Annotated in this window: 902 protein-coding genes, 7 tRNA genes, 2 pseudogenes and 2 riboswitches (1 of these 913 only partly in view); of the genes and pseudogenes, 455 read left to right on the top strand and 456 right to left on the bottom strand. The window is 61.0% G+C overall.

Translation table 11 applies throughout. The features are described 5' to 3' along the window. The 8 genes in view from trbE to V8J82_RS13925 are tightly spaced (at most 14 nt apart) and all read left to right on the top strand, a layout consistent with a single transcriptional unit that may run on beyond the window. Positions 1–2,166, top strand: the 3' portion of a protein-coding gene (trbE, locus tag V8J82_RS13960; RefSeq protein ID WP_339975975.1) for a conjugal transfer protein TrbE. The gene continues 315 nt to the left of window position 1, outside the view; the window shows 2,166 of its 2,481 coding nt (coding positions 316–2,481); the start codon falls outside the window, past its left edge; the stop codon is at positions 2,164–2,166. After that, the gene (gene trbJ, locus V8J82_RS13955) at positions 2,150–2,932 is read left to right on the top strand and encodes a P-type conjugative transfer protein TrbJ (RefSeq protein WP_339975974.1); all 783 of its coding nucleotides are present in this window, start codon (positions 2,150–2,152) and stop codon (positions 2,930–2,932) included. Before trbE ends, trbJ begins: the two co-directional genes overlap by 17 nt. Positions 2,933–2,937: 5 nt before the next feature. Further along, the gene (trbK-alt, locus tag V8J82_RS13950; protein WP_339975973.1) at positions 2,938–3,207 is read left to right on the top strand and encodes a putative entry exclusion protein TrbK-alt; all 270 of its coding nucleotides are present in this window, start codon (positions 2,938–2,940) and stop codon (positions 3,205–3,207) included. Positions 3,208–3,211: 4 nt separating this feature from the next. Further along, positions 3,212–4,498: a P-type conjugative transfer protein TrbL gene (trbL, locus tag V8J82_RS13945; RefSeq protein WP_339975972.1), complete on the top strand. Its 1,287-nt coding sequence runs from the start codon at positions 3,212–3,214 to the stop codon at positions 4,496–4,498. Further along, on the top strand, positions 4,498–5,181 hold the full coding sequence (gene trbF, locus V8J82_RS13940) for a conjugal transfer protein TrbF (protein WP_339975971.1): 684 nt from the start codon (positions 4,498–4,500) through the stop codon (positions 5,179–5,181). Before trbL ends, trbF begins: the two co-directional genes overlap by 1 nt. A gap of 14 nt (positions 5,182–5,195) precedes the next feature. Beyond that, the gene (gene trbG / locus V8J82_RS13935) at positions 5,196–6,158 is read left to right on the top strand and encodes a P-type conjugative transfer protein TrbG (protein WP_339975970.1); all 963 of its coding nucleotides are present in this window, start codon (positions 5,196–5,198) and stop codon (positions 6,156–6,158) included. Further along, entirely contained in the window at positions 6,155–7,354 is a 1,200-nt protein-coding gene (locus tag V8J82_RS13930; protein ID WP_339975969.1) for a TraB/TrbI/VirB10 family type IV secretion system protein, read from the top strand. Before trbG ends, V8J82_RS13930 begins: the two co-directional genes overlap by 4 nt. Beyond that, positions 7,351–7,626: a DUF2274 domain-containing protein gene (locus tag V8J82_RS13925; RefSeq protein ID WP_339975968.1), complete on the top strand. Its 276-nt coding sequence runs from the start codon at positions 7,351–7,353 to the stop codon at positions 7,624–7,626. Before V8J82_RS13930 ends, V8J82_RS13925 begins: the two co-directional genes overlap by 4 nt. Positions 7,627–7,970: 344 nt before the next feature. Here V8J82_RS13925 and V8J82_RS13920 read toward each other — a convergent pair whose 3' ends face one another. The 4 genes and pseudogenes from V8J82_RS13920 to thiD all read right to left on the bottom strand — a co-directional run bounded on the left by V8J82_RS13920 (position 7,971) and on the right by thiD (position 15,016). Next, a complete protein-coding gene (locus V8J82_RS13920) occupies positions 7,971–8,984 on the bottom strand; it encodes a YeiH family protein (protein ID WP_339975967.1) in 1,014 nt (337 codons plus the stop codon). A 135-nt stretch (positions 8,985–9,119) separates the two neighbouring features. Continuing rightward, a pseudogene (locus V8J82_RS13915) lies at positions 9,120–12,258 on the bottom strand (2Fe-2S iron-sulfur cluster-binding protein). A gap of 25 nt (positions 12,259–12,283) precedes the next feature. Next, positions 12,284–14,122, bottom strand: a complete 1,839-nt coding sequence (locus tag V8J82_RS13910) for an FAD-dependent monooxygenase (RefSeq protein WP_339975966.1) — start codon at positions 14,120–14,122, stop codon at positions 12,284–12,286. A gap of 81 nt (positions 14,123–14,203) precedes the next feature. Beyond that, complete coding sequence (gene thiD / locus V8J82_RS13905) at positions 14,204–15,016, bottom strand: bifunctional hydroxymethylpyrimidine kinase/phosphomethylpyrimidine kinase (protein WP_339975965.1); 813 nt, start codon at positions 15,014–15,016, stop codon at positions 14,204–14,206. 143 nt (positions 15,017–15,159) lie between these two features. Further along, positions 15,160–15,248: riboswitch (TPP riboswitch) on the bottom strand. Positions 15,249–15,375: 127 nt separating this feature from the next. Here thiD and pobA point away from each other — a divergent pair. Both pobA and pcaC read left to right on the top strand, forming a co-directional pair. After that, positions 15,376–16,545 carry a 4-hydroxybenzoate 3-monooxygenase gene (gene pobA, locus V8J82_RS13900; protein ID WP_339975964.1) on the top strand — a complete coding sequence of 390 codons (1,170 nt, stop codon included), beginning with the start codon at positions 15,376–15,378 and terminating at the stop codon, positions 16,543–16,545. 12 nt (positions 16,546–16,557) lie between these two features. After that, positions 16,558–16,941 carry a 4-carboxymuconolactone decarboxylase gene (gene pcaC / locus V8J82_RS13895; protein ID WP_339975963.1) on the top strand — a complete coding sequence of 128 codons (384 nt, stop codon included), beginning with the start codon at positions 16,558–16,560 and terminating at the stop codon, positions 16,939–16,941. Here pcaC and V8J82_RS13890 read toward each other — a convergent pair. The 6 genes from V8J82_RS13890 to V8J82_RS13865 form a co-directional block, all read right to left on the bottom strand. Beyond that, entirely contained in the window at positions 16,938–18,275 is a 1,338-nt protein-coding gene (locus V8J82_RS13890; RefSeq protein ID WP_339975962.1) for an ABC1 kinase family protein, read from the bottom strand. The genes pcaC and V8J82_RS13890 overlap by 4 nt on opposite strands. 230 nt (positions 18,276–18,505) lie before the next feature. Beyond that, positions 18,506–19,561 carry a diguanylate cyclase domain-containing protein gene (locus V8J82_RS13885; RefSeq protein ID WP_339975961.1) on the bottom strand — a complete coding sequence of 352 codons (1,056 nt, stop codon included), beginning with the start codon at positions 19,559–19,561 and terminating at the stop codon, positions 18,506–18,508. Next, positions 19,558–20,157 (bottom strand): heme NO-binding domain-containing protein, encoded by a 600-nt coding sequence (locus V8J82_RS13880; protein ID WP_339975960.1) that lies wholly within the window; start codon positions 20,155–20,157, stop codon positions 19,558–19,560. The genes V8J82_RS13885 and V8J82_RS13880 overlap by 4 nt, the downstream gene beginning before the upstream one ends. 101 nt (positions 20,158–20,258) lie before the next feature. Continuing rightward, complete coding sequence (locus V8J82_RS13875; protein WP_339975959.1) at positions 20,259–21,821, bottom strand: trimethylamine methyltransferase family protein; 1,563 nt, start codon at positions 21,819–21,821, stop codon at positions 20,259–20,261. A gap of 104 nt (positions 21,822–21,925) precedes the next feature. Next, positions 21,926–22,621: an HAD family hydrolase gene (locus V8J82_RS13870; protein ID WP_339975958.1), complete on the bottom strand. Its 696-nt coding sequence runs from the start codon at positions 22,619–22,621 to the stop codon at positions 21,926–21,928. 3 nt (positions 22,622–22,624) lie between these two features. Further along, positions 22,625–22,912: a DUF3572 domain-containing protein gene (locus V8J82_RS13865; protein ID WP_339975957.1), complete on the bottom strand. Its 288-nt coding sequence runs from the start codon at positions 22,910–22,912 to the stop codon at positions 22,625–22,627. 99 nt (positions 22,913–23,011) lie between these two features. Here V8J82_RS13865 and V8J82_RS13860 point away from each other — a divergent pair, with 99 nt between their 5' ends. Next, positions 23,012–24,403: a diguanylate cyclase gene (locus V8J82_RS13860; protein ID WP_339975956.1), complete on the top strand. Its 1,392-nt coding sequence runs from the start codon at positions 23,012–23,014 to the stop codon at positions 24,401–24,403. Here V8J82_RS13860 and V8J82_RS13855 read toward each other — a convergent pair. From V8J82_RS13855 to V8J82_RS13840, 4 genes are all read right to left on the bottom strand, one after another. Next, positions 24,400–24,903: a periplasmic heavy metal sensor gene (locus tag V8J82_RS13855; protein ID WP_339975955.1), complete on the bottom strand. Its 504-nt coding sequence runs from the start codon at positions 24,901–24,903 to the stop codon at positions 24,400–24,402. The genes V8J82_RS13860 and V8J82_RS13855 overlap by 4 nt on opposite strands. Next, positions 24,896–25,267, bottom strand: coding sequence for a hypothetical protein (locus V8J82_RS13850; protein ID WP_339975954.1), 372 nt, complete (start codon positions 25,265–25,267; stop codon positions 24,896–24,898). Before V8J82_RS13850 ends, V8J82_RS13855 begins: the two co-directional genes overlap by 8 nt. Beyond that, complete coding sequence (locus V8J82_RS13845; protein WP_339975953.1) at positions 25,254–25,841, bottom strand: RNA polymerase sigma factor; 588 nt, start codon at positions 25,839–25,841, stop codon at positions 25,254–25,256. Before V8J82_RS13845 ends, V8J82_RS13850 begins: the two co-directional genes overlap by 14 nt. A 64-nt stretch (positions 25,842–25,905) precedes the next feature. Then, a complete protein-coding gene (locus V8J82_RS13840) occupies positions 25,906–26,388 on the bottom strand; it encodes an EF-hand domain-containing protein (protein WP_339975952.1) in 483 nt (160 codons plus the stop codon). A gap of 144 nt (positions 26,389–26,532) precedes the next feature. On the opposite strand from V8J82_RS13840, the gene V8J82_RS13835 reads away from it, so the two are divergent. After that, entirely contained in the window at positions 26,533–26,937 is a 405-nt protein-coding gene (locus V8J82_RS13835; protein ID WP_339975951.1) for a DUF983 domain-containing protein, read from the top strand. Continuing rightward, entirely contained in the window at positions 26,934–27,602 is a 669-nt protein-coding gene (locus tag V8J82_RS13830) for an NUDIX hydrolase (protein ID WP_339975950.1), read from the top strand. The genes V8J82_RS13835 and V8J82_RS13830 overlap by 4 nt, the downstream gene beginning before the upstream one ends. Positions 27,603–27,741: 139 nt before the next feature. Here V8J82_RS13830 and V8J82_RS13825 read toward each other — a convergent pair whose 3' ends face one another. Together V8J82_RS13825 and V8J82_RS13820 are read right to left on the bottom strand one after the other, a co-directional pair. After that, on the bottom strand, positions 27,742–28,650 hold the full coding sequence (locus V8J82_RS13825) for an EamA family transporter (protein WP_339975949.1): 909 nt from the start codon (positions 28,648–28,650) through the stop codon (positions 27,742–27,744). Positions 28,651–28,686: 36 nt separating this feature from the next. Next, a complete protein-coding gene (locus V8J82_RS13820; protein WP_339975948.1) occupies positions 28,687–29,559 on the bottom strand; it encodes a fatty acid desaturase in 873 nt (290 codons plus the stop codon). A 128-nt stretch (positions 29,560–29,687) separates the two neighbouring features. On the opposite strand from V8J82_RS13820, the gene V8J82_RS13815 reads away from it, so the two are divergent. Further along, a complete protein-coding gene (locus V8J82_RS13815; RefSeq protein ID WP_339975947.1) occupies positions 29,688–30,551 on the top strand; it encodes a helix-turn-helix transcriptional regulator in 864 nt (287 codons plus the stop codon). Between the two features lie 24 nt (positions 30,552–30,575). Here the strand turns inward: V8J82_RS13815 and V8J82_RS13810 are convergent, their stop codons facing one another. The 6 genes from V8J82_RS13810 to V8J82_RS13785 all read right to left on the bottom strand — a co-directional run bounded on the left by V8J82_RS13810 (position 30,576) and on the right by V8J82_RS13785 (position 36,078). After that, positions 30,576–31,712 carry an aminodeoxychorismate synthase component I gene (locus V8J82_RS13810; protein WP_339975946.1) on the bottom strand — a complete coding sequence of 379 codons (1,137 nt, stop codon included), beginning with the start codon at positions 31,710–31,712 and terminating at the stop codon, positions 30,576–30,578. Beyond that, on the bottom strand, positions 31,713–32,018 hold the full coding sequence (locus V8J82_RS13805; RefSeq protein ID WP_339976050.1) for a Dabb family protein: 306 nt from the start codon (positions 32,016–32,018) through the stop codon (positions 31,713–31,715). Between the two features lie 220 nt (positions 32,019–32,238). Next, positions 32,239–33,681 (bottom strand): carnitine 3-dehydrogenase, encoded by a 1,443-nt coding sequence (locus V8J82_RS13800; RefSeq protein ID WP_339975945.1) that lies wholly within the window; start codon positions 33,679–33,681, stop codon positions 32,239–32,241. Beyond that, positions 33,678–34,301 (bottom strand): SGNH/GDSL hydrolase family protein, encoded by a 624-nt coding sequence (locus tag V8J82_RS13795; RefSeq protein ID WP_339975944.1) that lies wholly within the window; start codon positions 34,299–34,301, stop codon positions 33,678–33,680. Before V8J82_RS13795 ends, V8J82_RS13800 begins: the two co-directional genes overlap by 4 nt. Before the next feature lie 47 nt (positions 34,302–34,348). After that, entirely contained in the window at positions 34,349–35,002 is a 654-nt protein-coding gene (locus V8J82_RS13790) for an SGNH/GDSL hydrolase family protein (RefSeq protein WP_339975943.1), read from the bottom strand. A gap of 32 nt (positions 35,003–35,034) precedes the next feature. After that, complete coding sequence (locus V8J82_RS13785; protein ID WP_339975942.1) at positions 35,035–36,078, bottom strand: aldo/keto reductase; 1,044 nt, start codon at positions 36,076–36,078, stop codon at positions 35,035–35,037. A 457-nt stretch (positions 36,079–36,535) separates the two neighbouring features. On the opposite strand from V8J82_RS13785, the gene V8J82_RS13780 reads away from it, so the two are divergent. The 3 genes from V8J82_RS13780 to metG all read left to right on the top strand — a co-directional run bounded on the left by V8J82_RS13780 (position 36,536) and on the right by metG (position 40,664). Then, positions 36,536–37,756, top strand: coding sequence for an MFS transporter (locus tag V8J82_RS13780; protein ID WP_339975941.1), 1,221 nt, complete (start codon positions 36,536–36,538; stop codon positions 37,754–37,756). A gap of 47 nt (positions 37,757–37,803) precedes the next feature. Then, positions 37,804–38,892 (top strand): serine hydrolase domain-containing protein, encoded by a 1,089-nt coding sequence (locus V8J82_RS13775; RefSeq protein ID WP_339975940.1) that lies wholly within the window; start codon positions 37,804–37,806, stop codon positions 38,890–38,892. Positions 38,893–38,960: 68 nt separating this feature from the next. Further along, on the top strand, positions 38,961–40,664 hold the full coding sequence (metG, locus tag V8J82_RS13770; RefSeq protein WP_339975939.1) for a methionine--tRNA ligase: 1,704 nt from the start codon (positions 38,961–38,963) through the stop codon (positions 40,662–40,664). Positions 40,665–40,769: 105 nt separating this feature from the next. On the opposite strand, the gene V8J82_RS13765 is transcribed toward metG, so the two are convergent. The 10 genes from V8J82_RS13765 to coxB form a co-directional block, all read right to left on the bottom strand. Then, positions 40,770–42,158: an FAD-binding oxidoreductase gene (locus V8J82_RS13765; protein ID WP_339975938.1), complete on the bottom strand. Its 1,389-nt coding sequence runs from the start codon at positions 42,156–42,158 to the stop codon at positions 40,770–40,772. A 30-nt stretch (positions 42,159–42,188) separates the two neighbouring features. Then, entirely contained in the window at positions 42,189–42,773 is a 585-nt protein-coding gene (locus V8J82_RS13760; RefSeq protein WP_339975937.1) for a GNAT family N-acetyltransferase, read from the bottom strand. Further along, the gene (locus V8J82_RS13755) at positions 42,773–44,035 is read right to left on the bottom strand and encodes a M16 family metallopeptidase (RefSeq protein ID WP_339975936.1); all 1,263 of its coding nucleotides are present in this window, start codon (positions 44,033–44,035) and stop codon (positions 42,773–42,775) included. The genes V8J82_RS13760 and V8J82_RS13755 overlap by 1 nt, the downstream gene beginning before the upstream one ends. Next, the gene (gene thrC / locus V8J82_RS13750; RefSeq protein WP_339975935.1) at positions 44,032–45,420 is read right to left on the bottom strand and encodes a threonine synthase; all 1,389 of its coding nucleotides are present in this window, start codon (positions 45,418–45,420) and stop codon (positions 44,032–44,034) included. Before thrC ends, V8J82_RS13755 begins: the two co-directional genes overlap by 4 nt. A 10-nt stretch (positions 45,421–45,430) precedes the next feature. Further along, positions 45,431–46,102 (bottom strand): SURF1 family protein, encoded by a 672-nt coding sequence (locus V8J82_RS13745; protein ID WP_339975934.1) that lies wholly within the window; start codon positions 46,100–46,102, stop codon positions 45,431–45,433. A 135-nt stretch (positions 46,103–46,237) separates the two neighbouring features. Continuing rightward, on the bottom strand, positions 46,238–47,053 hold the full coding sequence (locus V8J82_RS13740; protein ID WP_339975933.1) for a cytochrome c oxidase subunit 3: 816 nt from the start codon (positions 47,051–47,053) through the stop codon (positions 46,238–46,240). 19 nt (positions 47,054–47,072) lie between these two features. Further along, entirely contained in the window at positions 47,073–47,657 is a 585-nt protein-coding gene (locus V8J82_RS13735; RefSeq protein ID WP_439650063.1) for a cytochrome c oxidase assembly protein, read from the bottom strand. Next, the gene (locus V8J82_RS13730; RefSeq protein WP_339975932.1) at positions 47,654–47,869 is read right to left on the bottom strand and encodes a cytochrome c oxidase system small membrane protein; all 216 of its coding nucleotides are present in this window, start codon (positions 47,867–47,869) and stop codon (positions 47,654–47,656) included. The genes V8J82_RS13735 and V8J82_RS13730 overlap by 4 nt, the downstream gene beginning before the upstream one ends. 1 nt (position 47,870) lies before the next feature. Further along, positions 47,871–48,836 carry a heme o synthase gene (gene cyoE / locus V8J82_RS13725; RefSeq protein WP_339975931.1) on the bottom strand — a complete coding sequence of 322 codons (966 nt, stop codon included), beginning with the start codon at positions 48,834–48,836 and terminating at the stop codon, positions 47,871–47,873. Positions 48,837–48,845: 9 nt separating this feature from the next. Further along, entirely contained in the window at positions 48,846–49,736 is an 891-nt protein-coding gene (gene coxB, locus V8J82_RS13720; protein WP_339975930.1) for a cytochrome c oxidase subunit II, read from the bottom strand. Positions 49,737–49,982: 246 nt separating this feature from the next. Between coxB and tldD the strand changes: the two genes are divergently transcribed. The 7 genes from tldD to V8J82_RS13685 all read left to right on the top strand — a co-directional run bounded on the left by tldD (position 49,983) and on the right by V8J82_RS13685 (position 58,080). After that, complete coding sequence (gene tldD, locus V8J82_RS13715) at positions 49,983–51,407, top strand: metalloprotease TldD (RefSeq protein WP_339975929.1); 1,425 nt, start codon at positions 49,983–49,985, stop codon at positions 51,405–51,407. A 49-nt stretch (positions 51,408–51,456) separates the two neighbouring features. Continuing rightward, positions 51,457–51,915: a hypothetical protein gene (locus V8J82_RS13710; protein WP_339975928.1), complete on the top strand. Its 459-nt coding sequence runs from the start codon at positions 51,457–51,459 to the stop codon at positions 51,913–51,915. A gap of 75 nt (positions 51,916–51,990) precedes the next feature. Beyond that, complete coding sequence (locus V8J82_RS13705; protein ID WP_339975927.1) at positions 51,991–52,518, top strand: GNAT family N-acetyltransferase; 528 nt, start codon at positions 51,991–51,993, stop codon at positions 52,516–52,518. 55 nt (positions 52,519–52,573) lie between these two features. Then, positions 52,574–53,761, top strand: a complete 1,188-nt coding sequence (dprA, locus tag V8J82_RS13700) for a DNA-processing protein DprA (RefSeq protein ID WP_439650070.1) — start codon at positions 52,574–52,576, stop codon at positions 53,759–53,761. A gap of 102 nt (positions 53,762–53,863) precedes the next feature. Next, positions 53,864–56,515, top strand: coding sequence for a type I DNA topoisomerase (gene topA / locus V8J82_RS13695; RefSeq protein ID WP_339975925.1), 2,652 nt, complete (start codon positions 53,864–53,866; stop codon positions 56,513–56,515). A gap of 255 nt (positions 56,516–56,770) precedes the next feature. Continuing rightward, positions 56,771–57,373, top strand: coding sequence for a nitroreductase family protein (locus V8J82_RS13690; protein ID WP_339975924.1), 603 nt, complete (start codon positions 56,771–56,773; stop codon positions 57,371–57,373). After that, on the top strand, positions 57,370–58,080 hold the full coding sequence (locus V8J82_RS13685; protein ID WP_339975923.1) for an EI24 domain-containing protein: 711 nt from the start codon (positions 57,370–57,372) through the stop codon (positions 58,078–58,080). The genes V8J82_RS13690 and V8J82_RS13685 overlap by 4 nt, the downstream gene beginning before the upstream one ends. Here the strand turns inward: V8J82_RS13685 and V8J82_RS13680 are convergent. Together V8J82_RS13680 and mce are read right to left on the bottom strand one after the other, a co-directional pair. Continuing rightward, complete coding sequence (locus tag V8J82_RS13680; RefSeq protein ID WP_339975922.1) at positions 58,046–58,333, bottom strand: DUF1467 family protein; 288 nt, start codon at positions 58,331–58,333, stop codon at positions 58,046–58,048. The two genes, V8J82_RS13685 and V8J82_RS13680, sit on opposite strands and share 35 nt — an antisense overlap. Further along, positions 58,333–58,737 (bottom strand): methylmalonyl-CoA epimerase, encoded by a 405-nt coding sequence (mce, locus tag V8J82_RS13675; RefSeq protein WP_339975921.1) that lies wholly within the window; start codon positions 58,735–58,737, stop codon positions 58,333–58,335. Before mce ends, V8J82_RS13680 begins: the two co-directional genes overlap by 1 nt. A gap of 165 nt (positions 58,738–58,902) precedes the next feature. On the opposite strand from mce, the gene V8J82_RS13670 reads away from it, so the two are divergent. Beyond that, positions 58,903–59,610 (top strand): response regulator, encoded by a 708-nt coding sequence (locus V8J82_RS13670; protein ID WP_339975920.1) that lies wholly within the window; start codon positions 58,903–58,905, stop codon positions 59,608–59,610. A gap of 3 nt (positions 59,611–59,613) precedes the next feature. On the opposite strand, the gene aspS is transcribed toward V8J82_RS13670, so the two are convergent. From aspS to V8J82_RS13655, 3 genes are all read right to left on the bottom strand, one after another. Then, positions 59,614–61,392, bottom strand: coding sequence for an aspartate--tRNA ligase (gene aspS / locus V8J82_RS13665; protein WP_339975919.1), 1,779 nt, complete (start codon positions 61,390–61,392; stop codon positions 59,614–59,616). Between the two features lie 116 nt (positions 61,393–61,508). Beyond that, positions 61,509–62,288 (bottom strand): FG-GAP repeat domain-containing protein, encoded by a 780-nt coding sequence (locus tag V8J82_RS13660; protein WP_339975918.1) that lies wholly within the window; start codon positions 62,286–62,288, stop codon positions 61,509–61,511. A gap of 56 nt (positions 62,289–62,344) precedes the next feature. Continuing rightward, positions 62,345–62,668, bottom strand: coding sequence for a 2Fe-2S iron-sulfur cluster-binding protein (locus V8J82_RS13655; protein WP_339975917.1), 324 nt, complete (start codon positions 62,666–62,668; stop codon positions 62,345–62,347). Between the two features lie 245 nt (positions 62,669–62,913). Here V8J82_RS13655 and V8J82_RS13650 point away from each other — a divergent pair, with 245 nt between their 5' ends. Then, complete coding sequence (locus V8J82_RS13650; protein ID WP_339975916.1) at positions 62,914–63,420, top strand: peptidoglycan-binding domain-containing protein; 507 nt, start codon at positions 62,914–62,916, stop codon at positions 63,418–63,420. A 268-nt stretch (positions 63,421–63,688) separates the two neighbouring features. Then, positions 63,689–63,820, top strand: a complete 132-nt coding sequence (locus V8J82_RS13645; protein WP_339975915.1) for a GNAT family N-acetyltransferase — start codon at positions 63,689–63,691, stop codon at positions 63,818–63,820. Positions 63,821–63,950: 130 nt separating this feature from the next. Here the strand turns inward: V8J82_RS13645 and V8J82_RS13640 are convergent, their stop codons facing one another. From V8J82_RS13640 to V8J82_RS13610, 7 genes are all read right to left on the bottom strand, one after another. Next, complete coding sequence (locus V8J82_RS13640) at positions 63,951–65,375, bottom strand: Do family serine endopeptidase (RefSeq protein WP_339976048.1); 1,425 nt, start codon at positions 65,373–65,375, stop codon at positions 63,951–63,953. Between the two features lie 343 nt (positions 65,376–65,718). After that, a complete protein-coding gene (locus V8J82_RS13635) occupies positions 65,719–65,913 on the bottom strand; it encodes a DUF2065 domain-containing protein (RefSeq protein WP_339975914.1) in 195 nt (64 codons plus the stop codon). 6 nt (positions 65,914–65,919) lie between these two features. Then, a complete protein-coding gene (gene hflC / locus V8J82_RS13630) occupies positions 65,920–66,822 on the bottom strand; it encodes a protease modulator HflC (protein WP_339975913.1) in 903 nt (300 codons plus the stop codon). 1 nt (position 66,823) lies between these two features. Further along, positions 66,824–67,996 (bottom strand): FtsH protease activity modulator HflK, encoded by a 1,173-nt coding sequence (gene hflK, locus V8J82_RS13625; protein WP_339975912.1) that lies wholly within the window; start codon positions 67,994–67,996, stop codon positions 66,824–66,826. 103 nt (positions 67,997–68,099) lie between these two features. Further along, positions 68,100–69,554, bottom strand: coding sequence for an FAD-dependent oxidoreductase (locus V8J82_RS13620; protein ID WP_339975911.1), 1,455 nt, complete (start codon positions 69,552–69,554; stop codon positions 68,100–68,102). Between the two features lie 416 nt (positions 69,555–69,970). Then, positions 69,971–70,759, bottom strand: a complete 789-nt coding sequence (rpiA, locus tag V8J82_RS13615) for a ribose-5-phosphate isomerase RpiA (protein ID WP_339975910.1) — start codon at positions 70,757–70,759, stop codon at positions 69,971–69,973. A 14-nt stretch (positions 70,760–70,773) separates the two neighbouring features. Continuing rightward, a complete protein-coding gene (locus tag V8J82_RS13610) occupies positions 70,774–71,463 on the bottom strand; it encodes a thiamine diphosphokinase (protein ID WP_339975909.1) in 690 nt (229 codons plus the stop codon). A 186-nt stretch (positions 71,464–71,649) separates the two neighbouring features. On the opposite strand from V8J82_RS13610, the gene V8J82_RS13605 reads away from it, so the two are divergent. Next, a complete protein-coding gene (locus V8J82_RS13605) occupies positions 71,650–74,433 on the top strand; it encodes a hypothetical protein (protein ID WP_339975908.1) in 2,784 nt (927 codons plus the stop codon). 46 nt (positions 74,434–74,479) lie between these two features. Here the strand turns inward: V8J82_RS13605 and V8J82_RS13600 are convergent, their stop codons facing one another. Together V8J82_RS13600 and V8J82_RS13595 are read right to left on the bottom strand one after the other, a co-directional pair. After that, entirely contained in the window at positions 74,480–74,707 is a 228-nt protein-coding gene (locus V8J82_RS13600; protein WP_339975907.1) for a DUF2842 domain-containing protein, read from the bottom strand. 18 nt (positions 74,708–74,725) lie between these two features. Beyond that, positions 74,726–76,018: an adenylosuccinate synthase gene (locus V8J82_RS13595; protein ID WP_339975906.1), complete on the bottom strand. Its 1,293-nt coding sequence runs from the start codon at positions 76,016–76,018 to the stop codon at positions 74,726–74,728. 269 nt (positions 76,019–76,287) lie between these two features. Between V8J82_RS13595 and secG the strand changes: the two genes are divergently transcribed. The 3 genes from secG to V8J82_RS13580 all read left to right on the top strand — a co-directional run bounded on the left by secG (position 76,288) and on the right by V8J82_RS13580 (position 79,158). Beyond that, positions 76,288–76,659 carry a preprotein translocase subunit SecG gene (gene secG / locus V8J82_RS13590; RefSeq protein WP_339975905.1) on the top strand — a complete coding sequence of 124 codons (372 nt, stop codon included), beginning with the start codon at positions 76,288–76,290 and terminating at the stop codon, positions 76,657–76,659. Between the two features lie 124 nt (positions 76,660–76,783). Then, positions 76,784–78,427 carry a CTP synthase gene (gene pyrG, locus V8J82_RS13585; RefSeq protein WP_339975904.1) on the top strand — a complete coding sequence of 548 codons (1,644 nt, stop codon included), beginning with the start codon at positions 76,784–76,786 and terminating at the stop codon, positions 78,425–78,427. A gap of 146 nt (positions 78,428–78,573) precedes the next feature. Beyond that, entirely contained in the window at positions 78,574–79,158 is a 585-nt protein-coding gene (locus tag V8J82_RS13580) for an outer membrane protein (RefSeq protein ID WP_339975903.1), read from the top strand. On the opposite strand, the gene V8J82_RS13575 is transcribed toward V8J82_RS13580, so the two are convergent. Both V8J82_RS13575 and V8J82_RS13570 read right to left on the bottom strand, forming a co-directional pair. Further along, positions 79,155–80,348: a DegT/DnrJ/EryC1/StrS family aminotransferase gene (locus V8J82_RS13575; protein WP_339975902.1), complete on the bottom strand. Its 1,194-nt coding sequence runs from the start codon at positions 80,346–80,348 to the stop codon at positions 79,155–79,157. The two genes, V8J82_RS13580 and V8J82_RS13575, sit on opposite strands and share 4 nt — an antisense overlap. 53 nt (positions 80,349–80,401) lie before the next feature. Then, on the bottom strand, positions 80,402–81,067 hold the full coding sequence (locus V8J82_RS13570; protein ID WP_339975901.1) for an HAD hydrolase-like protein: 666 nt from the start codon (positions 81,065–81,067) through the stop codon (positions 80,402–80,404). A gap of 126 nt (positions 81,068–81,193) precedes the next feature. Between V8J82_RS13570 and glmU the strand changes: the two genes are divergently transcribed. The 6 genes from glmU to V8J82_RS13540 all read left to right on the top strand — a co-directional run bounded on the left by glmU (position 81,194) and on the right by V8J82_RS13540 (position 86,930). Beyond that, positions 81,194–82,558: a bifunctional UDP-N-acetylglucosamine diphosphorylase/glucosamine-1-phosphate N-acetyltransferase GlmU gene (gene glmU / locus V8J82_RS13565; protein ID WP_339975900.1), complete on the top strand. Its 1,365-nt coding sequence runs from the start codon at positions 81,194–81,196 to the stop codon at positions 82,556–82,558. Between the two features lie 5 nt (positions 82,559–82,563). Next, positions 82,564–84,357: a glutamine--fructose-6-phosphate transaminase (isomerizing) gene (glmS, locus tag V8J82_RS13560; RefSeq protein WP_339975898.1), complete on the top strand. Its 1,794-nt coding sequence runs from the start codon at positions 82,564–82,566 to the stop codon at positions 84,355–84,357. 68 nt (positions 84,358–84,425) lie between these two features. Then, positions 84,426–85,043 carry a LysE family translocator gene (locus V8J82_RS13555; protein ID WP_339975897.1) on the top strand — a complete coding sequence of 206 codons (618 nt, stop codon included), beginning with the start codon at positions 84,426–84,428 and terminating at the stop codon, positions 85,041–85,043. A 71-nt stretch (positions 85,044–85,114) separates the two neighbouring features. Next, on the top strand, positions 85,115–85,657 hold the full coding sequence (locus tag V8J82_RS13550) for a pyridoxamine 5'-phosphate oxidase family protein (protein WP_339975896.1): 543 nt from the start codon (positions 85,115–85,117) through the stop codon (positions 85,655–85,657). After that, positions 85,654–86,250 carry a GNAT family N-acetyltransferase gene (locus V8J82_RS13545; RefSeq protein ID WP_339975895.1) on the top strand — a complete coding sequence of 199 codons (597 nt, stop codon included), beginning with the start codon at positions 85,654–85,656 and terminating at the stop codon, positions 86,248–86,250. Before V8J82_RS13550 ends, V8J82_RS13545 begins: the two co-directional genes overlap by 4 nt. Beyond that, complete coding sequence (locus tag V8J82_RS13540; RefSeq protein WP_339975894.1) at positions 86,247–86,930, top strand: DNA alkylation repair protein; 684 nt, start codon at positions 86,247–86,249, stop codon at positions 86,928–86,930. The genes V8J82_RS13545 and V8J82_RS13540 overlap by 4 nt, the downstream gene beginning before the upstream one ends. Before the next feature lie 123 nt (positions 86,931–87,053). Here V8J82_RS13540 and V8J82_RS13535 read toward each other — a convergent pair whose 3' ends face one another. Further along, a complete protein-coding gene (locus V8J82_RS13535) occupies positions 87,054–88,025 on the bottom strand; it encodes a threonine dehydratase (RefSeq protein ID WP_339975893.1) in 972 nt (323 codons plus the stop codon). Between the two features lie 13 nt (positions 88,026–88,038). Further along, a complete protein-coding gene (locus V8J82_RS13530; protein ID WP_339975892.1) occupies positions 88,039–89,049 on the bottom strand; it encodes a glycoside hydrolase 5 family protein in 1,011 nt (336 codons plus the stop codon). A gap of 235 nt (positions 89,050–89,284) precedes the next feature. Here V8J82_RS13530 and V8J82_RS13525 point away from each other — a divergent pair, with 235 nt between their 5' ends. The 7 genes from V8J82_RS13525 to V8J82_RS13495 all read left to right on the top strand — a co-directional run bounded on the left by V8J82_RS13525 (position 89,285) and on the right by V8J82_RS13495 (position 94,525). Beyond that, entirely contained in the window at positions 89,285–90,523 is a 1,239-nt protein-coding gene (locus tag V8J82_RS13525; protein WP_339975891.1) for an aspartate kinase, read from the top strand. A gap of 28 nt (positions 90,524–90,551) precedes the next feature. After that, positions 90,552–91,484: an endonuclease/exonuclease/phosphatase family protein gene (locus tag V8J82_RS13520; RefSeq protein WP_339975890.1), complete on the top strand. Its 933-nt coding sequence runs from the start codon at positions 90,552–90,554 to the stop codon at positions 91,482–91,484. Between the two features lie 86 nt (positions 91,485–91,570). Continuing rightward, positions 91,571–92,014, top strand: a complete 444-nt coding sequence (locus tag V8J82_RS13515) for a hypothetical protein (RefSeq protein ID WP_339975889.1) — start codon at positions 91,571–91,573, stop codon at positions 92,012–92,014. 4 nt (positions 92,015–92,018) lie between these two features. Continuing rightward, positions 92,019–92,585, top strand: coding sequence for a hypothetical protein (locus V8J82_RS13510; RefSeq protein ID WP_339975888.1), 567 nt, complete (start codon positions 92,019–92,021; stop codon positions 92,583–92,585). Further along, positions 92,582–93,130 (top strand): SCO family protein, encoded by a 549-nt coding sequence (locus V8J82_RS13505; RefSeq protein ID WP_339975887.1) that lies wholly within the window; start codon positions 92,582–92,584, stop codon positions 93,128–93,130. Before V8J82_RS13510 ends, V8J82_RS13505 begins: the two co-directional genes overlap by 4 nt. 3 nt (positions 93,131–93,133) lie before the next feature. Then, positions 93,134–93,592, top strand: coding sequence for a rhodanese-like domain-containing protein (locus V8J82_RS13500; protein WP_339975886.1), 459 nt, complete (start codon positions 93,134–93,136; stop codon positions 93,590–93,592). Positions 93,593–93,694: 102 nt separating this feature from the next. Further along, on the top strand, positions 93,695–94,525 hold the full coding sequence (locus V8J82_RS13495; protein ID WP_339975885.1) for a CE1 family esterase: 831 nt from the start codon (positions 93,695–93,697) through the stop codon (positions 94,523–94,525). A gap of 4 nt (positions 94,526–94,529) precedes the next feature. On the opposite strand, the gene mdoH is transcribed toward V8J82_RS13495, so the two are convergent. The 6 genes from mdoH to V8J82_RS13465 all read right to left on the bottom strand — a co-directional run bounded on the left by mdoH (position 94,530) and on the right by V8J82_RS13465 (position 103,596). Next, positions 94,530–96,407, bottom strand: coding sequence for a glucans biosynthesis glucosyltransferase MdoH (mdoH, locus tag V8J82_RS13490; protein ID WP_339975884.1), 1,878 nt, complete (start codon positions 96,405–96,407; stop codon positions 94,530–94,532). Then, the gene (locus tag V8J82_RS13485; protein ID WP_439650069.1) at positions 96,404–97,918 is read right to left on the bottom strand and encodes an OpgD/OpgG family glucan biosynthesis protein; all 1,515 of its coding nucleotides are present in this window, start codon (positions 97,916–97,918) and stop codon (positions 96,404–96,406) included. The genes mdoH and V8J82_RS13485 overlap by 4 nt, the downstream gene beginning before the upstream one ends. Next, a complete protein-coding gene (locus V8J82_RS13480) occupies positions 97,915–99,213 on the bottom strand; it encodes an OpgC family protein (RefSeq protein WP_439650068.1) in 1,299 nt (432 codons plus the stop codon). The genes V8J82_RS13485 and V8J82_RS13480 overlap by 4 nt, the downstream gene beginning before the upstream one ends. A 19-nt stretch (positions 99,214–99,232) precedes the next feature. After that, complete coding sequence (locus V8J82_RS13475; RefSeq protein WP_339975881.1) at positions 99,233–100,597, bottom strand: tetratricopeptide repeat protein; 1,365 nt, start codon at positions 100,595–100,597, stop codon at positions 99,233–99,235. A 187-nt stretch (positions 100,598–100,784) separates the two neighbouring features. Next, a complete protein-coding gene (locus V8J82_RS13470) occupies positions 100,785–101,996 on the bottom strand; it encodes a CaiB/BaiF CoA transferase family protein (protein ID WP_339975880.1) in 1,212 nt (403 codons plus the stop codon). Further along, the gene (locus V8J82_RS13465) at positions 101,983–103,596 is read right to left on the bottom strand and encodes a thiamine pyrophosphate-binding protein (RefSeq protein WP_339975879.1); all 1,614 of its coding nucleotides are present in this window, start codon (positions 103,594–103,596) and stop codon (positions 101,983–101,985) included. The genes V8J82_RS13470 and V8J82_RS13465 overlap by 14 nt, the downstream gene beginning before the upstream one ends. 290 nt (positions 103,597–103,886) lie before the next feature. On the opposite strand from V8J82_RS13465, the gene ptsP reads away from it, so the two are divergent. Beyond that, positions 103,887–106,130: a phosphoenolpyruvate--protein phosphotransferase gene (gene ptsP / locus V8J82_RS13460; protein ID WP_339975878.1), complete on the top strand. Its 2,244-nt coding sequence runs from the start codon at positions 103,887–103,889 to the stop codon at positions 106,128–106,130. Between the two features lie 207 nt (positions 106,131–106,337). On the opposite strand, the gene V8J82_RS13455 is transcribed toward ptsP, so the two are convergent. Together V8J82_RS13455 and V8J82_RS13450 are read right to left on the bottom strand one after the other, a co-directional pair. Then, positions 106,338–106,964: a LysE family translocator gene (locus V8J82_RS13455; protein WP_339975877.1), complete on the bottom strand. Its 627-nt coding sequence runs from the start codon at positions 106,962–106,964 to the stop codon at positions 106,338–106,340. 66 nt (positions 106,965–107,030) lie between these two features. Next, complete coding sequence (locus tag V8J82_RS13450; RefSeq protein WP_339975876.1) at positions 107,031–107,606, bottom strand: TetR/AcrR family transcriptional regulator; 576 nt, start codon at positions 107,604–107,606, stop codon at positions 107,031–107,033. A gap of 111 nt (positions 107,607–107,717) precedes the next feature. Here V8J82_RS13450 and V8J82_RS13445 point away from each other — a divergent pair, with 111 nt between their 5' ends. After that, entirely contained in the window at positions 107,718–108,311 is a 594-nt protein-coding gene (locus V8J82_RS13445) for an NAD(P)H-dependent oxidoreductase (protein ID WP_339975875.1), read from the top strand. 24 nt (positions 108,312–108,335) lie between these two features. Here V8J82_RS13445 and V8J82_RS13440 read toward each other — a convergent pair whose 3' ends face one another. Next, positions 108,336–109,208 (bottom strand): S-methyl-5'-thioadenosine phosphorylase, encoded by an 873-nt coding sequence (locus V8J82_RS13440; protein WP_339975874.1) that lies wholly within the window; start codon positions 109,206–109,208, stop codon positions 108,336–108,338. A gap of 197 nt (positions 109,209–109,405) precedes the next feature. Between V8J82_RS13440 and V8J82_RS13435 the strand changes: the two genes are divergently transcribed. The 3 genes from V8J82_RS13435 (at position 109,406) to V8J82_RS13425 (ending at position 112,341) form a co-directional block, all read left to right on the top strand. Continuing rightward, positions 109,406–111,028 (top strand): SulP family inorganic anion transporter, encoded by a 1,623-nt coding sequence (locus V8J82_RS13435; protein WP_339975873.1) that lies wholly within the window; start codon positions 109,406–109,408, stop codon positions 111,026–111,028. A gap of 93 nt (positions 111,029–111,121) precedes the next feature. Then, entirely contained in the window at positions 111,122–111,610 is a 489-nt protein-coding gene (locus tag V8J82_RS13430; RefSeq protein ID WP_339975872.1) for a GNAT family N-acetyltransferase, read from the top strand. A gap of 230 nt (positions 111,611–111,840) precedes the next feature. After that, the gene (locus V8J82_RS13425; protein WP_339975871.1) at positions 111,841–112,341 is read left to right on the top strand and encodes a flavodoxin family protein; all 501 of its coding nucleotides are present in this window, start codon (positions 111,841–111,843) and stop codon (positions 112,339–112,341) included. Here the strand turns inward: V8J82_RS13425 and V8J82_RS13420 are convergent. Further along, positions 112,322–112,927, bottom strand: a complete 606-nt coding sequence (locus tag V8J82_RS13420) for a flavin reductase family protein (protein ID WP_339975870.1) — start codon at positions 112,925–112,927, stop codon at positions 112,322–112,324. The genes V8J82_RS13425 and V8J82_RS13420 overlap by 20 nt on opposite strands. A gap of 91 nt (positions 112,928–113,018) precedes the next feature. Between V8J82_RS13420 and V8J82_RS13415 the strand changes: the two genes are divergently transcribed. After that, on the top strand, positions 113,019–113,501 hold the full coding sequence (locus V8J82_RS13415) for a GNAT family N-acetyltransferase (protein WP_339975869.1): 483 nt from the start codon (positions 113,019–113,021) through the stop codon (positions 113,499–113,501). 182 nt (positions 113,502–113,683) lie between these two features. Here the strand turns inward: V8J82_RS13415 and V8J82_RS13410 are convergent, their stop codons facing one another. After that, complete coding sequence (locus V8J82_RS13410) at positions 113,684–114,673, bottom strand: alpha/beta hydrolase family protein (RefSeq protein WP_339975868.1); 990 nt, start codon at positions 114,671–114,673, stop codon at positions 113,684–113,686. A gap of 366 nt (positions 114,674–115,039) precedes the next feature. Between V8J82_RS13410 and V8J82_RS13405 the strand changes: the two genes are divergently transcribed. The 7 genes from V8J82_RS13405 to V8J82_RS13375 all read left to right on the top strand — a co-directional run bounded on the left by V8J82_RS13405 (position 115,040) and on the right by V8J82_RS13375 (position 122,825). Continuing rightward, a complete protein-coding gene (locus tag V8J82_RS13405; protein WP_339975867.1) occupies positions 115,040–115,750 on the top strand; it encodes a DUF2927 domain-containing protein in 711 nt (236 codons plus the stop codon). 25 nt (positions 115,751–115,775) lie between these two features. Continuing rightward, positions 115,776–116,321 (top strand): adenine phosphoribosyltransferase, encoded by a 546-nt coding sequence (locus tag V8J82_RS13400; RefSeq protein WP_339975866.1) that lies wholly within the window; start codon positions 115,776–115,778, stop codon positions 116,319–116,321. Positions 116,322–116,602: 281 nt separating this feature from the next. Then, positions 116,603–116,688 (top strand) — tRNA-Leu (locus tag V8J82_RS13395). A gap of 648 nt (positions 116,689–117,336) precedes the next feature. Beyond that, the gene (locus V8J82_RS13390) at positions 117,337–118,134 is read left to right on the top strand and encodes a UDP-2,3-diacylglucosamine diphosphatase (protein ID WP_339975865.1); all 798 of its coding nucleotides are present in this window, start codon (positions 117,337–117,339) and stop codon (positions 118,132–118,134) included. 15 nt (positions 118,135–118,149) lie between these two features. Continuing rightward, entirely contained in the window at positions 118,150–119,376 is a 1,227-nt protein-coding gene (locus V8J82_RS13385; RefSeq protein ID WP_339975864.1) for a BtaA family protein, read from the top strand. Between the two features lie 4 nt (positions 119,377–119,380). Further along, positions 119,381–120,004: a class I SAM-dependent methyltransferase gene (locus V8J82_RS13380; RefSeq protein ID WP_339975863.1), complete on the top strand. Its 624-nt coding sequence runs from the start codon at positions 119,381–119,383 to the stop codon at positions 120,002–120,004. 679 nt (positions 120,005–120,683) lie between these two features. After that, positions 120,684–122,825: an esterase-like activity of phytase family protein gene (locus V8J82_RS13375; protein WP_339975862.1), complete on the top strand. Its 2,142-nt coding sequence runs from the start codon at positions 120,684–120,686 to the stop codon at positions 122,823–122,825. Positions 122,826–123,513: 688 nt separating this feature from the next. Here the strand turns inward: V8J82_RS13375 and V8J82_RS13370 are convergent. The 4 genes from V8J82_RS13370 to V8J82_RS13355 form a co-directional block, all read right to left on the bottom strand. Next, on the bottom strand, positions 123,514–123,717 hold the full coding sequence (locus tag V8J82_RS13370) for a hypothetical protein (RefSeq protein WP_339975861.1): 204 nt from the start codon (positions 123,715–123,717) through the stop codon (positions 123,514–123,516). Positions 123,718–124,268: 551 nt separating this feature from the next. Next, entirely contained in the window at positions 124,269–125,201 is a 933-nt protein-coding gene (locus V8J82_RS13365; RefSeq protein ID WP_339975860.1) for a sulfotransferase family protein, read from the bottom strand. A 322-nt stretch (positions 125,202–125,523) separates the two neighbouring features. Then, positions 125,524–125,793, bottom strand: coding sequence for an I78 family peptidase inhibitor (locus tag V8J82_RS13360; protein WP_339975859.1), 270 nt, complete (start codon positions 125,791–125,793; stop codon positions 125,524–125,526). Between the two features lie 61 nt (positions 125,794–125,854). Then, positions 125,855–127,042, bottom strand: a complete 1,188-nt coding sequence (locus V8J82_RS13355) for a helix-turn-helix transcriptional regulator (protein ID WP_339975858.1) — start codon at positions 127,040–127,042, stop codon at positions 125,855–125,857. A gap of 411 nt (positions 127,043–127,453) precedes the next feature. Between V8J82_RS13355 and V8J82_RS13350 the strand changes: the two genes are divergently transcribed. Together V8J82_RS13350 and V8J82_RS13345 are read left to right on the top strand one after the other, a co-directional pair. Next, positions 127,454–128,230: an alpha/beta fold hydrolase gene (locus tag V8J82_RS13350; protein WP_339975857.1), complete on the top strand. Its 777-nt coding sequence runs from the start codon at positions 127,454–127,456 to the stop codon at positions 128,228–128,230. Between the two features lie 28 nt (positions 128,231–128,258). Beyond that, positions 128,259–128,723: a hypothetical protein gene (locus V8J82_RS13345; RefSeq protein WP_339975856.1), complete on the top strand. Its 465-nt coding sequence runs from the start codon at positions 128,259–128,261 to the stop codon at positions 128,721–128,723. Here V8J82_RS13345 and V8J82_RS13340 read toward each other — a convergent pair. The 5 genes from V8J82_RS13340 to V8J82_RS13320 form a co-directional block, all read right to left on the bottom strand. Then, positions 128,720–129,778, bottom strand: coding sequence for a serine hydrolase domain-containing protein (locus tag V8J82_RS13340; protein WP_339975855.1), 1,059 nt, complete (start codon positions 129,776–129,778; stop codon positions 128,720–128,722). The genes V8J82_RS13345 and V8J82_RS13340 overlap by 4 nt on opposite strands. A 113-nt stretch (positions 129,779–129,891) precedes the next feature. Further along, the gene (locus V8J82_RS13335; protein ID WP_339975854.1) at positions 129,892–131,214 is read right to left on the bottom strand and encodes a S41 family peptidase; all 1,323 of its coding nucleotides are present in this window, start codon (positions 131,212–131,214) and stop codon (positions 129,892–129,894) included. A 29-nt stretch (positions 131,215–131,243) separates the two neighbouring features. Further along, on the bottom strand, positions 131,244–131,987 hold the full coding sequence (locus V8J82_RS13330) for a MipA/OmpV family protein (protein ID WP_339975853.1): 744 nt from the start codon (positions 131,985–131,987) through the stop codon (positions 131,244–131,246). A 115-nt stretch (positions 131,988–132,102) separates the two neighbouring features. Beyond that, on the bottom strand, positions 132,103–135,237 hold the full coding sequence (locus V8J82_RS13325) for an efflux RND transporter permease subunit (protein WP_339975852.1): 3,135 nt from the start codon (positions 135,235–135,237) through the stop codon (positions 132,103–132,105). 4 nt (positions 135,238–135,241) lie between these two features. Continuing rightward, on the bottom strand, positions 135,242–136,405 hold the full coding sequence (locus tag V8J82_RS13320) for an efflux RND transporter periplasmic adaptor subunit (protein WP_339975851.1): 1,164 nt from the start codon (positions 136,403–136,405) through the stop codon (positions 135,242–135,244). A 63-nt stretch (positions 136,406–136,468) separates the two neighbouring features. On the opposite strand from V8J82_RS13320, the gene V8J82_RS13315 reads away from it, so the two are divergent. The 3 genes from V8J82_RS13315 (at position 136,469) to V8J82_RS13305 (ending at position 138,433) form a co-directional block, all read left to right on the top strand. Continuing rightward, positions 136,469–137,083, top strand: a complete 615-nt coding sequence (locus V8J82_RS13315) for a TetR/AcrR family transcriptional regulator (RefSeq protein ID WP_339975850.1) — start codon at positions 136,469–136,471, stop codon at positions 137,081–137,083. A gap of 379 nt (positions 137,084–137,462) precedes the next feature. Beyond that, a complete protein-coding gene (locus V8J82_RS13310; protein ID WP_339975849.1) occupies positions 137,463–137,789 on the top strand; it encodes a hypothetical protein in 327 nt (108 codons plus the stop codon). 245 nt (positions 137,790–138,034) lie between these two features. Next, complete coding sequence (locus V8J82_RS13305; protein WP_339975848.1) at positions 138,035–138,433, top strand: hypothetical protein; 399 nt, start codon at positions 138,035–138,037, stop codon at positions 138,431–138,433. Between the two features lie 94 nt (positions 138,434–138,527). Here the strand turns inward: V8J82_RS13305 and V8J82_RS13300 are convergent, their stop codons facing one another. Continuing rightward, the gene (locus tag V8J82_RS13300; RefSeq protein ID WP_339976047.1) at positions 138,528–139,670 is read right to left on the bottom strand and encodes an alpha-D-ribose 1-methylphosphonate 5-triphosphate diphosphatase; all 1,143 of its coding nucleotides are present in this window, start codon (positions 139,668–139,670) and stop codon (positions 138,528–138,530) included. Positions 139,671–139,719: 49 nt separating this feature from the next. Between V8J82_RS13300 and V8J82_RS13295 the strand changes: the two genes are divergently transcribed. Then, on the top strand, positions 139,720–140,397 hold the full coding sequence (locus tag V8J82_RS13295) for a DUF1045 domain-containing protein (protein ID WP_339975847.1): 678 nt from the start codon (positions 139,720–139,722) through the stop codon (positions 140,395–140,397). On the opposite strand, the gene phnN is transcribed toward V8J82_RS13295, so the two are convergent. The 4 genes and pseudogenes from phnN to V8J82_RS13275 all read right to left on the bottom strand — a co-directional run bounded on the left by phnN (position 140,379) and on the right by V8J82_RS13275 (position 142,650). Then, a complete protein-coding gene (gene phnN / locus V8J82_RS13290; protein ID WP_339975846.1) occupies positions 140,379–140,927 on the bottom strand; it encodes a phosphonate metabolism protein/1,5-bisphosphokinase (PRPP-forming) PhnN in 549 nt (182 codons plus the stop codon). The genes V8J82_RS13295 and phnN overlap by 19 nt on opposite strands. Continuing rightward, positions 140,924–141,607, bottom strand: coding sequence for a phosphonate C-P lyase system protein PhnL (phnL, locus tag V8J82_RS13285; protein WP_339975845.1), 684 nt, complete (start codon positions 141,605–141,607; stop codon positions 140,924–140,926). Before phnL ends, phnN begins: the two co-directional genes overlap by 4 nt. 9 nt (positions 141,608–141,616) lie before the next feature. After that, positions 141,617–142,069, bottom strand: coding sequence for an ATP-binding cassette domain-containing protein (locus tag V8J82_RS13280; RefSeq protein ID WP_339975844.1), 453 nt, complete (start codon positions 142,067–142,069; stop codon positions 141,617–141,619). Continuing rightward, a pseudogene (locus V8J82_RS13275) lies at positions 142,066–142,650 on the bottom strand (alpha-D-ribose 1-methylphosphonate 5-phosphate C-P-lyase PhnJ). Before V8J82_RS13275 ends, V8J82_RS13280 begins: the two are co-directional and overlap by 4 nt. A gap of 55 nt (positions 142,651–142,705) precedes the next feature. Between V8J82_RS13275 and V8J82_RS13270 the strand changes: the two are divergent. Next, positions 142,706–142,930 (top strand): hypothetical protein, encoded by a 225-nt coding sequence (locus tag V8J82_RS13270; protein WP_339975843.1) that lies wholly within the window; start codon positions 142,706–142,708, stop codon positions 142,928–142,930. A 2-nt stretch (positions 142,931–142,932) separates the two neighbouring features. On the opposite strand, the gene V8J82_RS13265 is transcribed toward V8J82_RS13270, so the two are convergent. Genes V8J82_RS13265 through phnG form a run of 3 tightly spaced genes read right to left on the bottom strand, consistent with a single transcriptional unit; the run spans position 142,933 to position 144,856 of the window. Further along, entirely contained in the window at positions 142,933–143,892 is a 960-nt protein-coding gene (locus tag V8J82_RS13265; RefSeq protein WP_339975842.1) for a carbon-phosphorus lyase complex subunit, read from the bottom strand. 2 nt (positions 143,893–143,894) lie between these two features. Next, positions 143,895–144,380 (bottom strand): phosphonate C-P lyase system protein PhnH, encoded by a 486-nt coding sequence (locus tag V8J82_RS13260; protein WP_339975841.1) that lies wholly within the window; start codon positions 144,378–144,380, stop codon positions 143,895–143,897. Beyond that, positions 144,380–144,856, bottom strand: a complete 477-nt coding sequence (phnG, locus tag V8J82_RS13255) for a phosphonate C-P lyase system protein PhnG (RefSeq protein ID WP_339975840.1) — start codon at positions 144,854–144,856, stop codon at positions 144,380–144,382. The genes V8J82_RS13260 and phnG overlap by 1 nt, the downstream gene beginning before the upstream one ends. Positions 144,857–144,950: 94 nt before the next feature. Between phnG and phnF the strand changes: the two genes are divergently transcribed. After that, positions 144,951–145,664: a phosphonate metabolism transcriptional regulator PhnF gene (gene phnF, locus V8J82_RS13250; RefSeq protein WP_339975839.1), complete on the top strand. Its 714-nt coding sequence runs from the start codon at positions 144,951–144,953 to the stop codon at positions 145,662–145,664. 68 nt (positions 145,665–145,732) lie between these two features. On the opposite strand, the gene V8J82_RS13245 is transcribed toward phnF, so the two are convergent. The 5 genes from V8J82_RS13245 to V8J82_RS13225 form a co-directional block, all read right to left on the bottom strand. Beyond that, positions 145,733–147,349 (bottom strand): ABC transporter transmembrane domain-containing protein, encoded by a 1,617-nt coding sequence (locus V8J82_RS13245; RefSeq protein WP_339975838.1) that lies wholly within the window; start codon positions 147,347–147,349, stop codon positions 145,733–145,735. Then, complete coding sequence (locus V8J82_RS13240; RefSeq protein WP_339975837.1) at positions 147,346–148,407, bottom strand: P-loop NTPase family protein; 1,062 nt, start codon at positions 148,405–148,407, stop codon at positions 147,346–147,348. The genes V8J82_RS13245 and V8J82_RS13240 overlap by 4 nt, the downstream gene beginning before the upstream one ends. Beyond that, complete coding sequence (locus V8J82_RS13235) at positions 148,407–149,243, bottom strand: alpha/beta fold hydrolase (protein WP_339975836.1); 837 nt, start codon at positions 149,241–149,243, stop codon at positions 148,407–148,409. The genes V8J82_RS13240 and V8J82_RS13235 overlap by 1 nt, the downstream gene beginning before the upstream one ends. A gap of 2 nt (positions 149,244–149,245) precedes the next feature. Then, positions 149,246–149,848, bottom strand: a complete 603-nt coding sequence (locus V8J82_RS13230; RefSeq protein ID WP_339975835.1) for an aspartyl/asparaginyl beta-hydroxylase domain-containing protein — start codon at positions 149,846–149,848, stop codon at positions 149,246–149,248. A gap of 181 nt (positions 149,849–150,029) precedes the next feature. Next, positions 150,030–150,722: a winged helix-turn-helix domain-containing protein gene (locus tag V8J82_RS13225; protein WP_339975834.1), complete on the bottom strand. Its 693-nt coding sequence runs from the start codon at positions 150,720–150,722 to the stop codon at positions 150,030–150,032. A gap of 461 nt (positions 150,723–151,183) precedes the next feature. Here V8J82_RS13225 and V8J82_RS13220 point away from each other — a divergent pair, with 461 nt between their 5' ends. Further along, entirely contained in the window at positions 151,184–151,963 is a 780-nt protein-coding gene (locus V8J82_RS13220) for an endonuclease/exonuclease/phosphatase family protein (protein WP_339975833.1), read from the top strand. Here the strand turns inward: V8J82_RS13220 and V8J82_RS13215 are convergent. Both V8J82_RS13215 and V8J82_RS13210 read right to left on the bottom strand, forming a co-directional pair. Next, positions 151,960–153,489: an OpgD/OpgG family glucan biosynthesis protein gene (locus V8J82_RS13215; protein ID WP_339975832.1), complete on the bottom strand. Its 1,530-nt coding sequence runs from the start codon at positions 153,487–153,489 to the stop codon at positions 151,960–151,962. The genes V8J82_RS13220 and V8J82_RS13215 overlap by 4 nt on opposite strands. Positions 153,490–153,501: 12 nt before the next feature. Then, positions 153,502–154,074: a cytochrome b gene (locus V8J82_RS13210; RefSeq protein WP_339975831.1), complete on the bottom strand. Its 573-nt coding sequence runs from the start codon at positions 154,072–154,074 to the stop codon at positions 153,502–153,504. A 177-nt stretch (positions 154,075–154,251) separates the two neighbouring features. Between V8J82_RS13210 and V8J82_RS13205 the strand changes: the two genes are divergently transcribed. Genes V8J82_RS13205 through V8J82_RS13170 form a run of 8 tightly spaced genes read left to right on the top strand, consistent with a single transcriptional unit; the run spans position 154,252 to position 162,785 of the window. Then, a complete protein-coding gene (locus tag V8J82_RS13205; RefSeq protein ID WP_339975830.1) occupies positions 154,252–154,932 on the top strand; it encodes a CDP-alcohol phosphatidyltransferase family protein in 681 nt (226 codons plus the stop codon). After that, positions 154,929–156,575, top strand: coding sequence for an alkaline phosphatase family protein (locus tag V8J82_RS13200; RefSeq protein WP_339975829.1), 1,647 nt, complete (start codon positions 154,929–154,931; stop codon positions 156,573–156,575). The genes V8J82_RS13205 and V8J82_RS13200 overlap by 4 nt, the downstream gene beginning before the upstream one ends. A 2-nt stretch (positions 156,576–156,577) precedes the next feature. Continuing rightward, complete coding sequence (locus V8J82_RS13195) at positions 156,578–157,561, top strand: lysylphosphatidylglycerol synthase transmembrane domain-containing protein (protein WP_339975828.1); 984 nt, start codon at positions 156,578–156,580, stop codon at positions 157,559–157,561. Positions 157,562–157,618: 57 nt separating this feature from the next. Then, a complete protein-coding gene (locus tag V8J82_RS13190) occupies positions 157,619–158,620 on the top strand; it encodes an ABC transporter substrate-binding protein (protein ID WP_339975827.1) in 1,002 nt (333 codons plus the stop codon). Positions 158,621–158,629: 9 nt separating this feature from the next. Next, on the top strand, positions 158,630–159,409 hold the full coding sequence (locus tag V8J82_RS13185; protein ID WP_339975826.1) for an ABC transporter ATP-binding protein: 780 nt from the start codon (positions 158,630–158,632) through the stop codon (positions 159,407–159,409). Then, positions 159,406–160,971, top strand: a complete 1,566-nt coding sequence (locus V8J82_RS13180) for an ABC transporter permease (RefSeq protein WP_339975825.1) — start codon at positions 159,406–159,408, stop codon at positions 160,969–160,971. Before V8J82_RS13185 ends, V8J82_RS13180 begins: the two co-directional genes overlap by 4 nt. Beyond that, a complete protein-coding gene (locus tag V8J82_RS13175; protein WP_339975824.1) occupies positions 160,968–162,017 on the top strand; it encodes a glycosyltransferase family 4 protein in 1,050 nt (349 codons plus the stop codon). Before V8J82_RS13180 ends, V8J82_RS13175 begins: the two co-directional genes overlap by 4 nt. A 9-nt stretch (positions 162,018–162,026) precedes the next feature. After that, on the top strand, positions 162,027–162,785 hold the full coding sequence (locus tag V8J82_RS13170; RefSeq protein WP_339975823.1) for an FkbM family methyltransferase: 759 nt from the start codon (positions 162,027–162,029) through the stop codon (positions 162,783–162,785). Positions 162,786–162,790: 5 nt separating this feature from the next. Here the strand turns inward: V8J82_RS13170 and V8J82_RS13165 are convergent, their stop codons facing one another. The 5 genes from V8J82_RS13165 to V8J82_RS13145 all read right to left on the bottom strand — a co-directional run bounded on the left by V8J82_RS13165 (position 162,791) and on the right by V8J82_RS13145 (position 168,136). Then, positions 162,791–164,287: a UxaA family hydrolase gene (locus tag V8J82_RS13165; RefSeq protein ID WP_339975822.1), complete on the bottom strand. Its 1,497-nt coding sequence runs from the start codon at positions 164,285–164,287 to the stop codon at positions 162,791–162,793. Positions 164,288–164,291: 4 nt separating this feature from the next. Beyond that, complete coding sequence (locus V8J82_RS13160) at positions 164,292–165,308, bottom strand: zinc-binding alcohol dehydrogenase family protein (RefSeq protein ID WP_339975821.1); 1,017 nt, start codon at positions 165,306–165,308, stop codon at positions 164,292–164,294. Further along, positions 165,305–166,090 carry an ATP-binding cassette domain-containing protein gene (locus V8J82_RS13155; RefSeq protein ID WP_339975820.1) on the bottom strand — a complete coding sequence of 262 codons (786 nt, stop codon included), beginning with the start codon at positions 166,088–166,090 and terminating at the stop codon, positions 165,305–165,307. The genes V8J82_RS13160 and V8J82_RS13155 overlap by 4 nt, the downstream gene beginning before the upstream one ends. A 62-nt stretch (positions 166,091–166,152) precedes the next feature. After that, entirely contained in the window at positions 166,153–167,091 is a 939-nt protein-coding gene (locus tag V8J82_RS13150; RefSeq protein WP_339975819.1) for an ABC transporter substrate-binding protein, read from the bottom strand. Positions 167,092–167,122: 31 nt separating this feature from the next. Continuing rightward, the gene (locus V8J82_RS13145; protein ID WP_339975818.1) at positions 167,123–168,136 is read right to left on the bottom strand and encodes an ABC transporter permease; all 1,014 of its coding nucleotides are present in this window, start codon (positions 168,134–168,136) and stop codon (positions 167,123–167,125) included. A gap of 145 nt (positions 168,137–168,281) precedes the next feature. On the opposite strand from V8J82_RS13145, the gene V8J82_RS13140 reads away from it, so the two are divergent. Further along, a complete protein-coding gene (locus tag V8J82_RS13140) occupies positions 168,282–169,187 on the top strand; it encodes a GntR family transcriptional regulator (protein ID WP_339975817.1) in 906 nt (301 codons plus the stop codon). On the opposite strand, the gene V8J82_RS13135 is transcribed toward V8J82_RS13140, so the two are convergent. Further along, complete coding sequence (locus V8J82_RS13135) at positions 169,184–170,164, bottom strand: aldo/keto reductase (protein WP_339975816.1); 981 nt, start codon at positions 170,162–170,164, stop codon at positions 169,184–169,186. The two genes, V8J82_RS13140 and V8J82_RS13135, sit on opposite strands and share 4 nt — an antisense overlap. After that, positions 170,161–171,273, bottom strand: coding sequence for a mannitol dehydrogenase family protein (locus V8J82_RS13130; RefSeq protein ID WP_339975815.1), 1,113 nt, complete (start codon positions 171,271–171,273; stop codon positions 170,161–170,163). Before V8J82_RS13130 ends, V8J82_RS13135 begins: the two co-directional genes overlap by 4 nt. 96 nt (positions 171,274–171,369) lie before the next feature. Between V8J82_RS13130 and V8J82_RS13125 the strand changes: the two genes are divergently transcribed. Beyond that, positions 171,370–172,227 carry an amidohydrolase family protein gene (locus tag V8J82_RS13125; protein WP_339975814.1) on the top strand — a complete coding sequence of 286 codons (858 nt, stop codon included), beginning with the start codon at positions 171,370–171,372 and terminating at the stop codon, positions 172,225–172,227. Positions 172,228–172,252: 25 nt separating this feature from the next. On the opposite strand, the gene V8J82_RS13120 is transcribed toward V8J82_RS13125, so the two are convergent. After that, positions 172,253–173,458 (bottom strand): glycosyltransferase family 2 protein, encoded by a 1,206-nt coding sequence (locus tag V8J82_RS13120; protein WP_339975813.1) that lies wholly within the window; start codon positions 173,456–173,458, stop codon positions 172,253–172,255. A gap of 236 nt (positions 173,459–173,694) precedes the next feature. On the opposite strand from V8J82_RS13120, the gene V8J82_RS13115 reads away from it, so the two are divergent. Further along, positions 173,695–175,521 (top strand): hypothetical protein, encoded by a 1,827-nt coding sequence (locus V8J82_RS13115; protein ID WP_339975812.1) that lies wholly within the window; start codon positions 173,695–173,697, stop codon positions 175,519–175,521. A 363-nt stretch (positions 175,522–175,884) separates the two neighbouring features. Here V8J82_RS13115 and V8J82_RS13105 read toward each other — a convergent pair whose 3' ends face one another. After that, the gene (locus V8J82_RS13105; protein ID WP_339975810.1) at positions 175,885–176,496 is read right to left on the bottom strand and encodes a class I SAM-dependent methyltransferase; all 612 of its coding nucleotides are present in this window, start codon (positions 176,494–176,496) and stop codon (positions 175,885–175,887) included. 184 nt (positions 176,497–176,680) lie between these two features. Continuing rightward, positions 176,681–176,992, bottom strand: coding sequence for a DUF6280 family protein (locus tag V8J82_RS13100; protein ID WP_339975809.1), 312 nt, complete (start codon positions 176,990–176,992; stop codon positions 176,681–176,683). A 213-nt stretch (positions 176,993–177,205) separates the two neighbouring features. Here V8J82_RS13100 and efp point away from each other — a divergent pair, with 213 nt between their 5' ends. Then, positions 177,206–177,769: an elongation factor P gene (gene efp / locus V8J82_RS13095; RefSeq protein ID WP_339975808.1), complete on the top strand. Its 564-nt coding sequence runs from the start codon at positions 177,206–177,208 to the stop codon at positions 177,767–177,769. Positions 177,770–177,772: 3 nt separating this feature from the next. Here efp and V8J82_RS13090 read toward each other — a convergent pair whose 3' ends face one another. From V8J82_RS13090 to V8J82_RS13075, 4 genes are all read right to left on the bottom strand, one after another. Continuing rightward, a complete protein-coding gene (locus V8J82_RS13090; protein WP_339975807.1) occupies positions 177,773–178,627 on the bottom strand; it encodes a rhomboid family intramembrane serine protease in 855 nt (284 codons plus the stop codon). An 88-nt stretch (positions 178,628–178,715) separates the two neighbouring features. Next, positions 178,716–179,960, bottom strand: a complete 1,245-nt coding sequence (locus V8J82_RS13085; RefSeq protein WP_339975806.1) for a prolipoprotein diacylglyceryl transferase — start codon at positions 179,958–179,960, stop codon at positions 178,716–178,718. A 180-nt stretch (positions 179,961–180,140) separates the two neighbouring features. Then, the gene (locus tag V8J82_RS13080) at positions 180,141–181,490 is read right to left on the bottom strand and encodes a TolC family outer membrane protein (RefSeq protein ID WP_339975805.1); all 1,350 of its coding nucleotides are present in this window, start codon (positions 181,488–181,490) and stop codon (positions 180,141–180,143) included. A gap of 115 nt (positions 181,491–181,605) precedes the next feature. Beyond that, on the bottom strand, positions 181,606–182,259 hold the full coding sequence (locus V8J82_RS13075) for a protein-L-isoaspartate O-methyltransferase family protein (protein ID WP_339975804.1): 654 nt from the start codon (positions 182,257–182,259) through the stop codon (positions 181,606–181,608). Positions 182,260–182,550: 291 nt separating this feature from the next. Between V8J82_RS13075 and V8J82_RS13070 the strand changes: the two genes are divergently transcribed. Together V8J82_RS13070 and V8J82_RS13065 are read left to right on the top strand one after the other, a co-directional pair. Then, positions 182,551–183,909, top strand: coding sequence for a mechanosensitive ion channel family protein (locus V8J82_RS13070; RefSeq protein WP_439650062.1), 1,359 nt, complete (start codon positions 182,551–182,553; stop codon positions 183,907–183,909). Positions 183,910–183,976: 67 nt separating this feature from the next. Then, a tRNA-Cys gene (locus V8J82_RS13065) sits at positions 183,977–184,050 on the top strand. Between the two features lie 285 nt (positions 184,051–184,335). On the opposite strand, the gene V8J82_RS23685 is transcribed toward V8J82_RS13065, so the two are convergent. Together V8J82_RS23685 and V8J82_RS13060 are read right to left on the bottom strand one after the other, a co-directional pair. Further along, a complete protein-coding gene (locus V8J82_RS23685) occupies positions 184,336–184,878 on the bottom strand; it encodes an adenylyltransferase/cytidyltransferase family protein (protein WP_439650061.1) in 543 nt (180 codons plus the stop codon). Next, complete coding sequence (locus V8J82_RS13060; RefSeq protein WP_339975803.1) at positions 184,878–185,588, bottom strand: hypothetical protein; 711 nt, start codon at positions 185,586–185,588, stop codon at positions 184,878–184,880. Before V8J82_RS13060 ends, V8J82_RS23685 begins: the two co-directional genes overlap by 1 nt. Here V8J82_RS13060 and V8J82_RS13055 point away from each other — a divergent pair. Further along, the gene (locus V8J82_RS13055) at positions 185,553–187,760 is read left to right on the top strand and encodes a hypothetical protein (protein ID WP_339975802.1); all 2,208 of its coding nucleotides are present in this window, start codon (positions 185,553–185,555) and stop codon (positions 187,758–187,760) included. The two genes, V8J82_RS13060 and V8J82_RS13055, sit on opposite strands and share 36 nt — an antisense overlap. Positions 187,761–187,799: 39 nt before the next feature. Here V8J82_RS13055 and V8J82_RS13050 read toward each other — a convergent pair whose 3' ends face one another. The 3 genes from V8J82_RS13050 to V8J82_RS13040 all read right to left on the bottom strand — a co-directional run bounded on the left by V8J82_RS13050 (position 187,800) and on the right by V8J82_RS13040 (position 191,401). Beyond that, entirely contained in the window at positions 187,800–188,216 is a 417-nt protein-coding gene (locus tag V8J82_RS13050) for a VOC family protein (RefSeq protein WP_339975801.1), read from the bottom strand. A 280-nt stretch (positions 188,217–188,496) separates the two neighbouring features. Then, a complete protein-coding gene (locus V8J82_RS13045; RefSeq protein ID WP_339975800.1) occupies positions 188,497–189,999 on the bottom strand; it encodes a recombinase family protein in 1,503 nt (500 codons plus the stop codon). Between the two features lie 187 nt (positions 190,000–190,186). Then, complete coding sequence (locus V8J82_RS13040; RefSeq protein ID WP_339975798.1) at positions 190,187–191,401, bottom strand: type IV secretory system conjugative DNA transfer family protein; 1,215 nt, start codon at positions 191,399–191,401, stop codon at positions 190,187–190,189. Positions 191,402–191,535: 134 nt separating this feature from the next. On the opposite strand from V8J82_RS13040, the gene V8J82_RS13035 reads away from it, so the two are divergent. Beyond that, complete coding sequence (locus V8J82_RS13035) at positions 191,536–192,066, top strand: DUF3768 domain-containing protein (RefSeq protein ID WP_339975797.1); 531 nt, start codon at positions 191,536–191,538, stop codon at positions 192,064–192,066. Positions 192,067–192,108: 42 nt separating this feature from the next. Here the strand turns inward: V8J82_RS13035 and V8J82_RS13030 are convergent, their stop codons facing one another. Further along, a complete protein-coding gene (locus tag V8J82_RS13030) occupies positions 192,109–192,984 on the bottom strand; it encodes an exonuclease domain-containing protein (RefSeq protein ID WP_339975796.1) in 876 nt (291 codons plus the stop codon). A gap of 451 nt (positions 192,985–193,435) precedes the next feature. Here V8J82_RS13030 and V8J82_RS13025 point away from each other — a divergent pair, with 451 nt between their 5' ends. Continuing rightward, complete coding sequence (locus V8J82_RS13025) at positions 193,436–193,783, top strand: helix-turn-helix transcriptional regulator (RefSeq protein WP_339975795.1); 348 nt, start codon at positions 193,436–193,438, stop codon at positions 193,781–193,783. Beyond that, positions 193,770–194,255, top strand: coding sequence for a hypothetical protein (locus V8J82_RS13020; RefSeq protein ID WP_339975793.1), 486 nt, complete (start codon positions 193,770–193,772; stop codon positions 194,253–194,255). Before V8J82_RS13025 ends, V8J82_RS13020 begins: the two co-directional genes overlap by 14 nt. On the opposite strand, the gene V8J82_RS13015 is transcribed toward V8J82_RS13020, so the two are convergent. The 3 genes from V8J82_RS13015 to V8J82_RS13005 are packed head-to-tail and all read right to left on the bottom strand — an operon-like array spanning position 194,252 to position 197,857. Continuing rightward, entirely contained in the window at positions 194,252–195,205 is a 954-nt protein-coding gene (locus V8J82_RS13015) for a hypothetical protein (RefSeq protein WP_339975792.1), read from the bottom strand. The genes V8J82_RS13020 and V8J82_RS13015 overlap by 4 nt on opposite strands. After that, positions 195,202–197,322, bottom strand: a complete 2,121-nt coding sequence (locus V8J82_RS13010; protein ID WP_339975790.1) for a type IV secretory system conjugative DNA transfer family protein — start codon at positions 197,320–197,322, stop codon at positions 195,202–195,204. Before V8J82_RS13010 ends, V8J82_RS13015 begins: the two co-directional genes overlap by 4 nt. A gap of 25 nt (positions 197,323–197,347) precedes the next feature. Further along, entirely contained in the window at positions 197,348–197,857 is a 510-nt protein-coding gene (locus tag V8J82_RS13005; protein ID WP_339975789.1) for a hypothetical protein, read from the bottom strand. 337 nt (positions 197,858–198,194) lie between these two features. On the opposite strand from V8J82_RS13005, the gene V8J82_RS13000 reads away from it, so the two are divergent. Further along, positions 198,195–200,336, top strand: coding sequence for an AAA family ATPase (locus tag V8J82_RS13000; protein WP_339975787.1), 2,142 nt, complete (start codon positions 198,195–198,197; stop codon positions 200,334–200,336). Beyond that, positions 200,333–202,270: a UvrD-helicase domain-containing protein gene (locus V8J82_RS12995; RefSeq protein ID WP_339975786.1), complete on the top strand. Its 1,938-nt coding sequence runs from the start codon at positions 200,333–200,335 to the stop codon at positions 202,268–202,270. Before V8J82_RS13000 ends, V8J82_RS12995 begins: the two co-directional genes overlap by 4 nt. 48 nt (positions 202,271–202,318) lie before the next feature. Here the strand turns inward: V8J82_RS12995 and V8J82_RS12990 are convergent, their stop codons facing one another. Both V8J82_RS12990 and V8J82_RS12985 read right to left on the bottom strand, forming a co-directional pair. Then, positions 202,319–202,531 carry a helix-turn-helix transcriptional regulator gene (locus V8J82_RS12990; RefSeq protein ID WP_339975784.1) on the bottom strand — a complete coding sequence of 71 codons (213 nt, stop codon included), beginning with the start codon at positions 202,529–202,531 and terminating at the stop codon, positions 202,319–202,321. A 105-nt stretch (positions 202,532–202,636) separates the two neighbouring features. Then, complete coding sequence (locus tag V8J82_RS12985; protein ID WP_339975781.1) at positions 202,637–203,764, bottom strand: tyrosine-type recombinase/integrase; 1,128 nt, start codon at positions 203,762–203,764, stop codon at positions 202,637–202,639. A gap of 108 nt (positions 203,765–203,872) precedes the next feature. Here V8J82_RS12985 and V8J82_RS12980 point away from each other — a divergent pair. Further along, a tRNA-Cys gene (locus V8J82_RS12980) sits at positions 203,873–203,950 on the top strand. A 276-nt stretch (positions 203,951–204,226) separates the two neighbouring features. Here V8J82_RS12980 and V8J82_RS12975 read toward each other — a convergent pair. The 3 genes from V8J82_RS12975 to V8J82_RS12965 form a co-directional block, all read right to left on the bottom strand. Continuing rightward, complete coding sequence (locus tag V8J82_RS12975; protein WP_339975780.1) at positions 204,227–204,607, bottom strand: hypothetical protein; 381 nt, start codon at positions 204,605–204,607, stop codon at positions 204,227–204,229. A 37-nt stretch (positions 204,608–204,644) separates the two neighbouring features. Then, positions 204,645–205,151 (bottom strand): hypothetical protein, encoded by a 507-nt coding sequence (locus V8J82_RS12970; RefSeq protein WP_339975778.1) that lies wholly within the window; start codon positions 205,149–205,151, stop codon positions 204,645–204,647. 131 nt (positions 205,152–205,282) lie between these two features. After that, positions 205,283–207,328, bottom strand: coding sequence for a vanadium-dependent haloperoxidase (locus V8J82_RS12965; protein ID WP_339975776.1), 2,046 nt, complete (start codon positions 207,326–207,328; stop codon positions 205,283–205,285). A gap of 259 nt (positions 207,329–207,587) precedes the next feature. On the opposite strand from V8J82_RS12965, the gene V8J82_RS12960 reads away from it, so the two are divergent. From V8J82_RS12960 to V8J82_RS12950, 3 genes are read left to right on the top strand one after another with little or no spacing between them, the layout of a single operon-like run. After that, the gene (locus V8J82_RS12960; RefSeq protein WP_339975774.1) at positions 207,588–209,225 is read left to right on the top strand and encodes a hypothetical protein; all 1,638 of its coding nucleotides are present in this window, start codon (positions 207,588–207,590) and stop codon (positions 209,223–209,225) included. Between the two features lie 24 nt (positions 209,226–209,249). Beyond that, positions 209,250–210,449, top strand: a complete 1,200-nt coding sequence (locus V8J82_RS12955) for a phosphatase PAP2 family protein (RefSeq protein ID WP_339975773.1) — start codon at positions 209,250–209,252, stop codon at positions 210,447–210,449. 13 nt (positions 210,450–210,462) lie between these two features. Then, positions 210,463–212,445 carry a S8/S53 family peptidase gene (locus tag V8J82_RS12950; RefSeq protein WP_339975771.1) on the top strand — a complete coding sequence of 661 codons (1,983 nt, stop codon included), beginning with the start codon at positions 210,463–210,465 and terminating at the stop codon, positions 212,443–212,445. Between the two features lie 10 nt (positions 212,446–212,455). Here V8J82_RS12950 and V8J82_RS12945 read toward each other — a convergent pair whose 3' ends face one another. The 3 genes from V8J82_RS12945 to pcaH are packed head-to-tail and all read right to left on the bottom strand — an operon-like array spanning position 212,456 to position 214,649. After that, positions 212,456–213,301 (bottom strand): 3-oxoadipate:acetyl-CoA acetyltransferase, encoded by an 846-nt coding sequence (locus tag V8J82_RS12945; RefSeq protein WP_339975769.1) that lies wholly within the window; start codon positions 213,299–213,301, stop codon positions 212,456–212,458. Continuing rightward, positions 213,294–213,908 (bottom strand): protocatechuate 3,4-dioxygenase subunit alpha, encoded by a 615-nt coding sequence (pcaG, locus tag V8J82_RS12940; RefSeq protein WP_339975768.1) that lies wholly within the window; start codon positions 213,906–213,908, stop codon positions 213,294–213,296. The genes V8J82_RS12945 and pcaG overlap by 8 nt, the downstream gene beginning before the upstream one ends. Positions 213,909–213,911: 3 nt before the next feature. Next, on the bottom strand, positions 213,912–214,649 hold the full coding sequence (gene pcaH / locus V8J82_RS12935) for a protocatechuate 3,4-dioxygenase subunit beta (RefSeq protein ID WP_339975767.1): 738 nt from the start codon (positions 214,647–214,649) through the stop codon (positions 213,912–213,914). A 205-nt stretch (positions 214,650–214,854) separates the two neighbouring features. Here pcaH and V8J82_RS12930 point away from each other — a divergent pair, with 205 nt between their 5' ends. Further along, the gene (locus V8J82_RS12930) at positions 214,855–215,253 is read left to right on the top strand and encodes a response regulator (RefSeq protein WP_339975765.1); all 399 of its coding nucleotides are present in this window, start codon (positions 214,855–214,857) and stop codon (positions 215,251–215,253) included. Here the strand turns inward: V8J82_RS12930 and V8J82_RS12925 are convergent. Then, positions 215,250–217,826: a CheR family methyltransferase gene (locus V8J82_RS12925; protein ID WP_339975764.1), complete on the bottom strand. Its 2,577-nt coding sequence runs from the start codon at positions 217,824–217,826 to the stop codon at positions 215,250–215,252. The two genes, V8J82_RS12930 and V8J82_RS12925, sit on opposite strands and share 4 nt — an antisense overlap. A 74-nt stretch (positions 217,827–217,900) precedes the next feature. Between V8J82_RS12925 and V8J82_RS12920 the strand changes: the two genes are divergently transcribed. Further along, positions 217,901–218,263: a response regulator gene (locus V8J82_RS12920; protein WP_339975762.1), complete on the top strand. Its 363-nt coding sequence runs from the start codon at positions 217,901–217,903 to the stop codon at positions 218,261–218,263. Positions 218,264–218,314: 51 nt separating this feature from the next. Further along, a complete protein-coding gene (locus tag V8J82_RS12915) occupies positions 218,315–219,790 on the top strand; it encodes an ATP-binding protein (RefSeq protein WP_339975761.1) in 1,476 nt (491 codons plus the stop codon). Here V8J82_RS12915 and V8J82_RS12910 read toward each other — a convergent pair. The 4 genes from V8J82_RS12910 to bhcR form a co-directional block, all read right to left on the bottom strand. Continuing rightward, a complete protein-coding gene (locus V8J82_RS12910) occupies positions 219,787–221,610 on the bottom strand; it encodes a putative bifunctional diguanylate cyclase/phosphodiesterase (protein WP_339975760.1) in 1,824 nt (607 codons plus the stop codon). The genes V8J82_RS12915 and V8J82_RS12910 overlap by 4 nt on opposite strands. A 172-nt stretch (positions 221,611–221,782) precedes the next feature. Continuing rightward, positions 221,783–224,605 carry an ATP-binding protein gene (locus V8J82_RS12905; protein WP_339975758.1) on the bottom strand — a complete coding sequence of 941 codons (2,823 nt, stop codon included), beginning with the start codon at positions 224,603–224,605 and terminating at the stop codon, positions 221,783–221,785. A 128-nt stretch (positions 224,606–224,733) separates the two neighbouring features. Next, positions 224,734–225,864 carry a 4-hydroxyphenylpyruvate dioxygenase gene (gene hppD / locus V8J82_RS12900; RefSeq protein ID WP_339975756.1) on the bottom strand — a complete coding sequence of 377 codons (1,131 nt, stop codon included), beginning with the start codon at positions 225,862–225,864 and terminating at the stop codon, positions 224,734–224,736. Positions 225,865–226,001: 137 nt separating this feature from the next. Beyond that, positions 226,002–226,838, bottom strand: coding sequence for an HTH-type transcriptional regulator BhcR (bhcR, locus tag V8J82_RS12895; RefSeq protein ID WP_339975755.1), 837 nt, complete (start codon positions 226,836–226,838; stop codon positions 226,002–226,004). A gap of 168 nt (positions 226,839–227,006) precedes the next feature. Between bhcR and bhcA the strand changes: the two genes are divergently transcribed. Genes bhcA through bhcD form a run of 4 tightly spaced genes read left to right on the top strand, consistent with a single transcriptional unit; the run spans position 227,007 to position 231,355 of the window. Next, positions 227,007–228,197, top strand: coding sequence for an L-aspartate--glyoxylate aminotransferase BhcA (gene bhcA / locus V8J82_RS12890; protein WP_339975754.1), 1,191 nt, complete (start codon positions 227,007–227,009; stop codon positions 228,195–228,197). 10 nt (positions 228,198–228,207) lie between these two features. Further along, positions 228,208–229,179 (top strand): beta-hydroxyaspartate dehydratase BhcB, encoded by a 972-nt coding sequence (gene bhcB / locus V8J82_RS12885; RefSeq protein WP_339975753.1) that lies wholly within the window; start codon positions 228,208–228,210, stop codon positions 229,177–229,179. Positions 229,180–229,202: 23 nt separating this feature from the next. Beyond that, positions 229,203–230,366: a 3-hydroxy-D-aspartate aldolase BhcC gene (gene bhcC, locus V8J82_RS12880; RefSeq protein WP_439650060.1), complete on the top strand. Its 1,164-nt coding sequence runs from the start codon at positions 229,203–229,205 to the stop codon at positions 230,364–230,366. Positions 230,367–230,395: 29 nt separating this feature from the next. Then, entirely contained in the window at positions 230,396–231,355 is a 960-nt protein-coding gene (gene bhcD / locus V8J82_RS12875) for an iminosuccinate reductase BhcD (RefSeq protein ID WP_339976044.1), read from the top strand. 34 nt (positions 231,356–231,389) lie between these two features. Here bhcD and V8J82_RS12870 read toward each other — a convergent pair whose 3' ends face one another. Both V8J82_RS12870 and puuE read right to left on the bottom strand, forming a co-directional pair. Next, positions 231,390–231,890 carry an ureidoglycolate lyase gene (locus V8J82_RS12870; RefSeq protein ID WP_339975752.1) on the bottom strand — a complete coding sequence of 167 codons (501 nt, stop codon included), beginning with the start codon at positions 231,888–231,890 and terminating at the stop codon, positions 231,390–231,392. Beyond that, positions 231,887–233,290 carry an allantoinase PuuE gene (gene puuE, locus V8J82_RS12865; RefSeq protein WP_339975751.1) on the bottom strand — a complete coding sequence of 468 codons (1,404 nt, stop codon included), beginning with the start codon at positions 233,288–233,290 and terminating at the stop codon, positions 231,887–231,889. The genes V8J82_RS12870 and puuE overlap by 4 nt, the downstream gene beginning before the upstream one ends. A gap of 99 nt (positions 233,291–233,389) precedes the next feature. Between puuE and uraH the strand changes: the two genes are divergently transcribed. The 4 genes from uraH (at position 233,390) to V8J82_RS12845 (ending at position 238,199) form a co-directional block, all read left to right on the top strand. Next, entirely contained in the window at positions 233,390–233,743 is a 354-nt protein-coding gene (gene uraH / locus V8J82_RS12860) for a hydroxyisourate hydrolase (RefSeq protein WP_339975750.1), read from the top strand. 188 nt (positions 233,744–233,931) lie between these two features. Further along, the gene (locus V8J82_RS12855) at positions 233,932–235,743 is read left to right on the top strand and encodes a glycosyltransferase family 2 protein (RefSeq protein WP_339975749.1); all 1,812 of its coding nucleotides are present in this window, start codon (positions 233,932–233,934) and stop codon (positions 235,741–235,743) included. A gap of 333 nt (positions 235,744–236,076) precedes the next feature. Next, positions 236,077–236,886, top strand: a complete 810-nt coding sequence (locus V8J82_RS12850; protein ID WP_339975748.1) for a hypothetical protein — start codon at positions 236,077–236,079, stop codon at positions 236,884–236,886. 104 nt (positions 236,887–236,990) lie between these two features. Next, a complete protein-coding gene (locus V8J82_RS12845) occupies positions 236,991–238,199 on the top strand; it encodes a glycosyltransferase family 2 protein (protein WP_339975747.1) in 1,209 nt (402 codons plus the stop codon). Here V8J82_RS12845 and V8J82_RS12840 read toward each other — a convergent pair. After that, positions 238,196–238,627, bottom strand: coding sequence for a DUF1178 family protein (locus V8J82_RS12840; protein ID WP_339975746.1), 432 nt, complete (start codon positions 238,625–238,627; stop codon positions 238,196–238,198). The two genes, V8J82_RS12845 and V8J82_RS12840, sit on opposite strands and share 4 nt — an antisense overlap. Before the next feature lie 45 nt (positions 238,628–238,672). After that, the gene (locus V8J82_RS12835) at positions 238,673–239,161 is read right to left on the bottom strand and encodes an NUDIX hydrolase (RefSeq protein WP_339975745.1); all 489 of its coding nucleotides are present in this window, start codon (positions 239,159–239,161) and stop codon (positions 238,673–238,675) included. A gap of 98 nt (positions 239,162–239,259) precedes the next feature. Between V8J82_RS12835 and V8J82_RS12830 the strand changes: the two genes are divergently transcribed. From V8J82_RS12830 to V8J82_RS12815, 4 genes are all read left to right on the top strand, one after another. After that, positions 239,260–239,787, top strand: coding sequence for a glutathione peroxidase (locus V8J82_RS12830; RefSeq protein ID WP_339975744.1), 528 nt, complete (start codon positions 239,260–239,262; stop codon positions 239,785–239,787). After that, on the top strand, positions 239,784–240,920 hold the full coding sequence (locus tag V8J82_RS12825) for an acetoin utilization protein AcuC (RefSeq protein ID WP_339975743.1): 1,137 nt from the start codon (positions 239,784–239,786) through the stop codon (positions 240,918–240,920). The genes V8J82_RS12830 and V8J82_RS12825 overlap by 4 nt, the downstream gene beginning before the upstream one ends. Positions 240,921–240,988: 68 nt before the next feature. Beyond that, complete coding sequence (gene hemP / locus V8J82_RS12820; RefSeq protein WP_339975742.1) at positions 240,989–241,171, top strand: hemin uptake protein HemP; 183 nt, start codon at positions 240,989–240,991, stop codon at positions 241,169–241,171. Between the two features lie 30 nt (positions 241,172–241,201). Then, positions 241,202–241,477 (top strand): DUF1289 domain-containing protein, encoded by a 276-nt coding sequence (locus V8J82_RS12815; RefSeq protein ID WP_339975741.1) that lies wholly within the window; start codon positions 241,202–241,204, stop codon positions 241,475–241,477. Here the strand turns inward: V8J82_RS12815 and V8J82_RS12810 are convergent, their stop codons facing one another. The 6 genes from V8J82_RS12810 to V8J82_RS12785 all read right to left on the bottom strand — a co-directional run bounded on the left by V8J82_RS12810 (position 241,478) and on the right by V8J82_RS12785 (position 246,720). Beyond that, positions 241,478–241,945, bottom strand: a complete 468-nt coding sequence (locus V8J82_RS12810; protein WP_339975740.1) for a Dps family protein — start codon at positions 241,943–241,945, stop codon at positions 241,478–241,480. 127 nt (positions 241,946–242,072) lie between these two features. Then, positions 242,073–242,486 (bottom strand): hypothetical protein, encoded by a 414-nt coding sequence (locus V8J82_RS12805; protein WP_339975739.1) that lies wholly within the window; start codon positions 242,484–242,486, stop codon positions 242,073–242,075. 79 nt (positions 242,487–242,565) lie between these two features. After that, positions 242,566–243,135: a cobalamin biosynthesis protein CobQ gene (locus V8J82_RS12800; protein ID WP_339975738.1), complete on the bottom strand. Its 570-nt coding sequence runs from the start codon at positions 243,133–243,135 to the stop codon at positions 242,566–242,568. 24 nt (positions 243,136–243,159) lie between these two features. Next, the gene (locus tag V8J82_RS12795) at positions 243,160–243,504 is read right to left on the bottom strand and encodes a hypothetical protein (RefSeq protein ID WP_339975737.1); all 345 of its coding nucleotides are present in this window, start codon (positions 243,502–243,504) and stop codon (positions 243,160–243,162) included. A 117-nt stretch (positions 243,505–243,621) separates the two neighbouring features. Beyond that, a complete protein-coding gene (locus tag V8J82_RS12790; protein ID WP_339975736.1) occupies positions 243,622–245,130 on the bottom strand; it encodes an NAD(P)(+) transhydrogenase (Re/Si-specific) subunit beta in 1,509 nt (502 codons plus the stop codon). Positions 245,131–245,145: 15 nt separating this feature from the next. Next, positions 245,146–246,720: a Re/Si-specific NAD(P)(+) transhydrogenase subunit alpha gene (locus V8J82_RS12785; RefSeq protein WP_339975735.1), complete on the bottom strand. Its 1,575-nt coding sequence runs from the start codon at positions 246,718–246,720 to the stop codon at positions 245,146–245,148. A gap of 164 nt (positions 246,721–246,884) precedes the next feature. Between V8J82_RS12785 and V8J82_RS12780 the strand changes: the two genes are divergently transcribed. Together V8J82_RS12780 and V8J82_RS12775 are read left to right on the top strand one after the other, a co-directional pair. Continuing rightward, complete coding sequence (locus tag V8J82_RS12780; RefSeq protein ID WP_339975734.1) at positions 246,885–247,646, top strand: SDR family NAD(P)-dependent oxidoreductase; 762 nt, start codon at positions 246,885–246,887, stop codon at positions 247,644–247,646. A gap of 155 nt (positions 247,647–247,801) precedes the next feature. Then, positions 247,802–249,085, top strand: coding sequence for a DUF3422 family protein (locus tag V8J82_RS12775; RefSeq protein ID WP_339975732.1), 1,284 nt, complete (start codon positions 247,802–247,804; stop codon positions 249,083–249,085). Between the two features lie 54 nt (positions 249,086–249,139). On the opposite strand, the gene V8J82_RS12770 is transcribed toward V8J82_RS12775, so the two are convergent. Together V8J82_RS12770 and V8J82_RS12765 are read right to left on the bottom strand one after the other, a co-directional pair. Next, on the bottom strand, positions 249,140–250,750 hold the full coding sequence (locus tag V8J82_RS12770; protein ID WP_339975731.1) for an AMP-binding protein: 1,611 nt from the start codon (positions 250,748–250,750) through the stop codon (positions 249,140–249,142). Next, complete coding sequence (locus tag V8J82_RS12765; RefSeq protein ID WP_339975730.1) at positions 250,740–251,234, bottom strand: hypothetical protein; 495 nt, start codon at positions 251,232–251,234, stop codon at positions 250,740–250,742. Before V8J82_RS12765 ends, V8J82_RS12770 begins: the two co-directional genes overlap by 11 nt. A 102-nt stretch (positions 251,235–251,336) precedes the next feature. Here V8J82_RS12765 and moaA point away from each other — a divergent pair, with 102 nt between their 5' ends. After that, positions 251,337–252,347: a GTP 3',8-cyclase MoaA gene (gene moaA / locus V8J82_RS12760; protein ID WP_339975728.1), complete on the top strand. Its 1,011-nt coding sequence runs from the start codon at positions 251,337–251,339 to the stop codon at positions 252,345–252,347. 57 nt (positions 252,348–252,404) lie between these two features. Here moaA and V8J82_RS12755 read toward each other — a convergent pair whose 3' ends face one another. The 5 genes from V8J82_RS12755 to V8J82_RS12735 form a co-directional block, all read right to left on the bottom strand. After that, on the bottom strand, positions 252,405–252,836 hold the full coding sequence (locus V8J82_RS12755; RefSeq protein ID WP_339975727.1) for a hypothetical protein: 432 nt from the start codon (positions 252,834–252,836) through the stop codon (positions 252,405–252,407). A 273-nt stretch (positions 252,837–253,109) separates the two neighbouring features. Continuing rightward, positions 253,110–254,273, bottom strand: a complete 1,164-nt coding sequence (locus tag V8J82_RS12750) for a M20 aminoacylase family protein (protein WP_339975726.1) — start codon at positions 254,271–254,273, stop codon at positions 253,110–253,112. A 117-nt stretch (positions 254,274–254,390) separates the two neighbouring features. Next, entirely contained in the window at positions 254,391–255,731 is a 1,341-nt protein-coding gene (locus V8J82_RS12745; protein ID WP_339975725.1) for an NAD(P)/FAD-dependent oxidoreductase, read from the bottom strand. Beyond that, on the bottom strand, positions 255,728–256,888 hold the full coding sequence (argE, locus tag V8J82_RS12740) for an acetylornithine deacetylase (protein ID WP_339975724.1): 1,161 nt from the start codon (positions 256,886–256,888) through the stop codon (positions 255,728–255,730). Before argE ends, V8J82_RS12745 begins: the two co-directional genes overlap by 4 nt. Continuing rightward, positions 256,881–258,794, bottom strand: coding sequence for an ABC transporter ATP-binding protein (locus V8J82_RS12735; RefSeq protein ID WP_339975723.1), 1,914 nt, complete (start codon positions 258,792–258,794; stop codon positions 256,881–256,883). Before V8J82_RS12735 ends, argE begins: the two co-directional genes overlap by 8 nt. Positions 258,795–259,062: 268 nt before the next feature. Here V8J82_RS12735 and V8J82_RS12730 point away from each other — a divergent pair, with 268 nt between their 5' ends. From V8J82_RS12730 to V8J82_RS12715, 4 genes are all read left to right on the top strand, one after another. Then, positions 259,063–260,784, top strand: a complete 1,722-nt coding sequence (locus V8J82_RS12730; protein WP_339975722.1) for a peptide ABC transporter substrate-binding protein — start codon at positions 259,063–259,065, stop codon at positions 260,782–260,784. Positions 260,785–260,851: 67 nt separating this feature from the next. Further along, positions 260,852–261,472, top strand: coding sequence for a LysE family translocator (locus V8J82_RS12725; RefSeq protein WP_339975721.1), 621 nt, complete (start codon positions 260,852–260,854; stop codon positions 261,470–261,472). 13 nt (positions 261,473–261,485) lie between these two features. Further along, the gene (locus V8J82_RS12720) at positions 261,486–262,493 is read left to right on the top strand and encodes an ABC transporter permease (RefSeq protein WP_339975719.1); all 1,008 of its coding nucleotides are present in this window, start codon (positions 261,486–261,488) and stop codon (positions 262,491–262,493) included. Then, positions 262,486–263,559, top strand: coding sequence for an ABC transporter permease (locus V8J82_RS12715; protein WP_339975717.1), 1,074 nt, complete (start codon positions 262,486–262,488; stop codon positions 263,557–263,559). Before V8J82_RS12720 ends, V8J82_RS12715 begins: the two co-directional genes overlap by 8 nt. Here the strand turns inward: V8J82_RS12715 and V8J82_RS12710 are convergent. Genes V8J82_RS12710 through V8J82_RS12700 form a run of 3 tightly spaced genes read right to left on the bottom strand, consistent with a single transcriptional unit; the run spans position 263,556 to position 266,528 of the window. Further along, complete coding sequence (locus V8J82_RS12710) at positions 263,556–264,179, bottom strand: TetR/AcrR family transcriptional regulator (RefSeq protein WP_339975716.1); 624 nt, start codon at positions 264,177–264,179, stop codon at positions 263,556–263,558. The two genes, V8J82_RS12715 and V8J82_RS12710, sit on opposite strands and share 4 nt — an antisense overlap. A 43-nt stretch (positions 264,180–264,222) precedes the next feature. Next, positions 264,223–265,791: an exodeoxyribonuclease VII large subunit gene (gene xseA / locus V8J82_RS12705; RefSeq protein ID WP_339975715.1), complete on the bottom strand. Its 1,569-nt coding sequence runs from the start codon at positions 265,789–265,791 to the stop codon at positions 264,223–264,225. Continuing rightward, positions 265,791–266,528 carry a glycine-rich domain-containing protein gene (locus V8J82_RS12700; protein ID WP_339975714.1) on the bottom strand — a complete coding sequence of 246 codons (738 nt, stop codon included), beginning with the start codon at positions 266,526–266,528 and terminating at the stop codon, positions 265,791–265,793. The genes xseA and V8J82_RS12700 overlap by 1 nt, the downstream gene beginning before the upstream one ends. A gap of 60 nt (positions 266,529–266,588) precedes the next feature. On the opposite strand from V8J82_RS12700, the gene purD reads away from it, so the two are divergent. Beyond that, positions 266,589–267,854: a phosphoribosylamine--glycine ligase gene (gene purD, locus V8J82_RS12695; RefSeq protein ID WP_339975713.1), complete on the top strand. Its 1,266-nt coding sequence runs from the start codon at positions 266,589–266,591 to the stop codon at positions 267,852–267,854. Positions 267,855–267,973: 119 nt separating this feature from the next. On the opposite strand, the gene V8J82_RS12690 is transcribed toward purD, so the two are convergent. Next, positions 267,974–268,660: a D-lyxose/D-mannose family sugar isomerase gene (locus V8J82_RS12690; RefSeq protein ID WP_339975712.1), complete on the bottom strand. Its 687-nt coding sequence runs from the start codon at positions 268,658–268,660 to the stop codon at positions 267,974–267,976. Positions 268,661–268,896: 236 nt separating this feature from the next. Between V8J82_RS12690 and V8J82_RS12685 the strand changes: the two genes are divergently transcribed. Then, entirely contained in the window at positions 268,897–270,864 is a 1,968-nt protein-coding gene (locus tag V8J82_RS12685) for a monovalent cation:proton antiporter-2 (CPA2) family protein (RefSeq protein ID WP_339975711.1), read from the top strand. Here V8J82_RS12685 and cobT read toward each other — a convergent pair. Continuing rightward, positions 270,861–271,877 carry a nicotinate-nucleotide--dimethylbenzimidazole phosphoribosyltransferase gene (cobT, locus tag V8J82_RS12680; RefSeq protein ID WP_339975710.1) on the bottom strand — a complete coding sequence of 339 codons (1,017 nt, stop codon included), beginning with the start codon at positions 271,875–271,877 and terminating at the stop codon, positions 270,861–270,863. The genes V8J82_RS12685 and cobT overlap by 4 nt on opposite strands. Before the next feature lie 81 nt (positions 271,878–271,958). Here cobT and V8J82_RS12675 point away from each other — a divergent pair, with 81 nt between their 5' ends. After that, the gene (locus tag V8J82_RS12675) at positions 271,959–272,714 is read left to right on the top strand and encodes an adenosylcobinamide-GDP ribazoletransferase (protein ID WP_339975709.1); all 756 of its coding nucleotides are present in this window, start codon (positions 271,959–271,961) and stop codon (positions 272,712–272,714) included. A 4-nt stretch (positions 272,715–272,718) separates the two neighbouring features. Here V8J82_RS12675 and V8J82_RS12670 read toward each other — a convergent pair whose 3' ends face one another. From V8J82_RS12670 to V8J82_RS12645, 6 genes are all read right to left on the bottom strand, one after another. Beyond that, positions 272,719–273,006: a glycine zipper 2TM domain-containing protein gene (locus V8J82_RS12670; protein WP_339975708.1), complete on the bottom strand. Its 288-nt coding sequence runs from the start codon at positions 273,004–273,006 to the stop codon at positions 272,719–272,721. A gap of 193 nt (positions 273,007–273,199) precedes the next feature. Then, positions 273,200–273,712, bottom strand: coding sequence for a CarD family transcriptional regulator (locus V8J82_RS12665; protein WP_339975707.1), 513 nt, complete (start codon positions 273,710–273,712; stop codon positions 273,200–273,202). Between the two features lie 293 nt (positions 273,713–274,005). Then, positions 274,006–274,341 carry a ferredoxin FdxA gene (gene fdxA, locus V8J82_RS12660; protein ID WP_339975706.1) on the bottom strand — a complete coding sequence of 112 codons (336 nt, stop codon included), beginning with the start codon at positions 274,339–274,341 and terminating at the stop codon, positions 274,006–274,008. Positions 274,342–274,434: 93 nt separating this feature from the next. Then, positions 274,435–274,800 (bottom strand): RNA-binding S4 domain-containing protein, encoded by a 366-nt coding sequence (locus tag V8J82_RS12655; protein WP_339976043.1) that lies wholly within the window; start codon positions 274,798–274,800, stop codon positions 274,435–274,437. After that, positions 274,797–277,688 carry a helicase-related protein gene (locus tag V8J82_RS12650; RefSeq protein ID WP_339975705.1) on the bottom strand — a complete coding sequence of 964 codons (2,892 nt, stop codon included), beginning with the start codon at positions 277,686–277,688 and terminating at the stop codon, positions 274,797–274,799. The genes V8J82_RS12655 and V8J82_RS12650 overlap by 4 nt, the downstream gene beginning before the upstream one ends. A gap of 120 nt (positions 277,689–277,808) precedes the next feature. Further along, positions 277,809–278,360 (bottom strand): tetratricopeptide repeat protein, encoded by a 552-nt coding sequence (locus V8J82_RS12645; protein WP_339975704.1) that lies wholly within the window; start codon positions 278,358–278,360, stop codon positions 277,809–277,811. A gap of 90 nt (positions 278,361–278,450) precedes the next feature. Here V8J82_RS12645 and V8J82_RS12640 point away from each other — a divergent pair, with 90 nt between their 5' ends. Together V8J82_RS12640 and V8J82_RS12635 are read left to right on the top strand one after the other, a co-directional pair. Further along, positions 278,451–278,750, top strand: coding sequence for an SCP2 sterol-binding domain-containing protein (locus V8J82_RS12640; RefSeq protein WP_339975703.1), 300 nt, complete (start codon positions 278,451–278,453; stop codon positions 278,748–278,750). After that, positions 278,750–279,715, top strand: coding sequence for an alpha/beta fold hydrolase (locus V8J82_RS12635; RefSeq protein ID WP_339975702.1), 966 nt, complete (start codon positions 278,750–278,752; stop codon positions 279,713–279,715). The genes V8J82_RS12640 and V8J82_RS12635 overlap by 1 nt, the downstream gene beginning before the upstream one ends. A 302-nt stretch (positions 279,716–280,017) precedes the next feature. On the opposite strand, the gene V8J82_RS12630 is transcribed toward V8J82_RS12635, so the two are convergent. Together V8J82_RS12630 and V8J82_RS12625 are read right to left on the bottom strand one after the other, a co-directional pair. Continuing rightward, positions 280,018–280,698, bottom strand: coding sequence for an ABC transporter ATP-binding protein (locus tag V8J82_RS12630; protein WP_339975701.1), 681 nt, complete (start codon positions 280,696–280,698; stop codon positions 280,018–280,020). Beyond that, complete coding sequence (locus tag V8J82_RS12625) at positions 280,691–282,049, bottom strand: ABC transporter permease (protein ID WP_339975700.1); 1,359 nt, start codon at positions 282,047–282,049, stop codon at positions 280,691–280,693. The genes V8J82_RS12630 and V8J82_RS12625 overlap by 8 nt, the downstream gene beginning before the upstream one ends. A 270-nt stretch (positions 282,050–282,319) precedes the next feature. Here V8J82_RS12625 and V8J82_RS12620 point away from each other — a divergent pair, with 270 nt between their 5' ends. The 4 genes from V8J82_RS12620 (at position 282,320) to V8J82_RS12605 (ending at position 286,140) form a co-directional block, all read left to right on the top strand. After that, positions 282,320–283,876: an ABC transporter substrate-binding protein gene (locus V8J82_RS12620; protein WP_339976042.1), complete on the top strand. Its 1,557-nt coding sequence runs from the start codon at positions 282,320–282,322 to the stop codon at positions 283,874–283,876. 80 nt (positions 283,877–283,956) lie between these two features. Then, positions 283,957–284,493 (top strand): hypothetical protein, encoded by a 537-nt coding sequence (locus V8J82_RS12615; protein WP_339975699.1) that lies wholly within the window; start codon positions 283,957–283,959, stop codon positions 284,491–284,493. A gap of 74 nt (positions 284,494–284,567) precedes the next feature. Beyond that, positions 284,568–284,960 (top strand): VOC family protein, encoded by a 393-nt coding sequence (locus tag V8J82_RS12610; RefSeq protein WP_339975698.1) that lies wholly within the window; start codon positions 284,568–284,570, stop codon positions 284,958–284,960. 55 nt (positions 284,961–285,015) lie between these two features. Then, positions 285,016–286,140, top strand: coding sequence for a beta-ketoacyl-ACP synthase III (locus V8J82_RS12605; RefSeq protein WP_339975697.1), 1,125 nt, complete (start codon positions 285,016–285,018; stop codon positions 286,138–286,140). Between the two features lie 144 nt (positions 286,141–286,284). Here the strand turns inward: V8J82_RS12605 and glyA are convergent, their stop codons facing one another. From glyA to V8J82_RS12580, 5 genes are read right to left on the bottom strand one after another with little or no spacing between them, the layout of a single operon-like run. Then, positions 286,285–287,571, bottom strand: coding sequence for a serine hydroxymethyltransferase (gene glyA, locus V8J82_RS12600; RefSeq protein WP_339975696.1), 1,287 nt, complete (start codon positions 287,569–287,571; stop codon positions 286,285–286,287). 12 nt (positions 287,572–287,583) lie between these two features. Beyond that, the gene (locus V8J82_RS12595; protein WP_339975695.1) at positions 287,584–288,555 is read right to left on the bottom strand and encodes a 2-hydroxyacid dehydrogenase; all 972 of its coding nucleotides are present in this window, start codon (positions 288,553–288,555) and stop codon (positions 287,584–287,586) included. Beyond that, the gene (gene sucD / locus V8J82_RS12590; protein WP_339975694.1) at positions 288,555–289,442 is read right to left on the bottom strand and encodes a succinate--CoA ligase subunit alpha; all 888 of its coding nucleotides are present in this window, start codon (positions 289,440–289,442) and stop codon (positions 288,555–288,557) included. Before sucD (V8J82_RS12590) ends, V8J82_RS12595 begins: the two co-directional genes overlap by 1 nt. After that, a complete protein-coding gene (locus tag V8J82_RS12585; RefSeq protein ID WP_339975693.1) occupies positions 289,439–290,638 on the bottom strand; it encodes a malate--CoA ligase subunit beta in 1,200 nt (399 codons plus the stop codon). Before V8J82_RS12585 ends, sucD (V8J82_RS12590) begins: the two co-directional genes overlap by 4 nt. 35 nt (positions 290,639–290,673) lie before the next feature. Then, positions 290,674–291,921, bottom strand: coding sequence for a pyridoxal-phosphate-dependent aminotransferase family protein (locus V8J82_RS12580; RefSeq protein ID WP_339975692.1), 1,248 nt, complete (start codon positions 291,919–291,921; stop codon positions 290,674–290,676). Positions 291,922–292,142: 221 nt separating this feature from the next. Here V8J82_RS12580 and V8J82_RS12575 point away from each other — a divergent pair, with 221 nt between their 5' ends. The 4 genes from V8J82_RS12575 to V8J82_RS12560 all read left to right on the top strand — a co-directional run bounded on the left by V8J82_RS12575 (position 292,143) and on the right by V8J82_RS12560 (position 296,361). Further along, positions 292,143–292,796, top strand: coding sequence for a response regulator transcription factor (locus V8J82_RS12575; protein WP_439650059.1), 654 nt, complete (start codon positions 292,143–292,145; stop codon positions 292,794–292,796). 78 nt (positions 292,797–292,874) lie between these two features. Further along, the gene (locus V8J82_RS12570) at positions 292,875–293,852 is read left to right on the top strand and encodes an HpcH/HpaI aldolase/citrate lyase family protein (protein WP_339975691.1); all 978 of its coding nucleotides are present in this window, start codon (positions 292,875–292,877) and stop codon (positions 293,850–293,852) included. 343 nt (positions 293,853–294,195) lie between these two features. Beyond that, positions 294,196–295,593, top strand: coding sequence for a selenium-binding protein SBP56-related protein (locus V8J82_RS12565; RefSeq protein ID WP_339975690.1), 1,398 nt, complete (start codon positions 294,196–294,198; stop codon positions 295,591–295,593). Between the two features lie 6 nt (positions 295,594–295,599). Continuing rightward, positions 295,600–296,361 (top strand): hypothetical protein, encoded by a 762-nt coding sequence (locus V8J82_RS12560; RefSeq protein ID WP_339975689.1) that lies wholly within the window; start codon positions 295,600–295,602, stop codon positions 296,359–296,361. A 123-nt stretch (positions 296,362–296,484) separates the two neighbouring features. On the opposite strand, the gene V8J82_RS12555 is transcribed toward V8J82_RS12560, so the two are convergent. Continuing rightward, positions 296,485–296,967, bottom strand: coding sequence for a hypothetical protein (locus V8J82_RS12555; protein WP_339975688.1), 483 nt, complete (start codon positions 296,965–296,967; stop codon positions 296,485–296,487). A gap of 109 nt (positions 296,968–297,076) precedes the next feature. On the opposite strand from V8J82_RS12555, the gene V8J82_RS12550 reads away from it, so the two are divergent. From V8J82_RS12550 to V8J82_RS12540, 3 genes are all read left to right on the top strand, one after another. Further along, positions 297,077–297,694 carry a thymidine kinase gene (locus V8J82_RS12550; RefSeq protein WP_339975687.1) on the top strand — a complete coding sequence of 206 codons (618 nt, stop codon included), beginning with the start codon at positions 297,077–297,079 and terminating at the stop codon, positions 297,692–297,694. Continuing rightward, the gene (locus tag V8J82_RS12545; RefSeq protein WP_339975686.1) at positions 297,678–298,061 is read left to right on the top strand and encodes a hypothetical protein; all 384 of its coding nucleotides are present in this window, start codon (positions 297,678–297,680) and stop codon (positions 298,059–298,061) included. The genes V8J82_RS12550 and V8J82_RS12545 overlap by 17 nt, the downstream gene beginning before the upstream one ends. A 75-nt stretch (positions 298,062–298,136) precedes the next feature. Beyond that, positions 298,137–298,733, top strand: coding sequence for a GNAT family N-acetyltransferase (locus tag V8J82_RS12540; RefSeq protein ID WP_339975684.1), 597 nt, complete (start codon positions 298,137–298,139; stop codon positions 298,731–298,733). Here the strand turns inward: V8J82_RS12540 and V8J82_RS12535 are convergent. The 5 genes from V8J82_RS12535 to V8J82_RS12515 all read right to left on the bottom strand — a co-directional run bounded on the left by V8J82_RS12535 (position 298,730) and on the right by V8J82_RS12515 (position 302,086). Continuing rightward, positions 298,730–299,677, bottom strand: coding sequence for a 2-hydroxyacid dehydrogenase (locus V8J82_RS12535; RefSeq protein WP_339976040.1), 948 nt, complete (start codon positions 299,675–299,677; stop codon positions 298,730–298,732). The two genes, V8J82_RS12540 and V8J82_RS12535, sit on opposite strands and share 4 nt — an antisense overlap. Continuing rightward, positions 299,674–300,015, bottom strand: a complete 342-nt coding sequence (locus tag V8J82_RS12530) for a tRNA-binding protein (protein WP_339975683.1) — start codon at positions 300,013–300,015, stop codon at positions 299,674–299,676. The genes V8J82_RS12535 and V8J82_RS12530 overlap by 4 nt, the downstream gene beginning before the upstream one ends. After that, on the bottom strand, positions 300,012–300,821 hold the full coding sequence (gene proC / locus V8J82_RS12525) for a pyrroline-5-carboxylate reductase (protein WP_339975682.1): 810 nt from the start codon (positions 300,819–300,821) through the stop codon (positions 300,012–300,014). Before proC ends, V8J82_RS12530 begins: the two co-directional genes overlap by 4 nt. A 119-nt stretch (positions 300,822–300,940) precedes the next feature. Further along, positions 300,941–301,444 (bottom strand): type III secretion system chaperone family protein, encoded by a 504-nt coding sequence (locus tag V8J82_RS12520; RefSeq protein ID WP_339975681.1) that lies wholly within the window; start codon positions 301,442–301,444, stop codon positions 300,941–300,943. Between the two features lie 396 nt (positions 301,445–301,840). Next, on the bottom strand, positions 301,841–302,086 hold the full coding sequence (locus V8J82_RS12515; RefSeq protein WP_339975680.1) for an accessory factor UbiK family protein: 246 nt from the start codon (positions 302,084–302,086) through the stop codon (positions 301,841–301,843). A gap of 118 nt (positions 302,087–302,204) precedes the next feature. Here V8J82_RS12515 and lgt point away from each other — a divergent pair, with 118 nt between their 5' ends. The 4 genes from lgt to V8J82_RS12495 all read left to right on the top strand — a co-directional run bounded on the left by lgt (position 302,205) and on the right by V8J82_RS12495 (position 305,277). Next, a complete protein-coding gene (lgt, locus tag V8J82_RS12510; protein WP_339975679.1) occupies positions 302,205–303,113 on the top strand; it encodes a prolipoprotein diacylglyceryl transferase in 909 nt (302 codons plus the stop codon). Then, positions 303,110–304,165, top strand: a complete 1,056-nt coding sequence (locus tag V8J82_RS12505) for a class I SAM-dependent methyltransferase (protein WP_339975678.1) — start codon at positions 303,110–303,112, stop codon at positions 304,163–304,165. The genes lgt and V8J82_RS12505 overlap by 4 nt, the downstream gene beginning before the upstream one ends. After that, positions 304,162–304,932: a peptidoglycan editing factor PgeF gene (gene pgeF / locus V8J82_RS12500; protein WP_339975677.1), complete on the top strand. Its 771-nt coding sequence runs from the start codon at positions 304,162–304,164 to the stop codon at positions 304,930–304,932. Before V8J82_RS12505 ends, pgeF begins: the two co-directional genes overlap by 4 nt. 213 nt (positions 304,933–305,145) lie before the next feature. Then, positions 305,146–305,277, top strand: a complete 132-nt coding sequence (locus V8J82_RS12495) for a hypothetical protein (RefSeq protein WP_339975676.1) — start codon at positions 305,146–305,148, stop codon at positions 305,275–305,277. A gap of 81 nt (positions 305,278–305,358) precedes the next feature. Here the strand turns inward: V8J82_RS12495 and V8J82_RS12490 are convergent, their stop codons facing one another. Continuing rightward, positions 305,359–307,377: a tetratricopeptide repeat-containing sulfotransferase family protein gene (locus V8J82_RS12490; protein WP_339975675.1), complete on the bottom strand. Its 2,019-nt coding sequence runs from the start codon at positions 307,375–307,377 to the stop codon at positions 305,359–305,361. Between the two features lie 6 nt (positions 307,378–307,383). After that, entirely contained in the window at positions 307,384–307,884 is a 501-nt protein-coding gene (locus V8J82_RS12485; protein ID WP_339975674.1) for an Lrp/AsnC family transcriptional regulator, read from the bottom strand. 228 nt (positions 307,885–308,112) lie between these two features. Between V8J82_RS12485 and trxB the strand changes: the two genes are divergently transcribed. Beyond that, a complete protein-coding gene (trxB, locus tag V8J82_RS12480; RefSeq protein ID WP_339975673.1) occupies positions 308,113–309,102 on the top strand; it encodes a thioredoxin-disulfide reductase in 990 nt (329 codons plus the stop codon). Between the two features lie 6 nt (positions 309,103–309,108). Here the strand turns inward: trxB and V8J82_RS12475 are convergent, their stop codons facing one another. Further along, on the bottom strand, positions 309,109–309,789 hold the full coding sequence (locus V8J82_RS12475; protein WP_339975672.1) for a phosphatase PAP2 family protein: 681 nt from the start codon (positions 309,787–309,789) through the stop codon (positions 309,109–309,111). Positions 309,790–309,986: 197 nt separating this feature from the next. On the opposite strand from V8J82_RS12475, the gene V8J82_RS12470 reads away from it, so the two are divergent. Together V8J82_RS12470 and V8J82_RS12465 are read left to right on the top strand one after the other, a co-directional pair. Then, positions 309,987–312,050 carry a bifunctional sulfate adenylyltransferase/adenylylsulfate kinase gene (locus tag V8J82_RS12470; RefSeq protein ID WP_339975671.1) on the top strand — a complete coding sequence of 688 codons (2,064 nt, stop codon included), beginning with the start codon at positions 309,987–309,989 and terminating at the stop codon, positions 312,048–312,050. A 233-nt stretch (positions 312,051–312,283) separates the two neighbouring features. Then, positions 312,284–312,904, top strand: a complete 621-nt coding sequence (locus V8J82_RS12465; protein WP_339975670.1) for a YdeI/OmpD-associated family protein — start codon at positions 312,284–312,286, stop codon at positions 312,902–312,904. 72 nt (positions 312,905–312,976) lie between these two features. Here the strand turns inward: V8J82_RS12465 and V8J82_RS12460 are convergent, their stop codons facing one another. Beyond that, positions 312,977–313,777 carry an SDR family NAD(P)-dependent oxidoreductase gene (locus V8J82_RS12460; RefSeq protein ID WP_339975669.1) on the bottom strand — a complete coding sequence of 267 codons (801 nt, stop codon included), beginning with the start codon at positions 313,775–313,777 and terminating at the stop codon, positions 312,977–312,979. A 201-nt stretch (positions 313,778–313,978) separates the two neighbouring features. Here V8J82_RS12460 and V8J82_RS12455 point away from each other — a divergent pair, with 201 nt between their 5' ends. Genes V8J82_RS12455 through V8J82_RS12435 form a run of 5 tightly spaced genes read left to right on the top strand, consistent with a single transcriptional unit; the run spans position 313,979 to position 317,065 of the window. Beyond that, positions 313,979–314,479 carry a MarR family winged helix-turn-helix transcriptional regulator gene (locus tag V8J82_RS12455; RefSeq protein ID WP_339975668.1) on the top strand — a complete coding sequence of 167 codons (501 nt, stop codon included), beginning with the start codon at positions 313,979–313,981 and terminating at the stop codon, positions 314,477–314,479. Next, on the top strand, positions 314,476–315,135 hold the full coding sequence (locus tag V8J82_RS12450) for a glutathione S-transferase family protein (protein ID WP_339975667.1): 660 nt from the start codon (positions 314,476–314,478) through the stop codon (positions 315,133–315,135). Before V8J82_RS12455 ends, V8J82_RS12450 begins: the two co-directional genes overlap by 4 nt. 38 nt (positions 315,136–315,173) lie before the next feature. Further along, on the top strand, positions 315,174–315,914 hold the full coding sequence (locus tag V8J82_RS12445) for a DUF899 domain-containing protein (RefSeq protein WP_339975666.1): 741 nt from the start codon (positions 315,174–315,176) through the stop codon (positions 315,912–315,914). 50 nt (positions 315,915–315,964) lie between these two features. Next, complete coding sequence (locus V8J82_RS12440; protein WP_339975665.1) at positions 315,965–316,543, top strand: dihydrofolate reductase family protein; 579 nt, start codon at positions 315,965–315,967, stop codon at positions 316,541–316,543. Positions 316,544–316,588: 45 nt separating this feature from the next. Continuing rightward, on the top strand, positions 316,589–317,065 hold the full coding sequence (locus tag V8J82_RS12435; protein ID WP_339975664.1) for an SRPBCC domain-containing protein: 477 nt from the start codon (positions 316,589–316,591) through the stop codon (positions 317,063–317,065). A gap of 47 nt (positions 317,066–317,112) precedes the next feature. On the opposite strand, the gene V8J82_RS12430 is transcribed toward V8J82_RS12435, so the two are convergent. Then, entirely contained in the window at positions 317,113–317,799 is a 687-nt protein-coding gene (locus tag V8J82_RS12430) for an EamA family transporter (RefSeq protein ID WP_339975663.1), read from the bottom strand. Between the two features lie 212 nt (positions 317,800–318,011). Between V8J82_RS12430 and V8J82_RS12425 the strand changes: the two genes are divergently transcribed. Beyond that, entirely contained in the window at positions 318,012–318,401 is a 390-nt protein-coding gene (locus tag V8J82_RS12425; protein ID WP_339975662.1) for an Lrp/AsnC family transcriptional regulator, read from the top strand. A gap of 42 nt (positions 318,402–318,443) precedes the next feature. After that, positions 318,444–318,569: an Lrp/AsnC ligand binding domain-containing protein gene (locus V8J82_RS12420; protein ID WP_339975661.1), complete on the top strand. Its 126-nt coding sequence runs from the start codon at positions 318,444–318,446 to the stop codon at positions 318,567–318,569. Here the strand turns inward: V8J82_RS12420 and V8J82_RS12415 are convergent. Further along, positions 318,563–320,059, bottom strand: coding sequence for an MORN repeat-containing protein (locus V8J82_RS12415; RefSeq protein WP_439650067.1), 1,497 nt, complete (start codon positions 320,057–320,059; stop codon positions 318,563–318,565). The genes V8J82_RS12420 and V8J82_RS12415 overlap by 7 nt on opposite strands. Before the next feature lie 173 nt (positions 320,060–320,232). On the opposite strand from V8J82_RS12415, the gene V8J82_RS12410 reads away from it, so the two are divergent. Then, positions 320,233–321,891: an NAD+ synthase gene (locus V8J82_RS12410; RefSeq protein WP_339975659.1), complete on the top strand. Its 1,659-nt coding sequence runs from the start codon at positions 320,233–320,235 to the stop codon at positions 321,889–321,891. 29 nt (positions 321,892–321,920) lie between these two features. Here the strand turns inward: V8J82_RS12410 and V8J82_RS12405 are convergent, their stop codons facing one another. Both V8J82_RS12405 and V8J82_RS12400 read right to left on the bottom strand, forming a co-directional pair. After that, positions 321,921–322,136, bottom strand: a complete 216-nt coding sequence (locus tag V8J82_RS12405; protein ID WP_339975658.1) for a DUF1150 family protein — start codon at positions 322,134–322,136, stop codon at positions 321,921–321,923. Next, the gene (locus V8J82_RS12400) at positions 322,133–322,558 is read right to left on the bottom strand and encodes an Hsp20 family protein (protein ID WP_339975657.1); all 426 of its coding nucleotides are present in this window, start codon (positions 322,556–322,558) and stop codon (positions 322,133–322,135) included. Before V8J82_RS12400 ends, V8J82_RS12405 begins: the two co-directional genes overlap by 4 nt. Before the next feature lie 178 nt (positions 322,559–322,736). Between V8J82_RS12400 and V8J82_RS12395 the strand changes: the two genes are divergently transcribed. Genes V8J82_RS12395 through V8J82_RS12385 form a run of 3 tightly spaced genes read left to right on the top strand, consistent with a single transcriptional unit; the run spans position 322,737 to position 324,561 of the window. Beyond that, a complete protein-coding gene (locus tag V8J82_RS12395) occupies positions 322,737–322,955 on the top strand; it encodes a YdcH family protein (protein WP_339975656.1) in 219 nt (72 codons plus the stop codon). 60 nt (positions 322,956–323,015) lie between these two features. Then, positions 323,016–323,504 carry a 5-(carboxyamino)imidazole ribonucleotide mutase gene (gene purE, locus V8J82_RS12390; RefSeq protein ID WP_339975655.1) on the top strand — a complete coding sequence of 163 codons (489 nt, stop codon included), beginning with the start codon at positions 323,016–323,018 and terminating at the stop codon, positions 323,502–323,504. Then, positions 323,497–324,561: a 5-(carboxyamino)imidazole ribonucleotide synthase gene (locus V8J82_RS12385; protein ID WP_339975654.1), complete on the top strand. Its 1,065-nt coding sequence runs from the start codon at positions 323,497–323,499 to the stop codon at positions 324,559–324,561. Before purE ends, V8J82_RS12385 begins: the two co-directional genes overlap by 8 nt. A gap of 3 nt (positions 324,562–324,564) precedes the next feature. On the opposite strand, the gene V8J82_RS12380 is transcribed toward V8J82_RS12385, so the two are convergent. Continuing rightward, the gene (locus tag V8J82_RS12380; protein ID WP_339976039.1) at positions 324,565–325,296 is read right to left on the bottom strand and encodes an esterase/lipase family protein; all 732 of its coding nucleotides are present in this window, start codon (positions 325,294–325,296) and stop codon (positions 324,565–324,567) included. A 75-nt stretch (positions 325,297–325,371) separates the two neighbouring features. On the opposite strand from V8J82_RS12380, the gene V8J82_RS12375 reads away from it, so the two are divergent. Then, positions 325,372–325,833, top strand: a complete 462-nt coding sequence (locus V8J82_RS12375; RefSeq protein WP_339975653.1) for an NUDIX domain-containing protein — start codon at positions 325,372–325,374, stop codon at positions 325,831–325,833. On the opposite strand, the gene V8J82_RS12370 is transcribed toward V8J82_RS12375, so the two are convergent. From V8J82_RS12370 to V8J82_RS12360, 3 genes are read right to left on the bottom strand one after another with little or no spacing between them, the layout of a single operon-like run. Then, positions 325,803–326,672 (bottom strand): DMT family transporter, encoded by an 870-nt coding sequence (locus V8J82_RS12370; RefSeq protein ID WP_339975652.1) that lies wholly within the window; start codon positions 326,670–326,672, stop codon positions 325,803–325,805. The genes V8J82_RS12375 and V8J82_RS12370 overlap by 31 nt on opposite strands. Further along, entirely contained in the window at positions 326,663–327,817 is a 1,155-nt protein-coding gene (locus tag V8J82_RS12365; protein WP_339975651.1) for an alpha-D-ribose 1-methylphosphonate 5-triphosphate diphosphatase, read from the bottom strand. The genes V8J82_RS12370 and V8J82_RS12365 overlap by 10 nt, the downstream gene beginning before the upstream one ends. Next, positions 327,810–328,733, bottom strand: coding sequence for an NAD(P)-dependent oxidoreductase (locus tag V8J82_RS12360; RefSeq protein WP_339976038.1), 924 nt, complete (start codon positions 328,731–328,733; stop codon positions 327,810–327,812). The genes V8J82_RS12365 and V8J82_RS12360 overlap by 8 nt, the downstream gene beginning before the upstream one ends. Before the next feature lie 148 nt (positions 328,734–328,881). Between V8J82_RS12360 and V8J82_RS12355 the strand changes: the two genes are divergently transcribed. Continuing rightward, a complete protein-coding gene (locus tag V8J82_RS12355) occupies positions 328,882–329,547 on the top strand; it encodes a VPLPA-CTERM sorting domain-containing protein (RefSeq protein ID WP_339975650.1) in 666 nt (221 codons plus the stop codon). Positions 329,548–329,740: 193 nt separating this feature from the next. Here V8J82_RS12355 and groL read toward each other — a convergent pair whose 3' ends face one another. Both groL and V8J82_RS12345 read right to left on the bottom strand, forming a co-directional pair. Further along, a complete protein-coding gene (gene groL / locus V8J82_RS12350; protein ID WP_339975649.1) occupies positions 329,741–331,384 on the bottom strand; it encodes a chaperonin GroEL in 1,644 nt (547 codons plus the stop codon). A 47-nt stretch (positions 331,385–331,431) separates the two neighbouring features. Beyond that, positions 331,432–331,719, bottom strand: coding sequence for a co-chaperone GroES (locus V8J82_RS12345; RefSeq protein WP_339975648.1), 288 nt, complete (start codon positions 331,717–331,719; stop codon positions 331,432–331,434). Positions 331,720–331,923: 204 nt separating this feature from the next. On the opposite strand from V8J82_RS12345, the gene V8J82_RS12340 reads away from it, so the two are divergent. From V8J82_RS12340 to V8J82_RS12310, 7 genes are all read left to right on the top strand, one after another. Continuing rightward, the gene (locus V8J82_RS12340; RefSeq protein WP_339975647.1) at positions 331,924–333,840 is read left to right on the top strand and encodes a methyl-accepting chemotaxis protein; all 1,917 of its coding nucleotides are present in this window, start codon (positions 331,924–331,926) and stop codon (positions 333,838–333,840) included. 147 nt (positions 333,841–333,987) lie between these two features. Further along, positions 333,988–334,911 carry a manganese-dependent inorganic pyrophosphatase gene (locus V8J82_RS12335; RefSeq protein WP_339975646.1) on the top strand — a complete coding sequence of 308 codons (924 nt, stop codon included), beginning with the start codon at positions 333,988–333,990 and terminating at the stop codon, positions 334,909–334,911. Positions 334,912–334,990: 79 nt separating this feature from the next. Continuing rightward, a complete protein-coding gene (locus tag V8J82_RS12330) occupies positions 334,991–335,512 on the top strand; it encodes a hypothetical protein (protein ID WP_339975645.1) in 522 nt (173 codons plus the stop codon). 57 nt (positions 335,513–335,569) lie between these two features. Then, positions 335,570–336,442 (top strand): TIGR01459 family HAD-type hydrolase, encoded by an 873-nt coding sequence (locus tag V8J82_RS12325; RefSeq protein ID WP_339975644.1) that lies wholly within the window; start codon positions 335,570–335,572, stop codon positions 336,440–336,442. A gap of 109 nt (positions 336,443–336,551) precedes the next feature. After that, on the top strand, positions 336,552–336,995 hold the full coding sequence (locus V8J82_RS12320; protein WP_339975643.1) for a MaoC family dehydratase: 444 nt from the start codon (positions 336,552–336,554) through the stop codon (positions 336,993–336,995). A 48-nt stretch (positions 336,996–337,043) separates the two neighbouring features. Then, the gene (locus V8J82_RS12315) at positions 337,044–337,967 is read left to right on the top strand and encodes a bifunctional riboflavin kinase/FAD synthetase (RefSeq protein WP_339975642.1); all 924 of its coding nucleotides are present in this window, start codon (positions 337,044–337,046) and stop codon (positions 337,965–337,967) included. After that, a complete protein-coding gene (locus V8J82_RS12310; protein WP_339975641.1) occupies positions 337,964–338,410 on the top strand; it encodes a YcgN family cysteine cluster protein in 447 nt (148 codons plus the stop codon). The genes V8J82_RS12315 and V8J82_RS12310 overlap by 4 nt, the downstream gene beginning before the upstream one ends. On the opposite strand, the gene V8J82_RS12305 is transcribed toward V8J82_RS12310, so the two are convergent. Genes V8J82_RS12305 through V8J82_RS12295 form a run of 3 tightly spaced genes read right to left on the bottom strand, consistent with a single transcriptional unit; the run spans position 338,407 to position 341,831 of the window. Beyond that, positions 338,407–338,781, bottom strand: a complete 375-nt coding sequence (locus V8J82_RS12305) for a nuclear transport factor 2 family protein (protein WP_339975640.1) — start codon at positions 338,779–338,781, stop codon at positions 338,407–338,409. The two genes, V8J82_RS12310 and V8J82_RS12305, sit on opposite strands and share 4 nt — an antisense overlap. A gap of 4 nt (positions 338,782–338,785) precedes the next feature. Continuing rightward, on the bottom strand, positions 338,786–340,915 hold the full coding sequence (gene scpA, locus V8J82_RS12300) for a methylmalonyl-CoA mutase (RefSeq protein ID WP_339975639.1): 2,130 nt from the start codon (positions 340,913–340,915) through the stop codon (positions 338,786–338,788). Further along, complete coding sequence (locus V8J82_RS12295; protein WP_339975638.1) at positions 340,887–341,831, bottom strand: hypothetical protein; 945 nt, start codon at positions 341,829–341,831, stop codon at positions 340,887–340,889. Before V8J82_RS12295 ends, scpA begins: the two co-directional genes overlap by 29 nt. A gap of 145 nt (positions 341,832–341,976) precedes the next feature. Between V8J82_RS12295 and V8J82_RS12290 the strand changes: the two genes are divergently transcribed. Further along, positions 341,977–342,462: a DUF4174 domain-containing protein gene (locus V8J82_RS12290; RefSeq protein WP_339975637.1), complete on the top strand. Its 486-nt coding sequence runs from the start codon at positions 341,977–341,979 to the stop codon at positions 342,460–342,462. Positions 342,463–342,502: 40 nt separating this feature from the next. Here V8J82_RS12290 and V8J82_RS12285 read toward each other — a convergent pair whose 3' ends face one another. From V8J82_RS12285 to V8J82_RS12260, 6 genes are all read right to left on the bottom strand, one after another. Beyond that, entirely contained in the window at positions 342,503–344,545 is a 2,043-nt protein-coding gene (locus V8J82_RS12285) for an acetyl-CoA carboxylase biotin carboxylase subunit (RefSeq protein WP_339975636.1), read from the bottom strand. A 126-nt stretch (positions 344,546–344,671) separates the two neighbouring features. Beyond that, positions 344,672–344,872 carry a YMGG-like glycine zipper-containing protein gene (locus tag V8J82_RS12280; protein ID WP_339975635.1) on the bottom strand — a complete coding sequence of 67 codons (201 nt, stop codon included), beginning with the start codon at positions 344,870–344,872 and terminating at the stop codon, positions 344,672–344,674. 313 nt (positions 344,873–345,185) lie between these two features. Then, positions 345,186–345,560 (bottom strand): hypothetical protein, encoded by a 375-nt coding sequence (locus tag V8J82_RS12275; protein ID WP_339975634.1) that lies wholly within the window; start codon positions 345,558–345,560, stop codon positions 345,186–345,188. Positions 345,561–345,930: 370 nt separating this feature from the next. After that, entirely contained in the window at positions 345,931–346,356 is a 426-nt protein-coding gene (locus V8J82_RS12270) for a DUF6497 family protein (RefSeq protein WP_339975633.1), read from the bottom strand. Continuing rightward, positions 346,353–346,700 carry a hypothetical protein gene (locus V8J82_RS12265; RefSeq protein ID WP_339975632.1) on the bottom strand — a complete coding sequence of 116 codons (348 nt, stop codon included), beginning with the start codon at positions 346,698–346,700 and terminating at the stop codon, positions 346,353–346,355. The genes V8J82_RS12270 and V8J82_RS12265 overlap by 4 nt, the downstream gene beginning before the upstream one ends. Next, positions 346,697–348,229 (bottom strand): acyl-CoA carboxylase subunit beta, encoded by a 1,533-nt coding sequence (locus V8J82_RS12260; protein WP_339975631.1) that lies wholly within the window; start codon positions 348,227–348,229, stop codon positions 346,697–346,699. Before V8J82_RS12260 ends, V8J82_RS12265 begins: the two co-directional genes overlap by 4 nt. Before the next feature lie 195 nt (positions 348,230–348,424). On the opposite strand from V8J82_RS12260, the gene V8J82_RS12255 reads away from it, so the two are divergent. The 3 genes from V8J82_RS12255 to V8J82_RS12245 all read left to right on the top strand — a co-directional run bounded on the left by V8J82_RS12255 (position 348,425) and on the right by V8J82_RS12245 (position 351,660). Further along, entirely contained in the window at positions 348,425–349,642 is a 1,218-nt protein-coding gene (locus V8J82_RS12255) for a multidrug effflux MFS transporter (RefSeq protein ID WP_339975630.1), read from the top strand. A 113-nt stretch (positions 349,643–349,755) separates the two neighbouring features. Further along, positions 349,756–351,150, top strand: a complete 1,395-nt coding sequence (locus V8J82_RS12250) for a helix-turn-helix domain-containing protein (protein ID WP_339975629.1) — start codon at positions 349,756–349,758, stop codon at positions 351,148–351,150. Between the two features lie 48 nt (positions 351,151–351,198). Next, positions 351,199–351,660 (top strand): SRPBCC family protein, encoded by a 462-nt coding sequence (locus V8J82_RS12245; protein ID WP_339975628.1) that lies wholly within the window; start codon positions 351,199–351,201, stop codon positions 351,658–351,660. A gap of 277 nt (positions 351,661–351,937) precedes the next feature. Here V8J82_RS12245 and V8J82_RS12240 read toward each other — a convergent pair whose 3' ends face one another. The 3 genes from V8J82_RS12240 to V8J82_RS12230 form a co-directional block, all read right to left on the bottom strand. Continuing rightward, positions 351,938–352,642 carry an HAD family hydrolase gene (locus V8J82_RS12240; protein WP_339975627.1) on the bottom strand — a complete coding sequence of 235 codons (705 nt, stop codon included), beginning with the start codon at positions 352,640–352,642 and terminating at the stop codon, positions 351,938–351,940. A 186-nt stretch (positions 352,643–352,828) separates the two neighbouring features. Then, positions 352,829–353,737: a DMT family transporter gene (locus tag V8J82_RS12235; protein ID WP_339975626.1), complete on the bottom strand. Its 909-nt coding sequence runs from the start codon at positions 353,735–353,737 to the stop codon at positions 352,829–352,831. Positions 353,738–353,781: 44 nt separating this feature from the next. Further along, positions 353,782–354,387, bottom strand: a complete 606-nt coding sequence (locus tag V8J82_RS12230; protein ID WP_339975625.1) for a LysE/ArgO family amino acid transporter — start codon at positions 354,385–354,387, stop codon at positions 353,782–353,784. A gap of 95 nt (positions 354,388–354,482) precedes the next feature. On the opposite strand from V8J82_RS12230, the gene V8J82_RS12225 reads away from it, so the two are divergent. From V8J82_RS12225 to V8J82_RS12215, 3 genes are all read left to right on the top strand, one after another. Continuing rightward, positions 354,483–355,367: an ArgP/LysG family DNA-binding transcriptional regulator gene (locus V8J82_RS12225; RefSeq protein WP_339975624.1), complete on the top strand. Its 885-nt coding sequence runs from the start codon at positions 354,483–354,485 to the stop codon at positions 355,365–355,367. Positions 355,368–355,542: 175 nt separating this feature from the next. Then, positions 355,543–356,565, top strand: a complete 1,023-nt coding sequence (locus tag V8J82_RS12220; protein WP_339975623.1) for a sterol desaturase family protein — start codon at positions 355,543–355,545, stop codon at positions 356,563–356,565. Next, positions 356,562–357,677: an acyltransferase family protein gene (locus V8J82_RS12215; protein ID WP_339975622.1), complete on the top strand. Its 1,116-nt coding sequence runs from the start codon at positions 356,562–356,564 to the stop codon at positions 357,675–357,677. The genes V8J82_RS12220 and V8J82_RS12215 overlap by 4 nt, the downstream gene beginning before the upstream one ends. Positions 357,678–357,681: 4 nt before the next feature. Here V8J82_RS12215 and V8J82_RS12210 read toward each other — a convergent pair whose 3' ends face one another. Together V8J82_RS12210 and V8J82_RS12205 are read right to left on the bottom strand one after the other, a co-directional pair. Further along, complete coding sequence (locus tag V8J82_RS12210; protein WP_339975621.1) at positions 357,682–358,431, bottom strand: YebC/PmpR family DNA-binding transcriptional regulator; 750 nt, start codon at positions 358,429–358,431, stop codon at positions 357,682–357,684. Between the two features lie 293 nt (positions 358,432–358,724). Then, on the bottom strand, positions 358,725–358,847 hold the full coding sequence (locus tag V8J82_RS12205) for a hypothetical protein (RefSeq protein ID WP_339975620.1): 123 nt from the start codon (positions 358,845–358,847) through the stop codon (positions 358,725–358,727). A 336-nt stretch (positions 358,848–359,183) separates the two neighbouring features. On the opposite strand from V8J82_RS12205, the gene V8J82_RS12200 reads away from it, so the two are divergent. Beyond that, entirely contained in the window at positions 359,184–360,956 is a 1,773-nt protein-coding gene (locus V8J82_RS12200; protein WP_339975619.1) for an SLC13 family permease, read from the top strand. A 525-nt stretch (positions 360,957–361,481) separates the two neighbouring features. Here V8J82_RS12200 and V8J82_RS12195 read toward each other — a convergent pair. The 4 genes from V8J82_RS12195 to V8J82_RS12180 all read right to left on the bottom strand — a co-directional run bounded on the left by V8J82_RS12195 (position 361,482) and on the right by V8J82_RS12180 (position 365,765). Beyond that, on the bottom strand, positions 361,482–363,263 hold the full coding sequence (locus V8J82_RS12195; RefSeq protein ID WP_339975618.1) for an SLC13 family permease: 1,782 nt from the start codon (positions 363,261–363,263) through the stop codon (positions 361,482–361,484). A 203-nt stretch (positions 363,264–363,466) separates the two neighbouring features. Beyond that, on the bottom strand, positions 363,467–364,363 hold the full coding sequence (locus V8J82_RS12190) for a DMT family transporter (RefSeq protein ID WP_339975617.1): 897 nt from the start codon (positions 364,361–364,363) through the stop codon (positions 363,467–363,469). Continuing rightward, complete coding sequence (locus V8J82_RS12185) at positions 364,360–365,163, bottom strand: TIGR00282 family metallophosphoesterase (RefSeq protein WP_339975616.1); 804 nt, start codon at positions 365,161–365,163, stop codon at positions 364,360–364,362. The genes V8J82_RS12190 and V8J82_RS12185 overlap by 4 nt, the downstream gene beginning before the upstream one ends. Positions 365,164–365,201: 38 nt before the next feature. Then, positions 365,202–365,765: a 5-formyltetrahydrofolate cyclo-ligase gene (locus tag V8J82_RS12180; protein ID WP_339975615.1), complete on the bottom strand. Its 564-nt coding sequence runs from the start codon at positions 365,763–365,765 to the stop codon at positions 365,202–365,204. A 101-nt stretch (positions 365,766–365,866) separates the two neighbouring features. Here V8J82_RS12180 and V8J82_RS12175 point away from each other — a divergent pair, with 101 nt between their 5' ends. From V8J82_RS12175 to V8J82_RS12125, 11 genes are all read left to right on the top strand, one after another. Continuing rightward, positions 365,867–366,481 (top strand): VOC family protein, encoded by a 615-nt coding sequence (locus tag V8J82_RS12175; protein ID WP_339975614.1) that lies wholly within the window; start codon positions 365,867–365,869, stop codon positions 366,479–366,481. After that, on the top strand, positions 366,478–366,954 hold the full coding sequence (locus tag V8J82_RS12170; RefSeq protein WP_339975613.1) for a GNAT family N-acetyltransferase: 477 nt from the start codon (positions 366,478–366,480) through the stop codon (positions 366,952–366,954). Before V8J82_RS12175 ends, V8J82_RS12170 begins: the two co-directional genes overlap by 4 nt. A 45-nt stretch (positions 366,955–366,999) precedes the next feature. Beyond that, complete coding sequence (locus tag V8J82_RS12165) at positions 367,000–367,701, top strand: TerB family tellurite resistance protein (RefSeq protein ID WP_339975612.1); 702 nt, start codon at positions 367,000–367,002, stop codon at positions 367,699–367,701. Between the two features lie 40 nt (positions 367,702–367,741). After that, positions 367,742–368,764, top strand: coding sequence for an endonuclease/exonuclease/phosphatase family protein (locus V8J82_RS12160; protein WP_339975611.1), 1,023 nt, complete (start codon positions 367,742–367,744; stop codon positions 368,762–368,764). Between the two features lie 31 nt (positions 368,765–368,795). Beyond that, positions 368,796–369,152 carry an AAA+ family ATPase gene (locus V8J82_RS12155; RefSeq protein WP_339975610.1) on the top strand — a complete coding sequence of 119 codons (357 nt, stop codon included), beginning with the start codon at positions 368,796–368,798 and terminating at the stop codon, positions 369,150–369,152. Between the two features lie 294 nt (positions 369,153–369,446). Further along, positions 369,447–371,270 carry a M3 family oligoendopeptidase gene (locus V8J82_RS12150; protein ID WP_339975609.1) on the top strand — a complete coding sequence of 608 codons (1,824 nt, stop codon included), beginning with the start codon at positions 369,447–369,449 and terminating at the stop codon, positions 371,268–371,270. Further along, positions 371,267–371,740: a GNAT family N-acetyltransferase gene (locus V8J82_RS12145; protein ID WP_339975608.1), complete on the top strand. Its 474-nt coding sequence runs from the start codon at positions 371,267–371,269 to the stop codon at positions 371,738–371,740. Before V8J82_RS12150 ends, V8J82_RS12145 begins: the two co-directional genes overlap by 4 nt. Positions 371,741–371,774: 34 nt before the next feature. Continuing rightward, positions 371,775–372,365: an NUDIX domain-containing protein gene (locus V8J82_RS12140; protein ID WP_339975607.1), complete on the top strand. Its 591-nt coding sequence runs from the start codon at positions 371,775–371,777 to the stop codon at positions 372,363–372,365. 455 nt (positions 372,366–372,820) lie between these two features. Next, a complete protein-coding gene (locus V8J82_RS12135) occupies positions 372,821–373,441 on the top strand; it encodes a hypothetical protein (protein ID WP_339975606.1) in 621 nt (206 codons plus the stop codon). Positions 373,442–373,483: 42 nt separating this feature from the next. Further along, positions 373,484–373,990, top strand: a complete 507-nt coding sequence (locus tag V8J82_RS12130; RefSeq protein ID WP_339975605.1) for a GNAT family N-acetyltransferase — start codon at positions 373,484–373,486, stop codon at positions 373,988–373,990. Between the two features lie 83 nt (positions 373,991–374,073). Next, complete coding sequence (locus V8J82_RS12125) at positions 374,074–375,261, top strand: dipeptidase (protein WP_339975604.1); 1,188 nt, start codon at positions 374,074–374,076, stop codon at positions 375,259–375,261. Between the two features lie 74 nt (positions 375,262–375,335). Here V8J82_RS12125 and V8J82_RS12120 read toward each other — a convergent pair whose 3' ends face one another. From V8J82_RS12120 to V8J82_RS12095, 6 genes are all read right to left on the bottom strand, one after another. Beyond that, positions 375,336–375,593: a CDGSH iron-sulfur domain-containing protein gene (locus V8J82_RS12120; protein ID WP_339975603.1), complete on the bottom strand. Its 258-nt coding sequence runs from the start codon at positions 375,591–375,593 to the stop codon at positions 375,336–375,338. A 36-nt stretch (positions 375,594–375,629) separates the two neighbouring features. Beyond that, positions 375,630–375,935 (bottom strand): DUF4389 domain-containing protein, encoded by a 306-nt coding sequence (locus tag V8J82_RS12115; RefSeq protein WP_339975602.1) that lies wholly within the window; start codon positions 375,933–375,935, stop codon positions 375,630–375,632. A gap of 71 nt (positions 375,936–376,006) precedes the next feature. Continuing rightward, positions 376,007–376,978 carry a Gfo/Idh/MocA family protein gene (locus tag V8J82_RS12110; RefSeq protein WP_339975601.1) on the bottom strand — a complete coding sequence of 324 codons (972 nt, stop codon included), beginning with the start codon at positions 376,976–376,978 and terminating at the stop codon, positions 376,007–376,009. A gap of 24 nt (positions 376,979–377,002) precedes the next feature. Beyond that, positions 377,003–377,431 carry a globin domain-containing protein gene (locus V8J82_RS12105; RefSeq protein ID WP_339975600.1) on the bottom strand — a complete coding sequence of 143 codons (429 nt, stop codon included), beginning with the start codon at positions 377,429–377,431 and terminating at the stop codon, positions 377,003–377,005. Positions 377,432–377,964: 533 nt separating this feature from the next. Continuing rightward, complete coding sequence (gene rpoH / locus V8J82_RS12100; protein WP_339975599.1) at positions 377,965–378,861, bottom strand: RNA polymerase sigma factor RpoH; 897 nt, start codon at positions 378,859–378,861, stop codon at positions 377,965–377,967. 177 nt (positions 378,862–379,038) lie between these two features. After that, a complete protein-coding gene (locus tag V8J82_RS12095; RefSeq protein WP_339975598.1) occupies positions 379,039–380,052 on the bottom strand; it encodes an RluA family pseudouridine synthase in 1,014 nt (337 codons plus the stop codon). Here V8J82_RS12095 and V8J82_RS12090 point away from each other — a divergent pair. Continuing rightward, positions 380,051–380,383 (top strand): DUF6476 family protein, encoded by a 333-nt coding sequence (locus tag V8J82_RS12090; RefSeq protein WP_339975597.1) that lies wholly within the window; start codon positions 380,051–380,053, stop codon positions 380,381–380,383. The genes V8J82_RS12095 and V8J82_RS12090 overlap by 2 nt on opposite strands. A 12-nt stretch (positions 380,384–380,395) precedes the next feature. Here the strand turns inward: V8J82_RS12090 and V8J82_RS12085 are convergent. The 3 genes from V8J82_RS12085 to V8J82_RS12075 form a co-directional block, all read right to left on the bottom strand. After that, positions 380,396–380,472 (bottom strand) — tRNA-His (locus V8J82_RS12085). A gap of 26 nt (positions 380,473–380,498) precedes the next feature. Further along, entirely contained in the window at positions 380,499–380,924 is a 426-nt protein-coding gene (locus V8J82_RS12080; protein ID WP_339975596.1) for a VOC family protein, read from the bottom strand. After that, entirely contained in the window at positions 380,924–381,442 is a 519-nt protein-coding gene (locus V8J82_RS12075; protein ID WP_339975595.1) for a GNAT family N-acetyltransferase, read from the bottom strand. The genes V8J82_RS12080 and V8J82_RS12075 overlap by 1 nt, the downstream gene beginning before the upstream one ends. Before the next feature lie 50 nt (positions 381,443–381,492). On the opposite strand from V8J82_RS12075, the gene V8J82_RS12070 reads away from it, so the two are divergent. Further along, positions 381,493–381,684 carry a DUF6324 family protein gene (locus tag V8J82_RS12070; protein WP_339976037.1) on the top strand — a complete coding sequence of 64 codons (192 nt, stop codon included), beginning with the start codon at positions 381,493–381,495 and terminating at the stop codon, positions 381,682–381,684. 12 nt (positions 381,685–381,696) lie between these two features. On the opposite strand, the gene V8J82_RS12065 is transcribed toward V8J82_RS12070, so the two are convergent. Beyond that, positions 381,697–382,149 (bottom strand): MmcB family DNA repair protein, encoded by a 453-nt coding sequence (locus V8J82_RS12065; RefSeq protein WP_339975594.1) that lies wholly within the window; start codon positions 382,147–382,149, stop codon positions 381,697–381,699. Between the two features lie 34 nt (positions 382,150–382,183). Here V8J82_RS12065 and V8J82_RS12060 point away from each other — a divergent pair, with 34 nt between their 5' ends. Beyond that, positions 382,184–383,059, top strand: coding sequence for an aminoglycoside phosphotransferase family protein (locus V8J82_RS12060; RefSeq protein WP_339975593.1), 876 nt, complete (start codon positions 382,184–382,186; stop codon positions 383,057–383,059). A gap of 169 nt (positions 383,060–383,228) precedes the next feature. Here the strand turns inward: V8J82_RS12060 and V8J82_RS12055 are convergent, their stop codons facing one another. After that, complete coding sequence (locus V8J82_RS12055) at positions 383,229–383,537, bottom strand: hypothetical protein (protein WP_339975592.1); 309 nt, start codon at positions 383,535–383,537, stop codon at positions 383,229–383,231. A gap of 148 nt (positions 383,538–383,685) precedes the next feature. On the opposite strand from V8J82_RS12055, the gene V8J82_RS12050 reads away from it, so the two are divergent. Both V8J82_RS12050 and V8J82_RS12045 read left to right on the top strand, forming a co-directional pair. Beyond that, positions 383,686–384,987: an AAA family ATPase gene (locus V8J82_RS12050; protein ID WP_339975591.1), complete on the top strand. Its 1,302-nt coding sequence runs from the start codon at positions 383,686–383,688 to the stop codon at positions 384,985–384,987. Beyond that, on the top strand, positions 384,980–385,762 hold the full coding sequence (locus V8J82_RS12045; RefSeq protein ID WP_339975590.1) for a COG3904 family protein: 783 nt from the start codon (positions 384,980–384,982) through the stop codon (positions 385,760–385,762). The genes V8J82_RS12050 and V8J82_RS12045 overlap by 8 nt, the downstream gene beginning before the upstream one ends. A 40-nt stretch (positions 385,763–385,802) precedes the next feature. Here the strand turns inward: V8J82_RS12045 and V8J82_RS12040 are convergent, their stop codons facing one another. The 7 genes from V8J82_RS12040 to V8J82_RS12010 form a co-directional block, all read right to left on the bottom strand. Continuing rightward, positions 385,803–387,923, bottom strand: a complete 2,121-nt coding sequence (locus tag V8J82_RS12040; protein WP_339975589.1) for a methyl-accepting chemotaxis protein — start codon at positions 387,921–387,923, stop codon at positions 385,803–385,805. 69 nt (positions 387,924–387,992) lie between these two features. Beyond that, positions 387,993–388,481, bottom strand: a complete 489-nt coding sequence (gene nusB / locus V8J82_RS12035) for a transcription antitermination factor NusB (protein ID WP_339975588.1) — start codon at positions 388,479–388,481, stop codon at positions 387,993–387,995. Beyond that, on the bottom strand, positions 388,478–389,017 hold the full coding sequence (locus V8J82_RS12030; RefSeq protein WP_339975587.1) for a 6,7-dimethyl-8-ribityllumazine synthase: 540 nt from the start codon (positions 389,015–389,017) through the stop codon (positions 388,478–388,480). Before V8J82_RS12030 ends, nusB begins: the two co-directional genes overlap by 4 nt. Further along, a complete protein-coding gene (gene ribB, locus V8J82_RS12025) occupies positions 389,018–390,148 on the bottom strand; it encodes a 3,4-dihydroxy-2-butanone-4-phosphate synthase (protein ID WP_339975586.1) in 1,131 nt (376 codons plus the stop codon). It lies immediately after the preceding gene. Positions 390,149–390,232: 84 nt separating this feature from the next. Continuing rightward, complete coding sequence (locus V8J82_RS12020) at positions 390,233–390,790, bottom strand: hypothetical protein (protein WP_339975585.1); 558 nt, start codon at positions 390,788–390,790, stop codon at positions 390,233–390,235. 6 nt (positions 390,791–390,796) lie between these two features. Beyond that, the gene (locus V8J82_RS12015; RefSeq protein ID WP_339975584.1) at positions 390,797–391,012 is read right to left on the bottom strand and encodes a hypothetical protein; all 216 of its coding nucleotides are present in this window, start codon (positions 391,010–391,012) and stop codon (positions 390,797–390,799) included. A gap of 104 nt (positions 391,013–391,116) precedes the next feature. Then, positions 391,117–391,728, bottom strand: a complete 612-nt coding sequence (locus V8J82_RS12010; protein ID WP_339975583.1) for a riboflavin synthase — start codon at positions 391,726–391,728, stop codon at positions 391,117–391,119. A gap of 129 nt (positions 391,729–391,857) precedes the next feature. Here V8J82_RS12010 and V8J82_RS12005 point away from each other — a divergent pair, with 129 nt between their 5' ends. The 3 genes from V8J82_RS12005 to V8J82_RS11995 all read left to right on the top strand — a co-directional run bounded on the left by V8J82_RS12005 (position 391,858) and on the right by V8J82_RS11995 (position 396,459). Next, positions 391,858–393,147, top strand: a complete 1,290-nt coding sequence (locus V8J82_RS12005) for a capsule polysaccharide biogenesis protein (RefSeq protein WP_339975582.1) — start codon at positions 391,858–391,860, stop codon at positions 393,145–393,147. A gap of 90 nt (positions 393,148–393,237) precedes the next feature. After that, complete coding sequence (locus tag V8J82_RS12000; RefSeq protein WP_439650058.1) at positions 393,238–394,392, top strand: polysaccharide biosynthesis/export family protein; 1,155 nt, start codon at positions 393,238–393,240, stop codon at positions 394,390–394,392. 3 nt (positions 394,393–394,395) lie between these two features. Beyond that, the gene (locus V8J82_RS11995) at positions 394,396–396,459 is read left to right on the top strand and encodes a capsule polysaccharide biogenesis protein (protein WP_339975581.1); all 2,064 of its coding nucleotides are present in this window, start codon (positions 394,396–394,398) and stop codon (positions 396,457–396,459) included. 59 nt (positions 396,460–396,518) lie between these two features. Here V8J82_RS11995 and ribD read toward each other — a convergent pair whose 3' ends face one another. From ribD to V8J82_RS11975, 4 genes are all read right to left on the bottom strand, one after another. After that, a complete protein-coding gene (gene ribD / locus V8J82_RS11990) occupies positions 396,519–397,628 on the bottom strand; it encodes a bifunctional diaminohydroxyphosphoribosylaminopyrimidine deaminase/5-amino-6-(5-phosphoribosylamino)uracil reductase RibD (RefSeq protein WP_339975580.1) in 1,110 nt (369 codons plus the stop codon). 1 nt (position 397,629) lies between these two features. After that, positions 397,630–398,100 (bottom strand): transcriptional regulator NrdR, encoded by a 471-nt coding sequence (nrdR, locus tag V8J82_RS11985; protein ID WP_339975579.1) that lies wholly within the window; start codon positions 398,098–398,100, stop codon positions 397,630–397,632. Between the two features lie 169 nt (positions 398,101–398,269). Then, entirely contained in the window at positions 398,270–398,674 is a 405-nt protein-coding gene (locus V8J82_RS11980; RefSeq protein WP_339975578.1) for a secondary thiamine-phosphate synthase enzyme YjbQ, read from the bottom strand. A gap of 108 nt (positions 398,675–398,782) precedes the next feature. Continuing rightward, entirely contained in the window at positions 398,783–399,427 is a 645-nt protein-coding gene (locus V8J82_RS11975; protein ID WP_339975577.1) for a DUF2161 family putative PD-(D/E)XK-type phosphodiesterase, read from the bottom strand. 192 nt (positions 399,428–399,619) lie between these two features. On the opposite strand from V8J82_RS11975, the gene rpmB reads away from it, so the two are divergent. From rpmB to V8J82_RS11955, 4 genes are all read left to right on the top strand, one after another. Further along, a complete protein-coding gene (rpmB, locus tag V8J82_RS11970; protein ID WP_339975576.1) occupies positions 399,620–399,910 on the top strand; it encodes a 50S ribosomal protein L28 in 291 nt (96 codons plus the stop codon). Positions 399,911–400,051: 141 nt separating this feature from the next. After that, positions 400,052–400,477 carry a carboxymuconolactone decarboxylase family protein gene (locus V8J82_RS11965; RefSeq protein WP_339975575.1) on the top strand — a complete coding sequence of 142 codons (426 nt, stop codon included), beginning with the start codon at positions 400,052–400,054 and terminating at the stop codon, positions 400,475–400,477. Positions 400,478–400,541: 64 nt separating this feature from the next. Next, complete coding sequence (locus V8J82_RS11960) at positions 400,542–400,904, top strand: hypothetical protein (RefSeq protein WP_339975574.1); 363 nt, start codon at positions 400,542–400,544, stop codon at positions 400,902–400,904. 37 nt (positions 400,905–400,941) lie between these two features. After that, positions 400,942–401,457, top strand: a complete 516-nt coding sequence (locus V8J82_RS11955; protein ID WP_339975573.1) for a copper chaperone PCu(A)C — start codon at positions 400,942–400,944, stop codon at positions 401,455–401,457. A 51-nt stretch (positions 401,458–401,508) separates the two neighbouring features. On the opposite strand, the gene V8J82_RS11950 is transcribed toward V8J82_RS11955, so the two are convergent. The 5 genes from V8J82_RS11950 to V8J82_RS11930 form a co-directional block, all read right to left on the bottom strand. Beyond that, complete coding sequence (locus tag V8J82_RS11950; RefSeq protein ID WP_339975572.1) at positions 401,509–402,486, bottom strand: oxidoreductase; 978 nt, start codon at positions 402,484–402,486, stop codon at positions 401,509–401,511. Positions 402,487–402,556: 70 nt separating this feature from the next. Then, the gene (locus V8J82_RS11945) at positions 402,557–403,126 is read right to left on the bottom strand and encodes a hypothetical protein (protein WP_339975571.1); all 570 of its coding nucleotides are present in this window, start codon (positions 403,124–403,126) and stop codon (positions 402,557–402,559) included. Between the two features lie 3 nt (positions 403,127–403,129). After that, positions 403,130–403,831 carry an NAD-dependent deacylase gene (locus V8J82_RS11940; RefSeq protein WP_339975569.1) on the bottom strand — a complete coding sequence of 234 codons (702 nt, stop codon included), beginning with the start codon at positions 403,829–403,831 and terminating at the stop codon, positions 403,130–403,132. After that, entirely contained in the window at positions 403,831–404,133 is a 303-nt protein-coding gene (locus V8J82_RS11935; protein ID WP_339975567.1) for a hypothetical protein, read from the bottom strand. Before V8J82_RS11935 ends, V8J82_RS11940 begins: the two co-directional genes overlap by 1 nt. Before the next feature lie 104 nt (positions 404,134–404,237). Further along, entirely contained in the window at positions 404,238–404,651 is a 414-nt protein-coding gene (locus tag V8J82_RS11930; protein ID WP_339975565.1) for a RidA family protein, read from the bottom strand. 86 nt (positions 404,652–404,737) lie between these two features. On the opposite strand from V8J82_RS11930, the gene V8J82_RS11925 reads away from it, so the two are divergent. Together V8J82_RS11925 and map are read left to right on the top strand one after the other, a co-directional pair. Then, positions 404,738–404,944, top strand: a complete 207-nt coding sequence (locus V8J82_RS11925) for a ParD-like family protein (protein WP_339975563.1) — start codon at positions 404,738–404,740, stop codon at positions 404,942–404,944. Next, positions 404,945–405,724 carry a type I methionyl aminopeptidase gene (gene map / locus V8J82_RS11920; protein WP_339975561.1) on the top strand — a complete coding sequence of 260 codons (780 nt, stop codon included), beginning with the start codon at positions 404,945–404,947 and terminating at the stop codon, positions 405,722–405,724. It begins immediately after the preceding gene. Between the two features lie 270 nt (positions 405,725–405,994). Here the strand turns inward: map and V8J82_RS11915 are convergent, their stop codons facing one another. Beyond that, entirely contained in the window at positions 405,995–406,894 is a 900-nt protein-coding gene (locus V8J82_RS11915; RefSeq protein WP_339975559.1) for a hypothetical protein, read from the bottom strand. Between the two features lie 716 nt (positions 406,895–407,610). Between V8J82_RS11915 and lepA the strand changes: the two genes are divergently transcribed. Together lepA and V8J82_RS11905 are read left to right on the top strand one after the other, a co-directional pair. Beyond that, positions 407,611–409,410: a translation elongation factor 4 gene (lepA, locus tag V8J82_RS11910; protein ID WP_339975557.1), complete on the top strand. Its 1,800-nt coding sequence runs from the start codon at positions 407,611–407,613 to the stop codon at positions 409,408–409,410. A 503-nt stretch (positions 409,411–409,913) separates the two neighbouring features. Beyond that, on the top strand, positions 409,914–410,678 hold the full coding sequence (locus V8J82_RS11905; RefSeq protein ID WP_339975555.1) for a hypothetical protein: 765 nt from the start codon (positions 409,914–409,916) through the stop codon (positions 410,676–410,678). Between the two features lie 94 nt (positions 410,679–410,772). Here the strand turns inward: V8J82_RS11905 and V8J82_RS11900 are convergent, their stop codons facing one another. Beyond that, positions 410,773–411,081, bottom strand: coding sequence for a hypothetical protein (locus tag V8J82_RS11900; RefSeq protein ID WP_339975553.1), 309 nt, complete (start codon positions 411,079–411,081; stop codon positions 410,773–410,775). A 142-nt stretch (positions 411,082–411,223) separates the two neighbouring features. Here V8J82_RS11900 and V8J82_RS11895 point away from each other — a divergent pair, with 142 nt between their 5' ends. Beyond that, positions 411,224–411,805, top strand: coding sequence for a VPLPA-CTERM sorting domain-containing protein (locus V8J82_RS11895; protein ID WP_339975551.1), 582 nt, complete (start codon positions 411,224–411,226; stop codon positions 411,803–411,805). A 21-nt stretch (positions 411,806–411,826) separates the two neighbouring features. Here the strand turns inward: V8J82_RS11895 and V8J82_RS11890 are convergent, their stop codons facing one another. Both V8J82_RS11890 and V8J82_RS11885 read right to left on the bottom strand, forming a co-directional pair. Continuing rightward, positions 411,827–411,973 carry an entericidin A/B family lipoprotein gene (locus V8J82_RS11890; RefSeq protein WP_339975549.1) on the bottom strand — a complete coding sequence of 49 codons (147 nt, stop codon included), beginning with the start codon at positions 411,971–411,973 and terminating at the stop codon, positions 411,827–411,829. A gap of 147 nt (positions 411,974–412,120) precedes the next feature. Next, positions 412,121–412,549, bottom strand: a complete 429-nt coding sequence (locus tag V8J82_RS11885; protein WP_339975547.1) for a BrnA antitoxin family protein — start codon at positions 412,547–412,549, stop codon at positions 412,121–412,123. A 275-nt stretch (positions 412,550–412,824) separates the two neighbouring features. On the opposite strand from V8J82_RS11885, the gene V8J82_RS11880 reads away from it, so the two are divergent. Beyond that, positions 412,825–413,007, top strand: a complete 183-nt coding sequence (locus V8J82_RS11880; RefSeq protein WP_339975545.1) for a hypothetical protein — start codon at positions 412,825–412,827, stop codon at positions 413,005–413,007. A 139-nt stretch (positions 413,008–413,146) separates the two neighbouring features. Here the strand turns inward: V8J82_RS11880 and V8J82_RS11875 are convergent, their stop codons facing one another. Together V8J82_RS11875 and V8J82_RS11870 are read right to left on the bottom strand one after the other, a co-directional pair. Then, complete coding sequence (locus V8J82_RS11875; RefSeq protein WP_339975543.1) at positions 413,147–413,476, bottom strand: hypothetical protein; 330 nt, start codon at positions 413,474–413,476, stop codon at positions 413,147–413,149. A gap of 314 nt (positions 413,477–413,790) precedes the next feature. Beyond that, on the bottom strand, positions 413,791–414,546 hold the full coding sequence (locus tag V8J82_RS11870; RefSeq protein ID WP_339975541.1) for an alpha/beta fold hydrolase: 756 nt from the start codon (positions 414,544–414,546) through the stop codon (positions 413,791–413,793). Positions 414,547–414,632: 86 nt separating this feature from the next. Between V8J82_RS11870 and V8J82_RS11865 the strand changes: the two genes are divergently transcribed. After that, the gene (locus V8J82_RS11865) at positions 414,633–415,004 is read left to right on the top strand and encodes a hypothetical protein (protein ID WP_339975539.1); all 372 of its coding nucleotides are present in this window, start codon (positions 414,633–414,635) and stop codon (positions 415,002–415,004) included. On the opposite strand, the gene V8J82_RS11860 is transcribed toward V8J82_RS11865, so the two are convergent. Then, on the bottom strand, positions 415,001–415,912 hold the full coding sequence (locus V8J82_RS11860) for a pirin family protein (RefSeq protein WP_339975537.1): 912 nt from the start codon (positions 415,910–415,912) through the stop codon (positions 415,001–415,003). The genes V8J82_RS11865 and V8J82_RS11860 overlap by 4 nt on opposite strands. 89 nt (positions 415,913–416,001) lie before the next feature. On the opposite strand from V8J82_RS11860, the gene V8J82_RS11855 reads away from it, so the two are divergent. Continuing rightward, positions 416,002–416,511 (top strand): hypothetical protein, encoded by a 510-nt coding sequence (locus V8J82_RS11855; protein WP_339975535.1) that lies wholly within the window; start codon positions 416,002–416,004, stop codon positions 416,509–416,511. Between the two features lie 97 nt (positions 416,512–416,608). Here the strand turns inward: V8J82_RS11855 and V8J82_RS11850 are convergent, their stop codons facing one another. Beyond that, positions 416,609–418,036: a Glu/Leu/Phe/Val family dehydrogenase gene (locus V8J82_RS11850; protein WP_339975533.1), complete on the bottom strand. Its 1,428-nt coding sequence runs from the start codon at positions 418,034–418,036 to the stop codon at positions 416,609–416,611. 283 nt (positions 418,037–418,319) lie between these two features. Between V8J82_RS11850 and V8J82_RS11845 the strand changes: the two genes are divergently transcribed. From V8J82_RS11845 to V8J82_RS11775, 15 genes are all read left to right on the top strand, one after another. Continuing rightward, complete coding sequence (locus V8J82_RS11845) at positions 418,320–420,134, top strand: pilus assembly protein TadG-related protein (protein ID WP_339975531.1); 1,815 nt, start codon at positions 418,320–418,322, stop codon at positions 420,132–420,134. 8 nt (positions 420,135–420,142) lie between these two features. Further along, positions 420,143–420,700 (top strand): TadE/TadG family type IV pilus assembly protein, encoded by a 558-nt coding sequence (locus V8J82_RS11840; RefSeq protein ID WP_339975529.1) that lies wholly within the window; start codon positions 420,143–420,145, stop codon positions 420,698–420,700. Then, the gene (locus V8J82_RS11835) at positions 420,697–421,287 is read left to right on the top strand and encodes a TadE/TadG family type IV pilus assembly protein (protein ID WP_339975527.1); all 591 of its coding nucleotides are present in this window, start codon (positions 420,697–420,699) and stop codon (positions 421,285–421,287) included. Before V8J82_RS11840 ends, V8J82_RS11835 begins: the two co-directional genes overlap by 4 nt. A gap of 110 nt (positions 421,288–421,397) precedes the next feature. After that, entirely contained in the window at positions 421,398–422,651 is a 1,254-nt protein-coding gene (locus tag V8J82_RS11830; RefSeq protein ID WP_339975525.1) for a sarcosine oxidase subunit beta family protein, read from the top strand. After that, positions 422,614–423,123 (top strand): hypothetical protein, encoded by a 510-nt coding sequence (locus V8J82_RS11825; protein ID WP_339975523.1) that lies wholly within the window; start codon positions 422,614–422,616, stop codon positions 423,121–423,123. The genes V8J82_RS11830 and V8J82_RS11825 overlap by 38 nt, the downstream gene beginning before the upstream one ends. Continuing rightward, positions 423,120–423,389, top strand: coding sequence for a sarcosine oxidase subunit delta (locus V8J82_RS11820; RefSeq protein ID WP_339975521.1), 270 nt, complete (start codon positions 423,120–423,122; stop codon positions 423,387–423,389). The genes V8J82_RS11825 and V8J82_RS11820 overlap by 4 nt, the downstream gene beginning before the upstream one ends. After that, positions 423,379–426,303, top strand: a complete 2,925-nt coding sequence (locus V8J82_RS11815; RefSeq protein ID WP_339975519.1) for a sarcosine oxidase subunit alpha family protein — start codon at positions 423,379–423,381, stop codon at positions 426,301–426,303. The genes V8J82_RS11820 and V8J82_RS11815 overlap by 11 nt, the downstream gene beginning before the upstream one ends. Continuing rightward, positions 426,296–426,838 (top strand): sarcosine oxidase subunit gamma, encoded by a 543-nt coding sequence (locus tag V8J82_RS11810; RefSeq protein ID WP_339975517.1) that lies wholly within the window; start codon positions 426,296–426,298, stop codon positions 426,836–426,838. The genes V8J82_RS11815 and V8J82_RS11810 overlap by 8 nt, the downstream gene beginning before the upstream one ends. Before the next feature lie 101 nt (positions 426,839–426,939). Then, on the top strand, positions 426,940–428,871 hold the full coding sequence (dnaG, locus tag V8J82_RS11805; RefSeq protein ID WP_339975515.1) for a DNA primase: 1,932 nt from the start codon (positions 426,940–426,942) through the stop codon (positions 428,869–428,871). 93 nt (positions 428,872–428,964) lie between these two features. Then, positions 428,965–430,962: an RNA polymerase sigma factor RpoD gene (gene rpoD, locus V8J82_RS11800; protein WP_339975513.1), complete on the top strand. Its 1,998-nt coding sequence runs from the start codon at positions 428,965–428,967 to the stop codon at positions 430,960–430,962. Positions 430,963–430,971: 9 nt separating this feature from the next. Then, positions 430,972–431,544 carry a hypothetical protein gene (locus tag V8J82_RS11795; protein ID WP_339975511.1) on the top strand — a complete coding sequence of 191 codons (573 nt, stop codon included), beginning with the start codon at positions 430,972–430,974 and terminating at the stop codon, positions 431,542–431,544. Between the two features lie 387 nt (positions 431,545–431,931). Next, positions 431,932–432,291, top strand: coding sequence for a YigZ family protein (locus V8J82_RS11790; protein WP_439650066.1), 360 nt, complete (start codon positions 431,932–431,934; stop codon positions 432,289–432,291). A gap of 4 nt (positions 432,292–432,295) precedes the next feature. Then, positions 432,296–432,565: an HlyU family transcriptional regulator gene (locus V8J82_RS11785; protein ID WP_339975509.1), complete on the top strand. Its 270-nt coding sequence runs from the start codon at positions 432,296–432,298 to the stop codon at positions 432,563–432,565. Positions 432,566–432,627: 62 nt separating this feature from the next. Continuing rightward, positions 432,628–433,089: a thiol-disulfide oxidoreductase DCC family protein gene (locus V8J82_RS11780; protein WP_339975506.1), complete on the top strand. Its 462-nt coding sequence runs from the start codon at positions 432,628–432,630 to the stop codon at positions 433,087–433,089. Continuing rightward, on the top strand, positions 433,089–433,610 hold the full coding sequence (locus V8J82_RS11775; RefSeq protein ID WP_339975504.1) for a DUF4166 domain-containing protein: 522 nt from the start codon (positions 433,089–433,091) through the stop codon (positions 433,608–433,610). Before V8J82_RS11780 ends, V8J82_RS11775 begins: the two co-directional genes overlap by 1 nt. On the opposite strand, the gene meaB is transcribed toward V8J82_RS11775, so the two are convergent. Further along, positions 433,607–434,575, bottom strand: a complete 969-nt coding sequence (meaB, locus tag V8J82_RS11770; protein WP_339975502.1) for a methylmalonyl Co-A mutase-associated GTPase MeaB — start codon at positions 434,573–434,575, stop codon at positions 433,607–433,609. The genes V8J82_RS11775 and meaB overlap by 4 nt on opposite strands. Before the next feature lie 96 nt (positions 434,576–434,671). Between meaB and hrpB the strand changes: the two genes are divergently transcribed. Then, complete coding sequence (hrpB, locus tag V8J82_RS11765; RefSeq protein ID WP_339975500.1) at positions 434,672–437,065, top strand: ATP-dependent helicase HrpB; 2,394 nt, start codon at positions 434,672–434,674, stop codon at positions 437,063–437,065. 105 nt (positions 437,066–437,170) lie between these two features. Here hrpB and V8J82_RS11760 read toward each other — a convergent pair whose 3' ends face one another. The 4 genes from V8J82_RS11760 to truA form a co-directional block, all read right to left on the bottom strand. Next, positions 437,171–438,274, bottom strand: coding sequence for a T6SS phospholipase effector Tle1-like catalytic domain-containing protein (locus V8J82_RS11760; RefSeq protein WP_339975498.1), 1,104 nt, complete (start codon positions 438,272–438,274; stop codon positions 437,171–437,173). Next, entirely contained in the window at positions 438,261–440,558 is a 2,298-nt protein-coding gene (locus V8J82_RS11755; RefSeq protein WP_339975496.1) for a xanthine dehydrogenase family protein molybdopterin-binding subunit, read from the bottom strand. Before V8J82_RS11755 ends, V8J82_RS11760 begins: the two co-directional genes overlap by 14 nt. Positions 440,559–440,627: 69 nt before the next feature. Next, entirely contained in the window at positions 440,628–442,781 is a 2,154-nt protein-coding gene (selD, locus tag V8J82_RS11750) for a selenide, water dikinase SelD (RefSeq protein ID WP_339975494.1), read from the bottom strand. A gap of 3 nt (positions 442,782–442,784) precedes the next feature. Beyond that, a complete protein-coding gene (gene truA / locus V8J82_RS11745; protein ID WP_339975492.1) occupies positions 442,785–443,579 on the bottom strand; it encodes a tRNA pseudouridine(38-40) synthase TruA in 795 nt (264 codons plus the stop codon). A 103-nt stretch (positions 443,580–443,682) separates the two neighbouring features. On the opposite strand from truA, the gene V8J82_RS11740 reads away from it, so the two are divergent. The 3 genes from V8J82_RS11740 (at position 443,683) to V8J82_RS11730 (ending at position 447,348) form a co-directional block, all read left to right on the top strand. Beyond that, positions 443,683–445,095, top strand: a complete 1,413-nt coding sequence (locus V8J82_RS11740) for a YcjX family GTP-binding protein (protein WP_339976034.1) — start codon at positions 443,683–443,685, stop codon at positions 445,093–445,095. Between the two features lie 202 nt (positions 445,096–445,297). Continuing rightward, positions 445,298–446,314, top strand: coding sequence for a YcjF family protein (locus V8J82_RS11735; protein WP_339975490.1), 1,017 nt, complete (start codon positions 445,298–445,300; stop codon positions 446,312–446,314). Between the two features lie 107 nt (positions 446,315–446,421). Next, positions 446,422–447,348 carry a DMT family transporter gene (locus V8J82_RS11730; RefSeq protein WP_339975488.1) on the top strand — a complete coding sequence of 309 codons (927 nt, stop codon included), beginning with the start codon at positions 446,422–446,424 and terminating at the stop codon, positions 447,346–447,348. Here V8J82_RS11730 and V8J82_RS11725 read toward each other — a convergent pair. Further along, a complete protein-coding gene (locus tag V8J82_RS11725; protein ID WP_339975486.1) occupies positions 447,323–448,522 on the bottom strand; it encodes an FAD-dependent oxidoreductase in 1,200 nt (399 codons plus the stop codon). The genes V8J82_RS11730 and V8J82_RS11725 overlap by 26 nt on opposite strands. Before the next feature lie 248 nt (positions 448,523–448,770). Between V8J82_RS11725 and ileS the strand changes: the two genes are divergently transcribed. The 4 genes from ileS to V8J82_RS11705 all read left to right on the top strand — a co-directional run bounded on the left by ileS (position 448,771) and on the right by V8J82_RS11705 (position 453,464). Next, positions 448,771–451,734, top strand: a complete 2,964-nt coding sequence (gene ileS / locus V8J82_RS11720) for an isoleucine--tRNA ligase (RefSeq protein ID WP_339975484.1) — start codon at positions 448,771–448,773, stop codon at positions 451,732–451,734. A gap of 144 nt (positions 451,735–451,878) precedes the next feature. Continuing rightward, on the top strand, positions 451,879–452,742 hold the full coding sequence (gene yghU / locus V8J82_RS11715; protein ID WP_339975482.1) for a glutathione-dependent disulfide-bond oxidoreductase: 864 nt from the start codon (positions 451,879–451,881) through the stop codon (positions 452,740–452,742). Further along, positions 452,735–453,001 carry a DUF3253 domain-containing protein gene (locus V8J82_RS11710; protein WP_439650057.1) on the top strand — a complete coding sequence of 89 codons (267 nt, stop codon included), beginning with the start codon at positions 452,735–452,737 and terminating at the stop codon, positions 452,999–453,001. The genes yghU and V8J82_RS11710 overlap by 8 nt, the downstream gene beginning before the upstream one ends. A gap of 4 nt (positions 453,002–453,005) precedes the next feature. Further along, a complete protein-coding gene (locus V8J82_RS11705; RefSeq protein WP_339975480.1) occupies positions 453,006–453,464 on the top strand; it encodes a methylated-DNA--[protein]-cysteine S-methyltransferase in 459 nt (152 codons plus the stop codon). A 47-nt stretch (positions 453,465–453,511) separates the two neighbouring features. Here the strand turns inward: V8J82_RS11705 and ygfZ are convergent, their stop codons facing one another. Beyond that, positions 453,512–454,258 carry a CAF17-like 4Fe-4S cluster assembly/insertion protein YgfZ gene (gene ygfZ, locus V8J82_RS11700; protein ID WP_339975478.1) on the bottom strand — a complete coding sequence of 249 codons (747 nt, stop codon included), beginning with the start codon at positions 454,256–454,258 and terminating at the stop codon, positions 453,512–453,514. 121 nt (positions 454,259–454,379) lie between these two features. Here ygfZ and V8J82_RS11695 point away from each other — a divergent pair, with 121 nt between their 5' ends. Next, positions 454,380–455,582: a pyridoxal-phosphate-dependent aminotransferase family protein gene (locus tag V8J82_RS11695; protein ID WP_339975476.1), complete on the top strand. Its 1,203-nt coding sequence runs from the start codon at positions 454,380–454,382 to the stop codon at positions 455,580–455,582. Here V8J82_RS11695 and V8J82_RS11690 read toward each other — a convergent pair. The 12 genes from V8J82_RS11690 to V8J82_RS11635 all read right to left on the bottom strand — a co-directional run bounded on the left by V8J82_RS11690 (position 455,579) and on the right by V8J82_RS11635 (position 469,073). Then, positions 455,579–456,682, bottom strand: a complete 1,104-nt coding sequence (locus tag V8J82_RS11690) for a pyridoxal phosphate-dependent aminotransferase (RefSeq protein ID WP_339975473.1) — start codon at positions 456,680–456,682, stop codon at positions 455,579–455,581. The genes V8J82_RS11695 and V8J82_RS11690 overlap by 4 nt on opposite strands. 98 nt (positions 456,683–456,780) lie before the next feature. Beyond that, positions 456,781–457,131 carry an SH3 domain-containing protein gene (locus tag V8J82_RS11685; RefSeq protein ID WP_339975471.1) on the bottom strand — a complete coding sequence of 117 codons (351 nt, stop codon included), beginning with the start codon at positions 457,129–457,131 and terminating at the stop codon, positions 456,781–456,783. Between the two features lie 75 nt (positions 457,132–457,206). Then, positions 457,207–457,449, bottom strand: a complete 243-nt coding sequence (locus V8J82_RS11680) for a hypothetical protein (protein WP_339975469.1) — start codon at positions 457,447–457,449, stop codon at positions 457,207–457,209. Beyond that, complete coding sequence (locus V8J82_RS11675) at positions 457,446–460,568, bottom strand: valine--tRNA ligase (RefSeq protein ID WP_339975467.1); 3,123 nt, start codon at positions 460,566–460,568, stop codon at positions 457,446–457,448. Before V8J82_RS11675 ends, V8J82_RS11680 begins: the two co-directional genes overlap by 4 nt. A gap of 124 nt (positions 460,569–460,692) precedes the next feature. Next, positions 460,693–461,781, bottom strand: coding sequence for a tRNA 2-selenouridine(34) synthase MnmH (gene mnmH, locus V8J82_RS11670; RefSeq protein ID WP_339975465.1), 1,089 nt, complete (start codon positions 461,779–461,781; stop codon positions 460,693–460,695). Beyond that, positions 461,782–462,666 carry an NAD(P)-dependent oxidoreductase gene (locus V8J82_RS11665; protein WP_339975463.1) on the bottom strand — a complete coding sequence of 295 codons (885 nt, stop codon included), beginning with the start codon at positions 462,664–462,666 and terminating at the stop codon, positions 461,782–461,784. It lies immediately after the preceding gene. A gap of 79 nt (positions 462,667–462,745) precedes the next feature. After that, on the bottom strand, positions 462,746–463,777 hold the full coding sequence (locus V8J82_RS11660; protein WP_339975461.1) for an AbrB family transcriptional regulator: 1,032 nt from the start codon (positions 463,775–463,777) through the stop codon (positions 462,746–462,748). Beyond that, the gene (locus tag V8J82_RS11655) at positions 463,764–464,534 is read right to left on the bottom strand and encodes a citryl-CoA lyase (protein ID WP_339975459.1); all 771 of its coding nucleotides are present in this window, start codon (positions 464,532–464,534) and stop codon (positions 463,764–463,766) included. The genes V8J82_RS11660 and V8J82_RS11655 overlap by 14 nt, the downstream gene beginning before the upstream one ends. Then, positions 464,531–465,721 carry a CaiB/BaiF CoA transferase family protein gene (locus V8J82_RS11650; RefSeq protein ID WP_339975457.1) on the bottom strand — a complete coding sequence of 397 codons (1,191 nt, stop codon included), beginning with the start codon at positions 465,719–465,721 and terminating at the stop codon, positions 464,531–464,533. The genes V8J82_RS11655 and V8J82_RS11650 overlap by 4 nt, the downstream gene beginning before the upstream one ends. A gap of 218 nt (positions 465,722–465,939) precedes the next feature. Next, on the bottom strand, positions 465,940–467,466 hold the full coding sequence (locus V8J82_RS11645; protein WP_339975455.1) for a tripartite tricarboxylate transporter permease: 1,527 nt from the start codon (positions 467,464–467,466) through the stop codon (positions 465,940–465,942). 12 nt (positions 467,467–467,478) lie between these two features. Continuing rightward, positions 467,479–467,976 carry a tripartite tricarboxylate transporter TctB family protein gene (locus V8J82_RS11640; protein WP_339975453.1) on the bottom strand — a complete coding sequence of 166 codons (498 nt, stop codon included), beginning with the start codon at positions 467,974–467,976 and terminating at the stop codon, positions 467,479–467,481. A gap of 122 nt (positions 467,977–468,098) precedes the next feature. Beyond that, a complete protein-coding gene (locus V8J82_RS11635; RefSeq protein WP_339975451.1) occupies positions 468,099–469,073 on the bottom strand; it encodes a tripartite tricarboxylate transporter substrate binding protein in 975 nt (324 codons plus the stop codon). A 345-nt stretch (positions 469,074–469,418) separates the two neighbouring features. Here V8J82_RS11635 and V8J82_RS11630 point away from each other — a divergent pair, with 345 nt between their 5' ends. From V8J82_RS11630 to V8J82_RS11580, 11 genes are all read left to right on the top strand, one after another. Continuing rightward, positions 469,419–470,387 carry a Bug family tripartite tricarboxylate transporter substrate binding protein gene (locus V8J82_RS11630; protein ID WP_339975449.1) on the top strand — a complete coding sequence of 323 codons (969 nt, stop codon included), beginning with the start codon at positions 469,419–469,421 and terminating at the stop codon, positions 470,385–470,387. A gap of 87 nt (positions 470,388–470,474) precedes the next feature. Further along, positions 470,475–470,954 carry a tripartite tricarboxylate transporter TctB family protein gene (locus V8J82_RS11625; protein WP_339975447.1) on the top strand — a complete coding sequence of 160 codons (480 nt, stop codon included), beginning with the start codon at positions 470,475–470,477 and terminating at the stop codon, positions 470,952–470,954. A gap of 5 nt (positions 470,955–470,959) precedes the next feature. Further along, positions 470,960–472,459: a tripartite tricarboxylate transporter permease gene (locus V8J82_RS11620; protein ID WP_339975445.1), complete on the top strand. Its 1,500-nt coding sequence runs from the start codon at positions 470,960–470,962 to the stop codon at positions 472,457–472,459. A 4-nt stretch (positions 472,460–472,463) separates the two neighbouring features. After that, positions 472,464–473,636, top strand: a complete 1,173-nt coding sequence (locus V8J82_RS11615; RefSeq protein WP_339975443.1) for an L-rhamnonate dehydratase — start codon at positions 472,464–472,466, stop codon at positions 473,634–473,636. Between the two features lie 3 nt (positions 473,637–473,639). Next, positions 473,640–474,551 (top strand): dihydrodipicolinate synthase family protein, encoded by a 912-nt coding sequence (locus V8J82_RS11610; protein WP_339975442.1) that lies wholly within the window; start codon positions 473,640–473,642, stop codon positions 474,549–474,551. Positions 474,552–474,561: 10 nt separating this feature from the next. Further along, entirely contained in the window at positions 474,562–475,263 is a 702-nt protein-coding gene (locus V8J82_RS11605) for a GntR family transcriptional regulator (RefSeq protein WP_339975440.1), read from the top strand. A gap of 4 nt (positions 475,264–475,267) precedes the next feature. Further along, positions 475,268–476,284, top strand: a complete 1,017-nt coding sequence (locus tag V8J82_RS11600) for a 4-hydroxythreonine-4-phosphate dehydrogenase PdxA (RefSeq protein WP_339975438.1) — start codon at positions 475,268–475,270, stop codon at positions 476,282–476,284. A gap of 9 nt (positions 476,285–476,293) precedes the next feature. Further along, positions 476,294–477,796 (top strand): aldehyde dehydrogenase (NADP(+)), encoded by a 1,503-nt coding sequence (locus V8J82_RS11595; RefSeq protein ID WP_339975437.1) that lies wholly within the window; start codon positions 476,294–476,296, stop codon positions 477,794–477,796. 84 nt (positions 477,797–477,880) lie between these two features. Beyond that, positions 477,881–478,540 (top strand): response regulator transcription factor, encoded by a 660-nt coding sequence (locus V8J82_RS11590; protein WP_339975436.1) that lies wholly within the window; start codon positions 477,881–477,883, stop codon positions 478,538–478,540. Next, the gene (locus V8J82_RS11585; protein WP_339975434.1) at positions 478,537–479,907 is read left to right on the top strand and encodes a sensor histidine kinase N-terminal domain-containing protein; all 1,371 of its coding nucleotides are present in this window, start codon (positions 478,537–478,539) and stop codon (positions 479,905–479,907) included. The genes V8J82_RS11590 and V8J82_RS11585 overlap by 4 nt, the downstream gene beginning before the upstream one ends. Next, the gene (locus tag V8J82_RS11580) at positions 479,877–480,905 is read left to right on the top strand and encodes an ABC transporter substrate-binding protein (RefSeq protein ID WP_339975433.1); all 1,029 of its coding nucleotides are present in this window, start codon (positions 479,877–479,879) and stop codon (positions 480,903–480,905) included. Before V8J82_RS11585 ends, V8J82_RS11580 begins: the two co-directional genes overlap by 31 nt. Before the next feature lie 7 nt (positions 480,906–480,912). On the opposite strand, the gene putA is transcribed toward V8J82_RS11580, so the two are convergent. Next, positions 480,913–484,230 (bottom strand): bifunctional proline dehydrogenase/L-glutamate gamma-semialdehyde dehydrogenase PutA, encoded by a 3,318-nt coding sequence (gene putA, locus V8J82_RS11575; RefSeq protein ID WP_339975431.1) that lies wholly within the window; start codon positions 484,228–484,230, stop codon positions 480,913–480,915. A 126-nt stretch (positions 484,231–484,356) separates the two neighbouring features. Between putA and V8J82_RS11570 the strand changes: the two genes are divergently transcribed. The 4 genes from V8J82_RS11570 to V8J82_RS11555 all read left to right on the top strand — a co-directional run bounded on the left by V8J82_RS11570 (position 484,357) and on the right by V8J82_RS11555 (position 490,565). Then, complete coding sequence (locus V8J82_RS11570) at positions 484,357–484,830, top strand: Lrp/AsnC family transcriptional regulator (RefSeq protein WP_339975429.1); 474 nt, start codon at positions 484,357–484,359, stop codon at positions 484,828–484,830. A gap of 77 nt (positions 484,831–484,907) precedes the next feature. After that, entirely contained in the window at positions 484,908–486,125 is a 1,218-nt protein-coding gene (locus tag V8J82_RS11565; protein WP_339975427.1) for an NAD(P)/FAD-dependent oxidoreductase, read from the top strand. A 21-nt stretch (positions 486,126–486,146) separates the two neighbouring features. Further along, a complete protein-coding gene (locus tag V8J82_RS11560) occupies positions 486,147–486,974 on the top strand; it encodes an NAD-dependent epimerase/dehydratase family protein (RefSeq protein ID WP_339975425.1) in 828 nt (275 codons plus the stop codon). A gap of 12 nt (positions 486,975–486,986) precedes the next feature. Then, the gene (locus V8J82_RS11555; RefSeq protein ID WP_339975423.1) at positions 486,987–490,565 is read left to right on the top strand and encodes a hydantoinase B/oxoprolinase family protein; all 3,579 of its coding nucleotides are present in this window, start codon (positions 486,987–486,989) and stop codon (positions 490,563–490,565) included. A gap of 83 nt (positions 490,566–490,648) precedes the next feature. Here V8J82_RS11555 and V8J82_RS11550 read toward each other — a convergent pair whose 3' ends face one another. From V8J82_RS11550 to V8J82_RS11540, 3 genes are all read right to left on the bottom strand, one after another. Further along, positions 490,649–490,888: a kynureninase/PvdN C-terminal domain-containing protein gene (locus V8J82_RS11550; RefSeq protein WP_339975421.1), complete on the bottom strand. Its 240-nt coding sequence runs from the start codon at positions 490,886–490,888 to the stop codon at positions 490,649–490,651. 123 nt (positions 490,889–491,011) lie between these two features. Further along, positions 491,012–491,218, bottom strand: coding sequence for a hypothetical protein (locus V8J82_RS11545; RefSeq protein ID WP_339975419.1), 207 nt, complete (start codon positions 491,216–491,218; stop codon positions 491,012–491,014). 230 nt (positions 491,219–491,448) lie between these two features. After that, positions 491,449–492,249, bottom strand: coding sequence for a hormone-sensitive lipase (locus V8J82_RS11540; RefSeq protein WP_339975417.1), 801 nt, complete (start codon positions 492,247–492,249; stop codon positions 491,449–491,451). A gap of 165 nt (positions 492,250–492,414) precedes the next feature. On the opposite strand from V8J82_RS11540, the gene betC reads away from it, so the two are divergent. After that, positions 492,415–493,947, top strand: a complete 1,533-nt coding sequence (gene betC / locus V8J82_RS11535) for a choline-sulfatase (protein ID WP_339975415.1) — start codon at positions 492,415–492,417, stop codon at positions 493,945–493,947. A 97-nt stretch (positions 493,948–494,044) separates the two neighbouring features. Here the strand turns inward: betC and V8J82_RS11530 are convergent, their stop codons facing one another. Next, on the bottom strand, positions 494,045–495,880 hold the full coding sequence (locus V8J82_RS11530; protein WP_339975413.1) for a putative bifunctional diguanylate cyclase/phosphodiesterase: 1,836 nt from the start codon (positions 495,878–495,880) through the stop codon (positions 494,045–494,047). A 663-nt stretch (positions 495,881–496,543) separates the two neighbouring features. Between V8J82_RS11530 and V8J82_RS11525 the strand changes: the two genes are divergently transcribed. From V8J82_RS11525 to V8J82_RS11515, 3 genes are read left to right on the top strand one after another with little or no spacing between them, the layout of a single operon-like run. After that, positions 496,544–499,096, top strand: a complete 2,553-nt coding sequence (locus V8J82_RS11525; protein WP_339975411.1) for an HWE histidine kinase domain-containing protein — start codon at positions 496,544–496,546, stop codon at positions 499,094–499,096. Next, positions 499,093–499,647 carry a biliverdin-producing heme oxygenase gene (locus tag V8J82_RS11520; RefSeq protein ID WP_339975409.1) on the top strand — a complete coding sequence of 185 codons (555 nt, stop codon included), beginning with the start codon at positions 499,093–499,095 and terminating at the stop codon, positions 499,645–499,647. The genes V8J82_RS11525 and V8J82_RS11520 overlap by 4 nt, the downstream gene beginning before the upstream one ends. Then, on the top strand, positions 499,647–500,096 hold the full coding sequence (locus V8J82_RS11515) for a response regulator (RefSeq protein WP_339975407.1): 450 nt from the start codon (positions 499,647–499,649) through the stop codon (positions 500,094–500,096). Before V8J82_RS11520 ends, V8J82_RS11515 begins: the two co-directional genes overlap by 1 nt. Before the next feature lie 557 nt (positions 500,097–500,653). On the opposite strand, the gene V8J82_RS11510 is transcribed toward V8J82_RS11515, so the two are convergent. The 6 genes from V8J82_RS11510 to V8J82_RS11485 form a co-directional block, all read right to left on the bottom strand. Then, complete coding sequence (locus V8J82_RS11510) at positions 500,654–501,733, bottom strand: DUF1513 domain-containing protein (RefSeq protein WP_339975405.1); 1,080 nt, start codon at positions 501,731–501,733, stop codon at positions 500,654–500,656. 1 nt (position 501,734) lies between these two features. Further along, complete coding sequence (locus tag V8J82_RS11505; protein WP_339975403.1) at positions 501,735–502,748, bottom strand: imelysin family protein; 1,014 nt, start codon at positions 502,746–502,748, stop codon at positions 501,735–501,737. 1 nt (position 502,749) lies between these two features. Then, the gene (locus tag V8J82_RS11500) at positions 502,750–504,294 is read right to left on the bottom strand and encodes a di-heme oxidoreductase family protein (RefSeq protein ID WP_339975401.1); all 1,545 of its coding nucleotides are present in this window, start codon (positions 504,292–504,294) and stop codon (positions 502,750–502,752) included. 57 nt (positions 504,295–504,351) lie between these two features. Beyond that, a complete protein-coding gene (locus V8J82_RS11495) occupies positions 504,352–505,611 on the bottom strand; it encodes an imelysin family protein (protein ID WP_339975399.1) in 1,260 nt (419 codons plus the stop codon). 170 nt (positions 505,612–505,781) lie between these two features. Further along, on the bottom strand, positions 505,782–506,903 hold the full coding sequence (locus V8J82_RS11490) for a hypothetical protein (protein WP_339975397.1): 1,122 nt from the start codon (positions 506,901–506,903) through the stop codon (positions 505,782–505,784). Positions 506,904–507,010: 107 nt separating this feature from the next. Next, positions 507,011–507,964 (bottom strand): AraC-like ligand-binding domain-containing protein, encoded by a 954-nt coding sequence (locus tag V8J82_RS11485; protein ID WP_339975395.1) that lies wholly within the window; start codon positions 507,962–507,964, stop codon positions 507,011–507,013. A gap of 126 nt (positions 507,965–508,090) precedes the next feature. On the opposite strand from V8J82_RS11485, the gene V8J82_RS11480 reads away from it, so the two are divergent. Next, positions 508,091–509,107 (top strand): carbon-nitrogen hydrolase family protein, encoded by a 1,017-nt coding sequence (locus V8J82_RS11480; RefSeq protein ID WP_339975393.1) that lies wholly within the window; start codon positions 508,091–508,093, stop codon positions 509,105–509,107. A 55-nt stretch (positions 509,108–509,162) separates the two neighbouring features. Beyond that, positions 509,163–509,828 (top strand): pyridoxamine 5'-phosphate oxidase family protein, encoded by a 666-nt coding sequence (locus V8J82_RS11475; RefSeq protein WP_339975391.1) that lies wholly within the window; start codon positions 509,163–509,165, stop codon positions 509,826–509,828. Positions 509,829–509,868: 40 nt separating this feature from the next. Here V8J82_RS11475 and V8J82_RS11470 read toward each other — a convergent pair whose 3' ends face one another. Continuing rightward, entirely contained in the window at positions 509,869–510,294 is a 426-nt protein-coding gene (locus V8J82_RS11470; RefSeq protein WP_339975389.1) for a MarR family winged helix-turn-helix transcriptional regulator, read from the bottom strand. Between the two features lie 68 nt (positions 510,295–510,362). Here V8J82_RS11470 and hmgA point away from each other — a divergent pair, with 68 nt between their 5' ends. Genes hmgA through maiA form a run of 7 tightly spaced genes read left to right on the top strand, consistent with a single transcriptional unit; the run spans position 510,363 to position 516,918 of the window. Beyond that, complete coding sequence (gene hmgA, locus V8J82_RS11465) at positions 510,363–511,718, top strand: homogentisate 1,2-dioxygenase (RefSeq protein ID WP_339975387.1); 1,356 nt, start codon at positions 510,363–510,365, stop codon at positions 511,716–511,718. Between the two features lie 12 nt (positions 511,719–511,730). Beyond that, a complete protein-coding gene (fahA, locus tag V8J82_RS11460) occupies positions 511,731–512,972 on the top strand; it encodes a fumarylacetoacetase (RefSeq protein ID WP_339975385.1) in 1,242 nt (413 codons plus the stop codon). A gap of 4 nt (positions 512,973–512,976) precedes the next feature. Then, positions 512,977–513,927: an MBL fold metallo-hydrolase gene (locus V8J82_RS11455; protein ID WP_339975383.1), complete on the top strand. Its 951-nt coding sequence runs from the start codon at positions 512,977–512,979 to the stop codon at positions 513,925–513,927. Further along, positions 513,924–514,448: a hypothetical protein gene (locus V8J82_RS11450; protein ID WP_339975381.1), complete on the top strand. Its 525-nt coding sequence runs from the start codon at positions 513,924–513,926 to the stop codon at positions 514,446–514,448. The genes V8J82_RS11455 and V8J82_RS11450 overlap by 4 nt, the downstream gene beginning before the upstream one ends. A 52-nt stretch (positions 514,449–514,500) precedes the next feature. Then, positions 514,501–516,129 (top strand): FAD-dependent oxidoreductase, encoded by a 1,629-nt coding sequence (locus tag V8J82_RS11445; RefSeq protein WP_339975379.1) that lies wholly within the window; start codon positions 514,501–514,503, stop codon positions 516,127–516,129. Continuing rightward, positions 516,122–516,301 (top strand): DUF2783 domain-containing protein, encoded by a 180-nt coding sequence (locus V8J82_RS11440; protein ID WP_339975377.1) that lies wholly within the window; start codon positions 516,122–516,124, stop codon positions 516,299–516,301. The genes V8J82_RS11445 and V8J82_RS11440 overlap by 8 nt, the downstream gene beginning before the upstream one ends. Beyond that, positions 516,298–516,918: a maleylacetoacetate isomerase gene (gene maiA, locus V8J82_RS11435; protein WP_339975375.1), complete on the top strand. Its 621-nt coding sequence runs from the start codon at positions 516,298–516,300 to the stop codon at positions 516,916–516,918. Before V8J82_RS11440 ends, maiA begins: the two co-directional genes overlap by 4 nt. 15 nt (positions 516,919–516,933) lie before the next feature. Here maiA and V8J82_RS11430 read toward each other — a convergent pair whose 3' ends face one another. Continuing rightward, positions 516,934–518,133: a hydantoinase/carbamoylase family amidase gene (locus V8J82_RS11430; protein WP_339976032.1), complete on the bottom strand. Its 1,200-nt coding sequence runs from the start codon at positions 518,131–518,133 to the stop codon at positions 516,934–516,936. 269 nt (positions 518,134–518,402) lie between these two features. On the opposite strand from V8J82_RS11430, the gene V8J82_RS11425 reads away from it, so the two are divergent. From V8J82_RS11425 to V8J82_RS11415, 3 genes are all read left to right on the top strand, one after another. Next, entirely contained in the window at positions 518,403–519,764 is a 1,362-nt protein-coding gene (locus V8J82_RS11425; protein WP_339975373.1) for a sigma-54-dependent transcriptional regulator, read from the top strand. Between the two features lie 3 nt (positions 519,765–519,767). Beyond that, on the top strand, positions 519,768–521,735 hold the full coding sequence (locus tag V8J82_RS11420) for a sensor histidine kinase (RefSeq protein ID WP_339975371.1): 1,968 nt from the start codon (positions 519,768–519,770) through the stop codon (positions 521,733–521,735). Between the two features lie 245 nt (positions 521,736–521,980). Then, the gene (locus V8J82_RS11415) at positions 521,981–523,687 is read left to right on the top strand and encodes an OFA family MFS transporter (protein WP_339975369.1); all 1,707 of its coding nucleotides are present in this window, start codon (positions 521,981–521,983) and stop codon (positions 523,685–523,687) included. Between the two features lie 60 nt (positions 523,688–523,747). Here V8J82_RS11415 and V8J82_RS11410 read toward each other — a convergent pair whose 3' ends face one another. After that, positions 523,748–524,647: a hydrogen peroxide-inducible genes activator gene (locus V8J82_RS11410; protein ID WP_339975367.1), complete on the bottom strand. Its 900-nt coding sequence runs from the start codon at positions 524,645–524,647 to the stop codon at positions 523,748–523,750. 116 nt (positions 524,648–524,763) lie between these two features. On the opposite strand from V8J82_RS11410, the gene katG reads away from it, so the two are divergent. Continuing rightward, positions 524,764–526,944 carry a catalase/peroxidase HPI gene (gene katG / locus V8J82_RS11405; RefSeq protein WP_339975365.1) on the top strand — a complete coding sequence of 727 codons (2,181 nt, stop codon included), beginning with the start codon at positions 524,764–524,766 and terminating at the stop codon, positions 526,942–526,944. A gap of 72 nt (positions 526,945–527,016) precedes the next feature. Here katG and V8J82_RS11400 read toward each other — a convergent pair whose 3' ends face one another. After that, the gene (locus V8J82_RS11400) at positions 527,017–527,961 is read right to left on the bottom strand and encodes a LysR family transcriptional regulator (protein ID WP_339975363.1); all 945 of its coding nucleotides are present in this window, start codon (positions 527,959–527,961) and stop codon (positions 527,017–527,019) included. Between the two features lie 127 nt (positions 527,962–528,088). Here V8J82_RS11400 and V8J82_RS11395 point away from each other — a divergent pair, with 127 nt between their 5' ends. The 3 genes from V8J82_RS11395 (at position 528,089) to V8J82_RS11385 (ending at position 532,636) form a co-directional block, all read left to right on the top strand. Beyond that, positions 528,089–529,093 carry a TAXI family TRAP transporter solute-binding subunit gene (locus V8J82_RS11395; protein WP_339975361.1) on the top strand — a complete coding sequence of 335 codons (1,005 nt, stop codon included), beginning with the start codon at positions 528,089–528,091 and terminating at the stop codon, positions 529,091–529,093. A 97-nt stretch (positions 529,094–529,190) separates the two neighbouring features. Beyond that, entirely contained in the window at positions 529,191–531,395 is a 2,205-nt protein-coding gene (locus tag V8J82_RS11390) for a TRAP transporter permease (RefSeq protein ID WP_339975359.1), read from the top strand. Positions 531,396–531,397: 2 nt separating this feature from the next. Then, on the top strand, positions 531,398–532,636 hold the full coding sequence (locus V8J82_RS11385; protein ID WP_339975357.1) for an NAD(P)/FAD-dependent oxidoreductase: 1,239 nt from the start codon (positions 531,398–531,400) through the stop codon (positions 532,634–532,636). Positions 532,637–532,657: 21 nt separating this feature from the next. Here the strand turns inward: V8J82_RS11385 and V8J82_RS11380 are convergent, their stop codons facing one another. Then, a complete protein-coding gene (locus V8J82_RS11380; protein WP_339975355.1) occupies positions 532,658–533,377 on the bottom strand; it encodes a TetR/AcrR family transcriptional regulator in 720 nt (239 codons plus the stop codon). Between the two features lie 527 nt (positions 533,378–533,904). Between V8J82_RS11380 and V8J82_RS11375 the strand changes: the two genes are divergently transcribed. Next, on the top strand, positions 533,905–535,167 hold the full coding sequence (locus V8J82_RS11375; RefSeq protein ID WP_339975353.1) for a patatin-like phospholipase family protein: 1,263 nt from the start codon (positions 533,905–533,907) through the stop codon (positions 535,165–535,167). Positions 535,168–535,280: 113 nt separating this feature from the next. On the opposite strand, the gene V8J82_RS11370 is transcribed toward V8J82_RS11375, so the two are convergent. The 4 genes from V8J82_RS11370 to V8J82_RS11355 all read right to left on the bottom strand — a co-directional run bounded on the left by V8J82_RS11370 (position 535,281) and on the right by V8J82_RS11355 (position 542,008). After that, on the bottom strand, positions 535,281–536,036 hold the full coding sequence (locus V8J82_RS11370) for an HAD family hydrolase (protein ID WP_339975351.1): 756 nt from the start codon (positions 536,034–536,036) through the stop codon (positions 535,281–535,283). Positions 536,037–536,198: 162 nt separating this feature from the next. Beyond that, positions 536,199–539,303 (bottom strand): efflux RND transporter permease subunit, encoded by a 3,105-nt coding sequence (locus V8J82_RS11365; RefSeq protein ID WP_339975349.1) that lies wholly within the window; start codon positions 539,301–539,303, stop codon positions 536,199–536,201. A 3-nt stretch (positions 539,304–539,306) separates the two neighbouring features. Continuing rightward, on the bottom strand, positions 539,307–540,569 hold the full coding sequence (locus tag V8J82_RS11360) for an efflux RND transporter periplasmic adaptor subunit (protein WP_339975347.1): 1,263 nt from the start codon (positions 540,567–540,569) through the stop codon (positions 539,307–539,309). 704 nt (positions 540,570–541,273) lie between these two features. Then, a complete protein-coding gene (locus tag V8J82_RS11355; RefSeq protein WP_339975345.1) occupies positions 541,274–542,008 on the bottom strand; it encodes an SDR family NAD(P)-dependent oxidoreductase in 735 nt (244 codons plus the stop codon). Between the two features lie 449 nt (positions 542,009–542,457). Between V8J82_RS11355 and V8J82_RS11350 the strand changes: the two genes are divergently transcribed. Beyond that, a complete protein-coding gene (locus V8J82_RS11350; protein ID WP_339975343.1) occupies positions 542,458–543,915 on the top strand; it encodes a sensor domain-containing diguanylate cyclase in 1,458 nt (485 codons plus the stop codon). Here V8J82_RS11350 and V8J82_RS11345 read toward each other — a convergent pair. Then, positions 543,912–544,328 (bottom strand): VOC family protein, encoded by a 417-nt coding sequence (locus V8J82_RS11345; RefSeq protein ID WP_339975341.1) that lies wholly within the window; start codon positions 544,326–544,328, stop codon positions 543,912–543,914. The genes V8J82_RS11350 and V8J82_RS11345 overlap by 4 nt on opposite strands. A 147-nt stretch (positions 544,329–544,475) precedes the next feature. On the opposite strand from V8J82_RS11345, the gene rarD reads away from it, so the two are divergent. From rarD to V8J82_RS11300, 9 genes are all read left to right on the top strand, one after another. Then, the gene (gene rarD, locus V8J82_RS11340; protein ID WP_339975339.1) at positions 544,476–545,366 is read left to right on the top strand and encodes an EamA family transporter RarD; all 891 of its coding nucleotides are present in this window, start codon (positions 544,476–544,478) and stop codon (positions 545,364–545,366) included. A gap of 47 nt (positions 545,367–545,413) precedes the next feature. Then, positions 545,414–545,503, top strand: a tRNA-Ser gene (locus V8J82_RS11335). A gap of 146 nt (positions 545,504–545,649) precedes the next feature. Beyond that, positions 545,650–546,822 carry a tyrosine-type recombinase/integrase gene (locus V8J82_RS11330; RefSeq protein WP_339975337.1) on the top strand — a complete coding sequence of 391 codons (1,173 nt, stop codon included), beginning with the start codon at positions 545,650–545,652 and terminating at the stop codon, positions 546,820–546,822. A 1-nt stretch (position 546,823) separates the two neighbouring features. Continuing rightward, positions 546,824–547,780: a hypothetical protein gene (locus V8J82_RS11325; protein WP_339975335.1), complete on the top strand. Its 957-nt coding sequence runs from the start codon at positions 546,824–546,826 to the stop codon at positions 547,778–547,780. A gap of 60 nt (positions 547,781–547,840) precedes the next feature. Continuing rightward, the gene (locus V8J82_RS11320) at positions 547,841–548,596 is read left to right on the top strand and encodes a helix-turn-helix domain-containing protein (protein WP_339975333.1); all 756 of its coding nucleotides are present in this window, start codon (positions 547,841–547,843) and stop codon (positions 548,594–548,596) included. Continuing rightward, on the top strand, positions 548,586–549,053 hold the full coding sequence (locus V8J82_RS11315; RefSeq protein WP_339975331.1) for a plasmid mobilization protein: 468 nt from the start codon (positions 548,586–548,588) through the stop codon (positions 549,051–549,053). Before V8J82_RS11320 ends, V8J82_RS11315 begins: the two co-directional genes overlap by 11 nt. Next, positions 549,047–550,606: a relaxase family protein gene (locus tag V8J82_RS11310; protein WP_339975329.1), complete on the top strand. Its 1,560-nt coding sequence runs from the start codon at positions 549,047–549,049 to the stop codon at positions 550,604–550,606. The genes V8J82_RS11315 and V8J82_RS11310 overlap by 7 nt, the downstream gene beginning before the upstream one ends. Further along, positions 550,590–550,907 carry a hypothetical protein gene (locus tag V8J82_RS11305; protein ID WP_339975327.1) on the top strand — a complete coding sequence of 106 codons (318 nt, stop codon included), beginning with the start codon at positions 550,590–550,592 and terminating at the stop codon, positions 550,905–550,907. The genes V8J82_RS11310 and V8J82_RS11305 overlap by 17 nt, the downstream gene beginning before the upstream one ends. A gap of 375 nt (positions 550,908–551,282) precedes the next feature. Next, a complete protein-coding gene (locus tag V8J82_RS11300; RefSeq protein WP_339975325.1) occupies positions 551,283–552,293 on the top strand; it encodes a TrbL/VirB6 family protein in 1,011 nt (336 codons plus the stop codon). Between the two features lie 102 nt (positions 552,294–552,395). Here V8J82_RS11300 and V8J82_RS11295 read toward each other — a convergent pair whose 3' ends face one another. After that, on the bottom strand, positions 552,396–552,533 hold the full coding sequence (locus V8J82_RS11295) for a hypothetical protein (RefSeq protein ID WP_339975323.1): 138 nt from the start codon (positions 552,531–552,533) through the stop codon (positions 552,396–552,398). A gap of 485 nt (positions 552,534–553,018) precedes the next feature. On the opposite strand from V8J82_RS11295, the gene V8J82_RS11290 reads away from it, so the two are divergent. The 5 genes from V8J82_RS11290 to V8J82_RS11270 all read left to right on the top strand — a co-directional run bounded on the left by V8J82_RS11290 (position 553,019) and on the right by V8J82_RS11270 (position 559,040). Then, a complete protein-coding gene (locus V8J82_RS11290; protein ID WP_339975321.1) occupies positions 553,019–553,300 on the top strand; it encodes a hypothetical protein in 282 nt (93 codons plus the stop codon). Positions 553,301–553,562: 262 nt separating this feature from the next. Further along, complete coding sequence (locus V8J82_RS11285; protein ID WP_339975319.1) at positions 553,563–554,225, top strand: HAD family hydrolase; 663 nt, start codon at positions 553,563–553,565, stop codon at positions 554,223–554,225. Between the two features lie 248 nt (positions 554,226–554,473). Continuing rightward, on the top strand, positions 554,474–555,295 hold the full coding sequence (locus V8J82_RS11280) for a hypothetical protein (RefSeq protein WP_339975317.1): 822 nt from the start codon (positions 554,474–554,476) through the stop codon (positions 555,293–555,295). Between the two features lie 246 nt (positions 555,296–555,541). After that, positions 555,542–556,588 carry an AAA family ATPase gene (locus tag V8J82_RS11275; RefSeq protein ID WP_339975315.1) on the top strand — a complete coding sequence of 349 codons (1,047 nt, stop codon included), beginning with the start codon at positions 555,542–555,544 and terminating at the stop codon, positions 556,586–556,588. A gap of 88 nt (positions 556,589–556,676) precedes the next feature. Then, complete coding sequence (locus V8J82_RS11270) at positions 556,677–559,040, top strand: S8 family serine peptidase (RefSeq protein WP_339975313.1); 2,364 nt, start codon at positions 556,677–556,679, stop codon at positions 559,038–559,040. A 160-nt stretch (positions 559,041–559,200) separates the two neighbouring features. Here the strand turns inward: V8J82_RS11270 and V8J82_RS11265 are convergent, their stop codons facing one another. The 3 genes from V8J82_RS11265 to V8J82_RS11255 all read right to left on the bottom strand — a co-directional run bounded on the left by V8J82_RS11265 (position 559,201) and on the right by V8J82_RS11255 (position 561,435). Next, positions 559,201–559,719, bottom strand: a complete 519-nt coding sequence (locus V8J82_RS11265) for a DUF1579 family protein (protein WP_339975311.1) — start codon at positions 559,717–559,719, stop codon at positions 559,201–559,203. A 30-nt stretch (positions 559,720–559,749) separates the two neighbouring features. Then, positions 559,750–560,688, bottom strand: coding sequence for an MBL fold metallo-hydrolase (locus tag V8J82_RS11260; protein WP_339975309.1), 939 nt, complete (start codon positions 560,686–560,688; stop codon positions 559,750–559,752). Between the two features lie 69 nt (positions 560,689–560,757). Then, complete coding sequence (locus V8J82_RS11255) at positions 560,758–561,435, bottom strand: NADPH-dependent F420 reductase (RefSeq protein ID WP_339975307.1); 678 nt, start codon at positions 561,433–561,435, stop codon at positions 560,758–560,760. Between the two features lie 62 nt (positions 561,436–561,497). On the opposite strand from V8J82_RS11255, the gene V8J82_RS11250 reads away from it, so the two are divergent. Further along, positions 561,498–562,433, top strand: coding sequence for a LysR family transcriptional regulator (locus V8J82_RS11250; RefSeq protein WP_339975305.1), 936 nt, complete (start codon positions 561,498–561,500; stop codon positions 562,431–562,433). An 885-nt stretch (positions 562,434–563,318) separates the two neighbouring features. Here the strand turns inward: V8J82_RS11250 and V8J82_RS11245 are convergent. Beyond that, a complete protein-coding gene (locus V8J82_RS11245; protein ID WP_339975303.1) occupies positions 563,319–563,996 on the bottom strand; it encodes a hypothetical protein in 678 nt (225 codons plus the stop codon). Beyond that, positions 563,989–564,216 carry a helix-turn-helix domain-containing protein gene (locus V8J82_RS11240; protein WP_339975301.1) on the bottom strand — a complete coding sequence of 76 codons (228 nt, stop codon included), beginning with the start codon at positions 564,214–564,216 and terminating at the stop codon, positions 563,989–563,991. The genes V8J82_RS11245 and V8J82_RS11240 overlap by 8 nt, the downstream gene beginning before the upstream one ends. A 233-nt stretch (positions 564,217–564,449) precedes the next feature. On the opposite strand from V8J82_RS11240, the gene V8J82_RS11235 reads away from it, so the two are divergent. Continuing rightward, a complete protein-coding gene (locus V8J82_RS11235) occupies positions 564,450–564,716 on the top strand; it encodes a hypothetical protein (RefSeq protein WP_339975299.1) in 267 nt (88 codons plus the stop codon). A gap of 703 nt (positions 564,717–565,419) precedes the next feature. Here the strand turns inward: V8J82_RS11235 and V8J82_RS11230 are convergent. After that, the gene (locus V8J82_RS11230; protein ID WP_339975297.1) at positions 565,420–566,253 is read right to left on the bottom strand and encodes a helix-turn-helix domain-containing protein; all 834 of its coding nucleotides are present in this window, start codon (positions 566,251–566,253) and stop codon (positions 565,420–565,422) included. A 732-nt stretch (positions 566,254–566,985) separates the two neighbouring features. Here V8J82_RS11230 and V8J82_RS11225 point away from each other — a divergent pair. Then, positions 566,986–567,669 (top strand): isochorismatase family protein, encoded by a 684-nt coding sequence (locus tag V8J82_RS11225; RefSeq protein WP_339975295.1) that lies wholly within the window; start codon positions 566,986–566,988, stop codon positions 567,667–567,669. 401 nt (positions 567,670–568,070) lie between these two features. Here V8J82_RS11225 and ychF read toward each other — a convergent pair whose 3' ends face one another. Beyond that, a complete protein-coding gene (ychF, locus tag V8J82_RS11220) occupies positions 568,071–569,168 on the bottom strand; it encodes a redox-regulated ATPase YchF (protein ID WP_339975292.1) in 1,098 nt (365 codons plus the stop codon). A gap of 239 nt (positions 569,169–569,407) precedes the next feature. On the opposite strand from ychF, the gene V8J82_RS11215 reads away from it, so the two are divergent. Further along, entirely contained in the window at positions 569,408–570,742 is a 1,335-nt protein-coding gene (locus V8J82_RS11215) for an MATE family efflux transporter (protein WP_339975290.1), read from the top strand. Here V8J82_RS11215 and V8J82_RS11210 read toward each other — a convergent pair. Then, positions 570,739–570,993: a hypothetical protein gene (locus V8J82_RS11210; RefSeq protein ID WP_439650056.1), complete on the bottom strand. Its 255-nt coding sequence runs from the start codon at positions 570,991–570,993 to the stop codon at positions 570,739–570,741. The genes V8J82_RS11215 and V8J82_RS11210 overlap by 4 nt on opposite strands. Before the next feature lie 95 nt (positions 570,994–571,088). Between V8J82_RS11210 and trpA the strand changes: the two genes are divergently transcribed. The 3 genes from trpA to V8J82_RS11195 all read left to right on the top strand — a co-directional run bounded on the left by trpA (position 571,089) and on the right by V8J82_RS11195 (position 573,908). Then, positions 571,089–571,880, top strand: coding sequence for a tryptophan synthase subunit alpha (gene trpA, locus V8J82_RS11205; RefSeq protein WP_339975288.1), 792 nt, complete (start codon positions 571,089–571,091; stop codon positions 571,878–571,880). Positions 571,881–572,231: 351 nt separating this feature from the next. Next, on the top strand, positions 572,232–572,573 hold the full coding sequence (locus V8J82_RS11200; RefSeq protein ID WP_339975286.1) for a hypothetical protein: 342 nt from the start codon (positions 572,232–572,234) through the stop codon (positions 572,571–572,573). A 36-nt stretch (positions 572,574–572,609) separates the two neighbouring features. Next, entirely contained in the window at positions 572,610–573,908 is a 1,299-nt protein-coding gene (locus tag V8J82_RS11195) for a PepSY-associated TM helix domain-containing protein (RefSeq protein WP_339975284.1), read from the top strand. Positions 573,909–573,998: 90 nt separating this feature from the next. Here the strand turns inward: V8J82_RS11195 and V8J82_RS11190 are convergent, their stop codons facing one another. The 4 genes from V8J82_RS11190 to V8J82_RS11175 form a co-directional block, all read right to left on the bottom strand. Continuing rightward, on the bottom strand, positions 573,999–574,523 hold the full coding sequence (locus V8J82_RS11190; protein ID WP_339975282.1) for a cytochrome b: 525 nt from the start codon (positions 574,521–574,523) through the stop codon (positions 573,999–574,001). A 36-nt stretch (positions 574,524–574,559) separates the two neighbouring features. Further along, complete coding sequence (locus tag V8J82_RS11185; RefSeq protein WP_339976030.1) at positions 574,560–574,922, bottom strand: YybH family protein; 363 nt, start codon at positions 574,920–574,922, stop codon at positions 574,560–574,562. A 145-nt stretch (positions 574,923–575,067) separates the two neighbouring features. Further along, on the bottom strand, positions 575,068–575,463 hold the full coding sequence (locus V8J82_RS11180; protein WP_339975280.1) for a nuclear transport factor 2 family protein: 396 nt from the start codon (positions 575,461–575,463) through the stop codon (positions 575,068–575,070). Between the two features lie 12 nt (positions 575,464–575,475). Further along, on the bottom strand, positions 575,476–576,012 hold the full coding sequence (locus V8J82_RS11175; protein WP_339975278.1) for a peroxiredoxin-like family protein: 537 nt from the start codon (positions 576,010–576,012) through the stop codon (positions 575,476–575,478). A gap of 70 nt (positions 576,013–576,082) precedes the next feature. Here V8J82_RS11175 and V8J82_RS11170 point away from each other — a divergent pair, with 70 nt between their 5' ends. Together V8J82_RS11170 and V8J82_RS11165 are read left to right on the top strand one after the other, a co-directional pair. Beyond that, complete coding sequence (locus tag V8J82_RS11170; protein ID WP_339975276.1) at positions 576,083–576,700, top strand: TetR/AcrR family transcriptional regulator; 618 nt, start codon at positions 576,083–576,085, stop codon at positions 576,698–576,700. Between the two features lie 352 nt (positions 576,701–577,052). After that, a complete protein-coding gene (locus V8J82_RS11165) occupies positions 577,053–578,216 on the top strand; it encodes an alpha-hydroxy acid oxidase (protein WP_339975274.1) in 1,164 nt (387 codons plus the stop codon). A gap of 4 nt (positions 578,217–578,220) precedes the next feature. On the opposite strand, the gene V8J82_RS11160 is transcribed toward V8J82_RS11165, so the two are convergent. Then, complete coding sequence (locus tag V8J82_RS11160) at positions 578,221–579,351, bottom strand: MFS transporter (RefSeq protein ID WP_339975272.1); 1,131 nt, start codon at positions 579,349–579,351, stop codon at positions 578,221–578,223. Positions 579,352–579,511: 160 nt separating this feature from the next. Here V8J82_RS11160 and V8J82_RS11155 point away from each other — a divergent pair, with 160 nt between their 5' ends. After that, a complete protein-coding gene (locus tag V8J82_RS11155; RefSeq protein WP_339975270.1) occupies positions 579,512–580,156 on the top strand; it encodes a 50S ribosomal protein L25/general stress protein Ctc in 645 nt (214 codons plus the stop codon). Positions 580,157–580,290: 134 nt separating this feature from the next. Then, positions 580,291–580,761 carry a DUF1203 domain-containing protein gene (locus tag V8J82_RS11150; protein WP_339975268.1) on the top strand — a complete coding sequence of 157 codons (471 nt, stop codon included), beginning with the start codon at positions 580,291–580,293 and terminating at the stop codon, positions 580,759–580,761. On the opposite strand, the gene V8J82_RS11145 is transcribed toward V8J82_RS11150, so the two are convergent. Next, positions 580,758–581,780 (bottom strand): alcohol dehydrogenase catalytic domain-containing protein, encoded by a 1,023-nt coding sequence (locus V8J82_RS11145; protein WP_339975266.1) that lies wholly within the window; start codon positions 581,778–581,780, stop codon positions 580,758–580,760. The genes V8J82_RS11150 and V8J82_RS11145 overlap by 4 nt on opposite strands. A gap of 114 nt (positions 581,781–581,894) precedes the next feature. On the opposite strand from V8J82_RS11145, the gene pth reads away from it, so the two are divergent. From pth to V8J82_RS11130, 3 genes are read left to right on the top strand one after another with little or no spacing between them, the layout of a single operon-like run. Further along, a complete protein-coding gene (gene pth, locus V8J82_RS11140; protein WP_339975264.1) occupies positions 581,895–582,578 on the top strand; it encodes an aminoacyl-tRNA hydrolase in 684 nt (227 codons plus the stop codon). Next, positions 582,575–583,651, top strand: a complete 1,077-nt coding sequence (locus V8J82_RS11135) for a DUF2332 domain-containing protein (RefSeq protein WP_339975262.1) — start codon at positions 582,575–582,577, stop codon at positions 583,649–583,651. Before pth ends, V8J82_RS11135 begins: the two co-directional genes overlap by 4 nt. 39 nt (positions 583,652–583,690) lie before the next feature. Further along, on the top strand, positions 583,691–584,077 hold the full coding sequence (locus tag V8J82_RS11130; RefSeq protein WP_339975261.1) for a DUF2237 family protein: 387 nt from the start codon (positions 583,691–583,693) through the stop codon (positions 584,075–584,077). Positions 584,078–584,162: 85 nt separating this feature from the next. On the opposite strand, the gene V8J82_RS11125 is transcribed toward V8J82_RS11130, so the two are convergent. From V8J82_RS11125 to V8J82_RS11080, 10 genes are all read right to left on the bottom strand, one after another. Then, entirely contained in the window at positions 584,163–584,660 is a 498-nt protein-coding gene (locus V8J82_RS11125) for a helix-turn-helix transcriptional regulator (protein ID WP_339975259.1), read from the bottom strand. A 24-nt stretch (positions 584,661–584,684) separates the two neighbouring features. Then, on the bottom strand, positions 584,685–585,092 hold the full coding sequence (locus V8J82_RS11120; protein WP_339975257.1) for a hypothetical protein: 408 nt from the start codon (positions 585,090–585,092) through the stop codon (positions 584,685–584,687). 87 nt (positions 585,093–585,179) lie between these two features. Next, positions 585,180–585,611, bottom strand: a complete 432-nt coding sequence (locus tag V8J82_RS11115; RefSeq protein ID WP_339975255.1) for a hypothetical protein — start codon at positions 585,609–585,611, stop codon at positions 585,180–585,182. A gap of 174 nt (positions 585,612–585,785) precedes the next feature. After that, positions 585,786–587,015: a tryptophan synthase subunit beta gene (trpB, locus tag V8J82_RS11110; RefSeq protein ID WP_339975253.1), complete on the bottom strand. Its 1,230-nt coding sequence runs from the start codon at positions 587,013–587,015 to the stop codon at positions 585,786–585,788. A gap of 88 nt (positions 587,016–587,103) precedes the next feature. Continuing rightward, positions 587,104–587,754, bottom strand: a complete 651-nt coding sequence (locus V8J82_RS11105; protein ID WP_339975251.1) for a phosphoribosylanthranilate isomerase — start codon at positions 587,752–587,754, stop codon at positions 587,104–587,106. Between the two features lie 16 nt (positions 587,755–587,770). Next, positions 587,771–588,139: a lipopolysaccharide assembly protein LapA domain-containing protein gene (locus V8J82_RS11100; protein ID WP_339975249.1), complete on the bottom strand. Its 369-nt coding sequence runs from the start codon at positions 588,137–588,139 to the stop codon at positions 587,771–587,773. A 42-nt stretch (positions 588,140–588,181) separates the two neighbouring features. Continuing rightward, positions 588,182–588,469, bottom strand: a complete 288-nt coding sequence (ihfB, locus tag V8J82_RS11095) for an integration host factor subunit beta (protein WP_339975247.1) — start codon at positions 588,467–588,469, stop codon at positions 588,182–588,184. Between the two features lie 225 nt (positions 588,470–588,694). Next, positions 588,695–588,771: transfer RNA gene (locus V8J82_RS11090), tRNA-Arg, on the bottom strand. A 129-nt stretch (positions 588,772–588,900) separates the two neighbouring features. Next, a complete protein-coding gene (locus V8J82_RS11085; protein WP_339975245.1) occupies positions 588,901–589,377 on the bottom strand; it encodes a GNAT family N-acetyltransferase in 477 nt (158 codons plus the stop codon). After that, positions 589,365–589,676, bottom strand: a complete 312-nt coding sequence (locus tag V8J82_RS11080) for an ETC complex I subunit (RefSeq protein WP_339975243.1) — start codon at positions 589,674–589,676, stop codon at positions 589,365–589,367. The genes V8J82_RS11085 and V8J82_RS11080 overlap by 13 nt, the downstream gene beginning before the upstream one ends. A 188-nt stretch (positions 589,677–589,864) precedes the next feature. Here V8J82_RS11080 and V8J82_RS11075 point away from each other — a divergent pair, with 188 nt between their 5' ends. The 3 genes from V8J82_RS11075 (at position 589,865) to V8J82_RS11065 (ending at position 594,486) form a co-directional block, all read left to right on the top strand. Next, the gene (locus V8J82_RS11075) at positions 589,865–591,130 is read left to right on the top strand and encodes a hypothetical protein (RefSeq protein WP_339975241.1); all 1,266 of its coding nucleotides are present in this window, start codon (positions 589,865–589,867) and stop codon (positions 591,128–591,130) included. A gap of 364 nt (positions 591,131–591,494) precedes the next feature. Next, positions 591,495–593,690, top strand: a complete 2,196-nt coding sequence (uvrB, locus tag V8J82_RS11070) for an excinuclease ABC subunit UvrB (protein ID WP_339975239.1) — start codon at positions 591,495–591,497, stop codon at positions 593,688–593,690. 163 nt (positions 593,691–593,853) lie between these two features. After that, positions 593,854–594,486 carry a VPLPA-CTERM sorting domain-containing protein gene (locus tag V8J82_RS11065; RefSeq protein ID WP_339975237.1) on the top strand — a complete coding sequence of 211 codons (633 nt, stop codon included), beginning with the start codon at positions 593,854–593,856 and terminating at the stop codon, positions 594,484–594,486. Positions 594,487–594,645: 159 nt separating this feature from the next. Here the strand turns inward: V8J82_RS11065 and V8J82_RS11060 are convergent, their stop codons facing one another. Further along, complete coding sequence (locus V8J82_RS11060; RefSeq protein ID WP_339975235.1) at positions 594,646–595,260, bottom strand: NYN domain-containing protein; 615 nt, start codon at positions 595,258–595,260, stop codon at positions 594,646–594,648. Between the two features lie 84 nt (positions 595,261–595,344). Beyond that, on the bottom strand, positions 595,345–595,698 hold the full coding sequence (locus V8J82_RS11055; RefSeq protein WP_339975233.1) for an MmcQ/YjbR family DNA-binding protein: 354 nt from the start codon (positions 595,696–595,698) through the stop codon (positions 595,345–595,347). Between the two features lie 79 nt (positions 595,699–595,777). Here V8J82_RS11055 and V8J82_RS11050 point away from each other — a divergent pair, with 79 nt between their 5' ends. From V8J82_RS11050 to V8J82_RS11040, 3 genes are all read left to right on the top strand, one after another. Continuing rightward, entirely contained in the window at positions 595,778–596,221 is a 444-nt protein-coding gene (locus tag V8J82_RS11050) for a hypothetical protein (RefSeq protein WP_339975231.1), read from the top strand. A 60-nt stretch (positions 596,222–596,281) separates the two neighbouring features. Next, on the top strand, positions 596,282–596,851 hold the full coding sequence (locus V8J82_RS11045; RefSeq protein WP_339975229.1) for a hypothetical protein: 570 nt from the start codon (positions 596,282–596,284) through the stop codon (positions 596,849–596,851). Positions 596,852–596,931: 80 nt separating this feature from the next. After that, entirely contained in the window at positions 596,932–597,666 is a 735-nt protein-coding gene (locus V8J82_RS11040; protein WP_339975227.1) for a metallophosphoesterase family protein, read from the top strand. A gap of 15 nt (positions 597,667–597,681) precedes the next feature. Here V8J82_RS11040 and V8J82_RS11035 read toward each other — a convergent pair whose 3' ends face one another. From V8J82_RS11035 to V8J82_RS11020, 4 genes are all read right to left on the bottom strand, one after another. Next, positions 597,682–597,933, bottom strand: coding sequence for a TFIIB-type zinc ribbon-containing protein (locus V8J82_RS11035; RefSeq protein WP_339976029.1), 252 nt, complete (start codon positions 597,931–597,933; stop codon positions 597,682–597,684). Between the two features lie 69 nt (positions 597,934–598,002). After that, complete coding sequence (locus V8J82_RS11030) at positions 598,003–598,320, bottom strand: DUF5665 domain-containing protein (RefSeq protein ID WP_339975226.1); 318 nt, start codon at positions 598,318–598,320, stop codon at positions 598,003–598,005. Positions 598,321–598,342: 22 nt separating this feature from the next. Further along, entirely contained in the window at positions 598,343–598,831 is a 489-nt protein-coding gene (locus V8J82_RS11025) for a tRNA (cytidine(34)-2'-O)-methyltransferase (RefSeq protein ID WP_339975224.1), read from the bottom strand. Next, positions 598,824–599,666, bottom strand: a complete 843-nt coding sequence (locus V8J82_RS11020) for a DUF6206 family protein (RefSeq protein ID WP_339975222.1) — start codon at positions 599,664–599,666, stop codon at positions 598,824–598,826. The genes V8J82_RS11025 and V8J82_RS11020 overlap by 8 nt, the downstream gene beginning before the upstream one ends. Before the next feature lie 328 nt (positions 599,667–599,994). On the opposite strand from V8J82_RS11020, the gene V8J82_RS11015 reads away from it, so the two are divergent. Genes V8J82_RS11015 through V8J82_RS11005 form a run of 3 tightly spaced genes read left to right on the top strand, consistent with a single transcriptional unit; the run spans position 599,995 to position 601,784 of the window. Then, a complete protein-coding gene (locus V8J82_RS11015; protein ID WP_339975220.1) occupies positions 599,995–600,669 on the top strand; it encodes a hypothetical protein in 675 nt (224 codons plus the stop codon). 46 nt (positions 600,670–600,715) lie between these two features. Next, positions 600,716–601,201 (top strand): HugZ family pyridoxamine 5'-phosphate oxidase, encoded by a 486-nt coding sequence (locus V8J82_RS11010; protein ID WP_339975218.1) that lies wholly within the window; start codon positions 600,716–600,718, stop codon positions 601,199–601,201. Then, positions 601,185–601,784 carry a hypothetical protein gene (locus V8J82_RS11005; protein WP_339975216.1) on the top strand — a complete coding sequence of 200 codons (600 nt, stop codon included), beginning with the start codon at positions 601,185–601,187 and terminating at the stop codon, positions 601,782–601,784. Before V8J82_RS11010 ends, V8J82_RS11005 begins: the two co-directional genes overlap by 17 nt. Before the next feature lie 4 nt (positions 601,785–601,788). Here V8J82_RS11005 and V8J82_RS11000 read toward each other — a convergent pair whose 3' ends face one another. Both V8J82_RS11000 and V8J82_RS10995 read right to left on the bottom strand, forming a co-directional pair. Next, complete coding sequence (locus V8J82_RS11000; RefSeq protein ID WP_339975214.1) at positions 601,789–602,259, bottom strand: DUF427 domain-containing protein; 471 nt, start codon at positions 602,257–602,259, stop codon at positions 601,789–601,791. 62 nt (positions 602,260–602,321) lie between these two features. Continuing rightward, positions 602,322–603,005 carry a rhomboid family intramembrane serine protease gene (locus V8J82_RS10995; protein ID WP_339975212.1) on the bottom strand — a complete coding sequence of 228 codons (684 nt, stop codon included), beginning with the start codon at positions 603,003–603,005 and terminating at the stop codon, positions 602,322–602,324. Positions 603,006–603,097: 92 nt separating this feature from the next. Between V8J82_RS10995 and trpS the strand changes: the two genes are divergently transcribed. The 4 genes from trpS (at position 603,098) to V8J82_RS10975 (ending at position 606,571) form a co-directional block, all read left to right on the top strand. Beyond that, on the top strand, positions 603,098–604,123 hold the full coding sequence (gene trpS / locus V8J82_RS10990) for a tryptophan--tRNA ligase (protein ID WP_339975210.1): 1,026 nt from the start codon (positions 603,098–603,100) through the stop codon (positions 604,121–604,123). Positions 604,124–604,209: 86 nt separating this feature from the next. After that, positions 604,210–604,719, top strand: a complete 510-nt coding sequence (locus V8J82_RS10985) for a VOC family protein (RefSeq protein WP_339975208.1) — start codon at positions 604,210–604,212, stop codon at positions 604,717–604,719. 393 nt (positions 604,720–605,112) lie between these two features. Beyond that, the gene (locus V8J82_RS10980) at positions 605,113–605,976 is read left to right on the top strand and encodes a branched-chain amino acid aminotransferase (protein WP_339975206.1); all 864 of its coding nucleotides are present in this window, start codon (positions 605,113–605,115) and stop codon (positions 605,974–605,976) included. Between the two features lie 139 nt (positions 605,977–606,115). Beyond that, the gene (locus V8J82_RS10975; protein WP_339975204.1) at positions 606,116–606,571 is read left to right on the top strand and encodes a universal stress protein; all 456 of its coding nucleotides are present in this window, start codon (positions 606,116–606,118) and stop codon (positions 606,569–606,571) included. Between the two features lie 11 nt (positions 606,572–606,582). On the opposite strand, the gene V8J82_RS10970 is transcribed toward V8J82_RS10975, so the two are convergent. After that, complete coding sequence (locus V8J82_RS10970; RefSeq protein WP_339975202.1) at positions 606,583–606,732, bottom strand: hypothetical protein; 150 nt, start codon at positions 606,730–606,732, stop codon at positions 606,583–606,585. 289 nt (positions 606,733–607,021) lie between these two features. Beyond that, positions 607,022–607,225: a ParD-like family protein gene (locus tag V8J82_RS10965; protein ID WP_339975199.1), complete on the bottom strand. Its 204-nt coding sequence runs from the start codon at positions 607,223–607,225 to the stop codon at positions 607,022–607,024. 162 nt (positions 607,226–607,387) lie between these two features. Between V8J82_RS10965 and V8J82_RS10960 the strand changes: the two genes are divergently transcribed. The 13 genes from V8J82_RS10960 (at position 607,388) to V8J82_RS10900 (ending at position 619,495) form a co-directional block, all read left to right on the top strand. Then, positions 607,388–609,025: an FAD-dependent oxidoreductase gene (locus tag V8J82_RS10960; RefSeq protein ID WP_339975197.1), complete on the top strand. Its 1,638-nt coding sequence runs from the start codon at positions 607,388–607,390 to the stop codon at positions 609,023–609,025. Between the two features lie 82 nt (positions 609,026–609,107). Then, on the top strand, positions 609,108–609,671 hold the full coding sequence (locus V8J82_RS10955) for a NifU family protein (protein ID WP_339975195.1): 564 nt from the start codon (positions 609,108–609,110) through the stop codon (positions 609,669–609,671). Further along, positions 609,628–610,083 carry a GFA family protein gene (locus V8J82_RS10950; protein WP_339976028.1) on the top strand — a complete coding sequence of 152 codons (456 nt, stop codon included), beginning with the start codon at positions 609,628–609,630 and terminating at the stop codon, positions 610,081–610,083. The genes V8J82_RS10955 and V8J82_RS10950 overlap by 44 nt, the downstream gene beginning before the upstream one ends. Positions 610,084–610,206: 123 nt before the next feature. After that, positions 610,207–610,851: a tRNA (adenosine(37)-N6)-threonylcarbamoyltransferase complex dimerization subunit type 1 TsaB gene (gene tsaB / locus V8J82_RS10945; protein ID WP_339975193.1), complete on the top strand. Its 645-nt coding sequence runs from the start codon at positions 610,207–610,209 to the stop codon at positions 610,849–610,851. Next, complete coding sequence (locus V8J82_RS10940) at positions 610,851–611,276, top strand: GNAT family N-acetyltransferase (protein WP_339975191.1); 426 nt, start codon at positions 610,851–610,853, stop codon at positions 611,274–611,276. The genes tsaB and V8J82_RS10940 overlap by 1 nt, the downstream gene beginning before the upstream one ends. A 182-nt stretch (positions 611,277–611,458) precedes the next feature. Beyond that, positions 611,459–612,454 carry a BMP family lipoprotein gene (locus V8J82_RS10935; RefSeq protein ID WP_339975189.1) on the top strand — a complete coding sequence of 332 codons (996 nt, stop codon included), beginning with the start codon at positions 611,459–611,461 and terminating at the stop codon, positions 612,452–612,454. Positions 612,455–612,708: 254 nt separating this feature from the next. Continuing rightward, entirely contained in the window at positions 612,709–614,250 is a 1,542-nt protein-coding gene (locus V8J82_RS10930) for an ABC transporter ATP-binding protein (RefSeq protein ID WP_339975187.1), read from the top strand. Further along, positions 614,251–615,399 (top strand): ABC transporter permease, encoded by a 1,149-nt coding sequence (locus V8J82_RS10925; protein WP_339975185.1) that lies wholly within the window; start codon positions 614,251–614,253, stop codon positions 615,397–615,399. It abuts the gene before it with no gap. Positions 615,400–615,406: 7 nt separating this feature from the next. Beyond that, positions 615,407–616,045: a LysE family translocator gene (locus V8J82_RS10920; protein WP_339975182.1), complete on the top strand. Its 639-nt coding sequence runs from the start codon at positions 615,407–615,409 to the stop codon at positions 616,043–616,045. Between the two features lies 1 nt (position 616,046). Further along, a complete protein-coding gene (locus tag V8J82_RS10915; RefSeq protein ID WP_339975180.1) occupies positions 616,047–616,673 on the top strand; it encodes a LysE family translocator in 627 nt (208 codons plus the stop codon). 4 nt (positions 616,674–616,677) lie between these two features. Further along, positions 616,678–617,655, top strand: coding sequence for an ABC transporter permease (locus tag V8J82_RS10910; protein WP_339975178.1), 978 nt, complete (start codon positions 616,678–616,680; stop codon positions 617,653–617,655). Positions 617,656–617,915: 260 nt separating this feature from the next. Next, positions 617,916–618,836 carry a ring-cleaving dioxygenase gene (locus tag V8J82_RS10905; RefSeq protein WP_339975176.1) on the top strand — a complete coding sequence of 307 codons (921 nt, stop codon included), beginning with the start codon at positions 617,916–617,918 and terminating at the stop codon, positions 618,834–618,836. Beyond that, complete coding sequence (locus V8J82_RS10900) at positions 618,833–619,495, top strand: alpha/beta hydrolase (RefSeq protein WP_339975174.1); 663 nt, start codon at positions 618,833–618,835, stop codon at positions 619,493–619,495. Before V8J82_RS10905 ends, V8J82_RS10900 begins: the two co-directional genes overlap by 4 nt. Positions 619,496–619,723: 228 nt before the next feature. Here V8J82_RS10900 and V8J82_RS10895 read toward each other — a convergent pair whose 3' ends face one another. Genes V8J82_RS10895 through V8J82_RS10875 form a run of 5 tightly spaced genes read right to left on the bottom strand, consistent with a single transcriptional unit; the run spans position 619,724 to position 623,672 of the window. Next, on the bottom strand, positions 619,724–621,295 hold the full coding sequence (locus tag V8J82_RS10895; RefSeq protein WP_339975172.1) for a polyamine aminopropyltransferase: 1,572 nt from the start codon (positions 621,293–621,295) through the stop codon (positions 619,724–619,726). Positions 621,296–621,320: 25 nt separating this feature from the next. Then, positions 621,321–621,539: a DUF350 domain-containing protein gene (locus V8J82_RS10890; RefSeq protein ID WP_339975170.1), complete on the bottom strand. Its 219-nt coding sequence runs from the start codon at positions 621,537–621,539 to the stop codon at positions 621,321–621,323. Between the two features lie 36 nt (positions 621,540–621,575). After that, entirely contained in the window at positions 621,576–621,761 is a 186-nt protein-coding gene (locus tag V8J82_RS10885) for a hypothetical protein (RefSeq protein WP_339975168.1), read from the bottom strand. A gap of 1 nt (position 621,762) precedes the next feature. Beyond that, positions 621,763–623,040: a DUF4178 domain-containing protein gene (locus V8J82_RS10880; RefSeq protein ID WP_339975166.1), complete on the bottom strand. Its 1,278-nt coding sequence runs from the start codon at positions 623,038–623,040 to the stop codon at positions 621,763–621,765. Continuing rightward, positions 623,037–623,672, bottom strand: coding sequence for a DUF4178 domain-containing protein (locus V8J82_RS10875; protein WP_339975164.1), 636 nt, complete (start codon positions 623,670–623,672; stop codon positions 623,037–623,039). Before V8J82_RS10875 ends, V8J82_RS10880 begins: the two co-directional genes overlap by 4 nt. A gap of 290 nt (positions 623,673–623,962) precedes the next feature. On the opposite strand from V8J82_RS10875, the gene V8J82_RS10870 reads away from it, so the two are divergent. The 4 genes from V8J82_RS10870 to V8J82_RS10855 all read left to right on the top strand — a co-directional run bounded on the left by V8J82_RS10870 (position 623,963) and on the right by V8J82_RS10855 (position 627,401). Then, positions 623,963–624,271, top strand: a complete 309-nt coding sequence (locus tag V8J82_RS10870; RefSeq protein WP_339975162.1) for a hypothetical protein — start codon at positions 623,963–623,965, stop codon at positions 624,269–624,271. A gap of 102 nt (positions 624,272–624,373) precedes the next feature. Continuing rightward, positions 624,374–625,903 (top strand): ATP-dependent DNA helicase, encoded by a 1,530-nt coding sequence (locus tag V8J82_RS10865; protein WP_339975160.1) that lies wholly within the window; start codon positions 624,374–624,376, stop codon positions 625,901–625,903. 67 nt (positions 625,904–625,970) lie between these two features. Then, positions 625,971–626,606 carry a hypothetical protein gene (locus V8J82_RS10860; protein ID WP_339975158.1) on the top strand — a complete coding sequence of 212 codons (636 nt, stop codon included), beginning with the start codon at positions 625,971–625,973 and terminating at the stop codon, positions 626,604–626,606. 66 nt (positions 626,607–626,672) lie between these two features. After that, on the top strand, positions 626,673–627,401 hold the full coding sequence (locus tag V8J82_RS10855; protein ID WP_339975156.1) for an SDR family oxidoreductase: 729 nt from the start codon (positions 626,673–626,675) through the stop codon (positions 627,399–627,401). 123 nt (positions 627,402–627,524) lie between these two features. Here V8J82_RS10855 and V8J82_RS10850 read toward each other — a convergent pair whose 3' ends face one another. From V8J82_RS10850 to V8J82_RS10840, 3 genes are read right to left on the bottom strand one after another with little or no spacing between them, the layout of a single operon-like run. Continuing rightward, positions 627,525–627,911, bottom strand: coding sequence for a nuclear transport factor 2 family protein (locus V8J82_RS10850; protein WP_339975154.1), 387 nt, complete (start codon positions 627,909–627,911; stop codon positions 627,525–627,527). A gap of 6 nt (positions 627,912–627,917) precedes the next feature. Continuing rightward, positions 627,918–628,673 carry a TIGR02186 family protein gene (locus V8J82_RS10845; protein ID WP_339975152.1) on the bottom strand — a complete coding sequence of 252 codons (756 nt, stop codon included), beginning with the start codon at positions 628,671–628,673 and terminating at the stop codon, positions 627,918–627,920. Beyond that, positions 628,670–629,596, bottom strand: a complete 927-nt coding sequence (locus tag V8J82_RS10840; RefSeq protein WP_339975150.1) for a sulfite exporter TauE/SafE family protein — start codon at positions 629,594–629,596, stop codon at positions 628,670–628,672. Before V8J82_RS10840 ends, V8J82_RS10845 begins: the two co-directional genes overlap by 4 nt. A 237-nt stretch (positions 629,597–629,833) precedes the next feature. On the opposite strand from V8J82_RS10840, the gene V8J82_RS10835 reads away from it, so the two are divergent. Continuing rightward, a complete protein-coding gene (locus V8J82_RS10835) occupies positions 629,834–630,379 on the top strand; it encodes an RNA polymerase sigma factor (protein WP_339975148.1) in 546 nt (181 codons plus the stop codon). Continuing rightward, complete coding sequence (locus V8J82_RS10830) at positions 630,376–632,511, top strand: vWA domain-containing protein (RefSeq protein WP_339975146.1); 2,136 nt, start codon at positions 630,376–630,378, stop codon at positions 632,509–632,511. Before V8J82_RS10835 ends, V8J82_RS10830 begins: the two co-directional genes overlap by 4 nt. Before the next feature lie 650 nt (positions 632,512–633,161). On the opposite strand, the gene V8J82_RS10825 is transcribed toward V8J82_RS10830, so the two are convergent. Beyond that, a tRNA-Ala gene (locus V8J82_RS10825) sits at positions 633,162–633,237 on the bottom strand. Positions 633,238–633,400: 163 nt separating this feature from the next. Then, positions 633,401–633,739: a TIGR02300 family protein gene (locus V8J82_RS10820; protein ID WP_339975144.1), complete on the bottom strand. Its 339-nt coding sequence runs from the start codon at positions 633,737–633,739 to the stop codon at positions 633,401–633,403. A gap of 30 nt (positions 633,740–633,769) precedes the next feature. Here V8J82_RS10820 and V8J82_RS10815 point away from each other — a divergent pair, with 30 nt between their 5' ends. Next, positions 633,770–634,537 carry a M48 family metallopeptidase gene (locus V8J82_RS10815; protein WP_339975142.1) on the top strand — a complete coding sequence of 256 codons (768 nt, stop codon included), beginning with the start codon at positions 633,770–633,772 and terminating at the stop codon, positions 634,535–634,537. 4 nt (positions 634,538–634,541) lie between these two features. Beyond that, positions 634,542–635,195: a GntR family transcriptional regulator gene (locus tag V8J82_RS10810; RefSeq protein ID WP_339975140.1), complete on the top strand. Its 654-nt coding sequence runs from the start codon at positions 634,542–634,544 to the stop codon at positions 635,193–635,195. 465 nt (positions 635,196–635,660) lie between these two features. On the opposite strand, the gene lpdA is transcribed toward V8J82_RS10810, so the two are convergent. From lpdA to sucC, 11 genes are all read right to left on the bottom strand, one after another. Continuing rightward, positions 635,661–637,049, bottom strand: coding sequence for a dihydrolipoyl dehydrogenase (lpdA, locus tag V8J82_RS10805; RefSeq protein WP_339975138.1), 1,389 nt, complete (start codon positions 637,047–637,049; stop codon positions 635,661–635,663). 54 nt (positions 637,050–637,103) lie between these two features. Continuing rightward, positions 637,104–637,499 carry an MAPEG family protein gene (locus tag V8J82_RS10800; protein WP_339975136.1) on the bottom strand — a complete coding sequence of 132 codons (396 nt, stop codon included), beginning with the start codon at positions 637,497–637,499 and terminating at the stop codon, positions 637,104–637,106. Next, a complete protein-coding gene (locus V8J82_RS10795) occupies positions 637,496–637,921 on the bottom strand; it encodes a hypothetical protein (RefSeq protein WP_339975134.1) in 426 nt (141 codons plus the stop codon). The genes V8J82_RS10800 and V8J82_RS10795 overlap by 4 nt, the downstream gene beginning before the upstream one ends. A gap of 93 nt (positions 637,922–638,014) precedes the next feature. Beyond that, positions 638,015–639,547 (bottom strand): 2-oxoglutarate dehydrogenase complex dihydrolipoyllysine-residue succinyltransferase, encoded by a 1,533-nt coding sequence (odhB, locus tag V8J82_RS10790; RefSeq protein WP_339975132.1) that lies wholly within the window; start codon positions 639,545–639,547, stop codon positions 638,015–638,017. A gap of 6 nt (positions 639,548–639,553) precedes the next feature. Beyond that, positions 639,554–642,511, bottom strand: a complete 2,958-nt coding sequence (locus V8J82_RS10785) for a 2-oxoglutarate dehydrogenase E1 component (RefSeq protein WP_339975130.1) — start codon at positions 642,509–642,511, stop codon at positions 639,554–639,556. Next, entirely contained in the window at positions 642,508–643,158 is a 651-nt protein-coding gene (locus tag V8J82_RS10780; protein WP_339975128.1) for a hypothetical protein, read from the bottom strand. The genes V8J82_RS10785 and V8J82_RS10780 overlap by 4 nt, the downstream gene beginning before the upstream one ends. 5 nt (positions 643,159–643,163) lie before the next feature. Further along, positions 643,164–644,045 (bottom strand): succinate--CoA ligase subunit alpha, encoded by an 882-nt coding sequence (sucD, locus tag V8J82_RS10775; RefSeq protein ID WP_339975126.1) that lies wholly within the window; start codon positions 644,043–644,045, stop codon positions 643,164–643,166. 19 nt (positions 644,046–644,064) lie between these two features. After that, positions 644,065–644,556 carry a hypothetical protein gene (locus tag V8J82_RS10770; RefSeq protein WP_339975124.1) on the bottom strand — a complete coding sequence of 164 codons (492 nt, stop codon included), beginning with the start codon at positions 644,554–644,556 and terminating at the stop codon, positions 644,065–644,067. Then, a complete protein-coding gene (locus V8J82_RS10765) occupies positions 644,553–645,095 on the bottom strand; it encodes a succinyl-CoA synthetase subunit beta (protein ID WP_339975122.1) in 543 nt (180 codons plus the stop codon). Before V8J82_RS10765 ends, V8J82_RS10770 begins: the two co-directional genes overlap by 4 nt. Continuing rightward, positions 645,095–645,529, bottom strand: coding sequence for a hypothetical protein (locus V8J82_RS10760; protein ID WP_339975120.1), 435 nt, complete (start codon positions 645,527–645,529; stop codon positions 645,095–645,097). The genes V8J82_RS10765 and V8J82_RS10760 overlap by 1 nt, the downstream gene beginning before the upstream one ends. 4 nt (positions 645,530–645,533) lie before the next feature. Continuing rightward, entirely contained in the window at positions 645,534–646,727 is a 1,194-nt protein-coding gene (gene sucC, locus V8J82_RS10755; RefSeq protein WP_339975118.1) for an ADP-forming succinate--CoA ligase subunit beta, read from the bottom strand. Between the two features lie 283 nt (positions 646,728–647,010). Between sucC and V8J82_RS10750 the strand changes: the two genes are divergently transcribed. Next, positions 647,011–647,808, top strand: coding sequence for an FkbM family methyltransferase (locus V8J82_RS10750; RefSeq protein ID WP_339975116.1), 798 nt, complete (start codon positions 647,011–647,013; stop codon positions 647,806–647,808). Positions 647,809–647,864: 56 nt separating this feature from the next. Here V8J82_RS10750 and mdh read toward each other — a convergent pair whose 3' ends face one another. Both mdh and V8J82_RS10740 read right to left on the bottom strand, forming a co-directional pair. Continuing rightward, complete coding sequence (gene mdh / locus V8J82_RS10745; protein ID WP_339975114.1) at positions 647,865–648,827, bottom strand: malate dehydrogenase; 963 nt, start codon at positions 648,825–648,827, stop codon at positions 647,865–647,867. A 110-nt stretch (positions 648,828–648,937) separates the two neighbouring features. Further along, positions 648,938–649,252 carry a hypothetical protein gene (locus V8J82_RS10740; RefSeq protein ID WP_339975112.1) on the bottom strand — a complete coding sequence of 105 codons (315 nt, stop codon included), beginning with the start codon at positions 649,250–649,252 and terminating at the stop codon, positions 648,938–648,940. Positions 649,253–649,520: 268 nt separating this feature from the next. Here V8J82_RS10740 and V8J82_RS10735 point away from each other — a divergent pair, with 268 nt between their 5' ends. From V8J82_RS10735 to V8J82_RS10650, 18 genes are all read left to right on the top strand, one after another. After that, complete coding sequence (locus V8J82_RS10735) at positions 649,521–650,387, top strand: HpcH/HpaI aldolase/citrate lyase family protein (RefSeq protein WP_339975109.1); 867 nt, start codon at positions 649,521–649,523, stop codon at positions 650,385–650,387. Continuing rightward, positions 650,387–650,938 (top strand): NnrU family protein, encoded by a 552-nt coding sequence (locus V8J82_RS10730; protein ID WP_339975107.1) that lies wholly within the window; start codon positions 650,387–650,389, stop codon positions 650,936–650,938. Before V8J82_RS10735 ends, V8J82_RS10730 begins: the two co-directional genes overlap by 1 nt. 3 nt (positions 650,939–650,941) lie before the next feature. Beyond that, the gene (locus V8J82_RS10725) at positions 650,942–651,145 is read left to right on the top strand and encodes a DUF1737 domain-containing protein (RefSeq protein WP_339975105.1); all 204 of its coding nucleotides are present in this window, start codon (positions 650,942–650,944) and stop codon (positions 651,143–651,145) included. Beyond that, entirely contained in the window at positions 651,145–652,173 is a 1,029-nt protein-coding gene (locus V8J82_RS10720) for a MaoC family dehydratase (protein WP_339975103.1), read from the top strand. The genes V8J82_RS10725 and V8J82_RS10720 overlap by 1 nt, the downstream gene beginning before the upstream one ends. A gap of 57 nt (positions 652,174–652,230) precedes the next feature. Beyond that, a complete protein-coding gene (locus V8J82_RS10715; protein ID WP_339975101.1) occupies positions 652,231–652,758 on the top strand; it encodes a hypothetical protein in 528 nt (175 codons plus the stop codon). A gap of 11 nt (positions 652,759–652,769) precedes the next feature. Beyond that, complete coding sequence (locus V8J82_RS10710) at positions 652,770–652,916, top strand: hypothetical protein (RefSeq protein WP_339975099.1); 147 nt, start codon at positions 652,770–652,772, stop codon at positions 652,914–652,916. Between the two features lie 27 nt (positions 652,917–652,943). After that, positions 652,944–653,327 (top strand): succinate dehydrogenase, cytochrome b556 subunit, encoded by a 384-nt coding sequence (sdhC, locus tag V8J82_RS10705; RefSeq protein ID WP_339975097.1) that lies wholly within the window; start codon positions 652,944–652,946, stop codon positions 653,325–653,327. Positions 653,328–653,337: 10 nt separating this feature from the next. Next, a complete protein-coding gene (locus V8J82_RS10700) occupies positions 653,338–653,709 on the top strand; it encodes a succinate dehydrogenase, hydrophobic membrane anchor protein (protein WP_339975095.1) in 372 nt (123 codons plus the stop codon). Positions 653,710–653,718: 9 nt separating this feature from the next. Beyond that, positions 653,719–655,539, top strand: coding sequence for a succinate dehydrogenase flavoprotein subunit (gene sdhA / locus V8J82_RS10695; RefSeq protein WP_439650055.1), 1,821 nt, complete (start codon positions 653,719–653,721; stop codon positions 655,537–655,539). Continuing rightward, on the top strand, positions 655,539–655,820 hold the full coding sequence (locus V8J82_RS10690; RefSeq protein WP_339975093.1) for a hypothetical protein: 282 nt from the start codon (positions 655,539–655,541) through the stop codon (positions 655,818–655,820). Before sdhA ends, V8J82_RS10690 begins: the two co-directional genes overlap by 1 nt. Next, entirely contained in the window at positions 655,817–656,095 is a 279-nt protein-coding gene (locus tag V8J82_RS10685) for a hypothetical protein (RefSeq protein WP_339975091.1), read from the top strand. Before V8J82_RS10690 ends, V8J82_RS10685 begins: the two co-directional genes overlap by 4 nt. Then, positions 656,092–656,430: a succinate dehydrogenase gene (locus tag V8J82_RS10680; RefSeq protein ID WP_339975089.1), complete on the top strand. Its 339-nt coding sequence runs from the start codon at positions 656,092–656,094 to the stop codon at positions 656,428–656,430. Before V8J82_RS10685 ends, V8J82_RS10680 begins: the two co-directional genes overlap by 4 nt. After that, positions 656,427–656,753 carry a hypothetical protein gene (locus tag V8J82_RS10675; RefSeq protein WP_339975087.1) on the top strand — a complete coding sequence of 109 codons (327 nt, stop codon included), beginning with the start codon at positions 656,427–656,429 and terminating at the stop codon, positions 656,751–656,753. Before V8J82_RS10680 ends, V8J82_RS10675 begins: the two co-directional genes overlap by 4 nt. Positions 656,754–656,819: 66 nt before the next feature. Next, positions 656,820–657,599 (top strand): succinate dehydrogenase iron-sulfur subunit, encoded by a 780-nt coding sequence (locus V8J82_RS10670; RefSeq protein WP_339975085.1) that lies wholly within the window; start codon positions 656,820–656,822, stop codon positions 657,597–657,599. Between the two features lie 160 nt (positions 657,600–657,759). Then, a complete protein-coding gene (locus tag V8J82_RS10665; protein WP_339975083.1) occupies positions 657,760–659,514 on the top strand; it encodes an FkbM family methyltransferase in 1,755 nt (584 codons plus the stop codon). 39 nt (positions 659,515–659,553) lie between these two features. Further along, positions 659,554–661,185, top strand: coding sequence for an FAD-binding dehydrogenase (locus tag V8J82_RS10660; protein ID WP_339975081.1), 1,632 nt, complete (start codon positions 659,554–659,556; stop codon positions 661,183–661,185). Positions 661,186–661,269: 84 nt separating this feature from the next. Beyond that, positions 661,270–662,694, top strand: coding sequence for a cell envelope integrity protein CreD (gene creD, locus V8J82_RS10655; protein ID WP_339975079.1), 1,425 nt, complete (start codon positions 661,270–661,272; stop codon positions 662,692–662,694). Further along, positions 662,654–663,511: an urea carboxylase-associated family protein gene (locus V8J82_RS10650; protein WP_339975077.1), complete on the top strand. Its 858-nt coding sequence runs from the start codon at positions 662,654–662,656 to the stop codon at positions 663,509–663,511. The genes creD and V8J82_RS10650 overlap by 41 nt, the downstream gene beginning before the upstream one ends. A gap of 236 nt (positions 663,512–663,747) precedes the next feature. Here V8J82_RS10650 and V8J82_RS10645 read toward each other — a convergent pair whose 3' ends face one another. The 5 genes from V8J82_RS10645 to V8J82_RS10625 form a co-directional block, all read right to left on the bottom strand. Then, positions 663,748–664,725: an aldo/keto reductase gene (locus V8J82_RS10645; RefSeq protein ID WP_339975075.1), complete on the bottom strand. Its 978-nt coding sequence runs from the start codon at positions 664,723–664,725 to the stop codon at positions 663,748–663,750. Continuing rightward, positions 664,722–665,426, bottom strand: coding sequence for a purine-nucleoside phosphorylase (gene deoD / locus V8J82_RS10640; protein ID WP_339976026.1), 705 nt, complete (start codon positions 665,424–665,426; stop codon positions 664,722–664,724). The genes V8J82_RS10645 and deoD overlap by 4 nt, the downstream gene beginning before the upstream one ends. A 144-nt stretch (positions 665,427–665,570) precedes the next feature. After that, positions 665,571–665,891: an H-NS histone family protein gene (locus V8J82_RS10635; protein ID WP_339975073.1), complete on the bottom strand. Its 321-nt coding sequence runs from the start codon at positions 665,889–665,891 to the stop codon at positions 665,571–665,573. Positions 665,892–665,996: 105 nt separating this feature from the next. Next, on the bottom strand, positions 665,997–667,976 hold the full coding sequence (locus tag V8J82_RS10630) for a methylmalonyl-CoA mutase family protein (RefSeq protein ID WP_339975070.1): 1,980 nt from the start codon (positions 667,974–667,976) through the stop codon (positions 665,997–665,999). Between the two features lie 57 nt (positions 667,977–668,033). Beyond that, positions 668,034–668,483 (bottom strand): hypothetical protein, encoded by a 450-nt coding sequence (locus V8J82_RS10625; protein WP_339975068.1) that lies wholly within the window; start codon positions 668,481–668,483, stop codon positions 668,034–668,036. 92 nt (positions 668,484–668,575) lie between these two features. Here V8J82_RS10625 and V8J82_RS10620 point away from each other — a divergent pair, with 92 nt between their 5' ends. The 6 genes from V8J82_RS10620 (at position 668,576) to V8J82_RS10595 (ending at position 674,724) form a co-directional block, all read left to right on the top strand. After that, positions 668,576–669,724: an endonuclease/exonuclease/phosphatase family protein gene (locus V8J82_RS10620; protein ID WP_339975066.1), complete on the top strand. Its 1,149-nt coding sequence runs from the start codon at positions 668,576–668,578 to the stop codon at positions 669,722–669,724. A 202-nt stretch (positions 669,725–669,926) separates the two neighbouring features. After that, positions 669,927–671,321 carry a 1-acyl-sn-glycerol-3-phosphate acyltransferase gene (locus V8J82_RS10615; protein WP_339975064.1) on the top strand — a complete coding sequence of 465 codons (1,395 nt, stop codon included), beginning with the start codon at positions 669,927–669,929 and terminating at the stop codon, positions 671,319–671,321. 198 nt (positions 671,322–671,519) lie between these two features. Next, positions 671,520–672,038: a hypothetical protein gene (locus tag V8J82_RS10610; RefSeq protein WP_339975061.1), complete on the top strand. Its 519-nt coding sequence runs from the start codon at positions 671,520–671,522 to the stop codon at positions 672,036–672,038. 141 nt (positions 672,039–672,179) lie between these two features. Then, on the top strand, positions 672,180–673,475 hold the full coding sequence (gene ccrA / locus V8J82_RS10605) for a crotonyl-CoA carboxylase/reductase (protein ID WP_339976025.1): 1,296 nt from the start codon (positions 672,180–672,182) through the stop codon (positions 673,473–673,475). 123 nt (positions 673,476–673,598) lie between these two features. Next, complete coding sequence (locus tag V8J82_RS10600; RefSeq protein ID WP_339975059.1) at positions 673,599–674,267, top strand: alpha/beta family hydrolase; 669 nt, start codon at positions 673,599–673,601, stop codon at positions 674,265–674,267. 85 nt (positions 674,268–674,352) lie between these two features. Then, on the top strand, positions 674,353–674,724 hold the full coding sequence (locus V8J82_RS10595) for a hypothetical protein (RefSeq protein WP_339975057.1): 372 nt from the start codon (positions 674,353–674,355) through the stop codon (positions 674,722–674,724). 92 nt (positions 674,725–674,816) lie between these two features. Here the strand turns inward: V8J82_RS10595 and V8J82_RS10590 are convergent, their stop codons facing one another. The 4 genes from V8J82_RS10590 to rpe form a co-directional block, all read right to left on the bottom strand. After that, positions 674,817–675,185, bottom strand: a complete 369-nt coding sequence (locus V8J82_RS10590; protein ID WP_339975055.1) for a hypothetical protein — start codon at positions 675,183–675,185, stop codon at positions 674,817–674,819. 5 nt (positions 675,186–675,190) lie between these two features. Continuing rightward, positions 675,191–675,544: a hypothetical protein gene (locus tag V8J82_RS10585; protein WP_339975053.1), complete on the bottom strand. Its 354-nt coding sequence runs from the start codon at positions 675,542–675,544 to the stop codon at positions 675,191–675,193. Positions 675,545–676,058: 514 nt separating this feature from the next. Beyond that, on the bottom strand, positions 676,059–676,328 hold the full coding sequence (locus V8J82_RS10580; protein WP_339975051.1) for a glutaredoxin family protein: 270 nt from the start codon (positions 676,326–676,328) through the stop codon (positions 676,059–676,061). Between the two features lie 96 nt (positions 676,329–676,424). Further along, positions 676,425–677,102 carry a ribulose-phosphate 3-epimerase gene (gene rpe, locus V8J82_RS10575; RefSeq protein ID WP_339975049.1) on the bottom strand — a complete coding sequence of 226 codons (678 nt, stop codon included), beginning with the start codon at positions 677,100–677,102 and terminating at the stop codon, positions 676,425–676,427. Between the two features lie 103 nt (positions 677,103–677,205). On the opposite strand from rpe, the gene V8J82_RS10570 reads away from it, so the two are divergent. The 3 genes from V8J82_RS10570 to V8J82_RS10560 all read left to right on the top strand — a co-directional run bounded on the left by V8J82_RS10570 (position 677,206) and on the right by V8J82_RS10560 (position 681,673). Then, positions 677,206–677,652 carry a DMT family transporter gene (locus V8J82_RS10570; protein ID WP_339975047.1) on the top strand — a complete coding sequence of 149 codons (447 nt, stop codon included), beginning with the start codon at positions 677,206–677,208 and terminating at the stop codon, positions 677,650–677,652. 182 nt (positions 677,653–677,834) lie between these two features. Beyond that, entirely contained in the window at positions 677,835–678,836 is a 1,002-nt protein-coding gene (gene deoC / locus V8J82_RS10565; protein WP_339975045.1) for a deoxyribose-phosphate aldolase, read from the top strand. Between the two features lie 494 nt (positions 678,837–679,330). Continuing rightward, positions 679,331–681,673: an aldehyde dehydrogenase family protein gene (locus V8J82_RS10560; protein ID WP_339975043.1), complete on the top strand. Its 2,343-nt coding sequence runs from the start codon at positions 679,331–679,333 to the stop codon at positions 681,671–681,673. A 141-nt stretch (positions 681,674–681,814) separates the two neighbouring features. Here the strand turns inward: V8J82_RS10560 and V8J82_RS10555 are convergent, their stop codons facing one another. Together V8J82_RS10555 and V8J82_RS10550 are read right to left on the bottom strand one after the other, a co-directional pair. Continuing rightward, positions 681,815–682,435 carry a DUF1523 family protein gene (locus tag V8J82_RS10555; protein WP_339975041.1) on the bottom strand — a complete coding sequence of 207 codons (621 nt, stop codon included), beginning with the start codon at positions 682,433–682,435 and terminating at the stop codon, positions 681,815–681,817. Between the two features lie 12 nt (positions 682,436–682,447). Further along, positions 682,448–682,705 carry a hypothetical protein gene (locus V8J82_RS10550; protein WP_339975039.1) on the bottom strand — a complete coding sequence of 86 codons (258 nt, stop codon included), beginning with the start codon at positions 682,703–682,705 and terminating at the stop codon, positions 682,448–682,450. 110 nt (positions 682,706–682,815) lie between these two features. On the opposite strand from V8J82_RS10550, the gene V8J82_RS10545 reads away from it, so the two are divergent. Then, a complete protein-coding gene (locus V8J82_RS10545) occupies positions 682,816–684,087 on the top strand; it encodes an acetylornithine deacetylase/succinyl-diaminopimelate desuccinylase family protein (protein WP_339975037.1) in 1,272 nt (423 codons plus the stop codon). Between the two features lie 8 nt (positions 684,088–684,095). On the opposite strand, the gene V8J82_RS10540 is transcribed toward V8J82_RS10545, so the two are convergent. After that, the gene (locus tag V8J82_RS10540; protein ID WP_339975035.1) at positions 684,096–684,290 is read right to left on the bottom strand and encodes a hypothetical protein; all 195 of its coding nucleotides are present in this window, start codon (positions 684,288–684,290) and stop codon (positions 684,096–684,098) included. Positions 684,291–684,587: 297 nt separating this feature from the next. Here V8J82_RS10540 and V8J82_RS10535 point away from each other — a divergent pair, with 297 nt between their 5' ends. From V8J82_RS10535 to V8J82_RS10525, 3 genes are all read left to right on the top strand, one after another. Continuing rightward, positions 684,588–686,060, top strand: a complete 1,473-nt coding sequence (locus tag V8J82_RS10535) for an ABC transporter substrate-binding protein (protein ID WP_339975033.1) — start codon at positions 684,588–684,590, stop codon at positions 686,058–686,060. Beyond that, positions 686,057–687,019, top strand: coding sequence for a hypothetical protein (locus tag V8J82_RS10530; RefSeq protein ID WP_339975031.1), 963 nt, complete (start codon positions 686,057–686,059; stop codon positions 687,017–687,019). The genes V8J82_RS10535 and V8J82_RS10530 overlap by 4 nt, the downstream gene beginning before the upstream one ends. Before the next feature lie 115 nt (positions 687,020–687,134). Beyond that, complete coding sequence (locus tag V8J82_RS10525; RefSeq protein WP_339975029.1) at positions 687,135–688,553, top strand: hypothetical protein; 1,419 nt, start codon at positions 687,135–687,137, stop codon at positions 688,551–688,553. A gap of 375 nt (positions 688,554–688,928) precedes the next feature. Here V8J82_RS10525 and V8J82_RS10520 read toward each other — a convergent pair whose 3' ends face one another. After that, entirely contained in the window at positions 688,929–690,686 is a 1,758-nt protein-coding gene (locus V8J82_RS10520) for a helix-turn-helix domain-containing protein (RefSeq protein WP_339975027.1), read from the bottom strand. 277 nt (positions 690,687–690,963) lie between these two features. Here V8J82_RS10520 and V8J82_RS10515 point away from each other — a divergent pair, with 277 nt between their 5' ends. From V8J82_RS10515 to V8J82_RS10460, 12 genes are all read left to right on the top strand, one after another. Continuing rightward, positions 690,964–691,596 (top strand): VPLPA-CTERM sorting domain-containing protein, encoded by a 633-nt coding sequence (locus tag V8J82_RS10515; RefSeq protein WP_339975025.1) that lies wholly within the window; start codon positions 690,964–690,966, stop codon positions 691,594–691,596. A 48-nt stretch (positions 691,597–691,644) separates the two neighbouring features. After that, complete coding sequence (locus tag V8J82_RS10510) at positions 691,645–693,930, top strand: SulP family inorganic anion transporter (protein WP_339975023.1); 2,286 nt, start codon at positions 691,645–691,647, stop codon at positions 693,928–693,930. Positions 693,931–694,148: 218 nt separating this feature from the next. Continuing rightward, positions 694,149–694,547, top strand: a complete 399-nt coding sequence (locus V8J82_RS10505) for a cytidine deaminase (RefSeq protein WP_339975021.1) — start codon at positions 694,149–694,151, stop codon at positions 694,545–694,547. A 91-nt stretch (positions 694,548–694,638) separates the two neighbouring features. Next, entirely contained in the window at positions 694,639–695,580 is a 942-nt protein-coding gene (locus V8J82_RS10500) for an ABC transporter permease (RefSeq protein WP_339975019.1), read from the top strand. After that, the gene (locus V8J82_RS10495; protein ID WP_339975017.1) at positions 695,577–696,407 is read left to right on the top strand and encodes an ABC transporter permease; all 831 of its coding nucleotides are present in this window, start codon (positions 695,577–695,579) and stop codon (positions 696,405–696,407) included. The genes V8J82_RS10500 and V8J82_RS10495 overlap by 4 nt, the downstream gene beginning before the upstream one ends. Beyond that, positions 696,400–697,956, top strand: a complete 1,557-nt coding sequence (locus V8J82_RS10490) for an ABC transporter ATP-binding protein (protein ID WP_339975015.1) — start codon at positions 696,400–696,402, stop codon at positions 697,954–697,956. Before V8J82_RS10495 ends, V8J82_RS10490 begins: the two co-directional genes overlap by 8 nt. Then, positions 697,953–698,408, top strand: coding sequence for a hypothetical protein (locus V8J82_RS10485; RefSeq protein WP_339975013.1), 456 nt, complete (start codon positions 697,953–697,955; stop codon positions 698,406–698,408). Before V8J82_RS10490 ends, V8J82_RS10485 begins: the two co-directional genes overlap by 4 nt. A gap of 71 nt (positions 698,409–698,479) precedes the next feature. Beyond that, entirely contained in the window at positions 698,480–699,034 is a 555-nt protein-coding gene (locus V8J82_RS10480; RefSeq protein WP_339975011.1) for a hypothetical protein, read from the top strand. Next, a complete protein-coding gene (locus V8J82_RS10475) occupies positions 699,024–699,764 on the top strand; it encodes a glucose 1-dehydrogenase (protein ID WP_339975009.1) in 741 nt (246 codons plus the stop codon). The genes V8J82_RS10480 and V8J82_RS10475 overlap by 11 nt, the downstream gene beginning before the upstream one ends. Continuing rightward, positions 699,761–700,111, top strand: coding sequence for a cupin domain-containing protein (locus tag V8J82_RS10470; RefSeq protein ID WP_339975007.1), 351 nt, complete (start codon positions 699,761–699,763; stop codon positions 700,109–700,111). The genes V8J82_RS10475 and V8J82_RS10470 overlap by 4 nt, the downstream gene beginning before the upstream one ends. Next, complete coding sequence (locus V8J82_RS10465; RefSeq protein WP_339975004.1) at positions 700,108–700,437, top strand: hypothetical protein; 330 nt, start codon at positions 700,108–700,110, stop codon at positions 700,435–700,437. Before V8J82_RS10470 ends, V8J82_RS10465 begins: the two co-directional genes overlap by 4 nt. Next, positions 700,434–701,420, top strand: a complete 987-nt coding sequence (locus V8J82_RS10460) for a P1 family peptidase (protein ID WP_339975002.1) — start codon at positions 700,434–700,436, stop codon at positions 701,418–701,420. Before V8J82_RS10465 ends, V8J82_RS10460 begins: the two co-directional genes overlap by 4 nt. A gap of 198 nt (positions 701,421–701,618) precedes the next feature. On the opposite strand, the gene V8J82_RS10455 is transcribed toward V8J82_RS10460, so the two are convergent. The 5 genes from V8J82_RS10455 to V8J82_RS10435 all read right to left on the bottom strand — a co-directional run bounded on the left by V8J82_RS10455 (position 701,619) and on the right by V8J82_RS10435 (position 704,511). Next, positions 701,619–702,191: a F0F1 ATP synthase subunit B gene (locus V8J82_RS10455; protein WP_339975000.1), complete on the bottom strand. Its 573-nt coding sequence runs from the start codon at positions 702,189–702,191 to the stop codon at positions 701,619–701,621. A gap of 4 nt (positions 702,192–702,195) precedes the next feature. Further along, the gene (locus V8J82_RS10450) at positions 702,196–702,768 is read right to left on the bottom strand and encodes a F0F1 ATP synthase subunit B' (protein WP_339974997.1); all 573 of its coding nucleotides are present in this window, start codon (positions 702,766–702,768) and stop codon (positions 702,196–702,198) included. Between the two features lie 100 nt (positions 702,769–702,868). After that, positions 702,869–703,105, bottom strand: coding sequence for a F0F1 ATP synthase subunit C (locus V8J82_RS10445; protein WP_011453893.1), 237 nt, complete (start codon positions 703,103–703,105; stop codon positions 702,869–702,871). 85 nt (positions 703,106–703,190) lie between these two features. Then, a complete protein-coding gene (locus V8J82_RS10440) occupies positions 703,191–704,057 on the bottom strand; it encodes a F0F1 ATP synthase subunit A (protein ID WP_439650065.1) in 867 nt (288 codons plus the stop codon). 121 nt (positions 704,058–704,178) lie between these two features. Continuing rightward, the gene (locus tag V8J82_RS10435) at positions 704,179–704,511 is read right to left on the bottom strand and encodes an AtpZ/AtpI family protein (protein ID WP_339974994.1); all 333 of its coding nucleotides are present in this window, start codon (positions 704,509–704,511) and stop codon (positions 704,179–704,181) included. 196 nt (positions 704,512–704,707) lie between these two features. Between V8J82_RS10435 and V8J82_RS10430 the strand changes: the two genes are divergently transcribed. Beyond that, positions 704,708–705,088: an ArsR/SmtB family transcription factor gene (locus V8J82_RS10430; protein WP_339974992.1), complete on the top strand. Its 381-nt coding sequence runs from the start codon at positions 704,708–704,710 to the stop codon at positions 705,086–705,088. A gap of 198 nt (positions 705,089–705,286) precedes the next feature. Here V8J82_RS10430 and V8J82_RS10425 read toward each other — a convergent pair whose 3' ends face one another. Both V8J82_RS10425 and V8J82_RS10420 read right to left on the bottom strand, forming a co-directional pair. Continuing rightward, positions 705,287–705,781: a ClbS/DfsB family four-helix bundle protein gene (locus V8J82_RS10425; RefSeq protein WP_339974990.1), complete on the bottom strand. Its 495-nt coding sequence runs from the start codon at positions 705,779–705,781 to the stop codon at positions 705,287–705,289. Positions 705,782–705,989: 208 nt separating this feature from the next. Next, positions 705,990–706,868 carry a LysR family transcriptional regulator gene (locus tag V8J82_RS10420; RefSeq protein WP_339974988.1) on the bottom strand — a complete coding sequence of 293 codons (879 nt, stop codon included), beginning with the start codon at positions 706,866–706,868 and terminating at the stop codon, positions 705,990–705,992. Between the two features lie 196 nt (positions 706,869–707,064). Between V8J82_RS10420 and V8J82_RS10415 the strand changes: the two genes are divergently transcribed. The 13 genes from V8J82_RS10415 to rimM all read left to right on the top strand — a co-directional run bounded on the left by V8J82_RS10415 (position 707,065) and on the right by rimM (position 714,987). Beyond that, a complete protein-coding gene (locus V8J82_RS10415; RefSeq protein ID WP_339974986.1) occupies positions 707,065–707,646 on the top strand; it encodes an FMN-dependent NADH-azoreductase in 582 nt (193 codons plus the stop codon). A 46-nt stretch (positions 707,647–707,692) separates the two neighbouring features. Then, positions 707,693–708,211: a hypothetical protein gene (locus V8J82_RS10410; RefSeq protein WP_339974984.1), complete on the top strand. Its 519-nt coding sequence runs from the start codon at positions 707,693–707,695 to the stop codon at positions 708,209–708,211. Positions 708,212–708,424: 213 nt separating this feature from the next. After that, positions 708,425–709,921 carry a signal recognition particle protein gene (ffh, locus tag V8J82_RS10405; RefSeq protein WP_339974982.1) on the top strand — a complete coding sequence of 499 codons (1,497 nt, stop codon included), beginning with the start codon at positions 708,425–708,427 and terminating at the stop codon, positions 709,919–709,921. Next, the gene (locus V8J82_RS10400; RefSeq protein ID WP_339974980.1) at positions 709,918–710,454 is read left to right on the top strand and encodes a GNAT family N-acetyltransferase; all 537 of its coding nucleotides are present in this window, start codon (positions 709,918–709,920) and stop codon (positions 710,452–710,454) included. The genes ffh and V8J82_RS10400 overlap by 4 nt, the downstream gene beginning before the upstream one ends. Then, positions 710,451–711,014: a GNAT family N-acetyltransferase gene (locus tag V8J82_RS10395; RefSeq protein WP_339974978.1), complete on the top strand. Its 564-nt coding sequence runs from the start codon at positions 710,451–710,453 to the stop codon at positions 711,012–711,014. Before V8J82_RS10400 ends, V8J82_RS10395 begins: the two co-directional genes overlap by 4 nt. A 94-nt stretch (positions 711,015–711,108) precedes the next feature. Further along, positions 711,109–711,645 carry a GNAT family N-acetyltransferase gene (locus V8J82_RS10390; RefSeq protein ID WP_339974976.1) on the top strand — a complete coding sequence of 179 codons (537 nt, stop codon included), beginning with the start codon at positions 711,109–711,111 and terminating at the stop codon, positions 711,643–711,645. Then, positions 711,642–712,136: a GNAT family N-acetyltransferase gene (locus V8J82_RS10385; RefSeq protein WP_339974975.1), complete on the top strand. Its 495-nt coding sequence runs from the start codon at positions 711,642–711,644 to the stop codon at positions 712,134–712,136. Before V8J82_RS10390 ends, V8J82_RS10385 begins: the two co-directional genes overlap by 4 nt. Beyond that, positions 712,133–712,639 (top strand): GNAT family N-acetyltransferase, encoded by a 507-nt coding sequence (locus tag V8J82_RS10380; RefSeq protein ID WP_339974972.1) that lies wholly within the window; start codon positions 712,133–712,135, stop codon positions 712,637–712,639. The genes V8J82_RS10385 and V8J82_RS10380 overlap by 4 nt, the downstream gene beginning before the upstream one ends. Continuing rightward, positions 712,636–713,154, top strand: a complete 519-nt coding sequence (locus V8J82_RS10375) for a GNAT family N-acetyltransferase (protein WP_339974970.1) — start codon at positions 712,636–712,638, stop codon at positions 713,152–713,154. The genes V8J82_RS10380 and V8J82_RS10375 overlap by 4 nt, the downstream gene beginning before the upstream one ends. Continuing rightward, positions 713,151–713,669, top strand: a complete 519-nt coding sequence (locus V8J82_RS10370; RefSeq protein WP_339974968.1) for a GNAT family N-acetyltransferase — start codon at positions 713,151–713,153, stop codon at positions 713,667–713,669. The genes V8J82_RS10375 and V8J82_RS10370 overlap by 4 nt, the downstream gene beginning before the upstream one ends. Then, on the top strand, positions 713,662–713,958 hold the full coding sequence (locus tag V8J82_RS10365) for a chorismate mutase (RefSeq protein WP_339974966.1): 297 nt from the start codon (positions 713,662–713,664) through the stop codon (positions 713,956–713,958). Before V8J82_RS10370 ends, V8J82_RS10365 begins: the two co-directional genes overlap by 8 nt. A gap of 42 nt (positions 713,959–714,000) precedes the next feature. Further along, complete coding sequence (rpsP, locus tag V8J82_RS10360; protein ID WP_339974964.1) at positions 714,001–714,411, top strand: 30S ribosomal protein S16; 411 nt, start codon at positions 714,001–714,003, stop codon at positions 714,409–714,411. Positions 714,412–714,438: 27 nt separating this feature from the next. Beyond that, positions 714,439–714,987: a ribosome maturation factor RimM gene (gene rimM / locus V8J82_RS10355; protein ID WP_339974962.1), complete on the top strand. Its 549-nt coding sequence runs from the start codon at positions 714,439–714,441 to the stop codon at positions 714,985–714,987. Between the two features lie 260 nt (positions 714,988–715,247). Here rimM and V8J82_RS10350 read toward each other — a convergent pair whose 3' ends face one another. Together V8J82_RS10350 and V8J82_RS10345 are read right to left on the bottom strand one after the other, a co-directional pair. Beyond that, complete coding sequence (locus tag V8J82_RS10350; protein WP_339974960.1) at positions 715,248–716,009, bottom strand: ABC transporter permease; 762 nt, start codon at positions 716,007–716,009, stop codon at positions 715,248–715,250. Continuing rightward, a complete protein-coding gene (locus tag V8J82_RS10345; RefSeq protein WP_339974958.1) occupies positions 716,006–716,941 on the bottom strand; it encodes an ABC transporter ATP-binding protein in 936 nt (311 codons plus the stop codon). The genes V8J82_RS10350 and V8J82_RS10345 overlap by 4 nt, the downstream gene beginning before the upstream one ends. 133 nt (positions 716,942–717,074) lie before the next feature. Between V8J82_RS10345 and trmD the strand changes: the two genes are divergently transcribed. The 5 genes from trmD to V8J82_RS10320 all read left to right on the top strand — a co-directional run bounded on the left by trmD (position 717,075) and on the right by V8J82_RS10320 (position 720,754). Continuing rightward, positions 717,075–717,899 carry a tRNA (guanosine(37)-N1)-methyltransferase TrmD gene (gene trmD / locus V8J82_RS10340; protein WP_339974956.1) on the top strand — a complete coding sequence of 275 codons (825 nt, stop codon included), beginning with the start codon at positions 717,075–717,077 and terminating at the stop codon, positions 717,897–717,899. Continuing rightward, complete coding sequence (locus V8J82_RS10335; RefSeq protein WP_339974954.1) at positions 717,889–718,356, top strand: hypothetical protein; 468 nt, start codon at positions 717,889–717,891, stop codon at positions 718,354–718,356. Before trmD ends, V8J82_RS10335 begins: the two co-directional genes overlap by 11 nt. Before the next feature lie 243 nt (positions 718,357–718,599). Then, complete coding sequence (gene rplS / locus V8J82_RS10330; RefSeq protein ID WP_339974952.1) at positions 718,600–718,983, top strand: 50S ribosomal protein L19; 384 nt, start codon at positions 718,600–718,602, stop codon at positions 718,981–718,983. Between the two features lie 12 nt (positions 718,984–718,995). Then, complete coding sequence (gene rpmE / locus V8J82_RS10325; protein WP_339974949.1) at positions 718,996–719,217, top strand: 50S ribosomal protein L31; 222 nt, start codon at positions 718,996–718,998, stop codon at positions 719,215–719,217. A 727-nt stretch (positions 719,218–719,944) separates the two neighbouring features. Next, a complete protein-coding gene (locus V8J82_RS10320; RefSeq protein ID WP_339974947.1) occupies positions 719,945–720,754 on the top strand; it encodes a division plane positioning ATPase MipZ in 810 nt (269 codons plus the stop codon). A 99-nt stretch (positions 720,755–720,853) separates the two neighbouring features. Here the strand turns inward: V8J82_RS10320 and V8J82_RS10315 are convergent, their stop codons facing one another. The 7 genes from V8J82_RS10315 to V8J82_RS10285 form a co-directional block, all read right to left on the bottom strand. Beyond that, the gene (locus tag V8J82_RS10315; protein WP_339974945.1) at positions 720,854–721,867 is read right to left on the bottom strand and encodes a cytochrome d ubiquinol oxidase subunit II; all 1,014 of its coding nucleotides are present in this window, start codon (positions 721,865–721,867) and stop codon (positions 720,854–720,856) included. Between the two features lie 6 nt (positions 721,868–721,873). Then, positions 721,874–723,310, bottom strand: a complete 1,437-nt coding sequence (locus V8J82_RS10310) for a cytochrome ubiquinol oxidase subunit I (RefSeq protein ID WP_339974943.1) — start codon at positions 723,308–723,310, stop codon at positions 721,874–721,876. A gap of 12 nt (positions 723,311–723,322) precedes the next feature. Next, entirely contained in the window at positions 723,323–723,871 is a 549-nt protein-coding gene (locus V8J82_RS10305; protein ID WP_339974941.1) for a GbsR/MarR family transcriptional regulator, read from the bottom strand. A gap of 170 nt (positions 723,872–724,041) precedes the next feature. Then, the gene (locus V8J82_RS10300; RefSeq protein WP_339974939.1) at positions 724,042–724,767 is read right to left on the bottom strand and encodes an HAD-IA family hydrolase; all 726 of its coding nucleotides are present in this window, start codon (positions 724,765–724,767) and stop codon (positions 724,042–724,044) included. Between the two features lie 234 nt (positions 724,768–725,001). After that, complete coding sequence (locus V8J82_RS10295) at positions 725,002–727,017, bottom strand: PhoX family protein (RefSeq protein WP_339974937.1); 2,016 nt, start codon at positions 727,015–727,017, stop codon at positions 725,002–725,004. Positions 727,018–727,241: 224 nt separating this feature from the next. Further along, entirely contained in the window at positions 727,242–728,093 is an 852-nt protein-coding gene (locus V8J82_RS10290) for an MBL fold metallo-hydrolase (protein WP_339974935.1), read from the bottom strand. Positions 728,094–728,150: 57 nt separating this feature from the next. Next, a complete protein-coding gene (locus tag V8J82_RS10285; RefSeq protein ID WP_339974933.1) occupies positions 728,151–729,533 on the bottom strand; it encodes a calcium-binding protein in 1,383 nt (460 codons plus the stop codon). Between V8J82_RS10285 and V8J82_RS10280 the strand changes: the two genes are divergently transcribed. Beyond that, positions 729,525–729,656: a hypothetical protein gene (locus V8J82_RS10280; protein WP_339974931.1), complete on the top strand. Its 132-nt coding sequence runs from the start codon at positions 729,525–729,527 to the stop codon at positions 729,654–729,656. The two genes, V8J82_RS10285 and V8J82_RS10280, sit on opposite strands and share 9 nt — an antisense overlap. A 197-nt stretch (positions 729,657–729,853) precedes the next feature. On the opposite strand, the gene rpsA is transcribed toward V8J82_RS10280, so the two are convergent. After that, the gene (rpsA, locus tag V8J82_RS10275) at positions 729,854–731,536 is read right to left on the bottom strand and encodes a 30S ribosomal protein S1 (RefSeq protein WP_339974929.1); all 1,683 of its coding nucleotides are present in this window, start codon (positions 731,534–731,536) and stop codon (positions 729,854–729,856) included. Between the two features lie 415 nt (positions 731,537–731,951). Further along, positions 731,952–732,476, bottom strand: a complete 525-nt coding sequence (locus tag V8J82_RS10270; protein WP_339974927.1) for a GNAT family N-acetyltransferase — start codon at positions 732,474–732,476, stop codon at positions 731,952–731,954. A 135-nt stretch (positions 732,477–732,611) separates the two neighbouring features. Between V8J82_RS10270 and bluB the strand changes: the two genes are divergently transcribed. Next, on the top strand, positions 732,612–733,235 hold the full coding sequence (bluB, locus tag V8J82_RS10265) for a 5,6-dimethylbenzimidazole synthase (protein WP_339974925.1): 624 nt from the start codon (positions 732,612–732,614) through the stop codon (positions 733,233–733,235). A gap of 131 nt (positions 733,236–733,366) precedes the next feature. Beyond that, positions 733,367–734,461, top strand: coding sequence for a glycosyltransferase family 4 protein (locus V8J82_RS10260; RefSeq protein WP_339974923.1), 1,095 nt, complete (start codon positions 733,367–733,369; stop codon positions 734,459–734,461). Between the two features lie 18 nt (positions 734,462–734,479). Here the strand turns inward: V8J82_RS10260 and V8J82_RS10255 are convergent, their stop codons facing one another. From V8J82_RS10255 to V8J82_RS10230, 6 genes are all read right to left on the bottom strand, one after another. Next, positions 734,480–735,043: a hypothetical protein gene (locus V8J82_RS10255; protein WP_339974921.1), complete on the bottom strand. Its 564-nt coding sequence runs from the start codon at positions 735,041–735,043 to the stop codon at positions 734,480–734,482. A gap of 184 nt (positions 735,044–735,227) precedes the next feature. Then, a complete protein-coding gene (locus V8J82_RS10250) occupies positions 735,228–735,569 on the bottom strand; it encodes a hypothetical protein (protein ID WP_339974919.1) in 342 nt (113 codons plus the stop codon). After that, positions 735,559–736,173: a (d)CMP kinase gene (gene cmk / locus V8J82_RS10245; protein ID WP_339974917.1), complete on the bottom strand. Its 615-nt coding sequence runs from the start codon at positions 736,171–736,173 to the stop codon at positions 735,559–735,561. Before cmk ends, V8J82_RS10250 begins: the two co-directional genes overlap by 11 nt. Continuing rightward, positions 736,170–736,661, bottom strand: coding sequence for a hypothetical protein (locus V8J82_RS10240; protein ID WP_339974915.1), 492 nt, complete (start codon positions 736,659–736,661; stop codon positions 736,170–736,172). Before V8J82_RS10240 ends, cmk begins: the two co-directional genes overlap by 4 nt. Further along, entirely contained in the window at positions 736,658–737,068 is a 411-nt protein-coding gene (locus V8J82_RS10235) for a GFA family protein (RefSeq protein WP_339974913.1), read from the bottom strand. Before V8J82_RS10235 ends, V8J82_RS10240 begins: the two co-directional genes overlap by 4 nt. A gap of 55 nt (positions 737,069–737,123) precedes the next feature. Beyond that, positions 737,124–737,468, bottom strand: coding sequence for a metalloregulator ArsR/SmtB family transcription factor (locus tag V8J82_RS10230; RefSeq protein ID WP_339974911.1), 345 nt, complete (start codon positions 737,466–737,468; stop codon positions 737,124–737,126). Positions 737,469–737,543: 75 nt separating this feature from the next. Here V8J82_RS10230 and V8J82_RS10225 point away from each other — a divergent pair, with 75 nt between their 5' ends. The 4 genes from V8J82_RS10225 to V8J82_RS10210 are packed head-to-tail and all read left to right on the top strand — an operon-like array spanning position 737,544 to position 740,656. Next, on the top strand, positions 737,544–738,455 hold the full coding sequence (locus V8J82_RS10225) for an acyl-CoA desaturase (RefSeq protein WP_339974909.1): 912 nt from the start codon (positions 737,544–737,546) through the stop codon (positions 738,453–738,455). Then, the gene (locus V8J82_RS10220; protein ID WP_339974907.1) at positions 738,452–739,399 is read left to right on the top strand and encodes an acyl-CoA desaturase; all 948 of its coding nucleotides are present in this window, start codon (positions 738,452–738,454) and stop codon (positions 739,397–739,399) included. The genes V8J82_RS10225 and V8J82_RS10220 overlap by 4 nt, the downstream gene beginning before the upstream one ends. Beyond that, a complete protein-coding gene (locus V8J82_RS10215) occupies positions 739,386–739,808 on the top strand; it encodes a hypothetical protein (protein ID WP_339974905.1) in 423 nt (140 codons plus the stop codon). The genes V8J82_RS10220 and V8J82_RS10215 overlap by 14 nt, the downstream gene beginning before the upstream one ends. After that, the gene (locus V8J82_RS10210; protein WP_339974903.1) at positions 739,805–740,656 is read left to right on the top strand and encodes a hypothetical protein; all 852 of its coding nucleotides are present in this window, start codon (positions 739,805–739,807) and stop codon (positions 740,654–740,656) included. Before V8J82_RS10215 ends, V8J82_RS10210 begins: the two co-directional genes overlap by 4 nt. Here V8J82_RS10210 and V8J82_RS10205 read toward each other — a convergent pair. The 9 genes from V8J82_RS10205 to ybeY form a co-directional block, all read right to left on the bottom strand. Continuing rightward, on the bottom strand, positions 740,653–741,345 hold the full coding sequence (locus tag V8J82_RS10205) for a glyoxalase superfamily protein (protein ID WP_339974901.1): 693 nt from the start codon (positions 741,343–741,345) through the stop codon (positions 740,653–740,655). The two genes, V8J82_RS10210 and V8J82_RS10205, sit on opposite strands and share 4 nt — an antisense overlap. Positions 741,346–741,867: 522 nt before the next feature. After that, complete coding sequence (gene aroA, locus V8J82_RS10200; protein ID WP_339974899.1) at positions 741,868–743,220, bottom strand: 3-phosphoshikimate 1-carboxyvinyltransferase; 1,353 nt, start codon at positions 743,218–743,220, stop codon at positions 741,868–741,870. A 541-nt stretch (positions 743,221–743,761) separates the two neighbouring features. Then, positions 743,762–744,463 carry a tRNA (guanine(46)-N(7))-methyltransferase TrmB gene (gene trmB, locus V8J82_RS10195; protein WP_339974897.1) on the bottom strand — a complete coding sequence of 234 codons (702 nt, stop codon included), beginning with the start codon at positions 744,461–744,463 and terminating at the stop codon, positions 743,762–743,764. A 45-nt stretch (positions 744,464–744,508) separates the two neighbouring features. Beyond that, complete coding sequence (locus V8J82_RS10190; RefSeq protein ID WP_339974895.1) at positions 744,509–745,363, bottom strand: bile acid:sodium symporter family protein; 855 nt, start codon at positions 745,361–745,363, stop codon at positions 744,509–744,511. A 60-nt stretch (positions 745,364–745,423) separates the two neighbouring features. Further along, positions 745,424–745,906 (bottom strand): ABZJ_00895 family protein, encoded by a 483-nt coding sequence (locus V8J82_RS10185; RefSeq protein ID WP_339974893.1) that lies wholly within the window; start codon positions 745,904–745,906, stop codon positions 745,424–745,426. A gap of 3 nt (positions 745,907–745,909) precedes the next feature. After that, positions 745,910–747,091: a methionine adenosyltransferase gene (gene metK, locus V8J82_RS10180; protein ID WP_339974891.1), complete on the bottom strand. Its 1,182-nt coding sequence runs from the start codon at positions 747,089–747,091 to the stop codon at positions 745,910–745,912. 5 nt (positions 747,092–747,096) lie between these two features. After that, positions 747,097–747,144: riboswitch (SAM-SAH riboswitch) on the bottom strand. A 6-nt stretch (positions 747,145–747,150) separates the two neighbouring features. Then, entirely contained in the window at positions 747,151–748,674 is a 1,524-nt protein-coding gene (gene lnt / locus V8J82_RS10175; protein ID WP_339974889.1) for an apolipoprotein N-acyltransferase, read from the bottom strand. Next, positions 748,671–749,567 carry a transporter associated domain-containing protein gene (locus V8J82_RS10170; protein ID WP_339974887.1) on the bottom strand — a complete coding sequence of 299 codons (897 nt, stop codon included), beginning with the start codon at positions 749,565–749,567 and terminating at the stop codon, positions 748,671–748,673. The genes lnt and V8J82_RS10170 overlap by 4 nt, the downstream gene beginning before the upstream one ends. Before the next feature lie 43 nt (positions 749,568–749,610). Then, entirely contained in the window at positions 749,611–750,108 is a 498-nt protein-coding gene (ybeY, locus tag V8J82_RS10165; protein ID WP_339974885.1) for an rRNA maturation RNase YbeY, read from the bottom strand. A 134-nt stretch (positions 750,109–750,242) separates the two neighbouring features. Between ybeY and V8J82_RS10160 the strand changes: the two genes are divergently transcribed. Both V8J82_RS10160 and V8J82_RS10155 read left to right on the top strand, forming a co-directional pair. Further along, positions 750,243–750,617 (top strand): hypothetical protein, encoded by a 375-nt coding sequence (locus V8J82_RS10160; protein ID WP_339974883.1) that lies wholly within the window; start codon positions 750,243–750,245, stop codon positions 750,615–750,617. A gap of 101 nt (positions 750,618–750,718) precedes the next feature. Beyond that, a complete protein-coding gene (locus V8J82_RS10155; RefSeq protein ID WP_339974881.1) occupies positions 750,719–751,207 on the top strand; it encodes a hypothetical protein in 489 nt (162 codons plus the stop codon). Positions 751,208–751,383: 176 nt separating this feature from the next. On the opposite strand, the gene V8J82_RS10150 is transcribed toward V8J82_RS10155, so the two are convergent. Next, the gene (locus V8J82_RS10150) at positions 751,384–752,412 is read right to left on the bottom strand and encodes a PhoH family protein (protein WP_339974879.1); all 1,029 of its coding nucleotides are present in this window, start codon (positions 752,410–752,412) and stop codon (positions 751,384–751,386) included. A 298-nt stretch (positions 752,413–752,710) separates the two neighbouring features. Between V8J82_RS10150 and V8J82_RS10145 the strand changes: the two genes are divergently transcribed. Next, positions 752,711–753,082, top strand: coding sequence for a hypothetical protein (locus V8J82_RS10145; protein ID WP_339974877.1), 372 nt, complete (start codon positions 752,711–752,713; stop codon positions 753,080–753,082). Here V8J82_RS10145 and miaB read toward each other — a convergent pair. Then, positions 753,079–754,395: a tRNA (N6-isopentenyl adenosine(37)-C2)-methylthiotransferase MiaB gene (miaB, locus tag V8J82_RS10140; RefSeq protein WP_339976023.1), complete on the bottom strand. Its 1,317-nt coding sequence runs from the start codon at positions 754,393–754,395 to the stop codon at positions 753,079–753,081. The two genes, V8J82_RS10145 and miaB, sit on opposite strands and share 4 nt — an antisense overlap. Before the next feature lie 140 nt (positions 754,396–754,535). On the opposite strand from miaB, the gene V8J82_RS10135 reads away from it, so the two are divergent. Beyond that, positions 754,536–755,429, top strand: coding sequence for a hypothetical protein (locus V8J82_RS10135; protein WP_339974875.1), 894 nt, complete (start codon positions 754,536–754,538; stop codon positions 755,427–755,429). A gap of 154 nt (positions 755,430–755,583) precedes the next feature. On the opposite strand, the gene V8J82_RS10130 is transcribed toward V8J82_RS10135, so the two are convergent. From V8J82_RS10130 to V8J82_RS10110, 5 genes are all read right to left on the bottom strand, one after another. Further along, the gene (locus V8J82_RS10130) at positions 755,584–756,048 is read right to left on the bottom strand and encodes an Hsp20 family protein (protein WP_339974873.1); all 465 of its coding nucleotides are present in this window, start codon (positions 756,046–756,048) and stop codon (positions 755,584–755,586) included. 142 nt (positions 756,049–756,190) lie between these two features. After that, on the bottom strand, positions 756,191–757,084 hold the full coding sequence (locus V8J82_RS10125; protein ID WP_339974871.1) for a trypsin-like serine peptidase: 894 nt from the start codon (positions 757,082–757,084) through the stop codon (positions 756,191–756,193). A 39-nt stretch (positions 757,085–757,123) separates the two neighbouring features. Continuing rightward, entirely contained in the window at positions 757,124–758,503 is a 1,380-nt protein-coding gene (gene glcF / locus V8J82_RS10120; protein ID WP_339974869.1) for a glycolate oxidase subunit GlcF, read from the bottom strand. 3 nt (positions 758,504–758,506) lie between these two features. Continuing rightward, positions 758,507–759,652 (bottom strand): FAD-binding protein, encoded by a 1,146-nt coding sequence (locus V8J82_RS10115; RefSeq protein ID WP_339976022.1) that lies wholly within the window; start codon positions 759,650–759,652, stop codon positions 758,507–758,509. A 106-nt stretch (positions 759,653–759,758) separates the two neighbouring features. Beyond that, the gene (locus V8J82_RS10110; protein WP_339974867.1) at positions 759,759–761,204 is read right to left on the bottom strand and encodes an FAD-linked oxidase C-terminal domain-containing protein; all 1,446 of its coding nucleotides are present in this window, start codon (positions 761,202–761,204) and stop codon (positions 759,759–759,761) included. A 137-nt stretch (positions 761,205–761,341) separates the two neighbouring features. Here V8J82_RS10110 and V8J82_RS10105 point away from each other — a divergent pair, with 137 nt between their 5' ends. The 5 genes from V8J82_RS10105 (at position 761,342) to V8J82_RS10085 (ending at position 763,937) form a co-directional block, all read left to right on the top strand. Further along, positions 761,342–761,752: a CopD family protein gene (locus tag V8J82_RS10105; RefSeq protein ID WP_339974865.1), complete on the top strand. Its 411-nt coding sequence runs from the start codon at positions 761,342–761,344 to the stop codon at positions 761,750–761,752. A gap of 66 nt (positions 761,753–761,818) precedes the next feature. After that, on the top strand, positions 761,819–762,196 hold the full coding sequence (locus tag V8J82_RS10100) for a hypothetical protein (RefSeq protein ID WP_339974863.1): 378 nt from the start codon (positions 761,819–761,821) through the stop codon (positions 762,194–762,196). Positions 762,197–762,784: 588 nt separating this feature from the next. Further along, positions 762,785–763,210: a cupin domain-containing protein gene (locus V8J82_RS10095; protein ID WP_339974860.1), complete on the top strand. Its 426-nt coding sequence runs from the start codon at positions 762,785–762,787 to the stop codon at positions 763,208–763,210. Beyond that, a complete protein-coding gene (locus V8J82_RS10090) occupies positions 763,207–763,527 on the top strand; it encodes an ArsR/SmtB family transcription factor (protein ID WP_339974857.1) in 321 nt (106 codons plus the stop codon). The genes V8J82_RS10095 and V8J82_RS10090 overlap by 4 nt, the downstream gene beginning before the upstream one ends. Continuing rightward, the gene (locus V8J82_RS10085; protein ID WP_339974855.1) at positions 763,524–763,937 is read left to right on the top strand and encodes an SRPBCC family protein; all 414 of its coding nucleotides are present in this window, start codon (positions 763,524–763,526) and stop codon (positions 763,935–763,937) included. Before V8J82_RS10090 ends, V8J82_RS10085 begins: the two co-directional genes overlap by 4 nt. A 185-nt stretch (positions 763,938–764,122) precedes the next feature. Here the strand turns inward: V8J82_RS10085 and V8J82_RS10080 are convergent, their stop codons facing one another. The 4 genes from V8J82_RS10080 to V8J82_RS10065 are packed head-to-tail and all read right to left on the bottom strand — an operon-like array spanning position 764,123 to position 770,848. Further along, positions 764,123–766,189, bottom strand: coding sequence for a hypothetical protein (locus V8J82_RS10080; protein WP_339974853.1), 2,067 nt, complete (start codon positions 766,187–766,189; stop codon positions 764,123–764,125). Between the two features lie 2 nt (positions 766,190–766,191). After that, positions 766,192–768,957, bottom strand: coding sequence for a DUF4159 domain-containing protein (locus V8J82_RS10075; RefSeq protein ID WP_339974851.1), 2,766 nt, complete (start codon positions 768,955–768,957; stop codon positions 766,192–766,194). Further along, positions 768,954–769,844 (bottom strand): DUF58 domain-containing protein, encoded by an 891-nt coding sequence (locus tag V8J82_RS10070; RefSeq protein ID WP_339974850.1) that lies wholly within the window; start codon positions 769,842–769,844, stop codon positions 768,954–768,956. The genes V8J82_RS10075 and V8J82_RS10070 overlap by 4 nt, the downstream gene beginning before the upstream one ends. Next, the gene (locus V8J82_RS10065; RefSeq protein WP_339974849.1) at positions 769,841–770,848 is read right to left on the bottom strand and encodes an AAA family ATPase; all 1,008 of its coding nucleotides are present in this window, start codon (positions 770,846–770,848) and stop codon (positions 769,841–769,843) included. The genes V8J82_RS10070 and V8J82_RS10065 overlap by 4 nt, the downstream gene beginning before the upstream one ends. Before the next feature lie 124 nt (positions 770,849–770,972). Between V8J82_RS10065 and V8J82_RS10060 the strand changes: the two genes are divergently transcribed. Continuing rightward, a complete protein-coding gene (locus V8J82_RS10060; RefSeq protein ID WP_339974848.1) occupies positions 770,973–771,545 on the top strand; it encodes a DUF1285 domain-containing protein in 573 nt (190 codons plus the stop codon). 24 nt (positions 771,546–771,569) lie between these two features. Here V8J82_RS10060 and V8J82_RS10055 read toward each other — a convergent pair whose 3' ends face one another. Continuing rightward, a complete protein-coding gene (locus V8J82_RS10055; RefSeq protein ID WP_339974847.1) occupies positions 771,570–772,223 on the bottom strand; it encodes a DUF6058 family natural product biosynthesis protein in 654 nt (217 codons plus the stop codon). Positions 772,224–772,420: 197 nt separating this feature from the next. Between V8J82_RS10055 and V8J82_RS10050 the strand changes: the two genes are divergently transcribed. Further along, positions 772,421–772,798, top strand: coding sequence for a VOC family protein (locus tag V8J82_RS10050; protein WP_339974846.1), 378 nt, complete (start codon positions 772,421–772,423; stop codon positions 772,796–772,798). A 169-nt stretch (positions 772,799–772,967) separates the two neighbouring features. Then, positions 772,968–773,687, top strand: a complete 720-nt coding sequence (locus tag V8J82_RS10045) for a helix-turn-helix transcriptional regulator (RefSeq protein ID WP_339974845.1) — start codon at positions 772,968–772,970, stop codon at positions 773,685–773,687. On the opposite strand, the gene V8J82_RS10040 is transcribed toward V8J82_RS10045, so the two are convergent. Next, entirely contained in the window at positions 773,675–774,436 is a 762-nt protein-coding gene (locus V8J82_RS10040; RefSeq protein ID WP_339974844.1) for a cobalamin B12-binding domain-containing protein, read from the bottom strand. The genes V8J82_RS10045 and V8J82_RS10040 overlap by 13 nt on opposite strands. A 273-nt stretch (positions 774,437–774,709) precedes the next feature. Here V8J82_RS10040 and V8J82_RS10035 point away from each other — a divergent pair, with 273 nt between their 5' ends. Beyond that, positions 774,710–775,909 (top strand): cytochrome P450, encoded by a 1,200-nt coding sequence (locus V8J82_RS10035; protein WP_339974842.1) that lies wholly within the window; start codon positions 774,710–774,712, stop codon positions 775,907–775,909. Here V8J82_RS10035 and V8J82_RS10030 read toward each other — a convergent pair. The 15 genes from V8J82_RS10030 to V8J82_RS09960 form a co-directional block, all read right to left on the bottom strand. Further along, on the bottom strand, positions 775,906–777,969 hold the full coding sequence (locus tag V8J82_RS10030) for an FAD-dependent oxidoreductase (RefSeq protein WP_339974840.1): 2,064 nt from the start codon (positions 777,967–777,969) through the stop codon (positions 775,906–775,908). The genes V8J82_RS10035 and V8J82_RS10030 overlap by 4 nt on opposite strands. A gap of 15 nt (positions 777,970–777,984) precedes the next feature. Then, positions 777,985–778,878, bottom strand: coding sequence for a helix-turn-helix transcriptional regulator (locus V8J82_RS10025; RefSeq protein ID WP_339974838.1), 894 nt, complete (start codon positions 778,876–778,878; stop codon positions 777,985–777,987). Then, positions 778,875–779,309, bottom strand: coding sequence for an acyl-CoA thioesterase (locus tag V8J82_RS10020; RefSeq protein WP_339974836.1), 435 nt, complete (start codon positions 779,307–779,309; stop codon positions 778,875–778,877). The genes V8J82_RS10025 and V8J82_RS10020 overlap by 4 nt, the downstream gene beginning before the upstream one ends. Beyond that, positions 779,309–779,767 (bottom strand): flavodoxin domain-containing protein, encoded by a 459-nt coding sequence (locus tag V8J82_RS10015; RefSeq protein WP_339974834.1) that lies wholly within the window; start codon positions 779,765–779,767, stop codon positions 779,309–779,311. The genes V8J82_RS10020 and V8J82_RS10015 overlap by 1 nt, the downstream gene beginning before the upstream one ends. Positions 779,768–779,824: 57 nt before the next feature. Next, positions 779,825–781,273 (bottom strand): benzoyl-CoA 2,3-epoxidase subunit BoxB, encoded by a 1,449-nt coding sequence (gene boxB / locus V8J82_RS10010; protein WP_339974832.1) that lies wholly within the window; start codon positions 781,271–781,273, stop codon positions 779,825–779,827. 159 nt (positions 781,274–781,432) lie between these two features. Continuing rightward, positions 781,433–783,088 (bottom strand): 2,3-epoxybenzoyl-CoA dihydrolase, encoded by a 1,656-nt coding sequence (gene boxC / locus V8J82_RS10005; RefSeq protein WP_339974830.1) that lies wholly within the window; start codon positions 783,086–783,088, stop codon positions 781,433–781,435. 108 nt (positions 783,089–783,196) lie between these two features. Continuing rightward, a complete protein-coding gene (locus V8J82_RS10000; RefSeq protein ID WP_339974828.1) occupies positions 783,197–783,931 on the bottom strand; it encodes an alpha/beta fold hydrolase in 735 nt (244 codons plus the stop codon). Between the two features lie 26 nt (positions 783,932–783,957). Beyond that, the gene (locus V8J82_RS09995; protein ID WP_339974826.1) at positions 783,958–785,472 is read right to left on the bottom strand and encodes a benzoate-CoA ligase family protein; all 1,515 of its coding nucleotides are present in this window, start codon (positions 785,470–785,472) and stop codon (positions 783,958–783,960) included. 51 nt (positions 785,473–785,523) lie between these two features. After that, positions 785,524–786,705 carry a thiolase family protein gene (locus V8J82_RS09990; RefSeq protein WP_339974824.1) on the bottom strand — a complete coding sequence of 394 codons (1,182 nt, stop codon included), beginning with the start codon at positions 786,703–786,705 and terminating at the stop codon, positions 785,524–785,526. Next, positions 786,705–788,495 carry an AMP-binding protein gene (locus V8J82_RS09985; RefSeq protein WP_339974822.1) on the bottom strand — a complete coding sequence of 597 codons (1,791 nt, stop codon included), beginning with the start codon at positions 788,493–788,495 and terminating at the stop codon, positions 786,705–786,707. Before V8J82_RS09985 ends, V8J82_RS09990 begins: the two co-directional genes overlap by 1 nt. 43 nt (positions 788,496–788,538) lie before the next feature. After that, on the bottom strand, positions 788,539–789,294 hold the full coding sequence (locus V8J82_RS09980; protein WP_339974820.1) for a crotonase/enoyl-CoA hydratase family protein: 756 nt from the start codon (positions 789,292–789,294) through the stop codon (positions 788,539–788,541). Further along, positions 789,291–790,055 (bottom strand): SDR family NAD(P)-dependent oxidoreductase, encoded by a 765-nt coding sequence (locus V8J82_RS09975; protein ID WP_339974818.1) that lies wholly within the window; start codon positions 790,053–790,055, stop codon positions 789,291–789,293. Before V8J82_RS09975 ends, V8J82_RS09980 begins: the two co-directional genes overlap by 4 nt. Before the next feature lie 12 nt (positions 790,056–790,067). Further along, a complete protein-coding gene (locus V8J82_RS09970; RefSeq protein ID WP_439650054.1) occupies positions 790,068–791,621 on the bottom strand; it encodes a TRAP transporter large permease in 1,554 nt (517 codons plus the stop codon). A gap of 44 nt (positions 791,622–791,665) precedes the next feature. Continuing rightward, positions 791,666–792,250, bottom strand: a complete 585-nt coding sequence (locus tag V8J82_RS09965) for a TRAP transporter small permease (RefSeq protein WP_339974814.1) — start codon at positions 792,248–792,250, stop codon at positions 791,666–791,668. 63 nt (positions 792,251–792,313) lie between these two features. Then, the gene (locus tag V8J82_RS09960; protein WP_439650053.1) at positions 792,314–793,354 is read right to left on the bottom strand and encodes a TRAP transporter substrate-binding protein; all 1,041 of its coding nucleotides are present in this window, start codon (positions 793,352–793,354) and stop codon (positions 792,314–792,316) included. Positions 793,355–793,577: 223 nt separating this feature from the next. Here V8J82_RS09960 and V8J82_RS09955 point away from each other — a divergent pair, with 223 nt between their 5' ends. Further along, positions 793,578–794,063, top strand: a complete 486-nt coding sequence (locus V8J82_RS09955; protein WP_339974812.1) for a MarR family winged helix-turn-helix transcriptional regulator — start codon at positions 793,578–793,580, stop codon at positions 794,061–794,063. Here V8J82_RS09955 and V8J82_RS09950 read toward each other — a convergent pair. After that, positions 794,045–794,830: a hypothetical protein gene (locus tag V8J82_RS09950; RefSeq protein ID WP_339974810.1), complete on the bottom strand. Its 786-nt coding sequence runs from the start codon at positions 794,828–794,830 to the stop codon at positions 794,045–794,047. The genes V8J82_RS09955 and V8J82_RS09950 overlap by 19 nt on opposite strands. Further along, a complete protein-coding gene (gene paaZ, locus V8J82_RS09945) occupies positions 794,827–796,848 on the bottom strand; it encodes a phenylacetic acid degradation bifunctional protein PaaZ (RefSeq protein ID WP_339974809.1) in 2,022 nt (673 codons plus the stop codon). The genes V8J82_RS09950 and paaZ overlap by 4 nt, the downstream gene beginning before the upstream one ends. Before the next feature lie 113 nt (positions 796,849–796,961). Between paaZ and paaI the strand changes: the two genes are divergently transcribed. The 15 genes from paaI (at position 796,962) to V8J82_RS09870 (ending at position 810,070) form a co-directional block, all read left to right on the top strand. Next, a complete protein-coding gene (paaI, locus tag V8J82_RS09940; protein WP_339974807.1) occupies positions 796,962–797,393 on the top strand; it encodes a hydroxyphenylacetyl-CoA thioesterase PaaI in 432 nt (143 codons plus the stop codon). Continuing rightward, complete coding sequence (paaK, locus tag V8J82_RS09935; RefSeq protein ID WP_339974805.1) at positions 797,390–798,700, top strand: phenylacetate--CoA ligase PaaK; 1,311 nt, start codon at positions 797,390–797,392, stop codon at positions 798,698–798,700. The genes paaI and paaK overlap by 4 nt, the downstream gene beginning before the upstream one ends. A 145-nt stretch (positions 798,701–798,845) precedes the next feature. Further along, positions 798,846–799,823 (top strand): 1,2-phenylacetyl-CoA epoxidase subunit PaaA, encoded by a 978-nt coding sequence (gene paaA / locus V8J82_RS09930; protein WP_339974803.1) that lies wholly within the window; start codon positions 798,846–798,848, stop codon positions 799,821–799,823. A gap of 9 nt (positions 799,824–799,832) precedes the next feature. Continuing rightward, the gene (paaB, locus tag V8J82_RS09925) at positions 799,833–800,123 is read left to right on the top strand and encodes a 1,2-phenylacetyl-CoA epoxidase subunit PaaB (RefSeq protein ID WP_339974801.1); all 291 of its coding nucleotides are present in this window, start codon (positions 799,833–799,835) and stop codon (positions 800,121–800,123) included. After that, entirely contained in the window at positions 800,123–800,911 is a 789-nt protein-coding gene (gene paaC / locus V8J82_RS09920; protein ID WP_339974799.1) for a 1,2-phenylacetyl-CoA epoxidase subunit PaaC, read from the top strand. The genes paaB and paaC overlap by 1 nt, the downstream gene beginning before the upstream one ends. Next, on the top strand, positions 800,905–801,372 hold the full coding sequence (paaD, locus tag V8J82_RS09915; protein ID WP_339974797.1) for a 1,2-phenylacetyl-CoA epoxidase subunit PaaD: 468 nt from the start codon (positions 800,905–800,907) through the stop codon (positions 801,370–801,372). Before paaC ends, paaD begins: the two co-directional genes overlap by 7 nt. 11 nt (positions 801,373–801,383) lie before the next feature. Next, a complete protein-coding gene (locus V8J82_RS09910) occupies positions 801,384–801,740 on the top strand; it encodes a nuclear transport factor 2 family protein (RefSeq protein ID WP_339974795.1) in 357 nt (118 codons plus the stop codon). Between the two features lie 3 nt (positions 801,741–801,743). Then, the gene (locus V8J82_RS09905) at positions 801,744–802,805 is read left to right on the top strand and encodes a 2Fe-2S iron-sulfur cluster-binding protein (RefSeq protein WP_339974793.1); all 1,062 of its coding nucleotides are present in this window, start codon (positions 801,744–801,746) and stop codon (positions 802,803–802,805) included. A gap of 271 nt (positions 802,806–803,076) precedes the next feature. Then, positions 803,077–803,733, top strand: coding sequence for a DUF4129 domain-containing protein (locus V8J82_RS09900; RefSeq protein WP_339974791.1), 657 nt, complete (start codon positions 803,077–803,079; stop codon positions 803,731–803,733). Further along, positions 803,730–805,037, top strand: coding sequence for a hypothetical protein (locus tag V8J82_RS09895; protein ID WP_339974789.1), 1,308 nt, complete (start codon positions 803,730–803,732; stop codon positions 805,035–805,037). Before V8J82_RS09900 ends, V8J82_RS09895 begins: the two co-directional genes overlap by 4 nt. Next, the gene (locus V8J82_RS09890) at positions 805,027–805,983 is read left to right on the top strand and encodes an AAA family ATPase (protein WP_339974787.1); all 957 of its coding nucleotides are present in this window, start codon (positions 805,027–805,029) and stop codon (positions 805,981–805,983) included. The genes V8J82_RS09895 and V8J82_RS09890 overlap by 11 nt, the downstream gene beginning before the upstream one ends. A 59-nt stretch (positions 805,984–806,042) precedes the next feature. After that, the gene (locus V8J82_RS09885) at positions 806,043–807,263 is read left to right on the top strand and encodes a DUF58 domain-containing protein (RefSeq protein WP_339974785.1); all 1,221 of its coding nucleotides are present in this window, start codon (positions 806,043–806,045) and stop codon (positions 807,261–807,263) included. Next, the gene (locus V8J82_RS09880) at positions 807,263–808,261 is read left to right on the top strand and encodes a stage II sporulation protein M (protein ID WP_339974782.1); all 999 of its coding nucleotides are present in this window, start codon (positions 807,263–807,265) and stop codon (positions 808,259–808,261) included. Before V8J82_RS09885 ends, V8J82_RS09880 begins: the two co-directional genes overlap by 1 nt. Next, a complete protein-coding gene (locus V8J82_RS09875; protein WP_339974780.1) occupies positions 808,219–809,166 on the top strand; it encodes an RDD family protein in 948 nt (315 codons plus the stop codon). Before V8J82_RS09880 ends, V8J82_RS09875 begins: the two co-directional genes overlap by 43 nt. 127 nt (positions 809,167–809,293) lie before the next feature. Beyond that, positions 809,294–810,070 (top strand): hypothetical protein, encoded by a 777-nt coding sequence (locus V8J82_RS09870; RefSeq protein ID WP_339974778.1) that lies wholly within the window; start codon positions 809,294–809,296, stop codon positions 810,068–810,070. A gap of 66 nt (positions 810,071–810,136) precedes the next feature. Here V8J82_RS09870 and V8J82_RS09865 read toward each other — a convergent pair whose 3' ends face one another. From V8J82_RS09865 to pcaF, 3 genes are all read right to left on the bottom strand, one after another. Continuing rightward, positions 810,137–813,172: an efflux RND transporter permease subunit gene (locus V8J82_RS09865; protein ID WP_339976020.1), complete on the bottom strand. Its 3,036-nt coding sequence runs from the start codon at positions 813,170–813,172 to the stop codon at positions 810,137–810,139. An 11-nt stretch (positions 813,173–813,183) separates the two neighbouring features. Continuing rightward, complete coding sequence (locus V8J82_RS09860; protein WP_339974776.1) at positions 813,184–814,230, bottom strand: efflux RND transporter periplasmic adaptor subunit; 1,047 nt, start codon at positions 814,228–814,230, stop codon at positions 813,184–813,186. Positions 814,231–814,331: 101 nt separating this feature from the next. Next, on the bottom strand, positions 814,332–815,537 hold the full coding sequence (gene pcaF, locus V8J82_RS09855) for a 3-oxoadipyl-CoA thiolase (RefSeq protein ID WP_339974773.1): 1,206 nt from the start codon (positions 815,535–815,537) through the stop codon (positions 814,332–814,334). Between the two features lie 144 nt (positions 815,538–815,681). Between pcaF and uxaC the strand changes: the two genes are divergently transcribed. Beyond that, a complete protein-coding gene (gene uxaC, locus V8J82_RS09850) occupies positions 815,682–817,088 on the top strand; it encodes a glucuronate isomerase (protein ID WP_339974771.1) in 1,407 nt (468 codons plus the stop codon). Further along, on the top strand, positions 817,085–818,491 hold the full coding sequence (locus V8J82_RS09845; RefSeq protein ID WP_339974769.1) for a mannitol dehydrogenase family protein: 1,407 nt from the start codon (positions 817,085–817,087) through the stop codon (positions 818,489–818,491). Before uxaC ends, V8J82_RS09845 begins: the two co-directional genes overlap by 4 nt. Here V8J82_RS09845 and V8J82_RS09840 read toward each other — a convergent pair. Continuing rightward, a complete protein-coding gene (locus V8J82_RS09840; RefSeq protein ID WP_339974767.1) occupies positions 818,488–819,330 on the bottom strand; it encodes an inositol monophosphatase family protein in 843 nt (280 codons plus the stop codon). The genes V8J82_RS09845 and V8J82_RS09840 overlap by 4 nt on opposite strands. Then, positions 819,327–820,073, bottom strand: a complete 747-nt coding sequence (locus tag V8J82_RS09835; protein ID WP_339974765.1) for a DUF1868 domain-containing protein — start codon at positions 820,071–820,073, stop codon at positions 819,327–819,329. Before V8J82_RS09835 ends, V8J82_RS09840 begins: the two co-directional genes overlap by 4 nt. Before the next feature lie 208 nt (positions 820,074–820,281). Here V8J82_RS09835 and V8J82_RS09830 point away from each other — a divergent pair, with 208 nt between their 5' ends. The 5 genes from V8J82_RS09830 (at position 820,282) to V8J82_RS09810 (ending at position 824,281) form a co-directional block, all read left to right on the top strand. Further along, a complete protein-coding gene (locus tag V8J82_RS09830) occupies positions 820,282–820,575 on the top strand; it encodes a ribbon-helix-helix domain-containing protein (RefSeq protein ID WP_339974764.1) in 294 nt (97 codons plus the stop codon). A gap of 105 nt (positions 820,576–820,680) precedes the next feature. Continuing rightward, positions 820,681–821,076 carry a VOC family protein gene (locus V8J82_RS09825; RefSeq protein WP_339974763.1) on the top strand — a complete coding sequence of 132 codons (396 nt, stop codon included), beginning with the start codon at positions 820,681–820,683 and terminating at the stop codon, positions 821,074–821,076. A 49-nt stretch (positions 821,077–821,125) separates the two neighbouring features. Then, entirely contained in the window at positions 821,126–821,647 is a 522-nt protein-coding gene (locus V8J82_RS09820) for a Twin-arginine translocation pathway signal (protein ID WP_339974762.1), read from the top strand. A 19-nt stretch (positions 821,648–821,666) separates the two neighbouring features. Then, positions 821,667–823,238 (top strand): GMC family oxidoreductase, encoded by a 1,572-nt coding sequence (locus V8J82_RS09815; RefSeq protein ID WP_339974761.1) that lies wholly within the window; start codon positions 821,667–821,669, stop codon positions 823,236–823,238. Between the two features lie 113 nt (positions 823,239–823,351). Further along, positions 823,352–824,281, top strand: coding sequence for a glutathione S-transferase C-terminal domain-containing protein (locus V8J82_RS09810; RefSeq protein ID WP_339974759.1), 930 nt, complete (start codon positions 823,352–823,354; stop codon positions 824,279–824,281). A gap of 19 nt (positions 824,282–824,300) precedes the next feature. Here the strand turns inward: V8J82_RS09810 and V8J82_RS09805 are convergent, their stop codons facing one another. The 8 genes from V8J82_RS09805 to V8J82_RS09770 form a co-directional block, all read right to left on the bottom strand. Further along, positions 824,301–825,431 (bottom strand): Gfo/Idh/MocA family protein, encoded by a 1,131-nt coding sequence (locus V8J82_RS09805; protein WP_339974757.1) that lies wholly within the window; start codon positions 825,429–825,431, stop codon positions 824,301–824,303. Continuing rightward, entirely contained in the window at positions 825,428–826,492 is a 1,065-nt protein-coding gene (locus tag V8J82_RS09800; RefSeq protein ID WP_339974755.1) for a sugar phosphate isomerase/epimerase family protein, read from the bottom strand. The genes V8J82_RS09805 and V8J82_RS09800 overlap by 4 nt, the downstream gene beginning before the upstream one ends. A gap of 13 nt (positions 826,493–826,505) precedes the next feature. Then, positions 826,506–827,633 carry a Gfo/Idh/MocA family protein gene (locus tag V8J82_RS09795; protein WP_339974752.1) on the bottom strand — a complete coding sequence of 376 codons (1,128 nt, stop codon included), beginning with the start codon at positions 827,631–827,633 and terminating at the stop codon, positions 826,506–826,508. 12 nt (positions 827,634–827,645) lie between these two features. After that, on the bottom strand, positions 827,646–828,392 hold the full coding sequence (locus V8J82_RS09790) for a sugar phosphate isomerase/epimerase family protein (protein WP_339974750.1): 747 nt from the start codon (positions 828,390–828,392) through the stop codon (positions 827,646–827,648). Positions 828,393–828,413: 21 nt separating this feature from the next. Beyond that, positions 828,414–829,493: an ABC transporter ATP-binding protein gene (locus V8J82_RS09785; protein ID WP_339976019.1), complete on the bottom strand. Its 1,080-nt coding sequence runs from the start codon at positions 829,491–829,493 to the stop codon at positions 828,414–828,416. A gap of 92 nt (positions 829,494–829,585) precedes the next feature. Next, complete coding sequence (locus V8J82_RS09780; RefSeq protein WP_339974748.1) at positions 829,586–830,512, bottom strand: carbohydrate ABC transporter permease; 927 nt, start codon at positions 830,510–830,512, stop codon at positions 829,586–829,588. Beyond that, positions 830,505–831,398: a carbohydrate ABC transporter permease gene (locus V8J82_RS09775; RefSeq protein WP_339974746.1), complete on the bottom strand. Its 894-nt coding sequence runs from the start codon at positions 831,396–831,398 to the stop codon at positions 830,505–830,507. Before V8J82_RS09775 ends, V8J82_RS09780 begins: the two co-directional genes overlap by 8 nt. A 76-nt stretch (positions 831,399–831,474) precedes the next feature. Beyond that, a complete protein-coding gene (locus V8J82_RS09770; RefSeq protein ID WP_339974744.1) occupies positions 831,475–832,707 on the bottom strand; it encodes an ABC transporter substrate-binding protein in 1,233 nt (410 codons plus the stop codon). Between the two features lie 149 nt (positions 832,708–832,856). Between V8J82_RS09770 and V8J82_RS09765 the strand changes: the two genes are divergently transcribed. From V8J82_RS09765 to V8J82_RS09735, 7 genes are all read left to right on the top strand, one after another. Beyond that, positions 832,857–833,876, top strand: coding sequence for a LacI family DNA-binding transcriptional regulator (locus V8J82_RS09765; protein ID WP_339974741.1), 1,020 nt, complete (start codon positions 832,857–832,859; stop codon positions 833,874–833,876). 53 nt (positions 833,877–833,929) lie between these two features. Further along, positions 833,930–834,484 (top strand): ImuA family protein, encoded by a 555-nt coding sequence (locus tag V8J82_RS09760; protein WP_339974739.1) that lies wholly within the window; start codon positions 833,930–833,932, stop codon positions 834,482–834,484. Beyond that, positions 834,426–835,907, top strand: a complete 1,482-nt coding sequence (locus V8J82_RS09755) for a Y-family DNA polymerase (protein WP_339976018.1) — start codon at positions 834,426–834,428, stop codon at positions 835,905–835,907. The genes V8J82_RS09760 and V8J82_RS09755 overlap by 59 nt, the downstream gene beginning before the upstream one ends. Continuing rightward, positions 835,904–839,287, top strand: coding sequence for an error-prone DNA polymerase (locus V8J82_RS09750; RefSeq protein ID WP_339974737.1), 3,384 nt, complete (start codon positions 835,904–835,906; stop codon positions 839,285–839,287). Before V8J82_RS09755 ends, V8J82_RS09750 begins: the two co-directional genes overlap by 4 nt. Positions 839,288–839,628: 341 nt before the next feature. Further along, positions 839,629–840,639 carry a glycosyltransferase family 2 protein gene (locus V8J82_RS09745; protein WP_339974735.1) on the top strand — a complete coding sequence of 337 codons (1,011 nt, stop codon included), beginning with the start codon at positions 839,629–839,631 and terminating at the stop codon, positions 840,637–840,639. Continuing rightward, positions 840,636–841,559, top strand: a complete 924-nt coding sequence (locus tag V8J82_RS09740; RefSeq protein WP_339974732.1) for a glycosyltransferase family 2 protein — start codon at positions 840,636–840,638, stop codon at positions 841,557–841,559. The genes V8J82_RS09745 and V8J82_RS09740 overlap by 4 nt, the downstream gene beginning before the upstream one ends. Beyond that, positions 841,556–843,526, top strand: coding sequence for a hypothetical protein (locus V8J82_RS09735; RefSeq protein WP_339974730.1), 1,971 nt, complete (start codon positions 841,556–841,558; stop codon positions 843,524–843,526). Before V8J82_RS09740 ends, V8J82_RS09735 begins: the two co-directional genes overlap by 4 nt. A gap of 337 nt (positions 843,527–843,863) precedes the next feature. Here V8J82_RS09735 and V8J82_RS09730 read toward each other — a convergent pair whose 3' ends face one another. After that, the gene (locus tag V8J82_RS09730; RefSeq protein ID WP_339974728.1) at positions 843,864–845,198 is read right to left on the bottom strand and encodes a glycosyltransferase family 2 protein; all 1,335 of its coding nucleotides are present in this window, start codon (positions 845,196–845,198) and stop codon (positions 843,864–843,866) included. 203 nt (positions 845,199–845,401) lie between these two features. Between V8J82_RS09730 and V8J82_RS09725 the strand changes: the two genes are divergently transcribed. Together V8J82_RS09725 and V8J82_RS09720 are read left to right on the top strand one after the other, a co-directional pair. Further along, positions 845,402–846,199, top strand: coding sequence for a family 16 glycosylhydrolase (locus V8J82_RS09725; protein ID WP_339974726.1), 798 nt, complete (start codon positions 845,402–845,404; stop codon positions 846,197–846,199). Positions 846,200–846,518: 319 nt separating this feature from the next. Next, a complete protein-coding gene (locus tag V8J82_RS09720; RefSeq protein WP_339974723.1) occupies positions 846,519–847,475 on the top strand; it encodes an O-antigen ligase family protein in 957 nt (318 codons plus the stop codon). Here V8J82_RS09720 and V8J82_RS09715 read toward each other — a convergent pair. After that, positions 847,423–848,439 carry a glycosyltransferase family 2 protein gene (locus tag V8J82_RS09715; RefSeq protein ID WP_339974721.1) on the bottom strand — a complete coding sequence of 339 codons (1,017 nt, stop codon included), beginning with the start codon at positions 848,437–848,439 and terminating at the stop codon, positions 847,423–847,425. The two genes, V8J82_RS09720 and V8J82_RS09715, sit on opposite strands and share 53 nt — an antisense overlap. A gap of 303 nt (positions 848,440–848,742) precedes the next feature. Between V8J82_RS09715 and V8J82_RS09710 the strand changes: the two genes are divergently transcribed. Beyond that, complete coding sequence (locus V8J82_RS09710) at positions 848,743–849,897, top strand: glycosyltransferase (RefSeq protein ID WP_339974719.1); 1,155 nt, start codon at positions 848,743–848,745, stop codon at positions 849,895–849,897. 198 nt (positions 849,898–850,095) lie between these two features. Here the strand turns inward: V8J82_RS09710 and V8J82_RS09705 are convergent, their stop codons facing one another. The 9 genes from V8J82_RS09705 to V8J82_RS09665 all read right to left on the bottom strand — a co-directional run bounded on the left by V8J82_RS09705 (position 850,096) and on the right by V8J82_RS09665 (position 858,276). Continuing rightward, entirely contained in the window at positions 850,096–850,806 is a 711-nt protein-coding gene (locus V8J82_RS09705; RefSeq protein ID WP_339974717.1) for a sugar transferase, read from the bottom strand. Positions 850,807–851,168: 362 nt separating this feature from the next. After that, the gene (locus tag V8J82_RS09700) at positions 851,169–852,218 is read right to left on the bottom strand and encodes a glycosyltransferase family protein (protein WP_439650052.1); all 1,050 of its coding nucleotides are present in this window, start codon (positions 852,216–852,218) and stop codon (positions 851,169–851,171) included. Positions 852,219–852,537: 319 nt separating this feature from the next. Then, entirely contained in the window at positions 852,538–853,797 is a 1,260-nt protein-coding gene (locus tag V8J82_RS09695) for an MSMEG_0569 family flavin-dependent oxidoreductase (protein WP_339974713.1), read from the bottom strand. Next, a complete protein-coding gene (locus V8J82_RS09690) occupies positions 853,794–854,108 on the bottom strand; it encodes an MSMEG_0570 family nitrogen starvation response protein (protein WP_339974711.1) in 315 nt (104 codons plus the stop codon). Before V8J82_RS09690 ends, V8J82_RS09695 begins: the two co-directional genes overlap by 4 nt. Then, a complete protein-coding gene (locus V8J82_RS09685; protein ID WP_339974709.1) occupies positions 854,101–855,105 on the bottom strand; it encodes a sll0787 family AIR synthase-like protein in 1,005 nt (334 codons plus the stop codon). The genes V8J82_RS09690 and V8J82_RS09685 overlap by 8 nt, the downstream gene beginning before the upstream one ends. Next, entirely contained in the window at positions 855,102–855,626 is a 525-nt protein-coding gene (locus V8J82_RS09680; RefSeq protein WP_339974706.1) for an MSMEG_0567/Sll0786 family nitrogen starvation N-acetyltransferase, read from the bottom strand. Before V8J82_RS09680 ends, V8J82_RS09685 begins: the two co-directional genes overlap by 4 nt. Next, positions 855,623–856,735 (bottom strand): MSMEG_0568 family radical SAM protein, encoded by a 1,113-nt coding sequence (locus V8J82_RS09675; RefSeq protein WP_339974704.1) that lies wholly within the window; start codon positions 856,733–856,735, stop codon positions 855,623–855,625. Before V8J82_RS09675 ends, V8J82_RS09680 begins: the two co-directional genes overlap by 4 nt. Then, positions 856,725–857,723 (bottom strand): Nit6803 family nitrilase, encoded by a 999-nt coding sequence (locus V8J82_RS09670; protein ID WP_339974701.1) that lies wholly within the window; start codon positions 857,721–857,723, stop codon positions 856,725–856,727. Before V8J82_RS09670 ends, V8J82_RS09675 begins: the two co-directional genes overlap by 11 nt. Positions 857,724–857,793: 70 nt before the next feature. Continuing rightward, positions 857,794–858,276: an MSMEG_0572/Sll0783 family nitrogen starvation response protein gene (locus V8J82_RS09665; RefSeq protein ID WP_339974699.1), complete on the bottom strand. Its 483-nt coding sequence runs from the start codon at positions 858,274–858,276 to the stop codon at positions 857,794–857,796. Positions 858,277–858,542: 266 nt separating this feature from the next. Between V8J82_RS09665 and V8J82_RS09660 the strand changes: the two genes are divergently transcribed. Both V8J82_RS09660 and V8J82_RS09655 read left to right on the top strand, forming a co-directional pair. Continuing rightward, on the top strand, positions 858,543–859,913 hold the full coding sequence (locus V8J82_RS09660; protein ID WP_339974697.1) for an aminotransferase-like domain-containing protein: 1,371 nt from the start codon (positions 858,543–858,545) through the stop codon (positions 859,911–859,913). Positions 859,914–860,076: 163 nt separating this feature from the next. Then, positions 860,077–860,955, top strand: coding sequence for a LysR family transcriptional regulator (locus V8J82_RS09655; RefSeq protein ID WP_339974695.1), 879 nt, complete (start codon positions 860,077–860,079; stop codon positions 860,953–860,955). A gap of 153 nt (positions 860,956–861,108) precedes the next feature. Here V8J82_RS09655 and V8J82_RS09650 read toward each other — a convergent pair whose 3' ends face one another. From V8J82_RS09650 to V8J82_RS09615, 8 genes are all read right to left on the bottom strand, one after another. After that, complete coding sequence (locus V8J82_RS09650) at positions 861,109–862,617, bottom strand: tripartite tricarboxylate transporter permease (RefSeq protein ID WP_339974693.1); 1,509 nt, start codon at positions 862,615–862,617, stop codon at positions 861,109–861,111. 6 nt (positions 862,618–862,623) lie between these two features. Further along, the gene (locus V8J82_RS09645; protein WP_339974691.1) at positions 862,624–863,058 is read right to left on the bottom strand and encodes a tripartite tricarboxylate transporter TctB family protein; all 435 of its coding nucleotides are present in this window, start codon (positions 863,056–863,058) and stop codon (positions 862,624–862,626) included. Next, on the bottom strand, positions 863,055–864,038 hold the full coding sequence (locus V8J82_RS09640) for a Bug family tripartite tricarboxylate transporter substrate binding protein (RefSeq protein WP_339974688.1): 984 nt from the start codon (positions 864,036–864,038) through the stop codon (positions 863,055–863,057). The genes V8J82_RS09645 and V8J82_RS09640 overlap by 4 nt, the downstream gene beginning before the upstream one ends. Positions 864,039–864,347: 309 nt before the next feature. After that, complete coding sequence (locus tag V8J82_RS09635; protein ID WP_339974686.1) at positions 864,348–865,169, bottom strand: sugar phosphate isomerase/epimerase family protein; 822 nt, start codon at positions 865,167–865,169, stop codon at positions 864,348–864,350. A gap of 36 nt (positions 865,170–865,205) precedes the next feature. Continuing rightward, complete coding sequence (locus V8J82_RS09630) at positions 865,206–866,198, bottom strand: ABC transporter permease (protein WP_339974684.1); 993 nt, start codon at positions 866,196–866,198, stop codon at positions 865,206–865,208. Continuing rightward, a complete protein-coding gene (locus V8J82_RS09625) occupies positions 866,195–867,199 on the bottom strand; it encodes an ABC transporter permease (protein ID WP_339974682.1) in 1,005 nt (334 codons plus the stop codon). Before V8J82_RS09625 ends, V8J82_RS09630 begins: the two co-directional genes overlap by 4 nt. Continuing rightward, positions 867,192–868,700: a sugar ABC transporter ATP-binding protein gene (locus V8J82_RS09620; protein ID WP_339974680.1), complete on the bottom strand. Its 1,509-nt coding sequence runs from the start codon at positions 868,698–868,700 to the stop codon at positions 867,192–867,194. Before V8J82_RS09620 ends, V8J82_RS09625 begins: the two co-directional genes overlap by 8 nt. 110 nt (positions 868,701–868,810) lie before the next feature. Continuing rightward, the gene (locus tag V8J82_RS09615; protein ID WP_339974678.1) at positions 868,811–869,800 is read right to left on the bottom strand and encodes a substrate-binding domain-containing protein; all 990 of its coding nucleotides are present in this window, start codon (positions 869,798–869,800) and stop codon (positions 868,811–868,813) included. Between the two features lie 191 nt (positions 869,801–869,991). Here V8J82_RS09615 and V8J82_RS09610 point away from each other — a divergent pair, with 191 nt between their 5' ends. After that, complete coding sequence (locus V8J82_RS09610; RefSeq protein ID WP_339974676.1) at positions 869,992–871,002, top strand: LacI family DNA-binding transcriptional regulator; 1,011 nt, start codon at positions 869,992–869,994, stop codon at positions 871,000–871,002. Positions 871,003–871,032: 30 nt separating this feature from the next. Here V8J82_RS09610 and V8J82_RS09605 read toward each other — a convergent pair whose 3' ends face one another. From V8J82_RS09605 to V8J82_RS09565, 9 genes are all read right to left on the bottom strand, one after another. Then, positions 871,033–872,649: an FGGY-family carbohydrate kinase gene (locus V8J82_RS09605; RefSeq protein ID WP_339974675.1), complete on the bottom strand. Its 1,617-nt coding sequence runs from the start codon at positions 872,647–872,649 to the stop codon at positions 871,033–871,035. 3 nt (positions 872,650–872,652) lie between these two features. Then, complete coding sequence (locus tag V8J82_RS09600; protein ID WP_339974673.1) at positions 872,653–873,378, bottom strand: SDR family oxidoreductase; 726 nt, start codon at positions 873,376–873,378, stop codon at positions 872,653–872,655. A 61-nt stretch (positions 873,379–873,439) separates the two neighbouring features. Then, positions 873,440–874,207, bottom strand: coding sequence for an SDR family NAD(P)-dependent oxidoreductase (locus V8J82_RS09595; protein ID WP_339974671.1), 768 nt, complete (start codon positions 874,205–874,207; stop codon positions 873,440–873,442). A 4-nt stretch (positions 874,208–874,211) separates the two neighbouring features. Next, positions 874,212–874,769, bottom strand: coding sequence for an SIS domain-containing protein (locus V8J82_RS09590; RefSeq protein ID WP_339974669.1), 558 nt, complete (start codon positions 874,767–874,769; stop codon positions 874,212–874,214). Further along, on the bottom strand, positions 874,766–875,800 hold the full coding sequence (locus V8J82_RS09585; RefSeq protein ID WP_339974667.1) for an NAD(P)-dependent alcohol dehydrogenase: 1,035 nt from the start codon (positions 875,798–875,800) through the stop codon (positions 874,766–874,768). The genes V8J82_RS09590 and V8J82_RS09585 overlap by 4 nt, the downstream gene beginning before the upstream one ends. Before the next feature lie 39 nt (positions 875,801–875,839). Beyond that, positions 875,840–876,811 (bottom strand): sugar-binding transcriptional regulator, encoded by a 972-nt coding sequence (locus V8J82_RS09580; RefSeq protein ID WP_339974665.1) that lies wholly within the window; start codon positions 876,809–876,811, stop codon positions 875,840–875,842. Between the two features lie 64 nt (positions 876,812–876,875). Further along, on the bottom strand, positions 876,876–877,694 hold the full coding sequence (locus V8J82_RS09575; protein ID WP_339974663.1) for a carbohydrate ABC transporter permease: 819 nt from the start codon (positions 877,692–877,694) through the stop codon (positions 876,876–876,878). A 4-nt stretch (positions 877,695–877,698) separates the two neighbouring features. Then, complete coding sequence (locus tag V8J82_RS09570; protein WP_339974662.1) at positions 877,699–878,565, bottom strand: carbohydrate ABC transporter permease; 867 nt, start codon at positions 878,563–878,565, stop codon at positions 877,699–877,701. A gap of 56 nt (positions 878,566–878,621) precedes the next feature. Further along, the gene (locus tag V8J82_RS09565) at positions 878,622–879,968 is read right to left on the bottom strand and encodes an ABC transporter substrate-binding protein (RefSeq protein ID WP_339974660.1); all 1,347 of its coding nucleotides are present in this window, start codon (positions 879,966–879,968) and stop codon (positions 878,622–878,624) included. Positions 879,969–880,119: 151 nt separating this feature from the next. On the opposite strand from V8J82_RS09565, the gene V8J82_RS09560 reads away from it, so the two are divergent. The 5 genes from V8J82_RS09560 to V8J82_RS09540 all read left to right on the top strand — a co-directional run bounded on the left by V8J82_RS09560 (position 880,120) and on the right by V8J82_RS09540 (position 884,569). Continuing rightward, positions 880,120–881,136 carry an ABC transporter ATP-binding protein gene (locus V8J82_RS09560; RefSeq protein WP_339974659.1) on the top strand — a complete coding sequence of 339 codons (1,017 nt, stop codon included), beginning with the start codon at positions 880,120–880,122 and terminating at the stop codon, positions 881,134–881,136. Positions 881,137–881,146: 10 nt separating this feature from the next. Next, positions 881,147–881,905, top strand: a complete 759-nt coding sequence (locus V8J82_RS09555; protein WP_339974658.1) for an HAD family hydrolase — start codon at positions 881,147–881,149, stop codon at positions 881,903–881,905. Positions 881,906–882,031: 126 nt separating this feature from the next. Then, complete coding sequence (locus V8J82_RS09550) at positions 882,032–883,468, top strand: MFS transporter (RefSeq protein ID WP_339974657.1); 1,437 nt, start codon at positions 882,032–882,034, stop codon at positions 883,466–883,468. Between the two features lie 30 nt (positions 883,469–883,498). Continuing rightward, the gene (locus V8J82_RS09545) at positions 883,499–883,744 is read left to right on the top strand and encodes a UBP-type zinc finger domain-containing protein (RefSeq protein WP_339974655.1); all 246 of its coding nucleotides are present in this window, start codon (positions 883,499–883,501) and stop codon (positions 883,742–883,744) included. Between the two features lie 396 nt (positions 883,745–884,140). Then, entirely contained in the window at positions 884,141–884,569 is a 429-nt protein-coding gene (locus V8J82_RS09540; RefSeq protein ID WP_339974653.1) for a nuclear transport factor 2 family protein, read from the top strand. A gap of 370 nt (positions 884,570–884,939) precedes the next feature. Here the strand turns inward: V8J82_RS09540 and V8J82_RS09535 are convergent, their stop codons facing one another. From V8J82_RS09535 to V8J82_RS09500, 8 genes are all read right to left on the bottom strand, one after another. Continuing rightward, positions 884,940–885,431, bottom strand: coding sequence for a RidA family protein (locus tag V8J82_RS09535; protein ID WP_339974650.1), 492 nt, complete (start codon positions 885,429–885,431; stop codon positions 884,940–884,942). A gap of 24 nt (positions 885,432–885,455) precedes the next feature. After that, entirely contained in the window at positions 885,456–887,024 is a 1,569-nt protein-coding gene (locus V8J82_RS09530; protein ID WP_339974648.1) for a flavin monoamine oxidase family protein, read from the bottom strand. Between the two features lie 221 nt (positions 887,025–887,245). Further along, the gene (locus tag V8J82_RS09525; RefSeq protein WP_339976017.1) at positions 887,246–887,575 is read right to left on the bottom strand and encodes a type II toxin-antitoxin system VapC family toxin; all 330 of its coding nucleotides are present in this window, start codon (positions 887,573–887,575) and stop codon (positions 887,246–887,248) included. Between the two features lie 648 nt (positions 887,576–888,223). Further along, positions 888,224–888,916, bottom strand: coding sequence for a glutathione S-transferase family protein (locus V8J82_RS09520; protein WP_339974646.1), 693 nt, complete (start codon positions 888,914–888,916; stop codon positions 888,224–888,226). Positions 888,917–888,955: 39 nt separating this feature from the next. Continuing rightward, positions 888,956–890,119 (bottom strand): MFS transporter, encoded by a 1,164-nt coding sequence (locus V8J82_RS09515; protein ID WP_339974644.1) that lies wholly within the window; start codon positions 890,117–890,119, stop codon positions 888,956–888,958. Between the two features lie 93 nt (positions 890,120–890,212). Further along, the gene (locus V8J82_RS09510; protein ID WP_339974642.1) at positions 890,213–891,106 is read right to left on the bottom strand and encodes an AvrD family protein; all 894 of its coding nucleotides are present in this window, start codon (positions 891,104–891,106) and stop codon (positions 890,213–890,215) included. 22 nt (positions 891,107–891,128) lie between these two features. Next, positions 891,129–891,806, bottom strand: coding sequence for an AAA family ATPase (locus V8J82_RS09505; protein ID WP_339974640.1), 678 nt, complete (start codon positions 891,804–891,806; stop codon positions 891,129–891,131). A 66-nt stretch (positions 891,807–891,872) separates the two neighbouring features. Continuing rightward, the gene (locus V8J82_RS09500; RefSeq protein WP_339974638.1) at positions 891,873–892,505 is read right to left on the bottom strand and encodes an FMN-dependent NADH-azoreductase; all 633 of its coding nucleotides are present in this window, start codon (positions 892,503–892,505) and stop codon (positions 891,873–891,875) included. Between V8J82_RS09500 and V8J82_RS09495 the strand changes: the two genes are divergently transcribed. The 4 genes from V8J82_RS09495 to V8J82_RS09480 all read left to right on the top strand — a co-directional run bounded on the left by V8J82_RS09495 (position 892,495) and on the right by V8J82_RS09480 (position 895,697). Beyond that, complete coding sequence (locus tag V8J82_RS09495; protein WP_339974636.1) at positions 892,495–893,523, top strand: LysR family transcriptional regulator; 1,029 nt, start codon at positions 892,495–892,497, stop codon at positions 893,521–893,523. The genes V8J82_RS09500 and V8J82_RS09495 overlap by 11 nt on opposite strands. A gap of 639 nt (positions 893,524–894,162) precedes the next feature. After that, positions 894,163–894,552, top strand: a complete 390-nt coding sequence (locus tag V8J82_RS09490) for a MarR family winged helix-turn-helix transcriptional regulator (RefSeq protein ID WP_439650051.1) — start codon at positions 894,163–894,165, stop codon at positions 894,550–894,552. Between the two features lie 2 nt (positions 894,553–894,554). Next, positions 894,555–895,208 (top strand): glutathione S-transferase family protein, encoded by a 654-nt coding sequence (locus tag V8J82_RS09485; protein WP_339974632.1) that lies wholly within the window; start codon positions 894,555–894,557, stop codon positions 895,206–895,208. Positions 895,209–895,373: 165 nt separating this feature from the next. Further along, positions 895,374–895,697, top strand: coding sequence for a YciI family protein (locus tag V8J82_RS09480; protein ID WP_339974630.1), 324 nt, complete (start codon positions 895,374–895,376; stop codon positions 895,695–895,697). Positions 895,698–896,401: 704 nt separating this feature from the next. On the opposite strand, the gene V8J82_RS09475 is transcribed toward V8J82_RS09480, so the two are convergent. Both V8J82_RS09475 and V8J82_RS09470 read right to left on the bottom strand, forming a co-directional pair. Continuing rightward, positions 896,402–896,734, bottom strand: coding sequence for an ArsR/SmtB family transcription factor (locus V8J82_RS09475; protein ID WP_339974628.1), 333 nt, complete (start codon positions 896,732–896,734; stop codon positions 896,402–896,404). A gap of 283 nt (positions 896,735–897,017) precedes the next feature. Next, positions 897,018–897,701 (bottom strand): TetR/AcrR family transcriptional regulator, encoded by a 684-nt coding sequence (locus V8J82_RS09470; protein ID WP_339974626.1) that lies wholly within the window; start codon positions 897,699–897,701, stop codon positions 897,018–897,020. A 41-nt stretch (positions 897,702–897,742) separates the two neighbouring features. Here V8J82_RS09470 and V8J82_RS09465 point away from each other — a divergent pair, with 41 nt between their 5' ends. From V8J82_RS09465 to V8J82_RS09420, 10 genes are all read left to right on the top strand, one after another. Next, complete coding sequence (locus V8J82_RS09465) at positions 897,743–898,330, top strand: GFA family protein (RefSeq protein WP_339974623.1); 588 nt, start codon at positions 897,743–897,745, stop codon at positions 898,328–898,330. Further along, entirely contained in the window at positions 898,317–898,625 is a 309-nt protein-coding gene (locus V8J82_RS09460; RefSeq protein ID WP_339974621.1) for a DUF6958 family protein, read from the top strand. The genes V8J82_RS09465 and V8J82_RS09460 overlap by 14 nt, the downstream gene beginning before the upstream one ends. Positions 898,626–898,691: 66 nt before the next feature. After that, entirely contained in the window at positions 898,692–899,054 is a 363-nt protein-coding gene (locus tag V8J82_RS09455) for a VOC family protein (RefSeq protein WP_339974619.1), read from the top strand. A 987-nt stretch (positions 899,055–900,041) separates the two neighbouring features. Next, positions 900,042–900,806, top strand: a complete 765-nt coding sequence (locus tag V8J82_RS09450) for a FadR/GntR family transcriptional regulator (protein WP_339974617.1) — start codon at positions 900,042–900,044, stop codon at positions 900,804–900,806. Continuing rightward, entirely contained in the window at positions 900,799–901,950 is a 1,152-nt protein-coding gene (locus V8J82_RS09445) for an aminotransferase class I/II-fold pyridoxal phosphate-dependent enzyme (RefSeq protein ID WP_339974615.1), read from the top strand. The genes V8J82_RS09450 and V8J82_RS09445 overlap by 8 nt, the downstream gene beginning before the upstream one ends. Positions 901,951–901,998: 48 nt before the next feature. Continuing rightward, positions 901,999–903,258 (top strand): ABC transporter substrate-binding protein, encoded by a 1,260-nt coding sequence (locus V8J82_RS09440; RefSeq protein ID WP_339974613.1) that lies wholly within the window; start codon positions 901,999–902,001, stop codon positions 903,256–903,258. A 68-nt stretch (positions 903,259–903,326) separates the two neighbouring features. Next, positions 903,327–904,190, top strand: a complete 864-nt coding sequence (locus V8J82_RS09435; RefSeq protein WP_339974610.1) for a carbohydrate ABC transporter permease — start codon at positions 903,327–903,329, stop codon at positions 904,188–904,190. 6 nt (positions 904,191–904,196) lie between these two features. Next, the gene (locus V8J82_RS09430) at positions 904,197–905,036 is read left to right on the top strand and encodes a carbohydrate ABC transporter permease (RefSeq protein WP_339974608.1); all 840 of its coding nucleotides are present in this window, start codon (positions 904,197–904,199) and stop codon (positions 905,034–905,036) included. An 11-nt stretch (positions 905,037–905,047) separates the two neighbouring features. Beyond that, positions 905,048–906,127: an ABC transporter ATP-binding protein gene (locus tag V8J82_RS09425; RefSeq protein WP_339974606.1), complete on the top strand. Its 1,080-nt coding sequence runs from the start codon at positions 905,048–905,050 to the stop codon at positions 906,125–906,127. 1 nt (position 906,128) lies between these two features. Further along, on the top strand, positions 906,129–908,519 hold the full coding sequence (locus tag V8J82_RS09420; RefSeq protein ID WP_339974604.1) for a thiamine pyrophosphate-binding protein: 2,391 nt from the start codon (positions 906,129–906,131) through the stop codon (positions 908,517–908,519). 225 nt (positions 908,520–908,744) lie between these two features. Here the strand turns inward: V8J82_RS09420 and V8J82_RS09415 are convergent, their stop codons facing one another. After that, the gene (locus V8J82_RS09415; protein ID WP_339974602.1) at positions 908,745–908,906 is read right to left on the bottom strand and encodes a hypothetical protein; all 162 of its coding nucleotides are present in this window, start codon (positions 908,904–908,906) and stop codon (positions 908,745–908,747) included. 476 nt (positions 908,907–909,382) lie between these two features. Then, positions 909,383–910,420, bottom strand: coding sequence for a glycoside hydrolase family 183 protein (locus V8J82_RS09410; protein ID WP_339974600.1), 1,038 nt, complete (start codon positions 910,418–910,420; stop codon positions 909,383–909,385). Positions 910,421–911,433 lie beyond the last annotated feature (1,013 nt).

Here is a 911,433-nt window from a genome sequence, read left to right as displayed (position 1 = left end):
GCGCAGTTCGAGGAAGCGGGGGCACATTTCGAGAGTGCGTATTTCCTGACGCTGGTCTGGCTGCCGCCCGCCGACGACGCGAGCCGCGCCGAAGGCTGGCTGCTGGAGAATGCCCCCGATCGCAGCACCAAACCTCAGGATTTTGTCTCCGGCTTTGTCAGCCGCGCCGGCCGGCTGATCGATCTGCTCGACGGGTTCATGCCGGAAATCGCCTGGCTCTCGGACGCCGAGAGCCTGACCTACCTGCACTCGACAGTTTCAACGCGGCGACAGCGCGTCCGCGTGCCGGAGGTGCCAATGCATCTCGACGCGGTTCTGGCCGATGACCCGTTGGTGGGTGGGCTGACACCCAGACTTGGGGCCGCACATCTCAAGATCCTGACCATCATCGGGCTGCCAAGCGCCACATGGCCCGGACTGCTCGACGAGTTGAACGCGCAGGGTTTCGAGTATCGCTGGTGCACCCGCGCGATCTGCCTCGACAAGACAGATGCCGCCCGGGTGTTCACTCGCATTCGCCGGCAATGGTTCGCCAAGCGCAAGTCGGTCGCCGCGATCCTCAAGGAGGTGATGACCAACGAGGCCTCGACCCTGCTCGACAGCGATGCGGCCAACAAGGCGGCAGATGCGGACGAGGCGCTGCAGGAGCTTGGTGCCGATGTGGCGGGTGCGGCCTATGTCACCGCCACGATCACCGTCTGGGACGAAGACCCGCGGGCGGCCGAAGCGAAGCTCAAGGCCGTAGAGAAGATCGTACAGGGGCGCGATTTTACCTGCATCCCGGAAACCCTGAACGCCCTCGAGGCCTGGCTCGGCTCCCTGCCCGGGCATCTCTATGCCAACGTCCGCCAGCCTCCGATCTCGACGCTGAACCTTGCTCACATGATCCCGATCTCGGCGGTCTGGGCGGGTCCGGACCGGAACGAACACCTCGATGGTCCACCGTTGTTCCACGGCGAGACGGAAGGCACGACCCCGTTCCGATTCTCCACACATGTGGGCGATGTCGGGCATACCCTGATCGTCGGGCCGACCGGCGCAGGCAAATCGGTTCTCATGGCCCTCATGGCGCTGCAGTTCCGCCGCTATGCCGGTGCCCAGATCTTCGCCTTCGACTTCGGTGGCTCGATCCGCTGCGCCGCGCTCGCCATGGGCGGCGATTGGGAGAACCTCGGCGAGGCGCTGGCCGATGAGGAACCAGCGGTTCAGTTGCAGCCACTGGCGCGGATCAACGAAGCGGCGGAACGCGCCTGGGCCCAGGACTGGCTCGCGGGCATCCTCGGCCGCGAAGGCGCGGTGATCGACCCGGCAGCGCGGGACCACCTCTGGTCAGCGCTGACCTCTCTCGCCTCGGCCCCGCGCGAGGAGCGCACGCTGACCGGTCTCTCGGTCCTGCTGCAATCGACCGAACTCAAACGCGCACTGAAGCCCTTCTGTCTCGGCGGCCCCTTCGGCCGGCTTCTGGATGCCGAGACGGAGGAACTGGGGTCGGCGGATATGTTGGCCTTCGAGACCGAGGGACTGATCGGCTCACCCGAGGCCCCCGCCGTGCTGGCCTATCTCTTCCACCGGATCGAGGCACGGCTCGACGGGTGCCCCACCATGATCCTGATCGACGAGGGGTGGCTGGCGCTGGACGACGCCAGTTTCGGCGGGCAGCTGCGCGAATGGCTGAAGACGCTCAGGAAGAAGAACGCATCGGTGATCTTTGCCACCCAATCGCTGGCCGATATCGACGGATCTCTCATCGCGCCTGCAATCATCGAGAGCTGCCCTACGCGGATCTTCCTGCCTAATGAACGCGCCTTCGAACCGCAGATCGCGCGTATCTACCAGAATTTCGGGCTCAACGAGCGCCAGATCGACATTGTCGCCCGCGCGACGCCAAAGCGGGACTACTACTGCCAGTCACGCCACGGAAACCGGCTCTTCTCGCTCGGGCTCGGTGCGGTGGCGCTGGCCTTCACTGCCGCCTCCTCAAAGGCCGACCAGACCGCCATTACCGAGTTGCTCGCCGACCATGGCCGGGACGGCTTCGCCGCCGCCTGGCTGCGCCATCGCGGACTCGACTGGGCGGTCGAGCTGCTTGGCAGCATCACGGCGCAACCCGCTCCAGATCCCAAATCTACCGACCAGAAGGAGATCGAGAATGACCCGCAACCCTGACCAACCTGCCCACCCCCTAAAACTCGCAGCCGCGCTGATGGTCGGCACCCTCGCGCTCACACCCACTCTACCAACACCGGCCCAGGCCTTCTTCTTCGGCGGCGGTGGGCGGATCGTCTACGACCCGCAAAACCATGCCGAAAACATCCTCTCGTCCGCGCTCGCGCTGGAGCAGATCAACAACCAGATCGCGCAAATCCAGAACCAGGCGCAAATGCTGATGAACGATGCGCTGAACCTTGCGAACCTGCCGCATTCGTCGCTGGCGCAACTCCAGGAAGCCATCGGCGAAACGCAGCGTCTGTTGGCCGATGCCCAGAGCCTCGCCTTCGACGTGGCCAACATCGAACAGGCCTTCACGCAGGACTACGGCACTGCCGCAGCGCACGACGATTTCGACGAGATGATCGCAGGCGCACGCGAGCGGTGGGAGACCTCTATCGCGGGCTTCGAGGACGCCTTGCGCGTGCAGGCCGGGGTCGTGGGCAATATCGAAGGTGCACGCACCCAGATGGACGCGCTCATCCGCGAGAGCCAGGGGGCCGTTGGTGCTCTGCAAGTGGCCCAGGCCGGGAACCAGCTCCTGGCCCTCCAATCAACGCAGATCGCCGACCTGACCGCCGCCATCGCCGCGCAGAACCGGGCCGAGGCGCTGGAAGCCGCCCGGGTCGCGTCCGCCGAGGCGCAGGGCCGTGCGAACCTCGCCCGCTTCCTCGACTATGGCGGCGGCTACTCTCCCGGCACCGTGCGCTTCTTCGGGGATTGAGCGCCATGGCTCTCGATACCCCGCGAACCCTGCGCATCGTCGCCTTCGGTGTGGGCGGGTTCGCTGCCCTCGCCACCGCTGTGGAACTCACACGGACGATCCTGCCGGAGGAAACAGGGCATGTGGTCACGGATAACGCGCTGCGCGGCACGCTCGCGCACTGCCGCGACCTGACGCCCGAAGACTACGCCACCGACACCGAATGCCGCGCCGCCTGGGAGGCGGCCCGGCAGCGCTTCTTCGATCTGGCTCCAGAGCCGGCCGGGATGGAGTAAAGCGATGGACAGCGTCAGTGTTATCGACCGGTTTCTCGAGGTCTTCGCCTCGTACATCGATTCCGGTTTCGGACTTCTCGGCGGCGACGTCGCCTTTCTCGCCACCACGCTGATCGTGATCGACATCACCCTGGCCGCGCTCTTCTGGGCCTGGGGCGCGGATGACGACATCATCGCGCGGCTTGTGAAGAAGACCATCTTTGTCGGTGTCTTCGCCTACATCATCGGCAATTGGAACTCGCTGGCCAGGATCGTCTTCGACAGCTTCGCGGGCCTTGGCCTGGTGGCGACCGGCGGCACCCTCTCCGCCGCCGAACTCCTCCAGCCCGGGCGCATCGCGCAGGTTGGGCTCGAGGCGGGTCAACCGATCCTTGCCTCCATCGCAGAGCTAACGGGCTTCGTCGCCGTCTTTGAGAACCTGATCCAGATCCTCATCCTGTTCTTCGCCTGGCTCGTGGTCCTGCTGTCCTTCTTCATCCTCGCGATCCAGCTCTTCGTCACCCTGATCGAATTCAAGCTGGCCACGCTGGCGGGCTTCATCCTCGTGCCCTTCGGCCTTTTCAACAAAACCGCCTTCATGGCCGAACGTGTATTAGGCCTGGTCATTTCCTCCGGCGTCAAGGTTTTGGTGCTGGCCGTCATCGTCGGTATCGGCTCCACCATCTTCAGCGAGTTCACCGCCGGGTTCGCGGGCGAGCCCACGATCAACGACGCCATGTCCGTGGTCCTAGGCGCGTTGGCGCTCCTCGCCCTCGGCATCTTCGGCCCCGGCATCGCAAATGGCATCGTCTCGGGCGGACCGCAGCTCGGCGCAGGCGCCGCCGTCGGTACCGGTGTCGCCGTGGGCGGGGCCGCAGTCGTCGGTGCGGCCGGGACCCGGATGGCCCTTGGCACCGTTGGCGCCGGATTGCGTGGTGCCAGTGCAGTCGGCAGCGGAACCGCCACCGCCTATCAACTTGGCACTACATCGCGCAGCAAGGCACTGGGCAAGTCCGTCGGCGGGGTGGCGGCGGTCGGCAGAACCGGTGCCGTAGCCGCGTTCAGCCCGCTCCGGCGCGCGATCTCGGACGGCGCTGGGTCCGGTGCCCGCACCGCCTATGCCGCAACCGGTGGTCAATTTGCGGGGAGCACCCTGCCCTCCCCGGCCAATGACGGCCCGCCCGACTGGGCGCGCCGGATGAAGCGCCAACAATCCCTCCAGCATGGCCTCTCGACGGCCGCCCATGCCCTCCGCTCCGGCGATCATGGCGGCGGCGGCACGGTCGTCAGCCTTTCCGAAAGGTCCTCCTGATGTTCCGCCGACCCAGCGTCCGCTATGGCACCACGCCCGAACCTGTCACGCCCTATCAGAAAGCCGCCCAGGTCTGGGACGATCGCATCGGTTCCGCCCGGGTCCAGGCCCGCAACTGGCGCCTCATGGCGCTCGGCTGCCTCGCCCTGTCGGCCGGGCTCAGCGCGGTCCTCGCCTGGCAATCGACGCGCAGCAGCATAGTCCCCTACGTGGTCGAGGTCGACAACCTTGGTGCGGCCCAAGCCGTCGCCCCGGCGCTGGCCGAGTATCGCCCGACCGATCCGCAGATCGCCTGGCACCTCGCCCGTTTCGTCGAGAATGTCCGGCAGATCCCGGCGGACCCTATCGTGCTGCGCCAGAGCTGGCTGCGCGCCTATGACTTCGCTACGGATCGCGGAGCGATTGCGCTGAACGACTATGCCCGCGTGAACGATCCCTTCGCCCTCGTCGGCGACACGCAGGTGTCCATCGAGGTCTCGAGCGTCATCCGCGCCTCGGAGACGAGCTTCCGCGTTGCCTGGATCGAGCGACGCTATGAAAACGGTCAACTCGCCGCCACCGAACGCTGGACCGCCATCCTGAGCGTCGTGATCCAGCCGCCTCGCGATGCGGAGCGTCTGCGAGCCAACCCGCTCGGCGTCTATGTCCACGCCATCAACTGGTCGAGGGAGAGCGCCCAATGAGCCGATTGCCCCCCATGCCCGTCCTTCTCCTCGCGGCCACTGCGCTCACCGCCTGCACGGGCCAACGCCCGCCCGAGATCGCCTATGATGACCAGGTCCCGGCCCTTACGCCACCGCCGGCACCACCCCCGGCCGAGGGGCCGCCCCGCCCGGTTCACACGCCCCCGGCCTGGACGCCCTCCCGCGGCGGCGATCCGGAAGCGGACACACCGGAAGCGCGCATCATCGCCGCGAATGCCGCCGCCCGGGTCGAGCCCCGACAGCAAGGCTATTACAATGCGATGCAGGTGTTTCCGTGGAGCGTGGGCGCGCTCTACCAGGTCTATGCCGCACCCGGGCAGATCACGAATATTGCACTCGAGCCCGGCGAACGCCTGACCGGTCCCGGCCCGATCGCAGCAGGCGACACCACGCGCTGGATCATCGGTGACACCACCAGCGGGTCGGGCCGCACCGAGCGCGTCCATATCCTCGTCAAGCCCACGCGCCCAGACATCGCCACCAACCTCGTCGTCAACACCGACCGGCGCACCTATCACATCGAATTGCACGCGAATGAAGAGACCTGGATGCCCAGCGTTGCATGGGCCTACCCGGAGGGGCGATCCACGCCCCGCGCCCCGATCCTCCGGCGTCCGGCGATCCCGCACGAGGCAGAACGGCACTACCGCTATGGCCTGCAGGGCGACACGCCGCCTTGGCGGCCGGTCTCGGTTTTCGACGATGGGCGGCGTGTCTATGTCGTCTTCCCGCCAGGCATCGCCCAGGGCGAAATGCCCCCGCTCTTCGTGATCGGCGCGGATGGGCGTGGCCAGATCGCCAACACCCGCGTGCTCGGCAACGTGCTGATGGTCGACCGTCTGTTCGGAGCGGCGGAGCTGCGCCTCGGCGAAAGGCAGCAACAGGTCGTCCGGATCATAAGGACCGATGGCGTCCGACGCCAGCCGAACGCCCCCCTGTCGGAGGCGGAGCGATGACACATCCGACGGAGGTGCCCGAGCGCCCGAGAAGCGAAGAGGACATCGCCCGCGAACTTCGCCTGAGGCCCGACCCACCCCGGGTGATGCGTCTGTCCCGCCGGGCCATCGCGATTGCAACGGCAGTCGGCGGGCTCGGGCTCGGCGCAATCCTGATCGTGGCGCTGCAAAGCAATCGCACGGACGGAACTCAGACCGAGCTCTACTCCACGGAACGGATCCAGGCCGCCGAAGGGCTCTCGACGCTGCCACGCGACTATGCCGACATCCCGCGTCTCGGACCGCCTCTGCCCGGTGAACTTGGCCGCGCCATTCTCGGCGCACAGGATCGGGGTCAACCCGTCCCAGCTCCGCCGCTCGCGGGCCCAGTCCCAACGACCGTCGACCCGGACGAACAACGCCGTCTTCAGGAGATCGAAACCGCCCGCCTGAGCACCCTCTTTGCCGAGGCCCAGACCGTGCCTGGTGGCGGCGCGTCGTCAGCCCCGTCCCTGCCTGCGACGGGAGCGCTGTTTCCCGCAAGCCCGAATACCGGGGCGGCGAACGACCGCGTCTCGAGCCGGGAGACCTTCCTCACGCCAACCGGAGATACGGAAGCAGTGAGCGCTGAACGCATTACGACGCCGCCCAGTCCCTACATCCTGCAGGCCGGCACCGTTATCCCGGCTGCCCTGATCACCGGCCTCCGCTCCGACCTTCCCGGCCAGATCTCGGCGCAGGTGACCTCGAACGTCTATGACAGCCCTTCGGGTCGCTACCTGCTGATCCCGCAAGGGGCACGGCTTCTGGGAGAATACGACAGCCATGTCGCGGCCGGGCAAAACCGCCTGCTCCTCGTCTGGACCCGCCTCATCCTTCCAGATGGCCGCTCCATTGTTCTGGAACGCGCGCCGGGCACGGACGGAACCGGCGCGTCCGGCCTGCAGGACCGGGTGAACAACAATTGGGGTCGTGTCCTCCTGGCCGCAGGTCTCGCCACGATCCTGAACCTCGGCCTGGAGAGCAGGGCCGACAGCGAGGATGACGTCGCCCGTGCCATCCGCGAAGCCGCACAGGACACGATCGGGCGGACCGGGGACGAGATCGTGCGACAGCAGCTCGCCGTCCCACCGACACTGACCATCCGCCCGGGCTTCCCGGTCCGCGTCATGGTCACCCGCGACCTGATCCTCGAGCCTTTGGGAGAAGTGAGATGACGAAGCTGAAGCTCGGCCCGATCCATGACGACAAGCCGGTCAAGCTGACCGTGGAGCTGCCCGCCGACGTGCACCGCGACCTCTGCGACTACGCGGCGGTCTTGGGCCACCAGACCGGCCAGGATCTGGAACCTTCGCGCCTCGTTGCCCCCATGCTTGCCCGCTTTATGTCAACCGACCGTGGCTTCGCCACAGCACGCAAGGCGGGGTCGCGGGCCAGCCGCAAGAAGCCGCCGGATGCGCAAGCGCAACCTGATGGCGAGCAGGGTTAAGCACGTTTGGTGGTAGATCCTGATGCGGATCGATTTGCACACGGATCGCACATCGGCACGCCCTACCCGCATCAAGTCCCTAAGGAGCCGGTCAAGTCCTCCAGTGGGACACTTTGCTCGGAAAACTATGGGTTTGGATGGAAGTTTCGACTGTCCCACCACGCGCTAGTCATTTGTTTCGTCGTTGTTTTTCCAGCCCCCTACGGGCTACCATTTCCCTTGCCGACCTGGATGAGGTCTCGCTGAGTGGCATACTTGGTGGTACATCGGTGCGCGCGCGACTGAGCCTGTCCGCCCAGAATAGCGGCGCAGGATCGGGGCCGTGTGTTTGGTCAGGCGCGCGCCTAGCCGACCAGCCAAAACAGCGCACCGATGGTCAGCAGCGCTATGAACGCGGTCTCCACGACCAGCAAGGCGATCGCCGGCAAGCCCACATCGACCACTTCCTTGAGCGAGGTTTTCAGGCCAACCGCGGCAATCGCAGTCAGCAGCGCCCAGCGGGACGCCTCGGTGGCAATCGCCGTGACTGCGGCGGGGAACACGCCGAAGGAATTCAGCGCCACAAGGATCACGAACGAGATCACAAAGCCCGGCAGAATCGCGGGGCGCGGGCCATCGCCATTATCCGCCCCGATGCGACGGATGATCAGGATCGCCACCAGGATCACCGGCGCCAGCATGGCCACACGGATCAGTTTGACAACGGTCGCGACCTCGCCGGTTTCTTGCGACACAGAGAAACCCGCACCGACCACCTGTGCGACATCGTGGATCGTAGCGCCCAGGAACACGCCCGCCACCTGGGCGTCAAACCCGATCGTCGTGGCCAGGATCGGATAAGCGATCATCGCAATGGTCGACAGCAGCGTTACCCCGACAACGGTAAAAACCAGCCGCTCTTCGGTGCGCTCATCGGGCGGCAGGATCGCCGAAATCGCCATGGCGGCAGAGGCGCCGCAAATCGCCACCGACCCCGCCGACAAGAATGCAAATCGTGGGCCATGGCCAAATAGGCGCGCAATGGCGAGGCCAAACAGGATGGTCGCCACAACCCCGCCGATCACGAGCAAGACAATCGACCAGCCCAATGCGGCGGCCATCTCAAAGCTGATCCGCATTCCCAGTAGCGCCACGCCGAACCGCAGCACACTGCGCGCGGAAAAGCCGATCCCCTCACGGCAATTGTCGACCTCGGATAAGAAATTCAACGCAATCCCAAAAAGCAGCGCCATCAACATCGCCGGGGCGCCATAATGGTCAGAGATGAACTGGGCGGCCAATGCGATCAGACCTGAGATCAGAAATCCAGGAAACAGCGCCCGAATATAGGCAATCCTGTCTTCAAGGTTTAGGGCCATCGAATGATCTCACCTTCATGGATTCCGCGGCAATACCTGCCTTGTGAGGGAGCTTCCGGGGCGGTGCAATACCCGATTGATTCACTCGGACAAAGTGCGCGTATCAGCGGCGTAGCCTCGGCGGATCGAATGTGCCTAGAGATCAAGTTCCAATGTTCCGCCACGCGCTTTGGCACGGGATTGGCAGGTGATGATGCTTGTTGCGCGCTGCGCCTTTGACAGGACAAAATCCCGATGCTCTACATCGCCGGCGAGCAGACCGCATTTGCAGACACCGCAGATCCCATCTGAGCATTTCAGATCTATCGGGATGCCGTTTTCGATCAGAATATCGGCAGCGGATTTGTCCTTCGGCACCTCCAATACGCGACCAGAACTTGCCAGCTTGATCTTAAACGGATGCGTTTCATATTCCGGCAAATCGGGGACGACGAAGTATTCCAGATGCCGATGGCCTTCGGGAAATCCCGCTGTCTCAGCAATCTCCATCACAGCGCGCATATAGGGTTCAGCGCCGCAGGTGTAGACATGAGCGCCATCGGAGCAGCGCAGGATCGACGGGAGATCGGCCCGTGTCCCCTCTGAGGAGACATGGAGCGTGACGCGATCCGCCCAAGGCATTGCGGCGATATCCTCAAGATATCCCATATCATCGCGAGACCGCCCCGAATAATGCAGCTCAAACGGGTTGCCCATAGCGTGCAGCCGATGCGCCATGGCAATCATCGGAGTGATACCGATCCCGCCGCCCATCAGGAAGCTCATCGGCGCGTCTTCGACCAGTGGAAAGTGATTGATCGGTCGCGAAACAAAGATTTTGCGGCCTTCATTGAAGATCCGGTGCAGCAGAGCCGAGCCACCGCGCCCATCCGCTTCACGCAGCACGCCGATCTGGTATTTGGACCGATCCGCAGGGTCACCCGACATCGAGTATTGCCGCAAAAACTCCGGCGCCACCACGATATCCAGATGGGCTCCGGCCTCCCATTCCGGCAGAGGCGACCTGTCGAGATTCTGGAGTTCGTAGATCGTGACGCCCCGGGCACTTCGTTCAGCCCGCGTGATCTCAACGCGTAAGACCGGGCTTTCGTCGAAATCGCGGGGCTTGTGCGCTGGATCTTCGCCGCGCGCCAGACGGGCCTTGTACTCCTCGGCAGTGATCATCGCCTGATAGGCCTCAATGCCCGCTTCTCGGTCCATGTGGTAGGGATAAGGATAGGGATGAGGGACCAGCGGGGCGGGATAAACAGCCAGGGTCTGATCCTCGTATTTCAGGTCCAGATCCTTTTGCAGCCCACGCGCATTCACCGGCTTTTTCGTGGGCCGGTAACCGCCATCGTCATCAATCTCCAGATCCCACCACCACTTTTTCATTGGGTTCAGATCCCCGCGATTCAGCAGATCATCGAGCTTGGCCAAAGCGGGCGCCGAGCCCGGCACCTTCATCGCCGTCCAGCGAAACAGCGCGTCGCCCAGCACGCCTTCCAGGTTCCAAGGGCAGGTCTTCATACATCGCCCGCACATCGCCCCGCCGGGCGTGGTGATGCGGTAAGTCGCGCATTTCTGGCTGTCGGATTTCCAGATCTCATAGCCATTGAACATCAGCTTGGGACCTGCGGTAATCGCGCCGGACGGGCATTCGCGGGCGCATTTCTTGCAGGCCTCGCAAAAGCTTTGCAGGCCGAAATCGATGGGCTTGTCATGGGTCATCGGCAGGTCGGTGGTCACCGCGCCTGACTTTAGACGCGGGCCGAGATAGGGGTTCAGGATCACCTCGCCAATGCGGCTGACCTCTCCCAATCCAGACAATAACAGAAGCGGAGGTTGCAGCACCTCGCCATCCATCACCGAATGCGCCTTGGCCTTGTAGCCCAGATTGCGCAATTGCCGCGCAACCACCCCGCCCAACAGCGAAAACCGCAGATAGGCGCGCATCGATTGCGCCACGCTGATCCAATCGTCGCCAGAGGCGCCTTCCATCGTATCAAAACCCTGGTCGATAATCATGCTGATCGCGTGATCATGGGGCGGGTCGATGGGCTCGCCGGCCGCATCATGGGAATACCAGGCCCAATCGGGGCATCGCGACAGGCCAACCGCATCGACGCCCAGGAAATAGCTGGTCGCCTTGACCAGGTCGGCGGCCTTTTGCGGCGCGATCGCCACTTTCTCAGGGGCGGGCTCACCATCTTGCAGCAGAACGAAGGCCCCCAAGGCACGGCGTTGTGCCGATGACGGGGCCGATTTCCGCACGTAATGCCCCCCCCTTTGCGCCGTCTTGCAGCGCCTTGCCCATATCCCCGAACTGAGCGCGCGCGAACATGTCGGTCCGCTTCGGCACGCGGGGCACGCGCGCCTCATCGATATAGGTCGTGGGGCTGTCCACGCGCCTGAGCGTCTCGAACGGATGCGCGCCATCGACAAACCGCCTTTTCGCATAGGGCCTGAGACGTTGCGGCAGCGGTGCCTCAGGCTCCAGCGGTTGGTCGGGTGCAAGTGCAAATGACGTCGTGACCGCCGCGAGGCCATAATCGGCCCCCACAAAGGGAGCGGCCCCATCGGTCCGCGTCAGGCCAGATGCCACGGCCAGCCGGTTCAAATCCACATCCGATGAACTGGCGGTATGGGCCCGCGCGTCATGACCCAAAAGACGCAAATACTGTGCGATGACAACCGCAGTTTCTGACGCCAGCATGCAGGATCGATGCGGCAGCGCATCGATGATCCACTCGGTCCCGGGTTCGGTCTCGGACGGCGCGCGCGGATGTTCATAGAGGAACACGATCGCATGGCGATGACCTTCGATCGTGGTGGGCGGCGCCTCCATCGCCTCTTTCAGATCGGCCATGATCGTATCAATCCCCGAGGCGAGCGTCTTGGTCTGACCGGTCCGCAAACTCTGAGCAAGCCGCGCGATATCGGGGTTCAGGTAAGGCCTGTTCAAAACCGCTTCATCCGGCAGGTCACAGATACCCACCATCGATGTATCGGCAAAATAGCCAAAAGATTTCAGGTGGTTGGAGCGTTCATTCAGATCGTCCGGCGTCTCGGCTTTGACCTTATTGATCAGCCCGTCCCGGATCGCATCCAACATCGCTTGATGATCCCGCATCGCATTGACGATAGATTGCGGGCGGTTGTAATGGGCAAAGGACAGCGGATGAAACGGCGCTACAGGCGACAGATCCACATGCTGCACACGCGCCAGGCGCTCAAGCCGATATGGGCCCAGGTGCATGGGCCGGTTTTTGTCCGAGAACACCCGTAAACCCATGTCTCACATCTCCGTTTGCACTGCGCTACACCGCAACCATAAACCCAGCGAAAAATGCCGAAAGCTGATCGTGGGCCGCAAACGGCAAGACATTGGCCACAAACTGATCCGGGCGCACTACAATCAGCGCCCCTTCGCTGCGATTGACCTGTCGGGCATCGTAAATGTCATTGCGCGGGTCCAAGCAAAACACTTTTTCATAATCCTGCAACCCGTAGCGGCCCTTCCTGGGCACCAAAAGTGACGGCAAGTCAGTGGGCGAAAGCCCTTGATGCCCCACTGGTAGTACGGCGCGCAGATCGATCACAGCATCGATATCTTCCCCTGGTGGGGTTGCGGCAAGGATCGGGCTTTTCGGGTCGTCGGCAAGGAACGTGCAGAGCCTCTGCAAAGCCGCCCTGTGATCTTGGGGCGCGAAGGCCACGATCCGCCACCGCCCATCGGCCCTGAGCATATGGCCCAGATGCATCGGCTTAGCATCGGCCAACCGGATCACCGGCGCCGAATGGAACCGCTTGCCCACCGGGAAGCCCAACGCCAAAGCCTGATGATCCGAATCTCCGGTGATCAGAGAGGGTTCATAGCGGGTCTCGACCCCTGCGGTGTAACGCCCATGTCGTTTGAAATAGCGCTGAAACGCTTTGGCTTCATCGGCGTGCTCCGGACGCGCGCTGAACAATCGCGCCATGTCGCGGTCAAAGTCGATCAGCTCCTGGGCTTGAGCCTGACGCTCAGCCGAATAGCTGCGCAGCAGATCTGGGCCGGATTGCCCCCGCACCACTGCGGCCAGCTTCCAGCCGAGGTTAAATGCATCGGCCATCGACACGTTCATGCCCTGTCCCGCCTTCGGGCTATGGGTGTGACAGGCATCGCCGGTGATGAAGATATGCGGGTCCTGTTCCGGGCGCGCGTCGTCGAATTGATCGCAGAGCCGTTGCCCGATCTCATAGGCCGACCACCACGCCACCTCCTTCACGTCAAAAGCATAAGGCGACAGGATCGCTTGCGCCTTTGCGATCAATATGTCCGGTGTCAGATTTCGGTCGGCGACCCGCTCGTCGCCATGCAGCGCATCCAACTCGATATAGAGCCGCACCAGATAACCGCCTTCGCGCGGGATGATCAGGATGCTGCCCGCACCCGCCGATTGGATCACGGATTTCAGCCGGATATCGGGGAAATCCGTGATCGCCAGCACATCCATCACACCCCACAATTGACGCGCGGCCTCACCCCGCAAGGCATAGCCCAGTTCGGCTCGGACGGTACTATGCGCCCCATCGCACCCGACCACATAGCGGGCGCGAATTGTCTCTGTGACGCCGTCGGGGCTCTGAAACATGGCCTCAATCGGATGAGAGCCCGTATCACGCGTCAATGACATCAAATCCATCCCGTAATCCGGCACCAAACGCCGCGGCGCATTGGCCATAACCTCCAGGTAGAAGTCGTGGACACGCGCCTGGTTCAGGATCGTATGCGGCATTTCAGACAGGCCGTCTTCGACATCCTGGATCCGGTCGGCTCGGTGCAGATCACCAGCGCTACCCGGGCGCCAAAAGGCGACCTCATTAACCCAATAGGCCTCTTTCATTACGCGATCTGCGAAACCGAACGCCTCAAACATCTCCATCGAGCGGCAGGCGATTCCATCTGCCTGGCCGAGTGATAAGGGGCCGTCCTTTCGATCCACAATCCGGGTGACGATGTCAGGAAATGCGGCCAGTTGAGCGGCCAAGGTCAGGCCAGCGGGACCGCACCCGACAATCAGCACATCGACAATCTTGGGCTGGACAACCACCCGATCGGCTGCGGGCGATATCGATGGATCGCCCGGGCGATAGCCGTTTAGATGGTATTGCATTGCGCCCCCAACCCGCAAATCGAACCGCATTCTACTCAACAGGTTCGAATGTGCGCAATATGGCTGACGGCTTGGCCCGAATTATGCCGACAAGCCGCGCCAAAGCTCCGAAAAATGATGAACCGGCCCATGGCCTTGGCCAACCGACAGCGCATCGGCGTCTGTAATGGCCATTGCCACATAGGCTTTGGCGCGGGCGACTGCCTTGGCCATGGGCACGCCGTGGGCAAGATGCGCGGCTAAGGCCGAAGACAGCGTACATCCTGTGCCATGGGTGTTCTTAGTGGCAATCCGCGGCGCTTCGACCCAGTGCAGATCGGCGCCGTCGAACAAAACGTCCGGGCTATCGGCTTCCTCAAGATGCCCGCCTTTGACCAGAGCCGCATCGGGGCCAAGCGCTGTCAACGCCCGGGCTTGCGCCGCCATGTCGTCGCGGGTTCGAGCAACCGGTACGCCCAACAGGTGAGCCGCTTCGGGTAAGTTCGGCGTCACGATCCGGGCAAGCGGCAAAAGCCGACTGCGCAACGTTTCAATCGCATCCTCAGCCAGCAGCGGCGCACCGCCCTTGGCGATCATCACGGGGTCTAGCACCACAGGCACCGCCTTATGCGCCTCAAGAACATCCGCAACCGACGACGCGATATCGGCCGTCGCGATCATACCGATCTTGACGGCATCCACGCGGACATCTGCAAATACGGACGTGATCTGGGCCGCCACAAAGTCGGGTGTCACCAGTTCAATCCCGTCCACACCTTGCGTGTTTTGTGCCGTCAACGCCGTCAGCGCCGCCATACCGTAGGCACCATTTGCCGAAATCGACTTCAAATCCGCCTGAATACCCGCCCCACCCGATGGATCAGAGCCTGCAATGGACAGCACATTCCTGATCATGGGCCTTTCCTTCCCGCCTGGAAAACCCCACGCGCCGGAGCTTTGGGATCGAGCCACCTGCACATCGCGATGGGCAACAAAACGTTTTGGGGTGACATGTCATCGTCCTTTCCGGTCAGAAAGGCGCGATCCAAAGGCAGGAAGCCCGTCAAATCTCGCCTCCCTACGCCAGCATGATCTGGTTCAGGTTCGAAGGGTACGTCTCAGCCTTGCGGCGCCCCTGGCGCAACCGGGATAGGACCCGTGTTTTCGAAAGTCAAATGCTGCACCATCCAGCATTTCTGCACTCGAACCGAAGACAGGAATTTACTTGAGCCCGCCTTCTGGGCAATCTTCGCGACGGGGGGAGAGGATCACCAATGAAGACCCAAGTTGCGATCATAGGCGGGGGGCCGTCCGGTCTGCTCCTGGCGCAATTGCTGCACACAAAGGGGATCGACAGTATCGTTTTAGAACGCAAGACCCGGGACTATGTTCTGGGCCGCATCCGCGCGGGCGTTCTCGAACAGGGGCTTGTGGGCCTGATGGAACAGGCCGGATGCGCCGAGCGGATGCACCGCGAGGGCTTCCTGCATAGCGGCACGCTTATTTCCTACGACGATCAGATGTTTCGCCTAGATTTCACCGAGCATACCGGTCGCGCCGTCATGGTCTATGGTCAGACCGAGGTGACGCGCGATCTCTATGCCGCCCGCGACAAGATCGGCGGGCAGGTCGAGTTTAATGTGGCTGACGTGGTCATAAACTCGGCGGAACAGGGGCCTGTCGAAATCTGCTATAAGATCGAAGGAAAACCCCAAAAGCTAGAGGCCGATTTCGTCGCGGGCTGCGATGGCTTCCACGGTGTCAGCCGGAAAACGATCCCCGAGGATGTGCGCCGCGAATACGAAAAAGTCTATCCATTCGGGTGGCTCGGCGTGTTGTCGGAAACACCACCCGTCAATGACGAATTGATTTACGCGAATTCACCGCACGGCTTTGCACTATGCTCGATGCGCAATGACCAGCTCAGCCGCTACTACATTCAATGCTCGATGCAAGATCAGCCCTCAGATTGGAGTGATGAGGCGTTTTGGACCGAACTCAAACGCCGGATCCCAGCCTCAGAGGCCGCTAATTTGGTCACCGGCCCCTCTATCGAGAAGTCCATCGCACCGCTTCGATCCTTCGTGACGGAGCCGATGCGCTGGGGCCGTCTGTTCCTGTGCGGTGATGCCGCCCATATCGTACCGCCCACCGGTGCCAAAGGGCTCAACACCGCCGCCTCAGACGTGCATTACCTATTTCAGGCGCTGACCCAGTTTTACACGGAAGATTGCAGCGATGGGATCGACGGCTACTCGGAGAAGGCGTTGCGCCGTGTCTGGAAAACCGAACGCTTTAGCTGGTGGTTCTCGTCACTCATGCATCGCTATCCTGACCAGAGCGAATTCGACCGCAAGATGCAGATCGCAGAATTGGACTTTCTACGCAGCAATGAAGCGGCACAAAAAGCGATGGCCGAATGCTATGTCGGCTTGCCGTATTGAGGGGCACCTGCGATGAGTGATCGGTTCGACAGAGGCATGAAAACACGCCGCGCTGTGCTGGGCGACGAACATGTGGACCGGGCCGAAGCTGCAACGACAGCGTTCGATGCCCCCTTCCAGCAGATGATCACCGAAAACGCCTGGGGCACGCTTTGGTCGGATGAGACGATTTCGCATCGGGAACGGTCGATGTTGACCCTGGCGCTTTTGGCCGCGACCGGGAATTTTGCCGAAATCCCCATGCATATTCGTGCCACCGCCCGCACAGGCGCCAGCGAGCAAGATGTAATCCAGGCCTTCATGCATGTTGCAGTGTACGCGGGCGTGCCCAAGGCCAACCACGCGATCAAATTGGCGAAAGAGACCTTTGCACAAATGGCCGAAGACGCACGTTAGGCATTCGCAAACCGGCGTGCCAGCGCTGGCAAATCCACTCGGGCGCCAATCCGGGTCGCCAATAGATACAACCCTCCGATCTTGCGCTGCAAAAACAGCGTATCCGCTGGCGGGATGTGCCATAACTCACGGTCTTGGCCAATCACTTGACCGCGCGTGCGCAATTCGTCGGCCAGCGTGGTGGTCGCAAAATCAAACCGGTCAGGGCCGCGCAGAGCGGAGAACCCCATCTCAGCCATATCCAACAACGCCGTCTGATGAGCCTTGGAGAGGCCGGGTTTGATGAACCCGATCTCCTCCAGCGCGGCATAGATGTCAGAGCGCGCGCCATCCAAACCCGCCCGCAACAATCGACGGTGGCCTTCAGCCAGATCATCTGGGATGTCGCGTGCCGCGCCGAAATCCAGCAAAACAAGCTGCTCGGTTTCAGGCCGCCATCGGTAATTCGCGAAATTGGGATCCGTTTGCATCACGCCAAACTCGAACAGCTCGGCCAGGCATAATTCGATCAATGCCTCCAAAGCCGCATCGCGTGTCGCAGGCGCCGCCTCTTGCAGCGTTTCAATCGGGCTTGCGGGTTCGAACCCCATGGCCAGTGCGTCCGGTGTCGACAAATCTGCGCGGTAGGTGGGCACAATAAACCGCGCATCTTGCTGCAAAAGCGCACCAAACCGGGCCAGATAACGGCCTTCGCGGGCATAATCCGCCTCTTCGTGGAGCTGTCGGCGCGCCTCCTCCATCAGCGGACCCAAATCCAATTCCTTGGGCCACAAGCCCGACCATCGGATCAACGCCGCCGCATTGTTCAAATCGCTGTCGATCGAGGCACGTATCCCGGGATATTGCAGCTTGATGGCCAGGCGCATCCCGTCTTTCGCTGTCGCCCGGTGCACCTGCCCGATGGAGGCTGCTGCCAGAGGGCGCGTATCGAAGCTTTTGAACTGGGCCCGGAAGGACGGACCATAGGCACCGGTCAACACCGACTTCAGCTGTGCGGGTGGCATGATATCGGCCTCTGACCGCAAGCGCGCCAGGATATGCTCCAATTCAGGCGGCAGCAGATCACCGGTCTCCATCGACAGCAATTGCCCAAGCTTCATGACCGCGCCGCGCATTTCCGACAGACGCTCCGCAATACGCGAGAGGTTGCTCGGCGTTAGCATGACCGAGGCCATATCCGCAGGCTCCCCCCGCAAGGCGGCCCGCGCCCGGCCCATCGCCGCGCGACCGGCAAGTCCGGTGGCCAAACCGCCCAGCCGCGTAAAGCGCGCCATCCGACCGGTCGGCACCGGATTGTGGCGAATATCGAACGGATTGGCGGGGCTATCTGTCATCGCGTCATTCTGGCTGTTCTGCTTTCGCGAAGACACCTAGCGCCGAATGGCCGCAATCCCAGTGGATCGGACCGCGTTCTCATACGGTGGCGCTTGGATCATGCTTCGCGGGTGTTGGTGGTGGTGAGCAATTCGCTTACCAGCAACTCAAGTTCCGGCCGCCAAAGGCGCAAATGCACGCTAAACCTTGGCTGGCGTTCCCGTTGACATCGACAGATCGAACAGGCGCGTTAACGCGTCCGGCGGTCGATGGCAGACCGCCTATCTTGGATGGGATATGTCAGGCTAGCGTGCAGCGCATAGCGCCCGCGCCCGTCATTCTTGGCACGATACAAGGCCGCATCCACATCCTCCATCATCTGTTTCAACGACGGTCGAGTTGAGTATTGGGCGCTTGTCACGATGCCGACACTCGCTGAAATCTGGCAAACGATGTTTCCGAATGTCACGGGCTGTTCGATCCGCTGAATAATACGACTGGCGATCCGGCCCGCCACCGCAGGCTCCACCACGTCACGCAGCACCACCAGGAACTCGTCACCGCCGATACGGGAGGGGATGTCATTGCGGCGCAGCTCTTCTTCGAATATCCGCCCGACGGCGCGCAAGACGGCGTCGCCTGCCGGATGGCCATACGTATCGTTGACCTCTTTGAAGAGGTCGAGATCGACTTGCAAAAGCGTGAATTGCTCATCGACGCTTTTCAGAATACGCTCCAGATCCAAATCGATGGCGCGGCGGTTGGGCAGTCCCGTCAGCACATCGGTCCGTGCCTGGTGCTCGGCAGACGCATGGGCGGCCTTCAACCGCTCGGTCAGATGGCGCGAGAGGCGCGCAGTCGAGGCATTGGCCTCGTGCAGATACAGTAAATCCACCGTCTGATCATTGGGCGCGAAATCCCGCAATGTCAGAGAAAACTCTGCAACCGCCCGCACGAATGAAAGCCCAAGAGAAATATCTACAATCGCCCCATCCTCGCCAGGCAAGCGCGCCAGATGCGCGCGCAAAGGCAGGTCTGGCTTGCGGCGCAGGATCAGGCCAATCCGTTGATTGGCTGCGGCAAACAACGTTTCCGTATCCATGACATCAACAGGGTGATGGACACCGAACAGGGAAAAGAACGGCGCCTGGCCGACAAGATCATCCCCTAGCATCTTCCGGATGGTGGGACCCGCATGTTCGATGATGCCGTCCATGGATAAACGCAGATGCATCGGCATCAACTGATCGAACACGCCATCTGACGAAATCGGAACTCCGTCCTTTGGGAAATCCATCGCCGTCATGCCAACACCTCTCCCAATTGGAAGCTGCGGCCTTCGGCATGCTGTACATCCAAAAGCTCGACTTTGAGGAATTCGGTACCAATCCCATCGGCTTCTTCGCGCCCGTCGAGCGATAGGATGGCCAGCGTTCCATAATCATCGGCCATGGCCCGCAAGCCGCCCAAGAGGATTGCGGAGATCCCGGGCAACTGCCACTGGGCCGACAGGCGAAAAGTCCGCTTGTCCAACTGCGCAACGGCGATTTTGGGAATATCGAGATCCGGCATCACCAACCGCCCCCGATCGCGCAATTCCTCAAGCGACCAGATGAATTCGGGAAAGGTACTGCCCCCAAACCGTAGCAGTCGGCGCAGCGGATCCAACGGTGGATGTGTCACCAGGAACGTCCCCATATCTTCCAATAGAGAGGCAGAGGGCCGGTGCAAAAGCTGTGTCGTGGTATTGAAGACGGCGACGGTCAGCGCGTCGTCATAGTAGGTCATGGATTCAAAATCATCGATGGGCAGGTCCGCCTGGTCGCGCACCTCATCCCAAAGATCCTCCCCAAAAGTGGAGGTTACAAAGCCCTGGAAGGCTCGATTGATAAGCCCATGCATCGTCGCGCCATATCCTAGTATCGTCCCAGAACGGGACCCGTCAGGGCGGCACGCTAGGCATCAGAGGTAAACATTCCCTTGCCAATCCAAGAAAGACAGCATCAAAAATCGGTCGGCGCACCGCCTTCGGCTTTGCGGCGGGCCACGAACTCGCGCAATTCCTCTCGCACCGCCGGATCCATCTGCGGGGGTTCGAACTCGGCCAAGATCGCATTGTATGTCTTGTGCGCGCGCTCGGCCGTCCAAGCCCCGCCATCCAAACGCCACGCCTCAAAATTTCGCCAATCGGACAGGAACGGGCCATAAAACGCAGTTTGATACCGATCCTGGGTATGCTGGCAGCCAAAGAAATGCCCGCCTGCCCCCACCTCAGCAATCGCGTCCAGCGCCAGATCCCCATCGGAAACGCCCAGCATCTCGGGTTCGAAATAGCGCTGGATCTGCTGCAACACCTCGCAATCCATGACGAATTTCTCAGGGCTCGCGATTAGCCCGCCCTCCAGCCAGCCTGCTGCGTGATAGACCATGTTGGTGCCCGATTGCACCGCCGACCAGAGCGAGTTCGAGGTCTCCCACATCGCTTGGCCATCCGGCACATTGGCTGCGCAAACGCCACTGGCACGCATCGGCAGGCGATAGAACCGCGCCATTTGACCAGTGATCTGTGTCGCGCGCATGTATTCCGGCGTCCCAAAAGCTGGCGCGCCCGATTTCATGTCTACATTCGATGTGAACGTCCCAATCGCCACCGGACAGCCCGGTGCGATCCATTGCAACAGCGCAATCGCAGCCAACCCTTCGGCGATGCTTAACGCAACCGCCCCCGCAACCGTGACCGGCGCCATGGCACCCGCCAGGGTAAACGGAGTCACCACCACGGGCTGCCCGCGCCGCGCAAGTCGCATCGCCCCATCCAACATGGGAAAATCGTGCTTCAGAGGGCTCACCGAGTTGATGTTGGTGTACATCCGAGGCTGGGCGTCAAATTCCGCATGCGATAAGCCCGCCGCGATCCGCACCATCTCCATCACATCTTCAACACGCTCCGCGCCCAGGGAATAGGCGTGGGACACCTTGTCGGTCAGCGTCAGCTTCTCATAAAGGCAGTCCAGATGCCGGATCGACGGATGCACATCGATGGGCTCCACCGGATACCCGCCCGCAAAATGAATACAGTTAAAATACTGTGTGAGCTTCATGAAATCGCGATAGGTCTCGAAATCGCCGGGGCGTTTGCCGCGTTCCAGGTCCCAGGCGTTGGGCGGGCTCGACACGTTGCCGAAAACCATGTGTTTGCCGCCGATGGTCAACGCCTTGTCGGGATTGCGGGGCACAATCGTAAATGTCGCGGGCGCACGCGGAATCATCTCTTCGACGAAGGCCGGGTCGAAAAACACCGTTTGGCCTTCGATCTTGCAACCGGCCTGCCGCAGATAGCCGATGGCCTCGTCATTCAAAAACTCGATGCCAATATCCGACAGGATCCGCAGCGCCGCATTGTGGATCGCCTGGACACCGCCTTCATCCAGCGGCTCGGTTGGCCGGTCGGTATTGATCGGCACGCGCCAAGGCATCTGCTCGATCGCATGGGCCGAGGCTCGGGCGACGCCAGCGGCGCGTCCACCGCTACGGCGGCGTTGAGGGAGTGATGCGGCGTCTTCCATGGGCGCGATCCAGCTTGATGACGATCCCCCATGCTTGCCCAGGACGGCGCAAGCCGATTTGCCCTTTCCGACGCCAGGCGTCGCATTTGGGCCGCGCTAACCCGTTAGCCACGTTGGTCCAGCCAGTCCGGCAGCTCCGCAATCGATGGCAGCACGGCGTCCGCCCAGGGGGCAAGCACAGCGGCAGTCGCCACGCCGGTGAGAACACCCAGCGTACGAAACCCTGCCGCCCGCCCCGCATGCAAGTCATGGGTGCTGTCCCCCACCATCACGCATTCATCGGGCGTCAGCCTGGTCTCCGCCGCGAAGGCCAGACACATACCGGGTGCCGGTTTGGCGCCATGTCCGCTGTCCGAGCCCGCAATGAAGGCAAACCGGTCAAACACACCCTGCCCCGCAATCTGCTGCCGCGCTGCCATTTCGCTGTCATTGGTCGCCACACCCAGGGGCAGCCCGCGATCGATTAGGGCATCAAAGACATCGGCCAGCGGGGCCGCTGGGACCATCTCCGTCGCGGCGCCTGCATCGTCGAGAAAGGTTTGGATCTCGGCCCGATTGCGATGCGTCAACACATCGGCAATAGCATCGGCCACCTCTGCCGCCGTACCGGCTATGGCAAAAGAACTGGGATGAAATCGCCGCGCCTCCAGGTCGTAGTCCAGGCAATCGGCCAGACGCTCGGCAAGATCAGCGCGGCCACCAGCCAGCGCTTGGATCGTGTGCCATGTTCCCACACCCCAACTGGCCTGAAAGTCGAACAAAACGCCGTCCTTGTCGAACAGCACCCCTTTGATCGCCATGGGTCAGGTCCAGTTCGGCAGGTCGCCGCCCGGCAGGTATGCACGGACAGAGGCAATCTGGTCAGGTCGTAGCTCGACCGCTTCCGCGGCCTGGATCACCCAATTGTCATCCATTTGAACAAAATCCAAAACGGATGCGAGGAAGACCGGATTGGCAGCATTTTTCTTTAAATCTTGGGCACTTGCCCCAGTCGCGCCCATAAAAAGCGGCATCAGGTCATCATTTGCCGCCAACCACGCCAAAATACGCAGCGCAGATGTCTCAGCGGATTCTTGCCCGACTGTTTTCATTGCGTTCCCCCTTAAAGGGTTTGTTAACTTTTCGATTCCAATTTGCTCGCCATAGGGGTCGCGTAGCAAAAACAGAGTAGTCGTAGGAGTTCGTTGGACATGACAGGCCGTATCTTAGTTGTCGACGACGTCGCCACCAATCGCATTGTTATGAAGGTCAAGCTAGCGGCCGCATGCTACACCGTCGAGCAGGCTGAAAATGGCGCTGCTGCCCTTCGGATTGCCCAGGAAAAGAAGCCCGATCTGATCCTCTTGGACGTTATGATGCCCGATATGAGCGGATTGGAAGTGTGTCGCAAACTGAAGGCCGACCCTGTCACCGCCGATATCCCCATCCTTCTGATCACCGCGCTGTCGGACCGCGACGCGAAGATGGAAGGGCTGGAGGCAGGTGCAGATGATTTCTTAACGAAGCCGGTCGAAGAGGTGACACTGCTGGCGCGCGTCCGCTCGTTGCTGCGCGCCCGCGACTCAGTGCGGGAACTTCTGGTCAGCGATGGTTCTGCCGGAAGCTTCGGGTTTGCCGAAGCACCCACTCAATTCGGTGTGAAGACGCGCCCTGGTCGGATCGCCCTGGTGGCGCCCGGCCCCCGCGGAGCGATCCTTTGGAAAGCCGCAATCGATGATCGGATCGGTGGCGATGTGCGCATCATCCAGCGCGAGGCGGCGCTCACCGAAGCGGCCGCCGATCCGGATAGCGCTCCGGATATCTTCGTGATTTCCGTCGATCTGGCGCAACGGAACGAAGGTCTGCGCTTACTGTCGGATCTGCGATCGCGCCCGGGCACACGGCACGCGGCCTCGATCATGATCTTGCCCGAAGGCGATTCCGAACGCGCCGCCATCGCGCTCGATTTGGGTGCCAATGATGTGCTGCACGATCCGTTCGACGCCAAGGAGCTTGCCATTCGCATTTCCGCGCAGTTGGACCGCAAGCGAGAAGCGGACCGGATGCGCGCGGGGGTGCGCAGAGGGCTGGAGGCGGCGGTAACCGATCCACTGACTGGTTTGCACAATCGTCGATTTGCGTTGCACAGGATGGAACAGATGTTGGCCAATCCAGGCTCAGGCGTTGCGGTCATGATGATTGATCTGGATTACTTTAAGAAGATCAATGACCGCTACGGCCATCCCGCGGGTGACGAAGTGCTGTGCCAGGTGGGCCACCGCCTACGCGCTCAGTTGCGCGGCAACGATCTGCTGGCCCGGGTCGGTGGCGAAGAATTCCTGGTTGCCATGTCGAATACCGACCGCAACGGTGCGTTGGAATGCGCCGAGCGCCTGCGAGAGGCCGTCGGTCGCACGGATTTCGATGTTTCCGATGACATCAAGCCCATTCATGTCACCGCCAGTGTGGGCCTGACCCTGCCCGAGGATGTCCATAAGGGCGCGCGGGCGGATGCGTTGATCCAACAGGCCGATGATGCGCTGTATAGTGCCAAAGCCATGGGCCGAGATCAGGTCAGCCGCATGCCACGGCCAGCAGCTTAACGGCGCGCGCCGCCAAATCGCCGCAGCATCCGGCGCAAGTTTTCGGCAAGCTCGGCCCGTTCGGCCGGGCTCATCTCCTCGACATAATCCAGCAAAGCGCCATGCCCGCTGGCTTGCATGGCCTCAGCCGCGCGTCGACTGCGCGCCAAGGCGGCTTCGACCGCGTCACGCTCAAACGGGTTAGCCAATAGCGCTTGTTCGACATCCCGCAGTGCGTGGCCAATCTCTCTCCGCTCAGCATGCAATATCTCGCCCCCATCGGATGCAACGCGGTCGCGCAATGCCTCTCGGTCTTCCCGCGACAATGCCAGTGCAAAGGGTCCCAGACCCATCGCCGCAAGCCGCGGCGGCCCACCTTCCTTCGGCCCGCCATAGTTCAAGGCAAAGCCCGCCGCCAAACCGACGATCGCCAAGTTCAAAGCCAGCGACACCGCCAGTGCGATTTTCAAACCGCGCCTGCGCGGCGGTGGCGAGGTATCTTGCGGCTGCAAATCAGACATCCCCAACCTCCACCCAAAGGGCGCTCAAATCCGGTGTCACTCCGTAATCCGAGCTCAGCGATGCAGGCAAGGCCCCGCTTCCAAGCCAAAGCTCCAGCGTATCCGGCACTGCAAAACCGATCATCAGACCAAGCGCACCCGCAGCGGTAATCCCCGAGGCTGCGCCCCATCCCCCGACAGCGCTCACCAGGCCGATGATCCAACCACGCCGCGGCGGTGCGGCCGGGGTCATCGCGGCAAGCTCGGCCTGCACCCGGTCGGCATCGGCCAGAACCCGTGCACGCAAGGCGGCATCAGGGCCAGCAGCACGCGCCTGGGCAAACATCGCCTCCAACGCGTCGTCGTCTTGCCTATCCGTGTCCATAGCCCAAGGCCTCCTTCTGTCCGGCAAGCGCGGCTTTCAACGCCCGCTTGCCCCGCGCGGTCAAGCTTTCCACGGCTTCCACCCCCACGTCCAATATCTCGGCGATCTCTGGGTTGGATAAACCCTCGATGTGGCGCAGGATCACCGCCTGCCGCTGCCGTTCCGGTAGCGAGGCCAGCGCCGCGTCCAACGCGTCGCGGCGGCCTGCCTCTTGCAAACGCGCCTCGGCGCCCGGGCTCGGATCCGCAAAATCATCCTCACCCAATTCGACGGACCGGCCCGAACGGCGCAACCGGTCGATCGCCAGATTGGCGACAACCTTGTGCAACCAGGTTGACGGCTTGGCTGCCCCATCTGCTTGCCACGTGCGCGCCGCGCGCCAAAGGCGCAAAAGGGCCTCTTGGGCAACATCCTCGGCCTCAGCCGCATTGCCCAGCACCCGCGCCGCATGGCGATAGGCGCGCGGCAACAGCCGATCGGTCAAGACCCGCGCCGCATCGGGATCACCGTTTGCAAACAGAACCATCAAGGTTCCATCCGCCAGACGGCCAAGTTCGGTATCCGACCGCTCCATCCTGCTGCAATACCTCGCCGTCCGGTGTTTGGAAATGGGCCAGCAACAGCTGGCCCAATCCCGCTTAGCGGCGATCGCTGCCATGGCGACGGCCCATCCGGTCGAGCAGGCGCGACACAGCTTCGTCAAACTCGGCCTCGGTGACCGACCCATCGCCATCGGCATCCATACGCTCGAACATCCGTTCAGGATCCGGGCCGCGGCGACGGCCCTCGCGTGCTTCATCCAGCTCGGCCTGTGTCAATGCGCCATCGCCATTGGTATCCGCGCGTTCGATCATCCGATCCACACGCTCGGCGTTGCGTTCGGCGGCCCGGGCCAGCAATTCATCGCGGCTCAATTGGCCATCGCCATTTGTGTCCGTATTGACGAACCGCGCATCTCCTGCCGCGGCGAGTTCCTCAAGCGTCACCGCGCCGTTGCCATCTGCATCGAGTTCTTCGAAGATCATGCGCGGACCGTCCGGCCCCCGCTCCTGCGCGGCCAACGGGGCCGCAAGCGCCACGGGGATCAAGATGCTCAGCAAGGCTGCTTTTGTCATCGACATGGGGCAATCTCCTTTGTTTCTGCCTGTCTGATCGGTCTCACGGCGCATCGCCTGCATTCCGTCGCGCTTTTTTTTCGCCGCCGCGCCGCCCTGTCGCGGGGGCGTGGGCTTTACCAACGCTCAAAGGAGGCGCATTTATGGTCCATGGAACTTAACGACACGCACGCAGCACCCGCCCCATTCGCCCCGGCCCAGCCCGAGCGCCCGACCTGGCCTGCCATGGTGAACGGCCTTCGCCATCGTTGCCCCAGTTGCGGCGAGGGGCACTTGTTTGACGGCTATCTCAAACTGCGCGCACGCTGCCCGTCCTGTGATGAGGATCTGAGCCATGCGCGGGCCGATGACGGGCCCGCCTATCTATCGATCCTGGTGACGGCAAAGGTGATGGGGACGGCGCAATTGGCGGCTTATCAGGCGTTTGAGCTGGAACCCTGGGTGTCGGCCGTGACCTTCTGCATCGGGGTGACTGTGATGGCCTTGGCCCTGTTGCCACGGTTCAAGGGGATGATCGTCGGCATTCAATGGTCCAAGCGGATGCACGGTTTTTGAGCGACCAAACCCCGATCCGCGATGCGGCCACGGTGATTGTGCTGCGTGATGCTCAGACTGTTCCGCGGGTTCTGATGGGACAGCGTGGCAAGACCGCCGCCTTCATGCCGTCGAAATTCGTGTTTCCAGGCGGCGCCGTCGACCGCGCCGATGCCGATATCCCCCTTGCCCGCCCGGCGGCGCCAGAAGATGCGGCGCGGCTGGCCGATGGAACCGCGCACCCGTCAGCCCTGATCACAAGTGCCGTGCGCGAGCTTTGGGAAGAAACCGGCCTGCTTTTGGGTCGCGCGGATGCGCGGGCGGCCACCCTGACACCCCCGATGGGGTGGGCGCGCTATCTGGCCACCGGGCATCTGCCCGACGGCGCGGCGTTGAATTACGTGTTTCGCGCCATCACCCCGCCGGGTCGGCCGCGCCGCTTCGATGCGCGGTTTTTTCTGGTCGATGCGGCAGGGCTATCGTCGGACCCTGATGATTTCTCCGGCGCCGAGGATGAGTTGAGCCATCTGCAATGGGTGCCCCTGGCCGAAGCGCGCAGCTTTGACATGCCGTTTATCACCGAGGTGGTCCTCGCCGAACTCTCCGCACGGATCCGCGGCGAAGCTGCACCGGGCGTGCCGTTTTTCGATAATTCCGGCCCGGTCAGCCAGTTTCGCCGGTTGTGAACGACCGGCCAAAGGGATTGCGCTTTGCGTTGCAAATCGCCCGGTGCTTGGGGGACTAGTCCCCCAAACCCCCTAACGAGAGGGATCCTCGGACCCCTCTCGTGCTCTCCCCGAGGGTATTTCGGGCCAATGGAAGCGGTCAGAGGCTGCTCCAGAGGATCAGGGCGAGCGAGAAAATGATCAATGCGATGCCGATGATCTCGGAGCGGGAGGTTTGTTCCCGCAGCCAGAAAGCGGAGAAGAAGAAGGTGAACAGCAGCTCAATCTGGCCAAGCGCTTTGACATAGGCCGCGGTTTGCAGCGCGAAGGCAATGAACCAGCCCAGCGATCCCAGCATTGACGTCAGACCTGTCAGAGCCGAGATCCGCCAGCAGGCAATGACGCGCCAGATCTCTCCACGTTCGCGGACCGCCAGCCAGGTACCTAGCGTCAGCGTTTGGATGATCGTCGCCGTCAACAGCGCCATTCCAGCACGCATGGGAACGTCACCATCTTCCAAGGCAAGGGTCGCCCCGCGATAGCACACAGCCGACACGCCGAACAAAACGCCGGAGGCGAGCCCGTAGCCCGAGGCGGCATTAAACACCCGCTTGGTCCAAGGCAAACCGCTATCCTGCGGTGGGTCGGACAACACCAAGACCCCCGCAAAACCCACTGCAATTGCGGCGATAACGGGTGCGGACACGCCCTCTCCCAACAGAACAAACCCGATCAACGCGGTCAGGATGACCTCGGATTTCTTCAGGATGATGCCGACATAGAAGTTCCGCCGCGCGAACAGAGCCACCACGCAGGCCGTTGCCAGCATCTGAGCCATCGCGCCGCTTGCAGCATAGGCCCAGTAGAGGCCCTCGGGGCGCGGGAGGCTTTGTCCGGTGCTGAGCCCATAGGCGCCGACGACCACGGCCACAAACGGCACCGCAAACGCGAACCGCGCCCAGGTGGCACCGCCCGTGGATAGGCGCGTAACTTTCAGGTGCCGCTGCAGCAGAAACCGCAAATTCTGCATGAAGGCGGCAAAGAGCGTGGCGGCAATCCAAACGGGCATGTGCCCCACATGCGCCCCTGCCGGACCGGTGACAAGCTACTTTTGGGGATAGAGCGGATGGGCGACTGGATCTTTGGCGCGGATCAGATGGCGGCGAAAGATCTCGCCATAGCTGCGGTAGACATAGCCGTCATTGCGCGCCAGATATCGGGTGCGATTGGCGAAATAGATCCCGGGCAGGCGATACCAGGGCAATCTGGGATGCATGTGATGGACGACGTGCAGGTTGTTGTTCAGGAACAGAAATGCCAGCACTCCGCGATCTTCGATGATCACCGTACGCCCCCGCACGCGATCATGGGCCTGATGTTCCAGAAAGGTGCGGATCTTCAGTATCGACAACCCGCCATAGCAGGCCAGCAGATAGGCCCAGATCGGCAGCGGCGACCAGGCGACCAGCGCCAAGATAGCGATACATGCCACGCCATGGGCCAACCACGCGCTCGCGATCCCGTAGGCGCCTGCACGGATCGCGCGCAGATCCTCCGCCATGAACACCATCTGCGCCAATGCCGGACCGATCAGCATACGCCCCAGCAGCGTGTTATTGACCCGCAGCACAAGCTGCGCGGCGCGCGGCAAACGCTGCCATTGCGCGGGGTCGAGATAGTTGGATTCAGGGTCGTCGTAGGGATCGGTCAGATTGGCATCCATGTGATGGGCCAGATGCGTGTCGCGAAACCGAATATACGGAATGGCGAGGTTTAGACTAGCAAACACCAACGGCTCTCCCAGGCGCCGATCACCAAAGGGATGGCCGTGCAGCACCTCGTGCTGAAGCGAGGCCTGCAGCGCGATCACCGGCATCAACACCAAAACCGCGGCCCAAACCGGCAAGAACCAAAGGGCCAATCCAAACGCCCCGTAACACAGCACAATCAATCCCAGTGTCGGCCACTCGATCCGCATAGACCCTCCAAATTGTTCAAGACCCGGCGTAGTCCACACGCCGATTGACGGAGCGTATCGCCCCTTGATTGTCAGGAGCAGTCAGTGTTTTCTCTACATATCTTCAACATTGATGGATTTTCTCAACAATGCTGGACATTATCGACAAGCGCGCCCGTGCTGATCTGTTTCGCGATCGTCTGATTGCCGCGCTGACCACGTCAGAGATCAGTCGCGCCGCGCTGGCCCGGTCGGTGGGCATTGACCGCTCGACTGTCACGCAGATGCTTGCCCCCGATGATCCAAGGATACCTGGCGGTCATGTGGTCGCGGCCTGCGCGCAGGCACTGCAGGTCTCCTCCGATTGGTTGCTGGGGCTCAGCGACCGGCCTGAACAGGCTGGCGCTTTGCTGGCGAGTTCGCTGTCCATCTCCGAGACCGGGCGCGCCACGACGCTGGATGACCAGATCTTCGAATGGCAGCGCGAGGCCGAGGGTTACAAGATCCGGCACGTGCCAGCCACGCTGCCCGACATGCTGAAAACCGATGCGATGCTGCGCTGGGAATATGCGCCGCTGACCCATCGCCGCCCGGCGGAAGCCATTGATGCCGCCGCGGAGCGTCTGGATTGGCTGAGCCTGACCCATAGCGACTACGAAATGGCCTGTGCGGTGCATGAGCTGGAAAGCTTCGCGCGCGGCGAGGGCTACTATACCACCGTGCCCAAAGCCGTGCGCGCCGAGCAATTGGATTGGATGATCGAGGTCTATGACCGCCATTATCCCGGCCTGCGCATGGTTCTTTATGACGCGCGTGTGGTGTTCTCGTCCCCAATCACCGTCTTTGGCCCCCAAATGGCGGTGATCTATATGGGCCGACACTACATTGCCTTCCGCGATCGCGAACGCGTTCAGGCCATCACACGGCACTTCGATTGGCTGGTGCGCGAGGCGCAGGTGGGCTCCCGCGAGATCCCCGCTTTCCTCGATGGGTTGCGCGCGAAGACCGACTGACCGCACCGCATCGAGAGATCCCGTTTAGGTCAGATCTTCCACGAAACGGGCTTTCAACAAGGCCTCGCGGTATTCATCGTCCGCCGTGCTGTCAAAAACGATGCCGCCCCCGACATTCAATGTAACCTCTCCCGACGCGGTGCAGATCAACGTGCGGATCGCCACGTTAAATGCCATCGCCCCATCTGGCGCGACCCATCCGATGGCGCCGCAATAGGGCCCCCGTGGCCCCTGTTCCAAATCCGACAGGATTTCCATCGCACGGATCTTCGGGGCACCGGTGATCGACCCGCAGGGAAAAAGCGCCTTGAAGATATCGGCCAGCCCATGCTCCGCCTTGATCTGTGCGACGACCTCCGAGGTCATCTGATGCACCGTCGCATAGCTTTCGATGTGAAAGAGCTTGGGCACCTGAACGCTTCCAATTTCAGAGATACGGCCCAGATCATTCCGCATCAGATCGGTGATCATCAGATTCTCTGCCTGATCTTTCTCCGATGCCGCCAGCCGAGCTTTCAGCGATGCATCCTCTTCAGGCCCAGCACCGCGGCGCATCGTCCCCTTCATCGGGCGCACGCGCAACTGCCCCGATTTGGAGATCGAAAAGAACAATTCCGGCGACCGGGACAACAGAACCGGCTCTCCAAGGTCGACCAAAGCCCCATGCGGGACGGGTTGTCGGCGAGCGAGGGCTTGGTAGAGATCATGGACAGATCCCTTGAAACGCGCCGTCATCGGAAAGGTCAGATTGGCCTGGTAGATGTCGCCGCTTTGAAGAAAGCCATGCACGGTGCGAAAGGCCCGCTCATAGTCCGCAAACTGCCAAACCGGCGTAAATGGCCCGAGCCTTGGGGCTGAATGCGTGTCGTTTCGATCCGGCACTTCGGGGCCCTTGAAGACACCAAATCGCAACAGCGGCTCTTGGCGCGTCGGCGGCAGTTTCGCGGCGATCTTGGGGATCAAAACATAGCCCAATTCGTATGACGCGCTGCCCGCAAGCCAATGGCCCCGGCTTTGCGCCGTCTCCATGGCCTGCAACGCATCTGCGACGTCCGCGGGCTGCCAGGCTTCGATCAGAGCGTCCGGGTCTCGAAAGAGCGTCCCCGTTCCAAGCGGTCCGCTGTCAAACAGGACCGACATGTGCCGTGCCTGCCTGGCCATCTAGAAATCCGCGGCGGTGCGCATCTCTCGAAGGGGGCGGACGATATCGACGCAATCCTGATAGATCGGATGCGCGCGATAGGCGGCCAGGGCGGCCTCGTCGGCAAATTCAGCATAGACCACCACGTCCACCTCGTTGGAATACCGGTCTTCATTGCGGTTCAGGCACACTTCGAAATGGCTGACCGAGGGGATATCCGCCAGCATCGACAGCCCGGCGACGATCCGATCCACATAGCCCGGATCCTTGCTGCTGAAGAACACGACATGGCGAATAAGCTCTCGGTCTGGCTTGCCGTTTAACATCGCAAAATTCCCGTTCTGAATCCGCGTCTTGGGGGCGGTCACGCGACCCTAGCCATGGGTTGCCTCGATCTCGGCAAACGCTTTCTGGAGCAAATGCTGCCCCGCAGCAAGTGGCGGGATACGCATCGATCCGCCATGGGCCAGCGACTGCCGAACCGGGTGCGATCAACGTGTTGGGCGGTCAATGAGAGGGACAGGCCGATCTGCCAGAGGCCCGGCGCTAGCGCTCACCAATCGTGGCACCCAATCCCTCGGGCAACGGCCCACCGGCCTGTGCCATCTGAGCACGGGCCAACCAATCCGCCACATCAGGCGCGGGAAGCGCCGTTTTGCGCGTCGTCAGATCCACATGCAGCAACATCTGTTCGCCCGTCGCGCAAAGCCTCTCATCCACAAACAATTCCTGCCAGATATGCAAACGCTTGCCGCCGCCCTCGATCACCCGCGTGGTGACCTGGATCCTTTCGCCGATCTGTACCTCATCAAGATGACGGATATGGGTCTCGACCGTGAAGATCGACAAGCCGCTTTCCGGATCCATACCCGCCCAGTTCAGCAGTTGATCACAAGCGTTGGAAAAGGCCGTCAGATAATGCGCCTCGTTCATATGACCGTTGTAATCGACCCAACTGACCGGCACCTGCCGGTCCAGCGTCACGGGTGCGGCGGGGGCGTCGGGAGACGGCGCGGCCAAGGCAAAGCGCGTGCCATGGGCGGCCAGATGTGCCCCTGCCCCCTCCCCCCGATCCTTGAGCGCGCGCAACAGCGCCACCAGGTTGCCATCCCGCGCGGCCTCTAATTCGGCAATGGAGCGGTGGCCCGATTGCGCATCGGATTGCTCGGCGATCCGCGAAATCAGCGCCTTGTCAAGATCCGGCACCTCCATCAGCTTCGTCCAAGGCCATTTCAGTGCCGGGCCGAATTGCCCCAGGAAATGCGCCATGCCGCCTGGCCCGCCAGCGATCCGGTAGGTCTCGAACAGACCCATCTGCGCCCAACGCAGGCCAAACCCCATCCGGATGATCTCATCGATCTGACCGGTGGTGGCCACCTCATCTTTGACCAGCCAAAGCGCCTCGCGCCAGACCGCCTCCAACAGACGATCCGCCACATGGGCGGGGATCTCACCCGCGACCCGGGTGGGGGCCATGCCGATCTCGGCCAAGATCGTCTCGGCCCGTGCCAACATGTCCGGCGCTGTCGCGTCTGAGCCGACAATCTCCACAGCGGGCAGCAGATAGACCGGGTTAAACGGATGCGCGACAATGATCTGTGCCGGGTCGAGCGCGCCTGTCTGCAAGTCCGACGGGGTGAAACCCGACGTGGACGAGGCGAGGATCGCGGCCGGATCGGCCACAGCCTGCACATCTCGGTAAAGCGCGTGTTTCAGGTCAAGCCGTTCCGGCAGACTTTCCTGAATCCAGTCCGCGCCCCCGACGGCCTCTGCCAGTGTCTCACAGAGCGTCACTGCGCCTTCGGCTGGCAGCGGGCCGTCATAAAGCGCCGGCAGGCTGGCCCGCGCACGATCCAGCGCGGCGTGCAAGGTCTCTGCCGCAGCCGGTGCGGGGTCGAACACGCGAACCGGCCACCCCATCAGCGCGAAGCGCGCCGCCCAGCCCGCCCCGATCACACCGGCGCCGAGGATTGCCACAATCCCGCTCATACCAGCGCCCGCACGTGATCCGCCATCGTCGCGCCGAAGGCGCGGTGAGTCTCGGGCGCCCAATGGACGCCATCGACCGGAGAGACTTGCGCGTGATCTCCTGCGGCGAGAAATGCCGCCCCCGCCCGATCCGCGGCGGCGTGCATCTGGGCCTCAAGCCCGATCTGCCGCGCCTCCGCCCCGGCGAAGACATCGACCAGGCACCCGGCCTCCTGAACCGGCACCGGCGCCAGGACCAGAACCCGGACGCCCGGCACCAAAGCGCGTGTTTCGACCGCCAAACGCTCGACGCTGCGCGCGATCTCGTAGGCGCTGACCGAAAAGCGCTGTTTCAAATCGTTCGTGCCAAGCATCAGCACAACCAGATCCAGCGGCACATGGCTGAGCAAGATGGCAGGCAACACCGTCATCCCGTTGCGGTTGCCCCCCTCCACAGGATCATCGTGGACCGTGGTGCGGCCCGGCAACCCCTCGGCGATGACGTCAAACCCATCCCCCAAAGCGGCGGCCATCGCATCGGGCCAGCGGTCGCCCGGCGGATGCCGCAGCGAGGTGCCCAGCCGCTCCAATGGCCCGGTGCCATGGGTGTTGCTATCGCCATAGATCAGAATGCTCGCCATGCCCGCCTCCGGTTTCCAGCGAAGGTCGCAGGGGCACTGGCCGATGGTCAAGCCGTCTCACGCAAAAGCGCTGCGGCGCGTGCGGCCCAGGCTGCGTAGATGTCAGGGCCTGGATGCAGCCCGTCTTCGGCCATCTGCGAGATATCCTCGGTGAAATCCATCGGCAAATGCTGCCCGCCCCGCGCCGCGGCCAAGGCACGGATCACAGTATCAAAGCGTGCGGCCCGGGCGCCCAACACATCGCGCAAAGGCCGTGGCAGGATCGGCAACAGGCCCATCGGCGGCACGCCCGACAGCACGACATGCCGAACCCCGAACCGCGTGGAAAGTTGATCGAGCGTGGCGGCATACGCCGCCTCAAACCTCGGCAAAGGAACGAAATTCTTCGTGTCATTCACCCCCAACGCCACCAGCGCATGGCTGAAGGTCCCTGCCGGAGTGGATTGCAAAAGCGCCTGCGCACTGCGGGCCGTCGCGCCGGATTTCGCCACCAGGCGCCAACTCACCCGATGGCTCCGCGCCAGATCCGCCACGACCTGGCCCGCCAAAGCGGCTTCCTGCCGGGCCACGCCGACCCCAGCAGCAGAGCTGTCGCCCAGGATCAGAAGCCGCAGGTCCGGCCCCGCGCCTGCCACGCCCGCGCGCGGTCCCTCCGCCTCGGGCAGGCGTGTAGCGCGGGCCGCAACCCACACACCCTGCACCAGCAGGATCGGCGCAAGCGGCCAGACGCGCGTCAATAGGGCATCGGATGGGCCTGGTGGGTCTCGTTGATCGCCGCCATGACCTCATCGGACAAAGTCGTATCCAGCCCGTCCAGAACATGCTGGAGCTGCGCGCTGGTTGTCGCGCCAAAGATCGTCGAGACCGCAAAGGGCCGCTGGACCGTGAAGGCCAGGGCCATATGGATCGGGTCGATCCCATGCGCCTGCGCCAGATCCACATAAGCCTCGGCGGCCTGCATCGCGCGGTCGGTCTTGCGCCCGCCCAGTTCCGGCGACAGCGACATTCGGCTGCCGTCAGGCACCGCGCCGTTGCGGTACTTTCCGGTCAGCATTCCGGCGGCCATCGGCGAGAACGCCAGAAGGGTCACCTGCTCATGCACGGCCAGTTCCGACAGATCCGTGTCGAACATCCGGCACATCAGCGAATACTCGTTCTGGATCGTCTGTACCCGCGGCAGGTCCTGCTCGTCCGCCAGGCGCAACCACTGCGCCGTCCCCCAGGCGGATTCATTCGACAGGGCAAAATGACCGATCTTGCCCGCGTCCTGGGCGGCTTTGGCCGCCCCGAGCACATCGCGCATATTGTCGAGGATCTCGGTGCGATCCCCTTGCGGCTCATAGGTCCAATTCTGCCGGAACATGTAGGATCCCCGGTTGGGCCAGTGCAGTTGGTAGATATCGATATGGTCGGTCTTGAGCCGGGCGAGAGAGCCATCCAGCGCCTCGGCAAACGTGGCCGCGCTGATCGGCTGACCCGGCCGCACGAAACGCTCATTATAGCCGGAGCACTTGGTGGCCAGCTTGTACTCGGCCCGCCGCCCAGGATGGGCTGCGTTCCAATTGCCGATGATTGCCTCGGTGTTGCCGACCGTTTCAGGGCTGACCGGGTTGACCGGATACATCTCGGCGGTATCAACCACGTCGATCCCGGCATCGAGCGCCATATCCATCTGCCGGTGGGCATCGGCCTCAGGCGTCTGGGTGCCCCACGTCATGGTGCCTAGGCAATAATCGGTGATGGTTTGGCCGCTGGAGCCAAGGGGGATCGCGCGCATATTCGGGGGCCTTTCACGGAATGTCGCAGCGCAAATTAGCGAGGTTTTCCGGGGGTGCAAGGCGTCGGCCCGACCGGCGCGCGAGCCACGCCCACAACACGACACTTCTCTCAGTGCAACGGCGAAGGAGAGTTTCAGGGCGCACTTCAACAAAGCGATCAAACCGCCCACCCCAGCGCTGAACTCACCGCAGATCGCATCATCGCCCACTGCGCGCCACACGGATTTTTCCCAAAAAAATCCGCCATCGGCAGCCCAGACTTTCGAGGAAATTCTGCCAGCAAGGCCCCGAGACATTTTTTAAGAAAAATGTGTGCAGCGCCCCATGCAAGCGACAAACCGGCGACTTCCCAACCCTCCAGCCAATTGGCCGAACCCATAGCACCAGGGCCGATGCGGCTTGCATAGCGCCATTCCGGCCCCTACCAGCAATCTCACATAGCAAAGGCCCCTCACCATGCGCCTGATGATTTCCTTTGCCGCGCTGTTTTTGTCGGTGATCCTGCTGCAGGTCTCCTCCAGCGGGGTGGGTCCGCTTGATGTGCTGTCGGGGGCTGAGCTCGGCTTCACCAACGGACAGATCGGGCTCTTGGGCTCGGCGCATTTCTTTGGCTTCTTCGTGGGCTGCTGGTGGGCACCGCGCTTGATGGGAACGGTTGGCCATTCCCGCGCATTTGCGGTGTTCACGGCCATGGGCGCCATCGGCCTGATGGCCCATATGCTGGTCATTCACCCTTATGCCTGGGCAGCGATGCGGGTTGCGACGGGCCTTTGCATTGCAGGCTGTCTGACGGTGATCGAGGCTTGGCTGCAAGCCAAGGCCACCAACCAGAACCGTGGCCGCACCCTGGGCATTTACCGGATGGTGGATACGGGCGGCCAGCTTGTAGCGCAGCTTTTGATCGGGGCGCTCGCCCCGGCCTCTTACATCTCCTACAACCTCCTGGCGATTATCTGTTGCGCGGCGCTTTTGCCGCTGACGCTGACCCGCTTGAAACAGCCTGAGACGACGGGTGCCCCCCGCTTGGCTCCTGCACTGGCCTGGCGCCTGTCTCCCCTCGCCGTGGCGGGCGCCATCGTGGCGGGTCTGTCGGGCGCGGCGTTTCGCATGACCGGCCCGCTTTATGGCGCCCAGGTGGGGCTGGCGGCCAATTCCATCGGGCTGTTCCTGGGCGCCTTCGTTTTGGGCGGTGCGCTTGCGCAATGGCCCGCGGGCTGGTTGGCCGATCGCTATGATCGGCGCTGGATCCTGGTCTGGTTCTCAGTCGCCTCGATCGGCGCCTGCGCGGTCACAGTTGCGGTGCCCGGCCTGGGTCCGATCGGCATCTTTGGCGCAGCCCTCCTGTTTGGCGCCACAACGTTCCCGATCTACTCGGTCTCCGCCGCGCATGCCCACGATTGGGCCGATGACAGTCAGCGGATCGAGCTGTCGGCGGCGCTCATGTTTTTCTTCGCGGCCGGCGCGATCGTGGCGCCCCTGACGACCTCCGCCCTGATCTCCGCCTATGGTCCCGCCGCGCTGTTCGGCTTCATCTCCGTGGCCCATGCCATTCTGATCGTCTTCGGCCTGTTGCGGATGCGCCGCCGCGCCCCGTCCGACACGCGCCGACCCTATGTCTGGATCCCGCGCACCTCGTTCCAGGTCGGCAAGCTTTTCCGCCGCGGGCCATGGCAATAACCGACCCTTGCCCGACTTCTGACGCGATCTGCCTCTAAATCCGCGCCATGATCCTGATCCGCCACGCCCTGACCCTGATCCTTGGCCTTGCCTTCGTCCTGGCCGCTGCTGCCGCCGCATTGCCGCTACTCGACTCGCCCGAGGCAAGCCGCGCATCCGCCCCGTTGCCATTGGCCAGCGCCCCGAATGCCACGCCCACCCCGGTTCTGCGCGCCGCACCCTCGGGCCCGCCCATCGACAGCGCCGCGCTGGACGCGGCCTGGCAGAGCTGGATGGCGGAGCGGAACGTGACCGAAGGCGCCCTTGTTCTTCTGTCCCCAGACGGACAGCTTCACCGCTCCGCCCTAGGCCGCGCCACGTCAGACATCGTGCCCGTCGCCAGCCTGTCCAAGACGATCACCGGGCTCTGCCTGGATGACATCCTGCAGGAACAGGACCTTAGCTGGTACACCCGGCTTGGCGATATTCGCGATCAGATGTCGGCAATCCGCGTCACGCCGCAATCCTGGAACGAGCACATCACGCTAGCCGCGCTCGCCACCCACACGTCGGGCCTGTCACCAGATCTGACCCAGGGCCTCATGGGATCGGAACTGCACGGCGCGCTTGGCCTGCACCGGCGCACGGCGACCGAAGCCCTGCGCGAAGACAATATCCAAGGCCGCTCTGGCACATACTTCTACAGCAACACGAATTACGCCGTCCTCGGCGTCGTGATCGAGGCACTGACCGGCGAAAGCTATGCCCAGACCTGCGCAGCCCGTGTCCTTGCGCCTGCGGGCATCACCGACGCGGTGATCGAGGGGCGCATGGGCTCCATGTCATCCTTCGCCGGGTGGGAGTTGTCCGCCGAAAGCTATGCGCGGCTGGCGCAGCATTGGTTCACCGCGGGTCGCGACGCCATCGACCGCCCCTTCGAGCGTCCGATGCACGACAATTACACCATCGGCTACCGCATCATCGGCGACGGGCCATCCGCCATTGTCACCCAGGCTGGACGCTACTGCCATTCCCGCCCAGAGAGATCAAACGGCGCGTTTTTCGTCGCCCGGGGCGACGGCACCGTTGCCATGGCGACCTGGGCGGGTTGCGTGCCGCGCGGCGAGGTCCCCCCTTTCGAGGCACTGATGCGCTGACCTACTGGCGCTAACCGCGGCACGGCGCTAAAGGTCTGCGCGACCGTTTCGCGAAAGACCAAAACGCCATGACCCGCACGCTCATCACCAGCGCCATTCCCTATATCAACGGGATCAAACACCTTGGGAACCTGATCGGCAGCCAATTGCCCGCCGACCTCTATGCCCGCTATCTGCGCGCGCGCGGGCAAGAGGTGCTGTTTCTCTGCGCCACCGACGAGCACGGCACACCGGCGGAGCTTGCCGCCGCCAAGGCTGGCAAACCCGTCGCCGAATATTGCGCCGAGATGTGGGCCGTCCAGGCCGAGCTTGCCAAGGGCTTTCGCCTGTCCTTCGATCATTTCGGGCGCTCCTCCAGCCCGCAAAACCATGCCCTGACCCAGCATTTCGCCGAACGCCTGGCCGATCAGGGGCTGATTTCCGAAGTCACCGAACAGCAGGTCTATTCCAATGCGGATGGCCGCTTTCTGCCCGACCGTTATATCGAAGGCACCTGCCCCAATTGCGGTTATGACAAGGCCCGCGGCGATCAATGCGAGAATTGCACCAAGCAGCTTGACCCGACCGACCTGATCAACCCGCGCAGTGCCGTCTCGGGCTCCACCGATCTGGAGGTACGCGAGACCAAACACCTCTACCTGCGCCAGTCGAAGATGCGTGAGCGGTTAAGCGATTGGATCGACAGCAAGACAGATTGGCCGATCCTCACCACCTCCATTGCAAAGAAATGGCTCAATGATGGGGACGGCCTTCAGGACCGTGGCATCACCCGCGATCTCGACTGGGGTGTGCCCGTCATGCGCGGCGATCAGACCTGGCCCGGGATGCAGGGCAAGGTTTTTTATGTCTGGTTCGACGCACCGATCGAATACATCGCCTGCGCGGTGGAAGCTGTGGAGGAAGGTAAGATTTCTGATTGGGAACGTTGGTGGCGGACAGACAAGGGCGCTGATGACGTTCGGTATGTTCAATTCATGGGCAAGGACAACGTGCCCTTCCACACGCTCAGTTTCCCCGCCACGATTCTCGGAAGTGGCGAGCCCTGGAAGCTGGTCGATTACATCAAGTCGTTCAATTACCTGAATTACGATGGCGGCCAGTTCAGCACCTCACAAGGCCGGGGCGTCTTCATGGATCAGGCTTTGGAGATCCTACCGAGCGATTATTGGCGTTGGTGGCTGCTCAGCCATGCGCCCGAAACCTCCGACAGCGAATTCACCTGGGAAACGTTCCAACAGGACGTGAACAAGGACCTGGCCGATGTGTTGGGGAATTTCGTCAGCCGGATCACCAAATTCTGCCGCTCCAAATTTGGTGAGGCTGTGCCCGAAGGCGGCGCCTATGGCGACCAGGAAACGGCACTGATCGCAGATCTGGAAAAGCGCCTGACCACCTATCAGGCCCATATGGATGCCATCGAGATCCGCAAGGCCGCCGCCGAACTGCGCGCGATCTGGGTTGCCGGCAACGAATATCTGCAATCCGCGGCACCTTGGACGGCCTTCAAAACCGATCCCGACCGCGCCGCGGCCATCACCCGCTTTGCGCTGAACCTGATCCCATTCTATGCGGGCCTCTCCGCGCCCTTCATCCCCGACGCGGCCCGCGCCATGGCGTACGCGATGGGCTCCGATCTGGCCTGGCCCAAAAGCCCTGCGATGAACACCCTGCCCGGCGGCCACGCCTTCACCGTGCCCGATGTGCTCTTCGCCAAGATCGCCGATGAAGATCGAGAGGCCTGGGCGGCGAAATTCTCCGGCACGCGTAGCTGAACAGGCCTCTGCCACCAATCCGCGGCAGCACGGCTCTGCGAGGGGCCCGATAGGGTCCACGAGCCGGGCCGTCGCCCGGTGCAAATGCTTCCATTCGCACGACGTTCAGCCGCGTAAAACCGCGCCTGGATTCAGGATGTTTTTAGGGTCTAAAGCGGCTTTGATCGCGCGCATCGCCGCCAGCTTGCCAGGATCACCGTAGCGCTCCAGATCCTCGACCTTCAGCCGGCCGATCCCATGCTCCGCCGAAATCGAGCCGCCCAGTTCGTGGGTCAGATCATGCACGCAGGCCTTGATCGCCGCCCGTTCGCTTTCATGATCCGAGCGGCTGTGCCCCGGGATGGGAAACACATTATAGTGCAGGTTCCCATCGCCCATATGCCCGAAACAATTGATCCGAAACGTGTTGATCTGCGCCAGACGGCCCGGCGCCTCGGCGATGAAGTGCGGGATGGCCCCGACCGGCACCGAGATATCGTGGGAGGAGATCGACCCGATCCGGCGGTTGGCTTCGGGGATGTTCTCGCGGATCGCCCAAAGATCTCGCCGATCAGCATCGGATTGCGCGATCACGCCGTCACTCGCCAGACCGGCCCCGTGGGCCTTTGCGAACAACGCCTCCAGGGCCGTCGCCGGATCGCCGTGGCTCAGCCCCAGATCGATCAAACAGCACCATTCGGGCGCGGGATCGAAGGGCACCCGCACGTCCGGCCCAACCTCCGCCAGAAAGTCGAAGCCCATTTTGCCGATCAACTCGAAGGCCGAGACACCCTCACCGATCTCTGCCTGGGCCAGCCGCAGAAGATCCAGCGCTGCTTCGGGCGACGGAACAACCAGCAGTGCCGCACCGGTCTGAGCGGGCATCGGATGCAGGCGCAAAGAGGCCGCGGTGATCACACCCAACGTCCCTTCCGACCCGATCAGCAAATGCCGCAGATCGTAGCCCATGTTGTTTTTTCTGAGTGGTGACAGGGTGTTAACGATGGTGCCATCGGCCAGAACGGCCTCGATCCCCAGAACCAAATCCCGCGTATTGCCGTAGCGGATCACATTCACACCGCCCGCATTCGTGGCCAACAGCCCCCCGATCCGCGCCGAACCTTGCGAAGCCAGCGTCAGCGGGAACACCCACCCTTCGGCCTCCGCCGCGGCATGGATATCGGCTAGGATCGCGCCGGCCTCCACCACCATCGTGCCCGCCTGGGCATCCATCGCACGGATCGCGCGCATCCGTTCCAGCGACAACAGGATCGGCGCAGGCCCGTCGGGCAGAAGCTGTCCCCCGACCAGGCCCGTCCCACCGCCATAGGGCACAATTGGTGTCGCCGTATCGGAGGCAAGGCGCAGGACGGCCGCGACTTCATCCACGGTTTCAGGAGCCACAACCGCCGCGGCTTGCCCCTGCCAACGGCCCCGCGGCTCCTGCAGATATCCCGAAGTGTCGCGAAACGCGTTCGCGGGCAACGCTGCCTGTAAAGCGTTCAGAATGTTCATGAAAGACAGGTAGCATTGTGGCGTGCAATGTCAGCCCACATCGGTCTTTCCCCGCCGATCATAGCGCAGATTTGCGTAAAGCACGTGGTTCCGCCAGCGCCCATTGATCTGCAGATAGCTCTGCGCCACGCCTTCATATTTGAACCCGCTTTGTTCAAGCACCCCGCGCGAGGCCGCGTTTTCAGGCAGGCAGGCGGCCTCAAGCCGCGACAGATCCAGCGACCGGAACGCGTAGTGGCACACGGCCCCAATCGCCTCGCGCATGTAACCTTGCCGCACAAAGGGCTGGCCGATCCAATAACCAAGCGTCCCCGATTGGGCAGGCCCCCGGCGCACATTGTCCAGGGTGATGGCGCCCAGCAGCGCATCATCGGCCCGCCGCGTGATGAACAGCGGCACCGCAGATCCCTGCCCGACCGCCCGCGCCGCCCAATAGACCCGCGCGGTGAAGGATTTCCGCGTCAGATGATCCTCGGCCCAGGTCGGCTCCCAGGGGGTCAGGAAATCGTGGGATTGGTGCCGCAACGCCGCCCATGGCCGGAAATCCGCATGCCGGGGCAGTCTCAGGGTCAGTCGTTCCGTCTCTAACCGCAGGTTTCGCTTGCGCGCAATCATCAGGCCGCCAGACGCTCCGTCACACGTGCCAATTCAGGGGCGCCATCGACCGGTCCATAAAGCGCCATCGCCGCCCGGCCCGACCCCGCCAACGCGGCCCCATGGGCCTTCAGCCCAGCCAATGTCACGCCGTCGATCCGCGCCACGGTTTCCTCCAGTGCAGGCACCCGGTTCCAGATCGCCACCAGCCGCGCCAGACGTTCGGCGCGCGCCGAGGGCGATTCCAGACCCATCAGCAGCCCCGCCTTCATCTGCGCCCGCGCGCGCGCCAATTCCGCCTCGGTCATCGTCTCAGCCGAGCGGCGCAACTCATCCACGGTCAGGCCCACAAGCTCCGGCAGATCGTCACCCGAGGTGCCCGCATAGATCGTCAGCAGGCCGGTATCGTCGTAGCTGCCGACCTGGGAATAGATCGTGTAGCAGAGCCCACGCTTTTCGCGGATCTCCTGGAACAGACGCGACGACATCCCGCCCCCCAACGCTGTTGCAAAGATTTGCGCCGTATAAATGTCGTCGGACCGATAGCCCGGCGCCTCAAGCGCCAGTGTGAAATGGGCCTGTTCCAAGCCTTTCGTAACGCGCCGTTCTCCGCCCGCAAATTGCCCCGGCTCGGGCCGGGTCGTGGGCGTCGGCGCCATATGGCCAAAGATGCCTTCGGCCAGCCGCACGATCTCGTCATGATCGACCGCACCCGCCGCCGACAGGATCAATTGGCCGGGCCCGTAATGCTCGCCCACGAAGCGGTCGAAATCGGCGCGCCCAAAGGACCGCACGCGTTCGGACGGGCCAAGAATGGTCCGGCCAAGGGGCTGTTCGGGATAAGCCACCTCTTGCAGCCAATCGAAGATGATATCATCGGGCGTATCGGCGGCTTGGCCGATTTCCTGCAGGATCACACCGCGTTCCACCTCGATCTCGCGCGGATCGAAGACGGGATTCAGCACGATATCCGCGATCAGATCCAGCGCCAGGCCCACATCCTGCCGCAAAACCCGCGCGTAATAGGCCGTCACCTCTCGCGAGGTATAAGCGTTGATATAACCGCCCACATCCTCGATCTCTTCGGCGATCTGCAACGCGCTGCGACGCGCCGTGCCTTTGAACGCCATATGTTCCAGGAAATGCGCGATACCGTTCTGGTCGATCCGTTCGTGGCGCCCACCGGCATTGACCCATAGGCCCAGGGCCGCCGATTCCAAGCCCGGCATATGTTCCGTCACGATCCGCAATCCGTTGGGTAGGGTATGAATCTCAACCGTCACGCAAAAACACCTTCTTCGATGACAGCCTCAATCGCCGTCAGATCATTTTCCACACGCTGTACGCGCTCGGGCCGGTCGAACAGATCGGCCATCCGCGCAGGCAAAGGCGGGCGTGTGCCCGCGGCGGCCTCGACCGCATCAGGGAACTTCGCGGGATGCGCGGTGGCCAGGGTGACCAGCGGCACGGCGCTCTGGAAATCTTGCGCCACATGGACGCCCACCGCGGAATGCGGGCACAGCAGTTCGCCCATCTCGGGCACGGCGCGTTTGATCATCGCGCTGGTCTCAGCCTCCGATGCGCGGCCGCTGGCGAAGCTTTCGCGCAAGGCTTGCATCGCGCCCTGGCTGATCTTGAACCCACCGCCCGATTTCAACTCGTCCATCAGCTGCGCCACGGCGTTGCCATCGCGCCCATAGGCGTCAAACAGCGCGCGTTCGAAATTTGAGCTGACCTGGATGTCCATTGACGGGCTGATCGAGGGCGTTACGCCTTCGGTCGTATAGGCCGACGAGACCATCGCGCGGTGCAGAATGTCGTTCTGGTTCGTCGCGATGATCAATTGCGCAATCGGCAAGCCCATCTTCTTCGCGATATACCCCGCGAAGATGTCGCCGAAATTGCCCGTGGGCACACAGAAGGAAACTGGCCGCAACGGCGCACCCAAGCTGACCGCCGCGCTGAAATAATACACCACCTGCGCCAGGACCCGCGCCCAGTTGATCGAGTTCACACCTGCCAGCTTCACCCGGTCGCGGAACTCGAAATGATTGAACATGTCCTTCAACCGCGCCTGGCAATCGTCGAAATCGCCGGTCAGGGCGAGCGCATGGGTGTTGGCCTCGGTCACCGTGGTCATCTGGCGGCGCTGCACCTCGGACACGCGGCCATGGGGGAACAGGATGAACACATCCACATTGTCGAGGCCGCGAAACGCCTCCATCGCGGCAGAGCCCGTATCGCCCGAGGTCGCGCCCACAATCGTCACCCGATCCCCGCGTCGCGACAGAGCGGCCTGGAACAGCTGCCCGATCAGCTGCATCGCGAAGTCTTTGAAGGCCAGCGTCGGGCCGTGGAACAGCTCCAACAGGTAATGGTTCGGCTGCAATTGTTTCAGCGGCGCGCGGGCTGCATGACCGAACCCCGCATAGGCTTTGTCGATCAGATCCGCGAATTCCGCATCGGTGAACGTGTCGCCGATAAAGGGGCGCATCACGCGAAACGCGATCTCCTCATAGCTGAGGCCCGCCATCGCCGCGATATCGCCTTGGCCTAGCGTCGGGATCTCGGCGGGCACATACAATCCGCCATCCCGCGCAAGGCCTGTTAGCATCGCGTCTTCAAAGCTCAAATCCGGCGCAGCGCCGCGCGTGGAAACGTACCGCATGGAGAGTCCCTTAGGCTGTTCGTCGGGTGATACGCCAGCCAAGGAACGCTGTCATCCCCAACCAGACAAGCGCCAGCCCAAACCATTGCACGGCGTATCCCAAATGGTTGTTCGGAATGCCGTCCGAGCTGACCGGCAAGGGGGTGACCGGGCTGTCATCGACCGACAATGACCGGGCGATGATCAGGATCGGATCGGCCCCCAGATGGGCGGCCAAGGCATCGACGTCGCGGGCGTACCAGATGTTGCGGCCCAGATCGGCGTCGGGCGTGAACCCGTCCACCTCATCGGGCCAATGCAGGTTCCCTATCACAAGCGCGGGGCCCGCCAGATCTGGCGCCTCAGCGCGTTCGGCCAAAAACCCGCGATCCACCATCACGCGACGTTCGCCCAGATCGAAGGCTTGGATCAGGCGGTATCCGGGCCCCGATCCTTGCAGGCTGACCAAAACGCGCACCGGATCACCGACAAACGCGCCCTCGGCACTCACGGGCAGATAGCGATCCGCCTCGGGGTCGGGATCGCCGGGGATGGCGACCGGCGCCGCGGTGATGCGCGTATCGATCTCGGCCAAAACCCCCTCTTTCCAGGATAAGCGTTGCAATTGCCAAAACCCCAGCCCGGCCAGGATCCCGGCGCCGATCAGGCCAAACAGAACAACTATGATCAAACGGCGGGTCATCGCGGTCCTAGAATTGCCAAGGCCCACCCCAAACGGTGGGCCTTTCAGATCAAGATCACCGCAGCCGATCCGGGTGGGGGCGGCGGCGGCGGGGTGGGTGGGTGGGCGACGGTGCCGCACCCACCCTGGGCTAACTTAGCCCTGACCCCAGATGTAGACGGCCACGAACAGGAACAGCCACACGACATCAACGAAGTGCCAGTACCAGGCGGCCGCCTCGAACCCGATATGCTTCTCGGCGGTGAAATGCCCCTGACGTACCCGCAGATAACAGATGAACAGGAAAATCGTGCCGATGATCACATGCAGACCATGGAAGCCTGTGGCCAGGAAGAAGGTCGAATAGAACTTGTCGCCATCCGGGCCGCCGAATTGCCAGCCGTAATGGGCGATCAACTCGTAATATTCAAACGCCTGCAGGCCGGTGAAGGCGACGCCCAGCACAACCGCACCGATCAAGCCGTATTCCACGTCCTTGCGCGAGCCATTATGGACCAGCGCGTGGTGCGCCCAGGTTACAAGGCAGCCCGACAGCAGCAGGACCAGCGTGTTGATCAGCGGCAGGTGAAACGGGTCCACCGCGTAGATCTCCGGCGGGATATAGCTGGAGGCCTCGTAAGTGTTCATCGGGAAGATGGCGTGTTTGAAGAACGCCCAGAACCACGCCGCGAAGAACATAACCTCGGACATGATGAACATGATGAAGCCATAGCGCAGGCCCAACCGCACGACCGGCGTATGGTCGCCCTCGCCGCTTTCGCGGACCACATCGGCCCACCACGCATACATCACGTAAAGCACCGCCGCGAAGCCGATCAGGAACAGCCAGGGGGAGCCGGCATGCATCCAATTCACCGCACCGAACAGCATCGCAAACGCGCCCACCGCGGACATGAGCGGCCAAATCGATGGCGGCAGGATATGGTAATCGTGGCGTTTTACGTGGGCCATTTGGCGGGTCTCCGGTCGGTTATTCGATGGCCGCGTCAAGCGCGGCATATTCTTCAGGCATGTCCGTCACGTGGAACGTGTATGACAGGGTAATGGCGGGGATATCGCGGGTCTCAGGATCATCCAGCATCTCGGGATCCACGAAGAAGGTCACAGGCATTTCCACGCGTTCGCCGGGCTGCAGCACCTGCATCTCAAAACAGAAACACGCGATTTTCACGAAATATCCGCCGGTGACGAAGGGCGCGACATTGAAGCTGGCCGTGCCTGCAATGGGCCGATCGGTGGGATTGTAAGCCTCATAGAAGGCCAAGCCCGTCTCGCCCACGCGGATGTCGACATAGGGGGATAGCGGCCGGAACTCCCAGGGCATGTCCCGCGCGGTCGACGCATCAAAGCGCACCCGCACCACGTGATCCAGGACCGTGTCGCTCTCGCTATCGGAGGTCACGGTCGCGCCGCCAAATCCGGTCACCCGGCAAAACCAATCGTAAAACGGCACTGCGGCGGCGGTCAGCCCGCCCATCAGCACCAAAACCCCGCACAATTTGATCACGACACGGGCGTTGGCAGTCATGCCTTTCGCCTGGCTCTCGTCGCTCATTGATCTGTTCCTTCCGTCACGGGCAGCACGGAGGCCCGTGGTTGATGATCATGGGCCTCCATCAGCCCGCCGTCTTGGATTTTCGCGACCGTCAGGCCGAACACCACCGCACAGAACCCCACCAGGCACAACGCCGTGCCCGCGTTCCGGCCAAACCGGCGCGTGTGGATTTCATGGGGCTTGCTCAGCGATTTGCGGTCGATATCGGTCATGTCAGATCAATCCCAAAACCGGGCCACCCCAGATCGGCGCCATCAGCGCATCGACCAACAGGGCCCCGAAATGCAAGAACAGGTAGATGAGCGAGAATTTGAAGACCCGCTTTTCTACCGCATAACCGTCGGCCTCCGCCGCGAGCTCGTCCCGGCGCCAGATATCCCACGCGCCCTTTAGGAAGATCGCGTTCAACACCAGGGCCGTCGCCATATAGGCGGGGCCCGCCACCGAGGTCACCGCCAAGGCCAGGGCAACCGGCGCCAGCAGAACGGTGTAGATCAGGATTTGCCGCCGAGTTTCCGCGCGGCCATGGGTCACGGTCAGCATCGGGATCTTCGCTTCGTGATAGTCGGACTTCATGAACAGCGCCAAGGCCCAGAAATGGGGCGGCGTCCACATGAAGATCAGCCCGAACATCAGCACGCTGGCGATCGAGACATCCCCTGTCACGGCGGCCCAACCGATCACCGGGGGGAATGCCCCCGCGGCGCCGCCAATCACGATGTTCTGTGGCGTCGCCCGCTTCAGCCACATCGTGTAAACGACCGCATAGAAGAAGATCGTGAAGGCCAGCAGACCCGCCGCGACCCAATTGGTCGCCAGGCCCAGCATCACCACCGATAAGGCGCTCAGCCACAGGCCCAGCGTCAAAGCCTCACGCGGCTCCACCTTGCCCGCTGGCACGGGGCGGCGCGCGGTGCGCTTCATCACCGCATCCACATCGGCGTCGTACCACATGTTCAGCGCGCCCGAGGCACCCGCCCCCAATGCGATGAACAGGATCGCGGTGAAACCAACCATCGGAGACGTGCCGCCGGGTGCGACCAGCAGCCCGACCAGGGCGGTGAACACGACCAACGACATGACTCGTGGCTTCAACAGCGCCACGTAGTCGCCGAAGCCTGCCTCTGGCGCGCCGGGAAACGCCTGCGCTGCGCTGGATTGGGCTGTAAAATCGCTCATCTCAGGGGATCACTCAGCTGCGGCCAGTTCGATCACTTGAGGCGCGCGCGCTCCATCGAGTGAGGCGAATTCCGCCGCTTCACCGGCCAGCCAAGCCTCGTATTCCTCGGGCGTGACGGCAAACACAGTGATCGGCATGTAGGCGTGAGCCGCGCCGCACAATTCGGAGCATTGGCCGAAATAGACACCCTCTTGGCCGGGCTCGACCGAGAACCACAGCTCAGCCAAGCGACCGGGCACACCGTCCTGCTTCACGCCGAAGGACGGGATGGTCCAAGAATGGATCACGTCTGCCGCGGTGACCTGCACCACGATATCCTGACCTGTCGGGATCACCATCGCCGTGTCGGTGGCCAGCAGATACTCATCCTGGCTGTAGCCGTACTCCGCCAGCTCATCGGGGTTCAGCATGAAGCTGTCATAGGCGATGCCGTGCTCGGGGTATTCGTAGTTCCAATACCATTGCAGGCCCGTCGCCTTCACGACCACATCGCCCTCAGGAATGGTCTGCTGCTTGAACAGAACCGGCAGCGAAAAGGCCCCGATGAAGACCAGGATGACCAGCGGCACCACCGTCCAGGTGACTTCGATCTTGGTGTTATGCGTAAATGTCGCGGGCTCGGGATTGGCCTTCGCGTTGTGCTTGATCAGCGTATAGGCCAGCAGCCCAAGCACGAAGAACGTGATCGCCCCCATGATCCAGATCAACAGCGTATCCAAACCCCGGATGTCCGCGGCCAGCTCCGTCACGGCCGGCTGAAAGCCGACACCACCGGGCTCAGGTGCACCGATGATCGGCAATTCGCCCCGGATTTCAGTGGTTTGCGCCCAAACGGCGCCTGCCGTGAAGGTTGCGCCAAGTGCGGCCATGAGGCCGCTGAACTTCGAGCAAAATGCCATGTGGTCTGTCCTGTTATCCTCTGGACCCGCCGACATTCCAATTGAACAGGCGGTATACCAGTGTGTTCGCGTTGCGCAGACCATATAGCGGCTCTGTGCGCAAGACAGTGCTCAAAATTGTCTCACCCCAGCGTCCGTTTTGTCGCGCGCGTCGCGTGTCGCAGAAAACGAACGGACGCGCCGGGACGGGGTGTCGCAGCTGCGCCAAAACGCCTTATGTAAGAGGGATAGCAAAAGAGGATGCCAATGGCCGATACGTCCCCCTTCCGCCCGTTTGAGACCCATATCGATGAGGAAGCCGCCCTGCGCGTTCTGCGCGCGGCCACGGATGGGGCCGAAGATGGCGAACTGTTTCTGGAACGGCGTCGCTCCGAAGTGCTGGCTTTCGATGATGGCCGGATTCGCAACGCCTCCTATGATGCGGCGCAGGGGTTTGGCCTGCGGGCGGTGAAGGGTGAGGTCGCAGGCTACGCCCATTCCACCGAAATCTCCGAACAGGCGCTTTTGCGCGCGTCCGAGACCGCGCGATTGGCCGTGGGGGATGGCGGGGGCACCCTGGCCGAGGCCCCGCGCGGCACGAATGAAAAGCTCTACACCGATGCCGACCCGATGGCGGGCGCTGAATTTGGGGTGAAAATCGACACCCTGGCCGAGATCGACGCCTTCGCCCGCGATCTCGACCCACGCGTCGTCCAGGTCAGCGCCACCCTCGGCGCCTCCCTGCAAGAGGTCGAGATCCTGCGCCCCGACGGCGCCCGCGTCAGCGATGTGCGCCCAATGGTCCAGCTTTCCGTGTCGGTCATCGTCGAGGAAAACGGCCGCCGCGAAAGCGGCTCGGCCAGCGGCGGGGGGCGGGTCGGCGTCACCGGCCTGATCGACCGCGCCAATTGGGAGGCCAAGGCCCGCGAGGCCCTGCGTGTCGCGGTGGTGAACCTGTCGGCCGAACCCGCCCCAGCCGGTGTCATGGATGTGGCGCTTGGCCCCGGATGGCCAGGCATTCTTCTACACGAGGCCGTGGGCCACGGGTTGGAGGGCGATTTCAACCGCAAGAAACAGAGTGCCTTTGCCGGTCTGATGGGCGAACGTGTGGCGGCGCCCGGCGTGACGGTGTTGGATGACGGCACAATCCCCGACCGCCGCGGCTCGATCTCTGTCGATGATGAGGGCACGCCGTCGCACAAGACCACCCTGATCGAGGACGGCATCCTGGTCGGCTACATGCAAGACCGCCAATCCGCGCGGCTGATGGGGGTAGAGGCCACGGGCAATGGCCGCCGCCAAAGCTATGCCCACGCGCCGATGACGCGGATGACCAACACCTACATGTTGGGCGGCACCGCAGATCCCGGTAATATCGTCGCCGATGTGAAAGACGGCATCTACGCCGTTGGCTTCGGCGGCGGCCAGGTCGATATCACCAACGGCAAATTCGTGTTCTCCTGCACCGAGGCCTATCGCGTGAAAAACGGCGTGGTCGGCGCACCCGTGAAAGGCGCCACTCTGATCGGCGATGGCGCCACCGCGCTGAAACAGATCCGCGCCATCGGCAACGACATGGCGCTTGATCCCGGCATGGGCAATTGCGGCAAGAACGGCCAATGGGTCCCCGTGGGTGTCGGCCAACCGACCCTTCTGATCGGCGGGCTGACGGTCGGCGGTTCAGCCGCCTGAGGGCCGCGATGTCTGCCCTAAGACACGAAGTACTCGGGCGGGCTGTCTGATGGTGCGATTTTGGCAGCCCGTGTTCCGATCCCGTCCGCAGGGCCAGGTCCAGTTAACGATACGCAACTTGGTCAAGATCGGCCTGATCACCTGGCTCGGCCCTGCCCTTTTGGGCGGGGTGCTGCTTGCCATATCATCGCTCTTTGCCGATTTGACGGACTTTGAAACCGGCCAGGCATTTTCCCTATTTGCGGGGTTGCTGGCTGCGGCGGTCTTCTATGGGATCCTGGCAGTTTCGCTGGCGATATGTCTTTTTTCTCTTCTTATGGGGATTGGCTGGGCTGGCTGGATCACGCCCCTGCTGCTCTCGATTGCAATATCAGTCGCTATCGGCACAATCCTCAACATGCTGACGCCGGGTATCGGCACCCTCGTGTTCATGGTGGTGACCCGATTGTGGCAATCCATGTCTGTATCCTATGGACGGCGACACGCTGGATCTGCCCAGAGGTTCTGATGCGCTAGCCGCAAACGCTCCTGAGCTGCCTGGATGCCATCCAGCAACCCGAAACCGGACAGATGGAGAACACCAATGACACAAATTCGCTGGCGGGTACGCGATGCAGAGGCAGGCGAATTGGACGCTCTCGCCGCACTTTGGCACGACGCCTGGCATGACGGCCATGCCGTCATCGTGCCCAAAGACCTGGTCGCACTGCGCACGCTTGACGATTTCCGCGCCCGTTTGCCTGCGATGCTGGATGCGCTGCGCACCATCGGCCCGGTCGGCGCGCCACTTGGCTTGTGCGTGATCCGCGAGGATGAGATGCAGCAGCTTTTCGTCGCGGCCGAGGCGCGCGGCACCGGCGTGGCGGCGCAGCTTCTGGCCGATGCGGAACGGCGCTTGGCGCAGGCAGGCGTGTCGGAGGCCTGGCTTGACGCGGCGATCGGCAATGATCGCGCCATCCGCTTTTACGAACGCGCCGGATGGGCAAAATCCAGGATCGCCGATGAGCCGCTCGACACTGCCGAAGGAAAAGGCCGCTATATCCTGCGCGTACAGATCATGGTGAAACGTGTGGCAGATGCCGCGCCGAAACATGATCCTGCGGCCCGGTAAGAAACTGTTAACCAATTCGCGCCAGCTTCGCCCTATGTGGACCGCGCCCGATTCTATGCTCAGCTACGAGCCCACCGACGCCTTTTTCGAGGCGCCCATCGCCTATACCCCGCCGCCCAGTGCCAATGAGAATGATCGCCTCTTGCGATTGCGGCTGATCCGTTCACGCCGGGTCGGGCCCGCCACCTATCTGCGCCTGCTCAGTGAACATGGCTCTGCTGCGGCCGCCCTGGATGCGCTGCCCGAAGTCGCCGCGGCGGCTGGCGTCAAGGATTATCAGGCCTGCCCCGAAGGCGTTGTGCAGGCCGAGTTGCGTGCCGGAAAGCGCGCAGGCGCCCGGATGATCTGTCTGGGCGATCCCGATTATCCCGATGCCCTCGCGCAGGTCAGCGACGCGCCGCCCGTGCTTTGGGTCAAAGGCCATGTCGGATTGATGACGCGCCCCTGCGTGGCGCTTGTCGGCACGCGCAACGCCTCTAGCTTGGGGGCGCGTATGGCGCGCCGCCTGGCCGCTGATTTGGGTGCGGCGGGCTACGTTGTCGTCTCGGGCCTGGCGCGCGGGATCGATACGCTGGCGCACAAAGCCGCCCTGCCCACCGGCACCATCGCGGTCTATGCGGGCGGGATCGATGTGACCTACCCCACCGAAAACACCGACCTCGCCGCCGAGGTCGCGGCACAGGGCCTGACCGTGTCGGAACAACCGCCGGGCTTGCAACCACAGGCACGCCATTTCCCACGGCGCAACCGCATCGTCTCGGGCCTGTCGCAAGGCGTGATCGTGGTCGAAGCCGCTGCCCGCTCGGGCTCGCTGATCACCGCGCGCATGGCCGCTGATCAGGGCCGCGACGTCATGGCGGTGCCCGGCCATCCGATGGACAGCCGCGCCTCGGGGGGCAATATCCTGCTGCGTGACGGCGCCACCCTGATCCGCAGCGCCGAAGACGTGATCGAATTGCTGGGCCAGCCCCCCAGCCTGCCCGATATGCTGCGCCCCGACCTGCCGCCCGCCGCGACCCCACGCGCGCCGCGCGCCGCCCCGGCCGCGACCCAGGCCCAAGCCCAGGCCGATGGCGGGTTGGAGGGGCAAATCATCGCACAGCTTGGCGCCACGCCGGTGGCCGAAGATCAACTGATCCGCGATCTCGGCACATCGCCCCGCGCCTTGGCCCAGGCCCTTGCGGTCCTGGAAATGTCGGGGCGCGTCACGCGCTCTGCGGGCGGGATGGTCCACGCGACCTGACAGGCCTTCGGCACCAGCCATGTTCGTGCTGCATTGACAAGCGCGCCCAAGGCCCCACATGTTCCGCCGCCAGATCAAAGCACTTAAAAAGGTGAGTCCTCCATGCCCGTCGTTGTTGTCGAATCACCGGCTAAGGCCAAGACAATCAACAAATATCTGGGCAAGGACTATACCGTTCTTGCCTCCTATGGCCATGTGCGCGACCTACCCTCCAAAGACGGTTCCGTGGATCCCGAGGAAGGCTTTGCCATGACGTGGGAGGTCGCCTCCGACAGCAAAAAACACGTCAAAGCCATCGCCGACGCGCTGAAAGACGACCCGTCCCTGATCCTCGCCACCGACCCCGACCGCGAGGGCGAAGCGATCTCGTGGCACCTGCAGGAAGCGCTCAGCAAACGCAAAGCCATCAAGAAGGACACGCCCGTCCAGCGCGTGACCTTCAACGCGATCACCAAAGACGCCGTGACCAAAGCCATGGCCGAGCCGCGCCAGGTCGATATGGAACTGGTCGAGGCCTATCTCGCCCGCCGCGCGCTCGATTATCTCGTTGGCTTCAACCTGTCGCCCGTGCTTTGGCGCAAGCTGCCCGGCGCAAAATCCGCCGGTCGCGTGCAATCGGTCTGCCTGCGCCTGGTCGTCGAACGCGAGATGGAGATCGAGGCCTTCCGCCCCCGCGAATATTGGTCGGTCCGCGCCATGCTGGAAACGCCCCGCGGCCAGCAAATCGAGGCGCGCCTGACCGTTCTGGGCGGCAAAAAGCTCGACCGCTATGATCTGCCCAATGCCGCCGAGGCTGGCTTGGCTGTTCAGGCCGTGTCGTCCCGCGCGCTGAGCGTCACGAATGTCGAGGCCAAGCCGACCTCCCGCAATCCTGCCGCGCCCTTCATGACCTCGACCCTGCAGCAGGAGGCAAGCCGCAAATTCGGCATGGGCGCGCGGCAATGCATGTCGACCGCGCAGCGCCTCTACGAGGCCGGTCACATCACCTATATGCGCACCGACGGGATCGACATGGCGCCCGAAGCCGTCAGCGGCGCCCGAGATGCGATCAAAGATCGCTACGGCGCCGATTACGTGCCCGACAAGCCGCGGATTTATAAGAACAAAGCCAAGAACGCCCAAGAGGCGCATGAATGTATCCGCCCCACCGATATGTCCAAGGCCGCCGCCGATCTGAAATTGTCCGAAGACGACCAGCGCAAGCTCTACGATCTGATCTGGAAGCGCACCATCGCCAGCCAGATGGAAGCGGCCCGGATGGAACGCACAACCGTGACGATTGGCTCCGCCGACGGCCAGGTCGAACTGCGCGCCACTGGTCAGGTGGTGCTGTTTGATGGCTTCCTGAAAGTCTATGAGGAAGGGCGCGACGACGTTGCCGATGACGAAGATGGCAAGCGCCTGCCGCAACTCAGCACTGGCGATGCGCTGACATCCAGCGCAGAGGCGCTGACAGGCGATTACGGCAAGCTGGCGGGCGATGATGTCATCGAAGAGGACGGCGATCTGCGCCGATCCGCCGCCGCCATCCTGTCGAAAGACGGCGCCACGCTTGGCCAACAGCACCACACCCAACCGCCGCCCCGCTATACCGAGGCGACCCTGGTCAAGCGCATGGAAGAGCTCGGTATTGGCCGCCCCTCCACCTATGCCTCGATCATGGATACGATCCAGAACCGCGGCTATGTCATCAAGGATAAAGGCCGTCTGATTCCCGAGGATAAAGGCCGCCTGGTCACGGTCTTCCTGTCGAATTACTTCAACCGCTACGTGGAATACGATTTCACCGCGGCGCTGGAAAACCAGCTTGATGAGGTCAGCGCAGGCGACAAGCATTACAAAGACGTGCTCGACGGGTTCTGGCGCGATTTCCACGCTGCCATCGAAGAAACCGCCGAGCTGCGCATCACCGATGTGCTGGAAAAGATCAACGAGGTGCTGGAGCCGCATCTCTTCCCCGCCAAGGAAGACGGGACCGATCCGCGGCTCTGCCCCAATTGCGGCGTTGGGCGCCTATCGATGCGCACCGCGCGGGCGGGCGGCGCCTTTATCGGCTGCTCGAACTACCCCGAATGCCGCTATACGCGCGCTTTCGGCCCGCCGAACGAAAACGCCGATCAAACAGGCGATATCCTAGGCCCCGATGGCAAGATGCTGGGCGTCGATCCCGACACGTCGGAAAAGGTCAGCCTGCGCACCGGGCGCTTCGGGCCTTACGTGCAACTCGGCGATGTCACCGAAGAGGTCAAGAAACCCCCGCGCGCCTCCCTGCCCAAAGGGTGGGAGGTTGACGATATCGATCTGGACAAGGCGCTGATGCTGCTGAGCCTGCCACGCAAGGTCGGCGACCATCCCGAAGATGGCGAACCGGTCGAGGCCGGGATCGGTCGCTACGGCCCCTTCGTCAAGCATGGGCGTGTCTATGCGAACCTTCCCGAGGTGGACGAGGTCTTTACCATCGGCATGAACCGCGCCGTCGAACTCATCGCCGAAAAGGCCGCCGGGCGCGGCGGGCGCGGTCAGGCGGCAGCCCCGCTGAAGGAATTGGGCGAACACCCGTCCGAAGGCGGCCCCGTTCAGGTCATGAAAGGCCGCTACGGGCCTTACGTGAAATGGGCCAAGATCAACGCGACCCTGCCCAAGGATCTCGATCCCGAAACGGTCACCATGGACAAAGCCGTTGAACTGATTGCCGAAAAACAAGCCAAAGGCGGCAAAGGCACCGGCAAACGGCGCGCCAAGAAGAAGGCCTGATTGCTCGCGATCCCCTGACCCAAACCGCAACCAAACCGACCGGCCCCACCACACCCGGGCCGCGCGCACAATCCCAATCGGCCCAGGGATCAAAACACACGCAAACCGCCGGTCGCCCCCCCTCCTTCCAATGGCCTAAAATACCCCGGGGAGGTCCAAAGGACCGGGGCGGAGCCCCAAAAAGGGGTGGGAGGGCGGGCCCTCCCGCTCCCAAACACCTCAACGCCCCTTGACCCGCGCCGCGAGGAGACCGACATGGCCGATATGGTTGACACACCGCCCCTCGCGCCGACCCCCGCCGCCCTTGGCTTCCTTCTATCACGCCGGTCGCGCCCACCGCGGATGCTGGGCATGAAGGTGCCCGACCGTGCCACCATCGAGGTGCTGTTGACCGCTGCCGCGCGCGTGCCCGATCACGGCAAGCTGGAGCCTTGGCGCTTCATCGTTCTGCAGCACGCCGCCTGCCAACGCCTCGGCGCCCTGGCGCAAGACCGCGGGGCCACCCTGGCGATGGACCACGACAAGGTGGACAAGACGGCGAGCGGGTTCCGCGACGCCCATCTGATCATTGCGGTCGTCTCCGCGCCAAAACCGTCGGACCGCATCCCGGTCGAGGAGCAAACCGCCTCGGCCTCCGCCGCCTGCCTCTCACTCGTCAATGCCGCCTTGGCCGCCGGTTGGGGCGCCTGCTGGCTGACCGGCTGGGCCTCGTCGGACCGCGACTTTCTGCAGACCGGGCTGGGTCTGAGCGCGAGCGAAGCCCTCGCAGGTTTCATCCATATCGGCGAAGAACAGCGCCCACCCCCGGAGCGCCCGCGCCCCGACATTTCCGCACTGACCACGTGGCAAGACACATGATTTTCACAAGCTTTCTCAAGGCCGTCGGCCAGCTCAGCGATAGCCGGTTCGTCAGCGTTCTGCTGCGCGGGATCGGTCTAACAATCCTGCTCCTGATCGGGTTTTACGTCCTGTTCGTTCTGGCAATCGGCTGGCTTCTGCCAGACAGTTTCACGCTACCGTGGATCGGCGAAATCAGCTGGGTCGACAACGTTCTGACCTTTGCCGGCATCCCGCTGATGCTGTTCTTGTCGGTGTTTCTGATGGTGCCCGTCAGTGCGGCCTTTATGGGCATCTTCCTCGACCGGGTCTCGGACGCAGTCGAAGATCGCCACTATCCCGGTCTGCCCCCCGCCCGCGCTCTTGGCCTGGGTGAGGCGATGGCCGATGTCGCGAAGTTCCTGGGCGTGCTGACGGCAGTGAACCTGGTGGCGCTGATCTTCTACCTGCTCTTCGCCCCGCTCGCGCCGATCCTGTTCTGGGTCGTCAACGGCATCTTACTGGGCCGCGAATATGGCCAGATGGTTGCCCTGCGCCGCCATGATGCCCGCGGCGCCGCCGAGTTCCGCAAGCAAAACCGCGCGACGCTGTTCGCGGCGGGTGTGGTGATGGTCGTTCCGATGACCATTCCGGTGGTGAATATCCTGGTGCCGATCCTGGGTGCGGCGACCTTCACGCACCTCTACCACGCGCTTAACGGGCGTTCGAGCCAAGCCCAAACCGCGTGAACAGATCGATATCGTCCAAGGTGATGACGCCCGACAGGATGATGAAGGCAACCACCGCCCAGATCCCGGCCGCGATGATGCTGGTCCAGATGACCCGGGTGCGCATCTGGGGATCCGCGGGCGCTGATCCGTGGGTGCCCGCCACGCGCCCCTCACCCGCGTCATCCTGGGTGGTGACTCGCACCTGAAGCGAGATCAGAAGCGTCATGAACCAGATGATCGCATACAGAACGATGCCCGAGACAATGCCCATCAGACCTGTTCCAATTCGACCAGGGTGCCGGTGAAGTCTTTCGGGTGCAGGAACAGCACCGGTTTGCCATGGGCGCCGATTTTCGGCTCTCCACTGCCCAGAACGCGCGCACCTGAGGCTTGCAGCTTATCGCGCGCGGCTAGGATATCCTCAACCTCATAGCAGACATGGTGGATCCCACCCGAGGGGTTCTTTTCCAAAAACGAACCAATGGGAGAATCCTCTCCCAACGGATAGAGCAGCTCGATCTTGGTATTGGGCAGCTCGATGAACACCACCGTCACGCCATGATCCGGCTCGTCCTGCGGGGCGCCGACTTTGGCGCCAAGCGTGTCGCGGTACTGCGCCGCGGCGGCCTCCAGGTCGGGAACGGCGATGGCAACGTGATTCAAACGACCGATCATGGGATCCTCCAAATAGCTTGTCCCCATATGACGCCCGCCGCGCGCACGGGCAAGGGCAGGCAGGGGCGCTGCGACAGTGCGGCGCCATTTACGCCTCATAAACCATATGCGTGCGACAACCGTTTTAGGGCGGGAATCAGCGCCAGCCCAGTTGGGGGATTTGAGATGGATGATCAACTTTCGGAATTTGACCTGCGCCCGCAACCGACCGTCGAGCGGCCGCTTTTGGGCCTGACGATCTTGGTGGTGGAAGACAGTCGATACGCCTCCGAAGCGATCCGATTGATGAGCCTTCGGTCAGGCGCCCGATTGCGCCGTGCCGATTGCTTCGCCTCCGCCGAACGGCATCTGAATATCTACTGCCCGACCATCGCGATTATCGATCACGGCCTGCCCGACGGGTCTGGCATCGATCTGATCCGACGCATCGCCACCTCTCGCAACCGCCTGCCGATTATCCTGGGCACCTCCGGCGCGGAACGCGAGGCGGCTGAGCGTGAGGCGATGCAGGCAGGCGCCGACGGGTTCATTCCCAAACCGATCCAGACCGTGGCCGCGTTCCAGGCGGCGATCCTGTCGCATCTGCCCGATACCGTCCGTCCGGTCGGCCCGCGGGATGCGCCCATCATCGTGGTCGACCCCGACCCGATCGCACTGCGCGAAGATCTGAGCCATGCGATGGACCTGCTCGCGTCGGACAGGCCGCCGGTGGAGTATCTGCGCAAGTTCCTGATCGGGATCGCCCGGGCCGTCGACGACATCGGCATGGAGCGGCGCGCCCAGAAGATGACGGCGCATCCGGCCCCGTCCGATTACGCCGCCCTGCGTGAGTTTCTATCGACCCGCATCCAGGCGGTGCCGAGCGTCGTGTGACGCCTAGTCCTGCGGGATCACGCGCAGACCAAGCTCCATCAACTGATCCGAGGTCGGGTCCGACGGCGCATCCATCATCAGATCCTCCGCGCGCTGGTTCATCGGGAACAGGATGACCTCGCGGATATTGGCGGTGTCGGCCAGAAGCATCACGATCCGGTCGATCCCCGCCGCGCAGCCGCCATGGGGCGGCGCGCCGTATTGGAACGCATTCACCATCCCGCCGAAGCGCTTGCGCACCTCGTCTTCGCCATAGCCCGCCAATTCAAACGCCTTGAACATGATCTCTGGCTTGTGGTTCCGGATCGCGCCCGACACCAATTCGTAGCCGTTGCAAGCCAGGTCATATTGATACCCCAGCACGCCCAGCGGATCGCCATCCAGCGCGTCCAACCCGCCCTGCGGCATCGAAAACGGGTTGTGAGAGAAATCGACACGACCGGTTTCCTCATCCGCCTCGTACATCGGGAAATCGACGATCCAGGCAAAGGCAAAGCGGTTCTGCTCGGTCAGGCCCAGCTCATCGCCGATCACCACCCGCGCCCGGCCCGCAACGGCCTCAAACTGTGCCGGTTTGCCCGCCAGGAAAAACGCCGCGTCGCCGACGCCCAGGCCCAGCTGCTGCCGGATCGCCTCGGTCCGCTCGGGCCCGATATTCTTGGCCAGCGGTCCAGCCGCGTCCATCACTCCCTGATCGACCTCGCGCCAGAAAATATACCCCATCCCAGGCAGGCCCTGTTCCTGGGCAAATTTGTTCATCCGGTCGCAGAATTTCCGCGAGCCGCCGCTGGGTGCCGGGATCGCACGCACCTCGGTGCCCTCCTGCTCCAGCAGATTGGCGAAGATCGCAAAGCCAGAGCCGCGGAAATGGTCGCTGACGACCTGCATCTTGATCGGGTTGCGCAGGTCCGGCTTGTCGGTCCCATACCACAAAGCCGCATCGGCATAGCTGATCTGCGGCCAATCCTGATCCACCGTCGCGCCGCCGCCGAACTCCTCGAACACGCCGCGGATCACCGGCTGGATCGTGTCGAACACGTCCTGCTGCTCGACAAAGGACATCTCCATATCGAGCTGGTAGAAATCGGTGGGCGAGCGGTCGGCGCGCGGGTCTTCGTCGCGGAAACAGGGCGCGATCTGGAAATATTTGTCGAAGCCCGACACCATCAGCAGCTGTTTGAATTGCTGCGGCGCCTGGGGCAGCGCGTAGAATTTGCCCGGATGGAGCCGCGAGGGCACCAGGAAATCGCGCGCACCTTCGGGGCTGGAGGCGGTGATGATCGGCGTCTGATATTCGCGGAAATCGATGTCCCACATGCGTTTGCGGATCGAGGCGACCACGTCGGAGCGCAGCACCATGTTGCGCTGCATCACCTCGCGCCGCAGATCCAGGTAGCGATAGCGCAGCCGCGTTTCCTCGGGATATTCCTGATCGCCGAAGACCTGCAGCGGCAATTCCCCGGCGCCGCCCAGCACCTCCATATCGCGGATATAGACCTCAATCTCGCCAGTAGGCAGCTTGGGGTTGATCAGATCCTCGGCGCGGGCCTTCACCGTCCCGTCGATGCGCACACAGAACTCCGCGCGCAGCTTCTCGACCTCGGCAAAAACCGGGCTGTCGGGGTCGCACAGCACCTGCGTGATGCCGTAATGGTCGCGCAGGTCGATGAAGATCACCCCGCCATGGTCCCGCCGACGATGCACCCAGCCTGAAAGACGAACGGTTTCGCCGACATGGGCGGCGTTCAGGTCGGCGCAGGTGTGGCTGCGAAAGGCATGCATGGGCGGGCTCCGATGGGCGAGAAATCAAGTTGCGCCGATACACCTTGCAGGGGGCGCGAAGTCAACCCTCGCCCGCCCAAGCGATCCAGCAAATTAGCGATCGCGCGTGGCTGCAATCAGCGGCAGGCCAGCGCGTCCTGCACCGCGGCTGCCGAAAACGGTCCCAACGCCCGGGTTGTCAGCGCGCCGCTCTCCATCCGGCTCGCCATCACCCGGCTCCAGGCGGCATCGGCGGTGATCATCTCGGGGCCGTCGCCGCAATCGCGCACACCGCCGGTGATGAAATCCTCGCCAATGCGGTGATTGCTGAGGCCCTCCAGTGTGGCGATCTGGGTCAGGGTCCCGTCCGCATAGCGCCAGACGCGCAAGATCCGGGCCAGATGCGGGCGGTCGACATAGGCGATGTCCATGGCGCCGTCACCATCGAAATCCGCGGTGCCTACGGGCGCGAGCCACCGGTTGGCCTGTCCGATATGCGGCGTGGCTGCGCGCATCTCCAACCCCGCGGCGCCCAACCCGTAGACGACCAGCCGTGCGCCCAACCGGGCGTGGCTTTGCACCACGATAATCTCCGGCCGGCCATCGCCGTCCAGATCGGCCAGGCGCGGCGCGAGATCCTCGAACACCTCCTCCTCCAGCAGGCTGACCCCGCTGACGGCGCAATTTGGGACATCATCCACCATGGCGACCAAAGCGCCCGCTTCCACCGCATCGCCCAGCACCCCATGGGCGTAGCGCGTTGTGGGCTCTTCGTACCAGGCTGCGACCGGGCCCGGTCGGGGCACCTCACCCGGCGCTTCCACCAGCGAGCCATCCATCGCCCGCCCGACCCACGGCGCGACTTCGCATGCGACGGCGCCCCAGGACCCCGCCAGCCACAGGCCCAGACCTATCACCGCGCCGCGGGCAAGACACCGCCACGGGCGCCCCGGGCGACGCGGCGCCCCGGCCATCAGATCTGCTTTTCAGGCATCTGAACGACCAGGCCGTCCAGATCATCGGTCACCTTCAACTGGCAGGTCAGGCGCGACCGAGCCGGATCGGGCTCATAGGCGAATTCCAGCATGTCCTCTTCCATCGGATCGACGGCCGGCAGCTTGTCCACCCATTCCTCGGCCACATAGACATGGCAGGTCGAACAGGCACAGGCGCCGCCGCAATCGGCCTCGATCCCCGGAATGGAATTGTCCCGCGCGCCCTCCATGACGGTCAGGCCATTGGCGACATCCACCTCGTGTTTGGTGCCGTTATGTTCGATATAGGTGATCTTCGCCATCTGGGCGCGCTCCCCGAAAACTGTCCATGTTGCCGCATATTTAGTGGCCCCGGCGCAGCCCGACCAGCCCCAATCGCCTGTACCGCCGCCGCGCGGCGCGCAGAGGGGGCAACAGCGCCGCGATCGGCCAAGCTCTGCCGGGGATCTGCTTGTTTTTCGGATCACTTTTCCCGTGCCGGAAACTCGGCTAATCTCGTGCGAGATCACGGGCACAGCCCACCAAGTTCAAGGGTTTGAGCAGTCCGATGCGCCTAATCTGTCTTTTGGTAGCCGCCTCAGCCCTGTCCGCCTGTCTGCCATCGCACCGAAGCCCCGAGGCCTTCACCGCCACCATCGACCCCGTCACCACCACCGGCGTTTCCGGGATCGAGGTCAGCCGCGGCATCGGCCCGCCCGATGCCGATCCCGATCGCTGTTACGGGCGCGAGATCACCCCAGCGGTGATCGAGACGGTGGTCGAAAACCGCCAGCTGCAGCGCCGGATCGTCGAAGATCGCACCGAAACCTGGTTCGAGACCCCCTGCGAGTTGGATGACGACGCCGAATTTACCGCCACCCTGCAACGGGCGCTGGCCGCCCGCGGGCTCTATGGCGGTGAGATCACCGGCACGCTCGATCCCGCCACCGCCGCCGCGATCCGCGCCTACCAGGCCCCCCAGGGGCTCGACAGCAGCGTGCTGTCCCTGGCTGCCGCGCGTCAATTGGGGCTCGTGATCTGGGATCCGGAACTGGCCGCCGATCCGGCCACGTGACCCCATCGACCATTGCACCCATGGCGGTTGCGGATCCGCACCGAATGACGCGGGTGATGCGCGCCGCCAGCCTGACCTCTTAACAACCCCTCGGCCACTCAGCCATGATCGCGACGACTGCGCCTCCTGGGCCCCGCGTGGATCGCGACCTGCCGCATCCCGACCTATCGGCGGGAGAGGTCTTTCTCAGCGTCCGTGGCGCGGGTCGGATCACCGGCTTGACGGCTTTCACAGGCGCCACTCTCGTCGGCCTCCATGTCGATCCTGCATGGACGGACCAGGGGGCGTCGGTCCGGCGCTGCTCGACGCGGCAGAGCGTCGGATGCGCGATGGCGGCTGTCAGATTGCCTGCCTGACCGCCGCCCAAGACGCCGTGCCCTTCTACCGTGCCCCGGATTGACGGCACGCAACTGGACCACCCGTGGCGGCCGGCTCCTTCAGGTGTCCGACCTGGCGAACCCACGGCAGCCACAAAAAAGCCCCCGGCGCCGCGAGGGGCAGCGGGGGCGGTGTCTAGGGTCTCGCGCTGTCTATTCCGACACGCTCGGCGCCAGTTCGTCTTCGATCCCCAGCGCCATAAAGCGTGGCGTGCCATCGCGGCGGATGAGCAGCAGGATCGATTTCTGCCCCGCCTCTTCCGCGGCATTGATCTGCGCACGGAAGGCCTCGGCCGAGCCGACGGGGGTCTGCGTCACCTCGGTGATGATATCGCCGATCTGCAAACCCATCTCCGCCGCATCCGAGGCCGGATCAATCGCCTCGATCACCAGGCCTGTCGTCACGTTTGTAGCGTTCAACCGCTCGCGCAGCTCATCGGTCAGGGGGGCCAGGCTCATACCCAGGATATCTTCCGTGGCGCCCTCTTCGACGGATTCCTCCACCACGCTGCCCGCGGCGCCTTCGGCGGTTTCCCGGCGGCCCAGTGTCACGCGCAGGGTTTCGGTCTCACCGTCGCGGAACACCAGCACACGCACCGTTTCCCCCACCGTAGAATCGCCCACCATGCGCACCAGACCGCGGGTATCCTGGATCTCAGTGCCGTCGAAGGACAAGATCACATCACCCACTTCGATGCCGCCATCCAGCGCCGGGCCGGTTGGCACATCGGTCACCATGGCGCCGCGCGCCTCATCCAGACCGATGGCCTCGGCCATATCCGCCGTGACGTCCTGAATGCGCACGCCCAGCCAGCCACGGCGGGTTTCGCCGAATTCCTGAAGCTGTTCGACGACATTCACCACAACATCTGACGACATCGCAAAGCCGATCCCGATCGAGCCGCCGGTGGGCGAGAGGATCGCGGTGTTCACGCCGATCACCTCGCCTTCCAGATTGAACAGCGGACCACCGGAATTGCCCTGGTTGATCGCCGCATCGGTCTGAATGAAATCGTCATAGGCTCCACTCAGCGACCGGCCGAAGGCCGAGATCACGCCGACCGAGACCGAAAAGCCCTGGCCCAGCGGGTTGCCCATCACCATCACCCAATCGCCCACGCGGTGCTCCTGGGCCACGCCGAACGGCACATAGGCCAGCGGCGTGTCGCTTTCCACACGCAGCAGCGCGATGTCTGTATTGGGGTCGGTGCCGATCAGTTCGGCCACCAATTCGCGGCCATTGCGGAACTCGATATTGATCTCGTCGGCGCCCTCGATGACGTGATTGTTGGTCACGATGTAGCCGTCTTCGGAAATCACAAAGCCAGATCCCAACGCCTGGCTGCGCCGCGGTGCGTTATCGGGGCCTTGGCGATCCAGGAAATCGTTGAAGAAATCCTCCAGCGGCGAGCCCTCGGGCACCTGTGGCTGCGGACCACCGGCGCGGCCGGCCACCACCGAGGATGTGGTGATGTTCACAACCGCATCTCCGACTTGGTCGACCAGATCCGCAAATCCCGGCAGGGCGGAGTTTTGGGCGCGGGCCGGGATCGCGGAGGCCAGCATCGCCAGGGTCATCAGGGCCGCCAACAGCGCGGCAAGGGCCGCGCGCGGGTCGATGCCGCTGCGCCGGGGCTGGGCCACCACCCTTGCCACGGCACCGTTGCGCTGTCGTGGGTCTTGGGGGGAACGTGTATGCAGTGTCACTTGCAGTAACCTCCTCAGAATACCGTCAAACAGGCGAGCCTGTCCTATGCAATGATATTTGCGCTGAAATCGCGGTAATCAAGTTTGGGTTTCCCCCCTGCCCGCGTTCGTCACGTCACATGAGCGTGAAAATGTCGCCTGGTCTTGGCCGAAACTGGCACGTCCCGAGAGCTGAAACAAATCTTTCCCCGAACCACGTGCGGGAAAACCGCCCCTAGCCCAGGCTGATCGCCCAAGACGTGAGGACAGCCCCCGCCACCAGGGCCGCCAGGCCGATCATGCGCCGGGTTTCGGGCGGAATGGCCGCCATCAGGCGGATCAACTCTTCCAAACGCGAAGGGGCCAGTGCGAACACCAGCCCCTCGATCACAAGGACCATACCGAGGCCCATGAGAATGGCTTGCCACATAGGGCGTTACTCGGCGGCGGGTGCCGCAAGTGCGTTGCCGCCGCCCAGGGCCGAGCCGTCGAAATATTCGAAGAACTCGCTATCGGGGGAAATCACGAAGGTCGAGTTCTGCCGCAGCGCCCGTTCATAGGCGGTCAGCGACCGGGTGAAATCGAAGAACTCCGTGTCCTGGCCGAAGGCTTCGGCAAAGATCCGCGTCCGTTCGGCATCGGCCTCACCGCGGGTGATCTCCGCCTCGCGATTGGCTTCCGAGACCAGCTCGACCACCGTCCGGTCGGCCTGGGCGCGGATCCGCTGTGCGGCCTCTTCCCCGCGGGCGATCTCGTCGGCGGCTTCGCGTTCCCGCTCGGCGCGCATCCGGGCAAAGGTTGCATCCAGGTTCTGGGCCGGCAGGTTGGTCTGCTTCAGACGCACATCCAGAACGTCGATCCCCAGCGAGGCCGCCCGGGCGCGGGCCTGGGCGGTGATCTGCACCATCAGGCGCGCCCGCTCTTCGGACAGGATCGTGTTCGACGTGACCCCATCGGCACCCAGAACGGCGCGGATCCGGTCATTCAAGACATCTTCCAGCAGGGTTTCAGCCTGACGGATCCCGCCGGGCACCGCCTGCACGAAACGTTCCACATCGTTGATGCGATAGCGCGCGAAGGCATCGACCACCAGGCGCCGGTCATCGGAGGGCGTCACCTCGGTGGCCGCCGTGTCCAGCGACAGGATCCGGTCTTCGAAATAGGCCACATTCTGGAAGAACGGGATTTTGAAGTTCAGCCCCGGCTCATTGATGACCTGGCGGATCTGACCAAATTGCAGGACCAGGGCGCGCTGGCGTTCATCGACCACGAAGATCGATTGCGAGGCGATGATGACGGCCAGAATGCCGAGCGGCAGAAGGAAAATCGAGCGGCGCATATCAGTTCGAGCTCCCGGTTGTCGTGGCCGTGCCCGCAGGACGGCGCAATTCGTTCAAGGGCAGATAGGGCACAACCCCCTGCCCGCCACCGCCGGCCTCGCCGTCGATGATGACCAGATCCGTCTCACCCAGCACACGCTCCAGCGTTTCCAGATACAGACGGCGACGCGTCACGTCGGGCGCCACATTGTATTCTTCGAGGATCGCCAAGAAGCGGCTCGCCTCACCCAGGGCTTCGTTCACCACGCGGGCCCGGTAGCCTTCGGCGACTTCCAGGATCTGGGCGGCTTCACCGCGGGCCCCGGCGGTCACCCGGTTGGAATAGGCATCCGCGGTGCGTTCCAGACGGTCACGCTCCTGTTCGGCGGCCTGAACCTCGCGGAACGCATCGATCACGTCCTCGGGCGGGTCGGCCCGGTCAAGGTTCACACGAATGATGTTCACACCCGATTGGTAGCTGTCCATCGTGGTCTGGATCAGCGCGTCGACCTGCTCACCGATCAATTGACGGTCGCGGTTCAGGATCGGCGCCAATTCGGATTGTGCGATCACTTCGCGCATCGCCGATTCCGCCACCGCGCGGATCGTCGCTTCGGGATCGCGCAGGTTGAACAGATAGGCTTCGGGATCGGTGATGTTCCACACCACCTGGAAATCGATGTCGACGATGTTTTCGTCGGTGGTCAGCATCAGACCCGCATCGGAGACGCCGGGACGATTGGTGCCGATGGCCTCGGTGCGTTCCTGCGCGGTGTCGATCACCTCGGCGGTGAAGAGCGGCCAGGGCGCGAAGTTCAGGCCGGGCGCGGTCACGTTGCTGCGTTCGCCCAGGAACAGGACAACGCCCTGCGATCCCGGCTGGACCGTGTAGACCGATGCGTAAAGCCATGCGGCCAGGGCAATCAGCGCGCCCCCGATCCACATCGTGCGCGGCGAAATCGGGTCGCCGCCGCCCTGGTTGTTGCCGCCGGTGCCGCCACCGCGGCCGCCCATCAGAACGCGCAGCTGTTCCTGTCCTTTGCGGACGATATCGTCGATCTCAGGGATGTTCTGGCCTTCGCCGCGTCCCGGTCCACCCGGACGTCGCGGCCCGTTTCCATCACCGTTGTTGCCGGAATTTCCGCGGTTGCCACCGCCACCGCCCCCCCAGGGTCCGCCACCGTTACCAGCCATTTCGTGTCTCACCTCTACGATCAAACGTGTGTTGCATCCCTATATGGGGCACGAAACGAGGTTTACACCCAAAACCGTGCGTTTTCGCGATCCTTACACGGATTTATGCGGTGCGCATCGGCTCTTTCATCGTCACGATCTCTTCGGACATCGTCGGGTGGACCGCAACGGTGCGGTCGAAATCCTCTTTTGTGGCCCCCATTTTCACCGCCACACCAGCCAGCTGGATCATCTCACCGGCATTCGGCGCGACGATATGGCAGCCTAGGATCTTGCGGTTGGATTTGGCCACGATCAGCTTCATCAGCACCCGCCAGGGCTTGCCCGCAAAGGCCGTCTGCATCGGCCGGAACGAGGTGCAATAGACCTCGATCTCTTCCTGATCGCGGGCCTCTTCCTCGGTCATGCCGACCGTGCCGTATTCGGGCTGCGTGAACACCGCCGAGGGGATCAGATCGTGATCGACCGGCGTTGGGTTGCCCTTGAACACCGTCTCCACGAAGGCCATGCCCTCGCGGATCGCCACGGGGGTCAGATTGACGCGGTTGGTGACATCGCCAATCGCGTAGATCGAGGGCACGCCGGTCTGGCTGTATTCATCCACCTCGACCTCGCCGCGACGGCCCACTTTCACGCCGATCTCCTCCAGCCCCAGCCCATCGGTATTGGGCGTCCGACCCGTCGCAAAGAGCACGCGGTCAAACACGCCCTCCTGCCCATTCGTCGCCTTCACCCAGATCGGACCCGTGGTGCTGGCATCGTGGCGCAACGCCTCCAGATCCTGCACCGCCGCGCCCATCGCCGCATCGCTGTCGGTTCCGGTCCAGGACAGCGTGTGATCCTCGGATGCCGGCGCCATCTCGACGATATTGGTGCCCAGACGCAGATCGATCCCCTGCTCACGCATCATCTCGGCGATCAGGCCGCGCGCCTCGTCATCGAAGCCGCGCAGGATCTGCGCGCCCCGATAGAACTGCGTCACCTCCACCCCGAGCCCGGCCATGATGCAGGCAAATTCGCAGGCAATATAGCCGCCGCCGATGATCAGCAGCCGCTTGGGCAGCGCGTCGAGGTGAAAGATATCGTCCGAGACGATGCCCAGATCCGCATTCGGCATATCGGGCCGGGTCGGGCGCCCGCCGGTGGCCAGCAGGACGTGTTTCGCGGTCTTGGCCTCGCCGTTGACCTGGATCGTATGGGCGTCGCTCAGCACCGCGCGGCCATCGAAGATCTCCACCCCCGACCCGTCCAGCAGCGTGCGATAGACGCCCTCCAGCCGGTCCAATTCGCTGTTCAACCGGTCACGGAAGGTGGGCCACTGGAAATCGCCATCCTGCACATCCCAGCCATAGGCGCGCGCCTCGGAAAAGCCCTCGCGGTAACCCGAGGCAAAGACCATCAGCTTTTTCGGCACGCAGCCACGGATGACGCAGGTGCCGCCCATCCGGCTTTCCTCGGCCAGCGCCACCTTGGCACCCTGGGCCGCCGCGACACGCGCGGCGCGCACGCCGCCGGATCCACCGCCAATGACAAACAGGTCATAGTCGAAATCGGACATGGGCGGGGCTCCTTCAGGCGCAATATTGGTCAGCAGGTGATGGGCGACATATCCCATACCGCCCCCGCCCTGACCAGAGGCCCGCGCGCCGATCCGCCCTGCACCACCGCGCGCTACTCTGCGCAGATGCGCAACAGCGGCCCGATCCGCGCTACATGTAATCCTCGGTGATCACCAGATAGCACTTGGTCACGCCCGGCCACCCACAGACCACCCCCAAAGGGTGCAGGCCAACCGGGCTTCGGATCATGCGCATGTCCGACCTGCCATTGACACCGGCAGGCCCACGACCGCCTTCGGGCGGCGCCGCCCCATTGCTGGCAGATCCGGCCCCAAAGCCGCCCTGCCCCGATCTGAGCGCCTGAACAGGCCCCGCTGTCCCAGCGCGGGCCCGTCCGGCGTGGTTGGTTGATGGCTCAGTCGTTGACGTCGACGAACAGGTTTTCGCCATCGGTCACGTCGATCCGCTCATGCTCAACGGTGCCGTTGTTGATGTCGCGCACCTCGACCGTGCCGTCGGCATTGCCGATCACCAGCACATCGCAAATGTCCAGGAACAGCCCGTTTTCGACGACGCCCGGGATCTGGTTCAGCACCAGACTCAATTGTCCGGGATTCGCGATCCGGCGCAGATGCAGATCCAGGATGTAGTTGCCCTCATCGGTGCGGAACGGGGCATTGCCCGATTGCCGCAGGCTGGCAGATTGGCCCAGCACGTCGACATTCGACAGCATCTCTTCAATCAGCGCCTTGGTGGTCTGCCAGCCGAACGGGATCACCTCCACCGGCAACGGGAATGCTCCCAGCGTATCCACCTGCTTCGAGATATCGGCGATCACCACCATCTGATCGCTGGCCGTCGCCACGATCTTTTCCTGCAGCAGCGCCCCGCCGCCGCCTTTCACCAGGTTCAGGTTCGGATCGTATTCGTCGGCCCCGTCAATCGTCAGATCCAGCCAACGCACCTCGTCCAGCGTCTTGACCTGCAGACCGACCTCGCGGGCCAGATCCGCCGTGCGGGTCGAGGTGGCGACACCGGTGATCATCATCCCCTCTTCGCGGACCATTTCGCCCAGGCACCGCACCATCCAGGCCGCGGTCGAGCCTGTGCCCAGACCCACGCGCATCCCGTCTTCCACAAATTCCACCGCGCGCCGGGCGGCGACGTATTTGGCCTTGTCGATTGGGCTTAGATCCGCCGTCATGGATCCCTCACTGATTACAACAGATTTGTAACACCTTTAGCGGCTGGCTCGGGTCGGGGCGAGTGAAAATCCGCCGCATCCAGCGCCCCTATCGCCGCATCCAAAGACGTCGCGGGAAGGATTGTCAAAAGCCCCGGTCTGTCGGTTGCAAGGGCGACCTGACCTTTTGTGACCTCATTCGAGGTGCCGATCTTCGTCATTGGATCCATCACGATATCCAGCCCCGCTTTGGGCCATTTCACGCCCGTTCCCCGCACGCGCACAGGGCCCAGAGGAAACAATGACAGACGGCTATCGGGCGGCAAGATCAGATCGATATGGCGCGGCGTGTGAAAGATTAAGTCCTCACCACCCAACAAAATAACGGCGCGGTCGCAGAACCGGATCAGCGCATGCAGCGCGGCCAGCCCGTGGTCCAACCGCCCGCCGGTAAACCCCACGGCCAGCACCAAGGGCGCCTCGGTCACGCGTAGGACTTTCTCGAAATCGGTGCTATCCTGCTCGGCGATCGGGTGAAGTCGATCCGGGGGAATCACCTCCCGCGCCTGGGCCGTTAGCGAATCCATATCGCCCACGACCAGGTCGGGAATCTGCCCTTGGGCCAAGATCGTGTCGCCACCGCCATCGGCGCCAACAAGTGCAGAACACCGCGCATTTGCTGAAAAATAGCTGCTTTCCGCGACCGGCGCGCCACCAACTGCCATAATTGGACCGTTGTTTTTAAAGGGAATTTTCAATGATCCACCGTTTTTTGCACGTTCTTGCCATCTTCTTGCCCGACCAACACGGAATGGTCCAATTCACGACGCTTTTTACTGGAAACAGTTTGTTACACCTTTCGGTGCAATGATAAATTCCGGTCAGCGCCGGACGAGCAGAGTGGCAGAGATATGAGTGACGCGAATAAAATCCTAACGGTGTCCTACGGGACGTTCTCGTGCACCCTGGAGGGATTCGATCGTCCTTTCGAGGCGATGAAGGCAATCGCCGAGTATTTCCGCGATTTGGCGGCGGAAGATCGGTATTTCGGGGCCGAACCGCCCACCCCGGACGCCGCCGCGCTGCAACGGATCACCGAGGCTGCGATCCAGCGCCGTGTCGAAAGCCGCATCTCGGACCATGGGGTGGTCATGCGCCCGGAAGGGGATGCGACCCCGCTGGCCGCGCCCGCCGTTGCCCGCGAGGCAATTGAAGACGCGGTTGAAAGCGTTGCGGCTGAGGCCTCTGAGCCGTCCGACTTGGCCCCGGCAGACGAACCTGTCGAAGAGGAACGCGCCGCCGAGGATTTGTCCGGCGACGATACGCTGGATCATGATGCCGCCACCGAGACCCCCGCAGATGCGGAACCCGAGCGCGCCGATACGCTGATCGCCGTCGCCGCGGCCCTGGCGGCGGGCGAAACCGACCTGGTCGAAGAGGATGCGCAAGAGGACGATACCGAGGCCTTTACCTTCGATGGCGGCTACAAGGCGATCACCGATGGCGAGGTTGACGCGGTCTTCGCCGACGAGCCGCGCGATATCAGCAGTTTCGATGGGGCCTCTGTCGCCGCCCGCCTCGCGCAGCTGCGCCGCGCCGAAGCCGCGGAACTGGCGGAAGATGCCGAAACCATCGATATGCCTGCCGCTGATATCGCCAGCGATGCCGAAACGGAGGATATGGCCAGCAGCCTGAGAGCCGCCTTCGCAGAAGAGGCTGAGGCTGAGGCTGAGGCTGAGGCTGAGGCTGAGGCTGAGGCTGAGGCTGAGGCTGAGGCTGAGGCTGAGGCTGAGGCTGAGGCTGAGGAAAACCTCACCGCTGTCGAAACCGCAAGCGATGACGCCGTCGTAGCCGCCGATGAGACGCCCGTCGACATGGCGCCCACCGACGATGCCCTGGATGCAGACGCTTCCTTGTCGGAAGCTGTCGCAGAAGCCGATGCAGATCTCGAAGACGAGGCTGCGACCCAGGATATCGAAATCACAGAGCCGTCGGATACGGACATTGCGCCCGAAACCGATCGTGCAGAGGACGCGCTCGAAGCCGTCGCAGATGCCGCCTTGGAAGATCGTGACGATCCGTCCGAGACCGCGGCCATCGACCCGGCCGAAGACATCGAAGACATCGACGATGTGCCGCCATCGGACGAGACAGCCGCAGATGACATCATCGCCGCTCTGTCCGATGACGCTGCCGCCGACGATCTCAGCGAGACCGACACCGAGACCCGCCCCATCGCGGATGAGGCCGACAATGCGGTTCGGGAAAACGTGCTCGACGTGGAGGCCCTCAGCAAGGAAGCCGCGCTTGACGCCACTCTCGCCGCCGCCATTGCCGCGACAACCGGTCTTGGCGCCACCGCCCCCGTCGCCGCACCGGCAAAGGACACAGCCGAAGACGCCACTGCGATGTCGGACCCCGAGACCAGCGCCGATAGCGATCAAGATGCGGACGAGGCCGATGACGGCATCGCCGATGCGATCGCGGGCCTGACCGCAGAGAATACAGAGGCGGAGGCGCCTTCGGATCAGGCCGAGCCCGAAATCCAGGCCGAGGCCGATACGACTGACAACACCGCCGAGCCCAAGGACCAGGCCGAAACCGCCAAACGCAGCTTCCCTGAAACCGGCGACGATGACAGCATGGACCGGCTGTTCGAGGCCACCGAAGGCCGGATGTCGACCGGGGAAACCACACGGCGCCGCGCCAATATCGAACATCTCAAAGCCGCCGTCGCCGCCCGCGCCGCGGAAACGGAATTCGCCGCCGATGGCGTCGCCGTCGCCGATATGAGCGGCGCCGGTGACACGGCCGCGGAATATCGCGAAGATCTGGCCCGCGTCATGCGTCCACGCCGCGTCCGCGTCGATGTCTCACGCCGCCGCCGCGACAACGAAGAACGCCCCTCGCCCCTTGTTCTGGTCTCCGAACAGCGGGTCGACCAAAGCGCCGAGGCGGTTGCGGTCTCCGCAGCGCCCGTGGCCCCGCGCCGGGTCAGCGCCGAGGCGGCAGAGCGCGCGCCCATCGCCCGGCCCGACCTGCAAACCATCGCGCCACAGGCGCCGCTGCAACTCGACGCAAGTCTCGCCATCAGCCCGGCGCCTGCGCCCGCCATCGATGATCCCGATGCCCGTCCAGCACCGCGCAAAATGGCCAATTCCCTCGCGGCCCTGGCCCAACGCGCTGGCCTGATCGCCCGCGGCCTGGGACGCGGCGCCAAAGCAGACGACGCGCCCGCCTCGACCGAGACCGAGGACTTGGCACAGGTTGAACAGCCCCGCACCACCGCACCGGCACAGACATCTGAGGCGCCGGTCGAAACAGCACCCGAGACAAGTGGCGAGACCGATCCAATCGCCGCGATCGAGGCGCAATTGGCCCGCGAAGTGCAGGCCGAGGCGACGCCTGGCGAAGATGACGGTGATACGGTTGAGGGTTTTGAAGCCTTCGCCGTGCGGCTTGAAGCCTCCACCGCCACGGAAATCGACGAAGTGCTGGAATTGGGCGCTCACTTCCTGACCACCGAAGCGCAGACGCCTGAATTCAAGCGCCGTCAATTGCTGCGCCTGGTGCGGATGGCGACGGACGACTCGATCTCACGCGACGAAGCGCGGCACGCATTCGACACGCTGATCGGGCGCGGCGTGCTGGAGGCGACCGCAAATGGCCGCTACCGGATCGCGCCGTCGCACTGACTCAGACACATTCAAAAATCCAGAGCGGCGCCCATCGGGCGTCGCTTTACGGTTCGTCAGACGCGTCCGGATCGGCTTTGCCCACACCTTTGAACACCGACTTGAACGGCAGAGCCCAAAGAATGCCGAGCACGATATAGACCCCCAATTCCAAAAGCACCGAAGGCCTGTCGAACAGGCTCAGCACGAACCAGGCCGCGGCGATATAGGCGGGCAGACCGACCAGCAGGACGATCAAAGACCACCGCTTTCGTGCCTTGTAGCTGAGGGCCATGGCTCCGCTCCCTGTCGGTCAGTCGTCAAACGGGTCCGTGACCAAAATCGTATCGTCCCGCTCCGGTGAAGTGGACAATAGGGCCACGGGGCATTGGATCAATTCCTCGATCCGACGCACATATTTGATCGCCTCACCGGGCAGATCGGCCCAAGACCGTGCCCCGGCGGTGGATTGCGACCAGCCGGGCATCGTCTCATAGATCGGAACCACGCGCGCCTGCTGATCGGAGGCGAAGGGCAGATGGTCGATCCGCGCGCCATCCAGCTCGTATCCGGTGCAGATCTTCAGCTCCTCAAACCCGTCCAAAACGTCGAGCTTGGTCAGCGCGATGCCGTTGACGCCCGACGTCGCGCAGGTCTGGCGCACCAGAACCGCGTCAAACCAGCCACAGCGGCGCTTGCGCCCGGTCGTCGTGCCAAATTCATGGCCACGCTCGCCCAGGCGCTGACCGTTGTCATCGTCCAGCTCGGTCGGGAACGGCCCTTCGCCGACGCGCGTGGTATAGGCCTTGACGATGCCCAGCACAAAGTCGATGGCCCCCGGTCCCAATCCAACGCCCGTGGCCGCCTGCCCCGCAATCACATTGGACGAGGTCACAAAGGGATAGGTGCCGAAATCGATATCCAGCAAAGCGCCCTGCGCCCCTTCGAACAGGATCCGGCGACCCGCGCGGCGGGCCTCGTTCATCACTTTCCAAACCGGCGCCGCGAAGGGCAGGATCTGCGGCGCCACTGCCGTGAGCTTGGCCATCAGCGCGGGCTTGTCGACCGGCTGCAGACCCAGGCCCCGGCGCAGCGCATCGTGATGCACCAAAGCGCGATCCACCCGCGTCTCCAACGTCACGGGATCGGCCAGATCGGCAACGCGCACCACGCGGCGCCCCACTTTGTCTTCGTAAGCGGGCCCGATCCCGCGCCCGGTTGTGCCGATCTTGGCGACGGAATTCTGGCTTTCGCGGGCGCGGTCAAGTTCGCCATGGATCGGCAGGATTAGCGGTGTATTCTCGGCCACCATCAGCGTTTTCGGCGTGATCTCGACCCCTTGGGCACGCACGGTCGCAATTTCCTCGACCAGGTGCCACGGATCCAACACCACCCCGTTGCCGATCACGGAAAGCTTGCCGCCGCGCACCACGCCAGAGGGCAGCGCATGCAGCTTATAGGTCTCTCCTTCGATCACCAGCGTGTGACCCGCATTATGGCCGCCCTGGAACCGCGCGATCACATCCGCACGTTCGCTGAGCCAATCCACAATCTTGCCCTTGCCCTCGTCGCCCCATTGAGCGCCGACCACGACCACATTGGCCATCAGATCCTCCGGAAATTACGCAAAACCTTGGGCGCTATAGCGGTCCGCCGCCTGAGGGGGAACCGGTTTTTCGTGAAACGGCCTCAGGATTAACGGTCTTTTAAGCTGTATACCGTCACATCGACGAGATTGCGTGAATTACCTGTATGTGAAATGATTATTGCTCGGGACGGGATTCGGGTGCTGCCGTCGCAGACGGTCTTGCGGCGCCCTGTCGCATCCCATAAGTAAGCGCAAAATTGGCTGCTGACCGCTAAAAAGGTTCGTTGATGGAAAACGTCATCCTTGTCATTCACCTGATCCTCGCCCTTTGTTTGATTGGCGTGGTGCTGCTGCAGCGCTCCGAAGGGGGCGGTCTGGGCATCGGGGGTGGCGGTGGCGGCGTGATGACCGGACGCCAGGCCGCGACGGCGCTGGGAAAACTGACCTGGGCCTTTGCGATTGCGTTTCTGTGCACCTCGATCACGCTGACGATCCTTGCAGCGCAGAACTCGGCGGGCTCGTCCCTGTTGGATAATTTGGGCGGTTTGCCGCCGGCATCCGGTGAGACCGATACGGGCGGCACGGCTCTGCCACCGGTCGATCAATTGCTGCCGCCGATCCAGGGCGATGCCCCGGCGCTGCCGCCGCGCTCTGAATAAACGACCGATACATCCGATCATCAGGGCATCTTGCCCGGTCCAGGCGAATCCCGTAAGGCTGGATTCCCGTAGACAATGCAGTGTCGCAGCCTAATGCGGCCACAAAATACGGGGGTCTGCGGGCATGGCCAGGTTCATTTTCATCACAGGTGGTGTGGTGTCCTCCCTTGGGAAAGGGTTGGCATCGGCCGCGCTGGGTGCGCTGCTGCAAGCGCGCGGCTATTCGGTGCGCCTGCGCAAACTGGACCCCTATTTGAACGTCGATCCGGGAACCATGTCGCCCTTTGAACATGGCGAGGTCTTCGTCACCGATGACGGCGCCGAGACGGATCTGGATCTGGGCCATTACGAACGCTTCACCGGCGTACCCGCGCGCAAGACCGATTCCGTCAGTTCGGGCCGGATCTATACCAGCGTGTTGGAGAAAGAGCGCCGCGGCGATTACCTGGGCAAAACGATCCAGGTGATCCCCCATGTCACCAATGAAATCAAAGACTTCATCGCCATCGGCGAAGATGAGGTCGATTTCATGCTGTGTGAGATCGGCGGCACGGTCGGAGATATCGAAGGCTTACCTTTCTTCGAGGCGATCCGTCAGTTTAGCCAGGACAAGGCCCGCGGCCAATGCCTGTTCATGCATCTGACGCTGCTGCCCTATATCAAGGCCAGCGGTGAGTTGAAAACCAAGCCGACGCAGCATTCGGTCAAGGAATTGCGCTCCATCGGGTTGGCGCCCGACATCCTGGTCTGCCGCTCCGAGGGGCCGATCCCGTTGAAAGAGCGTGAGAAACTGGCGCTGTTTTGCAATGTGCGCCCCGACAGCGTGATCGCCGCGCAGGATCTGAGCTCGATCTACCAGGCGCCGCTCGCCTATCACCGCGAAGGGCTGGACCAGGCGGTGCTGGACGCGTTTCAGATCAGCCCGGCCCCGAAACCCGATCTGAGCGTGTGGGAGGATGTGGCCGACCGCATCGCCAATCCCGAAGGCGAGGTGAAGGTCGCCATCGTCGGCAAATACACCCAATTGGAAGACGCCTATAAAAGCATCGCCGAGGCGCTGACCCATGGCGGCATGGCAAACCGCGTGAAGGTGAAGGTCGAATGGGTCGATGCCGAGGTCTTCGACCGCGAAGATCCCGCGCCGCATCTGCAGGGCTTCCACGCGATCCTGGTGCCCGGCGGCTTTGGCGAGCGCGGGACCGAGGGCAAGATCAAGGCCGCCGAATTCGCGCGGACCCACAAGGTGCCCTATCTGGGCATCTGTCTGGGCATGCAGATGGCGGTGATCGAGGCGGCGCGCCATCTGGCGGATCTGGGCGATGCCGGGTCCGAGGAATTCGACCACGAAGCCGGAAAGAAACGTTTTACGCCAGTGGTTTACCATCTGAAAGAATGGGTGCAGGGCAACCATAAGGTGGAGCGCAAAGTGACCGATGACAAAGGCGGCACGATGCGGTTGGGCGCCTATGACGCGGTGCTGGCCGAAGGGTCAAAAGTGGCGGAGGCCTATGGTTCGACAATGATCGAGGAACGCCATCGCCACCGCTATGAGGTCGACATTCAATACCGCGAGGCGTTGGAGGAACAGGGCCTGATCTTTTCCGGCATGTCCCCCGATGGCCGCCTGCCCGAGATCGTCGAGGTGAAGGATCATCCCTGGTTCATCGGCGTTCAGTTCCACCCCGAGCTGAAATCTAAGCCTTTCGCGCCGCATCCGCTGTTCCGCGATTTTGTGCGTGCGGCGAAGGAAAACTCGCGTTTGGTATGATCTTGGGTGTGGCAATCCGGTCAAAATGTAAGGGTTTCTTAAACACGTTCGCGTAATCTGATCGCAACTCTTTTGAGAAACGTGCAAAGGCGCTATAGAATATACCTATGGCGGATCGAGCACCGCCGTCCGCCAAGGAATAAAAAATGAACCGTACACTTGCCGCCGTCGCGATCCTCGCTGCAAGCGCAGCGACCGCCCACGCCCAGGATGCTGAGCGTTGGGAGGGGTTCTATGCCGGTTTCGCGACCAATATCATTGCCCCGGAATTCGACAATTCCAACCTGATGGTGCCCTTGCAGGAGGGGACGGGGTTCGGCGCCTATGGCGGCTATAACTTTGCACTGAACGACAATTTCGTCGTCGGGGCGGAGTTGGGCATCAGCGGGCCAGCCAGCTTTCAGGTCAATCTGAACACCGATTTCGAATATGACCGTGTCGCCAATGCACGGCTGCGGGGTGGCTATGCCATCGGCAACGCGCTGATTTACGGCACGCTCGGCTATCAGAATGTCGAATTCGGCGCCACGCCGGGCATCTCGACCGAAGGGTCGGCCGACGGGCTGGTCTATGGTTTGGGCATCGAGGTTCTGCTGGTCGACAACGTGTCGGTGCGGATGGACTACACCTCGACCCATATGTCCCCGGATGAAGGTTCGATCATCGGCGCGCCGTCAGATGTGCAGATCGACGCCAACGCCATCGGCCTGGGCGTCGCACTCCACTTCTAGGATACCTGCTTGCGCACCTCGTCGCGGATGATCTCGGCGATCAGCCGGGCGTCGTCGGTTGTAAAGGTCAGCGGCAGGCGCATATCCAACAGACCGGCGAGGATTGCATCGGTTCGCGGCAGGTTTTGCGCAGGCGCGTAACGCCAGGAATCGTAGCGTGAGGTGAAGGCAACGGGTTCGGGCGCGCCAAACCATTTCAGCTCGACCCCGCGGGCAACACAGCCCGCGACCACGGCCTCGATGGCGGCTGGCGCGATCCCGGGCAACAGCACCTGGATCGAGGATCCGACGATGCTTTCCTCGGGTGGGCGTTCGATCACCTTCAGGCCCGGCGTGTTCCGCAACCCGTCCTCCACCTCATGATAAAGCGCGTTCCAGCGCGCGATCTGTGCGGGCAGGTCCGCAAGCTGCGCGCGAAGCACCGCAGCCCGCAAATTATCCATACGGCCCGACACGTTCGGCGTCACATACTTTACATTTTCGAACGTATCCACAGGGGGTGAGGCGCGATGGCGCCCAAAAAGCATGTAAGATCCCGACAACATCACGGCTCTTGCCATCAATTCGGGATCGTCGGAGACCAGAAAGCCTCCCTCACCGGAATTAATGTGTTTATAGGTTTGCGTGGAATAGCATCCGAACACGCCATGACGCCCAGACGGCACATCGCGCCAGGCCCCGCCCATCGTGTGGGCGCAATCTTCGACCACCGCGATCCCGGCGCCATCGCAAATCTGCATCAACCGGTCCATGTCGCAAATATGGCCGCGCATATGGCTGAGCAGCAGGACCTTCGCACCGCATCCGGCCTTCGCCGCCAGATCATCGAGGTCGATGGTCAGATCCTCGGTCGTTTCCACAAAGACGGGCTCGGCATTCACGCTGGCAATCGCGCCCGGTACCGGCGCGAGCGTAAAGCCGTTGGACAGGACCTTGTCGCCCGGGCCGACGCCCAATGCGCGCAAGGCGGCGCCCATCGCATAGCCACCCGAGGCAACGGCCAGGCAGTATCTCGCGCCGACATAGGCGGCGAATTCTTCCTCAAGATGGGCCACCTCGCCATCCTCGCCGGGGGCGGTGTTGTAACGGTGCAACCGGCCCGAGCGCATGACCGCGACGGCGGCCTCAATCGCGGTTTCGGGGATCGGCTCTTGCTGGGTGAAATTCCCGGTAAAAACTGGCTGTGTCATGGGGCGAAGATCATGCGATGCGCGGCGCGCGTCAATGGACTTCACGCCCGGCGTCACGGGAAAAGGTCGGCCAGCACCTGGTCGAGCTCGTCGTAATGGTCCAGCAGCGCCTCGGGCGATAGGTCCGCCACGGCGCGCCCGGTGGGCCCGAACGTGACCAAAACGCTGGGGATCCCGGCGGCGGCGGAGGTCTTTCTGTCGGTGATCGTATCGCCGATCAGCACCGCACGGGACGGATCACCACCCAAACGCGTGACCACCTCAAAGAGCGGCGTGGGATCGGGTTTGCGGACCGGCAGCGTGTCGGCCCCGATCAGCACCGGGAAACGCTCCGTCAGACCAAGGCGCGCAATCAGCTCAACGGCCAGCCCCTCGGGTTTGTTGGTGCAAATCCCCACCAGATGCCCTGCCGCGCGCAGCCGGTCCACCGCCGCGACGGCGCCGGGATAGAGCGTTGTGTGGGTGTCGATGGCGCGTCCATAGGCGTCGAGCAGCAGGGGATAGCCGGCCTCGACCATCGGTTCTGGCTCGGCCAGCGCCATACGTTCGCCCGCCAGGCGCAGCATCGCACGCCCCCCGGCAAAGGCTGTCGCATCATCGGGCCCATGGACCAATTGCGGCGCGTGGCCAAGCGCCCCAAGCGCGGCATTGGCCGCGGCAATCAGGTCGCCCGCCGTGTCGGCCAGGGTGCCGTCCAAATCAAAAACAACACTCAGCATGCAAACCCCTTTGGCAGAATTCCGCCCAAAGCTGTTACAGTCTTGATGGGCAATTTGACCGGCCCGGGGCTATGCCGCCGCGCTCAGCTTCGTTAATAGGCCCCAAACGCGAAGGAAAGACGTTAGATGCAGGCCCCCACTCGCCCTTTGGCGCTGATCGTCCTGGCCGCTGGTGCCGGGACGCGGATGAATTCGGATTTGCCCAAGCCGTTGCACCCGTTGGGCCAAGCACCGCTGTTGGCCCATGCGCTGGCCGCCGCCGCGCCGCTGGACCCCGCACGCGTGGTTGTGGTGACAGGCCATAGCGCCGCCGCGGTCGAAGCCGTGCTGGCCGAGATCGCGCCCGAGGCGGTGGCGATACGCCAGACCGAGCAATTGGGCACCGGCCACGCGGTTCTGCAGGCGGCAGAAGCTCTGGAAGGCTTCGATGGGGATGCGGTTGTTCTCTATGCCGATACGCCGTTTATCGCCCCGGAAACGATGGCGGCGATGCGACAGGCGCGCCAGGGTCATGATGTTGTATTTTTAGGATTCGACGCCGCCGATCCGGGCCGCTATGGGCGGCTGATCATGGACGGTGACACGCTGGTCAAAATCGTTGAATTCAAAGAGGCGAACGCGGCAGAACGTGCCGTGACCTTCTGCAATTCCGGCCTGGTCTGCGGTGACGCTGCAACGATGATGAGCCTGCTCGGAAAGTTGGAAAATGACAATTCCGCGGGTGAATACTATCTGACCGATCTGGCGGAATTGGCCCGTGCGGCGGGCCATAGCGTGACGGCGGTGCGCTGTGATGAGGCGGAAACGCTCGGCATCAATTCGCGGGCGGAGCTGGCCGCGGCGGAGGTGCAGTTTCAGGCGCTGCGCCGGGCCGCGCTGATCGAGGATGGCGTGACGATGCAAGCGCCCGACAGCGTTCATCTGGCCCTGGATACGGTGATCGGGCGCGACGCCGTCATCGAGCCTTATGTGGTCTTCGGCCCCGGCGTCACGGTCGAGACCGGCGCCACGATCCGCGCCTTTTCGCATCTGGAAGGCTGCCATGTGAGCGCCGGTGCAGTTGTCGGGCCCTATGCGCGCCTGCGCCCAGGCGCGGAGATCGGCAATGACGCCAAGATCGGCAATTTTGTCGAGGTGAAACAGGCGGATATCGGGGATGGCGCGAAGGTCAATCACCTCAGCTATGTGGGCGATGCCTCGGTCGGGGAGCGCGCCAATCTGGGCGCGGGCACGGTCACCTGCAATTACGATGGCGTCATGAAACACCGGACCGAGATCGGGGCGGAGGCTTTTATCGGGTCGGACACGATGCTGGTCGCCCCGGTCAAGGTGGGCGATCGCGCGATGACGGGCAGCGGGTCGGTGATTACGCAGGACGTGCCCGACGGCGCGCTCGCGCTAGGGCGGGCGAAGCAGATCAATAAAGCGGGGCTGGCCATCAAACTGATGGACCGACTTCGCGCGATAAAGGCAGGCAAGTCAAAAGGATAACGGGCATGTGTGGGATTGTTGGGGTGCTGGGCAACCATGAGGTTGCGCCAATCCTGGTGGAGGCGCTGAAGCGTCTGGAATATCGCGGATATGACAGTGCCGGGATCGCCACGGTGCAGGACGGGCGGCTGGATCGGCGCCGCGCGGTGGGTAAGCTGGCCAACCTGTCGGACGCGTTGGTGCATGATCCGCTGGCGGGCAAATCCGGCATCGGCCATACGCGGTGGGCAACCCATGGCGGGCCGACCGTGACGAATGCGCATCCCCATCAGGCGGGCCGTGTCGCTGTGGTGCATAACGGGATCATCGAGAATTACCGCGACCTGCGCGCGCGCCTGGCCCATCGCGATTTTCACACCGAAACCGATAGCGAGACCGTCGCGCAGCTTTGCGAAGAACATATGGATCAGGGCCTGCCCCCGCGCGAGGCGGCGGTTGCCACGTTGAAAGACCTCGACGGCGCCTATGCGCTGGCCTTTCTGTTCCAGGGCGAGGCGGATCTGATTGTGGCGGCGCGCAAGGGCTCACCCCTGGCGATCGGCCATGGCGACGGAGAGATGTTCGTGGGCTCGGACGCCATCGCGCTGGGGCCAATGACCAACAGCGTCACCTATCTGGAGGAAGGCGATTATGCCTTCGTGACGCGCAGCGGCGTTGAGATCCACGATGCCGAGGGGCGCCTGGCCAATCGCGAGATGCGCACCATCCCGGCCCAATCCACCCAATTGGATAAGGGCGGCCATAAGCACTTCATGGCGAAGGAGATTTTCGAGCAGCCCGTGGTTCTGTCCGATTGCCTGTCGCACTATACCGGCGCGGAGATTGAGTTGGACTTCACCCAGACCGACCGCGTGGTTTTGGTGGCCTGCGGCACCGCCCATTATGCCTGTGCGGTGGCGAAATACTGGTTCGAGCAGATGGCGGATCTGCCCTGCGACGTCGATATCGCCTCGGAATACCGCTATCGCGAGGGGCCGGTTTCGCCCAATGCGACGGCGATTTTCGTCAGCCAATCGGGTGAGACAGCCGATACACTGGCCGCCCTGCGCTATGTGAAGGAAAAGGCGGCGCGGGTCGTGTCGGTGGTGAATGTGCCGGAAAGCTCGATCTCGCGCGAGGCGGATCTGAGCCTGCCGATCCTGGCGGGGGTTGAGGTGGGCGTGGCCTCGACCAAGGCCTTCATGAACCAATTGGGCGTTTTGGCAAATCTGGCGATCCTGGCGGCGCGGCAGAGGGGCACGATCACACCCGGTCGCGCCGAGGAACTGCGCGAGACGTTGCGCGCCCTGCCCGGCCTGATCAACCAGGCGCTGGCCTGTGAGGATCAGATCGCAAGCCACACCGCGGAACTGTCCGAGGCGCGGTCGGTCCTGTTCCTGGGCCGGGGTCCGATGTTTCCCATGGCCATGGAGGGCGCGTTAAAGCTGAAGGAAATCAGCTACATCCATGCCGAGGGCTATGCGAGCGGCGAGTTGAAGCATGGGCCGATTGCCCTGATCGACAATGCGGTGCCGGTGATTGTGTTCGCGCCGCGCGACGCGCTGTTCGACAAGACCGTGTCGAATATGCAGGAGGTCATGGCCCGCGACGGCAAGGTCTGGCTGATCACCGATGCCGATGGCGCGCGCGAGGCCGGGGACGGCACCTGGGCGACCTTGGTCATGCCGCAGGTGGACCCGATCCTGGCGCCTTTGCTTTACGCGGTCCCGGCGCAGCTGATCGCCTATCACACGGCGCTGCATAAGGGCACCGATGTGGACCAGCCGCGCAATCTGGCGAAATCGGTGACGGTCGAATAAGCCCCGGGGTTGCACCGCGAGGCTGCTGCCGCAATGGTCGGTCCGATCAGACGGCGAGGTGGCAGGCGATGATTGAGTGGTGGATCTTTCTTCCGGCGTGTTTCGCGCTGAACCTGGCCTTCGGTCCCAACAACCTGCTGGCCATGACCCACGGCGCGCGGTCGGGCGTTGGGTTTGCCCAGAAAGCCGCCTTTGGACGGTTGCTGATCTTCGTGCCGATGATCGCGCTGAGCGCGTTGGGGTTGGGGATGATCTTGACCGGTTCGGCCTTTGTGTTCGGTGTGGTGAAGGTTTTGGGCGCGGCCTATCTGATTTGGCTGGGCGTCTCGCTGTGGTTGAGCGCCTCGTCGGTTGAGACGGGGCAGATCACTGGCGCCAGCGCCTCTTTGGGTGGGGCGTTCCGGGCGGAGGCATTGGCCGCGATCAGCAACCCGAAAGCCATCCTGATCTTCGCCGCCTTCTTTCCACAATTCGTGGATCTGGACGCCTATTGGCAAAGCTATGCGCTGTTGGGGGCGTCGTTTCTGGTGATGGAGGCCGTTGCGATTTGTGCCTATGCGAGCGTCGGGGCCTTCGCCTCTCGGGTGGCATCTGCGCGACTGCCGCTGATGCAGCGTGTCTCGGGCGCGACGATGTGCCTCTTCGGCGCTTTGCTACTGATCAGCCCACAGCCCAGCCGCGGATAGGGCGGCTTGTTCGCCCCTGGGTTGCATGATTGGATGCAGCGGAGCGGGCGCGCACGAAAGGGGTGACACGGATGGCCAAGCAGTTTTCAGAGCTAAACGACGACCACATCGCCTTTATCGGCAACCAACATCTGTTTTTCGTCGGCTCGGCGGCGGAAATCGGGCGCGTGAATGTATCGCCCAAGGGGATGGATTCGCTGCGCGTGATAGGGCCGAACCGGATCCTGTGGGTCAATCTCAGCGGATCGGGGAATGAGACAGCGGGGCATTTGCAGCGGGTCAATCGCATGACCTTGATGTGGTGTTCGTTTTCCAAACAGCCGCTGATCCTGCGCTGTTTCGGAACTGCGGAGACGGTGCATCGCGACGATGCGGGCTGGGACGCACTGGCCGAGGGCTTTCCCGAGCATCGCAGCGCCCGGCAGATTTTCGATCTGCGCCTTGATCTGGTGCAAACCTCTTGCGGGTGGGCGGTGCCCTTCATGGATTATGCCGGAGAGCGCCCGAATATGCAGAATTGGGTCGACAACAAAAGCGATGCACAGATCCGCGCGACCTGGGCGCGGGACAATCGCGAAACGATTGACGGGTTGCCGACCGGAATCCCCGTATGAGCCGCCTTGGCCCTGACACGCTGAGTTTGCGCGGTGAACATGTGGCGCTGGAACCCCTGTCGCAGGACCATTGCGCGGCCTTGGCCGAGGCCAGCGATGCCGGGCAGATGCACCGCCTGTGGTACACGACAATTCCATCCGCCGAGGGCATGGCGACCGAGATCGACCGGCGGTTGGGCCTGCGGGATAAGGGTCAGATGATCCCGTTCACGGTTCTGGATGCGAGTGGCCGTCCGGTGGGCATGACCACCTATATGAACATCGACCACGCCCTGCCGCGGGTGGAAATCGGCTCCACCTGGATCGGGCCCAATGCGCAGCGCGGCCCGCTGAATACCGAAGCGAAGCGGCTTTTGCTGGGCCAAGCTTTCGAGGTCTGGTCCTGCGTCGCGGTGGAGTTCCGCACCCATCGGCTGAACTTGCAATCGCGCCGCGCCATCGAGCGGTTGGGCGCGCAGTTGGACGGGGTTCTGCGGGCCCATATGCGGATGGCGGACGGCACATTGCGCGATACCGCCTGTTATTCGATCACGGCCCCGGAATGGCCCACGGTGCGCAGCCATCTGGATTGGCAATTGGTCAAGCCGCGATGAAGGCCGAGACGGCGCTCGCGGCCTTGCGGGCGGAGGCGGACCCGGAGCGGGCCGCTCAGATGGCCGCTTATCATAAGGTGGATCGTGTCTATCTGGGCCTGTCCAATGCGGTGACGGGGGCGCTGGCGACCGAATGGCGCAAGGCAGCGGCGGACCAGGCCGCGCTGGTCGCTCTGGCCGAGGGGCTGTGGGAGAGTGACGTGTTTGAGGCGCGTGTGGCGGCGGGCAAGCTGTTCGTGCAGGCGCGGATGCGGCCCGACGATCACCTAGCCTGGGGCTGGATCATCGGCGTGGTGCCGCAATTCGAGTCCTGGGCCATCGCCGATGCGGTGGCGCAAGGGGGGCAAAAGCGCCTGGTGCAGGATCCGGCCCGGCTGGATCTTCTAGAAGAGTGGACGCGGTCGGGGCATCTCTGGACCCGGCGCGCGGCCTTTGTCTTTGCCCTGCCCTTTTGCAAATCGCGCCATCCATCCGCGGTCGAAGCCACGGCGCGGCGCCGCGTCTTGGGCTGGTGCACGGATTTGGCGGATGACAGGGAATGGTTCATCCAAAAGGCGATTGCCTGGTGGTTGCGGGATCTGTCGAAACGCGACCCGGATGCGGTGCAAGAGTGGCTGGCGGCTGAAGGCGACCGGCTGAAACCCTTTGCCCGCAAAGAGGCCGCGCGGCACCTGGCCTGAAGGTCGCACCGGATGTCCACGAGAACCGGGGGAGTGCGACGCGTTCCAGGGCGCACAGGTGTCTATGACGCGGGCGACCCGACATGAAACGCCACGCGGATTTCGCGATGATTTTCGCCCTGCTCACACTTGCGGAATACCGCCGCCCATGACCTCCACAAACCATTCCGTGTCGATGTTTCCGCCACACAGGATGACACCCACCTTTTTGCCCGCCATCTTCTCCTTCTCTTGCATGAGCGCTGCCAGCGGCGCCGCGCCGGCGCCCTCGGCGAGATTGTGGGTATCTCTGAAATAGACCCGCATCGCTTCGGCCACCTCCGTGTCGCTGACCGTCACGAACCGCTCCGCCTTCGGGCCATAGATCGCCAGCGCCTCGGGTACTGGCACGCGAACCGCCATCCCGTCGGCAAAGGTCTGGGCGCTGTCGGTTTCCACCGGATGCCCCGCCTCGGCTGACAGTTTTGCGGTCTGTGCCGCCTCTGACACCACCGCCACGATCTTGGTGTCCAAGCCCAACGCATCCCGCGCCAGGAGCGTACCGCAGATGCCCGAGCCGCAGCCGATGGGTACATAGATCGTATCCAGATCCGGCACCGCGCTGAGCAATTCGTAGGCATAGGTCGCCACGCCGCGCACCAATTCAGGGTGGAAGGGCGGCACGATGAACAACCCTTCTTCCTCGGCCACGCGATAGGCCTCTTCCCGGGCGGTGTCGAAATCCTCGCCGAATTCGATCAGCTCGGCCCCAAAGGCCCGCATGGCCGCGTTCTTTTCGACCGAATTGCCCTTGGGTACATAGACCTTGGCGGTCAGCCCTGCCGCCACTGCCGCCTTGGCCTGACCCTGCCCGTGATTGCCCCGCGTCGCGGTGCAGATCCCGCGCACCTCTGGATGGGTGCGGGTCAGCCAATCCATGAAGGTGATCGCGCCGCGGATCTTGAAGGCACCGGTCGGCGTGTGGTTTTCGTGCTTGACCCACACCTCGCAGCCCAGGCGCTCGGCCAGTTGCGGCCAGGCATGTTGGGCCGTGGGCGTCATCTGGGTGTGGACAAGTTCGGCGGCGGCTTTCAGATCGGCAAGGGTCATGTCCATCGGGTCTGTCCTTTCAATGGGCCTCAAGCCAGGCCTCGAACACGGCAAGCGCCGGTTTCGGCTGGCCGTCGATATCGTAGAGGCCGGAATGGGCGTGGTAAGAATTCGGGTCGTCGGTCAGTTTGAAGTAATAGGCCCGCGCGATCGGCAGCGTGGCGATCACATCCAGATAGGCCCGGATGCGTGTCGCTTGGTAATCCGGATCTTGCGGTTCGTAGTCTTGTGAGGGACCGCCAAACTCCGTCACCCAGATCGGCGCGGCACTGTGGGAGCGGAGCCAGCCCACCGCCTCGGGCCAAAGGCCGGGCGCATCGTAAAGGTGCAGATCCACCACATCGTAATCGGCCAGGGCGAGAACGGCGGCCACCGCGGCCTGGGTCGCCTCGTTGCGAGGCGCGCCGCGCAGGCAGAAGCGGTGCCGCATCTGCGCCCAGTCGATGCCGGGGATCTCGGGATGGGCGCCCACGAAACAAAGCGCATGGGACAGGCCCGCGCGCCCCGATATGCCCCCCAGAACCAGCGTCAGATCCGGGCGCTCGGCGCGGATCACCGATGCGGCACGATCATGGATCGCCATGAAATCCCGCGTGGTGCCGGGAAAGCGCGTGTCCCATTCATTGCCGATCTGGATCGCATCGATATGGGGCCCGGCCACCCGCAGCAAGATGGTCAGATAAGCCTCAAAAGGCGCGTCGTCACGGATCACGCAAGCATGTTCGTTGCTGAGACCGCAGGCCGCCTCCGGCGCGCGCAATTCCACGCTCAGTAATGTGTCGATCCCGGCAGCCTCCAGCGCTTGCAGGCGGCGCAGAAGCGGTTCGAAATCGGCCTCGCTCGGCGTCAGACCCCGGCGCTCCCACGCCTCCGCAATGCGCACATGACCGATATCCAGGGCGCCGAGAGCCTCCAAACTGAAGGCCATCTGATCGGCATCCCGCACCGGCGGAAAGGCAATGCCAATCACCGGCTCGGCCCGCAACGGGGCGGCAAGGGCGATCACGAAAAGGAACAGGCGCAGGATCATGCGCCCACCCTACTCAGCTTGCGGGCGGGGACAACTCCGACCATCGCAGATCCGCAGCCTGCCCTGGATCTCCGGGCGCCGGTCGCCGTGCCGTGGATGCGGCGCAAGACGCAGCCGCCCACGGCGCCCGGCCCAAATCCCGCAGGCCACAGGGCCGAGGGCGATGCGGGAGCGCCCCCTTGCCTCCCCTGACCCCGGCGCTTATGACGCGCCGACGCTCAAGGGAACTTGCACCATGCCCCTTCTGGTAATGAAATTCGGCGGCACCTCCGTCGCCACGCTGGACCGCATCCGCCGCGCCGCCAAGCGCGTGGGGCGCGAAGTGGCCAATGGCTATGATGTCATCGTCATCGTCAGCGCCATGTCGGGCGAAACCAACAAGCTGGTCGGCTTCGTGGAAGAAACCGGCCCGTTCTACGACGCCCGCGAATATGACGCCGTGGTCAGTTCCGGCGAAAACGTCACCGCCGGCCTGATGGCCCTGACCTTGCAGGAAATGGATGTGCCCGCGCGGTCCTGGCAGGGCTGGCAGGTGCCGCTTCTGACCACCGACAGCCATGCCTCCGCGCGGATCGAAGAGATCCCGACCGACAATCTGAACGCCAAATTCGGCGAAGGCATGAAGGTCGCCGTGGTGGCAGGCTTCCAGGGGATCAGCCCCGAGGGCCGGATCACCACTTTGGGGCGCGGCGGGTCGGACACCACCGCCGTCGCCTTCGCCGCCGCCTTCGGGGCCGAGCGCTGCGATATCTATACCGATGTGGATGGCGTCTACACCACTGATCCGCGGATCACGTCGAAGGCGCGCAAGCTGGAGAAGATCTCGTTCGAGGAAATGCTGGAGCTGGCCTCACTTGGCGCCAAGGTGCTGCAGACCCGCTCGGTCGAGCTGGCGATGCGCTATAAGGTGCGTCTGCGGGTGCTGTCATCATTCGAGGAAATGTCGGACAATGCAGGCACTTTGGTCTGCGCCGAGGAGGAAATCATGGAATCCAACGTTGTCGCCGGGGTCGCCTATTCCCGCGAAGAGGCCAAGATGACCCTGCAATCGGTCGAGGACCGCCCCGGCATCGCCGCCGCGATCTTCGGCCCGCTCGCCGAGGCCGGGGTGAATGTCGACATGATCGTCCAGAACATCTCGGATGGCGGCATCACCGATATGACCTTTTCCTGCCCGGTCGGTGAAGTGGCGCGCGCGGAGAAGGCCATGACCGACGCAAAGGCGGCGGGCGATATCGCCTTTGCAGGCATCATCGCGGATACGGATGTGGCCAAGGTTTCCATCGTTGGGATCGGTATGCGCTCCCATGCCGGGGTTGCGGCGAAAATGTTCAAGACGCTGCGGGATGAGGGCGTGAACATCAAGGTGATCACGACCTCCGAGATCAAGGTCTCCGTCCTGATCGACCGCAAATACATGGAGTTGGCCGTGCAAGCGCTCCACGATGCGTTCGAGCTTGAAAAAGCCGCCTGAACCATCCGCGCCCAGGGGCTGGCCCGGGTTGGCAGGCGCCGCTGCCGCCCTGTCTGCAGTGGCTTTGGGCAGCGCCGCGCTGGCGACATTGACGCCCACCCGGATGGTTTGGGGCGCCTTGGCCCGCATGCTGGACGCGATCACGCCGCTGATCCTGGCGTTGGCCCTGGTCTTTGCCCTGCTGACCCTGGCCCTTGGCGCCCGCAAGCTGGGCGGCCTGTTGGTGGCGGCAAGCCTGATCGCCAGCGCGGCGCTTTACGCCAGCTACCGCGCGGTCACGCTACCCTTGGTGCCGGATGAAGAACCCGCGCTCAGCGTGCTGTTTTTCAACGTCGAAGGCCGCAATCGCGACTCCGCCCCGGCGATCCTGTCGGCCGCGATGCAAAGCGGTGCCGATGTGCTTGTCTTTGCCGAGGCCAGCGCGCTTCTGGCCGATGTCGATCGCCTGCGGGACGCCTATGACTTCGTGTCGCCCTGTGTGATCGGGTCCTGCGAATTGCTCATCGCCACCAACCGGCCCGTCACGCGGCATTGGCAATTGCGGCTGAACCCGGTTTGGTCGGAGCGCTATGCCGTGACCGAGATCGAAACCATCACCGGCGCGCCGCTATTCCTGGTTGCCAACCATTTGGCGAAACCCTGGCTTTCGGGCATCGCGGAGCCGGAGCTGAACCTGGTGCGGGCGCAGTATGATTGGTTCGACGCGCCCGTGGTGGCCCTGGGCGATTACAACATGGTGCCCTGGACCCGCCCTATGCGGGAATTGCTGCAAGAGACCGAGTTTCGGGCCGTGCGCGGACAATTTGCGACCTGGCCCACCGCCACGCTGCCAATCGGGCTACCCATCGATCAGGTGGTTGTCCATGGCGGTCCGCGGATTGTGTCGATGGGTCCCTTCGGCACGGATCTGAACTCCAACCATATCGGCTTTGTCGCCGAGATCGCCCTGCCCGCCCCTTAGGCGCCGCGACCCCGCCTGCGAAATCGTGATCCCACGCTCTCTGACTTTCCTGCTACGCTCATCCCAGGGACATCGGAGGTATTCATATGCGATTCTGGCTGACGGCGGCGTTGTGCGTGGCGGGGGTTCCGGCCTTTGCCCAGGGCGAAGAGGTCACGCTTCGCGGCGAACTCATCGATACATGGTGTTATTTCTCGGGCGTGATGGGTGGACCCGACGCGGTGCAGGGCACGGCGCACCACACCTGCGCGATCTGGTGCAGCGCGGGCGGCATCCCCGTGGGTCTTCTAGCCGAGGACGGCACCGTCTACATGATCCTGTCGATCAATGGCGACGATCAGAATGCCGGCGGGCAGAGCCAGCTCGACCTGGCCGCCCATGAGGTCACCGCTGCGGGCCGGGTCTTTGCCCGCGATGGGCTGAACTATCTGGTGATCGACGAGATCGTCGAGGATCACGGCATCACCAACATCACCCATAGCGATTTCGGGGTCGTCCCCGGCTTCGCCATTCCAAACCCAGAGGGCTGAGCCGATGTGGAAATACCTGATCCCGCTGGCCCTTCTGGCCAGCCCCGCCAGCGCCCAGGAGGGCCCGTTTTCCGAAGGGTCCGAGGCGCGATCGTGGAACCTGGCCTGGGAAGAACCGGCACGCTTCGAGGCGACGGTTGTCGATATGCTCTGCGAAGTGGTGGGCGATTGCGCCAATGAATGCGGCGCGGGCCGTCAACTTGGCCTGTTGCGCGCCGCCGACGGCGTGCTGACCTATCCCAATAAGAACAACCAGGGCATTTTCACCGGTGCCGCCGTGGACGTCGCCCCGTTTTGCGGGATGGAGGTCGAGGTCGACGGGCTGATGATCGAGGATGAGTTCGTCGGCGCGACCAATGTCTATCTGGTGCAGATGATCCGCGAGGTCGGCGCCGAGGAATGGGTCGCGGCCAATGGCTGGACCGATGCCTGGGCCGAGGAATTTCCAGAGGCGGCCGCCCAAGACGGACGCTGGTACCGCAACGATCCGCGCGTCCTGGGCCTGATCGAGAGCCGCGGCTATCTGGGCACCGGCGAGACCTGGCAAGAGGCGTGGGAGATCACACGGTGAGATGGGGTGTTGCGCTGGTGCTGATGGCCTCCGCCGCCTCGGCCCAGCAATTGACCGAGGGTCTGGGCGGCGCGTTTGAACTGATCGACCAGACCGGCGCCGTGCGGACCGAGGCTCATCCCGACGGCAGCCATCAATTGGTGTTCTTCGGCTATGCCAATTGCCAGGAGATCTGCTCGGCCGCGCTGCCCCTGATGGCCAGCACGGTCGATCTGGTCACCGCGGCGGGCGGTGATCTGACGCCGATCATGATCACCGTCGACCCCGAGCGTGACACGCCGGAGGCCATGGCCGAGGCATTGGCGGTGTTTCACCCCGATTTCGTCGGGCTAACCGGGTCAGAGGCGGCGTTGCAGGCCAGCTATGACGCCTATCAGGTGGAGTTCGAGGAACTGTTCGTCGATCCGTTCTATGGCACGGTCTTTTCCCATGGCTCGTTCATCTATCTGCTCGACGGCGAGGGTGAGGTGCTGACGCTACTGCCGCCGGTTTTGGGACCGGAGATGATGGCCGACATCGTCGGCGGATATCTGAGCGCGGGCTGAACCATGGATCGCAGACGGCTTTTGATCGGCGCCGGGGCGCTGGCCCTGGTGGGTGCGGGTTTTGCCGCGACCGGCGGGCGCAATCTGTTCTACACCGCGCTTTCCGAAACCGTGGACGAGCAGATTGACGTGGCCACCGCCCATAGGCTCGCCGCGGCGGGCGACATCCTGTTGATCGATATCCGCCGCCCCGATGAATGGGCCGCCACGGGCAGCCCGGTGCCGGGCCATAGGCTGGATATGCGGCGCGCGGATTTCACCGAGGCGCTACTGGCCCTGACCAGCGGCGCGCAGGATGCGCGCGTGGCGCTGATCTGTGCGCGCGGCGTGCGGTCGTCGCGGCTGACCAATCAGCTGATCGAGGCCGGGTTCACCAATATCATCGACGTGCCCGAAGGCATGTTGGGCTCGGGCGCGGGCCCCGGCTGGATCCGCGAGGGGCTGCCCGTTGACCGCAGCTGAAACCTCTCCGCACCGCGCCTGCAGGGCAGAGGCGGCGCGGGTGGGTGGGTGGGGCGACGGCTCTGCCCTGCCTCTTCACCCCAAATCACAAGGCCACACGATATGAACAGCTTGGCACGTCTGACCGCTCTGACACTCTGCATCGGCGCTGGCCCCGCCTGGGCCGATTGCGCCGTTATCCCGGGGCCTTGCACGGTGCCAATGGGCGATTATCACATCGCCCTGCCCGACGGCGATGGCCCGCATCCGGCGATCCTGATGCTGCATGGCGCGGGCGGGCGCGGCGAAGGGATGGTCAATATGCTATCCGACCGGGCCACGGCGCGCGGCTATGCGGTGATCGGACCGCAGGGCCTGCAACGGCCGGGTTCTCGCTTCGGCTCCACCTGGTCGTTCCATCCGGACTTTGAGACTGTCCGAGACGAGGCCGCCTTCTTTGAAGAGGTGCTCAGCCACGCCGCCGAGACCCAGAATATCGATCGCGACGCGATCCTGGTCGCCGGGTTTTCCATCGGCGGATCGATGACCAGCTATCTTGCCTGCGACGATCCCGACATCGCGCGTGCCTATGCACCAGTGGCCGGCGCATTCTGGCGCCCGCATCCGGCCCTGGATGCCTGCGCCGCGCCGGTCGACGTCTTCCACACCCATGGCTGGCGCGACGGCACGGTGCCGATTGAGGGGCGCGTGTTCCGCGACGGGGCGGTGCGGCAGGGCGATGTCTTTGCATCGATGGAAATCTGGCGCGAAACCAATGGCTGCGCGCGCTCCGCCCCCGATGAGATCACCGCGGAGGGCGACTTCTGGCACCGGATCTGGACAAGCTGCGATGCCGGTGGATCACTGCAATTCGCGCTCTTCCCCGGCGGACATGCGGTGCCCGCCGGATGGGTCGATCTGGCGCTGGATTGGTTCGAAACCCTGGACGGCTAGGCCGTTACTCGGCCGCGTCGGGCAATTCGGCCAGCGTCGCGCGCAACTCGGCCCGATGGGCGCGGGCGGCACGGATGATCGGCGGCGCGGCGTAGAGTTCGGGCGTGCCAAGCGCACGCGCCGTCGCCTTGAACCGGGTCAGCCGCAGCCCGGACAGGGCCGACAGCGGCACCGCTAAGGTCAGCGATATCGCGATGGGCAACAGCCAAAGCGACACGATGCCTGCGAGCATCCCGGCGGTCAGGGCAACCCCCGCCACCGTTTCCAACACATGGAACCGCAGCAATTCCCAGAGGCTGAAGACCCCGCCCGCGCGGCTTTGGGGTTTCCAATCGATCCGCAAACCCAAGGCGCTGCGCACCACGGCGATGGTTTGCTGCACCATCAGGATCGGCGCATAGAGGATCGACAGGATCAACTCGGCCACGAAGGATCCGGCAAAGCGGAACGGTCCGCCCAATTCCGAAACCCGCAACCCGATGGAGCCGATTGCCGCCGCCCCCAGCGCCTTGGGCGCCAGCAACATGCCATACATGAAGATCAGCAGGGCCGAGGAATGCACCGCCGTCATCTCGGGCCATTGCACCTGCGGATTGAGGCCCGAGAAATAGCGGATCACGTTCTGATCGGCGCCGGTCCCGATCAGGGCCCAGACGGTCAGCAGAGCGAACCAGGCCGGGCTGAGCAGATAGCTGACCGCGCCATGGAACAGATGGAACCGGCTGACGGCGTGGAACCCGTTGGAGGCCAGCAGCTTCAGGTGCTGCAGATTGCCCTGACACCAGCGTTGATCGCGGATGATGTAATCGACCAGCGTCGCGGGCACTTCCTCATAACTGCCCTGGATGCGCGGCAGGAAGCGCACGCCCCAGCCCGCGCGGCGCAAAAGCCCCGCCTCGACAAAGTCATGGCTGAGGATCAGCGCGCCCTTGCCGCTAATGGTGCGGATTTTGGGGATGCCCGCACAGGAGGCAAAGGCCGCGGTACGGATGATCGCGTTATGGCCCCAATAATTGCCCTCGCGGTCGGACCAGGTCGCCAGACCCTCGGCCAGAACGGCGCCATAGATGGTGGAGGCGAATTGCTGGACGCGGGCAAACAGCGTCTCGGCCCCGATCAATTTCGGGCAGCTTTGGATCAGACCCGCCGACGGATCAGCGGACAATTCATCGGCCAGAGACACGATGGCCTCGCCCGACATCAGGCTGTCGGCATCCAGCACCAGCATCGCCTCGTAGGCGCCGCCCCACCGCTCCATCCAATCGGCCAGATTGCCGACCTTGCGGTCGATATTCTCGGCCCGGCGGCGGTAATGCAGGCGGATATGATCCGGCAGCCGCGTGCGCAGCGTCGCAAAGGCGCGCATTTCCTGCTCGGCCGTGGCCGGATCGCGGGTGTCGGACAGGATGAACAGGCTAAAGCGATGGTCGGTCGGGTTGGCATCGAGCGCTTCCAACATCGCGCAGGCATTGCCGAACACATCCGACGGCACCTCATTATAGCACGGCACCAAAAGCGCCACATCCATGGCCGCGCCCGGCGCAGGGCGCGCGCGGGGGCGGCTGAGAAACAGTCGGACGATGCCGAGCGTCACGGTCGATACCGACAGAGAGATCCAGAAGAATGTCACCGCGATCAGGCCGATCAGGGCGGTCTCAAACCCCGTCAGGCCATTCATCGCGAACCAATCGGTGAACGCGGCGACCAGACCGATGGTTGTGGCAAAGGCGGGGATGAACGTGGCTAAGCGCCACGCCCAGGCACGTGTGCGGTCCAGGCCCGGCGCGGTATCGTCACGGTAGGGTGCGCGCAAATCCTGGATCGGACGGGCCAGCGGCACTTCGGGCGGCATATAGGGTTCTGCGGGATGCGCCTTGATCATGCGGACCACCGATAGAGCCAAACCTCAGACATCGCCTCGCCCTCCTGTAGAAGTTGTGCGCGCAGTTCCATGGACGGATGCTCGCCCGGATCTAGAGCAAACGTCAGTCGCAACCCGCCGGTTCCCGGGTTGCGTTCCAAGACACCTTCCGACACCTCGCCCCGGTTGGTGCGGATCAGCCGCGCATAGTCTTCCGGGTTTCCGGCCAGGCTTTGATGCGGTTCAAAGTCGATCGCGACCAAGGTGTTGGACCGGTTCCAATTGCCGCCGATGGCCGTGTTCAGCACCCTGGCGACGTTTTTGGGCCGCGTGGGCTCCAGGCACCATTCCATTGTGTAACTGAAGCGATGCTCAACATGGGCGGTCAGCCCGCCGCGGGGGCGCCAGAAGGCGACAATATTGTCGTAGATTTCAAGCTCTGAGGGGATTTCCACAAGCTGGACCGAGCCTTCTCCCCAACCTTCCCCCGGGGTTATCCACACGGCTGGACGGTCTTGGTAATGGGCCTCGAAATCCTCGAAATCGGCAATATCGCGGGCACGCTGCACCAGGCCAAAGCCCTGGGGGTCGCGGTCGACAAAGCTGGACACTTCAAGCTCGGGTGGGTTTTTCAGCGGGCGGAGCAGCAATTCGCCGCCGCCATTAAGGATCATCAACCCGTCTGAATCGTGCACAGCGGGGCGGAAATCGTTATGGCCCGCGCGGTTGGTCTGATCATAGAGGAACATCGATGTCAGCGGGGCGAGGCCCACATGGGGCAGGTCCACACGGGGGTAGAGCGCCACCTCGACCTCCATCAGAGTGACGTCGCCGGGGGTGATGCGGAACGTGTAGGCCCCGGTGCAGCTTTCGCCATCGAGCAGCGCGTGGAGCACTTGGGTGGTGTCGCCGGGGCGCGGCGCCTCCAGCCAGAAACGGGTGAATTCGGGAAATTCCTCGCCCTCGGGCCCGGCAGTGTTGATCGCCAGGCCGCGGGCCGAGAGGCCGTAATTCATGCCCGTGCCGATGCCACGGAAATAGCTTGCGCCCTGAAACACAGCGAATTCGGTGAAGATGTCGGGCCGTTCCAGCGGTCCGCGCAGGCGCAGACCGGAATAGCCCATCGTTTCATCAATCGGCAGGTCGGGGAATTGATCCGTCGTCTCGAAGAGCGAGACATCGAAGGCGAGCGTCTGCGCCTCGCCATCCTCGACCACATTCACCTCGACCGGACGCGGAAAATAGAGCCCGGGATGGAAGAAATCGACCTTGAAGGGGCGATCTTCATCCATCCAAAGCCCGCGCTGGGGGTTGAACCACATCCAGCGATATTCGTCATAGGTCAGGTCCTGCCAACCCTGCGGTACTTCGGGCAGCGGTGCGTAAGGCGCTTGGCTCAGGCGCTGCGCTTCGGCCTCTAGCCAGGCGCGGTCGAAGGGATGCGCGCTGCCCTCGCGAAACATCGGCAGGCCCAGTGCAGGGGTTCCGGCCAGCGCGGCCAGCATCGCAAGAATGTGGCGCCGGGTCATCATGGGCGTTTCACCCGCCATGGTTGCGATTTCACCCAAGCCACGAAATAGGCCACAAGCAGCAGCAATGCGACGCCGACCAGATTCACCAGGATCGTGTGCCACGTCACGTCCCGGCCCCATTGATCAAGCCAGAAACCGTTGAGCCGCGCCAGCATCATGGAAAAGACGAAGACGGCGAGGCTTTGCTGCCCGATCTTCATCAGCTGCGCCACGATCCAATCCCAGGCGCGTGCCAACGGGCCGTCACCCTCGGCGATCAGGTATTTGCCACCCTCGCCCACCGCGACCCAGGCCAGATAGGCCAGCGACAGGAATTGCAGGTATCGGAACAGGCCGAAATCCGATTTGGTAATCCAAATGCGGTTTTCGATACGCCAGTCGACCACAGGGTTGCCGTCAAAGACCAGGCCGAACCATTCGCGGTTCACCGCGCGAACACCGATATTGCTGAACGGGATATTGGCCAGAACGATCAGCAGCGCCAGGCCGATAAGCCACGCCTTCACCGGTGGCTTCGGCAGCCAGCCGAGCATCAGCGCAAAGCCGGTGAAGAAGACAAGCTGCCATCCGAACGGGTTGAAGAACCATTGCCGATCCGACCATGGCTCGGCCGGGAAATTGATATGCAGATCGCCGATGCCCAATGCCTCAAGCACACGGCCCTGGGCCAGCAGCCAGACACAGATCGATGCAAACCCGGCCAGCCACAGATTGACGCGGGCTAGCGCCACGAAGATCGGCATCATCGCCAGGATCACCAGATACATCGGCAGAATGTCGAAGTAGTTCGGCACGTAGGTCAGGGTCAGAAGGCCAATCATCTGATCGGTGGTGGTCGACACCAACACCCCATCGCGGGTGATGCCATCGAAGAACGGGATCAGGTTCAACTGGGCCACATAATCCCGCTCGAACGGGCCCAGCGCGTTCAGGAGCGCCAGGGTGGCGGCAATGGCGAAGAACATGCCGATATGGGCCCAATAGACCTGCCAGCAGCGATAGGCGACGCGGCCCGCGCCAAGCGCCCAGCCTGCGCGCTCAAACGTGCGGCCAAAGGCGATGGCCGAGGCCATGCCCGAGCAGAACACGAACATCTCGGTCGCGTCCGAAAAGCCCCAGCGCGCCGGGATCCACGAGGTGAAGAAATTCCCCGGCGTGTGGGCGAAGAGGATGATGATCATCGCTATGCCGCGGAAGAAATCCAGACGCGGGTCGCGCACCGTCGCGGGCGCAATCGCAAGAGATGCGGTGCGCGGGGGTGTCAAAGCGGTGGGTGATGGAGACGTACTGACCATGGCCATGGGCCGCGTATCCCTATTCTGCGGGGACGCGCAAGGGGGCAGTCAGTGTACCCATCATCTCACGGCGAGTTTTCGCGAATTGGTCGTCGCGACCGGCCCGGCGGGCGGTGCGGTCTTCCAAAATGGCCAGCGCCTCTTTGGTGCGGCCGGCGCGGATGCCCGCATCGATGGTCAGCCGTTCGAACACGTCGCGCTGCGCGTGGGAGCCGCCCGCCAATTGCATATGCCGTCGGGCTTTCGACAGGCCGCTAAAGGCGGCGCCGTAATCGCCTTCGCCAAAGGCTTCGAGCCCCATGGCCGCGGCGGTGCCGGGATTGGCCATGCGCATCTCCGCCTCATTGCCCGAGCGTTGGCCATCGGCGGCGATGCGTTTGACCAAGGTTGCGGTAGCATCCGCGCGACGTCCGCCAACCAGGGCCAGCAAATAGTGCAGATCGGCAAAGATCAGGCTGCCATCCTCGGTGCGGGCCTGGCTGGTCACGGCCAGTTCATCCCAGCGGTCACCGACATCGATCCCCTCCAGCTCAAGCCGCATGAGCAGCGAGGTGGCGTTGGAGATATCGCGGTAATCGTCGGTGTGATCGGCGCGGATCAAGGTATCGTAGAGGTCCAGGACCACATCCGTCTGGCCAAGCTCAAGATGCATCAGCGCCTTGTGCCACCACACGTGGTAGCGGAAATTGTTGCAATGGGCCCAGGCGCTTTCCTTGCCGCTGAGCCAGCGCAGGCCTTTTTCGGGGCTGGCGACCATATCGTAGACATGGGCCACGGCATGGAGACCCCAGGCATCGTCGGGCGAGATTTCCAGCGCGGCGGAGCCCGCGGCGGCGGCGCGGCCGTATTCGCCGGTTTCTTCAAACGCGAAGGCGTGGCAGCCCATCAGATAACCGCGGCCCGGATGATCAGGCCCGTAGGCATGCATCACCGACTCGATGCTTTGGCGCATTCCCTGCGCGTCGCCCAACACGAAGCGCAGCGCATGGCTGAGCTTCATCGCCAGCACATCCTCGGGGCGCTCCGCCAGCAGCGCATCAAACAGCGCAACCGATTTCGACGGATAACCATCGAGCCAGGCACCCAGGGCCGCGATAAACACGCGTTCCCGCGATGAGACGGGTCTGTTCTGATCCGACAGGCGTGCGGCGGCATAGGCACTTTGCGCCGTTTCCACCAATTCGCGGCGCCCCAGCAACAGCAGGAACATTCCCTTCACGGCATGGGCCAGGGCGAAATCCGGGTCATCGGCCAGGGTTGCGGCAAGGTGATCCGGCGTCGATGCCCCATGGGCGAGGAATGCCATTTGCGTGGCGTTCCAATTGTCGATCCCCACTGCCATGGGCAGGGTTGCCGCCTGACCGAAACAATCTGTCTGAACCATTAACTCGTCCGATTCTCGTTATGTCCGTACTATGAGCTATCGGCGCGCCGCTCTTCTGGGAAGAGTTATGGGCCGATGTTGACGGTCTTGTGAGGCTTGGAGAAAGCGGCGTGATCATTTTTAAGCAGATCGGCCTGAAATCGGCAGGAACCTGCCGGAAATCATTGCAAATACAGCGATTTTCGGATCACGGATCCGTCACGTTACAACGCCCCGCAAGCCAATCGAGCACGGTTTGCGTGTCTTGGCCCAGATGCGGCGGCGGGCGCCTGTAGGTGACGGGCGTGGCCGACAGGTTCAGGGGGTTGCCGATCAGCTCGACGCCGCCGCGGTCGATGCCCGGCTTTTCCAGATCGATCCGCATGTGCCGCGCCGCCACCTGGTCGGTGGCAAAGACCTGTTCGACGGTGTGAACCGGCCCCACCGGGACCTTCAGCGCCTCTAGCCCCGCGATGATCTGATCGGAGGTCAGCTTTGCCAGAGCCTCGGCCAGGATGGGGATCAGCACCTCTCGGTGTGCCAGGCGGACGGGGTTGGTGGCGTAGTCGGCGTGGGTGGCCAGATCGGGCCGCCCGATAAAGTCGCAAAACCGGGTGAATTGCGCATCATTGCCGACGGCCACCAGCACATGGCCATCGGCGCTGGCAAAGGTCTGGTAGGGCACAATCGAGGGATGCCCATTGCCACGCCGAGGCCGGTCGGCGCCGGTGGTCAGATGCGACACGCCTTCATTGATCAGCCAAGCGACGGTGCTGTCGACAAGTGACAGGTCGATATGCTGCCCCTGCCCCGTCGCATCGCGGTGGCGCAGGGCGGCCAGGATGCCGATCGCCGCATACATGCCGGTCATCACATCCGCGATGCCGACGCCGACCTTCATCGGCTGGCCATCGATTTCTCCGGTCAGGGCCATGGTGCCCGCATAGCCTTGCGCCATCAGGTCGTAACCGGGCTTTTCGCGGTTGGGGCCGGTATGGCCGAAGCCGGAAATCGAGCAATAAACAAGGCTTGGATGGTCGGCGCACAGCGTGCCGTGATCGAGCCCGTATTTGACCAGACCCCCGGGCTTGAAGTTCTCGATCACCACATCGGCGCGGGCCGCGATTTGCCGGATCGTGTCCTGCCCCTCAGGCGTGGCGATATCGACGCCGACGGACAGCTTGTTGCGGTTGGCGGCCATGAAATAGCTCGACAAATCCGTGGGTTGCCCATCGGAGCCGGTGGCGAAAGGTGGGCCCCAGCTTCGGGTGTCGTCGCCACGCTCGGGATGTTCGACCTTGATCACGGTTGCGCCCAGATCGCCCAGCGCCTGCGTGCAGGTGGGCCCGGCGAGGATCCGGCTGAGGTCGAGGATGATAAGGCCGTCGAGCGGGCCTTTCGGCGTGTCAGATCCGGCCATCATAGCCTCCACGCTCGATTTCGGCGGCGATCACGGTGAATGTCTCAGCGCTCAGCGCGGTCTCGATGGCGGCGCGTAGCTCGGCACGGTTGCGCACCGTTACGCCCGCGCCCCCCATGGCCCGGCCCATGGCGGCAAAGTCATGGCGGTGGGGGTAGTCGACGGCGGCATTCTGCAATTGCCGCTCGCGCTGTTTCTTTTCGATCAAGGCCAGGGAGGCATCGACAAAGACGATGATGATCGGCCTCAAGCCCATCTCGGCGGCGGTGGTAAGTTCCCCGGCGCCCATCAGAAACCCGCCATCGCCCACGAAGGCCACGGCGGGGCGACCCGGATCGGCCAGGGCCAGGCCCATCGCCATGGGAACGGCACAGCCCATGGTGCATAGGCCAGAGCTTTGGATCAGCGTCTTGGGCTGCGGGCATGCCCACATCTGGCTGAGAAGGATACGGTGCGCCCCGCTATCGACCGAGGCCGCCGTGTCGGGCGGCAAGACGGCGCGCGCCTCGGCGATCACACCGGCGGGGCCCCAATCGTCCCCCTGCGGGAAGGCCCGGGCCAGCACGGCTTTGGTGGCTGCGGGCTCGCCCCCGGGCCAGGTCGCGTGCGGCCTGGTGCCGGACAAAGCGGCGATCCCCGCACCGATATTGCAGGTGAAGCTGAGCGTTGCCTGGTGCATGTAATGGTGGTTCGGCGCCGCCTGGAGGTCGATGACGCGCTGCTTGGACGGGTCCCACACCTCGCGCCAGCCGGGGCGCATCTCAATCGGGTCGTATCCGATGCAGAGGATCAGATCGGCTTGTTCGACCAAGGGCAGTAGGTGCTTGTCGGCCAAGGGCGATAGACCGGCACCGCCCAGGGCAAGCGGGTGACTTTCGGGAATGACACCCTTGGCCTTGTAGGTGGTGATCACCGGAATGCTGTAGGTTTCGGCAAAGGTCTTGAGGTCAGCGGCAGCCCCGTCGGCCAGCACGTCGAGACCGGCAACGATCACGGGGCGCTCGGCCTCGCCCATCCAGGCGTCGGCGGTCCCGAGCGCCGCGCCATAGGGCGCGACACTGGATGTTGCCGCGCGGCGGCGGCCCGTTGGCGCGGCGGGCGCATCGGCGACGGAAATCGGCACGTCGATGAGAACCGGGCCCTGCCGCCGCTCGGTCGCGATCGCGACGGCCTTGTCGGCAATCGTATCGGCCTCGGCGGCGGTGAGCGTAAAGGTGGCTTTGGTGATCGGGTCCATCACGGCGCGGTGGTCCAGCACCTGGTGGGTGTAAGTCAGCGCCTCATCGGCATCGAGGCAGCCGGTCAGCACCACCATCGGCACGCGGTCTTGTTCGGCATTTGCCACGACATTGACGGCATTCATCAGGCCCGGCCCCACGGTGGCGATCAGGATCACCGGCGCGCCATCCACATGATGCACACCCTCGCCCATGAACCCGCCCGCATTCTCATGCTTGACCAGATGGACGGCGATCCCGGCCTTGGTCAGCGCATCGACAAGGGTCAGCACCTCACCACCTGGCATCCCGAACGCGTGGCGGCAGCCAGCCTCGTAAAGGCGGCGGGCGACAAGATCGGCGGCGCGCATGGGCTCGGACATAGGCAATTCCTCTTGGTTCCGAGGTTGGGGCCTACACCGAAAAATGACGGTCAGCCAAGGCGTATCGACACACAAGCGCGTGTGAGCCTGTTTCATTGACGATTGCGCGCAAGATATCGGCGTTAAGACCGCGTGCGGGGCCCCATCGACAAGGGGCGACATGACCCCGCGGCCCGGCCCCTGGCAGGCGACGTTTGCGCAAACAGCCACGCTCAGCCCCATTGCGCGGCGTGGACCGGGCGCGCTACACCTGTCTAAATAGACAGTCGAAACTGTCAGGGCGGGGACATATGGCCAATACCTCAGGATCTGAAAGCCGGAAACTTCTGTCCGGTTTGCAAGCTGTCATGGCCGACGCCGCGGCGGGTCAGGAACGGCTGGATCGCATCACGCGCCTGATCGCGGATTCGATGGGCACCGAAGTGTGCTCGGTCTATCTGCTGCGCGATGCCGACACGCTGGAGCTCTGCGCCACCCAGGGGCTGGCGCCGGAATCCGTGCATGTCACGCGGATGCGCCTGGGCGAAGGTCTGGTGGGCCGTGTCGCGCTGCGGGCGCAGCCGATCAACAGCGCCAATGCGCCCGACGAAAAGGGCTTTCGCTACATGCCCGAGACCGGCGAAGAGGCCTATTCTAGCTTTCTCGGCGTGCCGATCCAGCGCCTGGGCGAACGGCTGGGCGTGCTGGTTGTGCAATCCAAAGATGCGCGCGCCTATTCCGAGGACGAGGTTTACGGCCTGGAGGTCGTGGCCATGGTTCTGGCCGAGATGACCGAACTGGGCGCCTTTGTCGGCGAAGGTGCGGCCCTGAGTGCGCGGCATACCAGCCAGGTGATGATCCGTGGCACCTGCGGACAGGAAGGCGCGGCGATGGGCCATGTCTGGCTGCATGAGCCGCGCGTGGTGGTGACCAAACCGGTGGCCGAAGATCCCGAGGCCGAACGCACGCGCCTGACCGAGGCGATCGCGCAATTGCGCACCGATATCGACCAGATGCTGAGCCGCGCCTCGACCGGTGACAAGGAACAGCACGAGGTGTTGGAGGCCTACCGGATGTTCGCGCAATCACGGGGCTGGATGCGCCGGATGGAGGAGGACATCGCCCGCGGTCTAAGTGCCGAGGCGGCGGTGGAGAAAGAACAATCCAGCGCAAGGGCGCGGATGGAGACGGTGCCGGACGCCTATTTGCGCGAGCGGCTGCATGATCTGGACGATCTGTCGAACCGTCTGCTGCGGCTGCTGACCGGTCAGGGCAAGGATACCGGCGCCGAATTGCCGCGCGACCCGGTCCTCGTGGCGCGCAATATCGGGCCTGCGGAATTGCTGGATTACGGGCGCAAGCTGCGCGGTGTTGTTCTAGAAGAAGGCTCCGTCGGGTCCCATGCGGCGATTGTCGCGCGCGCCCTGGCGATCCCCTTGGTGATCCATACCGGCCGCATCACGACCGAAGCGTTGAACGGTGATCCGATCCTGGTCGATGGCGATCAGGGCATCGTGCATCTGCGCCCCGAGGACACGGTGGCGAGTGCATTTCGCGACAAGATGGCGATGCAGGCCGAAGCGCAGGAGCGCTATGCCTCGATCCGCGAAAAACCTGCTGAAACACGCGACGGCACGGTGATCGGCCTGCACATGAATGCGGGCCTGATGGCGGATCTGCCGTCCTTGCCGTCCTCGGGCGCCGAGGGTGTTGGCCTGTTCCGGACCGAGTTGCAATTTCTGACCCGCGCCCGCGTGCCGCGGCGGGGTGAGTTGGCGGGGCTCTACGCTCGCGTGATGGATGCCGCCCAGGGCAAACGCGTGGTGTTCCGGACACTCGATATCGGGTCGGACAAGGTGCTGCCCTATATGAAGCCGCAGGATGAGCCGAACCCGGCCTTGGGCTGGCGCGCGATCCGGGTGGGGCTGGACAAGCCCGGCGTGATGCGGATGCAATTGCAGGCGCTGATCCGCGCGGCGGGCGGGCGGCCGCTGAGCGTGATGTTCCCGTTCATCGCGCAATTCGACGAGTTTACCGAGGCCCGCGACCATTTGATGCGCGAGATCGATCGCGAAGCAGCTCTGGGCCATGTCTTGCCCGAGCGACTGGAAGTCGGTGCGATGCTGGAGACGCCGAGCCTGGCCTTCGCGCCGCGGCAATTCTTCGAACTGGCCGATTTCATCTCGATTGGCGGGAACGATCTGAAGCAGTTCTTCTTTGCCGCCGACCGCGAGAATGAACGGGTCCGGCGGCGCTATGACACGCTGAATGTCAGCTATCTGACCTTCCTGGAACAGATCGTGCATCGCTGTGGCGATAGCGATACGGCGCTGAGTTTCTGCGGCGAGGATGCCGGGCGACCGGTGGAGGCGGTGTGTTTCGCGGCGATGGGTCTGCGGACGCTGTCGATGCGGCCCGCATCGATCGGGCCGGTGAAATCCTTGCTGCGGCGCGTGGATCTGCGCGAGGCCCGCGCGGTGATCACCGAGGCGCGGGGCAGCGGCGGTCAAAGCGTGCGTGGCGCGATGATGGATTGGCTGAAGCGGCAGGGATAATTGCTGCGGCGGAATGCCTGTCGTCACGGCGTCTTGGTCAAGTTGCGCCGCCGGACATTGCCAAGGGCCGCGCGCCTGGTCGGTGGCGCGGCTGGCCTGCATGATGGAACATGGTGCGAAAGCCCCACGTGTTTGGGGGCGCTGCCCCCCCGTCCTTCGGACGCCCCCCGGAGTTTTTCCGCCAAGATGAAAGAGGCGCCTCGGATCCTAGCTGGCGCGGCGCAGGGTTGCCGTCAGCACCCCCATCCCGATCAGCGTGGCGCCGCCTGCGCGCGTCAGCCAGGCGATCACGCCGGGGCGCGACAGGCGATTGCGCAGGCTGCCGGCCAGCAGCGCATAGACCAGTGCGTTCAGCGTGGCCAATGCAACGAATGATGTGACCAGAATGGCGAATTGCGGCAGAAGGGCCGCGTCGGGCTGGATGAATTGCGGGACAAACGCGATGAAGAAGGCGATGCTTTTGGGGTTCAGCGCCGTAACGGCCGCGGCATGGCCGAAGGTGCGGCGGGCAGTAACCGCCTGCGCCTCCGGCAAGGCGAAGTCGATCTTACCCGCACTGAGGATCATCTTCGCGCCGAGATAGACGAGGTAAACGGCGCCGACCCATTTTAAGATCGTAAAGAGCGTCGCCGAGGCCAGGACCAAAGCGCCGAGGCCCGCGAGGGAGGCGGTCATTGCGATCAGATCCCCCAGCGCCACGCCCGCCGCGGTCGACAGGGCCACGCGTCGCCCTTGGCTGATCGCATAGCTCAGTACCAGCAGGACGGTTGGGCCGGGGATAAGCAGCAACGCAGTGGAGGCGACGACGAAAGTGAGCCAGGTATCAAGGGGCATAAGCGATCTCCGATGTTTCGAGCACTAAGCCCCGATCCCGCGGAAATGTCACTATCAGGCGATCCGTTATGGCGAACGCGCAATTGGGCTGAGCCAAGCGTCGAGAAAATGCCGCAACCGCTGATCCATGGGTGCCCCCTGATGGGCGGCACAGAACTGCAAGCCGATGCAATGGATCAAGAAGGCCTGGATGCCGTCCGCCAGCAGACGCGCGGGGACATCGGTCCGGAACGGGCCGCCCGCCACCCAGTCGGACATCAAATTCACTTGGCGCGCGAAGGTCTGCGCGATGGCGCCGATCTCATCCTTCGCCGCCGCTCCGGAATGGCGCAAAATGATGTCAAAGACGTATCGCTCGGAGGTCATGAACACCATGAGCGGGGTCAGACACGTGACCAAGTCATCCACGTTATTCGGTGCGGGGTGCACCGTCGCTTGATCGATCAATAGATCGATCTGCCCGCCAATCAGGTGGTCCATAAGCGCATCTTTGTCCCGGAAATGGGCGAAAAACGTGCCTTTGGCGACGCCGGCCTCCTTGACCACCTCATCGACACGCAGGGCGCCGTAACCGCCATCGGCAACAAGTGCCTGCGCGACCTGAAGCAGCTTTGCGCGGGTGACTAGGGTACGGGTCTGCATTTTTCGAACCATGCTCAACTATCCCAATTCTCTGACCGCAGTCAAAATATAAATTGACCGCGGTCATTTTGTATTTTATGACCACGGTCATTATTTTCCCGCGAGGACGCCATGCAATCGAAACGCATCTTGATCACCAATGGCCACCCGGCTGAAACGTCGCTTTCCAGGGCTTTGGCCGAAGCTTACGCAGAGGCCGCGCAGGAGGCGGGCCATGAGATACGCCTGCGCCACTTGTCGGCTTTGCAGTTTGACCCCGATCACGGCTATGCGGGCTATGGACAACAAAAACCCCTGGAGGCCGCGCTGAAGGCCTTCCAGGAGGACGTCCTCTGGGCGAATCATATCGTTCTGACAACGCCGATGTGGTGGGGCGGCTTGCCCGCCAAGCTAAAGGGTCTGATCGATCGGGTTTTGGTGCCGGGTTGGGCCTTTGATCCGCGTCAGCGCAACACGCTCGGCATGCCTCACCCGCTTCTGACGGGGCGCAGCGGGCGGGCGATTGTCACATCCGACACGCCCGCGCCGTTTTTCGGATTGTTCTATCGGCGCGCTTTGCTGCGCCAGATCAAGGGGCAGATTTTCAAGTTCATCGGGATTTCGCCGACCCGAATGACCCATTTGGCGCCAGCCAGCTCCGCGACTGCGGAGACCGTCGACAAATGGATCGACCAGATGCGCGCCCTTGGACGGAAGGGCATCTGAGGATCTGCGACGAGGAAGGGGCCTCTAGCCCATCACCCGCCCCGCCACCGCATCCAATTGCGCTACCAAGGCCGGATCGCGTTTGTCGGGCGCGGTCAGGATGGCGTGGTCAAGCGCACGGTCGCATTTGGCCGAACAGGGCGCGCGGTCCGGGCTGAGGCTTTGGGCCAATGTGGCCACCATCCTACGGGCGGCGGCGGCATTGCCGTGCAAGGTTTCGACGATGGCGGTGATATCGACGGCGCCGTGACCGGGATGCCAGCTGTCATAATCGGTGATCATGGCGACCGAGGCATAGCAAAGCTCGGCCTCGCGCGCCAATTTCGCCTCGGGCATGTTGGTCATGCCGATCACGTCGCAGCCCCAGACCTCTCGGTAGAGCTTGCTCTCGGCCAGGGTGGAGAATTGCGGGCCTTCCATGGCCAGATAGATGCCGCCGTCATGCACGGTCACGCCAGCGGCGCGGGCGGCGTCCGCAGCGGCGGCGCCGAGCGTCGGGCAGACCGGATGCGCGACCGAAACATGGGCCACGCAACCGGTGCCGAAGAACGATTTCTCGCGCGCGAAGGTGCGGTCGATGAATTGATCGACGATCACGAAATCGCCCGGCGCCATCGCCTCGCGGAAGGATCCGCAGGCCGAGACGCTCAGCACATCTGTCACGCCGATCCGCTTGAGCGCATCGATATTGGCACGGTAGGGCACGGTCGTGGGCGAATGGATATGGCCGCGCCCGTGGCGGGGCAGAAAGGACACCGTCAAATCGCCGATGCGCCCGGTCAGGATCTGATCCGACGGCGCCCCGAACGGACTGGCCACAGCCTGCCAATCCGCGCCGTCCAGCCCGTCGATATTGTAAAGCCCCGATCCGCCGATCACGCCAAGATGCCGGTCCATGTCGCCCCCATAGCTAAGCGTAGTCAGCGTGGCATCCGGGCCACGCAGATGCAACGCCGTGGCGTCGTGCAGGGCCGATATGCAGAAGTATTCCGTGACTCGCCCGGCATTTCCGCCTAGGTGCTGGGCAAATCTGTGCGGAGCCAGCCGTGGCAGCGGCCTGAGATCGCTTTAATCGAACAAAATTTGAGGTGCCCATGACCCGCATCCTTGCTGCGGTAACAAAAGGCCGTTTGTCGCCTGACCTGTCCTCGCTCGGCGAAAGCCTGAGCCCCGCGCGCCTGCGCATCGAAGTGCTGGCCGGCCTGACCGTGGCGCTGGCATTGGTGCCAGAGGCGGTGGCATTTGCATTTGTGGCGGGGGTGCATCCGCTGGTGGGGCTCTATGCGGCCTTTATCGTGGGGCTGATCACCGCGCTGATCGGTGGGCGGCCCGGCATGATCTCGGGCGCGACGGGCGCGTTGGCGGTTGTGATGGTCAGTCTCGTGGCCGATCACGGCGTCGAATATCTGTTCGCCACGGTGGTCTTGATGGGTTTGATCCAGATCGTGGTCGGGATCATGCGCTGGGGCAAGTTCATCCGCCTGGTGCCGCATCCGGTGATGCTGGGCTTCGTGAACGGCCTGGCGATTGTGATTTTCCTGGCGCAGCTTAGCCAATTCCAGGTGCCGGGCACTGCCGAGGCTTCGGGCCACGGCATGGCCAGCGGAGAGTGGCTGTCGGGCGCGCCGCTTTACACGATGCTCGCCCTTGTGGCGCTGACCATGGCGATCATCTGGGCCCTGCCGAAACTGACCAGTGTGGTCCCTGCCCCGCTGGCGGGCATCGGGATCACGGCGGCGATTGTGCTGATCTTCGGGATCGATGTGCCGCGGGTCGGTGATATGGCTTCGATCGAAGGCGGCCTGCCGCTGTTCCATATTCCGATGGTTCCACTGACCTGGGAGACGTTCGAAATCATTCTGCCCTACGCGCTGATCCTGGCCGCGATTGGTCTGATCGAAAGTCTGCTGACCCTGAACCTTGTCGGTGAAATCACCGGCAAGCGCGGTGGTGCAAGCCAGGAATGCGTGGCCCAGGGCGTCGCCAATACCGTCACCGGGGTCTTCGGCGGCATGGGCGGCTGCGCCATGATCGGGCAATCGATGATCAACGTGAAATCCGGGGCGCGGACACGGATTGCCGGGATCGCCGCGGCTTTGTTCCTGCTGTCATTCATCCTCTTCGGCTCCGCGGTGATCGAGCAGATCCCCTTGGCCGCGTTGGTCGGCGTAATGTTCATGGTGGTGATCGGGACATTCGCGTGGAACAGCCTGAAAATCCTGTTCAAGGTGCCGCGCACGGATGCGGTCGTGATCATCCTGGTCACGGTGGTGACCGTCGCCACCGACCTGGCCACCGCGGTGGTGGTTGGCGTCATCGTCTCGGCCCTGGCCTATGCCTGGCAAAACGCCACACGCATCCGCGCCCGCACCTACGAGACGCCCGAGGGCGCACGGGTCTACCAAGTGAAGGGGCCGTTGTTCTTCGGTTCGGCCGAGGGCTTTGGCGAACTCTTCAATCCGGGCGATGATCCTTCGGTCGTGATCGTGGATTTCGCGGAAAGCCGCGTGGCCGATCAATCCGCCCTGCAAGCCATCGAGAAGCTGGCGGGCCGGTATGAGGCAGCAGGCAAGAAGATCGAGCTGCGCCACCTGACCCGCGATTGCCACGCCTTGCTGACCAAGGCAGGCCACCTGGTGGTCGACAGCGATGACGACCCCGATTACGAGGTCGCGGTGAACTATTCGGTCCGCACAGGCATCTTGGGCGATCACTAAACGGAGCAGGTCGGGTCGTGTTGACACCTAGGTCACGGACCTGACCTACAATCGGCCCGAACCGACCGCCGCGCGATATGCTAGAGTGATCGCATGATCACGACCGGCCCCTACGATTTCCGTCGCGCGACGCGCGATGATCTCGCGTTGCTTGCGGTCTGGCAATCTCACCCGCATGTCCGCGCCTGGTGGGGTGCAAGTGAGCCCTATGGGGAAGCGGATTTGGCGGATCCCCACGTGGCGCGCTGGATCGTTTCATATGCAGAGCAGCCCTTCGCGTTCATGCAGGATTACAATGTGCACGGGTGGGACGACCACCATTTCGCCGATCTTCCCAGGGGCGCGCGGGGGATCGATCAATATATCGGCGAGCCCGACATGGTTGGATTTGGGCATGGATCTGCGTTTATCGGAACAAGAATGCAGGCTCTGTTTGACGAAGGCGCGCCCGTGATCGCAACCGATCCGCATCCGGACAATGCCCGGGCCATAGCCGTTTACAAGAGACTGGGTTTCGAACCGACAGGACCCGTGCAGCAGACCAAATGGGGCTTGATCTTGCCAATGGTTGCAAGACGATAGGCCGGACTGGTCCGCAAAGCATCGAAGGCGCGATCCTGTGCCGCCTCCGCTTGATGCGCAGATCTTGGCGCCCATGCGCGGCGAAGATTTCCAGGCGATTGCAGCTTGGCCAGAAAGACTCTGCGCCCTGTCAACACGGCCGCTCAAACCCGATTGATCCGCGTCAAAGACCGGCCCGCACCACGGTGCTATCGCCGATTCTGCGGAGCGTAATCAGGAGGAGCATGACCATGGCAGGTCGGATCGTTGTCTATTCCCGGAGCGGCACCACAGCGCGATTGGCCGAGGATCTGGCGGGGCGTCTGGGCTGTGAGATCTCACGGATCGATCCCGGGCGCTATGGCTGGCCTGTCTTGGGATATATGCGTGCCGGGCGCGACAGCCTGCGTGAATATCGCCCCGCGATCACCGTCACACCACCTGTGCAGGGCGCGGATTGGCTCGTGATCGGCAGCCCGATTTGGACAAGCTATCTGTCGACACCGCTGCGCAGTCTTGTGGATCAGCGCGCGGATCTGCCCCCCATCCTGGGCGTGTTCACCACCAGCGGCGGGGTCGATGAGCAAAAGAACGTCCCCCTTCAGATCGACGGGATCGGAGCCGCGGGTGCGATCCCTCCGTGGCTTTCACTGACCACCAAGACACACGGCACCGAGGCGGGCGAAGACAAGATCGCCGCCTTTGTCGCCCAGCTTCAGTCGCAGATCGCCTCTATTCCCCCGGGCGGGTGAGCGAAAAGACCTCGCGCACGACGGAGTAATCCTTGTAGCCCAGACGGGTGAGCGGGTTGAACTTCGTGACATCGAACATCCCATCCACCAGGCAATCGTCGCGCAGATGAACGCCGATCACCTCGCCGAAGACGGCAAAATTCGCCTCCCCCTCCAGGCGCAGGATCTGGGTCATCCGGCATTCCAGGCTGGCGGGCGCGTCAGCGACGCGGGAACAGGCGATCTCGGCACACTCCGTGCGGGCAATCTCGGCGCGCGTGAATTCGTCGTCCCCCTTCGCCCAGGGCCCGGAGGTTTCGTTCATCACCGCGCGCGCCTCATATTCCACGATATTCACGCAGAACACGCCCGTGTCTCGGATATTGGCCACACTGTCCTTGGTATCGCCCCGGTCGTCCTTGGCCGAGGTCGAGGCGAACATGACCTGGGGCGGCACATAGGCCACCGCATTGAAGAAGGAATAGGGTGCCAGATTGTCCACGCCATCCGCGCCGCGGGTCGAAATCCAGCCGATCGGGCGCGGCGTGACCACAGCATTGAACGGATTGTGCGGCAGGCCATGGCCATCGGCGGGGCGGTAGTACATCTGAGGGCTCCTTGACGGGTATTTGGCAAAGACCTACCCCCGTGCTAGGCCGGGCGCCAGCATCAAGATCAAGGGCGCCCGACAGGCTCACATGTACAGGCTGGCTGAGGAAACGCCCGAGGATCGGGCCGAGGTGGAGGCGCTTTATGACACCGCCTTTGCCCCGGGGCGCGAGGCGCTGTCGTCGTATCGACTGCGCGATGGTGTGGCGCCTATCGCCGCTTTGTGCCTGATGATGCGCGATGATCTGGGGATCCTGGCGGGCGCGATCCGGTTCTGGCCCGTGCATGTCGGGGAAGCCGAGGCGTTGTTGCTGGGCCCGGTGGCGGTGCACCCGACGCGGCAGGGCGAAGGCCTGGGCGCGACGCTGATCGCCGAAGGATTGGACCGGGCGCAAGGTGGCGCCTGGCCCCGGGTGCTGCTGGTGGGCGACGCGCCCTATTACGGGCGCTTCGGGTTCCGCCGCCTGACAGGCGTGCACATGCCACCGCCCACCAACCCTGATCGCGTTCTGGGCTATGGCGACTGGGCGGGGATCACCGGCCCGGTCACACAGCATATCAGACACCGCTAGGCGCGGGCGCCGTGCCGTGGACCGGGGCCTGCCCCGGGGCCGCCCACGGCGCCCGCTCACCTGCGGCCCATGATCCATGGTCCGCTGCCTATCCGCAGCAAAAACGATCATAAAACGCACAGACCGACGCCGTCGTCGCGCTGACACAGCCGCGGTAAACGCAATCGCGCCGTGCATCCGGGTCAGGGCGAGATCACACTGTCCAAGAAATCCACAATTCGCTGATGAAACACCGCGTGGAACGCCGCTCGGTCAAAGCCCTCCGCGTCGCGACAATAGGTGTCCCAGGTATAGCGATCATAGTGCCGGATGCTCTCGGGGCACGGTGCAGCAAACGCAAGATGGCCAGCGTTTTCGACGACATGAACCTCGGGCGAGTCCGGCAGGTTGGCCGCGAGCACCGCCCCGTTCCAGATATGGGGTGTCAGTTCGTCAATGGAGCCTGACCAGATCTGCACCGGAACCGTGACGTTTTCCAATGCCTCTCTGTCGAACGCGTAGCCATATCCCGGTGCGACGACGACAATCGCTGCGACACGCGGATCGCCCGCCACATCCCGCAGACGGGGATCGAATTCGGTTGGGTCCACGTTGTCCAGGGCGCTCGGGTCGCAGGTGAGGTCTTCGGGGGTTTCAGCGCAATGCCGTGCCGCTTGGTCGATATCGATCAGCGCACCGGCGGCCGCCAAAGCCGTATATCCGCCCATCGAAAAGCCGAAGACGCCGATGCGGTCGGCATCAATCACATCCGCATGGATCCAGTCTGACACCATGTAGTCCAAGGTGCGTGAGATATCCGCCGGCCGTGAGACCAGCCAGTCGGACGCCACCGTCAGCTGGTTCTGGGCGTTGTCGCCGGGATGTGTCAGGGCGACAGCAACATATCCCGCTTCGGCAAGCGCCAGTGCCGTATGGACATGTGCGTGCATATTGCTGTCATGTCCATGAGACAACAGGACGAGAGGCAGCTCTTCTCCCTCAATCTCTCCGTCCACGGCCAAAGCCTGGCCGAATGGGACGTTCACGGCCGCCACCCTCGACGAGGATGACGGATACCAGATGCCAATTTCGATCGGTGGCGAGGTTGGGATCGTCGCCTGCTCAAACCCGACCGCCTCTGCGACGGCGGGGCAGAGAATTGCAAAGCCGAGGGCGATAGACCAAAGCCGCATGTCTTAAGCCTCCTGAATTCTCAGCGGAAGCCTACGAACCGATCCGCCGCGGGGCAACGCTTCAAACCACACGCGTTGAAATCGTGACGATAGGCGCGGGACAGCATCGAAAGCTTTCGGCGCTATCAGACCCTGGCCGCAAAATGCATTGCGTTTGATTTGGGCCAGCGTTCGGCGCGATGATACAAGCCATTGCGCGCCAAACGCATCTGATCTGAGAACAGGTCGCTGGCGGCTTGCGCCCGCGCCGCGCCGTCGCCCCGCACCGGCGGGCAGGGCCACCTGGCACTGGCCTTCGCGCAACAGCATCCCTGCAATCCCAAACCGCCGCTTGATCGGGCCCGAAAGCCGCGCCATCACGGTGGGATGTGGCGTTCGATCCTTCTTGCTCTGCTTCTGACCCTGCTGCCCGGGCTCCGCGCCCCGGTGGCGCAGGAATTCATCGCCGTACCGCATCTATTGTCCGATGACGCCTTTTACCGGTTGATCGCCTGCGCCGCGCCGCCGGGGCTCGACTGCAACAAACCGTTCATTTTCTGGCCCGAGGACCAGCGCCTGTCGCTGACCGTTGGCATCGCCGCAACCGATCCGACCTTTCCCGATTACAAATTCGACCTTGTCGACAGCGCCATCGACGACGCCATCGACCAAATCAACGGCGCGGGCGCTCATCTGTTTCTGGAACGCGCCTATGAGGGCGCTTACGACATCCCGGTGTTTCTGATCGACGCCCCGCAGGGTGGGGTGATTTCCGGCACCGGGGTGCCCGAATTGGATGGCGCTGAGATCGCGATTGCCCGCGTTGCCATCCGCTCGCGTGGCGCTGATATTGTCGCCGCCTCTATCGCGATCAGCCAGGATATCAGGCGGCGCGAAATCGCCTCGGTTGTCCTGGAGGAATTGGTACAATCATTGGGCCTGCTGACCGATATCGCCTCGCCTGCTTACGAAACGTCAATCTTTGCCGAAGATGGTAACTCCGCAACCCGGCTGCGCGGCCAAGATGCCGCCGCCCTCCGTCGCCATTACCCGCGCCCCGGCGTGCCTGAGCGGACATCCTCCTCCGCCACCGACTAAGCCCCTTGCCGTAGAAAGGCTGGCCATGATCACATCTGCCCAAAAGACAGTCGCCGATTACATCCGAACCATCCCGGATTTCCCGCATGAGGGGATCCTGTTTCGCGATGTCACCACGCTATTCCAAGATCCGCGCGGGTTCCGTCTGGCGGTCGATCAGCTTCTGTCCCCCTTTGTGGGCCAAACCATCGATTCCGTAGCAGGGCTTGAGGCGCGCGGTTTTATTCTGGGCGGCGCTGTGGCGCATCAATTGTCAAAGGGCTTTGTCCCGATCCGGAAGAAGGGGAAGTTGCCTGCCGCCACGATCGAGCAATCCTATGCGCTGGAATATGGCGAAGCGATTGTCGAAATCCACGACGACGCGGTCGGACCGGGTGACAAGGTGCTGATCGTCGACGATCTGTTGGCCACCGGTGGTACCGCCGAAGCGGGCATCACCTTGATCGAGCGCCTGGGTGCAGAGGTCATCGGCTGCGCCTTTGTGATCGATTTGCCGGATCTGGGCGGCCGTGCAAAACTCGAAGCGATGAGCGTCCCTGTCCATGCGATCTGCACCTATGACGGCGCGTAACCGATAGTTGCAAAAAACAGTTTTTCCACGCGATAAGCCCTAGGTTTCTTAACCTTACGTTAAGCAATTTCCGGCTACTGTATACATGTCCGCACTTCCGCGGGCTTCTCTGCTTGTTGAACCCGACTGCTGCGTATTCTGATCCCAATCCAGAATACGCAGCACCCCGGGGATCCAGGGTCACAAACCCACGCTTCCGCAAAAATATACACGATCAGAAATTGTCCTGCGCGCGACGCCGCGATAGGAGTGTGGCGTAGAGCGGGTGGTGCACCCCTCCGGCGGGCGTGATGGAATGGTAGACATATCAGACTTAAAATCTGAAGGGGATTTCCCCGTGTGGGTTCGAGTCCCACCGCCCGCACCAACAACGTTTCGATAGTAACGGGCAATATCCGGACAACGTGCTGGGCGGTAGTTGTTTCGCAGAAACGATGAGAGCTTCAACGGTTCTAGTTTACTCCTTTCAGCGGCACCACTCTTTCCTTGACCTACTACACGTCGCGCTACTTGCGGCCGAGTTGCGGGTTCTGGGTTTCTCCTCTCGACCGCGCCAACTTTAGATCACTCTTGCAATGGTTCGGACGATTTGGACCTGAGTTCCGAAAAGGCCCACACGCGCGCCTCCCAAGTATTTGTTTTACCTGATTGATCTAGTGTCAGCAGAACAAAGATTTCCCGGTTTGATGAACAATGGCCCAGATCCAAGCCTCGACAGGCTGCGGCGGCGCCGCCCTTTGAGCCGCCGCTGAGGCGCCCTGTGCCAACCCCGATTTGTCGACCCTCAATGGCGCCCGCGCGTTGAGCGTGTCTGCGCGTAAACTGTCTGTGTCACTACGTACATAGAGCGGATCATCGGATGCGCGCGAAGGATCCGGGCGCGAGCTCGCAAAGCCCATGGATTGGAAAACATCCGTAGCCACGGGCACAGCGCCCGCCCCTCATCCCCAATCGTCATGCCATCGTCACATCACGCGCTTAGGCCAAGGGCGGGACGACGACCAAAGTATCGGCCATGCTGTATCGCACGCTCTTCATCTCCGACATCCACTTGGGCACGCGCGGGTGTCGCGTCGACCTTTTGGTCACCTTCTTACGCAGCCACGATGCCAGCACCATCTATCTGGTTGGCGACATCTTCGATGGCTGGGCGATCAGTCGGCGCGGCTGGCATTGGCCGCAGAGCCATAACAACGTCATCCAGACGCTTTTGGACAAAGCGCATCGCGGCACACACATCATTTTTGTACCCGGCAACCATGATGAGGTGATGCGCAACTATCTTGGCACGCATTTCGGTGGGATTGAGGTGATGCGAACCGCCGATTTCACCGGCATCACCGGCAAACGCTACCTGGTTACACATGGTGATCAATTCGATACCGTTGTGATGAATGCGAAGTGGCTCGCCCATTTCGGCGACGCGGCCTACGACTTCATGATTTGGATGAACCCCAAGATCAACCGCCTGCGCGGGCTGTGGGGCGGACAATATTGGTCACTGTCAAAATGGGCCAAGCGACAGGTGAAGACGGCGGTCAATTTCATCGGCCAGTACGAAGACGTGCTGGCCGAGGAAGCAAAGCGCGGCGGCTATGACGGTGTCATCTGCGGCCATATCCACCACGCCAACATCCGGCAGATCCAAGGCATCGCATATATCAACACGGGGGATTGGGTCGAGAGCTGCACGGCGATTGTCGAATATCCCACCGGGAAGATCGAACTGATCGACTGGGAAGAGCGCGCAGCACCCCCACGCCCCCGCCGCGGATCAAAGAAATCATCAGCGCTGGCCAGATTGGACAGCTAGTCAGGAGAAAGAGCCATGACATCCGCGGTGACCGTGACCGAACAACTCGGCCAAGCGATCAACCAGAACGCCACGCTGACCCGGGACGGCCTGTTGGAACGCGGCTTTGCCCGTCTGTTTCGCGGCCTGGTCTATGCCCAGATTTGGGAGGATCCGGTGGTTGATATGAAGGCTCTGCAATTGGGCCCTGACGATAACGTGGTCTGCATCGCATCGGGTGGCTGCAATGTGTTGTCCTATCTCACGGCCAATCCTGCATCGATCACGGCGGTCGATCTGTCGCCTGCCCATGTGATGCTGAACAAACTGAAACTGGCAACGATGTGTCACGCGCCGGGACACGCCACCATGTTCGCGATGTTGGGACGCGGTGATCAAGCCGACAATGTCGACGCTTTCGACACCTATATCGCGCCGCATCTGGATGAGGAAACGCGGGACTATTGGAACGGTTTGACCTTGACCGGACCGCGCAAAAGGATGCTGGCGCGTGGGCTGTACCGCCATGGTCTGCTCGGTCGGTTTATCGGCGCGATCCATTTGGTTGCCAGAGTCGCCGGGGTCGATTTCGCGCCGCTATTGGCGGCCCGGACATTGGACGAACAGGCAGCGTTCTTCGACACGCAGATCGCGCCGCTCTATGATAGTCGGCTCGTCCAGTTTCTGGCCAAGCGGCGGGCGGCGCTGTTTGGGCTTGGCATACCGCCTGCACAATATGACAAACTGGCCGCGGATGCAGACGGCGACATTGTTGCGGTCCTGAAAGAGCGCACACGCAAGTTATTCTGCGATTTCCCCATCGCAGACAATTACTTTGCATGGCAAGCAGCACACCGAGGCTACCAGCCCACCCCGGACGCCTCGCTGCCACCCCATTTGCAAGCCCGGCACTTTGAGACCGTCCGCGCCAACGCCGCGCGGGTAAAGGTGCTGAACAGATCCCTCACCGATGTGCTGATGCAGCAACCGAACGGATCGAAGCAGGCCTATGCCCTGCTGGATGCGCAGGATTGGATGAATGACGATCAACTAAATGCGTTGTGGAATGAAATCACACGCACCGCTGCGCCCGGCGCACGGGTGATCTTCCGCACCGGGGGGCGGGACGACATTCTGCCCGGCCGCGTTTCAGAGGCAACCCTGCGCCGCTGGTCTTATCAAGCAGACGCTTCTGCAGAAGGGTTCGCCAATGATCGTTCTGCCATCTATGGCGGCTTTCACGTGTATCATTTTGTAGGATGACACGATGACCGAAACGCATGGCGCGCTCATGGATCAGGTCTATCGCCGGCAAAGACTGATCTACGATGTGACACGCAAATACTACCTTCTGGGCCGCGATCACGCGCTGCGCCAAATTCGACCTGGCCCCAATGCGCATGTGCTGGAAATCGCCTGTGGGACGGGACGCAATCTGGATCAGATAGATGCCCGCCATCCTGGCCGGCACCTATATGGCCTGGACATTTCATCCCAAATGCTGCGCTCCGCAGAGGCGAAGCTGGGGGATCGCGCGAAATTGGCATTGGGTGACGCCTACGATTTCGACCCCGTCGCGATGTTCGATCAGCCACAATTCGATCGCATTCTCATGTCCTATTGCATTTCGATGATCCCGGATTGGGAGAGCGCGATTGCAGAAGCTTTGAACCATCTTGCGCCGGGTGGGCAGCTGCATATCGTCGATTTCGGCGATCAGTCACGCCTGCCCCGTTGGTTCGATCGGCGTCTTCGCACATGGCTCGACCAGTTTCATGTCACTCCACGCGACAGCTTGCCCGCATTCCTGGCTCAACAAGACAAAGCAGACTTCACCCACCGACCTCTCCTGCGGAGCTACGCACAATATGCGTGCCTGATGAAAGGGTAAGGCAGTTGCCAAGCAAAAATACGAGACGAGGTGAGCGTTTCAGCAATGCGCACGCGGCGTCCGCTGCATTTGGGATAGTTCGGGATCGTCAGAGCTATCAGCGCCAAAGCCAGCGCGCGACCGTTTACAAAGTTCGGCCGCAAACGCGTAGAGACATCTGGCGGCGATATCAGGCGTATGATTCACGTCTTCGATCACCGAGCTCTCGCGCGACGACGCACTCGCAGCAATGTCACCTGCATCGAGGAGATAGCGCGCCTTGATCCCCGCTGTGCACGGATTTCGCCACCATCAGATGCAGCTGCCGATGAAGTCATCCATGGGGTGACCGGTGCGAAGTGGTCCCGGAAACCGTTCGCAAGGGCGGGGTCGCGTGGGAACCCATTGTGATCACTCTACACGGAATGGCGAACTGGTCGAAGACGCGCTTATGTTCGGTGGGCCCGATTGAGCCGGAATTATTTCTCTCATCTCCCATCCACCCCAAGCCTCTTTAGGACGCCAAAGCCGCATGAGTGCCCGCAGAGGTTGGGCGAGCACGGCGCCAATCGCGGAGAGCTATGGCTGTCGACAACAGATCGAGGCCGCCTTCATCGGGCTGTTACAGTTGTGTGATGGACGGGTCCCACAGGTGCGGAACGGCGCACCGATTGTTGGTATTTCACAGGGGACCTTTCGAATGACATACCGCGCGCTGACGATGACGTCGGCCCTTGCCCTTCTTGCCGCGCCCGCGTTCGCGCAAGACATGAATTTCAACCGCATCGCCTCATTCACTGTGGCTGACAATTTGCCCGAGGCAGAAGAAACCTCGGCCGAGATCATCGCGGCAACCGCCGACGGGATGACATTAGTCTACACCGACAGCCCCGGTGGCTCGATCGGGTTCATCGACATCACCGATCCGGCCAACCCGGTCGCCGCAGGCGTGTTCATGCCCGATGGCGAGCCGACCTCCGTCTCGGTGATTGGCAATTACGCGCTGGCTGGCGTGAACACATCGGCCAGCTATACCGAGCCTTCGGGTTTTCTGGTGGAAATCGACATCACCACACAAGCCGAAGTAGGCCGTTGCGATTTGCCCGGTCAGCCCGACAGCGTGGGCATATCGCCAGACGGCACCTTCCTGGCTGTGGCCATCGAAAACGAACGCGACGAGGATCTTGGTGATGGCCGTGTCGGTCAGATGCCCGCGGGCTCAGTCTTCATGGTCGACCTGACCGCCGACGGGTTGATCGCGTGTGACACGGCGCGTGTGGCCGATATCACTGGCCTTGCCGATATCGCGCCTGACGATCCGGAGCCTGAATTCGTCTCCATCAACGGCGAAAACGAAGTTGTGGTGACCCTTCAGGAAAACAATCACATCGTCGTCTTGTCCTCTGCCGGGGAGGTCTTGAACCATTTCTCCGCCGGAGAGGTCACTCTGGACGGTGTCGACACCGAAGAGGAAGGTGCGCTGATCTTCGATCAGACGATCACCGTCCCCCGCGAGCCCGACAGCATCACCTGGATCGATGATACGCATTTCGCGATGGCCAATGAGGGCGATATGGACGGCGGCTCGCGCGGTTGGACGATCTTCAGCCAGGATGGCGAGGTCATCTACGACAGCGGCACGTCCTTCGAACATGCGATCATCTCGGTCGGTCATTATCCGGAAGAGCGCTCAGGCAACAAAGGGGTTGAACCCGAAAGTGTCACCTTCGGCGTCTATGGCGAGACACCTTATGTTTTCGTCGGCGCGGAACGGGCCTCGATCGTCGGTGTCTATGATATCACCGATCCGGCCAATCCGGTGCTGGAACAGCTACTGTCGTCGGGTATCGGGCCGGAAGGTTATGTCACCATTCCCGAGCGTAACCTCCTGGTTTCGGCCAACGAAGTGGACGATGCAGGCGCGCGGGCGCATGTGATGATCTTTGAGTATCAGGACGCGCCGGCATCCTACCCGCATCTGACCTCGGCTGGCATGGCCGAACTGACGGGTTGGGGCGCGATTTCGGGCCAGGTGATGGCCGAGGACGGCACAATCTACGCTGTCTCGGACAGCTTCTACAGCATGCAGCCCACCATCTTCCACATCGATGTGTCACAAACGCCCGCGCAGATCGTGGATGCCATCCGTGTCACCCGTGAAGGGCAACCGGCACAGTTGATCGATATGGAGGGCATCGCACTGGACGGAGATGGCGGCTTTTGGATCGCGTCCGAAGGCCGCTCGGATCGTTTGGTGCCCCATGCGATCTACCATGTCGGTGCAGATGGTGCGATCGAAGATTATATCGCGCTGCCGGACGAGTTGCTGGCGGTTGAGCGCCGCTTCGGCTTCGAGGGCATCACACGCGTCGGGGATGTGCTCTACATCGCCGTGCAACGGGAATGGCGGGATGACCCCGACAACCACGCCAAGGTTCTGGGCTACGATTTGGAAACCGAGGAATGGTCGGTCATCCACTACCCGCTGACCGAGCCGGAGACCGGTTGGGTTGGTCTCAGCGAGATCGTGGCCCATGGCGACTTTGTCTACTTCATTGAACGGGACAATCAGCACTATGACCGTGCCGTGACAAAAATCATCACGCGCGTACCGCTGAGCGCGATGGACGCCATGGTGAGCTTGGGTGAAACGCCCGCTATTCTTGAACCGGAACTGGTGGTTGACCTGTTGCCCTACCTCACCTCCACCGGTGGCTACGTCCTCGACAAGGTCGAAGGTCTGGCAATTGCGGCGGACGGAACCTTGTGGGTCTCGACCGACAATGATGGCGTAGACGACCATTCCGGGGAGACGATGTTCTTCGCGATCCCAGCGCAGTAACCCAAGGCATCCTAGGATCTGGAGCCCCCGCAATGGTGTATTGCGGGGGGTCTCTCTATGTCCTGTTCTTCGATTGGGTGGTCAAGACCGGTGAAACAGGCAGTGAACTATCTTAGCTTTCCCGGTTCAGGATTAAGGTCGCGGCCGCTGCCCAACCCGTTTCGCTGCACATCTCGGGTTCTCTCTCTCCGCCATCCCGCTCCTACCTACTCACCAGCAAGAGATATGACGGGCGGCAAGCTCTAGGGGAGTAACGGCGATGGTCATGCCGGTTGTGGACCAGACGAGCGCCATTGCCACTCCGAAGCGCTATGTCCTGACCGGGAAAACCGGCAGGCGCAGGAGCGAGACAGGCTAGGATTTGTCGATGCGAGGCAACCCAAGGGTAGTCACCGCCGGGAGCAGCGCCGCCACAAACAGGCCAAGGCAGCTGGCAGGAAAAAGCGTTGGTGCCGAAATGCTAAGACTGATGCCGGTCGTCAGCGCGCCGCTGCGAAAGCCAAGCAATCTCGCGGAGGTCACGAAGTAAGTCGCGTTTTCGCGCGATCCGACCGCAGAACTTCCGTCATGCAGGCCGCCCCGGTGATCGTCGCGAGGCGGGTTCCAATCCCAAGCAGAAAGCGTGCGATCACCAGACTTGGCCAGCCTGGCATCTGCCCGAGACGCGCTGTCGCCACGACCCCGAGGATCAGTGCCCATGCAATTGGAGCCCGGCGCAAATGAGATCCGACAGCCCGCAAGGCAGTAACAGGGTCGGCGTGAGCCCCCTAACATAGGCCGCAAACGCAACCGTCACCGCCATCACCCCCGCATCGCTTTCAGCGGCACAGGCATCGCAGAGTAGCGGTTGCAGGTTTACCGCAAAGGTCACCGTGAAGAGCCGAACTGCCATGGCAAAATATATATGATAGTTTTCATAGTGCACTCGATAGAGCGAGCATGTGGCGAGAGTACGATACATCCGGCTTGCCGATATGGTCTCAAGCGCGTTCCAGAGCGGAAAACTAGCTCCGGGTGCAAACCTACCGACCCATCAGGCGTTTCCGCGTCCGGCGCCGAGCCCTTTGTGACCATTGCGGCAGTCCCACAGGCGTTGCGGCTTACTTTTGGTGGCTTTGCGCAGAATGACCTGAAGGATGCTTTTCGAAGCGTGAAAAACATTATCGCGCTTGCTCAACACTAGACCAAGATCGCGAGGACCCAGTTTGCCCGCCTTCTATCGCCGACACGTCTTTTCAACGCCGTGACGAGACAGGACGATATGCACCGACCCGTCGCCTTGGGAAAATCCTGAACGCGTCAGAAACAGGAGATGTGCCAATCATCCGTCGGATCGCATCTTGGGCTTGCGTCGTCAGCAGACCAACAATTTCCAATCCCAGCCGCGCCGCTTGACCCAATTCCCCGCCCATCGCCCCCATGAACCCCACCAGACCGACATCCCTATCCCGTAAAACCGGGCCAAAACCGTGCAAGATCGACGCCGATCATCTCGGACAAACCCGCATTGCGATCCGACAGGTGACGCAGAAGATAGTCCCGCGTCTTGTCGCGCATGGCTTCCGGGGGCTTATCCTCGGTCAGGACCCGTTCCGACACATAGCGGAACCAACGCCTGTAGGCGCGATGTGCCAACTTTGCCATTCGTGGGGTACCCGCGCCAAAATGGCGTGCATAGCGGTACTTCACAAGGATCTGACCCACCCTGTTCAGGCGCTGCAATCGGCGCAGGCGCTTGGGATAATGGGTCCGGTTGTGCCAGGTTTCGACATCTTCGATGGACATGGGCGACAGCCCCAGAAAGCCCGTCACTTCATCGATAGCGGCCTGTCTATTCGCATTGAAGGCTTCGAACAGGACGACATGCACGTTGTCCGGGCCCAGCGCGTCACGGAACTGGCGCAGCCTTGGCGCATAGGTCGACCCAAGGATGATCGAATGCTCGGCGCTCAACGCCTCTTCGAGGGAGAGAGAAGTTCGACCGCTGCGCAACAGGTGCCAGTATTGCGAAAACGCGCGTTTCACCGGATCGCGCAGCATGAAAATGACTTTTGTCTTCGGGTTGGACGCTTTGATGCGAAAGGCTGCGACATCTGACATCAGATAGGTGGTCGTATCCTCCCCGAGCATGGCGCCGGGCGGCGCATCTGCGAAACGGGCCTCGTACCAGCTTTGAACCTCGGGGGCAGCCGGATCGCGCCAATCGAGATCCGGACCGTCCATGCCCAGAAAATCGCCATGCGCAATCGGATCATCCGCGTCGAAAAAGTAGATCTCGTTCCTGGCCATCCAGACGTCGGGATGCCGGTCGAGGATCTGATGAAGTGAGGTCGTGCCGCATTTCGGCGCACCTCCGATGATGAAATCCGGTGTCATGGACTGGCCCTTGCGTCGATTGCTGCCTCAACCGTCACAAAAGGGCACAAGCGCCGGGTCGCAGACAAGGGCAGCGCGATCAGGTCGGCAAGACAACGCCAAGCAGGTCGCAAAACAGCGAAATTGACCTCTTTGGGCGATGCATAAAGAGGCACATTCCGATCTTCACACCTCACCTAAAACGGAGCCGCAGAATGGATCAGGGGCGACTGCGCAAGCCCGTCTTTCAACGGCGCCCGGTCAGTCGCCTAGATTTGTTCACGGATGGATGGCCGTGCACAGCCTGGGACGCCCGCCACATCTTCAATACGAGCCTTGGACCTCAGCCACAGGTCAGCCGTTGAATCGTGCCCGTGGCGTCGACTTCGATGTTCAATCGCTCAGGGGCGAAATCGGTCGTCACAAGATCGTCTGGGCCGATAATGCGCATGTTGAGGTCGGCGGGTAAGGTAACCGCTGCGATGTTGCTCCCGACGAGGCTGGAATAGCCAGCCGAATTGCATGTGTCCGCCTCGCCTTGGCATCCCGCCAGGATCATGGCGGGTGCGAGAATAAGAGCGGACAATTCCGGTCGTAGAAATGTTCTTCGCATATCGTGTTCCTTGCGAACTTGGGGGAATGGTCGCGCGGTGACCGCGCTTAGTGATTGGCCATCAGACCGTCTCCGCCGAGACCAGGTCGGCTGCGGTCTTGAATTCCTTAGGCGTCATGCCGGTGTTCTTCTTGAACGCCGTGTAGAAAGAGGATCGGGAGTTGAACCCAACCTCATAGGCGATGATCGTCACCGGCTGCTCGCCCGCCAGGATCAGTGACTTCGCCTCTTCGACACGGCACGTATTCACGAAATCGAAGAACGAAACGCCCATATGCTCATTCAATGATTGGGACACGTAATTGGTCGACACGCCGATATGCTTGGAGAGGATCATCAGCGACAGGTTCGGATCCCGAAACAGGTGCTCCGTCGCCATGGCGGCCTTCAGCTTGTCTGAAATCCGCGCGGCGCGGTCAGGGCTCAAGGCGCTTTTCTCATATTTCACATGACTGGCGTGGTCGGCTTCCTCAGCCACCGGATCGCCAGCAGCGATGCCCGGCGATTGACGCAAGCCCCAGATGCCAAGGGTCAGGACGATCAAAAGCTCCAGCGTACGGTCGATCAGCGGCAAAAGCTGCGGCCGCGATGCAAGCGGATCCGACACCAACGCGATCAGGTTCAGAACCGCAAACGAGCCCAGAATAACCGCCATCCCGGTGATCCAGCGAATTTCATGGGGCTCGGTGCTGGCAAATAGATCTTTCAACCGTTCGCGATGCTTGATCTGTGTCATCATCGTTAACACCACGTAGGTGAGACATTGCAGGTAAAAGGCGAAGACCAAGACAATCAGCGCAAGCCCGATGACACTGCTGAGGCCCGACCCGCTGCCATTCGTGCCCCCCCACAGCATGTCGTTCTGGGACTCGACCGACAGAAATAGAATGCCAACCGCAACCAGGACAGACAAACCCGGCAGGGTGAGATGCAACAGTGTTTCGCGACGACCGCTCGACAGTGGCTCACCCGTCAAGGCGCGCACATAGACCAGCAAAGCGGGCGGGATGAAGAACGACGATGCATAGGAGATCATCAGAACCCGGGTCCGGAATTCCGGCGCCGGATCAATCAACATGAACGACGTCATGTCAAACAAATCGCTGATCACAAGCGCCAGAAACAAGACAGCGAGCAGAGTGTAGACCGGTGAATGGCGGATCTGCAGCGCGCTCAAGATCAACGCAAAGCACGAGATTGCGAAGCCTGACACCTCGATGGCCGACTCAAGCATCTCGTAGTTCAACATTTCCGCAATCCTTGTTCACGCCGCCATCGGACGACGTCGTTCGCGCAGGGCTATCATGGCGTGAGGATAGCATGAACGCCGTGAGCTTTGCTGTCTTGTACATGCGTGACGGTTCGGACAGCGCTGACCTGCCGTCGGGGCACCGCACCGCATCGCCCGATTGGACCGGAGCAAACAACCGCAAGAGCGGATTCTGATTTATTAGTGCGCAAATCGTGGATGGCCTCGACACCGGTTCCGTTCTGAAAGCCATGGGAAGGGCCGCGATCCAAACACGGGTCTGTCCAAACCTGACGGCGCAGAAGGCGTTCGGACAAGCTGCCCTTACAGAACGGCTTTCGAGACTTTAAGAAACCTTCAGACGCTCCGCAAGTTAGGTTGTTGGGGCCAGTGTTTGAAGGGTGCCCCATCGTGCTTCACCTCACCGAACTGGGAAACGAGAATGGCGCGCCGGTGCTGTTTCTGCATGCGGGCAGCTATTCGGGCACGATGTGGCGCGACATCGCCGCCCGACTGCCGGACCTATGCTGCATCTTGCCCGACCTTCCCGGCCATGGCTATTCGCGCGAGATCAAACTGACGACACTGGAAGAGGCCGCGGATGCGGTCGCAGCGTTGATCATCGACAGATATCCGGGCGGGCCGGTGCATTTGGTCGGGTTGTCCTTTGGCGCCTATGTCGGGCTGATCCTGATGGCCCGGCATCCGCAGTTGATCCAGCGCGCGATGTTAAGCGGTCTGCATCTTGGCGCCCTACCCCAACGGCGCCTGATGACCCTGTTTGCGGCTGTGATATCGCCATTGATCCGATTGCATGTGGTGCGTCGAAAACTGGCAGAACCGCTCGGCATCACGGATCGCAGCATTTACGACCGCGCGGATGGCGCCGCGAATTTGACACCGCGGACATTGCGCTCGGTGTTCCGGCTGGTTTCGGTCTTCGACGTCTACGATCTATTGCCAACCATCCCTGTACCCACGCTTGTGATCGCCGGAGAGCGCGAGCACAGCACCATCACATACTCACTGAACGACTTCCAACGCCTGATGCCCAATTGCGCAGCGCGGATTGTACCCGGATTGGGCCATGCCTGGTGCAGAGAAGACCCTGATCTGTTTGCGGAAACCGTCGCGGCCTGGCAGCGCGGTGCGCCCCCGCCGTCAGACCTAGCGCCCATCGACGCTTGAGGTGCGAAACCCTGAGGTGGAACACGGAATGCCCTATACGATCATCGTCGACGCAACCTACCAGACAGATGCGGACACGACCTTTGAAGCGGCGTTGAACCCCTCCGAGATGGCGCGGGCGATGCGCGGGCTGGCCACCTACGATGGCCTGCCGCAGCGAAACATCCGGCAGGGCGAGACGATGCATGTGGACGTGACGTTGTTGAGGCTGTTTCACACTCGCAATCATGTGATGCATGTCGAGCGTCTTGATCGGGGCGCGCGCATCGTTCAAAGCCGGGAACACAACCCAAGCATTCGGCGGTGGGACCATCGGCTTAGCGTGCAGCCGTCCAATGATGGCTGCCTATGGCGCGATATGGTGGTCGTGGATGCCGGATGGCGCAGCGCGATCACGGCCCGTTTCGCACGTTTCGTCTATACCAGGCGGCACCGGACCCGAAATGCGCTGCGCATTCGGTCGCTGATCCAACGCGGGGATGTCGCGCCTTAAGGCTCCCCAAGCAGCGCAAGGACGAGATCGTGGAACAGCCCCTCGGCCGTCTCTGTATCGAAGGTGTTCAGTGCCACAGCCACCACAAGGTCGCGTTCAGGCACCATCCCCAAAACAGCGTACCATTTGGTGTTTGACCCGTTGTGCCAGATCAACGTGGCGTCGAATTCATCGGATCTCTGAATGCCCCAGCCCAGCCCATAATCGGCCTCTCTTGGCGCCCACATCGTGCCGCAGCTTTCTGCTGACAAGAAGTCTGGCCGTTGCCCGGCACAAGCCCGCAGATGCAATTGCCCCCATCGGATCACGTCGGATATCGACGCATGCAACCGACCGGCAGGCCCCATCCAATCGGGATTGTCGGCACGCGGGTCTGTCGGGTCCACGGGAAAGCGCAACCCCAAGATCGATCTATGCCCCCAAGGCACATTATCACCTGTCGGTGGCCCGACCCCCAAGCTCTCCAGGCCAAACGGAGCGGCGATTTCATCTTGGATCAGCCTGTTCCAGGAGTGTCCCGTGACCTGTTCTGCGACCAAGCCGGCAAGGGCATATCCGACATTGGAATAGGCAAAAGCCCCTTCATTGGGCTCAATCGGCGCCGACCACAGCCGTTCGAGCACCTCAAGGCGACCCGCCATACCATCGGGTGTGCTGCGGCGAAACCCGCTGAACCGCGAGGGATTGGCAACGATGCCGCTTGTATGGCTGAGCAATTGGCGCAGGGTGACCGCCTGCCAATCCTCATGCATGCTGTCTGCGTATTGTGGAAGATAGCCTGCGATTGGCGCGTCGATATCCAGCAATCCGCGCTCAGACAGCCGCATGATGATCGTCGCGGTGAACGACTTGGTGATTGATCCGATATGCCATAGCACATCCGCGCCGACCATAACGTCGCTGCGTGTGTGCTGAGGGCCCGAGACGCGCGTGATCGGCGCCTGATCGCCGATGGCGAATGCCGCGGTCATCGCAAAGCGCGGATCTCGCGCGGCGTAGTCGTCGAACAGCGCATCGAACGCTGCTTCGGGGGTGTCGGGCATCGTATCAGCCATCGCAAAAGTACCTCCGCAGATCACCAGCGATCCTGTCAGCAGCGAGAGCGGGGCCAATACGTGCAGTTTAAGCCGCGCCCAAAACCTGCTTGCGCCAATTCGCGCTGCAGCGCTCACGGCGCGGCATCCACTTGTTCTTGGGCAAGATCGTGCGCCAACGCGATCGCATGGTCGAGTTGCGGATCCCGCCCGGCGGCGAAAGGCAGGTCAAACGGAACCTCGTAATCTGGCGCGACACCCTGTCCTTCGAGACGCACATTGTCGATCCGCGTATCGGCAACCGCGACGTAAAGCAGAGTGCCATCCACCAACGCGGTGATGCGTCCCGCGAGAACGGCACCAGCGCTGGTCTCACCCACGATTGGGCCAAGACCAAGCGTCCGAAAACCGTGGGCAAAGATTTCCTTGCCAGAGCGCGTGCCCCCGTCAATCAGCAGAACAACCGGTCGATCCCAGGCGCTTGGAAAGCTGCGCGCTTCTCCGTCCCGCCCAATGCTTGTCATCTCTAGAGAGTCCGCATCGAACAGGTTCAGGTAGCTGCTATTTGCCCCGCCCCAACCGCCCCGCAAATCGAACACCAGAGCCTGCGTCTCGCTCAGCACTCCATAGAGCAACGCCGACGTCAGAATATCCTGATAGGATTGCCCGGCATATGACCAGGCGCGGATGTAACCAATCGCCGTACCATCGCGTTCAAACACCCGCGCGCTGGCATGCATGGCATCCTGGAACATGGTGCGCCCATCCAACGCCACTGGCGTTACCGCAAACGACACCAAATCGCCTGGACGGCGCTCGACCGTCATTTGGCTCACCTGTCTGACGCGACCCTCGAAGGACCTGATCGGATGAAACGGGGCACCATCGACCGAAACGATCCGGTCGCCAACCAAAACACCCGCCTCGGCCGCGGGATGACCATCAAGGACCCCGATGACAAATGTGCCCTCGGGTCGCCGTTCGATGAGGATGCCGATCCCAGCATAGATCGGCGCTCCATCGATCAGATACGGGGCCAGATCGGCGCCAAGCGCGGCATAGCCCGGCAGGAAGATACCGGCGAGTTGATACCATTCCGGGCTGTCACGCACGTAGATGCCGGTATGGGAGGCGTCCAGATGACCGAGCATATCGTTGACAATGCGCGCGAAAGCCTCTGCCTCCATCTCCGGGTCGATCTGAGCCCGATATGTCGCGACATGGTTCTCCCAATCGAGGCCGTTCATCGCGGGATCATAAAACTGCTCTTCCACGCGCGCGGCGATCTCGTCAAAGACGACAAGATTTTGATCCGCGGAAACCGGCAGAGCACAAGACAGACCAACCAACAGGCCAAAGGCGCACAGCGTCATTTCGCGGCCCATGCCAGAAACCAATCGGCTTCGGGCCGAAGCGAACGCGCTTGCAGCGGTGATCTGCAATCGGGATTTGCGCATGTTCGATCCCCCCACGGCAGGTGTCGGAATCAAAACGAGTAGGCCAAGCCCAAGCTGACCGAGGAGGAGAACCGTCTCTCCACCAATGGGCTGTCACGGTAGCTGTCGCCAAGATACTCGAATTCGGCATTGCCCAGAACAGCCAGGTTCTCTGCAACCGGCAATGTGACCGACAGACCGCCAAATGGCGTGGTGGTCGATCCGGGTGCATAGGCTTGGCGAAGTGCGCTTGCCTCAGCATTCGAGACACCGATGAGATATGCGTTCAGGTCGTCGTCGCGGTGCCGCGCACCTGCGGACATGGTCACAAAGGCAGGTCCGGCGGCAAAACTGCGGGCGCCCGAAGCCTCCAACACATATCCCCCATGCTCCCCGAGCAGATCATGGCGGAAGCCCACCGAGGCGCTCAGACCGGCATCGAGTTGATAGGTTGCCGAAATCGTCGCCTCGACTGTCATGTCGCGATCCAGCCCATCGAACAGATCCGTATCCGGAAAATCGGGTGCAAATCGCGGCGAGACACCAAAGCTGACTTGAAGCACCTCACTGCCCGGAAGGGTGTAGGAGATACCGCCAAGCCCAACCTGGAGGCCATCGATTTCATAAGAAATATAGGGAAATGGATTAACCTCGGTGTCGTCGCCTTCGTAGTATCCCAACCCCGCGCCGACGCCGAGCAACACGGTCCATGTGCCGTCCGCCAACGCGGCTGAGGGATGGGCCAGTGACAAAGCCGCAGCTATAGAAATAGCCGCCTTCGGATTATGTTTCATGCTAGACCTGCTCGATTATCAATTAAGCGCGATTATCCACATATCGCGCGTGTTTGTCGTCTTGTTCTATCGGCAAAGACGACAAACACTCCATCTATCGGTCGACATACGGGCCTTATTCCGCGGCGAGGATCATCGGGCCGGTGGCGGATTTCGGCACCGCCCCTAATCCTAAGGCGTCGTCTCGGTTCTGTCGGCGACGGTAGACGAGGCTGAACATCGGCGGGGTGAAGTAGAACGAGACCACCGCCGACAGCAACACGCCGCCCGCGATTGCCACCGCGAAGGGTGGCCAGAACCCGCCGCCGCCAAGGATCAGCGGCAAGAACCCTCCGAAGGTTGTGATCGTCGTTGAGATGATGTGGCGACTGGACCGGCTGACCACACGCGCCATCGCATCATGATCTCCCTGCGCCGCTTCTGGATCGTCTTGCAGCCCCGTCAGAATGATGATCGCCGCATTGATAGACACACCGATAGATCCAATCACCCCAATGATGGCATTGATCCCGAACGGGTATTGCAACACGGCCAGCGACAACATCGACAACCCCGCCGACAGGACACACACGACCAGCGAAATGGCCGTCAGCCGGAAGGAGTTGAACGTCAACGCGATCGTGGAGATGGTCAGCGTGACGATCAGGCCGACAGAGGCCAGCAGATTACCGACCGTGCTTGAGCGTGCATCGCTGTCACCGCCAAGCTCAATGCGGTATCCGGAGGGAAGCTCGAACGCAGCCTCTTCGAAGGCGACCAACACCGCTTGCAACGCCTCTTCGGGCAAGACATCGGGGACGATAAAGGCCTGGACCGTGTTCACGCGTTCACCGTTGCGCCGCGAGATAACGCTTTCGGCAGGCTCCAGAACGGGTGTTGCCAGTTCAGACAACGGCACGGCGGGAAAAACGCCATCGGCCGATAACTCAGTCGCTCCCGGCAACAGGATCGGCAGATCCGTCAGGGCCGCAATATCGACGTAAGCGTCTTGGTCGAACCGTACGCGCACCGGCAATTGATCAGTGCCCTCAACAAGGCTGCCACCAGTCACGCCGGTCATTCCGTTGTCCAATTGCGCGGCGATGTCGGTGATGTTCAACCCCAAAAGCCGCGCTGCAATTTCATCGATATTGAACCGGATTTGTGGCGCGCCGCCCGACACATCTGTGCGCACCTGGGTGACGATCGGAATGTCTGCCATCAGCGCGCGCGCCTGATCACCGTAGTCACGCAAGACCGAGAGATCGGGCCCAACAAGGCGTATCTCAATCGGCGCATCGACGGGCGGGCCCTGGACCAGGCCGCGCACGATGATGCTGGCGCTGGGATAGCGCGCATCAAGCTGCGCCTGCAGCGACGGGACAAGGCGGGCCGCATCCTCCGGCGTGTCGGTTTTGATCATGGCGATGGCATAGGTCGGCTCCTGCGCGCGCCCACCGGTGATATTGTAATAGAAAGCTGGGCCCGATTGGCCGACAGACCAATAAATCTGATCGATGCCATCCAGCGCCAAAAGCTCCGCATCGATGGCACGCGTGGTGGCCGCGGTCTGAGACAAGGCAGTGCCGGGCGGCATCTCGATTTCTAAGTAGAATTGGTCGCGATCCACACCAGGGAAGAATTGCGCCGTCAAGGTCGGGAACGCTGCGAAGCCCATTATCGGCAGGATCAGCGACAGCGCGATGGATTTCAAAGGGTTGCGAACTGACCATCGGATAGACGCGTTGAACACGCGGCCCAGCACCCCGATCGACACGCCTCCGCGACCGCCGGATTTGATAAACCACCCCGCAAAGGCGGGTGTGACCGTCAGGGCGATGAACAGCGACCAGATCAACATGATCACCACGGCAATCGCGATGGAGCCCACGAAATCCCCCGCAGGTCCCGGCAGCAAGATCATGGGTGTGAAGGACAGCGCCGTTGTGACGGTCGAGGCCAGCAGCGGTGCAGAGAGCCGTTTGACGGCATCGCCCACAGCATCTTGACGGGCCATACCGCGCGCCAGGCGTTGTCGAACTTCATCGACCATCACAATTGCCGCATCGACCAGCAGGCCCAGCGCGACGATCAAACCGGTCACCGACATCTGATGGATAGGCAGCCCGATAACGTTCATCGTCGCAATTGTCGCGAGCGACACCACCGGGAGGACCAGCGCCACGATAGCTGCCGCGCGCAGCCCGAGCGTGACAAACAAGACCGCGACAACCAAGGCCACGCCGATGGCCATATTTGTACCAACCTCGGCCAACCTGTCAGCGGTGTAGGTGGATTGATCGAAGATCAGTACCTCGGACAACCCTTGTGGCACCAACGCAGCGCCAGCCGCCAACTCATCGCGGACAAAACCCATCCAGCGATCGATCTGAACATCGTCTTGCGCCAGAACCCCAACCAGAACAGCTGATTGTCCATTGGCATAGGCCAGTTCGGTGGACGGATCCCGCGGGCCGCGCGAGATCTCGGCGATGTCCGCCAATGTGACGGTCGCACCTTGCGCTCCTTCGCGCACGACAACCTGCCCCAACCGGTCGAGCGCGGCGATCTCGCCCGAAATCGTGATGGTCAGGCCGGTTTCCTCGCCGTCGAGTTGCCCGGCCTGTACCTTGCCATCGGCGGCGGAAATGAGCTGCGAGATCTCGGCGGGCGTCAAACCCAAAGCGGCGGCAGCCTGCGGATCAATCTCGACCAGCACTTCCTCTTCCGGTTCGCCGAACAAGTCGACCGCGCGCGTGGATGGGATGGAGCGCAACCGGTCGGCCAGCGTTTCTGCGTAGGCATGGGTCAGTGTCAGCGGAACGTTGTCGTGCTCTGCCAGGATTGCCACGACGGCTGAGTAGGCCGATATGCCTTCGGCGTCGAATTCGGGCGCCAAGACGCCGGCAGGAAAGCTTCTGCGGGCATCTTCCACCGCATCTCGCGCCTCAGACCAGACTTGTTCAATCGTTGTCTCGTCCAACGTTTCGAGCAATTCGACAGAGACAACAGAGACGCCGGTGCGTGAGACGGATGTGATCGTGTCGACTTCGGCAATCTCGCGCAGTTCTTCCTCGATTTCCGCGGTGACCAATGCCTCCACCCGCGCCGGATCAGCTCCCGGAAAGGTCGTCGTCACGGTGGCGAACAGATTGGTGATTGTCGGGTCTTCTTGTCGCCCGATGGACAGAAAGGCGGACAGGCCCGCCGAGATCAACACCATCAGGATAAGAGCGACAAGGCGCGGCTGGCGGAACGGAAGCGTGACCATGGCGCTAGCCCTCGGCGGACAGAATGCGGACCTGTTGGCCCGGCACGACGCGATGAGCACCCGAATTGATCAGTTGCGCACCCGGCTGGAACGTCCCGCGCACGTAGGCGCGTGTGGCCTCAGTATGCAGGATCTCGACCGCTGCCATGCGCACCACCCCGTCATCGACCACCAAAACCGTCCAAATTCCGCCCAGACCTTCCTGAAGCGCATCCAGTGGAAGCCATGTGCCGACTGCTTCGATAGGCGTTTCAAGGACAAGTGTGGCGGTCTGCCCGAAGATCGGCGCGGTCTCCGCCTCGATGGCGAAGATAGCGGTGCGGGTCCGGGTGACCGGGTCGATATCCGGCCGCACATGCATCAGCCGCGCGGGATAGGAGACGCCATCAACACTGATCTCGACATGCTCCAGCAAATCCAGATCGATGGCAAGCGGCAGACCGACACGGAGCTGCGGGGCGGCGGTTTCGATCAGTGTCAGCACAGGTGATCCCGCGCTGAGCGTTTCACCCCCATCGACATTGCGCCGCCCGACCCGGCCATCGAAGGGCGCAAAGATTTCGGACTTTTCCAGGTTGATCGCCACTGTGCCGATCGCTGCGTCGGTTTCCTGGATACGGCTGAGCAATTCGTCCCGCGTCGCGCGGGCCTGATCCAGCGCTTCTTCGCTGGCGAAACCTTCGGCGCGCAGCGCGGTGGCGCGGGCCAGCCGACTTTCGGCAAGCACCAATTGGGCCGAAGTGGCGGCACGGGTGGCTTCAAGCCTTTCACGCTCGGCCAACAGGAGGGAGGTGTCGAGCCGCGCGAGCAATTGACCGGCTTCGACCTGTGCGCCCTCGTCCACAAGCAACTCTGACAAGCGCCCGCCAAGCTCAAAGGACAAGGCAACGCTTGCCGTCGCTTCGACCTGCCCCACAAAATGGCGCGGCACCGAATAACCATCCAACAGGGTCAGGTCGGTGACCTCGACAGGGATACGCTCCGCCGTGTTCGTCGCGGCGCTTGCTTCTGCCCTATCGGCTAGAAACTCAGACCCAAACACCACAGCAAAACCTGACACGGCCACCACTGCCATCGTGAGCGTTACGTTGACTACGAAGCGCGCCGCGCGCCGCAAAAACGATCTTTCCGTTACGTCCGCCATGGTCAGTCCCTTCAATGTTAGCATCTCTAACATATGTTAGTGTCTCTCACTTTGACAAGGGTTACGATGTCTGACAGCAATTGGATCATGAAAGAACCGACCACCCCAAACAGGCGCGAAAACTACCACCATGGCGATCTTCGCGCGCAATTGATCGAGGCCACACGACAACTGATCGAGGAAAAGGGGCCTGACCATCTCTCGGTTTCGGAGGCCTGCCGTCGTGCCGGTGTGTCAACCGCCGCGCCCTACAAGCATTTCAAAGATAAAGATGATTTGCTGCGCGCGGTCGCACTTGAGGGGATGCAGCGCCAACATCGTCAGATGATCGAGGCACTTGTCCCCCTGCCCCAGCGCAGTCTCGCACGGGTTTCGGCCCTGGGGCATGTCTATGTCTGTTTCGCCCGCGATGAACCCGCAGTTTTTCGTCTTATGTTCGGGTTATCGGAAGATCACGCAGGCCATGACGCCTTGGTTCAACGGGGCGAAGACACGTTCGATGTGGTCAAGGCCGAGGTCGCGGCCTATCGCGGCAGTGACGTGGTCGAAGATATCGACATAAAGCGGGCCTTCCAATTATGGAGCTTTGTGCATGGATTGTCGTTTTTGCTGATCGATGGAAAGCTCAGTCAAATGCAGCTTCCGTTGGACCTTGATGCGATGCTTGATGACATCGGACTGCGCGTGATGACCGATATCTGAGCGCTGATCGGAGGCGTTCAAGGTTGATATGGCAAGTCTGGCGAAAAACCTGATCTTCTGCCCAAACCCGAGGCGGAGGTCGAGGTTACGCAGGGGTCTTCTTGACGTCGGAAAATCGCCCGCACCGCTTGTGCTTGCGTTCCGCTGAGCCAGGTTTCAGCAAAGTGACGCTCCGTATAGAGCCCCCCTTCACGGACCAGTTCACAGCGCGGGACCAAATCGCGAGACGTGGCGTTTGGATCGACAAGAGCTGCCGTGTAATCCTGCCTCACTTCAAACGCTGCGATACAAGACAGGCTTCACAATATGCCAAGCTGCGGCACAAGCCAGAATTTGGTCAGACTTTGCATTGACGGGCCGATGAACGCTTGATGACGCCATGATCGGTGCGCGGTCAAAGGGCATGTTCCGATCCAAGAACCTGCTGCATCTGCGCTGCGAGATTTCTGATCCGACAACCGAGACACTGGTCGATCCCTTCATGCGTCTGCCCCAAGTGCGGTTGGCATCCCTTATGGACCACACGCCCGTAGACCGGCAAAGCCCGAATATCGACCGATGGTTCAAGCACATGATCCGCGACATGGAGGTGTCAGAGGCAGAGGGTCACGCGGCGATGGACCATCTGTTCGAACGGTCGAAGACCCATGGCGCCGAGGTCGCGCCCATGTGGTCGAAACGGCCTGGGCTCGGGGCGTTTCGCTGATGAGTAAGGATGACCGGACCATCGAGCATGTTGATCAAGCCATGGCCAAAGGCACATGTATCTCGGAGTTTCCGACGACAATGGCGGCGGCGCGGCGGGCCCGGGCTCGAGGCCTCCTCATTATGGCAGGCGCGCCAAACTGCCTGCGCGACGGATCGCAATCTGGCCATATCGCAATGGCTGCATCCTGGCAGAAGGGTTCCTGGACATTCCGGCATCGGATGACATTCCACGCTCACCGCTAGATGCCGCCTTTGCCATCCCGGCCGCTCTTCCATCGTCATTGCCCCATCGAAGGTATCGAGCCCGCTTGGCGGCGCGAATTGGCCGCAAGCTTCGGTTCCGATCAGCTGCGCCTCTCGATCGATACCGGGCACGCCCCTTATGCCCATGGCGCCAGCGGCCTGCCGCCAGTCGATTGCTTCGTCCGTACTGCGGGCGCGATGCTGACCCATGTCCCTCTGCAGGATGCCGACGGTTTTGCCGACCGCTATTGGCTACCGGGCCGCGAAACTGTGAATGGGCCTGCCGTGTTCCGCGCCATCGGCGCCCTCCCCCAACATCTATATCCGGTTGTGGAACTGCGAGACCCCGCCGATATCCCGGCCGCAATGAACTACTTGACCCGCGAAGGGCTCGCCTGAGGAGCATATTCGGGAAATCGCAGGCACAGCCTTCGGTGCGCGGTGCCGGAAGACACAGGTCTTCCAGACGGATTTCGCGCGAAATCCAGGGCGCCTAACCGACCCGAATGCCCGATGACCACACGCCGCGCAAGATCGGCATTCCGTCTTCCACTCCAAAGCGGATCACATCGGCGCGCTGGCCCACCGCAAGCAAACCCCGGTCCGACAGACCAACGGCCTTCGCTGGTGCCTGGGTCACCGTCCGCAAGGCGCGTGGCAGATCCCCCCAAATCTCGCCCAATTGCACGGCGGAGAACAAAAGGGCGGCAGGGACATAGTCAGAGGACAAAATGTCGAGCAGATCGGACTCTGCCAATTCAGCGGCGGCGACATTGCCGGAATGAGAGCCCCCGCGGATCAGGTTCGGCGCACCCATCATCACGGCGATGCCCGCCTCGCGACAGGCTTGGGCTGCCTCAAGCGTTGTCGGAAACTCCGCCAATGCAACACCGTGGCGTGCCGAGACAGTCACGTGATCCCGGGTTGTGTCATCATGGCTTGCCAGGACCGCACCATAGCGGCGCGCATGGGCCACGACATCAGCTTCGTGCAGATCGGCAAAGCGGTCTTGCAGCGCCACCAAACGGGCCACGTGCTCGGCAAATTCCGCCTCGTTGAGGTTGTTCTTGCCCATCACATAAGCCTTGAGCTTGTCCAGATCCCGGAACTGCCGCTGACCTGGCGTATGGTCCATTAGGCTGACCAGACCCACCCGATCCTCCGCGCCGAATTCGGCCATTTCATCGATCACCGACTCCGAGCAGATTTCAGCGCGAAGATGCAGGAAATGGCTGATCTTAAGAACTTGCCTGTCGCGCATTGCAAGAAGCTCTGCCGCAAGACCCCGCGCATAGGGCGTGTGGCGCGATTTCAACGAGGGACTGAACCCCACACGCATTGCGTCGAAGACCGTGGTGATGCCAGCCCCCGCCAATTCAGCATCATGGGCCAGGATTGCAGGCCCGTGGGGCCAATCAACCGTCGGGCGCGGCTGGATATGACGCTCCAGATTGTCGGTGTGCAGTTCGATCAGCCCCGGCGCCACCACATCCCCCGCGCAATCGATCGCGCCTGTTGGCACAGATGCGCCCGTGCGGAGCTGGGTGATCTGGCCGCCCTCCAATGTCACCGCACCGCGCATCTCGCCCTCGGGTAACATCAGCCGGGCATTGGCAAGCGTCAGGGTCTCGGGCATCAGGGCTGCATCTTTGGGCATCTTACACTTTCACGATGGAGGATCTGAGATGGATCGGTTTAAACGCTTCGGCCTTTACGTGGTGCCGGAAGGGGCGTTGTTTGAGGCGGGATCGGCATGGTTGGGCTGGGACAGCGCCACCGGGACCACCGTAGAACATCCAATCGTGCCAGGGATCGACAACGCCATGGATCTGACGGCAACACCGCGCAAATACGGCATCCACGGCACCATCAAACCGCCATTTGGCTTGGCCACGGACTATACGCCCGAAGGGTTGCACCGCGCGGCGGCCGCGTTCTGCGGAACCCGGGCGCCAGTCAGTTTGCCGAAGGTGGAGGTCCGCCGCCTGGGTCGGTTCATCGCAATCGTTCCCAGCACACCCACCGACGCTCTGGCCGATCTGGCCGCCGCGGCGGTGCGTGACCTCGACCCGTTCCGCGCGCCGCCATCCGAGGCGGAGCTGGCGCGACGCCGTGCCAAAAGACTGAGCGCCCGGCAGGAGGCATTGCTGACCCGCTGGGGATACCCGTATGTCATGGAGGAGTTTCGGTTTCACATTACCCTGACAGGCGCACTTCAGGACCCCGATGCGATCCAGGCGGCACTGGCCGACCATTTCGCGCCGCTTCTGGACGGACCTCTTGAGATCAACAGCCTCGCCTTGATGGGCGAGCACAATGACGGGCTCTTTCACCTGATCCACCGCTACACCCTTTCCGGATAGAGCGCGCCCAGCGCGGCGGCGACGCTTTCGTGCAGCGGGCCGGAATTGTCGATCAGAGTGATGCGTATCCCCTCCGGCAGTGCCGGTGCGGGACGCGCGAGCCGCCGGGCGATATTCGACCGGCTTTCGCGCCCGCGAGCGCTCAACCGCCGCTCCAAGACATCCCGCGCGGCGGTGACGGACAGGACATGCAACATCGGAAACACTGTCTGTGCCTTGCCCAACATGCCTCGCGACAGGTTGGCCATCGCGTCTTGGCCAGCGGCCATGACATCCTCGACACTTGCCGGGATGCCGTAGTGAAGATCATGGGCGCGCCAGTGCAAAGCGAATTCGCCACCCGCTGCACGGGCGGCAAACAGTGCCGGATTCGTCGACTCGTAATCTTCGCCCCCCGCATCGGGCGCGCGCGTGATCACCCGGCGGACCTGATGCAAGTCGGGACGCGCCACACAAAGCGCCGCCATCAAACTGTCTTTGCCGACGCCCGATGGCCCGACCACGGCGATGAAGCGCCCCAGCACGCTCATGCAGCCACCTTTGGCGCAAAAGCCGACACGTCGATCTCGCGATCCGCCACACGGTCCCGCGCCGCATGATCGTGGAAGATACCGACGACGGCGGCGCCACCCGCCTTCGCCTCTTCAATCAGGCTGAGAACGGTTTCGCGATTTGTGGCATCCAAGCTTGCTGTCGGCTCATCAAGCAACAGCACCGGATAGGCATACGCAAAACCGCGCGCGATGTTGACCCGCTGCTGCTCGCCCCCTGCAAAGGTTGTGGGCGACAGCGACCAGAGGCATTCAGGAATGCGCGGTCGCACCAGAAGATCACGCGCGCGGGTGTGAGCGGTCGCCTCGTCGCATCCAAGCGCCAGCAACGGTTCGGCCACCACATCCAATGTTGCGACCCATGGCACCACCCGAAGAAACTGGCTGACATAGCCCAAGCTCTCGCGCTGCAGCATCAGAATCTCACGCGGCGTGGCGCCGGTAATATCCAGCCCGTTGATCTCGACCTGGCCCGACAGAGCCAGATAGTTTCCGTGGAGGATCCGCATTACCGTGGATTTGCCCGCGCCGCTGTAGCCGGTCAGGGCCACGCATTCCCCGGGTGCGACATCGAAGGACGCGTCTCGGATCACCGGGATCACAACGCCCCCCTGGCTGTTTAGGGTGAAGTCTTTCGCAAAATCGGTCACGCGGATCATTTTCGGCCCTCACACTTGCAGGACAGAGCTGACAAGCAGCTGCGGATAAGCGCCTTTTGGATCGTCGAGCACCTGGTCCGTCCGGCCGGTCTCAATCACATGGCCGTCCTTCATCACCATCAGCCGTTCGCCCACATTGCCCCCGGCGCTGACGCGCATCCTCAGACCGTCGCGCGGGTTTTGATGCACAGAGGCCCAATCGTTGCGTCCGAGCATACGCCTTTCGGGCTCGGACATCGTCAGTACATCTTGCGGCCCGCCCACACGGGTATCGAAAATCACCTGACCTGCATCGGGCACCGTATGTCCGGCCAAGCAGTTCAGCAGGGTCGACTTGCCCGAGCCACTTTCCCCGACGACCCCCAGCACCTCACCGGGATAGAGCGAAAAGGACACGTCAGCGCATCCGATACGTGCGCCATGGCGTTTGGTCAGAGCGCAAACCTCCAACAGGGGAGTCATGCCGCCTCTCCTTCCGGTTCTCTGCGTGAGGCACAGAAATCAGTGTCCGAGCCGACACATATCCGCCCCCCCGCATCGTCCGTGATCACCTCATCAAGATAGCTTGTCTCAGACCCGCATAGCGCGCAGCGGGCATCGGCTTTGGACGAGTCGAACGGATAACCCTCGAAATCAAGGCTTACGATCCTGGTATATGGCGGGACAGCATAGATCCGCTGCTCACGCCTCGCCCCGAACAGCTGGATCGCGGCGGAGCCAAGCTTTGTATTGTCGAATTTCGGGATCGGCGACGGATCTATCACATATCGATCTTCGACTACGACCGGATAGGCATAGGCCATGGCGGTCTCTGCGTGAGCGGAGATGTCTTCGTAGAGCTTCACATGCATCAGCCGATATTCCTCAAGCGCATGCATCTTGCGTGTCTAGGTCTCGCGCGGTTCGAGAAAGCGCAAGGGCTTCGGCATCTCGCGGCTGGCGAAAGGCACCTGATAGACCGGCACAGCCACACCTTTCAGGATCGCACGACGGATCATTCGCTTCGTCTGCCCATCAAGATAAGCGAAGTTGTGGTCAGACATAGGTCACCTTTTCGCCGGATTTCGCTATTACGCTCGCGGTGACGGAGGGCGGAGAATGAGCCAAGACACATTCATGACCATTGCCGCCGGCGCCGTGTTCGCCGGCCTCATGGGCAAGGCCCTCATCACGGTGATTTGGCCGGAAAACCGGCTGATCCGTTATCTCAATGATGCCGAGGCACGCGCGGCAATGAAGGATGCAAGACGGGGGCGCGGCACCGCCGATGGCGGCGATGGTTGGTTTGATGGCGATTGCGACGGCGGCGGGGGCGGTGATTGACTTCATTCCGCGGCCTCCGCTTTTCGGCCGCCCGCCGCCTCGGCCCTGAGCCGCCGGATCACCTCAAGCTCTGACTGAAAGTCGACGTAATGGGGCAGTTTGATATGCTCCAGAAACCCTGACGCCTGCACATTGTCGGAGTGACAGAGGACAAATTCCTCGTCCTGCGCTGGCGCGCTGACATCGTCCTCCCCCGATTCTTTCCAGCGCATGGCGCGATCGACCAACGCCGTCGAAATCGCCTTGCGTTCGCATCGACCAAAGACCAGGCCGCAGCCGTGTGTGAAGTGCGCCGGCTCGTTCCCAAGGCCCGTGAATGGGTTCACGGTCTCGCATTCCGTGACCACCGCCTCGCCGATCTCAATCGCGAAACCCAACTCGGGGATGTCCATCTCGACGGCCACGGTGCCGGTCCGCAATTCTCCGAAGAACGGGTGATTGCGCCCATAGCCACGCTGCGTGGAATAGGCCATCGATAGGACGAAGCGCTCATCCCCACGGCTCCACGCTTGCAGGCGCAAGGGGCGCTCCGGCGCATCGGGCCGTTCCAGTCCTTTAGCCGCCAAGGCGAAATCCAACAGGCGGTGGGTATGATCGAAGGTTGGCCCCAACACCTGTCCACCGGGCAGATCCCTATGAGTGGCCGAGATGCGCCGGTCGCAGGCCATCTTACCGGTGTCAATTGGGGCGCTGGGGCCAAACCGCAGCAATGTCGTGCGATACGCCCTGACCAAAAAGATCGCCTCAATCATATCACCGCGGGCCTGTTTGAGCGCAAGCGCTGCGATCTCGGGATCATGGAGAGAGCCTTCGGCCATCACACGGTCAACTGCGAGCGACAATTGCTCGCGGATCTGAGGCACCGACAACTCGGACACAGCCGGGTCGCCGCGCCGTTCCTCGGCCAACCAGGCATGGACGTTGTCGATGGCGGCCTCACCTCCCTTGAGGGCAACATACATCACTAATCCGCCGTCACTTGGGTGGATCTTGGCAGACCTGCCACCTGCGATCCGGCTGTCAGATAGGCACCAAAGCCCAACGGAAACTGGGCGCGGTTTGCCCGAAATGCAGCTAGTTCGGGGAGGTCGAGTGCGGCCTCGTGTTCGATGCCCGGACCGCGCAGGACAGCGCCCGGTGGCTGCAATTCAGGGCGTCCAATGATCAATGTCACCGACCGGTCGGGATAGTCCGGCGCGCTGGTCTGGAACGTGATCCAGTCTCGTACCGCATGGTTGTGATGGGACGGCGCGATATGGAGCCCAGTGGGTTGATCACAAAGGATCAACAGAAGCGCGCTGGCTGCCGGTGACAAGGGTGCGGGCTCTTCAGCGCCCTTCAGCACCTCGATCGTGCCCGGTCGCCCCATCGCCCGGAGCGCTGCGCGAAACCCATAGGCTTCGCCGCGCGGGATGTCTGAAACGCCGCCAGCCAGCCCATATCGCTGCATCATCCCTCTCCCCGGGCCATCGTAAAGAACGCGACTTTGGTCGCCGCGGCTTTGGCTGCACGCTTTTCCGCAAGGCCGATGCGTCGATCTCGGATCGGGGCCATGATCGCTTGCTCCAGCAGGGCTGCCATGCCGGACCAGACGAAGGCATCAATCATTGCAGCGATCCGTGCGTGATCCTTGTCGCGGCCCTGCACATAGCCATGACCAACCGCGCCGCAGGGCAATTGCACGGAAATCCGCGTGACGCTCATCTCGCCCGAATTGAAGGCCGCGCCCGTTGCACCCGCGCGGTCACGCACCGTGACGGTGCCCAGCTCTGCAGGGCGCAGAATGTCGGGCGATGGCAAATCGTGGGCCGCCTCGAACCGTGCCCAAAGCTGCGCCAGATAGGTCACATCCGCGCATGTCGGTTCAGACAAGAGATGCTGACGAGCTAGAATCTTGGGATTTGTCGTCGCTGCGGTCTCAGACATCTTGCAAAGTTGTCCATTTTTATACAACTATACAATTTCATAGATCATTGCGTCCAACAAACGCAATGCAAATGTAGCGAAGGTTTGATAACGTATGGGCCGTTCCGCGCTGTGGACTGCAATTCGCGATACGTTGCTGACAGAGATCACCAACGGTCACTATCCGCCCGGCGCGCGCCTGCCGACCGAGGCGCAATTGTCCGACCGCTTCAACGTCAACCGCCATACCGTGCGTCGCGCTTTGGCCGCGTTGGCCGACAGCGAAATCGTGCATGCGCGGCGCGGCGCGGGCGTATTCGTGCGCCATGTGCCAACGCCCTACCCAATCGGTCGACGCGTCCGCTTTCACCAGAATATCCAAGCCGCGGGCCATATCCCGGAAAAGCGTGTGCTCAACCTCGAAACCCGCCTGGCAAATGTACATGAGCGCAAGGCGCTCAAGCTCGGTGCCCAGGCCAAAGTCCATATCTACGAGGGCGTCAGTATATCCGACAATGTACCGCTGGCATTTTTCTGCTCTGCCTTCCCGGCAGGCCGCTTTCCCGACATGTTGGAAGCCTTGGCTGAAAACGGATCTGTCACCGCCGCATTCCGACGCCACGGCGTGACGGACTATGTCCGCCAATCCACCGAGATCACCGGCAAGATAGCCTCACAGATCCACGCATCGCTATTGGAACTGCGACCCGGCGACCCGATCCTGCGCACAATCGGCATCAATGTCGATGCGTTCGAACGCCCGATCGAGTTGGGCCGAACCTGGTTTGCCGCTGATCGCGTGACGTTGACCTTGTCGGAAACCGGCTAGTCTGCGGCGCAGCGCGTTGCACCAGCTTTGAGGCGTCGCATCGTGGTCATTGCGGCGACGGCATTCAGCTAGGCCGCCGCGGCGGCCAGATCCGTAACTTGGATATGCTCACATGGTTGCAAAACGACAGATGGCGTCAGGTTGATCGGTTCAAGATCCGCAGATGTAACGATCAAAACAGCGCTTTCACAAGCCGAGAGATGATCGAGCAGCAGCAATAGATCTTCGCCATCAAGCCCAATCTCATCGGCGTCCACCAGCGCCAGATCAGGCCGCGCAATCAGACCGCGCGCCAGATAGAGTCGCGTGCGTTCCGTCGATGTCAGATTACGCAGCCCCTCCGAGATCTGACCGCCCAACCCGCCAACGCGAGCGGCCATCTCGGATAGACCTGCGAGGCTCAGCACAACCTCAAGTTCCTCATCTGTCGGGCTGCGTCCCGTTCCAAGTGTCAACTCGCGACGCAGCGATCCTTTCAAGACCGGCGCATGCACACCCAGATACAAGACATTTCTGCTTGTCTGTGCCGCCGGATGGCCGCCAAGCGTTTGAACCCGGCCACCCGGCGGGAGTGCTTCAAATCCCGCCAAAGTCAACAGCATCCGGGTTTTGCCGGAGCTTTCAGGCCCATCAAGACGACGCATCTCATTGCGCTCCAGCGTTAAGTCCAACGGCGCAAGGCCCGGCAGGCAAAGTCCCTCCAACTGGATCGCGGGTGCATCGGGATCAGCCTCGACCTTGGCAATCGACGGCATGCGCGGTGTTGCCAGGGCCGCATCCAATTTACTGCGCGCCACGCCGAATGCCTTCTGTCGGTCGCGCACATCGGCGAGATGACGCAAAGGCCAAACGACCAGCGCCAGAGCGGTCAACGCGGCGACAGCATCCGCGACGCCCAAGCCCAAATCCAGGCAAACCAAAAGGCAAAGCGCACCCGCAATGCCCGCAGCGGCATCGGGCATGGCCCGCACGGTTTCGGCTAGCCAGGCCCGCCACACCGCGGCGCGGACGATATTGCGTGATTTGCCGTCAAGCGCGCGCAATTCAGTCTTCATCCGACCCGACCGTCGCAAGGCGATGCCTTGGGGCAACCGCTCGGCCATCGACGCCGCAAGGCTGGCGCGTTTGCTGCGCAGGCTGGCATGGGCATCCCCCAACGGGCGGCCCAACCAGAAAATCGCCGCCATGACGACCCCAATGGGGAATGCCGCTGCCAAAGCAAGGCGCGGTTCGAGAAGATAAAGGATCAGAAACGCCGCCGGGATCGTCGCGCAGGCGGAGATCAGACGCGCTACGCCTCGCGCGACCCATCCTTTGAACGCCGTCAGATCCCCAACATAGCGCAGCGCCGTGGCCCCTGCCCGCCGCCGTGCCATCGCGCTCATCGGCATCTTTGTCATATGCAGAAACAGAACGCGGCGGATCGCGGCAGCGTAGCTTTGCCCGGTCCGCTCACCCACCGCGCCCTCGGCCGAGCGCAGGGCAAAGATCATGATGCCAGACACGGCAATCGCGATGAGCGCCTCTACCGGGACCACCCCGCTGCCATCACGCAACGCGCCGATCACATCGCGGGTCGCAAAGGCGGTCACAACCATTGTGACCGCCTGACCAAGCGCCAGGCAGACAAGCACCAAAAGGCCTGTCCACCTCAGATCGCCGGTGATGGCAGGACGTCGGCTCACGCCACGCCCTCCGCCGCTTGCACCGACAAAAGCGCGTGCAAGGAGGACGCCGTCGCCGGATCCGACAGATCCTCTCGGGCCAGAACCGGCAGACCCAGCGCGCTGGCCTCTTGCACAGCAAGCGGCGCCTGCGTCATCAGGCCGGTCAGGGCCATGGGCGTCACGCCGACCTCCGCCAGCCATCCTAATGCACCCCGCGCCGCCATTGCGCCCGGCGCGGCCAACACAAAGGCATCGAACAGCGCCCGGTAGTCAGGCCGGTGCAACAATTCGGCCGTTTCGACTTGGCTGACCCCGTCTGCCAGTTCCACGATGGCGATGTCACACCCGGCAGTGGCCGACAGCAATGTCCGCGTCACTTGATCCAGATGCGCCACCGGCTGACGGAAGGTCGAGGCCAGACCGGCATCGGTGAAGTCCAATGTCAGCGCGGCCCCCGCCGCCTCATATTGATGGACATCCCCGAAGGATCCGGTGCCGGTGGCCTTGATCGCCGCAACCCGGTTTCCGAACCGTGCAAATCCGTTCACCAATCCGGCGGCGGCGGCGGTCTTTCCGGCATTCATGCCGGTGCCGAGCACGCCGATCACGCGGTGAGGCGCTTGGCCGGACGATGCATCCAGCGCGAAGTGCCCAACATTCAGCACACGGCCCTCGGCATCGGCCAGACGGCCAATCACCGACAGTTGCGTGGGGTTTTTCATTTTCCCGTTGCGCGACTGCATGTGGCCAATGACACCGCCACCCGCCAGAAGATCGGCGCCCTCAGGCGACAATGCGGCGATGCCTTCAAACTGATCTTCAGCAAAGCGGTCAGCACAGGCCAGAACCACACGATCCCTGGGGAACAGGGCCGAGAAGCGCCCATCACTCAGTTGCAATCGTTTGTGACTGCCCAATGACCGAACCTCGGCCAGCACCAGATCCCCGGCCGTGACCGACGTGAGATCGGTGTCGAGTTGGATGGCTGCACCACGCCGCACACGGCGGGTTACAAAGCTCCATTTGGCGCCGGCCAGAAGCGGGGCGGCAGGGTTATCGTTTTTAATCAGGTGCATCACGCAACCTCCACAAATTTGTCTTCCCGGCACAGCGACCGAGTGTTGGTTTCGATCTTCACGGCAGGCACGAAGACCCGGTCAAGCCGCGCATTGGCAACGCAATCGGCAAAGCTGTGCCCGCAATCACCCATGAGTTTGAAGGCGATCTGCGGCAAAAGACCGGCCCCTCGGGCCGCTCGGATTGCCGCAGCGCTCCAGCGTCGGGCGCGGGTCACGCGATCCGCCCCCTGCTGCGCCATGATCTCAGGATCCTGACGCAGATTCTTATCTTGCACGACGTCCAGCGCACCGACGGCCACCTGGATCTCACGATCGAAGAAACGTGCCAGATTTGCGCGCAACCGGAAGGCCGCAGCCCCCTTGCCCCGAGCATTGGCGTCAATCCCCAGCGGGTGCGCACCGCGCGCATCGGGGAAGGTCCACCAGCCCGGCGAGACAAGGCACAACCGCCCCACATGATCCGGGTAAAGCCACGCGAAGCGGTGGGCGAATTGTGCACCGCCCGAAAAGCCCGACAGATCCGGTGGCGCGTCACCGATATGGCCCTCCTCCCGCAGCACCTTCAGCAGGTTCAGCAGCGCCCAGTCGGAGCGTTGCGGACAGGCGGCACGCTGAAAGCGAGGCCATGAGGTGCGGTCGAAGATGGGCAGGATCACCGTGCGACCCGTCGCATCCGCGCGCGGCGCCAGCAGCTTGGCCATACCTTCGGCTTCGCGGTTCAGACCATGGACTGCGATGACCGGAGCCGCCGCATTGCGGCCCGCCTCGGGTTGGATCAGCCAGGCATTCGGTAGAACGCCCGGAACCCCGCGTCTGTATTGAATATGTGCCATGGTCATGCCGCCGTTTCGAGTTTCTGGCGCGCCTTGGCCGTCGATGCAGCAGCGCTCGCTCGCATCTCGGCGGGCAATAGGTCGAAGATGATGTGGATGCGATCTTCATCCCCATCGTTGAAAGCCTCATGCATCTGGTCGTTGTCGAACCACCACAACTCGCCCTCTTGCATGCGGATGTCTTCATCCCCTGCCTTGAGCCAGGAGCCCGCGGACGATTTCAGCACCAGGTGATAGCGACCCCGGAACCGGTAGTATTCGCCGCGGTCGATATGGGCATAGACCCGGCGCCCGGCAGGCAAACAGACGATTTTGGCCCGGCTCAGATCGGCATCCAGTTCGGCGGCGATCTCCTCAAGGAAGGCGCGCGCGACCGGGAAATTGACCGATCCCGTGGTCCAGCGGCTTTCATGCACATCGCGGCGCGGGCGCCCCAGGATCATCGACTTGCGCAAACCGCGCAGCGGGATTGCCAACGCCTCACGCTGCACCGCGATCTTGTCCTGACGACCCGTGGCATTGGCCCAGGCGTCATCGACACTCGCGATCTCTGCCAGGAATGGATCAACGGCGACGTCCCCACGTATTTTTTTGAAGTATTTCATGTGTCTCTCCTTAGTGATGGTGTGCATCTGCCCGTGTGGAAGATGCGTTTGGGTTTCGGGGTGCCGCCATCCCACCTTTGAGCTATTCCCGAAGCTGACGGCGGGCTGACAGCGGGCGCCTTGCAACGGCCTTGGCAGAAAGCTGCGCAGGGCCCACTGATTGGGTGGTTTGAAAAGCGGGTCATGTCGAAATGTCTTTCTCGTTGTTTGGGATCACCAATCGCCAACCCACACGCCGCACCGCTTCGATACGCGCCCTGGATCCGGCGGCCTTCAGACTGCGACGCAACCGCGACACCACCGCCTCGATCGCGTTCGCGCTGTGGGCCTGATCCGGGCCATAGGCCGCCGCCTCCAGCGTGGCGCGCGGCACCGGATGGCCGGATCGCCGCATCAGGCGGCGCAGAACCTCAAGCTGGCGTGCCGATAGGGCCAGGGGTGTGCCATCGAAACAGGCTTTGGGAGCATCGGGGCTGACCGTCAGCTTGCCCGCACGGAGCGCACGCACCCGCCATTCGGTTTTGCGCGCATGAACCGCCCGGATCCGCGCGACCAGTTCGGCCTGAGCAAGCGGTTTGGTCATCCAATCATCGGCCAGATACAAAACACGCCCTACGGGACCATTTAGCATCGCGGTCGGAACCAGGGCGATCAGGGGAACAGGCCCGCCAGCGCCCCAACCGATCAGGATGCGCCGCGCCGCGCCGTCTGACGCGGACAGGTCCGCCAGCGCCACATCGTAGCGCCGCGCTGCCATCATCGCCTGTGCCTCGGTTAGACCACGGGCGAGATCCAGATGCATCCGCTCCGCCGCAAGCCCCGTCGCAAGCGGCGCCTCAGGGCAGGCAAATCTATCGATCAGTAGCAGGTTCATCGACACATGGCTCCGAGATATCAGGGGGGGATGATCCGCCCTCGGGTTGCCAATCAGAGTGCCGGATGAGCGTCAGGAATCCATACGTTGCCGGTTTAAGGCTGAGCCGCTCAGATCCCCTACAACTTTGGTTTAAACCTTGTTTACGGGGACTTAGAGTGGGCGAACCCCTTGTGGGAAAGCAGTTTCGTTTGTTCGCACAACACTCGGCGGCTCAGGGCGAGGCCAGATAAGATTCTTGCGCGTGCGTGTCGCCGAAGGGGCTCAACACCCGCCCCTACATCCCCGGTTTATATCATCGGCATCTGATGCCTCTGCGCAGCGCTTTGCAAGGCATCTGAGTCGCAGGCAAACGTATCAATTCGATGTCCTTTCGCGGCGATCCGCGCGCATCTTGCCAGGGCGTTTGAAGGCCGGTGCATTGCCCTTCCCCACCACGTGCCCCATCTTCTGCGATGATGTTGACCTCGCCTCTTCCAATCCCAGGTGTCACAACTGACCCGAGCACGCCCAACTCGGTGACCTGTGTCAGTTGGAATATCCACCGTGGACGTGGTGGAGACGGGCGCGTAGATGCCGCCCGAGTGCTGGACGTTCTGAAATCCGAGGTTTGGCAAAGCGGCGCAGATGCGCTCTTCCTGCAAGAGGCCGATGACGAGGCCCCGCCCCATCGCGGGGTTCTGGATATCGACCGGATCGAAGCCGATACGGGCTTGCGCTACACCCAATTGGGCGTAGATCACCGCTCCACCTTGGAAAGCCACGGCTTTCTCGGCGTGGTGGCCTTTCTGCATCCCCGATGGCATGTCCAATCGGTGCGCTTGGTTGATCTGCCCGGGCATTGCCCCCGCGGCGCTGTGATCATCGATGCAGCGCAAGGCGACCGCGCCTTACGGTTCTGTGCCACGCATTTGTCGCTGTCCCAGGGCCTTCGGATCGCGCAGATGCGCACGTTGGGGCAGCACTTTCGCCGCCATGATCCGCGCCAGACCATTATCTGCGGTGACCTAAACGAATGGCGGCCCTGGGGCGGTGCGGCGTTGTCGCGCAAGGTGCTGATGGATCGGTTCACCGGCCCGACGGCGCCGACGTTCCCCGTGCGCCAGCCCGTCTTGCCGCTCGACCGGGTGCTCACAAACGCACCCGGACGGGTCACCGATCTGCGCGTTCTGGATGGGCCAGGCATCCGCGCCGCCTCCGACCACAGGCCGATCTATGGGCGGATCAGCCTAGGCGCCTAGACGTCCCCGTCACGTTTCGGGGTCCAGCGATGCAACCAGACGGGGCTGGCGGCCGCGCCTTCGGCGTCGCGCAGCAACAAACGCAACTCCAAGGCCTCAGCCTCACCGGGATCGAGCAGAAAGCTCACCCGCATCCCACGGCCATCGGGCAATGGGAACAGCGTCAGCCCCGACAATTGATCCTGCTCGCCACCGGAAAGGGACAATTCGGGCACCAGATCATCCCGGTCGGTATCGAAATCCAGCACATAACGGCGCACACCCGGCAGCAGATGTTCCCGCCCGCTGCGCGATTGTGCGATGGGCGCACGGATCGTTGCGGCAGGTGCGCTTTTGGTCCAGGCCAGTTGATAATCGAACCGGTATTCTCCACCCGCCGCCAAGGGCTCTTCGGGTCGCCAGAAGGCGACGATGTTGTCCAGGAATTCGGTGCCGGTCGGGATCTCGACCAACATCACCGCGCCGCGCCCCCAAGACCCACGCGGACTTACCTTCGCCGATGGCCGATGTTCGTAGAGCGCCTCGGTATCCTCGAAATCCTCATAGGTCCGGGCGGTCTGATACAGGCCAAAGCTGACCGGATTTTCGTCGCCAAAGGCCGAGGTCTCCACCGATCTTGGGTTTTCAATCGGGCGCCAAAGCGCCTCTCCCATCCCGTTTTCGATGAACAGCACGTCGCTGTCGTGCACGCGTGGTCGGAAATCATCGGAGGCTGCGCCGTGCATCGGGCCTTTGAGATACATTGAGGTCAGCGGCGCCACACCGATCGTGTCGATATTCACTCGCGGCAGCAGCGTGACCGAGATGTCCATCACGCTATCGGCACCGGGCGTCAGAACCATGTCGAGATACCCGGCAAGCGACAGACTGTCGATCAGCGCCTCCATCCGGATGTGACCATCCGCCCCTTCATGCACGCGCAGATGGGTGAATCTGGGAAATTCCTCTGGATCGACGCCGCCGGTCCCCAGCGCCACGGCGCGGGCCGACAGGCCGTAGACCATCGCCTCGCCGATGGCGCGGAAATAGCTGGCCCCTTGGATCACCGCGACTTCGTCCATCACATCCGGCCTGTTCAGCGGATGGCGCAGACGCAGCCCGGAAAAACCGGCACCCGGCGAGGTTTCGGGGATGTCACTGAAATAGCGCGGCTCGAATGTGAACAGGTCGGGGGTCAGCGGCTGACTTTGCAGCACACCGTCAACCACCCGTTCGACCGTGACCGGATCGGGGAAGTAGAGGCCAGGCGGCAGCAGATCGAGTAAAAAGTCATCCCCCTGGGCCAGCATCGCAGCCCTGCCTTCGATCGGGCGGATCCCGCGATAGGCATCGTAGGTCAGATTGTTGAAGGGTGCGGGTAGCTCGCCCGCAGGCGGCAGATAGGGCGCCGCGGCCAAGGCCCGCGCGGCGTCCAAAAGCGATGTTCCGGGGCTTTGTGCGAAACTGCGCACGGGCCCAAGTGCAGAGGCCGCGGCCATGCCAACCAGCAGAGCGCGACGGCTAATATCGGATGTTATCAGTGTCATACGCCCGCTCTATCACTCCGCCGCGTCGCGGCGAGCCCTGGATGCAGGAGTGACCCACATGCGCGAAAACACGCCATCGCGCTTGATCACGGCATGGTGTAGCGCTGCCGCAATGTGCATCGCGACAAGCCCTGCGATGGCGTAGCCGGCAAACAGATGCACGTCTTTCGCGACAGCGGCCAATTGATCGGAGCGCGGCACCAGGGCTGGCACACCCAACGCATCGAGCGCCTCAATCGGAAACCCCCCGGCCCGCACGCGGATATAGCCAGACAGCGGCATGACCACCAGAAGCGCATAGAGCAGCCAATGGGTCAGCGCCGCGACTTTCACTTGCCAATCAGGTAGATGTGCAGGTTCGGCTGGGGCCGGATTACGCCAGCGATAGAGCAGCCGGACCACAATCAACAGCAGCAGCAAACTGCCCATATTCTTGTGAAACAGGAACAGTGTGTTTTGCAGCGCTCTTGGGATCCCCTCTTGGATCATGATGAAACCGGCGGGGATCATTGGAATGATGCACAGCGCCATCAGCCAGTGAATCCAACGCGCGGGCCTTTTGTAGCTTTGCACCGGAATTGTCATTTTTGATCGATCCCGTTAAGTTGCGAGGCTTGATTGCTGCCACTGACGGCCAATCTTGCTGCCTAGAAAGATGGTAAACCCCAAGGACGGGCCGATACAATTATGGACTTGCCGCGCAGATCCTCACATCTCGGTCAGTGGGCCGACGGAGGCTCCCATGGACCGCTCACCGGGCCATTGGCGCAGTTTATCGGCGTCGGCCTGATTGTGGCAGCGGCGGTCTGGCTCGGCCTGGCCGCCCTGACCGGCACACGTTGGAGTGAGGCCATCGCCTGGGGACTTGGCGCTTATGCGGGAACCGCGGCGCTGGCCACTTTCGGGCTCGGCACAAGTTTCCCCCATCGTCTGATCGGCCTTTGCAACGTCATCACATTGACCCGTCTTGGGCTGACCGGGATCCTGTTTGCGGCGCTGTTCACATCCGCCATCGGTGCCTGGACAATCTTTGCCATCGCGGCCTTGGCCTTTGCGCTCGACGGGGCGGATGGGTGGTTCGCACGGCGCTCGGGTCTGACCTCGGAGTTCGGCGCGCGGTTTGATATGGAGGTAGACTCAGTCCTGGCGCTGACCCTGTCGATCCTCGCCTTTCAAAGCGGAGCGGGCGCCTATGTGCTGATCCTGGGCGTCCCGCGCTACGCGTTTGGCGCGGCCAATTTGATCTGGCCCTGGCTCGGCGGTCCGCTGCCGGAGCGGTTTAGCCGCAAGGTGGTTTGCGTTCTACAAATCGCGACGCTGCTATGCGCGCTGCTGCCTTGGGCGCCGCAAGCCGTTGTGCAAATGATGGTGAGCCTCAGCGCCCTGGCGCTTGTCTGGTCCTTTTGGGTCGATATCCAAGCCTTGAAACGGGCGCGATCGTGACAGCAGGCACCTCGGGTCGCGCCAAATCTGTGGTCAGGATCGGAATCGCGACGGCCGTGCTGCATGTGCTGCTGATCCAACCCAATCACCCCTTGGCAATGACCTGGGACGCGCTGCTGCTGTTCCCGCTGGAGCTTCCCGTGATCATCCTCGGGCTCTTGGCGCTGGGTCGGTCCTGGGTGGGATCTGCGTTTCGCGTGCTGATCACCGGTGGGCTAACTCTGATTTTCATCTTGAAGAGCGCCGATTTCATCAGCTTCACGGCCCTGTCGCGCGGATTCAATCCGGTCACGGATCTGTCGCTGATCGATGCTTTCATCCGCTTGATGGCAGGTAGCCTCGGCCCTGCCCTGACCATCGCCACGCTTGTCTTGGGTACGGTCAGCATCCTGGCCGTTATCGGCGCCTGCTGGTGGGCGACGGGGGTTTGGGCCAAGCTCCACGTCCCCCGCCCGCTTGCATGGGGCGCGGCACCGGCCGCAATCCTCGCAGCAAGCCTTGCTGCGGCTGAGGTCGGGCAGGTCATGGACGATTGGCCGCTTCCGTTCGAGCCGCCAGGGGCTGCCTTCACCGCGCGTCTCGGAGCGGAGCGGATCGAGATGGTGCGCAATACCCGCGCCGAGTTGCGCACGTTCCGGCAGGCGGCTGCGAATGATCCATTCGAAAGTGCCGATACTTTGTTTGAGGCCATCGATCGCGATGTTCTGATCATCTTTGTCGAAAGCTACGGACGCACAAGCTTCGACACCCCGCTTTTCGCTGATCTGCATCTGGAGACGCTGAGCCGCTACGGGGCCGACCTGGCGGAACTCGGGCTCAGCCAGCGATCGGGCTTTCTCACCTCGCCGACCCGCGGCGGGCAAAGCTGGCTCAGCCATGCGACCTTTGCCAATGGGCTGTGGGTGAATAATCAGATCAGCTACGCCGCCGCTTTGTCGAGCGGACGTCAGTCGCTGTATCACCACGCGGCGGAAGCCGGGTTTCGCACCGCAACGGTGATGCCGCAGATCACATTGGAATGGCCGGAATCCGAGCGGATGGGGTTTGAGCAGGTGCTGGTGGCCAATGATCTGGGATATGGCGGCGTGCCGTTGAATTGGGTCACCATGCCCGATCAATTCACCCTGGCTGCGCTGGATCGGCTGGTGCGCAACAACCCGGATCCGCGCAGGCTGTTCGCTCAGGTGGTGTTGGTGTCTTCCCATGCGCCCTGGGTGCCGGTACCGGAGATACTGCCTTGGGATGCGGTGGGGGATGGAAGCGTCTATGACGATCTGATGGCCACAAGCGACCCACCCGATGTGGTCTGGCGCGACAGAGATCGCGTGCGCGCACAATACCGTCTGGCAGTGGACTACGCGCTGCAATCGGTCTTTGAATATGCGCTGCTGCATGCCGAGGACCCGCCCCTGATCCTGGTTCTGGGCGATCACCAGGCGGCGGAATTCATCGCCCTCGATGATCGGGCAGAGGTGCCCCTGCACGTGATTGGCCCCGCAGATCTTGTGGACCAGCTTAGCCATGTCGCGCCAACAGCGGGCCTTATTCCCGCCGATGACGTTCCCGTGATTGCAATGGACAGCCTGCGCGACATCCTGTTGACTGCTTATTCAATGCAATCAGATCAACAACTTGGGAACTGAGGATGGGACGCGCATGGCCTCTGCCGCAAAAGGGTATGACCCTGCTCCGCGTTGCGGTCCTCATCGCGTGTATCGTCCTGCTATGGCGGGCCGTCGATTGGCGAGAGGCGCTTGATCTTCTGTGGCAAGCCGATCTGCGTTGGCTTGGCGCGGCAGTGCTTCTTCTGAACCTTCAAACCTTGCTTTCAACGCAACGCTGGCGCCTGACAGCAGCTCAGTTGGGCATCCATATCGGTCCGGTGGACGCAGTGAGGGAATATTATCATTCCCAGATCATGAACCAATCCCTGCCCGGTGGCGTGGTCGGCGATGCCCGACGCGCTTTGCGGGCACGCGACCAGGCCGGGCTGCTGGCCTCAAGCCAGGCTGTGGTGTTTGAGCGTGTCGCCGGGCAGATCGGCTTGCTTGCCCTGTTGGCGCTGGGGCTCACGGTCACCTTCGCTGCGCCCGGCTTGCAAAACTGGCCTGACTGGTTGGCTACACCGGCCGCCTCGATTGCCAGCATCGCCCTGCTCGCCGTTTTTGTCATGGCCACAAGCCTTTGGCTCAACCACCGCGCCGCATCGCTATTCCACAAGGGCACGCGCAGTTTTCGCCAAGCGGTCTTGGCCCCCAATGTCTGGCGCCAGCAAGCCGTGCTTAGCCTCGCGACCGCGTCGTGCAATGTCGCGGCTTTCGCGTTTTGCGCCAGCGCCTTGGGGCTGACACTCCCGGTCCTGGCCACGATTACGGTGGTACCGTTGATCCTGTTTGCGATGGTCCTACCCTTGTCGGTCGGGGGATGGGGGCTGCGCGAGGGGGCTGCCGCCATGTTGTTTCCGGCCATCGGGTTCAGCATGGGCGAAGGTCTCACCACCAGTGTGGCCTTCGGGCTGGTGATCCTGGCCAGTGTTTTGCCCGGCTTTGTGATCGGATGGACACGCCCAAAGATCGCCAATCCGACCGTAAGCGCCAGTGAAGGCTTACCGCGGCAGGTTGAGCCATAACCGATTACAACGCGCATAGAATATGCGACGCGACAGGCTGATAAGAGGATTATTTACATGAAAACTGCACCTTGGATCCAACGACGTCATATCTTGGCAAGTGGTGGCGCGGCGCTGGGTGCCGCAGCGCTGGGTCTGCGAGCCCGCCCGGTCCTGGCCCAGAGTGCTGTCAGCTTCCAACTCTCGTGGCTGCATTCCACGCAATTTGCGGGCAGTTATATCGCGCAGGATCGCGGGTTTTGGCAGGAAGCCGGCCTGGAGGTCACGCTACAGCCCGGCGGGCCGAACGCACCGGTGGAGCCACCCGTTGTCTCGGGCTCGGCGCTGATGGGTATTTCAGCCGCTGACTATACCGCCGCCGCGGTGGAACAGGGCGCGCCGTTCAAGATCATCGGCGTGGCGATGCAAAACAACCCCTTCGCCATCGCATCCCTGACGGAAAACCCCGTCAATGTGCCCGCCGATCTGGAGGGTAAGCGGATCGGCATGGCGCTGGCCAACACGCCGGTTCTCCAGGCGCTCTGCGCGCTGAACGACGTGGATTTCGACGCGATTGAGATCGTGCCGACGCAATATTCGCCGCAGCCGTTGGTCACCGGCGAGGTCGAGTGCCTGTTGTGCTGGGCCACCGACCTGCCGGTCGCGATGACCGTCCAAGGCGTCGACAACACGACCATGCTGATGGCCGATCACGGCTACGCTGTTCATTCGCAAACCTATATCGTGACTGAAGACAGCCTGGCCAATCGCCGCGACGAGATCGTGGCGCTGATGAGCGGTGAGGTGCGCGGTTGGGACGCCTACCGCGAAGACACGGACGCGGCCACTGATCTGACCCTGGCCATGTTCCCTGATGCCGGACTTGATCTTGAGACCCAGCGCCTGCAAGCCGAACGGCAAGTGCCGCTGATGTTCTCGGACCTGACGGAGGCGAACGGTTTCGGCTGGTGGACGGATGAGACGGTTGCCGCCAATCTTGAGACATTGGGCTTGCTGGGGCGGGAGGTCTCTGCCGATCTTTGGGATCGCTCTGTTCTGGAAGAGGTCCATAGCGCCTGAGCGCGGCCCATGTCTGTTTCCGTCGCGTGCAAAGGCTTGGCCAAAACCTATCCCGGCGGTGTCGAAGCTGTCGCCCCGATTGATCTGACCTTCCAGGCGGGCAAGACGACCGCTTTGGTGGGCCCGTCGGGTTGCGGGAAATCGACCGTATTGCGCATGATCGCGGGGCTTGAGGCGCCAAGCCGCGGAAGCGCGACAATTGACGACGCCCCGCCCGCCGAGACGTTGCGCCGGGCAGGTCTATCGATTGCGTTTCAGGACCCCTCGCTTTTGCCCTGGCGATCGGTGCAACAGAATATAGAACTGGCCCTGGATCTGGCGCGACGTCCGAAAGTGGCCAGCGAGATCGACCAACTGATCCAATTGGTCGGATTGGGCGGCTTTGCCGATACGCGCCCCGCCGCCTTATCCGGCGGGATGCGTCAGCGCGCCGCCATCGCGCGGGCGTTGTCGACGCAGCCTGAATTGCTGTTACTCGACGAACCCTTCGGAGCGGTGGATGAGTTGACGCGCGCACAACTGGCCCACGACCTGCCCGGCATCTGGGAGGCACGCGACACCACGACCTTGCTGGTGACGCATTCCGTGACCGAGGCCGTCACGCTGTCAGATCGGATCATTGTCTTTTCGGCGCGCCCGGCCCGCGTCGTTGCCGATATCGAGGTGGATTTGCCACGACCGCGCCCCTCGCAAATCGCGCGTGCGCCTGAGTTCACTGAGATCGCAGACAACGTATTTGAGGCGCTATCGCGCGGTGTCGGGCAGACATTGCCCAATGCGGCACAATGACAGACCTGGCTCTGCCACGACGGAGCGTGCCCTGGTCGGTCTTAGGACCGGTCTTGGTCGTCGTCCTTTGGGAAGGTGCCACGCAGATCTCGGGCCAGAGTTTCGTGGTCGCCGCGCCCAGCGCCATCGTCTTGTACATCGCCGATAATGCCGCGCTCATGCTGCGCGCTTTAGGGGTCACGCTGACCAATGCGGCTCTGGGCTTTGCCATCGGCAATCTCGCGGCCGTCGTTCTGGCGGCCTGTGCAATCGCGCTACCCCGGAGCGAGGCGGTGATCCGGGGCCTCGCGCTGTTGGTCTTCTGTCTGCCGCTAGTGGCGACCGGCCCGATCCTGCGCGTCGTGTTCGGCCCGGGCGATTGGCCGCAAATCGTGCTGGCCGCCCTGGCCGTCTATTATACCACGCTGATCCCGCTGTTGGTTGGCTTGCGCGCGGTGCCTAGCAATTGGCTGGATCTGGTGCGCAGCTACGGGCGCGGGCGCTTCACCGCGCTTATCCGCATCCGCGCCATCGCCTCCGTGCCGTATCTGGTTGCTGGGCTCCAAATCGCCGCCCCCGCTGCGTTTCTGGGCGCAATGGTGGGCGAGTTCACCGGCGCCGAGCGCGGCATGGGGGTGTTGACGATCCGTGCCATGCGATCGATGGATGTCGAGATGACCTGGGCGCTGGCAAGCATCGCCACGGCAATTGCCGTGCTCAGCTATCTGGCCATCGGATGGATTGCGGCGCGGTTCATGCGCGACGCCCCCCCGACCATCCTCGCCGCCCCAGCCCTCGCCAATCGGCGCCGGTTTGAGCCACTTTTGACCATCGGCGCCGTGACACTCATCGCGCTGACGCTTTGGTGGGGCGGGCTCGTGGCGTTGCAGTTGAACCCCTTTTTCGCGAAGGGACCCATTCAGGTCTTTGACGCGCTGGTCCTAGCCGATGATGCCAGTCAGACCCGCCAAACACTGGCGACGGCCCTGGGCGAAACGGCCGTGTTCCTTCTGCCCGGTTATGCGGCGGGGCTGCTGCTGGGGGCTCTATTGGCGATGTCGATCATCCAGGTGCCCGCCATCGCCGGCACCGCCATGCCGCTGGCCATCGCCCTGCGATCCGTGCCGATCATCACCACGGCGCCACTTGTCGTGCTGCTGCTAGGGCGCGGCGCTTTGGGCACCATCGTTTTGGTGGCAATCATGGTATTTTTCCCGACCTTCGTGGCCTGCCTGCACGGCTTGCGGCAAGCGCCCGGGCAGATCATCGATGTTCTGCGGAGCTATGCCGCGCCAAGCCGTGCCGTGCTGCTGCGCGTGCGTATCCCCGCGATGCTGCCCGCCTTTTTCGCCGCCGCACGGATCAACGTGCCCGCCTCGGTTCTGGCGGTCACGGTGGTGGAATGGTTGGCGACGGGCCAGGGTACCGGAAGCGTGATGGCGCTATCTGCATCGCTGTCGGATTACGACATGTTGTGGAGTTCTGTCGTCTTGGTCGCGGTGCTGTCGGTCATCGGCTACGGGTCGGTGGGCTGGGTCGAACGGCGTGTATTGGCGATCTACGCGCCGGAGCAATTGCAATGACCCATCGGCCCGCCGTCTTTGCGATACCCGGCGATATCGAAACGCTGACCGGCGGGTATATCTACGAGCGTCGTTTGCTGTTGGGTTTGCGGAAGGCCGGTCACAATATGGCGCATCTTCAATTGGGCGACAGTTTCCCCGATCCCAGCCCGGCGGATAGGGCACAAGCAATCGATGCGCTGACAGCGGTGAAGCCTGAGCGGGCATTGATCCTGGATGGGCTTGTCTATGGTTCGATTGATCCCGCTGGACTGGCGCGCGTGACGGCGCCGATTGTGGCAATGATCCACCACCCCCTGGCCCGAGAAACCGGCCTGAATTCCGAGCGTCAAGAACATCTCTACCGGACTGAGCGTGCAAATCTGAGGCTGGCGCAGCAGGTGCTGGTGCCCAGTGGGCATACGGCCTCGATCCTGACCACCGATTACGGTGTCGAGCCCGGGCGCATCACGATTGCGCCGCCGGGCACCGATCGACCAAGCGGCAGGCCAGCGCCCATCGATCCACCGCTGATCCTTTCTGTCGGCATCCAGCATCCCCGCAAAGGCCACGATATATTGCTGCGCGCCCTGGCGCGGATCCACGACACCCCGTGGCAGGCCGTGATCGTCGGCTCCGCCCATGATCCGGCCCATGCCAAGGATCTCGCGCAGATCGCCAAAGACCTGGGCCTGTCAGACCGTGTGACGCTTGCGGGGCGTGTGCCAGGCGAGACCCTGGCAGCTTACTATCGGCAAGCCTCGATCTTTGCGCTCGCCACCCGCTATGAAGGCTATGGGATCGTCTTTGATGAAGCGTTGAGCTGTGGGCTGCCGATCATCTCCTGCCGCACCGGCGCGGTGCCCGACACCGTTCCTGACACGGCGGGCCTGTTGGTGCCGCCGGATGATCACACGGCCTTGGCCAACGCTTTGCACACCCTGCTGCATGACGGTCCGATGCGTCAACGCATGGCACAAGCCGCAGCCGAGGCTGGACGGCTTCTGCCTGGTTGGGATGACACGGCGCGGATCGCAAGCGGCGTGTTGAATAAGCTGACCCGGTAGATCCACATCATGGCCCCCACCCCTCCTTGGCCAAAAGGCACCGCCGCCGCCATCGCGCGGTCGCTCGATATCTACTACCGTGACACGGACCGGACCGCGCGTATGGATCGTTTGAACGCGCAGTTCGTACGCCCCGGCGGCTTGGCGTTCGATATCGGCGCCCATCTGGGCGACCGAACTGCCAGTTTCCTACGGCTGGGCGCATCCGTTGTCGCGTTGGAACCGCAACCGGCCATCTATCGTGCGCTGCGCCTCCTGCATGGCAACAACGATAGCGCCGTTCTGACCTGGTCTGCGCTTGGCGCAGAGCTGGGTGAGGTGGAGATTATGGTGAATTCCGCCAATCCGACAACCTCCACCGCATCACGTGCCTTTGTCGATGCGGCCCAAAGTGCCGCGGCCTGGAAGGGGCAAAGCTGGGATCAGCTGATCCGAACACCTATGACAACACTTGATCAGCTGATCCGCGACCACGGCCTGCCCGATTTCATCAAGATCGATGTAGAGGGGCATGAGCTGGAAGTGCTGCGTGGCTTGTCCCAACCCGTGCGCGCCTTGTCCTACGAGTTCACGACATTGCAGCGCGACATCGCTTTGGCCGCGCTGGCCCGTCTTGCGGATCTGGGCCGCTACAGGTTCAATCTGAGCCTGGGCGAAGATCACCTGCTGCAGTTCGACGATTGGGTGGACGCGGAGATTCTCGCGGACTTGATCACCACCATTCCGGAGGCTGCGAATTCCGGCGATATCTACGCATTACAGCAATAGGTCGGCTACAAAACCGCACCGATCTGCCACGGCACAAACTCCACCCCGCCAAAGCCAAGCGCTTCGCTTTTCGTCCGCGCCCCGCTGGCCACCGCGATCATCGCCTCGAAGATTTCGGCGCCCTTGTTGTCCAGCGACACGCCCTCGGCCACATCGCCGCAATTGATGTCGATATCCTCGCCCATCCGCGCGAACAGATCAGAATTAGAGGCCAGCTTGAGGCAAGGGGTGGGCTTGTAGCCGGACACCGACCCCCGCCCCGTGGTGAAGGCGATCAGGTTCGCGCCGGATGCAATCTGCCCCGTAACCGAGCATGGATCATATCCCGGGCTATCCATGAAGACCAAACCGCGGCTGGTCAGCGACGCGGCGTAGTCAAACACGCCGGAAAGGGGAGCTTGCCCGGCCTTGGCCACAGCACCGAGCGACTTTTCCAAGATCGTCGTCAGGCCGCCGCGCTTGTTGCCGGGGCTGGGATTGTTGTCCATCTTGGCGTCGTTGCGGGCGCAATACGCCTCCCACCAGGTCAGCTTATCGACCAGCTTTTGGCCGACCTCTTCGGTTTCAGCACGGCGCGTCAGCAGATGCTCGGCCCCGTAGATCTCGGAGGTTTCCGACAGGATGGATGTGCCACCCTGCTGCACCAAAAGGTCAGAGGCCACGCCCAGCGCAGGGTTGGCGGTAAAGCCGGAATAGCCATCCGATCCGCCGCATTGCATGCCCAATGTCAGCTCGGACACAGGAGCCGGTGCCCGAGTGGCGCGATCGGCGTAAGCGGCCAGCGACTCCAGATATTCCAGACCGGCGGCAATGGTGCGGCTTGTGCCGCCGGTCTGCTGGATCGTCATGTATCGCAAGGCGCCGTCCTTGGTGATCCGGCGATCGCCCACCAATTCGGACAGCTGCAGCACCTCGCAACCCAGCCCCACCAAGAGAATGCCGCCGAAATTCGGATGGTTGCCGTAGCCCGCCAATGTGCGAAGCAGGATGTCATAGCCCAAACCGCGCCCTGCCATGCCACAGCCGCTGCCATGCACAATCGGCACAATCCCATCGACATTGGGATAGGCCGCCAAAAGCCCCGATTTCTCTGCCGCGTCCGCGATGAACCGCGCCACCGAGCCAGAACAATTCACCGAGGTCAGAACGCCGATATAATTGCGCGTGCCAACCCGGCCATCCTCGCGGTGATAACCCTGAAAGATCCGCGTCTGCGCAGGTTTCGGCAAGGGATGCACCGCCGAGGCGAAGGCCGCATCCGAGACATGCTCCTTCATGCTCATATTGTGGCTATGCACGTGGGACCCGGCGGCGATAAACGTATCCGCTGTGCCAATCACCTGGCCATATCGCAGGATTTTCGCACCCTCGGCGATGTCAGCAACGGCGATCTTATGGGATCGCGGCACGGTTTCGATCGCGCCCGCCACCCCAACGGCCAGGTTTTCCAACGCGATGGCGATATTATCCGCGTCATGCAGGTGGAGCGTCTTTGTGGGCACCGTTTCACTCCTGAAGCTGCACAATGACCTTTATTAAATCCGCTCGGTCAGCGGATAGCGCGGCAAAGCTTTGCGTCAGATCATCCAGTGATATCTCACTAGAACATAGTGCGTCGGTATCGATCAAACCGTCTTTGATCGCTTGCATCACGCGATCGAAATCCGATTGCAGGGCATTGCGGCTGCCGATCAGGCGCATTTCACGCTTGTGGAATTCGGGATCGCTGAAGGTGATATCCTCTTTCACCACGCTTACAAGCACATAGGACCCACCATGTGCGATTGCAGGAAATCCGGCCTCTATGGCGCTTTTATATCCAGTGGCGTCAAAAACGGCATCAAAGCCATCGCCGCCAATGGCCGACAACGCGCCTGCAATATCGGCATAGCCCTTCGCAAAGTCGAACCGTTCAGCGGCCATCGACAGGCGGGCAGCATTCAAATCCAGCAGGGCGACATCCGCACCTTTCAGCCGAGCAAACAATGCCGTGCCGATACCGATAGGGCCGACACCGGTGACCAACACCTCGTCCCCCGGTCCGATGCCAGAGCGCTCGACGGCATGGGCGCCGATGGCGAGAAACTCAACCATCGCGGCCTGACGGGGGGTTAACCCATCCGCCGCAATCAGATTGCTTGCGGGCACGGCCAGTTGGGTGGTCAGGCCACCATCGCGGTGAACGCCCAACACCTCGATCGCCACACAGCAATTGGGTTTACCGCGACGGCAAGCCCGGCATGTTCCGCAAGAGAGATAGGGATTAACCACCACCAGATCGCCAGCGCGCCAGCCTTCGGCATCCTGCGCCACCCGACCGCTCAGCTCATGTCCGATCACGCGTGGATATTGCAGGAAGGGATGCTTACCCTCGAAGATATGATAATCGGTACCGCATAGTCCCACGGCGCAGATATCCAAAACCACCCAACCATTTGGGACATTGGTCACGGGCGGGCGCGGTTCGACGGTGAATGTACCGGGCTCGACGACAACGCCTGCGGGGATCGACGCTTGGGTCATGCGGCACTCCCCCGGGGTGCCCAATCGTCGGGTAGCTTGCCTTTGATGATCAGGCTTAAAATGTCGTCCTTGTTCACGTCTTCGATGCGGAAGGCGCCCACGTTCTGCCCCTTGTTCATCACCATGACGCGGTCACACAGATCAAAAACGTCATGCATGTCGTGACTGATTAGGAAAATCCCGATCCCCTCATCCTTTAGGCGCAGGGTCAGATCAGCGACCATCGCGGTTTCCGATGGACCCAGGGCCGCCGTGGGCTCATCCATGATCAAAACCTTGGCCTGGAAATAGATCGCGCGGGCGATGGCGATGACTTGGCGTTGACCACCAGATAACCGTGAGACGGGATCGCGCAAGTTCTTGAAATTCGGATTAAGTTGCCGCAATGCCTCGGCCGCCTCGGATAGCATCCGCGCCTCATCAAGGTTGCCGAACCGGGTCTTCAGCTCTCGCCCCAAGAACAGATTGGCAGGCGCATCAAGATGGTTGGCCAAGGCCAGGGTCTGGTAGATCGTCTCGATACCGAATTGTTTGGCGTCCTGGGGCGATTTCAGATCGGCAGGCGTGCCATTGACGAAAATCTCGCCACTGGTCTGCCGCATCGCACCCGATAAGATCCGCATCAGGCACGACTTACCGGCGCCGTTATGGCCCAGAACGCCGACAACCTCGCCGGGGCGCAGATCGACCGAGACGCCCTCGACGGCGTGGATGCCGCCGAATTGCTTATAGATGTCGACCATCTGCACCAGCGGCGCATCGGGTATGGCAGTATCGAGCATCCTGAGATCCTTGACCGAGAGAAGCTGGTCAGCAGGTCCGCGCCCCACTGACCAATTGCGCATTAGTAGAGAACGTTTTGCGCTTCGGGCGTGTCGATATTCTCGCTTGTCACCATGATGACACCGGTATCGATGAAGCTTTCCACCTCATCTCCAGCCAAGATCGACGCGACCGCATTCACGCCCAGCTCACCCATCTGGAACGAGCCTTGGACGGCAGTGGCCAACAGCGTTCCGCTGCGCACCATGTCTTGCAGATCGCCATTTCCGTCAAAGCCAATCGCGGTGATCTGACCGGCCATGCCCGCCTGTTCCAACGCGCGGCCCATGCCGATGGCTGTGGGCTCATTGGCGCCGAAGATGCCGACCAATTCATTGGCGGCGAGCACATCGGTGGTCTGGTTCAGAGCCGTGGCCATCTGTGATTGCGAATAGAACGGGCCGACGATTTCAAGCTCGGAATTGGCACCGATATAGTCGACAAAACAGCCAACCCGGCCAATTTCCGAGCCAACGCCCGCGACATAGGACATCACAGCGATGTTGCCGGTGGTGCCCGCGTTATCGATCATCATCTGCGCGGCCATCTCGCCAGCGGCGCAATTGTCGGTGGACAGAAACGCCTGGTAATAGGCTTCGCTGCCCTCAGCCAAGCCGCTGTCGATGATCGCAACGGGAATGCCCGCCTCAAAGGCGCGCTGCACGACCGGTGCCAAGGCCTCCGGATCGGAGGGCGCCAGAACAATGGCCGACACGCCGCGGTTGATCGCGTTTTCCACCAACGCCACCTGGTCCGCGATAGCAGATTCCGAGGCGGGGCCGTTGAACGACATCGTGTGATCCGGGTGACCGGCAATCGCGGCCTCCGCCCCCAGATTGACGTTCTGCCAGAAGTTGGAATTGGTCGTTTTGACGATCACTGCAATCTCGCCAGCCATGGCAAACGAAGCCGTCGCTGCCAGGATGCCGGATGCCAGTGCCGTGGTCAGTAAGCTCTTCATGATTTCCTCCCTTATGAAGATCTTTGATTTGTCAGGTCTTATTTCGGATTTGGTCGATATAGACGGCGACGATCACGACGATTCCGATGATGATCTGCTGGATGAAGGCCGATGTGCCGGCCATGTTCAGGCCGTTGCGCAGCACCCCGATGATGAAGGCGCCGATCATGCTGCCCGAGATACTGCCGGTGCCGCCCATCAAGGACGACCCGCCGATGACCGAGGCTGCGATCGCATCAAGCTCGTACATCACGCCCTCATTGGGCTGAACCGTGACGAGGCGCGACATCAGAACCATCCCCGCAAGCCCCGCCAACGCGCCCGAGGCGGTGTAGGCCCAGATTTTAGTGCGATCCACGTTCACGCCGGACAGGCGCGCGGCCTCTTCATTGGAACCGACGGCAAAGATATGGCGGCCGATCTGGCGCTTCTTCAGGATGTAGGCGCCCAGAAGCGCCATCACCAATAGCAGGATGGCCGGATAGGGAATGCCCGGGAAGATCACGCGCGGAAAGCCGTTTTCCTGCATCTCGACGATGCGAAAGAGCGTCCCGTTGCCCAGGGTGCCGAAGGCTGACCCCAATCGGCTGATCGGGGCCGCGCCCGTCAATTGCAACGCCAAACCGCGGGCGATCAGCATCATGCCGAGCGTCGCCACGAAGGGTGTGATGCGCATCTTGGTGATCACAAGCCCGTTCACGCAACCGCAGGCCGCACCCGCCAGAACGCCGAGCCCCATCGCCGGATAAACCGGTAGGCCAGCCCGGATGCTCAGACCTGCCACAACACCTGCCAGCGCCAGGACCGAACCGACGCTCAAGTCGATCCCCCCAGTGATGATAACCATCGTCATGCCAATCGCCAGCAACGCGATGACCGAGGTCTGCAGCAGGATCGTGAGGCCGTTATTCACCGACAAAAACGCGGAACTGGTGAAGGAAAACACCACGATCAGCAGGGCGAGCGTCAACAAAGCCGACAGCTTGTGCAAGGCGGAGCCGGACGGCAAAAACCGCAATCGCGCTTTGTCGGAACCGGTTGCCATTGGTGTCGGTCTCTCCCAAGATGCCTGTCTTTAATAATAAAGTACGATAAGAATGACCTTGTGCCGGTCAAGTGTTTTTAATTTTTTTGGACAGCTGAATAAAAACCGATAATGTCTGGCATGACGGAACCACACAAGAAGACCCATGGCCCGGACAAATATCCGCTTGGTGGAAGCCCACAACACCCTGCTGTCGATCTGTGACGGCATCGATATCGGGGCCTGCCTGCCTTCGGAAAACGTTCTTGCAGAAGAATTGGGTGTCAGCCGTACAGTTGTGCGAAGCGCGCTGAACCGGTTGGATCAGCGGTCCATCATTGTCCGCGACGGTCGTCAAAAGGTTATCCAGAGACGCTCTACCCCCGATGACACGATGGAAGGCCCGCCCGTTCTTTTGGGCATCGAAGAGCTGGAAAAGCGGTTCCTGGATTGGGTGCTGCGGATGGATGTGCCGCAGGGCACCGTGTTGAACGTTGCGCAATTGGCCAAGGAATTCGAGGTCACCACGCATACATTGCAAGAATTCCTGTCCTCGCTCAGCCGGTTCGGGATCGTGACGCGGCGTCCCCGCGGCGGATGGAAGCTGGAGGGCTTTACGATTAACTTCGCGCTGGAACTGTCGGACTTCCGCACCGTCCTGGAATTGAACGCCGTCAGCCATCTGGTGAAACTGCCCGACACCCATCCGATCTGGGCAAAGCTCGACACGCTTGAGGCCGATCACCTAGCGTTGCTGGAGCGCATCGATGAGGATTACCACGATTTTTCGCAACTCGATGAAGCGTTTCACACCGCGATCAATTCGGTGGTCACAAATCGGTTCGTGACCGAGTTTCAAAAGATTATCTCGCTCGTCTTCCACTATCATTTTCAGTGGAACAAATCCGATGAACGCATCCGCAACGAATGCGCCATTCAGGAGCACCTGGTCTATATTGAGGCTCTGCGCGGTCGGGACAGCGCCCAGGCTGAGGCCGCGGCGCGCAGCCATCTTGCGACGTCAAAGCTGACCCTGGTGAACTCTCTCAAAGCCCATGCGCGGGATGCTTAGCGGGTCATAAAGGCCAGCGCCTCAGCGGACAGATCCAATGCCGCCGCATCGAGGTTGCGTTGCAGCGAGCTGACCTTGCCCGTGCCCAGCAGAACCGAACAGGCCGCCGGGTGGCGCAACGCAAATTGCATGGCGGCTTCGGCCAGGGTCAGGCCGACCTGCTTGGTCCGCGCTTCAAGCGCGCGCACTCGATCCAGGATCTCGTCCGAGGCTGGCGCGTAGTTGAACCAAGCACCGGGTTTCGGCCCCGTGGCGAGGATGCCGGAATTGAAAATTCCACCCAAAACCAAACTGGTGCCTTGCCGCGCGCAGGCGTCGAGCAATCCGGCCTCTGCGTCGCGGTCCAGCAAGGTCAAACGTCCAGCGATCAGGATCACATCCAACATCTCTTGCGCCATTACATCCAGGCAGATCCGCGTCTCATTCACGCCCAGTCCGATGGCCCCAATCCGCCCCGCCTGTTTCAGATCCCGCAGCGCACCCATGCCGGAGCCCAGCAGATCGTCCAAATGGCGCGCCCCTTCGTCAGGCCCATGGGTGTAGTCGCCGATGTCGTGGACAAAGACGATATCGATATGCGAGGTGCCCAGCCGCGCGCAGCTGCTTTCAAAGCTCTCCCGGATGCCGTCGGCTGTATAATCGTACCGCGAGGCGTTCGGCAGCGGGTTCACGAAGCCATCGGCCTTGTCCAGTTGGGCACCAGGCGACAGAACCCGCCCGACCTTACTGGACAGAACGTAGTCATCGCGGGCCTTGTCGGCGAAAAACGTGCCAAAACGAGTCTCGGACAGGCCGCGCCCGTAATGCGGGGCAGTGTCGAAATACCGGATACCCGCCGCCCAGGCATGCTCCAAAACCGCCATCGCGTCCTGGTCCGTCACCTCTCGGCCCAGATTACCGAGGCTCGCGCCGCCGAGCGACAGCGCGGTGACAGAAACATCCGTTTTACCAACGCGCTTTGTCTGGAGGATTGTCATACCGTTTCCCTATGCTGCATCATAATCCGCGACAGGATCGGTTTGTCACCATGGTCGCCATGGCGCGCGGCGAAGTCCAGAAAGCCACCCATGCGGCGCGCCACCTTCTGTGGGTGGTTCTGGGCGATATCGGCGATGCGGTGATCGAGATAGGGATTGGCGAACCGCTCCAGCGTGGTTTCAAGATAAGCATCGAACGCGTCCGTAAGACCCGCAGCGACAAAAGCCGGGCGCACTTCATTTATGATCAGGGCCTGCAAGCGCGCCAATTCCGACAGATCCTCCATCATCTCGCGCACAAGCCGGCCATCGGACCCGTTCGACCACAACCATCGTTCCGCCAAAAACGTATGGCTGAGGTTCAGCACGAAAAGCTTTAACGCCTCGATCTGATCAAGCGATGGCACGATCTGGATAGCGGGATGTATGCAAGGGGCGATCAAACCTGGTTGATCCTCGATGGCCCACAACGCGTAGGGTTCTGCCACCGCGCCGACTGGCTCGATGGGTTGAGAGACGATCCGATCGACCAGCGAATTGACCCATGTGACGCCGGTATCCAGGTAGGTTCGAAACCCCGGCGGATCAGCTTTTGCCAGATCCATAACGCGGGCCTTCAGGACCTGGCCATTGTTGGGAACCAGCTCCATCGGCATGATCTGTATCGGCGCCGCGCCGCGGGCAAACCGTATCCGCAGCAAATGCGTCAGCTTGGCGGGATAGGACATGGATTGATCGAAGGCATCCAAGTGGTCGCTGTCCCGCGCGGCAAAGCCGCGATCACCGGTATTCGAGAGGACAATCTGCGCCTCTTCTACAAAAATGCGGGCGACCTCGGCCCAATCCTGGGACGTGGACACTCCACGTGCCACGCTGCCTACGGTGATCGTTTTCTGCACCCGCGCGCCGTTGATCAGGCCTTCGATGCGCACAGGGAATGGTCGGGCAAACGCACGAAGCCGGGCGGCGCGGCTCGCATCGCCGGAGCTTTGGACAATTGTGATCGGCCCGACCTCCTGGCCCTCCTCACGGGCTTGCGACACAAACAGATCCGCATGGGCCTGAAGGAACCGGCTGGTCCCGAATTGAAGGATGGGCGTCTTTGTCATCTTCATTCCTTTTGCCGATCCCATCAAGCGCCCTTTACCAAAATTGTTTTTAATTATAGAAAACCAATATAGCAAGACCGAGTTGGAGAGCTTCAGATGCCTGACCCCGTCCAGATCGATGCTCACCAGCATTTCTGGCAGATCTCGCGCGGCGATTACGATTGGATGAGCGATGAGGTGGCCGCGATCCGCCACGACATCTTGCCACCGGATCTGGCGCCGCTGCTGGCGCGGCATGACATTGCGGGTACTGTTGTGGTTCAGGCGGCTGCGACACTGGCCGAAACCGAATTCCTGCTGGGTCTGGCGCAAGACAATCGGTTTATCAAAGGCATTGTCGGGTGGGTGGATCTGGACGACATCGCCGCCCCAGAGGCACTTGATCATCTGTCGCAATCGCCTGTTTTCAAGGGGGTCCGCCCCATGTTGCAAGACATTTCCGAAACCGACTGGATCGCGCGCCCCCGCGTTCTGGACAATCTGGCGCAGCTCGCCAAACGTGGCCTGCGTCTGGATGCGCTGGTTACGCCGCGCCACCTGCCGATCTTGGCAAAGGTCGCGCAAAGCTGCCCGGACCTTCCCATTGTAATCGATCACTGCGCCAAACCCGTCATCGCCCAAGGGGCGGATGCAGGATCCGGCTGGCGCGATGACATGGCGCGGCTGGCGCAGTTGCCAAATGTCATGTGCAAGATCTCGGGTCTTCCCAATGAGGCTGGCCCAGGTTGGAGCGCAACGGGGCTACGACAGGTGGTTGATCATGTCTTGGAGGAATTTGGTCCAGATCGGCTCATGTGGGGCAGCGATTGGCCCGTTCTGAACCTAGCGGGCGACTACGCGGGGTGGCGCGATACGTCAAAACAGCTTCTCGGCGGTCTGACACATACAGAACGCGCCCAGGTCTTTGGTGGAACGGCCCAGCGTTTCTACAAGCTAGAGGTCTCAAAGCTTTAAATCGCGACGTCGGGCAACGAGGACACTAAGCGCGCGCCGCCGCCACACCCGCTGCGCCTTGCACGGGCGCAGTCTCAGCGGTCTTCGCCTCGGCCTTTTGGCTGAGAAAGCCCCATAAAAAACCGCCCATGATGCTCTGCACGCCAAGTGCCAGGCAAATTACCGAAAACGAACTCGGACGTGCGATCCAACTGGCCGACAGGTCACCCCACCCCGCCTGCGCCCAGACCACGACAGCCAAAGCCGCCGATACGGCTCCCGCCAGCAATAGCAGGCCGCCAACCTGGCAACAGCGGTCCACGGTGATCGACTGCGACATCCGCTCGAACCGAGATGTGCGCGGTAGCAGGCCCTCATTGACGGAATGCAACCGGGCAAGGCCGTAAAAGCTAACCAACTGAACGCCAATCAAGATCAACGCGCTGGCCAAGATGAGGGTCGCGGTGTCAAAGGTCACACCGGCCATGCTGATCGGTCCGCTCAGGAGGCCTGCATAGATCACCGAACCGAATGCGGCCAGTGCCAGCCCCGGATACAAAAACAACCAATGCGGCGCATATGTCAGCAACAACTTCAAATGGCGCCATCCGTCCCGCCAACTGCGCAGATGCGGTGGGCGCGAACGGCCATCGGGCGACAGGGTCGTTGGAACTTCGGTCATTTTCAACCCGGTTACCGAGGCGCGGATCACCATTTCCGAGGCAAACTCCATGCCCGGTGTTGTCAGGTTCAGATCCAGGATCGCCTGACGGGAAAAGCCGCGCAGACCGCAATGGAAATCGCCCACCGGCGCGCGAAAGAAAATGCGCCCCAATGTCGACAAAACAGGGTTCCCCAGATAGCGGTGCAATGGCGGCATGGCACCGCGCGCAATCCCACCGCGGAACCGATTGCCCATCACCAGGTCGGCGCCATTCCGCAATTCGTCAACAAATGCATCCAAACGTGAGAAATCGTAGCTGTCATCACTATCGCCCATGATCACATAGGTTCCGCGTGCGGCGTCGATACCAGCGATCAGCGCCGCACCATATCCACGCATCGGCACATGCACGACACGCGCGCCAAGCGCCTCGGCCATGGCTTGGCTGCCATCGGTCGATCCATTGTCTGCGATGACCACTTCGCCATCGATTCCGCTCTCGTCGAGATAGCGCATCGCCTTGCGAACGCAGACTTCGATCGTTTCGGCCTCGTTCAGGCAGGGCATAAGGATGGTCAGTTCGGTCACCGCAAAGCTCCTCGTGAAGGGGCGTAGACACGCCAATCGAGAGCATCTATCCGACCAACCGAGGCAAAAATGCGGAGGCATAGTGACAAGGCAACGGCATGTTGGATTGGTTTGGGTTTCGGAAACAAAGACGGGCTTAGCCTTCACACTGTCCCTAAACCGCCATTATTCTGACCTCATTTCGGGGTGATCTAGGCGTAAACGCATGCAGTAAGACCGGGGCTCAGAACGCAGTTATGAAAGACTACGCACCTTTCATCCGACGCTACGCCGATCCGCTTTGGATCGCGATCACAGTGGCAACGCTTATCGTCCTGATGCGTGTGATTGGAACTTCCAGCGACCCGGTCGAAATGCTCGCCCGCCATGGCTACGACGAGATAATGCGCCTGATCTCCGTGAAGGAATGGCTGAATGGGACCAACGGCTGGTACGACACAACAATCGATCGCGTGCTTCCACCCGAAGGCCTTTCGCTTCATTGGTCTCGCTATGTCGATGTGACGATTGGCGGAATGATATTGGCGCTATCTCTGGTGATGCCGACTGAGACCGCAGAGGCCGTGACGATTATTCTTTGGCCGACGCTTATGATGGTGATCTTCGCCATCCTGACCATCAAGGCATCACTCCGTTATTTCGGTCGCATCGCCGCCGGGATCGCGCTTATCGGCCTTGTTCTCTGGGAAACGACGGGCCTGACACGGTTCGGCCCCTTGAGATTGGATCACCACGGTGTTCAGGTCCTACTGATGACAATCATGATATTGTCGCTGATCCCAACGCGCGATGGCAGACGCGCCGGCATCATCGGAGGGCTGGCGGCAGCAATGTCGCTGGCAGTCGGACTGGAGATGTTGCTCGCCGTCGCAACAGGTGGCCTTATCCTCATGATCCGATGCGTTCTAGACCCTGAACGCGGCGCCACCCAACTGCAAGCGTTCGGCCTGAGCCTATCTCTAGGAGCGTTGGTCTTGTTTGTCGGACAAACCCCCCCGGCAGAAAGGGCCATTGCCTATTGCGACGAACTCGCACCCCCGATCCTCATCTTGTTGGCGAGTTGCGCTACTGCCGCCCTCAGTCTTGGCTTTTTCGCCCGCCGTGTAGGCGGGCTTGCGGCACGGTCTATACTTGCAATCGGGTTGGGTCTGGCCGCAGCTGCAGTTGCATATCCTGCGCTCGATACTTGTTTCACGGGGCCCTACGGAAACTTGCCTGACGAATTACAGGCCGCGATCTCTGCCCATATTCTCGAAGCGCGCCCTGCTGCCTTCTATCTGGGCACCAATCGCGTAGTGATGGGCAACCTGATGCCTAGCGTTATGACAACGATACTTGCGACGGCGCTGTGGGTGTACCAAACGCGCCAGAACATCGGCCTCACGAGCTCTCGGAATGCCGTTGGCATCATGCTCTGCTTCGCTTGGCTCGGCATGGCAGGCTCTTTCATTCAGATCCGCATGACGGTTTTGTCAGAGCCGATTATTCCGATCTTGATGGGGTATGTGGCGATCTCTTTGATCGCTCTCTACCGAGCTAAACCCGCGCAGACATGGAGAGGGCTTGCACTCGTGCTCGGTGTGGCGTTCAGCGTTTTTCCGGGACAGATCTATGATGGGGTCGCGCGCCTAGAACTTGACCAACTGCGCGCCGACGTCGGCGATACCGCCGCCGACCCTGTTGCACGCGTGCCATTCAACCATTGCCGTCGTGGTGACATTCTGACCAGCCTGAATGCCTTAGAGCCCAGCAGTATAATGGCGCTCGGCAATCTGGGGCGGCCGATCCTTCTGTTCACAGACCACGACATCCTTGCCTCGCCCTATCATCGCAGCGACTTACTGATCAGCACAATCCTATTGCACCACGATGATGACGAGGCCGATTTGCACCGCGTCTTGCGGAATACCAATGCCGAGTATCTCGTACTCTGCCGAAATGCATTCTACGGGAACGGCACCGCTTTCGTGAATGAACTCGCCACCGGCGGGACTTCAGACGGGCTCGAATTGTTGGAGGGCTTCGATCCCGCCCTCCTGGTGTTTCGGGTAAATTTATCGTGAAGAACCCAGCGCGTCTCTTGAGATTTCTACTGGTCGGTGGCGCTTTTGCGGGTGGCTATGCGATTGCCTCTGCATTGCTCACCGGCCCAGGAGGATTTCCGGTCTATGCAACTTCAGTCATCCTCTACGCATTATGCATACCGCTTGCGTTCTTGATACAGATGCGGGTCACATTCGGGCTCACGCAAACGCGTGCTGTCGGATTTCCGATATATGCGGCAACTCAGGTCACTAGCCTGGCCGTCGTGACCGCGATCACAACGCGTTTTGTAAGCGGGCACTTCATCGCAGATACGCTAGTCTTCCTTGCATCTGCCGGTATCGCGGCCGTTCTAAGCTTTGCCATCAGCAGCAAGTTCGCCTTCAGACCGAAGGTGTAAGCCGCGCGACAAAATGCAAACCGCGTCCAAAAATCCACGATAGCGGCGCTGGATATAACGGCACCTGCTTCGAGAAGCTATCGACCGCAAGGCCCGCCTCCTCGAACCACTGATCCCATGTCGCGCGAGGCGCGTAATTGTAGGGCAGCACAACACCATGCGGCGCGTTTCCGACCCAATCCATCATCCGCAGGGTGGCATGGTCCACACCATTCTCCGACAGGTGATCTTTGATCAGAACTGCTTTGCGGGCCACGCGCGACGCCTCGGCAATCAAATGTGCTGGATCGTCAGTGTGGTGCAGGACATCAACAAAGCTGACCACATCGAAGCTGTTGTCCCCATGGGGGATGGTCAACCCATCGAACAGCGTCACGGGGATATGGGTTGTCGGGCGTTTCATGATGTCGATGCCTTCGACCGACACGCCCATTTGCCGCGAGGCGATCAACGAGGCGATCCGCCCATCTCCAGTTCCGACATCCAGCATATGGGTGTGTGCAGGAACAAGCGCGCCGAGCGCATCGGCAATCACTTCAACCCGACGGTCAAAAACGGCGTGTTTATGGACGGTTCCGATGGTCGCTGTCAGCATCAATAAGCCCCTTCACTTCGCATTGTTTCCACGGCGTCTCCCGCAAAATCAAGAATGGCATGCAACACAAACAGGGAGATTTCATGGCACGAGTTGGACCTTTTCAACTCTCCCATTGCCATGGGCGCAAACAAAAACGCGCCCGTATCAGGGCGCGTCTTCGTAAAGCGGCAGCTTTGAGTGTTCAGGCGGCTTCCGCCTGCGAACGGCGCTCGCTCTCTTCGCGGCTCAGTGCAACCGAAGTCCGCACACCATTGCCGACAAAGGCCATCAGGCCCTGTACCACACGTTCATTGGGGTCGATCCCTGCGCAGGACAGCACTTCGCGGCCATCGCGCGAGCGCGCCCAGCGGGCGATCTGCTCAGGTCCATTGCCATATTTCTTGTCATCGGCGATTGCATCGTCCAACGCAGCCAAGACCACGGCGGCAAATAATTTCCGCGCGCGCGTTCCTTGTTCGAAGTTGAAGGCAGTCCCGTCAACGAAATCAAGCATTCCGTCGTCCTTTTTATTGCTCTTGCATTTTTGGCGTGAGGCGCTTTATGCCCAGATTCTGTGCGCTAGTGTGATGCGAATTCTGCATACGTGCTATGCACAAAAAGCATATCTCCACAAAATCAGTACGATTTCCGGTGTATGGACACCCCACTAGCGCCCAGATATAGGAAGCATCAAGAAATTCTCAAGGTTTTGCCAGGATATCGTCACATGCCAAAAATCAACGGAAATGAAATCCGGCCCGGCAATGTGCTGGAACACAATGCAGGTCTTTGGGCCGCGGTGAAGGTGGATCATGTGAAACCAGGCAAGGGTGGCGCCTTTGCCCAGGTGGAATTGCGTAATCTGCGGAATGGATCGAAACTGAACGAGCGCTTCCGCTCTGCAGATAAGGTCGAGCGTGTCCGTTTGGAGCAAAAAGACCAGCAATTCCTATACGAATCTGACGGAATGCTGGTGTTCATGGATGCCGAAACCTATGAACAGATTGAATTGCCAGCCGAGTTGCTGGGCGAACGGCGCCCATTCCTGCAAGACGGTATGACCATTGTAGTAGAATTCTACGAAGACGAGGCGCTGAACGCGACGCTGCCGCAAAAGGTGACCTGTAAGGTGGTCGAAACCGAACCGGTTGTTAAAGGTCAGACAGCGGCCAATTCGTTTAAACCGGCAATCCTCGACAACGGTGTAAAGGTCATGGTGCCGCCATTCGTCGGACAAGACGAAGATATCGTCGTGAATACCGAAACCATGGACTATTCCGAGCGCGCCTGAGCGTCAGCGACCACCGGACCACGGGCCTTTGGGGCCCCTCCGCGTGCCTGACCTTGGGATACGTCCCAGATCCGCCAGAGGGCGCGCGCCGTTACGCGGGCTGCGCACACGGTGGACCTTGGGGATGGGTGACCGGCGCTGACGTTCGACGCGATACTCGACCTCATCATGGGGCGGTTTGCCATGAAAATCAGCCCAATACCCGCGCCCGCCGCGGCGCAGAAACAAAGGCAGGGTCAGCACAACACCCGCGATGAAACCGCCCGCATGGGCCCAATAGGCGACCCCGCCGCCCACCAAATCCATCGACAGACCGCTGACCAATTGCAATCCGAACCAAAGCCCTAACATCAACCAAGCCGGGATCGTGAAGATGCGGATGAAGATAAACAAGATGACCAGCACATCGATCCGTGCACGTGGGAACATCAACAGATACCCGCCCATCACCCCCGCAATCGCGCCTGAGGCGCCTACCATGGGCACAGTCGAGCTTGGGTCGGCCAGGATCTGCCCCCCCGCCGCAGCGGCGCCGCTGATCACATAGAGCAGCGCGAAGCCGAGATGTCCCATCTGATCCTCCATGTTGTCCCCGAAAATATAAAGGAACAGCATATTGCCGATCAGATGCATCCATCCGCCATGCAGAAACATCGATGTCAGAATGGGTTGGACGGCGCCGTTGGTTAGCGCTTCCGACGGAACCAGCCCCCAGGCGCCGTAGAACCCGCTGAGTTGCGCGACATCACCCGACATGGCTGGATAATACCCGAGGAAGATAAGCACATTGGCCGCAATCAGCACCCAGGTGACAAACGGCGTGCGGTGCGACGGGTTGTGATCACGGATCGGAAACATGCACTTAACGTTGGAGGAGTTGCGCGCCCGGTCAAGGGCCAGGTTTGCACGAACCCCACCAATCTAGGCCTCCTGCCGACTTGGGCATCTATTCAAGCGATTGCGCCGCCAAAGCCAGTCGGATCTCTCGACGAACCATTTTGCGCACATTTCGGGTGATGCGCTGGCCAAGCACGCCCTGCAATTCTTCCCGCACCACATCGACGATGATTTCGCGCAAAGTTTCCTCGTCAAGGATCCCCGCCTCGCCATCTGTCATGGCGAAAATCGTGGCATCCAATTCTGACGCATCCGCAGCCGCCTTGTCTGCGGCACTGATCGACGCCGTTTCGTCAGCTTTTTCCGCTGATTGATCTGCCTGCGTTGGATCGCCTTCGGTTGACTCAACATCGGGCCACATCGATTGCGCCGGCTCAGACATATCCGACATATGTTCCTCAACCGGGGACGGCTCTGGCGCATCCGCCTCAGGCTCGGCACTCGGCTTTTCGGCGTCGGACGCGATCTCGGTCGTCTCTGCATCCGCTTCTGGCGCGTCGGCGTCCTCGGCGCTCGTTGCAGCGCGGCGCGAGAACACCGGCACGGACCCCGCTGCGGCTATGTCATGGATATCGTCGTCAGATTGCTCATCCGCCAATACCGGTTCCGACAATGGCAACGGATCTTCCGCTGTCTGCGCCTGATCGCGGCGCGCAGCCAATGTCAGCAGCGCAGCCTCGGCCCCGTCACTCGGCCAATTCTCGTCACCTGTCTCGGATTCGAAATCTGCGGGCTCGGCTTCCAGCTCATCGAAGCCCAAAACGGCCCCGTCCACACCGTCGATGCGCGCAAGGTCGGCGATGTCCTCTTCCGACACTTCCTCCGATGCCATGAACGCGTCGGATTGTGCGGCGGCGCTTGTATCGAAGGATTCATCTGCGGCCAGTTCCGGATCTTCCTCGGCAGCAGAACCAAGATCGCCCTCACCATCGACACCGTCGGCAGGATCGTCTGAGCGCACCAGATCCACAGCCCGCGCTAACGTGTCTTCGGCGTCTTTGCTCTCACCGACCGCATCAAAACTGGACATCAAATCTTCATGTTGCCAGGCAGATTCTTCGACGACCTCGATAGGCGCTTCACTACTTTCTTGCACCGCCTCCGGTTCTTGGTCTGAATCCGCAACGCGCAGCGACGGCCCCAGGACCAGGCGATCGGGGCTTGGCGCATCTTGCGGCTGTTCTACGGCGACACTCGACGTATCATCGGAAGTTGAACCGGTATCCGAGACAAGCCGACGGATAGACGCCAGAACGTCCTCGATCTCATCGGGCGATTTCGCGGGATCTGACATAGCTGCTCTCCTCGGACACGGGCCGACCTCACCAAGGTCTTTGCATCTGGCGGCCCTTGTTGCGACCGCTCTTATACGCAACGACCGTTAAGATTGCAGAAATCGGACGTTCACACAACAGATCGCACTCAAAGAAGCATGTGCGATTTCGCTAAATTGCCATCGGTCGCGCAGATTGCATCAGTCGCGACCGATACGTTCCAGAACCGAATCCAACTGTGCGCCGCGCGGGCTGGACACAACACTCGGCGCGTCCGAAAACAGGTCGGCATAAGCGCTGGGATCATATTGCGGAACCGGCAGTTGCAGATTTTCCACCGTCAACAGGCCAGCCGCAGACAACAGTTGATAGGACGACACATAAAGATCGCTCTGCGCCTGAATCCGGCTGATCCGCGCATCCAACACATCTTGTTCGGCATCCAGCACATCCAGAGTCGTCCGTGCGCCAAGCGCGGCTTCCTCGGTCACCCCTTGAAAGGCCAAATCCGCTGCCGCAATCCGTTGATCCGCCGCTTGGATCTGCGCAGAGGCAATGCGCATTTGCGCCCAAGCATTTCCCACGCCTTGCAGGTTGATCAAGACCTGTTGGCTCAAGGCCGCGCGGACAGACGACGCCTGCGCCCGCGCCTGACGTTCCAAGGACAGAATTCGCCCACCGGAATAGATCGGCTGCGTGAACGTGATGCCGATCGACGCCCCTTCGCCGATTTGCGCTGAGTTGGGGCTATCGAATGTTTCCGACACGCTGCCATCCAGGGTGATCTGCGGGCGCAACCCTGCGCGCGCCTGTTCGATGCCCAATTCGGCAGCACGGACCTCGTGTTGCAACGCGCGGATGGCCGGATGCTCTTGCCGCGCCAGCGCCTGGGCAGCCTGTTCGGACCGCGGCACATTCGGCAGCGCCCCCGGGCCCGATAGGTTTCCGGGGTAACGTCCAACCGCCAGGTTGAACAACTCGCGGCTGATCTCGAACGCGCCCTGCGACGCCGCCAGATCCGAACGGGCCGTTGCCAATTGAGCCTCGGCCTGAGCGACATCTGTACGGGTATCTTCGCCGACTTCGAACCGGTCCTGCGCTGCCCGCAATTGCTGGGTGATCACGCGCACATTGCGTTCCCGGACGCCCACGACCTGCAAATCGCGCCACACATTCATATAGGCTGAGACGCCGTCAAACAGCACCTGCTGCTCCAGCGTCACCAATTGCTGCCGGGTCGCCAAAACGGTCTCTTCCGCGGCCTGCAAGCCAAAGCGGCGCGCACCACCGTCATAAACCAGGAATTCGGCGACCAGACTTGCAGTCGACAAGGTGGTGTTGTTGACCAGATCACGCGTCGCCGAGCCGACAAAGCTAAGCACCGGGCGCAGCTGAGCCACGGCCTGCGCGACGCCCTCATCCTGGACCCGCAAAAGATAGCGGTTCTGCTCTAGAAGGTTGGAGTTTCTGTAGGCATCGACCAGCACGCCACGAAGCGTATCGGCATGACCCGGTGTTGCCAGCGCCAGTCCGACAACAGCGACTTGCATCGTCCGTTTAAATCTCGTCCACATTGCCCTAACCCTGTGCCTGTTATTGACCATGGACGTCGCCAAGCGCCGTCCGCCTCATTTCTGTTTCGTCTCGGGCTCTTATGCTCGACCCTTAGAATTCGAAGCTTGGAACGTTTGCAAATCCCGGCAAAACAGTTGCCGTCGCATTGAAAATCATGCGCCACGAAACCTGTCCGCCTGATTTGATCCCAAGCCGTGCCTCACCCAGCGGACCGTCCATGAAAATCGCGGCGATGCGCCCGTTTTCCTTCAATTGATCGATGATCTCCGCGGGCACATCCTCGACCCCGCCAAAGATCGCAACAGCATCGAACGGCCCGTGTTTCGCACTGCCAGAGACCAAATCGCCTTGGATCACGGCTGCATTGTCGACCCCATGATCGGACAAAGCCGTCTCGGCGTCGCGCGCCAAGTCTTCGTCGCTTTCCAGCGCCACAACAGCCTCGGCCAGATAAGCAAGCAGGGCGGTTGTATATCCGCCCCCTGCCCCGATCTCGAGCACAAGATCCTGCGGGGTCGGCTCAATCGCGTCGAGCATTTTGGCGATGGCGCGTGGGTCCAGCAAATAACGATCGCCACCCAAGGCAATTGGATTGTCCATATAGGCCAAATCGCGGGCCGCATCGGGAACGTAAGTCTCACGCGGAACGCTAAGCATCGCGTCCAGGATGGTAAGCTTGGTCACATCGGACGGACGCACCTGCGTGTCGACCATCGTGATCCGCCGCTGCGTGAAATCCGGCATGAAACTGAACCACTCCGTCTAGTTGTCTTAGTGGTGATGGCATATAGCCGCGTGGCGCGCAACAGCACCGGTAAAGGCGCGGTGAATCGGCGTGTCATGGATGCCATGGCGCCGCGTTCCGAACGGTTGTGTTGAAGATGGCGGAACGTCACGCCAAGCACGCAAAGGCCACGGCCATTCGACCACGGGCAGACGCATCTTGACAGGCGGCGCCGGGACCAGGTCACCCTCTGTGTATGTGGCGTGACGGCCAAACGCATTTTCAACGCGGATCGCAGGAGCCAGTTTTCAATGGACCAAGAGACGAGCCTAACCCTGCCCGATTGGGCCAGCGACCTGCCCCCTATAATCATTCAGGGCCTCGAACTTGTCCTGCAGATCATGACGACGGTCTCGGAATGGGCGCTGAGCCCTGCGGCGTGGTCACAATTTGCGTTATTGGTCGTCGCTTATCTTCTGGCAGTGCTGGTGAACCGGCGCCTGGCGCCCCGGCTTGCGCGATTGCTCACGCCCGTATCGGCTACCGACGGCCTGCTGGATCAGACGCGGCTGTTTCTGAAGATGTTTTTACCGCTGCTTTTACCGCTGCTAGCCTATGCGTTCACCTCACTCGGAGAGCAGATTACCCGGTCGATCTTTGACAGCGGCGCGGTCATCGCTTTTGGCAAGCGAGTCTTCCTGTTCCTCGCCGCCCGCGCCCTGGTGCGCGATATCATCACCGATGGCTTCCTAAAGCTGCTCGGGCGTTTCATCTTGCTGCCATTGGCCGCGCTCCATGCGTTCGGACTATCGGTCTATGCGCTCGGGTGGCTGGAAGGCACGATTGTGCCGCTTGGCGGGCTGTCCTTCGATCTGCTGGATGCCGTTCGATTTGTGGCAATCGGCGGCCTGATCTTTTGGCTGGGCCGATGGTCCAACACCCAATCCAGTGGCCTGATCTCAAAGCAGGTCGACATGCGCCCGGCGACGCGTCAATTGGCCGTGAAAGCCGCAGAGATCGCGATCTTTGGCATCGCGTTCTTGGTGTTCATGAACATCATGGGTATCCCCCTGACCTCTCTGGCTGTATTGACCGGCGCGATTGGCGTGGGTCTTGGATTTGGCCTGCAAAAGATTGCCTCGAACTTTATCTCCGGCGTGATCCTGTTGTTGGAGGGCCAGGCAACGGTTGGCGATTTCGTCGAGCTCGACGGCGGAGAGGCCGGGACAATCGTCAAGATGACCGCCCGCGCCGTGATCCTGGAGACATTCGATGGCCGCTGGATCGTCGTGCCAAACGAGGATTTCATCGTTACACGTGTGGTGAATTACTCTGACTCGGGCTCCGCAAATCGCTACGAAGCCGCGTTCTCGGTCAGCTATGACACAGATATCAACGCGGTGCCTGCGATTATCGAGGCCGCCGTCGCAACGCATGCAGATGTGCTGAACGCGCCGTATCCGCCCGATTGTGAACTCCGCGGCTTTGGCGATAGCGGGATCGATTTTGCGGTGGAGTTTTGGGTCAACGGGCTGGATGACGGGGCGAACAAATACACCTCTGACGTGCTGTTCCTGATCTGGAACGCCCTGCGTGATAGCGGCATCGAGATCCCCTACCCGCACCGCGTCGTCGAGTTCAAAGGCGCACCCCCAGCACCATCGCCATAGCATCGACTGGCCAGATTGGGTCTTGCCGCGCCGCCAACCCTATTCTAAGCACAGCCCACACCACGGCGGCGAGTTGGCGGAGTGGTGACGCAGCGGATTGCAAATCCGTGTACACCGGTTCGATTCCGGTACTCGCCTCCATTTATTTTCAATGACTTAAACCGCATATCACAACAAATAAAATCGCTTTAGGCACAATTTAGGCTCAGAATTACTTACGCTGATACTAGTTGGCGGTGAAGGGCAGTCACCGAACGAGCGAAATTTAAACAGGTACTGCCTTCGATAAGTAGATGTCGCGCGCATGGACCTCACCACCGCAACTAACAAATCAGATGAAAGTAAGCTGGCCGTTGCACGATCTATCCAGAACAGCAGTCTCACTTCTGAAGAGGCAAACCCAGAAGCGAACAATTAGTCTCGAAATCAATCCTCTTGATCTATCGTACGGATACACTTTGAGATTAACCCACTTGTACTGGGACCGGACCTTTCAGCAAAGACTACTTCTCCCCCGAGAGAGGCTACGTAATCTCCTCCTACAATTTGCTTACCCCTATAGTCTGACCCCTTCAATAATATGTTGGGTCTAATCAGGTGGATTATCTGTTCGAGACAACCGGCTTTGTAAACCAAGACACGATCAACGAATTCGAAACAAGAAATGAGTGCAGCACGGTCTTGGTGTGACTGTATTGGTCTCCCAGCTCCTTTTTGCTTCCGAACATCGGAGTCACTAGGAATTGTAACCACCACAAAATCTGAAATTAGCCGAGCTTGCTGTAAAAGCTCTGCATGTCCAGCGTGCAAGAGATCAAATACACCATTTGTCAACAGAATCTTGTGCTTCTCGCGAAGCACATCAATTTCTGACACCAGAGCTTGTAAAGACACTACAACCTTTGGGTTGGATTGGCACACGGCTTCCAACAAAGCGTCGGCAGGCGAGGACCGTTCGGCATCACCCATCAAGCGCCCTGCAGTGCATTCACAACTGCTTTTCCGGCCTCTATCGGAGATTCCGCTTCGAAGATTGACCTACCAATACAAGCTCCCGAATACCCCTCTTTCAGCGCCGCACGAACCCGGCTATCTATTTGCTCATCAGCCTCCCCACCTGACATCAAGATTAGTGGTCGGTCCTTAGGAACTACGCCAAGAGCACTAGATACAAAAGGAATCTTCAACATATCAACCCCCACTTCCTTAGCGAACTTTACACAATCGCACAGATTTCGATATTGGTTTTGTTCACCCGAAATCATCAAAAGTGTTGGCAACCCAAAAGAACGCGCCTCGTATGCTACTTGAGAGATTTTTGTCACCTCTGCTTCATCGTAGCTCATTAAAAAGCTCGACTGAAGGCTTACCGCCGTCGCTCCGAGCCTTAGTGCTTGCTCCACAGTCGCCGTAACGTGTTTCCTAGGCTCAGTCGCTGTCGGACCGCCCATCAGTTGGAGCACTAGATGAACACCGTCGAAGTTTGAGAGTTCCGCAGCTCTCCCCGCATTCAAAGTCAATGCGGGAATTCCCGAATCTCTTGCAATGGCCACCAATTTCTCCGTACACGGTAAGCCAATGTCACCCATCGTCAACTCATGGTCAGCCGCAAGTATTGCAAGGCGGCCGGATTCTAGCGTCAAATGGGAAAGATTTTTGCTAACGCTGAAACCATGCATTCGAATCACCTTGATCTAAAGACTCTGAAGCAAGTTGAAGCTAGAATTCGCGTTGGAACAAGTCTTGTTGACGCGCCCCTTCTAACACATGACATGCTTTCCGCGATTCAGAGCATCGAGATATCAGGACTTGACCTAAAGTCGTTATCTGTGGATGGCTCGGTCTTTCCAAACCTGCGATCACTGAGTATCAGCGACTCTTTGTTGCCGGAAATTGAACTTTTCTCTTCTTTCTCATCCCTCAGGGCGCTTAGCATGACACATTGTCACCTAGTTAGCCTAAGCTTTGAAAAGGCTAATCTCCTAAAGCTAACCGACCTAAATATTAGCAGGAATGGCTTTCAGCTTGTTCCAATAGACTTACAATCACTTCCCGAGCTAAAAGAACTTAACATCCGCAACTGCAACATCGAAACCGTCCGCATCAACACAAGCGGGTCAAGACTGGAGTCGCTAGACATCAGTGAGAACAATTTATCCGAATACACGGATATAGGTAGTGATAAGTCTGACTTACAGCAGCTATATCTGAGCGGTAACATTCTTAGAGAATTCCCCAATTGCATATCAAAATACAATAATTTGAAGGGTTTAGCGCTTAGTTCAAACAGAATAACTTCTCTACCAAGAGAATTTCTATATTTGCCGATACTGGAAAATCTCTGGCTTAAAGCAAACCCATGGCAATTGCCGCCGCCAGAGATAATAGAAGGCGATCAAAAGGCAATCAATCGGCATCTATCTCGAGTTTTTTCAGTGGATGAGAAGACTAACGTCGATTCCCAAATATTCACCGTCATTGGTGCAAAGGGCGCAGGTAAAACAAGTCTTTGCAGGAGAATTCTATTTGATCAATTCTCCGAAGAGAGGTCTGATACTGATATCGGCGAATACTATTTGAGAAGTGAAGGTGCAGTTCAAGTCTTTATTGATTTCGGAGGTGAGGTCGCGGCCCAGATCATAAGAGATGTATTTTTGCCATTTTCCACAGCAACATTTGTTGTTCAATCCGAGGACGTCATAAGTCCTTCGTTCGAGAGAGATCGAAGCGCCCCAAATTGCGTAATTCTTCTTAACAAATCGGATCAAATCCAAGGCGAACATCGACTTAACCAAGAAGGAGTTAAAATATCGTGTAAGCTGCCAAACGGCATTGAACCATTAATCAAGGCTATTTCAAACATGCCGACCCGAGAAGTGCCTATGGCTTGGTTGATGGGTGAAATCGGCGAAACGCACCGGTCAAGTACTGATGGTGCTCATGCTGATATTGAGCCATTCTTCTTTAAATTTGAAGACGGAAGTATTGTCAGTCTCAAACTAGTCTTTCGAGTTGTAAAGGAATTTGCTCGAAGAAGCTGCCAGGGAAAACTTTCCGCATTGGAGGTTGGGCACGTGGTTGAGCAGGCCAACCTGAATGTAGGTTTTATTCCAGAATTTGTTCAGCGCTTAAGTGTTGGCGCCTTGGCTCCGTCGGGCGATCTCGTTCTTCCGAGTTCGAGCGCGCTTTTGCGCTCTCGTTTGCCAAGGAAGAATTGTGGGGCAGTAATAAAAGTTGACTATGTGCCTACGACACTTATTTCATGGCTGCTGCGGTCACCATCTGTAAGTTGGGACTCGAGTGACGATCCCTTCAAAAAGGTCACCTACACCATGCCAGTCGGCAATAGGAGGGTTTCTGTGACGGTAGAAATCGGGTACCTCAATCCTCAGTTCAGGCTCTATCTCAAAAGCAGAGTGTCAAGAGATAGTTTTTTCACTGTAGTCGATGACTTTAGACAAGCAATTCAAGAATTTTCACAGCGCTTTAGGTTTTGGAATTTAATACCCAAAGTCTTGAATATCACCGAGAAGAACATATCTCGGGTCGGCATCGAGACAAAGGAGGTGATCCACGTGACTACGAACATCAACAACTTGAACAACTATGCAAACATGGCTGTTGGTGATGGTGCTGTCGCCATAGGTGGAGATCAAGCAGAAGCATTGCAAAAATTGGTCAACGCCCTGCAGGAAGAAGGTCACCCTATGCTTGCCCGTGACATTTCCGAGGCTGTTAAAGAAGGCAACCCATCGACGCTCAAGTCAAAGGTTACGGAAGCTTTCCATGTAGCGGGGTCAGCTTCGAGCATCGCTTCCCTGGCGGGCGCATTGGGTGGTTTATTGGGCTAACTCTGGGGTGTCGACGGAAAGCGGGGATTTATGTGTCTCCTAATCGAAAACCCTGTCATCCTGTGACACCTCGACTAAAATACCGTCAGGATCTTTGAAGAACAGATAACGCACGCCAGTTCGACCGATACGGGGTTCAGAAGCGACCTCAATACCATTATCCCCAAGAAAGCTTATCGCCTCCTCAAGGTTATCGACTTTGAAACCAAAGTGTTTGGTGCCGATCACTTTCAGGTCTTGCGATAGGTCTTTTGCATGTTCAGGAAGTGGCAAGTTTTCGGCAAACCAGAAAAGCTCCAAAATTGCCGATCCGAGCCGCAATTGGATTATCCTAAAGCTATCGTCGTCGTGCCGGTAGTTCGCGACTTTTTCCATTCCGAAGAGCTCGTAGAATGCACACGACTTGTCAATGTCAGCTACTGATAAGGCTGTATGATGGTATGAAAACACTGTCATATTCTCGTTCTTGGTTTCTGTGGAATTATAACTATCGCACTAGCTCATAGCAACTGCACGCAACGGCCCCAATACGAAAAAGTAGCTTCGATCTACATTGGTTTGCAAGTAGTCTTGTTCGAAAGTGCACAAGCTATTCGTTGTGCCAAATGCGCCGTTTGCAGCTTGCCTGTTTGTCAAAGCTCTTAGGATGTTGTCTGATTTGCAAAATTTCTAGAAGGGAAGCTTGGAGGTAGTTCGATCCTCGCCTTGCAAGTGTGCACATCTTATAAGTTGACTACTAGGCAGCGTCTTCGTCTTGTGGTCTGGTCTTCAGAAGATCGAAAAGCTTGGCAAAAGTTCGATCTTCGTCTCGCAAATGTGCACCAACCAAGACAGGGCAGGCAATTTTGCCCCTCTGCAACCAATCATATGGCTCTAAACATACGTTTTTCGGGGATACCGTACGGTTCGAGAAGCAGTTTTCGACGATCACACGTTTTTCGTCGCGTTCGGCCAAAATATAAAGCTCTGCAAGGCTTTTCATGAGTTCGAGGAACTGCATATGTTTGGCTGTCTCTGCAGCTGGATCGGGCAACGCGGCCAGCTCTTCCTGGAGTTCTGCCAGCCGTAGTTTGCCGTCACGTTCTCGACGTTGGTACGCGTCCTTGTCGATGGTTCCGTCAATCAACAGGTCCGTTAGACGATTGAGTCGTGTGGTTTCATCTGCGATGCGCAGTTCCAGGGATTTGATCACCTCTGCATGATCGACTTCTGACTGACGCTCACGCCAGGCCACCTGCAGCCTGTTTGCCTCCGTCTCATCAATGATAAGAGAGGTTAGACGTCGCACAACTTGGGCCTCCAGCACGTCCTCACGGACCGTCTTCATAGCGCATGATTTTTTTTGACAGCGGTAGTACACCCGACCCTTTTGAAGTTCTGGTGAAATGGGCCCATCACACAGCCCACATCGAAACAGTCCTTGGAACAGATGGTGGTGTCGCGTCACCTTAGGACCACACTTGCCTGCTTTGATATCTTGTACGCGCCGAAACAGCGCTGTGGGAACAATCGGCTCGTGAATGCCGTGGTATGTTTGTCCGTTGCGCTTGATCGCTATGAGGCCGGTGTAGAACGGGTTGTTCATGATGGTTTCGATACCAGCCATGCTCACCCGCCCGCCCTTGGTATTGCGCAGACCGCGCCGATACATCTCTTCATGCAGTGAACGGAACGAATGCTGACCGCTGGCATAGAGTTCGAACATTTGGCGGATCATCGGGGCATACTTTGGGTCTGGCGTCTTCACCTTGCCTTTGCCGTTGTCCAGGTAGCCAATGGGGGCCTTGAAGGGATACAGGCCTTGCTTGAGGCGGGCATAGAGACCCTTTTTGGCTTCTTCGCGAAGGTTGTGGATGTAGTCTTCGGCGATGACGGCTTGCAGGTTGGCTGAGAGCCGACCAGCGCGGGTTTCGAAGTCCAGATTATCCACGGCAAAGTACGGCTTCACACCATACTTCGGCAGCTCCATGATCAGATTCCAATCCCGCATATTGCGGGCGCTCCGGTCAATCTTGTGCATGATCAGACCAGCGGCCTCACCGCGATGCAGACGACGGATCATGCCGGTGAAAATCGGGCGACCACTCTTGGCAGCGGTTTCCTTTTCCTCAAACCATTTGATGACTGAGAGACCCTGCTGACTCGCAAATGCCGTGATCGCATCTTTCTGCGCTTCTAGTGACGCGCCTTCACCTTGCTTTTGGGTGGACACGCGGATGTATCCAAAACACTGCTTCATACATCGGGTTGGGAACCTTCCGAATCTACCACATCCTCAGAATCTTGCGAGTCTAGCCATGGCCAGGTGCCGTCTGCCAGCATACGCAGATACATGCGATGGCAAAGTTCGAGATGTTGCTGCAAGTGGTCATCGTTCTTCATGCTTCTAGGGTATGAAAATCGGTGTGCCCCGCCTAGCAGCCAACTTATGCGCTGCCATGATACGGCGGATACATCGACGCCGTGAACGGCTTCAAGCGCTCACCTTGATGCGTGAGCAAGACATTGGCGCGATGGTTTGGTTGGTTCTGGAAGTCGAAGGCCGAAAATGTCGGCATTTGCTTCTCGAAGAATGGCGCATCGCTCGCTCCCACACGGAACACAACTTGATTGCCAACATTTCCGATGATGGCATCTCGCACATCGTTGTCGATCTGGGACAGGTGTTGATGGGCCAAAACCAAACCAAGACCATACTTGCGAGCCTCAGATAACATCCCGGCGAATGTTTTGGTGGTGAGGTTGTGAAACTCATCGACGTAGAGGAAGAATGGGCGACGGGCGGTTTCTGGCACGCCGTGACGGGTGAACGCTGCTTGCATGATGCTGGAGGTGATCAATCCGCCCATCACGTTCGACACGTCCCCTCCAAGCCGTCCCTTGGCCAAGTTCACAATCAGTCTCTGCCCACCATCCATGATTGAACGAAAGCTCAGGGGTTCCGACGGTTCGCACAACGCGGTGCGCACCGCCGGATGCGCTAAGAATGCACCGAGCTTGTTGGCAATCGGTGACACACCGTCGGCGCTAGTTTGGTAGTTCAACGCCGGAAATTCGTGTTTCCAGAAGAAGCGAACTTGGAGGTCGGTCAGGGTCTCGGTGATTTGGCGGCGATAGCCCTTGTATACGAATAGTCTCATCAGGTCGCGCAGATCGGCGGACGGCTGTTCCAACAAAGCCAGAACGGCATGACGCAGCAGGTGTTCCATCCGTGCGCCCCAAGCGTCCGGCCATTGCTTCTTGAGCGTTTCAATCAAGCCCGAAGCAACAAGTGGTCGATACTGCGCAGCCACGCGCTTGAGTGGGTTGTATCCGAGCGGACAAGCGGGATCAGCCACGTCCCAGTACAGGTGCTGTGACGCAATTTGCTGATGCAGGCTCTCGGCCAAGTCGCCATGCGGATCAATGAGGCAAAAGCCGTTGCCAAACCTGGCATCCTGCCAAGCGAGGTTCTGCAGAAGCGTAGTCTTGCCGGTGCCCGTTTGTCCTATTGCGTATGCATGTAGAAGACGCTCACGAAAACCGACACCAAACGGAGCTGGGTCTTGATACCGGCGGAAGGCCATGCCGATAATGGGAGTGCGCATCTCCCAAGTATCGGCGATCTGGCCAATGCCACTAGCAGCCAAGATATTCGGCATAATTTGGGCGCATAACTTGACTGCTAGTCGCCGAATGTTGACAGCGGCAAAATACCCCCAGACCGTTCTTCCATCGCCTCCAGCGGAGCGTGCGGGAATGTCTCCTGCTTGCTCCATGCTGAAGGAGATGAACCATGGGAATACTGCAAGAAAACGTGGCTGGTGACATTGGCTCGGTGCCAAGTTGCAAAACGTGCGGGTCGGAACGCGTCGTGAAAGATGCCTGGGCGTGCTGGAACCCGGAGTTTGGGTTGTGGGAGCTTGAAACGACGCACGATCAAGCGTTTTGCCAGAGCTGCGAAGCCACCACTGAATTGGTTTGGTCGCTACAAGAGTTACCGCCAAACCAGCGTATCCGTGAGCTGAATGATCGGTTCCGCACAAATGGCCAAGGACGTGGCTCGATCATGTTGACCTCAGGCATTCAGGAAAAAGGCGGTGAATTCGCAGTCGCAGCAGTCAAGGCCGTTCGGGAGTTTAACGACTTCTCAGACGACAATGACCCTTGGGGCGAGCACGATTTCGGTGCCATCGATCTGGAAGGTGAAAAGGTTTTCTTCAAGCTCGACTACTTCAACCTGTCCCTACAACAAGGCTCAGAAAATCCAGCCAACGAAGGCTGCACGCATCGCGTTCTCACGATCATGTTGGCTTCCGAATACTAGACGACACCGCCCCGAATGGGGCGGTTTTCCTATTAATGGCCGCTACACCTCGCCAGTGTCATGCGCTTTCGCAATTGACCAGAAATCGTCTTCGCTCAAAAAGCTAATCTCGTGCCCAGCTTCAGCGAGCGCCTCTGCTTTGCGATGTTTCGAACTTTTCTCATACCCATTGAGCAACGCTGTGTCCTGAATACCGACACATAGAAACGTAGTCTGTTTATTCACGCCATTTTGGACATCAAACCCAAGCTTCTGAGCTACGTCAGCCGCCGTACTCCGCTTCACAGCTAAGGCTCCAGTGAAAACGATCTTCTCGCCAAAGAACGGGGCGTCAACTTCTCCGTCACGGCGGACATCCTTCGGATTATCCGGATTGGTAATTCGATATCTAACCGCCTCAAGCCATTCCTCGATAGTTTTGCCAGAATGCGCAATCGCACGCACCATGATCTCCGCAGCAGCATTGGCATCAGACAGCGCATCGTGGTGATCCAGCTCAATGCCGAAGTGCTTCGCTAGATTCTTGAGACCATATCCGCGCTGTGAAAATTCAGACCAAGTGCGCCGAACTACCTTTGTGTTATCCAGCCAAGCACAGTCTATAGGATCGAGCTCAAAGCGATCATAGCAGCGAGCAAAGGCGGTTCGATCAAAGTGCCCATGATGCACGAGCACGGCACCGGAAAGGCGTTCTGTTAGCGTGGTAAACATATCCCTAAAGGCAGGTGCGCCCTCAACATCGGACTCAGTAATTCCATGAATGCTGACATTGTACGGATCAAAATATGAACCTGGGTTAACTAGTGAAGACCAGCTGTCTACCAACTCGCCTTCCCGAAATTGCACCATGCCGATCTGGCAGATTGAAGACAGGTCAGTGTTTGCCGTTTCGACATCTAATGCCCAAAATTCACTCATGTAATTGGCCTTTCAAAAATGTGATGGCATCGTATTAGCTGCAGTTTTCATTGTCGATTTTTTCTTGCCCCCTAGCCCCATCCCTTGCCAAGTGGCCCAATCTGTCCCGCACTGAAAGAATTATGTTTCAAAGGCGTATACTAGATATCCAGCCTCGGCTAGTTCAGCCGCTCTCCGGGGCTTAGAAGCATCAGTCGCGAGATGTTGCTGAGCCCTGTTCTTTCGTATTTCAGAGACAAACACGCAGTTGCGAATGTTCGCTGGTGGCCGGACCCTTTAGGGGTCCGGTTCCGCGCACTCGCACCGCGCCAATCGTTCGTCCTGCAAAACGCGATCCCGCCGAACCTATAACGTCAGACCATATCTTGCCTGCTAGAAACGGGTTCTTCGACGACTTAGACTGAACATCCTCCCACCACGAGAGGATTAATCACTAAGTTCTTACAACGTTATGAGTTCTCAATTTGCCCTCGACTTGCGCTTGGCACGCAAGAAAGCGGGCTACACCCAAGATGATCTGGCACATCTTCTTGATACCCACCAGACGGTGGTCTCTCAGCTAGAGCACGGCAAACGCCGCCCTAGCCTGACCGAGATCATTGATCTGTCGCTCATCTATGGCCGTTCCTTCGAAAGCTTTTTTGCGGAAGTGATGGCCGAGCGGAAGAAGCACTTATCAGTCCGGCTCTCAACGCTTCCGGCACCTGGTCGGAAAGCCATGAGCACGTTTAATCGCCCCGGCTCGCTGGCGCGTATGAAGCACCGGTTGGCCGAGGGCCAGGATCATGGCAGCGCTTAGGGTTCTGTCGGTCGCGGTGTCATCCGGTCGCGTCGGATACGTGTTCCTCGAAGGTACACAGTTGCTTGATTGGGCGGTGACCACGACCGTTTCAGGCAAAGCCACTGATCTCGTCGCCTTCGTCCAGGAATTGATCAACACGCTGAAGCCCGATGTTGTCGTGACCGAGAAGTGCGACGAAGATTGCCGCAAAGGCAGTCGATCCCGGCGGCTCATTGCTTCCATCGCAGAACTAGCCAGCCACAACTATGTTCTCGATGTTCAGGTGGCTCGCCCGCGCGTCTTCCAGTCCAAGTATGAGGAAGCCGAGAGTGCGGTGAAGCGGCACCCTGACCTGATCGGATACTTGCCAGAAAAGAAGCGGCGGTTCTTTGAGACAGAACCGCGCAACATGATTGTCTTCGACGCTTTGGCTTTGGCCGAAGAAGTAATCAATGGGCCGCCAGACAAGCTGGCTGCCGCCATGGGCTAGACCCCATCAATCAAGAAATCTGAATATCCAACCCGTAACCACGCGCCCGCAAGGAGCGCGTGGTTTGGTTCTGGGGGTCGCCAAGGCGCGGCAAATTCTGAGAAGGTCTGAAATAGTTGATATGAGCAAGAGCCCAGCTGCTTTTCAGTTTGGCGACGCATGAGCTCAAGACGCCCGGCATCAGGCACGACATTCAAAACCAAGACGTTGGCAGTTAGCTTCAAGTGCTCTTTGTATGCTTCACCCGCGACATAGGCCTTATACTGCGCCAGATGCCGCTCGAAGCTCTTGCGGTTCCAGTTGTGCGAAGAAACCGGCTCAGTTCCACGATCTGCTTCAACTACATAGAAGCGAAACCTGTCGCCGTGGTGAGTGTGATAAATGAGACCGAACAAGGCATCGGGTATGAGGTCTTTGCGAACCAACTGGTCCGACGTGGCGTCTTTGACCCGCACCGGCCAACTCAGCGTCGTCTTGGCGCGTTCCAGAACTTGGTGTTGCGGGATGAAGGAAACATCAGGTCGTTGCAGCGTGGCTAGTTCAATCGACGCCGTTATGCACGCCACCATATGTCGATGGACCCATGGTCCGTAATGACCACCTATTTCGTGCAAAAGGCCTGCGTCCTTCAGCGCCTTCAGTCCGGCGGGAGCCACTTGGTGCACCAATTGGTTGTACCCGGCTTTCAGCGTCGCATATTGCTGCGGTGCGCGGTCGAGATACGCGCCGCCGTGTTCTGTATTGTCTTCGTGGAAAAGATCGCCCAGACGTTCCTTCTGGCGCTTCTCGCTGGCGCGCAGGGCGTCGGTGTATGCCAGAAGGTATGACGTGGGCAGCGGGCCGTGCTGGTGCAGTTTCTCAAGCCATAGCAGGTCGCGCTCAGACAAACGCAGCCGTTTGCTAGTCGATTGGCGTTCGTGGCTCGAACGCCTACCAAGCGCGTCGGTCACCACTGATCACTCGCATCAGTGCTGGGACCGTCATTTTTGGACTTTTCCTCCGTTTTTGGATCAACCTCGCCTGGTTCGTCATTGTCGCCTATGGCGTCATCGGCATTCTGAAATTCCTCTGGTTGGTCCGTTTCACCGTCGTCAGCGACTTTGGAATAGTGGACGGCGTAGCGGTCGCGCATCTTGGCTTTCAGCGCCTCGCTGTCCGCACGATCCATCCGTTCCTTGGCTTCAAGGAAACCCAGGGGGAATGACAGTGGCACCGCGCCTGACGACACACCACGGGCGTAGGAGGCAAAACTGCCCTTGGGTTGGCGTTCTATCAGGCTGGCATCGGTGTACAGCATCGGAGCCAGTGACCGCGCGTCTTTGGCCGAGACGCCGCCCGCAAATTTGATCGAGGTATTGGCCGCAAAAGCTTCCTGCAGCTTGGGTTCCAGCTGCCCGAGGTATTGGTGGGCCAAGACCATCCCCACCTTGTATTTCCGCGCCTGCGCCAGGATGAGGCCGATATTGCGGTCGAAGTAGTCAGCGGCCTCATCGATGTATACGAGGGTCGGGATGCGGTCGCGTTCCTTGAGAGTAGCACGTTCCTGCGCCGCCTGGGCAATCAGTGCGATAAAGAACCGACCAAAGATTTGACTGCCTTGTTCTTTCAGCAAATCCTTGGCGGTGTTGATCAGGATCACCTTGCCAGCATTTAGCTCCGAGAAGAGATCAAGCTTGGACCGGGGATGGCTGAACATCCGCTCAAAGGTCTGATTTTCGAGAATACCCCACAGACGGCGCAACACCTGTTTTTTGGTCTGTTCAAATTCTCGGCCTGAGAACTCAGTTTCAAAGAAATGTTTGGCAGTGCCTTCAAGCTTGGCGATGTCTCCGGAAAATTTCACCTCACTGCCCGGTTCCATCAATTCGCGCAGTGTATGAATGGTGGCGTCAGGGATATGCAGCATCAGCCGCGTGACATACCGAAAAATGACGTTCTGTTTCTGCGTCATCTGGGCGTCCAAGAGTGTGCCGAGCACGAAGTCATACAGCTCCAGAATCGAGTTGGTGAGACGTTCGCGCTCTAACAGCGGGTATTCCTGCAACCGCTCCAGCCCCACATCAAACAAATTCAGCGAGACCGGGAATTCAACGTCGGTTGGATCGATGATGACCACGCGGTCATGCAATTGACCGCCGGGCGCAAACTCCTTCAAACTGGCAATGTTGCGGATGAGGTCGCCCTGGCTGTCGAGGACAACAACGCTTTGCTCACCCGCCGCCACGGCCTCAAGATCGTTGGCGATCAGATACTGCAAAGTCTGGGTTTTGCCGTGGCCGCTGCCTGCAACAATGTGGTGATGTTCAAATCGTACTGGCTGCGGGATGGTGTATATGACGGTCTGATCGAAGATAGACGCCAGTGGCGTTCCGGTTAGATACGACAGCACGCGCCTGGCTGGGTCTTTCTCATCCGATTGTGACGGAGGCTTCGGTTGCCGAGTGAACGAGCCAGGGTCAGCGGGATTGCCGCCTGACGCCGCCACCAAATTGCGCTCAAGCCGATCTGCCAGTTTCGGGAACAGTCCCGCTTCCTTGATATCATCATCGAACCCAACTTGCAGGCAATGCTCAACCGCGCCCGGCAGGTCGGTGTGGCTGTGCAAGAGATTGGTGGGCACGGTGATGCCACCTGGTTCTGGACGTGTATCGAGCAAGGCCGGGCAGCCTTCGAGCAATGGCCTGAAGACAAACACCAGTGCGTCAGTGATAAGATCGACCGTCTGCTCGAAGTTCTCCAAAAGCGGACGTTGTGCATTAAGCTCATCGCGCAATTCCCACCACGCGGTGATTGACCGGCGCTCGGTCCAGTCGATGTCCGGCAGCGTGAAATGTCCTTCGGCAGAAAGAAGTTCTGTTGCCAGCGTTTTGATCACACCACGTTGCGGATGTCCTGGTGGGATACCAAGGGCTTCAGCTGCTCGATCTGCAGCAATCTCTGCGACATCCAACTGGGCAGACATAGGATCGAGCCCAGCTCGGCTAAAGAGCGCTTTGACCCGCGCATACAGCTCACGTGTCTCTGTCTCATCACTGGACCGAAACAGGCCATGCACGAAGGCATGCATCCGTTGTGGTAAGTGGACCGGCACCTCAAAGGCCTTTGATGATCACCTGACGCGCCTCGTCTTTGGGAAGTGGTTCAACGGTGTGTCGCTCAGTTCCATCCCAGTGCTTGGCGCTTTCCATCACTTGACGCAGGAACGAAACAACGGTCCCGAGCCAGGCTTCTTTGCGAGCTAGTTCGACCACACTGTCACAGTTGAAATGCCGACCATGCAGGAGGTCTTTGACGTATATCGTCTCGCGCTTCTGGTGATACCACCAGTATCCAGCACCGATACCGGCAGCGAGCGCAATCAGCGCTCCCATCATGCCCATCTGGTTGAGCAAGATCATCGCGGCAACCATGGCTCCAATGCCGATGAAAATGGATTTGCGTAGCAGACCTGGTTGATCAGCAAAGATCAGAATGGCTTGATCGAACTTGTATTTTGAGACGATAGATTTTTCGTCTTCATCCAGTTCGATCTTGCCCCAAAGTTTGAAATTAACGCCACCAGAAGCAGCGTTGCTCTGCTCACGTTTGAAAAGAAGGTCCATCAATCTCCACCCCTAAATGACAATAAAATAACAGCAGCATCAAAGCGTTCTGGTGTGGGCGGGTCAAGAATGATTGTGGTGGGGGTTGTTCTGGGGTTCGAGTGATTTTTAATCGCAGAAAGTGTGTGAAGTCGTTTGAAGTGGGTGCGGATGTTGTGAGGCCATTTACGGGTATGTGGCGGTATGGCTAGGGATTGGGATTTGCGGTTTGTGGGGATAGGGGGTCTAGGCAGCTCCAAGTAGTTCGCCCTAACTGTTTGATCGTGCTAGTATCGAATAATGGTGTTGGCTGGTTCAAATTTTCCTCCGGCAGACAAGAAATTCAGACAGGTATTTTATGATAGTCACTTCATTTCGGTTGAAAAATTACAGACGGCTGTCAGGTGTAGACCTCGTCCTCAATGACAAGAAGACAATTCTTGTAGGTGCGAACAACAGTGGCAAGACTTCATGCATCGGAGCCCTGCATACGTTTCTGATGAAGCCAGAAAATTTGCGGGTTCGAGACATATCAAAGCAGCACTGGAAACAGCTGATCGAGCTCGGGAAAGAACTTGAGAGCGACGAAATCAGCGCCGAACAGCTGGATCAGATAGCTTCGAGACTTTCGAACCTGACGCCCAGGCTTGATGTGGTGATTTCTGCAAAAGCCCACGAAGCTTTCAAAGCGAGAGAAATCATACCCGATCTGAATTGGAAAGGTGGAGAGCTGGCCGTTCGCATCGCGTATGAGCCCGAAAAAATCGCAGTGTTAGCCAGCGATTATAAAAGGGCACGAGACGTAGTTGCCGAGCATAGTGACGTCTCGCTCTGGCCCGAAAACCTATTCGACTTCTTGGAGAAGGCCCAAAACTTCCCCAAGTACATAAAACAGCGCCACTACATCTTGAAAACCAAAGAGCAGCAAGATGACGAGTCGAGCTTACAGCCACTTTCAAGCAGTGCGCTCAAACGGCTTGTTCGGATTGATGTGATTTCAGAACAGCGTGGTCTTGGAACTGAGGATACCAAAAGTCAGACGGGAGCCTTCTCGGAAAAGCAGCAGCTCAACAAACTTCTGCGCGAATACTATGACCGCTTTCTCAACCCCGAAGACTATCCCGAAGAAGGCGATCTTGAAGTCCTCAAGAAACAGCAAGCTATGGAGCATGAATTTTCCACCCAACTTCGCTCACAGTTCAAGGCACCACTGAACGAATTGGCAGAGATGGGATACCCTGGGATAGGTGGGAACCCGAGTGTAGAATTGGCCGCAAAGGTCAGCGGATCAGACGCCCTGCAGAAGAACTCGTCAGTTCAGTATCGCTTCAACAAAACCGACGAGGATACACTACCGGAGAGTTATCTTGGCCTAGGATATCAAAACCTGATCTACCTTACTTTTCGATTGCTACAGTTTCGAGAACGCTGGATGCGCTCTGGCAAATCTCTGTCATCTGACGACGACTTGGCAGACCAGATAGAACCAGTCCACCTCGTCTTGGTGGAAGAACCCGAAGTCAATTTGCATGCCCAGGTTCAGCGTGTGTTCGTAGCAAACGCATACAAGACACTGCGCAATCACGCGAAGCTCAACGACAAGCAGGAGTACCAAACACAACTGGTGGTGAGCACACACTCGAGCCACGTGGTGAACGACGTAGACTTCAAGGACCTTCGCTACTTCAAGCGCTGCCCAGCCGATGGGCAGACAACGATGGATCATACAGTTGTGGAGAACATGTCTGACCTGTTTGCGAAACCAACCGATGAAACGAAGTTTGTGCGCAAACACCTCAAACTGTCTCATTGTGATATCTTTTTTGCCGACGGAGTGATTTTCGTCGAGGGTCAGGCCGAGCGTCTTTTGGTTCCTGAATTTATCAACAAGCACCATCCGAGTCTGGCGAAGCGCTACGTTTCGTTGCTAGAGGTCAGCGGCGCACACACGCACAAATACGAAACTCTGATCGAGAAGTTGGGTGTCGTGACTCTGGTCATCACCGACCTCGATACCGTCGATGCGGATGGTAAGAAGTGCCCGCCGAAGCAAGGCGAAGGCCAATCCACTAACAATGATACGCTGAAAAGCTGGCACCCGAAAAAGACGTCAATTGACGATCTAATTTCTCTTGAAGCAAAGGACTGCGCAAAGGATGACGGTAATGCCCCGATCCACATTGCCTACCAAAAGCTAGTGACGATTGGCGACAAGCACGTCCTCGCCAGAACATTCGAGGATGCGCTTATTTTGGCAAACTGGCGAAGCGACTTTTTCGAAGCGATACCAAAGGTCAAACAAGCAAGGGAGGATTTTGAGGGAGGTACCGAAGACCTAGCAGGCTCGTTGTTTGAATTTGTCCAGGGCCTGACAAAGGGCGATTTCGCTTTTAAGTGTTTGTTTCACTTGGCGGAAGACGATGCAAATTTCTTTGTTCCACCGCAATACATTAGTGATGGCTTGGACTGGTTGGACAAGAATCTCACCCCGAACCAATGACGTCCGATAGTATGACTAATCTAGATTTTTTAGCCGAAGAGAAGCCTACAGACACCGACAGCGGCGTCGACAAGGACATCCAAGACTGTCTTTCAGGCAAAGATCGTAAGAGCTTCATTACCTTTGCCGGTGCTGGTTCTGGTAAGACCTACTCCCTCAAAGCAGCCCTCGACCATATCCGAAACGAATACGGCAGAGATTTTGCGGGAAGCGGCAAACAGGTCGCGGTAGTGACATTCACCAACAATGCAGCCGATGAGATCAAAGAAAGGGTTGAACGCAGTCCAGTGTTTGCAATTTCTACCATCCATAGCTTCTGCTGGTTAATGATAGGTGGTTTCAATGATGACATTCGCCAATGGTATCGAGAAACGATACCAGAAGAGATTGCCGAGCTGCGGGCAAGAGAGGAACGCGGACGGCCTGGAGCTGCATCAGACGCAAGAAAACGAAGCATTGCTCGCCTGACGGAGCGACTGGAGTGGCTCAGCACACCCCAAAATTTTGTGTATGATCCGAACGGCGTAAACACATCACAGAACTCGCTCTCGCACGCCGATGTTTTGAAAATCTTTGCATACTTTGTCGCGAATAAGCCCCTTATGGCAGAGATACTCGTCAACAAGTTTCCTTTCATATTTGTCGACGAAAGCCAGGACACAGACAAGGGTGTGATTAATGCCTTGTTTCAGTTGCAGAGCGAATACGCTGGAAGGGTGACGGTTGGTCTTTTTGGGGATGTGATGCAGCGCATTTTTGGTGGTGGCGAGCCCGAGCTTGGGAAGTCGTTGCCGGTCAAATGGTGCGAGTTCGACAAGCAGATGAATCATCGTTCGGCGCGACGAATTATAGGCCTCGGGAATGCGATTAGACGCGAAGATGATAGCAGGAGCCAGTTTGCAAAGATTGGAGCGGAAGAAGGATTTGTACGCTATTTTCTTTTGCCGCATGGCACGCCAGACAAGGAGAACATTGAAAACGGAATTAGATCAAACATGGCGGAAATAACTGCGGACGCGGGCTGGAGTGATGCCGCCGCAAAGGAAACGGCAGTACTTCTGCTGGAGCACAAGATGGTCGGTCGCAGGATGGGCTTCGCTGAGCTAGTTGACGCACTAACCACTTCTGAAAGCATCAAGGGTCGCATCTTCGATGGCGACAACACGGAGGTGAACTTTTTTGCTAAAGTCGTTCTGCCCTTGGCTGAGGCCAGTTTAAACCACGATAAATTCGAGGTCATGGCTTTGCTCAGATCGAACAAGTCGCCGCTGCTTGAGGAATCCATATTTGAGGGAAACAAAGATGACCCACTTCTTACCGCCAGGCAGGCAGAGGCTGCGTTTCGAGACAAGATTTCAAGCAATCACGTTTCTTTTTTGGAAGTCTTGGAGACAATTGCTACTCATAACCTATTAGAGATTCCGCAAAAGCTACGACCTTACACGGACAATCTAAGTGAAGCCGGAAGCGCTTCAGAAACATCCGATGATCCTAAAATAATCGATGAAGATGAGCCCGCTGACGAAATTAGCGATGAGGTCGATGCCTGGGCAAAAGCTCTGCAAACACCTTTCTTCCAAATTCAAGGATACCGAGACTACATCGAAGACCTAGCGATCTACCGTACTCACCAAGGGGTAAAAGGAAATGAATTTGAGCGAGTTATGGTGATCATGGACGATGACGAAGCAGGCGGATTTATGTTCTCCTACGAACAATATCTTGGGGCAAAGGAACCGTCACCGGCAACGATAAAGAAGCTAGCCGCTGGTGAAGAAACTGGGCTAGATCGAACTCGGAGACTTTTCTATGTTACTTCGACCCGCGCCAAGCGCAGCCTGGCACATGTCATCTACACAAGCGACGTAGCCGCTGTTCGTGCCAATCTGATTTCACGTGGCTTTGCGAACGAAAACGAAATCCAAGAGCTCTAGATCGGTCGGATGGCCGGGTTTGCAACCCCGGCCACCCAGCTCCTGAAATCAGGAGTGTCGGTTTGGCTCTTCTCGCTGCGCCAAGCGTTCTTGAAGCCAGTCCAGCACTTCACTCTCAACCCAGCCCACCCGGTTCGGGCCCAGCGGTACCCGCTTGGGGAATTGGCCTGCCTTCTCCAGCCGAGCTATGTGTTGGGGTGAGTACAGAACAAGCTCCTTGACCTGACGTTTTGAAAGTATCCGCATCACGATGATCTCCATGATTGGAGAGCAACGCGATGCCCTCAGGTTTCGACAAGTCTCCCGAGAGGCCCAAAAAGTAAGTAGAAAAAGGCAAATTTGGCAAGACCTACAGATTTTTCATGTTCAACCGCAATCAACCAAACTGTCGATATAGTTGTCGTATTCGATCATCGCTGCCTGCATCTCTTCGAAGTACGAGTATCGGTTATATACTGCAGCCACACCACTGATCGTCCCTGAAACATGGTTCAGAAGCTTTTCGGTTACGTGTATCGGCGTGCCGATCTTCGCATGAATGGTCGCGAAGGTTCGCCTGAGATCATGCAGCGTATAGGACCCAACACCTTCTAGCCCCTCATCGAAGCGGGCTTTGTGCCATGCATACGTTGTGAACGGTTTTTCAAAATCGGTTGCCGCTGGGAACAGCAAATCGCCAGTATCGGGGAGCGCATCGACTACCCCCTGAGCCATAGGCGACAAGGGAAACCGATGCTCTCGTTTGTTCTTTGCAAATCCTTCAGGAAAGGTCACCGAGTTGTCCGCGATCCATGAGCGGCGCATTTGTCCCACTTCCGTCCGGCGTTGTCCCGTCAGTAAAAGCAGCTGAACGATTGGGCCGAAGGGAAATGGAGTTTCCTGCGCCCGTTGATAGGCACGCCGAAGCTCCTCGTCGGTCAGCACCCGGTTTCGCTCAACGGTCTTTTGCTTCATGGGCGGGACAACTGAATGCTCAATGAGACCGTGACGCACGCACCAGTTCATCATAGTTCTGATCGCGACAAAAGCATGAGACTGTTCGGACGGTGTGGCCGACAGTCCAGAAATCACCTTCATTACCTGCTTGCGTTCGACCGACTGCACATCGCCACTGAAGTTAAAATGTCGGTCTAGCAGCCGCTTGTAGTCATTGAAGGTGCGGGGCTTGTTTCGACGCTGGCTGTCTTCAAAGAAACGTGCCTTGGCATCTGCGAACGAAATCGGCGCTGACTGCGACGGAAACAGTGCGTCTCCCTCTAGAGCGCTTGCCGCCAACAATTGCTTCGCCTGTTTTCGCGCATCAGCCAGCGAAAGGTCTGGATACCTCCCCAATGTCTTGCGGCGGCGCTTCTCTCCAAGCAACACGATGTATGACTTACTACGGATCGAGCATCGGACACCAAAATTTGGCGTCAACTCATCCCAGTATGTAACCTGTCCATTCTCGGACAAAGGTAGCTTTCGAACTGCTAGATCAGTCAGGCGAGTACGCATCTTAGGCTCATTTTAGGCTCAGAAATGACGAGCGTTTGGGTGTTGTGCTATGTTCAGCTATACACGGACTCTTAAAGGGTTTCCATGTTTTTCATATATTTATGAGAAGGCATGTTCAGCGATAGCAGCGATACAGTACGGATTGCAAATCCGTGTACACCGGTTCGATTCCGGTACTCGCCTCCAAATCTTTCAACGAACTCACCGCATATAGAGTAAGTGGATAACACTTGTCGCTTGTTGACCCACCAGACGACGTCTCTCGATTGGCTAAGCGCTCAATCTCTGCTGATCCTGCCAGCCATCTCACACATTCTGTTTAATGTTGATGACTTTTGGTCCTCACCCAGATTTTCCCCTTTTCAGCGCTTTACCCCTGAAAGACTGCGGCGTGACCGACAGGCCGACGAAGAGATGGCTGTAGCCCAAGGCGATCACGGCGCGCCTCGGGCCAAATCGCCTTTATTCTTCCAGCACAATCGCTCCCACACCCAAAACGGTGGGGAACCGATAGCACCATAGAAACAACGTGTCGTAGTCCCACAGGCTTGTGCCGGGCAATAGCACCCCAGATTGTCGGCCTCTCACCGCAACATCCGGCGTCAGGCGCAGAAAATCGGTGGATTTGGCGATCGGTCCCACGACCGCATTGGGCAGCCCTGTCGGGTCTCCAATAAACAACGCAAAACCCGGCGCAGGAGTGCCGCGTCCGGTTCCGTCGTCAAAACGAAACTTGTCGTCCGTTTCGAACAATATCCGCCCGTCGGCGCCCTGTGTGAGTGTAAACCTGCCTGTTACGTTATAGATTCCGCGGCCTTCAAGCGTGCCGGTGCCAATCTGCATTTTCTCTCCCTTTAACAGCATTAAAGTACACCCTCCGTTACTGAGAATCCGGCAAGGGATGCGCCGGACAGAAGCGTTTGATCATTTTGTGAATGCCCTCTGAGCCGCCGGCCAAAACCAGCGCCGTCAGGGCCGTGTCGATATATCGGAACCCAGAGCTGAACCGGGCGTCAGCCCCGTCGGGTATGACACTGGTCAAAACCAGCTCGCTCAGGAACAGGCCATTGGCCGCGATCAGGCTGGCAAAGGTCAGGCAGATCAGGAACGCGGTCAGGTTGCGTCGCGGCTGCCGCATCTTGTTCTGCGCTTTGACGGGCAACACTCCAAGCGCGGTCAATGCGCCCATCGCCACCGTGCAGGCGCGCTCGATCATCAGCGACAGCAGCACGAAGATCACACACAGATTTGTGACACTTGTCAGGTTCAAAGAGGTTGTGTCCAGCGGCAGAACCTCAGCGGTTGCGCTGGAATTGATGGCAAAAATGACGGCCAAGCCGCTCAGACCAAGGCCGCCGAACACAAAGGATTGGCGTAGCGTATGCATAGTGACCTCCAAACGGGGGCGTCGTCGTAAAAAGGGTGCCCCCTTCGAACACCAGGAAGGGGGCACCAGTCCCCCCGCGGCGAAAAAGAGGAGAGGGAGCCGCGGGGACAGGGAGACTCAGGGACCAGGCATCACGCCAAACCTGGGTCGATGTAGTCGGCGACATGACGTTTCAGCCACGTGTCGCGATGGATCGGCAGACCGTTTGTGTCGATGACGGTGAAGGTGACATTGCTCGCCCCGTCGCCACCGGCGGTGCTGATATGCACGGCATCGCCATCGAAGCTGTTGAAGCTCATCGATACGGCCTCGTTGTAGTTCAGCATCTGCTCTTCGATGATGCTGGCCGCGATCCGCTCGCCCAGACGCAGACTGTCGTAATAGTCGCTGTAGTAATGGACCCCCGCCATGTTGCGCCCGATTGAGATATTGGCCGCCAGCTTGTTCAACTCGCCCTCGATCGTCTGCGTCCCCAGCGGATCGCCCAGCTTAAGGTTGGTCGGATCACCTGGATCGCCGGTATGGAAATGCGTGGCCCCGCCAAGCGCTTTGCTGAGCGGTTCAGCCATGTCGAAGAACGCTTTCAGAACCGTCACGCAGGCGCCCGCAACGGTGGCATGACCCGCGCCATAGGCCGGATGCATAGGCGAGCCTTCGGGGAAAGCCATCGGCAACAGGTAGTTCTTGTGCGGATGCATCCATCCGGGCTGGGCCTTGGTACCTGCGCGGTTCTTGTTCAGCTCCGCGATCCAATGCAGCAAAACGCCTGGCTTGCTGTCATCGGCAGGATTTGCCGCGCCATATTCGTTCAGCATCGAGGTCAGCTTGTCCTGCGGACCTTGCGGCATTGCGCCAAAGGCACCATTGGCCGCCTGCGTCAGACGCGCTGCGATCACTTCGGGCCGTGCCCGGCGGTGGATCTGGAACTTCTGGCGCCGAACCGCCTTCAGCCCACGCGTCGCCACCTCGGTCAGCAGGCTCAGGACATGGGGGCCACCAAAGGTCGCAAACGGCCCGCGCGATGCCGTCGGGTGACTGTTGGGGAACCCAGGCGACGGTGCCACGCCGTTTTCCAACAGGATCAGGCAGGCATTGAAATACGCCTGATAAAGCTGATCGAAATGAACATAGGTCGCCAAGTCCCGCGGTGTGGTCACAAAGCGCGGATCATCGAGGTAATGCGGGTCCAACTCACCCCGCGTATCGCGACCGTTTTGAACCTCCAGCCATTCGTCCCAGGTGGACATGAAATCAACGCCGGGTGTGTTGGGCAGCAAGCGCTGGGAAACGCTTTGCGCGCCAAACCTGACCTCACCATCTGTTGGCGTCTTGAGGCCCTTCGGGGCAGCGGTGCCCAATAACATGAATTGCGAAATCTGCGGGCCGACATCCGCGCCGGGGGCCGATCCGCGGAACATGGAATTGACCGTGTAGTCGCCGCCACTATCCCAGCGCGCCACGCGGCGGGCGGTTTCATGCCCGTTTAACCCCAGTGCTCCAGTCACCGACGAAAACGGCATCCCCGCGGGATCAAGAAAGCTCAGCTTTGCCATCTCGTCCCGCAAATCCTGCAATGTCGGATCCTGGCCCTGTTTCGGATGGCCTGCGGGATAGGTGAAATTCACCACCGTCGATGGATCCGCGATGTCGACATAGGTCAAAGGCGTATTGGGATCCGTCAGGCCGTCAAACGCGGTGTCGCGCAGGATTGCAAAGGCATAGACCTCGGCCATTTCCGCGCAGAGTTCCGATAGGCCCAGCTTCGGTGCGGGGGCCATCGACAACGCGGCGGGGTCGGCACCTTCAATGCTATAGTACAATCCGGCCAGCGGGCTTTCCCATTGCCGGAACGCGTTCGGCAGGCCCGGATTGGCCGTCGCGAAATCCCTATGAGAGGACGGCACGTCGAAGGTGCTGATATTGCTGGCATTCAGATGCATATCCGCCAGCGCATCCACAAACGCTTCGTAGTCGGCTGCCGGCGCAAGGCCAAAAGCATCATGCTTCAGGCCTTTGGAAAAATTCGTCACCGGCACAAAACCGTCAGCGTCTTCTTCGCCGTTGGACGGGACCGGTTGGATTTCGCGATCAAAGGACAATTCGGTTGCAGCGGCGCGGCGAGCCATTCCGGCATCGTGCCGCAGTGCACCATCTGTCAGGGGACGGGTATCGGGCATTGGTTCAATCCTCAAACTTAAAGCAATGCCCGGATCAGACCGCGTTTCAGCGCATCTGGGTGAGTGAATAAGATGTGAGCGGATGGCGCGGGGGCCTGAAATACGACCATGATTTCACCAAGCGCTTCGACTGAAATGATTTTTTCCCGCGCCACGCTACTATGCCTGGCAATTGGCCGGCCACGATGTGAAAAAAGTGTGAAACGCCTTTGTGAATGCGCGCGAGTGTGGCTCACTCAGGCCTGTAGGGGAGTGAGTGATGACGCATTCTGTGTCGATACGTCTGTTTGGTGCGTTCCGTATTGAGACATCGGACGGGGTGGAGATCCCGATCCGCAGTACGAAGCTGCGAGCGCTGATCGCGCTTTTGGCGCTCGCCCCCGATGGCACCCACACCCGTGCTTGGCTGCAACAGGTGCTTTGGGGCCGCTCAGGGCCCGAACTTGGCCGCTCCAGCCTGCGCCGCGCCTTGTCGGATTTGCGGCGTTGCCTGGGTGAAACTTTTGACGAGGTGTTCTTTGCCACCAATATCGATGTTCGCCTGAACCAGACGCGGGTCGAAATCACCGGCTCGCCTAGCGATGGCGAATTCCTGGAAGGCCTCGACATCAACGAGCCGCGCTTCATCGAATGGCTGATGGAACGACGCGAACAAGCCTATGATCGCCGCCTGCGTATGCCCTCACTGATCAGTGCGCGCCTGTCGCCGTCGATCTGCGTGGTGCCCTTCGCACCCGTTATTCAAGACAACCAATCCAAACATCTGGGCGACCTGATGGCCTTGGAGGTGACACGGGTTCTGTCGCGCTGTCCGCTGATCGATACGATCTCGCACCTGTCGAGCCGCCGCTTTCAGTTGACCACACTCGATGTCGCAACCCTGCGCCAGCAGTTGAACGCCGATTATCTGATTTTCGGCACCATCCGGCACAACGATGCAAATATCTCGGTCTCTTGCGATCTGGTGGAACTGCAATCCGAGCGGGTCTGCTGGAGCCGCCAGATGGATATGAGCCTGAAGGAAATCTCAGGCGCGGAATGGGCCGCACCTCGCGATATCGCGCAGATGGCCCTGGAGACGATCGTCACCCAATCCGTTCAGGCCGTGCAAGGCCTGGATCGCACGCGCCTGAAAGTGCACCAACGCCTGATGGCCGCGATCAGCATGTTGCACCAACACCAGGAATTGGTCGTACACCGCGCCCGCCGCCTTCTTGAGGAATTGATCGAAGAATTCCCGGGCCATGCTATCCTACACGCCTGGCTCGCGAAATTTTATGTTCTGAACGCCAATCAGGGCTGGAGCACGGATATCCAAGGCGATGCTGCCCGTGCCTCTCACCTGGCCCAACAAGCCTTGGCCTATGATCCGGCCTGTTCGTTTTCGCGCGCCATCCATGGGCTTGTACTCAGCAATCTCCACAGCAATTTCCGCGGCGGCGCGGAGGCGATGGACCAGGCGCTGGAAACCAATTCCAGCAATGCACTGGCATGGTTACTGAAAGGCGCAATGCTGGCCTTTTCCGACCAGGGGGCCGAGGCCGTGTTGTGCACCAGCAAGGCGCGCAACCTGTCGCCGCTGGATCCACACAAATACTATTTCGATTGTTTGTCGGGCACGGCGCATCTGGCGATTGAGGATTACACGACCGCCCTGCGCCTGGCCGAACGGTCTTATCTGGCCAATCCCCGTCACGCATCGACCTTGCGCGTGCGCACCATTGCCTTGCAAGAGCTGGGCCAAACTCAAGCGGCGCAACAAAGTGCGCAAGAGATCCTGGACAAAGATCCAAACTTTACCGTCGAAGGCTATTTGCAATTTCACCCAGCGGCTGAATTTCAGTCCGGTGAGACCTGGGCCCGCGCCCTGTCTCAATCCGGGATCCCGCTGCGGTAATTCCAAGACAGAGAGGAATTTAAGATGTCCACCACAGCTACTTTTTCAGGTGCATCCGGCGCGTCAGGGGCTTCAGGCGCATCAGGGGCCTCCGGAGCGTCGGGCGCCTCGGGGGCGTCCGGAGCTTCTGGGGCGTCAGGCGCATCTGGCGCCTCCGGTGCGGCGGGCAGCTTTGGCTCCTTCATTTCGGGGGCGACCCTAACCGCGCGGGACGGGATCGCGGGGTTTTGGCAACACAATACGCGCACTCCCGCCCATCTGCTCGACGCCGATGCCTATGCGCAATTCAGCGCCAAGTGGGTGCGCGCCATCACCATCGAAAATGAAGTCGTGGCCCCGCTGACATTCGTAGAACGCAATGAGGGCAACGATCCCGATCTGCCAGCGGTCTCGATCTATCACACAGCGAAAGCAGGCCCCGCCAAGAAGCCCGCCTTGGGCAAGACAGCGGAGCAGAAATGCAAGCCGCAGCTTCTGGCGGATATGATCGCCCCCTCCCCGGCTGTTCTGGCGGCACAATTGGACCTCGTGGCCAATTACATCCCGCAGCGTGCCGAGCGCCTGGGCGAAGCGGTCGGTCAGGTCGGCTTCCCAACGCCCTTCTTTGAAACGATCATTCCCCTGCATCCTTCCTCCAAACGGTCGACGCTGGAACTGATCAATGTCGCCCAGGCCGTCGCCTCCGAGGTGGTGATCCGCGTCAAGAAGGCCCTGCGCTGCCGACGTCCGAATGAGTTTTCGCCGCAAGTTCAACCCGTCGTGCCGACACCGGGCCACGGGACACTGCCCAGCGGCCATTCGACCGAGGCGTTTATCGTGGCCCGTGTGCTCGACCATTTGATGGCGCAAAGCGGATATGCTGCGGCAGGCTCGGATTGGGCCACGATGCTTTTGCGCCAAGCTCATCGCATCGCCGTGAACAGAACCGTCGCGGGCGTGCATTTTCCGGCAGACTCCCTGGCAGGCGCCGCCCTTGGTCTGATGTTGGGCGATTATCTGGTGACCTTGGCCAATCAATCACCGCGCGATGTCGGCGTGTTCCAATTCGAAGGCTCCGACATGGGCACGCGCGACTTCCTTTTTGGCAGCTATTTCAACGGCGCCGCCCTGCAGGTGCAGGATGGGGTTACCGCGCTGCCCACCGGGGTGCATTTGGCCGCCGGGATCGGCGACGCGCCCACCATGGCGTGGCTGTGGCAGCGTGCCGTCGCGGAATGGGCCTGAGGGGACGTGAACCATGCCGCTGACCTATGCGCTTTCGAACCGCAGCTCTGCGCCTGCGATCACCCCGGGCAAGGGCGAAACGCTTGATCCCTATACCGATTGGGACACGTCCGAGGGCGCGCCCTTCAGCGTGATCTCACGCCAGATGGCCGTGCGCCCAGAGACGGTGACAGACGATTACCTGCTGTCCGTCGGGGGCACGCCCGCCGAAGTGATCGTAGCGCCGATGACTGGCCCCCGGCCCGTCCCCACCCCGCCGCGGCGATTGTCGCGCCTGCCGGTGCCCACCAAAAGCGTGCGGCTGAGCCATGTGGCTGGTGATCTGGCCACCGATATCCCATCCGAAAGGGCGGGGCCGACCCACGCGCTGCATGACGGCGCCATTGCCGACGATATGGTGATCACCGCCGTGCTGGATACCGGCATCAATCCCCTGAATGCACGGTTCCGCTATGGGCCGGGCAACGGCACCCTGCCGTTTTCGCGTTGTGAATATCTATGGGTCCAAGACGCGCCATCGGCCCCGGGCGAGCAGGTGCAATTCGGTCGCACCTGGGCGCGGGTCGAACTTGAGGCGATCATGGCCACTCAACCCGATGACGAAGCGCTTTGGATGACCCATCTGGGATTGATCCCAAATGGCGTGTCCGATTTCGGCACCGCCCGCCGCGCATTGGGCCACGGCACCCATGTCTTGGACCTCGCCGCTGGCTACGCGGCCGAAGACAGCGCCGCCGCCAAGGACCACCGGATCATTGCTGTGGAATTGCCGGAACTCGTCACCGCTGACACATCCGGCAGCACACTCTACGGCATGACGGTCGCGGGCCTGCATTACATTTTCGACCGAGCCGAACAGATCTGTATCGCCGCCGACCGGCCCGTCCCACTGGTGGTAAATTTCAGCTTCGGCCTGGGGGCTGGACCGTTGGATGGCACCCACCCAATCGAGACTGCCCTGCGCGCGCATCTGGCGGCCTACATCGCGCGGATCGAGGCGCGCTTTCCGCCTGGCAAAGGCGATCCCGAGGTCTGCGCCGACATCGTCTTGCCAGCGGGCAACAGGCGCCTGGCGCAATGCCACGCCCGTACCTCTGGCCAGGACGGACAGGCCGAGTTGGGCCTTCAGTGGATCACACAACCTGAAGATCTCAGCTCGAACTATCTGGAATTCTGGGCGCCAAGCGGTGCGCGGATGACGCGGATTTCGCTGACCCCGCCGGGCCGCGACACCTCTTTGGTCTGGGATATTCCCGCCGGTGACACGGCCTGCAAAGATATCACGCTGAATTGCGAGGTCATCGGCCGCATCACCCTTGACCGACCTTATGCCGACGATGCCAGCTCAGACCGCAATCTGCGCCTGCATATCGCACTGGCCGGCACCGAAAACTACGCTGGCGCCCATGTGGCGGAGCCCGGGCGCTGGCGGATCACCGTCACCGCGGAAAATGTCAGCGATGACGCGGGGCTGCATGCCTGGGTGCAGCGCGACGACCAAGCGCTTGGCCTCTGGACCGGTGGCCGCCCGTCCTATTTCGACGATGCCGCCTATGAGGAAAAGCGGCGCCTGCCCCAAGGCGAGTGGCGGGTAACAGACCCCAAATGCGACCCGTTCTCTACCATTCATCGGGCAGGCACGATCAGCAGCATGGCGACACGCCCCAAGCACCACAGCCCGATTGAGGACCGCATCCACGTGATTGGTGGCAAGTTCCAATGCTTCGACACCAAGATACATCTTCAGGCCAACATGGCCGCCTATTCGGGTCTGGGGGAACAATCGGGCATGCCCGATCCGATTTCCGGACCCTCGGATGTGGAGGCGTCAGATCGCAGCATCATGCGGGGCGGCCAGATCGGGGCGGGCATGCGCAGTGGCAGCGCGATGGCGCTGAGCGGGACGAGTGTCGCCGCGCCGATCTATGCTCGGGGTTTGCTGGGTCGCAACGCCGACACCCTGCCCTATGCGGAATGCCCCTACGAGACACCGTAGCGCGGTCTGCTCAACCGCTGGACAGGCCCAGAATGCTTCGGGCCTGTCGCCAGGTCGCAACGGGGCGATTGTGCCGCGCGCAGATCTCGGCAGCGCGGGTCACCAAGGCGGCGTTGGACGGCGCCAGAGTGTCCCGGTCCAGGCGCACATTGTCCTCCAGGCCGGTGCGCGCATGGCCGCCCGCGGCAATCGCCCATTCGTTCAGGACAATCTGGTTGGGGCCAATCCCCGCCGCACACCAGGGTGCATCCGCCCCGAAAAACCGCACGACCGTTTCAATATAAATATCAAACACGTGACGATCGGCGGGCATCGCATTCTTTACCCCCATGACGAATTGCACATAGGGGGTATCGGCGATCTGCCCGTCGCGATGCATCTGAGCCGCCTTGAAAATATGGCTCAGGTCAAAGGCTTCGATTTCAGGCTTCACGCCGTATTCCACCATCTCGGCGGCAAGCCAATCGACCAGATCCGGCGGATTCTCATAGACCCGTGTGGGAAAGTTGTTCGACCCGACCGAGAGCGAGGCCATATCCGGGCGCAACGGCAGCATCCCGCCCCTTTCCCGCCCAGCGCCAGATCGCCCGCCGGTGGAGAACTGGATAATCATCCCCGGGCAATGCCGCGTCACACCTTCTTTCAGGCGCGCAAAGCGATCTGGGTCGGAGCTGGGCGTCTGATCATCATTGCGCACATGGGCGTGCAGGATGCTCGCTCCCGCCTCGAACGCGGCATGGGTGCTTTCCACCTGTTCCGCCACCGAAATCGGCACCGCCGGATTGTTGGCCTTGGTCGGCAGACTGCCGGTGATCGCCACGCAGATGATACAGGGCCTGTCGGTAGGATCAGACATCGAAGAACACCGTCTCATTCGGGCCTTGCAGATGCACGTCGAACCGATAGGCGCCCGACCCGTCCGGTTGCGCCAACAAGGTGGCAATCCGGTCCGCATGTTCGATCCGGCCCAGCACGGGATCGGCGGTATTCGCAGGGGCCTCATCGGCGAAGTAAAGCCGCGTATGCAGCCCGATATTGATCCCCCGCGCGACAATCCAAATGGTGATATGGGGCGCCTGCATCCGACCATCTGGGAACGGCACCGGACCGGGCTTGACCGTGTGAAACACAAATTCACCCGTCGCCATATCGACCGGTTGCCGCCCGAACCCGGTGAAATTCGGATCTGCCGTACCGCGGGTTTCAACGGACGAGGCGAACAGACCCGCCGCGTCCGCCTGCCAGATCTCGACCATCGCATCCTTCAACGGCGCACCGAGCCCGTCATAGATCGTGCCCCGAATGGTGATCTCTTGCCCCTGCACCTGCCCCAGCTTCATCTGAGCGCCCAGATCGGCGCCGTAAACCTCGATCCCCGCGAAATTCGGCGTACAGCCGATATGAACATAGGGCCCCGCGGTCTGGCTGGGGCTTTCCTTTTGATCGTCAAGCCGTTGCGCCATGGCTCACATCCCCTCCACTCGGTTCTCGAAATAGGTCTGCCGCCGACCGCGCAAGGTGATGTCGAACTTGTAGGCCCGCGCATCCATCGGCACCGTACGCGCCATATCCAATGGCGCGGTCAGCGCATCGACCGCCGCCTGAGATTTGAGTGCGCCGACAATCGGGCATAGCGGGATCAGCGGGTCACCCTCGAAATACATCTGTGTGATCAGGCGCTGCGCGAATCCGTGTCCGAAGATCGAAAAATGGATATGCGCCGGACGCCAATCGTTCATGCCGTTGGGCCAGGGATATGGGCCGGGCTGGATCGTGCGAAACTCATACCGGCCCTCCGCGTCCGAGATCACCCGCCCGCAACCACCAAAATTCGGATCCAACGGCGCCAGATAACCCTCTTTCTTATGGCGATACCGCCCGCCCGCATTGGCTTGCCAGATCTCGATCAAGGCGCCTGGCACAGCGCGCCCGGTTTCGTCCTGAACCCGGCCATGCAAAATGATCCGGGGTCCGATCGCGCTTTCGTCGGGTTGGGCGCAGTTCAGGATCAGATCATTGTCCAATCGGCCAAGCAGGTCATGCCCAAAGACCGGACCGGTTTCTTCGCCAAGCGTTGAGGGAAAGGACAACAACGCCGCCTGCGGGCTGCGCTTCAGGCTGGTTTTATAGGCGGGCGTCAAACCATCGGGCTGCCATTGACGGTCGCGTGGCATGTAGCCGCCCTTGGGCGAAGTATCTGTCATGGCTCTCTCCCCACTCTCTCCCAGCATCAGGTTACCGCAGCACGCCAATGCTGCAATGGTCGGATTGAGCCACCCCAATCACACCGCCCGACTTGCCCTTGGCAGTTGCAGAATTGTGCCGCTTGACCATCGGCATCCAATATACTTCTTTTAGGGCCATGGATGATACACGGCATCCTGCACGCAACGACCAGCAAGAGGCCCCATGTCAGTGTCTTCCGACGTTTCTGGCACCCGAAAACCGACCTTGATATTGGTCGAAGATGACGAGGCATTGCTGTTTCTTCTGTCAGAACAACTGACAGAGATGGGCTATGATCTGGTCCCGGTCAGCTCCGGCTCTGTCGCGTGGCAATTGATCGAAGACGGTTTGGGATTTGATCTCCTGATCTCGGATGTGGTGCTGCCCGGTGGCATCGGCGGGTTTGAATTGACCAGACGGGTGCAACAACTGCATCCGGACAAGCCCGCTTTGCTTCTGTCGGGCTATGGTCGCCATGTCGGGGATGCACCGTCGGATGTGAACGCGCAGGTCTTGCCCAAAACCACATCGCCCGACTTGCTCGGCGATGAGATCGTCGCGCTGTTGCAGGCCGCCTCCTAGCTCCAGCGGAACAAGACGATTGTCCCGGGCGCCTCTTCGCCTTTGGGCCCCAGGAAAATTCGGCGGGCTTCCACACAAAGCTCACGCCCGGCGTGCTGACCGGTATGCATCTGAGGCGTCGGATCGCCACGCGCAATTTCAGCCATTTCTTCCAGATCCACAAAATCCAAACGCGGGCCCACGGTGGAAATGGCCCGGCCGACATCGTGTTCTTGCAGAAGAAAATCGCGTTCGATCAACTGGCTGAACCGGTGGATCTTCGTGTGCTGATCCAAGACGATGACCCCAGTATTGAGCATCTTCAACACAATCTCGGTATTGGCGTTCAGCTCGGAAAGCTGTTCGATCTTGCGCTCGTGTTCGGCACTGACCGAGACCAATTCCTCGTTCACGGCGTGCAGTTCTTCGTTGGAGCTTTGAAGCTCTTCGTTGGAGGCCTGCAATTCCTCGTTGGAGGCCTGTAATTCTTCGTTGGAAGCCTGCAATTCCTCACCGCTGGCCTCAAGCCGTTCGGTCACGTGCTGCAGGGTTTCCTCGGTCAGGCGGAGGTCGCGTTCCAGATAATGGATCCGGCGTGTCAGAACGGATGTGTCGTCTTCGCTCACCGCCTCGGGCACGGCTTGGATCACATCCGCGTCCACCACATCGCTGCTGCGTTCAAGCTCGATCTTGGCCAGGATCAATCGGCTGCCAACCTCATCGTCCAGCGCCTCGATCTCCACCCGGCAATTGCGCGGCTCTTGCCCCGGCAACGTGACGGTGACCTTCCGGCTATGGGTCTCGAAATGCCCCTGGCGCAGCTTTTCGATGCCGACATTGATCGCAAAGTGCAGATCGGGATGCACGATCTCCTGCACCGTCCAATCCGCCAGATTGTTCATCGTGTCGATGAACTCGGACGCGTCACCGAACCAATTCAACACCTTCCCATCAACGGTCAGCAAGATCGCGGACGGCGCAAACCGTTTCAGCAGCGCGTCATAACTGCGGATCAAAACCTCGCGGCTGCGGACCTCAGTCACCTCGGCCACAAGCGGTTTACGCCCCTCGACCCGGTCGGAGAAATCCGATCCCATCACATCGCTGGACAAAAGACTGGATCGGCGACTTGCCAGCAGGCTGCGGCCCAGTTTGGATCCGCCGGACACTTTCTTGAATATCCGCCAACGCGCATTGACCACCTCAAACACGGTCGAAAACTTGCCCACGCTCTCAGATGCGCCCAAAAGCAGATGGCCATGCTGCTGCAGCCCAAACAGGAACATCGAGATCACGCTCGCTTGCGGTTCTTCACGCAAATAAATCAGCAGGTTCCGGCACGAGATCAGGTCCAGATTCATAAAGGGCGGATCGCTGATCAGGTTATGCACCGAGAAGATGATCTTCTGGCGCAACGTCGGATCGATCAGATATTGACCGTTGCTGTAAAGGAAATACCGATCCCGCAACTCCTGCGGCACGTTCTTGATCTTTTCCTCAGAGTACAATCCGCGTGAGGCGATCTCGACCGATTTGGCGTGGATATCTGTGCCAATGATGCGGAACCGCCGATCACTGCCCTGCGCGCGCAACGCCTCGCTCACCTCGATGGCGATGGAATAGACTTCCTCACCACTGGCGCAGGCCGGCACCCAGATTTTCAAGGGCGGCCCCGAGGGGTCCTGCAAGGCCAGCTTGTCCAACACCTCTTCGCGCAAGGCTTTCATCGCCTTGGCATCGCGGTAAAACTCCGTCACCCCGATGAGCATATCCTCATACAACTCATCGACCGCATCGGTGCTTTGCGTCAGGACTTCATCATATTCATCCAACGTCCCATGGCCGCGCAAATGCTGGCGACGCACAATGCGGCGGTTGACGTTGGTGGGTTTGTAATTGCTGAAATCGACCCGGTGGCGTTGTTCCAGCTTTTTCAGCACCGATTTGATCGAACTATCGTAGACTTCTTCCTCGTTCGAGCTGACCTTTTTGCCATAGGTGAAGATGTCTTGGATCACCCGCGGCATCTCAGCCGCGCCCAGAACCCGATCCACCGCCCCCGACATCAGCACCGCGCGCGGCATCGAGGTAAACGTGGCCTCCTGGATCGATTGCACCAATACGGCCGCCCCCGCCTGGTGCAGGATCTGCGTGCCTTGTGCCCCATCCGATCCCGATCCCGACAGGATGATCGCAATCGTCCGGCTGGGATCGCGGCTGGTCAACGACAACAACAACCGATCAATCGGCAGATGCGGCAGGCCATCGCCCTCTTTATAGGGGCTGGTCCGAAACACGCCGCCACGCAATTCGACGAACATGTTGGGGCGGTTCAGAAACACCGTATCCGGCGCAAGCTCCATCTCGTCCTCGATATGGACGATCCGCATATTCGATTTGCGGCCCAGAAGCTCATTCATCATCGACCGATAATCGGGCGACAAATGCTGAATCACGACGAATGCGACGCCCGAGGAATCCGGCACTGCATTGAACAGAGCCTCTAGCGGTTCAAGTCCGCCAGCCGATGCACCGATGGCAACAAGCGGAACGTCATCGCGCGGCTGGGCCTTGGTGTCTGATTGTGTCGACATAGCTGGATGTTCCGCCCTTCTTAAGATACGCTAGATGACTGACAGTGCATATTCAATTGGCATTCCAGGCAAACATGGCACGCATTTTGTTGGTCGATGATGACCTTGTCTATCTCGACGAATTGGCAATGGGTCTCCAGGGGCTCGATCACGAGGTCACGACGGCGTCGTCGGGTGGCGAAGGCTTGGCGCTTTTGCAATCCCTCGAATTCGATATCGCGATCTGCGACGTCGTGATGAGCGGCGGCGGCGCCCTGTCTTTCCTGCACGAGATACGCTCTGCCGATAGCGAGTTTCCGGTTATCATCATCACCGGACGCAGTGCCATCGCAACCTCCCCCGTCTTCACCGAGGGTATGCATCAGGCCGACGCGAAAATTCAGAAATCGGCGTCCTTGGCCGAGATAGACCGCCTGGTTCGGTCCCTTGTGGCATAACGCCCCAGCCCGGTTGCGCCCAATCGCGCGGCGGCCTCGGGATTGACACCCATGGCGCCGCCCGCGACCCCACCACCAAGCAATCCCGCGATGCATGCCGCCTATCTCGACGCCGTCACTCCCCACGCGGTGGTGCTTTTTCATCGCGACGGCGCGATCCAACATGCCAATCGCGCGGCCCAGCGCTTTGGGCTGACCAACGGCCACGTCATCGCCGCCGGTTTGGAACAAATGCGGTTGTTCTCGCTCGACACCAAAGCGCTGGTCGACACCACCCTTTGGCTCGACACCGACCCGGCTCGCCCGTTGCGGACCGGATGGATTGCGCCGGGCGGCTCGGAACACATGGTGGAACTGACCAGGGCGGCAGTTGATGACCAGTGGCAGATCTTGACCCTCACCGACCGCTCGTCAGAATGGCGATTGCGCTCGGCACTGGCGCAAGCAGATAGCGGCGATGATCCGACCCACAAGTTGCGCCGCCTGGCCCATGATTTGGCCAATGCATTCGGGGTCGCTCAGATCGCCGCGGACAGCTTGGGCAAACTGACGATCCCAAGCTCGGCGGGCCGTCACCTGAGCAGCATCCTGGATGCCTGCAAACGCGGCGACACTCTGATCCAGTCCCTGCTGGACGAGCCACGCTCGGCGATGATCGTACCCAGCCATGTGGATGTCGGTGCCTCGCTGGCGCATGTCGCGCAATTGGCGATGCGTGTCATGCCGCGCAAGACCACATTTACCCGAGACATCGCCCCGGGCCGGATCATGGTGGCTTGTCGCCGCGCAGATCTGGATGCCGCCGTCATGCATCTGCTCGCGAACGGACGCAAAGCCATTGCAACCGCAGGGATCGGCCAGGGCACTCTGCGGATCGCCGTGAATGCCACGCAAAGCGATGTTCAGATTAGCGTCGAAGACAACGGCGCGGGGTTGCCCGACGAGGTGATCAATCAACGACCCGACCCCTATCTGAGCTTGCCCAATGCGATGGGCGGCAGCGGTGTGGGCCTCGCCATCGTGGAAACCTTCGCTTGGCGCACCGGCGGGACATTGCATATGGAAAACCGCGCCGAGGGTGGCTGCCGCGTGACCCTGACATTGCCGCGCGCCGAATTGCCAGATGACGCCATACACGCGACCGAGGCCAATCCAACGCTATTCCGCGATCTGTCGGGATATCGCATCTTGCTGGTCGATGCCGACGATCCGTTCCGGCTGGTGCTATCGGAAGCCCTGCGTGGCGCCGGAGCCCGCTTGGCGGAGGCCTCGACCGGAACCGAGGCGCTGCGGGTCTTGGGCTACAAAACGCCCGACATCGTGATCAGCAGCCATAGCTTGCCGGATGGCATGGGGGCCAGCGACCTTGTGGCCGCGCAGCCCGGCATCGCCGTGCTCTCACTGACAGCGGCTGGCGATGTGATCGACCCAGCGACGCAATTCATGATGTTGCGCAAACCCATCCGATTGGAAGAATTGGAAAACGCCATTCAACTGGTCGCGCCGCGCCCGCACGCGCCGGACTAACCGGTCTTCGAGACTTCGCGCGTCATTTCCTGCAAATCGAATTGACGCAACCGCGCTTCGGGCCCGTGCAATGGCGGCGGCAAGGGTTCTGCCGCGCCGAACAGAAACCCTTGGCCAAACGCGCAGCCCAGTTTTTGCAACGCCGTCAACTGCATCGGCGTTTCAACTCCTTCGGCAACAACCGTGCGCCCCAACCGCTTGGCGATACGCAGCAGCGCCTCGACAACGACCTCACTGTTTTCGCCATGGGCGACGGGGCCGGTGAAAAACTTGTCGATCTTCACAATATCGACTGGCCAATCCTGCACATGTTGCAACCCGGCATGGCCCGTACCGAAATCATCCAGGGCCACACGCCCGCCACGGCGGCGGATCTCTTCCAGAGAACGATAGAGCTGCCCGCCATTCTGCCCCAGGGCAATCTGCTCACTGACCTCGATCACGATGGAATCCCATCCCACATCATACGCCAGCAGCATGCTCTGCAAATCGAACACAAACTCGGGATCCAACAGGTCAAAGGCCGTCACGTTGATCCAAATGTCCGGCATATCTGCGCCCGGGTCCAACGTACCGGCGCAAAAGGCCTCAAGCGCGTTTTCAATGATATGCCGGGTCAGGCGTTTCGCCATTCGATAATCGCGGAACATCCATTCGAAATGCAACGGTTCGTAAAACTGCCCTTCCGGCGTCTTCCACCGCGCCAAAACCTCAAATCCACTGCATAGACCGGTTTCCAAATCCACAATCGGCTGCATATGCGGCACGATATGTTCGATAAACTCGCCGGGCGATTGCGCGGTCTGGCGCACATTTGAAGGGCCGAACAGATTCAGCGAGGCATGGAACACCGTGGTTGTGTTGCGCCCGGCCCGTTTTGAGGCATAGAGCGCGGTATCTGCAAATCCGAACAATTCGTCGAACTTCGTCGATTGCCGGGGATACAGGCTGATCCCGATGCTGACCCGACCCAAATCGGGTTTGCCCAGATAGGCCACATTGCGCTGCAAAGACGCCCGCACCCGGGCCAGCAGATTGTTCAGATAGCTGCGCCCACTGGCCGGCAGATCAGTGACGATGCAAAACTCATCCCCTCCCGTGCGGCCAATCAACGAGTTTTCGGGGAATGACTTGCGCAGGGTATCGGCCACCGTCTTCAGATAGACATCGCCGAATTGATGACCATAGATATCGTTCACGCTTTTGAACCCGTCCAGGTCGAACGCGATCAGAGCTGTCGGTTTCTCGGGGTTCATCATGCGCGCCTTGGCGTGACGTTCGAACGCGGTCTTGTTCTTGACCTCGGTCAACGGGTCGCGCTCGGCATTTTTTGCCATTGTCTGAAGCCGTTGGTTGATCTCGGCCAGATCCAGTTCCAGCTTGGCGACAACCGACGTTTGCGAGGCATTCAGCGCGACCATCCGCGCCACGTCGCGACATCGCGTGACAGAGGCCTCGCCCGCCCATTGATCAGCGGGAATCGCTACAGCCAGACTACCGAGAACGTAGTCATCCACATCCAATGGGAACCGCACCACAACCGGATCGGCATCCGCATCCAGCCATTCATCCATGATCTCGCCTTGCGCCGCAGCTTCAACCAGGATGAACCGGGCGTGCGACAGGGCGGCGTCATCCGCGCCGTCCACAACACGAATATCAAGCGACATGCCAGATACAACCGGCCCAAAATCAAATGCGACCGCACTTGCGTTGCACATGCGCAAAACAACGGATGTCACATCATCCACAAGGGCTTCCAGGTCGCGCCTGGTTTTCGGAGACCACGCCAAGCGTAGCTGCTCCTCTTTATGTCCCATCGCGACGTTCCCAAAGACCACGGATACTGCAAGACGCCCATCAGCCGCGTAATTGCAACCTTGGTACCCTATCGCCTTTGCATCGATCACGATGCTCAGAAAAAGTTAACCAATCATTAATCGAAGATCGGCATGGTAACGAGTTGCCCGAATGCCGCACCAATGTACCGGTTTAGTCCGCCGCATCGAATAAAACCTGATGCAATACCATCGCCACATCGAGTGGCGGGCTGGGTTTCTGGATCAATGGCGCGTGTACATCGCCCATATCTGCGGGGGGAAAGCCGGTATATCCCGACATGTAAATAACCGGCAGGCCTGGGCGAACCTCGCGGGCGGCGCGGGCCAATTGGAACCCGCCAATGCCGCCGGGCATGACGATGTCGGTCATCAGCAGATCGATGCGCTCCGAACTGCGCAGGATTTCCAACGCCGCATTACCATTTTCGGCGGTGCGCGTGGTGTAATTCAACCCTTCGACAAGCTCGCGCATCATCGCCAGCAAGCCGCGCTCATCTTCCACGATCAACACCGTCTCACCGTTGCCACGCGGCATCTTGGCGGGCTCCGGCGGCTTTGGCACCTCATTCGACGGCGCGCCGCGCGGCAGAATCAGCCGAATTGTCGTGCCTTCGCCAACGATCGAATAGATCCGCAAATGGCCACCCGCTTGCTTCACGAATCCATAGACAATCGACAGACCAAGCCCAGTGCCGAAGCCCGTATCCTTTGTAGTAAAGAATGGATCGATAGCGCGGCGTTTGACCTCGTCGGACATGCCCGGCCCATTGTCCGTCACCGATATCTCGATAAAGGGCGCATGGGTGTTTTCAACCGGTCCGGACCCGCCGAATTCGACCGCGTGTCGGGCACCATTGACGCCGCGCTTGGGCATATCGCCATCGATCGTTGCGCCGGTGATCTCGCGCACGGTGATCTTCACCAGATCGCCCCGCCCGCCTTCCAGGATCGCGTCATGGGCGTTCAGGATCAGGTTCAGGATCGCATTCTCAAATTGCGCGACATCGCAATGCAGCCAAAGGCTTTCGTCAATCGGTGGCACCTCCAATGCGACCCGTTCCTGCACCGCGGCCTCGGCAATCTGCTTGAGTTCCTCCAACACATCTTTCACGCGGGCCGAGCGCTCATGCCCCGGCTGACGCCGGGCAAAAGCAAGCAGACGTTCCGTCAGATTGGTGCCGCGCTGCACGGAATCCGACGCGGTCTTGAGGTAGATGCGCCGTTTGTTGGGATCCTCCGTCTTCTCGGCCAACTGAATGCCGTAGAGAATCGTCGCCAGCAAATTGTTGAAATCATGGGCAATGCCGCCCGTCAGTTGACCCAAAGCATCCAAGCGGCCAGACCGTTCCAATTGCTGGCGGTTGCGCTCAAGCTCCGTGACATCGGTGATCATGAGAACAACGCTCACATCGGCGGACAGGCCGTCGGGAATGTCGCTGCTGGTCAGACGCACATAGCGCGGGTTTTCGGCATTGCGGCGCGACAGCAACGCCAATTCATTGGTCAGCGTCTGCCCCGCCAGGGCGCGCATCACCGGATCATGTGTGGCCTCCAATGGGCGCAACCCCTCGGAGTCGAGAAACGAGATCGGCTCGGGCCAGTCAAACGGCGTTGCATCGGAAATGCCGCCCAGCAGATGGCGCGCGCTGGAATTCACAATCGTCACACGCCCCGCGCGGTCCAGCCCGACGATCCCGCCCTGGGCGGCATCCATCACCGCCGATAACCGGCTTTGCTGATCGATCAGGGCCTGCCGAACTTGCGTATCTTCGGTGACGTCTTCGCGCACGATCAGATGCGCGCCCGCCGCCAGCGCCGAGATCCGGCGCCGCACCACGCGCCCGTCGGGCTGCTCGAACTCCACGATCGACCCGTCCTGCAACAGCGCCCTGGCATGGTCCGACAAGCGCCCATGGGGCCCGGTTTGCGATCCGGTGCCGACCAAGACCGACGGGGCAATCAGATCATCCGCCGTCGCATAGGGGGTGGTGTCGTTCTCGGCCCGGCTGAAAAACTCCACCTCTCCGTCCTGATCCGCCATCGCGAAGGTGAATGGCAGGTTACGCGCCACGTTCTCAAGCATATGGATCTGAGCCATCTCGGCGCGTCGTTTCAACCTGCGGCGATAGGCCAGGAAAGCCACGGCCACGGCCAGCAAGGCCAAGACGGCAACCGACACCGCGGCCAGCACGCGGCCAGAGGTCCAATAAGGGCCGGGCCCAAGCCATTGCGCCTGAAGCTGGCGATAGCCCGGCGTTGCCCGATAGGACGTGATGGCGTCTAGCAATCGTTCGGTCTGAGCGCCGTCACTCGGCATCGCAATACTCAGTTCAAGACTGCGCAGCGGGGGCGACAGGCTGCGGTCGCGCGGCTCGAACCCGGCCCGGATCGCCAATCTCTGAAAGGCCTGCTCGACATAAAGAACCCCGTCGATATCACCCGACAGGAACGCCACGATCAGCGCGTCGGTTGTCGGGATCTCAACCGCGTCAAATGGCCCGATGTCGGCGACTGTTGTCGCCACACTGCCCCGCACATATCCCAATGTCAGACCAGCCGTTTGATCGACCCGCCGGATGTCATGCCGGGTCGGATCCACAATCACGCTGATATTGCTGAACCCAATCGGATTGGAGAACATCAGGCTTTCGGATCGCTCCGCCGTCGGCGCAAGTTGCGAGATCACGTCCACCTCGCCGGCCATTGCGGCGGCCACCGCTTGGGCGGGGTTTTCGGCCTGCTGGAAGCGCAGTGTCAGGCCTTCCCGCTCGGCCACCGCGCGCAAAATGTCGATGGCATAGCCTCCGGCGCCGCCCTCTGCGGCAAATGAATAGGGCGGGAATTCCGTGAACGCGACCACAACCTCATCGGTTTGGTATTGCGCAAAGCCTGGCTTTGGGGCGTCCGTGCCAAGCCAGATAAAAGCGGCAATGACACAGACGCCCGACAAGCGTATCGCACGGCGCAGCGGCATATCCTGGAACGTCCCTATCCAAACATATGGAACGCCGCGCAGATATGACGACGCCCCAGTGCTGACGCAAATAGCGCGCGCCGGCGCAAACACAAACCCGATTAGGGTTGATCCGCGCCGGCAGGGATCTATTCCGCGGCGTTTGCCCCGTCTGTCGCCGCGCCAGGCAAGACCCCGCGGGCAATCTGATCGGCTTCGATGGACTCAAACAGCGCCTTGAAATTGCCCTCACCGAACCCGTCATCGCCTTTGCGCTGGATGAATTCGAAGAAAATCGGCCCGATCACTGTCTTGGAAAAGATCTGCAATAAGATCCGCGTGCGCCCGCCATCCACGACGCCCTCTCCATCGATCAGGATGCCATGCTGGCGCATCCGGTCGAGCGGTTCTTCATGGCCGCTGACACGCTCATGGGACATCTCGTAATAGGTGTCGGGTGGCGCGGGCATAAAGTTGATCCCGGCCTGGGCGATCTGATCCACGCTGTCATAGATATTCTTGGTGGCCACCGCGATATGCTGAATGCCTTCGCCTTTATATTGCGTCAGATATTCCTCGATCTGGCTGGTCTCATCCTTTGACTCGTTGATCGGGATGCGGATCTTGCCACAGGGCGAGGTCAGCGCGCGCGAGAATAGGCCGGTTTGCTGACCCTCTATATCGAAGAACCGGATCTCGCGGAAATTGAACGCCTTGGCGTAGAAATCATACCAGGTCGACATATTCCCGCGCGCCACGTTGTGGGTCAGGTGATCGAGATAGTAGAACCCCGCACCCTCGGGCTTGGGATCAACCTCGCCAAGCCAATCGAACTCCGCGGCATAGGGGCTGCCCGCCTCGCCATAGGTCTCGACGAAATACAGAAGCGAGCCACCGATCCCGATCACCGCGGGCACATCGAGCGTCTTATCATCGCCCTTATATTCTTCGGCCCCGTAATCCAGCGCGCATTTCAGGGCGTGCTGTGCATCGACAACCCGCCACGCCATCGCGGGCGCACAGGGGCCATGGGCCGCCACAAATCGCGCCGCATGGCTGTCGGGGTCACGATTGATCACGTAATTGATGTCGCCCTGCCGATAGAGCGAGATGTCGTGCGTCTTGTGCCGCGCCACCTCGAGATAGCCCATGGCCTGGAACAGGCGTTCCAGTTCGGCGGGCTCAGGGTGGGCGAATTCCACGAATTCGAACCCGTCGGTTCCGGCAATATTGATGTTATCGATTTTGGCTTTCGGGGCGTCGTGGGGGAATGGTCCCATCGGCAGACTCCATCGCAAAGGCGGCGCCTACGTGCCCTTGGCGCTGCAATCCGATACCCGGCCCGCGGGAACCGGCGCTGTCGCCGCACCGGTTGTTACAAATGTAACCGCTCAATCCCGATGCGACAAGGTTGGCGTTACGCGCGCGGTCGCTCCGCCCCCATCGCCACCGACAGATCCTCGGCCGCGCGCATCACCGCGTCGGCGATCCGCGGCATGTCTTCGGGCTTGACCCGGCTGACCGGGCCCGAAACGGACACGCCCGCCACCGCCTCTTCGGCGAGGTCGAAGATCGGCGCCGCAATGCAGCGCATCCCTTCGGTCTTTTCCTCGTCGTCCACCGCATATCCGCGGTCCCGCGTCGCCTCCAGATCCGCGCGTAAATTGGCAGGGTCCGTCAACGTGCGCCGCGTGAACCGATCCAGCGGCGCCGTTGCGATGTAGCGCGACAGGCGATCATCGGTCATCTGCGCCAACAGCGCCTTACCGATCCCCGACGCGTGGAGCGGCGACAATGTCCCGGGCGGAAAAAAGGCACGGATCGATTCGTGGGTCTCCACCTGACTGACGAAAAGCACATGGGTCTCACGCGCGACGCCCAGATTGGCTGTCTCTCCGGTGGCCTCCATCAACCGCCGCAGCACAGGCCGGGCCCGCTCGACCAGCGATGTCCGCCGCAGATAACGCGCGCCGATCACAAAGGCCCGCGCGCCGATGCGCCATTGCTGCCCCGCCGCGTCGAACTCGACCAGCCCCCGGCCCTCGAGCGTCACCAGGATCCGATACACCGTCGCGGGCGATTGAGCCAAATCCTCGGCCAAAGCCGATAGGGTCGCGCCTTCGGTGGTGGACAGATGTTCAAAGACCTCCATCGCGCGATCCAGTGATTTGATCGTATTCTGCGCGGTCTTGTCATCCCAATCCCGGGGGCGTCCACGGGCACGGCGCTGTGGGGACGGATCATCCTCTGCCATAAGGCTCTCGCATCAGTTGAAATCAGCTTTCACGATATGAAAAAACACAAGCCCCTGTAAAGGCGCTTCTTTTCCCTACATGATCGGTTTTGAAAAACGATTTCAAAAAAATTGCACGCCATCAGGCCTCAACGTATCTTTGTGGCATCGATAGGAGGAGATGGCCTTATGAGCATGCAGAACCCGGTATTCATCCCAGGCCCCACTAATATGCCTGAGGTCCTGCGACGGGCCTGCGATCTGCCCACGATGGATCATCGATCCACAGCCTTCGCTGAAATCCTGCATCCAGTTCTGGCAGGCGTAAAGCAAATCCTGAAATCCTCAGAGGCTGAGGTGTTTATCTTCCCCGCCACCGGCACGGCCGGGTGGGAAGCCGCAATCACCAACACGCTGTCGCCCGGCGACAAGGTGCTGGCCGCGCGCAACGGCATGTTCAGCCACAAGTGGATCGATATGTGCCAACGCCACGGGCTTGAGGTGCAGGTGATCGATGTGGCTTGGGGCGACGGGCTGCCCGTCGACACCTTCGCGCACATCCTGGCGGACGACACACAGCATCAGATCAAAGCCGTCCTCGCGACCCACAACGAAACGGCCACCGGCGTCGTCTCTGACATTTCTGGTGTGCGCCAAGCGCTCGACGCAGCAAACCACCCTGCCCTGTTCTTCGTCGATGGGGTCAGCTCCATCGGGTCGATGCCGTTCGAATTCGACAGCTGGGGCGTGGATATCGCCGTTACCGGGTCGCAGAAAGGCTTCATGTTGCCAGCTGGCCTCGCGATCATCGGTGTCTCACCCAAAGCGATGGCGGCAATCCCGACCGCCGGTCTGGCACGCACCTTCCTCGACATTCGCGATATGGCCGCAGGGTACGACGCAAGCGCTTACCCCTACACGCCGTCGGTCGGCCTGTTGAACGGGTTGAAGCTGTCTTGCGACATGCTGCTGGACGAAGGCCTGCCGCAAGTGTTCGCTCGCCATACCCGCATCGCCGATGGTGTCCGCGCTGCCGTAGAAGCCTGGGGCTTGCAGCTCTGCGCCACCTCGCCCGATCTCTATTCTAACACGGTGTCAGCGATCCGCACGCCCGACGGGTTCGATGCCAGCCGCATCGTGTCCCACGCATCCGAACGTTATGGCGTCGCCTTCGGTGCGGGCCTTGGCGATGTGGCTGGCAAGGTGTTTCGGATCGGACATCTGGGGATGCTGACCGACGTCGTGGCACTGTCCGGCATCGCCACGGCAGAAATGTGCATGGTCGATCTGGGCCTGGACATCAGCCTCGGCTCCGGCGTCGCCGCCGCGCAAGACATCTACCGCACCAGCGCCGCCCCGATGGCGCTCGCCGCTGAATAAGGAGGGACACATGAAAGACATGGTAACTGCCGCTGCGCTCACCTTCGACGATGTGATCGAAGCCCATGACCGCATCCGGCCCCATATTCACCGCACGCCGGTTTTGACCTCGACCTATCTGAACGAGCTAACCGGGGCGGATCTGTTCTTCAAATGCGAAAACTTCCAAAAAGCGGGCGCGTTCAAGGTCCGCGGCGCGTCGAATGCCGTGTTCGGCCTGTCGGACGACCAGGCGGCCAAAGGCGTCGCCACCCATTCCTCCGGCAACCACGCCTTGTCGCTCAGCTACGCGGCGGGCCGCCGTGGCATACCGTGCCACGTGGTCATGCCCAAAACCGCGCCCCAGGCCAAGAAAGACGCCGTGCGCGGCTATGGTGGGATCATCACAGAATGCGAGCCATCGACGACCTCGCGCGAGGCGGTCTTTGCCGATGTCCACGCTGAGACCGGCGCCGATTTTGTCCATCCTTACAATGACCCCCGCGTTATCACCGGCCAAGCCACCTGTTCGCGCGAATTGATGGATCAGGTCGATGGCCTCGACGCTGTCATCGCGCCCATCGGCGGAGGTGGCATGATCTCGGGCTGCTGCCTGACATTGTCGAACATCGCGCCAGACGTCGACATCTACGCCGCGGAACCCGAACAGGCTGACGATGCCTATCGCAGTTTCAAGGCGGGCCACATCATCGCCGATGACGCACCGGTGACCATCGCCGACGGTCTCAAAGTGCCGCTCAAGGACAATACGTGGCACTTTGTGTCGAACCACGTGACCGACATCCTCACCGCCTCCGAGCAAGAGATCATCGATGCGATGAAGCTCACCTGGGCGCGGATGAAGATCGTGATGGAGCCAAGCTGCGCCGTGCCGTTGGCCACGATCCTGAAAAACCCCGAGGTCTTTCGCGGCCGCCGCGTCGGTGTGGTGATCACCGGCGGCAATGTGGACCTCGCCAAACTGCCCTGGATGGGCGCTTGATTTCTGAACACGGGAGAGATGACATGAAAGATATGGATCCATTGGCCGATTACGAAGTCGGCTTCGACATTCCGGCCAAGCCCGGCATGAAAGCCGCTGACGTGCAGACCCCGGCTTTGGTGCTGGATCTGGATGCGCTGGAGCGCAACATCAAGAAGATGGGCGATTACGCCAAGGCCCATGGCATGCGTCACCGCGTGCACGGCAAGATGCACAAATCCGTCGATGTGGCGCTGATGCAGGTGGAACTCGGCGGCGCCTGCGGGGTCTGCTGCCAGAAGGTGTCCGAGGCCGAGGTCTTCGCCCGCGGCGGCATCAAGGATGTGCTGGTGTCGAACCAGGTGCGCGACCCGCAGAAGATCGACCGCCTCGCCCGGATGCCCGAACTGGGCGCGCGCACCATCTGCTGTGTCGATGATCTGTCCAATGTCGCCGATCTCTCCGCCGCCGCTCAAAAGCACGGCACCGAGATCGAATGCCTTGTCGAAATCGATTGCGGCGCGGGCCGCTGCGGTGTGACGACCACGCCCGAAGTGGTCGAGATCGCCAAGGCCATCGACGCCGCCCCAGGCCTGAAATTCGCGGGCATCCAGGCCTATCAGGGCGCGATGCAGCACATGGACAGCTACGACGACCGCAAGGCCAAGATTGCCATCGCCGTGGCTCAAGTCAAAGACGCCGTCGACACGCTGAAAGCTGATGGTATCGAGTGCGACATCGTCGGCGGCGGCGGCACCGGTTCCTACTATTTCGAAAGCAATTCCGGCGTCTATAACGAGCTTCAATGTGGCTCTTACGCCTTCATGGATGCCGATTACGGCCGCATCCTCGACGCCGAGGGCAAGCGCATCGATCAGGGCGAATGGGAGAATGCACTGTTCATCCTGACCTCTGTCATGAGCCACGCGAAAGCCGACAAGGCCATCGTCGATGCGGGCCTCAAGGCGCAATCGGTCGACTCAGGCCTGCCGGTGATCTATGGGCGCACGGATGTCGAATATGTGAAATGTTCGGATGAGCATGGCGTGGTTTCCGACCCTGACGGTGTTCTGGAAGTGAATGACAAGCTGCATCTCGTGCCCGGCCATTGCGACCCGACTTGCAACGTCCATGACTGGTATGTGGGCGTACGCGACGGTGTGGTCGAAACCGTCTTGCCGGTCTCAGCCCGCGGGCGGGCCTATTGATGGACGGCCCCATGATCAACAATCACAACATCACAATCGTGCCCGAGGGCGCGATTGCGGATCTGCTGACGCGCGAGGCCGCCTTTGCCGCCGTCGAACAAGTCTTTGCCGATATGGCCAGCGGCAGCGCGCGCAACTTCCCCGTTGTGCGTGAGGCGATGCCAACCGAGGATGCGCTTTACGGCTTCAAGGGCGGCGTCGCGCCCGGCATCCTGGGCCTGAAAGCGGGGGGCTACTGGCCCCATAACCTCGACAAAAACGGGTTGATCAACCATCAATCGACGGTCTTCCTGTTCGATCCCGAAACCGGCCGCGTCAGTGCCATGGTCGGGGGCAATCTGCTGACCGCCTTGCGCACCGCCGCGGCCTCCGCCGTGTCAATCAAACATCTCGCGCGCCTCGACGCCAAGGTGCTCGGCATGATCGGCGCGGGCCATCAGGCGAAGTTCCAGCTTCGCGCAGCGCTCGAGCAGCGGGATTTCGACAAGGTCATCGCGTGGAACCTGCATCCCGAGATGCTGCCGGGCCTGGCTGAGGTCGCCGCCGAAACCGGGATCCCCTTCGAGCCGGTCGATCTGTCGGGGATGATCGCGGCCGATGCCATCATCACCATCACCTCCAGCTTCGCGCCGACGCTTCTGGCCGAGCATGTCAGCCCTGGCACGCATATCGCCTGCATGGGCACCGACACGATCGGCAAGCAAGAGGTGGAGGCCGCGCTTCTGGGTAAAGCGACTGTCTTCTGCGACGAGGTCGCGCAGTCGACCACGCTCGGGGAAGCACAGCATGCGGTGAGCAACGGCCTGATAAGTGCAGACGCGATCACCCAGATCGGCGCGGTGATCAACGGCACCCACCCGGGCCGCACGTCCAACCGGGAAATCACGCTTTTCGACGGCACCGGTGTCGGCCTGCAAGACCTCGCCGTGGCAGGCTCCATCGTCGATGTCGCCGTCGCAAATGGCACCGCAACCATCGTGCCGATCTAGACCAAAATACGGGACGGCGGGAGGGGCGACGGCGTCAGACGAGCGTCTCCCGACGGCCCACCATGTAAGGCGCCTCGAACCAATGCTCCTCCAGGTTCGCCCCCGCGCCAATCCGATCCACCACGGCGAACAGCCCCGGCTCGGATAGTGGCGTCAACACGCCGTGCCAGGTCCCTCGGTGAAAGTTGATCGCCTGGCCGGGCGCGGTTTCAAAGGCGAGCGGCCTACCGGGCACGCCCGCCTCATCGGGCGCAACGATCACCAAAAAAGCGTGCATCGACATGGGCACGAAGGCCTGAGACCCCTCTGGGTGCCGCTCGACCATCTCCAGGCGATAGGGCAGGCTGCGCGGCTCGGATTTGAACAGGCTCACCCCCGCCTGCCCGTCCCCGAAATCCAGGCGCGCTCGGTCATGATATCGCCCGCAAAGCCCCTGATTGATCACCTTATCCGGCTCGCCGCTACAATCGAGCAGATCCCCAAACGGCCCGAAGGCCTCGGCACTTATCTGTTGGATCACAATCGCTTGGCTCATCCCAGCTTATCCACCAGGCGCAGCAAAGCGATGCGTTCGACCTGTCGGCAGGCCTCGGCGAATTCGGTGGCGCGGTCATTTTCCAATCGCCGGTGAAACGCGCCGAGGATCCCCGCCTTATCGTGGTCGCGGACGGCAATGATAAATGGAAATCCGAACCGCTCCGTATAGGCGGTGTTCAACCGTGTGAACGCGTTCCGTTCCGCATCGGTCAACGCATCCAAGCCCGCCGAGGCCTGTTCCGACGTGCTGTCCTCGGTCAGCCGTTTGGCCTGCGCCAGCTTGCCAGCCAAGTCAGGATGCGCCCTCAGCGTCGCCAGGCGCCGATCTTCCCCGCCCGTGCGAAGCATCCGGCACAGCGCATTGTGCACCCCGCGCGCCGTATCGTGGGCAGGACCCTGTTCCAGCGCAAAAGCCGCTTCGGCGATCCATGGTGAATGCTCGAAAATCCCGCCAAACGCGCCGACATAAGCCGCCTTATCCATCTGCGAAGGCGCGATCTCAGCGCGCGGGGGATGCGTCGCGGCCCAATGCTGGGCGATCTGTTGGCGCGTGGCAAACCAGACGCCCTTATGTCCAGCGATATGATCCAACGCCCGTTTCAACGCCATCGCGCGGCCCGGGCGCCCGGCGATCCGGCAATGCAGGCCAATCGACAACATCCGTCCGCCTTCCGCGTAAAGCATGTCGAACGCATCCTGGATCGAGCGCTCGAAATCCCCCGGCTCGGTATGCCCGGCCTGGATCGCAAAGCGCATATCGTTTACATCCATCGTATAGGGCACGATGAGCTGATCGCGCTGGCCCAGCCGCATCCAATAGGGCAGCTCATCGGCGTAACTGTCTGCGATATAATCGAAATCGCCGGCCTCACTGACCAGTCGAACGGTGTCCATCGAACAGCGGCCCGTATACCACCCGCGCGGCGGCGCGCCGGTCACTTCGGTATGCAGCGCAATCGCATCGGCAATCTGGGCGCGTTCCTCGGCATCGGACATGTCCTTATGCTCGATCCATTTCAGCCCATGGCTCGCAATCTCCCAATCCGCGTCCTGCATCGCGGCCACCTGCTCCGGCCCGCGGGCAAGCGCGGTTGCGACGCCGAACACCGTGACGGGATAATCGCGCAACATCCGGTGCAACCGCCAGAACCCGGCCCGCGCACCGTATTCGTAAAGGCTTTCCATGTTCCAATGCCGCTGACCCGGCCAGGGCGCGGCGCCGGTGATCTCGGACAAAAACGCCTCAGAGGCCGGATCGCCATGCAGGATATTGTTCTCGCCCCCTTCCTCGTAATTCAGAACGATCTGCACCGCGATCCGCGCACCACCGGGCCAGCGCGGATCAGGCGGTGTCGGGCCATAGCCCATCAAATCGCGGGGGTAGCGGGGCACATCCACGGCGTCTATCCTCGGACTGTTAACATTATCAGTTTTTCTAATGATGCATTTCGATCATGAACAGAACTGATAGTAGCCCGCAAGGAACGGAGATGCGCGATGCCCGGATATCTGACCACCCATGTTCTGGACACGGCGCGCGGTTGCCCGGCCGCGGGGATCAAGATCACCCTGTATCGAATCGACGGCGATACCCGGCACCGCATCGCCAAAGCCGTCACGAATGCCGATGGACGCACCGATGGCCCGATCCTACCCGAGGTTGAGTTTCAGACCGGAACCTATGAGCTGGTGTTTTGTGCCGGGGTGTATCTGCACGGCGCAGGTTTGACGGAGGACGACCCGCTGTTTCTGGACGAGATCCCGATCCGTTTTGGCATGGCTGAGGACGATCACTACCACGTGCCGCTGCTTCTGTCGCCCTACGGATATTCGACCTATCGCGGCAGCTAAAACTGAGCGATTGGCGTTAAAAGGCAATAATATGGACTATCTCGCCCTGCAGAAGCTGTGGATAGATTGCATATGTGCAGCTATTGATACGGCGATACAAAATCATCTACGCCAAAACACAGGATAGTTCATTTGGGCACCACGCCATGATAGGCCATAAGTCACAGGTTTTCAGGGCTTAAGCACAGGTGCAGCACCTCAAACACAATTCAAAACACGGGACGGTTCTGGCCGTCTCGATGATGAAGGACGAGGCGCCGTTCCTGCTGGAATGGGTCGCGCATCATCTCGCGCTCGGCTTCACCGACATTCTGGTCTACACGAACGACTGCACCGACGGCACCGATGAGATGCTCATCCGGCTTGAGGAATTGGGCCTGGCCCATCACCGCCGCAACATCATTCCCGACGGCGTGAAACCGCAACCCTCGGCAATCAAACACGCGCAGGTGGAACCCATTGTGCAAAATGCCGATTGGGTGTTGCTGTTCGACGCAGATGAATTTCTCTGCATCCGCCATCCGGCACAACATCTGGAGGGTCTGCTGGATGATGTCGTGGCCCGCGGCGCCAATGGCCTGGTGATCACCTGGCGCATCTTCGGCTCTGCAGGTGTGGTCGAATGGTCTCGCGCACCGGTGACCGAGCAATATCTGCGCGCCGCGCCGCCGCTTTGGAACAAGGGATGGGGCGTGAAGACCTTGTTCAAATTCGATGCAACCTACTGGAAACTCGGCATCCACAGACCCTCGATCAAGAACAAATGGCTCGAGACCGAGTTTCCCGACAGCGTGCATTGGCTCAACGGATCCGGCGCGCCGATGGAGGATTACTTCAAGTTTCGCGGCTGGCGCTCGATCCGGCGCACAATCGGATATGATTGGGTTCAAATGAACCACTACGCCGTCAAATCCATCGACAGCTACGCGATGCGCAAGCTCCGCGGCAACGTGAACAACAAGGCGGACAAATACAACGCCGATTACTGGGCGCTACAGGATCGCAACGAGGTGGAGGACCGCACCGTCCTGGCCCATGCCGCCTCACGAACGCGGATCATGGACGCGCTGCTGACCGACCCGGTGCTGAACCGCCTGCATGTCGCAGCGCTCGACCGGGTTGAGGCGCGCCTGGCGGCCTACAAGACGACCGACGCCTATGCGGCCCTGCGCGATGGATTGATTACGGCCGGTGCGGTCCCGATCACGCAGGTCGCGGCCAAGCCGCCCAAAGCGCGGGACCCCGCCAAGATCGCCGCTTTGATGAGCCGCGTGGAACAGCAAGCCGTCGCCAAATCTGCAGACGCCCGGCGTGACGATCCAATCCCGGGCTGGGCAGGCGAGAACGGCGATCCCTACATGCCGGCGCCGATCGATCTGAGCGACGATCTTGCGGTGGATTGGGTGCCGAACCACGATATCGACCTGCCCGCCGATCTGCGCCTGTTCACGCCCGACGCGTTGGAGGCGGTGATCGCGGGCCGCTTTGATCGGCGCCATGCGCGCAACCTCGCAGGCTACCTCGATGGCTGCACCCGCGTGCTGGAGCTTGGCGCGGGGATCGGCTTTGTGGCGCAGAGGGCGGTGAGGCTGTCGGATCAACTGACCTATATGGCCCATGACAGCCGCGCTGATTTGATTGCAGCGGGCCGGCAGATCGCAGCACGGCTTGGCGAAACGGCGCGATTGAAACTGTTCGATGGTCCGCTCAGCGTCGACGGCAGGCCAACCGGACTCCAAGCTTATGTCATTGATTTCAAACCGGATTGCCTACGACTGGGGCGGATATCCGAACTCCCCCCAAGCTGGATCGCTCAGCTGGATCTCAGCCCTGTCGCGCGCATCGTGATCCCTGTCCTGTCGGCGCGTGACGCGCAATCGGTGCATGCCGCCTACGGGCCAGCGCTTGCAGATCAGGGCTTCATCGCTGCCCCCGACCGCGCCGGATCGGGCAGTCTGCAGTTTGATCGCACACCGCGATCAGGCGATGCGAGCCGCTAAACACGATCCAGACGGCGCAATGCGTGACCGCCACAATCGCGGTCAACTCTCTACGCCAACGAGCCACGAAATACCCTCGCTCCAAATCGCACCCCATATTCGCCAGATGCGCCGCCAAATCTCGCTACGCCCTTCTTTCATCCTGGTAAAAAACTCAAACCCGATCCGCCGCCCTGCGATTGACAGGTCAATCCGCGCCGGGCAGGCGGACGGGGGTGGGCGGGTGGGCCGTTCGCCTGCCCGGCGCGGCGCGCCACCAAAATCCTTTGCCAATCCGCCCCGAATACCAGAGAGTTCGGAAAAACCATTGAGCAGACCGCTAAAGGCACATATATGGACCGCACCCGCCGCCCCGTCGCCTCGCTTTGGATTGGCGAGCGCCTGCAATATCTCAACCAAGTGTGCCTGAAATCGCATCTGGGCCATGGCCATCCGGTGACGCTCTATTGCACCGACACTGTCACCAATGCGCCCGAAGGGGTCGATCTGCGCCCCGCAACCGACATCATGGATATCCCCATGGATATCGTCGAACAGACCTCGGCCAGCTTTCTCAGCAATGTGTTCCGCTACAAGATGATCCAGAAAACCGGCGCGATCTGGATCGATTGCGACGCCTTCTGCCACGCCCCCTTCCCCGATGAGTGGGCGCATATCTATGCGGGCCACGGCCTGCGCGGGGCGCTGAATTGCGGGGTCGTCGCGATCCCGCAAACCGGCGATTTGATCGACGGGCTGCTCGACTATTACGACAACCTGCCCGACTATCCGCCCTGGTGGAACCCGCGGCAGCGCAAGCGGATGGATCGGCAAGACCCGTCCCTGCCCCTGGCCGTGCGCATCTACAAGACCGAGCGTACCGCCTTCGGCCCCCAGGCCTTCACCCATTTCGCCAAGCAAACCGGCGATATCGACCGGGCCATGGCATCGGACGTGCTCTATCCGGTGCCGTTCCAGTTGAACGATATCTTCTATGATCCCCATGGTCGGGTTGAGGGCTGGTTCACCGATGCGACGCGCTCGGTCCACCTCTATACCAACGGCACGCGGCCCTGGTGGCGCAAAAACCCGCCCCTGGAACACTCCTATGCCTGGCGCATATGCCAAGAGCTCGGCATCGACCCGGCACAGGCTCTGGAATAAGGTCAATCCATGGCCATTCCCTCGTCCTTGACCCTGCTTTTCGTCGTCGCGCCGCAAGAGGGCGACGCATCCTGACCGGCGCATCACGACACGGAGGGCCGCGCATGGCGGGGGCCGCGTTCTCGATCCTGACTATGATGAAGGATGAAGGCCCGCGCCTGCTGGAATGGCTGGCCTATCATCGGCTGATCGGCTTCGACCGAGTCTGGGTCTATTCCAACAACTGCCGCGACGGCTCCGATCACATGCTGGACCGGCTCGACGCGATGGGGTTGTGTCGCCATACACGCAACGACGTGCCTGCGGGAAAGAAGCCGCAGCCCCATGCGCTGACCCTCGGCCAGAAAAACGATGCGCTGCTCGACACCGATTGGCTCATCGTGATGGATGCCGATGAATTTCTGCATGTTCATGCGGGCGACGGAACGGTGAAGGCGCTGCTCGCCGCCTGTCCGGACGGGACCGAGGGCGTGGCCGTCAACTGGCGCATGATGGGCGCCTGCGGGATCGAAGATTGGTCCGAGGCGCCGCTTCTGGGGCAGTTCACCCATGGCGCGCCGGATGGGTTTCGCAGGGGATGGGGCGTGAAGACACTCTTCCGGCCCTTTCCCGATCTGAAGCTCGGCATCCACCGACCCAATGTCAAAGGCGCCCGGCGCGATCCGGCCCGGCGCGCGGCGCTGCTGCAGCAGCGATGGGTCAACGGATCAGGCATTCCGATGCCGCCGGGCTTTATGGCAGAGGGTTGGCGCGGGTCGGCGGCCACAACCGGCTACGCCCTCGCCGAGATCGCGCATTTCGCGGTGCAAAGCGCCGAAGCCTATCTGCTGCGCGGGGATCGGGGCAATGTGAACCTCAAGCCCAACAAATACGATGCCACCTATTTCGCCATCTTCGACCGCAACGAATTGGCGCGGCCCGGCCTGTCGGATTGGGTCGAGCCTGTCGCCGCGCAGGTCGCGGACTGGTTGCGCGACCCCGATCTGGCGCAGCATCATGCGGCGAGCGTCAGATGGCATCGCATGCGGCGCGACACGCTCCGGCAGGCACCGGAATGGGCCGCGCATATGGCCGCGCTGAAAAAGGCCGCTTCTGTGCCCTACGAAGACCTCGATACCCTCCTCTTCCCGCAGCCCCTGACCGCAGCGGGCAAGAAGATGGTGACCGATATGCAGGCCAAAGGCGTGCCGGAGGCTGCCATCGCAAAAGCGGTGTCACAGGCGGTGAGCAAATTGGAGGCCGTCCGCGATGCCCGCGAAGCGGCGGAATTGCGCGCCATGGGGATCACCCCGCCGGGCGATCGGACAGGCTAGTTGGTCTTGCTGCGCGGCGGGCCCGGCAAGGGCAGGATCGGCACGCCGTCTTCGATCAGCGCTTTCGCCTCTGCGGCATTCGCTTCACCATGGATCGGCTTGTCGGGCACATCGCCGACATGCATCGCCCGGGCCTCACGAGCAAAATTGCCACCCACATAGGTGGAGTTCTGCTCCACATGCTCACGCATCGCCTTCAGCACCTCTTCGGCGGGATGTGTCGGACCGCTCAACGCCGCAGGCGCAAGGCTGTCGCTTGGATCTGAGGCCCCGACGCGCGGCGCCATCATCGCCTTCGCCACGTCGGGCGACCCGCAGATCGCGCAATTCACCAGCCCCTTCGCGGCCAGCGCATCATAGGCATCGGCCGATTGAAACCAGCTTTCAAAAGCGTGCCCTTCGGCGCATTTCAAGGCATATCTGATCATGGTCGCCCACAAATAAGCGTTTCTACACCGGCATCAAGCGACAGCTTAGCGCAGGCGATCTAACGAAAATCCTAAGATCAGCTGTTTGAGTTCCGGTTCATTCACCCGCGCGGCGGCCTGTTTCGGGCTGCACCATTTGCGGCGCCGCTTGCTGTCTTCAGGATAGGCATCGGCCAGCTTCTTCACCGCCAGCGGAAACACCGCGACGATCACCGGCAGCGACAGCTCTTCATCGATCCATTTGCTGTAGGAATACAGGCCCAGGCACATCTCATGGACACGTCCCCGCACGCCTGCCTCTTCCCAGGCCTCCTGGGCGGCGGCTTCTGCGGGGGTCAGCCCGTCCATCGGCCAACCTTTGGGGATGATCCAGCGCCCACTATCCAGGGTCGAGACCAACAGAACCTCAATGCCCTTGCCGCCCTTCTTCTTGGACACGCGAAAAGGCAGCGCCGCAAATTGCGTGCGCGCGTCGCGTTTGGCCCCGCCGACAATCCGCAGGGGCCGCTGGGTGATCACTTCTTTCTTCGCCATGGCCCGGTGATGACAGACGCTCCGCCACGGTGCAACCGCCCTGTGGCTTGACCCAGGCCCGCCGCCACATAGGTTTCGGCCTAACCGAGGAGACGCCCATGAACCGCCGCGCATTCACATTGACCAGCTTGGCCGCGATCGCCGCAGCCGGGCCTGCCGTGGCGACCGAGCGCTTTACCTTTCCATCCATCGATGGTGGCGATTACGATCTGGCGGTGTGGCGCGGGCGCCCGATCCTTGTGGTCAACACGGCCTCGCTCTGCGGGTTCACCGATCAATATGCCGATTTGCAGCGCCTCCAGGACACCTACCAAGATCGCGCGATTGTGTTGGCCGTACCGTCGGACGATTTCGCCCAAGAGTTGGCCGACAATGCCGCCGTCGCTGAGTTTTGCGAGATGCAATACGGCCTGACCCTGCCGCTGACCACGATCCAATCGGTCCGCGGCCCCGGCGCCCATCCGTTCTATCGCTGGCTGGCCCGAGACCACGGCTTTGTGCCGCAATGGAATTTCAACAAGGTGCTGCTCGATCAGGCGGGCCAACCGGTGCAGACATGGGGGTCCGGGCCCAATCCGATGGGCCGTCGGATCCGCGGCGCGCTTGACGGTTTGCTGGCGGCGTGACGCGGCCGCTCTTTCTGGGGTCGGAGATCTATCGCGGCTCCAGCTACGGCAAATGGCACCCGCTGCGTGTGCCGCGTGTCTCGACGGTCATGGATCTCAGCCGGGCGATGGGCTGGCTGGGCCCCGATCAATACCGCAATTCGCCCCGCGCAAAACCCGCGGCCCTGCATATCTGGCACACACCCGATTATGTGGAGGCGCTGCACCGCGCCGAGATCGAGCAATCCGTCAGCGACGCGGTGCGCGACCGTCACGGGCTCGGCACCGTTTCGAATCCGATCTACCCCGAGATGTTTCGCCGCCCCGCCACGGCGGCGGGCGCCTCTTTGCTGTCAGGCGAATTGCTGCGCGACGGCGGCGTGATCTACCATCCCGGCGGCGGCACCCATCACGGCTTTCCCGACCGCGCGGGCGGGTTCTGCTACCTCAACGACCCGGTTCTGGCGATGCTGTCCCTACGCCGCAACGGCGCCCGTCGCATCGCTTATCTGGATATCGATGCGCATCATTGCGACGGCGTCCAGCACGGGTTTGCCGGCGATCCCGACACGCTGCTGATCTCGGTCCATGAGGCGCGGCGCTGGCCCTTCACCGGTCTGCTCGACGATGAGGGCGGCGGCAATTGCCTGAACCTGCCGGTCCCGAAGGGCTTCAACGATACCGAGATGGAGGTGATCCGCGACCGGCTGATCCTGCCCGCGATCGCCGCATTCCGGCCCGATGCGATAGTCCTGCAATGCGGTGCCGATGCGGTCACCGAAGATCCGCTCAGCCGATTGACCCTGTCCAACAATGCCCATTGGGCGGTGCTGCGTGGGTTGATGGACCTAGCCGCGCCGCGCCTGCTGATTCTGGGCGGCGGCGGCTACAACCCCTGGTCGGTCGGGCGGCTCTGGACCGGCATCTGGGCCACGCTCAACGGCTGTGAAATCCCCGATCGCGTGCCCGACGCCGCCGAATCCGTGCTCCGCGCCCTGACATGGGAAGGCGCGCGGGCCGGGCGCAACCCGCCCGACACCTGGTTCATCACCTTGCGCGATCCCCCGCGCCCCGGCCCGGTTCGTGCGGAAATCACTGACGCGTTGACGGAACTGGTCAATCGACCGGGGGCGAAGGGATCACTTGTCCGATAAAAAGACTCGGGATTGACTTTCCCGACCAAATTGGTCAGCCTTTGCCCATGTCACGCAAGGAGCCGCCTATGACCTACCAGACCACCCTGACGGAACCCGACCGGACGCCTCCGGCCCGCCCCACAGCGGACACGCCGATCTATGACGCGCGGCGCCTGATCGGGGCCGATGGCACCGCGATGATCGTCCTGGATGACAAGACCTACACGCTGCGCGAAACCCGCGCCGGAAAGCTGATCCTGACGAAGTAACGCGCGCCCCCAGCCAGTGATAGGCCAGGTATGTCCAAGAAAGTTCCAAGCCCCTGCATTGATGTCTGCAAGTTCCGCCGTGCCGGGCATTGCATCGGCTGTTCGATGACCAAGGCGCAGAAATCGATGTTCAAACAGCTTAAGAAACCGGCCCATCAGGCCGCGTTTGTCGATATGCTGATGTCACAGCAGGCCGATATGGGCAAATACCGGCATTGGGCGCCGGAATATGCGCGCAAATGCCTGAAGAAGGGCGTGAAGCCCCCCTTCAAAATCAAAGACAAGAATATCGCAAAAGCCGGGTGATCAGCGCAGATGGGCGCGGAGCATCCAGGCGAATTTCTCGTGGGTCTGACCGCGCGCGATACAGAGATCCTCGGTCAGCGTATCGCCATGTTCTGCCGCCAAAGCACCCGCAGCGCCGAGTGTCGCGGCCAGGGTCTCCTGCGCGGCCTGCATCGCCGAAATCATCGTCTTGTCATCGGCATGACCGTCATGCTCGGCCACTTTTGAGCGAGCCACCATCGCCGACAACATGCCCTCGGCGTGACCGTCCAGCGCCTTGATGCGCTCGGCCAGATCATCCTGAGCGGTGAAGTGATCCTCATAGATCTCCTGGAACAGCGCGTGCAGCGGCCCGAATCCCATACCAGTCACGTTCCAGTGGAAATTCTGCGCCAACATCGTCGTCACCGCGGTTTCCGCAACCGACTGGTTCAGCGCTTCGCAAATAGCGGTCTGTGCACTCGGGCTAAGGTCTACGGCTGGCTGCATTCTCATCTCTCCTGCAAATGAAAGTCAGATGGCTGGCGGACCTGCGAGGGTGAGCTGGCTGTCGACCCCATACATAGGATGCACAGCCACCTTGTCTAGACTCATTCTAAAAAGAAATGCGCCTTCGCTATGTCGCCTCCTGTGCGTCGGCCAAGGCCGAGACCAAAAAGCCGATATTGCGTTGCGCGTGGCGGGGGATCCGGCGCGCCAACAGAAACGTCAGGCTATCGCGATCGCCACGTTTGGCCGCGGCCAAGGCCGCCAAAAGCCAACGTTCATCAAAGCTGATCTCGACAGCCGCGGGCTGGTAGATGCGCAAGCGGGGCATACCGCCCTGCCCCGAAAAGGCACGGAACAAAGCCAGCGCCAAGGTTTCAGCGGCGCGAGAGGTTTCCATCGACAACAGCGCGCAGGCCTCAAACAGATCGGTTCGCGCCGCGCATCTGCTGCGCGCCGCGATCACGCGCAGGAACGCCAAATCCTCTTGCGGCACCAAAGGCGGTGAGTCTGAGGGGTGGATCTGCTGGGCCGTGGCGAACATGGGCATATCTTATTCTGAGTATTCTTGTCAGATAAGGCATTTTTCCTGACACGACAAGGATTCGCAACGTGGCGTCGCGTCAAAAGACCAGCAGCCAGACATTGTTCGACAGTGCCTCTGCAGCAAGCAGCAGCACAAACACCGCGCGCCAAGGCCAACTGACCACCCGGCGCCACAACAGGACCGCCAGGGCCACGCAGAACGCAAGCTCCGCCGGGCCCACCCATTCCGCATGGTGGCGGCGGTCCCAGTAGCTGAGCGGGCTGTCGAACACCCAGGTGCTGAGGGGCCAGAAATGCGGACGCCCATCCCCGGCATGAAGCGGAAAGTCCAACGCGATATGCAGCAGCGCCGCACCTGCGAACGCCACCAAAACGGGCCAGCGCCGCCAGAGCGCAACGGCCAGCAGCGCGCCCCAGACAAAGACCGAATTGTCGACCGCAAAGACGGCCTGCCACGTGTCTGAGAAATACAGCTCATCAAACACCACCCGCGGATCGGTGCCGACGATCAGCAAATGCCAGCCCACCAGCAGATAGAGCGACAGGTCGGGCGCCAGCCCACCGGCCAAGGCCGCGGCCAGCGTGCCCCGCCGGTCAGGCCGCCCGAAGGCCGCGGCGCCGAAGATCAGATGCGCGGGTGTGTTCACGGGCGGCTCTGACCTCGGTTCGGTTCAGATGAAGGTGAACTCAATCGAAAACGGTTGTGGTCCAGCATAGTCCGTATGGACATAGACGTGCAGGCGCCCGTTGACAGTGTAGAATTGCACATCCTGATAAGTGCCCTGCGTATGGGTCGTCGACACGAAAACCGGGCCATAGACCACGCGCACGCGCGCCTGCTGCCCGCGCCGCACATCCAGAACGTAGCATTGCGATTGATACGGGTTGGCCTGACCGTGGACGGCATGGATATAGGCGCCGGACGGGAAGCGGACGGTTTGGCAACCATGGCCATCTGCCAAAGCGGGCAAGGTGCTCAGCGCCAGCAGTAGCGCCGTCAAAAGGGATCTGAACATACGGGCCTCTCGAATACATCTTAAAGTTGAATTCGATGACCCTACACCACGCGCGGCCAATCCCCGAACGAAAAAGCCCCGCCGGGTCGGGCGGGGCTTTGGGTCAGACGGTGCCGATCAATTGATCTTGGGCAGCAATGTATCCAGCGAGGCTTTTGCATCACCATAGAACATCCGCGTATTGTCCTTGAAGAACAGCGGGTTCTCGATGCCGGAATAGCCGGTGCCCTGCCCGCGTTTACTGACGAAGACCTGCTTGGCCTTCCAGCATTCCAGAACCGGCATCCCCGCGATCGGGCTGTTCGGATCGTCCTGGGCCGCCGGGTTCACGATGTCGTTCGAGCCGATGACAATCGCCACGTCAGTGTCCGGGAAATCATCGTTGATCTCGTCCATCTCCAGCACGATGTCATAGGGCACCTTGGCCTCGGCCAGCAGCACGTTCATATGGCCCGGCAGACGCCCCGCAACGGGGTGGATCGCAAAGCGCACCTCTTTGCCCGCCGCGCGCAGTTTGCGCACCAATTCACTGACCGCTTGCTGGGCCTGCGCCACCGCCATGCCGTAGCCCGGGATGATGATGATGCTGTCGGCCTCGTTCAGGGCGGTGGCCACGCCATCGGCATCAATGGCAACCTGCTCGCCCTCAACCGCCATCTGCTCGCCCGTGGCGCCGCCGAAGCCGCCCAGGATCACGCTGACAAAGGACCGGTTCATCGCCTTACACATGATGTAGGACAGGATCGCACCCGACGAGCCGACAAGCGCGCCCACCACGATCAGCAGGTCATTGCCCAGGCTGAAGCCAATCGCCGCCGCCGCCCAGCCGGAATAGCTGTTCAGCATCGACACGACCACGGGCATGTCGGCGCCGCCGATCCCCATGATCAAGTGATAGCCGATGAAGAAGGCCAAGAGCGTCAGCAGAACCAGCGTCCACGACCCCGCCCCGCTGAGATACATGATCAACAGGATCAAAGAGGCTGCCGCCGCCGCCGCGTTCAGCATATGGCCGCCCGGCAATTGCTTGGCCGCCGTGTCGATCTTGAAGGGCAGCATCGAGGAATTGCCCGACAGTTTGCCATAGGCCACGACCGACCCCGTGAAGGTCACCGCGCCGATCCAGATGCCAAGCGACAACTCGACCCGCAGGATGCCAACCTCGACCCCGGTTTTCTTGGCCAGAAGCTCTCCGAAACTGGAAAGCGACCCCGCCAGCGTATAGGCCGCATCGCTCAGCGGTCCTTCCGGCTGTGGGAAAGGCAGGTCCGCATCGACGAACATCGCACCGACCCGCGCCAATTCGATATCCGCGTTGAAGCCCACGAAAACCGCCGCCAGGCCGACCAGCGAATGCATGATCGCCACAAGCTCGGGCATCTGGGTCATCTGCACGCGCGTGGCCAATTGATAGCCCACCGCCGCGCCCAGGCCGATCAGGATGATCGACATCACCCACAGGCCCGCACCGGGCCCGATCAGCGTGGCCAATACCGCAATCGCCATACCGGCAATGCCGTACCAAACCGCGCGTTTCGCGCTTTCCTGGCCCGACAATCCGCCCAGCGACAGGATGAAAAGAACGCCCGCAACCGCGTAGGCTGCAATGGTAAATCCGAAATCCATTGGTCCTGCCCTGCCTTACGATTTCTGGAACATGGCGAGCATACGCCGTGTCACGAGGAAGCCACCGAAGATGTTCACCGAGGCCATGAAGATCCCGATCGCCGCCAGAAGCGTGATCAGGACCGAGCTTGACCCGATCTGGATCAGAGCGCCCAGGATAATGATCGACGAGATCGCATTGGTCACCGCCATCAGCGGCGTGTGCAGCGAATGCGCCACGTTCCAGATCACCTGGAAGCCGATAAAGACCGACAGAACGAACACGATGAAATGCTGCATGAAGCTGGCCGGTGCGATCAGGCCCACGCCCAGCACCAGCGCGGCGCCTACGGCCAGCAGGATCACTTGCTGCTTGGTCTGCGCTTTAAACGCCGCCACTTCCTGCGCGCGCTTTTCTTCCGCTGTCAGCTCTTTCGGCGCCTCTTTCTTCGGTGCCGCAGCGATGGCCGCGACCTTGGGCGGTGGCGGCGGGAAAGTGATCTCGCTGTCATACACCGCCGTGGCGCCACGGATCACGTCATCTTCCATGTTGTGATTGACCGCGCCGTCCTTTTCGGGCGTCAGATCCGTCATCATATGGCGGATATTGGTGGCATAGAGCGTGGAGCTTTGCGCCGCCATCCGGCTGGGGAAATCGGTGTAGCCCACGATGGTCACACCATTCTCGGTGGTGATCTTCTCATCCTTCACCGTCAATTCGCAGTTGCCACCGCGCTCGGCGGCGAGGTCGACGATGACCGAGCCGGGCTTCATCATCTCGACCATATCCTTGGTCCACAGAACCGGCGCATCGCGGCCCGGGATCAGCGCGGTGGTGATGACGATGTCGATCTCGGGCGCCAATTCCCGGAACTTCTCAAGCTGCTTTTCGCGGAATTCGGGGCTCGACGGTGCAGCATAGCCACCGGTGGCCGAGGAATCCTGGCTGCTTTCCTCAAATTCCAGGAACACGAATTCCGCGCCCATCGATTCGATCTGCTCGGACACTTCCGGGCGCACATCGAAGGCATAGGTGATCGCGCCCAGGCTCGTCGCCGTTCCGATGGCGGCCAATCCGGCCACACCGGCGCCGACCACCAGCACCTTGGCGGGCGGCACTTTACCAGCAGCCGTGACCTGACCGGTGAAGAACCGGCCAAAGTTGTTGCCCGCCTCGATCACCGCGCGGTAGCCCGCGATATTGGCCATGGAGCTCAGCGCATCCATCTTCTGGGCACGGGAAATCCGTGGCACCATATCCATCGCGATCACGTTGGCGCCCTTGGCCTTCGCGGCCTCCATCAGCGCCTCGTTCTGGCCCGGATAGAAGAACGAGATCAGAAGCTGCCCCTCGCGCAGGCGCTTGGCCTCTGCAGTGGTGGGCGGACGCACCTTGGCGACGATATCGGCGGCCTTCCACAGGGCGGCGGCGGTTTTCACAACCTCAACGCCCGCCTCCTTATACGCGGCATCCGAGAAGCCCGCGGCCATCCCGGCGCCGGTCTCGATCACACACTCATATCCCAGCTTTTGAAGCTGCTGCGCAGAATCCGGCGTCATCGCGACGCGCGCTTCGTCGGCTTCGATCTCTTTCGGAGCACCAATCTTCAAAGGCGTATCCCCCTATCAGCTACCATCAGTGAAGGTTTCTTCGCCCCTTACCAAGCGGCTCGCCCGCCGACAACGGCTCCGCGCACATTTATTGCGTATTCACCGGTATACAATTGCCAAACGTTGCGTCTTTGGTGAAAAAGACAACCGGAGGGAGAATTCTGATGGAACATCAAGGACGTCACGCCCTGGTCACCGGCGGTGGAACAGGCATCGGTTTGGGCATCGCGATGGGCCTGGCCGAGGCTGGCGCCGAGGTCACCATCACCGGGCGAAATCTGGACCGGTTGCAACAGGTGGCCGCCGATCATCCTCGGCTGCATGCGCTGCAGATGGATGTGGCCGATGCCGCGAACGTTCGAAATGGTGTGACCAGCGCCGCCGAGGCCCGCGGCCCCATTGCGATCTGCGTCGCCAATGCGGGCATCGCCGAACCGGCGCCCTTCCGCAACGAGACGCTGGACCATTGGCGCAGCACCATGGCGACCAATCTCGACGGCGTGTTCCTGACCTTTCAAGCCGCCATGGCCACGCTGGACCGCGACGCCTGGGGCCGGATGATTGCGATCTCGTCCATTGCCGGGCTGCGCGGGCTGAAAAACGCCATCGCCTATACCGCCTCGAAACATGGTGTGATCGGCATGATCCGCGGTCTGTCCGAGGAATATATGGGCAACGACATGACCTTTAATGCGATCTGTCCGGGCTATGTCGACACGCCCATCGTGGATCGAAACGCCGCCATCATCGCGCAGCATCAAGGCGTTAGCGATGATGAGGCGCGCGGCATGCTGGCCCGCGCCAACCGGCATAAGCGCCTGCTGCACACCGATGAGATCACCGCGACCGCGCTCTGGCTTTGTTCGGATGGGGCACGGTCGGTGAATGGCCAGGCGATCCAAATCGCCGGGGGGCATGTGACCTAAGGCACGGATATTGCACGCTTACCTGCGATGCGGGAGAGGGTTGGTATACCATTGCACTCACCCAACCCTTTCAAATCATTGGATTTTTATGGTTTACTTGGCGCGAAATCCTCCTATGTCTGAGCCATTGCAACCCCGATGGGAACTTTGGCCCAATGCCGCTTGAAGATCACCCGCTGCGCTATCACCTCGCCAATGAACTCCACGCGCGCCCGTTTCCCACGCTCGCTTGCCCCGGCCAGGCGGTGTATCTGGCGATCAAACAGCCCAAAGAGGCGGCGAAACGGGATCGTGAGCTGGACCGCGCGCATCTGCTGGCGCTGCTCGACCGGTTTGGCGCCCAGCATCCCAGTCCCGATGCCACCCATTACTTCGCCAAGATCGGCCGGTTTCACCTGAAATGGGAAAGCCACACGGAATTCGTCACCTACACCGCCTTTCTGGAGAATGGTGAAGATCGGCCCTTTGACACCGCCGCGTGGGAGGTGTTTCCCGATGAATGGCTCTCCGACGCGCCGGGCGTGCGCGTGACATCCGCCCATATCCGATATGCCGAGGCGCCCGCCGATGAGGCTCGGATCACCGACCACCTGTCCGATTGGTTTGTGCCCGAAAGCCTGGCCGTATCCAACGTTCTGGACGAGACCGCGATCATCGCAGGCGATTTCCGCATCGATTCCGCGGGCCATATGCGCTTTGCCGTCTTTACCCGCCCCGGCGCGGGGAACCGGCGGATCGGGCGCATCGTGCAGCGGATTTGCGAGATCGAAACCTATAAGGCGATGTCGATGCTAGGCCTGCCGCGGGCCCGCGAAATCTCGCGCCGGATGGGCGAAATCGATGCCAGCCTGTCCTCTCTGGTCAGTGATCTGACCGGCGACAGCCGCAAGCCGGACGCCACGCTTAAAGAGCTTCTGACCGCCGCGGCGGAACTGGAAAAGCTGCAAACCGACAGCGCCTTTCGCTTCGGCGCGACGGGCGCCTATGAGGCCCTAGTGAACCAGCGCATCGCCGTGCTGCGCGAGGAACGGTTCCAGGGCCGTCAGACCTTTGGCGAGTTCATGATGCGCCGCTTCGATCCGGCCATGCGCACGGTGAAGGCGACCGAGCGGCGCCTGGTCTCGATGACCGACCGCGCCATCCGCGCGGGCGATCTACTGCGCACGCGGGTGGATGTGGATCGGTCGGCCCAGAACCAGCAGCTTCTGGAATCGATGGATGCGCGCTCCGATCTGCAACTGCGCCTGCAGAAGACGGTCGAAGGCTTGTCGATTGTCGCGATCAGCTATTACGCGGTGAACCTCGTCGTCTATCTGATCAGCCCACTTTCTGAGCCGCTCGGCATCGACAAGGTGATCCTGACGGCGGCGGCGGTGCTGCCGACCGTGGCCGCGGTCTGGCTGATCGTGCGCTCCATCCGGCGCTCCATCGAGAAATAGGCTGCGCGGTCTTTCATCAATTTTTTCGATGATCGATTTGCAGTATCGATTTTATCAATGCTGGCCCCGAAGCGCCCGGCGCAGGATCTTGCCCGTCGCCGTCATCGGCAAGCTGTCGGCAAACACGATCCGGCGCGGCACGACATGGGCCGCCACGCGGTCGCGGACCAAAGCTTTCAGAGCGTCTTCCAAACCCACCGTCTCCGCCCCGTCGCGCAGCACGATATGGGCCACGACAATCTCGGTCCGGATCGCGTCGGGTTCGCCCACCACCGCGGCCATCGTTACATCAGGATGTGTACAGAGGGCCTGTTCGATCTCCACCGGGCCGATACGGTATCCGGCCGAGGTGATCACGTCGTCGTCGCGGGCATGGAATATCAATTGCCCGTCGCCGCGCAACGTCGCCAAATCGCCGGTGCGCAGCCAGCCATTCACGACCTTTTGCGCCGTCGCTTCGGGTTTGTTCCAATAGCGCAGCATCATCACCGGATCGGGTGCGGCCACGCAAATCTCGCCCACTTTCCCTTCCCCAACGGGTACGTCATCGGCGCCCAGAACCGCTACACTATGCCCAGGCGCCGGCAGGCCCATTGCGCCCGGCACACGGTCCATGAGGCCGTCACAGGCGGCCACGACCAGATTGGCCTCGGTCTGACCGTAGAACTCGTTGATCGGACAACCCAAAACCGAATGTCCCCAATCCAGCAGATCAGCGCCCAAAGCCTCACCGCCAGACCCCACGGCGCGCAGATGCAGGCCCTTTGGCGGGGCGGCCTGGCGCATCAGTCGCAAGGCGGTGGGCGGCAGAAAGGCGTTCGTCACCCGCTCAGCCGCCATCAGGTTAAAGGCTGCGTCAGGCTCGAATTTGGCAAAGCGATGCGAGATCAGCGGCACACCGTAGAACAGGCAGGGCAGCGCCATATCCATCAGCCCGCCGATCCAGGCCCAATCCGCGGGTGTCCAACCGACATCGCCGGGTTGCGGAAACCCCGCTTGCGACAGCTCCATGCACGGCAGATGCCCATAGAGAAACCGATGGGCATGGAGCACGCCTTTCGGATCGCCCGTTGTGCCGGAGGTATAGATCATCACCGCCGGATCCTCGGCGCGGGTCTGGGCCATCTGCGGCGAGGCTTGGCCCGTCATCGCCTCTTCCAGCGACAGAACCGGCGCGCGCACGGGCCCGGTGGCGAGGATCACCGCCAGGTCCGGCAAATCGGCGCGCAGAGCCATGACGCGGTCCAGCACCACACCGTCGGCCACAACCGCCTTCGCCCCGGAATCGGCCAGCCTGTAGCGCAGCGCATCTTCCCCAAACAACGTAAACAGCGGCAGGGAGATCGCGCCCAGCTTCATCGCCGCAAAATGCGCCACCAGAACCCGCGGGTTCTGCGCCATGAAAATCGCCACCCGGTCGCCGGGTCCCACGCCCTGCCCTGCCAGCACCGCCGCCAGATTGTCAGAGGCGCGGTCGAGCGCGCCGTAGGTCCAATCTTCGCGTCGGTCGCCGATATGCGTGACGGCCACGCGGTCTGGCTCTGTCCGAGCCCTACGGGTGCAGCAGACCTCAGCGATGTTCAGGTTTTGCGGAATGCGCCAGGTAAACCCAGCGGTCAGTTCCGCATGGGGGCGAAGCTGCGCGAAAAGCCGATCACTCGGCAATCACGGTCACCGTCGGCAAACCGGTCAGATCCAGCCCCAGGGCTTGGAACGCGGCCAGCGACAGGCGAGAGCCCGAGCCGCGTTCGCCGCCCGACGGGCGCGCCGTGACCTCAACCGTTGTCCCGTTGGGGGCCACCACCGTCGCCTGGCGTTCACGCTCCACCAACGGTGTCTCGATCCACAGGCCCGAGACGGTCGCATCGCCCAGGCTGGCCACGGTGAACCCGCGCACCGCGTCGCCGTCGCCGGTATTGCCTTCGGCCACTGCCGCGGCGCGGGCACTGGGATCATCGGGCGCGATATCGCTCGCATCGGCCTCACCAATCACCGCATCTTCGATGACGGGCACCGGCTCTGGCCCACGGTCCCGCGCGAAGGGGCCGGAACTGGCGCTGCCCGCGCCGCCGCCATTGAACAGCCCGTTGCCCGCACCGCCACCGCAGCCCGCCAGGACGCATACCATCACCACCAAAATGCCACGCATACTCTGCCCCTTCGGTCAATTTGCGCCCGAACCCTAGGCTGGCACCCACACGTGATCAACCGTCCCCTTGTCGAGCCGCTGGCCTGTGCCTACTCTCCGCCTATGGACCAGCTTGCCCCCCTGATCGATCCGTTTGCGCGCGCCATCACCTATCTGCGTGTCTCCGTCACCGACCGCTGCGATTTCCGCTGCGTCTATTGCATGTCCGAGAACATGCAATTCCTGCCCAAGCGCGAATTGCTAACGTTGGAGGAATTGGACCGGATGTGTTCGACCTTTATCGGCCTGGGCGTGCGGAAACTGCGCATCACCGGCGGCGAGCCGTTGGTTCGCCGCGATATCATGACCTTCTTCCAAGGCATGAAGCGGCATCTGGATCGCGGATCGCTGGACGAGCTGACGCTGACCACCAATGGCAGCCAATTGGCGCGTTTTGCCGATCAATTGGCCGAGGCGGGCGTGAAACGGATCAACGTGTCACTGGATACACTCGATGCCGACAAATTCGCCGCGATCACCCGATGGGGCCGCTTGGGCAAAGTGCTGGAGGGGATCGAGGCCGCGCAAGCCGCCGGGCTGCGGGTCAAGATCAATGCGGTTGCCTTGAAGGACTTCAACGAAGACGAGCTGTTTACCCTGCAAGAGTGGTGCGCCAGCCGCGACATGGATCTGACCTTCATCGAGGTCATGCCGATGGGTGATCTGGGCAACGAGGACCGGCTGGATCAATATTGGTCGCTGAAGGATCTGCGCGCGCGTCTGGCCGAGCGCTTTGCCCTGACCGATCTGGAGGAGCGCACCGGCGGGCCCGCACGCTATGTGCGAGTGGATGAGACCGGCCAAAAGATCGGCTTCATCACGCCGCTGACCCATAATTTCTGCGAAAGCTGCAACCGCGTGCGCCTGACCTGCACCGGGCAGCTTTACATGTGCCTGGGGCAAGAGGATATGGCCGATTTGCGCGCGCCCCTGCGCGACAGCGCCGACAATGCCGTCCTGGAAAACGCCATCCGCGCCGCGATTTCGCTGAAACCCAAGGGCCACGATTTCGACTATTCGCGTCAGGTGGTCGACGGCCAGATGAGCCGCCATATGAGCCATACGGGCGGCTAGATAGCCCAAGGCATCCGGCACCTCAGGCTTGGTTTTCGCATATCTCCTATATGCGTCTTAGTTGCGGAACACACCGTCACCAAAACGCATCTGCAATTGGCCAGAGGTCGGCGCGCCCGGGACAAATTGGCAGGTCGCAGCCGTTGTCGTCAGAGACGGGCGCGTTGTGGCACGGGTGAAAAAGCTCATATCGAATGGGATCTCGGAATTGTTGATGCGAAGGCTCCCGTCGCGCGCCATCCGTCGGATCGTCGTCCGAAACCGCGCGTCGCGGGTATATCCAACCCCGCAAATAGCCAATCGGCCATCCTGAATGCGCGCATCCCACAAGAAATAGTAGACCGTGCCATATTGACCGGTGAATGTGATGTCCCCTTCACGGAAATCACCTGTAACCGGCACTTGGAATGTCTGAGCGGCGGCTGGCGATCCGGCTGATATGAAAAGCGCCGCAATCAGAGTTAAAAGGCTTGTTTTGAGAATTTGCATGGCACACCCGTGACGTTTTTATTTGAAGCAACCATACAAGAAGAATTTTGCTGAGAAATACGACATCCTGTGGCGCGGCGCCGCAATGTATCGATTTTTGGAATTAACCTTGCGGCAATTTGGAGTCTTCTGTTCGGTCGTCGGAACACGCGCGCATTGGCGGTTCGCCCCCCCGGACACAGGTTTAAAACTCTGCAACGACCTGTCCGGAAACACGTCAACCCGCCATGGGCGGGCCGGGTCCTGTCTCGATAGCCGACTGATCGGCCGGTCTCAGGCGGCAGGCAAGCGCCGTTCGACGATTTCCGCCCACCAACTGCAACCTGCGGGAATGGCATCGTCGTTGAAATTGTATTTCGGGTGATGCACCGCTGCCGTATCGCCGTTGCCGACCAGGATATAGGCGCCTGGGCGGGCGTTCAGCATAAAGGCGAAATCCTCACCGCCCATGGTCAGCGGGGCCTCGTCACAGGCGCCTGAAACCTCAGCGGCAACTTCGGCGGCGAAACTCGTCTGCTCTTTGGAATTCACCATCACCGGGTAATCGCGGCGGTAATCCAGCGTGATCTCTGCGTTGAAGGTGGCGCCGATCCCGGCACAGATCTCATACATGCGGGCCTCGGTCAAATCCTGGATCGCGGGATCCATCGTGCGCACGGTGCCGCGCAGATGCACCGCATCGGCAATGACGTTGAAGGCGTGCGACGAGGTCTCGAACGAGGTCACGCTACACACCACCTGCTTGATCGGATCGGCATTGCGGCTGGCGATGGTTTGCAAGGCCAGCACCAATTGCGCCGCGACGATGGTCGCATCCACCGTTTCCTGCGGTTTGGCGGCATGGCCGCCTTTACCCTGCACCTTGATGTCGAACCGGTCGGCTGCGGCAAAAAACGCCCCGGGCCGGATCGCAAAAGAGCCGACCGGGCGGCCCGGCCAATTGTGCATGCCGTAGACCTCGTTGATCCCAAATTGCTCCATCATGCCGTCATCGACCATCTCGCGGCCGCCGCCGCCGCCCTCTTCTGCGGGCTGAAAGATCACCGCGACCGTGCCATCGAAATTGCGGGTCTCGGCCAGGTACTTCGCCGCGCCCAGCAGCATCGCTGTGTGCCCATCATGGCCGCAGGCATGCATCGCACCATCTGTTTTCGAGGCATAGTCCAACCCGGTCTCTTCCCGGATCGGCAGCGCATCCATATCCGCACGCAGGCCAATCACCCGGCCCGATCCATTCGCCTTGCCTTTGATGATCCCAACAACACCCGTGCGGCCAATCCCGGTGACAACCTCGTCACATCCAAAGGCCTTGAGCTTTTCAGCAACCAAGGCAGAGGTCCGATGGGTGTCGAATAGAATTTCCGGGTGTTCGTGTATGTCACGGCGCCATTCGGTGATTTCGGGAAGCAATTCTGCAAATCTATTCTTAACGGGCATAGTGGGTCATCCGTGCTAAAATTGATGGGCTCAGCCTGCCATCGTGCAGGGCGGGCTTCAACCCGATCCCGGCACGCCGCCACGACTGAACGTGTTTGGTCTGCCGCCGATACCTTATTAGGTAGGATCGCGTTTCGGCGTGTCACGGCCTGAGAACCGAAGAAGTGAAAAGCAAGCGAGATCGTGCCGGACCTCTTTTTCTTGTATAAGATCAGACAGGATGCGCCCATAGGCGGGCCCGATCCCAAAGCCATGGCCGCACATGCCGGTCGCGACAATCAATCCGGGCAGCGCATCGGCGCGATCGACGATCGGCACCACATCCGGCAACACATCGATCATCCCGGCCCAAGCGGCTTGGGTCGTCACATGGCCAAATTGCGGATAGGCCTGCGCCAGGAGCCGTTTCAGCTCGGATGCCTTGGCGAGACTCGGAGCGGGATTGAGGATACGCATCGCCTCGAACGGGGACGGCCCGTCGAACTCCCAGTTGCGCGGCGTGGAAAACGCATCGGGATAGCCACGCGGCGCAGGCAGGCGCAGATGCACCTCGAACTCACCGCTCATCGCGGTGGGAATGTAGCGCCGGATATGGCGCAGCATGTCGGGGCCCAGGAACAGCTCGGAATAGGAGCCCGGCGCCAGGGTATAGCCGCCATCGCGGCGCGGACGCAGGGCCAGACGATCATCCACTGCCGCACTGGCCAGCATCTGCGGCAGCGGGTTGGTCGCCAGGGCGGTGCTGCGCACAGAAAGCTGCGGAATGTCGATGCCATGCCGCCGCAGCAGCAGCGAGGACCAGGCCCCGCCCGCCAGCACCACCTGTTCGGCGCGCAGCCTGCCCCGTTCGGTCACCACGCCGGTCACCCTGCCCGCCGACACGTCCAGCCCGCGCACGGCACAACGTTCGATGATCGTGGCCCCGGCCTGCATCGCCATCCGCGCCAGTTCAGGCACGGCCTGCCAGGGCTCGGCGACCATATCGGTGGGCGTGTGCAACGCGCTCTGCCAATCGACCCGCGCATTGCCCATCAGCGTGTGTGTCTCGGCCCGCGACAGCATGCGCGAGCTCACGCCAAAGGGCTGCGCCGTGGACAGCCAATCGCTGTGCCGCTTCGCATCGGCATCGGTGCGGGCCAGATAAGTGACGCCGGTTTGCCGCAGACCCAAGCGGCCTTTCGCCTCGGCATCGAGCGCCTTCCAAATCTCTTGCGCGTCCTGCGCCACAGGAATTTCGGACACATCGCGGCCCTGCACACGGACCCAGCCCCAATTGCGGCTGGATTGCTCACCCGCCACGCGGCCCTTTTCCAACACGGCCACACGCAGCCCCGCCCGCGCGGCAAACAAAGCGGTGGTAACGCCGATCACCCCGCCGCCGATCACCGCCAGATCCACCGCTTCGGGCAGATCAGAGCCGTGCTCAGGCGGATCGCTCAACCGATACGGGGCGTTCATGCCAAATCTGTCAGCAGCTTTTCCATGAAGGCTTGCCCCTGCTGGAACTGATCGACGGAGATGTATTCGTTGGGCTGGTGGGCCTGGTCGATATGGCCGGGCCCGCAGACCACGGCGGAGTATCCGGCGGCCTGGAACTGCCCCGCCTCGGTCCCGAAACTGACCACGCCCGAACTGTTCTGGCCGGTCAGCCGCCGCACCAAGGTCTCGGCTGCACCGTCCTCCTCAGAGCGCAGGCCGGGCACATCCCAACGCGGGTTCGCACGGATCTCGGCAGAGGGATGGATGGCCTTCATCCCCGCTTCGATCCGGGCGATTTCGGTCAGCACAGCCTCGCGCCACGCCCCAACATCTTCGGTCGGCAGACATCGCAGCCCGAGCAGGAAAAAACAATCCTTGGCGGTGATGTTGTGGGCCGTGCCGCCCTCGATCACGCCGACATGCAGCGTCGTATAGGGTGGATCGAACGGGCTGTCGGGATCGGCGGCAGCGGCATTGGCCGCATTTTGATCATTGGCCCATTGGATCAGCCGCGCGGCCTCCATAATCGCCGAAACGCCGCGATCCTGCAGCGAGGAATGCACCTCATAGCCGCGGAAATGCATCTCGAACCCGACGCCACCCTTGTGCCCGTTGATGATGCCCATCCCGGTCGGCTCACCGATCACGGCCAGCGCGGCTTGCGGCAAATGTGTGGCCATGCGCTCGATCATCGGCGGCGCGCCGCGGCAGCCGATTTCTTCGTCCCGGCTCAGCGCCAATTGCAAAGGCCGCGCAACGCCCCGGCGTTTGGCCTCAACCAGCGCCCAGATCGCCAGCGCGTCGAAGCCCTTCATATCGCAGGTGCCGCGGCCGTAGAGCTTGCCGTCTTTCTCGGTGACCCAGAACGGGTCGGTCTCCCAGGCCTGGCCATCGACGGGCACCACATCGGTGTGACCCGACAATACAACGCCGCCCGCCTCCATCGGTCCGACATGGGCGTAGATCGAGGCCTTTTCACCGGTTTCGTCGTAATCGCGCGCGGTCTCGATCCCGTGGCCGGCGAGATACTCGGCCAGCCAATCGACCAATTCCAGATTGCTGTCCCGGCTGACCGTCGGAAAGCCGACCAGCTTTTGCAGCAGATCACGGGGCGTCAGAACCGCGGGCTCAGTCATAAAGCGGACGCGCCGGGCCGCCTTCGGCCCGCTCCAAGCCTTCGCGCAACTTCGTCTCGGTCCGCTCGGTGGCGGGGTCGCGGTCAAACCCGCCCCAATCGCCGATCAGCACCTTATGGCCGGGCGAGACCTCTTCGTATTCGGACGGCCCCGGCTCGTAGTCGACGGGATGGACCGGCGACGGGATCGGCTTGAATTTGAGGTCCGCCGCCGATTTGCGCTGCGTCGGATCGGCCACGGGAACGGCCTTCAGCAGCGCTTTGGTATAGGGGTGGCGCGGATCCTCGAAGATCGCCGAGCGCGGGCCGATCTCGACCACCCGGCCCAGATACATCACGCCGACATCGTGGCTGACGCGCTCGACCACCGCCATATCGTGGGAGATGAACAGGTAGCTCAACCCAAGCTCGGATTGCAGCTCCATCATGAGGTTCAGCACCTCGGCCTGAACCGAGACGTCCAGCGCTGAAACCGCCTCATCCGCGATGATCAGTTTAGGGTTCAAAGCAAGCGCACGGGCGATGGCCACGCGCTGCCGCTGTCCGCCAGACAGCTCATGGGGGTAGCGCGCCATGTAATCGCGCGGCAGCTGCACCCGGTCGAACAGCGCGGCCACGCAATCGGTCCGCTCCTGTGCATTCATCTTGCCGAAATTCACCAGCGGCTCGGCCACTTGCACACCCAGGCGCATCTGCGGGTTCAGCGAGGCGAACGGGTCCTGGAAGATCATCTGCATGTTCTGGCGGGCGCGGCGCAGATCGCCCGGCCCCATCGCCATGACATCTTCGCCATCAATCTCAATCGTGCCCGAGACCGGCTCCACCAGGCGCAGGATCGACCGCCCGCAGGTGGATTTGCCGCAGCCCGATTCCCCCACAAGGCTGAGCGTGCGGCCCGCATTCAGGCGCAGCGACACATCTTCGACCGCATGGACCTGCGCGACCGTGCGCCGCATCAGCCCGCCGCGCACCGGAAAGCGCGTGATCAGGTTATCGACCTTCAATAGCAGCTTGTCGGTGCCTTTGATCGGATCGAGATTCTGCCCCTCCTGCCCCATCAATTTCATCGGTTCGGGCAGGGCCTTGCCATGCATCTCGCCCAGCTTGGGCACCGCCGCCAGCAGCGCCTTGGTATAGGGATGCTGGGGATCGGCGAAGATCTCTTCCACTGGCCCCTCTTCGACCTTGCGGCCGCGATACATGACGATCACGCGGTCGGCCATTTGCGCCACCACGGCCATGTCATGGGTGATGAACAGAACGGATGTGCCGGTTTCGTCCTTGAGCCGGTTGATCAGCGCCAGGATCTCGGCCTGGATCGTCACATCCAGCGCGGTTGTGGGCTCATCTGCTATAAGAATGCGCGGCTCGCAGGCCAATGCGATGGCGATCACCACGCGTTGCCGCATCCCGCCCGACAGCTCATGGGGATATTGCTGCAACCGCCGCTCCGGCTCGGGAATGCGGACCAGTTTCAACAATTCAAGCGCCCGGTCGCGCGCCGCCTGCCCGCTCATCCCCTTGTGCTTGCGCAGCCCCTCGGTCAGTTGCCGTTCGACGGTGAAGACGGGGTTCAGGGCGGTCATCGGCTCCTGAAAGATCATCCCGATATCGTTGCCCCGGATCGTGCGCATCGCCCCGGTGGGCTGGCGCGCCAGGTCAATCGGATCCTTCTCGTCGCGGTTGAACAGAAGCTGCCCATCAACGATCTGGCCGCCGCCGAACTCCACCAACCGCATCAGCGACAAAGACGAGACCGATTTGCCCGACCCCGATTCTCCCACGATGCAGACGGTTTCGCCATGCCCCACCGAGAAGGTCACATCCTCCACCCCGACGACCGTTCCGCCTTTGGTTTCAAACTCGACGCGGAGATTGCGCACCTGCGCGATCGGGTGATCCAACATGGACAAAACGCTCCGAAAAGGGACTGGACGCCGGACGGTAGGACCCAATCGCCTCTGCTGTCAAATATTGCGATCGCCCAATTATTAAGCATGACTCTACGGCAGGAGGCTTGCTTTTTCGCCGCGTTAGGCGAACGATGCCCGCCATGGTGATCCTGCTTGCCACGCTTTCATCCGCAGCGCAGGCTCGCCCCACTAGACGATCGACCGCCGCCAAGGCGGCTTTGCCACAGCGGCAAGAGCGTCCAACAAGGAGTGAGAGACACATATGACACGAACCGGTTTACTATTGGGGGCGACCGCCGCTTTGGCGCTATCCCCCTTTGCGGCCTTCGCCGATGGGCATCTGTCCCGCGGCGGGTCGGGGCACCTGAACATCATTTATTGGCAGGCCCCTTCGACGCTGAACCCGTATCTATCGGGCGGCACGAAAGAGGTGGAATCGGCCTCGATGATCCTGGAATCGCTGGCGCGCTTCGATGACACGGGCGAAATGGTCCCGTGGCTGGCAACCGAGATCCCGACCGTCGAAAACGGGGGCGTGTCCGAGGATCTGACCCAGATCACCTGGACCCTGCGCGAAGGCGTGTTGTGGTCGGACGGGACACCCTTTACCGCCGCGGATGCCGTGTTCACCTGGGAATATTGCACTCATCCCGAAGGCGGCTGCGCGCAGTCGAGCTATTTCGATGGCGTTGAATCCATCGTGGCGGTCGATGACCTGACGGTTCAGATCAATTTCGATGCCCCGACCCCCTTCCCCTATACCGCGCTCATGGGCTCGGAGAGCCCGATCATCCAAGCCGCGCAATTCGCCGATTGCCTGGGTGCCCGCGCGCCGGAATGCACCGACGCCAATTTCGGCCCGATCGGCACCGGCCCCTTCGTGGTCGATGAATTCCGCCCCAATGACGTGATCGAGCTGAGCGCGAATGAAAACTTCCGCAATCCCGATCAGCCGCATTTCGCGACCGTGACCTTCAAAGGCGGCGGCGATGCCACAGCGGCGGCACGCTCGGTTCTGGAAACCGGCGAGTTCGACTATGCCTGGAACCTGCAGATCGACCCGACGATCCTGGCCCAGATGGAAGCCCAGGGGAACGGCACGGTCGTGACCGCCTTCGGCACCTCGGTCGAGCGTCTGCACATGAACCAGTTCAACCCCGACCCGGCGCTTGGCGATGATCGCTCCACCGCAGCCGCGGGGGCGCATCCGTTCCTGACCAACCCGGTGATCGGCCAGGCCATGTCGATGGCCATCGACCGCGCATTGCTGGTGGAAATCGGCTATGGCGCGGGCGGTCAGCCGACCTGTAACGTACTTCCGGCGCCCGAGCTTTACGCCTCGACCGCCAATGACGCCTGCCTGACGCAAGACATTCCCGGCGCCATCGCGCTGCTGGATGAGGCGGGCATCGTCGACAGCGATGGCGACGGCATCCGCGAGTTGGATGGCGTGCCGCTACAGGTGCTCTACCAGACCTCGACCAATGCCGTCCGCCAGGACACCCAGGCGCTGGTCAAGCAATGGTGGGAAGAAATCGGCATCGGGTCCGAGCTGCGCAACATCGACGCCTCGGTCTTCTTCGGTGGCGACCCGGCCAGCCCGGATACGTTCCAGAAGTTCTATGCCGATGTGGAGATGTACACCAACAACTTCGCCGGTGTGGACCCGCAGGCCTATATGGCCAACTGGGCGTGCGACGAGATCCCTGGCCCGGACACCCAGTGGCAGGGCTCAAACATCCAGCGCTTCTGCTCGGAAGAGTATGACGCCCTGATCGATGAGATGGCGCAAACCGCCGATCTGGAAACACGCGGCGAATTGGCCCGTGCGATGAACGACATGCTCGTTCAATCCTACTCGATCATCCCGCTGGTCCACCGTGGCGGCGTGTCGGCCCATGCCAACAGCCTGGGCGGCATCCGCATGAGCGATTGGGACAGCGAGATCTGGAATATCGCCGAATGGCATCGCATCCCTGAGTGATGTGAGCTAACCCCTCGTGCCGCCCCGCTGACTGCGTGGGCGGCACCCTTTCGGGATAGTCCCCTTTATGATTTCTGAATTCTATATCGCCTATTTGGCCACCGTTGCGGTGTTTTTTGCATCGCCGCCGGGGCCGAGCCAATTGCTGATGATCTCCAACGCGCTGCGGCACGGCCTGCGCCGCTCAAGCTGGACCATGGCGGGTGATCTCAGTGCCAATGCGCTGCAAATGCTGGCCGCCGGATTTGGGCTTGCCGCGCTGATCGCCACCACTGACTGGGCGCTGGACGTGATCAAATGGGCCGGTGTCGCCTATCTGATCTGGATGGGCATCCGCACCTTCCGGGCGCCGCCCGCCACCGCGCGAACCGCCGACGCCGCGGCGCATCCACGCCGTCTGTTCCTGCAAGGGTTCCTGACATCCGCCTCGAACCCAAAGGCGGTCTTCTTCTTTGCGGCCCTGTTCCCGCAATTCATCTCTCAATCCGCGCCGATCCTGCCGCAGCTTTTGATCCTGGGGATCACCTATCTGGTGATCGATGGGGTGATCCTGCTGATCTACGGCATGACGGCGACCCGCCTCTTCGCCCGCCTCGCAACGCGCGGGCGCCTTCTCAACCGTCTTTCGGGTAGCCTGATGATCGGCGCGGCCATACTTTTGGCCCTGCGCGACGCCCGGGCCCGTTGAGGAAGCTGACCCCATGCTCACCTACACCATCCGCCGACTGATCCTTGCGATCCCGACGCTGCTGTTTATCAGCTTCGTGATCTTCCTGATCGTGAAGCTTTCGCCATCGGACCCCACGGCGGGTCTGCCGCTGACCATTCCGCCGGAGGTGCGCGAGCAGATCCGTGAGAGCCTGGGTGTGAACCAGCCGGTTCTGATCCAATATATCCGCTGGCTGCAACTGATGATGTGGAACGAGCCCCTGCATCTGATCGAGGGCTGGACCGGCTGGGAGGTCGGGCCCGAAGGCCCCCGCATCATCAGCTATCAGACCCGCAGCCCGGTCATGGACCTGATCATGCAGCGGATGCCCCAGACCCTTTGGGTGGTCGGCACGTCCTATATCGTCGGTATCCTGATCGCCCTGCCGCTGGGTATCATCTCGGCCTACAAGCAATATTCGATCTTCGATCAGCTCGGCACCTTCATCTCGATGCTGGGCTTCTCGGTGCCGACCTTCTTCACCGGCGTGCTTTTCATCGTGATCTTCGCGGTCAATCTGGGCTGGTTCCCGTCGGTCTATGACACGACACACCAAGTCACGGATTGGGACAGTTTCGTGGTCCAGTTCCGACAGATGATCATGCCGGTCATGGTGCTGGGCCTGTTCAATGCCAGCCAGATCAGCCGCTACATGCGCGCCTCGATGCTGGACAACCTCAACCAGGATTACGTTCGCACGGCGCGGGCGAAGGGCCTGGGCGAAAGCACGGTTGTGCTGGTCCATGTGCTGCGCAACTCGATGATCCCGGTGGTGACTGTGATCGCGCTGAATGTACCCGCCGTCTTCGGCGGTGCGATCATCACCGAGCAGGTGTTTAAGGTGAACGGCATCGGCCAACTTCTGATCATCGCGATCCAGGCCGGTGACGTGCCCGTCGTGCAAACGGTCAGCTTCATCTTCGCGGTTCTGATCGTGCTGTTTAACCTTCTGGCCGACATTCTCTACGGCATTCTTGATCCGAGGATCCGCTATGACTGATGCGCCTGCGCCTGCCCCCGCCCCGACGGTGTCGCGCCTGGTCAATGAACGCCCGCCGCGCAACCAATGGTTCGATGTCTGGGACCAGTTCCGCACCCATAAGGGCGCGCTGTTTGGCCTGGGTTTTTTCGTCTTCGCGCTGGCTTTCGTCTATCTGGGGCCGCTGTTCTGGACCCTCGACAGCCAGTTCATCGATATCCGCGCGCGGAATTCAGGGCATATGCTGGCCTGCCTGGGCGTTGGCGGCGGCTGGTTCTCGGCCGAGGGCTGGGCCACCTGGTTCCGTGAGATGCCCGCCTGTTTCGCCAATCCCGAAGAGTTCAGCCGCGCCAATCCGATCTACGGGCTGAAGCTGAGCTGGGCGCATCCGCTTGGCGCCGATCAGTTGGGCCGCGATATGCTGGCCCGCCTGATGTATGGCGGCCAAACCTCAATCGCGGTGGGGCTGACCGCGATGCTGCTGGCGCTGTTTTTCGGCACACTGGTGGGCGTGGTCGCAGGCTATTTCAAATCGCTCGACGGCATATTGATGCGCCTGACCGATCTGTTTCTGGCGATGCCCCTTCTGCCGCTGCTGCTGGTGATCATCATGCTGTTCCGCGACGATCTGCGGAACGCCTTCGGGCCCGAGGGCGGGATCTTCGTACTGATCGTCGTGGTGATCGGCCTGACCTCTTGGATGCAGACCGCGCGCGTTGTGCGTGGCGATGTGCTGGCCCTGAAAGAGCGGGAATTTGTGCTGGCCGCAACCTCCATCGGGACCTCGTCCACCGCGATGATCACGCGCCACATCTTGCCCAATGTGATGTCGGCGATCATGGTTTCGGCGACGCTGGGGATCGCCAATGCGATCATCACCGAAAGTGCTTTGTCCTTCCTGGGCCTGGGCTTTCCGTCGGATTTCCCCACCTGGGGCCGTATCCTGTTTGACGGCACCGATTGGCTCAGTTCCAACCCCGAGCGTGTGATCTGGCCGGGCCTGTTCATCTCGCTGACGGTGTTGAGCGTGAACTATATCGGCGATGGTCTGCGCGACGCACTCGACCCCCGGATCCGGGGCCGCTAGGGGCGCAGCGACCGCGCGAAGATCCGGGCCAAATGCTTGCGGGCGGCGAGATAGCCGTCCCAATCGAAGCCGCCGCTTTTCATCCCGTCGAGCCCCGCCAACATCACCCGCGCGGTGCGCTCGGCGCTGCCCGCCACGGCGGCTGGATCAATCCTGCCCGTCTGCACCCCGGCCTCCAGCCATTTGGCATAGACCTGGACCAGCTTGGCGTGACCCTCGCGCAGGATCTCGGCAGTCACGGCATGTTTGATCGCCATCATCTCTTCGAAATGGGGGCTGCGCATCAGACCCTCGCCCGCATCACCCAATTGCGCCGCAAAGGCCGCGCTCAGCGCACGGGCGGGATCGTCTTCGCGCGCCAGGGCCTCTGCCGCGGCCTGGGCCGAGGCCTCGAAATAGGCGGCCATCATGGCGCCGAAAATGTCGTCTTTGTTCTTGAAATGCAGGTAGAGCGCCGCGCGGCTCATCCCGGCGCGTTCAGCGATATCCTGCATCGAGGCGCGCCGATGCCCGAAAGACACGAAGGTCTGATATCCCGCCTCAAGGATCGCCGCCGCCTTCGGATCGGGCTGCGCCGCCTTAATCCGCGCGATAAGGCTGGTGGGGTCGGGCTCGGTCATGGATCCGGCGTGACGCTTTCCGTCCACTTTGTCAAACCCGGCCCTAGAGCAGACTGCCCTGTTCCGGCGGCGGTTGCGGCGGGGATTTCTTGCGCGGCACGGGTTTCGGGGCGGCGCCCGTGGGCGTTACCGCAAGGCGGCCATCGGCGAATTCAACCTCCAGCGCGGCATGACCCGCCGCCTCTGCCTTACGGGTCAGCACCTGGTCGGCGCCGCGCACAACCGCATAGCCCCGCTCCAGCGTTTCCTTGTAGCCCAAGGTCTGCCGCAGCTTGTCCAGCGCCTCCAACCGGTCGCGCCGCGCTTTGGTGGCTTGCTGCGAATTGGCCTGAAACCTGGTGGTCAACGAGGCGAGTTGTTCGGCCATTTGACCCGTCCGCGCGTGCAGCCGCGCCGGATCGAGCCGCGTGCTGAGCCCCGATAGATCCCGTCGGCCCTGCCGGATTACACTCTGCAGACGTGCGGGCGTCAGACCCGCGGCGCCCTGGCCCAGGGTCAGCCGCTTCTGCGCCACCGCCCGCTCCAAGGCCGGGTCGAGCCGCGCGGCCAGACGGTCCAGCCGGGCGCGCGCATCGGAGGTCCGCTGCCGCAAGGCCGGCGTGAGGCGCAGAGCCGCCAGGTCCAGCCGTTGCCGCGCGCTGTCCATCAGCGCCTCGGGCCGTGGCAGCGCGCGCGACAGATCCGACAGGCGTTGCCTGCGCGTCGTCAAGCCCCCGGTGATCGCACGGGTCAGGGTGCCGTCCTGCTGGCGCACCCAATTCATCAGGTCGAGCCGCACCGGCACCGCCTTTTCCGCCGCCCCCGTGGGCGTCGGCGCACGCAGATCGGCGGCATGGTCGATCAGCGTCGTGTCGGTTTCGTGCCCCACGGCGGAAATCAGCGGGATGTCACTTTCGGCGGCGGCGCGCACGACGCTTTCCTCGTTGAACCCCCATAGATCCTCAAGGCTGCCCCCGCCCCGCGCCACGATCAGAAGATCGGGCCGCGGCAAGGCACCGCCCGGGGTCAAGGCGTTGAAGCCCCGGATCGCGTTCGAGACTTCGGGCGCACAGCGCTCGCCCTGGACGGCAACGGGCCAGATCAGCACCTTGCGCGGGAACCGGTCGCGCAGCCGGTGCAGGATATCGCGGATCACCGCCCCCGAAGGCGAGGTGACAACGCCGATGACCTCGGGCAGAAACGGCAGCTTTTTCTTGCGCTCGGCGTCAAACAGCCCTTCGGCCTGCAAAGCCGCGCGCCGCTTTTCCAACATCGCCATCAGCGCACCGACGCCCGCGGGCCGGATGTCGTCGATCACAAGCTGATATTTCGATTGGCCGGGGAAGGTCGTGATCCGGCCCGATGCGATGACCTCCATCCCCTCTTCCGGGCGATGCGTCATCCGCGCCGCGACACCTTTCCAGATCACACCGGCCAGGACACTGCGGTCGTCTTTCAGATCCAGATAGATATGGCCCGAGCGTGGCAGGGACAGCCGCCCAATCTCGCCGCGCACACGGACATGGGCGAAGTTGGATTCCACCGTGCGCTTCACCGCGCCCGACAATTCCGAGACGGTGAATTCCGGCGCGTTGCCGCCCGTCTCGGGCCCGTCGTCGATCAGATCATCCATCAATCTCCGCATCCTCCACATCCGCCGCCGCCATCATCGCCACCGCCATCGCCATCGCTGGTGTCATGATGGTCATCTCGGCGGCTCCGTCGCCCGCCCCCGTGACCATCCATATCGAACCAGACATCGCTCTCGATCTCGCCACGCCGACGCCGCCGCGGGCGGGCTGCCCCATCGGCCACCCGTTGCAGCACAAAGCCCGCGATCACCAGAAAGGCGAAGACACCCCATGGCAAGTCCGGCTCCAGAATATAGAGCAACAGCGCCGCGGCCAGTGCAATTGTCACGATCCAATGGGATTGGATCACCACGCCCTCCGGTGTCCTCTCACGGTGATGGTCCCGCCCCCAGATCTCTGCCGGTGGCTCGGCCCCGAACTCCGCCTCGTATAGCGCCTTGGTGGCCGCAAACTGATCGCGGTAACGCGGCATTTCCTCGTCGCCCGCGCAGGGCTGGTGATGGACCTGTTTGCCGATGACATTGGGACACAAATCCTCCCAATAATCCCGCGTGAAGGTCAGGTGCATATGCCAGGCCGCATCGACCATCTGGCTGGGTGTGACCTGTCGGTCGCTGATCTGGGTGAGGTATAGAAACCGGCGATATTCCTCGATCACATCGGCGGTCAGATCGGCATCCCATCCTTCCGCCCGCGCAAGCTTCACCGAATAGGGCGCGCTGCCCGGCCCATCGAAGACATACGCCTTGAGCCGCGCCCAAAGCTCCGGATCTCGCATATTGTGCACCCCTGCGCTGCTCGTTATGCCTGCCCCGACGATAGCAGGGAGGGACGCCCGTTGAACATCCTTATCCTCGGCGCCGGGGGCCGTGAACATAGCTTGGCCTGGGCCGTTTTGCAGAACCCGAAATGTGACCGCCTGATCGTGGCGCCGGGCAATGCGGGCATCGACCAGATCGCGGAATGTGCCAGCCTAGATGTGGATAGCCCCGGCGATGTCTGCGATTTCGTGGTCGACAACGCCATCGACTTTGTAATCGTTGGCCCCGAAGCGCCGCTTGCCGCCGGTGTCGTGGATAAACTGGTTGATACCGGGATACTGGTCTTCGGCCCGTCCCAGGCCGCTGCCCAGCTTGAGGCCTCGAAAGCCTTCACCAAAGAGGTCTGCGATGCCGCTGGCGCGCCGACCGCCGCCTGGGCCCGGTTCATCGATGCCAATGATGCGCGCAATTTCATCCTGCGTCAGGGCGCGCCGATTGTCGTGAAGGCCGATGGTTTGGCGGCGGGCAAAGGCGTGGTCGTGGCGATGGACGAGGCCACGGCGCTGGCCGCCATTGACGACATGTTTGGCGGCAGCTTCGGCGCGGCGGGCGCCGAGGTGGTGATCGAGGAATTCATGGACGGCGAAGAGGCGTCATTCTTCGTGCTCTGCGACGGCAAAGATGTGCTGCCCATCGGCACTGCGCAGGACCACAAACGCGCTTTCGATGGCGATACCGGCCCCAATACCGGTGGCATGGGCGCCTATTCCCCGGCGCCGGTCCTGACCGATACGCTACAAGAGCAGGTCCTGGACGAAATCATCCGCCCCACCATCGCCGAGATGGCACGCCGCGGCACGCCGTTTTCCGGCGTGCTCTATGCCGGGCTGATGATCGCGCATGGCCGAGCGCGGCTGGTGGAGTACAATGTGCGGTTCGGCGATCCGGAATGTCAGGTGCTGATGATGCGGCTGGGCGGCCAGGTGCTGGACCTGCTGCTGGCCTGTGCCGAGGGGCGATTGGCGGATGCGCAGGTGAATTGGGCCGACGACCACGCGATGACAATCGTCATGGCCGCCAAGGGCTATCCCGGCGCTTACGAGAAAGGCAGCGTGATCGGCGGGCTGGATGCCCGCCCGGCCACATCGCAGCAGATGGTGTTCCATGCCGGCACCGCTTTGACAGACGGTAAGATTACCGCTGCCGGGGGGCGCGTGCTGAACGTGACGGCCCGCGGCGCCTCCCTGCAAGAGGCGCGCGACAATGCCTATGCGATGGTCGAAGACGTCGACTGGCCCGAGGGATTCTGCCGCTCGGATATCGGTTGGCGGGCCCTGTCCTAGGGGTTCGGTCGAACGCTGCGCTTACGGCACTGGCCTCACGCCCCAGCTGAACCGATCCCGCCAGGCGCCGCATTGGAAACCCACGTTTCCGGGAGGGATGTCGTGAGAAATCTGCCTGCCTAGCCCAGCCATTTCGCATAATCAGAGACCAGCAGATGCGTGGGCGCCACATCCTCTTCGATCTCGGCGAAGCGCCCAATGGGCTCGCGGAACCAATTGTCGGTCTCGTCGTCATTCACTGTCGAGACCTCGCCGATCAGCACATCGCCCCCCTCGCCCCAAAAGGCATGCCAATCGCCCGGCATCAGCGTCACGCTTTCGCCGGGGGCAAGCTGCAAGACCTCGCCCGCCGCAAAATCGCGTGCGATCCCGTCGCACATGACACGACCCCCCGCCTCCGGGTCAAATGCGCCGTCCGGATCCGAGCCGAACAGCTCGATGGCCAGAGTGGCACCGCCGCGGTTGATGATGTCCTCGGCCTTCAGATAATGCCGATGCATTGGGCTGAGCTGATCTTGCTTTGAGATCAGCAGCTTCTCGGCATAGCACATGCCGCCGCCGCGTTGCAGATCCGCCAGACGCCCATTACGCAGCGTGAACAGGAACAGCCCCATCTCGGCATAGCGCCCGGCGCCATAATCGGTGATGTCCCAGCCTAGGCGCCCATCGATCACCGCCTGGGCGCGTTCTGCATTGGCGCGCATCTCATCCGGCGTCCACTGCGCAAAGGGCGGCAGGACGAACCCGAACGAAGCCATGAAGGCCTCCGCCTCCGCCATGATGTCGTTGATCTCCGAGCGTTTCATCGCCGCCTCCACATCTCTCCGCGCGCACCCTGCTCCGAACCGGAACGCCAAGACAAGGGCAGATCCGCCGAAACCGGCCGAAACTGACCCTTGTGCCGGGCCTCACACCCACGGCACCCCTCTGGCCGATGCGCTGGCGGGCGCCCGAGCCGAAGGCGGCGCAATCCCTTGTCGCGCCGCGCCGCACAACCGGTTAAGCTGCCGACGCATCCGTGTTCTCAACCCCCGAGCGCTCCATGGAAGACACCCTCGTACAGGCCTCCATCTATCTGGGCGCCATGCTGATCGCCGTTCCCATTTCGGTGCGGTTCGGCCTGGGCTCGGTCCTGGGCTATTTGCTGGCGGGCGTCGCCATCGGCCCGGTCCTGGGCCTTGTCGGGTCAGAGACCGAGGATTTGCAGCATTACGCGGAATTCGGCGTTGTCCTGATGCTGTTCCTCATAGGGCTGGAACTTGACCCGCGCACGCTCTGGGGTATGCGCAAGCGCCTGCTGGGTCTGGGCGGCAGCCAGGTGGCGCTTTCCATCGGCGTGCTCTGTGCGGGCGCGATGATGCTGGGCCTGTCCTGGCAGCTTGCGCTCGCCATCGGCACAACCCTGGCCCTGTCCTCCACCGCGATTGTGCTGACCACGCTCAATGAAAAGGGCCTGATGCGCACCGAAGGCGGGCGCAGCGCCTTTTCGGTCCTGCTGACCCAGGACATCGCCGTCATCCCCGCTTTGGCCCTTCTGCCGCTTCTGGCGACGGGGGCTGCGATGCGGATCAATGGCGATGGTTCAATCTCGCGCGGCGCGGAGGATGACCACCATATCGTTTCGCTGGTCGAAGGCCTGCCCGCTTGGGGCGTCACGCTGGTGACCCTGGGCGCGGTCGCCTTCGTCATCCTGGCCGGGCGCTATATCTGCCCGCTTCTGTTCCGGGTCATCCACATGACCCGCCTGCGCGAGCTTTATACCGTCACCGCCTTGGCCATCGTCGTGGGCATCGCGGTGCTGATGATTTTGGTCGGCCTGTCGCCCGCTTTGGGCGCGTTCGTCGCGGGCGTTGTCTTGGCCAATTCGGAATTCCGGCACGAGCTTGAGGCCGATATCGAGCCCTTCAAGGGCCTGCTCCTGGGGCTGTTTTTCATCACCGTCGGCGCTGGGATCCAATTCTCGACCCTGTTCGGCCAACCCTTCACCATCCTCGGGCTCACCTTAGGGGTCATGCTGCTCAAGGGCCTGATCTTGCTGATCCTGGCCGTGATTTTCCGCATGCGCGGCGGGGATCGCTGGCTCTTTACACTCGGCCTGGCCCAAGCGGGTGAATTTGGCTTCGTGTTGGTGGCCTTCGGGGTTCAACAGGCGGTGTTTCCGGCCAATGTCGCCGAAATCCTGCTGCTGGTCGTGGCCCTGTCGATGCTGCTGACCCCGCTGAGCTTCATCCTCTATGAGAAGATTTCGGCCCGCCTGGCCGATCCCGGCGAAGACACCCCCGATGCCGATCACATCGATGAAGAGGCCCCCGTCATCATCGCAGGCATCGGGCGGTTCGGGCAGGTCGTCAACCGTATGGTCCAGGCGTCGGGGTTCAAGACCGTGGTGCTCGATGCGAATCTCGAAACCATCCAATTGATGCGCCGCTTTGGATTCAAAGGCTTTTTCGGCGACCCGACGCGGCCCGAATTGCTCAAGGCCGCCGGGATCGACCGCGCCAAGGTTCTGGTCGTTGCGGTGGATGACAAGCAATCGGCCCTCACACTGGTGCGCTATGCCCGCCGCCTGCGCGACGATCTGTCGATTGTCGCCCGCGCCCATGATCGCCTGCATGTCTACGAGCTTTACGAGGCGGGCGCCGACCATATCGTGCGCGAGATGTTCGATTCCAGCCTGCGCGCCGGACGCTACGTGCTCGAAGATATGGGGCTGAGCGATTACGAAGCCCATGAGCTTGAAATCGCGTTCTACCGCCATGACCGCCAGACGCTGCGTGCCCTGGCCGAGGTCTGGACACCCGGCGTGCCCGTGACCGACAATCCCGAATACATGTCCCGCGTGCGCGAGATGAATGCCAATCTGGAAACCGCCTTGGTCAGCCAGTTGGACGAGATGGCCGAGGAAGAGCCCGGTAAAGGCGGCCAGGGCCATGCCCGCGGCGATGTCGGCGCCCTGACCGGAACCCGGGGCATCCCGCCCCGCCGCCCCGGTGGCACGGAACGGGGTTAGCCGTCGCTGACGCCCGCCTCAGTGAAGCTCGCCATGCCGGAATGGCAGGCCAGCGCACCGCGCAGGATCTGGATCGCCAGCGCCGCGCCCGACCCTTCACCCAGCCGCATGTCCAGGGCCAGGATCGGGTCCTTGCCCAGATGCGCCAACAGCGCGCCATGGGCCTGTTCGGCAGAGCCATGGCCCGCCACCGCATGGTCCAACCCGCCCGGATCGACCTTGTGGATCACAGCGGCGGCGGCGGTGCAGATGAACCCGTCCAGGATCACAGGCAGGCCCAGGCAGCGCGCCCGCGCCATGGCCCCGGCCATCGCGGCGATCTCGCGCCCGCCGAGCGCAGCCAAGGCAACCAGCGGGTCACTTTTGGCTTCGGGATTGGAGGAGATCCCCGCCTCGACCACACGCGTCTTCACCTCCAGCCCCGCATCGTCCACACCGGTTCCCCGGCCCGTCCAGTCCGACGCGGCGCCGCCAAACAGTGCATAGGCCAAAGCCGCCGCCGACGTTGTATTGCCAATGCCCATTTCGCCGACAACCAGCAGATCCGCGGCCAGATCGACCGCCTCCCATCCCACGGCGAAGGCCGACAGGCACTCGGCCTCGGACATGGCCGGGCCTTGGGTGAAATCCGCTGTCGGGCGGTCCAACTCGATCGGATGCACCGACATCTTGGCCTCCGCCAGATCCGACAATTGGTTGATCGCTGCCCCGCCCGCCGCGAAATTGGCCACCATCTGCACCGTCACCTCGGGCGGAAAGGCACTGACGCCCTGCGCGCAGACGCCGTGATTGCCCGCAAAGACAAGCACTTGCGGCGCCTTGATCCGGGGGCGGGCATCGCCGCGCCAGGCCGCATACCAGATCGCCAGCTCTTCCAGCCGCCCCAACGCGCCAGGCGGCTTGGTCAGCACCGCATTGCGTGCCTCCGCCGCCGCGCGCGCCTCGGGTGCCGGATGGGGCGCTGCGGCCAAAGCTGCTCGGATCGCCTCGAAACTCTGGGGGGCCTCAGACATGATTTGCTCCCTTGCCTGCCTGTCTTGCATCGTGTTTAGCGGATCGTGCCGCCGTCGCACTGCGGCAGAAAGGCCCGTTTGATGTCCGATCCCGACAGCCCGTTTCCGCAGCCCAAAGACCTGATCCGCGCGGTCCACCTGCTGACGCGTGTGCCGCTGCCCGGCGGCGATGGGGCGCGCGCGGCGGCATCGGCCTGGGCCTGGCCCTTGGTGGGTGCGGGATTGGCAGTGGCGCAGATCTGTGTAGGTCTGGGCGCTCTGGCGCTAAACATCCCGGTGATTGCGGCGGCGGGTCTTGCCGTGGCCGTCGGCATCATCCTCATTGGCGCCCTGCACGAAGATGGCTTCGCCGATTGCGCCGACGGCTTTTGGGGCGGGCACACGGTTGAGCGGCGCCTTGATATCCTGAAGGACAGCCGGATCGGCGCCTATGGCGTTGTCGCCCTGATCCTGGCCATCGGCCTGCGGTGGAGCCTATTCGTGGCGCTTTTGCCAGTGGCTCCGCTGGCCCTGATCGCCTCGGCCATGCTCAGCCGCGCGGCGATGGCCACGTTGATGGCTGCCCTGCCCTTCGCGCGAGCGGACGGGCTAGCCTCCCATGTCGGGCGGCCACCTATTTGGGCGGCGCTGGTTGGGGGTGGATTGGCCGGGATCGCAGCGATCGTGCTGACGGGCGCGGCTGGCATAGCGGCCGCATTGGCGGTGATCGGTACAATGCTGGCCATGGGCGCGCTTGCCCGCGCAAAAATCGGCGGGCAAACGGGCGATGTTTTGGGTGCGACGCAGGTGATGGGCGATCTTGCCGCCCTGCTGACCCTCGCCGCTATGCTGGCCTAGCCGATCAGCAAGGCGCAACTTGGTAGAGCGGCTGGCCACGGTTGTCGTAGCCCTGCAGATAGGCGCATTGACCGGTCTGCGTGTTCCGCGCGACCTGCGTCCCGATCGCGGCACCGGCAACGGTTGCAGCCACGGTCCAAGCCGGGTTGGCGTCAAAGGCCGACGCGGTCAGCAGGCCTGCACCGGCACCCCCCAGAAGGCCGAGGTTCGAGCGATCCTGGGGCGACAGCGGCTGGCAAGCGGCGGTTGCAACGGCAGCTGTCAGCAAAAGCGGAGCAACAAAAGTCTTCATAAGGGGTCTTCCTTCTAGGTTCAGTACAAACAAAACAGCCCAAGCGGGGGATAGTTCCACCCTCGTTTCCCTCGGACTCTGGTAGCACATAAAAAAACCTGCCGCGAGGCCGCGACAGGTTAGGTTTTCCGTAACGGATATCTAAGCGCTATTTCGCCATTTTATCAGCGGAAGCCGGCCCGATCACCCGATCTCAGGCGGCGCGCTTGGTCAAAACTTCGCCAACATGGGCGGCGGCACCGGCCTCATCAATGCCTTTCACGGCGGCCAATTCGCGAGTCAAACGCTCCAACGCGGCTTCATAAAGCTGACGTTCGGAATAACTTTGCTCGCGTTGATCATCGGCGCGGTGCAGGTCGCGTACCACTTCGGCGATCGAGATCAAATCACCGGAATTGATCTTCTGCTCATATTCCTGGGCACGGCGCGACCACATGGCCCGCTTCACGCGTGCCTTGCCCTTCAGGGTGTCGAGCGCCTTGGACACAACGGTCGGATCCGACAAGGCGCGCATGCCCACCTCGGTGGCTTTCGCGGTCGGTACACGCAACGTCATCTTGTCTTTCTCGAAGGAGATCACGAATAGCTCCAACGACAGCCCCGCAATCTCCTGCTCTTCGATGGACACGATTTTGCCGACGCCATGGGCGGGGTAGACAACGTAATCATCAGGGCCGAATTCTTGCGATTTCCGGGCTTTGGTCATGTAATCTTCCTTTTATTAGTGGCCCGCTCGCGGTAGGTCATAAGCGTCAAAAACGCCTCCGGAAAGCGGCGAGCTTTCCGTGGGCGCTTGGGGTCACCGCATGGGGAACGGACAGGTATAGGTCCCGCGGGTTGGGCGGACAATCATTTTACATCTGAAATATATAACACAAAAAGCGCCCGTTTGGAAGTTTTCCGCTACGCAGCGTTAACAAATCCCTTAAAAGTCTAAGGGTTTCCATGGGTCAGCGATGCTCACCCTTCGGCAGAGCAGCATAAAATCGGCTGCGAAACTCAGCCGCCCTCGCCAGGTGATTCGGAGAACATCTCCATCTTACCCTCTTTCCCGTCCATCTCGTCGGCGGTGGGCAGCGGGTCTTTCTTAGTGATGATCACCGGCCAAAGTTCGGAATATTTCCGGTTGAACTCCACCCATTTCTCCATGTCCGGCTCGGTATCGGGCCGGATCGCGTCGGCGGGGCATTCGGGTTCGCACACGCCGCAATCGATGCATTCGTCGGGATGGATCACCAGCATATTCTCCCCCTCGTAGAAACAATCCACGGGGCAGACTTCGACACAATCTGTGTATTTGCAGGCGATGCAGGCATCGTTGACGATATAGGTCATGGGCGGGCGGGTCCTGTAAACTCACATTTAAGCCGGAGGTAAGTCAGCAAGACGGGGGATGCAAGGCGACGACATGTCCGTGTCACGGCTTTGTCACTCGGACCCATCGCCGTCACGGAACGACGTCATATCCCGACGGTCTTTTTTGGTGGGTCGCGGACCGACACGGGCAGGCGCGGGTTCGGATGGTGGCGTCAGATCGGCATAGAGCGTCTGGGCCTCTGCCGCCGGGCCGCGTCGCTTGGCCAGCGATTCGATCCGCACCACACGAATCTGTCGGCCCTGCGGAAAGGTCAGCACATCGCCCGGCCCGATCTGCGCCGCAGGTTTGGTGACGCGTTCGGCATTCACCCGCACATGGCCATCGCTGACCTGCCGCGCCGCAAGGCTGCGGGTCTTGAAGAATCGCGCCTGCCACAACCAGCGATCGACGCGATCCTTCTGCGCGTCCTCGCTCAGGTCTTGTCCTTCAGCGCCGCCAGAACGGCGAAGGGATTATCGGGATCGACCTTGTCGGATTTCTGCGGTTTCGAGCTGTAGGTCTTGGGCTTGGTGTCGCGCGGCGGACGCTTGCCGCCCTTGCGATCCCCTTTTGGACCGCCTTTGCCCTGGGGTTTACCGCGTTTGCCTTGGGGCGCCCCATCGGACCGGCCACGTTGATCGCCATCGGCCCGCCGCGGGCGCGCATGGCCACGACCGCGCGGCGCCCAGGTGAAGGTATAAAAGACCTCCATCTCGGGCGTGGCTTCCGCCGTCTCGGTGCCGGGCAGTTCCACAGGCGTCTCGACCGGTGTTTCGGTCGGCATGTCAGCCGGCGCTTCCGCCGGAGGCTCCGCGGGCGTTTCCACGGGCGCCTCATCGGGCAACTCGGTCGGGGTCGGATCCGGCGTGTCGGCGCCGTCCGCGCCCGCCTGGGTCTCGGCCTCGACGGGGGGCTCACTTGCAGCTTCGGGTGCCGCCGGTTCCGGCTGCGGTGCCTTCACCTTCACCCGTTCACCCTTCTCACCCTTATAGCCCAGGCCACCCATCAGATCGGCGAATTGCTCCAAAGTCAGGCCGCTGATCGACAGCATATCAGGGTTCGCCTCGAACCCACCACGGCTATCCTCATTGCGCAGCAGATCGGCCAGACGCTCCAGCATATCGATGCGGATCGCACGGCTGCCCGCGCTTTTGTAGCCCGCCATCGTATCGTGACCCGCTGGCGCACCGGGATCGACCGGGATCGTCACCAGACCGGGCGGCGGGCTGTCGGGGAAGGCCTGCAAGCCCTTCGCCAAGCCCCACAGAACCAGACGCAGCCGTGTGGGCGCGGGTTTCAACAGAACCGGCAGGAAGATCGTGTATTGCCCGAACCGGACGCCATGTTTGCGCAGCAGCGCGCGGGCATCCTGATCCAGCGCCTTGATATCCTCAGCGATCTCGCCGCGCGGCACAATGCCGAACCCTTCCAGCAGACGGAACGCCACGCCACGGGCCAGGCCGGTGATCGCCTCGTCGCGCGACATCGCCAGCAGCGGCTCGAACTGCGCGGCGATCCGACGGTCGATGAAATGCTGCAACCGGCGCTGCACCTTCTGCACCACCTCGGCGCCCGCCTCGTCATCGACAAAGGCCTCAGCCACGGGCCGCAACGCCTCGTCGCCCGCGACCAGCTTGCCAACCGCGCTGTCGCCCCACATCAGCCCGCCCTGCTCGGTCAGGTCGAACTCGGTATCGGGCGCATTGTACATGCGGTCGGCGCGCAGGTGAAATTCCGGTCGCAACGCCGCCAGCGCCGCCTGGCGCAGCGTCTTGGCCTCATCGGCATTGGCCGTCTCATCCTGGCGGAAGCGAAATCCTTCGATCCGGCCAAGCATCTGGCCTTCCACGCTGACTTCACCCTGGTCGTTTACTTCAGCCACAAGGCTCTCCCTCTGTTTCAACCGGCGAAGCAGAACGCTGGTCCGCCGGTCGACAAATCTTTGCGTCAGGCCCTCGTGCAAGGCATCCGACAGACGGTCTTCTACGGCACGGGTCGCGCCGCGCCAATGGCTTTCGTCATCAAGCCATCCGCGGCGCTGCGCGACATAGGTCCAGGTGCGGATATAAGCGAGCCGTTTGCTCAGCGTGTCGATATCACCCTCGGGCCGGTCGATCCGTTTGACCTGACGCGCCAGCCAATCATCGGGCACGCGGCCGGTTTCGTGCAGGAATTCAAAGATGCGGCCCAGAAGGTCCGCATGTTCGGCATGGGAAATCCCCCGAAAATCCGGGATATTGCACACATCCCACAGCAACCGCACGGCACGGCCATCCCCCAAACGCGCTGCAATCTCGGGCTGCGCGACAAGCGCTTTCAGGGCCTGGACATCATCCGCGTCACGCGCGCGTGTGAGCCATTCATCGTCGGTCCGCTCCTCCAGACTGGCAATCAAACGCTCCGGGGATCCGAAATCGAGCGCGGAATTCCGCCACATCAGCTTGCCCACCGGCACAAACCGATGCTCGCAGATCGCCTCGGCCACCGGATCGGGCAAAGGCGGCGCCTCACCGGTCACGCCGAAACTGCCATCATTGGTGTGTCGCCCGGCACGGCCCGCGATCTGCGCCAGCTCATTCGGCCACAGATCGCGCATCTTGCGCCCGTCGAATTTGCGCAGGCCCGAAAACGCCACATGTTTGATATCGAGGTTCAGGCCCATCCCGATGGCATCTGTCGCCACCAGCACATCCACATCGCCGTTCTGATAAAGCTCCACCTGCGCGTTGCGCGTGCGCGGACTGAGCGCCCCCATCACCACCGCCGCGCCACCCTTCTGCCGGCGCAGCAACTCGGCCATGGCATAGAGGTTCTCAACCGAAAACCCCACAATCGCGGATCGCGAGGGCATCCGGCTTATCTTTTTCGAACCTGCATACACAAGCTGTGAAAAACGCTCGCGCTGGATGAATTCAGCCTCCGGCACCAGGGCCGCGATGGCATTGCGCATCGTGCTGGCACCCAGAAACAGCGTCTCATGCAGGCCGCGTGCGTGCAGCAAACGGTTGGTGAAGACATGGCCCCGTTCGGGATCGGCGCATAGCTGGATTTCGTCGATCGCCACGAAATCGGCGCCGTTGCCCAGCGGCATCGCCTCGACCGTACAGACCCAATATTGCGTCCGCTCCGGCACGATCCGTTCTTCGCCGGTGACCAGCGCCACAACCGACGGCCCCCGCAAGGCGACAATCTTATCGTAGACCTCGCGCGCCAACAGGCGCAGGGGCAGACCGATCACGCCGGTCCGATGGCCCAGCATCCGTTCGATCGCATAATGGGTTTTGCCGGTATTGGTGGGGCCCAGCACCGCCGCGATTCGTTTCATAGACCGTTGCCCCTATCGTCCAGGCCACAATGGGCGGCCTGCACAGTGTCATTGACGCCAAGGTGCGGTCACACTTGGTGATGCGCAACCCGGCCCGGCGGCCCTGTCCATACCCTGTGGCTAAAGCGCCTCGCCTTCCAGTTGGACGCGCAGATCTTCGACCAGCCTCAGGATATCGGGCTGTTGAGGATGGATCGCATGGGCGGCCTCATAAGCCTGCAACGCGCGGTCCTGATCGCCCATATCCTCCAGCATGATGCCCAACCCGGTCAGCGCCTCGAAATGGCGCGGCTCCAGCGCCAGAACCCGCTGAAGATCCGCAATTGCGGGGCCATACATCTGTTGCATGAAGAACATCGTCGCGCGCGCATTCCAGCCTTCGGCGAATTCAGGCGCGTGGTCGACCAGGGCCGTCAGGTGATCATAGGCCGCATCGTAATCCTCGACCTCCAGGGCCTCTTGGCCGCGCCGCAATAGGTAATCCGCCGTCGCCGAGCCCGAGATGGACCAGCGTTGGCGCACCTCTTCTTCGACAACGCTCCAATTGCGCAGGTCGGGATTCGCCAGACGATCCAGCAGGTCGTCGACAGTGGATTGCGCGGATGCAACTACGGGAATCCCGCACAAGACTGCCGCGACGAGAGCGTTGATGATGAGTCTCGGAAACGTCATGCTTTGTAACGTAGCATTCCGCGCAGCCAATACTAGATCAAGGCTGTGTGAGCGTGCTTGGACGCCAGGGAAAACAAGGGATGAGCTCAGATGAGCAATGCAATTATTGAGGCCGCGGTTGCGGCACTCTCCGAAAAGTTGGACGGCTCGGATTTCGACGGGTCGGCCCGGTTCGAGATCGAAGGCGAAGGCGCCGTCATGGTCGATGGGGCCGGCGTGCGCGCCGCCGAAGATGGCGAAGCCGCCGATGTGACGATGTCGGCTGAGGCAGACGTGTTCCAGGAAATCATGGCCGGGGATCTGAACCCCACCGCAGCCTTCATGTCCGGCAAGTTGAAGCTGGACGGTGACATGGGCACGGCCATGAAACTGGGCGGAGCGCTCAGCTGATGCTCAGCGGCCCCACCCCCACCGGGCTGACGCCCGCCCCGTTCTTCGCGGAGGTCGCCGATGGCCCCGACGGAGCCGAGGCATGGTGGGTGGAGGCCGACGACACGACGCGGCTGCGCCTTGCAGTGTGGCCGCGCGGCGACAAGGGAACCGTTTTGATGTTTCCCGGTCGTACCGAATATGCCGAGAAATATGGCCGCCTCGCCCGCGATATGGCCGAGCAAGGCTATGGCATGGTGGCGTTGGATTGGCGCGGCCAGGGCCTGGCCGACCGGCCCCAGCACAATCCCGGCATGGGCCATGTCATCGATTTCGATGAATATCAAAGCGATGTCGCTGCGTTCATGGCCGCGATCGCGGATCTGGATCTGCCCAAGCCCTATTACCTGATCGGCCATTCGATGGGCGGCTGTATCGGGTTGCGGGCGCTTTACAACGGGCTCGACGTGGCCGCCGCCGCCTTCACTGGCCCGATGTGGGGAATACAGATCCCCGGCGCGCTGCGGTTCATCGCACCGATCCTGTTCGGCATTGCCGAGCCGCTCGGCCTGTCGAAGTCTTACGTGCCGACCTTGCGCGAATGGAAGGCGCTGCCGTTTGAGGGCAACATCCTGACCTCCGACCCCGAGCAATACGCCTATATGGAGCATCAGACCGCCACCCATCCGGAACTGACGCTTGGCGGCCCGTCCTATACATGGCTGAAACTGGCCCTGGCCGAGAGCGCGGCTTTGATGCGCTTGCCCGCGCTGGATCTGCCGGTGGTCGCGATTGTCGGCACTGATGAGCGCCGCGTGTCGCAAGAGGCCCCAAAGCGGCGGATGGCGGATTGGCCGCGCGGCAAGTTGATCATGCTGGACGGCGCACGCCACGAAATCCTTCTCGAGGCCCCCGCCCTGCGCCAAAAGGCGCTCGACGCGATTATTGGCCTGTTCAATGCCCATCCCCGGGCAGCGCACGCTTAACCGAGCGTTCGCGCAACACCCGTCACGCCCATCCTATACCTGCCTGCGATGATCATCGACCAAGCATAGGTCAGGCCCGCACGCTCGCCTCTGACACCGGCGAGTGCATGGGCCAGAAACCGAATATGCGCATCTTCGACCTGACCGGGTGACACCGGTTGGGGGCTTCGACCGCTTTTGGAAGCGGCGCCGCTTCTCACTTGGGTTCGATTTCAAGGATCACCCGAGACGCCCCAAGACCGGATCAACCGTTGCGCCCCAGCCCGGCGCCGCGGCGTTTCGGCCTGTCCGCAGCCCCCCGCTCAGGCGGCGGTCAGCACCCCATCTTCCAGGCGCAGGATGCGATCCATCCGCGCCGCCAACGCGTGGTTATGGGTGGCGATCAAGGCGCTCAACCCCGTTCCGCGCACCAGCTCCATCAGAACGTCGAAGACCGTGTCCGATGTGGCCGGGTCCAGATTGCCCGTGGGCTCATCGGCCAGCAGCAGCGCGGGCTGATTGGCCAAAGCCCGGCAAAAGGCAACGCGTTGCTGTTCCCCGCCCGACAGTTCCGCCGGGCGATGATTCACCCGTGCCGCCAAGCCCACACGGCCCAGCAGATCCTCGGCCCGCGCCTGTGCGGCATCCGCCGGGATGCCATGGGCCAGTTGCGGCAAGACGATGTTTTCCGAGGCCGAGAACTCCGGCAACAGATGGTGGAACTGATAGACAAAGCCCACCATGCCGCGCCGCGCCGCCGTGCGCTCCCGATCCGACGCGCGGGTGACTGCCTGACCGCCGATCTCGACCGAGCCGCGATCAGCCACGTCCAACAAACCCGCAATATGCAGCAAGGTCGACTTGCCCGCCCCCGACGGCGCGATCAGACCGACGATTTCGCCCGCCTCAATCTCAGCCGACGCGCCACGCAGCACCGAAATCTCATTCGGCTGGCCGTGATTATAGGCCTTCTCGATCCCGTCGAGCACCAGGGCCTTATTCATAGCGCAGTGCCTCCACCGGGTTCATCCGCGCCGCGCGTCTTGCGGGAAAGATCGTCACGGCGAAACTCAGGCCCAGCGCCAGGAAGACGGCGCTCAGCACGTCGTCCAATTCAAGCCGCGCGGGCAATTCCGAGATCAGCCGCACCGACGGATCCCAGACGCCGCCCCCCGCGATCCAGTTCACCGCCGAGAAAATCGGATCGATCCAGATCGCAAAGGCGCAGCCCAGCGCCACGCCCATCACCGTGCCCGCCACACCCGTGACCGAGCCGCAGATGAAGAAGACCCGCAGGATTGACCCCTCGCTCAGCCCGATGGTGCGCAGGATGCCGATATCGCGGGACTTGTTTTTCACCAGCATGATCAGGCCCGACACGATGTTCATCGTCGCAATCAGCACCAGGATCGACAGGATGATGAACATGATGTTGTCCTCCATCTGCAGGGCTTGCAGGAAGGCGCCGGAATTGTCCTGCCAGGTGCGCAGATACACGTTCTGCCCGGCAGCGACCTGTACCTGCGCATAAAGGAAATTGGCGCGCTCGGGATCGCTGACCGAGACATCGATCTGATCGGCGACACCATCGCGCCCGAAGAACCGTTGCGCCTCGGCCAGCGGCAGATAGAGCCGCACCCGGTCGATATCGCTGCGCCCGACCTGGAAGATGTAAACCACCTCATAGGTGCCCACGCGCGCCGCGCGCCCGCCCGCCGTCTGCGCGCCATTGGGGGAGGTGATGCGGATCTCGTCGCCCTCGATCACGCCCAGGCGCCGGGCCATGCCCGACCCGATGGCGACCCCTTCATCCAGACGTTCCAGATCACCCCAGGCAATCTCCGGGTCCTCGACCAGGGGGACGGTGCGCAGATCCTCCAGCGACATGCCGATCACCTGCCCGAACGTATCCGCACGGCTGGAGCTGACCATCACCTCCGCGCGCACCACCGCCGCGGCATGGGCCACACCGGGCACCTCGCGGATGGCCGCGGCGATGGCGTCGGGCTCGGGGATCGTGCGCGTCGTGGCCCGCCGCCCTTCCAGCGCCTCGGCGACCGCCGGATTGCTCTCGATCAGCGCCAGCTCTTCGGCCGAGTAATCCAACCGGTCATGGCCATGGACCACGATATGCGGATCGGCGCCCAGGATCGTGCCGACAAATTCGTACCGAAAGCCCGAGCGCACGGCGAGCGTGGCGATCAGCGCCATCACCGCCAGGCTGATGCCCAGAAAACTGATCCAGGTCATCGTGCTGATGCCGCCCTCGGCCCGGCGCGCGCGCAGGTAACGCCAAGCGATCATGAACTCGAACCGGGAAAACGGGCGTGGCGGGCTGCTCGTTGGGTGGGACATCGATTATCCTTCTGTGCTTGGGCGCAAGGTGGGGATTTCGCCGCCCAAGTCAACACGGCACCGCCACGGGGGAATACCGCGGCAACAAGAGCGTTGAACCTAGGCGCCATGTCGCTTTTAATCGTGTGTGTCGCAAACGGACCATGCGGCGCTTTTTACGATGGAACATCGTTTTGGTCCGAACAGGGAGAGTCAATCGTGACACTTTTCAACGCACATCATGTGCACCCCGCCGCCCGCGCCTATGCGCAGGAGGTTGCCGACGGCACAATGGATCGGCGCGAATTTTTAACCCGAGCCACCGCGCTTGGCGTATCTGCAGCTGGCGCCTATGCGCTGATCGGCGCCACCCCAGCCGCCGCCGATGGACATATCGCGCCGGGCGGCACGATGCGCATCCAGATGGATGTGCGCGCGCTGAAAGATCCACCGACCTTTGACTGGCCGCAAATGGCCAATGTCGCCCGCGGCTGGCTGGAATATCTGGTCCAGTATAACCGCGACGGCGTGTTCGAACCCCGCCTGCTGGAAAGCTGGGAGGTCAACGAAGACGCGACCCAATATGTGCTGAACCTGCGCCAGGGCGTGCAGTGGAACGATGGCACGCCCTTCACCGCCGCCGACGTCGCCTATAACGTCACGCGCTGGTGTGACGCCTCGATCGAGGGCAATTCGATGGCCAGCCGGATGGCGGCGCTGATGGAAAACGACCAATTGCGCGACGGCGCGCTTGAGATCACCGATGATCACACGGTGGTGCTGAACCTGTCGCGGCCTGACATCACGATCCTGCCGACGATCTCGGATTATGCCGCCGCCATCGTGCAGGACGGCTTTTCCGGCAGCCCCTCCGACAACCCGGTCGGCACAGGCCCCTACCGCCTGGCCGAGATCGAGGTCGGCGTGCGCGCCGTGCTGGAACGCAACGCCGATCATACGTGGTGGGCTGAGGGCACCGGCGCGTTTCTCGACCGGATCGAGTTCATCGATCTGGGCCAGGACCAAGCCGCCCATGTCGCCGCCGCCGAGGCGGGCGAGATGGATATGCTCTACGAAACGCTGGGTGATTTCATCGATATCTTCGATGCCATTGGCTGGACCAAATCCGAGGCGGTGTCGGCGAATTCGCTTGTCTTGCGCACCAACCAGAGCGTCGAGCCCTATAACGATGTCCGCGTCCGGCGCGCGCTGGCCCTGGCCTGTAACAACGAAGTGCTGATGGAGCTTGGCGTGAACGGTCTGGGCACCGTGGCCGAAAACCACCATGTCTGCCCGATCCATCCCGAATATGCCGATATCGGTCCGGCGGTTTACGACCCCGACGCCGCGCGCACGCTGATGGAAGAAGCGGGCCAGATGGACTTCGAGCACGAGCTGATCTCCATCGACGACACCTGGCGTCGCCCGACGACGGATGCCTTGGCAGCGCAATTGCGCGATGCGGGCTTCACCGTCACGCGGACCATTTATCCGGGCAATACGTTCTGGAACGATTGGGCGAACTACCCGTTCTCGTCCACCGATTGGGGCCACCGCCCGCTGGGTGTGCAGAACCTGACGCTGGCCTATACGACCGGCGCGGCCTGGAACGAAACCGCCTTTGCCAATGAGGAATTCGACACGCTTCTGGCCGAAGCCTCGGCCATCGCCGATGCCGATGCGCGGTCCGAGATCATGGCACAGATCCAGCAGATCATGATCGATGAAGGTGTGGTGATTCAGCCCTATTGGCGCTCGATCTACCGCCATTTCACCGACAATGTGGTCGGAGCGGAAACCCATCCGATCTTCGAAATACATGTCCATAAGTTAGGGTTCGCAGCCTAACTCACTTCGTTTATACGGTTTTAGCGCGGCGGCGGGTCATCCCGTCGCCCGCTTTTTTGTAGTGAGTTCTGGTTTCAGTTATGTCCACCTCCGACGGCGATCGCAGCAAGGATGCGATAGCAATCTACCAAGGCCTGCTCGACCTGATGGGTCGGGCGATCACACATCGTGATTTCGATGCCTATTCGGCCTACGTGGCCTTGCCGCATTACATCGAAACCGAAGGCAGCGCGCTGATGATCGAAACACGCGATCAACTCAGCGCCGTGTTCAACGATATCTGTGATCGCCTGGCGCGCATCGACATCGATGGGCTGACTCGCCATTGCCTCTCGGCGACATTTACCGCGCCGGATCAGATCACCGGCACACATATCACCTGGCAAGTGACCCGCAGCAATGCGATCCAGGAAAGCTACAAGGTCCACTCGGTCCTGACCCGTGGCGCGGGGATCTGGCAGGTGGCCAGTGGCACCTATACCGGCGATACGGACACCCTGCCCTGCAGCATGTCCCGCAGCCTGCGCGAGGTGGGCGCCCGCCCGGTGCCGACCCGGCAACATCCCTGCACCGGACAGCCCGGCCCGTCATCGGGGCCGAAAGCGTCGGACCGGTAACCAAAGACTATGCGCGTCCGCCACAGAGCCCTAATCTATCGGCCCAGGGTTCAACGGCGCGCGGGTGACGGAAGATGATCGACCACATGGAACTGACGGTCAGCGATTTCGACCGTGCCAAAGCGTTCTATTCCGCAGCCTTGGCGCCGCTTGGCGCCCGCTATCTGGTCACGCTCCCACCCGAGCAGACCGACGGCGTTGCGGTGGGCGGCTTTGGCCAGCGGGACCGCGCCTATCTTTGGATCAGCCAAGGCACGCCGCAGCGCCCCAGCCTGCATATCGCCTTTACCGCCTCCCGCCGCGATCAGGTCGATGCCTTCCACCAAGCCGCTTTGGCCGCCGGCGGCACCGATAATGGCACGCCGGGCCTGCGCCCGCACTACCACCCCGACTATTACGGCGCTTTCGTGCTCTGCCCCGATGGCCATAATATCGAGGCCGTTTGCCACGCACCTGTTGCGCCGTAAACCTTGACGCCCTCCCCCGTTCCAGCCCACATGGACGCCCGGATCGGAGAGCGCCATGTTTGAACCAGCCATCACCGGATCAGGCGTCTTCACGCCCGATCAGAGCATTTCCAACGATGAATTGGTGGTGGCCTTCAATGCCTATGCCGATGCTTGGAATGCCGACCATGCCCAAGCGATTGCGGCGGGTAAGGCGGAGGCGATGCAGCATTCTTCCAGCGATTTTATCAAAGCGGCGTCGGGCATCGAACGCCGCTATGTGCTGGACAAGACGGGTGTGCTGGACCCTGCGGTGATGCATCCGCTGCTGCCCGCGCGCGAGATGGACCAGATCAGCGCCATGGCCGAGATGGGTGTGGATGCCTGCCAGAAGGCTCTGGATATGGCCGGGGTCGCGGCGGTGGAGGTCGATGCGGTGATCTGCGCGGCGTCGAACCACGAACGCGCCTATCCCGCTATCGCCATCGAGATCCAAGAGGCGCTTGGCACCGGCGGCTTCGGGTTTGACATGAACGTGGCGTGTTCCTCGGCGACGTTCGGGATCCAGGCGGCGGCGGATATGATCCGCGCGGGCAGCATCCGGCGCGCGCTGGTCGTGAACCCCGAGATCTGCTCGGCCCATCTGGAATGGCGCGACCGCGATTGCCATTTCATCTTTGGCGATGTCGCCACGGCGGTTCTGATCGAGCGCGCAGACCTGGCCAAAGGGCCGCGCTTCACGATCAAATCCACCCGCTGCGCGACGCAGTTTTCCAACAACATCCGCAACAACAATGGCTTCCTGCGCCGCACCCGCGACGGCCATATGGAAGACCGCCGCGATATGCAGTTCATGCAGAACGGTCGCAAAGTCTTCAAAGAGGTGCTGCCGCTGGTCTCGAAACACATCGCCGAGCATATGGACTCCGAAGGCGTCGAGGCCGCCGATCTCAAACGCCTCTGGCTGCACCAGGCCAACAAGACGATGAACGATTATATCGGCAAGAAGGTTCTGGGCCGCGTCCCGGAAGACGGCGAGCAGCCCAATATTCTACAGGATTACGCCAATACCTCTTCGGCGGGCTCGATCATCGCCTTTGCGCAATATTCCGATGATTTCGCGCCGGGCGATACCGGCCTGATCTGCTCGTTCGGGGCGGGCTATTCCGTCGGCTCGGTGATTGTGGAAAAGACCACCTAGCAGCACGCGAGATCGCCAACTCAAAGCCCAGAGGATAGGCCGCCAGATTATGGGCTGCCGCGGCGAGCGGCACGCGGTTTCTGAAATGCCCACCGCGTGCGACACCAAGCCTGCCAGGCGGTCCGGTTCACATGTCGATATGGCCTAGTAAATCGGGAACCTTGCGCATAGCTCGATGACCTGCGCCTTCACCTTGGCCTCCACTTCAGCGTTCTCGGCGCCGTCTTTGGCTTTCAAGCCGTCAACGATTTCAACGATCCAATCGCCGATCTGGCGGAACTCGGCTTCGGAAAATCCGCGTGTGGTTGCGGCAGGTGACCCAAGGCGCAGCCCCGAGGTGATTGTCGGCTTTTCGCTGTCGAACGGGATGCCGTTCTTGTTGCAAGTGATATTCGCGCGGCCAAGGGCCGTTTCGGCAATATTGCCTTTGACGCCTTTGGGCCGGAGATCCACCAGCATGAGATGGGTATCCGTCCCGCCGGTGACGACGTTGAGGCCACCGGTTTGCAATTGATCGGCCAGGGCCTGCGCATTGGCGATGACCTGGCGCTGATACTCCGTGAAGGCGGGCTGCAACGCCTCGCCGAAGGCCACGGCCTTGGCGGCAATCACATGCATCAAGGGCCCGCCCTGGATGCCGGGAAAAATGGCCGAGTTGACCGCCTTGGCCAAAGCGTTGTCATTGGTCAGGATCATGCCGCCGCGCGGCCCGCGGAGGGTTTTGTGCGTGGTCGTCGTCGCCACATGCACATGCGGAAACGGCGAAGGATAAAGACCCGCCGCAATCAGACCCGCGAAATGCGCGATATCCGCCAGCAGAACCGCCCCGACCTGGTCGGCAATGGCGCGGAACCTGGCAAAGTCGAGCTGGCGCGGAATGGCAGAGCCGCCCGCGATGATCATATTCGGCCGATGCTGCAGCGCCAGGGCCTCGATCTGATCGTAATCGACATCCAGCGTCTCCGGCCGCACGCCGTAATGGACGGCATTGAACCATTTGCCCGACTGGTTGGGCTTGGCGCCGTGGGTCAGATGGCCACCGGCATCCAGCGACATGCCAAGGATCGTATCGCCCGGCTGCAACAGCGCCTGAAATATGCCCTGATTGGCCTGGCTGCCGGAATTGGGCTGCACATTGGCAAAGTCACATCCAAACAGCTGACAGGCCCGCTCGATGGCGAGCCGTTCGGCTTCATCCACATATTGGCAGCCCCCGTAATACCGGCGCCCGGGATAGCCTTCGGCATATTTGTTCGTCATCACCGAGCCTTGCGCCTGCATCACGGCCCTGGAGACGATGTTTTCAGATGCGATCAGCTCGATTTCATCGCGCTGACGGCCAAGCTCGCGGGTGATCGACCCAAAGATCGCGGGATCGGTATCGGCCAGATCGGATGCGAAAAACCCAAAGCTGCGGTGCTGTGTGTTCATGATGTCAGTTCCCTATGCCACGCGGTCGCGCGGCGCCTTGCCTTCGAAAAAGTCGTTCAGATTGTCGAGCACGCGCAAGCCCATGGCCTGCCGCGCCTCACGCGTGGCGCTGCCAAGATGGGGCAGCATCACCAGGTTGTCGCATTGGCTGAGCATCGGGTTGACCGACGGTTCGCGTTCGAAGACATCCAATGCCGCGCCGCCAATCATGTCGAACATCAGCGCCTGGGCCAGCGCGGCTTCATCAACCACTTCGCCCCGGGCGGTATTGATCAGAAACGCGTCGGGCTTCATCAGATCCAGACGTCGGCTGTTGATCATCTTCGCATTCTCCGCGCCGCCCGGGCAATGCAACGAGACGAAATCACACAGCGGCAGAAGCTCTTCGATGGTGGCGACCTGGGTCGCGCCATAGGTGGCCAGCAGATCGGGACGCACCGCGGAGCGGTTGAACACGATGATGTTCATGCCAAACCCGAAATGCGCGCGTTTGGCCATTTCCTGACCGATGCGCCCAAACCCGACAATGCCCAGCGTCTTGCCCGACACCTTGGTGCCGATCAGATGGGTCGGGCGCCAACCATCCCATTGCCCGGCCCGCAACTCGCGCTCGCCGTCGCCGGCGCGGCGCGCGACCATCAGCATCAGCGTCATGGCAAGATCGGCGGTGCATTCCGACAGCACATCGGGGGTGTTGGTGATGGCGATGCCCTGGGTCTTGGCCTGTTCCACGTCGATATGCGTGTAGCCGACACCATAATTCGCCAGGATCTTGGTCTGCGCCTTCGGCACGTCCAAGGCTTGCGCCCCGATCTTGTCTGTGACGGTGGGCAGAACGGCATCATAGCGCTGGATCGCCTCGCGAAACTCGTCCGGTGTCAGGGGGCGATCGCTGCGGTTCAACTCGACATCGTAATGTGCGGCCAGCTTTTGTTCGACGGCGGCGGGCCAGCGGCGGGTCACCAGAACGGTTGGTTTCGTCATCACGCAGCCTCCATCACGCTTGCAATTGTGGCGCCGATCACGGCGGGGTTTTCGGCCACCGTCACACCCGCGGCCGAAAGGATCTCGACCTTTTCGGATGCGCTTTCCCCAAAGGCCGAGATGATCGCGCCCGCATGCCCCATGGTGCGCCCTTTGGGTGCGGTCAGCCCGGCCACGTAAGCCACCACCGGTTTGCTCACGTGATCGCGGATATATTCGGCGGCCTCGGCCTCTTGCGGGCCGCCGATCTCACCAATCAGGGTAATGATATGGGTATCGGGATCCTTCTCGAAACGCGCGAGGATGTCCTTGAAGGACGAGCCGTTGATCGGGTCGCCGCCGATGCCGACCGACGTCGACACGCCGATGCCGCGTTCCTTCAACTGACTGGCCGCTTCATAGCCAAGCGTCCCCGAGCGGCCGACAATGCCCACATGGCCCGGAAGATAGATGTGCCCCGGCATGATCCCGAGCAAAGCCTTGCCCGGGCTGATCGTGCCCGCGCAATTGGGGCCGGTCAGCACCATACGACGCTCTTTGGGATAGCGGTACATATAGCGTTTCACGCGGATCATATCCTGGGCGGGAATGCCGTCGGTGATGCAGACGCAATACCGGATGCCCGCATCGGCGGCCTCCATGATGCTGTCGGCGGCAAAGGGGGGCGGAACGAAGACGAGCGAGGCTTCGGCCCGTGTTTCCGCAACCGCCTCTGCCACCGTGTCAAAGACCGGAAGCCCGTCGACACGCTCGCCGCCTTTGCCGGGCACGACGCCACCGACGACATTGGTGCCGTAGTCCAGCATGTCCCTGGTATGGAACCGCGCCATTTTGCCGGTGATGCCCTGGACAATGACGCGGGTGTCTTTGTCGAGAAGAATGCTCATAATGCGGCCCTCATGTTCACACCCTGCGCAAGGTCGTTTTTCCAGGCCCCGACGGCACGCTCGGCGGCCTCCTGCAGGGTGGCGGCGCGAATGATCGGCAGGCCGGACCGCGCGAGTATCTTTTGCCCCTGTTCCACGTTGGTGCCTGCAAGTCGGACGATCACAGGCACGTCGACCTCGACCTCTTTCAACGCTTGCACCACACCTTCGGCCACCCAATCGCAGCGATTGATGCCCGCGAAGATGTTCACCAGGATCGCCTGAACCTTCTTGTCCGACAGAACCAGCCGAAACGCCTTGGCCACCCGTTCGGGTGTCGCCCCGCCCCCGATATCGAGGAAATTCGCGGGCTCGCCACCGGCGAGTTTGATCGTGTCCATCGTCGCCATCGCCAGACCCGCGCCATTGACGATGCAGCCGATATTGCCGTCCAGACCCACATAGTTCAGCCCGCGATCCGCCGCGCGGCTTTCGCGCGGATCCTCCTGGCTTTTGTCGCGCAACTCGGCGATCTGGGGATGCCGGAACAGCGCATTGTCATCGAAGGTCATCTTCGCATCGAGCGCGATCACCCGGTGATCTTCGGTGATGACAAGCGGATTGATCTCGACCATCGTCGCGTCAAGTTCGGTAAAGGCGCGATAGCAGCCTTTCATGGTGCGGACCATTTGCGGAACCAGCGCGGCCTCAACCCCCAGTTTGAAGGCGATCTGGCGGCACTGGAATTCGCGCAAGCCCACCGCAGGCTCCACCACCGCGCGCACGATGCTGTCGGGTTTGTCGGCCGAGATCTCCTCGATCTCCATGCCGCCCTCGGCGGAGGCCACGATCATCACGCGCTGCGTCGTACGGTCGAGGACAAATCCCAGATAGATCTCGTTGGCGATCAGGACGGCGGTTTCGACATAGACCCGATAGACACCCTTCCCTTCGGGCCCGGTCTGATGCGTGACCAGCTTCATCCCGAACATGTTCTCGCAGGCCTCATAGATCTCGGTATCGGTCTTGCACACCTTCACACCCCCCGCCTTGCCGCGCCCGCCCGCATGAACCTGGGCCTTGACGACCCAACGCTCGCCGCCCAATTCGCTGGCGCGATACGCGGCTTGTTCGGGGCTGTAGGCAAGGGCGCCGTCGGGGACGGTGACCCCGAAGCCCGACAGCACTTCCTTGGCCTGATATTCGTGGATATCCATGTCTCGCCTCCCTAAGACCGTCGATTTGCTTCGCGTTACTCGGCGGCGATCGCCTTGCCGTAATGCTGCTGCAACGCCGCATCGACGCGCGTCTGATCCACCTGCGCGCCAAGATCGCGCAAAGCGGCGGCAAAGCGGTTCACGATATCGGTGATTGCCGCTTCGGACAGCAGGTTGAGGATGCCGATTCGCACCTGCACCGGCTCCGACAGGGTGGGCCAGATGCCAAAATCCTGCGCGCGACAATGCTGCACCAGCTCCATCTCTCGCCCGGCCAGCGCGTCGGGCAGGTTCAGCACGACCAGCGACGGCATGTTGGACGTCACGTGGCAGCCCATTGCCTGGACCGCGGCCCTCAAGGCTGCTTCATGGAATGTGTAATCCGCGGCCCTTTGCGCAATCGTCTGCTGGATGCAGATCCGAAGCGCTTCGTGGAAGGCCGACACCGCGTAGGCGGAATGGGTTCGGTGATAGGTGCCCTTGTCGACATCCTTGCCATCGATGATGCCCCAATGCCGCGCCTCAAGGATCGGATGATGACAGAAGGTACGCGTTCCAGTGGCGCGCAGTGTCGCGATATAGCGATCCGAAAAAGAGACCGGCGCATAGGTCAATGGCAGGCAACAGATGCCTTTCTGCGGGCACGACGCCCAGCCGTGAATTCCCGGATACTCATCGATGCGGAAGTCGCCGACCCCGAGGCTTGAGACCGCGTCGACCAGCCCCATCACGTCGTGCCTTTCGCACGCGTCGCTGAAGCCGCGCAAATCGTTCACCCGGCCAGACCCGGTTTCCCAATGGGCCATCGCCGCCCATTTCGGCTTGTGTTCGGCCAGGGCGGCGTCGACGATCTCGCCGGTTACGCTTTGCCCGTGCGGCACGTCGATGATCACGACATTTTCGGTCTGCGGGTCCAGGGAATTGGCCGCCAACTCCTCAGCCGTGGCGGCCTTCATGCGCAGGGTCAGCCCGTCGATGCCCGAGAAGGTGCCGTTGACGAACATCACCACCTTGTCGCCCGGCATCACGACCGAGAACATCATGTCCAACCCGCTCCAACCGGTGCCGGCGACACCGAACGTGTGTGTGTTGTCCGTCCCCATCACCTGGCGGAGCATCTGCTTGCACTCGACCATGCCGCGCAGGACCGCCGGATGCATATGATCGGCCAGGCCCGCACCGGCATAGCGCGTCAGGACGCGGGCATCGGTGTGGCCCGGGCCGGGGCCAGCGGCGATGGTGTTCGGGATATCGAGCTGAGGGAATGCGAGTGCATTGGACATTTTCTTTCCTCCGAAACCTGTGCTTGCGAAACTTAGTTGCTCCAAAAGCCGCAGTCACAGGTGATAAATACGTTGCGAAGAAAGAAAACGCCCCTTAGTCCTACTTATGGGTATCTATTTGGGTAGGAAAAATACTACCCATAAGTCCAAATATACGGTTGTATACTGAAAATTGACCCACCCGAATGGGTAGTTTGTTAAGAACTAGGCAACTAAATCAGATGGTTAATGAAACGGGATCTCCGATCGACATCATGCTGGCCGACGGTAATCCGCTGGTCCTGTCGGCGCTGTCCGAGCTGATTGATCGCGATCCGCGATTCTCTCTGGTGGCCACCGCCGCGACGGCGGAGGGCTTTCTGGGTACGGTGATGCGGGTGCCGGTTCAGGTCGGTGTGATCGACTGGACCCTGCCAGTGCTTGGGGGGGCCAAGCTGATCGAAGTGTTACGCGACCAGGCCAATGCCCCGCGCATTGTTGTCTATGCCGAGGATACCGGCGATCTGCCGCGCCTGGCGATGACGGCGGGTGCCGCCGCCTTTGCCCCGCGGTCGAGCGATGCGGAAACGCTGATGGAGACCTGTATCGATGTCGCGGCGGGCAAGATGGTGTTTCCATTCCTCGATATCCGCGATTTGCAAAGCGATCCAATCCACCAATTGTCCCGAAAAGAAAGGGCCATGCTGGAGGCGTTGTCGAAGGGCCTGACCAACCGAGAGCTTGCCAAAGAGCTGGATATCACGATCAACACCGTAAAATTCCATCTCTCGAACCTCTACGAAAAGCTGAGCGTCAAGAACCGGGCGCAGGCGATTGCGTTCTATTATTCGTCGCGTCTGGCGCTGGAAAAAGCGCCGAACGGTATACCCAGATAGACCGAAACCCGCCTTGACAGAATGTGTCTGTGCTGACCTTTCTCGCGCAACAATATGACCATTCGAAAGGTTCGACTCATGTCGTTTCACCCCGTGACCCAAGCGCCAGGCCGTCTCAATCGCTCGGAACTGGCTGTGCCGGGCAGCCAGCCGCAAATGTTTGAAAAGGCGGCCCAATCCGATGTGGATGTGATCTTTCTGGATCTTGAAGATGCGGTCGCCCCGGACGAAAAGGAGCAGGCCCGCAAGAACATCATCAAGGGCCTGAATGAGATCGACTGGGGCAACAAGTCCATGTCCGTGCGCATCAACGGGCTCGACACCCACTACATGTATCGCGATGTGGTGGATGTGGTCGAACAGGCCGGCGAACGGCTCGACCTGATCATGATCCCCAAGGTCGGCACCGCGGCAGATGTCTACGCCGTGGACATGATGGTGACGCAGATCGAAGACGCGAAAGGCTACTCAAAGCGCATCGGCTTCGAGCACATCATCGAAACCGCCTTGGGCATGCAGAATATCACCGAGATTGCCGGCGCCTCCAAGCGCAACGAGAGCCTGCATTTTGGGGTTGCGGATTATGCCGCCTCGACCCGCGCCCGCACCACGATCATCGGCGGCGTGAACGAGGATTATGCGGTGCTCACCGACCCCGACGAGAGCGGTAACCGCGCCACCCATTGGGGCGACATGTGGCACTATGCGCTGGCCCGCATGGTCGTGGCCGCCCGCGCCAATGGCTTGCGCCCCATCGACGGACCCTTCGGCGACTTCCAGGACGCTGACGGCTACAAGGCCGCCGCCTACCGTGCTGCCGTCCTGGGCTGCGAGGGCAAATGGGCCATCCACCCCAGCCAGATCGCCCTCGCCAATGAGGTCATGAGCCCGTCGGACGCCGAAATCACCAAGGCGCAGCGCATCCTGGCCGCAATGGCCGAGGCCGAAGCCGCAGGCAAGGGCGCCGTCAGCCTCGACGGGCGCCTCATCGATTACGCTTCGATCCGGCAAGCCGAAGTATTGGTCGAGAAAGCGAAGCAGATCTCGGCGGGGTGATGAAAGGGCGCAGTTCTGGCACTGCGGGCCAAGACGCTGTGAGCTGATCCATCACGCATCGACCACGCTGAACGACACTCAGACAGCGTCAGAGCGGACCATGGCAGGGGTCCGTTCTGACGCTAAGAACCGACATCGGACACAACACGTGCGGTGGCACGTTGCGCCTTTTTGACAGGCGGACAATGCCGCGCTGGGCGCCTTTGCCCCACCCTCCCAGACACAACCCAGGCGCGAATTTCCTTTGCGTCAATGCGAATCCTGTGCCAGCTTAAATGTCTGACATTTGAAGCAAGCGAGACGATCACCACGAAATCACCTGTTCTTTGGGAGGAGAACGACCATGAATTTACGCCCTGATCCGACCTTTTATCCCTCCGCCAAGATGGCGATGGAGGCGCCTGTGGAAACACTGGCCTTCACGCTGATGCTCAGTCCGGATGGATCGAAACCTGATGGGCTTGCGGTGGTGAATGTGGACCCGACCTCGGACAAATACGGCCAGATCGTGCACGAGCTTTACGTGCCGAATCTGGGCGACGAGTTCCACCATTTCGGTTGGAATGCCTGTTCCTCCGCCCTGTCGCCGCTGACGGGCCACGCCTTTCTGGAGCGGCGCTATCTGATCATTCCGGGCATCCGGTCCAGCCGCATCTACATCATCGATGTGAAAGATCCGCTGGAGGCCAAGATCCACAAGATCATCGAACCGGAAGAGCTGTTCGAGAAGACCGGCTATTCCCGCCCCCACACGATCCATTGCGGGCCCGAAGGCATCTATGTCAGCACGCTTGGCGGTGGCGGCAAAGACGGCACCGATGGCCCGCCCGGCATCTTCATCATGGATTGTGAGACCTTCGATATCCTGGGCCGGTATGAGATGGATCGCGGCATCCAGGACAAGCATTACGATTTCTGGTGGAACCTGCCGCGCGATTACATGGTCAGTTCCGAATGGGGCCTGCCGCCGCAATTCGAGAACGGCGTGGTGCCCGAGGATCTGCTGAGCAACAAATACGGCCACACAATCCATTTCTGGGATTTGCGTGGGCGGAAAGTGACGAAGAGCATCGATCTGGGTGAAAATCACCAGATGGCGCTGGAGATCCGACCCGCCCATGATCCGGTCAAGGAATACGGGTTCTGCGGCGTGGTGGTCGACACGACCAATCTGCAAGGCGCGATCTTCACCTGGTGGCGGGATGAGGATGGCGAATGGCAGGCCAAGAAGACGATTACCATTGATCCGGTCCCCGCCGATGCGGACGACCTGCCCGATCTGCTGAAGGGGTTTGGTGCAGTACCGCCGCTGGTCACTGATATCGACCTGAGCCTTGATGACAAGTACCTTTATGTGGCTTGCTGGGGCCTGGGCGAGATGCACCAATATGACGTCTCCGACCCGATGAACCCGGTTCTGGCGGGCAAGGTCGAGATCGGCGGGATCGTCAAAAAGACCAAACATCCCAATGGGAAAGATTTCGGCTATGGGCCCCAGATGGTCGAGATTTCCCGCGACGGCAAACGCGTCTACTGGACGAATTCGCTCTATTCCACCTGGGATGATCAGTTCTATCCCGGTGACCGCGGTGCGGCGATGGTCTGCGCCGAGGTGGGCGAAAATGGCGGGCTGACGCTGAACGATTTCTGGGTCGAGTTTCCCGAAGGCTACCGCAGTCACCAGATCCGTCTGGAGGGCGGCGATTGTTCGACCGATAGCTTCTGCTATCCGAACGTGTAAGCCTCGATGGAGGGGCTCGACACCGCGGCGGCCCTGTGGTGGGCCGTCGTTATCTCAGGCATCTATCACGGCGTGAATCCCGGCATGGGCTGGCCCCTGGCGGTCTCGGCGGCGCTGATGGAGGGCGGTGCGGAAAAGCGGCGCCCGGCGGCGCCCATCGGCCAGCCCGTCGCTGTCGGGCCTTCGATCGCGGCGTCACCGTTCGCCCAAGGGCTGCGGGCCCTGTCCGCAACGGGCAGTCTCTACCGCGCGCTCGGCGCGCTGGCGCTGGGGCATCTCTTGGCGATGCTGCTGATCCTGCTACCCTTCTCACTTCTCTTCGAACTGGTCCGCTACCAAAGCCAGATCCAAACCGGCGCGGCGATCCTGGTGATTGGCCTGGGGGCCTACCTGCTGATCAATCGCCGCCACCCGCGGATCCTGGCGCGCATCCGGCCCAACCGCCTGGCGCTGTGGTCCTTTCTGGCGGCGATGGCCCACGGGGCCGGGCTGATGCTGGTGCCGATCTATCTGGGCATTTGCGGCACAGTCGAGACCGATACAGGACATGCCGCCGCCGAAAGCCTGATCGGCGGCAACATCCTGATCGCTCTGGCGGTTTCGCTGATCCACACCGCGGCCATGATGCTCAGCGGGGGTGGGTTCGCCATCGGCGTCTACCATTGGGTCGGCCTGAAATTCCTGCGCCAAAGCTGGTTCAACCTGGATGTGGTCTGGGCGACGAGCCTGATCGCGGTGGGCGCTATCGCGCTGTTCTGGCAACACTAGATCCGATGCCGCGGCGCCTCGGGGAGAGTTTGAGAGGGGGCCGACAGCCCCCTCTCAACAGGGGGTTTGGGGGAAAGCTCCCCCAAGCGCCGGGCGACCGCGACAGCGGGCGCAACCCCTGATCTAGGCGCGGCTATCGGCCTCCAGCCGCAGCTTCATCTCCACCAGAACCTTCTGCAGTTCCAGCGTCTCTTCCAGCAGCCGCCGCGCCTCATTGATCGAAATCACCCCATCCTCAATCGACTGGTGATACTCGCCCATCAACATCGCAAAGCGTTGGCTGAGGGCAATCACGTTGGAATTGACCCCACCGCCATCATCGTCGCGCATCGAATTGCGGCGGTCCGACCCGTAGGACATCTGCCCGCCATTCAACTCAGCCAAGGCGGCGGTCACATGGGGAAAGCTCGACGCCCCTTCCAGGGCCGCCACCGCATCGACAGGAATGAATCGGTCCGCATGTTCGTCAGCTTCCGAAAAATACCGCCCCAGCGTCGCCTTCGAACGCCCCGTCAATTCGCAGGCCTGGGCGAAGCCCACATCCTTGATCAGGCGCTCCGTATGCCGTTTCAGATATCCCCGGGCTGTTGCCGCCGTTTCCGCCATCATCGCATTCCTTATCTGAACCCGCAGGAAACCCGCTTTCCCCGCACCCGTCAACTCAACGGGCAACGCTCCCTTGCGCCTCGGCAGGGGCTAATGCAAAGACAGGGCCATGGCCAAGCTCTACTTCAATTATTCGACAATGAATGCGGGGAAATCGACCCTGCTGTTGCAAGCCTCCTACAATTACATCGAACGGGGGATGCAGACCTATCTGATGATCGCCGATTTCGATGACCGCGCGGGATCGCATGGATTGATCGGGTCGCGGATCGGGATCACCGCCGAGGCGGACCCGTTTTCGGATCGTGATGACCTCTATGCCAAGATCGAGGCGCGGCTGGCCGAGGGGCCCTGCCATTGCGTGATGGTCGATGACAGCCATTGGCTGACCCGCGACCAGGTTTGGCAATTGGCGCGCGCGGTGGATGATCTGGGCGTGCCGGTGATGGCCTATGGGCTGCGCGTGGATTTCCGGGGCGAGCTGTTCCCCGGCTCTGCCGCACTTCTGGCACTGGCCGATGAGATGCGTGAGGTGCGCACGATTTGCCATTGCGGGAAAAAGGCCACCATGGTGATCCGCGTGAACGAGGCCGGAGAGGCGCTGACCGAAGGCGCCCAGATCGAGGTCGGCGGCAATGACCGCTATGTCTCGCTCTGCCGCAAGCATTTCCGCGAGGCCATCGGCGATGCGCCGCGCGCCGGTGCTGCCGATGCGTCGCACATTTAAGATCGGCTTCATCATCCTGCCCTGGCTGCTGTTGCTGTTGCTGGTCTGGGACAATCTGCGCCGGATCGATTTCTTCGCGATCGATGCCGGAACCCAGGCCCACAGCCTCGCCGCGGCGGGGTTTCTGGCGGATCTGTCCTTCGCGGGCTGTGTATCTCGCGACGACGTGCTGGCCGCCGCCGAGGCGCGCGGTTGGTCCACGGCGCCCCGTCCCGCAGTTCCGTGCCCCGAGGCAGGTCTTCGCATTCAGGTCCAGCCCGCGCTGCCGTTTTCCACAGATGACGAAAACGATCTGCTGCTGAGCTTCGATCAAATGGGCTGCATGATCGCGTGGGCCGACCGCGCTGAACTTTGCGCGGCGCCGTAGGCACGTTGCACGCGTAATCTTACGTCGCAGCACCCCCTTTTGGTGTCGCACGCGCCACCCCATATGCTTCGCATGATGGCAGATCAGACCGATCTTCACCTGCGCGCCGGCTTTCCCGAGGATCAGAGGGACAAGGCCGCGGCGTTGTATTGGGAGGCCTTTGGCGGCAAGCTTGGCAAATTGCTTGGCCCCGCGCCACGCGCATTGGCCTTTTTGGCCCCGGTTCTGAACCCCGATTTCGCGCTATCCGTCACCGATGCGAATGGGCAGCTTCTTGGCCTGGCTGGGTTCAAAACCGAAGACGGCGCGCTGATCGGCGGCGACTTGCAGGATTTGGCGCAGATCCATGGCTGGCCCGGCACGCTGTGGCGTGCGCCCTTGCTGAGCCTGCTGGAACGTCAGGTGGAGCCAGAGATCCTTTTGATGGACGGGATCTGCGTGGCGCCCGAGGCCCGCGGGCGCGGTCTGGGCAGTATGCTGTTGGAGGCAATCTGCGCCGAGGCGGCCCGCCGCGATCTGCGGGCGGTGCGGCTGGACGTGATCGACACCAATCCGCGCGCCCGGCAACTTTATGAGCGGAAGGGTTTTCTGGCCAAGGGCGTCGAACGCCTGGGCCCGCTGAGCTGGCTGTTCGGCTTTAGCAGCGCCACCCGGATGGAGCGCCCGGTCTAGACTGCGTTGGGTGCCGGTTTCCCATCGGCCACGGCGATAACGTTGTCGAGCGCCATCATCCCCATCGCCTCACGCACCTCCAACGCGGCGGTGCCCAGATGCGGCAGCAGGGTCACATTCTCCATCTCACGCAGTTCCGCGGGCACGGCGGGTTCGAATTCATAGACGTCCAGCCCCGCACCGGCGATCCGCTTAACGGCCAAGGCTGCGACCAGCGCAGCCTCGTCCACCACATCGCCGCGGCTGATATTGATGAAGATCGCGTGGCGCTGCATCATCGCAAATTCGTCGCTGCCGATCAGGTGATGGGTCTCGGCCCCGCCGGGCGTCGCCAAAACGACGATATCCGCGCCCACCAGGGCCGTGACCATCGGAAGCTGTTCTGCCGGGAAATCCACCGATTTGGGCGAGCGGTTCACGTAGACGATCCGGCAGCCAAAGCCGAAATGACAGCGCCGGGCAATCGCCTGCCCGATGCGCCCCATGCCAATCACCGCGACGGTCTTGCCCGTCACGTGCAGGCCCAGCATCTGCGTCGGATGCCAGCCATCCCAGGCGCCCGCCCGCACCAGACGCTCCCCCTCACCCGCGCGGCGCGCGGTCATCAGGATCAGGGTCAGGGCGATATCGGCAGTCGCATCGGTCACGGCCCCCGGCGTGTTGGAGACTTCGACGCCAGCCTCGCGCGCGGCACCTGCATCGATGTGATTGTAGCCGACGCCGAAATTGGCCAGCAGCTTGGTGCGAATGTCTCCTGCCGCGTCAAAGGCCTGTGCGGTGAATGCATCGCCCAAAGTAGGCAGTGCGAAATCATAGTCGCGCAGGGCGGCGACGCATTCGGCGTGATCCATGGGCAGGGTCGTGTCGCGGCAAGTCACGTCGAACCGGGCGGCGGCGGCCTCCATCACGCTTTCCGGCAAGCGCCGGGACACCAGCAGTTTCAGCACATCCGTTCTCCGTTCGGCACAGGGTGATCCGGGGCCAACAAGACTACGCCCCCCGCGCTGTCATGCAAGCCCAGAACCAGAACCTCGGACTTCATCGGCCCAATCTGGCGCGGCGGGAAATTCACCACGGCGACCACCTGCTTTCCGATCAGGCCGTCGGGGGTGTAATGCGCGGTGATCTGGGCGGAGGATTTTTTCTCGCCGATCTCGGGCCCGAAATCGACCCAGAGCTTGATGGCGGGTTTGCGCGCCTCGGGGAAATCTTCGGCGCGGGTGATCGTCCCGACGCGGATATCGACGGCCAGGAACTGGTCGAAATCGATCTGATCGCTCATCTCCGCAATTCCCGGCTGCGCGCGGTGGCGGCGGCAACCGTGCGGCGGATCAGCGGCGCCAGACCGTTTTCGCCCATCAGCACCTCTAGCCCCGCCTGGGTCGTGCCATTGGGCGAGGTCACGTTGATGCGCAATTGCTCGGGCGTTTCTTCGGCCTGTTCGGCCAGCGCGCCTGCGCCTGCGACGGTGGCTTTGGCAAGCTGCATCGCCATCTCTTGCGGCAGGCCCTCGGCCCGTGCCGCCGCCGCGAGCGCGTCGATCAGGTAGAACACATAGGCCGGGCCCGAGCCGGAAATCCCCGTAACCGCGTCTATCTGATCCTCGCTGCGCAGGCGAACGACTTGCCCGATGGCGGACAAAAGCGCCTCGGCCAGATCCAGATCTTCGGGTGTGGACAGGCTGTTGCCCACTACGGCGGTGATCCCCTTGCCCACGGCGGAGGGCGTGTTGGGCATTGAGCGGATGATCCGTGTGCCGGGGCCAAACGCGGCCTCGAACGCGTGGATCGGGGTACCTGCCGCAACCGACAGAATCAGCGTATTGCCGCCGCCGAACTGGGTGGCATGGGGCAGCGCGTCGTCCATCATCTGGGGTTTGACGGCGATCAGCAGGATCGCCGGATCTTCGGGCAGATCACCGTTGACAGTGATTCCGGCCCCGGCCAGCCATTCTGCCGGATACGGGTCGATGACATTGACCGAGCCGGGCGCCAATCCGCGATCTATCCAGCCGCGCAACATGGCCGATCCCATCTTTCCACAGCCCAGCATCACCAGACCGCGGCTATTCACCTGCGCCATATCCATGGGTGCAGCTCCCCCTGAGCATCTATCAACCAAAAGGTGTAGAGCATAGGGGCCGGGATACCACCCCAGCCTGTGGATTAACCCAAGCCGAGGTTGCGCAGATGCATCAGCCTAGATGACTAGGCGCGCCCGTAGCCTTCGCAGATGGCGACATCCATCGCCTCGTCCGGGGTGCGATCCGACCACAGGGCCAGTTGGAACGCGGGATAGTAGCGTTCTGCTGCAAGAACCGCCGTCTCGACCATGCAAGCGATTTGATCGGGCGAGGCCAGCTGATCCCCGGCAAGCACCAGGCCATAGCGGTAGACCATCAGCTTTTGCGCGGCCCAATAGGTAAAGGCCCCCGCCCAGCAGCGGTCATTGACGAGGTTCAGCGCCTCGTAGAGCTTTGGCATTGTTTCCGCAGGCGGATCCATTTCGAAGGTGCAGATCATGCGCAGTGTTTCGTCATAGGACGACCACGCGAGCGTAATCGAATAGGTCCGCCACTGGCCTTCGATGGCCATGGCGATCTGATCATCGGCAACGCGGTCGAAATCCCAATCGTGGTGGGCGGCAAGCGTTTCGACAATGTCGATTGGGTGAAGCTCTTCGATATCGAAGTAGTGTTCGGTTTGCGACATGGGCCCCAGTCCTGGTTGGCAGCCAGCGGGGCCTTGGTTGTTTAATCCCAAGACGCCCACAAATAGCTGGGTGTCTTTCAAGGGCTGGGCTGCTCGGCCTCAATCCCTACGAAATATGGTGCGGTGTTGGGGCGGTTCTGTAAAGGAGTATTTTTGTTAAGGAAATATGGTGACACCCTAATTCGCCGAGATACCCACAACATATTGGGGCTCACACAAAACGCTCCACAATGTGTGCGGAGCGTGCGGGCGACCCTGTGTAGAACTTTTTTTCGATGAATTTTGTGGCAGGTGAGTCTGGTGGCGAAACGCAGGTCACATCGCAGCATTCAGCGGCCCGCAGACCTCAGGCCTTAGAAAGGCAGGCGCAGGCCTCGGACCGCGCCAGGCACATGATCACTTGGCTTCGCCTTCCAGCGCCGCGATGCGCGCCTTGAGCGCCTCGTTTTCCTCGCGGGCCTTTTGCGCCATGGCCCGGACGGCGTCGAATTCTTCGCGCGTCACCAGGTTCCGGCTCGCCAGCCACCGGTCCATCATGGAATTCATGGCCGTCTCGGCCTCATCCTTCGCGCCCTGGGCCACGCCCATGGCGTTGGTCATCAGCTGGCTCAGATCGTCCATGATTTTATTGCGGGTCTGCATCGCGGCGCTCCTTTAACTCACAATCCCGATATGGGCGGAGCGCCGCCTGGGATCAAGGTTGACTTCGTCGCAGCCGCCCCGCATCCCCCGGGCCAGCGTATTCGCAAGAGGTGACCCGATGCTATTGGCCATCCCGTTCCCCCCGCTCTCGCCGGAGCTGTTTTCGATCGATCTGGGATGGTTCCGTTTCGCGCTCCGGTGGTATGCGCTGGCCTATCTGGCGGGGCTGGTCATCGGATGGTGGATGATCTGGCGGGCGATGAAGCGGCCCGCACTGTGGCCCGGCGATGTGGCACCGATGCAGCCCGTACAGGTCGAGGGCCTGCTGACCGCGGTGGTTCTGGGTGTGATTATAGGTGGGCGCCTGGGATATGTTCTGTTCTACGACCCCGCGCAATTTCTGGCCGAGCCCTGGCTGATCCCACAAATCTGGGAAGGCGGGATGGCGTTCCATGGCGGTTTGCTGGGCGTGACGATCGCCGCCCTGATCTATTGCCGCCGCATCGGCGCACCGCCGCTTCAGGTGGCCGATGCGATGTCGATGGTGATTGCGGTAGGGCTGTTCTTTGGCCGGATCTCGAACTTTATCAACGCCGAATTGTGGGGGCGCGCGTCCGACGCGCCCTGGGCGGTGATCTTTCCCGGCGAAGCGGCGCAAGATTGCCCTGGGCCAGAAGGGCTGGTCGAATATCTGGGCCTGACCTACTGCGCGCGCCATCCCAGTCAACTCTACGAGGCACTGCTGGAAGGGCTGATCATGGGCGTGATCCTGCTGTATCTGGCCTATCGGCGCGGTTGGCTGAAACGCCCCGGCGCTCTGACGGGGGGCTTTTTGCTGATCTACGGCGCCTCGCGGTTCTTCGTGGAATTCTTCCGCCAACCGGACGAACAATTCACCTCACCCGACAATCCCATCGGCTTCGCCATCGCATTGTCGCCCAGCATCGGCTTGACGATGGGTCAGATCCTGACGATCCCGATGATCCTGGCGGGGATCTGGCTGGCCGCGCGGGCCAAACGCGCATGAGCCTCAAAGCGCGGTTGATCCGCCGGATCGCGCGGTTGGGACCGATCAGCGTGGCCGATTACATGGCCGAATGCCTGTTCGACCCCGAGCATGGCTATTACGCCACCCGCGATCCGTTGGGACACGGCGGCGATTTTGTGACGGCGCCCGAGATTTCGCAGATGTTTGGGGAACTGCTGGGCCTCTGGCTGGCGCAGGTTTGGATGGATCAAGGACAGCCGAAGGGGATCTTGGCCGAGCTTGGGCCGGGCCGCGGAACGCTGATGGCCGATATCCTGCGCGCCACGCAGGCGGTGCCGGGGTTCCATGACGCGATGGCGGTGCATTTGATCGAGGCGTCGCCCGTGCTGCGCCGCGCGCAAACCGAAACGCTTGCGGGCAGAGAGGTGCATCACCATGACAGCATCGCCGATCTGCCAGAGGCGCCCGTATTCCTGGTGGCGAATGAGTTTTTCGACGCGCTGCCGATCCGGCAATTCCAGATGAGTGATGTCGGCGATTGGCAAGAGCGCCAGATCGGAGCCGAGGACGGGGACCTGATTTGGGGCCTCGCCCCACCCGCGCCGCTGGACGTAGCCGACACCTATACGCCCGGCCAGATTGTCGAGACCTGTGCGCCCGCCATCGCCATTGCCGAAGAGATCGGGCGCCGGGTCGCGCGCCATGGCGGCGGCGCGTTGATCGTGGATTATGGCGACGCCGTCAGCCGGGGCGATACGTTCCAGGCGGTCGCAGGTCATGCCTATGCCGACCCGCTGGCCGCGCCCGGGCAGGCCGATCTGACCGCCCATGTGGCCTTTGCCCCTCTGGCCCAGGCCGCGGCACCCGCCCAGGCCTTTGGCCCGATCCCGCAAGGCGTCTTTTTGGAGCGGCTGGGCATCACGGGCCGGGCGCAGGCCCTGGCCAAGTCGCTCAGCGGTGCGGCGCTTGACGATCACATCGCAGCGCACAGACGGTTGACGCACCCGGGTGAAATGGGGACGTTGTTCAAAGTGCTCGCCCTACTGCCCGCCAGCGCCCAACGCCCCCCTGCCCTGGAGCCGCCCGAATGACGGTCACCACCCTTCGCCTCGATCCCGTGACCTCGCCGCTTCTGCAGGGCGTGAAACACGGGTTTTTCACACGGCAAGGCGGGGCGTCGACCGGCGTGTTCGAGGGGCTGAATTGCGGCCAGGGCTCGGGTGATCAGGCCGAGATCGTTGCGATGAATCGTCTCAAAGTGGCGGATGCGATGGGCGTGGCACCAGATCATCTGGTGACGTTGCATCAGGTCCATTCCGCCGAGGCGGTGATCGTCGATGGCCCTCTGACGGAGCGGCCCCGCGCCGATGCCGCGGTGACAGCCGTGCCGGGCCTGGCCTTGGCGATCCTGACCGCGGATTGCCAACCGGTGCTGTTTCACGACCCGCAGGCGCGGGTGATCGGCGCGGCCCATGCGGGCTGGCGCGGCGCGCTGGACGGAGTGTTGGAGGCGACGCTTGCCGCGATGGAGCGCCTCGGCGCACGGGTGGATCGGGTGCGCGCTGTGATCGGCCCCTCGATCAGCCAACGCGCCTATGAGGTTGGGCAAGACCTTATCGAGCGCTTCTTGGACGATGATCCCAATTCGGCCCGGTATTTCGGCAATGGCGCCCCGGGCAAATATCAGTTCGATCTGCCGGGCTACGGATTGGGCCGCCTGCGCGCCGCCGGTGTCGCAGAGGCCGCCTGGAGCGGGCATTGCACCTATGACGACGAGCGGCTGTTCTATTCCTTCCGCCGCACCACCCATCGCGGCGAGGCCGATTACGGCCGACTCATGTCGGCGATTCGACTTTAAGCGACGCCAGACACGCGCAACGTGCCGCATTTTCAGCACAATTTTACAGATCCGCCCGCGCAGTTTCGTTGAAAACAAGGGGTTTGCGCCGGGACGCGCCCTGAAATCGCCCAGATTGTTTACGTGACCTCAAGGTTTTTGCCTCAAGACTGACGAAAAGCTGAAGCACTTTGGTTGCGAGACATGACAACCCGCGGCTGAAGGACAAGGCATATGAAAACCCAGCGTTGGATGAAAACCATCCTGAAAGAAGCGAAAGTTGAGCAGATCGAGATGCCGTGGACGCGTAAGGCGCGGAATGTACGGCGCGTGGCAAAGTCACGACCCCTGACTGCCGCCGAATAACAGCGGCCACACAAATATCGCAAATGCTTGCGAAGGGCGGCTAGAATGGCCGCCTTTTTGTGTTGTGCAACGCTGCCGCGCCTAGCCGTCCGGCGTCAGATCCACCTGATACTCCAACGCATCCAGCAGCGGCTGCAATTCAGTCTCGAACTTCTGCCATCCGGCAATCGATGCCGTTCCGATAGGCTGCCGGGCCTGCGCGAAGCTGAGCGTCTGGATCCGCCGGGACGCGGCTTCGGGCGCCAGGCAGGCCCCATCCCAGGGCAGGCCCACGGCCTCAAGCAGGGCACGGATCTGTGGTTCAGGGTCTTGGGTCAGCGCCTCATATTCGATCAGATGGACCCGGTCCGGGTAACGTTGATGCCAGAAATCCGCGACCGCTTCGTGCAGCCTGATGTAGCGGCCCATGGCGGTCAGATCATAGGCATAGCGGTGCAGGCCCTCGGGGAACATGTTGCGGTAGAGCGACAATCCGGTATCGCGCGGATCGCGGCGCACCAGGACGATGTTGGCACCCGGCAAGGCGGCCAGCGTATGACCGATCCGCGAGAACGTAGAAATCGCCTTGTCGACGATCACCCCATCCCCCGCCCGGCGGCGCGCGGCACGCAGATAGCGGCGCCCGGCAGCCGCGAACAGATCCGGCTGCGCCGTGCCATCCCGCAGCGCTTCCATCGCCGGGACCAAGGCGCGGGACAGAAACGGCATCTCACCGCCGGCCTGCGCCAAAGGATGTGCGGCAAGGATCGTCTCGACCAGGGTCGTGCCCGAACGCGGCAGGCCGGTGACGAAGATCACCGGCGCATCGGGCCCATCCCTGCGCACGCCGTCCACCACCGAGGCATCGCCGACCAACAGGCGTGCCTGGGCCAGATCGGCATCGAACGAGTAGGGATAGCTCTCGGCCATCAGACGGTTGGCGGTGGTCAGATGGGTAAACACATCGCCGTCGCGCTTTTGATCCCAGGCGGCTTTGGCTGCAGCGAAATGCAAGCGGGCCCGGTCGGGCTTGCGCAGATCCGGACGGTCCAGCGCGGATTGAAGCTGTGCAAAGACCGGATCATCGGCAGCGACTTTGCGCCCGTTGGCATAGGCCCGAAATGCCTCACCATGGGTCGGGTCGGCAGCGATAGCCTCCGCCAAACGCGCCTCTGCCGCCGCCATATCCCCTGCCGATTGATCCAATTGCGCCCGGTGCGTCAGCAATGGTGCAGTTGCCCGGACGGCCAAGACGGCATCCAAGGCCCGCTCGGCACCCGCCACATCACCGGCGCTTTCCAACCCATAGGCCACCTGCCGATAGAGCGCGGCTTTATCGGCCCCTTGCGACACCGCGCGATCCGCCGCTTTCAGGGCGGCGTCACTCTCGCCACAGGCCGCAAGCGACAGGGCCAGCTCGACGGACACGCCTTTGGCTTTGCTGTCGCGCAGCAGCGCCACCGCCGCTTCGGGCCGCGCGATATCGCGGTAGAGCCGCGCCAGAGCCACCGCGTGGCCCGGCGCGTTTTGGTCCAACAATGCCTCGGCCCGGCCCACTTTGCCGAGCGCCAGATAGGCACGCGCCAGTGCCAATTTCCCGCGCGGATGGTCCGGATCCACACTGCGCGCCATTTCCAACGGGCCGGTGGCGGCTTTGCCGAGCGCCAGCCAGACCTCGCCCAGGGCCAAAGCGGGCCAGAAGGCGCCGGGTGTCGCGCGGGCCAGATCCACAGCAGTGCGTTCCACCTGCGCCGCGCGGCCCTTGGTGATGGCCGACAGGATCGGACGCACCTGCTCTTCCAGGCCGAGGGCGATCTTGGCCTTGGCGGCCTGGCGTTCCAGCTTGGCCTTGGCGGGCCCTTTCAGCAGCCCATGCAGCGCGCGCCAGATCGGCCCGTCACTGGGTTTGCCTTTCAACGCGGTCTGAAAGGCGGCCATGGCGCCTTTGCGGTCGCCCTCGGCAACCAGACACCGGCCCAGATGAAACAAGGGATCCGGCGCATTGGGATGGGTTTTCAGCAATGCTTCAAAGAGGGCACGCGCCTCGGCCACACGGCCCGCGCGAAACCGCGCGAGCCCGTCTTGGAATTGCCGGGTCGGGTCTGGGCTTTGCAATGTCATGGCGTGTCAGGCCGTCTGGGCCAATCGATCTTCTATCACATCGAACGGCACACCGGGCGTGTCTTTGGCGACGCGGATCACCAGCGAGGTGCGCACCGAGGCGACATTGGGCGCTGAGGTCAATTCCCCGGTCAGGAACGACTGGAACGAGGACAGATCCGGCGCGACGCATTTCAGGATGAAGTCGATCTCGCCATTCAGCATGTGACATTCGCGGACCAGGGGCCAATCCTTGCAGCGCTCCTCGAAGGCGACCAGATCGGCCTCGGCCTGGCTGGCAAGGCCGACCATCGCGAAGACCTGCACCTCGAATCCCAACTCGCGCGCATCCACTTCGGCATGGTAGCCCTTGATGAACCCCGCCTCTTCCAGCGTGCGCACCCGGCGCAGGCAGGGCGGCGCCGAGATCCCGACGCGTTTGGCAAGCTCCACATTGGTCATGCGCCCGTCGCTTTGCAGCTCGGCCAGAATTTTCCGGTCGATCGGGTCAAGTTTTGCATTTTGCATATCGGTCGATCCCCTTGCGCGCAATTTCGAGATCAACCGCGCGCTTGCCTGTTTGCGCAACTTTATTTCACGCCAGCGCAAGAATTGGAATAGCTGCCGAGCCATGAAACCAGAGTTTATCGCAAGAGCGTGAGGGGCACGGTCCGCAACGGCTTCGGGGCTTCCCTCACCCGGCGCCACCGCATATATGGCGTGGATCGACGCTGTGAGCTTTGGGGGACGACCGAGATGAGTGACACACGCCATACCCGCCTTTTGATCATCGGCTCTGGTCCTGCGGGCTATACGGCCGGGGTCTATGCCAGCCGTGCGATGTTGGAACCGATCCTGGTGCAGGGCATTCAGCCGGGCGGGCAGCTGACGATCACAACCGATGTGGAAAACTGGCCCGGCGACAACAGCGTGATGGGCCCCGATCTGATGGTGCGGATGGAGGCCCATGCCAAGGAAATGGGGACCGAGATCATCGGCGATCACATCTCATCGCTGGATCTGTCGGTGCGGCCTTTTGTGGCCCAGGGCGATAGCGGCACGACCTATACCGCCGATGCGGTTGTCTTGGCGACGGGCGCCCAGGCGAAATGGCTGGGCTTGCCCTCCGAAGAGCATTTCAAGGGCTTCGGTGTCAGCGCCTGCGCCACCTGCGACGGGTTCTTCTATCGCGGGCAAGAGATCGTCGTGGTCGGTGGCGGCAACACGGCGGTGGAAGAGGCGCTCTTCCTGACCAATTTCGCCAGCAAGGTCACCCTGATCCATCGCCGCGACAGCCTGCGCGCGGAAAAGATCATGCAGGATCGCCTGTTCAAGAACCCCAAGATCGAGCTGCTGTGGAATCACGAAGTTGACGAAGTGGTCGGCGGTGACAATCCCCGTGGCGTCGAGGGCATTCGCGCCAAACATGTCGAGACCGGCGCGATCACCGAGATCCCGTGCAAGGGCTTCTTCGTGGCCATCGGCCACGCGCCCGCGACCGAGTTGGTGAGGGACCAGCTTGAGATGCACAATGGCGGCTATGTGAAGGTCGAACCTGGCACAACGCGCACCTCGATCCCCGGTGTGTTCGCGGCGGGTGATCTGACCGACCATATCTATCGCCAGGCTGTAACAAGTGCCGGGATGGGCTGCATGGCCGCGCTGGATGCCGAGAAATTCCTTGCCGAGATGGAGGGCGAAGAGGTTGCCGATGCCGGGGCCTATGCAGCACCGGCGGCGGAATGATCGTCGTCAGGTGATCAAGCGGCTGATCAACACCCGAACCGTGCCGAACATCTGGGCAAATTCGTAGGTCGCCAGAAACAGCAGCGGGAAACCGATCATTTCCCGCCGCTCAAAATAGGGCACGATCCTCGACGCTTCGACCAAAGCGGTCACAGGTCGCATCAGCAAAAGCGCAAGGGCGCCGCCAAGCGCCCACCCGGCCAGAATGTCTGACGGCCAGTGCAGCCCCAATATGACGCGTGGGATCGACACGACGATCACAGCCCAGATCAACAAGACCCAGCCGACACTCCGGTGGATCATGAGGATTGCCAGCGCGAAACCGAAAAACAGGCTTGCATGATCGGAGGGCATCGAACTCCACCCTTCGAGCGCCGAGGCGCTTTGTCCGGCAATTAGATTGATTTCAAGCCCTTCGGTATGGATCGGACGCGCGGAAAAAGGCGTGGCGTTGGCAATGGCCCGGGTGACCCCAATAATTGGGACGGCACAAAAAAGAGCGGCCAAAAGACGCTCGCGCCGCTGCCGCCTTTCCGTGTCGTCCCGGTCCCAAAACCATAAGCCCCATAGGGCAAGCATGAACGGGACCGATTTGATCAATTCCATCCGCGTGGCTGAGAGAAATCCATCGAATACGGGGCTGAGACCGCTAAGCGCGTTCAGCCACAAAAACAATACTTCGTCCATTGACGTTACCAATACTTCGCGCGCGCACCTTTATGTAACGAAAATATGACACTGCGCAATGTCGCTCGGCGATAGGCGGGGCGGGGCGGACAAATCTTACAATTTTAGTGAGAAGCGAAGTCTTGCCTTGGATCTGACACAGTTTTCCTCTAGGTGCGTTCACAAATGAACAAACTTTGAGTCGCACCCGCTTCGCCATGGCCACCCTGCCCCACGATGATGACCTTCTGTTTCGGCTGTTGCGCCAGATCGATACGGCGCCCGATGCGTCGCAACGTCAGATCGCAACCGGGCTGGGGATCAGCTTGGGTCGCCTGAATGCTGTATTGCGGCGGGCCTCTGACAGAGGGCTGGTTCAGATCCTGGACCGGAACAGCCCGGACCGACGCCAGAGGGTCGCCTATGGCCTGACCACACGGGGCGCGACCGAAAAACGCCGCCTGACCGAACACTTCCTTACCCGCAAATTCGATGAATATAACGCGCTTCACGCCGAACTGACCGGCACCGCGCACAAGCTTAGCCCTCCAAAGAACAGGACGCTTTCCATGGCAATGTCGCTTCATGCCCCGATCCCCGAACTTTATGTCTCCTACGACAGCGCACAGAAACTGAAGAATGAGGCGGCGGATCTGCCGTCCTGGGATCTGACCCCGCGCCAGGTCTGCGATCTGGAATTGTTGATGAATGGCGGCTTCAACCCGCTGAAAGGCTTCCTCGGGCAGGAGGATTACGAGGGCGTCGTGGAAAACATGCGCCTGGCCGATGGCACGCTTTGGCCGATGCCGATCACGTTGGATGTAGGCGAAGCCTTTGCCGAGAGCGTCGAGGCAGGGCAGGATATCGCCCTGCGTGACGCCGAGGGCGTGATCCTCGCGATCCTGTCGATCAGCGACAAATGGGTGCCGAACAAAGCGCGCGAGGCCGAGAAGGTTTATGGCGCCGACGATCTGGCCCATCCGGCCGTCAACTACCTGCACAATGTTGCTGGCCCCGTCTATCTGGGCGGCGCGATCACCGGCATCCAGCAGCCCATCCACTATGATTTCCGCGCCCGCCGCGACACGCCGAACGAACTGCGCGCCTATTTCCGCAAGCTCGGCTGGCGCCGGATCGTGGCGTTCCAGACCCGCAACCCGCTGCACCGCGCGCACCAGGAACTGACCTTCCGCGCCGCAAAAGAAGCCCAGGCCAACCTGTTGATCCATCCGGTTGTCGGCATGACCAAACCGGGTGATGTCGATCACTTCACCCGCGTTCGCTGCTACGAGGCGGTGCTGGATAAATATCCCGCCGCAACCACGACGATGAGCCTGCTGAATCTTGCGATGCGCATGGCCGGCCCGCGGGAGGCCGTCTGGCACGGGCTGATCCGCAAGAACCATGGCTGCACCCATATGATCGTGGGCCGCGACCATGCCGGGCCCGGCAAGAACTCCGCCGGGGAGGATTTCTACGGGCCTTATGATGCGCAGGATCTGTTCCGCGAACATCAGGAGGAGATCGGCATCGAAATGGTCGATTTCAAACACATGGTCTATGTGCAGGAACGCGCCCAATACGAGCCCAATGACGAGATTGCGGATCGCGACAATGTCACGATCCTGAACATCTCGGGCACCGAATTGCGCCGCCGTCTGCGAGAAGGGCTAGAGATCCCGGAATGGTTCTCGTTCCCCGAAGTGGTTCGCGAATTGCGCCGCACCTCGCCGCCGCGCTCGCAACAGGGCTTTACGGTATTCTTCACCGGGCTCAGCGGCTCGGGCAAATCGACCATTGCCAACGCGATCATGGTCAAGCTGATGGAACAGGGCGGTCGCCCGGTGACGCTGCTGGACGGCGATGTGGTGCGCAAGAACCTGTCGAGCGAGTTGGGCTTTTCCAAGGAACACCGCGATCTGAACATCCGCCGCATCGGCTATGTCGCGTCGGAAATCACCAAAAACGGCGGGATCGCGATCTGCGCCCCCATCGCGCCCTACACCGCGACGCGCCGCGCCGTGCGTGAGGAGATCGAGCAGTTCGGGGCCTTCGTCGAGGTCCATGTGGCCACCTCGATCGAGGAATGCGAACGCCGGGATCGCAAGGGCCTGTATAAGCTGGCGCGGGAAGGGAAGATCAAGGAATTCACCGGGATCTCCGACCCCTACGAGGCGCCAACCGCGGCGGAACTGGTCGTCGACACCGAAAGCGTCGATGTCGATTACTGCGCGCAGCAGGTGCTGCTGAAGCTGGAAAGCATGGGCCTGATCGCGGCGTGAGACTGGTGGGCCTGAACGGAGCGCGTGCGGATTCTCACGCCAATGCGCTCCGTTCGCCCACTCATGCAGTCGAAGTTCCAACTTACAATCGCACCAACCTATGCCATGAGACGATTTTGACACGACCCCAGCGGTCGATAACTAAAACGCGTGCCGGCTAGAGTCTAATCCGCCTGCCGCGTCGTAAAGGTCTGCTTCGAGCCCAATCCTACCAAGCGGCCGCGCCGCGGCGAATGTCGACTGACGAGGCTTTGAGGCGTCATCGCCATACCGATTCGTGGTACGGTTCGGTCATGGAGCATTCAGAGTTTGCAACACCCGCTGAACTCAATGGCTGGCTGGAGAACAACCACAGTCAGGTCGAGGAACTGTGGGTACGCATCTTTAAGAAAGGTGCTGGCAGGGCCTCCGTAACTTGGCGGGATTGTGTTGTCGCAGCCATCGCTTGGGGGTGGATCGACGGACAGAAGAAGCCCCTTGACGATGTCTCTTACCTGCAACGCCTCACACCACGACGAGCGAAATCAAACTGGTCGCAGAAGAACAAGGAACACGCTGAGAAGTTGATCGCCGACGGCAATATGTCAGCGGCTGGTCTGCGGCATGTGGAGGAAGCAAAAGCCGATGGCCGATGGGACGCCGCCTATGCAGGGCAAGCCGAGTTGGAGATACCTGCTGATTTCCTGGAGGCCTTGGAGCAGCATCCGGTCGCTAAGGAATTCTTCCAAACTCTGGATAGGAAGAACCTCTACCCAATCTACTACCGATTGAAGACAGCGAAGAAACCGGAAACGAGAGCGGCCAGAATGCAGAAAATGCTGCAGCAGTTGGATCGCCGCGAGAAGTTTCACTGACGGTCCCATAATCGTCTTCTTGGCGAGGGCCGATGCTCCGCTTCACTGAACGCGCAGGCTTACTTGGAATTGTCAGTCGACGATCTGCCCACAGGTCACATTGATGGCCGAAGCGGTCATGGCCGATGCACGGTCGGATGCAGCGAGCACCGCTGCATTGGCGACCTCATCCGCACGAGGAAAACGCTTCAGCAACGTGGCGTTCCTCATCTGCGCAAGGTAATCGGATTCCGCGATACCAGCCTGGTCACCATGTTCGTCGGTGGCGACATCATCTCCGAAGGTTTCCGGTGAGCCGGCGGAGCGGAGCCAGATTACCCTTACACCGGCGGGTCCAATCTCTGCCGCCAACCCCCGATAAAAACCTTCGATGGCGCAGCAATAAGCCCCGAAGCCGCCAACCAGCGGAAGCGCCAGGCGGGAGGGCGTGGCGGTCAGTGCCAGGATGACGCCGGCTCTCCGCGCCTCCATTCGGCGGGCGGCCTCGGTTGCAGTCGTAAAATGGGCTTCAGTCCCTGTAGCGATCGGACGAAGAAAGTCGGGCTTCGACATCTTGGTAAGGGCTGTGCCCTGATCGTCCTCAACACCGATTAGGTTAAAAGAGATGTCGATAGGGCCTGAGGATGCCTCGACCTCATCGGCGTGATCGCAAACCGCAACGGAATCTAGTGCATCAACGGCTGAAACGGTCGCAGTGCCTCCAGCGGCGCGAACGGTATCAGCAACGGCCTGAAGGGCTTCGGTACTCAGACCGCACAGGTGAACGGCTGCACCGTCTCGGGCAAAAGCAGTCGCCATGCGTCGCCCCATGCTACCGCCAGCCCCATAAATGGCAGCGTTCTTTCCCGAGAGCAGCATAGTCACTTCGCCCACCCGCTTGGCAATTCATGGACAACTCGCCTGTTTCCGATCTTTGCGGGGTGGCACTGCGTCGCTGCACCATCTCGGTCTTTGACGAACATGTTGGGGCGGCTGCTCGCTCGATAACTCATCCTGGGCTCCTAAGGGTCATGTGTCTGTATTGGAACGGTGGTTTGGCTTGACATCTCTATACGTTGATATCAACATAACTGAATGTCAACTTCGCTCTCTCAAAGCGACACAATCGAGGTTCGCGATCGATGCCTCTGCTTTCGCGCGCAGCGTGCGGCGCGCGCTCTAGCTCGGCGTTTTGACAACGCGTTTCGACCCTTCCAAATCACGCAAGGGCAATTCTCACTGATGATGGCGCTCAACCGTCCCAAACCTCCGACCATGGGTGAGGTTGCAGCTTTCCTCGCCATGGACCGCACGACGTTGACGGCTGCGCTCAAGCCGCTGACACGTCGGGAACTGGTTGAGGTTACCGCCGACCCCAACGACACGCGCGCGCGTCGGCTTTGTCTCACAAGTGGCGGTCGCGCGCTGTTAGCCGAGGCGTTACCCGTCTGGCGTGCCGAGCATGACGCCGTGGACAGTTTGTTGCTTACGCTGGAGGGCTGTCTCGACCTCGAAGCCCTGCGCGGAGGCATCGGCTTGCTCGGCCAGGCCGACCAACCAGCCCCCAACCCGTCCAAAGGCGGAGGCCGAACATGACTGAGCTCATCCTGACCACACTGGATTGGGTGCCAGAGTTCCCACGCGGCTTTGTCCGCGACCTTCGCATCCGATGGGCGTTGGAGGAAGCGGACATCCCCTATCAGATCGCGACGACACCTGTGGGCGATGCCGAGGCGCGTTTGCCGTTCCAGCCCTTTGGCCAAGTGCCATGGCTCACCGATGGAGACATTACGATCTTCGAGAGCGGCGCGATCCTGCTGTATCTCGGTGAAGGCAGCACTGCTTTGATGCCTGCGGATCGGCCGGGTCGCGCCAAGGTCATGGAATGGCTTTTCGCGGCGCTCAACTCGGTCGAGATGCCCGCCGTGCCCTGGTCGCTCTATCGGTGGGCCGACGACGAGACACAATCCCCCGCTCGCGCCCACCTCGAACGCTTCCTTGACGGCCGCCTCAACCACATGGAGGCTGTGCTCGCAAAGGGTGACTGGCTTACTGGTCCGTTTTCGATCGCCGACATCGCAATGTCCGACGTGCTCCGGCAACTGCGGAGTTACGATGTCTTCGCCAAGCGGCCCGCCTGCCAACACTATGTGGAGCGCGCCACCGCACGTCCGGCGTTCAAGAAGGCATACGCCGACCAGATCGCACATTTCGAGGCCGCGGACGTCGAACGCACCGCGCGCTCTGAATGATGCTCGCCAAGTCAATTCATTCCGCAAGGAGACAGACCATGCCCGACGCAACTGCCTATCCGAAAATCGTATCGAAAGAGGCCTGGTTGGAGGCACGCAAAGCGCTTCTGGCCGAAGAAAAGCGGATCACGCGTGAGCGCGACGCGGTCAACGCCCTGCGGCGGCGACTGCCGATGGTGCATATGGAAAAGGATTACGCATTTGAAGGCCCCGAGGGTCCATTGACACTGCGCGATCTCTTCGGCGACGCGCGCCAACTGTTCATCGGTCACTTCATGTTCGACCCAGAGTGGGAGAACGGCTGTTCAAGCTGCAGTCATCTGGCCGACGAGATCTCGCCCAAGCACCTCAAGCATCTTCGGGACGGCGATACCGCATTTGCTTATGTCTCCCGCGCGCCGATTGCCAAAATCGAAGCCTACAAGGCCAAGCGCGGTTGGACATTCCCCTGGGTGTCGTCCTTCAGAAGCGACTTCAACTACGACTTCGGCGTGACATTCGACCGTGAGAAGGGGTCGGTCACTTACAATTACAAAACCGAAGCAGAACTGACGGAACGAAACCTCTACGGGGTCAAATCGGGGCAGTCCTCGGAATTACCAGGCTTCAGCGCATTCCTTCTGATCGACGACGACGTGTTTCACACCTATTCGACCTACGGTCGTGGCGGAGAGACGTTTGGCGGCGCGCATTACATACTCGACATGACTGTTTGGGGCCGACAGCAGGACTTCGAGGATTCGCCGGAAGGTTGGCCGCAAGAGCCAACATACGGGTAGGTCGCAGTACCGGAAGCCGACAAATCAGACTGAAGACGGATTAGGTTGAGATGCGTAAACTGGTCTTATCGATGGTTCAGAGTGTTGATGGTTACATCAACGGTCCGGGTGGCGAACCACTGATCCCTGAATGGTCAAGCGATCTCGATCAATGGACGTTCGATATGATCGAGCGCTTTGACACGCTTCTCTACGGGCGCGCGGCCTGGCAAGAGATGGCGGCCTTTTGGCCCAACGCCGAAACAAATCCTGATACGCCCGAGCCCCAACGAAAGCTAGCAAGGTTCATGAACAGATCATGGAAGATCGTTTTCAGTCGAACCTTGCAGAACACGAAGGCCTGGGCAAACTCGGACTTGGCAAATGACAGTATCTCTAACGTCGTCAGCAGACTAAGAGAGAGCCCCGGCAAAGACATGGTCATTTTTGCGGGCGCTTCGTTTGCGCAAGAAGCGATGCGCGCCGACGTGGTCGATGAACTCTGGTTGCTGACGGTCCCGCTCTTGTTTGGGCACGAAACCCGGCTGTTCGAGGGGCATGGTTTGCGTTCTGGTTTGACGTTGAGCGAAGTCAGGCAAATGGATACTGGGGCGGTTTCTACGCGGTACGTTCGAACTCGCCCAAGTTGACCCCTTGCGGTCACATGCGGCGCCACAACAGAGGTGATCAAAGCAATGAATTCAGAACGCATCGACCGCGCAGAACTGAAAATCGCAGCTTCGACTGACGTAATCTATCGCGCCTTTCTTGAGCCGTCTCTGCTTGAGAAATGGCTGCCGCCCATGGGGATGAGCGGTAAGGTTCATGAGATCGATGCTTCACAGGGCGGCGGATATGTGATGAGTCTTTACCACCGAGATGTAACGCCCGCAGTTCCGGGAAAAACAACCGAACGCGAAGACAGGTTTTGGGTTTTGTTCGATGAGCTTACGCCCGGAAGGCAAATTGTGCAGCGTGTTGTGTTCGATGCAGCCGACCTAAGCTTCGCGGGTGCAATGAAGCAAACATGGACGTTTCAGAGTTCCGGACAACTGACAACCGTATCAGTCGCCTGCGAGAACGTCCCGTCAGGCATTCGACCTGAGGATCACGCGATCGGCCTGAACTCATCGCTTCAAAACCTTGCGAGAGCCGTTGAGACGGAACTCTAACCTGCTCCCTAGGGGTCAGGCGAGGGTTCGCGTCGTGCCCAACCCGCTCATTCGCCAGGGCGCGGCGAACGATCGGTATCAGTCACCTTAGCCGTCGCAGACTGCATTTGCGCGGGCTTTTGCACAGCCACGCCGACCATGACGAGGACCACGCCCAGGACATCCACGGCGCTCGGTATCTGGCGCAGGACGATCACGCCGATGATCGTGGCGGTTACGGGCAAGAGAGCGAGCAGAAACGCAAAGCTGGCGCGCGGCAAGCGGGCCATAGCAAGCTGGTCACAAACATAGGGAATAACGGAGGAACAGATTCCGACGCCGATCCCGGCCAGCACCAGAAGCGGTGCGCCGAAGGCGTCGAGAGCTTGCAGGAACCCGATGGGCATGACGAAGACGAAGGCTGCCGTCATGGCAGCGCCCAAACGTTCCACACCGCCCGATGCGCCACCTTCGGAAATCTTGTGGCCGAGGATGATGTAGAGAACGAACAGCGCCCCATTCAGGACCGCCCAGAACAGGCCAAGAAGGTCAGAAGTCAGTTCAGGACCATCTGCTGCCAGAAGCGACGGCACGCCAATCAGAAGGGCCACACCTATGATGGCCAAGGCGAAGGCCAGATAGTTGCGCCCGTTGCGAAGGCCCCAGAGGGCGATACCGATGGTGCCGACAAACTCGATGGCAGCGACCAGCGAGATCGGCAGCCGGTCCAATGCCAAATAGAAAGAACTGTTCATCACCGCGAGGCAGCCGCCAAGCGCGAGAAGAAGAAGAAGGCGCTCGCGGGGTGTTGATTTCTTGAAGGTACGCAAAGGCTTCGTGATGGGAGCGAAAACCAAAGCTACCGACGCGATACGGAACCACGCGACACCAAGCACGCCGACGACAGGGAACAACGGGACCGCGAAAGCCGGGCCAAGATAGTGGAAAACGGCGGAGACGCCGAACCATGCGTGCGGGGGAACGGCCTCGGACAGGCGCGACATGGCTCCCGAGGCGTTCGCGAGAGCGGGGTTTGCGTGGTCTTGATCTGGCATACATCCATAATGCAAGGCAGAACAACACTGCGATATGGAGATCAGCTATGTCAGAAACTGAATTAGACGCAAAAAAGAAGGATCGATCTATCGATAGACTTCGATCCGAAGAAAGCGGCCTCGACAAGATCGACGCAGCGATTCTTCGCGAGCTTTGCGCGGATGCCCGCATTCCTCGTGCCGAGTTGTCCCGCCGAGCGGGTCTATCCGCCCCAAGCGTAGCAGACCGTGTGCGGCGCCTTGAGGATGTCGGCATCATCACCGGATACGGCGCTCGCATTGACCCGGCCCGTCTTGGCTAGGGCCTGACGATCCTGATCCGTGCGCGTCCGCTGCCAGGTGAGATGAACAACATGATTGAAGCGATCCAGGAGACGCCTCAGATTGTCGCTTGCGATCGCGTTTCCGGCGAAGACTGCTTTGTCCCGCATTGTCGCCAAGCCAATCTCTCGGCTTTCGGCGCTTATTGAGTCGTGTCGGCGTCGGTATCGGTTGGTGTATCTGGCGCGGCTTCGCCCTCACCCGGTGCGACCTCGCCTGTGTCTGGCTCCTCTGCCGGGGCGGGGCCCGAGCCGTCGGCGGGTAGGCCGTTAACCCATTCGCCCTCCAGCACCTCACCGGTGGCGTAGGTCATTGTGCCCGCGCCTTGGCGGCGGCCGTTCACGAAGGTGCCGACATAGACATCGCCATTAGCGTAAGTCGCCGTACCCTGACCATTGATCTCGCCATCATCCCATTCGCCCTCATAGCGGAAGCCATCGGGCATCTCTAACGTGCCCTGCCCCTCGCGCTGACCGGCGGCGAAGGTGCCTTCGTAGATCGTGCCGTCGGCATAGGTGGCGCGGCCTTCGCCATGGCGCAGGCCATCTTCCCACTGCCCCTGATAGCGATAGCCGTCAGGGTGGCTCATCGTGCCCTGCCCGTGCTGGCGCGCATTGAGGAAATTGCCCTCATAGACCAATCCGTTGGCGTAGGTCGCCGTGCCCGCGCCCTGGATCACACCATCGACCCATTCGCCCGCATAGCTTGATCCGTTGGGATAGGTGATCGTGCCGGTGCCATGGGCCAGATCGTTGCGAAATTGCCCCTCATAAACCGAGCCATCGGGATAGGTGACGGTGCCTTCGCCCTCGATCCGGCCTTCGACCCAGGACCCGACATAGATGTAGCCATCCGTGCCCGTGAAGGTGCCATGCCCCTCGCGCTGATCATTGGCGAAATCGCCCTCATAGATATCGCCATTGGCATAGGTGACTTGGCCAGTGCCTTGCCGCTGACCATTGACCAGCGTGCCGACATAGACGTCACCATTTGGCTGGGTCAGCGTGCCGGTGCCGTTGATCTGCCCCTCGGCCCATTCGCCTTCGTAGATCACGCCATCGGCCATTTCCAACCGCCCGGTGCCGGACCGCACGCCGCCGTCGAACTGGCCCGTATAGGTCGCGCCATCGGGATAGGTGATGGTGCCGGTCCCCTGCTTCAGCCCGTCGGACCATTCACCTTCGTAGCGATACCCATTCGGGCCAGTCATCACACCGGTGCCGTGGTGCAGCGCATTGCGGAAGGTGCCGGTATAGCTGACGCCATTGGAATAAACCGCGGTGCCCTCGCCCTCGATCCGGCCTTCGACCCAATCACCTTCATAGGTGGAGCCGTCGGCGAAGGTGATGATCCCCGTCCCCTCGGGACGCCCGGCGACGAAGCTACCCTCGTAGATCGATTGGTCGGGGAAGGTCGCGCGGCCCTGGCCGCGGATCTCTCCATCCACCCATTCGCCGGTATATTCATAGCCGTTGGGCAGGCGATAGGTGCCGGTCCCGTGCTGCACACCGTCGCGGAATTCGCCCTCGTAGATGCCACCATTGTCATAGGCGGCGATGTCGGTCGTCACCTCGCCCCCGGTATCCTGGGCCAGCGCCGCTGTCGCCAAGAAGATCGCCGTACCTGTGCCCCAAATCATCGATTTCATCGACTGCCCCTCCCACCTGACGGAGATGTTGTTGGTTTCGCGCGCAACGCTAGGTGACAGGGCGGGTTGGCGCAACGCCTTATCAAGCCGCAGCACCGCCTTGGCGCTTGGACGCGCGCGCGAAGCTGTTATATCGGCGGGTGCGCTTTGCGAAGGGAAAGACGATGACGGACCGGTTCCGCCTGACGATGGCACAATTGAATCCCACGCTGGGGGATCTGGCGGGCAATGCCCAAATGGTGCGCGACGCCTGGGCCGAGGCGAAGGCGGCGGGGGCCGATTTCGTCGCCTTCCCCGAGATGTTCATTACCGGCTATCAGCTGTTGGATCTGGTCATGCGCCAGGCCTTTGCCGAGGATGTGCAGCGCGTGATCGAGGATTTGGCGGTTGAGCTGTCAGACGGCCCCGCCTTTGGCATCGGCGGCCCGAAATGGGGCGGCGACAAGCCCTTCAACGCCTATTACGTCTGCAACAAGGGCGAGGTGACAGCGACTGTTCTGAAGCATGAGCTGCCCAACTACGCCGTCTTTGACGAGGTGCGCTATTACCATGCGGGCGATCCCCAGGGGCCGGTGAATATCGGCAATGTGCGCATCGGCATCCCGGTCTGCGAAGATGCCTGGTTCGAGGATGTGTGCGAGACCTTGCAGGAATCCGGCGCCGAGATTCTGGTGATCCCGAACGGGTCGCCCTACCACCGGAACAAGATGGAGGTGCGCTACGGCGTCGTCGTGGCCCGCGTCATCGAAACCGGCCTGCCCGCGGCCTATCTGAACCTGCTGGGCGGCCAAGACGATCAGGTGTTTGACGGTGGGTCCTTCGTGCTGAACCCCGGCGGCGCCCTGGCGCTGCAGGCGCCGCAATTCGAAGCGGCGCTGATCCATGCGGATTTCGAGCGCGGCCCGGATGGGTGGCGCGCGCTGGAGGGTGAAAAGGCCAGCCTGCCCGATGAATGGGAGGCCGATTACCGCGTCATGACCATGGCGCTCGCCGATTACCTGCGCAAAACCGGGTTCTCGAAGGTGGTACTGGGCCTGTCGGGCGGCATCGACTCCGCCATTGTGGCGACGATTGCCGCCGATGCGATTGGGCCGGAAAACGTGCATTGCGTCATGCTGCCCTCGCGCTACACGTCCGAGACCTCGCTTGAGGATGCCCGTGATGTGGCCAAGCGGCTAGGCGTGCGGCTTGATACCATTCCGATCACCCCGGCGCGCGAGGCGGTGACCGAAAGCCTGAGCGATCTTTTCGATGGGTTGGAACCGGACGTGACCGAGGAAAACATCCAATCCCGCCTGCGCGGTGTGATGTTGATGGCCTTGTCGAACAAGTTCGGCTCCATGTTGCTGACCACGGGCAACAAATCCGAGGTCGCCGTGGGCTATGCCACGATCTATGGCGATATGTCCGGCGGCTATAATCCGATCAAAGACCTCTACAAAACGCGCGTGTTCGAGACCTGCCGCTGGCGCAATCGCACCCATCGCGACTGGATGAAGGGCCCGGAGGGAGAGGTCATCCCGCCCCGTGTCATCGACAAGCCGCCCACGGCGGAGCTGCGCGAGGATCAAAAGGACGAGGATAGCCTACCGCCCTACGAGGATCTCGACGTGATGCTGGAGATGCTGATCGATCAGGAGAAAAGCGTCGCCGAGGTGGTGGCGGCGGGCTATGATCGCGATTGGGTCCGGCGGGTGGAGCATCTGATTTATATCAGCGAATACAAACGGTTCCAGTCAGCACCCGGTGCACGATTGACGGAAAAGGCGTTCTGGCTCGACCGCCGCTATCCGATTGCCAATCGCTGGCGCGATGGCGGGTAAGGCCGATCAAGTCGGCCTAGCCCAGAGGCTTAGTGCACGCTGACGGGGCGTAGGTCGTTCTGACGCGCCACCGTGAAAGCCAGTTCGCGATTGTCGACCAAGGCGATCTGTTCACCGTTTTCGCGGCCAATGGCGTAAAGCACGTCACGCCCTTCGGCGCGGCTTTGAACCTCTTCGGGTAGGTCGGCCACCGCGACTTGGCGGATATAAACAATGGGCCGGTCTGTGCTTTGGGTCTGGGTCATGTCCTATCACCTCCGGTTTGAATCGAAATCGTCTGTACAATCTTGTCGGGCACCGCGCGGGTCAGATCCACATGGAGCAATCCGTGCTCCATCTCGGCCCCCGCCACATCAACGCCGTCTGCCAATACAAAACTGCGCTGAAATTGCCGGGCGGCAATGCCGCGATGCAAAAAGACGCGCCCATCGGCATCGTCGTTCTGTTTGCCGCGGATCACCAATTGCCGGTCCTCGACCGTAATCGCCAGGTCATCTTCGGAAAACCCGGCCACAGCCAAGGTGATGCGATAGGCATTCTCGCCGCGTTGCTCGATATTGTAGGGGGGATACCCCTCATTTCCGGTCTTCGCGGTGCGCTCCACCAGCCGTTCCAGCTGATCGAACCCCAGAAGATAGGGATGTGACCCCAAGGTCAATTTCGTCATGTCTCGCACATCCTTGTGTCAAGCGATCTGCATGGCAGCGCCCCCCGGTCTCGGCGGGGCGTCTGTTGGAAATATGGGGATCAACGCCTGCCTCCGCAAGGGCTGGGCAGGGGTTGGAGCAGAGCGCGTTTACCGCTATCTTAGCGCATCGGGTTTTGGGGAAGCAGGTGTCGATCACATGAACGCACCATCGGAGATGAGCCATGAGGACGTGTTGCGCGTGCGATTGGAAGTGCTGCGCCGTGAACATCGCGACCTGGACGAGGCCATCGACGCCCTGCAAGACTCGGTCCGCCCAGATCAATTGACACTGAAGCGCCTGAAAAAGCAGAAATTGGCGTTGAAGGACAAGATCACCAAAATCACCGACGAGCTGACCCCCGACATCATCGCTTGAGCCCCGGCGCAGCCTTTCTTATGGTGCGCCGCTCTAGGGCGGGACGAAGGGACACCGAACATGTCAGACGTGGAAGTTGCGATCATCATGGGCTCGCAATCCGATTGGCCCACGATGCGGGCGGCGGCTGACATCCTCGATGAGTTGGGCGTGCCCTATGAGGCGCGGATCGTCTCGGCCCACCGGACCCCGGACAGGCTGTGGGACTTTGGAAAAGGCGCGGCAGATGCCGGACTGAAGGCGATCATCGCAGGTGCCGGCGGCGCGGCGCATCTGCCGGGTATGGTTGCCTCCAAAACCCGCGTGCCCGTGATCGGCGTGCCGGTCCAGACCAAGGCACTGTCTGGCGTCGACAGCCTCTACTCCATCGTACAAATGCCGCGCGGCTATCCCGTGGCGACCATGGCCATTGGCGCCGCGGGCGCGGCCAATGCGGGCCTGATGGCGGCAGCGATCCTGGCCAACACGGATGCGGATCTGGCGCGTCGTCTGGACAAATGGCGCGCGGATCTGTCGGCCTCGATCCCCGAGGTGCCCGTTGATGAGTAATCCCCTGCCCGCGGGCGCTGTGATCGGCATTTTGGGTGGTGGTCAATTGGGGCGGATGCTGGCCGTGGCCGCATCACGACTGGGCTATCGCAGCCATATTTTTGAACCCGGCACCGCCCCCGCCGCCGATGTGGCCCATGCCTGGATCAAAGCCCCCTATGACGATCTGACGGCGCTGGCCCAGTTTGCCGAAGCCTGCGATGTCATCACCTTCGAGTTCGAGAATATCCCGGCCGAGGCGCTGGATGTGTTGTCGCAAGCCCGCCCGCTCCATCCCAATCGCCGCGCCTTGGAGGTCAGCCAGGATCGCCTGACCGAAAAAGCATTCCTGCGGGATCTGGGTCTGGCCACCGCGCCCTTCGCGCCGGTCGAGGGCGATATCCAAACCGCCCTCGCGATCACCGGCACGCCAGCGATCCTGAAAACCCGCCGTTTCGGCTATGACGGCAAGGGCCAAGCGCGCGTCATGGCATCCGACCAGGCGCAGGCCGCGCTCGACAGCCTGAAAGGCGCCCCCGCCATCGCCGAAGGTTTCGTGACCTTCAGCACTGAGATCAGTGTGATCGCCGCGCGCAACACAGATGGCGCCGTTTCGGTCTATGATCCAGGCGAAAACGTGCACCGCGACGGTATCCTGGCGACCACCACCCTGCCTGCGGCGATCCCAGCGCGGCTGCGCACAGATGCGGTGCTGGTCGCCTCGCAGATCCTCAATGCACTCGAATATGTCGGCATCATGGGGGTGGAGCTGTTCGTGACCCCGCAAGGTCTGGTCGTCAACGAAATCGCCCCGCGGGTGCACAATTCCGGCCATTGGACCCAGGCGGGCTGCGCCGTGGATCAGTTCGAACAGCATATCCGGGCGATCACCGGCTGGCCCTTGGGCGACGGCAGCCGCCATGCCGATGTGGTGATGGAAAACCTGATCGGCGATCAGGTGGACGCCGCACTGACCCATGCCGCCGCGCCTGGCGTGCAAGTGCATCTCTATGGCAAAACCGAGACGCGACCGGGCCGGAAGATGGGGCATATCAACCGGATCACCGGCACCGCCTGAGCGCTATTCGATCAAGCCTTCGATTACGTCGATCACATCCAGATCCGGATCGAAGGCGCCATTGGCCAAAAACGCCTCGACCTGGGCGATCACCAGCAGATTGTTCATCATGAACGTGTGGGTGACGGGCAGCACGATATGATCGGCCATCCCCTCCACAAAGGTGGAACTGACGCTGACCTTGCCGTCATCCTCGCCGGGGATCAGAGCGGAATATAGCGGGTTAAGCGTGCGATTGCCCGCGATCACGCCAAGCTCAAAGTTCACATCGCCCAGCCGGTTCACCAGATCGCCCGGCGCGGTGCCAAGCTGCTGCCCGGCGGGCCCGTTGAGCCATTCGAACGGCTCCAGCGGCCCCAACACATCGACCAGTTCCGATCCGCTATTGGGCGGGGCCAGCATCACCACGCGGCCCAGATCCTCCACGCCTTCTGCGCCCAGCCAATAGCGCGCCAGGATGCCGCCCATGGAATGGGTGACGAAATGCACAGGCGTCTCGGTGCAGGCCTCCAAAGCAGGGGGGATCGTATCCTCGGCCAGCTCGGCGATCGCGGCCCGGCGCGACGGGTAGCCCTGATTGACCACCTGATAGCCCGAGGCCGCCAAACTCTCTTCCAAGACCAGCAGCGAGGTTTCGCTCCGCGCCAGCCCATGCAACAGCACCACGCAATCGGCTTGCGCCGGAAACGCACCCAATACCGTCAAAGCTGTCAAACACATCAAACGAAATCGCATCTCCATAGAATAGGGGATCCGCCCGCCCGAAACGAGGGGCTTGCCGCGCGCGCGTCGTCACGTCATGGGTGGGGCATGAGCCGACCCATCCGCCTTGCCGTCCGTGGCCTTCTTCTTGTCGATAACCGCCTGATGCTGGTGAATGCCTGGCCGGGCGGGACATCCGATCTGCTCTGCGCGCCCGGGGGCGGGGTCGAACCCCATAGCTCGCTCCACGACAATCTGATCCGGGAATTTCACGAGGAAACCGGCCTGGACGTGTCGGTGGGCCCGGTCTGCCTGGTTAACGAGTTCCACGATCCGCCGCGGGATTATCATCAGGTCGATATCTATTTCCGCGTAACGCTTGTTGCGGGCAATCCCCTGCAAGATTGGACCGACCCCGAAGGCATCGTGACTGAACGCTACCTGCTGAGTCGGGACGAGTTGGCGACACGCCGGGTCAAACCCGACAGCCTGGCCGATGTCACCTGGGGCACGGGCGTGTCCGCCGATGGCAGCACATTTTACGACGTGTTGGAACGCAGCTTGCGCTGAAACACGCCCAGCCCATAGGCGATGCCGCCCAAGGTCAGGGCACCCGCCCCCACCATACGCCAGGACACCACCTCTCCGAGCAGCAGCACGCCACCAACTGCCGCGATGACGGGCACCAGCAATTGCAACAGGGCCGCCGTTGACGCGCCCAGTTGCGGCAAAACACCATACCACAATGCATATCCGAGCCCCGAGGTTATCGCCCCCGCGACGATGGCCAGCACGATCCCAAAGAGGTTCGCCCCGGCCACATCCATCTCCACCGGGAACAGCAAATAGACCGCCACCAACAGGGGGACGGACCAGATGAAATTGGCGCCGGTTTCGGCCATCGGGTCCGACGCGGCACGACCTGCGAGGCTGTAGATGCCCCAGCCCAGGGCCGCCGCCAGCATCGCCGCCGTCGCCACCAGCGGCAATGCCGCCGCACCCGAAGGCCAGCCCAGCCAGGCCAGTCCGATCAGCGCCAGGGCCGCGCCGATCCAGCGGCGCAGCGGCGGGCGCTCGCCTTCGATCACACCGCCCGCAAACATCGTGACCTGCACACCGCCGAACAGGATCAATGCGCCAAGGCCCGCATCGATATCCACGTAAGCCACGGAAAAGCCGACCAGATAAAGCGTCAAGCTACCCGCCCCGGCGATCCGCGATCTGGTCAGAAGCGGCAGCACCCGGCGCCGCGCCAGAACCAGGGCGGCCAGAAAGACAGCCCCCGCAAAGGCGCGGATCAGAGCGAAGGTATAGGGGTCGATATGGCCCGGCCCGACCGCCAACCGGTTCAGGATCGAATTCGAGGCGAAGGCCACCAGAACCACGCTCGTCAACAGGATCAGCCGCATCTTTGCGCTCCCACCATCCGTGCCGCAAAGCCGCCTGTCAGATGCGTCACATGACCCGCGCTGATCGTCGCCTCGATCCGGCGGCTTTGGGCGTCCACCACCACCAGATCAGCCCGCTGGCCCGGCAAAAGTCGGCCACGATCCGTCCAGCCCATGATCCGCGCCGGTCCGCTTGAGATCAGCGCCCAGGCCTGCGCCAGCGGCATCCCCGCATCCCACAGCCGCAGGGCCGCGCGGTGGATGGCGGCATAGTGATAGTCGGAGACCAGAGCATCGACGAGGCCCGCATCGATTAGCTCCGTCGCCGCGACCTTGCCGCTATGGGAATTGCCGCGCACAACATTGGGCGCCCCCATGATCACCGGCTCACCTGCGGCCTTCGCGGCCTCCGCCGCAGCGCGGGTTTCGGGGAATTCCGCGATAGATGCGCCAAGGGCACGATAGCGGGCGCGGATTTCAGGCGTGGGGTCATCATGGCTGCCGATCCGGCACCCGCGAGCGGCCAGCGCTTCGGTGAACCCCGGCAAGGCGGCCTCGGCCAAGGGCATCTCCGAGGACAGGCGCTGCATCAGCGCTAGATGCGCCTCGGGTGAGCGCCCGGATTTCAACGCCTGCCCGGTCAGCCGCGGCGGACGCTTGCCTTGGGCAAGCTTGTCATGGGGCAGATGGTCGTTCAGCACGACATAACCGATCCGCGTGTGATCGATCAGCGCCAGGATGTCGCCGAACGCCTCGCGCAGACCAATCTCGACGCGCAATTGCAGGCGCAGATCCATCCGGGTGTCGAAACCGGCCACCGCTGAGGCGACCCTTCTGGCGAAATCCGGGCCGCGCATCCCGCCTTCCCACGAATAGAACTGAGCCAGCATCGCCGTCGTGATCCCGCTGGAGGCCAATTCGGCCTCCACGGCGGGCAGACCATCGGCCACGTTCAGCTGCGCCCCACGCCGCGGCGCCAGATGCCGCTCGAACCCGTCGCCATGCAGATCGATGATCCCCGGCAGGATCAGATAACCCCTCGCATCGACGATAGGCCCGCGCGTCCCAGACACGCGCCCGGCTGCGATGGACAGATCGCCGGGGGCCATCTCGCCCGCTTGCAACAGGTCACCACCCGCAAAGGTCAGGGACAGGGGTTCAGCCACGGCGATAGGCTTGGCGGATCAGCGCGGCGACATCCTGCGCCTCAGGGTCGCCGTCCAGCTGCGCCCAGGCGTGTCTGGCGGCGTCCAAACTGGGGGCGCCCTGCCCCGTTTCGCGCACCATGTCAGCGAAGACGCTCACATCTTTCAAGGCGCCCGCGGCGGAAAACCCGACGCTGTCATCCTCGCCCAGAAGCCGCGGCAGGCGCGCCTTGACCATCGGCATCCCGGCGGGCGACTTGGCTAGGATCGTCAGCGCCGTTTCAATCGGGATCTCCGCGCGGCGGGCCATGGCCAGAGTGTCCCAGAGCCCTGCGAAATAGACGTTGAGTTGCGCATTCACGATGGCCTTCATCGTCATGCCCGCGCCCAATGGCCCGACATGCAACCGCGCGCCTGAGATCAGCGCCAGCACCGGCTCGGCCCGTGCCGCCGCGGCCTCGCTGCCGCCCAGAAAGAAGGTACATGTGGCATTTGTGAGCATTTCGGGCCCACCCGCGATCGGGGCATCCATGATCTCGGCATCCAGATGCGGCGCCTGCGCCTTTACGATCTCGGGCGACACGGTCGAGGTCTCAAGGATCAGCTTGCCCGTCAAATCTTCGTCGGACAACGCCGCCAAAACCGCCTTCACCGCGGCATCATCGAACAGGCTGGTCAGGATGATATCCGAGGCTGCACATAACGCGCCGATATCCCCAGCGGCCTGAATCCCAAGCTGCGCCGCGTCCTCCGCCGACAGGCCAGAGCGCGTCCACCCCGTCACTGCAGCGCCCCGCTCTGCCAGACGCGCCGCCATGGCGCGGCCCATCCGGCCCAATCCGATCACCCCAATCCGTTCCATCACCGTCCCACATGCCATATCACCCTGCGGAGACCATGCAGAACTCCGACTGCGGCAACAACGTCTTTGGCGCAGAAACCCGTATCACGATCAGCGGCGCGATCCGATCGATGCATCAGAGCAGGCTACCATATAGCCATCCAATATTGACCGGTTGAAAATGTACGCCTAGCATCGACCCCCTAAAAACAAATACTTAGTCAAAGCCTTAGGGGAATGGGGAATGAAGACACTGATTTGCGCGGCCGTTTTGGCCGCAACTTCCGGTATTGCCCACGCCACCACAATCACCGAGATCGACGATTTCGCGGGTGCCACGATCAGCCCACCGATGTCAGCGCCGGGAGCGATCTATGATTTCTCGGGCATCGGGGCCTACAGCGTGTCGGGCAGCCTCAACTGGCTATGCGCCGGGGAATGTGACCAAAATGACCCCGCTGACATCTTCGCCTTCAATATGGGGCCAAATCGCGCGGTCGAAGACATCACGCTGACGATGACAAACCTGACCGCCTCTGGCGGGGGCGCACAGTTCAGCGATGGCTCTGTGTCGGGGACGTTCGGCCTAACGGTCGGGGATGTGACACTCACCTCCCCGGGGGCGGTTGGCTTCGCCACCACATCCTTTAGCGGAGCGTTTTCGGACGCGGTCAACGTCGTGACAAGCTATCCCGAAGGGCTCGTCCACGTTCTGGGTGTTGGGATCGCGCCGGGTGGTTTGTTGACGCTGTTCAGCGATGCACAGGTCACCGCGGATTGGCAGATCAGCTTCAACGTGGTCGATACCTCGTCCGGGCCAGGCCCCGCGCCTGTGCCGCTGCCCGCGACAGGGATCTTATTGGTTGCTGGGTTGGGTGGATTGGCAGCATGGCGTCGCCGCGCGACCTGAAAGTAACCGCAGGCGATAGTTGGGATCGGGGCCTTTACGGGCCCCTTTTCTTTGGAACACTCCCGCGCGCCGCGAAATGACAAAGGGGCCCGAAGGCCCCTTTGCGTATCTGTTGTGGCGTCCCTGCCGGAGCCGCTTTCCGTGAAAACGACCCCGCAGGATGCGACCGAATTTCCCGACGGAAATCCGTGTCTTACATCATGCCGCCCATGCCGCCCATGTCGGGCATGCCGCCTGCCGGGGCCGCGCCTTCTTTGGCGGGCTTGTCGGCGACCATGGCTTCGGTGGTGATCAGCAGACCTGCAACCGAGGCCGCGTCTTCCAGCGCGGTGCGCACAACTTTGGCCGGGTCGATCACACCGAAGGTGAACAGGTCACCATATTCTTCGGTCTGAGCGTTGAAGCCAAACGCGCTGTCGTTGCTTTCGCGGATTTTGCCCGCAACAACCGACCCGTCGACACCGGAGTTCTCGGCGATCTGACGCAGAGGCGCTTCCAGGGCGCGGCGCACGATGGCGATCCCGGCATTCTGGTCGGAATTTGCCCCTTCCAGACCTTCCAGCGCCTTGGCGCCTTGGACCAGAGCAACACCGCCGCCCACAACAACACCTTCCTGCACAGCAGCACGGGTTGCGTTCAGGGCGTCATCGACGCGGTCCTTACGCTCTTTCACTTCCACTTCGGTCATGCCGCCGACGCGGATAACGGCAACACCGCCCGCCAGCTTGGCGACACGTTCCTGCAGCTTCTCGCGGTCGTAATCCGAGGTGCTTTCCTCGATCTGTTGGCGGATCTGGGCGACACGCGCCGCGATCTCGGCCTTTTCGCCGTTGCCGTCGATGACCGTGGTCTCGTCTTTGGTGATGGTGATGCGCTTGGCGGTACCCAGCATGTCCATCGTGACCGATTCCAGCTTCATGCCCAGATCTTCCGCGATCACCTGGCCACCGGTCAGGATCGCGATGTCCTGCAGCATGGCCTTACGGCGATCCCCGAAGCCGGGGGCCTTGACCGCAGCGATTTTCAGACCACCGCGCAGCTTGTTGACGACCAGCGTGGCCAGCGCCTCACCTTCGACGTCTTCAGCAATGATCAAAAGCGGTTTGCCCGACTGGATCACCTGCTCCAGCAGCGGAACCATCGGCTGCAGCGAGCTCAGCTTTTTCTCGTGCAGCAGGACCATGCAGTCCTCCAGCTCGGTGATCATCTTGTCGGGGTTGGTCACGAAGTAAGGCGACAGGTAACCGCGGTCGAACTGCATGCCTTCGACGACCTCTGTCTCGGTCTCCAGGCCCTTGTTCTCTTCCACGGTGATCACGCCGTCATTGCCGACCTTCTGCATCGCGTCAGCGATCTGGCGGCCGATTTCGGCTTCGCCATTGGCCGAGATGGTGCCGACCTGAGCAACTTCATCGCTGTCTGCAACTTCGCGGGCGGCGCCTTTGATGTTCTCGATCACTTTGGCAACGGCCATGTCGACGCCGCGCTTCAGGTCCATCGGGTTCATGCCGGCGGCAACCGACTTCAAGCCTTCCTTAACGATGGCCTGGGCCAGGACAGTGGCGGTGGTGGTGCCATCACCGGCTTCGTCATTGGTGCGGCTGGCGACTTCTTTCACCATCTGCGCGCCCATGTTTTCGAACTTGTCTTCCAGTTCGATCTCTTTGGCGACGGATACACCGTCTTTGGTGATGCGCGGGGCACCGAAGCTTTTGTCGATCACCACGTTGCGGCCTTTGGGGCCCAGGGTGACTTTGACGGCGTCGGCCAGGGTGTTGACGCCTTTGAGCATGCGGTTGCGGGCGTCGGTGTCGAAACGGACGTCTTTGGCAGCCATGGTGGCTCCTCCTATAAAATTAGCTGTATATTCCTTGAAGGCCGGACTTAGGCGATGATGCCCAAGATGTCGGATTCCTTCATGATCAGAAGCTCTTCACCGTCCAGCGTGACTTCGGTGCCGGACCACTTGCCGAACAGGATGCGGTCGCCCTGTTTGACAGCCATCTCGATCAGCTCGCCTGAATCTTTGCGGGCGCCTTCACCACAGGCGATCACTTCGCCTTCTGCGGGCTTTTCCTTGGCGCTTTCGGGGATAATCAGACCACCAGCGGTCTTTTCGTCCGACTCAACACGGCGGACCAAAACGCGGTCATGCAGTGGTTTGAATGCCATCTTCGGCCTCTCCTCTATCCGGTTAGGAATGTCTCTCAGTAGCCGTTGTCACTCACTCCCGTCGAGTGACAACGGCGTTTAGTTAGGCGTCGCCGCATGTGCTGTCAAGACGAGTCCAAGACGGCATCGCGCTAACCGAGTGTTCACTTCTGATGGGTAATGCTGCGGCGCACGCAGACATCATCGACATTGGGTAAATGGACCATGAGTAAACTGAAGAAGCTGCCCCTGGCGGTTCGGCTTATCATCGTGTCGGCGCTGATGCTGATCGTGATGGCGGGGACCCTCACATTCGTTGGCCACCACGAAATGCGGCAGACATTGAAGGAATTTGCCCAGGAAGAAAACGTCTTCGGTGCGCGCGCCCTGATGGAAACGTTGGAAGAGATTTATCCTGAAATTGAGATTTCCACCACAGCGGCGGGGGCGATCACGCAGATCATCTGGCCCGTCGTTCCCGATAGCGTTCCTGCCGATGCCGCCGACACCGCTTCGGAAATCACCGGGCTCGACCCGACGATTTTCGCTTTTGATCGGGGCACCCAATCCTTTGTGCGCGTTGCCACCACGATCCTGAACGAAGATGGCGGCCGCGCGATCGGCACACCGCTGGCCCGAAACGAAGCGTATCACGCGTTGATCGACGGGGCGGTTTTCAATGGCCTGGTCGACATCCAGGGCGTTCCCTACAACGTATATTACCGCCCGATCTTGAACGAGAGCGGCACCGTGACCGGCGCAATCGCGCTGGCGCAACCCCATGCCGACCTGCAAGCCTCTCTGCAGACTAAGCTCGACACCAAGATGCTTTGGGTCGTTGTCGCCTTATCGGTCATGTTGCCCATCGCCTATCTGGTCATGCGAAGCATGCTGTCCCCCCTGGGAAAGATGACCAAGCTGATAACGGGAATGTCAGAAGGGCGGTTTGACGATGCGATACCTTATGACACGCGTGGCGATGAGTTGGGCGAAATCGCAAACAGCCTGAAAATCCTGCAAAACTCGCTCAGAGCCGCCGACGAGCTGAAACAGGCCAATGCAGCGCGTCAGGCCGAGACCGAGCGGCAGCAAGCCGAACAGCGCATTGTGGTGACAACATTGACGGAAGGGCTGTCGAAACTCAGCCAGCTTGATCTGACGGTGCGGATCCAAAACACCGATGCCGAGCCATTCCCGGCGGAATATGAAACCCTGCGCACCTCATTTAACGAACTCGTCGATCAACTGACCGAGACGGTCTCCTCCATTCAGGTGATTGCCGAAGAGGTTACCGGCGATGCACGTGAAATGGCCGGCTCCTCCAGCGATTTGTCCAGCCGCACCGAAAGCCAGGCGGCCACATTGCAGGAATCCGCGGCCGCGCTCGAAGAACTGAGCCAAAGCGTCCAATCCACCGCCGAAAACGCCGCCGACGCCGAGACAACGACCAACGAAAACCGCGAAGTGACGAAGGCTACGGGCGAAGTCGTCACCAACGCCATCGCCGCGATGGAGGCCATCGAAGCCTCCTCGCAGCAGATTAACCAGATCATCTCGGTCATCGACGACATCGCGTTCCAAACCAACCTTCTGGCCCTGAATGCCGGTGTTGAGGCCGCCCGTGCAGGTGAGGCGGGGCGCGGCTTTGCCGTTGTCGCCTCGGAAGTGCGCGCTCTGGCTCAGCATTCGTCGGCCTCCGCGCAAGAGATCAAATCTCTGATCGCCGCGTCCAGCCAACAGGTCGAAACCGGCAGCGGCCTGGTGCGGGATGCCGGTAAGGCGCTGAACGATATCATCGACCGCGTCGACCGCGTGGCGGGCCTGGTCTCTGATATTGCCGTCTCCGCAAAAGAGCAGTCGGTGGGTGTCAGCGAAATCAACGCGGGCGTCCGCGATCTGGATGCTGCCACCCAAAGCAACGCCGCGATGGCCGAAGAGGCCTCCGCCGCCAGTGAGGGCCTGACCAATGCTGCCGAAAAGATGACGGCGCGCTTGGCTCGGTTCCGCCTGGAAGGCCAGGCAGCGCGGGCCAACTGGGCCGCCGCCGCGGTTGTTTCAATGGCGGACACGCCGACCGATACCGGCATTGCGCCCATCGACCTGAAACAGGCAGCCAGCGCCGATCCCTTCCGCGGCTTCTGACCCATCGCCTGGCCGGATATCGCGTCGCCCGCGGATCAGCGAGCCCGGTCGGCGCGATATCCCCCGCGCCAACACGCCGCCCGTGACAAGCCGTGCCGCCACCGATAGAAGTCCCGCGAATTCACATCCGATACGCAGGATCCTTCCATGACCACTTTGGTATTCGGCCACACCTCCCCCGACACAGATTCCACCGGCTCGCCCCTAATCTGGGCGTGGTACCTCACCCAAATCAAGGAGACGCCTGCCGAAGCCGTGCTGCTGGGCACCCCGAATACCGAAGCGGCCTTTGTCCTGCGCCATTGGGGGCTGGAACAACCGCGCATCATCGACAATGTCGATGCGGATCAACCTGTCGTCATCGTCGACACCAACAACCCCGCCGAATTGCCGACCCAAATCAATGATGCCGATATCCGCGCCATCATCGACCACCACAAACTTGTCGGCGGCCTCGAAACCAAAGGCCCCATCGACATCCGGATCGAACCGCTCGCTTGCACCGCCACCATCATGTACAAAATGATCGGCAAGCACATGGCCCAGGCACCCAAATCCATCAAAGGCGCGATGCTGAGCTGTATACTGTCCGATACGCTCGAATTCCGGTCGCCCACCACAACGCAAGAAGACCGCGCCATTGCCGAGGCGCTGGCCCAAGATCTCGGCATCGACATCCCGTCCTACGCTGCAGACATGTTCGCCGCCAAATCCGACGTCTCGTCTTTCTCGGATGCCGAGCTTCTGCGCATGGACAGCAAGACCTATGAAGTGGGCGGCAAGACCTTCCGTGTCTCGGTGCTGGAAACCACCTCGCCCGACACGGTCCTGTTGCGCAAGGCGAGCCTGGTCGAAACGATGCCGAAAGTGGCCGAAGAAGACGGCGCCGATCAGGTCCTTCTCTTCGTGATCGACATCCTGAATGAAGAAGCCACGCTGTTGGTGCCCAATGACCTGACCAAATCCGTGGCGGAGAAAAGTTTTTCAACCGCCGTAGGAGATGCAGACGCGGTTGTACTGCCGGGTGTGGTCAGCCGCAAAAAGCAGATCATTCCAAACCTCGCCCTCTGACATCGGGGCGGGAAATCCCGCCTAGCCGCAGGGCAAAAACAGGCGCAACATCCAACCGAGCCAATTCTCGGAGATCACCATGCGCCTGTTGCCCTGCCTCGCTCTAGCAATCCTCGCCGCCGGATCTGCCGCGGCGGACACCTACAGCCCGCGGCCAGGCGATATCGTTACGCCCTCGCCCAGCGGCCTGACCCTGTCCAATCCCGACGGCACCACGCAGGCGCAAGTCGACTTCGGCACCGGCTTTCACACAACGATGCAAGCCATCGTCACGATCTTCGACCACAACACCACGATCAGCTTCCCCGAGGAATGCGGCGCGGGCCCAATGGTGTCGGCAGACATCCCCGGCCAAATCACCCTGATGTTTCAGGAGGATCGTCTGGTTGGCTGGATGCTGAACCGGGGCGCTGCGCTGATTACCGATACCGGGCTGTCTATCGGCATGTCCACCGACACCCTCGTTGCAACCGGACCAGTCGAGTTCTTCGAAAGTGGCCTCGGGACCGAGTTTTCGCGTGATGGTACCTACGGCGTCTTGAACGAAACCGGGGACCGGATCGAGGCGATCTGGTCCGGCACAAATTGCATCTTCCGCTAGTCCCGCTGCGCGCGATCCACTAAGCCTCTGGCAAATCGCCTGAATTGGAGCGCCCCAGTGACCCGCATTATCGACACCCTCGCCGATGTCTCAGATCAGTATGACGCCGTATTCTGCGATCTTTGGGGATGTGTCCATAACGGGTTGGAGCCATTCGCCGACGCCATCGAGGCATTGCGCGCCTTCAAGGCAAAGGGCGGCGCCGTTCTTTTGCTCACCAATGCGCCCCGCCCGCGTGTTCCCGTCGCCGAACAGCTTGACCGCATCGGCGTCCCGCGCGACTGCTGGGACGTGATCGCCACATCGGGCGACAGCGCCCGCGCCGCGATGCTGACCGGCGCCGTCGGCCAAAAAGTGTGGCATATCGGCGAAGCCCATGATCACCCCTTTTTCGAGCCCATGGAATTGATCGAAAACGCGGTCGAGATCACCTGCGTGCCCCTTGATGAGGCCGAAGGGATCGTCTGTACCGGGCCCTTCGACCCGAAGGCCGACACCTCCGTGATGCGCCCGGAATTCCTGTTGGCAAAGACCAAGGGGCTCAAATTGCTCTGCGCCAATCCCGACATCGTCGTGGATCGGGGCGAAAGTCGCGAATGGTGTGCGGGCGCTTTGGCGCAACTCTACACCGAGATGGGCGGCGAAAGCCTGTACTTCGGCAAACCGCATCCACCGATCTACGACCTGGCCCGGCGGCGGCTGACCCAGATCGGGCGGCCCACGCCCGATGACCGAATCCTCGCCATTGGGGATGGCATCGTGACCGACATTCCCGGTGGAATCGGCGAAAACATCGACACGTTGTTTATCACCGGCGGGCTCGCGCGCGCTGAAACCGGCACAGATACGCAACCTGACCCATCCAAATTGGCGCGGTTTTTGACCGATGCACAGCTTGAGCCGACCTATTCCATCGGATTTCTGCGATAGTCCGCGCAACAAAGTTGCCCTTTTCGGCAAAAAATTCACCGATTGTTACTTTCTGCATTGCAGAAAGACCCCTATCTGTCCTATGACACGCGGGAAGGAGGGCGCATCCATGCTCGACAACATCGCAACCGGCACCATCGTGATCGAAGACCTTGAGGTCGGCATGACCCGGTCTTTGCAAAAGCTGATCACCGATCAGGATATCGAGATGTTTGCCGAGGTTTCGACCGATCGGAACCCGGTTCATATGGATGATGACTACGCCCAAGATACGATTTTCCAGGGTCGCATCGCCCATGGCATGTTGACCGCCGGCCTGATCTCGGCGGTGATCGGGGAACAATTGCCCGGCCATGGCACAGTCTATCTCGGCCAGACCCTGAAATTCATGGCCCCTGTCCGCCCCGGTGACATGGTCGAAGCGGTGGTTGAGGTTCTGTCCATCGATTATGCGCGCCGTCGCGTGCAGTTGAAGACCGAGGCGCGCGTGGGCGAAACCACCGTATTGCGTGGCGAGGCGACCGTCTTGGCGCCATCGGGCAAGTTCGACTAACGCAGCCATCCGCTTGCCCTCGCCCCGCAAGGCAGCATAACTGCCCGCATGCGAGTCTTGCGCGATCCCCAATTTACACTGCCCCAGGATCGGGGCGCCTCTGTCGCAATCGGCAATTTCGATGGTGTGCATCTGGGCCACCAACATGTACTCAACCTGGCCAAACGGCCCGGCGCACCGTTGGGCGTCGTCACCTTTGAGCCGCATCCGCGCGAGGTGTTTGCGCCGGACGCCCCACCCTTCCGCCTAATGAACGCAACCGCTCGGGCCAGCCGCCTAGACAAGCTCGGCGTCGATCTTCTGGCCGAGCTTCCGTTCGAAGACCGCCTGTCGAACCTGTCGGCAGAGGCGTTTGTAACCGATATCCTGGTCGGCGGCCTCGGGATCAGCCATGTCGTGGTTGGTGCGGATTTTTGTTTTGGCAAAGGCCGGGCGGGCAATGCGGTCCTGCTGGAAAAGATGGGCGAGGTCCACGGCTTCGACGTCACAATCGTGCCGTTGCTGGAACGCGACAACGGCGCGGTGTCCTCGACCGCGATCCGCCGCGCGTTAACCGATGGCCGGCCCCGCGACGCCGCGCAGATGCTGGGCCATTGGCACCGGATCGAAGGACCCGTACTTCATGGCGAAAAGCGCGGGCGAGAATTGGGATATCCAACGGCGAATATGGCGCTCGACAACCTGCATGTGCCAAAGCCCGGCGTTTATGCCGTGACGGTCGACATCCGCGACGGCGCCCATGCGGGCAGCTATGGCGGCGTGGCCAATCTGGGCTATCGCCCGATGTTCGAACTGCAAAAACCCAATCTTGAGACCCATCTGTTTGAGTTTTCCGGCGATCTTTACGGCACGGACCTGTCTGTTGGCCTGGTGGAGTATCTGCGCGGGGAGGGTAAATTCGACACGCTCGATGCGCTGATCACCCAAATGGATGCGGATTCGGCTGCGGCCCGCGCGGCGCTCAAATCATGAGACCGCAATTCTGGGTCCGCGTCCCGATGGGCAAGATGACCGCCGAGGAATGGGAGGCGCTGTGCGACGGATGCGGCAAATGCTGCCTCAACAAGCTTGAGGATGAAGACACCCAAGAGGTCGCCCTGACACGTGTGGCCTGCCGATTGCTGGACGATGAAACCTGCCGCTGCGGACAATATGACATCCGCAAAACGCTAGTGCCGGAATGCATTCAACTGACGCCGCAAACCATGGGCGATGTGGCCTATTTCATGCCGGAAACCTGCGCCTATCGGCTGCTGCATGAAGGCAAGCCGCTCTACCATTGGCACCCGCTGATCTCAGGCGATCCCGACAGCGTCCACAAGGCGGGCGTCAGCGTGCGTGGCATCACGGTACCGGAATTCGAAATCCCCGAAGAAGAATGGGAAGACTATATCATCGAAGAGCCCGGCAGTTAGCGGCCGGACGACACGCCGATCACCTGCAAATCCGCATAGACGCGCCAATCTGCGATCAGATCGTCCTCAAAGCGGTAGATATCCGTACAGGGCAGCCGAAGCGGCGCGCCATCCGATCGCCGTTCGAACAGCGACACGACTTCGATGATCGCCGTGTCTTCGGTTTCGACGACCATCCGAACCTCATGGCCGACCCAGCGCACCTGGGTCAGCTGATGCTCCATGTAATCGCGCAGCGCCGCAATGCCGGTCACCGTCGGACGGCCACCGACCGTATAGCGGATCTGCGGATGCAGAAAGGGCCGCGCGGCGTCCCAATCGCCCGAGCCCACCGCCTGCTCCATCTGCGTGACCCGGTCGGCAAGTGACATATCCTCAGCCCCGCGCCTCACCGATCAGACGAAGGATGTCGCGCGCCGCCGAGGGGATATGGGTGCCCGGCCCGAAAATCGCCTTCACACCGGCCCCCATCAGGAAATCGTAATCCTGTTGCGGGATCACACCGCCGCAGATCACGATGATATCGCCCGCGCCCATCGCTTCCAGCGCGGCGATCAGCTTCGGCGCCAAAGTCTTGTGGCCCGCCGCTTGCGACGAGATGCCGATCACATGCACGTCGTTGTCGATGGCGTCCTGCGCCGCCTCTTCCGGGGTTTGGAATAATGGGCCCACATCGACGTCAAATCCGATATCGGCAAAGGCCGTGGCGATGACTTTGGCGCCACGGTCATGGCCGTCCTGGCCCATCTTCACCACCAACATGCGCGGCCGCCGCCCTTCGCTTTCGGCAAACGCTTCGACCTCACCCTGGATCGCGGCGAAATCCGCGTCACCCTCATAGGCCGAGCCGTAGACGCCCGCCAAGGTCTTCACCTCGGCCCGGTGGCGGCCGAACACTTTTTCCATCGCCATGCTGATCTCTCCGACTGTTGCGCGGGCACGGGCGGCCTCAACCGCGGCGGCCAGAATGTTGCCGCCATCGCGCGCGACGCTCTCCAATTGAGTCAGTGCCGCATCGCAGGCCTGGCCATCGCGGCTCGCCTTGATTTGCTCCAGCCGCGCCACCTGGGCCTCTCGTACCGAGACGTTGTCGATATCGCGGATATCGATCAGGTCCTCGCTGTCCTTGCGGTATTTGTTGACCCCGACGATCACCTCTTCGCCGCGGTCGATCATCGCCTGACGCCGCGCGGCACTTTCCTCGATGCGCAATTTGGGCAGGCCTGAGGCGACGGCCTTGGTCATGCCGCCCATCTCCTCGACCTCGTCCATCAGGGCCCAGGCCTTTTCGATCAGCTCATCGGTCAGGCTTTCGATGTAGTAAGAGCCCGCCAGCGGATCGACGACCTTGGTCACGCCGGTTTCTTCCTGCAAGATCAATTGCGTATTCCGCGCGATCCGGGCGCTGAATTCCGTGGGCAGGGCAATTGCCTCGTCAAAGGAATTCGTGTGCAAGGATTGGGTGCCGCCCAAAACCGCGCTCATCGCCTCGAAGGCCGTGCGTACGACGTTGTTATAGGGGTCCTGCTCCTGCAAGCTGACGCCCGAAGTCTGGCAATGGGTCCGCAGCATCTTGGAGCGCTCGGATTTCGCCCCGAACTCGGTCATCACCCGGTGCCACAGCGTCCGCGCCGCGCGCAGCTTGGCGACTTCCATGAAGAAATTCATCCCGATGGCGAAGAAAAAGCTCAGACGCCCGGCGAACTTGTCCACATCCATCCCGGCCTCAATCGCGGCGCGCACATATTCCCGGCCATCGGCGATCGTGTAGGCCAGTTCCTGGACCAGGTTCGCCCCGGCCTCTTGCATATGGTAGCCCGAGATCGAGATGGAGTTGAATTTCGGCATATTTTCAGACGTATAGCTGATGATGTCCGAAATGATCCGCATGGAGGGTTCGGGCGGATAGATATAGGTGTTGCGAACCATGAACTCCTTCAGGATGTCGTTCTGAATGGTCCCCGACAGCAACGCCTTGTCATGGCCCTGCTCTTCGCCCGCCACGATGAAATTCGCCAGGATCGGGATCACGGCGCCGTTCATCGTCATCGAGACGCTGATCTTGTCCAGCGGGATGCCGTCGAACAGGATCTTCATATCCTCGACGCTGTCGATGGCCACGCCCGCCTTGCCCACATCGCCAACGACACGGTCATGGTCACTGTCATAGCCGCGATGCGTAGCCAGATCGAACGCAACGCTGACGCCCTGTTGCCCGGCATCCAGCGCCTTGCGGTAGAACGCATTCGATTCCTCGGCCGTCGAGAACCCGGCATATTGCCGGATCGTCCAGGGGCGGCCCGCATACATCGTGGCCTTCACCCCGCGCGTGAACGGCGCCTCGCCCGGTGTCGTGCCAATATGAGAGAGCGCCGATACATCCTCGGCGGTATAGAGCGGTTTGACGTCGATCCCCTCCAGCGTGTGCCAGATCAAATCGTCCGGATCGCGGCCTTTCAGCTCTGCCTGGGCCCGATCACGCCAATTGTTCGTAGTCTCCGCCATTGGTTGATCCTTCTCCATGTCCGTCGCACATCGTTGTCGTGTGCAGATTGCGGTCCGATGCCGTCTGGGCGGCGTCTTGTGTCTCGATACAATCGGCAAACCCGCCGGCACCTTGCGCCAGCCAGGCCAGATCGTCTTCATATTGGGCACGCAGCGTGTCGACCTCATAGGGTTCGAACGGCATGAACAGCCCATCCGCGCCCGTCATCAGCGGCAGCGTTTCGCCACAATCCGCCATCACATCGCGCAGATGCGTGGCCGAGGGACGCCCATTGCGCGGGCCCGAGGGGGTGGCCGATGTCGTGATGCCGGTCAGGCCGCGCAGCACCGCACCGGGATCACGTGCGCAAGCCTCATGGGTCCAAACCACGACATTCGCATCGGGCACGGCGCGGGCCACATCTTCGATGATATGCCGCCACCGGCGCGGCTGGGTGATCATGTAATCGCGCAGCCGCGTGACCGGCAGCGGACCGCCGCGCCGCATATGGGCGGCCATGGCCGAGGCCCACCAATCGTCATAGCGGCGCATCGAGATCGCAATGGTCACATTATGGCGCGCCAATCCTTTGCAATGGGCCGCGATCCGCGCCCCCGCATCGGGGTAAAGCCGCGCATCCTCCAGGATATGACCCAACGCCCCCAGGATATTCGGATCGCTGATCACCAGGCGGTCCGCCCCCTCCTGGCGCAGCATCTCGACCCGCAGGGCCAGGCGCTTGGCCGCGCGGTCGCGCTGGCGCCGCATCACCGGAACGGCACCATCCATCACACCGCGAAACAGCCCGCCGCGCACGACATTGGGCCCCCAATAGGCGGTTCGGCTGGCCCGCAACACGGCGCGATGCGCCGCCAAATGGTGCTGAAACAAGGCCGTCGCCGTGCGATGCGCCCCCACATGCAAAATGACATCCATAACCAAGCGCTTCCCGTTACCGGTCGTCAAACCCGCACCTGTATATGCCTGCGCCGATGAATATCCGGTCAACATGCGATCAACCGTTTGGAAAGCCTTCGCAAACCGGTCAAGCGCGCCTATATCTTTCCCAACCGGAGGACATATGCGACGCTTTTTTCTGACCCTAGTCGTGGCCCTGCTGGCTGCGCAGACTGCAACGGCGCAAGGCGCCGATGAGGCGACTATCTCTTTCGCGGGAGATTCCGAGGCTTCCGCGGACACACCTGACGATCCGTTGGCCCCCCGCTCGGCCGAAGGGCTGACGCTGGATGACTTCCTGTGGACCGCCCGGCCCATCGTCATCTTTGCCGATACGCCCGCCGATCCGCGCTTCATCGAACAGATCGAATTGCTCGAACGCCGCCCAGACCCCTTGCTGGACCGCGATGTGGTGATCATCACCGATACCGATCCATCCGCCCGGTCCGACATCCGCACCGCCTTGCGGCCCAGGGGGTTTTCGGTGGTCGTGATCTCAAAGGACGGCACCGTGGGATTGCGCCGTCCGGCCCCGCGCGATGTGCGGGAAATCGTGCGCGCCATCGATAACTTCCAGCTCCGGCAGGAAGAGATCCGGCGCGGCCAATAGGCCGCGCATCCGCCCAGGGCGGCATATGGCGCATCAGGGATCATTCGAATTCCATGATCACGTCATCGACGGCCAGGCTGTCCCCTGCGCCGGCATTGATCTTCTGCACGATGCCCTTGCGTTCGGCGCGCAGGATGTTCTCCATTTTCATCGCCTCGACGGTGCATAGCGCCTGACCTTCCTGCACCTCCTGGCCCTCTTCCACATCGACCTTCACGATCAGGCCGGGCATCGGGCAAAGTAGCAGTTTCGAAGTGTCGGGCGCCTCCTTGATCGGCATCAGATCAGCCAGTTCCGCCTGGCGCGGGGTGCGGATATGCACCGGCAGATCGGCGCCCCTTGTCCGCAACCGGAACCCGCCCGGCACCTTGCCGACCTTCAGGACCAGCGGCTGCCCGCCCACATCCACGCGGGCCAGTTGATCGCCCGGCGTCCAATCCGAGCTGACGCGCAGGGTCTGGCCCGCAAGCGTCACGTCCGAGCCATCGTGATCGGCATCAATCGTCACATCAAAGCGTTGACCCGCCAGCGTCACAACCCAATCGGCGCCGACCCGGCGTTCGTGATTGTCCATCCGGCCCGACACCCGCGTGCGCCGGATCTCGGCCACCCGGTGCATTGCCGCGGCCGCCGCGGCCACGCGGATCAACTCCGCGTCCGGCAAATCAACGCCGTGGAACCCGTCGGGATATTCCTCGGCGATAAAGGCCGTTGTCATATCACCGGAGGTGAATTTCGGGTGATCCATCACTGCGCTCAGGAAGGGCAGATTGTGGCCGATCCCCTCCACTTCGAACCCGTCCAAGGCCACGCGCATCGCCTCCAGCGCGGTGGCACGGTCCGGCCCCCAGGAACAGAGCTTGGCGATCATCGGATCGTAATACATGCTGATCTCGCCGCCCTCATAGACGCCGGTATCATTGCGCACCGCCGTCTCGCCTTCAGGGCCCTCTTCCAGCCATTTGCCATTGTCCAGCATCGGCCCAGCGGCCACCTCCACCGGCGGGCGATAGCGGGTCAGCCGCCCGATGGAGGGCAGGAAATTGCGATAGGGGTCTTCGGCATAAAGGCGGCTCTCGATGGCCCAGCCGGTCAGTTTCACGTCATCCTGTGCCAGGGCCAGCTTTTCGCCTGCGGCCACACGGATCATCTGCTCGACCAGATCCACACCGGTGATCAACTCGGTCACCGGATGCTCCACCTGCAGGCGCGTGTTCATCTCAAGAAAATAGAAATTCCGGTCGCCATCGACGATGAACTCCACCGTGCCCGCGCTGGTATAGCCCACCGCCTTGGCCAGGCTGACGGCCTCTTCGCCCATCGCCTTGCGGGTCGCTTCGTCCAGGAAGGGCGACGGCGCCTCTTCGATGACCTTTTGATTGCGCCGCTGGATCGAACATTCGCGCTCCCCCAGATAAATCGCGTTGCCATGCTTATCGGCCAGAACCTGGATCTCGATATGGCGTGGCTGGGTGACAAACTTCTCGATGAACATCCGGTCATCGCCAAAGGAACTGGCCGCCTCGTTCTTCGAGGCCTGGAAACCTTCGGCCACCTCATCCTCGGACCAAGCGATCCGCATCCCCTTGCCGCCGCCACCAGCCGAGGCTTTTAGCATCACGGGATAACCGATTTCTCCCGAAATGCGGATGGCCTCTGCTGCATCCTCGATCAGGCCCATATGGCCCGGCACCGTGCTGACACCCGCCTCGGCCGCGATTTTCTTCGAGGTGATCTTGTCCCCCATCGCCTCGATCGCGCTAGCGGGCGGGCCCACAAAGGCCACACCCTCGGCCTCCAACGCTTCGGCGAAAGCCTTGTTTTCAGACAGAAACCCGTAACCCGGATGCACCGCATCGGCACCCGTCTCGCGAATTGCGGCCATGATCTTGTCGATCACGATATAGCTTTCGGCCGCAGGCGGCGGGCCGATATGCACCGCCTCATCGGCCATTTTGACGTGCAAGGCCTGCGCGTCCGCATCCGAATAGACCGCCACCGTCGGGATCCCCATCCGCTTTGCCGTCTTGATCACGCGGCACGCAATTTCACCCCGGTTGGCGATCAGCAGTTTCTTGAACATGTCCTCGTCCCTTCCCAGCGCGGTCCACAGCCACGCCCCAAAAGAAAAACCACCGGGGCGATCAGACCCCGATGGTTTCCAAAGCTTAGATATCTGATCCGGGCCCCGCGTGCCCGGCGCTCTGCGTCAGCAGAGATTGACGTCGTCGCAGAGCGCGCCCGCGGCGCCGCCGATAAGAACGCCGGTGCCAACGCTGCCGCCAAGGGCCGCCGCGCCGACGCCGCCCGCAGCCGCGCCGATGCCCGCCCGTTCCAGATCGGACGCGACACAGCCCGAAACGGCCAATGCTGCTGCAAACAATGTGATGATTGTGAATTTTCTGCGCATGTGACTGCGTCTCCTGTCGAAGTACCTCGTGACCCAGACCATACACCCTTTGTCGCGAGGACAGAAGTCTGCCCTTGGCCGCCATGGGCGGAGGACCGCGCGCCCAAAAAAAGAGGCGGTCGGCACTGGGGATAGGCCGACCGCCCTGTAGGGGAAGGGTAACACGTCTTGTGGGTGCTGGCCTGGTTTAAACGATTGGGGACGTTGACCAGCCCAGAGAGCATTACACAATGCGCGGCAGACGAAAGGGATTGATTACGCCTATGGAAACAATGCGCGTCCATCCGCCCATTCTTGTATACTGCAAGCGAATTCATGCCGATTTTCCCTCCCAAATGCCCGTTCCATCAAAGGCTTCGGGGAAAGATGCGCGCGCGCGATCCACGTCGATGCGCAGCAACGCGTCATAGCTTTCGGGGTCAAACGGGTCTTCGGCAGGCACCACCTCACGCCCGAACAGCCAACTCAATCGACCTGCATCCAGGTTACCGCGCTCGAACTCCGCCTCGCCGAAATAAAGCCACAGCGCCTCCATGAAGCCCGCATCGGCGCGCCGATCGGCCGGGCGCCGATCCGCATAACGCTCGCGCGTGATCAGCTTGGTGGCGCCCGCCTTGTTCTCGCGCCGGATCGTAAAGCTGTAATCCGAGGACGGCAGGCGCGACGGGAAACCGCGATGTTTCAGCATGGCACAGTTCCCCGCATGAAAAACCGAGCGCGGCTTGCGCCACACTCGGTTAGGGGAACAATCCTGCTCGGGCACATCTGGGGGATCGTGTGCCTCAGGACCTGCCATTGCGGCATGGGCGGTGTCTGCAATTCCGCACGTGCCGGTTTCTTCTTTTTATTGCCTCGCGGTGTGACCGAGGTCGAAGGGCCATTGTCCACAACGGCCCCGGCCACGATCCGAGGTACAGCTGCGCTTGTGCAGCCAAGATCGACCCTACACGCCAGCTCGCGTTCTCCACAGACCTTTCCACAAGAACGCTGGCTCTGTGACTCGAATGCATCACAGGACCCATCACGTGAAGAACATATCGCAACATATTGGGGTCGCATCAAAATTGCTCCCATATGCAGGCACCATCTTGGATGGAATACGCCTCGATAAGCTGAGTTATCCTCCGGCTCGGCTCACCACGCGGAAAGGGCTCGCTCATCAATTGCACGACAATCCGGCTGGGCACCGGATCATGTTCCAGCGCAGGCAGCCCCCATGTTGCGCAGGCCCAATCATGGTCGGTCATCTCAACGGTCAGATCCACGTCGTCGAGCTGGCTGTCTTCGGCGCGCACGATCACCCAGGTCTCGCCGGAGGGCTGGATCTCATACAAAATCTCGCACAATCGAACGGCATGACCCGACGGCCCAGTGCCCAGCGACGTGCGATCACAAATATCGCGCCGGTCCGTCGGCAAGCCGATCAGCCAGGCCCCCACACCCACCAAGATCACGCAGGCCAGGATCACCACCCGCCCGGTCACGCAGACCTCCGGGCACAACGCTGCCACCGCTCGCGCAATTCGGCATCCTCCAGCAGCGCGGAAACCGCTTTTCGCGCATTGGCGGGGATGCGCCCGTCAACCGCGCCCCCCGCCACAAGGCGCAGGCCATCAGCCTCGCGCGTTACCGCGACCGCCGGCTGGAATCCCCGCAACCGCTGCAAACGCCGCCACATATCCTGCCGCACCTGATGGGCCAGCCGTCCGCGCCGCAGGCTCGGGTCGTCAAACCGCGTTTCAACGGCCAGATCGAACCGCACGGGCACCCGCCGCGCCACCACAAGCGTGTCGCCCTCCACCGCCATATGCCAGCGTCGCGATCTCACAACGGAATGTTGTCGTGCTTTTTCCACGGCATCTGCCGCTGCTTCCGGCGCAGCGCGGCGAAGGCCCGGCACAACCGGCGGCGCGTCGATTGCGGCAGGATCACCTCATCCACAAAGCCGCGCTCGGCCGCCACAAACGGATTGGCAAAGCGATCCTCATATTCCGCCTTATGGGCCTCGATCTTGTCGGGATCGCTCAGATCCGCGCGATGCAGGATCTCCACCGCCCCTTTCGCGCCCATCACCGCAATCTCCGCCGTGGGCCAGGCATAGTTCACATCCGCCTGCAAATGCTTGGACGCCATCACCACATAGGCGCCGCCATAGGCCTTGCGGGTGATCAGCGTGACCTTCGGCACCGTCGCCTCGCCATAAGCATAGAGCAGTTTGGCGCCATGCTTGATCACCCCGTCATATTCCTGTGCCGTGCCGGGCAGGAAGCCGGGCACATCCACCAGGGTCAGGATCGGGATCTCGAAACAGTCGCAGAACCGCACGAACCGCGCCGCTTTCCGCGCACTGTCGATATCCAGCACACCGGCAAGAACCATCGGCTGGTTTGCAACAACACCGACCGTTTGCCCCTCTAAACGAATAAAACCGGTTATTATATTGCCCGCGAAGTCCGCCTGAAGTTCGTAGAAATCGCCCTCATCGGCAATCTTCAGGATCAGCTCCTTCATGTTGTAGGGCTGGTTCGGATTGGCGGGCACGAGCGTGTCCAAGCTGGTCTCAATCCGGTCCGGGCTGTCGAAAAACGGGCGGACAGGTGGCTTTTCGCGGTTTGACAGCGGCAGGAAATCGATCAAACGCCGCACTTCGCTCAGCGCTTCGACGTCATTCTCAAACGCGCCGTCAGCGACAGAGGATTTCTTGGTATGCGTCCCCGCGCCCCCCAATTCCTCGGCCGTCACGACCTCATTGGTGACCGTCTTCACCACATCGGGCCCCGTCACGAACATGTAGCTGCTGTCCTTCACCATGAAGATGAAGTCCGTCATCGCGGGTGAATAAACCGCGCCGCCTGCGCAGGGGCCCATGATCATGCTGATCTGCGGCACCACGCCCGAGGCCTCGATGTTGCGCTGGAAGATTTCGCCATAGGAGGCCAACGCATCCACGCCCTCCTGGATCCGCGCCCCGCCGCTATCGTTGATCCCGACGACCGGCGCGCCGTTCTGCATCGCCATATCCATGATTTTGCAGATCTTTTGCCCATGGGTTTCCGACACCGAGCCGCCGAGAACCGTGAAGTCTTGACTGAACACATAGACCTGACGGCCGTTCACCGTGCCCCATCCCGTCACGACACCGTCACCGGGCGGGCGATTGGCCTCCATCCCGAACTCGGTCGCGCGGTGGGCGACAAACATGTCGTATTCCTCGAAACTGCCCTCATCCAGCAACAGCTCGATCCGCTCGCGCGCCGTCAGCTTACCCTTGGCATGCTGCGCCGCGACCCGCTTGTCGCCACCGCCCTTGCGCGCATCGTCGCGGCGGATCTCCAATTCGGACAGAATATCTTTCATCTCGGGCCTTCCTGGGTCTGGGATGCGCGTGTTCTAAGGGGCGCGCGGCGGCCAAACCAGCCTGAACTAGCATATTTGCAAATAACTTTACCCAACCACCTAGGTATTTTGCAAAATTGCAAATATCCGGTGATGCACAATCAAGCTGCATCCGTGCACTGGACGCGCCGCACCCACAGCGATAGCTCTTGTGTAATGAGCACGCATCCCGCGGTGCGGTTTTTCGACCGCGCCACACCCCCGCATATCTTCACGCTGATCATCATGACCGGGCTCGGCGCCCTGTCGATGAACATCTTTCTGCCGTCGCTTCCGGCGATGACGACCTATTTCGACACCGAATATCGCGTCATGCAGCTTTCGGTCTCGCTGTATCTCGGCGTGAATGCGGTCATGCAAATCGTCATCGGCCCGATTTCGGACCGGTTCGGGCGGCGTCCGATCCTGTTGGGCGGCGTCGTGATCTTTTTGCTCGCCACGATCGGCTGCCTTCTGGCGCAGAATATCGAGACCTTCCTGATCTTTCGCATGATCCAGGCGGTGATCGTGGTGGGCCTGGTTCTCGGCCGTGCCGTCGTGCGTGACATGCATGAAGAGGCGCAAGCCGCTTCGCAAATCGGCTATGTGACGATGGGCATGGCGATTGTGCCGATGATTGGTCCGGCGATCGGCGGTAAGCTCGACGAGGTGCTGGGCTGGCAAGCGAATTTCTGGTTGCTTCTGATCCTCGGCGGCATCGTCCTGATGCTGATCTGGTGGGATCTGGGCGAGACCGCGCGCACCAAATCCACCGATTTCGTCGCGCAATTCCGCGAATATCCCGAGCTTCTGACCGCCCGCCGGTTCTGGGGCTATTGCCTCGCGGCAGCCTTCGCCTCGGGCGCGTTCTTCTCCTATCTCGGCGGCGCGCCCTATGTCGGGTCCGAAGTCTTTGGCCTGTCCGCATCACAGGTCGGCATCTATTTCGGGGCCCCCGCCGTGGGCTATTTCTTCGGCAACGGCATTTCGGGGCGGTTTTCGACGCGTGTGGGCATCAACAAGATGATCCTCTGGGGCGCGATCATCACGGTTGTGGGCTTGCTGATCTCAACGCTGATCTTCCTGTTGGGCTACGGATCGGCACTGGTCTTCTTCGGCTTCACCACCTTCGTCGGCCTCGGCAATGGCATGGTGCTGCCAAACGCCACCTCGGGCATGTTATCGGTGCGTCCGCATCTGGCGGGCACCGCAAGCGGGCTCGGCGGCGCGATGATGCTGGGCGGCGGCGCGGCCTTGTCGGCCCTGGCCGGTGACGTCCTGACCGAAGGCTCTGGCGCCATGCCGCTCCTGCTGATGATGCTGACCACCTCCCTCATGGGCGTCGCCGCAATCGTCTACACGATCCGCCGCGAAGCACAGGTGACCAAAGCCTAGACCGACCCCGCGGGACGGCGGGAGGGGCGATGCCGCCAGGCGAGCGTCTCCCCGGCCCTTGCGCCGCCCCTTGCAAATCTGCAAATCTCGCCCTGCAAAGCTGCGAGGATCCCATGCCGCCCCAAAAACTCTATGCCGGTGCCAAATTGCGCGGCCTGCGCACCCGTCTGGGGCTGACCCAAAAAGACTTCGCCGCCAAGCTCGGCATCTCCCTGCCCTATCTCAACCAGATGGAGAACAACAACCGCCCCCTCTCCACCGCGGTCCTTCTGGGGCTGGCGCAGGATTTCGGCGCCGATGTCACCGAATTCGCCGCCTCCGACACCGACCGCCTTGTTTCCGATATGCGCGAAGCACTGGCCGACCCGATCTTTACCGAAACCATGCCGCAACTGGCCGATCTGCGCCTGGCCGCCTCCAATGCCCCCACCCTGGCCCGCGCGTTCCTGGAATTACACCGCGCCTATCGCCAAAACCACGAACGCCTCGCGTCGCTGGACGAGGCCCTGGGCCAGCAAACCTCCGCCACCGCCAGCCCCTGGGAAGAGGTGCGCGATTTCTTCCACTATACCGACAATTACATCGACGCCGTGGATCGCGCCGCCGAACGCTTCGCCACCCGCGCCACCGGCGATCTCGCCGCCCATACCGCCGCCGTCCTCTCCGACAAGGGCATTACGCTGCGCCACGCCGCGGGCGAAGGCGTCCGCCACTATGACCCCGCCACCAAGACCCTCACGCTCAGCCCCCGCGCAGCGCCCGAAACCCAACGCTTCCAGCTCCTCCACCAATATGCGCTCCTGGGCCAGCACGACCTGATCGAGGCCACCCTCGACCTCGCCCGCTTCCAATCCGACACCGCGCGCGAGATCGCCCGCATCGGCATGGCCAATTATTTCGCGGGCGCCTGCCTGATGCCCTATACCCGCTTTGCCGAGGCCGCCGCCGACACCCGCCATGATCTCGAACGCCTGGCCATCGCCTTCGATGCCTCGATCGAACAGATCGCGCACCGGCTCAGCACCCTGCAACGCCCCCAGGCCAAAGGCATTCCGTTCTTTTTCGCCCGGGTCGATCAGGCTGGCACCGTCACCAAACGCCATTCCGCCACACGGCTGCAATTCGCCCGTTTCGGCGGCGCCTGCCCGCTCTGGAACGTGCACCAGGCCTTCGAGACACCGGGCCAATTCCTGCGCCAATTAGCCGAAACGCCCGACGGCGCCCGCTACGTGATCCTGGCCCGCGACGTATCGAAATCCGGCGGCGCCTGGGGCCGCCCCACCCGCCGCTACGCCATCTCGCTCGGGTGTGAGGTGCGCCACGCCGCCAGTCTCGTCTATGCCGACGGGCTCGATCTCGACCACGACGCCGCCTTCCAGCCCATCGGGATCTCCTGCCGCATCTGCGACCGCCCCGATTGCCACCAACGCGCCGTCCCGCCCCTCGAACGGCGGCTCAGCGTCGATCCCAATCGCCGCGGCACCCTGCCCTATACCGTTGCCCGCTAGTCACCACACCGCTAGGCTCCGCCAGACCCAAAACAAGGACGACCCAAGATGGAAATGCATGCCAGCCGCCACATCGCCGCCCCGCGCGACCAGGTCTGGGCCGCGCTTAACGACCCAGAGGTGCTCAAGGCCTGCATCCCCGGCTGCGAAGAACTGACCGGCTCCCCGGAAGAGGGCTTCTCCGCCGTGGTCAAACAAAAGGTCGGTCCCGTGAAGGCCACATTCAAAGGCGCCGTCACCCTCAGCGACGTGGTGCCCGGCGAACGCTACACGATCTACGGCGAAGGCAAAGGCGGCGTTGCAGGCTTCGCCAAAGGCGGTGCCCAGGTGGCCCTCTCCGATCACCCCGAAGGCGGCACCGAGCTCACCTACGATGTTGAGGCCAAAGTCGGCGGCAAACTCGCGCAGCTGGGCTCTCGCCTGGTCGACAGCTTCGCCACCAAGATGGCCGACCAATTCTTCGAGCGGTTCCAAAACCACCTCGAAGGCACCGAACCGACCGAGGCCTGACGCCCACCAAACCGAATTGCGCGCGCACCCTCACCCGCACCGCAAAGCCAAACCGACACGGGCCCAGCACCACCCCGCAATTCGGGCCGAAAAGCAAATCCGATCCACACAATCCCGACGCTGCAGACCCCTTCTTCCACTGGCTCCAAATACCCCAGGGGGCGTCGCGCAGCGACGGGGGACAGCGTCCCCCAACCTGAGGCCAAGCGCCGCGCGCGCAGGCCGAGGCAAATCCACGCGCGGCACGCGCCCCTTTAGATCAAGCACCCACGAAGACCTATTGCGCCGCCGTCACCGATTGCACATCCCGGTGCCACGCGCCCGCAACCGCCTCCGGCGACAACACCTGAACCGACGGCAACCCATTGAAATCCCCCGGCTCCGCCGCCGCCAATTGCCCCGGAAAGGCCAATACCGTCAAACCGGCACCTTGCGCCGCTTGCGCCGTGGCCGCCGTGTCGGCGACAACCACCACCCGCTCGCGCCCCACACCCAGATCAGCCACCGCCTTCAGCATGGCTTCCGGATCCGGCGCCAAATGCTCGACGTCTTCGCGCAACACGGCCAGGTCGAACGCGATCCCCGACCGCATCCGCGCCGTGGCCTGCAACAGCGCGCGGACCGGACCGGCTTCGCTCCGGCTCACCAGGCCCAGCTTCAGCCCAGCCCGCGCCGACCAGTTCAACACCCGGTCCACCCCCGGTCGCAACGGCACATCCTGCGCCAGCATCGAAGCGAAGACGCGCTGGTGGGTCTGATCCAGCAGATCCGGCGCAATCGGACAGGGTTGGCCCAAGGCCACCGCATGGCGGGCCGCCAATTGCCGGTCCCCTCCGGCGCGCATCAGCCCCGCATAGGTCTCCCACGACCAGGTCCAATCCAGGCCATGGATCTGAAACGCCGCGTTCCAGGATTTGCGATCCAGTTCGGCACATTCCGCCAAACTGCCGAGCCCTCCAAAGATCAACGCCTCTAACGTCATTCGCTGCACTCCCGTATGTATCTTCAGATGGGGACGGCCCCGGCACACACACAACCAAAGCCGCCGGATTGCGGCGGCGCAGCATAGAAGAACGGACGTGCGCTAGGCGAACGCCCAGCCCTGTGCACAATTTCCCGGCAGCGGAAAAATAGTTAACAAAACTGGGATACTTGTAGACCGGTTGGCTCAGCGGTTGCGCCGCGCCAGAACCGCCTCGCGCCAGGTGATGAAACTGACCGCCGCAATGATCAACCCGCCGCCCAAGATCACATAGGCGTCGAGGGGCTCTTCAAATACAAGAACGCCCAGCAATGTAGCCCAGATCAATTGCAAGAACGTCACCGGCTGCGTAACGGTCAAAGGCGCCATCCGAAATGCCAGGGTCATGGTGTAATGGCCCGCCGTGGCAAAGATCGCACACAGAAACAACCAGCCCAGATCGATCCAACCCACCGGCACCCACAGGCTCAGCGCCGCGGGCAACAATGCGATGGGCACGACAATCGACAGGTAGAACACCACGACCTGGGCGGGCACACGTTGCGACAGCAGCTTGGCGAAAAAGTAGCTCACCGCCATCGCCACCGCGGTCAGCAGCATCACCAGATGGCCGATATCGATCTCGCGAAATCCGGGGCGGATGATGATCAAGGTGCCCGCAAAGGCCACCACAATCGCAGCGATCCGCCAAGGGCCCAACCGCTCCCCCAGAAACAGAACCGCCAGAAGGATCACATAGATCGGGTTGAGGTAGTTCAGCGCCGTGACATCCGCAATCGGGATGCGCGTCATCGCAAAGAACCACAGGCTGACCGCCAGGGCATGGGCGATCCCGCGTGCCGCGATCAGCCCGACCAGGGGCCGTGTCAGAACCGTGCGCCGCACCGCGGGCCACATCGGGATCAGAAAGCCCAACGCCAGCACATAGCGCAGAAACCCGGCCTGCACCGCGGGCACGTCGTCGCCCACCATCTTCACGGTTGCGGTCACGGCGACAAAGCAGATGCCAGTCATCAACATCCAAAACAGCCCCCAACCCGGGCGCGTGTCCGGGGGCGTAAAGGTCTCTGTGGGGCGGGTGGGCGTGTCGTCCATCTGGCGGCACAAGATCACCCCGCCCCCGGCAAGGCAAGCACCGCTCAGGCGCCCAGCGCCAGTTTCGCCGCCAGGGCCAACATCGTCACGCCCACGATGCCGTCCAAGATGGCCCAGGCCCGGGGCCGCGCAAAAACCGGCGCCAGGATTCGCGCGCCGACGCCCAGGATCACAAAGAACACGCAGGATGCCGACAGCGCGCCCGCCCCAAAGATCCACCGCCCGGTTTCGTAGGTGGCCGAGACCGCGCCGATCAACCCGACCGTATCCAGATAGACATGGGGGTTGGCCCAGGTCAGCACCGCCGTGGTGGAAAGCGCCGCGGCCAAGCTCTGCTCCGCGCGACCCTCGGCGGCCAGCGCCTCGTCGGCCGTCATGGCGGCGTGCAGCGCCCGCGCGCCATAGGCCACCAGAAACGCCACACCGCTCCAGCGCATCACCTCCAACGCCCAGGGCGCCCGCTCAGCCAGCACGCCAAATCCCGCGACACCGGCAAAGATCAGCACCGCCTCCGACAGGCAGCACAGGGCCACAACGGGGCCCACATGCAGCCGCCGCAATCCCTGCCGCAGCACGAAGGCGTTTTGCGCCCCAATCGCGAGGATCAGCGAAAAGGACAGGGCGAACCCGGCGGAGAAGGTGGCGAGCATCGGGGGAGCACTTTCAGAGGTGTCTTTAACCCGGTGGTAACCACAGCCGCATTATCAGTCGAATTGATAATAAAAATGTACTATCGATTTTTTTGATGTTTGACCGCGCCGCCCTTGCCGCTCTTTCCGCCGTGCTCGACACCGGCTCGTTCGATGCGGCCGCCGCGAAGCTCGGGATCGGGCAGCCCGCGATTTCCGCCCGCATCAAATCGCTGGAGGAGCAGGTCGGCGCCATCCTGATCCGCCGCACACGTCCCGCCTCGCCCACCGAGGCCGGGCGCAGATTGGCCGCCCATGCCGAAACGCTGAACCTGCTGGAACGCGACGTGACCCGCGCCATGGGAATGCCGCCCAATTACCTCAACCGTCCGCTGCGCATCGCGGTGACCGCCGATACCCTGGCCAGTTGGGTGCTGCCCGCCCTGCCCCAGGAAGACATGCTGTTCTACGATCTGGTGATCGACGATCAGGACCACTCGGTAGAGCTTTTGGCGCGCGGCGAGGTGGCCGCCGCCATCACCGCGCGCAGTGCCGCCCTGCCCGGTTGCGACGTGACGCGCCTGGGTCCGCTGCGTTACGCGGCCTTTGCCTCTCCGGCCTTTGCGGAGGTGTATTTTCGCCGCGGCGTGACACCCGGCGCGCTGACGCTTGCACCGGCTTTGACCTATAACCGCAAGGACAAACTGCAACTGGCCTGGGCGCGCCAGGTCTTCGGCTACAATGTATCGTCGCTGCCCACCCATTACGTGCCATCAACCCATGGCATCACCGAAGCCGCACGCGTCGGCCTGGGCTGGGCGGTGAACCCCGTGGCCCTGGTCCAGCCCCTCTTCGACAGCGGCGGGTTGATACAGCTTAGGCCCGAGATCCCGCTTGAAACCCCGCTTTACTGGCAAGTCCCGCGGCAAAACCAATCGGCGCTGGACAGCCTGACCAAAAGCCTCCTGCGCCACGCGAAACGGATGCAGGACGAAAGCTGAGCGGCTTAGATGGCAGTCTCACGGTCAAAAACTGACCTGAAGCGGCATCTCTCGAATGACTTAGGGACATTTGAAAAACGACACCGTCTCGCCGTAATTCCACCAAAAAATCCGACGACCTTCATTTTATCTCAACCAAAGGGTGCAAGTAACAAGGGCAAAAGGTACAGGCGCGATGGATCAGATCGTCCAATTCCTAGAGCAATTGGCAGGAACCGCAGTCAGCTTTGACATGCGCATCTCTGGACCTTTTATTCTATCGACGATCATTCTCTCATTTGGCATCTGGTGGTTCACCGCGCGGCAAGGCGATGATCGAAAATCCTTTTTGTCTTTTCTTCTGCCTAAAGATGTCTACGCACACAAATCCAACCTGCTCGATATCAAGCTTTATCTCACCAACCGGCTCATCGCTTTTTTGGGAGTAACCGGGGCACTGGTGTTCACTCCGGTAGTGGCTTACAAAGTGCTCGTCGTTTTAACAGAAATCACGACTGGTGAATGGCAATTACCGCCCCAAACATGGACGCGCGTGGCCATCGCGACTTTGCTGATCGTAATGGCATCGGATTTCTGCAAATACTGGGCACATCGTCTGCATCACGAATGGGACGCTCTCTGGCCTTTTCACGCTGTGCATCACTCGGCTGAAGTGCTGACACCCCTGACTGTGGCGCGCGCCCATCCCATCGAAGGCTTTATACGCCTGCTGTTCATCTCTGTCTTTGTTGGTGTGCTGCAAGGCGTTCTTGTCTGGGCCTTCGTTGGGACAACGTCACCCATCACGATCGCTGGCGCCAATGTCTTTTACTTCATCTTCAACGCTGCGGGCGGGAACTTGCGGCATTCGCATATCTGGCTGAGCTACGGACGCATCGTTGAGCACATCTTTATTTCCCCCGCACAACATCAAATTCACCATTCTCGCGCGACAGAGCACTTCAACAAGAATTACGGCTCAATGTTTGCGATATGGGATTGGATGTTCGGTACTCTTTATGTGCCTGCAAAGCGCGAAACCCTAACCTTCGGCGTCGCCGAAGCGGATGGTACTCCAATTCAGCAACCCTATGAAACGCTTGGAGCCGCGCTTTTCAAACCTTTTATTGAGAGCAGTCAAGCCATTTTTCGGTCGTGGCGCCGTCGATCCGAGAAACGGCCTATAGTTGAACGTCGCGCCTCCAAAGCCGACCCATGATCCGCGGCTTCTCTCTTTGGCTAGACGCGCTCCGTGCCTTGGCTGCGCTAACCGTTCTAGCCGGTCATATGGCGCATATTCGATTTACCGGTGGTGAATTCTACTTTCTACGTGAGATCAATATAGCGTCTGACGCTGTCATCGTTTTCTTCGTATTGTCCGGCGTTGTCATCGCATATGCTGCGGGCCGCGATGATGATTTCGGCACTTTCACCTTCAATCGTCTGACTCGACTGCTAAGTGTGATGATACCGGCCCTCGTGCTCACCGTAGTTTTCGACTCGATTGGGACACGCATCGACATGGAGGCGTATCCCGAAGGCTACTATCATCCGTTACCAATTTGGGAGATGGCACTGCGCGGCTTGACTTTCACCAACGAATGGCAAGGCCAAACCGACAGACTGCGCCTCGGTTCAAACGGACCACTCTGGTCGCTGAGCTACGAATTTGCCTATTATACACTGTTTGCCGTTGCGGTGTTTCTACGCGGTCTGACTCGTGCGGTATTGTTGGGACTGCTGTGTGCGCTGATTGGCCTGCCGATCCTGGCACTTCTGCCTGCCTGGGCTTTGGGGGTCTGGGTATGGCATCGCGTTTCGGCCGACGGCTACAAACCACCTCATTATGCCGCCGCAATCTTGATGGCGTTCGGTGCGCCGCTGGCTTTGGCCCTTTGCCGGTATTCGAACTTACCAGAACTGCTTGAAACCATAACGTATGCGAGCCTTTTACCATTCAATCATCACACTCTCTTAGGCTATTCAAACGAGGTGCTTTGGAACACGTTGATTGCCCTAGCCACCGCACTTCACCTAATCGGCGCGCATGCTTTGGCAGCGCGCATGAGACAGCGGCGCATATCGAGGATCTCCAAGGGGGTCCGCTGGATGGCTGGGGGAAGCTTCTCTCTCTATGTGACGCATTATCCGACCATGCAGCTTTTGGATGCGATGCTTCCGGACACATCTTGGCAGAGCCAACTCTTTCTTCTGTTCGGAACACTGATCGTAGCAGCACTTTTCGCCGCGATATTCGAACGTCCTCTGGCATTTTGGCGAATATGCGCCCTACAGATGCTTAGACGTTCTAATCTTGTGGCACCGAATTAGGCGCCTATTCGGCGCCCAGCTGCTCCATCACCTCATCGGAGATTTCGAAATTCGCCGTGACGGTCTGGATATCGTCGTCATCTTCCAGCGCCTCGATCAGCCGCATCAGCTTTTGCGCATCTTCCAGGCCCAACTCGGTCGTGGTCGTTGGCTTCCAGACCAGCTTGGTGCTTTCGCTCTCGCCCAGCTCGGCCTCAAGCGCATTGGACACCTCGTTGAGATCGGTATCCGCGCACCAGATCACATGGCCGTCCTCGGCGCTTTCCACATCTTCGGCCCCGGCTTCGATCGCGGCCATCATGACGGTATCGGCATCGCCTACATCGGCCGGATAGGTCACCTGGCCCTTGCGGTCGAACATGAACCCGACGCTGCCCGTCTCGCCCAAATTCCCGCCATTCTTGGAAAAGGTCGACCGCACGGTGGACGCCGTGCGGTTCTTGTTGTCGGTCATCGCCTCGACAATCACCGCCACGCCGTTGGGCCCATAGCCCTCATAGCGGATCTCGTCGTAATTCTCCGCATCGCCGCCGGACGCCTTATTGATCGCGCGTTCGATCACATCCTTCGGCACCGAGCTCGACTTGGCCTCTTTCACCGCCAGGCGCAGGCGCGGGTTCTTGTCGGGATCGGGATCGCCCATCTTGGCGGCGACGGTGATCTCTTTGGAAAGCTTGGAAAACAGCTTGGCGCGCAGCTTGTCCTGGCGCCCTTTGCGGTGCTGAATATTTGCCCATTTGGAATGGCCGGCCATGCGCGCCTCTTGGTCTGTCTTTGGTGGAGTTTGCCGGTGTATACGGTTTGCCGGGCTGTGCGACAAGATCCCGAGATATCGCTGCCCATGGGCTATCGCGCCCCAGGGGGCGGAGCGCAGCGACGGGGGACGGCGTCCCCCAACCTGAGGCCAAGCGCGACAGCGCGCAGGCCGAGGCAAAGGGATGCGCGGCCCTGCCGCGCGCCATTGGGTCAGGGGGCGGAACACCACAAAAAACGCGCAGGCCGAAGGGGAAGCCTGCGCGTTTCAGATGCAGCGATGGCGGGGAGAGATCACCAGCTGCGATAGACGGGCCAATAACAATCGGCCATCGCCTCCGTCGCGCCGATCGAGAGCGAGCCCAGCAAGGCGAGGGTCAGGGCGGCGGCGAAGGTCAAGGCGGTTTTGCGGTTCATGGGTCTGGTCCTTTACCAAGATCAAGGGCGGGTGTTTTGTTTGATGCAATCACTCTGCCGCGTTCCACCGACGCCCAATAGGCAGGGAAGCCCGACCTTTGGCTCACAGCGGCGTGAGACAGCGCTCACATTCCGTGAGTCACGGGCCGGTCAGCCCAGAAACGGCATACTCGACAGGCAGAGCCCGGCGGCGATGATCAGAAGCAAAAGACGCAGCATGAAGGATCTTTCCCTCGACCGGTTGGATGCGTATGGCACGGCCCCACCCGACATTTCCGTCGCGACGGCCTAGCGCGATGATTGCCATCGCGTCGCCCACCTGTCAGGTCTTGCGCCATGACGGCAGATCAAATCATTCTCTTTTCCCTCTTCGGCACGGTCTTCGGCCTGCTCCTCTGGGGGCGGTTCCGCTACGACCTTGTGGCCTTCTCCGCGCTCATGGTCGGTACCGTGTTGGGCGTCGTCCCGGCCTCGGATGCCTTTGCGGGCTTCGGCCACCCCGCCACGTTGGTTGTGGCGCTGGTTCTGGTCGTCTCTGCCGGTCTGGTCCGCTCCGGCGCGGTCTTTCTGATCACCCGCACCCTGGTCGATGCGAGCCGGTCGCTTGGCGCCCATATCGCGATCATGGGCGGGATCGGCGGGCTGCTTTCGGCCTTTATGAACAATGTCGCGGCCCTGGCGCTGCTGATGCCGGTCGATATCGCCACCGCCCGCAAGGCGGGCCGCGCGCCGGGCGTCTCGCTGATGCCGCTGAGCTTCGCGACGATCCTGGGCGGCATGGTCACGCTGATCGGCACGCCACCCAACATTATCATCGCCACGATCCGGGAAGACAGTTTGGGCGCGCCGTTTCGGATGTTCGATTTCGCCCCCGTCGGCGGCGTGGCGGCCATCGTCGGCCTGACCTTTGTGGCGCTGGTCGGCTGGCGCCTGATCCCGACGCGCGACAGCGGGGCTGGCGTGCAATTGGATCAGCTTGAACCCTATATCGCCGAACTGCGCCTGCCCGACGACACCAAGCTGGCGGGTACCCGGCTGCGCGATCTGGAGGGCGCCGCCGCCGAGGCCGACGTACAGATCCTGGGTGTGGTGCGCGACGGCAAGCGCCGCTTCGGCACCGGGCGCAACCTGACGCTGCGCGCAGCCGACGTGCTGATCCTGGAGGCCCGCCCCGAGGCGCTAGACGAATTCCGCGTGGGTCAATCGCTGGACGTGGCCAAAGGCAATACGAGCGCCGACAAAGCAATCGGCGACGGCGTCAGTTTCATCGAGATGGTGGTGCCCGAACACGCCCGCATCGCGGGCAAGACCGCCGAAAGCGTCGGACTGGCCTGGCGGCACCGGACGACTCTTATGGGCATTGCCCGCAAAGGCACGCGCATCACCAAGAGCCTGCGCAAAACCATCGTGGAGCCCGGCGATATCCTGTTGCTTCTGGCACCGTCGGACAGCGCCGATGATGTTGTGACCTGGCTGGGCGGCCTGACTCTGGCCGATCGTGGCCTGACGGTCACCAATGACAGCAAAACCTGGGCCGCCATTGGACTTTTCGCGGCGGCGGTCCTCGCCGCCTCGCTGGGGATTGTCTACCTGCCCATCGCGCTGGGGATCGTGGCTGTGGGCTACGTGCTGCTGAAGATCCTGCCGTTGGCCGAGATCTACGATCATATCGAATGGCCGGTTGTCGTTCTGCTGGGCTCGATGATCCCCCTGGGCGCGGCGCTGGAAACCTCGGGCGGCACCGAGTTGATCGCAGGCGCTTTGATCGGCCTGACCGAGGGCCTGCCCGCCTGGGCGATCCTGACCGTGCTGATGGTGGTGACGATGACCATGTCAGATGTGCTCAACAACACCGCAACCGCAATCGTTGCGGCCCCGGTCGGGATCACCATGGCGCAGTCTCTGGGCGTTTCTCCCGATCCGTTTTTGATGGCGGTCGCCGTCGCGGCCTCGGCCGCCTTCCTCACCCCGATCGGCCATAAGAACAACACGCTGATCCTGGGGCCCGGCGGCTACCGGTTCGGAGATTACTGGCGCATGGGCCTGCCCCTGGAGGTGCTGGTGATTTCGGTCTCTATTCCCACAATCCTCGTGGTCTGGCCCTTGTAAACTGAGCACTCTAGGGATTGCGCTTTGCTTCGCAAATCGCCCGGGGGCGCGCTCGCCTTCAGCTCGCGCGCCTGAACCAAAGGCAACCGAGCCTAGAGGAGTGATCGGTGAGCACACCCCTCTTCCATTGGCTCCAAATACCCAAAGAAACCGCCACACCCCAAAAGCGCCGAACGCAAATCCTCGGCGCATCCAACATGGTCGAGGTTGTCTCGGCTGCATCGTCGCGACGCCTTCGGCGAGGGTATTTGGGGCCAATGGAAGACGGCATTTACCAATACTTAACCGGAATCACCAAGCGTTGTCGGGCGGTACAGGCTGGGGAGCCGATGACCGCGGCAGTGGAAGACCGCCCGGGAGGACTGGCTGAGGCTAGCCCGGGTGGCTTCTCCGTTTTCCCACCGTCAAGTCTCGACATTTGAGCTATCGGCGCGGGCGCCGGAGCGCAGCGGAGGCGCCCGCGCCGCCCGGCGATTTGCGAAGCAAAGCGCAAACCCTTGGCCGGGCTTGGCGTGGCCGGGGGGCCTAGAGCGGCCAGATCAGCGGGATGGTCAGGCAGACGACAATCCCCATGCTCAGGTTCAGCGGCAAGCCGATCTTGATGAAATCCGTAAACGCGTAGCCGCCCGGCCCGTAGACCAGCATGTTGGTCTGGTAGCCCACGGGCGTCGCGAAACAGGCCGAGGCGGCGATCATCACGGCCACCACCATCGGGCGCGGGTCGATGCCCGTGGCGCCGGCCAGCGCGATGGCGATGGGCGCCATGATGACGGCGATGGCGTTGTTGGAGACCAGTTCCGTCAGGCAGGAGGTCAGCACATAGACCACCCAGATCAACACCAGGGGCGGCAGGCCCGCCAGCCAGGGCGCCAGCGCATCCACGATCAGCGCAATCGCGCCAGTATGATCAAGCGCCGCGCCCACCGACAGCATCGCAAAGATCAGCGCCAGAAGGCGGCCATCGACGAAGGAAAACGCCTCGTCCGCATCGATGCAGCCACTGAGCAACACAACCGCCACGGCCACGATGGCCAGCGCCAGCAGCGGCGCCACGTTCAGGGCGGCGAGCGTCACGATCCCCGCCATTGCGGCAATCGCCACCGGCGCGCGCGCCCTGCGATAGGCACGCTCGGATGGCCGCGCGACATCGACCAAATCCATATCGGCGGCGAGGCGTTGGATATCGGCCGGATCGCCTTCCAGCAGCAGCGTGTCGCCGACGCGTACCACCAGATCGTCGAGCTGCCGCCCGATATTCTGGTTTCGGCGATGCACGGCCAGGGGATAGACCCCGTAGCGGCGCCGCAGGCGCAGATTGCCGAGGGACCGGCCCACCATTTTGCAGCCCGGCGTGATCAGCACCTCGACGGTTGCGGTCGCCACGGCGCTGAGCTTATCCACAGCGCGCAATTCACGCGCATTTTGCAGACCCAGCACCTCGGACATATCGGTGCGCAGCACGACGCGATCTCCGGCCTCCAGTACGACCGCGCCCATATCGCGACGCAGGGACGCGTCGCCGCGCAGCACGTCGATCAGGCGCACCCCGTCGCGGCGGAAGAGATCCACCTCCGCCGCCTTCTGCCCCACCAGGTTCGAGCCTTCGGGCACCGCGACCTCGGTGAAGAATTTCGGCTTGGCGCGGTTGCCCCCCAGAAGCGCGGCCATCGAGGACCGCTCGGGCAGCAAATGCCGCCCGATGAGCCACAGATAGGTCATACCCCACAGCACCACGACGATGCCGATCGGCGTGACCTCAAAAATCGAGAAGGGCTCCAGCCCCTGGGCGCGCGCCACGCCATCAACCAGCAGGTTGGTCGAGGTGCCGATCAGGGTCAGCGTGCCGCCCATGATCGCCGCATAGCTGAGCGGGATCAGGAATTTCGACGGCGCCTGGCCCAGGATGTTCGCGATCTGCACGAAGACCGGGATCATGATCACGACCATGGGCGTATTGTTCATAAAGGCCGAGGCAATCGCCACAAATCCCAACAGCCCCGCCACCGCGCGGGCGGGGTGGGCCTTGGCATTGGCCTCGGCAAACTTCGTCAGCCGGTCGAGGGCGCCGGTGCGCACCAAGGCGCCCATGACGATGAACATCGCCGCGATGGTCCAAGGGGCGGGGTTCGAAAGAACAGCCACAGCCTCAGGATAGGGCAGAAGGCCGGTGATCAGCAGGGTGGCGCAGCCGGCAATGGCGACGACCTCGGTGGGCCAACGCTCCCACAGGAACAGGCCGAACATCGCGGCCAGCACGCACAGCGCCAGGATCGCTTCGCCAAGTTGCGAGAGGGGAAGGTCAATCATGGTCGGCCCCAGCACTGCCCGGCCCCGATGCCGGAGCCACATCATCCGCGATGGAATGCGGCGCTGCAAGCGCCTGACGGCGCGGAGCGCCGATTACGTTGCGCCGGGCAGATTTTGGGCATGTCGGGGTCAGTTTGGGGAAGCGATGGGCCGCAACGCCATGCCATTGCTTAACGCACGGATTGGACGGCGCGCCTGCAGGTCTAGGTGATCAACGACCGCACGGTTCGGCGCGGTTGCACCAGGAAGACGCCCATCAGCATCAGCGCGAGCGCGGCCCAGACCCAGAGCGAATAGCTTTCGCCCAGGATCAGCTTGGCCCAGAGCACGCCGAAGCCGGTCACAAGATAGCCCACTTGAGAGGCGAAGACCGCGCCGGTTTGACCGACCAGCCAGACATAGATCGTATAGGCCGCGGTATGGGCGAGCGCGATGCCGACAATCGCCCAATCCGGTGCGGACCAGGGGCCGAGCGGGTTGATCCACTCGCCCGTCGCCAGGGCCAGGGGCGCCGCGATCAGCGCGCCAAGCAGCGAAGCCCCCAGCAGGACCTGCACCGCATCCAGACCCGCCGTGCCCCATTTGGCGACGACATTGCCCTCGATCGCGTAGAAAAGCGGTGCGATCAGGGCGACGAAAACCCAGGTGATCTGCCCGCCGCCGGGCAGGCTGGCATCGGGCGCGGCGATGAGGATGATTGCCGTCAGCCCCATCAAAAGCCCCAGCATCCGCAGGGCCGAAAACCGGTCCATCCCAAGCGCCAGCGCGATGGGAAAGGCTATCATCGGAACGGTGGCGATCACGATGGAAAGGATGCCCGAAGGCAGGTGCACGGCGGCGGTGAAGCTGGCGCTGTTGGGCAGCAGCGTGCCGATCAGCGCAATCAACAGGTAGACGCCCAGCTGTTTCGGCGCCAGCGGCAGGGGCTTGCGCCGGATTAGACAGAACAGGCCCAGCCCGAAGGCGCCGATGGCCATCTGCCAGAAGATGATCCCCAGATCGCGATAGCCTTCGGACACGGCGATCTTGGAGAGCGGCTGGGTCACGCCCCAAAGCGCGCCCATCGCCACAAGCACGGCCAGGGCGAGATTGCGGTTCATGGGGCGGAGGGCTGCAAATGCCCGCCATCGCGAAATGGCGTGATCGATGTGGCGTGGCCGTTGGCGGCATCGGCCTCGATCAGGACGCCGGACAGGGTCGTGGGGCCGGTGGCGGGCGAAAACCGCTCTTTCGGCATACCGGTGAGAAAGCGGCGCAAGGGCTCGGCCCGGTCCATCCCGATGACGGAATGGTAATCGCCGCACATGCCCGCATCGGTCATGTATCCCGTGCCGCCGGGCAGGATCATCGCGTCAGCAGTGGGCACGTGGGTATGGGTGCCGACCACCAGGGAGGCGCGGCCATCCAGGTAGTGCCCCATCGCCATCTTTTCCGAGGTCGCCTCGGCATGGATATCGACGATCCGTATGGCTGCCTGCCCGCCGAGGGTCTTGAACGCCTGATCGAGGGCCGAGAACGGGTCGGCGAACGGGCGTTTCATAAAGACCTGCCCGAGCGCTTGCGCGACCAGGATCTTTCGGCCCTTCACATCGAACAGGCGCGCGCCCTTGCCCGGCGCGGAGGGGGAGAAATTCAGCGGACGTAGGATGCGCGGCTCGGTCGCGATGAATTGCAGCATGTCTTTCTGGTCAAAGGCGTGATCGCCCAGGGTCAGGCAATCGGCCCCGGCCTCGAGCAACACCTTGGCGTGGGCGCCGGAGAGCCCCGCGCCGGAGGTGGCATTTTCGCCATTCACGGCGATGAAATCGAGTTTGTGGTCTGCCCGCAGGCCCGCCAAACGGTCTTTGATCGCGGCCCGGCCCGCGCGGCCCATCACATCGCCAAGAAACAGAATACGCATGGGTCGGGCTTAGGGCGAAGGGCGGGCGGCGGCAAGGGCTAGGGTGTGAGAACCCCGCGCTCGGTCACCAGCGCATCGAGCGGCTGATCGGTGGGCTCTTGCGGGATCTTCGGCAATTCCTGCGCGGCGTAAGCGAAGCCGATGGCGCGGGTGGGCGCGGCTTGGCGCAACAGATCCAGCGTGCGGTCATAGAAGCCGCCGCCATAGCCCAGCCGGTTGAGGGCGGCGTCAAATCCGACAAGCGGCACGATCAGCGTATCGGGAACAACCGTGGCGCCCTCGGCAGGGATCTGCGCCCCGAACGGCCCCTCGACCAAAGCGCAGCCGGGATGCCATTCGCGAAAGGTAAGCGGCTGGCCATTGCCGAGAATCACGGGCACCCCAAGCGTGGCGCCCTGCGCGTGCAAGGCTGTCATGGCCGGGATCGGGTCGATCTCGGTTCGGATCGGCATGTAGCCCGCGATGATGCGATCCGCGGCGGGGCCGATTGCGGCGCGCATATGCTCGGTTGCGCGGACTATGTGGTGGGCCGCCTCGGCATGGGCCGCTTTGCGGGCGGCGAAGGCGGTTTTACGGGCGGCGGCTTTGGCGTCTTGGGTCATGGCGCCATTGGCCATGGCGCGCGGATGGGATGCAAGCTGGTATGACAGGTGAGGCGGCGGTTTGACTGGTGGCCGCTGTGAGGGCGCGCTAGGCTCAGTCCATGTTGACCTTTGATCATATCGCCTTGTCTTGCGAGGGTTTGGAGACCGGGGCCGCGGATGTCGCCGCGGCTTTGGGGCAAGAGATGCTGCCGGGCGGGCATCACCCCGCCATGGGCACCCATAATCGCCTGCTGTCGATGGGGCCCGGAGAGTATTCCGAACTGGTGGCCATCGACCCCGAGGCGCCCGCGCCGGACCGGCCCCGCTGGTTCGATCTGGACGCGTTTTCGGGCGCGACGCGGATCACCAACTGGATCTGCCGCTGCGATGATCTGGACTCGGCGTTGGCACTGGCGCCTGACGGGGCGGGTGTGCCCATTGCCCTGACACGGGGCGATCTGAGCTGGACCATGGCCGTGCCGGAAGATGGCAAGCTGCCCTTCGCCGGGCTGTTTCCGGCGATGATCCAATGGCAGCGCGCGGCCCATCCGGCGGAGCGGCTGGCCGATACCGGGCTGCGCCTGGCGGCGCTGCGGCTGATCTCCCCCGACGCGGCGGCGCTGTCGGCGGCGCTGGCGCCGCTGATCACCGATGACAGGATTGCCGTGCTGGAGGGGCCCTCGGCCCGGATCGAGGCGGATCTCGACACGCCAAAGGGCCGCGTTACGCTATGATCGCGCGTGCTGGTCCGGACGATATCGCGCCGATTACCGCGCTGTGGAATGAGGTGATCCGCGACACGACGATCACCTTCACAAGTGCCGACAAAAGCCGCGATGACATCGCCGCACTGATCGAGCGGCAGCCGGTCTTTGCGGCACGGCAGGGCGCGGATTGGGTCGGGTTCGCGACGCTTGGCCCGTTTCGCAGCGGCGATGGCTATGCCCGGACCTTCGAACACGCGATCTACCTGAACGCGGCGGCACGTGGATCGGGCCTGGGGCGCGGTCTGATGCGGGCGGTGGAGGACGCCGCTCGGGCGGAGGGCGGCCACAGCCTGATTGCCGGGATTTCCGGCGAAAACGCGCCGGCGGTGGCATTCCACGCCCATATGGGCTTTGCGCAAGTGGGCCAGGTGCCCGAGGCCGGGTTCAAATTCGGGCGCTACATTGATCTGATTTTAATGCAAAAACGCCTGAACGGATGATTTGCCCCCTGCCCTTACGCGCTGTCGCAGGTTAAACTCTGGCCTATGTCACTTTGGTCCCGCATCACCGACGCTTTGGCCGCCCTGCGCCAGGGGGAATCCCTGTCGGAGGTGTTCGAACGGTTGCGCACGCCGCCCGAGCGGAGCGTCGCATTTACGATTGCCGTGATCGCGTTGAGCGCCAAGATGGCCAAGGCCGACGGGCGCGTGACCCGCGATGAGGTCACCGCCTTTCGCGAGGTCTTTCACATTCCGCCCGCCGATGAACCCGCTGCCGCGCGGGTCTTCAACATGGCGCGGGAGGATGTGGCGGGGTTCGAGATCTATGCAGAGCGCATCGCGCGGATGTTCCGCGTGGATGGCCGCCCATGCGGCGCGGACAGCGTGTTATGCGATCTGATGGAAGGGCTGTTTCACATCGCCACCGCCGATGGCGATTATCATCCGGACGAAGATGCGTTTCTGACGCGGGTCTCTGAAATCTTCGGGATGGAGCCTGCGCATTTCAGCCGGTTGCGCGCCCGCCTGGTGCCCGATCACGCGCCCGATCCCTATACGGTTCTGGGGGTGGCGCCCGATGCGCCGCTGGACGAGATCCGCCGGGCCTGGCGGGCGCAGGTGCGCGAGACCCATCCAGACCGGATGATGGCGCGTGGTGTTCCCCCCGAAGCGATTCAGATGGCGGAACGGCGGATGCAGGCGATCAACCACGCCTGGGAGGAGATCCAGGCGCAAAAGGCCGCCTGAGGGATTTTGGGTATTTTTTGCCAATGGAAGACGGGGCGCGATGCGGATTGCCACCTATAATGTCGAGTGGTTCCATGCGCTGTTCGATGACAACGGCGCGCTGTTGCATGACGGGGAGTGGTCGGCGCGGCGCGATGTGACCCGCGCGATGCAGATCGACGCGCTGGTGCATGTGTTTCAGGCGCTGGACGCCGACGCGGTTTTGGTGGTGGAGGCGCCGGATGTGAGCCGGGGCCGCGATGGCACGGTGGCCTTGCGCAATTTCGCCGCCCATGCCGGGCTACGGGCGCGCGCGGTGTGCATGGGGTTTCAGAACGATACGCAGCAGGAGATCATGCTGCTCTATGATCCCGATGTGGTCCGAGCGCGCCATGATCCGGTCGATCTGGGGGCGCCGTTTTTCAACTCGGAGTTTCGGATCGATCTGGATATCGACGCGACCGAGGATCGGGTCGTGTTCTCAAAACCGCCTTTGGAACTGGCATTGGAGACGCCGATCGGTCCGCTGCGGATGATCGGGGCCCATGTGAAATCCAAGGCGCCCCATGGCGCGCGCGATGCGACCCATGCGATGCGACTGGCCATTGCCAACCGGCGCAAACAGCTGGCGCAATGCATCTGGCTGCGCCGCCGGGTGGAGGCGCATCTGGCCGAGGGCGCGGCGCTTATCGTGGCGGGCGATTTGAATGATGGGCCAGGCCTGGATGAATATGAGGCGCTGTTCGGGCGCTCGGGGCTGGAAATCGTGCTGGGCAGCGAGGCGGAGGCCGCCGCGCAATTGTTCGATCCCCATGCGGCGATGGCGCTGACCTCCCGCATCTCGGCGGCGCCGACCACAGCGCGATTCTATCTGCGGCACGAGAAACGGTATCTGTCGGCTTTGCTGGACTACATCATGGTGTCAGATGGGTTGCGGGCGCGGGCCGCGGGTTGGCGCATCTGGCATCCGTTCGAGGACCCTGAGTGCTGGCGGAATGAGGCGATGCGCGACGCGTTGCTCATGGCGTCGGATCACTTTCCTGTCACGCTGGATTTAACCATGGATGGCGTGTCGAGGGGCTGACATCGGGGCCCGACACCCCCATCTTGGCCCCATGAAACAGCTTATCACCGCGACGATCACGGCCGGTGCGCTTGCTTTGGCGAGCCCGGCGGCCGCACAAGATGAGAACCAACTGGGCGACGGCCTGGATCGGTTGGGTGAGGGTATGGGTCTGATCCTGGAAGGGCTGATGGAAGAGATGCGCCCCATGCTGGAAGAGGCGCGGCCCTATTTCGAGGATGAGGTTCTGCCGTTCCTGGACCGGATGGGCGAATTGATGGATGACCTGTCATCCTATGAATTGCCGGAGCGTTTGCCCAACGGCGACATCATCATTCGCCGCTCGGAAGACGCGCCGCCCTTTGAGCCGGAATTGGAGCCTGGCCCGGGCGGCGATGTGGAGCTTTGACGATTCGCCGAGGGACTAGAGGACCTATGGATTGAGGTGTGCGCCGCCTTTGGCGTCGGGCCTCTTAGGAGTTGCGCCGCCTTTGGCCTCGCGGGGGGCGCGCGCCCTCGGCTGCGCCTCGGGCGCGGGATCGGTGGTGGCTCTTTGCGCGTGTGACCTTGGGTCGGAGGGGGCGCTGCCCCCGCTGCTGCGCAGCCCCCCGGAGTTTTTCCGCCAAGATGAAGGGGCTTTGGGTTGAGGCCGGGCCAGTTGCGGCGCATATCTGTGCCTATCGAATTTCAAAGAGGATCCTCCATGCGCCTGACCTTCCCCGCCCCCGCCCGTGACGTCGCAGCCGAGGCCGGAGGCGCCCCGTTGGGGGATTTGCCGGAATGGGATCTGAGCGATCTGTATGCGGGCGAGGACGCGGCAGAGCTGAAGCGCGATCTGGATTGGCTGGAAGAGGCGTGCCGCAGCTTTGCGGAGGATTACGAGGGCAAGCTGGCGGATCTGAATGCGGGCGGCCTGCTGGACTGCACCCTGCGCTACGAGAAGATCGAAACCGTGGCGGGACGCATCATGTCCTTTGCGGGACTGCGTTATTACCAGAAGACCACCGATGGGGACCGCGCCAAATTCATGTCCGACATGCAGGATCGGATCACCACCTACACCACGCCGCTGGTGTTCTTCAGCCTGGAATTCAACCGGATCGAAGACGCGCAATATGAGACGCTGATGGCGGGCAACGCGGATCTGGCGCGCTACAAGCCTGTGTTCGACCGGATGCGGGCGATGAAGCCCTATCAACTGTCCGACGAGTTGGAGAAATTCCTGCACGACAAATCGGTTGTCGGATCGAGCGCGTGGAACAAGCTGTTCGACGAACAGATCGCCGGGCTGAGTTTCGAGGTCGATGGCGAGACGATGGGTATCGAGGCCACGCTGAACCTGCTGACCGACCATGACCGCGGCAAACGGGAAGCGGGCGCGCGGGCCTTGGCGGCGAAATTCACCGACACCGCGCCGCTTTTTGCGCGGATCCACAACACGCTGGCCAAGGAGAAAGAGATCTCGGACCGCTGGCGAGGGCTGCCGACGCCGCAGATGGGGCGGCATTTGTCGAACCATGTGGAGCCTGAGGTGGTCGAGGCGCTGCGCAATGCGGTGGTCGCCGCCTATCCGCGCCTATCGCATCGCTATTACAAGCTGAAGGCGAAGTGGCTGGGCCTGGATGTGATGGAGGTGTGGGACCGCAACGCGCCGCTACCGATGGAGGATCAGCGCCTGGTCGGCTGGGATGAGGCGCGGCAGATCGTCAGCGACGCCTATGCGGCCTTTGACCCACGGATGGCCGAACTGGCCGAGCCGTTCTTTACCGATGGCTGGATCGATGCGGGCGTGAAGGAGGGCAAGGCGCCCGGGGCCTTCGCGCATCCGACCGTCACCGATGTGCACCCTTACGTGATGCTCAACTATCTGGGCAAACCGCGCGATGTGATGACGCTGGCCCACGAATTGGGCCATGGCGTGCATCAGCGGCTGGCGGCGTCGCAGGGTGAGATGCTGTCCTCCACCCCCCTGACGCTGGCTGAGACCGCCAGCGTGTTTGGCGAAATGCTGACCTTCCGCCGGATGCTGTCGGAGGCCAAGGATGATGCCGCGCGCAAGGTGATGCTGGCGGGCAAGGTCGAGGACATGATCAACACGGTCGTGCGCCAGATCGCCTTCTACGATTTCGAGTGCAAGCTGCACGAGGCCCGTGGCGAGGGTGAGCTGACCGTCGACGACATCAACGCATTGTGGATGAGTGTACAGGGCGAGAGCCTGGGCGAGGCGTTTACCTTCATGGACGGCTATGAAAGCTTCTGGGCCTATATCCCCCATTTCGTCCATTCCCCCTTCTACGTCTATGCCTATGCGTTCGGCGATGGCCTCGTGAACGCGCTTTATGCCGTCTATGAGGAGGGCGCCGAGGGCTTTGAGGAGAAGTATTTCGAGATGCTGCGCGCGGGCGGGTCCAAGCACCATAAGGAGCTGTTGGCGCCCTTCGGCCTGGATGCCAGCGACCCGGCCTTTTGGGACAAGGGGCTGAGCATGATCGAAGGCTTCATCGACGAATTGGAAGCGATGGGGTGAGCGGGCCGGTCACGCTTCGGCCCCTGTCGCCGGAGGATGCCAACGCTTACCGGGTGATTGATCTGCCTGAGGATCAGCAGGTCTTTGGCGGGCGTCCCGCGGCCGCGTTCGACGATTTGCCCGATTGCATGGACCTGTTTGGGATCGAAGGGGCGGGCCAGCCCGTTGGGTTGTTCCGCATCGACAGGGATTATGAGCGCTACGATTTCGCCGAGCCTGGCGATATGGGGCTGCGCTTTTTCATTGTGGATCATGGGCATCAGGGTCAAGGGATCGCCGCCGCGGCCCTTGCGGCTTTGCCTGATCTGGTGCGGCGGCGCTATCCCGACGCGCGCGCCATGGCGCTGACCGTGAACCTGCGCAATCACGGCGCCTACCGCGTGTATCAGCGGGCCGGGTTCGTGGATACGGGCGCGCACTATCTGGGCGGCGGGGTTGGCCCGCAGCACGTGATGCGGATGCCACTTTGACCGGCCGAGGCGTATCCAAACAGGAGATCCCGATATGAGCGATCGCATTCGCAACATCCGTCCGCAGCTTTTGTCCGACAATTGGGGGCGGCTGACGAAATACACTTATGAGTTCCAGCGCTCGGACGGCACATGGCAGGAACAGGTGCGCGAGGCCTATGATCGGGGTCACGGCGCGGCCTGTCTGCTGCATGACCCAAAGGCCGATACGGTTCTGCTGGTGCGGCAATTCCGGATGCCGATGTATGTGACGGATCAGGACCCGTTCTTGATCGAGGTGCCCGCCGGTCTGCTGGAAGGCGCCGCGCCTGAGCAACGCATGCGCGCAGAACTGATGGAGGAGACGGGCTATGAGGTTGGCGCGCTGACCCATGTGACCGATCTGATCATGTCGCCGGGCTCAGTCACCGAATATCTCGCACTTTATCTGGGCACCTATGACCGAGATAGCGCCAGTGGCGCGGGTGGCGGGCATGAGGATGAAGGCGAGGATATCGAGGTGCTGCATATGCCGCTTGAGGATGCCCTGCGCGGCTTGGTGAATGGCGAACTAAGGGACGCCAAGACCGTTTGCCTCATCCAGCATCTGGCGCTGAAACTGGGCCGTAGCCTGCCCGGTGGCTAGGCGCTGGTGCAGCGCGGCGCCCCGGCATTGACCGTTGCGGGATTGGCCGCGTCACCCCTGGCCCCGGCGGAAGGGGCCGGCATCGCGATCGCGTGGACCCGGCGCGCGCTGAGACTTTGTGCGAGACCGTCTTGGGCCTGTCGACCTTTGCCACCTGCGAGCCGGATCATGCCGGGTCTCCGGCGTTTACAGATTGGCGCTCAGCCGCATGCGCAGGCGCGGCGCTTGGCGGCGGTAATCGTGATAGACGCGATGGGGCCACACGGCTAGGTTGCATCCCCGCCCCTGAATCCAACTGAGATTGAACCTGAAAGACCAATCCAAGGGCGTGTTCAGATTGATCTGATCCGAATTCCTTTGATTTCCGCCTATGATAGTGCGCCGCGGCTGCTGGCCATTACGTTAACAGATTGTTAATATCTTCAGATGTTTTGAGTTTTTTAGTGGATGGACGCATGCGCCCTTTTTTGATTGTGATGACCCTGTTTATTGGGTCGCTTCTGACCTCGCAGGCGGCCCAAGCGGCGCCGCTACACTTCTTTTTCACATCCACCATCGAACGGGCCGAATGGCGCCCGACCAATGATTGCGAAACCAGCTATCTGGCGGGCAATCCGCGCTGCATTGATCCGGTGATCCAGGCCGCGGGCGAAACCGGCACCGGCCATATCATCTATGACACCGAGACCAACAGCGTCATGTCTTGCGACCTTGGGCTGGGCGGCGGGTTCCATGTGTGGTGCCCGACGGCGGATGAATTGCGCCATGACCAGCTCTATCAAATCCGTACCGCCTCTTTCGCTGCCCGGTCCGAGCCCCTGCGCATGCCGAGCGCGCTGAATTTTGAATGGAATACGCAGATCAGTCAAAACATCCAATTCAGCCTGTCGAGCGATGGCGGTTTTTATCGGTTTGAGGATGATGATTACCCATTCTACGCCATCTCGCGTGTGAGTTTCAGCGACGTTCAACTCGCGCCCGTCCCCCTTGGCGGCAGCGGGATCATGATGGCTGGTGTGGTTTTGGGGGCGGGGTTGGTCGCGCGGCGGTCCCGGCGGCCAGCCTCCGTCGCATAATCCATTCACCACAGGACGGATCTGTCACCCGCGCGCATGGATATGACCCAGCCTCGCCTGACCTCCCCGGCGATGATCGCTCTAGGCCCGCTGCGGCGGGAAGATGCACCCGCCTGTGCCCATATCCGTGTGGCCCCAGAGCAAGAGATCTTTAGCGGCACCGTGGCGGAGGCGTTTGTCGAAGATCCGGCGCGGTTTGATCTGCATGGGATTTCCGAGAACGGGGTGACCATTGGGCTGTTTAAGATTGACCGCGCCTATCACTTGGCGATGCCTTGGGCCGGACCCATGGCGATCGGTCTGCGCGCTTTCATGATCGACCACGCCCGCCAAGGGCGCGGTGTGGCGCGCGCGGCAATGCAGCGCCTCGGCCCCTATCTTCGCCAGCAATATCCCGACGCGCAGATCGTCAAGCTGACCGTGGATGCGTGTAACCTTGCCGCGATCCGTTGTTATGCCACAGGCGGGTTTATCGATAGCGGGCGCCGCATCGAAGGCGGGCCTGCCGGGCCGCAACGGATGATGTGGATGGATTTACGCAGCGCATGACGCAACGGCGCGACAGCGGGCTGGTTGGCAGATGTGGAGCGCCCCACTAACCTGCCGGATATCAAACGGGCGGAGACAGGGCGATGCGGACATTGGGTAAATGGTTGGGGCGTCTTCTGGCGCTGATCGTGGTGCTGATCGGCCTGTTTCTGGCCATCGCGCCGGGCGTTCTGGAACGCCAGCGCAACCCTGTGACCGCATCCGAGCCCTGGCCCGTCTCCGATGCTGCAGCCGCGTTACATGCCGATCTGACCATCGGGGATTGGCACGCCGACAGCCTGCTGTGGAACCGCGACCTGACCCAACGCGGGACGCGCGGCCATGTGGATATCCCGCGCCTGGCCGAGGGAAATGTCGCCATCCAGGTTTTCACCGCGGTCACCAAAAGCCCGGCCGGACAGAATTACCACGCCAATTCCGCCGATGCGCGCGACAACATTACACTCCTAGCGATCGGGCAACTTTGGCCGATCCGCACCTGGGGCAGCCTGACCGAGCGCGCGCTTTATCAGGCCGAACGGTTGCATGGCTATGCTGACGCCTCTGATGGCGCCATGCGCGTGGTGACCAGCCGGGCCGAATTGGACGCGGTGCTTGAGGCTCGCACGAACGGGGAATCGGTGATTGCCGGGATACTGGGTATCGAAGGTGGCCACGCCCTGGAAGGCGAGATGGCCAATCTCGACCGGCTGGAGGCGGCGGGATACCGCGTGATCGGGCTGCAGCACTTCTTTGACAACGCGCTGGGCGGCTCTCTGCACGGGATCGATGATGCGGGCCTGACCGAGTTTGGCCGCGCCGTCGTGGCCGAGATCGCGGCCCGCGGTATGGTGCTGGACCTGGCCCATTCGTCGGAAACCGTGGCGCGCCAGGTGACGGCGCTGACCGACATTCCGCTGATCGTCAGCCATACCGGCCTGCGATCGGCCTGCGACGCGCACCGCAATTTCCCCGACGACCTGATGGCGCAGATCGTGGCCAATGGCGCCGAACAGGGCGGCGGTGTGATCGGCATCGGCTATTGGGAGGACGTCACCTGCGATGACAGCCCCGATGGCGTGGCACGCGTGATCATGGCCGCCATCGATGTGCTGGGGGTCGAACATGTGGCGCTCGGGTCGGATTACGACGGCTCGGTTGGTGTTAGTTTCGACGCGTCCGATCTGGCCGCGCTGACCGATGCCCTGCTGCGCGCCGGTGCGAGCGAGGCGCAAATTCGCGCCGTGATGGGCGAGAACATGATCCGTGTCCTGCGCGCCCGCTTGAATTGATCCGTGGCAACGCGGGTGGCTGAGCGGCTTCCGCCTTTTGTCAAAAAGGCGGGGGTCCGAAGACGCGCGCCGCCCTACAATTTGGCGTGCGACCCGTCACAAAGCGGCGCGGTCCCAGTGGCCTTACAGCCGCAGAAAAACACCTTTCCATCCGTCTCGGCGCTGTATTTCATCGGCGCCAGCGCCGTGCCCTTATGGGATCCGTCGCAAAACGGCTGGCTGTCCGAGCGCCCGCAGGTGCACCAGAAATAGGTTTTCCCGGCCTCAACCTCGACCGGAATGGGGCTTTTCTGGGCAATGATCGGCGTGGCGTCGTCGGTGGGTGTGGTCATAGCTGGCTCCTGTGGGCGGGCAGTGAAACGCAGAGCTTAGTCCAAATCCGTCCAGGGCCAAGGCTTCACATCGGAGGCCGCCGTCTGATACCGCGCCGCTTTTGCGATCCAGATGCCCAGATCGGTGCCGAAATCCGCCAATCGGTTATTCGGTGCGCCACTGGAAAAGACCATCACCACAAATTGGATCACCGTCACCAATGTCAGGATCGTGCTGGCAAAGCTCAGCAGTATCGAGATCAGGATCATGTAAAACAACCGCTGGATCAGGCTGTCTTTCTCGGCCACGGGTTGTTCCCCGTTCAACCGGCCGTCCAGATTTGCATCGTCGTTTCGGGCCATCACACGCCCTCCAAGGTATACCTCACCGGGCCGAGCTTACAGGCCTTGCGCCCTGTGGGCCAGCGGCGAGGTTAACCTTCGGCGCCCAGCGCAAGGATTCGATCCAGAATGGCTTGCGTGCCGCGGCTGAATTCCAGCGGACAGGCGAAGGCCGCCCCGTCCAACACACTGGCGGCCATCGCCTCGACCTGCAGGACGTATTGGTCGATATCGGGGAAGGTGATCACTTGCGTGTCGGTGCCGCCCCGGCTGAGCACGATCTGCGCCGGACCTTCGGGGCCGGGATTGAACGGTGCAGGCAAGCGCAGCAGGCCTTCTGTGCCGTGAAACAGCATGTCTTGCGCCTTGGCCGCCCGCATCGAGACATGCAGATCGAACCGGATCTCCCCGCACCGCATTGCCACCCAGGCCGATGTATCGACGCCATGGTCCTGCGTCCAATCCACGGCGTGCACTGCAGGCTCCAGCCCAGTGCCCAGCCGGAATCCGCCAAGCGGATAGACACCGATATCGCGCAGGGCACCCCCGCCCAGATCCGCCGACAAGCGGATATTGGACGGATCCGGCGGCGGAAAGGTGAAGCTGCCGGTCACCCGGTGCAGCCGCCCGATTGCGCCCTCGGCGATCATTTGGCGTGTTCGATGCCATTGCGGATGATGCGCCGGCATCCACCCTTCGGCGATCACCCGGCCCGTTGCCTCGCGCGTCGCGATCAGGCGATCCAAATCTGCGACATCCATCCCAATCGGTTTTTCGCAAAGCACATGTTTGCCCGCCTCGGCGGCCCGGATGCTCCAATCGGTATGCAGGCTGTTGGGCAGCGGGATATAGACGGCGTCGATGTCCGGATCCGCCAAAAGCGCCTCATAGCTGCGCTCGACGATGAGGCCGGGCATCAGCTCGGCAAACGGAATGGCGCGGGAGGGGTCGCGGGTGGCGACCGATTTCAAACGCGTGCGGCGGGCGGCATGGATCGCGGGGGCCATCGTTGTTCGGGCAAAGCCCGCCGCCCCGAGGATCCCCCAAGTCAAGTGATCTGTCATGGCGCCACGTTACCGCGGCAGCGTCTAGGCTGCCAGCGGCGCGATATCGGCTTGGGCGCAAGTCCGCGGACCATGGGCCGCACGCAGCATGGTGTGCAAGATCAGATCGATCGCGTCGCCCCAAGCCGCCTCGGCGGCGGCATCGGCATTGCGGGCAATGTCGCCACTGACCATATCGCTCAGCGCGGCGTGGATCGCCATGTAGCCGCGGGGTGTGAGGCCGACCGAGCGAGCCTTTTGGGCCAGATCGACAAGGGATGTATGTAATCTTTCGGGCTGATCCAGGAGGGAGACGATCCGCGCAAGCTGCGCAACGATCGCGCGGGCCTGTGGCAGATTGTCGGCATCACCGAAACCAGGCAGATCCGGGGCATTCCGCGCCAGGCTGTTGCAAAAGACCAGGCCCGCCAAGTCCGGCCGCGCCGCGATGCGCGCCATGCTCGCGCGGATCATAGAAATATCTGCAAAAGACAGTGCCATAATAAGATCACGCCTTTTTGTGGGATGTCGGCAGGAACAGCCGCGCTTGTGGAAGCTCTGCCATCAATGTGAACAGATCAGGCGCAGGGCGTCGCGCCGGTCGGAAAAAGCGGAAAAGACGGCGATGCATTGGGGCTGATCCAAATAGACTAGAAAATGACTGGATTTATCCTGACCGATCCGTCGGACCGGGCCAATGTCATGAAATCCTTACCCGCGCGCGCCTAGGCCAGCGGCAGGAACAGACGAAACCCGCCACGGCGATGCGGTTTGCGGGAACGGGTAACGAAGGTCCAATAGGCAGATTGCAATTTCATATCAAAACCCCAAAACAGTGTGAGCGAATGATCGATGTCGAAATGGCGCGACGTGGCGTTCACTTTCAAAGACCACGTGTCGACTGGCCAGTGAGGAAATCCCTACCAGTCTAAGGTTAATATTTGCTGAATTGCTGCGTGAAATGAAACGGCCCGCTCCCATTCAGGGCGGGCCGCGATCTGACTGGTTTAGGCGCTGGCCAACATACCTTGCTGACGCGCCATTTCGCGCATCCGCTTTTGCAGCTTTTCGAAGGCGCGCACTTCGATCTGACGAATGCGCTCGCGGCTGACATTGTAAACGCCCGACAGATCTTCGAGCGTCACGGGATTTTCCTGCAGACGGCGTTGGGTGAGGATGTCTTTCTCGCGCTCGTTCAAAACCTCCATCGCCTCTTCCATCAGAGCCATACGGCTTTGGAATTCATCCCGCTCGGCATAATCGGTGGCTTGGTCGGCATCTTCATCCTCCAACCAATCCTGCCATTGGGCAGAGCCTTCATCATCGGACCCGACCGTTGCATTCAGCGAGGCATCCCCGCCCGATAGGCGGCGGTTCATCGAGATCACTTCCTGCTCGGTCACGCCCAGATCATTGGCGATCCGTTCAACATTTTCGGGGCGCAAATCACCCTCTTCCAAAGCGCCGATGCGGGCCTTGGCCTTGCGCAGATTGAAAAACAGCTTCTTCTGCGCAGACGTCGTGCCCAGTTTCACCATCGACCAGGATCGCAGGACATATTCCTGGATCGCGGCGCGGATCCACCACATCGCATAGGTCGCCAGGCGGAAGCCCTTCTCGGGGTCGAACTTTTTGACCGCCTGCATCAGGCCCACATTCGCCTCGGAAATCACCTCGGCCTGGGGCAAGCCATAGCCGCGATAGCCCATGGCGATCTTGGCGGCGAGCCGCAGATGCGAGGTCACCATCTTATGGGCGGCATCGGTATCTTCCTGCTCGACCCAGCGTTTGGCGAGCATGTATTCTTCTTCCGGCTCCAGCATCGGAAATTTGCGGATTTCCTGTAGATACCGGTTCAAGCCGCCTTCAGGCGACGGGGCGGGAAGATTTGCATAATTGGCCATGACGGGTCCCCCTGTGTGAGGCCGGGCACATGAATTTGACCCGGTGTGGAAGGAATGTAAATTCGATTAACTTAATTTCAAGAGGTCTTCTTCAATTGACGCGTTCCGTTATGCACTTTGCGCATGCGAACAGCAAGTCGCCAGGTCGCACGATCACGTGCAATTGTGCACAAGTTATTAACGGTCGCCCAACGCGGACATCAGAGTGCGCAGGTCATCGGGCAAAGGGGCCTCGAACCGCATCTGCGCATCGCTGACCGGATGCAGAAACCCCAGTGTCGCGGCGTGGAGCGCCTGGCGGGGAAACGCGTTCAGCGCTGCGCTGCCGGTGATCTTCTCGGCCACTTTCCGGCGCCCGCCATAGGTTTGGTCGCCGATCAGCGCGTGGCCCACATGGGCCATATGCACGCGGATCTGGTGCGTGCGGCCGGTTTCCAGGCGGCAGGTCACCAGACCGACCGTGCCAAAAGCCTGTTCCACCCGCACGCGCGTGACGGCGTGGCGCCCGCCGGAAAACACCACTGCCTGACGCTGCCTGTCGGTGCGGTGGCGCGTCAATTGGGTGGTGATCTTCAGCACCTGGCCCTCGAAACTGACGCCCCGCAGGCCCCGCAAACGCGGATCGGCGGGGTCGGGCACGCCGTGACAGAGGGCCATATAGGCGCGTTCCATCGAATGGTCGGCAAATTGCGCCGCAAGGCCATGATGGGCGCGGTCGGATTTCGCCACCACCAGCAAGCCCGATGTGTCCTTGTCGATCCGATGCACGATGCCAGGGCGTTTTTCGCCGCCCACCCCCGACAGCTTTCCGCCAAAATGGTGCAACAAAGCGTTGACCAGCGTGCCCGACGGCGAGCCCGGCGCGGGATGCACCACCATCCCTGCCGGTTTGTTCACCACGATCAGATCGTCATCCTCGAACAGAATATCGAGCGGGATCGCCTCGGGCTGTGTTTCCACCTCAACCGCGTCTTCAACGGTGATGGCAATTTCGTCGCCTTCGACAACTTTGGCCTTCGGATCGGTCACCGCGGCGCCGTTCACCGCAACCGCCCCCGCGGGGATCAGTTTCGCCAGGCGCGAGCGGCTGATCGCCTCGGCCTCTGGCACGGCGCGCGCGACTGCCTTATCAAGACGCGGCTCCGGGTTGGGGCCAATGGTAACCGAAACGATACGTGTGGAGCCGGACATGGCCGATAAGACCCCCGATGATGGTGGCGATGCCCCCTTGCCCGCAAATTTGCGGTTTCTAAAGGGCCTGGTGACGGTTTTGACCACGGTGATGATCCTGGGCGTCATAACCATCGTGTTGCTGCTTGTCATGCGGCTGAATGACGATGCCCGGCCAATTCTTGTGCATCCCGAGATTTTCGGGATCCCCGCAGGGGTCGGCACGGTCGGCTATAGCGTGATCGACGGCTATACGGTGCTGGTCGGTGATGACGGCATAATCCGCGTGTTCGCGTCGGACACTTTGGAACAAGTCGGCGAATTGGACACCAACGCCCTGCCCGCCGAGTAAGAATATGAGGGATGGTACCAGCGCCCCGGCTCGAACGGGGGACCTCCTGATCCACAATCAGGCGCTCTAACCAACTGAGCTACGCCGGCACAATGCACGGGATAGCGCCGCGATTTCACGATTGCAAGGGGCGCTTTGGGTCCAAATCGTAAGTGGTGACCTCAAGACGGTTGCCATCGGGATCGGCGAAATAAATCGAGTGCGACGGGCCGTGATCGACAACATCCGCAGGTGTGACAGGCGGTCCGTCTGTCTTGGATAGCTGAAGGTCCGGTAGCCGCGCAAGAAAACCTGCAAACGCGGCGCCGTCCATACGGAAAGCGATTGTCGTATCGCGGGATGGCGGCGCACAGCCGCGCGCAAAAAGCGACAGGGCGGGTTGCCCATCGCCCGCCTGCAAGATCAATGGACCCATCGGATCGTCGGCCCAGACGGCCAAGTCTGGATCGCGCCGCAACCCCAGAACCCTGCGATACCAATCCGCGGCGCGGTCACGATCCGCAACTTCGATATGGACGTGGTCAATGCGCTCGACGGACATCATCTCTCCTCCGATTGGGACAGATCAAGCCGCCATTCCTGTTCGACCATATCCACGCCGAAGGAATGAACCGGGCGGGAGGCGGTGCAGCGAAAGCCGGTCGCTTTGTAGAGCGCGCAGGCCGCGCGGTGGCTTTCATGGGTCCATAATGTGAGTTCGCGGAACCCTTGGGCACGCGCATGGTCAACACAAAGATGCAAAAGCTGTCGACCCAGCCCGTGTCCCCGCGCCGCAGGCACCAGCAAAAACATCCGCAATTTGGCCACCCCTGGCGAGCCGCCCTTAACGCAGAAGATCGAGCCCAAACGCTGATCCCCGCGCCACGCGATCCAGGCGCGTTCGACAGGAGCCTGCCGATGCTCGATGAAATCGGCCAATATGCGGGCCACCAAGGCCTCGAACGTGGCATCGAAGCCATCGGAGGCGGCGTAAAGCTCGGCATGTTGGGCGATCAACCAACCGGCATCGCCGATGGCCAAATCGCGAAAGGTGATGTCTTCGTCCCGATCCCTTGCCATCGCCCGTCTCTCTGCGCTACCCGATGGCTGGCAGTTCACCGGAGGTCCGCATGGGGATCAACAACGAAAATGATATGTCCGCCGATCTGCAGATCGGCCCCACCAATCTGGGCATGGTCCGGATCTATATTGCCGGGGACGGGATCGATCTTCCGATGGATTTCGATCCCGAGGAGGCCGAGGACATCGCCGATGAATTGCGTGCCGCCGCCGCCGCCGCGCGCAAAGTCGCGAAGCGCTGACATCAAACCGCGCTAAAACGCGATCAGCTGATCCTTATCGCGTTCCAGATGCAGCCGCATGGCGGCGTGACGCGCGAATTTCTGGGTCACGGATTTGCGGCGCGGACCCGACAGCTTGGTTTCCGGGCCAAACCGCAGGATCTCGGCATCGTAGCCATCGGCAATGATCAGACCAGTCTCCGGCGGCAGCAAGTCGGTCGGAAATGCCTCATCAACGGCCCAGAAATAGCGATCACCCCATTCCAGATAGCCTTCCCATTTCAGATCCGAGGTGAAATCGGCGCGGGAGGATTTGCATTCGATCACCCAAAGCTCGCCCTTCGGGCCAAGCGCCATAACATCCAACCGCTTGCCGCGTTCTGGCGTAAACTCTTCCAATGTCGCAAAATCGTGGGACCGCAGGTGGCGACACACCCCCCTTGCCAGGACCTGCCCCGGCATCAGATCGTTCACACTCATCTCCATGGGCACAGCATGGAACATAAACGGAACATTGGCAATGCTGGATGACTCGCCCCGGGTACCGGACCCGGCGCTGTTGCGACTTTGGGGGCTGCACCAGGACGGATGCGTCCCGGTGGCAACCACCCAAGCGGCGCGGATCTGGAAGGTGACGGATGCGGAAGGGCAGCCCTTCGCGTTGAAAACATGGAAGCCCGGAATTCCCGGCGCCAGTGAGGCCGCAGCGCCGCGCATGTTGCGGGCCTGGAATGGCCGCGGCGCCGTCCGTGTGGTGGCGGAACACGGCCCGTCATCGCTGATGGACTGGTTGCCGGGGGGCAGCGCAGGCGATCTGACGCGGGCCGGACAGGATGGCGACGGCGTGCTGGCGGCGGCACTGGCCGCTTTGCCGCGGGTCGATTGGATCGATGTGGCGCCCATGCCGGACCTGCGGACCACCTGCCGCGCCCTGCTGAGCCTGCGCCAACGGGCCGTGCCAAAGCGCCGGGATCAGGCAGCCCTGCGCCAGGCCCAAACCCTGTGTCGCCAATTGCTCGACAGCCCGGCTCCGCGACGCGTGCTGCATGGCGATCTCCATCACGACAATATTCTGAACGGGCCGAATGGCTGGCGCGTGATTGATCCGAACCCGACAATCGGCGATCCAGCTTATGAATTCGGCAATGTGTTTCGCAATCCAGATGGCGGTCCGGCGTTGTGCAACCCGGGGTTGATCAAGCGCCGCGCCGCTTTGGGCGCGCGTGCCCTGTCGGTGCCGGTGGCACGGATCCTGGCCTGGGGCGCGGTCAGAACCGCCCTGTCCATCGCTTGGTCAGTACAGGATCGCGGCCAGGCCCCCGCCGAGGATCTGCGGATTTTACATGCCCTTCTGAGGGCCACCCCCTTGCCGGTTCGGGGTCAGCCCCCTAGTTAGGCTGTTGGCGGGGCTCTGCCCCTCGCGTGCCTGTGGCAAAATTCCGGTGGCCTTAAGCAATTCCGAGGGAGCTGGCTCTGGCCAGACCGTGGTTTGGTTACCTGGCGCCCACCTGTATATACAGGTCCTCGGGAATGAACGCCTCCACGGTTGCGGTGGTCCCCGTCGCTTAACGGTCCGGTCTGTGAATCGGCACCGGCACGGTCGCATGCTGCGGCGCGTTCGGGCGATTCCCCCGGTCGCCCTCATCGGCATCATCATCGGCAAGCATCATGATGCGGATGCCCATCTGGGCCGAGCCAAACGTGATCGTGCAAAACACCCAAAGCAGGGCTGTCGCCAGCACACCCTCTTGCGTGTGCGTGACCAGATGCCAAAGGTTTGCGACATTCGCGTAGAGCAGCATGGCCACGAAGGCCGCCGCCAGAACCGCGCCGAACGCGGCGTGGCGCAACAGAAATTTGATATGATTGGGCATCGCATCCTCCATCGGTTGCATGGTCAAAGGATAGCGGGCGCATCTGGCGCGTAAAGGGCCAATTGCGGGCCCGATGGGGCGCACCGCTTGGGTCGGCGGCCTTAAGCCGCTACATAGATCCGGTCGCGCCACAAAAGGACACGCGCCCATGACGGACCCAACCCCACGCCACATCAATACCCACGGCTTGGCCCATGCCCGCGAATTGCAGGGCCATCTCAGTTGGTTAGACAGCTTTTCCGGGGCCGCCCTGGCAGTGTTGGCCACGGCATCGGGGATCTATACCTATCTGGGGGTCTCATCCCTGTTGGACGATACCGGCGCGCTGAGCTTCTTTGCGGCGGCGGCGTATTCGATTGCGGTATCAGTCGGCATTTTCGTGTTTTGGTCGTATCTGATGCGCCTGTTGCCCGCGATGCGGACAGCCGCGGCGAAGCTGAAATTGATGGGCGCCATGGCGCTGGGATCGCTGGCCATCATCGCTATGTCGTCGTGGTTGAACGCCGCCGCCTTGGCCGGAGCTGCGGCGGTCGAACAGCACTTGGCGCGCACGGTGCAGGATTATCAAGCCGCCCTGGAACAGGCCCATGACACGGCGGTCAGCGCCCAGGCGTTGGAGAGGGATGTAACCCGGGTGCGGCAGAGCTTCGAGGATTTATCCGAGCAAGAGGCGGCTGGCGATCTGTCGGGGCTGGCCGGGCGCGGCGCGGTGTTCCGGGTGTTGCGCCAAAAGGCCGAGGAATTGACCGCGCTGGAAACGCAGATCCAGGCGCAAGCTCCGCTGATCGAGGCGGCCTTCGATGAGGGCAACGCGATCCTCAGCCGGATGCGCGCGCTGATCGTGGAACCCGGCGCGGTGGAGGCGCGCTCGGTCGCATTTTCGGAAGATGCGGTGCGGCTGGCGGGATTGGTCAGCACCTTGCGGCAATTGTCGGTGGCCCCCCTTGTCGACCGCGCGGCCGAGGATCTGTCGGCCTCGGTCGTGTTGCCCGAGTTGGACGCCAATGGCGTGGCCGGGCAAGAGGCGCAGCAATCCACCATCGCCTCGGTCTTGCAGGTCTTGGCGTTGCGGGCGGAATCGCTGGAAGAGGCGTCGGAACAGGTGCTCGCGCGCCCAGTCCCACCCGAAGTGACCTATACGCCGATCTCATCGGCGGATGCGGTGATCCTCTATGCCGAGAATTTTGTGCCGTCCTGGGCCGGGGCCATTGCCATCGACCTGCTGCCTGCGGTGCTGGTCTTGATCCTGATGGTGACCCAGGGCGCGATCCGCGCCGGGCGCGGCGACGTACCGCCGGAGGACACGCTGACCCTGGCCGAATTGCGCGCGGCACTTGCGGCGATGCGCGACATCGAGGGGTTTGATCCGACCGGCGCGCACCCGGTGCGTCAGGATCCGGGCGAGAATGTGCGCCCCCTGCCCGCCGCGCAGCCCCGCAGTCATGAGTGACACGGCGCCAGAGACACGCGGCCTGACGGCGCGCCGCGCAATCCTGGGCATCCTTGGATTGCAAATCGTGCTGGCCTTGATCCTGGCCGGATCGGATCTGGTCTCGGCCCTGCCACGGCTGGTGTCGGGGCCGCAATCCCCGGCCCTGGATGCGCCGGTTGCGCCGGGGGATCAGGTGCGCCGGTATCGGCCATCGGACCTGCCCGCGCAGATCCGAACCGCAGATCCAAGCCGTCAGACGCAGTTGCCCGATCCGGGCGACATGCCAAGCCGCTTGCGGTTCGCCTTGGAAGGCGACGCGGCGATCCTGACCGGGCAGATCGCGCCCGGAGATTTCGAGCGCTTCGCAGAATGGTTGTCGACGGCGCCGGAGGTGACACAGGCGCGCTTGCATTCGCCCGGCGGGTCGGTTCGCGATGCTTTGGCAATTGGCGCCGCCCTCCGCGAGGCCGAGATGGGGACGTTTCTGGAAACCGGCGATATCTGTCTGTCGGCCTGCCCCTATATCCTGGCCGGAGGCGTGACGCGGATCGTGGCGGAGGATGCGATGGTCGGCGTGCATCAGCATTACTTCGGAGAGAACACAGCGCTTCCGGCGTTTCTGGCGATCGAGGATATTCAACGCGGTCAGGGCGACGTGATGGCCCATCTCGATGCGATGGGCGTGGATGTGCGCCTAATGCGGCCTGCGCTCGCCACCCCGCCGGATGCGATTTACGTCCTGCTGCCCGAGGAATTGCGCGACTATCGGTTGATCACGCCACCGGAAGAGTAGCGGTTTGCCGCCCCCGGCCTTCGCGTGTGAGATTGCAGCGCTATGCGACGGCTTGGGGAGTGTCTTGTGGGTCGATCCGCGCGGCATCCAAGTTGAAATCGCTTAGCAAATCCGTGAGATGCTTCGCCATCTCAGCCGTCTCGCGCGACATGCGACTGGACGTATCCACCATGTCCGTATTATGCGCGGCCAGCTCGTTCAGACGCGCGATATCGCGTGCGAGGTCATTCAAGCCGTCGGATTGCCGGGCCGATCCTTCTGCTAGACGCGCCAGAACCTGATCCACATTTGCAATCTCACCAGAAATGTCCTGCAAGGCGGCGCGGGCCTGATCGACCATGGTCACACCCTCGGTCACGTTGGCGCGGCTATCGTCGATCAATGTCTTGATCTCTTTGGCCGCATCGCCCGATCTGCGGGCCAATTCGCGCACTTCGGCGGCGACAACGGCAAAGCCGCGCCCGGCATCACCCGCGCGCGCCGCTTCGACCCCGGCATTGAGGGCCAATAGATTGGTCTGATGCGAGATTTCATCGATCATCGCCAGGACCCGCGCGATCTCTTGCGACGAGGTCGCGATCCGATCCATCGCCTCATTCGCCGCGGTCACCACCTGCGCAGAGCGGTCTACCGTTGATTTCGCGCTGCTGGCCATGTCCGAGGCATCCCGAACATTGGCGGCGTATTCATTCACCTCCCCGGACAGATTTGTGACCCGCCTATGGTTGGCTTGGATCGTCTCAACCTGTTGTGTGGTGCGGGTTTCAAGATCGGTGGCCGATTGCATCATCGCCTGAGCGCGAGCCCCCAGATCTTCGGCCGTGCGCGAGATGTCCAGCATCACAGCACGCAAGCGGGCGCTGGCACGGTTGAAGTCGTTTCGGATCGAATCGTATTCGGCATCAAGCGGAGTATCGAATTGCCGCGTCAGGTCGGCCTCTGCCAGGGCGGCGAGCCCATCCGTCATCAGGTCCACCACGCGTTGCGCTTTGCCAAGCAACTTGGCCTCATCGGCGGCCTTCAGATCAGCGGCCTCGCGCTGCATATTCAGCGTTTTGTGTTTAAAATCGTCAACGGCTTGCGCCATGTGTCCCACCTCATCGGCGCTATCGAGACCGGGGATCGCAACCTCCAACTCACCTTGGGTGAACTGCCGCACCGCGGCGGTCAGACGTTTGATGCGGTGGACCAGGTATTCGAAGGTCAAGATCGCCATCGCCAACGCCGCCAATACGGCCGCAACGGTAATGGCGAGTTTGATCCAGAACCACCGGTTCGCCGATACCAACCGGTCGGCCGCGCCGGAATTGACCTCGCGCAGCATCTCTGTCTCAAGCGCCCGCAAATGATCGATCCATGCCGTCGAGGCGGCAAACCAATCCTCGGCTGGCATGCCGATCATGCCATTGCCGAGCATCCCGAAATCAATCGTCTCGCGCAGGTCACTGACGGCCTCATGGGTCGGATGGGCCAAGAGGGCATCCAGGAAATCGGGATTTTGAGTGGCGATGGCAGCGCTTTGAAGCTGCGTCATCATCTCGGAGCGCAGCGACAAGAACGTGTTGAATGTGGTGGGGGGAAACACATCGCCGCCGAGCCCCGAGGCGCCGACGGCACGTTCATGGCCCGCGGCCTCTTTCGCGAAAGAAACCTGCAGCGCAACCTGCGCCCGCGCGCGAAGACCTGGATCGGAAATGCCCGCGACAACCGCCGATTGCGCCGTCAAAAGCGCATGGATAAGCTCGGTGTAATAGACATCCACCTGGGGCGCACTGGGATCGTAATCGTCAATCCGATCGCGCCAATCAGCCAACACATCAAGATGTTCTCGAAACTCTGCGCCCGCGCGTGGCGCCACCGCGAACAGCGCCGCCATCGAGATCACGTCATCGGACAAAGCGCCATCGACCACTTGGCGCTGCGCTGGCATTTCATCGGAGAAATTACTGCCGAAGGACGCGATGAAGCCGGTCGAAAAGCCCCGCTCCCGCTGAAATTCGTGGATCAATGTGCCCAGAACCGAAATCTGTTCCGACGCCGATTGCGCCGCGGCGGCTTGGCGGATGTCTTCCCGCAGCGACGACAATTCAAGCATCGCAAAGAAAAACAATGGCGCCAGCAATGGCGCGATCACCAAGACCATCCGGGTACGTAGTTTCATCGCCGCCGCTCTTCTCGCCCTAAACGCGACGGGTTATAGTGGCAAAACACCTAACGGAGCGTTGACGGGCTAGGCGAAAGCGTCGGGCTTGGCCTCTCGCGCCATGTGATCGAGGACGGCATTCACGAATTTCGGCTCGCGGCCTTCGGGGAAAAACGCCCGCGCCACGTCGACATATTCCGTGATCACAACCTTAGGCGGCGTGTTGGTCGCAACGAGTTCAGCACCGGCGGCCCGAAACAGGGCGCGCAAGGTGGGATCAATGCGGTCGATCGGCCATTTCGCCACCAGCGCCCGGTCGGTCATCTGATCGATCAACGCCTGCCGCTCAACAGCATCTTCGAGCGTTTTGCGAAACAGCGCGGGATCGCCCTCGGCCAATTCATCCCCATCGTAAACCGCGCCAAACCGGTGCGTCTCAAATTCCTGCCGGACCTTGTCGAGCGACAGCGCGGAATGCTCCATCTGGAACAGGGCCTGCACCGCGTAAAGCCGCGCGGCAGAGCGCATTTGACGGCGTTGATCGCGCGTCGGACCTTTAGGGTTTGCGTCACTCATGCCTGGGCCACACCGTCATCGGCAATCTCGATTGTCCCGCGCGGCTTGAACCCGATCCCACCCTTCGGCGCGCCATATTTCCGTGTCAAAGCAATCAGATGCAGCGCCGCCTCAGCGGCACCCCCCGCTGTGTTCAAGCGCTCCGCATCGGCGCGCTCTTCGGCTTGATCGCGGTTCTCGACGGTGATGATGCCATTGCCGATACACAGGCCCTGTAACCCAAGCATCGTCAGCGCCCGCGCGCTTTCATTCACCACCACGTCGTAGTGTGAGGTCGCGCCACGGATCACACAGCCCAGCGCAACAAACCCATCGAAATTCGACAGCCGGTTGATGATACCAATCGCCGTTGCAATCTCAAGAGAGCCCGGCACTTCAATCGTCTCATGGCTGACGCCGGCCTTTTCAAGCACCGCAGTTGCAGCCGCGATCTGCGCCTCGGAAATCGCGGTGTAATAGGGCGCGATCACAATGGCGATCTTTACCGGGTCGTCAAACCGCGGCAGTCCTAGATCGTTGTCGGAATGTCCAGCCATCTATCCAAGCTCCGAAATTTTGCGGGTGCCCACGATTTGCAGGCCGTAGGCGTCCAACCCCACGACCTTGGGCCGCGGGGAATTGGTCAACAGGATCATATCGGACAGGCCGAGCGAGCTGAGGATCTGCGCGCCGAGCCCATATTGCCGCAAGGTCTGCGGGCTGACCTCATCGCCCAGGACCAGTTTCATCGTCAGATCCCTGAGCAGAACCAGCACGCCGCGCCCCTCCTCGGCGATCATCTGCATCGCGTCGCCAAATTCCGCCGCGCGACCCTTTTGACCGACACCGACCACGTCCAGCAGCGGATCCATCGCATGCATGCGCACCAGAACCGGCTCGTCGCCGGAAATATCACCTTTGATCAATACGATATGCTCGGCACCCTGGGTTTCGTCGGTATAGATCCGCATCGTCCATTCGCCGCCGAACTCGCTTTGAATGGTGGTTTCATCGCGGATCTTCACCAGATTATCGTGCCGCCGGCGATAGGCGATCAGATCGCTGATCGTGCCGATTTTGAGGCCGTGGCGTTGGGCAAAGGCGATCAGATCCGGCAGCCGCGCCATCGACCCGTCTTCGTTCATGATCTCACAAATCACACCCGACGGGTTCAGCCCCGCCAGACGCGAGATGTCCACCGCGGCCTCCGTGTGGCCCGCGCGCACCAACACGCCGCCTTCGCGCGCACGGAGGGGAAAGACATGGCCCGGCGTCGCGATATCGGCAGCACCCTTTGACGCATCGATGGCCACCTGCACGGTGCGCGCCCGATCAGCGGCGGAAATCCCGGTTGTGACCCCCTCACGCGCCTCGATCGAGACGGTAAAGGCCGTCTCGTGACGCGAGGAATTGTTAGTCGACATCAGGGTCAGACCCAGTTGGGCAATCCGGTCACTGGTCATCGACAGGCAGATCAGGCCGCGCCCATGGGTCGCCATGAAGTTGATCACATCGGGTGTGGCCCATTGCGCCGGGATCACCAGATCACCCTCATTCTCCCGATCTTCGTGATCGATCAGAACGAACATCTTCCCGTTGCGCGCATCCTCCAGGATCTCATCGACCGAGGAAATCGCGTCGGACCAGTCCCGTTCAACGGGACCCGGCGTCTCGAATTGTTGGGCCATCGGCGACCTCATAGATGGGAACCTGCTGCGCGAGATAGCCCATGCCCCCGGCGATGGCCAGAGGCCGCTTGGATGCCGTTGCGGTCAATGCCCCGGCGCGAAGATCACATCCGGGTCCAACACACCTGCGAAATCCCCATGGACGGCCCATTCCCGCTCCAGCGCGGTTGCGGCGACAACGACAACACCGTCCGGGACGGCATGGGCGTCACGGGCCAGGCCGCGCAGGGTGTCGCGCGTTTCCCGCCAAGGCGTGAACAAGCCCGGCGCGCGCGCCGCGTGGTCCAGCACCTCCGGCAGGTTCGATATCGCAATCGGCGCGTGCAACGCCGCCAGACGCGCCGCCTGCCCATCGAGCGTGATCAGACGGTCTCGCACCGGATCGGACATCCGGGCATCCCGGCGCATCCCCAACGCATTGCTTGAAAACAGGAAGCCCACGATATCGCGGCCACTCACGGCGCGGATGGTGGCATAGGTCTTGTATGGCAGACCGAGCCGCTTCGCCCGGGCGACACGCAGGCGCACAACCTGCAACGGCAAGGTCGGCATCAGGTCATTGCGGGCCCGCTGCCACGCCACGCGTCGAAACCCCGCACCGGCCTGCAAACTCGGCCCCCGATTATGCCCAATCCCGCTCATTGCGCTCTACTCCATCCAACCCACAGCGGCCCGCGCCGCCTGCATTGCCGCATCTTCATCTGCAAATCCGCCGCCGCCAAGACCCAGATAACGCCAGCCATGGCCGTCTTCCGGATCGCGTCGGCATTCCGCCCAAGAAAAGGTCGCATCCGGGTCGCGCCGCACATCCACGCAGCGCTGGCCGGACCAGTCTTCGATCGAGCGGACAACCAAGGGTTTCATATCATGTCCAACGCCACACTGCCAAAACGCATCCGATCCCCAACTGCGCCGACGGGCAGGGGCGCGCCGGGGTGGGTGGGTGGGCGGCGCGCCCCTGCCCGTCGTTACGCTTTCCACTCCGCCAACCGCGCCACATAACGCGCCAGCGTATCAATCTCGAAATTCACCGCATCCCCGACCGAGGCCGCCCCCCAGCTCGTCACAGCCTTGGTATGGGGAATGATATTCACCCCGAACTCCGCCCCGTTCACATCGTTCACGGTCAAGCTTGTTCCGTTCAACGCGACAGAGCCCTTAGGCGCCACGAACTTCGCCAGATCGCCCGGCACCCGGAACACGAACCGGGTGCTGTCGCCCTCATCTTCCATCGAGACGATCTCGGCCACACCATCCACATGGCCCGATACGATATGCCCGCCCAATTCGTCGCCCACCTTCAGCGCGCGTTCCAGGTTCAGCCGCTGCCCAACCTGCCAGCCCGAATTGTCGCCATCCTCGCCGCCCACATTCGTTTTCGACACCGTCTCAGCCGAAATATCCACGTCAAACCAATCGGGTCCGATCCCCACAACGGTCAGGCAAACCCCGTCGCATGCGATCGAGGCCCCCATCTCGACCGTCGACATATCATAGCCCGTGCCGATCCGTGCCCGCAGATCCCCGCGGCGCTCCAGCGCCCGCACTTCGCCCAAATCCGTCACGATCCCGGTAAACATCGGCATTCTCCTTGCAGCAGGCCCATCCCTACAATCCGCAGACTTCCGAGGTCCAGCCCGACCAAAAGCATTTTGCTTTTGGAGCGATTTCGAGTCTAAGTCCAACACCACCTTTTGGACATCTGTGTCATGACGCGTCACACGGCAAATCGCCGCTTTTTGTTTCTGCAAGGCCCCCACGGCCCCTTCTTCGATCGTTTGGGCAAGATGCTGACGGCCGCTGGCGCCCGCAACTGGCGCGTTGGGTTCAACCGCGGGGACCAGGCGTTTTGGTCCAACCGCACCTCCTACATCCCCTATACCGACACTGCCGACGCCTGGCCCGCGCGCATAGCGGCATTGTTGCACGAACACGCCGTCACGGACCTTGTGCTCTATGGCGATACGCGGCCCATCCATGCCCAAGCCATCGCCGCCGCACGCACCCGTGGGATCACCATTCATGTCTTCGAGGAAGGGTATCTTCGGCCCTATTGGATCACCTATGAGCGGGGCGGCGCGAATGGGCATTCCCGGTTGATGACCACCGGTGTCGATCAGATGCGCCTGGCCTTGCAGGGCCTGGACCTCGACCTGCCCGATACGCCCGCAAAATGGGGCGACATGCGCCAGCATGTCTTCTATGGCGCTGCCTACCATTGGCTGGTCCTAACCGCCAATCACGCCTATCGCGGCTTTCAGCCCCACCGCGCGCTGAGCGTGCGGCAGGAATTTCACCTCTATCTCAAACGCCTGGCTCTGATGCCCTATTACTGGTTCGACCGGGTGCGGGCGACTTACGCGATCAAATCGGGCGGATTTCCGTATCACCTGGCCCTGTTGCAACTGGCCCATGATGCCAGCTTCACCCAACATGGCCCCTTCAAAACCATGGCCGAGTTTCTCGAGGTCCTGATCAGGGGGTTCGCCGACGGCGCGCCCACGCATCACCACTTGGTGTTCAAAACCCACCCGCTGGAGGATGGCCGCACCCCGATCCGGGCTGATATCCGGCGGCTGGCGCACCGCTACGGCGTCGCCGACAGGGTTCATTACGTGCGCGGTGGCAAGCTCGCACACCTGCTGAACGATGCGCGATCCGCCGTCACGGTGAACTCGACAGCGGCCCAACAGGCGCTTTGGCGCGGATTACCGCTCAAGGCGTTTGGGCAGGCCGTCTATCTCAAGCCCGAATTCGTCTCGGACCAATCCCTGGGCGCGTTTTTCCGAAATCCAACCCGCCCCGACAGCCGCGCTTATCGCGATTATCGCCATTATTTATTGGAAACTTCGCAGATCACCGGCAGCTACTACTCGGCGCGCGGACGACGCCAATTGCTGCGTCAGGTGGTCGACATGATCCTGGATGACCGCGACCCCTACGAGGCCCTGAATTCGGGGCAACCGGCACCAAGGCAACACTTGACCGCGGTGCGATAGGCCGGGGCTTTTCCGGCTATGGCTTTTTCGGTAGCGTCTCGTCAAAATAATAAGAACACCTCGGCAGTTTCAGGCGACAAGGAGCCCCCCGTGACATCGACGGTACCCCGTATCGCGCGCCTCAGCGCGCTTGGCGTGGTTATGTTGGCGCTTGTCGGATGTGATCTGACCAGCCGCCTGCTGCCATCCGCAGGCCCCACCCGCAATCAGATCTTCTCGGGCTCCGTCCAGCGCGAAGGCGATGCATTTGTGGTGGAGGTGAACCAACGCGTCACCTTGGCAACCGCGGTCGTACCGGCCTTGGGTTTTCCGCCCAGCCTGCTGAATGCAAGCGGGTCCAACACCGACATTATCCGCCCCGGCGATATGCTGACATTGACGGTGTATGAAAACGTCACCGATGGGTTGCTTGCCGGCGAAGGCGCGAATGCCTCGCAGCTCAGCACGCTGCAGGTGGACGAGTCGGGCTTCATCTTCATTCCCTATGCGGGCCGCATCCGCGCCGCGGGCAACACGCCCGAGGAATTGCGCGCCGTCATCACCCGCAATCTCGACGCGCAAACCCCTGATCCGCAGGTCATCGTCAGCCGCGAAACCGGCGATGGGGCCACCGTGGTCGTCTCGGGTGACGTCAATGCAGAAGGCGTCTATCCGATCGAGCGGCCGTCGCGGCGTTTGTCGGGGATGTTGGCCGCCGCCGGTGGCACAAGTGTCGACCGCGACATTGCCCGCGTCACCGTCTTGCGTGGCGGACAATCGGGCACGGTTTGGTACCAGGATATCTTCCGCGAACCCCATGCCGACATCGCCTTGCGGCCCGATGACCGCATTTTCGTGGAAGAAGACAGCCGCCGGTTCACCGCGCTCGGCGCAACGGGTGCGCAGACGGTAGTGCCCTTTGATGACCAGGTGATTTCGGCCATCGATGCCATTGCCTCGGTCGGCGGCCTCAACCCCAACCTCGCTGATCCCACGGGCGTCTTCGTCCTGCGCAATGAACCCGAAGACATCGCGCGGCTGGTGCTGGGCCGCGATGATCTGGTCGGCACGCAGCGGATGATCTATGTGCTGGATCTGACGGCCCCGACCGGCATGTTCGAGGCGCGCGATTTCACCATCCGCGACGGCGATACGGTGTACGTGACCTCGGCCCCGATCACACAGTTCAACAATGCGGTCTCGGCACTGACCGGCACATTGAGCCCCGTGAACCAGGTGATCGACGCGACAGACGGCAGCAGCTAATCGGTGGCGCCGTCCGGCGACAAACCTGCGCGCCGGGCGTTCCACTTCAATGCGGGCTTTCTGACCAATGCCCGCGTGCGCCGGATCCTGACATTGGCGGGCTTCGATCTGCGCATCGGCGCGCCAGGCCCCGACGACGACGTGCTGGTCTGGGGCCATTCGCCCTATGCCGCCCGCGGCGAGGCTGCGGCACAGGCCAGCGGCGCCAAGCTGATCCGCGTGGAGGATGCCTTCTTGCGCTCGGTTCATCCCGGCAGATCCGGCGAGCCGCCCCTGGGCTTGGTGATCGATCGATCCGGCCTCTATTTCGATGCATCCCGCCCATCGGATCTGGAAACGCTGCTGGCCACACATCCCTTCGACGACACCGCACTTTTGGACCGGGCGCGCGATGTGGCCGCCCGCATCGCCGAGGCGCATCTGGGCAAATACACTGCCTATGATCTAGGGATCGCGCCGCCGCATCCCGGTTTCGTGCTGCTGTTGGACCAAACCCGAGGCGATGCGTCGATCAAGCTGGGGGGCGCCAGCGCCGATAGTTTCGCCGAGGCGCTGACTTGGGCGCGCGAAGATCATCCCGACGCGCAGATCGTCATCAAAACCCATCCCGAGACGGTCGATGGCCACCGCCCCGGCCATTTCGACCCTGAGACGCTGCCGCCAAATGTGGTGCTTGAGGATCGCCCGATCTCGCCCTGGCGTCTGTTCGACCATGCGCGCGCCGTCTACACCGTCACATCCCAGGCGGGGTTCGAAGCCATCCTGGCGGGCCACAAGCCCGTGACCTTCGGCGTTCCGTTCTATGCCGGATGGGGGCTGACCGATGATCGGCGCCAGATCCCCGCCCGTCGGCAGCGCAAGCTGACCCGCGCGCAACTGGTAGCGGGCGCGCTGCTGCTCTATCCGACGTGGTACGATCCCTATCACGACGCGTTGGGCCGGGCCGAAGATAGCCTTGGCGCGCTGGAGGCGATGACCCGCGCCTGGCGCGAGGACCGGGGCGGTTTTGTCGCCGTCGGCATGCGCAGCTGGAAGCGCGGGCCGATACGCGCCGCTTTCGGGGGGGCTGCGGCCCGGCGGCTCGGTCGCAAACATGACCCCGCCATACGGTTTGAGGACCGGCCCGCCGAAGCCGCCGCCGATGGCCGCCCTGTCCTGGTCTGGGCAAGCCGCGACACCCCAGCATTGCAGCAGGCCTGCGCCGCCGAAAGTCGCCCTCTGTGGCGGGTGGAGGATGGGTTCCTGCGCTCTCGGGGGTTGGGGGCCAATCTGGTCCCGCCCCTGTCGCTGGCGGTGGATGATCTGGGGATCTACTACGATCCCAGCCGCCCCAGCCGACTGGAAGAATTGATTGCCGACGCGGCCACCCTGCCCGCCAAACGGCTGGATCGGGCCGAGCGATTGATCCAAACCCTGCGCCGCACCGGCTTGACGAAATACAACCTGACCGGCGCCGCGATGGCGGATATCCCGCAAGATCGCACTGTGATCCTTGTGCCCGGTCAGGTCGAAGACGACGCCGCCATGCGGCTCGGTGCCGGTGAGGTGGCGACGAATGATGGGCTTTTGCAAACCGCAAGGCGGCTGCATCCGACGGCTTGGTTGATCTATAAACCGCATCCCGATGTGGAAGCGGGGCTGCGCCCCGGAGCGCTTCGCGATCCATCGCTGGCCGATCATATCGCCGCTGGCACGGATGCCGACAGCGCCTTGCGGCGCGCTGATCATGTCATCACCATCACGTCCGCCATCGGGTTCGAAGCGCTGATCCGCGGCGTACCGGTGACCACACTGGGCGCAGCGTTTTATGCTGGTTGGGGGTTAACACAAGATCTGGGTCCGGTGCCGGAACGGCGCCTTGCTCGCCCGTCTTTGGCCGCCTTGGTCCATGCCGCCCTGATCGTCTATCCGCGCTACACCGACCCCGTGACGGGCCGTCCCTGCCCTATCGAAGTGGCCATCTCTCGGCTTGTCTCAGGGGAGGGGTTGGAAGCTCAATCGCGCCTCCGTCTCCTGGCAAAGCTCCAAAGGCAACTTCGGGCCTTTGCTTGGCTATGGCGGCGGTGAATTATGGTTTGTCAATCTGATCGACCATTCTTCACAGGCTTATCCACAGAAATATATCCTTAATCAGACTCGCAGCGTTTTCGACGCCAGAGGCTTAACCCATCACCTGCCACGCTCTGCGCCGCGATCAGGTCAAAGTCAGGCGCCTCTGACAGCGCGGCAATCCCCATGGCACCCACGGCCGGTACGCCCTCGGCCCCGAGGATCAGACCGCCGGAGAACACGGCCAATCGGTCCACCAAGTCCCCCGCCAAAAGTGCCGCGGCCAACGTCCCACCGCCCTCGCAGAAGATCCGCGTCAGACCGCGGGCGGCAAGTGACTGCATCGCATCGGCAAGGTCCACCTGTCCCCCCGAACCGGTGGCGCATTCGATCAGCGTGGCGCCCGTCGCCGCCCAGGCGACCCGAGCCGCGTCCGGCGCGTCCGGACCATGCAGCAGCCAAACCGGCACCTCCCGCGCGGTGCGGCCCAACACGCTGTCCACCGGCAGATCCAACCGGCGCGAAATGACAATGCGCACCGGTTGCCGTGTGATCCCCATATCGCGCACCGTCAGCGACGGATCATCCGCCCGGGCCGTGCCCGCACCGACCAGGACCGCATCATGATTGGCGCGCATCCCGTGCACCAGGCGGCGCGCTCCGGACCCTGTGATCCACTGGCTTTCGCCGCTGGCCGTCGCAATGCGACCATCCAGTGATGTCGCAATCTTCAGGGTGAGCATCGGGCGACCCCGTTTGATCGTGCTGAAAAATCCGCAATGCGCCTCGGTGGCCTCCGCCGCCATGACCCCAAGCTCCACGTCAATGCCGGCGTCCCGCAACCGCGCGATCCCCGCGCCCGCGACCTGCGGATTGGGATCCTCGCACGCCACGACAATTCGCGCGACACCCGCGGCGATCAACGCATCGGCGCAGGGCCCGGTCTGTCCGTGATGGCTACAGGGTTCCAAGGTGACATAGGCCGTGGCGCCCCGCGCGGCATCGCCCGCCTGTGCGAGGGCAATGACCTCCGCATGGGGGCGGCCACCGGTCGCGGTGCTCCCGCGCCCCACAACGCGCCCATCCTTCACCAACACACAACCAACTGCGGGATTTGGCCAGACACGACCCAGCCCGCGCGCGCCCAAAGCCAGGGCAACCCGCATCCAGCGCGCGTCAGATCCCATCTTAACTGTCGGTGGTTACGTCCGGCGGCCGAAGCTCCGCCAGGAAATCTTCGAAATCACCCTCGGCCTGGAAGTTCTTGTAGACCGACGCGAAGCGGACATAGGCAACGGTGTCGATCGCCGCCAAACGCTCCATCACGATCTCACCAATGGTTTTTGACGGAATATCCGTCTCTCCCAGGCTTTCCAGCCGCCGCACCATGCCCGAGATCATCTGATCAACGCGCTCGGGCTCAACCGGGCGTTTCTGCAACGCGATCCGGATCGAGCGCTCAAGCTTGTCGCGGTCAAAATCCTCTCGCTTGCCGCTTGATTTGATCACAACCAGATCGCGCAATTGCACGCGTTCATAGGTCGTGAAGCGACCCGCACAGGCGGGACAAAACCGCCGCCGCCGGATCGCCACATGATCCTCGGCAGGCCGAGAATCCTTCACCTGAGTGTCCACATTTCCGCAAAATGGGCAGCGCATCGCCGCATTCTCCTGTCCCTGGTCGCGCGAAGGAATGCCGTCGCGCCTGCCTCAATTTTGGGGCTTATGCCCGCTTATCCACAGGTACTATACGGAGACACCAGCCGGTTGGGTAGGGGCAAATCACGGCCACAGCATCTAGGTGTTGCGCCGCGGTCGCTGCGCCGGATCAGATGGCCTGAAACAGGGCGGCCACCCGGCGCCGATGCTGCGCATCGCGGTGTTCGACCAGGTAGATCCCCTGCCAGGTTCCCAAGCGCATCCGGCCCGCCGCAACCGGGATCTGCACCGACACGGGCAAGACGGCCGCCTTGATATGCGCGGGCATGTCATCGGGCCCTTCGGCCACATGGGTCAGCCAATCCATGCCCCGCGGCACGAAACGGTCCAAGAACCCCAAAAGATCGACCTGCACGTCAGGATCGGCATTTTCCTGGATCAGCAGCGAGGCCGAGGTGTGGCGCACCATCAGGGTCAGAAGACCATCCGCGCCATCCGGCAGCCACCCCGCAACCTCGCGTGTGACCTCATACATCCCGACACCCCGTGTCGCGATTTCAAATTCCGTCTGCACCCGCACCTCCTTCACCAAGATAGCACCAACATCAGCCACAGGCGCCGCCTGAGCGCCAGGGCGCAGCCCGACGGCGCGAGACAAACACATGCGCGGCACGCGCGCATTTCAGTCAGAGGTCACCCCGCGCCCCAGTTCGGTCAGGCGGTAGACCCCCACCGACACTTTCTCGAACCACCCATAATGATTGTCACGCATGATCGTCGTCGCCCGGGCCACACCCGTGGCCTTGGCCACCTCTGCGCCTTTTGCCTGCCCCGCCACAGCCAGAAACTCCGCGCAGAGCGTGGCCTCTTGCCGATACGCCGTCACCCGTGCCCCGCGCATGCCGCCCAGATTCGGGTCGCCATCCCGCCGGTCGAATTCCGACAACAGCGCGCGTCGTCGCCGCGGCATTTTGCGCGGCGCATAGGGCCCCGGGTCGCACCGCCGCTCGATCCGCCCCGCACTCACATCCACCACCAGCAAGCCCAGGCCAAGCCGCCGCGCCAGTTTCACATTGTCGCGCAAAGCCTTCAGCCAGGGCCGTCCCTTGCCCCGTGCCACCGCCACATAAACGCTGTCGCAGACCGACAAACGCGCGATCGCCTGGTGGAACAGTGCCAGCGAAAAGCCCCGCTTCAACTCCACCACAACCATATCCCCGTCCGGGCTCAGGCCGACCACATCCGCCGGGCCGATCTCGGCCTTCACGTCAAAGCCCAATTGCTCCAGATAGGCCTTCACGGGCGGATAAAGGTCGGTCTCACGCATTGCCGCGATCCTATGCCGAAGCGGTCCAAACGGGAATCCCCTGATTCCCGGGTTGACACCCCGCCCCACCCTTCGTATTGCCACCCGCAGATTTCCGGGCGTGGGACTATTCCTACGCCCTTTTGGTTTCCGACCCGCCAGCGCGCCGCACCGCCGCAGATCCGAAGGGTCGAGATGTGAGAGGATAGAACCATGTCGCGCGTTTGCGAATTGACCGGCAAAGGCCCGATGACGGGCAACAACGTAAGCCACGCCAACAACAAGACCAAGCGTCGCTTCCTGCCCAATCTGACCGAGGTCACCCTTGGCTCGGACGTGCTGGATCGTCGTTTTCGGCTGCGGATCTGCAATGCGGCCCTGCGCACGGTCGATCACCGCGGGGGCCTGGATGCGTTCATGGCCAAGGCCAAAGACGCAGAGCTCAGCCCAAAGGCGCTGAAAATCAAGAAAGAGATCACAAAGGCGCAGGCCGCCCAGGCCTGAACCGCCGCACCGATCCATCTGAAAGGCCCTGCCGGGAGATCTCCTGAGCGGGGCTTTTTTATGCCCACAGGGCCGCACGCGCTTTCAGTCGCCCCGTGAAGCTGCCAGACTGACTTGGCAATCGCCTTCGGAGCTGATCCCATGTCCATGCGCCTCGACTATCCCGCGATCAATGCGCCTGCGATCAAAAGCATGCTCGCCGCGAAGTCCCATATGGGCACGATTGCAAAAGGCCTGCGCGCGGTAATCGAACTTCGGGTCTCGCAAATCAACGGCTGCCGATATTGCATCCGCCTGCATCGCGACGAGGCCCTGGCCGCAGGCGAAGCTGACGCACGCCTCGCCGCGCTGGCCACATGGCGGGACAATCCGCTTTTTGATGCGGCAGAGCAGGCCGCGCTTGCATGGGCGGAAACGGTGACCAAGATTACCGAGCGCGGCGCGCCCGATCCCGTCTATAACGCACTTCAAAAGCATTTCTCGGCCGAACAGATCGTCGATCTGACCCTGATCATCGCGCAGATGAATGCGTGGAACCGGCTCGCCATCAGCTTTGAGACACCTTAGCGCCGTCGCGCGCGTGCCTTTTGCCGCAGGACGGATATCCAAAGACCGCTATAGTGCACATGATATGATCCGCCGCCTGATCCCCATCGCGTTTTTGGCCATTGTGCTGGTCGTCACCAGCCTGGCCGCGACCATAGCGCAAACGCGTATGGTTGCGGCGGGGGTGTTTTGTGGGCCGGGATCGACCGCAATCCTGTTGGACGCCACGGGCCTTCCGATCCTTGACGCCGAGGGCCAAGCCATCGCGGCACCAGATTGCCTGGCCTGCCATTTGCACGGCGTTGCCGCACCGGCCCCGATGCCCTTTCTGCAACCGCCGGCCTCGCTCGGCGCAGCATTGCCGGTCTCACATGTCCTGAACCAAACTCATCCTATGGTCACGCTGGGTGGCCAGGCCCGCGCGCCCCCTATGCGCCGGTTGGCCTGAATCGACCCCAATTGACCTGGATAGAGAGATCCCTAAAATGACACGCAAATATGCTTTGTTCGCCGCCGCCCTTGCCATTCTGCCGGGGGGCGCCTCAGCCCATATGGTCATCGAAGATGCCTATGCCCGCGCCTCCAGCCCCGTGGCCCAAACCGGCGCCGCCTTCATGACCATTTTCAACCATTCCGAGATGGATGACCGCCTGATCGGCGTCACCTCCGCAGCGGCGGATCGCCTGGAACTGCATACGCATATCCAAGATACAGGCGGCGTGATGCGTATGGTCGAGGTCGAAGACGGCTTTGCCATTGCCGCCGGTGAAACCATCGCGCTGCAACGCGGTGGCCTGCATGTCATGCTGCTTGGCCTGACCGAGCCGCTGGTTCAGGGCGAAGAGATCGAGATCACCTTTACCTTCGAACATGCCGATCCGGTCACCCACGTGATCACCATCGACAATGAACGCCAACCCGCGGCCCATGGTGGCCATGGCGATCATGGTGGCGGTCATGGCCACGGGCACGGGGATCACTCCACCCATACAGACGGCTAAACCGATCGGGCAGCGGCCCCGTCCCAAAGTGGCGGGGCCATGGGCTGCCCGTTACGCCGCGGACAGCAACGTCTCGCTGGTGGTCCACAAACGCTCCGCCTCTTCATCGCTGCAGGCATGCGCATCGACGCCCATATAGCGCGCATAGGGGCTGTCCGGGTCCGACGGCGCCGCGATATTGCAATCCTCGCAATAGACACCGGCTTTGCCCGCCAAATCCGCCGCGGTCGCAGCCCAGAGCGTGGTCGAACAGCCCTGCTCCGGGGTCTTGAACCCCTCTTTGGCCAGTTCCGACGGTTCGCCATCCTCGCCAAGCCATCCCAGCGCGATCATCTCTTCCTTCGGCAAATGCCGTTGCAGCGGCGTGAAGATCCCGCCGGGATGCACCGAAAACGCGGAGCCGCCGCTGTCTTTCAAGCGACGCGACAGCCCATTTGCAAACAGCGCATTCGCCGTCTTCGCCTGGCCATAGGCGATCCACTTGTCGTAGTCGGTCTGCGTGAACTGAATATCGTCCCAGCGGATGCCTGACAGCTTATGGCCCGTCGAGGACAGCGCCACCACACGCGCGCCGTCGGCCTCTTGCAGCGCGGGCATCAGCGCCTGGGTCAGGGCGAAATGGCCCATATGGCAGATCCCGAATTGCGATTCCCAACCCGGCCCGACCCGCGCTTCGGGACAGGCCATGATACCCGCATTGTTGATCAGCAGATCCAGATGATCGACATCGTTGATCACATCCGCCGCGAACCGCTGGACAGAGGCGATATCGGCCAGATCCATCGCCGCGGTGCTGACCTCGCCCGGCATATCGGCCAAGCTGTCCGCGGCTTTCTGCGGCGAGCGCACCGGCACGATGACCTTGACGCCTTCGGCCGCCAGGGCGCGGACCGTTTCCAAGCCGATCCCGCTATAGCCGCCGGTCACAACGGCGGTTTTGCCCGCCAGGTCGATCGCCTCCAACACCTCTTTTCCGGTGCTTTTGGCATGGAACTGGGATTGCAGGGGAACTTGGTCGCTTTTGGCCATGGCTGGGCTCCTTGAAAAACGTGCAGGGCCCGAGCTTGACCCATGCGTCCGGGACTGGAAAGGCCGAAGGCTACATCAACGGCGCTGCGCTGCTTTGTGCCGTAAACACGCGGATGAAATCGCCGGGCGAGGAACCGGCCCAATAGACCCAAAGCCGATGCGGGTCGGCCTGATCGATCCAGACCTGATCACCGCGCTCCAGCCCGCGCAATTCCAGGCTGATATAGGTGACCGAGGTATTGGCCAGGAAATCCGTCGCGGCCATCGTGTCCTGAAACGCGGCGACGCCCAAGATCGGCGCGTCGAAATCGACATAGCCGTATTGGATACCGTTGATGGAATCGAAAAAAACGTAGTGGCTGGCAACGATGCTGCCCGCGGGCACGAACCCGCGCCCATCGGGGCTGATATCGACGCGGATCGGTTCGATCAGGGTGATGTTCTGATCCTCGTCGAACGCATAGAGATCGTCCGTGTCGAAAGTGTCGGCTCCGACCGCAAACCCGTCGGCGGGGTCCAGCTTGACGAAGGCGCCCGACCCGGATTGCTGAACTATGCCGCCACCCAGGACGAATGCCTGCGCGGGAAACGCGAAGAAAGCGGCCCAAAGCGCAGTTAAACAAGGTCGGATCAGTGCCATAATCTAGGATCCAGCCGATCCGGGCGCCTCAGGGCCCAACACCTCAGCGACCCAGGCCGGGACAACATGTGTGGCAGGCCCTGTGATCACCCGGTCAAACTGCCCACCCGACCGTTCCAGGTTGATCTCAAGCGTCGTCGCACCCGCCCGGCGGGCGTCTTGCACAAAACCTGCCGCCGGATAGACCTCGCCCGATGTTCCGATCGCGACGAACAGGTCGCAGTCCTGCAAAGCCACGCCGATCCGCTCCATGTGGTAGGGGATTTCACCGAACCACACGATGTCCGGGCGACAGGGGCCGCTGCCGCACTCCCGACAGGTGTCATCGACCGCCATCGCGCGCGGCGCGGGCCAGGTCGCCCCGCAGGCGGCGCAGAGGGCCCGCATCAACTCGCCATGCATGTGGATGACGCCCGTCGCGCCCGCGCGTTCGTGCAGATCGTCGACATTCTGGGTCACGATCAGCGCACCCGCGGCCTCCAGCCGCGCAAGCGCGCCATGGGCCGCGTTGGGTGCCGCCGCCAGCGCATTGGCCCGGCGGGCATTGTAGAAATCATGGACCTTGGCAGGATCGGCTGCGAACCCTTCGGGCGTGGCGACCTCAGCCAGGTCGTATTTGGTCCACAGCCCGTCTTTGTCCCGGAATGTCCCAAGCCCGCTTTCGGCTGAGACCCCCGCCCCGGTCAGAACCACGATGCGCGGCATCACCCGGTGCAGCGCTGTTCCGCCAGCGTGGAGAATTGGCGCCAGGCCTGCCACATCTCTTCATCGCGGCGGCGGTCCGATTGACGCACATCCTGTGCCCGCTGCGGATCGTCAAACCACCGCGCGCCTTCGCGGATCTGGCCACGCGACAGGGTGGCGTCGGCAACGCCGCCAATACACGAACACAGCGCCCGAGATGAGCCTCCGTCCGACGCATTGCACGCCCGCTCAATCGCATTGGCACTGGCCATGGTCGGAAGAACGAAAAATGCCGCACACACGGCCAAAGACAATCGGTTCATTGAAACAACCTCGATCAAATGCGGGTCTGACGCCCAGTTCTGCTCCCTTCCCAAATATGCCACCAGCCCCAACCGGTCAATTCACGGTTCGCGGATCTGCCGGGTCAGCTTTTCGCCGGGATCTGGACGGTCATTTCCAACTCAATCTGGAACTCGGGCGCCGCCAAAGCCGCAACACCAATCCCCGTCAAAGACGGTTGTGCACCCTCAAAGAAGTCCAGCATCGGTGGCATCATCGCCTCTAACCGCTCAGGCGTTAGGTCTGTCACATAGGCCCGCGCCATCACGATGTTTTCGGGCCCCGCATTAATCGCATCCAATGCGGCGCGGGCATTTTGCGCCACGATGCGGGCCTGTTCGGCAAGATCCTCGGGCACTGGCGATCCATCTGCGGCAAGCGCGACCTGTCCGGAAATGAAGGCCAGCCGACCGGCCTCGAACACCGAGATCTGCGAATAACCGATGGACGCCGCATCGGGCAGTGTGGGTGGGTTCAGCCGTACGATTTGATGGGTCATCTGCGTCATCCTTACGCTGCGCGGAGTATTTGAGAATATATACGAATCATATATGTTCCATATGTAGTCATTTAAAGGAGAGTGACATGGGACTCGTCAAAATCGGCGACAATGTGCACGAACAGGTGCGGCGGGCCAGCACCGTGATGTGCCGGTCGATCAATGCCCAGGCGGAATTCTGGATGAAGATCGGCATGCTGGCCGAGGCGAACCCGACCCTTTCGTTCAACGACATCATCAAATCGGAACTTGCCGCGGCGGATATCGACACGGCGAACGAAGACGCCGCCTAGATGGTCAAAACGCCGGAAGAGTTGGAGTTGATGCGCCATTCGGGCCGGCTGTTGGCCTCGGTCTTTGAGATGCTGGATCAGGCCGGGATCCAGGGCATGTCCACACTAAGCGTCAACAATATGGTGGAGCGCTTCATACTCCATGACCTCGGCGCTCGTCCGGCAAGCAAGGGACAATATGGGTTTGAATTTGTCATGAACAGTTCCCGCAACAACGTTGTTTGCCACGGCATTCCCGGTGCGGATGACATCATCGGCGACGGCGATATCATAAACCTCGACATCACTCTGGAAAAGAACGGGTTTATCGCGGATTCCAGCAAGACCTTTGTCATCGGCGCGGCCCCGCCCGCCGCGCGGCGTCTGGTGCGCGTCGCCCAAAGCGCCATGTGGGAAGGGATACGACAGGTCAGACCCGGCGCCCATTTGGGGGATATCGGCTTCGCGATCGAGCGCTATGCGAAGCGCAAAGGATATGCGGTTGTTCGGGAATATTGCGGGCACGGGATTGGCCGACAGATGCATGAGGCACCGAATGTCTTGAACTTCGGCCGCCGCGGCGCGGGCCTGGCGCTGCGCAAGGGCATGGTGTTCACAATCGAACCGATGGTGAACCAGGGAACACGGCATGTGGCGACCGGCCCCGATGGTTGGACAGTGATGACGCGGGATCGAAAATTGTCGGCACAATTCGAGCACACGGTCGCCGTGACAGACAAAGGCGTGGAGGTGTTGACCTTGCGCCGAGACGAAGCGGCCTTCCTGCGCCGCGCAAGTTAGCGGGAAAGAGAGAACGCCCAATCGGCTAAAAAACGCGGTCGAATGCGAGTCTGACGCCCGGTTCTGCTCACCTCCCCAATTTGGCACCAGCCCCCATCGGTCAAATCACGGATGCGCGGGCTCGGGCGGGACACCGCGAAAGGTCGCTCACAATAAATCCATCCCATCCGCTATGGCCCACGACCGACAACCGAACCACTCACGCCGCTCGCGCGCGCGACGGCACCAACAGCAGGGTGGCCCAAGGTCCAGTATTGACGCGCGGGGCATTCAAAACAGCCCGATAATCAACGAAACAATGCCACCCAACATCGCCAGAAATCCGGCGCCGGTGACGGCTATCCTCGCGCCCTTGTAAATGGCGCTTCCATCGATTTTGTGGATCGTCTCACCGGTCCGTGCCAAGATCGCCATATCCGCAACGCGTTTGAACAACCTTATCTCTTCATCGTAGGCCGCCCTGATCCCGGAATTGCGCTCGTCTGCTTTTAGAATCCGCTTGTCCGGCAAACGCATCTGCTCGGACAGAAACAGGATATCTTCACGGAATTCTCTGCCCAACTCCTCTTCAGACACGGCTTCCAGCACAGGTAATGCGTCTTCAAATGCCTTGATCCCGTCCTCGCCCATCTGACGGACTCTCACCTCAGACAGTATGCGCCGGTTCTCGGCAATGTCGGGGTCTGTTGCACGAATGCCTTCTGCCGTCTGGTCAACCGCCTCCCGCAGCGCGAGGTTTTGCTCCGAAGGCGGAAGCTCATCACTTGCAAGCTGCCGCGTCAGGCTCCCATATACACTGGTGCAATCCATCTCGATCCGCTGCGGATCGTTACCAAACCGATCCAGCATCCGCGTCAGAACCTGCACCTCACGGGAGCGCTCATGAAGTCCGTTGGAGGGGTCGGCCAACACATCTTCCAATGCCCCTTCGACTTGTACCAAGGTCGCCCTAAGAAGCGGGGGCCGCGCCACCTCTGCCACCACCTTCCGAAACAGTCCCACATCTACGTCAAATTCGATGCCTCCAGCCTGGGGCAGCGACTTCGATACAAACGCAAACTGAAGCCGCCGTATCTCTTCCGCCACCGCCTCGGGCCCAGCGGCCCATGTATGATCCGGTATCAGGGCGATGGCCTCCTGCAGATCCCAAGGGAGCGGGTCGCCAGCCATGGCTCGGTGGTACCACTCGGCCCAGAAGACCCAAGGCCCGCCAAATCGCAAGGCATTGCCAGGGTCATTCGCAACAGGCGCAATTATATCTTCCAGCGCAAATGGGCGCGAAATTTCTTCAATCAAAAGCTCTGTGGCGCGCTGTTTAGCATCTGCGTATGCAGCCGTCCGCGACGAAGCGCGAGCAATTATGACTGAACCTGTCGGGGCGTACGCGGCAGCATTAGAAGCCCGGTCGACAGCGTGAAGGGCAGCATTGGACTTATCGGGCGCGTAGGCGACTCGACCGGCAGAACGGGCAGCCGCATATGCCGCACCGTCGGCTACACCGATCCCTGGCACCTCAAAGGATATCGTATTCGCATCCCACTTTGATGAACTTGCAAACTCTGTTTTATCAATCTGCAGGCGAAAGGCCGCGACGCCAGACGTTAGACCAGCACGCAAAGTTGCTAAGGCCAACGCATCTGCGCCGTCAAAGCCACTGACTGACAACCCAAGAGGCAAAACCCGCATCGCCGCGCGCCACGCAACGGCAACACACACACCCCTCGGCTGCCCCTCAAGCCACTCTCCAAACTGTGCGCCGTTTGTGACCGCCATACCTGTCACTTTACCCCAGCTCGCCCCCCTCACAATCCCAATCGCCGCAGGGACTTCCCCCACCCCCCTCAACACGCTACATCCCGTTGAAACCAATCTACGGGCCGCCCTGAATGACCGACCTCGACCGCATCCGCAACTTCTCCATCGTCGCCCATATCGACCACGGGAAATCCACGCTGGCCGACCGGCTGATCCAGCTGACCGGCACCGTGGCGGCGCGCGACATGCAGGAACAATTGCTCGACAGCATGGATATCGAGCGCGAGCGCGGGATCACCATCAAGGCCAACACCGTCCGCATCGAATACCCCGCCAAGGACGGCCATACCTATGTGCTGAACCTGATCGACACGCCCGGCCATGTGGATTTCGCCTATGAGGTCAGCCGCTCGATGCAGGCCGTCGAAGGCTCGCTTCTGGTGGTGGATGCCTCCCAGGGGGTCGAGGCGCAGACGCTCGCCAATGTCTACCAGGCCATCGATGCCGATCACGAGATCGTGCCGGTGCTCAACAAGGTCGACCTGCCCGCCGCCGAACCCGACCGCGTGCGCGAACAGATCGAGGATGTGATCGGGATCGAGGCCCATGACGCCGTCGAAATCTCTGCCAAGACCGGCCTCGGCATCCCCGATGTGCTGGAGGCCATCGTCACCCGCCTGCCTGCCCCCAAAGGCGACCGCGACGCGCCGCTGAAGGCGATGCTCGTCGACAGCTATTACGACCCCTACCTGGGCGTCGTCGTCCTGATCCGCGTCATCGACGGGGTCGTCAAGAAAGGCGACAAGATCAAGATGATGGCCACCGGCGGGACCTACGGCATCGACAAGCTCGGCGTGTTTCGCCCGAAAATGCAGGATATCGAGGCGCTCGGCCCCGGTGAAATCGGCTTTCTGACCGCCTCCATCAAGCAGGTGCGCGACACCCGGGTGGGCGACACGATCACCCATGACAAAAGCGGCACGACCGAGGCGCTGCCGGGCTTCAAACCGTCTCAGCCGGTGGTGTTCTGTGGCCTCTTCCCCGTCGACAGCGCGCAATTCGAAGACCTGCGCGACGCGATCGAGAAACTGGCGCTCAACGATGCCAGCTTTTCCCATGAGATGGAGACCTCTGCCGCCCTTGGCTTTGGCTTCCGCTGCGGCTTCCTGGGCCTGCTCCATCTGGAGGTGATCCGCGACCGGCTGGAACGCGAATACGATATCGACCTGATCACCACCGCGCCCAGCGTGATCTACCACGTCCATATGCGTGACGGCTCCCAGATCGACCTGCACAACCCCGCCGACATGCCCGACCTGACCCATGTCGACCGGGTGGAGGAGCCGCGGATCAAGGCCACGATCCTGGTGCCCGACGAGTATCTGGGCGATGTGCTCAAGCTCTGCCAGGACCGCCGCGGCATCCAGTTGGACCTGACCTATGCCGGGACCCGCGCCATGGTGGTCTACGATCTGCCCCTGAACGAGGTCGTGTTCGACTTCTACGACCGCCTGAAATCGGTGACCAAGGGCTATGCGTCCTTCGATTATCAGATGATCGGCTACCGCGAGGATGCGCTGGTCAAGATGCAGGTGCTGGTCAATGAAGAGCCCGTCGACGCGCTGTCGATGATGGTGCACCGCGACCGCGCCGAGGCCCGGGGCCGCGCCATGTGCGAAAAGCTCAAAGAGCTGATCCCCCGCCACATGTTCAAAATCCCGATCCAGGCCGCCATCGGAGGCCGCGTCATCGCCCGCGAGACCCTGTCGGCCATGCGCAAGGACGTGACCGCCAAATGTTACGGCGGCGACGCCACCCGGAAACGGAAGCTGCTGGATAAGCAGAAGGCCGGTAAGAAGAAGATGCGGCAGTTTGGGAAAGTCGAGATCCCACAATCCGCCTTCATCTCAGCGCTCAAGATGGATGGGTGAGGCGGGCCAGCCCGCCTCAACAGTGGGGGAAAGCGACTTTTGCCTGCAAAAGTCTGCGGCCCCACACAGACGAAATCCGGGCGCACCGCGTGCCCCAACCCGCAGGTCGGCCCCACCCCCTCACCATTCCAGGCGCACCACCAGCCCAAGCCAATCCAAATCCCGCCCGATAAGCCCCGCCATCGACGGGCCTGGGACCGGCGACCCAACCGCTATTCTGCGCACTTTATGGCAGCCCGGTCATCGCTCCGAATGAACGAAGCACCAAGCCTCACCAAATCGCCGGGCCCCGGACAGGCCCGTCGATGGCGGGGCGGGCACGCCCGCTGTTAACCCGCAAAACGTAACGGGTTGCAACAACACGTCGCGCAGTGCCAAGCTTTCGAAATCATTGCGGGCGAGGTCATGTGAAAAAACTCCTCAGTACGATAAAACGTCGGCTAGAAGCGCTGCGCATTTACTTCCGATTTCGCCGGATCATTAGAGACTCGGGCAGCAAGCGCATGACTCTTCCCGAATATGTCGCAAGCATGGAACTTGAGCGCATCGACGCTTTAAAAGTGGGCGTATCAGATTTAGAGAAGGAGATTGAAAGGCTACTCCAAACGCAAAAAAATGGTCGCTCATTTGTTAGAGTAGAACTAGTCCTACTTGGGGGAATTGCATTATACTATTTCGGCATTCAAGGCGGAATACTCTTAGGAACAATATCGCTGGAAATCAGTGTCGGTGCCGTATCAGCTATTTTGCTTCTATTTTCCATTTTTAATGTCTTCTTTTTCTCGAATTCCCAATCGGAATCCATCCAACGCGCATTCATTGTTGCGATAATCGACCAAAACCCTGAACTTGACGCCGCAGGTTTGCTAAGACGGCGATTTGCTCCAATGGTGGAGCCACAGCAACAGCTACGCACAGACATAATGGCCGGAAAATTATCCATCAATCCGTTTAGGGGTGTTCTTTCGATTTTCTCATTTTCTGCCGCCTTAGTAGGACTCGCTGGAATTTTCTTCTTTGCTCATATACCAATTTCAACAGCATGGAGCATCGGGGAGAGCGCGGATTGGCCTATTACAAATATGATTCTCTTAATTCTTGTCATAGTCGGAACGTTATCGCGCACCATATTCGTCTTTGCATTGGACTATTTGAAATTTCGCTTTTCAAACCCTGCACTTGAGCAGAGGTTCTGGGAGAATTATGAAAAAGATGGCTTTGACGTTGCCTACTCCGTCCTAATGGAAGACCTTCGAGACAACGCGTGATTTTCGGGAACCAACGTATCGCGCTGGTGAACTCCATCCTAAAAGGGGCCATGTGCCCGCGGAATTCTAGAGGCGAACAACTCACTGTCCGTGCTCAGCGTTGCCGCCCGGCCGCTAGGCCGGGCAGCGCCCGAACCGCCCCCACGGGGCGGGCGCTTCTCGCCCACCCCTCGGTCCGGTCGCTGCCCTGTGCGAACCACACAACCACCACGCCCAGCCTTGCCCTGTCGCAGCCACTTCGCGCATCCCCCCAATGCGTCGCCTCCTCACGCTCCCGCTCCTCCTCCCCACCTGCGACGCGGGCCCTCTCGGCAACCCGCTGCTCCTGCCCGTGACCGGCCTCGCCACCGCTGTCGAAGAACAGATGCATCGCTAGCTGCCCACATCCAACAACGCCCCCCAAGCTCGGCCACCACCCCCACGCCCAAAAAATCACCCCCATTCCGACGCAGCGTCACATCCGTCCCCTACTTTACGTTAACGTCAACCGCCCCTACCTACCGCGCAGCACGCCACCTCAACCCGACTCACCCGGACACGCCGCAATGTTTCGCACGCTCGCCTCCGCCCTTCTCTTTTCCGCCCTTTCGCTTTCCGCCGCCCAGGCAGTGACAGTCAATGAAATCACGGAGGGGGTCGAATTCGGCGACGCCTTTACCGCGCCCAGCGATTTCACAGGCGCGTCGCGGGTCGAGGCCTTCTCAAATGGCACGCAGGATTTTGAGTATTTCCGGTTTGACACGCTGTTCAGCGATACGACCGAACTGACCTTCACGCTCACCAATCGGGGCGCCGGGTCGAATATGAATATCCGCCTCTCCTCCACGCCGTTCACGATGGCGGAGTGGGATTGGCGCATCACGCCGCTCGTCAACAATGCCGAGCTTTATGCCAACCAGTGGAATCCGACGGACGATTTCACCTTTGTCCTGCCCGAGGATTTCAGCGGCCCGCTTTACGGCTTCGCGCGGTTCTACGGTACACGCTCCGACAGCAGCCTTGTCCTCACGCAGAACGGAACCGCCGCGGTCCAATCGCCCGCGCCCGTCCCGCTGCCCGCCGGTCTGTGGATGCTGATGGCCGGTCTCGGCGGGCTGGGTCTGATGCGGGCGCGGCGTCGGGTGTGACGCCGTCCGCCGCGCCGCCGCTTACTCCTCTTCCAGCTCGTCCTCCACCGCCTGTGCGGTGTTTGTGATGCCTTGACCGGCGGTCTGGACGTCTTCGCCGAGCCCGCCGACCGTCTCACAGGCGGTCAAGGTGAACAGGGCGGCGATCATCAGGATAAAACGAAACATGGCGCGTGGCTCCTTTCCAAAGTGACCGGTCAACGCGCCGTGCCGGGCGACGGTTCCCGCCGGGTCGTGTAGCGCGGCGGCAATCCGCTGCCGCCCCTCGGTCAGGCTCAGCCCCGGTCATCGCAGGGCGTCCCGCCATCTCGGGCCTCACAAATCATCCATCTTCCACTTCACATCCGCCATCTCTTCCCGCACCTTCCGCCGCATCTCCTCCCGCTGCCCCCAGGAGGGCCGCTCCTCGCCCGCGCGCTCTCCATCGCGGAACGCGTCGATCGTCTCCTCGCCATAAAGGAACCCGCCCAGCTTCAGGTGCATGAAGGCGCGCAGGACGTCGTTCATCCGCCCCTGATAGCCCGGCCCGGCGGATTTGAAGAACTTCACCACATCCTCATCGAACCGCACCGTCAGTTGCTTTTTCGCGCTGGTTCTGCGGGTGGCAATCTCGTGCCAGGCCTCCGGGATGCGCCGCTCGTTCATCAGGCGGTTCTGCAAATCCCATTCCAGGCGTTTCATCGCTTCGGACATGTAGAAGTGATGCGCGCGGGCGGTTTTGGTCAGGGGTTTCGGGTCGGGCATATCGGGCCTCGATATCTGAAAACGGGTCCCGACTGTCCTGTGGGGTGGTTAAGGAAGGGTGAAGACCCCGTGTAACTACAGAATAATTACGGATTCACGACAGGTTCACGCCCCCTCAAAACACGGGTCGCAGATCACAGCGCATCCGATGGGTGCCTGCCGCCGTGACCGTTTTTTGTGGCCCCTTCGTCCCCGTCTTGACCCGGATCAAAGACAGGTCAGCCGAACCGTGATCGAGTCCGCCTCATTCGAATTCCAAGCAATGGAGGCCCTTGATGCGGTTGTTTCTTCTCATATTCCTGTTGGTCAGCACCGGCCTTGCGGGCGCGGGCATCACGGCGGTCTTGGCGTCGGGATTGGATGGGACGATGCCGATCATCGCGGCGGCGGCGCTGGGGGCGGTGATCGGGGTGCCGGTGGCGTGGTTGATCACCAAGCGGATCGCCTCTTTGGGCTGACCCCAACGCGCGAAACGTCTCGGATCCGCGGCACGCGCGACGCCGCTCCGCCGGGGTCGATACCCCAAAACAGCAAAGGGCCCGCGCGAAACCGGCGGGCCCAAAACCGTGGCGCGTTGCGGCGCCTATTCTGTGTGGCTTAGTGCCAGGGATGCGACCCGCAGGTGGCCGACACCGTGATGCTCACTTCACCAGCAACCGTCGGACGGCCGCTGTTGTTGGTCACTTCCACGGCCCAGGATTGGGTGCTGCCGGGCTCATCCGCGGTTACGCGCATCGAACCGGTCCAGCCGTCACCCGCCTGATAACCGCCAGCCACCACGTACTGGTGATGAGGGCAGGTCAGAACGACGTCGGTCGTGCCACCGGCGGCGATGACAGGCAGGCTCACAGTCTGGCTGACGACCGTGTGTGCGCTCGCCTGGGTCGCGAATGCCATGGCAGCGGCAACAACGGACAGTTTCAGCATGGTAGAGGTTTTGGACATAAAATTTCCCCAGGGGTAAGTGTTTTAGTACGCATACACTGCGTATTTGATGACCCTGGGTCAACAGAGATTTACGAATTGGTAAGGAATACCGCAAGTTACCGCCGCCGAGCATCACGGGACGGGGACAACATTCTCACGGTTGATGAGCCAATTCCCGGCGCTTTGTCCCGACGCCGTTATTATCATCAAAGCTGCCGGTAAGATCGCGCGAACCAGTCACAAAAGCAATATAATTCATGAGATCCGGTTGCACCGCATCTTGGGCAAGGCAAGCCATTGGGATAGTTCTGTTCTCAAGCGTCCAGGAACGCGCGGCAAGCGGCCTCGAATTCGCGCGGCTTATCGGCATGTAACCAATGACCCGCGCCCGGCAGTTTCGCAAAGCGGGCCTTTGGAAACAGGTCTTTGATGATCGGGCGATGGTCCGGGCGCACATAATCGCTCTCGGCCCCGCTGAGCATCAGAACCGGCCCATCGAAGCGCCCCCGGAGCGTCGGAAAGCCAATGATCGATGGCATATCCGCGTCCAACTGATCCAGGTTGAGACGCCATGTCTTGCCGCGCACATCCAAGGATTGCAGCAGAAACGCACGTATGCCGGGCTCTGAAACGTGCGGGGCCAATTGCGCATCGGCGTCAGCGCGCGCCTCGACCGCGGACAGATCCACGGCGCGCATCGCCTCGATCATACCCGATTGGGTGTGGGTGTAGGCGACGGGCGCGATATCGGCCACGATCAGACGCCGCAGCAGGTCGGGTTGCGTGGCGGCCAAAACCATCGCCGCCTTTCCGCCCATCGAATGACCGATCACATCGGCCACGCCGCCGATATGGGCGATCACATCGGCCAAATCGGTCGCCATTGCGGGATAATCATGGGGCGCCATCCAATCGCTGGCGCCATGGTTGCGCATATCGACAATCACGGTGCGGCGCAGATCGCTTAGCCGTTTGGCGATCACACCCCAATTGCGCCCGGAGCCGAACAGCCCGTGGACGATCAAAACGGGCGGGCCATCACCGTCGCCAAATTCAGAATAGCTCAACATCAGGTCAGCCTATCTTTGGACAATGCTTGAGCCAACCCGGCCTGCGCATTACTTTCGGCAAGCCGCTCGAAACAAAAGCCGATTCGATGGATCCGACACGCTATGCCAGCCTGACAGACGAGCTTCGCGAGATGATCGCGACACGCCTGGGTGTCCGTGCGCGCAGCTTTCCACATGCGGTGCGCAAGGCCCGCCCGATGCTGTCGCATCATGGATGGCAAGCCGCCCAGCACCTGATCGCGATGGAAGATCAACTCCGCCATCCAAAATTGTCGCGGCATATGGCCAACGACGACGTGGAGGCCGCGGCCAATGCCGTGAAGCGGGCCGTGGCGCGGCACCGGCCCGGCGTGCAGATCGGGCGACGCCGGAGTCTTTTGGCCGCTGAGATTGGGTTTCGCATTCTTCTTGTCGTGGGGGCCGGTCTTGCGTTGGTCTACCTGCTCGGCACGACTTAATGCGCGGGTTGGATAAAGGTCCCGTTTCGAAGATCCCGCATCGCCTGCTGTAATTCGGCCTGGGTATTCATAACGATCGGCCCGTGCCAAGCCACCGGCTCGTTGATGGGCGCGCCTGAGATCAGTAGGAACCGTATCCCCGTCTCTCCGGCTTGAACCGTCACCTCATCACCGGTGCCGAAGCGGATCAATGTGCGGTCGCCAGACAGATCGCGGATATTGACCTCCTGCCCCAGAACCTCTTTCTCCAGAAGAACGCCTTGCGGCGCCGAGGCATCGGAAAAGGCGCCCGCCCCGTCGAACACATAGGCGAAGGCGCGGCGGTAAGTGTCGATCTTGAAGGTCTTTTTCACACCGGCCGGGATGCGGATATCCAGATATTGCGGATCCGCCGCGATGCCATCAACCGGACCGCGCTGACCCCAGAACGCGCCCGTGATCACACGCACGCGGGTGCCATCATCGTCGATCACCTCCGGGATGTCGGCCCCCTGAATGTCCTGATAGCGCGGCGCGGTCATTTTCTGCGCACCGGGAAGATTGCCCCAGAGTTGAAAACCATGCATCTGGCCCCTGGCATTCCCCAGCGGCATTTCCTGATGCAGAATGCCCGAACCCGCGGTCATCCATTGCACCGATCCAGGCCCCAGCCGCCCGGTATTGCCCAGGCTGTCGGAATGCTCAACCGTGCCCTCCAAGACATAGGTTATCGTCTCGATCCCGCGATGCGGATGCCAGGGGAAGCCTTTTGCAAACAGGGCCGGATCGTCGTTGCGGAAATCATCGAACAGCAGAAAGGGGTCCAGTTCGGATGGGTCCTGAAACCCGAAGGCGCGATGCAGGTGAACCCCGGCGCCCTCCATGGTGGGCTGCGCCGTGCGCGTTTCAAGAATGGGACGGATCGACATGTTCAAGGCCTCCTTGCGGGGTGTTGCCTTGGCAGGTATGGCACCACGAGGCCTTCGTCCATTCCGCGCGAGGGCACCGGTGATGTGCAATGGCGCGACGCAAATCCAAAACGGCAGACCCGAATGAGGTCTTGGCCCGCATTCATCCAAACCCCGCGCGGCGCGTTGTCGCCGTGGGCATGATCGCCTTTTTGGGGGCATTGCTGTTGACGATTGCGGTTGCCCGACCGCCTGAACTGTTTTCCTGGATGCTGTTCTTGGTGTTCTTCGGGGCGGGGTGCCTCTGGCTGGCTTATGGCATGTGGCAGGCCACCGGGCGCGTCATCGAACTGACCCGCAGCGAATTGCGCGAAGTCGGCGGCCGGATTCTCTGCACTCTCGACAATGTGGCCCGAGTGGACCGCGGCATGTTTGCCTTCAAACCGGCGGGCGGATTTCTGGTGCGCCTGAAAGAGGCGCCGGGGCGCGTTGTGGCGCCGGGCGCCTGGTGGCGCCTCGGCAGGACCCTGGCTCTGGGTGGTGTGACGGCACGACGCGAGGGGAAAGAAGTCGCGGATCTGATGATCATCCTGCTCGTCGAGCGCGGCGAAGAGATCTGATCCGCAAGCGCAAAGTCTTTCTCCGGGCGCCGGAAAACGAATTTTCCGGGCGGAATTCGCGCGAATTCCGCCCTCGCCCGGCCTCCCCGTCCTTGGGCTAGATACCTTTCGCCTGATAGCTCGACGCGACGCGATCGATGGACACCAAGAACCCTGCCGTCCGCAGATCACGCACATCATCCCGACCATGCCAGACCGCGCGCATCGCGGCATAGGCTTCGCGCATCGTGTCGTCGAGACCCGAGCGAACAAGCTCCAACTCCCCGGCACCGCGCAGGTATTTGGTTTTGAAATTCGGCGATAAGGTCCAGTTGATCGAACTGTCTTTCGAAATCCGCTCAAGCTCATCAACGATCAATTGATGCCGCGCCTCTTCCTGGCGCCGCTGCATGCGGCCAAAGCGGATATGGCTCAGGTTCTTGACCCATTCGAAATAGCTGACCGTCACACCGCCGGCATTGGCGTAGAGATCCGGGATGATGACGGTGCCTTTTTCCATCAGGATATCATTGGCCCCGGCCGTCACAGGCCCATTGGCCGCCTCGATGATCAGGGGTGCTTTGACATTCGCCGCATTGCCCAGGTTGATCACGCCTTCCAGAGCGGCGGGGATGAGAATGTCGCAATCGGCTTCCAGGCATACCGAACCGTCTTCGACATAGGTGCCATAGGGATAGCCTTTCACGCCGCCATGTTCGGCGATCCAGTTGCGCAGACCGTCCACGTCGATACCGTTTTCGGCAACCACCGCACCGTCGCGTTCGATCACATGGGTGACGATACAGCCATCCTCTTCCGTCAGGAACTTGGCCGCGTGATAGCCCACATTGCCGAGCCCCTGAACAATCACCCGCTTCCCATCCAGCGAACCGGACATGCCGGCCTTGGCGATATCTTCGGGGTGGCGAAAGAACTCCTGCAACGCATATTGCACGCCGCGACCCGTCGCCTCGACCCGGCCCTGGATCCCGCCCGCATGGGGTGGCTTGCCGGTGACGCAGGCGCGCGCATTGATATCGGTCGTGTTCATGCGCGCATATTGGTCGGCCATCACGGCCATTTCCTTTTCGCCGGTTCCCATATCGGGGGCCGGCACATTCTGCGCGGGATCGATCAGGTCGCGCTTGATCAACTCATAGGCAAAGCGGCGTGTGATCTTCTCGATCTCATCGGCATCATATTCCCGCGGATCGATACATAACCCGCCCTTGGAGCCCCCGAAGGGCGCCTCCACCAAGGCGCATTTATAGGTCATCAGTGCGGCGAGCGCTTCCACCTCGTCCTGGTTGACACCAAGCGCATAACGGATGCCGCCCTTCACCGGCTCCATATGTTCGGAATGAACCGAGCGATAACCGGTAAAGGTGTGGATCCGGCCTCGCAGCTTCACCCCGAACCGAACGGTATAGGTGGAGTTGCACACACGGATCTTCTCTTCCAGGCCGGGCGGCAGGTCCAACAGGGCGGCGGCCCGGTTGAACATAAGGTCGACGGATTCACGGAAACTCGGTTCGTTGGTGGTCATCGTGCGGGCGCTCCTTCCAATCGCCAACACCCCCGCCCGGCTGCCGTAGACGGGCCATGGGGGCCGGGCGACAGATGCCTGTACGCCCAGCGTCACAAGGGCACAGGCGCCGCACCTAATCAACACCTCGTACGCGGCTTTGCAGGCAAACGCGCTCGCAATCGACCCCTTTCCTTCATGGGGACGCCTCATTTCTGCCTTGCTTGTCGATCACAAGCATCCTTGGCGCGGTCTGCAATTGGGGATGCCGTGTCGTAGGGTTTCATTAGTGGAGGGAAGGCCAATGACGGGCCTTTTCAGCAATATGGCCAGCTCGGCCCGTGCAATTGCGGCACGTCTGTCTCCGGTTCGCTTTGCAAAGCGCCAGGATGGAACAGTCACCGCATTCGCGATGTTGATTTTTGTTCTTATGATTGGTGCTGGCGGCATCGCAATTGACGTGATGCGCTACGAGACACAACGTGTGCAGCTGCAATACACGCTTGACCGCGCGATTTTGGCGGCTGCCTCGCTGACACAGCCTTACGATCCCGAAGGCGTTGTCCGAAATTACTTCGAAGTCTCCGGCATCCAGGATTACCGTCTCGACGTGCGCGTCGAACAGGGACTGAATTTCCGCCGCGTACATGCCTATGCCGAGTTGGAAGTCCGCTCGATGTTCATGCAACTGTTCGGCATTCGCGTGATGACCTCACCGGCCATCGGGGCCGCCGAGGAGCGGGTGAACAATATCGAAGTGTCGATGGTCCTCGATATCTCGGGGTCTATGGGCAACAACAACCGCATGACCAACCTGCGCCCGGCGGCGCGGGAATTCGTAACCGAAGTTCTGCGCCCGAATACGTTGGAGGGTGAGAATCTGGTGACGGTTTCAATCGTTCCCTACAACGGTCGCGTCAATTCCGGTGCATTGATCGGCAGCGTGTTCACATTCGACAACCTGCACAACGAGTCCAACTGCGCCCGTTTCCCCGACTCAGCGTTTTCCCAAACGGCGATCGATCCTGCGGTGGCAATCCCGCGCATTTCGCACTGGGACCGCGACAATGAAGACGATGATCAACTCTTTTCGCGCCCCCATTGTCAGACAGATGGCTACGCGGAAATCCTGCCTTGGCAACACGAGGTCCAACCGCTGCATGACCATATCAACGCTCTCAACACGGGCGGGTGGACGGCGATTGACCTTGGTATGAATTGGGCTGTCGGCCTGTTGGACCCCGCGGCAAATCCCGCTGTCCAGGGCTTGATTGCGGCAGAGCATGTGCATGAAGACTTTGCTCAACGACCCGCACCATTTGAGGACGGCGATCCGACAACACAGCTTGATGACGAGACAATCAAGGTCGTGGTCCTCATGACCGACGGGGCAAACACGCGCCAATACGATATCCGCGATGAATATCGCGTCGGATTCGCCCCGATTTTCCGCCATCTCGGGGCTGACGAGGACGACCCAGATGACGATAGCTGGTCGGTCTGGTGGGAGGATCAGGGCCAATTCTGGGTCCCGACCGACGATCCGCGTGAGCCCGAGGGGTCCTGGCAAAACGAACCAGTCGGCGGTTGGGAAGCCTATGGCATGCTCGACACCGACGGGGAAGTCGTCGATGCTTGGGCCACGATGCGGGAAGAAGCCTTCAATCCGCTTATCGACCGCGATGGCGACGGCAACCCCGATGAACTGGACGGCTATGCGCTAGCCTGGGTCGACCTGTGGGCCAACTATACGGCAGAATACATCGCCGAAGAGTGGCTAGAGGAACCTGCCCGCGCTTCGGGGGATTGGGAGTACCACGACGCCGTCGCGGACAATAACAGCTACAACTACATCGGCTGGGATGGCAACTATACCTGGGCCAATGGACAGGTCGGACGCAGCGAAGCTGACAGAAACCTGATGGCGATCTGCGATGCAGCGCGCGAAGCGGGCATCTTCGTCTTCTCGATCGGTTTTGAGGCACCCAGCAACGGCCAGCGCGTTATGCAATATTGCGCAACGACCCCCGCCCATTACTACGATGTGGACGGCGTGGAAATCAGCCAGGCCTTCGACTCCATCGCGCGTGCGATCAATCAATTGCGGCTGATTCAGTGATGTGTGCCATGCCTCTGACCTATGCCATCCGGCGGTTCCTGCGCAACGAAAGCGGGACCGCGACGCTGGAACTCGTCATCGTATTCCCGCTGCTGATGATCGTATTCATCGCCGCGTTCGAATCGGCGATGATATTGACCCGTCAAATCATCCTTGAACGGGTGCTTGATCTGACGGTGCGCGAACTGCGTCTGACGCGAGAATTGACCACCGACGTGGCGGAGTTCCGGCAGGTATTGTGCGCGAAATCCAGGTTCCTGCCGAATTGCACCGAACTTTTGGAAGTTGACCTTCAGATCATTGAGCCCGTTGCATTTGATGTGCCGGATAACAACCAAATCTGCGCCAACCGCGGCAACGATCTTATCATTCGGCCCGACAACGAATTTGAGACGCAATCCCAAAACAACCAATTGCTGTTGGTTCGCACCTGTTTGATCGTCGATCCGATTATCGGGTTCTCCGCCTTCGGTTTGAACCTCGCACGGGACGAATCCGGCGGATTGCATATGATAGCGACATCTATCTTCGTCAATGAACCGTCAGAACGGGAATCTGGCACATGAAACATCTATTTTCACGTTTTTGGTCCAAATCCGACGGCGCCGTCGCATTTGAAACGGTCATCATCTTTCCCATTCTGCTTTGGGCTTGGATTGGCAGCTTTGCGTATTTTGACGCCTACCGCGTCTACAATACGTCGATCAAAGCGACCTTCACCATCGCAGATCTTCTGTCGCGTCAAACCGATCCGGTATATGACAGTGATATTGACCGGATGGCGCTGCTACTCGAAGCAATGGTCCGTGATACCAGCGGCATCGAGATGCGCGCGACCGAAATCCGCTCGGTCGGCGACGGAACCTTTGTGGTCGAATGGAGCCACGGCACAGGATCGCTGGCGGATTATGCAAGCGCAAATGTGACCAATTTCGTTGACCAACTACCCAATATGGAACGCAACGAACGCGTTGTGCTTGTCGAAAGCTTTATCGAATACGATCCAGCTTTCAATATTGGTTTGAACAATGTCACATTCTCGAATTTCACTTTGACGCGGCCACGCTATTCCTCGTTCATCCCGCATGAGGATGGGAGCCATCCTGACCTGAACAATGCGGGTGAGCTTGGGGACGGTGACGGCAACGCCTAGAATGCGGCTCCGTCGCCACCTGCCCGCCTGATGTCGCGGGCGGGGTTTCCTCTGTCGTGACACCTGCCTAATCTGTTGCTTGGATCAGATGTGATTGGGCAGTCTAGGACATGCGATATTCGGGTTTTCAGGTGCTCTGGCAGGGCCTGACGGGCAATACGGGCTGGGGCCCTGCCTGGCGCGATCCCGATCCGAAACCCGAATATGACATCCTGATCATCGGCGGCGGCGGCCACGGTCTGTCCACAGCCTACTACCTGGCGGCTGAACATGGGCTGACCAATGTCGCTGTGTTGGAAAAGGGCTATCTGGGTGGTGGCAATATCGGGCGCAACACGACCATCGTGCGCGCCAATTACGGCCTGCCCGGTAACTCGGAATTCTACAGCCATTCGCTGAAATTGTGGGAGGGTCTGGAAGACACGCTCAACTACAACGTCATGCATTCCCAACGCGGCATGATCAATCTGTTCCACTCCGATGGCCAGCGCGACGCCTATGCGCGGCGCGGCAATGCAATGATCAACCAAGGCGACGATGCGATCCTGCTCGACCGGGACGCCGTCAGGCGGATGCTTCCGTATCTCGACTATGAACAAACTCGCTTTCCGATCTATGGCGGGCTCTACCATCCGCGCGGCGGCACGGCGCGTCACGATGCGGTGGCTTGGGGATATGCCCGCGGTGCGGATCGGCGCGGCGTCGATCTGATCCAGAATTGCGAAGTCACCGGCATCGACATCGAAAACGGCAAGGTGCGCGGTGTTCAGACCAGTCGCGGCGCCATTCGCGCCAAAAAGGTTGGCATCGTTGTCGCGGGGCGCTCCAGCCAAGTCGCGGCCATGGCCGGAATGCGCCTGCCGATCGAAAGCCATGTCCTCCAGGCCTTCGTGACCGAAGGGCTCAAACCCGTGATCGACCATGTCGTGACCTACGGGATGGGCCATTTCTATATCAGCCAGTCTGACAAGGGGGGCCTCGTCTTCGGCGGAGACCTGGATTTCTACCCCTCCTATGCCGCGCGCGGCAACCTGCCCATGGCGGAACATGTGTTGGAGGCCGGGATGACCCTGATGCCGATGATCGGCAAGGCCAAGATGCTACGGTCCTGGGGCGGGATCATGGATATGTCGCCCGATGGCTCCCCCATCATCGACCGGACGCATATCGACGGGCTCTACCTGAATTGCGGCTGGTGCTATGGCGGGTTCAAGGCGGTGCCAGCCTCAGGACATTGCTTTGCCGATCTTATGGCCACCGATCGCCCGCATGACGTCGCCGCCGGCTATCGGTTGGACCGATTCACCACAGGAAAAGGATTGATGGATGAAGAGGCGACGGGGTCTCAGCATAATCTGCATTAGCGCGATGGTGCCCTCCTTGGCGCTGGCGCAATCCTTTCCCGCGGGCTGCTTCGTGCGCGATTACAGCGCCGAGCATCTGGCCGAGCATCCCGAACAGGGTGTGGCCGAGATCCGGATGCTGTTTGACGAGAACGATCTATCCCTGACCATCGCCGCGGTGATGGGCGAAACCGGCCAGGCCGTTCGCGATGACGTTGCGGGGCGGCACCTGACCGAGCGCGCGCTCTGTGACCGCAACGGTCGCTGCGCCATCCTGTGCGACGGCGGCGACCTCTGGCTGCACCGGGATGAGGGGGCGAGCATCCTGATGCGCACCGATGGTGCGCGCATCGCAACCGAGCCATGCCGCACCGATCTGCCGAGCTCCGATTTGGCGGAGGCTCCGAATGCGGTGACGACCTATCGGCTGTTCCGCGCATCGGAAGAAGCCTGCATTACAAATGCCAGACCAGGGGTACTGCTCGACCCATGAAGATCCCTTGCCCCCTCTGCGGTGACCGAGACCTGCGCGAATTCACCATACGCGGCCATGCCACCGGCATGGATCGGCCCGAAGGTGAAACCTGGTCGGACGCATGGAACGACTTTCTCCACCTGCGCGACAACGCCGCCGGAGCCACGCGCGAGCTTTGGTATCATTCCGGTGGCTGCGGCGCCTGGCTGGTGGTCGACCGCGATACGGTGACCCATGCGATAAGCGGCGCCCAGTTGGCTTCGGAGGCGCGAGATGCGGATTGAAGGCAAAGGCCGAGTGAACCGCGACACGCCTTTGCGGTTCCATTTCAACGATACTCCGATCCAAGGATTTCAGGGCGACACGGTGGCCTCTGCGCTTCTGGCAAACGGTGTGAAACTGGTCGGGCGCTCGTTCAAATACCACCGCCCCCGCGGCGTGATGACGGCCGGATCGGAAGAGCCCAACGCGCTGATCCAGGTGGGCGTCGGCGACGGGATGCTGCCCAATGTCCGCGCCACAATGCAGGAGATCTACAAGGGCCTTGAGACCAGCAGCCAGAACCATATCGGCCCGCTTGCCTATGACGTGCTCAGCGTGAACGATTTGGCCGCGCCATTCCTCAGCGCCGGGTTCTACTATAAGACCTTCATGTGGCCCCGTGCCTTCTGGGAAAGGCTCTATGAACCCGCGATCCGCCGGGCCGCGGGGCTGGGCGAGATGACGAAAACCGCGCATCCGGCCGAGAATGAACGCGCTTTCGCGTTTTGCGATGTCCTGGTGATCGGCGGCGGACCGGCGGGTTTGATGGCTGCGCTGACGGCGGCGCAATCCGGCGCAGATGTGATTTTGCTGGACGAGGCCGCTGAACTGGGCGGCAGATTGCTCAGCGATGGCGAGGATATTGACGGCGTCCCGGCACCTTATTGGGTGGAGGATATGACCAAAGCTCTGGCCGAGGCCGGGGTGCGGATCATGGCGCGCACCACGGCCACCGGCCTCTACGATGGCCTGACCTTCGGCGCGGTCGAACGGGTCGGCGCCCATCTGCCCGCCGCACCGGATCTGCCCCAGGAATGCTTCTGGCGCATCCAGGCCGACCAGGCGGTACTGGCCGCCGGAGCGCTTGAGCGGCCCATAGCCTTTCCCGACAATGACCGACCTGGCGTGATGCTGGCCTCCGCGATCCGAACCTATCTGAACCGCTTCGGCGTGGCGGCGGGGCAAAACGTGACGCTGTTCACGACAAATGACGACGCCCACAAAACGGCGTTGGAATTGCTGGATGCGCAGCTTGATGTGACGGTTCTCGACAGCCGCGCGGGCGTGGCGCCGCTTGGCGATTATCGCGTGATCGACAATGCGCATGTGATCGGCACCAAGGGGCGCAAAGCCCTGCGCGAGCTGACCTATCGCACCGCATCCGGCAGCTTCAAACTGGAAACGGATTGCCTTGGGCTGTCGGGTGGTTGGAACCCCAATGTGCATCTAACCTGCCACTTGGGCGCGCGGCCCATCTGGAATGCGACCGTCAGTGCGTTTGTGCCCGCCGACGGGGCCGTCAAAGGCCTTCACCCCGCTGGCGCCTGCGCCGGGAACTTTTCGACCGAGGCGTGCCTGCGCGGCGGGGTCGAGGCCGCCGCGCAGGCACTTAAAGCCTTGGGGAAACGAGTAAGGCGCCCCGACCTGCCACGCGCAAGTCACGATGCTGGGGCCACAAGCGTGCTCTGGTCGGTCGAGGTAAAGGGCCGCGCCTGGCTCGACTTCGCCAATGATGTGACCAGCAAAGATGTCCGGCAAAGCGCCAAAGAGGGCTTCCGGTCGGTCGAGCATATGAAGCGCTACACAACCCAAGGCATGGCGCCGGATCAGGGCAAGAACTCCAATATCGGTGCGCTGGCCCTTCTGGCCGATGCAACCGGTCGCGGCATTGCCGAGACGGGCACCACCACCTACCGTCCGCCCTTCACGCCGGTCTCCATCGCAACGATGGGCGCAGGCGCCCAAGGCAAGGGATTTGCGCCTGAACGCTTGACCACCTCCCACCGCGCCGCAACCGCCCGCGGCGCACCGATGATCGAGGCGGGGCTCTGGTATCGTCCGTCCTATTTCCCGGCACCGGGCGAGACCCATTGGCGCCAATCTTGCGACCGAGAGGTTACGATGGTCCGCAATGCGGTCGGAGTGGTCGATGTCTCGACCCTGGGCAAGATCGAGATCATCGGGCCCGATGCCGGTGCCTTTCTGGATTTCTTATATACGAACACCTTTTCAACCCTGAAGCCTGGCCGCGTTCGCTACGGGCTGATGCTACGCGAAGACGGCCATGTGATGGATGACGGCACAACCGCCTGCCTGGCAGCGGGGCACTACGTGACAACGACCACAACCGCCGCGGCGGGACAGGTCATGGCGCATATGGAATTTGTTGCGCAATGCCTGCGCCCGGATTGGGATGTGCGCTTCACATCGGTCACCGAACAATGGGCGCAATTCTCAATTGCCGGGCCCCGCGCCCGCGACTTGCTGAATTTTGTGCTGGACACGCCCATTGACGATGCGACCTTCCCGTTCATGCAATGCGGGACGGTGTCGGTCCATGGCATCGAGGGGCGGCTGTTCCGCATCAGCTTCTCCGGCGAACATGCCTATGAAATCGCAGTGCCATCCTGCTATGGCGACGCGCTCTACCGCGATCTTGTGGCCCGCGCAGAGGCGCTTGGCGGTGGCGCCTACGGGATGGAGGCGCTGAACGTCCTGCGGCTGGAAAAGGGCTTTCTCACCCATGCCGAAATCTACGGGCGCGCCACGGCCTTCGACATTGGCATGCAGCGGATGCTGTCGACGCAGAAAGACTTCATCGGCAAGGCAGCGGCCACGCGGCCAGGGCTGATGGACCCCAATCGGGAACGCCTGATCGCGCTCAAGCCGGTGGGTGCCGTCAAAGAGTTGTCCGCTGGCGCACATCTGTTCGAGGCAGAGGCGGAGGCCACCCGCGTCAATGATTTGGGCTACGTCACCTCGGTTGGATATTCGCCGACTTTGGGGCATTTCATCGGCTTGGGCTTTCTGCAAAACGGCCCGGATCGCGTGGGGCACCATATGAAGATGGTCGACCATTTGCGTGGGATCACCGCAGAGGTCAAGATCTGTGATCCGGTCTTCTTCGACCCGGACGGAGGGCGCGCCCGTGGCTAGTCTGACGGCTCTATCACCCTTCGATGGGCTGTTGCCGCTTGTGGAGGGTAGCATCGCGATCACCGAAATCACATGCGAGGCGATCACTTGGCTGGCGCCCCTTCAAGGTCAGGATGTGTCGGTATCGGACGCACTGAGCGCGCAGATCAGCACGGCGCTTCCGACCCCGAACCGTGCCACCGGCACCGCGGCACATCGGGCGGTCTGGGCCGGGCCGAGCCAGTTCTTGGTGCTGGGCCCCGCGCTCACGCCGATCCCGGGGGCTGCTATGGTGGACCAGACCAGCGCTTGGGCCGTCTGCACCGTCGACGGCGTCCAGGCCGCGGAAATTCTTGCGCGGTTGGTGCCCATTGATCTGCGCGACAGCCGCTTTGCCATTGGCCATGCGGCGCGCACTCTTTTGGGTCATATGACCTGCCTGCTGATCCGAACGGATACCGCGCGCTATGATGTATTGGTGTTCCGATCCATGGCCGGGACGGCAGCGCATGAATTGGAGCGCGCCCTGCGAATGGTCACGGCACGCGGCGGCTAGCGCCCGGGTGGTAACAAATCTCTTAACCAAATCAAGACTCCTTCATCTTTCCTGCACCGCCGCATCTGGACAGCCCGTCACCCGCGTCCGATATTGGCGCCATGAGCCTACCCCCCGGATTCTTGGATGAGCTACGCAACCGCACCTCGATCGCTCAGGTCGTGGGCCGCAAGGTCATTTGGGACAATCGCAAATCCAACCAGGCCAAGGGCGACATGTGGGCGCCCTGCCCGTTCCACCAGGAAAAAACCGCCAGCTTCCATGTCGAGGATCGCAAGGGGTTTTACTATTGCTTCGGCTGCCACGCGAAGGGCGACGCAATTTCTTTCGTGAAGGAAACCGAGAATGTGGGCTTCATGGAGGCCGTCGAAATCCTGGCCCGCGAGGCCGGGATGCCCATGCCCGCCCGCGACCCCCAAGCCCAGGAAAAGGCCGACCGCAATGCTGAACTGGCGAAGGTGACCGAAGCCGCCGTTGCGCATTTTCGACTGCAGTTGAAGACCCAGGCCGCCGCCGAGGCGCGGGCTTATCTGGAACGGCGCGGGATGGATCAAGCCACGCTGGATCGGTTTGAATTCGGCTTTGCACCCAATGCCCGCCAGGGGACGTTTCAGGCGCTGACCGGCAAAGGCTTTGCCGCCGATCAGGTGATCGAGGCGGGATTGGCCAGCAAACCCGATGATGGCAGCGCGCCCTATGACGCGTTTCGCGACCGGATCATGTTTCCGATCCGCGATGCCCGCGGGCGCTGCATCGGATTTGGCGGGCGGGCGATGGACCCCAATGCGCGGGCAAAATACCTCAATTCTCGCGAAACACCGCTCTTCGACAAGGGGCGTGCGCTCTATAATCATGGGCCCGCGCGCGAGGCAGCGGGCAAGGGGCAGCCACTGATCGTGGCCGAGGGCTACATGGATGTGATCGCCCTGGCCAAGGCAGGCTTCGGTGCCGCCGTCGCGCCACTTGGCACCGCGATCACCGAAGATCAGCTGCGCTTGCTGTGGCGTATTTCCGATGAGCCCATTGTGGCGTTGGATGGTGACAAGGCCGGGTTACGGGCAGCGATGCGGTTGGTCGATTTGGCCCTACCGCTGATCGAGTCGGGCAAAAGCCTGCGCTTTGTGATCTTGCCCGAAGGCCAGGACCCCGACGATCTGCTGCGCGCGCAGGGGGCGCCCGCGATGCAGGCGCTGCTGGACAAAGCCGAGCCCATGGTCAGCCTGCTGTGGCGCCGCGAAATCGAAGGACAGGTTTTTGATAGTCCCGAGCGCCGCTCGGCGCTGGATCGACGCCTGCAGGAGGCCGTGAAGCGGATCACAGACCCCTCGCTCCGTCGCCATTATGGCGATGCGATCGCCGAATTGCGCCGTGCCCTGTTCCGTCCGCAACGGCCGCAGCGCGGCAAAGGGGCCTGGCGCGGGCGTGGCTTTGCCGAGGCGCAGGCGCCCCTGGCCAGCACCCGTACCAAAGCCCAGGCGCTGAACGGCGAAGCGTTGCGGATAAGCCTGATCCTGGCCACTTGTCTGCGATTTCCCGATCTGATCGACGATTTTGAAGATCAGTTGGACCGTCTGAACCCGTCTGATCCCGACCATGGGCAGCTAGCCGCGCATCTTCTGCGCAGTGCCACGCGTGACCCAATCGCCCTAAAAGACGAAATTTCCGCATCTTCTCTGGCACCTGCCCTTGAAAGCCTTGAGGCCACGGGCCATCTGCGCATCACGCCGTTCCTTATGGGTAACGGCGATCCTGTTCGCGCGGCAGAATGCCTGACCGAGGAATTCGCAAAGCTGACGGCGACCCGCGCAATCCAGGACGAGCTTGCCGAGGCCACCCAAGACCTTGGCGAGGTCACCGACGACGAGGACAGAACGCTTGCCTTTCGCCTCAATGAAGCGGTGCGGGGCAAGCACGCCGCTTTGCACCCCAAGGGGGATGACGGATCAGAGCAATTCGGGGAAACCGCGCAGGCGCGCGCGGCGTTCCACCAGTTGCTCTCAGCCGCAGGGCAAGGCAAGAAACATGAGAAATAGGCCTGTCCGAATCAGCGATTCGGACTAAGGTTTGTTTCAACCGCAAGGGATCGACTCATCCGAATCGGTCTCAAGCTGAAAGGGACGTAGCGAATGGCCAAAGATACGGACGATCGTAAGCAGGACGGCGAAGAGCAGGAAATCGGGCTCGATATGAGCCAAGCCGCCGTCAAAAAAATGATCGCCGAAGCGCGCGTGCGCGGCTACATAACCTACGACCAGCTCAATACGGTTCTGCCGCCTGAGCAGGTCAGTTCCGAACAAATCGAAGACGTCATGTCGATGTTGTCCGAAATGGGCATCAACATCATCGAAGATGATGAGGCCGATGACGGCGACGACAAGCAAGGCGGATCGACCGAGGTGGTCGAAGCCTCCGGGTCACGCGAAGTGGCCGTTTCGACCTCCGAGACCGAGAAGCTCGACCGCACCGATGATCCCGTGCGGATGTATCTGCGTGAGATGGGCAGCGTCGAATTGCTCAGCCGAGAAGGCGAGATTGCCATCGCCAAGCGGATCGAGGCCGGTCGCAACACGATGATTGCCGGGCTTTGTGAAAGCCCCTTGACCTTCCAGGCCATCACGATCTGGCGCGATGAACTTCTTGATGAAGATATCCTTCTGCGCGACGTGATCGATCTGGACGCAACCTTCGGGCGCCAGATGGGCGACGAAGAGGATGAGCCCGTGGTTCAACCCGCGGCCCCCGCGCCCGTTGCCGGGGCGCCCGAGGCTCCGAAAGCCGAAGCCGAGCCGGAACTGGACGCGGACGGTAATCCGATCGCCAAAGATGATGATGAGGACGAGGATGATCAGGCCAATATGAGCCTGGCCGCGATGGAAGCCGCGCTGAAGCCTCAGGTGCTTGCCACCTTGGATCGCATTGCCGCCGATTACATCCAATTGTCCGAAATGCAGGACAGCCGGATCTCGGCGACCCTGAATGAAGATGGCAGCTTCTCGGCCCGGGAAGAGACCGCTTATCAGCAGCTTCGCTCGGAAATCGTCGAGCTGGTGAATGAGCTGCATCTGCACAACAACCGGATCGAAGCGCTGGTCGACCAGCTCTACGGGATCAACCGCCGCATCATGTCCATCGACAGCGCGATGGTGAAGCTGGCCGACCAAGCCCGCATCAACCGCCGTGAGTTCATCGAAGAATATCGCGGCGCTGAGCTGGACCCGACCTGGGTGGATCGGATGGGCGAAAAGTCTGGCCGTGGCTGGCAGGCGCTGATGGAGCGCTCGCGCGACAAGATCGAGGATCTGCGCGGTGATATGGCCCAAGTCGGCCAGTATGTCGGTTTGGATATCCCGGAATTCCGCCGCATCGTGAACCAGGTCCAGAAGGGCGAGAAAGAAGCACGCCAGGCCAAGAAGGAAATGGTCGAGGCCAACCTGCGCCTCGTGATTTCCATCGCGAAGAAATACACCAACCGCGGGTTGCAATTCCTGGATCTGATTCAGGAGGGGAACATTGGCCTGATGAAGGCGGTCGATAAGTTCGAATATCGCCGCGGCTACAAGTTCTCCACCTATGCGACCTGGTGGATCCGCCAGGCGATCACCCGCAGCATCGCCGATCAGGCCCGCACGATCCGCATCCCGGTCCATATGATCGAGACGATCAACAAGTTGGTGCGCACCGGTCGCCAGATGCTGCACGAAATTGGTCGCGAACCGACGCCCGAGGAATTGGCCGATAAGCTGCAAATGCCGCTGGAAAAGGTCCGCAAGGTGATGAAGATCGCCAAGGAGCCGATTTCTCTCGAAACGCCGATTGGCGACGAGGAAGATTCACAGCTTGGCGATTTCATCGAGGACAAGAACGCCGTCCTGCCGCTGGATTCCGCGATTCAGGAGAACCTGAAGGAAACGACAACCCGCGTCCTGGCCTCCCTCACGCCCCGCGAAGAACGCGTCCTGCGCATGCGCTTCGGCATTGGCATGAACACCGACCACACGCTTGAGGAAGTGGGCCAGCAGTTCAGCGTGACCCGCGAACGCATCCGCCAGATCGAGGCAAAGGCCCTGCGGAAACTGAAGCATCCGAGCCGGAGCCGGAAGCTGAGGTCGTTCTTAGATCAGTAGAGCGCTCGCTTGCGCGCATTATTCTGGATTGTCGTAGGTTTGGGTCTGGTGCTCCTTGCGCGACAGATCTCGATAGTGGACGCGCATTTCCTGGTTCATTCCTCATGGGTATTGCCGTTTGGAATTGGTATCTCCATGCCCCTGGCATTAATTGGGGCTGCTTGGGGCTGGCGCATTGCAAGCCAACCCATCCGCAAACATGAGCGTGAACAATTCAGGCTCAATAACTCACCGTCCAAAATGCTGATATACGGCGGCAGAGCGCCATTGCCGACTTCGCAGCTGCCGTCCATCGCTATGTTTTTTATTGGCTTCGTGTCCTGGGGAGCGGTCGGCTTTTTTGCAATTCCCATGGCCTTAGCGATAGTTGTGGGTCAGACCCAAGTCACAACCTATGAGGTCGTTGGCTTGAATTACTCGGATCGTGCAAGGGGATTCGTCGTTAGATCAAACGAAATATCCGTTCGCTTGAGAAACGTCCCCAACTCAGTTTTCCTTGAAGCCGAACTTGGGGACTCTGTACTGGTGATCGGCAGGGGGACAAGCATGGGCCAGTTTTACGATACAATTGAATTGCGCTGACCCGCTAGAGACAAAGGTCTTTTGCCGCCGGGCGAGTGCCTGATAGTCCAGGCAAGCTGTAGCAGGCCCGTCTCAGTAAACTCCCAAGCGGGTTAACAGCGGGCAACGCCCGCCCCGCCATCGTCGGGCCTACCCGTCAAACCGAAGGTTTGCCTTTGGCAAAAGGCCCGGCGATGGCGGGTCTCTGCACTCCACCTCAAACCCGGATTGCGCCGACTTCGTCGCCGCCGGGGGCGGCGCGGGCGCACGCAACCCGTAGGGCGGGCCTTGTCTAAGGGCGGGCCAAACCCGCCCGTTGCCCCGACAGGCTCTTTTGCTAGGCGAAATATGCCGACAGGGGGCGCCATCCCCCGTAGAGTGGGTGAAACCCATCACCACCCGCCTAAAATGCTGACCATTCACGATAACATCCTCACCGACCGCGGCTCGAAATACGCTGTCTCAGGCGGTCCTGCGACCACCAAGGCCGAGGCGCTCGCCCTGATCAAAACCCTCAAGCGCAGCAAGAAATTTGCCAAGGCCACCCACAACACCTGGGCGCTCCTTACGCCCGAAGGCCCGCTCAAGAACGATGACTGCGAGGCCGGGGCAGGCATGGTGATCGTGCGGATGCTGGAACGCGAAGGCCTCCAGAACCACCTGATCATCGTTACCCGCTGGTTCGGCGGCACCCATCTGGGCGGCGACCGCTTCCGCCGGGTGCAGGATTGCGTTACCTATTATCTCGACCACATGACCGGGAGCTGAACCGATGTCGATCTTCTCCAAACTCTTCGGCGGCGGCGCAAAGCCTGAGGCTCAGGCCGAGGAATATGACGGCTTTCGCATCTTTGCCGAACCCATGGCCGATGGCGGGGGGCACCGCGTCTGCGCGCGGATCGAAAAGGATGTCGATGGCGAGATCAAGACCCACACCATGATCCGCGCCGATGTCTGTCAATCTGCCGATGAGGCGCGCAACACCTCGATCCTGAAAGCCAAACTGCTGATCGATCAACAGGGCAGCGCGATCTTCAACTAGCCCGCCCTGCGGCAGCCTGCCCGTCTGGACCGAGGCCAATCCGCACATACGTGTAGACGGACATGCCCCGGCTCGATGATCTTCCACCCTCTTTGCACGCGCAGCTGACTGGCCGCGACCTGATCGTGTTCGACGGCGAATGCGTGCTGTGCTCCGGGTTCTTCCGCCTGATGGTGCGGCTTGACCGCGACAAGCGCTTTTCCTTCGCCCATGCCCAATCGGATCTCGGCACGTCACTTTATACCGCGTTGAACCTGCCGGTTGATGAGTTCGAGACCAACCTGATCCTGATCGACGGTGTCATCTATACCGGGATCGACAGTTTCGCCGCTGCGATGCGCGCCGTTGGATGGCCGTGGCGGGCACTGGCATTTTTGCGCTACCTGCCGCCCGCCGTGAAGCGCCCGCTCTATGCACGGATCGCACGCAACCGCTATGCGCTCTTTGGCCGATACGATACCTGCATGATGCCCGATGCGGATCTGCTGGAGCGCTTTATCGACCGCCCGGTGCGGGCCGCATGATGCTTTATGAACGCGCCATGGGTGCGGCCTTTGCCAGCCTGCCCGCCCCTTTGCGGAGGTTTCACACGCACCCCGACACCCCGCATTATCGTGGCGAGGTGACTGTCACCCATGGCAGTAGCGCCGCCCGCCTATTGGCCAGGGCTGGCAGCATGCCCGCCTTCTCTGGAACCATGCCCTTTGGCTTCCGCATCTTGCGCGACGGCGATACCGAAAGATGGGAGCGGGAGTTCGACGGGCATCTCACCGCCTCGCGCCAATGGCTGCACGCACCCGGCATTGTCGCCGAACAGGTCGGTGGCAGCACGTTCCTGATGGCGCCTGCGCCACGCGATGGGCAATTGCACATCCCGATCGTCGGACTGAACGCATTTGGCCTGCCCTTGCCCCGTGGCGTGCTCAGAAGCTGTGAGGGGATCGAGTGGGTGACGGAGGAGGGCCAGATCGGTTTTGACGTCCATGCCAGCCTGCGCGGGCTCGGCCTTGTGATCCGCTATCGTGGTCAAATGGCGCCTGTTTAACGCAGCTTATCCAACACCGCGGCAGCGGCGGCATCCGGGGTCTGCGCACCAGCCGCCACCTCATCGGCCAAAGCGCCCATCATCGACCGGATGTCGGCATCCTCATGCAACCGCGCCAAAAGGCCGTTCTGGACCTCTTCGCGGAACCAATGCGCGGCCTGCGCGGCGCGCGCGCGATCCCACCAGGTCTGATCCTTGCGCCAGGCCGCCAGTGCCTGCATCTCGTCCCAGGCTGTATCCAGCCCGCCGCCTTCCACCGCCGACACGGCCAAGGCCTTCGGGAAATCCTCGGGGTCTTGGGGCCGTTTGCGCAGCAGACGTAAAGCGCCCGCGTAATCGGCCACCGTGCGCGTGGCCGTGGCCTTCAGATCGCCATCCGCCTTGTTGATCAGGATCAGGTCGGCCATCTCCATGATGCCGCGTTTCACGCCCTGCAATTCGTCCCCGCCCGCGGGGGCCAGCAGCAAGACGAACAGGTCGCACATCTGCGCCACCATCGTCTCGGACTGGCCGACGCCCACCGTTTCGATCAGAACCACGTCGAACCCGGCCGCCTCGCACAGAGCCACCGCCTCGCGGGTGCGGCGCGCGACCCCGCCCAAAGCGGCTGAGGAGGGTGACGGCCGGATGAATGCGCCCGGTGCGCGGCTCAACCGCTCCATCCGTGTCTTGTCGCCCAGGATCGACCCGCCCGACCGTGCGGACGAGGGATCCACCGCCAAAACAGCGACCTTCAGTCCGGCTTCCGTCAGCTTCATGCCGAACGCCTCGATGAAGGTGGATTTGCCCACACCCGGTGTGCCCGACAGGCCGATCCGCAGCGCCTGGCGCCCGGTCCCGCGCAGCTTTTCCAGCAGCGCGGTGGCCTGCCCACGATGATCGGCGCGGGTGCTTTCCACCAGGGTCACGGCCCGCGCCAGCGCCCGCCGATCCCCCGCCGCTATCCGTTTCGCCAGATCATCCATTGCCGCTGCTCCGCCATGTGTCGCGCCAATTGACCCCGCCCGGCGCCCGGTGTCCAGCCGTTGACGCCACGGCTTGCGCAACCTACGCCCCTGACCATGGAACTGCCCATTGACGCCAGCCTGCCTCAACTGATCGACGCGTTGCGCGGCGCCGGACGCGCTGTGTTGCAGGCCCCCCCTGGGGCGGGCAAAACCACGCGTGTGCCGCTGGCTCTGCTGCCCGAGATCGAGGGGCGTATTCTGATGCTGGAACCGCGCCGCCTGGCCGCGCGCACCGCGGCAGATCGTATGGCCAAAACGCTGGGTGAACAGGTTGGGCAGACCGTCGGCTACCGCATCCGCGGAGATGCCTCCGTCGGACCCGAGACGCGGATTGAAGTGGTCACCGAAGGCATCCTGACCCGCATGATCCAGCGCGATCCGGATCTGCCGGGTGTCGGCGCCGTCATCTTCGACGAATTCCACGAACGCTCTCTGAACGCCGATCTGGGCCTGGCCCTGACCTGGGAGCTGCGCGGCGCATTGCGCGCGGATCTGTGGCTGGTCGTCATGTCCGCCACGCTCGATGCCGCGCCGGTGGCAGCCATGTTGGACGAGGCCCCCGTGATCACTTCGGAGGGCCGCGCCTTCCCGATCGAAACCTGCTGGCTTGATACACCACCCCGCCGCGAAGCGCGCTTGGAACAGGTGGTCGCCGACCTGACCCTGACCGCACTGGAGGCGGCCACAGGAGGGTGCCTTGTCTTTCTACCCGGCGAAGGGGAGATCCGGCGCACGGCAAACGCGCTGGCCGGACGCTTGCCCGCCGATGTGCATCTTCGCCCGCTCTACGGTGCAATGCCGCTGAGTGATCAGCGCGCCGCGATCCGCCCCGAGGCACAAGGCCGCAAATTGGTTCTAGCCACCGCCATCGCCGAGACCTCACTGACCATCGAAGACATCCGGATTGTGGTCGATGGCGGTCGCGCCCGGCGCGCGCGGTTTGATCCGGGTTCCGGCATGACGCGCCTGGTGACGGAACCGGTCAGCCGGGCCGAGGCCGATCAACGGCGCGGACGCGCGGGCCGCGTGGCCGAGGGGTTGTGCTATCGCGCCTGGACCAAAGGGGCCGAGGGCGCCCTGCCCGCCTTTCCGCCCGCCGAGATCGAGGCCGCCGATTTGACCGGCCTCGCCTTGGAATTGGCGCAATGGGGCAGTGCCGAGGGTCTGGCCTTTCTGACGGCACCGCCCGCCGCTGCCCTGGCCGAAGCGCGGGCCCTGCTGGCGGATCTGGGGGCGTTGGACTCGCGCGGCGCCATCACCGATCACGGGCGCCAGCTGGCCAATATGCCGCTACATCCACGATTGGCCCATATGCTGTCGCATGGCGGGCCGGGGGCGTCCGACCTGGCCGCTATGCTATCGGATCGCGACCCGCTGCGCGGCCAAGGGGTAGATCTCAGGCGGCGCCTGGGGGCTTTGAAGCACGACACGTCCCCTGCCTTTGCCCGCATCCGCACTGAAGCCAAACGCTTGCGCCGCTATGAACGCGGCCCACGTCGCAGCCCCGGCGCGCAAGCCGCCCTCGCCTATCCCGACCGGATCGGATTGCGCCGCGCGGGCGATCAACCACGCTATGTGCTGTCCGGCGGCAAGGGCGCCGTGATGCCAGAAGGCGACGGCCTGGCGGGCGCCCGGCTGATCGTGGCAACCGATCTGGACGGCAACCCGCGCGAGGCGCGCATTCGCGCCGCCGTTGAGATCACCGAGGCCGAGTTGCGCGATCTTTATGACGACCGCATGATCTGGCGCGAGATCTGCACCTGGTCGAAGCGTGACCGCCGGGTGATTGTGCGACGACAGGAGGTCTTGGGCGCCTTGGTGCTCGATGATCGCCTATGGCGCGACGCGCCGGATCATGCGCTGATCGAGGGCGCCTTGGCGGGGATCCGCGATCTGGGGCTCGACGCGCTCGGCTGGTCCAAACGCGCGCGCCTCTTGCGCGAACGGGTGCGGTTTTCCGGCCTGGCGGACATGTCCGACACCGCTCTGTTGGAGGCGCTCCCCGATTGGGCGGCGCCGTACCTGTCAGGTGCGAAAACCGCCGCCGACTTCACCCGGTTTGATCCTGCACCAGCCTTGGAAGCGTGGCTGGGATGGTCGTTGTTGCAAGAGGTCAACCGCCTGGCGCCGGAGGCCTGGGAGACACCTTTGGGGCGCCGGGCCGCCATCGATTATGCGGGCGATGTGCCAGAGGTGAGCCTGCGGTTGCAGGAGGTGTTCGGCACGCGGGAGCATCCGCGCGTCGGACCCGATAGGCTGCCCCTGCGGATGGTGTTGCTCTCGCCTGCGCAGCGACCCGTTCAAGTCACGCAGGATCTGCCGGGCTTTTGGGATGGCTCCTACGCCGATGTTCGCAAGGATATGCGCGCCGCTTATCCCAAACATCCCTGGCCCGAAGATCCGCGAGAGGCCGATCCGACCCTCCGCGCCAAGCCGCGCGGGCGTTGAATGCCCCACTAGGTCAACCTCCCCAATCGCGTAGAGTGCACCAAGATCGTGATCCATCGACACCAGCGCTCAGATTTTCGTGAGAAAATTTGCCCGCCGCGCGCGTCAGCGGGCGGCGCCGGGCGACGGCGCAGCCGGCGCAATCCCTGCACTCTCGGATGGCGCGACAACCCCGCGCGCTTCGGCCCAATCCTGCGCCGTATTGTGGATCACCTCCGATGCATCGTGACCGATGCGGCGCTTGCGTCGCGCCCAGAATAGCTTTCCGAACCGCCGAAACGTCCCAACCGAGGGCGCATCGACATCCATTTCAAACCGCGCTGCCCAGCCCTCGGGCAAAGTCAGGCCACAGGTCTCCGCCTCGTCCAGCATCCACCGAAGCGAGATATTGGCCCGCGGACGGACCGCAAAGCGCATATCGATCTGCCCGCCGATATCGCCGTGACTGCCGCGAAACCACATCTGCACCACATCCTGGCCTGGCCCCGCATAGGTCGTATCCCACAGCACCGGCGCATAGGCGACACGGGTCTCGTCCATCGCCAGGGCCTGCCGCGCGACCTCCACGCCAGCGCCAAGCGCGTGGTTGTGATACGGGTGCGGCGGCGGCAGGATCCGCCATACCACGGGCCAGCGCATGCCCAAGGCGCGCACGGTGTCATAGACGCCCAGAAACGTGATCGGCACATCGCGGTCGCACCATTGATCCGTCAGATATGCTGCTCGCGGGCTGCCCGGCGCCTCGCGGTAGAGCGTATAGAGCTCCTCCAGCGTGTCGTCGTTCAAATGCGCACGCCGCATCAGCCCCATGCGGTCAATCAGCCCGGCCAAGGACCGCACCGCATAGGCGCCGCGCGAATAGCCCATCAACACGATGCGGTCGCCCGGCTTATAGCCCTTTACCAGAAACCGGTAGGCGCGCCGGATCTGACGATTAATCCCGATCCCCGCCATCACCTCATGGGCGTGGCGCAGCCCGCGCCACTGGATACCGGGCTCGTAATGGACATGGACACCCGCCTCGGGCGGCAATTCGGCCAGCAGGTTGTAGGTCTGGCCGATATTGGTCTCGCATCCCGGGTTCAGCGACGACATCGTGCCGTCGAGCAGCACGACATGGGTGCAGGGCGCATCGCTTTGGGGCTCCGGCGTCAGATCGCCGCGAAAGCCCTGCAGCAGACGCGCCCATATGCTCCTATTCCGCAGCAATCGCCCTTGCATCCTCTAGCATCTGCCAAACCCGCGACGGGGTGAACGGCATATCCACCTGACGTATCCCCACGGGCCACAGCGCATCTTGCACCGCATTGGCGACCGCCCCCAACGCACCGACCGTACCCGCCTCGCCGCAGCCTTTCATGCCAAGCGGGTTCGCCGTCGAGGGGATTTCCTCGGTGTAGAAGGCCACAAAAGGCGTGTCCGAGGCGCGTGGCATTCCGTAATCCATGAAGGTGGCCGTCAGAAGCTGCCCGTTTTCGTCGTAAACAACCCGCTCGCTGATCGCCTGGCCGATGCCCTGCGCGACACCGCCATGGACCTGCCCTTCGGCCAGAACCGGGTTCATCAGCACCCCGAAATCGTCCACAACCGTGTAACAGTCCACGCGGGTATTCCCGGTCTCGCGGTCGATCTCAACCTCGGCGATATGGCACCCATTGGGGAAAGAGCGACCGTCAAGCTCGGTCGTTTCCGACGCCCGTGCCAGATCGGCCCGTCCTGACTCGGCGGCGCGCGCAGCGGCTTCCAGCAGCGTCACCACGACATTCGAGCCCGGGGCGCGGAACACCCCCTCTTCGACATCGAAGCTCATGTCGCGGCTGTCCATATCGTCTTCCAGAAAAGCCATCAGCCCCGAGATTAGCACATCCGCCGTGGCCCGCATCGCGGTTCCCTGGGTTGTGACCGAGCGTGAACCGCCGGTGCCCCCGCCCTTGGCGATCCGGTCGCTGTCGCCCTGCACGATCTCGATTTGATCAAACGGCAAACCGGTCTGATCATGCAGGATCTGGCGATAGACCGTTTCATGCCCCTGGCCGTTGGACTGGGTGCCGACATAAAGCGTCGCGCCCGCCTCATTCAATTCGATGATCGCGGTTTCCGCCGGATCGCCCAGAATGCTTTCGATGTAATAGGCCACGCCCAGACCGCGGAATTGGCCCTTGGCCTCCGACGCGGCGCGGCGTGCGGCGAAACCTGCCAAATCGGCTTCGGTCTCTGCACGGGTCAGGACACGGTCGAACTCGCCCACATCGTAAAGCTCCCCCATCGGGGAGGTATAGGGGAACGCATCGGGCCGGATGAAGTTCTTCCGGCGCAACTCCAGCGGATCCACGCCCAATTCCCGCGCGGCGAAATCCATGACCCGTTCCAGCGCATAGATCGCCTCGGGCCGCCCGGCCCCGCGATAGGCGTCGACCTGGGTCGTATTGGTGAAGATCCCGCGATTGCGGAACGTTGTGACCGGGATGTCATAGGGGCCCGTCAGCACGCGTGAGAACAGATCCGACTGGATGCCCTGACCGAATTCCGAATTGTAGCCGCCCATATTAGACAGGCTGTCCACCTTATAGGCGGTGATCCTGTGATCGGCATCAAACCCCAGCGTGCAGGTTACATCCAGATCCCGTCCCGCATTGTCAGACAGCATAGATTCCGTGCGCTCTCCCATCCAGCGAACCGGGCGTCCGGTCATCCGGCAGGCCAGCGCCACCAAAAGCTGCTCGGGATAGCCCATCGCCTTCATGCCAAACCCACCGCCCACGTCCGGGTTGGTGACCCGCACCGCCTCGGCATCAAGGCCCAGCCATTTGGCGACATCCTTCTTGGTGCCCCAAACCCCTTGGCCATTCACCGCCACATGCAACCGCTCACCCTCGGCTTCGGCATAGGCGCCGCGCGGCTCCAGGCTGTTGACGATGACGCGGTTGTCGTGGGTTGTCAGGGTCACCACATGGGCCGCCTCGGCCAGGGCGGCATCGGTGCCCGCCTCATCGCCCTTGCCCCAATCGTAGGCGATATTGTCGGGCGCACTGTCATGGATCACCGGCCCGCCAGGCGCGAGGTCCAGCTTCACCGGCAATTCGTCGATATCGACCTCGATAAGCTCGGCGGCATCCTTGGCCTGCGCCAGGCTGTCGGCGACGATGAAGGCCAACGGATCGCCGACAAAGCGCACGCGCCCCTCGGCCAGGATCGTGCGCGGCGCTGCATTGCCTTTCGACCCGTCGCGGTTTTTTACCGTCGAAAAGCGCATCCCGTTGGTCAAACCTTGCGCGGCCAGATCGGCGGCTGTGATCACCGCATGCACCCCAGGCGCCTGCCGCGCCTCCGCCACGTCCAACGCGCCGAGCGTGCCATGCGCCATCGGCGAGCGCAGGACATAGCCGAACAGCGCGCCCTCCGGTGCCAAATCGTCCACATAAGATCCGGTTCCGGTCAGAAACCGCGTGTCTTCAACCCGAGTGACGGGTTGGCTGGAGCCGAATTTCGACATGGGCGCGCACCTTTGTGATGGGGTTCGTTGCGGCGGAGACTAGGGGGCCTGCGCCCATTGTCCAGAGGGTTAGGCGATGCGGATCTGCGGCCCCGCCGCCACCGTGCCGATCCGAACCGCGCCAGGCACCCGTGTCAACACGGCCTCCACGGCGTTGTCGGGGATGGCCGCCAGCAGGCCACCGGCAGTCTGTGGGTCGAACATCAGATCGCCCCGCGGCGTTTCCGGCACCTCGACCTTGGTCGCCGTCGCGGCAATGTTGGCCGCCCAAAGGGTCGAGCGGACGCATTGTTTGGCCAGCGGCCAGGCGCCATCGAGTAGCGGGATATCGGCCAAAGTGATGTCTGCACCGACATCTGAGGCCGCACAGAGATTGGCCAGATGCCCCGCCAGGCCAAAGCCTGTCACATCGGTCATCGCATGGGCGACCGGCGCCAAAACCGCCGACGCCTCGCCCGACCCGTGCGCCATGCTGTTCCAGCAGGCCAGCACATCCGCGCCCGGGGCCTGCGCGCGCATTTCAGCGGCCAGGATGACACCGGTGCCGATTGGTTTGGTCAGGATCAGGGCATCGCCCGCCTGCGCGCCCTGCAGCGTGATCGGCGCGGCACAGGTTCCGGTCACGGTGAACCCGATGCTCAACTCTGCCCCCATCGCCGAATGCCCACCTGCGACCGCCGCGCCTGCCTCGGCAAAAACCGCGCCCGCGGCCGCCATGATCTCGTCCAGCCAGGCCGCCTGCATGTTCACCGCAAGCCGCGGCAGCGTGATCTGGGCCAGCGCCGCCTGGGGCGCGGCGCCCATCGCCCAGATATCGCCCAAAGCATGAATGGCCGCAACCCGCGCCACCAGCGCCGGATCGCCTGCGAAGGCCCGCAGATGGTCGGTGCTGATCACGTGCCGGGTCTTGCCCGTGCCGATCACCGCGGCATCGTCACCCGGCACCAGCGCCACATCCTGTCGCGCCGCGCCCAATGCCCGGCCCAGAACAGGCGACAGCGCCTCCTGGGGCAACTTGGCGCCACACCCGCCGCAGGGCACGGGGCCCGACATGGCGGTCGCCACCCCCTTGGCCGCGTCCTGGGGCACCCCCGGTTGCGGCATCGCTGGCAGATGGCGGAACTGATCCATGAACGTCTGATCGATGCTGTTTTTCCAACGCCACAAGGCATCGCCTTCTGCGGACAGGCCCGATTTTTCGGCAATGGCCCGTTTCTCACCCAGCGAAATCAGCTTCAGGAAATCCTTCTGCGGCCGGAAGGCGCGCCTTTGTCGGCCCGTCAAATCCGCGCGGAGGTTATGGGCCAGGACCGGCGCGGCCCGAACCGCATAGACGCCCGCCTTGGGTCGCGGATCATGGAGGATATGCGCGCAATCGCCAGCCGCATAGATCGTCGGATCGGCGGTGGAACGCAGATACTCGTCCACCTCCAGATATCCATCGCGGCAGGGCAAGCCGCTCTCGGCGACCCAGGCCTGGGGCGTCGCGCCCGCCGTGCCAATGGTCAGGTCAGAGGCGATGCGCCGTCCGTCTTCCAACACGACGGCATCGGCCTCGACAGCCGCAGGGGTCGCAGCCTCGATCCGCTGAACCCCGTGACGATGCAGGGCCGCCAGCATCCGCGACCGCGCCGATGGCACCACGTTCGACAGGATTTCCCCACGATCGATGATCGACACGTCAACGTTGCGCCCCAGCGCGTTCATCCGGTGCACAGCCGCCATGGCGACTTCGCATCCGGCAACACCGCCGCCCAGGATGGCGATCTTCAGATCCCCCGCACCTGCGCAGATCTCGGCCCATTGATCGGCAAAGCGGCCCAACGGTTTGGCCGCGATGCCATGTTCGGCAAAACCCGGCAGGCGCGGCATCTTGGCAGTGATACCGATATCCATCGACAGCAGATCATAAGGAATAAGCCGCCCGCTTCTCAGCCTCACCTGTTTGGCGGCGGGGTCCAGGGCCACGGCATGATCCACAATCAGCCGCGCATCCGCGAACCGCGCCAAGCGCACCAGATCGATATCCAACGCGTCACGTGTGTAATGCCCCGCCAGATGCCCTGGCAACATGCCCGAATAGGGCGCGGTTGGACCGGGATTGATCAATGTCACCCGCACGCCGGGCACCGGGCGCATGCCCCATTTGCGCAGAACCAGCGCATGGGTATGGCCGCCGCCGACAAAGACCAATTCGCTCACCAGGGGGACGGGGCTGTGCATCACTCACTCCTCGGAAATGTCGCGCCATCCGCCGTGAAACGGATCTTCGGGATATCCAACACGCGTCAGATAAAGTCCTTCTGGCGGGGCAACGGGCCCGCAGGCGGATCGGTCAGCGGCAGCCAGCGCGCGCGCCACATCCTCCGGTGCCCAGGCGCCCGTGCCGACCCGTTCAAGCGTGCCGACAATCGAGCGGACCTGATTGTGCAGGAAAGACCGCGCGTGCAGATGGAACAGGATCTCGCGCCCCGCCGGGGTTGTGCGCGCCTCGACCCGGATCTCGTCCAGGGTTTTGACGGGCGACTTCGCCTGGCACAAAGCTGCGCGGAAGGTGGTGAAATCGTGTTTGCCGATCAAGTGCCGCGCACCTTCGGCCATGGCGTCGGCATCCAGATCATGGCGCAGCGCCCAGGCCTGACCGGCATTGTGAACCAAAGGCGCGCGGCGGCACATCACTTTGTAGGTATAACTGCGGCTGATCGCAGAGAAACGCGCGTGGAAGTCTTCGGAGACCTGGGCGCAGGCCGTGATCGCGACGGGGGCCGGTTTCAGGTGCCAGTTCAGCGCCTCGGCCAGGCGGAACGGCGTCCAAGTCTTGGCCAGATCGACGCTGGCCACCTGCCCCAACGCATGCACGCCCGCATCGGTGCGTCCCGCCGCGGTGATGGACGGCACGTCGGGCTCCAACCGCGCCAGCGCCGCCTCGACAGCGGCCTGCACCGAGGGCACGTCGGCCTGACGCTGCCACCCCGCGAAGGGCGCGCCGTGATATTCGATCCTGATTGCGTAACGTGGCATGGCAAGGGGGCTAACCCATCCAGCTTTCCCCGGCAATCAGCCCTCGAAACCTTTGAGGCGAATGCCTATTCTCAACAGGTCACAAGCGCGAGAGGATACCCCCTTGGTGATCGGAGCCATTGCAGACACCCTGGGACGGGGGATCGAGGGTGTGACGGATGCCGTGTCGGAAACCTTCTTCGAGCCGGTGATCCGGCTGGGTGTCACGGGCCTGGCGCGGTCGGGCAAGACGGTGTTCATCACCTCTCTGGTCGCCAATCTGCTGGACCGGGGCCGCATGTCCGGCCTGGAAGCCGCCGGGGCGGGTCGGATCGAAGCGGCGTTTCTTCAGCCGCAGCCCGATGACACGGTGCCGCGCTTTGACTTCGAATCGCATCTGGCCACGATGACCGGCGTCACGCCCTCTTGGCCCGAAAGCACGCGGACAATCAGTGAGTTGCGTCTGTCGCTGCGGGTCCGGCCCCGCGGGTTGCTGTCGGGCCTGCAAGGACCGCGCACGGTCCACCTGGATATCGTGGATTATCCCGGCGAATGGCTGTTGGATTTGGGCCTTCTGGACCAGAGTTTTGAGGCGTGGTCGGCCGAGGCGCTGGCCCGCGCTACGCGCCGCGCGGAAGGCGGCGCCTATCTGGCCGCGCTGGATTCTGTCGATCCGGCCGGGAAATTGTCGGAAACCCAAGCCGCCGATCTGGCCCGCGCCTGGACCGCCTATCTGCAAGCGGCGCGGGCGGCGGGCTACAGCGATTGCACGCCCGGGCGCTTCCTGTTGCCGGGTGATCTGGACGGCTCGCCCGCTTTGACCTTTGCGCCGCTGCCGCCCTCCGCCGCGGGACGCGGATCGCTGGCACGCGAATGCGCACGCCGGTTCGAAGCCTACAAGGCGCAGGTCGTCAAACCGTTCTTCCGCGAACATTTTGCGCGGATCGACCGACAGGTGGTCTTGGTCGACGCCTTGGGCGCGATCCATGCCGGCCCGCCCGCCTTGGAAGATTTGCGCCAGGCTCTGGCCCATATCCTGGGGCCGTTCCGCCCGGGGCGAAACTCCTTCCTGACCGCAATTCTGGGCAAACGGGTCGACAAGATCCTGTTTGCCGCGACCAAAGCCGATCATGTGCACCACGAACACCATGGGCAATTGCAGGCCATCATGGCGGCGCTGGTCACCGATGCGCGCCGCCGCGCGGATTTTTCGGGGGCGGAGACCCAAGCCATGGCCATCGCAGCCCTGCGCGCGACAATCGAAGAGACACGGCGGGTGAATGGCCGCGATCTGGGTGTGGTGCGCGGGACGTTGTTGGATAGCGGCAAACAGGCCGCCCTGCATCCCGGCGATTTGCCCAGCGATCCCGGTATTCTGCTGTCGCCCGCGCGGGAGGGGGCGGAGGCCTGGTTGGACGCGGATTTCGATGTGATGCGCTTTGCCCCGGCGCCGCTCTCGCTGCGGACCGGGGAAGGCCCGCCGCATATCAGGCTCGACCGGGCGGCGGAATTCTTGATCGGGGACAAGCTGAGATGAGGGATTGCGCTGCCTTCGGCATCGCCGGGGGGCGGGCGCCCTCGCCTGCGGCTCGGGCGCCCGCCGCGCATCACGGGAGATCTTGGGAAACTGAGCCTGTGCCGATGTATTGCGCCCTGCCCCGCCTGGGCGATGCGGTATCATCCGGTCGCACCTGTGGAGCCGTTTTTTGGGTATTTTGAGCCAATGGAAGATGTAAGCCATGGATAAGCGGCGCGGACCCGTTGTGTTTGACCTGGACGAGCGGCCCGAGAGGGGGCCTGCGGAGGCTGCGCCGGTCCCCGATGATCTGCCGCTGCCCGATGGGCGTGCGATGCAGGTGGTGGCCCGGCTGGGCGCGCGCCGTCCGTCGCGGTTGGCGCGGTTCTTTTGGAGCGCGCTTCTGGCGCTGATCGGTTTCGCGGCGTCGCTCGCGGCATGGGATTTTGTGACCGGCTTGTTGGAGCGCTCGCCACTGCTGGGTTGGACGGCCTTTGGGCTGATTGCCGCGGTACTGCTTGCCTTGTTGATCATCGCCTTGCGGGAACTGGCGGCGTTTGCCCGTCTGGGACGGCTGGATCAGCTGCATCAGGGCGCTGAGGCGGCTTTGGCCGCGGGCGATGTCAGCGGCGCGCGCGATATCACACGGCGGATCAGTGCGCTTTATGCCGGGCGGCCTGAATTGAAGCTGGGGCGCGAGACATTGGATCGCCGCCGCGACGAGATGTTCGATGCGACAAGCCTCTTCGCACTGACGGAAACCGAGATCCTGCTGCCGCTGGACCGCGCGGCCCAGGCAGAGGTGGAGGCGGCTGCCCGTCAGGTGGCAACGGTGACGGCATTGGTGCCCCTGGCGCTGGCCGATGTGATCACGGCGCTGACCGCGAACCTGCGGATGATCCGCCGGATTGCCGAAGTCTATGGCGGGCGCGCGGGCACGCTGGGATCCTGGCGGCTGACCCGCGCGGTGCTGACCCATCTGGTGGCGACGGGGGCCGTGGCCATCGGCGATGATGTGTTGGGCTCGGCCCTTGGCGGATCGATCCTGTCCAAAGTATCCCGTCGGTTCGGGGAAGGCGTGGTCAATGGCGCCCTGACCGCGCGGGTTGGCGTGGCCGCGATGGAGGTGTGTCGCCCGCTGCCCTTCGGCGAAGGGCGCAGGCCGAGCGTCACCGGTCTGATCCGGCGTGCATTGACGGGCTTGTTCGGTTCAAAAACCGATACGGCGACGGAGGGCTGATGCCCCGGCCAAAGCCATCGCGTTGCACGACGCCAAGCCGGGTGCGCGACCGATACCGGCGGACGCAGACGGGCTGACATCCCGCGCGGGCCGTGCGATGCAGGCGCATGAGCACCGCAACGCCTCCGACCCAGGACCGTCCGCTTCTCGGCATCGCACTGATGTTGGGCTTTTGCGCGGTGATCCCCTTTGCCGATGCGCTCGCAAAATTGCTGGGCGAAGACTTTCCGCTGATGCAGCTGATCCTGGTGCGGTTTCTGGCGCAATCGATCCTGTTTGCGCCTGTCGCGCTGGCCATGGGGGCGGCATTGTTCCCGTCAACACGCGTGCTCGGCCTGACGATCGCGCGGACCTTGCTGCAGATTGCCGGACTTTTGCTGATGTTCTCGGCCCTGCGGGTCCTGCCGCTGGCGGATGCGGTGGCCATCGCGTTTGTGATGCCCTTCATCATGCTGATCCTGGGCCATTTCATCTTGCATGAAGAGGTCGGGCCGCGCCGCCTGGCCGCCTGTGCCGTGGGGTTTGTCGGCACGTTGATGGTGGTGCAACCCAGCTTTGCCGCCGTGGGATGGGCGGCGCTGTTGCCGGTCGGGGTCGCCTTCGTGTTTGCGTTTTTCATGTTGGTGACACGGGCCATGGCGAAAGAGATCGCGCCGATGGCGCTACAGGGGGCCTCGGGCCTTTTGGCGCTGCCGCTGGTCGCGCCGCTGGCCTTTCTGCCCGTGTCGATGGAGACGCCTCTGGTGGGCTGGATTGCACCCATGGGCGCCGAAATCTGGCTGTTCCTGGCCCTGGGCCTGTTTGGCTCACTCGGCCATCTTCTGATGACCTGGTCGCTGCGCTTCGCCCCCTCGGCCACCCTGGCCCCGATGCAATATCTGGAAATCCCGTTGGCGACCTTGGTCGGCTTTGCCATGTTCGGCGACCTGCCCAATGGATTGGCCACGGCGGGGATCGCGGTCACCATCGCTTCGGGGCTCTACATCGTCGCGCGCGAACGCAATCAGGCTAGGCGCGTGCAAGATCCGGCATAGCGCGCGGCGTCAGTTCCGGCATCGGCGGCACCAGATCGCCGCAGACCAACCGCGTCAGGATGGCGGGCACAGGCGGCATCTGGCTAAGCGGGGCCAGCACGCGGTCGCGCAACACGGGCAGCCAGGCGCTGTCGGACTGATATTGCGGCGTGAAGGACGCGCTAAGAAGCTGATAGAGCCACACATGCCAGCGCCGCGCCCCGGCATAAAGGCGCAACGCCTCCTCGCCCCGATGCGCGCGCAACGCCAATTGCAGCGCCCGCGCGTCGAGCAGCGCCATATTCGCCCCCTGCCCCAATTGCGGTGAGGCACGATGCGCGGCATCGCCGATATGGACCAACCCGTCCTCATAGGGGCGGCGCAGGGCGCCATGGGTGTAGCGGGCCGGTGTGAAATCATCGTGGCTCAGACTGTCCGGCAGATAGGTTTCGAATTCGGGCCAAAGCGCTGCGGCCTCGTCCCGCCAATCCGCGAAGGGACGCGCAAAATGGGCATCGATGGCATCCGACCTCAAGGAATAGAAAATCGCCGCCAAGGGCGTATCGGCGGCACTTTGCATCGTGCCCACAGGCAGCACACCTAGCATCCGGTCGGCGCGACGATACCTCTGCGTCAGACGGTCCACGGGATGGGGCGCGGCATCGGGCCAAGGCACGGTCGCCCAAACCGCGCCATAGCTCAGAGGCCGGGCGCGCAGTGGCGACAGCGACGATCCGGCACCAAGCGCATCGACGATCAAATCGAACGGACCTTCCAAAGCGCCATTCACCCGCAGGCGCTGACCGTCCCGGCCCGTGACCGGGCTCGACGGGACAATCTGCGCACCTCCGGCCTGCGCCGCATCATAGAGCGCCTGGAACAAGGCCGCGCGGTGGATGCCAAGACCCTGCCGCTCCGGGCCGCGGCCATAATTCACCGCCAGAACGACCCGCCCGCGGGTCACCTCATCGCCATACATCCGGGTGATCGGTGTGCCGCGGGCCAAAACCTCGGCGGCCGCCCCGGCGGCGCGCAGCACCTCCATCCCCACCGGTTGCATCACCAAACCCGAGCCCACGGGGCGCGGCGCCTCGAACTGGTCGAACACGACCACCCGATGCCCATCGCCCGCCAACAAAGCGGCGGCGGCCAAGCCACCAATCCCCGCACCCGCAATCGCAATCGTCTGTCCCATATGTCGGACCATAGCGTCCCGCGACGTCGCGCCCATGCGGCAGGATGCTCCAGCGCCGTGGCCTTTGACCTTCGCGGCCCCTCGGCCTATACGGTCGCCATGGAACGCATATTCGGCCTTTGCATTCGAATTAGCGGCCCGGCCCTCTGATCACCTGAGGCGCCGGGATCTTACGCGTGTTTGGGCTTGAGCCCTGGCACCGCCCTGCTACACCCCAAATGATATCCGATGATGAGGAGCGCCACGCAATGTGCGCCGACAAAGCCGATACTGCGTCCGTGGACTATAAAGACACGCTGAACCTGCCAAAAACCGATTTCCCGATGCGCGCGGGCCTGCCCAAGCGCGAGCCTGACTGGCTGGCAAAGTGGGAGAAGATCGGTGTCTATGACCGCCTGCGCGAGAAAGAGGGACGTGAAAGCTTCACGCTGCATGACGGCCCGCCCTATGCGAATGGCAACCTGCATATCGGCCACGCGCTGAACAAGACGATCAAGGATATCATCGTCCGCTCGCACCAGATGATGGGCTATGACAGCCGCTATATCCCCGGCTGGGATTGCCACGGCCTGCCCATCGAATGGAAGATCGAGGAACAGTACCGCAAGAAGGGCCGCAACAAGGACGATGTGGATATCGTCGAGTTCCGGCAGGAATGCCGCGACTTCGCGGACCATTGGGTCGGTGTTCAGCGTGAGGAATTCAAGCGCCTCGGCATCACGGGCACTTGGGACAAGCCCTACCTGACGATGGATTTCCGCGCCGAGCGGATCATCGCGGAAGAGTTCCAGAAATTCCTGATGAACGGGACGCTCTATCAGGGGTCGCAACCCATGATGTGGTCCCCCATCGAGCAAACGGTGCTGGCTGAGGCCGAGGTCGAATATCACGACAAGGACAGTTTCACGATCTGGGTGAAGTTCAAGGTGCTGATCGATGCCACGACACCCGCCGTCGAGGGTGATGTTGGGCAGGTCGAACCGCTCAGTGATTTGGACGGCGCGCATGTGGTGATCTGGACGACGACGCCCTGGACCATCCCGTCCAACAAGGCGGTCGCCTTCGGGCGGGACATCTCCTACGGCCTCTACAAGGTGACCGGCACGCCCGAGGAATGTTGGGCCAAGGTCGGCGACAGATACATCCTCGCGGATACCCGCGCGGCCGACGTCATGGCCCGCGCCCGGTTGGAGGATGGCCAGTGGCGGCGCCTGCGCGATGTAACTACAGAAGAACTACAGGATCTTTACGTGTTGCATCCCCTCGCAAACGCGCCCGGAGCGGACGGCGAATGGGACGAGCCGCGCGACTTCCGCCATGGCGATTTCGTCTCAGACGAGGAAGGCACCGGCTTCGTTCACTGCGCGCCGTCTCACGGGATGGAGGAGTACGAGCTCTATCGCGATCTCGGAATGCTGGATCAGGTTCTCACCTACAACGTGCTCGATGACGGGTCCTTCCGCGCCGGCCTGCCGTTCTTCGGCGGCAAGTATATCCTGTCCCGGAAGGGCGGCGAAGGTGATGCCAACAAGGCCGTCATCGACAAGCTGGCCGAGGTTGGCGGGCTGCTCGCGCGCGGGAAGATCAAGCATTCCTACCCGCATTCCTGGCGGTCCAAGGCCCCGATCATCTACCGCAACACGCCGCAATGGTTTGCCGCTATCGACAGGCCGGTGGGCGACGGTTTGGACATGCATGGCACCACGATCCGCGAGCGCGCCCTGACCGAGATCGACCACGTCAAATGGACCCCGCAATCGGGCCGCAACCGCCTGTACTCCATGATGGAATCGCGCCCCGATTGGGTTCTGGGCCGTCAACGCGCCTGGGGCGTTCCGCTGACCTGTTTCACCAAAAAGGGCGCCCTGCCGACGGACCCCGATTACCTTCTGCGGAACGAGGCCGTGAACCAGCGCATCCTCGACGCCTTCGAGGCCGAGGGCGCCGACGCGTGGTACAAGCCCGGCGCCAAGGAGCGGTTTCTGGGCAACGATGTGGACCCGAATGATTACGATCAAGTCTTCGACATCCTCGACGTGTGGTTCGACAGCGGCTCCACCCATGCCTTCGTCCTGCGCGACCGTGAGGATGGAACCGAAGACGGCATCGCCGATGTCTATATGGAAGGCACCGACCAGCACCGCGGGTGGTTCCATTCCTCGCTGCTGCAATCGGTCGGCACAACGGGGCGCGCGCCATATCGCAACGTGGTCACCCACGGGATGACGCTGGATGAAAAAGGCTTCAAACAGTCGAAATCATTGGGAAATATCACGCCACCCCAGGACGTCATCAACCAATATGGCGCGGATATCCTACGGCTCTGGGTGGCGCAGACGGACTATACCGCCGACCAGCGGATCGGGCCGGAAATCCTGAAAGGCACGGCGGACAGCTACCGCCGCCTACGCAACACGATGCGCTTCATGCTTGGGTCGCTGAACGACTTTACCGAGGCGGATCGCGTGGAGCCTGCCGACATGCCGGAGCTGGAACGCTGGGTGCTGCACCGGCTGGCGGAACTCGATCAGGTCGTCCGGGATGGCTACAAAGCGTTCGATTTCCAGGGCGTGTTTCAGGCCGTCTTCACCTTCGCCACGACCGATCTGTCGGCCTTCTATTTCGACATCCGCAAGGATGCCTTGTATTGCGACGGCGATACGCTCCGGCGGCGATCCGCGCGAACGGTGCTCGATATCCTGTTCCACCGGCTGACGACATGGCTGGCACCGATCCTGGTGTTCACGATGGAAGAGGTTTGGCTGGAGCGCTACCCGGGTGACGACAGCTCGATCCATCTGGTCGATATCCCCGAAACGCCCACCACATGGCGGGACGAGGCCTTGGCCACGAAATGGGCCAAGGTCCGCGCCGCGCGGCGCGTGGTGACGGCGGCGCTAGAGGTACAACGGCGCGACAAAGTCATCGGCGCCTCGCTGGAGGCCGCACCGGTTGTTCATGTCGAGGATGCGCATACGCTCGCCGCACTTAAGACCGTCGCGTTCGAGGATATGACCATCACCTCCGACATCGTGCTGACGGATGACCCGGCCCCCGCCGAGGCATTCCGCCTGCCAGAGATCGCTGGGATCGCTACAGTGTTCGAAAAGGCCGAAGGGCAGAAATGCCAGCGCTGCTGGAAGATCCTGCCCGATGTGGGAACCCACCGCCACGAAGGTGTCTGCGCGCGCTGCGACAGCGCGCTTTCATAAAAGATCTAAAAGGGCGTGCCGCGGCGCGCCCTTTCCCATCCGACATGCGCGTTTCAACCCTTCGCGAATGCACACAGGCTTGTGCCTTGGGTTTTGCCGCGCCGCGTCCTAGCTTGCCCGCAAATAGGACAAAGGACGCGACAGATGGCACGCCAAGAGGAATACACTCCCCCGAAAGTCTGGACCTGGGACGCCGAGAATGGCGGGGAATGGGCCAAGCTGAACCGGCCCATCGCGGGCGCCACCCATGACAAAGAGCTGCCGGTGGGCGACCATCCGTTTCAGCTCTACTCACTGGCCACGCCCAACGGTGTGAAGGTAACGCTGCTCTTCGAAGAACTGCTGGAGGCAGGCTATTCCGACGCAGAATATGACGCCTGGCTGATCAAGATCGGCGATGGCGATCAATTCGGCAGCGGCTTTGTCGAGCTGAACCCAAACTCGAAAATCCCCGCCCTACTGGACCGTTCGGGGCCAGAGCCCGTGCGGGTCTTCGAATCCGTTGCAATCATGATGCACCTCGCCGAGAAGTTCGACGCCTTCCTGGGACCTGCGAAGGCACGACCCGAATTGCTCAGCTGGTTGATGTGGCAGATGGGCAGCGCACCCTTCCTGGGCGGCGGCTTCGGGCATTTCTATGCCTATGCCCCCTACCCGATGGAATATCCCATCAACCGCTACGCGATGGAGACCAAGCGCCAGATGGACGTGTTGGACAAGCATTTGGCCGAAAACGAATGGATGGTCGGTGGCGAATATACCATCGCCGATATGGCGATTGCCCCCTGGTATGGGCGCCTGGCCCTGGGCGGCGCCTATAATGCGGGAGAATTCCTGTCGGTGCATGAATACAAGAACGTCATCGCCTGGGCCGAGCGGATCGAGGCCCGGCCCGGCGCCAAGCGCGGCAAGATGGTGAACCGCACGTTCGGAGAACCCCATGAACAGCTGCACGAACGCCACTCCGCAGAGGATTTCGCGACGAAGACGCAGGACAAGATTGGCTGAGATTTCCGACGATCAGATCGCCGAGGCGCTCCTGCGCCTTGGCGCCGAGCGGGCGGGGCGCACATTCTGTCCGTCGGAGGCCGCCAGGGCGGTGGCCAAGGATTGGCGCCCGCTGATGCCAGAGGTGCGGCGGGTGGCGAAACAGCTTGGCCTGCGCGCCACCCAGAGAGGCGTGCCGGTTGATCCCATTACGGCCCGCGGCCTGATCCGTTTGGCGCAGGATCCGGGTTGTGCGAAGGGCGCGCCAGACGCAGGTTAGGGCCATGGAACAGCGCATCTCTGTCGACACACCCCTCGGCCCCGTCTACCTGGAGGAGGCCGACGGCGCGATTGTCAAATCCGGCTGGCGCAAGGTGGACGCGGCTGCCGACACGCCGCTGCTGCGCGAAGCTGCGTCGGAGTTGGTGGCCTATTTCGACGGACAGCTGACAGAGTTCAGCGTCCCGATCCGCCACGGACGCAACGATGCGACCGGCGCCGTGTGGAATGCGATGCGGGCCATCCCCTTGGGCGACACGCGCACTTATGGCGATGTCGCGACAGAGGTTGGCATACCCGCCCAAGCGGTCGGTCAAGCCTGCGGGGCAAACAACATCCCAATCCTGATCCCCTGCCACAGGATACTCGGCACCGGCCATCTCGGCGGCTTTTCCGCTCCACAAGGCATCGAAGCAAAAGTATGGCTTTTGCGACATGAAGGCGCGGCAGGACTGTTAATATAGGTTAACAGATTTCCTTAACGCGATCAATCCCCGCTTTTATCCACAGCCTAGTCTGGCAGAGTGATCGCGGCGTCACCGGCCCGCATCATCCCCTTCGCCCGGTCAAATCGAAGATATGCCAGACCCGCACCATTGGCTTGCGTGTAGAGCGTTCCAACGGGTTTCTCCCCGGCATTGATCGGGGTTCCGACGGGGGCGGTGCCGCTGACCGCGACCGTAGCAAGCCCTTTGCGCAACTCGGTCTTGTGTTTCATCCGAGCGGTCACCTCCTGACCCACATAGCAGCCCTTGCGGTGATCAACACCGCCCAACCGGTCGAAGCCCACCTCTAGGATGTAGGTCTCATTCGGGACCAACTCGATCCCGGTTTCGGGGATCGAATGGGCCACGCGCAGCGCGTCCCAATCGATCGCGGGCACAGCACCGGTTGTACCATAAGCCCGCCAACCCAGATCCGGGTGACGCGGATCGACAAAGGCGTCTTCGGGCATATCGCCAGTCCCGCGGGTCACCGGCATGTTGGCCTCTTCAATCTGCACATCGGCGCGCAGGCGATACATCATCAACCGCTGCGCCAGTCCCGGCACCATATCTGATTTGACGTCGATCAGGATGTCATCACCGCGATCGAGCAAAAAGAAATCGGCCAGATACTTCCCCTGGGGTGTCAGCAAGGCGGAATAGACCAATTCGCTAGGCTCCGCGTCGCGGGTGACAAGGCCCTTCAGAAAGTCATGCGCATCCGCGCCGCTGATCCGCAACACGCTGCGATCCGTTGCTGTTTCGCCTGACATGGTTAAGCCCCCTTGATCCGTGATATCACAGGTAATCATCAGACCGTCCCGCGGCAACATTGACCGGCCAAAGGGGCCGCGATACCTCTGCCAAAACCCACCCCGTCCACGGAGCCGCCCCATGACCCTTGCCAATGGTCGCCATTATCTTGCCATTCCCGGACCATCGGTGATGCCCGATCGGGTCTTGCAGGCGATGCACCGGGCGGCGCCCAACATCTATGCTGGCGAATTGCCGGAGATGGTCGATGGGATGGTGCCGGACTTGAAGGCCGTGGCCCGCACGGAGCACAACGTGGCGATCTATATCGCTAATGGCCATGGCGCCTGGGAGGCCGCTTTGGTCAATATTCTCAGCCGCGGGGATAAGATCCTGGTTCTGGGCACCGGGCGGTTTTGCCTGGGATGGGGTGAAATGGCCAAGATGATGGGCGTTGACTGCCAGATCATCGATTTCGGCGCGCAATCGGATATCGACATGGCCCGCGTGGCCGAGGCGTTGGACGCCGATAAAGACCATGACATCAAAGCCGTGCTGGCCGTTCATGTCGACACGTCGACCAGTGTGAAGAACAATATCCAAGCTTTGCGCAAAACGCTGGATGAGGCGGGCCACCCCGCCCTCTTGTGCTCGGACAACATCGCGTGCCTGGCGGTCGACGATTTTCATATGGATGCGTGGGGCGTCGATGTGATGGTGACGGGCTGTCAGAAAGGTCTGATGACGCCGCCGGGCCTGTCTTTCGTCTATTTCAACGACCGTGCCGACAAGGCGCGCGACACGGCTCAATTGGTCACGTCCTATTGGGATTGGCGGCCCCGTGTCGAAGCGCCTGTGTTTTATCAGTATTTCTGTGGCACGGCGCCGACGCATCATCTTTATGGCTTGCGCAAGGCGCTGGATATGATCCTGCATGAGGAAGGTCTGGATGCGGTGATCCGGCGCCATCAGGTTCTGGCCCAGGCGATCTGGGCGGCGGTCGAAGTTTGGGGGCAGGCCGGCCCTGTCCGCCCGCAGATCGCCGAGCGGTCGAAACGCAGCCATGCCGTTACCACGCTGAATTTCGGGCCCGGAAACGGCCAGCGCCTGCGCGATTGGATGACCGATCAGGCGGGCGTGACCTTGGGTATCCCGCTGCCCGGCTCGCAGCCTGAAGGTGTCGCGCCCGAAGACATGCTGCGGATCGGCCATATGGGCCATGTGAACTCGCATATGGTGCTGGGTGTACTGTCGAGCCTGCAGGCCGGGATGACGGCCCTTCAGATCCCCCACGGTGCGACGGGTCTTGAGGCCGCGATGCGGGTGATCGCCGAAGCGGCCTAGCCTGCCTCGGCCAATGCCAAGGGCAAGGCGTCTGCAAAGGCATCCAGCGCCGCGTCAGGCGCACAGGACACGCGGATACAGCGGTCTTGCGGCGCGGTGAACGGCATCCGCACGAAGATGCCCCGAGCGACAAGCGCCTTGAGAACCGCCCGCGCATAATCGCCGTCGCGCCCGCAATCGATGGTCACGAAATTCGTGGCAGAGGGCAGTGGGATCAGCCCGTTGTCACGGGCAATGTCGCCGATCCGGTCTCGCGCTCTAGCGATCTGGGCAACGGTTTGAGTTAGGTAGGCCTGATCTTCAAGCGCCGCCTGGGCCGCCGCCTGCGCCACGCGACCAACGCCGAAATGATTGCGGATCTTGTTGAAGGCCAAAGCGAAATCCGGCGCCGCGAGCCCGTAGCCCACCCGCATCCCCGCCAAGCCGTAAGCCTTTGAAAACGTGCGAAACCGGATCACCCGCGGATGGGTCAAATCCAAGGGTGGGATTGCCTCGGCCGGGGCGGTGTCGGCATAGGCTTCGTCCAGCGCCAACACGCAACCCTCAGGCAACTTCGCGATCATATCCTGGATTGCGTCGGCCTTATGCCAGGAGCCCATCGGATTGTCGGGGTTGGCGAAGTAGATCAGCTTCGCGTCAAGCTCAGCAGCCTTCGCGATCAAAGCCTCGGGATCTTCATGATCACCCAAATAGGGCACTTTGTGTAATTGCCCGCCAAAGCCTGCGACATGGTAGTTAAAGGTCGGATAGGCTCCGTCGGAGGTCACAACCGCATCGCCGGGCTCGATCAACAGCCGCACCAGATAGCCGAGCAGGCCGTCAATCCCCTCCCCCACCACGATGTTTTCCGGTGAAATCGCGTGATGGGTGGCCAGCGCCGCACGCAAATCGTAATTTTCCGGGTCCCCATACATCCAGGCGCCGGAGGCCGCGTCAGCCAACGCCTGAATGGCAAGGGGCGAGGGGCCAAAGACACTTTCATTCGCCCCCAAACGCGCCAAAAAGGGCGCGCCGCGGCTGCGTTCCTGGGTTTCGGGGGCCACAAAGGGCACGGTGGCGGGCAGGCCCTGGGCCAGCTGAGTATAGCGCGGATCGGTCATGCCACCCGAGAAAGCGGAAAACGCACCGCGCCGCAAGCCTCAAGAAGACAGGCGCCGAAGACCGCCGCCCCAGTTCGATCCGGGGCAGCTAAGTCGGCTTAGTAGTTGTCTTCGCGCAAAAAGCGGGCGTTAACCCAGCCGCGCTCATATCCCTGCCAAGCCACATAGCACCAGTTTGCTGGGCCATAGCTGGTGGAGATCGTCTGGCAGCCCAAAAGCTGAACACCACGGGCATTGTGCGGCAGGCGATCCACGATGTGATAGCGCACGCCCGGACCGTAGCGCACGTTCAGTACGTCATAGGACGCGACGTTGTGCACGCGCCAGAAATCTGGGCCGTGACCGTCATTGCCATAGCCACCAGGGCCGTGACCGGTTGCTTGGGCGCTGGCGCTGAGCATCAGAACAAACGCGAAGATTAATGAAAGGCTGCGAAAAAAGGGGCTCATAACAAAGACTCCGACAAGAAGAATGCCCAAGCTTGCCCCAGGATGCGTAACCGATCAACGGCGGAAAACCGTCGCTCATGTGTCCCAGAAGAGCCAGAGCAAGAACGGACCGCCCAAAGAAAACAGCACTACCCCGCCAATTTGGCCGGTAAAATCGACGACCCCGTAGATCAACAATTCCTCAATCCCGGTGATCTGATAATCATCCAGGAACCAATCGACACCAAGGGAATAGATCCCCATGGCGATCAGCCACGACGTGGCGCACAGGACGATCCCAGCCAGTCGCCAGAACCATCGGCGCAGCGTCCGGATCACCCGACCTCGGCCAACCGCGCGAGCGCCTCTTTCAAGCGAGCCTCTTCCTCTTCGCGGGCCGCGAGGTTGTCTTGCGTTTCCTCTACCACTTCAGGCGGGGCGCTTTCGGCGAATTTCGGGTTGTTGAGCCGCCCGCGTAACCCGCCGAGTTCTTTCGCGAGTTTGCCCAGGGTCTTTTCCAACCGCGCCTTTTCTTCACCCACATCGATCAGATCCGCGATGGGCAGGCCGAATGTGCCGCCATCGACAGCAATGGTGACGGTGCCTTTCGGGAAGGCGTCAATCGGTGTGACTTCGGACAACCGCGCCAGGCGTTCGATCATCGCCGAGTTGCGGGCAAAGGCGCCCTGCCCCGCCGTGTCCAAATCGCTTTGCAGAAGCTGGCATTTCAGCCCCGCCGGAACGTGCATCTGTTGCCGGGCCGAGCGTATGGCTTCGATCAAGGAAATCACCCAGCGCATCTCACGCTCGGCATTTTCATCAATCAATTCAGATCCGTAGCTGGGCCAATCGGTATGGACCAACATCTTGGGCCGCTCGACGATTTCGCCCCAAAGCTCTTCGGTGATGAAGGGCATGGTCGGGTGCAGAAGGATCAGACATTGGTCGATGACCCAGGCCATCGTCGCGCGGGTTTCCGCGATGACGGCCTCATCGCCCGAGGCGAAAAGCGGCTTGGCAAATTCCAGATACCAGTCGCAGACCTTGCCCCAGACGAATTGATACAGCCCGTTCGCCGCATCGTTGAACCGATAGGCCGCCATCGCGTCATCATGGGTCAAACGGGCACGCGCGGTTTCGCCGATGATCCATTTATTCACTGTCTGCGTCACGCTGGCCGGGTCGAAATCGGCGCTGGGTTTGCACTCGTTCATTTCGGCAAAGCGCGCGGCGTTCCACAGTTTGGTGCCGAAATTCCGGTAACCCGCGATGCGGTCCTTGGACAGCTTCAGGTCACGCCCCATGGCGGCCATGGCGGTCATCGTGAAGCGCAGCGCATCGGCGCCGTATTCGTCGATCAGCTCCAGCGGGTCGAGCACGTTGCCCGTGCTTTTCGACATCTTCTTGCCCTTCTCGTCTCGGACCAGGGCATGCATGTAGACGTCTTTGAACGGCACCTCGTCCACGACGGCGAGCTGCATCATCATCATCCGCGCGACCCAGAAGAAGATCAGATCAAAGCCGGAGACGAGGACGGAAGTCGGGTGGTATTTCTGCAATTCCGCGGTCTGCTCCGGCCATCCCAGAGTACCGATGGGCCAGAGGCCGGAAGAGAACCAGGTGTCGAGCACGTCGGGATCGCGCCAAACCGGGTAGACAAGATGGGTCGGGTCTTGATTGACGGTATAATCTGCGAGACCCGCCGCCAGCATGTGCGCCGCCTCTGACCGATCGCTCACCTCGACAACGCGCGCATGGTTAAGAGGCGTCGGCAGTCCTGCCAGAACATCGTTGAACTGCTGAGACACATCATCGAAATCGGCGGCGCTATGATGCCGTTCATCGCCTTTTAGCAGGGTCTGAGCATCGAGGATGCGCATCATCTCGACTTCATCAAGCGCGCCATCACCCTCATCGTCGACAAAGCCATGGGCACTTAGATCAAATCCATACCAAACCGGGATCTGGTGTCCCCACCAGAGCTGGCGGGAGATCGTCCAGGGCTCGATATTTTCGAGCCAATGGAAATAGACCTTCCGCTGCTGATCGGGCATGATTTTGGTGCGGCGATCGCGAACGGCGTCGAGCGCGGGGCCGACGATTTTTGCTGTATCAACAAACCATTGGTCGGTCAGCATCGGCTCGATGACGACCTTCGACCGATCGCCGAAAGGCTGGGTGATCAGCTTGGCTTCGACCAGCGGAACTTGCGTGACCTCGTCGTCGATCTTCTTCTTGCCAAGGCGCGGGTCGTCGGACGTTGTCATAACGGCCAGGCCCTCGGCGGTGATCTCAGCGACGACCTTTTCACGGGCCTCGAACCGGTCGAGCCCGCGCAGATGGTCGGGCACCAGGTTCAGGGCGTCGACCTCCATTTCGGTCAGGGTTTTTTCAGCCTTTGCAACGGCTTGCGCTGTCGCCGCGGCGTCGGCATAGGGCACACCATCGTCACGCAAATGGCCTTTGGTGTCCATCAGCCGGTAGCACGGAATGTCCCCGCGTTTGGCGACAGCGTAATCGTTGAAATCGTGGGCGCCGGTGATCTTCACCGCGCCAGAGCCGAAATCTGGGTCGGGATATTCATCGGTGATAATCGGGATCTGGCGGCGGTATTCCTTGGGCCCGACCGGAATTTCGCAGAGTTTTCCAACGATTGGCGCATAACGTTCATCATCGGGATGAACCGCGACGGCGCCGTCACCCAGCATGGTTTCGGGCCGGGTTGTTGCGATGGAGATGTAGTCCCGTGTCTCGCGCAGGGTGACTTGCCCGTCCTCGTCTTTCTCGATGTATTCGTAGGTCGCGCCGCCGGCGAGCGGGTATTTGAAGTGCCACATGTGACCGGCGACATCGTTGTTCTCGACCTCAAGATCCGAGATCGCGGTTTCAAAATGCGGGTCCCAGTTGACCAGGCGTTTTCCCTTGTAGATCAAGCCCTTGTTGTACATATCCACAAAGACTTTGATCACCGCGTCGTGGAAATTCCCCTCTTCCCCATCGGGCGCGCCGGGGGCACCGGACATGGTGAAGGCCTCGCGCGACCAATCGCAGGAGGCGCCAAGGCGCTTGAGTTGTTCACGGATCGTGCCGCCGGATTTCGCCTTCCAGTCCCAGACGTGGCCCAGGAACTCATCACGGGACAGATCCCGACGCTGGATCTGCGACAACGACAATTCTCGTTCGACAACCATTTGGGTCGCAATCCCTGCGTGATCGGTGCCCGGTTGCCAGAGCGTGTCGAAGCCGCGCATCCGATGCCAACGGGTCAGAACGTCTTGTAATGTATTGTTAAAAGCGTGGCCCACATGGAGAACGCCGGTCACGTTGGGGGGCGGGATCATGATCGAAAACGGCTCAGCACCCGGCTTGGCATTGGCGCCAGCGGCAAAGCAATTCTCATCTTCCCATCGCGCGTAAATCCGCGCTTCGGCCTCGGCGGCGTTGAAACTCTTGTCCATGGGTCCGGCCCCTTCATTCGCTTGAAGGATGAGTTAGCGAGTTGGCACGGGAAGGCCAAGGGGGATTGGCGCAGAGGTCGCGATCTAGGTTGGCACCTCTGCCATCAGGTATATCAATCCTATATCAATTTGACCCGCGGGCCGCGCGGCGCGGTTCGGCGGTTTCGGCATCGATCAGATCGAGCACAGCCCCGGCGGCTTTTGTCAGGGCCGCGTCACCTAGATCGCCGACATCGATCCGCGCGCGGATCGGCATCTGGTCCGCACGGCGCAGGCGGCCATAGGCGGGGTCGTAATGCTCGGTGATCAGGGCCTGGGCCAGCTCCACATGGTTGCCCGCGGTCAGCATCCGCAGCCATGCCTCCACCACGCCGTGGCCCGCCAAGGCGCGCAACCCGTCGAGCCGGGCGCGCAGGTCGACAGTGTTCGATGCCAGATCGGCATATTGCGCCGCGAGATAGCGCGCGCGGTATTCGGGCGTGGTCTGCAGGACGATCCGGGGGCTGGCCTTCATCGCCCCCCAAAGAGCGGGCGGCAGGCGCAGCGCGCCGATGCGCGCGGATTCCGCCTCAACCAGCAAAGGGCGGGATGGGTCACACCCGCTCAGCGCGGTCAGGATCTCGGTTTCGAACCATTTTTGCGCCGGTTGCGGACCGTCGATATCGCCTAAGATCGACCCGCGATGGCACGCGAGCCCTTCCAGATCGAGAACCTGAGCCCCCATCGCCCCGGCGCGCCGCAAAATGTCAGTTTTCGCGGTGCCGGTGAACCCGTCGAGCCGCAGGATGTGAAACGGTAAAGCGGCGTCGTAAAGCTGCGCCACGACATGGCGGCGCCAGGATTGGTAGCCGCCCTCCAGCACATCGACGCGCCAGCCGATCTGCGACAGGATCGAGGCGAAACTGCCCGAGCGCTGCCCGCCGCGCCAGCAATAGACCAGAGGGCGCCAGCCGCCATCCCGGTTCATCAGATGCGTCTCAATCGCCGCCGCCGCATTGCGCGCCACGAGCGCAGCCCCGATCTTGCGGGCCTTAAAAGGGCTGTCCTGCGTATAAATCGTGCCGACGCGGGCGCGTTCGTCATTTGACAGGACCGGCATGTTCACCGCGCCCGGCACGTGGTCTTCGGCAAATTCCGACGGGCTGCGGACATCGATGATGCTGTCGAATCCCGCTCTGTTCAGCGCCGCGAGGTCCGTGAGCGTGTAGGGCACCTAAAATCCATCATCGTTCATCTTGCGGAACCGTTGGATCAGGCTGGACGTATCCCACCGCCCGCCGCCCATCTGCTGCACCTCGGCATAGAATTGATCGACCATCGCCGTGACTGGCATCGACAGTCCCATGTCCTTGCCTTGCGCCAGTGCGATGCCGAGATCCTTGCGCATCCAATCGACGGCGAAGCCGTGGTTGAACTCATTGTCGATCATCGTGCCCGCGCGGTTGGCCAATTGCCACGAGCCGCCAGCGCCCTGGCTGACCAGATCCGCCACCTTTTTGGCATCGAGCCCTGCGCGCATCGCCATGTAGAGCCCTTCGGACACGGCCTGGATCGCGCCGGCAATGCAGACCTGGTTGACCATTTTGACCAATTGCCCGCTACCGACCTCGCCAAAATGGACGGTGCCTTTGGAATAGGCCGCAATGATCGGTTTGGCGGCCTCAAAATGCGCCTCGTCGCCGCCGCACATGACGGCAAGCTGGCCGTTTTCAGCGCCTGCCTGGCCGCCCGAAACCGGCGCATCAACCCAGCCGATGCCTTTATCGGCGCCGATGGCGGCCAATTCGCGGGTGACGATGGCGGACACGGTCGTGTGGTCGACGAAAATCGCACCGTCTGACATGCCCGCGAAGGCGCCGTCATCGCCCAGCACGACCGAGCGCAAATCATCGTCGTTCCCGACACAGGCCATCACGAAATCGGCGCCCGACACAGCCTCTTTCGGGGTCGGTGCCCATTTGCCTCCGGTGTCAGAAGCCCATTGTTCGGCCTTCGATGTGGTGCGGTTATAGACCGTCACCTGATGGCCCGCGTTCAAAAGATGGGCCGCCATCGGGTAGCCCATGACCCCCAGGCCCAGGAATGTCACATGTGCCATGCTGTCCTCCGCTATGTACTTGGCCGGACCCTAGCAGCGGAGGGTCTGGTGTCCAGCCGGTTGGAGGTGGGCTTTGGGATCAGAGCCTGCGGCGCAGGCGGGCCAGCAAGATCGGCACCAGAACGGTCAAGATCAGCAGCCGCAGCACATGGTGCGCGGCGACAAAGGCAGGCTCCACCCCGATCTGCACGGCCATGGCGGCCATGATCTCGACCCCGCCCGGCGCAAAGGCGATCAGCAGCATAGCGGCGGGCAAGTCTAGGATACGGGCCGTGATCAGCGCGCCAATTGAGGCGATGGCGCAAGCGATCAACGTGGTCCCGATCCCGGCCAGCGCACCGTCCTTCAACTCTTGCAAGGTGATCCCGTTAAACCGTGTCCCGATCAGGGCTCCCATGGTGACAAAGGCGAAGGTGGTGATCCAAACAGGCGGCGCGCCGGTCACAAGCGCTGTGCCATGAAGCGCGCCGGACATGACCATACCCGCCAGGAGGAAGGCCGCGGGGATGTTCAGCCATTTGAACACGAAGCCTGTGGCAAGCGAGGCCAAAGCCACAAGCGCCAATGGCAGCGGCGGCAGGACCCCATAGGCGGTGGTTTGGACCCCGCCCTCAAATCCCGAGGCGACCAGGATCGCCGGAACCAGCAATGTCAGCAACAACACACGCATGGTCTGCACCAGGGCCACGCGCCGGAGGTCGGATTTCAGATCCGAACTGAGCCCCATCACATAGCTCAGATGCCCCGGCACCGAAGACAGCAAAGCCGTCATCGGGTCGAAGGCGAACATACGTTCCAGCAAGAGCCGTGCAAGGGTCAGAATTGTCAGCAAGCTGAGGGTCAGCACCGCCAGCGACAGCGGCCAGGTGATCGCGGTGGCGATGACATCGGGGGTGACGGTTGCGCCGATCCCGATCCCCAGGCCAAGGAAACACGCATCGCGCAAGGGTGTAGGGATCAAGCCACGCATCCCGGCCAGGCAGGCCAGCGTCACAAACAATGCGGGGCCGGTCAACATAGCGGCGGGCGCCCCCACCAGAGAGGCCAGTCCAGCGCCAGCACCGCCGACCAGAAGTGTCAGCGCGATATCGCGCGCGTCATGTGCCGTCATAGGTCCAACGATATTGGGGCGGTGTGGGGCCTTTGTTGCGGCCGCCCTGCTGGGTCTGTTCCCAGCTATGGGCGAGGATCCCGACGCTCCGCGAGAGGCAGAAAAAGCCCCGAGCCAGCGGGGCCGGGCAGCCCAGTTCCGCGAAGATCACGGCCGTCGCGCCATCGATGTTCATCGGCACCGGTTTGCCTTTTTCGCGCGCCAGGTCCGCCTGGATCGCGCGGCCGATCTGTCCGTAGGATCCGGGCACGCCGCCGGTTTCGGCGACCGCGTCGACCAGCTCCAACAGGCGCGGCGCGCGCGGATCGGTGGTGGTGTGAAAGCGGTGTCCAAAACCCGGCAGATAGGGCCCGTGCTCGGCGCGCCAGGTGTCGAGCGCAAGGCCCAGCCCCTCGGGCCCCGCGCGATCCACGTGATGGTAAAGGGCCAGTGCCTGCTCCCCCGCCCCGCCATGGACATCGCCCAGCATATTCAGCCCCGTGGCCATCGCCGATTGCAACCCGACGCCGCAGGTCGTCGCCATGCGCGCCGCGGCAATTGACGGCGCTTGCGGTCCGTGATCGACAGCGGCGACCAAAGCGGCCTCGAAAAGGTCGGCGCGCGGGCCGGAAATCTCTTCACCGGTGACCATCAGCCAGATCATCTGGGCAAAGCTGCGATGGCCGATCAGATCCTCGATCGGATGGCCGCGCAGATGGATGCGGCCGGGTTCCATATCGATGATCCGGGTGCGCCACCAATCGGAAACATCGCTCATATCGCGTCGTCCTTGGCCATGGTTTGGATCTCAACCTCGGAGTAGCCCAGTTCCCCCAGGATGTCCCGCGTGTCCTGCCCCAGAATGGGCGGAGGCGTGCCGACGAAGGGCCGCGTATCATCCATCCGGAACCCCGCCGTCACCACATCAATGGGCTGGCCCAGCCCCGGCACATCGTCGAACCGCGTGACCAGCCCGCGATCCGCGATCTGGGGGTGCGCCAGCGCCTGGGGCACGGTCAGGACGGGACCGGCAGGGATGCCTTGCGCGTTCAACGCCGCGACCCAATGGGCGGCGGGTCGGGTCGTCAGCACGGTTTCTAGCTCAGCGCGCAAGGCGTGGCGGTTGGCCTTGCGATCCTCTCGCGTGACAAAGCGGGGATCGTCGAGCAGGTCGTCGCGGCCCAAAAGCCGGGCAAGCGCCCGCCATTGTTCATCCTTGTTGGCGGCGATGTTGAGCGGCGCGTCTTGCGCCTGAAACAGGCCCGACGGCGCGGAGGTGGGATTTTCATTGCCATGGGCTTGGGGCGCCGCGCCGCCGATCAGATGGTTCGACACGACCCAACCCATCGTCGCCAGCGTCGCCTCCAGCATGGAAACGTCGATGAAGCTGCCGCGCTGGGGCGCGTTGAGCGCCGCGCTGATCGCCATCGCCGCTGTCAGCCCGCCAATCGTGTCGCTGATCGGATAGCCCACGCGAAACGGCGTGGTGCCGTCACCGGTGATCGACATGACGCCCGAAGCGCCCTGGATGATCTGGTCATAGGCAGGGTTTTGGGCCAGCTGGCCATCCTGTCCAAAGCCCGAAATGGCACAGTAGATGAGGCGCGGATTAACCTGGCGCAGGACCTCGTAAGAGAGGCCCAGACGCTCCATCACGCCGGGGCGGAAGTTTTCGACCAGCACGTCGGCGGTGCTGACCAGCCGTTTCAGAGCCGCCTTGCCCTTGGCGTGTTTAAGGTTGAGCGTAATGGATCTTTTGCCCGCATTCTGCGCCAGAAAGCTGATCCCCATCCCTTGCGCACTCAGCTCGGGCGAGGCCCCGAGATTGCGAGCCAGGTCGCCGCCTTTGGGCGTTTCGACCTTGATCACCTCGGCGCCAAGATGGGCCAGTTGGTGGCAGGCGAAGGGGCCTGCGAGGACGTTGGTCAGGTCGAGAACGCGGATATCGGCGAGGGGGGCGGTCATGAACAGACCTGTATCGCCAGGCCGGGGGTCAGTGTCATCGCCGTCTCGCAGGGTGGCGATCCAACTGCGTGGCTAGGGCACTTTATGGCTGCCAAATCCGCACTGCGAGTGAGCAAAGCGCATATGTCCACCAAATCGCCGCCCCGGGGGGCAGGACGGCGATGGCCCGGCGCGCTGTGCGCTTGAGTCCGGTCCGGGTGTATCATCTTTGGGCTGACTCAATCCCCATCGGCCACGCCCTTGGCCCGGTTGCGGGCGCGGGCGGCACGGAAGGTGGGCAGGACCACCAGGAACGCCGCCAGGACCAGCAGGCCAAGCGTCATCGGCCGTTCGAGGATGAAGTTCAACCCGCCCGCAAGCTGCATGGACCGGGCGAAGTTGTCCTCCAGCATAGTGCCCAGGATGAACCCGATCAGAAGCGGCGCCAGGGGGTAATCCGCAAAGCGTAGGATCGTCGCGATCACCCCGAAACCCACCAGGATCAGAAGCTCGGTCGCATTGTTCTGGCCGATATAGGCGCCCATCAGGGTGAAGAACAAAATGAAAGGGATCAAGTAGTTGCGCGGGATTGCCAGGATCTTCGCGATATAGGGGATCAGCGGCAGATTCAGGATCAGCAGAACCAGGTTGCCGATATACATCGAGATAATGACAGCCCAGAACACTTGCGGCTCATCCACCATCAGGCGCGGACCCGGCGTGACGTTGAGCGCGATCAGCGCGCCGAGCAGGATCGCCGTGGTGCCTGACCCGGGGATGCCGAGAGTCAAAAGCGGCACGAACGAGCCCGTACAGGCGGCGTTGTTGGCGGTTTCGGGCGCCGAGAGGCCCTTGACCGAGCCTTTGCCGAATTCCTTCTGCTCGTCCTTGGTGGCAAGATTGCGCTCGACGGCATAGCCCAGGAAGGACGCAATCGTGGCGCCCGCGCCGGGCAAGACCCCGATGAAGAAGCCCTGCACCGATTGCCGCCCGATGACAGGCGCGATGGCACGCCCCTCGGACCGGGTGATGCGCAGATTGTCGATCTTGCCGCCGCCGTCTTTGCCCGAACCCTGCACGGACCGGGCCGGATTCAGCACCAGAAACAGCGCCTCGGGCAAGGCGAACATCGCCATGGCGAGCGTGATAAAGGAGAAACCCGATTGCAGGTCCAATAAGCCAGCGGTGAAGCGAGGCATGTTGAACAAAGCGCCCTCGCCCACCGTGGCCATGATCAGGCCAAGGATGGTCATCATCAACGCCTTGCCCACCTGGCCGGTGCCCGCAAAGGCGGCGATGGCCGAAAGCCCCACGACCATCAGGGCGAAGTATTCCGCCGAGTGGAACAGCAGCGCGACCGAGCTGAGCATCGGTGCGAAGACCATCAGCAGGATCGCCCCGATTGTACCCCCCGCGAAAGACGAGACGGCGGCGATGGTCAGGGCCTTGCCCGCCAACCCCTTTTGAGCCATCGGATAGCCATCGAAGCTGGTCGCGACAGTGCCCGCGACCCCCGGCGCGTTCAACAGGATCGATGAGGTCGAGCCGCCGAAAATCGCGCCGTAATAGACGCCCGCGAGCAGGATTAGGGCAGCGGTCGGGTCGCCCAGCGTGATCGCGACAGGGATCATGATCGCGATGATCGACATCGGGCCAAGGCCCGGCAGCATGCCGATAAATGTGCCGATGATGCAGCCGAAGACCACCATCATCAGGTTGAACGGGTTGATCGCCGTCGACAGGCCGATCATCAATCCTTCAAGCATCGCGTGCCCCCCTTACGCCAGGAAGAACGGCCAGGGCCGCAGGAAAATGCCCAGCACTTCTTGCACAAGATACCAGACGAGGAAGGTGGCGATCGCCGCCACGGGGACCAGGACGTGCAACTTGCGCTCGCCCAAGATGAAGCCGCCGATACTGAGGAACAGGATGGTCGCGGCGATGAAGCCGATGGGGCGCAGGGAAAGCGCATAGGCGACCATCAGGGCCAGCAGGCCCAGAGCCTGACCAAGATTGTACTGGCCGAGATTGCGGTAATTGATGTCGGTGGCCGACGGCTCTTTGTCGGCGGCATCCGCTGACTTTTCGAGACCCAGTAGAACCACAAGCCCGACGAGGATACCGGCGATGCTCAGGACCTTCGGGAAGGTCGACGGCCAGACCGGATTGCGCTGCATGAAGGGCGGCAACAATTGGTCCATGGTAAAAAACGCGGCATAGCCGTAGACGCAGCATAGGCCGACGAAGATCAGCGCGATCCAACGATCCAACGCCATGGCTGTCCCCTCCCAATTTTTTGTGGAAAGCGCTGCGGGAATGAAGACCCGCAGCGCTGGTCGTTTTGGACGGTCTGTTGTTGTGGTTCGGAAAACGTCCTAGCCGCACTCAGACCCGGTCTTTAGAGGAACCCAAGTGTGCGCATTAGATCACCGATCTGCTGCTCTTGGTTTTCCAGGAAGGTCTCGAATTCCTCACCGGGATTATGGATATTCACCCAGCCGTTGCGGGCGCGGACGGCTTCCCATTCCTCGGTCTCATACATCGCCGCCAGGGCGCCGCGCATCGCTTCGACCTGCGCCTCGTCGATGCCGGGGGCCGCGAAGAAGCCGCGCCAGTTGACGAATTCAACGTCGAGCCCCTGCTCCATCATCGTCGGCGCGTCGGAGCCGTCGATCCGCTCTGGCGCGGTCACGCCAAGAATGCGCACCTCGCCCTGATCGGCCAGCGCAATGGCCTCGGAAAAGCCGGTGCTGAGCGCTTGGATCTCACCCGACAGAAGGCCCGCCATGGCCGCGCCGCCCGCATCATAGGGGATGTAGTTAAAGCCCGTGGGATCTTCGCCCGCCGCTTCCATCGCCATAGCCGCCACGAGGTGGTCCATACCGCCGGGGACCGAGCCGCCGCCAATGGCAAAGCTGGACGCATCGGCGCGATAGGCCCTCAGCAGATCTTCCATTGAGGTCAGCTCGCTATCGGCGGGCACGACCAGCGCGGCGTAATCGCCAATTGTCCCGGCCACGAGGGTCAGGTCGCGGAAGCTTTGCGGGAACACACCGGTCAGCGAGCGGATCACGATGGGCGTGGAATTCACCATCATCGTGTTGCCCATGCTTTCGGCATTCTCGATCAGATGGGCAATCGCCACACCACCGCCGCCACCGGACATGTTTTCGTAGGATGCGGTGCCGACAAGGCCCGAATCGGTCAGCGCCTCACCGGTGCCGCGCGCGGTGCCATCCCAACCGCCACCGGCGCCGCCGGGGATCAGGAAGTGAAGCTCGTCCAGCATTTGATGGCCATCAGCCTGTGCTGCACCGGAAAATGCCACCATTGCGGCGGCCGCGGTCATCATGACGCGACGCGTAAATCTCATTGGTTATTCCTCCCATAGTCAGACGGTCCTCTGCCGTCCATCCGCGCAAGCTGACATGCGAAGCTGACAAAAGCCTGACACGGGCGCGCGCCTCTGGGACCGATTCCCGGTGTCGCGATTTGCGGGCGGAGAGCTGGCGCCATCGGGGCGTGACGGGATCGACGCTTGGGTCGGCTCAGGCGCCAATCAGCTTGCTTTACGAAGGACTTAACAGCGTGCGCCCTTGCATATCCGCAGGCAGGATTGACTCGGGATCATTCGGCATTTAGGTGTTTATGTGTTTTGGTATACCAAAATATCAATTGCGCAGTGTTGGACAAAACTGCGCCCTAGGGAGGAATTGAAATGTCCCACTTCACCAAACCGCTTGTGCGGTCTCTTGTTTGCGGCACGGCCCTGGTTGCGGCCGCCGCACTACCAGCCACGGCGGATGATTTCCCAAGCCGCACGATTGAAGTCGTCACCCATGCCGGGAATGGCGGCGGCACCGATGTGACGACGCGTATGATGATGATCCGCGCCCGTCGCGGGCTGGATACCGATATGGTTGTCGTCAATCGCCGCGGTGGCGGCGGTGCGACGGCGATGGATTACTACCTGACGCTAGAGGCCGACGGTCACTCGATCCTGACCTACACGATTGGCCATGCCGCCACGATGGCACTGGGCAATACGGATATGACGCTGGACGATATCCGCCCGATCGCAAGGGCGACGGACGATCCGCAAATCCTGATGGTGCGCTGCGGTGAATTCGACAGCGCCGAGGCCTTCGTCGAGGCGCAGCGGGAAGAAGGGCTGACCTATGGCACGACGCATCTGGGTGGCATCGATGATGTGTCGGCCTTTATGTTCGCACGTAACGGCGACCTTGCCACGCCTCAGATCCTGCCCTTTGAGGGCGGTGGCGAACTCGCCACCCAACTGATCGCAGGCGCCGTGGATGTGGCGGTTTTGAATCTGGCGGAAGCGGGGTCGCAGATCGAAGCGGGTGAGGTTTGCCCCATCGTTGTGATGGCGCCTGAGCGGATGCCGGCCCTGCCCGACGTGGCGACGGCGGCGGACCTGGGGATCGACGCCAATTTCTCGACCGTGCGGGGCTTTGTCGTCCATGCCGATACGCCCGATGACGTGGCCGCACGCCTGGAAGAGGCGCTGATCGAGGCGATGGAGCATCCGGTCTATCAGGCCTTCCTCGACTCGGCGGGGCTGGACGCAACCTCGGTCGCCGGATCCGAGGTTTGGGGCGATCAGATCACCTCGATGATGGGCGATATGGATGCCGCCCTGCGCGATCTGGGCTTCATCGAGTAAAGCGAACCGCGCGCGCCGGGTCCGCCTGGCGTGCGCGGTCGCTTGAGGTACATCGCACCGCATGACCACGTTTCGGGAGACCACGAGATGAGCCGATATGCAGTCCCCATCGGACTGATTTTGTTCTGCGGGCTGGCCTATTGGCAGACGACGCAGTTTGATCGCGTCCCGCCGATCCTGTTGCGCGGCATGCAGCCCGCCGATTTCCCGCAACTTGTCCTGTGGTTGATCGTGGGGTTGAGCGTGATCCTTCTGATCCAGGCTTGGCGCAACGGGCCCGCGGCGCCGAAGGCGGAGAACGGATCCGAGGATCTGGCGCAGGCGATGTCGCCGTCGGTCTGGAAAACGATGGGGCTGTTCCTGGTGTTTGCTGCCCTGGCGCCGGTCGACCTGTTCCTGGGTTTGGGCGCCTTCGCGCTGTGCCTGGCCGCCCTGTGGGGCGAGCGGCGGATCTGGGCGCTGATGCTGGTGGCGCTGATCTCGCCCGCTTTGGTGTTTCTTCTGTTTGACCAGGTTTTCGAGGTCCGCTTCCCGCGCGGCCTGTTGACCAACTTTTGGTACGGGTGACGGCCATGGATGCTTTCTTTGCCGGATTGTCCGCGATTGCCGACCCCAACCTGTTGATCCTGATTTTCATGGCCACGTTGGGCGGTGTTATCATCGGCGCGTTGCCGGGGTTGAACGCCACAACGGGCGCGGCCCTGTTGCTGCCCTTCACCATCACGATGGACCCAATCCCGGCCATTGCGATCCTGACGACGATCTACTGCGCGGCCACCTTTGCGGGTGCGATCACGGCGATCCTGATCAACACACCCGGCACCTCGGCCAGTGCGACGACCTGCCTGGACGGCTACCCGATGGCGCAACGGGGCGAGGCCGGGCGGGCGCTTGGGATGGCGACGGTGTCGTCCACGATGGGCGGCATCATCTCGGTCGTCTGTCTGATGGCGGCGGCACCCCTGATGGCACGGGCCGCGTATAATTTCGCCCCGCCGGAATACTTCGCGCTGACCGTCTTTGGCCTGTCGATGCTGGCGACCATCGGCGACGGCTCACCGGTAAAGAACCTGATCGCGGGCGCGTTGGGGGTGCTGGCCGCGACCGTCGGGAAAGACCTGCTGACCACGGTGGAACGCTTCACTTATGGCATGTCGGAACTGACCGAAGGCATCGGGTTCGTACCCGTCATGATCGGCCTTTTCGGTATCTCGGAATTGCTGGTTCAGGCCGACCGTCTGACCGTTGAGCGGCGGCAGGTGATGATGAAAGCGATCAAGCTGCCGAGCCGCGAGGACTACAAGCGCGTCTGGAAGACCATCCTGCGATCATCGGGTATTGGAACATTCATCGGCATCCTGCCCGCCGAGGGCGCCACCGTCGCCTCGATGATCGGCTATAACGAAGCGCGGCGCTGGTCGAAAACGCCCGAGCAATTCGGCAAAGGCGCCATCGAAGGCATCGCCGGGTCGGAGGCTGCGAACAACTCGGCCACCGGTGGCGCAATGGTCCCCACGCTGGCGCTTGGCATCCCCGGCAGCCCGACCGCCGCCGTCATCCTGGCGGGCCTGATGATCCATGGGTTGCAGCCTGGGCCAACCATGTTCACCGAACAGGCCGAATTTGCCTTCGCGATCTTCTGGGCGATGCTGTTTGTGAACATCCTGTTCATTTTCGTCGGGCTCTTTGGCGCCAAGATCTTCGCGCGGATCACCTTCGTGCCGATCCAGATCCTATGGCCGATCGTCTTCACCTTTTCCATCGTGGGGGCCTATGCGCTGGATCAATCCTTCCTGGATGTCTGGATTGCCATCGGCGCCGGGTTCCTGGGCTATTTCATGCGGCGCTTCGGCTATTCGGTCGTGCCATTGGCCATTGGCCTGATCCTGGGCGGGATGCTGGAAAAACGTCTGGGCCAGTCGCTGATCATGCTGGACGATCAATGGTGGCTGATGCTGACCCGCCCGCTGTGCATTGTGTTCTTTGCTTTGACCTTCCTTGCGCTGTTTGGGCCGTTCCTGTGGAAACGCCTGTTTACCCAGCGCGATCCTCTGAAATCGATGGGGGAATGACCCGATGACCAAGATTAAATCCGTCCGTGCCAAGGTCTGGAACTGGACGGGCAAGACAGTTCCGCCACAGGGCAATTTCTGCACCAATGCCAGTGATGCGCTTTATGAGCGCGGCGATGCGATGGGCAGCTTTCGGTTCCACCAATGGCTGACCTGCGAGGTGGAGACTGAGGATGGCACGGTTGGCTTGGGCAACGCGGCGCTGGCGCCGGGCTTGGTGAAGGCTACGATCGATCAATATCTCGCGCCCATGGTAATCGGCGAAGATCCGTTCGACTATGCCTATCTGTGGGAGAAGATGTACCGCAAGACCCATGCCTGGGGCCGCAAGGGCGTAGGCATGACGGCGATCTCGGCGGTGGATATCGCGATCTGGGATCTGATGGGCAAGCTGACGGGCAAGCCTGTCTTCAAGCTACTGGGCGGGCGCACCAAAGAGGCGATCCCGGTCTATTACTCCAAGCTCTATTCCGGGCCCATCGAGGCCATGCAGGCCGAAGCCGCCGAGGCGCAGAAGAATGGCTATCAGGGCTACAAGATGCGCTTTGGCTGGGGGCCGAAGGACGGCATGACAGGCATGCGCGAGAACCTCAAACGTGTTGAAGCCGTACGCGAGGTGATCGGCTATGACGTCGATCTGATGCTGGAATGCTATATGGGCTGGAACCTGGATTACACGCGCCGGATGCTGCCCAAGCTGGAGCGGTTCGAGCCGCGCTGGCTGGAGGAACCGGTCATCGCCGACGACATGCACGGCTATGCCGATCTGAACCGCGGACCGATCCCGATTTCGGGCGGGGAGCATGAGTTTAGCCTGATGGGCTTCCGGCAGCTTTTGGATATGAAGGCCGTCAGCGTCATCCAATACGACACCAACCGCGTGGGCGGGATCACTGCAGCGCAGAAGATCAACGCGCTGGCCGAAGCTTATCAGGTGCCCGTCATCCCCCATGCGGGGCAGATGCACAATTACCACCTGACGATGGCGAACGTGAATTGCCCGATCTCGGAATATTTCCCGGTCTTCGATGTCGAGGTGGGCAATGAGCTGTTCTACTACGTGTTCGATGGCGATCCGGCGGCGGAAAACGGGATGCTGCAATTGGCCGATGATGTGCCTGGGTTGGGCTTGAGCCTGTCGGAGCAGCACCTGACCGATTTCGATATCGAGGAGTGAGGGATGGCTGTCTATTCTGGGATCTGGCCGGTTGCGCCGACGCCGTTTCACGAGGACGGGACTGTCGATTACGATGGTATGAACCGCGTGCTCGATTGCATGATCGATCAGGGCAGTGACGGCATCTGCATACTGGCGAATTTCTCGGAGCAGTTCCTGATCACCGATGAGGAACGGTGCCTGTTGACTGAGCGCAGCCTAGCCCATGTGGCCGGGCGCGTGCCGGTGATCGTGACGATCAGCCACTTTGCTACTCAGATCGCGGTGGATCGCGCGGCCCATGCCAAGGCCCATGGCGCGGCGATGGTGATGATGATGCCGCCCTATCATGGGGCGCTGATGCGAGGCACGGCGGAGCAGACCTTTGAGCAATTCGCCCTTGTGGGCGAGGTCGGACTGCCGATCATGGTGCAGGACGCGCCTTTGTCGGGTGTCGATCTGCCAGTGCCGCTTTTGGTGCGAATGGCGCGCGAGATCGAGATGGTGAAGCTGTTCAAGATCGAATGCCCACAAGCCGCCGCGAAGCTGCGCGCCCTGGTGGCCGAAGGCGGCAACGCAATTGAGGGCCCGTTTGACGGCGAAGAGGCAATCACGCTGATGGCTGATCTGGATGCGGGCGCGACCGGCGCGATGACCTCGGCCATGATCCCCGACCAGATCAAACCGGTGATCAGTCATCATGCGGCGGGCGACCGTGGCGCTGCCCAAGCCGCCTATGCCCGCGTGCTGCCTGCGGTGAATTTCGAAAATCGGCAATGCGGCTTTCGCTCTGCCAAGGCCGTAATGGTTGAAGGCGGCGTGATCCGCAGCGAGACCTGCCGCCACCCGATCCCGCCTTTGCACCCTGACACACGGGCGCAACTGTTGGAACTGGTCCGCCCACTTGATCCTATCGCTCTGAAATGGGGGCATTAAGATGTCTGCCATGGCAGATTTGAAACAAGCATTGTCCGAGGTGGGCGGCGTCACGCGCTCGCTCAGCCTGGCCGAAGACGCGGCGCAAAAGATCCGCGAAATGATCCTGTTGGAAAAGCTTTCGCCGGGCACCGCCTTGCCCGAACGGGATTTGGCCGATGCTTTGGGCGTCAGCCGCACGCCGATGCGCGAAGCGATCAAGCTGTTGGCCAATGACGGCCTGGTACAATACACGGCCTCGCGCCGCCCATTTGTGGCGGATCCGTCCTGGGAAGAGATCTGTGACTACCTCCGTGTTCAAGGCGCGTTGGAAGCGCTGGCGGGCGAGTTGGCCTGCGCGGAAGCGAGCGACGCGCAATTGCAGGAAGTTGACCGCCTGAACCAAGAGATCCTGAACGGCGCCGATGGCGATAAGGTGGCCGCGTTCAACCGCGACATGGCGTTTCACAGTGCCATCGTCCGTGCCTCGGGCAATGAGGCACTGATCGAAACCCATGCGCGCTACAATGCGCGGCTGTGGCGGGCGCGCTTCATGTCATCCCAACGCCGGGTCAGCCGCGAGAGCACTCGCCAGGAACACGCTTTGATCGTCGAAGCGTTGTTGGCACGGGACGCGTTGGCATCCTCCAAAGCCTTGAAACAGCACCTGAAAACCGCAGAAAGCAACATCGCCGAGGCGATGCGTGAACGGGCCATGATGGCCGGAGAGTGATCTGATGACAAAACCGAGACTTGCGATCATCCCGGGCGATCCGTCCGGGATAGGGCCGGAGCTTATGGCCCGGCTGCTGAACTCCGACGGAGTGCGCGACGCTGCGGAGATCCTTTTGATCGGCGATGGGCATCTGTGGCGGCAAGGGGCGGAACAGGCCGATTTGCCGGTGGATCCCGTTGGAATCGGCGAAGGCGATGTGCCAGGATTTGAGGGGCTGTGTCACCTTGATATGGAGACGATCGCGCCCACCGAGGTGAAGCGCGCCGAAGTCACAGTGGAAAGCGGCAGAAGTGCGCTCCGCACGCTCGACAAGGCGTTGGATCTGGCCATGGTAGGCCATGTCGATGGGGTGCTGTTCGGGCCGTTCAACAAAGCCGCGCTGACAGCGGCGGGCCTGAATGCGGAGGATGAGCATCGCTATATGGCGCGCTATCTGGGATTTGACGGGTATCACAGCGAAATCAATGTCTTGGATGAGCTGATGACAACCCGTGTGACGTCTCATATCGGGTTGAAGGACGTCGCAGACAACATCTCGGGCGATGGGGTGCGCCGTGCTGTGACCCTGGCCCATGACACGCTGGTACAATCCGGCAAAACCCGCCCCCATGTGGCCGTCGCCGCGCTCAACCCTCATGCGGGGGACAATGGCAAATTCGGCCGGGAAGAGATCGATATTCTGGAGCCGGTCGTGGCCGAATTTCAGGACCGCCAGATGCATGTGACCGGCCCGTGGCCATCGGACACCGTATTTCTGAAGGCGAAGGTGGGTGAGGTCGACGCCGTGGTAACGATGTATCACGACCAGGGCCAAATCGCGATCAAGCTGATGGGATTTGACCGCGGCGTGACCGTTGCGGGCGGCCTTCCGATACCGGTCACGACGCCGGCCCATGGCACCGCCTTCGATATCGCGGGCCAGGGCGTTGCCAATCCCGGCGCGACCCGCGCGGCCTTTGACCTTCTGGTGCGGCTGGCCAAGACCCACCTCGCCCAACGCCACGCTTCGACAGAATAGGATAAGACCATGCTGACAGGACACCATCTGATCGACGGAACCTGGACCGGATCCGACAGCCAGCTTGATGCGCCGGATAGCCCGCTGCGCGGCGTGCATCAGGTGAGCGAGGCGCAGATCGATGCTGCGGCCCGGGCCGCACGCGCGGCGTTTCGCCCCTATAGCGCGACCAGCATCGAGGCACGCGCCCGGTTTCTGACCGCCATCGCCGAAGAAATCGACGCGCGGGGTGATCAGATCACCGAGGCCGCGATGGCCGAATCCGGTTTGCCGGAGGCGCGTTTGGTGGGCGAACGAGGCCGCACAATGGGTCAGTTACGCCTGTTTGCGGATCTGATCCTGGCCGATGGCTTTCCCGATACACGCCATGATGCCGCCCTGCCCGACCGGCAACCTCTGCCGCGCCCGGATCTGCAGCTGACGCATATTCCGCTGGGTCCGGTGGTGGTGTTCGGCGCCTCGAACTTTCCGCTGGCCTTTTCCACCGCTGGCGGCGACACGGCCTCGGCCCTGGCCGCGGGATGTCCAGTGATCGTCAAGGGGCACCCCGCCCACCCTGCCACGGGCGAGCTTGTGGCCCAGGCCATCGAGGCCGCCGTTGCACGCTGCGAGATGCCAAAAGCGGTGTTCCAAATGGTCCACGGTGCGGCCCCCGCTACCGGGGCCGGTCTGGTCCAACACCCTGAAGTCGCAGCGGTGGGCTTCACCGGATCGCTCGGCGCCGGACGCGCCTTGTTCGATCTGTGCGCCGCGCGGCCCAAGCCGATCCCGTTTTACGGTGAGCTTGGATCAATCAACCCAGTCTTCTGCCTGCCCAATGCCTTGGAGACACGCGGCGCCGCGATTGGTGCGGGCTGGGTCGCCTCTCTGGCCATGGGCGCGGGGCAGTTCTGTACCAATCCGGGTGTCTTGATTGGCGTGAAAAGCGCCGGACTTGAGGCGTTGGAAACCACCGTGGTGCAGGCCGCGACCGAGGCCGCGCCGCAAAAGATGCTGACGGACCGGATCTGTGAAAGCTATGCCAAGGCTGTCGCCGATCTGGACGGCAAAATCTCGACGCTGGCCCGCGGCCAAGACGCGACCGGCGACCGGATGGGGCAGCCTGTGGTGTTCAAAACCGATGCCGCAGCATGGCTGGCCACACCGGATCTGCATCATGAAGTGTTTGGCGCCGCGGGCATTCTCGTGGCCTGTGAGGATGAGGCCGAGATGCTGGCCGTGGCAGAGGCTTTAGAGGGTCAATTGACGGCGACATTGCAACTCGACATGCCCGGGGATGCCGCATCGGCGCGCGCGCTGCTGCCAGTGCTGGAAGAACGCGCCGGGCGCATCCTGTGCAATGGCTTCCCTACGGGGGTCGAGGTGTGTTCGGCCATGATGCATGGCGGACCCTATCCGGCCTCGACCGACAGCCGGTCGACCTCGGTCGGGACATTGGCGATCCAGCGATGGCTGCGCCCGATCAGCTACCAGGACATGCCATTGGACCTGGTGCGGCCAGAGCTGCGCTAGCGTTTATGGCGTATGCGCGCGGCCTTAGGCGGTTGCGCGCATCGCCACCTCCCGGCACTCTGCCCGTCGGGAGGACGTATCGCGATGCGGTTTTTGCTGGTCGAGGACAATCATGAATTGGCCGAGGGTATCGTGCAGCGCTTGGCGCTGGACGGCCATGCGGTGGATCACGCCGCGACCCTGTCGGAGGCCGAGGATTGCCTGGCCGTCGCAGACTACGATCTGATCTTGCTGGATGTAATGCTGCCCGACGGGGATGGGCGCGATTTTCTGGCGCGATCACGGGACCGCCTGACCACCCCAGTGATCGTCCTGACGGCGCGCAGCCAGATCAGCGACCGGGTCGGTGCGTTGGATCAGGGCGCCGACGACTACATCACGAAACCCTTTGATTTCAGCGAGCTAGAAGCGCGTTGCCGGGCCGTTCTGCGGCGCCGCGGAGGGGCTGCACGCAACGAAATCGCCTTGGGCGCGGCTTTGTTCGATCCCACCGCAGGCACTTTGCGCCATGGCGGCGCGACGCTGGATCTGCGCAATCGCGAATTGCGGCTGCTGGAGGTTTTTGCGCGCAATCCGGGGCAGATCCTGTCGAAATCCCAACTGCTCGACCGGTTGTTCAGTCAGGATGCGGATGTCACAGAAAACGCCATCGAGGTCTATGTCGGGCGCCTGCGCAAAAAGCTCGATGGCGCAGGTGTGCGGATCGAGACGGTGCGCGGCTTGGGTTATCGGATGAGCACATGAGCGTCCAACCCTCCTGGCCCATCGCACGCAAGCTGACGTTGTTTCTGGCGGCCATGGTGGCGCTGCTGGCCCTGGTGAGCTGGGCGATGGTCACAAGTTTCGCACGAGAGGCCGCCGGGCGCACGCAGGACAACATCCTGGCAGCCTCCGCCACCTCGATCGCAGAAACCCTCCGATCAGAAGCGGGGCAAATCCGCTTGGAGCTGCCCTATTCCGCTTTTTCGATGCTGGGGGCGATCAGCGAAGATCGCGTGTTCTATCGTGTATCGGCGGGCAGTGATCTGTTGACTGGTTATGCGGATCTTGAGGGGCCAGACGTGGCCACAGGCGACGTGGCCTTCGACACGATGCCCTTTCGAGGGACGACGGTGCGCGCGGTCAGCGTGCGGCGCACCGTGCTGAGCGACGGGCGCGTGGTGCCGATCACCGTGACATTGGCGCAAACCCGCAGCGGTGTGCAGGGCATCGCGGCGGGTCTGTCGCGGCAGGCGGCGCTTCTGTCAGGTGTCGTGTTTTTGCTTGCGGTGGGAATCGCAGCCTATGCGGTGCGCGCGTCGCTCAAACCACTCAACACCATGGCGCAGCACGTCGCCACGCGCGGCCCTTCGGATTTGCGCCCGCTCAGGCGGCAGGGCCCGCCAGAATTGATGCCGTTGGTCCGCGCCTTGAATCGGCTGATGGAACGGCTGGGCGGATCGCTGCGGCGGTCTGAGGATTTCATCGCAGAGGCCGCGCATCGGGTGCGGACGCCATTGGCTGTCGTGCGCACACAGGCCGAGATCGCACTGCATTCGGTGGAGGAAGAGGGGCAGAAACAAACGCTTAGGCGCGTGATCCGCGCCGTCGATGAAAGCTCGCGTTCTGCCAGCCAGCTTTTGGATCACGCGATGGTCTCGCTCCGCGCCGACGATCTGGCGCGCGACCGCGTGGATCTGCCCGCCTTGGCGGGCAATGTCGCCGATGCATTGCGACCCACAGCAGAGATGAAGGATATCGACATCGCCGTCGATGCGATGCCTGCCGCGGCGCTTGGCGATGCGATCCTGATCCAGAATGCGCTGCGCAATGTGTTGGACAATGCGATCAAATATTCGCCCGCCGAAACGGTGGTGCGGCTAAGCGTGCAAAATGGCGGCGGAGAGGCACGGATCGAGGTGCGCGATCAGGGCCCCGGCTTTGGAGACGAATCCGCTGCGCATCTGACGGAACGGTTCCGCCGCGGTGAGCAGGTCGAAGGCATCGTCGGCTCTGGCCTGGGACTCACCATCGCAGATGAGGCCCTGGCAGCCCATGGCGGACGGTTGGAACTGAATGACAATACGGGAAGGCCGGGCGCATGCGTGTCGTTGATTTTGCCCGCGGCCTAGCGCTGATCCTCTGGGCCGCCGCCGCCCCTGCACAAGAGTTCGAGATCGAGGATCAGCGCAGCTATCCGGGCGCAGGCAATGCTATGCTGCGGGTGATCTCAACCGCAGATCTGCATGTATTCGAACCGTTTCTATTGCGCTTCCAGGCCGCCAATCCCGAAATCGGGATCGACTATATCACCGCTTCCTCCGCAGAGCTGAACCGGGCGATCCGCACCGGCGCCGTGTTCGATCTGGCGCTGTCATCGGCCATGGATCTGCAATTCACGCTGGCCAATGACGGCTATGCGCAAAGCTATGCCAGCGCCGTCACCGCCAGCCTGCCCGATTGGGCGCGCTGGCGCGATCAGCTTTTCGCCTTCACCGCAGAGCCTGCCGTTATCGTGGTGAATGAGGCGCGTTTTGCGGGCCTGCCCCTACCGCGCACACGGGCGGAATTGGTGACCCTGTTGCGCGACAACCCTGAGCGGTTTTCCGGTGCGCTTGGGACCTACGATCTGCATGTCAGTGGTCTGGGCTACCTCTTTGCCACGCAGGAGGCACGGTCATCGGATGCATTCTGGCGCTTGACCGAAGTAATGGGGCGGTTGGACGCAAGGCTATATTGCTGCTCGTCGCAGATGATCGACGATGTCGCCTCGGGCGAGTTGGCTTTGGCGTATAACGTATTGGGATCTTATGCCGAGGCACGGTTGGGCCATGAAGATGGCCTGGCCATCTTGCCATTGGAAGATTTTGCCAATGTCATGCTGCGCACCGCGCTGATCCCGGCCACGGCGGCAGAGGTGGAGGCTGCGGGCGCCATGTTGGACGCGCTGCTGGCCGAAGGAATGGGCGCCGGGTCTGCACCCGTATTGCCACCGCTGCAAAGCCGCGACGCGGGCAGCGATGCGCCCTTTGCGCCGATCCGCCTAGGCCCCGCCCTGATGGTGTATTTGGATCGCTTGAACCGCGAAAGCTTTCTGGCGGCATGGGATGCTGCGCTTTTGCAGCAATAGGCACGTTTCAGGCGAATGCAGCCAGCAACGCCGCATTGCCACCGGCCGCCGTCGTGTCGATACAGATATGGCGTTCGAGGATCAGGAAGGGCGCAGGGTTTTTGGCGCAAATCAGCGGCAATATCGGCCCCGAACGCGCCGCGAGGGCCTGTCGATAGGCGCGGGCATGCTCCTCTTCCCCCCAGAAAATCGCGGCGGCAAATGGGCCCCGCGCGGTCACGGCGTCAGGCGACACGTCCGGGGCTCGGATGGCGGTGCATCCGCACGCCGCAACAGCGCGCGCTTGGACATCCGCAGCATCCGATCCCGGCCCCAAGCACAACACCGCCCCGCGGGGATGCGTGCTCAAACGGTTGGTTTCACCAGTTGGGCCGGGCAGTAGACGTTCGCCAACCGGCTGGATTTTGTCCGGCTCCGGTCGGGCAAAACGCGCGACATAGGCGGGACCGCCAGCTTTCGGCCCTGTACCGGACAAGCCCTGACCGCCAAACGGCTGTGAGCCGACAATCGCACCGATCTGGTTGCGGTTCACATAGAGGTTCCCGGCGGCGACACGATCCGTAATCTCGGCCACGCGTGCGTCGATCCGAGTATGCAGCCCAAAGGTCAGTCCATAGCCGGTGGCATTGATCCCAGCGATCACCGCGTCCAATTCGTCGGCCTGAAAGCGTGCAACGTGCAGGACGGGGCCAAAAATTTCTTGCTTCAAATCGGCGATAGATGTGACTTCAATCAAGCTCGGCGGCACAAACGTCCCGACGCCTGGCGCGGCGGTTTGGTGCAATAGGCGTGCGCCGGATTGATCGATATGGGTTCTGATTGCGGCTTGGGCCCCTGCGTCGATGACGGGGCCGATATCTGTGTCGCGCTGCCACGGATCGCCTGCACGAAGCGCATCCATCGCGCCTTTCAACATCTCCAGAAACCGATCGGCGATGTCATCTTGCACATAAAGGCAACGCAGAGCAGAACAACGTTGTCCCGCCGATTGGAAGGCCGATTGCACTACGTCCTTTACGGCCTGTTCGGGCAAGGCTGTGCTGTCGACAATCATTGCGTTGATGCCACCGGTCTCGGCAATCAGAGGCGCGGCAGGGTGCAAATGCGCCGCCATGCTGCGGTTGATCGCCTGCGCAGTTGCGGTGGAGCCGGTAAAGGCGACGGCGTCGATCCGCGCATCCGAGGTGAGCGTGGCACCGATTGAGGCGCCCTCCCCGGGGATCAATTGCAATGCGCTGTCTGGCACACCCGCCTGGTGCAGCAGCCCGACCGCACGGGCGGCGATCAGCGGCGTCGCCTCGGCGGGTTTGGCCAGCACAGCATTCCCTGCCGCCAGCGCAGCCGCGATCTGACCGGTGAAGATGGCGAGTGGAAAATTCCAAGGGCTAATACAGGTGACGCGGCCCAGAGGTGGCGTTGTCAGTTCAGAGATCCGAGCCGCGTAATAGCGCAAAAAATCGACCGCCTCGCGCAGTTCGGCCTCGCAATCTAACAGGGTTTTTCCGGCCTCTCGCGCGAGCAACGCAAATAGTTCTGGCGCATTGGCTTCATAGAGCTCCGCCGCGCGGGCCAGAACATCGGCGCGATTGCTGGCGTCCCAAGGCTGAGCGCGTGTTATGGCGGCTTGCGCGTCGCCGACTGTGGCGTGACGTACATAACCGACCACGTCGGAGGGATCAGCCGGGTTGAGGATGGCATTGGGGGTGCCCGTTCCAACCCCGGCCTGCCAGGTCGTCTCCCGAAACGCGGCGCGGTCGCGATCAAGTGCCTCCAGCGTGACCGGATCGGTAAGGTCATGCCCGGTAGAGTTGACGCGCTCCGGCGCGTATAGATCCGCAGGTGCGGTGACACCGTTTGTGTTGGACAGCGCCCCAAACGGGTCCGCTGCAACCTCGGCTGGCGGCACAGTATCGTCCATGATCTTGTGGACGAAGGATGAATTGGCACCGTTTTCCAACAATCTGCGCACAAGATAGGCCAACAGGTCCCGATGCGCCCCAACCGGGGCGTAGATCCGGCATCGAACCCCATCACCACCTCGAACCAGATCGTGCAACGCCTCTCCCATCCCATGCAGACGCTGAAACTCGAACCCGCCGACTTCACTGGCCATTTCCAAAATGGCCGCGACGGAATGGGCATTATGGGTGGCAAATTGCGGATAGATCCGATCCGTTAAACCCAGCAATTTCGACGCGCAACTCAGATAACTGATATCGGTGGCCGCCTTGTCAGTGAAGACCGGAAAGCCGGACAGGCCGGCGATCTGGGCCCGCTTGATCTCGGTATCCCAGTAGGCCCCTTTCACCAAGCGAACCATGATGCGGCGATCATAGGTCTCAGCAAGCGCATGGAGCCAGTCGATCACTGGCGCGGCCCGTTGACCATAGGCTTGGACCACAACGCCGAACCCGTCCCACTCCTCAAGCGAGGGATCACCCAGCACTGCCGCGATAACGTCCAGCGAAAGGTCCAGACGGTCAGCCTCTTCCGCATCGATGTTCAGACCCATGCGGGCGGCCTTGGCAGCCTGGCACAGAGTCAATAGTCGCGGCGCAAGCTCGGCCAGTACCCTCGCCTTTTGCACTTGCTCGTAACGGGGATGCAGCGCCGATAGCTTGACGGAGATCCCGGGGTTCAGGCGGATATCGTTGTGGGTGGCGCGCCCACCCAGATGCGCGATTGCGGCGGAATACGACGCGAAATAGGCGTCCGCCTCTGCCTGGGTCACCGCAGCTTCACCCAACATATCGTAGCTATAGGTATAGTCCGGGATTGTTCGACTGACAGCGGCCTGGATGGTTTCGCCAAGCACAAACTGATTGCCCATCTCGGCCATGGCGCGCCGGGTTGCAGCGCGGATCACCGGCTCTCCCAAACGTTTAATGGCGCTTCGCAGTGGCCCCGCTATACCCTGCCCGTCTTCGTCAGACAGAACGCGGCCTGTGAGCATCAGGGCCAAAGTTGAGGCATTCACCAAGGTGGATTTGGATTGTCCACGATGGCTCGACCATTCGGCGGGCACAATCTTGTCCTCGATCAACGCATCGACAGTCACATCGTCCGGCACCCGAAGAAGCGCCTCGGCCAAACGCATTAGCGCCAAGCCTTCGGCACTGGAGAGGCCATATTCGGCCAGGAAGATCTCCATCAATCCACCCCGATCCTCAGCCCGGATCTGAGTAACCAGCGCGCTAGCACGGGCGCTGGCAGCATTACGGACCGTGTCAGCGATCGGCGCATCAGCCATCAAGCGCGCCAAAGCGACGGCCTGCGGCTCCAGATAGGTAGACCGGATCGCGGCACGGAGGGTATCGAGAGACATAACGAGACCTCAAGCAAATCTGCAACGGTCAGAGCGTACCACAATCGAGACAGACAAATTGCCTAATGTTGGTCGCCTGAATATACAATTGGCCTGAAGGAACGAATTAGAGAGTAATATTTCTCCATGATTAGCCAAAATCATAGCCAACTTGACGCTGCCGATATTCGCATCCTGACGATCCTCGCCAAAGAGGGACGCATTCCTGTTACCGAGCTGTCAAACCGGGTGGGCCTATCGAAAACACCTTGCCAGACACGGGTGAAACGGCTGCAACAGGCCGGATACATCCTCGGGTTTCGCGCTGTGCTGAACCCGGCCAAACTAGGGTTGGCCCATGTCGCCTTCGCTGAGGTCCGGCTGAACGACACGCGAGAACCTGCGCTGCAGGCTTTCAATCAGGCGGCCCGCGCAGTTCCCGAAATCGAGCAGATCCACATGATCGCGGGCGCCTTCGATTATCTGCTGAAGATCCGGTCCACCGACATCGCCGATTACCGGCGCGTGTTGGGGGAAGTGATCTCGCGATTGCCTCATGTCGCCGCCACATCGACACATGTTTCGATGGAATCCGTAAAGGACGAAATCGGCCAAAGTTAGCAGGTCCTCTTGCCAAGCCCCCATGGCCCGCGCAACCTACAGGGCAACCCGGCGGTACAGTCGGATGGGAGAGCCCGATGATAAGTGCAGCTTTTGACACTCGCGCCACACGCGCGTCCTATGACGTGGTGATTGTGGGCGGTGCGATTATGGGGTCGTCTACCGCGTGGTGGCTGACCGAAAACCCGGATTTCAACGGCAGTGTTTTGGTGGTCGAACGCGATCCAAGCTACGAGAAATGCTCAACCGCCCATACCAATTCCTGCATGCGGCAGCAATTTTCGACCGAATTGAATGTGCGCATCAGCCAATTTGCGGCAGAATTCGTCACCCATCTGCGTGACCGAATGGGCGGCGATGACCGGATCCCAGATCTACCGATCCGGTCTTTTGGTTACATGTATCTGGCCGACACCGAAGCGTTTGCCGAGGTCTTGCGTACCAATATCGCCGTGCAACACGCCGCGGGTGCTGCAACTCAATTGATGACACCCGATCAGATCACAGCCGCCTATCCCTTCTACAACGTGGATGACATTGTGCTGGGCTCGATCAACACGGTGAACGAAGGATACTGGGACGGCGCTGCAGTCTTTGACTGGTGGAAGCGTCAAGCACGCGAACGCGGCGTGGAGTATATCCGCGGTGAGGTGGTCAAAATGGCCCGTTCGCTGCGCGGCATCGACAGCGTGACACTGGCTGACGGCCAAGTGATCGGTTGCGGTCAGGTGGTGAATGCCTCGGGCCCGCGCGCCGCGCGGACGGCACAAATGGCAGGTATCCAGATCCCGGTCGAGCCGCGCAAACGCTATTCCTGGGTCTTCAAAGCAGAGCGTCCACTGGACCGCGATCTACCGCTGACAATTGATCCATCCGGCGTGCATGTGCGTGAAAACGGCGGCGGGACATATCAGGCAGGCGGCCATGCCCAGATCGATCCAGCCGTGGATTTCGACGATTTCACGATGGACCACAATCTATGGGAAAACCACATCTGGCCCGTTCTGGCCACGCGCATCCCTGCTTTTGAGGCCGTTAAGGTCCAGGCGGAATGGGCTGGGCATTATGCGGTCAACACGCTTGACCACAACGCGATCTTGGGTCCGCATCCAGAGGTGCCGAATTTCATCTTTCTCAACGGGTTTTCGGGCCATGGGCTGCAACAATCCCCCGCCATGGGCCGGGGCACTGCGGAATGGCTGACCTATGGCGAATACCGCACATTGGATCTGAGCCCCTTTGCCTATGCCCGTGTGCTTCAAAACGACCCGATCCTGGAAACCGCTGTGATCTAAGCCCGCTTGGAAAGGCCCCTCATGCTGAAAAAAATCGTCTTGACCGGCGCGGCCGGTCGCCTGGGTTCCATCTTGCGCGCGCCCCTGGCCGCGATGTGCGATGATTTGCTGTGCACCGATATCGTGGAAGATATCGCAGACCTGCCTGCCAATGCCAGCTATGCCCGCGCGGATATTGCGGACTACGAATCCGTCGCCGCGTTGATGGAAGGGGTCGAGATGGTTGTCCATTTTGGCGCCCATGTTGATGAGGGCCCTTTTGAGCAATTGCTGGGGCCGAACTTCGTGGGCTCTTACAATGTGTGGGAAAGCGCCTGGAAGGCGGGGGCACGACGGATTGTCTACGCTTCGTCCATCCACGCGGTTGGGATGCATAAACGGCAAGATTTCATCGGACTAGATGCGCCGCACGCGCCCGATACGTTCTACGGCTTAGCGAAATGCTTCACCGAGGATTTGGGCAAGATGTATTGGTCCAAGCGCGGGCTGGAATCCGTGCATCTGCGCATCCTGTCCTGTGACACCGTGCAAAACGCCCGTATGCTGGGCACATGGCTCAGCGACGGGGATTTGCTGCGTCTGGTGGCACGGGCCATTGATACGCCAACAACCGGTTTTTCGATCGTCTACGGCGTTTCGGATAATGATCGCTGTCCGGTGGACAACGCCAAGGCCAGCCATCTGGGATACCGCCCGCAGGACAATGCAGAGATCTACGCCGCCCAAATCCTGGCGACCGAAGGCGCGGGCGACCCAACCGACAGGGCGCAGATGCACCATGGCGGCCCCTTCGCCGCTGTGCCATTGGGACAGGGCGGCGCAACTGCCGCGGCCAAAGGGAACGATTAAGGACCGATGGGCATGTGGCAATTCTGGGTCGACCGCGGCGGCACCTTCACCGATATCGTGGCGAAGGCGCCAGATGGTCGGATCGAAACTCGCAAGGTGCTGTCCGAAAACCCAGAACGCTACCCCGATGCGGCGGTGGAAGGCATTCGGCAATGCCTTGGCTTGGGCACGGATGACCCGATCCCACCGGGACAAATCGACAGTGTGAAGATGGGCACAACCGTGGCCACGAACGCACTGCTCGAACGCAAAGGCGACCGCACCGCATTGCTGATCACCAAAGGCTTTGGCGATTTGCTGCGGGTCGGGTATCAAAATCGCCCCGGCCTGTTTGACCTGAAAATTGTGCTGCCGGAATTGTTGTACGAGCGGGTGATTGAGGTCGAAGAACGGGTCAACGCCGCGGGTGAGGTCGAGATCGCCCTAGATACGCCCCAAGTCGCACATGCCTTGGCAGAGATCCGGGCCGATGGGATCGGATCGCTGGCCGTCGCATTGATGCATGCTTACCGCTTTCCCGCCCATGAACAGGCGATTGGGCGTCTGGCGGAGGCCGCGGGTTTCCCGCAAATCTCGCTCAGCCACGCAGTCTCTCCCCTGATCAAGCTGGTCGGTCGCGGGGACACAACGGTGGTGGACGCCTATCTGTCACCGATCCTGCGGCGCTATGTCGATCAGGTCTCCGCCGCGCTGGGACGCCCTGAGGAAGGCGGCCCACGGCTGATGTTCATGCAGTCAAATGGCGGGCTGACCGCCGCCGATCTGTTCCAGGGCAAAGACAGTATCCTTTCAGGTCCCGCGGGCGGTGTGGTGGGCATGACCCGCACCGGGGAGGCTGCTGGCCATGGCAAGCTGATCGGGTTCGATATGGGCGGCACATCCACCGATGTGTGCCACTACGCGGGCCATTATGAGCGCCAATTCGAGACCGAGGTTGCGGGCGTGCGGATGCGAGCGCCGATGATGTCGATCCATACGGTCGCTGCTGGGGGCGGCTCGATCTGCAGCTTCCGTGACGGGCGGTTGCAGGTGGGACCGGAAAGCGCAGGTGCCGATCCAGGCCCCGCCGCCTATCGCCGGGGCGGACCACTGACGGTCACCGATTGCAATGTGGTGCTGGGCAAGATCCAGGCCGATCGTTTCCCGGCGGTATTCGGGCCGAATGGCGATCAGCCCCTGGATATCACGGCGGCACGCGCGGACTTCGAGGCGTTGTCCAAGGAGATCGCGAAGGCGACGGGACGCGCCATGACCGTCGAAGATCTGGCCCAGGGGTTTCTGACCATTGCGGTGCAAAACATGGCCGCTGCGATCAAGAAGATCAGTGTCGAGCGCGGCTATGACGTGACCGGCTATACGCTGCAATGCTTCGGCGGAGCGGGCGGGCAACATGCCTGTGCGGTGGCCGATACGCTCGGGATGGACCGTGTGTTTATCCACCCCCATGCGGGTGTGCTCAGCGCGTTCGGGATGGGTCTGGCCGATATACGCGCCTTGCGCGAGGCTCAATTTGATCGAGGCATCGCAGATGCCAGCGCCGCACAGGCTCTCGATGACCTGGCCGCAGAGGCTGAAGCCGAGGTTCGCGCCCAAGGCGTGGCCGATATCACCATAAGCCGCGTTGCCCATATACGCGCAGGTGCGGCGCAACAGACACTGCCAGTCCCGTTCGACAACACCACGACGATGGCCAAAGGATTTGCCGCGGCGCATAAACAGCGGTTTGGCTTCGCGCCGTCGGACGAACCGCTGGTCATCGAGCAACTGAGCGTCGAGGCCGTCGGCGGAACCGGTGAAGGCGTGACCGCCTTGCCCACTGGCGACGGCACATCGAATGCGGGTACAGCACCCGTCTTCACCGACGGTGCCTTGCAGGACATTCCGGTGCATCAGCGCGCCGCCATGGCAGCAGGTCAAGCGGTGGAGGGGCCTGCCTTGATCATCGAACCAACCGGGACCAACATGATCGAGCCCGGCTGGCGTGCGATCGTGGATGATCTGGGCAATCTGATCCTGGATCGGCATATCCCCCGCCCCGCACGCGTCGCCGCGGGCACCCGGGCCGATCCGATCATGCTGGAGGTGTTCAACAATCTCTTCATGTCCATCGCCGAGCAGATGGGCGGCACGCTTCAAAACACCGCCTATTCGGTGAACATCAAGGAGCGGCTCGACTTCTCCTGCGCGATCTTCACGGCGACCGGTGATCTGGTGGCCAACGCCCCGCATGTGCCGGTGCATCTGGGATCGATGTCGGAAAGCGTCCGCACGATCTTGCGCGATACGGCGGACAACATCCGGCCCGGCGACGTCTACATGATCAACAACCCCTATAACGGGGGTACACACCTGCCCGACGTGACGGTGATCACCCCGGTCTGGGACAAGGCGGGACGCAAGATCCTGTTCGTCGTCGCCTCCCGTGGGCACCACGCCGATATTGGCGGCAAGACGCCGGGCTCGGCCCCGCCGGATTCCGCGCGACTGGAGGAAGAAGGCGTAGTGATCGATACGTTCCTTTTGGCCCGCGATGGCGCGCTGCGCGAGACTGAGACGCGCGCGTTGCTGGGATCTGGCCCGTATCCCTGTCGCAATATCGACCAGAACATGGCAGATCTGGTAGCGCAGGTCGCGGCCAATGAAACCGGCGCGGATGAATTGACGCGCATGGTTGGCCTTTATTCCCTACCCGTGGTGCAGGCCTATATGGGCCATGTCCAAGCCAACGCCGCCGAAGCCGTGCGGGGCGTGTTGGACCGGCTGCCCGACGGCGCGTTCACCTACAAGCTCGATAGCGGTGCGCAGATCGCGGTGACGATCCGTGTGGATCGCCAGGCCCGCGAGGCGGTGATCGACTTCACCGGAACCTCGCCCCAGGACAGGCTCAACTACAACGCGCCCACGGCCGTTTGCCACGCTGTGGTCCTGTACGTTTTCCGCACCTTGGTCGAGACGCCGATCCCAATGAATGAAGGCTGTCTGGAGCCGCTTGAGATCATCATTCCCGAAGGCTCGATGCTGAACCCCGCACCCGGCGCCGCCGTGATCGCGGGCAATACCGAGGTCAGCCAATCCATGGCCGAGGCGCTCTACGGCGCCATCGGGGTGATCGCAGGCAGCCAAGGGACGGTAAACAATTTCGTCTACGGAAATGAAGTGCACCAGAATTACGAGACGATCTGTGGCGGCACCGGTGCAGGTGATGGCTTTGCGGGGTGTTCCGCGGTGCATTCTCATATGACCAATACGCGGATGACTGACCCCGAAGTGCTGGAGACGCGATTTCCGGTAGTGGTCACGGAATTCTCGATCCGGCGCGGATCTGGCGGCATAGGACAATGGCCTGGAGGCGACGGCATCGTCCGGCGGTTGCGGTTTGATGAGCCAATGATCGTGACGACGCTTTGCTCGCATCGGATAACGGCGGCCCATGGGCTACACGGCGGTGGCGCGGGTCTGCCGGGGCGCAACGCGGTGGAGCGTGCCAATGGCCACATTGAGCAACTGCAGGGCAATGACCAGGCGGATATGGGCGTGGGGGATATCTTCGTTCTGGAAACGCCGGGTGGCGGGGCCTTTGGCGCCGCTTAGGTGACCCGAAATCTGATCTGGAAATTCCATTCGGTCCCGCCACCGATTGTCAAGGATATCGGCGAGGATGTCGACCGCTGTGCTCACGTCGCTCGCATAAAGCTGAAGCTGCGCGAAGCCGAACCGCATCGCATTGGGCGCGCGACATCCCGCACCATCAGGGTCTGTATTCCCGCACAGCCATGCTCGAATACGAAACACACCTGACTTCCACACATCCCGGCATCGCGCGCGCTGATCAGGGTCAGGTCCGATTGCCGCGCCTCAACCTCGTCGATAGATTGAGCGCATAATATGGTCGAGGCGGCGCGGGTCTCAGCCATGTCGATCACATCCCCCGGCCGCCGTGGCGGCTTCAAGTGCGGTCAGTTGGATCACCGACGGCGCCCGATAGACCTCGATCGAAAGCATATCGCCCATCGTCACGCTATTTTTCGGCGCACCGATCAGCAGACCATCAGATTGCGGACGCCCACGGCCACGGCCACGGCACGGACCCAAGGAATTGGCATCCAGGCATCCGTCGCGGGCTGATCTGCCCGATGGAACTTATCCAAGCGATGGGTTTGATCAAAAGCCTCGTCCAAAATTTGCCCCAACCGATGCAGCGCCACATGCCAGAATGACTTCTCCTGCCCCTCTTGCACCAACATACGGTGCAGATCGGGCGATGCGCATGGACCTTCATCATCGCCGGGTTCCGATTGCCTAGAATGAATTCGATCAGCCGGGCTGATGTGACTAACAGCGAGACGAGGCGCCAAGACTTTCGCGAAACTCGGTATAGTCCCTAGGTGCCACTCCTAAGATCGCATCAATCACCAAATAGTTGACATCGCACACATCGCGCGCACGGGATCTTGGCGCAGGGGATCACAGCCACTCATCCGACAAACGCCTTGGTCAGGGGACTGTTGCGATCGAGCAGACCGTCGAGAACCGAAAAATGATGATGATCGCCATCGACCACGCAGGATGTCTCGGCACCAAGCCCTGTCCAGATATTGGCCAACAATTCGCTTTGCCGAACGAACTCGGGCCGCTCACCGCCACCCACCCAACAGGTCAATCGCACATCCGGCACCGGCATACGCAGCGCCGGACTTTCAATCGCGCATTCGCCAAGATCAAGGTGCAAAGTCTGGTTCATCTGTGTCCGGATCAGAGGACGCAGATCATGCACGCCGCTGATGCTCAACGTGTGATCGATGCGGCGGGCGATGTCACTTGGCAAAGGGCTGTCTTCACACAGCATCCGCGCAACCAAATGCCCCCCTGCAGAATGCCCCGCCAAGCGGATCGGACCGGCGATGTGCCCGGCCATTGCAGGAATTGCACGCCCGATCTGGGCGGTGATCTGAGCAATCCGGACATCGGGCGCCAAACGATAACTTGGCATGGCCACAGCCCACCCGGCAGCACATGCTCCCTCGGCGTAGTGTGTCCAAAACGACTTGTCGAGACGCATCCAATACCCGCCATGGACGAACACGGCCAAGCCCTTCGGCACGCCATCGGGATGGATCAGATCAAACCGTTCCCGCGGATGCGCGCCATAGGGAATGTCTTGTTCGACCCGCCTGCTGCCGTCGCGATAGGCCGCGGCGGCAATCGCCCAGGCCTCAGGCAACGACTCAGATCCCGGGATATGCGCCATATTGGCATAGGCATCGTCCCAATCCATCAATTGCGCTCCTCCATACGCGCACCATGCACGGCGCTGACTTGGCGGCGCCCTATAACCTATGCCAGTCTTGCGCCATGACAGGCCATGCCAAACAGATGCACTATCAACCGCCGCCGTCTTGCGTGTGATCCCAACACTCAAACGCACATACGGAGGCATTCCATGGCCCAGCCCAATATCGTTATCATCATGGCCGACCAACTGGCCCCGCATTTCACCGGAGCTTATGGTCACCGCTCCGCCAAAACCCCACATCTCGATGCGCTAGCCGCGCGTGGCATGCGCTTTGACGCCGCTTATTGTAATTCACCGCTCTGCGCGCCGTCTCGGATGGCCTTCATGTCAGGCCAATTGATCAGTCGTATCGCCGGATATGACAATGCATCGGAATTTCGGGCCTCAGTCCCGACATTCGCCCATTACCTAAAGGCGCTTGGCTACCGCACCTGCCTGTCAGGCAAGATGCATTTTGTCGGCCCAGATCAGAAGCATGGCTTCCAGGACCGCGTCACCACCGACATCTATCCCGCAGATTTTGCCTGGACCCCGGATTGGGAGGCCGCAGATGAACGGATCGACAAGTGGTATCACAACATGCAAACCGTCAAAGAAAGCGGTGTCGCGCATGCCACCTATCAGATCGACTATGATGATGAGGTCGGCTTTGCCGCCAAACGTTGGCTGTTTGATCGCGCCCGAGACACGACGATGGGCGACACACTGCCCTTCGCCCTGGTGGCCAGTTTTATCCATCCTCACGACCCCTACGTGGCGCGGCCGGAATGGTGGAATCTCTACGACGATCGCGATGTCGACCCGCCCGCGCATATCTTGGCACCTAAGGACCAAGATCCGTTTGCGCGCCGCGTGATGGATGGCATCGAAGCGAGCTATAAGCCATTAACAGACACCGAAACCCACCGCGCCCGGCGCGCCTATCTGGCCAATGTCAGTTATTTCGACAGCAAGATCGGCGAGATTGTCCAAACACTCGAGGAAACCGGCACGCTCGAAAACACCGTTCTCATCGTGACAGCCGATCACGGCGATATGCTGGGCGAGCGCGGTTTGTGGTTCAAAATGAATTTCTTTGAGCATTCGGCGCGGATCCCCTTAGTGATGGCTGGCCCGGGCATCGCCGAGGGTAGCGCGCCAAATGCCTGCTCGCTGATCGACCTGCTGCCCACACTGATCGAGATTGGTGGTGGCGATCTGAGCATTTTGGGCGAACCGGTAGATGGACGCTCTCTCATGTCGCTGGCCCGCGGCGAGACCGATCCCGTCGATGAAGCGATCGGAGAGTATTGTGCCGAGATGACGCCTTGGCCTGTGTTCATGATCCGCCGGGGAAGTCTAAAATACATCCATTGCGATATTGATCCGCCGCAGCTTTATGACCTCGTCAATGATCCGGCTGAATTGCAGAATGTGGTGGAGGATCTCGCTTATGCTGATGCCGCGCGCGCCTTTGCAGCCGAGGTGGCAGAGCGGTGGGATAGCGCGGCGCTCCGCGCTGATGTTATGGCCACGCAAGCCTCGCGCCGCAGGCTCCACGCCGTAATGGAAGCAGGCGCGGGCGAGCCCTGGGATTACACCCCGCCACGCGATGCGAGCACCGAATATGTCCGAAACACCGTTTCATGGGACGAAGCCAGCCTGCGGTTCCGCTATCCGCCGGTCTCGAAGAACGGGTAGTGCGACACACAATCCGCCACGCGATTTGAGGCTTCACCAAACCTGTCATGCATCGGACGGCACGACATGCGGCTTGAATCCGATGACCCGCTTCGGCTCAAAATCTGTGGCGGATCTGCTCCATCAGGGCGGGGATCTCGTCCACAGGTGCCGGTTTGGCGATGTAGAAGCCTTGGATCTGATCGCAGCCGTGGTCGGCCAACCAATCGAACTGTTCCTGCGTTTCCACACCTTCGGCCACGGTCTTCGCCTGGATTTGCTGTGCCAAAGCCAGGATCAACCGGATGATTGGGCCCGATTTCGGCAGTTGCGCGATAAAGGAGCGGTCGATCTTTAAGGTATGGAGCGGGAACCGAGAAATGTAGGAGAGGTTGGAATACCCGGTTCCGAAATCATCGATTGCAATTTCAAAGCCCATATCGGTAATCGCGTGAAGCTTGGCCGCAATCAGATCAGGTTCGCCGATCAAGACACTTTCGGTAATCTCTAGCTCGATCCGGCCCGGGACAAAGCCGTCGGCATTCGAGCAGGACTGCAAAATGTCGAATAGACCAGTATCCTCGAACTGCCGCGGCGACAGGTTTAAGGACATCCCGGTGGGCAACCCATCCTGGCGCCATGTCTGAGCCTGGGCAAAACCCATATCCAGCACTTGCCGACCCAGTTCTTCAATCATGCCGGTTTCTTCACAAATGGAGATGAATTCGCCGGGCTGAACCAATCCGCGATCAGGATGCATCCAGCGCACCAGACCTTCTACCGAAGCGGTTTCACCGGTTTTCACATCGATCCTGGGTTGGTAGTGCAGGATGAATTCGTGCCGCTTGAGGCCACGATCAATCTCGGCTTCGGTCCGGTAGCGGCGCTCGGCCGCCTCGCCCATGGCGGCATCATAGAACGTGTAGCGGTGACGGCCGCTATTCTTGGCCTTGTAAAGCGCGATATCGGCCCGTTTCAGGGCCTCGTTCACATCCAGATCGCCGGATTGGAACATCGCCACCCCCATGCTGATCTTGCAATCGATGCAGGTTTGCCCGCGCTGCACCGGCTGCGACAACGCTTGAAACACAGTTTCGACCCGCCGCAACAGCGCTGAATCCCCATCGGCATCTTGGATCACCATCACAAATTCATCGCCGCCCAGGCGAACGACGAGATCCTGCTGCTGCGCCAAGTCATGGGCCCGGGCGGCCAGATCGATCAATACCGCATCGCCCATCTCATGCCCGAACGTGTCGTTGATCTGCTTGAACCGATCCACATCGAAGTACAAAAGCGCACGGCGCGCACCGCCCAAGGAGGTAAACCGCTCGGAATGGTGCTGCAGATAGGATCGATTGAAACAGCCCGTCAGCTGGTCGCGATTGGCAAGATAACGCGCCTTATCCTCGGCATTTTTCAGATCACTGACGTCGATCGCCGTGACCAAGATCGTCGGCTCGCCGGTGATGGCATCATTGCATTGCTTGGCTGAGATATCGAGCCATCTTAGGCCATTGCTTGTCCGAACGCGGGCGACGCGCCGATGCTCTCCAGCGCCTTCGAGATCGAACATCAGAGCGTCGAAATCCAGTTCGTCGACAAACATATGCGACAATGCCGCGCCAACGTCATGGGCGGCCCTGCGCGCCGCCGGGTTCATGTAGAGCGGCGGACCATCGAAGCTGAACAGGGTGATCATAACGTCCGTATGCAGCAATGCCTCCGCGCTACGGATATTGTCCGGCTGCTCATCAACCGCGCCGAATGCTTCGCATTGCAGCGCCATACGACCATCGGGCAAGCGAAACCCTTGGAAGTGGATCATCACATTGGTCGGTTTGCTGTTGGGATAGAGCGTCCAGGTTTCGGTGAAGGTTGCCCCCCGCTCGATGAAATCTGTCTGATACTGCTTAAGCCGTTGCGACACACTGGAAGACATGTCCTTGGACATGTCACGCGCCTGCAATTCTGCCTCATTGTCGGCTTGCCAAAGCTCACAAGCCGGCGGGTTGGCGTGGATTACTCTGCAATTATCAATGTCGTAAATCCAGGTCGGCGTGCGCAGGGCACGCGCCGCAGCAAACTGATCAATGACGTAGTGATCAGAACTCCCCGGCGCCTTGGAAGGCTGGGATGCGGTTGCGACCGCTGACTGGACCAATTCAAGTTTGCGCATGCTTCGCCGCTACATCCTTTCGCCGATCGGCCCGCAGAGGACGACGCGGGCGCAAAACCCTGTATGGAAATGATGGACGGACCACACCTGATCACTGCGAAAGCGCGACGGCTTCGCATTGGGCGCGCGCAGGTTGCGGAATACCGCAACAGCAGCGAAAAGCACTGTAGTGTTACATCTGGTATAGGAAGTGGGCATACACGGAACTCACAAGCATGATCGCCCAGAACGCTACGTGTCAAAAGTTAATCCCAGGCGAATAGCACCCCGGATATTTCGTCAGATATGTCGACAATACCGCTAAAGTACTACGTACTGACTTAAGATTGCACTGTGATCGGGATCGACAAAGTTCCACGATATCTTTCTCTAAGAAATGAGACACATATGTTCATTCTACCTACCTCAAAGCTCCGCTCTCAGAGCAGGAGATAATCTGTGCCAACCAAGCAAAGTGATCTGACTTCCGCCTTGCAGGCCTGCGCAGATGAACCCATTCATATTCCGGGCGTGATCCAATCTGCCGGAGTCGTTTTGGGATATACACAAGACGGAATGGTGATCGAGTATGCCAGCGCCAATACCTCGGCGCTTCTGGATCATGATTACGCAGACTTGCTCGGCACCAGCTTGGAAGCGATATTCAACCGCGATCAGATCCATGAGCTGCGCAACGCGATGGCCCGGGCCCTCGGGGGACACGAGCGCGTCGATATCGGGACAGTCATACTGAACGACAAAGAGCTTAGCTGGGCTGTCTGCCCCAGCGAGGATCGGTTTGTGCTCGAGTTCGAACCGACAAGTGTTCAACATGGACCCGCGCGAGCGTCGCTTGCGGACTTTCCGCAGATTGTCTCCCGGCTCAACGCGCTCACAACCACACAAGACTTTATCGAGCATCTCGTCGCGATCCTGGCGGGGCTCTCGCAATATGATCGCGTCATGGCTTATCGCTTCGACGCCGAGTGGAATGGCGAAGTGATTGCAGAATCTGTGCGGTCGGACTGGGATTCCTATCTGGGCCTACGCTTTCCCCACTGGGATATCCCGGCCCAGGCACGCGAGATGATGAAAATCTTTCCGTTGCGCTTCATCGCTGACACAACCTCGCCGCAGATCAATCTGCACGCGGCTCATGTTGATTTGCCGCCTTTCAATCTGTCTTTCGCCGAGTTGCGTGGTGTTTCGGAGATTCACCTCAAATACCTCGAAAACATGAACGCGCAGGCCACCATGACCATGACCGTGATGGTCGGTGACACGCAATGGGGCGTGATCTCGTTTCACAACCGCACACCTCGTCTTCCATCAACCAAGTTGCGGCAACTGCTAACCGCATTGGCGCCTTATGTGTCTTCGAAACTGATGGCGCTGCTGCATACAGAAACGCTTGCCTTCCATGATGATATCGACCGGATACGGGATCAGATCGAAACCGGTGTCCGGGCCGATAAGACGATCCAAAGCGAGGCTGGGATTGTCGTCGACGCGATCCGCGACCGCTTTGATGTGGCCACCGTGGCGGTGGGTGAAGGAGACACGGTGATCAAAATCTCAGGTGATGTGTCCTTGGATATCATCCACGCTGTCCGTAAAAAAGCACGCGGAGCGGAGGATGGGATTTGGCATTCCGATCACTTGGCGCGAGACTTGCCGGATGTTGTCGCGCCTGGCGAACAGATGTGTGGTGCGCTGTGCTTGGACCGCGACAATGGCAGCTGGATCTGCCTTCTCAGGCGCGCCACCAACGCAGAGGTCCATTGGGCTGGCGCGACGGAAAAGCAGATCGTGAAAGTGGATGGCACCGCGCGCCTGGAACCGCGTGGATCGTTCTCGGTTTACAAAGAGCTTGTCAAAGACCGCTCCAGGCCATGGCAACGTCATGATATCCGGCTGCTACAAGGGATCTCGGCGAGTATCATCGCTGCGAACCAGCGGGAAAGCCTGGTGGCCGCCATGCGGCGCCAGCAAGAATTGGTTGTGGATGAGCTGAACCATCGCGTGCGCAACATCATCGCGCTGGTTCGGTCGATCTCGCGCCAGGCGGCCAGCTCTAGCACCACAATCGATGGCTATAGCGAGGCTATGGATCAGCGGATCAACGCCCTGGCGACAGCCCATGACCTGGGCGCATCGGAGCCGCGCAAAACAGTGGCCCTAAGCAAGGTGATCCGCCTTGAGGCGATGCCTTACGCCGAAGGCCGCCCGGATGTGGTGACCGTGGTTGGCCAGGATATCGGCCTTGCCTCGGAAGCCGCGCCGATCATGGCGCTTGTGATTCACGAATTGATGACCAATGCCGCCAAATACGGCGCGCTGAGTGTCCAGGATGGCTCTATCGCCGTGGCACTCTCGAAAACCGCATCTGGGGCACGGATCACCTGGGTTGAACAAGGCGGTCCCAGGGTCGTCGCACCCAACCGCACCGGGTTCGGCACCATGCTGATCGAAAAAGCTATTCCGTTCGAGCTGGGCGGTGAAAGCGAGATTGTCTTCAACCCGACGGGTGTGTCTGCCTCGATCTTTGTCCCGTCACATATGCTCGCCGACCTGGAGGAAGAAACGCAGCCGCCATCAACTGCACCGATGTCGGTCGAAGAAGATCATAGTCACCTGCCCGCAGCAGGCACGATCTTGGTGGTGGAAGATAATTTCATGCTCGCGTTAGACATGGCTTCTACCTTGAGTGAAATCGGCTATCGGGACGTTGAACTTGCCTCATCCCTGCCCGATGCAAGAAACATTCTTGCTGAGAACAAAGTGATTTGCGCCATTCTCGACATCAACTTGGGGCGCGGCGGGTCGAGCATTGAATTGGCTCATGAGCTCGACCGAGACGGCATCCCGTTTTTCTTCGTGACCGGCTATGGCGAGATGGCCCCCTTGCCCGAGGACCTCAATATACATCTCAAACTGCAAAAACCCCTGTCCAAGATCAACCTCGCAGCGGCGTTGCGGACGTTTCTGCAAACGGAGTTGGATGCGCCATGACACCGGAACGCTCAGCTTTGCGCGCGGCAACGCGAGACGCCCATGATCGGGTCGATGCGCTGTTTTCCACGCTGGATCTGACAACCCGCGAGGGGCTTTCAGCATTTCTGGTGGCCCATCGCCACGCCTTTGACGCGATACGGGCGTCTTGGACCCGCTTGGATATCATGGATCTGGCCGATCCGCTTGCATTGATCGACGCGGATTTGGAGACGCTCGGGTGGGACAGGAAGCACCACCCCAAAATGCAGGTCCCCAATGCTGGCCATCCCCTTGGCACCGCTTATGTCATCGCGGGAGCACATTTGGGGCGAAAGGTGTTGCATAGGCGGTGGATACAGACCGGTGACGCATGCGTACGACAAGCAGGTCGCTATCTGTCGTCACGCCAATTCGATGAGGTTTGGCCCCGAACACTGTCGGCTCTGTCCGGACTGGACGGCGCCACATTGGCAGACGTTAAAATCGCTGCGATGCGGACATTCGAAATCTTCGAGATGGCAGCGCAAGATGCGCTGCAACCGAGGCTGCACAAGATGGGAATGCTCTGATGATCGACGACCAAAAGTCAGCGATGACGCATATCTTGATCTTGGAAGATGATCCGATCGTAGCCATTGATCTGTCGTCGTTGATGAAATCCGAAGGCTATTCGACCAGCGTGGTGGCGTCGGTTCCGGACGCCGTGACCACCCTGAACAACCGGCAAGTGCATCTGGTTCTCACGGACCTGTTCATTCGCGACGCAGATCAGAAAAATCAGGATGGTGGCAATACGCTGGTCCATACCATCCGCAACGCGCACCTGTTCAACACAGTGCCGACGGAAATCCAACAGATACCGATTATTGCAATCACTGGCGACTCAAATGCGCTGAAGAACGATCACATCCTGCGCCCTGCCAAAACATTGGGCGCAAACCTTGTCCTGACCAAACCGATCGATAGGCAATACCTGTTGGCATCTATCCGTGAATTACTAACAGACAATCCCGAGTAATTGCATCGAATTATACATCTAGGGGTTTCTGAGCGGCGTAAATGCAAAGTACACTTATGGATCTAAATGGCAATTGAAATGATGGTGTCACTCATGCGGCCGAGCCGTAAGGTCTTGAGTAGCCGACTCTTCTAAGCGCGCCATGCGGCGCGACCGCATCACAATCCGAAACAAATGGGCCGCGAGAAAAAAGAGAGCGAAGGGCACGACGAACCAAACGTCGCTTGAAATTCCCAGCATTGAAGTCTCCGAACAATATGTACTGTTTAAATGAATGATCTTTATTAACAGATCGTTAATAAAGATGGCAAAACTCTTTTGGGGGATAGGCAGAAATCCGCGGACCTACGCTTAGATTCCACCTGAAGAGACAAAAGGTCTCAATTTTTGCAAAATTATATTCCAATAGTAATAGTAGATAAATAAATAATTTTTCAACTGCAACGATAGGTAGCCTATGACCTCTTAAATAGAGTTTTGCGTTCGCTGTCTATGGCAACATGTGAGCGGCTTGTCAAAGACACAAAGCGGCACCGACGGACCTACATCGGTGACGACTAGCCTGCGATCCGAATGAGGTGGTTGTCAAAGGCCAGATCTGCCACATGCCGACGATTGGTTTGGTCACCATGATGTGCCCCGAACACGCCCTGACCGCTGGTAAATGCCAAGCCATCTGCGCCCGATTGGGACAAGCCACAAACGTCCAATTCGGAAAGTTGTGCCAGAAAGGCCGTTGAGGCGGCGTCAAACATCTGCACGATGCCACCGCGGGGTGAACTGATGCCCAACCTCTGCCCGTCCGTTGTTATCGCGACGCTGCCTGCATATCCGTTCAAACGATAGTGATCTGGCGCGCACATCAGACGCGCAGGCGCATCGCGCCGATGCAGCCCCAGCAGAGGTGGCGCATCACTCGGATCGCCCTGCCATTGCAGTGCGAAGGCAATCTCTCCGGTGTGGGCAACATCCAAGTGCCGGATCGAGTTCAACTGATGCTCGGAACCCAGTTCTACAACATCGAGGATGTCGCCATCCGGCGCCAGATAACTGAGGTTAGAGGCCATGTCCGGCAGGTTCAGTTTCGCCCGCCCCGTTTCGGGATGCGTCTCGATCCCGCCATTGGCAACAGCAAGGATATCGGTACCGGGCAAGCGCAGGATATCATGGGGTCCAACCCCGCCTGAGAAGACTTCACCCATACGCCGATAGGAATGCGCCGCGTCCCACAGACCGACAACACCCCGCGCGCGCTCATAGTCGTTCTCGGTTGTGTAGAGCACGCTGCCATCGGCGGAAAACACGCCATGACCGTAGAAATGACGCCCCATTGGCGCCTGCAACCGCGCGATTTCGCTGCCTCGGGCGCAGTCGATCACCAAGGCAAAACGTCCTGGTCGGCGCGCAAAGGCAATCGCCTCGGGCCGGTCGGGATGCGCGGCGGCGGCGTGGCCACGATTCGGCAAAGGCAATTGAAAAATCAACTCTCCAGCTTGGCCGATGCCGCACAGAACATAGACACCATCAGGCCGTAGCGCGGCGCTCAGATAGGCGGGCCCACCGGCATCCGCCCAGCTCATCCGCGGCGTGAGCCCCGTCGCCAGCAATCCCGCCAAAACAGCGCGCCGCGTGGCCATATCAGTCCCCGTCCAAGGCGTTGAAGCTTGCCGTGACGCCCAGATCGGGGCCGAGATCTGTCAAAATGGCTTGTCGCAATTCGACGATGCGCTGTTGCAACACCTCAACCCGAAATCGGCCCGAGGGGTCGGCAACGCTGGCGAAAGTTGGATCATCCAGCCGATCTGCGGCGTCCAAGGCGGCGGCAAAAGCCGCGTCGATCTCGGGCCCTGCGCCGGGCGCACCGGTGGCAAGGGCACGGTAAAGTTCCTGCAGGCCCAGGAGCGACCCGGTCAAATTCTGCAAGGATCGGCCCGAGCGGCGCGCCTCGGCACGGGTGGGCCGCGGACGCTCAAACGTGCCCAGCGGACGGCCCAGCCGCACATCCGCGTTGAATTCCAAGCCCGTGGTCAGCGCACCGAACAGAGTGCGCATGGCGTCTTCCGGGCTGCGGTAACGATCATTCTGACCCGCATTGCGCATCAGGTCGGCGTGGGTATCAGACCAATCCGCCGCAATCGCAGCGCTTGTCACAGCGATGTCCTGGGCGACAACGCGCACCAGCTGGCATCGATAAGCGTCGTCGCCACGCGCAGTCAGATCGTCGTCATAGAGTAGAAACTCCATCGCGTAGAAGCCACGCGCCGCGATCGAAACGGTGGCGTAGTCGGCGACATCACGCGCCACCAGGTCTTCATCGTCGATCAGCCCCGCCAAGCTCCGCGGCGTGGCACCGCGCCCATCGGGCCAAAAGGCCAGCGCGAAGGCCCGGTTTTCCGCCTCAAACGGACCAAACCTGAGATGCCCCACATGGATCCAGGCATCGAACGCAGCGCCGTAAGCCCTGCGCAAATCCGATGAGGTCGCCGTGCAATCGGCACTCGCAGCCTCGGCCAAATCGGCAGTGGTTTCAGCCAGTTGCTCTACACCTGGCAGGACATGAGTATCAAGCGCGGCATCAATCGCAGCGCTATAATCCTGTGCCCAAAGCACGGTGGGCAGGACAATGAAAACCGTGGCATAGGCGAGGCGCATCTCAAAGGCTCTCCAAAAAGGCGATCAAGGCTGCGCGGTCTTCTGGCGGCATCTCAACCACGGCATCGCGCGCCGATTGGGCCTCGCCACCATGCCACAACACCGCCTCCAAAAGGGATCGCGCGCGTCCGTCATGTAGGAAATAGGTGTGTCCGCTGACGGTCTCCGTCATCCCGATCCCCCAAAGCGGCGCGGTGCGCCATTCACGGCCCGTCGCGCGCCCTTCAGGGCTATGATCGGCCAGGCCGTCGCCCATGTCATGCAACAACAAATCACTATAGGGCCAGATCAGCTGGAACGAGGTCGCGGGATCTCCCTCTTGCCGATGGGTCACGAAGGACGGCGTATGGCAGCCTGCACAGCCAGTCGCGTGAAACACCTCGCGCCCGCGCAGCACCTCGGGCGCGTCCACATCACGGCGCGCAGGCACAGCGAGATGCGCGGTGTAGAAGGTGACCAGGTCCAACCCGATCTCATCGATCTCAAACCCGTTCTGTTCTGGATTGTCGCCGTGGATGGCCGTACGGCACGCGGCTTGTGCCTCAGTGCAATCGCCCCAAAGCGCAGGGTTCAAGGGAGAGGAAATCCCGATATCGCCGGAAAACGCGCCGGCATTTTGTGCGCGCAGGGTCGGCATACCCGCCTTGTGGCCAAACCGCCCCAACATCGGCTGATCAAATTCAACCGACCAGACCACCTGAGGGCGCCCTGAAATCCCGTCGCCATCTGCATCAAGGGGATCGGCGCCCGCCAAGATATCCTGCGCCGGTATGGCCTCAAGAAGCCCCAGGCCAATCATCTGAGGCGCAACGCGCGGGCTGAACATCACGTCGGGATGCAACGGGCCATAACCAAGATCGGCCATGGTGTAGGTCGGCTGGCGCAATGTGGCGACCGCACCGCCTGATAGTGGCACCTCGATTTCCTCATATTCGATCTGCATCCGGAATTCGGATGGGTGACCAGCCAAGCTTCGATCTTGCAATTGACCGCCATAGACCGGATCAGGCTGTGTCGCCAAATAGCCTTCGATCTCCGACAGAGGGCCGCCTGGGATCGTCACGCGCATCAGCATTGACACTGCGTTGTCATCGGGCCCTTCAGGCGGGTGACCGCGGCCATCTTTGATGTGGCAGCGCTGGCAAGACCGCGCATTGAACAGCGGGCCGAGACCATCGCTTGCAATCGTCGAGGCGGGTGGCGAGACCCAAAGCCGCCGAAAGAGGCCATTGCCGACCCGGAAATCCAACTCTTCCTCAAAGGCGAGATTGGCCATCGGTTGCGAAAAAGCATCGGCATTCATCCGCGCCCGCACGGTGCCCGCGCCGCCACCGTTTTCCTCAAAAGCCAGCGCTTGCGAAAAATCCGCCGGCGGCGCCGTGACGCCAGCGACGCGCGCGCGCTCGGCCTCGCTGCGGGGAACGATCTGCAAGTGAGGATCGCCCAGATGAGACCAATCCGGCGCAACTTCGCTCTGCGCCTGGATCAGCGCGGGGATCGCGAAGGCCACGCAGATGGGCAAAAAGGCGAGAGGCAAATACCGCATAGCATACCCTTTAGAAGGGCGGCGTCAGCGGATGCCAGACGCCGCCCCCAATCTGCGTCACTCAAACACAGCCGATGGATTGTCGAGGCTATCTGAGCCTTCGAATTCAATCGCGTCCAACTCTAGCGCTGCGACGATCCGTTCGATGGTCTCGGTTTGCGCGATGAATCCGTTGACGCCCCCCATGATCAGCATCTCGCCGCCCGCATTGCCGCGCTCCAGCATTTGGTCGTAAGCAAAACCCGCCTCGGCGGCATTTACGATCCGGCTCAGCCCGAACATCGTTTCGGCCAAGCGCAGGTTCATCTCGGCGTTCAAATCGGCATCCGCCTCGGTGACCAGATCGGCCAAGGACGGCCCCGACACCAGCGATCCGTCGATTCGCACATATTCACCGCGATAGACGTTCTGAACACCCAGACCGTTCAGATAATGGTCATTGTGCGTGTTGTCGGCGAAGCAGGAATGCTCCTCCTCGGGGTCGTTCAGCATCAGCCCAAGGCGCATCCGTTCCCCAGCGGTTTCACCATACGATAGCGAACCCATTCCGGTCAGCATCGCGACGATCCCGGCGCTTTCATCTTCAAGCAAAGCAGTGCGTGCGGCACCGCCCTCGACCCATTGCGCAGCCATCCATTCCAGATCGCTGACCAGCAGATCGGTCGCGGCCACTAGATATTCGCCGCGGCGATCACAATTGCCGCCGGTGCAATCTTCTCCCTGCACGTAATCGGTGTAGGGCCGGTCGCCCGCACCCGCGCCGTGGCCATTGAGATCCTGGCCCCAGAGCAGGAATTCGATGGCGTGATAGCCTGTGGCCACGTTTGCCTCCACCCCATCGGCCTCATGCAATGTTTCTTCCAGCAGCGCCGGCGTGATCTCACTGGCATCAACAGTCTCGCCAGACAGCGTGAAAGAAGTGTTGGCCACCACGTTCAACGCGGCGAGCTCGTTTTCATCGGTCGGGCCACCATAGCCGCCGTCGACATAATCGATCAGACCCTCGTCAAGCGGCCAGGCATTCACTTTGCCCTCCCAATCATCGACGATGGCATTGCCGAAGCGAAACACTTCCGTCTGCTGGTACGGCACGCGCGCCGCAAGCCAGGCGGCGCGGGCGGCCTGCAGGTTCTGCGCGGATGGCTCAGAGACCAGTGCGTTCACGGCGGCCTGCAAGTTCTGCGCTGCGATCAGGCTGTCTGCATATCCAGCCTCTGCAATATCCGAGTAGGTGTCCAGAACACCCGCATAATCCTGTGCCGCGGCCATACCGGTTGAAAGCACCATCGCGGTGCCTGCCATCAAAATACGCTTCATCTAATTGTCCCTATTCTAACGAGATGCGTGCACCGGCGCGCAACCGGCAGGCGAGATCTGTGCTCGCGCTCACGCGTAAGCTGATCAAAATTGTCGGATATTGCAAGACTGAGTATTTTAATCAGGTACAGGCGCGACAATACGACATGGGGCGGCGTCTGCTTGCAGGATCAGCGCAATCGGGTGATCGAAAAAACTTCGTCGTTGAACCAAAGGCCGCCATATTTGTGGAGAATGTCAGCAGTCACATCGAAATGCCACGAGGACCCGTGGGTTTCCTCCAACAACACATCTTCGATCTGAGCCACATAGGTGGCGGCATTCCAAGCCGCGGACAGGGTCGAGGTACCGATCGAGGGCCCAACCTCTTCAGGCAGGGTATGCATCCGATATGACAACAAGGCGTCCCCACCGTTTGGGATCGTCAGATCGTAATTCGCGACCCCATCGCCCAGGTCGTCCTTCAACGCCGCAATCAAGTCGTACCGGTTCACCGGGAACAGATCGATATCAGGCCAAACCTGGTTCACGATTTCCGCCCCGGGATCATTGCCCGCCGATTGAACCACCATCATTCGCCCGCCAGGGGCAAGGCATCTGGTCAACGGGGTCAGGACCGAGCGCACCTTTACTGCCGCATCGGTCCTTGCGCGCCAGGGCTGTGATGCCAGCACCAGATCATAGCCCGGCTCTGTCATGCCAGGGGTGGGAATGACATTGTCCAGCAGGAAATCGTGATCCCTGCGGTAGATCACCAGAATTGTCGGGTTCACATAAAGCGGATTGCCTGTCTTGGCGGAGGATCGGACCTGCCAATTCTCCACCAGGAACGGGTCGAGATCGCGCAATTGCTCTTGAAAACCGATCGAGGATTGTCCCTCAAGCGCGATAGATTTCCACACCAGCCGCTCCGCCATGTCTGGATTACTGGGCCGCAGCCACGGCGCTTCAGAATAGAACAGGTTGGTCATCACCACGACGCTTGCCGGGTGTTCGACCAGCCGGTCGGGGATCTTGTCCAATGAAAGGCGCAGATCCTCCAGGCTGATCTCCTTGCCGACCATGTAGAACGGTACATTCGGATGCCTTTGGTGCATCGCCCGCATTGTGTTGGACAGAACCGTGGCATCGCCCATCCCGGCGTCAAAGACGCGAAGTGCCGGCGGGCGTGGGATCAGGTGTTCGACCTCTTGCGCGACGCGTTCCGATATCCGCCATTTCTCATTCGTGGTGTTCACGAAGGTCAGGTATTTCAGACGGTTGTCAAAGAAACGAAACGGTTTGTCGGTCATATGGATCACGCGCCATGCAAGGTCCGATCAGATGAGCGCCCAGGATTTCACCCGTCAACTGTTCTGATCGTTGGCAGACAAGATGTGATGATCTACGACGCCAGCGGCTAGGAGCGTATCGTTCTGAACGCGCGCGGGCTTTGACCATATATCTGCCGAAACAGGGTCGAGAAATTCTGCATATTCGAAAAGCCGTGCCGAAAGGCGATTTCACTGATGGATTGTGGGTCGAAGCGGCAGTCCTTTAGGTCGGCCGCCACCCCATCAAGCCGTTTCTGCCGGATATATCCGCTGATCGTCTGGTCGTTGTTTGCAAAGATCTCGCTCAGACGTCGGACGGACATGTGCATTGCCGCCGCCACACGGGCGCGGTCCAGCGTCGGATCGCCTAGATTGTCACGAATGAAGGCGGTCGCGCGCAACATGACTTGCTGCTCGGGCGCAGATATCTGCGCAGCTTGCGCCCCGCGGGCCGCCAAACCCGTCGCGATCAGATCGATCAAGGTTTCCTGCAGCATGTTTTGCAAAACAGGATCTGGTGCGGCGAGTTGTTGGGAAAAGGCCAAAATGTTCTCGTGCACCAGGCGCCCGATCCCGGATTGCCCATCGATCCGGCGGGCCACCAGCGTTTCGGCATGGGGCAATCGATCCAGCAGCTTGGTGGCGGGCAACTGAACCACCGTCTGACTAAAATCGTCTGACAAATCCAACCGGTAGGGGTCGCTGCTGGAATAGAGCGCCATGTCACCGCGCCGCAAGTCGGCGCTTTCACCGAATTGCGTGACACGACACGATTCGGCAGTTTGCAGGCTCAGCAGAAAATATGCGTCCGACGACGCACGAATGTCGCGTTTCCGGCGCTCAACCAGATGCGCCCGCCCTGCCACCTGAGAGATCGATACGACCGAATGCCGTGCGATATCGATCAAACCCCTGAATTCAGATTTGTTTTCAGCTTCGCACCCCAAACGCACATACGAGTCGCACACCGATTCACGCCAATAGGAGAAGCGGTCCGCAGGCGCGACATCCTCCGTATTATAGCGGGTTTGTAGATCCATATGATTTGGCCCTGAGATCACTCCAGCATGTCTGGACCGCCCAAAAAAGCAAGTTTTTCCGCCCAAATTCAAAAGCAGGTCATCGTTGAACGCGGCACCCTGTTGGAAACCAGCAGGAGAAATCACATGTCCACGCAATTCAAAGTTGCCGCGGTGCAGGCCGCGCCCTGTTTCCTGGATCTCGATGCCGGGATCGACAAGGCGGTGCGCCTTATCGAAGAGGCGGCACAGAGCGGCGCACATCTTGTAGCCTTCAGCGAAACCTGGCTGCCCGGCTACCCAAATCACATCTGGCTTGGTCCTGTGGCCTGGCAGATGCAATTTGTCGGACGGTATTTCGACAATTCGATCGAAGCCGGAAGCCCGCAGGAGGCACGCCTAGCGAAGGCCGCGCGCGACAACGGCATCCAAGTCTCGATGGGCTGTTCCGAGCGCGACGGCGGATCGCTTTACATCGCGCAATGGCATTTCGACGAAACCGGCGAGGTGATCAATCGGCGCCGCAAGCTGAAGCCGACCCATGTCGAACGCACGGTCTACGGCGAAGGCGACGGATCGGATCTGAATGTTGTGCAGACCAAGATCGGTCGCATCGGCCAATTGGCCTGTTGGGAGCATCTGCAGCCGCTCAGCAAATATGCGATGTATGCCCAGAACGAACAGATCCATGTCGCCGCCTGGCCAAATCTGGCGCTGTATGAAGGCGCCGCCTATGCGCTGGGTCATCAGGTCAACAATGCCGCGTCGATGATCTACGCGGTCGAAGGCTCGTGTTTCGTGCTCGCGCCCTGCGCTTTGGTGACCAAAGAGATGCAAGAGATGCTCTGTCAGGGCGATGCGGAGAAAGAGGCGCTGCTTCCGGTCGGCGGCGGCTACACGGCGATTTACGCGCCCGATGGGTCCGAGATCGGTGATCGTATCCCGCATGATCAGGAAGGCATCGTCTATGCGGATATCGATCTGCACATGATTGGCTACGCCAAGAACGCAGCCGATCCCGCCGGTCACTACGCCAAACGCGACAGCACGCGGCTTTTGATCAATCGCAAGAAACAGCGACCCGTGATCAATTTCGACGATGCCTCCGGTTGGGAAGAGGTCACCGAAATAGAGCCACCGCAACTCGCCGATGCCGCGGAATAGGAAGCCCTAGCGGCGGCGTAGCGCCGCTGCGCCGCCCACCTGACAGGAGGATCGAATGCCGACGCCCGATGACTTCTACACACCGTCTCAACGCGCGCTGCAAAAGGAGGCGCAGCATGAAGGTCTTTCGGATGTGGTCGTACACGCCATCGTCCGGGATGAGCTTGAAGAGATCCATACCGACTATATCAGAAGCCGAGACTACTTTTTCCTCTCGACGGTGACCGCCGCTGGGGAGCCGACCGTGTCCTACAAGGGCGGCGATGTCGGCTTCGTCAAAGTGCTGTCGCCCACTCGCCTGATGTTTCCCAACTACGACGGGAACGGGATGTGGCTATCGATGGGCAATATCGACGAGGCCGCGAAGATCGGGATGTTGTTCATGGACATGGTCACGCCGTGGCGCATCCGTTTGCAGGGAACCGCCAAGCTCAGTCGCGACGCAGAACTGATCGTTCAATTCCCAGGCGCGAACATGGTGGTCGAGGTGGACGTGGATGTCGTGTTCCAGAATTGCGCTCGCTACATCCACAAGCACAAGCGGGTCGAAACCTCGCCCTATGTCCCCGATCCCGACGGCAAACAGCCCTTCCCCGCCTGGAAACGCATCGAGCCTTTGCAGCCTTTCCTGCATCCAGACGATCAAGGCAAAGCGGACGATGAGGGCGGCACAATCAGTGAAGACGAATATTTGGCCAAAGTCGAAGACGGGACATCTTAGCGGCAGCGTGGCATTACCTGCCAGTCGAAACGGCGTATGATCAGATCCCAGCCAGTTTTGTCAGGCATTTCTGCAAAACGACATGCTCTTCATCGGTAAATTGTGCCAGCAATTCCGCGTCGTAGCGCGCGGCCTCTTCGTAAAGATCCGCAAAGACCCGTCCTCCCTCCGCTGTTAGGCGCAAGGTTTCGTGCCGCCGATCCTTGGCCTGTTCCCGGCGCGACAAGTAGCGTTTGACCTCCAACGCTGACACTGCACGACTGACCTTGGTCTTGTGCATCCGCGCGCGGTCGCAGATCTCTTTTGCCGTCATCGGGCCGTAGCGGCCGAGATGAAACACCACGCGCCATTCGGTACGCAACATCCCGTAGCGGCCTTTGTAGTAGGTTTGGAACCCGGCGCTTGAGGTCTCGGCGGCCAGGGACAACAGGTAAGGCGTGAAATCGCGCAAATCAAAATTAGTCATAAACGTAACTTTTTATGTTGTTAGTTACAAAATCAACCAATATTTTGCTGTGATCCAGGGAGGATGCGATGAACAAGCAAACGTCAGATCACAATCTCCAACAAGCCGTCAGCCCGGTTGGAACGGTCGAAGGCTACATGCCTGGCTTTGGCAACGATTTCGAGACCGAGGCGCTGCCGGGTGCCCTGCCCCAGGGGATGAATTCGCCACAGAAGGTGAATTACGGATTGTACGGGGAACAGGTTTCGGGGACAGCTTTCACGGATGTGCGGCCCGAGCGGACCTGGTGTTATCGCATCCGCCCATCGGTCAAGCATTCGCATCGCTATACCCGCATTGACCTGCCCCATTGGCAAAGCGCGCCCAATGTCCTGCCCGATGTCGCCTCGCTGGGGCAATATCGCTGGGATCCCGTGCCGCATAGTGACACGCCGCTGACATGGCTGACCGGAATGCGCACAATGACGACGGCGGGCGATGTGAACACGCAGGTCGGCATGGCGAGCCATATCTACCTGGTGACTAAATCAATGGTAGATCAATATTTCTATTCCGCCGACAGCGAATTGCTGGTTGTGCCGCAAGAAGGTCGCCTGCGGTTCTGCACCGAGCTTGGCATCATTGACCTTGAACCACAGGAGATCGCCATCCTGCCGCGCGGGCTTGTCTACCGGGTCGAACTGCTCGACGGCCCGGCCCGCGGGTTTGTCTGCGAGAATTATGGCCAGAAGTTCGAACTGCCGGGGCGCGGGCCCATCGGGGCCAATTGCATGGCAAACCCACGGGATTTCAAGGCGCCCGTGGCTGCGTTCGAGGACCGCGAGGTGCCGTCGACCCTGACCATCAAATGGGCCGGGCAATTCCATGAGACAAAGATCGATCAAAGCCCGCTCGATGTCGTGGCCTGGCACGGCAATTACGCCCCCTACAAATATGACCTAAAGACCTATTGCCCCGTCGGCGCGATCTTGTTTGATCACCCCGACCCGTCCATCTTCACCGTTCTGACCGCCCCATCCGGGCAACCCGGCACAGCGAATATCGATTTCGTGCTGTTCCGCGAACGCTGGCTGGTGGCCGAAGACACGTTCCGCCCGCCCTGGTATCATAAGAACATTATGTCGGAACTGATGGGCAACATTTACGGCCAATACGATGCCAAGCCCCAGGGCTTCGTTCCGGGCGGTGTCAGTTTGCACAACATGATGCTGCCCCATGGCCCCGACCGGGACGCGTTCGAAGGCGCCTCGAATGCCGAGCTGGGCCCGGAGAAACTCGACAACACCATGTCCTTCATGTTCGAGACGCGGTTTCCGCAGCATCTGACCGAGTTCGCCGCCAATGAAGCGCCCTTGCAGGACAATTACATCGATTGCTGGACATCGCTTGAGAAGAAGTTCGACGGCACGCCGGGCAAGAAATAGGACCACACCAGAATGGAGTTGAAACGTAGCTGGGTCGGCGCGGCCAACAGCACGGAGACCGAGTTTCCGTTGAACAACCTTCCCTATGGCGTATTCAGCCATGGGGATGCGGAGCCGCATTGCGGGGTGGCGATCGGGGACCAGATCCTGGATGTCACCGCGCTGGAACAGGCTGGTTTGATCCGCGAAGGCGTGGAGCCGGTATTTAACCTGCCCGCCTGGAACGCCTTTATGGCAATTGGACCCGAGGCCTGGGCAGCGTTTCGGGCGCACCTGACCGAGATTTTGGCGGAAGGGGCCGCGGCGCAAGATAGGCTGACGCCGTACCTGGTTCCGCAGACGGGCGCGCAGATGCACATGCCCTTCGCGGTCAGCGAATACACCGATTTCTATGCCGGAAAGCACCACGCGACAAATGTCGGTACGATGTTCCGCGGGCCCGAGAATGCGCTACCGCCGAATTGGCTGCATATCCCCATCGGCTATAACGGGCGCGCGTCGTCGGTTGTCGTGTCTGGCACGGATATCCGGCGGCCCTGGGGCCAGCTCAAAGGCCCGAACGACAGCGCCCCGCGATGGGCGCCCTCGGCCCGGTTCGATATCGAGCTGGAGATGGGCGCGATTGTCGGTGTGCCCTCGGACGGACCAATCTCCGTCGATCAGGCCTTCGAAAACATCTTCGGCTATGTTCTTCTAAATGATTGGTCGGCGCGCGATATCCAAGCCTGGGAATACCAGCCGCTTGGTCCGTTTCAAGCGAAAGCCACCGCCACCACGATCAGCCCTTGGATCGTCACCACCGCAGCCCTTGAACCGTTCCGCTGCGCCACGCCGGAGCGCGAGGTGGAACTGCTGCCCCATCTGAGCGACACAGGCCCCATGCTCTATGATATCGACCTCAACGTGAGGTTAAACGAGCACACGATCTGCACCACGAATTACAACGTTATGTACTATTCGGCCGCCCAGCAATTGGCCCATCACACCAGTTCGGGCTGCCCGATGCGGATCGGTGATCTGTTGGGATCCGGCACCATTTCAGGGCCTGAGCCGGATCAGCGCGGATCGCTTTTGGAACTGTCCTGGGGCGGCAAGGACCCGTTGAGCCTGCCCGATGGATCCAGTCGCAGCTTCATCGAGGATGGCGACAGGCTGGCGCTGAGGGGCCGCGCGATGGCAGAGACATATCAAATCGGGTTCGGCCCATGTATCGGCACCCTGCTCCCAGCGCTCGAAGACCCATTCAAAGGATAAGACCATGGCCAAAGCCTTCGCCTCCCAAGGGGATATGACCGAGAAGACAATCACCTTTGACGAGATCGGGGACGGGTTGTGGGCCTTTACCGCCGAGGGCGACCCGAATTCCGGTGTGATCATCGGCGATGATAGTGTGATGATCGTTGAAGCACAGGCTACCCCGCGCCTGGCCCACAAGGTGATCGAAAAGGTGCGCGAGGTCACCGACAAACCGATCTCCCATGTCGTGCTGACCCATTACCATGCCGTGCGTGTGCTGGGCGCCTCGGCCTATGGCGCCAATCAGATCATCATGTCCGACGCCGCCCGCGCCATGGTTGTGGAGCGCGGGCAAGAGGATTGGGACAGTGAATTCCAACGCTTCCCGCGTCTGTTCGAAGGCCATGAGAGCATTCCCGGCCTCACCTGGCCCACCACCACCTTCACCGGGCGGATGACCGTGTTTCTGGGCAAGCGCCGCGTTGATCTGATGCAGATGGACCGCGCCCATACCGCCGGAGATATCGTCATTGGCGTCCCCGACGCGCGGGTCATGTTCACTGGCGATATCGTCGAATATCACTCGGCCTGTTATTGTGGCGATGGGCATTTCCGCGATTGGCCCGACACGATCGAGGCGATCCGCGCGCTTAACCCCGATGCGATCGCGCCCGGCCGCGGCGCTGCGCTGATCGGATCCGAGATGGTCACCAAAGCGCTCGACACGACGACGGATTTCATCCGCTCGACCTATCGGCCTGTTGCCCAGGTTGCCGCGCGGGGCGGCGATCTGAAAGAGGCCATGGCGGCCTGCCGCGCCGTCTGCGATCCGAAATTCAGCGATTTCGCGATCTACGAGCATTGCCTGCCCTTCAACGTCGCCCGCGCCTATGACGAAGCCCGCGGGTTGGACCACCCCCGCATCTGGACCGCCCAGCGCGATCTGGAGATGTGGGAGGCGTTGCAGGGATGATGCGACTTCTCCTGTCAGCTGTGGCGTGCCTAATATCGGTAGGCTCGGGCAACGCCTGCGCGCTGGGCGAGCGCGTAGACCTGCAAACCCGGATGAACGCGGGTGCTGCAATAGTCTCTGTAAGTGTTTTGGGGGACACTCAAGGGCCGTCTGATGGCAACTGGTACATCGTTCCGGTCCGCGTGGACCGCGTGCTCAGGGGCGAACCGCTTCCGAACGATCAGGCCACCGAAGCGACGCTGATCTTTCGGCACCAGACTCAACGTGATCTGCCGTTCGAAACGCAAGGCCGCTATCTCGTTGGACTTTGGGCTCCATACGACATGTCCGTGGAGCCCGATGAGCGCCCTTCGTACCAAGGCACGCTCGGCGTCTACGGCGGTGGCGGATTTTGCATTGGACAAATGATCTATGAACCAAACAGCCCAATGGGCCGTGCTCTGACCGTTGCCTTTGATGGCGAAGGCGACCAGGACGCGGAACTCGAAATACTCGACACCTATTTGATGGGTTTGCAGTAACGGCCTGTGGTTCTCAGTAAAAGGTCCAAAGGCCTCAACAAGGAAGCAATCTATGGTCGGCGCCACCTACGCCCTTGCCCACGAACTCTACCCTTACACCCCAGCTCAAGCGGTGCCGGGCCACCACCCCGTCATCATCATCGGCGGCGGGCCGATTGGTGTGGCCGTGGGCCTTGACCTGGCGCAGAAGGGAACGCCTGCGCTGATCCTCGATGACCATGACGGCGTCGGCCAGGGCTCTCGCGCGATCTGTTTTGCCAAGCGGACCTTGGATATCGCCGACCGGCTGGGCGCGGGGCAAGATATGGTCGAGAAGGGCGTCGTCTGGAACACGGGCCGTGTGTTTCACGGCGAGGATCAGGTTTTCGAATTCAACCTGCTACCCGAGACGGGCCACAAGAACCCGGCCTTCATCAACCTCCAGCAGCCCTATTTCGAGAAGTTCCTGATCGATGCGCTGCGCCGCGCCGAAAGCGCAGGTCAGCCCATCGAAATCCGGGGCCGCAACGTCGTGACCGGCCTCACCCAGGACGCCGACAAGGTCACGCTCGACATCGACACACCCCACGGCCCCTACCAACTTACCGCCGATTATGTCATCGCCTGCGATGGCGCGCGCTCACCTACCCGCGATATGATGAGCCTGAGCTTTGAAGGACGCGTGTTTGAGGACAATTTCTTGATCGCGGACGTCCGAATGAGCGCCGATTTCCCGACCGAGCGCTGGTTCTGGTTCGAGCCCCCGTTCAAGGATAGCGGCCAATCAGCCCTTCTCCACAAACAGCCTGACGATGTCTGGCGCATAGATTTTCAGCTTGGCTGGGACATCGACCGCGCAGCGGAACTACAAGAGGACCGTATCCGCGCCCGTGTCGACGCCATGTTGTCGAGCCAGACGGGAACGGTTCCGGATTATGAGCTGGTCTGGACCTCGATCTACACGTTCCAATGCCGCCGGATGGAGACATTTCGGCATGATCGCGTCTTTTTTGCCGGAGACAGCGCGCATCAAGTGTCTCCCTTCGGGGCGCGCGGGGCGAATTCGGGCATCCAAGACGCCGAGAACCTCGCTTGGAAACTCGACCTTGTGCTGAAGGATCTGGCCGATGACAGGCTGCTGGACAGCTATGCGACCGAGCGGATCTATGGCGCCGATGAGAACATCCTGAATTCGACCCGCGCCACCAGCTTCATGACCCCCAAAACGGAGACGCACCGCCTGTTCCGGGATGCGGTTCTAGACCTCGCAGGCAAATACGATTTCGCGCGGCCATTGGTGAATTCCGGGCGTCTATCCGTGCCCTGTATCTATGACGATCATCCTCTATTCACTGCCGATGGGCTGGATGGGCCCGCCGGAACGCGCCCCGGCGCGGCCTGCACAGATGCGCCAATTGGCAACGAATATCTGTTGGCGGCTTTGGGCGGCGATTTTGCCCTTCTGGCCATCGGAGGGAACGCCCCGTCAAACGTCGCGCCAATCGATGGGATCGTCTTGAGAATTGTGCATATCGCAGATCCATCCCCGGAATTAGCAGCGCGCTATCTGGGCGAACATCCTGCGGCGATCTACCTGATCCGCCCTGATCAGCATGTTGTGGGGCGCTGGCCCAACTGGAACGCGGATCATGTCACCGCCGCCCTGCGTCGCGCGATCGGAAAGGAACCGGCCGATGCTTAACCTGGCGCCCAAAATCCCCGACCCCGATGGCTTTTATGATGAGTTGCTGGCCGTGCATGAGGGCCTGACTAAAGATCAGAGCGAGGCGTTGAATGCGCGGTTGATCCTGATCCTGGCCAACCAGATCGGAGATCGCGATGTCCTTCGCGCTGCATTGGAGGCCGCGAAATGAGCGTAATGACCCTTTGGGACTACGCCAAATCGTCCGCCAGCTACCGCGTGCGCATCGCTCTCAACCTGCTCGGTGAGCCTTACGAGATAGAGACTGTCGACCTTCTGGACGATGCCCACAAATCAGACGCCCACCTGGCGCGGAATCCGCAGGGTCTGGTGCCGGTTCTGGATATTGACGGGCATCGGTTGACCCAGTCTTTGGCGATCCTGGACTACCTGGACACAACACGGGATATGCGCCTGCTTCCCACAGATGACCCTGCGCGTCGCGCGAAAGTCATCGCCTTGGCCCATTGCCTGGCTGTCGATGTGCATCCGGTCTGCAATCGGTCGGTGATGGAATACGCGACGGGCGGCGCTGAGCCCGCGCGGACGGAATGGATGCAGAGGTTCATCGGCCGTGGCCTGCGCGCGTTCGAGATATTGCTCGCAGATCTCGATCCTGCGCCGTTTGTCACTGGCGCGCATCCCGGCCTGGCCGAGATCTGCCTGATCCCGCAGCTATACAACGCCGACCGGTGGGGGGTGGATTATGACCATTGTCCAGGCATCAAAGCGCTGCAAACCACCTGCAACGCGCATCCTGCCTTTCAGCGTGCCTATCCGGGGGCGTAACGCCCCGTTCTCATTCTAAAGCGGCGCAAGGCGACTTGCGGCCTCGGCCAAAACCTTGAGCCCGATCACCAGATCATCTTCTGCTGTGTCTTCCTCGAACGCATGGGAGATCCCGTTGATCGACGGCACAAACAGCATTCCCACCGGCATCAAGGCCGCGACATTCGAGGCATCGTGTAAGGCGCCAGATGGCATCGACCGCCATTGCCCCGGCGCGACACGCTTTGCCGCCTTCGCAAGTTCAGCCTGCATCATGTCATCCATCGGCATCGGTGCCAAATCCTGACGCAGGCGTTCGAATGTGATCGCGCAGCCGGTTCCTCCCTGCACCTCCGCCAAAACACCCTGAATAGCCTCTTCGATACGCTGCAACCTTTCCGCATCGGCATCGCGCCATTGCAACATGAAGACAGCCCGGCCGGGCACGATGGACGAGGCGTTGGGCTCCAGCCGAAGATGCCCGATGGTCCAGACGGTTTTAGGTGTAGCGATATTTGCTAGGCGGTCTTCGAGCAAGGTCGCGATGCGCGTCACAGCCACAAAAGCATCGCGCCGCATGGCCATGGGTGTTGTGCCCGCATGGTTTTGTTCACCCTTAACCGTGATTTGGAATTGCCGTAATCCGACAATGCCGGTGACGACCCCGATGGTGTCGCCCGCCTGATCCAGAACTGGTCCTTGTTCAATATGCATCTCAAGGAATCCGACAAATCGCGCCGGATCCACGAAGTCCGATGCGCGGGCAGCAAGCCTGGCGCGGGCATCGGAAAACTGCGTGCCGTCGGTCGCAACCAGTGCATCGGCCGCCGCAAGGTTCAGCTTGCCGGACCAGACCGAGCTGCCCGTCAGGGCACCGAACCGCCCCTCTTCGTCCTGAAAACTCACAACCGAGATCGCGCGGCCATCCGCCTCAAGACTGGCGCGCGCCACTTCCAGTGCCGCGATCACACCCAAAGCGCCGTCAAGCCATCCGCCCTCGGGCTGAGTGTCGGAATGCGAGCCGAGAAGCAGGCTTTGACCAGGCACCAATCCGAAGAGATTTCCGACCGGGTCGAAATGCGGTGTCAGCCCCGCCTCAGCCATGCGGTCCGCCAACCAAGCGCGCGCGGCCAGATCTGGATCGCTAAAAGCACGGCGCCGCACCCCCTGCCCGTCCCGACCAAAGTCGCGCAGCGCGTGCAGATCGGCCAGAAACCTACTCGAATTGACTGTGATCTGTGCCATGCGCAATCCGACCGCGCGGCGCCGGATGTGTCAAGCGGCCACCAGCAGCGCGCTTGCAAGTAGGCGCACAGGACCGCTAGCCTTGCAGGCCTCTACGACAGGCACTTTTTGGACGCTGTGTGCAACCAAAGAAGAGCCCGAGCTAGAGCTCTGGAGGGAGGCTTCTGAGATGGACCGCTTACAATCGGCCGCGCGACCGGCCTTGGACTGTTGCAGCTATGCGCGCGGTGTCGAGCGGCAAATATCGGGTCGCAAATCCGATGAGTGACACTGGACACACCACCGGGACGGACCGCTTTACGGAGACCCTCAAAGACGCCTCGGTGCTGGTCATCGATGATGAACCCGGGATGCGCAACTTCCTGAAGAAGACACTTGCGCCGGTCTGCGCGCGGGTCGAGGTGGCCGCCGACACGGCGGAAGCCACCAAACGCCTTGATGAACGCTCCTTTGACGTCATCGTGCTGGACAATGTGATGCCGGGCAAAAGCGGGGTGGATTGGCTGACCGAACAACAACGGATCGGTCTGTTTTCCGACTCGATCCTGATGACAGCCTATGCGGATCTGGATACCGCGATTGCCGCCCTGCGCGCGGGTGCGTCCGATTTTCTGCTCAAACCCTTCCGGTCGAACCAAATCCTGAATGCGATTGCGCAAAGCCTGACCCGCACGCGATTGCGTCGGCAAAACTCTGTCCTGCGTCATGAATTGGAGGAAGGTAAGGATCTGCTGCGGCACCGGGATGCCCTGCTCGGATCATCCGAGATGATCGCAGAGGTGCGTGCGGCCATCGAGCGGGCCGCCACCACGGATGTCCATGTGGTGATCCGCGGCGAAGCGGGCGCTGGCAAGCAGGTCGCGGCACGGATGCTCCACACGACATCAATGCGCGCCGACAACCCGTTCGTCTGGCTGCAATGCTATGGTTGCGATCTGAAGACGTTTCAGGCGCGATTGTTCGGCCAACTTGCCAAAGCCACCAACGGATCGGGCGAAGATGGCCTGCTTTTACATGCATCGGGCGGCACATTGTTTCTGGAGGATGTCGGGATGCTATCGCCGCCCTGCCAGAACCTGCTGGTCGAACTGTTGACTGCGGGCCGCTACAGGCCCATCGGGGCCGCGCGATCCCTGGATCTGAATGTCAGGATCATCTGCTCCAGCACCGAACCATTACAACAGGCGGTCGATCAGAACCGGTTCCGCGCGGATCTTTTCTATCTGTTGAATGTGGGAGAGATCATCTTGCCCCCGCTGCGCGAGCGGAGCGAGGATATCATCGAGATCGCCCATTTCTTCGCGGCCAACCTTGCCGCCCGTATGGGCGTGCCACGGCCCAATTTGACCGCCACTGCCAAGCGGCGTCTCTTGGCGCATCCATGGCCTGGTAATGTTATGGAGCTACGCAACCTGGTTGAGCGTGCCCTGATCGACGGCGACTTTGAACAGGCCCTCAGCGGCGCTGAACCAGTCGCGCAATCGGAAAGCCTCGCGGCGATGGAACAACGCCACATCCTGAACGTCCTTGACAGCTGCGGCGGCAATCGGGCCGAAGCGGCGCGCCGCCTTGGCGTGGCGCGCAAGACGATTGACCGAAAATGCCAAGCCTGGGGAATTTGAGCCATGCGGTCGGTCCGCCTGCGCTTGTTCTTGCTGGCTCTGCTGCCAATTGTCGTTCTGTTGCCGATCTTGTTGGGCGCCACCATGCTGCGCTGGATCGAGAGGTTCGACGACCTGCTGATCGCAAAGGTGGCCAGTGACCTGCGCGTCGCCGAACAATACTTTCGCCGGATCGAAGCAACCCAGGCCGCGACCCTGACCGCTTTGGCGCAATCGGTCGATTTCGACACTGAACGCGCGGCGGGCGATGCGGCCTTGAATGCGTTCCTGGCACAAAGCGAGGCGCGGCTTGGTCTTGATTTCATCCTTTACGGTGCGCTCAACAGCGAGACGATCCCAGAAGCCGCCCTGGAGGTTGCCACCGCCGCCACGCCCGATGCGCCAAGCGCCGGGCTCGCCCTCTTTGACGCAACAGAACTGACCCAAATTTCGCCTGACCTAGCCAACCGCGCCGCGCTTTCCATTGTGCCGACGGAGGCTGCGCGCCCCATTGCACGCGATGTGGAAAGCCGCGGGATGCTGATCCTAGCAGCGCATCGGTTTCCAGGTTCGGATCAGGTATTGATCGGCGGGCAACTCCTGAACCGCAATCTGTCCGTCATCGATACGATGAACAGCCTGATTTATCAGGAGGAAGGCACGACATCAGCGGTGCGAACCGGCACGACCACACTATTTCTCGACGATGTCCGTATCTCGACCAATGTGCGCCTGTTTGAGGGGGAACGCGCGCTCGGCACCCGCGTGTCAGAGGTGGTTTGGCAGCAAGTCATGGTCGAAGGCGATCCGTGGCTCGACCGCGCCTTTGTTGTGAACGATTGGTACATTTCGGGCTATGTGCCGCTGACCAATATCGCAGGTGAGCGGATCGGGATGCTCTATACCGGGTTTCTGGCCGCACCCTTCACAGCGCAGCGCAATCAAACCATCCTATCGCTTGTTCTGGCGTTTCTGGTCGCTGTCGGTGTCGCTGTACCCTTTTTCTTGCGACTCGCCCGCGGGATCTTCGCGCCGCTGGAACAAATGACTGGCACCATGGCCCGCGCCGAGGCCGGAGAGTTGAACGCGCGCATCGGTGAGGTGGGCACGCAGGATGAGATCGGAACCGTCGCGCGGCATCTCGATAAGCTGCTGGATCAGGTGCAAGAGCGTGACGAAGCCCTACGCAGCTATGCCGAAAATCTGAACGAATTGGTCGATCAACGCACCGAAGAACTGCAAGATACCAATCGCAAGCTAGAGGCGACGTTTGCGCAACTTGTGATGTCAGAAAAGCTGGCCACCGTCGGGGAAATCACCGCTGGCGTCGCCCATGAGATCAATAATCCGGTCGCAGTGATCCAGGGCAATCTGGAAGTGATGCGGCTGGGCCTTGGCGACACCGCTGAAGACTACCGGACGGAATTCGACCTCATCGATGCGCAGACCCATCGCATCAATGTGATCGTCGGAAAGCTGCTGAATTTCACCCGACCCGAGGATCTGTCGGGCAGCGCGACCCTGGTCGACCCCTTGGTTGCGGTGCAGGACGCGCTGTTGTTGGTGGCCCCTGATCTACGCCATCACGGTATAGAGGTGGAGTGCCTGCATCATGGGGCGCCGCAGATCCGCATTGTCGAGACGGAGTTGCAACAGGTCCTGGTGAACCTGTTTCTGAATGCCGCGCAGGCGATGGAGCATGGCGGTACACTCAGCATCGAAACCAGGGCGGCCGATTGGGGGGATCAGGCCGGAGCCGAGATTGCAGTCTCCGATACCGGGCCGGGCCTGCCCGATGGCACAAGCGACGCCGTTTTCGACCCGTTTTACACCACAAAACCCGGCAAAGGTTCGGGCTTGGGGCTGTCGATTAGCCAGAATTTGATGGCGCGAGTCGGCGGTCACATTCGGGTCGAGAGCGAATTTGGGCAAGGTGCGACATTTTTTATTTGGTGCCCGGTCGCGGACAATTCGTCCGACAATGCTGAGTAAGCCGCGCCGGAAGTGGACATTTTGTCCGCAGGTCTTTCAAGAAGCAGGCCAATTCTGGACATTTCGGCCCTGCCAAGGAGTCGCAAGATCCGTATAACTAATTGATCCTATTATATAAATATGTTGACGCAGATTTGGGTCAAGGGGCACGCTCTATCCTAGGTTGTAGCATACAAAGGTGGACAAACAGACCACGCCGCAACCGTGTTGGGGCGAGGAGGCCCCGGGATATAGGAGGAATTCCCATGTCGGATGGAGCCAGCGGAGCCCTCGGGTTTCTGCACAAAGAAAGCATTGTTGCGCCGGAAGGATACAATCGCTGGCGCGTGCCGCCAGCCTCAATCGCCATTCACCTGTGCATCGGATCGGTCTACGCCTGGTCGGTCTTCAACCCCGCGCTGACCCGCGAATTGGGCGTTGTCTCATCGTCCGGCGGCGATTGGTCGCTGTCATCGGTTGTTTGGATCTTTTCGGTCGCCATTGTCTGCCTGGGCCTGACCGCCGCAGTGGGTGGGAAATGGCTTGAAAAGGTTGGCCCCCGCTATGTCGGGGTGGTCGCCGCCACGCTTTGGGGCGGCGGCTTTTTGATCGGGTCGGTCGGCATCGCCATGCATCAATTGTGGCTCGTCTATCTGGGCTATGGGGTCTTTGGCGGCGCGGGGCTTGGCCTTGGTTATGTCTCCCCAGTTTCCACCTTGATCAGATGGTTCCCCGACCGCCGCGGCATGGCGACCGGCATGGCGATCATGGGGTTTGGCGGCGGCGCAATGATCGGCGCCCCGCTGAAGCAATGGTTGCTCGATCTCTACCAAACCGCGCCTGACTATCTGGGCGCCACAAATACTGTCTCACTTGTCACCGAAGGCGGGCGCCGGTTCGCGGAAACCGCCAATGGGCTGGTCGAGGTGGTCGTGGCAAATGCCAGCGAGGCTGCGGTCTTCGGCGGTGAGGCCGGCGTTTACGTGGTAGGCACCGGCAATACGGGCGCCGCGGCCACCTTCATGACGCTTGGGATCATCTATTTCTGTGTGATGATGTTTGCCGCGTTCCAATACCGCGTCCCGCGTGAAGGTTGGGCACCGGAAGGCTGGACACCCAAACCGGCCGCCTCCGGCATGGTGACACGCAACAACGTGCACATCGACCAAGCGATCAAGACGCCGCAATTCTGGCTGCTTTGGGTGGTGCTGTGCTTCAATGTGACCGCCGGGATTGGCGTGATCGGCGTGGCCAAGACCATGATCAACGAAATCTTCGGGGATCTTGCGTTGGTCACCGCGGCCTTTGCCGGAACCTATGTGCTGATGATCTCGGTCTTCAACATGGTCGGGCGGTTCTTCTGGGCGTCGACCTCGGACTTCATCGGCCGGAAGAACACCTATCACTGCTTCTTCATCATCGGAACGATCCTGTACTGCACGATCCCGTTCTTCGCGGCCTCGGGCGGTATGACGGCGTTGATCGGGTTCTATATCGCCACGATGATCATCTTCACAATGTATGGCGGCGGATTTGCCACGATCCCGGCCTATCTGGCCGATATCTTCGGCACGATGCATGTGGGCGGCATTCACGGGCGACTGTTGACCGCTTGGTCCACCGCTGGGGTGCTGGGGCCCTTCGCGATCACCTATCTGCGCAACCTCTCCCGAGAGAACGCGATCACCGATCTGGTGGCGCAGATCGATCCGGCCACCTTTGCGGCGGCGTTCGGCGCCCCGGTCACACAGCTCAACGAGCTTGTTGCGGCCAACACCGTGACCATCGCCGCGCTGATGGAGATTGCCCCGGCTGGCGCCATCGATCCGACGCCGACGCTCTACAACACCACTATGTACTGCATGGCGGCGCTGCTGGTGATTGCGTTCTTCGCGAACCTGATGGTCCGCCCGGTGCACGACAAGCACCACGTGAAGACTGCGGATCAGCCCGCAGCGGCCCCGGCGGAGTAACCCATTGGCCGTGGCGGCCCTGCCGAATTGGCGGGGCCGCTGCACACCACATGACCGCGGTCACGACCGCCGTTTCTGGCCGACGGTTCTGACAATCGCGCCCACCTTCATAAACTGATCGACCAACGGGTTCGTCTTACGCCAGACGATCCCGATTGATCGTGATGGGCTGGGCGACGGGAAGCGGGCCACCGACACATGGGCCGAGCGCGTTTCCAGCGGCAGCGCCATTTCGGGGAGCAACGTCAGCCCCATGCCCGCGCCAACCATTTGCGCCAAGGTGGACAACGAGCTCCCCTCCATCAGATACCGCGGATCCGATGGCTTCATCTCGCAAAACGACAAGGCCTGATCGCGAAAGCAATGCCCCTCCTCCAAGAGCAATAGCCGCATTTCTTTCAGCTTTTCCGGGCTTGGGACAGGTTTTGCGGCGTCTTCCGGCGCGCGGATCAGAACAAAATCCTCTTCGAACAGCTTGAACTCCTGCAATGCGGGTTCCGATATCGGCAGCGCGACAATGGCCATTTCAAGGCGGCCCGCCAGCAAGTCCTCGATCAAGGATTGCGTGACTGTTTCTCGGGGCTGCAATTCCAATGCTGGGAAGCGGGCGGTCAGCGCGGTGATGATCTGCGGCAACAAGTAGGGCGCGACGGTTGGGATGACACCGATCCGAAGGCGGCCCGAGATCGGCCCGTGCGCCGCCCGGACCAAATCGTCCAGCTCATCGACCTCAAGCAAGATCTTGCGCGCCCGCTCTGCGAAGTCTTCGCCCAGCGAGGTCAGACGGATCTGACGCGATGCACGCTCGACCAATGGTGCGCCCAGCATTCCTTCGAGTTCCTTGATTTGCAAAGACAATGCGGGCTGCGAGATTGCGCAGGATTCAGCCGCTCGGCCAAAATGCTGATGTCGCGCCAGAGCTTCGAAATAGCGCAGATGTTTCAGTGTCAGGCCAATCATTTGAAAAACTTATCACGGCAGTTAGCAGATTCAATTGGGGTTAATGATTAAGGCCGGTTAGAACGATTCTAGGCGCAGCGAGGCGCTATGACCCAGCTGAAAAAACGGAGATCCTCATGGACGGAAACAACGTGCACGGCCTCGGCGGCTGCCCCGTGAATCACGGTGGCAACACGTCGTTGGACAAGCCGGTCACCAAGTGGTGGCCCAATGCCCTGAACCTCGACATCCTGCACCAGCGCGGCGCGCGGACCAATCCGATGGATCTGAACTACGACCACCGTCAGGCGGTTAAAGCGCTGGATTTCGACGCCGTGAAGGCCGATGTCCAGGCTCTCATGACCGAAAGCCAGGATTGGTGGCCCGCCGATTGGGGCCATTATGGTGGCCTCATGATCAGGCTGGCCTGGCACTCTGCCGGATCGTATCGCACGCAGGATGGGCGCGGCGGCGGCGGCGCGGGGAATATTCGCTTCGCGCCCCTGAACTCGTGGCCCGACAATGCCAGCCTCGACAAAGCGCGCCGCCTGCTCTGGCCGGTGAAAAAGAAGTACGGCAATGCGCTGAGCTGGGCCGATCTGATCTTGCTGTCGGGCACCATCGCCTACGAATCCATGGGGCTGAAGACCTTTGGCTTCGGTTTCGGCCGCGAAGACATTTGGGCGCCCGAAACCGATGTCTACTGGGGGTCGGAAGGCGAATGGCTGGCACCCAGCGAAAACCGCTACGGTGATCTGGACAATGCCTCGACTCTGGAAAACCCCCTTTCTGCCGTGCACATGGGCCTGATCTATGTGAACCCCGAAGGTGTGAACGGTCAGCCCGACCCAGCGCGCACCGCCATGCATGTGCGTGAGACCTTTGCGCGGATGGCGATGAACGACGAAGAAACCGCGGCCCTGACCTGCGGTGGCCATACTGTGGGCAAGGCCCATGGCGGCGGAGCCCATGATCAGATCGGGGCTGAACCGGAAGGCGCAGGCATCGAAGCCCAAGGCTTTGGCTGGGCCAATCCGGGCCATGCGGGCAAGGCGGCCAATGCGTTCACATCGGGCATCGAGGGCGCCTGGAGCCAACACCCGACCAAGTGGGACATGGGCTATTTCGACTACCTGTTCAACTACGAGTGGGAACTGACGAAATCCTCAGCGGGCGCGTGGCAATGGCAGCCTGTGGATATGCCGGAAGACAAGAAACCGGTCGATGCCTCGGACCCAGCCGTGCACCGTAACCCGATGATGACCGATGCCGATATGGCGATGAAGGTCGACCCGATCTACAACGAGATCTGCCAGAAATTCATGGCCGATCCGGAGTATTTCGCGGATTGCTTCGGGCGCGCTTGGTTCAAGCTGACCCACCGCGATATGGGCCCTAAGGCGAATTATTACGGTCCCGATGTGCCGGAAGAGGATTTGATCTGGCAGGATCCGATCCCTGCGGGCGACACGAGCTACGATGTTACTGCGGTCAAAGCCAAGATCGCCGAAAGCGGGCTGTCTGCATCGGAGATGATTGCCACCGCATGGGACAGCGCGCGGACCTTCCGCGGATCGGACAAGCGGGGCGGTGCCAATGGCGCGCGCATCCGTCTGGCCCCCCAGAAGGATTGGGCGGGCAATGAAACTGAGCGCCTGGCGAAAGTTCTGGGCATCCTGGAACCCATCGCCGCGGAAACCGGTGCCTCGGTGGCCGATGTGATCGTGCTGGCGGGCAATGTAGGCCTGGAGCAAGCTATCAAAGCGGCGGGCTTCGACATGGAGGTGCCCTTTGCCGCGGGCCGCGGTGATGCGACCGACGAGATGACGGACGCGGACTCGTTCGATGTGCTGGAACCCGTCGCCGATGCGTTCCGCAACTGGCAAAAGGACCAATATGCGGTGTCCGCTGAGGAAATGATGCTCGACCGTGCGCAGCTTCTGGGCCTGACGGCGCAGGAAATGACCGTTCTGTTGGGCGGGATGCGGATGCTGGGCACCAATTATGGCGGCTCCAAGCACGGTGTCTTCACGGATCGCGAGGGAGCGCTGACGACGGACTTCTTCGTCAACCTCACGGATATGGGCAATAGCTGGCACCATATCGACGAGGATGGGACCTACGAGGTCCGCGACCGCACCAGTGGCGAGGTGAAGTGGACCGCGACCAGCGCCGATTTGGTCTTCGGATCAAACTCGATCCTGCGCGCCTATGCCGAGGTCTATGCCCAAGACGACAATCACGAGAAGTTCGTGGGTGACTTCGTCGCGGCCTGGACCAAGGTCATGAACGCCGACCGCTTCGACCTGGTCGCATAGTCAAAAGCTCCCCGGGCGGTGATCATGCCGCTCGGGGAGGCACCCAAGACCAAACCGGTGCGCCGAAGGCAGTTATGTTCCGCCGAGGTCCGGTCTCGCATCCATTTCGCTCAATTGCCGCCAAAGCTCGTCCTGCCAATTCTGGCGCATATCCGTTGCGATGGTTGAGATGGCTCGGAAACGCGGCCAATAAATCCCGTAGCGATACCTGAAATGACCCGCGAGCGGTTTGATCCGGATCGCGCGCTCCGATTGACCGGTCGCGCGGATATGGGAGGCTGTCAGCGGATCGACAATGGCAGCGCAAAGCCCCGCCTCGACAAATTGCAGCACCGGCAGGAATGTCTGGCTTTCCAAAAACACGTTGGGCTCGGCGCCAGCCATCGCCATCTGGGTTTCCAACTCGCGCCGCAGAGCATGATCGCTTTGCAACGTGCCCAGGGCCGCACCGTCAAGATCGGATAGGTCGATGACATCATGATCGGCCAGCGGATGGGCCGGATCGACGACCACAAAGCACTGGCCGCTGATGATCTGACATTCGTAAAGCGCCCGCCCATCCATGCTGGATGGCGCATCGCCAAAGCCGAAATCGATGCTTTGGGCCTTCGCAAGCTCCTCAATTTGCGATGAAGATCTGGCGAAAAGCGAAATCGACAAACCCTTCACCCCCTGCAGCAATCCCGCGATAAACCGTGGGAACAACAACGCAGCAGGCCCCGGCATGGCGACCGCAGTGATCGAGCCGGATTGGCCAAGCGACATGCTGCGCATCGTATGCGATATGCGTTGCGCCTGCGCCAACATGGTATCGGCCTCGGACAGGAGGTAATGCGCTTCAGGCCGCGGGGAAAGCTTGCGTCCGTCTCGGTCGAACAGCGTCACACCTAGCGCATCTTCCAGGGCCTTGAGAGATGCACTGACCGCCGGTTGCGTGCGCCCAAGCTTGGTCGCCGCATCGGACATGCTGGCCGAGGTCATAACCGCGCGGAAGGTTCGGATCTGCTGAAGGTTCATATCCAAACCATAAGCAACGCTTTGGTTTATGCAAATCTTTCAAATTTGTTTTTATGAATTGGATCGATACGCTCATCCCGTTCCAATGCATCCATTTTTCGATGCCAATCAATACAGGGAGATCGCAATGAGTTTTGCATCCAAACTGGCCAGTATTGCGCTGGCGACCGCCTTGGTCGCGGCGCCTGCGACGGCTCAGGAGTTTTTCCGCATCGGCACCGGTGGTGCCGGTGGCACCTATTTTCCGATTGGCGGCGCGATTGCCTCGTCGATCTCGGCGCCGCCCGGATCACGGCCCTGCGACGAAGGCGGCCAATGCGGGGTTCCCGGCCTGATCGCCATCGCGCAATCCACCACCGCCTCCGTGTTCAACAATGCCGCCGTGCAAAACGGCGAGTTGGAGGCGGGTCTTGCCGCGGCGGATGTCACGCGCTCAATGTATCTGGGTGAAGGCGCATTTGAAGGCCGTGAACACCCCAACCTGCGCATCGTGGCCAACCTATTCCCCGAAGATCTGCACTTGGTTCTCCCCGCCGGGGTCACGATCAACGATCTGAGCGATCTTGAGGGGTTGCGGGTCGGCATCGCCCAGGCCGGGTCCGGCACGCAGGTGGCGGTTCTTCAGATGCTGGAGCTGTGGGGCATCACCCGGGACAACATCGAAGAAGCTGAACTGAACAACAGCCAATCCGCCGCGCGCCTCGCCGATGGACAATTGGACGCCTATTTCTACGCCGCCGGCTGGCCGGTCGCGGCGATGGTACAGCTGGCCTCGACCTCGGGCATGAACCTGCATTCCTTTACCGAAGAGGACATGGCCCGCATCAACGAGGCAATCCCGGCCTACATCCCATCGATGATCCCCGGCGGGACCTATGAAGGCATCGAGAACGACACGCTGACGCCTGCGGTTTCTGCGATGTTGGTGACATCTTCCGAAGTCGATGACGACCTGATGTACGGCATCACCGCTGCCCTTTGGAACGATGCCACCCGTCGCATCCTTGATAACGGTCACCCGAAGGGCCGCTTGATCACGCCGGACACGGCTCTGGCAGGTGTCGAGGTTCTGGGCGTGCCCCTGCATCCCGGCGCCCAGCGGTTCTACGAAGAAGCGGGCCTGTTGGAGTGACGCCTCCAGCCGTTTGACCCATGGATTAGGGCGCCGCGATTGAGCGCCCCAATCGCAACGACCCGGCAGATGGGTCAAAGCCAAGCCAGGGATTCCCATGTCAGATCAGAGTGGTGCGCGCGAGCTGTCCGACGAAGAGCTCGCCGAGATCGAACGCAAATATGACGAGGGCGCCGCCACGCGACCGGTTGGCCCGCGCCTTGGCTTGGCGCTGCGTGCCGTGGCGCTGGCCTTTGCGGTCTATCATTATCTGACAGCCGGCTTTGCCCTACCACCGGACCATTGGCATATGGGATGGCATCTGGCGGGTCTGTTCATCCTGACCTATGCGCTGTTTCCCATCTTCAGAACAAAACGCGCCTTCGATGTGCGGCGCTCGGCCTTTCGGATCGGCAATGTCCCGATCTTCGATTTCGTTCTGATGGCCCTGGGTGTAGCGTCGGCGCTGTATCTGGGCCTGGCGTGGCGCGGCGTTCCACTGCTGGGCATCGACGAGCAGACGTTCAGGATGGGCAATCCGAACAATTACGACATGTTCTTCGGCCTGTGTTTGATTGTTCTGGTTCTCGATATCGCACGCCGGACCCTCGGGTGGATCCTGCCTGCCATCATCTGCGTGTTCATTGCCTACGCGCTGTTCGGCCCGCTTTTTCCCGGCGTGTTGCAGCATCCCGGCGTGCGGTTCCGGACCTTCGTATCATCGATGTATTTCCCGCAGGAAGGCATCTTTGGAGTTACACTTTGGGTTGTGTCCACCATCGTGTTTCACTTCGTCCTATTCGGCGTGATTGCGCAAAGGACAGGCTTGGGGCAGCTTTTTATCGACAACGCCACCATTCTGGCAGGGCGCTATACCGGCGGGCCCGCGAAAGTGTCCGTCGTGTCATCCGCGTTTTTCGGCACGATCTCGGGCTCATCGGTGGCAAACACCGTTTCCACCGGCGCGTTGACGATCCCGAATATGAAACGTCTGGGCTATCCCGGTCATTTCGCAGGCGGGGTCGAGGCCGCATCCTCTGCCGGTGGGCAAATCACGCCCCCCATCATGGGTGCCGCCGCTTTCATCATGGCGGAGTTCCTAGAGGTCCCTTACACCACCATTGTGATCGCCGCGATCTTCCCCGCTTTGCTGCATTATGTCGGCGTCTTCACGGTCGTGCATCTGATGGCCAAGAAGCTGGATCTGAAGGGGCTGACCAAAGACGCCCTGCCGCAATTCGCAGCTGTCTGGCGCGAGGGCTGGGCCAATATCGTCCCGTTGATCGCCCTGCTTGTGGTGCTGTTTTCCGGCTACACACCCTACATGTCCGCATTTTGCGGGATCTCCGTGGCAATTATCGCCGGAATGTCACGGATGCGAGAGCCGTTGACGTTAATCTATGCAGCGGCCTTCATTGCCTTTGTGATCTGGAAGTATCAGGGCGGCGGCTTTGATCTGACCATGTCCGCTATCCTCATCACCTGCGCGATCCTGGGCACGCTGAACCCGCAACGGCGTATCAAACTGCCGCAAATGGCGGAAACCTTCGAAACGGGTGTGAAATACGCGCTTGCGGTGGGCGCAGCTTCGGCCGCGGTCGGCATCGTGGTCGGCGTGATCAACACAACCGGCGTGGGGTTTCGCATCGGGTTCATGGTAACGCAGGGCGCGTCAAACCTGGGCAGCGATATCTTCGCTCTGTTCAGCCTGACGGGGCTGGATTTGTTTACGGTCGAGGACCTGACGCTCTTTATCAGCCTGGTCTTCATCGCCATGGCCTGCATCCTGATGGGCGCAGGCATTCCGACCACTGCGCTCTACATCATGCTGGTGTCGGTGGCGCAGCCTGCCCTGGCGCAGCTGGGCATCCCGCCAATCGCGAGCCATATGTTCGTGCTCTATTATGGAGTGGTGGCCGAGATTACACCGCCGGTCTGCACGTCGGCCTATGCGGCGGCGGCGATCGCAAACTCCAATCCGTTCCGCACCGGGATATCGGCCTTTACCCTTGGCCTTGGCAAAGTCATCGCACCGATGGCCTTTGTCTATGCGCCAGTCTTGCTCTTCGTCTCCTCCACCGGGTTCCACCTTTGGGAGTTCACCTATACCGCCGCCAGCTGCATTGCGGGTGTGATCGCGTTGTCGACCGCGGTTGTGGGCTACTTCTATGCGCCAGTGAACCTCGCATTCCGATGGCTGCTGGCCTTTGCCGGGCTCGTCTTCATCGCGCCATCGCTGCAGGCCGATCTGTTTGCATTGGCCCTCTGCGTGCCGGTGATCATCAGCCAGGCCCTAAAACGCCGCGCCACGGCGCCCGCCTGATCGTGAACCAATCCGTCACGATCCTGGGCGCCGGTATCGTCGGTTTGTGCTGTGCGCTGTCACTGGCAGAGCGTGGCCAAGCCGTCCGCGTGATCGACCGCAACGCGCCGGGGCGCGAGACGTCTTTCGGCAATGCTGGCATCATCTCCCCCTGGTCGGTCGTGCCGCAATCCATGCCCGGCCTCTGGCGCCAAATACCATCATTGCTGGCAGACAAGAACAAACCCTTGAGCGTGCGGCTGTCCCATTGGCCGCGCATGATCCCCTGGGGCCTGCGGTTCCTTGGGCAATCCCGCGAGCATCGCGTACGGGAAATCGCCGATGCCATGGAGCATCTGTGCTTACCCACAATCGATCTATATCGCCGCCACCTGTCGGGCACCGGCCAGGAACATCTGGTTCAGGACAGTTACTATGTTCATGCGTTTCGAGAGGCCGCTCGGGCTGACATCGCAGGGCTTGGCTATCGCATTCGGCGCGAGAAAGGCGCCGATCTGGAATGGATCGGCGCAGATGAACTGCAGCGCCTCGAACCCGCCCTCAGCAACCAGTTCAACGCCGCGATTGTGATCAAAGGACAGGCACGCGCCCGGTCGCCGGGCCGAATTTGCGAGGCGATTGCCGACAAGGCGCACCGTCTTGGCGTGCGTTTTATCCGCGACAACGTAACCGCGCTCGTTGCGAACGAAGGCGGCTGGCACATCCACGGGGCGACCGGCACATATGTCGCCTCGAAGGTTGTTGTTGCGATGGGCGTATGGTCTGCGGGTCTGCTCAAGCCCCTTGGCCTGTGCATTCCGCTTGAAGCCGAGCGCGGATATCACGTGGACTTTGCGGCCCCTGATGTCGACCTAACCCATTCGATCATGGATGTGGATCGCAAGGTGGTGCTCAGTTCGATGGATGACGGGCTACGGATCGCAGGCCAAGCCGAATTCGCAGCGGTAGATGCCCCGACCGACCCCAGACGCCAAGCAATCCTGACGCGCCAGGCCGTCGAAGCACTGCCTGACTTGAACACAAAAACCGCACGCGTCTGGATGGGGCAGCGGCCGTCTTTCCCCGACAGCCTCCCGGCATTGGGAGAGGTGGCAGGCCAACCCGGCCTGTTCACCTGCTTCGGCCATTCGCATTACGGATTGATGATGGCGCCAAAATCCGGTGAGATCGTTGCCGATCTGGTCACCGGGCGCCCCACCAACCTGGATCTCTCGGCTTACAATCTTGGTCGGTTTAACTGAGCCGCCCCTTGGCAAACGCCCTCACGCACCGTTCTGTACATCGGGCAAATCTCCAACAGCTTCAGGGTGGGCAAGCGGAACAAGCTCGTCACGCCAGCACACCATCAGCATGGCTTTCGCATGCTCTACCAACACATCGCCTTCGTCCTGCGGCAATTCGATGGCCGCATCCACGGCCTTTCCACCCCAGGTGATGATAAGAAACAGCTTCTGATGCGCCTCTTCTTGGGCGCTTTCCAGGAACAAATGCTTTGATCCATCGAAGATGACTTCTGTGTTCTGCAAGGTATCGGCATCTCCGACAGCCTCGACATTCTTGTCTGATCCTGCACCGGACCAAACATCCTTCCACACCGGTTCGTGCAAAACAAATTGATAATACCCGTCGAGCAGCGCGCTGGTCACAGATATCAGATCCGAGATGGTCTCGGGCTTGTCCGCCATCGCATCCCGAACAACCTCTCGGAACATCGCCAGATAATTGTCGCACAAGGCGGCCAAAATCGCCGATTTATTGGGAAAATACTGGTAGATGGAGCTGACGCTTATGCCAGCCACCTTGGCGATCTGAGACACTTTCAAATTGCTGCTGCCATGCTCGGCCAACACCGTCTTGGTGGCATCCAAGATGCTGTCGACGCGCTGCTGACTGCGCATTTGTGTCGGCTCGCGAACGGGTTCTCTGCGCGGATCTGTGGTTCTCATTTTTCCAACAATCTGAGATTCTTTCAGATATGGCAACAGAGATCTTTGGTTTCAAGATCGACGCAATGAATGGTCATAGACTTCGTTACGACACGACCATCTCACTGCACCACCACGTTGTCATTACGCCTTACCTGAAATTTTTTCAGATTATCTTGACGCAAAGGAAGCGCGACGTTAGGTAAGCTGAAATACTTTCAGATAAGGGACATCCAATGCACATGACATCTCGGCCCTTGCCTTTCCCCGGTCGCTCCTTCCTCTTGCATCAACGGCGACATAACCCGAGACAACGCCCAGTACCTGCCGAACGGAAAGCGGTTGCTTTGTTGGGCCTTATGGCTTTGCTGCTCGCCTTCGAAGCAGTGGGGCTGCGCCCCGAGCGACTAGACGGCACGCAGGCCACGCAGGCAATGTCCCCTGCCCCGACAGTCAGTATCAAACCCGCGGATCAGAGCTCCAACGCCCAACCAGTCGCGCTTGCCCTTGCGCCCGATTTGAGCGCGCGGCCGTAGCTCCCCCTTTTCAAAGACAGACTTCACATGCCAAGACCGCGCCATGCCATGACACAGCGCGGCTTGGCGCCGTTTGACAAGGTCCTATCTATGCCAGCCCCGATCCAACCCATCATATCCCCCATCCGCGGCCTTGCTCGCCAGCTGAGCACAAGCGTTTTAGCCATCGCATTGCTGGCAAGCTGCACATCTCTCAGGGATGTGCCTCCGCCCGATGCGAGCACCTATGAGAATTACTTACCCGTGGGCATGCCAGCCGATGTCCGGTTTTTCGGCGACAACACCGACCTTGAGGCGACCCAGATTGCAAACGAACTTCGGGGCGCAGTCGCCGCTCATCACGGTACTGGCGGGGTCAATTTTCTGGCCTTGTCAGGCGGCGGCGCAAACGGCGCCTTCGGGGCCGGTATCTTATCGGGCTGGTCCGCCACCGGCGCACGACCCGAATTCGACATCGTAACCGGTATCTCAACCGGCGCCATCATCGCGCCGTTTGCATTTCTCGGGTCAGGCTACGATGCCGCGCTTCAACGTTTCTATACGCAAACGCGGACCCGCGATGTGGCGCGGTTCCGTGTGCTTGGGACCGTGTTTGCGGGCCAGAGCCTCGCCAACAACCGCCCGTTACAAGCGGCCATCCGGCGCGAACTAACCGATCAAATGCTCACCCGCATCGCCGAGGAACACGCAACCGGCCGCCGGCTTATCATTGGCACGACCTATGTCGATGCCGAACGGCCCGTCTTGTGGGATGTCGGCGCCATTGCCAGCGTCGGCACGCCAGACGCCTACGAATTGGCCCGTCAGGTCATTCTGGCCTCGGCCTCGATCCCATTGGTGTTTGAGCCGGTACAGATTGACGTCACTAACGGACAGGACATCCGCTCGGAGATGCATATCGACGGCGCCGTTTCACAACATATCTTCGCCTATCCGCAGGATCTGCAGATGGGGGACATCATCAGACAGCTCGGCCTTGAGCGACGTCGGAACACGATCTGGATCATCCAGAACGATCGGCTCGAGCCGCGGTTTGAACCACAAAGCGAACGGTTCGGGCCGCTGCTGAATTGGACCTACGACGCGTTGATGCGGTCCCAGGGCCTGGGCGATGTGGCCCATATTGCCAGCCTTGCGCAAAGAGACGGGCTGGCTTTGCGCGGTGTTGCGATCCCCGCGACCTTCGCAGAGGAGCCGACCCAATTCTTTGATCCAACCTACATGTCGAACCTGTTCCAGGTCGGGTATGAGATGGGCCTGGATCAAGGCGCCTGGCGAGATGACATCGAAGAGGTGTTACTCGGCCAGTAACCCGAGCATATTACGCCCCTACCAACGCGATCGGCGCGGATTGGGACCAAGAATGGCAAAGGCCCCACCGAGTACATTCGGTGGGGCCTTTTGCGGCGCGATGTGGCTGTGTGTCAGGCGGTTCGGATCCGCCGTTCCGGCGCTGTGGCTGACAAGATCCGCACCGTCTGTGTTGTCGCACGATGGGCCAAAACTTGCGAGGCCGTCCTGGTCCAGTGCAGAGACTTCAACGTCGCTAGCAGATCGTCGGCCGCGGCCACTACGCCGCTCGCCTTCTGCTGCTTTGTGATTGGCACGCGATACGCCACGACATGCCCCACCCCGGCTGCGCGGGCCGTCTCAATTCCGCGCCTGGTGGTTTCGATCGCAATGCAGCGATCCAGTTCAACCCGCATCGTGCTGGCGAGATCCGCGTAGACGCATTGCCGCGTTTCCGGACGCCCCTCATCCCCGCGGCAGGTGACCGATGAAAAGTCGCTTGCCAAGATGCCCGGCAACGCCGCGCGGACGCTGTTGACGATCAGACGTGATTGTTGCGAGATTAGCCCGCGGGACATGCGTTTGCGCCGCAGATAGTCGAACAAACCAACGATCAGCGGATCTTCAACAAAGCTGTGATCCTCGATCAGGTTGAACAAAATCTCGTCTTTCAGATCGAGCAGTTCGTCGAGATTCACATCCCGCGCCGTCGCGTGGTCAGGGGAGCTGGGTTCATAAACCTCGGTTAGGCGAAGCGACATGTCACGATAGGTGCGCGCATCCCAATGCCAGGGTAAGCCGCTTTGGGAAAAGGCCTGGTTGAACGCCTGCCGTTCGATTTCGGACAGGTCGCAAATGGCATTCAACGACCCAAATATAACTGCTTTCATCTCTCTCACCTCCTGTTGGGTTCGGTATCTGATGACGTTCAGATCACGGGTTTGCCTTTGGCTTTGGGAACTAACACGCACGCCGGACGTGTTTCTGTCGCGGCATCGCTCCCGAATGATTCGAAAGGCCGCACCATCCGGCGCAGCCTTCCATGGGTTCCACTACGCCGAAGTGTCCGAAGTGCCGTCTGAGGACTGCTCTTCCAAGGGCTCGGGCAACTGAACTTCTTCCTGGCGTACCCGGAAGAACACCGAGTACAGCGTCGGCACGATGATCAATGTCAGAACGGTCGCAAAGCTAAGCCCGAAGATGATGACCACGGACAGCGACGCAAAGAACGGATCCCAAAGGAGCGGCACCACCCCAAGAACCGTCGTGACCACGCCCAGCATCACCGGACGCACCCGGCTGACGGCGGCGTCGATGATCGCATCCAGGCGGGCTTTGCCCTCTCGGATCTGCAAATCGGTCTCATCGATCAACACAATGGCGTTCTTGATCAGCATACCCGTCAAAGACAACGTAGCCAGGATCGCCATGAACTCGAACGGCGTGCCCGTCACCGCCAGGCCCCAGATCACCCCGATCAGGGCAAGCGGGACGGTCAGCCAGATGATGACAGGCTGCCGTACGGCGTTGAACAACAGGAAGACCACCAGGATCATCGCGCCAAACCCAATCGGCATCGTTGAGGCAAGCGCAGCATTCGCCTCTTCGCTGCTGCCATACTCGCCCTCCCAGCTCATTGTGTAGCCGGGTGGCAAGTCGATCGCCTCGATCGGGCCACGAACCATATTGAAAAAATCACCTGTCAGGATATCGGAAGGGTTGTCGGCCTGGGCCGTGATCGCCAAGGCGCGGTTAATGCGGCGCAGATTGCCGGATTCGAAGACCAGCTCAAAATCATCCACCACCTGAGAGATAGGAATGTAGCCGGCGCTGATAGTGCTAAAGACCTGGATATCCCACAGATCCGCTGCGCCGTCGCGGCTTTGGCTGTAAGGCCGCAACACGATGTCGAGCAGGTCATTGCCCTCTCGGTAGGTGCCGATACTGGTACCATCGAGATAGGTGTTGATCGCCGCAGAGATTTCCCCCTGGGTCAGCCCCAAACGGCGGGCATTCTCCGTGTTGATGATCGGGCGCAGCACCTGGATCTGTTCACGCCAATCATTGCGCACGCCAACCGCGTTGTGTTCGACCAAGATCGCCTCGGCTTGGGCGGACAGATCACGCAAGACATTCGGATCCGGCCCATAGAACCGCGCCTCAATCTTCGCACCGCCCGCGGGGCCAAGTTCGAACTGGAAGACTTGAGCGCTGGCCTGCGGATAGGTCTCGTTCAGCCACGTCTGAACCTCGCCTCGCAGATCGGCGATCGCCTCAAACTCATCCACATCGACAATGATCTGGCCGAACGCTCGGTTCGCATCCGGGGTCACGTAGGTCAGCATGAAGCGCGCATGCCCGGCGCCGACCACCGAGTTGGTCCCGATAACACGATCAAGCGTGCGCAGATGCGCCTCGATTTCCATGATATCAGCCTCGGTGGCTCTGATATCGGTGCCCTGGGGCAGATAGTAGTCCACCACAAACTGGGTGCGCGTCGAGGGCGGAAAGAACCCCGGGGGCACGTAGTTGACGCCCACGAAAATCGTCGCGAACAGCAAGACGACGGCCCCGATTGTGGCATAGCGCCAGCGGATGGCCCCGGCTAGCAGCGCACGGTAGCCGCGCAAGAAACCAGACTCGGGTTTCGGCTCTTCCTCATCACTCGACTTGGACTTCAGCGCGATGCTGCAGAAGAACGGCGTCAGCCAGATCGCCACGACCCACGAGAACAGCAGAGCGATCGTGATCGTGAAGAACAGGCTGCCTGTATATTCACCCGTGTCATCCGGTGAGAAGCCAATCGGCGCGAAGGCAAGGAAACCGACAATGGTGCCGCCCAGCAGCGGCCACTTGGTCTGTCGCACCACATCCTGCGACGCGTCCGCGGCGCTCTGGCCCTTCTGCACCCGCACCAGCGTGCCTTCGACGACAACGATGGCATTGTCGACCAACATCCCCAACGCGATGATCATCGCCCCAAGCGAGACCCGCTGAAGGTTGATCCCATAGAGCGCCATGCCAATGAGGGTGCCCGCGACGGTGATGATCAGGATGCCCCCCATCAACAGGCCCGAACGGATGCCCATAAAGACCAGGAGCGTGCCGACCACGATGCCTAGGGCCAAGATCACGTTCACCACAAAATCACTGACCGCCACCTCGACACCGATCGACTGATCCGAGATCGGGATCAGGTCCATGCCAATGGGGCGTTGCGCCTCAAGCTCGGCAATCCGGTCGCGCACGGCGGCACCCATTTCCACGACATTGCCGCCCAACACGTTCGAGATGCCGATCCCGATGGCGGGCGCGCCGTCATGGAACAAAAGCTCTGTGGCCGGCTCGGCAAAACCGCGGCTGATCGTGGCGATATCCGACAGGCGGAACGACGCGCCCGTTTGCGGATTGGACAGAACGAGGTTCTCGATGGCTTCCACCGACGAGACAGCGCCTTGGGGCCGGATCGGGATGCGCCGCTCGCCCGCGACCAGGGCGCCTGCGGGCGTCACGAGGTTCTGACCCTCCAACACCTGGCTCAACTGATCAGGCGACAACCCCAATTCGATCAGACGCGCGGGATCGGTTTCGATGTAAATAACCTCCTGCTGCACACCAGTCAGGATCACCGTCGCGACGCCATCAACCAGCACCAATTCCCGCTGCAAGCTTTCGGCATAGGCGTGCAGTTGGGCCAGATCATAGCCGTCGCCCTCTAGCGCGAAGTACAGCGCGAAGACGTCGCCGAAATCGTCATAAACCTGTGTCGGCAGGGCATTTGGCGGTAGGCTGGGCTGCACATCCGAGATCTTCGCCCGCATCTGCGTAAACAATTGGTTCAATTCGCTATATCCAGGTGCAACCTGGCGCGTGAAGGCAACCGTGACCTGGCTGAGGCCGAGTGACGAGACCGATCTGATTTCATCGATCCCGTCGAGCTGCTGGAGCGTATTCTCGATCAGATCCGTGACTTCGATCTCCACCTCCTCCGCGCTGGCGCCGGGATAAGGTGTGATGATCTGCGCCTCTCGGATCACAAATTCGGGATCCTCGAAGCGAGGCAGGCTTTGGTAGGCCGCATAGCCGAGCACCAAAATCAGAAGGGTGGCGATTACCGAGATAACGCGCTTTTCGATGGCGAAGCGTGCAAGATCCATGGGTCAGCCCTCAATGTCGGTGATGGGGCGGATCTGCATCCCGTCCTGCAGCGCGCTAAGCCCTGCGGCGATTACAGTGGCGTCCGGCGGCACACCGTCAAGGATGACGGCACGGTCACCCATGACATCACCCAAGACGACGTCATGAGAACTGACCAAATTGGTTTCCGGATCGAGGACCCACACCACTGGTTGCCCCTGTGGATCGGCGCCGATCGCGCCAAGAGGGACGGTCACCAGTTCGGCCCCGTTCCCGTTGGAGGCCACATCGACCCGTCCAATCATGCCGGGCAGCACAAAATCCTCCTCAGGTACGGCAACCGCGACACGGCCCCGATAGGTCTGGGTTGATCGCTCTGCCTGGGTCGCAAATTCAATCAGTTCCGCCTCGTAGGTCCGGCCAGGCAAAGCATCGAAGGTCACCGAGATCGAGAAATCCTCGACACCCGCAAAATAGACGACGTCTGGACCGGGAATGTCGAAGACCAGATCGACGATGGACAGGCCCTGGATCAGCGCAACGGATTGTCCGGCTTGCATGTTGGTGAAGTTTTCGACATGGCGCAGGGCGACAAACCCATCGAATGGCGCGCGCAGAACCGTGTCGGCCAGATTGTCTTCCGCAATCTGAAGCTGCGCCTGCAATCCACGTATCGCGGCCTCGGCGGCTTCGACCTCTTCGGCGCGGCCACCGGCCTGCCCGATGCGAAGCTGTTCTTGGCTTGACCGCAGCTCTGCCTCCGCCACGCTAAGCGCTGCCTGATCCTGTTCAACCCGCGCCGCCGAGACGACACCCCGGATCTGCAATTCCTGCGACCGTCGCAATTGTTCAGACAACTGTCCCACCTGGGCCTCGGCCGCCGCGACGCTCGCTTCAAGCGCCGAGATCTCCTCGGCCCGCGCACCCGACCGCAAAGCAGAAAGCTCAGCCGCCGCCTGATCTAGCTGACTTTGCAATTGCAAGACGTTGGTTTGAAAATCCCGCGGATCAAGCCGCGCGATGATATCGCCCTCGAAAACCTCCATCGACGCCCGGATCGGCAAATCGATAAGCTGGCCAGAGACCCGAAACGACATTTCAGTTTCCTCAGATGGATAGACCACCGCCGGATAGCCCCGCGCAGCATTGGCTGAGACCGTTTGGGCAACAGCAACCAAAGCGGGGCGAGTGGGCGTTGTCGGAGTATCTCCTGCCTGGGCTGAAGCCGCCCAAGGGACGAGTAAGGCGAAGAAGCAGGCCGCAGCCCGAAGAAGCGTCCAAAACATGAAAACTGTTCCTTGATGCAAAGTAGATCTTTGGCGCCGACCTGGGCGCGATGCGTAGCAATTGGTGCCCCGACACTGGCGGGGATCGAACGAGTGGGGGCGCCTAGGTGTAGTTGAAGAGCTTGGCGTTTCCGGTCTGGCCACCTGATCCCCGAAGCTTTCAGCGCAGCCTCCCAAAAACTGATCTGTCGTGTGGTCCATTCGGCTCTCCTATCCTGGGCCCGACCGGTTCAGCACCTGCGTGAAGTGCAGTCCGCCATCGCGAATACAGCTCAAAGCTGACGTTTTTTCAGATTTAGGGGGGCAAGATGATAGATCAATGCAAAATCAGAAATTTTTTCAGATTTTGATTTTCGATGAGCTTACGAACCCGCCCTGCGGAGCCAGTCGCCCGGTGGCAGCCCTTGCAAAGCCTTCACACGATCACATCACTGCCGCTTCCTCGAGCCTGCGCACGCACGACAGGCGATGGAATCACTGGAAACAGGATGGGCGGCTCGAATTTGGATGACCGCCGTCGCCTTGTTCTCGTTTGCTGGCGCAGGTGATCTCGTGAATGCCGAAGCGTTAACAACGCCCCATCGGGCATCCTAGGATCGAAGGCTGCAAGAGGAGGCACTCGTGCTCTATCCAGCAAAGCCGGATCCCCCGAAAACAGCCCGAGCGTGCCGCGTCGAGGCGTCGCTCAAGAGCAGATATCGAAGCTATTTCCTGGCATGCTCAGGCGTGATGCTTGTGGTCACGTGCACGCGCTCAGGGTCGTTATAGTGCGGATCGCTCCCCGCAGGTTGGAAGATCAACTCTCGGTCGGCCAAGCCATCCGCCGCCGTTGCGAGCCGCCAATACTCCTCCGCAATCCGGGCTGGATCAAAGAGACCGCCATGTTTCACGATCCCACACACAGCAATCACCGCAACATTGACACCCTTTGGCGACATCTCTTTGAACAACGAGAAAGCGAGGCTGCGCAAAGCCGCCTTGCCCGCCGCGAGCGACGTCCATTCGGGATACGGCTCCAGTGCGAGCCCGCCGCCCGTGAATAGGATCGCGCCCTTGCCCTTGCGCAACATATTTGGCGCCACAGCACCGCTCGCGGCAAACGCACCGACGACATTCACCTCAAACTCCCGACGCAGTGCTCGGCTTGTCAGGTCGAGCGGGCCGGCCGCGTGCATGACGGCGGCGTTGTAGATCAGCACATCCGTCTGCCCGATCATTCCTTCGATTGACTTGATCGCATCGAGAAGCTCCGCCTCGTTTCCAGCATCCGCTGTCGCCCATGCCGTTTGAGCACCTTGCACTTGAAGCTTTTCGCTGAGTTGTTCGATCAGATCGGCCCGTCTCGCGATCATTCCCAGATTGTAGCCACCCCGAGCGAAACGCTGCGCAATCGCTTGAGAGAGACCGGGACCAACGCCGACAATAAGACAATTGGGCATATGAGATGCGTCTCCGTTCAAGATGGCTTCACGCCATGCCTCCGGTATGTTTCCAGCTGATCCTGACCTAAAACGCGCATCGTGAAACAAACAAATGATTCATATTGCAAGAAAAGGCTTGCTGTTTGCCAATACGCTGGACGCCGGTTGGAGAAAACCCAGAATGCGGACGGCTTGGCAGCGACGGGCCTGAGCGCACAACTCTCGAACACGCACGAGACGAGCCTCGTATTACCACACGGTCCACTCGCCCGACACAATTGTAAAGCCAGCCAAAGTAAGCCGCCAGATCTGGCCTGACCGTCAATCGTAAACTCCAAATTAGCACTTTTTGCCTACTGGTGCATCGGGGCTGACCGTGACGGTACGACATGAAAAAAAGATCAAAATCTGAGAAATGTAGTTCTCCGGATGGTGTCCTCGCTCCGAAGGGCTTTAACGCGGTCTCGATGGATCCGAATTTCCTCGGTCGCATTGCAGATGGCATGGAGCAAGGTGTTTTGGTCTGGGATCATGATGGGCTGTGCACCATGTACACAGACCGCGTCTTAGACGTTTTGGAGTTGCGTCCAACCGACATATGGGTCGGGATATCGCGCACCGATTTCTTGTCTGGCGCGATCATCCGCGGTGAGTTGGATCAAGCGGCTGTCGACAAGACACAAGAACGCTTCGCCCGCAAAACGCCGTTTCAGTTTGATCGGCATTTGAGATCCGGGCGCATCGTCTCGACCGCCGCGCGGCCTATGGGGGATGGCGGCTATGTGGTGACGTTTACCGATGTCACCCAACAGCGCCGTGAATCTGCCGACTTGGATGAGGCGAAGCGCGCCTCCGAACTGGCGCAGGCGCAGGTGCTTGAAACGCTGGAGAACGAAAAGGCCCGTCAGCAGGAAGCGTCGATGCTGGCAGAGCTGGGGGAGTGGCTGCAAACCTGCAAGTCGCTGGATGAGCTCTACGTGGTGCTCAAGGAATTCATGCAGCAATTGATGCCCGATAGCTGCGGCGAGTTGTACATTTATTCAAATTCCAGGGATGTGCTGGACGGCGCGGTGTATTGGGGCACCGCTGAAATCCATGACCACATCAAGGCAGATGCCTGTTGGGCGCTTCGGCGGGGCCGGAACTATTCCCTGTCACAAGACAAAATCTCGTTTGAATGCCCCCATGTGCAAGAGCAAAACGCGCCCTCGTCCGGGGACTATATCTGTGTTCCGATCATCGCCCATGGTGATACCGTTGGGCTGCTGCACATCCAGTTTCAGGTAACGCAGACCGATAAATTAGGCGTGCGCAATCCACATAAATTCGCCGCGCAATGCGGAGAGTTGATCAGCCTCGCCATCGCCAACGTGAAGCTGCGCGATGAACTGCACCATCAGTCCACCCGCGATCCGCTGACCGGATTGTTCAATCGGCGCCATTTCCTGGAATCCATGCGCAATGAACTGAAACTGCAAGAGCGGAGGGGAGGCTCATTCGGCGTCATCTCGTTCGACGCAGACAAGTTCAAATCATTCAATGACAATCACGGTCACGATGCGGGCGATATGATCCTGCGCGCGATTTCCGAGGCGATGAACACGCTCTTCTCGGCTGATGAGGTGTTGTGCCGCTATGGGGGCGAGGAATTCACGGTGCTTCTGCCTGCGGCGACCCGCAAGGACACCATCCGAGCGGCCGAGGCACTCCGCGCAAAGGTGCAAGAGATTTCAATCGCCTATGCGGGGCGCACTTTGCCAACCGTGACGATTTCTTGCGGCGTGGCGTCATTCCCGCAGGATGGGACCCAGATCCAAGACATCCTCAAAAGCGCGGATGATGCGCTATATTTGGCCAAACACGAGGGCAGGAACCGCGTCGTCGATTCCTCGAAACTCCAGGCAGGGCAAATAAAAGTGGTCTAACTAACTTGTTGGTGCACCTCGATCACGTTGCCTTCAGGGTCGTGGAAGAACACTTGGTGCCATTCGGCGGCAAAGGCGGTTCCATAGTCGGAATACGGAATGCCCCGCGCGTCCAACATCGCAAGGAAAGCCTGCAGATCGTCCGTTCGGAATGCGATGTGGCCGCGGTCGACCGGATTGATGACTTGGCCATTCTTGAACGCCACATCCAACGCCCGTTCGGCCAGATGCATCTGCATCGCGCCGTCGGTTGCAAAGCGAATGGCGCCGGAATAGCCGGTCTCTGCCGTCGCTGCGGTGCGCGGAAAATTCGTTGGCGGAATATCATCGAGCCCCAGCACCTCTGTGTAGAACGCGTGCATCCGATCGACATCTTCTGAGACGAAGTTGACGTGGTGAAATTCGAGCTTCATTGTGCGGCCCTTCGCGATTTGACTGACGCATGGTGGCGGTTGAAAAGAGCCTTGTCACCTTTGTGATGAGACATATCACAGATGCTGATTTGCGTTCAGCGCGTGAATAAGTTTCGGTGCGATGTCTGTGACGCGCTGAGAGATTTTATGGCCACCCCCGCTTCCGAAGATACGCCCGCGGGCTACGGCTACGCTGTCTCGGCCTATGTGCTGTGGGGCGGTTTACCCCTCTACTTGAAAGCGATGGATCACGTGCCACCGGTCGAGTTGGTGGCGCACCGAGTGGTTTGGTCGCTACCAGTGATCGGATTGGTGATCTGGATCACGGGACGAACCGCAGATTTGCGTGCGGCATTCCGTTCACCGCGATTGTTGGGAATGGCCGCGCTGACCGCGTTTTTTATCTCGATCAATTGGGGTGTCTACGTGTGGGCCATCGCCAATGAGCGCGCCTTGGATGGTGCGTTAGGCTATTACATCAACCCGCTGTTTTCGGTGTTTTTAGGGGCTGCCCTGCTGGGGGAGAGGTTAACCAATCTGCAATGGGCGGCGGTATTGTTGGCCGCTACAGGCGTTGTGGTGTTGACGGTCGCGCAGGGTGCTTTGCCCTGGCCGGCACTGGCGTTGATGCTCAGCTGGGGCGGCTATGCCTTCTGCAAACGGAAGTTGCCGATTGGCCCAAACCAGGGGTTCTTTCTTGAAGTCGCGCTGCTCGGCATCCCGGCGTTGGGGTGGTTGATGTGGTTGGGGGTCAGCGGGAAGGCCGTGTTTGCGGCCGGATCGCCCTTCGATACTTGGATGCTGATAGCCGCAGGAGCGATCACGGCCGTGCCGTTGATCTTCTATGTGAACGGGGCAAAGCTGCTGCGGCTTTCGACTATCGGTATTCTGCAATACATCGCGCCGACCTTAATCATGCTAGTGGCTGTGTTTGTCTTTGATGAGCCATTTGGCCTCGCGCGTGCAATCGCCTTTCCAATGATCTGGGCGGCGTTGATGCTCTATTCCGTCGCTTTGCTCCGCGGCACACGGAGATAACGGCTTTCCACTTGCTCCCCCGGCCCGCGGCGACTAAACGGGTCAGCGGAGACGTGGCCGAGTGGTCGAAGGCGCTCCCCTGCTAAGGGAGTAGGCGGGAAACCGTCTCGAGGGTTCGAATCCCTTCGTCTCCGCCACCTACCATTTTTACTCAATTGCGTTCGATACTTTTCAGCCCCTTATGGGGCTGTTTTTGTTGGTTTATGCGTATTCATTGTTGCTATTGGGTTTTCTTCGATTAGACTCGTTTCTATTCATTGCGTGGTAGGAATTGTGGTATTTTATGGCTGCTCTTAGCGGAAAGCTGACGAAGAATCTGGTGCGAACCCTCGGCCCCGGTCGTCATGGTGACGGCAGTGGTTTGTACCTTGTGGTCGATCCATCGGGTGCCAGACGGTGGATCGTGCGCGTCACAGTAAAGGGTCAGCGTAACCGCGAAGGCAGACCTTTGCGAACTGACTTTGGCCTGGGCGGTGCCGATGTCGTAACCCTGAACGAAGCGCGTGACCGAGCGCTGGAGTATCGACGCCTTGCAAAGCAAGGCATCAATCCTCGCTACAACGGACGCCAAGAAATCCCTTGCTTCGAGGAGATCGCCCGGCAAGTCCACATCGAGCGCCTGCCAACATGGAAGAACCCCAAGCATGGCCAGCAATGGATCAACACGCTCGCAGAGTATGCCTTCCCTAAGATCGGGCGGTTGCCGGTATCTGAGGTCGGCCAGCCCGAGGTACTTCAAGTGCTGCTTCCGGTTTGGACCGAGAAACACGAAACAGCCAAACGCCTCGCTCAACGGATCAAGGCGGTACTTGATGTCGCCAAATCAAAGGGCTTCAGAGATGGAGAGAATCCGGTAACAACGATCCGTGACGCGCGCGTGTTGCCGCAGGTCAAACAGAAGGTGCAGCACCATAGAGCGATGCACTGGAAGGACGTGCCCGGCTTTTACGCCCAGCTGGCAACGAAAGATGCCATGGCGGCGAAGGCACTAATGTTCACCTGCTTGACAGCGAGCCGTACGAGCGAGGTTTTGCATGCCCGCTGGGAAGAGATTGGGTTCGATGAGAAGCTTTGGACCGTTCCAGCTGAGCGCATGAAGGCGGATCAGGAGCACCGGGTCCCACTCACGGATGAGATGTTGGCAATCATCGAGCCACTCAAAGCGCTTCGTTCTGAAGTCATATTTGAAGGTCAAAAGCGACATTGGCCAATGTCAAACATGTCGATGCTGATGTTACTTCGTCGGATGAAGGTTGAAGGGATTACCGTCCACGGGTTTCGATCAGCTTTTCGGGACTGGGCGTCTGAACAGCCTAACACTGCGAGAGAGGTCGCGGAGCTGAGTCTTGCCCACAAAGTTGGGAGCGACGTCGAGCGAGCATATGCTCGGTCCGACCTTTTGGAGAAGCGTAGGCAGCTTCTTCAAGCGTGGTCGAACTTCGTCGTTGGGGCCTAAAATGAAGGAATGGCCCGAGCTTGGCATCGTCGTCCCAGATTTTGACGAGATTGATCCAAACGAAGAGTACGATGACCCAAATGGTTTCTACGAGTTCGAGATCGACAACATCAAGCTGACCCAAAAAGTAGACCAGCGACTACATGATCTTTTTGTCGTCGGTTTGTATCATGACGAGCAGGACAAAGTCGCTTCATTGATCTGCAATTTGGAGATGCCTTTTTACAAGCTTGGCCGAAAGCAAGTCGATAGCGCGCGTTCGAAGGAAGCCTTAGAAGGGATCAAACAAGCTAGAGCAAACCTTACCGCTGCTCGTCTTTCGCTGCGTTCACTTCCCGAACCAATGGATGGGTTCTTTGATATTCTGAGCTCGCGGCTTGAGAAGGATATCAAGACGCTGCGGAAGGCTGAGGAACACTTCAAGATTGAAGCAGATCGATACAGTCATCGATCCAATTGGCGAGCTGTATTCGTTGCCAAAGTGCTGAGAGCAGCTTTTGAAAGATACGACGGTCGACGGCCAACTAGCTCGGCAGAGGGGAATACTGCGACCTCCGAGTTCTGTATTGCCCTGGATGAAGTCTACGAAATAATCGGCATTTCAGCCAATGCGTTCAACTTTGGAAAGATCGCATTAGCTTGCCCGGACGACGATGAGGAACTGCTCCGGATCAAGACGACCCTACGGGAAAAATTTCACTTCGACAAAGATTACCCCGAATATTTCTGCGAAATCACCCGACGCTACCTCGAGCAAGATGACTGGAATTGTATGACACTGACTGCGTTCACTCACGATTTTTCCCAAACGGAGGAGAGTGCATGCAGATCTTTGAAAACGAACGTGTTTACGACGACGACGATGCGGAACTTGATCTCATTGCATCAAGAGCAAAACGCGCTCAATGGAGGCACCGTAAAGTCGGGCCTAGCTTTCTTAAATTCGGGCGTAGAGTAAAATACCACGGCGCTGATCTGAACGACTGGATCAACCGCAATCGGATCGCGACGACACCTAATGTCTGAATCGCTCCCGTTCTGTAAGATCAAGCTACAGTTCCTTTTGGAGATGGTGACCGACAAGGAGATGGACGACAACGCGTTACGCGTTGCGCTTTACCTGGCGTTGGCCCATGCGGATCATGAGACTGGAGAAAGCCGCCCGTCTTTCGAGACAATCGGCGCGGCTATTGGCAAGCACGCCAAGTCGGTGAAGCGAGCACTCAACAAGGTTGAGACCGCTGGCTATATGTCCATTGAGCGCGGGACCAATAAGGGTAAATCATCTCGTTACCGTCCGACTTCAGCGGCCCTAAAGCGGGCAACAGAGCGTCGCCGAGAGGGGGACAAGGTTGTCCCGCTTTGTCAGCGAAAAGGGGGACAACCTTGTCCCCAAAGCGGGGCAATTTTGTCCAACAAAGGGGGACAGGATCGCCCCCCGAATAGAGAACAAGAACCTAGAAAAGAACACGGGCGCGTGTCCGCGTCAGATTTGCCTGAAGAACGGCAATCCGGCGGAACTCGCACGGAACTGGTCTTTGTCCCGAGAGGCATCTGCTTCGTTCGGGACTGGGATGCACGGCTTGCTCGGGAGGGGATGACCACGTTGGAACGAAGCCTCCAGTTGTCGCCCCATGAGCATCATGTTGGCTATTGGCTTCCTGCGCGAACACCAGCCCCAGCTGACAGCGCGGCGTGGAGGGAGCAACTCCAGTTACTCAGAGAACTGATCCGCGACAAGCCTACCTGTGCGGAGCGCAACTATGCAGTTTGAGCAATCAGCAAGGCGACCCAGTTCTAGGTCTGCGACCTGCAAACCGGGACCTTGCGAGGGGCGGCAAGCCTCCCCTTCGAACCCCAACCAGACCGCGCGGGGCGCGGTTTCGGAGAAGCAAGAAGCGGTGTTCTTCTATTGCTCCTCCGAAGAAAAGGCGCTGATCCGGCAGGCGGCTGCGGATCGCGGGCTGTCCATGTCAGCCATGTTGCGGCAGCTTGCCACGGGCGCGGCTCCGAAGCGACGAAAGCCTACGCCCCGTGTCGATCCCGCGCTCGTGCTGGCCGTGTCCCGCTATGGCGGCAACCTCAACCAGATCGCACGCTGGCTCAACATGGCAACCCGCGCCGGTCGCGCCAACGACATCGAGGCCCTGCGTGTCGCTACGGCGCTGGTCGGCATTGAGCGGCGGTTGGCGGACATTCTTGCACAGCATCGGAGGCCGCCTGGATGCTGATCAAGTTCTTTCCCAACGGTAAAGGCGGCGGCGCGGGCCCGGTCGAGTATCTGACCGCTCGCACCGTGTTTGCCTATGACGACAACCGCGACCTGATCCGCGACGCTGCGGGCCAGCCGATGACCTTGACGCGAGAACCATTGCCGGAGGTCGTGAGAGGTGACCCGGACAGCATGATCGACCTAATCGACGCATGTCCGCACAAATGGACCTATCGCGCCGGTGTCATCAGTTTTGCCCGCGAAGACGCTCCGACCGACGATCAGCAGCAGGAGGTGATCGATCGTTTCGAAGAGATTGCCTTCGCAGGTCTTAATGCTGACCGCTACGCCTGCCTCTGGGTCCGGCACACCCACGAGGATCGGGTCGAGCTGCATTTCTGCACGCCACGGATGGAGCTGCAAAGCGGGCGCAGCCTCAATATAGCGCCGCCAGGGTACGAGCGCACTTTCGACAGCCTGCGCGACCTAATGAACAAGACGCACGGCTGGGCCGACCCCATGGACGTTGAGCGCTCGGCCGAGGTGAAAACGGTCACCGAGGCCCCCACACGGGCACAGGGTCGAGACGAACTCCACGGCTGGATCCGTGATCAGATATCTTTGGGTCTGATCACGGACCGTGCCGTGATGACCGAAGCACTCAAAGAGGCAGGCTTCGAAGTGCCCAGGGCGGGCAAAAACTACCTCACAGTGAAAGACCCCGACACCGGTGAACGGTGGCGATTGAAGGGAGAGATTTTCAATGAAGACTGGACCGCAGAAACCACGACTGAGCGAGAAGCTGGCGGCCGACATGGAGCAAATGCGCACAGAGAACGCCGCCTTGATCTCCACTCAGTTGGAGAGCTTCAGGAACGATTTGAAGATCACTGCCGAAAGCGCGCTGGCTACAATCAAGACCGATACGGAAGGGTATCTGCTGCGCGTGAGGAAACATCTGCTGAGGCAGAGCGCGAACGCGGCGCGTCCAGAATGGACGGCGATGATCTATCCAGTGCTGATCGCTTGCGCGCTGATGATCAGCAGCTCGCTCTCGACCTGGACGGTTCTGAATTGGCTGACACCGAGCATGCAGTCGCTGGGGATCAAGATGATCGAGCGGCCAGAAGCGACTTACTTGATCCCCTACAGGGATACGACGACGCTGACCCGCTGCCGCCTTGGGGCGCAGACGGTCGATTGCCTGATGATCGAGGAGCAGTAGGCGATGGATGGTCTGACAGCGTTAGAGCGCGAGTTGCTGAGATACGTGGAGCGGTTGACCGAAGCGTCGGAAATGTCCGCGCAAGCCTTGAAGGACTTGGAGCAGCACTCCGTCAGAGAGACCCGAACGGACATCGCTTCATTGAAATGTTCAATGGTTTCGCTCGCGCGTTCTCAACAGTCGTTGGTGGTGTCGTTGAAAGGCTGGATCGAGCAACAGATCAGCTCAGAGCAGTTGTCGCCGAGGCTGGCGGAGAGCGCACGACATCTGGACGGGATCAACATGGACTAGACGATCAGGACGACAAGCGACTGCATCAGGAGGAGCCCCATGGGTTGCGACATTGATGTAGACTTGGTGGATGATCCGTGGGGCCGCTGGTGCCCCGGCATCGATCCGGCAACTGACGTTTTGGAGCGTGTTTCTGTCCTGATCCGCTCCCGCGAGACTTGGGCTGGTGACTACGCGTTCGAGCTTGGCACTCAAATCAGACGTATCGCCAACCAGTGCTCACCTGGGATGCGGATGGGGATAGCCATGCTCCTCAACGAACATGGCGATCCCGACGCGATCAGAGGCTGGCAGAACGGAGAACACCATCGGCGCACGATCTACGCACTTCACGACAATCAGGATGAGGACGACTAGGATGAGAGCTTTGATCGCAGTATTTTTATGTATTTCGACGAGTGGCTTAGCGCAGGGCGCTGAAGTTGATCACTACGGATGCAAAATACTCAACCGTCCAGCAGAGCTAACATTCGATGGATTTTCGGACGCATGGCGCAGCGTCGCGGCAGATCGGCTCTACAGCCTTACGAGGCATCAGAGCGCGATAGAGGCCGGGACCTGCGACTGTGCAGTCTTGCGTCCAGGTTGGACCGAAACGCTGGAGAGGTTCGAAGCCCTTGGGTTTTCGACTGGCCCATCATCGGCCTATCGAGACTGGTCATCTGAGGTCTATAGCCCGCAGATCGCTGACCTCCGCCGAACCGTTCAAGACATGTGTGAGGGGGCGAACTGATGGGCACAGTATCTTTCATTGTAGAGCGGGCCGAAAGCGCCTTGTCCAGCATGGCCTCAAGCCAGTTTGCCCATGTTGCGGGCAGCATCGGCACAGTCGTGATGCTGGCAGCTACGATCGCTCTGTTGTTGATCATCGCAAACATGATCTTGCAGGTGCATCCGGTTGATGTGGCCACCCTGGTTCCTTTGCTCATCAAGATCGGCCTGATCATCATCTTCGCCTTCAACTGGGTTCAGTTCGACCGGCTTTCAGGTGCGATCATCGATGGCCTCGACAACATCGCCGGTATGCTGATCGGTTCGATCACGGGCGAGACAGGTTCGGGGCCAACGTTCTTTGCTGCCCGGTTTGACCAACTTGCGGATGATCTTGCTGACCATGCGAACGCCATCGGTGAGAATCTCAATTGGGTCGGCGGTGCCGTGATGAGCGTTTTCATGGCCGCGCTTTTGGCTGTGTTCAGCGGCGTAGCAGCACTGATGCTTGTGTTGTCCAAGATGGTCGTGACACTGCTGATCGGTCTTGCACCTATCATGATCAGCCTTACGCTTTTCCGCGCGACAGAGGGCTTTTTCCAGCGGTGGCTGTCTGCCCTGATTGCCTGGTCCCTCTACCCAATTGTGATCGCAGGCGTCTTCTCCATCACGTTCGGGCTGTTGAACCAGATGCTGGCCGCCGTGGGTGATCCCAGTGACATGCAGAACATCGGTGCCGCCTTGCCATTCCTGGCCATGATTATGCTCTCACTTGCGCTGATCGCAGGTATCCCGGTGATTGTCCGCACGATATCCGGCGACATCAACTCAGGTTTCGCGGCGGTCGCGACCGGGGCAATTATGCGAGGGGCCTACCAGCGCGTGACTCCATCCACCAACTTTAGTCAGACGACGCGACCAGCGCCTCGTGAAGCCCAGCAACCGCCTCGCCAGCCAGACAACAGCACCAATAGGGGGCCAGACTACTTCCAACAATTGGAGCGGGTTCGACGGCTGAGCCAGAACCGATGAAATCAATTGCTGCCTGTCATCTTGCCCGAAACATCTATCGTGGGCCCGCGGTCAACATCCTAGTCGCCAGAGCTGGAGCCGCGTTGCAGGGGCTCCGCGCGGCTATTCGGCCACGTAGCCTTTGCCGATATCCAAGATCGTCCGTTCGGTAAAGCGCCCACGCTTCACGTCACTCAAACCCTGCAACAACTTCGCAACGAGTTCCTGGTCTTCCATGTCTTTGCAAATCAGCGAACTCATGTGTTCAGCCTGAGAAGCCACGATTGCTTTCTAACGGGTCAACGAATTCTTCCAACGTCGGCGTGAGAGGAACCGCTAGTGTCTTCCGCTTCATGCGCTTTCTCCTGCCAAATTGTTCGTCCAAAGGTAGAAGTCATGCAGATTTATTGCAATATTTTAACTCTTGCCGTCTTTCATCTTGCCTGAAATATCCTCGGGGGAGCGCCCCTAGGGCGCGGGGGCGGACAGCCCCCAATTGTTGAGATCAGCTGCTCCTGTTCCACATTGGCTCCGAGGAGGTAAGCAGAAGACCAAAACTCCCATTTCTGTTCGCGCAGCCAGTTCATCCGGATGAAAGAGGTCGACCGACCCGCTCAAGTGCAGTGCGCGCTGTTGGTTGCTGTCAGTAAACCCCATACGGTCGGCATCGAAGAAGAGGACCTGCAAACCGATGCAGAACCGACACTAGATATTAAGGCACGGTGTACAAAGGTGAAAGGTGAAGCATGACGGACCTGACGATAGATTTGCCAGATGATCTGCACCAGCGCCTTCTCGCAGTCTCGGCCGCTGGTGCGATTGAGCCAGAGCACCTTGTTCGTCAAATCCTCACAGTTAGGTTTGGTGTGAATACTTCTTCGAAAGATGATCCGTTTTCGAGTGTATTGCTGCGAGTCCGTCCCGAAGATCTTCTGGACCTGGCTAGGTCGGGGGCCGTCTTCGTCAGAGACGTTGACCATGGAGATTTTGTCATTATCGCCCAAGAAAGATATGATGACGGCGGTTAACCAGACTAACGAACTGCGTGCCCTTGACGAGAGGTTTTGGGGCTGTCCGCCCCCACGCCCTGGGGGCGCTCCCCCGAGGATTTTTTTTGGCAAGATGAAACCTCCAACGTCCGCAAAAGGCGAAATTTAGTTCCTGACCAGGTAGAAGGGTCCCTCAACGATCACGTGAAATGGAGCTGGTTGTGGAGAAGAACCGCGGGGATGTACCGTCTGGTCACGCCATCGACACAGACAACGGAGATGGGAGGGCAAAAATATTCGAGTGGAAAGCAGAAGCTTTGCCCAAGGGATACCGACAGATCCCGCTGAAAGAAACGACTGCGGCAAGCCTAAGGAAGGTGTGCGGCGCATCTTCGATGGAATCGAGGCGGTCTGTTTCGACGCCTTCGGAACACTAGTCGAAATTGAAGACAAGAGGGGGGCTTTCCGGGTGTTACTCAAGGCGTTGTCGCTTGACAAACGGCGCGAGCTAAAAAACCGGCTTATGCGCGAGACTAGGCCGTTGATGGACTGGCCAGAAGCGCTTGGAGTAGATGTAGCACCAGATACGCTTCTAGAGGTGCGCGAATTGGTGAGTATTGAATGCAGCTCCATTGCTCTACGCTCCGGGATGGCTGGCATATGGGCTAGACTTCGTCGTGAGGAGTTGCGTCTGGCGATTTGCTCCAACCTAGCCAGTGACTACGTGGCTGCTTTGCAGAACGCTCTACCAGACCGTCCAGAAGTGGAGGTTTTTTCGTGTAGGGTTGGCGCAATCAAACCGGAGCCAGCGATCTACGCGCATGTCCTGCAAGGATTGGGGGTTGCTCCGAACAAGGTGTTGTTTGTCGGAGACACGCTACATGCCGACATCAATGGGCCGCGCCGTGCAGGGATGAATGCTACTCGCGTAGACGCATTCACTGGAGTTGTTCATGCAGATTGACGCGCTCGTCAGTCTTTTCGTGCTTTGGAAGTCCGGCCGCAGAAGTCTCTCTTGAAGGGCGAATGCAAGTGAGGCACGATTTTTAAGATAACGATGGCCGATTTGGTGTTGCTTGCTAGCAGTGGCAGTGATGTAGACGACGCTTTGGCCTGCTTCATAGGATTAAAGGTCCATTGTAAAAATAGCACAGGGCGGGGCGGGAAGCGGTCGTTCGCTGCGGATGCGAAGTCGTACCTTAAAACTCGAGAGTGCCGACGTTCAAGACAGATGATGGTAACTTTTGCTTTGCAAACGGAAGGAATGGCGTCATCGTTTCAACTTTTGACGTGGTAGGCATTGTGGTTATGAAAGTGGCTCGGGAAAACATGAGACCGATCAACGATGCATACGATGAGTTTTGTCGTGCGCTTCGTCGATTGCCAGAAGCTATCTTCGGCTTCTCGAGTTTGGCGAAGGTCGACCTCGATGAAGCAGTCGGAAACCTCGATAGTGCCGTCTATCAAGTCCTTTCGTGCTATCACAGTCTTGCTGACGCATCGCGAGGTACATACGACTGGATGGACCAACCGGGCGCTAGAACCCTAATCGGCATTCGTAACGCGCGACACCACAATCTTGGGTCACGGATCCGTGGTTTTGTTTCCATGGCTTTCAGGGGGCAAATTAGCAGCACTCAAAGCTACTGGACCGTAGCTTATCAGCCGGAAAGCCAAACCAGTCTGCCACATTATCTACCGGATATCGTCGAGTTTTTGGAACACAAAGAAAACCGGCTTTCGAAGAAACGGGCTTCTGAAATTTTGGATTATTTGCAAGTCCGCGAGACGGTGGAACACTTCAAGTCTCGGGGTATCGAGCCATCACGACTGTTCTTCAATCTAATGCCAATAATCAGCAATGGAGCCAAAATATCCATCGATGCGATGGGATCTGACTTGGAGGTTCTATCGTTCGATGGAGAGGTCTATCTGGATCACTTCCCTTCGATTGATTACATCGAGATGGCTTCCGGCTTGTACAGCTGTCTGCCCTCGACGCTTGCAGGCAAGCCCTACGGAAATCCTTCGTGAAGTGGTTCTACACAGGCGGATAAACTTGCACCAAGTCCCGAGGAGGTGAAGCGTATGCTAAGCGGCGACTATCTGTTTGTGAGCACGAAGGGACGTAGTTGGGTCACGGGTGAACTCATTAAGTAATTGTTAATATTGCAGAAATAGTCTTTATGCGCAAATCTACGACTTGCTCAACTTACGCAAATGAAGTGTTTCCGTTTTTGTCTCTCGAGGTGTAGGGTAGGCCAAACCAGAGTTGTTATCATGGCCCGCAGCGACCTTCTTATATCTCTCGTTAGCGCCGGAGTGTCGGGCGATCAAAAAAAGCTGCGCTCAGCTACTGAAGCGTTGATTGCCGAGGAACGAGCAAAAAATCACAACATCCTCGCTGACCGGATAGAGCGAACGCTATCCAGCATTCCTATTTCCGCACCAGCTTTGATGACCTCCAAGAAGCCAGCAGGAGACGAAAAAGAGGCGATCTTGGAAGTTGAAGCGAGGGTTCAACTTGATGAACTGATGCTTCCGCTGCCGGTACGTGAAAACGGCCGTCAGCTGATAGAAGAACACATGCGCGCCGATGTGCTGCGCGCGCATGGGTTTGAACCAAGGCACCGGGTGTTATTGTCTGGACCACCAGGCAATGGGAAGACCTCTTTTGCCGAATCCATTGCGGAAGCATTAGGACTCCCGTTCTTCGTAGTTCGCTATGATGCTTTGATTGGAAGCTACTTAGGTGAGACAAATGCGCGGCTGCGGAAATTATTCGACTATGTCCGCACACGACCATGTGTTCTATTCTTTGACGAATTTGACGCTATCGGCAAAGAACGTGGGGACAACCACGAAACTGGTGAAATAAAGCGTGTTGTTTCGTTCTTGTTGATGCAGCTCGATCAGCTGCCTAGTTATGTCGTGACTATTGCGGCGACAAATCATGCCGAGTTGTTGGACAAAGCAGTTTGGCGACGGTTTCAAATCCGCTCCGAATTCCCTGCGCCTAGCGTAAGCCAAACGAGAGCTTTCCTTGAGAAAATCATCGAGCAATGGCCGGATCGCCCAAAGCCAAGCTCTGCTGCGCTGTCGAAAAAGCTGAAAGACTCAAGCTTTTCAGAACTAATTGATTTTTGTCAAAATGTAAGACGAAGACAGATACTTAGTTTGGGTGAAGTCTCTGTCGACACTGCCCTTAAGGTTGAGCTAGAACTTTGGGGTAGTAGAGTAAAACCAAGGGTAGTTGATGCCGACGAATTTGGACATGCCGCTCCTGAGGCTAAAGGCAGGGCGCGCGCAAAGAAGACAACCCGGTAATTCCCAGTTTGTACCTCCGCCTGAATCATTTGACCAAAGTAGGCAAGTTGAGCGGATAGGCCCCAAGTTCGAACAATTGGCGTCGCTTATGGATGCTTCTTCCAGAGGCTTGGAGGTTCGAGCAGACCCTACAGCACTTGCACCTGAAAGGCTTCTGGTTTTCGAAGTTCGTGGGGCAATATCAAGTTTTGCAAATGCCATTCGTAACGTCCCGGGCTTGGAGTTGATCGACGAAGAGGCCTTTCCAGAGGACGATGACGACAAGAACCCTGCCGCCTACTTGGTTGTTCCTAACGACGCCGCATTGAGACAAGTAATGAGTTTGTGGCGCCGTTGGCTAAGCGGAAGAAGTATGGAGACGGGATTTACGCCTTGGCGGGATGTTTTCAACACTCTTAGAGATATCAGAGCTTGGGGGCCTCAAGATCGGATATCAGAGCCCGAGCGGAATATACTTAATGAAGAAATTCAAGGCCGTGCCGATACTGATCTAGTTTCAATAGAGATCGAACTCGTTTTTCGACGCAATGGTGATCGGCCGGAAGCCTCAGTTTCACAGTCAATTGTTGGAGCTGGAGGTAGAGTGATTTCCCGGGCACGGATAGATGACATCGCCTATCATGCAATTTTGGTTGAATTGCCAGTTCATGCCATCCGCGCGATCATTGAACTTGATCAAGACAGCATCGGTGGTCTTGAACCTATTCAGCATATTCGCCCGCAAAGCCTCGCGACTGAAGCCGGGGTATCTGACGTCGAAGCAGTCGCAGGAGCAAATATCGAGGGTGAGTTTGGTGAGCCAGTTTTGGCTTTGATCGACGGCGTCCCTGTGCAGCGTCATCCTTTGCTAGGGAAACATGTAGTTGTTGATGATGTTTTTGAGCTAGAACCCGGCACGCCGGTGGACGGCCGTTCACATGGGACCGCAATGGCCTCACTTATTGTTCATGGCGATCAAAATAACAACGAAGAGCCTATCCGTCGAAAAATAATTTCGGTCCCTGTCCTTGGAAGAAACGACCGATTTCCTCCAAACCAATTGATTGTTGATCTAATATATCGGGCAGTCCTGGCATTGAGGGAGGGTTCGGAGCCGTCCGGACGTTTCATCACGATTGTGAACATATCGTTGGGAAATAAGCGGCGGCAATTTCATGGTCAACTCTCGCCATGGGCACGCTTGCTAGATCGCCTTGCTTACCGGCTGGGGATCTTGTTTCTAGTAAGTGCAGGAAATATTACTGATGAATTTTTGGTAGCGGGGTTTACCACTAGAACAGCTCTCGAGGATGCCGATGAGCTTGAGCGGTCCTCAGCGATACTCAAGTCAATGGATGCTCTAAAGGCGGAGCGACGGCTCCTTTCCCCTGGCGAGACAGTCAATGGGATTACAGTTGGGGCTCGGAATTTCGATTGGGTACCAGTGACAGAAAGAGGGGCTGCATCTGTCAACATTGAACCATATTCGGGGTTGGTCCTTGCAAATCCTTCAAGTGCAATGGGTCCTGGCTTTGCAAAGTCAGTAAAGCCAGATCTACTCTATCCCGGCTCACGCGAACTATTGAATGTAATTGGCTCTGGTGCGGATGCACTTCAAGTTAAGCCTCCTCACCGCGCAATACGCGCATCAGGGCTAAAAGTTGCTGCACCGCCAAGAAGTGGCATAGAAGCCGCATTGGGCTACACCAATGGTACGAGCGCTGCGGCCGCGCTGGCGTCACGAACCGCGCATAGAATTCATGATGCTCTAGAAGATGAATACGGGCAGGAATTCTTGGAGCTTTCAAGCTTGCAGCGCGCAACTTTGTTGAAGGCCCTATTGGTACACCCAGCAGCTTGGGATAAGCGGTCCGCCGCGCTCATTAAGCAAACTGTCGGGCCTGCTGATGGTCGGCAGCATGTTAAGCAAAAAGACAATATCCGACGCTTCCTTGGTTACGGTTCCTACGACTTGGATGACGCCGTCTCCTGCGCATCTGACAGGGCAACTTTTTGGGCGATTGGCGAAGTTGGCCCCGACCAAGTTGTGCCAGTTCAAGTGCCAATTCCCGCCGCTTTTGGCGGGAGGGCTCTGCAGCATTCAATCTCTGCAACTCTGGCGTGGATGACGCCAGTTAATGCGGGACGTCAGGTGTATCGTACGGTGCGCCTTAGACTAACTGAGCCAACATGGCTTGGTTCATTGGCTTTAGGTGGTTGTTCTGATCAACCAGATCAAAATCAAATGAACCGTGGAACAATCGCTTCACGGCGATGGTCCGGAGACAATGCCGCCGTAGTTGGTGAGAATGAAACTGTTGATTTTGAAGTTTCACGGATGCCCGATACGGGGTCAGAAGCTTCAGGGGCAATAACTTTCGCCTTGGCGGTCACGATATCTATGCCAACCGTAAATGAGATTTACCAACAAGTTAAAGAACGGGTCAGACCGGAGTTGCGACAGCGCCTCTAGGTCGGGCAACCTCGATGAATGTCTGCTGAGCGGGCTGCGGGCGCAGCATCTCGACTGATGACTTAAAGTCCGGTTTGGGCCGTCCTGGGCGCTGTGATTTGGACCGATTGGTGCTGATGCTGCGACCGATCTAAAGGCAGCTGCGAGATGCGTTACTCGTTCACGATCTGCGTGTGTACTCATATCTTAGGAACCGGTACTCAGGTGCTCCCGCTGCGTTGTAATAGTTGGTCAAAACGTGCCGATCTTGGCCTCCTACCTCGATGACCGTTCGAATGGTCACCAGTGTCCCAGACGGTTTTGGCTCATCTCCTGCATAGACATAGTCGGCGAAGACCTCGATGCGGCGATCATCAAGGTCCGCGCCGGGTGCACTGGTATAGAGAAGAATAACGGCATCGTAGTTATCCGCTGTCATGTATTCGTAGCGGTTGCGGATGTTGTTGAAACCGAGCATCGTGGTTTTTTCATGAGGCCCGGTATCAAAATGCCCAACAACGTCTTCTCTGACATACCGGCCTTCATGCACGAGCTTTTTGGAGGCCGACATGTCTGAGGTTTGCGCGACGATGCAGCCTTCTGCGTTCCAAACCGTCATCGACATGGACCAATCCCCCACCAGCATCGCGAAGCCATCATGTCGCGGACCCGCTTTCCGGTAGCTTTCAATGGCACTCATCGGAGCTCCTTTCTAACATGCCGCCAACGTCTACTGGCTGGAATCTATTTCACGGAGCTCTGTCAGCTCGGCCAATACGCCGCCCACGCTCAATTCAATCATATCGGGCTGCCCGCCAGGGATCTGATAGTTGGGATATCCGAGTTGGAGCGATTGGGTGACGTCCGCAATGATCTGTTCTGCGCTCATTGCGTCGGACATCAATTCCGCAACAAGGCGACGCGCCGTCTCGGTGTAATCCTCATGCGCATCCATTAGCGCCATGGCCGCGCCTGGGTCACCATGGCCAGGGTGAATGACTTGAGCCTCAGGAAAAAGCACACGCATCCGCTGCAGTGTATCCAACACCTCGCCTGAGCGCTCTTCATAAAGGAAGCCGTGCATCTGATTCAGCACTGTGTCTCCAGCATAAAGCTCCTGTGTCTCAGGTAGATAGAAGACCGTCGCTGATGTCGCCTCAGACGGACCCATTTCTCGAGTTTCGATTGTCACTCCATCAATTGCCAACGTCTCGTTGAGTTCGATTGGTCGATCAGGGACCACAAATTCAGAAGGCGCGGCATCAGGGGCTAGTTCGCGCACGACTTGATGGTATCCATAGTGATCAGTCTCAACTACGCGGATCGTCTCGGGCGAGGCGTAGATAGGAACACCAGGCCATTGTGCGCGAAATTGCTCAAGCCCGGTATAGTGGTCGGGGTGACCGTGCGTTACGAGTATAGCTGACACCGGTTTGCCGATGGCTTTCACGGCATTGAGAGCCTCCGCCGCATGAAACGTGTCGCGCTGCACGTCGATTACAATCACGCTGCTGGGCGTTTCGATCCAATGCGTGTTCACAGAGCCATGACCAGAATATGTGTAACGGCTGGTTGTGTATGGAGCCGCGTTTTGTGCTCTGACAACAAACGGCATGCTTAAACCGCCCATGGCAGTTCCAAGACCAATAAGGGCGGAGCGGCGGCTCATCTTAATTTGTGGCATCATGAATCCTTTCAGTCCCGCGATTGGAGGTACGACTTGTGAAGTCCCTCTCGATCATCCGTAGCTTGTTTCTCCACGCTCACCCAGCAAGCCTAGATCGTTTTCAGGCAATTCCCGGAACGCCAGGTGAACCCGCCAGCCAAGCCCACCCATCATGCCAAGCCTCACGGCGTCTGCCAGAAGCTCTAGAGTCCGGCTACTGTCTAAACCACCTAGATCGCGCACCCGAAAACCCAAGGGCTCGATAAGGGTACTAAGAACGGTCTTTGCTTCCTTATCGTCGCCAGCGATAGGAAGTTCAGCATCCGCAGCCCGAAGGGCGTCTGCATCAATGTCAAAGGCTTCCATCGCAAGTGTATTGAACGCTTTCACGACCTTGGCTCCAGGCATCTGTTCGGCGAGCATGACGGCGAGTGGTACCGGCAATTCAGCACCGCTTCTCACCTCATCCATCGAACGATTTGCGAGGTCGATAATGATCTTGCCCTCTAGCACGGAGAGGTCACTCAGCACGTTGAGTGGGTTCCTTTCACGCGGACTCCAGAACAGAATATCTGCTTCCGATGCGGCGTTATTCAGTGAGGCAGCACGGGCATTTTTACCTGCCTCCGCGGCGGCCACCTCGGCCTTCTCAGATTTCCTTGCTGCGAAGATGACCTCATGGCTGAGATTGGCCCAGCGGGTGCCGAGGGCCCGACCCATGTTCCCAGAGCCTAAGATTGCGATTTTCATGTCAAATCTCCTTTCGTTTTTTGAAGGTGACACGGGTCTTAAACTCATTCAAATTGATACTTATGAAGATCCCATTCAGTGAAATTGAGTTACGCAAACTCGACCTCAATCTGCTGCTGGTCTTTGCTGCTGTCATGCGCGAACGGTCTGTCACAAAGGCGGCTGGGCGGCTCTATCTTGGCGCATCCGCCGTATCCATGGCCCTCAACCGATTGCGCGAAACGTTGGGTGATCCGTTGTTTGTGCGATCGGGCAACGTCATGGAGCCGACCAGTCAGGCGATCCAGCTTTGGGAAGGCCTGGAACCTGCCTTGGGCGCAATCGAGGCAAGCGTCCGCGGCATGCGTGCGTTTGAACCTGCAAATGTGGATCGGACAGTTCGTTTTGCCGCGCCTGACGATCTGGAATTTGTTCTGATTCCTTGGTTAATTGAAGCCCTTGCCGAACGCGCGCCCGGCGTTCGTATGATCGTTCGGCCAGTGGATTTCCGGTCTCTAGTGGAACGGCTCGACACTGGAGATGCAGATCTTGCTTTGTCAGCGTTGCCGTCTGGCGGGCTAGAAGCACGACACAAGGCGCGTCACCTGCACGATGACAGCTTTGCCGTGCTCTATGATAGCGATCAGCTCGGCAGAACAGGTGAACTCGACCTCGAAACATGGCTGGATACGCCACATATCTTCTTATCAATCGCGGGTGATCTCTCCGGGCCGATTGACCGTGCAATCGCGGAAAAGGGACAAAAGCGTCGCGTATTTTTGGCGTTATCAAGGTTTCAAACAGCGCCTCACGTCCTGAAACGGCGACCCTGCCTAATCAATATGCCAGCGATAGCGGCAAAACACTTCGCTAAAACGTTCGACCTGGAGGTCTCGACGCAACCATTCCAGTCTCCAACCTTTTCAGTGTCTTTATGCTGGCACATCCGTGCGGATTCCGATCCTTTCCATGCGTGGTTTCGAGAGCTTGTCGCCGAAGGGTTTGAGACGCTCCTTTGAGCCGGAGTCGACGTGATCTCGCTCATAGGTCAGGCGAAACAGACCTTCGCTAGATCAATCTGAAGGTCTGCAAAGTCCGCACTGCGGACTTTAAAGAGCTGGTGGTTTACGCATCTGCAGCCAATGTCCGGATCGGTCGTCCGCACCGCAGCCTCTGGCCTAGGCGGTGGAAGGCAGCGATGGGCGGGCGCCAGTGTATTCTGCTAGAGGGACAAACCGGGTCAGTTGAAAACAAACTGTGGTATCAAATGTGGTATAGAATAGTTATATCTGTCTGAAAATACATACTTTTCATAGGCTTGTGGGCATATCAAGACTCCCTTCGTCTCCGCCACTTTGGCAATCCAAGCCGCTGATTTTAAATGCTAATTGGTTGCATACGGATTTAGAAACCAACAAAACAATCAACACTGAATCCGTTTAAATTCTAGCGCGGGCTATGACCTCAATAGAATTTTCGGCGTACCGATATCCACTGTTAGAAAACGGTTATGACCGCCGTTCAAACCGGGTAAATCATTTAAGGGTGGATCTTGGGGTGGTGCTTGGCGCGTCAGGGATGTTCAATCCGCCTGTGCTTGCGACATCTGCGACAAGGCTGTGCGGTTGGTGTGCACTAAGGCAGGCCGGGAAAAATGAAACCCGAGCAGTTACTCAAAGTATTCTTTGGATAGCGTGAAAACCTCGACGCCATCCTGTTGCAGATCATCGACATACGCTTGAGCGCAGCGCGCATTGCGACCTAGGCGACGAGCCGTCAGAGCCAAAGAGCTCTTAGTTAGCTATTAACGACCGAAAGTAACACTGTAAGCCAACCGAGCGCTCACAACACTGAGTCCATAATCATTGCGCTTACCCCCTTCAATTTTTGCTGTATGAAGTTAGTTAGGCCTGCACGGGGCAGCGTAGCACCTTCAAGCGACGCAAAAGCCCAGCGTCATTGAGCGCTGCATGAAGGCGGTCAGATAGCATCAATGATCTAGAAAGAGTACTATCTGTCCAAATGTCTGGACCGTCTTTTACCGATGCATCCATCACAAAGTCGCCGTCTAGTGCACCACTATTGGGTATTGAGAGCCATTTTGTATCCTCATAAGGTGGAACTTCGAAACTCGTGGATTTCTCTCGTAGAAACCCTCGCTTCTGATTGCCGATCCACAGGGCAAACCACTCTCCTTCAAACGGTGTTTCTTTGTCTTTCTTGAGTAAGGTCATGGGCCAAGACGCAAAGCGGCCCAGGTCGAATTGGTCAAGCACATTTAGAAACTCACCCGAAACGGTCAGGAAATCAGAGGCAACATGCGCATGTGGCAAGACCTTGCTGTGAGCTCCAGCCCGTGCTGGGTCTAGCCACACACGGTTTGGAAAGTCTTTCGGATCGACGCTATCCGTTTGAGAGTACTTCCGTAGTATTTCTAGTGTCTTATCAGGATCGTTGGTGTTGAACTCATCTGCTGTAAATCCATACCGGGCGTGCATCTCACTAAATAGGCGCAGGTACCAAACACTTTCATGGCCTTCGAAGCCTTGCGCCGCACCGGTTTCTGCTAGCTCATCAATCATTATCGGCCTGCAAATCATTTATCTCAACAGCTGGGCCGCCGACAGTGTCACCGGCGTCCAAGAAGCGTATACCTGCTTCTTCTAACGCGTTCTGAATTGCTTGGGCCGTCGAACGCTGTAGCCCACCGCGACCAGTTTCAAACCTGCTTATGGTGGTGAAAGACACTCCTGAAAGCGCTGCTAGTTCACGAACGCCCAGCCTCAGCGCTGCCCTTGCCATTCGGACCTGCTCCGGCCCCATCTGCTTACCTCGCCGATTATTTTGCATACACAGTATTGATTATGACTGTGACGCCAACTATTCTTATTACACTGTATGTAGAATAGTTGATGAACACATAGGTGACTAGCGGCAATTACCTCACCAATCGGACTTGGTCCGACCGATTTCTTCCAGAGATTAGCTCTATTGCCGGCGGCCACCTGTTGAAGCAAGCGCCGGATCTACTGGACATGACCCAGGCCACAGACCTGCTGATGCTGGATGCCAAAGACGTTCGCGTCGCGGCTCGAGTAAGGCGGCCTGGCTTTGCGTCGCGCTACGCGATAGACCTTGAGGAGCAAGACCTGCATCCTTTGCAAGACCTGCGGTGTCGCATGATGCCAAACGGAGGACTGGTGGTTGCTGATATCTGCTTTGAAGATGACGCTCAAATTGACGAGCTGTTTGCGAACCAAAGGTCACACGCGAGAAAGGCTGGGATCGCTAATCGAGCTTGAAGCAGGTTCTGTTCTGGCTCGCCGTTATCGCAACAGAAGCTCCCTATTTGAGAAACTCCGTTTCGCCAAACTGTCCGTTGCCAGCCAGATCGAACTTGCTGAATGGTATACTGCTCTTGCGGCCGCCACCCCTTCAATACTTGCACCTGACAATTCAAGACGCACTCGTGCATCTCGATCACATTTGCATGTTTGTCTAAGGTTCAACAAATGCTCTTCCAATGATGCGGGCGGTCGGACTTCTTTGAACGTCCGCCGTGTGCATCTTTGTCAAGGGGCTACGAATACCGGTGTCTGTCGGGATGACACGTATTTCGGCCTGCTTTGAGTGGATGACTCGCACCTTTCAGCCATGACAGAACAGGACACCCTTGGGTATCGCGCCGCGGAAGCGATTCACCAATTTTGATCGCGTGGCGTGGCGGTTTGGGATCCAATAGTGCGCATTATCCCTCCCCGTCATTGTCAGCCACCACGCCTAACTCGACCGCAATAGGCAGTTTTGATCCACAACTGCTTTTTGTTTCCCAATCGCCCTGCGAGATGAGCCAGCCTAAATGCAAAATACGAATTGGCTACCGCAGAGCAACCGCCCTGATCGACGACCTTGATCAATTTCTGACTTGCACTCCAGAACGAGCCGACCCCGTTATGCAATTTGCCTGCATCAGTCGCGATTGAGGGTGCTGAACGGCTGGTTCACTCAATTCCGCATCGCGGCGGGGGTTGCGCCGAAAATCTTGCGCATCACGACGGTCATATGGGCCTGACTGGAAAAGCCCGCCGTGAAGGCGATCTCAGCGAGTGGGTCTGCTGTGCCAATGATCAGATCACGGGCATATTCCGCACGACGGCGCAAGATGAAGGCGTAGGGGGTCTCGCCGATCATCGACCGGAATATGGCTGAGAAATGCGAGGAAGACAGGCGGGCTGCGTTGGCGAGCTGGGCGATAGAGAGATCGGCCTCACAGAGCCGTGTTTCAATCAGATCGATGGCACGATCAATTTCCTTGCGCCGGGCGGTGCGGCTCCAACGGGTGATTTCATCATCAACATCACCATCGGGGGCGGAGAATCTCGCGATCCCGCGCGCGGCAATCGCAAGCGCAATGGCTTCGACGGTGAGCCGATCGGCCGGCACCTTGGAGCGTGCCGCATGCATCAAATATTGAATAGCGGCGCGCGCCAGATCGGCAGCCACTCTATCCGTCCGATAGCCATGAACATTCTCGCGCCACACCATGGGCGCTTCCGCAACCTCAGTCCATTTATTCAAGGTAGCGTCGTCGACCTCAAGCACGCATCCGGGCAAGGTATTGGTCACGCGTAATCTGATATCGGTGTCAGCCGGAAAAAATCCGATCACTTCGGACTTTGCGACCAAACGATCATAGCGATCGGAATTAAGTGCCATCTCGTGGGGCGTATGGGCTAGATTCACGTCGAAGGTGTTCATGGAAAGACGATGCTTGATGTCACAGGTGCCCGGCGGCAGCAGGAGGAGCCGCATATTCCCCAGATCGGTCTCTTGTGCCATCGGCGGCATCCGGAGATCAGACCTGGCCTTGTGAGCGTTGTTGACCACCATTGACATGCCACATTACCTAAACCGTTTCCGATCATCCTCAATTTGTGCGTCGAGGCGTCCAAGCCACCTGAGCAAATCTCCGCTGAGCTTGACCTGGCCGAGGTGGCGTGCCGTATCCGCCAAATCTCTCAAGCTATGGCGCTGCTCGTCGACCCCTCGTAGAACATGTCCCGGGGTTGTCCCGAACGCTTCAGCGGGTTCGGATAGGGCTGCCAAATCCCGTGCCGTATCGTGCAGCAGCCCGCGCCAGCGACTGAGCCTAGGATCGCGCTGGTCGGGATCGACGCTGGCCAACCGGAAGTAAAGCGCCGACGACAATATAAAAGCGCAGCTGAGTTGTTCATCGAGGTCAGTCTAGGAGGGTGTCGTCATATGGGCCTCTGAGTTGTTGCCAGACTATGACCCGGCTTTCTTTTCCGGGTCTTTCACATTTCCCCGATTGATCACGCGGCTTCGGGAGCGGTCGGCCCCCCACTGCTTTGCATACCTTGATTGGCGCTGCCTGAGCTGAAACAGCGCGCCCCGAAACGCAACAGATGTACCCGGTTAAGTCGTCCACTGGCGCAGGCAAGCACAGCAATCTGTAAGTCTATCGTAGATTGCTGAAAGACCTGTCTGTGCAGCGCCACGATAGTGATTTCGCGATCCCGCATTCTATCTTCAGCGACACAGGATACGTCCATGACCCTCCCGAGCTCCGAACTGACCCCCGACAATTGCGTTTTCCTCATGATCGACCACCAGGTCGGTCTGATGCAGTTTCTGTCCTCGATCGACCCGATGCTTCTGAAGAACAACATCCTTGGTCACGCCAAGACGGCGCAAGCCATGAACATCCCCGTCATCATGGGAACAAGCTGGCCGGACGGCCCGAACGGTCCGACGATGCCGGAACTCAAGGCAATCTTTCCCGATGTCGACGTCATCGACCGGCCGTTCGTCAACTTCTGGAACGACGACGCATCCCGCAAAGCCGTTGAGGCGACAGGACGCAAGAAGCTTGTGATTTCGGGGCTCGCGACGGAGGTCTGCGCCGCATTCCCGGCGATCTCCGCGCTGCGCGATGGTTATGAGGTCTATGTCGTGATCGACGCCTCCGCCGACTTCAATCCGCTCATAACGCAGGTGACAGCGACACGCCTTGCCGCCGCCGGTGCCATTGTCACGACATGGGTGGCCGTCTTGGCCGAGCTGGCGGCGAATACACAAGTCAACGGTCGACATATCGGAAAGCTGCTCAGCGAGCATATGGGGCAGTATCAGGCCGCCATGAACAATTTTCTCGGCACCGCCGCGAATGCCGATGACGTGCGAGAGGCGGTCGGTCTGCACGGACATCCACCGATCCCGATGGCAGCAGAATAGAAACCAATCAAAGCGCCGTGCCCAGGACTGGGCGCGGCGCAGCATTTCCAGCAATATAGAGAGCTTGCACCTCCACCAGATTTTGAGATTATGGCCTTGTCTGAAAACCACTCCGCACAGCTCTCGGATATGCTTCCAAAAAAAAGAGTTTATTTCAGCACACTCATGTTATCCGATAGATAATCCGAAAGCACCTATTGGACATTCGCGAGACTTAGTATGTATTGATCCTACAATGACGATAAATAAATCACGATAAGCGTTGCGACAAGAAAGCGTAAATCAAGGTGTCGCATTACTCTTCATCTCAATTAGTTATCGCCAGAATGATAAATAGGAGCTACTTGCAAAAGCCGATTTTTGCCCGCCCCAGGCCGATACCAAGTTGAGATTGAGCCCCGTTAGGCGTTGAACAGGAAATGCAGGACGTCACCGTCCTTCACCTCATAGCTCTTCCCCTCGGCGCGCATTTTGCCCGCATCCTTGGCGGGTGTTTCACCGCCGAGCGTAACGTAGTCGTCATAGGCGATTGTCTCGGCGCGAATGAAGCCGCGTTCGAAATCGCCATGGATCACACCGGCCGCCTGGGGCGCCAGGGTACCTGCTTTGATGGTCCAGGCGCGCGCCTCTTTTGGGCCGACTGTGAAGTACGTCTGCAAGTCCAACAGCTCATATCCCGCACGGATCAATCGATCCAATCCGGCTTCCTCCAGCCCCAGCTCTTCGAGGAACATCTCGGCCTCGTCAGGTTCAAGCTGGGCGATTTCCTCTTCAATCTTGGCCGAAATCACCACATGGGCCGCGCCCTGCGCCGCGGCCATCTCCGCCACCCGCGCGCTCTGAGCATTCCCCGTTCCGGCATTATCTTCTTCGACATTGCAGACATAAAGGATCGGCTTTGTCGTCAGCAGTTGCAGCATCGACCAAGCCTTCGCATCCTCGGCATCGATTTCAACCGTCCGTGCAGGCTTGCCATCTTCCAAAGCCGCCTTTGCAGCTTCCATCAGGCGCTGTTGCTGCACCGCCTCTTTGTCACCGCCGCGCACTTTGCGGATGATGTTCTGCAACCGCTTCTCAATGCTTTCCAGATCAGCCAGCATCAATTCTGTCTCGATGGTCTCGGCATCGGCCACCGGGTCTACGCGTCCGTCCACATGGGTCACATCACCGTCTTCAAAACAGCGCAGGACGTGGGCAATCGCATCTGTCTCACGGATATTTGCTAAAAACTGGTTACCCAGCCCTTCCCCCTTGCTGGCACCTTTCACCAGGCCCGCAATGTCCACAAAGGTCATTCGCGTTGGGATCACCTGTTTGCTCGCTGCGATTCCCGCAAGCTTTTCCAACCGAAGGTCTGGCACGGCCACATCGCCCACATTGGGTTCAATCGTGCAAAACGGGAAGTTCGCCGCCTGCGCCGCAGCCGTCTTTGTTAGCGCGTTAAACAGGGTCGACTTGCCCACATTCGGCAGGCCCACAATGCCCATTTTGAAACCCATGCCACAGGTCCTTTCCGCCAGAAACCGCCCCCCTCTAAGTCGCGGAGGCTCTCGGGGCAAGGCCCGCCATCAAATCGCCCAAGGGCGACAACCCGCCGGGTCATCCGAACTGAAGGCGAAGGGCCTGAAATGACCGGCTTCTTCTCTGGCCAAAGTTTGTCAGGAGGGCGGCACGGCGCAATTGACTCCCTGCCCGGGCAAGGTAGACCCGCTAGGCACGCATTTTGAACAGCCCCACTATGTCCAGCGAGATCCAATCAAAAGCCACCACGCAGGCAGAGCTTTGGCCTGTCCTCAAGCTGTCCATCCCGCTGATGGTCGGCCTTGGCGCGGCGTTGCTGATCGGGGTCGTGGACACCGCGATGATCTCACCGCTGGGCACCGTCTCGCTGGCTGCGGCGGGGATCACCACCGCCGTCCTGATCATCGTTATCTCCGCGCTTTGGGGCCTGATCACCGTGATCTCGGTTCAGATCTCCCAGGCCGAAGGAGCCGACGACCCGGCCCGCGTCGCCCTCGCCCTGCGTTCTGGCCTGTGGATCTGCGCCATTGGCGGCGGCATCTCGGTATTGGTCATGCTGGCGACTTACCCATTGCTGGGCCCGCTTGGCCAGCCGCCCGAGGTCTTGGCGATCCTGTTGCCATATTGGCTGTCAATGACCGCCTGGCTGTTTCCGTTCATCCTGTTTTTCGGGCTGAAATCCCTCTTCGATGCAGTCGATTGGCCCTGGACGGCGGTGGGCCTGTCCTATCTGGGTGTCGTCGTCAACGTCCCGGCCAACTACGTCTTCATTCACGTCTGGGGCCTTGGAATTCTCGGCGCGGGTCTCGCCTCGATCCTGTCGCAATGCGTCTCGTTGATCGCTGCGATCACTGTCCTTGCCAAGGCTCCCGGTTTGGCTCGGTACCGCCAGGCCGTCACCGTCGCATGGTCCGATATCCGCGCGCAACTGCGCGAAGGTGCGCCGCTCTGCCTGGGCTATGCCGGTGAAGGCGGCGCCTATGCGGTAATCGGGCTTATGATTGGCTGGCTGGGCGCCGAAGCTTTGGCAGCCCACCAGATCGTGAATGCCCTGGCCGGGCTAGCCTATGTGATCCCGCTTGGTATGGCGGGCGCGGTCTCGATCCGGATCGGGCAGGCGGTGGGACGCCGCCGCACCGATCGCTTGCGCCCGATCCTGAAAGCGTCGTTCTGGATGGTCACGGGGTGGCAAGCGCTCGCCGCGGCGGTGTTTGTCTTCGGCGGGCGGGCGCTGGCCGAGACCATGTCGAATGACCCAGCCGTGATTGAATTGGCCGTAATCCTATTCATCATGGTCGCCCTTTTGCAGGTGGCCGACGGTGTGCAGGGCACCGCACTTGGTGCGCTACGAGGCATGTCGGATATGACGACACCCACGATCATCACCCTGATCGCCTATTGGCCCTTGGCCATGCCGGTCGCATTCCTGTTGGGGTTCACGCTCGACCTTGGGGCCGTGGGCATCTGGCTGGGATACACCGTCGGTCTAGTTGTCGCCGCAATCTTGCTGCCGAGGCGTTTTTGGCGCCTGACGGCGGGGTCTGATACTTAACCGCCCGAGCGTGCTTGACGCCGCTCAAAGATCACAATCCAGGCCAGCAGGATGAACATCGGATGCGTCAATCCGCCTGAAAAGAAAAGAGCCAAGATCCAAATCGGCACAAGCAAGATGCCCATGATCGGACGGCCTGCCAGAAAAATCGACAGCGGCGGCAATAGAATGGCGAGTAGGTAATTCATTGGCGTAACATGGGGGCCGAGGCGTCGGATTTCCACATCCTGATCCTTGGGAAGACGCACCATATTTTCCCCCAAGCCATGCGCCGCCCACCGTCGGGGGATTGATTTCCCCCCGCCCTTTCGCCAAACCAACGCGGACGTATGCAAAAGGACCGCCCATGACCCGGATCGACGACACCTTCGCCCGCCTCAAAGCCGAGGGCAAAAAGGCCTTCGTCACCTATATCATGGCGGGCGACCCCGATACCGAAACGGCACTGGAGGTGATGCGCGGCCTACCGGGCGCGGGCGTGGATATCATCGAGCTGGGTCTGCCTTTCACCGATCCGATGGCAGATGGCCCGACCATCCAATTGGCCGGGCAGCGCGCGCTTGATGGCGGCATGACGCTGGACAAGACCTTGCAAATGGCCCGTGCGTTCCGATCTGACGACCAAACCACTCCGATTGTTCTTATGGGTTACTACAACCCGATCTATTCGCGCGGCGTCGATACGTTTCTGGCCCAAGCGAAAGAGGCTGGAATTGATGGATTGATCGTCGTTGATCTGCCGCCCGAGGAAGATGCCGAGCTATGCATTCCGGCGCAAGCCGCCGGGCTGAACTTCATCCGCTTGGCAACGCCCACCACCGACGACACCCGCCTGCCCGCCGTTCTGCAAAACACCTCGGGTTTTGTGTATTATGTCTCAATCACAGGGATTACAGGCGCGGCCGAAGCGCAGGCCAAAGATGTCGCGCCCGAGGTGGCCCGCATCAAGTCCCAAACCGATCTGCCCGTCATCGTGGGTTTCGGGATCAAGACACCTGACGCATCTGAAAGCATCGCCGCCACGGCCGATGGCTGCGTTGTGGGCTCGGCCATTGTGTCGGAAATTGCGTCCGGCAAACCGGTGGATGAAGTGCTGGATTTCGTCGCCACCTTGGCCGCCGGGGCACATCGTGCCTGACATCGAAAGCCCGATGCTGATGTGAGCGCTCCGGGCATTTGGCAAGGAGTATCCAGCTAAAGTCTGGTTGAACCGTGCCCGCATTTCTCCGATTGCATTAGATCAAGGCCACGACGCTTGCCTTAGAATTAGGAGGCGAGAGTGATTCCGACAGTGTGGAGCCAACAAATCCAACACTATGGTGCTCTCGTTTAAAAACCTTATTTTTATTAATAGAGGTCAATATCAACACCGAGAAACTGATGTGTTTATCTTTCGGCAATCACGTTTCGACACCCTTGCGACATCGCGTCCAGGACGGCGTGCGTGATCGCCCGTGGCAGAATGCCAAACCACTGGTATGGATCATTTATGCGCTCCATTCTGATCATCTTGCTTATCCTTGGCGTGTTGCTTCCAAAAAGCGGCGCTCTTTTGGGGCAACTGGCCGGGTTCCGGACCGTCGTCATATGCACGGGTCTTGAGCTCCAGACGATCACGCTTGATGAGAGCGGCACACCCGTCGACACCGAAATCGAAGATCACGCGCCGTGCCTAATGGCCATCCCCTATGCCGCGCCGCGGCTGTCACCCCCTACTTGGATCGCCCTGATCCCCACCGATCCAACGCCATTGCGCCGCTTGGCGATCCTGCCACGCTCTGGTCCATGGATCGGACCACCGCCTGATCGAGGGCCGCCTGTCAGAATCTGATTTGCTGTATTGCCCATCAGATAACGGACAGAAAACATGACAGAACTATCTCTGCCGGGGCCAACGCCCCGCCCATCGGCGCGCGGCAGCGTGCTTTATCGGCTCGTATGGAAATGGCATTTCCTAGCCAGCCTCTACGTGCTTCCCTTTCTGGCTTTCCTCAGCATCACGGGCGGCCTTTACCTCTACAAACCGCAGATCGAAGCATGGCTCTACGCGGATCGCGTCCACGTCACAGCGCCTGCGGGCGCTCAGATGATCGCGCTAGAACAACAGATCGCACTACTCGAAGCGACCCGTATCCGGGGCATCACCCTGAGCGGCGACGGGACCAGTTCTACGATGATAGAGCACGATGATGCGGACGGCGTCCGTTCGATTGCCTGGATCGATCCCTATGTAGGGGAAGTTCTCGCCAGCGTCGCGCGCGACGACATGGCCATGGAAATTCTGCGAAATCTTCACGGAGAATTGCTGCTTGGCGATGTCGGCACGAAATTCGTGGAACTGGCCGCTCACTGGGCCATCGTGATGTTCGTGACCGGTGTAATCCTGTGGTGGCCCCGGGGCGCGCGGCAGCTGACAGACGCAGTCGCCTTGCCCCGCGGCTCTCTGCGGGAGCGATCCTGGTGGCGCGAAACACACCTATTCACGGGGTTTCTGGCGACAGTGTTGATCGTGCCGATCCTGATCACCGGCCTGCCCTGGACCGATGTTTGGGGCGGCGGGCTATCCCAGGTGCAGCAGGCCACGGGACAGGACAGCCGCAGCCTGCGCTTCAGCGGCGATGCCCCCTCCTCCACCGCGTCGGACGGACAGACCATCGCCTATGCCGAAATCGTCGCCATTGCCGAGGCCGAGGGCTTGACCTACCCGCTTGAGATGCGACCGCCACGACGCGATGGCGACGCATTCTGGATCCGCTCTGCCTCGCCCCATCGCTCTGACCAGACCGAATTGGTGATTGACCGCTATTCGGGCGCCCTGCTGGCGCGCGTTGATTTTGCCGACAATCCGCCGGTGGCCCGCGCGGTTTCCTGGGGCATCAGCTTTCATCAGGGCGAGGCCTATGGCTGGCTAAACGTTGCGCAAAACACTCTCGCGGCACTGCTGGGCGTGATCCTATCGATCTCGGGCTTTGTCGCCTGGTGGATGCGCCGCCCCGCAGGGTCACTCGGTGTCCCGAAAGCCCCCGAAGCGCGACTTGGAACTGGCATATTCATGGTGGCCATTGCACTGATGATGCTGTTCCCGCTGATGGGCGGATCCCTGTTGGTGGTCTTGGCGCTTGACCGGCTTGTCTTTCGGCGTCTCGGCTGGTTCCAAACCGCGTGAGATAGCCAGGACTTCAAGAAAAGATCCGGCCGTCCAAGGGCTGGATCTTGGGAACTTATTAACAATTTTTAACGGTTCTTTCGGAGTTGCTTATCCCCGCACCATCCGGATCAGGGTGCTATCTTTGTCAATCAAATGGTGCTTCAACGCGGCTGCGATATGCACAGCCAGTGTCGCGGCGAACAGATAGGCGATGTATTTATGGGCCATCCGAGCTGCGGCGCTGATCGCATCCACACGCTCAAATGCGGGAATCGTCACAATCCCGAAGACATCGGTTGGAATGCCCGAGAACATGCCCATGATCAGGCCCGAAATCGGCATCAGCGCCAAACTGACCAGTAAGACCACGTGGCTAAGATGCGAGGCGCGCGCCTGCCAAGGCGGCATCGTCCCGACAGGCAACGCAAACCCTTGGACCAGACGATAGCCAATCCGCCACACCGCCAAGACCATCACCACAACGCCAACCGCTTTGTGGGTCGCAATCATCGACAGCTTCTCGGGCACCGGCACGCCGCCATAGGCGAGGTAGAAACCGAAGCCCAGCATGGCGACAATCAGCACAGCCAATATCCAATGGTTTAGCCGCGATAACACATCATAAGTGGTCATCGGGATATCCTCCTGGATCGCCACGAACGGCGTCGATCATTCGACTTCGTGTTGGTTGAACATGTCAGCGACGATGCGCCATTCATCCTCGCCATGGCGCTCCATCACGAACAGGTAGGTGCCCGTCGCCGCGACACCGGCCTGCTCGACGTCCAGATCGTAATCCCCGATCATCACGGCCTGGCTTCCGTCATCCGAGACGAAGAAGTGCTCGAAGCTGTGTGAAAAAGCGCCCGCATTCTCGATGATGAAGCCAAATGTCCCGGCGGGCACATCCAAGCCCGCAACGGGCCGCTCGCCAGGCGCGATCCACAGCGGCTCATCGACATACAGCGCCAGAAACGCCTCGAGATCATAGGTTGCCACGATCTCATTAAACCGGTCGTTATAGGCCGTCAGATCCTGCTCAACGGCCTCATCGGCAGCAAATGTCGGGGGGGGGTCAGGGCAGTCGCCAAGGCAATAGCCGAGGCCAAGGAAAACAAGCGCATCGTCTTGTCCTTTCAGTGTAAGTTAAGAAATTTCAGAGGTTTAGTGGGGAGGCCTAGGCTTCGGGGCGCAGGAAGATCACTTCACGCAGCACCTGCCAACGCCCATCGTGATGGATAAGATCGATGCTGAGTGTCAAATCCATGTTCACGCCGCTCAGATCATTCTTGCGCGACAAAAGAACGTGCGCTTTGTCGCCCGCCACATCGATACTGTGATACTTCGCCCAGGTATTCATCGGCGGATCACCGGCATCACGCTTGGACGCGAACAGCCCCTTAAACGTGGCCTTGTCAGCCGTATTCAGATTGTGCGCCGTGTCGATCATCACAACCTGCAGGTCATCGTGATAAATCCGATCCAACACGGCGACATCGTAGGACGTCGCGGTTTGGATCAACTCGTCGATGGCCTGACGGACCTCGATCTCAGGATTGGTATCCAGTGCCATGTCTTTCTCCTTTCAGGCGGCTAGTGTGCCGCGAATGGGGTAGTTGTTTTCGGGATTGCGAATGAAGGTCAGCCCACCAATCATCGTTTTCAGATCGGGCCGGGCAAACGGCGCATTCGAGATATCGACTATCTGAACAGCGCCATCGGCATTGACCACAAACAGGCCAGGTTCCGCGAAGGGCTGATCGGTTTCCTGGGGTGAGCGTGGCTTGGACACATAGAGGCCCAGGCGATGCATATCAGCGAGGCTAAGCCCATATGCCACCGGAAAGGTCGGGCCGACCTCTGCCATGTGATCCCGTGCTTTCCGCTCGGTATCGGCAGAGACCGCGATCACATCGACGCCCAGCCCATGGAATTCCGGCAGCAGGCCGGCGAGTTCCGACAGATACTTGGTGCAAAGCGGGCAATGCTTGCCGCGATAGACAACCACCATCTGCCAATCCCGCCCGTCCTGGGGCTTGCCCAACGTGGCAGTACCACCACTTAGCACCGGCAGTTCGATAGCTGGAAATGCAGCGCCAGCAGAGAGTTTTTCCGAGGTCATGTTTGTCTCCTTGTGATTTTGCATTGAGCGTTATAAAACACCTACAAGAAAGCCCGTCAAGGATTTTGTAATGAACGTCACAAAAAAAGTTGGCCGCCCAAAAAAGTTTGACCGCGATCAGGCGCTGCTTAACGCGGTTGGCGTGTTCTGGACCCATGGCTATGAAGGCGCGTCGATGAAGCTTCTGACTGAGGCGATGGGGATCAACAGCCCCAGCCTCTATGCCGAATTTGGCGATAAGCATGGCCTCTATCTTGAGGCGATCGCCCGCTACGCCCAGGATGACGGCTGTGCGCCCCTCGTCGCGCTGGAAACCGAACCTGACATTGCCAAGGCCGTCCGCGCCTTTTTTGAAGAGGCCATTGAATATTCAACGGATCATGAAAGTGGCGCGCGGGGGTGCTTCCTGGCATCGTGCGTGGCAACAAGCGCGGGCCATGTCGAGGGCGCCGACACCTTGTTGCGGGAGGCGATTGAAACGACGGATGTCCGCATCGCCGCGCGCTTCGACCTGGAAAAGGCAAGGGGCACCCTACCCAAGGACTTCCCGTCAGAGGCACGGGCTCGGATGCTGTTCGATCTTCGTCAAGGTCTGGTCCTTCGGGCCCGCGCCGGATTTGGCGCCTCGAATTTAGCTGCCAATATAGACCAGGGTGTTGCTGCCGTCGTGCACACAGACAACCCCTAGCCGATAAGGTGCAAATCCGAGGCGCCGCGCCACCACCCGCGACTGCTTCTCTCAGCCATACCGCATCCCAACCGTGCGATTGAGAGTAGCGAAGACGCATCTTTACCAAGTATCAAACCCGAGTCCCGGTTTTGCCGCCTTTGGCGCTGATCCGGGCTCTACTTCGGCGATTGTTCAGTTGGCTTTGTTGCGCAGGATTCATATGTGCCACGGCCCGACCTTCTGTTGCGTCCGGGTACAAACCACCGCGCGCTGACCCGGCTCGCTGTAACTGGCAAAGTCATCAAACCACCGCATGGACAGCCCAGCTAAGTATTGGTAAAAAAATCTGACCAGCCAGAAGGACATGCCAATGCCCCCCATCACCGAAATCGCGGATCTCAAGCGCCTGTACAAACGGCGCGTGCCAAAGATGTTCTATGATTACGCGGAAACTGGTAGCTGGACGCAACAGACCTTCCATGAAAATACCAGCGATTTCAGCCTTATACGCCTACGTCAACGCATCGCGCGGGATATGGCGGGCCGCTCGACCGCGGCGCAAATGGTGGGCCAGGACGTTTCGATGCCGGTCGCGCTGGCACCTGTTGGGCTGACCGGGATGCAAGCCGCCGATGGCGAGATCAAAGCAGCCCGCGCGGCAGAGCGGTTCGGCGTCCCCTTCACGCTGAGCACGATGTCGATCTGTTCCATCGAGGATGTCGCCGCGCACACACAAAAGCCCTTCTGGTTCCAAGTTTACACGTTGAAAGACGATGAGTTCATGAAGCGCCTGTTTGCCCGCGCGAAAGATGCCAAATGCTCGGCTCTGGTGATCACCGTCGATCTGCAAATCATGGGGCAACGGCACAAGGATATCAAAAACGGTCTTTCCGCTCCGCCGAAACTGACCGCCGCCTCCATCGCCAACCTGGCGACGAAAGTGCCCTGGGGCCTGGAAATGCTGGGCACAAAGCGGCGCTTCTTCGGTAACATCGTTGGACATGCCGCCGGCGTCACCGACCCCGGCTCGCTTAGTTCCTGGACCGCTGAGGCCTTCGATCCCAGTCTGAATTGGGACCGGATCAAGGAATTCCGGTCCTGGTGGGACGGCCCCGTCATCCTGAAAGGCATCCTGGACGAAGAAGATGCGAAGCAGGCGCTGAACGTGGGGGCTGATGCGATTGTCGTGTCCAACCATGGTGGGCGTCAGCTGGATGGCGCGCTCAGCTCAATCCGAATGTTGCCGCGGATCATGGATGCGGTGGGCGATAAGATCGAAGTGCATCTCGATAGCGGCATCCGCTCAGGCCAGGACGTTTTGAAGGCACTGGCTCTGGGCGCCAAGGGCACGATGATCGGACGCGCCTTCGTGTACGGGCTGGGCGCACGCGGCCAGCAGGGCGTGACCGAGGCGTTGCAGGTCATCCATAAGGAGCTCGACACCTCCATGGCGCTGTGCGGCGAACGCAACGTGGCCGATTTGGGACGCCATAACCTGCTGTTGCCAAAAGGATTTGAGGACGAGTGGGTGTAGCGGGCTAGCGACGCTCCAAAGCGGCAACCATGAACGGAGAGGCCAGTGCCAAAACGGCTACAACACCGAAGGCCACCCGCAATCCAAACGCATCAGAAACCTGGCCCATGATCAGGGGGGCCAGAATGAATGCCGCAAAGCCGATCACATTCACCCGGGCCACCGCCGTGGCCCGGTGCGCCCGAGGGACCAATCGCCCAACCAACGCCAAAGCCAAGGGCCCCACCACGGAGACGCCCAATCCCATAAGGCCAAAACCCAGATAGGCCACCGATGGCAGCGACGCTATGGCGGCGATGGCCGCGCCGACAAACGCGATCCCGCTGCCCCAGGCGATGATACTGCGATCGGTCACTCGCCCCGCCAACGCCTGCCCCGACAAACGCCCAACGGCCATGGTGATCCCCAGGATCGCAGGCGCAAATGCACCCTCCGCCGCATTTCCGCCAAGCGTGCGCTCGATATGCAAGGCCGACCACGACTCGACGACCGCTTCGACGAAAAAGGCAGTCAGGACGATCCCACCACACAGCCACACCACTGCCGCGGGCAAATGGACGCTGCGATGCTCTTCCTCATCCACATGGGTCACGGCCATCCGCATGAAGAAGGCCGCCACAATCACCAGGGCAGAGAGGAACGCGAATATAGGCAATGGCGGCACCCCAGCCTCGCGTGCGAAGCCCGTCGCGATAGCGCTGATCGCATAGGCGACCGAAAACATGCCGTGATTAGCGTTCATCAAGGGCCGTCCCGTGCTCGCCTCAAGCTCGGACACACGGGCATTCGAAACGATATCCAGAACACCCGAGGTCAGGCCAAGGCCAAGCATTGCCAAGAAAAACCAAAGCGCGCTCGAAGCGATCCCTGGGATCAGATAGGCCATCGCCAAGGCTGCAGCCGAAAGCGGCAGCGACAGGTCTCGTAACCGGCGGTCAAGAACCGGTGCCAGCCACATAGTCGCAATCAGGCCCAAGGGGCTGCCCAACAGCACCAGACCGAACAGCGCATCATCGGCGCCGATATGCTCTTTCAACACCGGGACTTGCGCCGCGAAGCTGCCCCAAAGCACCCCCATAGCCATAAAGCCAAGGACCGGGCGGCGAGAGATGGAGAGGGCGGGTAAGATACTCATGGCGCCGAGCGCTACACGAAGCCACGCCGCCCGCAAGAGGGGTCTTTTCAAACGCGCCGCGCTCGCCTATACGCGCGACTTCCGCGGTGCAGAGAGTGTCCGCGGGAATCGTTCACGCGCCGACACCCTTGGAGGCGGCGCACATCTAGGAGAATTAGCTATGGCCGGTGAGATTCCTGATCTTATCGCCGAGGCACGGACGGGGACAGGCAAGGGGGCCGCTCGTCAAGCACGCCGTGAAGGCAAAGTGCCCGGTATCGTTTATGGTGGTGGGGCGGACCCACTACCGATCCAGATCCCCTTTAACGTCCTGCTGAAAAGCCTCAAGAACGGTCGCTTCCTGTCGACATTGTTCAATATGAAGGTCGACGGCCAGGAAGACGTTCGCGTGATCTGTCGCAACGTGCAGCGTGATGTCGTCAAAGACCTGCCCACGCATGTCGATTTCATGCGCCTGCGCCGCACTTCGAAGGTGAGCCTGTTCATCCCCGTTGAGGTCGTTGGCGAAGAAACCTGCCCCGGCATCAAAAAGGGTGGCGTCCTGACCATGGTGCGCCCCGAGGTTGAACTGCGCGTGACCGCCGGTGATATCCCCGAGCAGATCACCATCAATCTGGACGGGCTGGAAATCGGCGACACCGTCACGATCAGTTCGGTTGATCTGCCCTCTGGCGCCAAAGCGACGATCGACCGCGACTTCGTGATCGCCAATATCACCGCGCCGTCCGGCCTGGTGAGCGCCGAGAACGAAGCGGCTGAGGACGCGGCGGAAGAAACCGCTGAAGAGGCCCCCGCCGAGGAATAGGCCCCTTAGCGATCACAGACAAAAGGCGCCGTCCGCATCGCGGGCGGCGCTTTTCTTTGCGCAGCTTCCGGGTCGCGGGATACCGCGCGATGGGCAGGATAAAGGGCATTCCAATACAGTACGGAGATCCTGTTATGACCTACATCGTCCGCGGCCTGCCCGCCGCCAGTTTCACCCATTTGTTCGGCCTTCCCGATGACGAGCTGGCGCAACACCGGACCAAACGCGTGGTCGCCGATGCGCCAAACAGCTATCCGGACCGGATCGGCTTACGCGATGCCGAACCTGGCGAGGTGTTGTTACTGCTGAACTACACGCATCAATCCACGACCTCCCCCTACCACGCCAGCCATGCGATCTACGTCCGTGAGGGTGCCTCTGAAACCGGTGAGGCGTTCGACAAAGTGCCTGAGGTTATGACCCGACGCCTGCTATCACTGCGCGGATTTGATCAGAACGATATGATCGTCAGCGCAAAAGTGGTCCCAGGGGCCGAGGCCGATCCGGTGATCCGCGAAATGTTGCGCGACCCGGACATCCGCTACATCCACGCCCACAACGCCGCCGAGGGCTGCTATCACGGCCTGATTGAGCGCTCTGGCTAGGTGGCGACGCCCAAATCGAACGAACCCGGCGCGATCAGGGTTTTTCCGGCGCTCATCGCCTGCTCATAGGCGGCGGGCGCCGCGGACGCCTCATCGAGTGGAACAACCTGCGCGATCCGGGTTTCTGCAAAACCGCCCTGAAGACCTTGCGCCACTTGCCGCGTCAACCAGATCATCTCAGGTGCGGTTTTGCGGCTAAGCCATTTCGACAGCCAGAAGCCCCGCACCCGCGCCTGTTTGAAGATCAACGTACCCGGGTTCAGCGCCGCCGCTTTCCCCGCAAGTCCACCATAGACCAAGATATCACTCTCGCTGCGCAGCGCCTCGGCCAGGCGATAGGTCATCTGACCGCCAACGGCATCAAACGCCATCCGGCACCGCAACTCTTTGCATAAGGCGGCCAGGTCCGCGTCAAAATCAGCCGCGGTTTCGTCGAGCACATAGCGCGCGCCTTCAGCCCGCAACGTCTCCACCTGCTCAGCCTTCCGCACGATGTTGATGAGTTTCACACCCTTTTCCTTAGCGCGCCGCCGGATCATGCCGCCCAAAGCGCCACCCGAAGCGGTCGATACCGCGGCCCATTGGCCCGCCCGGCGCACCTCGCCAACCAAAGCGATGGCGGTCAGCGGGTTGACGAAACTACAGGCCGCAATGCCCAGCGGTGTCCCGGCAAGCAACGGAACCACCCGTTTCGCTGAGACCGCCGCATATTCCGCCCACAGCCCCTGCCCCTCCGCCGCAAGCGACACCCGCTTGCCGCGCATGAACCGTGCCAACATGCCCCCGCCATCGGCCACGACCTGTCCCGACCCCTCCAGCCCCGGCACCAACGGATAGGGCCAGCGCAAGCCGTATTCCCCGCGCAGCATCGCCAAATCCGACGGGTTGATCGGCGAGGCTGCGACCTGCACCAGCACTTGCCCGGGTCCTGGCTTGGGCAGAGGCATCTCTTGCACCTCCAGCGTTTTGCCAGGCCCGGTCAGGACCAATGCGCGCATTGATTTTGGAAGATCAGACATGTTTGCTAGCCTTTCCCGTGACGATGCCCGAAACCTGCCATGCTCGCCGGTGCCTTGGCAAACGGCCACGTGACGCCTATCACCGGGACGCGGAACAATCGCGGACAAAGAACAATGCAGCTTTGGGTCGGGCTGGGAAATCCCGGTGCGAAATATGCCAAGAATCGCCACAACATCGGGTGGATGGCGCTGGAACAGATCGCGGCAGATCATGGATTTGCACCGTGGCGGTCAAAGTTCCAAGGCGCCTTATCCGAAGGCAAGCTCGGCGATGACAAGGTCCTGTTGCTGCGCCCCGAGACCTTCATGAACTTATCGGGCCAGTCGGTCGGCGAGGCGATGCGCTTCTACAAGCTGAGTCCCGCCGATGTGACGGTCTGGCATGACGAGATTGACCTTGCCCCCGCGAAGCTCCGCGTGAAAACCGGTGGAGGGCATGCAGGCCATAACGGGTTGCGATCGATCCACCAGCATATCGGGCCGGATTATGCGCGGGTACGCTTGGGCGTAGGACATCCGGGCCACAAAGACCGCGTCCCAAGCTATGTGCTGAGCGATTTTGCCAAGGCCGATCAGGTCTGGCTGGATGACCTGCTGCGAGGCCTATCGGATGGCGCTGCGCATTTGGCCCAGGGTGACAGCGGGAAATTTCTGAACGCCGTGGCGCTGCGCGTGGCACCGCCCCGTTCGTCGAATACCAAACCGAAGGCGGAACCGGCCAAATCGCAAGACACGCCAACCGAAGCGAAAAGCGACGACCGCAGCGCGCTGCAAAAGCTGGTGGATAAGTTCCGATGAGTGATCGTTTGCGTGCTGCGTTTGAGCGACAGGGCAAAGTCACCGATCAACTCGGGTCGCCCTTCATGGCCAGGCTGATGCCGCTGTTTGGCGCTCGGTTGGATGACAGCACCGAGGTTGGGGCACGGTGCCTCGCCTGGGAAGGTGACGTTAGTGCCGCCGGCCAATCGGTGCCACTCCGCCTGGCCGGTGCACTGCATGCCTTGGTGTTGGACGGCACTGATAGCGGCCTGATCGCGGCCTATCCACCCAATAACGTCTCGGACGATGCACTTTGGCAGGCAATCTTGCGCGCACTTTCCCGGCACGAAGAGCGGATCCTGCAATGGCTCGACCGGCCGCCGCAAACCAATGAAGTGCGTCGTGCGGGCGCCGTAATCCCGGGTATCTGGTGGGGCCTGGGGCAGACCGGCAACATGCCCGTGACCCTGTCCGAACTTGGGGCCAGTGCAGGGCTAAACCTCGCCATGGACCACTTCGCGCTCTCGATTGGGCGCGGCCTCCATGGTGCAATTGAAAGCCCTGTCCGTCTTGCGCCCGACTGGACCGGACCGATCCCGACGCCACAGCCAATCAATGTGACAGATCGGGCGGGCGTAGATCTCACCCCGCCAAACCCGCACGATCCGCAAGATCAATTGCGTCTGCTATCCTATATCTGGCCGGATCAACAGGATCGCATGACGCGAACGCGCGCTGCCATCGATCTTGCCGAAACGCGACCCGACGCTGGGGATGCGGCCCCCTGGCTTGCCAACCGGCTCGACGCGGCCTGGGAGGGGCTCCATGTGGTCTATACCACAATCGCTGCGCAGTACTTTCCGAAGGCAACGAAGGACAGCATTGCCGAAAGCCTGAATGCAGCCGGGGCAAGCGCCTCGCCCCAAGCGCCCCTTCTCCATCTCGCCATGGAAGCCGATGATGACCAACCCGGTGCCGGATTGACCGCCACATTGTGGGCGGGTGACGCGCCCGTTCAGCGCCTGTTGGCGCGGGTAAGTTTCCATGGGGTCTGGATCGAGTGGCGAGATGAAGCTTTTCCGGAGCCCGTGTTTCCGTTAACTCTTGGGTGAACGACCTCCACCATATCAATATACCGGAGGTAACAGACCATGGGCTTCAAGAAGGCCCCTTCGCTCAACGTATTCGGTGAGGCTCTTGAGCCGTGCTCAACCGAACCCCTGACCGGCTTCTTCCGCGACGGTGCGTGCGAGACCTGCGCCGAAGATCGCGGCTCACACACGGTTTGCTGCACCGTGACGGCAGAGTTTCTGGCGTTCTCCAAATATGTCGGCAACGATCTGTCGACGCCGCGGCCGGAATATGGGTTTAGCGGCCTAAATCCCGGCGATGGATGGTGCGTCTGCGCCAGCCGATGGTTGCAGGCCGCCGAGGAAGGCGCAGCGCCACCCGTAAACCTAATGGCCACGCACAAACGCGCGCTTGAGGTGATCCCGATGGAACTGCTCGAAGCGCACGCCATCTCTGCTCCAAGCTAGTCATCACAGCGGGATGCGCTGCACTTTGGTCAGACACGCCCGGGTGTGCCGCTCACTCATCTGGTGCTCGACACCGCAGTCGTGACTAAGAGGCCACGGGAGCCTCGGCCATCAGATCTTCTACAAAAAGGCTCAGCAATTGCGGGCGACCACTCACACCCGCTTTTCTGTAAATCGCATTGGTTTGTGCCTTGACCGTACCGGGTGACGTTTCACGCAAATCGGCAATCTCAGCAAGAGAGAATCCTTTGAGCGCAAAAAGCGCCACATCCCGTTCGGCGGGGGTCAGGCCCCATTCATCGAACCGTTCATTCACCAAGTCCATAAACGCGCCCGACGCGGCACGCAGGGCGGCTTCGACGATGCGCGTCCGGCGCAAGGCCGCGCGCCAGAACAAGGCTCCAATGACAACCCCCAGCATCAATCCGATGGCGGCACCGATTTCGATCAATTCATGATAAAGCCATGGGATCGGGGCCAACGGCACTCCGAAAACAGCCAGCAGGATTTCGGCCACAAAGAAAAACGCGCAAAACAATTGCACCACGAAGACCAGTGCAAGAGGCCAGGACAGACGGGTCATGATGCGCTCGGGATAAGACGAGGCTTAGTCGTCATCGTCATCCCCGTCGTCATCGTCACCGTCGTCGCCATCATCATCGTCGTCATCATCGTCAGTGCCACCGCCTCCTCCACCGGGTGCACCGCCTCCGCCGCCGCCTTGCGTCCGCGATCCCTCACCTGAACCGATACCCTGTGCGGGCCCAGAGGTAAAATCGCGCAAAATCGCGCCATTGCGCGGATCAAATACCACTTCGCGCACTTGCGAGCCACGGCGCGCAGTGATGCGGACGCGCCCTAGCAGCGTGCGCTGCATACGGGTGATCTCAAAACCCTGTCCACGGATTTGCGCGGAAATTCTATCGGTAATTTGTTGTGCCGTCTGGGCGACGACCGGCCCGGCAACAAACATTGACAGGCCGGTCAGAAGAATACGCCTACGGGTAGATTTCATTCGGTCAATCCTCACATCCGCCGTCACCCGACTAAGTGGGCAAGGGCTGTCTGGTGATGGTCACAGGATCGACCGCGGGGCCAAGCGTCAATCGTCGTCATCGTCACCGTCATTTTCATCATCATCATCGTCGTCGCTGTCGTCATCGTCGCTATCATCGTCATCGTCATCATCATCATCATCATCGTCGTCGTCATCATCCCGATCGTCATCCCAATCATGATAGCCATCGTCGTCGTCATCATCATAGTCATCATCGTCAGAATCACCTTCGATGATTTCCCCCGCCAGCAATTGACCGCCGAGCGAGAACGTATAAAAGCCTTCGCGGCCATTTCCGTAGGCATCGACATCGATCTCATCTCTTTCGACATCGATTTCGATGCGCCCGAACCCTTCGCCAGACAGTTGGTCGACAATCGTATCGATCACGTTTTGTGAAATGGATTGAGGCTGCGCAGCCCCCGCGATCAAGGCAAAGGCAGCAGAGGTGGCAAGCAATTTGAACGTCTTAGTCATGGGAGTAGGTTTCCGTATAGCTGGCGGCGCCCCCGTGGCACGGCCTGGGGGCAAAGCTGACCTGCCCAGCGTTTCGTCGAAATTGGCGTTGAGTTTAGACAGGGGGCCGTAAACCCATGGAAAAGGCGCCTAAACCATCGGTCTAGGCACCTTTTTCTGCCCCTCAAACGGTGATTACGCCTCGGACATGTCCCAACCGAGCGCACGCGCCACGGTGAAGATATCCTTGTCCCCGCGCCCGCACATATTCATGCAGATGATATGATCCTGGGGCAAATCACTTGCAATTTTTGCCACATGGGCCAGAGCGTGGGACGGCTCCAGCGCCGGGATGATGCCCTCCGCCTCGCAGCACAGCTGGAATGCCTCAAGCGCTTCTTTGTCGGTGATCGAGACATATTCGGCCCGCCCGATATCATGCAGCCAGGCATGTTCCGGGCCAATGCCGGGGTAGTCGAGCCCGGCCGAGATCGAATGGCCTTCCAGGATCTGGCCGTCATCATCTTGCAGAAGATAGGTACGGTTGCCGTGCAGCACGCCAGGGCGCCCGCCAGTCAGGCTGGCACAATGCTCCATCTTCTCGTTCACGCCATGGCCCCCGGCCTCGACCCCGATGATCGCAACATCATTGTCGTCCAGGAAGGGGTAGAACAGCCCCATCGCGTTGGACCCGCCGCCAATCGCCGCGATGATCGTATCGGGCAAACGGCCCTCGGCGGCCATCATCTGCTCTCTGGCCTCTTTGCCGATGATCTGCTGGAAATCACGCACCATCGCAGGATACGGGTGCGGCCCAGCGACCGTGCCGATGCAATAGAACGTGTCCCGCACATTGGTCACCCAGTCACGTAATGCGTCGTTCATGGCATCTTTCAGGGTGCCGCGCCCGGAAGTCACAGGCACAACCTCAGCGCCCAGCAGCTTCATCCGGAACACGTTGGGGGCCTGACGCTCCACATCCGTGGCGCCCATATAGACCACGCATTTCAGGCCGAATTTCGCGCAGACCGTCGCCGTGGCCACGCCGTGTTGCCCGGCACCGGTTTCAGCGATGATGCGGGTCTTGCCCATACGGCGTGCCAGAATGATCTGGCCCAGCACATTGTTGATCTTGTGGGCGCCGGTATGGTTCAGCTCATCCCGCTTCATGTAGATCTTCGCACCGCCGAAGCGCTCAGTCAGCCGCTCCGCAAAATACAAGGGTGAGGGACGGCCCACATAATGGGTCCACAAATGGTGCATTTCGTCCCAGAAGCTCTGGTCCGTTTTCGCAAACTCGTATTGCCGCTCCAGTTCCAGGATCAGCGGCATCAAGGTTTCGGATACGAAGCGACCGCCGAAATCACCAAATCGGCCCTGTTCATCTGGACCGGTCATGAAGGAATTCAGGATATCGTCTGGCATAATGGTCCCCTCGCACACTTCTTTTGTTGGCTGTCATTCCATGTAATGCATGACGGACGCAAGGCATGCGACAAATGCGATCGCATCATCATTCAATTGCCGCGACGGCGCGTCCGAAGCCTGCCATCAAGGCAGGATCTTTGACACCCGGGTCACTTTCTACGCCGCTACTCAGATCCACCTGCCGCGCGCCCGTGCGTTTGACGGCCTCGGCCACATTTCCGGCGGTGAGGCCACCGGCCAGCATCCAGGGCTTGGTCCAGTATTTGCGCCCGGCCAACAGCGTCCAATCGAACGACAGGCCATTACCCCCCGGCAAGGTGCCATCCTTCGGCGGCTTGGCATCGATCATCAACTGATCGGCCACCTCGGAATAGACATCAATGGCGGGCAGATCCTTTGCATCGGCGACGCCGACCACCTTCATAACGGGCAGACCGTAGCGCGCGCGGATCTCGGCCACGCGCTCGGGGGGCTCGCTGCCATGGAGCTGCAGCATATCCAACGGCACCTGTTCGGTGATCTCATCCAGCGTCGCATTATCGGCATTCACCGTCAGCGCCACCTTGGCGATCCCCGCCGGCACCAACAGCGCGAGATCGCGCGCCTGTGCCAGAGTGACGTTGCGCGGAGATTTCGCGAAGAACACAAAACCCACATAGCGCGCGCCCGCTTGGGCAGCGGCGGCCACGTCTTCGGCACGGCTGAGGCCGCAGAATTTGATTGCGATGTCAGTCATTCGGTCGTCGCGCGTGTCAGCGCGCACCCTCGGTGTCTTCGATCAACGCCAGCACGTCGTCTTTTTCCTGACGATTCGCGCCTTTCATAGCGGCAACCTCTTTGCTCAGCCGCGTGGCCTCGCGCCGCTGCACTTTGGCCTCTTTTCGGTGGCGATGCTCTCGCAGCCATTCCACCACATAGCCCACCACGATACCCAGGATGATCGAGGTGACGATCACCACAACCAGCGGCAGGTTTACGGCGTTGGTGATGCCAACCGCTTCCGCCAGACCGCCGGGCAAAAGCTGCACTGTCACGGTGTCCATATTGGCCAGGCCAACCACAACCAGGGCGAGCCCAAATACCACAAGAAACGCGATCTTAATGAGGCGAAGAATTTTCATGATACTCCTTCCGGCCGCGAACGCCCTTCGGAGCGAGGCCGTCTAGCTGTCGTGACCATTTAACCTATCGCGTAGCAGCTTCCCCGCCTTGAAGAAAGGGACATGCTTTTCATCAACGGACACGCTTTCGCCGGTGCGCGGATTGCGCCCGACGCGCGCGTCGCGCTTCTTGACGGAAAACGCGCCGAAACCGCGCAGCTCGACCCGGTTTCCCGTTGCCAGCGCATCAATGATTTCCTCGAAAATCGAATTCACGATGCGCTCGACGTCGCGCTGATACAGGTGTGGGTTTTCGTCGGAAAGCTTCTGGATCAGCTCGGAGCGTATCATGGATCATCCCCTGGGCGTAGCGGTACACACGTTCGGGCACTATAAGCGGATCACACCCGAGTGAACACTCAAAAGCCGACATAATTCGACCATAGGCGGCGCCAAATGCCTGTTTCAAAGCGGGATTTCCGGTGAGATGGGGAATTGTCCAGACCCTCACAGGTGAGACGTTGGCGAAATTGCCCGCCGATTCGCACCACTCTCGTTGTTTGGCAGTGTCTCGTCTGGCGGGCCCAGAAGGACTCGAACCCTCAACCTGCCGATTAGAAGTCGGCTGCTCTATCCAGTTGAGCTATGGGCCCGCACGGGGGTGGGTTTAGCGGGTGCGTGCGGAAGCGTCCATCACTGGTTTGGACAGGCCCTAAGATCTCCTCTCGGCATCGGTCAAATGCGTGTACACAATCCGTACACCGCCTGCGCAGCCCGGCCTTCTAAAGCCGACGAGACATGAAAATGCTGGCGGGTCGGGCGACATAATCTCCAAAGGGCGGGCATTCGGAAAATCCGTGACGCGCGTAAAGTGCCCGGGCAGGCGCCGCATATGTGTCGGAGCGACCGGCCTCTAACAGGATCGTGTGACATCCCGCATCGCGAGCCGCTTGCATCACGTGATCCAAAAGTGCCGTTGCCACCCCGCGGCCCCGGGCGACCTCATTCGTGTGCATCGATTTCAGCTCGACTTGCCCATCGCCCAGATCCTTCAACCCAGCGATGGCGACGGCCTGACCGTCCAACCACGCGGCATACATCGTGACGCCGGTTTCGGCCACGGCAGAGGTATCAAGCGAATGGCAATCCTCGACGGCATAATAGAGCCGACCGGTTTGGTGATGGGTCTCGATCAGCGACGCGATCTCGGGCGACGCCGGGTCAGCCGGGCTGAGGCGCAGCGCGCTCAATGGGTCCACGCGCCCTTGCGGTCGGTCGCGAAATTGTCGCCGTAGCCGCCGGGGCGAATATTGGGTTTGCGTGTTTTGGCCTTGGTGACAACCGCCTCGATCCCACGATCCTTCGCATAATCCTGCGCCGCTTCCAGATCGTCGAAATAGAGGCGCACCTGACTGTTCATGTCCGAAGACGACGTCCAACCCATCAGCGGGTCGATGCCACGCGCTGCGGTCGGCATGAACTCCAACACCCATTGCTTGGTCTTTGCCGTGCCGGAGGACATGGCAGTTTTGGCTGGCTTGTAGATTCGCGCGCGCATGGAGCCCTCTCAGATCGTTCGCAATCTTATGGGCCTATTTGCGCGCGTTCGCAATCGGTGATGCTGTCGCGGGGGTCCGGCGCCACGCGGCGCCAAGGTGCCGATTAGCTATCCAGTTTGATCGACAGATTGACCGCCCTGCCCACGCCACGCATCGTTTGAGAACGGGTCTTAATGAGAGATATTGTATGAGCTTTGACCGCAAACTCGGCCTGGGGACGGACGGCGCGCATTTCCTGATCTACAATCCCGAAACCCTCGCCCACACCAAAGACTGGCCCACCGGCTGGTACGGCGAGCCGGAGGCCTGGCAATCGGAAAGCGCCGCAGGGCGTTTGGTGGCTTGGTGCACACGCAGTGACGGAGGATATGCTCTACGCCTGACGACCGGTGATCTGACAGCGGATGAACAGCCGCTTGCGGGTGCCTCTTGGACCTTTCCGTTGCACAGTCCGGGGCGCGTTTTGGTTGACGGGGACTACCAACTGCCAGGCGGGTCGGCACCGAGCCTCGCAGAGGATTCCCCGCTTTGGATCGATCTTGCCAAAGGGGATTGGCACGTCACCGTCACTGCCATCGAATGGACGGCTTCCGATTTGCCGGAGGCGGAGGCCTCGGAGAAATTTGCCAATTACGTCGTGGCCTTTGCCCCGGCGGGCGATCGCCCTGCGCCCAAGATGGCTCGGCGCCCCCCGGATCTGATCTGTCTGCGCAGCGAACCCGCTGATGACAGCCCGCCTGAGACCTTCGAATACGCGGAGCGCCCATTTCCACTGTTCAAGAAGAAGCCGGTGGATTTCTCCAAACCGATGGCGGCGGGTCAGTGTGCCGCCGTTCTGCCCAGCGGCGGGCATTTCACCTCGAAAGGCGAAAGCGATCTGGCGATGGCCATTTCGCCCGATGCCGATATTTGGGACGCGTTCAAACGGCCATACTTCATGGCCGCGACGCTTGAGGTCGGCGCGATCGGTCAGGTCTGCCGGTTAGATGGCAGCGGCGGGAGCCCCAAGGAGCCCCAGAGCTATAGATTGCATGCCCTGGCCCCTGCCCGTCTTACCCAGATCGTTGGGCGACTCCATGACGGACAAAGCATTCCCCTGAAGAAAACCTGGATCTTCGGCAAGACGCCACCGCCACTGGGCGATCACTCTCATCCCTTGTTGCTGGCTAAGGTCGAATTGATCGAACCTGACAATACGCTTCCCACGGATATCGATGTCGCCGATTTCCGCGCGGCTGTCTTGCGGTCGCTGAAGGACGGCGCCTTGCGAGAGGTCCTGGCAGGGGAAGCATCATATCACGCCCTGATCCTTGCCAAGGTCGACAACCCCCGCCAGCTTGTCAGCTTCGCGCTGCGGCATTTGCCGATGGAGACCACCGCGCGCATGACCCTGTCTGCGAGCGATCTGAAGACCCGCGCGCACGCGCTCATGGCGCAGCTGGGCCGCCCATAGCTCCGTCGATCTTCACTGCGTATCGGGAACGAAAAAAACCGCCTACGGCGTGGCCGGGCGGATCGGATGGGGAAGGTGGTTGCCAGCCCTGGCCGGTGGAGCGAGGGGTGGGTGGGTACGGCCAAAGGCCGGCAACCGCTTCTGCTGCTTGCCTCGCTAAGTTAGGATCCTTGCATCGGCAAATCAAAGGAATACTCCGCAAAAAACCCTTTATTTTATTAACGTTTTGACGACTTTTATGACCTTTTGATTAAGATCTGCCGGACCTCTCCTGACACAATGCTGTCACCTGCTGACAGGCTTGCCCCTTGCAGAGCCTGGCGAAGGCCCCATTCTATGCACCCGAACGGAAGGTCTGCCGCCCATGCACAACAATTCGCCCGAACAAATGCCCGATACCGGCCGCGCCGTTGATGCATTGCGCGCCCACCTCAAGATGGAAGGCGGCAAACGCTTTGTGATGCATTCGGAATTCGAACCGGCCGGTGACCAGCCCACTGCGATCAAGGAACTCAGTGCCGGTGTGATGGATGGCGAGCAGGATCAGGTGCTTCTGGGCGCGACCGGCACCGGCAAGACCTTCACCATGGCCAAGATCATAGAGGAAACCCAGCGCCCGGCGATCATCCTTGCGCCCAACAAGACGCTGGCCGCGCAGCTTTACGGCGAGTTCAAGGGCTTCTTTCCGGAAAACGCGGTCGAGTATTTCGTCAGCTATTACGATTACTACCAGCCCGAGGCCTATGTGCCGCGCTCGGACACGTACATAGAGAAAGAGAGCCAGATCAACGAACAGATCGACCGGATGCGCCATTCGGCCACCCGCGCCCTATTGGAGCGCGACGATGTGGTGATCGTGGCGTCGGTGTCCTGCATCTACGGTATCGGTTCGGTCGAGACCTATGGCGCCATGACCCAAGATCTGTTCGCCGGCAAGGAATACGATCAGCGTCAGGTAATCGCCGATCTGGTGGCCCAGCAATATCGCCGCAACGATCAGGCGTTCCAGCGCGGCGCGTTTCGCGTGCGGGGTGACAGCCTAGAGATCTGGCCCGCCCACCTGGAAGACCGCGCTTGGAAGCTCAGCTTCTTCGGCGAGGAGTTGGAGGGCATCACCGAATTCGACCCGCTGACCGGCGAGAAAACGGATACGTTCGAAAAGATCCGCGTCTATGCCAATTCCCACTACGTGACGCCCCGCCCCACGATGCAGCAGGCGATGAAAGGTATCAAATCCGAGTTATCCACACGGCTGAAGCAGCTTGTGGATGAAGGTAAGCTTTTGGAAGCCCAACGCCTTGAACAGCGCACAAATTTCGATTTGGAGATGTTAGAAGCCACGGGTGTGTGCAATGGCATCGAAAACTACTCCCGCTATCTGACAGGCCGCGCGCCGGGTGAGCCGCCCCCGACCCTGTTCGAATACATCCCCGACAATGCGATCGTGTTCGCCGATGAAAGCCACGTCTCAGTGCCGCAGATCGGCGGCATGTACCGGGGCGACTATCGCCGCAAGTTCACCCTGGCCGAGCACGGTTTTCGGCTGCCGTCCTGTATGGACAACCGCCCCCTGAAGTTCGAGGAATGGGATGCGATGCGTCCGCAATCTGTCTTCGTCTCCGCGACCCCAGCGGCTTGGGAATTGGATCAGGCGGGCGGCGTCTTCACCGAACAGGTGATCCGCCCAACCGGCCTTCTGGACCCGCAGGTGGAGATCCGCCCGGTCGAGATGCAGGTGGACGATCTGCTGGACGAGGTGCGCAAGGTCGCGGCCGACGGATATCGCACGCTCTGCACCACGCTCACCAAACGCATGGCAGAGGATCTGACCGAATACATGCATGAACAGGGCATCCGCGTGCGCTACATGCATTCGGACATCGACACGATCGAACGGATCGAGATCTTGCGCGACCTGCGCCTCGGTGCCTTCGATGTGCTCATTGGGATCAACCTGCTGCGCGAAGGTTTGGACATCCCCGAATGTGGGCTGGTGGCGATCCTCGATGCGGATAAGGAGGGCTTCCTGCGCTCCGAAACCTCGCTCATCCAGACCATCGGGCGCGCTGCGCGCAACGCCGATGGCCGCGTGATCATGTATGCCGACCGGATTACCGGGTCGATGGAGCGCGCCATGCGGGAAACCGATCGCCGCCGCGCCAAACAGATCGCCTATAACGAGGAAAATGGGATTACTCCTGCGACGGTGCGCAAGAATGTCGAGGATATCTTGGCGGGGCTCTACAAAGGCGACACGGATCAGTCCCGCGTCACCGCGAAGGTGGACAAACCGCTCGTCGGTGCCAACTTGCAAGCCCATCTCGACGGGCTGCGCGACCAGATGCGCAAAGCCGCCGAGAATCTGGAATTCGAGGAAGCCGCCAGATTACGCGACGAAGTCAAACGCCTGGAAACCGTGGAACTCGCCGTGGCCGACGACCCCTTGGCGCGCCAAACAGCGGTCGAGCAGGCCGTGGATGACGCCCAAAAGGCCAGTGGCCGCAGCACCGCTGGACGGCCCGGCCAAAGGGGTGGGAACGTCAAGCGGCGCAAGCGCTAGAACGCCTGCGCCGCGCCCCTGATCATAGGCGTGGCTACGCGCCCTCTGCCGTTACGGAAATGCGATTCCTGCCAGCATTTTTATTGTTATTTTAAGAAGAATCTCCTAGCCCGACGTCATTCGGCGCGCACTTGCGCTGTTTTCATTTTCATTGAGGGGCAAGATGCATATCAAAACGCTCGCTTTCGCTGCACTGACGGCTGTTGCCGGATTTGCCGCACCTGCGACCGCTACAACGGTCACTCCGATTTTTGCCGATTGTGATCCAAACATTGCGAATTTTGGTTCCGATACGGGCATTTGTTCGACGAATCCGGCGCGGACAGATGCCGGCGCCATCAATCTTGGCGCAGGCGACGGGAATTTTTACTCTCTCGGCCTTTCCACGGAGAATGACGGCTTCGCGGAATTGGTTCTGCGGATCAGCCCGGCCTTCACTGGTCCGGCCATGGTTGTGGAAGTCACCAACCCGTCAGAGCACTTTGAGGCGGCAGCGGTATATGTCGCACGCGCCGACGCGAACGGCATGTTTGACGCGGTGACAACTCAGCTTGTCGGCCAAGTGAATAACGGCCGCGCCTATACCGAGGCCGCAATCACAAGCGTAAACTTCTCTGGAACATGGGATTTCCTGATTTTCCGGGATATTTCGCGCTCCGTCTATGCCGATACGCGGTCCACTGACGGGTTCGATATCGACTCGATCAGCATCGCCGCCGTCCCGCTGCCCGCCGGGGTCCTGCTGATGCTGTCCGCAATCGGCGGTCTCGCATTCTTGCGCCGCCGGTCAGCGTAGCGAGCAACGCGCAACACCAAATCCTGAAGGGCGGGGCATGCACCCGCCCTTTTTCTATTCGCCTCAGATCTGCGCCGTCGCGGCAAGCCAGGATGAGCCTCGGGCATCCGGTTTGAGCACCCAATGCTTTCGCTTCGGCCCGCCATAGCGGATGGTTCATCACACCTTCGGCTGACCTGACCCAGGTCGCTTTCCCACCCGCCCCGCCAAAGCCGTGTCATCCAACCAAAGCTGCCCATTCCGATAGCCCCCTCGAACCAAGCGCCCGGTTTCCGTCACCTCCGGGAAGGCGGAGGCCCAATCCCGATAGCGGTCGTTGGTGATGATTTTGGCGCCAAGATCGCGGGCGGCCGCAAGGATCGTAGGATCAGCCGGCTCACCCTTCGGCACGACCAGCACGCGATCGGCGGGCAGGGTCAATTGCCGCGCGAAATGGCGATCATCCAGATAGCGACCTCCGAGCTTATAGCCCGCATTCGCATCGAAGATGATACCCGGCTGATAACCCAGGGCCCGCAGCTGCGCGATCACTTCACGCAGAGTGTCGAGATTTGGCGTCTCACCGTTCCAATACATCACGTTCGAGCCGTCAATCACCGCGTGGGGTGCCTTGGACTTTGAACCGCTGACCAGGGATTTGACGACCAAAAGAAGCGCCGCAAAAGCGGCCAACATCGCGACGGCGAGGGGCAGAGTTGGCACGAGCCCGTAGAGAAGAGCCGCCCCGCCAGCACAGGCAAGGGACAAAACCAGTAGGATAAGAGGGATACGCATCCAAACCACTTTCCAAATCGGGGATATCAGATGGCTCAGTTCAGTGGCGACTTCGACGTGGCCCTGCAGCGTGAACCCAAAGCGTTAAAGACCCAACTCCGCCCGCAGCTTTTTTGTCAGCTTGCCGACCGCCATGTCGTAGCTGGCCACGATGTGCTCTCGCAGGGAGGCTTCGGACAGCGCGCCCGCCTCGTAGACCTGCACCCATTTCATGCCACGTGAGGCCATATAGGGTGCGGGGCGAATACCGGGCTGCTGGGGCAGCACCTCAAACGCGACATCACCAACTTTGAAGATAAAGGCGTCGCGCTCTTCGTGCCAACCGCACAGCGCGAAGACTTTGCCACCGACTTTCCAGACATCCGCATTGCCCCATTGCACGACATGGGTCGTGGCCGTCATACCGCCGCAAAAGGCGTTGAATTCTTCGCGCGTCATACCGGAACCTTTGCGCAGCACGTCGCAGGCTGCAAGCCCGGGCCTCGCCATCCGCAGCGCGGCGCCTATCTTTCCTGCCATGATACGACATCTGCCCCCCGTATTGCTGGCACTCGCCCTGACCGCTTCCGCGGCCGAAGCCTGGCAAGCGGGCGTCGACGGCACGCGATGCACGCTCTCCCATACCGAGGCGGCGGTCAGCGTCCATCTCACTTACGACCCCGCCGTGCCGCTTTACACAATCACCATGACATTGCCCGAACCTTGGCCGCCAAGCGCGGAATTCGGCATGCGCTTCGACGGGCCGCGGCCCAACACGATCCGCACGACGCGCCATGTCGTGTCACCCGACCGCCGGTCGCTGAGCGTCAGCGACCGTGGATTTGGCAACGTCCTGGATGGTCTACAATTCAACGCAACCGCCACCGGGTTCAGCGGCGCCGCGATTGTGACCCTGTCGCTTGAGGGGGCCGCAGAGCCCGTGGCGCGTTTCAGATCCTGCACGGAGACGCCCTCGGTTTGAGACGATCCGGTAATGGTCGGTTAACCGGAATCAGTCAGCCTCACGGACATGCCCAACGATATGTCCCATAACCCCGCTCCCCCCTGCCCGGCCACCGCATTGCGGGGCCGCACGGCACGATGGTGCGACCGCGCGCAGGCGCTCGCGGCGGATCCCGGTCTGACCCAGGATGGCGCGGCCAAGGCGCTGGATCATCTGGCCGGGCTGCAGGCCGACCTGGCCGAGGCACGCCTGATGCATACGCGCCCGCTGCAGGCGCAGCTCGATTTGGCCGAGCGCCGCTACAAACCGGCAGAAGCCGCAGTGACAGAGGCCAGGGCCGCTTTGTCCGAAGCATTTCTGCGCGCAAAACCGTCCATAGGCGATCTGTTCGGGCATGTGCCGCATGGCACCCGCGCAGATGCCGTCGTGCTGGATGATGATGCACCCGATGACCCGACGCGCCGTCTCCGCCCCCTTTCAGTCACACGGGCTTTGATCGATCTCGAAGCGCTACGTCCCTATCTGAGCGATGAGGCGATCCGTATCGCGGTGGCCAACCACCTTGCCGACACTGGCCGCGCTGATGTGAAAGGCGTCAGCTACGCCGCGCTTCCCGCCGCGGCAGAGGCACCCTGCAAGATCTATTGACGTCAGACGGCTCTTGCCTTCCCGCGCCCCGCCGCTGCAATTGGGCGGAGGATCCAAAACCCTGAGGCTCAGAGCATCCCATGACGCGTTGGCAGGCCCCGCAGCCAAAGACCCCGACCTATGTGATCGGTGACGTCCATGGCTGTGTCGACCAATTGGCGCGGCTGCTCGACCAGATCGATACCGATATTGCAAGGCTCGGCGGTGGCGAAGTGGTTTTTGTCGGCGATTACATCGACCGCGGCAAAGACAGCGCGAATGTATTGCGTTTCGTGGCCGAGATGACCGCAAGTTACCCTGCCATGGTCACCGGCCTGGCGGGCAACCATGAAGACATGATGCTCGACTTTCTCGGCGCGCCGACGGGACACGCCAAACGCTGGTTGAAACATGGCGGCTCCGAAACCCTCAAAAGCTTTGGCATCAGCCCGTTGTCGCGCGCCGCCGCCAAGGACGCCAAGGCCCTCATGGACACCGCAAACGCGCTGCGAGAGGCTTTGACGCCGCAGCTTGTCAGCTGGCTGAGTCATTTGCCGACCTCCTGGTCATCCGGCAATCTTTGGGTGGTCCATGCTGGCGCAGATCCCGCGATTGCGATGTCGAAACAGGATCCCAAGCGTCTGATGTGGGGCTACGGCGCGTTCCTGGAGGTCGAGCGCGAGGATGGCCAATGGGTTGCCTTCGGTCATATTCCAGTCGACGTGCCCTACGCCGATGCGGGGCGCATCGCCGTCGATACCGGTGCTGTCTACGGTGGCGCGCTCACGGCGGCACGGGTTATGCCGGATGGTGAGATCAGCTTTCTATCGGCCTAGACCGGGGACGGTTGATCAAAAATCGAAAATCTCATCCAGAAACGACCCGCGGCGTTTCTTGCGATGGCCGCGATGACGATCGTCATCATAATCCCCACGGTCCGAGCGTGGCGCGGCGGCTGGAGCGCTGGGCGGAACAGAGCGCTCGATGATCTTGTCGAGTTCGCCGCGATCCAACCAAACCCCGCGACATTGCGGGCAATAGTCGATCTCGACCCCCTGCCTGTCACTCATCACCAATTGGGTTCCATCGACCGGGCATTGCATCGCGCTCTCCATCAGCAAACTGTGTTCCCTTGGATGTAGGTGTGCGACGGCGCGACGCAACGGGTCCAGTTATTCGGCCTCCGAGATGATGGCCTGGATTTCCTCCGCAAGGCTGACGGACCATTCACCGATAATCGGAATGAACTCGATCTGGCTCAGCGCCCAAACCATCAGCGACAGCAGAACCGTCGCCCCCAACACCGTTCCGAGACCAACCGCAGCCCCCTGTGCCGCCTTGAACAGCAGCACCTTCGGAACGGATTGATACAATAGGAACATCTTATGCTGCCGCATCAGCGCCAATTCGCTTTGTAGGGCGTGCACCTCGGCCTCCAGGGATTTCACCTGATCCGCATCGGTCGATTGAGGTGTTTTTCTCCTGCGCATGTCGTTCCCTTCGTCTGGACGGCTAGGACAGATACGGTGTCAAAGCCTGATAGGCGACCGCCGTCACGGCATTTGCCAAGTTCAAAGACCGGATATGGGGCGACCGCATCGGAAGGCAAAAGGTCTGCGCCTCGCGGCCCTGGCGGATCTCGGCGGGCAGGCCTTTGGTTTCGCGACCGAAGACCAGATAGGCATCTCGCGGACAGGCCATATCGTAGACACTACCGCCCGCGGCGCCATCATTCTCGAATAGAAACATCTGCCCAGAACGAAGTGCGCGGTCATCCAGAAACGCCTGCCAAGAGGCATATTCGCTCAGTTGTACATGTTTCCAATAATCCAACCCCGCGCGACGGACCGATTTCTCGGTCAGATCGAATCCCAGCGGATGGATCAGGATCAATTCCAGATCCAGCGCCACACATGTGCGTCCAATCGAGCCGGTATTGCCGGGGATCTCGGGATGGACGAGGACGATTTTCATCCGCGTCGCGGGATCGGCCTCAGGCATGGGGCCGGTCGCGTCGCCCGCTAAGCCCAGGCCAGCCTTTGACACGCGCCCGGTGCAGCCGTTCCTGTCGCGCAAGCTGCGCCTGGACCGCGTTGCGCCACGGGCCTTCAAGGCGGGTGGCCGCAAAGTGCTCGGCCCAGGCAATGATCGCATCATGGTCCTGCGGGCGCAGCTTCAACGCCCCTTCGATCAGGGTCGAGACCGATCCTGCGGGCGTGTACCAACGGTCTTGCACGTCGCGGATGCGCCCAGGCAGCACCTTGCCCAGCCCGCGGATCAAGGCATTGTCGGCAAAGCGCTGGATCAGCACGCCCATTTCATCGCGGCTATAGGCGATCAGCGGCGGAAACGTATCCAGAAACACAAGTGCGCCATCCTCGGCCAGGGCAAAGCGATCAAGCTGCGCATGGAGCCCGATCCGTTCGGGCCGCTGTGCCACGCGGCGCCAGAACTCCGCGGCTTGCGTGGCGACCTGATCCAGCAAGTCGATGGCCATCTGCGGCGCGGCGTGTTGCATCATCCGAGGCATCATCGCGGCATCCGGGATCGCCTGCTGCACAATGACGGGCCGCTGCGTGCCGGCATCATCGATCAGGCGGATTTGCGTCTCGGGCACGCGCACCCCGGCAAGCGTGAGGCAATCGACATAGGCTGCATGGCGCCGCACCAGCAATTCTTGTACATCCGGGTCACGTCCGCCCCGGTAAGCCGTGACCACATAGCCCGCCAGGGGACCTGATTGAGGCCGCAGAGGCAACCCAAAGTACCGAGGATCAGCAGCCGGCGTGGCGCTGTCGGACAAGGTGGATCGGATGGCTCCGGTTAAATCAGACACTGACTACCCTAAACGTCACATCGGCGGGCCGGCCGTCAAAAAACGGGCCACTCCGGCACTGTAAATTACTCCATCAGGGGGGCGGTCCGATCAGCGACAGGATGCTGGCACGTCGCACGAAGATGCGTGCGGTTGCGCCGTTTCACGCTGCGCAAAACCCATATGGCCGCGAATCCCCCCATGGTGCTCGTGGCAGGGGTAAAGGATGCCTGCGCACCCTGCGCGCGGGCAAGTCACGTTAGGGGTTTGTTAACCTTACCAGAGTCTTATCCGCGCCATGCGTTGCGCAAGCGTCACGGTTTTTGGGATCTGCGTACTGGCGATAGGGGTGAGCAGCCCCGCATCCGCTGGCCCATGGGCGCGTGCGCAAGGCGATGGGTTTATCTCTTTTCAGATCTCAGCAGCCGAAGCGCCCAGCGATGTCATGCTGGGCCTGTGGGAGCCTGAGATCTTTACCAGCACCTATTTCGAACTTGGCCTCGGCCGTGATCTGACCCTTGGCGCCGATATCGGCTTTGGCGAGGAAACGCGCCAGGCGGTTGGCTTCGTGCGCTACACGCTGACCCCATCTGACGCGACATGGCAGTTTGCCGTTGATGCCGGTGCCGGGATGCGGCGGGTCGGTGAGCAAGAGTCCGACGGGCTGATCCGGATCGGCGCCTCGCTCGGGCGCGGCTTCGGCGATGGCGGGGATGCGTGGTACATGCCGCTAAGCCATCAGGGCGGCTGGCTGACGCTTGACGGTGTGGGCCTGTACAATCTCGGCCAGTCCGCGCTCATCTGGCAGGTCGAGGGCACTGCCGGGTTCAGGCTGTCGGACCGGTTCGCCGCAATCTTCCAAATCAAGGTCGAGGATTGGCCCGATGCCGATCTGCTGGCCACGGCCTCCCCGTCTATCGTCTATGACTTCACCGAAACCACCTCGGTACAGCTTGGCGTGCGGGCGCCGCTGACCGGGTCGGACAATCTCGGGGTATCGCTAGCGCTCTGGCACGAATTCTGATCGCGCGGCCCTACTCTGCGCGCGGCGCGCCTGATACAATCAGACCATGGCCAACACCCCCAAAAAAGACCCGATCAATCCCACCGACGATGACGCTCGCCAACTTGCACGGGACTTGATCCAGCAGGCCCGCTTTGCGGCACTGGGCGTGATCGATCCCCAGACCGGCGGCCCGATGGTGACCCGGGTTGCACTGGTCCCGGGCCCTGGCGGCGCGCCGTTGAGCCTGATATCCGAATTGTCGGCCCACACCACCGCGCTGACGGCCAACCCCACCTGTTCCCTGCTGATCGGCGAGCCCGGCGCCAAGGGCGATCCGCTGACACATCCACGCCTTACTCTGCAAGCGGAAGCTAAAAATTGTCACAAACTTGACTTAAGAGAGCACTATTTGGGTTTGTATCCAAAGGCTCAGTTGTATTTCGATTTCGCGGATTTTGTTCTGTTCCGCTTCATGCCAACCGCTGGGCTTCTGAATGGAGGCTTCGGCAAAGCCTACAGACTGCTGCCCCATGATGTCTTACCCCTCTGATCAAACGCAACGCCGCATCACATTCATGCCCGTCAAGGCCCGGCGACGGGTCGATCCCGACCTGATCGGCCAATGGCGACTGCCCGGCCAACCCCAGATCTACGAGATCACGGGCGATGGCGCCTATCATATCTCGGAACCTGCCGCGCAACTGCGGTTCGAGGATGGTGGCGCGGGTCTGGTCTGGCAAGATCACCGCTATTTCCGCATGTCGGGCCGAGGCGAAACGCCGGTCGGCGCATGGCGCGAAGTGACCAGCCGCGACGTTTGGATTTTCGACGCTGACGGCACCTACACGGTCAAATCCGCTTGCGTCGAGGGATGGCGCACGTTTTCCGGGATTTGGGGGCTCGCAGAGGGCAACCAGCAGATGTGGGTGCGCGAGATGCGCGCCTTCGTCAAATCGGATCAGGATGCGGGCGCGCTGACCATGCTGACCGTCCATGGGCATCGCCTGCATTATGGCTACCACAAAAGCCAGGATGGCTGGAGCCTGCGGGATGTCAGCAATGGTCGCACATTGACGCGCTTCCGTAATGCCCGGTCCTCGCAGATGGACCCCATGGCCACCGCCGCCCAGTAAGACGTTACCAGTGCAACGTTCCGGCCGCGCCTTTGATGCGACCGGTCAGATTGGGCGTCACCCATCCACCATAGAAATCCCCCGGCTGCGGCACCACTTTGATGGCGCCCACATAGGCATCGTCCAAGGCCGTGGCGTAAAAGGCGAGGTGATCCTTCAGCGCCTCAAACCGCGCGGTGGGCGCCGGATAGCTCCATGCCGCATTGCGGGCGCGTTTGCCGTTCACGACCAGATCGAAATAGATCGCGCGCCCCTTCCATTCGCAGAACGTCTGATGCTGCGTGGGCACCAACGCCGACATCAGAACGTCAGCAGGCGGGATGTAATAGCTGGGCGCGTGATGCGTCTCCAACACACGCAGCGCCGCCTCGGTCTCGACAATGGGCACTCCGCCGAAAGAGGCACGCAGAGGCTGCGCCACCGGCTCTAGTGCGGGTGGACGGGGATAATCCTGAACATGTTCAACGGGCAGCATTCTGGGCCTTTCCAATCTGCAACGGAACAGGATGTAACCCGCCGCACCTTTCGGCAAACCCCTCAGCGTTGCCGCATCCGCGACAGAACACGGCGCCAGCCACCGGGGCTGACCACAAAGGACAATGCAAGGCCAGTCAGGAACCCGCAGAAATCCGATATGACCGATCCGAAATCACCGTTGATCAAGGCAAATAACAACTGCACCGCCAGCAAGGCGCCGACCAGGGCGAAGGCGCGCGCACGTCCGCTGCCCTCGGCCTCGGCCCGCATCAACATCAGAAAGGTGAACGCCCCGATCAGACCGTAGACACCCGGATATCCACCCACCAATGGAAAACGGCTGTCCAAGATCAACACATAGCCCAAGCCGCCCATGATCGACGCCACCCAGAATACGGCCAGAAACGCCCACATCGAATAGACTTCCGCGACCATCTTGCCCAAAGCCAGCACGAAGACGCAGACCAACAGCGCATGCACAAAACCAAGATGCAGCAGAGGATAGGTGATGAACCGCACCAGATGCTCAAGCGGGAAGGTCTGGTTCGTCACCATCCAGGCCCAGACCTGATCCAACACCGCGTAGTTCTCGAACGCGGCGGTACGCCAGCCGATCCCGCCCTGCCCGCCCAGAAACCCGGCCTCGGCCAGTTGAAACATCACCTCGATGCCGAAGATCACAACCGCCAGAGCGATCACCACTTTGGGCAGCGCGTGGAAGGGTGAGACGTTGTGGTTCTCCATCACAGGGGACCCTTGGTTGACGATATGTGTCCCCGTGGGTAAGCGGTTGCGCGGCGCTTGGCCAGTGGGGCTGGGCGCAAAAGGATCGGATCATGGCAGAGACCCAATTCACCCCGCGCGTCTTCTCGGGCATCCAGCCATCGGGAAACCTGCATCTCGGCAACTATCTGGGTGCGGTTAAGCATTTCGTCGACATGCAGAATGCGGGCGAATACGAGACGGTCTACTGCATGGTCGATCTGCACGCGATCACCGCGAAACTGCTGGATCCCGATGAACTGCGCAGCAACACGCGGGAGCTTTGCGCAAGCTTCATCGCGTCCGGCATTGACCCGGAAAAAAGCATCCTGATCAACCAGAGCCAGGTGCCCGAACATGCGCAACTTGCGTGGATTTTCAACTGCATCGCCCGGATGGGCTGGATGCAGCGGATGACCCAGTACAAGGACAAGGCCGGCAAGAACGCCGAGGCCGCGTCGCTGGGTCTGCTCGCCTATCCCGCGCTGATGGCCGCCGATATCCTACTTTATCACGGCACCCACGTGCCGGTGGGTGACGACCAGAAACAGCATCTGGAGTTGACGCGCGATATCGCGGCGAAGTTCAACCATGATTACGGCGTGGACTTCTTCCCGATCACCGAGCCGGTGATCAGGGGCGCTGCCACGCGGGTGATGAACCTGCAGGACGGCACCAAGAAGATGTCGAAATCGGACCCCGCCGATAAGACGCGCATCAACATGACCGACGATGCCGATACGATTGCCAAGAAGATCCGCAAGGCCAAGACCGATCCTGACCCGCTGCCCGACGCGTTTGACGACCTGGCCGAGCGCCCCGATGCCCGCAATCTGGTGAATATCTACGCCGCCCTGGCCGATATCGCGCCACAGGCGGTGCTGGATCAGCATGCCGGTAGCCTGTTTGGGCATTTCAAGGTCGCGTTGGCGGATCTGGCGGTCGACAAGCTCGCCCCCATCGCGTCCGAGATGAGCCGCCTGATGGACGACCCCGCCGAGATCGACCGCATTCTGGGCCGTGGCGCCGAGCGCGCGCGAGAGATCACGGTGCCGATCCTGGAGCAGACCTACGACATTGTCGGGATGCTGCGCAGCTAAAGCGCACATCTGCTCTGCATTCGCGGCGAATTGCGTCACCGTCATGCGACCGTAGGATAGGGCGTCTTTGCGAAAGGAGCCCTGCAATGAGTTACAAAGCCCCAAGCGGCACCCATGTCGGCCATGTCCATCTGCGCGTCGCGGATCTGGATCGGGCCATTGCCTTTTACGAGGGCGTGCTCGGCTTCACCTTGAACCTGAAATACGGCGATAGCGCCGCGTTTCTGGGGGCGGATGGCTACCATCACCATATCGGCCTGAATGTCTGGGACAGCAAAGGCGCAGGCCCGCCGCCACCTGGCCATACCGGGCTCTACCATACGGCATTTCTCTACCCAGATCGCGCGGCGCTGGTGGAGGTGATTGAGCGCGTCATGGAGGCGGGCATCCCATTTGACGGCGCGGCCCATCACGGTGTCAGCACGGCGGTCTATCTGCGCGATCCAGATGGCAATGGCGTGGAGCTGTATTACGACTTTCCGCAATCCGAGTGGCCCAAAGACGCGGCCGGAAATTTGACGATGGTCAACGACCGGTTTTCGATCCCGGACTATGTTGCTGAAACCAAAACGCTTCTGGCCTCCAAGACTCCATGAATTGGCCTGGTCTGCGCATTTGCGCACATAAGTAACCGTTTTATTAACTAGACATTAACATTTCTGTCGGTATGTTAGCGCTACTCCAAACAAGTACACCGCTCATCCGGGGGGATCTGCAATGACCAGACATCTCACCACTCGGTCGGATTCGCCGACCGATAGTCGCACTGACCGCATCGCAGACCGTGTTGCGTCGACCCGCGCGACCTGTCGCAAGACATCGAGTAAATCGAGTAAACAGATCCGGCTTGATCGTAAGCCGGACCGGACCCAGCCGCGCGCGGAACAGCGCGTCGGTGCATCAATGTCCTACCAGCAGGGCTTCACCTCTGGACCTGGCATCTGATCGCAGCATACGCTCCCCCCGAATGATGGTTCGGGGGGATGTCCATGGCAAATGGCACCAATGTAAAAACCTATGTGGATGGCGCGTGGCACGACGATGATGTGCCGGTCATGCGCGCCGGTGACCATGCCACGTTTCAAGGAACCACTGTCTTTGACGGCGCGCGTTATGTGAACGGGTTGGCGCCCGATCTGCGCCGCCATTGCGACCGCGTGGTGCGCTCGGCCAAGGCGCTTGGCTTGCATCCCGGTAAAACCGGCGAAGAGATCCACGATATCGTGTGGGAAGGGCTGAAGCGCTATCCCAAGGACACACCCGTCTATATCCGACCGAATTTCTTCGGCATCGATGGCGGCGCCTATGGCATCGTGCCCGCCGAAAGTGAGGCCGGGTTCTTCGTCTGTCTCGAAGAGGTGCCCATCGGCGCGCCCGATGCGGTGTCGACCCTATCCACAACGCGGTTTCACCGGCCGATCCTGAACACCGCCGTGCTCGACGCGAAAGCTGGATGCCTTTACCCGAACAATGCGCGTATGTTGATGGAGGCGCGCTCCAAAGGCTTCGACAACGCGCTGGTCTGCGACGCGATGGGCAACGTGGCGGAGACGGCGACAGCGAATGTGTTCATGGTCCGCGATGGCGAGGTCTTCACGCCGATCCCGAACGGCACCTTCCTGAACGGCATCACCCGTCAACGCCATATGAAGAACCTGCGCGCCGACGGCTATACGGTGACCGAAACCGTGCTGACCTTCGATGATTTCCGCGCCGCGGATGAGGTGTTCATGTCCGGCAATCTCAACAAGGTCACGCCGGTTGTGGCCTTCGAAGACACCCATTACCAACACGGGCCCATCGCCCGCCGCGCGCGCGAGCTTTATTGGGATTGGGCGGCCTCAGCGGCCTAAGGCGCAGCCGATAAAACTCGTTTTCCGTGTGGTTTTCCGCGCGAAAAACGGGCGTGGCACGGCTGTCTTCGGGAAAATCTGCGATGGACAGTCCGGCGCGGCTCCGTCATCGTGCGGCGTCGGAAGAGGGACCAAATCGATGCGCAAATTTCTCGTGATACTCGATGATACCCGCGAATGCCTGAACGCGATGCGCTTTGCCGCAATGCGCGCGCACAACACTGGCGGTGGGGTCGAGATCCTGTCGATCATCCCGCCAGACGAGTTCAACCATTGGATTGGTGTCGGCGAAGTGATGCGCGCCGAAGCCCGCGAACGGATCGAGGCGCATTTCAACGTTTTCGCCAAATGGATGCACGATAAACAGGATGTCGACCCCAACCTGGTGATCCGCGAAGGCGTACCCGTGGACGAAATCCTCGCCCATATCGCCGAAAGCGAAGAGGTCGGCGTGTTGGTCCTGGGCGCCAATTCCGGGAAAGGCGGCCCCGGCCCCCTGGTCACCGCGCTTACAAAACAGGCGGGCAATCTGCCCGTGCCGATGACCGTCGTGCCCGTCGAGCTGAGCAAGGAACAGCTTGAGGTGATTACCTAGAGCGGCCGCAACTATGGCTGCGCCTCTCGGTTTGCCCAGGCGGCCATCTCGTCATCTGCGATCGTGAGCGAAACGCGCCATTGATCTGTCTTGCGCAGAATAGAGACATGCTCCCATGACGCGACGATCTCGCCCGCATCGTCGAGCATCTGGTACGCCATGCGCGCTTGCACGACATTCGGGAACAGCTCGACCTAGGAAAGCAACTCCCCAACAGAGCGCGCGACACCCTGCGACCGATAGACCTCCAAAATGGACTCGCAATGTGCTCGGAATGCGTCCTTCTCCATTGGGAAGTTTCCCGTGGGCGACGGGAACAAGCCCACATCCTCCCACAACGCACTAATTGCGTCAGGGTCCTCACACGCGCAAATGTATCGATATAGGCCTTGAAAAAAGCGTCGATATCCTGTGCGAGGTCTGGCGTCATGGCGGTCACGCTCCGGTCATCTAAGCGGCGTCGGTTTCGGGGCCGACCGACGCGTCCTCAAACTGCAGTCTTACGATATCCGTGAACGCCATGGTCGGGTTCGCCTCTGCAAGTCTCCCGATTTTCATCCAGAATTCCGCCTGCGCTTTGATAGATCGACACATGACGGCGCTGGCCCGCCGAACATGTTCATGCAGTTTTTCGTCCATTTTGACCAATCCCATGGCCCATCTCAAAAACATATGATTCGTTCATGTATCGTATACATTCTGTCTAGACCAAATCTCACAATTATCCGCGATCGCTAAATTGCGTATGTCCCTCCCTCGCATCCGCCATCTGCGCGGGCTATCATCGTGACGCAACGCATCGCGGGGACCGCTTCCATGCCCAAACCACGTATCGTCATCCTCGGCGGCGGCTTTGGCGGCCTTTACACGGCCCGCGCGCTGCGGCGTGAATTCGGCGACGGCGCCGAGATTGAGCTGGTCACCGCCGAAAACTACTTCGTCTTCCAGCCGCTCCTGCCCGAGGTCGGCGCGGGATCCGTGACGCCGATCCACGCCACATCGCCCTTCCGGTTCTTGCTGAAACATGTGCGGGTCCGCAAAGCCATCGTCGACAGCGTCGATTTCGACGCCAAAACCGTGACCGTTTTCCAAGGTGTTCAGCGGCGCCCGACAGAGATTTCCTACGATCACCTCGTGATTGCCCTCGGCCAGGTCGTCGATCTCAGCCGCACGCCGGGTCTGGCGCCCCATGCGCTGACGATGAAATCACTCGAAGATGCGCGGCGCCTACGTGGCCATGTGATCGAGCGGCTGGAACATGCCGACATCACCAACCTGCCCGAAGTGAAGCGCGGCGCGCTGACCTTCACTGTGATCGGCGGCGGTTTTTCCGGCATCGAGACCGTGGGCGAGATGGCCGAATTGATCGACCGTTCATTGAAATACTACCCCAATGTCTCGCGTGACGAGATCCGCATCATCGTCTTGGAATTTGCCGATAAAATCCTGGCCGAAATGCCTGATACCCTGCGCGCCTATGCCCAGAAGCAATTGGAAAAGCGCGGGGTCGAGATCCGCTTGAACACCGGCATCGCCTCAGCCACCGGCACCCAGATCACCACCACTGCCGGCGATTTGATCGATACCCGCACCGTGGTTGCCACCATCGGCAACGCGCCCGCCCCCGTTGTGGCCCGGATGGACCTGCCCCTGACCCAAGGCCGGATCGCTGTGGCGCGCGACCTATCCGTGCCGGATCGCGGCAATGTCTGGTCGCTGGGGGATTGCGCCCTGATCCCGATGAAAGACGGCGCCGAGGCGCGCGGCGATTTCGCGCCACCCACTGCCCAATTCGCGGTGCGAGAGGCCAAACAGCTCGCCGCCAATATCGCGCGTGCCGCCCGTGCCGAAGCCACCAGACCTTTCGCCTACACCTCCAAAGGCGCCATGGCGTCGCTTGGCGCCCGGCGCGGCGTGGCCGATGTGATGGGCGTGCGGCTGACGGGGTTCCTGGCCTGGCTGCTCTGGCGCGCCTATTACGTCGCATTCCTGCCCGGCTTCCCGGCAAAAGTTTGGGTGCTCAGCCATTGGGTGCTCGATTGGGTCACCCCGCGCAGCCTGGTCAATCTGAAATCCCACACCCCACCCGCCGCGCGACATATCCATTACCGCGCAGGCGACCGGATCTATGAGCAGGGCAACCGCGCCGACGGGTTCTATACCGTGATCGAAGGCGCCGTTGAGATCACCACAGAAACACCGCAACCTGGCCAACCCGCCAGTCGCCGCGTCGGCCCCGGTGGGCACTTTGGCGAACGAATGGTGTTGGGCGCCACACGCCGTGTGGCCACAGCCAGGGCGGCGGAGGATACCATCGTCATGGTGCTCGACCGCGAAGAATTCATGAAACTTGCAGATGCGATTCCCCCCTTCCGGAGCTATTTCGAGGACCATCTGACCGAGAAAGGCCTCGACTGGCCCGAAACAGCGGGACGGAGCAATGCCGCGGAATGATCTTACTTTAGAATCATTCCAGAAGTCTTGACTTCATCCGGCCCGGGTCGCATATCTGAGTGGACAGATAAGGATTGCGCCCATGTTCATCCAAACCGAATCCACGCCGAACCCCGCGACGCTGAAATTCCTGCCCGGCCAAACCGTGCTGGATGCCGGAACCGCCGATTTCCCATCCGCCGAAACCGCGGATAAATCGCCCTTGGCCACCCGGATCTTCGCAGTTGACGGTGTGACGGGCGTGTTTTTCGGCACCGATTTCGTGACCGTCACCAAAGCCGATGCCGTGGAATGGGACCATGTGAAGCCCGCGATCCTCGGCGCGATCATGGAACATTTCCAATCCGGCGCGCCGGTGATGGAGGGGGAAGGCGCCGCGACCGCCGGTCATGAAGACCATGACGGCGAGGATGGCGAAGTTGTGGGCCAGATCAAGAGCTTGCTCGATACCCGCGTGCGCCCCGCCGTGGCGCAGGATGGCGGCGATATCACTTTCCACGGCTTTGACCGCGGCGTGGTCTATCTGCGGATGAAAGGCGCCTGCGCTGGCTGCCCGTCCTCGACCCTGACTCTGAAGATGGGCATCGAGAACCTCTTACGCCATTACATCCCCGAGGTCGTCGAGGTTCGCCCTGTCGAGCTTTGATCTCGCCATCACCGGCCGCTGCTATTGCGGTCGCACACGCCTCCAGGCCGCGGCGCCGCCTCAAACTCTCAGCTATTGCCACTGCGCTGATTGCCGCCGCATCACCGGGGCACCCGTTGCGGCCTTTGCCGCCTTTGCGCCCGATGGCGTGGATTTTATACCCGGCAAAGGCCCCCGGAAGAGCTTTACCAAAGGCGTCGATCGCTGGTTCTGTCAGGATTGCGGCACACAACTATGTGCCGCCTACGACTACCTGCCGGGTCAGGTCTATGTGCCGCTTGGCCTTCTGGACCAGGCGGCCGACCTGCCCCCGCAAAGCCATTCCCATATCTCCAGCCGCCTGCCCTGGTTGCACATAGATGACGACCTGCCCCGCGACAGCGCCTCCGGTCGCGACCGTCTCAAAGAGTGATCTCGCGCCCCTTTCATCTTGGCAAAAAACTCCGGGGGTGTCCGAAGGACGGGGGCAGAGCCCCCAAGCGCGCCACAGGCGCGCACCCTTGCCGCCCCCCACGTAAACCCCTAGTCCAACACCATGATCCTCGCCTTTGACACATCCGGCCCCTGGGTCGTCACCGCCCTGCTCGACGGCGGCAATCTCCTTGCCGAGCGTCGCCTCGACATGCCCAAGGGCCAAGGTCAGCACCTGATGTCGCTTATTGAAGACACGCTTGGCCACGCCAATACAACGCTCCAGGATCTCGCCGCGATTGGGGTTGGAACCGGGCCAGGCAACTTCACCGGGATCCGCATCGCCGTCGCCGCCGCCCGTGGACTGGCCCTTGCCCTGGACATTCCAGCCATCGGCGTGACTGGCTTCGACGCGCTGTATCACGGGCGCAGCGACGACGCTCTGGTCGCGATCCCCGGCCCGCGCAACAGCTTCTACGCCCAGGCCTTCGGCACGTGCCGCTCTGCGCCACAGCTCGTCGGGTCGGACGCCGCGTTGCCGCCACTGGACGCAGCCCGCAATCCCGCCCTGATCGCCAGCCCGGGCGCAGCACTTCCCGAACGATCCTGGCATCCCCTGACCGCCCGGATTGATGGCCCCCCTCTGGCACCGTCCATCGCGCGGGTGGCCGCGCAACGCCTAAGCCAGCCCCAGCCGCGCCCGGCCCCACTCTACGTGCAACCGCCCGACGCCGCACCGGTGGCGCAAGTCAAACCGATCCTGCCGTGATGGATGCCGCCACCATGGCGCGGCTGCATGCTGCCAGTTTCACGCGCGGCTGGTCCGAGGCCGAGATCGAAACACTCCTCGCCAAACCCACCATCAAATGCGTCACCAACGAACACGGATTTGCCCTGGTACAAGTGATCCCGCCCGAAGCCGAATTACTCACCATCGTCATCGATCCGGCCCATCGCGGCCAGGGCCATGGCCATACGATCTTGGGCCAGACGCTTGCCGCCGCCCACAATGCCGGGGCAGCAACGCTGATGCTTGACGTCGACAGCACAAATATACCCGCCCTGGCGCTCTACCGACGCCTCGATTTCACGCAAACCGGCCAGCGGCGCGGCTATTACCGCCATGCCGATGGCACGCAAAGCGATGCCGTGCTCATGGCCCGGCCCACGACCACCCCCAACACGGCCCGATAAACGGGCACGTTGCGTCACGCCGCGGCGCTGGACGGGGCATTCTGACGAATCCGGTTGACCCCTCGGGCCCCCTTTGCACTTATTCCCCATGGGGATTCCGTTAACCAACGGATCTGGAACATCGGGGATGCGGCCATTCCATAAGGCCAAGCACCGCGCAACCAACCGGGAGACCGACGATTATGACATTGATGAAAACCCTTCTCGGCGCCGCCGCCACCTTGGCCATCTCGGCCACCGGCGTGCTGGCCGACGGCCCTGCCGTGATTTTTGACCTTGGCGGCAAATTCGACCGGTCCTTCAACGAAAGCGCGTTCAACGGCGCCGAGCGTTGGGCCGAAGAAACCGGCGGCACCTATCGCGAGATCGAGTTGCAGAACGACGCCCAGCGCGAACAGGCCATGCGCCGCCTCGCCGAATCCGGCGCCAACCCGATCGTGATGGCGGGCTTCAGCCAAGCCTCCGCGCTTGAGGTTGTGGCCCCCGACTATCCCGACACAAGCTTCGTGATCATCGACGGCGTGGTCGATCAGCCCAATGTGCAATCGATCATCTTTTCCGAACATGAAGGCTCGTATCTGGTCGGCATGATGGCCGCGCTGGCCTCGGAAACCGGCACCGTCAGCTTCGTGGGTGGAATGGACATCCCCCTGATCTCGCGCTTTGCCTGCGGCTATGCCCAGGGCGCCGTGGCCGCCAACGCCGATGCAAGCATAATCGCCAACATGACCGGCACCACACCGGCCGCCTGGAACGATCCCGTGCGCGGCGGCGAGCTGACCCGCGGCCAGATTGGCCAAGGCTCGGACGTCGTGTTCGCTGCGGCGGGCGGCACCGGCCTGGGCGTTCTGCAAACCGCCGAGGATGAGGGCATCCTCTCCATCGGGGTCGATGCGAACCAGAATTACCTGCATCCCGGCTCGGTGCTGACCTCCATGGTCAAGCGCGTCGATGTGGCCGTCTACAACGCCTTCAGCGCCGACGCGATTGAACCCGGCATCACCGTTCTGGGTCTCGCCGAGGACGGCGTGGGCTACGCGATGGACGAGTTCAACGCCGAGCTGGTCACCGAAGAAATGATCGCCGCCGTCGAAGCCGCGCGGGAACAGATCATCGCCGGTGAGATCTCCGTGCACAACTTCACCGAGGACGGCACCTGCCCGGTCCCGATGCAGTAAATCGCGCCGCGAAAACACCCAGCTGGACCGCGCCGAATGTGGTGCGGTCCAGGACATGGTCTGATGCGGAACAAAGGCCAAACCACCGCGCCAGTACCGACCCGCCCCCTGGGGCGGCGCTTCTGCAAATTGACGCTTACGGCAGACGGTCGAATGACGCTTCACCCTCAATCGCATCGCTCAGCTGCCGCAAGCGACACCCCGCGGATCAGCGCCGATGCGCCTTGGATCAAACATAAGAGAGCGTGCCATCGATGACAGCCGCCCCCGCCATTGAACTCAAAGGCATCTCCAAGGCCTTCGGTCCCGTCCAGGCCAACAAAGACATCTCGCTGAGCGTCGCCAAAGGCGCCATCCACGGCATTGTGGGCGAAAACGGCGCGGGTAAATCGACCCTGATGTCGATCCTCTACGGGTTTTACAAAGCCGATAGCGGCGAGATCTGGATCAACGGCACGCAAACGCAAATCCCTGACAGCCAGGCCGCCATCCGCGCCGGGATCGGGATGGTCCACCAGCATTTCAAGCTGGTCGAGAATTTCACCGTCGTCGAGAATGTCATTCTCGGCGCCGAGGATGGCGCGATGCTGCAACCCTCTATTGCGAAGGCCCGCCGCACCTTGACGGAACTCGCCCACGAATACGGTCTCGACGTGAACCCCGATGCGGTGGTCGAAGACCTGTCGGTTGGTCACCAGCAACGGGTCGAGATCCTGAAACAGCTCTACCGCCACGCCGATATCCTGATCCTGGACGAGCCCACCGGCGTGTTGACTCCGGCGGAGGCCGATCAACTCTTCCGCATTCTCGGGCGTCTGAAGGAAGAGGGTAAGACCATCATCCTGATCACCCACAAGCTGCGCGAGATCATGGATATCACCGACACGGTCAGCGTGATGCGGCGTGGTCAGATGACCGCCACGGTCAAAACCGCTGAAACCTCGCCCACCGAAATCGCCGAACTGATGGTGGGCCGTAAAGTGCTGCTCCAGGTCGACAAGGCCCCCGCCCAGCCGGGCGATGTGGTGCTGGATGTGCAAAATCTGCGTGTCGTGGATGACAGCGGGGTGGAGCGCGTCAAATCCATCTCGTTCCAGATCCGCGCGGGCGAAATCCTGGGCATTGCGGGCGTTGCGGGCAACGGCCAGACCGAATTGCTTGAGGTTTTGGGCGGCATGATCCCGGCGACATCCGGCAAGGTGACTTTGCATGGCGACCCCATTGATCTGACGGGCCGCGAGAGTGACGGTCAATCGCGCCGGATGCGCGGCATCGGCCATGTGCCCGAAGATCGCCAGGTCGAGGGCCTGATCATGCCCTATGAGGCTTGGGAAAACGTCGCCTTCGGCTATCACCACGACAGCCGGTATCAATCCGGGCCGCTGATGAACAACGCGGCGATCAAAGCCGATTGCGCCGAAAAGATGGAACGCTACGACGTGCGCCCGCCCAATCCGCGCCTGCCCGCGCGGAACTTCTCGGGCGGCAACCAGCAAAAGATCGTCGTCGCGCGCGAAATGGACAGAATGCCCGAATTGCTGCTGGTCGGCCAGCCGACACGGGGCGTCGATATCGGCGCAATCGAGTTTATTCACAAGCAGATCATCGCGCTGCGCGATGCGGGCAAGGCCGTTCTGCTGGTCTCGGTGGAACTCGATGAGATCATGGGCCTCAGCGACCGCATCGCCGTGATGTTCGACGGCCAGATCAGTGGCGAGCGCCTGCCGTCGGAGACCAACGAGGGCGATCTGGGCCTGTTGATGGCGGGCCTGAACGAAGCGCAGGGGGCCGCATAGATGGATAAGATGCCAAAATGGGCCGACGTTCTGCTGATCCCGCTGATCAGCGTGATCCTTGCGCTGCTGGCCTCAGGCGCGGTGGTGGCTTTTATCGGCGAAAACCCGATTGAGGCGATGTCGATCATGATCCGCGGCGCCTTCGGTTCGGCCTATGGCTGGGGCTATACGCTGTTCTACAGCACCAATTTCATCTTCACCGGGCTGGCTGTTGCCGTCGCGTTCCACGCGCGCCTGTTCAATATCGGCGGTGAGGGGCAGGCTGCGCTTGGCGGGCTCGGCGTGGCGGTGATGGCGCTCAGCGTGCCCTGGCCGCATTGGTCCTTCGCCTTGATCGGCTGCACCGTGGCCGCCGCGGTTTTCGGGGCCGCCTGGGCCGCAATCCCCGCCTATCTGCAAGCCAAACGCGGCAGCCATATCGTGATCACCACGATCATGTTCAACTTCATCGCCTCGGCGCTGCTGGTCTATCTGCTGGTCAATGTGTTCCGCGTCGAAGGCTCCATGGCGCCGGAAACCGCGCGCTTCCCCGCGGCGACGCATCTGCCCAACGCCGCCACCTTCGCGGGTTTCCTGGGCTTTCGCGCATCGACGCCCCTGAATATCAGCTTCTTCGTGGCGCTGGCCGCCTGTCTCGCGGTCTGGCTGCTGATCTGGCGCACCCGCCTGGGCTATGAGATTCGCGCCTTCGGCCACTCTGAAACCGCCGCGATCTATGCCGGGATCAACCCCGTGCGGATCACCATGATCGCGATGCTGATCTCAGGCGGGCTCGCCGGGATGATGGCCATCAACGGTGTCCAGGGCGAGGCCGAGCGCCTGGTGATCGACAGCGTGCAAGGGGCGGGCTTTGTCGGCATCGCCGTGGCGCTGATGGGCCGCAGCCACCCGGTTGGCGTCTTCCTCGCAGCGCTGCTCTTTGGCGCGCTCTACCAAGGCGGCGCCGAGTTGGAATTCGAGATGCCCGCCGTCAGCCGCGAAATGGTGGTAGTGATACAGGCCCTTGTGATCCTGTTTACCGGAGCGCTCGACAATATGGTGCGGATGCCGATGGAGCGTCTGTTCCTCGCTTTCCGGCCATCCGGGGCCGCCGCAGCCGGGGCCGCAACCGCGCATCACAGCGCCGACGACGCCACCAAGCCCGAATGAGGTGCCCGTGATCGATACCCTCCTGCCCTTCCTGCCCGCCTTCGCCATCGCCTACGGCATCCTGTTTGTGGGCGCCTCCTCCCCTGGCCCCGCCGTGGCGATGCTGATGGGCCTGTCGCTTGGCCAGGGGCGCAGCGCCGCGCTGATCGCCTGCGCGGGGATCGCGACGGGCTCGGCCACCATCAACGTCCTGACGATCCTGGGGGTCGGCCTGATCCTGTCGCAAGCGGCCTGGGCCATGATGGCCCTCAAGCTGATCGGCTCCGCCTATCTGGCCTACCTCGCCTATGGCGCGTTCAAAAAGGCGGTGCACCCGCCCGCCATCGCGGCGCAGACCGTCGCCCGGCAATCCACACCGGCGCTGTTCGTCAAAGGCTACCTCCTGCAAGTCACCAACCCCAAAGCCATCGCCTTCTGGTTGGCCATCGCGGCGGTGGGCGCCACGGCCAATGCCCCGCTTTGGGTCATCGCGGTGTTTGTGGTCACCTGCGCAGCGCTCAGCTTCGCCTGCCACGCGGCCTGGGCGTTGGCCCTGTCGGCCAGCCCCGTCCGCGCCGCGTATCAGCGCACCCGCCGCTATGTCGAAGGCGCTTTGGGGGCGTTCTTTGCCTTCGCCGCCTTCAAACTCGCCACGGCCCGGATCTGAGATGCCGGAGCTTGCCGCATATCTTCCCGGTTTGCTCGCCGCCTGGGGTCTGCAAATCGCTTCGGGCCTGACGCCCGGCCCGGTCGTTGCGGCAATCCTCACCTATGCGGCCAGCGGGGATCGCCGGGGCGCCAATGCGGTCGCCCTTGGCACCGCAACGGCGGCATTTGTGCTCGCAGCTCTCACAGCCCTCGGCCTGGCCTCGGCCATCGCGACATTCGGGTGGAGCATGCAGATCGGGCGCTGGCTCGGCGTCGTGGTCCTGCTGTGGCTGGCGTGGCGCGCCTTTCACCGCACCGCCCACCCACGCCAAGACCTGGGCGCGCAGGGCCTTGGCCGTCACCCCTATCTGACGGGCCTGACACTTGGCGCCAGTTCGCCAAAAGCCCTTGCCTATTGGGCCGCCATGGCAGCCATCGCCTTCACATCGGTTCCGCCGGTCGAGATCATCCTGATCTTCGCCGTGGGGGCCTTTGCTGCATCCGCCGTGATCCATCGCCTTTGGGCCGCCATGCTAGTGTCGGCGCCGGTACAGGCCGCCTATGCCAGCGCCCGTCGCTGGATCGATGCCACGCTCGGTGTCTTCTTCACCTTCGCCGCCTTCAAACTTGCCACCAGCCGGATCTGAGCCCATGGATTTCATGACCATCCTCCAACTTCTCGACAGCTCGGTGCGGCTGGCCACGCCGCTCTTGCTGGCCTGTCTGGCGGGGTTGTTTTCCGAGCGAGCGGGAATTTTCGACATCGGGCTGGAGGGCAAGATCCTCGCTGCGGCCTTTTTCTCGGCGGCGATCGCCTATACCTCCGGCAATGTCTGGGTGGGCCTTTTGGCGGGGGTTGTGGCTTCGATGGCATTGGCGGGGCTGCATGGTGTGGCCTCGATCACCTTCCGCGGCAACCAGCTGATTTCCGGCGTGGCGATCAACTTTCTGGCGGCCGGGCTGACCGTTGTGATCGCGCAGACCTGGTTCAGCCAGGGCGGCCGCACGCCATCGCTGAGCGGCGATGCAAGGTTCCAGGAAATCGTGCTGCCGGGTGCCGCATCGCGCATTCGCGATATCGCGCAGCAGGATCCATTGGGACAGATCTATTCCGAGTTGATTTCGGGCCATTCCATCCTGGTCTATATTGCGCTGCTGATCGTGCCGCTGAGTTGGTGGATCCTTTATCGCACCCGTTTTGGCCTGCGTCTGCGTGCGGTGGGCGAAAATCCCGCCGCTGTGGACACGGCCGGGATCAGCGTGGTCGGTCTGCGGTTCGCCGCGGTGGCGATCTGCGGCATGCTCTGCGGCCTGGCCGGTGCCTATCTGGCCACCGGTCTGTCGGCGGGGTTCGTCAAGGATATGAGCGCGGGCCGCGGCTTTATCGCCTTGGCGGCCCTGATCTTCGCGAAATGGCGGCCCTGGTATGCGCTCTATGCCTGTTTGCTGTTTGGGTTCCTCGATGCCGTGGGCAACCGGTTCCAGAACATCGAGATCTTCGCCTTCACAGTCCCGGTTCAGTTCATGCAGGCCCTGCCCTACATCCTGACCGTCGTGATCCTTGCGGGCTTCGTCGGTCGCGCCATCCCGCCCCGCGCAGGCGGCGAGCCCTATGTGAAGGAACGCTAACCCCGCCGCGCGGCACCTCGCCCGGCCCCCGCAGGTGTTTCACCGCGTCTCGGCCTTCGGCCTGCGCCAGCGAGCGACCCAGCCTCGCTGCGCTCGGCGGTTGCGCGTTGCGGCGCCCCAATGCCCCCGGGGCTACGCCCCTGTCTCACACCAGCGCACATCGCCCGTGCGCAGCCTTGCCTTTTCGCACAATCACAAACACGCCATCTGTCTGTGCGAAGACAGGGCAATCCGCCCCGTTAGCCAAAAGGAGAGACGATATGGCCACCACAATTCCCGGCCTGCACCACGTGACCGCCATCTCCGGCCCCGCCCAGGAGAATGTTGATTTCTACACAGGCACGCTGAAACAACGCCTGGTCAAGAAGACCGTGAACTTCGACGCACCCGACACCTACCATCTGTATTATGGCAACCATGACGCCGAACCCGGCACCATCCTGACCTTCTTCCCCTTTGCCGATGCGGGCCCCGGTCGCGCGGGCGCGGGCATGGCCGCGGCCTATGCCTATGCCGTGCCGAACGGCGCCTTTGACGGCTGGATGGAAGATCTTGCGGAAAACGCCGTGGATTTCCTTGGCCCGAAAGAGCGCTTTGGCGACCGTGTGATCCTGTTGCGGGACCTTGACGGCGCGCCGGTGGAATTGATCGAAACCGACCGTGTCGCCGATGCGCCGCTCGACGGGTTCCATTCTGTGACCCTGTGGGAGGATGACATCGCGCCAACCGCTCGGCTGCTGACCGACCATTTCGGCTGGCAGGAAGTCGGGCACGAGACGGTGGATGGCGTGGAACGCCTCCGCCTGCGCGCGCCAGGCGAAGCCCGTGGTGCGGTCGTCGACATCATGCGTTCGGACACCCCCTCCATCGGGCGGCAGGGCGCGGGCACCATCCACCACGTGGCCTTCCGGGCCAAGGACGATGCCGAGCAACTGGACTGGCAGGAGAAACTGCAAACCGCTGGCTTCGGCGTGACCGAAGTGCGTGACCGGCAGTATTTCAATGCGATCTATTTCCGCGAGCCGGGCGGTGTGCTGTTCGAGATCGCGACCGACCCGCCGGGCTTCGCCGTGGATGAAGATGCCGCCCATCTCGGTGAGGCACTGAAGCTGCCCCCGCAATATGAGGGGATCCGCGACCGCCTCGAACGGGTATTGCCGCCCCTTAAGGTCGCAAGATGAGCCAACACCTGGCGCCCCTGGCCCTTGGGGGCGCCGCACCGGACCGGGCGCGCTACGGCCTCGTCCTGGTGCATGGCCGCGGCGGGACCGCCGCCGATATCCTCGGGCTGGGCGATGCCCTCGCGCTGCCCGACGTGGCGCGCGCCGCGCCTCAGGCGGAGGGAAGATCCTGGTGGCCCACCTCCTTCCTCGCCCCCCACGATCAAGTGACGCCCTTCGTCGAGGCGGGTCTGTCGGCAATCGAGGAGGCGATCGAGACATTGGTTCAAACGGGCCTACCGCGCAGCCGCATCGCCCTTGCAGGTTTTAGCCAAGGCGCCTGTCTGGCGCTGGAATATGCCGCCCGTCGCGGCGACGTGATGGCTGTCTTCGGCCTGTCCGGCGGTTTGGTGGGCACCGGCGATGCTGAGGGGCGCCCGAGCGAGGCGCTATACGGCCATGGTCCGAAACGCTTCGACTATTCAACAAGCTTGAAGGGCACTAAAGCCTACATCTCCGTACACGACCAAGATCCCCATATTCCCCGACAACGCGCGCAGGACAGCGCCGACATCTTCCACAAGCTTGGCGCCGAAACGACGCTCCACATCCTACAAGGGGCGGGCCATGGCATCACCGAAACCGACATCACCGCCCTGCGCGCTGCCCTGAACCAGTAGCCGCAACCTCCGGCTCGTTGTTTGGCAAAGCCAAACGCCTCACCGGACCCGGCACCTCGCGCAAAGCGCATCGGTGCGGGGTCGCTGCGCTAGCCTGATCAGCGCCAACTCTGATCGGGGGACCGGCCTAGGGCCGGGAGGGGGCAAAGCCCCCACGCGACCGAACGAAGTGAGGGCGCCGGGTCGGTCTCGCGCACAGGCCGCAGGCCGAGCACGGGCCGAGCCCCCTTAGCGGAACCAATAGGTCCAACCGCGCTGATAGGCAGAGACCAACGGATGGCCCTGGATCGTATTCACCGAGACGTCTCCCGTGGGCAATTGATCCTCGCCGAAGACCTGCGCCGCGCCCCAAAGATCCCCGTTCAGGTATCGCAACCCCTCCGGCAGATCCGGCAATCGCGCGGCAGCTGGCACGTTCGGACCGGCCATCACGAAGCCCCAATTCCCGAAGCTCGGCAAATAGACCTGATAGGGCACCGTCCCAAGCCCCTGTCCCGGCGCCACGGGGTTGCGCGTGCCCGCCAGCGTCGCCTCGACAATCCAGAAGGCCTCCGCCGCGAAAGTGGGGGAGCCCGCCTGCGTCACCATCAAGCCCGTGCCCGCCAGCCGCTCCATCAGCATCCCATAGAATTCCACCGAGTAGAGCTTCGACAAGGCGATTGACTTAGGGTCCGGCAGATCGGCGATGATCACGTCGAACACTTCGTCCCCGTGGGCCTCGACCGCCCAAACCCAGGCATCCATGTTGACGATCTCCACCCGTTCATCCAGCAGCGCGCCGTCATTCAGCGCAATAAGATCCGGGTTCGTCACGAACAGCTCGGTCACCCGTGGATCCAGATCCACCAGAACCACACGCTCCACGCCAGGATGGCGCAGCACCTCACGCACCGCCATGCCATCGCCGCCGCCCAGAACCAGCACGCTGCGTGCATCGGGCACCAGGCCCATCGCCGGATGCACCAGCGCTTCGTGATAGCGATGCTCATCCAGGCTATCGAACTGGATCGAGTGGTCGAGGAATAGGCGATACCGGTCATCGAACCTTGTGATGACGATGCTTTGATACAACGTCGTCTCCGAAAAGATCACCTCATCCTGAAACAGCCGCGCATCGACCGCCGAGACCAGACGTTCGCTCATCGCAAACGCCACCACGCCCGCCACAAGCAGTGCACCCCAGGGCAGCCACAGGCCCCGCCCCAGCCGGTCGCGAAACAGGTACAGCGACAGGCCCGCCACCAGCAGGTTTAGGATCCCGAAAGCCAGAGATGCGCTCATCAGAGGCAGGTTCGGCACAATCAGCAGTGGAAAAGCCAGCGAGGCCGCCAGCGCGCCGATATAGTCGGCGGTCAACACATTCTCGAACCGGAACTCCGCCGCACCGATCTCTTTCATCACGCGGGTGATCAGCGGGATCTCCATCCCCGATAGGATCCCAATCGCGATCAATCCGCCATAAAGCGGCAACCCCACCGCGCCGTAAATCGCATAGGTGAAGAACAGCAACGGGCCCAACGCGCCACCAATCGCGCCCAGCGCAATCTGCACCCGGACAAACGCGCCCAACGCATCGCCCACAAAGCGCGAGACCCAGGCGCCGACCCCCATGGCCGACAGAAACACACCGATAACAAAGGAAAACTGCCGGACCGAGTCCCCCAGCAAATAAGACGAGATCGTCGCTGCAATCAGCTCATAGATCAGCCCCGCCACCGCCACGACGAAGGTGGCCGCCAACAGCCAGGCAACTTTTGGGGTCAATTCCGGCGCAGCGCCGTTGTCAGAGGTCTGGGTCACACCGCGTCACGCCAGCGGAAGGGCGTTACGATAAGATCACCGCGGCGATGATGATCGACATGCTCAGAAAGACTGAGCCGATCAGGACGGCCAACGAGGTGTTTTGATCCTCTTCAATCTCTTTGATGATCGGAAACGGCGTCAGCACATCGATCACCTTATAGGCGATCCACAACAGGACCATGCCAACGAAGCTGTAAAACAGCATCGACACGAACTCGGACAGGATGATTTGCTCAAACATATCGGGGGCTCCCTTTCCAGGTGCTAGTCCAAAACTTCACTTGATGCGGCCAAAGGCGGCAAAGCCACCGCCGCCCGTACTGCCGGAGGATCCGGTGCGGATCGATTGCGTGGAACTGGCCAGGTCGCGGCTTTCGCGCCCGACACCGTAGTAACTCAGATAGGCCGCCCCCATCAGGGCCAGGGCGCATCCGGCGAAAATGATCAGACGGATGGGGCTCATATCAATCGTCGCTCCAATCGGATCCGGCAAAGCGCCGCGAGGCATGGGCCGCCCTGCGGGCGATCAGGCCGGCAAACCCAAGACCCGATAAGATCGCCAGCCAGAACAACCAGAAGGCCACCGGCTTGCCCTGGCCCACATTCACGCGGAATTGGCCGATATCGGTGCTGGATCCCTGCAATTGCTCGACCCTGACGCGGTAGGTGCCCGGCTCGGTCGGGCGGAACAGAAACGATCCGCGGCGGCTGCCCTCGGACCAGCTTTCGCCGCCCGACCGCCCGGAATAATATGAGATCGTGCGTGCGCCCGCGATCACCGGTTGGCCGTCAGGGCCAACAATCTCGGCGGCCAATTCCGCCCATTGGTTCTGAAACGCGGTGTCGAACTGCACCCGCACAAGCTGAGCGGTATTGTCGATTTCGAACTCGTAGCTCTCGGGCAGCGAGGCCAGCGGGATATCCGGCGTCGACAGCACACGCTGTCCGCCGCTCATCCAGAACACCAACCCCAACAGCAGCGCCACCACCATGGTCACCAAGAGCGCTTTGCGGATCGCGGGTTCTTCGGAGATCTGCTTGAACGGCGTCAAGGGATGCGGCTCGGCATGGCCCAATGCGCGCTCTTCAATTCCCAGATCGGCGGCGGTCTCGGCCCGCGGCAACAGCCGGGTCAACTCCACCTCCCGCTCGGTCGCCGAACGGACCAGCGACAACATCGCATGGGGGCCCAACAGGCTGACCACCTCTTTGCGTTCGCCCAGCTTGGGGACCCAATTGAACTCACCTTCCATGAAGTCGATCTGGGTCATCGAGGTCTCGTAATATTTGTACCGCTCGCCCTGATAGGCCCGGACAGGGGGCGTCTCGGCGCGTTCCACGGTCGAGGGGCTCAGCCAATGGCCCATATTGTAGTCGCGGATCTTCCGCGTGAAGGTCAGGTTGCCGTCCTCAAAGTTCAGCCACAGATAGCCGTGGGTCGGCGAATAGATCTGATGCTCCACCCAGCGCCACGTGCTGCTGCCATATTGCTCCACCACGCCCAACGTGCCGATCACGGTGAACAGCACCCCGTCCAGCGTCAGCGTCATGCCGATCTGCACCGGGCTCGACGGGTGGTTCCGCTTTCCGATACTGTCGAGCACCTTGTAATTGTCCTGGGTATCCAGGACCGATCCGCAATAGCCGCAGACATGGCTGCGCACACGCCCACCGCCCAGCACCGAGAGGCCCGCCCCGCAGGAGGTGCAATTGATCGAGGATAATCCGTGTGTCGCGCTCATTGGCGGCTCGCCCCATCCTGATATGCGACCTGAAGGGTGAACGGATCCAGCCACGACCCCTCATACCAGGTACTGCCGCCGTCCCAGAATTCACCGGACAAAAGCTGCCCGGATGGGCCCGACGCGTTGATGAAGTAATGCTCATCCCCCACCTGGATCAGCTCGGGGAACTGACCGCGCACGGCGATGCAGGTGGCGGTATCAGCCTCGGTCACATGGTAGTCGCGACCCGAATAGGTCAGCGCCTGCCCGACCGGCGGCGGGTCGTTGCGCCGCGGGCCAGAGCCGGGCTTAAACGGCACCTGCACCACCACATCGCCCTCATCCAGCGAGATCCAGACGCCGTTGCCGCCGCTATCCTCGGCATACATCTCATCCCAGGTGCCGCGCCCATAATCGTACCGGGAATGGCCGGTCACCACATAGGTCCGGCCATCGATCTTCACGCTGTCATGCAGACCGAACAGCATCGGATAATCATGCATCTCGCCATTGTTGCCCACCGGCTTCAACGCGCTGTCACTGCGGAACAGAGTTGTATCGCAAGATGGACAATCGAACATGCGTGTCGATTTGCGCAGACCTTCAAAGCCATAGCCGCAATTCGGACAAGAAACATGCGTGTCGGACATCGGACGAGATCGACCCTAAATCAATAAGATAACAACGTCGCGACCCTACAAGCGCGCCGACCCGCCCGTAAAGGGGCTTCTCCGCCCGCCTTTCCCCGGTCGCGCCATTCGTTAACCGGTTTATTAAAATTTCTTGTATCGCGCCGCTGGACTTGCTCGACGGCGTCAGAACGATTATTTCCCAATCAGTTTGTGAGTAACGCTGCAGTATGCGGCCAGATGTGCGGGATAAACGTCCCGGTTGCCGTTGCCCGCTTAGATGCTTGGGCGTGATCAGACCGGGGCAATCCATGCGCAAAGATAGCGAAGACCTTCTTGAACTTGTCCTCGCCGCTGTGATGGCAGCGGATGCAGACGATGTCGGGGTGATGGCGCATCTGCGACACGCCGTGCCCGATGTCCGCGTGCTGGCCCTGATCCGCGCGCTGCTCAGCGCTGATCAGGTGATCCACGAGACCTTCAATGGCAATGCCGCGGGGCGCAAAGATGCGATCCGCGCCCGCCGATTGGCCGTGATGCTGACAGAGGCCGCGGATGAGGTTGATGTCGCACTCAGCCAGGACCGCCCCGCGCTGCGTCTGGTGGATTTGCCCGTATAGCACGCCCCGCAGGCCATCCTGCACGCTACTGATGACACAAGACGCAGGGGCGCCTGCGTCTTTCGATTCACCTCCCCCCGGAAAGCGTCTAGGGTTCGGCCCATGAACGCCCTCGCCCCCATATTCTCCGACGACCAAGCCGCCGCCCACGACCGCATCGCCGAAGTGTTGCGCGATATGGGTGTGGATATCGACGATGAAACGCTGTCGCCCGCCGCTGAAGGGCGCGGCGCCGTACTGGCAATCACCGGCAAGGCAGGGTCGGGCAAAACACTGTTGTTGGCCGAGGTGGTCAAATCGCTCACCCGCGCGGGCGTCGATCTGATTTCCGGCGATTGGGAGGGTAAGCGCCGCAAAGACCGCCGCACCGTCGCCGTGCTCGCCCCCACCAACAAGGCGGCCTCGGTCCTGCGCGCCCGGGGTGTGCCCGCCACCACGATCCACCGCATCCTCTACACGCCGGTCTATGACCCCGAGTTTGAGAAAGTCGCCGAATGGCTCGCCGGTCAGGGCGAACGGCCCAAGATCGAGGCGCTGACCGACGAGGCGCTGGACCGCGCCAAAGAGGTCTACGAGGCGCACAAATCCGTGCCCGCGGCGCTGGCCTCCGCCGGGCTCAGGGGCTCGGATTTCATCACCGGCTGGAAGCGCCGCGAAGACCCGCTCGATATCGGGCTGATCGACGAATCCTCCATGCTCGACGACAAGCAATTCGAGGATCTGCGCGAGATCTTTCCCGTCCTGGTCCTGTTCGGCGACCCGGCCCAGCTCGCGCCCGTCGGCCAATCGGGTGAGATGGTGTTCGACAAGTTCAAGGCGCCCAATCTGCTGCATCTGGCCCGCATCCACCGCCAGGACGCCGATAACCCGATCCTGGATCTTGCCCATGCGCTTGGCGATCCGCAGCTCGATTTCCAGGCATTCGAACGGATGATCGAAGACGCCGCGCGCCGCGATGACAGGGTACAGGTCGTCCCCCGCGCCAATTCCGACATGATGGCCCGCTCGCCGGTTCTGGTCTGGCGCAACGCCACCCGCATCCGCCTGATCGCCGCCTTCCGCGCCGCTTTTGGGGCCAGCGATGACGAGCTGCTGCCGGGCGAGCCGCTGATCTGCGACGGGATCGAATTGCCCCTCAGACATCGCAAGAAGCGCATCGATCTTGAGGCGCGCGGCCTGATCAAAGGCGCGCCCGTCATCTACCTGGGTCCCGGCTCGCGCCCCGGTTTCTCCAAGCTGCATGTGATCGGCGCCGACACGCCGCGCTTCTCCGCCTCCTCGATTGTGAAGATCGAAAAGCCCGACGAGGAAGAGCCGTTCTTGCCCTATGCCGCCCGAATGGGCGCGGCCTTTCTGCATGGCGCCGCGGTCACGATCCACAAGGCGCAAGGCTCGCAATGGCCCGACGTGCAAGTCTTCGCGCCCGACCTCTACGCCGCCTCCCGCGCCGGACGGATGGAAGCGGGCCAGGCGCTGTGGAAGCGCCTCGCCTATGTTGCCATCACCCGGGCCGAGACGCGCCTGATCTGGGTGACCCGCTACAGGCTCTCCCGCCCCGCCGCTGCACTCGCCACCGACGACCTGATCGCCAAACCCGAGCCCCTCGCGCTCGAAAGCGGCGAAGACGCATAGTGCGGAGATACATATGAGCAGCACTGGAAAAGTCTGGCTCGCGCAGGTCAGCGTCGGATCGGAATTCGTGAAACCCATCTGGCAGGTAGGTTCCCACAAAGCTGACTACAACCAAATCTCTGACGAAGAAACTCTGGAGCGAATAGAGGCGAGCAAAAAGGTTCGCTTTACTTACCAATCGGGATTGATGTTGTCTTCCAATGCTTTGGGCGAGGTATTTTCACTCGTTCCAGAGATGGCAAAACCCTCCGGCCCACAACCGATCATGAATTTCGGCGGTGACAGATTGGTCGTCACGGCCGAGACGCGCGCGCTTCTGGAGAGCCTCAACCCCGGCCCGCTCCAATTCCACAAGATCGACGTCCTAAACGCGGAGCGCACCAAATCTCTGTGGGAGGGCGCCGACCTGCACATGATGCAAGTCCTGGAATGCCGCCGCGAAACCCTTTTCGAAGAGTCAGGCGCTATTAGACCTCCCGCTGTGACAGTCCGCGACGGCGTGGCCTATAACATGATCACCTCCACAGACGGCGAAGACCCCATGGTTGTTCTACCGCCTGCGGAAGGGTCCGCAGAGATATGGATCGAAGACCGCCTCTTCGGCGCTCTCTTCCTCACCGACCGGATCGCTCAGGCCCTGAAAGCCGCCAAACTCACTCGCGGTTGGGGCCTGCTTGAATGCCGGGTGAAGGTTGTCCACTGACGCAGCGACTATTAAAGAAATCGATAAAGCAAATAGACTATCAGAAATTTCGATGAAAGCCCGGCCATGAAAACCATCCTGATCACCGGCGCCAGCTCGGGCATCGGCCGCGCCACGGCAAACTTATTCCTGGAAAACGGCTGGGCCGTCGGCCTGCTCGCCCGCCGCGCCGACACGCTGGCCGAGATCGCAGACAGCCATGACAACGCGCTTGCCCTGCCGGGCGACGTCACCGACCTTCCTCAAACCGACGCTGCTGTCGCGCAATTCGTCAATAAATTCGGGCGGTTGGATGCCGTCTTCAACAATGCGGGCATCTTCACACCTCAGGGCACAATCGACGAAATCGACCCCGCCGATTGGCATAACAGCCTTGCCGTGAACCTCACCGGCATGTTCAACACCGCCCGCGCCGCCTTCACCCAGATGCGCGCGCAAAACCCCCAAGGCGGGCGGATCATCAACAACGGCTCCCTCTCCGCCCACACCCCGCGCGAGGGAAGTATCTGTTATACAACGACAAAACACGGCGTGACGGGCCTGACCAAGACCCTCAGCCTCGATGGCCGCCCCTTCAACATTGCCGCCGGCCAAATCGATATCGGCAATGCGCGCACCGAGCTGGTCGATAATCTCAACAACCGCCTCATCGCCGAGGGCAAACCGTTGATGCCAATGATGGACGTCAAACACGCTGCCGAAGCGGTGCTGCATATGGCGAATATGCCGCTCTCCACCAACGTGCTGTTCCAGACCGTGATGGCCACCAACATGCCCTATGTGGGACGCGGCTAACCCCCTATAAACAAATCAAAACACCCTAAACCTCTTTCAATGGCCCCAAATACCCCGGGGAGTCCGAAGGACGGGGCAGAGCCCCAAATGGGGTGGGTGGGCGGGCCCACCCAACGCACAAACTCACATTCTCGGAACACGGACCCATTGCGCGCGCCAATCCGGCGCCACAAACGGGTCGGGCCAGAACTCACGCTGCAATGCGATCAGATCACCGCGCACGGTATGGAATGTCAGGACGGTCGCTTTCAGCTCACCATCCGTCACGCCAACCTCTGTGACCACCTGCACGCCATCTGCGATGCTCCGGCGCAGATCGAACCGCCAGGCGCCCGCCGCCGGATAGGCGGTGTTGATCGCCGCAAAATTCGCGCGCCCCTCGATGACCTCACCCGATTGCGGCCAATGCAGCCGGAAATCCTCGGTCAGACATTGGCTTGCAGCAGTGAAATCATTGCTGCCCATAACCCGCCAAAACCGACGGACGACCTGCTGCGGGTCCATGGCCATATGCGCTCAGGTCCGGATGTAGCGGAACACGGCAGAGGCCAGCCACCCTGCGGCAATCGCAATGGCAAGCGACATGATCCCATAGATCAAGGGGCGTTCATGGGCGAGATTATAGATGAAGCGTTCCAAACCGACCTTCCGCACGGAGATGTCCTGCTGATAGACATCAAGCACGTTGCCCCCACGGGTCAAGAAAATCCGCGTGCGATAATCCCCCTCAACCAGATTGGCCGGCAGCCGGACCGAGGCGTCAAACAGCGTCTCGTCCCGTAATTCCACCTCTCCCTCAAGGGTTTGATAGAGATCTTCGCTTTCCCGGATGCGGATCAGGGCAGCGATAAAATTCTGTTGATCGTCCACCTGAACGCCCACGGCCCGGATCGCGCGCGGGATCGAAATCTGGTGGCGCAGATCCTCGGTCTGGGTCAGAACCTCGTTTATCGGAGCGGTTGTGGCCACAGCGTAGAAAGACGGCGCCGCATCGACCTCAATCGCGTCCGTATTCACCCAGATGCCGAACCGGCGATCCTTGCGGCGCACCGCCACCGGGCGTGAAGGGCCTTCGACAGTGATGATCACCTCAAGTGGGTCCCCTTGGGGCGCGGGCGCATCACGGGCCACGGCGCCGAAAATCAGGATCTCGGAGCCTTCGAAATTCGCGGTAATGCGGATCGTGTCGCGGCTGAGCCCCGCCACAACGGTTTCCGCCGCAGCGGGCAGCGCCGAAAAGACCAAGGCAAGGAGAAAGGCGCAGATCCTCAATGTCCTGCCCCATCGCCCAGCGTGTACAATTCAGACGGCATCACAAGCAGGTCGAAGGCCAGCTTCCCGCAGACCGCTAGCACCATGATGGCCAGCAGGATGCGCAATTGTTCTGCCTTCAGCCGGGTGCCGATCCGTGCGCCGATCTGGGCGCCGACCACGCCGCCCACTAGCAACAGCACCGCCAGAACCATGTCGACGGTGTAATTCGTCGTCGCATGCATCAAGGTCGCAAAGCCGGTCACGAAGATGATCTGAAAGAGCGACGTGCCCACCACCACTTTGGTGGGCATTCCCAGCAGATAAATCATCGCCGGCACCATGATGAAGCCACCGCCAACCCCCATGATCGCGGCCAGAACGCCGACAAACAGCCCCACCAAAAGAGGCGGGATCGCCGAGATATAGAGGCCAGATGTGCGGAACCGCATCTTGAACGGCAATGCATCCATCCAGCCGCGCTGGCGCCGTTTCGGCGGTGCGGCGGCGGGGCCGGTGGCGCGCGCCTTGCGGATCGCATTCAGGCTTTCCACAAACATCAGCGCGCCGATAATGCCCAGAAACACGACGTAGCACAGCCGCACCAGCAGATCGACCTGGCCAATCGCAGTCAGTGCCGCAAAGACCTGCACGCCGATCGCGGCCCCGATCAGGCCGCCTACCAACAGCACCACCCCCATCTTCAAATCGACGGTCTTGCGCTTGAAATGCGCCAGAACGCCCGAAAAGGACGAGGCGACGATCTGGTTCGCCTCGGTCGCTACAGCGACGGCGGGGGGAATGCCGATGAAGAACAACAGCGGCGTCATCAGAAAGCCGCCGCCGACGCCGAACATGCCGGACAGAACCCCGACAAGCCCACCCAGCCCCAGCAGAAGGAACGCGTTCACGCTCACCTCGGCGATGGGTAGGTAAATTTGCATCGGATAGGCCTTCGGTAAAACGTAGGGCGATTTAACCCGCCTTGGCCGGTTTTGCCAGCGGGGGAATGCGGCGAACTGGCATGGCGATAGCTTCCTGTGCGCCCTCACCCCCGGCGACGTCAAGGGATTTATGAGAATGCTGGTCTCAATTCCCAATCTTTTTATAGGTCCAGAGATTTTTTCGTCTCGCTCCCCAAGGATCGCGCCATCGGCTGCGTCATGATCTAAGAGATGCGTATGGATGTCAGTGACGAAGCCTTGGCCGAGGCGGCCGCCGGTGGCGATGGGGCCGCGTTCGAGCTGTTGCTGGACCGGGTCTATGACCGGCTGTTCCGGCTTTGCTTTCGGCTGACCGGCAGCCAGGCCGAGGCGGAGGATCTGACGCAAGACATCTGCCTGGCTCTGCCCGGCAAGCTCGCGGGTTACAAACGGCGCGCGAAGGTCACCACTTGGCTTTACCGCGTGGCAGTGAATGCCGCGATTGACCGGCGCAGGCGCGCGGCCAGCCATGCCAAGGCCGCCGAGGGTTGGGGCGATTGGGAGATCGCGCGCCAGGCCGCGGCAGCAGACACCCGCGCGCAGGTCGATTGGCTTCACACCGCCATGGCGCGGCTCTCGCCGGTCATGCGCGACACGCTGGCCCTGATCCTGGACGATCTGACCCAGGCCGAAGTCGCCGAGATCCTGGACACAACCGAAGGCACCGTGGCCTGGCGTGTCTCGGAAGCGAAGAAAAAGCTGCGCGAGATGAGAGCCTTAGAGGAAAAGGAGGGGATGCAATGACCTCCGACACAGACTTGAATGATTTGAAAGCCGCGATGGATGCGGCCACACCCGCGCCCGATCCGGTGCGCAAGGCCGATGTGCTGGCCCGCGCCCAAGCCGCCTTCGATGCGACCCAAGGATCACGCACGACCGCCCGTCAAACCCCTGTGACGCCTCAAAAGCGGGGCTGGATTGCAGGAGTGATTGATATGTTGAAAGCCAATACAGTCGGCACTTTGACCGGCACCACCGCCCTGGTCGCCATCGGGTTCCTCGTCCTCAGCCCAACGGGGCAAGAGATATTGCGCGGACCGGATCAGGTCCTGCGTCCTGAGATTCATACCGGACCCTACGTGGCGGAGGAGGCAGGCCCCGCCGATATCGCTGACCTGCCGAGCACCGAAGTGCCTTTGCTGGCCGAGCCGGAACTGAGGCAGGAGACATTCACCTTGAGCGGCGAGGTCGGAGGACCACAGGATCCGTCACTGGACAATGGGCCGCGGTCTGGCGTGACGATCCCATCGGACGGCTCGGTTCAATTCGGCGTCGCTGGTGGCGCGGACACCTTCGCCGATGCCGAAGACCGCGTTCTCCCCAATGCCCCGCCAAGCCCTGCCCCTGTGCTAGGCGACATCGAAATTACCGGAGGTGCTGAAATGGGCATCGCCGGGGGAAGAGCGAACACCGAAACTGCCATCTTGCCCGGTCGGCGCATCGCGGAGGATATCGTCCCTCCCGCGCCTGTGACCGAGGAATTCGCCAATGCGGATGCGAACCCACTGCAAATCGTGGCCGAAAACCCGGTTTCGACCTTTTCAAGCGATGTCGACACAGCCTCCTATGCGCTGGTGCGGTCTTCGCTGATGCAGGGGCAGATGCCCCCGACCGAGGCCGTGCGGATCGAAGAGATGGTGAATTACTTCGCCTATGATCTGCCCGCGCCGGATGCCGAGGATATCAGCCCGTTCCGCCCCACAATCAGTGTGTTCGAGACGCCGTGGAATCCCGATACCCAACTGCTCCATATCGGGATCCAAGGGGAATTGCCCGCGATCGAGGATCGCCCGCCGCTGAACCTCGTACTTCTGGTGGATACGTCCGGGTCGATGAACGACCCCGCCAAGCTGCCGCTGCTGATCCAGAGCTTCCGTCTGATGCTGGCCGAATTGCGGCCCGAGGATGAGGTCGCCATCGTGACCTATGCGGGCAATGCCGGTGTGGCACTGGACCCCACACCCGCAAGCGAGACGCGCGCGATCGCGGATGCGCTGACCGCGTTGCAGGCGGGGGGCTCCACCAATGGCGTCGGCGGGCTGGAAGAGGCCTACCGGTTGGCCGCCGACATGACCGACGAGGGCGAGGTCAGCCGCGTTCTGCTGGCCACCGACGGCGATTTCAATGTCGGGATCAACGATCCTGCGGCGCTGGAAGATTACATCGCCGCGCAACGCGAGACCGGGATCTATCTGAGCGTGCTGGGATTTGGGCGCGGCAATCTGCAGGACGATACGATGCAGGCCCTGGCTCAGAACGGCAATGGCACCGCCACCTTCATCGACACGCTGCACGAGGCGCGTCGCGTGCTGGTCGATCAACTGGTCGGTGCGCTGTTTCCGATTGCCGACGATCTGAAGGTGCAGGTGGAGTTCAACCCCGAGGTGATCGCCGAATACCGCTTGATCGGCTATGAAACCCGCGGCTTGGCCCGCGAGGATTTCGCCAATGACGCGGTGGATGCGGGCGAATTGGGGGCGGGCCATTCCGTGACCGCGATCTACGAGGTCACGCCGGTCGGCTCTCCTGCCACTTTGGTGGCACCGCTGCGCTATGCGGCGGATGAGACGGGCGAGACGGAGTTTGCGAACGAGTTGGGCTATCTGAGCCTGCGCTGGAAAGAACCAGGCGCCGAAGACAGCCAATTGGTGGATTTTGCGATCCCCGCCGCCGCGTCAGATCCCAGCCCCGAGGCCGGTTTTGCCGCAGCCATTGCGGGCTTCGGCCAGCTTCTGCGCGGATCGGGTTTCCTGGGTGATTGGGACTATGCCGATGCCATCGCGCTGGCCAACGCCAATCGCGGCGAGGATCGGTTCGGATCCCGCCAAGAGGCCGTGCAACTGATGCGCCTGGCCGAAAGTTTGGCCCAGCAGTAACGGGTCGCACGGCGGTCGGAAGTCCGACCCGCCACCATTAGCCGGGCATCATCGGCCAAGGTGATCGACACGCCCTGTCACATTATGAAAGGCTCGGCGATCTTCGTGCCATCGGTCCAGCACATTGGCCGGTGGCACCCGGTCGCAGCCGTGAAAGCCGATCGCTTCTTAGGTGAGGCGCAGATGGTCAAACCCAAAAGCGGCGGCTGCGCGCTCTTCAAACACATCATCCAGCGTTGTCTTTACGAACCTGGCGCCAACGCGATCACCAAAGATGAGCTCAACCCCAGCCTCACCAAACCTCTGCGCAGCGAAAGGAAGGGCCTCGGGTTGGTCCGCGGACACCAGGCAGGGGATATGGCGCGGGAGTGGCAACCTGTCCGGATGTCAGCCCCAGCAGAGATGTCAAGATTTGGCAGGCGCGACAGGGGCTCGGACCGGCGGGGCAAAGATCGCAGCGCAATCGATGATCTGTCGCTACACAAGGCGAGTTCAAACCGCTCCAGTCGCAGCACGCGACGATGTGAGAGGACCGGCAGCATTTCAGCTAGGCGGGATACCGAACCAACGCAGATCCGATTGCGGTCGCGATACGCCTGTCGTCCGAGTCTCGTGTTCGAAAGTCGGCCATTGTCCCGAAGAAAAGTGGTTGGTGGAGCCTAGCGGGATCGAACCGCTGACCTCCTGCATGCCATGCAGGCGCTCTCCCAGCTGAGCTAAGGCCCCGAATTCCGCATCGCGGAGTGTGGGTCTGAACCCGGCAGGTGATTCCAAGGAAATCTGCCGAAAGGGTCAGGCCCCGTGGGATGGCGGTTTAAGGCCGGGGCGAGGGCCGTGCAAGCGGAAAATTCCACTTATCCCGCCCGCGCCTGGTCCGGCCTAGATCGCCCTAATCGTCGTTATCGTCAGCGGCAACATCGGCCAGATCATCGAGTGCGACAGTATCTTCGTCGTCATCATCGTCCAGCACATCATCGTCGCTGATATCGGCATCGTCATCTTCGATGTCGAGATCGTCATCGAGGACCAGATCTTCATCCTCGGTCTCTTTTTCCTTGGCTTTCGCCGCGGATTTATCGGCCACCAGGTTGCGGGCGCCCCCTTTGCCGGTTTCCAGCACAACAGCTTCACCGGTATAGGGGCTTACGATCGGGTCGCGACCCATGTCGTAGAACCGTTTGCCAGTGGTCGGACAGACGCGTTTAACGCCCCATTCCTCTTTGGGCATGACACCCCCTTCAATCATCGGTATCGCGGGATGCGGTCCTCTGCCATAGTGCTGCTGGACTGTCAAACATCCCTTGAGGTGCATGTGGCCCCGCATTCGTCTGTTTCAACCCATATCCTGCCGGGGGAGCCTCCGGTTGAGGTGATCTTGCGCCGAAATGCGCGGGCCAAGCGATTCTCGCTTCGGGTCAGCCGGTCGGATGGGCGTGTCTCGTTAAGCCTGCCGGTTTGGGCGCCGGAGGCCGAGGCGGTTGCGTTTTTGCGCGCCCGAGAGGATTGGGTGCGCGACCATTTGCAGGACGCGCCATCTGTGCAGCGCGCGCGGGTCGGCGCCGCGATCCCGATTTGCGGTGTCCCGCGCGACGTCGTGGCGGGCACGGGCCGGTCTGCGCGGTTTGTCGGTGGCCTGATCCAGGTTCCGCCGGGCCCGCGTGAGGGGCCGCGCATCAAGGCCCTGCTGACCGCGATGGCCCGTGACCGGCTGTCCGATGCAGTGACACGCTATGCCGATCAATTGGGCCGGGCGCCCGGGCGGATGACGCTACGCGACCCACGATCACGCTGGGGCAGTTGTTCGTCCAAGGGGGATCTGATGTTTTCGTGGCGGCTGATCATGGCGCCCCCCGAAGCCCTGGAATATGTCGCCGCCCATGAGGTCGCGCATTTGGCCGAGATGAACCATTCCGACCGGTTCTGGTCGCTGTGTCGGCGGCTCTATCCCGAGACGGACCGGCAGCGTGCCTGGTTCCGCAGCCATGGCGCGGATCTGCTGGCCTGGCGGTTCGAGGCCGAGGAATAGCGCGATGTTGATGAACCCCCGCCCCACAGAGACCGGCGCCGCGGTGGCCCATGACCGTGTCTACCGCGCCCTACGCTCGCGCATAATGCATGGCGAGGTTGGCCCGGGCGAGGCGATGACGCTGCGCGGGTTGGGCCGGGAGTTCGGTGTCTCGATGACGCCCGCGCGCGAGGCCGTGCGGCGCCTGGTCAGCGAGGGGGCGTTGTTTCTGTCGACCAGCGGGCGTGTCTCGACCCCTGAATTGTCCAACGAACGGATCGAGGAACTGGCCGCCATCCGTGCCCTGTTGGAGCCGGAATTGGCCAGCCGCGCCCTGCCCCGCGCCCACCCCGCCCTGATCGAGCGGATGGAGGCGATCAACACCCAAATTGCGCAGGTCATCGCCCGCCGGGATGCGGTCGGCTATATCCGCACCAATCTGGAGTTTCACCGAACGCTCTATCTGAGGGCCCAGGCACCCGCGATGCTGGCCCTGGCGGAAACCGTCTGGCTGCAACTCGGCCCTACCATGCGCGCGCTTTATGGCCGCCTCAGACGCACCGAGGTGCCGCAGCACCACCGTCTGATCGTTGCCGCGTTGGAGGCGGGGGACGAGCCCGGCCTGCGCCTGGCCGTCCGTGCCGATGTCACGCAGGGCCTGCGATTGTTGGCGACTTAGTAGACCGAGACCTGCACACCCTGTTGTCTGAGCGATGCAAAACGGGATGTGTGTCGGGTCCAGGCGCATTCGCCCGAAAGAGCTGCACCACCTTGGATCTGCGCGCTGGCTCAAACGGCGGCAGATCAGATTGAAACACGATCAGTTTCTTGAGCTGGGAAGCGCCTCCAGAGCATCGAAACTCCACCAGATCCCGGTCAAGCCCAGATCAAGCTCTTCCAAGCGGGTCGGATGCCTCAACGGATCAACCCCACCGGACCGCATCAATTCAGATAGCGCCACCAATTTGAGACTCGTATCCCGAAAGGGCGCCTGGATCGGGGCAAGTCTTCGACGGCAATCAAATCTGTCATGGCACCACATTGCCGAGCGCATCGGCCGTGGCAATTCGGGCCTGCCTGACCGGCGGGCTTTCAGCGCAAACATGCGTCGGCCCAGTGCTGCCCCGACCGATGCATTTGACGATCAAGAGTGGATCGGGCCATCTCCGCAGGCCAAGGCCGCCTCGCGGACGGCTTCGGAATAGGTCGGATGCGCGTGGCAGGTCATCGCCAGATCCTGGGCCGAGGCACCGAATTCCATCGCCACGCAGATCTCGTGGATCAGGTCGCCCGCCATGGGCCCGATGATATGGGCGCCCAGGATCCGGTCCGTTTCCTTGTCCGCAAGGATCTTCACAAACCCGTCGGCGGCGAAATTCGCCTTGGCGCGGCCATTGCCCATGAAGCTGAACTTGCCCGCCTTATAGGCGCGGCCCGCCTCTTTCAGATCCTCCTCCGACGCGCCGACATTGGCGACTTCGGGGTGGGTATAGATCACGCCGGGGATGACACCGTAATTCACGTGGCCATGCTTGCCCGCCACAACTTCGGCGGCGGCCATCCCCTCATCCTCGGCCTTATGGGCCAGCATGGGGCCATCCACGCAATCGCCGATTGCATAGATGCCGGGGATATTCGTCGCATATTGTTTGTCGATGGTGATCTGCCCGCGTTCAGACATCTTCACGCCCAAGGCATCCAGGCCCAGCCCATCCGTGTAGGGTTTCCGCCCGGTCGCCACCAGAACCACATCCGCGTCAATCGTGGCCTCGCTGTCATCCTTGCGCAGCTTGTACGTCACCTTCGCCTTGGTCTTCGTCACGTCGACCTTTTGCACCGCGGCGCCAAGCGTGAACCCAAGCCCCTGTTTGGTCAGCAGCTTCTGGAACTGCTTTGAGACTTCGCCATCCATGCCGGGGGTGATGTGGTCGAGGAATTCGATCACCTGCACCTCAGATCCCAGCCGCGCATAGACCGAGCCCAGCTCCAGACCGATCACGCCGGCCCCGATCACCACCATCTTCTTGGGGATCTTCGGCAGGCTCAGCGCGCCTTCGCTGTCCACGACCACCTTCTGGTCGATTTCGATCCCCGGCAGGCTCGATGGTTCAGAACCCGACGCGATGATAATGTTCTTCGCCGTGTGGGCCTCATCCCCAACCTGGACCTTCCCGGCCTCAGGGATAGACCCCCAGCCTTTCAGCCAATCAATCTTGTTCTTTTTGAACAGAAACTCGATGCCCTTGGTGTTTTGGCCGATCACCTCGGTCTTATAGGCCAGCATCTGTTTCCAATCGACCGAAGGCGCTTTGCCCTTCAGGCCCATCTTGGCGAAGTTGTGCTCGGCCTCATGCAATTGATGGGACGCATGCAGAAGCGCTTTCGATGGGATGCAGCCGATATTCAGGCAGGTGCCGCCTAGGGTCTCGCGCCCCTCGACACAGGCCGTTTTCAGACCCAACTGCGCACAGCGGATCGCGCAGACATAGCCACCGGGGCCGGAGCCGATGACGATCACGTCGTAATTTGCCATTGGGTCTGTCCTTTTCGTCGGTCTGTTAGGGGATACATAAATGCGCCAGGGCGCTCACAAAAGGGCTGCGATGACCATCGCGAATGTGGCGATGAACCCGACCATCCACACGACCGAGCGCCAGGGCCTGAGCCCAAGCGCATAGGCCGGAACATAGAGGATGCGCGCGCCCAGATAGGTCCAGGCGCAGGTGGCGGTAAACGGGGTGGATTGATCGCCAAGGGTCACGATGACCACGGCGGCGGTGAACAGCGTCAGCCCTTCAAAATGGTTGTTAAGCGCCCGTAGCAGGCGCCCGCCGAGTTCCGATATCGGCCGCGACGGCTCCCGATCCCGCGCCGACATCGCATAGCCCGGCCCAACATCCAGATTGGCCCGGATGGAATAGGCGACGAATTGAGCCGCCTGGAGTAAAAGCGCGAATGCAAGGACGGTGAGTTCGGGGGTCATGTGGCAACTCTTCTATCATTGTCGGCTTCCGGAACGACGTCTTCGATCCACTCTTTACCAGCGAACCACGGATCGTCCTCACCAGTTGGGATCTGTAGCCCGCGGAGTTGGTCGCCGACACCTATCCCGTTTCGAAGCCTCGATTTCAGCCGATTGTGCCGATTCACCGTCAGAGCTTCCAAGACGGCAGTTTCTTTCTTTGGGTCGCCTTCAGCCAATGCAACAGTGCATTCCATTAGCGCTCCCAAGTCGTTCTCAATCTTTATCAAGGAAATAGATCGACGCTGTTGCGTGACGTGAAGATCACGGATCGACTTTTCTAGTCGGCCAAGGTCACGCCAAGTCCGATGCAGAAGGAGCAAAACTGCAAACAGAATGGCGAAACTGACAGCTAAGAGGGTCATGTCAAAATCTAGGCTCATGGAAGCTACCTCCCAAGACTTCGGCCTCTAGGGCAGCTGTGCCCTACTAAGTGAAAAGGCTCCACGAGTAGCACCATGAGCAAATGCATAGACCTACAAATCCATCAGCAACCGCCGCGGATCTTCCAGCGCCTCTTTCACGCGCACCAGGAAGGTCACGGCGCCTTTGCCGTCGACGATGCGGTGATCGTAGCTGAGCGCCAGATACATCATCGGGCGGATCACGATCTCGCCGTTCACGACCATGGGCCGCTCCTGGATCTTGTGCATCCCAAGGATGCCGGATTGCGGCGGGTTCAGGATCGGTGAGGACATCAGTGAGCCATAGACGCCACCATTCGAGATCGTGAAGGTGCCGCCCTGCATCTCGGCCATCGACAGCTTGCCATCGCGGGCCCGGGCGCCCTTTTCGGCAATCGCCTTTTCGATATCGGCAAAGCTCATCGCATCGGCATCGCGGATCACCGGCACGACAAGGCCCTGGGGCGTGCCCGCGGCAATGCCCATATGCACGAAGTTCTTGTAGACGATATCGGTGCCGTCGATCTCGGCATTCACCTCGGGCACCTCGCGCAGGGCATGGACGCAGGCCTCGGTGAAGAACGACATGAAGCCCAGCTTCACGCCGTGTTTCTTCAGGAACAGATCCTTGTATTCATTGCGCAACGCCATGACCTCGGTCATGTCGACCTCGTTATAGGTCGTCAGGATCGCGGCGGTGTTCTGGGCATCCTTCAGGCGGCGCGCGATGGTCTGGCGCAGGCGGGTCATCTTGACCCGTTCTTCCCGGCTGACATCTTCGGCGGCGACCGGGGCCCGCGGGGCTTGGGCAGGCTGGGCGGGCGCGCTCGTCGTAGACGGCGGGGCCGTGCCAGCCGCGACGGCCTTCATGACGTCTTCCTTCATGATCCGCCCATCGCGGCCCGTGCCCTGAACCTGATCGGGCGACAGGCCCTGATCAGCCATCATCTTCTGGGCCGACGGCGCGTTTTCAACATCGCCGCCCCCCGCAGCGGGCGCTTGCGGCGCAGCCACGTCCGGCCCGCCCTCGGTGGGTGCCGAGACCTGGGCCACCGCGCCGCCAATCACCGCCAGCTTGGCCGAAGCTTCCACCGTGCTGCCTTCCGGCGCCAGGATCTCGCTCAAGGTCCCCGCCGCAGGCGCGGGCACCTCGACCGAGACCTTGTCGGTCTCCAACTCACACAGCATCTCGTCCTGTGCGACTTGGTCGCCCACCTTCTTGAACCAGGTCGATACGGTGGCCTCCGTCACTGATTCCCCCAGCGTGGGCACCATCACATCGACAGCCTCTCCACCCTCGCTGGCTGGAGCCTCGGCCGAAGGCGCCTCAGCCGCAGCAGCAGGGGCCGATGAGGGTGCAGCGCCCTGCCCCTCACTCAGCGTCGCCAGCAATGCATCCACACCAACCGTCTCACCCTCGGCGGCCACGATCTCACCCAACGTCCCGGCGGCGGGCGACGGCACTTCGACGGTGACCTTGTCGGTTTCCAACTCGCACAACATCTCGTCCACGGCCACGGCATCGCCCGGCTTCTTGAACCACGTGGCCACGGTGGCCTCGGTCACACTTTCGCCGAGGGTCGGCACACGAACGTCTACACTCATCTTGTCTTACCCTTCGATGGTCAGCGCGTCGTTTACCAGCGCTGTTTGTTGGGATTTATGGGCGGAGGCCAGGCCCGTCGCAGGCGAAGCCGAAGCGTTGCGGCCCGAGTAACGGGGTCGCTTGTATTTGGCTTTGATCCGGGTCAGCACCCATTCCAGGTTCGGCTCGATAAACGACCAGCCGCCCTGGTTCTTGGGCTCTTCCTGACACCAGACGATCTTGGCCTGCTTGAATCGTTCCAATTCCTTGGTTAGGGCCAGGGCCGGGAAGGGATAGAATTGCTCCAGGCGCAGGATATAGACATCGTCGATCCCGCGCGCATCGCGCTCTTCCAGAAGATCGTAATAGACCTTGCCCGAGCAGATCACGACCTGTTTGATCTTGTCGTCGGGCTTCAACTCGGTCTCGGAATGGCCCATCTGGGCATCGTCCCACAACACCCGGTGGAAACTGGACCCGGTGGTGAAATCCTCCGCATTGCTGACCGCCAGCTTGTGCCGCAGCAGTGATTTCGGCGTCATCAGCACCAGGGGCTTGCGGAAATCGCGGTGGATCTGGCGGCGCAGGATGTGGAAGTAATTGGCAGGCGTCGTGCAATTGGCGACAATCCAATTGTCTTCCGCGCTCATTTGCAGGAACCGTTCCAACCGGGCCGAGCTGTGCTCCGGCCCCTGCCCTTCGAACCCATGGGGCAGCAACATGACCAACCCGCTCATCCGCAGCCATTTGCGCTCGCCCGACGAGATGAACTGGTCGAACATGATCTGCGCGCCATTGGCGAAATCGCCGAACTGCGCCTCCCACAGGACCAAGGCATTGGGTTCGGCCAGCGAATAGCCATACTCAAATCCCAGCACCGCATATTCCGACAGCATCGAGTCGATGACTTCATATTTCGCCTGCCCCTCACGGACATGGTTCAGCGGATAATAGCGATCCTCGGTGGCTTGATCGACAAGGCCCGAATGCCGTTGGCTGAACGTGCCGCGGGTGGAATCTTGCCCAGCGAGACGCACCGGATAGCCCTCGGTCAACAAACTACCAAAGGCCAGCGCCTCAGCCGTGGCCCAATCGAAGCCTTCGCCCGTCTCGAACATCTTTTTCTTCGTGTCGAGCAGACGGCCCACGGTTTTGTGCAGGGTGAAATTCTCCGGCGCCGTGGTCAGCGCGGCGCCAACCTGTTCCAGCGTCTCAGGTTTGATCGAGGTCTGGCCGCGTTCGTAATCTTCCCCCTCGCGGTCCAGATGGCTCCACCGCCCGTCGAGCCAATCGGCCTTGTTGGGTTTATAATCCTTCCCGGCCTCGAATTCCTCGTTCAGATAAGCCTGGAAGGCGGCCTTCATGTCCTCGATCTCGCCTTCGGGGATCAGACCGTCCTTGACCAGACGCTCGGTATAAAGCTGTAAGGTCGTCTTCTGGGTCTTGATCTTCTTATACATGATCGGGTTCGTGAACATGGGCTCGTCGCCCTCGTTATGGCCGAACCGGCGATAGCAGAAGATGTCGATGACCACATCTTTGTGGAACATCTGGCGGAATTCGGTGGCCACTTTCGCGGCATGGACCACGGCCTCGGGATCATCGCCATTCACGTGGAAAATCGGCGCCTCGACCATCAGCGCGATATCCGTCGGATAGGGTGAGGAGCGGCTAAAATGCGGCGCGGTGGTAAAGCCGATCTGGTTGTTTACCACGATATGGATCGTGCCGCCCGTCCGGTGCCCACGCAGACCCGAAAGGCCGAAGCACTCGGCCACAACGCCCTGGCCCGCAAAGGCCGCGTCGCCATGCAGAAGGATCGGCAACACACTGGTGCGGTCGGTATCGCCGTGCTGGTCCTGCTTGGCGCGGGCCTTGCCCAGAACCACGGGGTTCACCGCTTCAAGGTGCGAGGGGTTCGCGGTCAGCGATAGGTGTACGGTATTGCCGTCGAATTCCCGATCCGACGACGCGCCGAGGTGGTACTTCACGTCGCCCGACCCGTCGACATCCTCGGGCTTGAAGCTGCCGCCCTGAAATTCATTGAAAATCGCGCGATAGGGCTTGGCCATCACATTGGCCAGCACCGACAGGCGCCCGCGATGCGGCATGCCAACCACGATATCCTTCACACCCAGCGCGCCGCCGCGCTTGATGATCTGCTCCATCGCGGGGACGAGGCTCTCGCCGCCATCAAGACCGAAGCGTTTCGTGCCCATATACTTGACGTGCAGGAATTTCTCGAACCCCTCGGCCTCGACCAGCTTTGACAGGATCGCCTTGCGCCCTTCACGGGTGAAGGCGATTTCCTTACCGAAGCCTTCGATCCGCTCTTTCAGCCAGCTGGCCTGAACCGGATCGGAAATATGCATGTATTGCAGGGCGAAGGTGCCGCAATAGGTCCGCCGCACGATCTCGACGATCTGCCGCATCGACGCGGTCTGCAGCCCCAACACGTTGTCGATGAAGATCGGGCGATCCATATCGGCATCGGTGAAGCCATAACTTTTCGGGTCCAATTCCGGGTGCGGGGTCTGGTCGCGCATCCCCAGCGGATCCAGATCGGCCACCAGATGCCCCCGGATCCGGTAGGCACGGATGATCATGAGCGCGCGGATCGAGTCCAACACGGCACGCTGGATCTGATCATCGGTCAGCTCGATGCCCTTTTCCTCGGCCTTGGCGGCGATCTTCTTACCTGCCTCCTTCGCCTCGGCGGGGGCGGGCCATTCGCCGGTCAGCGCAGCAGTCAAATCATCACCCGGCATCGGCGGCCAATCACTGCGCGCCCAGCTTGGCCCCTGCGCTTCGGCCTGGGCATCGGCGGGCGTATCCCCCAGCGCCTGGAAGAACTCGGCCCAGCCCGCATCCACCGCCGCCGGGTCCTGGGCGTATCGCGCATACATCTGTTCGAGATATTCCGCATTGTGCCCCTGCATGAAGGAGGAGGCATGGAACAGGTCGTTGGGGGATTGGTCGGTCATTGAGGGACCTCCGGTGAGACTATGTGAACTATGACAGGTGAGAGATATGATTGAATACGGCTGACCTGGTCAGCCGGAAGCTCAGATTCGGCCAGCATCAGATCAAGTGCTGCAAGATCGAACTCGACGGCTGATACCCGGTGACCACCGGCCAAGGCGCCCGTCAGCCGTGTGACAACGCCCGACGAGGTTTGCGTTTCGCGATTAAAGTCGAGTTGCTCCAAGGCGCTCAACAGTTGGTTGGGTCCGGTGAGAACGCAATAAGCTTCACCTTCTGCGATGCCTATGGCCGCGGTGGTATAGGTTTCAAATGTCATCCCGATTTGATCAGGGCCAAGCGCAGAATTTCCCAAGACCGATCCCGCCATGAAACCTGCATTTTGGAATGTATAGCTAAGATCGGAGGCATCGAAATTGAAGGCCGCGATTGCATTGAAGAGCGCAACCAGAGTCGCGCTCTCCGACGCCTGCCAACCGTTTGCCTGAAGTGTGTCGCGCGCTGTCTGTGTCTCTTCGGGCAAGTCAGCGCAAAGCGCCAACGCCGCCGAAACCGCGCTATCTTCGGGCTGAGCGAAGACAGGTAGGCCGGTCAGGGCAGATGCAGCCGCCCAGAACAAAGCAATCGGCAATGTTTTCCGGCCCGCCATATCGGCTATCCGATCGCTTCCAGCACCGCCTCACCCAAGGTCGCGGGGCTGTCGGCCACCACGATCCCGGCGGAGCGCATGGCTTCGATCTTGTCGTCCGCGCCGCCTTTGCCGCCAGCCACAATCGCGCCGGCATGGCCCATACGGCGGCCCGGAGGCGCCGTGCGGCCCGCGATGAACCCGGCGGTCGGCTTCCAGCGGCCCTTCTTCTTCTCATCGGCGAGGAACTGCGCGGCCTCTTCCTCGGCCGAGCCGCCGATCTCACCGATCATGATGATCGATTGCGTCTCGTCATCGGCCAGGAACCATTCCAGCACATCCAGATGTTCCGTCCCCTTGATCGGGTCGCCGCCGATGCCCACACAGGTCGACTGGCCCAGGCCCACATCGGTCGTCTGTTTCACGGCCTCATAGGTCAGCGTGCCCGAGCGGCTGACGACGCCGACGGAGCCGCGCTTGTGGATATGGCCAGGCATGATGCCGATCTTGCAGGCGTCGGGCGTGATAATGCCGGGGCAGTTCGGCCCGATCAGGATGCTCGATGAGCCTTCCAGCGCGCGCTTCACCTTCATCATGTCGAGCACCGGAATGCCTTCGGTGATGCAGCAGATCAGCTCCATCTCGGCATCGATGGCTTCCAGGATCGAATCCGCGGCGAAAGGCGGCGGCACGTAGATCACCGAGGCGTTCGCCTCCGTCATGGCTTTGGCCTCGTGGACCGAGTTGAACACCGGCAGATCCAGATGGGTCATCCCGCCTTTGCCCGGCGTCACGCCGCCGACCATCTTGGTGCCGTAGGCGATGGCCTGCTCCGAATGGAACGTGCCCTGCGAGCCGGTGAAGCCCTGGCAGATCACTTTGGTATTTTCATCGACGAGTACGGCCATGGTCGGTCCTTCGGGTGGTCTATTGAAACAGGATGGCGCTGGTGTCGGGCGCGCTACAGACGATCCCATTGCCAGCATTGAGAAAGAGAAGATCGTAGGTCTCGCCGTCGAGCGTTACGGCGCGCATCGGGCAGCCGAGATTGTCGATGGATGGCTCCGCCGCCCCGATCTGTGCATTGGGAAAGGCGGCGGCCAAATTGTCCGCAACCACCTGCTGCGCGACAGCAAATGGCACAATCTCGGATTGCAGACTGCAGAAGAAATTCGGATGGGTCGGGTTCAGATATCCCATGACACCAAAGGCTTGGAAGGTCGTCGCGTCCAGATCCGTGCCAATGGAGAACCCAGCGGCCTCAAAGCCCGGGACAAGCGTGTTCAACGATCGCGCATGTTCGAAACAGGTGGACACGGCAAGCCACATATTGGTCGCGGCGGCCTGAACCTCATCGGCTGTCTGGGCCGAAGCCACACCAGCGCTGAGGGCGCAGATCAAGGCCGCACGACCGATCATTCGACAGGCTCCAACGGCATCAGCCGCTCAACAAACATGAAGGTCTCGATCCCGTTTGGGCCAGGCCGCGTGCCGACATGGACCACGGCGATCCGGCGCGGGTTCAACTGGCGCGCGCCCAGCAGGGCCGTGCCCTCGGTCGCGCGATAGCGGTCGGGCAGAGGCGCCTCGGTCTCGATCCCTTCGATCTGCAACCCGGCAAGAGCTGCGCTGGCCGCGAGTTCCGTGTGATCGCCATCAAAGGCGATCTCGCACCGGCGGTCGGTTCCTACGGTGGCCGCGCGCCCGATTACCGGCGACGGTTCGGCGTTGGAAAACGGGTCGAGGTCGTAGAAGTCCACCCGCGCGCCAGTCGAGGCGAGCCTTTCCCGTGCCAACGCGGCTGTCAGGAACGGGCTGAAGCAATGGGCCGCAAAGGCGCTGGTCGCGTCTTCGGCAATTGAATGCGTACCGCCAGAAACACGGGTCGCCGCCACCAGCAGCAACGCAAACGCTGCGGCCACGTGGAATACCATGAGCGCCGTCCGTCCCAACTGCATCACCAATCCACCTCTCGGCTGGTCAGGATATACAAACCATCATTGCCCGGTCGCGGATCGATCTGCAGCTCTGTCATCCGCTCATCGACCTGTGCGGCCAGCGCATCAGACAGCGCCGCGGTCACGGTCTCCGGCGCTTCTTCCGACCGAAACACCATCGCACAGCGTTTCCCGGAGGGATTGAACGACAAATCGTAATGCTGGTGGAAAAAGGTCCCCGTCTCAGGATCTTCGACCATCCCCTCCTCGCGCATCAACTCTTGCGCCGCGTCTTGCGTCTCGGTCTCGACACAAATCTCGGCATATAGCTGCGCATAGATCGCGGTTTGCCCGATCACCGCACCGACGCGCGGCGCTTCCGGTATCGCGCTCGCCGCGGTGCCGCCCCAAAAGACGGCCGCCAGCAGCAGCGATCGGGTTGCGGCTAGGCGCACGAGCTTACCCCTTCACCGCCTTCACGATCTTTTCGGCGCCGTCTTTCAGATCATCGGCGGCGATGACGGCAAGGCCGGAGGTGTTGATGATCTCTTTGCCCTTCTCGACATTCGTGCCCTCAAGGCGCACGACCAGCGGCACTTCCAGACCGACTTCCTTCACCGCCGCGATTACGCCCTCGGCGATGATGTCACAGCGCATGATGCCGCCAAAGATGTTCACCAGGATGCCCTTCACATTCGAGTCGGAGGTGATGATCTTGAAGGCTTCGGTCACTTTTTCCTTGGTCGCACCGCCCCCCACATCGAGGAAGTTCGCAGGCTCGGCCCCGTAAAGCTTGATGATGTCCATCGTCGCCATGGCCAGGCCCGCGCCGTTGACCATGCAGCCGATCTCACCATCCAGCGCGATGTAGTTCAGGTCGAATTTCGATGCGGCGAGTTCTTTGGGGTCTTCCTCCGTCTCGTCGCGCAAGGCGGCGATATCGGCATGGCGATAGACGGCATTGCCATCGAAGCCCATCTTCGCGTCCAGGCATTTCAGATCGCCTTTGTCGGTCACGATCAGCGGGTTGATCTCCAGCATCTCCATGTCTTTCTCGACAAACATGGTGTAAAGCTGGCCCATCAGCTTCACGCACTGCTTCACCTGCTGCCCTTCCAGGCCGAGGTTAAACGCGATGCGGCGGCCGTGATAGGGCTGGTACCCGGTGGCGGGATCGACGCTGAAGCTCAGGATCTTCTCAGGCGTGCTTTCGGCGACCTCTTCGATATCCATGCCGCCTTCGGTGGAGGCCACGAAAGATACGCGGCTGGTCTGGCGATCCACCAGCAGCGCCAGATACATCTCGGTCTCGATACCCGAGCCGTCTTCGATGTAGATCCGGTTGACCTGTTTGCCGACCTCACCGGTCTGCTTGGTAACCAGCGTGCGGCCCAGCATCTTCTTGGCTTCATCGGCAGCCTCTTCCACGGATTTGGCCAGACGCACACCGCCCGCCTCACCGGCGTCGGCCTCCTTAAAGGTGCCCTTCCCGCGGCCACCAGCGTGGATCTGCGCCTTCACGACCCACAGCGGCCCATCCATCTCACCGGCGGCGGTCTTGGCATCTTCGGCCTTCAACACCACGCGTCCATCGGAAACTGGGGCGCCATATTGCCGAAGAAGGGCTTTCGCCTGATACTCATGGATGTTCATGGATCTGGTCCGTCTTTGAGGTCTGATTGATCCTTGCTAAACACAACTTACAGATGAAGTGGAACGCTTTTTTCCAACAAATGCAGTGTTTCAGCGGAAAAAGCGACATTTGTGATCACACTCCAAAAACGTGTGATCACAAATTAGCTGCACCTGTCCGGCGACTCACCTGCAAACGCCTCACTGTGACCGGCGCACCGCGCCGGAGCCGGAAACGCGCGGGGGCCATTTACAAACCCGCTCGCGCCACGCCCCATAGCGATAGGTATGAACCGAGATCGCCATGACTGACACCGCCACATCAATTGCAGAGGAACGCGCGGCGATGCAGCGCGCCGAAAAGCGCCAGATGCGGCGGCGGCGGTCTGCAATCTTGCCGCTTTTGTTAGATCTGGTCGAACAGACCGCCCAGGCCGCCGGGAAGCGCCCGTTCTACGTCCAGGTTGGGGCCCATGACGGCGTATTGGGTGACCCGCTCTGCGACCGCACCATCGCGCATAGATGGAGCGGTTTGCTGTTGGAACCCTCAGCCATTTATTACGATCAGCTTTGCGCACTCTATCCGGATCGCCCAGATATGATCATTCGCAACCTCGGCGTATCGGCGAAGAAAGAAAAGCTGACCCTGTTTCGCGTCGATGAGGCCCACCGCGCCGCCTATCCTTTTTCGATCGCGGGATGCGCCAGCCTGAACCGAAAGCTTCTGCTGGACCACATGATGCGACATAGCGCCGAGGCCGACGCGCATATCTGCACCGAAACGGTTCAGCTTGATCCCCTGCGCACTGTCTTGCGGCGCGAGAAGATCACCCGGATCGACATGCTGATCGTCGATGTCGAAGGCCATGAAATCGAGGTGTTCGATAGCTTCGACCTGTCCAAAGCCGCGCCACGCTTAATCTGGTATGAACATAAACATTTGGCACGTCAGGCCAATCGCGCTTTGATGAGCCGGTTTTTGGATGAAGGCTACAAGCCCGCCCGTGTCGGACAGGACACCGCCGTTCTGCACCCCAGCCTTGCGACGGAGGGGGTCGTGACAACGCTCGTGGAATTGGGTGCGACGCTGGCGAAGCCCTAACACATGAAAAAGCCCGCCCCAGAGGGGACGGGCCAAACTAAAACGATTGGGTGTTGTCAGCCCAGCGTCTCATCGATTGCCTTGCAGGCATCGACCAGACCTTTGACCGCATCGACGGAATTGTCGAACATCGCCTGCTCATCCTTGCTGAGCTTCACGTCGACAATGCGCTCGATCCCACCTTTGCCGATCACGGTGGGTACGCCGACATACATGCCCTTCAGCCCCAGTTGGCCGTCACAATAGGCCGCGCAGGGCAGAACCCGTTTTTGGTCTTTCAGGTAGGCTTCAGCCATTTCGATGGCCGATGTGGCAGGCGCATAGAAAGCCGAGCCGGTTTTCAGCAGACCCACGATCTCGGCGCCGCCATCCCGGGTGCGCTGAACGATGGCATCGAGTTTCTCCTGCGTGGTCCAGCCCATCTCGACCAGATCAGGCAGCGGAATACCGGCCACCGTGGAATAACGCACCGAGGGCACCATCGTGTCGCCATGGCCACCCAGCACAAAGGCGGTGACATCCTTCATCGACACGTCGAATTCTTCGGCCAGGAAATGGCGGAACCGCGCGCTGTCGAGCACACCGGCCATGCCGCAGACCTTCTCATGGGGCAGACCCGAAAACTCGCGCAGCGCCCAGACCATCGCATCCAGCGGGTTGGTGATACAGATCACAAAGGCATTCGGCGCGTTGTCGCGGATGCCTTCGCCGACCGATTTCATGACTTTCAGGTTGATGCCCAGCAGGTCATCGCGGCTCATGCCCGGCTTGCGCGGTACACCGGCGGTGACGATGCACACATCCGCGCCGGCGATATCGGCATAATCGTTGGTGCCCTTCAGCTTGGCATCGAATTTCTCAGACGGGCCCGATTCTGCAATGTCGAGCGCTTTGCCCTGTGGCACGCCTTCGGCAATGTCGAACAGGATGACATCGCCCAGTTCTTTAAGGGCGGCAAGGTGGGCGAGCGTGCCCCCGATTTGTCCCGCGCCGATCAGCGCAATCTTCGGTCTGGCCATATTATTTAGGTCCTCGGTCCGGTGTTTTGTCCGGCGGAGGGGTAGCGCCACGGCCCGCGGCGCGCAAGGGCGCGCTGCGCGACCGATAGCCTCAAGGCCCGCGAAACAGCCTACAGATCTTCGCCCACAGGTTGTGGAGAATGGGTTTCAAAATGCTCCCCCGAGGCCATCAGACAGGCCCGGCCATCGGCCATCGTCACAATAATCGTCCAGGTCCCGGTCTCCTCGGACACATAGAATTCCATGATCCGATTATGTGGGGCCAGGCCCATACCGTGGACCTGTTCGCCATAGCGTCCGGTCAAGGCGGCCACCACCGTATCGCGTTCCGCACACAACATGCGGGGCCCAAAGCCCTGGGCGTTGACGGGTGCTGCAACGCTCAACCCGGTGGCCAGGGCAAGTGAAATCAAGATACCTTTCATGTCTTTGTCCTTTCCTCAGTCAGGCCGCCGCGATCCAGTGCGGGCCCGGTTCCGTGACAAGACATTCCTCCGATCCGACGCGCTTCGCGGCACCGTGATCCGACCAGCCTGCGCCTTATCCTTTAATTTTAGGTGAATTCTCAGGCTTCACCGTTCGGAGGTTTCGCAATTGTCGCAACGGGGCCAAATTCTGCGCCGCAGCATTGCCCTTGGCCCGTCGCTTGGCCTAAAGTCCGGCGCAACCGCAAGCCACCCAATGAGCCCGCCCATGTCTTTGACCGCCCGCCCCTATCGCTCGGTTCTGTACATCCCGGCCTCGCGCGAACGCGCGCTGGAAAAAGCCAAAGGCCTGGCGACCGACGCCATCATCTTCGACCTCGAAGATGCCGTCGCGGTCGATGAAAAGGCGGCCGCGCGGGTGACATTGGCCGCCGCGCTGACACAGGGCGGGTTCGGACCACGGGCGCAGATTGTGCGGATCAACGGGTTCGATACGGAATGGGGCGCCGACGATCTGGACGTCATCGCCGCCGCCGCGCCGCAAGCGGTGCTGTTGCCGAAAGTGAACAGCGCACAGGATATCGCGGATCTCGCCGCACGACTGGACGCTCGGCCCGACACCTCTGAGACCCAGATTTGGGCGATGATGGAAACGCCGCTCGGCATCTTGAACGCCGCCGAGATCGCCGCAGCCCCGCGGATGGCGGGCTTTGTGATGGGCACAAATGATCTGGCCAAAGACCTGAACGCGCGCAATCGCGCTGCGATGGTCACCTCGCTTCAAATTTGCCTGCTGGCCGCCCGCGCCCATGGGTTGGTCTGCATCGACGGCGTTTACAATGCCTTCAAGGACGAGGACGGATTGCGCGCTGAATGCACCGAAGGTCGCGATTTCGGCTTTGACGGCAAAACCCTGATCCACCCCGCTCAATTGGCCATCGCCAATGCCGCCTTCGCGCCGTCCGAGGCTGAGATTGACCTGGCCCGCCGCCAGATCGACGCCTGGCGCGACGCCAATGCCAAGGGCGAAGGCGTGGCCGTGGTCGATGGGCGCATCGTGGAAAATCTGCATATCGTCACCGCCGAGGCGACCCTGGCCAAGGCTGACGCCATTGCCGCGCTGGAGGCCGCATGATGGCCTGGCTTGCGCTGATCGCAGGTGTCGCCCTGTGGTGGGGGGCGCATCTGTGGAAACGTGTAGCGCCCGAATCCCGCGCCAGGTTCGGCGACCCCGGCAAGGGGATCGTCACCGGTCTGCTGGTTTTGGCGATCGTTCTGATGACACTCGGCTATCGCGGCGCGGAGGGCGCGTTTTTCTGGGGCCGCTCGCCCGCCCTGGTCGGCATCAACAACCTGCTGATGCTGCTGGCCTTCTATCTCTTCGCTTCATCGGGCCCGAAAACCCGCATCACCCGGGTGGTGAAGAACCCGCAGCTGACGGCGTTCAAGATCTGGGCAGCGTCCCACCTGCTGGTGAACGGCGATGTGCCCTCCTTCGTTCTGTTCGGCGGCCTGCTGGCTTGGGCCGTGGTCGAGGTGATTGTCCTGAAACGCGCCGGCGTTCCTTGGGAGCCGCCCCACCCCGCCCCGATCAAGAAAGAGGTCACCGCCATTGTCGCCGCCATCGTGGCCACCATTGTCGTCATGCTGATCCATTACTGGCTCGGCGTTGTGCCCTGGGGATAGACCGTGCAGATCTACCGCCTGCTGACCGAGGATGACACCTCGGCCTTTTGCCATAAAGTGTCCGAGGCGCTGTCCAAGGGCTGGGTGCTGCATGGCGATCCGACCATGGCCTTTGACAGCGCCCGTGGTGTGATGCGCTGCGCCCAGGCCGTCACCAAGGATATCGACACCCCCTATTCCCCCGACATGAAGCTGGGCCAACAATAATGACCAAGACCAATCAAGGCTATTTCTTCGAGGATTACCGCGTCGGCCAAGTGCTGGACCATGCCACGCCACGCACCCTGCATGACGGGGATGTGGCGATGTATCAATCGCTCTATGGCCCGCGCTTCGCCCTGCAATCGTCGTGGGATTTCGCCTCGCAGCTTGGGTTCAAGAATCCGCCGCTGGACGATCTGATCACGTTTCACACCGTCTTCGGCAAAACGGTCCCCGATATCTCGCTGAATGCCGTCGCCAATCTGGGCTATGGCGAGGGGCGGTTCCTTAGCCGCGTTGAGTCCGGGGATACGATCCGCTCGACCTCTGAGATCATTGGCCTGAAGCAAAACTCCAACGGCAAGACCGGGATCGTCTGGGTGCGCACCAAGGGCTATGCCAATGGCGACCGCCCGGTGCTGGACTATGTGCGCTGGGTGATGGTGCGCAAACGCGATGCCGATGCGCCCGCGCCCGATCCGGTGGTACCAGAACTGGCCCCCACCGTGCCCGCCGCCGACCTCTACGTGCCCGAGGGGCTCGATTGGGCCGCCTACGATTTCACCGCCGCCGGGGAACCGCATCGCTGGGGCGATTATCAGGTGGGCGAGATCATCGACCATGTCGACGGCGTCACCCTGACCGATCCCGAACACATGATGGCCACGCGCCTGTGGCAGAACACGGCGAAGGTGCATTTCGACGTGACCGCGCGGCCCGACGGCAACCGCCTGATCTATGGCGGGCATATCATTTCAATGGCGCGCGCGCTGTCGTTCAACGGGCTGGGCAATGCGCAGTTGATCGCGGCGATCAATGCGGGCTCCCACGCCAATCCAGCCATGGCGGGTGACACGATCCGCGCCTGGTCCGAGGTGTTGGACAAAGCCGAAACCGAAACGCCCGGGGTCGGCGCCCTGCGGCTGCGCCTGGTCGCGACGAAAGGTGAGGCCGGTGCGCTGCGCGGCGACGATGGAAAATACCTACCCGACGTGCTGCTCGACCTTGATTATTGGGCGTTGATCCCGACCTAGGCGGCCCTTGCCAAGTCCCTTGCCTTGGGCAAATCTGTCCCAAACTGGGGGACACATATGTCGAAATGGATCAATGCGGGCACCATGCTCGGCGGGGCCAGTGGCGCCGTGGCGGCCGCCGCCGCGGTCTGGCAATTGGCACAGCCCGGCCCGATAGACAGCGCCGATGGCGTGGTGGCGGCCTTGAACGGCATCCGAGAGGCCATCGAAGCGGGCAATGTCGACCTCACAGCGCCTGAGGTGCAGGCTCAGGTGGCCGAGGCCGCGCAACCCGTGGCCGGGCTACTGGCGCGCAATCTCAACGCCTTGTCCAGTGATGAGGTGCTGGCCCTGGGCGGCATGGCCGATGCGGCGCCGGGCGAATCCGTCGAATTGCGCCTGTCCGATGGCAGCTTCACCCGGATCACCTTCAATGGCTGGAACAACACGCCGCCCAACGCGGTTCTATGGTTCGAAGGCGAGCGTGTGATCACAAATAGTGGATGGCAAACGGCGCTCGGACCCGACGACTCCTGCATTCTCGCCTTTGTCGGCCCTACCCGCGACCCAGAGCCCCTCGGCCGTTTCCAAGTCACCTGTCCATAACGCAGAATTTTGTGATCACAGCATTAAATCTTGTGATCACACTTAACCTTTCTGCGGCGTTAAGCCCCACAATTGTCGGTATTTTGAAGGCACGCGCCCGTGACAGCGGCGCGAAACTTGCTATTGATAATGAAACGACCGGCATCCGCCAGACCTGACGGCTCAACCTAAGGGGGACTCCAGCCATGGCCGACGTGAACCGAGGCAACCGCCCGCTCTCACCGCATCTGACGATCTATCGTCCACAGCTGAACTCCATGACCTCGATCCTCGTGCGGATCACCGGCAACGCGATGCTGATCTCGGCCATGCTGGTCGTCTGGTGGCTGATGGCCGCTGCGTCCGGCGCCGAATACTTCACGACCGTCGATGGGCTGATCACCAGCGTCCTGGGCGATATCGTGATGACACTCAGCGTTTTGGGCCTCTGGTATCACGCGCTTGGCGGGCTGCGTCACCTGATCTGGGATACGGGGCGCGGGCTGGACATGGAAACCGCCGACCGCATGGGCTGGGGCATGATCATCGGGTCTGTCGCGCTGACCTTCCTCACGTTGATTGCGATTTAAGGGGCGGATGATGGCATTTGTAACAGACCGCAAACGCGTCACTGGCCTGGGCTCCGCCCGCGGTGGCACAGCGCAACACTGGACCATGACGGTGACCTCGGTTGCGCTGCTGGTCCTGACACCCTTCTTTCTGGGTGTGATCGGCCCGCTTCTGGGCGCCGCATATGACGATGTTATTGCGACCCTTGGTCGCCCGATCCCCGCTGCGATTGTCGCGGCCTATCTTGTCGTCGGGATGCACCACCTGCGCTACGGCATGCAGGTGTTGGTCGAAGATTATACGGGCGGGCTGACCCGCAAGATCGCGATCATTGTGACGACCATTCTCAGCTACGGGCTCGCCGCTGGCGGGCTGGTGGCCTTGATGCAAATTGCTTTGTGAGGGTTTGAAATGAAAGACATGTCCTCCACCGCCTATGACGTGACCCACCACACCTATGATGTTGTCGTCGTGGGCGCCGGTGGCTCTGGCCTACGCGCAACGCTGGGTATGGCCGAACAGGGCCTGAAAACAGCTTGCGTGTCCAAGGTGTTCCCGACCCGCTCGCACACGGTTGCGGCCCAGGGTGGCATCGCAGCCAGCCTGGGGAATATGGGCCCGGACCACTGGCACTGGCATATGTACGACACCGTGAAAGGCTCGGACTGGCTGGGTGATACCGACGCGATGGAATACCTCGCCCGCGAGGCGCCCAAGGCCGTCTACGAGTTGGAACACTACGGCGTGCCGTTTTCCCGCACCGAAGAAGGCAAGATCTACCAGCGCCCCTTCGGCGGCCACACGACCGAGTTCGGCGAAGGCCCTCCAGTGCAGCGCACCTGCGCCGCCGCTGACCGCACGGGCCACGCGATCCTGCACACGCTCTACGGCCAATCGCTCAAGAACGACGCGGAATTCTTCATCGAGTATTTCGCGACCGATCTTCTGATGAACGATGACGGCGAATGCGTCGGCGTCGTGGCCTGGAAGCTCGACGACGGCACGATTCACGTGTTCCATTCCAAGATGTGCGTGCTGGCCACGGGCGGCTATGGTCGTGCCTATTTCAGCGCGACGTCTGCCCATACCTGCACCGGGGATGGAGGTGGGATGGTGGCGCGTGCGGGCCTGCCGCTCCAGGATATGGAATTCGTGCAGTTCCACCCCACCGGCATCTACGGTGCTGGCTGTCTGATCACCGAAGGCGCGCGCGGCGAAGGCGGCTATCTGACCAATTCCGAAGGCGAGCGGTTTATGGAGCGTTATGCGCCCACCTACAAAGACCTCGCCTCGCGCGACGTGGTCAGCCGCTGCATGACAATGGAAATCCGCGAAGGCCGCGGTGTGGGCGAGAATGGCGACCACATTCACCTGCACCTGAACCACCTTCCGCCCGAAACGCTGAACCTGCGCCTGCCTGGGATCTCGGAAAGCGCCCGGATCTTTGCGGGCGTGGACCTGACCAAGGAACCGATCCCGGTTCTGCCCACAGTGCACTACAACATGGGCGGCATTCCGACGAATTATTGGGGTGAGGTGCTGAACCCGACGCAAGACGATCCCGACCGCATCGTGCCTGGCCTGATGGCCGTGGGCGAGGCGGGATGCGCCTCGGTCCATGGGGCGAACCGCCTGGGCTCGAACAGCCTGATTGACCTCGTGGTCTTTGGCCGCGCCGCCGCGATCAAGGCGGCCGAGGTTGTGGACCCCGAGGCCACCAATCCCGATGTCCCAAAGGCCGAGATTGACAAAGCCCTGAACCGCTTCGACAGCATCCGTTATGCTGATGGTGGCACGCCGACCGCCGAGCTGCGGCTTGAAATGCAGAAGACCATGCAGGCCGATGCCGCCGTGTTCCGCACCGACAAGACGCTCGCCGAGGGTTTGGAGAAGATGACCGGGGTGGCGGGCAAGCTGGATGATCTGGCCGTGACCGACCGGTCGCTGATCTGGAACTCGGACCTGATGGAAACGCTGGAGCTGACCAACCTGATGCCCAACGCGCTGGCCACCATCGCCGGGGCCGAGGCGCGCAAGGAAAGCCGTGGCGCCCATGCACACGAGGATTATCCCGACCGTGACGATGAAAACTGGCGCGTCCACACGTTGGCCGTCGTCGACAACGACAAGGTCGATCTGGATTACCGCCCGGTGCATTTGAACCCGCTGATGGGTCACAACGAAGGCGGCATCGATCTGGACAAGATCAAGCCAAAGGCGCGGGTCTATTGATGCGCTGGTTGCTCATCTGCCTTGTTGTCGCGGGCGGCGCTGCATCGGCGCTGACCGAACGGGAGATATTGGTCGGCATGCTCATGACCGAGATGACGTCGCAGGGCATTCCGGAGACGATGGCCATGGATATGGTGCCCTGCTTCATGGACCGGCTGACCGATCAGCAGGTGACATCCCTGATCGAGGCCGATGACGATACGGAACGTGAGCAGATCATCAACGCCATGGCAGATCCCGAGGGAGCCGAGCTGTGCGCGCTTCTGGCAATGTCCCAATGATACGCGCGCTTCCCTTGATCCTGCTGCTGGCGGGACCGGCCGCGGCCCAAAGCGACCAAGACCGCGCCTTGGACAATCTGCTGACCCACAACAAGCATGCTGATCTGTCCGAGGCAGAGAATATCGCACAGGCGCTGGCATGGATCGATTGCTTGGCGGAGGATGACCTGGCCACCCTGGCCCAGGCGCAATCGGCCTCTGAGGTATCGGTCGTCCTCGCGTTTGTGCCCGTTGAAACCGCCATGTGTACAATCCAGAGGGGTCAGGCCGAATGATCCGGTATCTCCTTCTCCCTTGTGTTGCCTTTGGCCTGTCCGCCTGCGTCGGCAACGTCCAAGGGGCGGCCGATCAGGTCGCGCGGGACCAGGCGCGCCTTGTCGTCAATTCCGAGATCGCCCGCCGCGCGCCCGGTGTCGATGTGCAGGCTCTGACCGATTGCGTGATCGACAACGCCTCGGCCAGTGAGATCGTGACCATCGCGGGCGGTTATGCCGTCGGCAATACCTCTGCGGCCAGCAATACGATCACCGGCATTCTGGAGCGGCGCGACACGATCCGCTGCACCGCAGGCGCTTACTTCGACACATCCTTCCGGGGACTTGCCGGATGATCCTGCGCGCGCTTCCCCTGCTTGTCGCGGCGCTCGCGGCGCTCGCGGCGTGCGGCCCACCGCAGCCGATGACAATGGCCCGCGCACAGCGGCTATGCGCGGACGAGGCGCGCCTGGCCGACGGGTTCGCCGGGCGGGTCGGGGTCGGCGGCGGATCGGAAGGGTTTGGCGCCACCGGCTCGCTGACCGTGACAAACGATATCTTCAACCCACAATCCGAAGACGAGGCCCGGCGCAACTGCGTCACCCGCCGCCTGAACGGCGATGACGGCCCGCCGCGCCGTCCGACCTTCGCGATTTCCATCGGCGGGGATTCGTTTTGATCCACCGCCCAGCCATTTCCGCGCCCCCAGACCGGCGCGCAGCTAAATCCTGCAAGGAGCCCAACCATGGTTGAACTCGCACTCCCCAAGAATTCTCGCATCACCACGGGGAAAACCTGGCCCAAGCCCGAAGGCGCCACCAATCTGCGCAAGTTCCAGATCTACCGCTGGAACCCCGATGACGGCAAAAACCCCTCGGTCGACACCTATTGGGTCGATATGGATACCTGCGGGCCGATGGTTCTGGACGCGCTGATCAAGATCAAGAACGAGATCGACCCGACGCTGACCTTCCGCCGATCCTGCCGCGAGGGGATTTGCGGATCCTGCGCGATGAATATCGACGGGATCAACACGCTGGCCTGTATCTACGGCATGGATGAGGTTAAGGGCGATGTGAAGATCTATCCCCTGCCCCATATGCCCGTGGTCAAGGACCTGATCCCCGACCTGACGCATTTCTACGCCCAGCATGCCTCGATCATGCCGTGGTTGGAAACCAAGACCCGCCGCCCCGAGAAGGAGTGGAAGCAATCCGTGGAAGACCGCGAAAAGCTTGACGGTCTCTATGAATGCGTCATGTGCGCCTGTTGCTCGACCTCCTGCCCGTCCTATTGGTGGAACGGCGACCGGTATCTGGGGCCAGCCGCGCTGCTGCACGCCTATCGCTGGATCATCGACAGCCGCGATGAAGCCACTGGAGAGCGCTTGGATGAGCTGGAAGACCCGTTCAAGCTCTACCGCTGTCACACGATCATGAACTGCACTAAGACCTGCCCCAAAGGCCTGAACCCGGCCAAGGCGATCGCATCGATCAAAAAAATGATGGTCGAACGGCAGCTCTAAAGCGGCACTCACCTGCAACAGAACGGGCGTTTCTGGCATGGCCGGGGCGGTCTGCTTGACAGATTCCCGTTCCTGCATGCCACTTGATCACGCCGTCTGAAGCGCGGGTCCGCAACACGCGTGGCGCCCATCGATGCGGCCAAGGGGGGCAGGGCACGCAATGGGCCATTATGTGACAATCGAGAACGCCCTGATCGTGCCCGGCCAGAAACGCTCGGACGGTCTGGGTGTGCTGGATGCCAGCGGCGCATTTGTACCTGAAAGCATCATCTGGCGCATGGATGCGCCTCTGTTCGAACCGCCAATCCCCGTTGAGCCCGAGGCCGAACTGGCCGGAACCCACTTGTTCGGCGGGATCATGTCCTGGCATTTCGGGCATTTCCTTGTGGAAAGCCTGTCGCGGCTATGGCCCTTGCACAGCCAGCATGACGATCTGGCCTCCGTCCTGTTCGTGCCCAAGGGACCGGCGGACAAGCAACGCTCGGAAACCCGGTTTCAACGCGAAGTGCTGGATATCATCGCGCCGGATATCCCGCGAGAGGTCCTGACCCGTCCAACCCGTGTGGAACGTCTGATCGTGCCTGAACAGGGCTTTGGCACCGCGCAATTGGAAACCGGCACCGCCGCCTTCCGCGCCTTCATCAAAAGCCGGGCCTGGCCCGCCCCCAATCCGGATGCACCGAAATGCATCTATGTGTCCCGCGCCGATCTGAACCCGCAAAAGAAGGGCCGGATCATTGGGGATACGAACCTCGCCGATTTCCTTGCGCGGCGCGGCTATCATGTCGTGCATCCGCAAAAACTCAACGCCCATGATCAATTGGCGCTCTATCGTGGGGCGCGGCGGCTGATCTTCGACGACGGCTCCGCCCTGCATCTCTTTGGCCTGGTCGCCGAGACTGATCAAACCGTCGCCAGCATTCAACGTCGCCTGCCGCAGGATGGCAAAGCCGTGGGCGAACGGCAATTGCGCAGCTTTGCCGAGACCGATTTGAAAGTGTTCGATGCGGTGCTGCGCGATTGGCGCCCGAAACGGGCGGACAGGCCGACCTCCCAGAGCGATGGGGAGCTGGATGCGCGGCATCTGTTCGAGGCATTGCGCGGTTATGGTGCGACCCAAGAGGGCGACACACCCGAAGATCTCGGCCTGCCGACACCTGCCGAGGCCGCCGCCAGCGCCACGCAGATGGGCTATATCCCGGTCGAGCGCGATGTGGCACTGCCCTCTCCACCCGCCCTATCGCGGTTCTGGGGGATCGAGATCCCCGATGGCCCCCATCTCAATACGCGCAAGATCCGCTCGCTGCGCGATGGGTTCTATGAACGCCAAGAGGTGCGCAATGCGCTTGCGCATTTTGGTCCAAGCGACAGGGTTCTGGAACTGGGCGCAGGCGCAGGCATCGTCGGCACCACCGTTGCTGTGAATTGCCAGGTCGAGGCACTGCTCAGCTTCGAGGCCAATCCCCGGATGGTGCCCGTCGCCCAGGCGCTCTACGCGCGAAACAACCTTTCCAATCGGGCCGAGGCGCGCCACGCTGTCCTGGTCGCCGATCCCGATGCGCCGACCACCCTGCCCTTCGCAATCGCCGAGGATTATCTTGGCTCAAAGCTTGCGAATGGATCGGACATCCCCTTGCCCACGGCGCAGATCGCTCAGGTTTCGACGGTCCAATTGTCTGATATCGTGGCAGAATTTCACCCGACCGCCTTGTTGATGGATATCGAAGGGGCTGAACTGCCCTTTCTGCAAAGCGCCGATCTGTCCCCGTTTCGCGCCATCGTTGTGGAACTGCATCGCGGTATCTATGAGCGCGCGGGGATGCGCGCCTGCCGCGCAGCCCTGAAAGCGGCGGGCCTCCGGCAGGTGCCGGATTATTGCCGCCGCGGCGTCGACACATGGATCCGTGATCCATGAGCGGATGGTTTTCCAGACCGGATCGCATAGGATAAATGCATGAATTACGACACGATCATCATTGGTGCGGGGCTGTCCGGTCTGGTCGCCGCGTTTCACGCCGCCGAACGGGGCCGTCAGGTCGCGCTGGTGGATATGGAGGGGCCGCAAAGCCTGGGCGGGCAAGCCTGGTGGAGCCTTGGTGGCCTCTTCATGGTCGACACCCCCGAACAGCGGCGCCTGGGCCTGCGCGACAGCCGCGATCTGGCGGCGGCGGATTGGTACGGTTCGGCGCAATTCGACCGGCCCGAAGATGCGATCCCGCGGCAATGGGCCGAAGCCTATCTGGACTTTGCTGCCGGTCCCATGCGCGGCTATCTCCATGATCTGGGTCTGCGCTGGTTTCCCATTGTCGGCTGGGCCGAACGCGGCGGCGCCCATGCCAATGGTCACGGCAATTCCATCCCCCGCTTCCATGTTACCTGGGGCACCGGCACCGGCCTCGTAACGCCCTATGCCGACCGGGTGCGCGCCCATCCCAACATCACCTTGCACTTCCGCCACCGCGTCACCGATTTGACCCTCACAAACGGCGCTGTCACCGGCGTGACAGGCGAGGTTCTGGCCGATGACGATGCCGTGCGCGGGGCCTCCACCAACCGCGAGGTCACCGGCGCCTTTGCCTTCACCGCCGGTACGGTCGCCGTGACCAGCGGCGGGATCGGCGGCAATCACGATCTGGTCCGCGCCGCCTGGCCGCGCGACCGGCTGGGGCCACCCCCGATCCATATGGTCTCGGGCGTGCCCGATTATGTGGACGGGCAGATGGCGCAGGTCGCTCAAGCCTCCGGCGCCGCCGCGATCAACGGCGACCGGATGTGGCACTATACCGAGGGCTTGCGGAATTGGGATCCGATCTGGCCCAATCACGGCATCCGCATCCTGCCCGGCCCCTCATCGATGTGGTTCGATGCCGAGGGCACAAGGCTGGAGGCGCCCTGTTTCCCAGGCTTTGACACGACCAGCACCCTGAAACGCATCCTGCAAACCGGCCACGACCATTCCTGGTTCATCCTGACCCAATCGATCATCGAGAAAGAGTTTGCGCTGTCGGGCAGCGAACAGAACCCCGATCTGACCTCGGGCAAATGGTCCGCCGTCCTGCGCGAACGGCTGGGCAAAGGCGCCACCGCGGCGGTCGAGGCGTTCAAGGAGAAGGGCGAGGATTTTGTGGTCGCCCAGGATCTGGACACGCTGATCGCGGGCATGAACAAAATCACCCCGCAGGCGCCGCTCGACCTCGCCCGCATCCGGTCTCAGATCGAGGCGCGCGATGCGCAACTAACCAACAAGGTTTCCAAAGATGCACAGATCAACGCGATGCGCGCGACCCGCAAATATATCGGCGACAAGCTGATCCGCGCCGCCAAACCGCATCGCATCCTCGATCCCGCCCATGGCCCGCTGATCGCGGTGCGGCTCAACATCATCACGCGCAAATCGCTCGGCGGGCTGCATACGGACCTGACAGGGCAATGCCTCCGGGCGGACGGCACTCCCTTGCCCGGCCTTTTCGCGGCGGGTGAGGCGGCCGGGTTCGGCGGCGGCGGCTATCACGGCCACAACGCGCTAGAGGGCACATTTCTGGGCGGCTGCATCTTCTCGGGCAAAGTGCTGGGCGAGACCCTGTAAACACCTGAAAATCTGCACATCTCCTGCACATGTGGCGATGGCGGCGGCGCTAGAACCCTCTCAGATAATCCGTAGGAGGGTATTATGCGTGGTCTTGGAACCCGTTTCTTAATTGTGGGCCTGTTGGCCCTTTTGATGGCGATTCCGGTCTTTTCTGTTTCCAATATCGTGCAGGAGCGGTCGCGCCTGGCCGATCGCACATTGGACGAGGTCGGCGATGAATGGGGCGGCGCGCAGTTGCTGTCGGGGCCCATCCTGATCGTGCCGGTGCAAGGCCCGGTGCAGGTCTCGCAACAGGTCGAGATCACCGACCCCGATACCGGCGAAACCCGAACCGACAGTCGCCTGGTCACACGCGTCCAACGCACCGGATCGATCTATCTGATGCCCGAGACCTTTACCCTCGACATCGCGACCGAGACAGAGATCCGGTCGCGCGGTCTGTTCAACGTGCCGGTCTTCCAGGCCACGGCGCAGATGGCGTTTTCCTATGACCTTGAGACCGCCGAGGGCCAGTTGAACCCGCAGGAAACGATCCTGTGGGATCTGGCCCAATTGCGGGCGACGGTGTCGCAAAACCGTGCGCTGCGGGGTGAGGCCAGCTTGTTGGCAGACAACCTGGCCATCGCGCTCGAGCCGCGCTCGGACGGGATCGCGGGGGTCATCGCCAATTTGGGCGATCCGCGCGATCACGACAGCTACGCGCTGACCCTAGGCTTCAATGGCGCCGCGGATCTGCGCGCCACGCCGATGGGCCGCAACTCCACCGTGACGATCACCTCTGACTGGCCGCATCCCAGCTTTTATGGGGCCTTTCTGCCCAGCGAACATGTGATTGATGAGACCGGGTTCACCGCCACTTGGCAGATCCCACACCTCGCCCGCGCCTTGCCGCAAGCCTCACGCGAAGATCACGACCAGACCGCCCGCAACCAGTCGGCCTTCGGCCTGCGCTTCTTTCAGCCCAACGACTTTTATCAGAAAGCCTATCGTGCAGCCCGCTACGGCCTGCTGTTCATTGGTCTGACCTTCCTGACCGTTCTGCTGGTCGAAGGCCGCACGAAACGGCCGGTCCATCCGGTGCAATATATCCTGATCGGCCTGGCGCAATCGACCTTTGTCCTGCTGATGGTATCCTATGCCGAACAGATCGGCTTTGGCGCGGCCTATCTGCTGTCGGCGGGCGCGACGACGGCGCTTCTGACGCTGTTCGGCGCGGTGGGGCTGAAGCTGGGCAAGCGCAGCCTGATCCTGGGGCTGATGCTGGCGATCACTTATAGCGTACTCTACCTGATCTTGCGCTCAGCCGATTATGCGCTGTTGGCCGGATCGACCCTTGCGTTCCTGGCCCTGGCGCTCACCATGTATCTGACACGGAACGAGGATTGGTATGGCCCGCCCCGGGATCCGTCGAAGACGCTCTTCGGCGGGCTGCGGCGGACCAATCCGCAGCAGAAGGCCCCAGAGAATGCCAAACCGACGCCCCAAAGTCAGTCCCCCGCCCCCTGATGCAGAGGCCCGCAGGGCGGTGGCGCCGGTGATCTGCTACGATCCGGCAACGCTGCCCGACCCGGTCGCGATCGGCCCCGCCATCCCGGTGGGGCCGATTGCCACGACCATCGCCGCCCCCCGCGATGCGGCGACGTTCCAGGCCAGGGCGGGCCAGACGATCCGCATCACCTCGGTCGAGGGGCCGCAGGTCGGTGATCTCAATCTCTGGAACGCCCATGACCTGTCCGAGCGGTTTTTCTCGGGCAAAACCCGCGCGCTGCACGGCACCCATGTGACCGCGGGCGATGTGCTCTGGTCATGCCTGCCACATCTGCGCGCCATGGCGACGATCACCCATGACAGCTTGGATTGGTACGGCATCGATGCCTTTGGCGGGGCGGTCCACGATGTGATCGGCACACGCTGCGACCCCTATACCAATGCGCTTCTGCACAGCGGTGACCAGTACCATTATTGCTGCCATTCCAACCTGACACGCGCCCTGGCCGATGCGACAGGCCTGCCCCTGAACGAAGCGGAGGGACACGTTCATGACGTACTGAACGTCTTCATGTGCACCGGCTTCACGCGCGACACCGGTCAGTATTTCATGAAGGCAAGCCCGGTCCGCCCCGGCGATGTGCTTGAGTTGCGCGCCGAGATCGACCTGCTGGGCGCGCTTAGCGCCTGCCCCGGCGGCGATTGCGGGGCGGAGCATTCCTCGGACGTCACACCCTGCTATCCGCTGCAGATCGAGGTCTTCGACACCGCCCATACGGCAGACCAAGGTATCTCACCCGCAAACACCTACGACCGCTCCCACGGTCGCGCGTAGACGGGGGCCTCCGCCTTCTTGTTTGGCAAAGCCAAACGCGTCGGCGGACCCGGCACCTCGCGCTGCGCGCATCGGTGCGGGGTCGCTGTGCTAACCAGCCCAATGGCCACCGGAACGCTCTTATCCAAACGCGCGGCATTGCCTGACGGGGCGGAGACGGCGGGGTGGGAGGGTTGGCGACGGCTCCGCCCCGTCAGCCACGGCCTGCCATCGCGGGGCAAACCTCACATTCTGATTTACCCGTAAATCTCAATCCCAGGCCAGGTCGCGCCCCCATATCGGGCGCCATGGGCAAAGCCAGCGGGCAAAAGCCGCTCAATCTCGGCAAGATCCGCAGCACTCAACGCAATCTCATCGGCACCCGCAAGATCCCTCAGATGCGACGCGCTGCGTGTTCCCGGGATCGGAACAATGTAATCGCCTTGCGCCAAAACCCAGGCCAGCGCAGTCGCAGCGGTGGACCATCCCTTCTCCGCACAAAACGCCTTGAACCCCGCAATAGCCTCCAGATTGGCCTGATAATTCGGGTCCGAGAACCGCGGCGACCCCTTACGAAAATCATTGTCGCGGAAGCTGTCGCGCCCGGCAAACGCATCGCTCAGCATCCCGCGCGCCAAGGGCGAGAAGGCTACAAACGCCACACCCAATTCCGCGCAGGTCTGCAGCATTCCCAGCTCTGGCTGACGCGTCCACAGCGAATATTCCGACTGAACGGCGGCCACGGGATGGACGACATGGGCGCGGCGCAAGGTAAACGGTGCGATCTCGGAGAAGCCGACCGCCCCGATCAGACCTTCTTCCACAAAGCCCGCCATCGTCTCCATCACCGTTTCGACCTCAATCGTGTGGTCCCGGCGATGGACATAGTAAAGCTCAACCCGGTCGCGCCCCAACCGGGTCAACGAGCCTTCAAGCGACGCGCGCAGCCGATCCTTCGCGTTGGAAAAGTGCCGCTCGGGCTGCCGATAGATCCCACCTTTCGTGGCCAGCGTCACCTGCGCGCCGGTCTGGGCCAGGAACCGCCCGATCACCGTTTCGCTGACGCCATCGCCATAAACCTCGGCCACGTCCCAATGGGTCACACCCAGATCAAGCGCGGCTTGCAGACAGGCGAAGCTTTCATCCTCATCGGTTGCACCGTAGATCCCGCCAAAACTCATGCAGCCCAAGCCAACGGCACCCACATCGTGCCCGGCCAATTGACGCTGTTTCATGCGAAGGCCGCTTCCAGCGCGATCTCGACCATATCCGAAAAACTCGATTGTCGATCGGCGGAGGGCAAGGCTTCTTCTGTAAGAAGATGATCCGAGACCGTCAGCACCGCCAAAGCGCGGCAGCCATAACGCGCCGCCAAAGTATAAAGCTCCGCGGCCTCCATCTCCACGGCCAGAACGCCATGGCGGGTCATCTGCTCGTTCAAATCCGGACGCTCATCATAGAACACGTCCGCCGAGTAGATCCCACCGACATGGATATCGGCACCCTTCCCCTGCGCAGCACCATAGGCCGCCTGCAGCAAGCCGTAATCGGCACAAGGCGCATAATTCAGCTCGCGGAAAATACCCGATGACGGCGTCGAAATCGACGAACAGGTCATCGCCAGGATCACGTCCCGCAGCTTGACCTGCGGCTGCATCGCGCCGGTCGAGCCGATGCGGATCAAGGTCTTCGCGCCGTAATCGCGGATCAACTCATTGGCGTAGATCGACAGGCTGGGCATACCCATGCCACTGCCATGGATCGTCACGCGGTTGCCGCGCCATGTGCCGGTAAAGCCCAGCATCCCCCGCACCTCATTGACACAAACCGCATCGTCCAGGAACGTCTCTGCGGCCCATTTGGCGCGCATCGGGTCCCCCGGCATCAACACCGTCTCGGCAATATCGCCAGGTTTTGCTCCGATATGAACTGTCATCTGCGCCCCCATATGCTGCGTGGTGCCATTTGGATAGGCCAGCGCGCAGGCAAGCGCAATTGCCCGTTCCACTGCGCAGAAAAAAGGGTCGCGCCCCGAAGGCACGACCCATTTTTTATGGTGTTCGTCGTGTAAGTTTGGCGATCAGATCGCCATATCATCCAGCGATTTTCCGCTGGCCAGGGCTTCTTTGACCCAATTTGGCTGACGGCCGCGGCCCGTCCAAGTTTGTGATTGATCCGCGGGATTGACGTATTTGGCGATACCTTTGGGCTTTGCGCCCGCTTTTCCACCTTTGCCGCCCGTCAAATCATCCAGCGAAAAGCCGTATTTTTTGGCGACTGACTTTAGCTCGGCCAATGCTTCGGACCGGCGTTTTTTCTCATAGCCTTTGATCGCTGCATCCACCTGTTTTTGATGCGCCTGCAATTCCTCGAGGCTCATCTTTTCGATTGCTTTTGCCATACGTATCTTCCTTGTAACCTCTCCAGTAATTGCGCATTGGCGCTAAAACTGAACAAATACAAGGAATTTCTGGCAAAACGGAAGACCGACAGACCGGTCTTCAGCTTATTCGGCGGCAATCGGCTCAGGGTCGGCCAGGGCCACAATATCCATCATGATGCGGTTCAATTCGAAATCCTTCGGCGTATAGACCCGCGCCACGCCATAGCTCAAAAGCGTTGCGCGGTCCTCATCGGGGATAATCCCGCCGACCATGACCGGCACATCCAACCCTTCGGCGCGCAAGCGATCCATCACCTCGCGGATCAGCGGCACATGGGATCCCGACAGGATCGACAGGCCAATGACATGGGCTCCGTCGGCCTTGGCCGCCTCGATAATCTCGGACGGCGTCAGCCGGATGCCTTCATAGGCGATATCCATCCCGCAATCGCGCGCGCGGAACGCGATTTGCTCAGCACCATTGGAATGGCCGTCCAATCCCGGCTTGCCGACCAAAAACTTCAAGCGACGGCCAAGCTTATCGCTGACCAGATCCACCGCTTCGCGAATGTCATCCAACCCTTCGGTCTTGTTCGACACCGCGCCCGACACGCCGGTGGGCCCGCGATATTCACCATGGACCGCCCGCATCACACCGGCCCATTCGCCGGTCGTGACACCGGCCTTCGCCGCGGCAATCGAGGCGGGCATCACGTTCTTGCCGTCAGCCGCAGCAGCGCGCAGATCCGCCAGGGCGGCCTTGACTGCCTCGCCGTCGCGCTGCACGCGCCAATCTTCAAGCCGCGCGATCTGATCCTGTTCAACCGCAGGATCGACCACCATGATGCCACCATCTTCGCCCATCAAAGGCGAGGGTTCGGAGGCCGTGTATTTGTTGACACCCACCACCACGGTTTCACCGCGTTCAATCGCATTCACCCGATCGGCATTCGATTCAACCAAGCGGCCTTTCATGTAATCGATCGCCGCAATTGCACCGCCCATGGCTTCCAGATTGGCCAATTCGGCGCGCGCGCCCTCTTTCAACTCTTCGACCTTGCTATCCACAACCGGATTGCCGTCGAACAGATCGCCATATTCCAAAAGATCGGTCTCAAACGCCATGATCTGCTGCATCCGCATCGACCATTGCTGATCCCAGGGGCGCGGCAGGCCCAGTGCCTCGTTCCAGGCGGGCAATTGCACCGCGCGGGCCCGTGCCTTTTTCGACAGGGTCACGGCCAGCATTTCGATCAGAATGCGATAAACGTTATTCTCAGGCTGCTGTTCGGTCAGACCCAGCGAGTTCACCTGCACGCCATAGCGGAAGCGTCGCATCTTGGGATCCTCGACCCCATAGCGCTCCATGCAGATTTCATCCCACAGATCCACAAAGGCGCGCATCTTGCACATCTCGGTCACAAACCGGATGCCCGCATTCACGAAGAATGAGATCCGGCCGACCAGAACCGGGAAATCCTCCGCCGGGACGCGGGGGCGCAATTCATCCAGCACCGAAATCGCCGTGGCGAGCGCAAAGGCCAGCTCCTGTTCCGGCGTCGCGCCGGCCTCTTGTAAATGGTAGGAACACACATTCATCGGGTTCCATTTCGGAACCTCTTTGTAGCAATACTCGGCCACGTCGGCGATCATCCCAAGGCTCGGCTTGGGCGGGCAGATATAGGTGCCGCGCGACAGATATTCCTTCATCAGGTCATTCTGCACCGTACCTTGCAGCTTGGAGACATCCGCGCCCTGTTCTTCGGCCACCGCGATATAAAGCGACAGCAACCACGGCGCCGTCGCATTAATCGTCATCGAGGTGTTCATCTGCTCCAGGGGGATGTCATCGAACAGCGTCCGCATATCGCCCAAATGGCTGATCGGCACACCGACCTTGCCCACCTCACCGCGCGCCAGCACGTGATCGCTGTCATAGCCCGTCTGCGTGGGCAGATCGAACGCCACCGACAGGCCGGTCTGCCCCTTGGCAAGGTTCCCGCGATAAAGCGCATTTGACGCCTTGGCCGTCGAATGCCCGGCATAGGTGCGGATCAACCACGGACGATCTTTCGCGGCCTGGGGGCGGTCTGTCTGTGTCATCGCAGCCTCACGGTACAATTGAAACAAAATTACGATCACGCGGAATACAGCGCAATTTTATGGCGGCGTCAATCCGCTGCGTTGCGGCATTTTTCGGCGATACGGCCATAAAGCGACCAAAAGCAGCGCCCATCCCAAGACCCCCTGGCTGTGAAAGGACAGGCTCGCGCGGACCGAAAAGGTCAAAAGCGCCGCCAACTCGGCGGGGCGCGGCGGCGCTTGGATCACCCATTGCCGAGGCAAATCGTCGAAAATCAGGCGGTAATAGGCGTAGTAGCCCTGTGGCGACAGCCAGACGAACACAAAGAACAAAGCAGCCCAGATCGCGATCCGCAGCGCCCAAGGACGGCCCCGCGCAAGAAACCGCACAATGCCGGCAACGATCAGCGCAAAGGCAATCGAGACGGCTACCAATCCGATCTGACCCGCCCCGCTGAGGGTGAAAAAGGAATCGCTCTGATACATGCCGGGCAGCTTGCGCCCCGATACCCTGCGGCGCGAGCGCATTTTCACGCCGATCCAAGGCGGTACGGGCGCAGACACATGGATTTCGCATCCAGCGTGATAGGGTCCGTTGGACATGCACGCAGGAGATTACGATGCCGACCCGCTTCCCCCTTATGCTCACCGCTGCCCTGTTCGCGACACCGGCGCTCGCCGATCCGATCCGGGTCGCGACGTTCAATGCCTCGATGAACCGCGAGACCCAGGGCGGGCTGGCCGAGGCGCTGGCCGCAGATGACCCCCAGATCGCGGCGGTGGTCGAGGTGATCGAACATGTGGAGCCCGATATCCTGCTGATCAACGAATTCGACTACGACCCGGAGGCCGCCGCGACCTTTGCCGAGACGCATCTGGGGGGCGCCTATCCGCATCATTTCATCGCGCCGTCCAATACCGGTCTGGCGTCGGGTGTGGACCTGAATGGCGATGGCGAGATCGGCACGGAAGGCCCCGCCTATGCCAATGACGCCTTTGGATTTGGGCTGTTCGAAGGGCAATATGGGATGCTTGTCCTGTCACGCTATCCCATCGACACCGAGGCCGTGCGGACATTCCAGACCTTCCTCTGGGCGGATATGCCCGAGGCGCGGCTGCCGGTGAACGAGGATGGCAGCAGTTTTTATTCAGACGCCGCGCGCGAGGTGTTCCGCCTGTCGTCGAAATCCCATTGGGACGTGCCGATCGAAACGCCAGACGGGGTGCTGCACCTGTTGGCCAGCCACCCGACCCCGCCGGTCTTCGACGGGCCCGAGGACCGCAACGGCACCCGCAATGCCGATGAGATCCGGTTCTGGGCCGATTATATCGAGAATGCCGGATATATTTACGATGACACGGGCGGGACGGGCGGATTGCCCGAAGGCACACCCTTTGTGATCGCCGGGGATCTGAATGCCGACCCGCTGGACGGCGACAGCACCGACTCCGCGGCCCAGCAATTGCTGGATATGAGCCAGATCAACGATACCGCGCCGCCGGAATCCGAAGGCGGGACCGAAGCCGCCGAACAAAGTGGGGCAAATGATACCCATCTGGGCAACCCGGCCTTCGACACCGCCGATTTCGGCGACAATGCCGATGAAAACCAACCCGGCAATCTGCGCGTCGATTACGTTCTGCCCTCGGAAAATCTGGGCGTGGTGGAGGCCGGGGTCTATTGGCCATTGGTGGGAGAGCCTGGTTGGGACGCCGCCGAGAGGGCCTCCGATCACCGGTTGGTCTGGATCGATATCACCCTGCCCTAGGCATGGGCCTCCACCTCTTTGGGGGGCAAACGCCCCCCGCATCGGCGGACCAGGCACCCTCTTGCTACGCAATTCGGGTGGGTCGCTGTGCTAACCGGGCCCCGTTTCAAACCCACCGACCCGCTCGAACCGGGCGCCTGTGGCCACGCACCCCCGCCCGACACGAATTGCGCCGCCCCTGATTTCCTGACAGTTTGCGCAGATGTTTCGCGTCGTCGAATTGCCCCTTTGGCTGTTTCTTCTGATCCTGCTGTTTGCGGCTGTCACCTTCGCGTCGCACTTCCTGTTTCCGTCCGTCCGCTGGTTTCTGCGTCGGCGTCTGGAGCGCGCGGTGGAACGGCTGAACGAGCGGTTGAAAACGCCAATCCAGCCCTTCAAGCTGGCCAGCCGCATGGATACCGTGCGGCGGCTGATCTACGACCCGCAAGTCGCCCACGCCATCGCCGACCATGCCCGCGACAACAATATCCGCGAAGACGTCGCCGCCCAGAAAGCCGAACGTTATGCGCGCGAGATTGTGCCGGGCTTTTCCGCCTTCACATATTTCGGCTTTGCGATCCGCGCCGCCCGGGTGCTTAGCCAATCGCTCTACCGGGTGCGGCTGACCAACCCCAACGAGGCCGCGCTCGAGGCGATCCCGTCCGAGGCGACCGTGATCTTCGTGATGAACCACCGCTCGAACATGGATTACGTGCTGGTGACCTGGCTGGTGGCGCAACGCTCGGCGCTGGCCTATGCTGTGGGGGAATGGGCCCGCGTCTGGCCCCTGCGCAGTCTGGTCCGCGCCATGGGCGGTTACTTCATCCGGCGGCGCCACAACAACCCGCTCTACCGCAAGGTGCTGTCGCGCTACGTGCAGATGGCGACTGAGGCGGGCGTGACCCAAGCCGTCTTTCCCGAGGGCGGGCTCAGCCGGACCGGCGCTCTGGGCAAGCCAAAGCTGGGCCTGATTTCCTACATCGTCGACGGCTTCGTGCCGGGCGAAAGCCGCGATGTCGTCTTCGTGCCCGTCGCGCTGAACTATGACCGTGTGATGGAAGATCGCAACCTGATCGCCGCCCAGACAGGCGGCAGCGCGGGCTTCCGGTTTTCGCTCTGGCCGATCTACCGCTATCTGCGGCGCCAGATCTGGCATCGGATCACCGGCAAATTCCACCGCTACGGCTATGCCGCCGTCAGCTTCGGCGATCCGCTGTCGCTGGCCGATTTTCTGACCCAGGATCGCCCCGATCAGCCGGTCGCCCTGGGTGAGGCGTTGATGGGCCGGATCGCCGCAGTCACACCCGTCGTTCCGGTGCCGCTCGTGGCCCATGCCCTGCAAGCGGGTGCGAAAACCGCCGATGAATTACGGGGGGCGGTCGACCACCGGATCCAACTGGCCGAATTGCGCGGCGTCGGCGTGCATCTGGCGCGGGACGATATGGGCTACACACTCGAAGCGGGGCTGCGCGCGCTGGAAGAACGCGGCTTCATCGACCGCGACAGCACCCCCGACCTGATCCAGGTGACCGACCGGGGCGCCCCTGTCGTAGCCTATTACGCAGCCTCCGTCGCACATCTTCTGGATGCCGACAGCCTGGAGGACGCGGCCGAGTGACCCCGCCCGAAATATAGGGCTGATCCGGCACCTCTGCGCGACGACCTGACACGCCAAAGCCTCACTTGGACAGGCATGCGGACAAGCTGTCTTGGCAGCGGCCTGTTTCTTAAGCATTCTTTGCCCCTGCCTGCCCAGCGGGTCTTGTCAGCCCGTTGACGCGTCAGAATTCGATATGTTGGGACCTATCGCGCCGCAATGACCGACCAAGCTGCCTTTTCCGACATAACCGAACGTCTGCGCGATCTGTCCAAACGCGATATCAAGGTGTTGGAGGCCTCCGACCGCCGCATCCACTTCGTCTCGGGCCGCCGGGCGCGGTTGCGGGTGCCCAGCCTGGTGGTGTTGGGGATCTGGTTGATCCTGGCGATCTGGCTGATTGACCTTGAGCTTTACGCGCTGATCGTGATCGGCACCGCATGGCTGGCGCTGGGGATCATCATCGGCAACATCAAATCGACCCAAATCTCGGTCCAGATGGACCGCGAGACAGATCTGATCCGCGTGGAACGGATCGCACGGAGCGGCCAGGTGCGCCGGCGGACCGACCGACGGCTGTCGGATGCGACGGGCTTCCAATTCCGATTGCCCATCTTGCGCCCAAGCGCTTTGCGGTTGTCGTTTCGCACCGAGTTTCCCGTCACATTGGCTGATCGTGCGCCCCGCGTCGTGCAGCGGGAAATGAAGGCCTGGATCGGCAAATTCCTGGGCCTATAGGCGGACCGCGACATAAAATTACCCGATACGCCAAATTCTGGTTGCATTGTTGCGTGACGATCCATAATCCTCGCACCAGCAGCAATTGATTCCGCAGCGCGGCATCGCCGCCAAAGGATGCACCAGATGACGGAGACCACCATGGCCCTCGACACACCGACGCAAGACGCGCCCTATGAGGCACCGATGAAAGACCTTTACGCGATGGGCGAAATGCCCCCGATGGGCTATGTGCCGCCCAAGATGCATGCCTGGACGATCCGGCGCGAGCGCCACGGCAACCCCGACAAGGCGTTTGAGCTTGAGGTGGTCGATACCCCCGTGATCGACAGCAACGAGGTTCTGGTCCTCGTGATGGCGGCGGGCGTGAATTACAACGGCGTCTGGGCCGGTCTGGGTGAACCGATCAGCCCCTTTGACGGTCACGGCGCGCCGTTTCACATCGCAGGCTCCGACGCCTCCGGAATCGTCTGGGCCGTGGGTGACAAGGTGCGCAACTGGAAGGTCGGCGATGAGGTCGTGATCCACTGCAACCAGGACGACGGCAATGACGTGGAATGTAACGGCGGTGACCCGATGTTCTCGCCCACCCAGCGGATCTGGGGCTATGAGACACCTGACGGGTCCTTCGCGCAATTCACCAATGTCCAGGCGCAGCAGTTGATGCCGCGGCCCAAGCACCTGACTTGGGAGGAAAGCGCCTGCTACACACTGACGCTGGCCACCGCCTACCGGATGCTGTTCGGCCACCACCCCCATGAGCTAAAGCCCGGCCAGAACGTCCTGATCTGGGGTGGCTCGGGCGGCCTGGGCGTCTACGCGATCCAGCTGGCCAACACCGCAGGCGCCAATGCCATCGCCGTGATCTCCGACGAGGATAAGCGCGACTACGTCATGGGCCTGGGCGCCAAGGGCGTGATCAACCGCAAGGATTTCAACTGCTGGGGCCAATTGCCCAAGGTGAACACGCCCGAATACAAGGAGTGGTTCGCCGAGGCGCGCAAATTCGGCAAGGCGATCTGGGACATCACCGGCAAGGGCGTGAATGTCGACATGGTGTTCGAACATCCCGGTGAGGCGACCTTCCCGGTCTCCACCCTGGTCTGCAAAAAGGGCGGCATGGTCGTGATCTGCGCGGGCACCACCGGGTTCAACTGCACCTTCGACGTCCGCTATATGTGGATGCACCAAAAGCGTCTGCAGGGCAGCCATTTCGCGCATCTCAAGCAGGCCGCATCGGCCAACCAGCTGATGGTGGAACGCCGTCTCGATCCCTGCATGTCCGAGGTCTTCCCCTGGGCGGAACTGCGCGAGGCACATACCAAGATGCTCCGCAACGAACACAAGCCCGGCAACATGTCCGTCCTGGTTCAGGCCCCCCGCACGGGTCTGCGCACCCTGGACGACGTGCTCGAAGCCGGGCCGACGCCAACCTAACTATCCTCCAAGTGCACTCCAAACCAACTCACCGCGCCCCTCACCCGGCGCGGTTTTTTGCGCCTGGCGCCCGTCAAGTGGCGGAACACTTTCGACATCAAGGCGCACTTGCTAGCCTGAGATATGGCTGAAATGCAGACCATACCACTGACCTTCGGACACGGACGCGCGGTTCAGGTCCAACGCGACGCTGGGACGGGTGCGGAGCTTGCCGTGATCCTGCCCGGCCTGCGCTACACATGTGATCGCCCCCTGCTCCGCGATGTGGCGCAGGTGTTTCAAAGCCGTGGCTGCGACATCGCACGGGTGACCTTCACCTATGATGACGACCCGCAATTTATGAAGGCAGAGGATGGGCTGCAATTCGACCAGCTTGCTGCTGATGGCCGCGATATCATCGATGCTCTTCTGTCGCGCCAACCCTATGATCGCGTCTGGATCATTGGCAAATCGCTCGGCACGCTATCGATGGGCGGCGTCTTGTCCGAGGGGCACTACTCGCCCCAGCAGGTTCACGCGATCTGGCTGACGCCCGGCCTGATCGAAACGCCGCTGCTCGATCAGCTTTTGGCGCAACCGTATCCATCGCTTGCGATCCTCGGAACCGAAGATTCGTCTTGCAGGGCAGACATCGTCGACCGTCTCAGTGCCAGCGCGCATATCGCGTTCCATAGCATATCCGGCGCCGATCATGCGTTCGGCCATGCCGATGGCCCAAAGGCGTCGCAGGATGCGGTGGATCAGGCGACGCGGATCGTGGCCGACTGGGTTACAGCGCACGACGCTGGCTGAGAAATGCGCAACGAACGCGGCCCTTGTCCAGATCACAACCCGACGCCATATTTCTGATAGTTTTACTCAGATATACGGAGCCGAGATGACACGGGACGATATCGCAACCGAACTGGTGGACACGCTGCGCCGCGACGGCGAGACGGCGGAACTCTGGCACCTCTATTCGCCGGACGTGGTTTCGGTTGAGGCGCGCGCCGGGTTCCCACCCGGAGAGCCACGGGTTGCCATGGGGATCACAGACCTCAAAGCGCGCCACAAACGCCATGCCGAAGCGGCAGAACTCGTCTCGCTTGAGATCGGCGGGCCGTTTCCCCACGGCGATACGCATTTCGCGCTTCATCTCAAAGCCAGTTCGCGCGACCGCGAAACGAATGAATTGGGTGAAATCGAAGAGATCGCCGTCTACCAAGTCGCAAACGGGGCCATCGTGCGAGAGGAATTCTACTATTCCTAGCGCCAGACCGGCCCCAATCTCAGCTAGAAACGATCCCGCACGGTGACGGGCACTGGTTCACACCGGCAAGCGACCCTTTCGTTGCTCCGCAGCTATGCGCCCGGCGTTGCGACGTCGTCTTCGGGGCGTTTCGGGGTCAGCCGTTCCAGGAAGCTTTCGAACAGCGTCGGCGTCAGAACCCCATAAAGGATCGTGATCCCCATCGCGGTCATCAATTGCCCCGGCGTCTGCATATAGGCGAAGGTGGTCGTGCCTTGCACGATGATCGAGGCGTTCGACATATTCGCCCCCACGATCAGCAGTGCTACCGGTGCCGACATCCACCACATCGCCTTGGCCGAGACATTAGGATAGCGCTTGATCACAATCGCAATCCGCACCCCCAGGACAAAACAGGCCAAGGGCAGCAGCATCGCCGCCATCGGGTAGGACCAATATTCGGCAGTCTCCAAAATCCACATCGGGTTCACTCCATCAAACCTGAAATCGGGCGCAAAGGTCCGGCAGTTGCGGCGTCATAGGGCAGCCAGACCGCGTCTTCGCCTGAGATCACACCGTTCTGGATCGGCGCCACTTCGATCCAAATGGCTGAGCCACCGATGGAGCCGACCTCGCGGTCATCCAGAATGCCGTAGGGCACGCCCGATTGGGTATGGCCCACGATGTCTCCGGGCAGGTTGAAAAATCCCGCCGGGGGCTCGGCATAGATCGGCAAATCGATATTGGGCGCGATATAGGACGGCTCGAACGGGCTGAGAACCATCGAGCTTTCCAGCCGCAATTCCTGTGCGTTTGTTGCGCCGGTAAACAGGGATGTCATCAGGGCTGCCGACGCAATACGCCGACAGGGGGCAGTGAGGGGAGACATGGCATCTCTCCTTCAATTGAAAATCTGAAAAACCTTGTAAAATGCAGGACAGGTTATATCACAGATCCACTATACCCCAAATAGCGGTTCAGGTAAGGAATCCGCTACCGAATTCACATCGATTTCACGCCACGCGTGGGACGTTAATTATTTGTTAATCCGACCACAGGACAAACGAGGCCGTTGCAACGACAGGACGGTTTTGCCTGTCCCCAGACCACCCCCAAAGGGTGCAGGACGGGTTGCCAGATTGTACATAGGGGGTCACCCGCCCCCGGCATTACGACCGCTCCGCCCTTCGGCGGCGCCGCCAATTCTCATATGCGCCCCGCGCATCGGACCGATCCGCGATATGCAAACTGCCTTATCGTCCGATCGACCAGAATTCCCAGAGTTTTTCAGTTTTTCGCGCTTGGATCCGATTTAAGCCGCGCGGTATATCTATTGCGATGTCCCCGCCAAGTTTCTAACGGGACCAAAACCGCTTTTTCTTCGGCTGTTGCGCCTTCAGATGCCGTTTCAATTCGGTATAGCCGCCAATCTTTTTGCCATCGATAAAGATCAGCGGCGTCGTTGTGACATGGTGCTTGTCTTTGAACGCATCGGTTTCACGCCGCGTGCGCAGAATATGCTCTTCCAGTTCAAAGCCCGCGCGCTTCAGCAAATCACGCGCCGCGGTGCCGTAGCCGCAGCTGTAATCGGGTAGTTCCATACGGTGCAGAATAGCTTTGGGCATCGGGTCTCTCCAATCGGGGTCCGGCTGATAAAGACCGTGCCATCGCGGTCCGCAAGGCACCCGGCGATCACGTTCGCCTGAGCATCCGCGCGGTGCTTAGGCCGCCGCCGCCCGGATGGCACGAATATTCTCACCATAGGGCGCCGGATCTTCGACCGAGCCGCCACGGAACACGGCCGAGCCCGCAACCAACACATCGGCGCCCGCCTGCGCGACCAGCGGCGCGGTGCCCACATCGACGCCGCCATCGATTTCGATATGTACCTCGCGATCTCCGATCATCGCGCGCAGCTCGGCAATCTTAGACGACATATCGATGAAGCTCTGCCCGCCGAAACCCGGGTTGACCGTCATCACACAAACCAGATCACACAGATCCAGTACATGCGCCACGCTGCTCGCGGGTGTGCCGGGGTTCAGCGCCACACCCGCCTTCATCCCCGCGCCCCGGATCGCCTGCAACGTGCGGTGGATATGCGGCCCGGCCTCCACATGGGCGGTCAGGATGTCGGCGCCCGCCTCGGCATAGGCCTCGATATAGGGATCGACCGGCGCGATCATCAGATGCACGTCCATCACCGTCGTCACATGGTGGCGCAACGCCTTCACCATGGGCGGGCCAAAGGTCAGGTTCGGCACGAAATGCCCGTCCATCACGTCGATATGGATCCAATCGGCGCCCTCGGCCTCAACGGCCTGCACTTCGGCGCCGAAATTGGCGAAATCAGCGGCAAGGATCGATGGGGCGATCTTGATCGAGCGGTCGAATGTCATTGGGCCCTCCTGAGGATGCCCGCGTCCTAGCCTCTGGAACGGCCCTTGGCAAATCCAGCGCCCCGGCGCATCGTCGCGCCAGATCCGACAAGGAATGCCAAACATGTCCCTTCAATATCTTCTTGCGCTGCTGGCCATTGCCGTCGGTGGCGCCTGCATCGCGACTCAAGCGCCGATCAACAGCCGCCTCAGCAGCCATGTGGGCGATCCGGTGACCGCCGCCGCGATCAGCTTCATCGTCGGCGCGATCATTCTATGCGCCATAGCCGTTGCGCGCGGCGCGGTTCCCTCACTCGGCCAGATGGCCGCGGCGCCGTGGTGGGCCTGGGTCGGTGGCGCGCTGGGTGCGGTCTATGTTTGGGCGGCGGTCTGGTCGGTGGGCACGCTTGGGGTGGTGACCTTGGTTGCCGCGCTGATCTTCGGGCAATTGACCGCGGCGCTGGCCTTGGATGCCATCGGCGCGTTTGGGCTTCAGGTGCGAGAGATCAGCTGGACCCGGATCGCCGCGATTGCCCTCGTTGCGGCGGGCTTGGTCTTGAGTCGGTTATAGCAGGAGGGTTCACACTCCGACGCAAAAGCAGCCGCACCGCATGCGCCCAGCACAACCCTGGGATCGCCGCTGTCACGCCAGCGCTAAGGTCCATCCAATCGCGGGCCAATATTTGACCGTTTGGTCAAGCTTGCCATTCGCTGCCCTGCATGAGACCCTTTGCGCAACGCCAAGAGGCCCCCATGACCGACACGCTGCATCACACCACGTCCACCACACCCGACCAGCTGCCGCAGGTGCACCTGCCGCGCAATCCGGGTACGGATCTGGACCTCGACTGGGTCGCCTCCGTCCAGGCCAATACCTCAGCCATCGAACGCCGCGCGGCGACCCTACCCGGTCGCCGCAGTGTGAAGAAAACCCACCAGGCCGCCTGGCTGGCCAAGGCGATCACGCTGATCGATCTGACGACTTTGTCGGGCGACGATACCGCGGGCCGCGTGCGGCGGCTCTGCGCCAAGGCGCGCCAGCCCGTCCGCGCCGATCTGCTGGATGCACTTGGCCTGCCCCCGATCACCACCGGCGCGGTCTGCGTCTACCACGACATGATCGAAACGGCGGTCGCGGCGCTGGAGGGCACGGGTATTCCCGTTGCCGCCGTCTCCACCGGTTTTCCCGCGGGGCTAAGCCCCTTTGAATTGCGGGTGAAGGAAATCGAGATGTCCGTGGCTGCGGGCGCGTCGGAGATCGATATCGTGATTTCACGGCGCCATGTGCTGACCGGCAATTGGCAGGCGCTCTATGACGAGATGAAGACCTTCCGCGCCGCCTGCGGCGAGGCCCATGTAAAGGCGATCCTGGCCACCGGAGAGCTTGGGACGCTGCGCAATGTCGCCAAGGCCAGCCTGATCTGCATGATGGCGGGCGCCGATTTCATCAAGACCTCCACCGGCAAGGAAAGCGTGAACGCCACGCTGCCCGTCAGCCTGACCATGATCCGCGCCATCCGCGCCTTCGAGGCGCGCACCGGCCACAAGGTCGGCTACAAACCGGCGGGCGGGATTTCCAAGGCGAAAGACAGCCTGGTTTATCTGAGCCTGATGAAAGAGGAATTGGGCGACCGCTGGCTGCAACCCGACCTCTTCCGCTTCGGCGCGTCCAGCCTTCTCGGCGATATCGAGCGCCAACTCGAACACCACGTCACCGGCGCCTACTCGGCAGGCTGGCGGCACGGGATTGGGTAACAGAATGAGAAATCTCGCGCTAACAGCCGCTGTATTGATCTGTTGTTTGACCGCGGCGACAGCAAAAAGTGAAACCACCCTCAGCGCACGAGAGCTTTTCGACGCATGCACCAGACCAGACATGGATTGGATTGGCTTTTGCAATGGATTCCTACAAGCTGCCGCAGACAGCGCCGTTCTAAGCGGATCTGCATGCATTCCAGACAGTATAACGAGAACGGAAATTGCTCAGTTATTCGAGCAACACGGATCTCGTTTGATAGCGGCAGATGCTACGCTCGCCTCTGAAAGCGGCTTGAGTGTTGCCGTTGCGTTAACGTCAGCGGTCTTTCCATGCGATGCGAACCAATGATGCATCTGCTCGTGCCGTCAAATTCCCGGATCGCTCGCGATCCGGATCGCACCCGACCCGCCCCCCAGGGCGGGTGCGATGCACCCACCCTCGGGCCGGGCGCGATCCTTTCCAAACCGGGGGCAATGGCAGGGAACAGCCCATGACCACCCGCGAAATCTTCGACTCCATGGAGTACGGCCCCGCCCCGGAATCCGCCGCCGAGGCGATGGCCTGGATCGCCGAAACAGGCCCCGTCTTCGGCCATTTCATCGACGGCGCCTTCACCGCGCCGGGCGAGGTGTTCGAGACCCACAATCCCGCGACCGGCCAGGCTTTGGCCCAGATAACTCAAGGTACGGCCGAGGATGTCGACACAGCGGTCAAAGCCGCTGCAAAAGCCTTCCCGAAATGGGCCAGATTCACCTGCCACCAACGCGCGCGCTACCTCTACGCCATCGCCCGCCTGCTGCAGAAGCATTCCCGCCTGTTCGCCACGCTGGAGACGCTCGATAACGGCAAACCGATCCGCGAAAGCCGCGACATCGACATCCCACTCGCCCAGCGCCATTTCTACTACCATGCGGGCCTCGCCCAACTCCGAGATGATGAAATGCCCGGCTGTGCCCCGATCGGCGTCTGCGGGCAGGTCATCCCGTGGAACTTCCCCCTGCTGATGCTGGCCTGGAAGGTCGCCCCTGCCCTTGCCGCCGGAAACACGCTGGTCCTGAAGCCAGCGGAATACACCTCGCTGACCGCCCTGCTCTTCGCCGATATCTGCCGACAGGCCGGGCTGCCCAAAGGCGTCGTGAACATCGTGACCGGCGACGGCGCCACGGGCGAGGCCATTGTCACCCATGACGGCACCCGCAAAATCGCCTTCACCGGCTCCACCTCGGTCGGGCGCCGCATCCGCGAACAAACCGCCGGAACCGGCAAGAGCCTGACCCTAGAGCTGGGCGGCAAATCGCCTTACATCGTCTTCGAAGACGCCGATATCGACAGCGCCATCGAAGGGCTGGTCGACGCGATCTGGTTCAATCAGGGCCAGGTCTGCTGCGCCGGGTCGCGCCTGCTGGTGCAAGAGGGCATCGCCGACGCGTTTCACACGCGGCTGAAGGCGCGCATGGCCAAGCTGCGCCTGGGCGACCCAATGGACAAAAGCATCGATATCGGCACGCTGGTCGATCCGGTGCAGCACGCCGCGATTGCCCAGATGGTCGATGCGAGTGAGGGGGAGATCCACCACGCCCCCATCGACCTGCCCAAGACCGGCTGCTTTTACCCCCCGACCCTGATCACCGGGCTGCACGCCGCCGACCCCCTGATGCAGGAGGAGATCTTCGGCCCCGTCCTGGTCTCAACCACCTTCCGCACGCCGGGCGAGGCGGTCGATATCGCCAACAACACGCGCTATGGCCTGGCCGCGACCCTCTGGACCGAGAACCTGAACCTGGCGCTCGATGTGGCCCCTAAGCTGGTCGCCGGTGTGATCTGGATCAACGCCACCAACCTCTTCGACGCAGCGGCCCCCTTCGGCGGCGTCCGCGAAAGCGGCTTCGGTCGCGAAGGCGGATGGGAAGGCCTCAAGGCCTATCTCACTCCCACCGAAAAACTGATACCAGCCAAAGCCCTACCCGTCCCGCAAGCCCCGGACACGCCCACGACCAACCCGCTCGACCGAACGGCAAAAATGTATATCGGCGGCAAACAGGCGCGGCCCGATAGCGGCTATTCCCAGGCCCATTACGGGCCCAAGGGAAAATTGTTCGGCCATACCGGCTTGGGCAACCGCAAGGATATCCGCAACGCGGTGGAGGCCGCCGTAAAGGCCACATCTTGGTCCAAAACCACCGGCCATCTACGGGCACAGATCCTCTACTACATCGCGGAAAACCTGTCGGCCCGCGCCGAAGAATTCGAGACACGCCTGATTGATCTGGGCCATGCGAGGGCCAAAGCGCGCGACGAGGTCGCCACCGCGATCGAGCGGCTCTTCACCAACGCCGCCTGGGCCGACAAACGCGATGGCACGGCCAAAGGCGTGCCGATCCGCGGCGTCGCGCTGGCCATGGTGGAACCGGTGGGCATCATCGGCGCGCTCGCCCCGGACGAGGCGCCCCTGCTGGCCGCCATTTCGCTCATCGCACCCGCCATGGCGATGGGCAACCGGATCATCCTGGCACCCAGCCAGGCCGCACCCCTGTCTGCGACGGACCTCTACCAGATCCTCGACACCTCCGACGTGCCCGCAGGCGTGGTCAATATCGTCACCGGCCCCCATGCGGATCTCGCCCCCACCCTCGCCAGCCATGCCGAGATCGAGGCGCTTTGGTCCTTCTCCCCCCATCTCGACCGGGCCGAACTCGACAAAGCCAGCGCCGGCAACCTGAAACGCAGCTGGATCAACCACGACGGCAATCCCGATTGGGTCAATACTCCCGCAACGCGCTTTCTCGATGCGGCCACCGAGACCAAGACCATTTGGGTGCCCTACGGAGAGTGACCGCTTCCAATGGCCCCAAATACCCCCGCCGGAGGCGTCCAACCCGAACCACCCGCAGAACAGTGGATCAAGCGGGCTCACATCTGCCACAAACTTGAACAGAAATGCCGCGGCAGCGGCGCCTTTGGGTTGGACGCGCGCCTATCCGCGTCCAGCGAAGCGATCCTTCAGCTTCGCCCAACGCACGGCGGTGGCGTCCACGAAGGGATTGATCACACGGTCCTCGAACCGTTCCCAGATCCGCCAAATCACAAAGGCGATCAGGGCCAACATCAAGAAGGCGGCAATCGGCATCCACGGGATCAGGCGCACATCGGGCCCTGAAACAGGCTCAAATCCCAGCGCATTGGGATAGATCGACAGCAGATTCGAGCGCCATCCATAATGGGTCAAGGCAAACCACTGCTCGGTTCCCGCATTGGACAGGCGCGTTGCCTCGGCATGCAGATCGGCGCTGTCGAGCTTGAAATAGGGCGGCCATCCAAAGCCCGTATCCTCGTTACGAAACACCATGTCTCGGTCGCCGATGCCATCGCCATTGGTATCGCGCACCGCATTGATGATCCGCAGATCGCGATTTTCGACCGTCGCGGTCCCGCTATCGCCCTGGGCATAGAACATCCGATTCCAGCCGGAAAAATCCGTGCGGATCACGTCGGTATCGGTGATTTGTACGATATCGCGCTGTGGCACCGTGTAGTGAAACACCGCCCCCAGCAGGCTTGCCACAATCAGCAGAAAAATTATTCGCGGCCAGCGCATCCGCGCGCTCCTTCAATTCGACAGCCAGACAAAGGCAGTAACCCCAACAATGGGCACGGCGTAAACAAAGATCGTCAGCAGAACCCGAATTCGCCGCACCGCAGGCCCGACGCGTTCGTCGACCCAATCGTCGCGGTTTCCGGGCCGACCGGCATGGGCCCAATCCTCTTCCAAACGCATCCGCGCCCCGGCGCGGAGATAGAAGAACAAGCACCCATAAACCAAAGTCAGCCCCACCAGCAGAAAGATAACAGCGCGTCCTAGAAACATAACCTGCGGGCTCTCCAAGAAAAATCAGATGGGCGTCTCTAGGATATAGGGCAAGTCATTGGCGAATGGCAGGGCTTGCGGCGATTGGATCGCGCGCGCAAGGTCGGCCCATGACTGATTTGCCCCTGCTGGACGCCGTCGTCGCCCGACGCGATGATCTGATTACCCTGACCCAAGATCTGATCCGCATCCCCACGCTGAACCCGCCCGGCGTGAAATATCGCGAGATCTGCGACTATCTGGCCGAGCGTCTGGGCGCGCGCGGTTTCACGGTAGAGTTGATCCGAGCCCATGGCGCCCCCGCCGATAACGAGACCTATCCGCGCTGGAATCTGGTTGCGCGGTACCGAGGCGGCGATGGCGATTGCGTGCATTTCAACAGCCACCATGATGTGGTCGCCGTGGGCCATGGGTGGACCCGCGACCCCTTCGGCGGCGAATTGGACGACGGGCGGATCTATGGGCGCGGCGCCTGTGATATGAAGGGCGGGCTCGCGGCCTCGATCATCGCGGCAGAGGCGTTTATCGACACCTATCCCGCCTTCAACGGCAGTATCGAGATCAGCGCCACGGCGGACGAGGAATCGGGCGGATATGGCGGTGTCGCCTATCTGGCCGAGCAGGGTTACTTCGACCCTTCGCGGGTGCAGCATGTGATTATCCCCGAGCCGCTGAACAAGGATCGGATCTGCCTGGGTCATCGCGGCGTCTGGTGGGCCGAAATCGAGACCCACGGCCGCATCGCCCATGGCTCGATGCCGTTTCTGGGCGATTGCGCCGTGCGCCATATGGGCGCGGTCCTGGCCGAGATGGAGGCGCATCTGTTCCCGCTTCTGGCCAGCAAGCGCACCGACATGCCGGTGGTGCCGGAAGGTGCCCGCCAATCGACGATGAACATCAACGCGATCCATGGTGGAGAGCCGGTCCAGCCCGAGGATTTCACCGGCTTTCCCGCGGCCTGCGTCCCGGATCGCTGCAAGATCACCATCGACCGGCGATATCTTATAGAAGAAAATGTGGAGGAGGTTCGGGCCGAGATCGTCGCTCTGCTGGAAAAGGTCAAATCGGAGCGGCCCGACTTTTCCTACGAGCTGAATGAATTGTGGACGGTCTCACCCACCATGACAGATCGCGAGGCCCCCGTGGTGCGCACCGTCTCGGCGGCGATTGAAAAGGTGCTAGATAGGCAGGCGGATTTCGTTGTGTCACCAGGGACTTACGACCAGAAACATATCGACCGGATCGGCAAATTGAAGAATTGCATCGCCTATGGACCAGGGATCCTGGATCTGGCGCATCAGCCCGACGAATGGGTCGGCGTGCAGGACATGGAAGACAGTGCCAAGGTCATGGCACTGACGCTGTCAGAACTTCTTCTATAAGATACGCCTCAAGCGTATTCGACAAAACCCAGATGGTGCAGGGCGCGAGAGGCCATCTCACTGGCCGTTTCATCCCCGCCGATCAAGTCATCGTTCAGGTGTTTGACCAGTTCGGTTAGCGTCTTGGCGGTGGCGTGTGATTGGATGAAGGCGGGAACGGCGTCGGCCTCCACAGACAGGATGTCTTCAGGACTTGGAACCATGTGCGCTACCCCTCATCATTCTCAAGGTCTCGTAACCAAATGTCGGTATACAGCGATTCTTTTGGCGCGCCTTGCTTTTTGTCACACAACTGCCAAGGTTTTTAAGAAAGCGTTAATCTCGCTCAAAAAAAAGGCGCAACACGGTGGCTGCATCGCAGCATTTCGCAGATGCCTGGGCGTGCATTTGGCCGCGGCTTGACATTTTTGGGTAGGATTCCCTGCCTCCATGGCGGCAAGATGGGGCCAATCAACAACGGTGCACCGCGAAAGGCGCACCACGACACCAGGGAGATCACAATGACCCATACATTCCGCCTGTCCGCGGCTGTTCTGGCGCTGAGCGCCGGGGCCGCGTTTGCGCAGCAGACCGACATCACCATCGGCATGGCGTTGGAGCCGCCGATGTTGGACCCGACAGGCGGCGCGGCGGCGGCGATCGATGAGGTTGTCTACGCCAATGTGTTCGAGGGGCTGACGCGGTTTGCTGCCGATGGCGCCGTGGTGCCGGGCCTGGCGGAAAGCTGGGAGATCTCGGAGGACGGCACAACCTATACGTTTACGCTGCGCGAGGGCGTGACCTTCCATGACGGCGCGGCGATGACCGCAGAAGATGTGGTCTTCAGTCTGGACCGGACCCGCGCCGAAGGCTCGACCAATGCGCAAGGCGCGCTGTTTGCCAATATCGTCAGCGTTGAGGCGGTGGATGACACGACCGTCACCGTCACGCTGGACGGCCCCGATGGCGCGTTTCCATTCGACATGGCCTGGGGCGACGCGGTGATCGTGGATGAGGCCAGCGCCGAGACCAATGCCACAAATCCCATTGGCACCGGCCCGTTCCGCTTTGCCGAATGGGTGCAGGGCGACCGCGTCGAATTGGTGCGCAACGAGGCATATTGGGGCGAGGCCCCCGCGCTGGAGGCCGCGACGTTCCGCTTCATCAGTGACCCCAACGCCCAATTCGCTGCGATGATGGCAGGCGATATCGACGCCTTTCCGAACTTCTCAGCGGTGGAGACCCTGGCGCAATTCGAGGGCAACCCGCAATTCAACGTCATCGTCGGCTCGACCGAGGGCGAGACGATCCTGGCGATGAATAATGGCGCCGAGGCGTTGCAGGATATCCGCGTGCGGCAGGCGATCAGCCATGCGATCAACCGCCAAGACATCATCGACGGTGCGATGTTCGGCTACGGCACGCCCATTGGCACCCATTTCGCGCCGCACAATCCCGATTACGTGGATTTGACGGAGAACTCCGCCTTCGATCCCGACCGTGCACGCGAATTGCTGGCCGAGGCGGGGGCCGAGGATCTGACCCTGCGCCTGATGCTGCCGCCGCCCAGCTATGCGCGCCGGGGCGGTGAGATCATTGCCAGCCAATTGCGCGATGTGGGCATCGAAACCGAGATCACCAATCTGGAATGGGCGCAATGGCTGGAGCAGGTGTTCCGCGGCTATGATTTCGACCTGACCATCGTCAGCCATACCGAGCCCGCGGATATCAACATCTATGCCCGGCCCGAATATTACTTCCAGTATGACAGCGCAGATTTCCAGGCATTGATGGACAATCTGGCCGTGACCTCCGACCCGGCCGAGCGGTCGGCCCTGTTGCGGCAAGCCCAGGAGATGATCGCCAACGATTATGTCAATGGCTACCTGTTCCAATTGGCCAAGACCGGCGTCGCACGCGCGGGCATCGAGGGATTGTGGGAGAATTCGCCGACCCAGGCCAACGATTTGACCGGGGTGCGCTGGAGCGAATGAGCCTGCGCCCCATCGCCCTTGTCCTGGCCCTCGCATCTGCGGGGGCCTTGCCGATTCAGGCGGAGCCGTTGCCCGAGGGCAGCTATATCCTGGGCACGTATATCTGGGGCGACACCCATGTGCCGCGCTACGTGACATTGCTGGTGGAGGGGGACGAGGTTTCGGTGGAGTTTGCCAGTGCCGGGCCGCTGGCATACCTCGCCTGTATTGAAGAGCGACAGTGTCACGACAGGATTATCGCCGCCCACGCGGATGTCGGCCTGCAGGACGGCGCGCTGCATTTGAGCAATGTGGATATCGCCGCAGGCGCCGATGCCGCCATCGATGACAGCCCCAACGCCCTGCCCTATGTGGAGCCATTGTTGGCGGGACTGGATGGTGCCGCCTATACGCAGACGGCAGAGGGCTTCAGGCTGTCGACCGGCCAGGGGATCTGGGACTTCTACGAGGCCGATGCCCCAACGCGCGACGCAATCCGCGTCTATGCCTACGCCACGAACCTGTCGATCAGTCAAATGGCAGGCTGCGAGGTGCGTCAGCTTGCGCAGATGTTCATGGCCCCCGATCCGGGCGCCGACGTTACGCGATTCCAAAATGCGTTGATGGGTATGACCTATATGACGGCGCTGAACCTCGAATTGACCGGCCTTGGCGAGGCAAGTCAGGATCCGGACGATTCGGACGCCGCCTTGAGGCGCGAGGTCCTGCTGAGGCTGGCGCTGCCGAGGCTTCTTATGGGTCCCGACACCGAAGATCCGTTCGAAACGCGCCTCACCGCCGTCTTGGCCGCCCCGCCCTTTGAGACGTGGGACATGACGAACGACGAGGTCAACGCGCTTTATGGCGGCCATCTCGATGCCTTTGTCGCCTTCCAGGCCCATATCGATGCCAATCCCGGTCTGCTGACCGCTGCAAGCGCCTGCCGCGATCCGAGCTTTGGCTTCATCGCCCCGAGATAGCCGCACGCTGCGCTGCAGCGATGCAACACCCGAAGACACATCAGATAGATGTCACAGAAGTGTCACATACCAGCTCTAGGGGAGCTTGCAGGATACGAATAGGGGATGATCCGACATGCTGAAACCGCGTCTTTTGGGCGGCGCTGCGCTGGCCCTCTGCCTGACGGCTATCCCCGCCTTGGCCGAGCAGCCGATCCTGGTGACCAGCGATGCGGATCGGGGCGAGGGCACGCTGCGCGCGGCGTTGGCCAGTGCCGCGGACGCAGCCGGTCCGGCGACCATCGTGGTGATGCTGCCGGACGCACAGATCGAGATCACGGAGACGCTGAGCTATGCCAGCAGCGACCCCCTGACGCTGATCGGCAACGGCGCCACGATCACGACGGACGCGAATATCACGCTTCTGGAAGCGCTCGGCACCAGATCGCTGGAGATCCGAGGGATGGCGTTCGAAGGCCCGGGCGGCTTTTCAATCGAGGCGCGCGGCGACGAAGATGGCGCCGCGGGTAAGGGCATTTTTCTGGACGTCGCCGAGACCGCCGAGGGCACCGTCGCGCTGATGCTGGATGATGTCGCGGTGTCGGGTGTCGCCAATCACGGCATCCATATCTCGGATTGTACGCTGGCCGATGAATGCGGCGGCGGTGGCGGCGGGGCGGGCGAAGGCTCGGCCGCGTCGATCGAGGTAGCGCTGGTGGATGTGACCATCGCCGATGTGGGCAATGGCCGCTTCGATGCCGATGGGCTGCGCGTGGATGAACGCGGCATGGGCGATATCCTGTTCACCGGCATGTTCCTGGAGGTTTCGAATGTGGGCGCCGATGGGATCGAGTTGGACGAAGGCCAGGACGGTGACGTGATCGTGGACGTGATCTATTCCGATTTCGTCGATAACGGCGCCTATTGTGACCCGAACCTGCTGCGCGCCTTCCTGCCTGAAATCGATGAAGGCGCATTTGACGAAGGCGTCACCCAAGCCGATGCCATCCCCGGCCCCGTCACCGGATCGTCCGACGATGCCTGTTTCGAGCGGGAGGTTGACCTGTATGACGATGGCAGCGTCGCGGCCTATGGGTTCGGGATCGATGTCGATGACGGGTTCGATATTGACGAAGCCGGGCCCGGCGCGCTGGTGGGCCTGTTTTCCGGCGGCACCATGCGCGGCAACCTCGATGAGGGATTTGATTTCGACGAAGAGGGCGCCGGTGACATTGATGTAACCTTTATGGGCTATATCGGCGAACAGAATGCCGATGACGCGATCAAGTTGTCGGAAGAGGGCGCGGGCCATGTCTATGCGGTTGTTCAGGCCGTGGAGGCCATCGGCAATGGCGGCGTCGGCATTGTGGCCGAAGAAGAGGGCATAGGCGATTTGAGCCTGATGGTGCTGAGCAGCGCCACATCGGGCAATAACGGTGGTGAATTGGGCATCGAAGCCGTGCAGGACGATGATGGTATAGGCCGTGTTTGGGTGATCGACAGCGAGATCGCCGACGGCATCGACACAGACGGCGCCGAAATCGACGCCGACTAAAGGCATATTTAGAGGCCCACGGGTATTAGGGCCGCTCCATTTCACTCCCCCGTCGGGTCCGCCCGGCGGGGGTTTACTTTTGATGCCGACCAATCGGCCTGACATCCAGTCAGGTTGGGACAGGTCGGGACGCCAAACGCCGGCTTCATGGGCCTATTAGGATGCCTGATTTACAGGGACCGAAGCTGCCGATGCGTGGATGTCGACCCTCGGGACGTCACAAACGCCGATGACCCGTGCTTGGATAGGGCTTCCCGCTTTTTGCCATGTGAACGCGCTTTCGGTGTCGCGCAGATGCGCCTCTGAAGATGGCGAGATCCGGCAAGCGATGGAAAACGCAGTTGAAGCCCCTTCGATCCGGCATGTGGGCATTGCCTACTGGATATTCCTCAACAGGCTGATGGACTTACTGGGCGTCTCGCCAAATTCCTGCCGGTAGAGCTTGGCGAAATTGCTGACGCTTGCGAACCCCGAAGCGCGGGCGATCTCAGCCACGGTATTATACTGATCGAGCAGGATCAGGTTACGGGCGAAAGTCAGGCGCACCGATCGGATGAACGACGCGGGCGACTGCCCGTTCGCTTCCTTGAGGCGACGGCCAAGGGTCTTCTGGCTGACCGCGAGCGCGGAGGCCAACCTTTCCACCCCGAAATCCTGATCCGCCACATGATCGAGAACATGTTCCGTCAACCGCTCCAGGAACTGCTTTTTTGCGGAGAGATGCTGTTTGGTCGCCGGGTCATCGGCCAGCGCAGCCTCGAGCGCTTCGAGCCTGGCCGCCGTTGTCCGCTCCACCTCGATGCGCTGTTTCTCGATATCCTTGACCTGTTGTCCGAGCGAGGCAAGTTCGACCACGGCAGAGCGGCGTTCCGTCTGCATCGCGCGGACCATCGTTGAAATCGCCAGCATCATGAAGAGCGTCTCACCGACAATCGCGGCGATATACGCCAGGGACAATGGCCGCAGCAGCAGTACATCGAAGGCGGTCGCAGCCTGCGTCGGACTGACCGGCACAAGAAAGAAGTAGACCGCGGCGAAGAGGCCGCCGCTGAACAAAACCAGCGAGCCCGATATCGGCCAGGCCTGCGGCAGCCCCGCGCGAATCTTCCGGACAGCGACGACCAGAAGGACCAGCGGGCTGACGAAATAGATGAGGTGCAGCGGCATGGCGAGGTGCCAGGGGTCCAGCACGGCCAGAGCCGTGACCCCGACGATCACGAAAGAGAGCCCCTGGAACAGCCGCCGCCAGATCCGAGCGTCCGCGTCCACGTTCAGCAGCACACGGCAATATTGCACATTGGCCAGCATCCCCAGCCCGGCAAAGCCCTCGGTCACCGGGGTGAGCGTGGTGGCTGGCAGCGTCAGATCGAAAATCGCGTGCAACCAGCCGTCATAAATGAACGAGAACATGAACAGGCAGACCAGATAGAGCGCATAATACTGGTAAAACCGCCGGTCGATCTGCCGGAACAGGATGAGGCTCAAGAGCGCAATCGTCGCCACGTAGCACAGAAACAGCGCTGTCATCATCAAGGTCATCGTGCCCCACTCGGAAAAGAGGTCCGCCGACATGATGACTGCGGTGATGGTGGGCTCGAAGGTTCCCGCAATCCGCAGGTAAAACACCCGGTCATCACCGGGTTGAAGCGCAATCGGAAACCCGGTCCGCATGGCCGCACCGGCGTTTTCCTCGGCGCTGACAATCCGGCCGAGGCGCGCGATCTCGACAAGCGCGCCGCCCCGTTCTTCGAACAGGATCACCTCATCGAAGATCTTCTCGATCAGGGCGATCACCCAATCGCGCTGCTCCGCATGCGGATTGGCCACGGCAAACCGCAGCCATAAGGCTTGAGACGGCACCGGAGCGGTGAAGACGCCGCTGCAATTGCGCGGATGAAAGGGTTGGCCGGGAATGCTGTCGGCACCCATGGTGCCAGCATCGTCCAGAAAATACTCGGCCCGCAACGCGCGCAACTGATCATTCGGCGCATCGGACAGCATGTGGGCGACAGGCGGCACATCTTCCGGTTGCGGACAGGAAGATGGGGGATCGGCGAAATCCCCGGCCCAGGCGGCTCTCGTGCAGAGAAGCAGCGCAAACAGAACCCGGGCGATCATAAATGTTCTGTTCATCGGCCCCCAATCGAAAACGTGTATGTATCGAGGGTTCTATGCGAATTCGCCGCAGCCGACTGCACTGGTTTGGGACAAATTTGAGCGCGCATGGGTCAAAACAACTCCACCCCGTTTTCTTCGCACCCCAAAGTTGGCTCAGATGATGCCTGTAGTCGACGCGCAGTTCAACTCTGACGCGAACCTTCACGAGCATATACCGGTGGCGCCCGTATCTCGCAGCGCGTGAAACGTCCCACGGACCTGTCGAGCAGGACCATTTTAAGGAGACATAGATATGAGGATTAGAACGCTTACTTTCGCAACCGTTCTGGCAGCACTTACCGCAATGCCGGGCCTAGCGTCCACCGTCACTTTGAACGTGGTTGGGGGCCAGCTGGTCGGGGCCTCGAACGTCGAAGTCAACGGCGCGCTCTACGATGTCGAATTTGTCGACGGGACTTGCGCGGCGCTCTTCGATGGCTGCGATGCGCAGTCGGATTTCATATTTTCGACCCTGGATCAGGCCTTGGCCGCTGGCCGAAGCCTCAGCGAAACCGTTTTTCTGGATGGTCCCCTCGGCAACTTCGATAGCGATCCGTCACTAACCGCAGGCATCGAAAGGTCAGGCCCTTTTTCCAACCAGGGGACTCTTTTGATCCCTTTCGCAGTCGTACGAGACAGGGCTCTAGCTGCTGACTTCTTCAATGGATCTCCTGACCCGATAGGCGGGAACGACGATAGGGTTTCTGCAGGCAACTCAATACTGATTTCCTACGATACCTCGCAAACTACCAGATCCGTATACGCCCGCTTCAGCCCGTCGGACATTGCGCCGGTTCCCCTTCCTGCTGGAGGAGTGCTCCTGCTCGCTGGTCTCGTCGCCTTCGGCGCCTTGCGTGCCCGGCGCAGATCACCAACGGCAAGCTGAGCAACATGTCCTCGGGAGGACGGCATCGACCATACCGCGTTGCACCCCATGGATGACCACGTGCAAGCAGAGATTTTCGGGCCAGACATCACCAGCGGTCCCGCGGCTGATCCTGCCAAACCCGGAACGGCCAACAAACACGCCTACTGGTTAAGCCACCTGCCCGCCATCCTCTCTGCGGGGCTGGTCTGTGGCCTGCTGACCGCGATGTTTGCGATCTCGGCGGCGGCCCTGCTGTTCTCGACAGTGCTCAGCACACATATCACGCTGGCCATCGGGATCTGCCTTTTCGGCACCATCGTGCTCAACGCTGTGATCGCGCTTTTCAGTTCGTACAAGGGCATGGTCTCTGTCACGCAAGAGGTCACGGTGGTCACGCTGGCCGTCATCACGGCCTCGATCCATGGCGCCATGTTCGACGCCCACAGCGAAGCTGAAATCCTCGCGACCATCATCGTGATGATCGGGCTGGCCACCATCCTGACCGGGGCGGCCCTTTTTGCATTGGGCGCCTTCCGTCTGGGCCGGCTGATCCGCTTTATCCCCTATCCCGTGCTTGCCGGGTTTCTGGCCGGAATGGGCTGGCTGATCGTCACCGGCGCGCTGGCGGTGACCCTCGGCGCCCCTCTTACCGTCCAAAGCCTGCCGACCCTTCTTGAAAGCCAGACCTTTGCCAAATTGGGGCCTGCTATTGCCTTCGCTTTGCTGGTAGATCTGGCCGCCCGGCGCAGCGGCAGCCCCTTTGTCCTACCGGTGGCCATCGCCACCACTCTTGTCCTGTTTCACGCAGGCATATGGCTGTTCGATCTGTCGCTGATTGATCTGCAACGCGACGGCTGGCTCTTTGCGCCGCCGCAGGACGGCGGCATCCGCATGCCCTTTCAAGGCAACCCGCTGGCACTGGCGGATTGGTCGATGGTCTGGTCCGAGCTGCCCAAGATCAGCGCGTTGCTCGCGATCAGCGCCGCCGCGCTGTTGTTCGCGTCCAGCGGCATTGAACTGTCGGTGCGCCGGGACATCGATCTCGACCGAGAGCTTCAAGCCGCGGGTCTGGCAAATGTTCTGGCCGGAGCCGGGGGCGGGGCCGCCGGATTTCAAGGTCTGGGGCTGACCATTCTGGCGCATCACATGGGCGCCGCCTACCGGATCACCGGCCTGCTGGTGGCCGGGGTGTGCGCCGCGATCCTGGTCTTCGGTGCGTCGCTGCTCAGCGTCATTCCGATCCCGCTCTTTGGCGGGTTGCTCCTGTGGATCGGCGGCGGGCTGCTCTATCAATGGCTGATCGGAATCTATGCAACGGTCTCACGTCGTGAATACCTGATCGTGCTGCTGATCGTCCTGCTCATCGTCACGTTTGGCCTGTTGCAGGGCGTCGCGATTGGTGTCTTCGCCGCAGCCGCGCTCTTTACCGTAGAATATGCGCGGGTCGACGTGGTGAAATATGCGATCACCGGTGAAACCTACCGCAGCCGGGTTGAGCACAATTTGGATGATCAGGCCTATCTGCGCAGGCACGGTGCCCAGATCCGCGTGCTGCGGCTTCAGGGCTTCATCTTTTTCGGCAGTGTGCATCAGCTGCATCATCGGGTCCGGACCTGTTTTGAGGAGCCGTGCGCCGCGCCAGTTCGGTTTATCGTTCTGGATTGTCGGGATGTCACGGGGATCGATTCCTCCGCCATTCAGAGCCTCACCAAGATCTGCGGCATCATCGCCAAGCAGGACGGCACGCTGATCGTCAGCGGGCTTAATCCCGCCATGTTGAGCCGATTGAACAGGCTCATCGCAAGCCCCGCGCAAAAGCCGCTGCGATGTTTCGATGAGGTCGAAAGCGCGATCGCATGGTGTGAGGATCGTCTGCTTGGCGACCGGACACCTGCCAGCGGCATCCCAGCCGCGCAACCCATTGCATGTCAGCTGACGCGCTGTCTGCAAGACGCTGACGCCCATGACGCGCTGAAACCCTATCTCACGAAAATTATGCTCAAGGCGCAGGATGTGCTGATCAAGCAAGGGCATGCCGGAAGCGATATCTACTTCATTGAAAGCGGCCTGATCAAAGTGCATCTCGACAGCCCCCCCAATCCGCCCATTCACCTACGGACGCTGAGGCCGGGTGCGGTGGTTGGCGAGATGTCCTTCTTCTTGCAGCGGGTGCGGACGGCGTCAGCAACCGCCGAAACTGCGGCGACCCTTTGGCGGCTGAGCCAGGACGATCTACAGCGGATGACCCAGTCACATCCTGTGCTGGCAGATCGGCTCAACAAATTCTTCCTAAGAACAATCGCCGAGCGCCTAGATCAATCCAATCTGCTGGTGCGATCCCTGACAGATTGACAACCCGCGGTATAGGACCGCCTTGCCCGACCCATAAGAGACGCTGCCGCAATCACAGCCGATATTCGCGGCGTCGTGTCGATCAGATAGGTTCGGGCGCTAGGCCGCCTCGGCCGAGGTGGCGCGATATCCGGTAGGCACATTTGGCTGATCTGGGGCTTTGCGGTCTTTCGGAACTGGCCATATGGTCAGCCTCGGAATCGCCACGGGGTTTGAGGATGAGTGTCGAACACCAAATGTATCAAGCTGCGGTCGAGCTTGTGGAGCGACGCTATCCCACAGATTGGGGCGGTGCAGCCTCCGTGCGTTTGGCGACCGGTGAGATCATCACAAGCGTCGCGCCGGATGACGACTTTGACGCGCTGTCCCTCTGTATGGAAGTGGGCGGGTTTCTGGAGGCTCATAAGCAAAATCAAGCGGTTACGCACAGCCTGTGCCTTTATAGAGAGACCGAAACATCGTCATTTAAGCTGCTGACCCCCTGCGGCATTTGCCAGGAACGGCTGCGATTTTGGGGGGAGGACGTCTTGGTTGCGGTGACGACCCCGGAGAACGCATTGCTTTTCAAACCGCTCCGGGACCTGCAGAACTTTCACTGGTCGACGGCGTATCGGTAGCGGGCAAAGGCACGGGCTCCGGGAACCTGCGGTCTTGTCGCCCCGGGGGATGGGTCTGGTCCAATGGGATTTGTCGCCCTAACGTGGCGCCATGGTCCGCTATATCCTGACCCGCGCCCTATCCCTTGCGTTGAGCCTGATTGTGGCCAGCATCGTGATTTTCGCGGTGATCGAGGTCATTCCCGGCGACCCGGCGGCCTTCATGTTGGGGCTGAATGCCAATGAGACCGCGATCGCGGCGCTTCGGGCGGAGTTGGAGCTGGATGGATCACTGACCGAGCGGTACATCGCTTGGGTCTCGGGCATGTTGAGCGGGGATTTCGGCACCTCCTACACCTACCGTGTGCCGGTCTCGGAGCTTGTGTTGGACCGGATCTGGATCTCGCTGCCGCTGACGGTCTATGCGCTGTTATTGTCGACACTGATCGCGGTGCCGATCGGCGTGATCGCGGCGACAAACCGGGGCCGCGTGGGCGATTACGCGATCATCGGCGCCACACAATTGGGCATCGCGGTGCCAAATTTCTGGTTCGCGATGCTGTTGGTGCTGCTGTTCGCGGTCACCTTGCAGATGTTCTCGGCGGGTGGCTTTCCGGGCTGGGACGACCCCGGTGCGGCGATCAAGGCGCTGACCCTGCCCGCCATCGCGCTGGCTCTGCCGCAAGCCTCGATCCTGGCGCGGGTCATGCGCTCAGCCCTGATTGATACGCTGGGGCAGGATTACATCCGCACCGCCCGCGCCAAGGGGCTGACACGGGGCCAGGCGATCCGCCGCCACGCGCTGCGCAATGCGCTGATCCCGGTTCTGACGATCATCGGGCTGCAATTCTCGTTCCTGCTGGCGGGCGCGATCATCATCGAAAACGTGTTCTTTCTGCCGGGTCTGGGGCGGCTGATCTTCCAAGGCATCACGCAGCGCGACCTGATCGTGGTGGAAAGCGTCACCATGCTGCTGGTCTTTGCGGTGATCGTGGTGACCTTTCTGGTGGATGTCGCCTATGCGCTGGTCGATCCAAGGTTGCGCCGCGGATGAGCCGCCTGCCCGTCAGCCTGTGGATCGGCGCCACGATCACCCTGATCTTCGCCGCGCTGGCGCTGATCAGCCTGGTCTGGACGCCGCATGACATCACGAGCCTCAGCATCGCCGACCGGCTGCAACCGCGCTCAGCCGAGTTCTGGCTGGGCACCGACCAATTCGGGCGCGATATGGTGTCGATGCTGATGGAGGGCAGCCGCACCTCGATCGCGGTGGCGCTGGTTGCGGTGGGGATCGGCATGGGGCTGGGGGTGCCGCTGGGGCTGGCCGCCGCCGCCACACGCGGGTCGCTGCTGAACGAGATCATCATGCGCGGCAACGATCTGATCTTTGCCTTTCCGTCCCTGGTCATCGCGATCCTGATCACGGCGGTTTACGGCCCTTCGGCCACCAATGCGATCCTGGCCATTGGCATCTTCAACATCCCCGTCTTCGCCCGCGTCGCGCGGGGCGGCGCGCTGCCGATCTGGACGCTTGACTACATCCTGGCCGCGCGCACCGCCGGCAAGGGCCGCGCCCGGATCAGCGCGGAACATGTGCTGCCCAACATCGCCAATCTGTTGATCGTGCAGTCCACGATCCAATTCTCGCTCGGCATCCTGGCCGAAGCGGCCCTGTCCTATGTGGGGCTGGGCGCGCAGCCGCCGACCTCTAGCCTGGGGCGGATGCTGTCGGAGGCGCAGACGATGATCTATTCGCACCCGTCGCTCGCGGTTCTGCCCGGCCTGGCGATTGTGGTGATGGTTCTGGGGCTGAACCTGATGGGCGACGGGCTGCGCGATGCGCTGGACCCGCGCCTAAGGCGGGGGCGCGCGGATGCTTGAGATCGACGCGCTGTCGCTGTCCATCGGACGCACCGAAATCCTGCACGATGTCTCGCTGTCGATCGGCGAGGGAGAGATCTTTGGCCTGGTGGGCGAAAGCGGATCGGGCAAATCCATGACCGCGTTGGCCCTGATGGGGCTGTTGCCGCTGCGGGCGCGCACCGAAGGCGCGGCGCGTCTGGACGGGATTGATCTGCTGCGCCTGCCGGAACGGGATCTGTGCGCGCTACGCGGCAATGACATCTCGATGATCTTTCAGGAGCCGATGACAGCGCTGAACCCCGTGCAGACCATCGGCGATCAGGTCGCCGAGACGCTGACGATTCACGGCAAAGCGGACCGGGCCGAGGCGTTGGCGGTGGCGCGAGACCGGCTGGACCGTGTGGGGCTGTCGCATATCGGGCTCGACCGTTTTCCACATGAATTGTCCGGCGGGCAGCGGCAGCGGGTTTGCATCGCCGCGGCCATCGCGCTGCATCCGCGCCTGTTGATTGCCGATGAGCCGACCACCGCGTTGGATGTCACCACGCAGGCGCAAATCCTGGATCTGCTGAAAGGCCTGGTCGCCGAAGAGAACATGTCTTTGCTGCTGATCACCCATGATCTGGCGGTGGTGGCCGATATGGCGGATCGGATCGCGGTGATGCAGCGCGGCGTAGTCGTGGAAACCGGACCAACGCGCCAGGTTTTGGCCGAACAGGCGCATCCCTATACGCGGGCTTTGTTCGCAGCCTCGGCCCATCAGCCCGAGCGGGCGGGCAATGCGGCAAAGGATGCCATCCTGCGGGTCGACAACGTGCACCGTCACTATCCCGGCCCGCGACAGGGCCTGAGCCGGGGCGATCCGGTGCGCGCCGTCGACGGCGTGACGTTTGACCTGCAACGGGGCGAAAGCCTGGGGTTGGTGGGCGAATCCGGCTGTGGGAAATCCACGCTGACCCGCGCGATCCTCGGCCTCGACCCCGTGACCTCGGGCACCATCACGCTGAATGGGCATTCTGTCTATCCCGGCATGGCGCGCGCCCTGCGCGCCGATGTGCAGGTGGTGTTTCAGGACCCCTATGGCAGTTTCAACCCGCGCTGGCGGGTGGACCGGATCATTGCCGAGCCGTTTCACCTGTTGGACAACCCGCCCGAGCCCCGCCCCGCCGTGGCCGCCGCGTTGGAGGCGGTGCGCCTGTCGCCCGCCGATATGGAGAAGTACCCCCACGAGTTCTCTGGCGGGCAACGTCAACGCATCGCAATTGCCCGCGCCCTGATCACGCGGCCCAAGCTTTTGGTTCTGGATGAGGCGGTGAGTGCGCTGGATGTCTCGGTTCGGGCGCAAATCCTGGATCTGCTGGCCGATCTGCAGGGGGAACTGGGCCTGTCCTACCTGTTCATCTCCCACGATCTGACGGTCGTGCGCGCGATCACCGACCGGGTTTTGGTGATGCAGAAGGGCCAGATCGTGGAACAGGGCGCGACCGAGCAGGTCTTCACCGCCCCCGCCCATCCCTACACGCAAAACCTGCTGGCGGCGGCCCCGACCTTGGAGGTGACCCCATGAGTATCTTGCACATGTCACTGGGCGCCGCGGAGCCCGAAACCGCGGCACGGATCATCGCGGAGGTCTTACGCGGACCGGCCCTGTCCTTTCCGCCCTGCCCCGGCGCTTGGATCGCATTCGCGGATACCGACGACGGCACGGCGATCGAGGTCTATCCGAACACTACGCGGGTCGAAGCGGGGGCGGAGACCATCGCCTTCACCACCGGGGCGGCCGAAACCGGTCCCGCCTTGGCCCATGTGGCCGTGGCAACCGGGCGACCCGCCGAAGAGGTGGTTGAGATCGGCACGCGGGCCGGTTGGTTAACGCGGATCTGCAATCGCGGGCCTTTCGAATGCGTGGAGCTGTGGGTCGAAAACCGGGTCCTGATCGAGGTGCTCGACCCCGCGATGCAGCGAGACTATCGCGCCGGGATGACGGCGGAGAATTGGCGCGCCATGTTCGACCTATAGCGGCATGGGCGCGCATGGACGGCCCGGCGGGCAGTCGCTAGTTTAAGGATTAAGTGGGGAGGATCGGGCCGATGGGAAAATTTCCGACGTTTTTCTTTCTGTTGGGCCTGGCCGCCTTGGCCGCGGCTTTGTTTGGCGCGCTGCACAATCAGCTCAGCTATTCGGTCGGCCCGACCTATTTCACCGCCTTCAAGTTTGAGCAATTTGGCATGCCCGAGGATATGCCCAACCGGCTGGCCGCGGCCTGGGTCGGTGTGCAGGCGAGCTGGTGGATGGGCCCGTTGGTGGGCGCCCCGGCCTTTCTGTATGGGCTCTTCGCCGTGCCGCAGAACCGCACCTATCTGGCCGCGGGGCTGGGGGCGATTTTCCTGGTCATCTTGCTGGCGACCTTCGGCGCGTTGGGCGGGCTGTTGGGCGGGCTGGCCGCCGACAGCACCGGGCTGCTCGATGAATATCTGACATTCCGCGAGGGCCCGACACGGTCGGATTTCCTGCGCGCGGGCTTCATGCATGACGCCACCTATCTGGCAGGCGCCCTGGGCCTGTTGGCCGCGTTCTTCCCGATGCGGCGGGGGCGGACCATCGACCGGTTACGCAGCCAGCAGGAGGTCGCCAATGCGACTTGAGGGCAAGACGGCCATCGTCACCGGCGCAGCCTCGGGCTTTGGCGCCGGGATCGCACGCATCTTCGCGCGAGAAGGCGCGCAGGTGCTGGTCGCGGATCTGAACCTGGACGCCGCCCGGGACATCGCCGATGAAATCGGCGGCCTCACCACGCAAACCGATGTCTCCGACGGCGGCTCGGTCGCGGCGATGACCAAGATAGCGCTGGAGGCCTGGGGGCGCATCGACATCCTGGTGAACAACGCCGGCACCACGCATCAGAAAGGCCCGCTGGAGGATGTGGCCGAGGCCGATTTCGACCGTGTCTTCAAGGTGAACGCAAAATCGGTCTACCTGACCGCGCGTGAGATCGTGCCGCAGATGAAGGCGGCCGGCAGCGGCGCAATCCTGAACGTCGCCTCAACCGCCGGGATCAGCCCTCGCGCGCATCTGAATTGGTACAATGCCTCCAAAGGGTGGATGATCACGGCGACCAAGGCCATGGCCGTTGAATTGGCGCCAGACGGCATTCGCGTCAACGCGATCTGCCCGGTGGCGGGGGAAACGCCGCTGCTGGCCAGTTTCATGGGCGAAGACACGCCCGAGATCCGCGCCAAGTTCCTGGCGACGATCCCAATTGGCCGTTTCAGCCAGCCCGAGGATATGGGCGAAGCGGCGGCCTTCTTGTGCTCGGACGCGGCCAGCATGATCACCGGCGTCGCGCTTGAGGTCGATGGGGGACGCTGCATATGAAGGCAATCAACCTGGCTGACAAGCTGAGCCAATTCTCCGATCATTGGAGCCCGCGGATCGTCGGGCAGTACAATGGCAACGATCTGATGGTGGTGAAGGTCGAAGGGGAATTCACCTGGCATTCGCATCCTGACACCGATGATTTCTTTCTGGTCCTGAAGGGCGAGATCGATATCGAGATGCGCGAGGGCACGGTGACTCTGCGGGAAGGTGAGATGTTTGTGGTGCCGAAAGGGGTCGAACATCGGCCTGTCGCCCGGCAAGAGGCGCATCTGCTGCTGATCGAACCGGCGGGCACACCCAATACCGGGGATGCAGAGACAGCCGCTGAGAAAGTCGCCCTGTGACGGGTTTTATCCGCCGCGATGTGCCTGCGGATATCCAGGTTCTTGCAGGCGACTTCGCCTCACAACCCTTGGCGTTTGCACATCTGTTGGACGTGGCGCCGGGGTTGGATCTGGGCCATGTGGAGGTGATCCAATCGGGCCATGCGGCACGGCTGGGCGCCTATTTCGGCGCGGATATAGTGGCGCGGCTGCCACAAACGGACACGCTGATTCTGGTGCTGCCCGGCGCCTATTCAGGGCTGGACTGTCCGCTTGGCACCACGGATCTGTTGCGCGATCTGGGCGCGGTGCGCGGGACCGTGCCGCAGATGGTGCCCGCGCCATGATCACGCCGGGCCCGCGCAATCTGATCACCGATGTGGCCGGGCTGCGCGTGGGCCAGGCGCAGGATGATCGGATAAAAACCGGGGTCAGCGTTGTGGTCGGAGACGCGCCCTTCACCGCCGCCGTGCATGTGATGGGCGGCGCCCCGGGCACGCGTGAAACTGACCTTCTGGCACCCGACAAGACCGTGCAGCAGGTCGATGCGCTGGTGCTGTCGGGGGGCTCGGCCTTTGGGCTCGATGCGGCCTCGGGCGTGGCCGATGGGCTGCGCGCAGCGGGGCGCGGCTTTCCCGTCGGCGATCAGCGGGTGCCGATTGTGCCCGGCGCGATCCTGTTCGACCTGATCAATGGCGGCGACAAGGATTGGGCGGACAACCCCTATAAAGCACTGGGGCGCGCGGCGCTGGATGCCGCCGATGTCGCTTTCGACCTGGGCAGCCACGGCGCCGGGACCGGCGCGCTGGTCGCGGATCTGAAAGGGGGCCTTGGCTCAGCTTCGGCGCAGGCGGGGCCCTACACGATCGGCGCTCTGGTTGCGGTGAATGCGCTGGGGCGGGTCACTGTTGGAGACAGCCCACATTTCTGGGCCGCGCCGTTTGAAATCGCGGGGGAGTTTGGCGGGCGCGGCATGGCACCGGCTTTTGACGCCACCGCCATCCCCCCGGTAAAAGGCGGGGATAGCCGCAACACCACCATCGCCATAATCGCCACCGATGCCGATCTGACCCAGGCCCAGGCCACCCGGATGGCGGTGGCCGCCCATGATGGCCTAGCGCGGGCGATCTATCCCAGCCACACGCCGATGGATGGCGATTTGGTCTTTGCCGCCGCGACGGGACAAACCCCGTTGGCGCAAGAAAGCGATACGTTGCTGTTGGGGCACGTGGCCGCACTATGCCTCAGCCGTGCTGTGGCCCGCGGCGTCTACACGGCCAAAGCGCAGGATAATGATCTGCTGCCCACCTATCGCGACCGGTTCGACTAGCCTTAGCCGCCAAGGCCTGTGGGCACGGGCGCTCCACTCAAATCCCAGATACTCACGCACACGCCACCAGATATGCGCAAAGGCGGGGTGGCGCGACGGGGTGGGTGGGTGGGCGTTGCGACACCCTGCCGGACCATCCAACCTCGAAAAAGGCCCCGCGGCAGAACCGACGGGGCCATTCATCTGGTCGCACAGGTGTCAGTGCAGCTGGCGCTCAACCTCAGAAATCGCGTCATCGATCAGCGCGTTCTGATCAGCGGCGGAGGTACGCCCGGCGATGACTTCAGCAGCGGCGGCCACGGCCACGGTTGCGGCGCGGTCCCGCACAGCACGGTTGGCCTTTGCTTCCGCACTCGCGATCTGGTCTTCGGCAGCGGCCAGACGGCGTGCGATGGAGCGTTCGATCTCGCCTTTCGCCTCTTCGGCGGCATCTTCGGCATTGGAGCGGGCCTCGGCCACGATCCTTGCGCTCTGCTCTTCGACCTCGCGCGCCTTACGCTCATAGGAAGCGAGCAGCGACTGCGCCTCTTCGCGCAGGGCCCGCGCCTCATCCAGCTCGGATCGGATGCCTTCAGCACGCTGATCCAGCATATCCGCCAGCATCTTCGGTACGCCAAAGTAGAACAGCACCGCCAGGAAGGTCAGAAACCCGATCAGAACGACCCAGTCCGAGTTGCCGAAAGACGGGTCCAGCAAACCATGGGGCTTGTCATCGGCGGCGAAAGCCGGCGCGGTGATCAGGGCGGCAGTGGCAAATGTAACGATACGCATCATCTTATCCCCGCACGCGGTTGGTGACGGCAGCGGCCACGGCATCGGCATCGACCTCTTGGCCGGGCGACAGGGCGCGCACGATATCGGCGGCAACGTCGCGGGCGACCTCTTCCGCGGTGGCCAGGGCGCCTTGTTCAATCTCACCGATCCGCGCCTCAGATTCGGCGGCCTTGGCAGCAATCTGCGCGTCCGCCTTGTCGATCTCGACCTGGAGCTGCGCTTGAATTTCGTCACGGGTCTCTTGCGAGATCCGTTGTGCCTCGGCCCGGGCATTGGCCAGCGCCGTATTGTAGCTGGCCTCGGCCTCGACGGCCTGACGCTTGAGATCTTCCGCCGCCGCAAGATCGTTGGTCAGCGTCCCCTGCCGTTCGGCCATCACCGCCGACAGGCGTGGTAAGGCCACTTTGGACAGGATCAGGAAAATTGCGACCAGCGTGATGACAAGCCAGACGATCTGGTTGTCGAAGGTTGCGATATCGAGTTGCGGCATCCCCGGTGCGCCATCCCCATGGGCAGCGGCATCGGCAGCCCCGTGGGCAGCATCAGCACCTGATTGTTCGGCGTCGTCGGCCATTGGTGATCCTCCAACAGGGGGTGTCGTCTAAACTCGAAGGGTTACGGTGGCGCGCCCATATCGCAGAGCGCGCCCGACGTAAGGATATGAAATCGCTCTCTTAGACAGCGAACATCAGCAGCAGGGCGACGAGGAAGGCGAAGATGCCCAGAGCCTCGGCGAACGCGATGCCGATGAAGAGGGTTGCGGTCTGGCCAGCAGCCGCGGAGGGGTTGCGTAGGGCGCCGGCGAGGAAGTTGCCCGCCACGTGGCCCACACCGATAGCGGCGGCGCCGGAACCGATGGCGGCCAGGCCGGCACCGATGAATTGACCCATTTGTGCGATATCGCCTTCCATAGTCTTTCTCCTTACGTTGGAAGTCTGTTTTCCGGGCGATTGGCCCGAAAGCTCATGTCGTCCGGGCAGCTCTGCCCGGGTCGAATTAGTGATGTGGGTGAAGCGCGTCTTTCAGATAGACGCAGGTCAGAATGGTGAACACATAGGCCTGGATCGCGGAGACCAACACCTCAAGCGCATAGATCGCGACCACGCCCAGGATCGGCACCACCGACGCCACACCCATAGCGCCCGCGAAACCCGCGAACACTTTCAGGACCGCGTGGCCCGCCATGACGTTCCCGGCCAGACGAATGGAGTGGCTGACCGGGCGCACGAAGTAAGAAATCACCTCGATGATCGCCAGTATCGGACGCAACGCAAGCGGCGCAGATGAAACCCAGAACAGGCTGAGGAACGAGGCGCCGTTCTTGACGAAGCCCAGCACCGTCACAGTGATAAAAACCGCTGCGGCCAGGACTGCCGTGACCGCGATATGCGACGTGGTGGTGAAGCTGCCCGGGATCAGACCCAGGAAGTTCGCGAAGAGGATGTAGAGAAACAAAGTGAAGATGTAGGGGAAGTAGGGCAGCGCATCCTTGCCCGCCACGTCCTCAACCATCTTGTGGACGAAGCCATAGGCCAATTCGGCCATCGACTGTCCCCGCGTCGGCACGACAGCACGGCCACGCGTTCCAACAACCATCAGCAGCACAACCGACAGAACGGCCAGCGCCATCCACATCGTGACATTGGTGATAGTAAATGCGCGTACTTGCTGGATGCCCAAGTCCCAAAGGTTCACAGCGACGTTCTCACCGGCGTTTAGTTGAGCAACCTGCTCTTCGCTCAAGATCACAGTGTGAACTTCACCGCGATAGGTAACTTGCCCTTCTTGCGCAGCGGCATCGGAGAGCGTGACATCGGCGTAAGCCTCGCCAAAGGCAAGGGGCGCTACCTCGAACTGATCCATCGGGTGGATCGCCAACCCGCCGGAATAGTCGTCGAAGAAGGCTGCAAGAAACGCGAGCAGCGCCAGCCCGATCAGGACCAAAAAGGCTGTCTTGCCGGTGCCGCCGTTGGAATTCGTGCTTTCAGTCGCCATCCTGCGTCCCCTGTTCGTTCTTGGCCTCAGCAGCCCTTTGGATTTCCTTCGCAGAACGGATCATGGTTTTGACCCCTGCAACAAACCCCAGCAATGTAAACACGACCATCAGCCACGGTCGGGTGCCGAACAGCCAGTCCAACCCGAAGCCTATGCCGAAGCCAATGCCCAGTCCGGCCACCAACTCGATCACCATCCGCCAGGCCAGCTGCGCCTGGGAATAATGCTCTTCCATATGCGGGCGCTCTGGATCGGCTCGCGATTTTGCCGCCGCAATCCGCGCCTCCAAAGCGCGTATGGCGTCTTCATCCCGATCATTCATTCCAGCGTGCCCCCGTTGGAAGCTCGCGCGGAAGCTAGGCTGAGCATCGCCCAGAGTCAACGCGATGCGAGATGGATTATAGTATTGATTTATATGGTAAATTTTTGCTGAGGTTCAGCGTGTCGCACCTTGAGGAAGGATATCGTTATTCAACCAATCGGTTGACGATTGCGCCTGGACAGGATTATGCGGCGCCATGACGACCCGCCTCGACACCGTCTTTGCAGCGCTGGCCGACCCAACGCGTCGCGCGATCCTGCAGATGTTGTTGGAGGATGACATGGCCGTCACCGATGTGGCCGAGCCGTTCGACATGTCGCTGGCCGCGATTTCCAAACATCTCATTGTGCTGACAAATGCAGGACTGATCACGCAGGAAAAGCGCGGACGTGTGAAATGGTGCAAATTGGAAATCGACGCGCTGAAGGACGCGTCGATCTGGATGCAGGGCTTTGGTCAGTTTGAGGCGGTCAATCTCGACGCGTTCGAAGCTTTCCTCGAACGCGAGCGGATTCTAAACGATCCCCGCAAGGCGCAGAATGACGACAACCACGACGACGAGGCCGATAATATATAGGATATTTCGCATAGATTCGGCTCAGATGAAGTTGATGATGGCGATAACCACCACGACAAGGCCGACAAGGGTCAGAATGGAACGCATAGCAGTAACTCCTATATATTCAGGTATCACGACAACGTTGAGTTGCGCCCTCGGTTCCATCCTTTCTCAAACGATCGGCTGATCTGCGCCTGGGCGTGGCGCCAAGCATTCCTATTTCGCGTCCACAGCCTTTAACACCGACCGGACATATTTGGCGGCACTGCGGTAGTGGCTTGGCCCTGACGCTTCGGCGTAGCGCCCGCGCGTCCAACCGTTTCCGCCCGGCATCGGCTCGCCATACAAAACGTGTTCGTCGGTGCCTTCGATCCAGTTCCGCAGCCGCCCATGGGTTTCGTCCAGCCAGGCGCGCGCGGTTTTCCAATTCATCTCGCTGTAGCGCGCACGCAGGGCGGCGTTATAGGGTTTGAGCGCGTTCCACTTCACCCCATGATCGGGCATCTGCGCCGCTTCCCCCTCGTCAAGCCACTGAAAGAACAATTGGGTCCAATGGGCGCGATGGGTGACGATATCGCGAATGCTGGGCCCGTCATCCTCATGGGGCAGCATCGCCAAACGGTCCGGCACACGGTCGAGCAGGTCTTGCAGCTTGTGCCATTCCTTGTCGGTTGCGGTCAGCAGATCGTGTTTTGTCGTGGCAGCGGGCATGGGACATCCTCCTTTGCCATTCAATCTGCCATCAGGTTCATGATGACGCCTTGACCTTGCTCAATCTGGAGGGCGGATCCCGACGTCCCCTGCCACCCCGCGGCACCATCAGCAGCGGAGCGCACTTGCCGCCGCGGGCTCCTGGCCAACGGCCAGCGGCCGCGGCGGCCGGGTCGCGCGCGCCCATGGCGCGGCGAAACACCTGGACCTATCCGACCGGCCAGCTTTTTACCTGGTCTTTCAAGTGGCGCACAAAGGTCTGCACCTTGGCGGTTCGGTGGAGATCCATATGCGTCACCAACCAGATCTTCGCCGTCCAATCCTCCAGCGGCGGCAGCATTTCCACCAGATCGTCGGTCCGGTCCTGATCCCATGAGGCGACAAATCCAATTCCGATCCCTGCCAGCACCGCCTCTTTCACCGCCACCATCGACGAGGCCCGAAAGTAAATCGACGAGGTTGGCACCGTATCATTCAGCCATTTGAAATAGGGCGCGCGGGGCGTGTCATCGGTGGTGCCCACAAACCGGTGGTCCGTCAGGTTGTCCCCCGTCAGCGGGCCAAACCGGTCCAGGTAACCCTTGCTGGCCACCAATTTCAGCGTCTGCGTGAAAAACGGCTGCACGATATTGTCGGGCTGATCAGGCAATTTGCCAGCCCGGATCGCCACATGGGCCTCGCCATATTCCAACCGGAATAGCCGCGCATCCGAGATCAGGCGCACGCGCAAATCGGTGTGACGCTCTTGAAACAGTGCGATGGTCGGCACCAGCAGCGGCGATAGCGCGCCCAGAGAGGTCACGATCAGCTCGCCCGTCACCTCATCCCCGCGGCCTTTGATGCGGCCTGCCAATTGGGTGAATTGGTCATCGGCCTGTCCCGCCACGGCCAGCAGATCCTGTCCCGCTTCGGTCGCCGTATAACCGCGCGCGTGGCGCTGGAACAATTTCGCACCCAGGCGCCGCTCCAGCGCGTCGACATGGCGGATGACCGTTGCGTGGTGGACTCCAAGCGCGTCGGCCGCCCCAGACACTGTTCCCAAACGCGCCACCTGAAATGCCGTGCGCAACTCATCCCAATTGTCCATGGCGTCCTGTGCGCCTCCTCACACCAAATCCGAAATATCCCAAGAATGCGCGCAGTTCTTTTGAAACGCAACGTTCCGTGCAGCCCCTCAGTCAATGTGCGATTGTGCACATATAATGATCAAATATGGGAATTGTGTTCACGCCTTGAATCGTCCTCTATCGGCGCATCTTCTTCTTGCCAAAAGGGCTGTTGCCATGACCACTCACCTTCTCCGTGTTGACGCCTCTGCCCGCCGCACAGGCTCCATCACCCGCGATCTGACGGATCGCATCATCGCCAAACTGAATGCCGACGCCGTGACGACGCGGGACCTGGCCGAAAGCCTACCCCATGTCTCCGAGGCCTGGATCGGCGCCAACTTCACCCCCGCCGATCAGCGCAGCGCCGAACAGCGCGAGATCCTGAGCGGGTCGGATGCCTTGGTCGACGAAGTGATCGCCGCAGACATGCTGGTGATCGGGGTGCCGATCTACCATTTCAGCGTGCCGACCGCGTTGAAGGCCTGGATCGATATGGTCGCCCGCGTCGGTCGCACCTTCCAATACACCGATACCGGCCCAAAGGGCCTTCTGACCGGCAAGCGCGCCATCCTGGCCGTCGCCTCCGGCGGCACCGAGGCCGGGTCCGAGATCGACTTTGCCACCGGGTATATGCGCCATGTGCTGGGCTTTATCGGCATCACCGATGTGCAGATCATTTCCGCCGACCAGATGGCCGTCGACCCGGACGCGACACTGGCCAAGGCCCATGCCGAGGTTGCGGCGCTGGCGGCCTGACGCCCAGCCGCTTTGCGCATGTCGCATCCCGTGCTAGCGTCTCGGGATGCGTATCGTGCGAACCGCCCTTTTGTTATGTCTGGCTGCCGTCCCGGCGGACGCCGCACAGACCTGCAGGCTGGATTTCACCATCGAAATCACCCAAGGCGTGGGCACGATCCGCCCCGGCACGCATCTGCCGGGCCACGCGGAATTCACCACCCACGGCCCGTCCATCCGGCAGGAGGGCGGCTCGACCGGTCATCTGGCGATGGGCCATATGACCTTGGGCGAGAGCATTGCCGGATCGATCTGGACGCTGGTCACCACATCGCGCGGACATGCGGCAGATCTGGTCGGCGTCTATGCCCAAGATGTGCAAGGCCTGTCTTTCGCCGGGCTGGATTATACCGGTCCGATGGCGCTGACCCTGTTCGGCGCGCCCGGCACGCGCCCCGAAGACACACCCCCCCTCACCCAGGCGGAATGGGATGATCTGGACATGCGCCGCAGCTTTTCTTTGCACGCCCAGGGGGTCGATATGCTGGCAGGAGATGTGGTGCAACTGGCCGTCGATTGCGGCTAGGTCGCAAAGATTGACTCGCCTCGCAAATCCCCATATCTGCTACGATCAATAGCCGGAAAGCCCTAGCTTCCCGGTCCCGCGCGCGTCCGCAGGATCGCCCCCCGTCAGCGAGTTTCGCCCACGGGGGCGCTACTCGTTTTGCATATGGGGCTTGGGAGATGGGCCATCGCCCCCACCTTGAGGGGGCAACCGAAGGAAAAAGGGGCCGCGCCCATGTTTGAAAATCTGTCCGAACGCCTGTCTGGCGTCTTTGACCGCCTCACCAAGCAGGGCGCGCTGAGCGAAGATGACGTGCGCACCGCCATGCGAGAGGTGCGCGTCGCCTTGTTGGAGGCTGACGTCTCGCTACCCGTGGCGCGCAGCTTCATCAAGGCGGTCGAGAAGAAGGCCACTGGTGCGGCGGTGACGAAATCGGTCACACCCGGCCAGCAGGTGATCAAGATCGTCCATGACGAGCTGATCGCAACCTTGCAAGGCGACAGCGACCCCGGCGTATTGAAGATCGACAATCCGCCCGCGCCGATCCTGATGGTCGGTCTACAGGGCTCGGGTAAGACGACGATCACAGCGAAGCTTGCCAAGCGGTTGAAGGAGCGTGAGGGCAAGAAGGTGCTGATGGCCTCGCTCGACACAAACCGTCCAGCGGCGATGGAGCAATTGGCGATCCTGGGCACGCAGATCGGTGTCGACACGCTGCCAATCGTGCCGGGCGAAGATGCGGTGACGATTGCCAAGCGCGCCAAGACGCAGGCCGGGCTGGCGGGATATGACGTCTATATGCTCGACACGGCGGGGCGTCTGCATATCGACCAAGAACTGATCGCCCAAGCAGCCGCCATCCGCGATGTGGCCAATCCCCGTGAAACGCTGCTGGTGGTCGACGGTCTGACGGGCCAGGACGCGGTGAATGTCGCCGAGGAATTTGACGACAAGATCGGCGTCTCCGGCGTGGTCCTGACCCGGATGGACGGCGACGGGCGCGGCGGTGCCGCGCTGTCGATGCGCCAGATCACCGGCAAGCCGATCCGCTTTGTGGGTCTGGGCGAGAAGATGGACGCGCTGGAAACCTTCGAGCCCGAGCGCATCGCAGGCCGCATCCTGGGCATGGGCGACATCGTGGCGCTGGTGGAAAAGGCGCAGGAAACGCTGGAGGCCGAACAGGCAGAGCGCATGATGAAGCGCTTCCAGAAGGGCATGTTCAACATGAACGACCTGCGCGGCCAGCTGGAGCAGATGGAAAAGATGGGCGGCATGCAGGGCATGATGGGGATGATGCCCGGCATGCAAAAAATGTCGAAACAGATCGAGGATGCGGGGTTCGACGACAAGATGATCAAGCGCCAGATTGCCCTGATCAACTCGATGACCAAGCGCGAGCGCGCCAATCCGGGGCTGCTGCAAGCCAGCCGCAAGAAACGCATCGCGGCGGGCGCGGGCCAAGAGGTCAGCGATCTGAACAAGCTGCTGAAGATGCAGCGTCAGATGGCCGATGCGATGAAGAAAATGGGGAAGATGGGTAAGAAAGGCATGCTGAAAGGCGGCCTTGGCGCGCTGATGGGCAAGGGCGGCGGGATGCCGCCGGGTATGCCCCCCGGTATGGACCCGTCGCAGATGGACCCCGCCGCACTGGAACGCGCCGCGAAACAGATGGGCCTGCCCGGTGGCAGCGGTGGCCTGCCGGATCTGTCGGGCTTCGGGAAGAAGAAGTGACCGACACGGCGCCGCATATCCCGACGCTGGAAACCGAGCGTCTGACTCTACGTGCCCCCGGCGCGCAGGATCTTGTGTCGTATGAGGCGTTTTATGCGGTGTCTGATGTGACTGTCGGCGGCTATCGCGGTGGCCGGAGTGCGCAAGAGGTTGCCGAGATCCTCGCCCAGGATATCGCCCATTGGGCCGACAAAGGCTTTGGCATGTTCCTGTTGCGTCGCAAAGGCGAAGAGGCCGTTTTGGGCGGCGCGGGATTGGTGCATCCCGACAATTGGCCGAGCCATGAATTGACCTGGTGGCTGATGCCCGAGGCGCGCGGCGCGGGATACGCGACCGAGGCGAGCCGGGCGGTGATCGATTGGGCCTATCGGGTGCTGGGCTGGCTGCGCGTGGAGACACATATGCGCGACGAAAACACCGCGGCCCGCGCCATTGCGCAGCGCCTCGGCGGCACCATTGATCGTCGTGAGACCTTCCCCGATGGCGTGACCCGGGATGTCTACGTGTTGCCGAAACAAGGTGCCGACGCATGACCGGCCCCCGTTGCACCCAGCCGCCGACCGGCGCCGCCGCAGAGGCCGCGTCTATGCATCGCGCTTCGATTCCAACACTGGAAACGGCGCGTTTGCGGTTGCGCGCGCCGACCCTGGCAGACCTGCCCGCCTGGACGCAGATCTTCGCTGACTGGCCCGGAGAGCCGATGGGCGGCGAAGATGCGTGGACCGAGTTCAGCTACTATACCGGGTGCTGGATATTGCATGGCCATGGGCTGTGGGCGGTCGAGTTGAAAGACGGCACGTTGGCAGGCTTTGTGCATGTCGGCCTGGAATGGGATGATTGGGAACCGGAACTGGGCTGGATGTTCCTGCCCGAGCATCGCGGCCAAGGCTTCGCAACCGAAGCGGCCAGCGCCGCGCGCGATTTTGCACGTGATCTTCTGCCTGACGTGGTCAGCTATATCGATCCCGAAAACCACCCCTCTCAAGCCGTCGCCAAGCGGCTGGGCGCGACGCGGGATGCTGAAACCGAAGCTGCGATCCTGGCCGTTGATGGCGAAGCCGTACAGGTCTGGCGCCATGGGGGTGCGGCATGATAACCTTGCACTTCCTCATCATACTTACATATCTGATCGCGTTTTTTCCGGGTCAGGCTATTGAATTTGTGATATTCTTGGAGGAGGCGCTTTGATGCCTCGCCTTGTGGATATACCCATGCTCGAAACCGAGCGCCTGACCTTCCGCGCACCGGAGATCGGCGATTTCGACGCGCTGGCCCCGTTCGTCATGTCGGAGCGCGCGCGCTATGTGGGTGGTGGGGCCGACAAGGATATCGGTCATGCCTGGCGCATCCTTGCCACCCTCTGTGGGCATTGGCACCTGCGCGGCACAGGTGTGTTCGTTGCCGTGCGGAAAGATACCGGCGCGCCCATTGGATCCATGGGCCCGTGGTATCCGGATCCCTGGCCAGAGCGCGAATTGAGCTGGACGATCTGGGATTCCGATGCCGAAGGGAAAGGCTATGCGACCGAGGCCATGATCGCGATCCGTCGCCACGTTTATGCCGATCTGGGCTGGGACACCGCGGTGAGCTATGTCGATCCGAAAAACACCCGATCTGCGGCATTAGCGGTTTGTCTTGACTGCGTGATCGATCCTGACGCCAAAGCCCCGCATGCCGAAGACGTGGTCTACCGCCACCCTGCCCCGGCGGAGGTGTTGACATGACTGCGTTGCGCACGGACCGCTTGGTGCTTCGAAAGCCGACGATGGCTGATTGGCCTGCCTATCGCGCGTTTTACGCGTCGGATGCGACACGCTTTACGGGTGGCCCCTATGATACAAAAAGCGCCTGGAGCTTTTTTGCCGGGGATGCTGGGCATTGGGCGCTGCACGGATTTGGATGGTTTATCCTCGATAACGGCGAGGGTGCGGTCGGCGCCTGTGGTTTACATCATCCACCCCATCAAGCCGATCTGGAAATCGGCTGGAACACTTTCGCCGCCGCCCAGGGCAACGGTTACGCCACCGAGGCTGCACGCGCCATCCTGAAGATCGCGGAAAACGACCATCACCAGCGCCGCCTGGTCAGCTATATCGACGCCGGAAATGGCGCCTCCAAACGCGTGGCGGAAAAGCTGGGCGCGCGCTTTGCGGGTGAAATGGCGGCCCATGACCCGGCATGTGAGGTCTGGGTTCATTGGGAGGGGGCGGTATGAAACAGCGCATCACCACCGACCGGCTGACCCTGCGCATGTTACGGTCTGGGGACCTTGCGCCCTATCTGACCTATTGTGCCAGCCCGCGCACAGGCGGCGTCGGCGGCCCCCAGCCAGAGCACAAGGTCTGCGAACGGTTCTGTGCGATGATTGGACAATGGGCGTTGCGTGGCTTTGGCCGACTTGCGATCTGCCATGATCCGGATGCGCCCGCCATTGGCCATGTGGGGCCGATGCAATACGATGGTTCGCCCGCCGAGATCACTTGGACACTCTGGTCAGACACCCATGAAGGCCGCGGCTATGCGACCGAGGCCGCGCGCGCGGTGCTGGCAGATCTGTTTGCCAATAATTGGCGCAGCATCGTGGCCCATATCGATACCGACAACGCCAAATCCCACGCGGTGGCAAGACGACTGGGTGGAGAGCCGACCGGCGCCGCCCCTGCCCCTTGGATGCCAAACGGTATTCAGTATCGCTTTACAGTGGAGGGCGCCGGATGATCCCGACCCTACACACCGAGCGTCTGACACTACGCGCCCCAGCGCCGCAGGATTTTGAAGCCATCGCGGAGTTCCGCGCCTCGGACCGCGCCAGCTTTGTCGGCGGGCCTGCCACCAAGTCGCAAAGCTGGACCTACCTGTCCGCGTTGATCGGCCATTGGACGATGCGCGGATATGGGCGGTGGATCGTCACGGAAACGGGCGGTGATAACACGGCCATTGGCATCGTCGGGCCATTTTATCCCCTTGATTGGCCCGAACCCGAGATCGCCTGGACCTTATTCGCGAGCGGCGAGGGCCATGGCTATGCCTATGAGGCCGCCCATGCCGCGCGCGGCTTTGCCTACGACCGGTTGGGTTGGAACACTGCGGCCAGCTTCGTGAACCCCGACAATATCCGTTCGGTCGCACTGGCCAAACGCCTTGGGTGCTCGCCGGAACACGCGTTCGATCATGAAGTGTTTGGCAAACTGCATATCTGGCGCCACCCCTCCGCCGGGGAACTGGCCCGATGACCCAGATCCTGACCACAGAACATCTGACCCTGCGCAGACCCGGCCCGCAGGACGCCGCCGCGACGACGGCATTCTACATGTCCGAACGCGCCCGGATGGCGGGCGGGAACCTGCAGCGCCCCGCGGCTTGGCGGTATTTTGCGGCCATGCTTGGCCATTGGGACATCCGCGGCTACGGGCTTTGGGCGGTAACGCGGACTGGCGAAGACACGATCCTGGGCTTGGTTGGGCCCTATTTCCCCGATGGCTGGCCCGAGACCGAGATCGGATGGCTGATATTCGACGGGTCCGAAGGCAAAGGCATCGCTTATGAGGCGGCCAAAGCCACCATCACGGATGCCCGGACCCGGCTTGGCTGGCACAGTATCGTCAGCTACATCCACCGCGACAATGCGCGGTCCATCTCGCTGGCCGAACGGCTGGGCTGCACACGCGATCCCAACGCAACGCATCCAAATGCCGATGCGCTTGTCTACCGCCACCCCTCACCTTCGGAGATCGGCCCCCATGAGTGACGCCACAACCCGCGCCGCCGCGCTGCTGAAAGAGCACCGCGAGAGCATCGACCGCCTCGACGCAATCCTGATTTACACGCTGGGTGAGCGGTTCAAGCACACCCAAGCCGTTGGCCGCCTGAAGGCCACAAACGACCTTCCCCCGTCCGATCCCACGCGCGAAGCCGCGCAGATCGCGCGGCTCGAAGACCTGGCGAACCGGGCCGATCTGGACCCGGAATTCGCCAAGAAGTTCCTCCGTTTCGTGATCGACGAGGTCATTCGTCACCACGAGCAACACCAATCCTGAGGCCGACGCGCCTCAATCCGCCATTCACAAGGAGACACCCCAATGGCTATCAAACTTCGCCTCGCCCGCGGCGGCTCGAAAAAACGCCCCTTCTATCGCATCGTGGCCGCAGACAGCCGCATGCCGCGCGATGGGCGCTTTATCGAAAAGCTCGGCACCTATAATCCGTTGCTGCCCAAAGACAGCGAAGAGCGGGTGAAAATGGATATGGAGCGCGTGCAGCACTGGCTGAGCCAGGGCGCCCAGCCCACCGACCGCGTCAGCCGCTTCCTGGAAGCTGCCGGTGTGATCGAGAAGAAAGAGCGCGCCAATATGAAGAAAGCCGTTCCGGGCAAGAAAGCCCAGGAACGCGCGGAAGAGAAAGCCGCCAAAGCCGCCGCCGCCGAGGAGGCCGCAAATGCACCGGCCGAGGCGCCCGCCGAGGAAGCCGCTGCAGAAGAAACCGCAGAGTAATCTGCACGCGCAGACCGGAGACCCGATATGGCAAAATCCGACCATGTCTGCGTCGGCGCCATTGCAGGCGCCTTCGGTGTGCGGGGGGAGGTGCGGCTGAAGAGCTTTTGCGCCGATCCCACTGATATCGCACGCTACGGTCCGCTTGCCGATGAGGCAGGCGGACAAAGCTTTGATCTGACCCTGACACGGCCCGTTAAATCAGGCTATGCGGCGCGGATCAAAGGCGTGACCAGCAAAGATCAAGCCGATGCCCTGCGCGGAACGCGGCTTTACGCGCCGCGCACAGCTCTGCCCAATCTGCCCGATGACGAGTTCTACCATGCCGATCTGATCGGTCTGACGGTCGTCGATACCGGGGGTGCGATCATGGGCAAGGTCGCGGCTGTGCTCAACCACGGTGCGGGCGACCTGTTGGAAATCCGCGGCAAAGGATTGGGATCCGGCGTTTTGGTGCCCTTCACCCAGGCTGCCGTCCCCACCATAGACCTGACCGCCAAACGGCTGATCCTCGATCCGCCCGATGGGCTGTTCGAGGATCCCAAAGCGGGGGCCTCCGCCTCGGACGACGCCTGACGGCGTCTTTCCCTCGCCGGATCCGGCGCCCGCGTGCCCCTTTCGGGGCCTCCGGGCGTGGACCAGGTCAGATCGGCCTCACTTGTCCAAGGTATTAATGGCTCTCAGGGCAGGATGCCTCCGGCGGGAGTTTTTTGCCAAGATGAAACAGGCGCCACGACAGGGTTGCACGCACCGCTTGCGGCTTGGCCCAGCCTGAGGCCGAAGCGCGCAGCGCGGCAGGGCGAGGTGGGATCTTGCGGCGCAGCCGCACAATTAGGTTACGCGCGGATCCGCCAGCCGGTGCGGAAGATCCAGCCGATGGTGAGGATACAGGCGCCGGTGAAGCCCAGGATCGCCAGGATGGACCAGCCCAGGGCCACATCGGCGACACCGAAAAAGCTCCACCGGAAGCCACTAACGAGGTAGACGACCGGATTGAACAGGCTGACCGACTGCCAGGCCTCGGGCAGCATCGAAATCGAGTAGAACGCGCCGCCCAGGAACACCAACGGCGTCACGGCCAGCAGCGGGATCAGTTGCAATTGCTCGAAATTCTGCGCCCAGATGCCGATAATAAAACCGAACAGGCTGAAGCTCAGGCAGGTCAGAACCAGGAAAGTCAGCATCCAACCTGGATGCAGGATCTGCAGGTCGACAAAGAAAAAGGCTGTGCCGAGGATGATCAGCCCGATCATGAAGCTCTTCGTCGCTGCGGCCAGCACATAGCCTGCCGTAATCTCAAGGAATGAGGCGGGCGCAGACAGCAATTCATAAATCGTGCCGATGAATTTCGGAAAGTAAATTCCGAAGCTTGCATTCGAGATCGATTGGGTCAGCACCGTCAGCATGATCAGCCCCGGCACGATGAAAGCGCCGTAGCTGACGCCTTCGACTTGGTCGATCCGCGATCCGATCGCCGTGCCGAACACGATGAAGTAGAGCGATGTCGACAGGACCGGTGAGATGATCGATTGCGCGATCGTGCGGAAGGTGCGGGCCATTTCAAAGCGATAGATTGCGCGGACGGCTTCCAGGTTCATTCCGTCTCTCCCTCTTGCACGAGACCCACGAAGATTTCCTCGAGGCTCGATTGTTTTGTCTCCACATCGGCTACGGCCAACCCTTCGCTTTGCAGCGCCGTTAACAACCGCACGATCCCGGTGCGCTCGGCCTGGGTGTCATAGCGATAGATCAGCCGTGTTCCGCCTTCGGCCAATTCCAGATCGCGGTCGTCAAGCGCCGCCGGGATTGCGTCTATGGGCGTGCCAAGCTCGATCCGCAGCTCTTTCTTGCCCATCTGCTGCATCAGCACCGCTTTGTCTTCGACCAACAGGATCTTGCCCTTGTTGATCACCCCGACCCGGTCGGCCATGGCCTCGGCTTCTTCCAGGTAATGTGTCGTCAGGATGATCGTCACGCCTGCGTCTTTCAGAGCGCGCACGACCTCCCACATCTCGCGGCGCAGTTCCACATCCACGCCCGCCGTCGGCTCATCGAGAAACAGCACGCGCGGTTCATGGCTGAGTGCCTTGGCGATCAGCACGCGGCGTTTCATCCCGCCAGACAATTCGCGGATCGCGTTGTCTTTCTTATCCCACAGCGAGAGCTGCCGCAGGATCGTTTCGATCTTGGCGTCATCTTTTGGTTTGCCGAACAATCCGCGCGAAAACTGGACGGTGTTGATCACCTTCTCGAAAGGTTCCAGGTTGATCTCTTGCGGCACCAGACCGATCAAACTGCGCGCCGCACGAAACGCGGTGACGGTATCATGGCCAGCCACCGAGACCTTGCCGGATGTCGGCTGCACGATCCCGCAAATCGCTGAGATAAGTGTTGTCTTGCCAGCCCCATTCGGCCCGAGAAGGGCCAGAATTTCGCCCTCCATAATCTCAAGCGACACAGCATCCAGTGCGGTGAAGCCATCGTCATAGGTCTTGCTCAGCGCGTCCACGCGCAAGATCGGGGCGGTCATCGGCGTCTCCTTCGCGCCGGACCCTATGGCCGCTTGCCGGATGCCACAAGATGCACAGATGCAGGGAAGCCATTCATTCCTGAACAGGTCTGACATGATTGAATGCAGGCGGCGGGCAGCGTATGCCCCCGCCATGACACATCCTGCCCCCAAATCCCATGGTCGCCTCAGCCAATCCGCCAGCCTGAAACCCCGCGCATTGATGACGGATGTGCCGCGCCTGAAAGGCGCGTGGACAGCGAAAGTCATCACCTTGTTTCCTGAGGTCTTTCCGGGCGTCTTGGGCGCATCTCTGACCGGCAAAGCGCTGAAAGACGGGCTGTGGGCGTTGGAGCCAATCGATTTGCGCACCTTCGGGACAGGCAAGCATCGGCAGGTCGATGACACCCCCGCCGGAGGGGGGGCCGGGTTGGTTCTCAAACCCGACGTGATGGGCCGAGCCTTGGATATGGCGGGCGCAGGTACGCCTTCGGATTCGGCCAGATGGCCGCGCGTTTACCTGAGCCCGCGGGGCAAGCCCTTTGATCAGGCCACAGCGCGGCGCTTTGCACAGGCCGAGGGGGTGACGCTGGTTTGCGGTCGGTTCGAGGGGCTAGATCAGCGGGTGATCGATCATTACGCGCTGGAGGAGGTCTCTATCGGCGACTACGTTCTGACCGGTGGTGAGATTGCGGCCCAGGTTCTATTGGATACGACGGTGCGCCTGATCCCGGGCGTTCTCGGCAACGCAGCCTCGACCGAAGAGGAAAGCTTTTCCGATGGCTTGTTGGAGCATCCGCAATACACCAAACCCGCGGATTGGCGAGGTCGCGCGATCCCGCCGGTCTTGCTGTCTGGTGATCATGGCGCGGTCGCCCGCTGGCGGCGGACCATGGCCGAGACACTGACCCAAGAGACGCGGCCTGATCTTTGGCAGGCCCATCTGGATCGCCAAGGGCCGAGCCACGATGGAGACTGACCCCACCACAACAACCACCGACATGATGATGGTCGCGGGCCCGACCGCGGCGTTGATCCTTGCGGCGCTTAGCGTATTGGCCTTGCGCTATCGAGCCTGGCTTTGGGTTCTACTGGCCGTTCTGGGCCAAGTCGTTATCGCCATCGCGCAAATATGGCCCTTTGTCGATGAGGCGGCAGGGCAGCAGGGGTCGATCATCTGGCAATTGATGATCGCTGCCTTGTTGGGCGCGGTCCTTTTGATGATCCAGTTGGGTGCGATTTTTCTGGGTTTGGTGATTGGGGCGGTGATGGCGTTGATTGATCTTCTGCTGTCTCGCAATGGGCGCAAGCGCGCGCTCTGGTTCACGATTCCCATCACCATTGTCGTTTGCCTGGCCCTTGGATTGGCAGCGTTTTCGCCATCCTCGGCGACAACCTCCAAAAGACCTGTGGAACAAGGCGCAAGCCCCCCTTGATCGCCATCGCATCGGCCTTTATACGCGGCGCATCCGGGGTCGGAATCGGCCAGCCGGATGGTTGTGTTTTGTCATGGGCCGAACTGTCGGGGCCTTATTTGGCGGCAACCACCTAAAACGAATGATTGTTTGTAACTCTGGCGGGCGCTCCCAAAGCGGGAAATCGCGGACCCGGTCGACACCCAGAGCTCTGAAACGGCATCACCTCCGCGGGCAAACCGTGGGCAAATCATGGAGGGTCCGATGGACCTGATCGCAGAACTGGAGGCCGAACAGATCGCCTCCCTCGGGAAAGACATTCCCGATTTCAAAGCCGGGGATACCGTGCGCGTGGGCTTCCGCGTGACAGAAGGCACCCGCACCCGTGTTCAGAACTACGAAGGCGTTTGCATCGCCCGCAAAAACGGCGCGGGCATCGCCGGGTCGTTCACCGTGCGCAAGATCTCTTTCGGTGAAGGTGTGGAACGTGTGTTTCCGCTCTACTCGACCAATATCGACAGCATCACCGTTGTGCGCCGTGGCCGCGTGCGTCGTGCGAAGCTGTACTACCTCCGGTCGCGCCGCGGGAAATCCGCGCGGATCGCCGAGGATACCAATTACAAACCGCTCAAAAGCGCCGAAGCGTAAGGAGATCACTCGATGAAAAAGGATCTGCATCCCGATTATCACGTGATCGACGTGAAAATGACCAATGGCGACATCGTTCAGATGCGCTCGGCCTGGGGCAAGGAAGGCGACACCTTGTCGCTCGATATCGACCCCACCGTGCACCCCGCTTGGACCGGCGGCACATCACGCCTGATGGATACCGGCGGTCGTGTGTCGAAGTTCAAGAAAAAGTACGAAGGCCTGGGCTTTTAGGGCCAGCGTTTTTGAACAAGATAGAAATGCCACCCTTCGGGGTGGCTTTTTTGTTGTGACACTGACCTGACGAGGGGCGTTTTGCTTGGGTGTTCATGGTGTAGGGTTGGGAAACTACATCATGAACACCCGAAGCAAGGTTACGCTGCGCAGGCAACGTTTAGGACAAACGGGAGCCGGCACGACGACCATTCCCGAACGAATGCAGCATCAGCTCTGCCGCGTCTGCAATATCTGGCGCCAGAGTGGTGAGACCTGCGGCGCCAGGCGAGCCGATCTGCGTGATGTCTGATGCAAGGCTAGGTGAGGATAGCCCGGGAATTGCAACATTTGACGCGTAGCCTGTAGGGAAGCCACGTCACGTGATCAACATGTGTACAGGTTTACGGCGAAAGTCTTACCGAAAGGTTTATAGCGTAAAAAAAGTCGCTTTGTCCTGCCGGACTGACCTGAGCGCCGCACTGGATCGCGTCTTTGCCCAGCGTTGAGCGATTGGTAACACCCGGCTCTGTAAAGTGATGATGGGCTTTTCTCGAGCTGCGGCATAACGGTCGCAGATCGCAGGTCAATCGCGCCCGATTGCAACGCTTTCCGCTTAACAGCCGCGCATCGGGCCGGTATCGTCCGGCCAAAATGCGCGTCCCGGTCAAGAAGGGCGCGAGGCATGTAGTTGAGGCAGTTGCCGCCCCCGGCGGTGCATCGAACAGACGACAAGATAGGACAGGCCGTGGCGCATATCATTGTTTTGGGGAACGAAAAGGGCGGGTCCGGCAAATCGACCACGTCCATGCATGTGGCAACTGCACTGGCTCGGATGGGTCATAAGGTAGGGGGTCTGGATCTGGATCTGCGCCAACGCAGCTTTCATCGCTACCTCGAAAATCGTGCCGCAACATCGGCGCGTAAAGGGGGCAAGATCCCCTGCCCCGAGATCCTCGACCTGCCCGAGATCGACGCGGCTGAGGTGCCGGAGGGCGAAAATGTCTATGACCGCCGCCTGTCGATGGCGGTTGCTGCCCATGAGACACGGCTTGATTTTATCGTCATCGATTGCCCCGGCAGCCACACACGGCTCAGCCAGGTGGCCCATAGCCTGGCCGATACGCTGATCACGCCGCTCAACGACAGTTTTGTCGATTTCGACCTACTCGCTCGGATCGACCCCGAAACCTACGAGCTCAAGGGACCGTCGGTCTATTCCGAGATGGTCTGGCACGCCCGCCAATTGCGCGCCAAGGCCGGGTTGAAGCCGATGGATTGGGTTGTGGTCCGCAACCGTCTGCCCGCGCAGCAAATGCACAACAAACGCAAAGTCGGCAAAGCACTGGAACAACTGGCCAAACGTATCGGGTTCCGCATCGCATCGGGCTTTTCCGAACGGGTGATTTTCCGCGAACTGTTCCCCTCCGGCATGACCCTGCTGGATCTGCGCGAAATGGGGGTGGAGCGCCTCAACATCTCCAACGTCGCGGCGCGCCAGGAATTGCGTGATCTGGTGGCCGCCCTCAACCTGCCGGGCGTCACAGTCGACTTCTGACGCGACCGATACGGGGGGTTTGGGGGTCTCCCCCCAAAACCTGAGCGCGCAGGCGCGAGGCAAAAGGAATGCGGGCCCGACAGGGCCCGCGCCGCTGGGTCAATAATACCGCAGCTCGGTCGCCTTACCGCGGAAGATCGTATAGGCGAGGATCGAATATCCCGCGATGACCGGCACCACAAAACATGCGCCTACCAGAATAATCATCAAGCTCTCGGGCGCTGCGGCGGCCTCGTAGATCGTCAATTGCTCCGGCACGACATAGGGATAGAAGCTATACGCCAACCCCACATAGGCCAGTGCGAACAGGCCCGTTGCCACGGCAAATGGTTTCCAAGACCGCGCATCATCGGGATAGGGCATATCGCGCACCATTCTCCACAACCACAGCACGCAGAGGCCTGAGATCACTGGGATCGGCGCCAAATACAGAACCTGGGGAAATTCCAGCCAGCGATCGAAGATCCGCGTCGAGACCAACGGCGTTGCCAGTGACACAGCCCCGATCCCCAAGATCACCCCCCACAGACTTTCGCGTGCCCACCGAACCGATTTCTGCTGCAGCCCGCCCTCTGTCTTGTGGATCAACCAGCAGGCGCCGATGAAGCTGTAACCCACCGTCAGGAACACCGCGGTCACGGCGGCGAACGCATAGGTCGCCCAGCTTTGCTCCAGCCCCATGATGTAAAGGCCCAGCATGAACCCCTGGCTCAAGGCGGTAAGCGTAGAGCCCGTGAAGAACAGGTTATTCCATAGCGCTTTGTGCTTGGCATGGGCCTTCGCGCGGAATTCGAACGCAACGCCGCGCAAGATGAGACCGATCAGCATCACGAAAACCGGCAGATAAAGCGTCGACAGGATCATCCCATGCGCTTGCGGGAAAGCCACCAAAAGCAGCCCAACCGCGAGCACGAGCCAGGTTTCGTTGGCGTCCCAGAACGGCCCGATGGATCCGATCATCCGGTCTTTCTCGGCATCATCGGCCAGTGGAAACAGGATCCCCACCCCCAGATCGAACCCGTCCAAGACCACATAGACCAGGATTGAGAACCCCATCAGAGAGGCAAAGGCCCAGGGCAGCCATTCGGCCGGATTTCCAAAATCAGGCAACATTGCAGGTCACTCCGCTGGGGTCATGATATCCACCTGGGCTTTGCCCGAATGGATCATGTCATTGGCAGGCGCATCATCACCGCGCGCGGCCTTGCGCGACAGGTAGATGATGACGCTGATATAGGCGAAGAGCAGCAGCGCATAGGCGATCAGGTAGCCCGCCAGAGTACCCGCCACCATGGGCGCAGGCACCTCGGCCACGGCCATCTCGGTGGTCATCACACCCTGGACCAACCACGGCTGTCGGCCGATTTCGGTCGTGTACCAGCCGGCCAGCGTCGCAACCCAGCCTGAGAATGCCATCGGCACCAAGGCGAACAACATCCATTTCGGCAGGCCTTCTGAGGCCAACCAATGCGAGGTCGGTGAGACCTCATGCATCGCACGGCGCCGCCACATGACAAAAACCGCGGCCCAAGACAGCACCAGCATGGCCATGCCCGTCCCGACCATCACCCGGAACGACCAGAAGACAGGCGCCACTGGCGGGTGCAGGATCGTGCCATCTTCGGCCACAAAGTCGTTCAGACCCTGCACCTCGCCATCCCAGTGGTGGGTCAGGATCAGCGAGGCGAGGCCCGGAATGCCGATCTCGAAATCGTTCGAGCGGGTCTCTTCATTCGGCATGGCAAACAGGACCAGCGGCACATTCCCGCGGGTTTCCCAGTTGCCTTCCATCGCGGCGACCTTGGCGGGCTGGTATTCTTTGGTGTTCAGGCCATGCATGTCACCCATGAAGATCTGCGCCGGGATCAAAACGGCCCCCATGCACAGACCGACCTTCAGCATCGTCTTCACAGACCGGCTGTTATCGCCCATCAGACGACGCAGCGCACTTACGCCAGCCACCAGGAAGGCAACCGTCAGGAAGCTCGCCAACATCATATGGGCAAAGCGATATGGCATGGATGGGTTGAAGATGATCTCCCACCAGCTCGTCGCATGGGCCACACCGTCAATCATCTCAAAGCCCTGAGGGGTGTGCATCCAGCTGTTCAGAACGATGATCCAGAAGGCGGACATGGTGGTCCCGAAGGCCACTAGCCCCGTCGCCAGCATATGCAGCCAGCCTGGCACGCGATTGAACCCGAAGAGCATGATGCCGATGAAGACAGCCTCTAGGAAGAACGCGGTCAGCACCTCATAGGCCAGCAGCGGCCCGGCGATATTGCCGACGGTTTCCATAAAGCCCGGCCAATTGGTGCCGAACTGGAACGACATGGTGATGCCGCTGACGACGCCCATGGCGAAAGACAGGGCAAAGATCTTTACCCAAAACCGGTAGGCCGCCATCCATTTTTCGTCCGATGTTTGCGAAAACCGGACGCGGAAAAAGAACAACACCCAGCCCAAAGCGATGGTGATCGTCGGGAACAGGATGTGGAATGAGATATTGGCCGCAAACTGAATGCGGCTCAGAAGCAATGTGTCGAGGGCTTCCATAGGTCTTCCCCTTTACTTGCGTTTCGTCAGCGACAGCGCGCCGCTGGTTTTGTCGATCAGGCCAGCGATCTTGCTGCCCAATGTCATCATCTTGACCAACCGCTCGGTTTCGAGCTTTTCCATATCGTCGTAGAACCCGGTCATGAGTTCGATCATCTCGCGCAGCTCGGCGATACGCGCCTCGGCGTAGTTGTCACCGGCGGGGCCCTGCAGCTCTAGCTCGCGCAGCTTTGTCAGCGTCGGATCAATCTCGCGCTTCTTACGCTCGGCGATCAGAATGCGCGTGATCTCCCAGAGGTCTTCTGGTGTGGTGAAATAGTCCCGCCGATCGCCTTGAAAATGCTTCAACCGCACGAGCTTCCAGGATTGCAGCTCTTTCAGGCCCATCGACGTGTTCGACCGGCTGATGCCCAACCCGTCGGTGATCTGTTCCGCGTTCAGCGGTTCAGAGGACAAAAACAGCAATGCGTAGATCTGGCCAACCGTCCGATTTATACCCCACCGGCTGCCCATCTCTCCGAAATGCAAGACAAATTCCTGCTGTAGACTTGTAAGCTTCATACCCAATCCTGTTCGCATGTTTGGGATTTCAGAAATTTCTGAAACTTAGATAACCGCTTCATCCGCAAAGGCAACGCCAAAGCCTGCGACAAAGCGGCCCCTAAGGGCCGAAATTGCGCTCAACACCATTCAAATGCAGATGATAGCGGTCACCTTTGGGCCGAGAGTCACTAGATGACGGGCGTCGGCAACAAAGCTTCGGTCAGGTGGTCAAAGTCCCGCGCGATGAACATCGCCCCTTCCAACAGCAGTTCCTGCGGCGGGTTATAGCCCCACGACACCCCGATGGCGCGTATGCCAGCGGCTTTCGCCATGCGCATATCATAGCGGGAATCGCCCACCAGGATCGTTTCCGCGGCGGTGCGGCCGGTCTCCAGCAGCGCGCGGCGCACCATTGTGATGTCGGGTTTGGACGGGTTGTCATCGGCGCATTGCACCGTGTGAAAATGTCGGGTCCAATTCATCGAAACCAACATGTGCGAGGTGCTGCGCCGGGCTTTGCCGGTGGTGATCCCAAGGACAAACCCCGCGCGCCGCAATCGCTCGATTGCGGGTCCAGCACCGGGAAAGACCGGCGGCGTCTCTTCTTGATCGACCGTATCGAAGTAGCGCAAGCGATAGCCCAACAGGATCTTGTCACGGCGATCTTGAGCGAGGTGAGACCCCAACGCATCAACCATTTCCGGCAGGGACAACCCAATTGTGGACCGCACATGATCCAAGCTCGGGGGAGTCTCACCGGCGGCATGAAATGCCTCGACCATGGTGTGCGAAATCAACTCGCCGCCATCCAAAAGAGTACCATCCACATCAAACAAGATCAGCGATCCCGTCAGTGGCACGTCCCGAGGCGTCGGATCGCGGTGGATCCGCTTTTCCCAATGTCGCCCAGCCATGTTACCCAATCAACGCGAAAGAAGGTTGACGCTGAAACCGTATCACGTGGGCGAAGGGTCAGTAAGTGTGACGATTCCGTACTGACCATAGGCAGGTTTGCGCCGAGCACTCGGCGCCGTCGATATGGATATGGACTTTCGAAAAAAGCCCCACGCGCAAGGCGTGGGGCCAGAATTGTCACAGGCCGGTTGGGGCAGCGGGACAAGGCAACTGCCCGGCCCTGCGACGGGGGGTTACACGGCGATGGTGCCACCGCCTTGTTTCGTGACCACGACAACCGATGGGCGCGGTGGCATGTTTTCGGCAAAGTCCGGCCAGCGGGTCGCCGGATCTTCGAAGGTCGAGTTCCGCTCAAACCCGGCGAAATCGCCGGTGCCGTCCGTGCCAGGATGTTGAACCGCCAGGAACAAGGTCTGATCGTTATCGGCGAAGTACGGACCACAAAGCTCACCGCCGACAGGGCAGCGGAAGAACAGTTTGGCATGGCCGCGCAGATCGCCTTCGGTTTCCAGCGAATACAGACCGTCCGACTTGCCGGTGCGGCCCCAGCCGGACCCTTGGTCGGTCGAGATCCACAGACGGCCCGCCGTATCGACGGCGGCATTGTCGGGCGAACCGAACCAACCGTTTTCAGACGTTGCCGGGTTCCAGACCGCGCCAACCTCTTCGATGGTCGGGTCACCGCACTGCACCAGAATATCCCACTCACCGGTCAGCGCCGCATGATCGCCGCCCGCTTCGTTCATCTGCAAGATGTGACCGAACAGGCTTTCCGGCCGTGGGTTCACGGCGTTGACCTCTTCGCGGCGGCTGTTGTTGGTCAGCATGAGGAACACCGCGCCATCTTCGCGCGGCTGGATATCCTCGGGCCGGTCCATCGGCGTGGCGCCCAGTAGGTCGGCTGCCAGACGCGTGTCGATCATGACATCGGCCTGGGACATGAACCCGTTCTCTTCGGTCAATGGACCTTCGCCATGGGTCAGCGGCAACCAGTTATAAGTGCCGTCGTCGTTGTAGCGCGCGACATAAAGCGTGCCCTCGGACAGAAGCTGCATATTCGCCGCGCGGTCATCGCTGACCGTGCCTGCGGAGACGAACTTATAGGCATAGTCGAACCGGTTGTCGTCGCCGGAATAGACCACGATCTGACCCGACGGCGCGATGATCGACTCCGCGCCTTCATGACGGAACCGACCAAGCGCCGTGTGCTTGACGGGGGTCGATGTCGGGTCGAGCGGGTCGACCTCCACGATCCAGCCGAAGCGGTTGGGTTCATTGGGCTCCACATCGATGTTGAAGCGCTCATGATACTGACCCCAGGCATACCAGCGGCCCGGTGTGCCATAACGCGCCATGCTGACGGCTTCGGCCTGCTCCGAAATATCCGGATCGCCTTCGCCATCGACGACATCGGTCCAGAAATAGCCGTGGAAGTTTTCCTCGGCCATGAGATATGTGCCCCAGGGCGTTATGCCACCGGCGCAATTGTTGATTGTACCGATCACGTTCATGCCCGCCGGATCAGCGGAGGTCTGCATGCGCGCATGGCCCGCAGCCGGCCCCGAGAAGGTCATTTCGGTATTCAGCGGGCTGATACGGCGGTTGTATTGGCTATCCAGCACCACTTCCCACACGCCGTCATCGTTTTTGACGATCTCGAAAATCGACCCACCATGGGCGGCCATTTCGACATCAACGATCTCGGCCGTCATACCCTGGAAGCCGTCGCGGTCCTGACGACCAAGGCCGGGGAACATGACCTCTTCATTGGTGTATTCGTGGTTCACACACAGGATGCCACGACCCGGCTCCAGCTCGACAAAACCGACATAATCATTGTTGTAGCCAAAGCGCTGCAACTGATCTTCGGCGGATTGGTTGGTCGGATCGAACTCAGCCATATCAGGGAAGATCGGATCGCCCCAACGGATCAAAACGTTGGCGTCATAGCCGTCGGCGATGTGATGGTTTTCATCGTTGCCCCAGGGCAGTTCGTCGAAGACATAGCGGTCACCGGCATGGGCATCGGCCTGGGCGGGACGCGAGGACAGAGCCGTGGTGCCAAACAGCGACGTTGTTGCGGTGACGGCCAGCATGCCGCGCATGACATCGCGGCGCCCGAAGCGACGGTTGATCACGTCACCGATGGTATTGCCGAGATTGGGGTTTGTCGGGATGTCGTCGAACGCTTCGAACGCTTCGGCTTTGTTGCCGTACTCGTCGCTGCCAATAATGTCTTTCCGATTCATCTGGGGTCTCCCTGGAGTTTGGAAATAGTGTCCCGAGCCTGCCATCTCGGATGATCTCATACATGCAGGCGCGCATCATGGCGCGCTATGTAACAAGGATATGGCAGTGGGCCGCCTGCGGCGTTTTATCCACAGCATTTTGAAAGGTGCGCCAAACGTGGCGGCTTTGTACACGGATGCGAACATCGTAAAATCGATGTTGCGCAATCGGATATGTGGCAAGATCACTCACCGTCGGGGCACCATCGGAACACATCGCCATCGGCCTCGACCCGCCCGATAGACGGCAGCAAGAAATGTGTCCCCAGCACCCGTGCGCCGCTTTCGCTGACACTTTCCAGAAGCGCGCGACGCGAGGCCACCGCCCGTTCGGGATCATCATCATAGACGAAATGCCAATCGGGATAGCGGCATTGCGGTGTGGTATGGATGGCATCGCCGGTGATCACCGCCTCTGCCCCGCCGGACCGGATCCGCACCGCAACATGGCCGGGCGTGTGACCGGGTGTCGAGATAAGCGTGATGGAATCGCCGATCCCGTGTTCGGTCCCCACCTCTTCCACCTGACCGGCCTCGATCACCGGTAAGATGCTTTCGCGGTAAACGTCGTGACCCTTCTCTTCGATAAGCGGCAGGTCTGCGGAAGGCATCAGGTAGCGCGCATTGGGAAAGGTCGGCACCCAGCGGCCATCGACAAGCCGCGTGTTCCAACCGACATGGTCGGTGTGCAGATGGGTGCACATCACGTAATCCACATCCTCCGGCGCTGTACCGGAGGCCGCGAGCGCCGCCATGAACCGCCCGCTATCGCGCTGATGCCAATCGGGGAAGGAATTGGTTTTGTGGTTGCCGACGCAGGAATCGACCAGCACGACATGGTCCGGCGTCTTCAGCAAGAACCCCTGCACCGGCAGGATCACGCAGCCGGACGCGGCCTCAATCTGGCCAGGCGCCAGATCTTCCATGATCCGCACAACATCCGGCCCTGCTGTGGGAAACAACCGCTCCGCTTCCCGGAACAGGCCATTCACCTCAAGGATGCGCCAAACTTCAACCTCACCAATCCGACACAACATCGCCTGACCCCATGTTTTGAAAGACAGGGTCAGGCTGCCATAGCGATGTCCTATGCGCTAGGCGAGAAACAGGAAGTCTTCCTGGCCAAACACGCTTTGATCTTTCCCGACCATGATCATGCCACCCAGACTGTCATCGATCTGGCCATCGGTCCCCAAGAACCGGATCACGGTCGATTCGATGCCCTCGTGGTTGAAATTTTGGAAGACGAGGTCATCGAAACTGTCGACCGCGCCCGCAAATTGGATCTTGTCGCGCGTGGCATCGAAGCTGGTCACAACATCGAAGGCCCAATCGAATTCCTCGACCACTATCGTGTCGCGGCCCCAACCGGTATCGATCGTGTCGCGCCCCAAGCCGCCTTTGATCACGTCAGACCCATTGCCGCCGATCAGGTGATCGTTGCCTGCGCCGCCAAACAAGGTGTCGTTTCCGGCCCCGCCATCAAGCGTATCGGAGCCGGTGCCGCCGCGCAGTAGGTCGGAGCCGTTGTCACCGTTGAGCAAGTCATCGCCGACCCCGCCATCAAGCGTATCGTGGCCGCGGCCGCCATTCAGAGTGTCATTGCCTGCGCCACCATCGATTTGGTCGTAGCCGCGACCGCCATCTACCCAATCATTGCCCAAGCCTCCGGTGATCATGTCATAGCCTTGATCACCATGGATCACGTCATTGCCGGTGCCACCTGACACGGTGTCATTGCCGTCACCGGCCCAGATCGTATCGTGGCCGCTGCCGCCCCAAATCTGGTCCAGGCCTGCTTCCCCATAGACCAGGTCGTCGTTCAGACCCGCCGCGATCAGATCGCCGCCATCGCTGCCCATGATCGGATCCAGCACCTCGGCACCGCGGTCATTGTCCTGGATGACCACCCCGCCCAGTGCCGTTGCGCCATCGGGGATGTAGTTCTCGCGATCATCAAAGGTCACGTCGGGCAATTGCGAGACGTCCGGCATCACCGTTAGAAAGTGCGGCTCTTGCCCGGTATCGCGGGTCATATCGGCCCGGGCTCCGTCGAGCGCGTAGAAGATCGTGCCGCCCCCGGCGGTTTCGATCACAAGCCAGCGCTGGGGCTCGGCGGTCGTGTCCGAATATTCCCCGTTATACGAGACGACGCGTACATTCGGCGGCAGGTTGTCGAAATCCAGGATCTGCCCTTCCAGCCGGATCACATCGCTTTTCGGGTCGAAATCCTCGATCCGGCCCACAATGTCGGATTGCACATTGGCTGTATTCACGAAGTTGAACGTGTCCGCACCGGTCCCGCCGCGCACATGATGCCCGTGGCTGAAGCTTGTGATTGAGGCAAAGCTCAGCATGGTCATATCGGCGCCAGCGCCAGCATAAGTGTGGATTTGGCCCCGACCATCTTGCGCGGTCGCCATGATCGTGTCGTTGCCACCGTAGGTGAACACGGCACCACCGGTGCTATGGATCATATCCGCGCCGGATGTGCCCGTCTGGGTGCCAGCGCCTCCGTGGCCATGGTCATGATCGTGGCCCATGTCGCCGTTGCCGTGTTCTTGGGTATGCTCGTTGTCCATTTCTCGCTCCACCAATAGCTTTGGCGGCAAACTGACAAATGGGCGGTAATAGGAGTCTTAACGAAAGCGAACCCTTGGTTTAGTTCATCTGAGCGACATGGTTTCGCCACATTTTCGCCCTTGTATACAGGTCGATCCATCGCATTTTAGCAACCAGACGCAAAAAGGCCCCACCAGATGGCGGGGCCTTTCGCAAATCTTAACGTCGGAAAGACTTAGTCGTCGTCGCCTTTGTTCAGCGCAGCGCCCAGGATGTCGCCCAAGGACGCTCCCGAATCGCTGGAGCCGAACTGCTCCACGGCTTCTTTCTCTTCGGCGATCTCACGCGCCTTGATCGACAGACCCAGACGACGCGATTTGGCGTCGATATTAGTGACGCGCACGTCAACCTTGTCACCCACCTGGAAGCGCTCAGGACGCTGTTCGGAGCGGTCGCGCGACAGGTCCGAGCGGCGGATGAAGGACTTCATGCCTTCGTAATCCACTTCGATGCCGCCATCTTCGATCGCCGTGACTTCCACGGTGATGACCGAGCCGCGCTTCACGCCCTCGACCGATTCCGCAAACGGATCGCCGTCCACGGCTTTGATCGACAGGCTGATACGTTCCTTGTCGGTGTCGACCTCGGTGACAACCGCCTTCACGATATCGCCCTTGCGGTAATCGTTGATGACATCCTCGCCCCGGCCTTCCCAGGTCAGGTCGCTGAGATGCACCATACCGTCGATCTCGCCTTCGAGGCCCACGAACAGACCGAATTCGGTGATGTTCTTGACCTCGCCCTCGACCTGCGTGCCCTCGGGGTGGCTCTCGGCGAACACTTCCCACGGGTTGCGCATGGTCTGCTTGAGGCCCAGGCTGACGCGGCGTTTGACCGTGTCGATCTCCAGCACCATGACTTCGACTTCCTGAGACGTCGAAACGATCTTGCCGGGATGGACGTTCTTCTTGGTCCACGACATCTCGGACACGTGCACCAGACCTTCGACACCGGGCTCCAGCTCAACAAAGGCACCGTAATCGGTGATGTTGGTGACGCGACCGGTATGGGTCGATTCCAGCGGGTACTTGCCTTGCACGGCATCCCACGGATCGTCCTGCAGCTGCTTCATGCCAAGGCTGATGCGGTGCGTGTCTTTGTTGACCTTGATGACCTGAACCTTGACGGTCTCGCCGATGGTCAGGATGTCCTTGGGGTCGTTCACACGGCGCCAGGCCATGTCGGTCACGTGCAGCAGGCCGTCCACGCCACCCAGGTCGACGAATGCGCCGTACTCGGTGATGTTCTTGACCACGCCGTCCACCACGTCGCCTTCGTTCAGCTTGCCGATCACCTCGGCGCGCTGCTCGGCACGGGACTCTTCCAGGATCGCGCGGCGCGAGACAACGATGTTGCCGCGGCGACGGTCCATTTTCAGGATCTGGAACGGCTGCTTGAGGCCCATCAGCGGGCCTGCATCGCGCACCGGGCGCACATCCACCTGCGAACCGGGCAAGAACGCAACCGCGCCACCCAGATCCACGGTGAAGCCACCCTTCACGCGGCCGAAGATGGCGCCTTCGACGCGTTCTTCCGCGGCATAAGCTTTTTCCAGACGATCCCAAGCGGCCTCACGGCGCGCCATTTCGTGGGACAGCACCGCTTCGCCGCGGGCGTTTTCCACGTTGCGCAGATAAACCTCGACTTCGTCACCGACTTCGATAGCGGGCGCTTCGCCAGGATTTGCGAATTCTTTCAGCTCGACGCGGCCTTCCATCTTGTAGCCGACGTCGATGATGGCTTGGCCCGCTTCGATTGCGATGACCTTGCCTTTGACAACCGAGCCCTCTTCGGGCGTGTCAATTTCGAAGCTTTCGTTCAGGAGGGCTTCGAATTCCTCCATCATGTTATTTGCCATGTGGCGTTTACGATCCTTTGGTTCATTTCACTGGCCGTGCGGTTGTCTCCGCCGGTCTACTTTGGTTTGCGCGACCACTTCGCTGCTTGAGCGCGGTGTGTAGCCGTTGGTTGGCGGGGTCGAAACCAGCGCACCAAGGGTCCGCTGATAAAACAAAGAGGGCCGGAGAACGTCCGACCCTGCTCATCTCGATGCCCACGACTTATCCGCCGAGTTGACGTGCGCGCGTATATAGGGCGAATCCCTTACACGCAAGGGGTGCACGGCTTGATTCGATATCGCGTATTATCGCTCGACCACCCGAACCCATGAGCGAATACCAAGACAGGGGGCTTGTGCGATCATACGGTTCTACATCGATAAGCCGTTGTTGAGGCGAGTTAGCGGCCCAACATGACGCGATATGGCCGCCGGTCTAGCTGTCCCACGCCATTACGATGTTATCCGACCTCCACAGGGGCCCAGGATCGGTGAAGGTTCCAATCTCTACGCCACCCATCGTCTGATAGAAACGCCGCGCCCTTTCATTTTGGCGCACGACGGCCAACCCAACACCGTTTCCGGCATGAATATCTGGCCGCTCTAAAACGGATGTCAGCAAACGGCGCCCAATCCCCTGGCTTTGAACGTAGCTCTGGACATAGAGGTGCTTGATCTCAGTCCTACCCCCGAATGCGGCGTGGCTCGACGGGCCAAAACTGATGATGCCACTTATCGCACCAGCCGTCTCGGCAACCAACACACCGGTTCGCGGGTCGTCCGAGGCAAGGGCTTCGATCCAATAGGGCAATCGCTTCGCTTCATCCAATGTCGCCAAGGCTTCGGCAGAAGCGTAATCGCGATAGGTGGCACGCCAAATGGCCACATGGAGGCCCGCGATGGTGTCGGCCTCATCCTCCCGTGCGGGCCGGATCAATGTTGAGGATAAAGGATGTGTCACGGAAATGCTCACATGTCGGGTCGGTCACGTTCCGCCAATCATACGGTCGGAAAGCGGGGGTTCAATCAGGCCGGCAAAAGCTCGCTTCATCCGACATACTGACACCCGCGCAGCGACTTGGCATAAGCTTGCCCTATGAAACTGACCGACCATCACCGCACCGCGCTCGACGAGATTTTGACCTGGCGCCGGGACGTGCGCCATTTCCGGCGCGACCCGATTGATGCCGCGCAAATGGGCCGTCTGCGCCAGGCGATGGATCGGGCGCCATCGGTTGGAAATGCGCGCCCATGGCGGGTTTTGCAGGTCGAAGACGCAAAGGCACGTGGGCAGATCATCCGCATCTTCGAGACGTGCAATGCTGAAGCCGCCGATACATATGCGCCCCCGGAGCGGCGGGATTACCTCGCCCTCAAGCTTGCGGGATTGCGGGAAGCGCCGGTGCATCTGGCCGTGTTCACCGATGCGGCGGTGACAGAGGGGCGGGGCCTTGGGCGCAAGACGATGCCGGAAATGCTCGCCTATTCGACCGTGATGGCGATCCACACGCTCTGGCTCGCGGCCAGAGCCGAGAATATCGGGCTCGGTTGGGTTTCCATTCTGGATCCGGATGCCGTCTCCGCAGTTTTGGGAACGCCGGAAAGCTGGGCGCTGACAGGATATCTCTGCCTTGGTCATCCGGAGGCGGAAGCTGACACACCATTGCTGCACAGCGTTGGGTGGCAGCCGAACAGGCAAACAGATTGGCGGATTGTCTGATGCCCTGATGTCCCAATAGCGCGCCGAAGCAGGTCTGCTGGCCGCGTGTAGTTACTCTCGCCAAACGCCCCAATCCGGCTGCCTCAAGACCCGCCCTTGCAATCCGGTCCCAGCGCGCCAACAAAGCGGCCATGAAAATCGCCTATGTCATGTCCCACCGTGAGTTGAACGGCGTCACCGCCAGCGGCACCGCGCAGATCCGCGCGCTTCTGGATCGCGGGCACGAGATGTATCTGGTGCATCGCCCCGATGCCTGGATCGGCGCGCAGACATTCGAAGGCCCCATTCATCGCTACCCCATCGATATGGGCGGGCGCTCCATGAACCGGCCCGCGATCACGCAGCTCCGCGATGATCTCAAAGCCGCCGGGGTCGAAGTGGTCTATTCCCACGGCACCCAGGCCAATCGCATTTCGGCGCTGTGGCGACGGCAGGGCGCGTTTCCGGTGCTGGCCAAGGCGGCCGCGCGGATCTGGCATCCCCATTGGCGCTGGCAGCACATCATAATCTCGCCGGGCCAACCGACCGCCGATTGGCTGGTGGTCAACTGGCTGGCGCGGCGCAAGAACATCCAGGTCATCCCGAACTTCGTGCGCACAGGCGATATCATCCGCCGGTCTCCCGACACACGGGCCGAGGCGCGGCAGGCTTTGGGCCTGGACCCCGATATCTTCGCGTTGGTGATGGTCGGCACCATCGATGCGCGGAAGAACCAAGCGGCAGTCGTGCCTTTGCTGGCAGAGCTGGCGCGGCGCGGCATTCCAACGAAGGCAGTTCTGATCGGATCGCCCGGCGAGGCCGAGGTGGCGAAGATCCACGCCGGCTGCGCGCAAGCGGGGCTGGTCGACGCGGTCCAATTGCTTGGCCATCGCGACGATGCGCGGCGATTGCTGCCAGCCTTCGACGCCTTGGTCAGCACCTCGTTGGATGAACAGGCCCCGGTTACGGTGGTGGAGGCTTTGGCGACCGGCTTGCCCGTCGTCTCCACGCCCGTTGGAAACGTGCCGTTCCTGATCCAGACCGGCGTGAATGGCGCGTTGATCAACCTGTCGGACCCGACCGAGGCCGTCGATTACATGCAGATGCTCGCCACAGACGAGGATGCGGTTGCGGCCCAAAGCGCGGCGGCACGGGCGACCTTTGATGAACGGCTAAGCGAAGATGATATCGTCGCGCGGATCGAGGACACGTTCCGCATCGCCATCGACCGCTATAAACGGCGTTAGACCGGCACGTGCGTCAGATCACAGCTCTTGGCCCAGATCCAGCAGCTCACGGATCAGACCGGGTGTGTCGCCGCCGCCAAACATGATCGCGCCAGAGGTAAAGCTGTCGCCATAGGTCTGGGCCAGCGTCACGGTCTGCGCGATGCCGGAAATCACCTGTTCAGTCTGCAATGGCGACAGCGGATGGATATAGGTCGACCACAACCGCCCATTGGCCACCGCGTAACGCGCATCTAAAGCGGTGTCGAAATTGGCCTGCATCAACCGCAGCAATTCCGCCTCGCCCAACGCTTCAGATGAGGAGATCGGCACCAGGATCCGCATCCGGTCGGCGATAGGATCCATGACGATGGTCACCGGAACGCTGGCAACGGTAAAGGACATACCGCGCGGTTCGATTGTGGCGTCGGGGTCCAGAGCCGTCACAATACTGGCAAGACGTGTCACGGTCATGTCCGGCTCGACATTCGCCACCTCCGGGGAAACTTCAGCCTCGGGCGGCGTCTCTTCGGCATTCTGCGCCAGGGCAGCCATGGAAAACGGGACGACCAGCATCGCCGCCAGAGTGAAAACGCGCAACATAGGTGTCTCCGAACGCAAGGTGGCGATAGGCTAGCGCGACTTTGCGCATGCACCTAGCGCGGAATGCTCACCTTCTGTCACGAGATCGGCATCGGCGCCGGTTTTTGAGGAAAATTGTACAAGACCTATGAACAACAGTCCTGGTCCAGCGGCAGGGCAGCGCCTTGGTCGCGGCCATAGGTGCTTAGCGCTGCCTGGATCGGGCAGGCCGCCCCCGGACCGAGAGGGTGAGGTAGGAATGCCGACCTATCCCAATCGCCTCGAACGATCCAAACGCGCCGTGGGTGTTGAAGACGTCAATCTCGACAATCTCACCGGCACACGGATCGACAAGAACGGGTTCCGCCCGGGTCCAGTCGATTTTCGCGCCGACCATGTGGAGCCCCGCAGGTACGGTCAGCTCCAAACTGCTGTTGCGCTTGATCCGACCCACCTCGACATCATTCACGAAGATCCGATAGGCGCGGATCCTATCTGCCCAGCCGCCGCCGCGATGCACAATCAGCGTTGCGGTTTCACGCGTCACGCTTCGCCCTGACTGCCGCGATTGCCGCGGCCACTGCATCGTCGACCGACAGCGCACTGGTATCCAGCACCAGCGCATCCTCGGCCGCGCGCATAGGCGCTGTCGCCCGGTCGGCATCGCGGGCGTCACGGGCGCGCACATCGGCCAGCACCGTGGCATATTCGGCCTCAATCCCCCGATCCGCCAATTCATCCAAGCGCCGCTTTGCCCGCACCTCGGCGCTGGCCGTCACAAACAACTTTACCTCGGCGTGTGGACAGATCACCGTCCCGATATCGCGCCCATCCAGAACTGCACCGCCAACGCGAGTGGCAAAGGCGCGTTGGAAATCCAGCAAAGCGGCGCGCACTTCGGGGATCACCGCCACTTTTGAGGCCGCCTGTGCGACATCAGGCGTGCGCAACGCCTCTGGATCGGCTAAGTCCTGGGGTTGCAGGTCTTCAGCCGCCTGCTGCGCCGGTTCACCGGCCAAAACCCGTGCCCCGACCGCGCGATAGAGCAGCCCCGTATCCAGATGCGCAAAGCTAAATTCCGCGGCGACGGCCCGCCCAATCGTGCCTTTTCCCGCCGCAGCGGGCCCGTCGATGGCAACAGTGAATCTCATGGGCGCTTGGGTCTCATGAATAGGGCGGTGAGCGCAATCGCACTGGCGATCAACAAAGCGAATTTCACCCGCGTCATAGTGCTTGCTGCGGCGATCATTGCGTCTGAGGGCTCATCCGTCCGCAACAACGCCGCGATCTGAGCGTTCTCGCCGAGATCCGCGAGCAGAAAGGCAATCGGCAGCAGCGCCAAAGCGCGCCAGACGCCCCGCAGGGCCCAGATCATCGGTGCGGCCAGGAAAACTGCCAGACAAACTGGAAAAATCGTGTCGAGCACCCGCATGTCGTTCAGATAAATCGCGCGCGCCGGCGCTGTCAGAGCCGCAAGGTAAGCGCGCGCCTCATCGACACTATACCCGATCAACCTTGCATCCAGCGGCAAGGCCCCTCCCGAACCGGGGATCAACTCGACAAACCAAAGCCACGCGATGCCGCCATAGAGCGCCGTGGTCAGGAACGCCAAAGCCTGCCACGCCTTACGCGGGCTCATCCAGGCACCTGCGTTGTCAGGTCCGGATCATCACAGCCAGCCTGCGGCAGATCATCGGCCAAATCGTAGTAGGCTCCTTTGAAATCACAAAAGATATGGCCCGCCATGCGCACGCCGGGATCGCCATCCAACGTGCCCGCAAAAATTGACAGATGTGTGCCCGGCCCATCCCAAAACAGGTTCGATCCACAAAGCCCGCAAAACCCGCGGCGCGCCGTACCCGAGGAGGCATACCAGGTGACTTCACCGGTGATCTTAACGCTGTCTCGCGGGGCGGAGGTTGCCGCGACGTGATGACCGGAGCTTTTGCGACATTGCACGCAGTGGCAGGCGATGACTGGGCGTAACGCACCCGTCACCCGATAACTCATTTGCCCACACAGGCACGATCCCGTCACGTCACGCATCGCGTCCCTCCGTCCCGCCGACAGCCTAGACCCGCCCGCGACACGACGCCAGGGGTCAGCTTTGCTCGGGCTCCGTGTCGGGCGGCAGGGTGCCATCCATCTCGTCACGCACCTCGCGTCGGATCGCACGCGATGGCGGGCAGACCTCTTGCATGAAGGTCCATAGATGCCCGGCGAGCTGCTCTTGCTCCATCCCGTAAAGGATGAACTGCCCCTCACGCTTGCGCCAGATCAGCCCGGCCGATTCCAGAATCGACAAATGCTTGCTGACGGCTGGCTTCGACATCTCGAACCGGTCAGCAATCGCCCCGGCATGGAGCGGCCTATCCCGTAAATACGCCAATATTCTCCGACGGTTAGCCGAGGATAGCGCCTCAAACACTTTATCAGGGCTTGACATATTTCACCAATTAACTCACAGGTTAAATAGAGATTTCACTTATTAGTTAAATGACGAAGTGAGGAGATACAAGGGATGGATGCCAAACCTGCATTGAAATCAACGGATCGTGTGACCCCTGTCCCAGGCAGTTCGGCGGTCGCGGGCCGCGTCATCTGGGCCCCCGCCAAATCCCTTTGGTTCAGCGCGATGGCGTTTGCGGGTGGGATCGGCGTGATCCTTTACCCGTCCTGGCAGGCGGCGGGTGTCACGCTGGTGCTGATGCTGCTGACGCTATGCTTGGGCCATTCGGTCGGAATGCACCGCCTGCTGATCCATCGCAGTTTCGCCGCGCCGCGCTGGCTGGAATACACATTGGTCTATCTGGGCACACTTGTCGGTATGGCCGGTCCCGTCGGGATGTTCCGCATCCACGAGATCCGCGATTGGCAGCAACAACAGCCCGATTGCCATTCCTTCGCCAAACACGATGTCGGGTTCTGGTGCGACGCGCTGTGGCAGATGCATTGCGAGCAGGTGCTGGATCACCCGCCGAAGCTGCACATCGAAGCGCACGTGACGGAGGACCCGTTCTATCAATGGCTGGAGGCAACCTGGCGCTGGCAGCAGCTTCCGCTTGCGATCGCGCTCTATGCGATGGGTGGGGTCGGCTTTGTCCTTTGGGGCATCGGTCTGCGCATTGCGGTGTCACTGGCCGGACATTGGGTAACGGTGCACTTCGCCCATACGCGCGGCGACCGGCCCTTCGTCGATGACGGTATCGCGGTGGATGGCCGCAACCTACCCGCCCTTGGGCTCGTGACCTTTGGCGAGGCGTTTCACAACAATCACCATGCCTTCCCACGCTCCGCCCGGATGGGCCACACCGCAAGGCAGCTCGATCCCGGTTGGTGGGTGATCCGCGGGCTCAGTTGGATCGGCCTCGCCTGGAACATCCAAACACCCGACGGCCTTGAAACTCCGAATCTGCAAGAGGTGCTGCAATGACCCGCCTGATCGACACCGACCGCGTTTTTGCGCGCCCCGACACCTCCGCCACCCAAGGCCGCATCGTCTGGGACGCAGCGAAATCTCTCTGGCTCTTGGCCCATATGGCCGGGGGCGCGGCAGCGCTGATCTGGTTCCCGTCTTGGGGTGGGTTCGCGGCGTTCCTGCTTCTGGCCGCGATGACCCTCTGCGCCGGGCATTCGGTGGGGATGCATCGACTGCTGATCCACCGCGCCTTCACCGCGCCGAAAGGACTGGAACGTGGTCTTGTCTGGCTTGGCACCCTGGTGGGTATGGCGGGTCCGTTCGGCATGATCCGCGCCCATGACATGCGCGATTGGCACCAGCGGCAGGCGATCTGCCCGCCGCACCCCTCCCATGGCGCTGGCCCCCTGCGGGACGCTTGGTGGCAGATGCATTGCGCCTTCCGCCTCGACTACCCACCCCGCTTTGAGATCGAGCCCGAAATCGCAAACGACCCCTGGTATCGCTGGATGGAGCGGCACTGGATGGCACAACAACTGATCCCAGCGGCCATTCTGTTCGCCTTGGGCGGGATCGGGTGGATCCTATGGGGCATCTCGCTGCGCATCGCCGTATCGCTGATCGGTCATTGGGCCGTCGGCCATGCCGCCCATAAAGGTGGCCATCAGGGCTGGGAGATCCAAGGCTTGCCCGTCCAAGGCTATAATTTGCGCGGCTTGGGCCTTTTGACCTTTGGCGAAAGCTTTCACGGCAACCACCATGCCTTCCCCCATTCGGCCCGCCTCGGGGTCGAGCGGGGTCAGATGGATCCAGGTTTCTGGCTCATCCGCACGCTTGAGGCCATGGGCCTGGCCTGGGGCGTCAAAGGCCCCTCCTCCGAGCCTCACCGCGAAGGTCTCAAACGTGTCACTGAACAAAGCCCGATTGCGCAACAGGAGATGATCTATGCAGGTGAATGATGTCTGGCGCGGTTGTTTTGCGGCCTATGGCGGCGGGGTCGGGATTTTGGCGCTGATCATTGCCCTCACCTCAACCGCAGGTGCACCCGATCAGGTGTTGTCGGCGTTTGCTCTGAGCTTGCTCATCCTGGGCGGCTACGGCCTGTTGCTGCTTGGCCCCGCAATGCTGCTGGCCTTTGTCAGCTATCACATGCTCCGGCGGCGCCTGAGACGGGCGATCTGGTGGCAATCTGTTGCCCTTGTCGGCGGATGGTCTGCGCTGGTCTTCGTTCCCCTGGCAGGCGCGGCGGGCGGCTTGATCCTGTCAGCCGCGTTCGGAGCTTTGTTCGGCTTGCCGTTCTGGTGGGGCGCCGTCGGCTGGCATTGGTCGGTGGACCTGAGCGCAGCGGGCGGAGATAAGAGCACATGAAAGCGATAATCCTTTTGCTGGCGATGCTGATCACCGCCCCCGCCACGGCGCAGAGCCATTTTGGCTATGCCGGTGTGCTTTGTGGGCTGGACGGCGCGGGCGAGGATTTCGCGGCAGAGGTCGCGTCTTTCACCAACATCGCCCATGTCTGCCCCACCGGTGACATCGCCACCGACGCCGCCCGTCTCGCGCGCGCGTGGGAACTTGGGATGACCCCGCTCTTCCATGTGGAGCCGATGTTTTTCCGTCGGAACGGCTTTGCAATGTGGCGGCGCAACTCGCTCGATCTGTGGCAAGCCGGTCTGCAATCCATCGCGGTGAGCGGCGTGCCTACCGAAGAGCTGGTCCTTTATGTCGCCGACGAACCTTCGCTGATGCGCCTCAATCCGCGCCGTTTGGAGCAGGTCATCGACCGCATCCGAGCCGATCTGCCGGGCGCGCGCACCATGGTGATCGATGCGTATCGTGACAGGCATCCACCGGCTGTGCCCTGGAATGTCAATTATTGGGGGTTCAACATGTATCTGCTGTCCGATCCCGCCCAGGATGAGCGCTTCATGCGCCACCTGAATGCCGCCCGTAATAGCAGCCCACACAGCGTCGAATTGGTGCTGGTGATGGATGCCACCCATACGCCGATCCATAGCCAGGCAGGCTTGGCACCCGAGGATATGGCCGAGGTCGCCCGGAACTATGCCGCCCTTGCGGCAACAGAAGGCGTGGCGATGCTGCTCGCCTATGCCTGGCCCGGCGGGATCGAGTGGGAAGATGAGCTGGGCGCACGCGACCTGCCCGGGTCGGTTCGCGCGGCCCATACAGAGATCGGCCGCGCGATTGTCGGGCGCTAGGCGGAAAAGTCGAGGTTTTGGGGCGCCGCCAGTTGCACACCGCTTTCGGCGGTCACCTCCACATCCTCTTCGACCACCCGAAGCGACAGGCCCCGGCACCAGGCCGTGCCGCCGCCTCGCAGATAAAACCCGTAATTGAGCGCGGCGGCGTCCTCTGGAATATCCAGCACCACGCGGCGATGGGTCCAATCGGCATCGCCTGTAATCGGCCCCGCGCCAGCCGCCGCGCTTTCCAGATTGTCAAAGGCCAGCACCTGTTTGTCCGCAGCGTCGGCGCGCAGCCAGATGGTGAGCCCACCGGTGACCTCATCGGCAGCCAAATCGCCCTCCAAGGCCACGCGACGACCGCGATAGGCGACCGCGTCAACCATCTGCATCAAGGTGCCAAAGGCCGACCCGCGATCTTCTCCGGGTTTCAGCCGGATCGCAGCGGCCCGCTGATCGCCTCGACGGGCCACGCCCATCTCGAACCGCTCAGGCTGATCACCGGACCGCATCCAGCCTTGGGGCAATGGTCCGATCTGAACCTCTGGCGCCAGCCGCGCGGACAGCGTGTTCCAATCCCTCAGCCCTTCCATCTGGGCCACCAGATCGAGGGCTTGGGAATGGCTGACCTCATGGGTCATCCCCGCCAAGGCACCGCGCAGCGTCTTTGCACGAGCTTTGGCCCGGTCAATCGTCATTATCATGGGAATATCCTTCACCATGGCAGGAGGCTGTGGTCGGGGAGCCCGCATTGCCCGATGCTCCTGCCTACGGAAAGACATGGATGTCATCAGAACGTGGTACATTCACCATGGGGAAACCCCGCGGGCGGCAGGCTGTACCAGCACAGGCTAAATCGTAAATCTTGAGGCCAGAGTAGAGCAAGACCGGCTTCAGATCTTACGCCAGGATAGGCCGGGTTCCGCCGTAATATGCGACATGAAACAGCCCAGCGTGCGGGGCGGTCGTCCGCGTCACGACCTGATCGGCGGATAGGTGTTGATCTGCCCGTTCGCCAGCTCGAACGTTGCCTTGAAACCGGCACCACGCAGAACACGGGACGACCCGTTCATATCTGGTAGATGCATGACGAATCCCGCAGTCTAGTTGAGCAGCACACACAAGGCCGCGCTGTTGCCATGATTGACCCAAATCTAGGCTCTCTCAGGATGGTCCAGACCAATGTCATCAAACCGAACTGGCCCGTCATCAAGCGTCAATCACATTCAGCGGTTCGCACGGTCCAGCTGAGCGCCCAGATCCCGCATCAGTGGCTCAAAAATCGGGAATGACGTCGCGATTGGGCCTGCATCATCCACGGTTATCCCCTGTTGGCTGGCAAAGCCCGCGCAAAGGAACGACATCGCGATGCGGTGATCCAAATGCGTTGCGACCGTCGCACCACCCGTGACACCGCCCGGCCCACGTCCATGGACAATCCACCAATCCGGGCCATCGTCCACCTCGACCCCGCAGGCGCGCAACCCGTCTGCCATGGCCGCGATCCGGTCGCTTTCCTTGACGCGCAACTCCTTCACGCCCCGCATCACCGTCGCGCCTTCGGCATTTGCGGCGACGACCGACAGGATCGGATACTCATCGATCATCGAGGCCGCGCGTTCCGGCGGAACCTCGATCCCTTTCATCTCCGGGGAGAACCTGGCCCGCAGATCAGCGACCGGTTCGCCACCCTCTTCGCGCGGATTCTCATAGGTCAGATCGGCACCCATATCGCGCAGCGTCTCGAACAGGCCGGCCCGGGTCGGATTCAGGCCGATATTCGGAACCAGGATATCTGAGCCTTCTGATATAAGCGCTGCGCATACCGGGAATGCGGCGGAGCTGGGATCGCGCGGCACCACGATGGTTTGTGGCCGCAGGTCCGGCTGGCCGGTCAGGGTGATCACGCGCCCCTCGGGCGTGATCTCGGTGGTGATTTCGGCACCAAAGCCCGCCAGCATCCGTTCGGAATGATCCCGGGTCGCCTCGGCCTCGATCACGACGGTCTGACCCGGAGCGTTCAACCCGGCCAGTAGGACGGCGGATTTGACCTGCGCCGATGGCACGGGCGTCGTGTAGGTGACCGGCAGCGGATCAGCGGCCCCGATCAGCGTCATCGGCAATTGCCCTTTGGCCCGGCCAAAGGCCTGCGTGCCGAACAGCGCCAATGGGTCCGTGACCCGCGCCATGGGCCGCGACCGGAGGGAGGCATCGCCCGTGAAGGTGGCGGTGATCGGGGATGTCGCCATAGCGCCCATGATCAACCGCACACCGGTGCCCGAATTGCCGCAATCGATCACATCTTCGGGCTCGGCAAAGCCGCCGACACCAACCCCGTGGATCGACCATTCCCCGTCATCGGAGCGGGTCACCTCGGCCCCGAAGGCGCGCATCGCGGAAGCGGTGTCGAGCACGTCTTGCCCCTCAAGCAAACCCGTCACGCGGGTTTCGCCGACACTCAGCGCACCGAGGATCAAGGAGCGGTGCGAAATCGACTTGTCGCCTGGGACATCGGCGATGCCCTTCAGGGCCGTGCCCCGACGGGCGGTCATAGGGATTGGATCGCCGTGGCTCGACATGGGGGCTCCGCTTGCTGTGGTCAGCGCGGTGATAGTCCCGCGGACAGAGGAGGTCCACCGGCCAATTGCACAGGCTTGTCCAGGGATTGCGCCGAGGTATCAACACACCACGAGACGATTAAGGGGGCGCTGCCCCCGTCCTGCGGACTCCCCCGGTATATTTAAGAAACAAAGAACGAGGGTAACGAAGTTTAACCGCGGGTCCGGCATGTTCGGGCTGCGGTGCAGGCGGGGACGCCGATGGCTGCAAACGGAGAAACCCCCGCCAAGATAGTCTTGGTCGGGTGCGGACCGGGCGATTTAGTTTTCTCTGTTTTTCAAATATCCCGGGGACGGCTTCACCTGGGGGCAGAGCACCCTGCAAACATGGGTCACTTCCCCGAAGGCTCGCAGCGAAGACGCCTCTGAAAGCGTTGATCGATAGAGGCCTTATTGACTGTCACAGGCCGCGCAATTTGAGAGCGGGGCGTGTTCCACTTGATTGAACCAACCTTAGCCAGCGATCTGTAGGCCCATCGGACCGACCATCCATCGACCCAGCTCAGTGTCTTTTAAAGGTCAGGTAGTGCGGCACACGACCTTCTCGCAAAGCTTTCTGTTCGTAGCGCGTGGAGAGCCAATCCTGCCAGGGTTCTCTCCAATCCAAGGGCCGTTCCGCGCGCCAGTCAAATTCGGCCCCCGGCACTTCTTCAAGGGTTTGGCGCACGTAATCCGGGATATCCGTGGCCACCCGAAATTCGGCGCCGGGCTTCAAGGCACGCGCAAGGGGGGCGAGGTGTTCCGGTGTGACGAAGCGGCGCCGATGGTGGCGTTTTTTGGGCCATGGGTCGGGATAGAGCAGAAATGCCTTCGCGATGCTCGCCTCGGGCAACACATCGAACAGGTCCCGCGCATCACCGGGATAGACGCGCAGATTGTCGACACCGGCCTTGCGGATCTTGCCCAGCAGCATGGCGACACCGTTGATATAGGGCTCGCATCCGATGATCCCGATATCTGGGTTCTGCGCGGCCTGGTGCACCAGATGCTCCCCGCCGCCGAAACCCACCTCCAGCCACACGTCGCGCCCGCCGAACAGAGCCTCAAGGTCCAGCGGCGCGCGGTCCGGGTTCACGTCCCAATCCACGGCTCCAGGGCTGAGCGCCGCCAGATCTTCGGCCAAGTATCGCTCCTGGCTGTCTTTCAGATGTTGGCCCTTGCGACGGCCATAGAAATTGCGATGCGGGCGCTTTGGATGTTCCATGGCGGGCGACTTAGCGGCTTGCGCCCCCGGGCTCAAACCCCAATCTCATCGCCGACGCAGCCATAGTACAAAAGGCAACGCGACCAGATACATGGTAACGCCATAGACCGCCGAGGGCAGCCCAAGCGCAGGAATGCCGACGCCGCTGACGATCAACGGCGCCAAGGTGATCCCGAGCGTGCCGTTCTGGATACCGACCTCCACCGAGATCGTCTTGCGTTCACGCCAGGTGAAGCCTGCGGCCGCCGCAATGCCAAGACCCGCCAACATCGCGACAACGTTCAACGTGATCAAAGCGGGCGCCAGAGTGGCGACATTGGCCATCAGCAGCACCCAGTTCGATGCGATGGCCGCAAGGATGACCAAGACAAACAGCAGGCTGGCCAGGCGCACCAGCGTGGGCTCAACCCGCAGGGCAAATCCGGGCGCGAGACCGCGGATCACCATGCCGATAGAGACCGGCAACAAGGTGATCACCACCATCGCCAGCGCCAATGACGTGACCGAGACATCGGGCGCCTCCGCCCCCATGAAATGCGCGACCGCCCAACCGACCAGCAGCGGCACCGTGACAATCGACAAGAGAGAGATCACCGCCGTCAGGGACACCGACAAGGCCACGTCCCCGTTCGCCAGCCGCGAGACGATATTCGACGTCACACCGCCGGGGCAAAATGACAGCAACATCACACCAGCCGCAATTTCGCCGGTCAATCCAAAGACCAGAATGACGATATAGGCGAGTACCGGGATCAGGATCACTTGGCAGACCGCGCCAATACCGAACACATAGGCACGCTCGGCCACCCGCCGGAAATCGGCCAATGTCAGGCCGACGCCCAAGCTCAGCATGATCACCGCAAGCGACAGCGGCAATCCGATACTCGTAATCATATCCATTGGCCCCTCCCTCAGTTGCGTCACGCTAAGGGCGGGTAAGGCTCAAAGGCAAGCGATGCATCACCCGTTGGCGGCGCGCCGCTCGGCCCGTCTGACCTCACCGCGGATCGTGGCCCAGAAGAACAGGCGATAGATGAGTGTCAAAATAACCGCCAAAATCGCCAGCGGGAGCATCGCGATTGCCAGATCGGATCCGATCACCTGCTGCATCTCGGCAAGCGCACCGGCACGTTGGCTTAGGGCAGCGAAGGTCAGCCCTGTCAATACGAGGGTGAACAGCGTGGCGCAGATAAAGGCGAGCGACCAGCCTTCGCCGCGCCCCATGCGCCGCTCCTCATTCGCGTAGAAGACCCGTGCGAGTTGCAGTGGCGGAAAGATCATGATTGCGACGCCAATACCGATGGCTGCCGGGCCGCCGAACACCATTTGCGCGATCTCTGGCGCAAATTGGGCCAACAGCACCGACACCCCCCATATCATGGCTGTCACCCCGATCACCGATAAGGCGAAGCGCAAGACATAATAGGCAAGCGATCTATTCACGCATCACAGTGCTGCTGTGATCGCTTGGGCCAGATCGGTGCGCTCCCAGGAAAAGCCGCCATCGTCCTCTGCCGCGCGCCCGAAATGGCCATAGGCAGCGGTGCGCTGATAGATCGGCTTGTTCAGGCCCAGATGGGTCCGAATGCCGCGCGGGGTCAAATCCATGACCTGTTCCAACGCCTTTTCGATCTGCGACTCGTGCACCTGACCGGAGCCATGGGTGTCGGCATAAATCGACAATGGTTTGGCGACTCCAATCGCATAACTCAACTGGATCGTACAGCGATGGGCCAAGCCCGCTGCGACAACGTTTTTGGCCAGATACCGCGCGGCATAGGCCGCCGAGCGGTCGACCTTGGTCGGGTCTTTGCCCGAAAACGCGCCGCCGCCATGGGGCGCGGCGCCGCCATAGGTGTCCACGATGATCTTGCGGCCCGTCAGTCCGGCATCCCCATCAGGGCCGCCGATCACGAATTTACCCGTCGGGTTCACGTGCCATTCGGTCTCGGGACTAATCCATCCCTCGGGCAATTCCTCGCGGATATAAGGCTCCACGATGGCGCGCACGTCATCGGATGTCAGCGCCTCGTCCAGATGCTGGGTCGACAAGACAATCGACGTCACCGCAACCGGCTTGCCGTTTTCATAGCGCACGGAAAGCTGCGATTTCGCATCGGGGCCTAAGGCGGGCTCTGCGCCGGATTTACGCACCTCTGCCAGACGTTTCAACACGGCATGGGCATAGTGGATCGGCGCGGGCATCAATTCAGGCGTTTCGGCCACGGCGTGACCGAACATAATCCCTTGGTCACCCGCGCCTTCATCCTTGTTGTCGGCCGCGTCCACGCCTTGCGCGATATGGGCCGATTGTTCGTGCAGCAGGTTGGTGACCTCAACCGTTTCATGGTGAAACTTGTCCTGCTCATAGCCAATATCGCGGATGCAGTCGCGCGCGATGGAATCGATCCGCCCCATATATTCGGTCAGCTTGGCTTGATCGCTCAGGCCCACTTCACCGCCGATCACAACGCGGTTGGTGGTGGCAAAGGTCTCACACGCGACACGCGCTTCGGGTTCTTCGGCCAGGAAGGCGTCCAGCACGGCGTCGGAAATCCGATCGCAAACCTTGTCGGGGTGTCCCTCGGAGACGGATTCCGAGGTGAATAGGTAGTTCTCGCGGGCCATGGGATTGCTCCATTGAAGTTGCGCCCCACGCCAGGAAGCCGTTGTGGGGTCGGATGCCCTTACGCCGCTTTTGGGCGACGTTCAATGGCACCCGAGAGAACACTCCCGATGATTGTGATCAAAAGCGCCACAGCCAGCACCGGAAGATCGCCGGTCCGCGCATAAAGCGTCGATGGGCGGGGCGGCGGCAGGCGGGCATCGATGATCCCGTGTATATCCATTGGCAATGCCTCGACGATCTGCCCGCGCCCGTCGATCATGGCGGAAATCCCGGTATTCGCGGCCCGGATCACAGGCAGCCCCTGCTCGGCGGCGCGCAATTGCGCCAAGGCCAAGTGCTGATGGGGCATCGCGAAACTGCCGAACCAAGCATCATTGGTGATCACAACCATGAAATCGGGCCGCTCCAACGCGCGTAGATAATGCGGGAAAATCGCCTCGTAACAAATCATCGGAAAGGCACGGCCCAGGGGGCCCAGATCGATCAAACTCGGACCCGCGCCGGGCCAATAGCCGCCAGACAATTGCGCCGCGATCCCTTGCAGACCCAGGCGCTGCGTCAAGCCACGTAGGGGCAGGTATTCTCCAAACGGCACCAGGTGATGCTTATCGTAGATCTGATCCACGCCACCCGCAGGATCGAGCAGCGCCAGGATGTTGCGTGGCTCAATCCCGGCATAGCGCTGCCCGCCCAGAATGACCTGCGCACCGCGCGCGGCTCCGGCGATCTCGGCCCGCGCCAGATCCGAGCGGCGCAGGATATCCGGCAGGCTGGTTTCGGGCCACACCACCAGATCGGGCGCGCCGTGATCGCCCGGGGCCTCGGCCGTCAGGGTCAGGGCACGTTGAAAGAAGACGGGAATATAATCCGCATCCCATTTCAGATGCTGGGGTGCATTGATCTGAACGATGCGCACCGTTGCAGCATCATCGGGCATAGCCAGCGGATCGGGCGTCAACGGCACCACACCCAGGCCAAGACCAACCGCCAATGGTGCCAGCGCGATGAGCGGGCGCGCCAAAAGCGCGGCGGAGGCCCCGGCCAAGACCAGTAAGACAAGGGTCAATCCCAGCGGTCCGACGAAGGCCGACAGCGCCAGCGCCTCGGAACCGATCAGCCCATGCCCCGGTTGCGCCCAAGGTAGGCCGGTGAAGATGCGACCGCGCAAGGCTTCGGTTAGCGTCAACAGACCGACCAGCGCCAGAAATCGCACGGCACCGCTCCCACAGAAACGCGCCGCAAGCCCACCCGCGAGTGCCCAGAACAAGGCCAACCCGCCCGCCATCAGCACAAGCGCGAACGGCGCCATCCAGCCATAGATTTCAGGCTCCACAAAAAACGGCTGTACGATCCAATGCATCGTGACGCCGAACCAGCCAAGGCCCACCCACCAGGCGCGCCCAGCGGCAGCTTTGGATGTGGGGGCCGTGCCGATCAATGCCAGCGCAAGGGAAAATCCGAGAAACAGGGCAGGCCAAAGATCAAAGGGCGGCAAGGCCAGCGCCGCCACACTCCCGGCGGCAGCACAAAGGCCCCGCGCGCGCCATCCCGACAGGCGCATCAGCGCCTGGGCCGGGTTCACTCGGCGGCCTCTTTCGGCATGCGCACGCGCAGGCGCTTTATGCGGCGCGGATCGGCATCGATCACCTCAAACTCGACCCCGGTGGGATGCGGCACAACCTCACCACGGGCCGGGACGCGACCCGATAACAGGAAGACAAGGCCGCCCAGCGTGTCGACCTCTTCCTCGTCATCGTCTTCGACCAGGTCCAGCCCAACCTCAGCCTCAAACTCATCCAGGGGCGCCCGGGCCAGCGCCAGGAAGGCGCCATCCTCTTCGCGGATCCAGGGCTGCGCCTCTTCCACGTCGTGTTCATCTTCGATCTCACCGATGACCTGTTCGATCAGATCCTCGATGGTCAACAGCCCGTCGACGCCACCATATTCGTCGATCACAAGCGCCATATGGGTTCGCTCGGCCTGCATCTTCGTCAGCAAAACACCGATCGGCATCGAGGGCGGCACATAGAGAACCGGCCGCAGGCTTTCGGAAAGGATGAAATCCGCGCTGCCGCCGTTGAACCCAAAGCCAAGCGCAATATCCTTCAGGTGCACCAGGCCAATGGGCTCATCCAGGGTGCCATCATAGACCGGCAGACGGGTCAGCCCGCTGTCGCGAAACACCTCGACCAGACCGCTCAAATCGGTGTCGACACTGACCGAGACGATCTCGGCCCGCGGAATGGCCACATCTTCCACACGCATCTGGCGCAGATTGCCAAGCCCCAGGGATCGTGGGCCCGACGTACCGGCCTGCGGTGTGCTGTCATCTTCTGTCGGATCAGACGGTTGCGCCACAGCGGGTGTAGCGCCGAAAAGTCGCGCGAAAAATCCCGGCCTCTGGGCGGGAGTATCATCATCGTCCGAGGGCGCGCCACGCGCCGCGGGAGACGACGGATCGGGATTTGAGCTCATGGCTCCTTTCCAATGATAACCGGGTCTGGAACACCCGTTGCGCCTAATATGGGTCAGGGACCCCCAAGCTTGCAAGTATGCGCGTTTCCAACGCCTCCATCAGTGCGGCATCCGGGTCAGTTTCGTGGTCGTAGCCCAGGCAATGCAGCAACCCGTGGATCAGCAGATGGGTCAAGTGATGGCTCAACGGCTTGCCCGCCGCCGCAGCCTCGCGGGCGCAGGTGGCATAGGCGATGGCAATGTCGCCAAGCTCCAAGGGCGGGCCATCGTCCGGAGCTTTGGGCGGATCAGGCATGGCCCCAGGAGGCGACGGCGCGCGTTCCTCCGACGGCCATGACAGAACATTGGTCGGCGTGGCCTTGCCACGGAACTCCGCATTCAGCCCGGCGATCCGGTCATCGTCGCAGCCCAATAGGCTGACGGCGAAACGTGCCGGTGGCAGATCCAGCGCGCGCAAAACCGCAGGCAAGGCGGTTTCGGCCACAGCCTCAAGATCCACGGCATCCCAGGCCGGATCCTCGATCAAGACATCGATTTCCATGGCGCGGCTTTAGGCGGGAACGCCCCACCACGCAACGCTTGCGGGCCCAGAACGCCTAAGACTTTAAGGATCACGCGCCGTTACGCCAAAGGTTTGGCCATAAACTGTTCGTATTGAATGCGACCATGTTCTTTATGATCGCCCTCACCACCCGTCGACCACGTCTTCGCCCAGCAATATCGCGGATTGCGCGGCGCCAACCGATGGTCGTGGCGATCTATGTGGTGATGGGGTGCCTGTCGGTGCCGATCGGCGGGATCGTGGAATTGGTCGTCGTGCATGGCGGCTTCACCCCGATGATCGCCTTTCCACCCCCACCCACACTGTCGCACATGATCTCGGCGCTGGTGCTGTTCCTGCTGTTGCGCTGCACGGTGCGCACCAACATGGCGGGCGCCTTTGGCATGGCGGCGGGCTTTGGTTTCATGGCGATGAGCGAGGGAATGCTGGAGCACAGCTTTCCGCATCTGTGGATGCTGATCTACGCAGCGGTCGATGTGCTGTGCTAGGCCGATCTGCAGGCAAGATTTCGTCAAAGAGCCGAGTTCTTCCCACAATCCCGCCATGATCTGTCGCCATCTTGGCAACAAAGAGAGTGGAGAACAGGACAATGGCCACCTTTGAAGAACGATTGGCGCGCTTGGCCGCGGAGGGTCACGGAGATACAACCGTACCACAGGCAGGCTTTACCCCGGCACCACAGAACGATCACGACGAAACCGGGCACGAGACCGGCGGTGGCGGGAGTTTGGCGCTGATGGTGATCGCCGCACCAATCGCCATGCTTCTGGGTGCCGCGTCGGTTTTGATGGGTGGGATCATTCAGGTCGTCTTGATTGATGGCGGCATGATAGATTTCAGCGAGATCCCCCCGCAGCTGGGCTTTGTTGCCTTCGGGATTGCGCTGGTCATGTCATTTCTCGTGGACCGCATCACACCTGGCCGAGCCGTAGCGCCCATCGCAGTCACGATCGGGTTTGTCGGCATGATGTTTGGCGAGACCTATCTGGCCGATATGTTCCCCGACCTGTGGTTCATGCTTTACGAAGGCGCCTATTTGAAAGACCTGATGAAAATGACCGGGTTGGGTGGCCTCTAATCGCGCCTGACGCCTCTTGCTGGGCCGCCACATCCGTCTTCCGATCAAGACATCGCTTCAACCGCGCGCGATAAGCCGCCTCATCTTGAAAAATGCGCGGTCGAAACACCTTTGGCCTGTTGCGCAGCCACCATCGGCGCAACTTGGATTGCTTGACGACGCGCCGCACCATGCGGCTAGCCCGCAGGCGCGTCTTTGTCATAGGCCTCGATGATCTTGGCGACCATCGGATGGCGGACGACATCCTTGGCGGTGAAATAGTTGAAGCTGATCCCCTCGACCCCGTCGAGAATGCGCTCCGCATCCCGCAGGCCGGATGTCACACCGCGCGGCAGATCAACCTGTGAGCGGTCGCCGGTGATCACCATGCGGCTCCCCTGCCCCAAACGCGTCAGGAACATCTTCATCTGCATGGTTGTGGCGTTCTGCGCCTCGTCCAATACGACATATGCATTCGACAGCGTCCGCCCACGCATAAAGGCCAAAGGCGCAATCTCGATCGTCTTTTCCTCGATCAGCTTTGCCAATTGCTTACCGGGCAAGAAATCGTTCAAAGCGTCGTAGAGCGGCTGCATATAGGGATCGACCTTGTCCTTCATGTCACCGGGCAAGAAGCCCAGCCGTTCGCCCGCCTCAACGGCGGGGCGGCTGAGGATGATCTTGTCGACATGGCCCGACATCATCTGGTTCACTGCCACAGCCACGGCCAGATAGGTCTTGCCGGTTCCCGCAGGGCCAATCCCGAAGGCCAATTCATGGTCATAGAGCGCACGCACATAGGCCTGCTGCGCCTGAGTGCGCGGCTCGACCGTTTTCTTTCTTGTGCCGATCTCAAGCGCGCCACCCTTGAACATCTCGATCTGGTCGCCATCGCGCACACCGGTGCCTTCATCGGAGCCGCCTAGCCGCACGGCGGCATCGATATCGCCAGGCTCCACCGATTTGCCTTGCTCAAGGCGCGCATAGAGCGCTTCCAACACCTCGACCGCCCGGTCTTGGGCGTCACCGATCACCGCTACGGCATTGCCCCGGCGCAGAATATGAACCGACAATTGATGCTCGATATGCGAGAGGTTGCGGTCAAATTCGCCGCACAGCTCGATCAACAGGCGATTGTCGGGAAATTCCAGAAGACGTTCGGGCGCGTCGCTGCCGATATGGGTGTCACTTTTTGGGTCTGGATGCGGCAGCGGGTTGATCGCCAAAAGCAGTCTCCGGTTGGGTATGCGCCCCCGGACCATCCGAGGCCGTCTTGATCACAAGTCTGGCTTCGGTGTGGACGCTTGTCTACCGCCGATCTGCGCATGTCACCAATATTTCGTGTTATTGCCGGTGCGCCACCGCCACACCTATGGTGTCCGCACCACGGGCCCCGACGCGCGCGAACCTGCTACGCCTTGGGAAAGACTGGAAATTTTCCGCCATCTGACAAAATGTCATGTTAGCGTATGCTCAACCTTTGGCTGAGACACTTGGCCATGCGCCTTCTACGGAGATCGATCCATGCCAAACCACATCCCGACCTTGGCCCTTCTTGCCGCCCTCGCCGTTCCAGCCGGATTTGCACCCGACATGGCCCACGCCCATGACGGAGCGCATTCCCATGAGGGCGCCAGCGTACAGGTCGGCGGTGGAGCCGCCCAAAGCACCCAAGGCGCGATCCTTCTCAGTTGTTATCGCGGCCCCTGGGATGATGTAATCTGGGATCGTCCGAACCCTGAATTCATCGATAGCCTTGTGGCCGTCGGCTATTCCTATGGCGAGGCCAACGCCATCGGCGAACGCGTTTGCCGCGATGAGGCTGGCGTGGACAATCCGGCCGCAGCCCGTCAGATCCTGCAGAACATCTTGATCCAGCAGCCGCCGCGACGCTAAAGCAGCGCGCCGCGCAGCGAGTTTGTGCGGCTTTCCACGATGCGCACGGGGGCGATTTGCCCCCGCAGGCGATCTGGCCCGTCCACATGGACCGCGTGGAGATATTCCGACTTACCGACCATCTGCCCGGCCTGACGGCCCGGCTTTTCAAACAGAACGCTGACCTCGCGCCCGACCATCGCATCTTGAGTTGCGCGCTGCTGTTCGGTCAACAACGCCTGCAGGCGTTGCAATCGGTCACTGGCCTCATCGGCGGGCACTTGGCCGTCGCGCTCTGCGGCGGGCGTGCCGGGCCGTGAGGAGTATTTGAACGAATATGCGGTGCCGAACCCCACGGTTTTCACCAGTTCGAGCGTGTCCTGAAAATCTGCCTCGCTCTCGCCCGGAAAGCCGACAATGAAGTCACCGGACAGGTGCAAATCGGGCCGCGCGGCGCGGATGCGGGAGATCAAATCGATATATTGCTGGGCGGTATGTTTGCGGTTCATCGCCTTCAGCACCTTATCCGAGCCCGCCTGAACCGGCAGATGCAGATATGGCATCAGCTTCGCGCAATCGCCATGGGCCGCGATCAGATCGTCGTCCATGTCATTGGGGTGAGATGTGGTGAAGCGGATCCGCTCCAACCCGTCTATCTTGGCCATTTCGCGGATAAGACGCGCCAAACCCCATTCGCCGTCGCCGCCATCACCGTGATAGGCATTCACATTCTGACCCAGTAGCGTGATCTCGCGCACACCGCGGTCGACCAGATCGCGCGCCTCACCCAACAGGCGGGTGGCGGGACGGCTGACCTCAGCGCCGCGGGTATAGGGCACCACGCAGAACGAGCAGAACTTATCGCAGCCCTCCTGCACCGTCAGAAACGCCGTCGGCCCGCGCCGCGGTTGGCGGAGCTTGGGCAGATGCGCAAATTTGTCTTCCTCGGGGAAATCGGTATCGAGCGCCTTTTCGCCGCGATCCACGGCCTCCATCATCTTGGGCAGGCGGTGGTATGTCTGCGGGCCCACCACAAGATCGACCATCGGCTGACGGCGCATGATCTCTTCCCCCTCGGCCTGGGCGACACAGCCCGCCACCCCGATCTTCAGATCGGGGTTTGCGTCGTGCAAGGGTTTGTAGCGACCCAGTTCGGAATAGATCTTTTCCGCCGCCTTTTCGCGGATATGGCAGGTGTTGAGCAGGATCATATCGGCGCCTTCGGGGGCATCCACCTGCTCATAACCTGATGCGCCCAAAGCCTCGGCCATGCGCTCACTGTCATAGACATTCATCTGACAGCCATAAGTCTTCACATAGAGCTTCTTGGTCATCGCGGCGGTGCCTGGCTTTGGAAACGAGATCTCAACGAACTGCATGTATCGCTCAGCGGCCATGGCATCAACATGTGGTCGATGCATTTGCAATGACCGGCAATCATGGTCATCGTGGCACGCAGCTAATGCCTAGCAGGATGAATATGGAATTTGACAGCCTCGACCGGTTCCGGGCCAGCCCCGGCGCAGAGCTTGGCAAAGGGCCGTTTGCGGTGCTGGTGGCCGAAGACAGCGTTGCGCTGAATAACAGCCTGGAACATCTGCGTGGGCTGGGGTTCAAGGCGATTTTGATCGTTGCGCCGGTCGGCATGGATGTGCCTGCCGCGCCGAAATCGGCAAAGCGCAGGCCACCGCCGCAGTTCGTGATTCGCCATCCCTCCCGGCAAAGCGGCGCGGCAGAGGCGGTGGTGAACGCCCTGATCGACAAAGTGCCCGGCGTCTGGATTCACTACTGCTACAACGGCGAATTTCTGTTCTACCCATTTTGTGAGGATCGCACCGTAGGTGAGCTGGTCACTTGGGTGATGGAAGAACGGCGCGATGCGGTGCTGAGCTATGTGATCGACCTTTATGCAGGGGATCTGACCACGCATCCCGATGCCGTCGATCTGGACGGCGCGTTGCTGGACAGTTCCGGCTACTACGCGGAAACGCGCATGGGCGGTCCGGACGGAAAGACCGAACTTGACCGACAAATGGACTTTTTCGGGGGGCTGCGATGGCGGTTCGAAGAACACGTGCCCAAGCCGAAACGGCGCATAGACCGGGTTGCGCTGTTCCGTGCCAAACGCGGTTTGCGTCTGGGCCCGGATCATCGGTTGAATGATGAAGAGATGAACACCTATGCCTGCCCGTGGCATCATTCGCTGACGGCGACGATCTGTTCATTCCGTGTGGCGAAGGCGCTGCGGACCAATCCCGGTTCCCGTCACGACATCTCGGACTTTCGCTGGCATAAATCGGAGCAATTCCACTGGTCCTCCATGCAATTGATGGAGTTGGGACTGATGGAACCGGGGCAGTGGTTCTGAACCGGCTGATTTCGGGAAGTGGGTGACAGATCGACCCTCCGGGGGGAGTTTTTCTGCCAAGCTGAAACAGGGGCACGGATCTGTTATTTGGGCATTTCAACGCATAGGGGCGGCCCGTCGAGGACCGCCCCGGCATTTGGCTAGGCAGGGAGCGCTAAGCCTCGACCTGCTCGGCTTCAATGGCTTTCGCGCGGCCAGACCCAATCTCGATCTGGCGCGGTTTTAGCGCCTCGGGCACCTCGCGGACCAGATCGATATGCAGCATGCCGTTTTCGGCTACCGCACCGGTCACGCGAACATGGTCGGCCAGATGGAAGCGCTTTTCAAAGGCGCGGGTCGCAATGCCGCGGTGCAGGTAAGTCCGCTCGGCCTCGTTCTTGGCCTTGCGGGCGGCAATCACCAGGCCCTGTTCGCGCTGTTCGACCGACAATTCATCCTCGGTAAACCCAGCAACCGCGACCGAGATGCGGTAGGCATCGTCAGCCGTTTTTTCGATGTTGTAAGGGGGGTAGCCGTTAGCTCCGCCGACATCCTGGGTCAGAACACGATCCAGCATATCTGCCATCCGGTCAAAACCGACAGAAGCACGGTATAGGGGCGAAAAATCATATGTGCGCATGGGTTATCCTCCGTTTGAGCGACAACATGTGACGGGCCTGCCCGCATCTATGGCACAGGCCCAAACAACGTAAGTGTCGGCCCGATCCCGGCGCCGACACTTGTTATTTGGGAAGCCGTTTTTTCGCTTTCAAGGCCCATTTTCAGGGACGAATGAACCGCGCGCCGATCGTGTCGCGCCCCCCATTTCCGACCGAAAGCGATCGGACCCCAGCGGATGTGCCACCGAAAAACCCGCGACGCGTGCTTTCATATTCCGCCATCAAAGCGGGCAAGATATCATCGATGGCAACGGCGAAGGTCGCGTCATCATCGTTCCATTCGCCGATGGCCGAGACGACGCCGATCACCTCGACGCCAGCGCCGGTTTCGCGCAGGATCGGTGCGCCTGAGGTTCCGGGAACAGCATTGCAGGACAGGATCTGGATCGGCAATTGCGAGGCCAGGATCGCGCAATCCTCTTCGATTGAGGCGTAGTCTGCGCGGTCGCGTCCATAGGAGACAACCGTCACCAGATCACGCGTGCGCCCGCGTCTACCCACCTGCAGCGGCGAGACCCGCGCATTGATAACCGGCTGTGTGAGTTCCAGCAATGCCACGTCATCGCTGACCGTATCGACGGTCGGGCCATCATCATCGGAGACGTAGGCATCGGGGATGAAGCTGCGTGCAATGCGGCCCACTGCATCGGCGCGACCGTTCCGCAGACTCGCCGAAAATCGCAGGTTTTCATTCGGGATACGGGCATGGCTGTCATCGAACAGACAATGCGCGGCAGTCAGGACAAGATCCGGCGCAATCAATGTGGCCGAGCAGAAGGACACACCGGTATCCAAGCGCCCCACAGCCTCCCATCCACGCGCGTCATCCGCGGTTTGAATCGGGCGCAGATCGCCCGGCTGCGGCATGATTTGCGCAGCCGTCGCAAAAGGCAGCGCGCACAAGACGGAAGCAGCGGCAAGCATCGGCAGCCACTGGCGGAAGTTCGGCAACATAGAGAAATCCCAAATCGCAAATAACGACATTTGGGTAGCCATCCGTTAAGGCGAAACTAAGGCACCATCCGCACCAATCCGTTACCGTAAAATCGGTATCGCAGGGGTGCCATCGCGGTCCAATCCAGCTGGACGCGGGCCGCCTGTTGCCCAATCCAGCAGTTCGACCGTGTGGACAATCGGCACCTCGGTGCCTGAGCCGATCTGCATCATGCAGCCGATATTGCCCGCGGCGATCAGATCGGGTTGAACGGCCTCCAGAGTTTCCACTTTGAGCGCCTTAAGCTGTCCCGAAATCTCGGGCTGCATCAGATTGTAAGTCCCCGCCGAGCCGCAGCACAGATGACTATCGGCAGGCTCGACCACCTGGAACCCGGCACGTTTCAGAAGGTCTTTGGGATAGGTCTTGATCTGCTGACCATGTTGCAGCGAACAGGCCGCATGATAGGCCACGGTGAGGGTATCGGCGCGGCGCCGTTTGTGGCCGGGCACTGCCGGATCGCGCCTGGTCACGTTGGCATCGAAGCGCGCATCGCCCGAAGGCAGGAGGTCGATCAGCACTTCGGAGATATCCTTAGCGATCCCCGCGACGTTTGCGGCATCCGCTGCCAACTCCGCATCCTCGCGGAACATATGGCCGTAATCCTTCACCGTGGTGCCGCAGCCGGATGTGTTGATCACAATCGCATCCAGACCTTCGCCCGCCATTTCGTGCGACCAGGCGCGGATGTTCTTGGCCGCCGTCGCATGACTTTCCTTGGTCTTGCCCATGTGATGGGTCAACGCGCCACAGCAGCCTGCTCCTTCGGCCACCACAACCTCGCATCCCAGACGTGTGAGAATTCGGATTGTGGCATCGTTGATATCGGTGTTCAGCGCTTTCTGCGCGCAGCCCGTCATCAGAGCCACCCGCTTGATCCGCGTGCCCTCCGCCTGAAAGACCTGCGCATCGTCATTGCGGCTGACCGGCGGGATGGTCTTCGGCGCCATATCCAGCATGGCGCGCAGACGGGCATCGGGCATCAGCCGCGCGAAGGGCCGCCCGATTTTGGCGCCCAGCAAAGCGACGCGGAAGCGCATTGGATAGGGCAAGATCCGCGCCAAAACCCAGCGCAATGCCCGATCCGACCAAGGTCGCTTATAGGTCTGCTCGATATACTCGCGCGCGTGGTCGACCAAATGCATGTAGTGCACGCCCGACGGGCACGTCGTCATACAAGCCAAGCAGCTCAGGCACCGGTCGATATGTTTGACGGTCTTTTCATCGGCAGGGCGCCCGTTTTCAAGCATATCCTTGATCAGATAAATCCGCCCGCGCGGGCTATCGAGCTCATCGCCGAGCACTTGATAGGTCGGACAAGTCGCAGTGCAAAACCCGCAATGCACGCAGGTCCGCAAGATCTCGTTGGAGCGCGCTGTCGCCGGATCTTTCAACTGCTCGGGCGAGAAGGTCGTCTGCATCTTCTAGGCTCCCATCAGGCCGGAGTTCAGAATGCCCCGCGGGTCAAATTTCTGCCGCAACCCGCGCGACAGGGCGGCGACGCCGTTGGCCTCGGGTTGAAACGCGGAAACCTGGGCCAAAACCTCGGCAGGGGCTTTGAACAGTGTCGCGTGCCCACCCAAACGCGCCACCTTTGCCTGGAGCGCGCGCTGGCGCTCGACCACGCCATCCGCTGCATTCACACGGATCCAGGCCAATCCGCCTGCCCAATCCAATCGATACTCCGCACCGTCCAGCACCGCGTCGGGCAAAAGATGCTCCACCAAATCCGACGGCTTCATCGACACCCGCCAAATCGCGGTAGAGCCGTCTGCGAAATCGCGCACCTCGCCGATCCGACGCCACAACTGCGCCGATGCCTCTGGGTCGTCTAACACGTCGACGTCACCCAGATCGCCCAACAGATCCTTCAACTGTCCAACCCGATAGGCGACCGATGTCTCCAACCCCTCAACCCGTAAAAAGGCTGCCTCGCCTGGGACAGAAGCCGCGCCCGTCACGTCATAGGGCGAGCCGATCGCACGCGTCATCGCAGCCAAAGCAACATCAGGATCCACCCCGCGCACCGCCAGCGTCGCCCCGTTCAACTTCGGCAGCACCTTGAAGGCCACTTCGCTGAGAACGCCCAACGTCCCCCAAGAGCCTGCCATCAGCTTCACCAGATCATAGCCGGTGACGTTCTTCATCACCCGGCCACCATTTTTCACAACAATACCAGACCCATCGACAAACCTTACGCCGATCAGGGCGTCGCGGCATGCACCCGCCTGGACCCGACGTGGACCCGAGGCATTGGCGGCCACGACGCCGCCAATGGTCGAAGCGCCCGTCCGGCCCATCAGCATGCTCAGATCAACGGGTTCGAACGGCAACATCTGACCTTCCGTGGCGAGCAATGCCTGAACCTCTGCCAAGGGTGTACCCGCACGCACCACCAGCGTCAGCGCGCCGGGATCATAGAGTTCGACGCCTGTCATCGCGGCCGTCGAAACCACCTGTGCTGCGCCATCTACGGCGCCGACGGCGCGTGTGCCGCCACCCACAATCTTCAAGGCGCCTTTCGCCTCTGCAATTGCGGCACTCAACTCCGCTTCTGTGGCAGGGCTGATCATCGCGCCCGCTCCTTCATCTTGGCAAAAAACTCTCGGGGGTTCTAAAGGGGGCGACAGCCCCCTTTTTTGGTCTCATCGGGACGGGCCCCATTGATCTGTGTCGTCAGGCAGCGGCATCGCGATGACGCCGGTTCAAAGATGCCTCCAGCGGAAAAACCTTCGCAGGATTCAGCAGCCATTTCGGGTCAAATACGTCCTTCACCTTCATCTGCGCATCGATATCAGCATCGGTGAATTGCGCGCCCATCAGATCGCGCTTTTCGACGCCCACACCATGTTCGCCGGTCAGGCAACCGCCCACCTCAACGCAGAGCCGCAGGATATCGGCACCGCATTGCTCGCAGAGTTCGAGGTCTCCGGGCTTGTTGGCATCGAACATGATCAGCGGGTGCATGTTTCCGTCGCCCGCATGGAAAACGTTGCCGACCTTAAGCCCGTATCTGGCCGAGATCTCCTCGATCCCCTTAAGCACCCTCGGCAGTTCGCTGACCGGAATCGTGCCGTCCAGACACATGTAATCGGCCACCTGCCCGACCGCTCCGAAGGCCGATTTGCGACCCAGCCAAATGCGACCCGCCTCTTCGGCGGTTTCCGCCTCGCGCAATTCCACCGGGTTGTGACTGCGGGCAATTTGTTTGATCAGACCAAGCTGAGCATCGATTTCCGCTTCGGATCCTTCGACCTCTACAATCAGAAGCGCCTCACAATCGGGGTAACCTGCCTTGGCGTAGTTTTCGCAGATCTCCAGGATCGGACGGTCCATGAATTCGATGGCGACGGGCAGAACACCCGCCTTGATGATGTCGCTTACGCAGGCGCCCGCCACTTCGTTGCTGTCAAAGCCCATTAGCACGGGCCGCGCGCCTTCGGGCTTGCGCAAGATCCGCAGCGTCGCCTCCGTCACCACACCCAACTGCCCCTCGCTGCCGCAGATCAGACCCAACAGGTCATAGCCACCGCTATCGAGATGCGCACCGCCGATCTCCATCACCTCACCCTCCATGCTCACCATGGTGACCCCAAGCAGGTTGTTGGTCGTGACACCGTATTTGAGGCAATGGGCGCCGCCGGAATTCATCGCGATATTGCCCGCAATGGCACAGGCCAGTTGGCTGGATGGGTCGGGTGCGTAGAAGAAATCCTCGGCTTCTACCGCGCCGGTGACGCTCAGATTGGTGCGCCCGGTCTGCACACGAATGACACGATTGTCGTAATCCGTCTCCAGCACGTCACTCATCCGCGCCACGCCAAGGATGACGCTATCGGCGGTGGGCAAAGCCCCTCCGGCCAGCGAGGTGCCAGAGCCGCGCGGGACCACCGGCACACCCTCTTCGTGGCAAATCTTTAGTGCCGCGGCGACCTGAGCGGTGTCCCTGGGCAGAATCACTGCCAATGGCGGACATTTATAGGCGGTGAGCGCATCACATTCATAGGCGCGCGTCTCTTCCTCGGCGTGGATGACGGCATCTGTTGGAAGCACCTCGGACAGGCGCTCAATGATCCGGGCCTTGCGCGCCAGAACGCTGGCATCGGGTGTTGGCATTTCCATTGCGTATCCTCCCAAATTTCCGCATATCCACTAATTGGTAAAATAACATAACCAATTTCAAAGGTCACGCAAATGATTTCCGCGCGCCGCAAGGTCGCAGCTTGCAGCCGGATACAATCGCGCCCATGGTCCGCGTCATGGAATGGGTCAAGGTCCTGCATCTATTATGCGTTTTGGGGTGGATGACCGGTATTTTTGCCGCGCCGCGCGCCCTGATCTTTTGGCACCGGGAATGGGACCGATTGGGTGAGTTTGGCCCGACCGGCGATCTGACCGTTCGAATTTACCGGTTCTCGCTCGGCCTGGGCGTGATCGCGATTCTCAGCGGGATCTACCTGGCCTATCTTTGGGGCTTCCCCCCCTGGACCCATGCCAAACTGGCGGTCGTGGCCCTGCTGGCGATCCATTATGGCTGGACCGGCCGCCTGATTCTGCGCGCGCGGAGGGGCATTTTCGAACACAGCGACCGGTGGCTGCGCGTCTATAACGAAATCAGCGTCCTAGGGGCCATCGGCGCTCTGATTCTGGTGGTCTACAAGCCGTTCTAAGCCCAGCGTCGCGATCTCACACACTTATGATCGAAACAGAGAATAAGCTGTGCGTATAGTCGCGCCATGACATCGATCCGTCTTGCCACCCTGCTTGGCCCCGCCCTGATCGCTCCTTCTCTGCTTCTCGCCGATCCGGCGGAGGTGCTCGATGTTGAGGCCACCTCCGCTGGCGACACATGGCGCTTTTCGGTGACCATCGCCCATGCCGATGCCGGTTGGGACGATTATGCAGATGGCTGGCGGATTGAGGGCGCGGACGGCACGATCTACGGTGAACGGCCCCTGGCGCATCCCCATGTCGATGAGCAACCCTTCACCCGTTCGGTCAGTGGTGTTGCGATTCCCGATGGCGTGACCGAGGTCATGATCCGCGCCTCCACCAATATTGAAGGCTATGCCGAAGACACGTTTGGACCGTTTCCGCTGTCAGATGACGGGTAACCGGCAACAAACGACGTAACGTCACAAGCATACAGGCCGCAAAGTGCATCAATTGTGACGCAAATGGGCTGTTTCTTCCCCTCGTTTGACCATAGCTCCTGCCGCATCCAAGCGCGAAGTCAGCACCTACTTCCCGCGCCGTCGCCGGACATCGTTCCAAGCGGCTGAGCGCGAGGGGGTGCGGGCTTTGCTCCGTTGGGCTTTTCCGCGAGTCAGAACAGGCCGCTAGAAGCATCGCGACGGGGGTCACTCACGGAGCGGGCCTATGCCTTTGGTGTGGGTCGAAGCGGCGGGCGCGGGGGACAGCGCTCGCCGCTTTTTCGTCGGACGCCCGCCGGCACGAATGTGAAACGTCGATCAGCTTAGCCCGAAGTTAGCCTTTTGGCCTGATCGTCTTTTCAGACGTTCCGGACCTAAAAATCACGCATGTCTGATCCATGGCCCGCTGCGCGGGAACGCTGCTTCTCAATACATGATGGGAATGGTCACTTTTTGAATTCCACATCAGGCGGAGGCAAAATTGACTTGACATGATACCAAATGGTTTCATATTTAATGATACCAATAGGTATTATTTATGAGGGAGCCATGAAACTATTGCTCAGATCGTCAGTGATCTTGCTGCTGGCCGTGACCACCCCCGCCTCGCCCGAGCCAATACGTCTGCTCGGATCAAGTGACTTCGAATGGCAAACGACACCCGAAGGTGTCGCATTCGCGGCGCTGCAAGGTGATCGCTTCGTTGAACCCTACCAAGCGTTGGTTCGCCTGCCCGCAGGAACCGTCAGTCCGCCGCATGTGAAGACAGCGAATATGTTTGGTGTCATGCTGGAAGGCGAAATGATCCATTATCGCAGCGGCGACGCGTCTGAAACCGCTCGCAGAATAGGGCCAGGATCCTTCTACAGCATCGCCGCAGGTACCGCCCATATTTCTGCCTGCGTTTCCGAAATACCCTGCATCGCATATCTCTATCAGGACGGCGCTTTCGATTTTCTGCCGGTGACACCATGACCGGATCGGAACAAATGGGATTTCGCGCCCTCGCCGACCCGACGCGCAGAAACATCCTTCGCCTGCTTGCAGCGAACGAGATGACAATCGCTGAGGTCGCCGAAAATTTCGATATGACCCGAGCTGCCGTCAAGAAACACCTTTCGATCTTAAGCGACGGCGGATTGATTACCGTTCAAGTCAGCGGCAGATCGCGAGTGAACGCATTGAATCCAGACGGCCTGAGACGCGTGTTCGATTGGTTCAGTTACTTCGACGCGTTCTGGGATGAGCGCCTCGACACGTTGAAATCCGAAATTGAGAAGGACATGCAATGACCGAAACCGTCATAACCAAAACGATCTATCTCAGAGCGACACCTGCGAAGGTTTGGGAATACCTGACCGACCCCGAAAAGCTGGCGATCTGGTTTCACAAACCAAGCGCTCCGTTAACCGACGGTGCATACGAAATGTTCGGGACGGAAAGCGGCGACAGGCTCATCTGGGGGGAAGTCTTGGTCGCCGAACCATTCACGCGCCTCGAATATACGTTCTCGGTCACGCCGATGGCGGGACAATCAAGCACAGTGAAATGGTCGTTGGAAGAGGTCGCAGGGGGCACGAAACTGTCTTTGCGTCACGAGGGTCTGCCGCAAGGAGAGGACGCCTTTGGACTTGCGCTATCCCTGGATGGGGGATGGGACGAGCATTTGGCCAGCATGCGGGCGTCCCTTCACAACACCTAACTACACGCGGACCGGCTCCGCCTGTGCATATGGCGGGGTCGGTCCTTCTGTGGTGATGCAGAGGCAGATATTCGCGAAACGCGCAGCATTCTGTAGTTTTTGCTTCAAGGCAAACGTTGGTGCCGGCTCATTCTCAACTCGGGCGGGATGGATATGACCTCAAGACCTCCAGCCTAACCCCTGATCTAGCGTCGCCCTTCGCGCAGCCACCCGGCTAGCATCAGCCCACCGGCGATCAGAAGGAACAGCCAAGCCGAGATCAGCGGCGTGACCGTCACGTCGGTTGTCAGATACGCATCGCGAGCGGTCAGACCGAGCCAGTTGCGGCCATGGGCGGTGCGCCCTTCAGAGACGCGGCGAACATCGGGCAAGCCATCCTCCAGGCGGAAGACGGCGCCGCCGGTTGCATCGGCCAAACCCTCGAACCGCTCACCGCCGGCAATCGTCACCTCGAACTCGCGCGGCGCGGCAGGGCCAAGGGCGATGACGCGCTCGAACTCGCCCTCGCGCAGCCGATAGAGACCCTGCTCAGGCCCTTCGACCTCGGCGGTGAACGCACCCGGTTCGGTCTCTTCCAGCGGGACGTCGAATTCGGTGCCATCGGGCGCGGTGATTGTCACGGCGCCGACCTCGTCGGACAGGGTCCGGCGGGTGATGAAGATCCTCTGGCCATCGACATCGGCCATGAGGGCCTCTTCTTCCAGATCCGGTTCGCCCATCATCCAATGGGCCAGGCGCCGTAGCAATTCCAGCTGAGGCCCGCCGCCCTCATAGCCACGATCCCAAAGCCAGGCATGGTCCGAGGCCAACAGCGCCACACGACCTTCGCCGACCCGGTCCAGCATCAAAAGCGGTGCCTCATTCGCACCCTGCATCACAGTTTGTCCGCGCTGTTCAGTCAGCTCGATCTGGCGATACCATCGGCCCCAAGGATCGTCACTGCCTGGAGCGGGCGTGTGTTCCAGTTCAAGCCCCGTCGTCACCGGGTGCCGCGCGCCGAGGTCTGAGATGACCGGCAGATAGGGCTCTTCGATCACGCGGGCCGTTGGACGGCCCGGCAGGATTTCGGAGAGCGGTGTACGGTAGAGCGATGAGGCGCCCGCGAAATCGGGCCCGGCAGCCAGAAGCAGCGCGCCGCCGTCTTCCACATAGCGGCGGATATTGTCGATATAGATCATCGGCAGGATACCGCGGCGTTGATAGCGGTCAAAAATGATCAGGTCGAACTCGTCCACGGCCTCCATGAATAATTCGCGCGTCGGAAAGGCGATGAGGCTTAACTCGCTGACCGGCACACCATCTTGGCGGTCGGGCGGGCGCAGAATCGTGAAATGGACAAGGTCGACTGACGGGTCGGATTTCAGCAGGTTGCGCCAGGTGCGCTGGCCCGGATGCGGCTCGCCCGAGACGAGCAGCACGCGCAATCGATCGCGGATACCGTTAATCTGCACCACGGCAGCGTTGTTACGATTGGTCAGTTCCCCCTCGGCCTCGGGCACAGTGAACTGGATCACGTTCTGGCCCGCATGTTCCAGCGTCAGCGGCAGTTCCAGGCTTTCGCCCACCGGCACCTGATAGCTTTGCGGGTCACCGCCATCAACGGAGATGACAATCTCGGACCGACCGCCGAGGCCGTCAGGGATTGCACCTTGGTCTTCGATGCGCAGGGTCAGCATCACCTCTTCGCCGATAATGGCAAATGCGGGGGCGGTTTCGATGACAAGGCGGCGGTCCCAATCGGACTCGCGCCCGGTGATCAGTGCGTGGATCGGCGCAGGCATGTCGGGCACAAGCTGCGCATCGTGCAGACGCCCATCGGTGACAAACAGAGCGCCCGCGATGCGCGCACGCGGCTCTTCAGCCATCAGGCGCTGCAATTCGGCCATTAGAAGCGTGCCGGAGTTATCCTCCGCATCGCCAACGCGTGACACGCGCGGCTCCATCCCCAAGCCCTCGATCTCAGCCTCTAACTCGGCCAGCGCTTCGGCGCTTTGCTCGGGCCGATCGGAGATGCGCTGACTGGCGCTTTCGTCGACGACAACCAACACGATGTCTGTTAGCGGATCGCGATCTTCGGCTTGCAGCGAGGGGTTGATCAGCGCCGCCAACAGGGCAGCCCCGGCCAGCAGCCGATAGGGCCAGCCCGACAGGCCGCGCCAAATGGCCAACGCGGTGATCAGCAGTACCGCCGCCGCAAGTGCGTAGATCACAGGCCACGCTAGTTGTGGATCGAAAAGGATCTGGTTCGCCATCTCTATTGCCCCAATCGATCCAGCAATGCGGGCACGTGGACCTGATCGGATTTATAGTTTCCGCTGAGCACATGCATCACAAGATTCACGCCGAAACGCAGCGCAATCTCGCGCTGCTGTTCGCCGGTCGAGCCGCGGCCCACGGGGAACAGGGGGCGCCCGTTGGCATCCTGTGCCCAAGCCGCTGCCCAATCGTTTCCGCCGATCAGGATGGGCGTAACGCCATCATTGAGGTTGCGGAACGGCATGCCTTCGATCTGTTCGGCATCGGCGGGCGCCGCTTCGACCCAAACATCGGGGCTGTTATGGCGACCCGGAAAGTTCTGCAGCAGGTAAAATGTCCGCGTCAGGACATGATCCGCCGGCACGGGTTCAAGCGGCGGGATATCCAGCGGCGCCGCAATCACCTGCAGACGTCGCCCCTCCGGCGTGCCCGACCCAAAGCGACCGACATGCGCATCACGCGTGTCAAACACGATCATACCGCCACCGCGCAGGTAATCATTCAGTCGCCGATAGGCAGCCGCTGATGGGATCTGCTGGTTCGGAGTGATCGGCCAATAGATCATCGGGAAAAACGCCAGCTCATTGATCTCCAGGTCCACACCGATGGGCGGGGCCGGTTCGACGGAGGTGCGTTGATAGAGCGTGTTCGACAGCCCCTGCAAACCTGCGCGCGAGGTTTCGTCAACCTCCGCATCGCCGGTTAGGACATAAGCGAGCGTCGCCTCGGATGTGGCCAAAAGCGCCAGTTCTTCCTCAACGCTCAGCGCCTGAGCATCGGCCGCTTGTGGTGCGGCCAGCGAGGCAACGGCGAACAAGGCTGCGCCGCGTGCAAGACCGCCAAGACGCCCGCCAAGCCAAAGGGCAGCAATCGCATCCACCAGCAGAAGGATTAGTGCGCCGGTCAGGAAAGCAGCCATCAAGTCGGTGGGCTCGACCACCGCCATCCCCTCAACCGGGATATCGGCAGGCCATGCCGCGGGGGCCAAAGTCGCATCGCGCGCCAAGACGTTGCGCGCCAAGCGGCGATCTTCACCGGCATAGAGGCCAGGCAGCAGATCGGCGGACAACGGCGCATCGGCCAGATCCTCGCCAGTGACGCCCGGTCGTGTACCCGCATCGCGCAAGGTGCCATAGCCGTCGAGCACCTGTTCGGGCGTCCAGATCGTGCCCTCCAAATCCTCGGCCTCGGGGGCGACAGGACGAGTGGAGATCGCCAGACGCTCCAACATCTGAACAAACAGACCCGACAGCGGCAGCGTAGACCATTCCGCATTGGCAGTGACATGGAACAACACGACCGAGCCCTGCCCGACCGACGCGCGCGTCACCAAAGGCGTACCATCGGTCAGCGAGGCGATGGTACGCTCGCCCAAGGTCGGGTCCGGCTGCGCCATAACCTGGCTTGTCACCTCCACATCGCTGGGGATACCCAGGCCGAAGAACGGCGACCCTTCTTCGAACTGGCGCAGCTGTTTGGGTTCCCCCCAGGACATCGCGCCGCCAACCGTGCGGCCACCTGCACGCAAGCGGACAGGCATCAGAGGCCCGGCTTCGTCGCGTGCAACGTCGGACCCGGCAAGGCGCGTTCCCGCGAACCGGACCAGTAGCCCGCCATTTTCGACCCATTCGATCAGACCCGTCTCTTCTTCTTCGGCCAGCGTCGCAACGTCGGCGAGGATGATCACATCGGGGCTGGCCAGCAGGACATCGGACAGCGCGCCTTCCATCAGATCGGCAGTCGGCTCCAACGCTTGGCGCAGGTAGTGCAGCGGGGACAGCAAAGCCTGCTGCTCGTCCTCGGCCCCGCCCGCGATCAGCGCCACTTGTCGCCGTTGCAACGCATCATCGGTCAGCGCCACAGCGCCTGCGTGCCTTTCACCCGACAGCTCAAACCGGGTGATCCGGTTGCGCAATTCCGGGGGCAGGTCGAATTCGACTTGGGCGACCATGGCGCCCGGCTCAAAACTGGCGCTGTTGCGCGCCAGATCGCGGGAGATCCCGGCCGGATCGAGACCATGGGCGATCACAGTCACATCGCGCGGCGTCATGGCGCCCAGGCGGGTCAGATCGGCACGGATGGCACCATCCTCAAACCGCGGTGGGGTCAGTGCGATCAGATCGCGGTTGCCTTGGAACACCGCGACAGAGCCGAGCCGTTGCAATGCAGCGGTCAGATCAGCGCGCCCGGCATGGTTGATGCCGTCGGAAAACCAGAAGATTTCGAGCGGCCCCTCCAACGTCTCGGCCCAGTCCGCCACCGCAGTCATATCCGGCGCGAAGGCGGCAGGCTGTAGCGATTGGACCCGTGGCGCCCAGGCATTGGCGGTTTGAAAGGCCACATCGCCGGCGGGCAGATCGGTCAATTGCACCAAAGCCACCTCGCGACCGGCAAAGCCCGCGTCGTTGATCACCCGTTCAGCGCGATCCAGGCGTGATTGCCAATCCCGCGCCGATGCCCATGAGCTGTCCATAAGCACCAAAAGCGGGCCGTCCCCCGCAACGCGGTCTTCCTGCGGGTTCAAGACAGGGCCTGCGAACCCGACAATCGCGGCGGCGACGGCGAGGATTCGCAGCAGCAGCAGCCACCAGGGTGTCTTGTCGGTTTGGCTTTCATCATCGCTGAGCCCAAGCAGCAGCGCGATCCCGGGAAACCGTCGCCGGATCGGCGCAGGCGGCACCGCGCGCAGCAACCACCAGAGGATCGGCAAAGCGACCAGCGCCAGCAGCAACAAAGGTGTCGCGAATGCCAGATTGCCAATCATCCCTGACGCTCCAATGCCTGATACAGCCACAGCAACGTCGGTTCCGCCGGGCTGTCCGTATGATGGACATGAAAGCGCCAGCCCGTGCGCCGAGCCATGGCGCTTAACGCATCTTTGCGAGCGGCGAGACGGGCCAGATATTCCTCCCGCAGGGCCTTGGCCTTAAGGGTTTCAAAACGGATCGCACCGGACATCGATTCAAACAATGTGCGCCCGTCAAAAGGAAACACCTCTTCATCGGGGTCGAGGATCTGCACCAGGGCCCCCTTCACCCCGCGATCGGCGGCGCGGCCAAGCACCTGTTCGATTGCACTGGGATCGCCCAGGAAATCGCTGAAAAACACCGCGCGCCCGCCTGAGGGCATCACTTGCGGTTTGGGCTCCCCATATTCGGGGCGATCCACTCCATCCATCAGCGCCGCGGCCAATCGCATTAGTTGCGCCTGTCCACCGCGCGGCGGTTCGGCCAGATGGGTCAGCCCCACACGCTCCCCACCGCGGATTGCGATGATCGCCAGCGCCATGGCCAGCGTCTGAGCCCGGCGCAATTTGGAGGGCCGCGAGGCGTGGCCTGTGAACGTCATGGAGGCCGCGTCATCGACCCCCAACATCACCGATTGCGCGGCCTGCCATTCGGTCTGACGCAGGAAATGGCCGTCGGACCGGGCGGAGCGGCGCCAATCAATCGCGCGGTAGCTGTCGCCGGGCTCCGCTGGCCGATATTGCCAAAACTCATCCCCCGTCCCCGCGCGTTTGCGGCCATGAACCCCCAACAAAACCGTCGCGGCCAAATGCTGCGCATCGGCCATCAGTGGCGGTAATGCGGCGGCGACAGCCTCGGATCTGGATCTAAGGGAATCGGGCGTATGCAGAGCAGTTTCGGTCAAGCGGCCGCCTCGATCCGGGTGACGCTGGCGGTGACTTCATCGATCACCTGCTCCAATACGGCCCCTTCGGCCCTTGCTGCGAAGGTCAGCGCCATACGATGGCTGAGCACCGGACGTGCCAGCGCCGCGACATCATCCGCAGACGGGGCCAGGCGACCATCCAACAACGCACGCGCCCGAGCCGTCAACATCAGCGCCTGCGCCGCGCGCGGCCCCGGACCCCAAGCGACGGTGGATTTCACCTTGTCCATGGCCTCAGCCTCTCCCGGGCGACAGGCGCGTACAAGGTCGAGGATCAGCTCTACGACGGCCTCCCCCACCGGCATCTGCCGCACGATGGCTTGCGCCTCGATCAGTTCCTCGGGCGTGAAGACTTCAGTTGAGCGTTCCGCTGCAGTCCCTGTAGTGGCGATCAGAATACCGCGTTCGGTCTCGCGGTCGGGATAGGGCACATCGATCTTCACCAAAAAGCGGTCAAGCTGCGCCTCGGGCAATGGATACGTCCCCTCCTGCTCGATAGGGTTTTGCGTGGCCAGCACGTGGAAGGGTGCAGGCAATCGACGCGCCTCCCCTGCGATGGTCACCTCATGCTCCTGCATCGCCTGCAACAACGCCGATTGCGTCCGAGGTGAGGCGCGGTTGATCTCATCGGCCATCAACAGCTGGCAAAAGACCGGGCCTTCTAGGAACCGGAATGACCGGGCACCGTCATCGGTGGTTTCCAAGACCTCCGAGCCGAGGATATCGGCAGGCATCAGGTCAGGCGTGAATTGCACACGGTTGGCCGACAAACCCATCACAGTCGACAATGTGTCCACCAACAGCGTCTTGCCCAGCCCCGGTAACCCCATCAGCAGGGCGTGCCCCCCAGACAGCATCGCCGCCAAGCTCAGATCAACGACATCCTCCTGCCCAATGATCTGTTTGGCGATGGACGTCTTGGCATCCCCCAATTTGGCGCCAAGCGCTTCGATCTGGGCAACGGGGGGGGCGAGGTCAGCCATGGCAAAGCTCCGGGAAGACGTTAAATACACTCAGACAGGTAACAGACCTATTCCGCCGACCACAAATGGCAAAAGACACGTTGGCACAAATCCCCGTGACAATGCCGCCTATAGGAGCCCATCTATGACCTCCGCCACCGATACGCTGCTGAAAGCGGCACAAGATGCCTCGAAAAAAGGCGCGCTGCCGCCGGTGCATCTGTGGAATCCCCCCTTTTGCGGCGATCTGGATATGGAGATCAAACGCGACGGAACGTGGTTTTATGAAGGCACGCCGATTGGCCGAAAACCGCTGGTACGGCTGTTTTCCACGATCCTGAAGCTGGAAGACGGCAAGTATTTCCTGGTGACGCCGGTGGAAAAGGTGGGAATCCGGGTCGAGGACGCGCCGTTTGTGGCGGTGGATCTGGAGGCATCGGGTACGGGCGACGCGCAGCTTATCACCTTTACCACCAATGTGGGCGACAGCGTGATTGCGGGTGACGCGCATGCAATCTGGGTCGAGCGGGATGCCGATGGCGAACCGTCACCCTATGTGCATATCCGGGCGGGACTAGAGGCGCTTATCGACCGAAAGAGCTTCTACCGGCTGGTGGATATGGGCGACAGCTTTGAGATCGACGGGGTGGAGATGTTCGGCGTCTGGTCCGGCGGGCGGTTCTTCGCGATGATCCCGATGGCCGAATTGGAGGGCTAGCTTCCGTGTCCAACGATTGTGCGTTCAGGCCAAAAATCTGTCGCGTACGTCAATGATGCATCGCTGCCGTGAGGAATGCCGCACTTCATGGGGTGCAAAGTCAGACTCAGCAATGTCGAGAAAATCAACCATCTCCTTGAGTTGCGCTGTCTGAGTAGCGTCCCTCTCCTCCGACTCTTCAGCGATCAGATGGTCTATGATCATGACACCAATTTGTTTCTGGAACACCGTTTCAGGTCTGCCGTCCCGCGTGCAGACGCCATAGACGCCGTGCAAGAAGTGCTGCCAGGTGGCATCAGCATGGTGCTGATCGAACCGCTTCAACACATCGGGGACAAGAGGCGATAGCTGACGATACAGCTCGCCACCCGCAAAGGCTTGCCGCGCTGCGTTATATCGCGCGAAAAAGTAGTCGCGAGCATGCTTTTCGTCCCTCAGTCCCAGGCTAACGACATTGTGCAACCAAATCGTGTGGCCCTTAAGATGGAAGCGATATGGTTGCTTGTCTCGAAATTCACCCAAAAAGGACGTCGCCTCGGCGCTTGCGTAGTAGACGTAGGATGCTTCCGGGAACACCTTTGCGTTGATCAGCGCTTGCAGTTCTTGGATCGTGAAGCCGGCAGAAGCAGCAAAGTGATCTTCCTCAAGAAAATTCTGGTAGAGGTAGGTCAGCAGCATGTGCAAACTCCGGTGATGTCGTACCACCTTTGTAGCGCGTGACACTGAACGGAAGCTTCGACTAAGCTCGAAATATAGACGCAGGTTGGTTGTGACTTTCGGCGTATGCGCCAACGCCATAACGCTCCTGACAGGATGCTGTCAGGAGGGGGGTGCTAGGAGGCTCACACTGCAACTTGAAGTGGAGCTTACCCCCCATGTCCGACGCATCCGCAAACATTGGCTGTTGGTTTGAAATCGCTGTTAGCGACCTTGAGGCCGCACGAAAATTCTACAGCGCAGTCCTGCAACATGACTTGACCGTCACAGAGGATCAGGGCCCCAACCCGCTGGTTTTCTTCCCCTACAACGACAATCTGCCTGGCACTGGTGGCCATCTCTATCCCGGGACGCCCTCGCGCGGTGGTTCGACCATACACCTGATGGTCTCTACCGAACTGGATGCGGCACGGGAACGGATCGAGACCGCCGGTGGTACAGTCGAAAGCCCAGATATCGAAATCCCATCGGGCGCATTTTTCTATGCGCGCGACTTGGACGGGAATTCGATCGGGTTGTTCAAGTTCAAGAGCTGACATGGTTCAAACGGAGCGGGATGGCAAAGCCCCATCCCCCTTTGCCCAGCCCTCCAACCAACCACGCGCTCCGCATCCTCGGGTCGGGGGTGCGGCGGTAGCTGGTCGGGTGGGCCACCGTCGCCGCATCGCCGCTTCCCTCAATCCGACCCCAAAGGTAAAACGCCCCATGCGCCGTGCTGACCGCCTTTTCCGCCTGATCGACCGGCTCCGACCCGGCAAGCTGACGACCGCTCGCAAGTTGGCCGAGGCGATGGAGGTGTCGGAGCGCACGATTTATCGTGACATCGCGCATCTTCAGGCCTCTGGCGTTCCCATCGAGGGTGAAGCTGGTCTGGGCTACATGATGCGCGACGGCTACGACCTGCCTCCGCTGATGTTCACCGAAGAAGAGATCATCGCCCTGACCGTGGGCGCCAGGATGGTGCGCACCTGGGGTGGCTCTGCCATGGTACGCGGCGCCGAAAGCGCCTTGGAAAAGATCACCGCCGTCTTGCCCGACACCACCCGCGCCCGAGCCGAGCGTCTGAGGTTCGAGGCCTGGGCAACGCGCCCCTTGGATCCGCAAACCCGTGATATGATCGATATGGTCGAAGTTGCGATCAAAAGCCCGGACCGCCTGCATCTTGCCTACAAAGACGACAAAGCCCGCGCCACCGATCGCATCGTGCGCCCGCTTGGCCTTTGGTTCTGGGGATCTGTCTGGACGCTTGTGGCGTGGTGCGAATTGCGAAACGATTTTCGAATGTTTCGCCTCGATCGAATAGATGCAGCCAAATCTCTCGGAATCTATACACCGCAGGACGATCAGACTTTGAAGGCCTTCTACGCCTCAGAATATCTCTGCGATCAACGACGCAAGGACACCGAAACCCATCACTCCGGTTGAGCGCGCTCTACCATCTTCTCGAATAACTGTTCTGCGCCCAACACGGTTTTTGCGATGCCATCCACCTCTGGCAGCTTTGATGCCATCGCCGGATCCGTGGTAATGGCACCTGACAAGATGATGCGACGATCCGGGCAGGTTTTCCGGATCGACGCCACCAAATCGGTGAGACTTGGCAAGGCATGGGTGCCTGCACAGCTGATACCCACAATACGCCGATCATCCTTGGAAATCTTCTCGACGACCTCGTCGATATCGGAGCCAAAGATCAAGCCGACATCCCACCCCAGACGGCGAAAGTGATCTGCCGCCATCGACACACCCAATGTGTGCGTCTCTGTCGGTGGGGCCGTGAAAATGGCGCCTGTGGTACCGCAAGCGGCGACTGGACCAGAATAAGGCAGACTGTGCAGGATCGCCCTGATGCGCCCGGCCGCATGGCTGACATCGGTGAAGGCGACGCGGTCAGCTTCCCACCATTCGCCAAGAACGCGCGCTGCCGGTGCCAGGTGATCCACGCAGAGATCTTCTATACTGACCCCAGCCTCCAACAGATCATGCACCAATTCTTCGGCGGCTGACTCATCGTCCATCGCCAAGGCACAAGCCATTGCGGTCACATGGGGTGGCGTCATCGAGTCAACCGTTTCTGTGGGCAGCCCACCATGCTGGATGGAGCGGACCAATTGGGCAACGGCTTGTTCGGCCAGGGCATCAATCGCTTGTTTCGAGCGCACTTTCCTTGCCATCGTCTCTGACCTTTGGCTTGGTCGGTGCGAATGCAGGGTCACGGTCGCTCTCCCATCCCGAGCCCCAGCAGACAGGGCCGATTAGTAAAGATACCAACGCAAAACACCCAACATGTCAATTTTAGTTTACATTCCAATGGAAAAAGCGATTGAAACCTATCAAGTCAGTCCCACTGACCTGTCAATCACGCTAGACAGGTGTGGTAGGAAGCCCTTGCGGCACCCCCAAGATCGGCTAGCCTAGGGGGCAGCACCCGATGTGGAGGAGCGCCGGTGGCCCCGTTTGATCTTAACCAAATCGATGACGCGTTCATCGACGACCCTTATGAGACCTTGGCCGAACTCAGGCGCAAAACACCGGTGCATCGCAACGCCGATGGATCGATCTATCTGACGCGACACGATGATTGCCTTGCCACCTACCGCTCGCGCCAGATGTCCTCGGACAAGGAAGTGGCCTTCGGAGAGAAGTTCGGCGCGTGCCCCCTCAAAACCCATCACACCACATCGCTGATTTTCAACGATCCACCCTACCATACCGTGGTCCGCAAGCTGATCGCAGGCGCCTTCACGCCGCGCAAATTGGCCGAGATGGAGCGGCTGATCGAGGGCATCGTCGATCGCCTGCTGGATCGTGTCGAAGATCTGGGCGAATTGGACCTGATTGCCGATTTCGGGATGATGTTGCCCACGGAGATTATCAGCTTCATGCTGGGCGTCCCCGAAGAATACCGCGCTAAGCTGCGCGGTTACTCCATCGCAATCCTCGGTGCACTGGACCCAGTCGTGCCCCCTGACCGCTTGGCGGCGGGCAATCGCGCCGTCGAAGAATTCGGCGCAATCCTTTCGGATCTGATCGACCACCGCCGCCGCAATCCCGATGGCGCGGGCGAAGGCGAGGTGTTGGAAGCGCTGATCTTCGGCGAACATGACGGGCGTCGCCTGACCGAGGAGGAATTGATCCAGAATTGCATTTTCCTGCTGAATGCAGGGCATGAGACCACAACGTCGCTGGTCGGCAATTCCGTGGGCCTGTTTCTTGATTATCCAAGCGAACATAAGCGTCTACTCGACGCGCCTGGCCTGATCGGACCCGCGGTCGAGGAATGCTTGCGGATGGAGAGCCCGCTTCAGATCGGCAATCGCCTCGCCTCGGACGATATCGACCTACCCTCAGGTGAGACTATTCCCGCAGGCACCTATATCCATACCTCAATCGCCGCCGCCAACCGCGACCCGGAGGTGTTCGATAGTCCAGACCGGTTCGATATCGCACGGCGCCCGAACCCGCATATCGCCTTTATCACCGGTATCCATGTCTGCCTGGGCGCCTCACTGGCGCGGATGGAGGGTAAGATCGCCTTGGGCCGCTTCTTTGCGCGCTTCCCGAATCTCGCCGCCGATGGCCCGCGCACCAGGCTGGGCCTGGCGCGGTTCCGAGGTTATACCGCGTTGCCCATCCGCGTCCGCTAACCCGCCCTGCGCCAATCCGCTATTGATACGCCGCGCTCGGCGCACTCAACCAAGACGGGACTGGGTCTCCAAATGATCGGGTCCTGCGCCTCCAGGGTGCGAATTTTATCGACGATCCGAGCGACCCCGAGCGTATCGGCATAATGCATCAACCCGCCACGCCAGCGCGGAAACCCGTAACCAAAGACTGTGACCACATCGATATCCTGCGCCGATTGCGCGATACCTTCGTCGAGGATATCGGCGGCTTCGTTGATCATCGCCAGCAGAAGCCGTTCTTCCACCTCAGCAGCCGGGATATCCCGTCGGGTAACCTTCGCAAAATGTGCCTCCTCCGCGATCAGATCCTCGATCAACGGGTCGACAACCTTGCCGCCACCGCCGGGATAGCGATACCAGCCAACGCCGGATTTGCGTCCCAAACGTCCCTCTTGCACCATTCGGTCGGCAATCGGGACATAGCGGCGGTTCGGATCGCACGTGTCATCCTGGCGCCGCCGATTGGCGTAGCCGATATCCAGGCCCGACAGATCCTGCACCTGATAGGGGCCCATCGCGTAGCCGAACGCTTCCATCACCTCGTCGATTTCCCACGGGGTGGCCCCATCCATCAGTAGGAAATCCCCCTCCTCGCGGTAACGCGTATAGATACGGTTTCCAATAAACCCGTCGCAGACACCCGCGAGCACCGGCACCTTTTTCAGCAGCTTGGCCAGGGCGTAGCCCATCGCCAAAGCATGGTCGCTTGTCTTGTCGCCTTTTACGATCTCCAAAAGGCGCATGATGTGAGCGGGCGCAAAGAAATGCAGGCCCAGAACACGCGACGGATCGCTTGTGGCGGCGGCAATCTCATCCACATTCAGATAGGATGTGTTGGTCGCCAGAACCGCGTCCGGGCCCAATGCGGTGTCGAGTTTGGCAAAGATCTGCGCCTTCACCTCCATCGACTCAAACGCCGCTTCGATGGCAAGGTCGACTTCCGCAGCCTGGGCGTAATCCGTTGTTATGTTCAACCGCGCGCGCAATGCCTCTGCGCCATCGGGATCCAGCCGGCCCCTTTTGATCCCTTGTTCGATCAGCGCTTCGATATTGCCGCGTGCGCGCGCGGCGCCCTCGTCGTCACTTTCCAGCAGAACCACGTTCAACCCAACCGATAGGCATGCATAAGCGATCCCGGTGCCCATCGTGCCGCCGCCCACAATCGCAACGCGGGAGAGGTCTGGCGCGGCGGGCAAGTCCGCTGAGGGCTTTGCCGCACGTTCTGAGAAAAACATGTGCCGCAATGCGCACGATTGATCGCCCTGCTTCAACTCCATGAAGGTCGCGCGTTCCAACGCCATGGCTTCGTGGAAAGGCAGTGTGAGACCAGATTGAATCACATCGAGCGCGCGGAGGGGGGCGACTTGACCAGCCATCCGTTTGCCAAGCGCATCGCGCATCTCGGCAAAAGCCGCCTCATCCATGTCAGGCGGCGGCAATTCCCAGGTCGGGACAACGCATTGCATCTCTTCGGTGTTGACCATGAAGGCGGCCTCAACCGGATCTTCCTCGACGGCATGCACCAGCCCCGCCTCAAGCGCAGCGCGCGCGCTGAGCGGTTTGCCAAAAGCAATCATCCGCAACGCAATATCCAAACCGCACAGCCGCATCGCCCGCTGCGTGCCCCCTGCGCCTGGGATGACGCCCAAGGTCACTTCGGGCAGACCGATCTGCGCCTTTGGTCCGGCGATGCGCATCCGGCAGGCCAGCGCAATTTCAGCACCGCCACCCAACGCGACCCCATTGATTGCAGCGATCCACGGGACAAAACTGCGTTCGATGGCATCGCAGACATCCGGCAAGAAGGGCTCTAACGCGGCACCATCGAATTCCTTTGCATCGGCGCCTGCGGCAAAGGCGCGTCCGGCGCCGGTCACGATCACCCGGTCCAGGTTCTCCGCCTCGGCCCACCGTACCGCGTCCATCAAACCCTGGCGCATCGCCTTACCGATGGCATTGACGGGCGGATTGGTCAGCGTGACGTAGCCGACATATCCCTCTCGCGATGTGGTGACACTCATTCTGCTTCCCCCCGTTTAGTCCACCGCATCAAGCGTAGGCGGCAAAAATCCATTGTTGTCGATCAGCGCGATCAAATCGGCGAGCGATGTCGCGACTGTCATATTGCTGGTATCCAGCACGGCATCGGCGCGGGCATAGTCATCCTCGCGCGACGCCAAAAGCAGCCGCAACTGCGCCATGGCTTGCGGGTTGCCCTCCATGGGTCGCGTGTCGCCTTGCGCCAGAACCCGAGCCATATGTTCATTGGGCGAGGCTTTGATCCAAACTGTGTGAAAACGCGCCAAAAGGCGGTCAAAGATAGCTGGCTCCCCAACGATACCGCCCCCGACAGCCACGACGACGCTCTGATACTCGGCTTCGATCCGGGCCAGGGCGTCCGCCTCAAGCTGCCGATATCCATCCGAGCCGTAAAGCGCCATAACCTCCGCCACAGGCATACCGCCCTGCGCCTCGATCTCGCGGTTTAGCTCGACGAAGGGCAGGTCCAAAGTCCGCGCCACGGCGGCGCCCAAGGTGGATTTTCCGGCCCCGCGCAGACCAATCAAACAAATACGACCAGCCTTCGACTGATCCAGCAATCGGCGCCGGATATCGTCACGCAACACGGTCCCTGCGCGATCAAATCGGATCGCGATATCACGTGCCTCGGGACTGATGGCATCGATCAGCGAAACAATTGGTAAATTTAACGCGGTTGCCACACGTAACAAAAGCCCGATGGAGATATTGCCCGCCCCGCTTTCAAGCTGCGCAAGGTAGCGCGGGGAAACGCCGGATCGTTCGGCCAGAATGCGGCGCGAGATGCCCATATCGCGCCGTGCCGCGCGCACGCGATCCCCGACCTGACTTTGCAGGCGCGCCGCACTGCTATCCGCGGCGGTCAGAGGGGCCTTGTCCTGACGGCTCATTGGGCGGGGATATGCGGTTCGATCAGGGCGCGCAGCTCCGGCGGGGCCGGTTGCGATTTGAACTGATCGGCGATGATGAAGACGCAGGTAAACGCACCTTCGAAACATGTCGTGTCGTCCTGGACGCCATCAACCCGGAAGGTGATCGACTTCTCGCCCAACCGCGCGGGCCATGTGTGGCATTTGAGGATATGGCGTGGGGTCACAGGGCTGCGAAAATCCATTTCGAGGCGGACAAAAGGCGTGCCAATATTCTTATCAAGTTCAAGGTGATACCAACCGCCGGGCCCGTGATAGGTATCCCACCAGGCATTGATCGCATCCAGCGCAAACCACGGCAGCCGCGCGGTATAGGCGATGCGCGCAGGATCGCAATCCCCCCAGGTGACGCGCACATCATGGACAAAAACACCCTCTGGGCGGGGCTGCATCAGGCGGCTTCCGCCTGCAATTGGCCCATGATCTCTTGCGCCCAGGGCACAGCGATGTCTTCGGGCATATCGGGGGACGAGGCGTCGTGGATCCCACGCTCCCCCACCATCTTGGCGCCGCATTCCAGCAGCTTTTCCATCAGCAGTTTCGAGCCAAACGCGAAGGTCTCAGAGAACACCATGTCGCCCAACCCGAAGATGGCAAAACGCACTTTGGACAGATCGGGCTTTTTGGCATCGAGCTTATCGTAGAACGGCTGCGCGGCCATCGGCAGATCGCCATTGCCGTAAGTTGAGCTGACGATGATGTAGAAGGCGTCGCCGTTCATCTCTGTCGGATCGACATCAGCAAGCGAGGTCACGGTGCAGCTATAGCCATCGCCCAAATCGGCTTCGATATCCTCGCACAGGATTTCAGCCGTGCCGGTTTCCGTGCCGTACAGAAATTGGATGTTCATCAGGTGGTCCTTGTCTTCGGGCGGGTGTTTAGGGCGACAATGGCCGCCCCAAACCGATCAAGCCATATGCAGTTTGACGTATTCGAAATCGCCGGGCTGGTTGTTGATGCCCTGTTTGGGCGGCGCGATCCAACCGGCATATTCACCGGGCTCATAGCACGGCACCATCAAAGATTGGATAAAGGCGCCATCCTCTTTGGTGGGCAGCCATTTGTCGACATTGGCCTGCCAATCCTGCTCGCTGATCAGGTCGCCATCGGGATTGGCCTTGATCGCTGAGAAGACGCCGATCTGACGGTGGAATGCCTGATCCGGAAGCTTCAATTCGAACTCAACGCCGGTGCGCTGGATCGTCTTGTTCCACCGGCGCAGACCGCCCGACGCATCGCGGATGTAATCGTCGCGCAGGCGCATATTGATCGCCGTCAGCGCGGGCACCTCTTTGTCGAAGATCCGGCCATCCTCGATGGTCTTGACCACATAGGTCGCATCGGTCAGCCGGTGATCGTCTTCGATCCGCTGCTCCATATAGCGGCCCTTGATCCCGGCATTGAACGCATTGGCGGCATTGGTCGACACCTCTTGTCCGAACAGATCCAAGCTGAGCGAATAGTGCAAGTTCAGCTTCTTCTGGATCGTCGGCAGGTCGATCACACCCAGATCGCGGATGCGGTCGGTGGCGTAAGGGTCGGTGATGCCCGCTTCGACCATCGCCTCGCATGTGCGTTGCACAATACGGCTGACGCCGGTTTCGCCCACAAACATATGGTGCGCTTCCTCGGTCAGCATGAAGCGACAGGTGCGGCTCAGTGGATCGAAGCCGGATTGGGCCAGGCTTTCCAACTGCATCTTGCCATCGCGGTCAGTGAAATAGGTGAACATGAAAAACGACAGCCAATCGGGCGTTTCCTCGTTGAACGCCCCCAGCATCCGCGGCGCTTCGTCCGACCCCGAGGACCGGCGCAGCAGATCATCCGCCTCTTCCCGCCCATCTTTGCCGAAGTATTTCTGCAGCAGATAGACCATCGCCCAGAGGTGGCGCCCCTCTTCCACATTCACCTGGAAGAGGTTGCGCATGTCGTAAAGCGACGGCGCGGTCAGGCCGAGGAAGCGTTGCTGTTCAACCGATCCCGGCTCTGTATCGCCTTGGATCACGATCAATCGCTTGAGCATGTTGCGGTATTCGCCGGGCACCTCTTGCCAGGCCAACTCCCCCGCATGTTCGCCACAGGGGATACGGCGATCTTCGACCTGCGGCGCCAACAGCACGCCCCAGCGATATTCGGGCATCTTCACATAGTCGAACTTTGCCCAGCCTTTGGGATCCACGCTGACCGCCGTGCGCAGATAGACCATGCTTTCCTGGAAGTTCTGCGGGATCAGCCGGTTCCACCAATCCAAATAGCCCGGATGCCACTTCTCAAGCGCCTTGAGAACCTTGCGGTCTTGGCTGAGCCCAACATTGTTGGGGATACGGGTGTCGTAGGATACGTCCAAAGCAGTCATGTTGTTCTCCTTTGCGCTGTTGGCCTCTGGCCTAGTTGAGCGCGGCCCTCCCAGATCGGAAACCATGACGGCTTCCATGTATAATTGGTGGCGAATTGCCGGGCGATCCCGGCAAAACGCGCGCTTTCCCCAAGCGATCCGCGCGGGATTGCGGGCCCGTCAGACCCGCTCCATATCGTAGTCGCCCCGAATACCCGACCCGTAGCGCTGTAGCGCACCCGTCTCACCCACAGCGTTGGGGCGGTTGAAAATCCAGTTTTGCCAAGCGGTCAGGCGTCCAAAGATCCGCGTTTCCATCGTCTCAGGCCCGGCGAAGCGCAGATTGGCCTCCATGCCCGTCATTGCATCCGGGCTAAACGAGGCACGCTCTTCCAGAATAATCCGGATCTCATCCTCCCAGTCGATGTCATCCATGATCATCGTAACCAGACCATGATCGTCGGCCTCTTCCGCCTCCAGCGGCTCTCCGATTTGGTCGCGCAACGCATCAACCGCCTCGGGTTCAGCCAGGAACCGCGTCTGCAGCCGGGTCAGGCCATTGCCCATTGGGTAAGTGCCGAAGTTATCGGGCGTCAGGGTGATCGTCGCCATGGGGCGATTGTCGCCCTCAAACTCGTCTTCCATCATGTAGGACCGATCGGCCGCCCAAATCAGCTCCGCCAGCATCCCCGCAAAGCAAGAGCCGTGTTCGACCAGCGTCACCAAGGAACGCGAGGTCACGTCAAGCCGTTTGAGCACGCGTTTCCAGTAATGGCGGATTTCATTGGCCAGCCAATGATCGGCATTCTCCCGCAACAGCGCCTCATGGGCCGCGACAGCCTCTGGATCACCCTGGCTTCGCAACGTCCAAAGCCCACATTCCATCTCGTTCAGGCGCAGATGCAGGATCGCGTCTTCGAATTCGCGGGCGAGGCGCAGCATATAGCTTTGATCTCCCTGCACGACGAGCGCCGCCAAATCGGCCGGCGCCTCGCCATCGGGACCTTTCAGCGTGATCGTCGCAGATCGACCGGCACGGTTCAGATCAACTTCAACCAGCGAATACGCAACCGAGCCGTCTTCCGCGATGGTGCGATCGAGCGAACCCAGTGTAATTCCGTCGGCATCGCGCGGGTTCTCCGCCGCAAAAGCGGCGGCACGTTCCGCAACAATCGCGTCGAAATTCGAGTTCGGCACAACCTCATCAACCAACCGCCAATCGACGGCGCGTTTTCCTTTCACGCCCTCCTCGGTTGCGCAGAAGACATCCGCCAGATCACGACGCACTTTACGCTTGTCCGTTACACGGGTTAACCCGCCCGTCCCGGGCAGCACCGCCAGCAAAGGCACTTCCGGCAATGACACGGATGAGGTCGCGTCATCCACCAGCATGATGTGATTGCAGGCCAGCGCCAACTCGTACCCACCACCGGCACAAGCCCCTTTCACCGCCGCCACGTATTTCTGGCCGCTCTCGGCCTCCGCCGCCTCATAAGCATTGCGCGTCTCATTAGTAAATTTGCAGAAGTTCACTTTGTGCGAATGGGCCGCGCCGCCCAGCATCCGAATGTTGGCTCCGGCACAAAACACCTTGTCCTTGCCAGATTGCATCACAACCACGCGGACCTCAGGGTGTTCGAACCGCATCCGCTCCACCACATCGTTCAACTCGATATCGACGCCCAGATCGTAGGAGTTCAGCTTCAACTCATAGCCGTCGAACAAGCCCCCGGTCTCATCCACATCCATGGTCAGATATGCGACCGGACCCTCGTAAGTGACGCGCCAATGGCGATAGCGCGACGGGTCAGTCTGAAAGTCGATGACCTTGGCCATGTATGTCTCCTCCGCTGTTCGGAAAGCATAGCGTCGCGACTAGCCCGATCAAGCACTTTAATGCCTGAACGCAACAAGAAGCGGTTCGCAGGAGCAAAAAATAGCATTTTAATGCACAAATTGCGAGATTGCGGCAATCACAGCATCCGGGTGTTCGAGATGTGGGGTGTGCTGACATTCCTCGACAATAAGCACCTTGGCATGGTCGACATTGCGTGAAACGGCATCGATCTGTGCGAGCGTCCCATATTGGTCCTGCCGCCCTTGGATCGCCAAAACCGGGCATTCGATCCCCTCAAGCGCCGCTTCGACATGCCACTGGCGAAAGTCCGGATCCAACCAGGCATCGGCCCAGCCGCTGAAAGTGGCCTGTGGGTCACGGTGGTACTTTCCCATACGCTTGGCCATATCCGCCTCCCCGCGAAATTGCGCATCGGTGCGCGCGATCTCGAGCAATCCCCTCTCTTCTGTGAAGAAGTGCGGAGCGATCAGCACCGCCGCCTCTGCTTCCGGCTGAAACCCAGCATAAATGGCGGCAATGGTCGCACCGTCGGAATGGCCGACCAGAAACGGTCGCGATATCCTGCAAGCCTCCAACACCTCTGGCAGAACCATAATTGCTTCTGTGGTCATCCAATCGAGCGGGCGCGGCAGATCATCCGGATCGGATTGGCCATAGCCTGCGCGCGAATAAGCCATGACGGGCATTCCCGTGGCGGTGTGCAAATTATCGGGAAAATCCCGCCAAAGCGCCACGCAGCCTAGGCCTTCATGCAACAGCACGATCGCGCGACCGTTCGTGGGCGGAGCGCCCCAGCATCGATATTCGAGGCGCTTGTCCATCGCCTCTATAAAGCCAGAGCCCCAAATCATGCCCGCAATTTGAACCGTTGGATCTTGCCGGTCGCCGTCTTAGGGAGATCTTCCACAACATCGACCCAACGCGGATATTTCCACATGCCGATCTTGCTTTTGACCATCTCTTTGAGAGTCTCAACATCCAACGGCCCGGCACTATCCTTCAGCACAACAAAAGCGGCAGGTTTTTCCAATCCAGCTTCGTCGGGCCGCGCCACAACCGCGGCCTCCAGCACAGCGGGATGATCAACCAGGGCTTGCTCGACCTCGAAAGGACTGACCCAGATACCTGAGACCTTGAACATGTCATCGGTGCGTCCGCAATAGATGTAACGACCGTCTTTATGCTCGTACTTATCGCCAGTGCGCGTCCAATGCCCCTCGAACGTCGCTTGCGATTTTTCGCGGCGATTCCAATATCCCTCGGCACTGGACGGGCCGCGCACCAGCAACTCTCCCACTTCGCCATCCGCGACATCAGCGCCCGCCTCATCGACCAGACGTAGATCATATCCAGGCACCGCCATCCCAGACGTGCCATAGACACAATCCCCAGGCCTGTTGGATAGAAAGATATGTAGCATTTCGGTCGATCCGACGCCGTCCACGATCTCAACCCCTGTCAGTCTGTGCCAGCCCTCTCCCACATCGCGCGGCAGCGCCTCGCCTGCCGACGTGCAGATGCGCAAGTTATGATCGAGTGGCTCATCAATCGCCGCCAGCATGGCTGCGAACAGGGTCGGCACCGCACAGAGTATCGTCGGGCGATGATCCCTTAAAATGTCAAAAACGGCATCCGGCGTCGGGCGGCCACCAAACAGAATGGTTGTTGCGCCGCGTGCCATGGGGAATGACATCGCATTGCCAAGGCCGTAGGCGAAGAACATCTTCGCCACGGAATAAACCATGTCATCCTCGCGCAGACCCAAAACCTGATCACCAAATGTGTTGCAGGTGGCGCGCAAGGCGCCATGGACGTGACGCACACCCTTGGGTAGCCCTGTAGAGCCTGACGAATAGAGCCAAAATGCCAATTCGTCTTCGTTCGCCTCGACCGTATCTGCGACAGGGGCATCGCGGACAAACGCGTCATAGCTTTGCGTCCCGTCCGGCGCGTCGCCAATTATTACGATCTTGTGCAAGACAGGCGCGTCCCGGGCAGCGGGGGCGACCACTTCCCACATCCGCGCTGAGACAAACAGAACCGTCGCACGGCTGTCTTTCAGGATGTTGGCGTAAACCTCAGGGCTGAGCAATGTGTTCAACGGCACGGGGATTACGCCGGCTTTTAATGCGCCCCAGAAGATCACCGGAAACTCGATCTGATCGCGCACGATCATTGCAATGCGTTCCTCACGCCGGACGCCGTCACGCGTTAACGCGCCTGCGAACTGCGCAGATTGCGCCGCCAATTCGCCATAGGTCAGACAGCGTTTATCGCCATCGGCCTCGATAAAAGCAGGCTTTTCGGCGCGCCCTTCTTCCAGATGGCGATCCACGAAATACGTCGCTGCATTTCCCGTCATGTCAGACTCCTCCCTGTCGCTCCTATCCGTCTCGTGACTGCGCTGTTGGCGTCATCCGACGCGCAGCACCACGGCCATAGCGCTGTCTCCCGCTGCGCAGCCCTGGAAAAGGCCCGTCCCGCCTCCACGGGCGACCAGTTCTTCTATAAGTTCAATCATAGCACGCAGGCCCGTCGGCCCTTGGGGATGCCCCCAAATCAACGAGCTGCCAAAATTGTTCATGCCACGCCAATCCAGCCCAAAGGCGCGCGCAAAGGCAATATCGTTAACCGCAAACGGATTGTGCGATTTGATCGCGTCGACCCGAGCTATGTCTATCTGAGCGCGATCCAGCACCGCAGCAGCGGCCTCAATCGGAGCTGCGGGCATGAAGCCCTTCTCTTCCCGTGCCTGGGCGATCGCCACAACTTGCGTCACCGGCCCATCGCAGATCTCCAACGCCTCGGTTGGATCAGACAGCACAACCATCCCGGCATTGCCGTCGGCGGGATGCGTTTGTCCGGCGAAGGTAATCGAGCCGCCGGGGATCACAGGCTTGAGCCGCGCCATCTTTGCAGCATTCAACGGCTCTATACCTTCATCCGTTTCAAGCACACCCACACTCTTGCGAAAGCGCGCATCGGGAACCTCAATCACAGGCATGAAACGCCGCTGAAACGCACGATCCTTGGCCAGTGCATCTTGATATTGGCCGCGGCGATGGATCACCAGATCGTGTTGTTCCGCCGTTTCAATCCTTTCGCGCAAGGCGACATTTTCACCAGTTTGGATCATCGCATTGCACGCCCAGGGATCGTGGCCGAAATTGTCCATCACCACATCTTCTTTGGCACCCGTACCACCGGGCGCATGGGGCGCCGGGAAGTAGACATGCGGGCCGTTCGAACATCTGTCGCCAGACACAATCAGAGCACGTTCGGCGCCTTGCGCGATCTCACCGACAGCGGTTGCCAGCAATCGAGCGCCGGTCGCGCAAGCCTGGCTGACCATGGGCGCGGCAAGGTGTTCAGCCCCCAGCATCGCTGTAAACCAGGGGCCGCCGTAGAAGCTGCCCTGCTGGATCACCGTTTGCCCAAACGCCGCAAAATCGAAACTATCGACGGACAGATCCATCCGCTTGAGCTCTTGGCGACCGACATGAGCCGCAAACTCGATGGAATTGAGATGCGCAAAACTGCCTTGCCAGCGGGCAAAGGGTGTAGACCAGTACGCGCCATAAGGAATGTAGGCCATCAGACACCTCCGATCAGGATAGTTGCCGGGTCGGTGTCATCGTAGAGCCGTGCCAGCAGGTCGCTGCGGTGCTGACGCAAGCGTGCCAAGTTCAAATTCCCCTTCGCGGTGATTTCGCCCCGCGCGATGGAGGGCGGCTCGGCCAGGATCAGCGCGCGTGAAATGCGCGCCGACACGCCGCCGGACATGCCAGCCAGTGCATCGGCAATGCGGGCTTGGTCGGACAGGCGCATCGCGCCAGCGTCTTCAGTTGCGATATGACGCAAATCCGGGCTGGGCACGATCAAAACCCCAACCTCTTGCCGCCCTTCGCCGGTCAGCACGACATCCTGCGCAAGACCCTGCAAACGGTCGAGCACCTGCAAACGCAATGCCGCCGCGCGCACCCAGGTGCCGCTTTGCAGCTTAAAATCTTCAGACAAACGCCCATCGAACCGCAAACCCCGGCTCGGACTGCTTGGATCAACAAATCGCATGGCGTCGCCGGTGATGAAATAGCCTTCCTCGTCGAACGCTTCGTCGCTGCGGCCTGGATCGTTGAAATACCCTTGAAAAACCGAAGGGCCACGTACACGAATACCGAAGCGGCCCGCTTCTTCTTCGACGGGGACCAGCTTCACATCGACACCAGGCAGCGGCACGCCGACCACCCCGGCTTGATCCGTCGGCTCATGTTGCAAGACAGCCGCTGGCGCGGTTTCGGTCAGCCCCCAAGAAGACGTAAACAGCGGCATGTCGCGCCCGGGCCGCGCCCGATGCGCCATCTCATGCAGATCATCCCAGACATCCTGCGGCAGCGATGCGCCCGCATAAAACAGCATGTCCAGATCGGCAAAAAACGCATCGGCGAAGGCGGCATCGACGGCCATCGCATCTCGCAAGGCGGCAAAGCCTTGTGGAACGTTGAAGCTGATCGTCGCGCGTTGGTTACGGTTGTTTCGAAGGGTTGTATCGATCAGGCCCGGCACGGGTTTGCCCGCATCGATGTAAAGCGTGCCGCCATTTGAAAGAACCAGATTGAAATTATGCGACCCGCCAAAGACGTGGTTCCAGGGCAGCCAATCCACCAGCACAGGGCGCCGTGCACCCAGTAAAGGCAGGGCCTGGGACAATTGAGCCTGGTTCGTGCACATCATCTTGTGGGTGGTCAAAACACCCTTCGGAGCTGAAGTGCTGCCAGACGTCATAAGGATCTTGGCGATTGTTTCAGGGCCTACGGCGGCGTGGAAACTGCCCACATTCACCCGCCTTTCGGTTCCTATATTCGCGATCTTCGCCATCGTGCTGGGAGAAAGGTGATAAAGATCCTTCAGCGTAGGACGCGCCAAGAGATCCGCGGCAATCGCCAAATCCTCGACAAAAACCGCACCAGGACGCACCAAATGGACAATATCGTCGATATGGCCGTGGGCCTCGGGCAAACGCGCGTATTGTTCAGCGATTGGCACGATCGGGATCCCAACATATTGCGCCCCCAGCGCAAGCAATCCATGGGCCACTGAATTGCCGCTGAGGATCAGTACGGGCGTCTCAGAGGTCAGACCCAAATGGATCAGACCCGAGGCGACCCCGCGCGCCGCCGCGCGCGCCTGCCGATAGGCAATCTCGCGCCATCCCATCGCTGAACGTTCGGCCAGAAAGATCGCGTTGGGCGTTTCTTCGGCCCAGAAATCCAGCCAATCGGTCGTGCGTCGCGTGGCCGGTTGCAGCGGCTCACGCGCGCGCAGCAAAACTGACCCATCGGGCCTGTCGGTTCGGCTTATATCATGGGCTTGGAACCGAAGCTGCATCGGTCGCCTCCCCCACGTGATTTTGGACTGACGACCGGGCAGATCATGGCTGAAACCGTGGCTTGCGCTTTTCCAAGAAGGCGCGGAACCCTTCCTGAGCATCGGGTGAGCTTTGCGCCAGGGCCGTACAAAGCGCCTCGGCAAACAAGCCTTCCTCCGGTGCCATAGCATTGATCCGAGCGACACCGTGGATCGCAAAGTAATTCGACAGACGGGCATTGCTTGCGATTTGGATTGCCAATTCATGTGCCTTGGCCAAGGGATCATCGGCGACGTAGTGGCACAACCCCAGGTCCATACCCTCATCGGCGCCATAGCTCCGGCCCGTCAGCATCATCTCGGTCAACCGATCCGGGCCGATGATCCGCCCCACGCGCACCGTGGCACCGCCGCCCACAAAGAACCCGCGCTGTCCTTCGGGCAATTGGAACCGCACATCGGGACCCGCGACGCGCACATGACAGGCGCTTGCCACCTCAAGCCCCCCGCCGATCACCGCACCCGACATCGCCGTGACGACAGGCAAGCCGCCAAATTGCACCCGCTCCAGGGCGCGATGCCAAAACCGCGAATGTACCATGGCTTCATCCGCGGATCGCTCCGACTGTTCCGCCAGATCAAGGCCAGCGCAAAAATGCCCGCCCGCGCCCGTCAGGACGATCGCCCGCACGCCATCTGGCGGCGCATCGCAAAACCCCGAAAGCTCGGCCAGAAGCGCATCGTTCATTGCGTTGCGCTTATCGGGCCGGTTCAATGTTAATGTTGCGACCAGCCCATCGATATCGATCAGCAAGCTCATCGCGGCGGCAGGCGGGTGGCGCCGTCAAGACGGATCACCTCACCATTCAGATACGGGTTTTCGACAATATGCGCGACAAGCCGCCCGAACTCATCGGGGTCGCCGAGACGATGCGGGAACGGCACATTGGTGACAATCGCTGCGGTGGTTTCCTCGGGAAGGCTTTCCATCATCGGGGTGTTGAAAAGGCCCGGTGCCACGGCGTTCACTCGGATACCGGGCTTGGCCAGCTCTCGCGCCAAGGGCAGGCACATGGAGGCAATCGCGCCCTTGCTGGCCGCGTAGGCCGATTGCCCCACTTGCCCATCCTGATAGGCGGCGCTTGCTGTGTTGATCACAACACCCCGTTCGCCCGTGTCGAGCGGCGGCAGATCCATCATCGCCTGCACTGCATAGGTCATTACATTGTAGGTGCCGATCAGGTTGACCTCGATCACTTTACGGAACGTGTCGAGGCCCACCTTCCCCTCGCGCCCCACGATGCGCGCCGCAAAGCCTACGCCTGCGCAATTCACGCAGATCCGCGCCGCTTGACCGAACCGGGCCATGGTCGAAGTTACGGCGGTCGCGGCATGTTCGGCATCCGTCACATCGCATTGCTGCGAATAGCCGCCAATCTCTGCCGCCACCTCCCGCGCGCGATCACCATTGAAATCCAGGATCGCCACATCCGCGCCGCGCTCTGCCAGATGGCGCGCCGTCGCCTCGCCCAGCCCGCTGGCACCGCCGGTGACGATGGCCACTTGTCCGTCCAGATCCATGGGTGCGCTCCTCTACCAGGTAATGAAAACCAAAGTGATCACAGGGAAGGCCACCAACAGCACCACCCGCAACAGATCCGATGCAATGAAATACAGCACCGCCCGATAGGTCTGCGTCATCCGCGTGGTCTTCTCCATCGCGTTGATGATAAACAGGTTCATCCCGACGGGCGGTGTGATCAAGCCCACCTCAACCACGATCAGCACAAGGATCCCGAACCAGATCGCCACCTGTTCGCTGTTGATCCGATTGAGCGCGCCCTGATTGACCCGCCGCAAGTCCAGCGCGCGGGTCTGGTCACGGGTCAGTTCCTCGCCCGCTGCCAGCGCCTGAAGCGCCCCGTCCAGCGCCACGATATCGGCATCGAAATGGGCGCGGATCGCATCGAACTGCACCGTCTGGGCCAGCGTCAGCTCTACGCCGTCGCGGTAGGATGCGATCAACGCCTCGATACTTGCGGTCGTCATGTCAGGCACCGCCGCCAACGCTTCCATCGCGCGGGCGCTATGCAGATCGACCATGGTGACAAACCCAAAATCGAGGCCCTGCATGACCGGCCAGAAGATCGGGATCGTAAGAAGAATCATCGACAGGCTGTCCATGAAACAGCCCAAGATCAGGTAGAAGACCAGGATCAGGATCAGGATCGTATAGGGGCTGAACCCGCTGGTCGTGACCCATTCCGCGATGCCCTGGGGCACTTGAGTCAGCGCTAGAAAGCCGTTGTAGAAGGCGGCACCCAAGACAATGAAGAAGATCATAGCGGTGGAGCGTGCCGTGACGATGAAGCTATCGGCCAATGTGCCGCGGTTGAGCCCACCATTGACCCAGGCGATCAACCCGGTGCCCAGCGCGCCGACCGCCGCGCCTTCGGTCGGGGTGAACCAGCCCGCATAGATGCCGCCCACGACCAGACCGAACACGATCAGAACCGGCCAGATCTTTGCCAATGCGGCAAACCGTTCGGAATAAGGCATCCGGGGGCCCACACCTGCACTGTCAGGATTTAGGGCCACATAGACGCGGATTGCCAGGATGTAACCCAAAGCTGCAATGATGCCCGGGATGAAGGCTGCGAGGAACAGCTTGGCGATGTTCTGCTCGGTCAAGATGGCGTAGATGACCAACACGATGGAAGGCGGGATCAAGATGCCGAGCGTGCCACCTGCGGCCAAAGCCGCCGTGGAAAATCCGCCATCATAGCCATAGCGCCGCAATTCCGGCAGAGCGACCCGGCCCATCGTGGCCGCTGTCGCAAGCGAGGATCCGCAAATAGCGCCAAACCCTGCGCAGGCGCCCACCGCGGCCATCGCCACGCCGCCCTTGCGGTGGCCGAGAAAGCCTTCGGCGGCCTTGAACAGCGCCTGGGACATGCCGCCGAGCGTCGCAAAGTGGCCCATCAGCAGGAACATCGGAATGATGCTGAGCGAATAGCTGGAAAAGGTCGTGTAGGTCTCAGATTTCAATCGCCCGAATGGCACCTGAGTATCGCCGGTGACCAAGATCAAGCCCACGAGACCCGTCAGAAACATCGACAGCCCAATCGGCACCCTAAGAAAAATCATCAAAAGAAGTGCGGGGAATGACAGGACGCCGATCAATTGGTCGGTCAATGCTCCGCCCCCAGATCACTTGGCAGGATCTCACGCGCGGTCATCATCTCGGTCAGGCGCACGATGGCCAGATACACGGAGTTTACGGCTGTAAACACCGCCCCGACGAGGCAGATCGCATAGGAATACCAGACAGGCAATTGCAGTTCCAACGTCGTCTGACCGGAATTCAGTTTGGTCAGTAGACCGCCATAGAGCTGTGCGGCAATCAGAACTAGGACGCAGGCGAACACCACCTCGGTCACGCCGCGCAGAACCCGGTTGGTGCGCACCGACATCATCGATGTGAAGATATCCACGGTCGCGTGGCCGCCGGTGAGCTGACAGATCGGTAGGAAGGCAAAGATCACAAACGCGACACCCGCCTCAATCAACTCGAACGTGCCTAGGATCGGACCAATACCGGCATTGATCATCCACTGACCCAGCCCCGCCAACACATCGGCATCGACCATCCAATGGAACAAGCGATCCAGAAGGCGTCCACCAATGGCGAACACGGTCAAAAGGATCAGCGCCGACAGCATGACACCACCTAGCACGGCCATCAGGCGGGCAAGGAACAACAGAATCTTATACATGATTTGCAAGCCAAAGCCGGGCCGTGGCGATCTGATAACGCCACGGCCCGACATGTTGCGTCCCTAGCCGTTGCCCGAGCACTCGCCGCCCATCAAGGCGCGCGCCCGGTCGATCAGCGCTTGACCATCAATGCCCTGACCGTCGAGATCCGCAATCCAGTTGTCATAGATCGGCTGAACCACGGGCACCCATTCCGCCTCGGCGGTAGCGGCATCGACGGTGATGATGTTGTTGCCCGCCTCAACCGCGATTTCACGTGCAGGGCCATCGGCATCGGACTGTGTCCCACCGGCAAAGATCGAGAATTCCAGACCGGAATTGTCATCCAGGATCTGCTGAAGATCCTCGGGCATCGCGGCATAGGCATCGTTGTTCATCGCCAGGACGAAGGTCAGCGTATAGAGCATATTACCCTCGAACTCGGTGTGGTTCTCGACCAGTTCCGGTACGCGCAGCGCAGTCGTGACCTCCCACGGGATCGTCGTGCCATCGATCACACCACGGCTCAAACCCTCGGGCACCGCAGGAACCGGCATCCCGACAGGGGTGGCGCCGGTCAATTCCAAAAGCTGGTTAACGGTGCGAGAGCCACCGCGGATCTGCATCCCTTCCAAGTCGGAGGGCACCTCGACCGGATCTGCAGTGTGGAACATGCCAGGCCCGTGAACCCAGGTGCCGAGAAGATGCACGTCCGCGAACTCTTCCTGCATGCTCTCCTCATACATCGTCCAATAGGCACAAGAGGCGGCACGGGCGTCTGTCACCATAAACGGCAGTTCGAAGACCTCGGTCGAGGGGAATCGGCCAGGCGTGTACCCAACCACGGTCCAAACGATGTCGGCCACGCCATCGACGGCCTGATCCATCAGTTCCGGCGGCGTTCCGCCCAGTTGCATCGACGGATAACGCTCGATCTCGATGCGCCCGCCAGAGGCCTCTTCAACCTGGTCCGCCCATACGTCCAGCACCAGCGCAGGCACGTTCGCCTGTGCGGGCAAAAACTGGTGCAGCTTCAGCGTGACCTCTTGCGCCATCGCGCCGCCCGCCGCCAATGCACCAAGGGCCACACCGCCCAAAGCGGCCTTCATCAATCTTGATTCCATGTGATATTCCTCCCTTTCATTAAATCCCGCAGCGGACGTATCGCCGCTGTTCTTCGGTCTGCCTGCGGGCGGATGACGCCCGCAGAAATTCTGGGCCATGCTGCATAAAGGCAATGGTCCTGTCACCCTCTTTTGCGCTGCGCCACCCCGCAATCACCGCAAAAGGGGTATACTTATCATAAGCGTGGTTGCCGCGCTGTCGCCCCTGACGCAGGCTGCGCGTATGGATGATATCTACGCCATGCCTGGGCACCTGATTCGACGGTTGCAGCAAATCTCGGTTTCGGTCTTCACCGAACGGATGCGTGATCTGGGCCAAACCCTGACCTCTCCGCAATTTGCAACCTTGGCGGCGCTGGAGGCTAAACCCGGCATCGATCAAGCGACCCTTGCCGGGATGATCGCCCATGACCGCGCCACGATCGGTGGCGTTGTCGAACGATTGGAAGGCAAAGGCCTGGTCGAACGGCGCCAAAACCCCGCGGATCGGCGCGCGAAAGTTTTGTCGCTGACGACCAATGGCGCGCGTCTGCTCGCCGAGTTGCGACCTGTCGTGACACAGCTGCAAGCCGATATTCTGCCGGGGCTGACCCAGGAAGAGCGGCACGAATTCGTGCGTCTCGCCGCCAAGGTGGCGTTGGCGGGCAATGATTTCGCCCGTGCGCCCTTGGTCATGCCGGACAAAAAACCTCAAGGCAGCACCGACTGATTGGTTGCAAACGCCCTATCCGTGCGCAGAGGCCCGAGATCACGAAGTACGGCCAGTACCTGGGCGCGGCATGCGACCTCGGCCCGCGCCTGCCCCAGGGCCATTTCGGCCGCCGGGTTGGACCGCAGGATCAGGCGCCGCCAAGCATGCAGAACCAACACCCGCATGGCGAACCGATCCAGCGGTGTGTCGGGCAGCGCAACGCCAGCCAATCGTTCGCTGAGTGCAGCAAACTCCACCTCGCAGGCGGCCTCTTTCAACACATCCTGCACCCAGCCTGGAAAAGGCCGCGGCGCCGGTGTCGCGACCATCCAATCGTCTGGCAAATTGTCGATCGGCCCCGTCACAAGCGCGAAACTGCGCGAGATCGGCACTGCCGCCATGCCTGCGGGCAGGACCGACAAGGCATCTGGGGTATCGGGTGGCAGACCGACCAGATGGCTTGGCCCGGCCTCCAGCGGCGGACCGTAGACGCGCATCGTGACGGCGCGAGTCTGGGCAAGACCCACATCGCTGAGGCAGTGAAACCCAACACGACCGTCGCGTCGGCTGGTGATCCATCCATCCCGCTTCAACCGATGCAGGGCGACCCGCATCGCCTGAGGCTGCAAGCCGATCCGTTCGACCAATGTCGACAGGACAAGGCCCGACACCTCGACGTTTTCCTTTTGCGACACATCGCCCAAACAAGTCACCAGCACCGACCAGAGCTTGAGCGCGCCATCCTCAGCCAGGCCTTTGGCAAGGTCATCGACGGCACCGCTCATTTGGCAACCATCGTCAGCAATTCATATTCCGCCACAGCGTCGCCGTCCTGATTGGTGACGTCCGCGTGCCACCGCACCTCGCCATATTCCTCGTTGCGCGATTTGCGATCCATGACGGTCAGATCGACACGGATCGTCTCGCCGGGCGCAAGAGGTTTCACAAATCGCAGGTTATCGAGACCTGTATTCGCCAGAACCGGACCTTCGTTTGGCTCCACGAAAAGGCCCGCCGCGAAAGACAGGATCAGGTAGCCATGGGCCACGCGCCCTGGAAAAAATGGATTCCGCTCTGCCGCACGCTCATCCATATGAGCGTAAAACGTGTCGCCGGTGAATTCGGCAAAATGCTCGATATCGGCTAGCGTAATCGTCCGTGGCTCGGTGTGCAGAGACAGGCCCGGCGTCAGATCGCCAAAGCGCATCTGGAACGGATGCCGCGGCGGGGTCGTCTTCGCCGCGCCGGGCAACCATCGCCCCGTTATCGCCGACAGCATATCGGGCGAACCTTGAACGGCGACGCGTTGCATATAGTGCTTCACGGCTCGGATCCCGCCCAATTCTTCCCCGCCACCCGCGCGGCCAGGGCCGCCATGGGTCAAATGCGGCATTGGCGCGCCATGACCTGTCGCTTCCGCCATACTGGTCCGGTCATTGATATAAACCCGGCCGTGCCAGGCTCCGATACCCGTTACCACTTGGCGGGCAACCTCACGATCATGGGTGATCAGCGACGCCACAAGGCTTCCTTGCCCGCGATTGGCAAGCGAAACCGCATGATCAACGTCGCGATAAGGCATAATGGTCGAAACCGGACCGAATGCCTCGGTAGCATGGACCTGCTCGGAAGCATCCGGATCAGCACAGACGAACAGATGTGGCGCGACAAAAGCACCCTTTTCCAGATCGCCTTCAGGATTGAACCCGTCTTGACCACCAAAGACCAATTCGGACTCTTGCGCAATCACCTGAGCTTTCTCAAGAACATCGCGACGCTGACTAAGCGAAACGACCGATCCCATCCGCACGCCTTCCTTTCGCGGATCCCCTACGAGAACGCGCGCCAATCGGCTCGAAAGCCCTTCGACCAACGGATCAACCAAATGCTGCGGCACCAGGATCCGGCGGATTGCAGTGCATTTTTGCCCTGCTTTCGTCGTCATCTCACGGACGACTTCTTTCACGAAAAGATCAAATTCCGGCGCGCCAGGCCGCGCATCTGGGCCCAAGATAGAGGCATTCAGACTGTCTTGCTCTGCGGTGAAGGGCACAGACCGGTTCAAGAGCCCCTGATGCCCGCGCAACATGCGCGCTGTTTGAGCCGAACCGGTGAAGGTGAGCGTATCCTGCGCATCCAGATGATCCAACGCATCGCCCACGCCGCCGGTGATCAGTTGCAACGCACCCTCGGGCAAGACACCGGCATCCAGCATCAGGCGCACGCATAATTCCGTGACATGGGCCGTGGCGGTGGCTGGCTTTACGATAGACGGCACCCCCGCCAGCAGCGCAGGGGCAATCTTTTCCAACATGCCCCAAACTGGAAAGTTGAACGCGTTGATATGCAACGCGATACCCAAACGCGGTGTATAAATATGCTGTCCGCCGAAACTGCCGGTTTTGCCTAGGGGTTCGAACGTCCCATCGACCAAAACATGGCCTTCGGGCATCTCCCGTCGACCTTTCGACGCGAACACGAACAGCGTTCCAATCCCACCATCGATGTCGAAGCCGTGATCGGCCTGCGTCGCGCCTGTGGTGAAAGACAGATCGTAGAGTGCCTGCTTGTTCGCGTTTAGGTGCAGGGCCAACGCCTTGAGCATGCGGGCACGATCATGGAAATCAAGCGCGCGAAGGCCTGGTCCGCCGACCTCGCGTCCATAGGCGATCATTCCCGCGACATCCAATGTGTCGTTGCCCGCCTCGGCAATCACCTGTCCCGTTGCCGCATCGGCAATGGCGCGCGCGCCCGGCCCTGACGCGACCCAAGCACCTTTCGCGAAACTTCCAACATGTTGCATGTTTCGCTCCTCCCAAAAATTCTTGTAACACATTGCGCGATGCGGCAGTGTGGCGCAACTAAAAGTTTGGGAGGGCATTTCATGCAGCCAGCAAAAGGCGCAGGGGGTGCAGCATGACACCAAGAGAGCGCGCGGAAAAAAGTGCCGCGGCCCTGTGGGCTGGGGATCGCGCCTCGGCCTGGGTTGGCATGCAAATCACTGCGATTGACGAGGGCAGCGCCACGCTGGCGTTACGAATCCGCGAAGATCACTGCAACGGTCATGGCATTGGCCATGGGGGTGTCACCTTTTTGCTGGCAGACTCAGCCTTCGCGTTCGCGTGTAATTCTCGTAACCAGGCGACAGTCGCACAGCACAACAGCATCACCTATCTGGCTCCAGTGCGCTTGGGCGACACCTTAACCGCGACCGCACGCGAGGTCGCTCTGTCAGGGCGATCCGGCATCACGGACGTCACCATTACAAACCAAGACGGTAAAGTTATCGCTGAGTTTCGTGGTACGTCCCGTGCCATAGGCGGCAGCCTGTTTGAGGAATCCCCATGAAAGATCTGACGCCGCCCCGAGACAGCCTAGACCCGATGGAAATCGCCAGCCGGGACGAAATCGCCGCGACCCAGTTGGAGCGGATGAAATGGTCGCTGCACCATGCCTACGACAATGTTCCGTTTTATCGGCAAAGCTTTGACACGGCTGGGATCCATCCAGGTGATTTGGTGGATCTGGCGGATCTGGCGAAGTTTCCGTTCACCGTCAAATCTGATCTGCGCGACAATTACCCCTTTGGCCTATTTGCCGTGCCGCGGGATCAAATCGTGCGCCTCCATGCCTCCAGCGGGACAACTGGCAAACCGACCGTCGTGGGCTACACAGCAGGTGATATAGACATGTGGGCCGGCATGGTCGCCCGCTCGATGCGTGCGGCGGGCACCAGACCAGGCGACCTGGCGCATATCGCCTATGGCTATGGCCTGTTCACCGGTGGATTGGGCGCCCATTACGGCGCGGAGAAATTGGGATGCACCGTTGTGCCGGTTTCAGGTGGCATGACGGCCAGACAGGTCACACTGATCGAAGATTTCAAGCCAAGCACCATCATGGTCACACCATCCTATATGCTGAATATTTTAGAAGAATACCATCGTCAGGGCATCGATCCGCGCGCGAGTTCGTTGGAGGTGGGTATTTTCGGAGCTGAACCCTGGACCAACAAGATGCGTACCGAAGTCGAGGCTGCTTTCGACATGCATGCCGTCGATATCTATGGCCTCTCCGAGGTAATGGGCCCCGGCGTGGCAAGCGAATGCGTGGAAACGAAAGATGGTCTGCATATCTGGGAGGACCATTTCTACCCGGAAATCATCGATCCCGTGACGGGTGAGGTGTTGCCCGACGGTGAAATGGGAGAGCTTGTATTTACGACGCTCACCAAAGAAGGGTTGCCCATCATTCGATATCGCACCCGAGATCTCACGCGGCTGCTGCCTGGAACCGCCAGGTCACTGCGGCGCATGGAGAAGATAACCGGGCGCTCAGACGACATGATCATTCTGCGCGGCGTGAATGTGTTCCCCAGCCAGATCGAAGAGCAAGTGCTGACAGTCGATGGTCTCGCACCCTACTACCAGATCGAACTTTTGAAAGACGGCCGGATGGATGCGATGCGTGTGCATGTCGAAAGCCTGCCGGATCACGGCGACGGAGAGGCACAAGCGGTCCAGGCCGCGCAGCTGGGACACCGCATTAAAGAAGTGGTGGGGGTCTCTGCCGAAATCCTCGTCGCAGATCCCGGAAGCGTAGAGCGCAGCCAAGGCAAGGCGCGCCGCGTTGTCGACAATCGGAGCAAAACTTGATGTGTTACAAATTTTCTCACCTTTCCTGTATTCGTAACGTATTTGTAGATTTAGCCCACGCGATCTGATAGAAGTTCACAAACAGTCAGATTCACAGCCGATATGTCCCAATGGGATGGAATCGGCCCGAGATGGAACAAGTGCAATGTATGCTCAGATGGTGAAATCCGAAGCGACCCAGGATGATCCCGAGGCGCTGGCCGCGTTCCAGAAACGTATCGATGCTGGCGAGAAGATCGAGCCAAAAGATTGGATGCCCGCAGGTTATCGCAAAACGTTGATCCGCCAAATCGGCCAACACGCTCATTCCGAGATCGTCGGTCAACTGCCCGAAGGCAACTGGATCACCCGCGCCCCAAGCCTTGAGCGTAAGGCGATCCTGTTGGCGAAGGTACAAGACGAGGCGGGCCATGGGCTCTACCTCTATTGCGCGGCAGAGACTTTGGGCGTCAGTCGCGATGAATTGACGGAAATGCTGTTGGACGGACGGATGAAATACTCGTCCATCTTTAGCTATCCGACGCTGACCTGGGCCGATATGGGCGCAGTCGGTTGGCTGGTGGATGGCGCGGCAATCATGAACCAGGTGCCCCTGCAACGCACATCTTTCGGGCCGTATTCGCGGGCCATGATCCGGATCTGCAAAGAGGAAAGCTTTCACCAGCGTCAAGGCTTTGACATCATGATGAAGATGGCTGGAGGCACAGAGGCGCAGAAGCGTATGGCGCAAGATGCGCTCAATCGTTTTTGGTATCCGGCGCTGATGATGTTTGGCCCCTCAGACAAAGACAGTGTGCATTCCGCCCAATCGATGGCGTGGAAGATCAAGATGAACACCAATGACGAGCTGCGGCAGAAATTTGTCGATCAGACGGTGCCGCAAGCCGAATATCTGGGCTTGACCGTCCCAGACGAAACGCTCGCCTGGAACGAGGAAAAAGGCGGTTATGATTTTGCTGAACCCGATTGGACAGAATTCTATGAAGTGCTGAAGGGCAACGGGCCCTGCTCTGCCGACCGTATCGCGACCCGGCAAAAAGCTTGGGATGACGGCGCTTGGGTCCGCGATGGCTTGATGGCCCATGCCGCCAAGAAGCGCGCTTCGCAGATGGCCGCCGAATAGGAGGCTGAAATGACGGACCAAACCGAATGGCCCCTGTGGGAGATCTTCATCCGCGGCCAGCATGGCGCGTCGCACCGACATGTCGGCAGTTTGCACGCGCCTGACGCGGAAATGGCGATTAAGAATGCCCGCGACGTCTATACCCGCCGCAAGGAAGGCGTCAGCATCTGGGCCGTCCCGTCTGCGGCGATCGCGGCATCAAGCCCGTCGAAAAAAGGCCCAATGTATGACCCGGCGGAGGACAAAGCCTACCGGCATCCGACATTCTTCAACATCCCAGACGAAGTAGGCCCGATGTGATGGATCCACTGTTCGAGTTCCTTTGTCGGATGGGCGACAACACATTGGTGCTCGGCCATCGCCTATCTGAATGGTGTGGCAAGGCGCCGGTACTCGAAGAGGATATTGCGCTTGCCAACACCGCTTTGGATCTGATCGGCCAAACGCAGATGTGGCTGACCTATGCTGGTGAGGTCGAGGGCAAGGGCCGCGATGCAGATCGCTTGGCCTATTTCCGCGACCCTTACGATTTCCGCTGCTGCCTGTTGGTCCAACAGCCCAACGGCGATTTCGGTTACACGATGATGCGGCAATTCCTGTTCGACTGCTATCACCTCTGTCTGTTGGACATGTTGGCAACCGGAAAGGGCGCTGGCGCGCCGCATCGCGCAAACCCGTCTTCTGACCAGCGTATCGCCGAGATTGCCGCGAAGGCCGTGAAAGAGGTCACCTATCAGCAAGAACGGTCTGCTGATCTGGTGATCCGCCTGGGCGATGGGACTGAGGAAAGCCATATCCGCATGCAACGCGCGCTTGATGCGCTGTGGCCGCTGACACGCGATATGGCCGCCCTGGATCAAGTGGATCATGCGATGGCGGAGGCAGATGTGATCGCCGATCCCGGCGCGTTGGCGTCCCTGTGGGAGTATATGGCGCGCAATGTCTTAGCCGAGGCCACGTTGATCCCGCCCGATGTCAGCCACTTTCAGAAGGGCGGCAAAACCGGCCAGATGCATTCCGAACATCTCGGCCACTTGCTGGCGGTGATGCAGTCTTTGCCGCGCAGTCATCCGAATGCCTCATGGTAGCCACGTTGCGAGATACGTCCGCGATCTGGGCTTGGCTGGATGAGGTGCCCGACCCGGAGATACCGGTGATTTCCGTGGTAGATCTGGGCATCGTGCGCAAAGTGGCGTGGGCCGGGGACACGCTGGAGGTCACGTTGACCCCGACTTATTCAGGATGCCCCGCGACTTCGGTGATAGAAATCTCGGTGGAAACAGCGCTGCGGGCCCGCGGAATTGAGATGCTGACGCTCAAGCGCCAGATCGCGCCAGCTTGGACCACCGATTGGTTGACAGATAAGGGCCGCGCAAAACTGCGCGAATATGGCATCGCGCCACCCAATCCCGCCGGTGGCCCGGAGACCTGCCCCCATTGCGGCGACACAGCCGTCGAACGGATCAGCCAATTCGGGTCAACCCCGTGCAAAGCGCAATGGCGCTGTACCGAATGCCTCGAGCCCTTTGACTACTTCAAATGCATTTAGCCGGAGATCCCATGTCATCGCACACGCAAACGCCGCAAACCGTTGTTGAAGCCTATGTCGAAGGCACACGCGGCAGGGATATCGAGTTGCTTAAGCAAATCTTCCATGACAGCGCAATTATGACTGGGTGGCTTGGACCGGATTTCCTGAACGGCAGCCCGGAGCCATTCTACACCGCGCTAGAAACCAATGAGGTTGGTGCCGACTACACATCCAACATCGTCTCGGTCGAGATCAGCGACAAAATCGCCACCGCCGAATTGCACGAGACCAACCTGCTCGGCCTATCTTTCATAAATCATTTCCACCTGGCGCAACTGCATGACGGAACCTGGCGCATCACATCGAAACTTTTCCGGCATTTCTAAGCAATGGCGCGGTTTATCGACCTTGAAGTGACGGCCGTTAATCGGACCACGCCCGACGCAATTGCCGTTCGCCTCGCGCCGGTAGATGGATCGACCCTGCCGTTCAATCAAGGCCAATATCTGACGTTCCGGCGCGACATCGGCGGTGTCGAGTTGCGCCGGGCCTATTCGATCAGCGCAGGCATCAAAGATGGAACATTGGAGGTGGGAATTAAGAAGGTGCGTGGCGGAGCCTTTTCCACCTGGGCCAATGAACATCTGAAGATCGGCGATCGGATCGAGGCGCTCAGCCCGATGGGCACATTCCACACCGCGCTGTCACCCGATGCCCGCAAACACTACCTCGGCTTTGCAATCGGGTCAGGTATCACACCCGTCCTGTCGATCCTGCGCTCGGTTTTGGCCGTGGAGCCCAATAGCCGGTTTACCCTGATCTACGCAAATCGCTCTGTTGGGTCGGCCATGTTCCGCGAAGAACTGGAAGATCTCAAAAACGAGCATATGGGCCGTTTGAACATCGTCTATATCCTCAAAAACGACCCAACGGGCATCGATTTGTTCACCGGTCGGATCGACGCGGCCAAGCTGGATGCCATGTTCACCAACTGGGTGCCGATCGCTACAGCAGATACCGCCTTCATCTGCGGCCCCGAACCCGCGATGCACGTGATCGCCGACCGTCTCGCAGCCCATGGTATGCCGAAAGATGCGATCAAATATGAGCTGTTCGGCAGCAACCAGCAGGGTCAAGCACCGCAACGCGCGATACTGGACGACAGCGCCACGGGCGCCGTGGCCACCATCGTTTTAGACGGGACAAGCCAGCAGGTTTCTGTATCCGATGGGGAAACCATCCTAGAGGCCGCACTCCGCGCCGGGCTTGATGCACCATATGCCTGTCGCGCCGGGGTCTGTTCCACCTGCATGTGCCAGATCCGCGAAGGCCACGCAGATATGCTGACCAACCATGCACTTGAAGATTACGAGGTGGCGCGCGGAACGGTGTTGAGTTGTCAGGCCGTGCCAACGACCGACACGATCACCGTGGAGTTCCAGGACCATTAACGCTGAGTTTTGCGGTTTGACCTGCTGCTTGCGGCCCTGCTCGCGCGACGCGGATGGATTTTTGATCTGTTGAAATCCTGAGCAAGCCGCCCCGAATGCGAAAATTCATATTGAAATTGAGGATCTTGCACAAAGCCATGCAAGGTCGGGAATACAGGTGGTTGCGGCAAGCGTCGCAATCCTCCATCACTACCGCATGGTTCGCACGTGCCTGTTATTCTTTGCTGTCCTTTTCCTGTCGGCCCTTCTTTTTCAGACGCCATTTTCCGGAATGGCCCATGCCCAAGACGCCGAGGCTGAGACGTTAGAAATCACCGCATCGGGTGAGGCCTATCTGCGCGCGGTCCGCCGCGCGGGTGTTGAAACCGACGTCGTCTACTTTGATCCCGACCGGGAGGCCCCCGCCTTGGAAACCGACGCCGAGGTGCCCGAGGAACAAACCCAATCCAGCCGCGCAAATCCGGGGTCGACCTCCAATCAATTCTTGTTTTGGGTTATCGTCATTCTCCTTCTGGGGGGCATGGCTTATCTGCTGCACCGATTTGGAGGCGGGCTGACGCTGCGTGACGACTCCGAAAACGCGGAGATTGGACGCAGAAAGACGCTCGGTCCACAGATCTTGGACGGTGAGGTGGTGATCGGCATGGACGCGATCCTGGCACTATCTGACAAGCGCGAGGCCATCGTCGCTTTGGCCCGCCGCGCATTGGCGGATACCCTGGCATCCAACGATATCCTTCCGCAGAAAAGCTGGACCGCCCGCGAGGCCTTGCGCCGCGTGGCGCGGCTCGGCCGGGATGTCACGCCCCTCCGCGCTTTGGTCTTGACCAGTGAACGTGTGCAATACGGCAATCGCGATATCAGCGAGCAGGAATTCCAGACACATGTTGCCACCATCCGTCCCTTTCTAAGCGGACAGACCACATGAGCACGCTCACGCAAAGCTCGGGCGAAGGCCGACAGACAGAATTCATTGTGATCGGTCTGATCGTTGCGGTGGTGATTGGCGTCGGGGCCTATATCTATTCCCAAAGCCAGACGGAATTGCGCGCCTCGCCGATGGGGTTCGATGGGCTTGAGACGTGGCTGGATTCCCGTGATGTACCCGCGCAGAACTTCTTCGGGGGCTGGCAGATCGAGCGGAATCGGGTCGATCTGGCCATCGTGCCGCTCTTCGACACGGACCTCGCCGCCCAGCGCGCGCGCCCGTCGACGCAAGAAGAATTACTGCTTCAGCAAGACGAATTCGATCAATTCATGCATGAGCTGTTGGCCAAGACAGAAGCCGTGCCCACGCTGATTGTCTTGCCCAAATGGCGTACAGGTTTACGGCTGACCGGGATCGGGCATCCAATCCTTCTATCGGAACATGACCGGATCGAGCGGGCGTTTCAGTCTATCGTCGGGTTGCGCGGCGCGGAACTGACATATGCGCCGACCGCCTTCAGCAACTTCTCTTATATAGCGGAGAGTGGCGATCCGATGGAGGCGCAGATCTACGCCGCGCAAGTGATCTCAGGGGCCGATTGCCGCCCGATCATCGGCACACAAGAGGCAATGCTTTTGGGGGCCTGCGCCAGTTCCGATGGCAAGACCGAAGTACTGGTGCTTAGTGATCCGGATCTGTTGAACAACCATGGGCTGCGGTTGGGCGACAATGCCACAATTGCCGCCGATTTCCTCGGAACGCTTTACGATGGCGGCCTGATGTTGATCGATTACAGTACGCAATCGTGGTTTATCGAGGCCCGCGAAGCCGTCACACGAGAGCGAGATTGGGATGATCTGCTACGCTTCTTCGCGCCGCCATTCACGTTCCTATGGATGGGCGGGGCGGCCTGCATGGCCCTGGCCATCTGGCGCAGCGGCATTCGGAACGGCCCGCCACGGCGGTCGCAGCAAGATCTTGGTGCCAGCAAGACGCTGGCCATCCGCGCGCGTGCACGCCTGATGCGGCTCACCGACCAGGATGGCGCGATGCTGGGCGCCTATGCCTCGGCGCGCATCGCGGCCACCGCAACGGCCATTCTGGGGCCCGCCCACGGACCAAGCTACGGCACCGATGCGACCTTCCAGACCTATGTCCAGCGCCGCCACCCGGCCCATGCCGCCCGGTTGGCATCGGTATTGGACAACCTGCGCGGCGCCCCCAACCGGATCACCGCCAGCGAGGCGGCCAGTCACGTTCGAAACCTAGAAGAAGTCCTGGAGGACATCACCCATGACACTTGAAACGCTTGCCAGCCGCGCCGACGCCCTGCGGGCCGAACTGGCCAAAAGTGTGCTTGGACAGGAAGAGGCCATCGACCTGCTGCTGACAGCGTTGTTTTCCCGTGGCCATGTTCTGCTGGAAGGCCCCCCCGGCACGGCGAAGACCCTGCTGGCGCGCAGCTTTGCCGCCGCGTTGAACCTTGAGTTCGGACGCATCCAGTTCACGCCCGATCTGATGCCGGGCGATGTTTTGGGCACGTCAATCTTCAACTTCAAGACCAATGAATTCGTGTTGACCAAGGGCCCGGTCTTTTCACAGGTACTTTTGGCCGACGAAATCAACCGTGCACCCCCCAAGACGCAGGCTGCTCTGCTACAAGCGATGAACGAACAGGCCGTCACAATCGACGGCACCGACTATGACCTTGGCAAGGAATTCCTGGTCGTGGCGACCCAGAACCCGATTGAACAGCAGGGCACCTATCCCCTGCCCGAGGCGCAACTCGACCGGTTTCTCTTTAAGCTTAACATCGATTTCCCAGACGAAGCGGTGGAAATGTCGATCCTTCAAAAGCATGCTGCCGAGCCGCTGGATCGCGGGGTAGAGACAGCAGGCATCGACCAAGTACTTGGGCCAGAGGCGATGGCCGAAAGCCGGGCCTTGGTGGACTCAATCATCCTACAGGATGAGATCTTAGCCTATATTCTGCGCCTGGTGCGTGCGACGCGTCAAAGCGATGACATCGCCTATGGTGCCTCGACCCGCGCCGCCGATGCCATAGCCGGGGCCACGCGTGCTGCTGCCGCCCTGGCGGGCCGTGATTTTGCGATCCCCGACGATGTGAAGCGGATGATTGTCCCGGCGCTGCAACACCGGATCGTCCTAGGACCCGCCGCCGAGATCGAAGGGCGCGGGCCACGTGATGTTTTGGAGAACATCCTCAACCAGGTCGAGGCCCCCCGCTGATACGCCCATCGTTTAAATTTCTGCTGATCGGCCTGGCCGCGCTGTCCCTGACGGCGCTTGTGGCAGCGCTTGATGAGAGCTTGCGGCAAGCCATCCCGTTCCTATGGTTGGCACTGGGTGTTTTTGCGATCTGCGATCTGGTGGCCTCGCGCGCCCCGCGACAAAGTGTGGGCGTTGACGCGCCGACCGAAGTCTTCGTAGGCGAAAATCTGGTGTTCGAAATCAGCTTCGAGACGTCTCGGCCCGGCGTCACAGGCAGAATTGAATGGCCTGACGGAATAGAGGGACCGACGGAATTCACCTTCACCGATGGCAGCGCGACATTGGATTTGAAGGCCCTGCGCCGTGGTGTCTGGCAGGTTGATCGGCTGTGGCTATCTTGGGAATCGCGCTTTGGCTTGTTTGAATTTGTGCCGCGTTTGGCATTGGCACAATCCATCCGCGTCGTCCCCAATATCCGTCGTGTCCGGTCCGGTGAGATTTCGACCCGGGTGGAATCCACCCTATACGGCGTGAAAGAAAACTTCGCGATTGGCGAGGGCTCCGAATTCCATCAACTACGCGATTTCGTACCTGGAATGGACGTGAAAACCATCGACTGGAAACGCTCCGCCAGAACCAGATCACTGGTTGCACGCGAGCTGCGGGCCGAGCGCAACCACCATGTCATCATCGCTTTGGATAACGGGTACCTGATGGGCGAGGATGTGGCGGGTGTACCAAAGATCGACCACGCGGTGACCGCAGCACTCGCAACGGCATGGGCCGCTGCGGTGGGCGGTGATTTGGTGGGATACTTTTCCTACGATGTGCGCCCGCGCAGCTATTTCGCGCCGGAACCGGGCCGGATCGCCTTTGCGCGGATGCGCAGTTGGGCCGCGGAGCTCGATTATGTCCGGCGTGAGACCAACCACACCCTGGCCCTGACGGAGTTGGGCGCGCGCACGAAAAAGCGCAGCCTGATCATCATCTTCACCGATTTTGTCGATGTGACCTCAGCCGAGCTTTTGGTCGAAAACATTAGTCTATTGGCGAAACGCCATCTGGTTGTCTTCGTAGCCATTCGTGACACGTCGATCGAACGATATGTCGATGAGGCGCCGCAGGATTTGGACAGTGTCGCGATGCTTGTGGCCGCCAACCAATCCATCGCCGAGCGGCGTCTGGTGCTGGAACGCCTGAACCGCATTGGCGTCACCGTGATCGATGCAGACCCCAAATCCGTCACGCCAAAGCTGATCACAGCCTATCTAGAAATCAAAGCGCGGGAGTTGATTTGATGGAGACCGCACAGCTCATGCGCTCCGCCCGCTTCCGCGCGGAACGCGAAGACAGTTGGCGCAAGTTGGAGGCCTTGGTCGAAGAAGCCGAGCGCCGGGGATTGCACCGGATGGAATTCGATGCCGCCAAGGAATTGGCTGCTTTGTACCGACAAGTCACGACCTCTTTGGCCATCGCACGCGAAATCTCACTGGACCGTGCGTTGCTGGATTATCTGGAGGCGCTGACCGCCCGCGCCTATCTCAGCGTCTATGCACCGCAAGAGCGCTTGGGCGGAATTGTCGGTCGCTTTTTCACCCAAAGCGCGCCACAGGCGATGCGGCGCAATTGGGCTTATGTGGTCGCGGGCATTATGGCGATGTTTCTGGGCGCCGTGGTCGGCTATCTGCTGTATCTGGAAGATCCCAGTTGGTTTTATGTGTTCATTCCCGGCGAACTGGCCCAGGGCCGTGGCCCCGACGCATCGACAGCCTCGCTGCGCGCGGTGATTTATGATGAGCACAGCCGGGAAGGCGGGCTGGGCGCCTTTGCGACCTATCTGTTCTCGCACAATACGCGCATCGCAATCTTCGTATTCGGCTTGGGCGCTTTTGCCTGCGCGCCTGCTGCGATGCTGACCTTCTACAACGGGATTATCATCGGCGCGTTCATGGCCCTGCATGTGGAACGGGGGCTTGGCTATGATCTAGGTGGATGGCTGTCTGTACACGGAGTTACAGAATTGGCGGCCATCTGTATTGCCTGTGGCGGTGGCCTGAAGCTTGGCACTGCTGTGCTGTTTCCGGGTGATCTAACCCGGGCCGACGCGCTGCGCGAGGCTGGACGGGATGCCGTCAAGCTGGCGCTCGTGGCCGCTTTGATGCTGTTGGCGGCGGCGGCGTTGGAAGGTTTTGCCCGCCAATTGATCCAAGATCCGGTGATCCGCTATGTGGTCGGCTGGGGGATCGGCGCTTTGTGGCTGGCTTGGTTTGCGCTGACAGGACGGACGAAGACGTGATCAGGTGGCGCAAAAGGACCCGCACATCGCGGTCGGACCCAAGCCAATTGGTCCCTCCCGAAGGCGTGCCGGTTCATTTGAAAATTGCTGGTGTCGGCGTGCGCATGGCTGCGCAGATCACCGATATCCTGATCACCGGCTGTGCCGCCCTTGCTGTTGTGTTTCTGGCGGTGTTCTTGAACGCGGTGAGCATGATCGGGTTTTTGGCAATTGCCTCCTTCGCCTTCTTCCTGATCCGCATCCCCTACTACGTCTTGTTCGAACTGATGTGGAACGGCCAGACACTCGGCAAGCGCATCATGAAAATCAAAGTTGTCTCCCATGATGGCGGCACCCTGACGACCCATGCGATCGTGCTTCGAAATCTGATGAAAGAGGCAGAGATCTTTTTGCCGATCACGTTGCTCTTGTCGCTTGATGCCAGTTCGCCGATTGGGTCGCTGATCGGGACGATGTGGGTTTTGATGACCCTCGCCATTCCACTGGGCAACCGCTACCGGCGACGTCTGGGCGACTTCCTGGCGGGCACCCATGTCGTGCATTTGCCGCAGCCAATTTTGCTCAAAGACCTCGCCAGCGGGCGCGCACCTGCGGCTGTCGATGGGACCGAATTCAGTTTTTTGCCCTATCAGTTGGACCATTACGGCGCTTTCGAATTGCAGACCCTTGAACGTGTGCTGCGGGTGGAGGGGAATGTCGATCAAGTCCGCCACAACGAGACGTTGTCTGCCATTGTCGAAAAAATCCGGCAGAAAATCGGTTATGCTGACGCCGTTACACCTAACAATCGCACCGCGTTCCTGAAAGCGTTCTATGCCGCCCAACGCGCCCATCTGGAACAACGTCAGCTCTTTGGCGACAGGCGCGTCGACAAGCACCATGCCACGGCGGAAAAAGACCCATGACGTGGCCCCCGAAATCCATATTGGTTCCATGGATCGAATTCACGTAAACGTGAGTATATGTCTGGCCGGGTTTGATTTTTGAGTCACGTCCCCGGTGTTTGGAGTTTTTTTGAGATAAGGACGGCACATGACAGATGCGACAAATCCCACGGCCCCGCTTGGCGTCGGGGCCATTATCAGCGAGAGCTTTTCCATTCTTTCTAAGAATTTCGTGGCCGTCGTCATTCTGGCCGCGATTCCTACCTTTATCGGCCTGGCCGTCAGCGGCGTCTTGCTGGGCTGGAGCGTCGCGCTGGGTACCGCTGATCCAGAGCAAACCTTGGATGCGTTCGCTGGCCCCGGTATCGGGATCACATTTGGCCTATCAATGATCGTGCAGTTTGCAATTTACGGTTTGATCGTCGCGTTGCTCGTGCAGCTTGCCTACAACGCCAAACTCGGCCGTCCAATCAGCGTTGGGGAGTATTTCGGCCCGGCCCTAAGCTCCGCGCTGCCCATCGCAATTCTGTTCATCGCGATCAGTATTCTTGCCAGTATCGGTCTCGTCTTTTTGATCATTCCAGGTTTGTGGATCTACGCGGTGTTTTTTGTCACAGCGCCCGCTGTTGCAATTGAACGTGTCGGCTTTGGCGGGATGGGCCGGAGCGCCGAACTCACCAAGGGATATCGCTGGCCGATTGTCGGACTATTCCTGGTGATCGCTATCTTCTTCATCGTTCTGGGCTTCATCACCCAGTTCCTGGCTGCCGCCATTGGCGGCATCGTCGTGGCCCTGATCATCACCGTTTTCGTCAATTCGATCGCCTACGGTATTAGCGGGATCGCAACGGCACTGGCCTATGCCCGCCTGCGCGAGATTAAGGAAGGCGTCGGGGTCGACGATATCGTCAACGTCTTCGAGTAAAGAACTCTCACGCGACAGAGCAAGGCCGACGCTGTGCAAAGCGTCGGTCTCTTTCGTGCCCAAGGATCACGCTGCCTTTATTGAGCCACCTCGGAAAAAGACATCATACAAGACCGGCGCGGCCACCAATGTCAGGATAGAGGCGAAGGCGAGCCCCCCCATGATCGTCACGGCCATCGACACAAAAAAAGCATCGCCCAGCAAGGGGATCATACCCAAAATCGTCGTACTCGCCGCGAGTAGAACGGGCCGGAGGCGCGATGTGGAAGCCTCGACAATTGCATCTCGGATCGGCCCGCCATCTACCTTTACCAAATCGATTTCTTCGACCAAGACGATCCCATTTTTGATCAGCATGCCCGATAGACTTAGCAACCCCAGCAAGGCCGTGAAGGTGAAGGGCAGACCGGTGCCCAGCAACGCCAACACCACACCATTCACGGACATCGGGACCAGCAGCCAAATGATCAGTGGCTGGCGCACGGCGTTGAATAGCAGAACCGAGATCAAGACCATGATCAACGCGGTCACTGGCAATTGCGCGCCTAGGCTTTCATTGGCGTTGTTCGAATTCTCGAACTCACCCCCCCACTCCATCCGGTAGCCGACGGGCAAGCGGATCGCCTCAACCGCGGCGCGCACTTCGGCATGGACCTCGGCGGCGGTACGTTCCGGCGGGATCGAGGCACCAACGGTGATCGTCGGCAGACGGTCGCGCCGCATGATCAACGTATCTTGTGCCTCAAGGCTGAACCCATCGACCACCTGTTCCAGCGACAACAGCGTCTCACCGTCTTGAGAAATGGTGACATGATCGAGCAGAGCTATATTCGCATCCGGCGCCGCACGCAGGATGATCGGGATCGAGCGTTCATCCTCCCGATACGTGCCAGTGACCTCGCCCTCAGTGGCAAAACGCAGCATCTGCGCGACATCATCCCGGCTGACACCTGCGGCCTGGGCGCGGTCCGTGTTGTAGTTTGGGTTCAGCACGAATTCCTGTTCCCGCCAATCGATCCGCGGGTTCAGAATATCGGGTGACGCGTCGGACATTGCAGTCATTGCTTGATCCGCCAAGTTCCGCAAAACCTCGCGATCGCCCCCGGAAAACCGGACGGCAATCGGACTACCGCCGCCGGGTCCGAAAACCAAACGTTCAGTGCGAAACTCAGCTTCCGGAATCATCTCGGCAGCGAAGGCCTCAAGCGCGGTTTGCAACGGCGGGATCGCTTCAAGATTCGGGGTGCGGATGATCAGATGCCCGTAGCCAGGATCGGTCGGTTCGCTGCTATAGGTTAGCAAGAACCGCGTCGCGCCTTGGCCGGTGAAGCTGGAGACGGATACAACATCGTCGCGCTCGGCCAAAAATGCTTCAAGCAACGCCATCCGCTCCGCGGTCTCGGCAATCGGGGTACCCTGCCGCATGGTCAGGTGGGTCAAGAAGATCGGCGTGTTCGAATTGGGAAAGAATTGCTGCCGGACCTGTCCAAACCCGACAAAGCACAACACCGTTACGACGACGAGGAGCGTCAGCACCGCCCAACGGAACCGCAATGCGGCGCGCAGCGTCGCGCCATAGATCCGGAAGACCATGCCGCCATATGCATCCCCGGACGCATCTGTGCCGCGTTTGAACACGTAGTGGCCAAGCAAAGGCGTGGCAGTGATCGCCAAGACCCAAGACAGCAGCAGCGAAATGCCGATCACCGCGAAAAGAGAGAAAAGGAACTCTCCGGTCGAGTCCGGCGACAGACCAATCCCAGCAAAGGCCATGATCCCGATCACAGTGGCGCCCAGCAGCGGGATCTGTGTCTTACCCGCGGCCTCCTCCGCCGCATCGCGAGAGCTTTTGCCCCGCAACATCGAGATTTGCATCCCTTCGGCCACGACAATGGCGTTGTCGACCAACATCCCCATCGCGATGATTAACGCGCCCAGCGAAATCCGCTCCATCTCGATGGCGAAAATTGACATGAACAGCAGCGTACCGACGACCGTCAGCAAAAGCGTCGTGCCCACCACGATCGCCGCGCGGGGGCCCATGAACAGCCCCAACACCAGTACCACGATACCGACCGACATCGCCAAGTTGATCAAGAAACCATTTGACGATTCATCCACCACGACATGCTGCTGGTAGATCGGGTGAAGCTCTACGCCATACGGAATTTCGGGCGATAATTCCGCCAAACGTGCATCGACGCGAGCGCCAATTTCCACGATGTTCTCATCGCTTTGTCCAGCAATGCCCAGAGTAAAGGCCTCTTCCCCATTGAAGCGGATGATCTGATCTGGATTGTCCTGCCGCCCTCGGCTGACATCGGCCACATCGATCAGGTTGATCGTATCCCCACCTACACCGATCGTCAGCGATGCAATTTCCACCACTGTGTCAGATCCTTCGGGCGCCTGAATGCGCACCCGTGCGCCGTCATCCAGATCCACCGCGCCGGCCGCGGCAACGCTGTCGGCATTGGCGATGGCTTGCGAGATAGTTTGGGGGTTGATGCCCAGATTTGCGGCAACCACCTGGTTCGGCTCGACAAAAATCGCCTCTTCGGGGAGCCCGGCCACCTCAACATCGGCAACACCATCTATGGCCAGCACCTCACGCCTGAGAAAGGTTGCCAAATCGTGTCGTTCGGCATCGGTCATGCCGGGGGCGGTGATTGCAAAAAAGATGCCGTATACATCACCGAAGCCATCATCGACAAACGGTGTACCGGCGCCTTCGGGCAGATCGCCGCTGATATTGGTGATCCGCTCGCGCAATTCTGTCCAAATGCGCGGCAATTCCTCACCGGAAAAGGTATCCTGAACCTCAACATCCAATCGGGATACGCCGGGCATGTTGCGTGAGGTAACGCGGTTAACCTCCGCCATCCGCTGGATCGCCGCCTCTAACGGTTCAGAGACTTCGATCATCACCTGCTCGGCCGAGGCGCCCGGATATTGCGTGATCACGATAGCTTGCTTGATCGTAAAGGCCGGATCTTCCAGCCGACCAAGCGACATGAACCCCCAGATCCCACCGAAGAGGCAGATCAACATCACAAGCCAGGTCAGGATCGGTTTCTCGATGGAGCCACGCGCGATGGACAATGACCCGACGCTCAATTTGAGAAGCCTTCAAAGCGGCGCACAGTTTGACCATCGTCAATGGCATGCGCCCCGGTGCGCACGATCTCATCGCCAGGCCTTAGGCCTTCGGTCACCTCGATCCTACCGTCACGAGTGGGCGAGACGCTGACCGGCACCTCTTCCACGGTGCCGGTGTTGTCGGTCCCCGGTACAAAGCGCAGCACAGAGGCAGCCCCATCATTCGCGATCCGCAGCGCCGTGGCAGGGATCAGCATCGGCGCGTCGCCTTCGAACAGGGTCGCAAAGACGATCACTGAGCTGCCCGGCAATGCCGCGACGCCGTTGTCGGAGGGAAGGGCAAGGGTCAATCGAAAGCTCTGCCCGACCGACGATGCCTCGGCATTGAATTCGCGTGTTTCCAGCGGATATGTCTGATCGCTGGTGGGAAAGCGCGCCTCCAGGCGGATATCGGCATCCTCGCCTGCCCGCTGAAACAGCACCTCAGGCACGTCGATTTCGATCCGCAGCTCCGACATGTCATGGAGCCGCACCACGGGTGTGCCTTGATTGACGGTTGAAAAATTTGCGACGTTCCGGCTGGCCACCAAAGCGTCGAACGGCGCCATCAGCGTAGCGTTGTCCAAGGCGACCTCGGCATTGCGTAGGGCCACGCTGGCCAACGCAACATCGGTCTCTGCGTCTTGCAATTGCACTTCGGTGACCGAAACCGTCAATTGCTGCAAGCGGGTCAGTGCCCGTTCGGCCTGCTCCAATTGCAATTGCGCCTGCTGCACCTGTAACTCGAACGGTTCCAGATCCAAGCGCGCCACCAGGTCGCCGGCCGGAATAACCTCCCCCTCGGGCGCTGGGAATTCAACGATTTGACCGCCCACTTGAAATGCCAGATCGACGGTCTGCCGTGCGACGACATGGCCAAAAAACTGGCGTGTCACGCCGACCTCGTCGGAAGAAACATCCATCAAAATGGCTGGCCGCGGCGGCGCTTCCTGAGCGGCTACTGGGATCGAAGCCCCGATGCCCAACACCAAAACCAGAACCGCGCGCCCGAATGAAACCATGATCAGTCCCCTTTTCAGGGGAGCAAACATAGCCCCTATGCAATTGCAAGATTCGTTATCGCTTCATCCGCAACGATTGGCCCAGCGCCGAGACGATGGCGTCAGACAGTCTCTAGCGCCACGGCGATCCCCTGCCCGACGCCGATACACATTGTGGCCAGGGCACGCTTGCCGCCATTTAGCTTTAATTCCAACGCCGCACTGCCTGTGATCCGGGCGCCCGACATCCCCAAAGGATGCCCAAGTGCGATGGCACCGCCATTAGGGTTTACACGGGGATCGTCATCGGCAACATCCAGCCCACGCAGCACAGCGAGACCTTGGGCGGCGAACGCCTCGTTCAATTCGATCACATCAAAATCCGCAATCCCAAGGCCGAGCCGCGCCATCAGCTTTTGCGAAGCGGGCAGCGGTCCGATACCCATAATCCGGGGCGCGACCCCGGCAGTAGCGCCGCCCATAATCCGTGCAATCGGGGTCAATCCATGGCGTATCGCGGCGGCCTCGGATGCGATGATCAGCGCTGCCGCGCCGTCATTGACCCCCGATGCGTTGCCAGCCGTCACGCTGCCACCGGATCGGAACGGCGCCCTCAACTTTGCCAACGCCTCCAACGTCGTCTGCGGTCGCGGATGTTCGTCTGCCGTGACCTCAATCGTCTCCCCTTTTCGCTGAGGGATTGAAACCGGCGTAATCTCTCGCGCCAAACGCCCCGTATCCATCGCAGCGCCGGCCTTCTGCTGAGAACGCACCGCAAATGCGTCTTGGTCAGCGCGGCTGATGTCGTAGTCCTCCGCCACATTTTCGGCAGTTTCCGGCATGGAATCGATGCCATATTGCGACTGCATTGTCGGGTTCACGAACCGCCAACCGATCGTCGTGTCAAAGATCTCGGCCTGGCGGGAAAACGCGGCATCGGCCTTGGGCATCACAAACGGCGCGCGCGACATGCTTTCGACACCGCCAGCGATCATAAGATCGGCCTCTCCGGCTTTTATCGCGCGCGCAGCCGCCAGAATGGCATCCATACCCGATCCGCAGAGCCGGTTGATCGTACTGCCCGGAACGGCCTCGGGCAGGCCCGCCAACAGCGCGGACATCCGTGCGACGTTGCGATTGTCTTCGCCCGCTTGGTTGGCGCAGCCATAGAACATGTCATCGACCGCCGCCCAATCGACCTTTGGGTTGCGCGTCATCAATGACCGCAGGGGCACCGCGCCCAGATCATCTGCCCGCACCGGCGCAAGCGCGCCCCCGAACCGCCCGATTGGAGTGCGGATATAGTCGCATATAAAGGCCTCGGTCATTGTGATCCTCCCGTCATTTGGAGGAGCCTAGCAGGCGCGTTTGCCGCTGGGAATGCGTTACAGATCATCTTTTTCGGCCCGATGGACGTAACGTGACAGTCACGCGCTTTGACACCCCGTGCGCCCTGGCCTACCGATTGTGCCATGACATCCCTGGACCCCGACAGGCTGTTGCCGACCGATCCGCGCAGTCGCGCGATTGCACGTGCGCTGTTTGAAACCGTCGAGACACTGCCGATCATCAGTCCGCATGGCCATTGCGACCCGAACTGGTTCGCTGACGATATGCGGTTCCCTGATCCCGCCAGCTTGTTCGTCGTGCCGGATCACTACGTGTTTCGGATGCTGGTCAGCCAAGGCATTCCCCATGCCGATCTGGGCGTTGCCCGCAGGGACGGCGGTCGCGTGGAAACGGATCCTCGGATGATCTGGCGGCGTTTTGCGACACATTTTCATCTGTTTCGTGGAACGCCCTCATCGATGTGGCTGACCCACGCCTTTGAGCACGTCTTTGGGGTGGAGGAGGTTCTGTCCGAGCAAACGGCCGACGCCATCTACGATCACATCGAAACGCGCCTGGCCGATCCCGCATACCGCCCCCGCGCCCTCTTTGATCAATTTCAGATCGCGTGTCTGGCCACCACCGATGGCGCGCTGGATGATCTAAGTGCCCATGGCCGGATCCGGGAAAGCGCATGGTCGGGTCGCATCATCCCAACCTACCGTCCCGATACGATCATCGACCCTGAGACGCCCGATTTCGTGGCCAACCTGCAGACTTTGGCAGAAATAACGGACGAAGACACGACCACATGGGATGGCTACCTCGCCGCCCACCGCAAGCGACGGGCCTATTTCAAGTCAATGGGCGCGACGGCCAGTGACCATGGGCATCCCAAAGCGACCACTGCAAACTTTCCAATAGCTGAGACGAAGGCGCTGTTTGCGAAAGCCTTGCTGGGCGAGTGCAATGCGGTTGAAGCCGATCTGTTCCGTGGGCAGATGCTAACCGAAATGGCACGGATGTCGTTGGATGATGGGCTGGTGCTACAACTCCATGCAGGATCACACCGCAACCATTCCGCGCCCGTTCTCGCCATGCATGGGCGCGACGCCGGGTTCGATATCCCAACCCGCACCGATTATGTCCTGTCGCTGCAACCGATGCTGGACGCTGTCGGGATGGAACCGAACCTGACTATCATTCTCTTCACGCTGGACGAGACCGCCTATTCGCGGGAACTTGCCCCGCTTGCCGGTGCCTATCCGGCCCTGAAACTTGGGCCGCCCTGGTGGTTCCACGACAGCTATGAAGGCATTCAGCGTTTCCGCCGCGCCACGACGGAGACCTGCGGCTTCTACAATACGGTCGGTTTCAACGATGATACCCGCGCCTTTTGTTCGATCCCCGCCCGCCATGACGTATCGCGGCGGGTCGATTGCGCCTATCTGGCCGACTTGGTGGCAACAGGCCGTTTGGCGGAAAACGACGCGTTTGAATTGGCGCACGATCTGACCCTAACCCTGCCGCAACAGGCCTATAATCTATGAGCTACCCGAGGCTGATGCGCACCGCGCCCGCCCCGCGGCCAGGCATTGTCCATCTGGGCCCGGGTGCGTTTTTCCGCGCTTTCAATGCCCCCTTCACACAAGATGCAATGGACGCATCGGGCGGCGATTGGGGGATCATCGCCGTGGCTCTGCGCAGCGGAACGGCACGGAATCAACTAAAACCGCAAGGCTGCGCATATACCGCCATCGCGCTAACAGCAGAGGGCCTCGAACATCGGGTCATCAACGCAATTTCCGACATCCTGGTTGCGTCCGAGGATCCGGAGGCGATTCTACAGCAGATGGCCGATCCGCACATTCGCATCGTGTCGCTGACCATCACGGAGAAGGGCTACCCAGCGAATGCACAGGGCGAGCTCGCACTGGAGGATCCTGAGATTGCCCGTGATCTGGCGCGATCAGAAGCGCCGCGATCAGCTATCGGATATATCGTAGCCGCTTTGGATCGCCGCCGCCGAGCTGGTCTGCGTCCCTTTACCATCCTGCCTTGCGATAACTTGCCCGATAACGGGGCGTTGATACGCCGTTTGGTCCTAGATTTCGCCGCCGAACAGGACCCCGACCTGGCCAATTGGATCGCTCGCGAAGCACGGTTTCCAGCCACCATGGTCGACCGCATTGCGCCCGCCACAACCCCGGCAGATATCGCCGCATTGGCTGATGCAACCGGCATGCAAGATGCGGCCTGCGTGGTGCATGAACCGTTCCGCCAATGGGTCATCGAAGACAATTTCGTGGATGGTGCACGCCCGGATTGGGCGGCAGCGGGTGCCGAGATGGCGGGCTCGGTCCATCTGCATGAGGCAATGAAGCTGCGCTGCCTGAACGGCAGCCATTCCGCGCTGGCCTATCTGGGGTATCTCGCCGGGCATGAGACAGTCTTTGATGCCGTCTCCGATCCGGCCTTGGCCGAGTTTTGCAAACGCCTTTGGCAAGTTGAGATCGTGCCAACGCTCGCTGCGCCCGAGGGGACCGACCTGATGGCCTATTGCGTCGATCTGATGACGCGCTTTCGCAACCCGAGCATTCAGCACCGCACCTGGCAGATCGCTATGGACGGTTCCAAGAAATTGCCGCAGCGCCTATTGGGGACCGCCGCAGACAACCTGGGCGCAGGACGGGATATCGATTGCGTTGCAACAGCGGTTGCAGCTTGGATGATCTATGTAGGGGGAGCAGATTTGAGCGGTCAGCTGATCGATGTGCGCGACCCACAAGCCACCGCTTTGCGCCAGGCCCATGACGGGCCAGATCCTGTCGAAGCTATCTTGGCTTTTGACAACATTTTTGCGTCTGACCTTGCCGCGTCCGATATGTTCCACAGCAAAGTCGCGCACGCCTATCAGACGATCCGCGAGCATGGCGTCCACGCAGCTCTTTAGCCCGCCGTGACCGCATCCCCGACCTGAAAATGATCGAGCAAATCGCCATCCCCTGCGACCAATAGCTTACCCCGGCGCAAGGTTGGCGCGTAGTCCCCGTGACCCACAACGCGCACGCTCGCACCGGCCTCTTGCGCCACCAAAGCGCCCGCCGCGTGGTCCCAAGGAAACAGGTTCTCGCCGCCGGCGACCACAAAATCGGCGCGCCCCAAGGCAAGGGTGCGGTATTCATGACACGAGCAGCGGATCACGCGAACATGGCCAAACGCATCGTAGCGCGCGATCTCTGACTTTCGGTCCTCTTTGTCCCAAAACCCGACGGCGGCAAAACCCTCAGCTTGGGCGGGATCGGCAACCTTGCGCACATGCAAGGGACGCGGCGCCATGCCTGGCCGCTGATACCAGGCGCCCTGACCCTTCACCGCAGCCACCCAATCGTCCAAGACCGGATCATACAACAATCCAGCATGCGTTACGCCGTCCCGGACCAGTGCAATAATGACCCCGAAGGTCGCGATGCCCGAAGCAAAATTCACCGTGCCATCGACCGGATCGATAATGACGCAGCGCGATGCATCCCCGAGCCGATCCAATAGCGACGGATTATCCGACACAGCCTCTTCGCCGATCACTTGCGTCTCGGGCCACCGATGGGTGACGGCGGCGGTCAGATCGGCTTCCGCCTCTTGATCTGCGACGGTGACCAGATCTTGATCGTCAGCCTTTGTCAGAACCTCAGCCGCAGAAAGGTTGCGGAACCGGGGCAGGATCTGTTGCGCTGCAACATGGCGGGTAATGGCGATCAGCGCGTCCAGATCGGCGGCATCTTGGCTGCTCATGGGCGCGTCAACAGAGCGCGCGGCTCAAAATGATGCATATCCTCGAAGTCGCAGAATTCCATCGGCCCGATCCCAATATCGCTAGTCGCCATCTCGGCTACGAATTGGCCGTAGCAATCTGCAGCGTGGGCTTCAACCGCAGCCGCCTCCTCCGCCGTCAGCCAACGCAGCAAATAGGCCAGCGTGATATGCTGGCGATAGCTGTCGAAATTTCGCCCGTTGAGCCGTGTCGCCGAACGCACGGCCACACGTGTGTCGGCGATCGCGACGGTTTCAGCGGCATCCGCACCGGTGACCACCAGGCTATGTCCGGCAAACAAAGTGACGGGACTGATACGGAACGACTGACGCCAGGATTGGTTCGACAACCGGCCCAATAGGATCTCGCTGACCTTATCGCGCGGCGTGTCTTTCGAAATATCTGCGGGCCAATCGGGCGGGCTATCGCTGGGCCCCGATATTCCATCGAACACCGTCATGTGCAGGCTGGCTTGGGGAAGAAAGGTAAATGCCTCGGCCAAGGGCCCCTGCTTTAAGCGATCCTGCAGCCGAACAAGCGCATCAAAGGCGCCGGAATCTTGGTTGATATGGCACAGGACCGTGTTGCCCGGATAAGGCAACGGTACGCCGGTGGGTTGGAATTTGCCGCCCAATCCAGGCTCGGTCACCGCAGGAGGGCGCGGCACATCTGTATGAGCCCCGGTCAAATAGGTCACCGGATCGAGGTTTTGGGAAGCAATCATCGCAATTTCCTTCTTCGCGCCTCGACTAAAGGGCAAATGTGATGGGTCGATGACACGTCGTGTGCAACCATGGTTTGTGGCAGCACGCCTTCATGCCATTCCCACCACACCGCTTAACGTCTTTTTTCTTGGTGTGATCCGGCCCTATGGGTATCGTCTGGTGTGCGAATGTGAAGAGCGCACGGGGAGGATTAGGGAGGAATTTGTGATGTGCGAAGTTTTCGCCGGACAAGACCCAGACCAATATGCAACGACAACCAGACGACTTCGGATCAACGGCCACGGCACGAGCATCCGGTTGGAAAACGCATTTTGGGACATTCTGGACGAGATTGCAGCAGCCGATGGGGTCACGACGCCGGCCTTCATCTCTACCCTGCATGCCGAAGTGATCGAGCTACGTGGAGAGCCCGAGAATTTCACATCGCTTTTGCGGACGGCCTGCACGGTATTCTTAGACAACAAGTCAAAGACTACGACGGATTTGATCGCCGCTGAATAACGGAAGACAAGATTTATAGCTCGGTAGTAACGCATTACTACCCGGGCCGGTATTGCCCTGGCGTAGCCTGTTGGAAGCGAACTGCAACCAATATGGGAGGGCGCCTTGGCCAAGGCAATTCACAGCATGATCCGGGTTCTGGACGAAGCCCGGTCAATCGATTTTTATAGCCAAGCCTTCGGCCTGCAGGTGGCAGACAGGTTAGATTTTCCCGACTTCACGCTCATCTATCTGAGCAATCCCGAAACGGAATTCGAGCTTGAGCTGACCGTCAACAAGGACCAGTCCGAGCCCTATGACCTTGGCAATGGCTACGGTCATCTCGCGGTTTCCGTTGAGGATGTGGATGCCGAACATGCCCGGTTTGAAGCGACCGGGCTGAACCCACGAAAACTAGTCGAATTTGCACCCGCGGGAGAGGTCGTCGCGAAATTCTTCTTCGTGGTCGATCCTGACGGCTATCAGATCGAAGTTCTACAGCGAGGTGGCCGCTTCAAGTGACTTTGCTTCCGCGAAAGGCAGCATTCGCAACCAAAACAGGGAGGAAAACATGACCACAACTCAAAGCCCACGCGGCTTAACCCGACGGGAACTTTTGTCACGCGCCAGCGCGGCGGGTGTTTTCGTGATCGGATCTGGATTCATCGCGGCGCCTAACGCCGCCTGGGCCCAGGAAACAGCACATCTGGAGGCCCGTACGTTCGCGACGCTGGTTCAGATGGCGCGCGATATCTACCCCCACGATCATGTCCCTGACGAACACTATGTCATGGCCGTGCAAGGCTACGATTCAGCGGATGCAGCGGGCGGGGTCGAGGCGGGTATCGCGGCACTCGATGCGGCTGCGCAAGGGCGCGGCTTTGCCAGCTATCTGGAGACGGGCTGGGAACGGGACCGTGTCGATATCCTACGCGGGATTGAGGATAGCACATTTTTCCAACAGATCCGCGGGGGCTTGGTGACGGGCCTCTATAACCAGCAAGCCGTGTGGCCGCTCTTTGGCTACGAGGGCGAGAGCTTCAGTCAGGGCGGTTACGTCGACCGCGGCTTTGACGACATCAATTGGCTTTGATCTGGGGGAGGACACGAACATGACAGCACCATTTGAGTTAACCGACGACAGCGTCGTCGTGATCATCGGCACCGGTGCCGGTGGGGGCGTTCTTGCCAACGAACTGGCCCAACGCGGTGTCAGTGTCGTCGCGCTTGAAGCTGGCGGGCGGTATCTGCCCGACGATTACGTCAACGACGAATGGGAAAGCTTCGGACAACTGGCCTGGACCGACGCCCGCACAACCAGCGGTGATTGGCGGGTGGCGAACGACTTTTCCGGGTTGCCAGCCTGGATCGTAAAGGCCGTTGGCGGCACGACAACCCACTGGGCGGGGGCGTCGCTGAGGTTCCAGGATCACGAATGGAAGGCCGCCACGACCTATGGCCGCGTGCAAGGCGCCAACCTGTTGGATTGGCCCATTGATGGCGCGGAAATGGCGCCTTGGTATACCTTGGCCGAAGACAAGTTGGGGGTCACGCGTACCAATGGCCGGGAAGGTCTGCCAGGCAACAACAACTACAAGGTGTTCGAGGTCGGAGCCCGTGCGCTGGGCTATGAGCAAGTCCATACGGGTCGTATGGCGATCAATTCCGCCGACTACGATGGTCGGCCGGCCTGTCAACAGACGGGCTTCTGTTTCCAGGGCTGCAAATGGGGCGCGAAATGGTCATCGGCTTATACCGACATCCCCAATGGCGAGGCGACCGGCAATCTTGAGGTCCGTGAAAACGCCCATGTGGCGCGGATCTTGCACAATGACGAAGGCTTGGTGACCGGGGTCGAATATTTCGACGCCGACGGAAACACGCAGTTCCAGGCCGCGCGGATTGTCTGCGTGGCGGGCAATTCGTTTGAAAGCCCGCGGCTGTTGCTGAACTCCGCCTCTTCGATGTTTCCCGACGGCCTTGCGAATTCGTCTGGTCAGGTTGGGCGAAACTACATGCGTCACATGACGGGCTCGGTCTATGCTGTGTTTGACCAACCGGTTCGCATGTGGCGGGGCACAACGATGGCCGGGATTATCCAAGACGAGTCCCGCCACGATCCCTCGCGCGGATTTGTCGGCGGTTATGAGCTTGAGACGTTGGCGCTTGGCCTGCCCTTCATGGCCGCGTTCCTTGATCCGGGCGCGTGGGGTCGGGAATTCACGACCGCTCTGGACGGGTATGAAAACATGGCTGGCATGTGGATCGTCGGCGAGGACATGCCACAGGAAACCAATCGGGTGACGCTGAACCACGACGTCACGGATCAGCATGGTTTGCCTGTAGTGAATGTGCATTTTGACGATCACCCCAATGACATCGCCATGCGCAACCATGCCTATGGGCAAGGTCAGGCGGTCTATGATGCGGTGGGCGCCACGCGCACGTTTCCGACACCACCCTACCCCTCAACCCACAATCTGGGTACCAACCGCATGTCCGAAAACCCCCGAGATGGCGTGGTAAACCGCTGGGGACAGACCCACGATGTGGCAAACCTGTTCGTGTCAGATGGCTCGCAATTCACCACGGGCGCGGCGGAAAACCCGACGCTGACCATCGTGGCGCTGGCGATCCGGCAGGCGGATCACATCGCGTCAGAGATGTCGGCTGGCAACCTCTGACCAACCTGAGATTAGCGATTGCCGCATCTTGCATGTGGCAATCGCAACCTCCGTCGACATTGGCCACTACAAAGCTAAACTGAGCGCGAGAGACCAGATTGAAGGTGCGCGCGATGGGGATGCTGATCAACGGGGAATGGCACGCGGATGCCGACCGCTCGATGATTGATGGCACCTATCGGCGCGAAGCGAGCGCCTTAACGACTTCACTCAACGCGGAAATTCTGCAGGCACTCGCGCATGATCGCGACCGGTTCTATCTTATCGCATCCGCAAGCTGCCCATGGTCACATGGCGCCGTCATCGCTTTGGTTTTGGGACAACTTGGCGAGACAATTGGCATTCAATGGGCGGGTGGGCCGCGGATCGAGGGATACGGATTAAAGCCGCAGGGCCCATTGGCCGAGAGCCTTCCGTTTCAGCATTTGCATCAATTCTACACCGCGACAGATCCAGACTATACGGGCCGCGCAACGGTGCCGGTTCTATGGGATGCCAAACAGGGCAAGGTACTGTCGAACGCCTCAGAAGATATCATCGCCGCCTTCGATACAGCCGGACAGGGGCCCGATTTGCTGCTACCCGACCAATGCGAGGCGATCAAAGCCCTGACGAAAAGCATCTTCGATGGCCTGTCCAATGCCGTTTACCGCGCAGGCAAGGCCGAGCGTCAGGAGGAATATGACGACGCTGTCGACAGCGTTTTCCGCACCATGGATCTGCTGGAACACCGCTTGGCAGATCAGATCTTCCTCTTTGGCGATAGCCTCACGCAGGCCGATATCCGTTTGTTTGCAACATTAGTCCGGTTCGACACGGTCTATGCCACGCATTTTCGATGCACTCGGAAGCGGTTGGTGGACTACCCCAATCTCTGGCGCTTTACGCGCCGCATTTATCAGATGCCCGGCATCGCGGAGACCGTGGATTTTGACGAAATCCGCTATGGCTATTACGTCAATGACGGAAGTCACAATCCGCACAACATCATCGGGCAGCAACCGCAGATCGATTGGTATGATCGTGAGGGGCTCGACGCATAGGCGACGCCCGCGCGCAAGATCAGAGCGCTGTCCAAAGCCCATCCGCCTTGGATGACTTCAAACACGCAGCAATGAACCGCATTCCCGCAACGCCCTCTTCGATGCCATTCACATGATGATCCGCTGGCAGCGTCCCACCGGTTTCTGTAGCCAAGATAGCATCCGCCGCCTCGCTGTAGATCGTGGCAAAGCCTTCCAGATAGCCCTCGGGGTGACCTGCTGGCACGCGGCTAACCCGGTTGGCGACATCTGCGGCACCAGATCCTGATCGCGTCAAAAGCTGCGGCGGCTGGCCTAGCCTTGTGAACCAGAGCTTATTCGGCTCTTCCTGATGCCAGCGCAAACCCGCCTTGTCGCCGTAAATCCGCAGCGATAGGCCGTTTTCGTGGCCGATGGCCACCTGAGACGCCCAAAGCGTGCCGCGTGCACCGCCGGAGAAACGCAACGTGGCATGGACGTTGTCATCAATAATCCGGCCCGACACCAGGCTGCCCACATCGGCAGCAACCTGTGCCACTGATTGCCCGGCCACGAAACAAGCCAGGTTATGGGCATGGGTGCCAATATCGCCCAGCGCCCCGGCACCAGCTTGCTCCGGGTCCAATCGCCAAGCGGCTTGTTTCTGGTCGGGCGCGGGTGTTTCAGCCAGCCAATCCTGCAGATATTCCGCGTTGATCAATCGAAGCGTCCCAAGCTCTCCGGCTGCAACCATCGCTCGGGCCTGCCGGATCATCGGATAACCGGTGTAGTTGTGGGTCAGAACGAACAGGCTGTCGTTCTGGCGCACAAGTTCGGCCAAGACGTAGGCCTCGTCCAGCGTCGCGGTCAGGGGCTTGTCGCAGATCACATGGATGCCCGCGCGCAAAAAGGCTTCCGCGACTGGCGCATGCAGGTTGTTAGGGGTGACGATGGCAACCGCCTGGATGCCATCCTCGCGCGCCGCCTCTGCCTCGGCCATTTCGATGTAGGCGCCGTAACTGCGCGGCAGGCCAATTTCATCCGCGGATGCCCTCGCCCGCGCCGGATCTGACGAAAGCGCGCCCGCGACCAAGTCAAACCGATCATCAATACGCGCGGCAATCCTGTGCACGGCACCGATAAAGGCGCCCTGCCCGCCGCCGACCATTCCCAAGCGGATCCGAGGGGTCATGATTTGATACCCAACATCTGATGCAACTGCGCCTGATCGGCGGCGCCGCCCGCGAAGTCATCGAACGCCTTCTCGGTCAGTGGAATGATGTGATCGCGGATAAACGGAGCGCCCTCAGCAGCGCCCACTTCAGGCGATTTCAAGCAGCATTCCCATTCCAACACGGCCCATCCGTCAAATCCGTGGGTCGCAAGGCGCGAAAAGATGCCTTTGAAATCCACTTGACCATCACCCAGCGACCGGAACCGCCCAGCGCGCTGGGTCCAGGGTTGGTACCCGGAATAGACGCCTTGCCGACCGTCGGGATTGAACTCTGCATCCTTGACGTGAAACGCGCTGATCCGTTCGTGATAGATGTCGATGAAAGACAGGTAATCGAGTTGTTGCAGCAAGAAATGCGACGGATCGTAGTTGATCCGGCACCGCGCATGGCCGCTCACAGCCTCCAAAAACATCTCGAACGTGGCGCCATCGAAGACATCTTCGCCGGGATGGATCTCGTATCCGATATCCACACCGGCATCGTCATACGCGTTCAGGATGGGTGTCCAACGCCGCCCCAGTTCAGCAAATGCTTCTTCGATCAGCCCCTCCGGGCGTTGCGGCCAGGGATAGAGGAAGGGGAAGGCGAGCGACCCGGTAAACGATACCGATCCGCCAAGCCCCAACCGCGCGCTGGCCTTTGCGGCCAGCATCATCTGGTCGACGGCCCATTCCTGCCGCGCCTGCGGGTTGCCCTTGACCTTGTCTGGCGCGAAGGCGTCGAAGGCCGCATCATAGGCCGGGTTCACCGCAACCAATTGGCCCTGCAAATGGGTCGACAGCTCGGTGATCTCGACACCCGCATCGGCGCAGATCCCTTTGATCTCGTCGCAATAGGTGTCGCTATTAGCGGCGCGTTCCAAATCGAACAGACGCGCATCAAAGGTCGGGATTTGTACGCCTTTATAGCCCAGCGAGGCCACCCATTTCGTGATGCCAGGCAGCGAATTATAGGGCGCATCATCCCCTGCGAATTGCGCAAGAAAAATCGCGGGGCCCTTCATCGTTTTGGATGCCATGGATGCCTCTCCCTCAACACATCAGCGCGCGTGCGTCGACCGCATCAAGCGGCGCGGGCCTGTCACATGTCGTTGAAAGCGTAACGGGATGGCCCGTTTCACCTGCCTTCAAAATGCCTGTCATCACGTCAACGATGTGATGGGCGAACGCCGCCGAACAGCGGTGATCGCGCCCGTCCTGAATGGCCAAGGCCATATCGGCCAATCCTGCCGCGCGATAATTGGCGTGTTCATTGGATGCTCCAAAATTCGGAACTGAGAATGGATGGTCCCAATTCGGCACCGGAACCGCGTCGCCGCCTTTGGTCAGCCGCACGTCCCCGCCAAAGAAGTTGGGGTCCGGCACCGACATCATGCCATCCGCGCCGTAAAGCTCCATTCGCGGGAGGTCATGGGCCCACACATCCCAACTGGCGATCAAGGTGATTGCAGCTCCGGTATGAAACTCCAGCAACGCGTGGATCGTGGTGGGCGTTTTGACCGGAACAATCTCGCCCGCACGCGGACCCGAGCCGATTGTCCGTGTCGCCTGTGGGGTCGCCGTGAGGGCTTGGACCGATTTCACCGGGCCGATCAATTGCACCAGATTCGAGATGTAGTAAGGCCCGATATCAAGAACGGGACCGGCCCCGGGCAGAAAGAAGAAATCCGGGTTCGGGTGCCACGATTCCATCCCGCGGCTTTGAACGCTGGCAATACCCGAAGTGACCTGCCCAATGGCCCCCTCATCGATGATATGTCGCGCAAGTTGATGGGATCCGCCCAAAAACGTATCGGGCGCCGAGCCCACGCGCAGCGCCGCCGCATCGGCCTTGGCAACAAGTGCCGCACCTTCCTCCGCGCTCAAGACGAAGGGCTTTTCGGAATAGACATGCTTGCCCGCATCCAACACCGCCGAACTGACGCCATGATGTGCGGCGGGTATGGTGAGATTGACAACTATATCGATGTCGTCACGGGCCAGCAGATCGTCGACACTGGTCGCAGCAATACCAAATTCGTCGGCGCGTGCTTGGGCGGCCTCCAGGTTCAGGTCGGCGCAGGCCCGGATCTCGATCCCCCGAAACATCGGGCCCAATTGCATGTAGGCCGCCGAGATGTTGCCGCATCCAATGATGCCGACACCCAATCGTTCAGTCATGGCGCGATCTCCCTAATAGGTTTTGAAGGATTGGATGGATGTCGTTGCGAAGCGGGTCGCATCGGAAGGATTGTCATGTTCCATGACCATCAAGGCATTCGGCGCGATCTCCCGCACCTTTTGGGTCAGCGTTGGCCAATCCACCGTGCCCTCGCCGACATCGGCCCACCCATCTTCGTCGACCTTTTCGCCATCGGGCGCGATGTCTTTGACGTGAACCGCGGTCAGCCGAGACCCGTAACGCTGAAGCCAGGCCATCGGATCCGCGCCACCTTGAATGACCCAGGCCAAATCGCCTTCCCAACCGATATCGGGGGCCTCATCCAAGATGACCCCCAGCGGAATTGAACCGTCGGAGAGCGGCTCCAACTCAAAATCGTGGTTGTGCCAGCCAAAGCTCAACCCTTCCGCACTGAGCCGCGCATCAATGGCCGTGAGACGTCGCGCGAATGCAGCGTAGCCAGGACCATCGCTCGGTCGAGCCTCGGCAGCAAGGAATGGCGCGTAGATCCGTGTGATCCCAAGTGCGCGGGCGATCATCAGGGCACTCTCGACATCGGTTTCCAGCATATCGACGCTGAAATGCCCCGACGGCATGGTCAGCCCCGCCTCATCCATCACCGCGCGGAAAGCCTTTGGGTCGTCATAGACGCCGCCATAACCTTCGACCTGGTTGTATCCAAGCCGCGCAAGCTCGGCCAGAAAGTCGATCTGCGAGGCGACATTGCGCGAACTATAGAGCTGAAACGAGATATCCATGGAATGTCCTTTGATCCGCCATCACAGGCGAGTTTCAGTTGCCACATCGAACAGTGAGGCATGGGCGATATCGAAGCCAACCTTCAGACGTGCACCAGCCTCGATCTGAGTTTGCCCCTCCATGCGGATGCGCCAGGGCTCACCGGCAAAAGTGCTCCAGACCAAGGTGTCTGAGCCCATCGGTTCGACCAATTCCACCGTAAGTTCCGTGCGATACCCACAGGTTTCGGCGTCGATGCCGGTGCGCACATGTTCAGGGCGTAGACCAAACCATGCAGCCCCTTGGGTGGGTGTGTCGAACTCATAGGTGCTTAGCGGGATAGTGACATCCCCGACCGAAAACACCGGGTTGTCCCCATGAGTGACCTCGCCTTGGAGGAAATTCATGGCTGGCGATCCGATAAACCCCGCCACATATTTGTTTTGCGGTTTCGCGTAGATCTTATTCGGCGCGTCAAGTTGTTGGATGACCCCGTCTTTCATGATCGCGATCCGGTCGGCCAGCGTCATCGCCTCGACCTGATCATGGGTCACGTAGATCATCGTGTTGCCGAGTTGCTGGTGTAGGCGCTTTAACTCAACCCGCAAATCGGTGCGCAGCTTCGCGTCCAGGTTCGACAACGGCTCATCAAACAGGAACACATCCACATCGCGCACCAAGGCGCGGCCGATGGCCACCCTTTGTCGCTGTCCGCCCGACAACGCGCCGGGTTTGCGTTTCAGCAGGGGCTCAATTTGTAGGATTTTGGCCGCCCGGGCCACACGTTTGGCGATTTCGGCCTTGGGCATACGTTGATTTTTCAGGCCAAATGACAGGTTTCCCTCAACGGTCATCTGGGGGTAGAGTGCGTAGCTCTGGAACACCATGCCGATGCCCCGCTCGCTCGGCTCGGCCCAGGTGACGTTCTTTCCGTTGATGAAGATCTGACCGTCGCTTACCTCAAGCAAGCCCGCGATGCAGTTCAGCAAAGTGGATTTGCCGCAACCTGATGATCCCAGCAGGACCAAAAACTCCCCTTGTCCGATATCGAGGTTAAGGTTTTTAAGAACCTCAAAGGCCCCGAAGGAAAGGTCCAGGCCCCGGATTTCAACGGAATGCATATCGGTATCTCCTGCGGGCTGATCATGGCCCAAGTCGTGGGCGCCCTGAGCGCGCCAATCGGGCCGGTCGGCCTGCGAGGTGAGTGTATCTTTCATCCTTTGACCGCCCCGGCTGCGATCCCACGCACAAACAGCTTGCCCGAGATGAAATAAATGGTCAGGGGCACCAGCCCGGTCAAAAGCGTTGCGGCCATGTTCACATTGTATTCGCGCACGCCCTGCACCGAGTTGACGATGTTGTTGAGCTGCACCGTCATCGGATAAGTCTCAGGCCGGGTATAGATCACGCCAAACAGGAAATCGTTCCAGATCCCGGTGACTTGTAGGATGATCGCCACCACAAAGATCGGCAGGGCCATGGGCAGGAAGATCTGGAAATAGATGCCCCAGAACCCAGCCCCATCCACCCGTGCGGCCTTGAACAGCTCTTCGGGGATGGAGACGAAGTAATTGCGAAACAGCAGCGTCAGGATCGGCATTCCGAAGACCGTGTGCACAAGCACCAGCCCGCCCAGATCGCCCATCAAGCCAATCTCGCGCAGCATAATCACAATCGGGTAGATCATCGTTTGGTAGGGGATGAAGGCGCCGATAATCAGGATCGTGAAGAACAGCTCAGACCCTTTGAAACGCCACCGCGCCAGCGCATAGCCATTCACGCTGGCCACCGCGATTGACAGCGTGACGGAGGGCAGCAGGATCTGCACCGAATTCCAGAACCCGCGACTCAGCCCGTCACAATTGATGCCGGTGCACGCCTCGGCCCAAGCCTTGACCCAAGGGGCGAAGGTGATCTCCACCGGGGGCGCGAAGACGTTGCCCAGCCGGATTTCTGGCATGCCTTTCAGGGAGGTCACCACCATCACATAGAGCGGTAGCAGGTAGTAGAGCGAGAACACCAAAAGCGTGCCGTAGACGATGATATTGGCCCGCGACAGACGACGGCGCGGCTTTGGGCCCGCTGGCCCGCTGCGCAGCGCTCTGTCATTGCTGAGGGAAGAGGCGGTCAAATCAGCCACGGGATTTCCCTCCGAATTCCAGATAGGCCCAAGGGATCAGGATGATGGCCACGGACAGCAGCATCATGGTGGATGCGGCAAAGCCCTGTCCCAAGTTTTGCGCGCGGAACATGTAATCAATGACGTATTTCGCGGGCACTTCCGACGAGATACCTGGCCCGCCGCTGGTTTGTGCGACAATCAGATCGTAAAGCTTCACAATCCCTGACGCGATGATGACCAAGGCGGTCGTAAACACACCCCGCATCATCGGGATGATCACAACCAAATAGGTCTTCACTGTTCCAATGCCGTCGACGCGGGCGGCCTTCCAGATGTCTTCATCGATCCCGCGCAGGCCCGCGAGCATAAGAACCATCACAAGGCCGGAGCCCTGCCAAATCCCGGCAATCAATACGCCATAAATGACGATGTCAGGATTGTTCAGCGGATCGAAGGCGAAGCTTTCCCAACCCCAGGACCGGACGACGTGTTGAATGCCAAATTCGGGGTTCAGGATCCACTGCCAAGCCAACCCCGTCACCACGAAGGACAGCGCAAACGGGTAGAGAAAGATCGTGCGAAACAGCGCCTCACCGCGGATTTTCCGATCCAAAAGCGCGGCCAACGTAAAACCGATCACCAGCGTCAGCACCAGCGAACAAACTCCATAGATCAGCAGGTTCTCAATCGAGATCAGCCAACGGCGCGTCTCCCACAGCCGTTCATATTGATCGAAACCTACAAATTCCAAACGCGGCAGCAGGCGTGAATTGGTGAAGGAATGCACAACAGTCCACGTGGTCCCGCCGACAAAAACCACGAGTGCGGTCAGGATCATCGGGATCGATGCGATCTTGGCATTCAGATTTCGAAACAGCCGGTTGGGCCGTTTAGCATCCGCCATGGGTGGCATCCTTTAGAGAAAAGGTGGTCGGAGCCGCTGGGAGGAAACGGCTCCGACCAAGTCAGGCTCTTAACGATCAATCGGCGCTTGCGATGATCTCAACGTACCGAGCCTGGGCGTCTTCGGCGCTCATATCCGAGGACCAGAATTCAGCCATCAGATCTTCGATCTGTGACGTGGTATCCTGGGTCAGGTTCATGTCGCTGGATGGCAGGACACCGCCCTCGGCCAGGATCTCCAAGCCTTGCTGCATGCACGCATTAGCCGCCGATAGATCGACATCACCGCGCACCGGCAGCGATCCTTTCAGCAGGTTGAACGCAACCTGTACATCCGGTGAAATCAGCGTCGAGGCCAAGGCCAACTGAGCTTCACGCGTCTCTTCATCATCGATCAGTGGGAAATAGAAAGCGTCGCCACCCGTATCGAGCACGCGGTTGACGCCCAGACCCGGCAAACAAGTGTAGTCTTCGCCTGCAACTTGGCCCGCGATCTGAAACTCGCCTTGAGCCCAGTCGCCCATGATCTGCCCACCGGCCGTGCCGGTAATCACCATATTGGTGGCAAGGTTCCAATCCTGCACGTTGGAATTGGCGGCCAGTTCACGTGCCGTCGCAACCCCTTCGAACACGGCGGCAAATTCGGGGCCTGCCGCGACATCTGCGTTCCGATTCACCAGCACATCGCGCCACACATCGGTTCCCGCAAGGGCCACGGCCAACACGTCAAACGCGCCGATCTGTTGCCAGCTTTGCTGCCCCATGGCGAGCGGCAGGATCCCTGCCTCTTCCAACGCAGGGGCGGAGGCCACGAATTCATTCCAATCGGACGGCACATCAAGGCCAGCGGTTTCATACGCATCATGGCTCAGCCACAGCCACTGCCAGGAATGGATGTTGACCGGCACGCAATAGATGCGGCCTTCATAGGTGCAGGCATCCAGCAGCGAGGATGGATTGACGAGATCGCGCCAGCCTTGCTCTTCAGCCAATTCTGTCAGGTCGGTCATCAAGCCCGCTTGGATCAACTCCTCAGCCTGACGGCCGTGATTGAGCTGCGTGGCGCCCATTGGGTCCCCGCCGATGATCCGCGAAATGATGATCGGGCGGGCGGTCGAGCCGGACCCGGCGATCGCACCATCAACCCATTCATGCGCGGTGTTCTCATTAAAGGCATTGGCCAATTCCGCAACGGCAGCGGCTTCGCCGCCCGACGTCCACCAATGCGTCACTTCCAGTTCAGTCGCGGTACCAACACTCGGCGCAACCAATGCAGTCGTCAGGCTCAAGGCCAGGGCTGTTTTGTTCATTTTGTCCTCCCATATCCACGCAGTTCGCGTGACTTTTGCAATCGATTTCAAAGCTCGGCGTGAGCAATTTGCAAACGATTACAAATAAGCTTTGCGTCAAACCTTGTATCTGTCAAGATTTTTTGTAATCCTTTTCAAAAGAGGATTTAATGACTACGAAAACCGCTACAATTCAAGATGTTGCGCGCCGCGCACGCGTATCAACGGCGACGGTGTCACGGGCGTTGTCCGCGCCGGATTCGGTCTCCGAGCGCAAACGTGTTGCGGTTATGGAGGCGATTGAAAGCACGGGCTACCGGGTCAACCGCGCCGCTCGGAACCTGCGCACGCAGCGGTCAAACACGATTCTGACCCTTCTGCCGACCTTGGGGAATCCGTTCTTTTCAAAAGTGCTCAAAGGCATCGAAAATATCCTGACTCCGGCGGGCCAATCACTGATCGTCGCCGAAACACAGCAGATCCAGGCGGCTGGCGACGGTTTGCTGAGCTATCTAAACGATCGCCGCGCGGATGGTGTCATTGTCTTGGACGGCGCCATCCCAAAGCAGTTCCTGGATGATCTTGAAGGCACCCCCCATGCGGCCAAGGTGGTCTTTGCCTGCGAATGGCATGAGCGGGCCGAAACCCCATCCGTCCGCTCGGCAAACAAAGCCGGTGCGCGAATGGCGATGACACATCTGCACGATTTTGGGCATCAGCGGATCGCCCATGTAACCGGACCCGCTGGAAATGTGCTGACCGATGCGCGCCGTGAGGCGTATCTGGCCTTTTGTGAAGCCCACGAACTGCAGCCTATCCTTATTGAAGGATCGTTTTCGGTTGAGGCCGGTGTAGCTGCCGCAGCCACCGTCCTCAACTTGCCAACGCGGCCCAGCGCTGTGTTTTGCGCCTCGGATGAAATTGCGTTCGGGTTGATATCGGCGCTGACGAAAGCCGGACTGACTGTGCCCACCGATATCTCGGTTCTTGGCTTTGATGATATTGAAATGAGTGAGCATTTTTTGCCCCCGCTTAGCTCGGTGCGGCAGGACCGTATTTCCCTGGGGGCCGAGGCGGCGCAGCTGTTGCTGAACCAAATCGGGCGCGGAACGCAGTCAAAGGAACGGGACCGGCATGTGGTCGTTCCAGTCAGCCTCATCGCCCGCGATAGCAGCGGACCCGCACCCTAGGGTTGCGGCACCTGAAGACTGGCACGCAGGCCGGCGAGTGCTAAAACGAGTTCATGACGTATAGCAGCCTGCCCCATTTCCCGCTGAAAAGTGGCCGCGCCCACGAGGTCTGCGGCGCCGGTGCGTTTGTGTTTGCCTTTGCCCTGGCCGCACATAAAGGCGGAAAAATCATCTGGGTGCGCGAAGGCTGGGAGCCCACCCAGATCAACCCCAATGGCAGCATCGCCTTTGTTGACCCGGCGGACCTGATCATTTGCCAGACAAAGACCCAATCCGAAACATTGGCGGTTGCGGAAGAGGCGCTTAGATCCGGCGCCGCGTCGCTTGTTGTGATGACACTTGGCAAACCTTTGGGCCTGACTGAGGGACGCCGATTGCAACTGGCTGCCCGAGATGGCGCCTCCACCGGCTTGGCCGTCATTCCAGACGGCATGGGCAGCAACGCCGCTGAAACCCGGTGGCGCTGCAATCCGACATTCGACCCCAAAGACTCGACTCATCAAAAGTGGGAACTTATAAAGAACAAATCAGGAACATTGGGTGTCTGGTATGTTCGATGGGATACAGCGTCGCGTCGTCTCGTTATGGTTTCCCCGGCTGGCAACTGACCGGGTTCTGCGGCAGCATCCCAATGATGCGCCCTTTGTTCTGACGCTCCAACAAAAAAATGCGAACCGCATTTATTGTCTGAACGCTGAAGCCACACGGCGGGGATTGGAAAGGGGTATGCCTTATTCCGACGCGCGCGCTTTTTGCCCCAATTTACAAAGCCGCCCTGCCGAGCCCCAGAAAGATCGACACTTTCTCCGTATTCTGCGCCGTTGGGCCACACGATATTGCCCATGGGTGGGCCTGGAAGGCGACAATGGGCTGGTTTTGGATGTGACCGGATCAACGCATCTGTTCGGTGGTGAGGATGCCTTGATCGCCGATCTGCACCACCGATTGGAACGGTCGGGCATTTCGGTACAGATCGGATTGGCTGATACGCGCGGCGCCGCTTGGGCCTTGGCGCATTACGGGCAGGGCATCATCGCGCCCAGCGGTGATACGTTAAACACCATTGCGGAATTACCAGTCGCAGCCTTGCGTTTGGACGATGAAACCTCTGTCGGATTGCAACGGTTAGGATTACGCCGCATCTCCGACTTGGCCAGCGCGGCGCGAGCACCTCTGACGCGCCGCTTTGGACCAAACCTGCTGCTGCGCCTGGATCAAGCGCTGGGCACCCACCCCGAGGATATTACCCCACTGGCAGAGCCTCCCCATTACGGGGTGCGCCTGACCTTGCCCGAACCCATCGGACTGACCTCGGATGTGATGGCGGGCACAGACCGGTTGCTGAGGCAGCTTTGCGACAAGCTCAAAGCGCAAGAGATGGGCGCACGCATTCTTTGCCTGACGCTTGATCGCGTCGATCATGGCAACCAGAAGGTGGAACTGCGCCTGGCCCGGCCCCTACGCGATCCCAACCGTATCCTGCCCCTGTTCGAAAGCGGCGTTGGCGCAGTGGATGCAGGCTTTGGCATCGAGCGTCTGCGTCTTGAGGCGACACAGGTTGAACCCCTCCAAGTCGAACAAATCGGGCATGTATCCGCGGCCCAGAAAGGCGCGCTCGACGATTTGATCACCCGGCTCGGCACGCGGATCGGGTTGGAAAACATTCATCGCCTCCTTCCCGCCGATAGCCATATCCCCGAACGTAGCTTCATCACGGCGCCCGCAGCTTATTCCGACCCAGAAAGCGGCTGGAAGGTCACGCAACCCCGCCCGATCTGCCTTTTCCCGCCTGAACCGATTGCCGGAACAGGTTCCAATCCGCCGGACCGGTTTCGCTGGCGACGCATGTCGCTGACCACAGGGCGGGCAACGGGCCCGGAACGTATTTCGCCGGAATGGTGGCTGGAAGATGAGAATTGGCGCTCGGGCGTGCGTGATTACTGGCGGATCGAAACCCGGCAGGGGCGACGATTGTGGATGTTTTACACGCCGCAACAGCCAGGCTGGTTTGTTCAGGGAGAATTCGCATGATCGAAGTGAACCGCACCCATCGCCCGGTAGAGGCCTTTCGTCGGGACATGTTGGACGCATATGCACAGGACCAGAACTATGCCGAGTTGTGCGTCACAACGAATTTCACCTTTCTGACGGGTGCGTCGCATCCTGAAGAACTCGTCATGCGTGCTGCAGAATTGGGATTGTCGGCCATCGCAATCACGGATCGCAATTCTTTGGCCGGAGTCGTGCGTGCCTGGACGGCCTTGAAGGAACTTAAGCGCGAGACGAATGATGCCGTGCGCATCCGGTCGCAGCACATGACAGACTCGTCCTCTCGGCAAGAGGTTGGGACGGTTGATCCAATCACAAAATCCGCCGCCATCTCTCTTCCTAAGCTGATCGTCGGCTGCCGTTTGGTTCTACAGGATAGTTCTGTGGATTGGGTCGCCCTGCCCTGCAACCGCACCGCCTATAAACGCCTGACGCGCCTGCTGACCTTGGGAAAGCGGCGGGCCGAAAAAGGGCAATGTACGCTCTACATCAAAGACATGTTGGCCGCATGCAAAGGCATGGTTTTGGTTGCCTTGCCGCAGACCACCTTGAAAGCCGCAGCTGCGGATATCCGCAAACTACGATCTCAGTTCCCCAATCACGTCTTTCTAGGCGCGGCCCCGCGCTACGATGGCAGCGACCAGGCCTATCTGACGGCCTGTGCAAAACTCGCCCAGACAACCTGCGCGCCGATGGTGGCGGTTGGAGATGTGATCATGCACCGCGCCAATCGCAGGCAATTGGCGGATGTGCTGACCTGTATGCGCACTCACATTACCATTGATCAGATCGGCACCCATGCACTGCCCAATGCCGAACGTCGCCTGAAAGGCGGGTCGGATCTGGTGCGCCTGTTTCGCGACCACCCCGCCGCTTTGCGTCGGACGCTCGAAATAGCAGATCGTTGCAGCTTCGACCTTGGGGAATTGTCCTATGAATACCCTTACGAAGAAGCGGAGGGGGAGACAGCACAGGCACGGTTGGAACGGCTGACCTACGAGGGCCTGAAACGTCGATATCCTGACGGCCCGCCCGACAAAGCGATCCAGCTAATGGACAAGGAGCTGGCACTGGTCAAAGAACTCAATTTTCCGGCCTATTTCCTGACCGTCCACGACATTGTTCAATTCGCGAGATCGAAAGGCATTCTGTGCCAAGGGCGTGGATCAGCAGCAAATTCGATCCTGTGCTATTTGCTGGGCATCACCGATGTTAAGCCAGATATGATCACAATGGTGTTTGAGAGGTTCATCTCGAAATATCGAGGGGAGCCGCCGGATATCGACGTCGATTTCGAACATGAGCGACGTGAAGAAGTAATCCAATGGATTTACGAGAAATATGGCCGTGATCGCGCGGGGCTCTGCGCCACAGTCATCCATTTCCGCTCCCGCGCCGCAATCCGCGAAGTGGGGAAGGTCATGGGGCTGTCGCAAGATGTGACGTCCGGTCTATCGAGCCAGATTTGGGGTATGACCAACGGCGGCGTAGACCTGGACCGCATGCGGGAGCTTGGCCTTGACCCAGAAGACCGCCGCCTAATGCAGACCATTCGGTTGATCAAAGAAATCATCGGGTTCCCGCGTCACCTGTCGCAGCATGTCGGCGGATTCGTCATCACCAGAGGACGCTTGGACGAGCTATCGCCCATTGAAAACGCCGCGATGGAGAACCGCACCGTCATCGAATGGGACAAAGACGATATCGATGCGCTCGGCATTCTGAAGGTCGATGTGTTGGGTCTGGGTATGCTGAGCTGTGTGCAGAAGGCCTTTGCTCTTTTGCAGACGCATGAAGGGCTGACCCACAACCTTGCCTCGATCCCACAGGGGGATGAGGAAACCTATGACATGCTGTGCAAGGCGGATGCGGTCGGTGTCTTTCAGGTGGAAAGCCGGGCGCAGATGAATTTCCTGCCACGGATGAAACCGCGTAAATTCTACGATCTGGTCATCGAGGTCGCCATCGTCCGCCCCGGGCCCATCCAGGGGGATATGGTCCAACCCTATATTCGACGGCGCAACGGGTTGGAAAAGCCGGAACCCTTTGGTCCAGAACTGGAAAAAGTCACGGAACGCACCTTGGGCGTACCCCTGTTCCAAGAGCAAGCCATGCAGATTGCTGTGGTCGGGGCCGGGTTTACGGCCGAGGAAGCCGACCATCTTCGTCGCTCCTTGGCGTCCTTTCGGCGGATGGGCACAATCGGCGCTTTCAAGGAAAAATTCATCAATGGGATGCTCAACAACGGCTATAGTCCCGAAGTGGCCGAGCGCTGCTTTTCCCAGATCGAAGGTTTTGCCGATTACGGCTTTCCCGAAAGCCATGCGGCGGCCTTTGCCATGCTGGCTTATGTGTCGGCCTGGTTGAAACGCCATTATCCGGCCATTTTCACCTGTGCGCTTCTGAACTCTCAGCCCATGGGATTCTACGCCCCGGCGCAGCTTGTGCGGGATGCGCGGGACCATGGGGTCGAAACGCGCCCGATCTGCGTGAACCATTCCGAATGGGACAATACGCTGGAACGCCGCCCCGATGGTACGCTAGCCCTGCGCCTTGGATTTCGCCAGATCAAGGGCTTCAAAGAGGAGGATGCGGGCTGGATCGTGGCCGCGCGTGGCAATGGCTACCCCGATCCAGAGGCCTTGTGGCTGCGCGCGGGCCTGCGCCCCGATGTGTTGAACCGATTGGCCGAGGCAGATGCCTTTTCGGACATGGATCTAACGCGCCGAGACGCTTTGTGGCAGGTCAAAGCCATTCGCAATCAAACCCCTCTGCCGTTGTTCAATGACCCGATTGATGGCGAAAGCATCGATGAGCCGAAAGTCATATTACCGAACATGCATTTGGGCGAAGAAGTTGTCGAAGATTACGTGGCTACACGCCTGACCCTCCGCGCCCATCCGATGGAGCTTTTGCGCCCATCTCTTCCGGGTTTGGTGACCCATGCCGCATTGCAGGATGTCACACCGGGGCGGTACAGCGTGTGCGGCCTTGTCATTACACGGCAACGGCCTGGCACAGCGTCAGGTGTGATTTTTCTAACGCTTGAGGATGAAACCGGCGTCAGCAATGTGGTTGTTTGGCCGAAGATCTATGAACGGTTTCGCCGTATCGTGATGGGCGGGCGCCTTCTGCGGGTCAACGGCTATCTGCAACGCGAAGGGATTGTCGTGCACCTGATCGCCCAGGATATCCAGGACATGTCCCATAAGTTGTCGGAATTGGGCCATCCCATGCCAGATGCTTTGACCACAGAGGGCCTGCGGGCTGACGAAACGCCCAAAAAGGCCCGCTACCCCGCTCGCGCGATGCATCCTCGCGACCAAGCCAAACGGCTCTTCCCAAGCCGGGATTTCCACTAGGGACGGACCTGCACACCACCGCGCTGTAAGGCAAAGACCTCCGATCAGCGGCTCAGGTGCATTGCCCGGGAATCTACGACTTCTACCAGAAGAGCTTCTCATGCGTTTTCTACCTTTGCCGCACCGGCCAACAGACCGCTTGCGCTAAAAAATTCTACATTCGCCGTCTGGATAGGCGCATTTTCACCCAATCCGAGCGCTGAACTGCCGATCCCTTCCACTCCCACTCAGCGTGATTGTTTGCAACTGCAGAATGCCGCAGCGTAGCGAGCGGGAAACGATAGAGATCACAGCTCAACACCGCTGCTCCTCAGGCTGGTGTTTCGAAAGGAACGGTACAGATGCGCTCAGATGCCGTGGGCCCCCAACGGGTGCCTATTATTGTGATTCCCTGCCTCAACGAGGCGCAGCATATCGAAGGCCTCGCCCAGCAAATGGTTGCCGAAGTGGCACCATTTGGAGGACGAGTCATTATCGCCGATGGCGGTAGCGACGATGGCACGGTCGAGATCGCGGCCGAACTTGAGCGGCAGCACCCTTCTATTACCCTGATGCACAACGCCGCGCGCCTTCAAAGCTCCGGCATCAATGAGGCCGTGGCCGCCTATGGCGGCGGATTTACAGACCTGATCCGGATCGATGCCCATGGCGCCTATCCTGATGGATACATCTCCACCCTTCTAGAAGAGGCGGAAGCCACCGGCGCAGCTTCAATCGTTGTGGGCATGGTTGCGAGCGGCGATCATCTTTTGCAGCGGATCAACGCGGCCACTCAAAATTCCAAGCTCGGCAATGGCGGGTCAAAACATCGACAGCGGGGCAGCGGACAATTCGTAGAACATGGTCACCATGCGCTGATGCGCATGGATGCGTTTCAATCGGTGGGTGGATACGATCCGACATTCTCCCACAATGAGGATGCCGAACTTGACCATCGTCTGGTCGAGGCTGGGCACCGGATCTGGCTCACAAATCGCACTGAGGTTACATATTTCCCGCGACGCGATTTGTCCTCTCTGGCCCGGCAATACTACAATTATGGGCGTGGGCGCGCGCGAAACCAACTCAAACACGGCACTTGGCCAAAACTCCGGCAAGCCATCGTGATCTTGATCGCCCCGCTGGTCGCCCTTGCAGCCTTGGCGCCATTGCACTGGTTGTTCATATTGCCCGTATTGGTCTGGAGCGCCGCCGCCTGCATGGCTGGCGTGAAACTTGCATTCAGCAACAGATCACTAGCGCTCTTGCTTGCCGGACCAATCGCCATGCTGATGCACTTCGCTTGGTCCACAGGGTTTTGGACGATGGTGGCGCGCAGCGGCATGACCTCTCGAAAGGCCGTGGCAGGATGAATACGATCGACATATGCATCTGCACGTTCCAGCGAGACAGCGTTGTTGACGCCCTACATTCTCTGGCGGACTTACATGTGCCGAAAAGCGTCAGATTGGGTGTTATTGTCATCGACAACGATGATACGCCCAGCGCGAAGGGCCGCGTCGAAGCCGCAGCCCAAACCTTGCCGCATCCGGTGCGCTATTTGCACCGCCCAGGGCGCAACATCTCCATAGCGCGAAATGCGGCGCTCGATGCCTCCGAAGCGGACGGCTTGGCGTTTCTGGACGACGACACAACAGCCGATCCCGATTGGCTGGAGCGTCTGCATGCCATGCATCTAGCAAACAAGTCCGAGGTTGTGCTCGGCCCGGTAGAGCCAATCTATCCCGATGGTGCCCCGAACTGGATGCCGCAATCCGGCATCCACGCAATAAAGCCGGTTTGGGTCGAGGGCGAAATCCGTACAGGATACACCTGTAACGTGTTGATCGACCGCCGACGCAAGGCGATGGCTGATCTGCGGTTTGATCTCTCGCTTGGTCGAAGTGGCGGGGAAGACACCGATTTCTTTACCGTCATCCATGCCCAAGGCGGTCACATCGCCTATGCGCCCGATGCCATCGTGCGCGAGCCCGTCACGCCAGGACGTCTGGCCTTCGACTGGTTGGCACGACGACGATATCGCATGGGCCAGACCCACGCCCATATCCTACTCAGCCGCAAGGGCCGCAGCCGTTGGACATCACTGCCTTTGGCGGCGGCGAAACTCATCTATTGCGGCATGGCGGCACTTCTCACATTGCCCCATGCCCGGATGCGCAACATGTCTGTCTTACGCGGATGTCTGCATGCTGGTGTGATTGCTGGTCTGGTGGGTCAATCGCATCTGAGCCTCTACGGAACACCTGACCCGCAGGAGGGCCGCAGCGCATGAAACAGCGCATCACCCCTGTTGAACGCTTGGAATACGGACCTGCAACCCCGCAAAGCCCTGAGCATAACGACCTTGTGGAATTGGTCTTGGCAGCGCGCCGTCAGATGTGGCGCATCGCGTTTTGGGGATTTTTGGGACTACTGGCAGGGGCGGCACATTACGCGACCAGCCCGCGCGAATTTACAGCCGCCTCGACGCTTCTTATTGAAGAGCGCCAGATCGAACTGGAGCAGGAGATCGCCGCCGTGATCCCAAGCTCGCGCAGCGAAACCAGCATCACGAACCAGATCCAGATCTTGCAATCGCAGCAACTGGCTGTTCAGGTCGTGGGCCTTTTGGATCTGACTGAAAACGAAAGCTTCGGCGAAACGCCCTCGTCATTTCTGGGGACACAAATCAGAGCCGCTAGATCTTTCGTTCGGTCTTTGCTGCCCAGCCGTTCGACCCCATCTGGACCGACAAATGAGGTCTCGGCAGAAGCTGCGGAGCAGCGCGCGATTATGGAAACTGCCCAAAGGTTGCGAAATCGCACCTCATTCAGACGCGTTGGGCGCAGCTTCGTGGTCGAAATCAGCCACTCCTCCCATGACCCAGCGCTCGCGACAGAAATCGTGAATGCCTATGCCGAGGCGTATATGATCGACGGCACGCAAGCCAATATCGAAGCCTCCGATCGAACGGCGGGCTGGATGCGCGAACAGGTCGAGCAACTGCGCCAGGAAGCGCTGGAAGCGGCTGCCGATGTTGCCGCTTTTCGGCAAGAGCACGGCGCGTTTGATCAGCAGGGACTGCGCGAGCGTACCGCCCGGGTCGATGCACTCAACGAATTGCTGACGACGTTTCAATCTCGATACCAGCAAATCTCACTCGAAGGGACATTCCCGGTTCAAAGCGGTCGTATTTTATCTGAAGCGCTGCCGCCGCGCAGTCCCGCAGAGCCCAAAGCCTGGGTGATTTTGGGGATCGGGATGGTGTTTGGTGTCTTTATCGGTCTCGCTTTGGCGATCTTGCGCGAAGCGCGAGAGTTGGGGTTCCGCAACGGCAATGACGTGACCCGTTTTCTAAACCTGTCTTTCTTGGGCTACGTGCCACGCATCCAGCGTCGAAAGCTGGGCCGTCTGAAACGCACATCCGCGCCCACTCCTACCCCGCCCCGCCGTGAACCCACTGTACAATTCGCTTCGGCTAGAACGGATGTGGAGCGTCTGGATGACCCAAATGATCCCGGTCTAGAGCCGCAGGATCAAGCAACATACCTTCAGCCCGTCGAGGCCGCGCCATACGTCGCGCCGCGCGAATACATGGTTTCGAACGCGTCGCCAGGATCCGCTCCAGATCGCGCGATCCGGCGGATTTTCAGCACGCTTGAAACCGAAATCGCCCATCGCGACGGTAGGATATTGGCGTTTGGTGGCCTTGGTACCGATAGTGGCGCCAATGGTCTGGCCGCAAATCTTGCAAATCTCGCAGCACGCACGGGTAAACGCAGCCTTCTGGTCGATTGCGATTTCCACAAAGCCCAGCTGTCCAAGGCATTCGGCGCCGCAAATAACCCGGGCCTACAAGGCCTGCTTCAAGGCACGGCCTCCCTCGACACGGCTCTACGACGCGTTGAGATGAGTGATATGCTGTTTTTGCCGGTAGGATCGTCCGCGACACAGGCGCCTCCATCACTGGATCATTTGCAAGACTTGTTCCAAATGTTGCGGCCAAACTTCGACTACATTTTCATAAACCTACCGCCCGTGGATATTTTTCCCGAGACCAAAAGCCTCGCACATCCCGCCGATCATCTGATCTTGTGCGCACGTTGGGGCCGAACGCCGCGAAAAGTCATGCGGGAATATCTACAAAACGAACCCGAATTGCGACGGCGCGTTTTTGGAGTGGTGCTTTGCGATACGCAATTGCGACAATTGCCACGCTATGGCGTGCCGATGTCAGCAACCGGATTAGCCCCCGCATAGGGCAGTGTTTAGGTCCATTTTGCATAAGATTCTACCGAAGGTAAGGATTGCCACGCTTTCGCGACGCGCAAAAAGGCCTTAGGATCATTGCAATCGCCGCTGCCCTGGCCATGTGTGATCTATGCGTATTGTTGTATTCTTCCTAGTAAACGTGCTCGTCGCTACAGCCTTCGGGATCTGGACCGCGTTGCAAGGTCACGATGGATGGACAGTTTTTCTACGCATAGCGGCTGTCCTGATCGCCTTGCAATTGGCTTATGTGATTTGGATCCTGATAGTGTCACGGATGAGGCCGAGCACTGGGTCTGAGCCTTCAACCCACATCAAAAGCACCGCCTCAAACGGGGTCGGTGGTGAACCGGTCACCGCGACCCGCGACGGTCGTAGCGGACCGCGCGGTTAAGATCGGATCCTGCACAGGACGGGTCGGCCACGGAAACGACGCGATCAAATGAGCCTCTTGCTGCGTCCAGCCATCTGGGGGTGGAACCAATTCGGCATCGGTCCAGCCCGGTACAAATCCCAACGCCTCCAGTCCGGGGCGTCCGACAACACGTAAGCGTGCGTTGCCCTTACTCGCCAGCGCTGTGACGCGTATTGCAATCGATGCCGTCCAGCTCAACGGATCTTCCGGAACGGCGACTCTCACCCAAGTCGCGTCTCCGCTCTCAGATGAATTTTCACCGGTCAGAAGCAGATGTGGCTTCGGTTCAGGCGTGCTCGCTGTTGCGATGCGCCGGGTTAGGCTTTGGAACGCCGCACGGGCCAGCAAGCTTAGGGTTCCGGGATGTTTCAAAGACAGCGCAAGGGCTTTGCTGATCGAGCGCGATTTCAGCAACACGACAAGTTTGGCAAAGTGATGTTTCAGCCGCAGATCCCGCCGACGACTTTCGATGTAAGCTGGCATACGTTGAAATACGGGACTGATCTCAGCTTCCAGTTCGTCCAATGCTCTGAGCATCTGCGCGGCACTCTCATCGGACAGCCTGTAGGAAATCGAGCCTGAATGGCGGCGATAAAGGTAGTAGGCATCCGGCACCACCGCCAACCGTGCCCCGGCCAGGCAAACGCGCAGAAGCAGGTCAAAATCTTCGCCGACCCGCAGATAGGATCGGTACCGCATCTCTCCCAACACCTCTCGCCGCAGAATAGGCTTGAGATAGCCGACAGGAACAGGTGGCCAGCCGCTTTCGGCGCGCATAAGATCTTCGGGGCTGGGTAGCCAGACCCGCATCAAGGCCAGGATCCCAAGCACGGATTTTCCGCTTTCGCCACCGAAATGGATCAGGTCATCCGCCACGATATCGACGTTCAAAACCCGCGCTTGTTCGATCAAGCGTTCCAGACGCGCCGGGTGCAACAAATCATCTGCATCAACAATGGCGATCCACTCTCCACGGGCGACGTCCAAAGCCCGGTTGCGCGCCGCCGCAGGTCCGCCCGTCATTTGCGATGTGACGACACGCACCCGTCTATCACGCGCCGCCGCCCGTTCGGCCACGGCAAGACTGCCATCGGTTGAGGCATCGTCGGACAGGATCAGTTCGATGTCGGACAAGCTTTGATTCAGAACAGAGGCCATCGCCTCTTCCAGGTAAGGCCCTGCATTGTGAAATGCCATGATAACAGACACGATCGGGGCTGCGGCAGGCTTGGTCTCCGCGTGTGTCATTCAAGCCTATCTCCTCTGTCGTGGCGAGTAGGCCCGCCTATCGAACGCTATTATTTCGTCCGCTATCGCAAAGACCATGCTCCGCTTGTGCAGCGTTTCCAAGATGTTCTGCAATGCCGCAAAGGCCGGGCGACGAACCGCCGATTTGGGGCCAATCCAGAGGATTTTTGTCGCAACGCAGCATTCTCAGGCATCATTGTAATATGTTGAAATATAAAGCCGCTTCGGCCCAAACACCTGCTCGCTTCGCCATTCCGTGGTTGGTGGTAAGTGCCATGCTCGGCGCCGCACCTGCCGCAGCGCAAAATGGGGCGGCCTTTCTGGAAACCTTCGACAGCTTTGACACTGATCGTTGGTTTATTTCAGACGGATGGTCCAATGGCGATTGGATGAATTGTACATGGTCTAGCGATGCGGTGAGCGTCGAAAACGGGAACCTTGTGCTCAGCTATTTCGAGGCCGACACTCCGTCCGAAGGATATCTCTGTGGCGAAATTCAAACCCGCGAGGAGTTCGGCTACGGCACCTACGAAGTCAGCATGCGCACGATGAGCGGATCGGGCTTTAACGCTGCGTTCTTCACCTACATCGGCCCCGTCCATGACCAGCCCCATGATGAAATTGACGTCGAAGTCCTGCTTCAGAACACCGATGAGGTCACGTTCAACACATATGTCAGCGGCGCGCCGGAGAACGGCAGCGTCGCAAGCCTGCCGCAGGCCTCCGACGACGGTTTTATTCACTACGCCTTCACATGGTCGAGCGATGGGATCCGCTGGTATGTGAATGGCACCGAAGTCCATCGCACCGAAGATGGCGTTCCGCGCCCAGCGAACAACCAGAAAATCTATGCAAGCCTTTGGGGCAGTGAGACCTTTATCGACTGGATGGGGCCATTCGACCCCGCCGCTGTTCCAATGGACCTTGAGGTCGACTGGATCGCCTTCACACCCATTGGCGGCGACTGTGCCTTCCCGGAATCGGTCCTATGTCAGCTGTAGCGAGATGAGCGTCCAATCCACAGGGTTTGGCCGCTTCAGCGGCCAAGGCATCAATGTTGATGTTTGCCTCGGCACGACTGCATTGGTGTCGCTGATCGCGATACCAATGCTTGGCAGTCTCGCCGCGCTTTTGTTCCTGTTGGCGGGCTTGTCTTTGATCGCCTTGCGCCCGAAAGCGGCCATTTCGGACCTAGTGGAGTTCAAGGCACTGCTCGTGCTACCCGCCTTCTGTCTGCTGAGCATTCTGTGGTCGGATGTTCCATCAAGCTCGATGCGCTTTGGCCTACAATTGGCAATCACCCTTGCGATTGCAATCGTTTTGGCGCGGCGCATATCACTTTCGATCTATCTTACAACCATGATGACAACCCTGTTGATTGTCGTCACGGCAAGCGTCCTTATCGGGCATTATCGCAGCGATACCGGTGCACTGGTAGGCTTTTACGGCAGTAAAAACGCGATGGGCATGGCAGCAGCCTTCCTCGCCTTGCTCGCTATGGGGAACATCAATCTAAGACATTGGCGTCGCCGACAGACATTGGTTGCTCTTCTGGGTTTGGTGACCGCCCTGGCTGCCGTGGTGCTGGCTCAATCCGTCAGTGCGCTGATCGCGTTAGCTGTCGGGTTCGGCGTTTTGGGCGCGGTGCAGATCCTGCGACCATTGCCGCCCATCGTACGGATCACCTCGGCCATTGTGATGACGGTCCTGACGACACTCTTCGTTTTGCTGGCCGTGGCAAATCTTGACGCATTGGTCGACCTTATCCTGGACTTAACGGGCAAGGATCTTACCCTCACCGGACGGACAGAATTATGGGCGATCGCGTCTGAGCTCATCGCGCAGCGCCCCCTACTTGGCATCGGATACCAAGCCTTTTGGGTTCCGGGAAATCCAATTGCCGAAGCAATCTGGCGGCAGTTTGGCATCGAAAACCAAAGCGGCTTTAGCTTTCACAACACTTATCTTTCGAATGCCGTGGAAATCGGCATCATCGGTGTTGCGATCCAATCGCTTATGATTGGCTCAGCCGTTTTTATGACGGCAAGACACGCGCTGGCCAACCGCGACAGAGCCTCGGCAACATTGCTTTCGTTGGTCGCGATGATCGTCTCCATGACGCCAATCGACACACATATCTATTTCCAATTGAGCTTGGCCAGCAGCATCATGGTGTCAGCCATTGTGCTCACCACAACGCGTCAAACGAAGGTGCAAAGGCCGCCTAGGGCTCGGTCTGTGGCTCGATTTGTACGGGCGGCATCAAATAGCGCTTAACCGGGCTCGGCGATTGATCACGTCGCGGTCGCATCGCGGCCAACTTGTCTGACATCACGCCTTTTACAATCGGCGGCATATTTGTCGGCGGCATCAAGGCAAATCGCGCGGCGCCCAACAACCCGGCTTCGGCCTTTCGATCCAAAAACGCTCGCAACAAGTAACGCGCACGCAATTGACGGCGATGGTGCACCATCGCAGGTTTTGCCGGGTCGGAGGCCGCCACCAAACCGATGTGGCGTTCGGCCGCCTGCAAAAGCGCGTGCAGATCTGTGGTGCGATGCGACGAGCTGAGCGAATTGGACCGCACACGCGCAGCATATCCCACATTTCGCGACACCCGGAACCGTGCCCCATGAAGCAGCGCCCGTACATACAGGTCGTAGTCCTCACCCAGCCGCAAATCTGGATCGTAGCGAAGGCCATGCGCCGTCAGAAACTCGCGTCGCATCACCGGTTTCAAAAAGCCCAACTCGCCGCGCTGCGCCCCACTGCGCGACAGGTTTCCAGCCACAAAGTCAGCCAAGTTCAAAGACGAGGTGGCGACGGCTGCGCCGACCGCCTTCGGTAGACGCAAAGAACCATGATCGTCTTCGGGCACGAAGACGATGTTGTCGGCGATCAGATCCCAATCCTCTTCTTGCAGCATATGACGGAACCGACCATCAAGATAGCAATCGTCAGCATCCAGGATCGCGATAAAGGGTGCGGTTGATTGCGCGATTGCCATGTTCCGCGCGGCGGCCGGCCCATGGTTTTCCGACAATCGCAGGATGCTGAGCCGCGCGTCCCCCGAGGCGGCTTGCGCCGCAGCTGCCGCGGTTCCATCAGCGGAAGCATCGTCAACCACGACAACCTCAGCAACCTCTGCCTGCATCAGCGCCGAGGTGACCGCGGCACCAATCGTAGCTGCGGAATTGTAAGCTGCGATGATCACGCAAACGCTGGCGCCGTCTTTGTGCATTTGCACGATCTCCATCATGATCAAACCCGTTTCGCGTTATTTTAGGGGAAGACCAGGTTTCATTCGCGCCCGATATTGAGGCAACCCAGACAGCATCGGCGAAAACACTCCGCTTTGTCGGCGGGGCATCGCCCATACCTCTGATGGTACAGCGCAAGGGATAATATTACGCCGTCGGATCTTGAAAAAATCTGCGATAATCAAAGGCATGACCGTGTACGAATCCCGAACTGAAATCAAACGTGATCTGCGACGCATCGGGGCGAGCGCAAAGCGCGTGCGCTTGGGCAAAGGCGCCTTGCAATGAACCAAAACGTCAAGATGGACCACCAGCCTTTCCCGCTATCCCCGATCCGAATGGCGAAGGACGGGCAGCCTCCCATCAATGCGGTGTTCGCGGGCGGCAACGGGTTTCCGCCAGAGGATAGTGGGGGCGTGCAAAGCAGCACCCACGATCTGGCGACACGGATGGTCGAAGAGGGTCACAATCCCAGCGTTCTGGCACCGCTATATGGGAAAGGTCTGTTTGGACTGATAGCGCGGACGCGGCTAAAAATATCCGGCAAGCCATTTGCCCGGGACATGAAGTCAGGCTACCCCGTCAATCGCGCGTGGTTTCCGGAAGAAACCGTCAGCAATCTGGTCGATCAAACCGCACCCGACGTGGCCATTGTGCAATGCCATGGCACTGTACCTATCGCCCAAGCCTTCCGGGACCGTGACGTACCGCTTGTCATCTATCTGAGGAATGTTGAATTTAACGAGCTTGGTGGCGATCTTTCCGCGCTTAGGCACGCCGAATTCATTGCCAATTCGGAATTCACTGCGCGTACCTATCAGGAGGCGTTCGGCATCGCGGCGACCGTGATCCCCCCCACGATCAATCGTGAGAAATATGAGGGCCCGACGTCGGGGGACTTCGTGACATTTGTGAACCCGGTCGCGGAAAAGGGTGTTGAACGCGCCATCGAGATTGCAGCGCGCTGCCCCGACATCCCGTTCTTGTTTGTGGAAAGCTGGTTATTGTCGCCCTCTGATCTCAAGTCGCTCGGCGAGGCGATCCGCCCTTACCCCAATATCCGCTTCGAACACCGCACCGACGATATCCGCACCATCTACGGGCGCACGCGCATCGTACTCGCGCCAAGCAAATGGGCAGAGGCTTGGGGCCGGATCGCGTCTGAAGCCCATTGCAGCGGAATACCTGTAGTTGGGTCAACCAGTGGCGGCCTGCCTGAGGCCATCGGCCCGGGCGGTATCGCGCTGGATTACACGGCACCGATTGACGATTGGGTCGCTGAGGTTCGCCGCCTTTGGGACGATCCGCATCACTACAGGCTGCTGTCAGATGCTGCGCGGATCTATGCGCGCCGCTCTGAAGTGAACCCAGAGCTACAGTTTCAAACCTTTATGACTGTATTGCGCCGGGCCATTGATCGGCACCGGCGCGGGATCTGAACACACAAACACCACCAGTAGCGCGTTGAAATGTCCCTTACATTCAGGCGGAGAGCGGTATTCCGGGCTTACATCTAGGACAGTGAAAGACTAACAATAAGAGCCTCGGCTGGTTGCCATGGCGTCTAAGAGATGTCTGCACCGATACGCTTTACGTTCAAGGAAGACACATACTTCAGGGCTATCTAAGGCGGCCTTTTAGTAGGATCCGCGTGCACCCAGTACGACTGGCACGGTTTTGAGCACAATCATAACATCCTGCCAGAGGCTCCACCGGGTTACGTATTGCGCATCCAACTGGACACGTTCTGAATAAGAGGTGTCGCTGCGCCCGCTAATCTGCCAAAGGCCCGTTATGCCAGGCCGGGCAGATAGATAGAGTGGTGCGCTGTCCCCGAACCGGACCAATTCCGCATCCACCACAGGGCGCGGACCGACAAAGCTCATATCACCCAGAAGGACATTGAATAGCTGAGGCAGTTCATCGACGCTGTATTCACGCAAGACGCGCCCCAGACGCGTCACCCGCGGGTCATCTTTCAGCTTTTGCGTTGCATCCCATTCCGCGCGCAATTCAGGATTTGACGCCAAGCACTCAGACAGAACGCGGTCGGCATCCACACACATTGTCCGGAATTTCCAGCATTTGAACGTGTTGCGGCCAAATCCAACGCGTTCATGCCCAAAGAACACGGGGCCGGGACTTGTCAGCTTGATTGCGAGAATGACGAACAGAAGAAGTGGCGACAAAACCAACAACGCGAACAACGCCATTGAAAAATCCAGGCAGCGTTTCGCAACACCACCAACGGCAAACGCCGGGGGCCAAGTGATCGCGCCTGATGGCTTTTCCAAACCGGCGATCACAGCATGCTGCCGAACTTCGATCTCGCCTCGAGGCGTGTCCATCATCGTCATTGCGAAAGTCTCCAGTTTGAGCGCGTCGTTGTAACTACTGACAGAGGCCGTCTCGCAAGTGCAGCATTTTCTCGAATTGACGCTGTGCTGCGGCATCTATCTGCCGAGCGCGATCGGCGCGATCAGCGACAATCCACTCGATCCAAACGTTACTGACAATGTGAAGCACAGCATGTAGATATACGCGAACACCAAAATGCAATATGTTGTGGTTAATTCACTATATCTCTTTCACAAGATCATCAATCAAAATTGCCTTAAATCAGGCGAACCTGCACATAAATTGGATGGTTTCAAAACGCAGCGTTCCGAATCTTTCATTAGAAACGAATTCGGCAACGCAGCGGCCCAGGTTACTCCGCGGCGTCCACCAAATCTCTGGCTTCCGGCGGCAAGACCGGCGCAAGCAACGACTCGAGTTCTTCTGGGAACATGCGGAACTTGCTTTCCGGCATTTCCAAAAGCCGACGCGATGCCTCGGCGATGGCGGCGGGCGTCAAGGAGGTCAACAATTCCGTTAACAATCCAACTGATGGCTCATCTATGACAAAACCCATCCGTTCTTCGGCGATCCGGCGTCCGGTTTCGGTGCCAGCTACCGCGATCGAAGGGCAGGCGTGAAATCCAGCCTCGTAGATCCGGTTGGGCAGCAGCCAATCACTATTCGCGCCGCGCTGCCATAGATCCTGGCTCCATACCAAATCACAGGATGCATAGATCGGGCCCAGATCATCGGGGTATTTGTAAGGTCCAGCGTGTGTGATGTTGTCATGCGCAGCGACGATTGCATCAAAATTCTCAACCGCATGGTGATGCACGTTGCCGTGAAATACCACTTGCAGCTTTGGCCCAAGGTGGAGGGCCGCGGCGGCCAAAAGATCCAAGCTTGTCTGACAACGCAGCGAACCGACCCAGCCCAGGACCAGTGGGCCATCCACCGCAGCCTGTCGCGGCGCACTGGGACGCTGAGAAGACCCTTCCTGCTGCCATATCTTGTTCTCAACCAACGAGACAGGTCCATCATAGCCTTGAATCGGTCCAAAATAGGCCCGCAAGAAGCCTGGCGACGACACGACGAGAAGCGCAGTTCGCGATAGAAGACGCCGTTCCAGCCAGCGCATCAACCGGCCAATCATGTCAGGGCGCGTGAACAGCCCGTGGATATCCAGACATTCATAGACCAATCGCACATCTTTGCGCTGCGTCAGCGCGCGCACCGCCCAGGCCATAGCCAGCATATCAAAATTCCGAGCGATCCATACGTCACTGTCATCCAGAAACTGCCGTTCGCGCCAGCATCGCAGCACGGCGCGCCCCAACTGCCCGAGGCGCTTTAAGAAATTCTGGTTTGTCGTCTGGCCGAGCTTGAGATTTGGCCAAGCAGGCTCAAAATTGAGGTTCATGTTACGACGCCGGAACGAAACTGATCTGACGTCGTGACCAAGCCATCGCACGCTTTCGATACGGCGGATCTGAGAGGCTTCGGCAAGATCGTATGCAAAGAAGGTGACTTGGCCCACAGGATGCTCTCCGGCTGGTGTGCCGCACGTTAGGAACAATGACGCATCGCACCGCAAGCCTGCCCTAACCGGTTGCGCGGATCACCGCTCAGAAGACCGCGCAAAGGTGGCGCGGCTTGGCTCAACCGCACCCAATATTGGGCGGCATGCTCGCATAAGCGGCAAGTTCAAAAAACGTTGGCGCCCACAAAGACCGCAAATGCTAAGAAACCAAACGTTCGCCTTGGCTGTGGCGCGCTGAAATGCAATCCACCAAGAACCGCGCATCTTCGGCGACCCCCAGAAACCGGCCAGAGCCCCAGGTATTTAGCCAACCCAGGCCTAGAAAATAGACGCCAGGCACATCACACACACCACGGTGAAAGACCGGGCGCCCCTGGCTATCGAAGACATCCAGATCGATCCAAGTGTAGTCTGGCCGGAACCCGATGCACCACAGAACCGACGTGATGCCACGTTCCGCAAGATCGATTTGCGTGACTTCGCGCTGTGGCCGCCAGACCTTTTCAAACGCGGGGTCTTCTGGTGCATCTATGCCATGCTGTTCGATATAGGCGTCGATCGTTGCCCGTATGTTGCAATAACTGGCATCGGCATCATCCAGGTTTGTCTCCAGATCTGGCAAGAATTGTGCGGTCGTTCCACCAAACCCCGCGAGGCTGCCGTAAAGCTGGACGCCATCGCAGGCGAATTGGCGTAGATCAATCTCATGCCCGCCATCGCGCCCGGTCATATAGTGATTGGTCTTCGCGCGCGCTTCTATACCCAGCGGATGGTTGTCGACCGTCAGATCGTAATGCCCCATATCAAACAGCCAATCGGTGGCATCGCGTCCGCGATACATACGTGGCGACCGAGGCGCCGGGCCGACCGCCAGATGCACCTCCCGCCCTGCGATGCGCAAATCCTCCATCAACTGCACACCGGATTGGCCAGTGCCGATGACCAGCGTAGCGCCATCTGGCATTTGCTCCGGGTTGCGATAGTCCGTGGTTTGAATCTGCTGGATCGAGGGATCGAGATTGGCGGCATAGGGCGGAATGATGGGCGTGTCGTAGTCACCGGTTGCAATCACAACCTCATCGGCGATCCATTGGCCCGCGCTGGTCTCAATGACAAACCGCCCGTCATATCGGCGCGACACACGGGTCACGGTCACGCCTTCGATCACCGGTGGCGCGAAGCTGTCCGCGAACGCTTCCACGTAGTCAACGATCTCGTCTTTCAGCATGAAGCCGTGCGGATCGGGCCCGGCATACGGAAAATCAGGAAGGCGGCATTGCCAGTTTGGCGTGACAAGGCAGAAACTGTCCCAACGCTGGTCACGCCATGCATGGGCGATCCGGTGCTTCTCCAACACCACGTGATCGATATCGCGTTGCTTAAGATAGTAGCTTGCCGACAAACCGGCCTGACCACCGCCAATAACAACGCAGGAAATCGAAGTTGATGTATCGGTCATTGGGCGGTCCTTTCCGTGTTGGAAGATGGTGTAATGTCGAGACAGGTAACGATCGCGGTGTCCGCGAAACCCGCTGTGGCGTAGCGATCTTCAAACGCCTCTGCCTGTGCGAGCGCGAGACTGCATGGGCGCCCGTAGATCTGCTCCACCCGCGCGCTGGCTTGGGTCAATGCACGGCGCGCGCGCGCCATGAAATCCGCAACCGTATATCGGCCGCCAATATGAAGGTGGTCAGCGATAACCGAGGATGGGGAATAACAATGCTCGATATGACCGTCCGGCCAACGAATGCGAAACCGGGTTTCAGGCATGGGCAAGCTCCTTCGGCGCGAGCCCCATGTAAGGGGTATCTGCATGGTCCCAGAAGGTGGCGGTATGAGTATGCGCGGCCAGAGTGAGGGCGCTGCCTTCGGTCACAACACCAATCGCGGCGGCTGCAATGTCTCGCCCCGCGAAGGCATCGATGATCCGCGGCGCATCCACAGCCTTGGCTGTCAGCAAAAATCCAAAGCTGGGAAAGCTGCGAAGCCACCGATCCAACGGGACATCCGGCGGTCGTAGAATGCTCTGCAAATCCACGCGCATCCCCACACCCGAGCATTCCCCCAGCATCAAGGCCGTTCCAAGAATGCCCGCCTGACTGATATCCTTGCACGCGCTGATCCACCCGGTCGCAGCAAGGTCTGGCAAAAGCGCGGCATCGTCACGTAAGCGTTTATGGGGCGCCTCCAGCGCGGCCTGCCAATTGTCGAAAGGTGGGCGATAAGCGCCGCGATGATCGATGGCACAGATCAGCACATCGCCAGGGCGCGCATCAAAGCTGGTCAACAGATGGTGCGTATGGCCCAAAACCGACACAGACAGGTTCAGCTGATCAGCTCCAAGATTGCTGTGCCCGCCGACAATCGGCACGCCATATGCCTTCGCGGCGGCGGCCATGCCTTGCAACGCCGGCTCTGCAGATGCGGCGTCGGGCGCCCAAATCGCGTTGACGACGGCGGTAGGTGTGCCCCCCATGGCCAGTACATCGGAAATGTTCACCATCACCCCGCACCAGCCCGCAAACCATGGATCGGCCTGCACAAAGCCGGGAATGAAGCCCTCAATGGCGTAGAGCGTCCATCCTCCGTGGCCATCGGGCAAGGCGGCGCAATCGTCGCCAGGATGACCCACAGCGTGTTGATCAAGTCCCAGCCCGGCGGAGACCGCCGCAATATCGGTCTTTCCCGTCACACCGCGCAGACCCGCCAAATCCCTTGCAAACGCGCGCAGGCCCTCGGCCGAGTTGATATTCGGCTGCCGGCTCATTCAGCCGCCATGAGTGGCTTGTCGGCCGACAACGGATCCATCCCCGGCGGATAAGCTGCAAGATCCGCCTGCATCTTCACATGTTCGATTCCATGGTGCACCTCATAGGCCAGGCTTGCCCAACGGAGTTTTTGAAACAGTGGCTCGTTTTGGATCTGCACATGGGCCAAAAATCGATCACATCCGTGCGCATTCGCGGTCGACACCGCGCAGCGGATCAAAGCTGCGCCAAGCTGTGCAACCCGTCGATAGGGGCGCGCCACGGCGAGGCGGGACCCCCACCAAAGATGCGGCGCTTCTTCATGAATGCGAACCGTGCCGACCACCTGAGCATCCGAGGTCAAGGCAACAATTGTGGTCGCATAGGCATCGACCGCGTCGTGATCGTCGCTCTCGAAAAGCTCTTGTTCGTCGCAAAAGACCGTCCGGCGCAAAGCACTCGCGGCCTGATGCTCTGCCGCACAATCCGCCAGTTTTACCACATAGGTTGTTGAGCTCGGCAATGGACTATGAAAGCTCATGCGGCAAACTCCTTGATGCGAAATTTTTCGTAGGTGGAGAGCGCAGAACAGGCGCCGCATTTCGCGCAGCCTGCTTTGGCCTTGGTCGCTGCCAGGCCAGCCTTGATGATCATTCCCGACAGCGGCTCAAGAATGGCATTCATGAAATCGCTACTGGGCGACGGATGGCTTTCCAGCGGCGTACCCGACACCGGGACAAATGGCACCACAAAGGGATAGACCCCGATGTCGACAAGCCGCTGTGACATATCGAGGATCTGCGCGACGCTATCGCCGAGCCCCGCAAGAATATACGTCGAAACCTGGCCCGGCCCGAAAATCGGCACTGCCGCCCGGAATGAGGCAAAGTATTTCTCGACACTGACCTGCGCTTTGCCTGGCATGATGCGCTGACGCACCTCGTCCGAGACGACCTCCAGATGCATACCTAGACTGTCAACGCCCGCGCCTTTCATACGTTGCAACCAGATATCATCCTCGGGTGGCTCGCATTGCGCCTGAATAGGCAGGTCTACCGCCGCTTTGATCGCGGCGGCACTTTCGGCCAGGACAGCGGCCCCACGATCCGGCCCTTTCGGCGTCCCCGTGGTCATCACCATATGCTTGACGCCATCCAACTCGACCGCTGCCTTTGCGACTTCGGCCAATTGGGTGGGTGTCTTGTGTGCAACCGTCCGTCCCGCAGCGAGCGATTGACCGATGGCGCAGAATTGACAGGTCTTGGTCCGGCTTTGATATCGGATGCAGGTTTGAAGCACCGTCGTCGCCAGCACGTCACGCCCGTGCAACACCGCGATCTTGCTAAAGGGCACGCCATCGGCAGTGGTCAGATCCGAAAACTTGGGCTTTGACGGGAAGCTCACACGCGCAACCTCTTGCCCAGCGCGCCGTATCAGCGCTGTGCCATCCGCATCTGGCGCCTCGACGACGTATGGGCTGTCAAAGGCTGGCGCGGTGTGAACCGGGATCATTACGGTCATGTCGCCAATGGTGACCGCTTTGTGATCCGTGGGACCAGCGCCGCCACGGCGGCTTTCATGGCCGACACTGGGATCGACCAAGCGCATGCCCTTAGTTTGCAATTCGTTGATCAGCGTCTCATTGAACAAGGCGTGTCTCCTCGGCGGGCGGATCAGTCGGCTCTGCTTGAGCAGGGTCTGGCGCAGTCTGCGCATGGCGGGGTTGCGTGGGCCGTGCATCATGGACCAGATGCAGCATTTCGGGCCGCGCGTAATGACCGACGCTATCCATCATCCGCTTGCGCTTGGTGATCAGTTTCATATCCAGATCAGCGATCAAGATGCCCTCACCCTCGGTGAGCGGCGGGACGACATGACGCCCCTCAGGGGTGATCATGCAGGTCATGCATCCATCACGCAGACCCTTTTGCAGCTGGGGATCATCGGAGATCGACTTGATTTGGTCTTCGGTCAGCCAGCCCGTCGCATTGATCACGAAGCAGCCCGATTCCAGTGCGTGATGCCGCATCGATACCTCGATCTGCTCGCCAAAGATTGGCCCGACCAATGAGCCGGGAAACTGAGCCACGTGAATTTCTTCGTGTTGGGTCATTAGTGCGTATCGCGCCAATGGATTATAGTGCTCCCAGCAGGCCAACGCGCCAACGCGGCCGACGTCGGTTTCGACAACCTTCAGACCGGCACCGTCCCCCTGCCCCCAAATCATCCGTTCATGATAAGTGGGCGTGATCTTGCGGCGCTTGAGGAGCATCTGGCCATCGGCGTCGAAGACCAGTTGGGTATTGTAAAGCGATCCGGTGTCGCGCTCGTTCACGCCAAGCACTGTGACCAAGCCCAAATCCCGCGACAGTGCCGCAATCGCATCGGTCTCGGGCGACGGAATAGTGACCGCTTCGTCGTAAAGGCGCAAATGCTCTGCGCCTTGCAACATGGGTGGCAGAACAAAGGAAAAGTAAGGATACCACGGGACAAACGTTTCCGGGAAAACGACGATCTGTGCGCCCTGCGCTGCGGCATCGGACATTGCATCGTTGACCTTGGCAAGGGTCCGAGCGCGTGACGTCAGATCTGGCGCGATCTGCACGGCGGCTGCACGGACAATACGAGGGCTCGTCATGGCCAAAATCCTTCAGATAGGCGAAGCGTGAAGAGTGGCCCGGACCTGAAACAGGCCCGAGCCATTGTCTTTACAAAGTCCACGTGTCTTGGATGAAAGCGCCGTCTTTGCGGTGCAGCAGAACGATATCCAAGACGTCCTGTGGCGCGATCGGTGTGATACCAGGCAAAAGCGATTGTTCGCCGTGACCATACAGCGCTTGAAGCGCGAACCGGCATGCGTAAACCTTGCCGCCTTTATCCATGAATTTCTTGAGGTTTGCGGCAAAGTTCTGATGCCCGGGAAAGGCATCATCCCCCAAAGTTGGAAATCCGCGTTGAATGCCAAGGGTCACGCCAGGGCCGTAGAGCAGGATAGATGTATCGAAGCCCTTCTTCAAAAGCCGTTGACCGACCAGTATGTTCACCAACCCGATCGAGCCTTCGAAAGCCACAGTGTGAAACGTGATCAACGCTTTTTCGCCTGGCTCAGCCTGAACGTCCTCGAAGACCTTGTCTTCGTAATCCACGAAATAGTCGCCGTCTTTGTATGGTTCTGTTTTGACCTCAGGCATCCGGGCCGTCTCCTTCGTTAAGTACGTCTCTCAGCGCGATTCTGGCGCTCACCACATGCAATCGCATAGCAAATTGCGCCACAATTGTATGCATACAATTTCATGCAAAATTTGCGCCATCTCAGCACTTTCTAAGGCGTTTCAACCTCGATATGCTTGAAAATTGGGCGTATTAAATCAGCTTTCTAAGACTTACTCGGTCAATCCGATCAATTGACATCGCTGTGCGGAATCTCCTAAATTGCGCCAATTGTATGGAGGTGCCCGTGGCGCTTTGGACCCCGAAGATAATCAGCGGCTCGCAACCCGCTTACCTATCGATCGCAGACGCGATCTCGCGCGATATGGAAACCGGCGCGCTGCAATCGGGCGATCGATTGCCGCCCCAGCGAAAACTGGCGGATTTGTTGGGATTGGACTTCACCACCGTTTCGCGCGGCTACAAAGAAGCCGAGCGTCGCGGCCTTGTGGAAGGTCATGTGGGGCGCGGAACGTTTATAAGCGGCGCACTTCCCGACGGTGATGTCACAGATCCCATGCGCACCGCTCAGGTAGACTTAACAATGAACCTGCCACCTGAGCCGAGCGATCCGGATCTGATCAATCGCATGCGCGGCGGTCTGGCAGATGTCTCCGCCAATCTGGTCTCACTTCTGCGCTATCAATCCGGCGTCGGCAGCGAAAAAGACAAGGAGGCCGCCTCAATCTGGTTATCGATGCGTGGAATGGTGCCGCGCCTGGATCGGATTGCCATCACGCCGGGCGCACATCCGGCCATCGTGGCGATCCTGCACACGATCGCCGCACCCGGCGACGTTGTGGCGTGTGAGGCGATCACCTATCCCGGTATCAGGCGGATCTGCAAACAGCTGAACCTCAATCTGGTCGGCCTCGCTTTTGATGAGGAGGGCATCCTTCCCGAAGCACTGTCAGAGGCGATCAAGGATCACGGACCCGTCGCGCTGTATCTCAATCCGACACTCAACAATCCGACCACCCGTACAATGAGCACCGACCGGCGCATGGCGATTGCGCGTATCTTGCAGCATCACAACCTGCCGCTGATCGAAGATGACGCCTACGGATTTGTTCCCGCCCGCGCGCCCGCGCCGCTGGCCACCATGGCGCCCAACCTGACGTGGCATGTGGGCGGCTTGGCCAAATGCATCGGTGCAGGTTTGCGGCTGGCTTATGTGGTGGCCCCGGATAGCCGACAAACACTGTCCTTAGAACAAGCGCTGAAGGCGATATCGATTATGGCCTCGCCCGTAACCATGGCGTTGGTCACACGTTGGATCACCGATGGCACAGCGGATCGCATCCGGCGGTTCGTCCGAAAAGAGGCTGCAGCGCGGCAGGAAATTGTAGCGAAATGCCTGCCGAACGCGAATTACGTATCCGATCCGGAAGCCTTCAACATATGGTTGACTCTTCCTCACGGATGGCACCGAGCGGACGTTGTCGCGCGTATGGCGGGCCGTGGCCTTGGGATCGTGCCAAGCGACGGATTTGTGGTGACCGACGAACCAAAAGAACAACTCCGCATCTGTCTTGGCGGACCGCTCTCGCGGAGCCGCCTGCATGAAGGCTTGGAGTTCCTTGGCCATACGCTCGATTTTGGCCTTTGGGCGGAGTAAAGCGCTTCTGACTGCCCGACATCGCCAGCCCTTAAGGTTTAGCAGCCGGAAGAGCATGGAGAATACGAATGCGCGCGGCTTGCGGCGATGTGGATCGCTATCCTAAGCCACGCTGTTCAGTTTAGGATAACCAACTGAAGCATTCGAAATCAGGCTTTCAAAATTGAACACCAAACTGAATTGGACGGATTACGAGACGGTGCTGCAGATCGCAGAGACAGGGACGCTGTCGGCGGCTGCGCGACTGGCGGGCTCCAGTCATCCAACAATGTTTCGCAGAGTAAACGCCATTGAGCAAAAGTTGGGCGTGCGATTGTTCGAGCGTTTTCGCACAGGCTACCAAGCAACACCCGCCGGCGAGGAAATTGTCGCAACCGCGCGTCAATTTGCCCAACTCGCCAACGAGACAGAGCGGCGTGTATCAGGGCGCGATCTGAGGCCGTCCGGCCTGGTTCGTATCGCGACCACCGACACGCTTCTATACGGCCTTCTGGCACCCCGACTCGCCGAATTGCGCGAACAAGAACCCCAGATCTCCGTGGAAGTGGTCGTGTCAAACGAGGTCGCGGATCTTTCACTGCGTCACGCAGATATCGCCATTCGTCCGATGCTTGCGCCAGACGGATACCTAATCGGGCGCCGGTTGGGCACGATACAACAATGCGTGTATATCCATCGCGCACATCATACAGCCACTGCAAAGACGCGGGACTTAGCAGATTTGCCATGGGTCGGCCCAAGCGCCTCCATGACTTATCCGCAGTTTCACGCCTGGCTCCGTGAACACCAGTTAGATGATCGTTGTGGATATCGGGTCGATAGCTTGCTGGGCATGTATTCTGCAGTCCGAGCGAAGATTGGAGCATCCATCTTGCCGATCTATCTGGCCAAGCAAGATCCCGATCTGGCGCGCATAGCTGACGCTATCCCCGATATGGCTGTAGATTTGTGGCTACTCACGCATCCCGATCTCACGCGTGTAGGCCGCGTCAGAGCAGTCCTGGACCACCTCGCGAAATCCGGAATTGCGCAGGCTCTTTAGGGTGAAAGCCCATCAGGCAAAGCTTTGGCGTCCAAACCTGGCGCACAGAAATTGCATGTAGAATGGAAAATCTGATGGCTACCTGCCATCGTTATGGGTCGCTAATGATCGGCTCGGATGAATCTGCCCTTTCATAGTTCGCAACGGGCAACTTCAATTGGCTGAGGGCGTCTTGTCTTTGCGATTGCGCAGCGTAAGCCAGACTGACAGGGCGAGGAAAGAAACAGTTGCCAAGTAGAGCGCGACAGATATCCAGCTTGAGATCAAGACGCCGTAATCGCCACCCGAAATCGACAATGCGCGGCGCAGGTTGTTTTCCATATCCGCCCCCAGCAGCAAACCTAGCACCAATGGCACCAGAGTGATGTCGAGTTTGCGCAGAACGTAGCCCAGCACACCGAAACCGATCATCACATACAGATCGAAGGTGGAATTGCCGATCGAATAGACCCCGATGAAGCTGATCGCGACGACCAGTGGTATGAGCGCCCAGGTCGGAATAGCCATCAGCCGCGTGAACAACCCGATCAGGGGCAAGTTCAGGATCAGCAACATCACGTTCGCCATGTAGAGCGACGCGACAAGGCCCCATACAAGGTCCGGTTGCCGTTCGAACAGCAAGGGGCCGGGCTGCACATTCAGCGAGATCAACATCGCCAACATCACCGCGGTTGTTCCGGATCCCGGCACACCGAGCGACAGCATTGGGATCAGCGCGCCGGCCGAGGCGGAGTTGTTGCCCGCCTCAGGCGCGGCGACCCCCTTGGGATCGCCCTTCCCGAAAGTACCGTCTCGGTTGCTCACTTGCTTTTCGATCGAATAGCTCATGACCGCGCCGAGGGATGCGCCAGCGCCTGGCAAGACGCCCGCGACAAAGCCCACGATTGCGCCGCGTATGGTGGCCCAGGCGGTCGAGACGATCACGCGAACTTCCGGGATCCAGGTGGTCAGGCGAATGGCGCTCTCCCGATCCCTCAGCGCGCGCTCCAGCAGAACCATCAGCTCGGATATGGCGAACAGGCCGACCAAGGCAACAATGGGATCAATACCGTCGTAGAGATGAAAAGATCCGGCCGTATAACGTGGGATGCCGGTGGCAGGGTCGAGGCCGATGGTGGCGATCATGAGACCGATCAGTGCCGATAGAAGCGTCTTTCTCGGGTCCACCCCCGCCAAACCGCCAATCGTCGCGAAGGCCATGACATAAAGCGCGAAGTAATCCGCCGGACCAAAGTATATAGCGGCCCGCGCCAGAAGTGGTGCGAAAAGCGTCAGGCCGATGATCGCAACCGTCGCGCCCATGAAGGACGCAACGCCAGAGATCGCCAGCGCATTCGCGGCCTGCCCCTGCTGAGCCATCGGATAGCCGTCGAGCGTGGTCATGACTGCCGGTTCATCGCCAGGGATGTTCAGCAGGATCGAACTGATCCGTCCGCCATACATGCACCCGAAATAAACCGCGCTTAACAGGATCAGCGAGGCAGTGGCGTCAAAGCCGAACGCAAATGTAAGCGGGATCAGGATCGCCACACCGTTGACGGGACCAAGGCCAGGCATTGCGCCGATAAGCGTCCCGGCAAAGCACCCGAACAACAGCAGCGCCAGATGCAGCGGTTGAAGCGCGACCGAAAAGCCAAGGCCAAGGGACGTGAGCGTTTCCATCGAGATTTATCCGCCGAAGAGGGTGCCGAAGAAGTCGATCGGAAGGCCGAGAACCGGATCGAACAGAACCCACAGTGAGAGCGACCCGATTAGACCGATCATCGCGGATTTCAGAACCGGTCCACCCATGATGATTCCGACGACGCAAATAAGAGTGGCGGTGGCTAGCGGAAAGCCGAGGGGTTCGAGCAATACGGAATACGCCACAAGCGCAGCCAGCGCCAATCCCTGCCGAACCAGCCGCGTCGGCCCTGGCCAGCTGACGGTGCCGCCGGGAAACACCACCAAAGACAGTGCAAGCACCATAGCGGGTATGCCCACCATGATCGGAAAGACAGACGGCCCAAGCACATCACCGAAGGGCGCCGTGTAGTTTTGCGCCGTCCATGCGTAGAGCGCCGCGACCAGAAAAATCGCGACGCCCGCAAGCCTGATGCTCATTCAATCACGCCGATATCGCGGGAGATCTCGGCCATGATCTGTTCCTGTTCACGGACATAGGCCTCGAATTCGGCCCCACCGCGCCAGATCGGAACAAGGCCGAATTCGACTGCGGCGGTTTGCCATTCGTCCGAATTATAAAGCGTTTCGAGCTGTGCGACGCGCGCGGTGTAGTCTTCGTCGGACACATCGCCACCGGTATAAAGACCGCGCCAATTGTAGCCCGTGACCTCGATGCCCTGGCTGATCGCCGTGGGAATGTCGGGGAAGGCTGGGATCGGGTCGGTCGACAGGGCTGCAAGGATGCGGATATCACCAGATTCCACAAAGCCCGCGATCTCACCCAGATCCGTGGATACAACATCAAGTTGGCCGCCCATCATCTGCGTCACGGCATCGGTCCCGCCATCAAACTGCACCCAACGCAGCGCTGGCAGATCCTCAAGCCCCGCCTCGCGCGCAACCATCAGAAGGCGGATGTGATCCCAACCGCCCGCGCCGGACGAACCTGCGGTCACAACCGAGGATGGGTCAGCGACAATCGCCTCGTTCAACTGAGCAAGCGTGTCGTATTCACTATCAGCGGCCACTGCGATCACGCCCACATCGGCCCCCAACATGGCAAGATAGCGCATCGTGTCGATGCCCGAGGGATAGCGACCTTGCGCGATCTGCGTGATACCGACGGTCGAGGTCGCCACGAACAGCGACGCATCATCGGACCGTTCGGCACCGACCATCGCGTAGGTCACGGCCCCTACCCCGCCCGGCATATTGGTGATCTGAACGTTACCCTCGACCAGGTCCAATTCGGACAAGATGCGCCCGATCGTGCGGCAGGTGAAATCCCATCCGCCGCCGGGGTTGGATGGTGCGATGCACTCTTCGGCCTGCGCCATCTGCGGGGCGGCGGAAAGGGTAAAAACGGTTGCGGCCGTGGCAAAGGCTGCCTTGACCGAGATAACGGTGCGTACTCCCATTGGTCTTGATCCTCCCTGATAAAACCAAGGCCAAGGAGACGGGAGAGAGGGAGATTTTTCAAGATGCTCTCGGGGAGAGAGCCGCTAAAAGCGCCGATTGGCCAGCCTGTGCGGGAGAAAGCCTAACGTAGGTGACGCGGAAAGCTTGCACGTATCCAACCGTTCGGGAGTATCCACGTGAAAACAAGACAGCTGTCTTCCCCAAGAAGGGGTCCATTCTCCTATTTCAGGGCCAATTCGGGATGGCACCAAGCCATCAGAACAAAGCAGAAGAGCTACCTGAGGCCCAGCCCGAATGCGCAGCCCCCTCTATGTGCTTTGGACGAGCCGATATTGCTGCGCTTTGTTGCGTAGGAATGGCAATCCGTTCTCCATAACCTCTTCGAAACTCTCGGCGACAGGGCGCCAGACGGACAGGCCAAACCCAAGCTCGGGGGGCATGTTGATGAAGCTCTCCATTGCAAGCCCGCCTCGAAACCGGATCGCCGCAAGGGCGCCATAGATTTCGTCCCAGTCGCACGTCCCGGCGCCCGGCGTTCCGCGATCACTTTCGGACAGGTGGATATACCGCAAAAACTCTCGACCATCGATGATGCCGTTGGCCACGCCCTTTTCCTCGATGTTCATGTGATAGGTATCGAGGTGGAGGAAGAGGTTCTCTGCGCCGACCCGTTCAATCATATCCACGCCCTGCCGCGCCGTGTTGATGAGGTGGGTCTCATAGCGGTTGACCGGTTCGATCCCCAGCAACAGATCCAGCGATTTCGCATGCGCCGCAGCGGCCTCTATCACACGAGCGACATTCGACAATTCTTGTACAGTCGGCGGCAGACCAGTGCGCTCTCCGATACCGCCGTAGATAACGCCTGACAGCGCCTCTGCTCCCATCTCCTTGGTCTTGTCGAGCGCGGTCCTGAGAAAGCTAATGGCGCCGTCTGGGTTGACCGAAGCCCAGACCTCTTGCGGCAATCCAAGCGAACAGACAGCGCGCATCTCGTTCCTTTCGAGCAAGGCACGCGTATGCGCCGCATCGACAAGATGGGGCTGCAATAGAGCAATCTCTAGGAACTCCATTTTGTAGTTGACCGCCGCCGCGACCGCGCGCTCGGCGCCTTCACGATCCCAACTCATGGTCCACATGCTTGTGTGAACGCCGAATCCCTGCATCTATCCTCTCCCCCTCGCGAATATCGACAAATGCCCGGCAGCCCGCCGAATGGCCATGACGGCAATCAGGAAAAGGCCCCAGACGGCTGTGCTGAGATGTTGATTGGCCCCGATCAGATTCAGGCCGGATGACAAGGCCTGAAGGATCATCAACGCCAAGACGACCGGAATGACCCTGCCGAACCCTCCGAAGGGATCAAGCCCACCGAGGAAACACGCCAGCACAGTGACAAGAAGCAACGCCTCGCCATGGCCCACCCGCACCGAGTTGAAGCGTGCCGCCATCAGGATCCCTGCAGCCGCACAGATTATCCCCGAAATCGTGTAGATCAGCGTAAGCGTGCGGCGCGTGGGCACCCCTGAATACTCGGACGCCTCGATGTTGGAGCCGATCATGAACACGGAGAAGCCATGACGCGAACGGCGCAGCATAACGTGCCACAGGATAGCCGCAGCCAGAAAGATGAACAGCGGCACGGGAACTCCGAAAAATAAGCCATGGCCGATCGGAGCCATGAAGTCGGGAAAGCCCGATATGTCACTTCCGCGCGTCAGGAATTCGCCCAAACCGCGCAGGAAAATCATCATGGCAAGGGATACGAGGATCGGATGCGCCCCGATATACGCAATCACAAGGCCCATCACCATGCCAGATAGCGCGCCCACCAACAGCGCCGCGACAACGCCCAACGCGAAGGCGCCAATTCCCGCGTCCGGCCCGCCGAAGGCAATCAAGATGGCGGCCAGGGTCAAGCCAGATATGTTTGCGGTGTAGATAATAGCGAGGTTCAAGCCACCCGACAAAATCGGCACCATCATCGCAAGCGTCAACAGGCCAAGAACCGGTAGCTGAAACGCCATTGAACTAAAGTTGGCAATGGTCAGGAACAACGGTGTCGCAAGCGAAAAGGCCGCAACGACCAGAATAAGCGCACCCGCCAGCGGCAGGACCTCTGCCCCCAAAAGCCGATTGATCTGGGTGATGACCTTCATTTCCTACCCTCCGAGGGCCTTGGGGCTGTGAATAGGCGCCCCATATCGAAACGAATATTCGACGATGAGATCGCCACCAGAATCGCGGCGCCGATAATCATCTGGAAAGCGAAAGGTGAGACGCCGAGCAGGTTCAGCCCGTTTTGCGTGATCGCCACAAACATTACGCCAAGGATGCATCCGACAATCGTGCCGCGACCGCCCCCCAAGCGTGCGCCACCCAGAACGACGGCGGCCAGCACATCCAACTCTCGCCCGGCCAATGCGTTGGGGATAACCTCCTTGGCGATGTTTACCTGCATCAGCCCGCCGATACCCGCCATGATGCCCATCCAGCCGAATGCCACAGCTTGCATCAGCGCGATATTCACACCCGCCCGGCGCGCGCCTTCGGGATTATCGCCAAATGCGTAGAGTTGCCGCCCGATATTCGTATATCGGATCAGAATCGCGGTCGCGATGACGCAGGCGATCATCACCCCGACGGAGAGATTCAGTTCCGACCAAACGCCGCTTGCGGATTGATGCTCGAAAATGAAGATCCGGTCCCTCCACCAATCCGGAAGGCTGTAGATGTTCCGCCCCCGTGTGAAGAACATCAAAAGGCCGAAGAATGCGTTGAATGTCGCAATTGTAATGACGATGGAGATGACACCAAGCCCGTGGATCAAGGCTGCATTAATCAGCCCAAGCGCCAAGCCGATGCCACCGGCGACCAAAAAGCCCAAGGCCCAATTGCCCCCCATCGACCCGAAGACCTGTGCCGTCAGATACTGAACGACCGATGCCGCAACGGCGAAGGAGATATCGATACCGCCTGCGATCAAAACGACAAGCAAACCAACCGCCCAGATCAGGTTCACCGCATTGTTGTTCAGCAGCGATGTCAGGTTGGCCAGGGTCAGAAAGCTGTCGGTCGAAAGGGATAGTCCGACAATCAGCAAGATCAAAACAAGGCCAAGTCTGATCTCAACCGGATAGGCGCGTGCAGCTTTACGCATAGATTGCTGTCTCCAACGCCTCGACACTCGTGGTATGTGGATCATATTCGGAGATGATCCGACCCTCCGCCATGTGGATGATCCGGTCGGAATTGTAGAAAACCTCGCTGGCCTCATCAGAAATCAGCAGGATAGCAAGGCCCATGTCGGCGAGGTCCTGCACGATCCGAAAAATGCCCGCGCGCGCGCCCACATCGACACCCACGGTCGGGCTATCGAGGATCAGCAAACGCGGCTCGGTTGCGAGCCATTTTGCCAGGACAACCCGCTGCTGGTTGCCGCCTGACAATGTGCTGACGGCGTCGTCAGGCGATCCGATCTTTATCGACAGATCCCTGATCCAATGATTAACCAGCCGGTCCTTCTTGCGGCTCGAAATCAGGCCGGTCTTTCCCAATATGCGATCGAGAACGGTCGCAACGGCATTGTCGGCAATGGATTGCTGCTGAACCAAGCCAAGTGACAGCCGATCTTCGGAAACGTAGGAGATCCCCAAGCGGATCGCCTCTCGGATATTCCTGGGTTGGATGATGTCTCCGTTCAGGCGGATCTTGCCAGCATCCGGCCGTATCATCCCGATCACGGCATGGGCGAGCTCCGTACGGCCAGCGCCGATCAGCCCGATTACACCGACAATCTCGCCCGCGCGCAGCCGGAGTGAGATATCCTCGAACGCGCCGCGTTTGCTGAGGCCGTCGACCTCAAATACGACAGGCGCCCCTGAGCGGTCGCGTGCGCTCACCTCGTGTTCAAGAAGGTGCCCCGTCATCAATTCGCCCAACCGCGCCTGCGTCATGTTCTCGGTCGGATAGACGCCCTCTAGCTTGCCGTCCCGCACCACTGTCACGCGCGATGAAATCTCCAAAACCTCCGCAAGTCGATGACTGACAAAGACGATGGCAACACCATCTGCGGACAAGGTTCGCACCACGTCCAGAAGCGCATCGGTTTCGCTTTGGGTTAACGATGCGGTCGGCTCATCCATGAAGATCAGCCGCGCCTCCCCCATCAAAGCCCGGGCGATGGCGACAATCTGCCGTTGGGCAATCGGAAGCGTGTTCAACGGGGCATCAAGATCGAGGGTGACGCCGAGCCGCGCAAGCACCTCGCCCGCCCGGGCCCTGAGCTGCGTCATCGCGGTAAGTTTTGGTGTCGTCCCAACCATTTCGTCGAAACCGATATTCTCAGCCACGCTCATATGTGGAAACAGCGCAAGGTCTTGCCAGATCACAGCAATGCCTTTCGCGCGGGCGTAAGTTGGCGACATGCCTGTCTGTGGCTCACCGAACACCTCTATCTCGGCGTCGGGCTCCGGTTTGTGGACGCCGGTGACGACCTTGATCAACGTGCTCTTTCCGCATCCGTTCTCACCCGCAAGGCAGTGGACCTCGCCCACACGTACATCGAAATCGACGCTGTCCAACGCCTGAACGCCGCCAAACCGCTTGGAGATATTCCGCAGCTTCAAAGCGTATGCGTCATTATCGGGCTGATCGCTCATGGCGTCGCACTTTACCTGTGGTCTGCCGACAAAAAGAATGCGTGCCGGGCGGGATGATTTGAAACGGCGGGGTTGGGCCCCACCGCCACAAGCGGTGGGACCCGTGATCGTCAGAGGCCCATGTCGGCTAGGACTCCAACGGTCTCCGCATTGATCTCAAGAAGGTTGTCCGTGATGATGTCACGTCCCTCCGAGTCCGGGCTGACCACACCCAGGCCCTCGATCTCGGTGCCGTCACCGATCTCGGCTCCGTCGACCAGCATGTTCCCGAGCGTGACGAACACGCGACCCGCCTCGGCCGGATTCCACATGTAACCGCCGGTGATGGTGCCATCCATCACAAGGCTCTGACCCTGGCCGGGGGAAAACGGGCCCATCACATGCACTTCGCCCGTCAGGCGCCGCTCCTCGATCGCGCGTCCGGCACCGATGGGCCCCTGACTTCCAAAGGCAAGGAACCCCCGCAGATCCGAGTTGGCCGCGATCAAATCAAGCGCGGTTGCCCGGCTGTCATCAACGCTTTCCGCAACGCCATAGCGATCCCCCACAAGCGTTAGCCGGTCACTGCAGTTCTCCTCTAGCCAGGCGATCCCGGCATCGGCCCAGGCATTGTGCAGTGGCACTGTCAGTGAACCGACGAACACGGCATAGCTGCCCGGCTCGTCCACACTGTCACACAGCAATTTGGCGTGGGCTTCGCCGAAGCCTTCAGCCGATGCGAGTTCGAAATTCCAATCGACGTTTTCAAGACCCGGTCCCTCATGCGAGATCACGACAATTCCCGCCTCCCGAGCGCGTTGAAGCACGGGTTCCAGCGCAGCTTCATCATTGGGCACAACGCCGATCACATCGACGCCGCGTGCGATCAGATCTTCGATTGCCCGCACCTGCAGGGCCGGGTCGGGCGACACGGGCCCGATCATCTCGGCGCTCACGCCCAATTCTTCGGCACGTTCCAGGATACCTTGCTCCATGGCATTGAACCACGGAATACCGCCTATCTTCACGACGACACCGATCGAGGGGCCGTCAGCTACCGCTGCCGATGCGAGGCCAGCGGCCAGCGCCACTCCTGATACTGTTGCTTGAACTAGCTTCATCTCTCTCTCCCGTATTCGGGCCTTTGGCCCATCTCCCTATTGCAGCGCACAGCCACTCCCGCTGTAACGCGACATACGTCGTGCATATGCCCGCACAATCGATGGTGCTTAAGATTGCCGCGGCTATTTGATCTGTCAAGCACAATCGATGGTGCATTGTGCGTTCCAAGGTTTCGAAATAGGGTTTTGCTATGAATGACCTTAGCAAACCCACGATTTACGATATCGCTACAAAGGCGGCGGCATCGCCCTCCACCGTCAGCGCGGTGCTGAACGGATCATGGAAAAAGCGCCGGATCGGTGCCGAAACCGCTGATCGGATCAGGCAAGTCGCGCGGGAGTTGGGATATTCCGCGAATATTCAAGCGCGGGCGCTTAGGACGACCAAGTCGGGTATCGTTGGCATGATCCTGCCGCAACACGATAACAGTTTCTTTGCATCGCTGAGCCAAGCCTTCACCGAAGCTTCGCGCGAACGCGGTGCGATGCCAGCCATCATTTCCACGCGCCGCGACCGAGATCAGGAAGTGGATTCGCTTTGGAACCTGATCGGATATTCCGTTGATGCGCTGATGATCGTTGGTGCGAAAGCGCATGACGAACTGCATGAAATTTGCCGCGACGCGAATGTGCCGCATGTGTTTGTCGATCAGCCTTGCAATGCGGCGCCATCGGTTGTCTCCGACAATGCGGCTGGTGTGGAAGAGTTGACGCTGGCTATTCTCGACCGCGCGGGCGCCGAGATCGGGGAAGAAATCTACTTCCTGGGCGGTGACAGCCACCTTTACGCCTCACGCAAGCGGATCGAGGGGTTTCAAGCGGCGCTGCGTCAGGCGGGCTTGCCTGCGATTGAGGATCGGGTGCTGGCCTGCGGATACAGTCGCACGGCCTCCTTCTATTCGCTGCAGGATCTATATGGCCGTCTTGGACGCCTGCCAAAAGGCCTGATCATCAACTCCATGGGGTGTTTCGAGGGCACGCTGGAATTCCTAAGCGAACTTCCGGAACAGGAGATCGCGATGTGCCACTTTGGCGTTTGGGATTACGACCCGATCGCGGCGCTTTGCCGGATTTCGATGCCAATGATACGGCAGAAGGCAGAGGTGATGATACGGAAGGCCTTTGTCCATCTCGATGCGCGCGATACGGCGCCGTCGCTGACGAAAATCAAGCCTGAACTGATCCTGCCACGCACATTGTGACGCTTCTGGATCAAGGCTGAAACGACGCTTCTATGCTGACAGGCGCGCCAGGTGGTCGCGCAGATCGAAGTCGGCCTTCTGAAGGTCCTTGTGCGCCTGAAACCGCGCTGTGTGCACATCCCCATAGCCTGGTGACGGGACGAAGACCTGTCGAATGGCCGACATGGCCGACATGGCATCCCCGAGCGCAGCATACGCCTGACAGGCCGTTGCCCCCAGCATCGCTGCCCCCAGCAAAACGGGTTCCGGGCTTTGCGGAGCGGTCACGGGCGCATCCACCGCATCGGCAATCAACTGCTTGATCAGGTTGCTTTCGCCCGCCCCACCACTAATCACAATCGAGGACGGGCAAACGCCATGGATACGCTGCACCTCCATGATCTGCCGCAACCCATAGCCAACGCCCAGAACCGCGGCGACATAGCTTGCCACAAGATCGTCGTGGTTCACGTTCAGGTTCTGCCCCGACACAATCCCCGTCGACGTCGGATCGGCGAAGGGCGCACGGTTGCCCAGAAAGTCGGGAACGATGATCTTGGGGCCGGCCAGACGGACGGCGTCGCTGATATCATCTGTTTGGCGCTCCACCTCTCGCAAGAGATAGGCCTGAAGCGAAAGTCCCTCCGTTGCGGCTATCTTGGCGGCCTCGACGCCCGCAGGGTGGTGTTTTACAATATGGGCGATAGCCTCACCGGCTGCGGATTGCCCGCCTTCGCAGAGCCACATACCAGGTACCATGGCCGAATAATATGGACCCCAGATGCCCGGAACTTTGCGCGGGTCTGCTGATGTCGCCATTGTACAGGCCGATGTTCCGAAAACATAGGCCATCGTGGCCTCGGGCCCGCGATTCGGGTCGGCGCCAACGGTCCCTATCCCCCCGGCATGGGCATCGATCAGACCTGCACCCACCGGGATGCCCGCCGTCAGCCCCATGGCGCGCGCCGCCTCATCGGTGAGACCCTGCGCCAGCGCCGTACCGGGCGGCACGATGGTCTGCCCGATCCGTACGTAATCCTCAGCGGGCATTTCGGGCAGGCCGATTTGTTCAAAATAGCTGTCGTCCCACCGCGACTCATGGGCAAGGTAGGTCCACTTACAGGTCACTGTACAGGCCGAGCGGGTGAGCGACTTGGTGGCGGCCCAAGTCAGAAAATCGGGCAGGTCGAAGAATTGACCGGCTTTGGCGAACGTGTCGCGCCTGTTTTCCTTGATCCATAGCAGCTTCGGCGTCTGCATCTCAGGTGAGATGCGCCCGCCGACATAACTAAGAACGTCATGGCCTTGAGCATTGATCCGCGCGGCCTGATCGGTGGCGCGATGGTCCATCCAGACGATGACGTTCCGTTCAGTCGCTTTGCTTGCGCTGATGCTGAGCGGGTCCATATCGCGGTCGAGGACAACCATGGAACAGGCCGCATCGAACCCGATCCCTTGCACAGCATCGGGTGCAATCCCGGCCCGCTGGACGGCGCCGCGCACCGAGGCACATACAGCCGACCATATGTCTGCGGAGGATTGTTCGGCGATCCCACCGGCCTCGCGCCACATTCGGATGTCTTGCTTGTGGCTGCCCAACAGCTTGCCCGACGCGTCAAATACGCCCGCGCGAGCCGATCCCGTTCCTACATCAACACCGACAAACATGCCTCAAAGATCCACGGCGTTCGGCAAAAGCACAAGGTCTCGGATCGTGACATTCGGCGGCCGGGTCAGCATGAACACGACGCAATCGGCAACTTCCTTTGGCTGCATCAGACTGCCTTCTGCCAGCGCCTGCTCCATCTTCGCCTGCGGCCAATCGTCAAGAAGGGCCGTGACGACGGGACCGGGCAGGATGGCTCCCACCCGGACGCCATGTTTGGACACCTGGCGCCGGACCGTGTGGGTGAAGGCCTGCACCGCGTGTTTCGACGCGGTATAGATCGGCTCCCACACCACGGGAATGACACCGGCAATTGAGCTTGTGAGGATCACATCGCCTGAGCCCTGCTGCGCCAGGTGGGGCAGAACGGCATGGACGGACCGGAAGGCGGCGTTGATGTTAAGATTCAAGACGTGGTTCCATTCATCTGGATCACCCTCCAGCACATCGCCCCCGACATAGGCACCTGCATTGGCATGGAACGCGTCGAGCCGCCCTGCCCTCTCGAGGATGGTGGGCAGCATCCGAGCGACGCTGTCTTTGTCGAGGACGTCCGTTTGGACGGGTATCGCTGCTTCGCCCAGATCGGCGCAGGCGGCTTGCAATGCGTCGGCGTCCCGGTCGATCAGGACGACCCGAGCGCCTGTAGCGATGCAGGCGCGCGCGCAGGCCAGCCCAATGCCCGACGCGGACCCGGTGATGGCAATGACCTTTCCATTCAGATCCGGCATGTGCGTCCTCTTGTTGTTGTAGACGTGTCGCGTTGGTCGCTTTTGGTCGCTATGCGCTGTGTCATATGCTGGAATAGCCCCCCTCGATCATCACGATCGCCCCGTTGACGAGGTCCGAAGCGGGTGAGGCGAGGTAAAGCGCCATATCGGCGATCTCGACCGGTTCGCCAAAGCGGCCAAGCGGGGTTTTCGCGATCATCGGGTCGCGACGTTCAGGTGCGGACCAAAGCTGTTGGCCCATCTCGGTCAGAACGACAGTTGGGCAGATTGCATTGACTTGCACGTTATGCGGGGCCGCTTCAGTCATCAGCGATTTCGTCAGCGCATTCAGCCCGCCCTTCGAGGTCGCATAGGCCGCATGATCGGGCAATGCGATGACGCCAGTTTGGGAAGAAATGTTGATGATCTTGCCCGCACGGCGTTCGATCATGCCGGGCAGCAGCCGTTGGGACAGAATGAACGGCGCGGTAAGGTTCACGGCCAATGTCATCTGCCAATCGGCCAGGTCGTAGGTGGTTGCCGGGCCGGTCAAGGCGATGCCTGCGGAATTCACCAAGATATCGATCTGCCCCATGGCCGCCAGGGCTCGGGCGGCGACGGCATCGGTTTGAACCGGGTCCGCAAGATCGCCGCTGATGGCGGCAAAGCGGCGACCTTTGGCTTTGATACGGGCGCCCAAGGCGTCCAGGCGCTCGGCGTTCCGCCCGTGGCCCGCAATGTCCGCGCCCGCTTCGGCGAAAACCTCGGCAATGGCGGTGCCAATGCCCGAGGAGGCGCCGGTCACAAGCGCCGTCTTTCCGGTGAGACTGAAGCGAGTGTGCCAGGCCAAGGGGCTACTCCAAATTGGTATGGTTGGCGCGCATAGCATCCGGTGAGAGGTCACGTCTGTCGCGCAGATCAAGGACCAGGAGCTCAAAAAACAGAAACATCAGTGCTTCATAGAGCGAGCCCATCGGCAGGATTGACGTCGCGGCGGCACCTTGATCGGCGGCCATCGTCTGGGCGGGCAGATACACCACATGATCAGCGGCGCGGGGCACTGCGCCATCCGGCTCCGCTGTCACGCAGATCACCCGCCCCCCGGCATTCCGCGCGACATCGGCCAGCGCGGCGATTGTCGAGAAATGCCCAGGGCCCGCGCTGACGAGAAGAATATCGCCCGAGCCCACGGGCGGGGTGGTCATATCGCCCACCACATGGGCATCACAGCCCAGATGAAACAGCCGCATGGCAAGCGCCTTCATCATCAGCCCCTCACGCCCGACGCCGTCGCAACAGATGCGATTTGCGGTGCCAATCTCTTCGGACAGCGGAGGTATCTGCGCCAAGACCTCCGGTGCGAGGCCGGGGCGCAACTCATCCAGCAAAGTATCGGCGGCGATGGCGGTCATAGCTTGATCTGGATCTTTACATCCGTCGGCCGTGCCTCAACGGCACGGTCAAAGGCCGCGACGCTGTCGGAGAAGGCAAAGATATCGGAAATCAACGGTTTAAGGTCGACTTTCCCTGACCCGATCAAGGCGATGGCGCGATCATACATATTCGCGTAGCGGAACACCGTTTCCATTCGGATCTCCTTTGACTGCGCCAAAACGATATCGACGGGCACGGGATCGACCGGCATCCCGACCCAGACAACGCATCCTGCGGGCGCGACGGCCTCCAATGCCGTCTGGACCGCGGCAGCGGCGCCAGCGCATTCGAAGACCACATCGGCGCCCCAGCCTTCCGATGCGTCGGCAAGCAGCTCCGTCACATTGTCGCGCGGGATCAGGATTGGCTTCACATTCTCATAAGCGGCTGCGACTGCGAGCTTCTCTTCAACCAGATCGGCGATAAACACTTCGGCGCAGCCACCGGCCAAAGCCGCAATCGCACACATGATGCCAATCGGACCGGCGCCGATGACCAGCGCCACATCGCCAGGCTTGATCGCGGCCTTGGCGGCGGCTTGCATACCGATGGCGAAGGGCTCGACCATCGCACCCTCGGCAAAACTCACATTGTCAGGCAACCGATATGTGAAGGCGGCCGGATGTATGATCGACGGCGTCAAGCATCCATGCACCGGCGGCGTGGCCCAGAACCGTACTGATGGGTCCACGTTGTAGGCCCCCAGCTTCGACGCTTTGGATTGCATATTGGGAATGCCCGGTTCCATGCAGACACGGTCGCCAACAGCAAGATTTGACACCTCCGCGCCAATCTCTGTGACCGTGCCCGAGGCTTCGTGGCCAAGAACCATGGGCGCCTGGACCACGAAAGGTCCGATCCGACCGTGGGTGTAGTAGTGGACATCACTGCCGCAGATGCCAACGGTGTCCACGGCGATGCGCACATCCTCTGGACCGAGCGCTTCGGGAAGATCAATATCGCGCAAGGCAAGGCGGCGCGTTTCTTCCAGAACAAGAGCTTTGGCCATGATCTCCTCTCTCTTTCTACGCGCCAACTGCCACGCGTCTCAGCTCGGCAGGCCGTCGATAAGGGCCGCCGCCGTCATTTCATCGGTCACCAGCGTATCCACGAAACCGCGCCGCAAAGCGGCTCGGATCACGGGGACCTTGTGTAGGCCTCCAGCGGCCAGAATGACATTTTCGATTTGCGCCAGGTCGTCCAACGACACACCAACCACGCGCCGATTGATCTCGTGATCAATGAGCTGCCCCTCGGCATCCAGGATATGCCCGGTGATGTCGCCCACACCGCCCTTTGCGATCAGATCCGCCGCCGTGATCCCGCGCGGCAACGCATCGCGCACCAGCAGCGAACTGTTCAGATCCCCGGTCGCCAAAGCGATTGCGCCGCAAGATCGGATTTTCTCCAGCATCTCGCCGATCACGTCCTGCGCCATAAACGTGGCCTGGCTTTCGGCGCTGCTTGCATAAAGCGGCGCAAGGAAAAAGCTGTGCTCGGCATTGCACAGATCGGCGAGCCGGGTGGTGATCTCGTAGCCATTCACGTCCGAGCCGCGCGAGACGCCGCCCATCGTCGACACGATCTCAAGGTCCGGGCGGTCGAGCGGCTGCATGTGGCGCGTGGCGAGGTTGAGTGTGTTGCCCCAGGACATGCCAAAACGGGTCAGGCCCCCATCTTGCAATAGATCGCCCAGATAGGCCCCCAATCCGGCGGCCACCAGCGGCGTGACCGACAGCCCATCTTCAGGTGAGGGAACCACAATGGCGCGCTCTAGGCGAAATCGGCGCTCCAGATCCCATTCCAATTCCGCCGCGGCGGCAAAAACGGAGTCCACGCTGACCCGTAAGATCCCGCGGCGGCGCGCCTCGGACAGACCCTTGTTCACCCGAAGCCGCGTGATCCCAAACCGCTTGGCGGCGTCGGCTTGGGTCATCCCTTCGATCTCGCAAGCCCAGGCGAGGCGCACCAAAAGCTGCTCCTCCGGGTCGATCTTATCCAGTTTGATGTAACGCGACATGGGCGATCCTCTGCTTTTCCGAGCGATTAACGGCCAATGCCGGAAAAGGACGGTGCGCGCGACCTCATTTCACCGCGCCCATGGTCAAACCACGCACCAATTGCTTCGACGCGATCAGGGCGAAGATCAGGACCGGGATCACAATCAATGTCGAGGTCGCCATGATCTTCCCGTAAGGCAGGTTGTAGCCTTCCATGAACGACACGGCCATCGCGGGCGCGGTCTTGGCATCATTGCGCGTCAGTACCAGGCCGAACATCAACTCGTTCCACGAGAAGATGAAGGAGAAGATCGACGACACCGCCACGCCGGGCATGGCCAGCGGCAGGCAGATCTTGCGCATGATGGTGAATTGCGAGGCGCCCTCCATCCGCGCCGCTTCGTCCAGATCGTAGGGAATGCCGCGAAACTGATCCGTCACGATCCAGATCACGATCGGCAGATTGAAGGTCAGATAGATCAGGATCAGCGTGATGTGCCGGTCGAGAAGGTCAAGGTTCCGCGCGATCAGAAAGAAGGGCAGGGCAAGAACAATTGGGCTGACCATTCGGTTGGTGATGAACCAGAACCACAGGTCCTTCTTGCCGCGAAACTCGAACCGGGCGAGCGCGAAAGCGGCGGGCACCCCAAGCACAAGGGCGAGGGCTGTGGTGCTTACTGCGATGATCAAAGAGTTGATCAGCGTGCCAAGCACCCCGTCTTCAAACAGCGCTTCACGGTAATTGGCCAGCGTCGGTTCGAATAGCCAGACCGGTGGCGCCTCCAACGCAACCACCTGGGTTTTCAGTGACGTCGTGACCATCCAATAGAATGGGAAGACGCAGACAAGTATGATCAGCATCAACAGGATGAATTGGCCAAGGCTTGCGCGTTGCGTGGTCATGACCTCACACCTCCTTGTAGAAGACGCGGATATAAATCTGCGCCAGGATGATAGTGATGATCAGCAAGATGATCGCCTGAGCCGAGGCAAGGCCCTGGTCAAAGGCGCGGAATCCCACCCGTTGGATCATCAGTGAGATGAATTCGGTCGAAGCGCCCGGCCCCCCGCGGGTCAGTGTAAATACCATGTCGAACAGCTTCAGCGTATCTGCGGTGCGCAAGATCAGGACCGCAACAAGCCCCGGCAGCAAAAAGGGCAGTTGCACGTAGCGCAGCACCGTCCACCAGCTTTTGGTTTCCAGCCGTGCCGCCTCTTCGATTTCGGTGGGCACCATGGTCAGACCCGCCAGAAGGACAAGCGCCACGAACGGCGTCCATTGCCAGACATCCCAGAACACGATCATGATGAAGGCGTTTGTCGGGTCGCCGATCCAGTTGATATCCGCATTGCCGAGAAGCTGGTTCACCACCCCGAAACGCTGGTTGAACATCACCTGGCCGAGCAGGCCCACCACCGCGTAGGTCGTGGCCATCGGCAGAACAAGGCTGAGCCGGCAGAGCGTTTTCAGCAGTGACAGGCCCGGACGATGCAGCACCAGCGCGATCCCCATCCCCAGCGCCAGCTGCAAAGGCAGGGAGGTGATCAGCAAAAGGAATGTGCGCCCCATCGCCTGCCAAAAGGTGCTGTCAGTCAGCACGGTCCAGTAGTTTTCCAGCCCCACATAGCGTTGCTGGTTCAGGCGCGTGAGGTTGAAGAACTGGACCGAGGTCCAGGCCGCGTAGAGGAGCGGCGCGATGCCCACCAAGGCCAAGGCAATCACCGCCGGACCGATAAAGGCAAAAATCGTGGATTTGGGTGCCCTGCCGCGCATTTGACTTCCCTCGCGTGGTGCGCCGGGGCAGTCTGAACTGCCCCGGCCGTTCTATGTTATTGGGCGAGTGGCTTGTCGCCGCTGTAATATCCGGCGGCCTCAAGGATCGACTCCATGCGGTCGCCAATTTCCTGCGCGCCTTCCTCGACGCTGACTTCACCCAGCATCATCCGCGTGCCCCATTCCTGGACCACTTCCGAGATTTCGGGCCATTCGGCAAAGCGCGGGCGGAATTCCGGCACACCCTCCTGCCAGCTTTCGACCAGAGCCGGGATGAAGGTATAGGTCTCAGCCAGGGCTGGATCTTCATAGGCCGACATACGGGCTGGGACGCCGCCACGCTCCAGATACTCGACGGCATTGGCTGCCGAGGTCGCCCATTGGATGAACAGCCATGCGGCCGCGCGCTCATCGTCATCGGCCTGTTCGGCCACCGCGAGCGAGAACCCCCCCAGTGCCGGGCGACGGCCCTCGGGCCCCATCGGCTCTGGCGCGATCCCCACGCAATCGGCGACCCGAGACGTGTCTGAATCGACAACCGACGAATAGAAGGCCGACCATTCGGTGATTATGGCGACTTCGCCCTGCGCAAACGCGTTGACGGTTTCGGCATGATCGTAGGCGACAATGCCGTCGGGCATGTATTGCATCAGATCCTGACGGAATTGCAGTCCAGCCTGGCTTTCTTCGCTGAGTAGATTCGAGCGGAATTCATCGTCTAGGAACGACCCGCCGAAGGGCCAGAGCATCCGCGCGAAACTGTCGGCGGATTGCGTTTCATTCCGCTTGGATTGCAGCGCAAACGCATATTGGCCGTCACCCGTCAGCGCGGGGCCATACTCGTCCATCAATTGCTGCCAGGTCTCGGGCGGGCCGTCGAAGCCAGCCTCCTCCAACATGCAGCTGTTGTAGAACATCAGTCCCGAATAATTGTCGAAGGGCAGCCCATAGATCGTGTCGTTCCAGCCACCGAACGCGTTCAGCACCAGCGGGAAGAAATCGTCCATGTTCAAATCAGGATCGATGATATCGGGATAGTCGGCCATGATCTGTTCGACCGGCACGATCCAGTCATTTTCGGCAAAGTTGCCGATCCAGACCAGGTCAATCAACGCGATATCAAGGTCCCCACCCGCCACAAAGTCGCGGACCTGTTCCCCCAGTGCGTTTTCATAGGGGTGGCGGATAATGTTGATGTCGATGCCGGTGGCCTCCTCGAAGGCAGGCAACATCGCTTCGATCGCATCATAACCCGGCCGCAAAAGGAACACGACATCTACGGTCGTTCCGGCATAGGGCGCTGCTGCTTCTTCGAGGCTCCATCCATGGCCATCGGCCAAAGCGGGGCCAGCGACGAGGCTTGCCAAAGCAGCAGTGCACAGCAGATTTCTCTTGATTTTCATGGTGTAAGGGTCCTCCCAGACGATGAAACTCTGCACATTTCATATGCATCAGTACTGATACAAAAGTAACAATCAGCCTTGAAAGTCAATACAATTGTTAATAGTAAGTTACAAATGATCTGACAGTGGATCGCGAAAGGAGGATACTGCCTTGGCAGGCATCACGATAAATGCGCTCAACAAGTTCTACGGCGGTGTGCAGGCGCTTTTCGATATCAGCCTGGACATTCAAGACGGCGAATTTGTCGTCTTCGTCGGCCCGTCTGGCTGCGGAAAGTCCACATTGCTACGCACGCTGGCTGGGCTTGAGGCCGCCGATAGCGGGCGGATCGAGATCGACGGAAAGGACGTGACCAATGCTGAACCGGTCGACCGCGATCTGTCGATGGTGTTCCAATCCTACGCGCTTTATCCGCATATGAGCGTGCGCGACAACATGGATTTCGGTATGAAGGTCAATCGCTTCGATCCCGCCGAACGCAAGCGCCGGATCGCCGAGGCCGCGCGCATCCTTCAGCTTGAGGACTATATGGATCGGCGACCCTCGCAATTGTCGGGCGGGCAGCGACAGCGCGTCGCCATCGGTCGTGCCATCGTCAAAAACCCAAAGGTTTTTCTGTTCGATGAACCGCTGTCGAACCTCGACGCCAAGCTTCGGGTGCAGATGCGCGTCGAACTCGAAGGCCTGCACAAGCAGCTTAAAGCCACCATGATCTATGTCACTCACGATCAGGTGGAAGCGATGACGATGGCCGACAAGATCGTCGTGTTGAATGCAGGTCGTGTTGAGCAAGTCGGCTCCCCCATGGACTTGTATCACAAGCCCAACTCGCGCTTCGTTGCAGAATTCATCGGCTCTCCGGCGATGAACGTCTTTCCGGCGAATGACAGCTTGAAAAGCCTACCCCTTTCCTCCGGGGCGCGTTTCATCGGCTGCCGCCCAGAACATTTGCAGTTGATGCCTCCGGGCCAGGGACAGGCGCAGGCAACCGTGCGCGTGAAGGAACGTTTGGGCGGCGAGAGCCTGCTTTATCTCAGCATGTTGGACGGGCCTGACATCGTCGCCAGGGTAGACGGCGACGATGAAACGGAGATCGGCGCTGAGATCGGCGTAACGATACCCCAACACCGTTTACATCAATTCAACAGCGCGGGTCGCGCGATCTGAACGGGGCGTCATGAGCAAACCGCTTCCCACGTGGCGACCGTCCAGCGCCGCGACGTCGCTTGATCTGAGCGATATTCGCACCGTCATCTTCGACTTCGATGGCGTTGTCGCCGATAGTGAAGTTCTGTCGCTATCGACCCTGCACGCCGCGTTGGAAGAGGTTGGCATAGAGTTGAGCCAAGATGATGTTCGCGCCGCGTTTTTGGGGCGGTCTTTGGCCACCATTTCCGCCTATGTCGCCGAACACACGCTGTCGCAAGCGGCAGATGGTTTCGCCGAAACCTGGCAATCGAAGCTATTCACACAACTCAAACGCTCTTTGCGTGCATTGCCGTCTTGTCTAGCTCTTCTGGAGCATCTGGACAGGACAGGCCTCGATTATTGCATCGCCTCCAGCAGCACGTTTGAGCGGATCGCTCTTTCGCTTCATGCGATGAACCTCTCGAATCGATTCGACCACATCTTCAGCGCTGAACTGGTCGCGCGCGGTAAACCCGCGCCAGATCTGTTTTTGCATGCGGCCGCGTCCGTTGGCGCCGACCCTACAACCTGCCTGGTCGTTGAGGACTCGCCCTATGGCGTCAAGGCCGCGGCTGCGGCAGGCATGCGATGTGCCGGTTTCGTAGGTGGAACACATCTGCGCGGTATCGAGGATCGGCATTCTGAGCTGTTGATCCAGAACGGCGCGGACATTGTGATCGAAACACAATTGGCATTGATTGACATGGGGCTCTCCGGGCATGGATCGGAACCCCGGCGCACCACGTAAGATCATGCGCACAGACCGAAGCTGATGCGCCCAATCGGAACTCTTAGCGCTTAGCAGGGGTGAAAGGGCGCATAACCCCGAATTCGGCAGCGCAAAGTCTGCGCAAATAGGCTAGGTTGAAGCGACATGACCAACGCTCTGCCCCTCCCCTGCACCGGTGAACCGCCCAGCCTCGCGCATCCATCGGACGACTGCCGGGATAAGCGTGGAACTCTGATCGCGACCATTGTGGGATCGAGCCTCGCTTTTGTTGTGGGATCGATCATCAACGTCGCCCTTCCGGCCATGCAGGACGAATTCGGCGTTGGCCCGACCGGCGCGCAATGGATCGTGAATGCCTATCTTCTGCCTTTGGGGGCGCTCGTCCTGATCGGCGGCGCAATCGGCGATCATTATGGGCGCAAGCTGGTCTTTCAGACCGGGATGATCATCTTTTCCTTGGCCTGCGTTCTATGTGCCGTCGCCTGGAGCTTTCCCGTGCTGATGATCGGGCGCGCCCTGGAAGGGGTCGGTGCGGCCATGATCGCCCCTACGTCACTGGCCATCATCGCGGACGGGTTCTCGGGTCGTGAGCGTGGCCAGGCCATCGGCACATGGGCCGCCGCCGGGGCCGCCGCCGGAGCTTTGGCGCCCTTGCTCGGTGGTGTGATTGTCGACTTTGCCGGCTGGCGGTGGGCCTTCGTGGCAATTGTCCCCGTCGCCATCTATGGTCTGTGGGTGGCACAAGGGGCGATCCGGGAAAGTCGCGCCGATGAGGAGGCACGCGCACCCCTCGATTGGCTGGGCGCGGGCTTGATCGCCATGGGGTTGCTCGCGCTGATCTGGTCATTGATTGCGCTTCCAGAACGCGGGGCAACGCGCAATGTCTTGGCCGCCGGAGCCCTTGGCATCGCCCTTGTCGCGGCGTTCCTGGCTGTCGAGCATAGAAAAGGCGACAATGCCATGACACCGCTCAGGCTTTTTGGCAGCGCAACGTTTTCGGGGCTCTCGTTGCTGACGCTCTTCCTCTACATGGCGCTTGGCGGTCTTCTGGTGCTTCTACCCTACGTTCTGATCCGCGAGCTGGGCTACGGGGCGACCGCTGCGGGCGCTGCGATCTTACCCTTTCCGCTCATTCTGGGGCTTCTGTCGCGCATAATGGGCGGGACGTTGGCCGACCGCATTGGCACCCGCATGATCCTGACGATTGGCTCGCTGCTGGTCGGGGGCGGGTTTCTGCTGTTTGCCCGTGTACCGAATACGGATGTAAGCTACTGGCAGGATATTCTGCCCGCCCTTGTTGTTCTCGCGCTTGGAATGGCGGCCAGCGTCGCCCCGCTGACATCGGCTGTCCTCGCCAGCGCCGGAGACCGCTATTCAGGTGTGGCCTCAGGGGTGAACAATGCAATCAGCCGGATAGCTGGATTGATCGCAACAGCACTGTTGGGCCTTGTCCTGATCGGGTCGTCTGAGGATCTGACGGCAGGTCTGGCCAGCGCGGCATGGGCCGGGGCGGCGCTTGCCATGGCGAGTGCCCTCAGCGCGTGGATCATGGTGAACCCGAAGAGTGTCGAGACTGATTGAGAGGATAAAATGACCTGCACGCATACCCACATGATCCAATTGGACCGGCCCACAGAGACCGCCAAATCCGGTGCGGTCTGCGCAGATTGCACGAAGATCGGCGCCGACTGGCTCCACCTCAGACTGTGCCTGACCTGCGGCCATATCGGGTGCTGCGACGACAGCCCAAACCGACACGCACGCAAGCACTTCGAAGCCGAGAACCATCCAATCATAGCGTCCCACGAACCAAAGGAACGCTGGCGCTACTGCTTTGTCGACGACGTGTTGGTCTGAGTTTGGCGCCTAACCAAGCGCCGCCTCAGCCATCAGAGGCGACACCCTATACGATCTTTGTCAGGCAAACCCACCTGCACCTAAGGTTTCAAGATACGATAACTGGTTGCCATTGCGATCACCCGCCCATCGCGTGTCAAATTCCTTAGTGCAATGATGTTTAGCTGCGCCGAAGGTTCGACTCGCAACGTCTTGTATGATGTGATGAAAATCCTCGGCTGGTCGTTCTAGACACCCGATGCCGGCTATCGCGTCGCCAGACTGCTTATCCAAGCTCGCCTGCAAGAGCACAGCCGGGCCACAGTGATCGTTTGATGCAGATCATATCGGCGACGCCTGGCCACGCATATTTCAGTCCGTGCAAACGACAAGACGCCAAGCTGAAAGAAAGCCCCAATGCAGACCGAACACCCCAACATTGAACTGATCAACCGTATCGATACAACCGACATTCCCGCACAGGCGGATTTGTTTCAACCGGACGTCGTGTGGCATTTCTTCAACGCCCAGGCGGCCGATATTGCAGGATCTTACTGTGGGATCGACGGTCTTTCCGAGTTCTTCCGCAAGGTTCACGCCCATGGCGATGGAAGCTTCGCCATTAGCCCGCGTGGAGCATGGGCAGTTGGTGATGAGTTGGTGGTGGTTCAAACGCGTAACAGGCTTGGCCGGGGTGAGGCGGCTATCGAGTTTGATGTGATTGTCGTCTGGCGGATCATCGACGGCAAAATCGCCGAGGTTTGGGATATACCGGCTGTAAACACTGCACAGGGCATCGCGGCCAATGACCCGACTGTGGGCCCCGCCACAGCAGAGATCGCCTGAGCCGGGTTCCACTTATAGCGCGCGATCAACAAGCGCCGGTGGCGGCTCGATATGCCGCCCCATTCCGCGCGCCTGCCTGCCTATTTGTGTGCCGACCAACGATCTTGTCTTGTCGGACATAGTGAGGATGGGCTCAGACCCATGCGCAAAATGGCACAAAGTCAGCCATCACAGCCGAGATTCTGCGCTCAATGCGTCTGAACCCGCTTGCTGGTCACCAAGTCATCCGCAAGGGCGCACTTTGCGTCGCGCGCGCAGGGTATCGACAACGATCACTCTCGCCGGGAACCTGTCAGACAAAGGTAAGTCATCAGTCAAAACCGGAGCGGATCCGATATGCCTCAATCCGTCCAACTCAACGCATAGTTCCCTACCGAGCTGCCATCACCTCGATCTCGACGAGCCAGCCCGGAACGACGAGACCTGCAATCTCCATGGCGCTCCGAGCCGGAAGATTGCCCCGCTCGGCGCTGAAAAACTGCGTATAGCCTCGCATAAATCCCTCAAAGTCCATCTCACCGTCCATCTCTGGGTCGCCGACAAGGAACACCTGCATCTTTACGACATCGTCCATCGTAAATCCGCCATTCACGAGTGCGGCTTCCACGCGTTCAAGGACGCCTACAGTCTGCGTCTCGGTGTCGCCATAGGCGGCGCGACTGCCTCGTTCGGCACTCTCGTCGATAACTGGCGGGACCTGACCAGACACGTAGAGGATGGTCGCACCGGCGGGGACCTCGACCGATTGCGCGATCGGGAAATCGCTTCCGGGAATCGGATTTCGGACGATGCCGCTGTCCTGTGCGACAGCCGGGACGGCAGCGGTAAGCGCGAGAAGGGCAAGCAACGTGGGGTATTTCATGGCGAGATGTCCTCGGTTGGAAAGTCACAGATCGGCAAGGCGGGTGTGCTCGGCGATGGCATTGACGCAATCATGGGCCGAAAGCACCGACCCCTCTTGCCAGCCGGTGAGATAGCTCATGTGCTCGCCAGCAAAGTGGAACGGCCCGTCGCCTGCCACCACGGCGGGATAAGCGGCCGCGCGCGCATCGTCGTCCCAACTGGCCCATCCACCCTTGGCGAATGGCACCTTGTGCCAGGCGATAGAGCTGCCGCCGGTTACGGCGTCACGGTAGGCGGGATGTATCTTCGAGCCTTGCTCCAGGACCAACTCTAGACGATCGGCAAGGGGCATATCGCCGAAGCGTTCGCCGATCGAGTTCGACCAGATATAGGCGCCGACGACGACGCCCTTCTGCTGACCAAAGCCCGCCGTCGGATACCAGATCTGAGTGATGTCATTGGCGGACCAACTGATGCCGCCATAGATCTTGTCGTCCTCCTCCCAAAAACGCCGCTCTGCCTGGAAAGCAGCCTTACAGGCCGCGACATAGCCACAAGCTTCGATAGACGAGCGGATCGGGGCTGAAAAATCATTGTCTATGTCGCGCAGCACAGAGAAGGGTATCGTGACGACGATATGGTCCGAGGTCAGTGTGCGCGCAGACCCGTCAGGGGTGCGATAGGTCACGCGCGCACCGTCACCCTCACGGCGGATCTCGGACACCTCGGCATTGTAGGTGATCATCGGTCCCACCCGCTCGGCGAACGCCTGGGCAATCATATCCATACCGCCCACCGGCTCCATCATCGTGGCCGCCTGGGTGAACCCTTCACCAAAGTGCATTTTGTAACCCCAGAAATCCGACGCCAACAGCTCACCCAGATCGAGAACCGGCAGCGTTGCGCCGGGTGGCCGGAGCCCGGATCCTGGAGCATCGACATATCCACCCCGACTTGTGCCGGTATAGGTTCCGTCGTCCAACGCCCCGAAGGAGGAGACGAAATCAAGGAAACGCTCCTTGTCCAACCCAGACAATTCTTGATCAAGCACGCCCGTGCCCACCGCTTTCGACAGCATCTCAGCGATGATCCCACGACTATCGTTGACGACCTGACGATTCAGGACCCGCCCACCATCAAAGGCCGCGTCGTCCTGGAAAAAAGCGCCACGGTTCTCATTCACAATCGGCTGCAGCGCGACGCCGAATTCGCGGCAATAGCCCAAGATCCCCTGATGGTGATACGGCAGCCGCGCCGGACCCGCATTGAAGTAAAGGGACGGATCGCGGTCGAAGTCGACAAGCTGACGGCTGTCGTCTTCGACTATGGTGTCGCCGCCGCGGTAGGTGCGGTTCCGGCCCCCAGCAAGGTCGGTTGCCTCAAGGACGGTAACCTCATACCCCGCCTTGGCGAGTTCATAGGCGGCCACCATACCGGCGATCCCTGCCCCCAAAACCGTCACGGCGCGGCCCTGACCGCTGCCGATTGGTAGGTCCGGCGTCCCGGCATAAGCCGCGGGTGTCGCCATGAAACCCATGGCTTGCATCGTAGCATAAGCGGCGGCAGTTCCAGTCCCGGTTCCAACCATCTGGATCAGACGGCGGCGGGTCATTGCATTTTGCATTCCACGTCCTCCGGTTGTCATGGAGAAGCGTGAAGACCACCTGCGCGGGATTGCAATTCTTTCGATTGAACGGAGAGAGGCAGCTGAACGCGTTGCTTAGCGAGCGCGCGCCGCGCCATGATCTGCTCAAAAAAGGATCAGCCGAAAAAGCTACCTCACGTCCAAGGCGACCGAGCGCAACACAGACGCCGCTGTCCCTAAGGGATCATTCAGAGCATTTGATCGCCGTAAAGCGATATCGCCGCGATGATGCGGTCAAACGGATCGCGATGGCTCCAATCCATTTCTCCGGCCAGAACCGCAATCTCGGCCGTCAGAGGACCGCTCAACACGCCCTGCCCCGTCGTCAGACCGGGCAGTTGCGTCAAGAACGGGCCCATTTCGGGTCGCTTGCCTAGGCGCGCGTTTTGACTGATCTCAAAAAAGCTGATCGGGCTGAGACGCACCGCATCTGTCGCTTCCGCCATCCTGATCGCGGCTCGCGTCAACTTCGGATCGTTGGTCAGCATCCAGGCCCAGACATAGGTGTCGAGCAGCACTTCCAAGGCTCAATCGCCTTCCCAAAGCGCCAATTCCTCCTTCGACATCGCCGTGAACAGATCGTCAGGACGGTCAGTTGGCCCTCGAGCGCGCCAAGTAACTTACGCTCCTGCGGCACCGGCACCAGGCGAACAACCTGCTGAGCACCCTTAGCGATCACAACCTCTTCCCCGCGCAAAGCCGCGCCGATGAGTTTGGAAAGCTGCGTTTTGGCGGTATGGACGGAAAACTGCATTGGGCAAAAATGCCTAGCTAACTTAACTAAGTCAGTGACAATAGTTTATGCAAAAATCGATTCAGGACCCTGCCTTTATCGGCAAATATGGGTACCATTGTACCAAACCCAGGCATCATTTTGAAACTATGGCAAACAAGTTGGCAGAGATGCGGATAAGCGCCTTCTGTAGCCGGTTGGAGAGCTATGATGCTCTGCACAATCTCCAGCACCACCCTTGGTATTTGGCCCTTAAACGCAAAGGCGGTGCTCGCCTTTAGGGAGGAAACGCATCCTAGAGGGACGGCCGCAACCGAATAGAGCCGCCGAACGGTGTTGGTCCCGAACCTGAGGCCCGCATCGGCGGCTTTGGTGAGAACCAGTGCCCAAGACCAACACCGGACGCAATGCCTCGCACAATCGTCAACGCCACTCAGCCAGCGAGAATAGACCCGCGCTGCGCCATATGCTCGTCGAGCTGATCATAGTGATCTGGCCCATGAACCTGGCACACAGAGTGCCGTTCGGTCAGCGCGGCCGCCCAGTATTGTAACTTTGGCAAACCGACCAGTAGGTCGATGCTACGGGTCTTGAGAAGGAAAGCGGTGCGGACAAATACCGGCGCATAGGCTGCATCTACGATCGCAAAGTCATCGCCGTTAAAATAGGGCTTTGCGGTCAAAGCCGCTTCGATCTTCCCCATTGCGGTGCGCAATGTCGTACGATGCTGGTCCATCTCGGCCTGCGATCCGGCCATCATCATCATGTATTGTGGCATGAGCAGCTTGGTGGCGTATTCTGTCCAGGCGCGGCTAAGGGCGCGATCCGCCGCCAGAGCGGGATGAAGGCTGCCATCGCTGCACTCGTCGATGAACTCCGAAATAACGGAAGACTCGAAGATGAAGTGCGTGCCAGTGTCCAGAGCCGGGACGGTGCCGGTCGGTGAGCGCTCCAGGAACCAAGACGGTTTGTTTGCCAGGTCAATGAAGCGAACTTTAATATCCACACCCTTTTCGATCGCGACGATACGCGCGCGTGCAACGAAGGGGCAAATGGGAAAGCTGATCAGCACACTGTCTTTCAGAAGCGTGGGGGCCTGATCCGTCGGGTCGATCGCGTCGAGCATTTCGATATCCTCACTTGAAGATCATAAGAAAGCGCTGGGTCAACTGGATGCTGAAGGTACCGTCTGAGATCTGGTGTCTCGGGGCCGCCGCCTTGTCGCGTAGAGCGCCCCTGAGGCCGAGAGCGCAGCCAAGCCCGGCAAGGCGAAGCCAATCGAGGCATCGACGCGATAAAGCAACTCAGCAAAGACGGGCGCACCGCTTGCGCCGGCGAATAGAAAAAACGTGTAAGTTGCCAGGGCCCGCGCGCGCACCGCGTCGCCCGACCAAAAGGTGACAGCAGCGATGAGCCCGGGGACCGCCAACGCGACGCCCGCCGATAACATGACGCTGCAAAAGGTAAGGTCGATCCCCAACGCGGCCGCGCCCATGCCAATGGCGGCGACGCATAGACCGCTAGAGGCAGTAACCGCTGGACCGAACCGTTTGGTGATGGCCGGTGCCAAAAAGCAGAGCAGCAGTGGCGGAAATCCCGCCAAGCGCAATCGCTGCGGGTCGATGGTGGGATCTGCGGTCGCAAGGAACTGGCATAGTGCGTGGAAGCTTACCAAGCACAACAGCACGGTACTTGGTGCGATGACAAAGGCCGCGAGCGGCGGCAAGTTCCTGCCAGTTGCGCTGTTCGTTGCCCCAACGGCCGCGGTCTGCACGGCCCCCTCACGCGGGCAGCTGACATAAATTGCGATGGTGAGAAGCGCATAAAACAATGCCATCCATCCCATGACGGCGGCAATCGGCAAGCCTAGTGCTGCGACAATCAATTGCGATAGCGGCGCAGAACTGAGGAAGGCGAAACCCAACATGGAAATCGCAAGGGGTTGATCGGCGCGCGCGACCTTTTGGGAGACGAGTGCCAGGGCGGTTGCCGGGAAGCTGGCCGCAGCAAGCCCCTGCAGGACACGCATTGCAAGCAGACTCCAATAGGTGGTCGCGACCATGATCAAGCCGGTGGCCAAGGCCAATCCCGCCAAACCGAGTATTAGCAGGCGCAGCCGGTCGACCCTGTCCGCGACGGGGCCGAAGATGATGAAGCCCACCGCATAGGCCAAGCCAAAAGCGGCCGGAATCAGGCTGGCCTGACGATCCGAGATGCCCAGATCTTTCACGATACCCGGCATCAGTGGCAGCGCCGCGTAGATCTGCGCCACCACCAGAAAGCCAGTGATCATGACAACGAAAACAAAACTCCAGGGCGATCGGATCACGGTATGCTCCCCAGCGAAACAAATGGCGGATTTGATCATTTGGTACCGCCCACCCAAAGATCCCAGGTGGGCGGACGCCGTCCGGCGCAACCTCTACTGGAGCGCCTGCGGGCGTGTATCTGGAAGTCGGTGCGTGACGCGGCAAGTGATCTGGACGTTGCAAAAACTGGCGCAGACATTCGCGCGCCGCCAATCACCATCGGCCTTTGTGTAGCGCAGCACGTCATCCAGATGGGCATGGATCGGCTGTTGACCACCGACGCAGGGCATCAGGTCGGAGAAGGTGATGAAGGTCTTTTTCATCCAAAGCGTATTGCTTTTGGCGCGGTCGATCTTGTCCAGCTTGTACAGCAGCAATTGCCCCAGTTGCAGAGCACAGGCAAAACTCGCCGAAAGCGACCAGGCTCCGCCCGCCTCGTCCGGGCTGGAATGTGCCATGGCTGAGGCCTGCATCTCATCAGTATTGAGCAACACCTTGCCCAGCTCGACCGGCTGGCGACTGAAGGTCAGACCGCGCGCATATCCGTCGATTTCCGACCGCATCCGCAGTGTGACCTCCATATTGGCGATTTTGAGGATCATGACCTCGCTCGCACCATCATCAAGCCGCACTTGTCCGGTGATCGGAACGGCATCCATGTCATCTTCAACGGGGCTTTTTCCAGCCACGATGGCGATACTGCTCAGCAGATCGGTCGACAGTTCATGCCCGCGCCGGGTGCCGATACGGAATTGCCGCAAGCATTCCAGCGCAAATTCGATCACATCAATGGTGCTGAGATGTGGCTTTTGCTTGGCCTCACCTTTGGTCGACCACATTTCGGGCAGCTTAACGATACCGATGCAGGAGATCTGAAGCGCGCTCAGCCCGCCAGACATTTCGAAATCGCGAATAATCTGTGAGGATTTCAGATAGCCGTCACCGAAGTAACGCCCTTGTCTCAATCCGAGGAAGTCATCAATGCTATCGTAATAACCGAGTTCCATGTCTTTAACCTCTTGGTGTCAGTTACATGAGAAGGGTGTCGTAGTCCGCCTGTGCCTCTGCGATGGCCATCTTGATGGTCATCACTGGTTTCTTTTTGAACACATCCGCGATGGCGTCGGCCCGTTCCTCCACCGAGCCGCTGATCACCACATGCGGCATTTCCATCTCTTCCAACGTGGACAGCAGCAATTCGTCCGATGAACGGCGGAAGTTCTCATTGACCGGACGATGGCCGTCCTTGGCCAATGGCAGCTCATTCTTGAGATGTACGAATTGATCGAAGGACGACTTTACATGGCGCTTGAAGGCTTTCCCAAGCTCCCACATCACATCTTCAAAGAAGGCCAACTCACCGGTCTTCTCGACGCTCTCATCCGGTTCAAGATCGATTGAGGCATTGGGATTGACTCCGTATTTGACCCGCACGCTGCCATAGATCCATTCCTGCAATGAACAGCCATCCGAGATGAATTCCGGATTAAGCCGCGTTTCGTGAACCACACGCTCGCAATGGCGCACCACGATCATTTGGATCAACTGGGCAGCTGTGCACTCCTCCAACGTCTTTCCAGGTGCCGCATGGGGCAAGATCTCTCGCATCGTCGAGGCTTCGGTTCGCGGGACGCCAAGATATTTCGCTACGACAAGCGATGTGAATGTCTTTCCAGACGAATAGGTTCCGGTCAGCCCAATCTTCATGCTTTGTGTTCCCTTCTGAGATTTTGGAGAGACGCAAACGGATCGATGTGGGGATTGGGCCCAACGCTAGCTATCCACCGTCAACGCCTCGGCGAGCTCAACTGCGCGGTCCATAGCCTTGGCTTTGGTCGCGGCATAATCGACATTGACCACCGTGGGCGCGACATGGATGTGCTCGACGTCCGAGACGCCGATGAACTTGAACCAATCGTCAAGATAGGGTGTGGCGAAATCGGATCCGAAATTCGGTTTGATACCTTCATAATAAACGCCGCTGGCATGGACGACGAAGGCACGCCTGCCGGTTAGCAAGCCGCTATACCCCGCCTCCATATCGAACCCGAAGGCCCAGCCTGGTTGCGTCACAAGGTCGATGAATTGCTTGAGCACATAGGGAATGCTGTTGTTCCACAGAGGCGTGTTGACCACATAGGTATCAGCGGCGGCAAAGCGCTTAAAAACCTCTTCAACAACCTGCCAGGTCTGCTTCTGGTCCTTTGTCGCCTCCGCGCCAGTAAAAAGCGCCATCTTCGCCCCCACGGCATTGGCGTCGAATGCAGGCAAGCTACCGTCGAACAGATCCAGCGTGTCCACGGAGGTGCCGTGCGCATCCTGCAGCTTGGCGATCAGCGCTTGCGCGACGTCGAGGGACTGACTGTCTGCGCCACGTGTTGAGGCATTGATATGCATGATTTTCATGGTGCTTTCCTTTCCACATATCGAAAGATACGCTGAGCGTCAGGGGCACGATGTTGCGCTGCAGCATGTTTTTGTCGCATGTGCAGCATCATTGTTTGGTTTCGGCCCGCGATCTATCCGCAAATCCTGCAAATTGAGGTTGCGTAAATTGCCAATGTCCGACTTCGTATGGGATGATTTAAAGTATTTCGTCACTGTCGCCTCAGAGGGGTCGGTTGCCAGCGCAGCGCGGATGGTCAATGTCGAACATTCCACTGTCGTGCGTCGTATCACGCGCCTGGAAAGCGCGCTAAATGTCAGGCTTTTCAACCGTTTGGTGCGAGGCTGGGTCCTGACGGAGGAAGGCCGCCTATTGCAGAGCCAAGCAGCTGCAATCGAAGGTCAAATGCTGGCGATCCAGCGGTCGGCACTCTCACTGGGAAAGATCTCGGGCCGGGTCACTTTGACCGCTCCGCCGGAGTTTCTCAGCGAAGTTGTCATCCGCGCTTTGCGTGGATTTCAAGATGAATATCCAGAAATCGAGCTGTGCCTCTTCGGCGAAATGCGAGAGGCGAATCTATCTCGCGGCGAGGCGGACGTCGCATTGCGCATGGTGAATGTCGAGGGCGCAGAACTTGTCACGCAGCGCATCTGCGACGTGGATTATCACTTTTACGGAACAAAGAGCCTGCTGAAAACCAGACCTAAGATGCGGCGGGTTATCCTTTATTCGGAAAGCCATCAGCCGCAACTTACCGAAGCTTTGCTTCGTCAGGCCGTCGGGCGCTCGACAGCCTTCCAAACCAACAATCTGCGCACCGCGCTGAGGGCCGCGTCGAATGGTGTGGGGATTGCTTTGCTGCCGTCGTTTCTGGCGGCGACGGCGCCTGATCTTCAAGTGATCGAGGAACCTGTCGCCCCGATCATTCGTCCCGTCTATTTGGTTATGCAACGCGACGTGCGCAATTCAGATCGGGTGCGCGCCCTGACCGAGTATCTCAAGCAGAATCTCGCAAAAGCCTTAGCACCTTCGGTCTGATACCATTTCCTGAGGCGCACTATCAGCGCTGAAAATACGACATCAGGGTCACTCGGCACTGTATTCCGTCGCACAAATTACATGTATCCGCTTTGCCCGAAGATACGCCGAAGGAGATCAACAGATAGCGGGCGCTTCGGTGCCATTTGGCCTTTGGCAATCTGCGGTTTCCCGAGGTAGAGCCAGCCGCCTAAATCGCCGTTCAAACACCATCGCGCCCTGCGCAACTTCATTTTATGCCCCTTGGGTTGGTATCTGCGATATCCACTACCCTGCTAGGGTCTGGTTGATCTGATGGCGAAGCACGAGCCATCCAGAAGGACCGTTCAAGGCAAAGCCGAAATGCTCTGGTGCAGCCCACATTGCCAACCTGCGCCGCAGGCACAAATCATCGGAACCTTGGAAGTCCACTGCGCGAGCAAACCAGTCATTCATGTCTGAACGACAGATGTCTGCTTCAGCCGAGGGCACTTTCTGAGAAGTTTTTCAGGTGGTTTCCTTGACTCCAAATATATGTTGATATCAACTTTTATTATGCCAAGCATCATATCACCTTCCGCAACCCTGGAGGTCCGCGACCGCTGCCTTTGCTTTCGGACACAGCGGGCCGCGCGTTCGCTCGCCCGGCGCTTTGACAGAGTGTTCAGGCCATTCGGGATCACCCAAGGGCAGTTTTCTCTCATGATGGCGCTGAACCGTGCCGATCCACCGACCATTGGCGAAGTTGCAGCTTTTCTTGCCATGGACCGCACAACTCTGACGGCGGCGTTGAAACCGCTTGCACGTCGGAAACTGGTCACGGTTGCCACTGATTTGAAAGACACACGCGCGCGGCGATTGTCGCTTACCGCAGTGGGTCGTTCATTACTATCCGATGCGTTGCCCGTCTGGCGGGCCGAGCATGACGCCGTGGACAAGCTACTTCTCAAAGTGGAGGGCGGTCTGGAGCTTGAAGCCCTGCGCGATGGCATTGGCCTGTTGGGTCAAGCCGATCGCGCTCCCCTGGAATCGTCCGACAAAGGAGACTAAAGATGACCGATCTCATCCTCACGACCCTTGATTGGGTGCCAGACTCCCCGCGTGGTTACGTCCGCGACTTGCTCATTCGTTGGGCGTTGGAGGAAGCATACCTTCCCTATCGTGTTGAAACGACACCCTTCGACACCCCGGAAGAGCGACTGCCATTTCAGCCCTTCGCACAAGTCCCATGGCTGACCGACGGCGACGTCACTCTGGGCGAAAGCGCTGCGATCCTCCTTTATCTTGGCGACCGAAGCGAGGTGCTGATGCCCTCAGACCCGCAGGGGCGTGCTAAGGTCATGCAATGGACATTTGCGGCCGCGAACTCGGTCGAACCAGCGATTTTCGGTACTCTCTTCTTCGGAAAAGACGATCCAAGCTCACCTGGCCGTAACGCGTTAGAGGCGTTCATGAAGCGCCGTCTTGAGCGATTAGATGCGGTTTTGGCGGAACGGGATTGGTGCGCAGATCAGTTCTCCGTGGCGGATATTTTCATGACAAATGCGCTTCGTTTGCTTGACGGTCACGACATTCTTGACCGCCACCCGGCCTGCCGCGCCTATGTCGAACGCGCCACCGCGCGCCGAGCCTTTCAGAAAGCATATTCAGATCAAATCGCACATTTCGAAGCCGCTGACGCGGTCCGGACAAAGACAGCGAGCTGAAGACCATCCAATGATCCTCGAACGCGGAGAGAGCCTAGAATGGTAGTTGGCATTGCGATCACCACATTCGACTGGGTGCCAGACGCGCCGCGCGGATAAGTGTTCGGTCGCAACAGAGTTGCCCTCCCTGGCGGACCATCGCGACAACACTGAAAGGAACAAGATATGCTGAAGTTTTTAACAATCGGATACGGCGACAATGATGGCTATAGCCAGACACCGGCAGCAGTTCGCGCAACCGCGCACGCGCAGGATGCTCGACTTGTTGCTGAGGGTGCGATTATGGGACTTGCCGGATCGCCTGTGCAAGTCCGCAACCCCGAGGACTCTGGCGTTGAAACCACCGAAGGACCATTCCTGTCTTCCGACCTACCAATCGCTGGTTTTGCAATCATCGACGCGGAAAGTCTTGAAGAAGCGATCAAAAAGATGTCTGGCGTTCCCTGTTCCGTAGCCCACGGAGTAGTTGAGATTTGGCCGATTTGTTAGGCGGCAAACCTGGCATCTATTCAGCGAGAGCTTTCAGCGAAGACGAAATCGTCTTTTGACCTCTTCAGGGAATATCTTTGAAGCGGCAGAGCTTTTTGATCGTGGCAGGCGATCACATGCGGGGCCGCATTGTCTACCAAGTCCCAATCGTCAACTCGGTCGTCGTGGCTCAAATAGAGGTCGAACAATGCTTGGCTGTGACCCGCGTCCAGGTTCTTTTCCGGGCCTGAAAGTCCATCATGGCGACAGAGGCCATTCTGGCTTCGTACCTGTTGTCGTCCAGAAGGCTCTCGATATCGTTTAGCTTCAGTGAAGCTAATTTCTTCGCGATGCGAAAGACCTTCGACATACGCACCCCATCAGGACGGTCGCTGGATCGCCGCCATTGTAGAAATGCGCAACATAGTCGACATCCACCGATTTGGCCTCGGCTTCCAGCGCGGCAACAACGTCTGCTGCAGTGACCATCACACCGTCTCGAATATCAGCGCGTCTAGGTTGCGATAGCTGGCCCCCAAACCCTCTATCCATTGGACTTTGCAGGACACCATCCCGCGCTGCTCTGCCGTCGTAGTGCAGGCTCATTGTGACTGTCGTCTGGTCGTCAGTTTCGGTGTGAGCGCGCCGGACCATGGACACTGAAGCATCGAAGCTACGCGTGATTTCAATTGTCGTGTCGGTCGGGGTTGCTATGCGAAGAGGCTTCATGGGGTATCTTCTTCCTGTCTAAGTTGATCCAACACATCATCAAGCCGGGCGTAGTTCGCTTTCCAAATCGCGTGGTACTGTTTCAGCCAACCATCAGTGGCCGCAAACGCTGCAGGTTCGATGCGTCGAGGCCGCGATGTACCCTCAATACGTGTCGTAATCAGTTCAGCCTTTTCCAACACCTTGAGGTGACGCGAGATGGAAGGCTGCGATATGGCGAACGGCTTACGGATTTCATCTACGGTCGCTTCTCCCTGAATAAGCCGCGCCAAGATGGCGCGACGTGTAGGGTCAGCTAGAGTCTGAAAGGCTGAGTCAAGGTTGGTCACAGCACCATTACATAGTAAATATGTTATATAACAAGTTCACATTACAATTTCGAACTGGTCATTCGCTGCGTTGCCAATTTTGGAAGGTAAGGGCCCGGAACCTATGTCAGACGCAACACAGATTCCGTTTGTAGGAGCTCGGACCATTCGCCGTGAGCAGCCAAACTAGAACTTTGACGTATCAAGAGGATGTCGCGGTGCGGCCGACCGGAACAGACAATAGTTGCATGCGCGAAGTGTCAAATTCATCAATATCAAGAGTGCGGGCCCAAAGGGTCTTGATCTAGCGGCCCCGAATGTCCGTATCTGATATACTATTCGCGTTCCGTCGCGATGGCTCTTCCGCTGAGAATGCTGCCAGAAAGATATTCGCGGCTTCACGTGCATGGCTTTCAAGCTCATTCTTTGCAGGTATTGATTTGTCTCCCAACATCATAGCTGAGTTGATCGGTGCGCCCATGACAAGCCAGTTAAAATGGGCCGCTGCCGTGTATGGATCAGTCTCTTGCAGTTCACCGACGCGACCGTAATGCGCGACGGCCTTTGCAATGCGCCTGATGGAACGCTGTGGGCCATGCTCGTATAGTGACTCGCCCAATTCGGGAAAGCGTTCGACTTCGCCGATGACCATCCGACGTAATCGCATCAATCGCGGCGTCATGACGACGGACAGCTGATCAATCGCTGCATTGATGAAAAAGTCCTTAACTGACTTTCCTTCAAAGTTGTCCTCGACATCCTCGCCAATGTCGCAGGCAGCGCTGCCAGTCATTTGCTCAACGACCTGAATGAACAGAGCTTCCTTCGAATTGAAACGCGCATAGACGGTCTGTTTGGAGACACCAGCATGTTTGGCCACAGCATCCATGTTTGTGCCAACAAAACCATTGCGCAGAAAGACATCTTCCGCTGCTGTCAAAATCTTGATCTGGCTGCGTTTGATGCGTGTTTCTGCGCCGTTCGACATGCTGGTTATCCTTTAGCTCACCGACACCTTACACCAAATCCTTGACTGATCAAACTGGATGGTCCAGTCTACTTCACGAAGAATCGGAAGACCATGCCATGCAAATGGCCAATCTTAGCTGTCGCTGCGGAGAGGTTAAATTGACGGTCGAAGGGCTGCATATCGCATCCGTGGAGTGTCTATGTTCGAGTTGTCAAACAGCCGCCCAGACGTTGGAGGCGCTACCGGGTGCGGCCGCTGTCTTGGATGCCAAAGGCGCTACTCCTTTTGTCTTGTATCGAAAGGATCGCATCGCGATTGTCGCAGGTCAGGACAAGTTGAAAGCACACCGGCTTTCGAATGACGCCGGGACCCGCCGCGTCGTTGCCACCTGTTGCAACACCCCGGTGTTCATGGAACTGAAGGGTGGGCATTGGTTAAGCCTTTATGCTGCGCTTTGGTCTGATGAAGATCGACCCGCCATTGAGATGCGCACCATGACAGGTGCTCGCAAGGACCTCCCCAGTGACGTCCCCAACCTGAAAACCCACTCCCTCGCCTTCTACGGACGACTATTCGGCGCATGGACGAGGATGGGATTTCGGAACCCCCAAATTGCTGACAATGGAGAGCTGCATGCTGGACAGTGACGACAAGATCGAAATCGAAAGTATCACATCTCCTGGTCAAACCGAGCGCGTTAATCGGGCCAAATACAACGCGATGCGAGAGGCATTGTTGCCGGTGCTTCCTTCTGATGCGCCTGGCATGACGGTAGCCGACGCGAAGACGGCACTGCTAAAGCACTTGTCTCAGGAGTTTTTCCCCGGCGGGGAGAAAGCCGGATGGTGGCTGAAAGCGGTGCAGCTCGATCTGGAGGCGAAGGGTATCATCGTCAGAGGAACGGCCAAGCCCGTCCGGCTCTATAAGGCCGCATCAGAATAGCAATGGAGAGCTTAGACTATGACATAGAAGCCCGACAACTGTTCCAGTGTCAGCCCGTATTTGATGGTGCGTGATGCTGAAACAACGCTTCGTTTTCTGGAAACCGTCTTCGATGCGACACGACTGCGCGTGCATCAAAGGGATAGTGGTTCTGGCGTGGAACATGCCGAAGCCCGCATCGACGGGAATGCCATCATGATGGGCGAGGTGCCAGAAGCCGCTGAGGCACATGTGCATGTCTATGTGCCGGATGCAGAGGCCGCCTTTGAACGCGCGCTGTCGGCCGGTAGAAAAGTAGTGCAAGAGCTGCGTCGATCGGGCGACGGTGACCATCGTGGCGGCATAGCCGATGGCAATGGCATCGTCTGGTGGATTTCGACCCAGGAAGAGTATCGCGATGGAGCTGGTGAGATAGGCAGAGATTGTTAAGTCGGCGCTACCAATAACCCCAGGTCAACCAAGGCGTTTCCTACGCTGAGTCGCCCTCGAAAACACATAAACGCCTACACGCCCAGCATCTTATGAAGGATGGTAACCTGGTTTTGCACGATATACCCGCTGATAAGCGTGGTCACCTCATCAAAATGATACCGGATTTCTTCTCCATTCAACCGCACTAAGAAAACTGTCAGATCGTGCTGTCGAAGCCAACGAACAATCCAAAAGATATCGTGGAACGGATTTTTGTACGTCGGTGGCGGAGCTCCGCTATCAGACGCGCACTCAACGCCTTTGAAGACACTCAACTCCAGCCGAAGCCGGCATTCGCCGCGTGGCGCAGATTTGTAAGATCTGGGTTCTCAGCCACTACTAGGATCAGCACAGCATTTAGCCGCTAAGTCCATATACCAAGGTGAAGCCAGCCCATTACCGACATCGAGCGCACAGTCGAGATGCTCCGGTGAGGCCCGTCGAACTGGTCATTCACGGCAGTTGCAAAACCTAGAATTAGCCCCGCCTGAGATCTGCGGTACCAACCTGTTATTCGCTGCAAGGTCGCGAGTGGCCGGGCTCATGAAGGATTGTATCAGCGACGCCGACGCCGCAAAGCCGTGAACTCGTAGTCTAGTTTCCTTTAGAGACATGACGCCGGAAAGCTAGTCGGCCAAGCCGTTAGCAGCGCTGAGACCCCATTCTCGAAGTGCCGTAATCGCACTATGCCTCGAACCAGGTTCTGGTGCCGCTAGCCAATACGATAAGTCATGCGCAACTGAGTCCGTTAGCCACACCGCTCGAATCACATTGTCCCACCAAGGCCCAGTGAAGCTGAGGGCAGTCGCGATTTTTGTGCTCTTAACCCAGCCAAATCCCTGACAATATTAACCTAATCTACCATTCATATAATGTCCGACATTAATGTTGATTTTGTCGGACATTAATGACTAACCTGGTATAAAGCAGAACTGGATACATCTTTTGCCTTCATTCAATGACACCTTTTCCAATCTGACCAACGCCAATCCAGTCGATGCACTGAAGCTGTTGCCAGCGCGTAGTACCAGCCGCGACGTGCTCGAAGCGCTATCGCTTATGATCGAGACGCAAGGCTTGGGGATCGGCGACCGCCTACCGCCCGAAATCGAGATCGCGAAACGTCTTGGGGTCGGGCGCGCCAAAGTGCGAGAGGCGCTGACCGCTTGGCAAAATATGGGCATCGTGACGCGCAACAAAAAGGCGGGAACGCGTCTTGCAGCAGAGGTGTCCTCCAACGCGATCCAACTGCCGGTAACGGTGAAGCTGGAAGCCGAAAGCTTGTTACGCACCCACGCCGTTCGGCGCCCGCTTGAGATCGAAACGGTCCGTCTTGCCGCTCAGAATTGCGATGCACATCATCGGCGGATCATCAGCGCACGCGCCGCCGAGTTGATCGCTGCCTACGAAGCCGGGGAGGATTGGCGGCCCGCCGACCACCGGTTTCACGCGGCTCTGCAGGATGCGAGCGGTAACCCGTTGTTTGGTCAATTGATCCGGCAAATTCAGCAAGGCTTCAACGAGATTTATGAAGCCCCGTTTGGCCAGGCGCATTTGGGCCAAGCCTCGATCCCTATGCATCAGCTCTTGGCCGATGCGGTGACCGCTGGGGATGCCGAGCAGGCTGCAGCTCTTATGGAACAGATAATGTCCATGGTTGAACACGAAATCAGGGATGTGATGAAAGCAATGGAGCGTGGCAATGTCTGACATGCCAGACATTGCGACCGTTCTGGCTTCGGTTTTGGCTGAAAATGGTGGCGCGGTCACGCCACCAATCGTGCAGACGTCGCTCTTTTCATTCGAGAGTTACGCGGCGTTTGAGGCCCGCATGTCTGGACAGACCAACACCGCCATATACACCCGCGTGCAGAACCCAACGGTTGGCGCGTTCGAAGATCTGATGGCGCAGGCGGAAGCGGGCGAGGCGGCTGTTGGGTTTGCATCGGGAATGGCAGCCATCAGTTCGACCTTGCTGGCCTTCGTCAAACCGGGCGACCGGATCGCCTGCATCGAACATGTCTACCCCGACACCTACCGGTTTTTTGAACGCATCCTGCGCCCCTTTGGCGTTGAGATCGAATACCACACCGCTTCTGCGTTTGAGGAAGATCCCAATCTCCTCAGCGGTGTCGCAATTGCCTATCTCGAAAGCCCCAGTTCGGTCATTTTCAGGCCGATGAACCTATCGCGGGTGGCTGAGCATGCTCGGCATCATGGTGCGATCACAATCATCGACAATTCTTGGGCCAGTCCGGTGTTCCAACGCCCGATCACGTCTGGGATCGACATCGTGCTGCATTCGGCCTCGAAGTACATCTCGGGCCATTCGGACACGGTTGCGGGCGTTGTGGTGTCCTCCCACGCCTATAATGCCCGCATCCGTGACCTGACATTACCGCTGATCGGAGCGAAGCTGGCGCCGTTTGAAGCGTTTCTTTTGACCCGTGGCTTGCGCACCTTGAAGGCCCGGATGATGCAGCACCAAGCGACCGCGGATTTATTCGTGGACCGGCTGGCTTCTGTGCCGCAGGTCCGCGAGATCAACAGCCCCGGCGCCAACTCGGTGCCTGGCTTGATGGGGCGTTCCGGGCTGATGTCGATCGAGTTCGACGATAGCGTGGATATCCGCGCTTTCGCCGACGCTGTCAGGCTTTTTCGTCTGGGTGTCAGTTGGGGCGGGTTCGAGAGCCTGCTGCTGCCCGCCCGCGTCGGGCTGGCACAGGCTGGCCTGCATAACTCAATGCAAACCTTCGGGGTGTCTCCCAATCTGGTTCGTCTGAACCTTGGTTTGGAAGACGCGGAAGACCTTTGGGCAGACTTCGAGACTGCCCTGATCGCAAGCGTGACCTGAAAAAATGGATCCGGATACCAAACACATAGGAAGAGAAGGGAGTTGCTAATGAAACGCATTCTTATAAGTGCTAGCGCCATCGCCATGATGAGTGCCGGCGCCGCGCAAGCCGATACCACGCTTCGACTGGTCGAGGTTATCACCAGCCCTGAACGCACCGCCGTTCTGGAACAGCTTGTCGCCGACTTTGAAGCCGCGAACGAAGGTGTGACTGTGGAGATCACCAGCTTGCCGTGGGGCCAGGCGTTTGAGACGCTGGCTACGATGGTTGCGGGCGGCGACATTCCTGACGTCGTGGAAATGCCCGATACTTGGGCCGCCCTTTACGCTGGATCGGACCGATTGGTGGACCTGTCAGAGCATGTCGCGGGCTGGGAGCACGGCGAAACACTGACCCAGCGCACTGTTGAAATGGGCAGTCAGTCTGGCGGCTTCAACATGATCCCCTACGGCTTCTACCTGCGGGCGATGTTCTACAACCGCGCTTTGCTGGAAGAGGCCGGTGTCGCAGAGCCGCCACGCACGATGGAAGAGTTCGCCGCCGCCGCCGCCGCGGTGTCTGAGCTGGACGGACGGTCGGGATATTGTCTGAGGGGTGGCCCGGGTGGCACGAATGGTTGGATCATGATGGCCGCCGTGATGAACGGCACCAATGAATTCTTTACCGAAGATGGCCAAAGCCGCATCAATGAGCCGGGCTCGGTAGACGGGATCCAGTTCCTGCTCGATCTCTATCAAAACGGTCATGCACCGCGCGATAGCGTGAATTGGGGCTTCAACGAGATTGTGGCGGGCTTTTATTCTGGCCAGTGTGCATTCCTGGATCAGGATCCCGATGCGCTCATCGCCATTGCCGAGCGGATGGATCCCGAAGACTTCGCTGTGATCCCGATGCCCGTTGGCCCCTCGGGTGAGGCCTTTCCGACCATCGGCTTTGCGGGATGGTCGATTTTCAACACGACCGAGCATGAAGACGAAGCGTTCGATCTAATCGCAGCCCTCTCATCTCCGGAAGCCAATTCCGTCTGGGCGCAACGTGTCGGCGTGATCCCGATCCACCAGGGCGCCGATCAGGATCCGTTTTTCCAGACCGATCAATTTGCGGGTTGGTTCCAGACGCTGAATGGCGAGGAATACGTGCCCACGATTATGCCGACCTATCTTGAAGAATGGGGCTATTTCGCAAGCACCGTCGTGATCGAAAGCAGTCAGGAAGCGCTTTTGGGTCAGATCACCGCACAGGAGCTGGCCGATCAATGGGCCGAGTATCTGACTGAAGCGCAAGCCAACTGGCAGGCCGCCCAGTGACGATGCGCGCACAAATCAGTTCCGTGCCCGGGGGATCTCGGGCACGGCGCTCGCTCTACTGGCGGTACATGGTTGAGCCGTTTCTCTACCTGTCACCTGCTATCATCCTGATTGGGACTGTCATCCTCGTGCCGCTTATCATCGGGATTTCCTATTCCTTTCAGTCCATCGAGATCCTGAATCCGTTCGCCGCCGGCTGGGTGGGGTTCGAGAATTACGTCGATCTCTGGTCTGATCGCCGTTTCTGGATCGCCTTGGAAAACACCTTTTGGTGGACGTTCTGGTCGGTGTCGTTCCAGTTCCTTCTGGGCCTCGGCCTTGCACTGCTGCTCAACACGCAATTCTTTGGTAAGAAGCTCTTTCAGGCCCTGGTGTTCCTGCCTTGGGCCGTGCCCACCTTCCTGTCCGCGCTGACCTGGGCCTGGCTCTTCAACCCAACCATTGGACCGCTGCCGCACTGGATGGCAGCGCTTGGGATCCTCGATGAACCCTATAACATCATGGGGAACCCTGACCTCGCGCTTTGGGGGCCAATCGTCGCCAATATCTGGTTCGGCGTGCCGTTCTTCGCGATCACGCTGCTGGCCGCCCTGCAATCGATCCCCGGAGAGCTGTACGAAGCCGCCGAGATCGACGGCGCCTCGCCGTGGCAGACCTTCACCAAGATCACCTTGCCCTTCCTTGCGCCGATGATCGCCATCACCGTGATGCTCCGCACGATCTGGATCGCCAACTTCGCGGATCTGATCTTCGTGATGACCGGCGGCGGCCCTGCCAACTCCACACAGATCCTGTCGACCTACATCTTCACCACCGCTTTCCGCCGTCTTGACTTCGGCTTCGCATCAACGATCGCCGTGGCGCTTCTCATCATCCTTCTGGTCTATGCTGTCTTCGTCCTGTGGCTGCGCAAAAAACTTGTGAAAGTGTGATCGGCCATGTCAGTCACTCGTTCGAACCCCGCATTGATCATCGGCAAATACCTAGCGCTGCTGGCCTATCTGATCTTTGCACTCTTTCCGCTCTACTGGTTGGTGAAGATCGCCATCACCCCAGATCGCCTGATTTTCACCGAAGGCACCGAGCTTTGGCCATCGGCCACCACGCTGGACAATTTCCGGACGGTGATCTTTCAGACGGATTTCATGGCGTTTTTCGGCAATTCGCTCTATGTCTCGCTTGGGACGGGGGCGGTCACGACGCTGATTGCCGCCGGGGCCGGTTACGCGTTCTCGCGGTTCAACTTCGGCGGCAAGAAGATCATCGTCGCGGTCATGTTGATCACCCAGATGTTCCCGCTTCTGATGATCATCGCGCCGATCTACAAGATCGTGTCCTCGCTTGGGATGCTGAATTCGCTGACGTCGCTGATCGTGGTCTACACCGCCTTCAACATCCCCTTCGCGACCTTCCTGATGCAGAGCTTCTTTGATGCGATCCCCAAGGATCTGGAAGAAGCCGCGATGATGGATGGCTGCACCCGGTTCCAGGCCTTGCGCAAGGTGATCTTGCCGCTGACGCTTCCAGGCCTCGGCGCGACGCTCGGCTTCGTCTTCACCGCAGCTTGGTCCGAATTGTTGTTCGCCTTGATGCTGATCTCGGACAACGATGCCATGACATTCCCGGTGGGCCTGCTGACCTTCGTGTCGCGGTTCTCGGTCGATTGGGGGCAGATGATGGCGGCAGGCTCGCTCGCCCTGATCCCCAGTTGTCTCTTCTTCATCTTCATTCAACGGTATCTCGTGCAGGGCCTCACGTCCGGCGCGGTCAAGGGATAGGGGGCCAGCCGATGGCACGCATGGAACTCAAGGATGTGGTCAAACGCTACGGTATGGTGGAGGTCCTTCGCGACATAAACCTAGACATCGCCGACGGGGAATTCATCGTTCTGGTGGGGCCGTCGGGCTGCGGAAAGTCGACGCTTTTGCGTATGATCGCCGGGCTTGAGCCGATCACCGAGGGCGATTTCATGATCGATGGGGCGCGCATGAACGATGTGCGTCCGCGCGACCGAGACATCGCGATGGTGTTCCAATCCTATGCGCTTTACCCGCATATGGATGTTGCCCGGAACATGGGCTTCTCCATGGAAATTCGCCGCGACCCGGTGGATGAAAAAAAACGTCGTGTGACCCAGGCGGCTGCGACCCTTGGGCTGACGGCCCTGATGGATCGTCTACCCAAAGCGTTGTCGGGCGGACAACGCCAGCGCGTCGCGATGGGCCGGGCCATTATCCGCGACCCACGCGCTTTCCTGTTTGATGAACCCCTATCCAATCTCGACGCTGCCCTGCGGGTCGAGATGCGGCTGGAGATTGCGCGCCTGCACCAGCGCCTGGGCGCCACGATGATCTACGTCACCCATGATCAGGTCGAGGCGCTGACATTGGCAGACCGCATCGTTGTGTTGAACGGAGGTGATATCCAACAGGTCGGCAGTCCGCTTGACCTGTATGAGCGTCCAGCCAACAAATTCGTCGCGCAGTTTATCGGGTCGCCCACCATGAACGTCGTTCCAGTGACAGGCGGTGTGGAAGGGGTCACCCTGGCGAATGGCCAATGGCTTGCCTTGTCGATGCGCGAAAACACGCCCTTCGCAACCGAACTTGGCATTCGCCCCGAGCATCTAGATGTGGTGGACCCGGCCCCGCACGTCCTGACCGCCACGGCGGATGTGGTCGAGCATCTGGGCTCAGACACGAACATCTATGTGAATGTCGACAAGGTCGGGCCGATGATGGTCAGAAAACACGGTAACATTCCGATTGCGGCTGGCGATACCCTGGGGTTGCGGGTTGACACAGACCATGTTCACCTCTTCTCAGAAGGAGGCATGGCGCTGCCCACGCCTGTCGGAAGGGCTGCCTAACATGACACGCACATCAGACATTCGTCGGGCATTGGAGCGGAAGACATTGTGGCTGGCATCGTGGATGATCCATCACGCCAACAACATCCGCGAAAAGGGTCAGATCAAGGTCGGGGGGCATCAGGCGTCGTCGGCCTCGATGAATGCAATCCTGAACGCGCTCTATTTTGACGTATTGCGCCCGGAAGATCGGGTGGCCGTCAAACCCCATGCGAGCCCGGTTTTTCATGCGATCCAATATCTTCTCGGCAACCAATCCCGCCAGCAACTGGAAGATTTTCGGGCGTTTGGTGGCACACAACCTTATCCGTCCCGCACCAAGGATCACGATGATGTGGATTTTTCCACCGGGTCGGTTGGCATGGGCGTGGCGATGACGGCTTTCGCGTCGATGACGCAAGATTATCTGGCCGGGCATGGCTGGCTTGATCGTCCGAAGGGACGGATGATCGCTTTGGTGGGCGACGCCGAACTGGACGAAGGCAATATCTATGAGGCGCTTTTGGAAGGCGCCAAGCATGATCTGCGGAATTGTTGGTGGATCGTCGACTACAATCGCCAATCGCTCGACGGTGTAGTGACGCAGGGCCTGAACGCGCGGTTCCGGGACATTTTCGTTGCCTGCGGTTGGGAAGTATTGGAGCTGAAATACGGCACGCTTATGCAAGAGGCTTTTCAGCGTCCTGGGGGTGCGCAGTTGAAGGCGTGGATTGATGGCTGCGACAACAACCTGTATTCCGCGCTGACCTTCAAAGGCGGCGCCGCGTGGCGCGCGCAGATGGAGAGTGATTTCAAAGGCGACAACGAGGCGTTGGCGCTTCTGGCAGATCACAGTGATGCAGATCTGGCGCGGTTGATGGGCAACCTTGCGGGTCACGACGCTGCACTGATGGCCGAAACGATGAACGCCATCGATCATGACCGCCCGGTCTGTTTCATCTGCTATACGGTCAAGGGCCATGGTCTTCCACTGGCGGGGCACAAGGACAACCATGCCGGGATCATGACCGACGCGCAGGTCGAAGACCTGCGCGACGCGATGGGAATTTTGGCCGGGGCGGAATGGGACGCCCTTGCAGGCATTGATATCCCCGAGGCTGAGGTCAGGGAGTTTTTGGACGGGATCCTCCCCTTTAACGCGCAGGGTCACCGTCGCCTGACAGCCAAATCTGTACCCACCTATGACAATGTTCATCCGAGGATCAAGGATGTCACCTCCACCCAAGAGGCGTTCGGAAAGATCCTGGCAGCGATCGCCTCGGACGCGCCGGATCTCGCGGAACGGATTGTCACAACTTCGCCGGATGTGTCTGTGTCTACTAATCTGGGGCCGTGGATCAACAAGACGGGGCTGTTCTCCAAAACCGATCAGGCCGATGTGTTTCGCGATCAATCGGTGCCATCGGTGCAGAAATGGCAACGCCATGGAAACGGCCGGCATGTAGAGCTTGGGATTGCCGAGAATAATCTGTTTACGTTTCTTGGCGCGCTTGGTCTGTCGCATTCCTTGTTCGGTCAACGGCTTCTTCCGGTTGGCACCGTCTATGATCCGTTTATTTGCCGTGGCCTCGATGCATTGAACTACGCGTGCTACCAAGACGCTCGGTTCATGCTTGTGGCAACACCGTCGGGTGTATCGCTCAGCCACGAAGGTGGGGCGCACCAATCCATTTCCACACCTCTGATCGGAATGGCGCAGGATGGGTTGGCAAGCTTTGAGCCTGCCTTTGCTGACGAGTTGAACGCCATCATGCGGTGGGGATTCGACTATATGCAGCGTGACGGATCCAATGATCCATCCGAAGAGACGTGGTTGCGCGATGAGACCGGTGGCTCGCTCTACCTGCGCCTGTCGACCGTTCCGTTGGAGCAGATTGACCGCCGAACAGATGCGGCATTCGATGCAGGCGTGATCGACGGCGGCTATTGGCTACGTCCACCCGAACCGGGCACGCGTATCGCGATTGCTTACACCGGAGTCGTCGCGCCGGAAGCAATTCGCGCAGCGGGCCTTCTGTCCGAGACCATGCGTGGCATCGGCGTCTTGGCCATTACATCCGCCGATCGGCTAAATGCGGGGTGGCAGGCGGCGGAACGGGCGCGCCAGCGTGGTCGGACCCATGCGAGATCAACGATAGAGACCTTGCTGGCGGATTTGCCTGCTGACGCGAGCCTGGTGACGGTGACAGACGCTCATCCCGCTGCGTTGTCTTGGCTGGGTGGGGTGGAGGGCCACAAGGTCAAATCCCTCGGGGTAGAGCATTTTGGACAAGCCGGAACGGTCGAAGACGTCTATCGATTGCACGGGATCGATGCCAATGCCATTCAACACGCCGCGATGGCGCTGACCGGTGGAAAAATTGCACCATACGCGCTGTCACTGCCTGCGTGATATATGCCGACATCCGGAGCATTCTGCGGTCGGGGCTAACTCCAGGCGGCCGGAACAAGGTTGGATCCCGCGCAAAGTCATACATCAAGCGATCGACTCGACTGACCTGATCGCCTTTGGAGCCGAGTTTATGGGTCGGCTCCGTTTAGGTATTAGCCTCCATTCGACCGGTCGGCATAATCATATGGCGTCGGGCCAGCGATGGTCCATGAACAGAGCCCTCAATTATTCTGCTATCAATCCAAGAGATTGGATTTTGGAGAATCCATAGTTTGCACGGGCTTCGCCGGGCGATCTGTTCGGACCTGCTTCGCTGCGTCCAGAGATTTCTTGGCGGATGTAGGTCAAGCGATCCTGCGCCAGCCGCTCGTCACCAAAAGCGGTCATTCACCATGATGCAGCACTTTGTAGGTCTGAGTTCACAGCCGAACTGCGGCGGTGCAACGCTCTGAATTTGGACACAGATATCGCCTGTCGGGACGTCTATGGCGGACATCGTGCTGCGATGCACTAAGGCCTGCTTTGCGTCCGCATACCGGGCTCTCGCGGCGTCTTGCACTGCGCTACGGATGCCGACATTCGAAATGGTTTCATGACGCGGGTTTGGCCTCAACTGATGTAGACGCCGCAGCGGCACCGACACAATCAGATGTCGCGAGCCAGGCTGCGTTGGCAGCCCAAAGACAGGCTGGCCCACATCGGCAGCAACGGGTCCAGAATGCGATGAACCAGCAGCGAAATAATCTGATCCACTCTACGGTTAGGCGCCAGCTGACACCGGCCTTCGCCTCTTGTAAGTCCGGCTAAAGGCGGACGTCAGAAACATTCGGTTTTTTCGCCCAGCACCCAACCCTTCGGCCCAATCACTCTCTCGCTGTTTGCGCCTCGTCTGTCGGACTTACCCGTGTCGCGAGTGTCTCAGTTCCAAGCCGGGTTTTCATTAAGAACACGTTGTAGATAGGCCTCCACCGCGACATCGTGAAATACAATTCACCATCGATATCGGCACTCGGAACGATGTAGGGTGCGTAAAGCCCAGGATAGTCGCGGCTGTCTGCAACAACCTGCATATCGCTCCACGGTCCGGTCAAGGCCGAGGCGCTGCGCAAAACGATCGCGCGCAGGGTCGGCTCATAATACATCATCAAAAAGCGCTGGTGTGCCGCGCTCCAAGTAACGGACAGCTCGCCAACGGCTGGAGGCACCACATCAGCGGCGGCATGAATGTTCGGCACCCAGCTTGCTCCGTCCCAATACTCATAGGCAGCAGGATCAAACATCTCCCCTGGCGCGACACGTCCCAGTTTTACAGCACCAAACCGACCTTGCGGAATGCCAAAGACGTAGATCATACCACCCTCTTCAAGATAGGCGACCTGTTCGAACCCGGTTCCGGCGGGCCAAACGGCTGTCTGCGATCTTGTCCATGTCTGGCCTTCGTCGTCGGACCACGCCAGCCCAGAGCGGCGCACATACCAGCGATCGTCCTCACCCCACATCCGCACAGACATGTAGTGCATGACCATCTGGCCTGCGGCAGAGATGGCGTTGGTGGGGATCACCGTCCATTCAATCCCCGGAATACGGGCCGCACGCACCAGTTCGCTTGCGGTGCCGTCGGCCGCCTCACTCATCGCGGCAAACGAAAAACCAGCACGCGGGTCCGGGTCAGCGATCCGGGCGATCACGTTACTCCGCCAATCGCTGCGGTCGGGGCCATAGGTGTCGCCGAACATCATGTAGAGTTCGTCGTTGTGCAAAAACATGTGCCCCAGATCCGTGCCATGCACATTCCATCTATCTGCTGTGGAATTTTCTGATTCGGCACCTGTCAATTGGGCCACAACCTCGGTCATGCCGACCAACAGGCCAGGATTCTGGGGCGTTTCATCCTCACTCATCGGCGACGCTAAGCTCATAGCACTGGTCAGGACCGGCGCATCGCGAGTGGATAGCACTGGCAACTGGCCGGCGCATGTCGCCAACGGCATCATAAGTGCCAGAAAAACCACGTATTTCTTGAACATCGGCTGCCTGTCCTCCCATGATGGAGTTCCAACGGGTGCCCTGACCTGAGGGCTGCAACGCAGAGCCCACCATCAGTATGAGCAGTATTTGACCGATATTCAGCAAACAATAAAGCGTTTTATTGCCTATCTGCACCATATTTCGAATTTGTGATGGACATACGATTTAGCTTGCGAATCGCCTCCCTTCTTTGCGCCGATCAGGCGAGAGAAGGACAGCCCGTTCTTCGCAGAAAAATGCGTAGGCAGGTCAAGGTGTTCTGGGTATTTGTTCAACCGGCATCGTATCGCAGGGAAGCTCTGGATGCCGATGTTCGATCCAGCGTAAGAACCGTTCACCGTCAGTGGTGTTACAAGTCCGCTCACCGGGTCATGCGTGGTGATCTCGTCCTGGGTTCGCCATGTCACGCGATAACTTACCGGTTCTGACACCCTTTCCAAAGATTCATAGCGCGGGCGTCGCCATGCACGCCCCATAGGTTGTGGATACGACCGAATTCTCTGCCAGGAACTGAGGAACGATCGCCTTCAGCGTCTCTGCAACACATTACATTCCTTCGAAACGATGACGCTCGTCGAGGATGATCACAACCTTGTGGGCTCGTCCGGCCCGGGCAGACACCTTTGGATGTTTTTCACCGGTTCGTTGAAGAACAGACGGCCCACCTTCGCCATCCGGCAGCATTTTGGTAGATCTGTGCTCGCTGCCGCCATCGGAGCAATCGCAGCATTGCGTTAAACACTCACGTCTACCTCAATGAGAACGGCCCATTCCGGACCTTCGACCTTCCGTCAGGATGCTGCGGTGCCGACCATCAAAGCAGATGGGGTGGATGGCTCCCGCTCCCAGGCGTCGTAATGCGCCATGTTGCAGGTGTCATGATCAG

Source organism: Gymnodinialimonas mytili (assembly GCF_037544085.1).
Taxonomy (GTDB): Bacteria; Pseudomonadota; Alphaproteobacteria; order Rhodobacterales; family Rhodobacteraceae; genus Gymnodinialimonas; species Gymnodinialimonas mytili.
This window is presented reverse-complemented; position numbering and strand designations above follow the sequence as displayed.

Bases quoted from the DNA above. Each gene is read 5' to 3' on its own strand.
- V8J82_RS13825 (WP_339975949.1), bottom strand. From the start codon at position 28,650: ATGCCCGTTTGGATTGCCGCCACGCTCTTTGCCGCCTTCATGCAGAAT.
- V8J82_RS12625 (WP_339975700.1), bottom strand. From the start codon at position 282,049: ATGTCCCACCCAACGAGCAGCCCGCCACGCCCGTTTTCCCGGTTCGAG.
- pth (WP_339975264.1), top strand. From the start codon at position 581,895: ATGCAGCTTTGGGTCGGGCTGGGAAATCCCGGTGCGAAATATGCCAAG.
- V8J82_RS13340 (WP_339975855.1), bottom strand. From the start codon at position 129,778: ATGGCTGATACGATGCCCGACACCCCCGAAGCAGCGTTCGATGCGCTG.
- V8J82_RS10590 (WP_339975055.1), bottom strand. From the start codon at position 675,185: ATGTGGATTTTGGAGACTGCCGAATATTGGTCCTACCCGATGGCGGCG.
- V8J82_RS10610 (WP_339975061.1), top strand. From the start codon at position 671,520: ATGACCGACCAAGCTGCCTTTTCCGACATAACCGAACGTCTGCGCGAT.
- V8J82_RS13480 (WP_439650068.1), bottom strand. From the start codon at position 99,213: ATGGTCAGTACGTCTCCATCACCCACCGCTTTGACACCCCCGCGCACC.
- V8J82_RS12020 (WP_339975585.1), bottom strand. From the start codon at position 390,790: ATGAGCGGGATTGGGCATAATCGGGGGCCGAGTTTGCAGGCCGGTGCG.
- meaB (WP_339975502.1), bottom strand. From the start codon at position 434,575: ATGGATGATCTGGCGAAACGGATAGCGGCGGGGGATCGGCGGGCGCTG.
- V8J82_RS13530 (WP_339975892.1), bottom strand. From the start codon at position 89,049: ATGATCCTGCGCCTGTTCCTTTTCGTGATCGCCCTTGCCGCCCCGTTG.
- V8J82_RS10080 (WP_339974853.1), bottom strand. From the start codon at position 766,189: ATGGCGAACCAGATCCTTTTCGATCCACAACTAGCGTGGCCTGTGATC.
- V8J82_RS12045 (WP_339975590.1), top strand. From the start codon at position 384,980: ATGAGTGACACGGCGCCAGAGACACGCGGCCTGACGGCGCGCCGCGCA.
- V8J82_RS10980 (WP_339975206.1), top strand. From the start codon at position 605,113: ATGGCAAATGGCACCAATGTAAAAACCTATGTGGATGGCGCGTGGCAC.
- V8J82_RS12215 (WP_339975622.1), top strand. From the start codon at position 356,562: ATGATCCGCGGCTTCTCTCTTTGGCTAGACGCGCTCCGTGCCTTGGCT.
- ybeY (WP_339974885.1), bottom strand. From the start codon at position 750,108: ATGGAAATCGATGTCTTGATCGAGGATCCGGCCTGGGATGCCGTGGAT.
- V8J82_RS13270 (WP_339975843.1), top strand. From the start codon at position 142,706: ATGAGCCAAGACACATTCATGACCATTGCCGCCGGCGCCGTGTTCGCC.
- V8J82_RS13390 (WP_339975865.1), top strand. From the start codon at position 117,337: ATGCTGTATCGCACGCTCTTCATCTCCGACATCCACTTGGGCACGCGC.
- V8J82_RS12520 (WP_339975681.1), bottom strand. From the start codon at position 301,444: ATGTCGCAAACCGAACACTACTTCGATATCGAAGAGCTTCACCCAATC.
- sdhC (WP_339975097.1), top strand. From the start codon at position 652,944: ATGGCCGACGTGAACCGAGGCAACCGCCCGCTCTCACCGCATCTGACG.
- V8J82_RS12945 (WP_339975769.1), bottom strand. From the start codon at position 213,301: ATGTCTGATCCTACCGACAGGCCCTGTATCATCTGCGTGGCGATCACC.
- V8J82_RS10535 (WP_339975033.1), top strand. From the start codon at position 684,588: ATGACCCATACATTCCGCCTGTCCGCGGCTGTTCTGGCGCTGAGCGCC.
- V8J82_RS11040 (WP_339975227.1), top strand. From the start codon at position 596,932: ATGACGCGTTGGCAGGCCCCGCAGCCAAAGACCCCGACCTATGTGATC.
- V8J82_RS10585 (WP_339975053.1), bottom strand. From the start codon at position 675,544: ATGACATCCCTGTTTACCGGCGCAACAAACGCACAGGAATTGCGGCTG.
- V8J82_RS13640 (WP_339976048.1), bottom strand. From the start codon at position 65,375: ATGACCCTGGCGATGCTGGCCTCCGCGATCCCGGCCCGCGCCCAAAAC.
- V8J82_RS12225 (WP_339975624.1), top strand. From the start codon at position 354,483: ATGTTTGACCGCGCCGCCCTTGCCGCTCTTTCCGCCGTGCTCGACACC.
- V8J82_RS11180 (WP_339975280.1), bottom strand. From the start codon at position 575,463: ATGGCACTGGATACCAATCCTGAGATCGAGGTCCGTCAGGCCATCGAC.
- V8J82_RS10310 (WP_339974943.1), bottom strand. From the start codon at position 723,310: ATGGAAGCCCTCGACACATTGCTTCTGAGCCGCATTCAGTTTGCGGCC.
- V8J82_RS12955 (WP_339975773.1), top strand. From the start codon at position 209,250: ATGTCCACCACAGCTACTTTTTCAGGTGCATCCGGCGCGTCAGGGGCT.
- V8J82_RS09435 (WP_339974610.1), top strand. From the start codon at position 903,327: ATGGTTGAGCCGTTTCTCTACCTGTCACCTGCTATCATCCTGATTGGG.
- V8J82_RS13240 (WP_339975837.1), bottom strand. From the start codon at position 148,407: ATGCACCTGATTAAAAACGATAACCCTGCCGCCCCGCTTCTGGCCGGC.
- ccrA (WP_339976025.1), top strand. From the start codon at position 672,180: ATGGCCCTCGACACACCGACGCAAGACGCGCCCTATGAGGCACCGATG.
- V8J82_RS13925 (WP_339975968.1), top strand. From the start codon at position 7,351: ATGACGAAGCTGAAGCTCGGCCCGATCCATGACGACAAGCCGGTCAAG.
- V8J82_RS13400 (WP_339975866.1), top strand. From the start codon at position 115,776: ATGATCACATCTGCCCAAAAGACAGTCGCCGATTACATCCGAACCATC.
- V8J82_RS11615 (WP_339975443.1), top strand. From the start codon at position 472,464: ATGACCAAGATTAAATCCGTCCGTGCCAAGGTCTGGAACTGGACGGGC.
- V8J82_RS13550 (WP_339975896.1), top strand. From the start codon at position 85,115: ATGGCCAAGCAGTTTTCAGAGCTAAACGACGACCACATCGCCTTTATC.
- V8J82_RS12610 (WP_339975698.1), top strand. From the start codon at position 284,568: ATGATCGACCACATGGAACTGACGGTCAGCGATTTCGACCGTGCCAAA.
- V8J82_RS13610 (WP_339975909.1), bottom strand. From the start codon at position 71,463: ATGGCAGTTGGTGGCGCGCCGGTCGCGGAAAGCAGCTATTTTTCAGCA.
- V8J82_RS10135 (WP_339974875.1), top strand. From the start codon at position 754,536: ATGAATATGGAATTTGACAGCCTCGACCGGTTCCGGGCCAGCCCCGGC.
- V8J82_RS13320 (WP_339975851.1), bottom strand. From the start codon at position 136,405: ATGCTAACATTGAAGGGACTGACCATGGCGGACGTAACGGAAAGATCG.
- V8J82_RS11550 (WP_339975421.1), bottom strand. From the start codon at position 490,888: ATGGCTGAGACCCGCGCCGCCTCGACCATATTATGCGCTCAATCTATC.
- V8J82_RS12690 (WP_339975712.1), bottom strand. From the start codon at position 268,660: ATGAAACGCTCGGAGATCAACGACATCATGGCGGAGGCGGAGGCCTTC.
- trbJ (WP_339975974.1), top strand. From the start codon at position 2,150: ATGACCCGCAACCCTGACCAACCTGCCCACCCCCTAAAACTCGCAGCC.
- V8J82_RS12090 (WP_339975597.1), top strand. From the start codon at position 380,051: ATGGCCGATAAGACCCCCGATGATGGTGGCGATGCCCCCTTGCCCGCA.
- V8J82_RS10500 (WP_339975019.1), top strand. From the start codon at position 694,639: ATGGTCCGCTATATCCTGACCCGCGCCCTATCCCTTGCGTTGAGCCTG.
- V8J82_RS11890 (WP_339975549.1), bottom strand. From the start codon at position 411,973: ATGTTTCGTTTTATCCTGATGATCGCCGCCCTGTTCACCTTGACCGCC.
- V8J82_RS10780 (WP_339975128.1), bottom strand. From the start codon at position 643,158: ATGGCGGGCCGGAAAACATTGCCGATTGCTTTGTTCTGGGCGGCTGCA.
- nusB (WP_339975588.1), bottom strand. From the start codon at position 388,481: ATGAGTGACGCAAACCCTAAAGGTCCGACGCGCGATCAACGCCGTCAA.
- V8J82_RS11030 (WP_339975226.1), bottom strand. From the start codon at position 598,320: ATGCGCAGGAGAAAAACACCTCAATCGACCGATGCGGATCAGGTGAAA.
- V8J82_RS09955 (WP_339974812.1), top strand. From the start codon at position 793,578: ATGGATGATATCTACGCCATGCCTGGGCACCTGATTCGACGGTTGCAG.
- V8J82_RS11365 (WP_339975349.1), bottom strand. From the start codon at position 539,303: ATGGATCTTGCACGCTTCGCCATCGAAAAGCGCGTTATCTCGGTAATC.
- V8J82_RS10820 (WP_339975144.1), bottom strand. From the start codon at position 633,739: ATGCCCAAAGAGGAATGGGGCGTTAAACGCGTCTGTCCGACCACTGGC.
- V8J82_RS13215 (WP_339975832.1), bottom strand. From the start codon at position 153,489: ATGACACTGATAACATCCGATATTAGCCGTCGCGCTCTGCTGGTTGGC.
- V8J82_RS11035 (WP_339976029.1), bottom strand. From the start codon at position 597,933: ATGCAATGCCCGGTCGATGGAACCCAATTGGTGATGAGTGACAGGCAG.
- V8J82_RS10440 (WP_439650065.1), bottom strand. From the start codon at position 704,057: ATGGATCAGTTCGAGGTAGCGCCCCTTGCCTTTGGCGAGGCTTACGCC.
- V8J82_RS11665 (WP_339975463.1), bottom strand. From the start codon at position 462,666: ATGGCACATGTGACATTCCTGGGCCTGGGGGTCATGGGCTACCCGATG.
- V8J82_RS12635 (WP_339975702.1), top strand. From the start codon at position 278,750: ATGCTCAGCGGCCCCACCCCCACCGGGCTGACGCCCGCCCCGTTCTTC.
- V8J82_RS09535 (WP_339974650.1), bottom strand. From the start codon at position 885,431: ATGAAATACCCCACGTTGCTTGCCCTTCTCGCGCTTACCGCTGCCGTC.
- V8J82_RS13645 (WP_339975915.1), top strand. From the start codon at position 63,689: ATGGACGGACCAGGGGGCGTCGGTCCGGCGCTGCTCGACGCGGCAGAG.
- V8J82_RS11425 (WP_339975373.1), top strand. From the start codon at position 518,403: ATGAGTGACACTGGACACACCACCGGGACGGACCGCTTTACGGAGACC.
- V8J82_RS10385 (WP_339974975.1), top strand. From the start codon at position 711,642: ATGACTGCGTTGCGCACGGACCGCTTGGTGCTTCGAAAGCCGACGATG.
- V8J82_RS13370 (WP_339975861.1), bottom strand. From the start codon at position 123,717: ATGGCAGTTCGGCTCTTCACGGTGACCTTTGCGGTAAACCTGCAACCG.
- V8J82_RS12260 (WP_339975631.1), bottom strand. From the start codon at position 348,229: ATGAAAGATATTCTGTCCGAATTGGAGATCCGCCGCGACGATGCGCGC.
- V8J82_RS10095 (WP_339974860.1), top strand. From the start codon at position 762,785: ATGAAACTATTGCTCAGATCGTCAGTGATCTTGCTGCTGGCCGTGACC.
- V8J82_RS12485 (WP_339975674.1), bottom strand. From the start codon at position 307,884: ATGCAAAATGCAAAACTTGACCCGATCGACCGGAAAATTCTGGCCGAG.
- V8J82_RS11845 (WP_339975531.1), top strand. From the start codon at position 418,320: ATGACGGGCCTTTTCAGCAATATGGCCAGCTCGGCCCGTGCAATTGCG.
- thiD (WP_339975965.1), bottom strand. From the start codon at position 15,016: ATGATCAGGAATGTGCTGTCCATTGCAGGCTCTGATCCATCGGGTGGG.
- uraH (WP_339975750.1), top strand. From the start codon at position 233,390: ATGCCCGGATATCTGACCACCCATGTTCTGGACACGGCGCGCGGTTGC.
- V8J82_RS09800 (WP_339974755.1), bottom strand. From the start codon at position 826,492: ATGGCATCCAAAACGATGAAGGGCCCCGCGATTTTTCTTGCGCAATTC.
- V8J82_RS13635 (WP_339975914.1), bottom strand. From the start codon at position 65,913: ATGTGGCAAGCCATTCTCATGGGCCTCGGTATGGTCCTTGTGATCGAG.
- V8J82_RS11250 (WP_339975305.1), top strand. From the start codon at position 561,498: ATGAAGATCCCATTCAGTGAAATTGAGTTACGCAAACTCGACCTCAAT.
- V8J82_RS09555 (WP_339974658.1), top strand. From the start codon at position 881,147: ATGAGCAAACCGCTTCCCACGTGGCGACCGTCCAGCGCCGCGACGTCG.
- V8J82_RS11005 (WP_339975216.1), top strand. From the start codon at position 601,185: ATGTCTTACCCCTCTGATCAAACGCAACGCCGCATCACATTCATGCCC.
- pyrG (WP_339975904.1), top strand. From the start codon at position 76,784: ATGGCCAGGTTCATTTTCATCACAGGTGGTGTGGTGTCCTCCCTTGGG.
- V8J82_RS13875 (WP_339975959.1), bottom strand. From the start codon at position 21,821: ATGGAAGACGCCGCATCACTCCCTCAACGCCGCCGTAGCGGTGGACGC.
- secG (WP_339975905.1), top strand. From the start codon at position 76,288: ATGGAAAACGTCATCCTTGTCATTCACCTGATCCTCGCCCTTTGTTTG.
- V8J82_RS13375 (WP_339975862.1), top strand. From the start codon at position 120,684: ATGACATACCGCGCGCTGACGATGACGTCGGCCCTTGCCCTTCTTGCC.
- V8J82_RS11120 (WP_339975257.1), bottom strand. From the start codon at position 585,092: ATGAAATCTACCCGTAGGCGTATTCTTCTGACCGGCCTGTCAATGTTT.
- V8J82_RS13765 (WP_339975938.1), bottom strand. From the start codon at position 42,158: ATGAACATTCTGAACGCTTTACAGGCAGCGTTGCCCGCGAACGCGTTT.
- V8J82_RS13545 (WP_339975895.1), top strand. From the start codon at position 85,654: ATGAGCCGCCTTGGCCCTGACACGCTGAGTTTGCGCGGTGAACATGTG.
- V8J82_RS12070 (WP_339976037.1), top strand. From the start codon at position 381,493: ATGGGGATCAACAACGAAAATGATATGTCCGCCGATCTGCAGATCGGC.
- V8J82_RS11170 (WP_339975276.1), top strand. From the start codon at position 576,083: ATGAACGTCACAAAAAAAGTTGGCCGCCCAAAAAAGTTTGACCGCGAT.
- V8J82_RS10910 (WP_339975178.1), top strand. From the start codon at position 616,678: ATGGATTTCATGACCATCCTCCAACTTCTCGACAGCTCGGTGCGGCTG.
- V8J82_RS09645 (WP_339974691.1), bottom strand. From the start codon at position 863,058: ATGAGCATCAGGCTTGCGGGCGTCGCGATTTTTCTGGTCGCGGCGCTC.
- V8J82_RS13085 (WP_339975806.1), bottom strand. From the start codon at position 179,960: ATGTCAGATCCCGCGAAATCGCCCGATGAGATCGAGGACGTTCTGGCG.
- V8J82_RS09485 (WP_339974632.1), top strand. From the start codon at position 894,555: ATGACCGATCTCATCCTCACGACCCTTGATTGGGTGCCAGACTCCCCG.
- V8J82_RS13775 (WP_339975940.1), top strand. From the start codon at position 37,804: ATGATCCTGATCCGCCACGCCCTGACCCTGATCCTTGGCCTTGCCTTC.
- V8J82_RS10750 (WP_339975116.1), top strand. From the start codon at position 647,011: ATGACTGACACCGCCACATCAATTGCAGAGGAACGCGCGGCGATGCAG.
- V8J82_RS10205 (WP_339974901.1), bottom strand. From the start codon at position 741,345: ATGATAATGACGATTGACCGGGCCAAAGCTCGTGCAAAGACGCTGCGC.
- V8J82_RS10415 (WP_339974986.1), top strand. From the start codon at position 707,065: ATGACCACTCACCTTCTCCGTGTTGACGCCTCTGCCCGCCGCACAGGC.
- V8J82_RS13310 (WP_339975849.1), top strand. From the start codon at position 137,463: ATGATCGGTGCGCGGTCAAAGGGCATGTTCCGATCCAAGAACCTGCTG.
- V8J82_RS10675 (WP_339975087.1), top strand. From the start codon at position 656,427: ATGATCCTGCGCGCGCTTCCCCTGCTTGTCGCGGCGCTCGCGGCGCTC.
- deoC (WP_339975045.1), top strand. From the start codon at position 677,835: ATGACCGACACGCTGCATCACACCACGTCCACCACACCCGACCAGCTG.
- V8J82_RS10690 (WP_339975093.1), top strand. From the start codon at position 655,539: ATGCGCTGGTTGCTCATCTGCCTTGTTGTCGCGGGCGGCGCTGCATCG.
- V8J82_RS09805 (WP_339974757.1), bottom strand. From the start codon at position 825,431: ATGACCCCTCGGATCCGCTTGGGAATGGTCGGCGGCGGGCAGGGCGCC.
- V8J82_RS09565 (WP_339974660.1), bottom strand. From the start codon at position 879,968: ATGAAAATCAAGAGAAATCTGCTGTGCACTGCTGCTTTGGCAAGCCTC.
- betC (WP_339975415.1), top strand. From the start codon at position 492,415: ATGGCCCAGCCCAATATCGTTATCATCATGGCCGACCAACTGGCCCCG.
- V8J82_RS11950 (WP_339975572.1), bottom strand. From the start codon at position 402,486: ATGGCCAAAAGCGACCAAGTTCCCCTGCAATCCCAGTTCCATGCCAAA.
- hmgA (WP_339975387.1), top strand. From the start codon at position 510,363: ATGAACAAGCAAACGTCAGATCACAATCTCCAACAAGCCGTCAGCCCG.
- V8J82_RS11565 (WP_339975427.1), top strand. From the start codon at position 484,908: ATGATAAGTGCAGCTTTTGACACTCGCGCCACACGCGCGTCCTATGAC.
- V8J82_RS12715 (WP_339975717.1), top strand. From the start codon at position 262,486: ATGACTGATGCGCCTGCGCCTGCCCCCGCCCCGACGGTGTCGCGCCTG.
- V8J82_RS12835 (WP_339975745.1), bottom strand. From the start codon at position 239,161: ATGGCGAAGAAAGAAGTGATCACCCAGCGGCCCCTGCGGATTGTCGGC.
- V8J82_RS10155 (WP_339974881.1), top strand. From the start codon at position 750,719: ATGGCCACCTTTGAAGAACGATTGGCGCGCTTGGCCGCGGAGGGTCAC.
- V8J82_RS12310 (WP_339975641.1), top strand. From the start codon at position 337,964: ATGAGACCGCAATTCTGGGTCCGCGTCCCGATGGGCAAGATGACCGCC.
- phnL (WP_339975845.1), bottom strand. From the start codon at position 141,607: ATGATCCGCGTGACCGATTTTGCGAAAGACTTCACCCTAAACAGCCAG.
- boxC (WP_339974830.1), bottom strand. From the start codon at position 783,088: ATGGCCAAGGTCATCGACTTTCAGACTGACCCGTCGCGCTATCGCCAT.
- V8J82_RS11080 (WP_339975243.1), bottom strand. From the start codon at position 589,676: ATGCGCGCGCGAATCTACAAGCCAGCCAAAACTGCCATGTCCTCCGGC.
- V8J82_RS10470 (WP_339975007.1), top strand. From the start codon at position 699,761: ATGAAGGCAATCAACCTGGCTGACAAGCTGAGCCAATTCTCCGATCAT.
- V8J82_RS09895 (WP_339974789.1), top strand. From the start codon at position 803,730: ATGAGCACGCTCACGCAAAGCTCGGGCGAAGGCCGACAGACAGAATTC.
- V8J82_RS13455 (WP_339975877.1), bottom strand. From the start codon at position 106,964: ATGCCCCTTGATACCTGGCTCACTTTCGTCGTCGCCTCCACTGCGTTG.
- V8J82_RS12400 (WP_339975657.1), bottom strand. From the start codon at position 322,558: ATGACGAAATTGACCTTGGGGTCACATCCCTATCTTCTGGGGTTCGAT.
- V8J82_RS13380 (WP_339975863.1), top strand. From the start codon at position 119,381: ATGACCGAAACGCATGGCGCGCTCATGGATCAGGTCTATCGCCGGCAA.
- V8J82_RS10220 (WP_339974907.1), top strand. From the start codon at position 738,452: ATGACCCGCCTGATCGACACCGACCGCGTTTTTGCGCGCCCCGACACC.
- V8J82_RS09905 (WP_339974793.1), top strand. From the start codon at position 801,744: ATGGCGCGGTTTATCGACCTTGAAGTGACGGCCGTTAATCGGACCACG.
- V8J82_RS10435 (WP_339974994.1), bottom strand. From the start codon at position 704,511: ATGAATGATCGGGATGAAGACGCCATACGCGCTTTGGAGGCGCGGATT.
- V8J82_RS11490 (WP_339975397.1), bottom strand. From the start codon at position 506,903: ATGACCGACAAACCGTTTCGTTTCTTTGACAACCGTCTGAAATACCTG.
- V8J82_RS10580 (WP_339975051.1), bottom strand. From the start codon at position 676,328: ATGCCCAAAGCTATTCTGCACCGTATGGAACTACCCGATTACAGCTGC.
- argE (WP_339975724.1), bottom strand. From the start codon at position 256,888: ATGACTGAGCCCGCGGTTCTGACGCCCCGTGATCTGCTGCAAAAGCTG.
- V8J82_RS11825 (WP_339975523.1), top strand. From the start codon at position 422,614: ATGAAGAGGCGACGGGGTCTCAGCATAATCTGCATTAGCGCGATGGTG.
- V8J82_RS13060 (WP_339975803.1), bottom strand. From the start codon at position 185,588: ATGCATGGTTTCAGCGTTAGCAAAAATCTTTCCCATTTGACGCTAGAA.
- V8J82_RS11310 (WP_339975329.1), top strand. From the start codon at position 549,047: ATGCTGATCAAGTTCTTTCCCAACGGTAAAGGCGGCGGCGCGGGCCCG.
- V8J82_RS12165 (WP_339975612.1), top strand. From the start codon at position 367,000: ATGTCACTTTGGTCCCGCATCACCGACGCTTTGGCCGCCCTGCGCCAG.
- V8J82_RS12190 (WP_339975617.1), bottom strand. From the start codon at position 364,363: ATGAACCGCAATCTCGCCCTGGCCGTGCTTGTGGCGATGGGCGCGCTT.
- V8J82_RS10615 (WP_339975064.1), top strand. From the start codon at position 669,927: ATGTTTCGCGTCGTCGAATTGCCCCTTTGGCTGTTTCTTCTGATCCTG.
- V8J82_RS12250 (WP_339975629.1), top strand. From the start codon at position 349,756: ATGCCGCCCCAAAAACTCTATGCCGGTGCCAAATTGCGCGGCCTGCGC.
- bhcA (WP_339975754.1), top strand. From the start codon at position 227,007: ATGAGCATGCAGAACCCGGTATTCATCCCAGGCCCCACTAATATGCCT.
- V8J82_RS11305 (WP_339975327.1), top strand. From the start codon at position 550,590: ATGGGTTGCGACATTGATGTAGACTTGGTGGATGATCCGTGGGGCCGC.
- rpe (WP_339975049.1), bottom strand. From the start codon at position 677,102: ATGACATTCGACCGCTCGATCAAGATCGCCCCATCGATCCTTGCCGCT.
- V8J82_RS10525 (WP_339975029.1), top strand. From the start codon at position 687,135: ATGCTGAAACCGCGTCTTTTGGGCGGCGCTGCGCTGGCCCTCTGCCTG.
- V8J82_RS12355 (WP_339975650.1), top strand. From the start codon at position 328,882: ATGAAGACACTGATTTGCGCGGCCGTTTTGGCCGCAACTTCCGGTATT.
- V8J82_RS12135 (WP_339975606.1), top strand. From the start codon at position 372,821: ATGCGCCCTTTTTTGATTGTGATGACCCTGTTTATTGGGTCGCTTCTG.
- glcF (WP_339974869.1), bottom strand. From the start codon at position 758,503: ATGCAGACGACCTTCTCGCCCGAGCAGTTGAAAGATCCGGCGACAGCG.
- paaK (WP_339974805.1), top strand. From the start codon at position 797,390: ATGAAAGATCTGACGCCGCCCCGAGACAGCCTAGACCCGATGGAAATC.
- aroA (WP_339974899.1), bottom strand. From the start codon at position 743,220: ATGTCGAGCCACGGCGATCCAATCCCTATGACCGCCCGTCGGGGCACG.
- V8J82_RS12075 (WP_339975595.1), bottom strand. From the start codon at position 381,442: ATGGCAAGGGATCGGGACGAAGACATCACCTTTCGCGATTTGGCCATC.
- V8J82_RS12130 (WP_339975605.1), top strand. From the start codon at position 373,484: ATGACCCAGCCTCGCCTGACCTCCCCGGCGATGATCGCTCTAGGCCCG.
- V8J82_RS09495 (WP_339974636.1), top strand. From the start codon at position 892,495: ATGATTTTCATGGTGCTTTCCTTTCCACATATCGAAAGATACGCTGAG.
- V8J82_RS12170 (WP_339975613.1), top strand. From the start codon at position 366,478: ATGATCGCGCGTGCTGGTCCGGACGATATCGCGCCGATTACCGCGCTG.
- V8J82_RS13155 (WP_339975820.1), bottom strand. From the start codon at position 166,090: ATGCTCGATACTGCCATACCCGATGCGCCGCTGGTGCAGATGGTCGAC.
- V8J82_RS13845 (WP_339975953.1), bottom strand. From the start codon at position 25,841: ATGGAGCGGTCGGATACCGAACTTGGCCGTCTGGCGGATGGAACCTTG.
- V8J82_RS10375 (WP_339974970.1), top strand. From the start codon at position 712,636: ATGATCCCGACCCTACACACCGAGCGTCTGACACTACGCGCCCCAGCG.
- V8J82_RS11555 (WP_339975423.1), top strand. From the start codon at position 486,987: ATGTGGCAATTCTGGGTCGACCGCGGCGGCACCTTCACCGATATCGTG.
- V8J82_RS13100 (WP_339975809.1), bottom strand. From the start codon at position 176,992: ATGCTTGATTTCGTTGACGGGACTGCCTTCAACTTCGAACAAGGAACG.
- V8J82_RS12255 (WP_339975630.1), top strand. From the start codon at position 348,425: ATGAGCACGCATCCCGCGGTGCGGTTTTTCGACCGCGCCACACCCCCG.
- V8J82_RS09715 (WP_339974721.1), bottom strand. From the start codon at position 848,439: ATGCACAAAGACGGCGCCAGCGTTTGCGTGATCATCGCAGCTTACAAT.
- V8J82_RS10810 (WP_339975140.1), top strand. From the start codon at position 634,542: ATGTTGATGAACCCCCGCCCCACAGAGACCGGCGCCGCGGTGGCCCAT.
- V8J82_RS11470 (WP_339975389.1), bottom strand. From the start codon at position 510,294: ATGACTAATTTTGATTTGCGCGATTTCACGCCTTACCTGTTGTCCCTG.
- V8J82_RS10795 (WP_339975134.1), bottom strand. From the start codon at position 637,921: ATGAGCCTAGATTTTGACATGACCCTCTTAGCTGTCAGTTTCGCCATT.
- V8J82_RS10850 (WP_339975154.1), bottom strand. From the start codon at position 627,911: ATGGCCATGGACCCGCAGCAGGTCGTCCGTCGGTTTTGGCGGGTTATG.
- V8J82_RS13650 (WP_339975916.1), top strand. From the start codon at position 62,914: ATGCGCCTAATCTGTCTTTTGGTAGCCGCCTCAGCCCTGTCCGCCTGT.
- V8J82_RS13510 (WP_339975888.1), top strand. From the start codon at position 92,019: ATGTGGAAATACCTGATCCCGCTGGCCCTTCTGGCCAGCCCCGCCAGC.
- V8J82_RS12650 (WP_339975705.1), bottom strand. From the start codon at position 277,688: ATGAAACGAATCGCGGCGGTGCTGGGCCCCACCAATACCGGCAAAACC.
- glmU (WP_339975900.1), top strand. From the start codon at position 81,194: ATGCAGGCCCCCACTCGCCCTTTGGCGCTGATCGTCCTGGCCGCTGGT.
- V8J82_RS11290 (WP_339975321.1), top strand. From the start codon at position 553,019: ATGACGGACCTGACGATAGATTTGCCAGATGATCTGCACCAGCGCCTT.
- V8J82_RS12315 (WP_339975642.1), top strand. From the start codon at position 337,044: ATGCGAGTCTTGCGCGATCCCCAATTTACACTGCCCCAGGATCGGGGC.
- cmk (WP_339974917.1), bottom strand. From the start codon at position 736,173: ATGAGATTCACTGTTGCCATCGACGGGCCCGCTGCGGCGGGAAAAGGC.
- V8J82_RS12720 (WP_339975719.1), top strand. From the start codon at position 261,486: ATGCTCACCTACACCATCCGCCGACTGATCCTTGCGATCCCGACGCTG.
- V8J82_RS11215 (WP_339975290.1), top strand. From the start codon at position 569,408: ATGTCCAGCGAGATCCAATCAAAAGCCACCACGCAGGCAGAGCTTTGG.
- lpdA (WP_339975138.1), bottom strand. From the start codon at position 637,049: ATGGCAAATTACGACGTGATCGTCATCGGCTCCGGCCCCGGTGGCTAT.
- V8J82_RS12055 (WP_339975592.1), bottom strand. From the start codon at position 383,537: ATGCCCAATCATATCAAATTTCTGTTGCGCCACGCCGCGTTCGGCGCG.
- V8J82_RS13265 (WP_339975842.1), bottom strand. From the start codon at position 143,892: ATGTATGTTGCCCTCAAGGGAGGTGAGGCCGCCATCGACAACGTCCAT.
- V8J82_RS09420 (WP_339974604.1), top strand. From the start codon at position 906,129: ATGACACGCACATCAGACATTCGTCGGGCATTGGAGCGGAAGACATTG.
- V8J82_RS11895 (WP_339975551.1), top strand. From the start codon at position 411,224: ATGTTTCGCACGCTCGCCTCCGCCCTTCTCTTTTCCGCCCTTTCGCTT.
- V8J82_RS09540 (WP_339974653.1), top strand. From the start codon at position 884,141: ATGCAGACCGAACACCCCAACATTGAACTGATCAACCGTATCGATACA.
- V8J82_RS13325 (WP_339975852.1), bottom strand. From the start codon at position 135,237: ATGGTCACGCTTCCGTTCCGCCAGCCGCGCCTTGTCGCTCTTATCCTG.
- V8J82_RS09480 (WP_339974630.1), top strand. From the start codon at position 895,374: ATGCTGAAGTTTTTAACAATCGGATACGGCGACAATGATGGCTATAGC.
- V8J82_RS12330 (WP_339975645.1), top strand. From the start codon at position 334,991: ATGCGCCTGTTGCCCTGCCTCGCTCTAGCAATCCTCGCCGCCGGATCT.
- V8J82_RS12615 (WP_339975699.1), top strand. From the start codon at position 283,957: ATGTCCACCTCCGACGGCGATCGCAGCAAGGATGCGATAGCAATCTAC.
- V8J82_RS13010 (WP_339975790.1), bottom strand. From the start codon at position 197,322: ATGCATGCCTTCGTGCATGGCCTGTTTCGGTCCAGTGATGAGACAGAG.
- V8J82_RS10235 (WP_339974913.1), bottom strand. From the start codon at position 737,068: ATGCGTGACGTGACGGGATCGTGCCTGTGTGGGCAAATGAGTTATCGG.
- aspS (WP_339975919.1), bottom strand. From the start codon at position 61,392: ATGCATGCCTTTCGCAGCCACACCTGCGCCGACCTGAACGCCGCCCAT.
- V8J82_RS11865 (WP_339975539.1), top strand. From the start codon at position 414,633: ATGGATCCGACACGCTATGCCAGCCTGACAGACGAGCTTCGCGAGATG.
- V8J82_RS10255 (WP_339974921.1), bottom strand. From the start codon at position 735,043: ATGTTGCGCGTTTTCACTCTGGCGGCGATGCTGGTCGTCCCGTTTTCC.
- V8J82_RS12205 (WP_339975620.1), bottom strand. From the start codon at position 358,847: ATGAACCGCAAAACCGCCTTGACCTTCGCCGCCGCCCTGACCCTCGCC.
- groL (WP_339975649.1), bottom strand. From the start codon at position 331,384: ATGGCTGCCAAAGACGTCCGTTTCGACACCGACGCCCGCAACCGCATG.
- V8J82_RS09690 (WP_339974711.1), bottom strand. From the start codon at position 854,108: ATGCCTGAAACCCGGTTTCGCATTCGTTGGCCGGACGGTCATATCGAG.
- V8J82_RS11600 (WP_339975438.1), top strand. From the start codon at position 475,268: ATGACAAAACCGAGACTTGCGATCATCCCGGGCGATCCGTCCGGGATA.
- V8J82_RS09950 (WP_339974810.1), bottom strand. From the start codon at position 794,830: ATGAGCGGTGCCGTCGATGACCTTGCCAAAGGCCTGGCTGAGGATGGC.
- V8J82_RS11445 (WP_339975379.1), top strand. From the start codon at position 514,501: ATGGTCGGCGCCACCTACGCCCTTGCCCACGAACTCTACCCTTACACC.
- V8J82_RS12815 (WP_339975741.1), top strand. From the start codon at position 241,202: ATGTCCAAGAAAGTTCCAAGCCCCTGCATTGATGTCTGCAAGTTCCGC.
- V8J82_RS10955 (WP_339975195.1), top strand. From the start codon at position 609,108: ATGTTCATCCAAACCGAATCCACGCCGAACCCCGCGACGCTGAAATTC.
- V8J82_RS09680 (WP_339974706.1), bottom strand. From the start codon at position 855,626: ATGAGCTTTCATAGTCCATTGCCGAGCTCAACAACCTATGTGGTAAAA.
- V8J82_RS09625 (WP_339974682.1), bottom strand. From the start codon at position 867,199: ATGCGTAAAGCTGCACGCGCCTATCCGGTTGAGATCAGACTTGGCCTT.
- V8J82_RS12140 (WP_339975607.1), top strand. From the start codon at position 371,775: ATGAGCGATCGCATTCGCAACATCCGTCCGCAGCTTTTGTCCGACAAT.
- V8J82_RS11885 (WP_339975547.1), bottom strand. From the start codon at position 412,549: ATGCCCGACCCGAAACCCCTGACCAAAACCGCCCGCGCGCATCACTTC.
- V8J82_RS12230 (WP_339975625.1), bottom strand. From the start codon at position 354,387: ATGCTCGCCACCTTCTCCGCCGGGTTCGCCCTGTCCTTTTCGCTGATC.
- scpA (WP_339975639.1), bottom strand. From the start codon at position 340,915: ATGGCGGAGACTACGAACAATTGGCGTGATCGGGCCCAGGCAGAGCTG.
- V8J82_RS12495 (WP_339975676.1), top strand. From the start codon at position 305,146: ATGAAAACCCAGCGTTGGATGAAAACCATCCTGAAAGAAGCGAAAGTT.
- V8J82_RS10240 (WP_339974915.1), bottom strand. From the start codon at position 736,661: ATGAGCCCGCGTAAGGCGTGGCAGGCTTTGGCGTTCCTGACCACGGCG.
- V8J82_RS10395 (WP_339974978.1), top strand. From the start codon at position 710,451: ATGACCGGCCCCCGTTGCACCCAGCCGCCGACCGGCGCCGCCGCAGAG.
- trpB (WP_339975253.1), bottom strand. From the start codon at position 587,015: ATGCCAGACGATATCCTGAATTCCTTCATGACCGGTCCAGATGAACAG.
- V8J82_RS10770 (WP_339975124.1), bottom strand. From the start codon at position 644,556: ATGATCGGTCGTGCGGCCTTGATCTGCGCCCTCAGCGCTGGTGTGGCT.
- V8J82_RS10890 (WP_339975170.1), bottom strand. From the start codon at position 621,539: ATGTTTGAGCAAATCATCCTGTCCGAGTTCGTGTCGATGCTGTTTTAC.
- thrC (WP_339975935.1), bottom strand. From the start codon at position 45,420: ATGCGGTACGTTTCCACGCGCGGCGCTGCGCCGGATTTGAGCTTTGAA.
- V8J82_RS09845 (WP_339974769.1), top strand. From the start codon at position 817,085: ATGAGCTACCCGAGGCTGATGCGCACCGCGCCCGCCCCGCGGCCAGGC.
- V8J82_RS12320 (WP_339975643.1), top strand. From the start codon at position 336,552: ATGCTCGACAACATCGCAACCGGCACCATCGTGATCGAAGACCTTGAG.
- V8J82_RS11115 (WP_339975255.1), bottom strand. From the start codon at position 585,611: ATGACTAAGACGTTCAAATTGCTTGCCACCTCTGCTGCCTTTGCCTTG.
- V8J82_RS10855 (WP_339975156.1), top strand. From the start codon at position 626,673: ATGAAAACCATCCTGATCACCGGCGCCAGCTCGGGCATCGGCCGCGCC.
- V8J82_RS11260 (WP_339975309.1), bottom strand. From the start codon at position 560,688: ATGAGCCGCCGCTCCGCCCTTATTGGTCTTGGAACTGCCATGGGCGGT.
- V8J82_RS09705 (WP_339974717.1), bottom strand. From the start codon at position 850,806: ATGGACACGCCTCGAGGCGAGATCGAAGTTCGGCAGCATGCTGTGATC.
- V8J82_RS11500 (WP_339975401.1), bottom strand. From the start codon at position 504,294: ATGCGGTATTTGCCTCTCGCCTTTTTGCCCATCTGCGTGGCCTTCGCG.
- V8J82_RS12415 (WP_439650067.1), bottom strand. From the start codon at position 320,059: ATGATTTGGGGCACAGGTACGGCGATCTTCTTGGCGACAGCGGCGCTG.
- V8J82_RS12235 (WP_339975626.1), bottom strand. From the start codon at position 353,737: ATGGACGACACGCCCACCCGCCCCACAGAGACCTTTACGCCCCCGGAC.
- V8J82_RS13495 (WP_339975885.1), top strand. From the start codon at position 93,695: ATGAACAGCTTGGCACGTCTGACCGCTCTGACACTCTGCATCGGCGCT.
- V8J82_RS12780 (WP_339975734.1), top strand. From the start codon at position 246,885: ATGGAACATCAAGGACGTCACGCCCTGGTCACCGGCGGTGGAACAGGC.
- V8J82_RS11590 (WP_339975436.1), top strand. From the start codon at position 477,881: ATGCGGTTTTTGCTGGTCGAGGACAATCATGAATTGGCCGAGGGTATC.
- V8J82_RS09430 (WP_339974608.1), top strand. From the start codon at position 904,197: ATGTCAGTCACTCGTTCGAACCCCGCATTGATCATCGGCAAATACCTA.
- V8J82_RS11595 (WP_339975437.1), top strand. From the start codon at position 476,294: ATGCTGACAGGACACCATCTGATCGACGGAACCTGGACCGGATCCGAC.
- V8J82_RS12620 (WP_339976042.1), top strand. From the start codon at position 282,320: ATGGATCGGCGCGAATTTTTAACCCGAGCCACCGCGCTTGGCGTATCT.
- V8J82_RS13305 (WP_339975848.1), top strand. From the start codon at position 138,035: ATGCCGCCTTTGCCATCCCGGCCGCTCTTCCATCGTCATTGCCCCATC.
- V8J82_RS13795 (WP_339975944.1), bottom strand. From the start codon at position 34,301: ATGGCGAGCATTCTGATCTATGGCGATAGCAACACCCATGGCACCGGG.
- V8J82_RS09600 (WP_339974673.1), bottom strand. From the start codon at position 873,378: ATGCCGGATCTGAATGGAAAGGTCATTGCCATCACCGGGTCCGCGTCG.
- V8J82_RS13655 (WP_339975917.1), bottom strand. From the start codon at position 62,668: ATGGCGAAGATCACCTATATCGAACATAACGGCACCAAACACGAGGTG.
- V8J82_RS11830 (WP_339975525.1), top strand. From the start codon at position 421,398: ATGCGATATTCGGGTTTTCAGGTGCTCTGGCAGGGCCTGACGGGCAAT.
- V8J82_RS12430 (WP_339975663.1), bottom strand. From the start codon at position 317,799: ATGAACAGTTCTTTCTATTTGGCATTGGACCGGCTGCCGATCTCGCTG.
- V8J82_RS13600 (WP_339975907.1), bottom strand. From the start codon at position 74,707: ATGGCCCTCAGCTACAAGGCACGAAAGCGGTGGTCTTTGATCGTCCTG.
- V8J82_RS10370 (WP_339974968.1), top strand. From the start codon at position 713,151: ATGACCCAGATCCTGACCACAGAACATCTGACCCTGCGCAGACCCGGC.
- V8J82_RS09550 (WP_339974657.1), top strand. From the start codon at position 882,032: ATGACCAACGCTCTGCCCCTCCCCTGCACCGGTGAACCGCCCAGCCTC.
- V8J82_RS13745 (WP_339975934.1), bottom strand. From the start codon at position 46,102: ATGACCCGCCGTTTGATCATAGTTGTTCTGTTTGGCCTGATCGGCGCC.
- rpoH (WP_339975599.1), bottom strand. From the start codon at position 378,861: ATGGCCAATTATGCAAATCTTCCCGCCCCGTCGCCTGAAGGCGGCTTG.
- V8J82_RS13785 (WP_339975942.1), bottom strand. From the start codon at position 36,078: ATGCGCGCGATCCCCCTTGGCTCCAGCGGCCAAACCATCACCGATTAT.
- V8J82_RS10735 (WP_339975109.1), top strand. From the start codon at position 649,521: ATGTCTTTGACCGCCCGCCCCTATCGCTCGGTTCTGTACATCCCGGCC.
- V8J82_RS13430 (WP_339975872.1), top strand. From the start codon at position 111,122: ATGATCACGACCGGCCCCTACGATTTCCGTCGCGCGACGCGCGATGAT.
- V8J82_RS11135 (WP_339975262.1), top strand. From the start codon at position 582,575: ATGAGTGATCGTTTGCGTGCTGCGTTTGAGCGACAGGGCAAAGTCACC.
- V8J82_RS10885 (WP_339975168.1), bottom strand. From the start codon at position 621,761: ATGAGCCCCATCCGTCTGATCATTTTCGCCGGATGCGCCCTGGCCCTG.
- V8J82_RS12970 (WP_339975778.1), bottom strand. From the start codon at position 205,151: ATGCATACGCTACGCCAATCCTTTGTGTTCGGCGGCCTTGGTCTGAGC.
- hflK (WP_339975912.1), bottom strand. From the start codon at position 67,996: ATGGCTGGTAACGGTGGCGGACCCTGGGGGGGCGGTGGCGGTGGCAAC.
- V8J82_RS10995 (WP_339975212.1), bottom strand. From the start codon at position 603,005: ATGGAGAACCACAACGTCTCACCCTTCCACGCGCTGCCCAAAGTGGTG.
- V8J82_RS12540 (WP_339975684.1), top strand. From the start codon at position 298,137: ATGGCAGATCAGACCGATCTTCACCTGCGCGCCGGCTTTCCCGAGGAT.
- sucD (WP_339975694.1), bottom strand. From the start codon at position 289,442: ATGAGCATTCTTCTCGACAAAGACACCCGCGTCATTGTCCAGGGCATC.
- V8J82_RS12645 (WP_339975704.1), bottom strand. From the start codon at position 278,360: ATGACGTTTCCGAGACTCATCATCAACGCTCTCGTCGCGGCAGTCTTG.
- V8J82_RS09575 (WP_339974663.1), bottom strand. From the start codon at position 877,694: ATGACCACGCAACGCGCAAGCCTTGGCCAATTCATCCTGTTGATGCTG.
- V8J82_RS12195 (WP_339975618.1), bottom strand. From the start codon at position 363,263: ATGATTGACCTTCCCCTCTCGCAACTTGGCGAAGCGATCCTGGCGCTG.
- V8J82_RS12210 (WP_339975621.1), bottom strand. From the start codon at position 358,431: ATGGCCGGCCATTCCAAATGGGCAAATATTCAGCACCGCAAAGGGCGC.
- V8J82_RS13405 (WP_339975867.1), top strand. From the start codon at position 115,040: ATGTGGCGTTCGATCCTTCTTGCTCTGCTTCTGACCCTGCTGCCCGGG.
- V8J82_RS12175 (WP_339975614.1), top strand. From the start codon at position 365,867: ATGTTGACCTTTGATCATATCGCCTTGTCTTGCGAGGGTTTGGAGACC.
- V8J82_RS10315 (WP_339974945.1), bottom strand. From the start codon at position 721,867: ATGTTGCCTGATTTTGGAAATCCGGCCGAATGGCTGCCCTGGGCCTTT.
- trmB (WP_339974897.1), bottom strand. From the start codon at position 744,463: ATGGAACATCCAAAGCGCCCGCATCGCAATTTCTATGGCCGTCGCAAG.
- V8J82_RS12030 (WP_339975587.1), bottom strand. From the start codon at position 389,017: ATGGCTGGACATTCCGACAACGATCTAGGACTGCCGCGGTTTGACGAC.
- V8J82_RS12870 (WP_339975752.1), bottom strand. From the start codon at position 231,890: ATGAGCCAAGCGATTGTGATCCAACAGATAAGTGCCGAGGCCTTCGGG.
- V8J82_RS12580 (WP_339975692.1), bottom strand. From the start codon at position 291,921: ATGTCCAATGCACTCGCATTCCCTCAGCTCGATATCCCGAACACCATC.
- V8J82_RS13835 (WP_339975951.1), top strand. From the start codon at position 26,533: ATGGAACTTAACGACACGCACGCAGCACCCGCCCCATTCGCCCCGGCC.
- V8J82_RS11375 (WP_339975353.1), top strand. From the start codon at position 533,905: ATGACACAGCGCGGCTTGGCGCCGTTTGACAAGGTCCTATCTATGCCA.
- V8J82_RS10600 (WP_339975059.1), top strand. From the start codon at position 673,599: ATGGCTGAAATGCAGACCATACCACTGACCTTCGGACACGGACGCGCG.
- V8J82_RS12060 (WP_339975593.1), top strand. From the start codon at position 382,184: ATGCTGGATGACTCGCCCCGGGTACCGGACCCGGCGCTGTTGCGACTT.
- V8J82_RS12240 (WP_339975627.1), bottom strand. From the start codon at position 352,642: ATGACGTTAGAGGCGTTGATCTTTGGAGGGCTCGGCAGTTTGGCGGAA.
- V8J82_RS10100 (WP_339974863.1), top strand. From the start codon at position 761,819: ATGACATCGATCCGTCTTGCCACCCTGCTTGGCCCCGCCCTGATCGCT.
- V8J82_RS10620 (WP_339975066.1), top strand. From the start codon at position 668,576: ATGCCGACCCGCTTCCCCCTTATGCTCACCGCTGCCCTGTTCGCGACA.
- V8J82_RS11055 (WP_339975233.1), bottom strand. From the start codon at position 595,698: ATGACGCGCGAAGAATTCAACGCCTTTTGCGGCGGTATGACGGCCACG.
- V8J82_RS13230 (WP_339975835.1), bottom strand. From the start codon at position 149,848: ATGAAATACTTCAAAAAAATACGTGGGGACGTCGCCGTTGATCCATTC.
- V8J82_RS11630 (WP_339975449.1), top strand. From the start codon at position 469,419: ATGTCCCACTTCACCAAACCGCTTGTGCGGTCTCTTGTTTGCGGCACG.
- V8J82_RS11295 (WP_339975323.1), bottom strand. From the start codon at position 552,533: ATGAGTTCGCTGATTTGCAAAGACATGGAAGACCAGGAACTCGTTGCG.
- V8J82_RS11965 (WP_339975575.1), top strand. From the start codon at position 400,052: ATGTCCATGCGCCTCGACTATCCCGCGATCAATGCGCCTGCGATCAAA.
- V8J82_RS10645 (WP_339975075.1), bottom strand. From the start codon at position 664,725: ATGAAACAGCGTCAATTGGCCGGGCACGATGTGGGTGCCGTTGGCTTG.
- rplS (WP_339974952.1), top strand. From the start codon at position 718,600: ATGGACCTGATCGCAGAACTGGAGGCCGAACAGATCGCCTCCCTCGGG.
- V8J82_RS13225 (WP_339975834.1), bottom strand. From the start codon at position 150,722: ATGAACCTGCTACTGATCGATAGATTTGCCTGCCCTGAGGCGCCGCTT.
- V8J82_RS11540 (WP_339975417.1), bottom strand. From the start codon at position 492,249: ATGGATTGGGACGATGCCTATGCCAATATGGCGCATATCCCGGGATCT.
- hemP (WP_339975742.1), top strand. From the start codon at position 240,989: ATGACCTACCAGACCACCCTGACGGAACCCGACCGGACGCCTCCGGCC.
- putA (WP_339975431.1), bottom strand. From the start codon at position 484,230: ATGTCTCTCGATACCCTCCGTGCCGCGATCCGGTCTACCTATCTGGAG.
- V8J82_RS11945 (WP_339975571.1), bottom strand. From the start codon at position 403,126: ATGGCACTGATCCGACCTTGTTTAACTGCGCTTTGGGCCGCTTTCTTC.
- V8J82_RS12385 (WP_339975654.1), top strand. From the start codon at position 323,497: ATGAGTAATCCCCTGCCCGCGGGCGCTGTGATCGGCATTTTGGGTGGT.
- V8J82_RS11475 (WP_339975391.1), top strand. From the start codon at position 509,163: ATGCCGACGCCCGATGACTTCTACACACCGTCTCAACGCGCGCTGCAA.
- V8J82_RS10970 (WP_339975202.1), bottom strand. From the start codon at position 606,732: ATGGCGTACCAGATGCTCGACGATGCGGGCGAGATCGTCGCGTCATGG.
- fahA (WP_339975385.1), top strand. From the start codon at position 511,731: ATGGAGTTGAAACGTAGCTGGGTCGGCGCGGCCAACAGCACGGAGACC.
- V8J82_RS09605 (WP_339974675.1), bottom strand. From the start codon at position 872,649: ATGTTTGTCGGTGTTGATGTAGGAACGGGATCGGCTCGCGCGGGCGTA.
- V8J82_RS12545 (WP_339975686.1), top strand. From the start codon at position 297,678: ATGCGTCGCACATTTAAGATCGGCTTCATCATCCTGCCCTGGCTGCTG.
- V8J82_RS12245 (WP_339975628.1), top strand. From the start codon at position 351,199: ATGGAAATGCATGCCAGCCGCCACATCGCCGCCCCGCGCGACCAGGTC.
- ribD (WP_339975580.1), bottom strand. From the start codon at position 397,628: ATGGGATCTGACGCGCGCTGGATGCGGGTTGCCCTGGCTTTGGGCGCG.
- V8J82_RS12685 (WP_339975711.1), top strand. From the start codon at position 268,897: ATGGAAGACACCCTCGTACAGGCCTCCATCTATCTGGGCGCCATGCTG.
- V8J82_RS13145 (WP_339975818.1), bottom strand. From the start codon at position 168,136: ATGGCAACCGGTTCCGACAAAGCGCGATTGCGGTTTTTGCCGTCCGGC.
- bhcC (WP_439650060.1), top strand. From the start codon at position 229,203: ATGAAAGATATGGATCCATTGGCCGATTACGAAGTCGGCTTCGACATT.
- pcaF (WP_339974773.1), bottom strand. From the start codon at position 815,537: ATGACCGAGGCCTTTATATGCGACTATATCCGCACTCCAATCGGGCGG.
- V8J82_RS12925 (WP_339975764.1), bottom strand. From the start codon at position 217,826: ATGTCGACACAATCAGACACCAAGGCCCAGCCGCGCGATGACGTTCCG.
- V8J82_RS12010 (WP_339975583.1), bottom strand. From the start codon at position 391,728: ATGTTTACCGGGATCGTGACGGATTTGGGCGAAGTGCGGGCGCTGGAG.
- V8J82_RS09795 (WP_339974752.1), bottom strand. From the start codon at position 827,633: ATGACTGAACGATTGGGTGTCGGCATCATTGGATGCGGCAACATCTCG.
- V8J82_RS10190 (WP_339974895.1), bottom strand. From the start codon at position 745,363: ATGGATATGATTACGAGTATCGGATTGCCGCTGTCGCTTGCGGTGATC.
- V8J82_RS12285 (WP_339975636.1), bottom strand. From the start codon at position 344,545: ATGTTCAAGAAACTGCTGATCGCCAACCGGGGTGAAATTGCGTGCCGC.
- V8J82_RS13580 (WP_339975903.1), top strand. From the start codon at position 78,574: ATGAACCGTACACTTGCCGCCGTCGCGATCCTCGCTGCAAGCGCAGCG.
- V8J82_RS13850 (WP_339975954.1), bottom strand. From the start codon at position 25,267: ATGGACACGGATAGGCAAGACGACGACGCGTTGGAGGCGATGTTTGCC.
- V8J82_RS09650 (WP_339974693.1), bottom strand. From the start codon at position 862,617: ATGGAAACGCTCACGTCCCTTGGCCTTGGCTTTTCGGTCGCGCTTCAA.
- V8J82_RS11840 (WP_339975529.1), top strand. From the start codon at position 420,143: ATGCCTCTGACCTATGCCATCCGGCGGTTCCTGCGCAACGAAAGCGGG.
- V8J82_RS13410 (WP_339975868.1), bottom strand. From the start codon at position 114,673: ATGCGGCTTTGGTCTATCGCCCTCGGCTTTGCAATTCTCTGCCCCGCC.
- V8J82_RS10490 (WP_339975015.1), top strand. From the start codon at position 696,400: ATGCTTGAGATCGACGCGCTGTCGCTGTCCATCGGACGCACCGAAATC.
- rpmE (WP_339974949.1), top strand. From the start codon at position 718,996: ATGAAAAAGGATCTGCATCCCGATTATCACGTGATCGACGTGAAAATG.
- V8J82_RS12810 (WP_339975740.1), bottom strand. From the start codon at position 241,945: ATGCAGCCAGCCGTAGACCTTAGCCCGAGTGCACAGACCGCTATTTGC.
- V8J82_RS11570 (WP_339975429.1), top strand. From the start codon at position 484,357: ATGATTAGCCAAAATCATAGCCAACTTGACGCTGCCGATATTCGCATC.
- V8J82_RS12905 (WP_339975758.1), bottom strand. From the start codon at position 224,605: ATGCCGCTGCGCCGTGCGATACGCTTGTCGGGCGTCTGTGTCATTGCC.
- maiA (WP_339975375.1), top strand. From the start codon at position 516,298: ATGAGCGTAATGACCCTTTGGGACTACGCCAAATCGTCCGCCAGCTAC.
- V8J82_RS12160 (WP_339975611.1), top strand. From the start codon at position 367,742: ATGCGGATTGCCACCTATAATGTCGAGTGGTTCCATGCGCTGTTCGAT.
- V8J82_RS13865 (WP_339975957.1), bottom strand. From the start codon at position 22,912: ATGAAAACAGTCGGGCAAGAATCCGCTGAGACATCTGCGCTGCGTATT.
- V8J82_RS12710 (WP_339975716.1), bottom strand. From the start codon at position 264,179: ATGACCGAGCCCGACCCCACCAGCCTTATCGCGCGGATTAAGGCGGCG.
- V8J82_RS09460 (WP_339974621.1), top strand. From the start codon at position 898,317: ATGCTGGACAGTGACGACAAGATCGAAATCGAAAGTATCACATCTCCT.
- V8J82_RS13035 (WP_339975797.1), top strand. From the start codon at position 191,536: ATGGGAATACTGCAAGAAAACGTGGCTGGTGACATTGGCTCGGTGCCA.
- V8J82_RS13910 (WP_339975966.1), bottom strand. From the start codon at position 14,122: ATGCAATACCATCTAAACGGCTATCGCCCGGGCGATCCATCGATATCG.
- V8J82_RS10110 (WP_339974867.1), bottom strand. From the start codon at position 761,204: ATGGAAATGCCAACACCCGATGCCAGCGTTCTGGCGCGCAAGGCCCGG.
- sdhA (WP_439650055.1), top strand. From the start codon at position 653,719: ATGAAAGACATGTCCTCCACCGCCTATGACGTGACCCACCACACCTAT.
- phnG (WP_339975840.1), bottom strand. From the start codon at position 144,856: ATGTCTGAGACCGCAGCGACGACAAATCCCAAGATTCTAGCTCGTCAG.
- V8J82_RS11200 (WP_339975286.1), top strand. From the start codon at position 572,232: ATGCGCTCCATTCTGATCATCTTGCTTATCCTTGGCGTGTTGCTTCCA.
- V8J82_RS12745 (WP_339975725.1), bottom strand. From the start codon at position 255,731: ATGAACGCCCCGTATCGGTTGAGCGATCCGCCTGAGCACGGCTCTGAT.
- V8J82_RS12795 (WP_339975737.1), bottom strand. From the start codon at position 243,504: ATGTTCAGATCCCTTTTGACGGCGCTACTGCTGGCGCTGAGCACCTTG.
- V8J82_RS12975 (WP_339975780.1), bottom strand. From the start codon at position 204,607: ATGCAGATTGGCACCGGCACGCTTGAAGGCCGCGGAATCTATAACGTA.
- ribB (WP_339975586.1), bottom strand. From the start codon at position 390,148: ATGGCCCAACAATTCGAGACGCCGGGTCCCGTTGAACGGGACTGGTCC.
- uvrB (WP_339975239.1), top strand. From the start codon at position 591,495: ATGCACAACAATTCGCCCGAACAAATGCCCGATACCGGCCGCGCCGTT.
- V8J82_RS11100 (WP_339975249.1), bottom strand. From the start codon at position 588,139: ATGAAAATTCTTCGCCTCATTAAGATCGCGTTTCTTGTGGTATTTGGG.
- V8J82_RS10660 (WP_339975081.1), top strand. From the start codon at position 659,554: ATGAATTACGACACGATCATCATTGGTGCGGGGCTGTCCGGTCTGGTC.
- V8J82_RS13605 (WP_339975908.1), top strand. From the start codon at position 71,650: ATGAGTGACGCGAATAAAATCCTAACGGTGTCCTACGGGACGTTCTCG.
- V8J82_RS10905 (WP_339975176.1), top strand. From the start codon at position 617,916: ATGGCCACCACAATTCCCGGCCTGCACCACGTGACCGCCATCTCCGGC.
- ihfB (WP_339975247.1), bottom strand. From the start codon at position 588,469: ATGATACGCTCCGAGCTGATCCAGAAGCTTTCCGACGAAAACCCACAC.
- V8J82_RS11105 (WP_339975251.1), bottom strand. From the start codon at position 587,754: ATGACTGACATCGCAATCAAATTCTGCGGCCTCAGCCGTGCCGAAGAC.
- V8J82_RS10865 (WP_339975160.1), top strand. From the start codon at position 624,374: ATGAACGCCCTCGCCCCCATATTCTCCGACGACCAAGCCGCCGCCCAC.
- V8J82_RS13535 (WP_339975893.1), bottom strand. From the start codon at position 88,025: ATGGACATGACCCTTGCCGATCTGAAAGCCGCCGCCGAACTTGTCCAC.
- V8J82_RS11635 (WP_339975451.1), bottom strand. From the start codon at position 469,073: ATGAGATTTACGCGTCGCGTCATGATGACCGCGGCCGCCGCAATGGTG.
- V8J82_RS10430 (WP_339974992.1), top strand. From the start codon at position 704,708: ATGACGACCCGCCTCGACACCGTCTTTGCAGCGCTGGCCGACCCAACG.
- V8J82_RS10105 (WP_339974865.1), top strand. From the start codon at position 761,342: ATGGAATGGGTCAAGGTCCTGCATCTATTATGCGTTTTGGGGTGGATG.
- rpsA (WP_339974929.1), bottom strand. From the start codon at position 731,536: ATGGCAAATAACATGATGGAGGAATTCGAAGCCCTCCTGAACGAAAGC.
- V8J82_RS13020 (WP_339975793.1), top strand. From the start codon at position 193,770: ATGGCAGCGCTTAGGGTTCTGTCGGTCGCGGTGTCATCCGGTCGCGTC.
- V8J82_RS11440 (WP_339975377.1), top strand. From the start codon at position 516,122: ATGCTTAACCTGGCGCCCAAAATCCCCGACCCCGATGGCTTTTATGAT.
- V8J82_RS11325 (WP_339975335.1), top strand. From the start codon at position 546,824: ATGAAGGAATGGCCCGAGCTTGGCATCGTCGTCCCAGATTTTGACGAG.
- V8J82_RS12605 (WP_339975697.1), top strand. From the start codon at position 285,016: ATGTTTGAACCAGCCATCACCGGATCAGGCGTCTTCACGCCCGATCAG.
- V8J82_RS10345 (WP_339974958.1), bottom strand. From the start codon at position 716,941: ATGACCGCCCCGATCTTGCGCGTGGACGCGCTGAGCAAGACCTATGAC.
- creD (WP_339975079.1), top strand. From the start codon at position 661,270: ATGCGTGGTCTTGGAACCCGTTTCTTAATTGTGGGCCTGTTGGCCCTT.
- paaA (WP_339974803.1), top strand. From the start codon at position 798,846: ATGTATGCTCAGATGGTGAAATCCGAAGCGACCCAGGATGATCCCGAG.
- V8J82_RS11210 (WP_439650056.1), bottom strand. From the start codon at position 570,993: ATGGTGCGTCTTCCCAAGGATCAGGATGTGGAAATCCGACGCCTCGGC.
- V8J82_RS11265 (WP_339975311.1), bottom strand. From the start codon at position 559,719: ATGAGTGCCATTGAAAGCTACCGGAAAGCGGGTCCGCGACATGATGGC.
- glmS (WP_339975898.1), top strand. From the start codon at position 82,564: ATGTGTGGGATTGTTGGGGTGCTGGGCAACCATGAGGTTGCGCCAATC.
- V8J82_RS11855 (WP_339975535.1), top strand. From the start codon at position 416,002: ATGGCGCGACGCAAATCCAAAACGGCAGACCCGAATGAGGTCTTGGCC.
- V8J82_RS11155 (WP_339975270.1), top strand. From the start codon at position 579,512: ATGGCCGGTGAGATTCCTGATCTTATCGCCGAGGCACGGACGGGGACA.
- metG (WP_339975939.1), top strand. From the start codon at position 38,961: ATGACCCGCACGCTCATCACCAGCGCCATTCCCTATATCAACGGGATC.
- V8J82_RS10545 (WP_339975037.1), top strand. From the start codon at position 682,816: ATGACTGATTTGCCCCTGCTGGACGCCGTCGTCGCCCGACGCGATGAT.
- V8J82_RS09970 (WP_439650054.1), bottom strand. From the start codon at position 791,621: ATGATTTTTCTTAGGGTGCCGATTGGGCTGTCGATGTTTCTGACGGGT.
- V8J82_RS10285 (WP_339974933.1), bottom strand. From the start codon at position 729,533: ATGATCCATAGCACCGGTGGTGCCGTGTTCACCTACGGTGGCAACGAC.
- V8J82_RS10290 (WP_339974935.1), bottom strand. From the start codon at position 728,093: ATGTTGTGTCGGATTGGTGAGGTTGAAGTTTGGCGCATCCTTGAGGTG.
- V8J82_RS13030 (WP_339975796.1), bottom strand. From the start codon at position 192,984: ATGAGTGAATTTTGGGCATTAGATGTCGAAACGGCAAACACTGACCTG.
- V8J82_RS12470 (WP_339975671.1), top strand. From the start codon at position 309,987: ATGGCCACCCTGCCCCACGATGATGACCTTCTGTTTCGGCTGTTGCGC.
- map (WP_339975561.1), top strand. From the start codon at position 404,945: ATGGTCAAAACGCCGGAAGAGTTGGAGTTGATGCGCCATTCGGGCCGG.
- V8J82_RS13050 (WP_339975801.1), bottom strand. From the start codon at position 188,216: ATGACAGTGTTTTCATACCATCATACAGCCTTATCAGTAGCTGACATT.
- V8J82_RS12585 (WP_339975693.1), bottom strand. From the start codon at position 290,638: ATGGATATCCACGAATATCAGGCCAAGGAAGTGCTGTCGGGCTTCGGG.
- V8J82_RS09870 (WP_339974778.1), top strand. From the start codon at position 809,294: ATGACAGATGCGACAAATCCCACGGCCCCGCTTGGCGTCGGGGCCATT.
- V8J82_RS13780 (WP_339975941.1), top strand. From the start codon at position 36,536: ATGCGCCTGATGATTTCCTTTGCCGCGCTGTTTTTGTCGGTGATCCTG.
- cyoE (WP_339975931.1), bottom strand. From the start codon at position 48,836: ATGAGCGATTTTACAGCCCAATCCAGCGCAGCGCAGGCGTTTCCCGGC.
- V8J82_RS13445 (WP_339975875.1), top strand. From the start codon at position 107,718: ATGCAATCGAAACGCATCTTGATCACCAATGGCCACCCGGCTGAAACG.
- V8J82_RS13125 (WP_339975814.1), top strand. From the start codon at position 171,370: ATGCCTGACCCCGTCCAGATCGATGCTCACCAGCATTTCTGGCAGATC.
- trbK-alt (WP_339975973.1), top strand. From the start codon at position 2,938: ATGGCTCTCGATACCCCGCGAACCCTGCGCATCGTCGCCTTCGGTGTG.
- V8J82_RS12395 (WP_339975656.1), top strand. From the start codon at position 322,737: ATGAACGCACCATCGGAGATGAGCCATGAGGACGTGTTGCGCGTGCGA.
- V8J82_RS11835 (WP_339975527.1), top strand. From the start codon at position 420,697: ATGAAACATCTATTTTCACGTTTTTGGTCCAAATCCGACGGCGCCGTC.
- V8J82_RS10915 (WP_339975180.1), top strand. From the start codon at position 616,047: ATGCCGGAGCTTGCCGCATATCTTCCCGGTTTGCTCGCCGCCTGGGGT.
- V8J82_RS09545 (WP_339974655.1), top strand. From the start codon at position 883,499: ATGATCCAATTGGACCGGCCCACAGAGACCGCCAAATCCGGTGCGGTC.
- V8J82_RS13360 (WP_339975859.1), bottom strand. From the start codon at position 125,793: ATGCGAAGAACATTTCTACGACCGGAATTGTCCGCTCTTATTCTCGCA.
- V8J82_RS09770 (WP_339974744.1), bottom strand. From the start codon at position 832,707: ATGAACAAAACAGCCCTGGCCTTGAGCCTGACGACTGCATTGGTTGCG.
- efp (WP_339975808.1), top strand. From the start codon at position 177,206: ATGCCAAAAATCAACGGAAATGAAATCCGGCCCGGCAATGTGCTGGAA.
- V8J82_RS10965 (WP_339975199.1), bottom strand. From the start codon at position 607,225: ATGGGATTGGTCAAAATGGACGAAAAACTGCATGAACATGTTCGGCGG.
- V8J82_RS12455 (WP_339975668.1), top strand. From the start codon at position 313,979: ATGTCAACTTCGCTCTCTCAAAGCGACACAATCGAGGTTCGCGATCGA.
- V8J82_RS12065 (WP_339975594.1), bottom strand. From the start codon at position 382,149: ATGGAGATGAGTGTGAACGATCTGATGCCGGGGCAGGTCCTGGCAAGG.
- V8J82_RS11870 (WP_339975541.1), bottom strand. From the start codon at position 414,546: ATGTTGAGCTATTCTGAATTTGGCGACGGTGATGGCCCGCCCGTTTTG.
- V8J82_RS11655 (WP_339975459.1), bottom strand. From the start codon at position 464,534: ATGAGCGATGTTTCCGATTGGTGGCGCACCCGGATCATCGATATGGAA.
- V8J82_RS12275 (WP_339975634.1), bottom strand. From the start codon at position 345,560: ATGCTGAAACATCGCGGTTTCCCGTCGCGCCTGCCGTCCTCGGATTAC.
- V8J82_RS11420 (WP_339975371.1), top strand. From the start codon at position 519,768: ATGCGGTCGGTCCGCCTGCGCTTGTTCTTGCTGGCTCTGCTGCCAATT.
- V8J82_RS09775 (WP_339974746.1), bottom strand. From the start codon at position 831,398: ATGGCGGATGCTAAACGGCCCAACCGGCTGTTTCGAAATCTGAATGCC.
- V8J82_RS09730 (WP_339974728.1), bottom strand. From the start codon at position 845,198: ATGACACACGCGGAGACCAAGCCTGCCGCAGCCCCGATCGTGTCTGTT.
- V8J82_RS12155 (WP_339975610.1), top strand. From the start codon at position 368,796: ATGAAACAGCTTATCACCGCGACGATCACGGCCGGTGCGCTTGCTTTG.
- V8J82_RS10410 (WP_339974984.1), top strand. From the start codon at position 707,693: ATGCGTATCGTGCGAACCGCCCTTTTGTTATGTCTGGCTGCCGTCCCG.
- V8J82_RS12960 (WP_339975774.1), top strand. From the start codon at position 207,588: ATGACGCATTCTGTGTCGATACGTCTGTTTGGTGCGTTCCGTATTGAG.
- V8J82_RS11815 (WP_339975519.1), top strand. From the start codon at position 423,379: ATGCGGATTGAAGGCAAAGGCCGAGTGAACCGCGACACGCCTTTGCGG.
- V8J82_RS12730 (WP_339975722.1), top strand. From the start codon at position 259,063: ATGACACGAACCGGTTTACTATTGGGGGCGACCGCCGCTTTGGCGCTA.
- V8J82_RS09765 (WP_339974741.1), top strand. From the start codon at position 832,857: ATGACTACGAAAACCGCTACAATTCAAGATGTTGCGCGCCGCGCACGC.
- hppD (WP_339975756.1), bottom strand. From the start codon at position 225,864: ATGGGACCATTCCCCCACGACGCCCCGAAAGCCAAAATCGATAACATC.
- trmD (WP_339974956.1), top strand. From the start codon at position 717,075: ATGACACATCCTGCCCCCAAATCCCATGGTCGCCTCAGCCAATCCGCC.
- V8J82_RS13080 (WP_339975805.1), bottom strand. From the start codon at position 181,490: ATGCAAGTCGCTGTTGTCGGACTGGCGCTGGCAACACCGGGTCATGCC.
- V8J82_RS13425 (WP_339975871.1), top strand. From the start codon at position 111,841: ATGGCAGGTCGGATCGTTGTCTATTCCCGGAGCGGCACCACAGCGCGA.
- V8J82_RS13760 (WP_339975937.1), bottom strand. From the start codon at position 42,773: ATGATTGCGCGCAAGCGAAACCTGCGGTTAGAGACGGAACGACTGACC.
- V8J82_RS10625 (WP_339975068.1), bottom strand. From the start codon at position 668,483: ATGCGCTCGCGCCGCAGGGTATCGGGGCGCAAGCTGCCCGGCATGTAT.
- V8J82_RS10875 (WP_339975164.1), bottom strand. From the start codon at position 623,672: ATGTCCGACACGCATGTTTCTTGTCCGAATTGCGGCTATGGCTTTGAA.
- V8J82_RS09415 (WP_339974602.1), bottom strand. From the start codon at position 908,906: ATGACCGCTTTTGGTGACGAGCGGCTGGCGCAGGATCGCTTGACCTAC.
- V8J82_RS09425 (WP_339974606.1), top strand. From the start codon at position 905,048: ATGGCACGCATGGAACTCAAGGATGTGGTCAAACGCTACGGTATGGTG.
- V8J82_RS12450 (WP_339975667.1), top strand. From the start codon at position 314,476: ATGACTGAGCTCATCCTGACCACACTGGATTGGGTGCCAGAGTTCCCA.
- trbG (WP_339975970.1), top strand. From the start codon at position 5,196: ATGCCCGTCCTTCTCCTCGCGGCCACTGCGCTCACCGCCTGCACGGGC.
- V8J82_RS13170 (WP_339975823.1), top strand. From the start codon at position 162,027: ATGGCCCCCACCCCTCCTTGGCCAAAAGGCACCGCCGCCGCCATCGCG.
- V8J82_RS11820 (WP_339975521.1), top strand. From the start codon at position 423,120: ATGAAGATCCCTTGCCCCCTCTGCGGTGACCGAGACCTGCGCGAATTC.
- mdoH (WP_339975884.1), bottom strand. From the start codon at position 96,407: ATGATCAAGGCGCATCCCGCAGAACCCTATATGCCGCCCGAAGTGCCG.
- V8J82_RS09755 (WP_339976018.1), top strand. From the start codon at position 834,426: ATGTTCGATGGGATACAGCGTCGCGTCGTCTCGTTATGGTTTCCCCGG.
- V8J82_RS12750 (WP_339975726.1), bottom strand. From the start codon at position 254,273: ATGCCCGTTAAGAATAGATTTGCAGAATTGCTTCCCGAAATCACCGAA.
- V8J82_RS13870 (WP_339975958.1), bottom strand. From the start codon at position 22,621: ATGGCGATCAAAGGGGTGCTGTTCGACAAGGACGGCGTTTTGTTCGAC.
- V8J82_RS10985 (WP_339975208.1), top strand. From the start codon at position 604,210: ATGAGTTACAAAGCCCCAAGCGGCACCCATGTCGGCCATGTCCATCTG.
- V8J82_RS11010 (WP_339975218.1), top strand. From the start codon at position 600,716: ATGGCCAACACCCCCAAAAAAGACCCGATCAATCCCACCGACGATGAC.
- V8J82_RS10090 (WP_339974857.1), top strand. From the start codon at position 763,207: ATGACCGGATCGGAACAAATGGGATTTCGCGCCCTCGCCGACCCGACG.
- V8J82_RS12465 (WP_339975670.1), top strand. From the start codon at position 312,284: ATGTCGACTGACGAGGCTTTGAGGCGTCATCGCCATACCGATTCGTGG.
- V8J82_RS13475 (WP_339975881.1), bottom strand. From the start codon at position 100,597: ATGGTTCAGACAGATTGTTTCGGTCAGGCGGCAACCCTGCCCATGGCA.
- V8J82_RS09445 (WP_339974615.1), top strand. From the start codon at position 900,799: ATGTCTGACATGCCAGACATTGCGACCGTTCTGGCTTCGGTTTTGGCT.
- V8J82_RS12840 (WP_339975746.1), bottom strand. From the start codon at position 238,627: ATGATCAGATATGCCTTGAAATGCGCCGAAGGGCACGCTTTTGAAAGC.
- V8J82_RS13385 (WP_339975864.1), top strand. From the start codon at position 118,150: ATGACATCCGCGGTGACCGTGACCGAACAACTCGGCCAAGCGATCAAC.
- V8J82_RS12755 (WP_339975727.1), bottom strand. From the start codon at position 252,836: ATGCAAATTCTCAAAACAAGCCTTTTAACTCTGATTGCGGCGCTTTTC.
- V8J82_RS10420 (WP_339974988.1), bottom strand. From the start codon at position 706,868: ATGGACAATTGGGATGAGTTGCGCACGGCATTTCAGGTGGCGCGTTTG.
- V8J82_RS12380 (WP_339976039.1), bottom strand. From the start codon at position 325,296: ATGCGATTTCGTTTGATGTGTTTGACAGCTTTGACGGTATTGGGTGCG.
- V8J82_RS12565 (WP_339975690.1), top strand. From the start codon at position 294,196: ATGAATTTACGCCCTGATCCGACCTTTTATCCCTCCGCCAAGATGGCG.
- V8J82_RS10460 (WP_339975002.1), top strand. From the start codon at position 700,434: ATGATCACGCCGGGCCCGCGCAATCTGATCACCGATGTGGCCGGGCTG.
- V8J82_RS09760 (WP_339974739.1), top strand. From the start codon at position 833,930: ATGACGTATAGCAGCCTGCCCCATTTCCCGCTGAAAAGTGGCCGCGCC.
- V8J82_RS10830 (WP_339975146.1), top strand. From the start codon at position 630,376: ATGACCTCCGACACAGACTTGAATGATTTGAAAGCCGCGATGGATGCG.
- V8J82_RS09585 (WP_339974667.1), bottom strand. From the start codon at position 875,800: ATGGCCAAAGCTCTTGTTCTGGAAGAAACGCGCCGCCTTGCCTTGCGC.
- V8J82_RS09745 (WP_339974735.1), top strand. From the start codon at position 839,629: ATGCGCTCAGATGCCGTGGGCCCCCAACGGGTGCCTATTATTGTGATT.
- V8J82_RS13045 (WP_339975800.1), bottom strand. From the start codon at position 189,999: ATGAAGCAGTGTTTTGGATACATCCGCGTGTCCACCCAAAAGCAAGGT.
- V8J82_RS10680 (WP_339975089.1), top strand. From the start codon at position 656,092: ATGATCCGGTATCTCCTTCTCCCTTGTGTTGCCTTTGGCCTGTCCGCC.
- rpsP (WP_339974964.1), top strand. From the start codon at position 714,001: ATGGCTATCAAACTTCGCCTCGCCCGCGGCGGCTCGAAAAAACGCCCC.
- V8J82_RS10280 (WP_339974931.1), top strand. From the start codon at position 729,525: ATGGATCATATCCGCGCCGGATGTGCCCGTCTGGGTGCCAGCGCCTCC.
- V8J82_RS09810 (WP_339974759.1), top strand. From the start codon at position 823,352: ATGGGGATGCTGATCAACGGGGAATGGCACGCGGATGCCGACCGCTCG.
- V8J82_RS23685 (WP_439650061.1), bottom strand. From the start codon at position 184,878: ATGGGTGATGCCGAACGGTCCTCGCCTGCCGACGCTTTGTTGGAAGCC.
- V8J82_RS11275 (WP_339975315.1), top strand. From the start codon at position 555,542: ATGGCCCGCAGCGACCTTCTTATATCTCTCGTTAGCGCCGGAGTGTCG.
- V8J82_RS13175 (WP_339975824.1), top strand. From the start codon at position 160,968: ATGACCCATCGGCCCGCCGTCTTTGCGATACCCGGCGATATCGAAACG.
- V8J82_RS10075 (WP_339974851.1), bottom strand. From the start codon at position 768,957: ATGATTGGCAATCTGGCATTCGCGACACCTTTGTTGCTGCTGGCGCTG.
- tldD (WP_339975929.1), top strand. From the start codon at position 49,983: ATGGCCGATACGTCCCCCTTCCGCCCGTTTGAGACCCATATCGATGAG.
- bhcR (WP_339975755.1), bottom strand. From the start codon at position 226,838: ATGGCAGAGGATGATCCGTCCCCACAGCGCCGTGCCCGTGGACGCCCC.
- V8J82_RS11330 (WP_339975337.1), top strand. From the start codon at position 545,650: ATGGCTGCTCTTAGCGGAAAGCTGACGAAGAATCTGGTGCGAACCCTC.
- V8J82_RS09995 (WP_339974826.1), bottom strand. From the start codon at position 785,472: ATGACGGGAAATGCAGCGACGTATTTCGTGGATCGCCATCTGGAAGAA.
- V8J82_RS12775 (WP_339975732.1), top strand. From the start codon at position 247,802: ATGCCGCTTGAAGATCACCCGCTGCGCTATCACCTCGCCAATGAACTC.
- odhB (WP_339975132.1), bottom strand. From the start codon at position 639,547: ATGAGTGTAGACGTTCGTGTGCCGACCCTCGGCGAAAGTGTGACCGAG.
- V8J82_RS13570 (WP_339975901.1), bottom strand. From the start codon at position 81,067: ATGCTGAGTGTTGTTTTTGATTTGGACGGCACCCTGGCCGACACGGCG.
- V8J82_RS11940 (WP_339975569.1), bottom strand. From the start codon at position 403,831: ATGCCGCGCATCGTGGTTCTGACCGGGGCGGGGGTCTCAGCCGAAAGC.
- bluB (WP_339974925.1), top strand. From the start codon at position 732,612: ATGAAACTGACCGACCATCACCGCACCGCGCTCGACGAGATTTTGACC.
- V8J82_RS10650 (WP_339975077.1), top strand. From the start codon at position 662,654: ATGCCAAACCGACGCCCCAAAGTCAGTCCCCCGCCCCCTGATGCAGAG.
- V8J82_RS11725 (WP_339975486.1), bottom strand. From the start codon at position 448,522: ATGGGACAGACGATTGCGATTGCGGGTGCGGGGATTGGTGGCTTGGCC.
- V8J82_RS12375 (WP_339975653.1), top strand. From the start codon at position 325,372: ATGAGCCGACCCATCCGCCTTGCCGTCCGTGGCCTTCTTCTTGTCGAT.
- V8J82_RS09975 (WP_339974818.1), bottom strand. From the start codon at position 790,055: ATGGATCTGGACGGACAAGTGGCCATCGTCACCGGCGGTGCCAGCGGG.
- V8J82_RS11935 (WP_339975567.1), bottom strand. From the start codon at position 404,133: ATGAACCGATTGTCTTTGGCCGTGTGTGCGGCATTTTTCGTTCTTCCG.
- V8J82_RS11790 (WP_439650066.1), top strand. From the start codon at position 431,932: ATGCTGACCATTCACGATAACATCCTCACCGACCGCGGCTCGAAATAC.
- V8J82_RS13135 (WP_339975816.1), bottom strand. From the start codon at position 170,164: ATGACAATCCTCCAGACAAAGCGCGTTGGTAAAACGGATGTTTCTGTC.
- V8J82_RS12110 (WP_339975601.1), bottom strand. From the start codon at position 376,978: ATGACAGATCACTTGACTTGGGGGATCCTCGGGGCGGCGGGCTTTGCC.
- V8J82_RS09410 (WP_339974600.1), bottom strand. From the start codon at position 910,420: ATGAGTGAGGATGAAACGCCCCAGAATCCTGGCCTGTTGGTCGGCATG.
- V8J82_RS10225 (WP_339974909.1), top strand. From the start codon at position 737,544: ATGGATGCCAAACCTGCATTGAAATCAACGGATCGTGTGACCCCTGTC.
- V8J82_RS12700 (WP_339975714.1), bottom strand. From the start codon at position 266,528: ATGCGAGATCCGGAGCTTTGGGCGCGGCTCAAGGCGTATGTCTTCGAT.
- V8J82_RS13930 (WP_339975969.1), top strand. From the start codon at position 6,155: ATGACACATCCGACGGAGGTGCCCGAGCGCCCGAGAAGCGAAGAGGAC.
- V8J82_RS09960 (WP_439650053.1), bottom strand. From the start codon at position 793,354: ATGGAATCAAGATTGATGAAGGCCGCTTTGGGCGGTGTGGCCCTTGGT.
- V8J82_RS11520 (WP_339975409.1), top strand. From the start codon at position 499,093: ATGACACCGGAACGCTCAGCTTTGCGCGCGGCAACGCGAGACGCCCAT.
- V8J82_RS11255 (WP_339975307.1), bottom strand. From the start codon at position 561,435: ATGAAAATCGCAATCTTAGGCTCTGGGAACATGGGTCGGGCCCTCGGC.
- purE (WP_339975655.1), top strand. From the start codon at position 323,016: ATGTCAGACGTGGAAGTTGCGATCATCATGGGCTCGCAATCCGATTGG.
- V8J82_RS11160 (WP_339975272.1), bottom strand. From the start codon at position 579,351: ATGAGTATCTTACCCGCCCTCTCCATCTCTCGCCGCCCGGTCCTTGGC.
- V8J82_RS10900 (WP_339975174.1), top strand. From the start codon at position 618,833: ATGAGCCAACACCTGGCGCCCCTGGCCCTTGGGGGCGCCGCACCGGAC.
- V8J82_RS12555 (WP_339975688.1), bottom strand. From the start codon at position 296,967: ATGGCGGAAACGGCGGCAACAGCCCGGGGATATCTGAAACGGCATACG.
- V8J82_RS11025 (WP_339975224.1), bottom strand. From the start codon at position 598,831: ATGCCTGAGGCCGATCCCGCGACGCGGATGAAAATCGTCCTCGTCCAT.
- V8J82_RS10540 (WP_339975035.1), bottom strand. From the start codon at position 684,290: ATGGTTCCAAGTCCTGAAGACATCCTGTCTGTGGAGGCCGACGCCGTT.
- miaB (WP_339976023.1), bottom strand. From the start codon at position 754,395: ATGACCAAGAAGCTCTATGTGAAGACTTATGGCTGTCAGATGAATGTC.
- V8J82_RS12665 (WP_339975707.1), bottom strand. From the start codon at position 273,712: ATGACCAAAGCCCGGAAATCGCAAGAATTCGGCCCTGATGATTACGTT.
- V8J82_RS10800 (WP_339975136.1), bottom strand. From the start codon at position 637,499: ATGACCCCCGAACTCACCGTCCTTGCATTCGCGCTTTTACTCCAGGCG.
- V8J82_RS11240 (WP_339975301.1), bottom strand. From the start codon at position 564,216: ATGGCAAGGGCAGCGCTGAGGCTGGGCGTTCGTGAACTAGCAGCGCTT.
- paaC (WP_339974799.1), top strand. From the start codon at position 800,123: ATGGATCCACTGTTCGAGTTCCTTTGTCGGATGGGCGACAACACATTG.
- V8J82_RS09615 (WP_339974678.1), bottom strand. From the start codon at position 869,800: ATGAAGCTAGTTCAAGCAACAGTATCAGGAGTGGCGCTGGCCGCTGGC.
- V8J82_RS09505 (WP_339974640.1), bottom strand. From the start codon at position 891,806: ATGAAGATTGGGCTGACCGGAACCTATTCGTCTGGAAAGACATTCACA.
- V8J82_RS13315 (WP_339975850.1), top strand. From the start codon at position 136,469: ATGAAAGAACCGACCACCCCAAACAGGCGCGAAAACTACCACCATGGC.
- V8J82_RS13485 (WP_439650069.1), bottom strand. From the start codon at position 97,918: ATGATGACCCGGCGCCACATTCTTGCGATGCTGGCCGCGCTGGCCGGA.
- V8J82_RS09890 (WP_339974787.1), top strand. From the start codon at position 805,027: ATGACACTTGAAACGCTTGCCAGCCGCGCCGACGCCCTGCGGGCCGAA.
- V8J82_RS13680 (WP_339975922.1), bottom strand. From the start codon at position 58,333: ATGGGCATTGTCTCGGGCATCGTTCTGTATGCGATCATCTGGTTCATG.
- V8J82_RS09880 (WP_339974782.1), top strand. From the start codon at position 807,263: ATGGAGACCGCACAGCTCATGCGCTCCGCCCGCTTCCGCGCGGAACGC.
- V8J82_RS09830 (WP_339974764.1), top strand. From the start codon at position 820,282: ATGTGCGAAGTTTTCGCCGGACAAGACCCAGACCAATATGCAACGACA.
- V8J82_RS12125 (WP_339975604.1), top strand. From the start codon at position 374,074: ATGCGGACATTGGGTAAATGGTTGGGGCGTCTTCTGGCGCTGATCGTG.
- katG (WP_339975365.1), top strand. From the start codon at position 524,764: ATGGACGGAAACAACGTGCACGGCCTCGGCGGCTGCCCCGTGAATCAC.
- proC (WP_339975682.1), bottom strand. From the start codon at position 300,821: ATGGATATGGCGCAGGTGAATAGCCGCGGTCTGGTGATGCTGGGCTGT.
- V8J82_RS12050 (WP_339975591.1), top strand. From the start codon at position 383,686: ATGACGGACCCAACCCCACGCCACATCAATACCCACGGCTTGGCCCAT.
- V8J82_RS13820 (WP_339975948.1), bottom strand. From the start codon at position 29,559: ATGCGGATCGAGTGGCCGACACTGGGATTGATTGTGCTGTGTTACGGG.
- V8J82_RS11415 (WP_339975369.1), top strand. From the start codon at position 521,981: ATGTCGGATGGAGCCAGCGGAGCCCTCGGGTTTCTGCACAAAGAAAGC.
- V8J82_RS13185 (WP_339975826.1), top strand. From the start codon at position 158,630: ATGTCTGTTTCCGTCGCGTGCAAAGGCTTGGCCAAAACCTATCCCGGC.
- V8J82_RS10555 (WP_339975041.1), bottom strand. From the start codon at position 682,435: ATGCGCTGGCCGCGAATAATTTTTCTGCTGATTGTGGCAAGCCTGCTG.
- V8J82_RS12290 (WP_339975637.1), top strand. From the start codon at position 341,977: ATGCGACGCTTTTTTCTGACCCTAGTCGTGGCCCTGCTGGCTGCGCAG.
- V8J82_RS11625 (WP_339975447.1), top strand. From the start codon at position 470,475: ATGAGCCGATATGCAGTCCCCATCGGACTGATTTTGTTCTGCGGGCTG.
- V8J82_RS10840 (WP_339975150.1), bottom strand. From the start codon at position 629,596: ATGCAAATTTACCTACCCATCGCCGAGGTGAGCGTGAACGCGTTCCTT.
- V8J82_RS10045 (WP_339974845.1), top strand. From the start codon at position 772,968: ATGCGCCGTGCTGACCGCCTTTTCCGCCTGATCGACCGGCTCCGACCC.
- V8J82_RS11605 (WP_339975440.1), top strand. From the start codon at position 474,562: ATGGCAGATTTGAAACAAGCATTGTCCGAGGTGGGCGGCGTCACGCGC.
- V8J82_RS10125 (WP_339974871.1), bottom strand. From the start codon at position 757,084: ATGGCTACCCAAATGTCGTTATTTGCGATTTGGGATTTCTCTATGTTG.
- V8J82_RS11125 (WP_339975259.1), bottom strand. From the start codon at position 584,660: ATGACCCGTCTGTCCTGGCCTCTTGCACTGGTCTTCGTGGTGCAATTG.
- V8J82_RS09835 (WP_339974765.1), bottom strand. From the start codon at position 820,073: ATGATTGCTTCCCAAAACCTCGATCCGGTGACCTATTTGACCGGGGCT.
- V8J82_RS10720 (WP_339975103.1), top strand. From the start codon at position 651,145: ATGACCAAGACCAATCAAGGCTATTTCTTCGAGGATTACCGCGTCGGC.
- V8J82_RS12405 (WP_339975658.1), bottom strand. From the start codon at position 322,136: ATGACCCAGACCCAAAGCACAGACCGGCCCATTGTTTATATCCGCCAA.
- V8J82_RS10925 (WP_339975185.1), top strand. From the start codon at position 614,251: ATGGATAAGATGCCAAAATGGGCCGACGTTCTGCTGATCCCGCTGATC.
- V8J82_RS13885 (WP_339975961.1), bottom strand. From the start codon at position 19,561: ATGACGGCGATGGATTTCCCAAAGGACGGAGTTCCGATTTCGTCAGAT.
- V8J82_RS13235 (WP_339975836.1), bottom strand. From the start codon at position 149,243: ATGGCACATATTCAATACAGACGCGGGGTTCCGGGCGTTCTACCGAAT.
- V8J82_RS11270 (WP_339975313.1), top strand. From the start codon at position 556,677: ATGGATGCTTCTTCCAGAGGCTTGGAGGTTCGAGCAGACCCTACAGCA.
- V8J82_RS13150 (WP_339975819.1), bottom strand. From the start codon at position 167,091: ATGAAGAGCTTACTGACCACGGCACTGGCATCCGGCATCCTGGCAGCG.
- V8J82_RS09440 (WP_339974613.1), top strand. From the start codon at position 901,999: ATGAAACGCATTCTTATAAGTGCTAGCGCCATCGCCATGATGAGTGCC.
- V8J82_RS09735 (WP_339974730.1), top strand. From the start codon at position 841,556: ATGAAACAGCGCATCACCCCTGTTGAACGCTTGGAATACGGACCTGCA.
- V8J82_RS10350 (WP_339974960.1), bottom strand. From the start codon at position 716,009: ATGAACCTGGAAGCCGTCCGCGCAATCTATCGCTTTGAAATGGCCCGC.
- V8J82_RS12185 (WP_339975616.1), bottom strand. From the start codon at position 365,163: ATGCGTATTCTGTTTCTTGGCGATGTGATGGGCCGCGCGGGCCGGGCC.
- V8J82_RS13555 (WP_339975897.1), top strand. From the start codon at position 84,426: ATGATTGAGTGGTGGATCTTTCTTCCGGCGTGTTTCGCGCTGAACCTG.
- V8J82_RS13105 (WP_339975810.1), bottom strand. From the start codon at position 176,496: ATGCTGACAGCGACCATCGGAACCGTCCATAAACACGCCGTTTTTGAC.
- nrdR (WP_339975579.1), bottom strand. From the start codon at position 398,100: ATGCGCTGCCCATTTTGCGGAAATGTGGACACTCAGGTGAAGGATTCT.
- V8J82_RS10295 (WP_339974937.1), bottom strand. From the start codon at position 727,017: ATGAATCGGAAAGACATTATTGGCAGCGACGAGTACGGCAACAAAGCC.
- V8J82_RS09815 (WP_339974761.1), top strand. From the start codon at position 821,667: ATGACAGCACCATTTGAGTTAACCGACGACAGCGTCGTCGTGATCATC.
- V8J82_RS11455 (WP_339975383.1), top strand. From the start codon at position 512,977: ATGGCCAAAGCCTTCGCCTCCCAAGGGGATATGACCGAGAAGACAATC.
- V8J82_RS13300 (WP_339976047.1), bottom strand. From the start codon at position 139,670: ATGCCCGAGACCCTGACGCTTGCCAATGCCCGGCTGATGTTACCCGAG.
- V8J82_RS12670 (WP_339975708.1), bottom strand. From the start codon at position 273,006: ATGAAGACTTTTGTTGCTCCGCTTTTGCTGACAGCTGCCGTTGCAACC.
- V8J82_RS09785 (WP_339976019.1), bottom strand. From the start codon at position 829,493: ATGCATTCCGTTGAAATCCGGGGCCTGGACCTTTCCTTCGGGGCCTTT.
- V8J82_RS10505 (WP_339975021.1), top strand. From the start codon at position 694,149: ATGAGTGTCGAACACCAAATGTATCAAGCTGCGGTCGAGCTTGTGGAG.
- V8J82_RS13515 (WP_339975889.1), top strand. From the start codon at position 91,571: ATGCGATTCTGGCTGACGGCGGCGTTGTGCGTGGCGGGGGTTCCGGCC.
- V8J82_RS09635 (WP_339974686.1), bottom strand. From the start codon at position 865,169: ATGAGTTGGGATCGTGAAGGCGCCGAGCGCGCGGTCGCGGCGGCGGTC.
- V8J82_RS12105 (WP_339975600.1), bottom strand. From the start codon at position 377,431: ATGATCCGCGCGAGCATGGCGCGCATCGCGGCGCGGCCGGACTTGGCG.
- dprA (WP_439650070.1), top strand. From the start codon at position 52,574: ATGCTCAGCTACGAGCCCACCGACGCCTTTTTCGAGGCGCCCATCGCC.
- glyA (WP_339975696.1), bottom strand. From the start codon at position 287,571: ATGAACACACAGCACCGCAGCTTTGGGTTTTTCGCATCCGATCTGGCC.
- V8J82_RS09620 (WP_339974680.1), bottom strand. From the start codon at position 868,700: ATGAGCGATCAGCCCGATAATGACGCATACGCTTTGAAGCTGCGGAAT.
- V8J82_RS12295 (WP_339975638.1), bottom strand. From the start codon at position 341,831: ATGGATGTCATTTTGCATGTGGGGGCGCATCGCACGGCGACGGCCTTG.
- V8J82_RS12915 (WP_339975761.1), top strand. From the start codon at position 218,315: ATGGCGCCGCCCGCGACCCCACCACCAAGCAATCCCGCGATGCATGCC.
- V8J82_RS13920 (WP_339975967.1), bottom strand. From the start codon at position 8,984: ATGGCCCTAAACCTTGAAGACAGGATTGCCTATATTCGGGCGCTGTTT.
- trbL (WP_339975972.1), top strand. From the start codon at position 3,212: ATGGACAGCGTCAGTGTTATCGACCGGTTTCTCGAGGTCTTCGCCTCG.
- V8J82_RS13160 (WP_339975821.1), bottom strand. From the start codon at position 165,308: ATGACCCAAGCGTCGATCCCCGCAGGCGTTGTCGTCGAGCCCGGTACA.
- V8J82_RS13470 (WP_339975880.1), bottom strand. From the start codon at position 101,996: ATGGCCGGATCTGACACGCCGAAAGGCCCGCTCGACGGCCTTATCATC.
- V8J82_RS09750 (WP_339974737.1), top strand. From the start codon at position 835,904: ATGATCGAAGTGAACCGCACCCATCGCCCGGTAGAGGCCTTTCGTCGG.
- V8J82_RS10425 (WP_339974990.1), bottom strand. From the start codon at position 705,781: ATGCCCGCTGCCACGACAAAACACGATCTGCTGACCGCAACCGACAAG.
- V8J82_RS09500 (WP_339974638.1), bottom strand. From the start codon at position 892,505: ATGAAAATCATGCATATCAATGCCTCAACACGTGGCGCAGACAGTCAG.
- V8J82_RS13685 (WP_339975923.1), top strand. From the start codon at position 57,370: ATGATTTTCACAAGCTTTCTCAAGGCCGTCGGCCAGCTCAGCGATAGC.
- V8J82_RS10765 (WP_339975122.1), bottom strand. From the start codon at position 645,095: ATGCAGTTGGGACGGACGGCGCTCATGGTATTCCACGTGGCCGCAGCG.
- V8J82_RS13805 (WP_339976050.1), bottom strand. From the start codon at position 32,018: ATGTTAAACGGCAAGCCAGACCGAGAGCTTATTCGCCATGTCGTGTTC.
- ffh (WP_339974982.1), top strand. From the start codon at position 708,425: ATGTTTGAAAATCTGTCCGAACGCCTGTCTGGCGTCTTTGACCGCCTC.
- V8J82_RS13415 (WP_339975869.1), top strand. From the start codon at position 113,019: ATGTACAGGCTGGCTGAGGAAACGCCCGAGGATCGGGCCGAGGTGGAG.
- V8J82_RS13525 (WP_339975891.1), top strand. From the start codon at position 89,285: ATGCCCCTTCTGGTAATGAAATTCGGCGGCACCTCCGTCGCCACGCTG.
- V8J82_RS10445 (WP_011453893.1), bottom strand. From the start codon at position 703,105: ATGGAAGGCGATATCGCACAAATGGGTCAATTCATCGGTGCCGGCCTG.
- V8J82_RS09665 (WP_339974699.1), bottom strand. From the start codon at position 858,276: ATGCCTGAGGTCAAAACAGAACCATACAAAGACGGCGACTATTTCGTG.
- V8J82_RS11930 (WP_339975565.1), bottom strand. From the start codon at position 404,651: ATGACCCATCAAATCGTACGGCTGAACCCACCCACACTGCCCGATGCG.
- ygfZ (WP_339975478.1), bottom strand. From the start codon at position 454,258: ATGTCAGGCGAAACAGCAACGGATCGCAGCGTGTTGCGGATCAGCGGC.
- V8J82_RS11190 (WP_339975282.1), bottom strand. From the start codon at position 574,523: ATGACCACTTATGATGTGTTATCGCGGCTAAACCATTGGATATTGGCT.
- V8J82_RS10630 (WP_339975070.1), bottom strand. From the start codon at position 667,976: ATGACACAGACAGACCGCCCCCAGGCCGCGAAAGATCGTCCGTGGTTG.
- V8J82_RS09580 (WP_339974665.1), bottom strand. From the start codon at position 876,811: ATGTCGCGTTACATCAAACTGGATAAGATCGACCCGGAGGAGCAGCTT.
- V8J82_RS10215 (WP_339974905.1), top strand. From the start codon at position 739,386: ATGCAGGTGAATGATGTCTGGCGCGGTTGTTTTGCGGCCTATGGCGGC.
- V8J82_RS12985 (WP_339975781.1), bottom strand. From the start codon at position 203,764: ATGCGTACTCGCCTGACTGATCTAGCAGTTCGAAAGCTACCTTTGTCC.
- V8J82_RS11360 (WP_339975347.1), bottom strand. From the start codon at position 540,569: ATGTTTTGGACGCTTCTTCGGGCTGCGGCCTGCTTCTTCGCCTTACTC.
- V8J82_RS10685 (WP_339975091.1), top strand. From the start codon at position 655,817: ATGATACGCGCGCTTCCCTTGATCCTGCTGCTGGCGGGACCGGCCGCG.
- V8J82_RS13330 (WP_339975853.1), bottom strand. From the start codon at position 131,987: ATGAAACATAATCCGAAGGCGGCTATTTCTATAGCTGCGGCTTTGTCA.
- V8J82_RS10930 (WP_339975187.1), top strand. From the start codon at position 612,709: ATGACAGCCGCCCCCGCCATTGAACTCAAAGGCATCTCCAAGGCCTTC.
- V8J82_RS10730 (WP_339975107.1), top strand. From the start codon at position 650,387: ATGGCCTGGCTTGCGCTGATCGCAGGTGTCGCCCTGTGGTGGGGGGCG.
- V8J82_RS11640 (WP_339975453.1), bottom strand. From the start codon at position 467,976: ATGGCGTTGGATCGTTGGATCGCGCTGATCTTCGTCGGCCTATGCTGC.
- V8J82_RS09710 (WP_339974719.1), top strand. From the start codon at position 848,743: ATGAACCAAAACGTCAAGATGGACCACCAGCCTTTCCCGCTATCCCCG.
- mce (WP_339975921.1), bottom strand. From the start codon at position 58,737: ATGATCGGTCGTTTGAATCACGTTGCCATCGCCGTTCCCGACCTGGAG.
- V8J82_RS09470 (WP_339974626.1), bottom strand. From the start codon at position 897,701: ATGTCGAACGGCGCAGAAACACGCATCAAACGCAGCCAGATCAAGATT.
- V8J82_RS11730 (WP_339975488.1), top strand. From the start codon at position 446,422: ATGAGCACCGCAACGCCTCCGACCCAGGACCGTCCGCTTCTCGGCATC.
- V8J82_RS12280 (WP_339975635.1), bottom strand. From the start codon at position 344,872: ATGCGCAGAAAATTCACAATCATCACATTGTTTGCAGCAGCATTGGCC.
- V8J82_RS13075 (WP_339975804.1), bottom strand. From the start codon at position 182,259: ATGCCGGATTTCACGCAGCGGCGGATCACGATGGTCGACACGCAGGTG.
- V8J82_RS11195 (WP_339975284.1), top strand. From the start codon at position 572,610: ATGACAGAACTATCTCTGCCGGGGCCAACGCCCCGCCCATCGGCGCGC.
- xseA (WP_339975715.1), bottom strand. From the start codon at position 265,791: ATGGATGATCTGATCGACGACGGGCCCGAGACGGGCGGCAACGCGCCG.
- V8J82_RS09570 (WP_339974662.1), bottom strand. From the start codon at position 878,565: ATGCGCGGCAGGGCACCCAAATCCACGATTTTTGCCTTTATCGGTCCG.
- pcaH (WP_339975767.1), bottom strand. From the start codon at position 214,649: ATGACAGATACTTCGCCCAAGGGCGGCTACATGCCACGCGACCGTCAA.
- V8J82_RS11165 (WP_339975274.1), top strand. From the start codon at position 577,053: ATGCCCCCCATCACCGAAATCGCGGATCTCAAGCGCCTGTACAAACGG.
- V8J82_RS10160 (WP_339974883.1), top strand. From the start codon at position 750,243: ATGATCGCCCTCACCACCCGTCGACCACGTCTTCGCCCAGCAATATCG.
- V8J82_RS11355 (WP_339975345.1), bottom strand. From the start codon at position 542,008: ATGCCCAATTGTCTTATTGTCGGCGTTGGTCCCGGTCTCTCTCAAGCG.
- V8J82_RS09740 (WP_339974732.1), top strand. From the start codon at position 840,636: ATGAATACGATCGACATATGCATCTGCACGTTCCAGCGAGACAGCGTT.
- V8J82_RS09790 (WP_339974750.1), bottom strand. From the start codon at position 828,392: ATGGATATCTCGTTTCAGCTCTATAGTTCGCGCAATGTCGCCTCGCAG.
- V8J82_RS11225 (WP_339975295.1), top strand. From the start codon at position 566,986: ATGACCCTCCCGAGCTCCGAACTGACCCCCGACAATTGCGTTTTCCTC.
- V8J82_RS11755 (WP_339975496.1), bottom strand. From the start codon at position 440,558: ATGTCGAAATTCGGCTCCAGCCAACCCGTCACTCGGGTTGAAGACACG.
- V8J82_RS11785 (WP_339975509.1), top strand. From the start codon at position 432,296: ATGTCGATCTTCTCCAAACTCTTCGGCGGCGGCGCAAAGCCTGAGGCT.
- V8J82_RS12735 (WP_339975723.1), bottom strand. From the start codon at position 258,794: ATGTTGGATCACCCGATCGCGCAGGTGCGCAATCTCCGCGTCGAGTTT.
- V8J82_RS12910 (WP_339975760.1), bottom strand. From the start codon at position 221,610: ATGGGACATAAAGAGGAGCAGCTACGCTTGGCGTGGTCTCCGAAAACC.
- paaB (WP_339974801.1), top strand. From the start codon at position 799,833: ATGACGGACCAAACCGAATGGCCCCTGTGGGAGATCTTCATCCGCGGC.
- V8J82_RS12305 (WP_339975640.1), bottom strand. From the start codon at position 338,781: ATGTCACTTGCCGACCGGGTCACGCAGATGGAGCAGGCGGTGGGCTCG.
- V8J82_RS09590 (WP_339974669.1), bottom strand. From the start codon at position 874,769: ATGACCGCCATCGCCGCCGATACTTTGCTGGATGAGTTGCGCCCCGGC.
- pgeF (WP_339975677.1), top strand. From the start codon at position 304,162: ATGACGGTCACCACCCTTCGCCTCGATCCCGTGACCTCGCCGCTTCTG.
- V8J82_RS10475 (WP_339975009.1), top strand. From the start codon at position 699,024: ATGCGACTTGAGGGCAAGACGGCCATCGTCACCGGCGCAGCCTCGGGC.
- V8J82_RS12340 (WP_339975647.1), top strand. From the start codon at position 331,924: ATGAGTAAACTGAAGAAGCTGCCCCTGGCGGTTCGGCTTATCATCGTG.
- V8J82_RS12370 (WP_339975652.1), bottom strand. From the start codon at position 326,672: ATGCGGCTGATCCTGTTGACGAGCGTGGTTCTGGTGGCCTTCGCCTCG.
- V8J82_RS11960 (WP_339975574.1), top strand. From the start codon at position 400,542: ATGATCCGCCGCCTGATCCCCATCGCGTTTTTGGCCATTGTGCTGGTC.
- V8J82_RS10495 (WP_339975017.1), top strand. From the start codon at position 695,577: ATGAGCCGCCTGCCCGTCAGCCTGTGGATCGGCGCCACGATCACCCTG.
- V8J82_RS10455 (WP_339975000.1), bottom strand. From the start codon at position 702,191: ATGCGTATCGTTACATTTGCCACTGCCGCCCTGATCACCGCGCCGGCT.
- V8J82_RS10050 (WP_339974846.1), top strand. From the start codon at position 772,421: ATGTCCGACGCATCCGCAAACATTGGCTGTTGGTTTGAAATCGCTGTT.
- V8J82_RS11685 (WP_339975471.1), bottom strand. From the start codon at position 457,131: ATGAGCCCCTTTTTTCGCAGCCTTTCATTAATCTTCGCGTTTGTTCTG.
- pcaC (WP_339975963.1), top strand. From the start codon at position 16,558: ATGAGTGATCGGTTCGACAGAGGCATGAAAACACGCCGCGCTGTGCTG.
- V8J82_RS13840 (WP_339975952.1), bottom strand. From the start codon at position 26,388: ATGTCGATGACAAAAGCAGCCTTGCTGAGCATCTTGATCCCCGTGGCG.
- V8J82_RS09820 (WP_339974762.1), top strand. From the start codon at position 821,126: ATGACCACAACTCAAAGCCCACGCGGCTTAACCCGACGGGAACTTTTG.
- V8J82_RS11955 (WP_339975573.1), top strand. From the start codon at position 400,942: ATGACACGCAAATATGCTTTGTTCGCCGCCGCCCTTGCCATTCTGCCG.
- hrpB (WP_339975500.1), top strand. From the start codon at position 434,672: ATGGAACTGCCCATTGACGCCAGCCTGCCTCAACTGATCGACGCGTTG.
- V8J82_RS09985 (WP_339974822.1), bottom strand. From the start codon at position 788,495: ATGCAGCTTCGGTTCCAAGCCCATGATATAAGCCGAACCGACAGGCCC.
- V8J82_RS10060 (WP_339974848.1), top strand. From the start codon at position 770,973: ATGACCTCCGCCACCGATACGCTGCTGAAAGCGGCACAAGATGCCTCG.
- V8J82_RS13595 (WP_339975906.1), bottom strand. From the start codon at position 76,018: ATGGCCAATGTGGTCGTGGTCGGCGCTCAATGGGGCGACGAGGGCAAG.
- V8J82_RS12570 (WP_339975691.1), top strand. From the start codon at position 292,875: ATGTCGTTTCACCCCGTGACCCAAGCGCCAGGCCGTCTCAATCGCTCG.
- hflC (WP_339975913.1), bottom strand. From the start codon at position 66,822: ATGCGCCGCTCGATTTTCCTTCTGCCGCTCGGCATTCTGGCCGTCATC.
- V8J82_RS10300 (WP_339974939.1), bottom strand. From the start codon at position 724,767: ATGGCTGGGCGACATTGGGAAAAGCGGATCCACCGCGATCCGACGCCT.
- V8J82_RS10480 (WP_339975011.1), top strand. From the start codon at position 698,480: ATGGGAAAATTTCCGACGTTTTTCTTTCTGTTGGGCCTGGCCGCCTTG.
- V8J82_RS12490 (WP_339975675.1), bottom strand. From the start codon at position 307,377: ATGACATTGCAAAGCCCAGACCCGACCCGGCAATTCCAAGACGGGCTC.
- V8J82_RS11880 (WP_339975545.1), top strand. From the start codon at position 412,825: ATGCGGTTGTTTCTTCTCATATTCCTGTTGGTCAGCACCGGCCTTGCG.
- V8J82_RS10940 (WP_339975191.1), top strand. From the start codon at position 610,851: ATGGATGCCGCCACCATGGCGCGGCTGCATGCTGCCAGTTTCACGCGC.
- V8J82_RS12920 (WP_339975762.1), top strand. From the start codon at position 217,901: ATGGCACGCATTTTGTTGGTCGATGATGACCTTGTCTATCTCGACGAA.
- V8J82_RS13705 (WP_339975927.1), top strand. From the start codon at position 51,991: ATGACACAAATTCGCTGGCGGGTACGCGATGCAGAGGCAGGCGAATTG.
- V8J82_RS11690 (WP_339975473.1), bottom strand. From the start codon at position 456,682: ATGACCGATCCGCGCTATACTCAGCTGGCCCAGGGCCTGCCCGCCACC.
- V8J82_RS13815 (WP_339975947.1), top strand. From the start codon at position 29,688: ATGCTGGACATTATCGACAAGCGCGCCCGTGCTGATCTGTTTCGCGAT.
- V8J82_RS11620 (WP_339975445.1), top strand. From the start codon at position 470,960: ATGGATGCTTTCTTTGCCGGATTGTCCGCGATTGCCGACCCCAACCTG.
- V8J82_RS12640 (WP_339975703.1), top strand. From the start codon at position 278,451: ATGAGCAATGCAATTATTGAGGCCGCGGTTGCGGCACTCTCCGAAAAG.
- V8J82_RS12200 (WP_339975619.1), top strand. From the start codon at position 359,184: ATGACGGCAGATCAAATCATTCTCTTTTCCCTCTTCGGCACGGTCTTC.
- phnN (WP_339975846.1), bottom strand. From the start codon at position 140,927: ATGAGCGTGCTGGGGCGCTTCATCGCCGTGGTCGGGCCATCGGGCGTC.
- V8J82_RS13005 (WP_339975789.1), bottom strand. From the start codon at position 197,857: ATGGACCTTCTTTTCAAACGTGAGCAGAGCAACGCTGCTTCTGGTGGC.
- V8J82_RS12080 (WP_339975596.1), bottom strand. From the start codon at position 380,924: ATGTCCGTCGAGCGCATTGACCACGTCCATATCGAAGTTGCGGATCGT.
- V8J82_RS10595 (WP_339975057.1), top strand. From the start codon at position 674,353: ATGACACGGGACGATATCGCAACCGAACTGGTGGACACGCTGCGCCGC.
- dnaG (WP_339975515.1), top strand. From the start codon at position 426,940: ATGAGCCTACCCCCCGGATTCTTGGATGAGCTACGCAACCGCACCTCG.
- V8J82_RS13130 (WP_339975815.1), bottom strand. From the start codon at position 171,273: ATGACAAAGACGCCCATCCTTCAATTCGGGACCAGCCGGTTCCTTCAG.
- V8J82_RS11530 (WP_339975413.1), bottom strand. From the start codon at position 495,880: ATGTCCAAGGACATGTCTTCCAGTGTGTCGCAACGGCTTAAGCAGTAT.
- V8J82_RS10025 (WP_339974838.1), bottom strand. From the start codon at position 778,878: ATGAGCCGTCAGGACAAGGCCCCTCTGACCGCCGCGGATAGCAGTGCG.
- V8J82_RS10550 (WP_339975039.1), bottom strand. From the start codon at position 682,705: ATGTTTCTAGGACGCGCTGTTATCTTTCTGCTGGTGGGGCTGACTTTG.
- V8J82_RS10485 (WP_339975013.1), top strand. From the start codon at position 697,953: ATGAGTATCTTGCACATGTCACTGGGCGCCGCGGAGCCCGAAACCGCG.
- V8J82_RS13420 (WP_339975870.1), bottom strand. From the start codon at position 112,927: ATGTACTACCGCCCCGCCGATGGCCATGGCCTGCCGCACAATCCGTTC.
- V8J82_RS13195 (WP_339975828.1), top strand. From the start codon at position 156,578: ATGGGACGCGCATGGCCTCTGCCGCAAAAGGGTATGACCCTGCTCCGC.
- V8J82_RS12550 (WP_339975687.1), top strand. From the start codon at position 297,077: ATGGCCAAGCTCTACTTCAATTATTCGACAATGAATGCGGGGAAATCG.
- V8J82_RS12115 (WP_339975602.1), bottom strand. From the start codon at position 375,935: ATGGCCCGAAACGACGATGCAAATCTGGACGGCCGGTTGAACGGGGAA.
- V8J82_RS12005 (WP_339975582.1), top strand. From the start codon at position 391,858: ATGACGCGTCACACGGCAAATCGCCGCTTTTTGTTTCTGCAAGGCCCC.
- V8J82_RS09965 (WP_339974814.1), bottom strand. From the start codon at position 792,250: ATGTATAAGATTCTGTTGTTCCTTGCCCGCCTGATGGCCGTGCTAGGT.
- V8J82_RS12805 (WP_339975739.1), bottom strand. From the start codon at position 242,486: ATGTTCGCCACGGCCCAGCAGATCCACCCCTCAGACTCACCGCCTTTG.
- sucD (WP_339975126.1), bottom strand. From the start codon at position 644,045: ATGGCCGTACTCGTCGATGAAAATACCAAAGTGATCTGCCAGGGCTTC.
- V8J82_RS12725 (WP_339975721.1), top strand. From the start codon at position 260,852: ATGATTTCTGAATTCTATATCGCCTATTTGGCCACCGTTGCGGTGTTT.
- V8J82_RS09900 (WP_339974791.1), top strand. From the start codon at position 803,077: ATGGCCCATGCCCAAGACGCCGAGGCTGAGACGTTAGAAATCACCGCA.
- V8J82_RS13855 (WP_339975955.1), bottom strand. From the start codon at position 24,903: ATGTCTGATTTGCAGCCGCAAGATACCTCGCCACCGCCGCGCAGGCGC.
- V8J82_RS12990 (WP_339975784.1), bottom strand. From the start codon at position 202,531: ATGGAGATCATCGTGATGCGGATACTTTCAAAACGTCAGGTCAAGGAG.
- V8J82_RS10815 (WP_339975142.1), top strand. From the start codon at position 633,770: ATGCGGTCCTCTGCCATAGTGCTGCTGGACTGTCAAACATCCCTTGAG.
- V8J82_RS10700 (WP_339975095.1), top strand. From the start codon at position 653,338: ATGGCATTTGTAACAGACCGCAAACGCGTCACTGGCCTGGGCTCCGCC.
- paaI (WP_339974807.1), top strand. From the start codon at position 796,962: ATGACACCAAGAGAGCGCGCGGAAAAAAGTGCCGCGGCCCTGTGGGCT.
- V8J82_RS11775 (WP_339975504.1), top strand. From the start codon at position 433,089: ATGCTTTATGAACGCGCCATGGGTGCGGCCTTTGCCAGCCTGCCCGCC.
- V8J82_RS13055 (WP_339975802.1), top strand. From the start codon at position 185,553: ATGGGAAAGATTTTTGCTAACGCTGAAACCATGCATTCGAATCACCTT.
- V8J82_RS12790 (WP_339975736.1), bottom strand. From the start codon at position 245,130: ATGGATTTCGGATTTACCATTGCAGCCTACGCGGTTGCGGGCGTTCTT.
- V8J82_RS13890 (WP_339975962.1), bottom strand. From the start codon at position 18,275: ATGACAGATAGCCCCGCCAATCCGTTCGATATTCGCCACAATCCGGTG.
- V8J82_RS11660 (WP_339975461.1), bottom strand. From the start codon at position 463,777: ATGACGGCACATGACGCGCGCGATATCGCGCTGACACTTCTGGTCGGC.
- truA (WP_339975492.1), bottom strand. From the start codon at position 443,579: ATGCCACGTTACGCAATCAGGATCGAATATCACGGCGCGCCCTTCGCG.
- V8J82_RS11975 (WP_339975577.1), bottom strand. From the start codon at position 399,427: ATGCGTGAGACCGACCTTTATCCGCCCGTGAAGGCCTATCTGGAGCAA.
- V8J82_RS10510 (WP_339975023.1), top strand. From the start codon at position 691,645: ATGGATGACCACGTGCAAGCAGAGATTTTCGGGCCAGACATCACCAGC.
- yghU (WP_339975482.1), top strand. From the start codon at position 451,879: ATGGCACGCCAAGAGGAATACACTCCCCCGAAAGTCTGGACCTGGGAC.
- V8J82_RS13465 (WP_339975879.1), bottom strand. From the start codon at position 103,596: ATGTCCGAGCCCATGCGCGCCGCCGATCTTGTCGCCCGCCGCCTTTAC.
- V8J82_RS10020 (WP_339974836.1), bottom strand. From the start codon at position 779,309: ATGCAGCCCCGCCCAGAGGGTGTTTTTGTCCATGATGTGCGCGTCACC.
- V8J82_RS09530 (WP_339974648.1), bottom strand. From the start codon at position 887,024: ATGACCCGCCGCCGTCTGATCCAGATGGTTGGAACCGGGACTGGAACT.
- V8J82_RS12220 (WP_339975623.1), top strand. From the start codon at position 355,543: ATGGATCAGATCGTCCAATTCCTAGAGCAATTGGCAGGAACCGCAGTC.
- V8J82_RS13670 (WP_339975920.1), top strand. From the start codon at position 58,903: ATGGATGATCAACTTTCGGAATTTGACCTGCGCCCGCAACCGACCGTC.
- ptsP (WP_339975878.1), top strand. From the start codon at position 103,887: ATGGCCAATACCTCAGGATCTGAAAGCCGGAAACTTCTGTCCGGTTTG.
- V8J82_RS10665 (WP_339975083.1), top strand. From the start codon at position 657,760: ATGGGCCATTATGTGACAATCGAGAACGCCCTGATCGTGCCCGGCCAG.
- V8J82_RS10560 (WP_339975043.1), top strand. From the start codon at position 679,331: ATGACCACCCGCGAAATCTTCGACTCCATGGAGTACGGCCCCGCCCCG.
- V8J82_RS11705 (WP_339975480.1), top strand. From the start codon at position 453,006: ATGGAACAGCGCATCTCTGTCGACACACCCCTCGGCCCCGTCTACCTG.
- V8J82_RS10030 (WP_339974840.1), bottom strand. From the start codon at position 777,969: ATGAGTGTCACCACATCGCGAGAGGGATATGTCGGCTACGTCACGCTG.
- V8J82_RS13180 (WP_339975825.1), top strand. From the start codon at position 159,406: ATGACAGACCTGGCTCTGCCACGACGGAGCGTGCCCTGGTCGGTCTTA.
- V8J82_RS10055 (WP_339974847.1), bottom strand. From the start codon at position 772,223: ATGCTGCTGACCTACCTCTACCAGAATTTTCTTGAGGAAGATCACTTT.
- V8J82_RS09695 (WP_339974713.1), bottom strand. From the start codon at position 853,797: ATGACCGATACATCAACTTCGATTTCCTGCGTTGTTATTGGCGGTGGT.
- V8J82_RS13040 (WP_339975798.1), bottom strand. From the start codon at position 191,401: ATGCCGAATATCTTGGCTGCTAGTGGCATTGGCCAGATCGCCGATACT.
- V8J82_RS12150 (WP_339975609.1), top strand. From the start codon at position 369,447: ATGCGCCTGACCTTCCCCGCCCCCGCCCGTGACGTCGCAGCCGAGGCC.
- V8J82_RS13540 (WP_339975894.1), top strand. From the start codon at position 86,247: ATGAAGGCCGAGACGGCGCTCGCGGCCTTGCGGGCGGAGGCGGACCCG.
- V8J82_RS09685 (WP_339974709.1), bottom strand. From the start codon at position 855,105: ATGAGCCGGCAGCCGAATATCAACTCGGCCGAGGGCCTGCGCGCGTTT.
- V8J82_RS13740 (WP_339975933.1), bottom strand. From the start codon at position 47,053: ATGGCCCACGTAAAACGCCACGATTACCATATCCTGCCGCCATCGATT.
- V8J82_RS11915 (WP_339975559.1), bottom strand. From the start codon at position 406,894: ATGGCTGGCGACCCGCTCCCTTGGGATCTGCAGGAGGCCATCGCCCTG.
- V8J82_RS10935 (WP_339975189.1), top strand. From the start codon at position 611,459: ATGACATTGATGAAAACCCTTCTCGGCGCCGCCGCCACCTTGGCCATC.
- V8J82_RS13800 (WP_339975945.1), bottom strand. From the start codon at position 33,681: ATGAGCGGGATTGTGGCAATCCTCGGCGCCGGTGTGATCGGGGCGGGC.
- lgt (WP_339975679.1), top strand. From the start codon at position 302,205: ATGCTATTGGCCATCCCGTTCCCCCCGCTCTCGCCGGAGCTGTTTTCG.
- sucC (WP_339975118.1), bottom strand. From the start codon at position 646,727: ATGAACATCCATGAGTATCAGGCGAAAGCCCTTCTTCGGCAATATGGC.
- ileS (WP_339975484.1), top strand. From the start codon at position 448,771: ATGTGCGCCGACAAAGCCGATACTGCGTCCGTGGACTATAAAGACACG.
- V8J82_RS13860 (WP_339975956.1), top strand. From the start codon at position 23,012: ATGACAGGCCGTATCTTAGTTGTCGACGACGTCGCCACCAATCGCATT.
- V8J82_RS10335 (WP_339974954.1), top strand. From the start codon at position 717,889: ATGGAGACTGACCCCACCACAACAACCACCGACATGATGATGGTCGCG.
- V8J82_RS10960 (WP_339975197.1), top strand. From the start codon at position 607,388: ATGCCCAAACCACGTATCGTCATCCTCGGCGGCGGCTTTGGCGGCCTT.
- V8J82_RS10390 (WP_339974976.1), top strand. From the start codon at position 711,109: ATGCCTCGCCTTGTGGATATACCCATGCTCGAAACCGAGCGCCTGACC.
- tsaB (WP_339975193.1), top strand. From the start codon at position 610,207: ATGATCCTCGCCTTTGACACATCCGGCCCCTGGGTCGTCACCGCCCTG.
- V8J82_RS11045 (WP_339975229.1), top strand. From the start codon at position 596,282: ATGTCCCATAACCCCGCTCCCCCCTGCCCGGCCACCGCATTGCGGGGC.
- V8J82_RS13440 (WP_339975874.1), bottom strand. From the start codon at position 109,208: ATGGACCGGCATCTTGGCGTGATCGGCGGATCGGGGCTTTACAATATC.
- V8J82_RS11075 (WP_339975241.1), top strand. From the start codon at position 589,865: ATGAGCTTTGACCGCAAACTCGGCCTGGGGACGGACGGCGCGCATTTC.
- V8J82_RS11145 (WP_339975266.1), bottom strand. From the start codon at position 581,780: ATGTCTGATCTTCCAAAATCAATGCGCGCATTGGTCCTGACCGGGCCT.
- V8J82_RS09670 (WP_339974701.1), bottom strand. From the start codon at position 857,723: ATGACGAGCCCTCGTATTGTCCGTGCAGCCGCCGTGCAGATCGCGCCA.
- V8J82_RS11875 (WP_339975543.1), bottom strand. From the start codon at position 413,476: ATGCTGAAACTGTCCGTTGTTGCCGCTGCCATGGCATTCGCGACCCAG.
- V8J82_RS13365 (WP_339975860.1), bottom strand. From the start codon at position 125,201: ATGACACCGGATTTCATCATCGGAGGTGCGCCGAAATGCGGCACGACC.
- V8J82_RS11300 (WP_339975325.1), top strand. From the start codon at position 551,283: ATGGGCACAGTATCTTTCATTGTAGAGCGGGCCGAAAGCGCCTTGTCC.
- V8J82_RS11150 (WP_339975268.1), top strand. From the start codon at position 580,291: ATGACCTACATCGTCCGCGGCCTGCCCGCCGCCAGTTTCACCCATTTG.
- V8J82_RS12505 (WP_339975678.1), top strand. From the start codon at position 303,110: ATGAGCCTCAAAGCGCGGTTGATCCGCCGGATCGCGCGGTTGGGACCG.
- V8J82_RS11850 (WP_339975533.1), bottom strand. From the start codon at position 418,036: ATGACCACCAACGAACCGAGTTTCCGTGAATCCGTCGACCTTATGTTC.
- V8J82_RS13730 (WP_339975932.1), bottom strand. From the start codon at position 47,869: ATGACCGATATCGACCGCAAATCGCTGAGCAAGCCCCATGAAATCCAC.
- V8J82_RS13575 (WP_339975902.1), bottom strand. From the start codon at position 80,348: ATGACACAGCCAGTTTTTACCGGGAATTTCACCCAGCAAGAGCCGATC.
- V8J82_RS09510 (WP_339974642.1), bottom strand. From the start codon at position 891,106: ATGGAACTCGGTTATTACGATAGCATTGATGACTTCCTCGGATTGAGA.
- V8J82_RS13210 (WP_339975831.1), bottom strand. From the start codon at position 154,074: ATGACAATTCCGGTGCAAAGCTACAAAAGGCCCGCGCGTTGGATTCAC.
- V8J82_RS13690 (WP_339975924.1), top strand. From the start codon at position 56,771: ATGGCCGATATGGTTGACACACCGCCCCTCGCGCCGACCCCCGCCGCC.
- V8J82_RS10260 (WP_339974923.1), top strand. From the start codon at position 733,367: ATGAAAATCGCCTATGTCATGTCCCACCGTGAGTTGAACGGCGTCACC.
- trxB (WP_339975673.1), top strand. From the start codon at position 308,113: ATGAGTGACACACGCCATACCCGCCTTTTGATCATCGGCTCTGGTCCT.
- V8J82_RS12345 (WP_339975648.1), bottom strand. From the start codon at position 331,719: ATGGCATTCAAACCACTGCATGACCGCGTTTTGGTCCGCCGTGTTGAG.
- V8J82_RS12930 (WP_339975765.1), top strand. From the start codon at position 214,855: ATGTCAGTGTCTTCCGACGTTTCTGGCACCCGAAAACCGACCTTGATA.
- V8J82_RS10000 (WP_339974828.1), bottom strand. From the start codon at position 783,931: ATGGACAAGCGCCTCGAATATCGATGCTGGGGCGCTCCGCCCACGAAC.
- V8J82_RS11695 (WP_339975476.1), top strand. From the start codon at position 454,380: ATGACCCTTGCCAATGGTCGCCATTATCTTGCCATTCCCGGACCATCG.
- V8J82_RS12830 (WP_339975744.1), top strand. From the start codon at position 239,260: ATGAACCGCCGCGCATTCACATTGACCAGCTTGGCCGCGATCGCCGCA.
- V8J82_RS11735 (WP_339975490.1), top strand. From the start codon at position 445,298: ATGGATAAGCGGCGCGGACCCGTTGTGTTTGACCTGGACGAGCGGCCC.
- V8J82_RS10450 (WP_339974997.1), bottom strand. From the start codon at position 702,768: ATGGCCGACGACGCCGAACAATCAGGTGCTGATGCTGCCCACGGGGCT.
- pobA (WP_339975964.1), top strand. From the start codon at position 15,376: ATGAAGACCCAAGTTGCGATCATAGGCGGGGGGCCGTCCGGTCTGCTC.
- paaZ (WP_339974809.1), bottom strand. From the start codon at position 796,848: ATGCAACATGTTGGAAGTTTCGCGAAAGGTGCTTGGGTCGCGTCAGGG.
- V8J82_RS11450 (WP_339975381.1), top strand. From the start codon at position 513,924: ATGATGCGACTTCTCCTGTCAGCTGTGGCGTGCCTAATATCGGTAGGC.
- V8J82_RS12095 (WP_339975598.1), bottom strand. From the start codon at position 380,052: ATGTCCGGCTCCACACGTATCGTTTCGGTTACCATTGGCCCCAACCCG.
- V8J82_RS10975 (WP_339975204.1), top strand. From the start codon at position 606,116: ATGCGCAAATTTCTCGTGATACTCGATGATACCCGCGAATGCCTGAAC.
- deoD (WP_339976026.1), bottom strand. From the start codon at position 665,426: ATGACAGTTCATATCGGAGCAAAACCTGGCGATATTGCCGAGACGGTG.
- V8J82_RS11175 (WP_339975278.1), bottom strand. From the start codon at position 576,012: ATGACCTCGGAAAAACTCTCTGCTGGCGCTGCATTTCCAGCTATCGAA.
- rpoD (WP_339975513.1), top strand. From the start codon at position 428,965: ATGGCCAAAGATACGGACGATCGTAAGCAGGACGGCGAAGAGCAGGAA.
- V8J82_RS09520 (WP_339974646.1), bottom strand. From the start codon at position 888,916: ATGCTCGACGCGATCGACCCGACGGATCAGGCCCCCACGCTTCTGAAA.
- V8J82_RS11400 (WP_339975363.1), bottom strand. From the start codon at position 527,961: ATGAACCTTCAGCAGATCCGAACCTTCCGCGCGGTTATGACCTCGGCC.
- V8J82_RS11130 (WP_339975261.1), top strand. From the start codon at position 583,691: ATGGGCTTCAAGAAGGCCCCTTCGCTCAACGTATTCGGTGAGGCTCTT.
- V8J82_RS12440 (WP_339975665.1), top strand. From the start codon at position 315,965: ATGCGTAAACTGGTCTTATCGATGGTTCAGAGTGTTGATGGTTACATC.
- V8J82_RS12595 (WP_339975695.1), bottom strand. From the start codon at position 288,555: ATGACGAAACCAACCGTTCTGGTGACCCGCCGCTGGCCCGCCGCCGTC.
- V8J82_RS11370 (WP_339975351.1), bottom strand. From the start codon at position 536,036: ATGAAAGCAGTTATATTTGGGTCGTTGAATGCCATTTGCGACCTGTCC.
- V8J82_RS09840 (WP_339974767.1), bottom strand. From the start codon at position 819,330: ATGAGCAGCCAAGATGCCGCCGATCTGGACGCGCTGATCGCCATTACC.
- V8J82_RS11065 (WP_339975237.1), top strand. From the start codon at position 593,854: ATGCATATCAAAACGCTCGCTTTCGCTGCACTGACGGCTGTTGCCGGA.
- V8J82_RS10015 (WP_339974834.1), bottom strand. From the start codon at position 779,767: ATGAACATCCAATTTCTGTACGGCACGGAAACCGGCACGGCTGAAATC.
- mdh (WP_339975114.1), bottom strand. From the start codon at position 648,827: ATGGCCAGACCGAAGATTGCGCTGATCGGCGCGGGACAAATCGGGGGC.
- V8J82_RS12015 (WP_339975584.1), bottom strand. From the start codon at position 391,012: ATGAAACCCTTGGTTGTCCGCTCGATCGAAGACTGGTCCGGCCAGCGC.
- V8J82_RS11345 (WP_339975341.1), bottom strand. From the start codon at position 544,328: ATGAAGCTCGAATTTCACCACGTCAACTTCGTCTCAGAAGATGTCGAT.
- V8J82_RS13140 (WP_339975817.1), top strand. From the start codon at position 168,282: ATGGCCCGGACAAATATCCGCTTGGTGGAAGCCCACAACACCCTGCTG.
- V8J82_RS12515 (WP_339975680.1), bottom strand. From the start codon at position 302,086: ATGCAGACCCGCAATAAAATCATGGACGATCTGAGCCAGCTGATGACC.
- trpA (WP_339975288.1), top strand. From the start codon at position 571,089: ATGACCCGGATCGACGACACCTTCGCCCGCCTCAAAGCCGAGGGCAAA.
- V8J82_RS11645 (WP_339975455.1), bottom strand. From the start codon at position 467,466: ATGCTTGAAGGATTGATGATCGGCCTGTCGACGGCGATCAACCCGTTC.
- V8J82_RS13500 (WP_339975886.1), top strand. From the start codon at position 93,134: ATGGATCGCAGACGGCTTTTGATCGGCGCCGGGGCGCTGGCCCTGGTG.
- V8J82_RS12995 (WP_339975786.1), top strand. From the start codon at position 200,333: ATGACGTCCGATAGTATGACTAATCTAGATTTTTTAGCCGAAGAGAAG.
- metK (WP_339974891.1), bottom strand. From the start codon at position 747,091: ATGGCCCGCGAGAACTACCTATTCACCTCGGAATCCGTCTCCGAGGGA.
- V8J82_RS12475 (WP_339975672.1), bottom strand. From the start codon at position 309,789: ATGGACGAAGTATTGTTTTTGTGGCTGAACGCGCTTAGCGGTCTCAGC.
- V8J82_RS11480 (WP_339975393.1), top strand. From the start codon at position 508,091: ATGTCCACGCAATTCAAAGTTGCCGCGGTGCAGGCCGCGCCCTGTTTC.
- V8J82_RS13260 (WP_339975841.1), bottom strand. From the start codon at position 144,380: ATGCAGCGATATGGGCTGGCTGGCGGCGTTTCAGACATCCCGCGCGGC.
- V8J82_RS10365 (WP_339974966.1), top strand. From the start codon at position 713,662: ATGAGTGACGCCACAACCCGCGCCGCCGCGCTGCTGAAAGAGCACCGC.
- V8J82_RS11350 (WP_339975343.1), top strand. From the start codon at position 542,458: ATGGATCCGAATTTCCTCGGTCGCATTGCAGATGGCATGGAGCAAGGT.
- V8J82_RS12180 (WP_339975615.1), bottom strand. From the start codon at position 365,765: ATGACCCAAGACGCCAAAGCCGCCGCCCGTAAAACCGCCTTCGCCGCC.
- rpmB (WP_339975576.1), top strand. From the start codon at position 399,620: ATGTCGCGCGTTTGCGAATTGACCGGCAAAGGCCCGATGACGGGCAAC.
- V8J82_RS13355 (WP_339975858.1), bottom strand. From the start codon at position 127,042: ATGTTGAACTACGAGATGCTTGAGTCGGCCATCGAGGTGTCAGGCTTC.
- V8J82_RS11560 (WP_339975425.1), top strand. From the start codon at position 486,147: ATGCTGAAAAAAATCGTCTTGACCGGCGCGGCCGGTCGCCTGGGTTCC.
- V8J82_RS10210 (WP_339974903.1), top strand. From the start codon at position 739,805: ATGAAAGCGATAATCCTTTTGCTGGCGATGCTGATCACCGCCCCCGCC.
- V8J82_RS12040 (WP_339975589.1), bottom strand. From the start codon at position 387,923: ATGAAACTACGTACCCGGATGGTCTTGGTGATCGCGCCATTGCTGGCG.
- V8J82_RS10740 (WP_339975112.1), bottom strand. From the start codon at position 649,252: ATGAAAGGTATCTTGATTTCACTTGCCCTGGCCACCGGGTTGAGCGTT.
- bhcB (WP_339975753.1), top strand. From the start codon at position 228,208: ATGAAAGACATGGTAACTGCCGCTGCGCTCACCTTCGACGATGTGATC.
- V8J82_RS09980 (WP_339974820.1), bottom strand. From the start codon at position 789,294: ATGAGCTTGCTGATCGATATCGATGGGCTGGTCGCAACATTAACATTG.
- V8J82_RS12425 (WP_339975662.1), top strand. From the start codon at position 318,012: ATGCGTGCGGGGGAACGGCCTCGGACAGGCGCGACATGGCTCCCGAGG.
- V8J82_RS12445 (WP_339975666.1), top strand. From the start codon at position 315,174: ATGCCCGACGCAACTGCCTATCCGAAAATCGTATCGAAAGAGGCCTGG.
- topA (WP_339975925.1), top strand. From the start codon at position 53,864: ATGCCCGTCGTTGTTGTCGAATCACCGGCTAAGGCCAAGACAATCAAC.
- selD (WP_339975494.1), bottom strand. From the start codon at position 442,781: ATGCACAGCCCCGTCCCCCTGGTGAGCGAATTGGTCTTTGTCGGCGGC.
- V8J82_RS12845 (WP_339975747.1), top strand. From the start codon at position 236,991: ATGGCGGGGGCCGCGTTCTCGATCCTGACTATGATGAAGGATGAAGGC.
- cobT (WP_339975710.1), bottom strand. From the start codon at position 271,877: ATGTCTGAGGCCCCCCAGAGTTTCGAGGCGATCCGAGCAGCTTTGGCC.
- V8J82_RS11235 (WP_339975299.1), top strand. From the start codon at position 564,450: ATGACCCAGGCCACAGACCTGCTGATGCTGGATGCCAAAGACGTTCGC.
- V8J82_RS10515 (WP_339975025.1), top strand. From the start codon at position 690,964: ATGAGGATTAGAACGCTTACTTTCGCAACCGTTCTGGCAGCACTTACC.
- V8J82_RS13735 (WP_439650063.1), bottom strand. From the start codon at position 47,657: ATGAGCGACGAGAGCCAGGCGAAAGGCATGACTGCCAACGCCCGTGTC.
- V8J82_RS12120 (WP_339975603.1), bottom strand. From the start codon at position 375,593: ATGACCACACCCACCGACGACGCCACGCCGATCATTGCCCAGAAAAGC.
- rimM (WP_339974962.1), top strand. From the start codon at position 714,439: ATGGCAAAATCCGACCATGTCTGCGTCGGCGCCATTGCAGGCGCCTTC.
- V8J82_RS13335 (WP_339975854.1), bottom strand. From the start codon at position 131,214: ATGCGCAAATCCCGATTGCAGATCACCGCTGCAAGCGCGTTCGCTTCG.
- V8J82_RS12560 (WP_339975689.1), top strand. From the start codon at position 295,600: ATGGAGGGGCTCGACACCGCGGCGGCCCTGTGGTGGGCCGTCGTTATC.
- rpiA (WP_339975910.1), bottom strand. From the start codon at position 70,759: ATGACGGCGGATCTAAGCCCAATCGACAAGGCCAAATACGTCGCCGCC.
- V8J82_RS12765 (WP_339975730.1), bottom strand. From the start codon at position 251,234: ATGCGTGGCATTTTGGTGGTGATGGTATGCGTCCTGGCGGGCTGCGGT.
- V8J82_RS10835 (WP_339975148.1), top strand. From the start codon at position 629,834: ATGGATGTCAGTGACGAAGCCTTGGCCGAGGCGGCCGCCGGTGGCGAT.
- V8J82_RS11510 (WP_339975405.1), bottom strand. From the start codon at position 501,733: ATGGCCACGCGGCGCGCTGTTTTGGCGGGATTGCTGGCGACGGGGCTC.
- V8J82_RS09630 (WP_339974684.1), bottom strand. From the start codon at position 866,198: ATGAAGGTCATCACCCAGATCAATCGGCTTTTGGGGGCAGAGGTCCTG.
- V8J82_RS13345 (WP_339975856.1), top strand. From the start codon at position 128,259: ATGCCCTATACGATCATCGTCGACGCAACCTACCAGACAGATGCGGAC.
- V8J82_RS12950 (WP_339975771.1), top strand. From the start codon at position 210,463: ATGCCGCTGACCTATGCGCTTTCGAACCGCAGCTCTGCGCCTGCGATC.
- V8J82_RS11390 (WP_339975359.1), top strand. From the start codon at position 529,191: ATGTCAGATCAGAGTGGTGCGCGCGAGCTGTCCGACGAAGAGCTCGCC.
- V8J82_RS11675 (WP_339975467.1), bottom strand. From the start codon at position 460,568: ATGGACAAGAGTTTCAACGCCGCCGAGGCCGAAGCGCGGATTTACGCG.
- V8J82_RS13880 (WP_339975960.1), bottom strand. From the start codon at position 20,157: ATGCATGGGCTTATCAATCGAGCCTTCCAGGGCTTTGTAACCTCCACT.
- V8J82_RS11320 (WP_339975333.1), top strand. From the start codon at position 547,841: ATGTCTGAATCGCTCCCGTTCTGTAAGATCAAGCTACAGTTCCTTTTG.
- V8J82_RS11050 (WP_339975231.1), top strand. From the start codon at position 595,778: ATGATACGACATCTGCCCCCCGTATTGCTGGCACTCGCCCTGACCGCT.
- V8J82_RS09725 (WP_339974726.1), top strand. From the start codon at position 845,402: ATGTTGAAATATAAAGCCGCTTCGGCCCAAACACCTGCTCGCTTCGCC.
- V8J82_RS10170 (WP_339974887.1), bottom strand. From the start codon at position 749,567: ATGAGCTCAAATCCCGATCCGTCGTCTCCCGCGGCGCGTGGCGCGCCC.
- V8J82_RS10785 (WP_339975130.1), bottom strand. From the start codon at position 642,511: ATGACCGACCAATCCCCCAACGACCTGTTCCATGCCTCCTCCTTCATG.
- V8J82_RS13190 (WP_339975827.1), top strand. From the start codon at position 157,619: ATGAAAACTGCACCTTGGATCCAACGACGTCATATCTTGGCAAGTGGT.
- V8J82_RS09910 (WP_339974795.1), top strand. From the start codon at position 801,384: ATGTCATCGCACACGCAAACGCCGCAAACCGTTGTTGAAGCCTATGTC.
- V8J82_RS11585 (WP_339975434.1), top strand. From the start codon at position 478,537: ATGAGCGTCCAACCCTCCTGGCCCATCGCACGCAAGCTGACGTTGTTT.
- V8J82_RS13090 (WP_339975807.1), bottom strand. From the start codon at position 178,627: ATGTTTCCGATCCGTGATCACAACCCGTCGCACCGCACGCCGTTTGTC.
- V8J82_RS11410 (WP_339975367.1), bottom strand. From the start codon at position 524,647: ATGATTGGCCTGACACTGAAACATCTGCGCTATTTCGAAGCTCTGGCG.
- V8J82_RS09990 (WP_339974824.1), bottom strand. From the start codon at position 786,705: ATGGCCTACATTCCTTATGGCGCGTACTGGTCTACACCCTTTGCCCGC.
- V8J82_RS13115 (WP_339975812.1), top strand. From the start codon at position 173,695: ATGAAAGACTACGCACCTTTCATCCGACGCTACGCCGATCCGCTTTGG.
- V8J82_RS09640 (WP_339974688.1), bottom strand. From the start codon at position 864,038: ATGGGAGTACGCACCGTTATCTCGGTCAAGGCAGCCTTTGCCACGGCC.
- V8J82_RS11860 (WP_339975537.1), bottom strand. From the start codon at position 415,912: ATGTCGATCCGTCCCATTCTTGAAACGCGCACGGCGCAGCCCACCATG.
- V8J82_RS10530 (WP_339975031.1), top strand. From the start codon at position 686,057: ATGAGCCTGCGCCCCATCGCCCTTGTCCTGGCCCTCGCATCTGCGGGG.
- V8J82_RS11060 (WP_339975235.1), bottom strand. From the start codon at position 595,260: ATGCGTATCCCTCTTATCCTACTGGTTTTGTCCCTTGCCTGTGCTGGC.
- V8J82_RS11245 (WP_339975303.1), bottom strand. From the start codon at position 563,996: ATGATTGATGAGCTAGCAGAAACCGGTGCGGCGCAAGGCTTCGAAGGC.
- coxB (WP_339975930.1), bottom strand. From the start codon at position 49,736: ATGGCATTTTGCTCGAAGTTCAGCGGCCTCATGGCCGCACTTGGCGCA.
- V8J82_RS13810 (WP_339975946.1), bottom strand. From the start codon at position 31,712: ATGGCCAGGCAGGCACGGCACATGTCGGTCCTGTTTGACAGCGGACCG.
- V8J82_RS13280 (WP_339975844.1), bottom strand. From the start codon at position 142,069: ATGACTCCCCTGTTGGAGGTTTGCGCTCTGACCAAACGCCATGGCGCA.
- V8J82_RS13070 (WP_439650062.1), top strand. From the start codon at position 182,551: ATGGACCAAGAGACGAGCCTAACCCTGCCCGATTGGGCCAGCGACCTG.
- trpS (WP_339975210.1), top strand. From the start codon at position 603,098: ATGGCAGAGACCCAATTCACCCCGCGCGTCTTCTCGGGCATCCAGCCA.
- V8J82_RS12435 (WP_339975664.1), top strand. From the start codon at position 316,589: ATGAATTCAGAACGCATCGACCGCGCAGAACTGAAAATCGCAGCTTCG.
- V8J82_RS13000 (WP_339975787.1), top strand. From the start codon at position 198,195: ATGATAGTCACTTCATTTCGGTTGAAAAATTACAGACGGCTGTCAGGT.
- V8J82_RS09610 (WP_339974676.1), top strand. From the start codon at position 869,992: ATGAATGACCTTAGCAAACCCACGATTTACGATATCGCTACAAAGGCG.
- V8J82_RS11925 (WP_339975563.1), top strand. From the start codon at position 404,738: ATGGGACTCGTCAAAATCGGCGACAATGTGCACGAACAGGTGCGGCGG.
- V8J82_RS10040 (WP_339974844.1), bottom strand. From the start codon at position 774,436: ATGGCAAGGAAAGTGCGCTCGAAACAAGCGATTGATGCCCTGGCCGAA.
- V8J82_RS10880 (WP_339975166.1), bottom strand. From the start codon at position 623,040: ATGAGCGCGACACACGGATTATCCTCGATCAATTGCACCTCCTGCGGG.
- trbF (WP_339975971.1), top strand. From the start codon at position 4,498: ATGTTCCGCCGACCCAGCGTCCGCTATGGCACCACGCCCGAACCTGTC.
- V8J82_RS11610 (WP_339975442.1), top strand. From the start codon at position 473,640: ATGGCTGTCTATTCTGGGATCTGGCCGGTTGCGCCGACGCCGTTTCAC.
- V8J82_RS10130 (WP_339974873.1), bottom strand. From the start codon at position 756,048: ATGCGCACATATGATTTTTCGCCCCTATACCGTGCTTCTGTCGGTTTT.
- V8J82_RS11000 (WP_339975214.1), bottom strand. From the start codon at position 602,259: ATGCTGCCCGTTGAACATGTTCAGGATTATCCCCGTCCACCCGCACTA.
- V8J82_RS12530 (WP_339975683.1), bottom strand. From the start codon at position 300,015: ATGAGCGATCAGATCGATTTCGACCAGTTCCTGGCCGTCGATATCCGC.
- V8J82_RS11650 (WP_339975457.1), bottom strand. From the start codon at position 465,721: ATGACCGCCCCCCTCGCCGATATCCGCGTTCTCGACCTGACCAACGTC.
- V8J82_RS12965 (WP_339975776.1), bottom strand. From the start codon at position 207,328: ATGCCCGATACCCGTCCCCTGACAGATGGTGCACTGCGGCACGATGCC.
- V8J82_RS11505 (WP_339975403.1), bottom strand. From the start codon at position 502,748: ATGCGCCTCGCCTATGCCACGGTTTTCATTGTCCTGCCCACCGTGCTT.
- V8J82_RS10870 (WP_339975162.1), top strand. From the start codon at position 623,963: ATGCGCAAAGATAGCGAAGACCTTCTTGAACTTGTCCTCGCCGCTGTG.
- V8J82_RS10635 (WP_339975073.1), bottom strand. From the start codon at position 665,891: ATGGCAAAAGCAATCGAAAAGATGAGCCTCGAGGAATTGCAGGCGCAT.
- V8J82_RS11515 (WP_339975407.1), top strand. From the start codon at position 499,647: ATGATCGACGACCAAAAGTCAGCGATGACGCATATCTTGATCTTGGAA.
- V8J82_RS09700 (WP_439650052.1), bottom strand. From the start codon at position 852,218: ATGAACCTCAATTTTGAGCCTGCTTGGCCAAATCTCAAGCTCGGCCAG.
- V8J82_RS10520 (WP_339975027.1), bottom strand. From the start codon at position 690,686: ATGAACAGAACATTTATGATCGCCCGGGTTCTGTTTGCGCTGCTTCTC.
- phnF (WP_339975839.1), top strand. From the start codon at position 144,951: ATGGGCCGTTCCGCGCTGTGGACTGCAATTCGCGATACGTTGCTGACA.
- V8J82_RS10380 (WP_339974972.1), top strand. From the start codon at position 712,133: ATGAAACAGCGCATCACCACCGACCGGCTGACCCTGCGCATGTTACGG.
- rarD (WP_339975339.1), top strand. From the start codon at position 544,476: ATGGCCACCCCCGCTTCCGAAGATACGCCCGCGGGCTACGGCTACGCT.
- V8J82_RS11580 (WP_339975433.1), top strand. From the start codon at position 479,877: ATGCGTGTCGTTGATTTTGCCCGCGGCCTAGCGCTGATCCTCTGGGCC.
- V8J82_RS11905 (WP_339975555.1), top strand. From the start codon at position 409,914: ATGACTCTTCCCGAATATGTCGCAAGCATGGAACTTGAGCGCATCGAC.
- V8J82_RS10670 (WP_339975085.1), top strand. From the start codon at position 656,820: ATGGTTGAACTCGCACTCCCCAAGAATTCTCGCATCACCACGGGGAAA.
- V8J82_RS10305 (WP_339974941.1), bottom strand. From the start codon at position 723,871: ATGAAGCTTACAAGTCTACAGCAGGAATTTGTCTTGCATTTCGGAGAG.
- V8J82_RS12630 (WP_339975701.1), bottom strand. From the start codon at position 280,698: ATGAATAAGGCCCTGGTGCTCGACGGGATCGAGAAGGCCTATAATCAC.
- V8J82_RS12575 (WP_439650059.1), top strand. From the start codon at position 292,143: ATGGTTAATGAAACGGGATCTCCGATCGACATCATGCTGGCCGACGGT.
- boxB (WP_339974832.1), bottom strand. From the start codon at position 781,273: ATGACTGCTTTGGACGTATCCTACGACACCCGTATCCCCAACAATGTT.
- V8J82_RS11230 (WP_339975297.1), bottom strand. From the start codon at position 566,253: ATGGCACAAGAGACCGATCTGGGGAATATGCGGCTCCTCCTGCTGCCG.
- V8J82_RS11495 (WP_339975399.1), bottom strand. From the start codon at position 505,611: ATGAAGCGTATTTTGATGGCAGGCACCGCGATGGTGCTTTCAACCGGT.
- V8J82_RS10715 (WP_339975101.1), top strand. From the start codon at position 652,231: ATGTCGAAATGGATCAATGCGGGCACCATGCTCGGCGGGGCCAGTGGC.
- V8J82_RS10570 (WP_339975047.1), top strand. From the start codon at position 677,206: ATGTCCCTTCAATATCTTCTTGCGCTGCTGGCCATTGCCGTCGGTGGC.
- V8J82_RS13295 (WP_339975847.1), top strand. From the start codon at position 139,720: ATGGATCGGTTTAAACGCTTCGGCCTTTACGTGGTGCCGGAAGGGGCG.
- moaA (WP_339975728.1), top strand. From the start codon at position 251,337: ATGGACCAGCTTGCCCCCCTGATCGATCCGTTTGCGCGCGCCATCACC.
- V8J82_RS11315 (WP_339975331.1), top strand. From the start codon at position 548,586: ATGCAGTTTGAGCAATCAGCAAGGCGACCCAGTTCTAGGTCTGCGACC.
- V8J82_RS11545 (WP_339975419.1), bottom strand. From the start codon at position 491,218: ATGTTGGTGCAAGAGGGGCAGGAGAAGTCATTCTGGCATGTGGCGCTG.
- ychF (WP_339975292.1), bottom strand. From the start codon at position 569,168: ATGGGTTTCAAAATGGGCATTGTGGGCCTGCCGAATGTGGGCAAGTCG.
- lepA (WP_339975557.1), top strand. From the start codon at position 407,611: ATGACCGACCTCGACCGCATCCGCAACTTCTCCATCGTCGCCCATATC.
- pcaG (WP_339975768.1), bottom strand. From the start codon at position 213,908: ATGGCGCAACGGCTTGACGATCAAAAGGAAAGCCCCAGCCAGACCGCG.
- paaD (WP_339974797.1), top strand. From the start codon at position 800,905: ATGGTAGCCACGTTGCGAGATACGTCCGCGATCTGGGCTTGGCTGGAT.
- V8J82_RS11485 (WP_339975395.1), bottom strand. From the start codon at position 507,964: ATGGATCTACAAACCCGCTATAATACGGAGGATGTCGCGCCTGCGGAC.
- V8J82_RS12335 (WP_339975646.1), top strand. From the start codon at position 333,988: ATGACCACTTTGGTATTCGGCCACACCTCCCCCGACACAGATTCCACC.
- V8J82_RS10065 (WP_339974849.1), bottom strand. From the start codon at position 770,848: ATGGCTGACCTCGCCCCCCCCGTTGCCCAGATCGAAGCGCTTGGCGCC.
- V8J82_RS10230 (WP_339974911.1), bottom strand. From the start codon at position 737,468: ATGTCAAGCCCTGATAAAGTGTTTGAGGCGCTATCCTCGGCTAACCGT.
- V8J82_RS11395 (WP_339975361.1), top strand. From the start codon at position 528,089: ATGAGTTTTGCATCCAAACTGGCCAGTATTGCGCTGGCGACCGCCTTG.
- V8J82_RS09860 (WP_339974776.1), bottom strand. From the start codon at position 814,230: ATGGTTTCATTCGGGCGCGCGGTTCTGGTTTTGGTGTTGGGCATCGGG.
- V8J82_RS12675 (WP_339975709.1), top strand. From the start codon at position 271,959: ATGTCCGATCCCGACAGCCCGTTTCCGCAGCCCAAAGACCTGATCCGC.
- V8J82_RS13450 (WP_339975876.1), bottom strand. From the start codon at position 107,606: ATGCAGACCCGTACCCTAGTCACCCGCGCAAAGCTGCTTCAGGTCGCG.
- V8J82_RS12410 (WP_339975659.1), top strand. From the start codon at position 320,233: ATGACGGACCGGTTCCGCCTGACGATGGCACAATTGAATCCCACGCTG.
- V8J82_RS10145 (WP_339974877.1), top strand. From the start codon at position 752,711: ATGCCAAACCACATCCCGACCTTGGCCCTTCTTGCCGCCCTCGCCGTT.
- uxaC (WP_339974771.1), top strand. From the start codon at position 815,682: ATGACATCCCTGGACCCCGACAGGCTGTTGCCGACCGATCCGCGCAGT.
- V8J82_RS12420 (WP_339975661.1), top strand. From the start codon at position 318,444: ATGAACAACATGATTGAAGCGATCCAGGAGACGCCTCAGATTGTCGCT.
- fdxA (WP_339975706.1), bottom strand. From the start codon at position 274,341: ATGACCTATATCGTCAACGATGCCTGCATCGCCTGCAAATACACAGAT.
- V8J82_RS12850 (WP_339975748.1), top strand. From the start codon at position 236,077: ATGGACCGCACCCGCCGCCCCGTCGCCTCGCTTTGGATTGGCGAGCGC.
- V8J82_RS13710 (WP_339975928.1), top strand. From the start codon at position 51,457: ATGGTGCGATTTTGGCAGCCCGTGTTCCGATCCCGTCCGCAGGGCCAG.
- V8J82_RS10085 (WP_339974855.1), top strand. From the start codon at position 763,524: ATGACCGAAACCGTCATAACCAAAACGATCTATCTCAGAGCGACACCT.
- V8J82_RS11780 (WP_339975506.1), top strand. From the start codon at position 432,628: ATGCCCCGGCTCGATGATCTTCCACCCTCTTTGCACGCGCAGCTGACT.
- V8J82_RS13435 (WP_339975873.1), top strand. From the start codon at position 109,406: ATGACCCGCATCCTTGCTGCGGTAACAAAAGGCCGTTTGTCGCCTGAC.
- V8J82_RS13025 (WP_339975795.1), top strand. From the start codon at position 193,436: ATGAGTTCTCAATTTGCCCTCGACTTGCGCTTGGCACGCAAGAAAGCG.
- V8J82_RS13620 (WP_339975911.1), bottom strand. From the start codon at position 69,554: ATGTCCGATTTCGACTATGACCTGTTTGTCATTGGCGGTGGATCCGGC.